This is a genomic window from Massilia sp. Masssp94, from assembly GCF_059491305.1.
The window spans coordinates 3,750,383-4,673,128 of sequence record NZ_CP168501.1; the positions used below are offsets into that span (position 1 = coordinate 3,750,383).

The window sequence follows — 922,746 nt, forward strand, 5'->3', positions numbered from 1 at the left end:
AATTCCAACTTGTCGTCGTCGTCACGCGAACCGAACGTCATGACCCGAGTCCTCTTCATTCACCAGAATCTGCCGGGCCAGTTCCGCCGGCTGATGCGGTATCTGCAGACGCGGCCCGACTTCGACGTCGTCGCGATCGGCGAAGAGACCGCGGTGCGGCGCGAGAGCGCGGGACCGAAGGTGCGGACGATCGGCTACGCCAGGCCGGATGGTCCGGGCGAGAAGACCCATCACTACCTGCGCCACTTCGAAGGCTGCGTGCGCCGCGGCCAGGCCGTCGCGCGCACGTGCGTGGCGCTGAAGCAGGAAGGCTTCGTGCCCGACGTCGTCGTGTGCCACCCCGGCTGGGGCGAGGCCCTGTTCGTCAAGGACGTGTTCCCGCAGGCGCGCCTCGTCGTGTTCTGCGAGTTCTGGTGGGCGGCAAGCGGGTTGGACGTCGGCTTCGACCCCGAGTATCCGGTGAGCTTCGACGACCGCCTGCGCATCCGCATCAAGAACTCCGTGCTGATGCAGTCGCTGCTCGCGGCCGACGACGGCGTCGCGCCCACGGCCTGGCAGCGCGGTGTGCACCCGCCCGAACTGCGCGGCAAGATCCGCGAAGTCCACGAGGGCATCGACACGCAGCAACTGAGCCCCGACCCGCACGCGCGGCTGGAACTGCCTGGCGGCGCCGTGCTCACGCGCGCGCAGCCGGTGCTGACGTTCGTCGCGCGCAACCTCGAACCCTACCGCGGCTTCCACGTCTTCATGCGCAGCCTGCCACGGCTGCTGGCCGGGAATCCGGAGCTGCAGGTCGTCGTCATCGGCGGCGACGGCGTCAGCTACGGCCGCCGTCCGCCGCAGGGCCATGCGAGCTACCGCGACGCGCTCAAGGCCGAGCTGGACGGCGGCGGCGAGACCGTCGACTGGTCGCGCGTGCACTTCCTCGGCAAGGTGCCGTACGCCATGTACCGCAGCGCGCTGCAGGTCTCGAGCCTCCATGTGTACCTGACGTATCCGTTCGTGCTGTCCTGGTCGATGCTGGAGGCGATGGCCGTCGGCGTGCCGGTGCTGGGCTCGGATACGGCGCCGGTGCGGGAAGTGATCCGCGACGGCGAGAACGGGTTCCTGACGCCGTTCTTCGACACGGCGCTGCTCACCGACCGCGCGCTCGACCTCATCGCGCGCCGCGACGAGATCGCACCTGCCGGCCTGGCCGGACGCGAGACGGTGCGCACGCGCTACGATTTCGAAACGGTGGGCCTGCCGGTCTACCTCGACCTGCTCAAGCCGCTGCCCGGGCCGGTGGAAGAGGAGGCCGCATGACGGACCGCTTCGCCTTCCACTACGCCCCCGACGGCTACTCGACGGCAGGCCCGCACCTGATGGGCCGCCAGGCCGCCGGCGCCGGACTGCTGCGTGCGATCGCGACGGCGCCCGGCCTCGAGTCGGTCGGCTGCTTCGCCGGCGGCCAGGCCCACGCGGCCGAAGGCGAGCGCCTGCTGCGCGAGTCCGGCTACAAGGGCCAGGTCGACTGGATCGCGCAGGGCCGCCCGCAGGACCTGGAGCGCTACGGCACGCTGTACCACCCCGCGCCCGGCATCGAACGTCTCGCGTGGCGGCGCCTCGGACTCGGCGAACGCCGCTACAGCCTGTGCGGCATCACGCACACGACGGCCAGCCACGCCGTGATGACGAGCCTCGCCAACCTGCTGGTGGTGCCCGTGCGCAGCTGGGATGCCGTGATCTGCACGTCGCGCGTCGTGCGCGACAGCGTGCGCCGCGTGCTGGAGCGCCAGGCCGAGTATTTGAGTGCGCGCCTCGGTGCCCAGCGCTTCGAACTGCCGCAGCTGCCCCTGATCCCGCTCGGCGTGAACGCGGCCGATTTCGACGTCGACGTATCCCGCCGCGCCACCGTGCGCCGGCGCCTGGGGATCGAGGACGGCGGCGTCGCGTTCCTGTTCCTCGGCCATTTGTCGTTCCACGCGAAGGCGCATCCGCAACCGATGTTCGCGGCGCTCGAGGCGGCCGCGCAGGACGGCAAGCGCGTGCACCTCGTGCTGTGCGGGTGGTTCGCCAACGAGGCCACCGACAAGGCCTTCCACGAGGCGGCCGCGCAACTGTGCCCGTCCGTGACGCTGTCGGTGCTGGACGGCCGCGTGGCCGCGAACCAGCTCGACGCCCTGGCCGCCGCCGACGTCTTCATCTCGCTCGCGGACAACGTCCAGGAGACCTTCGGCCTCGCGCCGCTGGAAGCGATGGCGGCGGGCCTGCCGTGCATCGTCAGCGACTGGAACGGCTACCGCGACACCGTGCGCGACGGCGTGGACGGCTACCGCATCCCGACCGTGATGCCGGATGCGGGCGCGGGCCTCGATCTCGCGCAGCGTTACGACGATGGCGTGGACAGCTACGACACGTACTGTGGCCACACGAGCCAGGCGGTCGCGGTGGATGGACCGGCCCTCGCGCAGGCCTGCGCGCGCCTCGCCGGCGATGCCGCGCTGCGGCGCGAACTGGGCGAGAACGCACGCCGGCGCGTGCGCGCGGACTTCGATTGGGCCGTCGTGTTCGGGGGCTACCGCGCGTTGTGGCGCGAGCTCGACGAACGGCGCCGCGCCGATGCGGCACTTGGTCCCGCGCTGCCGGCAGTCGTGCCGGACCGGCTCGATCCGTTCGAGTTGTTCGCAACGTACCCGACGATGCGGATCACGCCGGCATCGATGGTGGAACTCGCGCCGGACGCATCGCTCGCGCTGCTGCGCCAGTATCGCGAGCTCGCGATCAACCGCTTCGCGCACGCGTCGCTGCCGACGCTGGAAGAGTTTGGACAGATCTTCGGATCGATCGAATCGCGGCCCATGCAGGTCGACGAGCTGCTCGACGCGCTCGGACCGTGCGACCGGCCGACTTTGCTGCGCGGACTCGCGTGGCTGTGCAAGATGGACTTGCTGCGTATCACTGCAGCGGAGGACTGATTTCGAATATCGCCTTTATATAAAGGCTTTATGCGAAATCGTAGTAACGTAATGCACGTTGTTTTGTGCGCTTGTTTTTGGAGACCGAGCAAGACGAGGAAGGAATCAAACGTTATCGCAGCGATCGTTTCGGTTGAGGTTATCGCTGGTTCGCCTGTAAAAGACATGAAAAATACTGTGTGCGGGTTGCGCACTGACAAGGTTTTCGTGTACTTTACGTGATTGAATTTGTCAAAACGTGAAGACGCCGATTTTCGAGGCGTTCAACGGGAAACAAACCGATCATAAATGGGACGCTGATTCATTCAGTATGCACGTAAGCTTAGCGAAAAGAACAAGCCGCATTGCCTGATAAACGTCGGGTATGGCGGCTTTTTCTTTTCGCGGCCAGCGGGCTGCGATGTGGACAGCGCAGTGAGCCATCGGACTTTAGTCGTTTAGGTCGTCGGCGACGACGATTAGCCGAGGTGCCGCAGTGAGCGATTGAGCGACTACTGTATGAAAACACAGTATAGCGTAAATCGGCGATGAATGCCCGGATGTTTTACGGGTTTTATCGAATCGCCGCGGCAGTTCGGCTGGTGCCGGATTCATTGACGCAAACATAGCGTTTGCGCCGATGAATAATTCGCCCGACCAAGCAGACCGGGTTGGACGGGTTCAAACCATGTAGCGTAATTTCTCATCGCAGAGAAGGAGAACAGAAAATGGCAACCGCCGCGAAAAAACCAGCAGCAAAGCCGGCTGCAAAAGCCGCCACCAAACCGGCCGCAAAGGCAGCAGCAGATAAACCCGCAACCAAAACCGTAGCCGCTAAAGCCGCTGCGAAGCCGGCTGCAAAGAAAGCCGCAGCAACCAAAGCTCCGGCTAAATCGGCAGCAACCAAAACCGCCGCCAAGTCGACCGCCGCCGCCAAACCGGCAGCAAAGAAAGCCGCAGCAACCAAGACCGCCGCCGCTAAACCGGCAGCAAAGAAAGCCGCTGCAACCAAGACCGCAGCAACCAAGTCGACCGCTACCAAGTCGGCTGCAACCAAGACCGCCGCCAAGTCGACCTCCGCCGCCAAGCCGGCAGCGAAGAAGACTGCAGCCAAGTCGACCGCGACCAAAGCCGCCGCCAAGCCGGCAGCGAAGAAGGCCGCGGCCAAGCCGACCGCGACCAAAGCCGCCGCCAAACCGGCTGCGAAGAAGACTGCAGCCAAGTCGACCGCCGCCGCTAAACCGGCTGCAAAGAAGACCGCCGCCAAGTCGACCGCCGCCGCTAAACCGGCTGCCAGGAAGACTGCTGCCAAGTCGGCTGCTGCTGCCAAACCGGCTGCCAAGAAAGCAGCAGGCAAGACCGCTGCCAAGTCGACCGCTGCCGCCAAACCGGCTGCCAAGAAAGCAGCAGGCAAGACCGCCGCCAAGTCGACCGCTGCCGCTAAACCGGCTGCGAAGAAGACCGCTGCCAAGTCGACTGCCGCCAAGTCGACCGCTGCCGCCAAACCGGCTGCCAAGAAAGCAGCAGGCAAGACTGCCGCCAAGTCGACCGCCGCCGCTAAACCGGCTGCGAAGAAGACCGCTGCCAAGTCGACCGCTGCCAAGTCGACCGCTGCCAAGTCGACCGCTGCCGCCAAGCCGGCTGCAACCAAGGCCGCCGCCAAGTCGACGACCGCCGCCAAGCCGGCTGCAAAGAAGACTGCAGCGACCAAGACCGCAGCGACCAAGACCGCAGCGACCAAGACCGCAGCCACCAAGGCCGCCGCTCCCGCCGCCAAAAGCGAAGCCAAGCCGGCAGTGAAGAAGGCCGCCGCCAAGCCGGCCGCCAAGGCTGAAGCGAAGCCGGAAGCTGCTGCTGCCGCGAAGAAGCCGGCCGCCAAGAAGGCCGCCAGCAAGACCGCAGCCAAGGCTGAAGCCAAGCCGGAAGCCAAGGCCGAGTCGAAAGCTGAAACCAAGGCCGACACCAAGGCCGAGACGAAAGCCGAAGCCAAGACCGACGGCAAGGACAGCGGCGCCGCTGCAGCCCCGGCACCGGCCGCCAAGTCGGTGATCGCACCGGCAGCATGGCCGTTCCCGACCAGCAGCCGTCCGTAAGCCATTCCTGCCTGGTTCAGGCAAAATACCGCTGTGTGAGCTTTCACACAGCGGTTTTTTTTTCAAGGAGTCCTTGTGCTGCCCATTCTTAAATTGATCGTCGATACCGCGGCCGGTGTGCTGGGTGGCGTCTTGCTGCTGCGTTTCTGGATGCAGGTGACCCGCGTGCGTCCGCCGGCGTCCGTCGCGCAATTTACGTTCACGTTGTCCGACTGGCTCGTGCGCCCGCTGCGCCGCATCGTGCCGGGCATGGGTGGTTACGACTGGGCCAGCCTGCTGGGCGCGTTCCTCGTCGTGCTGGCGGCATCGTCGATCCTGCTGTTGGCAGGGACGAGCGGCCAGGCCGTCGTGCTGATTGCCGTGGTCCGCCTGCTCGACTGGATCCTGTACGGCTTCATGGGCCTGTTGATCATCGAGGTGATCTTCAGCTGGGTCAATCCGCATGCGCCGCTGGCGCCGTTCGTCCACGCGCTCAACGACCCGCTGCTGCGCCCGCTGCGCCGCGTGATCCCGCCGGTCGGCGGCCTCGATCTGTCGGTGCTCGTGGCATTCATCCTGATCCAGATCGCGCAATATCTGCTGCGCCAGGTGTTTTACATCTGACGCGTGGGCTCGGGGAGCCCACGATCGTCGCCGCGGAAAAGAACAAGCGCGCCGGTCCCGCGAGGGACGGCGCGCTTTTCATTGGCCCGACGCTTTAGAAGCGGTAGCCGAAGGCCGCTTCGAACTTGTCGGCGATCTCCTGCTGCGTGAAGCTGTGGTTCTGGCCGCCCTGGTGGGCGATCTTGATGGAACCCAGCAGGCTCGCCAGGCGGCCCGTCGTGGGCCAGTCGAGGTCATTGGCGATGCCGAACAGCAGGCCGGCGCGGTAGGCGTCGCCGCAGCCCGTCGGATCGACGACGCCGGCCGCCGGCACGGCCGGGATCTTGTGGTGCTCGCCGCCGGCGTAGATGTCCGAACCGGCTTCCCCGCGCGTGACGATGAGCGCGTCCAGGCGCGCGGCGATGTCCTGCAGGGGCAGGCCCGTGCGGTCCATCACCATCTCGAATTCGTAGTCGTTGCAGGCGAGGTAGCTGGCCTGGCCGATGAACGTCAGCAGCTCGTCGCCGCTGAACATCGGCAGCTGCTGGCCCGGGTCGAAGATGAACGGCACGCCCCGTTCCGCGCAGTCGCGCGCGTGCTTGATCATGCCGTCGCGGCCGTCCGGCGCGACGATCGCGACGCGCAGCGGCAGGTAGTCGGCCAGGTTGTTCTCGTGCGAGAACTGCATCGCGCCCGGGTGGAAGGCGTTGATCTGGTTGCCGTCCAGGTCGGCCGTGACGAAGCACTGGGCCGTGTACGCGTTCTCGATGGTGCGGATCGCGTTGGTGGCGAGGCCCTGCTGCTCCATGCGGTCGAGGTAGTCGCCGCCGTCCTGGCCGATGGTGCCCATGATGAGCGGCTCGCCGCCCAGCAGCTTCAGGTTGTAGGCGATGTTGACGGCGCAGCCGCCGTATTCCGTGCGCAGCGTGGGCACGAGGAACGAGACGTTCACGCGGTGCAGCTGGTCGGCCAGCAGGGTTTCGCCGAAACGGCCGTGGTATTGCATGATCTTGTCGAAGGCGATCGAGCCGCAGATCAGCGAGGTCTTGGTCATTGGAAGCCTCAAGGATAGAAAACGAAAGTGTGATAACCGGACGGCTGCAGGCCGTCCAGCGTGAAATGGAGCGTGACCGGCTGTTCCGAGTGCGGGCCGAAACCGTTCGCCGGCGGCGTGCCGCGCGGCAGATAGTCGGCGGGCGCCAGCACCCGGCGCAGCACCGGCTTGTCGCCGGCGTCGGTCAGCTCGAGTTCGATGCTGGGCCAGGCCAGCACGAGGTTGCCCTGGTTGCGCAGCAGCGTATTCAATGCGTACGTATTCGGTCCCAGCGTCGTCAGTTCACCCGTCTCGATGACGAGGTTCTCGGCCTGCGCGGGCAGCTCCACGCGGCAGCCCAGGACGGCGCACGCGCCCGCCAGGGCCGGCTTCAGGCCCGGATGCTGCGCGGCCAGCGTGTTGCGGAAGCCCAGCACCGCCTGGGCCAGCAGCAGGAGCAGCAGCACGACGGCGCCCGCGGCCATCAGCATGCGCTGCGTGCGGCCCATGCGTTCCTGGCGGCGGCTGCGCTTGACGAATTCGGGCTCGTCGGCGTCGGCGTCGAGCGCGAGGCGCAGCTTCGGCGGTTCGATCTTCGTCGGCGTCAACCTGGAGCGGCGTGCGCGCGCGTCGGACGCACGCGCCGCCTTGCTGCGCGCCGGTTTCACCACGGGCGGGATCATCGCCGGTGCCGGCGCGGGCGGTTCGCTCGCGGCCGATGCGCGCAGCGGCAGGAAGGGCGGGGCGTCGGATGCCGGCGCGGGCGCGGGCGGTTCCGGTGCGGGCTCGGGCTGCGGTTCAGGCTGCGGTTCGGGCGATGCCGCGACCGGCTCCGGCTCCGGTTCGTAATCCGGCAGCGGCTGGGCGACGATTTCCTCGGTCACCGGCAGGTCGAAACCCGGTTCGATGCGGTCGGCGGGCGCGTAGGCGCTCGCTGGCGGCGGTTCGGCGACGGTGTCTTCGGCGGGCTCCGGCTCGGGCTCCGGTTCGGTCTCGGGCACCGCGTGGACGACCGGTTCCAGTTGCGGTTCGACGCGGTCCGCGGGGGCGTAGTCCGCCGCAACCGGCGCCGCTTCCTGCGCTTCCTCGGCCTCGGGCGCGCGCCGCCACACCTGCGCGCGCGCGGGCTCGGGCACGTCGTCGGCAGGCTTCGGCAGGATGCCGAGCGGATCGAAGGTGTGGTCGAAGTCGAGGGTGTAGACGGGCAGCGCGTCGTCTTCCTGGACGGGCGCCGGCGCTGCCGGCTTGTCCAGGTCGATCAGGTGGGCGTTGCCGTCAAAGATGCGCTGGCAAGACCCGCAGCGGACGATGCCGCCGCGGAGCTTGAGTTGGTCCGCGGCGACGCGGAACGTGGTGTGGCAATGCGGGCACTGGGTGGCGAGCGCCATGCCTTATTTGCTGCCGTCGGTGGCACGTGCCCCAGGTGCATTTTCTGCGCCGAGCTGCCCGTGAAGAGCGACCCAGCCGTCCTGCTCGGCCCAGACGCCCAGCTTGATGAAAGGTGCGTACGCGGCGGCCACTTCCTCGGCCTGGCGCGCCAGCACGCCCGACAGGATCAGCGAACCGCCGTCGGCCACGCGGCTTGAGAGCATCGGCGCCATCAGCTTCAATGGGCTCGACAGGATGTTCGCGACGACGATGTCGAAACGTTCGTTGCCGTGCCTTGATGCGACGAAGTCGTCCGGCACGTGGAAATCGATCTCGCAGCGGTTGCGTTCCGCGTTCAGCCTGGCGGATTCGATGGCCTGCTCGTCGATGTCGACGCCGGTGACGCCAGCCGCGCCGAGCTTCTTCGCGACCATCGCGAGGATGCCCGAGCCGCAGCCGTAGTCCAGCACCGATTTGCCGGGCGCCGGGTGGGCTTCCAGCCATTCCATGCACAGGCGCGTGGTCGGATGGCTGCCCGTGCCGAATGCGAGGCCCGGGTCGACTTCGAGGATCAGCGCGTCGGGATCCGGGGCTTCGTGCCAGCTCGGCACGACCCAGATGTTCTTGCCGATGTGGATCGGCTCGAACTGCGATTGCGTGAGGCGTACCCAGTCGGCGTCCGCGACGGGACGCGTCGTGAATGCAGGCGCCTGCCGCAGGCCGATGGCCGCCGCAGCCTCGGCCACGATCGCGGCCTGGTCGGCATCCTCGTCCGTCAGCGCGACGACGCGGCTGTGATCCCAGGCGGCTTCCTTCGGCACCATGCCCGGTTCGCCGAACAGGGGCTTCTCGTCTTCCGTGCCTTCGTCCGCGTCTTCCACCGAGACCGACAGCGCGCCCACTTCCATCAGGGCGTCGGACAGCCCCTCGGCGTGCTCGCGTGCGATCTCGATTATGACTTCCGTCCAGCTCATTGATCAGCCTTTGCGTCTGCGACCTCGGCTTTGGCGCCGATCGCGCCATCCTTCGGCAGGTCCGGCTTGTGGGCCAGCTTCTGCTCCAGGTAGTGGATGTTGGTGCCGCCTTCGATGAAGCGGGCGTCGACCATCAGTTCGCGGTGCAGCGGGATGTTGGTCAGGATACCCTCGACGACCATTTCCGACAACGCGATCTGCATGCGGCGGATCGCCTGGTCGCGCGTGGCGCCGTAGGCGATGACCTTGCCGATCATCGAATCGTAGTGCGGCGGCACGTAATAGCCGGCGTACGAATGCGAATCGACGCGGATGCCGGGGCCGCCCGGCGGGTGCCAGCCCGTGATGCGGCCCGGCGACGGGGTGAACTTGAACGGGTCTTCCGCGTTGATGCGGCACTCGATCGCGTGGCCCGACAGCATGATGTCGCGCTGGCGGAAGCGCAGGCGCTCGCCGCAGGCGATGCGGATCTGCTCCTGCACGATGTCGATGCCGGTGATCATTTCGGTGACCGGGTGTTCGACCTGCACGCGGGTGTTCATCTCGATGAAGTAGAACTCGCCGTTCTCGTACAGGAATTCGAACGTGCCGGCGCCGCGGTAGCCGATCTTGCGGCAGGCTTCGGCGCAGCGGTCGCCGATCTTCTCGATCAGCTTGCGCGGGATGCCCGGTGCCGGCGCTTCCTCGATGACCTTCTGGTGGCGGCGCTGCATGGAGCAGTCGCGCTCGCCCAGCCAGACGGCCTGCTTGTGTTCGTCGGCGAGGATCTGGATTTCCACGTGGCGCGGATTCTCCAGGTATTTCTCCATATAGACTTCCGGATTGCCGAACGCGGTGCCGGCTTCCGTCTTGGTCATCGCGACGGCGTTCAGCAGCGCGGCTTCCGTGTGCACGACGCGCATGCCGCGGCCGCCACCGCCGCCGGCGGCCTTGATGATGACCGGGTAGCCGACGCGGCGCGCGGTCTGGATGATCTCTTTCGGATCGTCGGGCAGGGCGCCGTCCGAACCGGGCACGCACGGCACGCCGGCGCGGATCATCGCCTGCTTGGCCGAGACCTTGTCGCCCATCAGGCGGATCGATTCAGGGCGCGGGCCGATGAAGACGAAGCCCGATTTTTCGACGCGTTCGGCGAAGTCGGCGTTTTCCGACAGGAAGCCGTAGCCGGGGTGGATCGCTTCGGCGTCCGTGACTTCCGCCGCGCTGATGATCGCCGGCATGCTCAGGTAGCTTTGCGCGGACGGTGCCGGGCCGATACAAACGGACTCGTCGGCCAGCTTCACGTACTTGGCGTCCTTGTCCGCCTCGGAGTGCACGACAACCGTCTTGATGCCCATCTCGCGGCAGGCGCGCTGGATACGCAACGCGATTTCACCACGGTTGGCGATAAGAATTTTTTCAAACATGGTAAGTTCGGTGTTTCTTTGAGTGCCGGCAGCGTGCCGGGAGGGCGCGGTCGGACGACCGCGCCGGAGACGTTTAGCCGATCACGAACAGCGGCTGGCCGAATTCGACGGGCTGGCCGTTTTCCACCAGGATCTTGGTGACGGTGCCGGACAGGTCGGCATCGATTTCATTCAGGAGCTTCATCGCTTCGATGATGCACAGGGTATCGCCTTCCTTCACCGTAGCGCCCACTTCGACGAACGCCGGGGCGCCCGGTGCCGAGGAACGGTAGAACGTGCCGACCATCGGCGACTTGACGACGTGGCCGGTCGGTTCGGCCGGTGCGGCCGGGGCTGCTGCGGGCGCGGCTGCCGGTGCCTGGACGGCCGGTGCCGAGTATTGCTGGACGCCTTGCTGCGGCACCATGACCATCTGATTCTGCGGGATTGCCGACGACTTGACGATGCGGACCTTGCTTTCGCCTTCGGTCACTTCGAGTTCGGCGATATCCGACTCGGCGACGAGGTCGATCAGTGTCTTGAGTTTTCTTAGATCCATGTGAAACCCCTTGGAATTATTTGTTTAAGAGCATACGGCGCGTCGGCGGTAGGTACTTATGCGCGAATGCGTGAAGTTGACGTAGATTAACGTTGTTTCAGCGCGAAGTCGATGGCAAAGCGATATCCATCCGCTCCCAGCCCGCAGATCGTGCCCAGCGCGATCGCCGACAGGAAAGAGTGGTGCCGGAATTCCTCGCGCTTGTAAATATTAGAGATGTGCACTTCCACGAACGGAATGTCCACCCCGGCCAGCGCATCGCGCAGCGCCACGCTGGTATGGGTCAAACCGCCCGGGTTGATGACGATCGCGTCCACGCTTTCCTGGCGGGCGGCGTGAATGCGGTCGATCAGCGCGCCTTCATGGTTGCTTTGGAAACAGACGATCTCCGCCCCGGCTTCCCGTGCCTGGGCGGTGGCGGCCTGCTCGATGTCGGCCAGCGTCGTCGCGCCGTACACCGCAGGCTCACGTGTCCCCAACAAATTCAAATTAGGGCCATTGAGCAGCAGTAGCTTTTTCGCCATATTCAACCGTCTGTTTGCCCGAAAGACAGGCATTTTGCCGCCAACGTTACGTGTTGGCAAGCGATAAAAAGAAGTCGGAAAATAAGTGAACGACCGTTCGCTGGAACTACAACTTGGCCAGGTCGGCGCGCACCTGATCGAACTTCAGACGGCCCAGGTAAGTCTTGCGGACCTGCCCATCTGCGCCGATCAGCACCGTAAATGGCAGCCCGCCGTTCGCGTTGCCGAGGCCGCGCGCGAGGTCGGTGCCACCCATGCCGCCTACGTACAATGGGTAGGAAATCTTGATTTTGCGGGCAAACTCGGCGAGGTTCGTGGGGGAATCGATGCCGATGCCGATCACATTGAAGGTCTTGCCGCTGTCCTTGGCCGCCAGTTCCGACAATTCCGGCATCTCCGACACGCACGGTGCGCACCACGACGCCCAGAAGTTGACGAGCAGCGGCTTGCCCTTCCACCGGGCGAGCGGCTGCGGCTTGCCGGCCAGGTCGTTCAGCGAGGTCGCATACAGATTCGTCACCGCCGTGTGCGGCCTTCCGTCCGTGGGTGTATAGGTCGTCGTCAGCGGACCCTTGGCATCCTGCTTCACGCCGGCGATGGCACCGAGAACCGTAAAGGCGGCGGCCAGGATCACATAACCGGCCAGGTGTTTCTTATTCATCGTGTTCGAGAGAGTCGTTGTTCGTCAGGGTGCGGAGCGTGGCAGTATCGGCGCGCTGCAGGCTGCCGTCCGCGCGGGTTTTCAGCGCACCGCGTAAATCGTTCATATCATAAAGCTCGGCGTGCACCATTTCCTTATGCCACATGAAGCTTACCGTTTCTACCGGATCGTAGCGTCCCCCTTTGAAGTGGGGAGTTTCCGAAATCTCGATATTGACATTGCGATTCAACAGCCAGATTTCGACTTCCTTGGCGCTGTCGGCAAATAATTGCAGGTGGATGTCGTCATGTTCGCCCGCCGTTCCGTTCAAGACCGCACCGGTAATATACGGACGGAACTCGGCCAATTGGTCCATCACTTCCAGCGCCGTACTGCGCATGTGTTGCAGGCGCGCGGCCTGGGCCGGGCCGTGGAACAATGCCTGGTAGCGGCGCACCTCGTCTTCGACTTGCAGATTATCCGGCAGGTAATTAGGAGAAGGGCGATCGACGCCGAGCACCTGGCGCGCCGCCTTCGTCTTGGCCGTCGAGTAATCGGCCCCATCCTGGGCGATCATGCGGGCGGCCGTCGCGGCGATGCGTGCGCGCACCTGTTGGAGGTCGTCGTTTGAATTGGGCATCATGTCCGAGATCATACTCTTGAAAGGAAAATGGCATCGCGTCGGGTAGAATCGCGTATTCGCCATTACAGAGATCCCTTCGGCACGTCATGCACATCCATATCCTCGGCATCTGCGGCACCTTCATGGGCGGCCTCGCGGTGCTGGCCAAAGAGGCCGGCCACCGCGTCACCGGGTGCGACGCCAACGTCTACCCTCCGATGAGCACCCAGCTCGAAGCCCAGGGCATCGAGCTGATCCAAGGTTACGGGCCCGAACAGGTGAGCCTGAACCCGGACCTGTACGTCGTTGGCAACGTGATGACGCGCGGTAATCCGCTCGTCGAGGAGATCCTGAACCGCGGCTTGCCGTACGTATCTGGCCCGCAATGGATCGGCGACCACATTCTCCGTAATAAATGGGTGCTCGCTGTCGCGGGCACGCACGGCAAGACGACGACGACGTCGATGCTGGCGTGGATCCTGGAAGACGCCGGCTATTCGCCGGGATTCCTGATCGGCGGCGTGCCGCTGAACTTCGGCGTGTCGGCGCGCCTGTCCGGCGAGACCGAGTCCGACTTCTTCGTGATCGAGGCGGACGAGTACGACACGGCCTTCTTCGACAAGCGTTCGAAGTTCGTGCACTACCACGCCAAGACCGCCGTGCTGAACAACCTCGAATACGATCACGCCGACATCTTCCCCGATATCGGCGCCATCGAGACCCAATTCCACCACCTCGTGCGCACCGTGCCCGGCGTCGGGCGCATCGTCGTGAACGGCGACGAAGCGTCGCTGGCGCGCGTGCTGAAGCGCGGCTGCTGGAGCGAGAAGGAAAGTTTCGGCTCGGCCGAAGGCGTGGACTGGAGCCTCGTCGAACATCCGGGCGGTTCCAGCTTCGACGTGTTCTTCAAGGGCGACAAGCAGGGCACCGTCCACTGGGACCTGACCGGCCACCACAACCGCAGCAACGCCATGGCCGCCATCGCGGCCGCGCGCCACGTGGGCGTGCCGCCCGCGCAGGCGATCGAGTCGCTGGCCCGCTTCCAGAATGTCAAGCGGCGCATGGAAGTGCGCGGCGTCGTCAACGGCGTGACGGTGTACGACGACTTCGCGCACCATCCGACGGCGATCGCGACGACCGTCGGCGGCCTGCGCCAGAAGATCGGTACAAGTGGCCGCATCCTGGCCGTGCTGGAACCCCGCTCGAACACGATGAAGCTGGGCGCGATGAAGGATGCGCTGCCGGGCAGCCTGAAGGATGCGGACCTCGTGTTCGGCTTCGGCAGCCCGCAGGCGCTGGGCTGGTCGCTGGCCGACGCCTTGAAACCGCTGGGCGCCAACGCGCACAGCTTCGACCAGCTCGACTACATGGTGCAGGCGATCGTCCAGGCCGCGCAGCCGGGCGACCACATCCTCGTGATGAGCAACGGCGGCTTCGGCGGCGTGCACCAGAAGCTGCTGGAGGCGATGGCGGCATGAGCGGGACAGCAGGCTTTTCCGCAGGCGCCCGCGAGGGCGCGCGCGTCCACCTCCTCTATCTGCACGGCTTCCGCTCGTCCCCGCGCTCGTTCAAGGCGCGCGTGGTACAGCAGCGGATGGAAGCGGCCGGCCGCGCCGGCAACCTGATCTGCCCGCAACTGCCGGCCTCGCCGAAGGCCGCCATGGACCTCGTCCTCACGCTGGTCGAACGCTATTCGGGCAATCTCGCGATCATCGGTTCGTCGCTGGGCGGCTTCTACGCCACCTGGCTGGCGGAACGCTTCGGCTGCCGCGCCGCGCTGATCAATCCGGCCGTCGATCCCTTGAAAGACCTCGATAAACACGTCGGCATCACGACCGAATGGCATACGGGCGAGCCGTTCGAATTCAAGCGCGACTACATCGACGAACTGGCCGCATTGAAGGTCGGCGCCATCACCCGGCCGGCGCGCTATTTCCTGCTGGCCGCCACGGGCGACGAGGTGTTGGACTACCGCGACATGGTTGCGCATTACGCGGGCGCGCACCAGCACGTCATCCAGGGCAGCGACCACGCGGTGTCGGAATTCGAGCAGTATGTCGATGAGGTGCTGGCTTTCTGCCTGACGGATAATCCAGACGAAGGCGACGCCGGATCGGACCATCGTCAGTGAGGCCCGCGTCGCTGCGCCGGGCCCGCTGGCTGGCGCATCCGGACGGTACGGGCGCGCCGGCCGTCATGCGCGACTGGCTGACGACGCCGGGTTCGCTGACGGCGCGCCTGATCGCGCACAGCCGGCATTTCCGGGTACAGAAACTGCGCCAGGCGGGCAATGTCTGCCTGGCGGACGAGGCCGACGCGATCGGCCTGGCGCGGCCCCGGCGCGTGTGGGAACGCGAAGTGCTGCTGCGCTGCGACGGGCAACCGGTCGTGTACGGCCACACCGTCGTGCCGATGAGCGCGAGCGCGAGCGACTGGCCCCTGTTTTCGGCGCTGGGCGAACGTTCGCTCGGCACCACGCTGTTTTACGATCCTCGGGTCACGCGCGGGCCGCTCGAATTCGCGCGGCTGCGTCCCGGCCATCCGCTGGTGGCGCGCGTGCATGCTGCGCTCGGCCGGAACGGGCCGGCGCGCGACACTTATTTTGCGCGACGCTGCGTGTACCGCCGCCGCCAGGGACTGCTGCTGGTCACCGAGGTCTTCCTGCCCGAGGTGCTCGATCTCGAGGCGACCGCATTTAATATGAATACGAATACAAAATGAACTTATTTTTCGAAGAGTCCGGCGATTTCAAGGTCGGCACCGTGCTGTCGCAGGCGGGCGAGGCCTACCAGGTCGAAATGCCGAGCGGGAAGCGTACGAAGGTCAAGGCGCGCGACGTGATGCTGCAGTTCGACAAGCCGGACCCCGCGACCTTGCTGGAACAGGCGAAGGCCGTCGCGGCGGACGTCGATCTGGAATTCCTGTGGGAAGTCGCGGGCCAGGAAGAATTCGGATTCGCGGAACTGGGCGCCGAGTACTTCGGCCACGCGCCGCTGCCGTTCGAAGCGGCCGGCCTCGTGCTGGCGCTGCACGGCGCGCCGATCTATTTCTACAAGAAGGGCCGCGGCCGCTACAAGGCGGCGCCGGAACAATCGCTGCGCGCGGCGCTGGCCGGCATCGAAAAGAAGAAACAGCAGGCCATCGTCCAGGCCGCGTATGTCGAGGAACTGAAGGCCGGCACGCTGCCGCAGGCGATGCAGCCGCTCGTCCAGCAACTGCTGTTCAAGCCGGACAAGAACAGCATCGAATACAAGGCGCTCGAAACGGCGGCCGACGAGCTGCAGACGACGGCGCCGCGCCTGATGCTGTCCACGGGCGGCATCGCGTCGGCGAAAGAGCTGCACATGGGCCGCTTCCTGTTCGAACACTTCCCGCGCGGCGCCGGCTTCCCGCCCGTCGCCGTGCCGACCCCGCCCGCCGACCTGCCGCTGGCGAACGTGGCCGCGTTCTCGATCGACGATGTGACGACCACCGAGATCGATGACGCGTTCTCCGTCGAAAAGCTGGATGACGGCACCGTCCGCGTGGGCATCCACATCGCGGCGCCGGGCCTGGGCATCCGTCCGGACGACGCCATCGACAAGATCGCCCGCGCGCGCATGTCGACCGTGTATATGCCGGGCGACAAGATCACGATGCTGCCGGACGACGTCGTCGACGCCTACACGCTGGCCGAGGGCAACGACTGCCCGGCGCTGTCGCTGTATGCCGTGCTGGATCCGGCCACGTGGACCGTGCTCTCGACGACGACCCGCGCCGAGCGCGTGCCCATCAAGAACAACCTGCGTCACAACGACCTCGACGACGTCGTCAACGAGGAGACGCTGAACAACGGCGAAGGCGACTACCCGCACAAGATGGAACTGGGCCTGCTGTGGCAGTGGGCGCTGCAGCTGGAAGCGGGCCGCATGAAGAAGCGCGAAGCGTTCGGCCTGAAACCGGAACAGGCGAACCGCGTCGACTTCAATTTCTATGTCGAGGACGACGTCGTCACGATCGTGCGCCGCAAGCGCGGCGCGCCGCTGGACAAGATCGTGGCCGAGCTGATGATCTTCGCGAACAGCACGTGGGGCAAGCTGCTGCACGACTGCGGCGTGCCGGGCATCTACCGCTCGCAGGGTCCGGGCGCCGGCGGCTGGGCCGCCAAGATGCAGGTGCGCATGGTGACGCACGCGGCGCCGCACCAGGGCCTCGGCGTCGATCAATATGCGTGGTCGACGTCGCCGCTGCGCCGCTATACGGACCTCGTGAACCAGTGGCAGATCCTCGCGTGCGCCAGCAATGGCGTGACGGCGCCGCTCGTCGCCCCGTTCAAGCACCGCGATGCCACGCTGTTCTCGATCGTCTCCGCATTCGACGCCGCGTACTCCGCCTATAACGACTTCCAGCAGAACATGGAGCGTTACTGGTGCCTGCGCTGGCTGGCGCAGGAAAACGCCAGGCAGGTCGAGGCCGTCGTGCTGAAGGACGAGGTGTTGCGCCTCGTCGAGATCCCGCTCGTGATCCGCCTGCCGGGCATGCCGCAGGCGGCGCGCGGCGCGCAGGTTCGCCTGGACATCGTGCGCTGGGACGAGGTCGACCTGGCGCTGGAGGCGCGCCTGCTCGAAGTCGCGGCCGTGGCGCCCGAAGCGGCCGAGGAACTGGGCCTGGACGAGGAAGAAGACACGGGCGAGGCGGCGGCAGCGGAAGCGGCCGAGGCCGAAGGTGCCGTGGCCGTCACCGATCCGGAAACGCAGACCGACGTCACGGGCGAGCAGGCCGCATGATGTGTGACTGATACCGATCGTTGACACGTCGACAAGATCCTGTTGCGTTCGTGGTGACTTCAGCGGTCGGGTCTTTCCGCAAGGCTCGCAAATCGGCCGGCCTGCACGGTAGAATGGGGAGTTCCATGACCCCAACCGTCCCACCCCGCAGCGCGTGAACACCCTCCGACACAACCGCCCCCTGATGATCGCCATCACCTGCTCGGTGCTGGCGCACGCCTCCCTGCTGGCGGTCCGTTTCGCCGCGCCGGACGCGTTCCGGCTGCAGCCGGCCGATCCGGGCCTGGAGGTCATCCTGGTCAACGCGAAGCATGCGCGTGCCCCCGTCAAGGCGGACGCGCTGGCCCAGGCCAACCTGGACGGCGGCGGCAATGCCGATGCCGGCCGCGCCCAGTCGCCCCTGCCGGACCTGCGCAAGGTCGAGAATGGCGACAGTATCAAGGCCCTGCAACGCCGCATCGCGGAACTGGAACAACAGCAGAAAAGCGTGCTGACGAAGATGCGCCAGTCGCAGTTCAACAGCGCGCCCGTGGCCGAACAGACGAAGCCCGACCCCAGCCGCACGGGCGAGGACAACCTCGACTCCACCAAGGCGATCGCGCGCATGACGGCCGAGATCACCCAGCGCATCGCCGACGAGAACAAGCGCCCGAAAAAGACGTTCATCAGCCCCAGCACGCGCGAGGTCGGCTACGCCATGTACTACAAGGCGATGCAGAAGCGCGTGGAGGAGGTCGGCACCTTGAACTTCCCGCAGCAGAACGGCAAGAAGCTGTACGGCGAGCTGGTCGTCTACATCCCGATCTTCCAGGACGGCACGCTGTACGAAAAAGAAGGCGGACCGCGCATCGAACGCAGTTCCGGCAATCCGGCGCTGGACAAGGCCGCGCTGGCGATCGTCCGCCGCGCCGCGCCGTTCGGCAAATTCCCGGCCAATATGCGCTCGACCGACAAGGACGACCTCTGGATCGTCGTCACCCGCTTCAAATTCACCCGCGAAGAAAAACTGCAGGCCGAACTGCGCGGCGAAGGATAACAGGAGACTTCATGACGGATAAATATTGCGTGATCGGCAACCCGATCGCCCACAGCAAATCGCCGGACATCCACGCCGCGTTCGCGGCCGCGACCGGCCAGGACATCTCGTACGAGCGCTGCCTGGCGCCGCTCGACGGTTTTGCGGACACTGTCCGCGACCTCGTCGCGCAAGGCTACCGCGGCGCCAACGTGACGCTCCCGTTCAAGCTGGAAGCGGCCGCGCTGGCCACCCGGCTGGAAGCGCGGGCGCGCCTGGCCGGTGCCGTCAACACCTTGCGCTTCGAAAATGGCGAGATCGTCGGCGACAACACGGACGGTCCGGGCCTCGTCGCGGACATCGTCAGGAACGCCGGCGTGCCGCTCACCGGCAAGCGCGTCCTGCTGCTGGGCGCGGGCGGCGCGGCGCGCGGCGTCATCCTGCCGTTCTTGAACGAGAAGCCGGAAGCGATCGTGATCGCCAACCGCACGCGCGCGACGGCCGATGCGCTCGTGTCCCACTTTGCCGATCACGTGGCTTACCCGGGGCAGATCAGCGCCTGCGGGTTTGCCGACATCGAGGGTGCGTTCGACGTCGTCGTCAACGCGACGTCGGCCAGCCTGTCGGCCGACCTGCCGCCGGTGCCCGCGTCGGCCTTCCGCGCGGGGACGCTGGCGCTGGACATGATGTACGGGAAGGAGCCGACGCCGTTCATGGCGTTCGCGGCCTTCCACGGCGCGACCGTGCGCGATGGCCTCGGCATGCTGGTCGAGCAGGCGGCGGAAGCGTTCTTGACCTGGCGCGGTGTGCGGCCGGAGACGTCGGCCCTGCTGGCCCGCATGCGCGCATCATGAGCGGCATCGGCACGCTCAAGGCGGGCGCGCCCGCGCGCGCAAAAACCGGCGGGCGGCGCTGGCTGAAGTGGATCGTCCTCGGGCCGCTGCTGCTCGTCGTCCTGCTGCAGCTGTATTTCTTTGCGATGGTGTGCTGGTGGACGCAGTTCAACCCGTCGTCCACAAGCATGATGCGCCAGCAGTTGTCGGCGCTGCGCGAGCGGAATCCGAACGCGAAGGTGGAGCAGGTGTGGGTGCCGTACGCGCGCATCTCGAACAACCTCAAGCGCGCCGTGATCGCGTCCGAAGATTCCAATTTCGTCGACCACGACGGCGTCGACTGGGACGCGCTGGAAAAGGCGTACGAGCGCAACAACAAGAAGCACCGGGTCGTGGGCGGCGGCTCGACGATTACCCAGCAGCTGGCCAAGAATTTGTTCCTGTCCGGCTCGCGCAACTACCTGCGCAAGGGCCAGGAACTGGTCATCGCCTACATGCTGGAAGCGGTGATGGACAAGGAACGCATCCTCGAGATCTACCTGAACGTGGTCGAATTCGGCCGCGGCGTGTTCGGCGCCGAGGCTGCGGCGCGCCATTATTTCCGCATCCCGGCCGCGAACCTGAACGCCGCCCAGGCCGCCCGGCTGGCCGTGATGCTGCCGAACCCGCGCTACTACGACCGCCACCGCGACACCAACTACCTGGCACGCCGCACGGCCATCATCCAGCGCCGCATGAACGCAGCGGAATTGCCCTGAACCGGGGTCAGAGCCCGGATTTTGGCAATAACTCAAGAGCATGCTGAATCGGACAACGCATTGCCGACAAGTTTGCTCAGGATATTTCCAAAAATCGGGCTCTGACCCCGGTTTCATCTGCTTTAGGCTGGCCGCCCTCAGGGCTTACAGGTACACTTGCGCTGTTTCCGAATCCGGCCGAGAAAGCAGCGCATGATCAATGTATTTGTCCTACAAAATGGCCGACTGAACCAGATACCCATCGCGTCGCGCGCCGATCTGGAGAACGCGCCTGCCGTCTGGGTCGACCTCCTCGACCCGACCGACGAGGAGCGCGCCTGGGTCAAGTCGACCTATGACGTGATCCTGCCCGGCGAGGACGAAGTCCAGGACATCGAGGCGTCCGCGCGCTACTACGAAGCGGAAAACGGCGACCTGCACCTGCGCACCGACTTCCTGCGCGAGGAAGAGGACGGCCCGTCGCGCATCGTGACCGTCGCGTTCATCCTGGCCAAGAAGATCCTGTTCTCGGTCCACACGGACGACCTGCCCGTGTTCCGCCTCGTGCGCCTGCGCGCGCGCTCGCGGCCCGGGTCGATCGAGGACTACATGGACGTGCTGCTGGACCTGTACGCGACCGACGCCGAGTACTCGGCCGATGCGCTGGAAGGCATTTACGAGAGCCTGGAAGACGTCAGCCAGCGCGTGCTGCAGAAGGAATTCACCGACCAGGACGCGGCCTCCGCGCTGAATGCGATCGCCCACGAGGAAGACTTGAACGGCCGCATCCGCCGCAACATGATGGACACGCGCCGCGCCGTCAGCTTCCTGATGCGTGGCCGATTGCTGAACGCGGAACAGTTCGAGGAGGCGCGCCAGATCCTGCGCGACATCGAATCGCTCGACGGCCACACGTCATTCCTGTTCGACAAGATCAACTTCCTGATGGATGCCACCGTCGGCTTCATCAACATCAACCAGAACAAGATCATCAAGATCTTCTCGGTGGCCTCGGTCGCGTTCCTGCCGCCGACCTTGATCGCCAGCATCTACGGCATGAACTTCGAATTCCTGCCGGAACTGCACTGGCAGTTCGGCTACGGCTGGTCGCTGGGCCTGATGGTCGTCAGCGCGATCGCGCCGTTCCTGTACTTCCGCCACCGCGGCTGGTTGAAGTAATCCCCGACATGTTCCCGTGATCCCGTGCGCCGGCCCAGCCGGCAGCGCAGATATGCGTTCGTCTCATTGTCGTTGACTCATTAAATGAGAATCATTATCATTCGCGTTCAATATTAGATCCAGAACGGAGTGATTCGATGGCCATGCATGCGCGCGCCGCCCGGCGTATTCCACCCAACCGCCTCGCGGCCGCCGTCGCGCTTGCCTTGCCGCTGCTGGCCGAGGCCGCCGCCGATGATCCGGTCGACGCACCGGTCCAGCAGGTGCAGATCAGCGCCACGCGGCTCGGCGAAACGACCGAGGGGACCGGCTCGTACACGACGGGCAAGGACCGGACGGCCGTGCCGCTGACCCTGTCGCTGCGCGAGACGCCGCAATCCGTCACGGTGGTGACGCAGCAGCGCATCGAGGACCAGGGCCTGCTCACCGTGACGGACGTCGTCAACAACGTGACGGGCGTGTCCGTGAACCAGTACGAGACGAGCCGCGCCGGCTTCACCGCGCGCGGGTTCGACATCGACAACCTGCAGATCGACGGCGTGCCGACGACGTGGGAACAGTCGTGGAGCGCGGGCGAGGTGCTGGGCAGCCTGGCGCTGTACGACCGCGTCGACGTCGTGCGCGGCGCGACGGGGCTGATGACGGGCGCCGGCAACCCGTCCGCCGCCATCAACCTCGTGCGCAAGCATGCGACCGGCAAGACCCTGGCCGGCACGGTGGAAGCGGGCATCGGCCGCTGGAACCAGCGCCGCCTGCTGGGCGACGTGACGACGCCGCTGACGCGGGACGGCAGCGTACGTGCCCGCTTCGTCGGCGAGTACACGGATGGCGACAGCTGGGTGTCGCTGCTGTCGAACCGGAACAAGACCGCGTACGCGACGATCGACGCGGACCTGGGCCGCTCGACCCTGCTGCAGGTCGGGATCAGCCGCCAGGAAACGCAGGCGAACGGCCCGATGTGGGGCGGCCTGCCGTACTGGCATTCGGACGGGTCGAAGACGGACTGGGACGTCTCGAAGACGTCGGCCGCGGACTGGACCCGTTGGCCGACCTCGTACGACAGCGCCTTCGTCAACCTGGAACACGGTTTCGCCAACGGCTGGAAGGTCAGGGCCACCGCCAGCCGGGGCGACCGCCGGTCCGATTCCTACCTGCTGTACCTGTCGGGCGTGCCGGACCGCGCGACGGGCGAGGGCCTCGCCGCCTTCGCCGGCTCGTACGCGACCCGCACGAAGCAGGACAACGCCGGCCTGCACGCGAGCGGTCCGTTCGAACTCGCCGGCCGCACGCACGAAGTGGCGTTCGGCGTGCTGCACCAGAAGCAGACCTTCGTCTCCAACAGCCGCGCGGCCGATTTCGGCACGGGCGCCGGCGTGCCGGGCGTCGGCGACTTCAACGCGTGGACGGGGACCGCGTACCGGCAGCCCGCGTGGAGCGCGCCGACGTTCTACGAAAGCAGCGCGACGAAGCAGGCCGCGCTGTACGGCGTGGCGCGCTTCTCGCTCGCCGATCCGCTCACCCTGATCGTGGGCGCCCGCGTGACCGACTATGAAAAGTCGGGCCGCGGCCTGTACACGGCCGCGTACGACATCAGGCACGAGCGCGAAGTGACGCCGTACGCGGGCGTCGTCTACGACATCGACGGGACGTATTCCGTGTACGCGAGCTACACGGACATCTTCCAGCCGCAGAACCTGAAGGACATCGACGGCAACATGCTCGACCCGATCGTCGGCACGAGCTGCGAGGCGGGCGTGAAAGCCGAATTCCTCGACGGCCGCCTGAACGGGGCGTTCGCCGTGTTCCGCGCGAAGCAGAACAACCTGGGCCAGGAAGCGGGCCTCGTCGACCGCGACGGCAGCGGCCCGCTGGCGCCGGAGACGTATTACCGCGCGGCCGCCGGCGCGACGAGCGAGGGCATCGAGTTCGATGCGTCCGGCGAACTGGCGAAAGGCTGGAACGTGACGGCCGGCTACACGCAGTACCGCGCGAAGGATGCGGCCGGCGCGGACGTCAACAGCGTCTATCCGCGCCGCCTGTTCCGCGTCTTCACGACGTATCGCCTGCCGGATGCGTGGAGCGCGTTGAGTGTCGGCGGCGGCGTGAACTGGGAAGGCCGCACGTACACGGTCGACCCGGGCGCCCCCGCCGGCACGAATGGCCTGATCGAGCAGTCGCCGTTCAGCGTCGTCAACCTGATGGCCCGCTACGACATCACGCGGCAGCTGTCGGCCCAGCTGAACGTCAACAATGCGTTCGACCGCAAGCATTTCGGCATGTTCTCCGCGTACGGCGCGATCACGTACGCGGCCCCGCGCAGCACGACCCTGACGCTGAAGTACGCGTTCTGACCATGCGCGCGACCTGGACCCTCATCCACCGCTGGTGCGGCCTGCTCACCGCGGCCTTCCTGTTCGTCAGCGGGATCACGGGCGCCGTGATCTCGTGGGACCACGAGCTGGACGACTTGCTCAACCCGCACCTGATGGAAGCGCATACGCCCGGCACGCCGCGGGATCCGCTGGCGCTGGCACGCCGGGTCGAGGCGCGCCATCCGGACGTGCGCGTGTCGTACGTGCCGCTGCACGCGCAAGCCGGGAAATCGCTGGCGCTGGGCGTGGCGCCGCGCATCGATCCCGCCACGGGCGCCTTGAGGTCGCCCGGCTTCAACCAGGTCTTCGTCGATCCGGTCAGCGGCGCGGAACTGGGCCGGCGCGAGTGGGGCGCCGTGTGGCCGGTCAGCCGCGAGACGGTCGTGTCCTTCCTGTACCGCCTGCATTATTCGCTGCATCTGCCGGACCGCTGGGGCATCTGGCTGATGGGCGCCATCGCGGCGGTGTGGACGCTCGACTGCTTCGTCGGCTTTTATCTGACCCTGCCGGTGCGGCGCCAAACCGCCAACCCCGGCAAGTCGTGGTGGCAGCGCTGGCGGCCGGCGTGGATGGTGCGCTGGCGCGGCGGCGGCGCGAAGCTGAATTTCGACCTGCACCGCGCGTTCAGCCTGTGGACATGGGTCGTGCTGTTCGTCCTCGCCTTCACGGCGTTTTCGCTGAACTTGTACCGCGAAGTGTTCTATCCCGTGATGCAGACGTTCACGCAGGTCACGCCGTCGCCGTTCGACACCCGCGTGCCGGCCGACCTGCAGCACCCGGTCGAGCCGCGCGTTCCGTACGGCGACGTCGTCGCGCGCGCGGGCATCGAAGCGAGCCGGCGCGGCTGGAATGCGCCTGTCGGCAGCCTTTATTATTCGCAGGAGTACGGCGTCTACATGGTGAGCCTGTTCGCGCCGGGCGACGACCACGGCGCGGGCGGCGTCGGCCCCGCGCTGCTGTATTACGACGGCCAGGATGGCCGCCTGCTGGGTGACCGCCAGCCGTGGAAGGGAACGGCCGCCGACATCTTCGTGCAGGCCCAGTTCCCGTTGCACTCGGGCCGCATCCTCGGGCTGCCGGGGCGGATCCTGATCTCGTGCATGGGACTCGTCGTCGCCATGCTGAGCGTGACCGGCGTGATCATCTGGTGGCGCAAGCGGGCGTCGCGCGCCGTGAGCGCGCGGCGCGTGAAGGCGGTGCCGGTCGAGACCTGATGCTTACAGCGCGACGTCGTCCGCTTTCAGGTACCACTTCAGCGCGCGCACGACCATCGCATGGTCGTCCACGCCCGCGAGGCCGGACACGGTGATCGTGCCGACCTGGCCCGTCCCCTTGATGACGATCGGGAACGAGCCGCCGTGCGCGGCATAGTCCTTCGAGTCGAACGTGGGCAGGTTGTCGAAGTCGCGGCCCGCGTTGACGGCCTCCGTGTGCACGAAGAACGACGCGTGACCCGTGCGGTTCACGAGGTTGCTCTTGCGGCGGATCCAGTCGACGTTGTTCGGGCTCGTACCCGCCATCGCATAAAAGAACAGCGGATTGCGGTTGATCGTGATGTCGATCGTGACGGCGACCTTGTCCGCCTTCGCCTGCTCGACGATCCTGTTGCCGATCGCGAGCGCCGCGTCGTTGTCGAAGGACGTGAACTGCAGCGCCTGCTCCTGGCGGCGGATGGTGTCGAGCGATACGGTTTTCTTGTCCATGCTGGTTCCTGGGGTGGTCGTTGCGGCGCCGGCGGTGCCGGCGAACAAAGCGCTTGCCGCGATCAGTACGGCGCAGGAACAGGGAATAATGTGGCGGATGGTACGCACAGCCATGTCGTTGCCTCTCTCCGGTTTTATTATCCGGAAAGTATAACCGGAGAGCGGCCCGTTATTGCTTCAGATTCACGAACAGATTCGCGGCGAACGCGAGGATGGCTAGCGCGGCGATGATTTCCGCGATCACCAACGCCGGCGCGAAGGCCATGTGACCCAGCAGCAGCATGGAGAGCGCGACCATCATCACGGGCAATGCGAGGTTCAGCAGCCAGAAGTGCAGGCGCGCGAGGCGGCTCTCGCCCGCCTTCGGGAACACGCTGTAGATCAGGCCGGCGAGCGCCAGTGTCGTCCAGCCCAGCAGGTTGACGTGGGCGTGCACGGGGCGCAGGGTGAAATTCTGGCTGGCGCCCATGGCGATGCCCAGCGAGATGCCGAAGATGAGGTAGAGGACGGCAAGCTTGATCCAGATGATGCCTGCGCGCGAGAACTGCGGTTGCGGCAGGGGAGTAACGGTCGTGGTTTGCATGGTGGGGCTCCTGATGGATGGTCGATGTGGAGCGCATCGTACATACGGTGGGCGCACCCGTGCAGCCCCACGCGTGGGGGACGATCGACCGGTCACATCGTTGCAAACATGGCCACGACGGCCACGAGCATCACCGCCACGCCGATCCAGCCGATCACGGTATGGCGTGTGGATAACGTGTAGCCGCCCATGATCTTGCGGTTATGCGCGAGCAGCATCATGACGGCCATGATCGGCACGGCGATGACGCCGTTGATCTGCGCGGACAGCACCAGCGCCGCGATCGGGTCGACCGGGGCGAAGTCGAGCGCGACGCCGCCCAGCGTGGCCAGCGCGATGATGCCGTAGAACTCGCGCGCCTCGACGACCTTCAGGTCCATGCCGTTGCGCCAGCGGAAGCTCTCGGTGACGGCATATGCGGCCGACCCCGCCAGCACGGGCACGGCGAGCATGCCCGTGCCGACGATGCCCAGCGCGAACGCGAGGAACGCGAATTCGCCCGCCACCGGCCGCAGCGCCTCGGCCGCCTGCGCGGACGACTGGATGTTCGTGATGCCGTGCGCGCCCAAGGTGACGGCCGTCGTCAGCATGATGAAGAAGGCGACGAGGTTGGAAAAGCCCATGCCGATCAAGGTGTCGGCCTTGATGCGCCTGAGTTGCGCGGCGGCGTCGCGCGGGCGCGTGCGCAGGGCGCGCGCGTGGTGGTCGTTGCGGATCTCCTCGACTTCCTGCGACGCTTGCCAGAAGAAGAGGTAGGGGCTGATCGTCGTGCCGAACACGGCGACGATGAGGGCGACGGCATCCTTCGTGAAGGCGAAATGGGGCCACACGGTGCGCGCAAGGACTTCCGTCCACGGCATGTGCACTGCGAACGCCGTCGCGACGTAGGCCAGCAGGCCCAGGGTCAGCCATTTCAGGTAGCGCACGTAGGTGGCATACGGCAAAAAGACCTGCAGCGCGAGGCACAGCAGGCCGAAACCGAGCGCATACAGGTGGCTGGAGCCGGTGCCCGTCACGAGGCGCAGCGCCTCGCCCATCGCGGCGATGTCGGCCGCGATGTTGATGACGTTGGCAACGAGCAGCAGCGCGACGATGGCGTACAGCAGCCAGGGCGAATACGCGCGGCGGATGTTGGCCGCGAGCCCGCGTCCGGTCACGCGCCCGATGCGTGCCGACACGAGCTGGATGCCGACCATGAACGGGTAGGTCAGCACCAGCGTCCACAGCGTGTTGAAGCCGAATTGCGCGCCGGCCTGCGAATACGTCGCGATGCCGGACGGGTCGTCGTCGGCCGCGCCCGTGATCAGGCCGGGGCCGAGCGATTTCAGCGTGGCGTTGTCGGTGAGGCGGCGGAACAGCTTGAACGGCATGTCGGGCCGGGCGCGGTCACGCCAGGCGGGCAAACACGCGGCGGGCCGCTTCGACCGTCTCGGCGATCACGGCATCGTCGTGCGTGGCCGAGACAAAACCTGCTTCGAACATCGCGGGCGCGAAGTACACGCCTTCGTCCAGCATGCCGTGGAAGAAGCGGTTGAAGCGCTCCTTGTCGCCGGCCATCATCTGGCCGTAGCTGGACGGGATCGTGTCGGCGAAATACAGGCCGAACATGCCGCCGACGCTGTCCGCGCAGAACGCGATACCGGCTTCCTTCGCGGCCGCCGTCAGGCCGTCGACCAGTTTCTTCGTCTGCGCCGTCAGGTGCTCGTAGAAGCCCGGCTGCTGGATCAGCTTCAGCGTGGTCATGCCGGCGGCGACGGCGACCGGGTTGCCGGACAGCGTGCCCGCCTGGTAGACGGGGCCGATCGGCGCCATCTTCTGCATCAGGTCCGCGCGGCCGCCGAACGCGGCGACCGGCATGCCGCCGCCGATCACTTTGCCGAGCGCGGTCAGGTCCGGCACGATGCCGTACAGCGCCTGCGCGCCACCGATGCCGACGCGGAAGCCCGACATCACTTCGTCGAAGATCAGCACGGCGCCATATTCCGTGCATAGTTCGCGCATGCGCTGCAGGAATTCCGGCGTCGCGCGGATCAGGTTCATGTTGCCGGCGACGGCTTCCACGATCACGCAGGCGATGGTGTCGCCCATCGACTGGAACGCATCTTCCAGCTGCGGGATGTTGTTGTAGTCGAGGACGATGGTGTGCTTGACGAAGTCTTCCGGCACGCCGGCCGACGTCGGGTTGCCGAACGTGAGCAGGCCCGAACCGGCTTTGACCAGCAGGGAATCGGCGTGGCCGTGGTAGCAGCCTTCGAACTTGACGATCTTGTCGCGGCCGGTGGCGCCGCGTGCGAGGCGCAGCGCGCTCATCGTCGCTTCCGTGCCGGACGAGACGAGGCGCACCTGCTCGATCGACGGCACGAGGCGGCAGATTTCCTCGGCGATCTCGATCTCGCCCTCGGTTGGCGCGCCGAACGACAGGCCACGCGCGGCCGCGTCCTGCACGGCTTTCACCACGTCCGGATGGGTGTGGCCGACGATGGCCGGGCCCCAGGAGCCGATGTAGTCGATGTAGCGCTTGCCGTCCGCGTCCCAGAAATACGGCCCCTCGGCCCGCGTGATGAAGCGCGGCGTGCCGCCGACGGAGCGGAAGGCGCGCACGGGCGAGTTCACGCCGCCCGGCGTGGTCTGCTGGGCGCGGGCGAACAGGATGTCGTTTTTCGAAGTGGAGTCGGACGTAGCGGTCATGGTTGTCTGGATGAATCCCGGGCGCAGGCGCCGGCGGGGTTAGCAGGCCGCGCCGGGAGCGCGGAAGATCTTGTTCGGGATGAGCCGGCCCATGCCGAAGCGGCAGGCATGGACGAGGGCGCCGGTGACGTAGTCCTGGGCCCCGGGCAGGGCGTCCGCCGCGCCGTCGCCGCGCGCCATCCGCGCCACCAAAGCGGCCGACAACGTGTTGCCGGCGCCGACGAACGGGCCGGGCAGGAGCTGCGCCCAGGGCAGGGCGGTGGCCAGGCCGTCCGGCTCGTACAACTCGTTGCAGCGGCTGCCGTCGCCGCCGCCGACGCCCGTCACGAGCACGTGGCCGCAGCCGAGGCCCGTCAGCTCCGCCGCGTCCTCGGCGACGGTGGCGATGCTGCCCGGGTCGCGCCAGCAGTCGGCCAGGCGCGCCAGTTCCGGCTGCGACAGCATGAAGACGCTGGCCTGCGGCACGAGCAGTTGATGGATGAGGGTCAGCATGTCGTCGTCGCGCGGGCCGCAATCGGGCAGCGACGACGTGAACGGGTCGAGCACGAGCGGCACGTCGGCATAGTCGGACACGATCTCCGCCACCGCCGCGATCTGCTCCAGGCTGGCCAGGGTGCCGACCTTGATGGCGGCCACGGGCATGTCCTCGAGCAGCATGCGCGCCTGTTCCACGACGAGCGAGTGGTCGGTCGGCTGGATGTCGTCCACGCGCGCGGAATCCGCCACGAGCAAACCCGTCACGACCGAGAGGGCGTGGCAGCCATGCATGGCGAAGACGGTCACGTCGGACTGGATGCCCAGCGCCCCGACCGGGTCGGCGGGCCCGAACGTGAGGATGAGTGGAGACGTTTGGTTTTGCACAGCGGGTAGAATACTATACCTTTCCCTGTCATTTTATCTGAACCGAAAAGAGGAAATCGAAGTGAGTACTGAAACACAGGTGTACCAGACGTGGATGTGCCTGATCTGCGGCTGGGTCTACGACGAAGCCGCCGGCGCACCGGACGACGGCATTGCGCCGGGCACCCGCTGGGCCGACGTGCCCATGAACTGGACGTGCCCGGAATGCGGCGCGCGCAAGGACGACTTCGAAATGACCGCGATCTGAGCGGTTCTTTGTCGATTCATCAACGTGAAATAACGTCCCGCCAATGTTTCGTGTCATCCCGTCAATGAGTCGTCATACGGCAAGTTGACGTATCGCAACACTTCATGCACAAGCCGCAGCCCCTATGCTATCTTGCGGGTTCATGCTGAAGTGAAACGAATATGACGACGCAACCGACAGGCCTGACGATCATGGTGATCGACGACAGCAGCACGATCCGTCGGTCCGCCGAAATCTTCCTGACGCAGGCCGGCTACCGCGTGGTACTGGCCGAAGACGGCTTCGACGCGCTGGCCAAGATCAACGACCATCATCCGTCCCTGGTGTTCTGCGACATCCTGATGCCGCGCCTGGACGGCTACCAGACCTGCGCGCTGATCAAGAAGAGCGCGAAATTCCATGCCACGCCGGTCATCATGCTGTCCTCCAAGGACGGCCTGTTCGACCGTGCGCGCGGCGCGATGGTCGGATCGAGCGCCTACCTGACCAAACCTTTTTCCAAGGACAGCCTGCTGGCGGCCGTGCGCGACCATGCGCAGGGCCGGACCGACGCGGCTGCCTGATTCCAACGTTGCGGAGCCCACCGTGGCCATACAAAAAATCCTGATCGTCGACGATTCCCCGACCGAACGTTACTACCTGACCGACATCCTCGTGCGCAACGGCTTCACCGTCACCACCGCCGACAACGGCGAGGAGGCGCTGGCCAAGATCCGCGCCGATCGTCCGGAACTGATCCTGATGGACGTGGTGATGCCCGGCGCGAACGGCTTCCAGGTGACGCGCTCGATCGCGCGCGATCCGGAGCTGGCGTCCGTCCCCGTCATCATCTGCAGCAGCAAGAACCAGGAAACCGACCGTATCTGGGGCATGCGCCAGGGCGCGAAGGATTATTTCGTCAAGCCGGTCGATCCGGCGAAATTGCTGGCCACGATCGCCACGCTCGGCGCCTGAGATGGACGTCAGCGACGCCGCCGGACAGAAGGGCGCGGCCCGGCGCGCGCGCCTGCGCCAGTACCAGGAACAGCTGCTCGAGCGCATGCAGGCCGCGCGCACGAGCAGCGGCGCGCGCGCGCACCAGCTGGGCGTGGAGATCGGCGGCGTGCGCTACCTGCTCGACCTCGTCGAAGCGGGCGAGATCGTGCCGCTGCCGCCGCTGGCCGCCGTGCCGCTCACGCAGCCCTGGTATCTCGGCCTCGCGAACGTGCGCGGCAACCTGCTGGGCGTCGTCGACCTGGCGCGCTATTTCGATCCGGAGGCGGCGCCAACGCCCGGCACGCGGCTCGTGACGTTCGGACCCGCCCTCGGCTTTCCGTGCGCGCTGCTCGTGGCGAAGGTCGTCGGCCTGCGCCACGCGGCCGACATGACGCCTCTTGACGGCCGCCTGCGCGACGCCGACGGCCAGGACTGGACGCCGCTGTCGCTCGTCGCCCTCGCGCGCGAGGACCGCTTCCTGCAGGTCGCACGCTGATCGTTCAACAATTAAAAACAGGTTCTGTACTGGAGCTCGCATGGGATTCGTATCCAAACTGTCGATGAATTTCTTCCCCAAGGACGGGGGCGGCGACGCGCAGGCGTCCGGCACGGTGCTGGCGTCGCCCGACACGCAGTTCGGCCCCGGCACGGTACCCGCCGGCCCGGTCAGCGGCACGGCATCGACGGGTTCCGCCGATGACGCCGCGCTGCGCCTCGGCCAGCTCGCCCGGCGCAAGCGCCGCCATGCGGAGGAAGCTGCCAGCGGAACGGCCGGCGGCGACGACGACCTGCGCCTGCCGCTCATCGGCCATCTGTCCCTGCCGCGCCAGCTGCGCATCCTGCTCGTCGCCTTCGGCATCGGTATCCTGCTCACGCTGCTGTCGCTGTGGCGCAATGCCGGCAGCGGCGCGATCGCCAGCGGCCAGACCCAGATCGCCAGCGAAGCGCTGATGCACTCGCAGCGCGTGGGCAAGGCCGCGCCGAACGCGATGCAGGGCGTGCCGGACGCGTTCACGCAGCTGCAGGACAGCCGCATCGCCCTGTCGCACGACCTCGACCTGCTGGCCCGCGGCGGCGACTTCAACGGCAACGCGATTCCCGCATCGTCCGGCGACCTGGCCGCGCAGCTGGCCGCCGTGCGCAAGAAGTGGAACGTGTCCGACGCGGCCGCCGCCAGCATCCTCAAGATGAAGCCGGAGCTGGTCGCCTTCGACAAGAACCTGAAGCAGCTCGACGTGCTGGCGCCGGACATGCTGGCGCTGACGGAAGACATCCTCACCGAACGCACGGCGCGCGGCGGCAGCGCACGCGAACTGGCGGCGCTGGGCCGCATGATGATGCTGACGCAGCGCCTGTCGCGCAGCGCCAGCGAATTCCTCACGTCGGGCGGCATCCGTCCCGAGACCGCGTTCCAGATGGGCCGCGACACGACCACGTTCCGCGCCACCGTCGATGGCCTGCTGAACGGCAGCGCCACGCTGGGCCTGGCCCCGCTGCGCGACCCGGACCTGCGCGCCAAGCTGGAAGAAGTGCAGTCGAAATTCGACATCTGCCAGAAGCTGATCTCGACCTTCCTGGATAAACTGTCCGACATGACGGCCGCCAAGGCCGCCGAGCAGACGATCTTCCGCGACAACGAAGCGCTGCGCCGCCAGCTGACCGGCCTGCAGGCATCGTACCGCGCCGGCGCGGGCAGCACGGGCATGTGGCTGTGGGTGCTCGTGGCGGCATCGATCTTCACGCTCGTCACGGCGGGCAGCATCTCGCGCGTGATGCTGCAGGATTCGCGCAACCGCACCCGCGGCGCCGACGCGCGCCGCCAGGAAGCGGAGGCGATGCGCCTGCTGGCCCAGGCCAAGGAAGAGGAAGCGAAGGCCACCAACGACCAGAACCAGGCCGCGATCCTGCGCCTGATGAACGAATTGCAGGAAGTGGCGGACGGCGACCTGACGGTCTATGCCACCGTCTCGGAAGACATCACGGGCGCCATCGCCGACTCCGTTAACTACACGGTGGAAGAGCTGCGCGGCCTCGTCGTGCGCGTGATCGATACGGCGGAACAGGTGACGCAGGCGTCGAACGACGCGCAGCAGGTGTCGAGCCGGCTGCTCGTCGCGGCGGGCCAGCAGGCGCGCGAGATCCAGGACACGTCGGCCACGATGCTGCGCATGGCCGGCGAGATCACGGACGTATCCAGCTCCGCGAAGGAATCGGCCGAGGTGGCGCGCCAGTCGGTGGCGGCGGCGGAGCAGGGCGCGACGGCGGTGCAGAACGCGATCCGCGGCATGGGCGAGATCCGCGAGCAGATCCAGGAAACCTCCAAGCGCATCAAGCGCCTGGGCGAATCGTCGCAGGAGATCGGCGAGATCACCGAACTCATTTCCGACATCACGGAGCAGACCAACGTGCTGGCGCTGAACGCCGCGATCCAGGCCGCATCGGCCGGCGAGGCGGGGCGCGGCTTCTCGGTCGTGGCGGAAGAGGTGCAGCGGCTGGCGGAGCGGTCGGCCGAAGCGGCCAAGCAGATCGGCGCGCTGGTGCGCACCATCCAGACCGACACGCACGACGCCGTGGCGGCAATGGAAAAGTCGACGCAGGGCGTCGTCGAGGGCGCGCGCACGACCGACGCGGCCGGCGCCGCGCTGGCCGACATCTCGCGCGTGTCGAACCGCCTGGCGGAGCTGATCCAGGGGATGGCGGTCGCCGCGGGCTTGCAGGCGACGTCCGCGAACGGCGTGGCGCATAATATGCAGCACATCCTCGCGATCACCGAACAGGCACAGGGCGGCACGCAGCAGACCGCGCAGTCGATCCGGCAGTTGGCGGCGCTCGCGCAGGAACTGAAGAATTCGGTGTCGCGCTTCCGCGTCGCCGCCTGAGCATCTCACTTTTGCCCACATGACCCAGTTTTCGCACGCATCCGCCGCACCGCCTTTCGACACCGGCCCCCTGTCCTGGGTCATCGGTGAAATCCGCGACGCCCTCGGGCGTTCCGCCAAGGCGCTGCAGGATGCGGCTGGCCGCACACCGGAAGCGCAGCCCACGCTGCTGCTGCATGCCAAGTCGCACCTGCACCAGGCCCACGGGGCACTGCAGATGGTCGACGTGGCCGGCGTCGAACGCCTGAGCGAGGCGGCCGAACAGGTCATCGACCGCTTCAAGGATGGCACGCTGGCGCTCGAGCTTGAGCGTGCCGGCGCCGTGGGCGAGGCGTATCGGGCGCTCGTCGAATACCTGGAAGAGTTGCTGGACGGCGCGGCGCCGCAGCCCGTGCGCCTGTTCCCGTACTACCGCGCGCTGCAGGAGTTATTGGGCGTAGAAAGGGTGCACCCGGGCCAGATGCTCGTGCTGGATCTCGCCCCGGCGCTGTTGCCGGCTGGCGGCGCCGGCCCGATGCCGGACTACGCAGCGACCCGCGCCGCATTCGAAAAGGCGCTGCTGCCGTTCCTGCGCAGCCAGGACGTCGACGCCCAGCGCGCCCAGGCGGCCGCCATGCGCGATGCGCTGGCGGGCGTCGTCGACGGCCAGCCGCAGGCCGAAGACCACGCGTTCTGGCTGGCGCTGCAGGCCGTCGCCGACCTCGTCGCGACCGGCCAGGTGGCGCCCGACCTGTATGTAAAGCAGCTGTTCGGCCAGATCAACCTGCAGCTGCGCCGCCAGGCGCAGGGCCATACGGAGCTGCCGGAAGCGCTGCTGCGCGACGCGCTGTTCTTCACCTCGGCCGCACCCGAGCCGACGCCCGAGGCGCGCCAGCTGCGCGACGCGTACCACGTCGGCGGCCAGGTGCCGGCCGATTACCTGGAACGCCGCTACGGCAAGGTCGATCCGGCGGTGCTGAAGGATGCCAAGGAAGCGCTGATCGAGACCAAGCAGGGCTGGGACCGCGTCGCCACGGAAGGCGGCGCCGCGACGGGCGGCGGCTTCAACGAGGCGCTGGCGAAGCTGGCCGGCGCCAGCGAGAAGCTGGGCGCACCGCAGCTCGCGCACCTGCTGCGCGAACTGGGGCAGGCCGCCAGCGAATCGATGGCGGGCGGCCGCAGCGACCAGTTCAGCCTCGAGATGGCCGAGGCCATGCTGTTCGTCGAGCACGGCCTGGACCAGGTGCGCCAGCTGCCCGAGGACTTCGGCCAGCATGCGGAAGCGGTCGGCCAGCGCCTGCTCGCGCTCGCGCACGGCGAGACCCCGCCGGACGCGCCGGTGTGGCACGGCGAGATGGCGCGCGAGCTGCAGCAGGGCCAGACCGTCGCGGTGCTGGCGGGCGAGATCCGCACGGGCCTGCGCCAGGTCGAGAAACTCATCGACGACTACTACGAAGACCCGGCACGCATTGCGTCCCTGGAACAGGTCGACCCGCTGCTGCACCAGCTGCAGGGCGCGCTGGCCATCCTCGATCAGGAGCAGGCCACGCAAGCCGTCGACCACGTGCGCGCCCAGGTACGCGCGCTGATCGAGACGCCGCCGGATGCCGCGGCGCGCGGCGCCGTGCTGGACAACCTGGCGCGCAACATCGGCGCGCTCGGCTTCTTCACGGACGCGCTGGCGCAGAACGTCGACGGCGCGCGCCGGCGCTACCGCTTCGATGCGGCGGCGGGCCTGTTCCACGAGCTGCCGCTCGAAGCACAGGCCGAAGCACAGGCGCCGTCGGAGCCGCAGGCTGCGCCGGAGGCGGCACCGGATGCCGTCGACGCCGAACTGCTGGAGATCTTCATCGGCGAGGCGCGCGAAGTGCTGGACGTCGTCGGCAACGCGCTGCCCGTTGCGCAGGCCGATCCGGCCGACCAGGACACGCTGACGCGCCTGCGCCGCGGCTTCCACACGCTCAAGGGCAGCAGCCGCATGGTGAACCTCGAGCAGTTCGCCGCGGCGGCAGCGGCCATCGAAAAGGTCATGAACCTGTGGCTGGCCGAGGCGCGCGCCGCCACGCCGGACCTGCTGGCACTGCTCGCGCAGGCGCATGCGGAGTTGGGCGCGTGGGTTGACGAACTCGCGGCCGGCGGATCGCAGCGCGATGGCGCGGCGCTCGTGCAGGCAGCCCAGCGCGTGCAGGAGGGTGGGCCGTTCGCGCTGGCGGAAGCGCCGGCGCCGCTCGTGTCGACGCCGGAGGTGCCTGCGGTCGATGCGCCGGCCGAGCTGGCACCGGAAACGGTCGGCGCGCTCGATGCCGTGCCCGCCGCATCCGAGCCGCCGCCGGAACCGGTCGAACCGGCCGCCGGCTTCGACGTCGCACCGGACGAGGCGCCCGCGCCGCTGCCGGCCCTGTCCACGGACGAGCTGCCGGACAACGTGCTCGCGTTCCCCGTGTCGGAAGCGAACGTGCGGCACGTGGGCGACCTCGAGATCCCGCTCCCGCTGTACAACATCTACCTCGGCGAGACCGAGGAACTGGTGCGCACGCTGGCCGAGGACTTCGCCGGCTGGCGCGCGGAACCGCTGCGCGCCGTGTCGGCGCAGGCCCTGAAGGCGGCGCACACGCTGGGCGGCACGTCGGCCACCGTCGGCTTCAACGCGTTGCGCGAACTGGCCGCGGCGCTGGAAGAAGCGCTGCAGGTGGCCGTCCCGCCGCTGGACGGCGCCCAGTTCGACCTGCTGGACGAGACGGTCGAGCGCGTGCGCATCATGCTGCAGGTGTTCGCGCTGGGCGAGCTGGCGCCCGCGCAGCCGGAACTGCTGGCGCGCCTGGAAGCGCTGCGCGATGAGCTGGGCCGCCAGCGCGCCGACGCCGTCATCGCCGACGCCGAGCCGGAACTGGCGCAGCGCCTGGACGCGCTGTTCGCCGCCACGTATGCCAGCATCCTGGCGGATCCGCCGCTCGTCACCGGCACGCCGGCGCTGCCCGCCAGCACGGAACCGGCGCCGCGCGCGCCGGCACCGCACCAGGAAGATCCGGCCGTGAGCGCCGTCGACGATCTGTTCGATGCCTATTTCGACGATCCGTTCGCCGCGCCCACGCTGGAGCAGGCCGAACCCGCGCCCGCACCCGCACCGGTCGAAGCGGACGAGGTCATCGACGTCGATGCGCTGTTCGACATCCTGGTGCCCGGACCCGAGCCGGAACCCGTCGCAGAACCGGAAGCGGACGCGGTGCTGGCCGCGGAGCCGGTATTCGTCGACGACCTCGACCCGGACCTGCTGCCCGTGTTCATGGAAGAAGCGGCGGACCTGCTGCCGCAGATCGGCAACGGCCTGCGCCAGTGGCAGCAGAACCCGGCCGACGTGGCCGTCGCGCAAGGCCTGCTGCGCGCCCTGCACACGGTGAAGGGCAGCGCGCGCATGGCCGGCGCGATGCGCCTCGGCCAGCACACGCACGCGCTGGAAACGCAGATCGAGAACATGCTGCACGCCGGGACGACGAATCCGGCCGCCTTCGACGAACTGCTGGCCAACTACGACCAGGCGCAACTGCTGTTCGAGCAGCTGCAGCAACCGGGCGCGCCGGTGCTCCAACCTGCTCCGGCACCGGAACCCGCGCGGCCGGCGCCGCCCGCGGACGAGCAGGCCGCGCGCGCACCGCTCGTGCGCGTGCGCGCCGACATCCTCGACCGCCTCGTCAACCAGGCCGGCGAGGTGTCGATCACGCGCTCGAAGCTGGAGACGCAGGTCGGTACGCTGAAGGGCATGCTGGCCGAGTTCTCCGACAACCTCGCCAACCTGCGGCGCCAGCTGCGCGAGGTGGAGATGCAGGCGGAATCGCAGATCGCGTCGCGCCTGTCGATCGCGGGCGAGCGCGAATTCGACCCGCTCGAGTTCGACCGCTTCACGCGCCTGCAGGAGCTGACGCGCATGATGGCCGAGAGCGTGAACGACGTCGGTTCGTTCCACGACGGCCTGGCGCGCACGGTGGAAGCGGCGGCCGACGACCTGGCCGCGCAGTCGCGCCTGACGCGCGAGCTGCAGCGCGACCTGATGCGGGTGCGGATGGTGCCGTTCGCGAGCCTCTCTGAGCGCCTGTTCCGCGTGGCGCGCCAGACCGCCAAGGAAATGGACAAGCGGGTCAACCTGGACATCCGCGGCGGCGGCGTCGAGATCGACCGCAGCGTGCTGGAACGCATGGCAGCGCCTTTCGAACACCTGCTGCGCAACGCCATCGTGCACGGTATCGAGCCGCGCGGCCAGCGCCTGGCGGCCGGCAAGCCGGAGACGGGCGAACTGCTCGTGCAGGTGAGCCAGCAGGGCAACGAAGTCGAGATCCGTTTCGCCGACGACGGCGCAGGCCTCGACCTGGGGCGCATCCGCGCCAAGGCGGCGTCCCTCGGGCTGCTGGCCGACGGCGAGGACGTGTCCGACCAGGACGCCGCCGAGCTGGTGTTCGAGCCGGGCTTCTCGACGGCGGACACGCTGACCGAACTGGCCGGCCGCGGCGTCGGCATGGACGTCGTGCGCTCGGAAGCGCGCGCGCTCGGCGGCCGCGTCGACGTCGAGACGACGCCGGGCCGCGGCGCCGCCTTCGCCATCCACCTGCCGCTCACGCTGGCCGTCACGCAGGTCGTGCTCGTCGCCAGCGGCCCGCGCACGCATGCGCTGCCGGCCGTGCTGGTCGAGCAGGTGCTGCAGGTGCGCGAGGCCGACCTCGATGCGGCCTTCGCCGCCGGGGCGATCAACGTCCACGGCGAGAACGTCCCGCTGCACTACCTGCCTACGCTGCTGCACGAACCGGGCGGCGCATGGCAAAAAAGCGGCGGCCAGCGCTCGTCGCCGGTGCTGGTCCTCAGGAGCGGCAACACGCGCGTCGCCGTGCGGGTGGACGAGGTGCTGGGCAACCGCGAGGTCGTCATCAAGAACATCGGGCCGCAGCTGGCGCGCATGCCGGGCATCGCCGGCGCCACCGTGCTCGGGTCGGGCGAGATCGTACTGATCCTCGATCCGGTGCAGCTGGCCGGCTCGGGCGCGCGTCCCGGCCATGTCGCGAATACATCGGCAACCGCGCCGGCACCGGCGCCGGCCGCGCGCATCGCGACCATCATGGTCGTCGACGATTCGCTCACCGTGCGCAAGGTCACGCAGCGCCTGCTTGAGCGCGAAGGCTACCGCGTGCTGCTGGCCAAGGACGGCGTCGACGCGCTCGAGCAGATGCAGGAGACGCGTCCGGACCTGATGCTGGTCGATATCGAGATGCCGCGCATGGACGGCTTCGACCTCACGCGCCACGTGCGCGGGGATGCCGCCACTTCGGCGCTGCCGATCATCATGATCACGTCGCGCACGGCGGACAAGCACCGCAACGTGGCGCTGGGGCTTGGTGTCGATGCTTATTTCGGCAAGCCGTATCAGGAGGATGCGTTGCTGGCGGCGATTACGGGGTTGCTCGAAACTCGTAACACATGAACGTCGCCCCCGCGGAGGCGGGGCCCAATTTGCACGCGTTTCGGCCGCGCATGCAGAACTTGGATCCCCGCCTCCGCGGGGATGACGTTTACAGGTCACGGATCGCCTTGAAGCGCGCGAGTGTTTTCTCTCTCGCTGCTTCGTGGTCCACCACCGGCACCGGATAATCCTTCCCGAGCACGACGCCGGCCTTCTGTAAAACCTCCGGCTTCGCCAGCCAGGGCGCATGAATGGCCGCCCCGCTCAAGCCGGCCAGCTGCGGCAGGTACTGCCGGATGAACGCCCCGTCCGGATCGAACCGTTTCGACTGCGTGACGGGATTGAAGATGCGGAACCACGGCTGCGCATCGCACCCCGTCGACGCCGCCCACTGCCAGCCGCCGTTGTTCGATGCCAGTTCGTAATCGTTCAACTTCAGCGCGAACCAGCGCTCGCCGCGGCGCCAATCGATGCCGAGGTCCTTGGTCAAAAAGCTGGCCGTCACCATGCGCAGGCGGTTGTGCATGAACCCCGTGCGTTCCAGCTGCAGCATCGCGGCGTCGACGAGCGGATAGCCCGTGCGGCCCGCGCACCACGCGTCGAACAATGCATCCGCCGCCAAGCCGTCGTCCCACGCGACGGCGTCGAAGGCGGCCTTGAACGATTGCGTGACGACGCGCGGATGGCGTGCCAGGATCATCATGTAGAACTCGCGCCAGATCAGTTCCGACAGCCACACGGGCGCCCCCGGACCGCCCGTGCCGTCCACGATGCGTGCCTGCAGCATCGCGACGAGGCGGCGCACGGACAGCGTGCCGAAGCGCAGGTGGATCGACAGGCGCGACGTGGCGTCCAGCGCCGGGTAGTCCCGGTCGTGGTCGTAGCGCGCGAGGCGCTGCCCGAATCGCTCCAGCAGCGCCCCCGCGCCCGTCATGCCGGGATGCGCGATGGGTGCCGCGTTCGGGACGAAACCGAGATCCGCGAGCGCGGGCAGGGCGTGGTCCGCGGGCGGGGGCGCGAGCGCGCCCGCGTGCGGTGCCGTCTCGTACGGCCGCAGCGCCTCCGGCTCGCGCGCGAGGCGTTTCAGCCACGCGTTCTTGTACGGCGTAAAAACCGAATAGGGGCCGCCGGCCAGCGTCAATACTTCATCCTGTTCGAAGATGACTTGATCCTTGAACGTCTGCAGGCTGCGGCCGGCCGCGCGCAGGGCATCCTGCACCGCGCGGTCGCGGGCGATGGCCTGCGGTTCGACATCGCGGTTGGTAAATACGGATTCCGCGTCGAGCGCGTCGGCCAATTCCGGAATCACCTGCGTGGCGCGCCCGTGCCGCACGATGAGATAACCTCCCATTGCATGCAGGCGCGCATCCAGCTCGCGCACGCTGTCGAGCAGAAATTGAACGCGCCGGTCGTCGGACGGCAGGCCGGCCAGGATGTCCGTATCGAACACGAACACGCCAACCACCCGGCGTGAGGAGAGCAGGGCGTGATGCAGCGCGGCATGGTCGTCCACGCGCAAATCGCGCCGGAACCAGACTAGCGAGTTTCTCAGAGTCATCTTCTGTGTGTTGAGTCAATGCAGTCCAAAATTTTACTGTCTACCATCTCTCAGGTTTGCCCCGCCGAGCGGCTTCCGTGGCCGGTCGGGCAATTCGGTGTAAACTAGCGAAAAGTCCAGCTTTTCAGCTTCAGGTACCGCGGTAAACCCGGAGAGTGAGCCAACAGAGAGTATGAGCATGAAAAAAAGTAAGGTCGGCAAGCCTCTAACCATGCCCGGGATGCCCCAGGAAGATACGCCTCTCCTCGGCACGTTGTGCGCATCCACGTCCCAGCTGAACCTGGCTAATCATTTCCTGATTGCCATGCCGTCCATGAATGACCCGATCTTCGGCGGCGCTGTCGTGTATATCTGCGAGCACAACGAGAAGGGCGTGCTCGGCGTCGTCATCAACAAGCCCACCGACATGACCATGGACGTGCTGTTTGACCGCATCGACCTGAAAGTGGCGGAAGGTCTGCGCGCCAGCGTCGAGGACGCGCCGATCATGTTCGGCGGTCCGGTCCAGGACGACCGCGGCTTCGTGCTGCATTCGCCCGGCGGCCGCTATTCGTCGTCGCTGAGCGTCACCGACGACGTCGCGTTCACGACGTCGATCGACGTACTGGAAGCCGTCGCCAACGGCACCGGCCCGCGCCGCATGCTCGTCTCGATCGGCTATGCAGGGTGGAGTCCGGGCCAGCTGGAAGAAGAGATTGCCCGCAACGGCTGGCTCACGGTGAGCGCCGACGCGCGCGTGCTGTTCGACCTGCCGATCGAGGAGCGCTACAACGCGGCCATCAAGCTGCTGGGGATCGATCCCCTCATGCTGGCTTCCGAGGCCGGTCATGCTTGATCGTTGGGGCACAACCCGGAGCCGACGCAGGTAATGGTCGACATCGTTCTAGGCTTCGACTTCGGCATCAAGCGCATCGGCATCGCCATGGGGAATACCCTGACGGGACAGGCGCAACCGCTGTCCGTCATCAAGGCGGTCGACAATGCGACCCGCTTCAAGGTCATCGGCGACCTGATCGAACAATGGCGCCCCGCGCGCCTCGTCGTGGGCGAGCCGCGCCATCCGGACGGCGCGGAGCACGACATGACCCTGCGCGCGCGCCGCTTCGCGAATCAACTGAACGGCCGCTTCAACCTGCCCGTCGAACTCGTCGACGAGCGCTACTCGTCGGCCGTCATTCCCGCCAAGCGCGGCGAGATCATCGACGCCAAGGCCGCCGCCATCATTTTGCAACAATACTTTGACGATCATGCCAACTCATATTAACGACGCGGACAGGACAGACAACTTCGATGCCGAGGCCCTGTACCGCGACCTGCTCGCGCAGGTGCGCGCGGGTCTTACGGGCGTGCCCGATGTCGCCATCGTCGGCATCCACTCGGGCGGCGCCTGGCTCGCGGAACGTCTCGCGGCCGACCTGGGCCTGCAATCCCGCCTGGGCTTCATCGACGTCTCGTTCTACCGCGACGACTATGCCCGCAAGGGCCTGCATCCGGACGTGAAGCCGACCCGGATCGAATTCAACGTCGACGGCGCGACCATCGTGCTCGTCGACGACGTGCTGTACACCGGCCGCACGGTGCGCGCTGCCATCAACGTGCTGTTCGACTTTGGCCGTCCGCAGCGTATCATGCTGGCCGCGCTGGCGGACCGCGGCGGCCGCGAACTGCCGGTGGCGGCCGATTTCGTCGGCGCGCACGCACAGCTTGCCCCTGGCCGCTCGCTCGCGCTGGCCCGCGCAGCAAACGGCCAACTTTCGCTCACGATCGAAGACGACAATGCATAACCCGCAACTGAACAAGAACGGCGAACTGCAGCACCTCCTTACCATCGAGGGACTGCCCAAGGCCATCATCAACCACATCCTCGACACCGCCTCGAGCTTCGTGAGCATCTCCGACCGCGAGGTCAAGAAGGTGCCGCTGATGCGCGGGAAAAGCGTCTTCAACCTGTTCTTCGAAAATTCGACGCGCACGCGCACGACCTTCGAGATCGCGTCGAAGCGCCTGTCGGCCGACGTCATCAACCTGAACATCGCCGCCTCGTCGACGAGCAAGGGCGAATCGCTGCTGGACACGATCGACAACCTGTCGGCCATGCACGCCGACATGTTCGTCGTGCGCCACGCGCAGTCGGGCGCGCCGTACCTGATCGCCAAGCACCTGAACGATACGAAGCAGAACCACGTGCACGTGGTGAACGCGGGCGACGGCCGCCACGCGCACCCGACGCAGGGCCTGCTCGACATGTACACGATCCGCCACTACAAGAAGGATTTCACGAACCTGCGCGTGGCCATCGTCGGCGACATCCTGCACAGCCGCGTGGCCCGTTCGGACATCCACGCGCTGACGACGCTGGGCGTGCCGGAAGTGCGCGCCATCGGCCCGCACACGCTGCTGCCGGGTGGCCTGGACCAGATGGGCGTGCGCGTGTTCACGAACATGGACGAGGGCCTGAAGGACGTCGACGTGATCATCATGCTGCGCCTGCAGAACGAGCGCATGTCGGGCGCGCTGCTGCCGTCGGCCGGCGAGTATTTCAAGAGCTACGGCCTGACGCCGGAGCGCCTGGCGCTCGCGAAACCGGACGCCATCGTGATGCACCCGGGCCCGATGAACCGCGGCGTGGAGATCGACTCGGCCGTGGCGGACGGCGCCCAGGCCGTCATCCTGCCCCAGGTCACCTTCGGTATCGCGGTCCGCATGGCGGTTATGAGTATTTTGGCTGGAAGTCACGCATGACGAATTTACATATCAAGAACGGGCGCCTGATCGACCCGGCGGCCGGCCTCGACGCCGTCCAGGACCTGTACATCGCCGACGGCAAGGTCGCCGGCATCGGCAACGCCCCCGCGGGCTTCACGGCCGCGCGCACGATCGACGCCGCGGGCCTCGTCGTCGCGCCGGGCCTCGTCGACCTCTCCGCCCGCCTGCGCGAACCGGGCTACGAATACAAGGCCACGCTGGAATCGGAAATGCAGGCCGCGGTGCAGGGCGGCGTGACGACGCTCGTGTGCCCGCCCGACACCGACCCCGTGCTGGACGAGCCAGGTCTCGTCGAAATGCTCAAGCACCGCGCGCGCCTGCTGAACCAGGCCAACGTGCATCCGCTGGGCGCGCTGACGGTCGGTTTGAAGGGCAAGGCGCTGACCGAGATGGCCGAGCTGACGGAAGCCGGCTGCATCGGCTTCGCGCAGGCCGAGGAACCGATCACGGACACCACCGTGCTGCTGCGCGCCATGCAGTACGCGAAGACGTTCGGCTACACCGTGTGGCTGCGCCCGCAGGACCCGTTCATCGGCCGCGGCGGCATCGCCCACAGCGGCCCGCTGGCGTCGCGCCTGGGCCTGTCCGGCGTGCCGGTGATGTCCGAGACGATCGCGCTGCACACGATCTTCGAGCTGATGCGCGCCTCCGGTGCGCGCGTGCACCTGTGCCGCATCTCGTCCGCCGCCGCGCTGGACCTGATCCGCGCCGCCAAGAAGGAAGGCTTGCCGGTCACGTGCGACGTCGGCGTGCACCACCTGCACATGACGGATGCCGACATCGGCTTCTTCGATTCCAACGCGCGCCTCACGCCGCCGCTGCGCAGCCAGCGCGACCGCGACGCGATCCGCGCGGCCGTCCAGGACGGCACCGTGGACGCCGTCTGCTCGGACCACACCCCGGTCGACGACGACGAGAAGCTGCTGCCGTTCGCCGAGGCGTCGCCCGGCGCCACCGGCCTGGAACTGCTGCTGGCGCTGATGCTGAAATGGGCGGCGGAGCAGGGCAACGACGCGAAAGCGTTGTCGACGGCGCTGGCGAAGATCACGAGCGATCCGGCACGCATGGCGGGCCTGTCCGCCGGCACGCTGGCACAGGGCGCAAGCGCGGACGTCGTGCTGTTCGATCCGGACACGCGCTGGACCGTCAACGCGGCCGCCCTCGCGAGCCAGGGCAAGCACACGCCGTTCCTCGGCTACGAACTGGCGGGCCAGGTGAAGGCGACGATCGTCGCCGGCCACGTCGCGTTCGAACGCTGATTGAAGATCCGGCTTGCGTGGCGCCTCGCGCGCCTCGTCCTCCACCTCGTCCAGGGCCTGGCCACCTGCGCCCTCGTGTTCCCGTGGGTGGGCGATGCCCTGCGCGAGCGCCTGATCCAGCGCTGGTCGGCGCGCCTGCTGGGCATCTGCCGCGTGCGCCTCGAGCGCGTGCCGGGCGAGGACTCGCTGGCGCACGCGCTCATCGTCGCGAACCACATCTCGTGGCTCGACATCTTCGTCATCAATGCCGTGCACCCTTGCCGCTTCGTGGCCAAGGCCGAGATCCGCGCCTGGCCCGTCGTCGGCTGGCTCGTCGCGCAGGCGGGCACGGTGTTCATCGCGCGCGGCAACCGGCGCGACCTGCGCCACATCTTCAAGGGCCTCGTGGAGGCCCTCGGCCAGCGCCGCCGCGTGGCGTTCTTCCCGGAGGGGACGACGGCCAGCCAGGGCACGGTGCTGCCGTTCCACGCGAATCTGTTCGAAGCCGCCATCGATGCCGCGGTGCCCGTGCAGCCGGTTGCGCTGGCTTACGTCGATGCGTTCGGCGCGTGGCATCCGGCCGTCGACTACACGGGCGAGACGACGTTCGTCGACAGCATCGTGCGCATCATGAAAGGCGAGCCGATCGTCGCGCGGCTGGCCTGCCTGGCGCCGATCCCGGCGGCGGGCGCGCACCGGCGCGAACTGGCGCAGGCGGCGCATGATGCGATCGCGGGGGCGCTGGGGCAGGGGCGCTGAGTCGTCGTAGTCGTTCCCGCGCAGTCGGGAACGACGAACCTTATCTTTTCCCGCCGTGCTCCCGATACTCGGGACAATCCACCTGCAACAGCGACCGGTCATCCAGGCACACGGCCGTCAGCTTGCCACCCCACACGCAGCCGCTGTCCAGCCCCACGAGATTCGGCCGCAGCACGAGCCCGAGCGCCGACCAGTGTCCGAACACGACGGTGACATCGAGCGTGCGGCGGTTGGGCAGGTCGAACCAGGGCTGCAGGTCCGTGCCTTCCGGCCCCTTGTCGCTTTCCTTGTGATGGAAATCCATGCGGCCGTCCGGCCAGCACAGGCGCATGCGCGTGAGCGCGTTGACGATGCAGCGCAGGCGGGCGATGCCCGTCAGGCCGTCGTCCCAGCGGTCCGGCTCGTTGCCGTACATCTGGCCGAGGAAGCCGATCCAATCGTCGCCGCGCAGGACAGCCTCGACTTCCGCCGCCAGCGCCATCGTCTGCGCGGCCGTCCACTGCGGCGCCACACCGGCATGTACCAGCAGGTGGGCATCGACGAACATGGCGAGCGGGCGGCGGCGCAGCCAGTCGATCAATGCATCGCGGTCGGGCGCGGCGAGGATCTCGTCCAGCGTATCGGACCGGCTCATTTTCTGGACGCCGACGGCCACGGCCAGCAGGTGCAGGTCGTGGTTGCCGAGCAGGGCGTCGACACGGCCATCGCTCGTTTCCGCCAGCGCCTTCATGCGGCGCAGCGCGCCCAGCGAATCGGGGCCGCGGTTGATCAGGTCGCCGACGAACAGGATGCGCGTACCTGGTCCCGCCGTCGCGTCGATTCGATCCAGCAGCAGGCCGGCTTCATGGGCGCACCCTTGCAGGTCGCCGATTACATAGGTTTTCATCTCGCTCACATTCGATTTTGCAGGATCGATACTAATCGATTCTTCCGGGTTTCGTACGGCGGCCCCAGCCGACGGAATTACCGATTGTAAATTGTCTTGCCCCTCAGTCAAAGTTCCGGTATTTCGTAATTCCTCGATCGGGCGACGGTCTGCGCGCGCACACTGCCGACGTCCGGTTTGCCAGCGACTATTCCGGTACAATCCCGCACGATTGCATTTAAAAAATAATAAAATGTTTTCCTTCATCGTAAGTTTTGTCGTGTCCGCGCTGCTGACGCTCCTCGTCGTCAAGCATTCGAAATTGCACGGCCCCGCTCTCGACAATAATTTCGACGGCGTGCAGAAGGTCCATCTGCATGCGGTGGCGCGGATTGGCGGATTGCCGATCTTCCTCGCGGTGGCCCTGACCGCCGGCATTTCCGTATGGCGGGTGCCCGGCCTCGGTTATTGGCTGGTCTCGCTGCTGGGATGTTCGGGGATCGCATTCGCCGGCGGTATCGTCGAGGACTATACGGGGAAGGTGCGTCCGTCGCGCCGCCTGATATTGACGATGGTCGCCGCGTTCCTCGGCTATCTCGTGCTGGACGCGAAAATCGCGCGTCTCGATATGCCTTTCGTGAGCTGGAACCTCGATTCGCTGTGGCTGATATTGCCGCTGACCGTACTGGCCGTTGCGGGCATTGCGAACGCGGTGAATATCATCGACGGGTTCAATGGCCTGGCCAGCGTCGTCACGATCTTCATGCTGTTGTCGCTCGCTTACGTGGGCTGGCAGGTGGGCGACATGTTCGTGCTGGTGTCCGCGCTGACGGTCGCGGGTGCAACGGCCGGTTTCCTCGTCTGGAATTATCCCGTCGGCCTCATCTTCCTCGGCGACGGCGGCGCTTATTTCATCGGATTCATGCTGGGCGAACTGGCCCTGCTGCTCGTGATGCGCAATCCCCAGGTATCGACGTGGTATGCCGTCTTGCTGCTGATTTATCCGGCATTCGAAACCATATTTTCCGTTTACCGCCGAATGTTTGTGCGTGGGAAATCTCCTACCATGCCAGATGGAATCCACCTGCACAGCCTGATCTTCCGGCGTATCGTGCAATGGACCGTCGGTCGCAAAGAAGCCCGCGCGCTGATGAAAAGGAATGCGCGTACTTCGCCATACCTGTGGCTGTTTTCCCTCACTGCCGTTATCCCCGCAACCGTGTTCTCGCAAAATACGGGAATTTTGATATTCTTCTGTCTGTTGTTCATTATCAGCTACGTATGGTTGTACGCGCGTATCGTGAGATTCAAGTCGCCGCGCTGGCTGATTTGGCACAAAAAACACTGAAGAAATTTCAGTTGTAGTATATTGCGAGCATTGGTGATTATTCGATAAAATCCCTTACACCTAGACTCTACATATAAGGAATCAAGATGGATCTGTCTAATTTGTCCTTGGGCGATTTGCGCAACCTGCAGGAGCAGATCAAGCAGGAAATGAAAAAACGCGAGGTGCAGGAAGTGCAAAAGGCGCGTGAACAGATCATGGCCATCGCACAGAGCGTCGGCGTACCTTTGAAAGACCTGATCAGCGCCAGCGGCCGTGGCGGCAAATCGGCGGGTGCGAATGCCGGTTCCGTCGCCGTCCGTTATCGCAATCCGGACAATGCCTCGCAACAGTGGACCGGTCGCGGCCGCCAGCCGAAATGGGTCAAGGAATGGGTCGAAGGCGGTAAATCGATGGACAAACTGCGCGTCTGATTCCGTTTCATATCGTTCCGAGTGCGCACGTTCTGTGCGCCTCATCGCGCTTGTTTGCGCATCCAGTACACCGGTAATCCGGCCCCGGCGGCCCGGCTTGCCGTTACAATATCCCTTTTTTCCAATCCCGACCCAACCGGCGTTCGGAATGCCCGTGCGCGTGCATTCCGTTGCCCCGTCCAGCAAGGTAGATAATCCATGGTTTCTCTCTCGAAAACGATCTTCAAGGCTTATGACATCCGCGGCGTCATCGGCAGCACGCTCGATGCGGGGATCGCACGCCGCATCGGCCAGGCGTTCGGCGCCGCCGCGCTGGCCAAGGGAGAACGCACCGTGATCATCGGCCGCGACGGCCGCCTGTCCGGCCCGGAGCTGGCCAAGGCGCTGGCCGAAGGCCTGCAGGCCGCCGGCGTGGATGTCGTCGACCTGGGCATGGTCGCCACGCCGATGGTGTATTTCGCCACCAACGTGCTGGGTGCGCGCTCGGGCATCATGGTCACCGGCAGCCACAACCCGCCGGACTACAACGGCTTCAAGATGGTGCTGGCCGGCGAGGCGATCTACGGCGACGCCATCCAGGCTTTGTACCAGGCCATCGAACGCGACGACTTCCAGCCGGCCGCGCAGCAAGGTAATTACTCGACGCACGACATCAAGGCCGCCTACGTCGAACGCATCGTCGGCGACGTCAAGATCGCGCGTCCGATCAAGATCGCGGTCGACTGCGGCAACGGCGTGGCCGGCATGGTCGCCGGCGACCTGTTCCGCGCGATGGGCTGCGACGTGATCGAACTGTTCTGCGACGTGGACGGCCACTTCCCGAACCACCACCCGGATCCGGCGCACCCGGAAAACCTGCAGGACCTGATCGAATGCCTGAAGACGACGGACGCCGAGATCGGCCTCGCGTTCGATGGCGACGGCGACCGCCTGGGCGTCGTCACGAAGGATGGCCAGATCATCTTCCCGGACCGCCAGATGATGCTGTTCTCGCAGGACGTCCTGTCGCGCAATCCGGGCGCCGAGATCCTGTACGACGTGAAGTGCACGCGCCACCTGGGTCCGTGGATCGAGCAGCACGGCGGCCGTCCGCTGATGTGGAAGACGGGCCACTCGCTCGTCAAGGCCAAGCTGAAGGAAACGGGCGCGCCGCTGGGCGGCGAGATGAGCGGCCATATCTTCTGGAAGGACCGCTGGTACGGCTTCGACGATGGCCTGTACACGGGCGCGCGCCTGCTCGAGATCCTCACGCGCGAAACCGACCCGTCGGCGCTCCTCAACGGCCTGCTGATCGCGTCCAGCACGCCCGAGCTGCACCTGCACCTGCAGGAAGGCGAGAACTTCGCGCTGATCGACAAGCTGCGCGCCGAAGCGGAATTCCCGGGCGCGGACCGAATCGTCGACATCGACGGCCTGCGCGTGGAATACCCGGACGGCTTCGGCCTGGCGCGCGGCTCGAACACGACGCCCGTCGTCGTGCTGCGTTTCGAGGGCGAGAATCCGGAAGCTCTTGAGCGCATTCAGCGTGATTTTGCGCGTGTGATCCTGGCCGCCAAGCCAAACGCCAAGCTGCCGTTCTGATGAAGATCCTGCTGGTGCGGGTGTCGTCGCTGGGCGACGTCCTGCACAATCTCCCGATCGTGGCCGACATCCGGCGCCACTTTCCGGATGCCCAGGTCGACTGGGTGGTGGAAGAGGGCTACGTCAGCCTCGTGAAGCTCAACCCGTACGTGCGCAAGGTGATCCCGTTCGCGCTGCGGCGCTGGCGCAAGGGACTCGGCCAGGCGGCCGTGCGCGCGGAGCTGCGCGGCTTTTTCCGCGACCTGCGCGCCGAGCAGTACGACTACGTGTTCGACACGCAGGGCCTGATCAAGACGGGCATCGTGATGGCCTGTGCCCGCGGCAGCCAGAAGATCGGCCTGGCCAACGGCACCGAGGATTCGGGCTACGAAGGCGTCTCGCGCATCTTCCACAGCCGCAGCATCGCCGTCGAGCCGCGAACGCATGCGGTGGCGCGCGGACGCCAGGTCGTGGCCGCGGCGCTCGGCTATGCCGTCGACACGCCGCCCGATTTCGGCCTGCCGGCACCCGAAAAAAGCGCACGTCCCGCGTGGATGCCGCCGGACGACTACGCCGTGTTCTTCCACGGGACCGCGCGCGACGCGAAAAAATGGCCGACGGCGCACTGGATCGCGCTTGGCCAGGCGCTCGCGCCGATGACGATCCTGCTGCCGTGGGGCTCGCCCCGCGAGAAGGAAGAGGCCGAGCGCCTGGCGGCCGCGCTGCCGAACGCGCGCGTGCTGCCGAAACTGTCGATGATGGATGCGGTGGGGCTGGCGCGCCACGCGGCCCTGGCCGTCGGCGTCGACACGGGCCTCACGCACATCGCCGCCGCCTTCGTGCGGCCGACGGTCGAGATCTATGCCGATTCGCCGCGCTGGAAGACCGAGGGCAACTGGTCGCCGCGCATCGTCAACCTGGGCGACACCGGTACGCCGCCGTCGGTCGACGAGGTCGTGGCGGCCGCGCGGCGCCTGCTGGAGAGCCGCTGATGCGCGTGCTGTATTCGCTGATGTGGTGGCTGGCGCTGCCGCTCGTGCTGGGCCGCCTGTGGTGGCGTGGGCGCCGTGAACCCGGCTACCGCACGCATTTGGGCGAGCGCCTCGGTTTCTACGGCAGGAGACCTGAAAAGCGTCAGACCATCATGGTGCACGCCGTTTCCGTCGGCGAGACGCGCGCTGCCGAGCCCCTGATCGAGGCCCTGCTGGCCGCGCGCCCCGACGCGCGCATCCTGCTCACGCACATGACGCCCACCGGCCGCGCCACGGGCAAAGCGTTGTTCGGCAAGCATGGCGACCGCGTGATCCAGTCGTTCCTCCCGTACGACACCGGCTTCATGGTCGGCCGCTTCCTGCGCCATTTCGAGCCCGCGATCTGCATCCTGATGGAGACGGAAGTGTGGCCGAACCTGATCCACGGCTGCGCGCGACACGGCGTGCCGGTGGCGCTCGTGAATGCGCGCCTGTCCGAAAAATCGCTGCGCCGCGGCCGCAAGATCGGCACGCCGATGACGGATGCGGCCCGCGCGATCACGCTGGTGGCCGCGCAGACGGATGCGGACGCCGAACGCATCGCGTCGCTGGGCGCCCCGAAGGTCGCCGTCACGGGCAGCATCAAGTTCGACGTCGTGCCACCGCAGGCCGCGCTGGACACGGGCGCGATGCTGCGCGCGCGCTTCGCGGACCGCCCCGTGCTGCTGTGCGCGTCCACCCGCGAAGGCGAAGAGGCCCTCATCCTCGACGCGTACAAGACCCTGGACCAGCGCCCGGCGAACATGCTGCTCGTGCTGGTGCCCCGTCATCCGCAGCGCTTCGACGAGGTGGCGCGCATGGTCGAGGAACGCGGATTGAGCCTCGCACGTCGATCAAGACTGCCGGAACACGTGGACACCGACGTGCTGCTGGGCGATTCGATGGGCGAGATGTTCGCCTATTACGCCGCATGCGACTGCGCCTTCATCGGCGGCAGCCTGCTGCCGCTGGGCGGCCAGAACCTGATCGAAGCGTGCGCGCTGGGACGTCCGGTGCTGGTCGGCGAACACACCTTCAACTTCCTTCAGGCGACCGAGGAAGCCGTCGCCGCGGGCGCCGCGCTGCGCCTGCCCGATGCGTCGGCGTTGCTGCGCGCGGCCGCCGGCCTGCTCGATGACGACGACCGCCGCGCCGCCATGGGCGCCCACGCCCAGGCTTTCGCGGCCCGCCATCGCGGCGCAACAGTGCGCACTGTTGAACTCTTGCAACAAATTATCGCTTAGCTTTTGTTACCATTCTCTTTAGATTAGAAAACGAAAGGGGATGCACATGTTGTGGTCAAATCGCTCGCGAGCGGCCGGCCACTCGGATGGCGGGGCCGCGCTTTTGGACCAGCCTGACGCCGCGGATCTCGGTGCCGACGCGATGCCGGCAGCCACGATCCCGGTCGTGCATCCGCCGGCAGAACGTTACCGTCTTCATTTCTGGGTGCGTTACTCGTTCGCCGAGTACGTGCGCTTCATGTGGGAGCATGGCGGTTACCTGATCCGGCGCCGCCATATCCGCTGGCCGATGGGCGTCTATTTGCGTCTGAAAAGCACGCTGTCGGCGGCCACGCACTTCGTGCTGCTGCAGCGCGGGAAGCGCACCTACGAATTCCAGATCGACCAGCACGGCATCGTGCGCACCAGCGACACGGGCGTGAGCCTGATCGACTGGAGCGACGTGGAGCGCATCCGCACGTATTCGAGCGGCTTCATGATGATCCTGAAGCGGGGCACCCTGCCCATTCCGTTCCGGTGCCTGAACAAGGACGAGGTCAGCGCGATGCGCGGGATCGTCGAGGCGCGTGCGGCGGGCGAATTGCAGTTCCGCGCCTCGTGATAGCAAGGTCGGTGGTCACTCGTCCGGGAACAGCACCGGCATCTCCACCGACCGCTTCTTGAGCGCCGCCTTGGCGCCGTCATAATCCGGAAACACCTCGCCCACGACGGCCCAGAAGGCCGGGCTGTGGTTCATCTCGCGCAGGTGCGCCAGTTCGTGCACGACCACGTAGTCCAGCAGCGCGAGCGGATAGTGCACCAGCTTCCAGTTCAGCCGGATGTTCCCGGCCACCGTGCACGAGCCCCAGCGCGTGCCGGCCGACGAGATCGCGAACGCGTTGTACGTCACGCCCACGCGCGGCGCGTACAGGTTGAGGCGTTCGCCGAAGATCCGCTTCGCCTCGTCCTGGAACCACAGCTTCACGCGCTCGCGGATCTGCCACGTCTCCAGTCCCGGCGTCACGCCGAGGTGCAGGGTGCGCGTATCGGCATCGTGGACGCAGTGGCTGCGCGCGGCCGGCTCCAGCCGCAACGTGATGTCGGTGCCGAGGTAGGGCAGTTGCGCGCCGTCGACCCAATCCACGGGCGGACGTTCGGCGCGCAGCGCGCGGCGCTCGCCCCGTTCGAACAGCTTGGTGAGGATCCAGCGCTGCTTGGCGCGGATGGCGCGCTCGATGTCGTCCAGCGGCGCGCGGTTCGGCGACGTCACGAACAGGCCGTCGTCGCAGACCATGAAGCCGTGCGAGCGGCGCGCGGAGCGGCGCAGGACGTAGTGCACGGTGTGCGATCCGAGCTGGATCTTGCGCAGCGGCGGGTCGTTCGGACCGACGGGCGGGATGGGTAAGGTGCGGGTCGGCACCGGCGGTGCCTTGAACAGCGGGGCCGGCGGCACGGGTCTGGCCGCCGGCGTGGGCGCGGGTGTGGGCGAGGGCTTGAGCGCCGCGACGAGTTCCTGGGCAAACAGCTCCTGCTGGTTCGCGTCGATCTTGGGGGAGGTCATGGTGGGCGGCTTCGATGATGCTTGGTTCTGCGCGCCCAATTCGTTCAAGTACCTGAATAGGCGTGGGGCGAAATGACGCGCATTTCCGATTCTATCCAATTTTCGACCTCTTGCATCAGACTGTCAGCAGTGTGGTTTTCCGGCGATATCGGCTTGCCGATCGAGACGGTGATGAGGCCCGGCCGCTTGATGAACGAGTTCTTGGGCCAGCACTCACCTGAATTATGCGCGATCGGCACGACCATCGCACGAGTTTCTATCGCGAGGCGCGTCCCGCCGCTTTTGTACTGTCCTTTCTGGCCCACGGGGATGCGCGTCCCTTCGGGGAACATGATGATCGACTGGCCGTCGGCGAGGCGCGCCTTGCCGATCTTGACGACGTGGGCAAAGGCGCGCTTGCCCTTGTTGCGGTCGATCGGGATCATGCGCAGCAGCGCCATGCCCCAGCCGAAGAAGGGGATGTAGAGGATCTCCTTCTTGAAGACGTAGACGAGCGGGCGCTTCATGTTGGGCAGCATGAAGATGGTCTCCCATGCCGACTGGTGCTTCGACAGAAGGATCGCGGGCTGCTCCGGCAGGTTCTCGTAGCCCTTCACCTGGTAGCGGATGCCGCAGATGACGCGGGCGCACCAGATGATGAAGACGTTCCAGCGCGACGTGACCCAGAAACGCTTGTTGTACGGGAGCGGCGCCGCCAGGAAGCAGACGCAGGCCCACACGACGGTGGCGACGATCATGACGATCGTGAACAACAGGGAACGCAGGAACAGGGCGGCGGTACGCAAAGGCGTGGTCTCCAGGTCTGGGGTGGCGGTGGTAACGATCATGCGTTTGCAGGCGCGGACGTGGTTTTGAGGAAGGCATCGACCATGGCGGCGAGGTCGGGGAAGACCTGCGTGCCGGGCGGCAGGCCGCCCGTCTCCCGGGTCTTCTCGCCCTTGCCGGTGAGGACCAGGTAGGGCACGCAGCCGCTGATGAAGCCGGCCTGCAGGTCGCGCAGCGAATCGCCGACGGTCGGCACGCCTTTCAGGCTGAGTTTGAAGCGCTTGCTGATCTCCTCGAACATCCCGTTCTTCGGCTTGCGGCAGTCGCAGTGGTCGATGGCCGCGTGCGGGCAGAAGAAGATCGCGTCGATGTCCGCGCCGACCAGCTGGGCGCTCGCGTGCATCTTCTGGTGGATCGCGTTCAGGGTCGCGATGTCGAACAGTTCGCGCGCGATGCCCGACTGGTTCGACGCGATGACGACGCGGTAGCCGGCCTGGTTCAGGCGCGCGATCGCTTCGAGCGACCCCGGGATCGGGATCCACTCGGCGGGCGACTTGATGAACTCGGGGGAGTCATGGTTGATGACCCCGTCCCGGTCGAGGATGATCAGCTTCATTGCGCTTACGCCGCCAGTTTCGAGATGTCGGCCACGCGGTTCATCATGCGGTGCAGGATGGACAGCAGGGCCAGGCGGTTGTTGCGCAGGGCGACGTCGTCGGCCATCACCATCACGTCGTTGAAGAACGCATCGACGTCGTCGCGCAGTTGCGCGAGCGTCTTCAGGGTGCCCGTGAAGTCGCCGCGCTCGAACGCCGCGTCGACGTCAGGCTGTACGCGCTGCACGCTCGCATACAGCGTCTTCTCCGCGGCATCCTGCAGCAGGGCCGGATCGACGTTTCCTGCCTGGGCCAGCGCCTCTTCGTTCTTCTTGAGGATGTTCGAGATGCGCTTGTTGGCGGCAGCCAGCGACGCGCTTTCCGGCAGCGCGGCGAAGGCCTGCACGGCTTCCAGGCGCTGCACGACGTCGTCCACGCGGTCCGGGTTCTGCGCCAGCACGGCTTCCACCTCGTTCGGCGCGAAGCCGCGGTCGCGCAGCAGGCCGCGCAGGCGGTCCAGCATGAAGGCCGTGACTTCCGCCGTCGGGTCCTTGAACGTCGGCATGTAGTCGAACACGCCGGCGGCATCCGTCAAGAGGTCGGACAGCGCGAGCGGCAGGCGCTTCTCGACCAGCATGCGCATCACGCCCAGCGCGTGGCGGCGCAGCGCGAACGGGTCTTTCTCGCCGGTCGGCTGCAGGCCGATCGACCAGATGCCGACGAGGGTTTCCAGTTTGTCGGCCAGCGCGACGGCCAGGCCGGTGTTCGTCGTCGGCAGCGCGTCGCCCGAGAAGCGCGGCTGGTAATGCTCGGACGCGGCCAGTGCCACTTCCTCGTGCTCGCCGTCGTTGCGGGCGTAATACGTGCCCATGATGCCTTGCAGTTCCGGGAACTCGCCGACCATGTCGGTCAGCAGGTCGGCCTTCGCCAGCTGCGCGCCGCGTTCGGCCAGCAGCACGTCGTAGCCGAGGCGGCGGGCGATGGCGCCGGCCAGGCGCGTGACGCGCTGCGTGCGCTCGGCCTGCGTGCCCAGCTTGTTGTGGTAGACGACGTTCGCCAGCAGCGGCAGGCGCGATTCCAGCGACTTCTTCTTGTCCTGCTCGAAGAAGAATTTTGCATCCGACAGGCGCGGGCGCACGACGCGCTCGTTGCCGCCGATGATGGCGGAGGGGTCGTCGGTCGCGAGGTTCGAGACGATCAGGAAGCGCGAGCGCAGCTTGCCGTTCGTATCCGTCAGCGCGAAGTACTTCTGGTTCGTCTGCATCGTCAGGATCAGGCATTCCTGCGGTACGGACAAGAACACGTCTTCGAACTGGCATTCGTAGACGACGGGCCATTCGACCAGCGCCGCCACTTCATCCAGCAGGGATTCCGGCATCAGCACCTGGTCGCCGCCGGCCTTGGCCAGCAGCTGGGTGCGGATCGATTCCTTGCGTTCCTCGGCATTGGCGACGACCTTGCCGAAGACCTTGAGCAGTTCGTTGTAGGCGTCCGCATGGCCGATATCGAAGGCGTGGCCGTTCGACAGGAAGCGGTGGCCGAGCGTGCTGCGGCCGGCCTTGAGGCCCAGCAGCGACAGCGGCACGATGGTCTCGCCGTGCAGCGCCAGCAGCGTGTGCACGGGGCGCACGAACTGCACGGTGGCGCCGTCCGGACGCTGGTAGCTCATCACCTTCGGGATCGGCAGTTTGGCGACCGTCTCTTCCAGCACCGGCTGCAGGCCCTCGGCGAGGCCCACGCCCGGCGCGGTGTACGTGTAGAAGAAGCTCTCGGCCTTGCCGTCCTGGGCGCGTTCGAGGTCGCTGGCTTTGAGGTCGGGGAAGCCGAGGGCGGCCAGTTTCTTGGCCAGCGGCGCGGTCGGGTTGCCGTCCTTGTCGAGGGCGACGGTCACCGGCAGGATCTTCTCGCGGATGGTCTTGTCGGCCGACGTGGCGCGCACGTTGGTGATCGAGACGGCCAGGCGGCGCGGCGTGGCGTAGGTGGTGACGACGCTGTCGGCGTCCAGGAAATCACGGGCCTTCAGGCCGTTCGCGATACCGTTGGCGAAAGCGGCGCCCAGTTTCACGAGCGCCTTCGGTGGCAGCTCTTCGGTCTGCAGTTCGACGAGTAATGTCTGATTCATGGTGATGTGATTTCTGTTCTCAGGCCGCTTGTTCAACCTTGGGGAGCATCGGGAAGCCCAGCTTCTCGCGCGAGTCGTAATAGGCCTGGGCGACGAGGCGCGACAGGGTGCGCACGCGGCCGATGTAGGCGGCGCGCTCGGTGACGGAGATCGCGCCGCGCGCATCCAGCAGGTTGAAGCTGTGCGAGGCCTTCATGATCTGCTCGTACGCGGGCAGCGTGAGCGCCAGTTCGATCAGGCGCTTGGCTTCGCTCTCGTGGTTATTGAAGGCCTGGAACAGCAGGTCCGTGTTCGAGTGTTCGAAGTTGTAGGTCGACTGCTCGACTTCGTTCTGGTGGAAGACGTCGCCGTACGACAGCGATTTTTTCTCGCCGTTCTCTTCCCACTCGGTCCACACGAGGTCGTACACGTTCTCGACGCCCTGCAGGTACATCGCCAGGCGCTCGATGCCGTACGTGATCTCGCCCAGCACCGGCTTGCAATCGAGGCCGCCGACCTGCTGGAAGTACGTGAACTGGGTAACTTCCATGCCGTTCAGCCAGACTTCCCAGCCGAGGCCCCAGGCGCCCAGGGTCGGGCTTTCCCAGTCGTCCTCGACGAAGCGCACGTCGTTCTTTTTCAGGTCCAGGCCCAGCGCTTCCAGGGAACCCAGGTACAGGTCCAGGATGTTTTCCGGCGCCGGCTTCAGCACGACCTGGTACTGGTAATAGTGCTGCAGGCGGTTCGGGTTCTCGCCGTAGCGGCCATCCTTCGGGCGGCGCGACGGCTGCACGTAGGCGGCGCGCCACGGTTCCGGTCCGATCGCGCGCAGGAAGGTGCCAGTGTGGAAGGTGCCCGCGCCGACTTCCATGTCGTACGGCTGGAGCAGGGCGCAACCCTGCTTGTCCCAGTAGGTTTGCAAGGTCAGAATGATTTGTTGGAATGTGAGCATCTTGTTGGCTTCGCGCGCACGGGGCGCGAACACGGTGAGTTTGCTAAAACACCAATTCTAGCGGGTTTTACGGAATGGCTTGAAGTGAATCGCTCGCTATTTTAGCCGGTCGTCCGCCGTTGCCGTCCGGCGAGCCAGGCGCCGGCCAGCAGCAAAGCGCCCAGCGCGAGGAACAGCAGGTTGCCGAAGCGGATGTACGGCGTGCTGCCGGCCATGCCCTGCACCGTCGCCGCCAGCGTACCCTGGCTGTAGAACGGCAGCAGCGCGGCGACGTTGCCGCGGCCGTCGATGACGGCGGTGGCGCCGTTGTTCGTGGCGCGCAGCATCGGGCGGCCCGTCTCGAGACTGCGCATGCGCGAGATCTGCAGGTGCTGCGGAATGGCGGTCGACTCGCCGTACCATGCCAGGTTCGACACGTTCAGCAGCACGGTGGCCGGCCGCGCCTGCGACCGCAGGTTCTTCGCGATTTCTTCGCCGAACACGTCTTCGTAGCAGACGTTCGGCAGCACCAGCTGGTCCTTGACGGCGAACGGCGCCTGCACGTCCGGGCCGCGCGTGAAATCGCCCAGCGGGATCTGCATCAGGTCCGTGAACCAGCGGAAGCCCGTCGGGATGAATTCGCCGAACGGCACCAGGTGGTTCTTGTCGTAGCGGTAGGACTGCCCCTGCGGGCCGATGCCCGCCACGCTGTTCGCGTACACGGTCATGCTGTCGGCCAGCGGGATCCCGAACAGGAACGCGCTGCCCGTCCTGGCCGCATAGTCGCGGAAGGTCTGCAGGTACCCGGGCGGGAGCTGGTTCGGGAACACGGGGATCGCCGTCTCCGGCGCCGCGATCAGGTCGGCCGGCGCGGCCGTCATCATGTCGCGGTAGCGCGCGAGGATCATGCCCAGGTGCTCGGCGCTGAATTTTTCGTCCTGGCGGATGTTCCCCTGCACGAGGCGCACGCTGAGCGGCTTGCCGGCAGGTGCGGTCCACGCGACGTGCTTCAGGCCCCAGCCGGCCAGCAGCAGCGCGGCGAACAGGCCCATGGCGGGGAGCCGGCGGCGCTGGGTCAGCATCACGATGCACGCCGAGCACACCGCGACCAGCACGCCGATGCCGTACACGCCGAGGATCGGCGCGAAGCCGGCGAGGGGCGCCGTCACGTGCGCATAGCCGGACGCCGCCCAGGGAAAACCGGTAAAGACCCAGCCGCGCATCCATTCGGAGACGCCCCAGCAGGCGGGGAACACGAGCAGCAGGAAGGCGGGGACGGGCAGCGACCAGCGCTTGCGCAGCCACGACGACACGCCCGCCGCGAACGCGCCGAACAGGCCCATGTAAAGGCCCAGCAGGGCGATGGCGATGGCGGACAGCGGCGCGGCGAGGCCGCCGAAGCGGTTCAGCGCAATATACAGCCAGTGCATGCCGGCCACGGACCAGCCGAAGCCGAATGCCCAGCCGAGGAACACGGCCCGCTTTACGGAACTGCCCATGCCGACCTGGTAGAACAAATAGGCGAGCGACAGGAACTGGACAGGCCACCAGCCGAACGGTTCGAACGAGAACAGGCTCAGGGCGCCGGCCAGCGCCGCGACGGCGAGGCCGGTAACGCTCGGCCGCGTGCCGCGCAGCGCGGGATCGGGCGCCACGGCGGGCTTGCGGCGGCGCCGCAGGTTCAGGCTGGATTCAATCAATGCTGGGGGCCCCGCGTCAATCGTGTTCGTCGTCGACGGCCGGGAGTTTTTCCACCAGCAGCACGTGGATCTGGCGCGCATCGGCGCGCAGCACTTCGAAGCGCAGGTTCTCGAGGTCGAACACCTCGCCCTTGTGCGGCATGCGGCCGAGGTGGCTGGCCACGAGGCCGCCGATGGTGTCGACGTCGTCCTCGGGCAGGTCGACGCCGATCTCTTCGTTGAACTGCTCGATCTCCGTCAGCGCCTTCACGCGCCAGCGCGAGCCGTGCTGGCCTTCCTTGATGGAGAGGATGTTGTCTTCTTCCTCGTCGAAGTCGTACTCGTCCTCGATGTCGCCGACGATCTGTTCCAGCACGTCCTCGATGGTGATCAGGCCGGCCACGCCGCTGTATTCGTCGACGACGATGGCCATGTGGTTGTGGTTCGCGCGGAAGTCGCGCAGCAGCACGTTCAGGCGTTTCGATTCCGGGATGAAGATCGCCGGGCGCAGCATGTCGCGCACGTCGAACGATTCTTCCGCGTAGTAGCGCAACAGGTCCTTGGCGAGCAGGATGCCGACCACCTTGTCGCGCTCGCCCTCGATGGCGGGGAAGCGCGAGTGAGCCGTTTCCAGCACGATGGGCAGCCATTCCTCGATCGGCTTGGTGATGTCGATCACGTCCATCTGGGAGCGCGGGATCATGATGTCGCGCACCGACAGGTCGGACACCTGGAACACGCCCTCGATCATGGAGAGCGCGTCGGCGTCGATGAGGTTGCGTTCGTGGGCGTCGTGCAGAACTTCCAGCAGTTCGGCGCGGTTTTCGGGCTCGGGGGAAATCAGTGCGGTCAACCGTTCGAACAGCGACCGGTGGGTTTTAACGTCCGAACGGACGTCAGCAGGGTGCTCGGGCATAGTTGGCGTGAAGCCGTTGTTGCGATGGGCCATAGGATACACCAAAAGCCGGAATGCCTGATTTTTATGCAGACATCCACGTTCAAGCAGCCGTGCGCCATTGCTGCTAGGCTTCGTCCTATAGTTGCTCATTCGCTAAGGAAAGGAATCGCCATGCCCGCCTTGAACGTCAACGGCACCACCACCAACCTCGATGTCCCCGACGACATGCCCCTGCTGTGGGCCCTGCGCGACGTGATGGGGCTCACCGGCACGAAGTTCGGCTGCGGCGTCGCCCTGTGCGGCGCCTGCACCGTGCACCTGGACGGCCAGGCCATCCGCTCGTGCGTGACCCCCGTGTCGGCCGCGGCCGGCAAGAAGATCACGACCATCGAGGCGATCGGCAACGACCCGGTCGGGGCGAAGGTGCAGGATGCGTGGCGCAAGATCGACGTCGTCCAGTGCGGGTATTGCCAGTCGGGCCAGATCATGTCCGCCACCGCGCTGCTGCACGCGACGCCGAAGCCGGGCGACGCCGACATCGACAACGCCATGGCCGGCAATATCTGCCGCTGCGGTACGTACAACCGCATTCGCAAGGCGATCAAGATCGCATCGGGGCAGGCATGAAAGGGGATGACCGCATGGAACAGATCTCGAGCAAACGCCGCCAGCTGCTGAAAGCGGGCGGCGTGGCCGGTGGCGGCCTGCTGTTCGGCTTCTCGCTGTTCGGCTGTACGAAACAGGGCGACGCGCCGGCCAACGACCGCAAGGAACCGCCGTCCGAGAAGGCCGTCGGCCAGGCGTCGACCGCGATGACGAACGAGCAGCCGGGCCTCGCGCACGACGCGTTCATCCGCATCGACCGCGAAGGCATCGTCACCCTCATCATCCACAAGGTCGAGATGGGGCAGGGCACGTTCACCTCGCTGCCGCAGCTGCTGGCCGAGGAACTGGGTGCCGATCTGTCGAAAGTGAAGCTGGAGCAGGCGCCCGCGAACAATTCGCTGTACGCGGACGCTCTTTTGGGCGGCCAGGTGACGGGCGGCTCGACCTCGATCCGCGCGACCTACAAACCGCTGCGCGAAGCGGGTGCCAAAGTCCGCACGGTGCTCGTGCAGGCCGCCGCGAAGAACTGGAACGTCGAGCCGGGCGACCTGAAAGTCGTGGGCGGGACGATCCGCCACGAGGCGTCGAACCGGCAGGTGCACTTCGGCGAAGTCGCGGAAGCCGCGTCGAAGCTGACGTTCCCGGCCGAGGTCAAGCTGAAGGATCCGGCCCAGTTCACGCTGGTCGGCAAGGCGATCAAGCGCCTCGATTCGCCCGCGAAGGTGAACGGTTCCGCGCAGTTCGGCATCGACGCGCGCCTGCCCAACATGGGCATCGCGGCCGTGGCGGCGTCACCCGTCCTGGGCGGCAAGGTCGCCGCCGTCGACGAGCAGAAGGCGCTGGCCGTGAAAGGCGTGCGCCAGGTGCTGCGCATCGAGGGCGCGGTGGCCGTCGTGGCGGATCACTTCTGGGCCGCGAAACAGGGGCTGCTGGCGGCGGCGCCGCGCTTCGACGATGGTCCGAACGCCAACGTCAGCACGGCCGGCATCGTCGCGGACATGATGAAGGTGTCGCAGAACACGGGTGCCATCGCCGCCGACAAGGGCGATGCCCTGAAGGCGCTGGACTCCGGGCCGGGGCGGCGCATCGACGTCATCTACGAAGTCCCGTTCCTCGCGCACGCGACGATGGAACCGATGAACTGCACGGTCGACCTGAAAACCGACGGCTGCGACATCTGGGTCGGCACGCAGGTCCCGGCGCTGGCGCAGGGCGCGGCCGCGAAGATCACGGGCCTGCCGCTCGAGAAGGTCCGCGTCCATAACCACTACATCGGCGGCGGCTTCGGGCGCCGGCTGGAAGTCGACAACGTGATCCAGGCCGTGGAATTCGCCAAGCTGGCCAAGGGGCCGCTGAAGATCGTCTGGACCCGCGAGGAAGACATCCAGCACGACATGTATCGCCCCTATTACGTCGACCGCATGTCGGCGCGCATCGACGACAAGGGCATGCCCGTGGCGTGGTTCCACCGTGTGACCGGGTCGTCGATCATGGCGCGCTTCGCGCCGCCGATGGTCAAGAACGGCGTCGACCCGGATGCGGTGGAAGCGGCGGCCGACATCCAGTATTCGATCCCGGCGATCCGCGTCGAATACGTGCGGCACGAGCCGCCGGGCCTCGCGACCGCGTTCTGGCGCGGGGTCGGCCCCACGCACAACGTGTTCGTCGTCGAGAGCTTCATCGACGAGCTGGCGTACGCGAGCAAGACGGACCCCGTCGCGTTCCGCCGTGCGCTGCTGCAGAAATCGCCGCGCACGCTGGCCGTGCTGAACCTGGCGGCCGAGAAGGCCGGCTGGGGCAAACCGCTGAAACCGATCGCGGGCCGCAAGCTGGGACGGGGCGTGTCGACGCAGTTCGCGTTCGGCAGCTACATGGCGCAGGTGGCGGAAGTGTCCGTCGGGCCGGACGGCGACGTGCGCGTGCACCGCGTCGTGTGCGCGGTCGACTGCGGCCAGAACGTCAATCCCGACACCATCGTCGCGCAGATGGAGGGCGGCATCGTGTTCGGCGCCAGCGCGGCGCTGTGGGACGAGGTGACGGTCGAGAAGGGGCGGGTGCAGCAGTCGAACTTCTCCGACTACCGCGTGATGCGCATGCCGGAATCGCCGGCGGTGGAAGTCCATATCGTGAACAGCCACGACGATCCGGGCGGGATCGGCGAGCCGGGGACCGCGGGGATCGCGCCGGCACTGGCGAATGCGGTGTTTGCGGCGACCGGGAAGCGGGTGCGCAAGCTGCCGATCGGGGAGCAGCTGAAGAAGGCATAACGTCGTCGTCCCCGCGCAGGCGGGGACCCATGCTGAGCCAATGTGGACGCGACGTATGGGTTCCCGCTTTCGCGGGAACGACGGTGTTCAAGCTATTCGTTTTCCTCATACGGATCCGGATACCCCAGCGCTTCCATGATGTCGCGCTCGAGCTGTTCCATCTCCTCCGCTTCCTCGTCCGTCTCGTGATCGAAGCCCTGCGCGTGCAGCACCCCGTGCACGACGAGGTGCGCCGCGTGTTCCTCGACCGTCTTCTTCTGCTCGTCCGCTTCGCGCTGCAGCACGTCCGTGCACAGGACGATGTCGGCCTGCGTCGGCTCGTCGTCGGCGATTTCCGCGCCCTCGTTGTACGCGAAGGTGAGCACGTTGGTGGCGTAGTCCTTGCCGCGGTATTCGCGGTTCAGCGTCTGGCCTTCCTCGGCGTCGACGAAGCGGATCGCCAGCTCGGCCGGGCCGAGGAGGGCGCCACGCACCCAGCGCTCCACCAGTTCGGGCGTGATATCCGCTTCGAGGCGGGTGTCGGGGTACTGGACGTCCAGTTCGAGGTTATGCTTTTTTTCTTGCATGGCGGGTAGCGGCTGGTTTGGTCAAAGTGCCCGGGAGTGCGCCGAGTTCCTGCATCGACGCGGCCTTTTCGTAGGCGTCGACGATGCGGGCCACCATCGGGTGGCGCACGACGTCGGCGCTGGAGAACTGGGTAAACGCGATGCCGCGCACGTCCTTCAAGACGTGCATGGCGTCGACGAGGCCGCTGCGCTGCGTCTTGTGCAGGTCGACCTGGGTGACGTCGCCCGTGACGACGGCCTTGCTGCCGAAGCCGATGCGGGTCAGGAACATCTTCATCTGTTCGGCCGTCGTGTTCTGCGCTTCATCGAGGATCACGAACGCGTGATTCAGGGTGCGGCCGCGCATGAACGCGAGCGGCGCGATCTCGATCACCTGTTTCTCGAACAGCTTCTGCGTGCGGTCGAAGCCGAGCAGGTCGTACAGCGCGTCGTACAGCGGGCGCAGATACGGGTCGACCTTCTGCGCGAAGTCGCCCGGGAGGAAGCCCAGGCGCTCGCCCGCTTCCACGGCCGGACGCGTCAGGATGATGCGCTTGACGGCGTCGCGTTCGAGGGCGTCGACGGCGCAGGCGACGGCAAGATAGGTCTTGCCGGTGCCGGCCGGGCCGATGCCGAAGCTGATGTCGTGTTCGAGCACGGCCTTCAGGTACTGGATCTGGTGCGGCGTGCGGCCGCGCAGGTCGTGGCGCCGCGTCTTGAGCATCGGGCTGACCAGTTCCTCGTCGTCGACCTCGTCGGCTTCTTCCGTGACGGAGGCGCCGGGTTCCTTCGGCGGCGGCGCTTCGGCGTCGGCGGACTTGGGCTTCAGCCCGGCGCGCTGTTCGACCAGCGCCAGCTGCACTTCCTCGATCGGCACGACCTTGTCGGCCACCGCGTAGAAGCGTTCGAGCAGCTCGACGGCGCGTTCGGCATTGGTCCCGCTGACGATGAATTTCTCGCCGCGCCGGAAAATGGTCACGTCGAGGGCGGCCGAGATCTGGCGCAGGTTTTCGTCGAGCGGGCCGCAGAGGTGGGCGAGCCGCGTGTTATCGAGCGGCTCGGGGAAGAAGTACGAAGGCTGGGTAGGCGTTTTCAACTGGCTTTGGCAATCGTATCAATGCGGGCGACCAGGTCGCCGCGCAGGGTGTAATCCAGGCTCTCGGTGATGCGCACGTCGACCAGCTGGCCGATGAGCGCATCGCTGTCGTCGCCCGGGAAGAAGTTGACGACTCGGTTGTTCTCGGACCGCCCCTGGAGTTCTCCGCCGCCTTTTTTGGACGGGCCTTCCACCAGGATGCGCTGCACGGTGCCGACCATGCTTGCGCTGGTCTTGCGGGTGTTGGCGTCGATCTGCGCCTGCAGGCGTTGCAGGCGCGCGAGCTTGACCTCGTGCGGGGTGTCGTCCGCCAGGTTGGCGGCCGGGGTGCCGGGGCGCTTGCTGAAGATGAAGGAAAAGCTGTTGTCGAAGCCGACATCTTCGACGAGCTTCATCATCGCTTCGAAATCGGCGTCCGTCTCGCCCGGGAAGCCGACGATGAAGTCGGACGAGATCGAGATGTCGGGCCGCACCGCCTTGATGCGGCGGATGATCGATTTGTATTCCAGGCCCGTGTAGCCGCGCTTCATCGCCTGCAGGATGCGGTCGGAGCCGTGCTGCACGGGCAGGTACAGGTGGTTCACCAACTGCGGAATCTTCGCGTACGCGTCGATCAGGCGCTGGGTGAATTCCTTCGGATGGCTGGTGACGAAGCGCAGGCGCTCGATGCCGGGGATCTCGGCCACGTATTCCAGCAGCAGCGCAAAATCGGCGATTTCGCCCGACTCCATCGCGCCGCGGTAGGCGTTCACGTTCTGCCCCAGCAGCATGATTTCCTTGACGCCCTGCGCGGCCAGGCCGGCGACTTCCGTCAGCACGTCCTCGAAGCGGCGCGAGACTTCCTCGCCGCGGGTGTACGGCACCACGCAGTAGCTGCAGTATTTGCTGCAGCCTTCCATGATCGACACGTAGGCGACCGGACCCTCGACCTTGGCCGGGGGCAGGTGGTCGAACTTTTCGATCTCCGGGAAGCTGATGTCGACCTGGGCCGCGCCCGTGTGGCGGCGCAGCTGGATCATCTGCGGCAGGCGGTGCAAGGTCTGCGGGCCGAACACCATGTCCACGTGCGGCGCGCGCTTGACGATGGCTTCGCCTTCCTGCGACGCCACGCAGCCGCCCACGCCGATGATCAGGTCGGGCTTGGCGCGCTTGAGTTCCTTCAGTCGGCCGAGGTCGGAAAACACCTTTTCCTGCGCTTTTTCGCGCACGGAGCAGGTGTTGAACAGGATCACGTCGGCATCATCCGGCGTGTCGGTACGTACGAGCCCATCGGACGCGCCCAGCACGTCCGCCATCTTGTCCGAGTCGTACTCGTTCATTTGGCAACCGAAGGTCTTGATGAATACTTTTTTCTGCATGGAATGCTTCTAAGTGCTGATGCTTTGACAAGTGGAATGCAGTTTACCGTAAATCGGAAACACGCCGAAAAAGCGGTGCGTGGGGCCGTGCGCGTCGACATTCGGTGCTGCGCGGAATTCAAGATTTTCTGATGGCAACAATTCTACAGTCGGTTACATTGTTAAATCTTGAATTTTTCTTTCTAGCTGTTATCTTTAAAGTTGCCGATTCGACTTGAATTAGTTTCTTCTTGTAAATCAAGGAGATCGTGTAGCTCGGCAATTGCAAAATTAGTCCAAAAAAACACTTGCGTGCGCCACAATTTGTCACCATGTGCTGAAATGACTATGTGACAAGCTTTCCACAGGTTAGCTTGATTTCGGCCAATGAATTTCGTGCTCAGGTCGAGTGTGAGCCCGACATATGAGTTTGATAATTTGTCCGAAAGACAAGTGCATGTGGGAAGCGGGGAGTGCAAAAACCGCAGCGGCGACGGCAGTTCGGTCGCGGCGCCCGGACAGGGTTCCAACGCTGCATTCGTTTTTCGCTTCCCGCCAAGGGAGCGCACGCGGTCCGGAGATGCGCCGGCCGATATGTCAGGTGGATGCCTGGTCAGTCGGTCTCGCAATCCGGGAACTTATGTTGATGAAACTTAGTCATTAAACACGGTTCGTAAGAGAACTATTTTAACCATTTACGAGGTCATCATGGCACATCACGCTTTGTCATCACAGGAAAGCTACAACCCGAACCACCTGCTGGACATTCTGCTGGGCAAGATGCAGCTGAAGAACGACGCTGCGCTGTCGCGCATGCTGGAAGTCGCTCCGCCGGTGATCAGCAAGATCCGCCACCACCGCCTGCCGGTCGGCGCCTCGCTGCTGATCCGCATGCACGAAGTGACCGGCATGAGCATCCGCGACCTGCGTGACCTGATGGGCGATCGCCGCACCAAATATCGCCTGTCGGATGCCCAGGGCCGCCCGAAGCCTGAGGAAAAAGCTGCACAGCAAGCTGCTCAGCAGGCTGCGCAACAGCAACAAGCTCAGTCGCAAGCTCAGCCAGCGCAATCGAACGACGCATCGTCTTCGACAAAGCCGTCGGGAAACTATGCGCACTGATGCCGCAGGCATGACAGCCGGTCCTGTCATGCCTTCGGACAGACCCGGCAGCGAAGCAACCCTTCGCTGCCGTCACGATCGATCATCCTGGGCTTGATCGGCCCTTTTCAAGCCATCAGGATGGTCGACATTTCGCCGAACTGCAGTTCCGTTTCGCGGAACAGGTGCAGATAGGCTTCTTCATTCAATCCCATCGCATCCCAGGCCACGCTGGATACGCGCGGCACCAGTTCCTCGTCGTCGCCGGCCAGGTCGAGTGCGTGCACGATGGCGTTGGCCACGTGCACGATCGTTGCCAGGAACCCCGCGCCGTGGATGTCGGGCGCGTGGTGGTACGCGATCGCCTGGCGCATGGTGCTCGAGAAATTCCAGTGGTCGGCCAGTGCGACCCCCGCGTCGACGTGGTCGATACCGAGGACCGCCTGTTCGGCGTCCTGCCAGTCGCCGCCGTGGTGCGCGTGCCAGGCCACGACCTGGGCATAGGCGTCCGGATGACCGGTCACCAGCACGAGCCGGCCGATGTCATGCAGCAGACCGGCCGTGAAGGCGATGTCCTGGTTGAAACGCATCCGGCGCGCCAACGCACGGGCGCACGCGGCCGTGGCGATCGAATGGCGCCAGAACGCCTTGTCGTGGAAGCCCTCGCAGCGTCCGCTCGGGAAGCAACCCGTGATGGCGGCCGCCGTGATCAGGTTGCGCGTCGTCTGGAAGCCGAGGAACGTGATGGCTTGCTGGATCGTCGTGACCTTCACTTGCAGGCCATACGTCGAGGAATTGGCCAGACGCAACGTTTTTGCGGTCAAGGCCTGGTCGTACGACACTTTTTTTGCCAGCACCGAGATGTCGATGTCTTCCTGCTCTATGCTGCTGAGCAATTCCATGACGACGGCGGGCAGCGACGGCAAGTCTTGCACGCCGGCGGCCAGTTGTTCGGGTGTCAGGCGGTTCATGGGTTCACCTCGCGCTGCAGGCGGTAGTCTTCCACGTAGCGCCGCAGGATCCCGGTGGCCCAGTCGCCGAGGTCGTCGCGGTCGTGCTTGCGGAAGATGTGATCGAGCCGTGCCTGGACCGCTTCCGGATCGATGGGCAGCGGTTCGGGTGTCGCCTGGAGGATCGGCAACATGTCGATGCCATGCCGTCCCAGCGACGCCAGCATGGATTCGGTCAGCACAATGCCCTGTGCCAGTAACACATTGCCTTTCCCGTCGCGCACGACGTCGGACAACACCATGCCCGGTCGGGTCTCGGCCAGCGGCGTCAGGTGGAAAGGACCGCTCATGCTTCCCTCATTTAATTTAATTTTTACAATGGATTGAATATTACCATCCGGTAAGGAGGGTGTGAGCGCCTGCGGGCCCCGGTGTTGTAAGCCGGTGTCTTAATGCTTATCTAATTCGGGCGCCGTACCATGCCTGGATGACTAGAAAACGCTACATTGTTTTATTAAGAGGCGTAAATGTCGGGCGGGCGAAACGCATCGCCATGGCCGACCTGCGCAAGCTGATCGCGGATCTCGGCTACGAACACGTGCGAAGTCTCCTCAACAGCGGCAACGTCGTGTTCACCGGTCCGGCCAAGCCACATGACACGGTCGCGGCCGAAATCGAGGAAGCGCTCGTGCTCAAGCTCGGTGTCGCATCCCGCACCGTCGTGCTCAGTTGCGATGACCTCGATGCGATCATTGCTTCCAATCCCTTGCTCGACCAGGCAACGGACCATTCCCGCCTGCTGACGTTCATTCTCGCCGGACCCCATTCGCGCGAGGCCGTCGAAACGCTGTGCGGCCAGGACTGGCGGCCGGGGGCGATGGCGCTGGGCGAGCGCGCGGCCTATGTCTGGTGCCCGGAGGGCATTCTCGACAGTCCGGTCGTGGCCGCACTGGGCAAGAAACTGGGCGATGCGACGACAACGCGCAATTGGGCGACGCTGAGCAAACTCCATACGCTGTGCCAGGAATTGCCGGCCTGAGCTGCAAACCAGGAAAAACGGCGCCTTGCGGCGCCGTCGATCAACATTTCCGCGTCATGCGGAAAAGTCTTTCTTTTCCTTATTTGAATTTCTCGCTGCTGTCACGGCTGGCCCGGTAACCGATCAGGATCAGGCCGACCAGCATCATGGCAAACACTTCCGGTTCCGGAAGTTCGGACATCGAAGGGGAAGGCGGCGCCACCACTTCGTTGTGATTTACCGTCGACAGATCGGTCACGCCCCGCATGCGCAGCACGGCGTGACTGTTGTCGAGGTCAATGGCGGCAGCCTGGACGGCGCCACCCATCAAGAGACTGAGCGTTGCGGCAAGTGCGTATCGTTTCACGGTCATTCCTTATCCATGCATCGTCTGACTGTGGGGTACGTAATCCGCATGACCGTTGGCGGCGTCATGCGGATGATCCCAGCATAGCAAAAATGCGCCATGCATTGCGTCCGTTACGTGCCGTTAAAGCACGATAAACAGATGGCAAAATTAATCATTTTTAAATAAAACAAATGCAATTAATTAATCGATTGGCTATTGATAAAACGCTAAATACGAGACAACTTATTGCGATTTATTTATTGAATGTATGGGATGGACAATGAAATCTGATGTCAATTTGATCAGCCGTGTTGCGATTCAAAATTTTTTCACCGCACGGTATACACGTCGCTTTTCTTTGCGAGTATAGTCTCCATATCCCCATTGCCTTCGGGCATCAAAACAATATCAAACGCACACGTTTGAATACCCCGCGGTCCCCGCACCGCCGCCTTTCGCGTCCGCTCGGCACTCCGGAAGGCACGTAATAACACATGCCGTATCACGCACCTTCGACCTTGTAAGAGTACCGATATGCCCAATTTTGCTCGACTTCAAATTGCTTTTAAGAATGTTTATGTCCGGATTCTGACCGCCGTACTGCTCGGCGTGCTGACGGGCTGGGCAATCTACAAGGCCGATATCCCGCAAGATCCGTCGCCGGTCGTCTACTCGCAGAATATCTCCGAGATCACCCAGCTGGCTGCCCAGAAGGATCGTCTCGACTACCTGCTCGTCGCGAAGCCGCTGTCGGATTCGCCGCGCTATATCTACAAGTACAAGGATGCGCCGCAACTGCACGTGGTGAAGGTGCCGAGCACGTCGCACCTGTCGCTGGAGCGCGAAGTGCTGCTGAAGAACGCCATCCCGTATTCGATCGCCAAGGATGAATACCTGGCGTCGCACAAGGCCGTCCTGCAGGACGAAGGCGAAGGCGTCGGTGCCGACATCGTCGACTTCCTGAAGCGCCATGCGCTCGACATCACGGTGCTGCTGGTGATCCTGTACGCCATGAAATTCGGTATCCCGGGCATGGGCATGAGCAGCCAGATGATCACGCCGGACAAGCTGAAGGGCAGCCTGGACGACCTGATCGGCATGGAAGACATCAAGCAGGAAGTGCTGCACCTGGAAGACATGATCCGCAACCGCGAGTTGTACAAAGAGCACAACATCGACAAGCCGTTCAACGTCATGCTGACGGGGCCGGCCGGTACCGGTAAAACCAAGCTGGTGGGCTACCTGGCCAAGCGCCTCGACATCCCGCTGATCCAGGCGTCCGGCTCGGCGCTGGAATCGGGCTACGTCGGCGGCGGTTCGAAGGCGCTGAACGCCCTGTACCGCAAGGCGTCGGGCAAGGGCCGCTGCATCATCTTCCTGGATGAAGCGCAAAGCCTGTTCATGCCGCGCGGCCGCAGCGAAAAGAAATGGGAAGACGACACCGCCAACACCCTGCTGGGCCTGCTGGACGGCGTCAAGAGCGACAAGGGCCAGGGCGTGATCTGGGTCGTGGCCTCGAACTTCGACGATGCGTCGACGGACATGGACGAAGCCATGCTGCGCCGCTTCTCCGTGAAGATCAATTTCCGCCTGCCGAACAAGGGCGAGCGCAAGGAACTCCTGCGCAGCTTCCTGTCACGCAAGAAAGAAGGTCTCGTGGACTGGAACGACCTCGATCTGGACCAGGTCGCGGAAATCACCCAGAACCTGAGCCCGGCACTGCTGGAGACCGTGGTCGAGCGCGCGTCGATGATTTCGATCCAGGAAAAGGCGATCATCAATACCGATTTGCTGTTCCGTGCCTACGAGCGTGCCACGATCGGCCTGACCGACCGCGCCACGACGGCCGAGAAGCTCAAGCAGCGCGAGCGCATCGCCGTGCACGAACTGGGCCACTTCTTCATGCAGATCGACCCGTTCCTGCGCGCCGGCATGAGCCTGAGCGAGGTCAAGGAAAAGTCGCATCTGCTGAAGATCAGCACGGAAGCGGTGTCCAAGATCGGTGCGCTGGGTTATGTGCTGCAGTCCGGTGAGGACATGTCGCTGCGCACGCTGGAAGAACTGGAGCGCGACGTGATCGGCCTGTACGGCGGCGTCGCGGCGGAGGAATTGTTCTACGGCGCACGCGGTATCTCGGTGGGTAGCCAGAACGACATCGAAAAGATCACGAAGATGCTGAGCCTGATGGTTGGCCGCCTGTCGATGTATTCGCGCGCCAAGATCGACTACAGCCAGCTGCAGAACGACGCGTCGGGCGAGCACACGCTGCGCCAGGTCGAGGAGAAATCGGACGAGCTCTATAACTACACGCTGAATTCGATCCGCGACTACGAAGAGGTGATCGTGTCGATCAAGGACACGCTGCTGGAGCAGTACGTGCTGTCGAAGGATGCCGTGTTCGCCCTGCTGGAAGAGCACCAGGACGCGCTGATGGCCGGCCTGAACGCGCCGCGTCACGCCAGCCTGAAGCTGTGCGCCGAAGAGGCAGCAGTGGCCTGAAAAGGTTTGGTGGTAGGGCACCTCGAAAAACCGTCGCGAGCGGCAGCAGATTTTGTTGAGAAGCGCAGCTGTACGAGAGTACAGCGAGCATCGCAGACGGAATCTGCAACGCGTAGCAGGTTTTTCGACGTGCCCGGTTGTTTGATGGTCTTGAGGTGATACTCAAGTTAATGCGGCGGACAGCGATGTCCGCCGTTTTTTTTATTCCGGCTTTTGCACGACGCGGATCTTGCCGCTGCCCCCACCGCCGCAATAAAAACGGTCGACGCCGTCGGACTCGAGACCGGATACCAGCACGCCGGGCGGCATGTCGACGGTTTGCAGCACGTCGCCCGTGCGCGGATCGACCCGGCGCAGGTCGCTCTGTTCGTTTTCCCAGGTCGCGTGCCACAGCTCGCCGTTCAGCCACGTCACCCCCGTGACGAAGCGCTTCGATTCGATCGTGTGCAGGATCGCGCCGGTCTCCGGATCGAGGCGGTGGATCTTGCGCGCGCGGTGCTGGCCGATCCACAGCGAGCCTTCGGCCCACGTAAGGCCCGCGCCGCCGCCTTCCGGCGTCGGGATGCTCGACAGGACCGTGCCTGTAGCCGGGTCGATCTTCTGGATGCGGCTGTCCGCGATCTGGTACAGGTAGCGGCCGTCGAAGGCCGTGCCTGCATGCGCCTGGACGGCAAGTGAGCGGCGCAGTTCGCCGCTGGCCGGATCGACGGCATTCACGTGGTCGCCGGACGCGAACCACAGTTGCTTGCCGTCGAAGGAGACGCCGTGCACGCCGGGCTTGTTGTCGTAGGGTCCGTATTCGCGGACGATGTGGGCGGTTGTCGTTTTCATGCGGTCATTCTAGGGAACGCCGAGTGCGGTCGGGAGTAACAAAGTTGTCGCGAAACCGGGCAACGGCAGCATCGACCAGCGGCGCGCGCGGCCCTGGCCGAACGCCTGGATCTTGCCGCTTCCCGCCAGCGCTTCCAGCGAACGCTGGATGGTGCGCTGGCTCGTGCCCAGTGCCAGCGCGAGCGCGGAACTGGACCACGCCTCGCCGTCCGCCAGCAGGGCCAGCACGGACGCGTGGTCGTCGTCGCCGGGCCGGACGAGCACGGCGACGTCGTGGCCATCGTGCGGCACCAGTTGAAAACCGCGCGGCGTGGCGCGCACGCCGGCGACGCCGCGCAGTAACGTCCGCAACCGGCCCATCTCGACGCGCAGGCGGGCGCGGTGCGTCTCGTCCGGATGGCGGATGCGGAAGGCGGCCAGTATCAACGTGTCGCGCGCGGCATCCTGCGGCCAGGCCTCGGCCAGCGTGCGGACCAGCGCGAACAGGATCGGGCGCCGGGCCAGCGGGATAGCCGTGCCGAGGTGGTGCACGGCGTTCAAACAGCCGTCGACGACTAGTGCCGTGGACGACATCAGCCGCTCCACCTCGTCGAGCAGTACGTCGCGCGGGCCTTCCGGCGTGACGAGCCGCGCCGCCGGCGCATCGAGCAGGCGCGCGGCCCATTCGATCTCGGCGCCCAGCGCGGCGATGCCGGCGGCGCGCGCGTGGGCGTCCGCGCGGGCGAGCGCTGCGCGCGCCGCGTGGGCGCGCATGCGGCGCATCGCGATGCCGGCCGCGGTGAGCTCGTGCGCGGCACGCAGGGCGCGCGGCAGGCCGGCCGGGTCGAGCGCGGCCAGACGCTGCTCGGCGTCAATGAGGCGGCCCGTCAGCAGCAGGCGGCGGATCTCCAGGTAGCGGGCATGCGCGGCATTGGTGTGGTCGCCATGCGCGTCCAGCGTGCGCTGCGCGTCGGCGAGCAGCGCCGTGCAGGCATCGAGGTCGCGCACGGCGAGTGCGATCTCGGCCTCGGCGAGCAGGCAGCGGGCGCGCGCCACGGCTTCCTTCGCGCCGAATCCGCGGGCGGCGCGGCGCACCAGCTGGCGGGCGCGCGCGAGATCGCCCAGCTGCGCCATCGCGATGCCGCGCAATGCGAGCGCGGGCGCGTCGTCACGCAGGGCGACGCGGGAGAGGGCGCCGAGCGGGTCGCCGTGTGCCAGCGCCAGGGCGGCCGCCGTGATCATCGAGTCCATCGGAATCGCGCCAAATTTGTCACTCTCGCAGGGTGGTAGGTCGTCCCTAATATAGCACCGCACCTTCAACCAACAGGAGAAAACGATGAGCACTCATCAAGCGGGAACCCGGGACGAATGGCTGGCCGCACGCCTGCGGCTGTGGGAAGCGGAGCGCGAGCTCACGCACCGCAGCGACGAGCTGGCGCGCCAGCGGCAAGCGTTACCCTGGGTCCGCATCGACAAGGATTACCGCTTCGAGACCGAAGCGGGCAACGTGGCGCTGGCCGACCTGTTCCAGGGCCGGTCGCAACTGCTCGTCTACCATTTCATGTTCGGGGTCGACTATACGGCGGGCTGCCCATCCTGCTCGGCGATCGCCGACGGCTTCAACGGCATCGCCACGCACCTGGCCAATCACGACGTGCTCTTGACGTCCGTGTCGCGTGCGCCGCAGGCGAAACTGCGCGCGTACAAGGAACGCATGGGCTGGACGTTCCCGTGGGCGACTGCGCTTCCCGGCGAGGCGGATTTCAACGCCGATTTCAACGTCTGGTTTTCGGAGACGCAACAGCGCGAAGGCGTCATCGAGTACAACTACCGCCGCGAGCCGCCGCTGCCGCTGCCGCTGCCGCTGCGGGACGGCACCAGTCCCGCGGCGCTGCAGGCCGTATCGACCGGCACCGACCTCGCCACCTACACGCGCGAGCGTCCGGGCCTGAGCGCCTTCGTGCAGGAAGACGGCGTCGTGTACCACACGTATTCGACGTACGCGCGCGGCCTCGACGCGCTGTGGGGCATGTACCCATGGCTGGATCGTGCACCGAAAGGCCGCAACGAAAAAGGCGTCTGGTGGCGGCGGCACGACGAGTATCCCGTGTGATCATGGGACAGATCCCGATGCCCGGCGGGTGGAGCATGGCGGCGATGTGGTTGCCGGTGTGCGGCCAGTCGTGGCTCGGCGCCGCCGCCGGTTTCATCGGGATGTGGGCCGCGATGATGGTGCCGATGATGCTGCCGCTCGCCGTGGCGCCGTTGCTGAACTACCGCGCCACGCTGGCCGGGGAGGGAAAGGCGTTCCTGCTCACGGCGATCGCCGGCCTGGCCTGGGCCGCGACGTGGATGGCGTCTGGACTGCCCGTGTACCTGGCCGGTGCGGCCGTCGCGCGGGCGCTGCTGGCCATGCCCGCGCTGGCGCGCATGATGCCGGTGCTGGCGGCGGTGGCCGGCGTGGCGGGCGCCGCCTGGCATCTGGCAGCGTGGCGCCGGCGGCCGCTGCATCCGGGGCTGCCTGGTCCGCCCGTCTGCGCCGCGGCGTTGCGGCACGGCGCGTGCCTGGGAGCGCATTGTGTCAGGCGGTGCTCGGGCTTGACCGTCGCGCTGCTGGCTGCCGGCATCATGGAGCGCAGCACGATGGTCTGCGCAGTCGTCCTCGTGGCCGCGGAATCAGTGCGCCTGCGCGAGCGCTAACCCATCCAGCACGTGTCGCGTCATGCTGCGCGCCAGTTCGTGTTCGCCGACGAGCACCGTGCCGCCCGTCTCTTCGCGCAGCAGGCGCGCCTCTTCCTCGTTGTGCGTGCGGACCACGCAGCGGATCTCGGGATTCAGCGCCTTGGCCGTTTCGACCATCGCGCGCACGTGGAAGGTGTCCGGCGTCGCGATCACGAGCATCGAAGCGCGCGCGATGTGGGCCTGGATCAGCACCGCCGGTTCCGCCGCGTTGCCCGCCACGGCAGGCTGGTCGCGCTTGCGCAGCTGGTCGACGATGTCGCGGTTCTGTTCCGCGACGACGTAGTGGATGCCCTCGCGGTCCAGCTCTTGCGCGATGCGCTTGCCCACGCGGCCGTAGCCGACCAGCACGACCTGGCCCGTCAGGCGCTCGTGCGTGACCGTCATCGGCAGCTCGGCCAGCGGGTCGGGCGAGCGCGCCATCTTGCGCGCGTGGTCGGATTTCGCCAGCACCCAGTTCTGCAGCGGGCCGACCAGCTTGAACATCAGCGGGTTCACGGCGATCGAGATGATGGCGCCCGCGAGGATCAGGTTCTGGCCCATCTCCGGCAGCAGGCCGAGCGAGATGCCGAGGGCGGCCAGGATGAACGAGAATTCGCCGATCTGCGCGAGGCTGGCCGAGACCGTGATCGCCGTGTTGAGCGGATAGCGCAGCGCCAGCACGAGGAAGAACGCGGCGAGCGATTTGCCGACCAGGATGATGGCGACGACGCCCAGCACTTCCAGTGGGCTCTCCACGAGTACGCGCGGGTCGAACAGCATGCCGACGGAGACGAAGAACAGCACGGAGAATGCGTCGCGCAGCGGCAGCGTCTCTTCCGCCGCGCGGTGGCTCAGCTCCGATTCGCGCAGCACCATGCCGGCGAAGAAGGCGCCCAGCGCGAACGACACGCCGAACAGGTGCGACGACCCGTAGGCGATGCCGACGGCCGCCGCGATCACGGCCAGGGTAAACAGCTCGCGCGAGCCGGTCTTCGCCACGCGCCACAGGAACCACGGGAACAGCTTGCGGCCCACGAGCAGCATGAACGCGATGAACGCGCCCACTTGCAGCAGCGTCTTGCCGAGCGAGAGCCACAGCGAGCCGCCTTCGCCCTTGCCGCCCAGCGGGCCGGCGAGCGCGGGCAGCAGCACGAGCACGAGCACCGTCACGAGGTCTTCCACGACGAGCCAGCCGACCGCGATGCGGCCGTTGAAGGAATCGAGTTCACCCCGGTCTTCCAGCGCGCGCAGCAGTACCACGGTGCTCGCGACCGACAGCGCGAGGCCGAACACGAGGCCGGCCCCGAGATCCCAGCCCCACAGGTGCGTGAGGCCGATGCCGAGCAGGGTCGCCACCGCGATCTGCAGGATGGCGCCGGGCAGGGCGATGCCTTTCACTTCGAGCAGGTCGTCCAGCGAAAAATGCAGCCCGACGCCGAACATCAGCAGCATCACGCCGATCTCGGCCAGCTGCGACGCGAGATGCACGTCGGCGACGAAGCCGGGCGTGGCGGGGCCGATGATGACGCCGGCAGCCAGATACCCGACCAGGGCCGGCAGGCGCAGGCGCACGGCCAGCATGCCGAACAGCAGGCCGAGACCGAGGGCGGCGGCGATGGTAGTGATCAGGCTGATGTCGTGCTGCATCCGGGCTCCTTATATGTTGAACCGGGCCAGTATACGCGACACGACGAATGAAGGACGCTTACGGCACCGTGGCGAGATTCAGCAACGCCTTGCGCACCGCGGCCCGCACGGCCATGAACTGTTCGCGCCGCGATTCGCGATCGAGGCGGAACAGCATCAACCCCTCGATCTGCGCCACCATCAGGATCGCACGCTGCATGTACTCGTCGTCGGAGATCGCGGGATTCAGCCCGCGGATCAGGTTGTAGACGGTCTTGCGCTCGCGCCCCAGCATGCGGTCCATCAGGCTCGACGCGAACGCGTTGCGCGACGCCAGTGCCCAGATCTCGAAGAACAGCGCGTGCGTGACCGGGTCCGTGATCTCTTCCAGGAACATGTCGGTCGTCGACAGGAACTGGTCCAGGCGCGGGCGGTCGCGCATCTCCGCCGAGATGCGGTCCATCTTGGCCTGGAACTCGTCCATCGTGGACAGCAGGGCCGCCTCCAGCAGGACGTCCTTGCTGTTGTAATAGTGCTGGACGTTCGACAGGGTCATGCCCGCCTCGGCCGCCACCTTGCGCATCGACAGTCCGGCATAGCCATCCTCCGCGAGCAGCCGGCGCGCGGCCTGCAGGATCGCGTGCACGCGCTCCCACCCTTTTTCGGTCGTGAGGGACGGTTTGTTGCGCAGGGTCTGGTCGATCGTTGCTTTCATGCCCGGCATTATCGCACGGCATGCTTTGAGAAGAAGGTCGGCTGACCTATAATCCGTCGGATAGGTCGGTTGACCTAATAAACAGGAGACGACGATGAGCCGCAAAGTCCATGTGACCGGCGTGGGGATGATCCCGTTCGCCAAACCGGGGGCGAGCGCCCCGTACCACGAGATGGGAGCCCTGGCCGCGCGCGCCGCGTTGGAGGATGCGGGCATCGGCTGGGAGGACGTCGAGCAGGCCTATGCCGGCTACGTCTACGGCGATTCCACCTGCGGCCAGAAGGCGCTGTACGGCGTGGGCATGACGGGTATCCCGATCGTCAACGTCAACAACAACTGCTCGACCGGCTCCACGGCCTTGTACCTCGCGCGCCAGGCCGTGCAGGGCGGGGCGGCCGACTGCGTGCTCGTGCTGGGCTTCGAGCAGATGAGCCCCGGCGCGCTGGCGTCCGTGTTCACCGACCGGCCCGCGCCGTTCGACGATTTCGACGCCGTCACCGACCGCCTCGTCGGCAAGCCCGAGATCCCGCTCGCGCTGCGCTACTTCGGCGGCGCCGGCCTCGCGCACATGGACAAATACGGCACGCCGCTGGAGGCGTTCGCGCGCATCCGCGCCAAGGCCAGCCGCCATGCGGCGAACAATCCGCTGGCGCTGTTCCGCAAGGAGGTCAGCATGCAGGACGTGCTCGACGCGCCGGCGATCTGGCCCGGCGTGATGACGCGCCTGATGGCCTGTCCGCCCACGTGCGGCGCCGCGGCGGCCGTGCTGGTGTCCGAAGACTTTGCGAAGAAGCGGGGCCTGCGCGCCGACGTCCACATCGCCGCGCAGGCGATGACGACGGACCGTCCCGGCACGTTCGATTCGAACGACATGATGCGCCTCGTCGGCTACGACATGAGCCGGGAAGCGGCGCAGAAGGTCTACGCGCAGGCGGGCATCGCACCGGACGACCTGGACGTCGTCGAGCTGCACGACTGCTTCGCCCACAACGAGTTGATCACGTACGAGGCGCTCGGCCTGTGCCCGGAAGGCGGCGCCGATAAATTCATCCGCGACGGCGACAACACGTATGGCGGCAAGGTCGTCACGAATCCGTCCGGCGGCCTGCTGTCCAAGGGGCATCCGCTCGGTGCGACGGGCCTTGCCCAATGCTTCGAGCTGACGCACCAGTTGCGCGGCACGGCTGGCGCGCGCCAGGTCGAGGGTGCGCGCACGGCGCTGCAGCACAACCTGGGGCTCGGCGGGGCCTGCGTCGTTACGCTGTATCAGGTGTGAGGGGCGGGCGATGACGACGGAACTCGACACCTTCCGCGCCGCCGTGCGCCGTTTCGTGGCCGCGGAGGTCGTGCCGCACCAGCAGCGCTGGCGCGAGCAGCAGCACGTCGACCGCGCGCTGTGGAGAAAGGCCGGCGAACTCGGTCTGCTGCTCGCGGACGTGCCCGACGACTTCGGCGGCTCGGGCGGCACGTTCGCCCACCAGGCCGTGGTGTTCGAGGAGCTGGCGCTGGCCGGCGACACCGCGTTCGGCCTGCACGTGCACGCGATCGTCGCGCACTACCTGCTGAACCACGGGACGGAAGAACAGAAATACAGATACCTGCCGCGCCTCGCGACCGGGGACATCATCGCCGCGATCGCGATGTCCGAACCGGGCGCCGGGTCCGACCTGAAAGGCATCCGCACGACGGCCGTGCGATCGGACCTGGGCTACCGCCTGAACGGCTCCAAGACGTTCATCTCGAACGGCTATCTCGCCGACCTGGTCCTCGTCGTCGCCAGGACCGACCCGGCCGCGGGCGCGAAGGGCATCTCGCTGATGCTGCTGGAGACGGCAAACAATCCGGGATTCCGCGTCGGCCGCATCCTGGAGAAGATGGGGCAGAAGGGCCAGGACACGTGCGAGCTGTTCTTCGACGATGCCATCGTCCCGCTGCAGAACGTGCTCGGCGGCGAGGAAGGGCGCGGCTTCGCCCAGCTGATGACGGAGCTGCCGTACGAGCGCACGATCGTCGGCGTGGCGGGCGTGGCGTGCATCGAGCGCGCGCTGGACCTGACGATCACGCACGCGCGCCAGCGCCGCGCGTTCGGCCAGGCGCTCATCGACATGCAGAACACGCGCTTCGTGCTCGCCGAGTGCAAGACCGAGGCCACGGTGGCACGCGTGTTCATCGACCGCTGCGTCGACGACCTCGTCGCCGGCCGCATGGACACGGTGCGCGCGTCGATGGCCAAGTACTGGATCACGGACCTGCAGTGCAAGATCGTCGACCGTTGCCTGCAGCTGTTCGGCGGCTACGGCTACATGCTCGACTACCCCATCACGCAGATGTACCTGGACGCGCGCGTGCAGCGCATCTATGGCGGGGCGAACGAGATCATGAAAGAAATCATCGCCCGCTCGCTGTGATGGCCAAACGACCTCATGGACCTTTGACGGGGCTGCGCGTGATCGAAATGGTCGGCATCGGCCCTTGCCCGTTCGCCGCCATGATGCTGGCCGACATGGGCGCGGATGTGATCCGCATCGACCGCAAGCCGGATCCTTTGGCGCCGAATCCGTATCCGACGCTCGGCACGAAATACGACGTGATGGCGCGCGGCCGCCGTTCGCTGGCGCTGGACGTCAAGCACCCGCGTGCGCGCCAGCTGCTGCTCGACCTCGTGACGAAGGCCGATGCGCTCGTCGAAGGCTTCCGGCCCGGCGTGATGGAGAGACTGGGTCTCGGTCCCGACTTGTGCATGGAGCGCAATCCCCGGCTCGTGTACGGCCGCGTCACCGGCTGGGGGCAGACCGGCCCGCTGGCGCCGGCGGCCGGGCATGACCTGAACTACGTGGCGCTGTCCGGCATGCTGCATGCGATGGGAGACGCCGACCGGCCGCCGTCTCCACCATTGAACCTCGTCGGCGACTTCGGCGGCGGCGGCATGATGCTGGCGTTCGGCGTCGTCTGCGCCATGCTGGAAGCGCGGATATCGGGTCGCGGCCAGGTCGTCGATGCCGCGATGACGGACGGCGCCGCGCTGCTGGGCTCCATGATGTACGGCCTGCGCGCGCACGGCTCGTGGTCGGCCGCGCGCGGCGCGAATTTCATCGACGGCGGCGCACCGTTCTACGCCACGTATGCCTGCGCGGACGGGAAGTTCATTGCGGTGGGCGCCATCGAGCCGCAGTTCTACGCGCGGCTGCTGGCGTTGACGGGCGCGTCGGATCCGGCATTCGCGCGGCAATGGGACCGGGACGACTGGCCGGCGCTGAAGGAGCGGTTCGCGGCGCTGTTCGCCACGCGCCCGCGCGGCGCGTGGTGCGCGTTGCTGGAGGGGACGGACGTGTGCTTCGCGCCCGTGCTCGACATGGACGAGGCGCCGCGCCACCCGCACAACGCCGCGCGCAAGACCTTCGTCGATGTCGACGGCGTCACCCAGCCGGCGCCCGCGCCGCGCTTTTCGCGCACGCCGGGCCAGGCCGGGATGGTGGCCGCGCCGGGGCAGGACGGGGCCGCCATCCTGGCCGACTGGGGCTGGACGGAAGACGCCATCGCCACGCTGCGGCGCGACAATATCGTCTAGGCTGGGCTACGATGGCGGCATGGACACTTTGCCTTCCAAAGAACTCGAGCCTGACAAGGAACTGGAACTTCGGCAGTCCAAGCGCCTGGCGCTGGGCTTTTTCATCGGCGCCGCCGTGCTGTTCGTCGTCGCCCTTCTGCTGTCCGCCCGCTGGCCCGGCAACTGGTGGATTGGGCTGCTGAAGTCGTTCGCGGAAGCCGCGATGGTCGGCGCGCTGGCCGACTGGTTCGCCGTCGTCGCGCTGTTCAAGCGGATCCCGATCCCGTTCGTGTCGCGCCACACGGAGATCATCCCCGCCAACAAGGAGCGCATCGCGGATAATCTCGCCGCGTTCGTGCGCGACAAATTCCTCGACACGGATTCGATCGTGCGCCTGATCCAGCGCCACGACCCGGCGCAGAAGGTCGCGGACTGGCTGACGAAGCCGGAGAACACGGAACGCCTGGGCGACACGCTCGTGCGCGTGGCCGGCTTCGCGCTCGACGTCATCGAGGACGCGGCCGTGCAGGATTTCATCCGCCGTGCGGTGCACGGTGTGGTCAAGAGCGTCGACCTGTCGCAGACGGCGGGCACGATCCTGGAAAGCCTGACGCGCGACGGCCGCCACCAGCAGATCCTCGACGAGGGGATCGATCAACTGGCGAACCTGCTGGCGAACCCGGAGACGCAGGATTTCATCGCGCAGGGCATCGTCGACTGGCTGCGCGACGAGTACGCGTTCATGGAAAAGATGCTGCCGTCGGAACTCATCGGCCGCAAGGGCGCGGACATCTCCGTGCGGCTCGCGGCCGGCATCCTCAAGCGCGTGAGCGAAGACCCCGGGCACCCGCTGCGGCGCCGCTTCGACGTCTTCACGCACGATTTCATCGAACGGATGAAGACCGACCCGGCCTTCATCGAAAAGGGCGAGGACATCAAGCGCCACCTGATCGGCGACGCCACCGTGAACGGCTACATCGGTTCGCTGTGGGGCGACCTGAAAGGCTGGATCAAGGCCGACCTGCACAAGGAGGACTCGGTGCTGCGGCGCCGGATCGTCGCGACGGGCGCGTGGATCGGCAGGACGCTCGCCGAGGATCCCGTGCTGCGCACGGCGCTGAACGAGAACCTGGAACTGGCGGCGCGCGGCGCCGCGCCGGAATTCGCTGGCTTCCTGACGCGCCACATCGCCGACACGGTGAAACACTGGGATAGTGGCGAGATGTCGCACCAGGTCGAAATCAACATCGGCAAGGACTTGCAATACATCCGCATCAACGGCACCATCGTGGGCGGATTGATCGGCGTCGTGCTGTACCTGTTGTCCGCGCTGGCCTGAAAGGAGCTCGTCATGCATGCATCGAACGAACCGTTGGACGGACTGCTGACCGGCGTCCCCGAACTGGCACGCCTGCCGGGCCGCGACCTGGTGGAGGTGGCGCGCTACCTGATCCCGCTGGAAGCGAACCTCGTGCAGGGCTGCCTCGTCGCCTCCGGTATCCCGGCCGTGCTGGCCGATGCCCACCTCGTGCAGACGGACATGCTGCTGGCGCCCGCGCTGGGCGGCGTGCGCATCCTCGTCCCGGAAGGCCACCTGCAGCAGGCGCAGGCCGTGCTGGAGGCGTTCGCGCGCGGCGAGTTCGAACTCGGCGAGGATGCGGACGTGAGCGGCGACTGATTTCTACGCGCCGGATAGGTGACGCATCACCCGGATCAGGTCGGCCTTGCCTTCGAAGCCGATGCCCGGCAGGTCCGGCATCGTGATGAAGCCGTCCTCCACGCGTACGCCGTCCGGGAAGCCGCCGAACGGCTGGAACAGGTCGGGATACGATTCGTTGCCGCCCAGGCCCAGGCCGGCCGCGATGTTCAGCGACATCTGGTGGCCGCCGTGCGGGATGCAGCGCGTGGGTGACCAGCCGTGCCGGCGCAGCATGTCGAGCGTGCGCAGGTATTCCACCAAGCCGTAGGAGAGGGCGCAATCGAACTGCAGCCAGTCGCGGTCCGGCCGCATGCCGCCGTAGCGGACCAGGTTGCGCGCGTCCTGCATCGAGAACAGGTTTTCGCCCGTCGCCATCGGCTTGTCGTAGTAGTTGCGCAGGGTGGCCTGCAGTTCGAAGTCGAGCGGGTCGCCCGCTTCCTCGTACCAGAACAGGTCGTAGCGCGACAGCGCCTTGGCGTAGGCGATCGCCGTGTCGAGGTCGAAGCGGCCGTTGGCGTCTACGGCCAGCTTCTGCCCATCCTTCAGCACGGACAGCACGGCGTCGATGCGGCGCAAGTCGTCGTCCAGCGGCGCGCCCCCGATCTTCATCTTGACGACGTTGTAGCCGCGCTCGATGTAGCTGCGCATCTCGTCCTTCAGCTTGTCGAGATTCTTGCCGGGGTAGTAGTAGCCGCCGGCCGCGTACACGAACACGTTGCGGTGCGGGCGCCCGTCGCCGTAGCGGTCGGCCAGCAGCTGGAACAGCGGCTGGTCCGCGATCTTCGCGACGGCGTCCCACACGGCCATGTCGATGGTGCCGATGGCGACGGAGCGCTCGCCATGCCCGCCTGGCTTTTCGTTGGTGAACATCGCGTCCCAGATCCGGTGCGGATCGAGGTTGTCGCCCGCGTCGTCCAGCAGCGATGCCGGATCGGCCTCGAGGATGCGCGGGATGAAGCGCTCGCGCATCAACTTGCCCTGGCCGTAGCGGCCGTTCGAATTGAAGCCGTAGCCGACGACGGGCTTGCCGTCGCGGACCACGTCCGTGATGACGGCCACGAGACTCAGGGTCATCTTGCTGAAGTCGATGTAGGCATTGCGGATGGGAGAGCTGATGGGGAGTGTCTGTTCGCGGATCTCGACGATTCTCATGGCGGCCTCGCTGGCGTGTTGTTCAAGCGTGCAGGGTAAGTCCGCGCGGCCCTCTTATAATTCGCCGGGTGTGAATTGATTATTGAATGACGGTGAATACTGACGGCGCCTCCGAAATGGAATTCTTCGTGCTGGTCGCGCGCCACGGCTCGCTGGCCGCGGCCGCCCGCGCCCTCGACCTCACGCCGCCGGCCGCAACGAAACGCCTGGCGCAGATGGAGGCGCGCCTGGGCGTGCGCCTCGTCAATCGCACGACGCGGCGGCTGTCGCTGACGAGCGAAGGCGAGACCTATCTCGCGCACGCGACGCGCATCCTGGCAGCGATCCGTGAGATGGAAGACGCGGTCGCGAGCAACCGCACCGCGCCGCGCGGCCTGCTGCGCGTGAATGCGAGCCTCGGGTTCGGCCGCACGACCATCGCGCCCATCGTCTCGGCTTTCGCCAAGCGTCATCCGCAGGTCGAGGTGCAGCTGGACGTGACGGACCGCCCCGTCGACCTGGTGGAAAGCGGCTACGACCTCGCCATCCGCTTCGGCGCGCTGCCGGATAAACGGCTGGCCGCGCGCCGCGTGCTGTCGAACCGGCGCTTCCTGTGCGCGTCGCCGCGCTACCTCCAGCAGCATGGCGAGCCGCAGACGCTGGCGGATTTATCTCGCCACCGCTGCATCCTGCACCGCCAGAACGACGACGCGTACGGCATCTGGCGTTTCAACGAGGGCGAGGACAGCGAGGTGGTGAAGGTGCACGGCGCGCTGTCGAGCAACGACGGCGACATCGTGCTGGGCTGGGCGCTGGATGGTCACGGCATCCTGATCCGGTCGGAGTGGGACCTCGCCAAATACGTCAAAAGCGGCCGGTTGCGTATCGTGCTGCCGCAGTACACCTTGCCGGCGGCCGATTTGTTCGTCTACTACCTCAACCGCAAGAACCAGGCGGCGCGCACGCGGGCGTTCATCGATTTCCTGGTCGAACATTTCCGGCGGTCGGAAGCTGATTTCGCGCAGGGGATGGAAATTCCGTCAGAAATGATGCGGGAAATAAGGTAGGTCTGCTGTCGTCGAAATGATGACTTATGCTAAGTGTCACTGTGGCTATACTGGTTCGCGCCGAGTATTAATATCGGTAACGCTTGTAGTCAACGCTAACAACGCTGGGGTCTTCATGTCGACTTTTTCGGATATTCTGAAAGCTCTGCCTTCTGCAGTGGAAGAGCAACCTCCCTTGCTGAAGTATATAAATGTTTTTATGGCAATCTGTTGTGCCCTGGCGGCCATGCTAGCAGCAGCAGGATGGTTTTGGGATAAGGTGTTCTTAATTTATATGGCATTTGTCCCTCTTGCTCTACTTCCCATGGCCCTAGGGAAGTGCTGAACAAATAGGTTTTGCGCCCGAGTCGAGACGACAAACCAGCATCGGATGCCAAGGTGGTCGAATTCAGGTATTTTTCGCGTCTGGTGCGGGGCCTCGAGACGCGTTTTGGCGCGCCACGGTGGACGTTTCCAGGTTCAGGACGGAGTTCGGGCGTGGGCGCTTCCAAAAGTTCGGCCGGCCAGCACCAGATTGGCGAACGCGAACAAGGTATGCAACTGCGCGGTGTTCTTCGCCAGTCCTCGGTAACGCGTCTTGCGATGCTTGAACAGGTTCTTCAGCACGTGAAACGGATGCTCGACTTTGGCGCGCACGCTGGCCTTGGCCTTCTCCAGCTTTTCCTTGGCGCGGCCCAGCGGATTCTTCTTCATGGCCTTGCGCACGCTGCGCTTCATCGCGATGTGCCAGATGACCGCCTTGTCCGCGTTCTCCGGGCGCTTGTCGGCGCCTTGGTATCCAGCGTCACCGAACACCATTTTTTCGTCGCCATGAAGGAGATTGTGGGCTTGCGTGACGTCGGACACGTTGCCCGCCGTGGTCACGAGCGTATGCGTCAGGCCGGATTTGGCATCGACGCCGATATGGGCCTTCATGCCGAAGAACCAGTTCTTGCCCTTCTTCGACTGATGCATTTCCGGATCGCGTTTTTCGTCGCGGTTCTTGGTCGAGGGAGGCGCCGCGATCAAGGTCGCGTCGACGATGGTCCCCTCGCGCATCATCAAGCCCTTGCTAGCCAGATGCCCGTTGATTTCATCGAAGATCCTGCGCGTCAGGTTATGCTTTTCGAGCAGACGGCGGAACTTGAGCAGGGTCGTCGCGTCCGGCGCCGACTCGTGCGTCAGGTCGATGCCGACAAAGCCGCGAATGGCCTGGCTGTCGTAGATCGCATCTTCGATGCCCTCGTCCGACAAGCCGAAGCATTGCTGCGCGACGTACATGCGCAGCATTCGCTCCAGACCCACAGGCGGACGACCGCGACCTTCGCCCTTGGGGTAATACGGCAGCAGCGCCGCCACCAGCGCCGGCCATGGCGTCACGGACTCGATCTCAGCCAGAAAACGATCGCGTCGCGTCAGTCTCTTCTTGCTTGCGAACTCGGCGTCGGAAAAACTCGTTTGCTTCATCGGAATGCTGGAAAGATGGGATGCGTCATTGTGCCAGTTGCGCCGGCGGCCGGGGGAGCTCAGCGATTAAATCAGATGGTATGGACGCCTCCTCCCGGACTCCGGCAGAGCAGGAGATTTGCACGCATTGTCGAAGGCAGTAGAGTAGCTGACATTCACCAGACAGGGGGATTCGACATGAAACAGCTCGTCATTGGTATGGATATCGCCAAAACCGTGTTCCAGCTCCACTCTGTTGATACGAATGGCGAAGTCAAGCGCTTGAAACTGCAACGTAATGAGGTTATCCCGTTTTTCACACAGCTTGCACCTGCTATCGTCGCAATGGAGGCTTGTGGCGGCGCCCATGAATGGGGGCGCAAGCTCAGTGTCCTCGGCCATCAAGTCAAACTGTTGGCGCCGAAATCGGTGCGTCCCTTTGTCCAGCGCAATAAAACCGACGCAGCTGATGCAAAGGCGATCTGGACCGCTGTCCAACAGCCCGAGGCGCGTACCGTGGCCCTGAAAACTGAGCATCAACAAACCATCCTGGCCCTGCATCGCATGCGCGAGCAACTGATGAAGTTTCGCATCATGCAGACCAACGCGTTACGCGGCATCCTGTATGAGTTCGGCATCGTGCTGCCGGCCGGGTATCCCGCGCTGACGAAGGCGTGGGCCGACGCTCTGTCGGAGGCATCCGAGCGGCTGCCAGAAGTGCTGGTTGTGAGCCTCCAGGAACAGTGGGCACGTGTTCAATCCCTGGATCGGGAAATGGCAGTGATCGAACGTCGATTGACCGACTCCCTGCGCAGGACCGAGCAGTGCAGGAGGTTGATCGAGATCCCCGGCGTCGGCTTGTTCACCGCGACCGCCGCGGTCGCGACAATCGGCGACCCCGCCACTTTCAAATCCGGCCGTGAATTCGCATCGTGGCTCGGGTTGGCACCGCGACAGACTGGAACAGGCGGACGCGTTCGACAACATGGGATAAGCAAGCGCGGCAATGTCTATCTGCGTACCCTGCTCATGCATGGGGCTCGCGCGATCGTAGCGCGACGTGGGCACTCGCCTTGGCTTGAAGCCCTGCTCAAGCGCCGGCCATACAGCGTCGTTGTCGCAGCGCTGGCAAACAAGCTGGCTCGTACGATTTGGGCAGTCCTGTCTCACGGCACACGGTTCAATGCCCCTGCACCTGCGTGATCGGGGAATTTGAGTCCGCATTGGCAGTACCATTTTCACCTTCAAGGAGCGCAAGCGATCAGAGATGATGGCGGACAGGTAGGACCGGGACGAGGACAACCTGGTAGGGAAATTGGAGCCGCAAGTGCTCGTAAATCAGATGAGGACCTCGTCAGCGAATTCCATCAGGGCCAGCAGGTCTCCAGCCTGCACAGACAGGCCGGATATAAGACTGCGACCTTACTGTCAACCAGCGTCAAAAATCACTTGAACTCCAGGAGGCGTCCATATAAGCACTTCCCTAGTGCTTCAACTATTCCTTGAGATGCGGCGCCAGCGGAAGATGTTCGGCGATTCTGCAGGTTGGATCGCGGATTGGCTGGAAAAACGCTTTGAAGAGGAAAAGCGCGTTGTCTCCGATTTGGATAAGAAGAAATTGCCGGAATTAAAACACATGCTTCTTCGGCTTGATTCTGAAATCGTGACGCGCGAAAAATGGATGGAAGTGCTCAAGCCATTTTCGATGCTAATACCCGCCGTACTGATTATCGTGGCATCGGATTTTCTAAAGCTGCCCCAAGAATTTGGGGGTGTGATTAAGCTAATGGGCGGGGCGTTGGTATCGGGGTTTGCGATTGGAGCAATATCAATATCGACAGGTATCGTCAAGCTGCGCCGATTGTCATCAACCTTGCATTACGCCGTCAATGCTGCCGACCAGGAGAAAAAATCTGAGATACGCAAGATTTCGCGAAAACGAGACGTGCGATAACTATTTAGAAAAGAAAACGGCCCAGTTCATCGAACTGGGCCGTTGAATTGGTGGTGATAGGTGGACTTGAACCACCGACCCTAGCATTATGAATGCTATGCTCTAACCAACTGAGCTATATCACCGTACAACTTTACTAAAACAAAATGGCTCAGCATGAGCCAAGCCATTTCGCTTGAATCCTTGGTGGTGATAGGTGGACTTGAACCACCGACCCTAGCATTATGAATGCTATGCTCTAACCAACTGAGCTATATCACCAGAACGGGGTGCATTATGCCGTTCGGCCCCGGAAGTGTCAAGGCTACCCGCTCCGGATCACCCTGTCCAGCCTCGCACGAATCGTCTCACCCTCGCAACGTGGCCAGATGATCAAGCATCCGGCGCGCCGGATCCGGTCCCAGGCAATCGATCACGATCCGCTCCGGCATCGCCCGCAACCAGGTCAGTTGGCGCTTGGCCAGCTGGCGCGTGGCGATGATGCCCGTCTCGCGCAGCTGGGCGCGGTCGATCGTGCCGTCGAGGTATTCCCACGCCTGGCGGTAGCCCACGCAGCGCATCGACGGCAGGTTCGGGTTCAAATCGCCGCGCGCGCGCAGGCCCGCGACCTCGGCCACGATGCCGCTGTCGTCGCGCTTGCCCAGCATCTGGTCGAAGCGCAGCGCGATGCGCTCGTGCAGCACCGCGCGGTCCGATGGCTCCAGTGCGAACGGCACGAGGTCGAACGGCAGTTCCTGCTTCTCGCGGCGCGCGAGCAGGGCGGACATCGGCTTGCCCGACAGTTCAAAAATTTCCAGCGCGCGGTTGATGCGCTGGGCGTCGTTCGGCGCGAGGCGGTCCGCGGTGACCGGATCGACTTCGCGCAGCTTCGCGTGCATGCCGGGCCACCCGATGCGCGCGGCCTCCGCGTCGAGGCGCGTGCGCACGTCGGCATCGGCCGTGGGCAGGTCGTCCAGGCCGTCGTTCAGGCCCTTGAAGTACATCATCGTGCCGCCGACGAGCAGCGGCAGCCGGTCGCGCGCCTGGATCTCGGCCACGAGCCGGATCGCGTCGGCGCGGAACTGCGCGACCGAATAGGCGTCGAGCGGATCGATGATGTCGATGAGGTGATGGGGCGCGCTCGCGAGTTCCTCGGCCGACGGTTTTGCCGTGCCGATGTCCATGCCGCGGTAGACGAGGGCGGAGTCGACCGAGATGATCTCGACGGGGATCTCTGTGGCGATGGTGAGCGCCGCTGCCGTCTTGCCGGACGCGGTCGGGCCCATGATGGCTACCGCCAGCGGTTTGTGTTGCGATGTCATCTGATGCTTTACTGGCCGCGCAGGAACAGCTTGTCGAGCGCGGCGATTTCGAGTTGGACCCAGGTCGGGCGGCCGTGGTTGCACTGGTCGGCGCGTTCCGTCGCTTCCATCTGGCGCAGCAAGGCGTTCATTTCGGGCTGCGTGAGGATGCGGTTCGCGCGCACGGCCGTGTGGCAGGCGAGGGTGCCGAGCAGTTCGTTGCGGCGCTCGATCAGCACGCGCGAGCCGCCGAATTCGCGTACGTCGCGCAGCACGTCGCGCGCGAGCGTTTGCGCGTCGGCGTTCTTGAGGAGCGTCGGCACGGCGCGCACGGCGAGCGTCGTCGGCGACACGGCCGCGATGTCGAAGCCGAGCGACGTCAAAGTCTCGTGTTCTTCCTGCGCGGTGCCCACTTCGATGGCGTCGGCGAAGAAGGTCACGGGGATCAGCATCTGCTGGACCTGCATCTGCTCGCCGCCGGCCTGGGCGTCGAGCGCGTTCTTCAGCTGTTCGTACAGGATGCGTTCGTGCGCGGCGTGCATGTCGACGAGGACCAGCCCTTTGCGGTTCTGCGCCAGCACGTAGATGCCGTGCAGCTGGGCCAGCGCGAAGCCGAGCGGAAAGTCGTCGTCGGACGCGGGCCTGGTCGTTTCCGGCAGCGGCGCTTCCTGCACGCCGGGCGGTTGCGATGAAGGCATGGGCGCGCCGGTGAACAGCGCGCCATAGTCCGCGGTGCGTTGCGGGACGCCGGCGCCCGTCGGCGCATCCCAGCGGCTGCCGGGCGGGAACGGGGACGGCGAGAACGTCGAGGAGGCACGCGAACCGCCGCCGCCACCGCCGCCGCCGCCCGAGCCCGAGGTCCAGGCGGGCGATGCCAGCTGCGACCCGAACGACGTCTGCTCGTGCGGACGGCGCCAGGACGGCGTGTCACCGAGCGACGTGGACGACGGCGTGATCTCGGCGGCGCTCACGGGCGCGGGCGTATCGCCGTGCGCGGTCGCCGACGTCTTGGCCAGCGCGCGCTGCACGGCGTGGAACACGAACTGGTGGACGGCGCGGCTGTCGCGGAAGCGCACTTCGATCTTCGACGGGTGCACGTTCACGTCGACCATCGCCGGGTCGAGTTCGAGCGCCAGCACGTAGGACGGGAAGCGGTCGCCGTGCAGCACGTCCTCGTACGCGGCTTTCACGGCGTGGACGAGCAGCTTGTCGCGCACGAAGCGGCCGTTGACATAAAAATACTGGCTGTCGGCGCGCGCCTTCGATGCCGTCGGCAGGCCGACGTAGCCGTGCAGGCGCAGCGGGCCGGCGCTTTCGTCGAGCTGCAGGCGGGCCTCGGCGAAGTCGCCGCCGAGGATCTGCGCGCTGCGCTTGGCCGACTCGCTCGTGTTCCAGTGGTCGATCGTGCGGCCGTTGTGGGTCAGGCTGAACGACACGTCCGGCCGCGCCAGCGCGATGCGGCGCACGACTTCGGCGCAGTGGCCGTATTCGGTCTGCTCGGACTTCAGGAACTTGCGGCGCGCCGGCGTATTGAAATACAGGTCCTGCACGTCGATCGTCGTGCCGAACGGGCCGGACGACGGCGACACCGTGCCCTGGTGCGAGCCGACGATTTCCCACGCGTGCGCGGCGCCGTGCGTGCGCGACGTGATCTTGACGGCGGCGACGGACGCGATCGATGCGAGCGCCTCGCCGCGGAAGCCGAGCGTGTTTACGTTCTCGAGGTCGGTCAGCGACGCGATCTTCGACGTCGCGTGACGGGCCAGCGCGAGCGGCAATTCCTCGGGCGGGATGCCGCGGCCGTTGTCGGTGATGGCGATGCGCTTGACGCCGCCTTCCTCGAGCCGGACCGTGACCTGCGTGGCGCCGGCGTCGAGCGCGTTTTCCAGCAACTCCTTCACCACGGCGGACGGCCGCTCGACCACCTCGCCGGCGGCGATCTGCGAGATGAGCTGGTCGGGAAGCTGCTGGATGGGGCGGTGGGTGGGGGCCGGGGCGTTCATCCGTAAATTATAGCTCGCGGCACGCCCCGAAACTGCCACTGTTTGATTTTTGCCAAAACGCTAAATTATTGTTCCCGCACGGGAATCGGCGCTGCGCACAGGTCGAGATGACCGGCCGTGACCTTGGTCCACGGGCCGCCGCGGTTGCGCTGGGCGTCCAGGACGCTCTGGTAGACGGCGCTCTCGGTGCGCATCAAATTCGGGGTCAGAGCACATTTCGGCGCCACTTCGGGGTCAGAGCACTTTTTTGGACAATAGTTCTCAAGCACGAGTTTGCTTTGGCGCTGCAGTGAGCGCATGCGAGACGAGGTTGCATCGGCCCGCGTAGCGCGTCAAAAAAGAATGTGCTCTGACCCCGAATTTTCAGGAAAACGTGCTCTGACCCCGAATTGGGGTAATTTTATTAGGGCTATTTTTGCTCGCGTACGGGAATCGGCGCCGCGCACAGGTCGAGATGACCGGCCGTGACCTTGGTCCACGGGCCGCCGCGGTTGCGCTGGGCGTCCAGGACGCTCTGGTAGACGGCGCTCTCGGTGCGCATCACTTCGAAACGGCTGCGCTGGTCCGCCGGGACGTCGGCCGCCACCTTAACCGATGCGATCGGCACGTTCATCTCCGGCTTGTCGTAGAACCCCATCGGCGCGGGGCCGCGCGGCAGGGCGGATAGTTGCGGCATGCCGGAGATCACGCGGCCCACCACCGTGATGTTGCGGTCGAGGTGGCGCGCCGGACCGATGACGGCATACAGCGCCGTGCCGCCGCCGCTGTCGGCATCGTTGTCGCGGCCCACGCCGACCATGCCGTAACAGTGCGCCAGCCAGGTTTCGCCCGTCTTCGGATCGCGGCCAACGGGAAAGCCGTTCGAATGGCCGACCTGGGGCGCGTAGCCGTCGACGTCCTTCATGCGCGTGAAATGGGTGTCGTTCCTGAGGGGGACCGTAAATTCCGCCTTCAGCGTTTTTTGCGCACCTTTTACCGGACGGGCGTTGTCGTTGTCTTCATTCGGATCGGCCCATTGCACGACCCAGTTGTCCTGCACGCGCACGACGGCCAGCCCGTCGAAATAATGCTCGCGCACGAGCGCCTTGATGTTCTTCACGTGGTTCGGCGCGAACGTCGGCGCCAGTTCGATGACGACGCGGCCGAACGGGAGTTCCATGTACAGCGTGTTGTCCGGGTCGAGGGGCCGCCAGTCGGACGGTTTCGATGCCTTGACGATGTCGGCGACGCCGGGCTTCGGCGGGAGTTCCCTGGCGCCGGCCGTCGCCGCGAAGAGGGTGCAGGTGGCGGCGAGAATCGTGTGCCGGAAGGGGAAATAGGCCTTCTTCAATGTCGTCTCCTTGCCGCTTGTGGCGGGCCGGGGTCGTGGGTGGTGTGATGACAATTGTAATCTGTAAAATAATAGAATTAAAACATTTTGCCGATGAAGAAAATTCGCGGTGAAGATGAGCCGGCGGCCATTTTCGGCGTCGGACTGATGGTATGATTCGGCGCTACCATTTAGGAAAATTATGGATCTGATGCAATTCTTCGACATGATTCTTCATGTCGATAAGACCCTGGGAACATTGCTGGCGCAATACGGGGTGTATGTGTATGCCGTGCTGTTCGCCATCGTGTTCTGCGAAACCGGCCTCGTGGTTCTGTTCTTCTTCCCCGGTGATACCCTCCTGTTCATTGCCGGCGCCTTCTGCGCCACCGGCGAGATGAGTTATGCCTTGCTGACGCTCCTGTTGATCGTGGCGGCGGTGACGGGCAATACCCTCAACTATTACATCGGCGGGGCGATCGGGCATCGCGTGTTCACGCACGATTACCGCTGGCTGAACAAGGACGCCCTGCACCGCACCCACGAATTCTTCGAACGCCATGGCGGCAAGACGATCATCCTGGCCCGCTTCGTGCCCGTCGTGCGCACGTTCGCACCGTTCGTCGCGGGCATCTCGGACATGACCCATGCCCGCTTCCAGATGTACAACGTCACGGGCGCCGTGGCCTGGGTGGTCAGCCTGGTGACCGGCGGTTACTTCTTCGGCAATATCCCGGTGATCCGCGATCACCTGACGATCATCGTGCTGGTGGGTGTCGGCGCGGCCGTCGTGCCGCTGGCGCTGGGCGGGCTGTACAAGGTCGGACGGCGCATGATGAGCCGCTGAAGCCCGACAATGCGATCACATGAAACGCGCCGCATGACGGCGCGTTTTTTATTTGCGGCCGCTATTGATGCACGGAATTGTTCCTCAGGCTCAAGTTTACTGTCGGTCACGCCGATAAGGCAGGGGAGAGTAACACTACTGGATTCCCATGCGTACCCTGATCGCCCTGTTCGCTTGCAGCTGCGTCGCCCTGAGCGCAAGCGCCGCGAACGATCCCGCCGCCGCAGCGGCAGCCAGGCTGGCGGCTTCCGTGTCCCGTCCGGCCTCTGCCATGGTGCCGGCCGCGACGAAAAAGGCCGAGCCCGTCGAAAAGAAGGCCGAACCGAAAGCCGAACCGGCCGCGAGCGCCGGCTCGGCCAGCGAGGAAGATGCCGAGGTCGAGCTGTCGGCCAAGATTGCCCAGCGCCTGGCCGCGCTGCGCGAGCGCCAGCAGGCCCGCGCGACGGCCGCTGCGCGCGCGAAAAAACTCGCCGATGCGAAGCGCAGGCACGAGGAGCAGGTCGCCGCCGCGGCGGCCGCCATCGCCGCCGCGCCGAAGCACGGCACCGTGTGGTCGTATGAGGGCGAGCTGGGCCCGGCGAACTGGTCGAAGATCAATGTCGACTGGGCCAAGTGCGGCACCGGCAACCGCCAGTCGCCGATCGACTTGCGCGACGGCATCAAGGTCAATCTCGAACAGATCAGCTTCGATTACCACCCGTCGTCGTTCAGCGAGGTCAACAATGGCCACACGATCCAGGTGACGGTGGGCGGCGGCAATTTCATCACGGTCGGCAACACCGTGTACGAATTACAGCAATTTCACTTCCACCGTCCGTCGGAAGAAAAGATCAATGGCAAGGGCACGGAGATGGTCATCCACCTCGTGCACAAGAGCGCCGAAGGCAAGATCGCGATCATCGCCGTGCTCCTGGAGCGCGGCCAGCCGCACCGCCTGATGCAGACGATCTGGGACAACCTGCCGCTGGAAAAATTCGACACCGTCTCGCCCTCGATCGTGATCGACCCGACCGACGCGCTGCCGGAGCGGCGCGAGTATTTCACCTACATGGGCTCGCTGACGGAACCGCCGTGCACGGAAGGCGTGCTGTGGATGGTGTTCAAGCAGCCGATGCAGGCGTCGCCGGCGCAGATGGCCCTGTTCTCGCGCCTGTATCCGCTGAACGCGCGGCCGGTCCAGTCGACTGCGGGCCGCTTGATCAAGGAATCGAACTGAGCGCTTGCGTGCTCAACGCCAGCGGCGTCCACCGCCACGGTGCCCATGCCAGCCACGGCCGCCACGATCGTATTCGTGATAGCTGAAGTCGAGCGAGACGGGCGGTCCGACATACGCGGGGCCGTAGCCGCCTGGATAATAGGGCGCGTCATAGGCCGCATAAGGCGGCGCATAGACGGCGCAGCCAGACAGGGCGGACCCCGCCGCCAGCACGAGTGCCAGCCGTTTCACCAATGTACTCATTGCGTCTCCTCCTTGCGTGTCCTCCCATGCTCGTAGCATGTAGTTTAGGCCGCATGGCGAGGCGCACAGCGCATTTTTTGCTACAAAATGAAACGCCGGCACATGCCGGCGTTGTCGTTCATCCTGCCTGGACGACGGCCCGGTACGTCCCGCGCCAGATCCCGCCCGGCTCCAGTTGCTGCGGTCGGACGGCCGCATCCCCCAGCAAGGCAGGTTCGATGCAGACGAAGCGGCGGTATTCCTCGTCTTCCATGTCGGACAGCGCCGCCGCGTCGGCCGCGCCCGGGTTCCACACGACGGCGTCGTTGAAGCCCGTCTGCTCCAGCGTCACCTTGTCCGCGCCCGTGTCGAACGTGATCGCGCCGGCGATGCGTTCGAACACCTGGTCGAGCTTGTCGGTGATGGCGAGCGTCTCCGCCTGCACGCCGTCGATGCGCACGGCTTCCACGTCTTCGACGAGGTGGTACGTGTGCAGCGCGGCGGCGAACGGGAAGGTCTGCGTGCCGGTGTTGCGCACGTCGAGCGACATGTCCAGTTGCGCGCCGCGCACGGCCACGCGCAGCAGCAGTTCGAAGGCGTAGGGCCAGGCGGCTGCGAGCTGCTGGGGCAGATCGCCCTGGTTCAGCGCCAGCACCGCGAACGCGGCACCATCCGCTTCGCCCTGGTCGAGGACGCGCCAGGTCGCGACGCGCGCGAAGCCGTGGCGCAGGCCGGTGCCGCGTTCGGCGAATTGGGGAAAGATGACGGGCACGCCGCCGCGGATCGCCTTCTGGCCGTCCAGCGCGGACAGGCTGCTCATGAACAGGCGTTCCTGCGCGGGCCCGCCGGCCGTGGTGACGGCTTTCCACGACACCAGGTGGGCGCCGTACAACGTGATGGTCGCCTCGGCGCCGTCCGGCGCGCGAAGTTGCAGGGCGGGCAATTGCCCGAAGTTGATGGTCGTTGCGCTCACGAGAATCCTCCTCAGGGGGACGCCCGCGGGCGTCCCATTAAGTCATGCGGCTCTTTGCCAGCGGCGGATTGTACGCGAAGTAGCGCTTGATGCCTTTCGTGATCGCGTCGGCCAGTTGGTTCTGGTAGGCATCATCCTTCAGCCGCGCTTCCTCTTCCGGGTTGGAGATGAATGCGGTCTCGACGAGGATCGAGGGGATGTCCGGCGCCTTCAGCACGGCAAAACCGGCCTGTTCGACGACGCCGCGGTGCAGGCGGTTGATGCCGCCGATTTCCGTCAGCACGGCCTTGCCGAGCTTCATGCTGTCGTTGATCTGGGCCGTCTGCGACAGGTCCATCAGCACGCTCGCCAGCTGCCTGTCGTGGCTGGCGAGATTCACGCCGCCGATCAGGTCGGCCTTGTTCTGGTCGGCCGCCAGCCAGCGCGCCGCGCTCGAGCTGGCGCCTTTTTCCGACAGCACGAACACGGACGAGCCGCGCGCCGTCGGTTCGACGAACGCGTCGGCGTGGATCGACACGAACAGGTCGGCCTGCACCTTCCGCGCCTTTTCCACGCGCTGGCCGAGGGGGACGAAAAAGTCGGCGTCGCGCGTCAGCATCACGCGCGTGTTCGGCAAGTCTTCCAGCTTGGCCTTCAGGCGCTTCGCCACCGCGAGCACGATGTCCTTCTCGTGCACGCCCGTGGTACCGGTCGCGCCGGGATCCTCGCCGCCGTGGCCGGGGTCGAGCGCAATGGTGACCATGCGCGCCACCTTCTGTCCCGGGGCGGCCTTGGCGGGCCCGTGCGGCTGGGCCGGTTGCGGCGTCGTCGGCTGCGGCTGTGCGGGCGTGGAACCGGCGCGGGCCGCATCCGCTTCCAGCTTGGCGATGGCGTCCGGACCGGCCTGGCCGACCGTCGGCTCGCCCGGCTGCACGGCCGGGGTCGGCGTGGCGGGGGCCGCGTCCGTCGTCCAGTTTTCCTTGGCGATCATGGTCGCGAGCGGGTCGACTGGCTTGACGGGATACAGGTCGAAGATCAGGCGGTGGTGATAGCCGGCGATGGGCGCCAGGTTGAACACCTGCGGCTTGACCTCTTCCTTCAGGTCGAACACGAGGCGCACGACGTTGGGCCGGTTCTGGCCCACGCGCACCTGCTTGATGTACGGGTCGTTCGATTCGATCTTGGCGACGAGGCTTTTCAGCGTGTCGTTCAGCGCGAGGCCGTCGATGTCGACGACGAGGCGCGGCGGATCCGGCACCATGAAGTGCGTCGTCTTGAGCTCGCCGTCGTTTTCCAGGGTGACGCGGGTGTACTCGTCGGCCGGCCACACGCGCACGGCCATGATCTGGGCGGCGGATGCCGTCAGCGGCGCGACGACGGACAGCAGCAGCGTACCGCCAGCCTTCAGGATCGTGCGACGCGTCAAGGAACCGGGAATCAGGGAGTCGGGGGGTAGTGCAGGCGTTCGAGGCATAGCAGGCCCAAGTCGGACAACGCCTGCAATTCTACCTCACGCCCGCGACCGCTGACCTTAAGCAACACTTTAACGTCGGGCGGCGGCAACACCGGCTCTCCCTTTTCGGGCCATTCGACGATGCAGATGTTGTTACCGTCGAAATCTTCGCGGAACCCCGCGTCGAGGAATTCCTCGGGGCTGGACATGCGGTACAGGTCGTAGTGGATCAGGTTGACTTGTCGGCCATCCAGCTCGATGCGGTACGGCTCCGACAGCGTATAGGTCGGGCTCTTGACGGCGCCCTTGTGGCCGGCCGCGTGCAGCAGGGCGCGCGTGAGCGCCGTCTTGCCGGCGCCGAGGTCGCCGTGCAGGTAGATCACGAGGCCCGGGCTCAGCGCGAGAGAGAGGGCGGCGCCCAGGGCCTGCGTGGCCGATTCGTCGGGAAGATAGGCTGTAAGTTGCTGCTGCATCGAATAAAATATGAGGTTTGTAGGTCCGCCAATGTCCGCCCAGCTTCCCGTCCAGCCCGATCTTCCCGCACTCGCCCAGGCCATCAAGGCATGGGGCGCGGAACTGGGCTTTGCCGACGTGCGCATCGCCGACATCGACCTGGCCGGCCACGAAGCGGGCCTGCAGGCCTGGCTGGACGCCGGCCACCACGGCGAGATGGATTATATGGCAAGCCACGGCATGAAGCGCGCCCGCCCGGCCGAGCTGGTGCCGGGCACGGTGCGCGTGATCAGCGCGCGCATGGATTACCTGCCGATGGAGACGCCGGCCGACTGGCGTACGCGCGAGCGCCTGCGCCAGGACGACCCGCAGGCGGCCGTCGTCTCGATCTATGCGCGCGGCCGCGATTATCACAAGGTGTTGCGCAACCGGCTGCAAGCCCTGGCCGAGAAGGTCAAGGCGGCCGTCGGCGAGTACGGCTACCGCGTGTTCACGGATTCCGCACCGGTGATGGAGCTGCCGCTGGCGCAGAAGGCCGGCCTCGGCTGGCGCGGCAAGCACACGCTCTTGCTGAGCCGCGAGGCCGGCTCCACGTTCTTCATCGGCGAGATCCTCGTCGACCTGCCGCTGCCAGTCGACGAGCCGACCGGCGCGCATTGCGGCCAGTGCGGCGCCTGCATCGATGCCTGCCCGACGGGCGCGATCCTCGGCCCGGGCCGGCTGGATGCGCGCCGCTGCATTTCCTATCTGACCATCGAGTTGAAGGGCGCGATCCCGGAAGAATTCCGTCCGCTGATCGGCAACCGCATCTACGGCTGCGACGATTGCCAGCTGGCCTGCCCGTGGAACAAGTTCGCGCAGCGGGCGACCGTGCCGGATTTCGATGAGCGGAATGGCCTCGGCACGGCGGGGCTCATCGAGCTGTTCGGGTGGAGCGAGATTGACTTCAACCGCCGCCTCGAAGGCAGTCCGATCCGCCGTATCGGGCACGAGCGCTGGTTGCGCAACCTGGCGGTCGGACTCGGTAATGCGTCAACATCGGACGAGATCGTCGCCGCGCTGCGCGCCCGCGCGGACCATCCATCCGCGCTCGTGCGCGAACACGTCGCGTGGGCCCTCGCGCGCCACGGTGAGGCTGTCTAGGGTTCGATCCGCTTCATGCGCAGCGCGGACCAGTCGCCGTCGATGGAAATCATGGCGACGCCCGTGATGCCGTTTTCCTTGGCATACGCATTGATCGAATCGCGGTTGATGTCGGTGGCCTTGGAGGCGGTCTGTTTCAGATAGGCGACCCACAGCGAGCCCTTGTCGCCCATGCGTTCCTTGGCGATCGGGAAATATTGTTCGAGTTCCTTGCGGTTCATCGCGAACAGCAGCACGACGTCCACTTTCTCCTGGTCGGATTTGACCAGGTTGGGCGGCATCTGCGACACCATGCCGGGGTGGACGTTCCCGTTCAGGATCAGCATCGATTTCGCGGTCCTCAAGAACATTTTGTCGGCTATCGTCTTCTCGCTCATCTGCGTTCCCTAAAGAATGTTTCGACGTGGTGAGTTCGACCACTCCATGTTCAGGCTGATTTTACAAGCGAACCCCGCGCGGCACAGGACGCGCGGCCTGCCGTGCGCAGGTATTACTTCAGCAACCCGGCCAGCTCGACGGCCGTCTTGACCTGCATCTTGTCGAAGATATGCGCCCGGTGCACCTCGACCGTACGCATGCTGATGCCGAGCTTGTCGGCGACGACCTTGTTCATGTTGCCGGCGAGGATGAGATCGAGGACTTCCCGCTCGCGGGCCGACAGGGTGGCCAGCCGGGCATGGATGGCGTCGCGCGACGCGGCCTTGCGCGAGGCGGCGAGTGCTTCCTCGACGCGGTCCATCAGCTGGTTGTCGTTGAACGGTTTTTCGAAGAAGTCGAAGGCGCCGCGCTTGAGGGAATCGACGGCCATCGGCACGTCGCCGTGGCCGGTCAGGAAGATCACGGGCAAGCGCGCCAGCAGGCCGCGCGCCACCAGCTGGTCGAATACGGCGATGCCGTTCATGCCCGGCATGCGCACGTCCAGCAGGACGCAGTCGCCGTGTGCCGCATCGGCGGCGAACCGGTCGCCGAGCGCGTCGAGGAAGGCCTGGCCGCCCGCATAGCCGCGTGCCGGCAGTCCGCGCGATTGCGCCAGCCATTCGAGGGCGTCGCGGATCACGTCTTCGTCGTCGACGATGTGCAGCATGCAGGTCTCCTTTTTTTGACGTATTGTAATTCACCGTTCGGTGACGGGGGCTTCCTGCGCCTGCTGCAACGTAAACGTAAACACGGTGCCGCCGCCCGGATTGTCCGCGTGGGTGAGGGTGCCGCCGTGGAACTCGATCGCGGTGCGGCAGATCGACAGGCCCATGCCCATGCCTTCGGCCTTCGTCGAAAAGAACGGCGAGAACAGGCGCTCCGCCACTTCCGGCGGGATGCCGTGGCCGTTGTCGATCACCGATACGGCCACCTGGCCCTGGTCGCCCGTGTGCGCGGCGATCCTCAACACACGCCGCTCGGGATCGACGGCCTGCATCGCCTCGATGGCATTGCGCGTGAGATTGAGAAGCACCTGCTCGATCAGGACGCGGTCCGCGAGCACGGGCGGCAGGTCGTCCGGCACGTCGACCTGCAGCGCGACATAGCTCTGGCGCGCCTGCAGTTCGACGAGGGCGCGGATGCCGTCGACGACGTTGGGAATGCCGACCGTCTCGCGGCGCGGTTCGCGCTTCTTCACGAATTCGTGCACGCTGCGGATGATCTGGCCGGCCCGGCGCGCCTGCGTGTTGGCCTGTTCCAGCGCACGTTTCAGCATGCCGGTGTCGAGCGGCGCCGCCTGGGTCTCGCGCGCGAGCACGTTCAGCGCGCCCGCCGTGTAGCTGGAGATGGCGGCCAGCGGCTGGTTCAGTTCGTGCGCCAGCATCGACGAGATCTCGCCCATCGTCGCCAGGCGCGCGCTCGTCTCGAGCTTTTCCTGCTGCTGGCGATTCAGTTCTTCCGCGCGCTTGCGGTCCGTGATGTCGAGGATGGAACTCATCCAGCCCGTGTGGTGGCCGTGCGCGTCGACGAGGGGCGCCTCGAACACGAGCACGGGCACGCGCACGCCGTCCGAGCGCTGGAACACGGTCTCGAACTGCGGCGTGGCCTGGCCCGACAGCACTTTGCGGAAGCGGCCTTCGTATTCCGCCATCGCTTCCGGCGCCCAGTACGGCATCGGCGGCGTCTTGCCCAGCAGGTCTTCCGCGGGATAACCGACCATGCGGCAGAACGCCGGGTTGACGTAGGTGACGCGGCCTTCCAGGTCGCGCGCGCGCAGGCCCGTCAGCAGCGAATCTTCCATCGCGGTGCGGAAGGCCATCTGCTGGCGCAGCGCGTTTTCCGCCGCGATCGTGCGCGCGATGTGGCGCCACAGCGCGACGAGCGAAATGACGAGGCCCAGCGCCAGCACGATCACTGAGCCGACCAGCAGGTTCGGCAGCAGCTTCGGCGCGGCCTTGACGCTGTCGGTGGCGAGCACGATCTGCGAGCCGGGCAGGTCGAGCGCGCGCTTGTGCGTGTAGACGCCGCGGCCCGGCCCGCCCGCCGCGCGCTGCGCCACGACGTGGTCGTCGCGGTCGAGCAGGGACAAGGCATTGTCCTGGGCGAACCACCACGGCACGTTCTCGTCCAGCAAGGTCTGCAGGTTGTACGTGGCGACGAGGCTGCCCATGTATTTGCCGGCGTGGATCAGCGGCAGGTGGAAGTCGATCAGGCCATGCACGAGGCCGGTGGCACCGTATGGCTCGCTGTAGCGTCCCAGGCGCGTGCTGCGCGACATGGCGGCGGCATCGCGCGACGATTGCGTGAGCCCTTCGGGCGGCAGTTCCATGCCGCGGCTCGCCTTGACCTGGCCCTGCGCGTCGTACCAGATGATGCGCTGGAGTTCGTGGCCGTTCTTGAACATCTGCGCGAAGCGGGCCTGCAGGGCGGCCGGCGCCGGCGTCTCGATAACCATGTCGTTGCCCAGCGCGGCCAGCGCTTCCTCGCTGCGCGCGAGTTCGAAGCGCAAGGTCTGCTCGACCCACAACGTATCTGCGATCAATTGTTCCTGCCGCTCGTTGCTTTCCATCTGGCGCGCCTGCCAGGGCAGCCACAGCAGGACGAGCAGGAACAGCAGCACCAGCAATACGGGCACGAGCCAGCGCCACGGGCCTTGCTTGACGGGGCGGGGCAGGGTGAATGGACTTTTCATGTGATAACGTTTCATCTTTTGCCAGTGTCCGTCTGTCGTGGTTTTCCACGATAGCGGTACGACCCGCGAAGCGGCACACTGGCGGTCGGTATCCGAATATACACCGCGGGAAGATGAAATTTATGCGCATCAAAGCCTTGCTGGCCGCGCTTGCTGTCGTGACTGGCGCCGGCGCCCACGCCCAGGCCCCGATCATCATCAAGTTCAGCCACGTCGTATCGCCTGACGCACCCAAGGGCCTGGCGGCCGAACGCTTCCGCGTGCTGGCGGAGCAGCGGACGCACGGCCGGGTGAAGGTCGAAGTCTATCCCAACAGCCAGCTCTACAAGGACAAGGAAGAGCTGGAAGCCCTGCAGCTGGGTGCCGTGCAGATGCTGGCGCCGTCGCTCGCCAAGTTCGCGCCGCTCGGCGTGAAGGAATTCGAGGCGTTCGACCTGCCGTATATCTTCCCGACCAAGGCGGCGCTGTATGCCGTGACGGAAGGGCCGATCGGCAAGAGCCTGCTGCAAAAACTGGAATCGAAGGGCATCACGGGCCTGGCCTACTGGGACAACGGTTTTAAAGTGATGTCGGCCAATCGTCCACTGCACACCCCGGCGGATTTCCGCGGCTTGCGCATGCGCATCCAGGGCTCCAAGGTGCTCGACGTGCAGATGCGCGCGCTCGGCGCGGTGCCCCAGGTGCTGGCGTTTTCCGAAGTCTACCCCGCCCTGCAGGCCCATATCGTGGACGGCACCGAGAATCCGCCGTCGAATATGTACACGCAGAAAATGCACGAGGTGCAGAAGTACGTGACGGTGTCGAACCACGGCTACCTGGGCTATGCCGTCATCGTCAACAAGAAATTCTGGGACGGCCTGCCGCGCGACATCCGGACGGAGCTGGAGCAGGCGATGCGCGAAGCGACGGCATTCGAAAAGACCATCGCCCAGCGCGACAACGACGCGGCCCTCGAAGCGATCCGCAAGACCGGCAAGACGAAGATCTATACGTTGACGCCGCAGGAACAGGCCGACTGGCGGCGCGCCCTGCTGCCCGTGCAGAAGCAGGTGGAAGGGCGGATCGGCAAGGATCTGATCGATGCAATAAATCAGACGACCTCGCGAACGACGTCCCGCGCCACGGCGCCCATCACGACAGCCCAGGCCAGGTGAGAATCGCCCCTATTCGGTGCGGGTAAAATGTGTTAGTTGCCTGTAATCAATGAAACACCGGCACTAGCATTTTTATGACATGTCATGGGGGCTTATGACCGAAATATATTTCGTGAATGTATATAAAAAACTACGCTTTTCTTATGCGGTTGCGTTATGATGGGGCACCTTTCGGCACCAACCTGGTGCGGACAAGCGAACCGAATACGATTTGGGAGAGGGAAAAGAAAGCGGTAAATACAAACTTTACCGTAAAACAGTTAGGAGGAGACACACGTTTTATATGATGCAGCCGGCAATGACCAGGCAGCCGAAAACGTGACCATATTAGAAACGCACCCACGGGTGCGTTTTTTTTTACCTCGGTTTCGTGGACCTTGGGCGGGCCTTGCGAACGCGCTCGCCGGGTCTTACACTGCATCGATGAGCACACAACAAGGCAGCGAGATTTTCAGCGCCATCATCGCGGCGCCGTTTGGAGCGATGGGCATCCGTACCGAAGACGGGCGGTTGCGCGAACTGGTCTACCTGCCGCCGCATTACCACGAAAAATCGGCGCAGGATGCCGTCGCCGAGCAGGCCGCCGTCCAGGTGGCGCGCTATTTCGAGGATCCCGATTTCCGCTTCGACCTGCCGCTGAAGGAAGCCGGCAGCGCATTCCAGCGGCGCGTGTGGGACACCATTTGCGCGATCCCGCGCGGCAGCGTCCGTACGTACGGCCAGATCGCCAAGCAGCTGGAATCGGCCCCGCGCGCCGTCGGCCAGGCCTGCGGCGCCAACTGGTTCCCGCTCGTGATCCCGTGCCACCGCGTGACGGCGTCCGGCGGCCTGGGCGGTTTTTCCAGCAGCGACGACGAACACGGATTCCAGCTCGGAATCAAGCGCTGGCTGCTGCGCCACGAAGGCGCGCTGGCGCTCGAGATGCCATGGCAGCAGCAGTCAATCTTCCCCTGATCGACGCGTTCTGCGACACGCTCTGGCTCGAGCACGGATTGGCGAAGAATTCCCTCGACGCCTACCGGCGCGACCTGCGCCTGTTCGCACGTTGGCTCGACGTCAAGCGGCCGGAGCGGAGCGACCTGTACGCCGTCGAACCGCAGGACATCGCCGCCTATTTCGCCGAACGCCACGAAGACACGAAGCCCAGCTCGGCCAACCGCCGGCTGTCGGTGCTGAAGCGCTTTTACCAGCTCGCGCTGCGCGACCGCCGCATCGCCGCCGACCCGTGCCTGAAGATGGCATCCGCGAAGCAGCCGCAGCGTTTCGTCCATACGCTCACCGAAGCCCAGGTCGATGCGCTGCTCGCGGCGCCGGACGTCGCGACGCCGCTGGGCCTGCGCGAGCGCACGATGCTCGAACTGATGTATGCCAGCGGCCTGCGCGTGTCGGAACTCGTCGCGCTGAAGCTGGTCGAACTGAGCCTGAACGATGGCGTCCTGAGGGTTACCGGCAAAGGGAACAAGACCCGGCTCGTGCCGTTTGGCGAACAGGCGCGGCACTGGCTGGACCGTTACCTGAAAGAGGCGCGCGGCATCATCCTCGACGGCCAGGTCGACGACGCGCTGTTCGTGACGGGCCGCGGCGGCCCGATGACGCGCCAGATGTTCTGGGTCGTCATCAAGAAGCATGCGGCGAAGGCGGGCATCACGGCGCCGTTGTCGCCCCACACGCTGCGTCACGCGTTCGCAACACACTTGCTGAACCACGGCGCCGATCTCCGCGTGGTGCAGTTGCTGCTGGGGCATTCCGACATTTCCACGACCCAGATCTACACCCACGTCGCGCGCGAGCGCCTGAAGCACCTCCACGCGCGGCACCACCCGCGTGGTTAATTCTCAAGACGATGTGGGATGACTGGTCCATAATGGACTAGTACGACCTTTCCAACGATAGCAAGAGGTGAGCATGGCCAAGACGAATTTCCAGTACGAAAAACGCCAGCGGGAGTTGGAGAAGAAACGCAAGGCGGACGAAAAGGCGCGCAAGAAGCAGGAAGCCAAGCAGCACAAGGGGGACGATGCGCCGGCGCAGGATGAAGATGCCGGAGAAGAGGCGCGGCAGGAGCATGATCCCGCTTGACCACACGTCGTTCCCGCGCACGCGGGAACCCATGCTGAGCTTGCTTAAAGCGTCTCGTGCGATTCCTGATGCTCTGTATGGGTCCCCGCTTTCGCGAGGACGGCGTCATGCGGTTTGTTCCGTAGCCGTATCTTCCTCGTGCCCCTTCCTGAACCACGCCGCCACTCGCTTGCCCAGGCTGTCGAGATAGGTGTACGCCACCGGCACGACGACCAGGGTGAGCAGGGTCGACGTGATCACGCCACCAATTACTGCACGTCCCATCGGCGCCTGCGTTTCTCCGCCTTCGCCCATGCCGATCGCCATCGGCAGCATGCCGAAGATCATCGCGAGCGTCGTCATCAGGATCGGGCGCAGGCGCACCTGGCCCGCTTCCATCAGCGCGTCGAACTGTGACCGGCCTTCGCGCTGGCCGTGGTTCGCGAAGTCCACCAGCAGGATCGCGTTCTTCGTCACGAGACCCATCAGCATCACGACGCCGATGATGGAAAAGATGTTCAGCGTCGTCTTCGTGATGAGCAGCGCGACTAGCACGCCGATCAGCGACAGCGGCAGCGACACCATGATCGCGATCGGCTGCAGGAAGCTGCCGAACTGCGAGGCCAGCACGAGGTAGATGAAGATCACGGCAATGCCCAGGGCGACGCCGAAGCCGGCCATCGTCTCGTCCATCTGCTGGGCGTCGCCGCCGACGTCGAAGCGCACGCCGTCCGGCAGCTGCATGGCTTTCATTTCCTTGTTCACGTCGCCCATCACGTCGCCCAGCGGACGGCCTTCGAGGCCGGCGAAGACCGCCACGCGGCGCTGCAGCGCCTGGCGCTTGAGCATCTGCGGGCTCGTCGACGGGATGAATTGCACGACCTGGCGCAGCGGGACCATGACCGGGTTGCCCATCGCGTCACGCTTGCTCGATGCCACCGACAGGTCGGCCAGGTCGGCCACCTTTTCGCGGCCCGACTTCGGCAGCTGCACGTTGACTTCGTAGTTCTGGCCATCCGGCGCGAGCCAGCGGTTGGTCTGGTCGCCGGCGACGAACGGACGCAGCGCCGTGCCGATCTGCTGCACGGTGAGCCCGAGGTCGGACGCCAGCTCGTGGTTGATCTTGACGATGGTCGCCGGGTTCGCGCCTTCCTGGCTGTACTCGATGTCGGCGATGCCGCGGATCTTGCGCATCTTGTCCATCAGCGCGTGGGCGACCGCGTCCAGCTTCGCCTCGTCATTGCCGAGGATCGCGATATAGATCGGGCGCTGGCCCACCGTCAGCGAGATGCCGGCGATCTTTTCCAGGCGTTCGCGGATGACTTTTTCCATCTCCTGCTGCGAGCGGCGGTGCGTCTTGTGCACGTCCGTCAGCTTCAAATGCACTTCCGAGTAATTGCGGCCTTCCCACGAACCGACGATGGTCGAGACGCTTTCGATTTCCTTGAACTCGGCCAGCGCCGCCTCGGCCTGGCGCAGTTTCGCATCCGAGTAGTCCAGGCTGGAGCCGATCGGCGTCTTCAGGCGCATGTGGATGTAGCCGTCGTCGACCTGCGGCACGAATTCGCCGCCGATCTTCGGCACCAGCATCAGGCTGGCCGCGAACAGGACGACCGCGAGCAGCAGCGTGGATTTGCGCCAGTCCAGCGCCAGCGCCAGCACCTTCGCGTACACGTCGTGCAGCCACTCGATGCCGTGCTCGATGCGCGCCATCAGGCGGCCCAGCCACGGCACGTACCTGAAGCGGCCCTTCACGGGATCGGGCCACACGGACGACAGCATCGGGTCGAGCGTGAAGCTGACGAACAGCGACACCAGCACGGCCACGGCGACGGTGATCCCGAACTGCAGGAAGAAGCGGCCGATGATGCCCTTCATGAATGCGATCGGCACGAACACGGCGACGATGGCGAACGTCGTCGCCATCACGGCGACGCCGATCTCGTTGGTGCCGTCTTCCGCGGCGCGCACGTGGTTCTTGCCCATGCCGAGGTGGCGCACGATGTTTTCGCGCACGACGATGGCGTCGTCGATCAGCAGGCCGATGCACAGCGACAGCGCCATCAGGGTGAGGAAGTTCAGCGTGAAGCCGAAGTACTTCATCGCGATGAAGCTGGCCAGCACCGAGATCGGCAGCGTCAGGCCCGTGATGATGGTGCTGCGCCACGAGTGCAGGAAGAAGAACACGATCACCATGGTCAGCAGCGCACCTTCGAGGATGGTGTCCTTGACGTTGTCGAGCTGGCCCTGCACGTTCTTCGCCTTGTCGTCCAGGATGCGGAACTGCACGTCCTTCGGCAGCGTCGTCTTCATCGCCTCGATGGCGGCCTTGACGCCGGTGCCCACCTGCACCGTGTTGGCGTCCTGGATCTTTGCGATCTCCAGCGTGATGGAACGCTCGCCGTTCACGCGCGAGATCGACTGTTCCTCGGCGGCGCCGTCGGAGATGCCGGCCACCTGGCTCAGGTAGATCGGGCCGCCCGTGCGGTTGGCGACGACGATGCGCCGGAAGTCGGCCGCTTCCTTCATCTTGCCTTCGATGCGCACGAGGTTCTCGCGCGCGCCGTGGCTGATGCGGCCGGCCGGCAGGTTGGCGTTGGTCGTCGCGATCGCGTTCATCACCTCGTCGATGCCGACGTTGAGGCTCTTTAGCTGGTCGGGGCGGATGTCGATCAGCACCTGGCGGTCCTGCTTGCCGTTGACGCGGATCTGGCCCACGCCGGCCACGGCCTGCAGGCGCTTGACGATCACCTGGTCGGTCAGCATCGTCAGGTCGCGCAGGCTGCGCTCCTTCGACGTCAGCGCCAGCAGGACCACGGGCTGCGTGTTCTCGCCTTCCTCGCGGTACACGATGGGCTCCTTCACCTCGCGCGGGAAGCCGCCGCGGACGGTGCTGATGCGGTCGCGCAGGTCCTGCACGGCGCGGTCCATGTCGACCGTCAGCTGGAATTCGATGCCGACGCCCGAGCGGCCTTCCCACGACGTGCTGCGGATCGTCTTGATGCCGCCGACCGTGTTCGCCGCTTCCTCGAGCGGGCGCGTCACGTCATTCTCGACCTGCTCGGGCGAGGCGCCGGGATACGCGGTCTCGATGAAGACGGCCGGGATCTCGACGTTCGGCATGCTCTCGACGCCCAGGCCGCGGTACGCGAACAGGCCGAGCACCATCAGGCCCACCATCACCATCGTGGCGAAGACGGGGTATTTGATACTGGTACGGGTGATCCACATGGCTCAGCCTTTCGCGTCGGGCAGTTTGACCTTGCTGCCCGGCTTGATGCCGTCCAGCGGCACGGCCAGCACCGTCATGCCGGCGTCGACGCCTTCCAGCGCTTCGACGACGCCTTCGTCCTGGTTGCGCAGGCCCAGCTTCACGGGCTGCGCGACGACCTTGCCGTCAGCGATGCGGTAGACGACGTCGCGGCCATTGTCCTGGCGGACGGCGCCGATCGGCAGCAGCGGATGCGCGGCCGACTTGTCGGTGACGATGGTGCCCTTGGCGAACATGCCGGCGCGCAGCACGCCGTCGGGATTCGCCACGTCCACGTACACGATCATGGCGCGCGAGCCCGCCTCGGTGGCCGGGTTGATGCGCGCGACCTTGCCCGTGAAGTTGCGGCCGTCGAAACCGTCGACCTTGAACTGCACGTCCTGGCCGACCCGGATGCGGGGGATGTCGGACGCGGGCACCTGGGCGTCCAGCGTCAGGTGCTTCAGGTCGACGATCGAGAACACGGGGCTGTCCGGCGCCAGCTTTTCGCCCGCCTGCGCGTGGCGCCTGCTGACGACGCCTTCGATCGGCGCATGGATCGTCGTATCGGCCAGCGCGATGCGCGCGAGGTCCAGCTGGGCGCGCGCCGAGTCGACGGCGGCCTGCGCCAGGTCGACGGCGTTCGCCGAGGTGTCGTACGCGTTCTGCGCGATGAAATTTTGCTTCAGCAGCGACGCGCTGTTGCTCATGTTTTTCTTCGCCATCATCAGGCGTGCCTGAGCGTCCGCCAGCATGGCCTGCTGCTGCGCCACGCGGGCGCGCGCCTCGGCGGGATCGAGCTGCGCGATCACCTGGCCGGCCTTGACGTCCATGCCTTCCTGCACGGCGGTCGACAGCACGATGCCCGACACCTTCGACTTGACGGTGGCCTGCGCCAGCGGCATGAGCGAACCGGTGACGGGCAACGTGACGGCCAGCGGGCGCGCCTCGATGCGGGCGATGTCGCGCACGGACAGCTCGTGCACGGGCGCCGCCGCCGGTGCCGGCGCGGCCGTCGGCGCGGGGGCCGCGGCGCGGTGGGTCAGCGCATACGCGCCGGCACCCGCCAGCGCGACGGCGAGCAGCGACAGCGCAATGACCCTGGCGCGGCGGCGCGGCGCCGGTTTCTTGGCGGGCTGGTCGGCGGACAAAGGCAGGGACTCGATCTTCATGGTTATTCTTTATGTGGTGGTGAGCGCGAGCGGAATGGAGAGCGCACGTGCTCCGTCCTGCCAGGCAGGATGGAGCTCCCAGCGCATGACGGCATGGTAGGTTTGTCGATGACGAACCGCTATCGGAATGCGACGAGCGGTGCAAAAGGGACGCTGAACTGCGAAAAATCCGGGGCGGACGTGCGGATGGCAGAAAGACACCCGATACTCAAACAACGTCATCCCCGCGCAGGCGGGGATCCAAGTTCGCCAGCGTTATCGCGACGCATGCAAACTTGGGTTCCCGCCTTCGCGGGAACGACGGGCGGGCGTCAGCCGTCCCCTGTCGGCGTCCCAGCCTGCTCGAACAGCCGCAGCCGCGCCAGCACCTGCCCGTGATCCGACGCCTCCGGCAACCCGAGATCGAGGTGGTCGTTCAGGTACACGACGTCGATGACTTCGCCCACCGCTCCCGGCAGCGCCGCATTGAATTCCGCCGACACGAGGATGTGGTCGATCGTGGAATGGTACCCATCATGGACGTTGGAAAAACCGACGTGCCGCAGATGGTCCTGGCGGCCCTGCAGCTGGCAGGCATCATATAAACGGTCGCCGCTGGGCGCGCCGAGGCCCAGCACGATGCCGGTCGTGACCGCGTCGGCCACGTCGTTGAAGTCGCCCAGCACGACGCGCGGGCGGTGGTGCGTGCGGCCGATGTCGGTCAGCAGCACGCGCAGCGCGGCCGCTTCCGTGCCGCGCCGGATCAGCGAGCGCAGCGACGCCAGCGCGTACAGTTGCGGGTCGTCGCCCGTGTCGCCCGCGCGGTAGTCGGGGCGGCGCGATTTCAGATGCACGACCACCACGTCGGCGACGAGATCCGGCGTCAGCTGGATCGCCGCGTGCAGCGGGGCGCGGGTAAAACGTTCCGGATCCCGGTTGCCGGGCGGCATCGCGATCCCGGGCGGGAAGTAGGGCAGCTGGCGTGGGGCGTCCGCGAGAGGCAGGCGGGAGGCAAGGGCGACGCTGGGCGTGAGCTTCTCGGCGTCGGGGTCGGGATCGAAGCCGACGTGGATGGCGTCGCGGAAGCGCCGCGTGCGCGACAGCGCCTCGGCCAGCGCGGCCTGGGAGAACACTTCCTGGAAGCCGATCACATCGGCGCCGAGCATGTCGATCTGGTGCGCGGTCCAGGCGATCTTCGCTTCGTATTCCTCGGGGGTGCTCGGTTCCAGGTTGTCGTACAGCCTGGCGCCCGGCGGGGCGAGGTTACACACGTTGAAGGTGGCAAAGCGAATCTCTTGCTGCATAATAAGCAACTCCTCCGTTTGCATTTAGCGTAACACGCATGGCCAAGAAAGAGCATATCTCCGAAACCCCGGCGACACAGTTCCTGCGCAAGCATGGGGTCGCCTTCACGGAGCACCCTTATGAATACGAGGAACACGGCGGTACGGCCGTGTCGTCGCGCGAGCTGGGCGTGGAAGAGCACGCCGTCGTGAAAACCCTCGTGATGCAGGACGAGGCGGCCAAGCCGCTGATCGTGCTGATGCATGGCGACTGCAAGGTCTCGACGAAGAACCTGGCCCGCGCCATCCCCTGCAAATCCGTCGAACCGTGCAAGCCGGACGTCGCCCAGCGCCATTCCGGCTACCTGGTCGGCGGCACGTCGCCGTTCGGCGTGCGCAAGGCGATGCCGGTCTATGTCGAGGAAAGCATCCTGCAGCTGGACAAGATCTATATCAATGGCGGACGGCGCGGTTTCCTGGTCGGGATCGCGCCGGCCGCGCTGGTGGACGTGCTGAAAGCCCGGCCGGTCAACTGCGCGCTGGCCGACTGACTATCGCCGGGCTCGGCCGATGGTGTATATTTCACGCGCGCCAGATTCCTGGCCGGGGATTATGAAAAGAGACTCATGTACACAATTCTGTTCACCATCGCAGCCTATTTGATCGGCTCGATTTCCTTCGCCGTCGTCGCGAGCCGCCTGTTCGGCCTCGCCGACCCGCGTACCTATGGCTCGAAGAACCCGGGCGCCACCAACGTCCTGCGCTCGGGCAGCAAGAAGGCGGCCATCGCGACGCTCGTCGGCGACTGCGCCAAGGGCTGGCTGGCCGTGTGGCTCGCGGTCCAGTTCGGCGAGCGCTTCGGCGTCGAGGACGGCGGCGTGGCGCTGGTCGCCATCGCAGTCTTCCTGGGCCATCTGTGGCCGGTGTTCTTCCGCTTCGTCGGCGGCAAGGGCGTGGCGACCGCGTTGGGCGTGCTGCTGGGCCTGAATGTCTGGCTCGGCCTGGCGACGCTGGTCACGTGGCTCGCCGTCGCGTATGCGTTCCGCTACTCGTCGCTGGCCGCGCTCGTGGCCGCGATCTTCGCGCCGTTCTATTACGGACTGCTGTTCGGCGCGGACGAAAAACTGTTCGCCGTCATCGCGATGAGCCTGCTGCTCCTCTACCGCCACAGCAGCAACATCGGCAATCTCATGGCCGGCAAGGAGTCGAAGATCGGCAGCAAATCGAAGGGTGCCGCGACCGCCAAACCGGCCGTCAAAAAGAAATAAACCAGAACCGGGGTCAGAGCCCGGTTTTTGGAAATTGCTCCGAACACTATTTGCCGAATTTGTTTGGCGCGCTGCTCCCTTTCGTTCGATGTGTCACCATATGCCATCAGCGTTAATGAAACCAATTGGAAGGCGGTGAAAAAGTGAGCAAGCAGATGAGAATCGACTTCGTGTCGGATGTGTCGTGCCCGTGGTGCGTGATCGGCCTGAAATCGCTCGAACAGGCACTGGAGCGGGTGGGCGGCGACATTACGGTCGACATGCACTTTCAGCCGTTCGAGCTGAACCCGGGCATGGGTCCGGAAGGCCAGGACATCTTCGAACACATCACCGAGAAATACGGCTCTACCCCCGCCCAGCAGGAACAGTCGCGCGAGATGATCCGCCAGCGCGGCGAGGCCGTCGGCTTCACGTTCGACATGAGCAAACGCGGCCGCATCTACAACACGTTCGACGCGCACCGCCTGCTGCACTGGGCGGAAGGCCAGGGCCGCCAGCAGGCGCTGAAGGAAAAGCTGTTCGAGGCGTATTTCACGCTGGGCGAGAACCCGGGCGCGCACGACGTGCTGCTGCGCGCGGCGGGCGAGGTCGGCCTCGACGTGGAGGCCGCGCGCCAGGTGCTGGCATCCAACGCGTATGCGGACGAGGTGCGCCAGCTCGAGTACTACTGGCAGCGTGCCGGTATCCGCTCGGTGCCGGCGATCGTGATCAACCAGCGCCACCTGATCTCCGGCGGCCAGCCGCCCGAGGTGTTCGAGCAGGCGCTGCGCCAGATCGCGCAGCAGGACGAGGAGCTCGAGCAGGACGAGGAACCGGCCGCCTGAGCGGTTCTCAGTTCAGATCGAGCACGATGGGCTGGTGGTCCGAGGCCGACGTCTCGGACTGCACGCTCATGTCGGCCACGCGTCCCGCCAGGTCTTCCGTGACGAAGAAATAATCGTAGCAGTCGGGCTTTTCCGGCCATTTGAAGCCATGCAGGCCCGCCGTCGGGGCGCGCGGGATGTCGCCGTGATGCACGCGCCAGGCGTCGACGAGGCCCAGCGCACCGCTTGATGCGGGCGCCAGCAGGGCGCGATAGTCTTCCGAATCCGGACCAAAATTGAAATCGCCGCAGTAGATCGCCGTGCCGGGCCGGAAGCCGAGCTGGAACGGCGGCTCGAGCGCGGGTTCCGGCTGGTAGACGGCGGCGCGGGCGCACGCTTCCTCGTGCAGTTCGCGGATGCGGGCGATCTGCGCGCGGCGCTGCATGGGCGAATAGTATTCGAGGTGGGTCGTCAGCACGCGCAGCTTGCCGCCAGGCGCTTCCAGCACGGTTTCGATCATCCCGCGCGGCATGCCGGCCGGGTGTTCCGGATCGACGGGCCAGGGCAGCATGTGGCGCTGCGCCTGGGTGATGCGGTATTTGGACAGCAGGAGATTGCCGAACTGGCGGGGCAGGTTGTTCCGGTAGATTTCGCTCGGCGCCTGCTCGATCATGTGGTACCCGCCGAACGCGCCGGCCAGTTGCTTGAACTGGCTCGCGCTGGCGCTGCCCTCCAGTTCGGGATGGTTGGCGGCCACTTCCTGCAGGCAGATCACGTCGGGATTCAGCTTGCGCAGCACATCGATGATTGCGTGGATCCGGATGCGCCCGTCCCTCCCACAGCCCCAGTGAATATTCCAGCTAACCACGCGCATTCGATACCTCCGTAAAACTCAACTGCCAGAGTTTGCCATTCTTTGGAGAATGACGGTCACACGGTAGGATCGATGTCAAGGTTACAAGTTCACCTGATTGGGGCCGTTTTAGAAACGGCGGGCGTTGCTGCGCCGGTGTTCCGCGCCTTCCTTCAGCAGCTGGTCCGCCTCCGCGGCATCCTTGGCCGTGAGGTCGTCGCCCGTCTGCTTGACGAGCGCCAGTTCCTGGATCGCGGCCGGGTATTCGCGGTCGGCCGCGCGTTCCAGCAGGTCGCGCGCGCGGCGTGGATCGGCCGGCACGCCGTCGCCGTCCGCATACGCGTTCGACAACAGGAACATCGCATGCGCATCGCCCGCCTGGGCGGCCACGCCGAGCCAGTGCGCGGCAGCCGTTTTATCCGTCGGGATGCCGTCGCCGTTCTTCAACAGCAGCGCGAGCCTCAGCGCGGCCTTCGGGTGCCCTTGCTGCGCGGCCTGGCGGTACCACTGCGCGGCCTGGGCGTTCGTACCTGGACGGTCGCGTTCCAGCTCCCCGAGTTGATGGGCCGCTTCAGAATCGCCCTGGCGTGCCGCGCGCAGGAACAGGGCGCGCGCCTGGTCGTCGCGATGGCGCTTCCGGTACAGCAGCGCGAGCTCGCGCTCGGCCACCGGCATGCCGTCGGCGGCCCAGTGCTGCAGGCTCTGTTCGGCCGCCGCGTCGCCGCGCTGGGACGCGGCCATCGACACGGCCTCGATCTCGGCCGGCAGCGGCGCGCGTCCGCAGCCGGCGAGGAGGGCGGCCAGCAGCGCGGAGGTGAGTCGGCGCTTCATGCCGGCTTACTTCGACAGGTCGATCGCATATTTCGCGAAGCCGCTCGCGTCCAGCCCGCCCTCGGCCGTGACGCTGGCGAGACCCGCGGCCTGCGCCAGCGCCAGGTGGCCCGGCGCCGAGCGCAGGATCACGGGGCCGGCGGTCGCCGTCTTGACGAAGCGCCAGCTGCGCGCGCCGCCGTTGACCGCCAAGGTGACCTTGCCGGTGGCCGCGCCGATCTTCTGCAGGTAGTTGCTGACGACGGCCTGGTTCGCGTCCGGCGACTTGATGATCGTCTTGCTGCCGTCGATGCCGGGGAAGTTGCCGCCGCCGCCCGCGCGGTAGTCGTTGGTGGCGACGATGAAGTCGTCCGTCTCCGCTACCGGCTTGCCCTGGTACGTCAGGTTGACGATGCGGCTGCCGGCCGGCTTCGTCACGTCGATCTGGTATTGCAGCGCGTTGTTCTCGGCGTAGAACACGTCGTAGTTGTAGATCGTGCCGTACGACGGGACGAGGTCCTGCTCGGCGGTCGCTGCCGGATCGATGCGCGCGAACTGCTTCGCGGCCGTCTCCAGCCAGTTCTTCAGGTCCGATCCCTTGATCTTCACGGCCTGCAGGTTGTTGTTGCTGTACAGGTAAAGGTCGCCCGGGTTGCGGACTTGCAGGCCAAAGGGCGCCGCCGGCGTCGCGCCCGGTGCCACGTCCGTGAAGTCCGACGGCCCGTTGCGGCCCGCCTTGAACGGCGCGCTGCACGAGATCACGGGGATGTTTTTATAGCTCGCCAGCGTCGCGTCGGTGCTGGTCGCGATGGCGTTCTTCACATAGTCGATCTGCGCCTGGTTCACGAGCTGGATCGCCGACACGTCGCCGACGAGCGCGAAGTACGACGACATCTCGAAGTCCGTCGCCACACCCAGCGGCTGCTTCGCATACGCGATCGTGGCCTGGTGCTCGGTCTGCACGGCGGCGGCGATGGCCGGGTCGGCCGCGACGCTGGTCGTGCCGTCCTTGTACTTGTAGCCCCGCGATTCGACCGTCGTCCGCGCCGGCTGCACCACCCACTTGCCGCCCTGGTACGCGAGCGTCAGCTTGACGATGCCCAGGCGCCGGCCCCAGCTCTGCGCCATCACGGTCGGCACGCCGTTGACGAAGCCGTTCACCGCATCGACCTTGGCCGATGCGGGGATCGCCGCGAACGACGGATCCAGCGCCGCGGCGCCCGTCTCTTTCCCCTTCGGGAAGATGAGGTGCGAGTGGCCGATCAGCAGGGCGTCGATGCCGGTCGTGCTGAGGTGATAGCTCTGGTTTTCCATCTTCGGGCTGTACGCGCTCGTGTCCAGGCCCCCGTGCGACAGCGCGACGACGAGGTCCGCGCCCTTGCCGCGCATCTCCGGCACGTACTGCTGCGCCGCTTCCACTGCGCCGCCCACGGCCACCTTGCCGGCCAGGTTCTTCTGGTCCCAGTCGAGGATCTGCGGCGGCACGAAGCTCATCACGCCCACGTTCACGGTGACCGGCATCGTCTCGCCGTTCGGCTTCGTCGCCGTGAAGTTGCGCGCGAGGATGCGGTACGGGTCGTAGATCGTCTTGTTCGTGGCGACCGCGGTCACGTTCGACAGCACGAGCGGGAAGTTCGGCCCGCCGCACGTGCCGGCCGGCTTGGAGACGCCCGGGATGCCGAAGTCGGTGTTCGTGACCTGGCTGAGGAACGGCAGGCCGTAGTTGAATTCGTGGTTGCCCAGGCCGCCCGCATCGTATTTCAGCGCGTTCATCGCCTTGTGCACGGCCAGCGTGTCGGCGCACTTCACGGGCGCCGTGACGGCCTGCAGGTCGGCCAGCAGGGTGCCCTGGATGACGTCGCCGTCGTCGAACAGCAGGTTGTTCGGATTCTCCGCGCGCGCCTGCTGGATCAGCGTGGACGTGCGGTCGAGGCCCAGGGTCGCGTCGTCGGCCAGCGAGTAATAGTTGTAGCCCAGGACGTTCGAGTGGATGTCGGTGGTCTCGAGCAGGGCGAGGGACACGGTGGTGCCTTCGGGGATGACGTTGGCGGGCGTGGATGGCTCGCCGCAGCCGGTGAGGCCGGCGGCAACCAAAGGGGTAGCAAATGCGGCGAGCAATGCGTGATTGCGTTTCAAGATGTTGGTCCGGTTGTGATGGAAACGGGCCGCACTCTATCTTGATGGGATGACAACGGTATGACAGGCATGCGCCACGCCGGCGCACGCCGCACGGTTCCGGACGCGCATGCGCCGCCGTCTGGCAAACCCGTGCGGACCGTTGCACGCAATCGGTGTGCGGCCCCGTTTTTCATGGTGCGTCGGCACAACGACGGTGCCGACGCACCAATTTGCGTGTTGGCACGGCAATTGCTGTATTGACCATGAGGGCGCCGGAGCTGGCCACTCCGCCGCCGCAGCGTTGTCTCTTCTTTCGATTTCCTTCTACAAGGACCAACATGACCGATACAACCAACCTGACCCGCCGCCGCCTGCTGGCCGCCGGTGCCACGGCCTCGCTCACCGGACTCGTCTCCGGCGGGGTCTTCGCCGCCGGCTCCGACAAGCCCGAGAAGACCGAAGTGAAGGTCGGCTTCATTCCCCTGACCGATTGCGCCTCCGTGGTGATGGCGTCCGTGCTGGGCTTCGACAAGAAGTACGGCATCAGGATTGTCCCCAGCAAGGAATCGTCGTGGGCCAGCGTGCGCGACAAGCTGGTCAACGGCGAACTGGATGCCGCCCACGTGCTGTATGGCCTGATCTACGGTGTGCAGATGGGTATCGGCGGTCCGAAGAAGGACATGGCGGTGCTGATGAGCCTGAACCAGAACGGCCAGGCCATCACCCTGTCGAAGAAATTGGCCGACGCCAGAGCCGTGGACGGCCCGTCGCTGGCGAAGGTGATGAGCACGGACAAGCGCGAGTACAGCTTCGCCCAGACCTTCCCGACCGGCACCCACGCGATGTGGCTGTACTACTGGCTGGCCAGCTACGGCATCAACCCGATGAAGGACGCGAAGGTGATCACGGTGCCGCCGCCGCAGATGGTGGCGAACATGCGCGTCGGGAACATGGACGGCTTCTGCGTGGGCGAACCGTGGAACCATCGCGCCATCGTCGACGGCGTCGGCATCACGGCCGCAACCACCCAGGACATCTGGAAAGACCACCCGGAAAAGACCCTCGGCACGTCGCTCGAATGGGTCAGGAAATACCCGAACACGGCGCGCGCCCTGGTGGCCGCCGTGCTGGAAGCCAGCCGCTGGATCGATGCGAGCATGTCCAACAAGGTCAAGATGGCCGAGACGATCGCCGACAAATCCTACGTCAACACCTCGGTGGACGTGATCAACCAGCGCATCCTGGGCCGCTACCAGAATGGCCTGGGCAAGACGTGGGACGACCCGAACTACATGAAGTTCTACAACGACGGCACGGTCAACTTCCCGTACCTGTCGGACGGCATGTGGTTCATGACCCAGCACCGCCGCTGGGGCCTGCTCAAGTCCGATCCGGACTACCTGGCCGTGGCGTCGAGCGTCAACCAGGTCGGGCTGTACCGCGAGGCGGCCGCCATGGCGAAGGCCGACGTGCCGAAGTCGCCGATGCGGTCCGCGAAGCTCATCGACGGCGTGGTGTGGGACGGGAAGAACCCGGCCGCGTATGCCGCCGCTTTCAAGATCAAGGTTTGAACCGGAGGACATCATGAATACCGTCGTGAATTCGACAGCGGGCGCGCACGCCGTGCCTGCCCGACGTGCCCTGGCGCTGCGTGTGCCGAACGGCCGCGCGCTGTTGCTGGCAGTGCTGCCGCCGGTGCTGGGTCTCGCCATGCTGGTGCTGGTGTGGCAGCTCGTCTCCGCGAACAACAGCAACTTCCCGTCGCCCTTCGTCACGTGGGAGGCGGCCGTCCAGCTGTTCGCCGACCCGTTCTACAGCAACGGGCCGAACGACCAGGGCATCGGCTGGAACATCCTCGCGTCGCTCCAGCGGGTGGCGCTGGGCTTCGGCCTCGCCGCGGCAGCGGGCATCCCGCTCGGCTTCCTGATCGGCCGCTCGCGCTTCCTGGCCGGCATGTGCAATCCCATCGTCAGCCTGCTGCGTCCCGTGTCGCCGCTGGCCTGGCTGCCCATCGGCCTGCTCGTGTTCAAGGCCGCGAACCCCGCTGCAATCTGGGCCATCTTCATCTGCTCGATCTGGCCGATGATCATCAACACGGCCGTCGGCGTGCAGCGCGTTCCGCAGGACTACATGAACGTGGCGAGGGTGCTGAACCTGTCGGAGTGGAAGGTCTTCACGAAGATCCTGCTGCCCGCGGTGCTGCCGTACATGCTGACCGGCGTGCGCCTGGCGATCGGCACGGCGTGGCTGGTGATCGTCGCGGCCGAGATGCTGACGGGCGGCGTGGGCATCGGCTTCTGGGTGTGGGACGAGTGGAACAACCTGAACGTGCCGCACATCCTCATCGCCATCGTCGTCATCGGCGTGGTCGGGCTGGTGCTGGAGCAGGCGCTGGTCGCACTGGCCCGCGCCGTCACCTACGAAGAGAGTGGATCATGAGCGAACCGAAATTCATCGAAGTGCAGCAGGTCGAGATGCTGTTCGACACCCGCAAGGGCCGCTTCCACGCGCTCACCGACGTCAACCTGAAGGTGGCGCGGGGCGAGTTCATCACGCTGATCGGCCACTCCGGCTGCGGCAAGTCCACGTTGCTGAACCTGCTGGCGGGCCTGACCCGCGCCAGCGAGGGCGTGCTGATCTGCGCCGGCCGCGAGATCGCCGGACCGGCGCCGGAGCGCGCGGTCGTGTTCCAGAACCATTCGCTGCTGCCGTGGTTGACCTGTTTCGAGAACGTCTACCTGGCCGTCGAGCGCGTGTTCGGCGCCCGCGAAGGGAAGGAGCAACTGCGTACCCGCACGGCCGATGCGCTGGCGCTGGTGGGCCTGACGCACGCGGCGCAGAAGCGGCCCAGCGAAATCTCGGGCGGCATGAAGCAGCGCGTCGGCATCGCCCGCGCGCTGTCGATGGAACCCAAGGTGCTGCTGATGGACGAGCCGTTCGGCGCCCTCGACGCGCTGACCCGCGCTCACTTGCAGGACGAGTTGCTGCGCATCGTCGCCCAGACGGAGTCCACGGTCGTGATGGTCACGCACGACGTGGACGAGGCGGTGCTGCTGTCGGACCGCATCGTGATGATGACGAATGGCCCGGCCGCGACCATCGGCGAGATCGTGGACGTGCGCCTGCCGCGGCCGCGCGAGCGCGTCGCGCTGGCGCACGATGCGCTGTACAACGAGTATCGGACGCGGGTGCTGGAGTTCCTGTATCACCGGCAGGCGAGGCCGGCGAAGGAAGCGGCCTGACGGATGAAGCATGGTGGGCACAGGGTGCCCACGGCTACACTGTGCATCGAATCAGGCCGGCTCGATTTCGTCCAGCGGCCAGCGCGGGCGCACGTTGAATGCGTAGTCGCGCTGCGCCGCGTCCGGATTGCGCTCCAGGCGCAGCGCGCCCGCGAACGCGATCATCGCGCCGTTGTCGGTGCAGAATTCGAGTTCGGGGTAGTAGACCTTGAAGCGCTTCTTCGCGGCCGCCTCGTTCAGCGACGCGCGCAGCTGGCGGTTGGCGCCCACGCCGCCCGCGATCACGAGGCGTTTCAATCCGGTGTGCTTCAGCGCCAGCACGCACTTCGCCGTCAGCACGTCGACGATGGCATCGACGAAGCCGCGCGCGATGTTGGCCTTGTCCTGCTCGCACACGTTCGCGATGTCGCTTGCGTTGTTCTTCACGACCGTCAGCACGGCCGTTTTCAGGCCCGAGAAGCTGAAGTTGAAATCCTTCGAGTGCAGCATCGGGCGCGGGAGTTTATACGCTTCCGGATCGCCGAATTCCGCCAGGCGCGAAATGGCCGGGCCACCCGGGTAGCCGAGGCCCAGCAGCTTGGCCGATTTGTCGAAGGCTTCGCCGGCCGCGTCGTCCAGCGTCTCGCCCAGCAGGGTGTAGCGGCCGACGCCATCGACGCGCATCAGCTGCGTGTGGCCGCCGGAGACGAGGAGGGCGACGAACGGGAATTCCGGCCGCTCGGTCGCGAGCAGCGGCGACAGCAGGTGGCCTTCCAGGTGGTGCACGCCCAGCACGGGTTTATCCAGCGCCAGCGCGAGGCTGCAGGCGACGGACGATCCCACCAGCAGCGCGCCCGCGAGGCCGGGGCCCTGCGTGTAGGCGATGGCGTCGATGCGTTCCATCGGCAGGTCGGCCTTCGCGAGCACCTGTTCCAGCAGCGGCAGCGCGCGCCGGATGTGGTCGCGCGACGCCAGTTCCGGCACGACGCCGCCGTATTCCTCGTGCATCGCGACCTGCGAGTGCAGTGCGTGGGCCAGCAGGCCGCGCTCCGTGTCGTACAGAGCCAGGCCGGTTTCATCGCAGGAGGATTCAACGCCGAGGACAATCATGGGCAAGCAAGGAACAGTGTGAGGTAGACAAGATCGGCGCGCCGGTGCGGCGCGCAATCTGCCATTGTACCTGCATTGGCCCGCCAGGGCATCACGGCCGCTCCAGCAATTCCTTGTGCGCGTTGCGCAGCATGGTCTCGGTATCGTCCCAGGCGATGCAGCCGTCGGTGACGGAGCAGCCGTACTTCAGCTGCGACAGATCGCTCGGAATCGGCTGGCTGCCGCTGACGATGTTCGATTCGATCATCACGCCGACGAGGGACTGGTTGCCGTGCCTGATCTGCTGGATCACGTCCGACATGACGAGCGGCTGCAGCTCCGGCTTTTTATAGCTGTTGGCGTGCGAGCAGTCGACGACGAGGTTCGCGGGCAGGCCGGCCTTCTTGAGCGCCTGCTCGGCGATCGCGACCGAGACCGAGTCGTAGTTCGGACGGCCGCCGCCGCCGCGCAGCACGACGTGGCCGTAGGCGTTGCCGCGGGTCCGCACGATCGACACGCCGCCCTGGCCGTTGATGCCCAGGAAGGAGTGCGGGCTGGATGAGGACAACACGGCGTTGATGGCGATGCTGACGTCGCCGTCGGTGCCGTTCTTGAAGCCGACCGGCGTTGAGAGGCCCGACGACATTTCGCGGTGCGTCTGCGATTCGGTCGTGCGCGCGCCGATCGCGGTCCACGCGATCAGGTCGCCCAGGTATTGCGGCGAGATCGGGTCGAGCGCTTCGGTGGCCGTCGGCAGGCCCAGTTCGCACACGTCGAGCAGGAACTGGCGCGCGCGCTCCATGCCGACGTCCACGCGGAACGAGTCGTCCATGAACGGATCGTTGATATAGCCCTTCCAGCCGGTCGTGGTGCGCGGCTTTTCGAAATACACGCGCATCACGAGCACCATCGTGTCTTCCACCTCGGCCTGCAGCGCCTTCAGGCGGCGCGCATAGTCGAGGCCCGCGACCGGATCGTGGATCGAGCAGGGGCCGACGACCACGAACAGGCGCTTGTCCTTGCGGTCGAGGATGTTGCGCAGGGTCTCGCGGCCCTTCATCACGGTGGTGAAGGCCTTGTCCGTCAGCGGCAGCTTTTTATGCAGCTCGCTGGGCGTCGGCATGGTCGCGAACGAGGTGACGTTGGTGTTTTCGATATCGGGCGTGATCAGCATGGCAATCGTATTTATTCCAGAGGGGATCGTTGAGTCTAGCCTGAAATCTTACACCGTGCATCCTCCTGCTCAAAAATGTTGCATGGTATCCTGTCATCATGGACACGACCAACACCTCCCCAAATCCCTTCCCGGCCGCCCGCTTCATCAAGGAGATCGGCCGCGGCGTAAAAGGCGCGCGCAGCATGTCGCGCGAGGATGCGAAACTGCTCTACGGCGCCATGCTCGACGGGCGGGTGTCCGACCTGGAACTGGGCGGCATCCTGCTCGCGATGCGCATCAAGGGCGAGTCCGTCGAAGAAATCGCCGGCTTCATGGACGCGGCGGAAAGCTCGTTCGCGCCGCTGCCCGCGCCGCCCGGCGATTTCGCGCCCGTGCTGATCCCCAGCTACAACGGCGCGCGCAAGCTGGCCAACCTGACGCCGCTGCTGGCGCTGCTCCTCGCGCGCGCGGGCGTGCCGGTGCTCGTGCACGGCGTGCAGGAAGACCCGGGCCGCGTGACGACGGCCGAGATCTTCGCCGAGATGGGCATCGGCCCGAGCGGCTCCACGGCCGACATGCTGGACGCCTTCGCCGCCGGCCGCCCGTGCTTCATGCCGATCGAGTTATTGGCGCCGGAACTGGCGCACCAGTTGTCGCTGCGCCGCATCCTCGGCGTGCGCAATTCCACGCATACGATCGTCAAGATCCTGCAGCCGTTCGAAGGCCCGGCGCTGCGCCTCGTGTCGTACACGCACCCGGAATACCTGGCGATGCTGACCGAGTATTTCGAAACGGCCGCCCCGCACGCGCGCGGCGACGCGTTCCTCATGCGCGGCACGGAAGGGGAGACGGTGGCGAACGCCAACCGCGCCCAGGAAATCAACTGGTTCCACGCCGGACAAAAGACGCTGCTGGTCGAGCGCGATGCCCCGACCGACGAGTTGGCGCCCGCGCCGGAAGGCCGCGACGCCGCTGCGACCGCCGACTGGATCGCGCGTGCGCTGCGCGGTGAACAGCCCGTGCCGCCGCCGATCGCGGCGCAGGTGGCGCAGTGCGTGCAGGCCTCCCGGGCATTGCGCCAGGCTGTATAACCGGTCCGCGTTCCCGTACAATCACGCCTTTTGCGCGCAGCATTCACGGAAGAGGCATGGCAAAACACTACGACGTGGCGATCATCGGCGCCGGCGCCGCCGGCATGATGTGCGCCGCCACCGCGGCCCAGCGCGGCAAGCGCGTCCTGTTGGTCGACCACGCCGGCAAGCTGGCGGAAAAAATCCGCATCTCCGGCGGCGGGCGCTGCAACTTCACCAACATCAACGCCGGCCCGCAGAATTTCCTGTCCGAGAATCCGCATTTCTGCCGCAGCGCGCTGTCGCGCTACACGCCGCAGGATTTCCTCGCGCTCGTCAAGACGCATCGCATCGCGTACCACGAAAAACACCGCGGCCAGCTGTTCTGTGACGACTCGTCCGAACAGATCATCGCCATGCTGAAGACGGAGTGCGACGCGGGCGGCGTGCAGTGGCGCATGCCGTGCAAGGTGGCCGGCGTCATGAAGAACGCGGAAGGATTCCGCATCGACACGGATGGCGAGCCCATCCTCGCGAGCAATGTCGTGGTCGCAACGGGCGGCCTGTCGATCCCGAAGATCGGCGCCACGGATCTCGGCTATCGCATCGCGAAGCATTTCGATCTGAAAATTGTCGAGACGCGCCCGGGCCTCGTGCCGCTCACGTTCGACGGTCCCAGCTGGCAACCGTTCGTGCCGCTGGCCGGCATCGCGCTGGAAGTGGACGTGACGACGGGATCGAAGAAGGGCCGGAACGCGAAGTACGGCTATTTCCGCGAAGACTTATTGTTCACGCACCGCGGCCTGTCCGGCCCGGCCATCCTGCAAATCTCCAGCTACTGGCAGCCGGGCACGCCCATCGTGCTGAATCTGCTGCCGGAAATGGATGTGGCGGAAGAGCTGATTGCCATGAAGACGGCGGTGAAAAAACAGCTGGGCAATATCTTGTCGCAATGGCTGCCCACGCGCCTCGCGGAAGGCCTGCTGACCGGCAATGGCCTCGCACCGGATGCGCGCTTGCCGGACATGGCCGACGCGAAATTGCGCAAGCTGGGCGATGCGATCAACCGCTGGGCCATCGTCCCGACCGGCTCGGAAGGCTATAAAAAGGCCGAGGTGACCCTGGGTGGCGTCGACACGCGCGAACTGTCGCAGCAGACGATGATGGCGAACACTGTCCCGGGCCTGTATTTCATCGGCGAGACGGTCGACGTGACGGGCTGGCTCGGCGGCTATAACTTCCAGTGGGCATGGGCTTCCGGCGTCGCGGCGGGCGGAGCGATCGAGTAAAAAAGCAGCCATGTGGCAACTTTGCACACTGATGAAAAACTTCGCACAGAACTTGAAAAGCTGTTAGAATTTCGTTCTTCCCTAAATCCAACGGTTTCATTTTTACATGACCACTATCCGCCTTAAAGAAAACGAGCCGTTCGAAGTCGCTATGCGTCGCTTCAAGCGCACTATCGAAAAAACCGGTCTGCTGACTGAACTGCGCGCACGCGAGTTCTACGAGAAGCCGACCGCAGAGCGCAAGCGCAAGCTGGCCGCTGCCGTGAAGCGTCACTACAAGCGCATCCGCAGCCAGCAACTGCCGAAGAAGCTGTACTGATTTATATTCACGCTTTCCCCGGCGACGGCCACTGCCAGTCCCGGCGTTGCAAAGCCTGAATTCGACGAAGCCCGCTCCGGTTGTGCCGCAGCGGGTTTTTGCCTTTTGTCCCTATCGAACGGAGTATCCATGAGCTTGAAAGACCAAATCACCGACGACATGAAAGCCGCCATGCGCGCCAAGGACAGCGAGCGTCTTACCACGGTCCGTCTCCTGATCGCCGAGATCAAGCGGAAAGAAGTGGACGAACGCATCGAGCTGGACGATGCGCAGGTGGTGGCCGTCGTCGAAAAGATGATCAAGCAGCGCAAGGATTCGATCACCCAGTTCGAAAATGGTGGCCGCCAGGATCTGGCCGACAAGGAAAAGTCGGAACTGGCCGTGCTGTCGGCCTACATGCCGGCCGGCCTGTCGGATGAGGAAGTCGCCGCCGAAGTGGCCGCAGCCGTCGCCGCATCGGGCGCCGCCGGTCCGCAGGACATGGGCAAGGTGATGGGCATCCTGAAACCGAAACTGGCCGGCCGCGCCGACATGACGGCCGTCTCGGCCCAGGTCAAGAAAGCTCTCGCAGGCGGCTGATGCCTGGTGGCACGGCTGCGGCAACGCCGCCACGGCCGTGTCTGTTTTTGATGCACCGGAGCGGCAACGCCATGTTGCATTGTTGCAAATCAACTTGTAACGAGCCCTGCGGTATAGTCTGACCTGAGACAAATACTGTTAGTTAGATCAAGTGATTCCGCAATCATTCATTACCGATCTGCTCAACCGCGTTGACATTGTCGACGTGGTGGGGCGTTACGTGCAGCTGAAAAAGGGCGGCGCCAATTACATGGGGCTCTGTCCGTTTCACAACGAGAAATCCCCCAGCTTCACCGTCAGCCCGACCAAGCAGTTCTATCACTGCTTCGGCTGCGGCGCCCACGGCACCGCCATCGGCTTCATGATCGAATACTCGGGCATGGGCTTCGTCGACGCCGTCAAGGACCTCGCACAAAGCGTGGGCATGATCGTGCCCCAGGAGGACGACAAGATCCCGCCGGCCCAGCGCGCCGCCCAGCAGGCGCAGACCCTGGCGCTGACGGACGCGCTGAACCAGGCCTGCGACTTCTACCGCGCCCAGCTGCGCACGGCGCCGAACGCCATCGCCTATCTGAAAGGCCGCGGCCTGACGGGAGAGGTCGCCGCCCGCTTCGGCCTCGGCTATGCGCCGGGCGGTTGGGACAATCTGCGTTCCGTCTTCCGCGACTACGATGCGCTGGCGCTCGTCGAATCCGGCCTCGTCATCGACAAGGTCGACGAAGATGGCAACAACAAGAAGCGGTACGACCGTTTTCGTGAGCGGATCATGTTCCCGATCCGGAACACGAAAGGGCAGGTGATCGGCTTTGGCGGCCGCGTGATGGACGGCGGCGAACCCAAATACCTGAACTCGCCAGAAACCCCGCTGTTCCAGAAGGGACATGAACTGTACGGCCTGTTCGAGGCGCGCCAGGCGATCCGCGACGCCGGCTACGTGCTGGTGACCGAAGGTTATATGGACGTCGTCGCGCTGGCCCAGCTCGGCTTCCCGCAAGCCGTCGCGACGCTCGGCACGGCGTGTACCAGTACCCACGTGCAAAAGCTGCTGCGCCAGACGGACAACGTCATCTTCAGCTTCGACGGCGACAAGGCCGGCCGCCGCGCCGCCCGCCGCGCGCTGGAAGCGTGTCTGCCGCAAGTGACGGACAACAAGACGATCAGGTTCCTGTTCTTGCCACAAGAGCATGATCCGGACAGCTATGTGCGCGAATTCGGCGGGGACGCATTCGCCCAGGAAATCAACGAGGCGATGCCGCTGTCGCAATTCCTGTTGCGCGAGGTTACGACGGAGCATGATCTCGACACGCCGGAAGGCCGGGCGCGCGTCCAGTTCGATGCGAAACCGCTGCTGCAGGCGATGACGCCGTCGGCCTTGCGCCTGCAGATCGTGCGCGGCCTGGCGAACCTGACGGAGTCAACGCCGGCGGAGATCGAAACGTTGTTCGAGTTGTCCAAGCCGGTGGCGGTGGCCAGGAAGGCGCCGCCGCGCCAGGGACGTCCGGAACCGGTCGGCCTGGAATTGCAGATGTCGCGCATCCTGGTGTCGCATCCGGCGCTGGCGCTGGGCCTGGACGAGTCGGCCTTGCGCGCCTTCGACCACTTCGGCACCGAGCAGGCCGAACGCCTGCGCCAGCTCGTGGCGATGGCGCAGGCGTTGGGACCGAACGGTACGTTCGCCGCGTTGTCCGAGCAATTGAAGGAAGCGAGTTCGGAGTACGACAACCTGATCGCATCGATCGCGGTCGAACCCGAATCGGATATCGACGCGGACCGCGTGTGGCTGACGAGTGCTGTGAGGCAAGTCAAGATGGACGTGCTGAAACAGGAGTTGAACCAGTTGTTTTCTTCCGGATTGACCCCAGATCAGGTGAGTGCCCGCTATCGCGAAATCACAGCTCAGCAGGACCTCTTGGCCCGGGAGGCAGCGAACGACACCCCTGCGAAATTCGCCTGATCGGGGAGGGTTGCCGAGGCGCCGTTCTTGACTGGAAAGAACAGGGGCGCGTGCTATAATAAAACGCTAACTATTGCAAGCATTGAAACGATTTTTCGTGACAATTCAGGCGAGGTGTTTCAGTTAGTGGGGCAAACAGTATGTGCCTGCAGCGTGATGTAAGGTAACAAAACTTTATCTTTAACCATCGTAAAGTGGTCGTTGTGACTTCGAAAGCGCCTGTGCCAACCAAGAAACCCGAAACCAAAGTGGCTACCAAATCCACCAGAATGTCCGCTAAAGTGGACAATTCGCAAGACAAGGCGGAAGCTCGCGTTGCGGGTGTCGCCCCAGTCAACCAGACGACCGATGCGGAAGCCCTCGCCGCAATCGATACGTCGGGCTACGTGCTGCCGGCCGTCAAGGTGCCAGGCCGCCGTGGCCGCAAGCCCAAGGAATTCACGCCCGAGAACGATGAAGTCGCCGCCCTGAACGCGGTCGAGCGCGCCGAGCTGAAAGCGGTCGACAAGGCCAAGGCCAAGGACCGCAAGGCCAAGGAAAAAGCGCTGCTGAAAGATGCATTCTCGTCGGACACGGAAGCGAGCGAAGAGGAACTGGAAATCCGTCGCCAGAAGCTCAAGGCCCTGATCAAGTCGGGCAAGGAGCGCGGCTTCCTCACGTATTCCGAGATCAACGACCATCTGCCGGACAACATCGTCGATCCGGAAGCGATCGAAGGCATCATCGGCACGTTCAACGACATGGGCATTGCCGTCTACGAGCACGCGCCCGATGCCGAAACGCTGCTGCTGTCCGATAACGTCGCCACCGTCACCAGCGACGACGAAGCCGAGGCTGCCGCCGAAGCGGCGCTGTCGACCGTCGACTCCGATTTCGGCCGCACGACGGACCCCGTGCGCATGTACATGCGCGAGATGGGCTCGGTCGAACTGCTGACCCGCGAAGGCGAGATCGAGATCGCCAAGCGCATCGAAGACGGCCTGCGCGACATGATCCAGGCGATCTCCGCCTGCCCGGTGACGATCGCCGAGATCATCGACGCCGCCCGCCGCATCGAGCAGGACGAGATCAAGATCGACGAAATCGTCGACGGCATGGTCGACCCGGAAGAGGACGAAGCGACGTCCCCGGCGGCCGTCGCCCCGGCGTCGACCGAGTCCGACGACGATGAGGACGACGACGAGGAAGAGGAAGAAGAGGAAGAGGAAGAAGAGGCGAACGCGGGTTCCGGCGCGGCCGGCTATTCCGCCGAACAGCTCGAGCAGCTGAAGAACTCGGCTCTCGACAAATTCCGCGAAATCGAACAGCAGTTCGACAAGATGCGCAAGGCCTACGAGAAGCAGGGCTATAACTCCGACGGCTACGTCAAGGCCCAGGAAGCGATCTCGAACGAACTGCTCGGCATCCGCTTCACGGCCAAGGTCGTCGAAAAGCTGTGCGACACCCTGCGCGGCCAGGTCGACGAAGTGCGCCACATCGAGAAGCAGATCCTGGACGTGGCCGTGAACCGCTGCGGCATGCCGCGCGCCCACTTCATCAAGGTCTTCCCGGGCAACGAGACGAACCTCGACTGGGTCGACGGCGAAGTGAACGCCGGGCACGCGTACAGCGCGATCCTCGGCCGCAATATCCCGACGATCAAGGAGTTGCAGCAACGCCTGATCGACCTGCAAGCCCGCGTCGTCCTGCCGCTGCCGGACCTGCGCAACATCAACCGCCAGATGGCGGCCGGTGAAATGAAGGCGCGCAAGGCCAAGCGCGAAATGACGGAAGCTAACCTGCGTCTCGTCATCTCGATCGCGAAGAAATACACGAACCGCGGCCTGCAATTCCTCGACCTGATCCAGGAAGGCAACATCGGCCTGATGAAGGCGGTGGACAAGTTCGAATACCGTCGCGGCTATAAATTCTCGACGTATGCGACGTGGTGGATCCGCCAGGCCATTACCCGCTCGATCGCGGACCAGGCGCGCACGATCCGTATTCCGGTGCACATGATCGAAACGATCAACAAGATGAACCGGATCTCGCGCCAGATCCTGCAGGAAACGGGCGCCGAGCCGGATCCGGCCACCCTCGCGATCAAGATGGAAATGCCGGAAGATAAGATCCGGAAGATCATGAAGATCGCGAAAGAGCCGATCTCAATGGAAACGCCGATCGGTGACGACGACGATTCGCATCTTGGCGACTTTATCGAGGACAACAACACGCTGGCGCCTTCGGACGCGGCGCTGCACGCCTCGATGCGCGGTGTGGTCAAGGACGTGCTCGACTCGCTGACGCCGCGCGAAGCGAAGGTGCTGCGCATGCGCTTCGGCATCGAAATGTCGACCGACCACACGCTGGAAGAGGTCGGCAAGCAATTCGACGTCACGCGCGAACGCATCCGCCAGATCGAAGCCAAGGCGCTGCGCAAGCTGCGCCACCCGTCGCGTTCCGACAAGCTGAAGAGCTTCCTCGAGAACAACAGCGGCTGAGGCTTGACGGACCTACGCTAACACAATATCCTCTCGCCACTTCGGCCGCTTCGCGACCGTAAGTGGCGAGTTTTTAGCGTCTTCGGATGTACCAGTTTCGGGCCTCTAGCTCATGCCTGGTTAGAGCAGCGGACTCATAATCCGTTGGTGCCCGGTTCGACTCCGGGGAGGCCTACCAAAAATCCACAATGAATCAGGGGCTTGCGCAACTCTCGCCAAGCCCCTGATTTTTTTGATCTCAATGCCCCAGCAGCATCTTCGCCACCGGTAACCACGCCGGCCACAGATACAGGCTGACGTGCGTGACTTGCCAGCCAAAACTCCAGACCAGACCCATCACGTAGGCCGGATGCAACCGCCCGCGGGTCAGCAGGTCGTGCACACCGATGCCGAGCGCGAGCACGTCGTTGGTCAGGTGCAGGATCAGGAACGTCGCCCAGAAACTCTGCCCCCAGTAGCCGTACGGATAGGCGGCGCTGATCGTACCGCCCAGCCAGCGCGCAAAGCCCGCTGTGCTCAGTTGCAGGATCGCCAGCATCATCAGGCGCTTGTGTGCCGCTACCCGCTTGCGGAGAACGATGCCCGCCACACTCAGGCCAACGAAACCAATCAAATCGCCCAGTTGCACGCTCAGGAATGCCGGATCGCTGTGCGGCGTGCCGAACTTCAGGTTTTGTATCGTATAAGCCGTCAGCGGGCCGACGATGGCGAGCACGCCCACGCCGAATGCCATCGCGATGCCCAGGCGCCGGTGCAGGGCGGGCTTCCCTGCGCGAACGAGCAGGATTTGCGCGGTGAACGCGACCAGCCATGTGGCGAACACGGCGGAATGCACGTGCAGGATCATGGGGTAGGGCGGGTCATTGTTCGCGATATGCTGCGCGATTTCACGACCGAAGCCGAGCAGCATCCCGATCCAGATCAGCGTGATATAGATGAGAAAGAGCGAACCGTCGGCAGGGTGGGTGGGTGCGAATTCCAGGCGTGTCCGTAGCGGTTTTGCGGCTGCATCTGAAAACATCGTGCGTCCTCGTTCAACGAAAGTTGAAAGGAGTCTGGCCGACCAGCTGTTCGGGTGGCAATTACGAAAACGCCCAGGAGCGTCAATATTTTTGAGGCAACTTATGCATGGAAAATGCGACGCCAGCGCAGCGGCGCCGCGCGTCAGCCGGCGCTTGCGCGCGGCGCGTCCAGTTCGCCGGCGATCGTGGGAATCAGCTCGGATACGGTCGGGTGGATCGCCACCACGTGGGTCAGCTGCCGGCAGGTCATCCCGGCGGCCATTGCAGCCAGCACCATGTGCACGGCCTCGTCGCCGCCGGGGCCAAGGATGGCGGCCCCGAGGATCTCGTCCGTCTGCCCATCCGCGATGATCCGCATCGAACCCTGCGACTCGCCTTTTTCGACGGCGCGTCCCACGCGCGTCATGGGCCGCTTCCCGACGCGTACGGTGCGGCCCTGCGCCAGCGCCTGTTCCTCGGTTATGCCGACGCGTCCAAGGGGCGGATCGATATACAGTGCATAGACGGGGATGCGGTCGTTCACCGAGCGCGACTCGCCGTCCAGCAGGTTGGCGGCGACGATCTCGTAGTCATTGTAGGCCGTGTGCGTGAAGGCGCCGCGCCCGTTGCAGTCGCCCAGCGCCCAGATGCCCGGGACGTTCGTGCGCAACTGCTCGTCGACCTCGATATGGCCGTGCGGACCGGTGCGCACGCCGGCCTTGTCGAGGCCCAGGTCGTCCGTGTTCGGCACGCGGCCGGCCGCCACGAGGATGTGGCTGCCGACGGTCTGTTCCTTGCCGCCATGCGTGATCACCGCGCCGCCTTCCGGATGCGGGCGTACCTGGATGCATTCCGCGTCCAGCCTGAACGCGATGCCCTCGGCTTCGAGGATGGCGCGGATCTCGTCCGAGACGTCGCTGTCCTCGCGCGGCATGAGGCGCGCGCCGCGTTCCACCACCGTCACCTGCGAACCGAAACGGCGGAACATCTGCGCGAATTCCAGTCCGATGTAGCTGCCGCCGATGACGACCAGGTGGCGCGGCAGTTCGCGCAGCGTCACCATGTCGCTGCTGCTGAGCCAATCGATGTCCCCGAGTCCTTCGATGTTCGACGCGGAAGCGCGCCCGCCCACGTCGATGAAGATCCTGTCCGCCTCCAGAAGACGGTCGCCTACCCGCACCGTGCGCGCGCTCTCGAAGCGCGCATGGCCGTGGATCAGCGTGCAGCCGGGCAGCCCGGTGATCCAGCGCTCGAGTCCCGCGCGGCTCTTGCCGACGATGGCGCGGGTCCGGTCGTTCACGGCCGCCATGTCGACCACGGGCGCGCCCGGGATCGTCACGCCGTATTCGCCGGCCCGCGCGGCCAGGCGGGCGACGCGGGCGCTCGCCACCATCGCCTTGGTGGGCGTGCAGCCGACGTTTACACAGGTGCCGCCCACGGCACGGCGTTCGATGACGGCGACGGTCATGCCGGCCGTTCCCAGGCGGTTGGCCAGGGCGGACGCCGCCTGGCCCACGCCGATGATCACTGCGTCGAATCGTTCGGTGACGTCTGGCATGGCTGCTCTCCTTGTCGACGCCGGCGCGGGTGTCCGGCCGGGCGTTCTATTGTAGGACGTTCGGCCGGGCGGCCGGCACTGGCCGGATTGCGGGGTGCGTATCAGCAGCCATACATCTCCGACTGGCACCGCAACCTGGAAACGAGCGCTTCCCTGAGCCTGGCCGGCCCCGTCACCTCCACCTCCGGCGCCAGCCGCAGCAACTGGCCGGCCCCATGCTCGACCGACTCGACCGGAATCCGCAACGCGACCCGCCCATCCCGCCGCCGCGCCGGCCGCGCGTCCGCCACGGCACGGGCAACGGCGGCATTCAGGTAACGCAGACTCTTGAGCCCGGCCGGCGTCGCCAGCACGTCCGCATGGTCCGTATAAAGCTCGGCCTCGAAGCGCGCGACGGACTCCGCCCAGTAGCGCGCCAGGTCGAACCGCGCCGGCCGTTTAGAGCGCTGCTCCAGCATCGCCGCGCGTTTCACGTTCGAGATCCGGTACGTGCGCGGCTTGCCGTCCGCCGCGGCGACGAGATACCACGCACCGGCCTTCAGCACGAGCCCCAGCGGATGCACGACCCGCTCGACCTCGTCGCGCCAGCTCTCGTAGCTCATGCTCAGTTGCCTCTCCGACCAGAGTGCTTCGGCGACGACCGCCAGGCACGGCACCGTATCCGCCTCGCGATACCAGTCGACCGGGTCGAGGTGAAAGCGCGACTGCATCTTCTGCGCTTCCGAGCGCGACGATTCCGGCAGCGACGTCAGCAACTTGAGTTGCGCGCCCTGCAGCGGCTTGTCGAGGCCGAGGTCGGCTGCCGGGCCAGCCAGGCCGCTGAGGAAGACGACCTGCGCTTCGGCCGGCGTCAGGCCGGTCAGTCGCGTGTTCCAGCCGTCGAGCAGCCGGAAGCCGCCGGTGCGGCCCCGTTCGGCGTAGATCGGCACACCGGCCGCGGTGAGCTGGTCGATGTCGCGGTGCAGCGTGCGCACGGAAATTTCCAGCGCCTCGGCGAGCGCGGCGGCGCTCATGGGGCCGCGTGTCTCGAGCATCATTTGGATGGAAAGCAGGCGGCTGGCGCGCATGGTCGGGCGGAATATATGACATCAGGTGGCAGATATTCTATTCGATACTGCCTGCATTGATACCAACGAGGAGCCCGCCATGCCACCGACACATCCCCAGGTCGTCGAACTGCGCCAGTACACGCTGCACCCGCGAAAGCGCGATGCGCTGATCGAGTTGTTCGACCGTGAATTCGTCGAGTCCCAGGAAGCGGAAGGCATGAGCGTGATGGGCCAGTTCCGCGATCTGGATGATCCGGACCGCTTCGTCTGGCTGCGTGGTTTTCCCGACATGCCGTCGCGTGCACGCGGCCTGCAAGGTTTCTACGGCGGTCCGGTCTGGGCGGCCCATCGCGACGCGGCGAACGCGACCATGATCGATTCCGACGACGTCCTGCTGCTGCGCCCGGCGTGGCACGGCGCCGGTCTCGCGCATGATCCCGCGCGCAGGGCAGGGGGCGCGGACGGCTTCGTGGACGTCACCGTGTTCACCCTGAACGATGCCGCGGGCCCGGCACTGCTCGACGTCTGCCGCGAGCGCATGACGTCCGTTCTGCAAAGGGACGGGGCGCTGGCGCAAGGCTGGTATGTCACCGAACCGAGCCCGAACAATTTCCCGCGGCTGCCCGTGCGTGAAGGCGAGCACGTGCTCGTCAGCGTGGCCGTGTTCAAGGAGCCGATCGAACGGAACGTGACGCCGGCCCTGTCGCAGTGGCTCAAACAGCCGCCCCATTCCATGAAACTCGCGCCGACAGTCCGTTCGGCCATCCATGCATAAGGATCCCGCCATGAACGATTTCGATTTCCTCGTCGGCCACTGGACAGTCCGTCATCGGCGTCTCAAGGAACGCCTCGTCGGATGCGCCGAATGGGAAGAGTTTCGCGGGACATGTTCCCTGCGACCGCTATTGGACGGCCAGGCGAACGTCGACGACAACGTGCTGGAAACGCCGTCAGGCACCTATCGTGCGGCCTCGATCCGCGCCTATGATCCGGCGACGGATCAGTGGTCGATCTGGTGGCTCGACAGCCGCCAGCCCCATGATCTGGGCGTCCCGGTCGTGGGCGCGTTCCAGGACGGCACCGGTACCTTCTTTGCCGACGACACCCTGAACGGCCAACCGATCCGCGTGCGCTTCCTCTGGACGGACATCACGGCCGCGGGCGCCCGCTGGCAGCAGGCGTTCTCGAAGGATGGCGGCGCGACGTGGGAAACGAATTGGGTCATGAAGTTCGAGCGCGCCGCTTCTTGAACGTTCCGCGCAGCAGGCCGTCCATGCCCCGCCCTTGCCATCATCGCTGCGGGACGCTTCCACCGCCGGCATCGGGTCGTGCGCCGCGTCGATGTTGAACTTGAACCCGTCCACGACGTCCAATTTGTTCGCCATTCGCACTAACTGATACCGATTGGCAACACTGCTTTTCAGTTTTATTGCATGCACCTAAACGGTGAGGTATCTTGCTGTATCGCAAGAATCTCTAAGAAACTCACCATGTCGGTGCCCTCCACTGAAACCTCGCTGCAGCCCCTCGTCCGGCTCCTCGGCTATGCCCGCTATGTCTTCGCGGGCTTGTTGCTCATCACGGTCGTCCTGCTCGTATGGCAGCGCTATGGCATGGAAAAGGTTGTCGAGTTGACCGGCGATCATTTTCCGCTGTGGGTAGAGGATGACCGGTCGGGCGGTGGCGCTTCCGTGGCCTCGCTCGAGCGCAAAGGGCAGGACCTCATCGTGCACTGCCATATCGCGTCGAAGAGCCCGTGGCCGTACTGTAAGTTGAGTTTCAATTTCCTCAAGGGGGAGAAGGGCATGGACATGTCCCGTTTCGACTTCTTGACCATCGAGGGGCGATATGCCGGGCCGGGGGCGTCGAAATTCGGCCTGGTGCTTGCGGATATCGAAGAAGGGATGACCCACCTCGACCAGTGGCAAACCTACAAGATCAACCAGATCGATGCGCTCGACCTGCCGCCCGATGGCAAAGTCTTCGTGATACCGATCAAGTGGTTTGGCGTGGCGCAGTGGTGGAAGGACATGACAAAGCCGACGCTGGCGCATTCCGCGGTCAATGTCGACAACGTCGCGCGTGCGGAATTGATGATCAATGGCGGCGGCAAGGAAGGCGAGCACGTCTTCACCCTGCACGCCCTGCGCCTGCACGGCAAGATGATCAGCCGCGACATGCTGCTGATGTGGATCGTGGCCGCATGGGTATCGTGCGCCGTCGGCTGGCTCGCGATCCTCACGTTGTCGCTGCGCTCGCAACTGCGGGACAGCCGGGCGGCCGTCGCGCTGCTCAGGACGGTCAACAAGGCGCTCGAACTTGAAGCGCGCGACCTGGCCGGGCAGGCGCACATCGATCCGCTCACGGGCGTGCTGAACCGGCAAGGCCTGCGGGCCGCGCTGATGAGCACGTCGAGCCTGCTGGCCGATCCGATGGCCGTGATCTTCATCGACATCGACCACTTCAAATCGATCAACGATACGCATGGCCACGACGTGGGCGACGATGTCCTGCGCAAGTTCGCCAACGTCATCGCGTCCGGCATCCGTTCGTCCGACCGCCTCGTGCGCTGGGGCGGCGAGGAATTCCTCATCGTCTGCCCGATGACCAACGTGCACCAGGGACGAATTCTCGCGGAAAACCTGCGCCGTGCGCTGCACCAGCAGGCGTGGCCGGCGGACCTGCATGTCACAGCCTCGTTCGGCGTGGCGCAGCATCACGAGCGCGATGAAGTCGGTGTCGTCATCAAGCACGCCGACGAAGAGCTGTATCGCGCCAAGCAGGGCGGCCGCGACCGCGTGTGTGCCTATGTTCCGGCCGACATGATCGGGCACGCCGCGGCGGCCTGACGTCATAGCGTATAACGATTATGTCCGCGTCCATCGCCTCGCTTCAGCCGTTAGCCCGTATCGTCGGCTATGCCCGTTACGTGTTCGGCGGGCTATTGCTGCTGACGATCGTTCTGCTCACCTGGCAGCGCGTCGGCATGGAGGAGGTGGTCGAGCTGACCGGCGATCATTTCCAGGTCTGGATCGAGGATGATCGCAGCAGCGGCGAAGGCGGCGCTTCGGTCGGGGTGATCGAAAAGAAAGGGCGCGACCTGGTCGTGCATTGTCATATCGTCCCGAAGTACGGATGGCCATATTGCAAACTCACGTTCAATCTTCTCAAGGGGAATGTGGGTATGGACATGTCAACGTTCGATTACATGACCATTGACGGGCACTATTCCGGAACCGGGAACCCGGACTTCAGTATGGCCCTGGCCCAGGTCGAGGACGGGTTGACGCGGCTCGACCAGTGGGAAACCTTCAAGGTCCACCAGGTCGATAAACTCGATTTGCCGGCCGACGGCGCGTTACGCATTCCGCTCAAATGGTTCGCTGTGGCACCCTGGTGGAAGGACATGGTCAAGCCGTCGATGGAGCACGCGGCCGTCAATGTCGACAATATCGCGCGCGTCGAGTTGCTGATCAGGGGCGACGGCAAGGACGGCGTGCATGTGTTCACGTTGCGCCGACTGCAGTTGCACGGCAAGGTGATCGCCCTGAATACATTGCTGATGGGGCTGGTGAGCGCCTGGGTCCTGTGCGCCGTCGGCTGGCTGGTGGCCGTCACGCTGTCGTTGCGTACGGAATTGAAGGACCGGGAGGCGGCCATCGCCTTGCTCAAGGAGGTCAACAAGGCGCTCGAGCTCGAGGCCCGCGACCTGGCCGGGCAGGCGCACATCGATCCGCTCACGGGCGCGCTGAACCGGCAAGGCCTGCGTGCGGCGCTGATGAGTACGTCGAGCCTGCTGGCCGATCCGATGGCCGTGATCTTCATCGACATCGACCACTTCAAATCGATCAACGACACGCATGGCCACGACGTCGGCGACGATGTCCTGCGCAAGTTTGCCAGCGTCATCGCGTCGGGCATCCGTTCGTCGGACCGCCTCGTGCGCTGGGGCGGCGAGGAATTCCTCATCGTCTGTCCGGTGACCAACGTGCACCAGGGACGGACTCTCGCGGAAAACCTGCGCCGTAGGCTGCACCAGCAGGCGTGGCCGGTTGGCCTGCGCGTCACGGCGTCGTTCGGCGTGGCACAGCACCACGAGCGCGACGCGGTCGGCGTCGTCATCAAGCACGCCGACGAGGAATTGTATCGGGCCAAGCGGGGCGGCCGCGACCGCGTGTGCGCCCATATTCCAGGCGAAACGACCGCGCCCGCCGAGGCGGCCTGACGTTACCGCGCGAACTACAGCGTTATTTCGGTCCCGAGCCGCTTGAGGATCTGCGCGATCCATTGCGGATGCGCGGGCCAGGCCGGGGCGGTGACGAAGTTGCCGTCCGTGACGGCCTGGTCGACCGGGATGTCGGCATATTCTCCGCCGGCCAGCTTGACCTCCGGCGCGCAGGCGGGATAGGCCGACACGCGCTTGCCGCGGATGACGTCGGCGGCTGCCAGCAGCTGGGCGCCGTGGCAGACGGCGGCGATCGGCTTGTCGGCGTGCGCAAAGCCCCGCACCAGCGCGATCACCTGCGGATCGAGGCGCAGGTATTCCGGCGCGCGGCCGCCCGCGATGACGAGGGCGTCGTAGTCGTCCGCGCTCGCTTCGGCGAAATCGGCGTTCAGCGCGAACTGGTGGCCGGGTTTTTCCGTGTAGGTCTGGTCGCCTTCGAAATCGTGGATCGCGGTCTTGACCTTGTCGCCCTTCTTCTTGCCGGGGCAGACGGCGTGCACCGTGTGGCCTACCGCCAGCAGTGCCTGGAACGGCACCATGGTTTCGTAATCTTCCGCAAAATCGCCGGTCAACAACAGGATCTTTTTCGCTGCCATCGTGTGTTCTCCTTGAAGAGGTTCCCCTGGACTTGCCTCGACAAGATACCATCGTCGCGCGGGCGCCGTAAGGCTTGATGTTCGGCACGGTTTGTTGCCGGAAGCGGACCCGCACCAAGGGAGCTCGCTCCGCGCCCGATCGTGGACGTGCCGGCGCCGGATTGAAAGCGGCTCAGGCCGCCGGCACGCATTCCTCGAGCACGCGCGCGCGCAGGGCCGCCAGCGGCAGCGGGCGCGCCAGCAGGTAACCCTGCACGTAGTCGCAGCCCGCCTCGCGCAGCCATTCGAACTGCTCGGGTTCCTCGACGCCCTCGGCGACCACGGTCAGCTTGAAGCCGTGGGCGAGGGCGATCACGGCGCCGGCGATCGTCGTGCCGGACGTGGGCAGCAGGCGGACGAAGCTGCGGTCGATCTTGAGGTGGTTGATCGGGAAGGTCTGCAGGTAGGCGAGCGACGAATAGCCGGTGCCGAAGTCGTCGATCGACAGGCGTACGCCCAGCGCGCGCACGTTGTGCATGAATTCGACGGCGCCGTCCAGGTCTTCCATCAGCATGCTTTCCGTGAGCTCCAGCTCGAGCCGGTCCGCGGGCAGGCCCGTGTGCGCCAGCGTGCTTTCGACGACGCGGATGAAATCCTTGTCGCGCAGCTGGCGCGCGGAGACGTTGACGGCCATGCTGAGCCACGTGCCGGTCTGGCGGTACAGCGCGACGGCGTCGCGGCAGGCGCGGTCCAGCACCCACTTGCCGACTTCGACGATCAGGCCGCTTTCCTCGGCGATGGGGATGAATTCCGCCGGCGAGATATAACCCTGGTCCGGATGCGGCCAGCGCAGCAGCGCTTCCACGCCGACCATCTTGCGCGAGCCGCAGGCGTATTGCGGCTGGTAGCACAGTTCCAGCAGGCCGGCCTCGAGGTGGCGCCGCAGGTCGCGTTCCAGGCGCGCGCGCCGCTGCGTGGCGAGGATCATGTCGCGCTCGAACAGGACCACGTTGTCGCGGCCCTTGCCCTTGGCGCGGTACAGGGCGGCGTCGGCGTTGCTGAGCAGTTCGCTCATCGTGTGCGCGTCGTCCGGGAACACGCAGGCGCCGATGCTGGCCGTGGGCATCACTTCGATCCCCTCGACCTGCAGCGGCTGGCGCAGCGCGGCCACGATGCGCTGGCCCGCGCGTTCCAGCTCGGCCGCATCGTCGAGCGGGGCGACGATGACGGCGAATTCGTCGCCGCCGATGCGGCCGATGCGGTCGCTGGGGCGCGCCGTCGCGCGCAGCCGGTTTGCCACCTGTTGCAGCAGGCGGTCGCCGGCGGCGTGGCCGGCCGTGTCGTTGACGACCTTGAAGTTGTCGAGATCGATCAAGAGCAGGCCGATGCGGCCGCCGCCCTCGGTGCGCATGGCGATTTCGAGCTCCAGCGCTTCGTAGGTGCAGCGGCGGTTCGGCAGGTCGGTCACGGTGTCCGTGTAGGCCAGGTGCTTCAGCTGCGATTCGACGCGGCGCATGCGGGCCTTGGTGCGGCGCGTGAGCATGGACGTCGTCACCAGCGCGCCCAGCGAGGCCAGGGCCAGCAGGGCGCCGTAGCGCAGCAGGCCGTTGCGGATGCCGACCGTGTCGGCCGTCAGTACGACCCGGCCCAGCGCCATGCCGCGGTAGCGGATGGGCCGCGCCACCGAGAGCGGCGTGAACAGCGTCCAGTCGCGCAGCAGCGACGGCGTATCGTCGACGGCGCCGTTGCGGTAGGCGGCGAATTCGACGTCCTGGCGGTCGTACACCGTGGCGGCGGCGAGGAACGACGAGTGGCGGAACGAACGCAGCATCTCGTGCGCCGCGTCCTGGTCGTGGAACATCAATGTGGCCGCCACGTTGTCGGCGATGATCGCGGCCTGCACGGTGAGGTCGTCGGTGAGGTTGCGGCGCAGCGCGACGAACTGGTAAGCGAGCAGGATGCAGCAGGCCACGCCGAGCGCGGCGGCCGCGGCCAGCAGCTGGCCCATGCCGAGCATGCGGCTCAGTTCTCCGGGGCGGCGTGCCGTCGTCGGGTTCATAACACGTTCCTCGCCAGGCGCAGCAGGTGGGAAGAAAAGCGCAGGCCGCTCTTCGCCGCTTCCTGCGTGTCGATGTCGAAGCGGATGTGTTCATCGTCCTCGACGAGCGTGATGGCGGCCTTGCCGCCGGCGCCGTCGCGCACGACGAGCACGCCCGCCGCCAACGCGGTCGGCCGCTCCATCGAGCGCGCCAGCACGGCGATGTCGCAGTGCGCGGCTTTCGGATGCGCCAGGTCCGTCACGGTCCAGGGACGGTCGTTGACCGGCTTGCCGTTCAGGGCGCTCAGCGCGGACCACAGCGGATTGTCCGGATTCACGCACACGAACAGCGGCCCCTTGCCGGCGGCATCCGGCCAGGTCGTGAACATCGCGAAGTTGAAGATGTACGCCGCCTTCATGTCCTTGCCCTCGACCTGGGCGCGGCAGCCGCCGGCCGCCAGGCCCAGGCCGGTTGCAATCGCCAGGATAGCGAGGGCGCGGATCATCGTCAGAACCGCCAGTCGAGTTTCGCGGCCAGCGTGCGGCCTTCGCGCGCGAGCGCGGTCTGCACGAAGGCGGGGCCGGCCACGTCGGCATAGCGCTTGCCGGTGGCGTTGTAGGCGCTGAGCGACAGCTCGGTGCGCGGCAGCAGCCGCAGCGCGGAAAGCGTGACGTTGGCGACGCAGTAGCCGCCGGCCGCGCCCTGGTCGGCCAGGCGCTTGCCGCTGCACTGCAGCTCGGCGCCGACGCGGCCGCCGCGCCAGCCCAGCGGCGCCGTGAGGTTGGCCTTGGCCAGGTGGCGCGGCGAATCGATCAGGGGCACGCCGCCGGTGCCGCGCGCCAGCTGCCAGGAATAGCTGGCGCGCAGGCGTACGGCGCCGAAGTCGCGGTCGAGCGCGGCTTCCAGGCCGCGGGCATCGGCATGGTCGATGTTGCGGAAGATGAGCATGCCCGTGCCCGGCTCGACCTGCTGGCTGATCAGGTCGTCCACCGCGTAGCGGAACAGGGACAGTGTGGCGTGGCCGCCGCCTGCCAGGACGTGCTCCAGCACCAGCTCGCGCGTCGCGATCTTTTCCGGGCGCAGGTTCGGGTTGGGGAGCAGGCCGCCGGCCATCTCCGGCAGCGCGTAATACATCTCGTAGGCGTTGGGCGCGCGGAAGGCGCTGCCCGCGATCAGCTTGACGGTGTCGGACCGCGTCGCCTTGTACACGACGGCCACGCGCGGGCTGAAGCGATGCATGTCCGGGTCTTCGCGGTCGTCGTAGCGCACGCCGGCGTTGACGAGGAAGCCGGCCGGCAGGCGGATCTCGTCTTCCACGAACACGGCGCGGCGCATCGCGTCGCGGTGGTCCTGCAGCAGCAATTCGTAGGGCTGCTGGTTGTAGTTGTACTGGTCGCGGTGCGCGTCGCGTCCCAGCTCGGCGCCGATCACGATCTTCTGGCCCGGCAGGTTCGTCAGCGTCGCGTGCGCGCTGGCTTCGTACCAGCGCGCGTGGGCGCCGTCGACGTTCTGGCGGACCACGCCCTCGATGTCCGGATACCAGCCTGGCCCCTCGTAATCGGCCTGGCCCGACTGCAGCTGGACCGCCAGCGCCAGCGCGGGCGCGAGCTGGCGGTTCCACGCGAGGCCGATGATCGTCTGCGTGTCGCGTGTCTGGTTCGGCGTATTGAACACGGCGCCGAAGGATCCCGTCGGGATCCCCTTGGTGCGCGCGACGTGGCTGGCCGTGAGCGTCACGCCGCCAAAGCTGCCCTTGGCGAGGAAGTTCTGGGCGCGGTCCCAGTCGAGGTGGCGGGCGATGCCGTTGTTGGTCTCGGGGGCGTCGAACTCCGGGTAATACAGGTCGCGGCCCGCGCGGTTGAAGGCGCTGGCGGACAGCAGCAGGTCGGCGCCGTTCTGGCCGTGCCAGCCGTAGCTGGTGCGGGCCTTGCGCTCGCCCTGGCCGGCCGCGGTGACGGCGCCCTGGACGCCGGACAGACCACTGCCGTCGCGCGTGACGACGTTGATCACGCCGAACAACGCGTTCGAGCCATACACGGCCGAGCCGGGACCGGGCACGAATTCGATGCGCTTGACCATGTCCATGTCGACCAGGCCCCCGGTGCCGATGAGGGCCTGGTCGTACACGGCGTCGTTGATACGCATGCCGTCGACCAGCAGCAGGAAGCGGCTGTTGTAGTCGCCCGGACGCAGGAAGCCGCGCGCGCCCAGGTACGTGTAGTTGCGGTCGCCCGTCACGTACAGGCCGGGCAGCGTGGCCAGCGCGTCGGCCAGCGTGCGCCAGCCATGGTCGCGGATGTCGGAGGCGGTGAGCACGACCGCGGACGACGGTGCGTCGCTGATCGGCTGGGCGAATTTCGATGCGGCCGTGACGACCCGCATCTGCATCAGTTCCTCGAGGGGGATCGTACTCAGCGCGCGGATGTCGCCGGTCTCCCTGTCGGCGCCGGCGAGCGCGACGGTGGGCCAGGCCAGCACGGCGGTGCTGACGATGACGGACAGGGTGCGTGACGACATGGACGTGGACATGGGATGACAAAGGCCTGGGGTAACAGCCCGTCTTCTGTAAATTGTTTCAAATAATCACATGTCAGTACTATAGAGAAACTTTCGCGGCGTGGCACCGAAAAGTTGCATCAAAAAGACAGAATAACGCATTTATGGCAAGCATCATTCCATATTGCACCAAAAATGGGCGGTTACACTCACTTGCAATTGATACTGTTTCACTCTTTCCACATTGGCGCCTGACCGTTACTCTGTACACATATTTGTTACAACGATATGTAAGGGGAATACCATGCCAGCATTTGCTATCCGTCACACCGCCCGTGCCGCCCTCGTCGCCGCGATCCTCGCCGCGCCATTTGCAGCCCAGGCCGCACCCGACCACCATCGGCGCGCCGAAGCGCAATGCCGCAACTGCGCCACGGTCGTCTCGAACCATACGTACAAACGTGAACCCGAGCGCGCCAGCGGCGTCGGCGGCGTGGGCGGTGCGGTCGTCGGCGGCCTGCTGGGCAACCAGGTAGGCAGCGGCCGCGGCCGCACCCTGGCAACGGTGGCGGGCGCGGTGGGCGGCGCCTATGCCGGCAACCGCATCGAGCGCAACATGAAGGCGGAAACCTATACGGACGTGCGCGTCAAGATGGCGGCCGGCGGGTACCGTACCTTCACGGAGAAGGGTGTGCCGCGGTTCCGCAACGGGGAGCGCGTGCGCGTGCTGGATGGCCGCCTGGTGCGCTGACCGCCGTCATTCCCGCGAAAGCGGGAATCCATACTGAATGTCCGCAGTTGGACATTCGGATAGTTGTTCAAGGTATCGAATTCTGCGCTTCAGCATGGGTCCCCGCTTTCGCGGGGACGACGTTGCTTAGGCCTGCGTGGTCCTCACGTTCTTGATCACGAACCCGCTCGCCGGCAGCGTCGGAATCCGCCGCATGCCGACCGTCAGGTCCTGCGGCGGCACGTCGTAGGCGATCTCGCCGGCGAACAACTGCAGCGCCGATTTCACCAGGTCGCCCGTGACGAATTCGCCCGGGCAGCGGTGGCCCGAGTAATGGTCGCCGCCGCCGTGCGGTACGAAATCGAAACCGCTGCTCTGCCGGCGGTCGAAGCGCTCCGGCCGGAACACCTCGGGGTCGCCCCAGATCGCGGGGTGGTGGTTCGTGCCGTACAGGTCGAACAACACCCACGTCCCCTTTTTCACATGCATCCCGTGCCAGTCGAAGGCGTGCAGGGCGCGGCCGCCCATCGCCGGGATGAACGGGTAGTAGCGCCGCACTTCCTGCATGAACCACGTCGTGTACGCGTCGTCGCCCGCCGCGATGCGCGCGCGTGATTCCGGATGGTCGTGCAGCGCCAGCAGGCCGAACACGATGTAGCGCGCCACGGCCACCGTCGGGCGCAGCAGGTTGATGAGTTCCACGCCCGCGTGCTTGCGGTGCATGAGTTCCCCGCCGGCGTCGCGGTGGCGTGCGATCACGTTCAGCGGACTGTCGAACGCCGGCTGGACCTGGCCGGCGCGCACGGCGTCGACGAGGGCGCGGGCCCATTGCTCGGTGCGGGCACGCGCGAGGTGGCCGCGCCAGTTGCGCGGGCCGGCCGAACCGGCGCCCGCGATCATCCGCGCGAATTCGCGCGTGCGCTCCCGCGCGTCGTCCGCGCTGATCGGAATCCCGGCCCAGTGGCACACGGCGCGGCACAGCACTTCCTGCGCGGCCTCGTGCACGACGACCTGCGCGTTGCCCGTCCACTGCGCGAAGCGCGTGCGCCATTCGGCCGCGGCCAGGCCGACGAGGCGCTGCCGCTCCAGGGGGCTGAACAACGACATCAGCATGGCCTTGCGCTTCTTGTGCGCCTCGCCGTCCAGCGCCATCACGCTGCCGAAGTCCTGCAGCAGGGCCATCGTCGTCGCCGGCAGCGCGTGGCGGCGCGTGAAGCGGCCGGGTTGATAAAACATGCGGCCCGCGTCCTCGCCGCGCACGCACAGCACGCGCCGCAGCATCAGGCGGGTCGCGAACATGTCGCTGTCCAGCGCGGCGTAACGGCGCGGCATGAACTCGTAGCCTTGCGCCAGAAAGGCGATCGAGTTGTCGAAACCCGGGGCGCGCGGTGCGGCGTCGAGGGCGTCGGCGTGGTGGTGGTCGGTATTGCTCAAGACTTCTCCTGCGGTGGTGATACCAGATACCCGGTGCGTCAGTGCGGCACGGGCACGAAGGCGGGATCGGGCGTGTCCTGCAGCGCGCGCGGCAGGTAGATGGTCACGGTCGTGCCGTCTCCCTCGCGGCTCGCCAGCCGGATATGGCCGCCGCTCTGCTTGACGAAGCCGTGCGCCATCGACAGGCCCAGGCCCGTGCCCTTGCCCTCGGGCTTGGTCGTGAAGAACGGCTCGAACGCCCGCTCGATCACGTCGGGCGGCATGCCGCTGCCCGTGTCGCTGACGGCGATCGTGACGAATTCGCCGGGACGGATGCCGGGGTAGGCCAGCTGGTCGGCCGGATCGACCGTGATGTTGGACAGCGTGATGGTGACGGTGCCGCCGCCCTCCATCGCGTCGCGCGCATTGATCACGAGGTTCAGCAGCACGTTTTCCAGCTGGTTCGGATCGACGAGGACGTTCCACAGGTCGGGTGCGATGTCCATGCGGATCGCGACGCTGTCGCCGACGGCGCGGTGCAGCAGCGCGTCCATGCGTTCAATGAGCTGGGCCAGGTTGACGACGCTCGGGTGCAGCGGCTGGCGCCGCGCGAAGGCGAGCAGTTGGGCGGCCAGCTTCTTGCCCCGTTCGACGGCGTCGAGGATGTTCAGCAGGCGCTTGCGGCCGTTGTCGTCGCTGCGCAGCATCAGCTGGACGTTGGCGCTGATGATGTGCAGGATGTTGTTGAAGTCGTGCGCCACGCCGCCGGTCAGCTTGCCGACGGCTTCCAGCTTCTGCGAGCGCAGCAGCGCGGCGCGCGCTTCCTCCAGGCCTTGCTGGCGCTGCCGCTCGCGTTCCGCTGTTTCCTTGCGCGGGCGGATGTCGCGCACGAACGCCGTGATGCCGTAGCCGTGCTTCGTCGCCAGCGGCGTCATCGCAACCTCCACCGGGATCGCGTGGCCGTCGCGCGTCAGCGCCGTCGTTTCCGTCGGGCCCGTCAGCATCGCGCAGGTGCCGCTCTGGGCGAACCGCACCAGGCAGTCCCGCCACGCCGCGCGCCCGGACGCCGGGACCAGGAGGTCGAGCACGTCGTGCCCCACCGCTTCGTCCTCGCGCCAGCCGAACAGTTTGCAGGCCTGCAGGTTCCAGTCCGTGATGCGGCCGTCGGGTGCGATGGCGATGAAGGCGTCGTACGCCGTCTGCAGGATCAGGCGCACGCGCTCGCGTTCGGCGTCGATGCGGTCGCGCGAGGCGCGCAGTTCCACCGTCATCCCCTGTGCCAGCTGCAGCGCGCGGCGGCGTTCGGAGGCCAGCAGCCAGACGACGAGCGCCAGCAGCATGCCCAGGCCGACGCCCGTCAGCGCGATCGCGACGGTCGTGCGGCGCTCCAGCGACGCCTCGAAACGGGGCATCGAGTGGATGGCGACGGTCCATGTGCGGCCGGCGCTGTCGACCGTCGTCTGGTAGCTCAGCAGCGGCTTGCGGCCGGCGGGGCCGGCACCGGACGACCGGTAGAGCAGGGCGTCCGCGGTGGGCGCCAGGCCATCGTAGATCTCGACGAGCAGATCGTCCGCGTGCTCGCCCCCCAGGCCGCGCATCAGGTCGTTCATCCGGAACGGCGCGTACACCCAGCCGACGATGGCGGCGCGCCGGGCGTCGAGCGAGTCGTGCACGAGGCCGGCCTCGTACACCGGCATGTACATCAGGAAGCCGGGCTGGCCGCCGTTGCCGCCTTCCTGCACCAGCACGACCTTGCCGGTGGCGGCCGCATGGCCGGTATCGCGCGCCTGCTCCATCGCCGCGCGCCGCACCGGCTCGCTGAACATGTCGTAGCCGAAGGCGCGCAGATTGCGTCCCGAGAACGGCTCGATGCGCGTGATCGACGTGATCACGGGCCGCGGCCCGGGCGGCTTGATCGCATAGTCGCGAAAGCCTTCGGCACGCATCGCGGCGACGTGCGCGTCGAGCCGGCCGGGCGGGATGATCGCGGCGATGCCCAGCGCCTCGATGCCGGGGAAGTGTTCGTTCAGGCGTAGCAGGTCGTAGTACTCGGCGAATGCACCGCGGTCGATCTCGACCGAGCCGCGCAGGAAGCCGCTCGTGGCCAGCAGCACTTCCTCGTAGACGTCCATGCGCCGGTCGATGCTGGCCGCCATGTCGCGTGCGCGGAAATTGAAATTGCCGGCCAGTTCGGCCGCCGCGGTCCGCTGCGCATTGCCGGCCACCATATAGGTCACGATCAGCGCGGCGAGAAACGCGAGCGCGGCCAGGAGCAGGGGAAGGTGGACCGGGCTGCGCGGCGACGGGCGGGTGGCTGGAACGGGCGATGGGTCTGGACGCGGCATGAATGCAGTACGCTGTACTCGACAAGGGAAAAGGTGGCAATGGTCCATTGCCGGCAGGGCAAGCGTGCCGTCATGACAGGATACGCGGGTGCCCACGAAATCGGCGCACAACAGGGCGCGTACCGTCCGGCTACAATGAGCGTTTTACGCCATGCCGATGCCTTTCCACTTCTCCACGATGAGCCTGCTGCAGCGCGTGCGCCGGGGTGCCGCGCTGGCCCTCGTCGCCGTCCTGCTGTGGGCCGCGCTCGCGCCCGTGCGCTACCCGACGCGCGAGCACACGTTCGTGTTCCCGCGCGGCGCGGCCATCCTGCGCGGGGAGGATGCCGGCCTGGTGCCGGCCGAGGTGCAGCTGACGCTGGGCGTGCGCGACGTCCTGCTGCTGCACAACCGCGACATCGCGCCGCACGTGTTCGGGCAGGTGCTCGTGCTGCCGGGCCACGCGTTCCGCCTGCCGTTCGAGCAGGCCGGCGACTACGTGTACGCCTGCGACGCGGCGCCCGGCCATGCCGTTACGGTGCGCGTGGGCGATCATCCCGATCCCGGCTGGGCGCGCCTCGGGTGGCGCCTGCGCGCCCTGGCCGAGGCCGTACGCACCCTGCCGATCGTCGCGCCGGACGACTGACGGGACATGCAATCGTGCTCCGTCCCGCGCGGCGAATCTGTCATGATGCGCGCATGGCCACGATCACGTTACCCCTGTTCCCGCTCAGTACGGTCCTGTTTCCGGATGGCGTGCTGCCGCTACAGATCTTTGAGGTACGCTACCTCGACATGATCAGCCATTGCCTGACGGAAGACGAGCCGTTCGGCGTCGTGCTGCTGACGCATGGCCAGGAAGTGCGTACCCCGCAGGGCCAGGAAAAGTTCGCGTCCGCAGGCACGCTGGCCTCCGTGCAGGACACGACGGCCTCCACGCCGGGGCTGCTGCAGGTGGTGTGCCGCGGCGGCGCGCGTTTCAATGTCCTGGAAAGCGAACGCCGCACGAACGGCCTGTGGATGGCCGAGGCGGAATTGCTGGAAGACGATCACATCGTGCGCATCCCGTCCGACCTGAAAGGCGCGGCCGATGCGCTCGACCGCGTGCTGGCGTCACTGCACGACGTGCCGCAGAGCCGCTGGCCCGTGCAGCCGCCGTTCCGCCTGGACGATTGCGGCTGGGTGGCCAACCGCTGGTGCGAGCTGCTGCCGCTGCCCAATCACCAGAAGCAGAGCATGCTCATGCTGGACAATCCGATGATCCGGCTGGAGCTGCTGCATGACGTGCTCGACGAGCACGGCTTGATCACGTCGTAATCTACGCTTCGACGCTGACGGCGCTACTGGTCGAGGACGTGTCGCCGTCGTCCGGATACGCTTTCAGCAACTGCAGCGCATGGGCCGCACCGCCCGCGCCGCCCGCACCGCCCGGCGGCGGACCGGGCGGGGGACCGTCCGGCCGGATGCCGCCGCCGTTCACGCGCGACGCGTCGAACTGGGCGTTGAGCTGGTCGGACAACTTGGTCATCGCATCCGTGAGCTCGCTCTTGGTGACCTTGCCGTCGCCATCGCCGTCGAGGGCGCTGAAGGCGTCGTCGATGTCGCCCGACTGCATGCCGCCGCCATCGTCCGTCGCCGAGAGCGCGCTCTGCAGGTCGGTCTTCTCGATATAGCCCTGGTTCTTCGTATCGAGTTTGGAAAAGACGGAATCGGCCCACGTCGACAGGCCACCGCTGATGCTCGCTACCATGTTGGAATCCTTTATTTAATGAACTATTTATTCAAAGAATTATCGGTCCGGCAAGCGATTTAAAGCTGTAAAGGCGCGTAAAGGTAGGTAAAAACACGGATTTCATATACAGGGGGTAGGATTTGAGGTAACCTTGAGCGCGATTTAGATTCTCTACGTCAGCCTAAGCCGCCGCTCCCGGCCAAGCCCGCGCGAGGCGCGTCCCGTCACCCCGGTTTACCCGCGTTGGCCCAGCCTGGGCAGCAGCCCGGCCGTAGAACGCAACGATTCATTGCCCGAAAGAAAACATGTCTGAAACACCGACCACTATTGAAGCTGGCGGCGCGCCGACCGTGCGCTTCGCCGATTTCGGCCTCGCGCCTGAGATCCAGCGTGCGCTGTCGGACCAGGGCTATGTCCATCCGACCCCGATCCAGGCCCAGGCGATCCCCATCGTCCTGCAGGGCCGCGACGTCATGGGCGCGGCCCAGACCGGCACCGGCAAGACGGCGAGCTTCTCGCTGCCGATCATCCAGTTGCTGCTGCCGCATGCCAACACGAGCATGTCGCCCGCGCGCCATGCCGTGCGCGCCCTCGTGCTGACGCCGACGCGCGAACTGGCGATCCAGGTTGCCGAGAACGTCAAGGCCTATGCCCAGCACACGCCGCTGCGCTCCACCGTCGTCTTCGGCGGCATGGACATGAAGCCGCAGACCGAGATCCTGCGCCGCGGCGTCGAGATCGTCATCGCCACGCCGGGCCGCCTGCTCGACCACGTGGAGCAGAAGAACATCAGCCTGGCCCAGGTCCAGATGCTCGTGATGGACGAAGCCGACCGCATGCTCGACATGGGCTTCCTGCCCGACCTGCAGCGCATCATCAACCTGCTGCCGAAGAAGCGCCAGAACCTGATGTTCTCGGCCACGTTCTCGCCGGAGATCAAGAAGCTGGCGTCCAGCTTCCTGACCGACCCGCTGACGATCGAAGTCGCGCGCAGCAACGCCACCAACACCTCGATCACGCAGGTGCTGTACAAGGTCGACGAAGAGCAGAAGCGCAACGTCGTCGAGCACCTGATCCGCGCGCGCGACCTGAAGCAGGTTCTCGTGTTCTCGAACACCAAGATCGGTGCGTCGCGCCTGGCACGCTACCTCGAGCAGGCCGGCATCAAGGCCTCCGCCATCCACGGCGACAAGACGCAGCAGGAGCGCATCGCCGCGCTGGACGCGTTCAAGAACGGCGACATCGACGTGCTCGTCGCGACCGACGTCGCGGCGCGCGGCCTCGACATCACCGACCTGCCGTGCGTGATCAACTACGACCTCCCGTACAACGCGGAAGATTACGTGCACCGCATCGGCCGCACGGGCCGCGCCGGCGCCACGGGCGATGCGCTGTCCGTGTATTCGGACAAGGACGAGCGCCTGCTGGTCGACATCGAGAAGCTGATCAAGCAGACCATCACGCGCGGCGAACTGACGGGCTTCTCCCCGTCGCGCGGCGTCGAGCGCAGCGAGCGCCCGGGCGACCGCCGCAGCGGCCGCCGCGAATCGGACAGCCCGCGCGCCGAGCGCACGGAACGCCCCGACCGCGGCCCGCGCAGCTACGGCGCGCCGCGCCGCGAAAAGCTCGATCCGTGGTTCCTCAAGCCGTACGAACCGGCGGCAGCCCCGCGCAAGGAAACGCCCGCGGCACCGGCCGCATCGGGCAAGCCGAAGCCCAAGCTGGCGGCGCTGCTGGGCGGACTCCCGAAGCAGTAAGCTCCCTTGCGTCGTCCCCGCGAAGGCGGGGATCCAGGTTCGACGCGTTACGACACCGCATGCGACATCGGGCCCCCGCCTGCGCGGGGGCGACGGTAATTAGACTTCCTTTCCCAGCGCCGCCTCCACCCGCTCCAGCAGGTCGCCATGCTTGTACGGCTTGGCGAGGATATTCAGCCGCTGGCCCTGCCCACGTCCCGGCAATTCGTCCATGTAGCCCGTCGTGACGAGCACCGGCAGGCGCGGGCGCAGCCGGCGCGCTTCGTCGACCAGCTGCAGGCCGCTCATCCCGCCCGGCATGATCACGTCCGTGAACAGCAGGTCCACCCGCGCACCCTCGCGCAGCAGGTCCAGCGCCTTCTCGCCGCTGGCGGCCGCCAGCACCGTGTAGCCGGCCATGCCCAGCACGCTCTCGGCCAGTTCGCGCACGTCGTCGTTGTCTTCCACCACGAGCACGCTGGGCCGGCTGCCCGCCATGGCGTCCGCTTCCGGCGTCGTGGTGTCCGGGTCCGGGTCCGTGCCGGCACCGTCCTGGCCATTGTCGGCCACGGGGAAGATCATGCGCACCGTCGTGCCTTCGCCCGGCTTGCTGTCGATTTCCAGGCGGCCCTGCGACTGCTGCACGAAGCCGTGCACCATTGCCAGGCCGAGCCCCGTGCCCGGTCCCTTGGTCGTGAAGAAGGGCTCCGTCGCGCGCCGCAGCACCTCGGGCGGCATGCCGATGCCCTTGTCGACCACGCACAGGTCGACATAGGGGATGCGCTCCTCGCCGCGCACGATGGCGGTGCCGACGGTCACCTGGCCGCCCTCCGGCATGGCATCGCGCGCGTTGATCAGCACGTTCAGCAGTGCCATCTCCAGGTGCGTCGGATCGAGGTGGCACAGCGGGAGGCCGGGACGCAGGTCGAGCCGCAGGTCGACCTTGTCGCCCAGCGTGCGCACGAGCATCTCGGAGAATTCCACGACGAGGGTATTGATGTTGACGGCCTTGGGTTCCAGCCGCTGCTTGCGCGCGAACGTCAGCAGCTGCTGGGTGAGTTTGCCGGCCCGCATGGCCGCGCGCTGCGCCCGTTCCAGCGCGGCGCGCGCCGCGTCAGGTTTCTCGAGGCTGATCAGCGCGACTTCCAGGTTGCCGTTGATGACTTGCAGCAGGTTGTTGAAGTCGTGCGCCATGCCGGCCGTCAGCTGGCCGATCGCTTCCATCTTCTGCGCCTGCAGGTGCGATTCCTGGCTCGTGCGGCGTTCCGTGATGTCCATCTGCGACGCGAAGAAGTACAGTAGCTGGCCGTCCTGGTCGAAGATCGGCCCGATGAACAGGGCGTTCCAGAACGGCGTGCCGTCGGCCTTGTAGTTGAGGATGTCGACGGCGACGGCGCGCTGCTCGGCGACCGCCTTGCGCACCTCGTCCACCGTGTGGCGGTCGGTCTGCGTGCCCTGCAGGATGCGGCAGTTGCGGCCGACGACGTCCTCTTCCTTGTACTGCGTGAGGTCGAGGAAGGCGCCGTTGCAGAACACGATTGGGTTGTCCGGCTGGCGCGGATCCGTGATGACCATCGGCATGCGCGTCATCTCGACGGCGGCGAAGAAGATGTTGCCGCGGTCGTCCAGGCCGTCGCGCTTGATGTAGGTGGCCTGCCAGTGGTTGACGCCGGGGGTGCCCATGGGCTCGTAGGCGTTGCCTTCGACCTCACCCGCGGCGGGTACGCCGTAGCTCTGGCCGCCGCCCTGCACGTCGACGTTCTTGTTGCGCGTATCTTCTTTTTTGGGACCGAGGACCATACGATTTCGCCACATGAAGGCTTGGGATGCCGTTCATTTTGGCGGAGCAACGGTCGGCGCTCTGTACGGATGCGCACAGAGCGCCGCGGCCTCAGGCGGACGGCGCGGACAGCAGCGCCAGCAGGGCTTGCGCCTGTTCGCGCCAGGTCATCCACGTCATGCCTTGCGACGCCGGATGGCGCCCCTCGGCATGCAGCGCGAGCCAGGCGCGCACCGCGTCGGCCAGCGCCGCGCCGTCCAGGCCCGAGAAGTAATACGCATGCTCGCCCGCCACTTCGCGGAACACGGGCAGGTTGCGCGCCAGCAGCGGCAGGCCGTGATGCGCCGCCTCGATCAGCGGCAGGCCGAAGCCTTCGCCCTCGCTGGGGAACAGCAGGCAGGTGCTGGCCAGGTAGACTTGCTGCAGCGTGTCGTCGTCGATGCCGTCCAGCCACAGCAGGCGGCGGCCCAGTTCCGGACTGCCGCGCAGGCGTTCCATGATGCGGGGCAGCGTGCGGCGGTCGGCGTCGGCCAGCGGCTTCCAGCCTTCGCGTCCCACGATCACGAGGTTCACGTCCACCCCCGCGGCCCACAGCTGCTCGAAGGCCTCGATGGCCTGCAGGTGGCCCTTGCGCGGCTCGATCGTGCCCACCATCAGGAAGCTCGGACGTGATGCCACCTGCGCTGCGACCTGTTCCGCGACCGGCGACCGCGGCGCCCCGTGCGGCTTTTCCAGTTCCAGGTCCGCGCCCAGGTGCAGCGCCGTCAGCAGCTGGCCCGGCCGGCGCGCCGCGTCGCGCGTCGCCAGCCATTGGGCGAGGTCGTCGCACACGGCGTGCGAGATGCAGATCAGGCGGTCCGCCTCGCCCGCCACGCAGTCGAGGAATGCCGCGTGCGTGACGTCGGCATGGGGCGGGAAGAATTCCGGCCGCAGCACGGGCAGCAGGTCGTACACCGTGAAGTTGATGGAGACGCCGCGCGCGCGCCAGGCGGCATACAAACCGCTGCGCGCGGCCGTCATCGCGGCATGCGGCGAATGGTCGGCGCAGTAATAAATGTCGCCGGCCAGCACGTCCACGACGGGGTCCGGGCCCTGCAGCACCTGGTCGATGCCGAGCAGGCGCGCCGCGTAGTTGCGCGCGTAGCGGTATTGCGGGTGGCTGCCGCTCTCGTCGAGGTATACCGGTTCGACGCGCCAGCCGATCGCGCGCATCCTGAGCAGTTCCTGCAACTGGTTGCGCACGACGCGCTCGATGCCCGTCTTGAGGTCGTGGCGCGCGATCGTCGTCACGTCCAGCAGCAGCTGGCGCGGCTGCAGCGGGTCGGGCGCGCGCGCGATGCAGCGCGCAAGACGCTGCAGCAGGGCGTCGTCGTCGTCGAGGCCGGGCGTCGCCAGCAGCGCGCGCAGCAGCGCGGGACGGCCGTGGCGCTGTTTCTGCGCATCGCGCGCGAGGGCCGCCTTGTACATCAGGCCCACACGTTCCGGGCTGTTGCGCGTGCCCATCAGCGCGAAGCCGGCGGCGCCCAGCGCCAGCCGGCGCGCGTCGTCGGCGCGCAGCGTTTCCAGTGCGGCGACGAGTTCATTTTGTTCAAACACGTCCGGCAGCATCCACACGGCGTCGTGCGGGAATTCCGCCATCGCGCCGTTGGCGTTGATGATCACGGGCAGGCCGTAGATCATGCAGTCGAGGACCGTGCCCGACGTCTCGCCGCGCGAGCTGGTGCGCAGCTGCACGCCGAGGTCGGCGGCCTGCAGCCAGCGCAAATAATCGTCGTCCGACGTCCAGCCGGAGATGCGCACGCGTTCGCCGGCATGGGCGGCGGCGATGGTGTCCGTCATCTGGCGGCCGTAGTCGCCGCCGTGGTTGGCGCCGACGAACACGAGGTGGCAACTGGCGTCGCCGTGCAGGCTGGAAGCGAGCCAGGCCTGCAGCAGTTCCAGGCAGTGCTTGGTGGGCGCGACGAAGCCGAAGTTACAGACGACGAAGGCGTCGTCCGCGATGCCGAGCGCGCGCCGCGCCTGCATGCGGTCGTTCTCGGCCGGCACGGCGCGGGGCAGCTGCGCCGGGCTCCAGTCGGCGCCGGCCTCCGGGCCGTACCACTCGCGCGCGAGCTGGCGCGCGTAGTCGGAGTGGACGATCACGTGCGACGCGTCCTGCAGGATCTCCAGGTTGCACGGGTAGTCCTGCTTGGCGCGTTCGAGGCCGTCCGGCGCCATGCTCGCCTGCACGGCCGCGTAGCCGTGCGAGTGGAGCAGGCTGCGCGTCCACACGTCCGGCATCGCGCCCGTGACCTGCTCGTACGAGAGCATGCCGCTCAGGAAGAAGTCGTGCAGCACGACGACACCAGGATGGCGCTGCAGCAGCGGCATCATGTGGCTGTGGAACGGGCTGTTGCCGAACTGGTAGACGATGTGCCGGTAGCGGTCCGGATGCGCGTCGAGCCATGCGGGCGGATGCCGCGGCAGGTGCGCGAGTTCCGGCGGCAGTGCCACCTCCGCCTGGTGGACGATCAGTTCCACGTCGAAGTGGGGCAGCAGCGTGGGCAGCACGCGCACGGCGTAGTCGGCGACGCCCGTGCGTTCCGGCGGCAGCGGCGACAGGAAGGCGATGCGCGGCTTCTCGGGCGCGTCTTGCGCCGGCGCGGCCGCATGCGCTTCCAGCGCGGCGATCGCGCGGCGGGCGCTGTTGTCCCAGCTGAACTTGCGCGCCTGGACGGCGCCGTGCTCGCGCAGGCGCGCCTGCAGCGCCGGATCGTCGAGCACCTGCCGGATGCGCGCCGCGATGGCGGCCGGATCGCGCGGGTCGAACAGCGCTTCCGGGTTGCCGATCACTTCCGGGACGCTGGTGCTGTCGGCGCCGATCACGAGCGCGCCGCACGCCATCGCTTCCAGCGCCGGCAGGCCGAAGCCTTCGTGCAGCGACGGGAACACGAACAGGGCGGCGCCGCGGTACAGGTCGATCAGGTCGGCGTCGCTCACGTAACCCGTCAGGACCATCTCGTCAGGCGCGAGGCCGTGACGGCGCGCGAGGTCGCGCAGGCGCTGGCGCTCGCCGTCGTTGATCTTGCCGGCGATGAGCAGCTGGTGCGCGGCGCGCTGCACGGGCGGTAGCATGCCGTAGGCGGCGACGAGGCCGTCGATGTTCTTGCGCGCGTCGAAGCCGCCCGGCGCGCACATCAGGTAGGCGCGGCGGATGCCGAAGCGCGTGCGCAGCGCGGCCGCGTGCGTGGCATCGAGCGCGGCGGGGCAAAAGGTCTCGTCCACGGCCGTCGAGATCGAGACGACGCGCGCCGGATCGAGGCCCAGCGCGTCGATGGCTTCCTGGCGCGAGTAGTCGGAAATCGCCAGCAGCAGGCCGGCCTGGCGCAGCGAGGCGATCTTGCGCTCGTAGTAGTGGCGCTGTTCCGGCTGGGCCAGGTATTTGTCCGGGTTCAGGAACGGGATCAGGTCGTACAGGACGGCCGCGGTGGACGCGCCATCCGCCAGGCGGCCGATCGAGACGACCGCATCGTCCACATAGCCTTCGAACAGGCTCGTGACAAGGACGGCGTCCGGGCGCAGCTGGGCGATCGCGTGTTCGCGCAGCAGCTCGGACGCGCGCGCGCGGGGGCCGTTGTGCGGATGCGATTCGGCCGTCGGGCCGACGATGTCGAACACGCAGATGCGCTGCGGCGGCACGAGGCCGGCAAATGCCTGGCGGATGTCGTCGATGGCGCTGCCCAGGGCGGCGTTCAGCACGAGCCAGACCTCGTGGCTGCCGGCATTGCGCGCCACGCCCAGCGCCAGCGCGAGCGAATAGCGGCCGATGCCGCGGTAGCGGCTTTCGGACTGGGCGCCCTGGAGATCAATGACGATCCGCATCGTTCATCCTTGCTTGTTCCTGTTTCAGTTGGCGCAGCTGGCGGTACGCGCGCGCGGCGCGCGGCGACAGCTCGCCCGGTTCGTCGTCCAGCCGCACGCGCGCGGCGCCGCTGTTGTCCAGCATGAGCGTGTACAGGCGGGCTTCCAGCGCCGGCACCTTGCGCAGCACGGCGCGCGCGGCGCGCTTCATGCCAGGACGGCGCAGCACGGCGCCGCCGGCGCTGCGCACCAGGCCCTTTACGCGCGTCTTGATGCCGCTGCCGATGCGGCCTTCGCGCTGCGCGCTGCGCAGGCGGAGGGCGAGCGTCATCGCGCGCCGCAGCGGTTCGGTGATGCGCCACGAGGTGCTCGACAACAGATCGACGACGCGCTGCGACATCTCGGCCGCATGCGCCTCGGCCCGGCCGATGCGCTCGTCCAGCCGCGCCAGCGCGTGGTGCAGTTCCTGCGCCTGCGCCTGGGCGCTCGCCAGCTGCTGCGCGAGGTCGGTGCCGTGCCGTTCGACGCGGGCGAGGATGTGGTGGATCTCGGCGTCGCGGCCGGCCAGCTGGTCTTCGTAGCGCAGCGCGAGCTGGCCCAGCGTGATGCCCCTGCGGGCGGAGAAGGCGGCGTCGAAGCGGGCCAACGCGTCCGGGTCGGCGGCCTTCTGTGCGACCACGGCGTAGTCGGGGCTGACGCCTTCGAGCACGTTGATCAGGCCCACCGGCGCGCCCGTGCGCAGTTGCGGATCTTCCTGCAGGCGCACGATGCGCTGGCGCGCGAAGCCCGCGTGTTCGGCCGCGAAGCCGAGCAGGCCCGGGGGCAGCGGGTGCAGGTGCGAGGGATCGAGATAGAAGCTGGTGGCGCCGACCGTCAGGTTTTCCGGGTTCGGCGTCTCCATGACGAGCAGGCCGCCCGGACGCAGTGCGCGCAGCGCTTCGGCGATCAGTTCGCGCACGAGGTCGAACGGCAGGTGCTCGACGAGGTGGAAGGCCGAGACGAGCGCCAGGCTGGCGTCCGGCTGGGCGCGCAGCGCGGCCAGCGCGTCGCCGTGCCGCGCGGCGAGGCCGCGTTCGCGGCACGCCGCCAGCATGCCCTCGTCGAGGTCCACGCCGCGCGCCTCGAAGCCGCTTTCGCCCAGCAGCTCCAGCCATTCGCCGCGGCCGCAGCCCAGGTCGAGCGCGACGGCCGGCGCGCCCTGCTGCAGCAGGGGATCGGTGAAGGGAGCGTAGGCGCGCAGCCGCTCCTTGATGGTGTCGCGCGAACCGCGGTAGCGGTCTTCGAAGGCGCGGTAGAACGATGTCTGGCTCATCGCCGGATCTCCACTTGCGGCTCCAGCCAACTGCTGCCCACGAACTCGCGCCGGTTCATGTTCATGACCATGAAGATGGCCGCCAGGTCGCGCCATTCGTAGTTGTCGGCCAGATGGGTTTCGTTGCTCGTCAGGGCGGTGGTGATCGAATAGCTGCCCGGTCCCAGGTTGAGCGGGAAGCGGAAGCGGTAGTCGATGGTTTCGCCGGCCGCGAGGTCCGTCAGCGGGTGGTCGAGGAAGTGCGTGTTGGTGCCGAAGATCTGCTGGCCCAGGCGGTCCTTGATCATGTAGCCCAGCACGAGGCGCGGCAGCGGCTTGTTCACGCGCACGCGGATGCGCAGGGTGGCCGGCACGCCCACGTTCAGCACTTCCAGCACCCGGCCTTCCTCGTTTTCCAGCGCGACGTCGACGACGTTCGCGTGGCCGTTGCCGGACGTGGTCTGGACGCGGCCTTCCGGCGTACGCACCTGTTCCACCGTCGTGCCTTCGCGCTCGGCGATCAGCGCGTTGTAGTAGTCCATCACTTCCTCGGGCGTGCCCTGCTTGGCCAGGCGCCCGCCGTCGAGCAGGATCGCGCGGTCGCAGATCGACTGCATCGCGGCGCGGTCGTGGCTGACGATCAGCAGGGTCGTGCCCTGCTTGCGGAATTCGCGGATGCGGTCGAAGCTCTTGTGCTGGAAGTAGGCGTCGCCGACGGACAGCGCCTCGTCGACGATCAGCACGTCCGGCCGGCGCACGGTGGCCACGCTGAACGCGAGGCGCATCTGCATGCCGGACGAGTACACGCGCACGGGCTGGTCGATGTAGTCGCCGATCTCGGCGAACGCCTCGATCTGCGGCATCAGTTCCTCGAGCTCGTGCACGCCGAGGCCCAGCAGCTGGCCCGCCATGAAGACGTTCTGGCGGCCCGTGAAATCGGGGTGGAAGCCCATCCCCAGTTCGAGCAGCGCGGCCACGCGGCCGCTGATCGCCACGCCGCCCGTGGTCGGCTGCGTCGTGCCGGTGATCAGCTTGAGTAGCGTGCTCTTGCCGGCGCCGTTGATGCCGATGATGCCCACGGCGTCGCCCGGCGCCAGTTCGAAGCTGATGTCCTGCAGGACCCACTTCAGCTTGTGGCGCGGCTGGTTGCCGGGCAGGATCCATTCGGCCAGCCGGCTCCAGCGGTTGCCGTACTGTTTATAGGCCTTGCCCAGGTTTTCGACTCGGATCGCGCCCATTACAGTTCATCCACCATTTCGCCCGCGCGCTTGCGGAACAGGTGCATCCCCAGCGCGCAGAACAGCAGCGCCAGCACCGTGACCGGCAGCAGGCCTTTCCAATGCGGCAGCCGGCCGTCCAGCAGGATGCCCTGGCAGGCCTGCACGACGGCCGCCATCGGGTTCCAGGCCAGCAGCGGACGGATGTCCTGGGGCAGGGCCGTGGCGGGATAGACGACCGGCGTGAACCAGAACCAGAACTGCAGCACGATCGCGAAGAACTGGCCGACGTCGCGGAAGAACACGTTCAGCACGCCCAGGATCATGGCCAGGCCGATCGCGAACAGCACCAGCACGCCGAGCACGGGCACCAGCGCCAGGTACTGCCAGCCGGGGAACGAGCCGCTGACGGCGAGGAAGACGGTGAACAGGCCGAAGATGATCGCGAAATTGACCAGCGCGTTGAGCACGACGACGATCGGCAGGCAGATGCGGGGAAACTGCAGCTTCTTGATCAGGTTGGCGTTTTCGAGGAAGACATTCTGGCCGCGCGACGTGATCTCGGCGAACAGGCCCCACGTGAGCACGCCCGCGCACAGGTAGATGCTGTACGCGAAGTGGCCGGTGCTGCCCTGCAGGCGCGTGCCCATCACCTGCGAAAAGATGACGGTGTACACGACGATCATCGCGAGGGGATTCAGGATGGTCCACGCGGCGCCCAGCAGGGAATTGCGGTACTTGGCCTGGAATTCGCGGCGCACGCTACCCGCGATGAAGCCGCGATAGCGCCAGACGCCACCCAGCATGGAACGGGAAATCATAGGGAGACGAAAGGAGGAAAACCGGATGGTAAGTTGTTGATTATAACATGTTGCAGGTCGCTAATTTACGTCTTACCAATTGTTACGAATGCCGGCGAACGTCAGCCGTCGATGAGTTTTTGCAGCGCGTCCGGCTTGACGATGATGATGCGGTGCGTGCCTTTTTCGATGATGCCTTGCTGGGCGAGCGTGAGCAGGGCGCGCGTCACCGTTTCGCGGCTCGTGTTGATCATGTTGGCGATGTCCTGGTGCGTCGGCAGGTTTTCCACGACCTGCACGTTGCCGTCCTTTTGCTCCTTCAGCAGGTTGAGGAACGTGTAGATGCGGCGCGACGTGTTGTGGATGCTGAGCAGGGCGCGGAATTCCGAGTCGCGCTGCACTTTCTCGGCCAAAAAGCGCAGCATCTGGTTCGCAACCGGCGGCGAGTGGGAAAACAGGTACAGCGCCGTCGCGCGCGGCAGCAATGCCACCAGCACGGACGACAGCGCCACGACGGACGCCGAGCGCATCGAGCCGTTGATGACGGCGATTTCGCCGAAGAAGTCGCCCGGTTGCAGCAGGCGCAGGCCGATCGCCCGGCCGTCTTCCGTGACGTCGACGACTTGCAGCGAGCCCGTCAGCAGGAACAACAGGCTGTCGCCGGCCGCGCCTTTTTGCAGCACGATCTCGCGCTTGGCGTACTGGCGGATGCGCAGGTCGGACTTCACCCGCTGCATGTGCTCCTCGCTGAGGTTGGCCAGCAGCGGGATCTTGCGCAGGTGGATGTGCACGTTGACTTCCTGCGGCGCCGGTTCGTTGGCGGCCGCGGCCGGATCCGGCACCAGCTCCTTCGGGACGATGTCGTTGTCCGTCTCGTTCTTACGTTTGCTCGACGATGTCATTCGCGTCTCAGATCACTTGTAACAGTCCGAAAACCAGGGCGGCGGCCAGGATGCCTGCCGTGTTGGCGCCCATGTCGCGCCAGCAGAAACTGCGTCCGGGCACCATTTTTTGCAGCAATTCGATCGCCAGTCCCGCCACCAGCAACCCCAGCAGCCAGACCGCGCGCCGGGGCCATGCGGGTTCGATATGCAGCGCGAGCGCGCTCAGTCCGGCAAACGCGATGAAGTGCAGTAGTTTGTCGTGTGGCAATAACGGCAGCCAGCGCGCCGGCAGCAGGCAGCCAAGGACAACCGCGGCTGCGGCAGCCAGGAAGACGATCAGTTCCCAGGACATATCGGTCGATTGCTTGTACACCGAATCCCGGCGTCAGAAATTATCCCATCGCAGACTTAGCTGCAGAGCCCGACTATTATATTGGAACAGCGAGATGTTCTCGCGATTGAACGTGCCGCGCCATTCCAGCACCAGGCTGGTGTGCGGCCGCAGCAGCCACTGGCCGGCGGCACGTACCGTCGTCGTGTCCTGCCGCCGGCGCTTGTCGATCAGGTTGGGGGAATAGATCTCGCTGCTTTGCCACATCTGGTGGCTCAGTCCTGCTTCCAGGCCCAGGCGGCTGGTCACCTCGCCGGACCATTGCAGGTTGCCGAACCAGCCCTTGCGGTCGCCGCCGGGACGGTCCGCCGCGCTGGCGTCGTGCAGCCGGGTCAGCGTGGCCTGGGTCAGGCCGAATTCGCTGCGATAGCCGAAGATGCCGCCGATTTCCACCGTGTTGCCGTCGTAGGCCGGGCGTGTCGGATACGCGACATGGCTGTAGTTCGCCATGGCCGCGAACTCGACCCCGGGTGCCAGCCGCGCCGGCGGCGGCGCCAGGCGCGCCTGGATCTGCTGCTGGCGCTGGTACAGGGTGCCGTCGAGCGTCACGTAGCCGGTCGCCGCGGTGCCGCGCAGCCGCCAGGCGAACGGTTTCCACGTGTGTTCGACGGCGGCCAGCACGGAGGCGGTGTCTTGCGCGCGGACGCTGTCGTGCCGGCGCGTGTACGCCTGGACGATGACGTCGCCGTCCGCCTCGCCGAGCGGTCGCAGCCAGGACGCGGCCAGCTGGCTGAAATCGTCGGCCCGGGGCAGGGAGGACGGGTCGAGCTGGTATTCCGTCCGGGTGCTGCCCGTCCCGATCGTGAAACGCGGATCGCTCGCGCCCTGGTTGACGTTGTCGTCGTGCCCGCGCGTGGCGGCCAGCAGCCAGACGCCGCCCCTGCGCACCGGCGCCTTGCCGCAGCCGGTGGCGCGGTAGCGCGCGATCACGTCCTCGATGCCGGCCGGCACGGCCATGCGCTGTTCGAGGCTGGAAAACAGGCGTTCCGCCTCCGCCGCGTTGCCCAGTTCGCACTGGCTGATGGCGAGGTCGAGCCACGCGCCGGCATGGCGCGGTTCGCGCTCGAGGACGCGCTGCAGCAGGGCGGCGGCTTCCTCGAGGCGGCCTTCGCCCAGGGCCAGCAGCGCCGCGGCGTACAGGTCGCCCGGCCGGGCCGGCTCGGCGGCGATGGCGAACGGCGCTTGCTGGGCGCGGACCGTGCCGGCGGCAAGACACGACGACAGCGCCGCGGCCAGCGCGGCGCACATGGTCAGGCGCCTCATGCGTTGCGCTCCAGCGTATAGATGCGGAGCGACCGCTCCTTGCCGCGCAGCTGGCGCTCGCCCAGCGGCAGCAGGCGGTGGCGGCGCGCCCGCGACGCCGTGCCTTCGCCGATGATCACGTCGTGCGGGTAGTCGCGTGCGGCTTGTTCCAGGCGCGCGGCCGTGTTCACGCTGTCGCCCACCGCCGTATAGATGCTGCGCGCGGCCGTGCCGTAGTCGCCGGCCATCGCGGTGCCGCTTTCGATGCCGATGCGCACGCGCAGCGCCGGCTTGCCGTTGGCGACGCGTAGCGCGGAGAAGTGCGCCACTTCGCGCAGGATGCTGGCGGCGGCGTCCAGGGCGAGATCGGCGTGGTCGTCGTCCGGCAGCGGCGCGCCCCAGAACGCGACGAGGCCGTCGCCCGTGTATTTGTCGAGCGTGCCGCGATGCTCCAGCACGGGACGCGTCAGGCAGTCGAGGAATTCCGTCGTCAGGCGCGACGCGTCTTCCAGCGACAGCGACTCGACCTGGCCCGTATAGCCTTCCATGTCCGCCACCAGGGTCGTCACCTCGAGCCGGCGCGGCGCGAGCGGGTCCTGCAGGTCGCTGCGCAGCAGTTCGTCGACGACGGCGCCGGCCACGTATTGGCGCAGCGTCCCCAGCAGCTGGCGCGAACGGCGCTGCGCCAGTTCCCATTGAAACGGCACCGCGACGGCGAGCAGGTACAGGCAGCAGAACAGCGGCGCCGCCGGCGCGAAGACGGGATCGCGCGGCGCCAGCAGCCACACGACGCCGAGCCACACGAACGCGCTCGCGCCCAGCAGCAACGCATTCGCGGCCGCGGCCATGCGGGGCAGCGTATAGCCCGTCAGCAGCACGACCGCCAGCGTGAAGGCGAACGCGATGGCGCGGCCGGGCAGCGGCGCGGGCGCGCGACCCTGCTGGCGGTCCAGCAGCGACGTCAGCATCGACGCGTGGACCAGCAGGCCGGCGCTGGAGGCGCCCAGCGGCGTGGAAATGCGGTCGCCCAGGCTCAGCGAGGACGAGCCGATCAGCACCAGCCGGTCGCGCGCCATGCCGGGCGGCATCCGGCCCGCGAGCACGTCGCGCGCCTTGACGACGTCGTACGCCGACCAGGCGCGGGAATAGGGGATGCGCTCCACCGGGCGCACCGGCGGCACGGCGGCTGTCGCGGCGCCGCAACATTCGAGTAAGGCGAGCGAGAGCGTAGGATAGACTTGGCCCTGGTACATGGTCCGCATCGGCAGGCGGCGCAAGGTGCCGTCCGCGTCGGGCAGCACGCCTATGTTGCCGGCGTGACGCGCCACTGCGAATGTCGCGTGGTTGGCCAGGTAGCCGTGCGCGCTCGGGGTGCCGGCCGCTGCCCGGGCAGGCAGGCCGCCGATCAGCCGGCCGCTCGCGAGGGGCGCGGCGTCGTGCAGGTAGTCGAACATCTGGGCCAGCACGACGGGGCCGTGGCTCGCCAGCATGGCGAGGCGCATGTCGCCGGACGTATCGGCCGGTTTCTCGAGCAGGACGTCCAGTGCGACGCCGCGGGCGCCGTCCGCCAGCACCAGTTCGACCAGGTCGGCGATGCGCGCGCGGGGCCACGGCCACGGCAGCTGCGCGACGCTGCTTTCGTCGATGTCGATCACGAGCACGCGCCGTTCCGGTGCCGTTTTCGCCTGCAACTGGATGGTTTTGTCGCGCAACCATTCGTTGGCCGCGGCCGTGAAAGCGGGGCCGTCATGCCACTGCAGCCAGCCCCCGATGGCCAGGGCCACGAGCGCGATCAGGCCGCGCAGGACGCCTGTATCGCGCAAGGTGGTACGCAGGAAACCGGGAAATCTCATCAATAAAGAAGACGAAGGGCGCAGGACGCTGGCGAATGTCGAAGTATAACTGCTTGTTAGTCTGGAATTATATGTTGCTTGAACCAATCCTCAGTGCAACAATCGTTACTTGTGACGACGGTCACAGACTTTAGCATTTGCGTCAGGACAATGCTAGTTATGGAGGACTCTATGCTGAAAAAACTCGCCCTGGCCGCCGGCCTGATGTGGTCGCTTGTCGACATGGCGTACGCCGCCGAGGCCGGGCGTGTCGTATTCACTGCCGGACAGGCCCAAGTCGGCCGCCACGCCGCCGCCGTCGATGCCGCGGTGGGCGAGGGCGACGAACTGTCGACCGGCGCCGACGGCTATATCTATATGAAGACCGTCGACAACGGTTTCCTGATCCTGCGCCCGAACAGTACGGCGCGCGTCGTCACGTATTCGATCGACAAGGCCGATCCGTCGAAGACGCAGGTCAAGCTCGAGCTCCTGCAGGGCGTGGCGCGGGCGATTTCCGGCCAGGGCGTCAAGCAGGCGCGGCAGAATTTCCGCTTCAACACGCCCGTCGCCGCGATCGGCGTGCGCGGGACCGACTTCACCGTGTACACCGACCAGCAGACCACCCGCGTGACCGTGCTGTCCGGCGGCGTCGTGATGAGCGGTTTCGGCGCCAACTGCACGGCCGCGGGCACGGGCCCCTGCGAGGGCCGCAGCGCACGCGAACTGTTTGCCGCCCAGGCGGGCCTGCTGCTGCAGGTGGAGCGCGGCACCAGCGTGCCGCAGCTGCTGCAGAACCCGGCGCTGGCGCCGGACCAGACGGAAAAGCCGCGCAGCGACGAACCCGCCGCCAAGCAGGCGCTGTCGGCGACGCCGGCGGCCCAGGTCAACCTCGATCCGCAGCGGTCCGAGCAGTCGTTGAACAGCGCGCGTCCCGTGACGCCCCCGCCGGCGTCGAACAACCCGCCGCCGGTCGTCACGCCGCCGCCCGTCGTGATCAACGACCCGGCGCCGCCGAAACCGTTGCCGCCGTCGCCGCCGGAGATCTTCTGGGGCCGCTGGCAGGCGCTCGCCGGCCTGCCGGCACAACCGGGGCGTATCGGCGATCCGGATGTGGAAATTGCCACGTATTACGCGCCGTATGCCATTACCCGCGTAAAAAATTCGGAGCTTGTACTTCCGAGGGACGGCACGGCCGCATTCAAATTGATGAGTGGCGAAGCGATCATGTCGAATAGCATCGGCGACCGCCCTGCCAATATCCAGTCAGGGCAGTTGAGTATGGACTTTTCCAAAAGAACGTTTTCCACGTCATTGGACGTGAGAGCGGGAAATGATCGTGCCGACGTCATCGGTAACGGCGTGATTACCGACAAGGGGATGCTGTATGAGGGAATCGGCTCGCCCACCATCATCCGCGGCTATCTGGGCGGTTCGAACGCCGAACAGGCGGGTTATATCTTCAAGAATTCCGCCACGCCCGGCATTACCGTCAGCGGCGCCACGCTGTGGGGGCGCTGAAAATACCGCCACCGCGTGGAAATGCGTGAGTATCGGAAATAACGTGTAAATAAATTGTATTAATGAAGTAAAAATTCGTAGCTTTGTGATGGCTGTCACAACGTTACTTTGGTGGTCTGGCAATATACTTCGCAGTTCTGCAAATAGCGTTCCGTATCTCGGCACGCGAACCGGTAGCAGACTTCGGTTTAAACCACAATCTTTAAAGGATTTCACATCATGGCAGCACAAGACTACACCAGCGTAGTGCAGCAACTGTACGTTTCGTACTTCGGCCGTCCGGCCGACTACTATGGCCTGCAGAATTTCTCGGCAGCCCTCGACAAGATGGGCGCACCGACGGACTTTGCTAAAGTGCAAGCTGCTGTGCAGGCCGACAAGGCAGGCACCACGGCCCTGTCCCAACTGGTGAACAGCTTCAACTCGTCGGCTGAATCGGTTGCCCTGTACGGCAACGACAACAGCCAGATCGGCATCGGCAAATTCGTCAACGCCATCTACCAGAACGTCCTGGGCCGTGACGCCGACAAATCCGGCTTCGACTTCTGGGTCAACGCCATCACCACCGGCGAACTGACCAAGGCCAACGCCGCCGCCGCCATCACCCAGGCAGCACTGACCAACACGTCGGACCAGGGCAAGCTGGACGCACTGACCGTGCAGCACAAGCTGGCCGTCGCCACCGCCTTCACGACCGCACTGGACACCCCGGCCGAGATCACCTCGTTCGCCGGCGACGCAGCCGCTGCAGCCGCACGTGCGCTGCTGCTGGGCGTGAACAGCAGCACCGACGTGACCGCATACCAGGCCAACATCAACGACACCATCGAAAAGCTGGGTAATGTCGTCAATGGCACGACCTTCTCCGTGACCTCGGGCGTCGATGCGCTGGTCGGCACGAGCGGCAACGACGTGTTCAACGCGCTGAATGTGAACGCTAACTCTGAAGATGCAAACACTCTGAGCGCATTCGACTCGATCGATGGCGGCGCAGGCAAGGACACGCTGAACATCTACACCGACGGTACCTATAACGCTTCGATCCCGGCCAGCGCCACGATCAAGAACATCGAAACCGTCAACATCTTCAACACCGGCGCTGCTGCTGATATCGACCTGACCGATGCTTCGAAATACGTCGGCGTGACCGCCCTGTGGCAGACCGGTGCTGCTGCCAACGTCACCAATCTGGCTGCAACCACGACCGCTGGCTTCCACAGCCTGGCTGCTGCCGGCGTGACCGTCACTGCCGCTGACGCTGCTGCTACCGCAACCATCGCTCTGGACAAGGCAGCGGAAGGCGCTGACGTGACCGTGAAGGCTAACACCGATGCGGGCGCGCTGGCTACGGTCATCGTGGGCGGCACCGTCGTCAAAGGCAGCATCGATCTGAACATCACCGGCGGTAAGGACGTCCAGACGGTGATGGTCAACACCGCTGTTGCCGCCAACCTGACGGTCAACAACAACGGCACCGGCAAGGCAGTCACCGCGGTCGACGCCAGCGCAAGCACCGGCGCCATCACCTACACCGGCGCAACGACCGTTGCCACCATCAAGACCGGTTCGGGTAACGACGATGTGACCTTGGCCGCCGCAACCGTCAAGGACAAGACCAACGCCACCGTCAACACCGGCGCAGGCAACGACAAGATCACCGTCAACGCATCGGGCGACGGCATCGTGACGATCACCGCTGGTGACGGCAACGACACCGTGAACGTCACCGCCCGCAACACCGGCGCGCTGAACGTCGACCTGGGCGCAGGCAACGACACCTTCACCTCGACCGTGGCTATCGGCGCGAGCGACAAGATCGACGCCGGCGCTGGCAGCGACACCCTGCTGCTGAACCTGGTGGGTTCGGCCAACGTGGGTGCCTTCAGCAACTTCGACGCATTCGATGCCAAGGGCCTGAACAAAGGCCTGGACATCGACATCCTGTCGCTGAAGAACACCGTCACCGAAATCGTCGCTTCGGGCGACGTCGGTACCAACGCTGCCCTGCTGAACGTGGGTGCGGGCGTGGGCTACCGCGTCACCGGCGACACCGATTTCCACAATGCGCTGAGCATCACGCAGAAGGTCGCTGGCGATCTGACCATCACGCTGGACAAGGACGAGTCGGGCGACGCTGCCACCACCAATGCTTTCGATGCTGACGCAGCTGTCAACGCCATCAACGCCAAAGGCGTGAAAGTCGTGTTCGACTCGTCGTTCGTCGGCGCAACGAAAGCTGCCGGTGCCGACAACGTCGCCGCACTGACCCTGTCCGCTGCGAAAGCGACGACCGTCGCTGTCACCTCGGGCGGCGCGAACGCCGAAAACCACCTGGCGCTGGACGGCGCTGAGCTGACCACGCTCACCGTGACCGGCGCAAGCAAACTGGTGATCGACTCGGTTGACGCAGCCAAGCTGGTAACGATCGACGCATCGGCTGCAACCGGTGGCCTGACCGCTTCGCTGGCTGACGTCGTCAACGGCGGCACCATCAAGCTGGGCTCGGGCGCTGACATGATCACCATCACCAGCGCTTCGACGACCGGCACCGGCAATTTCGAGTCGATCTCGGGCTTCGAGAAGACGGCCGCCGCTGCCGTCGGTTCGGACGCGGACGCCAAGAAGGCCGCGATCGCCGACGCCGACGTGCTGTCGTTCTCGGGTACCGTTGCTGCCGATGGCGGCCAGATCTCGAAGGGCGTGCTGAGCTTCACCGGCGCCGGCCCGTCGACCCTGGCTGATGCTGTCGGCCTGGCTGACGGCGCCGCTACCGTCGCTGGCTCCGCTGTTGTGTTCGAATACCTGGGTAACTCCTACGTGTTCGTCCAGGGCGGCGCGACCGACACGCTGGTCCAGCTGGCTGGCATCACCGGCATCAAGAACTTCGCCGAAGACGCTGGCACCGACCACTTCTTCATCGTCTAATCGATGCTTCGGTTGCCATCCGCTCCGGCGGATGGCACTGAATGACAAGGGCAGGGCGGGTTCGGCGGAACGGTTGTCGCGACTTCTGTAGTGCTGTCGAATGCGGAGCATATCTGCTGGGTGTCGGCCGGATGGATAACACGCACCGGTCCCGGAGCCAACCATGTCCTTCAGGGGCCATGCTGCAAAGCGTGGCCCTTTGTGTTTTGTCTGTTGTTACCAACGTAGCGGCCCAACCTCTCCGAGATTTAATCAAACTCGTTATTAAAATGTGATCCTCGTCACATTTTCTCGATCTTTTAGGCGATAATGTCGCGTCTGCTTGATATTGGATATTTCCATCCATCAAGCACCTCAACGACGGCCTGAAGATGAACAACAAACAATCCCAACCCAAGAACGAGATCGAGCTCGCGCTACGCAGCTTCAAGAGCACCTTCGTGACCGTGGGCACGTTCAGTGCCATCACGAACCTGTTGGCCCTCGTGCCTTCGCTGTACATGCTGCAGGTCTACGACCGCGTGCTGGCGAGCCGCAACGGGGTCACGCTGCTCATGCTCACCTTGATCATGCTCGGCGGCTTCCTGCTGCTCTCGGCGCTGGAAATGATGCGCAGCTTCGTGCTCGTGCGCGTGGGCGCCAAGTTCGACATGATGCTGAACAAGCGCGTCTACACGGCGGCCTTCGAGCAGAACCTCAAGAAGGCGGGCGGCAACGCGGGGCAGGCGCTCAACGACCTGACGAACCTGCGCCAGTTCCTGACCGGTAACGCGCTGTTCGCGTTCTTCGACGCGCCGTGGTTCCCGATCTACCTGATCGTCATCTTCTTCTTCGAGCCCTGGCTCGGCCTGTTCGCGCTGTGCGGTACCGCGGTGCTGATCGTGCTGGCCGTCGTCAACGAAAAACTGTCGCGCGCGCCGCTCAGCGAAGCCAACACCATGGCGATCATGGCCGGCACGCTGGCGACCAACAACCTGCGCAACGCCGAAGTCATCGAATCGATGGGCATGCTGCCCAACCTGATGAGCCGCTGGTTCAAGCTGCACAGCCGCTTCCTGAACCTGCAGGCGGATGCCAGCCAGAAGGCCGGCGTCGTCGGCGCCATCACCAAGTTCGTCCAGTCCTCGCTGACGTCCGGCGTGCTCGGTTTCGGCGCGCTGCTGGCGATCGACGGCCGCATCACCCCGGGCATGATGATCGCCGCGTCCATTCTCGTGGGCCGCGCGCTGGCGCCCGTGCAGCAGGTGATCGCCGTGTGGAAATCGTGGGCCAGTACCCGCAGCGCCTACGGCCGCCTGGCCGAGCTGCTGAACGGTAATCCCGAGCGCAGCGCCGGCATGGAACTGCCCAAGCCGGAAGGCATCCTGACGGTCGAAGGCGTCACCGCGGCGCCGCCGGGCGCGGCGCAGGCCGTCGTGCGCGGCCTGTCGTTCGCCATCGCGCCGGGCGACGCGCTCGGCGTGGTCGGTCCGTCCGGCTCCGGCAAGTCGACGCTGGCGCGCCTGCTGGTGGGCGTCTGGCCGGCCGCGGGCGGCAAGGTGCGCCTCGACGGCGCCGACATCTACAGCTGGAACAAGGGCGAACTGGGCCCGAACATCGGCTATCTGCCGCAAGACATCGAACTGTTCGGCGGGACCGTCAGCGACAACATCGCCCGCTTCGGCGAAGTCGATCCGGAAAAAGTGGTCGAGGCCGCCAAGCGTGCGGGCGTGCACGACATGATCCTGCACCTGCCGAAAGGCTACGACACGCCGCTGGGCGACGCCGGCGCCGGCCTGTCCGGCGGCCAGAAGCAGCGCCTGGGCCTGGCCCGCGCCATGTACGGCGATCCGGCGCTGATCGTCCTCGACGAACCGAATTCGAATCTCGACGAGATCGGCGAACAGGCGCTCGTGCAGGCCGTGCTCGACCTGCGCCGGCGCGGCAAGACGATCGTCCTGATCACGCACCGCACCAGCATCATCGGCGCCACCAGCAAGCTGCTCGTGATGCGCGACGGCGTCGGCCAGATGTTCGGCCCGACCGACCAGGTGCTGGCCGCCCTCCAGGAAGCGAACCAGAAGGCGGCGCAACAGCAGGCCGCCGCCCAGCAGCAGGCCGCCCAGCAGGCCGCGCAGGCGCGTGCCCAGGCCATGCAGCAGGCGCCCGCAACGACGGAACAAGGAAGCAAATAATGAAGCTCGTGAAACACAACGATGCGCACAAGGAAGCGGGCAAGCCCGCGGCCACCGAAGTCATCACCCATGACGTCGAGCCGTTGACCGTCAACACCGACGCGCGCGCCTATGCGCGCCTGGGCTGGCTCATCGTCCTGCTCGGCGTCGTCGGTTTCCTGCTGTGGGCCGCGTTCGCGCCGCTCGACAAGGGCGTGCCGATGTCCGGCACGGTCGCGAAGGAATCGAACCGCAAGGCCGTGCAGCACCAGACCGGCGGCACCATCCAGGAAATCCTCGTCAAGGATGGCGACGTCGTGAAGGCGGGACAGGTGCTCGTCCGCATGAACGGCGTCACCGCCAAGGCCGGCTACGACATCACCGAGGCCCAGTACCTCAACGCGCGCGCCACCGAGGCGCGCCTGCTGGCCGAGCAGGCCGGCGCGAAGACCATCCGCTTCCCGGACGAGCTGACGAAGCGCGCCGGCGATCCGCGCGTGGCCGAGACGATGACCCTGCAAACCCAGCTGCTGGCCTCGCGCCAGGCGTCGCTGCAGAGCGAGCTGGGCGGCGTGGACGAGAACATCGCCGGCCTCAAGTTGCAGATCCAGGGCCTGCAGGAAGGCCGCGAGAGCAAGAAGGCCCAGATGGGCTTCCTCAAGGAACAGCTCGCGGGCATGCGCGACCTGGCGAAGGATGGCTACGTCGCCCGCAACCGCCTGCTGGACCTGGAGCGCACCTATGCCCAGCTGCAGGGCGAGATCTCGGAAGACATCGGCAACATCGGCCGCGCCCAGCGCCAGGTGATGGAACTGACCCTGCGCAAGGCGCAGCGCGTGCAGGACTACCAGAAGGAAGTGCGCACCCAGTTGAGCGAGACGCAGAAAGAGGCCGAAGCCCAGGGCGCGCGCATGAGCGCCCAGCAATTCGAACTGTCGAACGTCGACGTCAAGGCGCCGGTCGACGGCACCGTCGTCAACCTCGCCGTGTTCACCAACGGCGGCGTCGTGCCGCCGGGCTTCAAGATGATGGACATCGTGCCGGCCGACGATCCGCTGATCGTCGAAGGCCAGCTGGCCGTCAACCTGGTCGACAAGGTGCACAAGGGCCTGCCGACCGAGCTGATCTTCTCGGCCTTTAATGCCAACCGCACGCCGCGCATCCCGGGCGAGGTCGAGACGGTGTCCGCCGACCGCAGCGTCGACGAGCACACGGGCGTCCCGTACTACAAGGTGCGCGTGAAGGTGACGCCGGAAGGCGCGAAGATGATCGCCGCCCACCACATGGCCATCCGCCCCGGCATGCCGGCGGAACTGTTCGTCAAGACGGGCGAGCGCACGATGATGAGCTACCTGCTCAAGCCGGTCTTCGACCGTGCCCATTCGTCGATGAGCGAGGAATGACGATGGCGCGAGCGATCAGGACGGCCGTGGCCGCGGCCGCACTGCTGGCGCTGGCCGCCGGCAACGCGGGCGCGATCAGCCTGCAACAGGCCTACGAGGCGGCACTGAAGAACGATCCGCAGTACCGCATGCATTACTTCGAGAAGGAATCGGCGAAGGAAAACGAGATCCTCGGGCGGTCGAACCTGCTGCCGCAGGTGTCGGCCAGCTATTCGGCGAACCGCAACGTGGCGGACCTCAACCAGTATTCGTCGCAAGCCCAGATGTGGTTTCCGAGCCACCCGCGCTACATCAGCCGGTCGTCCGCCATCCAGGTGCGCCAGCCGATCCTGAACCTGGACGGCGTCGTGCGCTACCGCCAGGGCAAGGTCCAGGCGAAGCAGGGTGCCCAGCAGTTCGAGGCGGATACGAACGACGTGATCCTGCGCGTCGTCGGCGCCTATGCCGATGCCCTGTTCGCCGAAGACCAGGTGGAGCTCGCGCGCGTGCAGCGCGATATGTACCAGGAGCAGATGAAGGTCAACGCGCGCCTGTTCGAAAAAGGCGAGGGCACCAAGACCGACATGCTCGAGACCAAGGCGCGGTTCGACCTCGCCGAAGCCCAGCTGGTGGAAACGCAGGATAACGCCCAGGCCATGCGCGACACGCTGGCCGGCGTGATCGGCATGGAGCCCGGCACGCTCGACAAGCTCGGGACGAATTTCCACTTCCAGCCGCTGAAGCCCGCGTCGATGGACGAGTGGCGCAGCATCGCGCTCGCGCACAATCCGCAACTGCTGTCCGCACGCCTCGGCGTCGAGAACGCGCGCCTGGAGATCCAGCGCAACAAGGCGGGCCACGCGCCGCGCGTGGATTTCATTGCGGCGTACAGCAAGGACGACTCGGCGTCGCTGCAGACTTACCAGCAGAACTCCGTGAACCGCACGATCGGCGTGCAGGTGAACATCCCGATCTACCAGGGCGGCGCCATCAGCGCGCAGACGCGCCAGGCCGCCGACAACTGGAACCGCGCCCAGTCCGACCTGGACAACCGCACGAACCAGGTGCTGGTCGAACTGCGCAAGGCGTACGACCTCGTGCAGAACAGCGTGGCCAAGGTCACGGCGCTGGAAAAGGCCGTCGCGTCCGGCAAGGAGCTGATGGTCGCCACCGAGCAGAGCATCAAGGGCGGCGTGCGCATCAATCTCGACCTGCTGAATGCCCAGCAACAGTTGTACTCGAGCCAGCGCGATCTCGCCCAGGCGCGCTATTCCTACCTGCTCGGCCTGCTGCGCCTGCGCGCCGCGGCCGGCACGCTCGGTGACAGCGATGTGCGCGAAGTGGCGGCATACTTCCGCTGACACTTTTTCTGCCCTGCATGCACGAGGCCCGCTGCGTTCCGCGCAGCGGGCCTTTTTGTTGGCTATCCGAGAAGTAACAATTACACTCCGTAATGTAAGCAGTTACTTCTCTTAAGAAATACTATCCATGAGGAACTCAGTCTGTTGCGCCTGAGTTCGGTGCGCCTCCCGTCCATCAATTCATGTAGCATGAATTCACAACCGTTACATGGAGGCAGCGATGGCTGACAATGTGAGTGAGATTCAGAAGCTGTACGTGGAATATTTCGGACGTCCCGCGGATCCGGAAGGCTTGAACTTCTGGGTCAGCGCCATGAACCAGGATCCGAACGTGATCACGCAGATCCAGCACGACTTCGCGACGTCGGCTGAATACCAGGCGAATTACGGCGGCAAGAGCAACCACGACGTGGTGGAAGCGGTGTACCACAACATGTTTGGCCGCGAAGGCGATGCGGAAGGCGTGAAATTCTGGACCGACGCCCTCGACAACCACATCCTCAGCATCGAGCACGTGGTCAGCGAGATGGTCAAGGCGGCGCAGACGGCGCACAATGCCGACAGTGTCGTGTTCAACGGCCGCCTCGCCGTCGCCGTCGAGTACACGAACCACCTCGACACTGCGGCCGAGATCTCGGCCTACATGGGACCGAAGGCGTTCGACATCTCGGCGGGCCTGATCGACTCGATCGTCGACCTCGCCAGCGCCGCCATGGCGCGCGACCCGGGCGTCATCGATGCCAATATCGCCCAGATCGTGGGCAGCGCCCAGGGCGTCGAAGCGCCGCATTTCGTGGCTTGAATCGGTGTGGATGGCACGCACTTTGCGCAAGACGCGATCGTGAACCGAAACGTGCCGGCTCCCGCTGCAGTATCGAGCGGGAGTTTTTTATTGCGCGGCCGCGGCGTCCCCGGCGGCGGATTCGACCGTTGCCTTGCCACCCGCGCAATGCGGGCACGATTTGCCGACCACATACTCCGGCGCCAGCTGCTGACGCGGCGTCACGACGGCACGGCACGCGAAGCATTGCACGGTTTCCGTCGGTTCCAGCTTCGGATTGAGGGCGGTACGGTAGTCGAACACGAAGCAGTCGCCCGTGTAGTGGTCGCCGCCCACTTCCTCGAAATACTTCAGGATGCCGCCGTCGAGTTGATAAACGCGGTCGTAGCCGATGTTCTGCATGTGGATCGCGGCTTTTTCGCAACGGATGCCGCCCGTGCAGAACGTCACGACGGTCTTGCCCTTGAGCTCGTCCTTGTGTTTCTCGACGACGTCCGGGAATTCGCTGAACTTGTCGATGCGGTAGTCGAGCGTGTTGTCGAACGTGCCGACGTCGACTTCGAACGCGTTGCGGGTTTCCATCATGACGACCGGGACGCCGTCGTCGTCATGGCCCTGGTCGAGCCAGCGCTTGAGCGTCTTCGGCGCCACGGAGGGCGCGCGGCCCAGTTCCGGCTTGATCAGCGGCATGCGCATCGTGATGATTTCCTTCTTGATGCGAACCAGCATGCGGCGGTGCGACTGTTCGGTCGACACGCTTTCCTTCCACTCCAGGTCGGCCAGGCGGGCGTCGCTGCGCACCCAGGCGAGGTACTGGTCGATCTCCGCGCGCGGGCCGGACACGAACATGTTGATGCCCTCCGGCGTCAGCAGGACGGTGCCCTTCAGGCCCAGCTCGTTGCACTTCGCCTGGTATTGCGGGCGCAATTCTTCGAGGTTGTCGAGGGTGACGAACTTGTAGGCGGCGATATTGACGTGCATGATCGTTAAAGCGGAGGAGCGTGGAATGAAGCCCTCTATTATAAGCCAGCCGCAGTGCCATGCGTGGCGGCAGCACCACAGACAGCATGCTGCCCCGCTTGGCTCGACAGTTAATCTTCATAAAAGTTCGCTGGCGCATATGAGCCGCCGCAAACAGCCGTATTGACGTCTCCCCTTAGGATGGTTTGCATCTTTCATCGAGGGGTGAATCATGACGAAGCCAACGTTGTTCAAGGCCGGTCTCGCGGTGTCCGGCGCCCTCCTGTTCGCGGCGCACGCGGGCGCGCAGGAAGTGATCCCGGTCGAGATGCCGCAGGAAGTCAATATGGTGGGGGCGGGTGCGTTCGGGCTACCGGACTTCCCCGGCTCCGAGGACTACCATCCCGAAGGCGCGGGTTTCCTCCACGCGAACTTCGGCAATGGCATGTGGTTGCGCGTGATCGGGCCCGAGGTCAGGCTGAACGTGCTGCCGTCCAATATGAACCTGCCGGAGACGTTTGCCCAGCTGAAGAGCCTGAGGGCCGGCTTCCTCTACCGGGCACGGCCGACGCGCGACACGGACGTCGACGATGCCGTCGTGCGCCAGATGCGCCGGATCCCGGCCGCGTCCGAGCTCGGCATCTTTGCCAGCTACGACATGCCGATGGCCGGCGACCCGCTGCACAAGATCGTGTTCAGCGGCGACGTCGCGTGGAACACGAACAACCTGTACACGGGCGCCACGGGCAGCATCAAGGCGACGTATTTTTATCCGTTTCCACAAGGCATCGCCGGGCGGCCGGTGCTTGGCTCGGCCGGTTTCAGCCTGTTTTTCGCGAGCGACCATTTCGCGGACCGGTATTTCGGCATCAACGGTGCGGATCTCGCCGCGTTCCCGGAGCGGGGCGGCACGCCGTACCAGGCCGAGGGCGGGCTGATGTCGATCCGGGTCCCGTTCCAGCTGTCGTCGCAGTTCGACCGGCACTGGGGCGTGACCCTGGCCGGGCGCTATGAGCGGCTGCTGGGGGATGCGAAGGACAGCCCCATCGTGGACCGGCGCGGGAGTTCGAACCAGTGGGTGTTCGGCGGGGCCATCAATTACGCGTTCTGAGATCTTGTCAAGACCGTCACCGTGCCTGGATGCAACCCTCCGATTCGGCCGTCCGAGGTAAAATGACAGGATGACTTCCCCGATCTTCACCCACCTCCGCGTCCATACCGAATACTCGATCGTCGACGGCCTCGTCCGTATTGACGACCTCGTGGCTGCCGCCGTCAAGGACCAGCAGCCGGCGGTGGGTGTCACCGACCTGGCCAACGCCTTCTGCCTCGTGCGCTTCTATAAAGCGGCGCGCGGCAAGGGCGTCAAGCCGATCGTCGGGGTCGATGCGTGGATCACGAACGACGAAAACCGCGACAAGCCGTTCCGCCTGCTCATCCTGTGCAAGAACAAGACGGGCTATCTGCAGCTGTGCGAGCTGGTGTCCAAGGCGTGGCTGACGAACCAGTACAAGGGCCGGGCCGAGATCCGCGTCGAGTGGCTGGAAGCGCTCGCGACGTCGGTCTCCACGCTGGAGCCGGACGTGCCGCAATCGAACGGCCTGATCGTCCTGTCGGGCGCGCAGTTCGGCGACATCGGCCAGGCCATCGACAACGGCGACCTGGACAAGGCCGAGGCCTGCGCGCGCCGCTGGGCGCAGATCTTCCCGGGGCACTTCTACGTCGAGATCCAGCGCGCCGGCCAGCCGAACCAGGAACAGCAGGTGCGCCATTCGGTGGCGCTGGCGAACCGGCTCGGGCTGCCCGTCGTCGCGACGCACCCGGTGCAATTCATCAGCAAGGACGAGTTCATCGCCCACGAAGCGCGCGTCTGTATCGCCGAGGGCGAGATGCTGGCCAACGCCAAGCGCGTGCGCCGCTTCAATGAAGGCATGTGCTTCAAGTCGCAGGCCGAGATGGCGGAACTGTTCAAGGATCTGCCGGGTGCCTTGGCCAACTCCGTGGAGATCGCCAAGCGCTGCAACGTCACGCTGACGCTCGGGAAGCCGCAGTTGCCGAACTTCCCGACGCCGGGCATGACGATCGACGAATTCCTTGTCGCGGAAACGAAGAAGGGCCTGGAAGCGCGCCTCGTCGAGCTGTACCCGGATCCTGTGCAGCGCGAGAAGGAGCGCCCGCGCTACGAAGCGCGCCTGGAGTTCGAGAACAACACCATCATCAAGATGAAGTTCCCGGGCTACTTCCTCATCGTGGCGGAGTTCATCCAGTGGGGCAAGAACAACGGCGTGCCGATCGGTCCGGGCCGCGGTTCCGGTGCGGGTTCGCTCGTCGCGTACGCGCTCAAGATCACCGACCTCGATCCGCTGAAATACAACCTGCTGTTCGAACGTTTCCTGAACCCGGAACGCGTCTCGATGCCCGACTTCGACATCGACTTCTGCCAGGAAAAGCGGGAACTCGTCATCCAGCACGTGAAGGACCTGTACGGCCGCGACGCCGTGTCGCAGATCGCCACGTTCGGTACGATGGCGGCGAAGGGCGCGATCCGCGACGTGGGCCGCGTGCTCGACTTCGGCTATAACTTCTGCGACGGCATCTCGAAGCTGATCCCGTTCAAGCCGGGCAAGCAGGTGTCCATCGCCGAGGCGATCGAAGAAGAACCGATGCTGAAGGAGCGCCTCGAGAACGAAGAAGAAGTGAAGCAGCTGCTCGATCTCGCGCAGCAGGTCGAAGGCATCACCCGCAACATCGGCATGCACGCGGGCGGCGTGCTGATCGCCCCCGGCAAGCTGACGGACTTCTGCCCGCTGTACACGCAGGGCGGCGATGCCGGCGTCGTGTCGCAGTACGACAAGGACGACGTGGAGGCGGCCGGCCTCGTGAAGTTCGACTTCCTGGGCCTGACCACCTTGACGATCCTCGACCGCGCCGTCAACTACATCCGCTCGCTCGATCCTGCCGACAAGGATTTCGAGCTGTCCAAGCTGCCGCTGACCGACCGGCCGACCTACAAGCTGCTGACCGACGCGAAGACCGTCGCCGTATTCCAGCTTGAAAGCCGCGGCATGCAGGGCATGCTGAAGGATGCGCGTCCCGACCGCTTCGAGGACATCATCGCGCTCGTGGCGCTGTACCGTCCGGGCCCGATGGACCTGATCCCGGACTTCTGCAAACGGAAACACGGCGAAAAGTTCGATTACCCGGACCCGCGCACGGAGTCGATCCTGTCTGAGACCTACGGCATCATGGTCTACCAGGAGCAGGTAATGCAGATGGCGCAGATCGTCGGCGGCTACTCGCTGGGCGGCGCGGACATGCTGCGCCGCGCGATGGGCAAGAAGAAGGCCGAGGAAATGGCCGAGCACCGCGCGATCTTCCGCGCCGGCGCCGCGAAGGACGGCCTGACGACGGAAAAGGCCGACGAGATCTTCGACCTGATGGAGAAGTTCGCGGGCTACGGCTTCAACAAGTCGCACGCGGCCGCGTACGCGCTGCTGTCGTATCACACGGCGTACCTGAAGGTCCACCACACCGCCGCGTTCATGGCAGCCAACATGTCGCTCGCGATGGAAGACACGGACAAGATCAAGATCCTCGTCGAGGACTCGATCGACATGTGCGGCCTGACGATCCTGCCGCCGGACGTCAACGAATCGCAGTTCCGCTTCACGCCGGAAGGCCCGCCGCCGTCCGTCACGGGCAAGCCGGTGAAAAACATCCGCTATGGCCTGGGCGGCGTGAAGGGCGCGGGGCAGGGCGCGATCGAGGCGATCATCGCGGCACGCGAATCGGGCGGCAGGTTCAAGGACCTGTTCGACTTCTGCAAGCGCGTCGACCGCAAGCAGATCAACCGCCGCACGATCGAATCGCTGATCCGTGCGGGCGCGATGGACTGCTTCGGCATCGACCGCGCGGTGCTGCTGGCATCGGTCGCCTTCGCGATGGAAGCGGCGGGACAGGCCGCCGCCGCCGCCAACCAGGTCAGCCTGTTCGGCGGCGACGATTCCGACCTCGTCGCGCCGCCCGACTACGTGAAGGCGACGCCGTGGACGGACCGCCAGAAGCTGGCCGAGGAAAAGACCGCGCTGGGCTACTACCTGTCCGGTCACATGTTCGATTCGTACGCGCAGGAAGTGCGCCGGTTCGCCAAGACCAAGCTGAAGGACCTGGAACCGTCGCGCGACCCGCGCATGCTGTGCGGCGTGATCACGGGCGTGCGTACGCAGCTCACGCAGCGCGGCAAGATCCTCATCGTGTCGCTGGACGACAAGTCCGGCGTCGTCGAGGTCACCATCTACAACGAGCTGTTCGAGCAGCACAAGAACATCTTCCGCGAGGACGAGTTCCTGCTCGTCGTGGGTAAAGTGTCGGAAGACCGCTTCAACGGCGGCCTGCGCATTACGGCCGAGAAGGTGTTCGACATCGCGACCGCGCGCATCCAGTACGGCCACAAGCTGGAGATGGACGTGGCCTGCACGATCGCGCCGGCGAAGCTGGCCGAGATCCTGCAGCCTTACCGCCACGAGAACGGGCTGCCGGTCAGCCTGCGCGTGACGCCGCAGGGCATCCCGTGCACCCTGCAGCTGGGCGACGCCTGGCGCGTGGCGCCGTCGGACGAACTGAAATACGCGCTCGAGCTGCACCTCGGCGCGAAGGAAGTGGCGGTCGAGTACTGAGGCCGTCATGCTTTTCGGAGGATGACGATGCCGGCCTGGTGCCTGGAAAACAGCACCGTGCACGCGCCCACGAGCGCGCGCCGGTACGGCGCGATGTAGAGATACTGGGCGTGCGGATGCACGGACCAGCCCGTGAAGCCAGCCTTTTTCGCGCCGAATTCCTGCATGATGGCCGCCGAGCGCCGCTCGTGGCCCAGCCCCGGTTCCGACGTGATGCAGATGCCGCCGGGCTTCAGCGCGCGGGTCCAGCCTGTGCCGCAGCCCATGTCCAGCAGGCGGCCGCCTTCCGGCATCAGGCCCATCATGGCGCCGAGTTACTCGCCCTGGGTCGCCAGGTGCAGTCGTGAAATCGGAAAAGTCGCTGTTCTAATGGATGCCTTGTCGAAGCCACGTGTGCATATGGCAAGTTAATTTGCTAACAGGTGTTGCGCCGCCGCCGCGTCCGACTAAAAGTGACCGCTAACATTCATTACCGTTTTAACTGAGCCATTGTGTTTGAGTGTGGTCATTGGTAAATATTGATCTACGGATATTTTCCGTGTTTACCGCGTCAGGAGACGGCGCCGATCAATATGAAAATTACATTTCGTCGTAAGCTCTTCCTCCCCTTATTACTTAGCTGGGTTTGTCTTCTTGCCGTGTTCACGGTGAACGCGCTGCAAAGCCGCGCATTGCGCCTCGAGGAGCGCAAGATCCAGTTATCGAACGCCAGCGAGATCGCCGCGTCCATCGCCAAGGAGTACGCGGCCCTCGCCGCCGCCGGCAAATTGTCCCTCGACGATGCGAAACAGCAGGCGCTGGCCCGGACCCGGGCGCTGCGCTTCGGCGCCAACGGCTACTTCACGGTCTACGACGACAAGTCCGTGCTGATGCATCCGATCAAGCCGGAACTAATCGGTTCCCCGCTCGGCAAGGTCGTCGACTCGAACGGCCATAACCCTTATTCGGACGGCATGGCCGCGGCGCAGGCGAACGGCGCGGGTTTCATCGAATACTTGTGGGCCAAGCCGGGCTCGGACAAGCCGGTACCCAAGCTCACCCATGTCCAGGCGTATCGGCCCTGGGGTTGGTATTTCATGAACGGCCTGTACATCGACGACCTCGATCACGCCTTCTATGCCCAGCTGGCTGGCGCAGCCGCCTGGCTGGCCGTGATCGGCGCGCTGCTCACGGGCCTCGTCTGGATGATCGTGCGCAGCGTCGAGCGTTCGATCGGCGGCGATCCGGAAGACGCTGTCGCGGTGGCGCAGCGTATCGCGGCCGGCGACCTCGGCATGGATGTACCCGTGCGGCCCGGTGCCGAGGCGAGCCTGATGGCCGCCATGAAACGCATGCGCGACGCGCTGGCCGGCATCGTCGCCGACGTGCGCTCGGGCACGGACCTGATCGCCACGGCATCGCGCGAGATCGCCAGCGGCAACCTGGATCTGTCGAGCCGCACGGAAGAACAGGCCAGCTCGCTCGAAGAGACGGCCGCGTCGATGGAAGAATTGACGTCGACCGTGAAGAACAGCGCCGAGAACGCGCGCGAAGCGAGCCGGCTGGCCGATTCCGCCGCCGAAGTGGCGGGCCGCGGCGGCGTCGTCGTCGCGCGCGTGGTCGATACGATGGCGTCGATCAACGCGTCGTCCAGCAAGATCGTCGACATCATCGGTGTCATCGACGGCATCGCGTTCCAGACGAATATCCTCGCGCTGAATGCCGCGGTCGAGGCGGCTAGAGCCGGCGAGCAGGGCCGGGGCTTTGCCGTCGTGGCGAGCGAAGTGCGCAACCTGGCCCAGCGTTCCGCCACGGCCGCCAGGGAAATCAAGGCCCTGATCGGCGATTCCGTCGCGCGCGTGGACGACGGTGCGAAGCTCGTGGAGGAAGCGGGCGCGACGATGCAGGAGATCGTCGCGAGCGTGAACAAGGTCAGCACGATGATCGGTGCAATCAGCAGCGCCACGCAGGAGCAGGGCGAGGGCATCGAGCACATCAACCGGGCCATCGCCCAGATGGACCAGGTGACCCAGCAGAACGCCTCGCTCGTCGAGGAAGCGGCGGCCGCGTCGGAAGCGATGCAGGAGCAGGCCGCGAAGCTGGCCCAGGTGGTCAGCGTGTTCCGCGTGGACGCGGCGCCGGTGGAGACCCGCTTGGCCGCTACGGCGCCGGCTGCGCGTGCTCGCGCAACCCGATCGTTGCCTGCGTAACCTTGTTGGCAGCGCGTTCGAGGACGACCTTGCGGTTGCTGGTCTCCTGGTCGCGCTGCGCCTCGCGGTGCCACAGGTGGAATACCTCGGTGGCAAAGGCGCCGTCCTTGCGGCGCACGCCCGCGTGGAACAGCCGCACGACGAGGTCGGAATCTTCATGGCCCCAGCCCGTGAAGCTCTCGTCGAAGCCGTTCACCTTCTCCAGGTCGCTGCGCCAGGCCCCCAGGTTGCAGCTCTTGATACGCCGCCAGGTGAATTTGCGCGACGTGCGGCCCAGGTCGGGCCAGCGCAGCCCCAGCGGCTGCAGCGTCTTGTTCAGGTCGCCCCGCAGCCGCCATCCCAGCCGGGTCAGCGGCGCCGTGGCGCCTACATCGATCCCGTCGTCCAGCACCCGGCGCGTCAGCGCCTCCGACATCAGGATGCGGCTGCCCGACACGAGGCACCCGGGCTCGGCCAGCATTCGATGGCGCGCGATGAAATCGCGTTGGGGGATACAGTCGCCGTCCAGGAAGATGATGTAGTCGCCCGTCGCGGCCAGGGTGCCGCGGTTGCGCGCCATCGCGGCGCGAAAACCCTGGTCGGGTTGCCAGACGTGGCGCAGAAGCACCGGTGACGCCGCCGCCAGCCGCTCCACGCAGGCACGCGTGTTGGCAGTCGAGCCATCATCAGCGATAATGATTTCGAAATTCTTGTCGTTCTGCATAAAACATGCCCGCACCACCGCCTCCAGCGCGTCTGGCCGGTTATAGGTGGTGATCACGACCGAGATTGTCTGTGCGTGAAGCATAAGGTCCAGTGTACACTCCCATATTTTGGGCACGTCGCTAAACCTCGACGGTTTTACGAGGTGCCATCAGGGGCAAGAGTATCCCACAAGAACATCGATGAACAGCAATCCGACGAACACGAGGGAGCCGATGCGGGTCTGGATCGGCACCCTGGCCTTCCTGTTACCCTTTTTGAGCCTCGTCACCTCGTTCGGTGTGAATCTTGCGAGTTTCCTGTTCCTGGCCAGCGCTTTGATATTCTTCAAACCGAGCCGGGATGCGCTCGTGCGCCACTGGCCGCAGGTACGCTGGGTCGTGCTAGCCTTCCTGCTGCACTTCCTGTTCGTGCTCGCCTGCGCGCTGCTGCGCGGCGAACGGCTCAGCGTGCAGGAAAAGCCGCTGCGCATGCTCCTGTCGGTGAGCGCGCTGGTCCTCGTCGTGGCCATGCGCGCGCCGCGCCGGGCGCTGTGGTGGGGCGCGAGCGCAGGCGCCGTGGCGGCGCTGCCGTTCATCGCCTGGCAGCGTCTCGTGCTGCACATCGACCGGCCGGGCGGATTCGTCAATTCGATCACGTTCGGCGACCTGGCGATGCTGCTGGGGCTGCTGTCGCTGGCCGGCGCGATCGACATGCGCGACCGCCCGCGCGATGCGGTGCTGGCCGGCGCCGGCGCGCTGGCGGGACTCGCCGCGTCCGTGCTGACGGGCACCCGCGGCAGCTGGGCAGCGGTGGTGCTGGCGCTGCTGGTGCTGGGGCGCCACGCGCGCGGGATCGACAGCCGCCGGGTGCGCGCGCTGCTGGCCGGCGGCGTGGCCGTGCTGGCCGCGGCCTGGTTCACGCCGGCGCTGGGCGTGCAGGAGCGCTTCGCCCAGGGCATCAGCGACGCCCGCATCTGGTACGAGGGCGGCACCGTGTGGACGAACGTCGGTACCCGGCTGGAGTTGTGGAAGGGTGCCATCATGCTGATCCGCGAACATCCCGTGCTGGGCATGGGTTTCGATGCCTGCCGCGTCCGCCTGGCGGACTATGCGCAGGCCGGCCGGCTCGATCCGTTGGTGCTCCAGCTGCCGCACCTGCATAATGACGTGTTGCAGGCCCTGGCGACGGGCGGCGTCGTCGGCTTCGTCCTCTGGGCCGCCACGCTGGTTGCGCCCCTGCGGTTCTTCCTGCGCCGGCTCGGCCAGGATGCGCGCGGACCGCAGTTCGCGGTCGCGCTGGGCGGAGCGTTCGTGGTGCTGGGCTATGTCGGCTTCGGGCTGACGGAAGTGATTTTCTGGTCTATGAAGGGCAGTCTGTTCTATGCGCTCATGGTGTTTCTGCTCATGGGCTTCTGCCTGAATGCGAAAGAAAAAATTGGATAACAGTGTCATCATCAAGCGCCTGTGGGCGATCCTGAAACCCTATCGCGGGCGCGCGTTCCTGTCGCTGCTCGCGATGGCGTTGACGGCCGCCACCCAGCCGTTGCTGGGCGAGGCCCTGAAGCTGCTGATGGACATGGGCTTCAAGAACAAGGTGCCGTTCAGCCTGTGGTGGATTCCCGGCGTGCTGGTGTCGATCTTCGTCCTGCGCGGCATCGGCACGTTCGCCACCGCCTATTACAACAACTGGGTGCTCTCGCGCGTGCTGAACGACTTGCGCGCGCAGGCCTTCGCGCGGCTGCTGCGCCTGCCGGTCGCGCGCTTCCACGAAGAGTCGACCGGCAAGGTGATCAACACCGTCGTCGGCGACGTGCGCCAGGTCGTGGACATGATCCAGTCCGTGTTCATCTCGTTCGTGCGCGACGTGCTCGTCGTGATCGGCCTGCTCGGCTCGCTGCTGTGGCTGAACTGGATGCTGACCCTCGTCGCGATCGTCGTCGTGCCGCTCACTGCCGTGATCGTGCGCACCACCAGCCGCCGCCTGCGCCAGCTGAACCGCGAGAACCAGCGCGTGACGGCCGAGATGACCCAGGTCGTCGAGGAAGCGGCGCGCGGCCACCAGGTGATCCGCGTGTTCTCCGGCGAGCAGTACGAAAACCGCCGCTTCTACGAGCGCAGCGAAGCGCTGCGCGGCTTCTCGCAACGCATGACGGTGGCGTTCGCGGCGACCACGCCCGTGACCCAGATCGCAACGTCGCTGGCGTTGTCGGTCGTCGTGGTGCTGGCGCTACGGGCCGACATGACGGTGGGCGAGTTCACCCAGTTCGTCACCCTGATGCTGATGCTGCTCACGCCGCTGAAGGCGCTGGCCGAAGTGAACGGCCCGATGCAGCGCGGGATCGCCGCGGCGGAAACCGTGTTCGCCCTGATCGACGCGCCGGTCGAACACGATCCGGGCACGCGCACCATCGCGCGCACGCAGGGCCACGTGCGCTTCGAGCACGTGAAGTTCCGCTACCCGAACGCGCAGTCGCTCGCGCTGGACGACGTGTCGCTGGAAGTCAAGCCGGGCCAGACCGTCGCGCTGGTCGGCATGTCGGGCGGCGGCAAGTCGACGTTCGTGAACCTCGTCACGCGCTTCTACGAACCGGAATCCGGCCGCATCCTGCTGGACGGCATTCCGTACCAGGACATCCAGCTGCCGTCGCTGCGCGCCCAGCTGGCGCTCGTCAGCCAGAACGTCGTGCTGTTCGACGACACGCTGCGGGCCAACATCGCCTACGGGGTCGAGCACGTGGACGAGGCGCGCCTCGCCGCGGCCATCCGCGCCGCGCACCTGGACGACGTCGTCGCGCGCCTGCCGGAAGGCGTCGACACGATGATCGGCGAGAACGGCATGCGCCTGTCGGGCGGCCAGCGCCAGCGCGTGGCCATCGCGCGCGCCATCTACAAGGATGCGCCGATCCTGATCCTGGACGAGGCCACGTCGGCGCTGGACAACGAATCGGAACGCGCCGTGCAGGCCGCCCTCGACACCCTGATGGCCGGCCGCACCACGTTCGTGATCGCGCACCGCCTGTCGACCATCGAAGGCGCCGACCTGATCGTCGTGATGGAACATGGCCGCATCGTCGAGCAGGGCACGCATGACGAATTGCTGTCCCGCGGCGGCATGTACGCCAACCTGTATCGGTTGCAGTTCTCGGCGCTGGTGGAAGAAACATGACGGAGAAAGATCGCACCCTCGTCATCTCGCCGAACTGGATCGGCGACGCCGTGATGGCCCAGCCCCTGCTGCGCCTGCTCAAGCAGGCCCACCCGGAGCGCGCCATCGACGTGCTCGCGCCGCCGCAAGTGGTGCCCGTGTGGCGCCGCATCCAGGAGGCGGACGACATCCTGGTGACGCCGTTCCGCCACCGCGCGCTGCAGCTGGGCGAACGGTGGCGCTATGCGCGGATCCTGAAGGAGCGCGGCTACAGCGACGCCTACGTCTTGCCCAACACCCTGAAATACGCGCTGATCCCGTGGCTCGCGCGCATCCCGCGCCGCGTGGGCTACAAGGGGGAAATGCGCTACGGGATGGTCAACGTGATGCACCACGACGACAAGCCGCGCCGCTCGATGGTGCCGTTCTACGCGGCCCTCGCGCGCGAGCCCGAGGTCCGGCTGCCGGGCAAGCTGGTGCGGCCCTATCTCGTCGTCGGCGGGGAAGAAACGGAACAGGTCGGCAAGCGTTTCGGCGTGGACTTGTCCCGTCCCCTGGTCGCGTTCGCGCCCGGTGCCGAGTTCGGCATCGCCAAGCGCTGGCCGCCTGCGTACTACGGCGCGCTGGCCGCGAAGGTCGTCGACGCCGTGCCGGGCGTGCAGGTGGTGCTGCTCGGTTCGCCGAACGACCGCGAGACGTGCGACCAGGTCCTGCGGCATGTCGCGGGTGCGGCCGGCGCCGCGGTGCGCAACCTGGCCGGCCAGACGTCGCTCGACGACGCCATCGCGCTGCTGGCGCGGGCGAGCGCCGTCGTCTCCAACGATTCCGGCCTGCTGCACATCGCCTCGGCGCTGAACCGGCCGGTCGTCGCCTTGTACGGCTCGACGGATCCGGATTACGCGCCGCCGCTGTCGGAGGTGGCGCGGACGGTGTCGCTGCGCCTGGCATGCTCGCCATGCCGCAAGCGCGAGTGCCCGCTCGGGCATCACGATTGCATGAACAAGATGAGCGTGGAGAGGGTGTGGAGCGAGCTGGTGCCGATTCTGGTGCCGGTAAAGGGCAGTGCGGTAAGAGCTTAGCGTCGTCCCCGCGAAAGCGGGGACCCATGCTGAGTGACTTCGATTCGCTCAGTATGGATTCCCGCGTGCGCGGGAATGACGTTCATCGGCCGCGTAATCCTTCGCATACCTGGTCGGCGATGCTGCTGACCACGTCGTGCCGCTTGCGCGCCTCCGACCGCTTCTTCGACGGGATGCCGTCCAGGTCCGGCGCCGCCACCGGCGCGCAGTCGAGTTCCCAGTCGCCGTCGGCCCGCTTGCGCGCGCCCAGTTCTTCCCACAGCTGGTCATAGTCGGCCAGCACGCGGCCGTTGCGGATCGCCTTGTAGATCACGCGGTTGCGGTTCGACACCATCACCATCCGTTCGCACCCGTAGCCGTGGCCCAGCTGGCGCACCAGCGTCGCCATTAGCTGCTTCGGGCGGATGCCGTGCAGCTCGCGCGTGGCCGTGCGGATCGCCTCGCGTGCATCCTCCGTTTTGCCGCCCTGGATGCAGCCGATGCTGACGGCCGGGCGGCCGTCGCGCGGCGCCACCGTGAACGCCACCGTGTACAAGGCCCTGTCATCCTGGGTCAGTTGCAGCACCAGTTCGCCCTCGCGGTCGAACATGTTCACGGTGCGCAGCTGGACCTGGTAGGGCAGGCCGCTTTTCCCCGCCGCTTCGGCCAGCACCACGGGCCCCAGGCCGGCGCGCGCCAGCACCTGGCCCAGGCCGCGCTGGAACATGAAGTCGTAATGCGCGCGGATCGCCTCCAGGCGCGTGCGGGCATCCAGCACGTGGCTGATGTACGGACGGTAGACCTTGTACAGGAAGCGCGGGCAATTGCGCACGTATTCCGAGAATGCCGGATGTGCGTTGAGCAGGTGCAGCCACCGCGGCGTCTGGCGCGGATGCAGCGCGGCGCGCATGCAGATCTTGGCGTATTCGCGGGTGGACTTGAAGCCCGCCAGGTGCGGCGGAACGGCGGAGCGCAACGTGACGGCGGGGAAGGCAAGCGGGCGGTAGCCTGCATAGATACCGGACACCGCGGGTAGCGGCCGGCGAGGGAAGTCGGACATGTGAGTCACACCAAGGTTGCGTAAAGTAACGCTAAGTAACGTAGTGTAACTAAAGAAATTCCGACGGTAAATACATATTGATCACATTTAATGTAGCGGTAACACGACCGCACGCCGGGGCGCGCGGTCGTGTTTCAGCGCGCGTGGATCAGCTGGCGTAATGCGCCGGTTCGACGTCGTCCGCCCGTTTCGACAGCAGCTCGCGCTCGCGCAGGTAGCGGGCCAGCGCATCGTCGAACGATGGCAGCAACAGGCCGCGTTCGCTGCTCATCGCGCTGTTGCGGGGACGGGCGGCGCGCAGGCCGAGTTCGTCGGTCGTGCGTTCTTCCAGCCGGCCGTCGTCGACGCCGGCCGCGGCACACGCCTGGCGCGCCAGGTCGGCCCAGCTCATCGCGGCGCCGTTGGTGAGGTGCCAGAGGCCGCATTCGCGGTCGATCAGCAGGTCGAGGCAGGTATTCACCAGGTCGGGCACGTACGTCGGCGACACGACCTGGTCGGCCGCCGCGGCGAACGGCCGGCCCGCGTCGAGCGCGTCGAGGGCCTGCGTGACGAAATTGTGTTCGTCCCACGGACCGAAGAACGCGCTCGTGCGGATGACGAGGGCCTGCGGGTCGGAATCGAGCACGCGCCGTTCCGCGTCCGCCTTGCTGCGGCCGTACACGCCCAGCGGCGCCACCTTGTCGGACTCCACGTACGGGCGGTCGAGGGTGCCGTCGAACACGAGGTCGCTGGAAAACGTCATGAAGCGCAGCGCGTGCCGGATGGCGGCCAGCGCCAGCACGGTCGGGCCGTGCGCGTTCTCGCGCATGCAGCGGTCGACGTCGCCCTCGGCATCGTCCACGCGCACGTAGCCGCCCGCGTTGATGATGGCCCAGGGCTTGAAGCGCACGATCGCCGCCTCGACGGAGGCCGGATCGGCAATGTCCATCTCCTGGCGCGTGAGCACGTGGTAGGCGAGGTTGCGGCGCTCGCAGATGCGGGCGAAGGCGCGGCCCAGCGTGCCCGTCGCGCCCGTGATCAGGATCGGCTGCGGGAACGTGGAGCGGAACGCGCCGCGTTCGGCGATGTCGGCCACGGCGGTGCGGGTTGCCACCGGCTTCGCGAGGAAGCGGCCCGGACGGCGCCACCAGCCCTGGCCCTGCAGCACCGGATGCGACAGCGGCCGGCCGCTGGCCAGTTCGCGCATCAGGTTCGCGACCGCGGTCGGGCGCGGCTGCGGACCGCGCACGTCGAACGGACCGGGCTCGTAATAGCCCTTGCATTCGGTGACGAGGCAGTTCCAGTCGAACGAGCCGAGCAGGGCCCACACGGTGACGGCGCGGATGTCGGCGCCGCCCTGCTGGACCTTCTTGGCGGCGTTCCAGATCTCCACGAGCCAGCGCAATTGATCTTCGCGGTTGGCATCGATGTGCGCCTCGGTGACGGCGACCGGCAGGCCGTAGCGGTCCCATGTTTCCTGCAGCAGCGGCCCGATGCCGGGCGTCGGCGTGGCCAGCACGCGCGGGCATTCGATGTCGGCGTGGGGGACGCCGCGGTAATTGGTGCGGTGGCTTTCCGGATAGCGCTCGACGCGGTGGTCGAGCCAGCGCTCGCTGGTGATGTAGTAGTTGACGCCGATGATGTCCGGCGGGCAGTTGTTTTCCTTGAACCACAGCAGTTCGTCGGCGCCGGCGCCGTTCTCGAGCAGGTAGTCCCACAGCGCGTGGCCGGGGTCGATCTTCCCGCACAACATGTCCCACGCCAGCCAGCGGCGTTCGTTGAAGAAATCCGCGATCTCCGCCATCTCGGGCGTGCCATAGGTGCGCGACAAGTCGTCGGTCTGGACGAGCTTCGCGTTCGGGTTCACTTCGCGGATCGCGCGCATCGACAGCACGACGGCGCGGCACTGGTTGATGAGGGCGCGGATGAAGCCATCCTCGCTCGTGTCATGCGGATACCAGACGCCGTTGAGGCCGGAAAAGCGCGCGGTCGTGCACGGTTCGTTGACGGGCGTCCAGTACTCGACCCAGGGGTAGCGGCGCGCGACGGCGCCGGCGTATTCCGCCAGTTTCTCGGCGAAGTCGGGGGACATCAGGCTCGTGTGGCGCGGGCCGCTGCCGTGGTGGACGAGGCCGACGATGGGCGTCACGCCCAGTTGCTGCAGCACGGGCAGGCGTTCGTCGGACCACGACCAGTCGGCGGAGTCGATGCCGTCGGGCGCGGTGCGTTCCCACAGCACGGGGTAGCGGATGGCGCGGATGCCGAGTGAAGCGAACCGCTCCAGGTCCTGAAGCCGTTCGGCATGTCCGTTGCGTTCCATTTGGGAGAAGTACTGATCGCGTACGCGGTTGACGGTGCATTCGAGGCCGCCCCAGAGCTGGAGCGGCGAGCTTGCTGGCTGGATATGGTTGTTGAGATTCATGTGCATGTCCTGCTGTTGATCCAAGACGTAAGCCTAGACGCCGATGCCGGCTTCTTGTGTGGGATGGCGAACATATAGACCTGATTTAGGACAAGTCCTACGTACTATCGGTCTCTGCTATGACTCCCGTCTTGACATGCCGACCGTGCGCCCACACGATGCGGACAGGAGGGCACACGATGTACATGGTCTACTGGACGATCGAAGAAGATGGGCACCCGGCCCCGCACGCGCAGCCGTTCGACACGACCGCGATGGTCGAGGCGATGCGCTTCATGGAAGACCTGCGGCGGCGCCAGCGCGAGGGCGAGCGCATCCGCTTCGTGACGATGTGTTCCGAGCATCCGGACGTCGTCGGGCATCCGGGCGTGGACGTGACGGGGCCGGAGTACGACTGGAAGAAGCGGCGGCGGTAACTGTTGGACGTTGGCCTATGGACGTCGTCCCTGCGGAGGCAGGGACCCAAGTGCTGCGGGCGCAGCCGCGGTACATGCAAATTGGGTCCCCGCCTGCGCGCACTAGTGTCCGGAATATTGTTTTCAAAAACCGTCAGAAATAGCATCGTCATTCCCGCGCAAGCGGGAATCCATACTGAGTATGCTAACTTCGTTCTTCATTTCCACCTCGTTGGCGACAAAGAGTCGACTTCGAGTAGTCAGCATGGGTTCCCGCTTTCGCGGGAAGTCGTTTCCGGCAATGCCGGGAACGACGGTTTTTCCCTATGGGGGGCCTATTTTCGACGGTAAAAATTATTCCGGACAGCAGTGCGCCTGCGCGGGGGCGACGTTACAGGCTGGCGGCTTTTTCGTTTAGGACATGCTTGAGCACCTTGCCGTTCGCCGCCGCCGGCAGGGCCGCCATCATGACGATGCGCGCCGGCCGTTTATAGGGCGCCAGCCGTTCCGCCGCCCATGCGCGCAGCTCGTCCACGGACGGCGTGCGGCGCGGATCCGGCTGCACGAACGCGACGATCTCTTCGTTGCCGTCGGCGGCCGGGCGGCCCACGACGGCCGACTGCGTCACACAAGGGTGCGCGTTCAGCACGGTCTCCACTTCCAGCGGATAGACGTTGAAGCCGGACCGGATGATCAACTCTTTTGTGCGGCCGACGATGAACAGCGCGCCGTCCGGATCCTGGCGCGCCATGTCGCCCGTGTTCAGCCAGCCGCCGGGACGCAGCACCGCGGCCGTCGCTTCCGGATTGCGGTAATAGCCGCGCATCAGGTTCGGCCCGCGCACCCACAATTCTCCCGCCGCGCCATCGACGATATCCGCGCCTGCCTTGTCCACGACGCGCACCTCGACGCCGGGAATCGGCAGGCCGACGGACGTGTCGGACCGCGGCGCGTCCAGCCGAGTCTGGCTGACCGTGGGCGCCGCCTCGGACAGGCCATAGCCATTGTGCAGCGGCACGCCCAGCAGGCGCTCGACGGCCGCCTTCAGCACCGGATCGAGGGGCGAGCCGCCGGCGTAGGCGAAGCGCAGGCGCGTCGCGAGCGGGGCACTGTCGCCGACGTGCTCCAGCAGCCGCGCATACATCGCGGGCACGCCCTGCACGATGGAGAGTCCGGCGTCGCGGATGGACGCCAGCATTGCCTCGGGCGTGAAGCGGGGCGTCAGGTGCAGGCAGGCGCCCGCGCTGAGCGTGCCCAGCATCACCGACGTCAGGCCGTACACGTGCGAGATCGGCAGCACGCCCCACGCCTTGTCGGCCGGGGTCAGGCCGCGCAGCCGGCTCGACACGGCGGCCACGAACAGCAGGCTGCGGTGGCTCAGCATCACGCCCTTCGGCGTGCCGGTTGTGCCCGTCGTATAGAGCAGGGCGGCGACATCTGCATCCTGTTCGGGCGTACAGTCGTCGTTCAGGGGGCCCACCATCAGGCCGTCGTCGAACGACGCGGCCGCGCGGGCAGCATGCGCCTCCGCTTCCGGCGACACGGCCGCCGTGTACACCGCGAGGCGCGCACTCGCGTGATCCCGGATCGCATCCAGCTCGGGCGCGGTCAGGCGCGGGTTGACGTTGACGATCCACGCGCCCACGGCTGCGGCGGCGAAGATGAGTGCGATCTGGTCCGCGCAGTTTTCGCTGGCCAGCAGCACGCGGTCGCCGGGACGCACGCCGCGCGCGCGCAACTGGTCCGCGCGGCGGTCGACGAGGGCGGCCAGCTCGCGGTACGTGAGCGTGCGGCCGGCGTCGACCAGGGCCGGGGCGTTTGGCGTGCGGGCAGCCGCGTTGCGCAGGATGGCGTCGATGCGTGCGGGGAGCGAGGCCAGCAGGGAGTGAATGTCGATCATGGCGGCACCCGTGGAGTTTCCAACGGTATATTATTTCAGAAATTCATCCGCACAGGAGGAGACATGGCAGAACCCATGGTACCCGCGGCCGGCAAGACGGTGATCCCGATCGCGGCCCAGGGCCCGAGCCGCCAGCGCAAGCGCGAGGCGCCGAAGGGCCGCCGTGCCGGCCCGCAGGCGCTCGCCGACGTGCAGGCGGTGCTGGGGGATGCGCCTCGGCGGCGCGACCTGCTGATCGAGCACCTGCACAAGATCCAGGACCGCTACGGCGCCTTGTCCGCGGCGCACCTGGCCGCGCTGGCGCAGGAGCTCAAGCTGGCGCAGTCCGAGGTCTACGAAGTGGCCACGTTCTACCACCACTTCGACGTGCTGCGCGACGGCGAGGCTGCGCCGCCCGCGCTCACCGTGCGCGTGTGCGCCGGCCTGTCGTGCGAACTGGCCGGCGCGCGCGATTTGTTGAATCGCCTGCCCGCGATCCTCGGCACCGACGTGCGCGTGCTGGCCGCGCCGTGCATCGGCCGCTGCGACAAGGCGCCCGCGGCCCTCGTCGGCCAGCGGCCCGTCACCCATGCGAGCGCCGAGTCGGTGCTGGCCGCCGTCAGCGCGCGCGCGACCACCGACGTGCACACGGGCCACCTCGATTACGACGCCTACCGCGACGCCGGCGGCTACCGGCTGCTGCGTGCGTGCACGGAAGGGCGATTCGACCCGGAGAGCGTGATCGTGACCTTGATGGCGTCCGGCCTGCGCGGCCTGGGCGGCGCCGGTTTTCCGGCCGGGCGCAAGTGGCGCATCGTCAGGAACGAGCCGGGCCCGCGCCTCATGGCCGTCAACATCGACGAAGGCGAGCCGGGCACGTTCAAGGACCGGCATTACCTCGAGCGCGACCCGCACCGCTTCCTGGAAGGCGCCCTCGTCGCCGCGTGGGCCGTGGGCATCGAGACGATCTACCTGTACCTGCGCGACGAATACCACGGCCTGCGCGCCATGCTGGAGCGGGAACTCGACCGGCTGCGCGCCGATCCGCCGGTGCCCGACCTGCCGGACATCGTCCTGCGGCGCGGCGCCGGCGCGTACATCTGCGGCGAGGAATCCGCGATGATCGAATCGATCGAGGGCAAGCGGGGCATGCCGCGCCTGCGCCCGCCGTACGTCGCGCAGATCGGCCTGTTCGGGCGACCCACGCTGGAACACAATATGGAAACGCTGTACTGGGTGCGCGACATCGTCGAGCGCGGCGCGGAATGGTTCACGAACCGGGGCCGCCACGGGCGGAAGGGGCTGCGCTCGTTTTCCGTGTCGGGCCGCGTGCGCGAGCCCGGGGTAAAACTGGCGCCGGCCGGCATCACGATGCAGGAACTGTTGAACGAATACTGCGGCGGCATGCGGGAGGGGCACACGTTCTATGCCTACCTGCCGGGCGGCGCGTCGGGCGGCATCCTGCCGGCCTCGATGGCCGACGTTCCGCTCGACTTCGACACGCTGCAGCGCCATGGCTGCTTCATCGGTTCGGCCGCCATCGTCGTGCTGTCCGACCGCGACACGGCCCGCGCCGCCGCGCTGAACACCTTGCGCTTCTTCCGCGACGAATCGTGCGGCCAATGCACGCCGTGCCGCGCCGGCACCGCGAAGGCCGTCGCGCTGATGGAGCGGGCGACGTGGGACACCGCGCTGCTGGCCGAGCTGTCGCAGGTGATGCGCGACGCGTCGATCTGCGGCCTGGGCCAGGCGGCGCCGAATCCGTTCGACTGCGTCATCAGGTATTTTCCGCATGAGCTGGGGGGATCATGAGCGTGACGTTCGAACTCGACGGCCGGGAAGTCGAAGCGCAACCGTTCGAGACGATCTTCGAGACCGCGGCCCGCGCCGGCATCGCCCTGCCGCACCTGTGCCACAAGGACGGGCTGGAACCGGCCGGTAACTGCCGCGCGTGCGTCGTGGAAGTCGACGGCGAACGCACCCTGGCGCCGTCGTGCTGCCGCCATCCGGTGGCCGGCATGAAGGTGCGTACGGACAGCGAGCGCGCCGTCGCCGCACGCCGGATGGTGCTGGAGCTGCTGCTGTCCGATTTACCGAGTACGGTCCGCACTGCGCCCCGCACGCGCGACGACGAGGTCGCGCAGTGGGCAAATAAGCTGGGCGTGGGCACGCCGCGCTTTCCCGCCACGCGCGCGCTGCCGCCGGCGGACGCGAGCCATGCCGCGATCGAGGTGAACCTCGACGCCTGCATCCAGTGCACGCGCTGCGTGCGCGCGTGCCGCGACGAGCAGGTCAACGACGTGATCGGCCTCGCCGGCCGCGGAGAAAATGCGCGCATCGTGTTCGACCAGGGCGACCCGATGGGCGCGTCCACGTGCGTCGCGTGCGGCGAATGTGTGCAGGCCTGTCCGACGGGGGCGCTGGCGCCGGCGCGCGGTGCGGCACTCGTCGTGCCCGACAAGCAGGTCGATTCCGTGTGCCCGTACTGCGGCGTGGGCTGCCAGCTGACGTACCACGTGAAGGACAACCGCATCGTGCGCGTGGAGGGCCGCGACGGACCCGCCAACCACGGCCGCCTGTGCGTGAAGGGGCGCTACGGCTACGACTACGCGCACCATCCGCAGCGGCTCACCAGGCCGCTGATCCGCCGCGAAGGCGTGCCGAAACGCGGCGACTTCACGATGGACCCGGACCGCGTGCTGGACGTATTCCGCGAAGCGACGTGGGACGAAGCGCTCGAGGTGGCCGGTGGCGGCCTCGCGCGCATCCGCGACGCGCACGGCGGGCGCGCGCTGGCCGGCTTCGGCTCGGCCAAGGGCAGCAACGAGGAAGCGTACCTGTTCCAGAAGCTCGTGCGCACGGGCTTCGGCAGCAACAACGTCGACCATTGCACGCGGCTGTGCCACGCGTCGTCCGTCGCCGCGCTGCTGGAAGGGATAGGCTCGGGCGCCGTGTCGAACCCCGTGATGGACGTGACGCGCGCGGAGGTCGTGCTGGTCATCGGCGCCAACCCGACCGTCAACCATCCCGTCGCGGCCACGTGGATGAAGAACGCAGCGAAAATGGGGACAAAGCTCGTGGTCGCGGACCCGCGCCGCTCCGACCTCGCGCGCCACGCGCACCGCTTCCTGCAGTTCAAGCCCGACACGGACGTCGCGCTGCTCAACGCCATGATGCACACGATCGTGGAAGAGAACCTCGTCGACCCGGCGTTCATCGCCGACCGCACGAGCGGCTACGACGCGCTGGCCGCGAACGTGGCGCACTACAGCCCGGAAGCGATGGCGCCCATCTGCGGCATAGCCGCGGAGACGATCCGCTACGTGGCGCGGCTGTATGCGACATCGAAGGGATCGATGATCCTGTGGGGCATGGGCGTGTCGCAGCACGTGCACGGCACGGACAATGCGCGCTGCCTGATCGCGCTCGCGCTGATGACGGGCCAGATCGGCCGTCCCGGCACGGGCCTGCATCCGCTGCGCGGCCAGAACAACGTGCAGGGCGCGTCGGATGCGGGCCTCATCCCGATGATGTATCCGGATTACCGCCGCGTCGACGATGCACGGGCGCAGGCGAAGTTCGAGGCCGCGTGGGGACGGAAGCTGGACGGCAAGCCGGGTTTGACGGTCGTCGAGATCATGGACGACATCCTCGCAGGGGGGATCAAAGGCATGTACATCATGGGCGAGAACCCGGCCATGTCCGACCCGGATGCGAACCACGCGCGCGAGGCGCTGGCGGCACTGGAACACCTCGTCGTGCAAGACATCTTCCTGACGGAGACGGCATACCTGGCCGACGTGATCCTGCCCGCATCAAGCTTCGCGGAAAAGACCGGCAGCTTCACGAACACGGACCGCGTCGTGCAGCTGGGCCGCCAGGCGCTGGACCCGCCGGGCGATGCGCGCCAGGACCTGTGGATCATCCAGCAGATGGCGCACCGCCTCGGGCTGGACTGGGCATATGCCGGCCCGGCCGCCGTGTTCGACGAGATACGGCGCCTCATGCCCAGCATCGCCGGCATCACGTGGGACCGGCTGGAACATGACGGTGCCGTCACGTACCCGTGCCGTGCGCCGGGCGATCCGGGCGAACCCGTCGTCTTCACGCGCGAGTTTCCGCGCGAAGGCGGCCGCGCGCGCTTCGTCCCGGCCGACATCATCCCGGCCGACGAGCGTCCCGACACCGAGTACCCGGTCGTGCTGATCACGGGCCGCCAGCTCGAGCACTGGCACACGGGCAGCATGACGCGCCGCGCCGGCGTGCTGGACGCGCTGGAGCCGGACCCCGTCGCGCTCGTGCATCCGCTCGACCTGGAAGCGCTCGGGGGCCGGCCGGGCGACGTGATCACGATCGCGTCGCGCCGCGGCGAGGTCGCGCTGTATGCGCGAGCCGACGACGGCACGCCGCGCGGCGCCGTGTTCGTCCCGTTCTGTTACTACGAGGCGGCCATCAACCGGCTGACGAATGCCGCCCTGGACCCATACGGCAAGATCCCGGAATTCAAGTACTGCGCCGTGCGCGTGCGGCTGGGCGGCGAGGTCGTGCACCCCGGTTCCTACGGTGGCGGCCAGATTTTGGGCGACGTGGCAGAATTGCAGACATGACATCTTTTTATCGTCCCCAACTGTCCCAGGCCAGCGCCGGGCTCACGCATCCCGTGACGGCCATCGATGAGCGTGGGCGCCGCGAGACGCTCTACATTCCGGCCGAGCGCCCGCTGACGGTCTACGTGGACAAGCGCGAACTCGTCACGCTGATGACCCTGGGCGCGGCGCCGGAAGCGCTGACGCTGGGCTACCTGCGCAACCAGCGCCTCGTGCGGTCGCTGGACGACATCGTGTCCGTGCAGGTCGACTGGTCCGTGGACGCCGTGGCCGTCGTCACGCGCGGCGGCATCCAGGACGTGGAGGCGCGCACGGCCAGGAAAGTCGTCACGACGGGCTGCGGGCAGGGCTCCGTGTTCGGCGGCCTGATGGACGAGGTCGACCGCATCGTGCTGCCGCCCGACGCGCGCCTGCGCCAGTCCGTCGTGCACCGCATCGTCGAGACCGTGCGGACCCAGCAATCCGTGTACAAGCAGGCCGGCTCCGTGCACGGCTGCGCGCTGTTCACGAGCGACGGCGACCTGCTGTGGTTCATCGAGGACGTGGGCCGCCACAATGCCGTCGACGCCATCGCGGGACTGATGTGGCTCGAGGGGATGGACGGCGCCGACAAGGTGTTCTACACGACCGGGCGGCTGACGTCCGAAATGGTCATCAAGGGCGCGCAGATGGGTATTCCGTTCCTGCTGTCGCGCTCCGGCACGACGCAGATGGGGCATGGAGTGGCGCAGCAGGTCGGCATGTCGCTGCTCGCGCGCTGCAGCGGCCATCACTTCCTGCTGCTGTCCGGCGCGGAGCGTCTCGTGTTCGAGCCGGACTGGCTCGCCGCGCTGGAGACGGCGCGCACGTTGCGAACGGCATGAATGCGATTGCCGACGCCGTCGCGCGCGCGTTCACGCTGCTGTTCACGGGGGATCCCGACCTGTGGCGCATCGTCTGGGTGTCGCTCAAGACGAGCATCGTCGGCCTGCTGCTGGCCACGCCGCCCGCGATCCTGATCGGTTACGTCGTCGCCATGCGCAAGTTCCGCGGGCGGCGCATCGTCATCTGGCTGGCGCAGGCGGCGCTGTCGCTGCCGACCGTCCTGATCGGCCTCCTGCTGTACCTGCTGCTGTCGCGCCACGGGCCGCTGGGCGGCCTGCAATGGCTGTTCTCGCAGCCCGGCATCGTGTTCGGCCAGTGCGTCGTCGCGCTGCCCGTGCTGCTCGCCTTTACGCTGGCGGCCGTGCAGGGGCTCGATGCGCGCTATGCCGAGACCGCGATCGCGCTCGGCGCGTCGCCCATGCAGGTGATGGTGCGCGTGCTGCACGAGGCGCGGTTCGGCGTGATGGCGGCCGTGCTGTCCGGCTTCGGCCGCGTGATCTCGGAAGTGGGCTGCGCGCTGATGGTGGGCGGGAACATCGAAGGCGAGACCCGCACGATCACGACCGCGATCGCGCTGGAGACGAGCAAGGGCGAGTTCGCGCAGGGCATCGCGCTCGGCATCGTGCTCGTGTCGATTGCGTTGCTGATGAACGGCGCGCTGATGCTGCTGCAGGGCGACGCCCACACGGTCCGGGAGCGCGCATGAGCATCAGCATCCATTCGCAGATTTCGGCGGCCGTCTACGAGAACGAGAACGAGTCACGGCTCGCCTCGCAGCGCGACGAGCGCCGCAAGGCCTTGCTGGGCGTGCGCGGCCTGCGCAAGCGCCACGGCGACCGGCTGCTGTTCGACATCGACCGGCTCGAGATCGCCACGCACAGCGCCTACGTGCTGACGGGGATGAACGGCGCCGGCAAGAGCACCTTGCTGCGCGTGCTGGGCGGCCTGGAGCGGGCCGACATCGACAGCCTGCGCTTCGCCGGCGAGGACGTCCTGCGCGTGCACCCGTATCCGCGCGCACTGCGCCGGGCCATCGTCTACGTGCACCAGCACCCGATCCTGTTCTCGACGAGCGTCGCCGACAACATCGGCTACGGCCTCGTCGTGCGCGGCGAAAAGCCGGAGGCCGTGCGTCCCGTCGTGGAGGAGGCGATGGCCTGGGCCGGCGTGGCGCACCTGCGCGACACGGACCCGACCCGGCTGTCGGGCGGCGAAAAACAGCGCGTGGCGCTCGCGCGTGCAAAAGTGCTGGCGCCGCGCCTGCTGTTGCTGGACGAGCCGACGGCCAACCTGGACGGCGCCGCGCGCGAACAGGTGATCGCCCTGATCCCGACCATGATCGAAGCGGGGAGCAGCGTCATCATCGCCTGCCACGACCGCGACCTGATCAACCTGCCCGGCGTGCAGCGGCTGAAGCTGCGCGACGGACATCTCGAATACCGCTAGGAGAATCGATGCAGCGCCGTTCCATCCTCACCATCATCGCCGGCCTGGCGGTCGCGACGCCATTCGCGCATGCACAGTCCGACAAGGTGCTGCGACTGTCGACCACCACCAGCACCGAGAACTCGGGCCTGCTGGGCTACCTGCTGCCCGCGTTCGAGGCGAAGACGGGCATCAGGGTCAACGTGATCTCGGTGGGCACCGGCAAGGCGCTGGAGCTGGGCAAGAACGGCGACGTCGACGTGACGCTCGTGCACGCGCGGGCGCTGGAAGACAAATTCGTGGCCGAGGGCTGGGGGATCGACCGCCACGACGTCATGTACAACGACTTCATTGTCGCGGGACCGGTCGCCGACCCGGCGGGGGTGAAGGGCAGCCGCGACGTCATCGCGGCCTTCAGGAAGATCGCGGCGGCCAACGTGAAATTCATTTCGCGCGGCGACAATTCCGGCACGGACGTGATGGAGAAAGGCTACTGGCGGCAGGCCGGTACGAAGCCCGCCGGCAGCAACTACGTCAACGCCGGCCTGGGCATGGGCGAGGTGCTGAACATGGCGGCGGAGATGGGCGCGTACACGCTGACGGACCGCGCGACGTATGGCGCCTATCAAGCGAAGACGGGGCTGGCCATTCTCGTCGAGGGCGACAAGCGGATGTTCAATCCGTACGGGATCATTGCCGTCAATCCGGAAAGGCACAAGGGGATCAACTACAAGGGCGCGAAGGCGCTGATCGAGTGGATCACGTCCCCGGAGGGGCAGGCGAAGATTGCGTCATTCAAGCCGGCGGGGGAGCAGTTGTTCTTCCCTTCGGCTAAGTAGCGCGTGGGCACAGGGTGCCCACCCTACGGCTGCGGTAGGGTGGGCTCCCCGAGCCCACGCGTTCAACCGGCCCTTGTATTCACGCCAGCGCGTGCATCACCGCATCGACCGGAATCGCCTTGACCCAGTCCCGTCGCTGATCCGCCGTGATGACGGTGGAGTTGGCCTTGTCGACCGGGGCCCATTCCGGCGTCTTCTGGCGCATCAGCGCGACGACCGGCACGCCCACGGCATTCGCCAGGTGCATCACGGCCGTCTCGACCGAGACGATCAGGTCGCACTGCGCCAGCATCGCGGGCAGCTGGAAGAAGTTTTCGTTGGCGCTGAACAGTTCCGTGCGGTCGAGCTGGCGGCGCGCCAGCATGGCCTTCACGTTGTCCACTTCCTGCGGCACCGCGTTGACGATGAAGCACGCGTCGCGCCATTCCGGCTGGGCGCGCATCGTCGTGATCAGTTCGGCCACGCGCTCGACGGGCCAGCAGCGCTTGCGCGTCTTGGCGAACGGGTTGATGAAGACGAGCTTGCCGCGGCGGCCGTCGAAGCCCCATTCATGCAGGCGCGCCTTCGCACCCTCGACGAACTGCCCGGGAATGTGCACGAACGGGATGCGCCCGGCCGGCGGAATGTCCACGCCGGCCAGCTGGCGGAACCAGTCCGCATGCACGTCGCTGATGTGCGGCGCGCTCGCGCGGTCGGCCACGTCCGGGTCGAGGCTGGCGTCCAGCTTGCGGTAGCTGAACCAGTGGATCAGGCCTTGCAGGCCGTGCGGCTTCTTCAGGCCGAGCACGAAGCCGTCCGGACTGATCTCGCGCGCGAGGTCGGCGTAGAAGTGCGGACGCAGGGTGCCGAGCGAGACGACGATCGGGTAGTGTTCCTGTTGCGCTTCCCGGATGGAAGCCTGGAACAGCTCCGGCGAATAATTCTGCTTGTAGACCTTCCCGATGAAGTCGCAGGCGTCGAGCCAGTCGTACAGGACGTTCTTTTTCAGGTGCGGCCACTGCGAGGCGTCGCTCGTGCGGCGCACTTCGTCCACCCACAGGTGCAGTTTCAGGTGCGGGTAGGCGCGCGCGAACGCCTGGAAGCAGTTCTGCAAATAGGTGTAGTCGCCCAACGCCAGGTGGGCGATGAACAGGATCTTATCCGATTTCTTCAGCAGATCGGTAGGAATGAGAGGTACGTTCATTGTCTCTTACGGGTCGCCTGCCAGTTGTTGTCCGACGCCGCCAGCGGTATATCAGGGTCTGCGATTCAGCAGCGCTAACCGGTCGGCTGGCTGCGCATCTGCCTGGTGAGGATGCACACTACCGCCAACTCTCGAAATCTTCAACAAATTGTCTCGAATTGTAGTCCAAACCGGGACACTGCGTTGCCCCTGACCATATTTTTAGACGCATTGTCCTGTGCGAGCAACATGAACTGAACAGGATGACAAATCCTTGTCCTGGAGACGGCGAAACTGGCGTATTAAATTAACATCAGCGCGCCGTGCCGTCGGCACGGAGGGCTGGATTCTACGCCATGCGAACTCGCGCTGGTGATTTAGACGGACAACAGGCGCACGACGCCGCTCAGGCCGTGCGGTTGCCCGGCCGTCAACGGGCATAGCACGCTCAGGCGGGAGACCGCCTCGCCGGCCGGGAAGGCGATGCGCAGCGGCCCGGGAGCGCCGGTGGTTTTTTCTGCGACTTTCCTGCCGTCGATGAAAACCTGGCACGGGCCCGTGACCTCGAGGAGTTCCAGCCTGCCGCCGTGCTTGCGCACGCGGGCGAAGGCCCGGACGTCGGTGGCGTACAGCATGTAGCCGGTCTGCTCGGCCGCTTTGGCGCGGGTGCCGGGCGTGATCCAGCCCCACGAATTCATGTCGGTGCCGGCGGGACGCAGGTTGGGATCGATCGGCGTCGAACTCGGCGGCGATGAGCGCCAGCCATCGAGGATCTGTACGGGCGCAGACGTGGCCTGGTACGGCCACGGCCGGGCTGTGCGCACCTCGACGTCGAGCACCGCTGGTTCGAGACCGGGCGCGCTGGCGCGCAGCTTGAGGATGCCCGCGCTGCCTTCGCGGGTCTGCACGATCACCTGGGCCAGTCCGTTGAACAGGGCGCGCGTGTTGCCCTTTTCGCTGCTGGTGTCGTTCGGGTTGCCGTTGCCCAGGCCGATGATGTCGGCGCCCTCGGCCCGGAACACGATCTGGTGCTGCGCCAGCGGCACGTGGCGGCCCTTCGCATCGAGCGCTTCGACCTGGATGGGCTGGGCGTCGAGGCCGTCGCCCAGCATGAACCGGCGGTCCGGAGTGAGCTTGAGCGCGACCGGCGCGCCGGTGGTCTCGACCTCGAACCGCTTGGCCACCTTGCCGCCGCGATAGCCCACGGCGGCCAGCTTGCCGGGCGCATACGGCACCTGCCAGCGGTTCATCTCGTAGATGTCGCCCTTCTGGCGCCCTTGCGAGCGGCCGTTCAGGAACACTTCGACTTCATCCATGTTGTGGAAGGCCATCACGGTGATGGGCTGGCCTTCCTTGCCGGCCCAGTTCCAGTGCGGCGCCAGCCGCAGCACCGGTTCCTTGCGCCACTGGGCCTGGTGCAGCCAGAAGGCGTCCTTCGCGAAGCCGCACAGGTCCATGATGCCGAAGAACGACGAATTCGATGGCCATTCGTGCGGCGTGGGTTCGCCGTGGTAGTCGAAGCCGGTCCACACGAACGCCCCGGCCACGAACGGCCGCTCGGCCACGGCTTTCCAGCCGATCCGGTGCGTCGAGCCCCAGGAGGACGCGTCGTCGTCGTAGCCGGCGAAGATGTGCTTGTCGGGGACGGTCACGTATTCGCCGCGCGTCTGGAAGGCCGAGGTGTCTTCGGACGACGTCATCGGCACGGTCGGGAAGGCCTGGTGGAAAGCGTCGTAGGCCTGGTACTGGTAATTGAAGCCGACGACGTCGACGGCCTGCGCCGCGTTGGCGGGCTCGAACTGGCCGGCGTTCATGGCGGCCGTGGTGGGACGCGACGTGTCGAGCGCACGCACGGCGGCGACCATGCGGCGTACCATCTCGTAGCCCTGCTCGGTGCCCTGGACCGGTTCTTCGTTGAACACCGACCACAGGATGATGGACGGGTGGTTGCGGTGGCAGCGCACCAGCCAGGTCAGCTCGTCGACGTGCTCCGGCGACGGGTTGAACACGCGGTTTTCATCCATCACGAGGAAGCCCAGCTCGTCGCACAGCGCGTAGAAACGCTTGTCCTGGGCATTGTGCGAGCAGCGGATCGCATTGACCCCCAGTTCCTTGAGGCGGCGCATGCGGTAATCGAGCAGGCCGTAAGGCACGGCCACGCCGACCCCGGCGTGATCCTGGTGAATGCACACGCCCTGCAGCTTGACGTGCCGGTCGTTGAGGAAAAAGCCGAGCTCGGGGTCGAAGCGCTGGGTGCGGAAACCGCAGCGGGTGACGACTTCGTCGAGCAGCCTGCCGTCCTGCAGCACGCGGGTGCGCATGCTGTACAGGTTGCGTTCTTCCAGGCTCCACAGTTCAGGCGCGGCCACGCGCATGCTGCCGGTGACGACCTGGCGCGTCAGCACGCCCACGTCGGCCGGGGCGCTGAAGCTGGCCACGGTCTTGCCTGCAGCGTCGACGAGGACGCTCTCGACCCGCACCCGCTGCGCGCTCTTGCGGATGTTGTACAAGGTCACTTCGAGCGGAATGGTCCATTGGCCGTCGGCGTACACCGGATGGGCGAACACGCCGTCGGTGACGATGTGCACCTGCTCGCGCTTGACGAGCCACGTGTTGCGGTAGATGCCGGCGCCTTCGTACCACCAGCCCTGCATGGCGTCGGCATCGGCGCGGATCACCAGCGAGTTGAGCGCGTCGCCGTAGGTGGCGAACGGGGTCAGGTCGATGTAGAGCGAGCTGTAGCCGCTCCACGTGTGCGCCACCTGCGTGCCGTTGAACCAGACGGTGGCGAGGGTCGCGATGCCGTCGAGCTGCAGTTCGATGTGCTTGCCGTGGTCCGCCTCGTCCAGGCGGATCAGCGTGCGGTACCAGCCGATGCCGCGCTTGCGGTAGCCCTGCGCCACGTTGGCGTTCTGCTCGGGCACCTGCGCGCTGGCGAAGTCGTGCGGCAGCGCGACGCTGTCCCATTCGGAATCGTCGAAGCCGGGCGCGGCCGCGCCGCCGGCATTGCCGGCCTTGGCGTTGGCATAGGTCCAGCCATGGCCCCGGATGACCGGAAACGCGATGTCGCCTTCATGGAAGCGCCAGCCCTTGTTGAGCGACACCACCGTGCGCCCGGGCGCGGGGCGCGCCTCGCTGGTTGCCGCGTAGGCGGCGGACTGGCCGAAGACCGAGGTGGTGGCGAGCGCACCGGCGCTCTTGAGGAAATTGCGTCTGTTAAGCATCCTGCAACCCTATCAAGGGCGGCAGCGGTTGTCGACTATGGAAAAACCCGATGCCGCTTATGATTTTCGGCAGCGTTACATCAGGATCACGTCGTACTGTTCCTGGTGATAGCCGCGCTCGACCTGCAGCGAGATCCGCTTGCCGATGAAGTCGCCGAGCATGGCCAGGTGCTGCGACTCTTCCTCGAGGAACAGGTCGACCACTTCCTGCGACGCGACGATGCGGAATTCGCGCGGGTTGAACTGCTTGGCTTCGCGCAGCAGTTCGCGCAGGATCTCGTAGCAGATCGTCCGGCTCGTCTTGACTTGTCCCTTGCCGCCGCAGGCGGGGCAGGGCTCGCACAGGATGTGGGCCAGCGATTCGCGCGTGCGCTTTCTCGTCATTTCGACGAGGCCCAGCGCCGAGAACCCGCTCACGGACACCTTCGTGCGGTCGCGCGACAGGGTCTTCTTGAGCTCCGCGAGCACGGCGTTGCGGTGCTCGGTGTTCTCCATGTCGATGAAGTCGAGGATGATGATGCCGCCCAGGTTGCGCAGCCGCAGTTGGCGCGCGATGGCGTGTGCCGCTTCCAGGTTCGTCTTGAAGATCGTGTCGGCGAAATTGCGCCCGCCGACGAAGCCGCCCGTGTTGACGTCGATGGTCGTCATCGCCTCGGTCTGGTCGACGATCAGGTAGCCGCCCGATTTCAGGTCCACGCGCCGCCCCAGCGCGCGCAGGATCTCTTCCTCGACGCCGTACAGGTCGAACAGCGGGCGCTCGCCCGTGTAGTGCTGCAGGCGCGACAGCACGCTCGGCGTGTACACCTGGGCGAATTCGACGAGTTTCAGGTAGTTCTCGCGCGAGTCGACGAGGATCGCGGCCGTCTCGTCGTGCACGAAGTCGCGCAGCACGCGCTGGGCCAGGCTCAGGTCCTGGTACAGCAGGCTCGTCGCGGGACGCGTGCGCGCCCCCGTCATGATGGCGCCCCACGTCTTGCGCAGGTAGTCGACGTCGGCGGCGAGGTCGGCGTCGGACGCGTCCTCGGCCTGCGTACGCACGATATAGCCGCCTTTTTCGTCCGGTGGCAGCAGGCCCGCGAGGCGCGCGCGCAAGGCTTCGCGCTCGGATTCTTTCTCGATCTTCTGCGAGATGCCGATGTGTTTATCCTGCGGCAGATAGACGAGCATGCGGCCCGCGATCGAGATCTGCGTGGACAGGCGCGCGCCCTTCGTGCCGATCGGGTCCTTGATCACCTGGACGGTCAGCACCTGGCCGTCGAACAGGATCTTTTCGATGGGCGTTGGAGGGGCGCTGCTGCTGCCGTTCGCGCCGTCGTGCGGCCTGGCTTCCCAGATGTCGGCCACGTGCAGGAATGCGGCGCGTTCGAGGCCGATGTCGATGAAGGCCGACTGCATGCCTGGGAGTACCCGCACGACCTTGCCGAGATAGACGTTGCCCGCGAGACCGCGGGTGAGCGTACGCTCGATGTGCAGCTCTTGTACGGCACCCTGAACCACCAGCGCGACGCGCGTTTCCTGGGGGGTGATGTTGATCAGGATGTCTTCAGTCATGAGGCCGGATTCTAATTGTTGTCTCTGGTCACATCATACACGTAGGGTGAGCACTCCGTGCCCACGCGTAAGGCCGAGCAACCGTATACGTCACGTTATAGCGCGCTGACGCCCGCTTTCTGCAATAACTGCGCCGTCTCGAACACGGGCAAGCCCATGATGCCGGAATGGCTGCCTTCGATGTGCTCGATGAACAGGGCGGCGAGGCCCTGGATGCCATAGGCGCCGGCCTTGTCGTAGGGTTCCGGCGTCGCGCAATAGGCGCGGATCGCTGCCGGCGTGAGCTGGGCGAAGCGCACGTTCGACACCTGCGTCACCTGCTCGAACACGTCCGTGTAGTGCAGCGCGACCGACGTCAGCACCTGGTGCGTGCGGCCCGACAGGCGTTCCAGCATCGCATGCGCTTCCTTCGGGTCGGCCGGCTTGCCGAGGATCTCGCCGTCGATGGTGACGGTCGTGTCGGCCGACAGCACGGGGCGCAGCGGCATGCGGCGCAGGTGCAGCACGTTCCACGCGAACGCGCCTTTTTCGCGCGCCACCCGCGCCACGTAGTCCACGGCGGGCTCGCCCGCGAACATGTCTTCGCTGACGTCGATGCCGCGGGCCGGATCGGAGCGCAGGCTGAGGATGTCGAAATCGATGCCGACCTGGCGCAGCAGTTCGCGGCGGCGCGGGCTCTTCGAGGCGAGGTAGATTTTCTTGTCGGTCTGTTTCATCGGCTCATACCCGATGGTAGGGGTGGTTCTGGGTGATGGACCAGGCACGATATAACTGTTCTGCCAGCATCACGCGCACGATACCGTGCGGCAGCGTCATGCTGGAGATGCGGATCAGACCGTCCGCGCGTGCCTTGAGTTCCGGATCGAGGCCGTCGGCCCCGCCGATCAGGAAGGCCACGTCGCGCCCGTCCTGCTGCCAGGCCTCCAACGCTTGCGACAGGCCCACGCTGGTGAGATCCTTGCCGCGCTCGTCGAGGGCGACGATGCGCACGCCTTTCGGCAGCACGGCCTCGATGCGCTCGCGTTCGAGCGCCATCGCGGTGGCCGCCGTCTTGCTGCCGGACCGTTCGACCGGTTTCACTTCCTTCAGCACGATACGCAGCTCCGGCGGCATCCGCTTCGCGTATTCCGCGAAGCCGGTCTCGATCCAGGCCGGCATCTTGTGGCCGACCGCGACGATGAACAACTGCATCGCAGTTTATTCTTCGGTTTTCTTGATGCGGCGGATGACTTTCTTGGCCGGTGCGTCGCCCTCGGCTGCGGCTTTCGTCGCGCGCTTCGGTGCGGCAGCAGCCTTGGCCGCCTTGGCAGCTTTCGCGTCCGCGGCAGCGGTCTTGGACACGGCAACCTTCACAGTGCCGCCTGTCGGGATCTTCTTGGCGGCAGGTTTCCTGGCGGCCGGCTTGGCGTCAGCCGACTTCTTCGCGGCCGGCTTGCGCTCGCGCACCGGCTTCGCGTCTTCCTGCTCCTGGTTCGCGGCCAGGTGCTTCGACTTGGTCTTCGGTGCGGCCGCGTCCTGGCCCTCGGCCGTCGACTTGCGCTTGGCGGCGCCCAGTTTCACGGGCTTGTCGCCCCAGATTTCTTCCAGGCGGTAGTACTGGCGGATGGCCGGCTGCATGATGTGCACGATCATGTCGCCCAGGTCGACGAGGACCCATTCACCCGTGTCTTCGCCTTCCAGCCCGACCACGTCGCCGCCTGCTTCCTTGACCTTGTCGCGCACCGAGGCGGCCAGCGCCTTGGTCTGGCGATTCGACGTGCCCGACACGACCGCGATACGGTCGAACAGGCTGGTCAGGTGCGTCGTGTCGAACAGAACGATGTCCTGGCCCTTGACGTCTTCGAGGGCGTCGACGACGAGCGTTTGCAGTTTCTTGATATCCATTAGTTTTTGTACAAGTTATGTTGTTGAATATAGTCTAGCACTTGCGGCGCAACGAGCGCGCTTATGTCAGTACGGGGTTCGGCGTGCAGGGCTGCGCGCACCTGCGTGGCCGAAATGTCGATGGCCAGCGTGTGCGCCAGGCACACCTTGCCCGCCGTGCTGGCGCGCACGTCGTCGAACGACGCGCGCCGCTGCGCCAGTTCGGCTGCCACGGCGGGCGGCAGCGCCGCATCGTCGAGCCGGTAGCCGGGGCGGGCGGCGACGCCGAAATTGGCCAGCGCGAACAGGTCGCGCCAGTCGCGCCAGGTGTCCAGCTTCTGCAACTGGTCCGCGCCCATCACGAACACGATGGACGTATCCGGCCCGAGCTCGGCGCGCAGGCCGCGCAGGGTTTCGACCGTGTACGTGGCGCCATGACGGTCGATCTCGCGGGTATCGATCGTCACCGGCGCGACGCTCCCCGCATACGCCAGCTTCAGCATGGCCACGCGGTCGGCGTCGCCCGCTTCCAGGCCACTCTTCTTTTGCCACGGCTGGCCGGCGGGCAGCACGCGCAATTCGTCCGGGTGGAGCTGGCGCGCAAACAACTCGGCCAGCGCGACGTGGCCGTGGTGCACCGGGTCGAAACTGCCGCCCAGCAGAGCAACACATCTCGTCACGGGGCGAGCCAATCCCGGTGCGGCAGGAAGTCGGTGGTCAGCTTGTCTTCCGGGCTGCCCGGTTCCGGATGCCAGTCGTAGCGCCATTTGACGATCGGCGGCATCGACATCAGGATCGCTTCCGTCCGGCCGCCCGACTGCAGGCCGAACAGGGTGCCGCGGTCCCACACGAGGTTGAACTCGACGTAGCGGCCGCGCCGGTATGCCTGGAAATCGCGCTCGCGTTCGCCGTACGGCTGGTCCTTGCGGCGTTGCAGGATCGGCAGGTAGGCATCGAGGAAGCCGTTGCCGACGCTCTGCACCATCGCATACGACTGCTCGAACCCGAGTTCGTTGAAGTCGTCGAAGAAGATGCCGCCGACGCCGCGCGCTTCCTTGCGGTGCTTGATATAGAAATAATCGTCGCACCAGCGCTTGAAGCGCGGATGCAGTTCGTCGCCAAACGGCGCCAGCGCGTCGTGGCAGACCTGGTGGAAGTGGCGCGCGTCATCCATGTCGCCGTAATAGGGCGTCAGGTCCATGCCGCCGCCGAACCACCAGACGGGATCCTTGCCCTCGGCCGTCGCTTCGAAAAAGCGCACGTTCATATGCACGGTGGGTGCGTACGGATTGTGCGGGTGCAGCACGAGCGACACGCCCATCGCTTCCCAGGCGCGTCCCGCAAGCTCCGGCCGCGCGGCCATTGCCGACGCCGGCAGGCTGGCGCCGCGCACGTGCGAAAAATTCACGCCGCCGCGCTCGATCACATTTCCGCCTTCGATGAGGCGCGATACGCCGCCGCCACCTTCGGCCCGTTCCCACGTGTCGCGCAAGAAGGACTTGCCGTCGACGTCTTCCAGCGCTTGCACGATGCGCGCCTGGAGGTCGAGCAGCCAGGCCTTGACGGCGGCCGGATTAATTGTAGCCATGTGGAAATGTGAGAGAAAAAAAGCGAACGGGGATTGTACACTGATGAACTGGATCGTGACAGGCACCCGCCAACACCGTTTCCAACACCTCTCCTGCGCGAATAAAAATCCTGCGCAAATCTCTACAATTTTCTGCACTTTTCTAGCTTTCTTCGTTACGAATGCAAGAAACGCGTACGTATTGCTAATAGTCTAGGTCGAAAGAAACCGATTTCACGCCAGCCGCATAGGCCGGTGTCGGAACGAGTTAATAACGAAAACGACGGAGACCTTCATGGAACACACGATCCCTCTTCGGCCGCGACCTTGACGCGGTCCGCGCCCAGGCGGTAACGCCACCAGTCATTCCCCATCCATCATTTCGATCGTGACGGACCGTCTTCGGCCGTGCCCGGCGGGGTGGTGCATCGCAGCAAACGACCGGCAACAACGGTTCAACTTTCTCGGAGTCCAAGTATGAAGAAGCAAACTCTTGCGCTGGCCTGCGCTGTGGCGGGCCTGGTGGCAGCGTGCGGTGGCGGTAGCAGCCCGTCCTCGCAATCGCCTTCCTTCGCCGCCATGATCGGCAGCGCGTCCGGCGGCGGCGCAAACGTTGCGACGACGGGTAGCCGATGGCAGAGCGTCAAGTACGGCGGCAGCGGCTACGTGACCGGGCTGATCTTCCACCCGACCAGCCCGAACGTGCTGTATGCGCGCACCGACATGGGCGGGGTCTACCGCAGGGATACGGCCACTTCCGGCTGGACGCCGATCACGGACAGCTTCGGCATCCGCGAAGAATTCTATAACGGGGCCGAAAGCGTGGCCCTGGATCCGACCGACGACAAGCGCGTGTACCTCGTCACGGGCATGTACGACTGGTCGGGACCCAACGCCCGCCTGTATATTTCCACCGACCGCGGCGACAGCTGGACGCACGTGGACCTGCCGTTCCGCGCCGGTTCCAACGATCCGGGCCGCGCCATCGGCGAGCGCCTGATGGTCGATCCGAACCAGCCGTCGGTCCTGTACTACGGTTCGCGCACGTCGGGCCTGTGGAAGAGCTCGGACTACGGCCAGACCTGGAACCAGGTCACGTCGCTGACGTCGTTCCAGTATCCGGGCGACCAGATCGGTTCCCTGCCGGGCCGTACCTCGGGCGGCATCGAGAGCGTGCTGTTCGACACCTCGACCACGGGCGCGGGCACGGCCACGCAGACCATCTACACGGCGGTGGCCCCGGATTACGCCGCCGCGGCCGGCCTGACCGCCAACCTGTACAAGTCGACCGACGGCGGCGCGACCTGGACCGGTATCGCGACGCCGGTCACGGGCTACTATATTCCGCACATGGTGCGTGCCAAGGACGGCATCATCTACGTGGCGTTCACCAAGGACATGGGCCCCGGCGCCGGCGGCCCGGCCCGCCTGTACAAGTTCGACGGTACGAACTGGACGCTGCTGAAGAGCTACGATACGGAGCAATGGGTGAACTTCGGCATGGGTGGCCTGTCGGTCTCCGGTTCCGGCCCGACCACCCGTATCGCGCTGGGCGTGTCGAACTCATGGGGTAACTGGCAGGGCCAGCCGGTCGTGCAGGTGTCGGACGACGCCGGCCTGACCTGGCGCGAGATCGCGTCGATGACCCCGCACACCCCGTCCGATGTGGACTTCTCCGGCTGGGTGGACGACGTCGAGATCGATCCGAACAACCCCGACCACATCCTGCACGTGTTCGGCGGCGGCATCTGGGAGACGAAGACCGCATCGGCCACCACGCCGACGTGGAACCTGGATGTGACCAATCTCGAGGAAACCGCGACGATCAGCCTGACGACCCCGCCGAAGGGCGCCAACTATGCGCTGCTGCGCAGCTCGGGCGACATCGGCACGCACGTGCAGACCGAGGTGCTGAAGAAGCCGACGCGCGGCCCGCTCGGCTACTTCAGCAACGGCCACTCCGCCGACACGGCCTGGTCGAATCCGGCCTACATCGCGGCGGTCGGCACCGGCGGCTGGGTCCAGAACAACCCGCGCGGCGCCTACTCGACCGACTCCGGCGTGACCTGGACGCCGTTCGCCGGCAAGCACCCGGACGCGGCATCGAACGACCACCAGGGCGGCGAGGAAACCATCGCCGTCACCGCGCCGGGCAAGGCCGTCTGGGCACCGTCCGGTGCGCGTCCGGCCTACACGACCGACAACGGCGCCACCTGGACGTACACGAACCTGCCGGACCTGCCTGCGGTGGGCATCGGCCGCGGCTACCGCGTCGTCGCCGACCGCAAGAACCCGAACAAGGTCTATGCGTTCAACTCGGGCGGCGCATGGTGGAACCAGTGGTCGGACACGTCGCATTTCTGGTACTCGAACGACGGCGGCCACACCTTCACCGAGAGCACGACGTTCGTGAGCGCCGGCGCGCGGGTGGCGGCGTTCTACCAGTCGTCGATCGCCGTCAATCCGAATGCCGAAGGCGATGTCTGGGTGGTCGACGGTTTCAGCATCCTGCACTCGACCGACTCGGGCGCAACCTGGACGAAGCTGGACGTGACGGCGCCGGACTGGGGCAGCAACGAGACGTGGAGCTACCCGCAGGTGTACGGCGCGACGTCCATCGCGCTGGGCAAGGCGCCCGCCGGTGCGACGTACTCGTCCTCGATCTACATCGTCGGCATCATCAACAACGTGTGGGGCGTGTACCGCTCGGATGACGGTGCGAAGACCTGGCGCCGGATCAACGACGACAAGCACCAGTACGCCGGCATCAGCAACCTGGCGGCCGACCAGACCGTACCTGGACGCGTCTATGCCGCCGGCGCGGGCCGCGGCGTGTTCTTCACCTACTGATGATGGCAATGCCGGCGCCCGCGATGGCGCCGGCGGTATCGAATATTTTCGGAGACTTTCATGAAATTCAAATCCATTCTCGCCGCCGTCGCCTTCATGGCAGCAGGCAGCGCCGGCGCCACCGTCCTGAACTTCGATGGCCTGACCGAGATGATGTACGGCGACGGCTTTCCGCTGGCCGGCAGCATGACGTACAACGGCCCGAACCTGACCTATGTGGAATCGGGCTTCCAGGTCACGCTGAACGCGCCGGGCGCGGACGCGGACGCGGCCCACGTCGGCGACGGCACGTACGAACCGTCGACCTGGAACTGGCACGACGGTATGGAAAACGGTTGGGACACGTTCGTCACGCTGACCCGCGTTGGCGGCGGCAAGTTCAACCTGAACAGCTTCGACTACTTCATGGACTGGAGCGACGTGTCGGCCGACGGCGTGTCGGTCGGTTCGATCCAGGATTCGGGTACGTGGAGCACTGTGCTCACCGGCATTACCGAACTGCGCATCGGCTCGGGCTTCTTCAACCAGATCGACAACGTCAACGTGGAAGCGGCTGCGCCGAGCGGTTCGGTGCCGCTGCCGGGGACGCTGGCGCTGATGCTGGGTGGACTGGCCGCGGGTGGCGTGGCGCGTCGCCGGAAATGACGTCGTTCCCGCGAAGGCGGGAACCCATGCTGAGCTTCCGAAGTCAGCCCATTCAGCGCGTCACGGTGCTTCGACGTTACTGAACCCGGTTGCTCTATATGGATTTCCGCTTGCGCGGGAACGCCGAGTCATGCGAACTTTTGCAGCATCTCAGCAATAAAACGAGTCCATCGTTGGAACATGTCACTTTCGGCATCGAGGACTCAACCATGGACAGATCAAGCTACGTCTATATGTTGGCGAGCGGCTTGAACGGAACACTCTACGTTGGCGTGACAAGCGACCTCGTAAACGTGTTTGGCAGCACCGCGAAGGCCTGGCTGAAGGATTCACAAAGCGATATCGCGTCAAGATGCTGGTCTGGTATGAGATTCACGCCGATATCATGGAAGCGATCCGGCGCGAAAAGCAGATCAAGAAGTGGGACAGGTCGTGGAAGGTGGAGCTGATTCAGAAGACCAATCCCCGGTGGCGTGACCTCTATGCTGATATTGTAGGCTAGCGAGCTCAGCATGGGTTCCCGCTTGCGCGGGAACGACGGTAGGGTAAAAAAACGGAGGCTGCGCGCCTCCGTTTTTCGTTGTTGAAGGGCGCTACGCCATCACGCCTGCTTGATCCCACGCCACCCAATGTCGCGCCGATACTGCGCACCATTGAAGTGGATCTTCTCGACGGTCTCGTACGCCTGCTTCTGCGCCATCTTGACGCTGTCGCCCAGGCCGACGACGCACAGCACGCGGCCGCCCGACGTCTGCAGCGTGCCGCCCACGATCTGGGTGCCGGCGTGGAAGGTGACGCATTCCGGCGTTTCGGCCGGGATGCCGTCGATGATGTCGCCCTTGGCCGGCGCGTCCGGATAGCCGGCCGCCGCCATCACGACGCCCACCGCCGTGCGGCGGTCCCATTCCAGTTCCACCTTGTCCAGGGTGCTGTTGCAGGCGTGTTCGAGCACCGTCACGAAGTCGCTCTTCAGGCGCGTCATGATCGGCTGCGTTTCCGGGTCGCCCATGCGGCAGTTGAATTCGATGACCTTCGGCACGCCGGCCGCGTCGATCATCAGGCCCGCGTACAGGAAGCCGCTGTACGGGATGCCGTCCTTGGCCATGCCCTGGATGGTCGGGTTGATGATCTCGCGCATCACGCGCGCGTGGATCGACGGCGTGACGACCGGTGCCGGCGAGTATGCGCCCATGCCGCCCGTGTTCGGGCCCTGGTCGTGGTCCTTCAGGCGCTTGTGGTCTTGCGACGTGGCCAGGGCGATGACGTTCTTGCCGTCGCACATGACGATGAAGCTGGCTTCTTCGCCGGCGAGGAATTCCTCGATGACGATGCGTGCGCCCGCGTCGCCGAAGCGGTTGCCCGACAACATGTCGTCGGCCGCCTGGTGCGCTTCTTCCAGCGTCATCGCGACGACGACGCCCTTGCCGGCGGCGAGGCCGTCGGCCTTGATGACGATCGGTGCGCCCTGGGCGTCGATGTAGGCGTGGGCCTGGGCGACGTCGGTGAACGTCTGGTACTGCGCGGTCGGGATGCCGTGGCGGTGCATGAAGGCCTTCGCGAAGTCCTTCGAGCTTTCCAGCTGGGCCGCTTCCCTCGTCGGGCCGAAGACCTTCAGGCCGCGCGCGCGGAACAGGTTGACGATGCCGGCCGCCAGCGGCTGTTCCGGCCCGACCAGCGTCAGGTTGACGTGTTCCGCGACGACGAAGTCGGCCAGCGCGGCCGGGTCGGTGATGTCGATGTTGATCAGGCGCGCATCGCGCGCGGTACCGCCATTGCCCGGTGCGACGTAGACCATCTGGACGCGATCGGATTGGGCCAGTTTCCAGGCCAGGGCATGTTCACGGCCGCCAGAGCCGACTACCAGGATTTTCATGGATTGCTTTCGCTGCTTACTCTTCAATGACTGCGTTCGTATAGACTTCCTGCACGTCGTCCAGGTTTTCCAGGGCGTCGAGCAGTTTCTGCATCTTGAGCGCGTCTTCGCCGGTGAACACCGTCTCGGTGTCCGGCTTCATGATGACTTCGGCGGAATCGGCCTTGAAGCCGGACTTTTCCAGGGCTTCCTTGACGCCGGCGAAGGCGTTCGGGTCGCACAGCACTTCGAAGCCGCCTTCGTCGTCCGCGATGACGTCGTCGGCACCGGCTTCCAGCGCCGCTTCCATCAGCTTGTCTTCTTCGACGCCGGGTGCGAACAGGAACTGGCCCGTGTGCTTGAACATGAACGCGACGGAGCCTTCGGTCCCCATATTGCCGCCGAACTTGCTGAACGCGTGGCGGACTTCGGCCACCGTGCGTACGCGGTTGTCGGTCATGCAGTCGACGATGATCGCCGCGCCGCCGATGCCATAGCCTTCGTAGCGGATTTCTTCGTAGTTGACGCCTTCCAGGCCGCCCGAACCGCGCTGCACGGCGCGGTTGACGTTATCCTTCGGCATATTAGCGTCGGCCGCTTTTTCGATGGCGAGGCGCAGGCGCGGGTTGGTGTTGGCGTCGCCGCCGCCCATGCGGGCCGCGACGGTGATTTCCTTGATCAGTCGGGTCCAGATCTTGCCGCGCTTGGCATCAGTGGCGGCTTTCTTGTGCTTGATGTTGGCCCATTTGCTGTGTCCAGCCATGTCGAGTCTTCCTTAGACAGGGAACCTCGGCAAACTGCAATCTTCGAGGTCCCGGGTATTGATAATCCTCGACATTTTATCATAGCGCATCCGTCTAAATACTGTCAGGGAAACAACAACGCCGTGCCCAGTCCGACCAGCCCGAGCCCCGTCGCGCACGCCACCACGTGCCCGCCGGGCAGCAGTTTTTCGGCGAGGATCAGCGCGATGAGCCCGGCGATGACGGGCAGGTTCAGCACGCCGGCCGGCAGCACGAGCGCGAGCAGCAGCCAGCAGCAGCCCGTGCAATACCGCGCATCCGCGATGCCCATGCGGAACGCGCCCCACATCCCGCGGCGCCAGTGCGTCAGGACGAACGCCAGCGGCGCGCGGCAGTTGTCGAGGCACACGTGCTTGGCGGGCGTCCACTGGTAGACCCCGGCCGCGACCAGGGCGAGGGCGCCGACCGTCGGGTGCGCGATGGCCATCGTCTCGTCGAGCCCGCCGGCGTCGTGCAGCTGCCAGTCGGCCAGCGTCGCGGCGAGGGCGCAGCAGGTCCAGACGAACAGATAACCCAGCATGAACAGGAACGTGGACGGATAGACCCAGCGCTCGCGCACGAGCCGCTTCACGCGGGCGTACAGCAGCACGGACGGCGCGGCCGCCGGCAGCATCATCGCGGCGATGACGACGGTCCACAGCGCCAGCAGGCGCGCGAGGTCGTCCTCGTGGTACGGTCCGACCCGGAAATGGGCCGCGTTACCCGTCCCCAGCGGCGACAGGCGACCGACGCGAAACAGCAGAAACGCCCAGCACAGCGCCGCGAGCAGCACGAGCAGGGTGAGGACGACGGTGCGGTCGGCACCGGGGCGGCCGACGCCGCTGGCGCGGCTCATCGGGGGCGCGCTCCGGCCGGTTGCGCGGTTGCGTGGTGTGCCATGGACATCTCCCGAAAAGTTGAGCTGTGATGCGGTTGAGTATCGACAGCGATTGGACCGCATCCGGCCGGCTGCGTTCGGAGGCGTCCTCAGCCGGCTATGCGGATTCCCCGTACAATCGTCGGATGAGTAAAACTGCAGCCGACTTACCTGTTGTACCGACCATACGCCCGGCCGCGCTGGGCGGCCTGGCGATCGCCATCGGCGGTGCCGTTCTGTTTTCCACGAAGGCCATCGTCGCCAAACTGCTGTACCGCTACCACATCGACGCCGTCACATTGATCGCGTTCAGAATGCTGTTCTCGCTTCCGGTGTTTGCGGCCGTGGCGGTGTGGAAGATGCGGACCGAGCCGCCGCTCGCCGTGCGCGACCGCTGGCGCCTCGCCGGACTGGGCCTGATCGGCTACTACCTGTCGAGCTACCTCGATTTCCTCGGCCTGCAATACATCTCGGTGGGCCTCGAGCGCCTGATCCTGTTCCTCACGCCGACGTTCGTCCTCCTGATCACGGCGCTCGTCTTCAAGCGCCGCATCGGCCGCGCGGAGTGGATCGCGCTGGCGCTGTCGTACTGCGGCATCGTGCTCGTGTTCGCGCACGACCTCCAGGGCGGGACGGGGAGCACCGTCACGGGCTCGCTGCTCGTGCTCGGTTCGGCGGCGTGCTACGCGGCCTACCTGCTCGGCACGGGCGAGATGGTGCGCCGCATCGGTTCGCTGCGCCTCGTCGCGTACGCGATGTGCGTGTCGAGTGCCGCGTGCATCGCGCAGTTCTTCATCCTGCGGCCCGCCGGCATGCTGGTGCAGCCGCTGCCGGTTTACGGGCTCTCGCTCGTGAATGGGATATTCTGTACCATCTTCCCCGTCTTCATGACGATGGCGGCGGTCCAGCGCATCGGTGCGACGACGGCATCCCAGGCCGGCATGATCGGGCCGGTGTCGACGCTGTTCCTGGGCTGGGCGCTGCTGGGAGAACCGATCACGACCGTGCAACTGGCCGGAACGGGCCTGGTGCTGGGCGGGATCTATTTGCTGTCGAAGAAAAAAACACCCTGACAAACCGAAACGGAACGGAACATGAAACCTCGCATCGCCCTGATCGCCCACGACAAGAAAAAAGACGACATGATCGCCCTCGCCGCCGAGTACGTGGATTTCCTGCGCGGCTGCACGCTGTCGGCCACCGGCACCACGGGCGGCCGCCTGATCAACGAGCTGGGCCTGGAGGTGAGGCGCATGCATTCCGGTCCCGTCGGCGGCGACCTGCAGATCGGCGCCCAGCTGGTCGAGGGCGCGATCGACTGCGTGATCTTCCTGCGCGACCCGATGACCCCGCAGCCGCACGAACCGGACATCAACGCGCTGGTCCGCGCCTGCGACGTCCACAACATCCCGTGCGCGACGAACGTGGCGAGCGCCCATCTCGTGCTGTCGCAGCTGCAGTCGAAGGCCGACTGATTCCCGGGGGAGAGCGGCCATGACGACGGCAAAGGCGATCCGCTTCGCGCGCACCGGCGGGCCCGAGGTGCTGGAATACGTCGACGTCGAGGTCGGCGATCCCGGCCCCGGCGAGGCGCGCGTGCGCAACCACGCGATCGGCGTGAATTTCATCGACACGTATTTCCGCTCCGGCCTGTACCCGCTCGACCTGCCGAACGGCCTCGGCCAGGAAGCGGCGGGCGTCGTCGAGGCGGTGGGCGAGGGCGTCACGCACGTCAAGTCGGGCGACCGCGTGGCGTACGCGGCGCGCCCGAACGGCGCCTACAGCCAGCTGCGGGTGATGCCGGCCGACGTGCTCGTGCACCTGCCGGACGCCATCCCGTTCGAGACGGGCGCCGCGATGATGCTGCAGGGCCTGACCGTGCAATACCTCCTCAAGCAGACTTATGCCGTGCAGCCGGGCGAGACGATCCTGTTCCACGCGGCGGCCGGCGGCGTCGGCCTGATCGCGTGCCAATGGGCGCGTGCGCTGGGCGTGAACCTCATCGGCACGGTGGGGTCAAACGAGAAAGCGGCGCTGGCGCGGCAGCGTGGGGCGGCGCATGTCATCAACTATCGTGACGAGGATGTCGTGCAGCGCGTACTGGAGATCACGAACGGAGCAAAGGTGCCGGTCGTCTACGATTCGGTCGGCAAGGACATGTTCACGCGCTCGCTGGACTGCCTGCGGCCGCGCGGGCTGATGGTCAGCTTCGGCAATTCGTCGGGACCGGTGCCGCCGTTCTCGCTGAACGAATTGTCGGCGCGCGGCTCGCTCTACATCACGCGGCCGACCCTGCAGTCGTATGCGGCCACGCGCGCGCAGCGGGAGGCGATGGCGGCCGACCTGTTCGACGTGGTGGCGAGCGGTAAAGTGAGCATCGACATCCACCAGCGTTTCCCCCTCGCCGACGCGGCCCAGGCCCACATCGCCCTCGAAGGGCGCCGCACGACGGGCAAGACCATTTTGCTGCCATGAGAGAATTTAGCGACGACAACGAACCGCCGATCGATCCGCAACCGGCGGCGGAACCGCACTTCGGGCGATTGCTCGTGGTGCTGATGCTGGCGGTGCTGCTGATTATCGGGATTACGTTCCTGTCGGAAGCGTATTTGGGCTAGGCCCGCGGCGCCAGAACGTCGTCCCTGCGAAGGCAGGGACCCAAGTTTGCATGAACGCACACGAAATCGGACCCCCGCCTTCGCGGGGGCGACGGTAATTTTGCGGCACTTAGCCGTTCTGCCGGGGCTCCTGCTTCAACTCGATCACGCGCGATCCGCCATTCGGTCCCGGGAACCCTTCGAACGCGCTCTGCACGAGGGCCGGCATCACGGCCGGGGTCGACATCTGCCGGCTCACGTTGCGCACCGTGACGTCGAACAGGCGCTTGCCGTCCGCGGCCGAGGCGATCGACAGCTGCAGTTGGCGGTGGTAGCGGTGTTCTTCCTGCACATCGTACGCCGGTACCGGGCCCCAGAACGGATCGTAGAACGGGCTGTACCAGCCGCCCCAGTAGCGCCGGCGCCAGCCCATGTAGGCGAAACGGGGCGAGTAGTACGTCGGCGCGAAGGTCGGGTACAGCACCTGCGTGGGCACGTCGATGGTCGAGAAGCGCATCGATACCTTCAGCGCGGGCGATCCCTGCGCCTCGTGGAAACCGAGGCGGGCGAGCTGGGCGCGCACGAGGTTTTCGTAGCTCTGCAGCTCGAGCGTGTTGTCCTGCGGAGGCGGCGTCTCGAACGCATAGCTCTTGTCGGGCAGCTGGGCGGGCCACTGGTTGAAGGTGGTGACGTCACTGCGGATCGTCGTCGCGCAGCCGCCCAGCAACAGGCTCAGCGATGCGACCGCCGTGATCATGGTACGTTTCATGACGAGCTCCATCTATTCGGTTCCCGATGTGTCGGGTTTCAATTCCTGTAATCGGTCTTGTTCAGGAGTACATCTTATTCCTGATGCGTGATGTACGTCGATACATTTACGCGTGGTTACTACCTGTACATGGCGATACATTCGAAAGGTACGGATCGTGGTGTAAAGCTGTTGGTAAAATAAGCATCCCACCAACGGCTTTGCGGACTCCCGACCATGCGCACCGATACGCCCCAGACTATCTACCGGAAGGATTACACTGCCCCCAGCTACCTGGTTGATACCGTCGAACTCGGCTTCGACCTCGACCCGGCCCGTACCGTCGTCGCCAACCGGATGACGGTGCGCCGCAATCCCGCCAGCGCGCAACGCGAAATCGAGCTTCACGGCGAAGACATCGAACTGGTGACCTTGCGCCTGAACGGCCGCACGCTGGGCGAGGGGGATTACGTGATCGAAGGCACCCTGCTGCGCATCCCCAACGCCCCGGAAGAAGCGACGCTGGAAATCGAGACCATCTGCGTTCCGGAGAGCAATACTACCCTCAGCGGCCTGTACACGTCCAATGGCAGCTTCTATACGCAGTGCGAAGCCGAGGGTTTTCGTCGGATCACCTATTTTCCAGACCGCCCGGACGTGATGGCGCGCTTCACCGTCATGCTGCGCGCCGACAAGGACAAGTACCCGGTGCTGCTGTCGAACGGTAACCTGATCGAGGAAGGCGACCTTCCCGACGGCCGCCACTACGCGCTGTGGGAAGACCCGTTCAAGAAGCCGTCGTACCTGTTTGCCCTCGTCGCCGCGCGCCTCGTCTGCCAGGAAGAGAATTTCGAACTGGCCGACGGCCGCACCGCGCTGCTGCAGGTCTGGGTGGAAGAGGGCAACCTCGACAAGACGGACTACGCGATGCAGTCGCTGAAGCACAGCATCCGCTGGGACGAGGAACGCTGGAACCTGGAACTCGACCTGGACCGCTTCATGATCGTCGCCGTGGGCGACTTCAACATGGGCGCGATGGAAAACAAGGGCCTGAACATCTTCAACACGAAGTTCGTGCTGGCGAATCCGCGCGTCGCGACGGACGTCGACTTCCAGGGCATCGAGGCCGTCGTCGGCCACGAATACTTCCACAACTGGACGGGCAACCGCGTCACCTGCCGCGACTGGTTCCAGCTGTCGCTGAAGGAAGGCCTGACCGTGTTCCGCGACCAGGAATTTTCGGCCGACATGATCGGCACGAACACGGGCCGCGCCGTCACCCGCATCGACCAGGTGCGCACCCTGCGCCAGGCCCAGTTTCCGGAGGACGCGGGCCCGATGGCCCACCCGGTCCGTCCCGACTCCTTCGTCGAGATCAATAATTTTTATACCGTCACCGTCTACGAAAAGGGCGCCGAGGTCGTGCGTATGTACCAGACCCTGCTGGGCCGCGAAGGCTTCCGCAAGGGCATGGACCTGTACTTCCAGCGTCACGACGAGCAGGCCGTCACGTGCGACGATTTCCGCCTGGCGATGGCCGATGCCAACGGCCGTGACCTGACGCAGTTCGAGCGCTGGTACAGCCAGGCCGGCACGCCGGTCGTGCAGGCCGAAACACGCTGGGACGAGCAGGCGCAGACCTACACCCTGCGCCTGATCCAGTCGTGCCCGCCGACGCCCGGCCAGGCCGAGAAACTGCCGTTCCACATCCCGGTCGCCGTCGGCCTGCTGGGCCGGGACGGCCGCGACCTGCCGCTGACCGTCGATGGCAAGGATTACGGCACGACTGCCGTACTGGAGCTGACGGAAGCCGACCAGACCTTCGTCTTCACGGGCGTGACGGAACAGCCGACGCCGTCGATCCTGCGCGACTTTTCCGCGCCGGTGATCCTGAAGCATGGCTACAGCGACGCCGAACTGGTGCACCTGTTCAGCCACGACAGCGACCCCGTCAACCGCTGGGAAGCGGGCCAGCGCCTCGCGATGAGCCGCCTGCTGAAGCTGACCGGGCAGGTGGCCGGCGCCGGCGTCGACCGGCTCGACCTGGACGACACGTTCATCGACGCCATGCGCAAGATCCTCGTGGACGACACGCTCGATCCGTCCTTCCGCGAGCAGGCGCTGCTGCTGCCGACGGAATCGATGATCGCCGACCAGCTGGACGTCGTCGACCCGCTCGCCATCCACCTGGCGCGCCAGTTCGTCCGCGCCGACATCGGCGCGCGCCTGCGCACCGAGCTGCTGGCCCAGTACGACGCCAACCAGACGCCGGGCGAATACAGCCCGGATGCCGGGTCGATCGGCAAGCGCGCCCTGAAGAACCTCGCGCTGGCCTATCTGAATGCCGCGCCGGACGAGGCGAGCCTGGCCCTCGCGCAGAAACAGTTCGACGGCGCGACGAACATGACGGACCGCGTGGCCGCGCTGTCGGCCCTCGTGCATGCGCGCGCGCCCGCGGCGGCGGATGCGCTGCAGCGCTTCTACGACGAGTTCCAGGGTGAAGCGCTGGTCGTGGACAAATGGTTCGCGATGCAGGCCGCGGCCCCGACCACGGACGTCAACCGCGTACGCGAATTGATGACGCACAAGGCCTTCACGCTGCGTAACCCGAACCGCGCGCGCAGCCTGGTGTCTACGTTCTGTGCCGGCAATGCGGTGGGCTTCCATGCGCCGGACGGCAGCGGCTACGCATTCTGGGCCGAGCAGGTGATCGCGCTGGACGCGCTGAACCCGCAGGTCGCCAGCCGCCTCGCCCGCGCGATGGACCGCTGGCGCCGCTATACGCCGGACCTGCAGGCCCACATGAAGCGGGCGCTGCAGCTGGTCGCGGGGCAGGCGAAGCTGTCGAACGACGTGCGCGAAGTGGTCAGCAAGGCGCTCGCCAACTAAGAATTCATTTACATAACCAAAGGAAGTCCATGAAACGTGTCAGCCTGACGCAATACCTCGTCGAGGAACAGCGTCTCCACAACAATATCCCGGCATCGCTGCGCCTCCTGATCGAGGTGGTGGCCCGCGCCTGCAAGACCATTTCCCACTCGGTCGGCAAGGGCGCGCTCGGCGACATCCTCGGCAGCGCGAACACGGAGAACATCCAGGGCGAAGTGCAGAAGAAGCTCGACGTGATCTCCAACGAGATCCTGCTCGAAGCCAATGAATGGGGCGGCCACCTGGCGGCGATGGCATCGGAAGAAATGGAATCCATCCACCCGATCCCGAACCGCTATCCGATGGGCGAATACATGCTGCTGTTCGATCCGCTGGACGGCTCGTCGAACATCGACGTCAACGTCTCCATCGGCACCATCTTCTCCGTGCTGAAGGCGCCGGAAGGCATGACGGCCCCGACCGAAGCCGACTTCATGCAGGCCGGCAGCAAGCAGGTCGCGGCCGGCTATGCCGTGTACGGCCCGCAGACGATGCTGGTGCTGACCACGGGCGCGGGCGTCAACTGCTTCACGCTGGACCGCGAGATGGGTTCCTGGGTCCTCACGCAGAAGGACCTGCAGATCCCGGAAGAGACGAAGGAATTCGCCATCAACATGTCGAACCAGCGCCACTGGTATCCGCCCGTCACGCGCTATGTCGACGAAATGTTGGCTGGTAAAACCGGCCCGCGCGCCAAGGATTTCAATATGCGCTGGATCGCCTCGATGGTGGCCGACGTGCACCGCATCCTGAACCGCGGCGGCATCTTCATGTACCCGGCCGACCAGCGCGACCCGTCGCAGCCGGGCAAGCTGCGCCTGATGTACGAAGCGAACCCGATGGCCTTCATCGTCGAGCAGGCAGGCGGCGCCGCGACGGACGGCAAACAGCGCATCCTCGACATCGCGCCGCAGAAACTGCACCAGCGCGTGCCTGTGTTCCTGGGCTCGAAGAGCGAGGTGGAACGCGTGACGAGCTACCACCAGGAATAATTTTTAACGTGTCCGCATAAAATTGCCGAGTCGGACTAGCAAGTTTGCGGAGTTGTTGTTAGAATGCGGGCTCCTTCGCGCTGCAGCTCATCTGATGAGCGAAGCGCGCGAGACCTCGGGTCGCCAACAGTCTGATGGCAGGTAGCACGGACACAGGTTAAACGGTTGTTCCGGTTTAGCCGCTGTAGCTCAGTCGGTAGAGCAGCGCATTCGTAATGCGAAGGTCACCAGTTCGATTCCGGTCAGCGGCACCAACACAGTGAGAAGGGCCATCCAAGCGGGTGGCCCTTTTTGCGTTCCGGCCGCTGTTGTCAGCCCGCCTCACCCTGTATTTATGGCAACGAAACGATGCTATATTGGCGGGATGGCCAAGGATGAGACCGTCCGGTCTGCTCCAGCCCCAGCCGATTTCCTACCTGACCGGTCGCCATGCTCTTCAATTCCTTCACCTTCCTGTTCCTCTTTTTGCCCATCACGGCAATCGGCTACTTCCTGCTGGCACGCAGGAGTCACGTCCAGGCCGCCGCTTGGCTGGCGCTCGCGTCGCTGACGTTCTATGGCTGGTGGAGCTATTACTACATTCCGCTGCTGCTGGGCTCCATCGTCTTCAACTACTGGATGGGGCAGCGCATCGGGCACGCGGCCGGTCCCGCGCGCAAGCGGTGGCTGGCGGCGGCCGTGGCCACCGACCTGGGCCTGCTCGCCTATTACAAGTACGCCGACTTCTTCATCGCGGGCGCGAACTGGCTGGCTCACGCCGACATCCCGCTGCTGCACGTCGTGCTGCCGATCGGTATTTCCTTCTTCACGTTCACGCAGATCGCCTATCTCGTCGACACGTACCAGGGCAAGGTCAAGGAAGCGCGCTTCCTGCACTACGTGCTGTTCATCACCTATTTCCCGCACCTGATCGCGGGGCCGGTGCTGCACCACGCGGAGATGATGCCGCAGTTCGACAAGCCCGCCAGCTACCGCTTTTCGTTCCAGAACTTCGCGGTCGGCCTCAGCATCTTCGCGATCGGCCTCGCCAAGAAAGTCCTCATCGCGGACAACCTGGCGCCGCATGCCAACTTCCTGTTCGACAAGGCGGACATCTTCTCGCTCGCCAACGCGTGGGGCGGCGTGCTGGCGTACGCGTTCCAGCTGTACTTCGACTTTTCCGGCTACTCCGACATGGCGATCGGCATCTCGCTGATGTTCGGCATCCGCCTGCCGCTGAACTTCGATTCGCCCTATAAAGCCGCCAACATCGTCGATTTCTGGCGCCGCTGGCACATGACCCTGTCGCGCTTCCTGCGCGACTACCTGTACGTGCCGCTGGGCGGCAACCGCAAGGGCCCCGTGCGTCGCTACGTCAACCTGCTGGCGACGATGCTGCTGGGCGGCCTGTGGCATGGCGCCGGCATGAACTTCGTCATCTGGGGCGCGCTGCACGGCATCTATCTCGTGATCAACCACGGCTGGAATGCGGTGGCCGACAGGCTGCGACTGGCGCGCGGCCGCGCCTGGGCCGTGTTCAGCCGGGCGCTGACGTTCGCGGCCGTGTGCGTGGCGTGGGTGTTCTTCCGCGCCACCAGCTTCGACAAGGCGATGACGATCCTGCACGGCATGGCCGGCCTGGACGGCATCGGCCTGCCGGCGTCGATCGGCCTGCAGATCGGACCGCTGAAGACGCTGCTCGAGCAATGGGGCGTGACGTTCTACCTGGGCGGCGGGTCGCGCTTCCTCGAGACGTGGCAATGGGTCGTCATCGGCGGCTTCATCGCGTTCTGCCTGCCCAATACCCAGCAGATCATGGGCCGCTACGAAGCGGCGCTCGGCACGATGGCCGGCCCGCGCCTGGCCGCCCGCTGGCAGCTCTGGCAGCCGTCGCGGCGCTGGAGCTTCTACATCGGGGCGATCCTGCTCGGGAGCCTGCTGTCGCTCAGCCGTCCCGCCGAATTCCTGTATTTCCAGTTCTAAGTCCGGGGAGCCCGATGGAACAGATCCAACGTTACGACGATGACGCGCCGGTGCTGGCGGGCTCGGACGCGCCGACGGTCGCCCCGGCGCAACCCCAGGCGTCTTATAAACGCTTTACCGCGTGGTGCGCGGCGGTCGTCGGCGCCGGCGTGCTGCTGGTCACGGGCTTCGTGGCCGTCATCGACCCATACCACCTGTACGGGTTCGTCGACAGTCCGGCACTGAACCACGTGAAGCCGCTGCCGGAGCAGTACCGCGAGCAGATCAAGCTGGCCCAGGCCACGGCCGTGCGGCCCGACCTGATCCTGCTGGGGAATTCGCGCGTCGAAGTCGGCCTCGATCCGGAGAGCCCGCAGGTGAGCGCGCATGGCCGCACCGCCTATAACATGGGGCTGTCGGGCACGAGCCTGACCACGTCCGAACGCATGTATGCGCAGTTCCGCGAGAGCGCGGCGCCGGCCGCGATGGCCGTGATCGGCGTCGAGTTCCTGGATTTCCTCGTCAAGCCGGACGAAGCCCCGGCGCCGCCCGCGTCCACCGGACCGTTGCCGTGGCAATGGCGGTTCGATACGCTGTTCTCGATCAAGTCCGTGTCCGACGCGCTGCGCACCGTGCGCCTGCAAAAGGCGGCGGATCCGGAGACCATGACGGGGCGCGGCCAGACCCCGCTGCGCAACTACAACCAGTTCGCGCGCCAGGAGGGCTATTACGCGATCTTCCAGCAAAAGGCCGGGGACAACGCGAAGAACCTCGTGCGCAAGCCGCACAATCTGTTCGTTGCCGGCACGAACCGTTCGGAAAGCATCGACCGCCTGCGCACGCTGCTGGACACGATGGCGCGCGACCGCACCGAGGTACACCTGGTGATCTACCCGTACCACGCGCAGCTGATGGCCATGTTCGAGGAAGCCGGCCTGCAATCCACCATGGACGACTGGAAGCAGCTGCTGGTGCGCGAGGCGGACGTCGTGCGCGCCCGCTATCCGAATGCCCGCATCAACGTGTGGGACTTCAGCGGCTATGGCGGCATGCGTTGCGAACGCGTCCCGGCCCCCGGCGACACGCATACGGCGACGCGCTGGTACTGGGAAGCCGGCCACTTCAAGTCGACGCTGGGCGAGCGCATCCTGCAGCGCATCCTCGGCGGCGAAACGGCGTTCGGCTTCCGCCTCGGCGCGGACACGCTGGCCGCCAACCGCCAGCGCATCGCCGCCGAGCGCGCGCAATGCGCCGGTGATTATCCGCAAGTCTTTGCCGGTGCGCGCGACCTGGTCGCGAACGCCCGCGCGTCCGCGCCCTGAGTGTTCCGCGCTCTTCCGTCCTGCGCTTTGTTATATAGCGCACAGTCCGGATCGACTAAAAGTTATATTTTTTTTATTGAGACACCGCATTGCGTCGGTGTCGCTCCGACATCGCGCTTGGGCGCGACGTGAAGGACCGCCTATCGGTCGAACTTTTGAACGGATGCACGGTCAAGAAGATCGGTTATCTCCGCATTGGTCAAAATCTTACAAGAGGAATTCATCATGGATAATCAGAAGTCGAGCGAAGCAAAAGGCAGCAACCTGGGTTCGGGCAACCAGGGCAAGGACAGCAACCTGCCGAACGCCAGCAGCTCGGGCAATATGGGCAGCACGGCCGGTTCGGGCAGCCTGAACAAGAGCAGCCAGCAGAACCAGGGCAAGGACCAGCAGAGCTCGACAACCGGCAGCAGCACCGGCGGCGCCACCGCGTCCAGCACCGGCGCCATGGGCGGCACCAGCAATGCCGGCAGCGCATCGTCGTCGGGTCCGGGTTCCATGGGTTCGATGAGCGCCTCTGGCTCCAGCGCCAGCGGCACGAACTCGAGCATCGGCGGCAGCGCGCTGGGTTCGAGCAGCAGCGGCAGCCAGAACAGCCAGAGCGCCGGCGCCGCCACCGGCTCGGGCATGGGTGGCGATTCGAAGGACCTGGGTGCGCAAGTGAATGCCCGCGCGCAAGGCCTGCACGATTCGATCGACAAGGCCGCCGACGCCGCCAAGCCGATGGTCGACAAGGCCGTCAACAGCGTGCAGCCGGTCGTCGACCGCCTGGCCTCCAGCGCCCACGCCGGCGTCGACAAGCTGCAGGGCGTGCTGAGCGGTGCCTCGCTGAACCTGGGCCAGCGCCAGCAACAGCTGACCGACGCCTATGGCCAGTGGAAGGAAGCCAGCTTCGAGTACGTGCGCCAGAAACCGGGCACCGCCATCGCCATCGCCGCGGCCGCCGGCTTCGTGCTGGCCAAGCTGCTGGGAGGCCGCAACCGCGACTATTAATTACGCCGTCGTTCCCGTGCAATTACGCCGTCGTTCCCGCGCAAGCGGGAATCCATGCTGAGTGTCCTATCAAGCCCAGTATGGGTTCCCGCCTCCGCGGGAACGACGGAAGACGGCCGCAAGTGCCAATAGCCCACCCCCCAGCATCATCCACGCCCCCGGCTCCGGCACGGGCGACACCGGCGTGATGGTCAGCGTCGTCCCCGCGCCGAAAAAGTAATAGTCGTCCACCGGGTAATCGTGTCCGTAACTCGACCTGGCCACGTACCGGTCGCCGCTCACGAACTCTTCCGTGTGATATTCCAGCTGCGTCGCGTAGTTGTCGCGCCAGGTCGCGGTGATGTCGAGGGCAGCGCTGCCGGGGCGGAAGGAGAAGACGTCGAGCTGGCAGTCATGGTCGACGGTCCCCCCGCCGCATCCGGCGAAGTCGCCGGACCACAGCCGCATGTTCATCCACAGCGAATCCAGCTCGGATTCATGGATGACGCCGTCCCCGTCGGCGTCCTCGCCGACGATCCTGCCCGTGACGGCCACGTCGGTGCGCAGCACGCCGGAATCGTGGAGGTCGTAGAAGCCGCGGTATTCGAAGTCCCACGCCGACGGTGCGGCGTGGGCGGCAGTGCACAGCAGCAGGGCACCACCCAGCAGGGTTGGGATCTTCATCGCGCAAGCCTAGACCGATGGCACCGCCTGCGGCGCCACCTTGCCTGCGTTCATTTCACCACGGTTTCCCGGCTCGGCACCGGCGGATGCGGATGCCGCCGCAGCCGCTGCGCCAGGCGTCCGAACCAGTGCTCGATGTCGTCGACGTACGTGAACACGGCCGGCACCACCAGCAGGCTCAGCAAGGTCGACGTGATCAGGCCGCCGATCACCGCGACCGCCATCGGCGAGCGGAAGCTCGGGTCGCCCGACAGGCCCAGCGCCAGCGGCAGCATGCCGGCGCCCATCGCGATCGTCGTCATGACGATCGGGCGGCTTCGCTTGTGGCAGGCGTCGACGAGCGCGTCGAAGCGGTTCATGCCGGCCTTGCGCGCGAGGATCGCGTAGTCGACGAGCAGGATCGAGTTCTTCGTCACGATCCCCATCAGCATGATCAGGCCGATCATCGTCGGCATCGACAGCGCGTTACGCGTGAGCAGCAGCGCGACGAACGCGCCGCCGATCGACAGCGGCAGCGCCGCAAGAATCGTCACCGGCTGCAGGAAGTCCGTGAACAGCAGCACCAGCACGCCGTAGATGCACAGCACGCCGATCAGCATCGCGAGGCCGAAGCTGGCGAACAGGTTCTGCATCTCCTGCGCGTCGCCCAGTTCCGCGATCGACACGTTCGGCGGCAGGTCCTTCAGCGCGGGCAGGGCACGTGCCTCGGCATTCACCTCGCCCAGCGAGCGGCCGTTCAGCTCCACTTCCAGCGTCACGTTGCGGCTGCGGTTCAGGCGGTCGATCTGCGCCGGGCCGCTTTCCATCGTGATGGTCGCCACGTTCGCCAGCAGCACCGGGCCGTTCTTGCCGGGCACCGTCAGGCGGCCGATGGCGTCCAGGTCCGCGCGCACCGTGTCCGGCAGTTTCACGCGGATGGGTACCTGGCGCTCCGACACGTTCATCTTCGACAGCACCTGGTCGTAGTCGCCGGCGGTGGCTACGCGCACGGTCTCGCCGATGCTGGCGGCCGTCACGCCCAGGTCCGCGGCGCGCGCAAAATCGGGGCGCACGATGATTTCCGGGCGCACGAGCGACGCGCTGGAACTGACGTTGCCGACGCCGTGCAGCGTGCGCAGTTCGCGCTCGGCGCGGCGGGCTGCGGCCGTCAGCGCGACCGGGTCCTCGCTGCGCAGCACGAGCTGCATCTTGACGCCCGTGTCGGGCGGGCCGACGGTGAAGCGGGCGCCGGGGACGTCGGCCAGGCGCGCGCGCAGCGCCGATTCGACGGCCGACAGTTTTTCCTTGCGGTCCGCGCGCGCGACGGTCGTCACCGTCAGCACGGCGCGCCGCGCTTCGGCCGCCGCACCGGGTGCGAACGCGTCGCCGCTGGAACCGCCGCCGATGGAGCTGAACACGCCCTTGACGTTCGGCGTGCCCATCGCCACCTGGCGCACGCGTTCCGCGACGGCGCGCGTCTCCGCCAGCGTGGAGCCGGGCGGCAGCTCGACGTTGATCTGCGTTTGCGAGCGGTCGGCGGGCGGCACGAAGCCCGTCGGCAGCAGCGGCACGAGCGAGATCGAGCCGACGAAGAACAGCGCGGCCGCGATCATCGTCAGGCCGCGGTGGCGCAGGCACCACTGCATCGTGCGCATGTAGCGGCGCATGATCGCGCCGTCGCGCTCCTCCGCGTGCGGCAGCGGTTTCAGGAGATACGCGGCCATCATCGGCGTCAGCAGGCGCGCGACGAGCAGCGACGCGAGGATCGCCAGCACGGCCGTCCAGCCGAACTGCTTGAAGAATTTGCCGGGGATACCGCTCATGAACGCGGTCGGCAGGAACACGGCGACGAGCGAGAACGTCGTCGCGATCACGGCCATGCCGATTTCGTCGGCCGCTTCCAGCGCGGCCTGCATCGGCGTTTTCCCCATGCGGAGGTGGCGCGAGATGTTCTCGATCTCGACGATCGCATCGTCCACGAGCACGCCGACGACGAGCGCCAGCGACAGCAGCGTGACCATGTTCAGCGTGTAGCCGAACAGGTATTGGCCGAGGAACGCGGGGATCACGGACAGCGGCAGCGCGGCCGCCGCGACGAGCGTCGCGCGCCAGTCGCGCAGGAACCACCACACGACCAGCACCGCGAGCACGGCGCCCTCGTACAGCATTTCCATCGACGCGTCGAAGTTGTCCTCGACGGGCGCCGCGTTGTCGATCGTTTCGCGCAGCACGACGTTGCCGTGCTTTTGCTGCAGCTCGGCGACGGCCTTGCGCACGCCGTTCGCGACGTCCATCTCGCCGGCGCCGCGCGTGCGGAAGATTTCGAAGGCGACGACCGGTTTGCCGTCCTGCTCCGCGATGGCGCGCGGCTCGGCGACCGTGTCGGACACCGTCGCGATCTCGTTCAGGCGCACGTGGCGGCCATCCGGCAGCGGGATCTCCATGCGCGCCAGTTCCTGCGCCGTCTGCACGGTCGCCAGCGTGCGCACGGATTGCTCGGCGCCGCTCACGTCGCCGCGGCCGCCCGGTTCCTCGCGCTGCACGTTGCGCAGCAGGCGCGAGACGTCCAGTGCCGACACGCGCAGCGCGGCCATCTTCTGATCGTCGAGTTCCACGCGCACTTCGCGGTAGACGCCGCCCACGCGCTTGACCGCGCCGACGCCCGGTACGCTGAGCAGGCGCTTGGACACCGTGTTGTCGACGAACCAGCTCAGGTCGGGCGCGTCGAGCGCCGGCTTGCCGTGCGCGTCGGCCGCCTGCGCCGTGAACGTGAGCACGACGCGGCCCGCGGTCGTCGTCTTCGTCACGCTCGGGTCGCGCATCTCCGCGGGCAGGTCGGCGCGCACGCGCGAGACGGCGTCGCGCACGTCGTTGACGGCGTCCGACAGGTCCTTCTCGAGGATGAATTCGACGGTGATCGTGGCCACGCCGTCCAGCACGCGCGCATAGATGTTCTTGACGCCCTGGAGGGTCGCGACCGAGTCCTCGATCTTGCGCGCGACCTCCGTCTCCAGCTGCGCCGGCGCGGCGCCGTCGAGCGTCGCGACGACGGTGACGATGGGCAGTTCGATGTCCGGGAAGTCCTGCACCTTGTTCGCCTTGAACGCCAGCACGCCGGCGAAGGTGAGGAGGGCGAACAGCATGATCGCCGGGATCGGGTTGCGGATCGAGAGCGCGGAAAAATTCATGACCGTGCCCTCAACGCGCCGCCAGCGTCGGCACGTTACGTACCAAGTCGCCGTCGTTGAGGAAGCCGGCGCCGCTCGTGACGACCAGCGCGTCCGCGGGCAGGCCGTCCGTCACCTCGACGCGGTCGCCGAGACGGCGGCCCGTCGCGACTTTCAACTGGCTCACGCGGCCGTCCGCATTCAGGCGGAATACGTACGCGAAGCCATCGCGCACGGCGACGGCCTGCTGCGGCACCGTCAGCGCGGCCGACTCGCCCAGCGCGAACTGGCCGCTGGCGAACATGCCGGCCTTCAGCGGCGCATTGGCCGACAGCGCCGGCGGCAGGTCGACGTAGACGAGGGCGACGCGGCTTTGCGCATCGACGGTCGGCGCGACCGTGCGCACGCGGCCCTGCACCTGCGTGCCGCCGGCCGCCTGCACGACGGCCTTCTGGCCCGGCTTGATGCGCGGGAGCTCGGCGGCCGTCACCTCGGCGCGCCATTCCAGGCGGCCCTGGCGGATCATGCGGAACATCTCCGCGCCCACGCCGGCGACGGCGCCCACGGTGGCGTTGCGCGCGGAGATCACGCCGGCATCCGGCGCGACGATCTTCGTGTACTTCAGGCGCAGCTGTTGCTGGGCCAGCGTCGCCTTCGCCGATGCCACGCGCGCGGCGGCCGTGCGCTCGGCCGTCATGTATTGCGTGATCTGCTGTTCGCTGAGCGCGCCCGAGCTTTGCAGGGCGCGCGCCCGCTTCGCATCGGCGCGGGCGGCGGACGCATTCGCCTCCGCTTCCTGGACAGCGGCTTTCGCCTGCGCGACGTCCGCCTCGACCGGCGCCGCATCGAACACGGCGAGCACCTCGCCCTTCTTGACGACGTCGCCCACGTTGACCTTCACCTCCTGCAGGCGCAGACCGTTCGACTCGCTGCCGATCACCGCTTCCTGCCACGCGGCGACGTTGCCGTTGGCGGCGAAGCTGAGCGGCAGGCGCGATTGCTCCGGTTTCGCCGTCGTGACGGTCAGCGCGGGGCGCGGGGCCGCCGCCTTCTTGTCGTCGGCGGCATTGCTGGAGACGAGGACGCCCACGGTGCTGGCCAGGATGGCGGCGATGGAGACGGCGAGGGCGGGCCGGGACATGCGGCGGAGTTGGGCGGGAGTCATGGCGTTCAAAGTAGATGGATGCCGAAGCGTTTCAGCAGAAGGGCGAACAGGAGTATGCTGGCCACCGTGATCGCGATTCCCGCGCCCAGCGCCGGCCAGAAGCCGAGGCGTGCCAGCAGCCACGGGAAGGCGGCGAACATGGGGAGTGTCGGGATCACGTACCACAGCGTGTACCAGGCGTGGTTGGCGATCTTTTCCTGCGGCTGGCGTTCGATGTGCAGCCAGATCAGCGTCAGCACGGTCACGAGCGGCAGGGACGCGACCAGGCCGCCGAGGCGGTCGGAGCGCGCGGCAGCTTCCGACACCAGGACGACGACGGCGGCGCTGATCAGGTATTTCAAGACGATCCAGGACATGGCGGAACCAGAAGTCAAACTGCGACAGTGTAACAAAGCACACCCGAGGACGCCTGTTCCGTATGGTCCCGGCTGTCATGTTCCGTTACAAATCCTTACCACTGAAACGTCGCGTCGATATTCCCGCTCATCCATTCGCGGTTAAATGGCGGCCAACATGAAGCTCAACATGATCCGACGCGCATCGCTTGTCCTGCTGGCCGCCGCCTTGATGGCGACGGGTGCCGCAGCGGCGGCCGATGCGGCATCTGCCCCGGATGTGCAGGCGCTGCATGTGCTGAACCGCCTCGCATACGGACCGCGTCCCGGCGACGTCGGGCGCGTGGCGCAGATGGGCGTGCAGCGCTGGATCGACCAGCAGCTGCATCCGGAGACGATCCCGCTGCCGGCCGACCTGGACGCACGCCTGGCCGCACTGGACACCGTGAACCGCAGCGCCGGAGAATCGCTGGCCGAGTTCCTGGAACTGCGGCGCGCCGTTCGGATGGACGACGAGGGCGCGAAACAGCGCCGGCGCGAGGCCGAGATGCGCGTGGCGCGCCAGGCTGCGGAAGCCCGGCTGTTGCGCGCCGTCGAGAGCCCGCGCCAGCTGGAAGAGGTCATGGTCGACTTCTGGTACAACCATTTCAACGTCTTCGCGGGCAAAGGAATCGACCGCGCGCTGGTGACGAGCTACGAACGCGACGCGATCCGCCCGCACGCGCTCGGCTCCTTCCGCGCGCTGCTGGGCGCGACGGCGAAGCATCCGGCGATGCTGTTCTACCTCGATAACGTCGTGTCGTCGGCGCCGCGCCCGGATGCGAAGGGTAAGGCGCGGGGGCTGAACGAAAACTATGCGCGCGAACTGATGGAGTTGCACACGCTGGGTGCGGACGGCGGCTACACGCAGCGCGACGTGACGGAGCTGGCGCGCATGCTGACCGGGTGGACGTTCGACCAGAAGCGTCTCGCGCGCACGGGCGAGACATTCCGCTTCGACGCCGGCCGCCACGATGCCGGCACCAAGACGTGGCTGGGCCGCGCGATCGCGCCGGCCGGCCAGCAGGAAGGGGAGTATGCGCTGGACGTGCTGGCCATGCACCCCGCCACGGCGCGCCACGTGAGCCGCGAGCTGGCGCAATACTTCGTCAGCGACGAGCCGCCGCCAAGCCTCGTCGACCGCATGGCGGCCACGTGGCAGGCGTCGCAGGGCGACATCCGCGCCGTGCTGGCGACGCTGTTCGCGAGCCGCGAATTCATGGACGCGGGGAGCGTCGGCGCGAAGTTCAAGACGCCGTACCAGTACGTGGTCTCGGCCCTGCGGGCGAGCGGCGTGCCGGTGGCGAATGTCGGGCCGTTGGTGAATACCATGAATCAGCTGGGCATGCCGTTGTACGGCTGCCAGACGCCGGACGGGTACAAGAACACGCAGGACGCGTGGCTGAACCCGGACGCGCTGACGCGGAGCATCGCCTTCGCGAGCGCGCTGGCTGGCGGCAAACTGCCGCTGGCGACGGTGCCGGCCGATGCGCCGCCGGCGCCGCTCGATCCGGTCCGGCTGCAGGCCACGCTGGCCGGATCGGTGTCGCCGCGCACGTTGGGCATCGTCCAGCGCAACCCGGACAACCTGCGGGCCGCCATGCTGCTCGGCAGCCCCGATTTCATGCAGCGCTGATTCCATCGGAGGACCTCATGCGACGCAGGCATTTTCTCAACGCGGTGGGTGCCGGCCTCCTGCTGCCCGCCGGCCGCGGCGCGTGGGCCGTGAGCGCACCGGCCGCCGGCCCCACGAACAAAAAACTCATCGTCGTGATGCTGCGCGGCGCCGTCGACGGCCTGAACGTCGTGGCGCCCGTCGGCGACGGGAACTACCTGCGCCTGCGCCCCACGATCGGCCTCGCGGCGCCCGGCATGGAGGGCGGGGCGCTGGACCTGGACGGCTACTTCGGCCTGCATCCCGCGCTGGCCAGCCTGCAGCCGCTGTGGGCCGCGCGCAAGCTCGCGTTCGTGCACGCCAGCGGTTCGCCGGACGCCACGCGTTCCCACTTCGACGCGCAGGACTACATGGAATCCGCGACGCCGGGCCGCAAGAACACGCCGGACGGCTGGATGAACCGCCTCGTGGCCGCGCTGCCCGGCCCGCAGTCGCCCAGCCGGCTGCTGGGCATCGGCCCGGTGCTGCCGCGCATCCTGTCCGGCCACGCGGCTGCGGTGAACCTGCCGAACGTGGCGGCCGCCGCGCGCGCGGACCTGCTCGACCGGCCGGCCGTCAAGGCCGCGTTCGACGAACTGTATGCGGATCACCCCCGCTTCGGGCGCGCGTACGCGGACGGGCGCAATGCGCACCGCGAAGTCATGGATGCCCTGGAACAGAACCAAATGAGTCGCGAGATGCAGGCCGCCGACCGCGGCGCCCCGCTGCCGAACGGTTTCCCCGACGATGCCGCCCGCCTGGCGGGCCTGATGCGCAACGACCCGAAGATCCAGCTGGCGTTCGTCGCGCTGGGCGGCTGGGACACGCACGCGAACCAGGGGGCCGCGACCGGCCAGCTCGCGAACCGGCTCGCACCGCTGGGACAGGGGCTGGCCGTGCTGGCCGAACGGCTGGGACCATTGTTCGACGACACGGTCGTCGTCGTGATGTCCGAATTCGGCCGCACGGCACGCGAGAACGGCAACGGCGGCACCGACCACGGCCACGGCAATGTGATGTGGGTCATGGGCGGCAAGGTGCGCGGCGGTAAGGTTTATGGCGACTGGGAAGGCGTCGGCGACACGAAACTGAACGAGGGGCGTGATTTGCCGGTTACGACCGACTTTCGTTCGGTGTTAGCGCAAATATCGGAAGAACATTTAATGTTAGGCGACAAGCGTCTGGAACAGGTCTTTCCCGCAATGCCGCAAAAACGTGCTGGATTCCGTATCGTTGGTGCCTGAGCCTCTACTCTAGAGGCTGCCCTCTACATATAGTAGTTCTACCGTATTGCGGTGCACAAAAATTAGGGCTATAGTTGCACCTGTCTCCTCCAGTTTTTCTCCGAAAACCTGGATTCAGCCCGCACCGCAAGGTTGCGGGCTTTTTTTTTATCAGAAATTGTCCGACGCTAACATTTGTGGGCGCATGCAATGTCGCATGCCTTTCTTTGGTTCAGTCGGGAAGCGCGGCGCGAACGGCCGCGCGCGCGGGATGGCTCAGGCGCCGGTCGTCTCGGCGTCGTCGCCCTGGAAGGCGCCGGCGCGCCAGGTCAGCACGAGCGTGTCGCGGTGGCCGTCGGCGCCGATGGGCTGGATCGGCGTCGATTCGTGGATGACGGAAGCGTCGTCCAGCAGCAGCAGCGTCCACGGTTCGGTCATCGTGAAGCGCTGGCCTTTCGGACCGTTCGCCTCGAACACGCGCGTCTCGCCACCCTTGATGTTCTCGCGCCCGATCAGGATGACGGCAACGAAGTCGACACCGTCGCGGTGCGCGCCTTCCGGCGTGGGGCGGCCGATGCCGTCGGCGGTATCGATGCGGAACTGGTGCGCCTCGACGTACCAGGTCTGCCGGCCTTTCACCTGCGAGCACACGGCGCCCAGCGCGCGCACCAGCTTCGGCCAGGCCGGCTGCTCGACGGTGGACGGTTCGATGGGTACGAACAGGCGGTGCATGCCGCCGTGCAGGGCGTTGTACTCGACCGGCTGCCAGTGCGCGCGGTGCGGGCTTTGCGCGAGGGTCTCGCCGCTGTCGACGAAGCACGAATGCCGGCGCCGGCGATAGCGGCCGCCGTCTTTCAGGTAGTTGTCGAGCTCCAGGCGGTTCCAGCTCGGCGCCAGCGCCGACAGCTCATCGAGCGAACAGCCGGCCAGTTGCGCCACGTCGGCCGGGCGCAGAAGCGCATAGCCGTCGCCGCGCAGCGCATCGGCGATGCGGGCCGGGTCGGTATAAGGTGGTTGCGGTGTTGTCATCCCGGTAGCCTAGCACTTTTTGCGCGCGGCCGTGCCGGCCATCACCAGTTCCTGACGAGCGTCAGCCGGAACGAGCGTGCCTCGATCGGGTGGAAATGCACGTCCTCGCGCGGCACCGTTTCGCCGCGCAGCTGCGACGCATAGTAGTAGTCGATCGCGGACGCGCGCCGGTTCGCCAGGTTGAACCCTTCCAGTTCCAGCCGCAGGTCGCGGCTTACGCGATAGCCGAGGCGGCCGTTCAGGGTCGTGCTGGCGCGCGAGCGCACGCTGTCGTCTTCGACGAGCGGACGCGGCCCGAAGTACCGCAGGCGCAGTGCGCCTTCCCACGGGCCGACCTGGCTCACCGTCAGCGCGAGCTGGGCGACGCCCTCGATCGCTTCCGGGATGCGGTCCTGCCCCGGCGCGACGCCGCGCGAGCGCGCATGCGCGTAAGCGGCGTCGAAGTCGACCGATAACCATTTATACGGTTTATAGTAATTCGAGAACTCGATGCCGATGCGGCGGCTGGGTGGCCCGGCCTCGGTCGTCCCTTCGTCGCCCACGTACGTCAGCTCGGAATCGAAGTCCAGGCGGTACAGGGAGATGGCCGTCTGCATCGTCGGGATGGCTTCGGTGCGCAGGCCCAGCTCCATGCCGCGCGAGCGCACGAGGCCGGGCGCCGTGAGCGTCCCGCGCGCATCGTTGCTGTGGAAGCCTTCGCCGTAGTTCACATAGAACTCGGTCCGGCGCCACGGGCCGAACACGACGTTGGCGGACGGGCTGGCCAGCGAGTCGCTGCCGTCGACGCCGCCGGTGCGCACGCGAAAGCGGTAATCGTCCGCGCGCACGCCCACCGTCGAGCGCAGCCACGGGTTCCAGCGCGTGGCGTTCTCGATGAAGGCGCCAAGGCTCGTCTCGACGATGTGGTCCGCGCGCGTCACGGACAAGGTCTTGCGCGCGGCCGTGCGATACAGGCCGTTGAAGATGTTGTCGTTCTGCGCCTCCACGCCGACGGTGATGTCCGACGTCGACGTCTCGCCCCGGTGCGCGTGCCAGCTGTGCGTGGCGTTGACGCCGCTCGTCACGCGCCGGTCGGGCTGGGCGAACTGGTCGCCATTGACCGGGTCGTTCATGAAGTACGTGAAGTCGGACCACAGGTCGAGCTGGTTGCGGATGACGTAGGCGCTGACCTTCGACGCCGAATCCTGGCCCGTGCGGCGCCACACGCCCGACAGGCTGAAGCGCTTCGCTGCGCCGCCGTCGGTGGTGTCGATCGCGTCGAAGCGGCCAAGCTGGCCGGCGGCCACGGCGCGCTCGGGAATCTGGTCCGTCGCATTCCAGCGACCCCGGTACGCCATCGCCGTCACGCTCCAGCCGTTGTTCGCATAGCCGCGGCTGTAGCGCAGCACCCCGTTCAGCTTCTGGTAATCGTCCGGGTGCGCGTACGGGCCGTCGTTGTGCAGGGCTTCCAGCGCATACGTCAGCACGCCGTCGTCGATCTCCTTCGATGCCGCCAGCGCCGTGCGCGCGTAGCCGTCCTGGCCGACGCTGGCAGTGGCCACGTTGCGCGCGAGGCGGTTCGCATAGGTGATGGCAGCACTGCCGGCCGACGCGAAATCGCCTTCGCTCGCGGAGTACGGGCCCTTCTTGTAGTCGAGGCGCGCCGTCAGTTCGGGAATCAGGAAGTTCAGGTCCGTCCAGCCCTGGCCGTGCGCGTGGCTGCGCTGGTTGACGGGCATGTCGTCCAGGTACGTGGCCAGGTCCGTGCCGTGGTCCAGGTTGAAACCACGCAGGAAGAACTGGTTCGCCTTGCCTTCGCCGCTGTGCTGGCTGACGATCAGGCCCGGCGCCGCTTCCAGCAGTTCGCCGGGCCGGTACACGGTGCGCATCGCCAGTTCCTTCTGGTTGACGGTGCCGGCGCTGGCGGCATCCGCGATGCCCAGCTGGCTCGTGCGCGCGCCTTCGACGAGCACGCGCTGGATCACGGGATCGTCCGCCCACGCGCAGGCGGGCACGAACAGCGTGGTGAGCAGCAGGGCGATCGGGCGCATCAGTGGACGGGGAGTTCGGTGCGGCTGCTGGTGAAGCCGAACGTGCGCAGGCTGCCGCTCGCCGTCAGGTTCACGGTGTTCTGCTGGTCGGGCAGGAAGTCGCTCAGCACGGCGTCGTGGATCGTCTCGACGTTCACCACAGGCGTGCGCACCGCTTCCTGGAACACGACGACGCTGTCCGTGTCGACCGTCACGCCGACCCAGTTCAGCGGCAGGCGGCGGCCGTCCCTGTCGGCCAGCCAGAACTGCTTTTCCACGTACTTGCGCAGCACGGCCTGGTCCTCGGGATCGGACAGGTCGAACTGGCGCTGGTACAGTTCCGTCAGCAGCGCCTCGACGTCGTGCGCCATGTACGTGTGCACGACTTCCGTGCTACCCGTGCGCTCGTTGTAGCTGATGTCGGTGATGCCGGCGTGGAAGCGGTGCGCGGAAGCGTGCAGGCATACGCACGCGCACAGCAGGATCAGGATACGACGCAACTTCATTCCATACTTTCCTCGTAGAGTGGGCACGGGTGCCCACTCTACTTCAGTTTCTCGTTGAAGTCTCTCATCAGGTTGTCCTTGTCATGCTCGGTCTTGAACAACTCCAGGCGCGACGGCATCGCCTTGCGCGGCCAGCTGTTGTTGCCGGTGTCCGTGTCGGCGGTCTCCCAGTTCGGATCCTGCGTCAGCGCGACCATCGGCTCGTCCGTGATGATCAGCTTCGTGATCTTTGTGGGAGTGTAGCGCCACACCTCGGCCGGGATGCGTTCGATGGTCTTCTTCCCGCTCTGCAGGGTGATCTCCAGCACGAGAGGCGTCACGAGGCCGCCGAGGTTGCTGAAGTCGACGAGGTACAGATGCTTGCCTTCCTTGAGCAGTTTCTTCTCCCAGTCTTCCAGGTCGCCGATCGCCTCGTTGTACTTGTTGCGATCGCGGTTCGTGACCGTGAACGCGTCATGCTCGTTGTAGAAGTCCTTCAGCTCCGGATGCGCGTCGACGCGGCGCGGCAGGGTGCCCTTGTTGCGCTGGTCCGTGATCGAGATCGGCTCGGCGTCGCGTTGCGCCTTCTTCCACGCCTTTTCGATTTCCGGATCCTTCGTGCCGACCGTGTATTCGCTGATGCCGTCGACGCTCACGTCCACGTGGCCGGTCGTGTAGAACCAGCCGCGCCAGAACCAGTCGAGGTCCGTGCCGGAGGCGTCTTCCATCGTGCGGAAGAAGTCGGACGGCGTCGGACGCTTGAACTTCCAGCGCTGCGCGTATTCGCGGAAGGCGAAGTCGAACAGCTCGCGGCCCAGCACCGTCTCGCGCAGGACGATCAGCGCGGCCGTCGGCTTCGCATAGGCGTTGTAGCCGAGGGCGGCGATGGATTCCGAGTTCGTCATGATCGGCACCTGGTTGGTGCTCTTCATGTAGTCGACGATGGCGCGCGGTTCGCCGCGCGACTGCGGGTAGTGCTCTTCCCACGCCTGTTCGGCCAGGTATTGCAGGAAGCTGTTCAGGCCCTCGTCCATCCACGTCCACTGGCGCTCGTCCGAGTTGACGATCATCGGGAAGTAGTTGTGGCCCACCTCGTGGATCACGACGCTGATCAGGCCATACTTGGTGCGGCTGGAGTACGTGAGTTCGCCCGTCTTCTTGTCCTTCGTCGGACGCGGGCCGTTAAAGCAGATCATCGGATATTCCATGCCGCCCACCGGACCGTTCACGGAAATCGCGACGGGATACGGATAGTCGAAGGAATACTTGTTGTACTCGGCGATCGTGTGGATCACGGCGGCCGTCGAGTATTTTTCCCACAGCGGATTGCCTTCCTTCGGGTAGAACGACTGCGCGAGCACATTGGTCGCGTCCTTCTTGAAGCCCTGCGCGTCCCAGATGAACTTGCGGCTCGACGCCCACGCGAAATCGCGCACGTTCTTCGCGCGGAAGCGCCACGTCTTCGTGCCGCCGGCGCGGGTCTGTTCGCGCGCCTCGGCCTCGGCCTGCGTGGCGATGACGACGGGCCTGGTCGCCGTGCGCGCCTGCTCCAGGCGCTGGCGCTGGGCGGCGGTCAGCACGTCGCCCGGGTTCTGCAACTCGCCGGTGGCGGCCACGATGTGGTCGGCGGGGACGGTCAACTGCACGTCGTAGTCGCCGAATTCCAGCGTGAATTCGCCGGTGCCGAGGAACTGCTTGTGCTGCCAGCCCGTCACGTCGTAGTACGCGGCCATGCGCGGGAACCACTGGGCGATCTCGAACAGGTCGTTCTTGTCTTCGTCGAACTTCTCGTAGCCGGAGCGGCCGCCGAGCACCTTCTGCTCGTTGATGTTGTAGCTCCAGTCGATCGAGAACGCGACCTTCGCGCCCGGCTTCAGGGGTTGCGGCAGGTCGATGCGCATCATCGTGCGGTTGATGACGACGTGCAGAGGGCGACCGCCCGCATCCTTCACGGCGGCGATTTTAAAACCGCCGTCGAACGTGCTCTTTTCCAGCACGGAGCGCAGCGCGTCGAATTTATAGCCGTCTTCCGGCCCGCGCGCCTTGGCCCAGGCGTCGCGCGAGGGGACGGTCGCCGTCATGCGCGCGTCGGAATCGCGTTTATAGATGTTCTGGTCGAGCTGGATCCACAGGTAGGACAGCGCGTCGGGCGAATTGTTGTGATACGTGATCGTCTCGGTGCCGCTGATGGCGCGCCGGCTTTCGTCCAGCGTGGCGCGGATCGTATAGTCGGCGCGCTGCTGCCAGTACGCGTGTCCCGGGGCGCCGGAGGCGGTGCGGATCGTGGTCGGGGTGGGCAGCAATTCGTCGAGCTGGCGGAATTTGTCGTCGAAAGGTTCCGCCGCGATTGCCGCCATGCTGAGGCATAGCGCCGCCAGGCCGATCGGGAAACGTATCATATTTACCCTGCATTCATGGTTGAAAGAAGGAAAATATTCTAATCTTGACGTTCCGCCACTACTGTATTTGATGTGTAACAAGGCTGATACATACGGATGGGCGTGGCGCGTGCGATACGGTCGGACACGCGGACACATGAACGGACACCAGGCGGACACCGCGGGCGGACAGTTCAGTCGATCCGCGGCGCCGCCATCCCGCGCAAGACCAGCGTGACGAGCACGATCAGGAGGCCCAGCAGCACGAGCACGGTATCGAGCCGCAGCCGCGCCTGCAGGGCCAGCGCATAGGTGGACGTCATCAGGAGGATGGCGAGGTTCTCGTTGAAGTTCTGCACGGCGATCGACTGGCCGGCAGGCATCAGACGGTGGCCGCGGTGCTGCAGGATCGCGTTCATCGGCACGACGAACAGGCCGGCCAGGATGCCGATCGCGAGCAGCAGCGGCAGCGCCACCGCGACGGAATGCACCCACACCATCGCGCACAGCCCGCCGCCCATCACGGCCCCCAGCGGCATCACGGACAGCGAGCGCACGAGCGGCACGGCCTTGCCGGCGACGGCGGCGCCCACCGCGACGCCGAGCGCGAACACGCCCTGCAGCGCCGCGGCACGGTCCAGCGTGAGACCGAGCACGTTCTGCGCCCACGTCAGCAAGAGCACCTGCAGCACCATGCCGCTGCCCCAGAACAGCGACGTGACCCCCAGCGAGATGCGGCCTTCGCGGTCCTGCCACAGCGTCCGGTTGCAGCGATAGAAATCGGCGAGCAGCGCGGGCAAGGGGCGGCGCGCGTCGGCCGGGCGGACGCCGGCGTGCATCACGGGCAGGTTCAACAGCGTCGCCAGCAAATACGTCATGACGATCACGGCAACCGCCATGCCGATGGGCGTGGCCCGCCATGGCAAGGTCAGGTGCAGCAGCCACGCGATCGCCTGCGGATTGGCGGAGAGGGCGCCGCCCAGCACCGTGCCGAGGATCATGGCGAGCACGGTCGTGCCCTCGATCCAGCCGTTGGCCGCCACGAGGCGGCGCGGCGGCAGCACCTCGGCCAGGATGCCGTACTTGGCGGGCGAGTATGCGGAGGCGCCGAGCCCCACGATGCCGTAGGCGAGCAGGGGATTGGCCTTGGCCAGGATCAGCGAGCAGCCGAGCATCTTGACGGTGTTCGTCAGCAGCATCACGCGGCCCTTGGGAAAGCGGTCGGCGAAGGCGCCGGCGAACGGCGCCAGCACGATGTACGACAGGACGAAACCCATCTTCAGCATCGGCGTCATCCACTGCGGGAACGACAGCGTGGCGACCAGCGACACGCACAGGATGAACAGCGCGCTGTCCGCCAGCGACGAAAAGAATTGGGCGCCGACGATGGCGAAGAATGCGGCATTCATGGAAGCGGTATATCACAGCCGTCCCGGAGGCCGGATTCGCTTGCTGTAAATACAGAAACTTTGCGATTGCGACAATTGGTTTGATTTGCATATAAACAATAGTTTTATACTTATGGAATTATCTATACAGGTTGGATGCGCTTGGACGCTTTCACACTCATCGTGGCCGCCGCGCTGGCGGCATTGACCATGGCTGCCAGCATGGGGCTGCTGTACCTCGCCAGCGCGCGCCAGGCCTGCCTCGTCGACTGGACGGTCGCCGCTGCGTTATTCGCACTGAGCAACGGGCTTGGCGCCATCGGCCTGCACCAGCAGGCGGGTCCCATTCTGTTCATCGCAAGCGTCAACGCGCTCCACATCGGCGGCCATTTCGGCATGCTGGCCGGGGTGCGGCGCCACCTGCACCTGGCGCCCGGCTGGCGCTGGGGCGTGCTGCTGATGGTCGCCGTGCTGGCGGCGCATGCGCTGATGTTCGCGCGCGGCGCGCCGCTGTACCGGCTCGTGCTGTTCACACCGTTCGTCGGCGCGCTCAATCTCGGCGCCGCGTGGCTGCTGTGGCGCCGCAGCGAGCGCGCGGCGTGCGCGGCGCATACGCCGCTGATCGTGCTGCAGGTGCTGTCCGCGCTGCAGCAGGTCGCGCGCATGGCGATCATGCTCGCGTACGACGGTCACCCGCCGGGCTTCCTGGGCGGCGATTTCTTCCGCACGTCGGGCGCGCTGGCGATGCTGGTGTACATGTCGCTGGCGACGATGTGCTGCGCGCTGATCGTCAGCCACCAGCAGACATTGGCGTTGCGCCGCGCCTCGCTGACGGACGTGCTGACCGGCTGGCTGAACCGGCGCGCCCTGCACGACGTGGCCACGCGCGACTTCCGCCGCTGCCGCCGCAACGGTTCGGCCATGTTCTTCATCACGTTCGACATCGACCACTTCAAGCCCATCAACGACCGCTACGGCCACGGCGTGGGGGACGCGGCGATCTGCCACGTGACGGCACTGTCGGCGCGGGTGCTGCGCGGGTACGATGCGCTGTTCCGCATCGGCGGGGAAGAGTTCGCGGTACTGGTCGTCGGCGAACATGCGGGGAACGTGGGCGCCATGGCCGAACGCCTGCGCGAAGCCGTGGTGGCGGCGCCGCTGACCGTCGAGGGGATGCCGGTCCCGATGACCGTCAGCGTGGGCGTGGCCGCGCTGGATGCGCACGACCAGAAATGGGAAGACATCCTGAGCCGCGCGGACGTGGCGCTGTACCACGCCAAGCAGAACGGCCGCAACCGCGTCAGCGTGCATGGCCGCGATGTCATCGGCCGCGGCCAGGCGACGCGGCTGCAGGCGGTGGTGGCCTGAGCCGCTTCGTGCGCTTTTATTTCATCCAGACGGCGTAGTTGTTACCCGACGTCTGCAACGTCCAGCCGGCACCCGGGCTCCAGCTGTTCGGGCCGATCTTCATCGCCAGCTGGTGCGTCGTGCCGGTGATGATGGCTGCGTACAGGCCTTGCGTCGCCTGCTGGATCGCGACCGCCGACGTCGAATTCACGCCCGCATTCTTGCGCGCCGCCATCAGCGCCGCGATCTGCGTCTTGAGATTCCAGTTGTAGATGTGCGGGTAGAACACGGTCGGGATGCCCGGATGCGACAGGATGTAGGCATACCCTTCCAGCACCGAACCGCACGGCACCGGCCACAGGTTCTGGCCCGTGCCGCAGCTTTCGGCCGGGCCGGTGTCGTGGTTGTCGACGAACGTCACCGACATCGCCGGCCACCAGCCGATGGCGCCCTGCGGCTTGCCGTCGGTCGCCTTCAGGCGCCAGTAATTGCCGTTGGCGAGGGCGTCGTTGAGGATGCCCTTGGTCGTGAAGTCGAACGCGCCGCAGCTGTTGCTGGTGCCGTTGATCCAGTCCATGATCGCCTGGCGGTTCGCGTTCAGGTTGTTCAGGTCGAACGAATCCGGCCACATCTCGCCGACGCAGAAATCGGGTGCGAACGCGTTCGAATACTGGCCCGCGTAGCTCGCCGAAAAGCCCTTCACGTAGTCGAAACGCAGGCCCGAGAAGCCCACCGGCTTCAGCGTGTAGTTCAGCCAGTTGATGATGCCGTTCTGGACTTCGCCCACGTTCTTGTGGTCGAGGTCGCGCCCGGCGGAAAAGCCCTGGCCCGTGTCGGCGTTGCCGAGGCCGCAGTTGCACTCGTCGCCGTTGACGATGGAATAGGTGGTCCAGTTCGGGTTCGTGAAGTCGGACCAGCCCGTGGTGCCCACGCGGTGGTTGACGACGACGTCGACGATGGATTTGACGCCCTTGCTCTTGAATGCGCTGACGACGTTCGTCAGCTCGGCCGCGCTGCCATATTTGGAATCGAGCTTGTTCAGCTGGCGCGGCAGATAGCCTTCCTTGGCGCTCGAATCCGACGGCGGCGGGAACCACACGTGGGTGAATCCCATCGCGCTCAAGTCGCCGACGTTGTTCAGCAGGGTGTTGTACCAGTCCGGGCCGGCATAGTTGGCCGAGTTCCAGTGGAAACCCTGCAGGACGATGGCCGTGCTGCCGCCGGCCTGCTGGGTGGGGGTGGCGGCCCCTGCCGGGGCCATGGACGTGATCATGCCCGCCGCCAGCAGGGCGACGATGGTGCTCTTCTTCATGCTTCTCCTCCGATGTGATACGGGTAAGGTCCCGGCGAACAACGGAGGTCGTGCAAAAGTCCGTTGCTCAGTCAGGTACTTTTACTACGTATCGGGCGATCATTCTGTGATGTTTTCGTGCCCGACGGGGGAGATTCTTAGCTATACGTATTTTCGTGTCAACCTAATTCGCATGAAATATGTAGTTTTAATACTTTCGATTTGCGCTTTCGCAAATGAAATTCTCGAGCGACGTCGCGCCGCGGACGGGGTCGTCCGGCCAGCGGTCCTGCTCGTCCAGCACGGTCCCGGTCATGCACGTATAGCTGCGCGCCGCTTCCGCCGAAAAGCCGAGCTGGCGGAACGTCTGCTCCCAGGCGTGGCGCGGGACGACCTCGACGTCGACGGGGCGGCCGAGTGCCCGCGCGAACGCGTCGGCGACGTCGCGCGGCGTGTACCGGCGCGGGCCTTCGATGTAGAGGGTCTCGGTCCGGTCCGCGGGCTCCATCAGCCGCTGCGCGGCGGCTTCGCCCAGGTCGCAGGGCGCGACCATCGGGATGGCGGCATCCTCCGGAAAGAAGCTGGGCAGCTTGCCGCGGTGGCGCACCGTGTCGAGCATCTCGGTCCAGTTGCTCATGTAGTAGGCACCGCGATTGACGGCGACGGGAACGGCCTGCGCCCGCAGCTTTTCCTCGAATTCGAACAGCACGGTGAGGTCGCCGCACGGCTCGCCGGCGCGCGCGCCGAACGTCGAGACGGCGATGGCCTTGCGCAAACCGGAGTCCGTCACCGCGTCGACGATGGCGGCGGCGTTCGCGCGCTCGACGGCGTCGGTGTCGGTGAACGGCGCGGCCGGCGGATTCAGCAGCAGCGCGGTGGTGCCCGTACGCAGGATGGCGCGCAGCGCGGGCACGTCGCGCACGTCCGCGACGGCGACTTTCGCGCCGGCATCGCGCAGCCCGGCCGCATGGCCGGCATTGCGCGTGACGACCGTGACGGGTTCGCCCCGGCGCAGCAGTGCGCGGGCCGTGGCCGAGCCGACGTGGCCGGTGCCTCCGATGATGATGTGCATGACGATCTCCTTTCGTAACCGAAGAAAGGAAGATCTTAAGAGGGAGTCCTGACAGTTTTTGTCAGGAGCGACAGAAGGTCAGCGGCCGATCATCAGGTGGGGCGCGGTTTTCTTTTCGTACGTCGGTGAGCTTCGCCGACGAACGTATCCTCAGCTATATTTTTCTTTACTTGGGCTGAAGTAATCGAGGAATCAGGCGTGCCCGCGGTCGTTTCGTGCAGTCGCACGATCTTGTGTAATTCGTCGTCCAGTGCGGCAGCCCTCAAGTTGAGTGCCCGAATGTAGCTGGAAAGTTCTTCCCTCTTCGCGAGGGCATTATGGATGGCCTTTGAAAACTCCGTGTCATGGTTCGTCGTGATTATTCGGTCACTGACGGACTGTGGCTGGTCATCGGCATGCAACTCACGTTTGATCGGAACGAACGCCACCTCCAGGCCAAAGAACTGTCCAATGCGATTCATTGTCGCGACAGTGGGGTTTGCCTGGCCAAGCTCGATCGCCTTGATGACGCGTGCACTGACCCCGCGATGACGAGCGAATTCTTCCTGCGTCATGCCGGCGATCGCGCGCATTTCGCGCACGCCTTCGGTCAGCGACAGCCTGGCGGCGGCCGCGGCCTCCAGCATTCGGTCGCGCCGTTCACGGGCCTCTGCCTTGTCCTGTTCGGGCAGAGCCAACTGCTCGGGTTGAAGGCACCGGCACGCAGCAAAGGCAGGTCGGAAGCCTGGGCGTCGGGGAGCTTCAGATGGTCGAGAAGGAAGCGGCGTCCGTTACCCTGCGGTACGAGATCGTACAGAAAAGTGGGCCAGGTTTTCCGGACATGACGGTCTGCGTCCACGGGGAGAACCAGCGATATCGGGGGCGGTGCATTGCCGAAGGCGTAGAGCAGATCGTATTCGAACACACAGTCGTTCGGCCGGAAGCCATTCCGCACCACATCGGAGAAGCTTGCCTGCGCCGCTTCCAGCCACTCGCCTTCGTGAAAAATCTCGATATGACAGTCCATGCCCGGCTTGTGCTTTAAAAGTGCATTAAAAGGTACTGGAAGAGTATATCAGTCGAAGCCACGTACGGGAAAATCCGCATCCCGCTGGATCCAGTTGCGCGGCGAATAGGCAGTGCGCGCATCCGTCACGTGCAAGGTAAACGCATGCCGCGACACCGCCGAGCGATTGGGCGCGCTGTAGTGCGGCAGCAGCCCATGGAAGCAGACGAGATCCCCGGCCTTCGCGGCCAAAGGCACGGCCGTGCTGTCGTCCGGCCACGGCGTACTGTCCAGTTTTTCCATCGCGATGGCATCGTCGTCGCGGAGAAAACGCTCGCGCAGCGGGCCGCGGTGGCCGCCCGGTTCGACCCACAGGCAGCCGTTCTCGATGGTCGCGTCTTCCAGCGCGAACCAGAACGTCGTCACGCTGATCGGCGTGGAATCGAAGAACGTCGCGTCCTGGTGCCAGCGCACTTCGCCGCCGATGCCGGGCTGCTTGAAGATGTAGCTCTACTAGCGGTTTGCACCCCATGCCTGTAAACTGGGGGCATGGATACCAATACGCCCAAACCGCTCGCCTATAGCTACCGTAGATTCTCTCACGCCAAACAGAACGAGGCCGGGAGCCTCAAACGTCAGAAGGATATCGCCGTAGGGTATTGTCAGAAACACAATCTACAGCTTGTCGAGGATGAACAGTACACATTTTTGGATAGGGCCACTTCGGCATTCGATGGAAAGAACCTTGATGACAAGGCCGAGCTACGACGCTTCCATGATCTGGTAGAGGCCGGGTCAATCCCGGAGGGTTCGTATCTGATCGTTGAATCACTCGATAGGTTGTCTCGTCAACATCCGAGGCAAGCGCTTCCAAGGTTCCTCGATCTTCTGAACGCTGGAATCAACATCGTAAGCGTCAATGATGACAAGGTTTACAAAGCCGGGAAGGTGGACGAGCTGGACCTAATCGTCAGCATCATGGAAATGTCGCGTTCGCACAGCGAGAGTTCCAACAAATCCAAACGCGTTGGCAAGGCATGGCGTGACAAGCAGGAGGACGCCCGGAACGAGCGTAAGCCGATGGGAGCTACCCGGCCTGCTTGGCTCGATCCAGTGTACCGGGATGACGACAAGGACAAGCTGAAGAGGAAGCCAACACACTATGTCGTCAACGAAGCGAAGAAGCAGATCGTCAAGGACATCTTCCAATGGACGATTGACGGCTATGGACGCGAGGCGATTGCTAGGAGGCTGAACGAAGCGGGGATACCATCGTTCAAGGGGAAGACGTGGGGCGGCTCCAGCGTTGCCCAGATATTGAAGAGTCCCACGGTTCTCGGTATTTACCAGCCGTACAGCGGCAAGGGCAAGGAGCGCGTCAAGGTCGGGGAGCCGATAACGGGCCTGTATGAACCAATCATCGATGAGCGGACGTTCTACGAGGCCCAGCAAGCGACTACAGAGCGGTTCATAACGGGAGCGAAGAAGCAGTCACGCGGATATAACGTGTGGCAACGAATCCTTCGCTGTACGCGATGCCATGCGGCACTGAACGTCTATACCAAAGGAGCGAAGCAGCCCCCTTACCTCCGCTGTTACGAGGCCGGAAAGGGAAAGTGTGACGCTAGGTCGATCCGACTGGACCGGGCCGACGAAGTGTTCAAGGAGCTGCTTACCAAGGTGAACAGTCTGGCGCTGGTGCAGAGTGACGCCCGTAGCCTTCAGGCGCAACTGAACGAGGTACGGGGCCGCATGGCCGAGCAACAACGGGCAAGGGCTGAAACGTTGGATTTCTTGCGTACCCGTCCATCGTCAACGCTACGAGCAGAGGTAGCGGATGCAGACGACGAGATAGCACGACTGGAAGAACGGGAGCTGGAGCTGGAGAAAGCGCTTGCGGCAGACCGCATCACGAACAAGGAAGACTTCTTCGCACGGCTGGACTTGGTCAGCAAGGAGGGGCGAGCTAGGGCTAACGAGCTGCTGAAGCGGCTGGGAATCCTTGTCACCGCGTTCAAGGAAGCGGACGACTCGATTACGTATCAGGTGCACAAGAAGGAACTCAAAATCTTGAGGATCGTAGATACCGGGAAGACGCTCCAGACCGTCAGCTACAGTACGGACGTGACGATGGCGATGTTCGATCAAGGTGAAATTCGTGAGGATGAACTTGAGGTCAATGTCGGGTTCAATCGAAGGCTCAAGTTGAAGAAGAAGCCGGAGACGGCTTGACCAGTGTTTCTCCAGCCGTGATTTTTGAAAAGGAAATTTTTGCAAATTGCCCTTCCGGGCAGATAGGCCGGAACCGTCTGGAATATATCACTGGAAAGTGAAAAACTGCCGGGGAGCGAGCGGGTTGCTTAACACATCGCCGGGGCGGGTCGAATGGCCTTCCCGGTCGTGGCAAATATCGATAGGGCCGTCCGGAGGGGGCGGATGGGGTAACACTACCATTCGAGCGTAGAACGGCTCCTAGAGCCTCTGAACGCGTCCTAGGGCCATCAGCAGGGCCGGGAGTCACTAGGACTGGAGCCCGCAGGTAAAGGACAATCGCCAGGAAGGCCATTTAAAGGCTCATAGAGACGATTTGATGAGTTTGGCTACGTAGCCATCAACTCATGCATTAGAAGGCCGTAGCGGGCCTCCTATCGCGTCTCATGCGCTTTCCTGTGCTTTGAGCAAGGCCGCTTGCTTCGCTACCGTGCCACGGCTGCATCCTACCAGTTCCATAATTTCGTTCCAGCTTGATTGACCGGCTTTCAGGTGACGTTGGATCAGGGCGTTACGGTCGGCGTCTTCCTTGCGACCCTTGTACACGCCTTTGGCCTTCGCTTTCTCGATACCCTGTGCAGCACGGCGGCGACGGTCTTCGTAGTCCTTACGAGCGATAGCGGCTAGCATGTCCAGCATCATGTCATTCACTGCCGCGAACATACGGGCCATCGTGGGATCGGTGGTCGTCATCATCCACGACGTAGGCAGGTCCAGTGCTACTACTTTGATTTCCTTCTTCTTCAACGTGGCCTTCAACGATTCCCAGTCGGCTTCGTCTAGACGGGACAGGCGGTCTACCTGTTCCAGCAACAGCATGTCGCCGGGGTGGGCGTCGTCGATCAGTTTAAACAGGGCTGGGCGCTGGAGTGATGCACCGGATTCGTTCTCGACGTAGAACGCTGCGATCTTGAGCCCCTTGTCAGCGGCGAACTGTTCCAGTTGCTCTTTGGCACGATTTGCATCCGTCTCTTTCGTGGATGCTCTGAGGTATGCACGTACAAACATGTTGTTCCTTTCAAGCTGCTGTGTCGATGAGTCTATTATACACAGTCTATTAAATAAGGTCCATTATAAATGGTCCATTTGAATTCTGATGCCCTTGGGCTACCTCGTCGGCATCGGTCTATCTGGGGCATGCCCTATTTGCACCAGTCGATGTCTGGATGGTGCAACCGATCAGTAAAGAAGTTTGCTTCGTGACAATTACTGTTTTATTATGAAATTCCTAAAACATATATTGTCCAAAACTATGTCCTTGAACATGAACCGGGTTATCGTTGCCTCTGCATTCGGAGCAGTGGTCGCTTTGAGTGGTTGCGTTACTGCCGAACCCGTCCCAATGCGTCAAGCGTTTCCGACAACCGAACCGCGTTACGCGCCAGAACTGAACACAATCAGTAAGGCAGAGCTGGGCGATTCGATAGTTTCTAAAGAGTACGTCTCTCGGGTGCGTGCTATCACCGTCGAAGGGGGGGCTGACGATCCAAACCCGCCCGGAACGACATCTGTTTTTCCCGGCGACCTTGAACTGATCGCGTCGCGTCCGGAAGGAGAGTATTACGCTGGGACCAACACCTACTATGTGATGTTAGGTCAGAGAGTACCGATGGGCGAACGTGGAGGCGTGTTCGTCCCAAGCGACAAGTCGAAGCCTGCCGTGATTTACCACTTCGCTAACGGATATCGTTACGGCACCAAGCCGATTGCCTACACCCCAAAGGAAATTGTCAGATTTACGGCTGAGAGCTTCCGTCGTGAACTCGTCTACAGCGGGGTATCGCAGAACACGCTTACGCTGATGTATCGCGAGTTCAAGGACAACTTTGCGCGTCCCGCGTTCACGCAAGAGCTGAAATATGACCTATCCCAAAGCCGTGTGATCGGCTACAAGGGCGCACGATTTGAAGTCGTTGACGCAGGTAACACAGCCATCACGTATAAGGTCCTGAGCGTCCTTCAATAATCGAACTGAACCGTCAAAAGCCGCGCTCAACAGCCTTGTCCGATCTGATCCCGCTCTCTATCGGCTAGGGCTGATGAGCGTCGTAGACATGCCGGACGGCAAGTCGTACACTGAATCATCTCGTTACAACACAGGGGAAACTAAGTGTCACAGTTAGTTGCTGATTGCCCGCGATGCGACGCACAGAAAATCACGTTCAATGTTCTCGCCTCTAACCATGTACATACTAATTGGGGTTGGCAAAGGTATTGGGAAGCGTACAGCGTGTGCGGCCATTGTGACAATGGAACGATTTTTCTCGTCAGTCAGCAAGATCGGGGAACCGATACTATGTTCGACCGAGTGAAAGGTCGTCTTGAGGCTCTCGATGTAGTCATCAATGGTTTTGTTAATGTCGAGAGATACCTCTCTATCGGAGATATTGCTGCCGAGCCTCCTCCGGAGTACCTTCCTGAGCACATACTTGCTGCATTCAACGAAGGCGCGAAATGCCTTGCTGTAGGCTGCTTCAATGCTGCGGGAACCATGTTCCGTCTTTGCGTCGACATGACGACAAAGGAAAAACTTCCAAGCGGCGATGTCGAGGGGCTAAATTCCAAAACTCGTCGTGATCTTGGCCTGCGGCTACCGTGGTTGTTCGATAATCGCTATCTTCCGGAAGACCTTCGCGACTTGTCCCACTGCATCAAGGAAGACGGAAACGACGGGGCGCACCAAGGAACGCTAACTGAGGCCGACGCTCTCGATTTGCTCGACTTTACGACCGAACTGTTGGAGCGTATCTATACGCAACCGGAGAAGGTAAAACTTGCGGCTGAGCGTAGGGCACAACGCCGCTCCACGTAAGCCGCTCCTGTCATTCCGCTCAGGACAGCTCCGGGTCCTGAGCCTTCCTCCGCACTCCGAGCGACTCCGACATCACCATCAGCTCTGCTTCACGCTTAGGCAGGGAGTAGCACTTCACTTCCCTTCCGGTAGGGTCAAAATAGCTGCCGGAAAAATTTCCGTGAGCGATTCCGGGGGCTACCCGGTCCATCGTGTTTTTCCGAACACGATCTGAGGTTGCAATTGATGTTTCCGTGACTCCAGTAGTGCGACAATGACACATCACTAGTTTCAGGAGTCGTCATGCATCAGTTTTGGGGGAACGTCGGCCGAGTGTTGCGATGGATAGTTATTTCGGCGGTATTGGTAGCACCCATCATCGTCTACATTTGGACGTTCGGTACAGTAATTAGCAACGATCCGAATCTATGGAGTGCGATGGGGTCGGCGATGTCGGGTATCTACGGCCCGATCCTGTCAGTCCTCACGTTTTTCGTGTTAATCATGCAAGTGCGCATGCAACGAGAAACGAACGTCCATACATACGAACAGGCGTACTTACAAAACGCCAAGGCCGATTTGGATTTCTACCTGGCTCAGTTGGTCAAGGCTCTCGAAAAGAGCTACGGTTCTGACATCCCTGCGCGTACGATTCTTCGCCGTTGGTACGAGCAAGCAACAGTTGAGCAGCTTTCCGGCGAACCGCTGAAGCAAGCAGCGAAAGAGATGGAACAACGCGTCCCACAACTCCAAGCGATTTGGGCCGCTATTTATCCGATCTATGCCGGTTTAAGTTCCAGCTCTCGGACACAGTTCAACCTGCACTTCGTCTCTGCAAAACAGAAGACCATTGCAATGATTTCGTTCCCGACTTGCGTTGCACTGGATCATTACCTTCATTGCATCACAGAAGGGAGATTGGGCTACGTGTACCAGTTCAGCCCTACTCTGTCGCCTTCAACTTAACTCCATAGTCCAACAACACTACTTCCCGGCCCCTCGGTCAATAGGGTAGCCGGGGATTTGCCCTTGTCGATGGCCTTGTCGTACGCTCGTACGTCCATCGTTGGCTTTGCTGGGTGTTTGTTGGCGTATCCAATAAACCCGTACGTGTTCTCTAGCTCGTAGGCGACCATTCCCGGCGTTCGCAGTACGCCTTGGGTGAACAGGTACTTCCTTACCTCGTCAATATCCATATCGGCGTCCACTGCCTGTTCGTACAAGCTGGCGATGTAGCGGGTTGCTGGCGTCATTTGCCCTCCCGTTCCTCCGCTGCGATACGGGCTAGTTCGTCCGCTACCGTCTTGCCGGATGGCTTCGGAGCCGTCCAACGGGTGACAGGCTTCGTTGGCGTCGTCGGCATGGTCGGCTGGCGCTGGGCTACTGGCTGGGCCTGCTGGGCTTCCTGCTTCGCTTCTGCTGCGATCTGGAGCAAGTGGAGCCGTACCAGTTCGTTGCTTGAATTCGGTAGTGGAGCCGAGGGATTGAGAGTTGTCGGTGCTGCTGGCTTCTGGTGCTTCTGTAGTTCGCGTTTCATGTTGTTCACTTTCGTTAGGTTGTGGGGCTGCTGGTGCAGCGGGAGTGGACATAAGGGCGTCCCTGTACTTCTGGCGCTGGGCTTCACGCTTCGCGATGTTCGATGTGAACTCGGAGCCGAAGTACGTCTCACGGCCCGGTACATCGCTTTTCGACCGCACTTTCAGGAAGTAGGTAGCCCACTTGATGCAATCGGCCAGCTTGTCCGGCGTGTTCATGCGGGCGAACATCTGCCCACCGTGCATACGGTTCTTCGGGGGCTCGATGCGGATACTCAGCTTCCTACGCTTGATGCGTCGAGCGATGAAACCGCCTTCTGTCACGTCCAACAGGTCGGACGGGAAGTGTTTGGCTGTTTCAACGATGACGAATGCGTGAGCATGAATACCGCCTTTCTCGTCTCCGACTTCGTACGCCCCGATGTATTCGGCTCTGCACTTGGTGCGGATATGGCGCATGATGGCCTTCATCGTTGCTTGGTATTCATCCTTGGTAGAGCCCGATAGGATGAACTGGTAGGCGATAGCGTCTTTCAGATCGTGAGTGGTAAATACCTGCTGTAGCGTATTCAGCTTTCGTCTTGAATGTAGACCTCCGTTCTTCTCGTGCTTCAGGATGTCATTGGTGTATTTCGTACGTGCCATTATCGTTCTTTCATTTATGCTTCTACTGGGCTCCCTGTAAGGGGGAGCCAATAGGGGAAGGAGTATTGACTATTTCGATATCCTTCTATTGTTTAACTACTTCTTTATCTCTTACTCTTTATTACGGCAGAGGATTCGTTTGTCATTTCCATCAGCAAGAGCCTCACTTTTCATAGGAGCGGAGGCATAAAATACGGGTGGATTTGAAAATGTTCTAATACGTCGATTACACCTTTGCGATGGCGGTAGCTAGGTCGATCAAATGACCAATCATTTTCGATCCGCCCACGCTGTGTAGCTCTGATAGCCTCTGCAACTTTTGCCACTGATTCGGCTCTAGGTAAATCTGTTGACGCTGTAGTTCGTTCCCGTCGTCAAATAGGACAGCTTGGCGGGAGCTATTCGGAATCGGTGTCACTTTCACAACGTGCGACTTGCGGTAATTCATATATGTTGTTCTTTCATTAATGTTTGTGGAACGCGCAGGACATAAGGAACCCTTGGCCTGTTGGCTAGATGCGTACGTTCTGCGGGTGTAGTTACTACTGTGCCGGGACGGCGGAGGCGCTTCCTCGCGGGGAAGGCCGGAGGGAGGGCTTTACTTCGTCAGGCGGGCACGTTCTGCCGCTGCTGTCGCTTCGATCTGCGCAATTTCTGCTGCTGTACGTTGGCGGAGGGCCGCGATTTGTTTTTGAAGCGCTTCTTCCGCTGCTTTTACTTCACGCTCCAGAGCTTGACGCTTTTCTTCTTCAACGATACGACGGGCTTCTTCGCGTACTTGTTTCTGGTGTTCGCGTTCCTCTGCTTCGCGGCTCAGGTCCGTTGATTCCTTTGCTTTGTTGATCGCGAGTTCATCGGGTGAGCCGATTACCATCGTGAAAAACGCCATACCGTTTTGCATTACTTCGATTGGTGCATCGGAGAAACAATATCCGTTACGTGCATGTACCACGCTTTCCGCAAATGCTAGGTTGGCTGGAGCGGCAATCTTGATTGCGAAGGGGCGCTTCTGCACTGCTGGCGCTTCTGGTACTACTGGAGCCGTAACGGCTGGGGTTGATTTACTTGTCATACTATTCCTTTCAGTTAGTGGTTGATTTGATGCCACGGTGTCTGATGTACTGTGAAACGCGTTCGCGATTCCAAATCAGTCCGGACGGCGTTTCAAACTGCTGCTCATTGAGGCGGGCAGCAATTGAACGAAGCGTGCTATGGGGGCGAAGCGCTGTAATCACTTCGTCTACCATTGTGTAATAGTCCGCATTACGCAGCGGCATCCCGAAAGCCGGGATCGCGTTTTTTACGAGCATAGGTATGCCTCCTTTGTGAGGATGAGTTTTCGGTGTGGGATTGGTCCGAGGGCTGGACCGATGAATAATGCTTAGATCGATGTAGACATGTGATCTGTCTACCCCGTATCTTACACCATGGAAGCTTTCTTGTCAACCAGTGTATATACACACTTGACATACCGATAAATCGTCATCGCCCACCGGGGGAAGTTGAATCTGCCAAAGAGGCAACTTTCCACCGCTCGATAATAGAACTTTGTGTCCACCAACGTGGTATTTCATGCACGCCGATACACAAACTTTCCATCGCCCGTTACTGCAAATTTCGCGTCATTTTCCCTATGGGAGACGATCCAAAACGCTACCAGCGAACGCCGGTACTTTTTCGTGCTGTCAGAGGGCGTTTCGTCGCAACTCGGGGCCGTTTACTGCTTAAATTTTGTGCAAAAAGAAGGGCTGACGAAAGTGTCCCGACTAAGCAAATCGAGGGGGGCCGGGATGAACCGAAATTGGGCTAGTCCGGGTATCGGCGTCTGTCGATGCCTGTAGTCATGGGGTGTAAAACAACAAACGATCTACATCGATTGCCAGATCTGCGGCTGTTCCAGGCCCAGGTCGCGCGCGACGGCCGCCAGCTTCGCATCGTGCGTAAACGCCTTGAACACGGGGTCGAGGTCGTGCATGGCGTGGCCGATCTTGTTGATCGACAGGGCCTTGGCCTGCTTCAGCTGGCCGTCCGGGCCGAAGGCTTCCTCTTCGAAGAAGCAGCGGATCGTGTTGTCCGAGCCGAGGAACCAGGCGTCGCTGGCTCTCGCCTGGTCGCGCGTCGTGAAGATGGCGCGCGACTCCGCGGGATCGAACGCGTCGACGATTTCGCCGGCGCGTGCGCGCAGGCGCGCGATCTCGTCGGGCGCTTTGAAATTCGGGATGACGATGTAGCCGTCGCGCCGGTACCGGTCGCGTTGTTCGGGAGTGAGCATGGCGTGGTCCTTCGACTAAACCATGCCATTGTAGATCAGGCGGCCACCGTCCACGCACCGTCCGCATACACGCGCTCGTCGTCCAGGTACACCGCGTCCGTCACGACGAACACGTCGATGTGGTAGCGCGCATCCTTGCGCTTGAACCCCGGTTTCGCATACACGCCATGCTTGGCGCCCAGCGACAGGTGGATGCCGCACATGCGCTCGTACGTGCCGATGTCGTCCACGCGGCGCTCGCGCGTGAAGGCGCGGTTCATGCCGAAGCCGAGTTCGCGCACCCAGACTTCGCCCTCGTCGCGGCGGATGATGTCGAGGACTTCCTGGAACGCCGGCGTGACGTTCTCCGTGCCGACCACGCGGCCCTTGTCGATGACGAGCGTGATCGGTGACTCGGGCCGGTTGACGAGGTAAGCCGTGTCGCCGAACACGTGGACTTGCGCGCGCCCGCTGACGGCTTCCAGGTCCCGCGCTTCCGTGAACACTTCGCCGATCGGGAACTGGCCGCCGACATTGTTCATCGCGCTGTAGTCGCCCACGTTCAGCTTGGCGCTCTCCAGCGGCGAGTCGAATACGAGGACGTCGCCGCCGCCATGCACCTCGGCACGGCGGGCGCGGTCGATGCGCGCCTTCAGCGCATGGCCCACGCCGCGGAAGTAGGCGGGATCGTAGGCCAGCGCCTCGATGTAGTGCCCGCCCTGCGCGCCCGGCATGCGCGACAGGTGCACGTGCTCGATCACCTTCAGGCCCAGCTTGAAGAGTTCCACGCGCAGGCGGAAGCCGTCGAGGCGGAAGTTCGTCGACTGCACCAGGACGACGAGGTCCTGCGGCGCCAGCGTGCGGAACGTCGCGAGCACCTCGTCGGGGGCCACCGTGTCGAAGTCGACGAAAGAAGCGTCCGGCAGGTTCGCGCGGTACGCGGCGACGAGGGTGAGGGCCAGGGCCGTGCGGGTGTCGAAGACGACCAGCGCGCGCCGCTCGGACGTGTGTTCGAGCGCGATCGCGAGCACGTCGCGCAGGTGCGCGGTGGCGGAGTCGATGGCGGCGGCGGGCAGGGCGTCGGTGGGCGTCATGGCATGGGTGAAGGGGAAGACAACCCGCCATTATACCCTTGCGGCAGGTCACGATCAGGCCGGCCGGAATGCTGCACAGTCTGGCTGTCAGGAGCCCATCATGTTGATTCATAAAGGAAATTTCCTAAAGCTCATTCTGTTTGGCGTGCTGCTGGTTTGTCTCTCGGCGCATGCGGCGGCGTTGCGCGCACCGGAGACCGTGGCCGCGGAATTCTATGGCTGGTACCTGCAGACGCTGGATGCCGACCAGGATCCCCTGAGCGACCGCTACGATCGCCTGAATGCATACGTCGCGAAGCCCCTCGTCGACCAGCTGGTGAAACGCCTGCAGGAGCAAAAGGCGGCGGCCGGCGACTACTTCCTGCAAGCGCCGCGCATCCAGGGCGCATGGCTGCGGGGGCGCGTGCAGGCCGTCACCCTGCGCCGCCAGGCGCGCAGCGCCGACGTAGTCGTCACCCTCGACGGCGACGGCGACGCGAAACATGAAGTGGTACTGACGATGGTGCTGGACAACGGCACCTGGAAGATCCGCCACGTGAACCGCGCGGCACTCGATGCTGCCGAAAGTTCCACTTCCCGCGCCGCTATTTGATCCCTGAAGCACAGCCACGCGCTACTCCGTGAACAGGGCGCCGTCGGCTTGATCCCGGCGCTATGATTTCAAAACGATAACGGTCCCGACGTTGGGGGGACCGTCGAACTTTTTGACGATCAGACGGTGGGAGCGCATGGCATACCGATGGGAAACGCCGGCCAGTATCTGGCTGGAGGATGAACGCAGCGGGCAGTTCGAGCTCGTGTCCAGCGACGGGCTGGGCCGGATCGACTGGCAGGCCGCCGCGCGCGGCCGCCTGACCGATTGCGCGCACCTGCTCGGCGCCTCGCTGCCGCGGTCCTGCGACCACGCCGCCATCTATCCCGAGGGGTTCGCGTTCTGTCCCACGTGCGGCCGCCCGCTCGAACGCCTCGGCGTCGCGCCCGAGCGCCATCCCGACTGGTGGGGGCCGTATGCGGATGCGCTGCTGCCCCGGCACGTGCCGCATGGCCTGCCCGTGACGTCGCTGGCGCTGGGCGACAGCCTCGAAGAGCGTCCTCCCGCGCCGGAAGTCGGCCGCTTCGACGCCGCCATGCCGCCGCCGCCGAACGCCCATTGCGTATTCGCAGCCGCCACCTTCGGCTTTCCCGAACAGCGCCTGCTCGCGCTGGCGCCGGGGCGGGGCGTGCTGCAATACTGGGATCCGCTGGCGGAAGTCTGGCACGTGCTGTTGCCGGAAGAGGGCGCGGCCGACCTCGCGTTCGGCGCATCCGATTACGGCTGGCTGCCCACGTCGCACCTGCAGGTGCCCGCGCGCCGCGGCGACGTGGCGCTCGTGCCGACTGCGCGCGGCCTGTACCGCCTCGCCATCAATCCGGTCAGCGAGACCTGCCGCACGGAGGCCGTGCTGGCCGCGCCGGTCGTCGCCGCGCCCGGCCTGATGCGGCGCCAGATGGGCGTCCTCGTGCGCAATCCGGGTGGCACGCTGGGCCTGTGCGGGCTCGGCGCCGACCTGTCGCCGGGGCCGCAATTCGATTGCGGCGCGCTGCCGCTGTCCGGCTGGACGCGGCCCATCGGCTACGACGGCCAGCTGTTCTGGCTGCACGGCGAGGGCCAGCTCGCGTGGCGTCCCGGCGAGGCGCCGCGCTGGCTCGCGTGGCCGGACACGTGGCTGCCCAGCCTCGACCTCGGCGGCCCGACGTTGAGCCGCGACGGCCGCATGTGGCTGATCGGGCATGACGGCCAGTCGTATTCGTTCCTCGAACTGGGCGCAGAACGAGTACAAGCGCGTCCGCAGCGCGAACTCATCGACGGCGCGCGCCTCGGCTTCGCCAACCTGCTGTTCCGGCGCGGCCATCCCGTCGTCGACGAACCGTGGTCCGGCGAGCATGTCGAGGACCAGCACGAGGACGATTCCCTCGTCCTGCCGCTGCTGCGCAGCTTCAACAACAACCGCAGCCAGCCCAGCGGGCTCGTGCTGCGCTTCCACAAATACACCGGCCGTGCCGAAGACGCGCTGGCCAACCGCGTGATCGCCCGCACCACGGTGGAGTGGATCGGCCGGCGCAACGTGATCCTGGACGAAGTGGCGCGCCTCGCGCGGCCGCTCGAGTGCGTGCCCTTCGTCTACGCCAACCGCCTGTGGCTGCACCACCCAGACTGGAACCGGATCCGCGGCTGGAATCTGGAAGCGCCGACGTGAGGGCCTTCGTCCTTTTCCTCGCGCTGTGCGGCGTGATGCCCGCCTGGGCCATGCCGCAAGTGGCTCAGGTTATTCTGGTGCAGAATTCGGGCTGGATGGAGCCGTTCTACACGGACCCGCAATCCCAATTCAAGCCGCTGGTCGCGGCGCTCGCGGGCAATGTCGCGCAGCCGGGCGACGCGCTCGTGCTGGCCGCGTTCAACCAGTCGCTGCCCGGCGCGCCGTCGCCGCGCGCGCTGCTGTCCGAGCAGGTGACGAAGGACACGCCCGCGCACGTGCGGGCCGCGCTGGCCGGGCTGGAAACCGCCCATAAACCCGGCGGCACGGCGCTCGCCGACACCGACCTGGGCGAGGCCGTGGAGACGACCGTCACCAAAGTCCTGGGCGGGAAGGCGGGCCTCGTCTGGCTCGTGACGAACAACCGCAACAGCCCGAACAACGACCAGGCGACCGCGCAGCGCAACCGCGAGTTCTATGCGCTGATCCACAAGGGCGCCGCGATCACGAAGGCGCTTGCTTTCCCGCTGCGGATGCCCGTGCAAGGCCAGCACTACCACGCGAACGGCCTGATGGTGTACGTGTTCGCCGTCGGTCCGGAGGGTGCGCGCGCCCTCGACGCGATGCTCGTGGCGGGACGCGTGCAGCGCGTGATCACCGAACCGCCCGCGCGCCTGAAACCGCTCGACCGCGACACGGTGCGCCTCGTGCCGCGCAAGGTCGAGAACGCGCCCGGCGTCGAGTTCTCGATGGATGCGGCGGGCCGCCTGCGCGCGGACGTGTCGCCCGCCGCGCGCACGCCCAACGCGACGATCCAGTGGCAGCTGCAGAACACGATGTATCCGTACACGATCGCGGGGGCGACGATCTCCGCGCGCTCCATGCTCGGCGGCGAGAACCGTCCGATCGCATTGAAGACGAACACCGTCACGCGGCTGGCGCCGGGCCGCGCGGAGCCGCTCGCATCGACGGTGCAGCTGCCCGTCGCGCAGCTGCCGGGCAAATGGTCGATGGCGGCGCTGAAATCGGCCGGCTCCGCGTATGTGCTGCCGGGCCGTATCGAACTGCACCTGCAGGGCCAGCGGCTGGAACTGTCGCAGGCGTTCCGCGAGCGAATGGCGGCGCTGTTCCCGGGCGATCCGCTGCCGGACATCTTCACGCCGCCGGCCGACATCCAGGCCTCGACGGCCGTGCTGCCCGTCGAGGTGCACGTGCATTACGGCTCCGGTCCGCTCGTCGCGCTGCTGGGCGGCGGCCTCGCGCTGCTGGCCGCCGGCGCGGGCGCCGCATATGCGTACGGCCGGCCGCGCCGGGTGCAGCTCGTCGTGGAAGACGAATTGCGCACCGTGCACACGCGGGCGGGCGCCACGCAACCGATCTACGACAAGGCGGGCAATGAAGTGGCCCGCCTGAAGACGACCTTGTTCGGCCACCAGTTGCTGGACCTGCGCGAAGGCGCGCAGGTGCGGCTCGGCCGATGAACCCACGGGAACCCTCCACCATGCAGAACGACCAGACCAAGCCCGCCCCCGACACCGCCGGCACCGACCCCGGTTTCAAACTGCCCGGCCAGACGGCCACTACGCCGCAGGACAGCCTGCCGAAGACGACGCCCGACACCGCGACGCAGCCCGTCGAGATCGCGCCCGGCGGCGCCACCAACACGAGCGCGGCGCCGCTGCGCGACACGGCCGGGCGCGACATGGCCATCGGCGCCGTCGCCTTCGTCGTGCTGCTGGTGATTTACTTCTTCGTGCGGAACGCCTACGTGCACCACCTCGTCGTCAAGCGCGTGGCGCCGTCGGCGGCCGGGAGTGCGGGCTGGCTGCTGTTCGTCGGCATGGGCTTCCTGTCGGCCGCCGTCGTGCTGGCCATCGTCAATGCGAGCAGATACCTGACGCCCGCCATCACCGGACCGCTGGTCGTCGTCGGCGTCGTCACGCTGGTCGCGGCCTTCTTCGTCGGCCGCCGCTGACCTTTCAAAGAGAACACCATGGCAGATTTTCCCGATCCCGCATCCCTGGGCAACAAGGCAGAGTTAAAAGTCGACCTGCGTCCGACGCTGTTCATCGGCGCCGGCGGCACCGGCATGGAAGTCATGATGCGCATTCGCCGCCGCATCCTTGCGGCCGTGTGGAACCGCCGGCATCCGACCCGCGTCGAATCCATCGCCGACTTTCCCGTCGCGCGCTTCCTCCATTTCGACCTCGATGCGAACGCCGTCATCGACGAAGGCAAGTCGCAGCGCACCGACCCGTGGTTCGAACTCGTGAAACTGAGCGACGAGGAACGTCTCGTCGAACCGCTCGACCTGCCGCAGTACCACGAGTCGGACGACAGCCTCGCGCGCTTCCCGCTGATCGAAAACTGGATGCCGCTGCGCCCGAAGAAACTGCGCTCGCTGGGCATCGACCCGTCCAAGGGCGCGGGCCAGATCCGCGCGCTGGCGCGCTTGTACCTGTTCGACAAATACCCGAAGCTGCGCGGCCGCATCAAGGGCGCGTTGAATTTCCTGAGCAGTAATGCGGGCATCGAGCGCAAGGAGAATTACCAGCGCCTCGGCCTGCAGGTCGACACGTCGAAATTCCGCATCGTCGTCATCGCGTCCAACGCCGGCGGCACGGGGGCGGGCAGCGCCATCGACCTGGGCTGGATCGCCAAGGCCGTCGCGCGCCAGGAAGTGTCGGACAGCCAGGTCGACCTCGTGATGTTCCTGCCGTCCGGCTATGCGAAGGCGAACAAGGAGCGCACGGAGGCGAACGCGTACGCCACGTTGATGGAGCTGGAGACGGGCATGCGCGACATGAACGCGCGCGTGCAGTGGATGGAGCCGGACAGCATCGTCGGCCGCGGCACGCCGTTCGACGACGTGTACTTCGTCGACACGGCGAACCTCGCGAACAAGGCGACGCAGGACGTGAAGGACGTGTACCAGATGGTGGCCGACACGCTGTTCGAGGACTTCGCGTCGGCCGACTTCGCCAACCGCAAGCGTTCCGTCGCCGTCAACCAGCAGCAGCACAAGCTCGGGCCGTACAACCCGCGCGTGCCGGAGCAGCCCTTCGGCGACATGCGCCTGTCGTACTCGAAGGTGTATTCCGCGTTCGGCCAGTCCGTGCTCGACACGCAGCAAAGCCTGCGCGAAGACATCCGCGCCTACGAACTGGCGGCGCTGATGGTGAAGGCGTTCTTCGGCCTCGTCGCGGCCGATGGAACGGCCGCGCGGCGCGCCACCGACCAGGAACGGGACGCCTTCATGCGCGAGCAGATGGGCATGGCCGAGCATCCGTTCACGGAATTCCCCGATTTCAAGAAGGGCACTGTCGACGTCACGCCGTTCCCGGAATATGCGCTGACGGACATGCTCCTGCTGGACAAGGACCAGCGCTCGCTGCTGGAGCGCGTCGAGAGCAAGGTGCAGCTGGAGATGGACCGCATCATGGCCTCGTACGACCTCAAGCTGTGGCGGGAAAAGGTCGTCGAGCTGCTGCCGAACCTGGAGCGCGACGCCATCCGCGAGGCCGGCGCCACGGCAGAGACGAGCGAGGACCGCATCAAGCGGCATACGGGCGAGCTGCTCGCGCAACTGCGCCTGAACGTGCGTGGCCGGTTGTACATGCTGCTGGACGACCGCAAGCAGGGCGGCCTCGAATTCGTGCTGTCGCTGCTGGAGCAGGTGAAGGCGCGGCTCGCGCAGCGCGACCTGGCCAGCGTCCAGCGCAACGGCAAGCGCTACCGCGACGTGCGCGACGCGCTGCGCACGCGCCAGGTCGAGGAATCGCTGAACCACCTGACGCAGGCCGCGGGCCGGCTGTTCGGCAAGGATGCGCAGGCGAGAGAGATCATGAACCACCTGAAGCGCGATATCGCCGACTACTTGCGCTTCCACCTGCTCGCCGTCGCGGCGGGACAATCGATCGAGGTCATGCAAAGCCTGTCGGCGTGGCTGGGCGAACCGCAGGCGCCGGACGAACACGGCCAGGTGCGCTGGAGCGGCGTCGCCGGCGAATTCCAGGAAGGGCGGCGCAATGTGGGCGCGATGCTGGCCGCGGTCGACCAGCGCATCGGCCAGCTCCGTGCCGACGCGCGCCAGGAACACGCCACCTACATCAAGCTGGCGAGCGACGTGCTGCCGGAACCGGTGCGCCTGACGGGCGACGTGAGCGCGTGGAGCGAAGAAGTGCTGCTGGAATTCGGCGGCTCCGCGCGGCTGTTCCCGCAACTGGGCGACGAGAGACTGCGTGCCGACCTGCTGTTAAAACTGTTCCGGCGCGCGCAGTTGCAGCTGTCCGGCGAGCAGGCCGTCGCCGAGCTGCCCGATCCGCTCGTGGAGCGTCTCGGCGCGATGTCGCCGCAGGAACGGCACCGCATCTTCTCCGAATGGATCAAGAGCGCCATGCCATGGATTAACGCGCGCTTCTCGGCCGAGTTCACGCCCAGCGCCGACCAGTTCAAGTGCTTCATCGGCGTGGGCGATCCGGCCGCGTGGCGCAGGCTGGAAGGGGAAATCCGCGCCGCCGTGCCGACCGGGTTCTTCCACGGCGACCTCGTGTCCGTCGTGAACACGGGCGTGCCGGGACGCGCGGTGTGCTATATCGAGCTGTCCGGCTATCCGATGACGGTGCTGCGCGGCCTGCCGACGTGGCGCGCCAGCTACCAGATCGAAAACCCGAAGATCCCGACGCACCTGCACTTCGATTCGACGCGTTTCCGCCACCCGATCTCGCCGTCGATGGACGAGCTGAATCGGCTGGCGGACGACTACGAATTCTTCCTGGCTGCCGTCGCGCTGGGCGTCCTGCGCCGCAAGCAGGACGCGGGCGACCGCGAGGCCGCGTTCCAGCCGCGCGGCCAATACCTGTTCGAGGTCGAGCAAGGCTCGGGCGAATGGCTCCAGATCGGCAACGAGTACGCGATCCGCTCCAACGGCTTGCCGCCGTATTACCGCGAGCAGGTGATCGCGGCGACGCGCCAGCGCCTGGCCGCGATGGGCCCGCACCAGCTGGCGCTGCTGGCCGCGCTGATGCGCCATTATCAGCTGCGCGTGTACGAACCGAAGCTGGAAGTGGACGAGACGGGCGCCCAGCTGCCGTCGCCTTCGCTGCCGTACATCACGGCGCGGCGCCTGTACGACCAGTGGATGCGGCGGGCCGTGTCCATCGATCCGCACCTGTCGCCCGCGCAGGTGGAAGCGGCGCTCGCGCAGCTGGACACGTGGACGGAGACCGTACCCGATTCCGCGTCCGACGCCTATGCGTGGGAAGTCGAACGGCCCACGGACAAGCGCGTGATCCGGCCCGAGTTCCTGTCGGCCGACGCGCGCGCCGCGCAGGCGCTGGAACGGCGTGCAGCGATGCCGGTCATGCCGTCCGCGCAGTTCGCGCCGGCCGCGCCCACCGTCGTCGCACCGACGCCGGGCGCCCCGGATGCGGTGCCTTCGCCAGGCCTCGGGCCGGCCGCGTACGTCGTCGGCGCGACACCGATCCCCGCGCGCTACAAGTTGTTCGTCGGCGGCGCGCAGCGCGGACCGTTCGCGCTGGACGAAGTCGTGCAGCAGCTCACGCGCGGCGAGATCGACACGGGCACGCGCATCTGGAACATGCAGTGGAATCCGCGCGCGGACAAGTGGAAGACCGTGGCCGACATCCCGGAACTGATGGCGGCCGCCGGCGCCGCGATTCCCGATCCGGACGACGACGGCATTCCGGACCCCGAATAAGGACGCACCGTGCAGGACGAAGCAATCTACCGCTGCATCAACACTGCCTGCGCACGCGGCATGCCGCGCCGCGTGCAGTACTGCCCGTATTGCGGGACGGCCCAGCAGGCCGGCGCACCGCCGCCACCGCAGGACGATGGACATGTACGCCGCGTTGCCGCCGATAACGTTACAACTGCCGCTGCCGCGACAGCCGGGGCGGAGGCCGTCGCCGGATTGTCGGGCTGGTCGGATGCGCCGGATACCGTGCAGGAGGCGCCACCGCAGCCGTCGCCGAAGCCGACGCCGCCCGCGACAGCCTTCGGCCACGGCGGCCGCCCGGTCGAGGCCCATACCGCGCCGCCGCCGGAGCGGGGCCGCGGCATCCCGTGGTCGCCGCGCCCGACGCCGCCGCCTTCGCCGGCACCGGCGGGCCGTCAGCCGATCCGCCTGCGCTGGTGGATCGTCGCGCTGGCCGTGCTGTGGGGCGTGTGGCTGTGGGCCAAGCCGTCGGCGAAGAAGATCGACAAGCGCATCGACGGCGCCATCGCGCTGGCGCAGGCCTGCCAGGGCAAGCAGGCGCAGGCCGAGCTGATCGCGCTGCGCGGCAGCCGCGCCACGCCGCAGCAGCTGGAACGCCTGCAGCGCGAACTGAACGAGGCGTCCAGCGCGTGCACGCGCAAGCGCCAGCGCGCGAGCGCGTGGGCGGAGACGCGCGGTCCGATCGAATCTTCGCTGGCGTCGGGCAGTGTCGAGCGGGCGCGCACGCGCCTGCAGGCGTTCACGAAGCGCTGGGGCGAGGACGACAACACGCGCGCGCTCAAGGCGCGCATCGACGCCGCGCGCGCCGAGCATCCGCTGGCTATCCCGCCAGACGCGCAGTAACGGGAATCACGCGTTGCGTGTAAATCCGTCCTCGCTCCAGGCTTCGCTGCCCACGCCGTGGCGCACGAAGAACAGGCCGTCCGGATCGTACTTGCGCTTGACCTGCGCGAGCCGCGGATAGTTGGCGCCCCAGAAGGCGTCCTGCCAGCCGGCCTGGAAATAATCGCTTTCGGAGACATAGGAACCGGCCTTCGGCGCCACCGCCAGCAGCGCGTCCATCGCGCGCCCGATCGCCTGCGCGCGGGCGCGCCCGCGGACCGCATCGACCGCGCCGCCGGGCATGCCGGGGAAGCGCGGCCCATCGCCGCCCGCGATGATCGCGAGCGCGAACGCGTCCAGCACGGCGGGGTTGGTCGCGGTGTCGCGCGCCGCGTCGATGTCCGCCTGCGGCGCGCCGGCCAGGCCCTTGTTGAAGTGCAGGCCCACGCTCCAGTGCCGGCTCGCCTGGAACAGCGCGTCGGCGAGGCCGGCCTGGCGTTTCGCATCGAGCAGCCCGGCCGGCAGCCACGCCGACTTGTAGCCGTGGATGAACCAGCCCTCCTGGTCTGTGTCGCCCTTCCAGATCACATGGTGCGCGGGCGCGCCCGGACGCGGATCGGCGACCATGAAGCCGGGCGCGTGCTCGCGGAAGTACGCCGCGTCCCACATGTGCCGCGCGGGCAGGGCCAGTACCTGGAACGGCTTCTCGAACGAGTAGGCTGGATGCGCGCGCAGCCAGTCGAGCAGCGGCGCCCACGTGCGCGCCGCGCCGGCCTCGTCGAGGTCCTGGAACACCATCGAGACGTCGACGGTGTTGTCGCCGTGGATGCCGATCTGCTCGCCCCAGTGCGGATTGAACAGGTCCTTCGCATAGAACTCGACCAGCTTGCCGACCAGCGCACGGAATGCGGCATCGTCGGCGGCGCGCACCTTGCAGAAGACGGCGCCGAACGTGGCCGGCAGCTCGCGGGTGCGCAACGTGAGGCGCGTGACGATGCCCACGCTGCCGCCACCGCCGCCTTTCAAGGCCCAGAACAGGTCCGCGTTCGTGCAGGCGTTGGCGATGCGGAGCTGGCCGTCGGCCGTCACGACTTCCGCCTCCAGCAGGCCGGCCGCCGCCGTGCCGTAGCGCTTGGAAAAGCTGCCGAAGCCCCCGCTCTGCACGAGCCCCGCCACGCCGACGGTCGTGCAGCCGCCGCCCTGGACGTAGCGGCCGGCGAGCGTCGTCACCGCATCGTACGCGTCGATCCACATGGCGCCCGCGCCCACCGTGACGGCCGGCTGCGGCGCGGCCCCGCAGTTGCGCGCGACGAAGGCGGGTTCCAGGCGGACGTCGTTCATGTGCCGCGTCCAGACGAGCAGCGAATCGGGCGCGTCGGACGTGCCCTGGTAACTGTGCCCGCCGCCCTTGACGACGAGGCGCAGGTCGTGGGTGCGCGCGAAGTTCACGGCCGCGGCGACGTCGGCCGGCGTGCGCGCCGCGACGGCGTACGCGCTGGGCTGCGAGGACCAGGCGTCCAGCCAGCCGCTCGTGTGCGTGAAGTTCGGCTGGTCGCCCATCTCGAAGCCGTTTTTCAGCCGCGCCAGCGCGGCCGCGCAGGCCGGCGCATCCGCACCCGCGGCGCAGCCGGCGAACGGCGCGTCGAGCTTCACGAGACGGCCGCCCACGCTGCGTTTCAGGTCGTCCCACGCGGCGGCGGACGGCCACAGCGGATCGCCCGGCCGCACGCGCCGCCGCAGCGATGCTGCGGCCGTGACGCCTGCGAATGCGAACGGCAGCGTCGCCGCGGCCTTGAGAAGGAATCGTCGTTTCACGGTGTCTCCTGACTGGATCGAATGCCGGTCAGGCTACGCCGGCATGCACGCGCGGGCGAGCGGAATGTGGCGAACCGGGAGACGGCCGGGGCGAACCGGACGTCAGGCCGCCGCCTTCGGCAATCCGAACACGAGGTCGAACGCCCAGTTGAACGCGAAGCTGTAGAGGACGAAGAACACGACGAGGCCGATGTCGAGCAGGAAGGCGTCGACGAGCGACGTGTCCAGCGCCCACGCGAACATCGGCACGATGGCGAGCACGAGGCCGCCCTCGAAGCCGATGGCGTGGACGACGCGGCGCAGCAGGCTGCGGCCGCGCGTGGCCTGGCGCGCTTCCCACGCTTCGAACAGCGTGTTGTAGACGAGGTTCCAGACGACGGCCGTCGCCGACGCGAGAACGGCCGCGATGCCGGCGGCGCCCGCATCATGGTCCGCGAGGCCGGCCAGGCCGGCCGTCGTGCTCGCGATGGCGATGGCTTCGTACAGTGTGACGTAGACGATCTTGCGTTTGATGCCCTGCATGGTGTTGCGCTTTCCAATCTCGATGGCGTCAGGATATGTCGGTCGAGTTGATGTATAAAGTCAGGATCTTTCAACTTTATTGATAGGTCATGGCATTCACCAGCGACAGCGTGCGTATCTTCCTGGCCGTGCTCGACCACGGCTCCTTCTCGGCGGCGGCCCGTGCGCTGGGACGCGTGCCGTCGGCCGTCAGCATGGCCATCGCCCAGCTCGAGGCGGAGCTGGATTTGATCCTGTTCGACCGGTCCGGACGCGACCCGCGCCCGACGGACGCCGCGCGGGCGCTGGAGCCGCGCGCGCGCCACGTCGCCAGCGAAATGCGGCGGCTGCAGGCGGACGCGCTCGCGCTGCACGGCGGACTGGAACGGCGGCTGACTCTGGCCGTCGTGCCGGAACTGATCGCGGGCCGCTGGAGCGTGCCGCTGGCCGTGCTGGCGCGCGAATTTCCGTCGCTTGAAGTGGAAGTGCTGTCGGCGCCGCAGGCGGATGCGCTGCGCCTGCTGCACGACGGCGGCGTGCAGCTTGCCCTCGTGTTCGAGCGCGAGCGGCTGGACGACCGCGAGGCGTTCCAGGAAGTGGGCAGCGAACTGCTCGTCGCGGTGGTGGCGCCCGGCCATCCGCTGCTGACGGGCGGCGCGCCGCGGCTGGAAGACCTGATCGACCAGCGCCAGATCGTCGTCGCGGGCCGCGATGGCGCGGGCAGGGATCCGCGCTTCGTGCACGCGCGCGACGTGTGGCGCGTGGACAGCTACCTCGCCACCCTGAACCTCGTGCAGGCGGGCCTCGGCTGGGCGTATCTGCCGCGCGCGCTCGCGCAGCCGCTGGTGGCGGCCGGGAGCCTCGTGGAGATCGGCTTCGACAACATCAGCAATGCGCTGCGCCTGTGGGTCGACGTCGTGTGGTCGCGCGAGCGGCCGCTGGGCCTGGGCGCGCAACGTTACGTGGACCTGATGCGCGAGGACTGGCGGATGTCATAGCCGGGTCATATTGCGTCCTTATCGTGTTGCGATTTCAATCACGCACGAAAGGACACCCAGATGATCGGATCGAACGGCCGGGCCCTCGGCGCCGTCGCAGTGGCCAGCCTGCTCGCCAGCTGCAGCTCCACGCACATCGACGAGGCGACGAAGGACGACTACGTGAAATACGCGTGGGTCGTGATGGGCGACGGCGGCAAGCCGGTCGCGCGCGCGGCCACGACGTACGGCACGTGCCCGGTGATCACGGTCGACGGCGCCGATACGCGCATGACCCTGCGCGCGGCCGCAGGCACGCCGGCGCAGCGCACGACGGCGAGCGCCGCCGCGGATTCGAAACCGTCCGCGTTCCCGCTCAACGTCTGCGAGGCGGCGGTGGCGGCGGATGCGAAAGAGGCGCACGTCGGCAGCAGGGCGCTGCCGCTGCCGAAGGCTGCGCCGCAACGCATCGTCATCCTGGCCGACACGGGCTGCCGTTTGAAGAAGGCCGACAACGCCTGGCAGTCGTGCAACGACGCCGACGCGTGGCCGCTCGCGCAGATCGCCGCAACGGCCGCGAAGCTGCGGCCGGACCTCGTCATGCACATCGGCGATTACCATTACCGCGAGAACGCCTGCCCGTCCGACATCGCCGGCTGCAAGGACAGCCCGTGGGGCTATGGCTGGGACACGTGGGAAGCGGACCTGTTCAAGCCGGCCGCGCCGCTGCTGGCCGCGGCGCCGTGGATCGTCGTGCGCGGCAACCACGAGGAATGCGCGCGCGCCGGCCAGGGCTGGTTCCGCCTGCTCGACACGCAGGCCTACGGCGCGAAGCGCACCTGCGACGATCCGGCCAACGACGCCGTCGCCAACTACACGGCGCCGTATGCCGTGCCGCTCGGGAGCGATACGCAGGTGATCGTGTTCGATTCCGCCAAGGCCGGCAAGGCGGCGCTCGCGACGACCGATCCGCAATTCCTCACGTACCAGGACGAGTTCAAGACGGTCGCCCAGCTGGCCGGCAAGGCGAAGACGACGAGCCTGTTCGTCAACCACCACCCGATCCTCGGCTACGCGCCGATCGCGGGCGGCGCGCCGGCGGGCGGCAATGCGGCGCTGCTGTCGGTGATGCGGCAGCTGAACGCGACCGCGTACTATCCGGCCGGCGTATCGCTCGCGATCCACGGCCACGTGCACGACTTCCAGGCGATCAGCTTCGCATCGAACCACCCGGCCACGTTCGTGAGCGGGAACGGCGGCGACAACCTCGACGTCGCGCTGCCCGACCCATTTCCCGCCAACGTGCCGCCGGCGCCGGGCGTGACGGTCGACCGCATCACGCACGGCAATACGTTCGGCTTCATGCTGATGGAGCGCGCGGGCAGCGGCTGGACCTACAAGGCCTACTCGAAGACGGGCACCTTGATGGCCACGTGCGCGCTGGCCAACAACCGCCTCAATTGCGACAAGGCGGGCTTCCTTGCGGGGTAAGTCAGTGATCGTCGCAGGCGTGCTGGCGGCATCCATCGCATTCGCCGGCACGCCGCAACTGCCCGCGATGCCCGGCGTGGCCGGCCCGTCCTCGCCCGCGCCCGCGCGCGTGGCGCTGGGCCGGCAGGTGTTCTTCGACACGCGCCTGTCCGAGCCGGCCGGCACGAGCTGCGCGAGCTGCCATGATCCCGCGCAGGGCTTCGCGGGCAACCACGGCTCGCGCATCGGCGTGGCGCTGGGCAGCCGGCCGGATCTCGTCGGCAGGCGCAACGTGCCGTCCGTGCTGTACGCCGCCTACGTGCCGCCGCTGTTCTTCTACCAGGACGACGACGCACTCGCGCCCACGCCGTTCGGCGGCCTGTTCACGGACGGCCGCGTGGACACCGTCGCGGAACTGGTGCGCCATCCGCTGCTCGATCCGCTCGAGATGCACAACCGGAGCGACGCCGATATCGCCCGCAAGCTGCGCACGGCGCCGTACGCGGACGGTTTCAGACAGGCCTTCGGCCCGGACGTATTCAGGACGACGGCCAGCACCCTGACGGCACTTGGCGCCGCGATGGACGCGTTCCTGCAAAGCCGCGACATGTCGCCGTTCTCGTCGCGCTACGACGCCTGGGTGCAGGGCAAGGCAAAGCTCACGGCGGAAGAATTGCGCGGCCTGAAACTGTTCAAGGACCCGGACCGCGGCAACTGCGCCAGCTGCCACAAGTTCAACGAGACGTCGACCAATCCGGCCCGCTCGCTGTTCACGGATTTCGGCTACGATGCACTCGCCGTGCCCCGTAACCGGGCCATTCCGGCCAACCGCGACCCGCGCCACTTCGACGAGGGCCTGTGCGCCACGGGGCGTGCAAAAGGATGGAAGGAGCCCGGGCAGTGGTGCGGCTACTTCCGCACGCCAAGCCTGCGCAACGTGGCCGCGCGCGAGCGCTACATGCACAACGGCGTCTTTTCCGACCTGCGCGACGCCGTCGCGTTCTACGCCACCCGCTCGATCGAGCCGGAACGCTGGTACGGGAACGGCCGCCAATTCGACGACGTGGCGCCGCGCCACCTCGGCAACGTCAACGTGGCCACCATGCCGTACAACCGCCGCAAGGGGATGAAGCCGGCGCTCGACGATGCGGACATCGACGCCATCGTCGCGTTCCTGCGTACGCTGACGGATGCGCCGTTCGAAGCGTCCGCCGCGGCGCGTGGTGCAGGTGTATATTCGGCAACAAAGGAGGGTGCAAGATGAAACGGATATCCATCATCGGCGCGCTGCTGGCGGGCTGTCTCCTGGCGGCGTGCAACCGTGGTACGGACGACGTGGGCCCCGCCCAGCAGGCCGGCAAGGCCATCGACGACGCGGGCGCCCGCGCGCAGGCGAGGGTCGACGAGGCCGGCGCCCGCGTGCAGGAAAAGCTCGATCACGTGAACGACAGGATCGAGCGGATCAACGAGAAGGTCGAGGACAAGGTCCAGGCCCAGGTCCAGAAGGCCGACCAGGCCGTGCGCGAGGCGCGCGACGGCGCGAAGGAAGCGACGGAGCGGGTCGGGCAGAAGGTCGAGGAGGCCGGGGAGAAGATGCAGCAGGCGGCGAAGTGACCTGAACCGTCGTTCCCGCGGAAGCGGGAACCCATACTGAGCAACCGGATTCGGTGCGTCGGAAACACCGCGGTATTCCTGACGCCGGGCTTCGGAGACCCGGCATGGGTCCCCGCTTTCGCGAGGACGACGAGGTTCAAGACGCCATCCGTAATTCCGGCACGTGCCCCGTCACGATCGACAGATCGACGAGCCCCGCGCGCCACGCCTTCTCGATGTCGTGCTCGACCTCGTCCAGCGCCGCCGGAGCGAGGCCGGACACGCCGCACACGCCGTACGCGCGGTTGCGGCCGTGGCCCTTGGCCAGGTACAGCGCCATGTCGACGATGTTGATTGCGCGTTCCCATGACAGCGCCATGCCCGGCACGAGCGGGAACGGCGCGAAGCCGATCGATACGTTGACGGAGAGGCGCGTGCCCTGGTAGTCGATCGTGCGTGCCGGGATGCCGGCCAGCAGGCGGCGCGCCACCTCGTCGAGGCTGTTCCGCGGCACGGCCGGCAGGAAGGCGAGGAATTCCTCGCCGCCCCAGCGCACGATCATGTCGGTCTCGCGCAGGATCTCGCGCAGCGCGTCCGCGATCTCGCGCAGCACGGCGTCGCCGGCGCCGTGGCCGTACGTGTCGTTGATGTGCTTGAAGTGGTCGACGTCGAGCAGGAACATCGCGCTGACCATGTCCTCGCCGCTCGTGCCGCCGTTGTTGCTCACGCTCCGGCGCTCGATGTCCTGGTGCGAGCGCATGAATTCCTGGAAGTGGCGGCGGTTGTACAGCGCCGTCAGCGGGTCGCGCGCGCTCTGCTGCTTGAGTTCATGGTTCTTGACCTCGAGCTGGGCGTTGGCGTGCCGCACCTTGCGGTACAGGATGCCGACGATGACCGACGCGAGCGCGAACACGAGCGCCAGCAGCCACCAGATGCGCTGCTGCAGGCGGCGGTTGTCGATTTCGGTCGACTTGACCTGGTTTTCCTGGCGCAGCATCTCGATCTGGCGCTGGCGCTTGTCGGCCTCGTATTTTTCCTGCAGCTCCATCATCGCCTTCTGGCGGCGCGTCTCGAACAATTCGTTCGACAGCGCGCGCTCGCGGTGATACGCGGCCAGCGCGCCGGGCAGGTCGCCGGCGCGTTCCAGCGCGTCGCCGTATTCGACGAGGACACCCTGCTGGTCGGGCTTGTTGCCGGAGCGCTGGTACCAGTCCATGCCCTGCTCGATGTGCTTCTTGCCCTCGGCCAGGCGGCCCATGCCCAGATAGGCCTGGCCCACGTTGACGCGGGCCGTGGCGGCGAGGGCGTCGTCGTGCAGCTTCTGCGCCTGTTCCAGCGCCTGCTGCGCGTACGCGAGCGCGCGGCGCCAGTCCTGCTGCTTCAGGTACGAGTCGGCCAGGTTGACGAGCGTGTTGGCGATCATCGCGTCGGCGCCGATGCGGCGTTCCAGCGCGAGCGCCGACAGCAGGGCCTTCGTGCCCCGCTCCATGTCGCCGCTGTTGGCGGCAAGGATGTATTCCGTCGTCTTGAAGATCGCCAGGCGGCCCGGCGAATCGATCGCCTCCGCCAGCTGTTCCGCTTCGCCGATCGACTCGAACCCCTTGTCGAATTCGCGCATCTGGTTGTACAGGTAGGCCAGCGACTTGAGCGCGACGGCGATCTGCAGCTTGTTGCCGCTCTGGCGCGCAAGCGTCACGGCGCCCTGCATCTTGGTCAGCGCGACGGGGAAGTTGCCTTCCTCGGCGAACGATTCCCCCGACGAGATCAGCACGAGGATGCGCAGGTCGACGTCGGGGCTGTGGGCGGCGAGGCGTTCGGCTTCCCACACCAGCTGGTGCGACTGGCTCATTTCGTTCAGGCCGAACAGGGCATAGGCCTTGGAGAGCAGGGCGCGCGCAACGAGGCTGTCGTCGTGCGCCTGGCGGCCCAGTTGCAGCGCCTGTTCGCACAGCTGGACGGCTTCCACGTGCTTGCCGAGGCGGTGGCTCAGGTCGCAGGACAGCGTGAGCAGGCGGGCGTGTTCGGCGGGCGTGCGGCGCGCCTGGGCGGCGAGGCCGGCCAGCAGCGGCACCGCGTGCTGGGGCGTGACGCGGATGATTTCCCCGAGTTCGGCAAAGCGCGCACGCACGGGTTCTTCCGGCATAGCGGCCGCCGGCGTGCTTCCGGAAACGAGCAATAGCAGGGCCAGCAGCGCACGGCTGCGTCGGTGCTGCGCTGCACGAGATAGACCTGCCAATATGCCTCCCGAGGAAGTGTGGTCCCTTAATTTAGGACATCTGCATATACAATTATAGGCTCTTGCAATTGAGAAATATCAATTAATGGAACGATTATGCGGAAAAGACACAGGTTTCGTATTCAAGAAGCCGCGCCGTCACAAAAATAGTGTTTAACTAACAAAGTTTCTGCAACGGCAACGATATCAAGGAGGTAAACAACGCGGTCAAACGCTCAGTTGTTGCAGCAAATACAGCCGCTGGTACAGGCCGCCTTCGATGCGCATCAGGTCGTCGTGGCTGCCCGATTCGCTGATGCGGCCGTGGTTCAGCACGACGATGCGGTCGGCGTCGCGGATCGTCGACAGCCGGTGCGCGATGGCGATGATCGTGACCTGGCCGCGCAGCTCGTCCAGTGCCTGCTGCACGATCTGCTCCGTCTGGCTGTCGATGCGCGACGTGGCTTCGTCCAGCAGCAGGATGCGCGGCCGGTCGGCGAGGGCGCGCGCGATCGCGATCAGCTGCTTCTGGCCGGACGACAGGCGCGAGCCGCCTTCGCCCAGCGGCGTGTCGTAGCCCTGTTCCAGCCGCGCGATGAACTCGTGCGCATGCGCGGCGCGCGCGGCCGCCTCGATGGCCGCCTGTGACAGGCCGCGGCCCATGTCGATGTTCTCGCGTGCCGACGCCGCCAGCAGGAACGGATCCTGCGGCACGAGGCCGACCTCCGCGCGGAAACGCTCGTTGCCGATCGTCGCCAGTGGCTCGCCGAACAGGGTGATGGTGCCTTGCTCGACATTGTAATAACGCAGCAGCAGCGACAGCAGTGTCGACTTGCCGCTGCCCGTGTGCCCGACGATGCCGAAGAACGCACCCTGCGGGATGTCCAATGACAGGTCGTGCAGAACGGTCTGGCCCGCCACGTAGCCGAACGAGAGGTCGCGCACGCGCACGGCGGGGACGTCGGCCGCGACGGGCTTGCGTGCGGACACGACGCGCCCGGCGGCATGCTCGGCAGCACCCGCTTCGTCGAGCAGCGCGGCCACGCGCGCCGTGGCGACGACCGCCTGCTGCAGGCCCGAGAACTGCATCGTGATCTGGATGAGCGGTTCCACGACGCGCGCGATGTAGCTGATGAACGCGTACAGCACGCCCACTTCGACGGCATTCATGCTGCGCTGGCCGAAGCTGTAGATGACGACGGCCAGCAGGACCACGTTGAGGAAATCGAGCGCCGGCCGCAGCAGGAAGGCGTTGGCGCGCAGCTCGGCCACGCGGGCCGTGTAGTGCTGGTCGTTGGTGTGGGCGAAGCGTTGGCCGAAGCGGTGCTGCGCATTGTTCGCCTGCAGCACGCTCATGCCACCGATGGATTCCGCCATCTGGCCGTTGATGTCGCTGCGCAGCGCGCGCGCGCGCGTGACCGCCGGCGCGGACAGCCGCTGGTACAGCCACACGATGCCCAGGACCGCGGGCACGAGCGCCAGCACGATCACCATCAGGCGCCAGTCCAGCCACGCCATCGCGATGGACGTGCCGACGAGGACGATGCTGGAATCGAGGATCACGAACAGCACCTGGATATACAGGGTTTTCACCGCCTCGGTGTCGTTGGTGACGCGGCTCACGAGCTGGCCCGTGATGGCGCGGTCGAAGAAGGCCATCGGCAGGCGCAGCACGTGGCCATAGACCCATTCGCGCAGGCGCTGCACGGCACGCATCGCCATGCCGGACAGGCGCACGAGCTGCAAAAAGCGCAGCCACGACGCGGCCATACCCGTGACGACGACGCCGGCCAGCAGCCACCCCATGCGCGTCCAGTCGAGGTGGTGCGGTAGCAGGTGGTCGTCGATCAGCTTCTTGCCCAGCAGGGGACCGACCACTTCCAGGCCGGCCGCGAGGATCAGCCACAGCGTGGCCCAGCCGAGGTGGGCGCGGTCTGGATGGGCGGCGCGGCGCAGCAGGCTTGTCGCCTGGCGCGCCTGCGCCGCAGTTACACTCTTATTCGCACTTTTCTTGACGTCTTCAGATGGCATCGAGGCTGGCCTCCAGTTGCTGGTAGCGCCACTGGCTGGCATACCAGCCGTCCAGGGCGAGCAGTTCGTCGTGCGTGCCGCGCTCCACGATGCGGCCTTCGCGCAATACGACGATCAGGTCCGCGTTCACGACGGCCGACAGGCGGTGGCTCGCGATGATCGCCGACAGTTCCGGGCGTTCGCGCCGCACGTCGTTCAAATGGTCGAGGATGTTCGTTTCCGTGCCCGTGTCGACGGCGGACAGCGCGTCGTCGAGCAGCAGCAGGGCGCTGTCGGCCAGCAGCGCGCGCGCGATCGCCACGCGCTGGCGCTGCCCGCCCGACAGCGTGATGCCCTTCTCGCCGACGGGCGTGTCGTAGCCGTCGGGGAAGCGGAGGATGTCGTCGTGGATCGCGGCCATCTTCGCCGCCTGTTCGATCTCCGCGCGCGATGCGCCCGGGTGGCCCAGGGCGATGTTTTCCGCGATCGATGCGGAGAACAGGAACGATTCCTGCGGCACCCAGCTGATGTGCGCGCGCAGCGTGGCAAGCGTGTATTCGTCGAGTGCGTGGCCGCCCCATGTCACACGGCCGTGCTGCGGCGTGGCCTGGCGCAGCAGCACGCGCAGCAGCGTGGACTTGCCCGCGCCCGTGGTGCCCACGAGGCCCAGCGTCTTGCCCGGTTCCAGGCGCAGCGAGACGTCGTCCAGCGCGGGGCGCGCGTCGTCGCTGTAATGGAAGCGGACATGGTCCAGCACGAGCGGCCCGCGCGCGAGCGTCTCCAGCGTCCCGCGGTCGTCGACGGTCAGCGGCGCATCGAGCAGCGGTTGCAGGCGCGCGAGGGCGGCGCGTCCGCGTTCGATCAGCGACAGCACCCAGCCCGCGGCGAACATCGGCCAGATCAGCTGGCCGAGGTACATGGTAAAACTCGTGAGGCTGCCGATCGTGATCTGGCCCTGCCACACGAGATAGCCGCCGAGGCCCAGCGTGAGGCCGGTGGCGGCGGTGAGCGTGAGGCCGACGGCCGGTTCGTACGCCGCTTCCCATTTCTGCGCGGCGAGGCTCGCGTCGGCGGCGCGCGCGGCCAGTTGCGCGAACTGGTCGGCGCTGCGCTGTTCCAGGCCGAGGGCGCGCAGGGTGCGCACGCCGGACAGCGTCTCCTGCACGTGGTCGTTCAGCGCGGAGAAGCGCTTCAGCGAATCCGTCGACGCCGTGTGGATGTGGCTCGAGATGCGCCAGAACGCCAGCGCCATCAACGGGAACGGCAGCAGGGCGATCGTCGTCAGGCGCCAGTCCACGCCGAGGAACATGATGCCCAGAACCATGACGAGCGTGAGCGTGCCGTCGAAGCCGGCCAGCATCGCTTCGCCGGCCGCCTGCTCGATGGCGTCGATGTCGTTGGTGCCGAGCGCCATCAGGTCGCCCGTGCGCTGGCGCTGGAAGAAGGCGGGGCCTTGCGCGGACAGGCGGTCGTACAACTTCGTGCGCAGTTCCACGCCGAGCCGGTAGGACGCGGAATACAGGCGCAGGCGCCACGCCACGCGCAGTCCATAGATCGCGAGGCCGAGGCCGAGCAGTTGCGCGATCTGGATGAGCAGGTCATGGCCGCCGAGGCGGTGCGCGGCGAGGCCGTCGATCATCGCGCCGACCTTGCGCGGCACGAGCACGGTGCACAGGGCCACGCCGAACAGCATCACCGCCGATGACGCATAGGAACGCCAGTGCCGGCGCACGAAGCCGCCGATCAGCTTTGCCAAACCCATTGAAGATCCTGTTCTTGTTGTTGGTGAGTGAAAAAAGAAAAAGCGGGCCAAGGCCCGCTAATTTACTAGTTTTACAGCACCTTTGCAGATGCCGTGCCGCCGTTACTTCTTGCGCTGCGAGCGCGAGGTCTTGCCGCCGTGCGTCACGACGCGCAGCGGCGGCGTGCTCTCGGTCGGCGTGACGATCGGCAGTTCCACGTGCGGACCCGCTTCCAGCGGCACGGTCGATGCGATCGGATGCTCGGCGGCGGCCGGCTTCGGTGCGACCTTGTTCAGCGCTTTCGCGAGCGGCTTGGCCCTGGCGGGCGGCACCTCGTCGGCGATGGCCGTTTCGACCGGATCGGCGGCCGGCGCTTCCGGTTCCGCGGACACCGCTTCGGTCACGGTGGTCGTGATCGGTTCGGGCGCCTGCGGCTCGGTCTGGGGCTCGGCCTGCGGCGCGGCCGCTTCTTCGTCACGGCTGATGGCCTGGGCACCCGCGTCCAGCGCCGCTTCGGCCAGCGCGCAGCCGGTATCGACGGCGGCGCTGACGATCTCGCTGTTCACGGTGGCCGCATCGGCCGTCGCGATGGCTGCCTGCTCCATGAACTGGGGCACGGACGTCGGGATGTTCGCGGTCGCGGCGGGCACCAGTTGCAGCGGCTGCTGCGTGCTCCAGCTGCGCTCGTGCGTGCCGGCGGCAATGCCCAGCAGCTCGCGGCCGTAGGAAAAGAATTGCTGCCACTGGCCCTGGGCCGTGGTGCCGATGGCCAGGAAATCGCGCGGGTTGGTAATTTCGAGCAATTGCTTGAAGGTTCCCGTAGCTTGTTCGACCGACGCGCGGGAGGTCTTCATGTTGAGCGCAATCAGCTGTTCGGCGCTGTCGATCGCGCGCTGGCTCAATGCCCGGAACACGTCGAGCTGTGCTTCCCATTGGGACTTGCGGACGGCGGACAACTGTTCGGAGAATGAAGTCATCTGGGTTCCTTGTCTTTCAGGTTGTAACCATTCGGTTTATGACGCACTGCAATAAGTCTAGTGTAAAGGGGTTCATGCGGGATGAAAAGGGAATTCTATGTTGTTTTTGCAAGGAAATCTTGCGGTGCAGCATTGAGGTTTGATATATATCATTGACAAGATGATCAGCGTGGTAATCTGATGAGGTCCCAACCATCAGGAGCCCGCGCATGGATCTCGTTCTCCGCAACGCCACCCTGGCCGATGGCCGCAAGGTCGACATCGCCATCGCAGGCGGCACCATCGCTGCCGTCGAGCCCGCCTTGCCGCAACGTGGCGCGCGCGAGATCGACGTCGGCGGCGACCTCGTGACGCCGCCGTTTGTCGACGCCCATTTCCACATGGACGCGACGCTCAGCTATGGCCTGCCGCGCGTGAACGAATCGGGCACCTTGCTGGAAGGTATCGCGCTGTGGGGCGAGCTGAAGCCGCAACTGGCGCAGGAGGCGCTCGTCGAACGCGCGTTGCAGTATTGCGACTGGGCCGTGGCGCGCGGCCTGCTGGCGATCCGCACCCACGTCGATGTGTGCGACGACCGCCTGCTGGCCGTGGAGGCGCTGCTCGACGTCAAGCGCAAGGTCGCGCCTTACATCGATTTGCAACTCGTCGCGTTCCCGCAGGACGGCCTGCTGCGCAGCAAGACCGCTTTCGACAATCTCAAGCGCGCCATCCGGATGGGCGTGGACGTCGTCGGCGGCATCCCGCATTTCGAACGGACGATGGCCGACGGCGCCGAGTCCGTGCGCCTGCTGTGCGAATTCGCGGCGGAGCAGGGGCTGATGGTCGACATGCATTGCGACGAAAGCGACGATCCCTTGTCGCGCCACATCGAGACCCTTGCCGCGGAGACGCTGCGCCTCGGCCTGCAGGGCAGGGTCGCCGGCTCGCATCTCACGTCGATGCACTCGATGGACAACTATTATGTGAGCAAGCTGCTGCCGCTGATGGCGGAATCCGGCGTCGCCGCGATCGCGAATCCCCTCATCAACATCACCCTGCAGGGCCGCCACGACACGTACCCGAAACGCCGGGGCATGACGCGCGTGCCGGAATTGCTGGCGGCCGGCGTGCCGGTGGCGTTCGGCCACGATTGTGTGATGGATCCGTGGTACGGCCTCGGTTCCGGCGACATGCTGGAAGTCGCGCACATGGGCCTGCACGTCGCGCAGATGACGGGCCAGGCCGCGATGCGACTGTGCTTCCAGGCCGTCACGGAAACGCCCGCGCGCATCCTCGGCTTGCCGGGCTATGGCATCGCGCCGGGCTGCCGCGCGGACCTCGTCTGGCTCGACGCGGGCGACCCCGTCGAGGCCATCCGCCTGCGCGCCGCGCGCCGGCTCGTGCTGCGTGCCGGCGAAGTGATCAGCGAGGCGCCGCCGGCGCGCGCGAGCCTGCGCCTGCCGGGCCGGCCGGCGTCGGTTGATTTCCGATTGGAACGATTGAAGCGGGCGGAGCAGTAACGGGCGGCACGAAGTCTTTCCTACCTTTATTCAGCGGAAATTTTCTACGTCCCCTTACCGGATCGGCATCCGTGCAGCCGAATCCCAAGGTAGAATCTTGCGCTTTCGATACGTCCCAGCAGGTCACGCAGTGAAAGACATCCAGATTCGTCCCGCTACTGAAACTGATTTCAATGCTATGTGGACCATTTTCCAGGCGCACGCGGCCGAGGGTGAAACCTATGCCCAGGACGCGGACACGAGTCGCGAAGACACCTACGATTACTGGTTCGCACCCGAGGCGTCGACCTATGTCGCGGTGCGCGGCGAGGAGCGGATCCTCGGGATGTACAAGCTGCAACCGAACCACGTGGGACGCGGGGCGCATGTCGCCAATGCGTCGTACATGGTCAGTCCGAACGCGCAGGGCGTCGGCGTGGGTCATTTACTCGGCGAGCACAGCATCGGCGAGGCCCGCCGCAAGGGCTACCTGGCCATGCAGTTCAACTTCGTCGTCAGCACGAACAATCCCGCGATCCACCTGTGGAAGCGGCTCGGCTTTTCCATCGTCGGCACCTTGCCGAAGGCGTACCGCCACCGCCGGCTCGGCTATGTCGATGCGTACGTGATGTACAAGCTGCTGGAAGACCCCGCGCGCTGGCCGCTGCCGGAAGAAGACTGATGCCGGTGGATATCCTCGCGACCCCGCGCCTGCGCCTGCGCACCGCCGACCGCGACGACGCCGACTTCTATCTTGCGCTCGTCAACGATCCCGGCTTCCTGGAGCATATCGGCGACCGCGGCATCCGCACGCGCGAGGATGCCGTGCAGGCCCTGCTCGACGGCCCGATCGCGATGCAGGCCACGCGCGGCCACTCGCTGTACGTCGTCGAACTGAAGGACAGCGGCACGCCCATCGGCATGTGCGGCCTGATCAGGCGCGAGACGCTGGACGGCGTCGACATCGGCTACGCCTACCTGGCGCGTTACTGCGGCCGCGGCTATGCGTACGAGGCCGGCATGGCCGTGCTGGCGCTCGCGCCCGCGCTGGGCCTCAAGCGCGTGCTGGCCATCACGTCGCCCAACAACCTCGCGTCCAACGGCCTGCTGCGCAAGATGGGCATGCGGTACGAACGGTTCGTCCACCTCGTGCCGGGCGACGCCGGCAGCAATTTATACAGCATGGAATTCTGATTCCGGTCACTGCCGGGTCGAACCCCACGGGAAGAACCAGGTCAGCGGCTTGTCCACGCGCGCGGCCCACGAGGCCTCGTTGTGGCGCGCGCCCTCGGCCTTGTAGAACATCAGGTCTTCGCTGTCGCGATAACCCTTGGCCAGCATGGCGTCGCGCATCTTCGCCGTGTCGTCCAGGCCGTCGTCGCGCGTGCCGGCGTCGAGGTAGAACTTCACGGGCACGCGGTCCGGCACCTTCGCCAGCAGCGCCCCGTTGTTCCACCAGAACGAGCTGGAAACGCCGCCCGCCTTCGAGAAGATGTCCGGATGGCGCTGCGCGATCAGCACCGAGGCGATGCCGCCCAGCGACGAGCCCATGATCGCCGTCGTGTCCTTGCCGGGCAGGGTGCGGTACGTGCGGTCGACGTACGGCTTCACCGTCTCGACGATGAACGCGTCGTAGGCATTCAGCTTGCCCCCGCCGTATTTCGGGTCGCAGCAGGGCGTGTATTCGGGGATGCGTTCCGGCGTGTTGTCGATGCCGACGACGATCACCTCGTCCATCACGCCCGTCGCCACGAGACGGTTGACCGTCTCGTCGATGCCCCATTCGACGCCGTACGATGCCGTCTTCGCATCGAACAGGTTCTGGCCGTCGTGCATGTACAGCACGGGGTAGCGCTTCGCCGCGTTCTCGCCGTAGCTGGGCGGGAGATAGATGCGCAGCGCGCGCTTGTTGTCCAGTTGCGGCGACGCGAAATCCTTCACGATCGTCACCTTGCCGAACGGCGGGCCGAAGAACGGGTAGATGTCGACCGTGCCGCCCGCCGCCAGCTTGTACACGCCGCCGATCGACACCTTGTCCGCGCCCAGCGTGGGCTTCATCTGGATGTCGCCCAGCGTGTCCGGCCACGTGAACGTCCACACGTTCAGCGGGCCGCCTTCCGGCTTCGCGGGCACGCCCTGCGACCAGCCGGCGGCGCCCTTGTCGGCGCGGATCTGGATCGTGTCCTTGCCCGCCGCGTAGTGGATGCGCACGGTGGTGGCGTGGGCCTGCGCCAGCATGAGGCCCGCCGCTGCGGCGGCGATTGCGATTCGTTTCATCATTTCGTTCCGTTGGTCCGCAGCAGCCGCACGCCGTAGATGTCGAAGCGGTTCGACGGACCGTCGACGCCGCCGGCCGCGCTGAAGCTGCGGTTGCTGTCCAGATAACTCATGTTGTAGAAGTCGCTCATCCCGATCCGGTACGCGACGTTCGCCTTCAGGCGCGCCGCCAGCGGGGTCGAATACACGGTCGGCGTGTTCGCCTTCTCGATGCGCGCGTGCGGCAGTTGCACGACGCCTTGGGCGACGATGCGTTCCGACTCATCCTTGAGCGCCAGCCATTTTACGCCACCGCTGATGCCCAGGTTGATCTGGTTGGCACCGTTGTGATAGCGGACCTGCACGGCGTAGTCGCCCGCTTGCGGGACGCGCACGTCGCGCACGTCGAGGCGGTCGGCCGGCTGGCCCCAGTTGGCGAGATGCGCTTCGGCGAAGCGCGCATTGCCCGGTGCGATGGCCACGCGGGAGTCTACGCGCGGGTCGGTGGCGGCGATCGCCACGCTGGCGCCCGCGCAGCGCGGCACGCTGTGGTGGCTACGGTTGCCGGACGATGTGTATTGCGCTTCGGCGGCGTAGCATGCCGCGGCGCTGTTCTCGCGGTCGGCCCATGTGCCGGCGCCGAGATTCGACGCGACCAGCTTGCCGTCGCGGTAGATGTTGTAGGTGATGCCCGCCTGCTGGTCGGCCGGTACGATCGTCACCGTCGTCGTCCCGCCCGCGCGCGCGACGCCATCGATACGCGGCTCGCGTGGGCCGAACACGGTCGGCGTTTCCGCGTACGGATCGGCGCTCACGCGGCGGATGGCCGTGGCGCCGTCGACCAGCTTGCCCAGTTGGACCTCGATGTCGCTGTGCGCATCCAGCGCGCTCCACGGGATGCTGCTGCCGGCCGGCTTGCCGTCGACGAGGATGCGCTCGACGGCGTAATAACCGCTGGTGCCGGCCGCCGGCACGGGCGGCAGCCGCAGTTTCACATTGACGGCGCGGCCCTGCAAACGCAGGTTGTACAGCGCGATGCTGTCGCCCGCCGCGAACACGCCGCCGCGCAGCTTCGCCGTCACGAACGGCTTCACCTCGATGCCTTCACGTGTCGTGGAAACGCCGAACACGTCGCGGATCACCATGCCGAGATAGCCGCCGACGGACCACAGCTGGCGCTTCGAATTGATGACGGGGCCGATCAGGTTCGGATGCGCCTCGTCCAGCAGCAGCGGCTGGCCGGACAGCCACTCCAGGTTTTCCATGTTCGACATATTCAGCGCCGCGCCCCGCATCAGCGTGTCGTACGCGGCATCGGCTACCGCGACGTTGCGGCCCGCGATCGCGGCGCGCAGGCCGTACGCGGTGACGAACGGCCACATCGCGCGGTTGTGGTAGACGGGCAGGTCCTGCTGTTGCGGCCAGATGACGGGCGCGCCCATCGGGCCGTGCGGATAGCTGGCGAGGATTTTCTGCGCCCGCGCGCCGTCCGCGACGCCGGTGATGATCGCGAGCGACTGTCCCAGCCAGTCGAACTTGTGCAGCGGCGCGCCGTCGAAGTGCGGGGCCGTGAGGCTGCTGTACATGCCGGCGTCGTCGAGCCACAGGCGCGTGTTGATCGCGCGCTTCAGGTCGCGCGCCCACCCCTCGTAGCGCGTGGCGCGGCGAATGTCAGCCCGATCCCCCTGTTCGCGGGCCAGTTGTGCCGCGAGCGTCAGCGCCTTGTAGTGGCCGACGTTGGTCGACAGCGCTTTCGAACTGGCCATCGATGCCAGGTCGTCGGTGATCCATTTCGCGTACGTCTGGTCGCGCCAGTCGAGGAACGATTCCTCGCCCGTGTACAGGCCCGTCGTCTTGTCGAACGCGGCGATGCGGTCGTTCTCGATCGTGTTCGCCAGCGCCTGCAGCGCCTTCGTCGCGAACGCCGCGCGCTCGCTGGCCGGCAGCGTCTTGAGGACTTCTTCGGCCGCGAAGGCCCACGTGATGCGGTCCGTGCTGACGGGCCAGCTGCCGCCGCTGCCCGTGTCCTGCACGATCTGCAGGCCGTCGGGCGTGCCCGCGACCTGCGGCGCCTTCGGCACACCGGCGCGCCAGCCGGACAGTTTGAACAGCAGCGAATTGCGCACGCGTTGCGGATCGAGCATGGCGAGACCGAGGTCGGCTGCGTACGACAGGTCGCGCGTCCACACGTAATGCCATTTCTCGCCCGTCTCGAAGCAGTCGCACGGGATCGCGGCGCCGCCGTTGTAGTTCCCGTCGCGGATCTCCTTCACGGAATCCAGCTTCATCTCGTGGCCAGCCAGCGCGAACAGCGCGTCGAACGCGAGGTTGCCGCTGCGGACGACGGGCAGCGTGGCATCTTCCTCGTACGTCGTCGCTTGCGGGCCCGGGTCGCGCAACTGCATCGTCGTCGAATGCGCATAGCTGCGCAGCGGCGCCTGCGGATCGCGCACGGAGAAGCGCGCCGATTCTTCCTTGCCGTCCCAGGTGGGGAAGGTCAGGGTGGCCGTCGCGCCCGCGCCCGCGTGCGGATCGGCGGCCGCCGCGGCCGCGGGCGTCTCGACCTGCGTCACCGTCAGCACGGGGCGCTTCGGGTCCGACACGTCGACGCGGAAGCGGAACGTGGTCGTCGTCTTCGTGAACAGATAGTCTTCCGGCCCCGCTTCCGTCGCGAGCGGATAGGCGTCGCCCGGCTTGACGCTGACGCTGGCGGCCGGATTCGCGACCCATTCCGCGGCCCAGTCCTTGCTGCCGATCTTGAAGGCGTGGTTGCCGGGGCTGACGAGGATGTCGGCCTGATAAATTCCTTTGCCCTGATGGACCAGGACGTTGTCCGTGCCCCAGCCGTTGAAGGCGCCGCGCACATAGATGTCGTAGCGCAGCGGCGGGGCTTCGGCCGCGATGGCGGCGACGGATTGGGCGAAGAGGGCGGCGGCGAGAACGGTGTGCTTGATCATGGCAGGATTCAGAGTTCGAGGATGACAACGGATTTCGCGGGCAGGCGGATTTCCTTGCCCAGGTCGAAACGCTTGCCGGTCAAGACGTCGGTCCCGGCCGCGACCCCGGACAGCATCTCATGGAAGCGCCCGGCGGGAAGCACGGCTTCCTTCCCGTTCGCATTGAACGCGACCATGACCTTCTTCTTGTCGCCCGGTTTCCCGTCATAGCGGAAGTAGACCCACGTATTGTTCTGAGGCCCGTATTGCATCAGCTTCCCGTCGTGCACGACGGCCGCGCCCTTGCGCCAGTTGACGAGCTTCTTCACGAACGCCTGCGCCTCGCGCTGGCGCGGCGTGAGGCCGGCCCCGGTGAAGGCGTTGACCTTGTCGCCGGCCCAGCCGCCGGGAAAGTCGCGGCGGTAGCTGCTGTCGTCGCGGCGGTCGACGGTGCTCGTCATCAGGAGCTCGTCGCCCACGTAGAAATGCGGGATGCGGGGCATCGTCATGATGAACGCGAGGTCCATCTTCCAGCGCTCGACGTCTTCGCCGACGACGCTGTACAAACGCGCCATGTCGTGGTTCCCCTCGAACAGCACGAGGTTCGACGCGTCCGGATAGAGATAGTCCAGCGACAGCATCTCGTACACGTCGTTGAAGACGTTCTCGTTCTTTCCGCCGGCGAGGGCCGTGCGCATCGCCTCCGCCAGCGGGAAGTCCATCATGCTGGGCATCGAGGTGGGAGCGCGCTGCCAGTGCGCGACGACGGGCGGCAGCTTGCTCCATTCCTCGCCCACCATGTTCAGGTGCGGATACTCGGCCAGCACGCGCTGCGTGTATTGCGCGAGGAAGGCGCCGTCCGAATAGCCGAACGTGTCGATGCGCAGGCCGGACAGGCCCGCGTACTCGATCCACCAGATGCTGTTCTGGATGAGGTAGTTGGCGACGAACGGGTTGGTCTGGTTCATGTCGGGCATGCCGGGGCTGAACCAGCCGGTGGTGAAGTTGCTGGCGTCTTCCTGCGCCGCATACGGGTCCTGCACGGCCGTCCGGTGGTGCATCGTCGCGACGAAACGGCCGTCGTTGTGGTTGATCCAGTCCGGCGTCGGCAAGTCCTTCATCCACCAGTGATTCAGGCCGATGTGCGACAGCACGACGTCCTGGATCACGCCGATGCCGTGCTTCTTCGCTTCGTTCGACAGCCGCAGGTAGTCCTCGTTGCTGCCGTAGCGCGGGTCGATCCGGTAGTGGTCCGTCGCCGCGTAGCCGTGGTAGGACGCGGCCGGCATGTCGTTTTCGACGAGGGGCGTGGGCCACAGCTGCGTGAAGCCCATGCCCGCGATGTAGTCGAGGTGGTCGATGATGCCCTGGATGTCGCCGCCGTGGCGGCCGTGGCCGAGCTTGCGGTCGAGTTTATCCGCGAGGGCGGGCACGCTGTCGTTCGAAGGATCGCCGTTGGCGAAGCGGTCCGGCATCAACTGGTAGATCGCGTCGGCCTTCCCGAAACCGTTGCGTCCGGCCGAGCCGGATGCCCGCGCCAGCAGGCGGTAGATGTGGCGGGTCGGATGCGCGCCGCGGAAATCGATCGCGACGTCGCCCGGCTGCGCGTCGGGGGCGATGTCCAGGTCGATGAACAGGTAGTTGCGGTTGGCCACGCGGGTGACGGCCGCGATGCGCACCCCGGGGTAGGCGATGGCCGGTTCCAGGTCCGCGATGGCGGGGCCGTGCACCATCAGTTGCAGGCGGTGGTCGTGCATGCCCGTCCACCAGAACGGCGGGTCCACGTGGTCGATGACGGCCGGTGCGGCGGTTGCGCCGGTAAGGAAGAGGCTGCCGAGCAGCAGGACGGCGAGGCGGGGCGAAATGCGCAATGTGGTCTCCGGAGCGTAGTCGGACTACAGCGATTTACTCAGTTTGTTGCCTAGGAGTAATGCGCTTATTACATTATTGCTCGGAGAATACTACAGACACTTGAGCGCAGCAACGCAACCTCCCCGCCGAATCTCTAGTTTTGCTACACGGTGTTGCGAGCGGCGGGCAAGTCGGAATGTGGGAAAATCCCAACATTCCGTAAAACTACTACGCAAGTTTGCCCCGAAAAGGTGCAAAACCCCCCTAAGTTGGTGCGCAGAAATCGATTTGTAGCGCGACTACAATGCCTGCATGCTTATTTTGTAGCTCGAATACAACGAGAAAAGTCGTTTTTTAGTCAATTCAGCGTAAAACTCCTACATTCCCGTAATCGAAGGCAACTCGCGTTGACAGTGCATCTAGTTTTAATACAGAATCCTTGACAGAACGTACGTACTTATAAACGTTTGCTTTCTGGCTCCCGGAGCGGGCTCAAGCTGCCGTCGTCGGGAAAAACAATGAGATCTGATGATTTGAGGGGACAAATGAAGATTTTTAATGGCAAGCACGCGCGTAACATCAATGGCGCACTTGTGTTCAAGCTGAGCCCGGTTGCCGCCGGTTGCGCCGTGTTCCTGTCGGCGCTCGGCACCAACGTCTACGCCCAGGACGCCACCGTCTCGCAAGCCGCCCAGGCGACGGACGCCAACGGCAACCCGGTCAGCACGGTGACCGTGACCGGTATCCGCCGCGGCATCGAGGCGGCCATCTCCATCAAGAAGAATTCCAACTCCATCGTCGAAGCGATCTCGGCGGAAGACATCGGCAAGCTGCCGGATGCCACCGTGGCCGAATCGATCTCGCGCCTGCCGGGCGTGACCGCGCAGCGCGACAAGTCGTCGGGCCGTGCGTCCGCGATCTCCGTCCGCGGCCTGTCGCCGGACTTCAACGGCACGCTGCTGAACGGCCGCGAGCAGGCGTCGGCGGGCGACAGCCGCGGCGTCAAGTTCGACCTGTACCCGGCCGAAATGCTGGGCACCATCACGATCTACAAATCGCCGGACGCCAGCCTGATGGGCCAGGGCATTGCCTCGACCATCGACCAGCGCACCGTGATGCCGCTGGACTTCGGCAAGCGCACCGTTGCCGTCGGCTACAAGGCCATGCGCTTCGGTGAGCACAACAACGGCCTGGGCACCGGTACCGGCTACCGCTCCACGCTGACCTACATCGACCAGTTCGCCAACCGCACGATCGGCGTGGCCCTGGGTGCCGTGAAGTTCAACGACACGGGCGCCGAGCAGTTCCAGGCCGACGGCTGGGGCGGCGGCGCGGGTTCGGCCACGTACAACGGCCAGACCGTCAAGGTCCCGAACGGCTTCAAGACCGACGTCCAGCGCGACCCGCAGACCAACAAGGGCGTGATGGGCATCCTGCAGTTCCGTCCGAACAAGGACTTCGTCACCACCGTCGACCTGTTCCACTCGAAGAACACCGACAACACCAAGAAGACCGGCCTGGAAGGCTCCGTCTGCGGCAGCACCGGTTCGTACGACCCGAACGGCGTGCTGACCAACGCCACCATCGTCGACGGCGTGGCCACCTCGGGTACCTGCACGAACTTCAAGGGCGACGTCCGCAACCACATCGAAGCCGTCACCGACACGCTGAATTCGTGGGGCGTCAACAGCCGCCTGCGCCGCGAAGGCTGGACCGTCACCGGCGACATCGCCGGCTCCAAGGTCACGCACGATTCGAACCGCTACGAGACGACGGCGGGCCAGCCGGGCAATGCGACGAACCTGTCCACCATCTCCTGGACCGGCTACAACGGCAAGGACAACCTGGCGCCGACCTACACGACGTCGCTGAACTACGCCGACCGCGGCCAGGTCGTGCTGACCGACCACGCGGGCTGGGGTGGCGGCCTGACCGGCAACCCGCAGGCCGGCTACGTCGCCGTGGGCACGACCACCGACGAGATCAAGTCGTACCGCCTGTCCGCCAAGCATGACATGGAACTGGGTCCGCTGACGGCCGTCGAATTCGGCGTCAACCGCACCAACCGCAACAAGGGCCGCGACCAGAACGAAGGCAACCTGGTCGTCGGTACCGGCCCGTACGGCTCGGCACCGGTGCCGGGTACGGACGTCCTGGTGACGCCGCAGTCGGGCATCCCGGTCGTCGCGTGGAACCCGCTCGGTTCGCTCGGCACGGTCTACCAGCTGCTGCCGAAGGTCGACCAGCCGATCCAGACGGACAAGAACTGGGATGTGTCGGAGAAGGTCTCGACCGGCTACCTGATGGGTAACCTGGAAGGCGAGCTGTTCGGCCTGTCCTACCGCGGCAACATCGGCGCGCAGTACATCCACACGAACCAGAGCTCGACCGGTACCGTGGTCGACACGAGCAAGTGCGCCGGCGTCGCCGGCCAGGCTTGCCCGGCCTATGTCGTGCGGGGTCACCACTCGTACAACGACTTCCTGCCGAGCCTGAACCTGGGCTTCGAGCTGCCGTACGACCAGATGTTCCGTGTCGGCCTGGGCAAGACGCTGTCGCGCACCAAGATGAGCGACCTGCGTCCGGGCGGCGGCGTGAGCCTGAACACGTCGTTCCACGACGGTCCGATCCTGTCGGGCAGCGCGGGTAACCCGAACCTGGAACCGTTCCGTGCGAAGGCGCTCGACCTGTCGTGGGAAAAGTACTTCACCGTCAACGGTGCCAAGGGCTATGTCGCCGTCGCCGGCTTCTACAAGAAGCTCGACACCTACGTGCTGACCGTCCCGAAGACCGTCGACTTCGCGACGAGCGGCCTGCTGAGCGCCAAGACCCCGCTGCCGGCGTCGGGTCCGAATGCCGGTTCGACCGTCGGTATCCTGAACACCCCGGTCAACGGCACGGGCGGCAACATCAAGGGTATCGAGCTGACCGCGTCGCTGCCGTTCGCCATGTTGTCGAAGTACCTGAGCGGCTTCGGCGTCGAGGTCAACCACTCGAGCACCCTGAGCTCGGTGAACCTGCTGACGACGGGCCTGACCGTCATCGACACGGGCGGCGTCGCGACGATCCCGCTGCCGGGCCTGTCGCGCCAGGTGACCAACCTGCGCCTGTACTACGAAGCGCATGGCTTCCGCGCGTCGATCGCCGCCAAGCACCGCAGCGACTTCCTGGGCGAGATCAGCGACTTCCAGGACAACAACCAGCTGACCTTCATCCGTGGCAACACGACGGTCGACGGCCAGCTGACGTACGAGTTCGGCGACAACACGATGCTGAAAGGCCTGTCGTTGACGGCCGCGGTGAACAACTGGACGAACTCGCCGTTCATCCGTTACGCCGCGAACCCGAGCGAGATCGCCGAGAAGATCACGTTCGGCCGTACGTACAGCCTGGGCGCGAGCTACAAGTTCTAATCCGTTATCCTGTCGACGCCGACAGTTAATTGAAACACCCCTGCCGGCCCTGGTCAGCAGGGGTGTTTTTTCATGATCGCGAGACCGAGCATGCAAGTACCTCATCTGAACACCATCGTCATCGTTGGCGGCGGCACCGCCGGCTGGATGACCGCCACCGCCCTGGCCACCGCGCTGCGCGGCCGCTACCGCATCCGCCTCGTCGAGTCCGACGAGATCGGCATCGTGGGCGTCGGCGAAGCCACCATCCCGATGATCCAGCGTTTCAATACCGTCGCCGGCATCGACGAAGCCGAGTTCTTGAAAGCCACCAACGGCACCTTCAAGCTCGGCGTCGAGTTCGTCAACTGGGGCCGCCTGGGCGACCGCTACACGCACGGCTTCGGGCGCCTGGGCCAGGACCTGTGGATGGTCGGCTTCGAGCAGTACTGGCACAAGATGCGCGCGCTGGGCCAGGCGCGCGACCTGGCCGATTACTCGATCACGCGCGCCGCCGCGCGCGCGAACAAGTTCATGCTGCCGCGCGCGGACTTGGGCAATTCGCCGCTGGCCGAGATCACCTACGCCTACCACTTCGACGCCGGCCTGTATGCGCGCCACCTGCGCAAGCTCTCGGAAGCGCGCGGCGTGGAGCGCACCGAGGGGAAAATCGTGCGCGTGACGCAGCGCGAGCACGACGGCCACGTGGACGCCGTCGTGATGGAAAACGGCGAGCGCATCGAGGGCGACCTGTTCATCGACTGCTCGGGCTTCCGCGGCCTCCTGATCGAGCAGACCCTGAAGGCGGGCTACGAGGACTGGAGCCATTGGCTGCCGTGCGACCGCGCCCTGGCCGTGCCGTGCGAATCCGTGCCCGCGCTCGCGCCATACACGCGCGCGACCGCCCACAAGTCGGGCTGGCAGTGGCGCATCCCGCTGCAGAACCGCATCGGCAACGGCCACGTCTACTGCAGCCGCTACATCAGCGACGACGAGGCGGCGCACGTGCTGCTGTCCAACCTGGACGGCAAGCCGCTCGCCGACCCGCGCCCGATCCGCTTCACGACGGGCATGCGCAAGAAAGCGTGGGACAAGAACGTGGTGGCGATCGGCCTGTCGAGCGGTTTCCTGGAGCCGATCGAATCGACGAGCATCCACATGATCCAGGACGCGATCCAGCGCCTGCTGGACTACTTCCCGGACCAGGGCTTCAGCGCGGCGGACGTCGAGGCGTTCAACCGCCTGTCGCGCTTCCACTACGAGCGCATCCGCGACTTCATCATCCTGCACTACTACGCCAACCAGCGCGACGACGCCGCGTTCTGGCAGGAGTGCGCGCGCATGGAGATTCCGGCCACCCTGCGCGACAAGATCGACCTGTTCCGCACGCACGGCCGCCTGCGCCGCGTCGACGGCGAACTGTTCACGGAAGTCGGCTGGCTGCAGGTGCTCGTCGGGCAGAACATCCATCCGCAAGCGTATCACCCGCTGGTCGACGTGCAGTCGGAAGAGGGCATCCGCGAGTACATGGAAGGCGTGGCGGACGTGATCCGGCAATGCGTCGATTTCATGCCCGATCATGCGGCGTTCATCGACGGGTATTGCAAGGCGCCGAAGATGTAAGCGTTTTCACCTGGAAATTTGTACCCGAACTACATTTATAAGAAGTATGTATTTACTAGGATTGCTTCTAAAATGCCTTTTTCTGGTGCATTTTGTGGGTGAAAACCACAATCTCTTCACTTAAATCTCTGTCTCGTTGACATGTAATCTAGTTTTAATACAGAATCGGTTCCGAACGTTCGAGCCCGTGGCCGGCGCACGCTTCGGCAAAAGGCTGACGTTCCTCTTATAAGCACACTGATTCTGTCGAGGGGACATATGAAGATTTCGAAGGGCGGTCAGCCCGTATTCCAACTGAGCCCGGTCGCCGTGGGTTGCGCCATGTTCCTGGCGCTCGCGGGCGCCCAGGCATCCGCGCAGACGCAGGCGGCCGACGGTGTCCAGGCGGCGCCGGTCAACACCGTCACCGTCACCGGCATCCGCCGCAGCATCGAGGACGCGATCGCCGTCAAGCGCGATGCGACCAGCATCGTCGAGACCATCTCCGCCGAGGACATCGGCAAGCTGCCCGACATCAGCATCGCCGAATCGCTGGCGCGCCTGCCGGGCCTGTCGGCGCAGCGCGTCAACGGCCAGGCGCAGCAGATCAGCATCCGCGGCACGTCGGGCGACCTGTCGACCGCGCTGCTGAACGGCCGCGAGCAGGTCAGCACGAGCGCGAACCGCACGGTCGAGTACGACCAGTATCCGTCCGAGCTGATCAACGCCGTCACCGTGTATAAAACGTCGGACGCATCGCTCGTCGGCCAGGGCCTGTCCGGTACGGTCAACCTGCAGACGATCAAGCCGCTGTCGCTGCGCGAGCGCGTCGTCACGCTGAACGTGCGCGGCGAGAAGAACAGCCAGGGCAAGCTCAGCACCGGCTCGAAGGACAAGGGCAGCCGCATCAGCGCATCCTACGTCGACCAGTTCCTGGGCCGCACGCTCGGCGTGGCGGTCGGCTACGCACGCGCCGACAAGCCGAACGAGTCGAAGCAATTCGAGACCTGGGACTGGGTCGACAATACGTCGTCCGTGCCGGGCAAGACCGTCAAGGTTCCGAAAGGCATCAAGTCGCTGGCGCAGACCGGCAACCAGGTGCGCGACGGCCTGATGGGCGTCGTGGAATGGCACCCGATCCGCGAATTCACGTCGACGATCGACGCGTACCACTCGCGCTTCAAGCTCGATGAAGACCGCCGCGGCATGGAAGTGCAGCTGACCGACGACGGCAACGTCTCGTTCACGCCGGGCACCATCAACGGCAACGGCGTCATGACGGCCGGTACCGCCAACAACGTCAATCCGGTGGTGCGCAACAACCACTACCGCCAGAACGACACGCTGACGGCCTACGGCTGGAACAACAAGTACATCGCGGGCGACTGGACCTTCGTCGCGGACCTGAGCCACTCGCAGGCCGACCACAAGGAAGAACTCGACGAGATCAACACCGGGCTCGCGGCGCGCCAGACGATGACGTTCGACTACGCGAACGGCACCATCCCGAACATCGGCCTGACCGGCGTGTACAACAACCCGGCGCTGCTGGCCATCGGCGGCCAGTACGGCGACGGCTACGTCAACGCGCCGCACCTGAAGGACAAGCTGAACTCGTTCCGCCTCAGCGCCGAATACCGCTTCGACAGCAAGCTGTTCAACAGCATCGAATTCGGTGTCAACGCGTCCAAGCGCGACAAGCAGAAGCAGCACCTCGAGACCGGCTTCACCAAGCTGGGCACGGGCGCCATCGCCGCCGGTGCCGTCAACGGCTCGCAGTCGCTGTACGCGCTGCCCGATACGCTGAGCTGGGATATCCCGGCCGTGCTGGCGCAGAACTTCGGTCCGTACACGCCGGCCGTGCTGGTGCCGTGGGGCGCGACCAAGAACTGGACCATCACCGAGAAGGTCCAGACCGGCTACGCCAAGCTGAACATCGACACCGAACTGATGTCGATGCCTCTGCGCGGCAACGTCGGCATCCAGGCCGTGCACACCGACCAGAGCTCGACCGCCAAGACGCTGCGCGCCTGGCCGTTCGCCGACCTGGTGCCTCTGACCGACGGCAAGAAGTACAACGACTATCTGCCGAGCATCAACCTGATCTGGAGCCTGCCGGAACAGCAGATCATCCGCTTCGGCGCCAACAAGACCCTGGCGCGTCCGCGCCTCGACGAGTTGAACGCGTCGCGTGAAGTCGGCCTGACGCACCAGAGCACCGGTACGCCTTACGGCAACGGCGGCAATGCGCAGCTGGATCCGTGGCGTGCGAACGCGGTCGACCTGTCGTGGGAAAAATACTTCGGCAACAAGGGTTATGTGCAGGTGGCGGGCTTCTACAAAGACCTGAAGTCCTACATCTACACCGTCACCGAGCCGCGCGACTTCGCCGAGTACCAGCTGCAGGGCGCGACCAGCAACATCGGCACGATGACCCAGCCGAAGAACGGCAACGGCGGCAAGCTGCAAGGCCTGGAACTGGCCGCGTCGGTGCCGCTGGACATGTTCACCCCGGTGCTCTCGGGCTTCGGCATCACGGCCAACGCGGCGTTCACGACGAGCGAGATCTCGATCAAGAACCAGAGCTTCGGCGACATGAGCATCCCGCTGCCGGGCCTGTCGAAGCGGGTGTTCAACGTGACCGCCTACTATGAGAACGACGGCTTCTCGGCCCGCGTCGCGCAGCGCTACCGCAGCGACTACGTGGCCGAGATCGGCGGCGTCGGCGGCGCGACCGAGCTGACGTTCACGAAGCCGGACCGCGTCGTCGACCTGCAGCTCGGCTACGACTTCAAGCAGGTCAAGGGCCTGTCCGTGCTGTTCCAGGTGAACAACCTGACCGACACGGCGTTCCAGACCTACTCGGGTTCGACGGACCGTCCGCGCGGCTACACGAAGTACGGTCGCCAGATGCTGTTCGGCTTCAATTACAAGCTGTAATCGGTCGGGGGCGCCCAGCCTCCGACGCAGTCTCCATGCCCCTTGCCGTTGTTGCGGCAAGGGGCATTTTGTTTGGTGGCGCAGCGGAGGAGGGCCTTCCATCGCTGCGTCATGGATGTATTTTTGCTACAACAAGAGACTTCACATTTCCTTCATAAACAGAGCGATTCGCGCTATTTGTTGCAAAACTACATTTTTTGATTGGCATTCCGTCTACGTTAATTCCAGAATCGACCTCGCTGTTTGAACGCTGAAGCCGGCTGTGCTTCCGCACTTGATCACATCAAAAAGACTCGAGGGGATACATGAAGATTCTGTGTAGCAAACATACGGTGGGAGAACATGCAACGTGCGTGTTCAAACCGAGTCCGGTCGCCGCCGGTTGTGCCGTATTCCTGTCGGTGCTGGGCGCCAACGTCCAGGCACAGGATGCGGTACAGGCACTGGATGCCAACGGCAACCCGATCAGCCAGGTCACCGTGACGGGCATCCGGCGCGGCATCGAAGCGGCGATCTCGATCAAGAAGAATTCCAACTCCATCGTCGAGGCGATCTCGGCGGAAGATATCGGCAAACTGCCGGACGCGACCGTCGCCGAGTCCGTCTCCCGCCTGCCGGGTGTGACGACCCAGCGCGACGCCCGCACGGGCCGCGCGGCGTCGATCTCCGTGCGTGGCATGTCGCCGGACTTCAACGGCACCCTGCTGAACGGCCGCGAACAGGCGTCGGCGGGCGACAGCCGCGGCGTCCGTTTCGACCTGTATCCGGCCGAGATGCTGGGCACGATCACCGTCTACAAATCGCCGGACGCCACCCTGATGGGGCAGGGCATCGCCTCGACCATCGACCAGCGCACCGTGCTGCCGCTGGACTTCGCCAGGCGCACCGTCGCCGCCAGCTACCGGGCGCAACGTACCGGCGCGCACAACGAGGACCTGGGCAGCGCCAGCGGCTACCGCACGTCGCTCGCCTATATCGACCAGTTCGCCAACCGGACGGTCGGCGTGGCCCTGGGCGTCGTGAAGTTCAGCGACAACGGTCCCGAGCAGATCAACGACGACGGCTGGGGCGGCACGACGGGCACGGCCACGTACAACGGCCAGACCGTGACGGTGCCGAACGGCTTGCGGACGGACGTGATCCACAACCCGAACACCAATAAAGGCCTGATGGGCATCCTGCAATATCGTCCGAGCAAGGACTTCCTGACGACCATCGACCTGTTTCACTCGAAGAACACCGACAGTCCCAAGCGCACCGGTTTCGAAGGGTCGACCTGCGGCAGCACGGGTGGATATGACCCGGTGGGCGTGCTGAGCAACGCGAACATCGTCGATGGCGTGGCCGTGTCCGGCACCTGCTCGAACTTCAAGGGCGACATCCGCAACAATACCGAGGTCGCGGTGGACACGCTGAATTCCTGGGGCATCAACGGCCGCCTGCGCCGCGGCGACTGGACCTTCACCGGCGACGTGTCCGGGTCGCGGGTCAGGCACGACTTCACGCGCTACGAGACGACGGCCGGCCTCGTCGGCAACACGCCCAACGCCGACCTGGACAGCATCTCGTGGACCGGCTTCGACGGCCGGAGCAATCTGTCCGCGCTGTACAAGACCGCCCTCAGCTATACCGACCGCAGCCGCATGCTCCTGACCGACGTCGACGGCTGGGGCGGCGGCCTGACGGGCACCCAGCAGTCCGGCTACGTGGCCATCGGCGCCACGACCGACGAGATCAAGGCGGCACGCTTCGGCGTCCGGCATGACGTGGAGCTGGGACCGCTTACCGGCATCGAATTCGGTCTCAACCGCACCAATCGCACCAAGAGCCGCGACACGGACGAAGGCAGCCTGCTCATCGGCACCGGGCCGTACGGCGCGGCGCCCATGCCGGGCACCGAGACGGTCGTGACGCGCCAGTCGGGCATCCCGGTCGCGTCGTGGAACCCGCTGGGGTCGCTCGGCTCGGTCTATCACCAGCTGGCGAAGGTCGACCAGGTGATCCAGACCGACAAGAACTGGCATATCTCGGAACAGGTCTCGACCGCGTACGTGATGGGATCCCTGGAAGGCGAGCTGTTCGGCCTGCCGTACCGCGGCAACGCCGGTGCCCAGTACATCCACACGAACCAGGGCTCGACGGGTCTCATCGTCGACAACGGTCGATGCGCCGGCGTCGCCGGCCAGGCTTGCCCGGCCTATACAATTGCCGGTCACCATTCATACAACGACTTCCTGCCGAGCCTGAACCTGAACGTCGAACTGCCGGCCGACCAGGTGCTGCGCCTGGGCATCGGCAAGACCCTGTCGCGTCCGAACATGAGCGACATGCGCCCGGGCGGCGGCGTGGGACTGGATGCGACGAACCCCGCAGGGCCGATCCTGGCCGGCGGTTCCGGCAACCCGAAGCTGGAACCGTTCCGCGCGAAGTCGTTCGATTTGTCGTACGAAAAATACTTCGAAGCGAACGGCGCCAAGGGCTACGTGGCGATGGCCGGCTTCTACAAGAAGCTCGACACCTATATCCTGCGGGCGCCGCAGCGTGTCGACTACGCGTCGACCGGTTTCCTGGTGTCCGGCATCCCGCTGCCGGCGACCGGTCCGAACGCCGGGTCGACGGTCGGCATCCTGACCACGCCGAGCAACGGTTCGGGCGGCAACATCAAGGGGCTGGAACTGACGGCGTCGCTGCCGTTCGCGATGCTGACCCGCTACCTGGGCGGCTTCGGCGTCGAGGCCAGCTATTCGAGCACCCTGAGCTCGGTGACCCTGCCGCGCAGCGGCATCACGGTGATCAGCAACGGCAGCGTCAACGCGATTCCGCTGCCGGGCCTGTCGCACACGGTGACGAACATGCGCGTGTATTACGAGCGCGCCGGATTCCGCGCATCCGTCGCGGCCCGCAAGCGGGGCGACTTCGTGGGCGACATCCACGACTACAAGGACGACGCGAGCCTCACCTACATCAAGGGCAACACGACGGTGGACGGGCAGCTCACGTACGACTTCGGCGACACGACCATGCTGAAGGGCCTGTCGCTCACGGCGGCGGTGAACAACTGGACCAATTCGCCGTACATCCGCTACAACGGCGACCCGACCAGCGTGGTGGAAAACGTCCGGTTCGGCCGTACCTACAGCCTGGGGGCGAGCTACAAGTTCTGACCGGCAGGCGTTGTTTCATGCGCGGATGTCGCTGCCGGGCGTCATCCGCGTGAAATTCTGGCAGCGGGGGAGGGCTCAAAGTAGTAAACTGTAGGATTGCTTACGATTTTTGAATATTCCTCCATGCAAGACACACAGCTCCCGACCTTCGCCGACCTCGACATCCCCGCACCCATCCTCAAGGCACTGAAGGAGGTCGGCTACGAGACGCCATCTCCGATCCAGGCGGCCACCATTCCTCTCCTGATGGAGGGACGCGACGTGCTGGGGCAGGCGCAGACGGGTACCGGCAAGACGGCCGCCTTCGCGCTGCCCGTGCTGTCGCGCATCGACGTCAAGAACCCGGCCGTGCAGGCCCTCGTGCTCGCGCCCACGCGCGAGCTCGCGATCCAGGTCGCCGAAGCCTTCCAGAGCTATGCCGCGCACCTGAAGAACTTCCACGTGCTGCCGATCTACGGCGGCCAGAGCTACGGCCCGCAACTGTCGGCGCTGCGCCGCGGCGTGCAGGTCGTCGTCGGCACGCCGGGCCGCGTCATCGACCACCTCGACAAGGGCTCGCTCGACATCTCGCAGCTGAAGACCCTCGTGCTGGACGAAGCGGACGAGATGCTGCGCATGGGCTTCATCGACGACGTCGAGCGCATCCTGCAGGAGACCCCGCAAGGACGCCAGACGGCACTGTTCTCGGCCACGATGCCGCAGCAGATCAAGCGCATCGCCAAGACCTACCTGAACGAGCCGAGCGAGGTGACGGTCGCCGCCAAGACGACGACGGCCACCAACATCACCCAGCGCTACTGGCTCGTCGCGGGCATGCAGAAGCTGGATGCCCTCACGCGCATCCTGGAAGCGGAGCCGTTCGACGGCATGATCGTCTTCGCGCGCACGAAGCTCGGCACCGAGGAACTGGCGTCCAAGCTGCAGGCGCGCGGGTTCGCGGCGGCCGCCATCAACGGCGACATGGCCCAGCAACAGCGCGAGCGCACGATCGAGCAGCTCAAGAACGGCAAGATCGACATCCTCGTCGCCACCGACGTCGCCGCGCGCGGCCTGGACGTGGAGCGCATCAGCCACGTGATCAACTACGACGTGCCGTCCGACCCGGAAAGCTACACGCACCGCATCGGCCGCACGGGCCGTGCCGGCCGCAGCGGCGACGCGATCCTGTTCATCACGCCGCGCGAGCGTGGCCTGCTGAAGGCGATCGAACGCGCCACGCGCCAGCCGGTGGCGCCGCTTACGCTGCCCACCATCAAGGCCGTCAACGAAGTGCGCATCACGAGGTTCAAGGAGCAGATCGGCGAGACGCTGGCCGCGGGCGGCCTGGACGTGTTCCGTTCCCTGATCGAGGACTTCGAACGCGAGCAGAACGTGCCCGCGATCGACATCGCGGCCGCGCTGGCCAAGCTGTATCGCGGCGACGAGCCGCTGCTGCTGGAAAAGCCCGATCGCGAGCCCAAGCCCGAGTTCCGCGAACGTGAGGAGCGTCCGGCACGTCCTACGCGCGCGACCTTCGCCGACGAGCGTCCGGCGCGCGCGGGCAGGGAAGGATTCAAGAAGGAACGCGTCGAGCGCGCGCCGGAGCCGGGCATGGCCACGTACCGCATCGAGGTAGGCCACTTCCACGGCGTCAAGCCGGGCAACATCGTGGGCGCCATCGCCAACGAAGGCGGCGTGCCGTCGAAGGAAATCGGCCGCATCGAGATCTACGACGACTTCAGCACGCTCGACATGCCGGCCGACCTGCCGCGGGACCTGCTCGACCACCTGAAAAAGGTGTGGGTGGCGGGCCAGCAGCTGGGCATCACGCGCGACGGCCAGGAACCGCCGGAGCAAAAGCCGGCGAAGCGCAAGTTCGCCGACAAAAAGCCCCGCAAGTAAAACACCGGGGTCAGAGCCCGATTTTTGGCAATTGCTCAAAAACGGGCTCTGACCCCGAAGTGTCGATCTGTTGTTTGACTACATTTTCTGTGGCTTCCCTTTAGATTGCGGGCTGTTATCGCATTGACACCCAGAAAACCCCATGTTACTTTGCTACATGTAGCAGCCTGGCAGGAGTCCAGGCGCGTAAGGGGACCCAGATGGAAATGCAAACACATGCACTCAAGCCGCGGCTGACGTTCTGGCAGCTGTGGAACATGAGCTTCGGCTTCTTCGGCATCCAGTTCGGCTTGGCGTTGCAGAACGTGAACACGAGCCGGATCTTCGCCACGCTCGGCACGTCGATGGACGACCTGGCCCTCGTCTGGCTCGCGGCGCCCGTCACGGGCCTGCTCGTGCAGCCGGTGATCGGTTACCTCAGCGATAACACGTGGCACCCGCGTTGGGGCCGCCGCCGTCCGTTCTTCTTCCTCGGCGCCGTGCTGGCCGCAACGGCCCTGTTCCTGATGCCGAATTCCGTCGCCGTCTGGATGGCCGTCGCCATGCTGTGGCTGATGGATGCCTCGATCAATATTTCGATGGAGCCGTTCCGCGCCTTCGTCGGCGACAAGCTCGACACGTCGCAGCAGACCGCCGGCTTCGCGATGCAAACCTTCCTGATCGGCTGCGGCGCCGTGATCGCATCGCTGCTGCCGATCGTCTTCACGAACTACCTCGGCGTCTCCAACGTGCCCGTCGACGGTGGGGTGCCGGATTCGGTGCGCTACTCGTTCTACGTCGGCGGCGCCGCGTTCCTGCTGGCCGTGACGTGGACCGTGTTCACGTCGACCGAACTGCCGCCGCCGGACCTCCACCGCTTCGAAGCCCAGCGCAAGCATTCGCGCAGCTTTAGCGTCGCGCTGCGCGAGATCATGGGCGGCTTCGCGCACATGCCGAAGACGATGGTGCAGCTGGCGTTCGTCCAGTTCTTCTCGTGGATCGCGCTGTTCGCGCTGTGGATCTATACCGGTCCCGGGATCGCCGACAACGTCTACAACACGACGGATCCGCTGTCGCCGGGCTACCAGGACGCGGGCAACTGGGTCGGCGTGATGTTCGCCGTCTACAACGGCATGTCCGCCCTGGCCGCGTTCGTGCTGCCCGTGCTGGCACGCCGCACGAGCCGCAAGGCGTGCCACGCCGTCTGCCTCGCGATCGGCGGCCTGTCGCTGGCCAGCGTGTTCTTCATCCACGACAAGCATCTGCTGCTGATCCCGATGCTGGGCGTGGGCGTGGCGTGGGCAAGCATCCTCACGATGCCGTACGCGATCCTGGTCGCCGCGCTGCCGCCGAACCGCATGGGCTATTACATGGGCCTGTTCAACTTCTTCATCGTGATTCCGCAGATCGTCAGCGGCCTCGTGCTCGGCTGGTTCACGAAGCATATGTTCGGCAACCACGCGGTACTTACGCTGGTGCTGGGCGGCGTGTCGATGGTCATCGCGGCCGTGCTGGCGCTGTTCGTCACCGACCGGGCGGAACGCGCCGCGCACCGATAGCGGCGCCATCGTCGGGACGAGTGTCGTATCCTTACGGGTTTGACAACAAACCCCCGACAGGAGCTAGACATGACAATTCAGACGATCGCGACGACCCCGTTCGCCGGGCAACGCCCCGGCACGTCCGGGCTGCGCAAGAAGGTGACGGAGTTCCAGCAGCCCGGCTACCTGGAAAACTTCGTCGAGGCCATCTTCCTGACGCTGGGCGCGCTGGGTAATGTGCAGGGCCGCACCCTGGTGCTCGGCGGCGACGGCCGCTATTTCAACCGCGAAGCCATCCAGACCATCCTGCGCATGGCGGCCGCCCACGGCGTGGGCCGCGTGCTCGTGGGCCGCGGCGGCATCCTGTCCACGCCCGCGGTCAGCTGCGTGATCCGCAAGCGCGCCGCGCTCGGCGGCATCGTCCTCTCGGCCAGCCACAATCCCGGCGGTCCCGACGGCGACTTCGGCATCAAGTACAACATCGACAACGGCGGCCCGGCACCCGAGAAGATCACCGACGCGATCTACGAACACACGAAGACGCTGACGTCCTACCGCATCAGCGACGCCGGCCCGGTCGACCTGGACAAGATCGGCAGCATCCGCCTCGAAGACATGGAAGTCGAGGTGATCGATTCCGTGGCCGACTACGCCGAGCTGATGGCCGGCCTGTTCGACTTCGACGCGATCCGCGCCCTGTTCCAGCGCGGCTTCACGATGCGCTTCGACGGCATGCACGCCGTCTCCGGCCCGTACGCGAAGGCCATCATCGAAGGCATGCTGGGCGCGCCCGCGGGCACCGTCGTCAACGCCGAGCCGCTGGAAGATTTCGGCGGCCACCACCCGGACCCGAACCCCGTCAACGCGGCCGACCTGATCGCGCTGATGGACGGCCCGGACGCGCCCGACTTCGGCGCCGCATCGGACGGCGACGGCGACCGCAACATGATCGTCGGCCGCAAGCTCGCGGTGTCGCCGTCGGACAGCCTCGCCATCATCGCCGCCAATGCGACCGCCGCACCGGGCTACCGCGACGGCATCAAGGGCATCGCGCGTTCGATGCCGACGTCGCAGGCCGCGGACCGCGTGGCGGCCGCGCTGGGCGTCTCCTGCTTCGAGACCCCGACCGGCTGGAAGTACTTCGGCAACCTGCTCGACGCGGGTCTCGCCACCTTGTGCGGCGAAGAGAGCTACGGCACGGGCTCGATGCACATCCGCGAAAAGGATGGCGTGTGGGCCGTGCTGTTCTGGCTGAACCTGATCGCCGCGACGGGCAAGTCCGTGGGCGAGATCGTGCAGGAACACTGGGCCCGCTTCGGCCGCAACTATTATTCGCGCCACGACTACGAGGCCGTGGACGCCGCCGCCGCCAACGCGATGATGGACGACTTGCGCGGCAAGCTCGCATCGCTGGCAGGGCAGACGCTGGGAGACTTCCGCGTCCAGCTCGCCGACGATTTCACCTACACCGACCCGGTCGACAACTCCGTGTCCACGCGCCAGGGCGTACGCATCGTCATGACGGACGGCTCGCGCATCGTGCTGCGCCTGTCCGGCACCGGCACGGAGGGCGCCACCGTGCGCCTGTACCTGGAACGCTACGAGGCCGACCCGGCCCGCCACAACCTCGACACCCAGCAGGCGCTGGCGCCGCTCATCGCCATCGCGGAGCAGGTGTCGAGACTGAAGGAGCGGACGGGCCGCGAGCAGCCGAGCGTCGTCACCTGATTTCCACTCACCACACAGGACCCCGCATGAAACTACCCGTTCTCGCCGCCTCCCTGATGCTCGCCTTCGGTGCCGCCTCGGCCGCGCCCGACCTGTCGCCGGTCAAGGGCAAGCCGTTCACCTGGGATAACGCGACCGTCTACTTCGTCGTGATCGACCGCTTCAACAACGCCGATCCGTCGAACGACCACGCCTACGGCCGCAAGAACATTGCTGCCGTCGCGCGCGGCTTCATGGGCGGCGACCTGGCCGGCATCACGGCCAAGATCAAGGAAGGGTATTTCACGGACCTGGGCGTGGACGCGCTCTGGATCTCGCCGCCGGTCGAGCAGATCCACGCGTCGACCGACGAGGGCACGGGCGTCAGCTACGGCTTCCACGGCTACTGGGCGCGCGACTTCACGGCCGTCGACGCCAACGCCGGCACCGCGAAGGACGTGCGCGACCTCGTCGAGGCGGCGCATGCGCGCGGCATCCGCGTGCTGCTCGACGTCGTGATGAACCATACCGGTCCAGTCACGCCTGAAGACTCGGTGTGGCCGGCCGACTGGGTGCGCACGTCGCCGACCTGTACCTTCAAGGACGTCAAGGGCACGGTCGATTGCACGCTCGTGAAGAACCTGCCGGACTTCCGCACCGACAGCAATGCGAACGTCGACCTGCCGCCGTTCCTCGTCGCGAAGTGGAAGAAGGAAGGGCGCTACGAGCGCGAAACGAAGGAGCTGGACGACTTCTTCAAGCGCACGGGCTACCCGCGCGCGCCGCGCTACTACCTGATGAAATGGCACGCCGACTGGGTACGCAAGTACGGCTTCGACGGCTTCCGCGGCGACACCGTCAAGCACACGGAACCCGGCGTGTGGAAAGACCTCAAGAAGGTCGCGAGCCAGGCCTATGAGGATTGGAAGCGCACGCCGGCCGGCAAGGAGGGCATCGAAAAGATCGGCAACCAACCGTTCTTCATGGTGGCCGAAGCGTACGGCCACCCGATCGCGGACGGCCGCCCGTTCGCCTACGACGACGGCACGAAGGTCGACTATTACGACAACGGCTTCGACAGCATGATCAACTTCGCGCTGCCGGGCGACGCAACCCAGAGCTACGAGACGCTGTTCTCCAAGTACTCGGGCCTGCTGAACGGTCCCTTGACCGGCGTGACGGTCCTGAACTACCTCGACTCGCACGACGACGGCCACCCGTTCGATGCGATGCGCGCGCACCCGTTCGAGGAAGCGAACAAGCTGCTGCTGGCACCGGGCCAGGCCCAGGTTTATTACGGCGACGAGACGGCGCGCGTGCTGAAGATCGAAGGCGCAACCGGCGATGCGAACCTGCGCTCCTTCATGAACTGGGACCAGTTGAAGAACAACGCCCAGGTGGGCCTGCACGGCGTGGCCGAAGTGCGCGACTACTGGGCGCGCCTGGGCCGCTTCCGTCATGCGCATCCGGCCGTGGGCGCGGGCGTGCACCAGATGATCGCGTCCAGCCCGTACACGTTCAAGCGCACGTACGAGAAGAACGGCGTCTCCGACCGCGTCGTCGTCGCCCTCGACCTGCCGCAGGACCGTACGGTGGCCATCCCCGTGGCCGGCGTGTTCGGCGACGGGCAGACGGTGCGCGATGCGTACACGGGCAAGACGGCCGTCGTCTCGGGCGGCAAGGTGCAGTTCGATACGCGCGCGCCGGTGGCGCTGATTTCGCAGGATTAATCCAGGCGTCACGCGTGGGCGGGGGCCGCCCACCCTACCCCAGCCACGGGTGGGCCGCCAGCCACCGTCCCAACTCGTTATCGTTCGCGCACTGCAGCTTGCTGAAGATGTTCGCCCGGTGCGTCTCCACCGACCGCGGCCCGCATGGCGGCACGAGCAGCCGCGCGATTTCCTTGTTCGGCTGGCCGAGCCCCACGAGCCGCGCGACTTCCCGTTCGCGCGGCGTCAGCTCGGCCCACAGCCGCAGCGCGTTCGCCCGTCCGCGTGCTTCCGCGATGGCGGCCGGCAGTTTGTCGAGCAGGTGCTGCGTGTCCGGCTTTTCCACCCAGTCCCACGCGCCCTGGCGCACGGATTCCAGCGCGGTCGGGATGTCGCCGTGACCGGACAGGAACAGCGTGACGAGCGGGCTGTGTGCCGCGCGCAGGCGGTCGAACACGGCCAGGCCGCTCATACCGCCCAGGCGCAGGTCGAGGATCAGGCAGCCCGGCTGGCGCATGTCGACGGCGTCCAGGAACGCTTCTCCCGATTCGAACGCCTGCACGGCGAGTCCTTGCGAGAACAACAGCACCAGCAGGGAGCGGCGCAGGGCTTCGTCGTCGTCGACGACATAGAGCGTGAGTGGGATGTCTTTCATGGCGCGATCGGAAGCGTGAAGGAAAAGGCGGCGCCGCCGGCGGCAGGGTTCTCGACGGTCATGGAACCGCCGTGGGCCTCGACGATGGTGCGGCAGATGTTCAGTCCGAGCCCCAGGCCGTCGGGGCGGGTGGTGAAGAACGGCGCGAAGATCTGCTCCAGCTGTTCGGGCGGGATGCCCGGGCCCGCGTCGGTGACGGTGACGCGCACGCCCTGGTCCACGCGCCGGCATGCGACGTCGATGCGTCCGCGCGGGCGATCCTGCATGGCATGCATCGCGTTGTGGATCAGGTTCACGAGCACCTGTTCGAGCAGGACGCGGTCGCCGCGCACGAGCGTGTCACCGGCGTCCAGCGACAGCTGCAGCGCGATCCCGGCCTGCTGCAATTCCGGCTTGAGCAACTCCACCGCATGCGCGATGACGCCATCGACCGCAAGGTTTTCGTAATGCCCCCGCTTGGGATTGATGAACGCGCGCACCCGCTTGACGATCTCGCTGGCGCGCTTGCTCTGTTCGACGATCTCGTCGAGCGCGCCGGCCAGCATGTCGGGCGGCGCGGACTGCGCGGCGAGGGCGCGCGCCGCGACGGCGAAGTTCGACAGCGCCATCAGCGGCTGATTGAGTTCGTGCGCGAGCGTGGACGCCATCTCGCCCACGCTCGCGAGGCGCGCGCTGCGCTGCAGGCGCACTTCCTGGTCGCGTTGGCGGGCCTCGGCCTGCTTCTGCGCCGTGATGTCGACGACGGAACTCATCCAGCCGCGGTGCACGCCCTGCGCGTCCACGAGCGGCGCCGTGTAGACCATCGTGATCACGTCGTGGCCGTCCTTGTGGCGGATGCGCGATTCGAAGCCGTGCGGCGCGGCGCGGCCCTGCAGCGCGTCGGCGCTTTCGCGCTCGTGTTTTTCCTGGTCGTCCGGATGCCAGTAGGGATACGGCGGCCGGCGGCCCAGCAACTCGTCCGCGCTGTAGCCCACCATCGCGCACAGGGCCGGATTCACGTAGATGATGGTGCCCTCCGGGTCGCGCGCGCGCATGCCCACGAGGAGCGAATCCTCCATCGCCTTGCGGAACGCGTGCGCTTCTTCCAGGTCGCGGGTGCGCTCCTCGACCCGGCGTTCCAGTTCGATGCGGGCCGAGCGCTGCTCGCGGAAGCGCTTTTCGCGCAGGCGCCAGTACAGCACGCCGAGCAGCAGCAGCGCGACGGCCAGCGCGGCCAGCATCAGCGCCAGCTGGCGCGCCTGCACGACTTCCTTCATGTCCGTCGTGACGGTCAGCGTCCAGCCCAGTTCCGGCAGCGGCGTGTCCAGCGCAAGCAGGTCGAGGCGGCGGCCGCCGACGGTCGTGTGCACGACGAAGCCGGGCGACGCCCCGCGCGTCTCCGTCTGCCACGGCAACACGTAGAACCGTTCGCGGTTGCCGTACTGGCGGTGTTCGGCGATCCAGTGCAGGTCGGCAGCGGACACGGGCCGGATCGCGTGGAACAGCCAGTCCGGCACGGCGGAGAGAAAGACGATGCCGCGGCTGTCGCGCAGCACCACCGGGTCGGCGCCGCGCATCCATGTGGCCTGGAGCGGCTCCAGGCTGATCTTCACGACGACGACGCCCAGGATGGCACCATGCGCGCGCACGGGTTCCGCGATGAACAGGCCGGACTGGCCCGTCGTGAGGCCGAGGCCATAGAAGATGCCGCGCCGGCCCTGCACGGCATCCTCGAAGTACGGCCGCTGGCGGTAGGACTGGCCGACGAAGCTGGACGGCTGGTTCCAGTTGCTGGCCGCGAGCGTGAGGCCCGCGCGGTCGACGAGGAACAGCGCGGCGGCGCCCGTCGTCGCCTGCAGGTCGGCGAAATAATCGTTCACGCGCGCCCGCAGCGCGCCGTCGCGCGGGGTGCGCAGCAGGTCTTGCACGTCCGGGTGGCGGGCCGCCGCGTGCGGCAGGAAGTCGTGTTTCTCGACGAGGCCGCGCAGCCCCAGCACGTGCGCGGCCGCGGCCTGGCGCAAGCCTTCCGTCTTGGTCTGCAGCTCGTGGCGCTCGGCCCAGTTCCCCGACGCCGCGATGACGGCGAGCGCACCGGCGCCGATGAGGAGGTTGAGCAGTTTGGGCATGACGCCAACGATAGCAGTTGCGCGGCCTTTAGAAAACCGCCTCCGTAGTTTTACGGAGGAGGGCGCGCCGGAAGTTGCGGATGTGCGCGTGGCCTCCGGCTGGGATAGTGGGCATACCAAAAGAGGAGACAACCATGAACACCATCACATCCAAGGCCGGCGCCCAGGCAGCCGCCGGCGCCGGCGAACGCATTTCCGGCGCGCGCCTGAAGGCCATCTTCATCGGCTCGGCCGGCAACCTCGTCGAGTGGTTCGATTTCTACTGCTACTCGGCCTTCGCGCTGTACTTCGCGAGCTCGTTCTTCCCCAAGCAGGACCCGACGGCGCAGATGATGTCCACGGCGGGCATCTTCGCGCTGGGCTTCTTCGTGCGCCCGATCGGCGGCATCCTGTTCGGCCACATCGGCGACCGCCTCGGCCGCAAGACGGCGCTGATGACGTCCGTGCTGCTGATGTGCTTCGGCTCCCTCCTGATCGCCTGCGCGCCGACGTATGCCGCGGCCGGCATCCTGTCGCCGTGCATCCTGCTGCTGGCGCGCCTGCTGCAGGGCCTGAGCCTCGGCGGCGAATACGGCGCCAGCGCGACGTACCTGTCGGAGATGGCGGACTCGAAGCACCGCGGCTTCTACAGCAGCTTCCAGTACGTGACGCTGATCGGCGGCCAGCTGCTGGCGCTGATCCTGCTGCTCGTGCTGCAGAACTTCCTGCTCGACGCCGGGCAGCTGCGTGCCTGGGGCTGGCGCATCCCGTTCTTCACCGGCGCCTGCCTCGCGCTGCTGGCCCTGCGCATGCGTCACAACCTGCCGGAGACCGGATCGTTCGAGGCCGCGCGCAAGGAAGCGAAAAAAAGCGCCAAGCCGATGGGCGGCCTGAAGCAGCTGGCCCAGCATCCGCGCGAAGTGCTGCTGGTGATCGGCCTGACGATGGGCGGCACGCTCGCGTTCTACGTCTACACGACCTATATGCAGAAATTCCTGCGCCTGTCCGTCGGCCTGACCGACTCGCAGACGACCGCCGTCTCGGCCGCGTCGCTGCTGTTCGCGATGTGCCTGCAGCCGCTGTACGGCGCGCTGTCGGACCGCATCGGCCGCAAGCCGCTGCTCATCGGCTTCGCGCTGCTGGGCACCCTGTTCACCGTGCCGCTGTTGACCGGCATCCGCCACGCCAGCGGCCCGTGGCAAGCGTTCGGCCTGATCGCCTGCGCCTGGCTGATCGTGTCCGGCTACACCTCGATCAACGCGCTGGTCAAAGCCGAGCTGTTCCCGGCCTCGATCCGCGCCACCGGCGTCGGCGTGCCGTATGCATTCGCCGTCTCCGTGTTCGGCGGCACGGCCGAGTACCTGGCGCTGTGGTTCAAATCCGTCAGCCTGGAAAGCGGCTTTTACTGGTACACGACGGCCGTCATCGCCTGCACGCTGGTCGTCTGCTGGTTCATGCGCGATACCGGCGCGCTGTCGAAGATCGACGCGGAAGCGCGCGGCCAATAAGCGCCGGCGTTGTCGATGTGGAAAGAGCGGCCCTGCGGGGCCGCTTATTTCGTTGTAACCACCCGAATCGGGTCATAATCGCTTTTTGGTGCATTTCAATCAATGGTATCCTACGCGCAATAGAGGAGACCTTCGCGAGAAGAGCAACACCATGACGCTTGAGCCCGACACCGAACAGAAGCACACCCGCGCCGCGTATTCCGACGGTCCGCGCCTGCTGGCCGACATCGGCGCGACCCATGCGCGCTTTGCCCTGGAGATCGCGCCGGGCGTGCTGCGCAACGTGGCCGTGCTGCTGTGCGACGACTATCCGGGCATCGTCCCGCTGCTGAACGCCTACCTGGCCCAGACCCAGGCCCAGAGCGGCCATGTCCGCATCACCCACGCGGCGTTCGCGCTCGCGAACCCGATCAGCGGCGACTTCATCCGCATGACCAACCGCGACTGGCAGTTCTCGACGGAAGAGGTGCGCCGCACGCTCGGCCTGACGACGCTGCTGATCGTGAACGACTTCACGGCGCTGGCGATGGCGCTGCCGGGCTTCAAGCCGGAAGACCTGCTGCAGATCGGCGGCGGCAAGCCGATCGCGAATGCGGTGGCCGGCGTGCTCGGTCCCGGCACCGGCCTGGGCGTGTCCGGCGTGATCCCGACAGTGGACGGCTTCGTCACCCTCGGCAGCGAGGGCGGCCACGTCAACTTCGCGCCGGCCGACGAGCGCGAATTCGCGATCCTGCAATACGCCTGGCGCGAATGGCAGCACGTGTCGAACGAGCGCCTGATCTCCGGCCCCGGCATGGAAATCATCTATCGCGCGCTCGCGCTGCGCAACGGCGTGGAAGCACCACAGCGTGATGCGGCCGCGATCATGGCGGCCGCATTGGACCAGAAGGATCCGCTGTGCCTGGAAGTGCTGGAATGCTTCGCCGGCATGCTGGGCGGCGCGGCCGCGAACCTGGCCGTCACGCTGGGCGCGTTCGGCGGCATCTTCATCGGCGGCGGCATCGTGCCGCGCATGGCCGAGTGGTTCAAGACGTCGCCGTTCCGCACGCGCTTCGAAGCGAAGGGGCGCTTCTCCAGCTACCTCGCGCAGATCCCGACGTACGTGATCATGATGCCGACGCCGGCGCTGTACGGCGTGTCGAGCATCCTGTCGGAACACCTGCGCAACCGCAGCGGCGCAAACACGCTGATGGAGCGCGTGCAGCACCTGCAGGCGGAACTGTCGCCGGCCGAGCAGCGCGTGGCGCAGCTCGTGATCGAGCATCCGCGCAAGGTCCTGTCCGAGCCGATCGCCGAGATCGCGAAGCTGGCCGACGTCAGCCAGCCGACCGTGATCCGCTTCTGCCGTTCGCTGGGCTTCGCGGGCCTCGCCGACTTCAAGCTGAAGTTCGCGGGCAGCCTGACGGGCACGATCCCCGTGCGCCACAGCCAGGTGCGCATGACCGACAGCACGCACGACCTGTCGGCGAAAGTCATCGACAACACGGTGTCCGCGATCCTTAGATTCCGCGACCAGCTGGACGTGAATTCGATCGACCGCGCCATCGACATCCTGCGCAAGGCGAAGCGCGTCGAGTTCTACGCGATGGGCAATTCGCGCGTCGTGGCGCTGGACGGCCAGCACAAATTCTTCCGCTTCCGCATCCCGACCTCGTCGTACGGCGACGCGCATTTGTTCGCGCTGGCGGCCGAGCTGCTGGGACCGGGCGACGTCGTCGTCGCCATCTCGACGACGGGCCAGCTGCCGGAACTGCTGGACGCCGTCGACGTCGCGCGGGCCGCCGGTGCCGACGTCATCGCCATCACGAGCAGCAAGTCCCAGCTGGCGCGCAAGGCGAGCGTGTGCCTCGCCGTCGACCACAGCGAGGACAGCACGACGTTCCTGTCGATGATCTCGCGCATCCTGCAACTGCTCCTCATCGACATCATGGCCGTCGGCATTTCGCTCGGCCCGGCCGGTGAAGCGGCGGAGGGCGACAGCGAACGCCGCCGCCTGCTCATTTCCCACCTCGACATCTGACTTGGACCGTCCTGGCGCGCGCAGATCGAAGGAACCGGCCGCCACGATCGCCTTGACGGCATTGGCGATGGCCGCGTTCGCGGCCAACTCGCTGCTGTGCCGCATCGCGCTCCGTGACACGCACATCGATCCCGCGACCTTCGGCGCCATCCGCGTGACGTCCGGCGCGCTCGTGCTGGCGCTCGCGATGCGCGTGCGTGCGCGTCCGGCGGCAAAGCCGGACTGGCGCGCCGCCGCGATGCTGTTCGCCTACGTGGCCGCGTTCTCGTTCGCCTATCTCACCTTGCCGGCAGGGACCGGCGCGCTGATCCTGTTCGGCGCCGTCCAGCTGACCATGTTCGCCGTGGGCCTCGCGGGCGGCGAGCGGTTCGCGCCGCGCGGCTGGACGGGCCTCGCGCTCGCGCTGGCCGGCTTCATCGTCCTCGTATTGCCGGGCGTGGCCGCGCCGCCGCTGACGGGCGCCGCGCTGATGGCCGTCGCGGGCATCGCGTGGGGCGCGTACTCGCTGCGCGGGCGCGGCGTGCCCGACCCGCTCGCGGCCACGGCATCGAACTTCCTGCGCGCCACGCCGCTGGCGTTGGCGCTTGGCCTGATGTGCGCGGCACGCGCGCAGGCGGATGCGGCCGGCGTGCTGCTCGCGATCGCATCCGGTGCGCTCACGTCGGGGCTCGGCTACGTGATCTGGTATGCGGCGCTGCGCGGGCTGTCGGCACTGCAGGCCGCGAGCGTGCAACTGTCCGTGCCCGTGATCGCGGCCGTCGGCGGCACGTTGTGGCTCGATGAAGCATTCACGACGCGGCTGCTGGTGGCCGTCGTGGCGATCCTGGGCGGGATCGCGCTCGTGCTGACGGACAGGGCGCGCAAACGTTAGTCCTGCAGCCCAAAAACGTCATTCCCGCGGAGGCGAGAATGCAAGTTTGCCGGCGTGGTCACGCAAGCGGAATTGGGTTCCTGCCTTCGCAGGGACGACGACTAGCGCCGCCGGAACAGCAGGCTCGCGTTGACGCCGCCGAACCCGAACCCGTTCGAGATCGCATACTCCGTCGCGATCTTGCGCGCCGCGCCCGCAACGATGTCGACGCCTTCCGCCGCCGCATCCGGCTGCTCGAAGTTGAGGGTCGGCGGCGCCACCTGGTCGCGCAGCGCGAGCACGGTGAAGATGGCTTCCACGCCGCCGGCCGCGCCGAGCAAATGGCCGGTCGCGGACTTCGTGGCCGAGACGGCGGGACCGCGGCCCGCGCCGAAGATGGTCTTGATGGCGGCGAGTTCGCTGGCGTCGCCCACCGGCGTGGACGTCGCGTGCGCGTTCAGGTGCCCGATCCGTTCCGGCGCCACGCCCGCCTGCCGGATCGCGAGGGCCATCGCGCGCCGTCCGCCGTCGCCGTCTTCGGGCGGCGACGTCATGTGGTACGCGTCGGCGCTCGTGCCGTAGCCGACCAGTTCCGCGATCGGCACGGCGCCGCGGCGCAGCGCGTGCTCCAGGTCTTCGATGACGAGGATGCCGGCGCCTTCGCCCATCACGAAGCCGTCGCGCGCCGCGTCGAACGGACGGGATGCCTGCGTGGGATCGTCGTTGAAGCTCGTGGACATCGTCCGGGCGGCGGCGAAGGCGCCGAAGCTGACCCGGTCGATGCAGGCTTCCGCGCCGCCGCACACGGCGACGTCGGCCTCGCCGGCGCGGATCAGGCGCGCGGCATCGCCGATGGCCTGGGCGCTCGCGGCGCATGCCGTCACGGGCGCGCCCAGCGGGCCGCGCAAGCCGTGGCGGATCGAGATGTGCCCGGCCGCCATATTGGCGAGGAAGCTCGGCACGGTGAACGGCGACAGGCGGCGCGGGCCGCGGCCGTCCGTGGTCCGCACGGCTTCCACGACGGCGCCGAAGCCGCCGATGCCGGACGCCACGATGGTGGCCGTGCGTTCGCGCTCATCGTCGGTCTGCGGCTGCCAGCCCGCCTGCTGCAAGGCTTCCTGCGCGGCGGCGAGGGCGAACATGCTGAACCGGTCCATCTTCTTCTGGTCCTTCGGTTCCACGACGCGGTCGGGATCGAAACCCCACGGGCGGTCTTCCGCCAACGCGGGCACGACGCCGGCGACCTTGGCCGCGATCCCTTCCGTGATGTCCTCGGACAGGCCGGCCAGGCCGGACTCGCCGCTCAACAGGCGCGCCCACGCGGCTTCGACGCCACATCCCAACGGCGATACCAGGCCCATGCCGGTCACGACGATACGTTTCGCAGTCATTCCATGCTCTCCAACGGTTTGCAAAATGCGCCATATGACGCAGAATTCAAGCGCCAGTATATGGAGGTGGCGTCGTAAAAGTTGGTGGATCGCGCCAATCAATATGCAAAACACGCCATAATCACAGGATGATCACCCTCTCTGCCCACTTCCTGCACGGGATGCTGTACGCGATACGCACCCGGCATGGCGCCGCCGTCGCGGCGCAGGCGCTCGCCGGCGCCGCCATTCCGCCATCATTGCTCGACCAGCCCGACGCGCGGCTCACGCGCCAGCAATACGTCGCGCTGTACCGGACGATCGCGGCGACGCTCGACGACGAGATGCTGGGCCTGTGGTCGCGGCCGATCCGGGGCGGCACCCTGAAATACCTGATGCTCAGCCTCCTGGATGCGCCGACGGTGCTGGTCGCGCTGAACCGCCTCGTGCGCTTCTGGAACCTGCTGCTGGACGACTACCGGCTGCAGATCTCGACGAAGAACGACCTGGTGCGGCTGGCGCTGGTGGAGCGGGCGCCGGGGACGCCCGTCACGCCACTGGCCCACGAGCTGATGGTGAAGCTGATCCACGGGATCGCATCGTGGCTGCTCGGCCGGGAGCTCGGCCTGCACCGCGTCGAATTCCGTTTCCCCCGCCCGCGGCACGCGGAAGACCATGCGCTCCTGTTTCCCGGCGAGGTGCGCTTCGATGCGGACATGACGGGCATCGAGTTCGCCTACCAGGATTGCGCGGAACAGTTCAGGCGCGAGAAGCACGAGTTGTGGGCATTCCTGAAACGCGCGCCCGAAGACTGGACGTTCAGCGCCGGCCAGCGCGGCACGCTGATGGCCAGGACGCGCGCGTATCTCGAGCAGCACATCGCGCAGCCGGTGACGATCCAGGATCTCGCGCAGGCGCTGCACGTCTCCGTGCGCACGCTCAACCGGCGCTTCGCGGAAGAGGGCACGCGCTTCCAGCTGGTGAAGGACGGCCTGCGGCGCGACATCGCCGTCCACCGGCTCGCCAATTCGAACACGGGCGTGGCGGCGCTGGCGTTCGACCTGGGCTTCGCCGACGCCACCGGTTTTTGCCGCGCCTTCAAGCAGTGGACGGGCAGCAGTCCGACCGATTACCGCAAGGGGAGCCGTCAGGGCGAGTGAGGCGTCCAGCCGCCCAGCACCCAGGCCGGATCGCGGTAGTGCGCGATCGTGTCCGCGTCGCGGTCCTTGTCGAGCCGGCGCGATGCCGGATGCCGCTTGCCGACGTCCACCGGCTTGCCGTCGGCAGCGCGGCTGTTGAATTCCAGGAACCGCACGTGCGACGCATCGCCGTCGACGGGGCCCCAGCCTTCCGGCGCGATGCCGACCAGGGTCGCATCCAGCAGCACCGCTTCCGCATACGGATAATTGCGGCCCTTGTTGTCGGGCAGGCGCGCCAGCACAGTCTCGCCGCCGGTCGCACGGAACGTGCAGTGGTCGAACACGTTGCCGTGATTCGCCTGCGTATTCCGGATCCACATGAACGCGCCGCGCGAGACGATCTCGCAGTGGCGGAAGTACGCGGGACCGCGGCCGAGGATCGTGTCGCCGGTGCCCGTCAGGCGGATGTTCTCGAAGTACGCGCTGCCGTTCGTCTGCAGCGCGTCGCCCGCGCCTTCGATCGTCACGTTCTTCACGATCGTGCGCTCGCCGTTGAGCAGCAGGCCTTCCGCCTGGCCGTTCGCCGTCGTCGCGATGGTCAGGTTCTCCAGCACCATGCCGCGTACATGGTCGAGCGCGAACGCCGCGCGCCGCGACGGGAACGTGCCCGGCAACTCGTTCGTGCCGACGTTCGGCGGATGCGGGTTGAACACCTCGTTGTTCGCGTAATGGATGCGTACGCCGTCGCGGCTCTCGCCTTGTACGGTGACGTCGTGCTTGTTGCGGGCGTAGACGATCTCCTCGTAGTCGCCGTTCTTCACGAAGATCGTGACGCGGCCGGCGTGCCGGTCCGGTACCCAGTCGAGCGCGCCCTGCACGGTGTCGAAATCGCCGCTGCCGTCCGCCGCCACGGTCACGCGGCGCGCATCCGCGGCCGGCGCACGGGCCTTCGTCGTGAAGCGCCAGTCGTTGACGCCCTTGAAGCTGCCGTCGGCCACCGTCAGCACGCCCGGGTCGATCCGCACGTAATACGTCTTCCCGTAGCGGAGCAGGTTATGGTGCGGGGTGATCGTGGCCGCGTTGCCGTGCACGATCACGGGATAAAAATGAAAACCGTCCGTGAAGCCGCCGATGATCGTCAGCTGGTAGTTGCCCGCGGCAGGCTGGACGCCCGGTGCGGACGGCGTGCCCGGCGTCGTGCCTGCATTGGTCCGGCGCGGCCCGCCGTAGTCGTAAGTCGTGGCGAGGTAGGGCGGATACGGGCCGGGCGCGCGTTCGGTGGGGCCGGGCGGGATGCCCAGGTCCAGTTCGTCGACGAGCTTGTCGTCGGCCGCGTCGTAGATGCGGATCCTGCCGGCGTGGCCGATCGTCGGCGGGCTGGCGAAGCGGAGTACCAGATGCGTGTCCGGATTGACGTCGGTGGCGCCGTTCGGTGGAAACTGGGGCGCGGCACCGGCCGGGGTGCAGAGGGCGAGGACGGCGAGGAACGCGAGCTTCATGGGTCTCCGTGGTGGGCAGCCTGTCGTCGGACCATTGTAGAGCGGCTGGACCAATGTTGCAATCGGTCCAGCCGCGCTGTCGTCGTCAGTCGAAATCCGCGTCCAGCACGATCCGGTAGCTCGCCTTGCCGGCACGCAGATGGTCCATCGCGTCGTTCACGCGGCGCATCGGGAAGTGCTCGACCTTCGGCGCGACGTGGTGGTGGGTCGCGAAGCGCAGCATCGTGTCGATCTGGGCGCGGCTGCCCGTCGGCGACGCGGAGATGGCGCGCTGGCCCATGATCAGGCTCATGACCTGCACCGGCACGGGCTGCAGCACGGCACCGAGGAAGTGCAGGCGGCCGCCGGGCGCGAGCAGGGCGATGACGGCGTCCCAGTCGAGCGGCGCGTTGGCCGTGATGAATACGAAGTCGAAGCTGCCGGCCAGGCGCTGCATGTCGGCGTCGGACCGGCTCGAGGCCGTGTGATGGGCGCCGAAGCTCAGCGCTTCCTGCACCTTGCTGGGCGACGACGTGAACGCCGTCACGTCGCAGCCCCAGGCGTGGGTGAACATCAGCGCCATGTGACCGAGGCCGCCGATGCCGAACACCGCCACGCGCGCCGTCGGCGGCACGTGCAGCTGCAGCAGCGGCGCGAACACGGTGATGCCGCCGCACAGCAGCGGTCCGGCGTTCTGCGCCGCCAGCGCGCCGGGAATCGGGATGGTCCAGATCCAGTGGGCGCGCACGCGGTCGGCAAAGGCGCCGTGGTGGCCGACGATGGTCGCCTGCACGCTGGCGCACAAGTGAAAATCGCCGCGGAGGCAGGCCGCGCAGTGCTGGCAGCTGCGCACGTTCCAGCCCACGCCCACGCGCTGGCCGATGGTGAGGCCCTTGGCCGCGGCGATGGCGCCGAGCGCGGCCACGCGGCCGATGGCTTCGTGGCCGGGCACGAACGGGTACGCGGTGATGCCCCATTCGTTGTCCAGCATGGAGAGGTCGGAATGGCAGACGCCGCAATGCTCGACCTCGACTTCCACGTCTTCCGGTCCCAGCGGGCCCGGGTCATATGCGAACGGTGCCAAAGGGCCGCCGGCGGACTGGGCGGCCCATGCGCGAATATTGCTCATGCCAGTGCTCCCGTGTTGAGGACGAAAAAATACTAGCACCGGCAGCGCGACGGGCGCGCGCTATTCACTCCTCGACGAACACGACAGCCGTGCGCGGCGGCACCGAGAACTCGCCCGTCGCGGCATCGAACGTCGCCTGCGTGGCCCGTTTGTCGGCCACGTGTTCGGACAGGAACACGGGGTGTAACCGCATGCGCTTGCCGATGGCCTCCGGGTCCGCCACCGTGTGCCCGACCTTGTCCACGTTGATGACGTAGGTGATGCCGGCGAACCCGGCGCCGGCCAGGCCGCGGCCGTCCAGGTGCGCGGCGGCCACCGTCGGGACCTGCGCGCTGCCCGTGTTGAAGAAGCGCAGGCGCTGGCGGATAGCGGCCGCCGTCGGCAGCCGGAACAGCGTGGAGCTGGCGCGGATGGCGAGCAGGTCGCGGAACGCGTCGCGCGTGAAGGCGATGTCGGCGGGCGCCGGCTTGATGGCGGCGTCGGCCAGCAGGGGCTGCAGCAGTGGCCAGTCGCGGCCATTGTCGTCCGCGGGCGGCAGGCCCGTGCCGAAGTGATTGTCGCGGTAGGTCCAGTCGATGCGGTTGAACCAGTCGCCCGAATTGAAGCTGTTGCGGTCCAGCGATTTCGAGCGCAGCACGTCGATGCCCGCGTGGTAGTACGCGACGCCCTGCGCGAAGGCGTCGACCGCCATGCCCAGCACCTGAACGCGCGCCCGTTCCCGGCTCGTCGTCGAGACAGGGAGCTTGAACACGTCGATGTCGAACAGCGTCTGGTTGTCGTGGTTCTCGACGTAGTTCACGACCTCGCCCGGCTCGCTCGCATAGCCGGCCGGCTGGCCGTTGTAGTCGATGGCTTCCAGCCGCACGGTCTTGTCGTCGAACGTGTGCAGCGGATACGAACGGAGCGAGCCCGCGAGCCCCGCGCGCACCAGGTCCGCGGCTTTCAACAGGTCGGCGGCGGGGCGCGCGCCCGCATGTGCGTTCGGATCGTAGACGAGGCCATTGATCCAGCCCTGGCGGCCGAACATCGCCTCGCCCGAATCGCCCGCGGAACCGCCGCGCACGGCGTCGCGCAGGCGGTCGTTGAACGTGCCGATGCCGCTGCCGTTCAGCGACAGCTGCGACGCCTGCACGAAGCGGGCGCCGTCCGCCACTTCGCCGAAGTTCCAGCCTTCGCCGATCAGCTGGACGTCGCGGCCCGCGATGGCGTTGACTTTTTTCTGCAGGTCTTCCATGACCGCGCGCGGCTGGTGGCCCATCAGGTCGAAGCGGAACGAATCGATCCTGTATTCCTTCGCCCACAGCGCGACGGAATCGATCATCAGCTTGCCCATCATGCGGTGTTCCGTCGCCGTGTTGTCGCAGCACGTCGAGCGCTCGATCGCGCCGTTCGCGTTCAGGCGGTGGTAGTAGCCGGGCACGACGCGGTCGAGGACGGATTTCTCGTTCTGCCCCGCGATGAACGTATGGTTGTAGACGACGTCCATGCCGACGCGCAGGCCCGTCCTGTGCAGGCTTTGCACCATCTGGCGGAACTCGACGATGCGACGGGCGCCGTCGGCAGGATCGGTCGCGTAGCTGCCTTCCGGCGCGTTGTAGTGGAACGGGTCGTAGCCCCAGTTGAAGCAGTCCGTCTCCGCCGTGCGTTTTATCAGTGCCTGCTGCGTGTCGCCGTCCGGCGTGCCGGCCGGTTGCGGCACGGCGCATGCCGTCTCTGGCACGCTGCCGATGTCGTACACGGGCAGCAGGTGGATGTCCGTCAGGCCGCTGCGCGCCAGTGCCGCGAGATGCTTCATGCCGTCCGAACCGGTATCGGTGAACGCGAGGTATTTGCCGCGATGCGCGACCGGCACGCTCGCGTCGTCGCGCGAAAAGTCGCGCACGTGCAGTTCGTAGACGACCATGTCGGTCTGGTGTTTCACCGTCTGCGGCGCAGGTGTCGTGTCCCAGCCGGCCGGCTTCAGGCGCGGCGAATCGAGCCGTGCGATGTAGCTGCGCGTCGAATCCGTCGTCAGGCTGATCGAATACGGATCGGTGACGAGGTTGCGCACGATGCCCGCATCGACCGGCACGTCGACCGCGTACTTGTAATACTTGCCGGTCAAATCGCCCGGCAGCGCGGCGCGCCATGCGCCCGTGCGGCGGTCGAATTCCATCTGGTAGACCGCGCGCACGCCGCCCGTGCCGCCGTCGTACACGCAGACGGCAGCCTGCTGCGCGGTCGGTGCCCACACCGCGAAGCGCGTGCGCCCGCTGCCCACGTCCACGCCCAGTCGCGGCAGGTCGGCGGCAGCGGCGTACAAATCGTCCAGCGCGCCGGCCGCCTGGATGCGCGTGGCGTCCAGCACGCGGCCCGCCGCATCCTCGCGCACGAGCACGAGCTGGCCGCGGTGCATGTCGGGCAGCCTGGCCGCATCGGCATCGCCCACGCGCAGCACCGGGCCCGGGGCCAGGTAGGTAAAACCGGGCGGCACGGGGCCGGAGAACAGGTCGGGACGGATCGCGCCGTCCGCACCGGTCACCAGTTCGCCCTTCGGCGCCGCGATCGTGCCGCGCGCCGCGTGATACAGCTTGACGTTGCCGGCGCGCGGGCTGCCCGGCCACTGGATCGTCCGGCCGTCGAGCCAGACGGCGCGCGCGTCGTATTGCGCGGCGGCCGGATACAGGACGGTCTCGAAGGTTTTGCTGTCGCAGGCGTCCGGGCCGATGGCGGCGTGGGCGCCGGTGGCGGCCAGGCAGGAGAGCAGGGCGCCGGCGGCGCGGAGAGTCGTTCGGGTCATGATGGCAGGTGTTTTGTTGACGCGACAGGCTAACACTTGTTGATGTAGTTTGACTACCGGTTCGTGGCGATTCTTTTTGTGCGAAATATTGTAAGTCAATGATTTAAATGAAGATTTACTATAGACGTCGATTTTTGCGCCGATTGTCATCGAGGATTTCATCCTGTATATTGCGTAAAATTACTGGAGAGACACCACATGACCACTTCCTCGCACGACAAGAATCCGTGGTGGCGCGAAGCCATCATCTACCAGGTTTATCCGCGCAGCTATCTCGATACGAATGGCGACGGCGTGGGCGACCTGCCGGGCATCACCGCCAAGCTGGATTACATCGCCAGCCTGGGCGTGGACATCGTCTGGCTGTCGCCGTTCTTCAAGTCGCCGATGAAGGACTTCGGCTACGATATCGCCGACTACTGCGACGTCGACCCGCTGTTCGGCACCCTCGCAGATTTCGACGCGCTCGTCGCGAAGGCGCACAGCCTGGGCCTGAAGATCATGATCGACCAGGTGATGGCGCACACGGCCGAGAACCATCCGTGGTTCGTCGAGAGCCGCTCGAGCCGCGACAATCCGAAGGCCGACTGGTATGTGTGGTCCGATCCTCTCCCGGACGGCAACCCGCCCAACAACTGGCTGTCCGTGTTCGGCGGCCCGGCGTGGCAGTGGGACAGCCGCCGCAAGCAGTACTACATGCACAACTTCCTCGTGAACCAGCCGCAGGTGAACTTCCATAATCCGGCCGTGCAGCAGGCGCACCTGGATTCGCTGCGCTTCTGGCTCGAACGGGGCGTCGACGGCGTGCGCATGGACGCCTGCAACTTCCACTTCCACGACCGGACACTCCAAAGCAATCCGCCGGCGCTCGTGCGCGACACGTCGACCGTCACGGACGTGAACCCGTACGGCATGCAGGCGCACATCCACGACAAGACCCAGCCCGAGAACATCGCGTTCCTGCAAAGGCTGCGCAAGCTGCTGGACGAATACGGCGCCGTCGCGATCGGCGAAGTGGGCGCGGACGATTCGCTGGCCGTGATGGCCGACTACACGTCGGGCGGCGACAAGCTGCACATGGCCTACAGCTTCAACCTGCTCACGCCCCAGTTCTCCAGCCGTCATATCCGCCGCCAGGTCGAGGAATTCAATGCGCGGGTGAAGGATGGCTGGGCGTCGTGGTCGGTCGGTAACCACGACAGCATTCGCGTCGCCACGCGCTGGTCGGCCGGCGAATGGACCCCCGCACTGTCCAAGCTCGTGCTGGCATTGCAGCTGTCGCTGAAAGGCACGCCGTGCCTGTACCAGGGCGACGAACTGGCGCTGCCGGAAGCGGACGTGCCTTACGAGCTGCTGCAGGACCCGTACGGCATCACGTTCTGGCCGGAGTTCAAGGGCCGCGACGGCTGCCGCACGCCGATGCCGTGGACGAGCGCAACGCCGAACGCCGGCTTCACCACCGGCAAACCGTGGCTGCCGGTGCCGCCGGAGCATGTGGCGCTGGCCGAAGAGGGGCAGGACAAGGACCCGCAATCGACGCTGAACTTCGCGCGCAACATCATCCAGTGGCGCCGCGGCTTGCCGCAACTGACGCGCGGCGACATCGCGTTCTTCGACGTGCCGGAACAGGCGCTGGCGCTGCGCCGCGACGAGGAAGGCCTCCCGTCCGTGCTGGCCGTGTTCAACGTGACCAATGCGCCGCTGACCTTCGACTGGCCGGCAGCCGCCGGGGCGAAGAAGCTGGAAGGCCACGGCCTGTCCGGCGACGTGAACGGCACGACCGTCACGCTGCCACCGTACGGCGGCTGGTTCGGTACAATCGCATAATGGAAGAGCAACCAGACAATACACGTACGGCGTTCGCCGACGGCCCGCGCCTGCTGGCCGACATCGGCGCGACGCACGCGCGCTTCGCGCTGCAGACCGCACCCGGCACGTACCGCTCGGTGCGCGTGCTGAAGTGCGACGACTACTCGGGCATCGTCCCGATGCTGCGTTTCTACCTCGCCGAACACGCGGACACGCGCCTGCACCACGGCGCGCTCGCGCTCGCGAATCCCGTCGACGGCGACTACGTGCGCATGACGAACCGGCCGTGGGAATTCTCCACGGACGCCGTGCGCCGCGAACTCGGGCTGGACACGCTGCTGATCGTGAACGACTTCACGGCGCTGGCGATGGCGATCCCGGGCCTGAAGGAATCGGACCTGATGCAGGTGGGCCCCGGCAAACCCGTGCCGGGCGCCGTGCTGGGCGTGCTCGGACCGGGCACGGGCCTGGGCGTCTCCGGCGGCATTCCGACCGTCGACGGCTTCGTCACGCTCGGCAGCGAGGGCGGCCACGTCAACTTCGCACCCAGCGACGAGCGCGAGTTCGCGATCCTGCAGACCGCGTGGCGCGAATGGAGCCACGTGTCGAACGAGCGCCTGATCTCCGGTCCCGGCATGGAGATCATCCATCGCGCGCTCGCCGAGCGTAACAAAGTGGAGGCGCCCGCGCGCACGTCCGCCGAGATCATCACCGGTGCGCTCGACGACAAGGACCCGCTGTGCCTGGAAGTGCTGGAGTGCTTCTGCGGCATGCTGGGCGGCGCCGCGGCGAACCTGGCGGTGACCCTGGGTGCGTTCGGCGGCATCTTCATCGGCGGGGGCATCGTGCCGCGCCTGGGCGAGTGGTTCAGGACGTCGCCGTTCCGCACGCGCTTCGAAGCGAAGGGCCGCTTTTCGAGCTACCTGTCCGACATCCCGACGTACGTGATCTCGACGCCGCACGTGGCATTCGACGGTGTCGCGAACATCCTGTCCGAACACCTGCGCGGCCGCAGCGGCGGCAACACGCTGATGGACCGCATCCACAAGCTGCGCCCGGAACTGACGCCGGCCGAGCAGCGCGTGGCGGCCCTCGTGCTGGAACAGCCGCGCCTCGTGCTGAACGAACCGATCGCCGGCATCGCGAAGCTGGCGGACGTGAGCCAGCCGACCGTGATCCGCTTCTGCCGCTCGCTCGGTTTCCTCGGCCTCGCCGACTTCAAGCTGAAGTTCGCGAGCAGCCTGACGGGGTCGATCCCCGTGCGCCACAGCCAGGTGCGCGGCAGCGACAGCACGCACGATCTGTCCGCGAAGGTCATCGACAACACGATCTCGGCGATCCTGCAGTTCCGCGACCAGCTGGACGTGCGCGCCATCGACCGTGCGATCGAACTGGTGAGCCGCGCGAAACGGGTGGAGTTCTACGCGATGGGGAATTCGCGCGTGGTGGCGCTGGACGGCCAGCACAAGTTCTTCCGCTTCCGCATCCCGACCGCGCTGTACGGCGACTCGCATTTGTTCAAGCTGGCGGCCGAGCTGCTGGGACCCGGCGACGTCGTCGTCGCGATCTCGAACTCGGGCCGCCTGCCGGACCTGCTGTCGGCCGTCGAGGCGGCGCGCGCGGCGGGTGCCGACGTCATCGCGATCTGCAATAGCCAGTCGCCGCTCGCGCGCCGCGCGGACGTGCTGCTGGCCGTGGACCACGCGGAGGACAGCACGCACTTCCTCGCGATGATTTCGCGGATACTGCAGCTGCTCCTCATCGACATCATGGCGGTCGGGATCTCGGTCGACGTGCACCATGCGCGCGCGCTGCCGCCGGCGGCGGTGGAGGGGGAGGGCGAGGGACGCAGGGCCCTCATTTCGCACCTCGATAGTTGAACGCACGACGGGGTGATCGCTCACCCCGTCGTTGTCATTGACGTGCTTCGATCTTCGGCAGGAACGCCGCCAGGATCCCCAGCAACGGCAGGAACGACGCCAGCCGATACACCGTCTCGATCCCGGACACGTCCGCGAGATGCCCCATGGCCGCGGCACCGATGCCGCTGACGCCGAACATCAGTCCAAAGAAGATCCCCGCGATCATGCCGACCTTGCCCGGCACGAGCTCCTGCGCGAACACGACGATCGCGGAGAACGCGGACGACATCACGAGCCCGATCACCACCGACAGCACGCCGGTCCAGAACAGGTCTGCATACGGCAGCGCCAGCGTGAACGGCGCGGCGCCGAGGATCGACACCCAGATCACGCGCTTGCGGCCGATGCGGTCGCCGATCGGGCCGCCCGCGAACGTGCCTGCCGCCACGGCCGCGAGGAACACGAACAGGTACAGTTGCGCGGTGCCGACGGGGACGTGGAATTTCTCGATCAGGTAGAACGTGTAATAGCTCGACAGGCTCGCCATGTAGACGTATTTCGAGAACACGAGCATGGCCAGCACGGCCAGCGCGCGGATGACGGTCGCACGGGGCAGCGCCGGCCCCGCATGCGCGGCGGCCTTGCGCGTGATCGTCTTGAGGTGGCTGCCGTACCAGCGCGCGACGCCCACGAGCACGATCACGGCGACGAGGATGAACAGCATGAACCACGCGATGCGGCCCTGGCCGCGGCCCACGATGATGGCGGCGGCCAGCAGCGGGCCGAATGCGGAGCCGAGGTTGCCGCCGACCTGGAACAGCGACTGCGCGAAGCCGAAGCGTCCGCCGGACGCGAGCCGCGCCACGCGCGAGGCTTCCGGGTGGAAGGTCGACGAGCCGATGCCGATCATGCCCGCGGCCAGCAGCAGCATCGGAAACGTGCCGGCGACGGCCAGCAGCGCGACGCCGGCCAGGGTCACGCACATCCCGGCCGGCAGCAGGAACGGGATCGGGCGCTTGTCGGTGGCCAGGCCGATCCACGGCTGCAGCAGCGACGCCGTGCACTGGAACGTCAGCGTGATCAGGCCGACTTGCGTGAAGCTGAGCGCGAACTGCTCTTTCAATAGCGGATAGATCGACGGCAGCACGGCCTGCACGCAATCGTTCAGCAGGTGCACGAAGGCGACCGAAAACAGGATCTGGAGGACGGTCCCGGGCGCGGCGCTGGCCGGCCCGGACGCCGTGACGGAAGGCGAGGTGGGCGTGGTCATGATGATTTTCGATGGGATGGCTGGCCAGTGTAATATCGTCGATTCGAACGCATATTCCATTTATCATCGCCCAAGTGACAATCTCGCCTTCTCCCCGCTACCGCCAGAAATTCCGCAAGCTGCCGCGCAGCGTGACGGCCGTGCCGTCCGAAGTGCAGCACGGCGAACTGGTCGAAGCCCACAGCCACCCGTGGGTGCAGCTGCTGTACGCCAGCGAAGGCGTGATGCGGGTGCGCACGGCGCTGGGCGTGTGGATCATCCCGCCGCGCCGCGCACTCCTCATCGCGCCCGGCATCGTGCACGAGCTGACGATGCTCAGCCGGGTCAATATGCGGACGCTGTACATCGAGAAGGAGGCGGCCGGCCGCCTCGTCGACGGCTGCAAGGTGCTTGAAGTGAGTCCGCTGCTGCGCGAGCTGATCCTGGCGCTGTCGGCGGAGCCCGTCGACTATCCGCCCGGCGGCCGCGGCGAGGCGCTGGCGCGGCTGATCCTGTCGGAACTGGAGGCCATGGAGACGGTACCGATCGCCGTCCCGTGGCCGCGCGACCGCCGGTTGCAGGCCCTGTGCGCGGACATCATGGCGCATCCCGCCAGCCAGCGCCGGCTCGACGACTATGCGCTCGACGCGGGCGCCAGCGCGCGCACGCTGATCCGGCTGTTCCCGCGCGAGACGGGCCTGCACTACCGCCAGTGGGTGCAGCAGGTGCACCTGGCGCACGCATTCGAAATGCTGGCGCGCGGCGAGAGCGTGGGCAGGATCGCGGCGGCACTCGGCTATGCGAGCCCGAGCGCGTTCACGAGCATGTTCCGCAAGCTGCTCGGCAAGACGCCGCAGCATTACCTGGCAGAGTGGCGGGCGCGGGTGTGAAGCGATGAGGGGGAGGCGCCGCCGACCGGGGGAGGAGTGGCGCCACCGTCCGCGCGAACGGGCGGTGACGCTGCACGGTCAGCGGCAGCGTCCACGATAGACGCGTCGAATGGGGGCTGGTTTGTGGCCGATCAACGCGACTTCAGTTCGACGTTGCGGATGTTGCGCCGCCATTCGGCCAGCGATTGCACGGAATCATTGTCCAGGTCTTCAACGAGGATGTCGTCGCCCTCGTACGACACGAGGAAGCTGGCGCGGCGGTGCACGTTCTGCTTGCGGTCTTCCACGAAGCTCAGCTGATAGTACTTTTTTCCTTCGATGACGCGCGGGGTCGGATCGTCCTCGATGACGGCCCCGTGCGCCGCGCCGTGCGCGCGCCGTTCGATCTGCTCCGACCACGTCTTGAGTTCCGGCAGCGCCATCAGCGCGGCGATCGCCTGGTCGCGTGTGCGCGTGGGCGCGGCCGGCGCCTGGACGGCGGCCGGTTTCGGCGGCGGCGCCGGTTTTTCGCCCTTGCAGGCGGCCAGCACGGCCAGGGCGAAGAGGGCGGCGCTCAGCAGGCGGAACGAACGTGCGGACATGTGGGCAAGTTGGAAGGGAAAGAACCAGTCTAAACCAACTGGTGTTGCCCAGCAACTTAGCGGCTGGCTGAAGTCAGAGCGACCCGCCTGAACTGAACGTTGCGTGCTCTCTCCGTACTGATCGTGAACCCGGTGCAGCCATCGGCGCTGCACTGGTACTTGATCGTGCCAAAGCCAGTAGCATAGTCGCGTTCGCCGTTGAAACCGAGCGTGACCGTGCCGCCCGGATAGGTCAGCACGAGGTCGCCGTCCCTGCCTGCGATCGAATACAGGACGTGCAGCTCGTCGCTGTAGAAATCGCCTTCGAGCCGCTGCAACTCCGCTGCGGAAGGCATGGGACGCGCGGTGCGCATGGCGGGAACATCCTGCTGGCCCCAGTGCAGGACGCCGCCCGCGACGATGCCATCCTTGCCGGGCGGATCGAAGCTGAAGCGGGCATCGGTCGCCCTGGCAAAGAAATCGCGCTCGCCATAGGCAAACACGGGCATTTTCGGGAAGCCCATGCCGAGCGCCATCAGCCGCCCGTTCTCCTTGGTGAAGGTGATCCCGGATTGCGGCGACGTCGCGTAAAAGCCGACCAGCGCATCCAGCCGTGCTGGGTCGAGCTGGACTTCCTTGAACGTCTTCGCGGGCGCCACGGGCACGGCCGGCGCCGCGCCGGGTACGCGGTCGAGGGCCATGTCGGCGATCCTGCGCACGGTCTCGTACGTATCGATGTCGGCCGTGTTGGCGAGCACCACGACCGACAGACGCTGGTCGGGAAAACGCCAAAGCTGGGTGCTGTAGCCGCCGATCGTGCCGCCATGCTCGACGAGCCGCAAGGCGCGGTAGTTGTGGACAAACAGGCCGGAGGCGTATCCGATCGGCTTGCCGTCATTGAGCACGCCGGTGACCTGCATCTGCCTGACCACGTCCATCCCGCCGACGCGTCCATCGTAGAAATTGCGATCCCACAGGGCCAGGTCGCCCAGCGTCGTCAACACGCCGCCGTCGCCGGCCGGCGAGATGTTGACCGGCGCGAACTGGTAGCCCCCGGTGTCGCCGGGCACGTACGACAGGACACGGCCGGGCACGAGGGTGCGGTAGTCCTGCTGGAACAACGTGTGCGTCATGCCGAGCGGGACGAAGATGCGTTCGCGTGCAAATTCCGGAAACGGTTTGCCGGCCACGTGCTCCACGATCCGCGCGAGCAGCACGTAGCCGGTGTTCGAGTAGTCCCATTCCTGGCCGGGGTCGAAGTTGAGTGTGCGCTGGCGCCTGATCAACGCCAGCGCCTTGTCCTCGGCGATCACGTCGCCCGGGCGCAGGCCCGCCATGGCCATCAAGTCGAAGTAATCGCGCAACCCGCTCGTGTGGTGCAGCAGGTGGCGGATGGTGATCTTCTTGCCGAAGTCCGGCACGTCGGGCAGGTACCTATGAACGTCGTCGTCGAGCGACAGCTTGCCGTCGTGTGCCAGCAGGTGGATGGCAAACGCGGTGAACTGCTTGGACATCGAGCCGATGAAGAAGGCGGCGGACGGCGACATCGGCACGCCGCGTTCGATGTCGGCCATCCCGTAACGCTTCGTCAGCACCACCTTGCCGTCGCGGATCACCCCGACCACGGCGCCCGGCACGGCCGGCCGGTTCCACTGGGCGAACAGCGCGTCGATCTGCCGTTCCGGCGACGTGGCGGGGCCGGCGATGCCGGTCAGCGGCAGCGCGGCCAGCAAGGCCGCAAGCAGTGCAAATCGTTTCACGTGTCGTTCCTCCTTGCCAATGTGGTCAGGGAAGTATGGCAGATGTTGAACAAAAACGGACGAGAGTGGCAATAATTTTTTCTTATTGTAGGAATTCATGATTGCTACTGGTTGGAAGTAAACATTGCGTATCATTGGAATTGAATGCTACAGTCCGGCTGTCATATTGAACAATCAACCAGCCGAGGTCCCATGTCGCCACGCCGCACCATCCTTGCCTCCCTGATCGTGTCGGCCTCCGCCCTGGCGCAGGACACCCCGCCCGCGCAAGTCGACGTGCGCGGCAAAGCGACCGACTACGACCCGCGCCGCGACGACACCGCGGCCCGCATCGTCGTCCGCCACGAGGACCTCGTGAAATACGGCGACACGAACCTGCTCGACGCCCTCAAGCGGATACCGGGTGTGACGGTGAACGGTGCCGCCGGGCGCGGCGGCGAGGTGCGGCTGCAGGGACTGGGCAACGGCTATACGCAGGTGCTCGTCGACGGCGAACGCGTGCCGCCCGGCGTCGCGTTCGACACGCTGGCGCCCGATGCCGTCGAGCGCATCGAGGTGCGGCGCGCGGCCAGTGCGGACCTGCCGACCCAGGCCATCGCGGGCACCATCAACATCGTGCTGAAGAAGGTCGTCCGGACCCGGGAGCGCGAGTTCAAGGCCGGTATCGAAGCGGGCCGCGACACGCGCAGCCCGAATGCGAGCCTGCGCGTGGCGGACAAGCGCGACCGGTTCTCGTATTCGCTCGCGCTGGAGGCGATGCGCAACGACTTCGATGGCGACGTGCCCGCACGCGAGGAAGGATTCGACGCGGCCGGCCGCCCGACCTTGCTGCGCACGACGGCCAGCCGGGAACACGGTCACCTGGCGACGCTGAGCCTCGTGCCCCGGCTCGCGTGGACATTGGACGGCGGCGACACGCTCGCGCTGGAGGGACTCGCGACATTGAACCGCTTCCGCGTCGGCGTCCGTTCTCCGGTGACGACATGGCTGGGCGAGGCGGCGCCGTATCCGCGCCAGGATATCCGCATGAGCAACGACATGGGCTCGGTGCGCGCGGCGCTCCAGTGGGTGCACCGCTTCGAAGGCGGGGGCCAGCTGGAGACGAAGTTCAATGCCTCCGGCGGCTACACGGACAATGGCAGCGACCGCGATGCGGGCGGCAATCCGGCCGTCGGATCACTCCGCCGCGACATCGACTCGACGGGCCACGACCGCGACGTCGGCACGACCGGCAAGGCGACCTTGCCGCTGTGGGAAGGCCACGCGCTGGCCGTCGGCTGGGACGCCGGCCGCGCGCACCGCGAGGACGCGCGCCGCGAACGCGATCCGACGCAGCCATCGCTCGTCATCCCGCACGGCGACGAACGCTACACGGGCACCGTCACGCGTTTGGCCTTGTACGCACAGGACGAGTGGCAGGTAACGCCCGCCTGGTCGGCCTATCTCGGCACGCGCTGGGAGGGCGTGCGCATCCGTGCCGACGGCGCCGGCTTCGGCAGCGCGCGGTCGTGGTCGAGCGTGTTCAGTCCCATCGTCCAGACGCTGTATCAATTGCCGGGGAAGCGCAACGACCGTGTGCGCCTCGCCGTCGCGCGCACGTACAAGGCGCCCGGCATGGAGGCGCTGCTGCCGCACCGCTACACGACCGTGAACAACAGCCAGGTCGAGCCGGACGTGCGGGGCAACCCGAACCTGAAGCCGGAACTGGCGCTCGCCATCGATGCGGCCTATGAACGCGAATGGGCACCGGGCGCGCTGTTCTCGGTGAGCGCATCGCAGCGCCGCATCGACGACACCACGCGCAACCTGGTCCGCTTCGATGCGGCCGCAGGCCGTTGGGTGTCGCAGCCGGAAAACGTCGGCAGCGCGACGACGCGCACGCTCCAACTCGAAACGCATTTCCCGGTGCGGACGCTGGAACTGCGCGGCGACGTCGCGCGCAACTGGTCGCACGTGGATGGCGTGCGGGGCCCGGACAACCGGCTCAACCAGCAGGTGCCGCTGTCCGCCAACCTCGGCGCCGACTGGCAGCGCAACCGGTTCTCGGCCGGTGTCAACTTCGGGTTTCGCCAGGGCGGCACGGTGCGCGTTTCCACGAACCAGATGGTGTACCTGCACGCGCAGCGTGACCTCGACATCTACGCGGCCTGGAAACTGGGCGCGGGATCGACACTGCGCGTGACGGCCGTGAACGTGCCCGGCTCGGACTTCGTCAACGACAGCAGCTACGCGACGCTGGACGGCGTGCTGCGCAACCGTATCGTCAACGTACGCCGCCCCAGTGTGCGCGCGGCGTTCGAGGCCCGGTTCTGAGCCGTCAGCCGCCGACCCGCAGCCCGTGCTCGTCGCACCAGCGGCGCAGCGCGGTCTGCGTTTCCTCGGTGCGGAAACGCTGCCACGACTCGGTGGCGCCGCGCTCGTCGAGCAGGCGCTCGAAGCCGTCGGTGTCTTCGGCGCGGACGAGGTCGCGGATCGCCGCCTGGTCGCCCGCGAGGTGCGTGGCGGCGAAGCGGAACACGAGCTGGTCGCCGATGCCGAGCGTGCTCGCGGGCGGCACGGCCACGTAGTCGCTTTCTTCCGTGCTCCTGCCGGCGCCCGCGTCGGCCGGCATTGGCGCTTCCTCGTCCATGTAGTCGTCGTTGAGCAAATGGATCATGCCTGTCGCGCGCGCGACGAGGGCCGTGGCGCGGCCTTCGCCATCGTCGACGACGAGGGCCGCATGTTCGAGTTCGTCCAGGTTCACTGCCGCCATGGTGCCTCCGCTTTGCAAGTCGATGCCGCCAGTATGCAGCGGCTGCGGTTCAAGGCTCGCACGGTTAGTCCGGACAAAAGAAAAAGCCCGCAGGGCGCGAACCCTGCGGGCTTCCGGTGCGACGTAGTACGGCGCGGGGACCGGCTGTTACATCATGCCGTCCATGCCCATGCCGCCCATGCCGCCCATGCCACCCATGCCGCCAGCGGCCGGCTTGTCTTCGACGACTTCCGAGACCATGCAGTCGGTGGTCAGCATCAGGCCGGCGATCGACGCTGCGTTCTGCAGTGCCGAGCGGGTGACCTTGGCCGGATCCAGCACGCCCTGTTCGACCATGTCGCCATAGGTGCCGTTGGCGGCGTTGTAGCCGTAGTTGCCCTGGCCGGCGATGACGGCGGCGACGACGACCGACGGCTCTTCACCGGCGTTCTGGACGATCATGCGCAGCGGCTCTTCCATCGCGCGCAGGACGATCTTGATGCCGGCTTCCTGGTCCGGGTTGTCGCCCTTGACCTGCAGTGCGGCGCGGGCGCGCAGCAGGGCCACGCCGCCGCCCGGGACGATGCCTTCTTCGACGGCAGCGCGGGTGGCGTGCAGCGCGTCTTCCACGCGTGCTTTCTTCTCTTTCATTTCGACTTCGGTCGCGGCACCGACGCGGATCACGGCAACACCGCCGGCCAGCTTGGCCACGCGCTCCTGCAGCTTCTCACGGTCGTAGTCCGAGGTCGCTTCTTCGATCTGGATGCGGATCTGCTTGACGCGCGCTTCGATCGCTTCGGCGGCACCGGCGCCATCGATGATGATGGTGTTTTCCTTGCCGACTTCGATACGTTTGGCCTGGCCCAGTTCGTTCAGCGAGACCTTTTCCAGGGTCAGGCCGACTTCTTCCGCGATCACCTGGCCGCCGGTCAGGATGGCGATGTCTTCCAGCATGGCCTTGCGACGGTCGCCGAAGCCCGGGGCTTTCACTGCAACGGTCTTCAGGATGCCGCGGATGTTGTTGACGACCAGGGTCGCCAGCGCTTCGCCTTCGATGTCTTCGGCGACGATGACCAGCGGACGGCCAGCCTTGGCGACTTGCTCCAGCACCGGCAGCAGGTCACGGATGTTCGAGATCTTCTTGTCGCACAGCAGGACGAACGGGTTCTCGTGAACGGCAACCTGCTTGTCCGGGTTGTTGATGAAGTACGGCGACAGGTAGCCGCGGTCGAACTGCATGCCTTCCACGATGTCCAGTTCGTCGTTCAGCGACTTGCCGTCTTCGACGGTGATGACGCCTTCCTTGCCGACTTTTTCCATCGCCTCGGCGATGCGCTCGCCGACGGACGAATCCGAGTTGGCCGAGATGGTACCGACTTGCGCGATCTCTTTCGAGGTCGTGGTCGGCTTGGCGATCTTCTTCAGTTCTTCGACGGTGGCGGCGACGGCCTTGTCGATGCCGCGCTTCAGGTCCATCGGGTTCATGCCGGCGGCAACGAACTTCATGCCTTCGCGGACGATGGCTTGTGCCAGCACGGTCGCGGTGGTGGTGCCGTCACCGGCGTTGTCGCTGGTCTTCGATGCGACTTCCTTCACCATCTGCGCGCCCATGTTCATGAGCTTGTCTTTCAGTTCGATCTCTTTGGCGACCGAGACACCGTCCTTGGTGACGGTCGGGGCGCCGAACGAACGTTCCAGCACGACGTTGCGGCCTTTCGGGCCCAGGGTGACTTTGACTGCGTTGGCCAGGATGTTGACACCCTCGACCATCTTGGCGCGTGCTACGTCGCCGAACACTACATCTTTAGCTGCCATATTTGATTCTCCGATTTTTCAGGAAGTTATTGGACGAATTACTGGGCCACGACGGCCATGATGTCTTCTTCGCGCATGACCAGCAGCTCTTCGCCGTTGACCTTGACGGCCTGGCCCGAGTACTTGCCGAACAGGACGCGGTCGCCGACTTTCACTTCCAGCGGACGGACGTTGCCGTTCTCTTGCACTTTGCCGTTGCCAACGGCCAGCACTTCACCTTGGTCCGGCTTCTCGGCCGCCGCATCGGGGATGATCAGGCCGGACGCGGTTTTGGTTTCCTGGTCGAGACGCTTCACGATCACGCGATCGTGCAATGGGCGAAGGTTCATGCAAAACTCCTTTTAGTTGGTTTGACGAGCTATCCAGGGACCGCAGCCAGCCATCCTCGGGATCGACTCACTGCGGCGTAGAAAGGTTTGTTAGCACTCTCTACTAACGAGTGCTAATTATAGGGACGATAATTTGGCATTTCAAGCCACAGTGTTCGGGTTTTAACGGAATTTTTTGCGGTTTCGCAACCGATTCGGACGGGCTGGGACAATACGGAAGGCGCGCCGCCGGATGCGCGACCGGGCGGCGGTTGATGAATGCATAAGCACATGAGGGTAACATCGAACGTCCGCGACAGGGCGCACGATCGCACGGGAGCGCGCGCCTGTTGACGAAAAATTCAAGACGATCCTATAGTTACGGATGATTTCCGAATTCCAAGACCTCTCCGATAAGATCGACCGGCTCGCCCAGTTGACCCAGGCGCTGCGCAGCGAGAACTATTTGCTGCGCCAGGCGAACGCCTTGCTCAGCGCGGAAAACGTCGACTTCAAGAACCGGCTGATCGCGGCCCAGCAGCGCGTCGAAGCCCTGCTGGCGCACCTCGAACCCGCGCCCGAAACGACGACCGACGACGCCGAGGCCCCGCAATGATCCAACTGGACGTAACCATCATGGGCTTGCCGTATCGCCTGGCGTGCCGCGACGGCGAAGAGAAGACGCTGCGCGAAGCCGTGGCCTATCTCGACGGCAAAATGTGCGCATTGCGCGACTCGGGCAAGGTCAAGGGCACGGACCGCATCGCCGTGATGGCGGCGCTGTCGGTGGCCGCCGAATTCCTGTCCGTGAAAGCGCCGCAGGGACCCTTGGCGGACCTGACGATCCTGGAAGTCAAGCAGAAACTCGAGGCGATGCACACGGTGTTGGATGCCGCACTCTCTGCCGACCAAAACCTGGCCTGATCCTAAAAACGTTTGACATGCCCGGCCATCGTAGTAAACTGCCGTCTACCCTGCGGTGTTCGAGATTTGCCATATATTCCTTGAACCATTCTTTCGCATAGGTTGTGGAACATGTTTGGTGGGCGCGATCGTCGCTAGTTCGACGAACCCGAAATTGAACTGACTACGACCACCTTGAGCCATCAGGTTCGGGATGCCGGCAAAAACGGCACAGGCGGGGATATATTCCGAAGCGGTTGCGTACGATAAGTTCGCAGCCGCTTTTTCATTTGTGCTGACGAATGGAGACCCGCGCATGCGCTACTGGTTGATGAAATCCGAACCCGATGAAGTGAGTTTCGCCGACGTCCTCAAGGCGCCCGGCAAGACGGTCGCCTGGTTCGGCGTGCGCAACTACCAGGCCCGCAATTTCATGCGCGACCAGATGGAGGTCGGCGACGGCGTCCTGTTCTATCACTCCAGTTGCGCGGTGCCGGGCGTGGCGGGCATCGCGAAGGTGGCCAGCGGCGCGTATCCCGATGCGTCGCAGTTCGACCCTTCCAGCCATTATTTCGATCCGAAGGCGACGCGCGAGCAGCCGCGCTGGATCTCCGTCGACGTGACGGCGGTGACGGAAGGGCGTTATCTGCCGCTGACCGAGATGCGCGGGGTGCCGGCGCTGGAAGACATGGTGCTGCTGCAGAAGGGCAGCAGGTTGTCCATTTCGCCGGTGACGAAAGCGCAATGGGACAAGGTGCTGGAGTTGATGGGCGTGTCGATCCCGGCCACGTAATTCAAACCGTCGCCCCTGCGAAGGCAGGGGGCCAATTTGTACGCGTTATCGACATGCGTAAAACTTGGCTCCCCGCCTGCGCGGGGACGACGTTCAGGCGTGCACGGCCCGTTTATTTGAACCTGAATACGCCCACCCCAGCATGATCAGCCCCGCCACGATCATCGGCAGCGACAACACCTGCCCCGACGTGATCGGCAACCCCATCACATGCGTCTCCCAATCGGGCACGCGGAAATACTCCGTGAAGAAACGCGCGCAGCCATACAGCAGCGTGTAGAGCGCACCGACGGCGAGGCGCGGCCGCGGCTTGCGCGCGAACAGCCACATGATCACGAAGACGAGGATGCCGTCGACGAGCATCTGGTACAGCGGCGATGGATGGCGCAGCCCTTCCACGCCCGGCCACAGCATCGCCCACGGCAGGTTCGGATCGGCCAGGCGGCCCGGCAGCTCCGCGTTGATGAAATTACCGAGACGGCCGCACGCATAGCCGATGGGGACCATGGGCGCGATGAAATCGTACACGTCGAGCAGGTTGCGGCCGCGCTTCCTGGCCCACAGCGCCATCGCGATCAGCACGCCGAGGAAGCCGCCGTGGTACGACATGCCGCCGTGCCACGTCATGAAGATCTCGGCCGGGTGCGAGAAATAATAGTCCGGGCGGTAGAACAGCACTTCGCCGAGGCGTCCGCCGATCACCACGCCCAGCATCCCGTAGAACAGCATGTCGTCGAGGTCGGTGTTGGTCCAGCCCTGCGCCTGCACGTGGGCCTGCGTCTTGATGCGGACGCGGCCGAGCAGGATGAACAGGGCGAAGGCGACCACGTACATGATCCCGTACCAGTGGATGTCGACGGGGCCGATGCTGAAGGCGACCGGGTTCGGTTGCGGGTGAACGAGCATAATTAAATTGTCCTCAGTAGTTCCAGGAAGCCCTTGAGCACCGGCGAAGGATTATCGCGGCGCCATGCGATGCCGGTCTCGACCAGCGGGGTCGCGTCGGCGAGGGCACGGTATTCTACGCCCGGCCGCATCAGGTTCGACACGGATTGTGGCACAAGTGCCAACCCCATGCCTGCGGAGACCAGACTCACGATCGTTTGCATCTGGATCGCCTGCTGGCCGATGGCCGGCGTGATGCCGGCTTCACGGAAGCAGGACAGGATGGCGTCGTGCAGCGCGGGCGAGATCTCGCGCGGAAAAATAATCAATGGCAGGGCGGGCAGGTTGCGCAGCGCGACCGGCCCCTTCTTGCGCAGCAGTCCCGCGGGCGCGCACAGGATCAGCGGCTCGTCCAGCACCTTCATGTAATCGAGCTCGGCGCGCGCGCGGTCGGGCAGCGGGGGGATCAGGAGGCCGGCGTCGATGCGGCCGCGCAGCAGTTCGTCCACCTGCACATCCGACGTCGCTTCCTGCAACGACAGCTGCACGCCCGGATAGCGTTCGCTGTAGCGGCGCAGGAACGGCGGCAGCACGCTGTAGTCGGCCGAGGTGATGAACGCGAGCGCCAGCCGTCCCGCGGCCCCGCTGGCAGCGCGCCGCGCCAGTTCGGGCAGCAGGGCGGCCTCGTTCAGGATGCGGCGGGCTTCGGGCAGCAGGGCGCTCCCGGCCGGCGTCAGCGCGACCGTGCGGCGGTTGCGCAGGAACAGCGCGGTGCCGAGGCCGTCCTCCAGCGCGGCGATCGCCTGCGACAGCGGCGGCTGCGTCATGTGCAGGCGCGCGGCGGCGCGGCCGAAATGCAATTCCTCGGCCACGGTGACGAAGTAGCGCAGCTGGCGCGTTTCGATGTTCATCGTATGGGTGGCGTGTCTGTGATTCGCGCAGCATATCAGAAGCACGCGTGACCGCCCATTTGACGCGAGCCGGTCCGCGCGGCATGCTGGGAAAATCGTCCCATCAGGAGCCGACCATGCCTTACAACCGCCGTTCCCGCCACGTGACCGAAGGCGTCGCCCGCAGCCCGAACCGCTCGATGTATTACGCGATGGGCTATCGCAAGGAGGATTTCGACAAGCCGATGATCGGCGTCGCCAACGGCCATTCCACGATCACGCCCTGCAACTCGGGCCTGCAGAAACTGGCCGACGTGGCCATCGCCACCATCCGCGATGCCGGTGCGAATCCGCAGGTGTTCGGCACCCCCACCATTTCCGACGGCATGTCGATGGGGACGGAGGGCATGAAGTTCTCGCTGATTTCGCGCGAGGTGATCGCCGACTGCATCGAGACGTGCGTCAACGGCCAGTGGATGGACGGCGTCGTCGTGATCGGCGGCTGCGACAAGAACATGCCGGGCGGGATGATCGCGCTGGCGCGCACGAACGTCCCCGGCATCTACGTGTACGGCGGCACGATCAGGCCGGGGCACTGGAAGGGCAAGGACCTGACGATCGTGTCGGCGTTCGAGGCCGTCGGCGAATTCACGGCGGGGCGCATGAGCCAGGAGGATTTCGACGGCATCGAGCGCAATGCCTGCCCGTCGTCCGGGTCGTGCGGCGGCATGTACACGGCGAACACGATGTCGTCGTCGTTCGAGGCGCTCGGGATGTCGCTGCTGTACTCGTCGACGATGGCCAATCCGGACGACGAGAAGGTGGGATCGGCGGCGGAGTCGGCGCGCGTGCTCGTGGAAGCCGTCAAGCGCGACCTGAAGCCGCGCGACATCATCACGAGACGATCGATCGAGAACGCGGTGGCGGTGATCATGGCGACCGGCGGCTCGACGAACGCCGTGTTGCACTACCTCGCCATCGCGCACGCGGCCGAGGTGGAATGGACGATCGACGATTTCGAGAGAGTGCGCCGCAAGGTGCCCGTGATCTGCAACCTGAAGCCGTCGGGCGAATACGTCGCGACGGACCTGCACCAGGCGGGCGGCATCCCGCAGGTGATGAAGCTGCTGCTGGACGCGGGCCTGCTGCACGGCGACTGCATCACCATCACGGGCCGCACGCTGGCGGAGGAACTGGCGGACGTGCCGTCCGTGCCGGCGCAAGGCCAGGACGTCATCCGCCCGCTGGACCGGGCGTTGTACAGCGAAGGCCACCTGGCGATCCTGAAGGGGAATCTGTCGCCGGAGGGCTGCGTGGCCAAGATCACGGGCCTGAAGAATCCCGTGATCACGGGGCCGGCGCGCGTGTTCGACGACGAGTACAGTGCGATGGACACGATCCTCGCGAACAAGATCAACCCGGGCGACGTGCTCGTGCTGCGCTACCTGGGCCCGCGCGGCGGCCCCGGCATGCCGGAGATGCTGGCGCCGACCGCAGCGCTGATCGGCAAGGGACTCGGCGAATCCGTCGGGCTGGTCACGGACGGTCGCTTTTCCGGCGGGACGTGGGGGATGGTCGTGGGCCACGTGGCGCCGGAAGCGTTCGAGGGCGGCACGATCGCGCTCGTGCAGGAAGGGGATTCGATCACGATCGACGCGCACCGGCAGCTGATCCAGCTGAACGTGCCGGACGACGAGATCTCCCGCCGGCGCGCGGCGTGGGTGCGGCCGGCGCCGCGTTATACGCGTGGGGTGCTGGCCAAGTTTGCGGCGCTTGCGCAGCCGGCGAGCAAGGGGGCGGTGACCTGCTGACGCGTTCATACGCCGATCGAACATGCGCTATACGCCACTAAGCTCCCGGGCGCACGACTTGCGCCTTATTTGCGCTTGCCGAAGCTCTGCTTGACGCGCTCCTTGCGCCGCTTTTCGTCGAGGTCGTGGGCCTTGCGCTTGTCGAGGCCCAGCATCTTTTCGATGAACTCGAACCAGATGAAACCGGCGACCATCAGGCCGACGATCCACCACCAGGACAGTTCGGCGAAGCGCCAGACCTCGAAATAGCGCAGGACGACGAGGACGAGGATCAGCAGGATCAGGGGCATGACGGAATTCCTTTCGAGCGGCCATGTTACAACAGTGCTGCTGATAAGCAACGGAATACTGCCATCTGGTCAACGACAATCTGTATCATCCGTTACCAAGTATGTCCAAGCCGCTATGCGCTGGGAAACACGATAGAATTCGAATTAAAGAAATGCCCCCAACTGGAGAGAGTCGATGAAACGTACCATGATGTTGTTTGCTGCAGTCTCTGCCCTGGCTTCGACCGGCGCCTTCGCGCAAGACGCGGCCGCCCTGGCGAAGGCCAAGAATTGCATGGCTTGCCACTCCGTGCAAACCAAGCTGGTCGGCCCGGCCTACAAGGACGTCGCCGCCAAATACGCAGGCCAGAAAGATGCCGAAGGCAAGCTGGTTGCCAAGGTCCTGAAGGGTGGTTCGGGTGTCTGGGGTCCGGTCCCGATGCCGGCCAACCCGCAAGTCAGCGAAGCGGAAGCGCACACGCTGGTCAAATGGGTCCTGGCGCAGAAATAACCCCGCGATCCGACGCTCAATAAAAAGCGCGCCATGCATGTGCAGGCGCGCTTTTTTATTGCGCTCAGCGGATCACGTCCAGCTTGGTCCGCTTGCCGCCCTTGTAGGTGAACAGGGTCAGCGCGCCATCCTTGATGTCGCCGTTCGCATCGAACTGGATTGTCCCGGTCACGCCCTCGTACTTGATGTTCTTGAGGACCGGCAGGTATTTGGCGGGATCGGCCGATTTCGCGTTCTGCATCGCCGTTGCCATCACCATCACGGAATCGTAGACGTACGGCGCGTACAGCTGCACGTCCATGTTGAACTTCTTCTTGTAGCGCGCGCGGAAGTCTTCCATGACTTTTTCCTGCGGACCTTTCACGCCGCCCGCTTCCGCGCAATAGACCTTGCCTTCGCCGAGGCCGTCGCCGGCCAGGCGGCCCAGCGCGTCCGTGCACATGCCGTCGCCGCCCATGAACACGGCCGTGATGCCGAGCGCCTTCATCTGCTTGAGCATCGGGCCCGCGACGGAATCCATGCCGCCGAAGAAGATCAGGTCCGGCTTCTTGGCCTTGATCGACGTGAGGATCGCCGTGTAGTCGGTGGCCGTGGCGCTCGTGAATTCGCGGCCGACGACCTTGATGCCCGGCTTTTTCAGGCCCTTCGCGAACTCGTCCGCGACGCCCTGGCCGTATGTCGTGCGGTCGTCGATGATGGCGATGTTCTTTGCGTGCAGCGTGTCGATCGCGTACTTGCTCAGCGTGCTGCCCAGCTTGGCGTCGCTGGCGACGACGCGGAATGCGCCCGGGAAGTGCTGGCGCGTGTAGACGGGAGCCGTCGTGGCGGGCGAGATCTGCACGATGCCGGCGTCGTTGTAGATTTTCGACGCGGGCACGGTGGTGCCGGAATTCAGGTGGCCGATCACGCCGTTGACTTTCGCATCGACGAGCTTCTGCGCCACCGCCGTGCCCTGCTTGGGATCGGCGCCGTCGTCTTCGGAGATCAGTTGCAGCGTGACCTTCTGGCCGTTCAGCGTGACGCCCTTCGCGTTGAGCTCGTCGATCGCCATGCGTGCGGCGTTCTCGTTGTCCTTGCCGAGGTGGGCGCTGGGGCCGGAGATCGGCGCCACGTGGCCGATCTTGACCACTTGCTGCGCGCTCGCCGTGCCCGCGAAGGCGAGGGCAATGGCGAAGGGAATGAGTTTCGTAGTGACCTGCATGTTCTCTCCAGGAAGAATGTTATGTGCGCCGAGCAAAGTTACTCTAATTTACGCTGCGCGCAAAGCGTTCTAATGGCGAGAGCGATAGCGTTCAGTCGCGCGAGCGCAGGTGCGTGAGTTCCTGCGCGACGGCGCGCGCGACGACCTGCTCGACCGTCACCTGCAGACCGTCGCGCAATTCCGTCGCGAGCCGCGTCACCACGTGGTCCAGCACGGGCGCCATGCTGCTGCGGACCTGGTCTTCCAGTACCAGTTCGACGCGGTCCTGCAACCGGTCGAGCACGCGCGCGACGAGGCGTTCCTCGAGGGCGCGCCAGGCGTTGTCGTCGAGCTCGCGCCGGGTGGGCTGCTCCGGTTCCGGCTGTGCTTCCACGGCCGGTGCCGCCGCGCTTTCGGGCACGACCTCGGCCACGACCTCGGTGAGGACGGGGATGCTTTCGTCGTTGAAGGGAATATCGCTCATGATTGCCCCGCCACGAAGTGGGTCAACGGATAGGACTGCTTCTTGTAGGCGACGTAGCGCGCGCGGCCGGCGGCGGCGTCTTCCTCGTCCGTCGAGATGATTTCGAACACGCGCGCGAACTGCTCGAAGCCGGCCGGCGTGCGGCGCGTCAGGTTCACGAGCATGTCGCGGTGCGGCAGCTCGACGCGTTCGTCGGCGGTGACGATCACCGGCGTCTCCGGCGCGAGGGGATCGCCCGCCATCACGTGCGGGATGAAGTCGGTGCCGGACAGCGTCCACAGCGCCTCGTTCAGGGCTTCGGCCTGCGCCGGGCTGTCGGCCAGCAGGACGAGCTTCGCGCGCGCCGCGTACGCCTTGCGCGCGAGGCGGCAGACGTAGCTGAGCTTGTCGGGGATGTTGGTGTGGAAGTCGATCCGGGTCATGGAAGTCGGAGTCATCAGAACTGGAAATCCGGTGGCGTTTTCTTCGGCTGCGGCTGCCGGCGCGGTTGCTGCCGCTCCGCCTGCGCGGCAGCTTCGTCCGGCGCCGGTGCCGCCGGCAGTCGTGGCGGCGGCACCGGGGCGGCGGCCTCGCTGGCGCCGGTCCGGTAGCCCGGCGGGAGTACGGACCTGCGTGGATACGACGCGGCATCCAGCGCTTCGTTCCACGTGCCGGCCGCAAACCCGGTCACCGGGCGGTTGCCGACGACGAGCAGCGGCAGCTCGTCCTTGCCGCCGGCGCGCTGCAGCTGCTCGCGGTCTTCCGCCGTGTTCACGGTCTTTTCCGCGAACGGGATGCCGCGCGCGCGCAGCAGGGCGCGGCCCTGGTCGCAGGCGTCGCAGCGCGCCGTCGTGTACAGGGTCACGGGGTGCAGCTTGACGGCGCGCGCCAGTTCGTAAGGCAGCGACGGCGTCGCTTCCGGCCGGCTGTCGGGGCGCAGCACCTGCGCCGTCCCCTTGGCCGGCGGCGTATCGCTGTAATGCGTCACGCCGGCCGCGTCCTTCCATTTGTACGTCTGGCCGTGCGCGGCAGCTGCGGCCGCGGCGGACACGACGAGGAGGGCGGCGGCGGCGCCCATCTGCGTCAGGCCTGCATCCCGTTATGGCGCAGCAGCGCGTCGATCTTCGGTTCGCGGCCGCGGAAGGCCTTGAACGATTCGAGCGCCGGGCGCGAGCCGCCCACGGCCAGGATCTCGCGGTGGAAGCGCTTGCCCGTCTCGTCGAGCAGCGAACCGCCGCCCGCTTCGACGGCTTCCTCGAACGCGGCATACGCGTCCGCCGACAGCACCTCGGCCCACTTGTAGCTGTAATAGCCGGCCGCGTAACCGCCCGCGAAGATGTGGCCGAACGAATGCTGGAAGCGGTTGAACGACGGCGGGATCAGCACGGCGAACCTGGTGCGCACCTCGTCGACCAGTGCCTGCACGGTCTTCTGGCTGGTCGGGTCGAAGTCGTAGTGCAGGTGCATGTCGATCAGCGAGAACTCGACCTGGCGCAGCGTCTGCATGCCGGACTGGAAGTTCTTCGCCGCGAGCATCTTGTCGTACAGCGTGCGCGGCAGCGGCTCGCCCGTCTTCACGTGCGCCGTCATGCCTTGCAGGACGTCCCACTCCCAGCAGAAGTTTTCCATGAACTGCGACGGCAGCTCGACGGCGTCCCATTCCACGCCCGAGATGCCGGACACCGACAGCTCGTCGACTTCCGTCAGCATGTGGTGCAGGCCGTGGCCGAATTCGTGGAACAGCGTCGTCACTTCATCGTGCGTGAACAGTGACGGCTGCAGCTTGCCGTCGACCTCCGCCGGCGGCGTGAAGTTGCAGGTCAGGTACGCGATCGGCGTCTGCACGATGCCGCCCGTGGTGAGCCTGCGCCCGCGCGCGTCGTCCATCCACGCGCCCTGGCCTTTGCCCGGACGCGCGTACAGGTCGAGGTAGAACTGGCCGATGAGTTGACCGTTCTTCTCGATGCGGAAGAAACGCACGTCCGGATGCCAGACCGGCGCGTCGTCCGGAGAAATCGTCACGTCGAACAGCTTCGAGATCAGGCCGAACAGGCCGGCGACGACCTTAGTCTCCGGGAAGTATTCCTTCACTTCCTGCGCGGAGAACGCGTAGCGCTTCTCGCGCAGCTTTTCCGACGCATAGGTCACGTCCCACGCCTGCATGTCGGCGATGCCCAGTTCGTCCTTCGCGAACGCGCGCAGCTCGGCCAGGTCCTTCTCGGCGTACGGACGGGCGCGGCGGGCGAGGTCTTCCAGGAACTCGATCACGTGTTCCGGCGTCTCGGCCATCTTCGGTTCGAGCGAGACGTGGGCGAAGCTCTGGAAGTCGAGCAGCTTCGCTTCCTCGTCGCGCAGTTTCAGCAGCTGGGCGATATTGCCCGTGTTGTCCCACTTTTCCAGCTCGGAGAACACGGCGCCCATCTCGGATGCCTTGGTGGCGTTGGCGCGGTAGATCTGTTCGCGCAGCTCGCGCTTGTCGGCGAATTGCAGGATCGGGAAATAGGACGGGAAGTGCAGGCTGAATTGCCAGCCCGTCTTGCCGTCGCGCTCCGCCGCGGCGCGCGCGGCCGCCTTGACGTCGTCCGGCAGGCCGGACAGGTCGGCTTCGTCGGCGACGAGCAGTTTGTAGTCGTTGGTCGCGTCCAGCACGTTTTCCGAGAAGCGCGTGGACAGTTTTGCCTGCTCTTCCTGGATCTCGGCGAAGCGTTCCTTCTGTTTCTCCGGCAACTCGGCGCCGCCCAGGCGGAAGTCGCGCAGGGCGTTCTCGACGATGCGCTTGCGGGCGGGCGCCAGGTTCGCGAAGTCGGCGCTCGCGCGCAGCTGCTTGTATTTGTCGAACAGCGCTTCGTTCTGGCCCAGCTCCGTCCAGAACTCGGTGATCTTCGGCTGGTTCTCGTTGTAGGTGGCACGCAGCTCGGGCGTGTCCATCACGTGGTTCAGGTGGTTGACCACGCCCCAGGCACGGCCCAGGCGTTCCGTCGCTTCCTCGAGCGGGACGACGAAATTGTCCCACGTGACCGCGCCTTGCGTAGGTGCTTCGGCCTGGGTCACGGCGGTGCGTGCTTCGGCGATCAGTTGCTCGATCGCCGGCGTCACATGCTCGGGACGGATCAGGTCGAACCGGGGCAGCCCGGAAAAGTCGAGGAGGGGATTGGTCGTTTCGGTCGTCATGTTCTGATTCCTTTGATATTCAATCTCACCGCCATCTTACCCGGGCCAGCCATTTACGGCGCTTATGCGCGCTTGGCCACGCGCTCGGCCGACTCCAGCGTATTCTGCAGCAGCATGGTGATGGTCATCGGACCCACGCCACCCGGCACCGGCGTGATGTGGCCGGCGACTTCCTTGACGCTGTCGAAGTCGACGTCGCCGCACAGCTTGCCTTCGTCGTTGCGGTTGATGCCCACGTCGATGACGATGGCGCCCGGCTTGACCATGTCGCCCGTCAGCGTGTTGCGGCGGCCGACGGCGGCCACGACGACGTCTGCCTGGCGGGTGTGGTAGCCCAGGTCCGGCGTACCGCTATGGCAGATGGTGACGGTGGCATTCTGTTGCAAGAGCAGCAGCGCCATCGGCTTGCCGACCGTGTTGCTGCGGCCGATCACGACGGCATGCTTGCCGCGCAGGTTCACGCCGGTCGTCTCGATCAGCTTCATGCAGCCGTACGGGGTGCACGGGCGGAAGCCTTCCAGGCCGGCCATCAGTTCGCCGGCGGACAGCACCGAGTAGCCGTCCACGTCCTTGCTGGTCGCGATGGCTTCGATGACTTTCGATGCGTCGATGTGCTTCGGCAGCGGCATCTGCACGAGGATGCCGTGGATGGCCGGATCCGCGTTCAGGGCGGCGATGCGGTCGAGCAGGGCCTGCTCGGAGAAATCGGCCTCGTACTTTTCCAGCACGGAGTGGAAACCCACGTCGCCGCAGGCCTTGACCTTGTTGCGCACGTAGACATGGCTGGCCGGATCGTCGCCGACGATGATCACGGCCAGGCCGGGCTGGTGGCCGGCAGCGGTGAGGGCGGCGGTGCGGGCGGCGATGTCGGCGCGCAGTTGTTGGGAAAGTTTGACTCCATCGATCAATTGGGCGGTCATGGCGGGGGCTCGTGTGCTGGAAAAAAACGAAATTATAAGCGCCCACGAGGGTATCGCGCGCCGCCCGGAGGCGTTCGTTGTCATATTTATCGACGTGCCTGTGTCGGGCGGAACCCGTATTTCATGCGTCCTACATGGCCTTCATCTCACATTATGAAATTGAATATCATATTTTGAAAATTGAGTGTTCCACTGGTAGAATCGACACGCTTTATTCAAGGGATAGTCTTTTCGCCACCAAACGTCCGGGATAAACGGGATCGGGTGGGGCACCACACTCAAGGAGACGTAGCAAATGTCAGCTCAACTCGACCAGTTGACGGCACAAGCCGCCAACGACCCGGATACGCTCGAGACCAAGGAATGGCTCGACGCGCTTGAAGCGGTCATCGAATTCGAAGGTACCGATCGCGCGCACTACCTGCTGGAGCGCCTGGTCGATCTGGCGCGCCGCCGCGGCGCCCACGTTCCGTTCTCGAGCAACACCGCCTACGTGAACACGATTCCGGCCCACCTGGAAGCGCACTGCCCCGGCAACCTGGAATACGAAGAGCGCCTGCGCTCGTGGATGCGCTGGAACGCGATGGCGATGGTCGTCAAGGCCAACCGCCTCGACGGCGACCTCGGTGGCCACATCTCGTCGTTCGCCTCGCTGGCCAACATGCTGGGCATTGGCTTCAACCACTTCTGGCACGCCGAGACCGAAGACCACGGCGGCGACCTGCTGTACATCCAGGGCCACTCGTCGCCGGGCATCTACGCCCGCGCCTTCCTGGAAGGCCGCCTCTCCGAAGAGCAACTGCTGAACTTCCGCCAGGAAGTCGACGGCAAGGGCCTGTCGTCGTACCCGCACCCGAAACTGATGCCGGACTTCTGGCAGTTCCCGACCGTGTCGATGGGCCTGGGCCCGATCATGGCGATCTACCAGGCACGCTTCCTGAAGTACCTGGAAGCCCGCGGCATCGCCAAGACCGACAACCGCAAGGTCTGGGTCTTCTGCGGCGACGGCGAGATGGACGAGCCGGAATCGATGGGCGCGATCGGCATGGCCGCGCGCGAAAAGCTGGACAACCTCGTCATGGTCGTCAACTGCAACCTGCAGCGCCTGGACGGCCCGGTGCGCGGCAACGGCAAGATCATCCAGGAACTGGAAGCGGACTTCCGCGGCGCCGGCTGGAACGTCGTCAAGGTCATCTGGGGCCCGGGCTGGGACGCCCTGCTGGCCAAGGACAAGGACGGCATCCTGCAGCGCGTGATGATGGAAACCGTCGACGGCGAATACCAGAACTACAAGGCGAAAGACGGCGCGTACGTGCGCAAGCACTTCTTCGGCAAGCACCCCGAGCTGCTGAAGATGGTCGCGAACATGACCGACGACGACATCTGGCGCCTGACCCGCGGCGGCCACGATCCGCACAAGATCTACGCGGCCTTCAAGAACGCCCAGGAAAACAAGGGCACCCCGACCGTGCTGCTCGTGAAGACCGTCAAGGGCTTCGGCATGGGCAAGTCGGGCGAGGCGCGCAACACGGCGCACCAGACCAAGAAACTGGACGACGAAGCCATCCGCGAAATGCGCGACCGCTTCGCCATCCCGATCCCGGACGACAAGCTGGCCGACATCCCGTTCTTCAAGCCGTCCGACGACGCGCCTGAAATGAAATACCTGCACGAGCGCCGCAAGGCCCTCGGCGGCTACCTGCCGCAGCGCCGCCAGCAGGCCGACGAGAAGCTGCCGGTCCCGCCGCTGTCGAGCTTCAAGGCCGTCACCGACCCGACCGCCGCCGGCCGCGAGATCTCGACGACGCAAGCCTATGTGCGTACGCTGACCGCGCTGCTGAAGGATCCGGCCATCGGCCAGCGCATCGTCCCGATCCTCGTCGACGAATCGCGTACATTCGGCATGGAAGGCCTGTTCCGCCAGATCGGTATCTTCAACCAGCAGGGCCAGTTGTACGAGCCGGTCGACAAGGACCAGGTGATGTACTACCGCGAAGACAAGGCGGGCCAGATCCTGCAAGAGGGTATCAACGAAGCGGGCGGCATGTGCTCGTGGATCGCCGCGGCGACGTCGTACTCGACGAACAACCGCGTGATGATCCCGTTCTACACGTACTACTCGATGTTCGGCCTGCAGCGCGTGGGCGACCTGGCCTGGCTGGCCGGCGACATCCGTGCCCGTGGCTTCCTGATGGCGGGTACCGCCGGCCGCACGACGCTGAACGGCGAAGGCCTGCAGCACGAAGATGGCCACAGCCACATCTTCGCGGCGACCATCCCGACCTGCGTCCCGTACGACCCGACCTATGCGCACGAAGTGGCGGTGATCATCCAGAACGGCCTGCACCGCATGGTGGAGAAGCAGGAGGATGTGTTCTATTACATCACCATCATGAACGAGAACTACGAGCAGCCGGGCCTGAAGCCGGGTACGGAAGAGGGCATCATCAAGGGCATGTACCTGCTGCAGGAAGGCGATAAAGACGCCAAGCAGCGTGTGCAGCTGATGGGCTCCGGCACCATCCTGCGCGAGTCCGTGTTTGCCGCCGAGCTGCTGAAGAACGACTGGGGCGTCGCCGCCGACGTGTGGTCGTGCCCGTCGCTGACGCTGCTGGCCCGCGACGGCCAGGACGCCGACCGCTGGAACCTTACGCACCCGCTTGATGCGCCGCGCCTGCCGTACGTGACCCAGCTGCTGCAGGGTTCCGAAGGCCCGATCGTCGCGACGACCGACTACATGCGCCTGTTCGCCGAGCAGATCCGCGCGTACATCCCGAGCGGCCGCACGTACAAGGTCCTGGGTACCGACGGCTTCGGCCGTTCGGACAGCCGCGCCAAGCTGCGTGAGTTCTTCGAGGTGAACCGTTACTACATCACGGTCGCCGCGCTGAAGTCGCTGGCCGAAGAAGGCAAGATCGACGCGAAGGTGGTGGCGGACGCGATCGCCAAGTACGGCATCGATCCGAACAAGCCGAATCCTGTGACCCAGTAATGCTCTGATTCGTCGTACCCGCGAAAGCGGGTACCCATGCTGAGTTTCCGAAGGCGCTGATGTATGCTACTTCGCGCTACTCAGCATGGATCCCCGCGTGCGCGGGGATGACGGTTCTACGGCTAACGACAAAAACACGGAGTTAACAAACATGAGCATTGTGGAAGTCAAAGTCCCCGACATCGGTGACTTCAAGGAAGTCGAAATCATCGAGCTGATGGTCAAGCCGGGCGACACGATCAAGGTCGACCAGTCGCTGATCACGGTGGAATCGGACAAGGCCAGCATGGAGATCCCGTCGACCCATGCGGGCGTCGTGAAGGAAATGAAGGTCAAGGTCGGCGACAAGGTCGGCGAAGGCTCGCTCGTGCTGCTGCTCGAGGAAGCCGCAGGCGGCGCGGAAGCTGCCCCGGCACCTGCTGCCGCCGCACCGGCACCGGCTCCTGCCGCAGCGCCTGCCCCGGCTGCTGCTCCGGCACCTGCCGCCGCACCGGCACCGGCGCCCGCCGCCGCACCGGCCGCCGCCGCCGCGCCTGCCGCGAGCTTCGCCTCGGCCCACGCCTCGCCGTCCGTGCGCAAGTTCGCGCGCGAACTGGGCGTCGACCTGAACAAGGTGAAGGGTTCCGGTCCGAAGGGCCGCATCACCCAGGAAGACGTGCAGGGCTTCGTCAAGTCGGCACTGGCCGCAGGCCCGACGGCCGCTCCGGCCGCAGCCGGCGGTGGCGCAGGCCTGAACCTGCTGCCATGGCCGTCGCTGGACTTCTCCAAGTTCGGCGAGACCGAAGCGCAGCCGCTGTCGCGCATCAAGAAGATCTCCGGACCGAACCTGCACCGCAACTGGGTCATGATCCCGCACGTGACGCAGTTCGAAGAAGCCGACGTCACCGACCTGGAAGACCTGCGCGTCGAATCGAATGCCGCGTATGCCAAGGCCAAGTCGCCGGTCAAGCTGACCATGCTGGCGTTCGTGATCAAGGCCTCCGTCGCCGCGCTGAAGAAGTTCCCGAACTTTAACGCGTCGCTGGACGAAGCCAACGGCCAGCTGATCCTCAAGAAGTACTACAACATCGGCTTCGCGGCCGACACGCCGAACGGCCTGGTCGTCCCGGTCATCAAGGACGCCGACAAGAAGTCCGTGTCGCAGATCGCCACCGAGATGGGCGAGCTGTCCGCACAGGCGCGCGAAGGCAAGCTGTCGCCGGCAAACATGCAGGGCGCGACCTTCACGATCTCGTCGCTGGGTGGCCTGGGCGGTACCGCGTTCACCCCGATCATCAACGCGCCGGAAGTCGCGATCCTGGGCCTGTCCAAGTCCTCGATGAAGCCGGTGTGGGATGGCAAAGCCTTCCAGCCGCGCCTGATGCTGCCGCTGTCGCTGTCGTTCGATCACCGCGTGATCGACGGTGCCGCCGGCGCCCGCTTCACGACCTACCTGGCCGATGTCCTGGCCGACCTGCGCAAGACGCTGCTGTAAGGAGAGCCCATGAGCACCGTTGAAGTCAAAGTCCCGAATATCGGCGATTTCAAGGAAGTCGAAATCATCGAGCTGATGGTCAAGCCCGGCGACACCATCAAGGTCGACCAGTCGCTGGTCACTGTCGAATCGGACAAGGCCAGCATGGAGATCCCGTCGACCCACGCCGGCGTCGTGCAGGAACTGAAGGTCAAGGTCGGCGACAAGGTGAGCGAAGGCTCGCTGCTGCTGACCGTCGACGATGCCGGCGCTGGCGCTGGCGCGGCACCTGCTGCAGCGCCGGCACCCGCTGCGGCCGAGCAGGCACCGGCCAACAAGCCGGCCGATTCGTATGCTCCAGCCCACCCGACCCCGTCGGCACCGGCAGCACCCATTCCGAACGCGGCCAGCTACACCGGCCCGGTCGACGTCGAATGCGAGATGATGGTGCTGGGCGCCGGCCCCGGCGGCTACTCGGCCGCCTTCCGCTCGGCCGACCTGGGCATGAACACCGTCCTCGTCGAGAAGTACGCGACGCTGGGCGGCGTGTGCCTGAACGTGGGCTGCATCCCGTCCAAGGCGCTGCTGCACGTGGCGCACATCATGGACGAGACGGCGCACATGGCCGATCTCGGCGTGTCGTTCGCCAAGCCGGACGTCGACATCGACAAGCTGCGCGCGTACAAGGACAAAGTCATCAAGACGATGACGGGCGGCCTGGCCGGCATGGCCAAGGCGCGCAAGGTCAATGTCGTCCAGGGCGTGGGTAAATTCCTGAGCCCGAACCACATCGAAGTGACGGCTGCCGACGGCGCGAAGAAGGTCGTCGCGTTCCAGAAGGCGATCATCGCGGCCGGTTCGGCTGTGGTAAAACTGCCGTTCGTGCCGGAAGATCCGCGCATCGTCGACTCCACCGGCGCGCTGGAACTGCGCCAGGTGCCGAAGCGCATGCTCGTCATCGGCGGCGGCATCATCGGCCTGGAAATGGCGACCGTGTACTCGACGCTGGGTGCGCGCATCGACGTCGTCGAGATGATGGATGGCCTGATGCAGGGTGCGGACCGCGAGGCCGTCAAGGTCTGGCAGAAGTTCAACGCATCCCGCTTCGACAACATCATGTTGAAGACCAAGACCGTCGGCGTGGAAGCGCTGCCGGAAGGGATCAAGGTCACGTTCGAAGCCGCCGAGGCAGGCCAGCCGGCACCGGAAGCGCAGGTCTACGACCTCGTGCTGGTGGCCGTGGGCCGCAGCCCGAACGGCAAGAAGATCGGCGCGGAAGCGGCCGGCGTGGCGGTCACCGACCGTGGCTTCATCCCGGTCGACGGCCAGATGCGCACGAACGTCCCGCACATCTTCGCTATTGGCGACCTGGTGGGCCAGCCGATGCTGGCACACAAGGCCGTGCATGAAGCCCACGTCGCCGCGGAAGCCGCGCACGGCGAGAAGGCCTACTTCGATGCGAAGGTGATCCCGTCGGTCGCGTACACCGATCCGGAAGTGGCATGGGTCGGCCTGACGGAAGACGAAGCGAAAGCCAAGGGCATCAAGGTCGAGAAGGGCCACTTCCCGTGGGCCGCATCGGGCCGCGCCGTCGCCAACGGCCGCTCGGAAGGCTTCACGAAGCTGCTGTTCGACGCCGAGACTCACCGCATCATCGGCGGCACGATCGTCGGCACGAGCGCCGGCGACATGATCGGCGAGGTCGCGCTGGCCATCGAGATGGGCGCGGACGGCGTGGACATCGGCAAGACGATCCATCCGCACCCGACCCTCGGCGAGTCGATCGGCATGGCGGCGGAAGCCTACGAAGGCGTCTGCACCGACCTGCCGCCGCCGCGCAAGCGTTGATCCAGGCGTTGTACGTCGTAAAGGAACCGGGGCCATGTGCCCCGGTTTTTTTTACGGTCGATTTGTTCCGTCAAGCCGGCGTTGCAGCATGTCCTTTGCCACGGCAAGCGCGTTGTCCGGCGTCGCCGCGACATCCGGTGCGACGCCCACGCCTTCCCAGTTGGTGTGGGTAATGGGACTGATGGTGCGCGCACTGGGTATCGCGGCGAAAAAATGGTCGCCGAGGCGGAAGGGACGTGTCGGGTGGGCGCCGCCCCAGGTCCGTTCGCCGATCAGCGTGGCGCGTTTCAGCGCCTGCATCGTGTAGGCGAAGTCTTCGCCAGCCGACATCGTGCCGGGGCCCGTCAGGATCAGGACCGGCTTCTTGCCGCCATAGCGCTTGCCGTCCAGCTGGTCGACCGTCCAATGCTGCGTGGCGACGCCGGTATCGCGATCCCAGATGTCGTTGACGCGCGTACGCTCGTCGACGAAATAGCTGACCAGTAGAGCCACCCCGTCCGGTGTGCCGCCGTGGTTGTTGCGCAGGTCGATGATCAGACCGTCGGTATCGGCGAGCTTGTCCATCGCAGCCGCATATCTTGGGGCCACGAGGAAAGGCGGCGGGAAGCCGGAAAGGTCGAGGTAGCCGATCCTGGGGCCCAGGCGATCGACTTTTTCCACGCCGAGGCTGGACGCGAGGATACGCTGGCGCACATCAGGGGGCGCGATCCGCTCCCACTCGGCCAGCGTCGTGGGGCGCGGCCCGACTTCACGGTCGGGCGGCACCAGATCGGGGTCGAATCCCACGAACAAGTGCTTGTCATGAAGGACGTCGGCAAGATCGGCCGTGAGCTGTTTTGCCAGTTGTTCGCCATCCGTGATCCCATCGTACTTGCCCTCGCGCTGGCGCTGCTGCAGGACCGTCCCGACCTGCCTGGCCTTGTCGGGAAAGACGTAGTGATCGTTCAGCTTTGCCACGAGCGCATCGATCGCTTGCACGCGCATCGCGCTGTCGACGGCAACCTTGGGCGGCGGCTCGGGCGTGGCGGCATGGGCGCCGAGCGTGGTCAGCAGCAGGAAGCACGGTACGACGATCCATCTCTTTTTCATCATTTTTCCTTTGGCAGGGTGTAGGAAACGATTTATTCACGGTAGGAGCAATAAAGCGAAATCAGAGTAGCATAAAAATTACCACAGTATGGTAATATCTTTGACAAGTAATCAGCCTGCATATTGACTTGCACTACCGGGCGATCGGCGAAAGCGACCGCATGACGCTCAAGTCCGTGAAGCCATGAAAAACCGGGGCACGCGTGCCCCGGTTTTTTTACGCCGGTCGAATCGTTACGGCTTGGCCGCGTACAGTCCGATTTCGGACAGCGTCGTAAAGGTGCTGTCGCCGTTATTGGAGGTGATGTTGAGCCGGTACCAGCGATAGGCGCCCGGGCTCGCGATCGCGTAGCTCTTCTGCTGGATGCGGGAGGCGAACGCCTGCCCGCTCTGCGTGTCGAGCGTCGTCCAGTTCACGCCGTCGTTGGAACCCTGGAACTGCCAGTCCTTCGGATCGCGCGGCACCAGGTCGGTGGAGCTGATGACCGTGTAGCGCTGGACCGTCTCCGTGTGGCCGAGGTCATACTGCAGCCAGCCCATCACGCCCTTGTAGAACCAGTACGACCCCGAGTTCTGGTCGAAGACGTACTTCGCGTTGCCCGGGTTGTTCGCACTGTCGTTGGGCGTGCCCCCGGTGGCGACGTTCGCCAGCGGATGCACGGGCGTGACGCTGTCCTCCGGAGAATTGGCGCTCGTGCCGGCCGCGTTCGTCGCCGTGACGGTGTAGTAGTAGGTCGTGCCGTTGGTCACCGACGTGTCGATGTAGCTGCCGCCCGTGACGTTGGCCGCGATGGTCGTGTAGGGGCCGCCGCTGGACGTGGCGCGCAGCACCGCGTAGCCGGTGGCGCCGGACGACTGCTGCCAGCGCAGCGGGACGGCGCCGTCGCCCGGCTCGGTCAGCAGCGTCGCGGGCGCGGCGGGGATGGCGGCGGGCGCGCCGCCGTCGCCGCCCGTGATTTGCACGTTGCTGAAGGTGGAGGTATTCAGCGTGCCGTTGGCGACCGAGGCGACCACCAGGCCGGCATAGATCGTGTCCGGCAGCGGGCCGTCGATGCGGCCGATGTCGGTGGCGGCCCAGTTGGTCCCGTCGGGAGACAAGTAACCCGTGATCATGTTGCCGATGCGCTCGAGCTTTACCCAGTAAGAGGCGGTGGAGCTCGCAATGGGGAGCACCTTGTTTCCGTAGTTATTGCCGCCGTAAACAGCGAGATTCTGCATGTTCTGTTCGGCCTGGATCCGGTTGGTAATGGCCATCCAGGCGCGCGGCGCACCCTTCGCAAGGCTCGTGCGCATCATGACGCCTGCTTTCGCGGACGGGCTGGTGTTCTGGAGCGACTCCACTTTCGCGATGATGGCGCCGTCGCCGGTGAGCGCCTGGTACGCGAAGTGGCAGCTGTCGTTCCCGCCCCAGATTTCGGCGCCTCCCCCTTTCACGGTCCATTTGCCGTCGGCGTAGGTGGCCGAGCCGGCCGGGGCGGCACCCCCGATGTCCGCGTCGGCAAAGCCCGAGGTGATCGAGCTGGTGGCGGGAATGGACAACGCCGGCGGGGGCGTCGCCGTCGACGTGTCGACGTCCTTCAGGAACACGAAGCTGCCGCTGTCCACCGGCATCCACTGGCGCCGCTGCGCGATGAACGGTGCCTGCATGCCCTTGCGGTTGACGTAGGCGTTGTAAATCTGGTTGAGCACGATGTTCCCGCCTCCCCAGCCGTTCCACCCGCGGTTCGTGTTGTCGGCGGTGTAGTAGGCGTCGGTGGTGCCGAACGGGAGGAAGGGCGTGGGCTCGAGCTCGTTCACCCGCGCGAAATATTCGCCGGCCGCCAGCAGGCGGTTGTCGAAATCGGAATAGACGTCGATGCCTTGCTTCCACAGCGCCTCGGCGAGCATGACCAGCGATTTCAGCTGTCCATGGGCATGCCCCTGGTCACGCAGGGAGTCGCCGAGCATGCCGATGTCGTTGGAACTGCGCAGGCCGATGTGGGCGAGCGTGCGGGTCTGGGCGACGACCCGGTCCAGGAGCTCGGTGTCGTCGTTGAAGATGGCCATCAGTCCGAGCGCGTTCAGGGCCAGCGCGCCCTTGTTGGCGGCGCCGAACATGTTCTCGCCATACGGGTTCGATGCCGGAATCAGGACATTGGTGAAGTAGGCCTTGACCGTGGCCGTGTCGGCCTCCGTCCAGTCCGGCCATGTGCCGCGCAGGATATCCGCGCCGCCCACGAACATGTAGGCGTAGTCGCCCAGGTCGAGCATCGACTCGCGACCCGCGAACTCGGTCTGGACGGTGGCCCACTGCATCAGGATGTCGTGCGCCTTCTTCGCATAATCCTTGTTGCCGGTGAAATACCACATCCGCGACAGATTCCAGATCGCCATCATGTCGCTGCGCCACGGCCAGAGATTCACATCGGGGGCGCGGCTCACGGTCGCATACGGCCCCCCCATGACGTAGGTGAGCCTGGCCCTGCCGTCGTTCGCCAGCTGGTCGTACGCGGACTTCCACGGCTGCCTGCCTTGATCGACGTACGACTTGAGCGTCATGAGATCGGAGGCGGTGAGGGGCGTGCCCGGGTGCGTGAAACCGGTGACCTGCGCCACGCCGTCAACCGGGAGCATGGCGGTGCTCGACATGAGCAGCGCAGCGGCAAGACTGGTTCGAGCAAACATCCTGGAGTTTTTTTTCATCGGTAGCCTTCATTAATGAACATCCAAACGGCGCGCCGATGGCGCGCCCCGACAATGTCACGTTCAAGGGCATACCGGGCGTCCCCGTCGCCTTGCCCGCAGCCTCGCCGCGAGGCGAGGTGTTTTGTTCGAGCGTCAAACTATTAAATTATGGCAGCAATATTGCCGTGCAGCAATATGTTTGCGTATGTATATGGATGAATGTAGCATTAATTTAACATTAACGTCGACTGGCGTGCAGTTCATCTTACAGTCGTGTGTCTTGTCGTGGGAATGTGCGCATTTCTACCGGCTGGCCATCTGTTATGTTGGTTGTCGCTGTCCGTCCCCGCCCAAAAAAGAAAGACGCGCATGGCCAACTGCAAACACGTCGTTTCCCTGCTCGCGGCAATCGCGCTCATGCCTGCGCATGCATCCGGGAGCGAGCCCGCGAAGGTTGTCGTCAAGGGCAGGCACGATCCGTCCACGGTCGTCGTCAAAGGTGTGCGCGATCCGTCGGCATGGTTCCGGATCGAGAGCCAGCACCTGATCGTGTATTCGAACGACGACCCGGATGACGTCATCGAACTGGTCAACAATCTGGAGCGGCTCGACTACGTGCTGCGGCTGTACCTGAAGCCGTTCCTGGACGGTCGGGAGACGCTGCCCAAGTTCAGGCTGTACTTCCAGGGCCGGCCGGACATGCCGCCGGAGTTCGGCGTAGTCGACGGTTCCGCCATGGCCCTGACCAGCAGCTGTGTCTACGGGACGCAAGCGTTCACGTTCAGCAAGGCCAAGAGCTGGAAGCTGGACAATGCGTCGCTGCTCCGACCGGAAGACGATTACACGCTGATGACGAATTTCTGGGTGTACGCCGATAATTTCCTGCGCCGCCATACGCGCATCCGCGCGCCGGGGTGGTTCTTTGCCGGCTTCGACGCGTACTTCGGCGGCATGCGCTTTACCGACAACCAGATGCTGGTCGGCCGCGATGGCGGGACGTCCTATAACCTGCTGCAGGAGATCGACGAGGGGCGGATCAGGCGCCTGCGATTCGACGATGTCCTGCACGACCGTTTACCGTCCGAAACGTATGCGTATGCGGTCGGCACGAACGGGTATTACCGGCAATGGGAATTCCTCGCGCGCTCGTTCAACCTCGTACACTACATGCTTTCGTCCGAGGACAACCGCAACAAGATGGCGAAGTATCTTGAACGGGTCAACGAAGGCAGCGATTCCGCCGACGCGTTTGCCGACGTCTACGGCCTGTCGGGACAAGAGCTCGACGCGGCGATGTGGCGTTACCGCCAGGCGTCCATGAAAATCCTGCAGGTCGAGGTACCAGACCTGCCCCAGGCCCATATCGAATTCACCCGCCTGAGCCGCATGGAGGGCGAATTCGTGCTCGACAACGCCGCGCTGATGGCCTGCCCCGCGCCCGCCGACGGCAGGAAACTGCTGGCGCGTTTGCAGCAGACGGCAGCGCAGGCACCAGCCGTCGATTTTGCCCAGATCACGCTGAGCCGCGCCCAGGTCGATTGGGGCAATCCGGGTGATGCCATCGGCTACCTGGCGCGCGCCGTCGAGAACGATCCCTACAATCCCGAACCGCATTATCTGCTGGGCCTGGCACAGACGAAGCTGGCGGAAGGCGCGGGCCCCGACAGGCACGACCGGCTGGAAGCGGCTCGCGCCAGCCTGGCGCAGGCCGCCTTGCTGGCGCCGGAAGCGCCCGACGTGTCGTATGCGCTGTTTCGTGTCGGACTGATGGAGGCGGAGCCGAGCGTCAAGGACATCGGCAGGGCAATCGATGCCTGGCGCCACGGCCACGATGTCGCCGCGTTCGCGCGCGCTGCCGCGCTGGCCCACGCATGGCAGGGCGATCCCGCCGGTGCCTATCAGGTACTCAATGCGCTGGCGCGGAACGCGGGGGACCCCGGGAACGCCGCGTGGGCAACGACCTGGCTCGCCAGGCTGGAGAAGGGCGTGCCGCGGAATGAACTGCTGGCGGCAATGCGCGCGGAACAGCCGATGGCGCTCGCGGCCCGGTCGTGGATGCATAGCCGCCGCTAGGGACGCATCACCCCGGCAGCACCGGCGTCGCCATCGATCCTGGCGCGTTATCGGGTGTCATCCCACAACCGCTCCATCGACAAATAGGTGTACGACGCCGTCCACCCGATCAGCAGCATCCCGTTCAGCGCCTGCATGCCCGCCAGCAGGCGCAGGTCGCCGTGCGGCAGCACGTCGCCGTAGCCCAGCGTCGTGTAGGTCTCCGCCGAAAAGTACAGGCAGCGCGTGAACGGCAGCGGGCCGGGGTCGCCCATGTGGCCGACGCCGAAGCGGGTCGCCAGCAGATAGTAGGCGAGGCCGTACAGCAGGATTTCGATGAAGTGCGCGCCGAACGCGCCGACGATCACGAATACGAGCCGCATGCGCGGCGGGATGCGCAATGCGGGCAACGCGGCCGTCATCAAACGCAGCACCTCGTAGTGGATCACGGTCGTGGCGATCAGCAGGAACGCGCAGGCGGTGATGGCGATGCCCATGCTCTGACTTTCCGGGACGATGTTCGATGCAGGGGAGCATAGCAAAGGTCGGCGCTACGCGATGAAAAGACCGGGACTGCGCGTCCCGGTCCTCTTTACGCAGGACGCCTGCCGCGTCTCACGGCTTCGCGGCAAACAGCCCGAGCTCCGACAGCGCCGTCGAGGCGGTATCGCCATTATTGGCCGTGATGTTGAGCCGATACCAGCGATACGCGCCTCCCCCCGCGACCGGGTAGCTTTTCGGCTGGAGACGGTTGGCGAACACCTGGTTGCTTTGCGCGTCGAGCGTCGTCCAGCCGACGCCGTCGTTGGAGCCCTGGAACTGCCAGTCCTTCGGATCGCGCGGGGCCATGTCGCTGGCGCTGATGACCGTATAGCGCAGGACGGTCTCCGTGTGGCCCAGGTCGTACTTCAGCCACCCGGTCGGGGCCCCGTAGAGCCATTTCGTCGCCGAGTTCCGGTCGAAGGCCAGTCCGGCGTTGGCCGCGTTGTTGGCGCCGTCGGTGGCACTGCCGCCGGTGGCCACGTTCGTCAACGGATGCACGGGCGTGGCGTTGTCCTCGGGAGAATTCGCGCTCGTGCCGGCGGTGTTGGTCGCCGTGACCGTGTAGTAGTAGGTCATGCCGTTGCTCACCGAATTATCCGTGTAGCTGCCGTCCGTGACGCCCGATGCGATGGTCGTGTAGGGGCCGCCGCTGAACGTGGCGCGCTTGACCGTGTAACTCGTGGCACCGAAGGACTGCTGCCAGCGCAGCGGAACGGCCCCGTCGCCCGGTTCGGCCAGCAGCGTGGCGGGCGCGGCCGGGATGACGCTCGGCGCGCCACCGTTGCCGCCCGTGACCTGGACGTTGCTGAAAGTGGAGGTGTTCAGCGTGCCGTTGGCATGCGAGACGACCGCCAGGCCGGCATAGATCGTGGCGGGCAGCGTGCCGTCGATGCGGCCGACGTCGGTGGCGGCCCAGTTGGTGCCGTCGGGCGACACGTAGCCAGTGATCATGTTGCCGATGCGCTCGAGCTTCACCCAGTAAGAGGGCACGGTGTTCGCGATGGGCAGGGCCTTGTTGCCATAGTTCGTGCCGCCGTAGACAGCAAGGTTCGGCATGTTCTGTTCGACCTTGACCTGGTTCGTCACGAGCATCGTGGCGCGCGGCGCTCCCTGGGCCAGGCCGGTGCGCATCATCACGCCCGCCTTGGCGTACGGGCTGGTGTTCTGGATCGTCTCGACTTTCGCGATGATCGCGCCGTCGCCGATGAGGGCCTTGTAGGCGAAGTGGCCGCCATCGGCCGTGCCCCAGCTGTCGGCGCCTGCGCCCACCACGGTCCATTTGCCGTTGGCGTACGAGGACGTGCCGGCCGGGGTGCTGTTTCCGATATCGATATCATTCAAGCCCGAAGTGATCGAGGTCGTCGCGGGAATGGCGAGCGCCGGCGCGGGCGCGGCCGTCGAGGTGTCGACCTCCTTCATGAACATGAAGCTGGTGCTGTCCACCGGCATCCACAGGCGCCGCTGCGCGATGTAGGGGGCAGGCCTGCCCTTGCGGACCGCGTAGGCGCCATGGATCACATTGAGCGCGATGTTCCCGCCGCCCCATCCGCGGTTCGTGTTGTCGGCGATGTAGTAGGCGTCGGTGGTGCCGAACGGGAGGAACGGCGTCGGCGCGAGCTCGTTCACCCGTGCGAAATATTCGCCTGCCGCCAGCAGGCGCTCGTCGAGATCGGCATAGACGTCGATGCCCTGTTTCCACAGCGCTTCGGCGAGCATGGACAGCGACAACAGCTGGCCATGGGCGTGCCCCTGGTCGCGCAGGGAATCGCCGAGCATGCCGATGTCGTTGGAACTGCGCAGGCCGATGTGGGCGAGGGTGCGCGTCTGGGCGACGACCTGGTTCAGCAACGCGGTGTCGTCGTTGAAGATGGCCATCAGTCCGAGCGCGTTCAGGGCCAGCGCGCCCTTGTTGGCGGCGCCGAACATGTTTTCGCCGTAAGGGTTCGACGCCGGAATCAGGACATTGGCGAAATATGCCTTGACCGTGGCCGTATCGCTGGCCGTCCAACCCGACCAGGTGCCGCGCAGGATGTCCGCGCCGCCCACGAACCTGTAAGCGTAGTCGCCCAGGTCGAGCATCGACTCGCCGCCCGAGAACGCCGTCTGGTTGGTCGCCCACGCGATCAGGATATCGTGCGCTTTCTTTGCGTAGGCGTCGTTGCCGGTGAAATACCACATCCGCGACAGATTCCAGACGGCGATCATGTCGTTACGCCATGGCCAGAGATTCACGTCGGGGCTGCGGCTCACGGTCGCGAATGGACCCGCCATGACGTAGGTGGACTGCGATTTGCCGTCGGCCTTCAATTGGTCATAGCCGGACTTCCATGGCTGCCTGCCCTGGTCGACATAGGACTTGAGCGTCGCGAGATCGGACACGGTGAGCGGCGTGCCCGGATGCGTGAAACCGGTGACCTGCGCCGCGCCATGACCCGGCAGCGCGGCGGTGCTGGCCAGGAACAGTGTCGCGAGGATGTGTCGGATGCCCATAAACTCTTCTCTAGAACTGATTTTCATCGGTACCCCTTCATGAGTGAACATCATTAACCGGCGACACCTCAGCCTCGCGACATCGTGCGCCGGGACTGTCACGTTCAAGGGCGTACCGGGCGTCCCCGTCGCCTTGCCCGTGGTCTCGCAAGACTGCGAGATATTGATTGAGCAACAACATCTATATGGCCGAGTTATGGTGGATCTGTATATAAAGTTATAAAGGTTAACGATAACATAAACAGGCGTGGAGATTGTTCTGTTGAACGCGCGTGTTGCGACATCGTCAGCCTCACGCTGGTTTAATATCGGTTTTGCCCATAGCGGGCAGACACTCGAATAAGGAACACGCATGAGCATCGCATTCATCGGCCTGGGCAGCATGGGCCACCACATGGCGGCCAACCTGCTGAAGTCCGGCCAGCCCGTCCACGTCTGGAACCGCAGCCCCGCACCCGTGCAGGCGCTGGCGGCGCTCGGCGCGAAGCCGGCCGCGACGCCCGCCGAGTGCGGCATCGCCGACGTCGTGTTCACCATGCTCGCGGACGACGACGCGACGCGCGCCGTGCTGCTGGACGGCGGCGTGCTGGCCGCGATGGCGCCCGGCACCATCCACGTCAACATGGCCACCGTCTCCGTCGCGTTCGCGCGCGAGATGGCGGCGCTGCACGTCGAGCGCGGCGTCGGCTATGTCGCCGCGCCGGTGCTGGGCCGCGTGGACGTCGCGGCAGCGGGCAAGCTGAACATCCTCGCCGGCGGCAGCGACGAATTGATCGCGCGCGTGCAGCCCCTGTTCGACCTGCTGGGACAAAAGACGTGGCGCTTCGGCAGCGAGCCGGAACAGGCGAATGCGATCAAGCTCGCGTGCAACCTGATGCTCGCCTGCGCGATCGAAGCGACGGGCGAGGGCGCCGCGCTGGCGCGTGCCCACGGCGTGCCGGCCGCGGATTTCATCGACCTCGTCACCAGCACGCTGTTCGCCGGTTCGCCCGTGTACAAGGGTTATGGGGGGATGATCGCCGGGGAGCGCTATTCGCCGGCCGGCTTCAAACTGTCGCTGGGCCTGAAGGATGTGCGCCTCGCGGTGGAGGCGGGGCAGGGCAAGGGCTTGCCGCTGGCATTCGGCGAGACGTTGAAGTCGACCTTGCAGGATGCCGTCGCGCAGGGCGATGCCGATCTCGATCTGGCGGCGCTGGGCAAGCACGCGGCGCGGCGCGGCGGATTGAACTGATCACGGAAAGACAAACGGCAGCACCAGCACCAGGATGACGATGACGGGCAGGACCAGTGCCCGGCGCGTGCGCCGCTCCGGATAGGCCCGCGCCAGCAGCCACGACCACACGATGCCCAGCCCGGCGACGATGGACGAGCCGAGGTATACGACCATGCCGAGGCCCACCATGCCGATCGGATCGATGATCGGGACGCGGGGCGGCTGGCCGGGCACGGTCGTGATCAGGAAGGCGGCGACCCAGGCGATGTACAGGGCCAGCGGCAGGATGCCTGCACCCATCAGGAAGTTCGCGGAAACCGATTGGCAGCGTGGCGTCATGGACGAAGGCCCATCGTGTTGCGTCGTATTGACGCAAAATAATAAATAAACAACAAAGATTCCTTTTTGTAATGACAAAGTTCTTTTTGGAATGATATATTGATCTAAGTTAAACAAAATTAAGGAAATCTGCGATGAACGCGCGCTCCCGACTCGCCCTTGCCCTGCTTGCCAGCTTCGCCTTCAATGCCAACGCCAGCGTCATTACCGTACAGGTGGCGACCACGTCGCCCGCGGCGCAGGCAAACGCGGCTGCATACAAGCTGGCCGTGGATGCCGCCATTGCCAATCCCGCCGCGTACAAGGGCAGCAAGTCCGTCGCAGTGTACGACAACCTGGCGGTCAAGAATTACTTCGGCGGGATCAGCAATTACGCCTTCGAGTCCACGATCGATTTCGGCGTCACCGCGGCGCAGGCCGGCACGTGGAACTTCCGCACCGGCGTCGATTTCGGCTTCGGCGGCGCCCTGTTCGTCGACGGCGTTGCCCTCGGCTACAACACGCACGACATGTGGTGGGCCAACACCTACGGCGCGGCGAACGGCAGCCTGCAGGGCGCGCTCAATCTTGCGGCGGGCAACCACGTCCTGAAGATCTACGGCATCGAAGACTGCTGCGACGGCGCCATGCAGGCCCAGTTCAAGGCCGCGAATGCCGCCGCCTACGCCACGTTCGCCAGCACCGACCAGCTGAACGCCGTGCCGGAACCGGTCAGCATCGCGACGTTCGGCCTGGGTGCCGGCGCCATCGCCTTCATTCGTCGCCGCCGCAAGCAGGCGTGATATGCCGCGGTGCGGCATGCGATCACGTTGTTAATGGGAGTCCCTGGGCGTAACATCGGCGCTTTCCTACCGATGAGCTGCCCACAATGACAATACCAACCCGCATCCTCACCGCCGTCCTCTCCCTCCTGGCCATTAACGCCTGCGCGGCCGACGCCGCCCCGGCGACCCCACACACCGTCGTCCTGCGCGCCGCGCGCATGTTCGACGGCGCCAGCGGCAAGCTCGTCGAGCATCCCCAGCTGACCATCGTCGGTAACAAGATCGTCCGCATCGCACAAGCCGACAAGGCGGACGTGCCGGCCGGCGCCGAGGTCATCGATCTGGGCGACGCGACCCTGCTGCCGGGCTTCATCGACGCCCACGTGCACCTGTCCGGCCAGGGCAGCGACAACTGGTACGGCGACTTCTTCGACAACATGATGCGCTTCCCGGCGGAGCAGGCGCTGTACGGCGCCTATTACGCGCGCATCACGCTCGAGGCGGGTTTCACGTCCGTACGCGACGTCGGCTCGACGGACTGGGTCGCGCTTGGCCTGCGCAACGCCATCGACGCGGGCAAGGTGCCGGGGCCGCGCATGCTCGTGTCGAACTATGCGGTCGGCTCCACCGGCGGCCATGCGGACCAGGACCCGATTCCGCCGCATAAACTGCCGCTGGCCGGGCCGCTGCAGGGCGTGTGCAACGGGCCGGAAGAGTGTCGGGCCGCGGTGCGCTACCAGATCAAGTACGGCGCCAACGTCATCAAGTTCATGCCGTCGGGCGGCGTGCTGTCGCTGTCGGATCCCGTCGATGCACCGGAGCTGTCGCAGGACGAGATGAATGCCGTGATCGGCGAGTCGCACGCGTGGGGCCGCAAGGTCGCGGCGCATGCGCATGGCGACAAGGCGGCGAAGATGGCGGTGGCGGCCGGCGTCGATTCGATCGAGCACGGCAGCTTCATCGAGGACGACACGCTGCGCGCGATGAAGGCAAAGAACGTCTATCTCGTGCCGACGATTTCCGCCATCGCGCACGTCGAGGAAAAGATCGCCACTTTCCCGCCCGTGATCGCGGAAAAGGGCCGCGCCGCCGCGGCGCACCTGCGCCAGACGTTCCGCCACGCCGTGCAGATCGGCGTGCCGATCGCGCTCGGCACGGATGCCGGCGTCGGCGCGCACGGCACGAATGCGCGCGAATTCCGCTACATGGTCGAGAACGGGCTGACGCCTGCGCAGTCGCTGCTGGCCGGCACCGCCAACGCGGCTCGCCTGCTGGGCACGTTTGAGCGCGTCGGCACGCTGGAAGCGGGCAAGCTGGCGGACGTGGTGGCCGTTCCCGGCAATCCCATCGCCGACATCACGGTCACCGAGCGGCCGGTGTTCGTGATGAAGGACGGGATCGTCGTACGCAGGCACGCCGCACGCTGATCAGCGGTGGGCCGGCCGCAGGCCCAAGTCCGGCTGGCCCTCCACCGCAGGCTCGGACACCTCGCGTTCCAGCACGGCGCGGTACAAGATGCCGGCCAATGCACCGCCCAGCAGCGGCGCGAGCCAGAACAGCCACAACTGCGCGAGCGCCCAGGTGCCGGCGAACAGCGCGGGCCCCGTGCTGCGGGCAGGATTGACGGACGTGTTGGTCACGGGGATGCTGATCAGGTGGATCAGCGTCAGCGCCAGCCCGATCGCGAGGCCGGCAAACCCGACCGGCGCCCGCGTGTGCGTCGCGCCGAGAATGATCAGTACGAACATGAACGTCATGACCACTTCGGTGATCAGCGCCGACCCCAGCGAGTAGTTGCCGGGCGAGTGCGCGCCATAGCCGTTGGCGGCGAAGCCGGCCGCCGCATCGAAGCCCGGCTTGCCGCTCGCGATGGCGTACAGGACGGCCGCCGCTGCGATTGCCCCGGCCACCTGCACGAGGATGTACGGGCCGATCTGGCGGGCGGGGAAGCGGCCGCCCGCCCAGAGACCGACGGTCACGGCCGGATTGAAGTGGCCGCCGGAGACCGGACCGAGCGCGTAGGCGCCTGTCAGCACGGTAAGCCCGAAGGCAAGCGCGACGCCGGTGAAGCCGATGCCGACGTCAGGGAATGTCGCGGCCAGCACGGCGCTGCCGCAGCCGCCCAGCACGAGCCAGAATGTGCCGATGAATTCGGCGAGACATTTACGATACATGGCAACCTCCCGAGATGAGGGCGCCACGTCACCGCGCCCGCGGGGCGTGACGCTTTCACCATTCTAGGTGCCGCGCGGCGGGCCGCCAGCAAAATCGTGCAGCAGCCCGCCTGTGCGCCGTGTGCGGCCGGCGTTCAGGTGCGGACCGGACGTCCTTCCACCGCCGGCTCGGTCTCGTCGCGTTCGAGCAGGATGCGGTACACCGCGCCGCCCAGCACGCCGCCCAGCAGCGGCGCGAGCCAGAACAGCCACAGTTGCGCGACCGCCCAGCCGCCGACGAACAGCGCCTGGCCCGTGCTACGGGCCGGGTTGACGGACGTGTTGGTGACGGGGATGCTGATCAGGTGGATGAGCGTCAGCGCCAGCCCGATCGCGAGACCGGCAAAGCCCACGGGCGCACGGGTATGCGTCGCGCCGAGGATGATCAGCACGAACATGAACGTCATCACGAGTTCCGTGACGAGGGCCGCGCCGAGCGAATAGCCGCCCGGCGAGTGTTCGCCGTAGCCGTTCGAGGCAAAGCCGCCCGCGAGGTCGAAGCCCGGCTTGCCGCTCGCGATCGCATACAGCACTGCTGCTGCCGCGATCGCGCCGCACACCTGCACGACGACGTACGGAACGATATTGCGCGCCGGGAAGCGGCCGCCCGCCCACAGGCCGACCGTGACGGCCGGATTGAAATGGCCGCCCGAGACGGGGCCGAACGCATAAGCGCCGGTCAGCACGGTCAGGCCGAAGGCGAGCGAGACGCCCGCGAGGCCGATGCCGACGTCGGCGAATTTGGCGGCCAGCACGGCGCTGCCGCAGCCGCCCAGCACGAGCCAGAACGTGCCGAGGAATTCGGCGAAACATTTACGAAACATGGTGTGATCTCCCGGAGAGTGAAGTGCGCGACTTGTCGCAAAAGAAATTGTACAACAACAACGTTGTCATAAGATGATAGTTGACATCGTTACATTTCGCGGCTTTTCCCACGGCGCCATTTGCTAAGCTCGGCGGGTTCAATCCCGAAAGAGTACGACTCTAGTCGAACTAAACATGAGTGAATGTGTCCAATCGTGATCATGGAAAACAGAATGCGCACGGGCGAGGCTGTCAAGCTGCTGGGAATCACGGTCAATTCGCTGCAGCGGTGCGAGCGCGAAGATCGGTTTGACCCGGCTGCCCGCACTACCAAAAACCGGCGCCGCTACGTGGATTGCTTCTCAAGCAGATTGCATGGCCTGCGCATCTTCTGCCGCCAGTTGCGCGCGACTCCGGAGAGCAGCCATGCTGCTGGCGCACCGGATCAGGATTGACGCGACAGCGGAGCAGCGCGACTATTTTGCACGCGCGGCCGGCACCGCCCGCCGGGTCTGGAACTGGGCGCTCGCCGAGTGGAACCGTCAGGCAGCCCGCGGCCTGCGGCCAAACGCGATGGCACTCAAGAAGGCGTTCAATCGCATCAAGTATTCGGATCCCGACTGGCTCGACGCCGACGGCAAGCCGTGGCTGCGTGCCCTCCACCGCGACGCGCACGCCCAACCGTTCGCCAACCTCGCGAAGGCGTGGAGCCGATATTTCGAGCAGCGCCGCGCCGGCCAACCGGCGCACGCGCCGCGCTTCAAGAAAAAGGGCCGTTCGGCCAACAGCTTCTACCTGGCGAACGACAAGTTCCGGCTCGAGGGATGCAGCGCCGTGCTGCCGAAAGTGGGCCGCGTCGCGCTGCGCGAAACGCTGCGCTGGGGCGGCAAGATCATGGGCGCGAGTGTCTCGCGCGAAGCCGATCACTGGTATTTGGCGGTTCAGGTCGACGTGCCGGACCACCTGGCCCGGCGGCGTCGCACAGGTGACGCCGTCACCGGCGTCGACCTGGGCGTGACCAGCGCGGCCACGCTGTCCAGTGGCGAGAAGATCGCGGCGCCACGGCCGTTGAAGGCGGCGCTGCGGCGCCTGCGCATCCGCTCGCGCCGGCAGTCGCGCAAGCTGGAGGCGGCCAAGGCCGCGGCCGGGATCGTCGGACGCATAGTCAAGGGCACGCGCCTGCCGGCATCGAAGAACCGGACCAAGGGCGCGCTGGCGCTGGCGCGGCTGCTGGCGCGCATCGCGCGCGTGCGCCGGGATTTCACGCATAAGCTCACGGCCCGGCTGTGCCGCGAAAATCAGGCGCTGGTGATCGAAGACCTGAACGTGCGCGGCATGCTTGCCAACGCGCGCCTGGCGCGCGCGATCGCCGATGTCGGCTTTTACGAATTCCGGCGCCAGCTGACGTACAAGTCGGGACGCTACGGTACGCACATCGTGCTGGCCAAGCGCTGGTACCCGTCCAGCAAACTGTGTTCGGCGTGCGGTACCCGCAACGGAGTGCTGGCGTTGGGCGACCGGGCGTGGACCTGCGCCGGTTGCGGCGCGCAGCACGACCGCGACGTGAACGCGGCCATCAACCTGCAACGGCTCGCCACCGGCGCCCTCGCGGCGCGCACGGCGCTACCCGAGGCGAGCCAGGCGGTAACACGTGGCACTGCCGCCCGCCGGGGGCCGGCGGGAGGCGGGGAAGTGACGCCTGTCAGGCACGAGCACGGTCAGCGAGACGGCTCGGGGCAGGAAGAGTATGCTGTGCACATTTGCACACGTAATCGATAGCAGCATCATGGAATTCAAGCAGGCATGGCCACTGGGGCTGGCATTCGCCCTCTCGTCCGTGGCAGCGGTAGAAGCCCCCATCCAGAGCGTCACCTTGTACCCCGGCAGCGCCACGGTGGAGCGCGTCGCGCAGGTGGCGGCCGGCGCGACGCAGGTCGAGATCACGGGCATGCCCGCCAACTTCGACAAGGACACCGTTCGGCTGCAGGCCGATGCCGGGATCCAGGTCGGGCAGGTCGTCACGCGCGACCAGGCGCGGGCCGACAGCCCGAGCGCGCGCGAGGCGGACCTGGAGGCGAAGGTGCAGGCGCTGCAGGACCTGGTCGCCGCGATCGATGCGGACATCAAGTCGGCCCAGATCGTGCAAGGCTATCTCGAGAAGCTGGGCACGGGCGGCGACAAGCCCGCGCCGGTCGATGCTAAGAGCCTGGCCGGCACGCTGGACGCGATCCGCAAGGGCGCCTTCGATGCGCTCGAGCGCGTGCGCAACGACGAGACGAAGAAGCGCGCGTTGACGAAGCAGCTCGACGCCGCCCAGCGCGAGCTCGCGCAGGCGCGCGCCGGCGCGCGTGCCGGCCGGACGATCACGGTGCAGGTGGCGGCCCGGCAGGGCGGAAAGATCGTGCTGACTTACCAGGTCGAGCGCGCGGGCTGGAAGCCGGCGTACCGCGCCGCGCTGGATTCGAGCGCGTCCACCATCGACCTGGAACGGATGGCGACCATTTCGCAAAAGACGGGCGAGGATTGGACCAATGTGAAGCTGCGCCTGTCGACCGGTCAGCCGAGCCTCGTCGTGGTCGCGCCCGATCCGATGCCGTGGCTGCTGGATTACCAGCCGCCCACCGAGAATATCGTCGCCCCCACCATTGCCATGTTCCGCGCCATGCCGGCACCGGCACCCGCGGCGCCACCGCCACCGCCCGCCGCCAAGGCGGACGATTACATCGCCCCCATCCTGGAATCGCAGGGGAATTTCACGACCGAGTTCGAGGTGCCGGCCCGCGTCACCCTGGCGTCGGACGGCCGCGAGATCGCCGTCAGCCTGTCGCGCCAGACCTTGAAGGCGGAGCAGCGCGTCCTGGTCGCGCCGCGGAGCGGCAATGACGCGGCGGTCCTGACGGCGCAGGCGGCGCGGCCCGACGGCGTCTGGCTGCCCGGCCAGGTACAACTGCAGCGCGACGGCACCTATGTCGGCGCGCTGCGCTGGGACCCGCAGGCGGGCGAGCGCTTCCGGCTGGCGTTCGGGCGCGACCCGCTCGTGCGCGTGAAGGTCGAGGACCGCGGCCGCAAGTCGGGCCAGACGGGCTTCTTCAACGGCGCCAACCAGCGCCGCATCGCGCAGACGTATGTCGTGACGAGCACCCATCGCCAGCCGATCGACGTGCTGGTGCTCGAACCGACGCCCGTCAGCGAATCGGACAAGGTGACCGTCAAGACGGCCCTGCGTCCGGAACCGGACGTCCGCGACTGGGAGCGGCGGCGCGGACTGGTCGGCTGGACGCGAACGCTGAAGCCGAACGACACGGCCAGGTTCGACGTCGACTACGTCATCGATTATCCGAAAGAGGGCTACGTGCAGGGCTTGCCCTGATCACGGCTGCGGGTTCCACCCCGCGCCGCCGCCGTAGGCCGCAAAGACCCTGGCGCGCGTCGCGAAACGGTTCGCCACGTCCGCATCGGACAGCACGTAGCCGCCCACGCGCGTGCGCAGGTCGAGCGGCGTGCCGGCCAGCGTCGTGCTGCCGTACTCGCGCCAGCCCGCGTCCGCGCTCGCCACGGCCGGATTCGGCGCCGGCTGGTTATTGACACCCTGGCCCGCCCAGCCGGCCGGCGCCACGTGGGCATCCATCCGGCAGTTCACGAACGCGACGTTGTCCCACGTGTTCGTCGTGCCGGGGCTGCGCGCCAGATACGTCGCGCCGGCCGGCACGTCGCCGTGGTTTGGGCCGGGACCGGGGCCGTGCGTCAGCGCGCTGTTCAGGAAGACGTAGCCGATGTCCGTCGCCACGGGCACGCGCGCCTGCAGCACGTAGCCGCCGCTCGATGCGTTGGCGCTGTCGCCCACGCTGCGGATCTCGCTGTTCTCGAACAGGGCCGCGTGGCTGCCGCCCCAGATGAAGTCGACGTTGCCCGCGACGAGGGTGTCGTAGAACCACGCCCAGCCCTTCAGGTTCAGCGTGTCCTGCTCGCTCGTGAAGTTCGCGTGCTTCGCGACGAGACGCGTGTCGCTGTTGAAGTACAGCGTCTCCGCCTGGCCCGAGATCGAGGCCGAACGGAGCGTCGTGTTGTCGATCGTGAGCGTGTCGAGCACCAGCATGTCCGCGTTCTCGACCAGCATCACGGCGCGTCCGCCCGCCGGCGAACCGGCCACCGTCGGCGACTGGCTCGACCCGGTGCCCGGGTTCAGCGTCTCGTTGTTCGTGTAGCGGATCACGACGCCGTCGCGGCTCTCTCCCTTCAGCGTGACGTTGTTCTTGCCGTTCAGGTACAGCAGCTCGTCGTAGGTGCCGTTCTTCACGGCGATCGTCACCGGCGCCGTCTTCGCGAAGTTCTGCATCGCGTAGTTCAGCGCGCCCTGCACGGTGCGGAAATCGGCGCTGCCGTCGTCGTCGACGGTGACCGTGCTGGCGGTCGGCGCCGCTGCCTTCGTCGTGAACGACCAGCCACCGAGCTTGCCGATGCCGACGAACGGCAGGCCGCCCAGCGTGGTATTCGTGAACACGCCGTCGGCAATCGCGACATAGTATTCGGTGCCCCAGGCGAGCTTGCCCGAGTGCGGCGCGATGCGCACCGTGTTGCCGTCGATGCGGATCGGCGCCGTGTTCACGCGCCGCACGAGCGCCTGGCCGGGGTAGCCGAGGGCATCCGTTTCGCGGCTCGTGCGGATCACGTCGACCAGGGCATCGTCGGCCTTGCGGAAGATGCGGATGCTGCCGTTGGCGCCCAGCGTGGGCGGGCTGTCGAACGTCAGTGTCAACACCGTGTCGACGTTGACGGCGCCCGCCTGCGCGGCCGGGCTGCTGGCGCCCTGCAGCGGATACGTCTGGGTCGGCTGGACGAATTGGGCGCCGATGGTCGCCGCGATCGTGCGCGTGAGGCCCGGTTCGGAGCCGCTCGTGAACACGATGCTGGCGGTGCCGGCGGACAGCGGCGTCAGGGTGACCGTGTTGCCGTTCATGCTCGCGCTGACCACGGCCGGATTGCTGGACGCGACGGTAAAACTGTCGGCCGTGCCGTCCGCCGTGACGGCGGTGACGGCGACATTCAAAGGCGCGTCGCCCGCTTCGGCCGTGTAAGTCGTCGCGGCCGGATCGAGCGTCAGCTGCACGGGTTTCTGGCGCGGGTCGCCCACGCGCACGTCGTCGACCTGGAACGATTTATTGGCCGTGTACAGCCCGATCAGGCCGCGCTGCGCGAACGACGCGTCGGTCACGCTGCCGAGGTTTTTCCCGTCCAGGTAGACGGTGAGCGTGGTGCCGATCATTTCGAAGCGGACCGTGTAGAACTGGGCATCCATCGCGATCGGCATCTTGACCTGTTTCGGGCGGCTGAGTGTCCCGTTCAGCATGCGCGCGATCTCGACCTGGGTGCTCGTCGTGCTGTTCTGGACGTTCAGGCCCGCGCCATACCAGTTGGCCGCATCGACGTAGCGCGCGACGAGGTACAGCTGCTTGTTGCCGGTCGTGCCGTTGGCCATCGGGCGGATGCGCGCTTCCACGTAATAGTCGTTCGATGGTACGCCGCCGAACGCGTCCGGCTTCACGAGCGCGAGCACGCCGCCCGTCGTCGCGGCCGTGTACTGCAGCACCTTGCTGGCGCTGCCCGCCGCTTCTTCCGTCACGCCGAACGTGCCGTTCGGACCGGAGGTCGGAGTCGATAAGGGCAGCAAATTCCACCTGGCCGTGCTGCCGGACTGGAAATCGTCGCAGAAGTACAGGCCGGTGGCGGGGCAGTTCAGCGTGGGCCCCGTGTCGACGGTGGTTTTACCTGTGCCGGTGATTGCCGTCGCCAGCTTGCCGCCGCCCGCCTGCGCCAGCGCGTTCGCCTTCACGAGGGCGGCCGGGCGCGGCGTGTAGGCGTAAGGCGGCGTCCACGTCGTCGCGCTGGACACGGCGCATGCACCCAGCGCCGCGCCGTTCAGCAGCGAGCCGGTGTCCTTGAAGGTGCCGGCCGTGGCGTCGCCCGGATTCCTCACCACGCTGTCGCAGCCGCTCGCGCCCGCGATCTCGAACACGTTCGCGTTCGACAGGATCTTCGCATTCGCGCCGGGGCCCACGCTGTAGCTGTTCTTGTACACGTCGGCCGTCTTGCTGCCCACGTAGTAGTTGTTGAAGAGGTGGACCTGGCCGAAGCGCACGCGCGGCGCGCGCGACTGGATCGCGCGGAACACGTTGTTGCTGAAGGTGACGCGCAGCTTGCCTTCGTCCGCCGTGGCGGTAGGACTGGAGCCGACCAGGTTGTTCTTGTCGTGTTCACCGAACACGTTGTACGACACCGTCACGTAGTCGGACGCGTTGGTGATGTCGACGGCGCCATCGTGGCACTGCTTCACGTGGCCGTTCTCGATCGGCAGGAAGTTGTCCGTGACCGGCGCGTCGGTGAACGAGTTGTGGTCGATCCAGATATGGTCCGAGCCGGAGATGCCGATCGCGTCGTAGGCCGCGTTCCAGTTGCCAGTCGATCCGTCCGTCGGGTCCCACACGGGGCCGACGTCGCACGGGTTCTGGATCTTGAGGTTGCGGATGATGATCTGGCTGACGTTCGACAGGATGATGTGGCCGTTGACGAGGCCCGAACTCGCGCCGTCGCCGATCAGGGTCGTGTTGTTCTTGAGGCGGATCGCGCCGCGCGCCGACTGGTCGGCGGTGCTCGTGTACGGCTTCCCATCGGTCATGTCGACGAGGCCGGACAGCTTGATGATCTTGGGCGTTGTGCCGCCGTTGGCGATGGCCGCGAGCAGCTGCGCGCGGTTCGCCACGGTGTAGATCTGGTCGGTGGTGGCGTTGGCGCCGGCGATGGTGCCGCCGCCCTGGCTCGCCCAGCCGTCGGGCGGCGCGGTGGCGCGGGCCGGATCCGTGGCGGCAGTGGCGCCATTGACGGTAAGGCAGAGCGCGGCCAGCGCGAGCGCCGCCCCGATACGTGCGTATCTCATGGATGTCTCCTTGGCAGACGGTGGCTCAGGCGCGGCGGCGGCTGAATGCGAGACCGGCGGCGCCGGCCAGCAGCAGGGCAGGAACCGCGGGTTCGGGGACGTCCGCGGCACCGATCCGCGCCGTGATCGAACCGTAGTCGCCATGCCACGCGAGCCCGCCCAGGTCGACGGCGATGGTGTGGCCGTCGACGACACTCAAACCGGGCACGCCGTCGGCCGCGCCGCCGTCCAGCAGCGTGAAGCTCGCGATGGCGGCGGGAAGCGTCGCGCCGAAGTCGAAGGTCAGCTTGTAGTCGCCGGCGGGGACGGGCATGTTCTCGTAGATCGTGAGCATGCCGTCCTTGGCGAAATCGAAGCCGAACAGGAAGTCGGCCGTGAGGAATTCGACGCCGCTGTCGGTCGGGTCGAGCGTGCTGGTGTTGCTGCCGGGTTCCTGGGCGAACAGGTGGTCGAGTCCGAGGACGTCGGCCGCGCTGCCGTTGTAGGTGGCGGTGATGCGGGCGTCTTGCAGGGAAAGCGGTGCTGCCTGTGCCTGGCCGCTGGCAAGGGCTGCCAGGACCAGGGTCTCCAAGATTGTAGTCGTCGTTTTCATTGTTATTCCCGATTGATTGCCAATAAGCCATGGAGGCGCCTGGCCGGATGCGGTCCGCCAGGTCGGGAAATGTTAGCACGGGGACATCTAAATTGGTCGGGCCAGTTTAAATATTTTTAGACCAGAACAGAAATTGGCTTGACCAATTAAAAACCCGGAAAAAACAAAACCCCGGCCCGCATGAAGCGGAGCCGGGGTTTTCGAAAGGACTACCGAGAGCGGAACGCTATCAGGCGCCGACGCTTTCCAGTGCCTTGTTGAACGTGGCGCTCGGACGCATCACGGCCTTGACCTTGGCATTGTCCGGCTTGTAGTAGCCGCCGATGTCGACCGGCTTGCCCTGGATCTCGATCAGTTCCGCGACGATCTTCTGCTCGTTCTCGGCCAGTTGCTTGGCGAGCGGCGCGAAGTAGGCGGCCAGTTCGGCGTCTTCCGTTTGCGCGGCCAGTTCCTGGGCCCAGAACATCGACAGGTAGAACTGGCTGCCGCGGTTGTCGAGTTCACCGGTCTTCGGCGACGGCGACTTGCGGTTGTCCAGCAGCTTGCCGGTGGCGGCGTCCAGCGTCTTGGCCAGCAGCTTGGCTTTCGCGTTGCCGGTCTTCAGGCCCAGGTCTTCGAGGCTGACGGCCAGCGCGAGGAATTCGCCCAGCGAGTCCCAGCGCAGGTGGTTTTCCTCGGTCAGCTGCTGCACGTGCTTCGGTGCCGAACCGCCGGCGCCCGTCTCGTACATGCCGCCGCCGGCCATCAGCGGGACGATCGACAGCATCTTGGCGCTGGTGCCCAGTTCCAGGATCGGGAACAGGTCGGTCAGGTAGTCGCGCAGGATGTTGCCGGTCACCGAGATGGTGTCCAGGCCGCGGAAGGCACGCTCCAGCGTGAAGCGCATCGCACGCACCTGCGACATGATCTGGATGTCCAGGCCTTCCGTGTCGTGATCCTTCAGGTACGTCTTGACCTTCTTGATCAGTTCATTTTCGTGCGGACGGTACGGATCGAGCCAGAACACGGCCGGCATGCCCGAGTTGCGGGCGCGGGTGACGGCCAGCTTGACCCAGTCGCGGATCGGTGCGTCCTTCACCTGGCACATGCGCCAGATGTCGCCCTTCTCGACGTTCTGCGACAGCAGCACTTCGCCCGTTGCCAGGTCGGTGATGTTGGCGACGCCGTCTTCCTGCACTTCGAAGGTCTTGTCGTGCGAGCCGTATTCCTCGGCCTGCTGGGCCATCAGGCCGACGTTCGGGACGGTGCCCATCGTGCGCGGGTCGAAGGCGCCATGCCATTTGCAGAAGTTGATGATCTCCTGGTAGATGCGGGCGAACGTCGATTCCGGGATCACGGCCTTGACTTCCTTCAGGCGGCCGTCGGCGCCGTACATCTTGCCGCCGGCGCGGATCATTGCCGGCATCGATGCGTCGACGATCACGTCGTTCGGCGAGTGGAAGTTGGTGATGCCCTTGGCCGAGTCGACCATCGCCAGCGCCGGGCGGTGTTCCTGGCAGGCGTGGATGTCGCGGATGATTTCTTCGCGCTGCGAATCCGGCAGCTTGGCGATCTTGTTGTACAGGTCGGCCATGCCGTTGTTGACGTTCACGCCCAGTGCCGCCAGCGTCTCGCCGTGCTTCTCGAAGGCTTCCTTGTAGAAGGTGCGGACCGCGTGGCCGAACACGATCGGGTGCGAGACCTTCATCATGGTCGCCTTCACGTGCAGCGAGAACATCACGCCGGTCTTGTGCGCGTCTTCGATCTGCTGTTCATAGAACTCGAGCAGGGCCTTGCGGCTCATGAACATCGAGTCGATGATCTCGCCGTCCAGCAGGGAGACCTTCGGTTTCAGCACGACGGTCTCGCCGCTCCTGGTGATCAGTTCCATCTTGACGTCGCGCGCGCGGTCGAGCGTCATCGACTTTTCGCCGTGGTAGAAGTCGCCGTGGGTCATGTGCGACACGTGCGTGCGCGATGCCTGCGACCATTCGCCCATCGAGTGCGGGTTCTTGCGGGCGTATTCCTTGACGGCCTTCGGCGCGCGGCGGTCCGAGTTACCTTCGCGCAGGACCGGGTTCACGGACGAGCCGATGCACTTGCCGTAGCGGGCCTTGATCTCTTTTTCTTCGTCCGTCTTCGGATCGGCCGGGTAGTCCGGGAGGTTGTAGCCCTTGCCCTGCAGTTCCTTGATGGCTGCCTGCAGCTGGCCCACCGATGCCGAGATGTTCGGCAGCTTGATGATGTTGGCGTCCGGTTGCAGCGTCTTCTTGCCGAGTTCCGACAGCGTGTCCGGCACGCGCTGGTCCGGCGACAGGCGGTCGGCGAAGACCGCGAGGATACGCGCCGCGACGGAGATGTCGCTCTCTTCGATGCGGATGCCGGCGGGTTTGGCAAACGTCTCGACGACGGGCAGGAAGGCGTGGGTGGCCAGCAGGGGCGCCTCGTCGGTTAGGGTATAGATGATGGTCTGATCACTGCTCATACGCTGGTTCCTCGATGTGCGGGAGGGTTTGGAGTTCTAATACTAAAAAAACATCGGCTGTCCGGGCCACGCGCCAATGGTGGTGAACAGATCGAGGATCATACTCCGTCAAACATCGATCCGGCGGCCACAAACGTCGTATGTTGCCTTACGACTAAGTCTTATATAAGACATAGGACAGCCGCTATTATGCACGACCTTTTCGCAAAGGCGAAGCAGATCGTGAAAGGCCTTTTCGTAATGCGGGATTTACATCTGGCGGAACAGGTCGGCGTAGTTGCGGCTGACGACCAGTTGTTCGTCGCGGCCCTTCAGTTTCACCAGCAGCCGGCCGCGGAAGTCGGTGCGCGTGCCGGCCACGTGGCGCGCCGCGACGATCACGCCGCGGTGGATCTGCCAGAACTGCTGCGGGTCGAGCTGGTCGCGCAGCTGGCGCATCGGCGTGCGGATCAGGTGCTCGCCGTCGGCCACGAACACGCTCGTGTACTTGTCGTTGCTCTGGAAGTAAATGACTTCGTCGATGGCGATCAGCCGCGTTTCCTGGCCCTGCGCGGCGCGGATCCACTGCAGCGGCGCGGCCGGCGCGGGCGCGGCGGCGGGCGTGGGGGGCGCCATGCCGAGCTGGCGCAGCAGGCCGGCCAGCATGTCGGCCGATGGCGCCGCCGGTGCGGGGGCGGACAGCGTTTCCTTCAGGCGCAGGGCGGTGCGCTGCAGCCGCTCCAGGCGGATGGGTTTCAATAAATAATCGAACGCGGCGTGCTCGAAGGCCTGCAGCGCATACGCCTCGTGCGCGGTCGTGAACACGACGCGCGGCGCATTCTTCTCATCGACGAGGCGGGCCGCGAGATCGAGGCCGTTCAGGCCGGGCATCTGGATGTCGAGGAACAGGATGTCGGGCGCCAGCTCGTCCACGAGGCGCAGCGCTTCGATGCCGTTGCCGGCGCGGCCGATGATGCGCAGTTCCGGCCATGCGATCGCCAGTTGTTCTTCGAGATAGGCCAGCAGGTGCGGTTCGTCGTCGGCAAGCAGGGCGCGGATGGGGGCGATGATGGCACCTCGGTAAAACGTTATGCAGGCAGGATCAGACGCGAGGTGACGCCTCCGTCTTGATTTTCGAGCAATTGTACTTGAGCAAGATTCCCGTGCAAGGTGCGCAGGCGCTCGCGCAAATTCGACAGGCCCACGCCGCCGCCCGGGCGGGGCGCTGCCGCCGTCAAGCCCGCCCCGTCGTCGGCCACTTCCACGCACCAACCCGCATCCGTCCGGCGCGCCCGCACGACGATCGTGCCGCCATCCACCTTCGGCTCGATGCCGTGCATGACGGCGTTTTCCACCAGCGGCTGGATCAGCATGGGCGCGATGGCGGCGCCGCGGCAGGCGTCGTCCACGTCGATGCGGTAGCGCAGCCGGGCGCCCATGCGCACCGTCAGCAGGTCGAGATAGGCGCGCGCGAGGTCGATCTCGGCACCCAGGGTGGCGTGCTCCGCGCGGCTGGCCGACAGGCTCGCGCGCAGGAAATCGATCAGGCGCTCGAGCATGTGGCGGGCCCGGACCGGATCGGAACCGATCAGGCTCACGACGTTGGCCAGCGTGTTGTACAGGAAGTGCGGTTCGATCTGGGCCTGCAGGGTGCGCAACTGCGCTTCCGCGAGCAGGCGCGCGGCCTCGGCGATTTGCTCCTGCTGGCGCGCCGCCTCGATCTCGCGCGCGACGCGGCGCTCGCCGGCCGTGAGCACGCCGGCCATCAGCAGCGCGACCACGATGGCGCCCGGCAGGTAGCGCGCCATCAGGCCCGTGTGCAGCAGCGCGTCGAAGGTGCTGCGTCCACCGAGCACGGCGTCCGTGACGGCCAGGCCGAGCAGGGCGCAACACGCCGTCAGCAGCACCCTGGCGATCCGCATCGCCGTGCTGTTCCGTCCGGGTGCGATGCGGCGCAGCAGGTGCACCACGCCGTGGATGAGGAAGCCGATCACGTTCGACGCGAACAGCATTTCCGTCAGCAGCGTGGCGACCGGCGCGCGGCTGCCGAACAGCAGGGCCACGCACGTCAGCGCGACGCCGATGATGCCGTTCCACACGAACGTGTAGACGAGGTTGCGCAGCGGCGAAGGGCGCCAGCGCCGGAAGGGCGCGAACGATTCCAGCGGGTGCATCGAGGGCGTGGCGGGTGTGGTCATGGTGTTCCTGTCTCAAGCAGCCAGAAAGTTACCATGGAAGCAATGCGGCGTGCGATAAGGCAGCCGGGCCAGCGCCACCGGCCCCTCGGCCACGCGCGTCGTGGAACACGAGCGTCGTGCCGGCCTTGTCGGCCTTCGCCTGCTCCGCGCGGACCGGGTGCTTGAGGAAGGCGTCCGCGTTGTCGTACAGGGCGGCCATGACCTGGCCCGACGTCGACTTGACGTTGTCGACGTGGACGACGAGATCGGCGGCGGTTGCGAGCGGGGTGGTGAAAGCCTGGGCAAGGAGGGCGGTGCGGATCATCGGAGGCTCCATCTGTGTCGTTGTGATGGAGGCAATGTATCCGGGGGCGTTATCGCGATGGGCGCGATGCGACGAGATGCAGTAGAGCGGTGTGAAATGCGGTGGCGTGGCGTGAAATGGAGGGTGGGGCATTTCAAGCCAGGGGCTTGAAATGCGAGCCCACCATGCGTTCAACTCAACTGTAAGCAGTCCAGGCCTGCGGAATCTCGATACTGCCGCTCTGTGCGGCATCCGCATACGCGCGCATCTCGGTGACGACGGCCTCGAGTTGCTCATTGCTCGGGTTGGCGAGGAAGCCCTTCATGCGCTCGTGCAGCGCGGCCTGCTGGTCGCGCCATTCATAACGGGACGACTTGCTCATGCACCCTCCTTGCGGCGAACTGCCGTCTTGCTATTTGTATTGTTGTTCATGACATCCTCCTTCAAAGACCACAGGCTACTTGTTCCCACCGATTAGGTCGGTGCGATGACGCACATTGTCTTTGCTAAAAGGAATTAAGTTCTTGGCGGCAGGATGCTGTAATAAAACAATTCGAGCCGGCCTTCGAGGTCGCGCTTCGCCTTTTCCTGGTCGACGACGTGCTGCGGGCGCATGAGGTTCATGAACATTTCGCCCGTGATGGTGCTCATCAGGTGGCAGGGCAACAGGTCGAGCGGCAGGCCGGGACGCAGTTGGGCGCGGATGTCCGGGCGGGCGAAGAAGCGGGCCAGCATCTCGCGCGTCATGCGCGGGCCGCTGTTCCAGAATGCCTCGGCCAGTTCCGGATTCGTCGGCGCCTCGGCCAGCACGATGCGCTGCAGGTCGATCGCTTCCTGCGACGTGATCAGTGCGTACATCTGGTGCGCGAAGTCGTCGATGATGTCGCGCAGCGGACGGGTATCCGTCTCCATCGGCTGGCTGCGGAAGAAGCGGTGGCGCTTGGCGGCCAGCACGGCGGCCAGCAGGCCTTCCTTGCCGCCGAATTTCACATAGATCGTGCGCACCGCGACGTGCGCCGCGCGGGCGATCGATTCGAGGCTCGTCTTCGTATAGCCATTCTTGAGAAACAGGGTGCCCGCGATATGCAGCAACTCCTGCGTGCGCGCCTCGACGTCGGCGGCCTTGGGCCGGCCCGCGCCCTTGCCGGGGCATTCGGATGCGTCATGCATATGTTTGTCCATGGGCTCCATGCTAGTGGAATCTCTAATGAAATGCAACCGTTTCATTTCTTGACTTTGGCAAAAACTTGTCGAATAATGCGATGGACTAATTTCATTTCTTTCGGAGCTAACATGCCTGATACGCAAACCACGGTCGACCACAAGCCGGCCGCAGCCGTCCCACCGGCACCGGCCAACGCCGCCAAGGGGCCTCCGAAGCGCGTGCTGATCGTGGTGGGCCTGATCGCCGCCGCCGCGCTGGCCGCCGGCGGCCGCATGTGGTACCGCAGCCATAACTTCGTCGAGACCGAAAATGCCTACGTCACGGGCCACGTGCACCCGGTGTCGTCGCGCATCCCGGGCGTCGTGACCAAGGTGCTGTTCGAGGATAACCAGGTCATCAAGGCCGGCGACGTGCTGGCCGAGCTGGACCCGGCCGACCAGGGCGTGAAGGTCGAGCAGATCCAGGCCCAGATCGCCAGCGTGCAGCAGCAGATCGTGCAGGCCGACGCCGCCATCCAGCAGGCCAGGGCGCAGGCCTCGGCCGCCCGGGCGCAGGTCGTGCAGGCCCAGGCCAACCTCGTGCGCGCCAAACAGGACGCCGAGCGCTACGGCCAGCTGTACAACACGCAGATGAAGGCCGTCTCGAAAGCCGAAGTCGATGCCGCCACGGCCGCCCGCGCGGGCGCCACGGCCGACGTCACGGCCCGCCGCGACAACGCCAGCGCCGCCCAGGCCCAGATCGCCGCCGCCACGTCGGCCCGTGGCGTGCTCGAGGCGCAGGTGAAAGTGCTGGAGGCGCAGCTGAAGGACGCCCGGCAGCAGCTCGGCTACAACCGCATCGTGTCGCCGGTGTCCGGCCGCGTCGGCAAGCGCAGCGTGGAAGTCGGCGCGCGCGTGCAGCCGGGCCAGCAGCTGGCCGCCATCGTGCAGGACGACGTGTGGGTCGTCGCCAACTTCAAGGAAACGCAGCTGCCGGGCATCGTGCCGGGCCAGCAGGTCAGCATCGAAGTGGACGCGCTGCCGAAGCACGAACTGGTCGGCCGCGTGGACAGCTTCGCGCCGGCGTCGGGCAACCAGTTCGCGCTGCTGCCGGCCGATAACGCGACCGGCAACTTCACCAAGATCGTCCAGCGCGTGCCCGTGAAGATCACGTTCGCACCGGAAGACCTCAAGAAGTACGCGGGCCGCCTCGTGCCGGGCATGTCGACTGTCGTCGAGATCGACCTGCGCCAAAAGGCAACCCAACAGCAAGCTGCCGCCAAATAACTGAGGAACCGTGATGTCCACGACGATCACCAAGCCGATCGCACCACACGCTCCGCCGGCCAATGGCGCGCACATCGACGCGCGCACCTGGATCGCGGTGCTGGCCGGCATGCTCGGCGCCTTCATGGCGGTGCTCGACATCCAGATCACCAACTCTTCGCTGCGCGACATCCTCGGTACGCTGTCGGCCACGCAGGAAGAGGGCTCGTGGATCTCGACCGCCTACCTGTGCGCCGAGATCGTGGTGATCCCGATGACGGCGCTGTTCGTGCGCGCCCTCGGCCAGCGCCGCTACCTGATGCTCACGACGGCGCTGTTCCTCGTGTTCTCCACGCTGTGCGGCGCGGCCTGGAGCCTGTCCAGCATGATCGTGTTCCGCATGATGCAGGGCTTCACGGGCGGCGCGCTGATCCCGATGGCGATGACCCTCGTGATGACGCGCCTGCCCCCGGCCAAGCGCGCGGTCGGCATGGCGATGTTCGGCCTGACCGCCACCCTGGCGCCCGCGATGGGCCCGACCCTGGGCGGCTACCTGACCGAGTTGTACGGCTGGCCGTCGATCTTCTACATCAACTGGGTGCCGGGCGTGCTCCTGATCGCCGGCATGTACTGGGGCATCGACCGCGAGCCCATGGACCTCAAGGCGCTGGTCAAGGCCGACTGGCTCGGCATCGCGTTCATGGCGACGGGGCTCGCGAGCCTGACGATCTTCCTGGAAGAGGGCAATTCGAAGGACTGGTTCGAGTCCGGCTTCATCATCACGTTCGCGTCGCTGGCGCTGGTCGGTATCCTCGGCTGGATCGTGATCGGCTTTTCGCGGCCGGAGCCGTTCGTCAACCTGCGCCTGTACGGCCAGCGCAACTTCCTCGTCGCGACGGTGCTGTCGGCCGTCATCGGCATGGGCCTGTACGGCTCGTCGTTCCTGCTGCCGCTGTTCCTGGGGCAGATCGCGGGCTACTCGCCGATGCAGATCGGTGAAGTGATCGCGTGGGTCGGCCTGCCGCAGCTGTTCGTGATGCCATTCGTGGCGCGCCTGTCGCAGAAGATCGACAACCGCATCCTGTGCTCGTTCGGCCTCGGCCTGTTCGGCGTGTCGTGCCTGATGAACGCGTACATGGATGCGAGCACGGGCTACGACCAGCTGATGCTGTCGCAGATCATCCGCGCGCTGGGCCAGCCGTTCGTGATGCTGACGCTGTCGAACTTCGCCATGGCCGGCATCCCGCCGAAGGACATGACGTCGGCATCGAGCCTGTTCAACATGACCCGCAACCTGGGCGGTTCGGTCGGCATCGCCCTGCTGGCAACGGCCCTGACGAACCGCGAGCACTTCCACTCGGAGCGCCTGGGCGAGTCGGTCTCGCTCGTAGCCGCCGCCACGCAGGCCCGCCTCGACGCGCTGACGCAATCGTTCCTCGCCAAGGGCTTCGACCCGGCGACGGCGGCCCAGCAGGCCATCGGCGCCATCGACCGCATCGTGCGGCGCGAGTCGTTCGTGATGGCCTACAACGACGGCTTCTTCATCGTCGGCATGATCCTGCTCGTGGCGATCATTCCGCTGTGGTTCTCGGACAAGCTCAAGTCGCCCAGCGGCGGCGGTGGCGGTGGCCACTGAACCAGATAAATGGATAAAGTATGAAAACTGTTTATATCAAATCTGCCGCCGCCCTGGCCGCTGCATTGACCGTCCCTGCGCTGTTGTCCGCCTGCGGCACCGTCGGCAAGGATTTCGTCGCGCCGACGAGCATCGATACGCCGGCCTTCCGCCACGCCGCGGCCGAACCTTCGGACCGGGCGGCACGCCTGCCGGCCGCATGGTGGACCGTGTTCGGCGACAAGGAGCTGGACCAGCTGGAACAACGCGCCCTGCGCGACAACCCGAACGTGCGCGCCGCCGCGCAGCGCCTCGTGCAGGCGCAGGCGCAGCTGGGCGTGACGCGCGCCAGCCAGTTGCCCACCGTCGGCGTCTCCGCCGGCGTGTCGAACTCGCGCACGTCGGCCGAAACGCCGATGGGCGTGACGTTCGGCGGCCGTTCGATCAAGGGCAACGAATTCAGCGTCGGCGCCAATTTCTCGTACGAGCTGGATCTGTGGGGCCGCGTGCGCCGCGCCGTGGAAGCGGCCGACGCCCAGGCGCTCGCCGCGCAGGACGACCGCGACGGCGTCATGCTGATGCTGTCCGGCCAGGTCGCGACGACGTACTGGCAGCTGCGCGGCCTCGATGCCGATATCGCCATCCTGAACGATGCGCTGGCCACGCGCCGCGAATCGCAGCAGCTGATCGAGGCGCGCTTCAACGCTGGCCTGTCCAATGAACTGGACGTCTCGCGCACCCGCATCGAGCGCGCCAACGCCGAGGCGGACATCCAGGAAGCCCAGCGCCAGCGCAACACGCTGGAACACGCGCTGGCCGTGCTCGTCGGTGCGTCGCCGAGCGAGCCTGTCGTGGCCCCGGCCGCGGGCACCGCGCTGCCGCAACCGCCCGCGATCCCGGTCGGCCTGCCGGCGAGCCTGCTGGGCCAGCGTCCGGACCTCGCCGCGAGCGTCGCCACCCTGAAGGCGTTCAATGCGCAGGTGGGCGTGGCGGAAGGCGCGTACTATCCGAGCCTGTCGCTGACCGGGAATTTCGGCTATGCGTCCGAGACGCTGAGCAACCTCGCCAAGGGCAGCGCGCGCCAGTTCTCGTTCGGACCGCTCGCGCTGTCGCTGCCGGTGTTCGAGGGCGGCCGCATCGAGGCCAACGTGAAGCTGGCCAAGGCGCGCTACGACGAAGCCGTCGCGAACCACGAAGGCCGCCTGCTGACGGCGCTGCGCGAAGTGGAGGATGCACTGTCGGACGTGCAGCAGCGCCAGAAGCAGGGCGACGTGCAGGTGCAGGCGCAGCAGGCCGCCGTGCGCGCCGTGCAGGTGGCGCAGGCGCGCTTCGACCGCGGCGTGTCGACGTATCTCGACGTCACCGATGCGCAGCGTTCCGCGCTGGCCGCCGACCGCGCGGCTGCGCAGATCCGTACGCAGCGGCTGCTGGCGGCGGTGTCCGTCGCGCGTGCGCTGGGCGGCGGATGGCAGCAGGGTAAAGCGGAAGCGACCGTCGCATCACGCTGATCGTTCAACGGGGGCCCGAAGAGGATTACAATCTCAGGATTGTCAACCTCACAAGGGACCCCAATGAAGCACCTCCTCGCCCCCCTGGCGCTGGCCGCAGCGACCCTGTGCGCCACCGTCCACGCCGCCCCCGCCACCGCCCCGCAACTGCAGACGATGGCCAAGCGCTTCGCCCCCGTCGACCTGACGGCCGACACGGCGAAACTGTCCGCCGGCGACCGCGTCGCCATCGCCAGATTGATCGAAGCGGCGAAGATCGTCGACACCCTGCAGCTGCGCCAGCGCTGGTCCGGCAACGAGGCGCTGTGGGCCGCGCTGCACAAGGACGCCACGCCGCTGGGCAAGGCACGCCGCGACTACTTCTGGCTGAACAAGGGCCCGTGGTCGATCATCGACGGCAACGCATCCTTCATGCCCGCGGAATACGCCGGCATCAGGATCCCCGCCGAGAAGCCGGCCGGCGCGAATTTTTATCCGGAAGGCGCGAGCAAGCAGGAACTCGAGGCGTGGATGAACGGCCTGCCGGCCGCCGACAAGGAACAGGCCCAGTGGTTCTTCACCGTGATCCGCAAGGACAAGGCAGGCAAATTCACCATCGTGAAGTACTCGGACGAGTACCGTAACGAGCTGCAAAAACTGTCGAAGCTGCTGAAGGAAGCCGCGAACGCCACCGACAACGCGTCGCTGAAAAAATTCCTGAACCTGCGCGCCGACGCCTTCCTGTCGAACGACTACCTCGCCTCCGATTTCGCGTGGATGGACCTGGATTCCCCGGTCGACGTCACCATCGGCCCATATGAGACGTACAACGACGAACTGTTCGGCTACAAGGCCGCGTTCGAAGCGTACGTGAACGTGCGCGACCAGAAGGAGACGGAGAAGCTGAACTTCTTCGGCAAGCACATGCAGGAGCTGGAAAACAACCTGCCGCTCGATCCGAAGTACCGCAATCCGAAGGTCGGGGCGATCGCGCCGATGGTCGTCGTGAACCAGGTCTACGGCGCCGGCGACGGTAACATGGGCGTGCAGACGGCCGCCTACAACCTGCCGAACGACGAGCGCATCATCCGCCAGCGCGGCTCCAAGCGCGTGATGCTGAAGAACGTCCAGGAAGCCAAGTTCGAGGCGACCCTGACGCCGATCTCGAAGCTCGTGCTGCGTCCGGCCGACCAGAAGGACCTCGATTTCGACTCGTTCTTCACGCACATCCTCGCGCACGAGATCATGCACGGCCTGGGTCCGCACGCGACGACGCAGAACGGCCAGCCATCCACGCCGCGCCAGGACCTGAAGGATGCCTACTCGACCATCGAGGAAGCGAAGGCCGACGTCACCGGCCTGTGGGCGCTCACCTATATGATGGACAAGGGCCAGCTGAAGGCGTCGCTGGGGCAGGGCACGGCTGCCGAGCGCAAGCTGTACAACACGTACCTCGCATCCGCCTTCCGCACCCTGCACTTCGGCCTGACGGATTCGCACGCGCGCGGCATGGCCATCCAGATGAACTACCTGCTCGACAAGGGCGCCTTCGTGTCGCACGGCGACGGCACGTTCTCCGTCGACTTTGCCAAGATCAAGGGCGCGGTGGCGGACCTCGACCGCGAGTTCCTGACGATCGAAGCGCTAGGGGATTACGCCCGCGCGCAGGATCTCATGAAGCGCTATGTCGTCATCCGTCCGGACGTGCAGAAGGCGCTGGACAAGATGAAGGCCGTGCCGAACGATATCCGGCCGGCGTTCGTGACGGCGGCGCAGCTGGTGCCCGCGCACCGCTGAGCACCGTCATACCGTCATCCCCGCGCAAGCGGGGATCCATACTGAGCCGAACAGGATACTCAGTATGGGTTCCCGCTTTCGCGGGAACGACGTCGCTGTTTTCGGCAATAAAACCCTGCCAAAGGGCAGGTATTAGACCTGCCCCAACATCAAATTTGGCATTTGTGTGCTATATTTGGAATCGTTTCCTGTTGGAAATATTTATTCCGATCCCATCACGCGAGCACACAATGACAACCACTGGACTCACGATCGGCAAACGACTGGCTTTCGGTTTCGGCAGCGTCCTCGCCCTCATGGCGGTGCTGGCCGGCCTCGCCATCCACCGCGTCGGCCAGATCGACGACATCCTCATCCGCATCAACGACGTCAACAGCGTCAAGCAACGCTATGCGATCAATTTCCGCGGCAGCGTGCACGACCGCTCGATCGCCATCCGCGACGTCGTGCTGGCTTCCACGGCCCCGACGGCCCAGCGCCACGCCGACCTGATCAAGAAACTGGACGACGACTACCAGCGCTCGGCCGCGCCGCTCGACCAGCTGTTCGCGGCGCGCAGCGACATCCTGCCGGAGGAAAAGCAGGCGCTGGCCGCCATCAAGGACGTCGAGCGCCGCACGCAGCCGCTGATCGCGCAACTCATCGCCCTGCGCCAGGCCGACAATACGGCCGAAGCGACGACATTGCTGGACAAGCAGGCCGGCCCCGCCTTCGTCGACTGGCTCGCCAGCGTCAACCGCCTCATCGACCTGGAGGAAAAGCTGAACAACGACGCGGCCGCGCAGGCGCGCGCGCTGTCGCACAGTTTCTTTGCCTGGATGCTCGCGATCCTCGCCGTCGCCGCCGCTGCCGGCGCGGCCGCGGCCTGGTTCATCAGCCACGGCCTGCTGCGCCAGCTGGGCGGCCAGCCGGACTACGCCGTCGAGATCGCGGGCGCCATCGCGGCCGGCGACCTGTCCGTACCGATCGAGACCCGTGCCGAGGACCGTTCCAGCCTGCTGTACGCGATGAAAGGCATGCGCGACAGCCTCGTGAACATCGTCAGCCAGGTGCGCGCGGGCACGCTCACGATCGCCAATGCGTCGACGGAAATCGCGGCCGGCAACCAGGACCTGTCCGAGCGCAGCGAGCGCCAGGCCGGCACGCTGGAAGAGACGGCGTCGTCGATGGAAGAACTGACGGGCACCGTGCGCCAGAACGCGGACAACGCACGCCAGGCGAACACCCTCGCCGAGTCGGCATCGGGCGTGGCCCTGCGCGGCGGCGCCGTCGTGGCGCAGGTCGTGCAGACGATGGCGTCGATCAACGAGTCGTCGAAGCAGATCGCCGAGATCATCAGCGTCATCGACGGCATCGCGTTCCAGACGAATATCCTCGCGCTGAACGCGGCCGTCGAGGCGGCCCGTGCGGGCGAGCAGGGACGGGGCTTCGCCGTCGTCGCGGGCGAGGTGCGCAGCCTGGCGCAACGTTCGGCCGCGGCCGCGAAGGAAATCAAGACGCTGATCAGCGATTCCGTCGCCAAGGTCGACGACGGCGCCAAGCTCGTCGACGAGGCGGGCAGCACGATGGAAGAAATCGTCACGAGCGTGAAGCGCGTGACGGACATCATGGCCGAGATCAGCCATGCGAGCCAGGAGCAGAGCGCCGGCATCGAACAGGTCAACCGCGCCATCGGCCAGATGGACGAAGCGACGCAGCAGAACGCGGCGCTCGTCGAACAGGCCGGCGCCGCGGCGTCCGCGCTGCAGGACGAAGCCGCGAACCTCGCGCGCCTCGTCAGCATTTTCAAGCTGGATGCGCAGGCGGCGCGGCCGTCCGCGAGCCTGGCCGTCGTGCCGGCCGCGCGCCAGGGGCGTATCGCCGCCGCGTGATCAAACCCGCACGACGAGCTTGCCGAAGTTCCGCCCCTGCAGCAGGCCGATGAACGCTGCGGGGGCGTTTTCCAGCCCGTCGACGACGTCTTCCTTCACCTTGATCCTGCCGGCCGCCAGCCAGCCGGCCATGTCGTCGCGGAAGGCGTCGAAGCGCGTCCCGTAGTGATCCAGGATGATGAACCCCTGCATGCGGATGCGTTTCGACAGCAGGGTCGCCATCCACGTGGCGAGACGGTCCGGGCCCTCGGCAACGCCGCCGTTGTAGTGGGAAATGAAGCCGCACACGGGCACGCGCGCGTTCACGTTCAACAGCGGCCGCACGGCATCGAACACGGCGCCGCCCACGTTCTCGAAATACACGTCGATCCCGTCCGGGCAGGCAGCCGCCAGCAGCTCGGCGAAGCGCGGATCGCGATGGTCCACGCACGCATCGAAACCCAGTTCTTCCACCGCGTACCGGCATTTGTCGGGACCACCGGCGATGCCGACGACGCGCGCACCCTTGATCTTCGCGATCTGGCCCACCACCGAGCCGACGGCGCCGGTGGCCGCCGCGACGACCACGGCCTCGCCGGGCTGCGGCATGCCGATGTCGAGCAGCCCGACGTACGCCGTGAAGCCGGGCATGCCGAGCGTGCCCAGCGCCAGCGACGGGCGCGCCAGGTCGCCCACGGGCATCAGGCCGCTGCCGTCCGACAGCGCATACTCCTGCCAGCCCGCGGCGCCGACGACGAGGTCGCCGGCCTTGTAGTCCGGATGGCGCGACTCGACCACGCGGCTGACCGTGCCGCCGACCATCGTCGCGCCCAGCGGCACGGGATCGGCATAGCCAGGGCCGACTTGCTCCATCAGGTTGCGCATGTACGGGTCGAGCGACAGCCATTCGGTGCGCAGCAGCACCTGGCCGTCCCGCGGCACCGGAACCGGTGTGTCTTCGAGACGGAAATCCGTCGGGGTCGGAACGCCTTGCGGATGGACGGCAAGGACGATACGGCGATTCGTCATGGTGGTCTCCTTAATTGGATGCGGGGCGCGGACCGTAGCGCACGACGAGCAGTGCGCCGAGCGCGAGCGCGACGGTGGCGAAGATGGGGCCGCTCGGCGCACCGATCCGGTCGACGAGGATGCCGCCGCCGACGGCGCCGCTGGCGATGGCGATCTGGAATGCGGCGACGAGCAGCCCGCCCGCGCCCTCGGCCTGGTCCGGCGCGGCGCGCACGATCCAGGTCTGGAAGCCGATCGGGAAGGCGCCGAACGCGAAGCCCCATGCCGCGATCGCCGCGATGGTCACGGGGACCGACGTGCCCGCGACCCATAACGTGGCGGCCAGCAGCGCGATCAGGGCGGCGCCTGCCACGATGGCGAGGCGCTCGCTGCGCGCGGCCAGGAAGCCGCCGGCGATATTGCCGAAGAAGCCCGCGATACCGTATGCCAGCAGGGCCGCGGAAATCGCACTGACCGACAGGTGCGTGACCTGTTCCATGAACGGGCGGATGTAGGTGAAGCCGGCAAAGTGCCCGGAAATCACGAGCAGCACGGCGAGCAGCGCGACGCGCACGTTGGTCCGGCCCAGCAGTTCGAACAGGACTTTGACGTTCGGGTTGTCCTTCGGCGGCAGCGCGGGGATGGTGACGCATTGCGCGGCCAGCGTGAAGACGCTGACGACGCCGGCCGCCACGAACGCGCTGCGCCAGCCCCACAGGTCGCCCATGTACGCGCCGACCGGCGCCGCGCACACGGTGGCGACGGAGACGCCGGTGAGGATGAGCGACATGGCCCGTGCAAACAGGTGCTCCGGGACGAGGCGCATCGCGAGCGCGGCGGCCATCGACCAGAAGCCGCCGAGGCCGATGCCCAGCAGCGCCCGCGCCGCGATCAGCACCGGCAGGCTGTGCGCCGTCGCGGCGAGCACATTGGACAGCACCAGCAGCGACGTCAGCGCGAGGATCACCCGCTTGCGGTCGAGGTTCCGCGTGAGGACGGGGATGGTCAGCGCGGCCGCGGCGCCCACCGCCGCGGTGGCGGTGACGGCCTGGCCGGCGGCGCCGTCGGACACGCCGAGGTCGGCGGCCATCGCCGTCAGCAGGCTCGCCGGCAGGAACTCGGCCGTCACGAGACCGAACACGCCCAGCGTCAGGCTGGCGATGCCGCCCCAGTTGGCGTTTTTCGCCTGGGCCGCGACGCGCGGCGGCGCGACATGCGCGTCTGCGTCGATGCAGGTGGATTCATTCATGGATACCTCGGGATATTGTGGAAATGGCAGTGTAGGGCTAAGATTCTGGACTTTCCATGCCATTCAATCCGAATCTCATGACCATTCGTCCAAACAGGGATCCGAAGACCGGCCAGGACGCCCTGACCGAAATCCTCCTCGGCCTGCGCCTCGACGGCGTCGAATACGGCCGCTGCGTGATGCGCGAGCCGTGGGCCGTCGCGTTCCCCGCCAAGCGGGAGGCGAGCTTTCACTTCGTCGCGCAAGGCAGCTGCTGGATGCACACGGCCACCAAGGGCTGGCTGCAGCTGAATCCCGGCGACGCCGTGCTGCTGCCGCACGGTACGGCGCACGTGATGGCCAGCAGCCCGGACCTGCCGGCGGTGGAGATCGACTCGCTGGCGCGCAAGGCCGTGTCGGAAAACCTGTATCTCGTGAGCGGCACCGGTGCGCAGGATGCGGCGGCGGAGCAGGTCCTGTTCTGCGGCGCGATGCGGTTCAATCTCGACCCGCTGCACCCGCTGCTGGCGATGATGCCGGAGGCGATGCGCGCCGCCGACCTGGGCCAGCGCGACCCGGCCGTGCACGCGATGCTGGAAGCGATGGAGCGCGAAGTCGCGCTCGACCGCATCGGCGCCTGCGGCATCCTCGCGCGGCTGGCGGACGTGCTGGCCGCGAGCATCATCCGCGCATGGGTCGAATGCGCGTGCAGCGATGCGAGCGGGTGGATCGCGGCCGTGCGCTGTCCGCAGATCGGACGCGTGCTGGCGGCGATCCACCGCCAGCCGGAGCGCGACTGGTCGGTGAGCGAACTGGCCGGCGTGATGGGCGCGTCGCGGTCCAGCTTCATCGACAAGTTTTCCAGCGCCGTCGGCGAAACTCCGGCCAAGTACGTTGCCAAGGTCAAGATGTTCCAGGCGCGGCACTGGATCGCGCGCGACGGCATGCGCGTGGCGACCGTCGCGAACCGGCTCGGCTACGACTCCGAGGCGTCGTTCAGCCGCGCCTTCAAACGCGTCATCGGGCATCCGCCCAGCGAGGCGCGCGTGGCCGGATAGGCAAGATTACGCTTTTAAACAGGCGCAAAAATATTGCTGAAAAAGGGGCTTCAACCGGATTTAAAATTGCCGTTAGGCATTTTAAATATCCAACGGGAAGCCCATCATGTCCAAAGCCGTCCTCGCCGCAGCGCTGCTGTGCGCAACCCTTCCCGCCGCCGCCGCCGACCTCACGCCGCTGGAGCAGCGCTGGCTCGGTGCCGCGCTCCCCGTCCTCGCGTACTCGCGCAGCCTGAACCTGCCCATCGATGTCGTCGTCCAGCCGCAGGCCGGCCCGAACGACGTGCCGATGGCGATGGGCTTCGCGGGCGGCCGCTGCAAGCTCGTGCTGTCGCTGCGCGGCAATCCGGATGCCGAGCGCCAGCTCGACGGCGTGCCGGCGGCCGGGCAGGGCGAATTGATCGAGGCGATGGCGGCCCACGAGATCGGCCATTGCTGGCGCTATGCGCAGGGCGCGTGGCATGCGCTGCCGGCCGGTTTCGTCGAGGTGAACGAAGAGACGGCGGACGATCCGTCGCTGCTGGCGGCATCGAAGGCGATGCGCGAAACCCGCCGCGAGGAAGGCTATGCCGACCTGGTGGCGCTGGCCTGGACGCACGACCGCCACCCCGGCGACTACGGCCGCATCTACGCGTGGCTGGAAAAGCTCAGGCACGACCAGCCGGTTGCGCGCAACGGCCACGATACCCGCGCATGGGTGGGCCTCGCGCGCGACGGCGCGCGCTTCGGCAGTGCCGGCAAGCCGTTCGAGGACGCGGCGCCGTTGTGGCGCGAGGGGCTGCTCAGCGACGATTGAGACTAGCGTTCGTTGCCGCACAGAGGTCCCTGGCGTGCGGGCGTTAAATCTGGCTGTCACAACAAACAACACAGGGACAAGACCATGAAAACGCTGATTGCGACCTTGCTCGCGACGGCTGCAGGCGCGAGCTTCGCCGCGGCACCGACTGCGGCACTCAACCACGACCCGGCGACCTACCGCAATCTCACCCAGAAAGCGGAGTCGGAATACCGGGCGGCGACAGCGAAATGCGACGCCCGGAGCGGCAGCGACAAGGACATCTGCATGGCCGAAGCCCGGCTGGCGCGCACCCGCACCGAGGCCGATGCACTGTCCAAGTACAACAACACGGCAGCCGGCCGCGCCCGCACGCGCACCAACGTCGCCGACGCCGAGTACGACCTGGCCAAGGCCAAGTGCGACGCGAAGAGCGGCGCCGACAAGGACAGCTGCATGGATAACGCGAAATCCGTGCACACGGCCGCGCTGGCCGACGCCAAGGCCGACCGCGCAGGCACGACGAGCAGCGGCGCCAGCGGCGGCGGCAGCCAGGCTGCCGGCGGCGGCCTCGTGACCAGCACCGATACGCGCGACCCGGCCAAGGCGGCCGCCGTCGACAAGTGTGCGCAGATGGGCGCCGATGCAAAGACGGGTTGCCTCGTCGAAACGAAACCGTCGGCCGTGCGCGACACCGCTGCGGATGCGGCATCAAAGACGCGCGACACTGCCGCGACCGCGGGCGACAAAGTGAAGGCCGCGGCCGCGACAGTTGCTGAAAAGACGAAGGAAGTAGCGCACTCGGCCGTCGAGAAGACGAAGGAGGCCGGTTCGACCGTTGCCCAGAAGACCGACAACGCGATGGACCGCACCGGCGACCAGACGGTCGACAAGACCCGCAATGCCGCCGGCAAGACCCGCGTGGCCGCCTCCGATACCGCCATCACCACCAAGGTGAAGGCCGGCCTCGTCAAGGAACCGAACCTCGATTCGCTCGGCATCCATGTCGAGACGGAAAAGGGCGTCGTGATGCTCAGCGGCTTCGTGAATTCGAAGGAACAGGCCGACAAGGCTGTGAAAGTCGCGAAGGGCGTCGACGGCGTAGCCAGCGTCAAGAGCGCCATCAAGGTCAAATAAGCCATACCACTTTCTGCCCCTCTGCGGCCCGCCGAAGTTGGCGGGCCGTTTTTTTTGCTGATCTACCACAAGTTGTCACGAAGCCGCCGGAAACGCATTTACGTTGGATACGGCACGGTATAATCGCGGCCGTGAACAGACTCGAAGCTTTTGGAACCATCGCCGCCCAGGCGGCGCGCGGTGAGATTTCCTTCCCGACCAGCGTGAACGCGGTGCTGCGCCTGCAGCACGCGCTCAACGATCCCGATTGCCACCTGGAGGACGCGATCCGCCTCGTACTGGGCGAGCCGCAGCTGGCGGCGCGCACGGTGGCGCTGGCCAATTCCTCGACGTTCAACACGAGCGGGCGTCCCGTCACCAACGTGCGCTCGGCCGTGACGCGGGTCGGCTACCGCAACCTGCAGATGCTCGTCGCCAGCCTCGTCGTGCGCCAGTTCGGCGCCCGCATCGAGGATCCGGACCTGCGCGCCAAGGCCGAGCAGCTGTGGGAACACACGGTGCAGGTCGCCGCGCTGGCCCATGTGTTCGCGCACCACGTTACCTTCGTCAATCCGGACACGGCGATGTTCGCCGGCATCGTCCACGAGGTCGGCGGCTTTTACCTGCTGTCGCGCGCCGACGGCTTCCCGGGCCTGCTGGACGACGATCCGGAAAAATGGGCCGAGCTGTGCGAGGACGTCGTCACGCGCGAAGTGGCGCGCAAGCTGGCGCTGCCCGATCCAGTCGCCGAGGCGATCTTCGAGCTGCGCGGCGCCTGGCTGCACATGCCGCCCGCTTCGCTGCTCGACACGCTGCTGCTGGCGAACATGTACGCCAGCGTGCCGTCGCCGCTCGGCACGGCGCGCGCACCCTTGCCCGAACACAGCGAGAGCGCGCTCGACTACCTGCTGGACGAGGAAACCCTCCAGCGCATGATCGAGGAAGCGTCGGAGATCGCCGCGTCGATGGGCGGCGCGCTGCTCGTCTGACGGATTTCAGCCGCCGAGCTGGCGGCAGAACTGCGCCGTCGCCTCGTCCATCGGAAAGCACGATTCGATGTGCAGCCCGTCGATGGTGACGTCGCGCGGCGTGCCGAACGTCGTGATCGTCGAAAAGAAGCTCAGCGTCACGCCGCGGTGACGGAATTCCGTCGTCAGCAGCGGCGCCGGCGGCGTATCGAGGTCGCGCAGCCGCCAGCGCGACGGCACGTTCGGATACGCGAGGATCTCGTCCAGCAGCGCCCGCGCCTTCGTATCCGTCGGCGACCCCGCGACCAGTGCGTGCAGGTGGCCGATCAGCGTGCCGCCCACGTCGTCCCAGTTCGCCAGCGCGCCCCGCAGGTCGTCCGGATCGAACACGGCGCGCAGCATGTTCGCGTGCCTGCTCGCCCGCCCGTCGAGCACGAAACCGTTCACGCGCTGCGCCGCCTGGTTCGTCGCGAGGATGTCCCAGTGCCGGTTCATGAGGAATGCGGGATACGGTTCCTGCTGGCGCAGGATGAAATCGATCGCCTGGTTGATGCGGCCCATGGCCGGCGTGTCGAGCCCCGTCTCCGGATAGCTCGGCGCATAACCGCCCGCGCGAAGCAGCGCGTTACGTTCGCGCAGCGGCATGTCCAGCACGTCGGCCAGGCGCATCAGCAGCGTCCTGCTGGGCTGCGCCTTGCCCGTTTCGATGCAGCTGAGGTGGCGGGCGGAGATGTTCGCGTCCAGCGACAGGTCGAGCTGGCTCAGGCGCCGCGCCGCGCGCCATTCGCGCAGGAGCAGGCCGACGGGGACGGGGGCGAGGTCGAGAGGCGTCATCCGCCGATGATAACCCGGCCGCGCGGCGCCGGGCCATGACGTCCGAGGTCATGGGTCGATCCCGAAGGACAGGCTCGAAAAGATCGTGTCGTAGTCGATGCCTTCGTCACCGTCCAGCGGCGTGGTCCACACGACGTTCAGCAGCCAGTGGCCCGGCGGCGGACGATGCAGCCGCACGAGGCCTTCGCCATCCGTGACCTGCGCGGCGACGGGCTGCGCGTCGTGGTCGAGGTCCGTCAGTTTTACTAGTGCGCGCCGCAACGGACAGCCTTTGAAGATGACTTGCGCCGTCAGCATGCCGCCGTCCGACGGCGATGTCATCAACACGATTTCCAGCGGCAGGCCGAGGCGCTTCATGGCCAGGTCCTGGCTGCCTTCGCCGGGCGCGCCGGCCTGCACGAGCGCCTTCGCCACGCGCCGGTAACGTTCGAAGACATCGCGTCCGCGCGCGGCCGCCGCGGGCCACAAACCCTCTTCCCGCACGTAGGCGTCGAACCGGTCGGCCGGCAGATGGCTCAGCGCGTCCGCGTCCGTTTCCAGTACCAGCAGATGCAGGCCCGGCTCCGCGGGCGCGAGCCTGCCGTCGTTGCGCAAGTCGATGACCTCGCCGGCCGGCGTCCATGCGGCGAAGCGCTGGATGCGGCGCGACGGGATCATCGACGTGCGGCGCGCGTCGCCGTGGCCCACCTGCATGCTCAAGGCGGTGCTGGCGCCCACCGACACGACGAAGCTGTCCGGATTGACCCAGAAGTCGTGTGCGCGGGCATTCATGCACAGGCACAGGATGAGGAACAGGCACACCCTCATAGGAACGGGAACACCGTGTCCGAGTGCGGCTGGTCGTCCGCGCGCACGCCGTCCGTGACGGCATCGTTCATGCCGCCGGCGAGCAGCGAGCGGTACACGTTCACCGCGTCGTAATGGAGTGTCCGGCCGCCGCAGTCTCGCTGCCCGAGCTCCACGCCGAACAGCCGCGTGCACGTGGTGACCGCGCTGTCGACCCACAGCCGGTCGTCGGCCAGCAACCGGGCCAGCGGCAGGTAGCGCTGCCCGGGCGGCGCGGCGGCGTCGATCATGAGCTGGTTGCCGCAGCGGCCGTCGTAGCCGTCGTACAGCGCGAGCGACTTTGCGATGACGGGCACGAATTCGGCCGCCGTGTCCGGTGTCGCCGCGTTGTAGCGGAGCTTGTAGGCGTCGGCGTCCTCGTCGCTGCCCAGGTGCGCGAGCAGGCCGTTGCCCGTCAGCGGCCGGCCCATGCGGTCGATGCGGACGTCGTCGACGAGCGTATCGGCCCACACCGCCAGCACGGGGCCGCCGCGGTTGACGAGGCCGAGGTCGACCTCGAGCACGATCGCCATCGGCGTCCAGCCCGCGAGGAAGTTGCGGGCGGGGCCGCCATCCGTGTGGCGCCACTGGTCGAGGATCGCGGCCGTCTGCGCCGGCGTGTACGCGGGACAGCCCGCCGCATCGCGCGCCACGCGAGGGAGCGTCGCCGCGGCCAGGTCGAACGCGGCGCGCGAACCCTTCACGTTGTTGAAGAACGGGTCGTCGCGCAGGCCCGCGAACAGCCGGCTGCGGCCGCTCGCGCTCGCGAGTCCCGCCAGCCGGCCCGGGTCGCCCTGGATGGTTTCGTCGCGGCCGATCAGGCAGTCCGCCTGCGTCTTCGATGGGAAGCGGCACACGATGTCGGTGCGGGCCGTCGTGTCGGGAAAGCGCGGGCCGCTGTCGATGTGGAACGCGTATTCCGCATTCCTGTCGAGCGCGTGGCCGACGATGGTCATCACGAGATTCAGCCGGCGGCCGTCGGCCGACGTCCACGCGTAGATGTCGCCGATGTCAACGCGCGGGTCCGCGATGACCTTCGGCGAATCCAGGTGGTCGGATGCCGCGGTGAATGCGGAGGACAGCATGAGCGCCGCCGCGAGCGCGAGCCGGGCCGGCATCATGCGGCGACGCCGCGCGCGGCGTCTTCCAGTGCGCGCATCGCCTGCAGGTACGGGCCGGGGCCGTGGCTCAGGCGCGCGACGCCGAGGGCGCGCAACGTGGCCAGGGGTGGCGTGCCGGCGGCGGCCATCAGGTTGACGGGCAGGGGCGATGCCTGCACGAGCCGTTCGATCAGCGCCGCATCGACGAGGCCCGGCACGAACAGGCCATCCGCGCCGTGCGCGGCGTACACGCGGGCGCGCGCCAGCGTGGCGTCGAGCAGGGCGTCGTCGTGATCGCCCGGTGCCGCGAGCAGGAAGCCGTCCGTGCGGGCATTGATGAAGAGCGGGACGTCGATCCCGTCGGCGGCGTCGCGTGCCGCTTGCAGGCGCAGGGCCTGTTCGCCGGGATCGCGCAGGCCGCCGGCCGCGATGCCGTCTTCGAGGTTGCAGCCGACGGCGCCGGCGCGGATCGCTTGCGTGACGGTGTCGGCGACCTCGATCGGCGTGGCGCCATAGCCGCGTTCCAGGTCGACGGTCACGGGCAAGGCGACGGCGCGGGCGATGCGTGCGATGTTGGCAATGGCCAGGTCACGGGGCACGTGTTCGCCGTCCTCGTAACCGTTGGCGGCGGCGACGGCCCAGCTGGCGGTGGCGATGGCCTGGGCGCCGGCGGCGGCGATGGCCTTGGCGCTGCCGGCATCCCAGCAGTTGAAGAGGACGAGCGGCGCGCTTGGCGTGTGCAATGCGCGCAGTGCGTGGGCTTTGAGGACCTGGGCCTTGAGGATCTGGTCGGACATGGTGGTCTCCTGCGTTGTTGGAGACCACAGTGTGGCGATCGAACGCGGCGCGCTCAATCACGTGCGAGGTCATGCCGGCATGACCTCGGAGGTCATGGACAATGCAGGATGCCCGCCTGGTGCGCGCGCGTGGCCGCCAGCAGCCGGCGGTCGCGCAGCACGTCCAGCACGGCCTTGACGCGCGCGCTGCGCATCGTATCGCGCGCTCCCGCCAGCGCGAACTGGCGGCGTGCCGGGATCGGCAGCGGCAGCACGCGCACCTCGTCCGGTTCGGGATACGTCGCGAGGCGCGGCAGGATCGACCAGCCCATGCCGCGCGCCACCATCGCCGCGATGCTCGTGTCGTTGCCCAGCGTGCGCTCGGCCGTGGCGACCAGGCCGGCCGCACGGCAGCGCGCGAGGATCGCATCCGCGCCCGAGCAGCCGAGGCGGATGAACGGCAGACCGTCCAGCTGGCCCCACGTCACGGGCAGCGTGAACGCGCGCGCGGCCGGCACGACGAGCACGTAGTCGTCGGCCACGTACGGGTGGACGACGAAGCCGTCTTCCACGGGCAGCTGGGCGATGCCGACGTCCGCGCGGCCCGCACGCAGCGCGGCCACGACTTCCAGGCGGTCGTTGCAAGCGTCGTCGATGTCGAGCACGAGTTGCGGATGGCGGGCCGCCAGCGCTTCGGCGACATATGGCAGCAGGTGCGTGCCGATGCTGCGGAAGCACGCGATGCGCACCCGGCCTTCGATGGCGTCGTCGTCACGCACGCTGGCGCGCAGGGCGTCTTCGAGCCGCAGCATCGCGCGGGCCTTGTCCAGCACGCGCAGGCCGGCTTCGGTGGGCAGCGAGCCGTCACGCGCACGCGCCAGCAGGCACGTATCCAGTTCGCGTTCCAGCTCCGCGATCGCATGGCTGATGCGCGACTGCGTGCACCCGAGTTCCGCCGCGGCCGCGCTGAAGCTGCCGTGGTCCGCCACCGCGACGAGCATGTGAAGTTGGCTGAGCTTCATGGGCCATCGAAATCTGTCATGGATGAGCCGGCAATTATCCGGCATTTCGGTAGCGTCATGGAGACGCGGCGGCGACCATGTGGTTTTTCATGAAAGGACACACATGCAAACGCTGACCAACGCCGCCCTGATCGTTATCGACGTCCAGCAGGGCTTCCTCGACCCGCGCTGGGGCCGACGCAATCACCCCCAGGCCGAGCAAAACATCGGGGCGCTGCTGGCCGCCTGGAGAAAAGCGGGACGGCCGCTGTTCCACGTCCAGCATGGTTCGCGCAGCGCACGGGGCGCGTTCCATCCTGGCACGCCGGGCCACGCGTTCAAGCGGGAAGCGCAGCCGCTGCCGGGCGAGATCGTCATTCCGAAGGATGTGAACAGTGCCTTCATCGGCACAGACCTGGAAGCGCGGTTGCGCGCGGGCGGCATCGAGACGGTCGTGCTGTGCGGCCTGACGACGGACCACTGCGTGTCGACGACGGCGCGCATGGCCGGCAATCTCGGTTTTCAAACGTTCCTCGTCGAGGATGCCTGCGCGACGCACGAGCGCACGGGGCCGGATGGCACGTGGTTCAGCGCGGAGCAGATGCATGCGACGGCGGTGGCGAGCCTGCATGGCGAATTTGCCACGGTGACGAACACGGCGGCCATGCTGGGTGAATAAGAGGAAATATTCTATCGAGAATTATCGAAAATAATGATACTTTAGAGAATTATAATTTTCTATTGAGAAATATCATGCGCGTTGCCCCGATTGCCCTCGCTGTCGCCATTCTCGGCGCAGGACCCGCTCATGCGACCGTGCTGAATCTGATGGCACCGGTCGGCGGCGCGAACCTGTACGCGATCCACGATTTCACGGCGCCGTCCAGCGACGTCGAAGGCGCGGTGGTGGCCGGGGGCAACGTGACAGTGTCCAGCTATTCGATCAACCGCAATGGCAAGAACGCGTTCGGCAAGGACGGCTATGCGCTCGTCGCGGGCGGCAACCTGTCGTTGCAGGGTGGTTCGATCGAGAACGGCAAGGCGTATGTGGGCGGCACGAGCGCGCTGACTTGGGCCGCGACGCCGCAGATGGCGACGAGCAATCCGGTCGACTTCAAGGCGGCGGCCGGCTATTACACGGGCGTGGCCGATGCGCTGTCCGACCTCGACGCAACGGGCGCGGTGACGCGTCTATGGAGCGGCGTCCAGGTGACGGGCAGCGGGAAGGGCGGCGTCGACATTTTCAACGTGTCGTCCGACCTGTTCGCGAATTCCAGCAGCTGGACTCTCGACAAGCTGGTACCCGGCGAGACGCTCGTCTTCAACGTGAGCGGCAGCGCGGGCACCTTCAACAACGGCGGCATCAGCTTCGAGCCGCTCGCCGGCTACAACGTGCTGTTCAACTTCTACGAAGCGCAGACGATCGACGTGCGCGGCGTGATCGGCAGCGTACTGGCGCCGTATGCGACGCAGACGGCGAACTGGGGCGTCATCAATGGGAATGTGATCGTCGATACCTGGTCGTCCACCGTGCAGGTCAATTCGAATCATTACTTCAATCCGGTCGATATCGCCGGATTGAAGCTCGACCAGGGCGGCGATGCGGCGTCGGCCCATGTGCCGGAGCCGGGCAGTATCGCGCTGGTCCTGGCCGGGCTCGCGGCGGCGGGTGTGGCGAGAAGAAAGCGCCGCGGCGCTTAAGCCGGCACCGCCACCGCGCCCCGCCGGCCATGCGCGCGCATCGCGAGCGCCAGCACGACGCCGGACAGGGCGAGGCTCGCCGCCACCCATTGCGGCGACGCATACGAATAGCCCAGCGTCAGCGGAATCCCGCCGAGGAACGCACCCAGCGCATTGCCGATATTGAAGCCGGACTGGCCCAGCGACGAGCCCAGCATCTCCGCTTCGCGCGAGTGCTCGATCAGCAGCATCTGGATCGGCGGGCCCAGTGCCAGCGCATTCGCGCCGACGGCAAACGCCAGCACCATCATCGCCGGCTGCGACGACGCCAGCAGCGCGTTCATGCACAGCAGCGCAACCATCGTGATCAGGAGGATGATGATCGCGGTCAGCGGCGGCACGCGGTCCGCCAGCTTGCCGCCCACGTTCACGCCGACCGTCATGCCGACGCCCACCGCCGTCATGATCAGCGGGATCGTATTCGCGTGGAAGTGCGTCACGTCCGTCAGCAGCGGGGCGATGTAGCTGAGCCAGGCGAAGAAGCCGCCCGTGCCGATCGACGTGATGCCCAGCGCGAGCCACAGGTTCGGCTTGCGGAAGATCTTCAGGTCCTGGCGCAGCCCTGCGCCCGGCGTCGCCTCGAAATACGGGATCAGCTTGTGCAGCATGATCATCGTCGCGAGGCCGATCACGGCCACGATCAGGAACACGAAGCGCCAGCTCATGTTGTGGCCGAGCCAGGTGCCGGCGGGCACGCCCAGCACGTTGGCAATGGTCAGGCCGGAGAACATGCTGGCAAGCGCGGCCGCTTCCTTGCCCTTGTCCGCGAGACGCGTGGCGACCACGGCGCCCACGCCGAAGAAGGCACCGTGCGGCAGGCCGGCCAGGAAGCGGAACAGCAGCATCGTGTGGAAGTTCGGGGCGAAGGCCGAGAGCGCGTTGAATGCCGTGAACATCAGCATGAACCAGATCAGCACGCTGCGCGGCGGGCGGTGCGACAGCATGCTGACGAGCGTCGGCGCGCCGACGACCACGCCGACCGCATACGCCGAAATCAGATAGCCCGCTTGGGGAATGGAAATGTCCAGGCCGGTCGCGATATCGGGCAGGATGCCCATCATGACGAATTCCGTCATGCCGATACCGAAACCGCCTAGGGCCAGGGGCGCCAGGCTTTTCTTGATCATGTGTGTAGTCTTTCCTGGAGGAAGCCGGACATTATGGCGGCTCGCGTCAGGCGAGTCCGCTTTCGAGTCGTGATGTCCGGTATAGCCTCACATGATAGCGGTATCAGGCCGAGTCTGCTTGCGGGTCGTCGTTTTCCGCGAGCCAATGGATGCGGCCATTGCCCGCCTCGCTCAACCGGGCAATGAGTGCGGCGGCCTTGTCGTCCGGCAGGTGGAAGGCGAATGAGACAACGTCCGCATGCTGGACGGCGTCCAGCGTGGCGCCGGCGGTGTCCAGTTCGCGGCGAATGAGGCCTTCGAGCGGGTAGGGCGCGTCGCAGCGCAGGTGGCGCTGGCGGATGATGGCGATTTTCTGCGCACCCAGCAGCGCCTGGGCGACGCTGTCCGTGTAGGCGCGCACGAGGCCGCCCGCGCCCAGCTTGACGCCGCCGAAATAGCGCACGACGGTCGCCAGTACGCCTTCCAGGTCCTGGTGGCGCAGCACGTCCAGCATGGGACGGCCCGCCGTGCCGCTGGGCTCCCCATCGTCGACGGCGGCCGATTGCCCGCCCGCCAGCAGCGCCCAGCACACGTGCGCGGCGCCCGGATGCGCCGCCTTGAGCCCCGCGACGATCTTCTGCGCCCCGGCCCGGTCGGGCATCGGCTGGACGCAGGCGATGAAGCGGCTTTTCTTGATGATCAGTTCGTGGTGGACGGGGGTGAGGATGGTCTGCGGCATGGGGCCAACAGCTTACTGTATTTCCGCGCAGATCGCTTGCGGAAGTAAAACTACATGTTGTCTATAGGGAGTGCCTTGAAGTCGCCGATTTGTGATGTTACTTTACTACAAATCAACTTGGAGACCTCATGAAGAAGCTTGTTCTTGTCATCTCGGCCTGGTTGCCCGCCCTGTGGGCCGGCGCCGCGCCCTACGCCATCCAGCACGTGGAACCGATGAACTGGTGGGTCGGTATGAAGTCGCCCGACCTGCAGGTGATGGTGCATGGCGAGAAGATCGCCGAGCTGGAGCCGGCGCTGGCTTACCCCGGCGTGCGCATCGCCGGCGTCGAGCGCACGGACAATCCGAACTTCCTGTTCGTGAACCTGAAGATCGGGGCGACGACGAAGCCCGGCGCACTGGAACTGCAGTTCAAGCGCGGCAAGGACGTGGTGACGACCGTGCCATACCGCCTGGAAGCGCGCCGCAAGGATTCGGCGCAGCGGCGCGGCTTCGATTCCGCCGACGCCGTCTACCTGATCGTGCCCGACCGCTTTGCGAACGGGAACCCGGCCAACGACGATGCGGGCATGCGCGAAAAGAGCGATCGGCGCAATCCGGACGGGCGCCACGGCGGCGACCTGGCGGGCATGCAGGCGCAGCTCGATTACATCCGCAACCTCGGATTCACGATGGTCTGGCCCACGCCGCTGCTGGAAAACAACCAGCAGGCGTATTCGTACCACGGCTATGCGCTGACCGATTACTACAAGATCGATCCGCGCTTCGGCAGCAACGAGGACTACCGCAACTACGTGGCCGCGGCCAACGCGCGCGGCATCGGCGTGATCCAGGACATCGTCGTGAACCACATCGGCACGGGCCACTGGTGGATGCGGGACATGCCGTCGTCCGACTGGATCAACCACGGCAGGACGTTCGTCAAGACCAACAACCAGCACACGGTGGCGCAGGACATCCACGCGGCGCCGGAAGAGAAGGCGCGCTTCGTCGACGGCTGGTTCGATACGTCGATGCCGGACGTGAACCAGAAAAACAAGCTGGTGGCCCGCTACCTGATCCAGAACACGCTGTGGTGGATCGAGTACGCGAACCTGTCCGGCATCCGCGAAGACACGTATTCGTATGCCGATCCGGCCTTCCTGAACGATTGGAACCGCGCCGTGCACGCGGAATACCCGCACCTGAACGTCGTCGGCGAGGAGATGGACGACCGCCCGTACATGGTCGCGTACTGGCAGAAGGGCGTCGTCAACCGCGACGGCTTCCGTTCCGAACTGCCGTCCGTGATGGACTTTCCGCTCGTCGACACGGCCCCGAAAGCGCTGACGGCGCCGGAAGACAGCGGCCAGGGCCTCATCAGGATCTACGAGACCATCGCGGCCGACTACCTGTATGCGGACCCGCTGAAGCTGATGGTCTTCCCGGATAACCACGACCGTCCGCGCGTGCTGGCGCAGGTGGACGGCAATATCGACCTCTTGAAGACGGACCTGATCCTGATGGCGACGACGCGCGGCATTCCGCAGATGTTTTATGGGACCGAGATGCTGATCCAGGGGCCGAAGGAGCGCACCGACGGCGTCCTGCGCGCGGACATGCCGGGCGGCTGGGCGGGCGACAAGGTCGATGCGTTCGCGGGTACGGGCCTGACGGACGCCCAGCGCGGCATGCAGCACCTCGTGCGCACACTGTTCAACTGGCGCAAGACCAGTTCCGCCGTCAAGACCGGCAAGCTGACGCACTACATCCCCGGCGATGGCCACTACGTCTACTTCCGCCACGACGGCAGGCAGACGGTGATGGTCGTGCTGAACAAGAATCCGCAGGGCACGCAGCTGGACCTGTCGCGCTTCGCCGGCATGGTGAAGGATGCGCGCCAGGGCCGCAACGTGCTGACCGGCGCCGCCGTCGACCTGCACGCGCCGCTGGCGCTGCCGGCCATGACGTCCGTCGTGGTCGAGTGGTAAGCGGGACTCAGTCGACGGCGCAGGCGCCCGCACCCGTGCGCGCGAGCATCTGCCCGATCTGCGCGGCCGCGCACGGCCGGCCGTACAGGTAGCCCTGCGACTTGTCGCAGCCGTGCGCGCGCAGGAAATCGTGCTGTTCCTGCGTCTCGATGCCTTCGGCCACGATCTCCATCCTGAGACTCCTGGCCATCGCGATGATGGCGCGCGTGATGGCCGCGTCTTCCGGATCCTGCGGCAGGCCGCGCACGAAGCTGCGGTCCACCTTCAACGCGCGCACGGGGAAGGTCTTCAGGTAGCTCATCGACGAATAGCCCGTGCCGAAGTCGTCGATCGCGAGCTGGATGCCGGCGTCCGTCAGCGCGTGCAGGCGGTCGACGATGTCGGTGGAGGCGTCCATCAGCATGCTCTCCGTCAGTTCCAGTTCGAGCCAGCACGGATCGACGTCGGCTTCGCGCAGGGTCGCCAGCACGGCCGCGACCAGGTTGTTTTCCTTGAGCTGGCGGCCCGACAGGTTGACGGCCACGCGCAGCGGATGGCCTTCCGCGTGCCACCGCTTCAGGTCGCGGCACGCTTCGCGCAGCACCCATTCGCCGATCGGCACGATGAGGCCCGTGTCCTCCGCGACGGGGATGAAGTCGTTGGGGCTGACCATGCCCAGTTGCGGATGGATCCAGCGGATCAGCGCTTCGACGCCGACGATGTCGCCCGTCTTGAGGTCGACCTGCGGCTGGTAGTGCAGCACGAACTCGTCGCGTTCCAGCGCGCGCCGCAGGTTGTTGTCCAGCTTGAAGCGTTTATGGGCGTCGTCGCGCATGCTGGGCGTGAACATGCGCCACGCGTTCTTGCCGCCGTTCTTCGCGTAGTACATCGCGGTGTCGGCGTATTTCAGCAGCGCGTGCATGTCGGTCGCGTCGTCCGGATACACGCTGATGCCGATGGACGCGCCGATGTGGATGTCGTGGCCGTGGATGTGGATCGGGTCGGCCAGCTTGAGCAGGCATTTTTCCGCGATCAGCGACGCGACGCCGACCTGGCTCACGTTCTCGAGGATGATGCCGAATTCGTCGCCGCCGATGCGCGACAGCACGTCGCCGAAGCGCAGCGTCTCCGACAGCCGGCGCGACACGAGGCGCAGCAGCTCGTCGCCGATGTCGTGGCCGAGCGTGTCGTTGACGGTCTTGAAGTTGTCCAGGTCGATGAACATCAGGATCGTGCGCTCGTCGAACTTGCGGGCGCGCGCGAGGACCGATTCCAGCCGCTCGTTGAAGAAGTGCCGGTTGTTGAGCTGCGTGACGGGATCGTAGTGCGCCAGCCGGTCCAGCTTGACCTCGATGCGCTTGCGTTCGTTGATCTCCGCTTCCAGTTCCAGTTCGCGCTTCTGGATGCGGTCCAGCATGCCGTTGAACGTGCGTGCCAGCAGGCCGATGTCCGCCGCCTGCGACACCTCGGCGCGCAGCGAATAATCGCCCTGGCGCGAGATCTGCTCGCTCACCGCCGACAGCGCGCGGATCGGGGCCGTGAAATAGCGCTGCAGGCGCGACAGCGTATAGTATGAGAGGCTGAGCAGGGCCAGCGTCATCGGCAGCGCCAGCGCGAGGTACAGCGCGAGCTGGCGGTACACGCTCGTCACGCTGCTGCGCACGACCACGGTGCCCAGCAGGCGGCTGCCGACCTGGATGCGGCGCGTGACGCTGACGCCGCGGACATCCACCACCGTCTCGCGCGCACGCGGGTCGTGCGCGGCGGGCGGCGACTGCGGATCGCGCACGAAGGTGACGAACGCCTTGCCTTTCGCGTCATAGGCGACGGCCGATTGCACGTCCGGCGCCACCCGCAGCGCGGACAGGATGTCGCCGGCCGCCTCGGCGTCGGCGAAGGCCATGGCCGCCGTCAGGTTCTCGCCCACCATCGTCGCCTGCGACTGCGTCTGGCGCACCAGCGCGGCCGTGAAGAAGTACAGCTGGATGCCGATCAGGAACAGCGTCGACAGCAGCATCACGCCGCCGCTCGTGACGAGGTAGGTCCATTTGAGCTTGGTGCTCAGTGCCTGCCGGTTGATCCATTCGATGAGTTGTTCCATGCGGGCCGTCCGGGTCTAATAAATGGCGCGCGCCAGCCGCAGCACCTTGGAGCTGAGCACGACGCCGGCACCGCGCGCCGCGGCGCCATTGAATTCGAAGGCGATGCGCCGGTCGTCCAGGACCAGTTCGAGCATCACGCCCTTGCGCGCGGCACCGCGCGTGTCGGCGATCGTCAGCACGCCGGCCGCGCGGGCGCTGTCCGCGAGCGCCGTCATGTCGTCGGACTCCGACGCGCTGATGTACAGGATGTGGCATTGCATCAGCGCCTCCGGACCCGAGTGCGGATACACGATGGACAGGCGCGCATTCCCGAGCGGCTTGCCTTCGAGCGTGGCGAGCGCGCTGCCGAACGGATCGCGCCCCAGCACGCACAGGCGCACGACGCCGTTCATGTTCGGCAGGGTGCTGAACTGCGCGATGTTGTAGATGAACGCCGCCTTCGCCGCGTATTCGTCGGCCGCCTGGGCATGGGCAACCGCCGGCAGCAGGCAGCACAGGAGCAGGAGGCGCGCGAGGCCGGGCCGCATCATCGTCAGAACCTGACAGTCGCCATGAAACGCAGCGTGCGCCCGTCCTGTCCGATCGCGTCGAGGTGGCGCGGCGGCGTGCCGTTGTCGTAGTGTTCCTCGCTGGCGGAATCGGCATAGCGTTTGGCGAAGACGTTGAGCACGCCCGCGGACAGCTCCACGTGCGAGCCCAGGGTGCCGACGAGATTCAGGTCGACGAGGCCGAAGCCGCCCACCTCGCCGCCGCGCACCGTGCGGCGCCGGCTCGTGTAGCGGTACTCGGCGTGCGCGCGCAAGTGGTCGCCGAGCGGCGGCAGCGCGACATTCAGCTTGAACAGCCGGCGCGGCGAATTGGGCAGCCATGCGCCACCGGCGTCGTTGCGCGCCGACTGCACGTTCGCGCTGCCCTTGAGGGCGCTGCCGTCCTCGCGCAGCCATTCCGCTTCCACTTCGACGCCCGTGGCGCGGGCGGCCTCGATGTTCGAAAAGACCAGCATGCCGTTGACCGGATCGGTGGCCAGCGCCAGCATGTCGCGCATGCGGTACTGGAAGACGGAGGCGGTGGCGCGGAAGCGGTCGGTCGGAAAATATTCCGCGATCAGTTCATAGGTCTTGATGCGCTCCGAGCGCAGCGCCGGATTCGCCCGGAAGTCGAACGTGTAATAGCGCTCGTAGGCGTTGGCGGAGCGGAAGGCCGTGCCGTACAAGGCCTTGAGCGTGACCTGGCTCGCCGTCTTGTAGAGCAGGGCCACGCGCGGATTCGTCGTGGCGCCGCCTTCGGAATCGTAGTCGTGGCGCACGCCCGTGTTCAGGATGAGCTTTTCGCCGAGCCGCATCTCGTCCTGCAGGTAGACGGCGGTCTGCCGCTTGGGATGGGCGACGTCGAGATTGAGCTGGTACGGATCGACGTCGTAGTTCGCCATCTGCCGCTTGCTGTCGCGCGTGTATTCCGCGCCGGCGATGAGCTTGTGGCCGCGCAGCGCGCTGCTGATCACGCGCACCTCCGCGCCGCTGCTGAGGCTCTCGGCCGTATCGATGCCGGGCGTCGGCCCCTCGCTTGCGGACCCGGTCACGTTGAGGGTCTTGTAGCGGTAGCGCGCGACGCTCACGCCGGCGAACAGGTCGAGCGTCTCCGAGACGGCGCGATGCCAGGACAGGGCGGCGCCCGCGTATTCGTCCAGCGACCAGCTGCGCGGATCGTTGAACTGCTGGCCGTAGGACGCCGTCGGAATGCCTTTCGTGCGGCTGCCGAAATAGGCCTCGGCCACGACGCCGCCCGCGCTCAGTTTCGCGAACAGCCGGCGATAGCGGTCGTAGTCGATCCCGGTGGCGACGCCGTGGTTGCTGGCCGCGTCGTCGTATTCGGGAAAGTACACGTCGCGCCCCGGACTGTCGTACACCGACGCGCCCAGCAGCAGCTCGGTGCCGCCCGGCGTCCCGCTGCCGTACGTGTTGCGCACTTCACGGCCGCGGCCCGTGAACCGGCCCACGCTGACGGTCTGCCCCTTGAGGGCCCCGCCGCTTTTCGTGAGCACGTTCACCACGCCGAAGAACGCGCTGCTGCCGTAGATGGCGGAACCGGGACCCGGCACGAATTCGACGCGGTCGATGAGGGCCAGGTCGATCGGGAACTCGGTGCCGATGGCACCCTGGTCGTAGACGACGTCGTTCAGGCGCCGGCCGTCGATCAGGACCAGCAGCCGTGTGTTCAGGTCGCCCGGATTGCCCAGGCCGCGGATGTTCGCGTAGTTGTAGTTGCGGTCGTAGGACACCGTCATGCCGGGCACGCTCTGCAGGACCTCCGTGAGCGTGCGGTAGCCGCGCTGGCGGATGTCCTCGGCCGTGATCACGGTGACGGACGACGGTGCCTCGCTGATCTTCTGCGGAATCTTCGACGCCGTGACGACTTCGAGGTTGAGCAATTGTTCGAGGGGCAGGGCGTTCAGATCGGGACCTTGCTGCGCCAGTGCGCCGGCCTGGAAGCCAGCCGCCAGGAGGCCGATCGCACGCGACAGATGACGGGACGGAGACGTTTCCTTGTTCGGCAACATGGCAGGTCCTTGAGGGAATGCTTGGCAGAGCGCCCGAGCGGCCCAGTGTAAGGACATGCAATACTGAATTTGTTGACTAGAACCAATTAATTGGCCGGTGCAACTAATTCCGAGGGGAGGGATAGGAAGAATCTGACAGAGAAGCGGAAAAGCAAAAAGCCCATGAACCGAAGTTCATGGGCTTTCTGGTGTTCGTGGTAGGCCGTGCTGGGCTCGAACCAGCGACCAACGGATTAAAAGTCCGCTGCTCTACCAACTGAGCTAACGACCCGACGGGCAGCATTATAGCGGCTCATCGGCACACGGCCAAGTGCTTTCGTGAAAATTGGCAACAATTGTTGAAGTGGCCAGGCAAATATCGATCGTGCGACGGCCTCTCGAAATGCCGCACAGGCATTGATTTCCGGTATGATCAGTTGATTTTCAGATATTAATTCGTGCCGTGATCCCGACCGACTCCGATACCGCCACCGAGCTTTCCCTGCGCGCCCTGAATCTCGTCAACAGCGGGATCATCGTGCTGGACGCCCACTACAAGATCGTGCTCTGGAACGGTTGGATGGTGCCGCGTTCCGCCCGCGCCGCCGCGCGCGTGCGCGAGCGCTCGCTGTTCGAGGTATTCCCCGAACTGCGCGGTTCGCGCGTCGAAGCGGCCGTGCTGGCCGCATTGGCACCCTCGGCCGATGGCGCGAGCACGACCATCCCGCAGGCGGAAAGCCGGGCCCCATTTCCCCTGCGCGAGGCGGGCAGCTTCGACGGCCCGCGCATCGACCAGGCCGTGACGGTGACGCCGTTCCGCGATGGCGAGCAGCGCTATTGCATGATCGAGATCCGCGACGTCAGCGGCGCCGTGGAACGCGAAAAGCGTCTCCTCGACCACGCGGAATCGCTGCGCGCGCGATCGTACGTCGACGGCCTGACCGGCATCGCCAACCGCCGCTACTTCGACGTTGCGCTGGACCGCGAACTGCGCCGCGCGCAACGCGTGAAGGGCGAGCTGTCGCTGCTGCTGATCGACATCGATTCCTTCAAGGCCTACAACGACCATTTCGGCCACCAGCAGGGCGACGCCTGCCTGTCCACCGTGGCCCAAGCCCTCGCTGCCAAACTCAAGCGCCCGGCCGACGTGGCGGCACGCTATGGTGGCGAGGAATTCGCGGCGATCCTGCCGGACACGTCGCTCGAGCAGGCCAGGCTGCACGCCAACGCGATTCGCGAACACGTCGCCGGACTGGCGCTGCCGCACGCACCCGCGGCCCACTGGCCGATGGTCACGCTGAGCATCGGTGTCGCAAGCTTTGACCGTGAACGCCTGCATGAGGTTCCCGCACTGATCGAGGCCGCGGACAAGGCCTTGTATGCGGCAAAGCGTGGTGGCCGCAACCGTGTCGTGGTAGACGGCGACGTATCCGGCTGACGGGTCATTCAGCACGTCGCCATGACGTGCATATCGGATCACGCAGCCACGCATAGCGATACGGGATCCCGCCCGTCGTCAGCGCATCCGTGTCATTTCTCGTCGATCTGATTTAGCGTAAATACAGACTGTTTCGTGATGCGGCCCTTGCCGCCCTTGTGGCTGGCAACCGGCGCCCTAGACTGAATTGCCGCAGCCGGCAAAGACCCGTACCGCGGCACTGTCCATCACGATCCGAAGGAGACATCATGCGTCCGCTTCCCTTGGCACTTTCCGCATCCCTGCTGTTGTTCGCGCCCGGTGCCGGCGCGCAGTCGGGGAATTATCCGATCAATGACGACGCGCCGATCTCGCGCGTCGAGGTGACCGCGCAGCCGCGCCCGGCATTCCGCATCTGGGACTACCAGGCCGAGGAGGTCAGCGGCGCGTACGCGTTGTCGAACGGCTGGCGCCTGAACGTGAAGCCGGCGCGCGACGGCATCGTCGCCCAGATCGACAAACAGCGTCCGATGCGCCTCATCGCGCAATCGCCCGACCGCTTCGTTTCGCGCGACGGCAACGTGATCATGGAATTCAACAAGGGCGACACCCGCGAAGACATGATGATGAGCTATGTGCCGAGCGACGTTACCGATCCGCGCCTCGCGCAGATGATCGCGGTGACGGCGAAGATGGCGCAGCGCTGAAGCGCCGGCCGCTCAGCCCGCGTCGCCGGGCGGGGCCGGCGGCTGGTCGATCGCGTCGGCCAGCCTGCGCATCAGCCGCACCAGGTTGTCGAAATCCTCCTGGTCCCACGACGCGAAGACGGCGCGGGCCATCTTGTCGCGCGCGGCGTCGAGCGCGTCCGTCATGGCCTTGCCCTTGGGGGTGATCGAGGCCAGGCGGACCCGCGCATCCGCGTCGGAAGCGCGCCGTTCCACGAGGCCCAGGCTGTCCAGCTTGGCCACCTGGCGGCTGACGGTGGTGTAGTCGCGTCCCGACCGTTCGGCCAGCTCGACGACGCCGATCGGCCCCAGCCGTTCGATCCCGACCAGCAGCGGAAACAGTGCCCGGTCCAGCCGGACGCCGGCCTGGCGGATGAGTTCCTCGTCGCGTTGCGGCCGGTTCATCGCGCTGACGATGCTGATCAGCGACGTGTGCAATTCACGCAGTCGCGCCGATATATGTGTATCTTGCACATTATTTTTCGTTGCCATATACTCCTCTCCAGTTATGTGCATTTTACACATAAGACACTGGGAGAGCGACATGGACTTCGATACCGATGTACTGATTTGCGGCGCGGGTGCCGCCGGCCTGACCCTGGCCCTTGACCTGGCGCGGCGGAACGTCCCGTTCCGGCTGGTCGAGCGGCAGGACACGCCATTCCACGGCTCGCGCGGCAAGGGCATCCAGCCGCGCACGCTGGAAGTCTTCGAGGACCTCGGCATCGCCGACCGGGCAGTGGCGCTGGGTGGGCCGTATCCGCCCCAGCGCATCCACGCCGCGGACGGCAGCCATGCCGATGTCCCGATCGCCGCGGAGCAGGCGGCGACGCCCGCGGAGCCCTACGCCACGCCCCTGATGCTGCCGCAATCCCTGACCGAGCAGGTGATGCGCGAACGCCTGCTGGAGCTGGGACAGCGGGTCGAATGTGGCCTTGCGCTCACGGGCCTGGAGCAGGACGCGGATGGCGTCACGGTCACGCTCGCGGGCCGCGGCGGCGAGTCGCGCCTGCGCGCGCGCTACGTCGTCGGCACGGACGGCGGGCGCAGCACGGTACGCCATCTGCTCGGCATCGGCTTCCCCGGCAAGACGCTGGGCGTGCGGGCGCTGGTGGCGGACGTCGCCTTGACCGGACTTGCGCGCGACGCCTGGCATCGCTTCAACGGGGACGACATGGCGCGCCGGCTCGAGGTGTGTCCGCTCGCGGGAACGGACCTGTTCCAGGTCCAGGCACCGGTTCCGCCGGAGGGCGACGTCGACCTGTCGGCGCAGGCTCTCGATGCGTTGGTCAGGGACCGGACCGGCCGCGACGACGTGCACGTGGCCAGCGTGTCCTGGGCCTCGGCGTACACGATGAACGCGCGCCTGGCCGACCGCTATCGCGTGGGACGCGTCTTCCTTGCCGGCGACGCCGCCCACACGCATCCGCCCACGGGCGGGCAGGGATTGAACACCAGCGTGCAGGATGCATACAACCTCGGCTGGAAGCTGGCGGCCGTGCTCGCGGGCGCGCCGGACGATCTGCTGGATACGTACGAGGCGGAGCGCCGCCCCCTCGCCGCCGCGATGCTGCAGCTGTCCACGGCGCTGCTGGACGCCGCGCGCCGCGGCGGGGAAATGCGCCGCGGGCGCGAAACGCGGCAGCTCGACCTGGCGTACCCCGATTCGCCCCTGGCGTTTGCGCAGCCGGCGCGTGCCCACGGCGTGCGGGCCGGCGCGCGGGCGCCGGATGCCGTCGTGCTGGGTGCGGGCGGGCAATCCACCCGGCTCTTCACGTTGTTCGCGGGGCCGCACTGGACCATGCTCGGTCGGGACGTGCCGCCCGGCGTGGCGGATGCGTTGCGGCGCGCGGGCCTGCGCGTGCACCTGTTCGGCGCGCGCGGCGACGTGGTGGACGTGCATGGCCAGGTCGAAGCGGCCTATGGACTGCAGCCCGGCGAACTCGTGCTGGTGCGTCCGGACGGCTACGTCGGCGCCATCGCCGGCTCTGCCCACGTCGACGCGCTCGATATCTACATGCGGCGTGCCGGCCTGTCCTGAACACGCCGCCAGCGCCAGGCCAGCAGCGCCAGCAACACCAGCCACGCCGCCACCGCGAGCTGGGCGAACACGTCGCCCATGCGGCTGTAGACCGTGCCGCCGCGCCCCGTCGGCAGGTCGCCCACGAGCATGCCCGGGGCGTGCGCCGTGCGGCGTTCGGCGACGATGCGGCCGTGCGCATCGCTCAGCGTCATCAGGCCTTGCGAGGCCGAGCGCGCGACGGCGAATCCGTTTTCGACGCCGCGCACGACGGCCATGCGGCCGTGCAGGTAGGCGTCGCGGTCGAAGTCCCACGCGGGCACCAGCATCAGGCCGACGTCGCGCCGGCCGTACAGGCGCAGGTCCTGGGCGAAATCCATGTCCTTGCAGATCGCGATGCCGGCATGCACGTCGCCGAGCCGCGTCACCAGTTCGCCGGTGCCCCGCACGTAGTCCGCTTCGTAGCCCGGCACCATGCGCTTCTTCAGGTAGGTGTCGACGGGCGCGCCGGGCCGGTACAGCGCGGCGATGTTCAGCCGGCCGCCCTGCGGCGCGGGCCCGTCGAGACCGGCGACGACGCTGCTTCCCGCCGGCGGCACCAGGACCGTGCCGGCCGCGAGGATTTTTTCCGGCACGACGATGGCCGCCGGCGCGTGCGCGGCCGCCGCGGCGATCTGGCGCGCGAACGCGGCCGCGACTTCCGGTGCCGCCTCGGGGTGATTCAACACGCGGCCGGCGTAACGGTCGTCGCTCAGCAGCGCGATGCGCACGGCCGGCCCGGCCGGCTGCGCCAGCTGCCACACGCCGTAGGCCAGCGCCGCAAGCGCGGGCACCGACCATGCGAGGGTCCCGGACAGGTCGCGCGGCTTCACGTACAGGACGGCGAGCCCGGCGGGAATGACGGCCGCAAGGAAGGAGAGGCCGGCCACGCCGGCCAGCGATGCCGTCTGCAGCAGCGGCGCGACGTCGACCAGCGTGTAGCCGAGGGCGAAGAAGCTGCCGTTCGGCGACACGAGGCTGTGCAGGTAATCGATGGCGGCGAGCATCGCGGCGAATCCGAGCGGGGCCGCGCCGGCCGGAAAGCGCCGATACAGGGCGCGCATGAACAGGGCCGCGAGCATGAACACGAGCGCCTGGGCGACCGCGAGGCCATACACCATCGGCAGGAGCCGGCCATAGAACCACATGGGACCCGCCTCGGCCATCCATGCGGGCACGAACAGCAGGAGGGCGACGTCCCGTGGGCGCGGCGCGCGCAGGGCCATCACCAGCAGCGGCACGAACGCCGCGAGCGCCAGCCAGCCGAACTGTCCCGTGTCGCGGCTGATTGCCAGCACGGCGCCGCACAGCAGCGCGGTAAGGATGTGCCATCGTGTCATTCCTGTCCTCCCTTCAGGTAGATGCGCGCCGCCGAGCGCAGGCACAGCGCCGTGAATTCGGTCCGCGACAGGTTGAACCGTCCGGAGCGGTGCAGGTCCACGAGTCCCTGCAGCACGCCCCACACGCCCATCGCCAGTTCCAGCGGCGGCCCGGCGCGCACGAGTCCCGCCGCCTGGCCCTCCGCGAGGCGCTGCGCGAAGCCGCCGATGACCGGCGAGCGTCCCGCTTCGAAGTCTTCCGGGTAGATGCGTTCGGCGCGTGTCTTGAGCACGAAGGCGGCGTCGAACAGCGCCGGTTCGTCCAGCGCGAAATCGACGAAGGCCGTCGCGAGGGCGTCGAATCCGGCCAGCAGCGGCAGGCCGGCGAACATCTGGACACGGCGTTGCCACATCTCGAGCGCATGCGCGCCCACGGCCTGCAACAGGGCGGCCTTGTCCGCGAAGTGGCGGTACACGGCCATCGGCGTGATGCCGGCTTTCTGGCCGACGGCGCGCAGGCTCAAGCCGTCCAGTCCCTTTGCTTCGAGTTCGCTGATGGCGATGGCCAAGATGCGTTCTTTAGTAGTCATGTATACACTGTATACATTCTTTTACCGCAACGCAAGGGATAGGACGTCACCGGTTTACCCACGAAAACCGGAAGGGTTCCCACGACGGGACCGGGACCTTGTCGATCGTGGCCGCCACGAAATGGCATTTGCGCGCAGTGGCCAGCGCGGTCCGGTCGAGGATGGGTTCACCGCTCGAGCGGGCGATGCGCGCATCCGTCACCCAGCCATCGACGTTGATCAGCACCGCCAGGATGACATCGCCGGCGACCCGGCGCTCTTCGGCGAACCGCGGCAGCCGCGGGCGTTCGCAGTTATCGGGATTGACGACGGCCCGCACCTTGACGGGGATGTGTCCGCCGCCACCGCCGCCGGCTCCCTCGCCCTGGTCGCCCGCCCCGGCGGTGCCGGTGCCGTCAGGCTTGCCGCCGGCCAGTTCCACCGGCGTGGGAATAGCGACGATGGTGGCCGCCACTTCCGTGCGCGGCACGACCTCGATGTCGCGCGGCGGCGGCGCGGCGGTTTCCCGTGCCGGTGGCCGGGGCTTGTTCTTGCGCCGCGGCGGCAGCGGGGGAGATGGGGGCGGCTCGACGACCTGCGGCGCGACGTTGGACAGCAACATGACGGTGTACGGCGTCCGCGGAAGCACGATGCGATCGGCGGTCACGAAAACGAACAGGACCAGCGCGTGGAGGGCGGCGACGAAGGCAATCCGGGGCAGCGCGCGCCTCGCGCGGTCGAATGCGGTGGACGTTGGCACGAAATCCCCCTCTGCGACGGCGGCTGTCTATGTTATGGCAACAATGTCATGTTGCCAATGCGCTGGGCATGGAGTGGATCTGAAAAACCCTGGAAAACAAAAAGCCCACGGACCAGGCCGTGGGCTTTCTGAGTATTCGTGGTAGGCCGTGCTGGGCTCGAACCAGCGACCAACGGATTAAAAGTCCGCTGCTCTACCAACTGAGCTAACGACCCGAAGAGGCCGCATTATAGCGGCTCGGCCGCCGTCCGGCTAGCGTCCGCGCCGGTCCGGGCGTACGGGCGGCGTCGCGGCGGTGATCGCGAAGCTGCCCAGGACGAAGGCGGCGGCAAACGTGGCGGCAAGCAGGGTCGACAAGGTACGCATGATGGCTCCCGGCGAATGGCGGATGCGATGTTCGGTTTTCGTATTGACGCTACCAAGTATAGGTAGCCGGGGATGCCAATTGGTTGCTGAATGGCAACACGATGTTCTGAAAGGCAAAACAAAAACGCCAGCTCGTGAAAGCTGGCGTTTTCGCTGAATCTTGGTAGGCCGTGCTGGGCTCGAACCAGCGACCAACGGATTAAAATCTTTGAGTTGGTACGGACAACGCGGTGAATCAATGACTTGCAACGTTTGCCAGATACGATAACCAGCCACACCAAAAGGAGCCAGCCATACCAAAGGAGGGGCGGTAATTTATCAAGAGTTACGTTACAAGTGCGCCACATGGTGAACTGGAGGAACAGTTATCGAGTCCGTTCAGCCCACGCTGGCCCGGTGCGTGCCAATCAACTTGCATCCGCATTCCGTGACACAGCCTTCCACGGCTACCGCAATGCCTTCCACCGATAGAGTAGGGTGGGCAGTGACGATCTTGTTGACCCCGTGTGGTTTGCCGCCCGGATATTGCTGCGGGCAATCCACCGGGTCGCCAAGCCGCGCGATGGGCTTCCCGTCTACATCGTGCAGTGGAGAGCCGCTAATCACCTTGCCGCCGTGATCGGTGGAATCGCCTACGACGATGATATTCATTGACATGTTTCGTACACATCCCGTATTGATTTCACCATTTCGACCAAACCCCAAGCTCAATTCCGGAAGCGCAGACTGCTAAGAAGTTTGTCCCAGAGGGCCACAGCTTCGTCATCGGTTAGTGAGCTTTTTGTTGCGTACTTTGTGTTTGCAGCCACACCGGTATCGAGATTGATATCGACACTTGCGGGATGCCGCAAATCACCGGTCTTTCCGATAGCTTCCCACATGAACTCGTGGATCATTGCGCCATCTTTTCCATTGTGCCGCAACAAGACTTCTTCGCCATTCCAGCCATTAACGATATGCTTGCCGATGCGCAAACGTACCAGCTCCGAATCTATCGGAAAAACAACGCCTTGATCCCGCATGGCAGCCTCGTGGCGCGCGATGATGCCCACGCCATTTGGACCATCGGTGCTGGCGTTTTTATTTGACATCACGGAGAAACTTATATCTGGATGGCTTGGGAAATGAACTCCAGCCGAGAATATCTCCTGGAAGTTTCCGGTGGTTTCTGCAATGAACCCCGAGTCGATGCACACGCCAGGACCTTTCGGTACTTCCGAATTATCACGTGCGCGCAGGTTGCGTGCAATGTCAGCCGATTTTTTTATGATTTGATCGGCGCTCTCTTCATCTCCAGATCCCCAGCCAAACTCGAAAACATGGTTGCCTGCCCGGACGAAACTCCTAATCCCCTCGCTACCAACCGACTTCAGATAAGGACTTCCGAAATACCGCAGCAACATGCTGTTCTGAACCGGTCCTTCCACAACAGAGGTGAATTCCACTTCGGGGCGCCTAATTAGAGTCGCTTTGCGGAATGCGTTTATCAGCTCCTTTTCTTTTCCAGCAGCATCTTCATGGGTAATGATTTTTGCTGGAATTTCTTGATAGCCCAGAATAAGCTGTGCTTCTTCAGGGACGTCGAGCACATACCGACCGAAACAGACCGCTTTTGTTTTTGCAAACAATTTTTCCAATCGTGGAGATATTTCGGTTTGAGTTGGCACGCCAGTGTCCTTGTAAGAATAGGGCTGATGATGAAGAAAGAGATAGAAGCCTGCAGCGGCAATAATGCCAGTCCAGGTCATTAAGATAAACCGCTTTTTTAATTCCGGGCTTGAAGTGTGGCTAGTCATTTTTGACGATGATAAAATCACTCGAGCAGCGATTCCAAGATTCTATTCGGATTGCCGAATCAGAACTTTACTATGCAGTATGCAACATACGTATTAGGCCTTCCACCATTCGGCGGTGTTTGCAATTTTTATCATCGCATATAACATGGAGACACTTACTGAATCCGCCTTGTAGCTCCCTTGGTGGTCATATCCGCTCTGGGTGAAGTGCACAGTCGCTTTCACTTTCGCTGCTGAATACTCGGAAGGGACAGTGCCATCTCCCGCGTCCTGCGGAGGCAGGAGTTTTAATTTAAACTTACGTTGGTCGCTTAATGCAACAATCAAATCACCTTTGCCGTCCTCGCTTACTAGTTTCCACAGCAATGGCGACTCTTTTGCAGCTGCAAGTGCCGTGTTGACGTTAATGTCTTCATAGGATAAGGGCTCGATTTTATAAATTACGTTGCCATGTGTTGGATTTTTCACATCGGCTGAGTAACTGGCGTATGTATGGGGGTGAAACGTTTTTTTGATCTTGGCGTGAAATGCTTGAGCATCGGCAATCCTTTCGTTAACTGATTCCTTTGCAGATGAATCGTCGAAGGTCTTCCCTGCCGGGTTTGTCCACTGAGGATTAATCAAGCGCCACCAGTTTTCGGGTGCCTGAGTGTAAATATCGGCTATTGGTGCTCCACTCATCGTCACCGCTTTGGTTGCGGTAGAGGGTGCCGCCGACGCGCCTGCGTTTGCTGGCCATTGTGCTAGGATTTTTCCGTTGCGGTCTTGGACTTTCAACCAGTTTTGGCCATACTCTGGCGTTGGTAAGAGTTCAAGAGGACCTGGCGCGTTGGCAAATACCGCAGTGACGTCTTGGCCCGTATTTCCGATGATGGCCGCAGCAGGAGAATGGCCGTCTACTCCGCTACGGACTCGTTTGTATGCTGCCGCAGAACCGTACACCGGTTGTACGCTGTGATAGATGCCTAGAACGGAGTCATTCAAGCCACCCATTTCAGGATGGATTAGAGCGCGTGCCAGAATTCCCCCCATTGAATGAGTAACCAGAATTACTTTGTCGCACTTGTGGCCATGCGTTTGATATGTCTTGATGAGATCTCTGATACGGGTAGCCGTTTTCTTGGCGGACACAGCATTGCTTTGGAGCCAGTTATAACCCATTGCATGGACTGGATAGAGACAGTTGGCCACACGTAAAACTTCTTTCTCGTCAAGCACGGCCGCATTAGGTGCTCCCCATCGTTTCGGTGAGGCGCCTGTCACAGAGATAAGTTGGCCGTTAGGATTCTCATTTGAGATCCAGAACATATCCAGCTGATTGCGACCTGTTTTATCTTTATACTGAGCGTACCATGAGCTGATAATACGATTCAGCTTGTCCTCCAGGGTAGATAGTGCCCCGCTATAGTCGCCGAACGAAATTTCGCTCCAGCCGCGCCATCGGGCTTTTTGTGCTGCTGTCGCCGCATTTGGGTTCTTTTTTGATAGATCCAATCCTACGAAGGCTTGGTCACTTTTCAGCAAACCAACGTCTTGCAAAGTTTCAGGTACATTGTTGTGTCGAATATCGGACTGCTGACTGAGCGTCCCGCTTGGGTCAAACCTGCCCTGGTCTTCGGTATACCGGTAATAGTCCACTTCAGTGTCGGCAGGGTCGAGCTTCATTTGACGTTCCCGCGGGCTTAAATAGGCGGTTTTTCGTACATTGCTAACCAACGTGGAGGCACCAAGATTATCTGGTCGCCAGGCGATATCGTCTTTACTTTTGAGGTCTGCTTTTCTTCTCCTACTCATGCGCAGATTGCTGCCCATGACACCAGGCAAGAATATAATAGGGATGACCCTGTTGGGCGGCGCTATGAAAATTGTTTCCCGCTGGTCGCTATCCACTGGCGTGAGATGGAATTCTCCTTCCATCGCGCCTCCCACGCTTTGTGTCATCGTTTTAACGTTACGAGTTTCTTCACCCATTTTATTCGCCCAATATTCTTAATTTGGCAGTTGCCATATCGATGCCTTTTTGTGTAGGCATACGACCCTCGGCATCGGTGATGCCCCTGATGATCGTTCCATCTTCGCGCGTTAGCTCAAACTTGCGATTTGCTAACGGCCCATCGAGATCGTGCAAGATCGGGGTCTGATCGAAGTGGCCTTTCTCCATCTCATTCGAGGCAAGCGCGAGGCTCTTTGGATCGACGAAGCTATGGGAGGCGGCATGGGCCACAAATGTGCCTGCTGTGCCGTGTTCAATCCCGGCCTTACTGAATTTGACGTAGCTGCCACCGCCATTGATAATGATGTCTTCCTTGGCATTGATAACAATTCGGTTGCCTGCTTGTGTAATGTTCAATTTCGCGAATAAATTGATACTGTTGGAAAGGGTCTGCACGTCGATATCGCCTGCCGTTGCGACCAGTTTTATGCCAGCTCTTTGAGCGAACAGGCGGAGCGTAGTGACGACACTCGCGAAGAAACCTTCTCCGGCTGCAATCGCGACGCTTTTTCCCGTTGTGATCGCGGTGTCCACCTCGCTCGAGATGTGTGTAGACTGAGCCGTGGTAGTAGCAATTCCAGCGGCGCTCGCCATTATTAAATGGGGCTGGGAGAGTTCCGGGAAGCTGCGTTTTGCGTAGTTGGCGCCATCACCCCGAACCGCGTCGTTTTGCGCCTTGAGCGACGCAGCGACACGTGATTGCTGGCCGTTTTCCTGTGCCCGGTTTTTCTCTGCTACTTCCGCATGGTTTTTTTGTCTTTGTTGGGCGGACGAGAGACGTTGAATGGACTCGCCCATGTCTTTAATGTGGGAGCTCGCGTTGGAGCGCGCCTCAGTGGTGATCAGCATGCCTTTTCCGGCCCGGGCGACGCCCCAGGCATCGGTAGCGATTTCCCAGCCTTCGCCTCGTTCGTCCCGGCGCCCATGATGATCTTCGATGCGGGTGATGTGCCCAAGCGATAGCTGGCTGCACTGATGATCGCTCTTCAGTTGCGCTTGGATCTTGTCTGGGGTATCGTCCAGCACCAAGTGATTACCGCGCCTGCTGCCTTCACCCGACTGCAGTTCGCGGCTGCGTAGACCGCTCAGGGCCTGCTGCTCCGGCAGCTGCCACGGCGGCATGTGCGTGTAGTTGTACAGCACACCGAGAATCAGCGGATGGTCGATGTTCCCGTTGACGAAGACCACGCCCACTTCTTCGCCGACCCGCGGCAGGCGAATATGCCCGAACTCGACACCGGCGCCCGGCGACATTACGCGCAGCCAGGGCGAGCTGTTCTCGTCGTATTTGCCGAGCCGGTCCCAGTGGAACTGGACCTTGACCCGCCCACAGCCGTCGGAATGGATTTCGGCGCCAGCCGGCCCGACCACGATGGCGGTCTGGATGCCGTGATAGGTGCAGGGCTGGCTGTTGTAGTGACGACCCGGGCGCCACTGGATAGTCTTGCGCACGCAGTGAAACGTGTTCTCGTAGTTCGATGGTGCGCCCGGTCCGGCTTGGTAGTTGTTGCTGGCTTCGTGGTCGACGGAGAGGATCAGGTAGTCGCGGTCGCGGATGCTGGGCTGGGCCGGTTCGCCACGCTTGGGGACGCGCAGCTCGGCGCTGAAGTGGTCGGCGAGCTTGAAGCACCGGCCCGGCTGGGCGGTACGATCGTTGCCGCGGGCTTTGAAGGTCTGCGTGTTCGCGTCGCGCTCGCTCATGCGCCGCTGCGCGAGCTGTTCGCCCTCGTCACGGGTGCGGAAACCGTATGATCCGGTGTCTTCGTAGATTTCGTAGGGGAAGACGTCACCCTGGTTGTTCAGGGACTCCGCGGTCGAGCGCTGCGCGACCGGGTTCTTGTAATCGAAGCTGGCCAGGGTCGTCTGGCCTGATCCGAGGCGACGCACGGGACTCCATTCGCGGATGCCGTCCTCTTCGAGCGAGCCCGCTTTGTCGCGGAACGGAATTTCGCCAGAATCGTCGATCCCGGTCGGATCGATGGGCTGCGCAAGCGTGCTCCTGTCGCTGAGCCAGAGCGTATGCCCATCCGCCCGGTGCTCGTACCAGTAGTGCAGCCCGAGTTCCTCCCAGCGGCGGTGCAGGTGGTTGTAGTCGGTTTCGTCATACTGGTTTGCGCAGGTCATGCGCGGATACTGTCCGACGATGACCGGATTCCAGTCGGCCTGGCGGTAATGCGCGAACGTCAGTTCGGTCAATTCGATGACGCTCTTGCCGTGGAAGGACACGTTGTCCTTACGGAGCTTTGCGAAGGCCAACCAAGGTTCGAGAACCATGTGGTAGAACGCGAAGCCGCCGTCAGCGTGTATGAAACGGAATTCAGTGACATAGCCGTTGAAGTAGCGCAGTGACCCATCTTCGCGCGCGAGGGAAATCGTCACCATCCTGCCCATCATCGCCTTCAAGGGAATCCGTGCGTCATCAGACAGGAGTTCGACCTCGAAGCGGAAGCAACGAGAGATTTCTTCGTGCGCGCTCAATCGGTTCGGCAGAAGGATCGCCTCCGGCCCATCGTCTCGGGGAAAGTCCAGACGCATCAGGCGGTCGTGCTGCGCATCGTAACTGAACGCCGACAGCGCAGCTCTTGCCGAGATCGCTTGGCCTCCGCCCATGTGCTGCCTCCGCATGGTTATCAGGGATTAGAAATTCCATCGGATAAGGTAACCAACACGTCTTGGGCCACCTTGACCAAAAGCAAGAGTCGGACTCTGCGTTTGTCATGAATAGCGTCAGAGAAGCGGAAGTCCGTTGCCTGCGCTTATCATGCTGAGCTTGAATAAGCTCAAAGTGAGCTGACGGGGGCTATATTTGCCGGCGCAGATGGCGCGTTATACGGTGGGGAGAAGGACTGCTGCGCGTCAGGAGCACAGCACAGTAGGTAGTAGAGGGGACTGCTGCAGATACAAAAAAAGGTGTCACGATCACTCGTAACGCCTTGATTTGATACTGCAAATTCGTGGTAGGCCGTGCTGGGCTCGAACCAGCGGCCAACGGATTAAAAGTCACTGGGTCGGCACGGATAACCTTTATTAATCAAAGACTTGCAACGCTTGTCAGATGCGATAACCAGTCAGCCAAAGGGGAGGGATGGTAACTTATCAGGAGGGACGTCACAAGTACGTCACATAGTGAGGCATGCATCCTTACGGCTGGACAGCAGGCACTGTACAACGTGAATAATTGAGGACATTCCTCTAATCTGATCTTGCCCCGCCATTCCCGGACACAGCCTGATGCTTAGTTAGCGTCAGTTTCCAGAGCCTGACGCCGTCGCTCTTTCCTAAACATGCGCGGCGATTTGTAGCCCAGCGCCGAATGTGGATGCACCTCGTTGAAATGCCTGAATGCGTCGGGCAATTGGGCCAGCACGGCAGCGCCGTTGCTACGGTCCATGCAGCCGACGTAATCGCGTTTAAACGTGTTCACGAAGCTCTCTGCCATGCCGTTCGACTGCGGGCTGTTCACAGGCGTATGCACCGGCTTGATGCCCAGTTCACGGGCCAGGGCGTGCGTCTCGATGGCCCGGAAAGCACCGCCATTGTCACTCAAAAATTCGACGGTAATCGTCCGCTCGTCCGTACTGCCGAAACGCGCTTCGACGGCCTCGATCATCATGTCGCGCACCGGCTCACCCGGCAAACCTCGGCCGATCCAGGCACGCCAGGCGATGATCTCGCGGTCGCAGCAGTCCTTCATGAAAACGCCAGTCACCACTTTGCCGTTGTCGCAGGCGATCTCGAAGCCGTCCGAGCACCAGCGCTGGTTCGATTCCTCGACCATCACTTTGCCATCGTGAGCGCGGCCGCTCTCATTACGCTTGGGCGATTTCGGCAGCAGCAAACCCTGCGCTTTCATCACGCGGTACATGCGCTTGTGGTTCACGGGATGCAGGCCCATCAGGCTGCGCGTACGGTTGACCAAGGCGCCAGCGCGACGGTAGCCGTAGGTCGGCAGTGCCGTGATTTCGGCACGTACAGCGTCGACAAGCATCGCGTCGGCGACCGGATCAAGTCTGGCCACGGTACGCCTGTCGATCCAATCCGCAGGTCGGGCAAGGAGGTCAATCACGTGCGAGCGCGCTACACCAAGAGCGACGCAGACAGGCTTTACTGCCCGTCCTTGTCCAATAAGGGCGAGCGCGCAATCCACTTTTTTTCGCGGGCCAGCTCGACTGCTTCGCGCAGGATCTCCGCTTCCATCGTTTTCTTGCCCAGCATGCGCTGCAGTTGCGCGATCTGGGCCCGGGCCGCGGCCAGTTCGCTCGCCGGCACGACTGATTCTCCAGAATGCACCGCGACCAGGGCGCCTTCACGCTCGAGCTTGTGCCAGTTGAACAGCTGGCTGGCACTGATACCGTGCTTGCGGGCCACCAGCGATACGCTCATGCCCGGCTCGTACGTTTCCTTGACCAGCGCAGCCTTTTCCTGCACTGACCAGCGGCGGCGTCGCTCTTCGGACACCGTCACGACTTCGATGGTTTGCTTGTTATTAGTCATACTCACAGTCTTACTCCTATCCGTAAGGATACAGCATCGACTGTGTCTGGCGAATCAAGGGGCTATCTCAAATCGGCCAGGCTCGACGCCTATCGAGCTCGGGCGGCGAACTCATGTGAATACCGCCTGTGCGGCCCATACTCTTGGGCGACAGCCGCAGACGTTGCAAGCACGGACATCTGCTCAGCGGTCAAATCACAATGACGCTATCAATTTTGCGCCGCATTCGGTCACGTCTCCGTCATAGGCATAGGACTTGCCTTCATGTCGCGCACCTGCTCCATCAGGTTTGATTGCAAAGTTACCTTTACACTTTGGGCACTGTGTCATGTCAGATTGAAGTGCTGCGATCACACCCATCACAGTTGTGCCCGAGGATGCGCTGATGACCTGGCCACCGTGATCGGTTTTGTCGTTGAGGCGAATGACGCCACGTCCTTGATGTTTCATTTGTGAGTTCTATTCGTTTATCGCTGCAGCTCGAAATTTAACCGCGAGTGGCTTGCGGATGCAATCCCTATCTTTACTTGATTATATAAATCAAAAGATTTTGACCAATACCAGTGCATTGATCTTGAATTCAGGCGTGAGACTAATAAGATGTGGTATAAATCTTTATCTGTTCAATTGTTGCCGATTCGCTTTTTCCATTTAGGTGTAAGTCGATCATGCTGCCGGGGCCAAATATCCCGCTAGGGAACTCGCAGCTTCTTAATCCACAGCTCAGATTCCGACGAGTGTCGATGTTCGATTGAACCTCCCAGAATTTCGTTTCTTTATCAATTCCGAATCCATCTATTTCTAGATAGCCGGTGAAAGGGTGGCGTGCTAGCCAGTCAGCCTTCGGTGTGTTATCAGGCGTTCCATCAGGATATGGCGTTCTTGTTTCCGTAAGTAAACGCTCAGGAATGCTTAAATTAATAGTAATAGTGCTGACGCTAAGTTTATTTTCCCAGCTTGTAGATGCCGTGAGTCCTAAATCTTCCCATACACACCATTCGGTCCCGGTCTCGTCACAATGTGGCTTTCTCTTAAGTATATTTTTCCATGTTGTTAACGGACGACCGAATTCTAGAAGTTTCCCGTCAAAAAAAATACGTGATTCCTTTATAATGATTTCCGGTTTTGCGTATCTTTTCACACGCCGGGCAGGTGGAGGGACTTTTATAGCACCTGTCGCTAGCGCAGCTTGACGTTGGACTTCGTTCCACCGATCTAACATCGTAGGTCCTCCTTCTTTCGTGGGAGGTGATTGGCCAGGAGGTTCCGCGCCTTTGGAAATGGCGATGAACAAAGATAGCACAAGTATTGATCCACTAAGGATTATTTTATTCATTTTTTAATTTGATTCTTTTCGTTGAAAAGCACGGTAAAATTTTTATTTATGTAATCCCAAGATTCTTGATTTGCTTTTTTGGCGCTGTTTATAGAGTCGAGAATTTCCTTTTTATGTGCTTTTTCGAGCGCCTCCCACTCTGTAGCAGACTCTCCCCGTTTCACCTCCTGCGGATGTCTTTTTGCCCAATCTGCTACTAATTTGTCTTGCCAATTCGTATCGAATGGATGAACCAGAAAACCTCGAGCGATCAGTGCTGGATCGGCTGTTGCGTCTCCTTTCCACCAATGGGCAGCAACGGCTGATCCAACTTTTTTCACCGCTTCTTTCGCCAATTCGGCTGCTAGGGTGTGGAATGGATGATTGTCATGGTCTTTTGCTAGTTGAGAATGTGTTGGATTTGTCGATCCGTTTGTATTAGGGTCGCCTGCGCGGACGATTTGTTGATCGTCAACGCTATTTCCAACAAGGTGAAGCAAGGTGCTGTAGACGAAGTTATAAATATTGGAGATCAATCCAACAGTGTAAAAAGGGATTGCTTCGATGTATTTAAATGCCGGTTTTTCTGCAAGCCAATCTCTTCCTCCTAGAAAATATTCATAAGCCTTCAGTACGCGTGGATCACTATGCGCACGCAGTAAGATAAGTATGATTCGATCTGCTTTCGTGCGCTCACCAGGTTCGGTTGGTTTGAACTTCCATTCAATCTTGAATAATATATCTGCGATAGTTCCTGCTGTGCTGGCAATAACGTCATCAGAATCAAACATCCCAGTAACGACGGGAAGACTATGCTTCCCAGGTGCGGATGATGTCCATGGGAGAACATGAACGTGTCCCACTTTCCTTAAGCTAAGTTCGACAAAATTACTGTGCGCGAAGTAATCTTCAAGTACATGAAGTGCTGCGCCAAAGTGTCTGTATCCCTCCGGCCCTGGGCCAGCGGTTAGCGCCTTGTTTATCTCGCTAGACATGTATGCGGCGGAAGAATCGATATACCTCTTCATTGATTTTTGCGGATCTATCGAAGTATATTCTATGGAAGCTATCGGCTGGAAATCTTTGTCGATTGCATGCGGATCAGACGCGTTAGTGGAGTTGTTGGTTGGATTGTCGATATGTTCTACAGGACGGTACACTCCTAACATGGAAGGAGTTACTTTGAAAATATTTTTTTGCTCTGGACTTTTGACAAATTCGGCTTCGGCAAAAATGTCTACTAGCTCTGTTAGCTCTTGGCGAGAAAACGCTGCGGGAAAATTTCGTGGTGCTTCAGGCATTCGGACGATAGAAGGATCGAGTAATTGTGAGTAATCGCGCAACCAGTTTCCGAAGTAAATCTGCTTGATTATATTTTTTCCTTGAAAATGTATAGAGGCTTCAAATATGGCATGCTCGATCGACTGATGGCCAAACGACGAAGTTGGTCGTTCTTGATTATGTTCACCCATGCCTGCGCCAAAAAATTCGATATTGCCATTCTTGCCTTCGTTACGCTGTGCATCTTCGTTTTGGGATTTTTGTATGGCTTGCTGTACCGCGTGGTAATCGACTTTAAGTTCGCCGTTAAAAGTGGGGGAGCGATAACTTGCATATGGTGTGGAGCTGCTATTGCAAAAATCAAAAAAGGCAATGTTATAGGCGAATTTCGCACCCTCATCGCCTTCTGCATCTGGCGCAATTGCGGAAGTGCCGTCCGGATTTTTCTCAGCCAAATCGCTACGTAGTACTAAATCAATATAGTGGCCAAATTCATGTAGTAGCGCGGTCAGCAGTTCCCATGAGTCGTCGTTACCCGCTGCAGCGCGATCAGCAGCCGCCCGATGTACCAGAATTTCACGTGTTTCGTTGTCGAATGAAGCCGGATAATGGCAACTCATCATTACCTTAATGGTCGGTTGTTTGAGTGAACCATTTTTCAGTCCTTCGTATAGCTTGATATAGGTTTCTGCAGGGATGTCGTAGCCAAATATAGGCGCCAAAAACATAACGAATTCGGCGTGTGTAAAGTTTTTTGCTACCTGCTTGATCTGATTAAATGCAAACGAACTTTCGAGGTGTCGATCGGTTTCTACAACTGCATTGGCGTTGGGAGCGAGCGAGAAAGCTTGTCTTTTCTTGTTAGGCTCAACAGCGACACTTTTCGAAGGCAAGGTCTCAAGATTGCCGTGGAAAAGAACAGGCGATGAAGTGAAGAACTGCGTTTGATCGCTAATTTCGAGCATGTGATTAGCGCCCTGCAGCCTCACCCCTTTCTTGCCCCTGATCGTCACCCAGTCCGACTCGCTCAAGAGCGCAAGCACCTTGTTGGCGATGATCTCCACGTCGTCCTCTTGCGCCTGTACGGACACCTTGCCGCCGGCGGCGATCAGCTTCATCCCAGCCTTGTGCACGAACAGCCGGAAGGTCTTGCCGATGCTTGCGAACACTCCTTCAGTGCTAGCAATCGATAAACTTTTGCCACTGGTAATGGCCGTATGACGGCTGCTGGCGATGTGAGTGGACTGTGCAGAGCTCAGCTCGATACCTGCCGGACTGGCGACGACCAGATGTGGTTCGGCCAACTCTTTGAACTTTCCTGTGCCGCATCCCTGGATGCCTTGGCTCTGGGATTTAAGGTCCTTAACCGTATCCTCTTGCTGAAGTTCTTGCTTCTCCTGCGCGCCGTAGTGCTGTGCTAACCCGACCAGTTGTTCCTGTAAGTCCGCGGCGGTCGATAGCCGCTTAATCGTTTCGCCCATATCCTTGATATGGGATGCGGCGTTCGGCCGTGTTTCCGTCGTTATAAGCATGCCTTGGCTAGCACGCGCCACGCCCCAGGCATTGGTCGCGATTTCCCAGCCTTCGCCACGTGCATCTTTGCGCCCGCTAGTGTCTTCGATGCGCGTAATATGTCCAAGCGACAGCTGGCTGCACTGATGATCGCTCTTCAACTGCGCCTGGATCTTGCCTGGGGTGTCGTCCAGCACCAGATGGTTGCCACGCCCACTCGCTTCGCCCGCCCGCAGTTCGCGGCTGCGCAGACCACTCAGGGGCTGTTGCTCCGGCAGCTGCCACGGCGGCATGTGCGTGTAGTTGTACAGCACACCAAGGATCAGCGGATGGTCGATATTCCCGTTCACGAAGACCACGCCCACTTCCTCGCCGACCCGCGGCAGGCGAATAAGCCCGAACTCGACACCGGCGCCCGGCGACATTACGCGCAGCCAGGGCGAGCTGTTCTCGTCGTATTTGCCGAGCCGGTCCCAGTGGAACTGGACCTTGACCCGCCCATAGCCATCGGTATGGATCTCGGCGCCGGCCGGCCCGACCACGATGGCGGTCTGGATGCCGTGATAGGTGCACGGCTGGCTGTTGTAGTGACGGCCCGGGCGCCACTGGATATCCTTGCGCACGCAGTGAAACGAGTTCTCGTAGTTCGATGGCGCGCCCGGCCCGGCCTGGTAATTGTTGCTGGCTTCGTGGTCGACGGAGAGGATCAGGTAGTCGCGATCACGGATGCTGGGCTGGGCCGGCTCGCCGCGCTTGGGAACGCGCAGCTCGGCGCTGAAGTGGTCGGCAAGCTTGAAGCACCGGCCCGGCTGGGCGGTACGATCGTTGCCGCGGGCTTCGAAGCTCTGCGTGTTCGCGTCGCGCTCGCCCATGCGCTGCTGCGCGAGCTGTTCGCCCTCGTCATGGGTGCGGAAACCGTACGATCCGGTGTCTTCGTAGATTTCGTAGGGGAAGACGTCACCCTGGTTATTCAGGGACTCGGCGGTCGAGCGCTGCGCGACCGGGCTCTTGTAATCGAAGCTGGCCAGGGTCGTCTGGCCTGATCCGAGGCGACGCACGGGACTCCATTCGCGGATGCCGTCCTCTTCGAGCGAGCCCGCTTTGTCGCGGAACGGAATTTCGCCAGAATCGTCGATCCCGGTCGGATCGATGGGTTGCGCGAGCGTGCTCCTGTCGCTGAGCCAGAGCGTGTGCCCATCCGCCCGGTGCTCGTACCAGTAGTGCAGCCCGAGTTCCTCCCAGCGGCGGTGCAGGTGGTTGTAGTCGGTTTCGTCATACTGGTTCGCGCAGGTCATGCGCGGGTACTCAGCGACGATGACCGGATTCCAGTCGGCCTGGCGGTAGTGGGCAAAGGTCAGCTCGGTCAATTCGATGGCGCTCTTGCCGTGGAACGACCGGTTGTCCTTGCGCAGCTTGGCGAATGCCAGCCATGGCTCGAGGACCATGTGGTAGAACGCGAAGCCGCCGTCGGTGCGAAGGAAACGGAATTCAGTGACATAGCCGTTGAAGTAGCGCAGCGAGCCGTCTTTGCGCACGAGCGAGATCGTGACCATCCTGGCCATCATCGCCTTCAGCGGAATCTGCGCGTCGTCCGACAGGAGTTCGACCTCGAAGCGGAAGCACCGCGAGACTTCCTCGTGCGCCTTGAGCCGGTTCGGCAGGAGAATGCGATCCGGACCGTCGTTGTAGGGGAATTCCAGACGCATCAGGCGGTCGTGCTGCGCATCGTGACTGAACGCCGAGAGCGCAGCTCCCGCCGCGATCGCTTGGCTTTCGCCCATGTGTTACCTCCGATGGGTTATCAGGTATCAGATTTTCCATCGGCTAAGGTAACCAACCGCTTTTCGGGAGACCTTGATTTTAAGTAATTAGGAACTGAGCTGTTGTCCCGATGGGCAGCGACATTGCAGCGAACTTTCGCCACGCATGCTGATTTTGCTCAGCTTGATTGATCTCAAGGCGAGCTGACGAGCGGGTTCTACATTTTTCCTTTGGTTGCCAGCAGGGGCAGCCGATCAGGTACGTGAACACGAAGGCCTCGCGCAATGCGCTGAAGCGGGCCAGCATAACGGACTTCCGCTGGCATGACCTACGGCACACCTGGGCCAGTTGGCGGATCCAAAACGGCACGCCGTTGTACGACGTGCAGGAGATGGGCGGCTGGAAGTCAGCCGCAATGGTGCGGCGGTACGCGCACTTGGCGCCGGCACACATGGCGCGGCACGCGGCGGTAGTAGACGGACTGCTGCGCGTCACAAGTACGGCACAGTATGTAGAAGAGCGGACTGCCGCAGATACAAAAAAAGGCGTCACGATCACTCGTAACGCCTTGATTTGATACTGCAAATTCGTGGTAGGCCGTGCTGGGCTCGAACCAGCGACCAACGGATTAAAAGTCCGCTGCTCTACCAACTGAGCTAACGACCCGAAGAAGGCACGCATTATAGCGGGCCGTTTTGATTTACGCCAGAGCTAACGTAAATCAGTGCGCCACGGTGGACTTCAGCACTTCCTCAGCCGTCGTCACGCCCTCGGCCACCTTGTAGGCACCGGCGATGCGCAGCGGCTTCATGCCGTCGGCCACGCTTTGCTGGCGCAGCGCGGCCAGGTCCGTTTTTTCCTGCAGCAGTTGCGAGAAGGTTTCCGTCACCGTGACGAGTTCGTACAGGCCCGTGCGGCCGCGGAATCCCGTGTGGCGGCATTCCGGACAGCCGATCGGCCGGTAGACGGTCGTCGGCTTCGGCAGGTTCCAGGTGCCGCCCAGGGCCTGCCAGACGTCGTCCGACAGTTCGCCGTCCGCGGCCTTGCAGTGCGGGCACAGCGTGCGCACCAGGCGCTGGGCCATGATGCCGATCAGCGTTGCTTCCAGCAGGTAGTAGGGCACGCCCAGTTCCAGCAGGCGCATGACGGCGGACGGGGCGTCGTTCGTGTGCAAGGTCGACAGCACGAGATGGCCCGTCAGCGCGGCCTGGATCGCCATCTCGGCCGTCTCCAGGTCGCGGATCTCGCCGACCATGATGATGTCCGGGTCCTGCCGCATCAGCGCGCGCACGCCGTCGGCGAACGACAGGTCGATGCCCGGCTGTACCTGCATCTGGTTGAACGACGCCTCGACCATCTCGATCGGATCTTCGACCGTGCACACGTTGACTTCGCTCGTGGCGAGCGCCTTCAGCGTGGTGTACAACGTCGTCGTCTTGCCGGAGCCGGTCGGGCCCGTGACGAGGATGATGCCGTGCGCGCGCTTCGTCAGCGCATCCCAGCGTGCCGCGTCGTCCGGCGGGAAGCCCAGTTCCGGCAGCGTCTTGACGACGACTTCCGGGTCGAAGATGCGCATCACGAGTTTTTCGCCGAACGCCGTCGGCATCGTGGACAGGCGCAGCTCGACTTCCTGGCCGTCGTTCGTGCGCGTCTTGATGCGGCCGTCCTGCGGGCGGCGTTTCTCGATGACGTCCATGCGGCCCAGCAGCTTGATGCGGGCCGTCATGGCGATCATCACGACGGCCGGCACCTGGTACACCTGGTGCAGCACGCCGTCGATGCGGAAGCGGATCGCGCCGGCGTCGCGCTTCGGCTCCAGGTGGATGTCGGACGCGCGCTGCTCGAACGCGTAACTCCACAGCCAGTCGACGATGTTGACGATGTGCTGGTCGTTCGCGTCGACCTGTTTATTCGTCTTGCCCAGTTCGACCAGTTGCTCGAAGTTGTTGCGCAGCGCGAGGTCCTGGCCGCTGGACTTGTTCGCGTCACGGATGGATTTCGCGAGGCTGAAGAATTGCGAGATGTATTGCGCGATGTCGAGCGGATTCGCGATCACGAGCTCGATGCGGCGGCGCGAGAGGCGCGCGATCTCGTCCTGCCATTCGGTGCGGAACGGATCGGCCGTCGCCACGACCAGCGTGCCCGGTCCCAGTTCCACCGGCAGGATATTAAAACGCGCCGCATAGCTGGCCGACATCACGTCCGCGACCTTGGTGAAATCGATCTTGAGCGGATCGATGCGGAAGAAGGGCAGGCCGACCTTGCCGGCGCACCATTCGCTGAGCACGTCCAGCGTGAGCAGTTTATGGGGAGCCTTTGCCGACACGATCTTGCACTGCGCGACCGCCGTCAGCGGGTGCATCGACCCGACCGCATTCTTGAGGAGGCTTTGCGCCTGGGCGAAGTGCGGCTTGACGGTCGATTTCTCGACGATGCCGTCGGCCAGCAGCCACGAAAAGATGGCTTGCAGGTCGAGGGCCTTTGGTTTTTGCATGTCAGTTCGCGCCGGCCGCCGCGATGCCCTTGACCCAGGACTTGGCCGGCAGCTTCGTCGCGGCCACGATCTGCGCGGCGCGTGCGGCGAGGCGGTCCTTGTCGAGATCCGGCTTCTTCTTGAAGCACAGCGCGACGACGTTGCCGTCGTGGACCTCCGGCAGGCAGATCACGTGGGCGAACGCGAAGCGCATGGCCTTGATGTTCTTCGCGAAGCTGGGGTGGTCGCCGAACAGGTTGACGGTCATGACGCCGCGGTCCGTCAGGCAGGCGTCGCAGGCCCGGTAGAACTCGGGCGTGTCGAGCACGGGGCCGCGCGCGGTGGCGTCGTACAGGTCGCACTGCAGGGCATCGATCGTGTCGTGGTTGGCCTCGTCGAGCACGAAGTCCATCGCGTCCATCTCGCGTACGCGCAGGCGTTCGTCTTCCGGCGGCAGTTTGAACATCGAATTACAGATCGCGATCACGGAGGGATTCAGTTCCACCGCGGTTACCTGCGCCTGCGGGAACTGGCGATATGAGAACTTGGTCAAAGCCGCTGCGCCCAGGCCAAGCTGGACGATGGCGTGCGGCTCGTCGATGAACAGCATCCAGGCCATCATCTGCTGAGCGTACTCGAGTTCAGGCCAGTCCGGCTTGCGGATGCGCATGGCACCTTGCACCCATTCGGTACCGAAATGGAGGTAGCGCACACCGTCCTGTTCGGACAGGGTGACGGGCGCAAACTTGGGCTTGCGGGCGGGACGGCGCGACGATTCGGCCTGTTCGATGGATTTGCGTTTGATGAGCATAGGATGAGCGAAAGAAGCATCCTATTATCGGCGGGAAGGAATCCGCAGCGCAAGAAGCGCTGCGGATGGCAGCAGACGCTGCGGAGGAAGCCGACGGCTCGGGGAAGGGGGCGGTCCCCCGCGCCGGAAGATGTGTTACTGGTATTGATCCGGTTCGACCGACACGCGCAGGCGCACACGGTTGCCCGGGTCGCGGTTCATGACCGTCGTGTAGGTGTGGCCGCGGTAATCGTAGGTTACGTCGTAGCCGTTCGTGCGCTCCTGGATGGAGTCGACGGTGCGGCAGCGCTGCACGGCCTGTTCCTGCACTTGCGGGCCGTAGTTGCGGCCGTTGTTGTCGACGTTGTCGCCGACCATGCCGCCCGCGATCGCACCGGCCGCGGCAGCCGCGACGCGACCGTTGCCGCCACCCACCTGGCTGCCCAGCAGGGCGCCGGCGATGCCGCCGATGACGGTGCCCGCCTGGCTGCGCTGTTGCGGCACCTGGGCCTGCACGTAATCGGTACGGCATTCCTGGCGCGGCGTACGCACCTGCTCGATGCGCGGCTGGACGCGCGTCACGCGGCCGAAGTCCTCGAAATCGCCGGCCTGTGCCTGGGCCAGCGGCAGGGCGCACACGCCCAGGGCGGAGAGAATCAGTTTGGCTTTGACGTTCATGCTCATACCTCGTTTGGTGGTGCTTCTGATCTGTTGGTATCGAAAGGCGTTTCGCCCACCACTGAATCTTAGCGCTGGTTGGCCCGCATTTCCGATCCGTGTGGCAACAAAATGTAACAGCAGGTATACGCGCCAAAACGCCCGGTTCAGAGGAGAAAAGCGTGGAAAAAGCGCCAACAATGGATGAAAAAACTCGTCTTTTTTTACAAATATGAGCGACTCGTCCATATTCGGGTTGATTCGCTTACCACAAAACGTTACCCTTAGGAGACTTAGGGTTTTATTGGCGCGTGGAAATCAGACCAGGAGAAAGCGAACAACCCCGCCGCTTCCGCAAACCACCGCGCGCTGGAGCAGCAGAACCAGACTGGGTGACTTGAGGAAAAAATGAGTTTGTTGATGAGAGTACCGCCGAATCTTGTGCAGTCCATCCGCGCTTACCGTGCACCGGAGCTGCAGAAGGAGGCGATGCGCCTTGGTCATCATTTTCTCTATGCCCTGTGCACGAATGCGCTGACGAAGCAGCAGGTCTGTGCCCGCATCGGCGAGCAATTCTTCTTCCCCAAACCCTGCAGCAAGAATTTCGACGCGCTGCGCAACTGTCTCACCGAAGTCATCGCCGAGGCCGGACCGCAGCCCGGCTTCATCGCCGTGCTCGATCAATTGCCGAATACGCAAAAATTCGACAAGGAAGCGCGCGAAACCCTGCTCGACGTCTTCCGCGACGCGGCCGAATTCTGGGCCGAGAAAAAAGTCCCGTTCCGCGTATTTTATTCCTTCGAAGAGCCGCAATCGCCCCAACCCGTGGGGTGGGTGGGGCCCCACGCGTTCAAGTAAGCGCGGCGTTGCCGTCATTTCCTTCCTTGGGTCCGCCCATCGGCTCGGGTTACAATGCGCGCTTATGAAAAATATCGTGATCCTTATTTCTGGCCGCGGCAGCAACATGGAAGCCATCGTGCGCGCGCAGCAGGCCGAAGCCTGGCCGGCCCGTATCGCCGCCGTGATCAGCAATAAGCCGGACGCCAAGGGCCTGGCATTCGCGGCGTCCCACGGCATTCCGACCGCCGTCGTCCCCAACAAGGAATTCCCGACCCGCGAAGCGTTCGACGCCGCCCTGCAGGAAACGATCGACCGGTTCAATCCGGACCTCGTCGTGCTGGCCGGCTTCATGCGCATCCTGACGGCGCCGTTCGTCGAACACTACGCGGGCCGCATGCTGAACATCCACCCGTCGCTGCTGCCGCTGTTCCCCGGACTGCACACGCACCGGCAGGCGCTGGACGCGGGCGTGGCGGAACACGGCGCGACCGTGCATTTCGTCACCGCCGAGCTGGACCACGGTCCGGCCGTGATCCAGGCGCGCATCCCCGTGCTGCCGGGCGATACGGAAGACAGCCTGGCCGAACGCCTGCTGGCGGAGGAACACGTCATATATCCGAAAGCGGTGCGCCTGTTCATCGAAGACAGGCTCTGCATCGAAAACGGCGAGGTCCGGATCGCCGTGACTCCCTGAATCCACCAAGGAACACCCATGAGATTGCCACCCGCGATACTCGGCAATGCTGAAGAGGTATTGCGCGAGATCCTGCGCTTTACTTCCCCTGCCGACGTCACCCTGTCGCGCTACTTCAAGGACCACCCCCGTCTCGGCGGACGCGAACGCGGCGCCATCGCCGAATGCGTCTATGCCGTCCTGCGTCATAAATCGTTCTTCACCGATTTCGCCGGTACCGGCGCGTCGATGCGCCGCCTCACGGTGCTCGGCATGGCCGAAGCCATCGGCGCCGACTCGCTGGGCGGCCTGTCGGAAGACGAAACGGCCCTGCTGACGCGCATCAAGGAGATCGACCGTTCGCTGCTGCCGCCGAAGAAACTGGCGAACCTGCCCGACTGGCTGTACGACAAATTCGTCGCCCAGTACGGCGAGGAAGAGACGCTGGCGCTGGCCGCCGTGCTGAACACGCCGGCGCCGCTGGACCTGCGCGTGAACTCGCTGAAGACCGACCGCGACAAGGTCATCGCCGAACTGGCGACGGCACCGATCGCGGCCGAACCGACGCCGTACTCGGCGCTGGGCCTGCGCATCTGGAAGAAGCCGACGCTGCAGAACCTGCCGCTGTTCAAGGAAGGCGCGATCGAAGTGCAGGACGAGGGCAGCCAGGTGCTCGCCCAGCTGCTGGGCGCGCGCCGCGGCGAGATGGTCGTCGACTTCTGCGCCGGTGCCGGCGGCAAGACACTGGCCATCGGCGCCATCATGCGCAGCACGGGCCGCCTGTACGCCTTCGACGTGTCGGAAAAGCGCCTGACCAAGCTGAAGCCGAGGCTGGCGCGCAGCGGGCTGTCGAACGTGCATCCAGTCGTCATCGCGCACGAACGTGACGCCAAAGTGAAGCGTTTGGCCGGCAAGATCGACCGCGTGCTCGTCGACGCGCCATGCTCCGGCATGGGCACCCTGCGCCGCAATCCGGACGTGAAATGGCGCCAGCAGCCGCAAGATATCGTCGAATTGACGGAAAAACAGGCATCGATCCTGGACGGCGCCGCGCGCCTCGTGAAATTCGGCGGCCGCCTCGTCTACGCGACCTGCAGCCTGCTGGACGAAGAAAACACGGGCATCGTGCAGGGCTTCCTCGCCACGCATCCGGATTTCGAGCTGGTGCCGATGCACAAGGTCCTGGCCGAGCAGCGCATCCCGCTGGAGATGGGCGATTACCTCAAGATGCTGCCGCACAAGCACGGTACGGACGGCTTCTTTGCCGCCGTGCTGGAGCGCAAGGCCGCGCCCGCCAAGGCCGTTGCCGACGAGTCCGACGAAGACGCTGCTTCGGAGTAATTGGGGCCGATGCCGCTGACCAACCTGATCGACGACCTGTTGGATGACCTGAGCCGCCCCGGCATGCCGTGGCAGGTCGGGTCCATCGTCGCTTCGATCCTGTTCGGCTGGCTCAGCGCGCAACTGGTCCGCGTGTGGTGGCGCCGCCGCCGCGGCGAGGACGGCAGCCTGCTGCACACGGGCGTGGAAAGTTTTACGCGCGTCGTGGCGCCGCTGCTCGTCGTCGGGTTGCTGTACCTGGCGCAGGTGGTGCTAACCAAAACCCACTTCCACACGAACATCGTCAAGGTGGCGATCCCCGTGTTCTGGTCGCTGGCCGCCATCCGCCTCGTGTTCTACCTGCTGCGCCGCGTGTTCGCGCGCCGCGGACAGCTGGGGCAGACGCTCGTCACGTTCGAAAAGATCTTCGCGCTCGTCGCGTGGCTTGCGGTGGCGTTGTACATCACGGGCCTGTGGCCGGATATCTTCGATTTCCTCGACAGCTACAAGATCCAGTTCGGTCCGAAAAAATCCAGCAGCGTCACCCTGGCCGACATCGCGCAGGCCGTCGCGTCCGTCGTCGTGATGCTGATGCTGGCCCTGTGGGCCGGCGCCGCGCTGGAAGAGCGGCTGATGGGCGTGCACGCGCTGCACAGCTCGCTGCGGGTGGCGCTGGCGCGCCTGAGCCGCGCGCTGATGATCGTCGGCGCCGTGCTGCTGAGCCTGAACCTGGTCGGCATCGATTTGACCGTGCTGTCCGTGTTCGGCGGCGCCCTGGGCGTCGGCCTCGGTCTCGGCATGCAGAGAATCGCCAGCAACTACGTGTCCGGTTTCATCATCCTGCTCGAACGGAGCCTGTCCATCGGCGACATGATCACGGTCAGCACGTTCACGGGAAAGGTCACCCAGATCAACACGCGCTACACCGTGTTGCAGGGCCTGGACGGCGTCGAGACCGTGTTGCCGAACGAGTTACTCATTTCCGGCCCCGTGCAGAACCAGTCGCTGACGACGCGCAGGGTGCGCGCGTCGACGAAGATCACGGTCGCCTACGGTTCCGACCTGGAGCAGGTGATGCCGTTGCTGGTGGCGCAGGCCGTCGGCACGCCGCGCGTGCTGGAAGATCCGGCGCCCGGCATTTCGCTGTCGCGCTTCGGTCCGGACGGCTACGAGCTCGACCTGGGTTTCTGGATCGCCGATCCGGAGAACGGGCAGGGCGGTGTCGTTTCGGAAATCAATAAAAAGGTGTATGCCCTGGTGCAGTCCGGTACCGTCAAACTGGGCTTTCCATCTGTTGATACCCGCCTCCTCGACTCCCATATAGCATCGGTTGTGGCGCGGATCACGCAGCCGGCGCAGAATTCTTAGCCGGGTGCGCGTCGATTGCGTCACGGCGTGCCGTGCGGCACCGGTTACGCGTAAAATGCATCTTTGCGTCATGCACGAAAGCGTGACACTCTTGTCATAGTGACTGTTTCATAGAAAGAACAGCATCCTCTCATCCTTAGTGGAGTATCGATGAATTTTCTCAGCAACATCCTGCACGCCGTGCTGTCCTTCCTGGATGGCGGTCTGTTCGACCTGTCGGTCTGGCAGATGGTCGTGTACACGCTGGTCGTCACGCACATCACGATCGCCGGCGTGACGATTTACCTGCACCGCCACCAGGCGCACCGCGCGCTGGACCTGCACCCGATCGTGAGTCACTTCTTCCGCTTCTGGCTGTGGCTGACCACGGGCCAGGTAACCAAGGAATGGGCTGCGGTGCACCGCAAGCACCATGCCAAGTGCGAAACGGTGGACGACCCGCATAGCCCGGTGACGCGCGGCATCAAGGAAGTGTTGCTGCGTGGCGCGGAGCTGTATCGCGCCGAAACGAAGAACCAGGAAACGCTGGACAAGTACGGCCACGGCTGCCCGAACGACTGGATGGAGAACAACCTGTACACGAAGTACAGCTGGCTGGGCGTGTCGATGCTGCTGCCGCTGAGCGTCGCGCTGTTCGGCGTCGCCGGCATCACGATCTGGGCCGTGCAGATGCTGTGGATCCCGATCACGGCGGCCGGCATCATCAACGGCATCGGCCACTACTGGGGCTACCGCAACTACGACTGCAATGATGCGGCCCGGAACATCATGCCGTGGGGCATCCTCATCGGTGGTGAAGAGCTGCACAACAACCACCACACGTTCGCCACGTCGGCCAAGCTGTCGAGCAAGTGGTACGAGTTCGACATTGGCTGGGCGTACATCCGCCTGATGGAAATGGTGGGCCTCGCCAAGGTCAAGAAGACGATTCCGAAGCCGAAACTGCAAAAGAACAAGCTGGAAGCCGACTTCGACACCCTGCAGGCCGTCATCGCCAACCGCTACGACGTGATGGCGAAATATGCCAAGTCCGTCAAGTACGCATTCCGCGAAGAAGTGGAACACCTGAAGCAAAAGGCCGAGCTGGAATCCCGCTTCCTGAAGAGCTCGCGCAAGCTGATGCAGCGCGAACCGGCCAAGCTGCAGGCACCGCAACAGGCCCAGCTGGTCGAACTGTTCCAGCACAGCAAAGCCCTGGAAACGATGCACCAGATGCGCGTGGAACTGGGCGCGATCTGGGAACGCTCGCACTCGACCCGCGACCAGCTGCTGCACCAGCTGCAGGACTGGTGCACCCGCGCCGAAGCGTCGGGCATCAAGGCGCTGCAAGAGTTTTCGATGCGCCTGCGCAGCTATGCGTAAGCAGGCATGACATGGCCGGCATGGCCGCCCCATGACGAACACCCCTCATGCAGGGGTGTTTTGTTTTCCGGGGCCCGATCGGCGGCCGTGCCTGAAATGGCTGGTGCATCGAACAGCGCGCGCGTATGATCGCCGAAAGGGAGGGTATCGGCGTCAATCGGGCGTGTCCTGCCAAGTCCGGAGAACCTGTCATGATAGAACGTCAACGCCGTTCTGACGAAGCGACCGCAAACGCCGTCGCGCGCGGCCTGAATATCCTTTACGTCCGTAACGCGGACCTCGCCCAACGCTACATGGAACACAAACATGTTCCACTCCAGGTTATCCACCGGGTACTGACCCGCCCTGACTTGCGCCGCCGGCTCAGCCCGGAGCAATCGATTTCGGAAGCCATCACGCCTTCGCCGCCGGACGAGTCCGGGCGATAGGCCGCGCCCGCACTAGGTGGCGTGCTGTCCAGACTCGGGCGACAGGAGCTCGGCGTCGGCGTCTTCCCGCGCGGTGGCATGTTCGGCCCCCATGCTGTCATCGATCGACTGGCGCTCCTCGGCGGCCAGCTCGGGCGGATCCAGCATGTCCGCTAGCATGGCGGCGAGTTCAGGCGTGTCCCACGGGGTGCCGCTGCGTTCCTTGATGTGGATATAGTGCCGGATTTCGCTGTCCTGCTCGGACGTGAGCGGCAATCCGCGAAAGGTATTGGAAGGTCTGGATTCTTTCATGATGCTCTCGATTCATATCCCGTTTCCGGGCCTGGCGTGAGGGCGCTCTATGCGCGTCATCGAGATGGCATGGGGCGGTGCTGGTGGTCATTCGACTCTACGCGCATCCGTCACGGGCGGGCGCACGGCAGTTCGGCGTGACGATCAGCGGCAGAACGCTACCGGCGGATATCCGCAAGCGATCATCGTTCCGACGTCCGGATTTGCCAGGTAATCCAGGTGCGCCGTCACCGGGTTTTCGATCAAGCCCAGCCACGTGCTGTCGTTCGACACGAGCACGTCGGCGACAGCCACGTCCGGCGCCGCGTAGCGGGCGGGCAGCAGGCGGTAGGACAGCAAATCGTTTGGATCGGTGAAGGCGACGACGGCCAGGCGCTGCAGGGTGTCCGCGCGACGGTTGGGCTGGCGCCGGCGCAGTTCCAGGAAGCGCTGCAAGGCGTCGGCCAACCGCATGTCCTGCGTGGCGATCGCCCGCTGTGCCGCCGCCGACTGCTCGGCCAGGCCCAGGATGGGCAACTGGTTGCCGGCCATGAACAGCAGTCCCAGCCGGCGCGCTGCCTGCTGGCCCAGCGCCCGCGTCTGCGGTTGCCACGATTCCAGCATGGCGCTCAGGGCGTCGAACAGCATCTTGCTGCCCAGGCTTTCCGCGACGACGACGAGCGGTGCCTCGCTGTCGGGATCCTGCTCGAGCACCTGCGCGATCGTCCGCACCATCGCATCGCGGATCGCGACGTGGCTTTCGCCCTGGTAGATGACGGCGTCGGACAGGCAATCGTTCAGCAGGTTGTCCTTGACGTAGCCGTTCAGCGAGGCGCGCTTCGGCTTGCATGCGCCGGCCGCGGTGCAATCCGTCGGCTTGCCCGTCATGTCGACGTCGAGCTGGTGCTTCAGGCCGGCCGTCAGCGGCGACCACACGAGGGCGTGGAAGCGGACCGTGCCGCCGGCAAGCCTGCGCGTGCGCTCGACGACTTCCACGCGCGGCGGCGCCGTGGTGCTGGCAGGTGCCGGCGCGTGCGCTTCGACGATGCCCGTGATGCGGTCGATCTGGCGCTCGGCCCAGGCCGTATCGTGGGTGCACATGCCGTGGACGAGGAGCACGTCGACGGGGCGCGTGCCGGCTTCCGCGACGCTGCTGGCAATGCCGGGAAAGGTCGCGCTGCCATGCACGACGACGGGAGGGCGGTAGGGCGTGGAGCAGGCGGCGAGGCCGGCAAGGGCGGCCAGGGCAGGCAGGAGCGACAGTCGGGTAGGCCACAGGTTGTGCCACATAAGGCGATTCTCCAGCGAAGGTGGACGATCGACTATAACGACGCGGGAGAGTGGATCAAATGACCCCAATCAATGGCACAGAAAAACAAAAAAGCCGCGCGCGGTGAAGCGGGCGGCTTTCTTTGAAAAGAACCAGATTACTTGATCTTGGTTTCTTTGTAGACCACGTGCTTGCGAGCTTTCGGGTCGAATTTGGTGATTTCCATCTTCGCCGGCATCGTGCGCTTGTTCTTGGTCGTGGTGTAGAAGTGACCGGTACCTGCGGTCGATTCCAGTTTGATCTTGTCGCGGCCAGTTTTTGCCATGATGACTCCCTAATTAGATTTTCTCGCCGCGGGCGCGCATATCGGCCAGCACAGCGTCGATGCCGAGCTTGTCGATGACGCGCAGGCCGGCGTTCGAAATACGCAGGGAGACCCAGCGGTTTTCGGATTCTACGAAGATGCGGCGGTTCTGCAGGTTCGGCAGAAAACGACGCTTGGTTTTGTTGTTGGCGTGGGAGACGTTGTTGCCAACCATCGGACCCTTGCCAGTAACTTGGCAAACACGTGCCATAGCGCACTCCTTGAATAAACTTCCACAATCGGAAAAACGAGAGTATAGCTCGAAAACCGTCGAGTAATCAACAACTTGCGGAAAAAAATTGTTAATCGATAAATCGACGAAATTTAACAATCGTGAAGTTTCGCAATGTTTGCTTCGTAAGGGCTTGTTTACACACTGTTATTCGCGCGTCCGACGTGCGCAACGAGCGCCCGCAGGGCGGCTGCGATCGGCGCCGCGAAGCGTGGTTCCGACGCAATCCGGTCCGGATCGACGCGGGAGCCGATGACGGGAATGCGCAGGCAGGCGTCGAGGACGAGGTCGGCCGACATCGTGCGCAGCGTCTCTTTCAGCGCCTCGTCGGCATGAAACGATTGGTACGACGGATTCAGCACGGCGACCGGCTTCCCCGCGAACGGCGCGTGGTTCACGACCCAGTCCAGCGTGTTCTTGATGGTGCCCGTGACCCCGTGCGCGTACTCGGGGCTGGCGATGAGGAGGGCGTCGGCCGCCGTGATCGCCTCCTGCAGGGCCAGCACGCCGGCAGGGATCTCGGTGCGCTCGGGACTGAACAGCGGGAAATCCAGGTGGTGTTCGAAGAGGTGGATGGCGACACCGTCGGGCGCGAGGTCGCGGCAGGCGCGCAGCAGGCCGCCGCTCATCGAACGGGTGCGCTGGCTGCCGCAGAGGGCGAGGATACGGATGGGCATGAGAGCATCTTAGCTCAGATGAGCTCAGATCTGCCCGTGCTCCGCGAAGGAATGGATGAGCGGCCCGGCCACGATGAAATGGTCGAGCACGCGGATGTCCACGAGACTGAGCGCCTTGACCAGGGCGCCCGTGAGGCGCAGGTCGGCCTCGCTCGGCTCCGGCACGCCGGACGGGTGATTGTGCGCGAGGATCACGCTGGCCGCGTTGTAGTCCAGCGCCTCGATGACGACTTCGCGCGGGTAGACGCTCGTCTGCGCGAGCGTGCCGCGGAACAGTTCACGGTCGGCGATCAGGCGGTTCTTGACGTCCAGGAACAGGACGACGAACGATTCGTGACGCTGGCCGCCCAGCTTCATGCGCAGGTAGCGCTTGACGAGCTCGGGCGAGCCGAACGCCTCGCCCGCCTGCAATTGTTCGGCGATGGCGCGGCGGGCCAGTTCCATCACGGCCTGCAATTGCGCATATTTCGCCATGCCGAGGCCGTGCACCTCGGCACAATCGCCCAGGGTCGCGCCGAACAGGCCGTGCAGCGAGCCGAAGTGTTGCAGGATGTCGCGGCCCAACTCGACCGCGCTCTTGCCGCGCACACCCACGCGCAGCAGCAGCGCCAGCAGTTCCGGATCCGACAACGCCTGCGCGCCCTCGCGCACGAGCCGTTCGCGCGGCCGGGTCTGCTCCGGCCAGTCTTCGATTCCCATCCGACCCTCCATGCAAGATCGTGCATTATTCGCGCGACGGGAGCAGGGCGGTTTGGGCATGCGCAAGCCCGTGATCGTAACGTTTTTGCATGTGCAACAGATCGGCGACAGAAATCGCACCGGCTGAGGCGGGACGGGCACAGGTGGCTTACAATAGCGGTTTGCACGTCAACCGAACACGCAACAATGTCCTCCACTAACGCTCCCGTCGTCACCGAATCGTCGTACCTGACCCTCCATTACCGTCTTGCCACCGCCGACGGCAAGGACATCGTCACGACCTTCGGCAGCACCCCGGCCACCCTGCTGCTGGGCCAGGGCCAGCTCGCCCCGTTCCTGGAGCAGCGCCTGCTCGGCCTGGCCGAAGGCACGCACACGACGTTCGACCTGACCGCCGCTGAAGGATTCGGGGAGCGCAATCCCGACCTGATCCAGGTCGTGACGAAAAAGACCCTGGACGAGAACTCGGAACCGGATGCCGATTACCAGGTCGGCGACCTCGTCGACTTTCGCGCGCCGGGCGGCGGCCGCTTTGCCGGCGTGCTGCGCGAGATGCGCGCCAACGACGCCGTGTTCGACTTCAACCACCCGCTGGCCGGCCAGCCGCTGAAGTTCGAAGTCCAGCTGATTTCCGTACTCTGACCACAGCCATCACCGAACCATGGACAACGAGATCCTGTTAGCCCAGCCGCGCGGCTTTTGCGCCGGCGTCGACCGTGCGATCGAGATCGTCGAGCGTGCCCTGCAGCAGTTCGGCGCGCCCATCTACGTGCGCCACGAAATCGTCCACAACGCCTACGTCGTCAACGACCTGCGCAACAAGGGCGCGATCTTCATCGAAGACCTGGACGATGTCCCGGCCGGCAATACGCTCGTGTTTTCCGCGCACGGCGTGTCGAAGGCCGTGCGCGAGGAAGCCGAGTCGCGCGGCCTGAAGGTCTATGACGCCACCTGCCCGCTGGTCACCAAGGTGCACGTGGAAGTGGCCAAGATGCGCAAGCAGGGCGCCGAAATCGTCATGATCGGCCACGCCGGCCACCCGGAAGTCGAGGGCACGATGGGCCAGGCGGAAGAGGGCATGCACCTCGTCGAGACGGTCGACGATGTAGCGAAACTGAACGTCGGCAATCCCGACCTGCTGGCCTATGTGTCGCAGACGACCCTGTCCGTCGACGACACCGCGGAGATCATCGCCGCGCTGAAGGCCCGTTTCCCGAACATCGTGGAGCCGAAGAAGGGCGACATCTGCTACGCGACGACGAACCGCCAGGAAGCCGTGAAATTCATGGCGCCGCAGGTGGAAGTCGTGATCGTCGTCGGCAGCCCGAACAGCTCCAATTCGAACCGCCTGCGCGAAGTGGCGGAAAAGAAGGGCACGCCGGCCTACATGGTCGACAACGCCGCCGGCATCGATCCGGCCTGGATCGCCGGCAGGAAGCGCATCGGCGTCACGGCCGGCGCGTCGGCCCCGGAAGTGCTCGTGCAAGCCGTCATCGAGCGCCTGAAAGACTTGGGTGCCGCCAGCGTGCGCGCGCTCGAGGGCGTCGAAGAGCACGTCACGTTCCCGCTGCCCAAGGGCCTGGACGGCGGCAAGGCCGCGGCCTGAATCACCCCTGGTTTGATCCAATGAACGTATTCGACCTGCGCCCGCGCTCGCCCTCCGGTTTCGACACCATCCCGCTGGAATTCTTCCAGGATTACCCGGAACCGGGCGTCAATTTCATCGACGTGGGCTGCGTCTTCGACAACCCGACCCACTGGCAGCTCGCCATCGACGCGCTGACCGAACGCACGGCCCACCTCGACGTCGACTTCCTCCTCGCGATGGACGCGCGCGGCTTCATGCTCGCGGGCGCGCTCGCGTACCAGCGCGGCATCGGCTTCGCGATGGCGCGCAAACCGGGCAAGCTGCCGGGCGCCGCGATCGGCATCGATTACCGCCGCGAGTACGGCAGCGCCACGATCGAGATCCAGCCGGAGCGCATCAAGGGCCAGCGCGTGCTGATCGTCGACGACGTGCTGGCGACCGGCGGCACCATCGAGGCGGCGGCCACGCTGCTGCGCCGCATCGGCAAGGATGTCGTCGGTGCTGCCGCCCTGTTCGACGTCGCGTTTTTCAAGGACAAACGCAACCTGACCATGCCGGTGGTGACCCTGCGCGACGTGTAAATCCCGGCAACGCATCTGTTATGATGACGCTCGGAATTATGTTGCTTGGCTAGCGGCACTCGTACCACGGGTGCCGTTTTTGTTAGTTCGAAAGGAAACCACACAAGCATGGAAACTTTTGTCCAACAGATCCTGAACGGGCTGGTGCTGGGCAGCATGTATGCGCTCGTCGCACTCGGCTACACGATGGTCTACGGCGTGCTCAACCTCATCAACTTCGCCCATGGCGACGTGCTGATGATCGGCGCCATGGTCGGCCTGTCGATCCTGAAACTGCTGGACGGCGTCTTTCCCGGCCTGCCCGGCGGCGTGCAGCTCGCCATCGCCATCGTCGGCGCGATCCCCGTCACGATGCTCGTGAACGTCCTCATCGAACGCATCGCCTACCGCCGCCTGCGCAACGCGCCGCGCCTGGCCCCGCTGATCACCGCGATCGGCGTGTCGATCCTGCTGCAGACCTTCGCCATGATGATCTGGGGCCGCAGCCCGCTGCCGTTCCCGCAACTGCTGTCGTCCGACCCGGTCAATGTCGGTGGCGCCGTGATCTCGCACACGCAGATCTTGCTGCTCGTGCTGGCCGCCGCCGCGATGGTCGGCCTCGTGTTCCTCGTCGAGAAGACCCGCATGGGCCGCGCGATGCGCGCCGTCGCCGAGAATCCGCGCGTGGCCGGGTTGATGGGTGTGGACTCCAACCGCGTCATCGTCGCCACGTTTGCCATCGGCGCCGCGCTGGCGGCCGTCGCCGGCGTGATGTGGGGCGCGAATTACGCATCGATCCAGTTCGCGATGGGCACCGTGCCGGGCATGAAGGCGTTCTCTGCCGCCGTGCTGGGCGGTATCGGCAATATCTACGGCGCTATGATCGGCGGGATCGTCCTCGGCATCATCGAGAGCCTCGGTGCCGGCTACATCGGTGACCTGACCGGCGGCTTCCTCGGCAGCCATTACCAGGACATCTTCGCGTTCATCGTGCTGATCCTCGTGCTGACCGTGCGTCCGTCCGGCATCATGGGCGAGCGCGTGGCCGACCGCGCGTAAGGAGATCGCCCATGTCTCTCCTGACTTTCGACACCGTCCACAAACCGCGGCAATCGTACGCCAGCATGGCCGTGCTGCTGGCCGTGATGCTCATCTTCCCATTTGTCGCCGCCCAGTTCGGCAACTCGTGGGTGCGCATCCTCGACATGGCGCTGCTGTACATCATGCTGGCGCTGGGCCTGAACATCGTCGTCGGCTTCGCCGGCCTGCTCGACCTGGGCTATATCGCGTTCTTCGCCGTCGGCGCGTACCTGACGGGCCTGTTCGCGTCGCCGCAGTTCGCCGCGCTGCTGGAATCCATCGTGAACTACCACCCCGAACTGCAGGACGCCATCGTGCGCACCTTCGGCGAGGACGTGCGCACCAACGGTATTCATCTCTCCGTCTGGTTCGTCGTGCCGCTGGCGGGGCTGACGGCCGCGCTGTTCGGCGCGCTGCTGGGCGCCCCGACGCTGAAGCTGCGCGGCGACTACCTCGCCATCGTCACGCTGGGCTTCGGCGAGATCATCCGGATCTTCATGAACAACCTGAACGATCCGATCAATTTCACCAACGGTCCGCAAGGCATCAACCTGATCGATCCGGTCCGCATCTTCGGCGTGTCGCTGGCCGGCGAGGCGGGGTCGCGCGCGACGGTGTACATCGGCGGCTACGGCATCCCGTCCGTCAACGCCTACTATTTCCTGTTCCTGCTGCTGTGCATGGTGACGATCTTCATGACGAGCCGGTTGCAGCATTCGCGCCTGGGCCGCGCGTGGGTCGCGATCCGCGAAGACGAGATCGCCGCGAAGGCGATGGGCATCAACACCCGCAACGTCAAATTGCTCGCGTTCTCGATGGGTGCGTCGTTCGGCGGCGTGGCGGGCGCCATGTTCGCGGCCTTCCAGGGTTTTGTCTCTCCGGAATCGTTCTCGCTGACGGAATCCATCGCCGTGCTGGCGATGGTCGTACTGGGCGGCATTGGCCATATCCCCGGCGTCGTGATGGGCGGCGTGCTGCTGGCCGCGTTGCCGGAAGTGCTGCGCCACATCGTCGAACCGGCGCAGCAGGCGCTGTTCGGCAAGGTCGTCATCGAGGCCGAGGTGCTGCGCCAGCTGCTGTACGGCCTGGCCATGGTCTTGATCATGCTGAACCGTCCGGCGGGCCTGTGGCCGTCGCCGGTCAAGGAAGACCGCCCCAATGCGGCCATCGCCAAAGAGGAAGAGAGCGAGGCATGAGCGACATCCTGCTGAACATCTCCGGCGTCAACAAACGCTTCGGTGGCCTGCAAGCCCTGACGGACGTCGGCATCAAGATCATGAAAGGCCAGATCTATGGCCTGATCGGCCCGAACGGCGCCGGCAAGACGACCTTCTTCAACGTGATCACGGGCCTGTATCAACCGGACACGGGCACGTTCCAGCTGGACGGCAAGCCGTATTCGCCGTCGGCGCCGCATGCCGTCGCCAAGGCCGGCATCGCGCGCACGTTCCAGAACATCCGCCTGTTCGGTGAAATGTCCGCGCTGGAAAACGTGATGGTGGGACGCCACGTGCGCACGCACCAGGGCGTGTTCGGCGCCATCTTCCGGCACGGCGCCGCGCGCCGGGAAGAGGCCGCGATCCGCGCCCGCGCGCAAGAGTTGCTGGGCTTCGTCGGCATCGGGCAGTTTTCCCAGCGCACGGCGCGCTTCCTGTCGTACGGCGACCAGCGCCGCCTGGAGATCGCCCGCGCGCTGGCGACGGAACCGAAGCTGCTCGCGCTGGACGAGCCCGCGGCCGGCATGAATGCGACGGAAAAGGTCGCGCTGCGCGAGCTGCTGGTCAAGATCCAGGGCGCGGGCGTCACGATCCTGCTGATCGAACACGACGTGAAACTCATGATGGGGCTGTGCGACCGCATTTCGGTGCTGGAGTACGGCAAGCTGATCGCGGAAGGGCTGCCGGCCGAGATCCAGAAGAACCAGGCCGTCATCGAAGCCTATCTCGGAGGTGCCCACTGATGGTCGATCATGTTCTGAAAATTTCTGGCCTGAAGGTGGCGTACGGCGGCATCAAGGCCGTCAAAGGGATCGACCTGGAAGTCAACCGAGGCGAACTCGTCACGCTGATCGGCGCCAACGGCGCGGGCAAGACGACGACCTTGAAAGCGATCACGGGCACGCTGCCGCCGTGCAAGGTGGAAGGCACGATCGCCTATCTCGGCCAGCCTTTGAGCGCCAATAAATCGTTCAAACTGGTCGAGCAAAAGCTGGCAATGGTGCCGGAAGGCCGCGGCGTGTTCACGCGCATGACCATCCACGAAAACCTGCTGATGGGCGCGTACACGCGCAACGACAAGGCTGCCATCGAGGACGACATCGAGAAGTGGTACACGGTGTTCCCGCGCCTGAAGGAGCGCTCCGGCCAGCTGGCCGGCACGTTGTCCGGCGGCGAGCAGCAGATGCTGGCGATGGCGCGCGCGCTGATGTGCCATCCCACGCTGCTGTTGCTGGACGAGCCGTCGATGGGTCTTGCGCCGATCATGGTCGAGAAGATCTTCGAGGTGATCCGCGACGTGTCGAAGCAGGGCATCACCGTCCTGCTCGTGGAGCAGAACGCGAAGCTGGCGCTGCAGGCGGCGCACCGCGCTTATGTGATGGAGTCGGGCGCGATCACCATGACGGGGAATGCGCAGGACATGCTGCATGATCCGCGCGTGCAGGCGGCGTATCTGGGCGAATAGTCTCGCACGAAATGGTGGGCACCCCGTGCCCACGCGTAAGGCCAACAAAACAAACGGCCCGGAACCGCTTGCGCGGTCCGGGCCGTTCGGCTTCCGTGGGAGGGGAAGCAGCGGTGTGATCTTACAGCTTAGGCAGCAGCAGCCGAGTTGGCGGCAGCGCCAGCCTTGCGGGTGGCTTGCGTGAACTGCGACACGGCGGCGTTCAGGTTCGATTCGATCGCCTCGACGGCCTGCTTGGTCGTCTTGGTGAACTGCTCGTAGCCGGCGTTGGCGTTGCTGATGGCGGTTTTCAGGGCCGAGACATAGGTCTCCGAACCGGCCGGGGCGTTCTTGGTCACTTCGTCGACCAGCGAGATCACCTTGCGGTTGACTTCGGCGAACTGGCTTTCGGCGGCTTTCGAGAATTCGGCGCCGGTGTCGGCGGCGATCGATGCCACCTGGCGGCTGTAGGCCAGGGCTTTTTCAGCAGCCGGTTGGGCTTGCGAAGCCGACACGGCGAAGAATTCCTGGGCATCCTTGACAGCCAGCAGCTGGCGCGTGGTTGCCGACGAGTCTTCGATGGCGGCCTTGACGGTGTTGATGTTCAGGTCCACCAGCTTTTCCACGCCTTCGAAAGTCTTGGAGGTCAGGGCCGAAAACAGGGCAAACTGGGATTCGAGGTTGGCTTTGGTCGCGTTCGAAAACTGCTCAGGGAATGCAAACATATGGTTCTCCAGTAATGGATCGTTATGAACTTTTGCTTTTCAGGTGTCTTGGGACACCTGCATGGACCAGTGAAGCGATGAAACAAGGAAAAACCTGGCACTGCTTGATAAAGCGCGTTGATTGTGCGCCGCAACATGAAGCCATTTTTCCCGGTTTTCGATTATGCGTCAAGCACTTTTGATGCGTCGCACAATTCAACCGCACTCTCTTGAGTAAGATCAATAGATACAAACGTTTGCACCGTTTTTGTTTGCGCCGTTACAACACTTTAGTGCTTTGCAGCAAGCGCAAATGGGTAAGGTCAGCCATGCTAGACTTGCCGAATGATCATTCGACCGATGCCGCTGTTTTTCGTTGTTCTATGGAGCACCGGTTTCATCGCCGCGAAATACGGTTTGCCGTATGCGCCGCCGATGTCCTTCCTCATCCTGCGCTGCCTGGGTGCCGTCCTGATCCTGTTGCCCGTCGTGCTGTTGACGGGTGCCGCCTGGCCACGCGGGCGCATCCGTCACGTGGCGGTGGCCGGGCTGCTGCTGCAGGCGGGCTACCTGGGCGGCGTGTGGGGCGCGATCAAGCTCGGCATGCCGGCCGGGCTGTCCGCGCTGATCGTGGGCATGCAGCCGATCCTGACGGCCATCGCCGCGCCATTGATCGGCGAAAAGGTCCGCCCGCGCCAATGGCTGGGGCTGGGCCTCGGGTTGTGCGGCGTCGGCCTCGTCGTGGCCGCGAAGATCCATCTGAACGGCCTGGCGCCGGCCGCGATCGCGCTGTGCGTGCTGGCCCTGCTGTCGATCACGGCGGGCACGATGTACCAGAAGCGCTTCTGTCCGACATTCGACCTGCGCACCGGCACGGTGATCCAGTACGCGACGTCCGCGCTCGCGCTGCTGCCGTTTGCGGTGCTGCTGGAAGGCTTCGGCCCGCGCATGGAGAACATCCAGTGGACGCCGCAATTCCTGGGGGCGCTGCTGTGGGCGATCCTGGCGCTGTCGATCGGCGCCATCTTCCTGCTGTTCCGCCTCATCAGCCGCAACGACGCGACCCGCGTGACGAGCCTGCTGTACCTGACGCCGCCCACCACCGCCCTGATGGCCTGGCTGATGTTCGGCGAGAAGCTCAGCATGCTCGGCCTGGCCGGCATGGTCGTCGCGGTGCTGGGCGTCGCATTCGTCGTCAAAAAATAAAAGGAGAGTGCATGATCACGAGCGCACAACAACAGGCGGTGGACGCCGCCATCACCTCGCGGCGTTCGATCCGCGCGTACCTGGAGACTCCGGTCGCGCGCGAGGATATCGAAGCCATCCTGGAAGTGGCGGCGCGGGCGCCGTCCGGCACGAACACGCAGCCGTGGAAAGTCCACGTGCTGACGGGCGCCGCCAAGGAACGCCTGTCCGGCCGCATCCTGGCCGCCTACGCGGACCCGGCGCAGAGCCGCGAGCACGTCGAGGAATACGCGTACTACCCGCGCGAATGGGTGTCGCCGTTCGTCGACCGGCGCCGCAAGGTCGGCTGGGATTTATATGCGCTGCTGGGCCTCACGCGCGACAACAAGGCCGGCATGGCGGCCCAGCACGGCCGCAACTACCGCTTCTTCGACGCCCCCGTCGGCATGATCTTCACCATCGACCGCATCATGGAGCAGGGCTCCTGGCTCGACTACGGCATGTTCCTGCAAAACATCATGGTCGCCGCGCGCGGCCGCGGCCTCGACACGTGCCCGCAGGCCGCGTTCACGCAATTCCACCGCATCATTTCCGACGAGCTCGGTCTGCCCGAAAACGAGATGGTCGTGTGCGGCATGGCGCTCGGATTTGCCGATCCGGACAAGGTGGAAAATACGTTGGTCACGGAACGCGAACCGGTGCCGTCCTTTGCCCGTTTCCTGGACTAGCACGCTATACTTGCCTTCGCAAGCTATTGAAAAATCAAGAGATTTCTACAACGCATCTCATTTTGCGTTGTAGGAAAAAATGGGCGTAGATGGTACAGTCGTCGGGTGCGCACTTGCGCTCCCCACGTCATCCGCTACACTGCATTCAGTGCTCTTCAGTTCGCGTTCAAGGATTTTCAGATGCTTAAGCTCGCGTTGGCAGCCGCCATTTCCATGATGTTCGTGCTCGAACCCGCAGCAGCCGCGACCAAGCACAAGGGGCATGCGGCCGCGACGAAGCGCGTCAAGGCCAAGCGCACCAACCTGGCCAAGGTCATCGCCGACGACAACCGCCAGCGCATGGTGCGCCGCATCGAGATGGTCCATGGCAAGCGCCGCGTCGTCTATCAGCGCGTCCGCCGCGCCGCGCCGGCCGTCGCCATGCTCAGCGCGGGCGACATCGCGGGCCTGAGCCGCACGCATGATCCGCTCGACCTGCGTTCCAACGTCGCGTACGTGCTGGACCAGCAGAGCTCGGAAGTGCTGTTCGAAAAGAATGCCGCCGTCGCGCTGCCGATCGCTTCCATCACCAAGCTGATGACGGGCCTGCTCGTCGTCGAGGCCCGGCAAGACCTGGACGAAGTGCTGACGATTACCGAGGCCGACGTCGACCGTCACAAATTCACCAGCTCGCGCCTGCCCGTCGGTGCGCGCATGACGCGCGGTAACCTGCTGCATATCGCACTGATGAGCTCGGAGAACCGCGCCGCCGCCGCGCTGGGCCGCAATTATCCGGGCGGGATCAATGCCTTCGTCGACGCGATGAATGCGAAGGCGCGCGAACTCGGCATGAACGACACGCATTACGTGGATTCGAGCGGCCTGTCGAGCCAGAACATTTCGAGCGCGCGCGACCTGGCCAAGCTTGTCAAAGTGGCGCACCAGGAGCCGCTGCTGCGCCAGTACACGACGGATCCGAACTACGTCGTCCAGGCGAGCGGCCGGGCGCTGCAGTACCACAACACCAACTACCTCGTCGCGTCGCCCGACTGGAACATCGGCCTGCAGAAGACGGGATTCATCAACGAAGCGGGGCGCTGCCTCGTGATGCAGGCCATGATCCAGGGCCGCAACGTGATCATGGTGTTCCTCGATTCGAAGGGCAAGCAGTCGCGTACCGCGGATGCGGGCCGCATGCGCCGCTGGCTCGAAGCGCTCAAGCCAGCCGCCTTGCCGGCCAATATGTCGCCCACTGCAGCCGCAGGCGTGCCCGTGACCGTGTCGGCGACGGTGCCGGCGTCGGTGTCCGCCGGGACGGCGGTGCCGGTTGTTCAGTAACGGTCAGCTCGTCCCACCGACACGGTGGCCCAGGGTCGCGGAAATCTGCGCCGCCGTGTTCACCAGATCTTCCAGCCAGTCGTCCTGCAGGCGGTCCGCCGGCGCCGAAATGGACAGTCCTGCGACCAGCTTGCCGCTGTCGTCATGGATGCCGGCGGCCATGCAGCGCACGCCCAGTTCCAGTTCCTCGTTGTCGCGCGCATAGCCGCGGGCGCGCACGAGCGACAGTTCGCGCTCCAGGCGCGTCAGGTCCGTGATCGAGTTCTTGTTGTGGCCCGCGAGGCCCGTGCGCGTGGCATAGGCGCGAATCGCCTTCGGCTCGTCGATCGACAGGAACAGCTTGCCGGTCGACGTCAGGTGCAGCGGACCACGGCCACCGATCGCGCGCACGACCTGCATGCCGGAACGCTCGGAGAAGGCGCGGTCGATGTAGACGATCTCGTCGCCCTGGCGCACCGACAGGTTGACCGTCTGCTTGGTCTTGTTGTGCAGCGCCCGCATCAGGTCGACGGCCGCTTCGCGCACGGACAGCCGGCTCTTGACCACGTTGCCCAGTTCGAGCAGCCGCATGCCGAGGCGGTAGGTGCCCGGTTCCACGCGGTCGACGAAACGCGTCACGACCATGTCGTTCAGGATGCGGTGCGCCGTCGACGGGTGCAGGCCCGAAACCTTCGACAACTCTTTCAGGCTCACGGGGTCGGGATAACTGGCCAGTACGTCGAGCAGCGCCACCATGCGCTCGATGACCTGGATGGAAGTCTTGGCCGGTTCAGGGGTTTCCAGTTTCGTCATGTGGTTGGTGCAGTGCGGTATATTTCTCTACTTTATACCATAATGTGAAAATATTAGGTAATGATGTTGCGTAGGGGCCGAGCTGTGTGGGCATAATGGCGTTTCTGTACAGATTGTCGAACATACATGGATCAACCGAGCAGCGAGTTCAAGAGTAAGGGCGGCCTGGGCCGTATTGCGGGCGCGTTCCGCTATTCGATGCAGGGCTTCCAGACCGCCTGGAAGAACGAGCACGCGTTCCGGCAGGAGGTGATGGTCGCGGTGCCGCTCACCGTCGTCGCGCTGCTGCTGAAGGTTTCGGCGTTCCAGAAGCTGGCGCTGATCGCCGTGCTCGGGCTCGTGCTGCTCGTGGAGCTGATCAATGCGGCCATCGAGGCCGTGGTCGACCGCGTGTCGCTGGAGCGCCATCCGCTGTCCAAGGCCGCCAAGGACCTGGGCAGCGCGGCGGTGGCGCTGGCGATCACGATGGCGGGCGCGACCTGGGCCGTCGTCCTGTACAACCGTTTTTTATGACGTACCCTCTCACACTAAGGAGAACAAGATGACTTTACGCCTGGGCGACACGGCTCCGGATTTCGAACAGGATTCCACCATCGGCCGCATCCGCTTCCACGAGTGGGCGGGCGATTCGTGGGTGGTGCTGTTCTCGCACCCGGCCGACTTCACGCCGGTGTGCACCACCGAGCTGGGCCTGACCGCGAAACTGAAGCCGGAATTCGACAAGCGCAACGTCAAGGCGATCGCGCTGTCCGTCGACCCGGCCGAGCAGCACAAGGCATGGATCAAGGATATCGAGGAGACCCAGCAGACCGTCGTCGGCTTCCCGATCATCGCCGATGCCGATAAATCGGTCTCGCAACTGTACGACATGATCCATCCGAACCAGTCGGCCACCGCGACCGTGCGCTCGCTGTTCGTGATCGATCCGGCCAAGAAAGTCCGCCTGACCATCACCTACCCGATGAGCACCGGCCGCAACTTCGACGAAGTGCTGCGCGTGATCGACGCCCTGCAGCTGACCGACGGCTACACCGTCGCGACGCCGGGCAACTGGAAGGATGGCGATGACGTGATCATCCCGCTGACCATTCAGGATCCGGAGCAGCTCAAGCAGAAATATCCGAAGGGTTTCAACGCGCCGAAGCCGTATCTCCGTCTGACCCCGCAGCCGAACAAGTAAGCCGGCACATCAAAGGCCGCATAAGCAAATAAGGAACGTGTTGTTTGTTTTGCGGCTGAGGACCATTACCCTTGGAGCCATTCTGGGGGTAAAGCATGTCCATTCAATACATTTTGTCGGGATTCGCCGTTGGCTTGCTGGTCGGCATGACCGGGGTCGGCGGCGGTTCGCTGATGACGCCGCTGTTGACGCTGCTGTTCGGCGTCACGCCATCCGTCGCCGTCGGCACCGACCTCGCCTTCGCCTCGATCACCAAGACTGCCGGCACCGTCACCCACCGTTCGCGCGGCACCGTGCACTGGGACATCGTCGGCCGCCTGTGCCTTGGCGCGCTGCCGGCTGCGCTCGTCGCCACGCTCGCCCTGCAATATTTCGGTCCGCTCAATGCATCCATCGGCAAGGTGATCCGCTATTCGATCGCCGTGTCCGTGCTGCTGACCGTCGTCGCGATCCTGTTCCGCGGCAAGATGCTCGCCTGGGTCAACGCCAAGCCGTCGCGCCAGCTGCAGGGCCGCAGCCTCTTCGCTGCCACGGTCGTGTCCGGCGCGGTGCTGGGCACGCTCGTGACGATCTCGTCGATCGGCGCGGGTGCGATCGGCGCCACCTTGCTCGTCATGCTGTACCCGCACCTGACGCCGGCCGAGGTGGCCGGCACCGACATCGCCTATGCCGTGCCGCTGACCGCGATCGCCGCGTTCGGCCACTGGTGGCTGGGCTCGATCAACTGGGCGCTGTTGTCGGCGCTGCTGATCGGCTCGCTGCCCGGCATCACGATCGGCTCATGGGCGGCCCGGGCCGTGCCCGAGAAAGTGCTGAGAGGATTGCTGGCGATGACGCTGGCGGGAGTGGCGGTCAAGCTGCTCCACTGACGAGAAAGGCGCCGCGAGGCGCCTTTCCTGCTTTTTGGATCTTGCTAATGCGGGAAACGTCTATGCAAATGAGGAATGCTTCGTTTGTAATATGTCTTTCCAGTGAGATTATTTCGTTCCGTTAGAAGAAATTGTAATAAGGCGTAAGATGACCACTTTACTATCGCGAAACAGCGCCAACCGGGTGATTCCCGGCTTTGGGCTCTCGCTCGGGTTCACGATTTTCTATCTGGCGCTGCTGGTGCTGATCCCGCTGTCGGCCATCTTCCTGAAGACGTTCACGATGAGCTGGGACGCGTTCGTGAGCGCCGTGACGTCGCCGCGCGTGATGGCGTCGTACCGCCTGAGCTTCGGCGCCGCGCTGATCGGCGCCGCCATCAACGTCGTGTTCGGCGGCATCGTCGCGTGGGTGCTCGTGCGTTACCAGTTCCCCGGCAAGCGCTTCGTCGATGCGCTGGTCGACCTGCCGTTCGCGCTGCCGACCGCGGTCGCCGGCATCACCCTGACGGCGCTGTATTCGTCCAACGGCTGGATCGGCAAGCACCTGGAACCGCTCGGCATCAAGGTCGCGTTCACGCCGCTGGGCGTCGTCATCGCGCTGACCTTCATCGGCCTGCCGTTCGTCGTGCGCACGGTACAGCCGGTGCTGGAAGACGCGGAGCGCGAACTGGAAGAGGCCGCCGCGAGCCTGGGCGCCAGCCCGTGGCAGACCTTTACCCGCGTGATCCTGCCGAGTGTCGTGCCGGCGCTGCTGACGGGCTTCGCCCTCGCGTTCGCCCGCGCCACCGGCGAATACGGTTCCGTCATCTTCATCGCCGGCAATATGCCGATGGTCTCCGAGATCACGCCGCTGTTCATCATCACCAAGCTGGAGCAATACGACTACACGGGCGCCACGGCCATCGCCGTCGTGATGCTGCTCGTGTCGTTCATCCTCCTGCTGGCCATCAACCTGCTGCAGGCCTGGGCGCGCAAGCGTGCGGGCAAATAATATGAGTGCCGTTCTCGACGATCACCTGAAAGACAAGACCGCCGCGGTGGCGAATGCGCCGCGCAAGGCCACCAATACGCTCGAGCCAAGCTGGGTGCGCTATGCGCTGATCGCCGTCGCGCTGATCTTCCTCACGCTGTTCCTGTTCGTCCCGCTCGTGGCCGTGTTCACCGAAGCCCTGAAGAAGGGCTGGGATGTGTACAAGGAGTCCGTGCTCGACCCGGACGCGCTGTCCGCCATCAAGCTGACGTTCATCGCCGCCGGCATCGCCGTGCCGCTGAACCTCGTGTTCGGCGTGGCGGCCGCGTGGACGATCGCCAAGTTCGACTTCCCCGGCAAGAGCATCCTGCTGTCGCTGATCGACCTGCCATTCTCGGTCTCGCCCGTGATCGCGGGCCTGATCTATGTGCTGCTGTTCGGCTCGCAGGGCTGGTTCGGCCCGTGGCTGATGGACCACGACATCAAGATCCTGTTCGCCGTGCCCGGCATCGTGCTGGCGACCGTCTTCGTCACGTTCCCGTTCGTCGCCCGCGAACTGATCCCGCTGATGCAGGCGCAGGGCAGCGAAGAGGAAGAGGCGGCCCTCGTGCTGGGTGCGTCCGGCTGGAAGACCTTCTTCAAGGTCACGCTCCCGAACATCAAGTGGGGCCTGCTGTACGGCGTGATCCTGTGTAACGCCCGGGCGATGGGCGAGTTCGGCGCCGTGTCGGTCGTCTCCGGCCACATCCGCGGCGAGACGAACACGATGCCGTTGCAGGTCGAGATCCTCTACAACGAATACAACTTCACGGCCGCGTTCGCGATCGCGTCGCTGCTGGCACTGCTGGCCCTCGTGACCCTGGCGGTGAAAACCTTTATCGAATGGCGCATGCACCAGGCACAGAAAGCCAGCGTGCAGGTCCACACCACGGAGTAAGACATGACGATCGAAGTCCAACACATCCGCAAGCAGTTCGGCCAGTTCACGGCCCTGGACGACGTGTCGCTGAAGTTTGCCGACGGCGAGCTGACGGCGCTGCTGGGTCCGTCCGGCTGCGGCAAAACGACGCTGTTGCGCATCATCGCCGGCCTCGAATTCCCCGATGCGGGCCGCGTGCTGCTCGACGGCGACGACGCCTCGAACCGTCACGTGCGCGAGCGCCAGGTCGGCTTCGTGTTCCAGCATTACGCGCTGTTCAAGCACATGACCGTGTTCGAGAACGTCGCCTTCGGCCTGCGCGTGAAGCCGCGCAAGGAGCGTCCGTCGGAAGCGGTGATCCGCGAGAAAGTGAAGAAGCTGCTGGAGCTCGTGCAGCTGGACTGGATCGCCGACCGCTATCCGCCGCAGTTGTCCGGCGGCCAGCGCCAGCGCATCGCCCTGGCGCGTGCCCTCGCGGTGGAACCCCGCGTGCTGCTGCTGGACGAACCGTTCGGCGCGCTCGATGCGAAAGTGCGCAAGGAACTGCGCCGCTGGCTGCGCCAGCTGCACGACGAGCTGCACGTGACGTCGATCTTCGTCACCCACGACCAGGAAGAGGCGCTCGAAGTGGCGGACCAGGTCGTCCTGATGAACAAGGGCCATATCGAGCAGCTGGGTACGCCCAGCGACGTGTACAACCATCCGGCGTCGCCATTCGTCTACGGCTTCCTGGGCAACGTCAACCTGTTCCATGGCCGCGTGAACGACGGCGTGCTGGCCAGCGGCGACGCCACGTTCCACGCGCCGCAGTTCGCGGACGTGAAGAACGGCGAAGGCATCGCCTACGTCCGTCCCCACGACCTCGACGTCGAGCGCTATGTCGCGGGCGGGGAGGGCGTCGCCGTGAAGCTGCGCCGTGCGCACGCGATCGGTCCGCTGGCCCAGCTGGACCTGGAGCGCGCCGACAATGCCCAGATCATCGAAGCCGTCATCCCCAACGAGCGCTACCGCGAACTGGGACTGCGCGACGGCGAGACGCTGCTGGTGAAACCCAGGCGCATGCACGTATTCGTCGACCAAGGAGAAGGCATTTGAATTTCCAACAGCTGCGTTCGGTGCGCGAAGCCGCGCGCCGCAATTTCAATCTGACGGACGTGGCCAACGCCCTGTTCACGTCGCAGCCGGGCGTGTCGCGCCAGATCCGCGAGCTGGAGGACGAACTGGGCGTCGTCATCTTCGAGCGCAACGGCAAGCGCCTGACCGGCCTGACGGATCCGGGCAAGGGCATCCTGAAGATCATCGAGCGCCTGCTCGTCGAGGCGGAGAACCTGCAGCAGGCCAGCAGCGAATACGCCGCGCAGGACAGCGGCACGCTCACGGTCGCCGTCACCCACACGCAGGCGCGCTACGCGCTGCCGCAGGTGGTGCAGGCGTTCCGCACGGCGTTCCCGGGCGTGCGCATCGCCCTGCAGCAGAGCGCGCCGGATCACATCGCGGAATGGGTGCTGTCGGGCCGCGCCGACATCGGTATCGCGACGGAAGGCCTGTCGACGTTCCCCGACCTCGTGTCGTTCCCGTGCTACCGCTGGAGCCACCTCGTCGTCGTACCGGATGGGCATCCGCTGCTGCAGCGGTCGCCGATCAAGCTGTCCGACCTGGCCGAATTCCCGCTGATCACGTACGACGTGGGCTTTACCGGCCGCAGCCACATCGACGCGGCGTTCGCCGCCGCCGGCGTGAGCCCGGACATCATGCTGACGGCGATGGACTCCGACGTCATCAAGCAGTACGTGTCGCTGGGGATGGGTGTAGGTATCGTCGCTTCGATGGCGTTCGACCACGGCCGCGACCGCGGGCTGCGCGCGATCGAGTCGTCGCACTTGTTCGCGCCGAACGTGACGCGGCTTGCGGTGCGCCGCGGCGCCTACCTGCGCGCGTACGCCTACGACTTCATCGAGCGCTTCGCGCAGGGTTTCACGAAGTCGGATATCGAGAAGGCGCTGCATCCGGTTGTAGCGGATTAAAAGCCGCTACACACAATCGAACGCAACATAAAACAACGTCGTCCCTGCGAAGGCAGGGACCCAAGTCTGCTCGCGCAGCCGGCACGCAAAATTGGGTTCCCGCCTTCGCGGGAACGACGTTCTCTTTTTAGCGCTGCCCACGCAACGCGTCCGCGCACTCGCGCACGAGCGCGGGACCCCGGTAGATCAGGCCGCTGTACAACTGCACGAGCTGGGCGCCCGCATCGATCTTGGCCTTCGCATCGCGTCCGCTCAGGATGCCGCCCACGCCGATGATCGGCACGGCATTGCCCACTTCCGCCTTCAGCGCACGGATCACGATGGTCGACTGTTCGAACACGGGCGCGCCCGACAGGCCGCCCTGTTCGGCCGCATGGCGCATGCCTTCCACGTCGCGGCGGGCCAGCGTGGTATTGGTGGCGATCACGCCGTCGATGCCGTGGCGGACGAGGGCGCCGCCGATGTTGCGGATCTGGTCGCCATCGACGTCCGGCGCGATCTTCAGCGCCAGCGGCACATAGTGGCCGTACTTGTCGGCCAGGCGCGACTGTTCTTCCTTCAGCTGCGACAGCAGGGCATCCAGTTCGGATGCGCCCTGCAGCTGGCGCAGGTTCTTCGTGTTCGGCGACGAGATGTTGACGGTGACATAGCTGGCGTACGGATACACCTTTTGCAGGCATGCGACGTAATCGTCGGCCGCGCGCTCGATGGGCGTGTCGGCGTTCTTGCCGATGTTCAGGCCCAGTACGCCCTGGCGTTCCTGGTAGAAGCGCGACGCCTGGACGTTGGCGACGAAGGCGTCGACGCCGCCGTTGTTGAAGCCCATGCGGTTGATGATGCCGCGCGCGGCCGGCAGGCGGAACATGCGCGGGCGCGGGTTGCCGGGCTGGGCGCGCGGCGTCACGGTGCCGATTTCGATGGAGCCGAAGCCGAGCGCGGCCAGGCCGTCGATGTAGGCGCCGTCCTTGTCCAGGCCGGCAGCCAGGCCGACCGGGTTCGGGAACGTGATGCCCATGACCGTGCGCGGATCGGGCTTCGGTTTGCGGACGATGCCCGTCAACCCCAGCGCGGCGGCGCGGCGCAGGGCGGGGAGCGTGACGTTGTGGGCCGTTTCGGGGTCGAGGGAGAACAGCAGCGGGCGGGCGAGGGCGTACAGGAGTTTATCGGACATGGTCGGCTATCGAGAATTCGCGACATTTTACCTTGTGTGGCAGCAATACCGCATGTCCTTGGGGGCTTCAACGATCCAGAACACCCCATGCGCCGTCAATACGGGCTTCCAACGGCCTGAAATTGATCTTGTACGCCATCTTCGGGCTCTGCTCGATCCAGTAACCGAGGTAGACGTAGGGCAGGCCCAGTTCGCGCGCCTGGCCGATCTGCCACATCACGTTGTACGTGCCGAACGACGCACCGGCCACGTCCGGGTCGAAGAACGTGTAGACGGACGACAGGCCGTCCGACAGCACGTCGATGATCGACACCATGCGGAGCAGCCCGTCCGGTTCGCGGAATTCCACGAGGCGCGTGTTGACGCGGCTCTGCAGCAGGAATTGCGCGTACTGGTCGCGGCTGTCCTGGTCCATGCCGCCGCCCACGTGGCGCGTGGTCTGGTAGCGCAGGTACAGCGCATAGTGCTCGTCGGAGAACGACAGGTTGGCCACCATCGCCGTCAGGTCCTCGTGGCGCTTCCATGCGCGCCGCTGGCTGCGGTTGGGCGTGAAGCGCTCGGCGGCGACGCGCACCGGGATGCAGGCCCGGCAGCCGTCGCAATAGGGACGGTAGGTGAAGATGCCGCTGCGGCGGAAACCGTTGCGCACGAGTTCCGAATACACGTCCGCATTGATCAGGTGCGACGGCGTGGCGACCTGCGAGCGGGCCTGGCGTGCGTCGAGGTAGCTGCAAGGATACGGTGCCGTCGTATAGAACTGCAGCGTGGAAAATGGCAGATCATTCAGGTGCGTCATGCAAAGCTCTCGGAACGACGTGTGTTGAACCCATTGTAGCCAAAGACGGCGCCGCGCACCGTTAGGCCGTCAACGGTGGCGCGACTTCCCAACGTTCGATCGGCGGTTCCTGGATCGCCTGGCGCAGGTGCTGCAGGAAATCCCGGCGCGGGATCGGCACCGCGCCCAGCGAGGCCAGGTGGCCCGTCTCCTGCTGGCAGTCGACCATGTTCACGCCGTGGCTGCGCAGGAAGGCGACGAGGTACGCGAGCGCGACCTTCGACGCATCCGACACGCGCGCGAACATCGATTCGCCGTAGAACATGCGGCCGATGCACACGCCATAGGCGCCGCCGACCAGTTCGCCGTCCAGCCAGACCTCGGACGAGTGCGCATACCCCATGCGGTGCAGGCCCGTGTAGCCGGCGATGATGTCTTCCGAGATCCACGTGCCCGGCCCGTCCTTGCGGGGCGCGGCGCAGGCGCGCATCACCGCTTCGAAGGCGCCGTCGAAGCGCACGACCCACGGCCCGGCGGCCTGGCGGCTGCGCTCGATCTTGCGCAGTGTTTTCTTCAGGCTGTCGCTGACCTTGAAGCGGTCGGTGTACAGCACCATGCGCGGGTCGGTGCTCCACCAGAGGATCGGCTGGCCCTCGGAAAACCAGGGGAAGATGCCGTTCCGGTACGCCTCCAGCAGGCGCTGCGGCGAGAGGTCCGCCCCGGCCGCGAGCAGGCCCGGCGCGTCGGTCGTCAACGCTTCGGACACGTCGGGGAACGGCGTATGGGCCTCGAGCCAGGGAATCATCGTCGTACGCCCTGTCAGTCGGGTTGGACGGGCGCCCGCATCGGACCCGCGATGTCGCGGGTGTGGAATCCATAGGTGCTGCCGGCCTCGCGCATCTGCGCGCGGTCGGCGAAGAACAGTTCGAGCGTCGTGCGGATCGTGGGGAAGGCCAGGTCGGCCCACGGGATCTCGGCTTCGCTGAACAATTGCACGTCCAGGCTTTCGATGCCCGGTGCAAAGTCCAGGTCGACGAGGCGCGCCAGATAGAACATATGGACCTGGTGCACGTGCACGACGTTCAGCAGGGTGAACAGATTGCCCAGCTCGATGTTGGCGCCCGCTTCCTCTTCCGTCTCGCGCGCGGCGGCCGCGCTCGTGGTCTCGCCGTTTTCCATGAAACCGGCCGGCAGCGTCCAGTAGCCGTAGCGCGGCTCGATGGCGCGCTTGCACAGCAGGACCTTCAGTTCGCCGTCCTGTTCCCACACGGGGATCGAGCCGATCACCATCTTCGGGTTCTGGTAGTGGATCGTGCCGCAATGGGTGCACACGTAACGCGGACGGTTGTCGCCTTCGGGGATGGCCACCGTGACCGGGTGGGCGCACTCGGAGCAGAATTTCATAGGAAGCAGATAAATTAAGTTGCCCTTACTTTACCACTGTATTGGGAGCGACTGGGCCGCAATCCGCCCGCGATGCGCGCCTCGGCGGAGGCGGCTTATGCTGCGATCCGGGCGAGCCGGAGAACTTCGATTGCCTAAAGTGTGGAAGGTGCGTATAATACGAATCATCAGACGCGGGGTGGAGCAGTCTGGCAGCTCGTCGGGCTCATAACCCGAAGGTCACAGGTTCAAATCCTGTCCCCGCAACCAGATTCCAAAGCCGCTGATCCTGTTCCGGATCAGCGGCTTTTTCGTTTTGGGTCGTCTGCTCGACTCGCCTCAACCATTCCAGCAATCCTCGCAACGCCCGCCGCCCGGCCCGGTCGAAGTCTCCGTGTGCGTTGAAAGCGGAGCCAACGAATGATTACTGTGGAAGACATCAACGAGGCGTGGGGCTGGACCGGCCTCCACGCGGTCGAGGTGCTGGGAGAGAACGCCTTCGGCAATCTGATCGTCCGCGACGAGGACGGCATGTACTGGCGCCTGTCGCCGCAAGACCTGCGCTGCGAACCGGTGGCCGAGGACCGCGCCGCCCTCGACGCCCTGTCGTACAACCAGGAATTCCTCGACGGCTGGTACATGCACGACCAGGTGCGCCTCGCGGAGACCACGCTGGGCCCGCTGACCGCCGGACGCAAGTATTGTCTGAAAATACCCAGTGCGCTGGGCGGGCACTACGGGCGCGACAACCTGGCCATGGTGCCCTTGCCCGAACTGATCCGGTTCGCGGGCGAGGGCGCGCAGCAGTTCGACGGGCTGCCGCGCTGGCAGGACTATCACTAGGACCTAGAACCGCCGCAGCACGCCGACCTGGAACAGGTCGCGGTCGTTCGTCTTGCGGAACGTCTTGATGCGGTTGAAGTTGACGATGGCGCGCGTGCGCGCGGACAGCGCGCGCTCGGCCTGGAAGCTGATCAGGAGATTGGTGGCCGTGCGATTGCCGTCGCGCCGGTTCGCGGCGAAATAGGGGCCGAGGCCGGCGCTCATCGAAAAACGCGGCGTTACGGGCTGCTCGTACCACAGCTGCGCCGCGGCGCCGCGCCGGTCGACCCGCGCGCCGTCGTCGCCTTCGAACAGGAATTTGGTGCCGACGCCCCAGCGGTCCGCATACTGCCTGGCCTCGATCACGCCCGCGTGCGCGCCATGGGTACCGGACATGTTCGTGATCGACGTGCCGAACGTGCCGCCGATCCATATATGCCCGTCCGGCACCACGTCGGGCGCCGGCTCGGCCGGGCCGAACTGGCGTCCCACGCCGAGCACGAGCGCGTCCGACCGGTGCACATGGCGCATGGCCACATGGTTGTAGCCGAGGCGCAGATGGGTGCCGGGCGGTCCGGGCACGGTGAGGCGCAGGCCGGCGCTGAGGAGCACGCCGAGACGGGCATCGTCGATCTGGCGGCCGGCGATCTCCGTGGTGTTCATGCTGAGATACGGTCCCGCGCCCAGCTCGCCCGTCCACGCGTGGGAAAAGCGGTGGGCGGCCAGCCATTGCAGCGCGAACCCGTCGCGGTGGTTGTTGTCCGGATGGCCTTCGTTGTAATGGACGAAGTCGGTCCGCATGGCACCCTGCTCGCGTCCGGCGCGGACTTCGAACGTGCGCCCGCGCATCCACTGGTAGCCGGTCGCGTTGCCGCCGTAGATGCGGCCGTTGCCGAATGCCAGCGACAGATAGGCGCCGCGATCGTCGGGATCTTGCGTGTCGGCGTGGGCCAGGGCGGCGTGGACCAGCAGCACCGCCGCCACGCATGTCTGTGCTTTCATGATGCGCTCCGCTTGTTTCAGGCTACGAGCAGTCTGGACAAGCGGAGGGGCCGCGCCTTGTGGCGGCACAAAGCGGCGTCAGCCGGCGGGCTGGTTCAGGCTGGCCCAGAGGTAGGCTGCGGCCATCGTGCGGTGCGGGCGGTAGGCTTCGAGAAATTCTTCGGCCTCGCGCATGCCGGGCCGCTCGCCGCCCGTCAGCCGGCCGATGGCGTTGCGCACGGCCACGTCGCCGTGCAGCGAACAGTCGGCGTAGCCCCAGCCGCGCAGCAGCGCATAGTTGACGGTCCACGGGCCGATGCCCTTGACCGCGAGCAGGCGCTCGCTCACGCCGGCCGGTTCATCCGTGCGGTCCAGCGGCAGCGTGCCGTCGGCCACGAGACGGGCGAAGCGCAACAAGGTCTCCGCCTTCGCGCCGGAAAACTTACGGCTGGTCAGTTGTTCGATGTCGAGACGGACCACGTCGGCCGCTTCCGGATAACACCAGAGGCCGCTCGAATGCGCGCGTCCCGCCAGGCCGATGAACGTGCGGCGCAGGGAAATGGCGAACGGCAGGTTGATCTGCTGGCCGATGATGGCCCACGTCAGCGCTTCGAACACGGTGGCCGACTGGATCACGCGCAGGCCAGGCTGGCGCGCGACGACGGGGCCGAGCAGCGGATCGGCGCGCACGGCCTGTTCGAACGGCGCGGGGTCGATGCGCAGGCCCAGCATGTTCACGAGGGCGTCCTGGACCGCAGCCTCCGAGGTGGCGCCGTCGCTGTCGACGACGCACTCGGCACGGTCCGCGTGCAGCGCGATGTCGAGCAGCGTCGGCACGCCGTCCAGCAGCACGCCCTTGCGGATGCGTCCCGCCTGCGCATCGACGACTTCGGCCAGCGCATCGGCATCGCGGCCGTGGAATGTGTACGCGTCCGCGTGGCGATAGCCGGCCGGCAGCGCGATCGTGTGGCGGCTCATTTGCTGCTCATTTTGGTGGGTACCGGCACGGGCGCATCGCGGCCGAAGCGCGGGACGAAACCCGTGACGAACGCGGTGCCGACCAGCGTGATGGCCGAGCCCACGATCGTGTACCAGCCGATCGCCTCGCCGAGGAACAGCGCGCCCCACAGGATGCCGAAGACGGGGCTCAGGAACGTGACCGTCAGGGCGGACGTCGTGCCGACTTCCTCGATCAATTTGAAATACAGGATGTACGCGATGCCGCTGCACAGCACGCCCAGTGCGATCACGGCGCCGACGATGCCCACGGTCGGCGCGCCGGCCGGTGGGAACAGGGGCAGGACGGGCAGCACCATCAGCGCGGACGTCCACATCGTGCCGTGCGCGTTGGCGAACGGCTCCACGCTTTGCGCCGTGCGCGCATACAGGCTCGCGACGCTGTAGCTCAACGCGGCCACCAGCGCGGCGGCGACGGCGAGGCCGGCGCCGGGGCGGCTCGTCGCGTGGTCGAAGCCGACGAGCAGAGCGACGCCGACGGTGCCCAGCACGAGGCCCAGCGCCGTGCGTGCGCGGATCGCCTGGCGTCCCCACACGGCGCCGAGCAGCGCGCCCCACATCGGCGCGGTGGCGTTCAGCACGGCCAGCACGGACGCCGGCAAGGTGCGCGCCGCGAACGCGAACAGCAGGAACGGGAACGCGGAGTTGAAGAAGCCGAGGATGAAGTAATGCTTCCAGTGCGCGCGCATGTCGAGGCGCTTCTTGAGCACGACGCCGACGATGGCGAGGAACAGCGCCGCGAACAGCACGCGGAATTCGATGAGCACCGCGGGGCCGAGCGTCGGCGCGCTGATGCGCATGAAGAGGAAGGAGCCGCCCCAGATGGAGGCAAGCACGATGAGGCGCAGCAGGTTGGCAGTGTTCATGGTTCCCGGGAGGATAGACGCAGGGGCTTCCCCGGCCTTCCCGTTTCTTGCGCTTGAATTGCGCGACGGGGCAGGGGAATTGGTAATGATACAAAAAGGTCGGGAATGCTGCCGGAAGGGCATGAAAAAGGGCCGCAAAAGCGCGGCCCTGGTCGATCACGCGGATGCGTCGATGCTCAAGGCACCAGCGGCTTCTTCGCGGACCGCTTGGCCTTGACGTCCGCGATCGCTTTTTCCACCGCGGACAGGCGCTGCGGCAGCGCCGGATGATTGGCGCTGTAGCCGTTCAACACGCTGGGCGGATAGCTCTCGGCCAGGCGGTTCCAGAACGCGGGCGCGTCCTTGACGTCGTAGCCGGCGCGCGCAGCCAGGTAGATGCCGAGGCGGTCGGCGGCGGCGTCCGCGTCGGCCGGCATGGCCTTGATGCCGCCGCTGCCGATCAGCATCGACGTGTCGGGCGTGATGCTCTTCAGGTTGTCGATGATGCTGCCGATCGTCGCGCTGTTGCGTTGCGAGGACGGGTGGCCGAGCATGTTGTGGGCCATCGTCTTGGCCAGCACGAAGGCCAGTTCGTCGTCGTCGTGCGTGAAGTTGATCATGCCGCGCGTGACGAGTACGCGGCTGCCGTCGCCGTACGCGTTGACGTTGTCCGCGTTGCCCAGTTCGATCGCGAAGGCGCAGGCGCGCGTAACGGGAATGGTCAGCTGGCGCTCGCTGCGGCGGCGCTCGATCGTCATCGGCAGGCTCGCCTGCGATGCGAGGATCTTGCCGAACAGCGCGCCCGCCTGGGACAGCGCATGCTCTCCGGCCGGCAGCGGCTTGCCGGCGGCGGCGAGCAGCACGTCGCCCTCCTGCAGGCCGGCGCGCGCGGCGCCGCTGCCGGCCAGCACGTCGGTCACCTGCAGGCGTTCGTCCATGCCGAAGGCGACGTGCGCGGCTTCGTTGTATTCGCCCGGATAGGACCAGCGGTTCTTCGCCGTGAAGCCGAGGAGGTTGCGCGCCTGGCCCTTGCACAATTCGGCATTCTGGATCAGTAGCGGCGCCGCGACCTTGTACAGGCGCTCCTGCAGGGCCGCCATCTTCGTCAGGGTGTCCGCGGCGGCGGCCATCTGCGGGCTCAGGGCCGGAGCTTCGACGGGGCGTTCGGTGACGCGCGGCGTGGCCGACGGTTGACGCGGTGCCTGCGTGGCGCAGGCCGACAGCAGCAGGGCTGCGGTGATGCCCAGCGCGGTCGTCCTGAAACCCGCGGGGCGCTGACGAAGATGTCCGGTCATGTGCTCCTCATAGTTTATTGTTTGCCGGTGGAGCCGAATCCTCCTGCGCCCCGGTCGCTCGTTGCGAAATCCTCCACGACGTTGAAGCCCACCTGCATGACAGGCACCACGATCAGCTGCGCCAGGCGGTCCATCGGCTGCAGGGTGAACGTGGCCTGGCCGCGATTCCAGGTCGAGACCATCAGCTGGCCCTGGTAATCGGAGTCGATCAAGCCTACCAGATTCCCCAGAACAATGCCGTTCTTATGGCCGAGTCCACTACGGGGCAGGATCATCGCCGCATAGCCCGGATCGCCGATGTGGATGGCGAGGCCGGTCGGCACCAGCACCGTCTCGCCGGGGACGATGGTCATGGGCGCCTCGACGCAGGCACGCAGGTCGAGGCCGGCGCTGCCGGCGGTGGCATAGGCCGGCAGGAAGTCCTTCATGCGCGGGTCGAGGATTTTCAGGTCGATATTCTTCATGGAGTGCTTGTGTGGTACGGGTGAATCAGGCCAGCAGCGAACGTTGTTCCAGACGCTTGGCAATTTCGGAAACGAGCTGGCGCGCCAGTTCCAGCTTGGTCGCGCGCGGGAGCACCGTGTGGCCGCTTTCGTCGAACAGCACGATCGCATTCTCATCCTGCCCGAACGTCTGCGGGCCGATATTGCCCACGAGCAGAGGAATGCCTTTTTTCTCGCGTTTCACCGCGCCGTATTCGATCAGGTTTTCCGATTCGGCCGCGAAGCCGACGCAATACGGCCAGCCGTTCAGCGACGTGGTCGCGGCGACGGTCGCGAGGATGTCCGGGTTCTGCGCGAAGTGAAGTTGCGGGGCGTCGCCGCTGCCGTCCTTCTTGATCTTCTGGGCGCTGGCATTGTCCACGCGCCAGTCGGCGACGGCCGCCACGCCCACGAAGATGTGCTGGCCGGAGACGGCGGCCATGACGGCGTCCAGCATCTGGCGCGCGCTCTGCACGTCGATGCGGCGCACGCCATGCGGGGTGGGCAGCGACGTCGGTCCGGAGACGAGCGTGACGTCCGCGCCGGCCTCGCGCGCGGCGCGCGCGATCGCATAGCCCATCTTCCCGGACGAGAGGTTCGTGATGCCGCGCACGGGGTCGATCGCTTCATACGTCGGACCGGCCGTGATCAGCACGCGTTTTCCCGCCAGGAGCTTCGGCTGGAACGACGCGACGAGTTCCTCGAGCAGTTCGTCCGGTTCGAGCATGCGGCCCATGCCCGTCTCGCCGCAGGCCTGCGAGCCGGCGGCCGGGCCCAGGATGCAGACGCCGTCGTCGCGCAGCTGCGCGACGTTGCGCTGCGTGGGCGCCTTTTCCCACATCTCGACGTTCATCGCCGGTGCGACGAGCAGCGGCACGTGGTGCGGGCGCGCGAGGCACAGGGTCGACAGCAGGTCGTCGGTGGCGCCGTGCGCGAGCTTGAACAGGAAGTCGGCCGAGCAGGGCGCGACGAGGATGGCGTCGGCATCGCGCGTGAGGTCGATGTGCGCCATGTTGTTGGGGATGCGGCCATCCCACTGGTCCGTGAACACGCCGCGGCCGGACAGCGCCTGCATCGTCACGGTGCCGATGAAATGGGTGGCCGCCTCGGTCATCACGACCTGCACGTGCGCGCCCTGCCTGGTGAGCGCGCGGCACAGTTCCGCAGCCTTGTAGCAGGCCACGCCGCCGGACAGGCCGAGGACGATCTTCTTGCCCTTCAGGTCCATGCTCATGGTTCCTCCGTGCTCAGTGTTTGTTCACGCGGCGCAGCTCATCGATGATGAACAGGAAGGCGCCGATCGTGATCGCGGTGTCCGCGATATTAAAAGCCGGGAAGTGGCCGACGCCGCGCCAGTAGAAGTCGAGGAAGTCGATCACGTGGCCGTAGGCGACGCGGTCGACGAGGTTGCCGAGGGCGCCGCCCATGATCAGCGCGAGGGCCCAGCAGAACATGCGCTGGCCCGCGTGCTTGCGCAGCAGGTAGATGATGAAGCCGACGGCCGCGATGGCGATGCCGGCGAACAGGTAGCGCTGCCAGCCGCCCTGGTCGGACAGGAAGCTGAACGCGGCCCCCTTGTTATACGCGAGGACCAGGTTGAAGAAGCTCGTGATGGACTTCTCTTCGCCGTGCATGAAGGTGCGCGTGATGGTGATCTTGCTGATCTGGTCGAGCAGGATGACGATGAAGGCGATGCCGAGCCACGGGGTCAGGCTGCCGCCCGAGCGCGACGAGACGGCGGAGAATGTTGGTTTTTTTTTGCTGGCCATGTCGATGGTCGTAAAGGTAAAACCCCGGGCACGCGGCCCGGGGCGCTGGTACGTCAGGCGAAGCGGCGCTGTTCCCCGCTGCCGAACAGGTTGCTCGTGCAGCGGCCGCACAGGCCCGGATGCGCGTGGTCATGGCCCACGTCGCGGCGGTAGTGCCAGCAGCGCTCGCACTTGGCGGCCGCGGACGGCGTCACGGTGACGGCTTCCGCCGCGGCGTCGGCGACCTGTTCGACGGTCGCCTGCGACGTGATGAACACGAACTTCAGGTCGTCGTCCAGGCTGGCCAGCGTCGCGTACTTGTCGCCGGCGGCCCTGAGCGCCAGTTCCGCCTGCAGCGACGAGCCGATCGCGCCGGATGCGCGCACTTCTTCCAGCTGCTTGGTGACGTCGGCACGGACGGCGCGCAGCAGCGCGTACTTGTCCAGCAGCGCGGTGCCGTCCGCGATCGCCGGGAAGGTCCACAAGGTTTGCGTGAAGATGGTCTCGTCGCTGTCCTTGTAGGCCTGCTCGCCCGCGAACACGGCCCACGCTTCCTCCGCGGTGAACGACAGGATCGGCGCCATGATGCGCAGCAGAGAATGCGCGATGTGCCACAGCGCGGTCTGCGCCGAGCGGCGCGCGTGCGAGTTCACGCCCGTCGTGTACAGGCGGTCCTTCAGGATGTCGAGGTAGAAGCCGCCCAGGTCTTCCGAGCAGAAGTTCTGCAGGCGCGCGACGACCGGGTGGAATTCGTAGCGTTCGAAGTGCTTGGCCACGTCATCCTGCAGGCGCGCGGTCTCGGCCAGCGCGTAGCGGTCGATCTCGAGCAGCTCGGTCGCCGGCACGGCGTTCTTGACCGGATCGAAGTCCGACGTGTTCGCGAGCAGGAAGCGCAGCGTGTTGCGGATGCGGCGATATGCCTCCGTCACGCGCTTCAGGATCTCTTCGGACAGCGCCAGTTCGCCCGTATAGTCGGTCGACGCGACCCACAGGCGCAGGATGTCGGCGCCCAGCGTGTCGCTGATCTTTTGCGGCGACAGCACGTTGCCGAGCGATTTCGACATCTTGCGGCCATGTTCGTCCACGGTGAAGCCGTGCGTGAGCAGCGCCTTGTACGGCGGACGGCCATTCAGCATCGACGACGTCAGCAACGACGAGTGGAACCAGCCGCGGTGCTGGTCCGAGCCTTCCAGGTACAGGTCGGCCGGGAAGTGCGACTGCGCCGCGTGCGAGCCGCGCAGCACGGTCTGGTGCGTCGTGCCCGAGTCGAACCACACGTCCAGCGTGTCGCGGTTCTTTTCGTACATCGCGGCTTCATCGCCCAGCAGGTCGCGCGGGTCGAGCTTGTGCCAGGCGTCGATGCCGCCCTGTTCGATCAGCCTGGCCACCTGCTCCAGCAGCTCGGGCGTGCGCGGATGCAGGTCGCCCGTTTCCTTGTGCAGGAAGAAGGCCATCGGGACGCCCCACTGGCGCTGGCGCGACAGGGTCCAGTCCGGACGGTTGGCGATCATGCCCTGCAGGCGCGCCTGGCCCCAGTCGGGGAAGAACTGCGTCTCGGCGATGCCGGCCAGCGCGGATTCGCGCAAGGTCGGGCCGCCGTCCTTCGGCTTGACGTCCATGCCGGCGAACCACTGGCTCGTCGCGCGGTAGACGATCGGCGTCTTGTGGCGCCAGCAGTGCATGTAGCTGTGGTCGAACATCTTCAGCTCGAACAGGGCGCCGGCTTCGGACAGGGCGTTGCAGATCGGCTTCGATGCTTCCCAGATCGTCATGCCGCCGAACAGCGGCAGCGTGCTGGCGAAGCGGCCATCGCCCATCACGGGCTTCAGGATCTCGTCGTCCTTCATGCCGTGCGCCTTGCAGGACTGGAAGTCTTCCAGGCCATAGGCCGGCGCGGAGTGGACGACGCCGGTGCCGCTGTCGGTCGTCACGTACTCGGCCAGGTAGACGGGCGACGTGCGGTCGTAGAACGGATCGGCCGCGTGCAGCGGGTGCTTGAAGCGGAGGCCGCCCAGCTTGTCGCCGGTCGTCGTGGCGACGATCCCGCCTTCCAGCTTGTAGCGCTGCAGGACGCTTTCGGCCAGGTCTTTCGCCACGATCAGCAGGATCGGTTGGCCGTTGCGATCGGCTTTCACGAGCGCGTACGTCACTTCCGGATGCACGTTCAGAGCCTGGTTCGACGGGATCGTCCACGGGGTCGTCGTCCAGATCACGATGAAGCCGTCGCCCGCGGGCAGCGCGTCCAGGCCGAACGCCTGCGCGACCTTGTCCGGTTCCGCGAACGGGAAGCCGACGTCGATCGCGGGGTCGCGCTTGTCCTGGTATTCCACTTCCGCCTCGGCCAGCGCCGAGCCGCAGTCGAAGCACCAGTTCACGGGCTTCAGGCCGCGATACACATAACCCTTGTCGAGCATCGTGCCGAGCGCGCGCAGCTCGTCCGCCTCGTTACTGAAATTCATCGTCAGGTACGGATTGTCCCACTCGCCCAGCACGCCCAGGCGGATGAAGCCGGCGCGCTGGCGGTCGACCTGCTCGAGCGCGTAGGCGCGTGCCTTTTGCAGCACCTCGGCCGTCGGCAGGTTCTTGCCGAACTGTTTTTCGATCTGGATCTCGATCGGCATGCCGTGGCAGTCCCAGCCCGGCACGTACGGCGCGTCGAAGCCGGCGATGGTGCGCGATTTGACGACCATGTCCTTGAGGATCTTGTTGACCGAGTGGCCCAGATGGATGTCGCCATTCGCGTACGGCGGACCGTCGTGCAGGACGAATCGGGGACGGCCGGCGGCCGCCTTGCGGACGCGTTCGTAGATCTTCTTGTCCTGCCATTGCTTGACCCAGCCCGGCTCGCGCTTGGCGAGGTCGCCGCGCATCGGGAAGGGGGTGTCGGTCATGTTGACCGGGTATTTGCTCTCCGGCTTCTTGTTGCCTTGTTGGCCTTTCTGGCCTTGCTTGGTATCGGACATGGTGATTTCTAAAGTGGACTGCTGTTATTCGTGATGACGGGACGGCACGCTGTTACGCCGTCCTTGGCGTCGTCGGGACTGCAAAAGTCCCGGTCAAATTCGGTCGGTGGCCGTGAGGGCGCCGGCGCGCTGGGCGAACCAGGCGCGTGCCTGCTGGGCGTCGCGCTCGATGGCGGCCGTCAGTGTGGGAAGGTCGACGTATTTTTCTTCGTCGCGCAGCTTGGTGAGGAATTCCACGCGCACGAGCTTGCCGTAGCAGGGCTGGTTCCAGTCGAAGACATGGACTTCCAGCAGCATGCGGCCCGCGTCCTCGACGGTCGGACGCACGCCGAGGCTGGCGACGGCCGGCAGCGGCTGGTCGGCCAGGCCGTGCACCTGCACGACGAAGATGCCGGCCAGGGCAGGGCGGTGGGCGACACGCAGGTTCAGCGTGGGGAAGCCCAGCGTGCGGCCCAGTTTCTGGCCGTGGATCACGTGGCCGGACATCGAATACGGGTGCCCCAGCAGGGCGCGCGTGGCGTCGAAATCGGCGGCCGCGAGCGCGGCGCGCACGGCCGAGGACGAGATCCGGGTGGAGTCGTGCAGCACGGCCGGCAGGCTGTGCACTTCGAAGCCGTAGCGCTGGCCGGCTTCGGCCAGCAGGGCGACGTTGCCGGCGCGGCGGGCGCCGTAGCAAAAGTCGTCGCCGACCATCAGCCATTTCACGTGCAGGCCGTCGACCAGCACGCGCCGCGTGAATTCGTCCGGCGACATCGAGGCGAAGTGCTCGTTGAAGTGTTCGACGATGACGCGGTCGACGCCGGCGTGTTCCAGCGATTCCAGTTTGTCGCGCAGGTTGGCGATGCGGGCCGGCGCCTTCGACAGGTCGCCGCTGCGCTGCGCAAAATATTCGCGGGGATGAGGTTCGAACGTCATCACGGCGGCTTCCAGCCCGAGCTTGCGGGCGCTCGCGGTCACGTGGGCCAGCAGCGCCTGGTGCCCGCGGTGGACACCGTCGAAGTTGCCGATCGTGAGCGCGCAGGGCGCGCGTGCCCTGTCGTTGGGAAGTCCGCGAAATACCTTCATTGGATGGTTCGTGCTTCTAGGCGAAATACCAGATTATACGGCAAAGGGCATGTTGCACAGCGCAACGCCTTTGCCGCTGCGGATGAGGTAGCGTTGCCCCCCAATAAAAAAAGCGCAGCCTGCGTGACGCAGACTGCGCTTTTTGTTCAGCCCGGGGCAGGGAGATCAGCCGGAGATCGGCTTGTTGATCGCCATGATGAAGTAACGGGCCACTTCCGCCGTGCCATCGGTACCGCGGACGGTCTTGAGCGTGTTGATGGCTTGCTGCTTCTTGCCGGCGACGGCGTAGGCTTCGCCCAGGTGCAGCTTGACGTCTTCCGGATGCTTCAGGTCCTTGGCTTTCGACGCGGCTTCCAGCATCTTCAGGCCCTTGTCGGCCTGGCCGGACTGGACCAGTGCGTAACCCAGCGATGCGAGGCCGTCGTTGTCGGCGTCCTTGATCAGCTGCGCTTCGGTCGCGGCCAGGTTCTTGTTCTGGTCGGCAAGGCTCTTTTCGGCCAGGTCCTTCAGGCGCTGGTGACGCGCGGCGTCCGGGCCGGTGCCCAGTGCGCCTGCCTTGTAGCCCTTGTCGATGACCTTCAGGGCTTCAGCCGGCGCGCCGGCCTGCAGCACGAGCTGGGCCATTTCCATGTATTCGCTCGGTTTCTTCAGCAGGCCGTTGGCCAGCTTCAGGCGGTAGATGTCCACGGAGAGGCGGCCCGAGAAGCCCGGCTTGCTCTGCACGCGGTTCAGCAGGTCGGTCCAGTACTGGGCCTTCGGATAGTTGGCGGCCAGTTTCTCGATGGTGTTGACGTAGCCGGCCTTGTCGTTCTTCTTGAGCTGGATGTTGGCCAGCATGCCCAGCTGGTCTTCGCTCAGGCGGCCGCTCTTCTCGGCCACGCGCAGTTCATTCTCCAGTGCCTGGATGTTGCCCTGCTTGTAATAGTTCTGCATCAGGTAGGCGCGCAGCTTCGGATCGTCGCGCTCCTTCAGCTGGCGTTCGATGGCGGCGTTGGCCTTGCCCAGGTCGCCCGCGCGCATGTAGATGCCGATCAGGCCTTCCGAGAACTGGGCTTTTTCGGTCGCGTTCAGCTTGCCGGAGCCGATCAGGTATTCGAAGGCCTTGGCGGCCGTGTCGTAATCGCCGGCGGCCGATGCGGCACCGGCACGGGTGCGTTCGATCAGGTAGGTTTCGTTGGCCGACTTGCCGCCGACCTTGTCGAGGTCGCGCAGCTTGGCCAAGGCTTCCTTGTTCTTGCCCGATTTAATCAGCTGCGCGGCTTCCTGCAGCGGTTTGCCGATTTCGGGGCGGAGGACCTCCGCGGCGTAGACCGGGGCCAGGCCGACCACGGGAGCGGCGGCGGTGAATCCGAGGGCGGCCACTACGAGGCCGAGGTGTGCGAGGCGGAATTTAGCCATTATCGAAATTCTCTCATTCAAAATAGACACGGCAGGGAAACCCTGCCGTGTTCATTATAGCCAAAGCGATTACTGGAACTGTTCGTTACCGACCATACCGATCTTGGTGACACCAAGACGCTGGGCCGATGCCATCACGCCAGCGACAACCTTGTACTCGACCAGCTTGTTCGGACGCAGATGCACTTCCGGCTGATCAGCTTGGGCTGCCACATTGGCGAGCTTCGCTTCCAGGGTGGCACGATCCGGGACGGGCTGGTTGTCCCAGAGGACGGTACCGTCGAAGTCCACGTCGATCGTGATCACTACCGGTTCCTTGGTCGGCGGCGGCGGATTGCCAACCGGCATGTTCAAGTTAACCGAATGGTTTTGCTTTGGAATGGTGATGATCATCATGATGATCAGCACCAGCATGACGTCGATCAGCGGCGTCATGTTCATTTCCATCATCGGTTCCGGATCTGCTCCTTTAGCTCCGGACGAACCAACGTTCATACCCATGGTGTTTCCTTTCAAATCTTGGGAAACCAGCGTGACAGCGGTCGAAACCGCTATCACGCTGGCGGGTTGCGTCCTGGTGGATCAGCCCTTATCAGGCGGTTCGGTGATGAAACCGACCTTCTGAATCCCGGCACGCTGGGCCGTGTACAACACCTTGCCGATGAATTCGTAGCGCGTTTGCTGGTCGCCACGAATCTTCACTTCCGGCTGGGGCACTTTCACCGATTCCTTGGCCAGGAAATCGAACAGTTCGTCGGTGTTGGCCAGGTGCTTCTGGTTCCAGTACATCTCGCCATCTTTGTTGACGACGATGTTCACGTCTTCCGGCGTGGTTTTGACAACCTGGTTGGTCTCGATCGGCAGGTTAATCTTCTGCAGGTGGAGGACAACCGGGCTGGTGATCAGGAAGATGATCAGGAGAACCAGCATCACGTCCACGAGGGGCGTGGTGTTGATCTCTGACATCACTGCATCTTCATCTCCGCTATCGGAGCCAACACTCATGCCCATGGTTTAGCCAACCTTTTTAGCAGCGGCGCCTTGAGCACGTGCAGCTTCGGAGGTGTGCATTGCGCCCGAGATCAGGACCGAGTGCACGTCTGCGCTGAACGAACGGACGTCTTCCATTGCGGTCTTGTTACGACGGACCAGCCAGTTGTAGCCCAGAACGGCCGGAACTGCAACGAACAGACCGAATGCGGTCATGATCAGTGCTTCACCCACCGGACCTGCCACTTTGTCGATCGACGCGTTACCGGTCATACCGATGTTGGTCAGTGCGTTGTAGATACCCCAGACGGTACCGAACAGACCGATGAACGGCGAGGTCGAGCCGACGGTTGCCAGGAACGACAGGCCATCCTGCAGACGCGACTGGACTTTGTCCACGGCGCGCTGGATCTGCATGGTCACCCAGGTCGACAGGTCGATCTGCTCGAGCAGGGCGCCGTCGTGGTGCTGGGTTGCCTTGGTGCCGGTTTCAGCGATGAAGCGGAACGGCGAGCCATCGGTCAGTTGAGCCGAGCCGGCAGCGATCGACGGTGCTTTCCAGAATTTCTGGTTGGTTTCCTTCGACTGCTTGAAGATCTTCATCTGGTCCAGCAGCTTGGTGACGATGATGTACCAGGAACCCATCGACATGATGGCCAGGATGATCAGGGTCATACGCGAGACGACGCCGCCTTCCCACACAGCCTGGATACCGAACGGGTTCTCGACTTCTTCTTTCTTGGCTTCGCCGCCAGCTGCCGGAGCCGCTGCCGGTGCCGAAGCGGCAGCGTCGGCTGCCGGTGCTGCTGCGTCAGCCGCCGGTGCCGCTGCCGGTGCGCTCGCTGCTGCCGAGGCCGGAGCGTCGGCGAAGGCCGGAGCGGACACCAGTGCCGATGCCGCAGTGACCGAGAACAGGAGAGCCGCTACGGTAGCGGACAAACGGGTATTCTTAAACATGCTTCCTCCAAAAATTTAAAATGAACAGTTCGCTGAACTAATAACAACGAAAATCATGCTTTTGAGACGATACGCTGTCTCTGGTTATTCCAGCGTCCAGACGTACTGAACCGGCTGCCAGGACTCGATGGCCTGGCCGTTCTCAGTTGCCGGCTTGAACCGGCACTTGCCCAGTGCCACCTGAGCAGCCTTATCCAGGTCGCGGAAGCCGCTGGACTTCGTGACCTTGGAATCCTTCACACCACCGTCCGAACCAATCAGGAACGAGATGGTCGACACACCCGTTTCTTCGTTACGCAGCGACGACTTCGGATATTCCGGCTTCGAGCACGTATTGAAGTCTGCGACTGCCGGGGTGCGGGCCGGACCGGCCGGCTTGGCTACCGGTGCCGGTGTCGGAGGCGCCGGCGGTGCCTTCACGATTTCGTTCGTCGCCGGTTTCGCCTGCGTCGTGTTAGCGATCACATTTTGCTGCGGCGGCGGGGTTTGCACTTGCACTTCCACCGGCGGGATGAACGGCGGAGGCGGCGCCTTCATTTCCGGCGGCGGCGGCGGGGGCGGCGTCTCCGGAGGTGGCGGCGGTTTTACGTCTTCAATGATCTTGGTCTCCACTGCCTCGGCCATCTTGCTGACCATGCGTTTGCCGAGACCAGTAACGATCCCGTAAGCAACGACCAGGTGCAAGACGATGACAACGGCGATACCAGTCAAATTCTTCCCGGGGTTCTTCTCATGCGAAAAATTCATCCTGCTTTCTCCAATACCAACCTTTTTTTGTTGCTACTAAACCCACAAAACACGACAAAAAGCTAAGAGCCGCATCCGGGACATCGGCGAATTATACCTACGAATTCTTTTTTGCACATACATTTTTACGCCCTCAAAGAGAGCCTATTTGTCTGTAAAAACAGGCAAAGAAAGTGATCAATAAAGAAGGGGCGCGGGTATGCCGATGGAGGTGGAAGTTAGTTGTTTTGCAATGTTGAGCGGACCCCTTTCATAATGTGTGGAAGATAAGGCTGCTGCCCTCAAAACACCGAATTTTCCATGTCTATTTTGCAGCTCAGCAAATATCATAAGAAAGAATCATGGCGTTTCTGCCAACTATATCGAAGTTCCAAGCGAGAGGGCGTACTGTTGAAGCGGTTTTGACCCTGGATAAAAGGGGCCAGTCATAACAAGTCCTTATGTCGATACAGGCACTTGATATGGCTCATTCACCACGTCAGATGTTAGTTGAACTACATCACAAGGGGAAGATGATGTCAACAGGATGGAAGAAAAAATGCCCGCGCCGAGTAGCGCGGGCCGGAAGGTCAGTAACGCGCGCGCTTCTCGCGACGGCACTCCAGACTGCTCACGACACGCCCGGATGGGTCAACGGTCTCGAGGCGCACATCGAAGCCCCACAGCCGTGCGACGTGCTTCAGGACCTCATGCGCCTGCTGGTTCAGGGGGCGGCGCTGGAACTGGGTGTGACGCAGCGTCAGCGCACGGTCGTCCCGCGTGTTGACTTGCCAGACCTGGATGTTCGGCTCGCGATTGCCGATATTGTACTGATCGGCAAGCTGCTGGCGGACGTAGCGGTATCCGGCCTCGTCGTGGATGGCCGAAATCGTCAGCTTGTCGCTGCGGTCGTCGTCCAGCACGGCGAAGAAGTGGAATTCCCGGATCAGCTTGGGCGACAGGTACTGGGCGATGAAGCTCTCGTCCTTGAAATTGCGCATCGCAAAGTCGAGCGTCTTGAGCCAGTCGCTGCCCGCGATGTCCGGGAACCAGGCCTTGTCCTCGTCCGTCGGCTCTTCGCAGATGCGCTTGATGTCCGTCATCATCGCAAACCCGAGGGCATACGGGTTAATGCCATTGTAATAGGGGCTCGTGGCCGGTGGCTGGTAGACGACGTTCGTATGGCTCTGCAGGAATTCCAGCATGAACCCGTCGCCGACGATCCCTTCTTTATAGAGCTCCTGCAGGATCGTGTAGTGCCAGAAGGTCGCCCAGCCTTCGTTCATGACCTGGGTCTGGCGCTGCGGGTAGAAATACTGCGAGATCTTGCGCGTGATCCGCACGAGCTCGCGCTGCCACGGTTCGAGCAGCGGGGCGTACTTCTCGATAAAGTAGAGGAGGTTTTCCTCGGGCTCGGGCGGGAAGCGGGGCGGCGGCTGGTCCTTGATCTGTTCCTCGCGCCGCGGCAAGGTGCGCCACAGCTCGTTGACCTGCGACTGCATGTATTCCTCGCGCTCTTTCTGGCGCGCCGCTTCCTGTGCGACCGACAGCTTGGCCGGCCGTTTGTACCGGTCCACGCCATAGTTCTGGATCGCGTGGCAGGAATCGAGCAATTCCTCGACGGCGTCGATGCCGTGCCGCTGTTCGCACTCGGCGATATAGTTCTTCGCAAAGACCATGTAGTCGACGATGGCGTCGGCATCGGTCCAGGTTCGGAACAGGTAATTGCCTTTAAAGAAGGAATTGTGGCCATACGCCGCGTGCGCGATCACGAGCGCCTGCATCGTCAGGCTGTTTTCCTCCATCAGATAGGCGATGCAGGGATTCGAGTTGATGACGATTTCGTAGGCGAGGCCCATCTGGCCCCGTTTATAACTCTTTTCCGTCGTCAGGAAATGCTTGCCGAACGACCAGTGGTTGTACGAGACGGGCATGCCGACGGACGTGTACGCGTCCATCATCTGTTCGGCCGTGATGATCTCGAGCTGATTGGGATAGGTGTCCAGGCCGAACTTCCTGGCCACCCGGCGGATTTCCTCGTGCGCCTGTTCGATCAGGTCGAACGTCCATTCCGACTGCTCGGGCAGGGCGCGCGGGTTGTTGGGATCTCTTGGCATAGCGGGCCTCGCTACTTGGGCTGCTTCTTGAACAATTCGCGGAACACCGGATAGATGTCCGCCGGCGTCACGATCTTCTGCATGGCGAAGTTCTGGTGATCGGCCGCCACCTCGGCGTACTGCTCCCACAGGTTCTGGGGCGGGCCGTCGGTGATCTCGACATACGTGTAGTACTGGACCATGGGCATGATTGCGTTTGTCAGGATCTGCTTGCACAGCACGGAGTCGTTGTCCCAGTTGTCGCCGTCCGAGGCCTGGGCCACGTAGCTGTTCCAGTCGCCGTTGCTGTAGCGTTCCGTGATGACCTTGTTCAGCAGGTGCAGCGCCGACGACACGACCGTGCCGCCCGATTCGCGCGAGTGGAAGAACTCGTTTTCGTCGACCTCGGCCGCCGCCGTGTGGTGGCGGATGAAGACGACGTCGATATGTTCGTAGACCCGCTTGAGGAACAGGTACAGCAGGATGAAGAAGCGCTTGGCGGTGTCCTTGCGGCTTTCATCCATCGATCCGGACACGTCCATGATGCAGAACATGACGGCTGCCGTGGACGGTTTCGGGATCTTGATGCGGTTGCTGTAGCGCAGGTCGATCGGGTCGATGAACGGGATCGCCAGCAGGCGCGTGTGCAGGTGGTGGATCTTGTGCTTCAGTTCGATCACCTGCGGATCGTCGTCCTCCGCACCCTGTTCGCGCAGGTCGCGCAACTGGTGCTCGAGCGCCGTCAACTGCTTGCGGGACGGACCGCCCACCGCGATGCGCCGGCCGAGCGCGCCGCGCAGGGAGCGCAGCACGTGGATATTCGACGGCGTGCCGGAGATGTTGTAGCCGGCGCGCTGGTTCTTGTATTCGACGACCTGGGTCAACTGCGTCTTGACCATGTTCGGCAGCTCGAGGTCTTCGAAGAAGTAATTCATGAATTCTTCGCGGGACAGCTCGAAGATGAAATCGTCTTCGGTCGTCTGCTCGCTGTTGCCCGCACGGCCGCGTCCGGCGCCGCCGCCACCGCCGCGGGGGCGGTTGATCGTGTCGCCTTTCTGGTATTCCGTGTTGCCGGGGTTGACGGTCTCCCACACGCCGCCATGGGCGTGTCCGAAATGCGGCTCGCTCACGTCCTTGACGGGAATCGAGACCTTCTCGCCATTCTCTACGTCGGTGATCGAGCGACCCTTGATCGCCCGGCCCACCGCATCCTTGATTTGCGCCTTATAGCGGCGCAAGAAGCGTTCGCGGTTGACCGCAGACTTGTTCTTGCCCTGCAAGCGTCGGTCGATGAGGTAAGTCAAAACAGGCCTCCTGCTGAAAGTCGCGGCGGGCCGGATTCCTTCCCGGTCCCTTATCTTAACTCGCCGCGCCGTAACGTGTTTGGGTGTTACGGATTTGGTGGGCCGCAAGTGTGCATACCGTTATGCTTCACGGGGCTCGAGAAACCGTAGCGAGCGGAAGCATGGGTGGCCGAGAAGCGCAGCCGTACCTTCGGTACGGTGAGCATCGCAGGCCGCCCAGGCGACGCGCAGTAGGTTTATCGAGCCCCCCATGCTTTACGAAGACTTTCTTACACGAAGGTACCACTCGCACAGGAGGCGGACCTGCTTGGGCGTATAGCCTTTTTCGACCATACGGGCCACGAAGTCGGCATGCTTGGTTGCATCTTCCGCGCTGGCTTTCGCGTTGAACGAAATCACCGGGAGCAGTTCCTCGGTATTCGAGAACATTTTCTTCTCGATCACGGTGCGGAACTTCTCATAGCTGGTCCACGCAGGATTCTTGCCGCCGTTCGTCGCCCGCGCGCGCAGCGCGAAGTTGACGATTTCGTTGCGGAAATCCTTCGGGTTCGAAATGCCGGCCGGTTTCTCGATCTTCTCGAGCTCGGCGTTCAACGTTTCGCGGTCGAAGCTTTCGCCCGTGTCCGGATCGCGGAATTCCTGGTCCTGGATCCAGAAGTCGGCAAACGTGACGTAGCGGTCGAAGATGTTCTGGCCATACTCGGAATAGCTTTCCAGGTAGGCCGTCTGGATCTCCTTGCCGATGAAGTCGACGTAGCGGTTCGCCAGGTGTTCCTTGATATAGGACATGTAGCGCTGCTCGGTCTCGCCCGGGAACTGCTCGCGCTCGATCTGCTGCTCCAGCACGTACAGCAGGTGCACCGGGTTCGCCGCCACTTCGGTGTTGTCGAAGTTGAAGACCTTGGACAGGATCTTGAACGCGAAGCGGGTCGACAGGCCGTTCATGCCTTCGTCCACGCCGGCGTAGTCGACATATTCGTGCAGCGACTTGGCCTTCGGATCGGTGTCCTTCAGGTTCTCGCCGTCGTACACCAGCATCTTCGAATAGATGCTCGAGTTTTCCGGGTCCTTCAGGCGCGACAGGATCGCGAACTGGGCCATCATGCGCAGCGTGCCCGGGGCGCAGGGGGCCTTGTCGAGCGAGGAATTGCGCAGCAGCTTGTCGTAGATCTTGACCTCGTCCGACACGCGCAGGCAGTACGGCACCTTGACGATATAGATACGGTCGAGGAATGCCTCGTTGTTGCGGTTGTTGCGGAAGGTCTTCCACTCGGATTCGTTCGAGTGCGCCAGGATGATGCCTTCGAACGGGATCGCGCCGAAGCCTTCGGTGCCCTTGTAGTTGCCTTCCTGCGTGGCCGTCAGCAGCGGGTGCAGGACCTTGATGGGCGCCTTGAACATCTCGACGAATTCCATCAGGCCCTGGTTCGCCAGGCACAGGCCGCCCGAGTAGCTGTAGGCGTCCGGATCGTCCTGGGCATAGTCTTCCAGCTTGCGGATGTCGACCTTGCCGACCAGCGAGGAAATGTCCTGGTTGTTTTCGTCGCCCGGCTCCGTCTTCGAGATCGCGATCTGCTTCAGGATGGACGGATAGCGTTTGACAACGCGGAACTTGCTGATGTCGCCGCCGTATTCATGCAGGCGCTTGACTGCCCACGGGCTCGGGACCGCACGCAGGAAGCGGCGCGGGATGCCGTAGTCCTCTTCGAGGATGGCGCCGTCCTCGTCCTCGTTGAACAGGCCGAGCGGCGATTCGTTCACCGGCGAGCCTTTCAGCGCGTAGAACGGCACCTGTTCCATCAGGTGCTTGAGTTTTTCCGCGATCGACGATTTACCGCCACCGACCGGTCCCAGCAGATAAAGAATCTGCTTGCGCTCTTCCAGGCCCTGGGCCGCATGGCGGAAATAGGAAACGACCTGTTCGATCACTTCCTCCATGCCGTAGAACTCGCGGAATGCGGGATATACCTTGATGACCTTGTTGGCGAAGATGCGCGACAGGCGCGGGTCGAGGCGGGTGTCGACCAGGGTGGGTTCGCCGATTGCGGCCAGCATGCGCTCGGGAGCGCTGGCGTAAGTCAGGGGATCTTTTTTGCAAAGCTGAAGGTACTCAGACAGGGAGTATTCCTCTTCCCGGGTACGCTCATAGCGGGCTGCGTAGTTATCAAAAATGGTCATGTGAATGTCCTCTAATGTGCTAACACTGATCACGTCTGGCGGCTGACTGAGATTGCCGCCCAAGCCCGGTCTTGGCAGGTGGGACGTCGAAAACCTGCTGCGCGTTGCATTTTTGTCCTGCGATGCTCGCTGTACCAGCGTACAGCTGCGCTTCTCGAACAAAACTGCTGCCGCTCGCGACGGTTTTCGAGATCCCCCCAAAGCGTTCTTGTTGGGGTCGCCGTCTGGATTTGGAGGTCAGAAGATCTGACACAAAACGAAGGGCGATGTTCTTGTTCTCATCCGGTTTTGACCGGGGCCTCGTGGTACCCGCCGTTGTGGATCCAGGCTGGTGGCGAGACCCCTCGCCGGTTTGTTAGCGCCCGCTGAGAGCGTCTTCTTACGCTTATGAAATTTATTATCTGCCTATTAGTTCTCGAAGTCAAAACAGTGTCGTGCACGTGTACCCGGCCTTTCCAAGTCCTTGTAACGAATAAGGGAATAACCTTTTTTAAGATCATTGCGAACCACGCCTTTACACCTTTTTTGGTATTTCGGACATGGTTTCCAACCAAGACTTTTGATCCCGTCAGCCACGATCATGTTTATTAATCGTTAAGTAAATAGTGCACCATCTTGCTAAGCAGTGGCGCACGCGTATCGTGTACGGACATATCAGGAATTCTTCAGTGAAATGAGAGGCTTGCATCGATGCGCTACACTGGCTGCCTGATTCCATTCCACCGATTCAACGCGGAGATCCCATGCTGAACGAACAGCTGCGCCATATGTTGCAGGCGATGCCGAAAGCAGAATTGCACATCCACATCGAAGGCTCGCTCGAGCCCGAGCTGATTTTTGAGCTCGCGCAAAGAAATGGTGTGTCTCTTCCGTATGCATCGGTCGAAGCGTTGCGTCAAGCGTACGCTTTCACCGATCTACAGTCGTTCCTGGATATATATTACGCAGGCGCAAGTGTTCTGCTGACCGAGCAGGACTTTTATGACATGACGATGGCCTACTTGCACCGTGCCGCCGCGGACAACGTCCGCCATGCGGAGATCTTCTTCGACCCGCAGACCCACACGGCGCGCGGCGCGCCGTTCCAGACCGTCGTCGACGGCATCTGGCGCGCCTGCCAGGACGGGCCGATCAGCGCCACCCTGATCATGTGCTTCCTGCGCCACCTGTCCGAGGAAGAAGCCATTGCCACGCTGGAAGAAGCGCTGCCGTTCCGCGACAAGATCATCGGCGTGGGCCTCGACTCGTCCGAGGTGGGCCACCCGCCGGAAAAATTCGCGCGCGTGTTCGAGCGCGCCCGCAACCTCGGCCTGCACCTCGTCGCGCACGCGGGCGAGGAAGGGCCGCCGGCGTACATCGAGAGTGCGCTCGATGTGCTCAACGTGGAGCGCATCGACCACGGTGTGCGCTGCCTCGAGGATGCCAACCTGACGGCGCGCCTGGTGCGCGAACAGATGGCACTGACCGTGTGTCCGCTGTCGAACATCAAGCTGCGCGTGTTCGACGTGATGGGCGACAGCAACCTGCGCCGCCTGCTCGACGAAGGCCTCGCCGCCACCGTGAATTCCGACGACCCGGCCTATTTCGGCGGCTATATCAACGACAATTACCTGGCCGCGTTCGACGCACTGCCGCTCGGCGTGAATCACGCGCGCCAACTGGCGAAGAACAGCTTCGCCGCCGCCTTCCTCGAGCCCGAGCGCAAGCGCGCGTACCTGGCCGAAGTGGACGCCTTCTTCGACGCCGCACAGGCCGCGTAACCGCCATGCTGATCCAATCCCTGCGCATGACCGCACGCGACTGGCGTGCCGGCGAATTGCGGTTCCTGCTGGTGGCGCTGGTGGTCGCCGTGTCGGCGCTGGCGGCCGTCGGCTTCTTCGTCGACCGCATGCGCGCGGGCTTGAACCGCGACGCGCGCCAGCTGCTGGGCGCCGACCTGCTCGTCAACGCCGACCAGCCGCTGCGCCAGGACTGGCGCGACGAGGCGGCGCGGCGCGGCCTGCTGCTGGCCGACACGGTGACGTTCCCCAGCATGGCGCAGTCCGGGCAGGGCGATGCGTCGCAGGCGCTGCTGGCGTCGGTGAAGGCCGTGTCGACGACCTATCCGCTGCGCGGCGCCATGCGCGTGACGACGAGCACGCTCGATGCGAGCGAAGCCCTCGGCGACATCACGCACGACACCCCCGCGCCGGGCACGGTATGGGTCGACGTCAACCTGCTGCCGCCGCTGCGGATCAAGGTCGGCTCGACGATCCAGCTCGGCGACAAGCCTTTCAAGGTCGCGCGCCTGATCGCGTCGGAGCCGGACCGCGGCGCCTCGTTCGCCAATTTCGCGCCGCGCGTGATGCTGGCGCTGTCCGACCTGAAAGCGACTGGCCTCGTCGACAACTATGCGCGCGTCACGTACCGCATGCAGGTGGCGGCGAAGTCGCCGAACGACCAGGCCGCGATCGCCGGCTACGAGCGCTGGCTGCGCGGCCGGATCGCGGCGGACAACGTGCGCGGCGTGCGCATCGAGACGCTGGAAAACGGCCGTCCCGAAATGCGCTCGACGATCGACCGCGCCGAGCGCTTCCTGTCGCTCGTCGGCCTGCTGTCGGCAATGCTGGCCGCGGTGGCCGTCGCGATGGCCGCGCGCCGCTTCATGCAGCGCCACCTCGACGCCTGCGCGATGCTGCGCTGCCTCGGCATGACGCAGAACGAGGTCGGCGCGCTGTTCCTCATCGAATTCGTCATCGTCGGCCTCGCGGGCAGCGTGCTCGGGGTGCTGGTCGGCTTCGGCGCGCACTTCGTGCTGCTCGAGATGGTGAAAGGCCTGGTTCCCACCGAGCTGCCGCCCGTGTCGCTGCTGCCCGCGCTGCAGGGCATCGCCACCGGCATGCTGCTGCTCGTGGGCTTCGCGCTGCCGCCTGTGCTCCAGCTGCGCAACGTGCCGCACAACCGCGTGATCCGGCGCGAGCAGGCGGCACCGAAGCCGCTCGCTCTGGCCACGTACGGCTTCGGCGCGGCCGTCTTCGTCGGGCTGCTGCTGTGGCAGGCCGGCGACCTGCAGCTCGCGCTGCTCACGGCCGGCGGATTCGTCGGCGCGTTCGGCCTGTTCGCGCTCGTCGGCTGGCTCGCGCTGCTGTCGCTGCGCCGCCTGCGCGGCGCGTTCCGCCACCAGGCGTGGCGCTTCGCCATCACGTCGCTGCAACGGCGGCCCGGCGCGACGGTCGTGCAGATCGTGTCGCTGTCGCTGGGCCTGATGGCGCTGCTCGTGCTGACCGTCGTGCGCGGCGACCTGATGTCCGCGTGGCGCATGGCGACGCCGCCCGATGCGCCGAACCGCTTCATCATCAACATCCAGCCCGACCAGCGCGACGGCGTCGCCCGCACGCTCCGCGCGGCCGGCGTGCCCGACCCGACCTTGTATCCGATGATCCGCGGCCGGCTCGTCGCCGTGAACGGCAACGCGGTGACCGCGACCACGTACACGGACGAGCGGGCGAAAGGCCTCGCGGAGCGTGAATTCAACCTGTCCTCGACGGCGGACCTGCCGGCGACGAACGAGATCGTGGCGGGCCGCTGGTACCGCGATGCGCCGGGCGTGGCCGAAGCCTCGGTCGAGCAGGGCCTCGCGAACACGCTGCGCCTGAAGCTGGGCGACACGATGCGCTTCGACATGGGCGGCCAGATCGTCGACGCGCAGATCACGAGCCTGCGCAAGCTGGAATGGGGATCGATGCGGGCGAACTTCTTCGTCATCATCAACCCGGCCGCGATGAAGGATGCGCCGACGACGTACATGACGGCATTCCACCTGGCCGCGCGCGGCATCGGCCTGGCCAACACGCTGACGCGCGCGTGGCCGAATCTCACCGTCATCGACGTCAGCGGGATCATCCGGCAGGTGCAGGAAGTGCTGGACCAGGTCGTCGTGGCGGTGGAATTCCTGTTCATGTTCACGCTGGCCTCGGGCGTGCTGGTGCTGTACGCGGCGCTGATGGGATCGCAGGCCGAGCGCACCCGCGAAGCGGGCCTGCTGCGCGCGCTGGGCGCCACGCGCGGCCAGCTGGCGCAGGCGCAGCGTATCGAGTTCATGCTGGTCGGCGGCCTGTCCGGGTTGCTGGCGGCATCGGGCGCGGCGGCGCTGGGCTGGGCGTTGGCCAGGTACCAGTTCAAGTTCCCGTGGACGTTCGATCCGACCGTGTGGGGCGCGGGACTGGTCGTGGGCGCCGTGTGCGCGCTCGTCGGCGGCTGGCTCGGCCTGCGCAATGTGTTGCGGCAGCCACCGTTGCAGACACTCAGGGAAGCTTGACGTTCCAGTGGTGCGTGCGTTGCGCTATCATGGACGGATGTCCGATACCAACGCACCCCAAGAGTCCCAGGACGCGCAGGAAGAGACGCGCAGCCTGTACGAGATCATCGGCGGCGAAACCCGCCTGCGCGAACTGGTCGACCGTTTCTACGACCTGATGCAACTGGAGCCGGATTTCGCCGGCATCCACGCGATGCACCCCGTCCCCAACGACGGCTCGCGCGAGAAGCTGTTCATGTTCCTGTCCGGCTGGATGGGCGGGCCGAACCTCTTCATCGAACGCTACGGCCACCCGATGCTGCGCGCGCGCCACCTGCCGTTCGCCATCGGCACGTCCGAGCGCGACCAGTGGCTGCGCTGCATGGCGATGGCGCTGGAAGATCTCGGCTACGACTACGAATTGCGCCTCGCGCTGATGCAGTCGTTTTACCAGACCGCCGACTGGATGCGGAACCGTCCGCATTAATATGCCAACGCTTGAATTCATCGTGCTCGCCGTGGCGCTGCTGGTCGTGCTCGGCCTGCAGGTCGTTCTCTTGAGCCGCGCGCGCCGCGGCGGCGACGAGCGCCACGCCTTCGAACGCCTGGAGCGCGAGCTGCGCCAGGAATTGCAGACCAGCGCCCAGTCCACGCGCCAGGAACTGGCCGCGCATCTCGCGCAGAACCAGGCCGCCACCGTGCAGCAGCTGGACGGCATGCGCCAGCAGATCCAGTTGAATTCGCAGGGCGGGCGCGAGGAACAGGCGCGCGCGCTCAAGCGTTTTTCCGACACGCTGAACGGCGCGCTCGCGAACCTGACGGAATCGAACGCGCAGCGCATGCTGGAGATCCGCGCGACGCTCGAGGCCAAGATCCGCGACCTGCAGAACGATAACGCCAGGCGCCTGGAAGAGATGCGCCAGACCGTCGACGAAAAGCTGCACGCGACGCTGGAGACGCGCCTCACGGAATCGTTCCGGCAAGTGTCCGACCGGCTGGAAAAGGTGCACCAGGGCCTGGGCGAGATGCAGCAGCTGGCCGTCGGCGTGGGCGACCTGAAACGCGTGCTCGTCAACGTGAAGACGCGCGGCACGTGGGGCGAGGTGCAGCTGGAGATGCTGCTCGAGCAGATCCTCACGGTCGACCAGTACGCGAAAAACGTCGAGACCGTGCGCGGGTCGAACGCGCGCGTGGAATTCGCGATCAAGCTGCCGGGCTCAATCGACGGCGGTCCTCCGCTGTGGCTGCCCATCGACGCCAAGTTCCCCAAGGAGCAGTACGAACGCCTGCTGGAAGCGGCCGAGCAGGGCGATGCCGACGGTGTCGCGCGCTCGGGCGCGGAACTGGAACGCGCCGTGCGCGGCGAAGCGAAGACCATCTGCGAAAAATACGTGGCCCCGCCGGCGACGACGGATTTCGCCATCCTGTTCCTGCCGACCGAGGGCCTGTACGCGGAAGTGATGCGCCGCCCGGGCCTGGCCGACGACCTGCAGCGCACCTTGCGCGTGACGATCGCGGGGCCGTCGACGCTGGCGGCGCTGCTCAACAGCCTTCAAATGGGCTTCCGCACGCTGGCGCTGGAAAAACGCTCGTCGGAAGTGTGGCAGGTGCTGGGCGCCGTGAAGACGGAATTCGGCAAGTTCGGCGACGTGCTGGCGCAGACCAAGCTCACGCTGGAACGCGCCGCGAAGAACATCGAAAGCGCCGAGGTGCGCAGCCGGCAGATGGCGCGCAAGCTCAAGTCGGTGGAGGCGTTGCCGAGCGAGGCGGCGCAACTGATGTTGGGCACGTCGAGCGTCGACGCCGACGATTGAACCGCGGACATTGTTGCAACCCCGTGCCCACCCGTACCGGAAGTTTCCTGGTCGCCTGGTGGGACCGGGACCTCATCGAGTCCACTGACAAAGCAACGTCGACAGCTTCTCAGTCAACCTGAGTGCAAAATTTTTGCTTTTAATCAAATTATTATTCGTTATTCACATGCTCGAACGGACGCCATACTGTTAGCTTCTTGAACTAGTTACTTGCGAAAATGAATAGAGCTGCAGACGCCTGTCTTTCCTCTTCCATCGCGGCAAACCGTCAGTCCTTCTTTTACCCCCGTGCGAAGTCTCTTCTTGCGAAGGCCAATGTGCGCCTCGACGGCAGCGCGCCATGGGACATGCGGATTCATCGTTCCGGCGTCCTCAAGCGCGCTTTTTTGCGGGGCAACCTGGGATTGGGCGAAGCATACATGGACGGCGACTGGGATGCCGAACAGCTCGACGAATTTTTTTGCCGCCTGCTTGCAGCGCGCGTGGAGGACGACGTTAATCCGATCGGCCTGACGCTCAATCGTGTTGTCGCCGGCCTGCTCAATCGGCAGACCTTGCGTCGCGCCTGGCAGGTAGGCGAAGTTCATTACGATCTGGGAAACGACTTCTACGCTGCCATGCTGGACCCGCGCATGACGTACACCTGCGGCTACTGGAAGGACGCGGCCAATCTGGCCGACGCCCAGGAAGCGAAACTGGAACTCGTCTGCAAGAAGCTGCAACTGGAACCGGGCATGCGGGTCCTCGATATTGGCTGCGGCTGGGGCAGCTTCATGCGCTACGCGACCGAACGCTACAAGGTGGAATGCGTCGGCGTGACGATTTCGGCGGAACAGGCGAACTATGCACGGGAGCGCTACCCCGACGCCAAACTCGACTTCAGACTGCAGGATTACCGCACGGTGAACGAGCGCTTCGACCGCATCGTCAGTATCGGGATGTTCGAGCACGTGGGGCACAAGAACTACCGTACTTACATGCAGGTGGCACACCGGTGCCTGTACGACGGGGGCCTGTTCCTGCTTCACACGATAGGCCGCAACCACCGTCACGGCATCTCGGATCCGTGGATCGACAAGTATATCTTCCCGAACGGCGAACTGCCGTCGCTGGGACACATCAGCGATGCCATCGAAGGCCTCTTCATCGCCGAGGACGTGCATAACTTCGGGGCGGACTACGACAGGACGCTGATGGCCTGGCATGAGAACTTCGAAACGGCATGGCCGCGTTTCGCCGACCGGCTGGGCCAGCGGTTCTATCGGATGTGGCGGTATTACCTGCTATCGTGCGCCGGCGCATTCCGCGCGCGCGACCTGCAGCTCTGGCAATGGGTGTTGTCGAAGGAAGGCGTGCCCGGCGGCTATTCGCGTGTCAGCTGACGCCTCGCGCCGCACTTCCCAACCCGCCCGCCATAGATCATGATTTTGCCAAGATTGACTCATTTTTTTTACAGCTTCCTGCCTTCCTCCAACCAGATCGGTGCGCGCGAACGCCTGCGCAGCTGTTTCGGCGCCCTGATCGGCATCCTGATCACCGGCGCCGTGACGAGCCTCGCGTTGGGGCATTCATCGTCCGATTTGCCGCTGCTCGTGGCGCCAATGGGCGCCTCCGCAGTCCTGCTCTTCGGCATGCCTGCCAGTCCACTGGCCCAGCCCTGGTCGCTGGTCGGCGGGAACCTGATCGCGGCGCTGTTGGGCGTGACATGCGCGCGCTGGATCGACATGCCTCTGGCGGCGTCCGCGCTGGCCGTGGGACTCTCGATCGCCCTGATGTTTCCCCTGCGCTGCTTTCACCCTCCATCCGGCGCGGTTGCGCTGACGGCCGTGTTGGGCGGCCCGGCGATCCACGCCCTCGGCTACCGGTTCGCGGTGCTGCCGATCGGCCTGAACTCCCTGGTCCTGCTTGCAAGTGCGATCGTCTACCACCGCATGACGGGGCATCGTTATCCGCACCGGGCACGGGCCAGGCGCGCGCCAACGAACGACGAGAAGGCGCCGTTTACACGCGCCGACCTCGAAGCGGTGCTCATGGCGCGCAACGAAATGCTGGACATCGATGTCGGCGACCTCGAGGCGGTCCTCGGCGACGTCGAAGTGCGGGCTTATCGCCGCCGGATGGACAAACTCGACTGCGCGCGTGTCATGACGACCGGCGTCCTGGCCGTGGCGCCGACCGTCAGCGTCAGCAGTGCATGGGCGATACTCGTGCACCACAAGATCAAGGCGCTGCCGGTGCTCGACGACGAGCGCTCGGTGGTGGGCATCGTCACGCAAATGGACTTCATACGCCACGGCGCGCTTCCGCCTTTCATGGACAACACCGACGCCCGGCAGGTCGGCGACATCATGAGCGTCCCCGTCAAGACGGTGCGCGCGTCCCAGCTGGTTGCCGACCTCGTTCCGATGTTCGCCAGTTTCGGGCACCATCACCTTCCCGTCATCGATGCCGCCGGCAAGTTCGCCGGCATGATCACGCAGGCCAACCTGGTCAGAGGCCTGCACCAGCAACCAATAAGCGATGTCGATCCGCCTCGCCCTGCCGCGCCGATTGCGATGCCGGTCGAACATCCAGCGTAATCTCAACATGGACATCAATCTTGCCCGCACGTTTCTCGCAGCCGCGGAAAGTGGAAGTTTCATCGCTGCAGCCGAACGCATGCACGTGTCACAGACCGCGATCAGCGCGCGCATCCGTACGCTGGAGCAGCAACTGGGACGACGCCTGTTCGCACGCAGCAAGGCCGGTACCCGGCTGACGCTGGCCGGCGAGCATTTCATACGACATGCCACGAACATGGTGCAAATCTGGGAGCGAGCCCGCCAGCAGGCTGCCCTGCCACCAGGACGAGAAGACGGCATCAGCGTTGGCGGCGAACTGAGCCTTTGGAACCCGCTGCTTGCCGACTGGCTGATCTGGATGCGCCGGCACTGCCCCAAGATCGCGCTGCGCGCCGAAGTGGGCCAGCCCACGCATCTGCTCGACCAGGTGAAAGACGGCGCACTGGATATCGCCCTGCTCTACAATCCACCGCAGCGTCCTGGACTGGTCACGGAACTGCTGGTTGAGGAAAAGCTGATCATGATTACCTCGGATCCAGGGCAGGGGATGTATCCCGACCAGTACATCTATGTCGATTGGGGACCCAACTTCGCGGCGAACCACCAGGCTGCCTTTCCCGAATTGAATAGCCCGCCCATCTACATGTCGCTGGGGCCCCTGGCCCTGACCTACCTGTTGACGGTCGGCGGCGCCGGTTATTTCCGCATCGGCGCGGCAAAGCCCTTGCTGGAAGCTGGACTGGTGCACCGCGTCAGCGATGCACCGGAATTCTCCCACTCCGCCTATGCCGTGTACGCTGCGCAGCGCGACAACAGGACAATGGAACGTGCCGTCGCCGGGCTGCGCATCGCCGCAGCGGTACCGGAGCGCTCCGGCCAAGGGCATGCGATCGCGGCGCGCCCGCAACTGTCGCAAGCGAAATCATGCGTCAAGGCGGACGCGCTTAAATGACTTCGGATGAGCGCCGTGGGCACGTGACAGTCAAATCAGGCCCTCGAACAACAACACGTCGACCATGTCGCCAGCCTGCACCGTGCCTTGCTCATCGTGCAGCACCACCATGCAATTCGCCTCCGACATCGACCGCAGGATCCCCGACCCCTGCGCCCCCGTGATCGCGACGGCCGGCTGGCCATCCGCGCCGCGGGCCAGGATGCCGCGCTGGTATTCCGTGCGGCCCGGTTTCTTGCGGATCATCGCGGCCGAGCGGGCGCGCACCAGTTCCAGTGGCGCCTCGGCCCCCATCATGCGCAGCAGCGCCTCGCGCGCGAAGAAGTAGAACGACACCATCACCGCCACCGGATTGCCCGGCAGCCCGAACAGGAAGGCGCTGCGGCCGTTCGAGGCGATGCGGCCGAAGGCCAGCGGGCGGCCCGGGCGCATGCCGATCTTCCAGAACGTCACGTCGCCCAGGCGCGCCATGATCTGCTTCGTGTAGTCGGCCGCGCCGACGGAGACGCCGCCGGAGGTGATGATGGCGTCCGCGTTCTCGCACGCGTCGCGCAACGCCTGTTCGAGCGCCTGCGGATCGTCGCGCACGACGCCCATGTCGATCAGGTCGCAGCCCAGGCGCTGCAGCATGCCGTAGATCGTGTAGCGGTTGCTGTCGTAGACGCAGCCTTCGTCCAGCGGCTGGCCGATCGAGCGCAGCTCGTCGCCGGTCGAGAAGAATGCCACGCGCAGGCGGCGCCGCACGGGGACTTCCGCCACGCCCAGCGACGCGAGCAGCCCGAGGTCGGCCGGACGCACGATCTTGCCGGCGCGCAGCGCGGCGCTGCCGGCCTTCAGGTCTTCGCCGGCCAGGCGGCGGTTGTCGCCCGTGCGGATGGTGCCGGGTGCGATGACCATCGTGTCGCCCTCGACGCTGACGAATTCCTGCGGCACGACGCTGTCGCAGCCGGCCGGCATGACGCCACCCGTCATGATGCGCACGCATTCGCCCGCTTGCGGGCTGCCGTCGAATGCGCGGCCGGCGTACGCGGTGCCGATCACCCGCAGGCGCGCGGGCGCGTCGGCCGAGAGGTCCGATCCGCGCAGCGCGTAGCCGTCCATCGCCGAGTTGTCGTGGGCCGGCACGTTGATCGGAGAAATGATGTCGGCCGCGAGCACGCGGCCCAGCGCGGCGCGCAGCGCCACCATCTCCGTCGCGCGCACGGGCGTGACGAATTCGCGGATGATGCGCTGGGCGTCGCGCACGGGCAGGGCGTCCGGGTCGTATGCGGACAGGCAGCTCACCACGTCGGCCAGGCGCGGCACTTTCAAGGGTTCGAGTTCGCGCAATTCGTCGAGCGTGTTGATGTTGCGGAAGGCGTCGGCGTCGTCGAACAGCACCTCGGTGACCTTGATCTGCGGGTACCAGCCGTCCATGCGCCGCCCGCCGCGATCGAGGTAGGCCGACAGCACGGGCTCCAGGCCGGCCTTCAGCAGGCAGAACACGGGATGCACCTGGCGCCGGCCGTTTTCTTCGGTGACGGCGACGGCGAGATCGGCACCGGCCGCGCGCAGGCCCTCGTGCAGGCGCTCCGCGAGGTCGGCCGGCAGGAACGGCGAATCGCACGGCGCCGTGAGCAGGTAAGTCGTCGCGCAGCGGCGCAAGCCTGCCTGCAGGCCGGCGAGCGGACCCGCGTAGTCCGGCGTATCGTCCGGCCAGACCGCTACGCCGTACGCGGCATACGTATCGAGGTTGCGGTTGGCGTTGATGGCGACCGTGGCCACCTGCGGTTCGAGGCGCGCCAGCACGTGCGCGGCCATGGTCGTGCCGCCGAAGGGCTGCAGGCCCTTGTCGACGTGGCCCATGCGCGTGCCGCGGCCGCCGGCCAGGATCAGGCCGCTGATGGATTCCTTGTTCATGTTTTTTTATCCGCCGATGTAGGACATTTCGATTTTCTGTGCGCTGGCCGCCCGCGGGGAAAGGCCCGCCGTGTTGACGGTGCGCGTTTCGGAATAGCGGTCGGCGCGCGCGCGCCAGAGCCGGGCGATGGCCGTCTGCATCTCCTGGTCCGTGCGCCCGCCGCGCAGCAGCTCGCGCAGGTCGTGGCCGCGCGTCGCGAACAAACACGTGTACAGCTTGCCCTCGGTGGACAGGCGGATGCGCGAACAGTCGTGGCAGAACGCCTGCGTGACGCTGGAGATCATGCCGACTTCGCCCCCGCCGTCGACATAGCGCCAGCGCTGCGCCGTCTCGCCCGCGTAGTTGGCGCCGATCGGTTCGAGCGGCATCTCGGCCGAGATGCGGCGCACGACTTCGCTCGACGGCACGACTTCCGTCATGTTCCAGCCGTTCGACGCGCCCACGTCCATGTATTCGATGAAGCGCAGGATCGCCGGCGTGCCCTTGAAGTGGCGCGCCATCGGCAGGATCTGGCCGTCGTTCATGCCGCCCTTGACGACCATGTTGACCTTGATGGGGCCAAGGCCGGCGGCGTGGGCGGCGTCGATGCCGGCCAGGACATCGGCCACGGCGAAGTCGACGTCGTTCATGCGCTTGAACACCGCGTCGTCGATGGCGTCGAGCGAGACGGTCACGCGGTCCAGGCCCGCGTCCTTCAAGGTCTGCGCCTTGCGCGCCAGCAGCGAGCCGTTGGTCGTGAGCGTGAGGTCGAGCGGGCGGCCGGACGGCGTCTCGATGGCGCGCAGCTGTTCGACCAGGCGCTCCAGGTTCTTGCGCAGCAGCGGCTCGCCGCCCGTCAGGCGGATCTTTTCGACGCCATGGGCCACGAACAGCCGCGCCACGCGCGCGATCTCTTCGAAATTGAGCAGCGCCGCGTGGGGCAGGTAGGCGTAATCCTTGTCGAAGACTTCCTTCGGCATGCAGTACACGCAGCGGAAGTTGCAACGGTCCGTGACGGAGATGCGCAGGTCGTGCAGGGGCCGCCCGAGGGCGTCGGCGAGCAGGCCGGTCGGTGTCTCCAGCGTGTCGGGGACGGCCAGCGCGGGCGCGCGCGCGTCGGCCACCATGATGATTTTTTCAGCCATGCCAATACGATAGCAGAAGGCCGGCCAGGGCGCAGGCGAGGATGGTCTTGATCGTCCCGGTTCTGTAGCGCAATAACGCCACCGCGGCGGCCGTGCCGATGGCGATCGCGTCCCAGCGCGGCGCGCCGTGGTCGAGGAAGACGTGGGCGCCGAAGAACACGGCCAGGCTCGCGATGACGCCGACGACGGCCGCCGAGATCGCCGTCAGCGGCGCTGTCAGCCGCACGTCGCCGCGCGTGGACTCGACCAGCGGTCCGCCGGCGAGGATGAACACGAATGACGGTAAAAACGTGAAGAACGTCACCACACAAGCCGCGACCATGCCGGCCAGGAAGCGGGCGTCCGATCCGAACAGCGCATGGGTCCAGCCGCCGACGAAGCCGACGAACGCGACGATCATGATCAGGGGCCCGGGCGTCGTCTCGCCCAGCGCGAGGCCGTCGATCATCTGGCCGGCGTCGAGCCAGTGATACTGTTCGACGGCGTGCTGCACGACGTAGGGCAGCACGGCATACGCGCCGCCGAACGTCAGCAGCGCCATCTTGCCGAAGAACGCGCCCATGCGCGGCAGTTCGCCGTCCGGTCCGTAGACGAGGGCCAGTCCCGCCCAGCCAGCCAGTCCGAGCGCGCAGCCGGCCACGCCGACGGTCGCCAGGCGCCGCCAGGTGAAGCGCGCGTGGGCTGGCGTCGGCGTCGTGTCGTCGATCAGTGCCGCCGGATGCGGGGCGCCGCCGGCTGCAGTGGCGTGGGCGCTGCCCGGGTCGAACAGCGCGGGCCGCAACCGGCCGCCGACGAACCCCACCACGGCCGCGCCGAGCACGATCAGGGGGAACGGCACGCCCAGCAGGTCGATGCCGATGAACGCGGCGAGCGCGACGCCGACCAGCAAGCCATTGCGAAGCGTCCGGCTGCCGATGCGCCACGCGGCCGCCAGCACGATCGCGACGACGGCCGGCTTGATGCCCGCCATGATCCCGGCGATGGCGGGCACCTGGCCCCACGTCATGTAGATCCACGACAGCGCGATCAGGACGACCAGCGACGGCAGCACGAACAGCACCCCGGCCGCGATCCCGCCCGGCACGCGGTGCAGCAGCCAGCCGATGTAGATGGCCAGCTGCGTCGCTTCCGGTCCCGGCAGCAGCATGCAGTAATTCAGCGCATGCAGGAACCGCCGCTCGGAAATCCAGCGGCGGCGTTCGACGAGCTCGGCATGCATCATGGCGATCTGCCCGGCCGGGCCGCCGAAGCTGATGAAACCCAGCTTGAGCCAGTAGCGCAGGGCGGTGCGGAAGGAAACGGGAGCGGGCGGGGCGGACAAGGTGGTGGGCGAACGAATGGATGAGTTGCCCATCTTACACGCATCACGCGGGTGGGCGATGACTCACTTCCACCAGGATGCCGCCCGGCGCGTGAACGTAGAATAGCGTCGCCCCGCGCTGGAGCGACACGGGCGGCAGGTCCGTCACGCCCGCCGCCTCCAGGCGCGCGTGGGCGGCGTGCACGGCCGCGTCGGAGTCGACGAGGAAGCCGATATGGAAGTTGTCTGGATAGTCCTGCGCGCCTTCCGTGCGGCGCCGCGTGAGGACGAGCGCGACTCCGCCTTCGCCCAGCAGCAGGGCGAAGCCGTTATTGCCGCGCGTGTCGACCAGGCGGAAGCCGAAATGGGTGGTGAAGAAGGCGGCGGTGGCCGCGACGTCGGGGACGGGAAGGTCGAGGTGATTCAGTTGCATGACGTGCTCCGATGATGGGCTCGTACGGAACGATCCGCCGCTGAGGGCATGCGCGCACGAACCCGTTAAGCGCAATGGCGCCGGACGGTTCGTCGCGGGTACTCATGCGCGCACGCATGGAACAGAGCTTCTGCGCATGGCGCGCGAAGGGACCGGGCTTACCAAAAACGGTCCTGCCTTTTTCGACGCGGTCATCGTAGCACAGGTATAAAAAAAGGAAGCCCGCAGGCTTCCTTTTTGTCAGGGCAACGCGTTTATTGACGCGTATCCACCTGGATCAGCGGCTCGTTGACCGGCGGCGGCGCCGGCTTGCGCGTGCGGCGCGGACGTGCCGGCGGCTCCGCCTGCGCGGCCGCTTCCTGGGCGGCGCGCAGCTTTGCCGGATCCGTCGACGCCAGCGTCAGGCCGGCCTTCTCCAGCACCTCGTTCAGGTCGGCCGGCGCGGCAGCCACGGAGGCCGGTGCGACGGCGGCAACCGGTGCCGCTTGCGCGACGACAGGCTGTTCAGTCTCGGCAGGCGCTGGCGCCGGAGCCGGAGCCGGAGCCGGAGCCGGAGCGGGCGCAGCGGCCGGGGCTTCGACAGGCGTTTCGACCGGCTGGGCGGCAACATCGGCCTCGGCCTTGTCGGCCACGGCAGCGGCAACCGACTCGGACGTCGGGAACGGCCACGGCGTCTGGGCGGCCGGCGCCGCCTCGACGACGGGCTCGGCCGGTGCAGCAGCCTGCGCAGCCGCAGCCGCAGCGGCAGCGGCCTGCTCGGCATGGACGCGGGCAGCTTCCGCCTGCTCGGCAGCGGCCTTCTCGGCCGCGGCTTTCACTGCTGCAGCCTTGACCGATTCCGAGGTCGGGAACGGCCACGGACCCAGGGCAACCGCCTTGGCGGGTTTGGCTTCAGGCTTGGCTTTCGCGGCCTTCGCTTCGGCCTGGACCTTGGCGGCTTCTTCGTCGGCCACCGGCGTGAAAGCCGGGGCTTCGCCTTCGACGACGTCCTGCTCGGCGCCCTCGACCTGGTCGCGGTCGCGACGGTTGCGGTTACGGCCGCCGCGACGGCGACGGCGGCGCGGCTCGTCGCCGTGCGCGTCGGTGTCCAGTTCCTCGCCATCCGGGCCTGCGGTCGCTTCCGCCACGTTCGCCGTCACCGGCTTCAGTGCTTCCGGGATCTCCGGCTCGCCGGCCAGCGTGATGGCCGCCTGGGCCGCCACGGCCTGGGCCGCGTTCAGCTCCTCGGTCTTGGCTTCCACCGGGGCGCGCTCGGCGCGTTCGGTGCGTTCCGTACGCTCGGCACCTTCACGCGGCGGGCGCGGCTGGCGCGGTGCGCGTTCCGGACGTTCGCCACGCTCCGGACGCTCGCCGCGTTCCGCGCGCGGGGCCTGCGGTTGTGCATCCGCCGTGACGGCGGCCTGTTCGCGCGGCTCGCGGGCTTCGCGCGGTTGACGCGGCTGGCGCGGCGGACGTGCCGGCTTGCCTTCGGCCTCGACCGGCTTGGCGCCTTCCACGGCGGCGTTCGCATCGCGTTCCTCGCGCTCGGCGCGGTTGCGTCCATTGCCGCCGGCGGTGGCGTTGCGGCCGCCGCGGGCATTGCGCTGGCCACGGTTGCCACGCTCGCCGCGTTCGCCGGCGGCCGGTGCCGCTTCAGCGGGCTTGGGCGGGGCGACCGGTGCGGGCGGCGGCGCGATTGGGGCCGGACGGCCGAAGAAGAAGTTGCGCAGCTTGGCCAGGAAACCTTCCTGGGCCGGCGGCGTCCAGGCGGCAGCGGCGGGCGCGGCGGCAGGTGCCGGGGCGGGTGCCTCGACCGGCTTGGCCGGCTGGCGGTCGACCATCGGTGCCGGCTGGGCCGGGGTGATCGTCTTGACGACGGCTTCCTGGCGCGGCTTGGCTTCTTCCTTCTGGCGCTTGGCGAACGCCATGTCGGTGTCGGCCGACTCGGCCATCGTGTAGCTGGCGGCGTCGTCGTCCAGGCGCGGATCGTCGTGCTTGATGCGCTCGAGCTTGTAGTGCGGGGTTTCCAGGTGCTTGTTCGGAACCAGGATGACCGTGATGCGGTGGCGCGTCTCGATCTTGAGGACTTCGCCGCGCTTTTCGTTCAGCAGGAAAGCGGCGACGTCGACCGGGACCTGGACGTGGATCGCGGCCGAGTTTTCCTTCATCGCCTCTTCCTGGATGATGCGCAGCACCTGCAGGGCGGACGATTCGGTATCGCGGATGTGGCCGGTGCCCGAGCAGCGCGGGCAGGTCACGTGCGAACCTTCCGACAGCGACGGACGCAGGCGCTGGCGCGACAGTTCCATCAGGCCGAAGCGGGAGATCTTGCCCATCTGGACGCGTGCACGGTCGTGGTGCAGGGCATCCTTCAGGCGCTGTTCCACTTCGCGCTGGTTCTTGGCGACTTCCATGTCGATGAAGTCGATGACGATCAGGCCGCCCAGGTCGCGCAGGCGCAGCTGGCGGGCCACTTCGTCGGCCGCTTCCAGGTTCGTGTTGAACGCGGTGGTCTCGATGTCCGAGCCGCGGGTGGCGCGGGCCGAGTTGACATCGATGGAGACGAGGGCCTCGGTGTGGTCGATCACGATCGCGCCGCCGGACGGCAGCGGGACGGTACGCGAGTACGCGGTCTCGATCTGGTGTTCGATCTGGAAGCGGGAGAACAGCGGCACGTCGTCCGTGTAGCGCTTCACGCGGTGCGCCATGTCGGGCATCACGTGGCTCATGAACTGCTGGGCCTGGTCGAAGATCTCGTCGGTGTCGATCAGGACTTCGCCGATGTCGGGCTGGAAGTAGTCGCGGATCGCGCGGATGACCAGCGACGATTCTTGATAGATCAGGAACGGACCCGGAGCCGACTTGCCGGCGCCTTCGATCGCGCGCCACAGCTGCATCAGGTAATTCAAGTCCCACTGGAGTTCTTCGACGTTGCGGCCGATGCCGGCGGTGCGGGCGATGACCGACATGCCTTGCGGCAGGTCCAGCTTGTCCATCGTCTCGCGCAGTTCCTGGCGCTCCTCGCCTTCGACGCGGCGCGACACGCCGCCGCCGCGCGGATTGTTCGGCATCAGGACGAGGTAGCGGCCGGCCAGCGAAATGAACGAGGTCAGGGCCGCGCCCTTGTTGCCGCGTTCTTCCTTTTCGACCTGGACCATGATTTCCTGGCCTTCGCGCAGGGCTTCCTTGATCGTGCAATTGCGGACGTCGACGCCGTCGCGGAAATAGGAGCGGGCAACTTCTTTGAAGGGGAGGAAACCGTGGCGCTCTTCGCCGTAGCTGACGAAACAGGCTTCAAGAGAGGGTTCGATGCGGGTGATGACGCCTTTGTAGATGTTCGACTTTCGCTGTTCGCGACCGGCGGTCTCGATATCGATGTCGATCAGTTTCTGGCCATCGACGATCGCTACGCGCAGCTCCTCCTGCTGGGTAGCGTTAAACAACATACGTTTCATTTTTATAAACTCCGCGACCCGTGGGCCGTTTCATGCCGTCTTTATGCAAGAGCGGCGAAAGTACAGGGATGTACGCGGTGAAGGGAGTGTTGGCGGTGGTATGCCCGGGGTGTGGCACGGCATTGCCGGCCACAGGGCGCAGTGGCGTCGAACGACATTGCCTCGCGCACGAGCGTCCTCGCCGGCCCGGGCGGCCCGATCGGGGCGGCACAGGGGCAGGCAAGCGGTGCGACACAGCCAGATCTTCAGTGGGCGCGCATGCCGGGGAGCCGAAGGGTGCTGCCGAAACGGGCGCTCCGGGGCGTGAAGACCGCAGTGCGTGCTGCGCACCTGCTTGATCTTCCCGGATGACTGTCTCCAACAACACTGCTACAGCTCACGACGGTCTAGCGGCTCCTTACTTCGGGTCGGGCGAACGGCAAGCGTTATCGACGCCATCACCCGGCGAGCCGACCCTGCGGCCGGCTTGCCGGTACTTATCCTTACAATTCCAAACAATCCAATCCTGCATCCTGTGCGGCTACCCGGTTGCAACTGCGGTGCAACCCAGGTTCGCACAGGAATGTGCGTACACGTCTAGAAATCCTTGAAATCCGCCGCTGCGCTTTCGCATTGTCGCTGCGATGCCGCGACACTACTGCCGCTTGCGACGGTTTGGGGATTCCGTTTTTTTCCATCGAATTTGCATTTTGGCGGGGCCGATGGAGACGCCCCTGTGTAAAATATCGTTTTAATTCTTACACCTGCAGAGGTTTGACCGCCGCCTGTCGATTATATATTCAAAATGAAGGACTTAGAGAGAATTTCTGGGAAGACAGAGCGAATGACCATGCAAAACGATGTTGTTCCCCCTTCATCACAGACAGATAGCCGCCCCCCTGCCACTGCTCAGTTTGTCACAATCACCGAGGAAGAAGCAGGCCAGCGCATCGATAATTACCTGCTGCGCGTCTGCAAGGGTGTCCCAAAAAGCCATATCTACCGCATTCTCCGCTCCGGCGAAGTGCGCGTGAACAAAGGCCGCATCGATCAGTTGTACCGCCTGGTAACGGGCGACATCGTCCGCATCCCGCCTGTCCGCATCGCCGAAAAGGCCGCGGGCAGCGCCCCTGTGCCGGGCGCGGAATTCGCCATCGTGCACGAAGACAGCCACCTGCTCGTCATCGACAAGCCGGCCGGCGTGGCCGTGCACGGCGGTTCGGGCGTGTCGTATGGCGTCATCGAGCAATTGCGCGCAGCCCGGCCGGATGCCAAATTCCTGGAACTGGTGCACCGCCTGGACCGTGAAACGTCCGGCTTGCTGTTGCTTGCCAAGAAACGCTCCGCGTTGACTAGCCTGCACGAGCAAATGCGCGACGGCACAACCGACAAGCGCTACCTGACGATGGTGGCCGGCGACTGGCGCAATCCGCGCCAGCACGTGAAGCTGCCGCTGCACAAATACACGACGCCGGACGGCGAGCGCCGCGTCGTCGTGCAGGCGGGCGGCCAGGAAGCGCATACGGTATTCAACCTGCTGCGCAAATGGCCGGCGTTCGCGCTGCTGGAGGCGGAACTCAAGACGGGGCGCACGCACCAGATCCGCGTGCACCTGGCCTCGAGCGGCTTCCCGATCCTCGGTGACGAGAAATACGGCGATTTTGCGCTCAACAAGCAGCTTCAGAAGGCAAATGATGCACGCGGTGCCTTGCGCCGCATGTTCCTGCACGCGTACCAGATCACGTTCCAGCACCCCGAGACGGGCAAGCCGCTCACCCTGAAGGCGCCGTTGCCGGCGGAATGCGAGCGTTTCTTGGTAAGCTTGGGGCCAGCGCAGGAACTCAAAACACGCAGCACCCATCGATAACGCGGAATGAGGAGCCGGCGCCACGAGCGCCGGGAGACATGGCAAGAAAGCAATTCGATCTGATTGTCTTCGATTGGGACGGCACGCTGATGGACAGCACCGCCACCATCGTCAAATGTATACAGTCTGCAGCCAAGGACCTGGGCCTGGCTGTTCCAAGCGACGCCGCGGCGTCGCACGTGATCGGCCTCGGCCTGGGCGAAGCCATGCAGGCCGTCATGCCGAACATCGACCCGGTCCTTTATCCGCGCATGGTCGAACGCTATCGCTACCACTTCCTGACGAAAGACCACGAACTGGTCCTGTTCCAGGGCGTGCGGGCGATGCTGGAGGAGCTTTCCCAGGAGGGCTATTTCCTCGCGGTGGCGACCGGCAAGAGCCGGGTCGGCCTGAACCGCGCCCTGAACGCGGCGGGGCTGCTGTCCGTGTTCGATGCGACCCGTTGCGCCGACGAGACATTTTCCAAACCGCACCCGGCAATGTTGCAAGAATTGACAAGGGAACTCGGCCAGGACATGCGGCGCACCGTTATGATCGGCGACACGACGCATGACTTGCTTATGGCAAATAATGCCGGCGCCGCCGGCATCGCCGTCGAGTATGGCGCCCATCCAGTCCAGCAGTTGCAGGCATGCCATCCGGTTTTCACGGCAAAGAACGTGCCCGAATTGCATCAGTGGCTGGTCGAGAACGCATGAGCGATACCGAAGACGTCTACATTTGCGATTCCGCGACCGTCGAGGACGGCGGCAAGGGCGTCCGTTTCCCCGTACTGGCGTTCGGTGACGATGCCACCGGTTTCGTCGTACGCTTCGGCGGCAGGATCTACGCCTACCTGAACCGTTGCGCCCACGTGCCGATCGAACTGGACTGGTTCAAGGGCGAATTCTTCGAATCGAGCAAGCTTTATCTCATGTGTTCGACGCATGGCGCCATCTATTTGCCCGAGAGCGGCGCCTGCGCAGGCGGTCCTTGCCGCGGCGGCAAGTTGCGGCCGATTACCGTGCGGGAAGCCGATAACCGGATTTATTGGCAACCGGACCAGCATATCCGTCCGCCGACAGCGGGCCTGCGCGACAGCCAGATGGGGTAACCACACCAGGTATCTATGAGCGACAACACCAGGAACGACAATCCGAACGACAACCGAACGGCCGCACCGACGACCTTCAGCAGCTGGGAGCGCGAGACCCTGGAACGTCTCGTCTTTGCCACCGTGCGCGAGCAGCGGGCTGCGCGCCGCTGGGGCATCTTCTTCAAGATGTCCTTTCTTCTGGTGGCATTTTTCGCGATCTGGGCGTATTTCGACTTCAACTTCGGCAGTTCGGACATCGAGGCGCTGGGCCGCCACACCGCGCTGATCGAGATCGACGGCGCCATCGAGGACGAAGGCAGCGGTGCCGCCGATACCGTCATCCCGTCGCTGAACAAGGCGTTTTCCGATCCGGGCTCGGCAGCCATCGTCCTGCGCATCAACAGCCCGGGCGGCAGTCCCGTGCAGGCGGGCATCATCGTCGACGAAATCCAGCGCCTCAAGAAGGGGTATCCGAACAAACCCGTGTACGTGGTCGTGGACGAGATCTGCGCATCGGGCGGCTATTACATCGCAGCGGCGGCCGACAAGATCTACGTCAACAAGGCCAGTATCGTCGGGTCGGTCGGCGTCCTGATGGACGGCTTCGGCTTCACCGGCCTGATGGACAAGCTCGGCATCGAGCGCCGCCTGCTGACGGCGGGCGAGAACAAGGGCTTCCTCGATCCGTTCAGCCCGCAGTCCGACAAGCAGAAGCAGCATGCGCTCGAGATGCTGAACGAAATCCATGAGCAATTCATTGCCGTCGTGCGTGCCGGACGCGGCAAGCGCCTGAAGGAAAATCCGGAAATCTTTTCCGGCCTTTACTGGACCGGGGCCAAGGCGGTCGAGATGGGCCTCGCGGATGGCTTCGGCACCGTGGACACGGTCGCACGCGATGTCGTGAAGGCGGAAGACATCATCGATTACACGGCGCACGAGGGCTTGCCGGAGCGTGTGCTGAAGAAATTTGGCGCGTCGGTCGGCGCCGGTGCGGTGCATTCGATGTACCGGGGTGCCGTACCCAGCTTGCGCTGAGCACGGGCATCGGGCGACTGATATGTCTCAATATTGGGCTTGAAACTTACAAACGGTGGGCTATAGTTGGTGTGTAGCTGTTTCGGCGTGAGCGACAAGAAACCAGCCTGTTCTTGGCGTTGCTGGAACCGCTTCAGACCCGCATCCGTGCGGTTTCGAGAGAATTCAATTCCTCAAGCTGGAGTCCCAATCGGGAAGGAAACGACGGCGTACGCCGTCGTTTTCATTTTGGGCGTTCGTCGTCGGGCGCGCCTGGAATCGATTTCACATTTGCTAACGGCGTAGCTGACGACCGTGACGTCGAGCGCGGGCCGCCATGCACGACCACCTTCCGGCTCAGGAGTGCGCCTTCGTCCGCTTGCTGCGATGTCTCGGCGATATCGCTATCAAGACTGCCCGGCTCAGGCTGGTGAAAGCCGCCTGTCTCCAGCCAGGCCTGAAAACGGCGCTGAGCCTGCTCATACCATGCGGCGCGCATCGGCAGCTGGTGTTCAAAACAATGTACATGCGGGATGTCGCCACCGCGCGTCCAGCGCGCCAGCGCAAGCCGAGTCGGGAAAATCGCGGCGTATTCAAGGGCCACCTTCGTCCCGCTGCTTGTGGCCGAGGATGAAGACGGGGTGCTATGGTTCTGCTTTTTTTCGATCTGCACGTTTGCCTCGTGGTTTGGGGGTTAATCCGATGTGCCGGATGGTGCGGCCCACCCTTAGTCCTACACTCAGTAACTGTAGGTCGATTCCTAATCAGGTTTCAGTGTATCAACGGGACATAGTCAATTCTTGAGATGTGTCAAACGAATTCTTGCTTCGAGTTGAAACCCCTGGGTTGCTGAACTTTGACGCTTGCAATCCTTCTGCTACAGTCTCGCCCCATGAGTAAACTATCCCTCGACCGCGTGCTCCAGTCGCAAGGCTTCGGTACACGCAAATATTGCCGGGCCCTGATCGAAGACGGCGACGTGGCCATCAACGGCGAAGTCCACGACAAGTACAAGACCCTCGTGGAGACGGACGGCCTGGTGCTGACCGTGTTCGACGAAGAATGGGTCTATCGCGAACACGTCTACATTGCCTTGTATAAACCCTCCAACTTCGAGTGCTCCCGCAAGCCGAGCCACCATCCGGGCGTGCTGACCTTGTTGCCGGAACAATTTACCTGGCGCGACGTCCAGCCTGTCGGCCGACTCGATCATGACACGACGGGCCTGCTGCTGATGTCGGACGACGGCCCGTTCATCCACGCCCAGTCTTCACCCAAGCGGCACATCCCGAAGGTGTACCAGGCGACCACCCAGGAGCCGGTCACCCAGGCGCTCGTCGACCAGCTCCTGTCGGGCGTGCAATTGCACGATGAGCCCGCGCCGCTGGCGGCCCAGTCCTGCGTACAGCGGGGCGATCATCAGCTGGAGATCGTGCTGGAGCAGGGTAAATATCATCAGGTCAAGCGCATGCTGGCTGCGGCGGATAACCATTGCGCCGCGTTGCATCGCTCGCAGATCGGCGGGCTGACGCTCGAGTCACTGGGTTTGCAGGAAGGGGAGTGGTGTTATCTGGAGCAGGCGCAGCTGGATTTGCTGGTGCCGGGCTGATGCGGTGATGCGCGGCGGCGCGCATTATCGTGCTGCCGTGCGACATTCCATGCGGATTTCCGCGACACTCGTCATCGACTCTTGTCGCTGTTTAACCCCGACGATGCCGATGCCCGCAAGAAATCACCGCCTCTTCCTCCTGCTTACCTTCCTCGCGATACATCCGGCCATGGCTCAGCAGACCGATCCGGGTCTGGCCGATTGCGCGCGCGTGACCGATGCCGCCCAGCGACTGGCGTGCTATGACCGGCTGGCCGGCGTCGCGCCCGCGCCTGCGGCCGCACCGGCACCGGCGATCCAGAATGCGGACGTGGTCAATGCCCGGGGCGCCGACGCGCCGCCCGTTCCGGCCGCAGTCGACGCTTCGCCCGGCACCATGCGAGATTTCAGCCTGGCCGATCATTGGGAACTGGACCAGGAACACAAGCGTGGCGTCTTCAATTTCCGTCCGCATCAGGTGAACTACCTGATGTTCACCCGCACCGCGCATCCCAACAACGAACCCTACCGGCCGTTCCGCCGCATCGCCGACCTGACGAGCGACCTCGCGCACTCGGAACTCGTGTTCCAGCTGGGATTCAAGATGAAGCTCGTCGAAAATGCTTTCGCCAAGCCCGTCGATCTGTGGTTTGGCTATACCCAGAACAGCTTCTGGCAAGCCGGCAATCACGAGGCGTCCAGCCCCTTCCGCGAGACGAACTATCAACCCGAGCTGATGGCCGTCACTCCACTGCATTTCAGTGTATTCGGGATGAATGCGCGCTTTCTTAATCTCGGTCTGGTGCACCAGTCGAACGGCCAGACCTCGACATTGTCGCGCAGCTGGAACCGGGTCTATGCGCAGGTCGGACTGGAGCGGGCAGGGTGGACCGTACTGGGGCGTGTCTGGAAACGCGTCAATGAGGCGGCTGCCAACGACGACAACCGCGACATCGTCGATTACATGGGACGCGGCGATGTCGTCGTGACCTACCGCAGCAATGGCAACGATTACTCGGCCCTATTGCGGCGCAATTTTTCCACCGAGCGTGGTGCTGTCCAGCTCAGCTGGGCGTTTCCGCTGGCGGGGCATATCAAGGGGTATGCTCATCTGTTTTCGGGGTATGGGCAGAGCCTGATCGATTACAATTATTACCAGAACACGGTCGGGGTGGGATTGCTTGGGACGTTCTGAAACATGATTCCAAATGCTTGCGCTGCGCATGAACGCAGGAACACGTCGGCCTATGTTTGCTGGCAGATCCGCCACTGGCTGTGACATAGTACTTGGGGCGATCCTGAACTCTCAAGCCACCGGATAACTTTTAATGAACTATTGCATAAAAAGAAATCTCGGCATGCTGGCAGCTTGTCTTGCGTTGACCGGATGGGCGACAGCACAACCGAAACCAATCGAGCAACAAGGTCAGTCTGGGGATGCGGATGTGGCTGCAAGCCAGGCCAACGACAAGTCAGTCGGCATGAAGTTCTTGCGCGATTTCGGTGCCAAAGGTGACGGTGTCACTGACGATACTGTCGCAATCAGACGTGCTTTCGGTTGGCTTGCACGAGGAGATCGCACGCTATACGGGGAGCCGGGAAAAACGTATGTTGTTTCCGATAAGCTGAGCGTCTGGGGTACTCGCATTTTATTCGATTGTCAACAGTGTATTATCAAAAACGCAATCAACGCGGCAGTGGCCGATCCGTTATTTTCGCTCACCGATACGTCGAGCAATTTCATCCGCCTGGCGAACTTCGCTGTCCAGTTCGACAAGCCGACAGGTAAGGGACATACTATTGCGATCATGGGTAGTGGTAATGCGCCACAGGCCATTGATCTTGAGAATATTCGCATCAATTTTCAGGTTGGCAAGGGCAAGGATCACAACGGTGCTCCCATGCCGGCATACGGCGTATATGCTTATGGCGTGTATACCCTCAACGTAGACCGTCTGTACATTAAGAACGGAAGTGGTGGCTTGTTCTTCGATACTCTGCAAAAGGTTTCAGTTACGCGTGCGGTAGTCGATTCCGTGACCAATTTCGGCATGGCGTTCGAAAACGTCGTCAACGCTGAAGTCGGAGGCATGTCGAACGTCACCGGATCGGGACAGAATAATCAGGCAGACGTCTACTTCAACGGCTGCGACAGCTTCACGTTCAGAGACAGTCGAATAAAGGGCGGTGCCGGAGCCCAAATCATGGCAGGCGATACACCATCACGAAATGTTAACATCGACAGCAATCATATCGAAGTTTACAACCCGAATCATCGTGCGATTTACCTCAAGGCAAACACAGTGTCGGCTGCCGTAACGAACAACTTTATCAAGCACATCGGCGGCAATGGACCGTTCGACGCGTCGATCGCGGTGGTCGAAGGGCCCGGAGCACCCTTACACGGAGCATTCCTAATCCGGCACAACATAATCGGTGTTGGAGGAGCGGACATCTTGGCAAACGGGATTCTGATCAGGACATCCCGAGACCCGGTAAACAGCGCGGTGATCGAGTCGAATACGTTGGGTGATCAGACAGTTTCGGCAACGATCACAAATGCGATCAACCTTGCTATGGTTGGCTCGCGTAACGTAGTCAGAAACAACATCGTCGGCAGTCGAAATATGACCGTCACGAACGGGATTGTGGTAGGACCACGCAACGTGGGTACTGTAGTCCAAAATAACGTAGTTGGCGGAGGAATTGTTAAAACGCTTTTGGAGAATACCGGTACCAATACGCGACTTTACGAGTCCGGTGCGTGGACGCCTATTCTGAAGGGCGAAACGACGGCCGGCGTTCACTCCTACAGGCAGCAAGTTGGCAGTTATCGGCGTATCGACGACGTAGTCTATTTTACCGCCGACGTGGCGCTCTCGGCGCTAGATCGGCAGGTGGCGGGGAATGTCATTCTGGACGGGTTGCCATATGTGGCTACTGGCGCCAGTGGTGGCTATGGAACCGCAAATGTTGCTGCGGCTCGGTTTACGTTCCCTGCCAATACCACGATGGTAGGAGCCTTCGTACAGCCGGGCACCACAAAAATCGGCTTTTCGTTTTCAGGCACGAACACAACGCCAGTCCGGGCGACCGGGGCCAACTTGAGCAGCGATTTTACAGTGACTGTCAGCGGGTTCTATTTCGCTAAATAAAAGACGGGCATCTCAAAGCTATTAGAGTTCGCATACCGGTTCGCCCTTTGTCTTTAGACACTTGGTGTGATCTTGGGCGAAATTACATAGTAAAAATGCAAGTATCAGTGTTACCTAGACAGCGGTTTTCTGACGCGTATTTTGGATCACGCGTTTCCCTTCCACATCATTCCTCATCGGGTAAATCGTCTTGCTCGCTCTCCAGTGTGGGCTGGCATAATCAAGACTGATCGTAGCGTGATTACAAATGTAAGATGATAAAACTGAAATCTAACGAAAGAGAGGATTTCATGTGCCGCTTTCGATTACTTCAGTTTAGATCGGCTCAATGCAACGTTTACTAATCGAAAGACTAACATATAAAACCTTAGTAATATCGGAAAAACTCACTAACAATCACTTATTTGTAACTTAAATGAAAAATGCACAAAGGTAATGTTGTCTTGCAAAACCGGATTTATTATTTCCTACAGGAAACTTCTTTGTCGCTTTTATGCTGAATACATACAGAACGGCGCCCAAAACTAGCGGTCGACGATATAACAAAGGGTTCCGCTTGCGCATTACAGTAAGGTAAAATGGCAGACTGTTCGCGATGCATCCAGTCCATCCCTTCCGATAACCAATGTTCAAGTTTACCAAGAGTTTTATGGCCGCGGCCCTGGCCGTAGCTTCGATCGGCGTATCCGCCCAAAATTCCATCAGTAACGCTGACCTGTTCGGTCAGGGTCAGTCCAGCCAGTTCGGCACTGAGGACAGTACGACAGGTCCAGCAACGACCGGTCAGAGTCTTGGGATATCGTCGCCCAAGAAGGTGATCATCAGCAACTCGCAGACCGGGTCGCCCGCGCAAATCGACCAGGCCAGTGGTCAAACCGACCAAGCCGCCAGTCGGGGAAGGCGCGGCGTCGGCAAAGGCAGAGGTTATGGTAGCAATGGCCTAAATGACAACGGTAACGGTGGGCTGAATGGCATTATGCCGCAATCCGCGTTTACGGATCAGCCGGGAGAAAATACGCCCCCACTCAGCGAATTCCAAAAGTTTATTTTGGACAATACGGGTCAGGCGTTGCCAATTTTCGGCTCCGAGTTTTTTTTCAATACGCCTGCCACATTTGCACCGATTATGAGTTCGCCAGTTCCCAGCGATTATCGGCTTGGCCCTGGTGACGAATTGATGATTCGCGGTTGGGGCACGATTGACATCGATTACCGTGCTATTGTCGACCGAAACGGCACGATAAATATCCCGACCGTCGGCTCTGTTGCGCTCGCAGGCGTGAAGGCTGGCGACGCTGAAAATGTCATCCGTGCCGCTATTGCCAGGCTGTACAAGGGTGTAACGGTCAGCGTTAATTTTGGCCAATTGCGCGCCTTGACCATCTATGTGGTAGGTCAAGCAAATCGACCTGGTACCTACACTGTGTCGAGCCTATCGACTTTGGTAACCGCATTGTTTGCTAGCGGCGGCCCGAACCCGAACGGCAGTATGCGCCGTGTGCAAGTAAAACGCGGTGGTAAGGTTGCGGCCGAGTTCGACCTCTATTCGTTCATTGCCAAAGGCGATAAGTCGGCGGATATCAAACTGCAAGATGGCGATACGATTTATATTCCGTCAGCCAGCGGCTTCGTGGCGTTGGTCGGCAAGGTCAATAGCCCTGGTATCTACGAGTTGAAGAATGGTAACGAGACGGTCGAATCCATGCTCGACTTTGCGGGTGGACTTCCGGTTGTGGCCGATCCTCGTCGTGCGTTCCTTGAGCGCATCGATCCGAACAAGAGCCGCCCGCGCAGCGTGGAAGAGTTCACGCTCAATGGCGAAGGACGCAGGCATTCTCTGAAGAATGGCGATGTACTCAATGTAATGTCGATCACGCCGGATTTTTCGAATGCCGTGGTTTTGCGTGGTAGTGTCGATCAGCCGGTACGTGCCCCGTTCAATCAGGGCATGCGGATCACCGATCTGATTCCAAACCGCGAGTATTTGATCACTCGTAACTCGATCAAGCGTCAAAACAATGCCGTGTCGACAGGGAACGACGAGAAAGATACGACCGAAAATGCTAGCAGCATCGCTGGGCGTATCGGTGGACTGATCGATGCCATCAATTGGGACTACGCTGTCGTCGAACGCGTTAACCGCGCGGATCTGAGCGTTCATCTGATTCCGTTCAATCTCGGCAATGTATTCTCCAATCCGAACGGGCCAGATAATCTCCAGTTGCAGCCCGGCGATACCGTAACGATTTTCTCTCAGGATGACGTGGCTGTGCCGATGGATAAGCGCCAGGTAGTCGTTCGTATCGAAGGCGAAGTAAAAGTCCCGGGTGTGTACCAAATGACTGCAGGTGATACTTTGCAAACCCTGGTCGCGAAAGCGGGCGGGCCCACTTCGAATGCATACATGTTCGGTACCGCGTTTTATCGAGAAGCAGTCCGCAAGGAACAGCAGGCGAATCTGCAACGAGCTGCGGATCGTCTCGAAGCACAGATGCGCAGCGAAGAATCCGCGCAGGCGGCCAATCTGCGAGCGATGAGCGGGACGGACGCGGCCACAGCCACCGCCCAGCTCGAAGCCGAGCGCAAGATTGCCCAGGAGCGCATCTCACGCTTCCGCAAACTTCAACCGACCGGCCGCATCGCGTTCGGTCTCGACCCAAACGATCGCACCTTCGCGCATCTGCCGCAGGTGACGCTGCAAAATGGTGACCGCCTTGTCGTTCCTGCTAAACCGGCCTTCGTCCATGTATTTGGTGCTGTCAATGTCGAGGCTTCGCCATTATGGAAACCAAATACTCGCGTCAGCGACTATCTGAAGATGGCCGGTACCGCCGTGGATGCCGATGTCGATAACGTGTTCGTCATGCGCGTCGACGGGACCGTTTTGTCGGCGGAATCACAGGGCTGGTTTTTCGGCAAGATCGGCGGTGTCGAGGTCATGCCGGGTGACACCATTGTCGTGCCAGAAAAGTTTGATCGTCAGACGACATGGACCAAATTTACCCAAGGTGCGCGCGAATGGACGCAAATCCTGGCGAACTTTGGCTTGGGTGCCGCTGCGGTCAAGACGTTGCGAGATTAACGGTGCGTAAGCCCTGCGCAATGCGCAGCGAATAAGAGATTTGAAAATGAGTCAGATTCAAGCATCAGAAAAGCAAGAGATCCCATTGCAAGTAGGAGATGCAATCGGGGTATTCGATATCCTGATCGTGCTCGCGAAGTACAAAAAGATGATTGTCGGCACGACCTTTAGTGCGGCGGCGTTGGCCGTCGGGGTTAGCATCCTATTGCCAAATGTCTATCAGGCCACGGCTAAGTTGTTGCCGCCACAACAGAGCCAATCCAGCACTATGGCTATGTTGTCTCAACTTGGGGGTGTTGCCAGCGCTGCGGCAGGGGCGGCAGGCCTGAAGAATCCAAATGATCTTTACGTCGGGATGCTTAAGAGTCGTACAGTTGCCGACCGGCTCGTGAGTCAGTTCAATTTGAAAAAGGCTTATGGAACGGACTCCCAGGATTTAGCACGTCAGAAACTCGAAGCCAATACGACGATCACTTCCGGTAAGGATAATTTGATAACGATCGAAGTTGAGGATAGAGACAAAAGCCGTGTTGCACCTCTTGCCAACGCGTACGTAAGCGAATTGTTACGCCTGACAAAAGTATTGGCGGTGACAGAAGCGGCGCAAAGACGAATGTTCTACGAGCGTCAGCTAGAGGCGACGAAAGACAATTTGGCAAAAGCTGAGATGCTTTTGAAAAGCAAGCTTGACACACACGGCGTAATTAGCGTTGACGCCGAAAGCAGAGCGATTGTCGAAACTGTTGGCCGACTCAGGGCGCAAGTATCGGCGAAAGAAATTGAACTGAGTTCAATGCGTGCTTTTGTGACCTCAGTTAATCCGGATTACCGTCGTGTGGAAGAAGAGTTAAACGGCCTTCGTGCGGAATTGTCGCGTCTTGAAAATGGCCGAGGTGACGTGACTTCTAACAGCGCAAAAGAGGGTGGTCTGGAGAACGTTAAGGTGTTGCGTGACGTGAAATACCAGCAGATGCTCTATGAATTGCTGGCCAAACAATATGAGGCGGCGCGTATTGATGAAGCCAAAGATCCAGCAGTCGTTCAGGTGCTTGACAACGCTGTCGAGCCGGAACGGAAATCGAAGCCAAAGCGTGCAGTGATCGTTTTGTTGACAACCTTAATCTCTGCGTTTGGCGCGCTCGCCCTCGCTTTTTTAGCCGAAACGCGTAAAAAGGCATTAGCATCGCCGCACGGTGCTGCGCAATGGGCAGAACTGAAGTCTCATCTGGGGCTTCGTAAGAGATCTTGACCGTCGATGCTTTGTAATTCAGTGCCAGCTTAGTTGAATATCTCGACGAAAAAAGTTCGTACTTGGGAATGTATTAAACGTAGTTCATCCCCGGACTTGACGAGCCAGTTTGGTCATAAGTGAAGACAACCTCAATTTGGCTGCTGGCTCATTAGTCCTTTATGTACCCCGCAATAACGTCGCAATAAGAATTTGTTTATTATGAAATTATCGGAAAACACGCGCATCGCAATTATCGGCTTGGGATATGTCGGCTTGCCCTTGGCTGTTGAATTCGGGAAAAAGTTTCCCACCATCGGTTTTGATATCAATACGCGCCGTGTACAGGAGCTCAAAGAGGGTGTTGACAATACTCTGGAGACTGAATCACACGAACTTGCAGAGGCTTTTAAGCTCACCTTTACGACTGATCCAGACGATTTGTGCGCTGCGACGGTTTACATCGTTACCGTACCGACACCCATCGACGAGTACAAGCAACCCGACCTTACGCCGCTCGAGAGAGCATCGACAACTCTGGGCAAAGCAATGAAGAAAGGCGATATCGCCATCTTCGAATCGACGGTTTACCCTGGAGCAACCGAAGAATATTGTGTACCGGTGATCGAGCGTGTGTCGGGTCTCAAGTGCAACAAGGATTTTTTCATCGGTTACAGCCCTGAACGTATCAATCCGGGCGACAAGGAACATCGTCTCACGACGATTACCAAGGTCACGTCGGGTTCGACCCCGGAGGCCGCTGATTTCGTCGATGCCTTGTATGGCAGCATCATCGTGGCTGGAACCCACAAAGCTTCCTCGGTGAAAGTGGCCGAGGCCGCGAAAGTGATCGAGAATACGCAACGCGATCTGAACATCGCGCTGATGAATGAGCTGACCATTATTTTTGGCAAGCTGGGCATCGATACCGAAGACGTTCTGAAAGCTGCTGGTACAAAGTGGAACTTCCTGCCTTTCCGTCCAGGACTGGTCGGCGGGCACTGCATCGGCGTTGATCCGTATTATCTTACTCATAAAGCCGAAGCGATCGGCTATCACCCGCAAGTGATCCTGGCGGGGCGCCGCATCAATGACAGTATGGGCGTCTACGTTGTCAGCCGGCTCGTCAAACAAATGCTGAAGCAGCGTATCCAGGTCGATGGCGCCAATGTCCTCGTGCTGGGTCTGACGTTTAAAGAAAACTGCCCGGATCTGCGCAACACGAAAGTGGTTGACATTGTTAATGAGCTAAAAGACTACAACGTTAACGTTGACGTCTATGATCCTTGGGTCAGCGTCGAGGGTGCACAGCATGAATATGGCATCACTCCGGTCAGCGCACCGGTCCAGGGCAAGTACGACGCCGTCGTTGTTGCTGTTGCGCATAACCAATTCAAGGAGATCGGTGCCGCTGGCTTGCGAGCCTTCGGCAAGGAGCAGCATATCCTGTTCGACCTCAAGTACGTGCTGCCAAAAGGCGATGCGGACATTCGTCTTTGATTGATGCGGTACGGCATTTGGAATGGAGATCAGTATGAACCAATTTGAAAACGTCAAGCAGGCATTGCGCGGGCAGCCGAAGACTTGGCTGGTCACCGGTTGTGCCGGCTTCATCGGGTCGAACCTGCTTGAAACGCTTTTAAAGCTCGACCAGATCGTTATTGGATTGGACAACTTTGCGACGGGTCACCAACGCAACCTGGACGAAGTACGTGAGACGGTCGGAGCCGAACGCTGGTCGCGTTTTACCATGATCACCGGAGATATCCGTGACATGGCCGTCTGCCAGGTTGCGACAAAAAAAGTCGACTATGTTTTACACCAGGCAGCTCTCGGCTCAGTACCCCGGTCCATCAAGGATCCGAATACGACGAACGAAGTCAACATCAGCGGGTTCCTGAACATGTTGACGGCTGCGAAAGATGCTGGCGTGAAGTCCTTCGTGTACGCCGCATCAAGCTCGACCTACGGCGACCATCCAGGTCTCCCCAAGATCGAGGATCGGATTGGAAAACCGTTGTCACCCTATGCTGTTACCAAATACGTTAATGAATTGTATGCCGATGTATTTGCCCGATGCTATGGGTTCAAGGCGACTGGACTGCGTTATTTCAACGTCTTCGGAAAACGCCAAGACCCTCATGGCGCATATGCAGCAGTGATTCCGAAGTGGATCGACGCAATGATCAGTGGGGGCGACATCCTCATCAACGGCGACGGGGAGACGAGCCGGGATTTTTGTTTTATTGATAACGTCGTTCAGGCGAACATTCTTGCAGCAATGGCTGAGGAATCCGCTAAAGGAGAAGTCTACAACGTAGCGGTGGGCGATATCACGACGCTCAACGAACTCGTCACCTCTCTAAGGGAAATTCTCGCAGAAAACGGCATCCGCTACGAAAAGAAAAGCGTCTATCGTGATTTCCGCGCGGGGGACGTCCGCCATTCGCAAGCTGACATCAGTAAAGCAGCATGCAAGCTCGGGTACGTCCCGACGCACCGTATCCATGATGGCTTGAAAACCGCCATGGCATGGTATATCGCAAACCGCTGAGCGCTTACGCATCGCAGCGCCTCAGTCGAACGTCGTAACGAAAAACATGAGCAACCAAAAACCGATCTACGTCACTCAACCCTACTTGCCTCCGCTGGAAGACTTTTATCCCTATCTGCAACAGATTTGGGAAAACAAAATTCTCACTAACGGCGGTCCATTTCACCAGCAGCTGGAAAAGGCGCTGTGCGAATATCTCGGGGTCGAACATTTAGCCCTGTTCTCGAATGGCACACTCGCCCTGGTTACGGCATTGCAAGCATTGCGCATTACCGGTGAGGTGATCACCACACCTTATTCATTTGTCGCTACCGCGCATTCCTTGCTTTGGAACGGTATCAAACCAGTCTTCGTCGACGTCGATCCGGACACGCTCAATCTCAATCCGGCAAAAATCGAAGCTGCAATCACTCCGCAAACGACCGCAATCATGCCGGTGCACTGCTATGGCAACCCGTGCGACGTCGAGGCAATACAAAAAATCGCCGACAACTATAACTTGCGTGTTATTTACGATGCCGCCCATGCTTTTGGCGTTCGGATGAATGGTGGCAGCGTGCTTCGTCATGGCGATCTTTCGGTCCTGAGTTTCCATGCGACCAAGGTCTTCAATACGTTCGAAGGTGGTGCAATTATCTGCCCCGATGCGAAGACCAAGACGCGTATCGACCATCTCAAGAATTTCGGTTTCGTCGATGAGTTGACAGTGGTCGCACCGGGCATCAACGGCAAGATGAGCGAAATTAATGCTGCATTCGGCATGCTCCAATTGCAGCACGTCGATGAGGCCATTGGACGCAGGCAATATATAGACAATTTGTATCGTGAACTGCTGGCAGACGTTCCCGGCATCAGTTGCGTGGGAAATGCGGGACAAGAAGTGTCCAATTACTCCTATTTTCCGGTCCTCGTCGGAGAGAATTACCCACTCAAGCGTGACGAACTGTTCCAGAAACTGCGTGACCACGGCATCGTTGCGCGCCGGTACTTCTATCCGCTGATTTCTGATTTCCCGATGTACCGTGGATTTCCGTCCTCCCATCGCGACAACCTGCCAGTCGCGACACACGCAGCAAACCAGATCATGTGTTTGCCGATTTATCCCAAGCTTGCAGACGAGGACGTGAAGCGTATCGTTCAAATCATCGCGGAGAACAGCAAGTGAACCTTGCAATCATGCAGCCCTATTTTTTTCCGTACATAGGGTACTTTCAGCTGATTGCTGCTGCGGATAAATTCGTTTTTTACGATGATGTTAATTTTATCAAAAATGGTTGGATCAATCGAAATCGACTGGTTCTCGCAGGCACAACACGCTACATCACTGTCCCCCTCGCGGGCGCAAGTCCGTTTCTGAAAATTAACCAGATCAATCTCCAAGATGGGGAAGGATGGCGACGTAAGCTTCTCGAGAGCTTGAGACACTCGTATTCAAAAGCACCATATTTTGATGATGTCAGCGCTCTTGTTCAGGAGGTTTTGGTGGCCAACGAAAAGATCAGTGAGGTGGCCAAGGCCAGTCTTACGGCTGTTTGCCGCCATCTTGGTTTGGAAAGAGAGTTTGTTTCAAGCTCGAGTATTTACGGTAATGACGCCCTCAGCGGACAAGCTCGCGTCCTCGATATCTGCTCAAAGGAAGGCGCGACCGCGTACTACAATCTGCCAGGTGGAAAGGATCTTTACAGCGAGCAGGACTTCGCTCGGCAAAATATCTCTCTGCATTTCATTCAACCGAGGATTGAACCCTATCCACAGTTCACCGAACAGTTCCAACCTGGTATGTCGATCATCGACGTTTTGATGTTCAATGATCGCGCGAAGGCGAAAGCAATGATTTGCTCGGAGATTAGCACGTGAGTACTGGAGCAATAGGCGGGTATTTCGAACTGGAATTGCCGCATACGAGAACCCAAGTATTCCCGGAAGCGATTCGTATTCAATCTGCACGCTCGGCCTTTTTGGCATTGCTTCGTGCGGCGAAACCCAGCCGTGTATGGATGCCGCACTACTTGTGCGATACCATGTATGCACCGTTGCGTAAGGCGGGCATTGAGTACATGCATTATGCGATCGATGAACGTTTTCATATTGTTGATGAGCCTGAGCTCGGTACTGGAGATTGGCTTTACTACGTAAATTATTTCGGTGTTCGCGACGACTATGTTGACTCCCTCGTAACTCGTTACGGGGAAAAGCGCATCGTTGTCGACAATTGTCAGGCTTTTTTTTCCAAGCCGCGAGATTGTGTTGCGACTATCTTTTCGCCAAGAAAATTTTTTGGTGTTCCTGACGGCGGCCTTCTTCTGACCACGATCCCAGTCGAGTTGCCGACACATCGTGATATCGATTCGCAAACCCGATCCAAGTACCTCATAGAACGTCTAGCCTCCACGCCCGAAGCAGGTTATTCCAGCTACAAAATGGCTGAGCAGTCCCTGGAAGAACTCGAACCACGTCGCATGTCGCAACTCACAGATATCTTGCTGTCGACTGTGGATTTCACAGAGGTGAGGCGCAAACGTAACAAAAACTTCTTAGCCCTTCATGCGGAGCTCGCCCGATATAACCAGTGCGAGTTCGATCCTTCAACAATTGATGGACCGTTGTGTTATCCCCTGCTTGTAGATGCCGCTGGTCTGCGCGATCACCTTATCGCAGCGAGGATTTTTGTTGCAACTTACTGGCCTGACGTGCTTGGCCGCGTAGCGAATACGGCAACCGAAACGACACTAGTAAAGAATTTGTTTCCCCTACCTTGTGATCAAAGATACGGGGAAAGTGAAATGAGGCGGATAGTCGACGTTTGCCTCATTTTTTTGAACAATAATAAGCCCGACTAACGTCAACAGAATAAATGAATATTCACGGAAAAATTGTCACCTTGCGTGCTCCAGAACTTGCCGACATGTCTAAATTGCACAAATGGAGCAACGATCCGGAGATTTGGAACATGCTCGGAGGATGGCACTTTCCGTTTTCCAGCCGGTCAACGGAAGAGTGGATTCGCAGCAGAAAAGACGGGAATCTAACCGATCATGTTTTTTGCATTGATACGCATGACGCAGGAGTCATCGGGACGGCAAACATCGTTAACATCGATTGGAAAAATAAGACCGCCTTTCACGGCATAATGATTGGAGAGACGATGTTTCGCGGGCGCGGGTATGCACTCGATTCGGTTTTCGCCATAATGCGCTACGCCTTCATGGAGCTTGGCCTGAACCGATTGGACAGTGACATCATTGCTTATAACGACCGTTCGATGAAATTCTATCTGGAAAAATGTGGCTGGAAGCACGAGGGGGTACGTCGTAATTGGTATTTCCGTGATGGGAGTTTTCACGACAAGATTCTCATCGGAATAACTCGCGACGACTATCGAGAATACGTCGAAAAGAATAAATATTGGGACTGATATCCATTGTAGAGAATTAGGATCTTCTTTGTCACTTAAGAAAAATATTCTTGCTAATTACGCAAGTCAGTTATACATCACCTTGATTGGTATCGTTCTCGTCCCTACTTATTTGCGGTACATGGGGCCTGAAGCGTATGGACTGGTCGGCTTTTTCACGATGTTACAGGCGTGGTTTCAGTTGCTTGACGTCGGTCTTACTCCAACGCTGTCACGCGAAACGGCGAGATTTAATGCCGGGGTGACAGACGAGGTCAGCTTCAGACGATTGCTCTCCACTTTGGAGCTTCTTTTCATTCTTGTCGCAGTGATTAGCTTCCTGGCCATGGTGGTTGGTTCAGATAGAATTGCGACACATTGGCTCCACGTCGAAAAAATTCCCGTTGGCGACGTCAAGGTTTCGATCATATTGATGGCTGGGACGATCGCTTTTCGTTGGGTAGGGGGGCTTTATCGTGGTGTAATCAACGGCTTTGAGAAATTTCTTTGGATTAGTAATTTCAATATCGTCATTTCAACTGTGAAATTTGTTGTTATTGTTCCGGTGATGATATTTTTGGGTGCGAGCCCACTAGTCTTCTTTGGCTACCAGTTAGCGATCGCTCTTGTCGAAATAATGACCCTTTTTTTTCGGGCAAAAAAACTTATTCCCTCAACGGCAGAAAAAAGAACAACGCTGGTGGGATTTCGTTCGATCAAGGGGCTGTTAAGTTTTTCTTTGAGCATTGCATTTACAAACTCGATTTGGATCTTGGTAACGCAAACCGATAAGCTCGTTCTTTCAAAAATTCTCTCGTTATCACAATACGCGTATTTCACGCTGGGAGTGTTGGTTGCGAGTGCTGTCAGTGTATTGAGTGGGCCAATTAGCGGAGCATTATTACCTAGGATGGCTAAAATGTCCGCAGCGGGAAACGATAACGAACTGCAATTAGTTTACGGGAAAGCGACGCAATTGGTGACTTTTGTGGTGACGCCTATAGTTGCAATGCTCGCATTCTTTTCCAAAGAAATATTATGGGCTTGGACTGGCGACCACGCCGTGGCAAACAACACTGCTCCCATATTGTCGATGTACGCTATCGGCAACGGAATTCTGGCGATAGCTGCTTTTCCTTATTACCTTCAGTATGCGAAAGGTGACTTACGGCTGCATTTGATCGGAAGTGCAGTATTTGTCGCAGTTCTTGCCCCGGCATTGATATTTTTGACGACCAATTATGGTGTTACGGGAGCGGGATATGCTTGGGTTGGAGCAAATGCCATATATTTTATTTGCTGGGTACCGTTAGTCCATCGACGTTTTTTTCGCAACTTTCATATACATTGGCTGCTACGTAACGTTTTTCCGTCCATAGCAGTTTCTCTTGCTTGTATTGTTGCCCTGAGGCACATTCCAGTATTGATGGTCCAGCGTTTTGAAACCTGGGTTGTCTTGTTCTGTCTTGGGATTGTTGTTATGTTCGCTTCCGCATGCGGTTCGTCATATGCTCGCGATTTGGTGTTGGCGAAAGTTTTTGGTAAATTCCAGCGCGAAGCTAAGTAGAAGCTGCAACGCTTTGTTGAGATGATTTATGGAAAGTAATTGTAGTAATGAGGTTCGCGTCTCTGTGTGTGTCGTGACGTATAACCAAGTCGGGTTTGTACAGCAGTGTCTTCAGAGTATTTTGAGTCAAGTCACCGAATATGATTTCGAGGTCATTATTGGAGACGATTTTTCGACCGACGGAACGCGAGAAATTATTCAGGATATGGCACGACAGTATCCAGGCAAAATTATTCCGCTTTTTCATGAGAAAAACGTCGGTGCCACCAAAAATTATTTGGCTGTTCATGATTTGGCGCGAGGAAAATATATTGCACATTGTGATGGAGACGATTATTGGTTGCCGGGGAAGCTTCAATATCAATATTCTCTGTTAGAGGCGGATGAAGATCTGGCGTTTGTTGCGGAGACGGAACATAAGATCTCCAGCCGCATGTTGCTTACAGTCGATAATCTACTTGAGATGGCAAATCCGGTGATGCATAGCTCAAAAATGTATCGACGGGAATCGATTCTTACACGTTCCTCGGATGTGGACTTGCTTGATTTTTATTTTAACGTCGAACACGCGCGTTCTGGAATAGTTCTGCTTGAGAAAGCGAGATTCACATATTATCGCCGCTATGTCGGTGTGTCGCGAAGGCTGGGAATCAGGTTTTATGCACTGAATTGCGAAGCTGCGTACCGAGCGTATGAGCTAGGGGCCAGTAAGCGGTCGGCATACGCCGCCGCAAAGTCTGCGCGCCTTGTTTTGATAAAGCAAGCAATACACGAGGCAAATTGGGAGCAACTCGATAATCTCTTGAGGCCCAGCGAGCTGGAGTTGATGCTCGCCACAACGAGCAAGCGGTACGTTTTGGAGACATTGGCTGGATACCGTATAGTTCGACCGCTCATCCATTTCGCGTTGCGGGCCAAGCGCGCAATGGCGAGCCTCGGTGGGGTGTAGGGTACGTCGGCTTCCTGATCGTGCTACCCATCGGAATCTGATATGTGCGATAACTGTAGGGAAAACTAGCGATGATTTTTCTTGGCATTGCTCTGCTAATGTTGCTTTACGTGGCCAGAAAAGGTGTCGACTTTTTCTTTTTGGCGGCGAGCACATGTGTAGTGTATTTTTATCCAGTTCTCTTTCTTGAAAAGATAGTGTTTATATCTGAAGGCATTTACTCAATCGACGTGGATAACGGTGCCAGGGTAAGTCTTGTTTGTGGGATCGTCTACCTATTGGTTGTAGGGTATCGGTCGCGCACGATGAGATGGCAGTCCGCAGGGGAGATGTCCGCAAAAAATCTTCGTTTTTTGAAGATCCAAGGAGGGCTACTGGCAGCTGTAATTGGCATGCTAATGGTTTTGATCGTTGCGCAAAACGGTTTCGGACTCAGCGGGCGCGATAAAAGTGAGGTGATGGAGAGCTTAGGCTACGCCTATAAAATCTTCAGTCTGCTCACCTCAATATTAATCGTGCTCGCTTTCTTATTGAGGGAGCGCGGTCTTTTTATCGTTGCCATTGCTGCGGTTGGACTCGATCTGATGTTCGGATTCCGCAGCAGTCTGGCTACGCTGATCGCGGCGTATTTTCTGACGCGTCCGCGAATGGTTGGGTGGAAGAGCGTGTGCTACCTCTTGCTCGGCTTCGCCTGTGCTTTGCTTATGATCGTTGCGAAGGAGACGGCGTATTTTAGTAAAAATGCGGTTGATGTTCTTTATGGTTTTGCGCAATCGTTCGATAGCGATGGTCTCGATTTTCTGTCTTTTGTTAATCCTGAGTCCGCGACAATAAGTGCTGTTTATAATGAAATCGTCAAGAGTGACTTTTCGGCGTCACCCGTTTATCTGCTTGACTCATTTGTTGCGCTCTTCCCGTTTACGAACTTGATTGGGTATGAGGCGATCGGTTTTGATACATATTTTAAAGGCATCGTTTTCGGCGCTGAAGGAAATTCTTTTGCTTCGGGTATGTTGTCGGTCGGTTACGGACTCGGCGGATATTTCGGTGTGGCGTTATGTTTTGCTTTGATCGGATGTCTTGGAAGAATCTTCAATCGCGTTGTCGAGAGAGGTGAATTCCTCAATCGTGCAATCGTAATTGCTGTCGCTGGTATCATGCTTACTTCGTTTTATCGAAGTGATCTTATATATTTGGTAGGTATTGTTCGGTCGCTTGTAGTAATCCTTATTTTGCTTAAGACTCTGGGTATCGTAATGAGAGTATTGGCGATGAGGCCTGCTCCTTCATCGTCTGCTGGGAGTTGAAAATGAAGATCGTATTATTGACAAGCTCGCTTGGTTCCGGCGGAGCAGAGAGAGTAGCGACCACACTGTGCAATCAGTGGTCGAGTCGCGGAGATAGTGTGACTTTGATTCCTACGTTCTCAGGTGGCGGCAAGCCGTTTTACTCTCTCTCAGAACAGGTGGAGCTGATTTATCTAGCCTCGCGTGTGCAGGGTCATAGCCGAGGCTTTTCGAGTTACAAAGAGCGTCTGTTCACGTTGCGTCGTCTGATTGCAGAGCGGACGCCCGACGTTGTTATTTCTTTTTTGCCAAATGTGAATGTTGCTGCGGTTCTCGCTACGCTTGGCATGAAGGTTCCAGTCATCATTTGTGAACGCTCCGACCCGAGCCGGCAACCGTATAGACCTTTGTGGAAATTCGCATGTCAACTAACTTATCGCTTTGCCGACATGCTTACAGTTCAGACGGCTTCGGTAGCTGAAAGTGCTGCTGCGCTTTTTCCGAGTGTAAGGAAGATTAGAACCGTCGCCAATCCGTTGCCGTCCGCAGTTCTGGAACACACGCGAGCAACTAAAAGTGAACGTAGAATTCTGCTTTCCCTTGGCAGGCTATCACCGGAAAAGCAGGTAGATAGGATTATTGAGGCATTTTCTAGGGTTTGCAATGCTCATCCGGATTGGGATCTGCATATCTATGGCGACGGCCCGTTGCATGATGAACTGGATGAACATGTATCTCAGCGGGGTCTGCAACAACGGATATTGTTGAAAGGCCGCACAAGCAATCCGTGGAGGGTCATGGCTGAAGCTGACGTGTTTGTCATGGCGTCGCTTTATGAGGGATTTCCCAATGCGCTATTGGAAGCGATGGGGGTTGGCTTGCCTTGTATTGCATTTGACTGCCCCAGCGGCCCGCGCGAAATATCAAATGATGGCCAAAACGCAATTCTCGTACCGCTGAACGATCAGGCCGGTTTAAGTGCCGCTATGGAGAAATTGATGAGTAATGATTCGCTCCAACACATGTTGGGGGGGCAAGCGAATCGCGCAGTTCTTGAACGATTCAGCCTAGCCGCGGTTCTCTCCCGATGGGATGATTTATTTAAAGAAGTCGGTGCAATTTAATGCGGGTTCTACACGTTATTGTCTGTCTTGACGTCGGTGGCGCAGAAATGATGTTGCGACGCCTAATCGAATCCCACAAGGACAATCCTGAGTACGAACATATTGTCGTCTCTCTGACCGACATTGGCTGCCTTGGACAGCAGATGCAGGAACTCGGAACGCGAGTGGTTTCCCTGAGAATGCGTTCGGGCTTGGAGTTCTGTTCTGTCCTGTTCCGTCTTAGGAATCTGATTCGGAAGTTCTCTCCCAATGTAGTGCAAACGTGGATGTATCACGCTGACTTGTTGGGCGGGCTCGCGGCCCGCCTGGCGGGTAACAAGAATATATTGTGGGGCATTCATTCGACCGACGTGCGTGCAGGTGGATCGAGGATGACGACCTGGGTTATGCGCGTTTGTGCAAAGGTTTCCCGTTGGGTGCCGGATACGATTTTGTGTGTTGCCGAAGTATCTCGTCAGGTGCACATCGCCGCAGGTTATTTTGAGCCCCGTACGCTCGTACTTCCTAATGGAATCGATACTGCCCGTCTCGTGTCGAATGATGACCGTCGTCGCGCGATCAGAAATACCTGCGGTTTTACGGACGATCATATAGTAATAGGAACGCTCGGTCGGTTTAACCCCGCAAAAGACTATGGTAATTTTGTTAGTGCTGCGGGTATAATTGCGGAGAAATATTTACACGTACGTTTTGTAATGGTCGGTAGCCATTTGAACGGGGATAATGCCACTCTGCGCGAATGGATCGATAAAACTGGCTTCTCGGAGCGGTTTGTTCTGTTGGGTCAGCGATCAGATGCGCCAGATTGTTTGGCGGCAATGGATATATTCTGCCTGAGCTCGAAAAGTGAGGCACTGCCGACTGTTGTCATCGAAGCGATGGGAATGGGGGTTCCTTGCGTTGCCACGGATGTTGGCGATACCAGGGTGCTTGTTCAGGATATTGGAATCGTGGTGCCGAGAGAAGATTCCGCTGCCCTGGCTGCGGGGTTAGAGAAAGTGATAGAAATGCCTGCCGAAGAACGTCACGCATTAGCGTGCATTGGAAAGGCAAGAGTGAGAGAAAATTATACGATTGAGCGTGCTCGAGATCGACTTGAGGCTTTATATACGGAAATCGTAAATAGGAATAGGTAAAAGGTCGATCTAAATGTGCGGACTTGCAGGTTTTTTAGGCGGCAGAGGGTTCACTGCGGACATCGAGCCGAATTCGCTATTGAAGCGCATGGCCGCCCCGATCTTGTCGCGCGGACCGGATGATTCTGGCTTTTGGTACAACGGCGAATGTGGCATTGGGTTAGCGCATAGACGTTTGTCAATTCTCGATCTATCTCCGGCTGGACATCAGCCGATGGCGTCCGCGAGCTCGCGTTATGTTATCGCGTTCAATGGCGAGATTTATAACCATTTGGATATTCGCGCCGAGTTGGAGCAAAAGGGGTATCGTGCCGCATGGCGTGGTCATTCTGATACGGAAACTCTTCTGGCAGGCTTCGATTTCTGGGGAATTAAAGAGACGGTCGAGCGGGCGGTGGGCATGTTTGCCTTCGCGGTCTGGGACCGGGAATTGCGCACGCTGACTCTCGCTCGTGACCGGATTGGCGAGAAGCCGATGTATTATGGCTGGCAAGGAACCGGCAACAAGCGGGCTTTCCTGTTCGGTTCCGAATTGAAAGCGCTGCGGCAACATCCGGCATTCGAGAACCAAATCGATCGTCGCGCTCTCAGCCTGCAACTCCACCATAGTTATGTGCCGGCGCCGTACTCGATCTATACCGGGATCTCGAAGCTGATGCCTGGCTGTCTGCTGAGCATTTCACCTCGGTCGGAGGAGCCGTTGATCAATGTTTATTGGTCTGCGGCAACTGTTGCGAAGGCTGGTGTTGCTGCGCCTGAGCTCGGTCAGCCTGAACAAGTTGTGGACATGTTGGAACAGCTGCTCAAGAACTCGGTCCGTCAGCAAATGCTCGCAGACGTTCCTCTTGGCGCATTTTTGTCTGGCGGGATTGATTCTTCGACGGTAGTCGCCCTGATGCAAAGCCAGTCTTCGCGGCCAATCAAGACGTTTTCGATCGGCTTCCACGAAGACGGCTATAACGAGGCTGTACACGCGAAGGCCGTGGCCGCCCATCTGGGTACTGACCATACAGAGCTCTACGTCACTGCCCAAGAGGCCATGGATGTGATTCCTCGTCTTCCAACACTGTATGACGAGCCGTTTTCGGATTCATCGCAAATCCCCACATTTTTGGTGTCCCAGCTCGCCAGGAAAGAGGTGACAGTTGCGCTGTCGGGTGACGCGGGCGACGAATTGTTTTGTGGCTACACGCGTTATCAAGACGGCGCAAAACTGTGGCGCAATATCAGCAGCCTTCCGATGCCGCTGCGTAAACTGGCCGCCGGCAGTCTGACAATGATCTCGGAAGAGAACTGGAACAAGGCTGCGCTGACATTCGGCGGAATCTTGCCGCGGTCGGTCCGGAACGTACATCTGGGTGAGAAGTTGCACAAAGGGGCAATGGTTCTGGCCAGTGAATCATTCGATACGCTCTATCGAGGCCTTGTTTCGCATTGGCGCGACCCGGCGTCCGTTGTTATCGGCGGCGACATGCCGCCTACAGTCCTGAATGGGCTAGCGCCCAAGCTGGACGGATTGGACAACGTTCAGCGGATGATGGCGCTGGACCTGATGACTTACCTGCCTGACGATATTTTGGTTAAGGTTGATCGAGCTGCAATGGGCGTGTCGCTTGAGACGCGCGTACCTTTCCTGGACCACCGTGTTGTTGAGTTCGCTTGGCGCGTGCCGCAGTCAATGAAGTTGCGTGACGGCCAAAGCAAGTGGTTGTTGAGGCAGGTCCTTTACCGGCATGTACCGAAGGCGTTGATCGAACGTCCCAAAATGGGTTTCGGTGTCCCAATAGGCGACTGGCTGCGCGGCCCCCTTCAAGACTGGGCGGAGTCCTTGATCAGCGAACATCGTTTACGCATCGAAGGATTCTTCCATCCGGAATCAATACGTCGGAAATGGGATGAGCATCGGACGGGGCGGCGCAACTGGCAGTATTACCTTTGGGATGTATTGATGTTCCAGGCTTGGTTGGAGAAAAACCACTGATTTGCATTTGTACGCATGCGGAACATGGTCTAACTCTCTCATGTTGCGGTATCCTACTTTCCTTCGCGAAAATCGTCATCGCACGCGCCGTGTCTGCGTCAGACTAGGGAATCTATCCGTAATATGAAGCAAAAGATTGTAATTTCGATCAACAGTTCTTGGAATATTTTTAATTTTCGCGTTGGTCTCATCAAGGCCCTGATCGATCACGGCTATGAGGTCATCGCGATCGCTCCAGAGGATGAATATTCGCACCGCCTGAAGGAAGTGGGGTGTAAATACTTTGCGTTGCCGATGGACAGCAACGGTAGCCATCCGGGGCGCGATTTGCTTTTACTGATCCGTTACTTTAATTTGTTGCGGACATTGAAGCCGCATGTTTTTCTCGGATATACCGTCAAGCCGAACGTCTACGGCTCGCTGGCGGCGCACGCGCTTGGTATTTCGGTTATTAATAATATTGCAGGCTTAGGCGCGACTTTTATCAAGAACAGCTATCTGACACATATCGTTCGAAAGCTGTACAAAATTGCCTTGCGAAAATCATCTTGTGTGTTCTTTCAGAACGCAGACGATCGAGATCTGTTTGTCAATACAGGCCTCGCGCGCAGGGATAAAACCGCGTTGTTACCCGGTTCTGGTATCAATCTCAGGCATTATCCGGGAGAAGCGCCGGCGGCACTGGCGGGACGCCCGTTTCGCTTCCTTCTCGTGGGACGCATGTTGCGGGACAAGGGGGTTGAGGAATTTGTGGCAGCTGCGCGGATTCTTCGCGAGCGTTTCCCTCAAGTCAAATGCCAATTGCTGGGGTTCGTTGACCCGGCAAATTCGAACGCCGTCGGCATGGAGCGGATCTCGGCATGGGAAGATGAAGGCTTGGTCGAGTATCTCGGCAAGACAGATGATGTGCGACAATTCCTGACCCAGGCCGATTGTGTCGTTCTTCCCTCGTATCGCGAGGGCGTGCCGCGTTCACTGCTCGAAGCTGCGGCGATGTCGCGTCCTATCATTGCCACCAATGTCGTCGGTTGCCGCGATGCCGTAGATGACGGTGTGAACGGTCTCCTTTGCGAAGTGAAGAACCCAGCTGATCTTGCACAGAAAATGCAGCAGATGTACGAAATGACGCCGGAACAGCGCTGGGCCATGGGTATCGCTGGACGAGACAAGATGAGAGTCGAATTCGACGAGCAGATCGTGTACCAGAAATATTTGTCGGCACTCGGCGTGATCACGACGACCACTCTACAAAAGTCGGCAGTCGACGAATTGCTGTCCAAGCGAATCAATACTTGAGATCAGTCTGCTGTAAGGCCACGCGAAGGGAACCGTCCAATCTGGTCTCTTTCGCGAAGTGTGGAGTGCCTGATGCCGCTCGACGGCATCCACGAGGCGGGCCGTCACGCAACGTGCCGAAGCGTCGGTAAGGTTGTTTTTGCCGCATGCAAAGACGCGAGGACGACGCCAGAGCATCGAGAACTTGGCCACAAATTATGCGAATGGTAAACTCGGCAAGATTTGTCTGTCGCTATTCCTCAAATTTTCCAGCACGGGCCTGCCCAACGAATGGACTGATGTGTTTGCTGCTTTAAGAATTTCTTTTAAATATACATGGTGCAGTTGGTTCGTGCTCGGCGCCGCCAATGCGTTCGGCGCCATCCCGGCCGTCCAGGGCCAGTCCGGCTACATCAACATGCCCAACGCCGCCGTCGAAGCCGACGGCACGGTGAGCACGGGTTATGGCTATGATCGCCCCTACGGCAGTTTCTGGGCGACCGCCACCGTCCTGCCGTTCCTGCAGGTGACCGGCCGGTATGTGTCGATCACAGGCACTCAGGGCTTCGCGAACCAGCCGGACGGGTACGGAAGCGCATATGGCCGCTACAAGGACAAGGTCGTCGATGCCAAGTTGCGGCTCTTGGCCGAGTCGACCTGGTTGCCGGCGATCGCCGTGGGCGCGACCGACATGCTGGGGACGGAGCTGTTCAAGGGTCATTATGTCGTCGCGTCGAAAGCGTTCGGCGCTGCACGTAACATCGAGGTCAGCGTGGGCGTCGGCAAACGGCGCCCAAGCGGTGTGTTCGCTGGAGCCCGCTGGGCGCCGACCGCCGTACCTGGATTCGCGGTGGTCGGCGAATACGATGCGAACGATTACACCAAGGACTTTCATGCAGCCGACACGGCCGCAGGTCAGCGCCGCAAGGGGGCCGCGGTCGGTGTCGAATATCGTTGGGGCTGGTTAGGCGCGCAGGTGGCGCGTCACCGCGATCACTTCAGTGCCAACGCCTACCTGAGCATTCCATTTTCCGAGCGCGAATTCATTCCCAAGCTATACGAGCCGGCGCCGTTCGACCCGAAGCAGGCGCCGCCGCGCGTCACGGGCGAGGAATGGCAGCAGCAGCCCAGCCATGGCGCCGCGCTCGTGCAGGCGCTGATCAAGCAGGATTTCAAGAACGTCCGCGTTACGTTCGAAGACGGCACGCTGAAGCTGTCGTTGACGAACAGTCGCATCTCCAATCTCGGCCGCGCGGTCGGCCGTGCGGCGCGTACCGCGCTCGCCTTTGCGCCGCAGGGCACGCGCCGGATGCAAATCGCGTACACGAAACTGGAACAGCCCATCGCGACGTATGAATTTACCGATCTGCAGAGTCTGACTGACTATTTGACCGGGTTGTCGAATCGCGAAGCCTTCCTGCAGACCGTCATCGTGCGTTATGCCCAGCCGAGCGATCAGATCGGAGAGGACCAGCACGGCATGCTGGCTGCCGTCGCGAACGAGGGCTCTCTGCAAGTGGAGGTCGGCAAGGACGGCAACACAGTCCAGCTGGCATCGGAAGACCGCGAGGCGAACCGCTTCAAGGTGTATCCCAAGGTGTCGATGTTCTTTAACGACCCGAGCGGCGCCTTGCGCTACGAACTGTGGGCTGCAGGCACTTATGACCGCCGCTTGGCCCCCGGCCTGTTCCTGAACAGCGATTTCAAGCTCACCGTGTACGAGACCGTGTCGGGCGTCACGCAGGCGTCGAACAGCCTGCTGCCCCACGTGCGCTCGGACATCGCCGACTACAAGCGCGGCGGCCGTTTCAAGCTGAACCGGTTGATGCTCAACAAATACATCATGCCGTCCGAACGATTGTACGCGCGCGTCTCCGGCGGTCTGTACGAAGAGATGTTCCGCGGCATCGGCGGCCAGGTGTTGTACCTGCCGAAGGACAGCCGCTGGGCCGCCGACGTGAACGTCGACGCCCTGCAGCAGCGCGGCGTGAAAGGGTGGTTCGACAAGCGCGACTACCAGACCGTCAGCGGCTTCGCGTCCCTGCATTACAAGCTGCCGTACGACGTCACCGCGACGGCCCGCGCCGGCCGCTTCCTCGCCAAGGACAACGGCGTGCGCATGGAGTTCAAGCGGCGCTTCCCGTCCGGTGTGGAAATCGGCGCCTGGTACACGAAGACGAGCGGCAAGGACATCACGAATCCGGGCACGCCGTCGAACCCCTACAACGACAAGGGTATCTTCCTGTCGGTGCCGCTGAACATCATGCTGCTGTCCGACACGCAGACCACCGCAGGCGTGGCCCTGTCGCCATGGACGCGCGACGTCGGCCAGATGGTGGCGAGCCCGGGCGACCTGTACGACCTCGTCGAGCAGCCGCGCCGCGACATGAACACGTTCGACGGTCTCGGCAACTTCGCCGAGCGGCGCGACGAACAGAACCTCCCGGCCGTGAATCCGCCCGTGGACGCCATGCCGAACCCGTGGCCGCTGTTCCGTATGCGCGTGGAACAATCCGTCAAGTCGACGCCGACGCTGCCGCATTGGGGCAACGGCGCCATCATCGGCGGCGGCGCGATCCTGGCCAGCGCACTGCTCGACAAGCCGGTCGATCGTTTCATGAAGAAGCACCAGGGCTCCAGCGTCGCGCGGGCCTGGAACAATATTGGCAAGGCGACGCCGGTCGTCCTGGCAGGCGCCGCGGCCGGGGCCGTCGCTTTTGGCGATGCGCGCATGCAGAACATTGGTATCATCTCGCTCGAATCGGTCGTCGGAGCCGCGGCCCTGTCGATCGGGGCGAAGCATCTCGCCGGGCGTGCCCGGCCGATCGACGAGAAGGGACAGTGGGGCAAGGCCGCGGACCGGTCGAATGCATCGTTCCCGTCCAATCACGCCAGCGTGGCGTTCGCGGCAGTGACGCCGTTCGCCCAGGAATACGATGCCCCGTGGCTGTACGGCCTGGCCGCCGCCGGCTCGCTGGGCCGCACGGCGGGACGCCAGCACTGGGTCTCCGACGTCGTGGCCGGCGGCGTCCTCGGCATGGCCGTGGGCGGCTGGCTGTGGCAGGCGCAGCGCGACAATGTGCGTTCGAGCTTCGCCGTGACGCCGGGCACGAATTCCGTTAGCGTGGCGTGGTTCGGGACTTATTGATAAAATGTAATCTTTGATCGCGCGGTGGCACCGGATATCCGGGCCGGCCAACCTGGCGCTCGACCGGCCCGTGCGGATCTGTCAACCGGGGAGTGACTATATGATTTTGACGACAGGCGGCGCCGGCTTCATCGGCAGTAATTTTGTGCTGGACTGGTGCGGCTTGACCGACGAGCCGGTCATCAACCTCGACAAGCTGACGTATGCCGGCAACCTCGAGAACCTGGCCAGCCTGCGCGACAACCCCAGGCACATCTTCGTGCAGGGCGACATCGGCGACGTGGACCTCGTGCGGCGCCTGCTGCAGGAACACCAGCCGCGCGCCGTCGTGAATTTCGCGGCCGAGAGCCACGTGGACCGCAGCATCCACGGCCCGGGCGAATTCATCCAGACGAACATCGTCGGCACGTTCCACCTGCTCGAAGCCGTGCGCGAATACTGGAGCGCGCTGCCGGACGACCGCAAGGCCGCGTTCCGCTTCCTGCACGTGTCGACCGACGAGGTCTACGGCTCGCTCGGCAAGGACGACCCCGCGTTCCGCGAGACGAACCGTTACGAACCGAACAGCCCATATTCCGCCAGCAAGGCGGCCAGCGACCACCTCGTGCGCGCCTACCATCACACGTATGGCCTGCCGGTGCTGACCACCAATTGCTCTAACAACTATGGTCCTTACCACTTCCCGGAAAAGCTGATCCCGCTGTGCATCCACAATGCACTGGCCGGCAAGCCGCTGCCGATCTACGGCGACGGCCAGCAGATCCGCGACTGGCTATACGTGAAGGATCACTGCTCGGCCATCCGCCGCGTGCTCGACGGGGGCCAGCTGGGCGAGGTCTACAACGTCGGCGGCTGGAACGAGAAGGCCAACCTCGACGTCGTCAAGACGCTGTGCGCGATCCTCGACGAACTGAGCCCGCGCGCGGATGGCCAGTCGTACGCGACCCAGATCACCTTCGTTACCGACCGCCCCGGCCATGACCGCCGCTACGCGATCGACGCGACCAGGCTGGAGCGCGAGCTGGGCTGGAAGCCGGCCGAGACGTTCGAGACGGGCATCCGCAAGACGGTGCAGTGGTACCTCGACAACCAGGAATGGGTGCAGCACGTGACGAGCGGCAGCTACCGCGCCTGGGTCGGCCAACAGTACGGTGCCTGAAATGAAGATTCTCCTGACCGGCAAGAACGGCCAGCTCGGCTTCGAACTGCAGCGCGCGCTGGCGCCGCTCGGCGAGGTCCACGCCGTCGACACGCAGGATTGCAACCTGGCCGACGCCGACGCGCTGCGCGCGCTGGTGCGCCGCGTCGCGCCGGATGTGATCGTCAATCCGGCGGCGTACACGGCCGTCGACAAGGCCGAGTCCGACGAAGCGACGGCCCGTGCCGTCAACGCCGTCGCCCCGGCCATCCTGGGCGAGGAAGGCGCGAAGCTGGGCGCGCTCGTGCTGCATTACTCGACGGACTACGTGTTCGACGGCACGAAGCAGGGCGCCTATACGGAAAACGATGCGCCGGCGCCGCGGAGCGTCTACGGCCGCACGAAGCTGGAGGGCGAACAAGGCCTGGCGGCCGCCAATCCGCGCCACCTGATCCTGCGCACGAGCTGGGTCGTGGGCGCGCACGGCGGCAATTTCGCCAAGACGATGCTGCGCCTGGCGGGCGAGCGCGAGAAGCTCACCGTCGTCGCCGACCAGTTCGGTGCCCCGACGCCGGCCGCGCTGCTGGCCGACCTCAGCGCCCACCTCGTGCGCGAGCATGCGCGCACGCGCGGCACCGGCTTCCCCTATGGCACGTATCACGTCGCGGCGGGTGGCGAGACGAGCTGGCACGGCTATGCGCGATTCGTGATCGGCGAGGCGCTGGCGGCCGGAAAAAATCTCAAAGCCAGTGTGGATGCCGTCGCGCCGCTGGCCACCGAGCAGTATCCGACGCCGGCCAGACGTCCCCTCAATTCGCGGCTCGATACGACCCGCTTCCGCACGACGTTCGACCTGCGCCTGCCGCCGTGGCAGGAAGGCGTGCGTCACGTGCTCCGGCAAATCCTGTGAGAGGCAGCCATGTCCCAAATCCAGCGTAAAGGCATCATCCTGGCCGGCGGTTCCGGCACGCGGCTGTATCCGGTGACCCAGGCCGTCAGCAAGCAGCTGATGCCGGTCTACGACAAGCCGATGATCTACTACCCGCTCAGCACGCTGATGCTGACCGGCATCCGCGACGTGCTCGTCATCAGCACGCCGCAGGACACGCCCCGTTTTGCCGAACTGCTCGGCGACGGCAGCCGCTGGGGCATGAGCATCCAGTATGCCGTGCAACCGTCGCCGGACGGCCTGGCCCAGGCCTTCATCATCGGCAAGGATTTCGTGGGCAACGATCCGAGCGCGCTCGTCCTCGGCGACAACATCTTTTACGGTCACGACCTTGTAAAACAACTGCACAGCGCCAACGAACGCACCGACAGCGCGACGGTGTTCGCCTACCACGTGCAGGATCCCGAGCGCTACGGTGTCGTCGAGTTCGATGCGGACCACCGTGCCCTGAGCATCGAGGAAAAGCCGAAGGCGCCGAAATCGTCGTATGCCGTGACCGGCCTGTATTTTTACGACAACGACGTGTGCAATGTGGCGGCCGACATCAAGCCGTCGGCGCGCGGCGAGCTGGAGATCACCGACGTCAACCGCTGCTACCTCGAGCGCGACAAGCTGAATGTCGAGATCATGGGCCGCGGCTTTGCCTGGCTCGACACCGGTACGCACGACAGCCTGCTGGAGGCGGCCAGCTTCATCGCGACCTTGCAGAAGCGGCAGGGCCTGCAGGTGGCGTGCCCGGAAGAGATCGCCTACCGCCAGGGCTGGATCGACGCCGCCGCGCTGCAGAAGCTCGCCGCACCGCTGGCCAAGAACGGCTACGGCAATTATCTTTTGAACCTGTTGAAATAGTCCGCCCATGCCATATACCGTTACCCCGACCGCCATTCCAGACGTCCTGATGCTGGAGCCGAAAGTCTTCGGCGACGCGCGCGGCTTCTTTTACGAAAGCTTCAATGCGCGCGACTTTGCCCAGGCCACCGGCGTCGACGCCCAGTTCGTGCAGGACAACCATAGCAAGTCGGCCAAGGGGGTATTGCGCGGACTGCATTACCAGATCCAGCATGCCCAGGGCAAGCTGGTGCGGGTGGTGCGGGGCAGCGTGTTCGATGTCGCGGTCGATCTGCGCAAGTCGTCACCGACTTTCGGCCGCTGGGTGGGCATGGAGCTGAGCGGGGACAATCATCGCCAACTGTGGGTGCCGCCGGGCTTCGCGCACGGCTTTGTCGTCCTGAGCGAATCCGCCGAATTCCTGTACAAGACGACGGATTACTGGTATCCGGAGCATGAGCGCAGCCTGTCGTGGAACGATCCGGCCATCGGCATCGGCTGGCCCATCGATTTCGTGCCGCAGCTGGCGGCCAAGGACCAGGCCGGGAAACTGCTCGCGCAAGCCGAAGTGTTCGACTGAGCGCGGGGCAGTACCTGCCAGAGAAAACGGCCGCTGTTGCGGCCGATTTCCTTGCAGTGCCCAAACCGGAACGCGCACGCGTTCCGGCGTGGATCAGTGGTGCGTCGTGGTCGAGTGGTTCGTGGTCGAACCGTTGTCCGACGAGGCGACGGCCACGGCGGCGACAGCGGCGCCGATCGCGGCCACGGTGCCGACCGACAGACCAGCGATCGCGGTCGTTGCCGCGAAGCCCGTACCCGTTGCGGCGGTGCCCGCAGTGCCGGCAGCGGTGCCGGTGCCTGCGGCGGAGCCCGAGGCGGTGCCAGTCTGGCCGGCAGCGGTGCTGGATTCCTGAGCGAATGCCTGAGCCGACAGCAGGCTCAGAATAGCGGTCGTGACGAGGAGTTTCTTCATTTCGTATCCTTTGTTCGATTAACGGGGCACCTGCGCATGGCAATGTTGCTTGACTCATTATATAGCAAGCCAACATTGCTTTGATTCATCAGATGCCGGTTTTATGGCTAGCTCAGCCGAAAATGTCATCTTTTTTCGACATAAGCAATTTGCAATTTTGACAGATAGTGGAACACATTCCTATCACTTTTACCGAGTGTGTTGTGTGTGCACATTGGTATGTCCGTATAAGAATGCAAATCGTAAACACGATATGCAGGCTGTTTGCCGTCCTTCTTTTTCTCTAGGTCTGCGGCAACATCTGGAATAATGCCAGCCTGAACCAAGGTAACGGAGTGCAGGATGGCGGAAGACAGCGACGCGGAACGGACCGAACCAGCGTCAGAGAAGCGGCTGAGGCAGGCGCGCGAAGACGGCGACATTCCCCGTTCGCGCGAAGTTGCGACTTTTACCGTTTTGATGACGGCCGGCGCCGGCATGTGGATGCTGGGCGGCGGGCTCGTCAACACGCTGTCGTCCGTGCTGGAGCGCGGGCTGTCGCTCGACCGCGAGCAGATCTACAACCCGAACGTGCTGGTCGAACGCATTCTCGCCGACGTGGTTCGCGTGCTGCTGGCCTGCCTGCCGCTGGCGGGCGCCATCATGCTCATGATGCTGGCGGCGCCCCTGCTGATCGGCGGCTGGAATTTCAGCGCCAAGGCGTTCACGCCCAATTTCGGCAAGCTCAATCCGATGCGTGGCCTGGGCAACATGGTGTCGACCAATGCGCTCGTCGAGCTGCTGAAGGCCGTCGCCAAGACGCTGCTCGTCGGCGCGGTCGGGTGGTTCGTCGTGATGAGCCAGAAGGATGCCGTGATCGGCCTCGTCGTCGAACCCTTCGGTACGGCCGCGCCGCACCTGGGCAGCATCCTCGCCAAGGCATTCCTGACCATGGTCGGCGCGCTGGGCGCCATCGCCATCCTCGACGGTCCGTACCAGATGTGGCATTACGCCGACAAGCTCAAGATGACGCGCCAGGAAGTGATCCAGGAATCGAAGGAATCGGACGGCAACCCGCAGATCAAGGGCAAGATCCGCCAGATGCAGCGCGAGATGGCGCAGAAGCGCATGATGTCCAACGTCCCGACCGCCGACGTGGTCGTGACCAACCCGACCCACTTCGCCGTCGCGCTCAAGTACGCGGACGGGCAGCGGGGTGCGCCGCGCGTCGTGGCCAAGGGTACCGACGAGGTCGCGGCGAAGATCCGCGAGATCGCGAAGGAAAACAAGGTCGCGCTGCTGGAAGCGCCGGCCCTGGCGCGTGCGCTGTACAAGCACACGGAAATCGACGACGAGATCCCGGAAGCGCTGTACTCGGCCGTGGCCGAAGTGCTGGCCTACGTCTTCCAGCTGCGCGCCTACAGCAAGGGCACGCTCGACCAGTATCCGGACCGTCCGAAGAAACTGCCGGTTCCGCCGGAAATGGACCCGTTCAACCCCGCGTCGCAGAAGCCGGGTACCGATGCGGGACCCGGTACGCCGCACTGATTACGCCGGCACATCGCATGCGTCACGCGTGGGCGGAGGGCCGCCCACCCACGAATTGCGAGGTTATTCCCCGTCTCCTTCCCGCATAGTTTCCGTGGGGCATCAGCAATAATGGCGTATCCCTGAATGATGGAGTACGCATGAACGGTTTCAGACTGCCAGCCTGGCTGCAACAGATCGGTGCCCGCAGCAACGCGCTGGCGGCGCCGATCCTGATCATCCTGCTGCTGGTAATGATGATCCTGCCGTTGCCGGCATTCGCGCTCGACCTGTTCTTCAGCTTCAACATCGCGATGTCCGTGATCGTGCTGCTGACTGCGTTGTACACGGTCAAGCCGCTCGATTTCATGGCGTTCCCGGCCGTGCTTCTCGTGACGACCATGCTGCGCCTGTCGCTGAACGTCGCGTCCACGCGCGTCGTGCTGACCGAGGGCCACACGGGCGGCGCCGCAGCCGGCAAGGTGATCGAGGCATTCGGCCACTTCCTGATCGGCGGCAACTACACGGTCGGTCTCGTCGTCTTCATCATTCTCACCATCATCAACTTCACGGTCGTGACCAAGGGTGCGGGCCGTATCGCCGAGGTGGGCGCGCGCTTCGCCCTGGACGCGATGCCCGGCAAGCAGATGGCGATCGACGCCGACCTGAACGCCGGCCTGATCGGCGAAGAGGACGCCAAGCGCCGCCGCTCCGAAGTGTCGATGGAAGCCGAGTTCTACGGCGCCATGGACGGTGCGTCGAAATACGTGCGCGGCGACGCCGTGGCCGGCATCCTCGTCACCGTGATCAACGTCGTCGGTGGCCTGATCGTCGGCATGGTCCAGCACGACATGGCCTTTGGCGACGCCGTCAAGAACTACACGCTGCTGGCCATCGGTGACGGCCTCGTCGCGCAGATCCCGTCGCTGATCATCTCGATCGCGGCCGGTATGGTCGTGTCGCGCGTGGCCAGCGACAAGGACGTGGGTTCGCAAGTCGTCAGCCAGCTGTTCGCGAAACCGGAAGTGCTGTACATCACGGGCGGCATCATCGGCGGCATGGGCCTGATCCCGGGCATGCCGAACCTCGTGTTCCTGCTGCTGGGCAGCACGCTGTTCGGTGGCGCCTATCTGCTGGAAAAGCGCCGCAAGAACATGCCGCCGGAAGAATTGCAGCGCGCGGGCGGCGGTGCGGGCCCGGCAGGCTCGCCCGGCGGAGGCGCCGCCGCCGCGGCCACCACGCCCGCGGAGCAGGAAGAGGCGAGCTGGCAGGACGTCATGCCGGTCGACACGCTCGGACTGGAAGTGGGCTACCGCCTGATTCCGCTCGTCGACAAGACGCAGAACGGCGAACTGCTGAAGCGCATCAAGGGCATCCGCAAGAAGTTCGCGCAGGAAGTCGGCTTCCTGGCGCCGCCGGTGCACATCCGCGACAACCTGGAGCTGAAACCGTCGGCCTACCGCATCACGCTGAAGGGCGTCGAAGTGGGCAGCGGCGAGGCGATGAACGGCCAGTACCTGGCGATCAACCCGGGGATGGCGAGCGGCACCCTGCCGGGCCTCGTGACGACGGACCCCGCGTTCGGCCTGCCGGCCATCTGGATCGACGCCGCGCTGAAGGACGACGCGCAGAGCATGGGCTATACCGTCGTCGACGCCGGCACCGTCGTCGCCACGCACCTGAACCATCTGATCACGACGCACGCGTCGGAACTGCTGGGCCGCATGGAAGTGCAGGCGCTCCTCGACCACCTGGCCAAGGATGCGCCGAAACTGGTCGAAGACCTGGTGCCGAAGGTCGTGTCGCTGTCGACGTTGCAGAAAGTGCTGCAGAACCTGTTGCAGGAAGGCGTGCACATCCGCGACATGCGCACGATCATCGAGACGCTGTCCGAGCATGCGGGCAGCACGAACGATCCGAACGACTTGACCGCGCTGGTGCGTGTGTCGCTGGGCCGCGCCATCGTGCAGCAATTGTTCCCGGGCACGAACGAACTGTCCGTGATGACCCTGGACAACCGCCTCGAACGCCTGCTCGTGCAGGCCCTGAACGCCGGCGGCGACGGCACGGGCATCGAGCCTGGCCTGGCGGACACGATCGTCCAGCAGGCTGCCAATGCTGCGCAGCAACAAGAGGCAATGGGACTGACGCCGGTGCTCCTCGTGCCGGGGCCGCTGCGGACGCTGTTGTCGCGGTTCCTGCGTCGGGCGTTGCCGCAGCTCAAGGTCTTGTCACACTCGGAAATTCCCGAATCCAAGACAATTCGTGTCACGAGCCTCGTTGGCGCGAATTGATTGGCGTAAGGAAATTTGTTGGGATTCTTTCGAGGCCGCAGCGCAACAATCGCTTCGCCAATAGTGCCAAAAGTCGATTGGTAGAGTTGATTTATGCTAACATCCTTGCGCTCTAACGCTTAGCGCGCTCAAGAAATCAGTCTGAGTAGACCGGTTCACCCAGCCGAATCGGTCAGTACCCCTCAATCGTCATTTGCCCAACACGCTGCAAAGACAGTCTGCGAATGTACAGGAAGTAAAAGATGCCGGAATACCAGTTTGTATTACTTGGGTTGACCGCATGGGTGGCGAGTTTCGTCATCAGCCAACTCATCGTCCGTTCTCAAAAGTGGCATGGACGCCTGACGCACGACCACGACCTGGGCGGCGTGCAAAAGGTCCATACCACGGCCGTGCCGCGTATCGGCGGCCTGGCCGTGATAGGCGGCATCCTGCTCGGCCTCGTGCTCTTCCAGCAGATCTTTCCAGGCCAGGTGAGCGCCGGCCGCGCATCGCGCATCTATCTGCTGCTCGGCGCCAGCCTGCCGGCCTTCCTGGCGGGCCTGATCGAGGACTTCACCAAGCGCGTGTCGGTCCGCGTGCGTCTTGTCGCCACCGCGCTGAGCGCACTGGTGGCAAGCCTCGCACTGGGGGCCACTGTCGGCGAACTGGACATCTGGGGCCTGGATGCGCTGCTGACGATCGCGCCGCTGGCGATCGTTGCCACCGCAGTGTTCGTGGCAGGCGGTTCCAACGCCATCAACATCATCGACGGTTTCAACGGCCTGTCGGGCAGTACGATCATCATCATGGCGATCGGCCTGGCCGCCGTCGGGCTACAGGTCGGCGACAGCTTCGTTGCCGTGCTCGGTGCGCTGTGCGCGGGCGCCACGCTGGGCTTCCTGATGCTGAACTACCCGTCCGGGAAAATGTTCCTCGGCGATGGCGGGGCGTATTTCCTCGGTTTCTGGGTGTCGGAAATGGCGGTCCTGTTGCTGGTGCGTCATCCGGAGCTGAGCGCGTGGCAAATTCTCGCTATTTGCGGTTATCCGATCATCGAAGTGCTGTTCAGCATCTATCGCCGCAAGTTCGTCCGCAAGGTCAGCCCGGGCGCGCCGGATGCATTGCACCTGCACGGGCTCGTGTTCCGCCGTCTCGTTTTCAAATATGTGCGCCGTGACGCCGCTCGTCCCTGGAAGCGCAACGCGATGGTGCCGTGCTTCATGGCGCCGGCGGTGGCGGCTTGTGTGGCAGTCAGCGTCTGGTTCGGCCAGTCGACCCCGGCGGCCGTGGCGATCGTGGTTGCCCAGGTCGTGTTGTATATCGCGGTATATGGCCGTCTCGTGCGTGGACGCTGGACGGTGCGGCGCGGTGACAGGGCGGAGCAGGCCCTCGACGTTGGAATTGAAGTGCGCTAAGAAATTGGTGCTGCTAAATTACAAGGACCGCGGTTTCACATCGAGACCGCGGTTTTTTTACGTCCTGAACAGTGTCAGCGAGCCCGTGTCCTGATCCACCAGTCATTGAACCACATCGCAAACTGGAAGAGCAGACCCGTGGCAAAGAGGAAGTCGGCGGTTCGCCCGACCTTCAGGGCCGCGGCGAGCACCCCTGCAATGAGAAATACGGTACGGAAGATGGGAATACAGCGGTCCAGCACCTCGCATAAATGAACGAGGGCGGCTTCAGCACCGGGGGTGCCGGGTTGGCGCTTCGGTATTCTCAGTTTCATCTGTTGGCCTTTCGATGTAAGCCAAGTACACGGTGTTTACGCAGTCTAGCACGACCATAAAATTCGTTGTTACATTTGAACACAATTTGCGATCAAGACACTGATTCGTTCTGTTCTATTACGCTTATCATGTCAAAATTGCCACAAATATTAAAAGTTGAGCAATTGACTGTTTGAGAATTGTCTCATAGATGAGAGATTGTGCCCGTACCGATGATCTTGTTGCTGTGTTCCAATTCTCTCACCATTGTATTTACGTGGCAATTAACTTCTCTGGCGATCGGTGCAGGTGTGCCATCCGCGCCGCGTGGATGAAATAAGCGCCTTTCCCCGTCCTTTTCCCGCGATGGTTTCCTACCGGCATCGTCAATAATCCTCACTGTGAATGGGCGACTGTGCCCGCATGACCGGATAGCGAACCAAGCCAGCAAGAGCGGAGAACAACGATGAACGTGAAGAAATTTACAGCGGCGACTTCCCGCGAGGCCCTGCGCAAAGTGCGCGAGGCCCTGGGGCCGGACGCGGTCATCCTGTCGAACCGTCCGGTCGATGGCGTGGTCGAAATCCTGGCACTGGACAACGACGACGTCGCGTCGCTGGCTTCCCCGGCACCGGAATCGGAAATGGCCGCGCCGCGCCCGAACCTGCGCATCCAGGAACCGACGTTCGACGACTTCGAGCCGGCTCCCGCCCCGGCCCCGGCCCCGGCACCGCGCCCGGCAGCCCGTCCGGCGCCGCGCGCTTTCCAGGAAGCCCCGGCCGCGCGCCAGCCGATGAATTCGCTGTATGACCTTGACGAGCCCGCCGCACCGGCCGTGGCACCGACCTACGCCAACCGCCGCGCCCCGCAAGCGGCGGACGTTCCGGCCTTCGACATGTCCGCGATGACCGCGATGATGTCGGCCGCGATCGCCCAGGCGAAGGAATCCGCCGCCGCCGAAATGCACGGCATGATGAACGAGATCCGCGCCATGCGCGGCATGATGGAATCGCAGCTGGCCGAGCTGTCGTGGGGCACCACCCAGCAGCGCGAGCCGCAGAAGGCCGCCGTGCTGCGCGAGATGCTGGCCGCCGGCTTCTCGGCGAGCCTGTCGCGCTACCTGGTCGACAAGCTGCCGGCCGGCAAGGATGCCGCCGAGTCGCTGCGTTGGGTCAAGACGGTCCTGGCGCGTAATATCACGACGATGGCCGACGAGGATGCGATCCTCGACCGCGGCGGCGTGTTCGCGCTGGTCGGCCCGACCGGCGTCGGCAAGACGACGACGACCGCCAAGCTGGCGGCCCGCTGCGTGATGCGCCACGGCCCGGAAAAGCTGGCGCTGATCACGACGGACGCCTACCGTATCGGCGGCCACGAGCAACTGCGCATCTACGGCAAGATCCTGGGCGTGATGGTGCACTCGGTGAAGGACGAGGCCGACCTGCGCATCGCCCTGAAGGAACTGCGCAACAAGCACACCGTGCTGATCGACACGATCGGCATGTCGCAGCGCGACCAGATGGTGACGGAGCAGGTCGCCATGCTGACGGAGTCGGGCGCCGACGTGAAGCGCCTGCTGTGCCTGAACGCGACGTCGACGAACGAGACGCTGAACGAAGTCGTGCGCGCCTACCAGGGCACGGGGCTCGCCGGCGCCATCATGACCAAGATGGACGAAGCCGCCTCGATCGGCAACGTGCTGGACGTGCTCGTGCGCCAGAAGCTGAACCTGCACTACATCTCCAACGGCCAGCGCGTGCCGGAAGACCTGCACCTGGCCGACCGCGCGATGCTGGTCGACCGCGCCTTCCGCACCAGGCGCGACGCCGCCGCCCAGATCGCCGACGCCGACCTGCCGCTGATGATGGGCGGCCTCGGCAACCTGAACAACGACCGTTCGCTGCGCGAGGTGTACGTTGGCTAGTTTCGACTTCGACCAGGCGGAGGGCCTGCGCCGGATGCTGGCCGGCCCCAAGCCGCGCATCGTGACCTTCCTCTCCGCGACGCCCCACGACGACAAGGGCGCCATGCTCGTCAACCTGGGCGCCTCGCTGGCCCAGTCCGGCAATGACGTGATGATCGTCGACGCCTGCACGCGCGACTACGGCGTGGCCCAGCGTCTCGGCGTCGACCGTGGCCCGAGCCTGCTGCAGGTCGCGCGCCAGGAGTGCGCGCTGAACCAGGTGATCCACCCGGTGCCGCAAGGCTTTTCCGTCGCCACGATGGCGCGTATGGCACCCGCCAGCGCGGACGAGGCGCGGCGGCTGGCCAAGACGTTCGACGTGCTCGTCAAGCAGGCCGGCAGCATCATCATGGTCGACGGCGAATTTTCCGACGATGGCACGTTCCCCGTGCCGATCATGGCCTCGTCCGAGATCGTCGTGCAGGTGTCGACGAGCGCCACGTCGATCACGAACGCGTATGCGCTGATCAAGCGTTTGTCGCAGCATCTCGGCCGCCGCCCGTTCGGTATTCTTGTCACGGGCGCTACCGAAGCCGAGGCGAAGGTGGTATACGATAATATGTCATCTGCGGCAACTCGTTACTTGGCGGTAACGCTGACCTCGATGGGCTCCGTACCGGCAGACGAGTACCTGCACCGTGCCGCGCGCCTCGGGCGCGCCGTGGTCGACGCATTCCCGCTGGCCGGCGCTTCGGTGGCGTTCCGCCGCCTGGCCGGGCGCTTTGCGCGCACCGGCATGCAGCAGGGACGGGCCGCCTGAAGCGGCGAAGAATAATTAATTACTGGAACCATGTACACGGTCAAAGGGAAAGCGGACAAAAACTCTCTGCTGACGGAGCACATGCCGTTGGTGAAGCGTCTCGCCCACCAGATGAAGGCCAAGCTCCCGCCGTCCGTCGAAGTCGATGACCTGGTACAGGCCGGCATGATGGGCCTGCTCGATGCGATCAACCGCTACGAGGAGAACCACGGCGCGCAGTTCGAGACCTATGCGGTGCTGCGCATCCGCGGCGCGATGCTGGACGAGCTGCGCAGCAGCGACTGGATGCCGCGCTCCACGCGCGCCAACATGCGCAAGGTCGAGTCGGCCATGGCCGCGCTGCAACAGCAACTGGGCCGTCCGCCCAGCGAATCGGAGGTCGCGAAGTCGCTCAAGCTGTCGCTGGGCGATTACCAGGACCTGCTGGGCGATTCCGGCGGCCACCAGCTCGTGTACTACGAAGACTTCCACGACGAGGACGGCGGCGACGGCTTCCTCGACCGCTATGCCGTGGACGACGACGATCCACTGAAGAGCCTGCTCGACACGGACTTCCGCCAGACCGTCATCGACGCCATCGACGCGTTGCCGCCGCGCGAGAAGATGCTGATGGGCCTGTACTACGAAGAAGAACTCAACCTCAAGGAAATCGGCGCCGTGATGGGTGTGTCGGAATCGCGCGTTTCGCAGCTGCACACCCAGGCCGTGGCGCGCCTGCGCACGTATCTGCGGGAGCGCTCGTGGACCTGACCAGCCTGCTCGGTCTCGCACTGGCGCTGGCCGGGATCTTCGTCGGGCATACGCTCGACGGCGGCAAGTTTTCCTCGCTGTTCCAGCCCGCCGCCTTCGCCATCGTCGTCGTCGGCACGTTCGGCGCCGTCCTGTTGCAGACGAAGTCGCAAGCCTTCGTGCGCGGCGTGCGCATGCTGCGCTGGGTGTTCGTCACCCCGCCGGACCGGCGCCATGCGCTGGCCCGCGAAATCCATTTGTGGAGCCTGTCCGCGCGGCGCGACGGGCTTTTGTCGCTCGAGCAGTACATGGCCAAGGCCGACCCGTTCATCCAGAAGGGCCTGCGCCTCGTCGTCGACGGCATCCAGCCCGACAAGCTGCGCAGCCTGATGCACACGGAAATCAACAACTACGAATTCCGCGAACGCCAGGCCGCGCGCATCTGGGAATCGGCGGCCGGCTATGCGCCCACCGTCGGCATCCTCGGCGCCGTGCTGGGCCTGATCCACGTGATGGAAAACCTGTCCGATCCGTCGAAACTCGGCGCCGGCATCGCCGTCGCGTTCGTGTCGACCATCTACGGCGTCGGCCTCGCGAACCTGTTCTTCTACCCGGTCGGCAACAAGATCAAGGGCATCGTCTCCGAGCGCGTGGCCCAGTACGAAATCCTCGCCGACGTCTTCCACGACATCGCCACCGGCGACTACACGCGCGTGCTCGACGAGCGCGTGGCGTGCCTGCTGTCCGAACACTGATCCGGAACCATGGCGCGCCGCAAGAAGTACGAGCAGGACAACGAGAACCACGAACGCTGGCTGATTTCCTACGCCGACTTCATCACGTTGCTGTTCGCGTTCTTCGTCGTCATGTACGCGGTGTCCGTGGTTAATATCGGCAAGTACACGGTGCTGTCGGAAGCGCTGGGCGACGCGTTCGGCGGCCGCGGCGCGGCGAACAAGTCGAACACGATGGTCGAGGTCGAGGCATTGCCGCTGTCGGCCATCCTCGCCCACAAGCGTGCGGAAGCGGCCAAGCGCGACCGCGAGCGCCTCGAGCTCTTGGCGCAGAAGCTGGACAGCATCCTCAAACCCCTCGTCAATACCGGCAAGATGCGCGTCACGCAGACGGCGCGCGGCGTCACGCTCGAGATCAATGCGAGTGCCCTGTTCGACGAGGGCGATGCCACCCTGACGCCCACCGCGCAGGAGACGCTGCGCACCGTCGCCGGCCTGCTGAAGGACGATCCGCACGGCATCGAAGTAGAAGGTTTCACGGACAACACGCCGATCGGCAACCCGGCGTTCGCATCGAACTGGGAATTGTCGGCCGTGCGCGCCACGACCGTCGTGCGCCTGTTCGCGGCGAACGGCGTCGCCGAGGAACGCCTGGCCGCCGTCGGACGCGGTGCCAACCGGCCGATCGCCTCGAACGACGACCCCGCCGGACGGGCGCGCAACCGGCGGGTGGCCGTCACGATCCTGTCCGGCGCCAATTCCTGACGGGGGCGCGTTACAATCGTTCCAACGCGACAGCAATGTCGATCGAAGGAGGAGGGCGGATGAACCTGCACGCAAGCCTGAGCGTCGACGCGCGGCACGACAAGGTATGGATCACCTTCAAGGCGGAAAATCGCGGCGAGCGCCGGGTCTGGCTGCCGCGCGCGCTGACCGATGATCCCCGGCCCGGCGGCCGCGTGTTCGACGTGCGCGTGCATCCGGGCGGCGCCCCCATCGCCTACGTGGGCGCCAACGCCGCGCGCGGCGGCGCCGACTGGTTCGAGCTCCCACCGCACTCGGCTCACACGCACACGGTCGACATCACGGCCGACTACGCCTTCCGGCCCGGCGACCACACGTATGAACTGCGCTACGCCGGCCTGGCGCTGGCCGACATCCACCATCCCGAAGCCACCACGCCGCTCGTCACCGAACCCGTGCTGTTTCGCCACGTCGCGCCTTAACGTCGCTGTACGTTCCGGCGCGGCGTGTTCTCCGGGTGCAAGCACGATGAGATCGGCGGACGCGGGCGGCGCCCGCTTATTTGGATGCCGAGATAGCTGACGGGCAGGCCGTGGTATTTATCGCCGTGAGACCGCCCTGTTAGCGTTCAATTTGGTACATTGATGCAACATATTGACCGTTGATGTAAGTATTGCTCGATCTACATTTAATAAACTGCTATCATCTATTGATTCTCTGGATACGAAAGTTTCATCAGGGAATCTTCCTTCCAAGCCGGCGCGGCCTTGCCCTCGGCGTCAATCGCTTCAGCACATGAATATCGAGCACGACAGCCAGGTATCCCGCGTGAGCGGACTTCGTACGCACGGCCGGCCAACCGCGGGCTGGGCGGCATGAGGCGGCACGCGCGCAAGATTCCGTCCACGGTACGGCTGTCCATCCTCACCACCTTGCTGGCGCTGTTCATGGCCTGGCTCGCGCTCGGCAACGCGGCGCGGCTGCCGTGGGACCCGCGCTGGTACCTGACGGCGCACACGGCGATGGAAGTGTTTTCGGTCGTCGTGGCGATGCTCGTGTTTGCCACGGGCTGGCACGGCATCGGCCGCGACATGCCGATCCGCGTGGCCCTGCTGTCGCCGAGCGCACTGGCCGTCGGCCTGCTCGACATCGGCCACCTGATGTCGGTCCACGGCATGCCCGGCGTGGCGGGGTCGGGGTCGGTCGGACACGGTATCGAATTCTCTCTGCTCGCGCGCGTCGTCAGTGCCGCGGCGCTGCTCGTCGCCGCGTTCGCGCCGCGCGAGCGCACGGTCAGCCGGCGCGTGCGCGGCTGGGCGCTGCTGGCGGCGCTGGGCATCGTCGCGCTCGGCTTCTGGCTGGCCGTGGCCGATCCGCTGGCGCTGCCGGCGACGTATGTGGAAGGGCGGGGGCTGACGTCGTTCAAGATCGGTTGCGAGCTGGTGCTGATCGTGCTGAATGCCGTCGCCGCGCTGTTCCTGCTGCGCCGCGCACTCGTCACCCGCCTGCGCACCGACCGCTACCTGGCCGCGACGGCGGCCGTGATGGCCCTGGGCGGCGTCGGTTTCGCGCTGTATGTCCGGCCGGACGACGTCGTGAACATGGGCGGCCATGTGTACAAGGTGATCGCCTACCTGTGCCTGCACCGCGCGATCTGGGTGGCGGCCGTGCAGGCGCCGTATCTGCGGCTACAGCGGTCGGAGCGGTCGCTGGCCGAGAGCGAGGCCAGCTTCCGCAGCCTGATGGAATGCGCGCCGGACGCGATCCTGCTCGTCGGCGCGGAAGAGCGCATCACGATGATGAATGCGCGCGCGGAAAACCTGTTCGGCGTGTCGCGCGAGACGGCCGCCGGCCTGCCGCTGGACGTGCTGGTGCCCGCCGCCGCCGGCGACGCCGAGCTGGATTGCCGCCGCCTGTACGGCGCCGCCTTCCCGGCCGAGGTGCGCCGCGCCGGCATGCCGGGCGGCCAGCAGGTGGCGATCGTGCGCGATTTGTCGGAGCGGCGCCGGCTCGAGCGCGCGCTCGTCGAGCAGCTCACCCACGACGCGCTGACGGGCCTGCCGAACCGCAACCGCATCCTCGAGACGCTGGACGAGGCCATCGCCGCCGCGCGCGAGGACGGGCGCACGCTCGCCGTGCTCGTGTTCGACCTGCACGAATTCCGCAAGATCAACAGCGGCTACGGCTATGGCGGCGGCGACGACGTGTTGCGCGAATGCGTCGTGCGCCTGTCGTGCCTGCTGGCCGGCGGCGACATGCTGGCGCGCCAGGGCGGCAACGAATTCATCGTCGTGCAAAAACAGTCAGGCGAGACCGCCGCCGCGGCGCTGGCCGCCCGGCTGCTGGAGTCGATGCGCAAGCCGTTCCTGCTCGACGGCCAGCGCGTGTTCCTGGCCGCCAGCGTCGGCATCGCACTGCCGCCCGCAAACGGCTGCGGCGCGCACGAATTGCTGCAGATGGCGCAGGTGGCGATGGCTGCCGCGCGCACGGAAGGGCCCGCGCGCTACCGTTTCCATACGGACGCGATGGCGCAGGCGATCCGCGAGCGGGTCGACCTGGAAGCGCTGCTGCGCCATGGCATCGAACGGAACCAGTTCGCGCTGCAGTATCAACCGCGCGTCGACCTGGCCAGCGGCACGGTGATCGGCGTGGAAGCCCTCGTGCGCTGGCGCCATCCCGTACTCGGTCTCGTGCCGCCGGCGCGCTTCATTCCGCTCGCCGAGGAGACGGGCCTGATCGATGATCTCGACATGTGGGTGCTGGACGAAGCCTGCGCGCGCGCGGCCGCGTGGCGCGCGCAGGGATTGCCGCCGCTGCGCGTGTCGATCAACCTGTCGGCACGCCAGTTCCAGCAGGCCGGCCTGGCGCGGCGCGTCCAGGCCGCGCTGGAACGCAGCAGTTTGCCGCCGGCCTGCCTGGAGATCGAGATCACGGAGTCCACGGTCATGCGCGACACGGGCGAGGCGACGAGCGTCCTGCGGTCGCTGAAGGCGCTCGGCGTCGCGCTGTCGATCGACGACTTCGGCACCGGCTATTCGTCGCTCAGCTACCTGAAGCGCTTCCCCATCGATGTGCTGAAGATCGACCGCTCGTTCGTCAGCGACGTGACGACCGACCCGAACGACGCGGCCATTGCGTGCGCCATCATCGCGCTGGCGCATACGCTGAACCTGGAGGCGGTGGCGGAAGGTGTCGAGACGGCCGAGCAGGCGGCTTTCCTGCGCGAGAATGGCTGCGATGAAATCCAGGGCTATTACTTCAGCCCGCCGGTGTGGCCGGAGCAGATCGAGCGGATGTTCGCCGCAACGACGGCGAACGGGGCGATGGTGAATTAACCGACGACGAACCGTCGCGACGGACCCGTCGACATCGTCTGGCCGGCCGGGCCGTAGACGCCGGCCGCGCCGCCGCCGGGACCGCGCAATTCGCTCAAGGCCGCCTGGGTCTGGCCCAACTGGCGGTTGACGATCATGCCATTGACGCGGTTGAGTTCCTTCGCTTCGCGGGTGAGTTCCAGCAGGCGGTTCCAGGCGTCGCGATATTCGGCGTTGCCGCCCACCGCCAGCCAGGGCTCCATGCCGGCCTCGCCGGCGGGAAAGCCGGCGGCGCCGAGGGCCTTGTGGCGCACGCGCGACAGGGTCGCGGCACGCTGCGCCAACTGCAGCTTGTTGGGGGTGATGGTCGAGAGGCCATCCGCATCCGCACTGATCAGGAGCTGTTGCTCGGTTTTCATCAGCTCCACGATGGAACCGATCACTTGCTGTTCGTCGCGCAGGGTTGCGCCAGGGGATGCAATGGCCATTGGTTATCTATTGTTTGCGGGAATGCAGCAGATCGCGCACCGTATCCAACAGGCCGTCCGCCACTTTCTCGGAATTCACATGAAACTGGCCATCCGCGATGGCCGCCTTGATGCGTTCGACCTTCTTGCTGTCGAACACTTGACTGGTGCTGCCGGCCGCGAGGGCCTGGCCTTGCGAGGACAGGCGCACGGTGTCGGCCGCTGCGGGCGTGACCGATTTCGCGGCGGCCGCGTCGCTGCTCTTCGCAGTCGTGGCCGGCGTGTTGTTGGCCTGGACGCTCGTGTTGTTCTTGAGTGTATCGTTGATTTTCACAGCATCATCCTTCTCAGGTCGGAGCAGAAAGCCCGGGATCTGCCTCAGTAACGGCGCCCTTGCCAAAAACTTTAGGGGACATCAAAGAAAGTGCGGACGCAAGCCACACTTTCAACGATCCTGCTCCTTTGCTGTCATCAAAACGCCACTTCGACCATCCCGCCACTGCGCGCCGTGCCGCTCACGACCGAGCCGGATGGCGTGCGCACCTGCACGATCTGGCCGTCGCTGGCGTTGCCGATGGCCTTGCCTTCGGCTGATACTGAAAATCCATTTCCGCTAGTAACCAAGCGTACGGCCTGGCCTTGCTGCACGACGGGCCGGCTGCGCAGCGTGTCCAGGCGCAACGGCGTGCCGGCCACCAGCGACACGGTCGGGGTGCGGCCGATCGCCTGGGCCATGTCCGTGATGATGCCGTTCGGCATGGCGGCAATGTCGCCTTTCATCAACACGAGCTGGCTCTGCTCGATCGGCTGGCCCTGGGCCAGCGGCAGCGCGGCGGCCACGTAGTCGGCCTGCACGTTCACCTGCGCCTGCACGTAGAGCGTCCAGTTCGATGGTGCCGTGCAGCGCACGCCCACGGTCGTCTTGCCCCAGGCGCGCGCGCCCGGCTGCAGGAACGCTTCCGGCGCGGGGCAGGCGGCCAGCGCCGTGCGGGCGTCGATCGCGCCCACTTTCACCGTCACGGTGCCGGGCAGGCCGGCCGTCTGCGTCCGCAGGAATTGCTCGACGACGGTGCGCAGCGCGTTGACGTTTTGGCGGCCGGCAGCGGGCGCCGTCTGCGCGTGCGCCAGCGCGGCGGAGCCGATGAGCAGGGCGGTAATGAGCGTGCGTTTCATGAATAAGTGAGCGATACGGTTTTTTGCGACGGTGCCATCTTAGGTCCCGCACGCCGCCATCGAATCGCCGAATAGCCGGGTTTTGGGTCGCTTTATTGCCCGATTGGAAGAGTCCGCCGGTCCGTATGATCCATCCTGTCCACCACCCCATGCCTGGAGTAATCATGATCGGCAAACTCGACGAGTACCTGCGTTTCAATGAAACCGCGCTGAGCCTGCGCTCGCAGCGCCAGGAATTGCTCGCGTCGAACATCGCCAACGCGGACACGCCGAACTTCAAGGCGCGCGACATCGATTTCTCCAGCGCGCTGCAGGGTGCGCTGGCCCGCGCGACGAACACGGGGCCGCTGAACACGACGGCTGCCGCCCATTATCCGAACGGCCAGGCGGCCGCCGACGGCAAGACGCTGGGCGACGGCGCCACGCCCGTGCTGTACCGCACGGTGACCCAGGGCGCGGTCGACGGCAACACGGTCGACATGGACACCGAACGCACCCAGTTCGCCGACAACGCGCTGCGCTACGAAGCCGGCATCACGATGCTCAACCAGCAGATCCGCAACATGCTCGCAGCCATCCAGGGAGGCCAGTAATCATGTCCTTATTTAATGTCTTCAACGTGGCCGGCTCCGCGATGAGCGCCCAGGCCCAGCGCCTGAACACGACGGCCAGCAACCTCGCCAACGCCGACAGCGCGACGAGCGCCACGGGCGAAGCCTACCGCGCCAAGCAGGTCGTGTTCGAGGCCGTCCCGATGGACAGCGGCACGGGCGTCAAGGTGCGCGAAGTCGTCGAGGATGCGTCGCCCCTGAAGCAGGTGTACGACCCCAAGAATCCCCTCGCCGATGACAAGGGCTATGTGTCGATGCCCAACGTGAACGTGGTCGACGAGATGGTCAACATGCTGTCGGCGTCGCGCTCGTACCAGACGAACGTCGAGACCATGAACGCGGCCAAGACCATGCTGCTCAAGACACTGACCCTCGGCCAGTAATCCGATCCACTCTTTCTGACACGCTCCCATGGCGACCGTAACCGATACCACCAGCACCCCCATCACCGACCTGATGTCGACGATGAACTCGAAGAAGCCGACCAGCACGGACGGCGTCTCCGCGGACACGGACAAGTTCATGACCCTGCTGGTGACCCAGCTGCAGAACCAGGATCCGCTGAACCCGATGGACAACGCCCAGATGACGAGCCAGCTCGCGCAGCTGCAGACCGTGACGGGCGTGAACAAGCTGAATACGACCCTGGAATCGCTGCAGTCCAGCTACAAGAGCTCGGAAGCGATGCAGGCGACGGGGCTGATCGGCCACGGCGTGCTCGTCGAAGGCAGCGGCGTCACGCTGTCGAGCGGCAAGGCGATCCTGGGTGCCGAACTGGCCACCGATGCCGACAATGTCAAGATCGTCATCAGCGATGCCAAGGGCAACGAAGTGGACACGATCGACATGGGCGCGCAGAAGGCCGGTGTCATGCCGCTCGCGTGGGACGGCGTGCCCGATCCGAAAAAGCTGGACAGCAACGGCAAGCCCGTCACGCTGGCCGACGGCAATTACACGTTCAAGGTCGTGGCGACGCGCGCCGGCGCCAACCTGACCGACGCGAAAGGCCTGTCGTTCGACAGCGTCGCCAGCGTCACCACCAACAGCGCCGATGGCGTCAAGCTGAACCTGTCCGGCAAGGGCGCGCTCACGCTGGCCGACATCAAGCAAGTCCTCTAAGCGCGGTCGGTACCGCGAAACGAACGAATAACAGGAGCACAACATGTCCTTCCAACAAGGCCTGAGCGGCTTGAACGGCGCAGCGAAATCGCTGGACGTCATCGGCAACAACATCGCCAACTCGAGCACCGTCGGTTTCAAGGGCTCGAACACGCAATTCGCGGACGTCTACGCCCGCTCGCTGAACGGCGCGGGCGCGACCCAGGCCGGTATCGGCGTGAGCGTGGCGGCCATCGCCCAGCAGTTCACCCAGGGTAATATCGAGACGACGGCCAACCCGCTCGACATCGCCATCAACGGCGCCGGTTTCTTCCGCACCGAGATTTCGGGCACCGTCCAGTACACCCGCAACGGCCAGTTCTCGCTGGACAAGAACGGCTACATCGTCACGCCGCAGGGCGCCAACGTGACGGGCTATGGCGTCAGCCCGAATGGCCAGATCCTGGCCAGCACGCCGAAACCGCTGCAGATCAGCACGGCCGACATGAAGCCGGTCGCGACCACCAAGGTCGATACGTCGATCAATCTGGACTCGCGCGAAGCCGCGCCGACCCTCCCGTTCAATGCCAACGACGCCACCACGTACAACAAACAGGTGCCCGTGAGCGTGTACGACACCTTGGGCAACGAGCACACGTTGTCGCTGTTCTATGTAAAGAGGCCGCCGGCCAATCCGGGCTCAGGGCCGTCGGGCATCTGGGACGTGTACGCTGGCGCCGACGGCACCGAGATGGCCAACGTCGAGGCGGCGAAGGCGTCCTCGAGCGACCCGGCCGCACAAGCCGCGCGAGATACGTGGCTTGCCGCGACGAAAGCGGCGCCGCCGGACCCGGCCGCCATCGCACAAGCGCTGTCCGGCTATGCTGCCGCGGCCTCCGCCGCCGTCAGCGCCGCTGCCAGCGCGGCTGGTGCTACGCCGGCCACCGTCACTGCGATCCAGACGGCCGCCACTGACGCGGGTGGCACGGCCGGCTATACCCCGGACCAGGTCGACAAGGACATTGCCGCCGCCGTGTCGGTGACGCCGGTCGCAATCGGCACGCTGAAGTTCGATTCGAACGGCGCGCTGTCGGCCGCGCTGATGTCGCCGCAGACGCTGCCGCTGGCCGTGGACTTCCCCATCTACCCGGCGACGGGCGCCAAGGAAACCCTGTCGATCAAGGTCGGCTTCAACGGCAGCACCCAATACGGCTCCGACACCAGCGAAAAACTGACCACGCAGGACGGCTACAAGCCGGGCCACCTGCAGCGCTTCTCGGCCGCGGCCGACGGCACCTTGCTGGGCCAGTACAGCAACGGCCAGACCAAGGCGCTGGGCCAGGTCGTCCTCGCCAACTTCACGAACGCGGGCGGGCTGGAGCCGATCGGCAACAACTCGTGGGCCGAAACGTCGGCCTCCGGCACGCCGCTGCTGGGCACGGCGGGCACGGGCGGCTTCGGCGTGCTGCAGTCGTCGGCGACGGAAAGCTCGAACGTCGACCTGACGGCCGAACTGGTCAACATGATCACGGCCCAACGCGTCTACCAGGCCAATGCCCAGACGATCAAGACGCAGGACTCGGTGCTGCAGACGCTGGTGAACCTGCGCTAACGCGTGATTCGTCATTCCCGCGCACGCGGGAATCCATACTGAGCTTCCGAATTCTGTTGCTCAGCATGGGTTCCCGCTTTCGCGGGAACGACGTGGCAATTTGGAGAATTCATGGACCGCCTGATCTACACCGCCGCCTCCGGCGCCAAGCACATCCTGGAACAGCAGGCCACGACGTCGAACAACCTGGCCAACCTGTCCACGACGGGCTTCCGCGCCCAGCTGGATACGTTCCGCGCCGTGCCCGTCGTCAGCGAAGGCTTGCCTACGCGCGCATTTGTCGTCGACAACACGGTCGGCGCGGATTTCACGGCGGGCCCGCTGCAGGTGACGGGTCGCGATCTCGACGTGGCCATCAAGGGCCAGGGCTGGATCGCCGTGCAGATGCAGGACGGCACCGAAGCCTATACGCGCAACGGTTCGCTGCAGATCAGCCCCAACGGCATCCTGCAGACCGCGAACGGCCAGACGGTGATGGGCGAGGGTGGTCCGATCGCGATTCCGCCGAATACGACGGTCTCCGTCGGCAAGGACGGTTCGATCGCGTCGCTGACGACGGACACCGTGCCGGCCACGTCCACCATCGTCGGCCGCCTGAAACTCGTCAATCCGGACCAGAAACAGCTCGTGCGCGGCGACGATGGCTTGTTCCGCCAGCAGGACGGCACCCCGGCGCAGGCCGACCCGGCCGTGACGGTGACGAGCGGCGCGCTGGAAGGCAGTAACGTCTCCGCCGTCGACTCGATGGTGAACATGATCTCTTTGGCACGTTCTCTCGAGACACAGATGAGCCTGTTGAAGAACGCGGAGAATAACGCGGCGAAAGCGACGCAGATCCTCGCTTTGACTTGATTTCTTCTGGGACATAATTTCATGGTGGGTGACGGGTTTGCCGTCGCCGTGTAGGGGCCCCTGAAAACCGTCGCGAGCGGCAGCAGCGTTGGTTGAGAAGCGCAGCTGTACGAAAGTACAGCGAGCATCGCAGACCGACGATGCAACGCGGAGCAGGTTTGCAGGCGCCCATAGGAGAACACCATGATCCGTTCGCTTTACATCGCGAAAACTGGCCTGGAAGCGCAGCAGACCAACCTCGACGTCGTCACCAACAACCTCGCCAACGTCAGCACGAACGGCTTCAAGAAGTCGCGTGCCGTGTTCGAGGATTTGTTGTATCAAAACGTGCGCCAGCCCGGCGCGCAATCCTCGCAACAGACGCAGCTGCCGTCCGGCCTGCAGATCGGTACCGGTGTGCGCGCCGTCGCCACCGAGCGCCTGCACACGCAGGGCAACCCCCAGCAGACCGGCAACTCGAAGGACGTGATGATCAACGGCTCGGGCTTCTTCCAGGTCCTGATGCCGGACGGTACCACGGCCTACACCCGCGACGGCTCGTTCCAGACCGATAACAACGGCCAACTCGTCACCTCCAGCGGCTACGTGTTGCAGCCGCCCATCACCGTGCCCAGCAACGCGCTGACGATGACCGTCGGCCGCGACGGCACCGTGTCCGTCACGACGCCGGGCACCGTGGCGCCCACGCAGATCGGCTCGATCCAGGTGGCGAACTTCGTCAACCCGGCCGGCCTGGAATCGCTGGGCGAGAACCTGTATGCCGAGACCGGCTCGTCCGGCACCGCGCAGGCCAGCACCCCGGGCACGAACGGCGCCGGCGTGCTGATGCAGGGCTATGTCGAAACGTCCAACGTGAACGTCGTCGAAGAGATGGTCAACATGATCCAGACGCAGCGCGCGTACGAGATCAACAGCAAGGCGATCACCACGTCCGACCAGATGCTGGCAAAGATTTCCCAGTTATGAAAACGGTGAGTAAAAATTGGATCCCCGCCTTCGCGGGGACGACGACCGCCGCCGTGGCGACGCTCGCCATGGCGCTCGTCGGCTGCGCAGCCACCCCGACGTCGATCGTCAAGGGCCCGACGTCGGTGCGCCCGATGCTGGCCGATGGCGGCACGCCGACCGAAGGCGCGATCTACAATTCCAACACGTTCCGCCCGATGTTCGAAGACCGCCGCGCGCGCCACATCGGCGACGTGCTCACGGTCAGCATCGTCGAGAAGACGGCCGCCAACAAGAGCGGCGCCAGCACCGGCAACAAGTCGGGCAGCGCCGAGCTCAACGTGCCCGGTCCGCTGCAGGGCCGCCTGGGCGGCAATCTCGCCACGAGCAGCGGCATCAAGTATGCCGACGGCGACACCCAGACCGCGTCGAACGCCTTTACGGGCACGATCGGCGTGACGGTGTCCGAAGTCCTGCCGAACGGTAACCTGATCGTCGTGGGCGAGAAGCAGATCGCCATGAACAAGGGCGTCGAATTCATCCGCTTCTCGGGCATGGTGAATCCGGATTCGATCCAGGCCGGCAATATCGTGCAGTCGACGCTGGTCGCCGACGCCCGTGTCGAATACCGCACCAACAGCCAGATCGACCGCGCCGAGATGACCTCGATGATGTCGCGCTTCTTCCAATCGCTGCTGCCATTTTAACTATTCGTAACGATTCGGGGTCAGAGCCCGGTTTACACGGGTGGGCTCTGACCCCGACTGACTAAATATGAACTTCAAAATCATCGCCCTCTGCGCCGCACTGCTTGGTCCGCTGACCGCGACGACCGCCCACGCCGAGCGCCTCAAGGATCTCGCCAGCATCGGCGGCGTGCGCCAGAACCAGTTGTCCGGCTACGGCCTCGTCGTCGGTCTCGACGGCACCGGCGACCAGACGACGCAGACTCCGTTCACCGTGCAGTCGATCACGGCGATGCTGCAGCAGAAGGGCATCAGCCTGCCGCCCGGCGCGCAGCTGCAGCTGAAGAACGTGGCGGCCGTGATGGTGACGGCCTCGCTGCCGGCATTCGCGCAGCCGGGCCAGACGATCGACGTGACCGTCTCGTCGATGGGTAACGCGAAGAGCCTGCGCGGCGGCACGCTCCTCATGACGCCGCTGCAGGGCGCGGACGGCCAGGTGTACGGCATGGCCCAGGGCAATGTGCTCGTCGGCGGCGCGGGTGCGTCGGGCGGCGGTGCGCAGGTGCAGGTCAATCAACTGGCCGTCGGCCGCATCTCGGGCGGTGCCACGGTCGAGCGCGCCGTCGCGTCGAACCTCGGTGCCGACAACCAGGTCAAGCTGGAACTGAACACGACGGACTTCGCCACCGCCAGCCGCGTCGTGGAAGCCGTCAACGACAAGTTCGGTCCGGGCATCGCCACGGCACTGGACGGCCGCGTGATCCGCGTGCGCGTGCCGTCGTCGAGCGACCAGCGCGTCACCTTTCTCGGCATCCTGGAAGGCATGGACGTCAAGCCGGCCGAAGCGGCCGCGAAGGTCATCCTCAATGCACGCACGGGCTCCGTCGTCATGAACCGCTCCGTCACGCTGGACCCGTGCGCGATTTCGCACGGTAACCTGTCCGTCAGCATCGGCGCCGACACGCAGGTGAGCCAGCCGAACCCCGGTTCGCTGGGCCGCACCGTCGTCACGCAGACGCCGCAGGTGTCCGTCAAGAAGGACGCCGGCAAGGTCATCATGCTGAACGGCGGCGTGTCGCTGGCCGAAGTCGTCAAGGCGATGAACGCCATCGGCGCCACGCCGCAAGACCTGCTCGCGATCCTGCAGGCCCTGAAGGCGGCCGGTTCGCTGCGCGCCGAACTCGAAATCATCTGACCAGCGAGGCCACCATGCTCGGTTCCACTTCCGACCTGTCCAGTAAATTTGCGCTCGACGCCAACAGCCTCGGCGACCTCAAGCAGTCGGCGAAAGCCGGCTCGCCGGAAGCGCTGAAGGGGGCCGCCACGCAGTTCGAATCCATGTTCGTCAACATGATGATGAAGAGCATGCGCGACGCGACACCGCAGGACGGCATGACGGACAGCCAGGAAACGAAGACGTTCACGGGCATGCTGGACCAGCAGATGAGCCAGAAAATGGCCAAGCGCGGCATCGGCCTGGCCGAGGTGCTCGTGCGCCAGCTGACCGTGCAGCAGAAGGGCCAGCAGCTGATGCAGGACATGAACAAGCAGGCGCTGGGCATCGGCGGCGATCGGCAGGCGGGTGCCACCGGCGGCGCCGCCGCGCTGCGCATGCAGGCCGATCCGGACACGATGCCGACCGACGGCGTGGCCAAGACGGGCGCGGCCGGCGTGACGGGCGCCGCGCGCGGCACGGACAACGCCAACAAGCCGGCACACGTGCGCGCGTTCCAGGAAAAGCTGGCCGACGCCGCCGAGGAAGCGGAACAGGCCACGGGCGTGCCCGCGAAATTCATGATGGGCCAGGCCGCGCTCGAAACGGGTTGGGGCCGCCGCGTGATCCGCAACGCGGACGGCACCTCGAGCAACAACCTGTTCGGCATCAAGGCCGGCCCGGGTTGGAAGGGCAAGGTGGCGACGGCCGTCACGACGGAATACATCAACGGCAAGCCGCACACGCGCGTGGAGAAATTCCGCGCCTACGATTCGCATGCGGACGCGTTCAAGGATTACGCCCGCTTGCTGAGCAATAACCCGCGCTACGAAAAAGTGCTGGCGCACGGCGGCGACGCGGCCGCGTTCGCGCACGGCCTGCAACGCGCCGGCTATGCGACCGATCCGCAATACGCGGCCAAGCTGTCGCGCATCATCAAGCACTCGCTGGCGTAATGGGGTGATGAGAAAAGAACAAGAATAAAGTTTTGGCGGAACTTGCCGTCAATGACATAGCAGAAAGAAAACCACCATGTCCCTCCTCAGCATCGGCAAAACCGGTTTGTACGCCGCCCAGGCAGGCCTGGCGACGACCGGCAACAACATCACCAACGCCAACGTGGCCGGCTACAGCCGCCAGGTGGTGGTGCAGGCGACTGCGATCTCGATGGGGGGCTCCAACGGCTACATCGGCACCGGCACGGAGGTCGCCCAGGTCAAGCGCTATTCGGACGATTTCCTCAACGCCCAGGTGCGCACGGCCCAGGCGGCGAGCAGCGGGCTGGACGCCTACCAGGCGCAGGTGCAGCAGATCGACAACCTGCTGGCCGACACGACGTCCGGCCTGTCGCCGGCGCTGCAGGACTTCTTTTCGGCCGTGCAGAACCTCACGGGCGACGGCGCGGGCGTGTCGTCGCGCGGCTCGTTCATGACGTCGGCCGACACGCTGGCCGCCCGCTTCCAGAGCATGACCGGCCGCCTGGAGGAAATCCGCAAGGGCGTCAACACCCAGCTGACCGCGAGCGTCACGACGATCAACACGTATGCCAAGCAGATCGCCCAGCTGAACGACAAGATCGGCCAGCTGACGGAGGCCGGCGGGCTGAACCCGCCGAACGACCTGCTGGACAAGCGCGACCAGCTGATCATGGACCTGAACAAGCAGGTCAAGGCTACCGTCGTGCCGGGCGATAACTACAGCCTGACCGTGTCGATCGGCAACGGCCAGCCGCTCGTCGTCGGCGTGAACGCCTTCGAACTGGCGGCCACGAATTCGCCGACCGACCAGACGCGCGTGACGATCGGTTACGTCACCCACGGCAAGATCACGCCGATGGCCGAGAGCGCGCTCACGGGCGGCGAACTGGGCGCCGTGCTGCAGTTCCGCAGCCAGTCGCTGGACTTGGCGCAGAACTCGCTGGGCCGCGTCGCGATCGCCCTGGCCACGACGATGAACGACCAGAACAAGCTCGGCCTGGACGGCAACGGCAACCCGGGCGGCGACATTTTCTCCATCGCGCCGGCCGACGTGACCAAGAACATCAACAACAACCAGACGAGCACGACGGCCATCAAGGCCACGGTCGTCGACGCCACGCAGCTCACGACGAGCAACTACAAGGTCGATTACGACGGCACGAACTACAACGTGTACCGCCTCTCGGACAACAGGAAGACGGTGATCTCGCCGTACCCGCAGACCCAGGCGCAGGTCATCGACGGCCTCGCGTTCGACATCCAGGGCGTCGCCGATTCGGGCGACAACTTCCTCGTGCGCCCGACGCAGAACGGCGCCGCCAACTTCAAGCTGGCGCTGACGGACGGCGCGCAGATCGCGGCTGCCGCGCCGATCGCCACGAGCGTCCCGCTGACCAACAGCGGTACGGGCAAGATCAGCGCGGGGGCGGTCGACAAGAACTACCTCGGCGCGCCGCTGACCGGCAAGGTCACGCTCGCCTTCGACAGCACGACGGGCACGCTGTCCGGTTTCCCGGCCGGACAAACCGTCACCATGACGGGAAAGACCGGGACGACGACGTACCCGGCCGGCGCCGCCCCGCTCTTCGAGGACGGCGCCAGCTACACGGTGGCCGGCATGAGCTTCACCATGAACGGCAAGCCGGGCAATGGCGACACCTTCACCATCGCGCCGAACACGGGCCTGGGCGACACGCGCAATGCGGGCCTGATGGGCGATCTGCAATCGAAGAACATCCTCGACGGCGGCAAGGCCACATACCAGTCGGCCTATGCCACGCTGGTGTCCACGATCGGCAACAGGACGCGCGAAGTGCAGGCCAATGCGGAAGCCGCGGCGGCCCAGCTGACGCAGGCGGAGGCCGCCGCCAACAACGTCTCCGGCGTCAACCTCGACGAAGAGGCCGCCAACCTGCTCAAGTACCAGCAGGCTTACCAGGCGTCGGGCAAGGTGATGCAGATCGCCGACACGATCTTCAACGCGCTGTTGCAGATCGGCCATTGATTAACGGAGCCACGCCATGACCTTACGCATCAGCACCAACGCGATCTACCAGGCCGGCACCACGCAGATCAACACGCTGCAGAGCCAGATGGCCAAGACGCAAATGCAGCTGTCGACCAACAAGCGCATGCTGACGGCCGCCGACGATCCGATCGGCTCGGCCAAGGCGCTCGAACTGACGCAGTCGCAATCGATGAACACGCAGTTCGGCACCAACCGCACGAACGCGAAGTCGTCGCTGTCGCTGGTCGACAAGACGCTCACCGACGTCTCGAACCAGATCCAGGACATCCAGACGCTGATCGTCACCGCCGGCAACGGCGGCTACACGCAGAGCGACCGCGAGGCGCTGGCCATCGAACTGGAAGGGCGCATGGCCGACCTGCTCGGCTCGGCCAACACGACGGACGGCGCGGGCACCTATCTGTTCTCCGGCTACAAGACGACCACGCAACCGTTCACGCAGACCCCGACGGGCGCGACTTACCAGGGCGACCAGGGCCAGCGCATGCTGCAGGTGGGGTCGGCGCGCAAGATGGCGATCAGCGAAAGCGGCAGCGCCATCTTCGAAGCGAACGTCACCGGCAACGGCACCTTCGTCACGCAGGCCGCCGGCACGAACACGGGCGCGGGCATCATCTCGCCGGGCGCCGTGACGGACGCGACCAAGGTGACGGGCCACGATTACGCGATCGCCTTCCAGGTTGCGGGCACGCCGGCCGTGACGACGTACACGGTGACGGACAACTCGACGTCGCCCGGCACCGCCGTGCTGAGCAACCAGCCCTACACGGCGGGCGCCTCGATCGCCTTCGATGGCGTCTCGTTCGACATCAAGGGCGCCCCGGCGAACGGCGACGCGTTCACCGTGCAGCCGAGCCAGAAGCAGTCCGTGTTCACGACGATCAACGACCTGATCCAGACGCTGCGCAGCCCGTCCGACGGCTCGGCGGGCAAGGCCGCGCTGGCGAACAACCTGAACACGGCCAGCCTGAACATGAAGAACGCACTGGACAACGTGCTGTCCGTGCAAGCCTCGGTGGGCGCGCGCCTGAAGGAAGTCGACTCGCTGGACAGCACGGGCGACGACCTCAACATCCAGTACCAGACCACGCTGAGCGACCTGCAGGATCTGGACATGGTCAAGGCGGTGTCGCTGTACACCCAGCAGCAGCAAACGCTGCAGGCGGCCCAGGTGTCGTTCAAGACAATGTCGGGCCTGTCTCTCTTCAACTACATCTCGTAAATTTCCCCGATTCGGGGTCAGAGCCCGTTTTTTGGAAACTTCGGGGTCAGAGCAAATTTTTGGGTAAGTGCTCGTCGTCACCACAGACGTCGTGCGGGACCGCTTTCTTCGGAATGTTGTAAGCCGATGACGGATTGAACGCGAAGCCACGAATGCAAATGGTTTCGGAACCATTGCACAGAAATGTGCTCTGACCCCGAATTGCGCGAAAAATGTGCTCTGACCCCGAATTGTTACTGACCCCGAATTGTTATCGCGGGGCGGCGGGTGGTGGTGGCTGCCCCGGCCGTTGGCCGCCCACGCGCGGGATCTTGCGGCCCGCCTCGATCCCCTGGTTGAACAGGTTCTGCAGCGGTGTGCCGAGGTACGGCAGCGTGAGGCTGATGATGAGGAAGCCGGCACCCAGCGTGATCGGGAAGCCGATGCCGAACAGGTTCAGCTGCGGCGCCGCGCGCGTCAGGATGGCCAGCGCGATGTTGGTGATGAGCATGGCGGCAACGATCGGCAGCGCGATCTGCAGGCCGGCCGAGAACACGCGGCTGCCCCAGCGCACCATTTCCAGCGGCGCGGACAGCGACATCGGCGTGGCCGAGATCGGCAGCGTGAAGAAGCTCTCCGCAAGCGCCTCGATCAGCACCAAATGGGCATTCATGGCGAGGAACGCCATCGTCGCGACGAGGGCGAGGAACTGGCTGATGGCCGACGAGCGCCCGGCCGAGCTGGGATCGAAGAACGTGGCGAACGAAAAGCCCATCGTCGAGCTGGCGACCTCGCCCGCGAATTCGACGGCGGCGAACACGAGGCGCATCGCAAACCCCATCGCCACGCCGATGAGCAGTTCCTGCGCGACGATCAGGATGCCCGCCCACGACGTCGGATCGACGGCTGGAACGGGCGGGAGCGTGGGGCCGATGATCGCGGCCAGCAGCACGCCGAGCGTCGTCTTGATGAGGATGGGGACGGCCGTGTTGCCGAACACGGGCGCGACCGCGACGAGCCCGAGGATGCGCGTCAGCGGCCACAGGAGGCCGCCGATCCATGCATACAGCTCCGTCGTGGTGAACGAAATCATCGCGGGCGCAACGTCAGCCGATCATCTGCGGGATGCCGCTGAACAGGGTGCGCATGTAGTCGGTCATGACCGTGATCATCCACGGCCCCGCGAGCACGAGCGCGATGAAGACGCCGATCAGCTTGGGGATGAAGGACAGGGTCTGTTCGTTGATCTGCGTGGCGGCCTGGAAGATGCTGACGACGAGGCCGATGACGAGCGCGACGAGCAGCAGCGGCGCCGACACCATCAGCGTGACTTCCATGGCCGTGCGGCCCATCGCGAGGACGCTTTCCGGAGTCATATCGTCCTCCCTAGTAAAAACTCTGGGACAACGAGCCCAGCAGCAACTGCCAGCCGTCGACGAGCACGAACAGCATCAGCTTGAACGGCAGCGAGATCACGGCCGGCGACATCATCATCATACCCATCGACATCAGCACGGACGCGACGACCATGTCGATGATGAGGAACGGTATGAAGATGGCGAAGCCGATCTGGAACGCGGTCTTCAGCTCGCTCGTGATGAAGGCGGGGATCAAGACGCGCAGCGGCACGTCTTCCGGACCCTGCAGCGCGGGCGTGCGCGAGATTTTCACGAACAGGGCGAGGTCGGACTGGCGCGTCTGCTTCAGCATGAAGCCCTTCAGCGGGGCCGCGGCCTTGTCCATCGCCTCGCCCATCTGGATGCGGTTTTCCTGCAGCGGCACGTACGCTTCGGTGTAGACGCGATCGAACGTGGGCCCCATCACGAACAGCGTGAGGAACAGGGCGAGGCCCACCATCACCTGGTTCGGCGGCGCCGTCTGCGTGCCGAGCGCCTGGCGCAGCAGGGAGAGCACGATGATGATGCGCGTAAAACTCGTCATCATCAGCAGCGCCGCGGGGATGAAGGTCAGTGCCGTCATCAAGAGCAGCGTCTGCACCGGCAGGGAATAGGCGGTGCCGCCGCCCGGGGCCGGGCTCGTCGTGAAAGCGGGGATGGCGGGCGCCGCCACCGCCGCCGCCAGCGGCAGGGCGATCAGCCCCGTCGCCAGCAGGAGTCGTTTATTGAGCATCACTTGCGTTTGTCGATCGTTTGTTTGAGCCAGTCGGCGAAGCTGTGCGCGGCCGGCCCCGTATTTTCTTGCGGAGCAAGCGCGGCGTTCGTACCGCCGTTGTCGCCATTCTGCCCGTCCTGGCGCGGCATGGTCGCCAGCGCGTTGATGCGGCCGGGTGATGCACCGACCACGATCCATTCATTGCCCACTTCGACCACCACGATGCGCTCGCGGCCGCCGAGGTTCAGCGAGCCGACGACGCGCAGGTTCGCGTTACCGCCGCCGACCTTCGGGCCGTAGCGCTTGAGGAACCAGGCGAGGGCGCCCAGCACGGCCAGCACGAGGATCAGCGCCAACAGGGTCTGCAGCAGGCTGCCCGTCGACGTGCCCGCAGGCAGAGTGACCGGAGGGACGGTGGCGCCGGGCGCGGCAGGGCGCGGTGCGACGACGTCGGGGGTGGCGGTCACTGCCGGGGCGGTGATGTCGGGCTGGACGGCGGGCTGGACGGCGGGCTGGACGGCGGGCGTCTGCGTGGGAACGGAGGCGGGCGCCGCGGCGGAGGGCGCGCCGGTACCGGCCATTGCCCGCGGTTGTGCCTTCGCGGGGGCCGTGGGCGTAGTCGTTCGTGGAACTTGCTGGGGCGGCTGTTGTGCCGGTGCCGGCGCCGCCGCCGCCGCAGGTTCGGCCACGACGGGCGCAGGTGCCTGCGCAGCTGCCGCCGGCGCGGCATCGGCCGACCGTCCCGCTGCCTGCCCGGTCCCCGGCTGGGCCGCGCAGGCGGCCAGCGGCAGGGCGAGGGCGAAGGTGGTCAGCAGGCGTGCCGTCATTTGTTGAGTTTGCGGATGCGCTCCGACGGGGTGATGATGTCGGTGAGGCGGATACCGAACTTGTCGTTCACGACCACCACCTCGCCCTGGGCGATCAGGCAGCCGTTGACGAGCACGTCCATCGGCTCACCCGCCAGGCCATCCAGTTCGACCACGGAACCCTGCGCGAGTTGCAGCAGGTTCTTGATGGCGATCTTGGTGCGGCCCAGTTCCACCGTCAGCTGGACGGGGATGTCGAGGATGAAGTCGATGTCGTTCGGGGTGTCCGGACGGGGGCCCTTGTTCGAGAAATCCTTGAACACGGCGGCCGAGGCCGCCTGCTGCTGGTTCGCAAGTGCGGCGGCTTCCGCAGCTGCCTGCTCGGCGATCGCGGCGCCCCAGTCGTCGTCGAGGCTGTCTTGGTCGTCTTGAGTGTCGGACATGTTTCTCTCCTGTGTTGCTTACTTGTTGAAGGTTTCGCTGTTTGCCAGCAATTTCTCGACCTTCAGCGCATATTGTCCGTTGAACACGCCGTAGCTGCAGTCCATGACGGGCACGCCGTCCACGGTGGCCTGGAGCGTTTCCGGAACGGAGATCGGGATCACGTCGCCGACCTTCATGTTCAGGATTTCGTCGAAATTGGCCTTGCCGTGGCCCAGCACGGCCACCAGTTCCACTTCCGCCACCTGGATCTGCTGCGTCAGCAGGCGGATCCAGCGCTTGTCGACTTCCAGCGCCTCGCCCTGGATGCTCGACGTCAGCGCGTCGCGGATCGGTTCGACCATCGAATAGGGCATGCAGAAGTGGATCTGGCCCGACACCGAGCCGAGCTCGATGGTGAAAGTGCACGATACCACGACTTCGTTCGGGGTGGCGATGTTCGCGAACTGCGTGTTCATCTCCGAGCGGATGTACTCGAATTCGATCGGGTACACCGGTTCCCACGACTTGGCATACGCCTCGAACACGATGTCGAGGATGCGCATGATGATGCGCTGCTCGGTCTGCGTGAAATCGCGGCCTTCCACGCGCGTGTGGAAGCGGCCGTCGCCGCCGAACAGGTTGTCCACGAGCAGGAACACGAGGCCCGGATCGAACACCATCAGCGCCGTGCCGCGCAGCGGCTTCATGTGGACGAGGTTCAGGTTGGTCGGCACGACCAGGTTACGGATGAACTCGCTGTACTTCGACACGCGCACGGACCCCACCGACACTTCGGCGGAGCGGCGCAAGAAGTTGAACAGGCCGACGCGCAGATACCTGGCGAAACGCTCGTTGATGATCTCGAGCGTCGGCATGCGGCCGCGGACGATCCGCTCCTGCGTTGCCAGGTTATACGTGCGGACTCCCGAGGTGTCTTCAGGCGCCGCGACGTCGTCCTGATCGCCGTTGACCCCTTTGAGGAGGGCATCGACTTCTTCCTGTGAGAGAAAATTATCGGCCATGATGCTGCGTTTACCGTAATGACTTCTGCTTTACTGGATGATAAAGGAAGTGAACAGAACGTCGGTCACTTGCTGTTCGTCGCCGTGCGGCATGAAGGGCTCGTTGACCGCCGCGAGGATCTCGCCGGCCAGTTGCTGCTTGCCTTCCACCGTGCTGATCTCGGACGCCTTCTTGCCCGACAACAGCAGCAGCACGCGGCTGCGCACCTTGGCCATGTTGGCCTTGATGAGCTCGACCTGCTCCGGTCCCTCGACCTGCAGGGTGAACGCGACCTGCAGATACTGGTCGCCATGTTCCGGCTGCAGGTTGACCGTGAAGGGTTCGACGGCCACGTATTCGGGCGGCGCCTCGTCGTTCTTCTTGTTCTTGCTGCTCGAGTGTTCCTTCCTGGCCGGCCCGGCCGCCGCTTCCGCGCTGCTGCCGTGCATGAAGTACCAGCCGGCACCTCCGCCCAGGCCGAGCACGACCACGGCCGCGCCGATCATGATGAGCAGCTTGCCTTTACCGCCGCTGGCTGCCGGTGCCGCGTCCGCTTTCGGATCGGCTTTGATTTTTGGATTCGCTTTCAAGAGTCTTCGGTCCCACTGTTGGATCGTCCCGTCATTATGTCATTATCGGGAAAAAGTGAGCAGCGGCAACGGTCGAAAAGAGGGAGGAACCTGGGGTATCTCGTTGTTTCTTGACGGATTTGTTGTCGAGGCTGTATCCAAATGCACCGTGGGGTGACCGATGCGCTCGCACCGCTCACCCCACCGCGTTGTCAATGACGCCAGAACTATTTACGCAAAGGTATCGACCATTCCGCGATCGCCGATCCGTGCCGTGCGCGTGGCGGGCCGGACGGTTGCTTCTCCCGCCGTGCCGTTCTCGCCATTGCCACCGTTGCCGCGGCCATTGTTGCCACGGCCGAAACCGCTCGATGCCATCGCCTGGTCCTGCTGTGCCTGGCCGCCGTTCGACATGCCCGCGTTGACGGTCGCATTGCCCAGCGCAATGCCGCTCTCCTTCATCATTTCCTGCAGGCGGGGCAAGGCGTTTTCCAGCGCCTGGCGGACTTCCAGCTGGTTCGACGAGAACGTCACGTCGGCCTGGCCGTTGGAGACGGACAGCACCACCTGCAGCGGACCCAGGTCCGGCGGGTTCAGGGTCAGCGACGCGGTCTGGTCCTCGGCGCCGACCATGTAGATGACCTTCTGGCCGACCTGGTCGTTCCACGCATCCGTGCCCACGTGGGCCGACAGCTCTTCGCTGGCGGCAGCGGCGGCCTGGGCCGCTTCCAGCATGGCCGGCTGCAGCTGGGCGGCCGCGACGGTCGCCACCGGCACCTGTTCCTTCCGGGCGAGCAGCGCGGCGTCGCGCGCCTGCTGCAGGCTGAATTCGGCGCCGTCCAGCTGCGGCTTGACCTCCGCCTTGACATTGCCCAGCGTGGCGCGCGGGTCGGCCGAGGCCGCTGCCTTGTCCGCGCCGAGGTCGGCACCGGCGGCCGCGAGGGCCGGGTTCTTGATCGACGTGGCCGAGAAGGTCTTCGCGCCGGCCGCATCGACGCCGGCTTCCCTGGCCACGGACTTCATCGCGGCCTGCAGCGCGGCCAGCTGGCCGGCGTCGGTGCGCTTGCCCTTGCCGGACAGCGTGTCGAAGGCCTGGGCCGCGGTCGTCGTCTTGCCCACGTCTGCGCCCGGCTTGTGCAGGCTGGCCATCAGCGCGAGCATGGCGCTGGCCGGGTCGCCCGCCTTGGCCGTGCTGTCGTCATCCGACTTGTCGTCGTCGTCCTTGGCGGCATCATCCTTCGCGTCGGCGGCGTCCGTCTTGCTGTCGGCCGGCTTCGCGGCCTGCTGCGGCGCGGCGTCGTCGTGTTGCGCGGGTTTCTCGGCTTCGGCCGGCTTGGCCTCCTGCTTCGCGGCGGGCGCGGGGGCGGGCGCCGGGGCCGGCATGGACGCGAATGTGCTGCGCTCCAGTTCGCCGCTCAGCAGGGCGCTGAACTGGCTGCCGTCGCTGCCGCCGTTGCCCGGGGTGTTCGGGCGCTGGTTGATGCCGTTGGCCGTGTTGAGCTGCGGGTTAAAGGAAGTCGTGGTCATGTCGCTAGTCGCTCAGGTTAAAGGCGCCGGTCAGCGCCTGGTGCGGACTGTCCGGGCCGCGTGGTCGTCCATCATTTTCTGGTCGCGCTTGTTTTCGATCGCAAGCGCCTCGGCGGCCGCGCGCTCGTTCAGGGTCCGGTACGACAGGCGCTTGCGCTCGCTTTCCTGCCAGCCCTTCTTTTCCATGTCGGCCTTGACATGCGCATGCTTCAGCACTTCGCGCTGGCCGTCGATCGCCTGTTCCAGCTTGCCGAGGAAGGCGACGAAATTCTGGTACGCGAATGGGGTGATGCCTGCCATTTGCGCCGCGTCGAGCCGGTTCGCATAGTCGTCGCGGTAGCCGAGCAGCATCTGCAGCTTCTGCTCGCCCTCGTCGACGGCCTTCAGCGCCGCGCCCAGGCGCTTGGCGCAGGCGTCGGACTCGCGCTGGGCGAGGTCGATCAGGGTGTCGAGTGCGGATGCGGTGGCCATGGTAGATCAAGTATACCGATGAGTTTGACGGGCCAATCAGCCGAACAGCGAGGTCAATTCCCCCAAGCTCTGCAGCATGCCCACGTTGTCGTGGATTTCCTGGCACAGGAAGGCCTCGATCCGTTCGTGCAAGGCGATGGCCTTGTCCAGCACCGGGTCCGTGCCCGGCGCATAGGCGCCCACGCTGATCAGGTCGCGCGAGCGCTCGTAGCGCGAATACAGTTGCTTCAAGGTGCGCGCGGCCTGCTGGTGCTCGCGCGACGTGATGCCGTGCATCGCGCGCGAGATCGATTGTTCGATGTCGATGGCGGGGTAGTGGCCTGCCTCGGCCAGTTTGCGGTTCAGCACGATGTGGCCGTCGAGAATACCGCGCGCCGCGTCGGCGATCGGGTCCTGCTGGTCGTCGCCTTCCGACAGCACGGTGTAGAACGCCGTGATCGAGCCGCCGCCCGCCTGGCCGTTGCCCGCGCGTTCCACCAGCACGGGCAGTTTCGCGAACACCGACGGCGGATAACCTTTCGTGGCCGGCGGTTCGCCGATGGCGAGGGCGATCTCGCGCTGGGCCATCGCGTAGCGCGTGAGCGAATCCATGATCAGGAGGACGTTCCGGCCCTCGTCGCGGAAGTGCTCGGCGATGGCGGTCGCGTAGGCGGCGCCCTGCAGGCGCATCAGCGGCGGCGAGTCGGCCGGCGCGGCCACGACGGCCGAGCGGGCCAGGCCTTCCTCGCCCAGGATCTGCTCGATGAATTCCTTCACCTCGCGGCCCCGTTCGCCGATCAGGCCGACGACGATCACGTCCGCCGTCGTGTAGCGCGCGATCATGCCCAGCAGCACGGATTTACCGACGCCGGTACCGGCGAACAGGCCGAGACGCTGGCCGCGGCCCACCGTCAGCATCGAATTGATGGCGCGTACGCCCACGTCCAGCGTTTCCGAGATCGGTACGCGGTCGAGCGGGTTGATGGGGCGCGCGTTGAGCGGGCCCATGTGTTCCGTGGAGACGGGACCCTTGCCGTCCAGCGGCCGGCCGGCGCCGTCGACGACGCGGCCCAGCAGGCCCCAGCCGACGGGCAGGTGACGGGCGCGGTCCATCGGCCGGCGGCGCGGATGCGTCACCGTGCCGGGCTTCGGCATGCTCGCTTCGATCGGGAATACGCGCGAGCCGGGCACGACGCCTTCGACGTCCGATTGCGGCATCAAAAACAGGCGTTCGCCCTCGAAGCCGACGACTTCCGCTTCGATGCGGGCACCGGACGCAACCGGAATCATGCAGGCGGCGCCGACCGCGAGCTTCAGGCCGACGCATTCCATGACGAGGCCGGCCACGCGCGTGACGCGGCCCGACACCTGCATCGGCTCGACCAGATCGACCACGTTGGCGCAGTCGTTCAGGTAAGCCTTCCAGCGGCCGGTATGGGTGTTCATTCCAGCCAGTCCAGGTCCTTGCCGAGCGCGTGCGTCAGGCGCTGCCAGCGCGCGCCGATCTGGGCGTCGATCTGGTTGCTGGCCGTGTCCACGCGGCAGCCGCCACGGGACACTCCCTCGTCTTCGACGATGCGCCAGCCGTTCTTGTCCAGCTCGTGGCCGATGCTGCTCTTGACGATCAGCGCGTCTTCCGGATGCAGCATCAGCAGAGCCGGTTGTTGCAGGGTCGGCAGGTAGTCGATGGCTTCGCGCACGACGGGGATGATCAGGTCCGGCTTCACGTCGAATGCCGTGCGGACCATGCCGCGCGCGAGGTGCAGCGCGAGTTCCAGCACGTCGTTGGAGATGGCTTCATCGGCTTGCGTGACGGCATCGCCGAACGTCGTGGCGAGCTGGCGCAGGTGTTCCAGTTCCTCGGCCGCTTCGGCACGGCCCAGCGCAAGGCCTTCCTCGTAGCCGGCGGCGTGGCCTTCGGCCTGGCCCGCTTCGAGACCTTCCGCATAGCCTTCGTCGCGCGCGGCGGCGCGGAGCGCTTCGAGCTCTTGTGCGGTCGGCAGCTGGATCATGGGCTCCGACTGGGGCGGCGGCTCGTACGCGCGCGCGGCGGCCGCGGCAGCGGCGGCTTCCGCTTCGCGCTGGGCACGGACGCTGGGACGCTCGTCGCCGAACGACGTCATTTCCCAGCGTTGATATGCAGACTGAAACTCTTTTGAGATGGCCATCAGACGAACGAATCCTCACCTTTGCCGCCCAGCACGATCTGGCCTTCGTCGGCGAGACGCCGGACGATTTGCAGGATCTGCTTCTGCTGGGTTTCCACTTCGGACAGGCGCACGGGACCTTTCGATTCCAGGTCTTCGCGCATCATTTCCGCCGCACGTTGCGACATGTTTTTGAAGATTTTATCGCGCAAGTCCTGCGACGCGCCTTTCAGCGCGATGATCAGCATCTCCGACTGCACTTCGCGCAACAGCAGTTGGATGCCGCGGTCGTCGATGTCGATGATGTTGTCGAACACGAACATCTCGTCCATGATCTTCTGCGCCATGTCGTTATCGTAGTTCTTGATGTTCTCCATGACGGAACTTTCCTGCTCGCCGCTCATGAAGTTCAGGATCTCCGCTGCGGTACGCACGCCGCCCAGCGACGACTTCTTGATGTTTTCGTTGCCGGACAGGAGCTTGGTCAGCACGTCGTTCAGCTCGCGCAGGGCGGCCGGCTGCACGCCGTCCAGGGTGGCGATACGGAGCACGACGTCGTTGCGCAGGCGGTCCGTGAAATGGGCCAGCACTTCGCAGGCCTGGTCGCGCTCGAGGTGCACGAGGATCGTCGCGATGATCTGCGGGTGCTCGTTGCGGATCAGTTCGGCGACGGACGGCGAATCCATCCACTTCAGGCTTTCGATGCCGGAGGCGTCCTTGCCGCCCAGGATGCGGTTCAGCAGCACGGCGGCCTTGTCGTCGCCGAGGGCCTTGGTCAGCACCTGGCGGATGTATTCGTCGGAATCGAGGCCGACGGTCGACTGCAGGTCCACGCGCTCGCGGAATTCGCCCAGCACGCTCAAGACTTCCTCGTGCTGCACGGCCTTCATCTGCGCCATGGCGGCGCCCAGCTTGAGCACTTCGCGCGGGCCGAGGAATTTCATCACTTCGGCCGCTTCCGATTCGCCCAGGGCCAGCATCAGGATGGCTGCCTTGGTCGTGCTTTCCTTGTCCTTGTCCTTGTCGCTCATTACTCGGTCCCCAGCCATTCCTTGATCACGTTGGCCACGATGCGCGGATCGTTCTTGGCCATGTCTTTTGCCATTTCCAGGTTGCTCTTGTAGACCTGGACCTTCTGCTGTTCTTCCTCTTCACGCTGGATGCGGGCTTCTTCGTCCGGGTCCGGCTCCGGGTCCGCCTCCGGCACTTCCGGTTCCGGTTCGGGCGGGATCGCCACGGCTTCGTCGAACTTCTTGATCGCCGGCTTGAGCAGCGGCCGCACGAAGCGGAACCACAGGAAGGCCAGCACGAGCGCGATGAAGACGTAGCGTGCGATGTCCTTCGCCAGCGGCAGGTTGGCGGGATCCTTCCACCAGTCCGGCGCCTGCTCTTCCGGCTTGTCGACGCCGTCGAACGGGGCGTTCGTCACGTTCAGCGTGTCGCCGCGCGCCTGGCTGTAGCCCATCGCCTGCTTGACCAGTTCGTTGATCTGCGCGACTTCGGCGGCGCTGAGCGGCTTGACGACGACCTTGCCCGTCTTCGGATCGACGGTGCGGCGGTAGTTCACCACCACGCCGACCGTCAGGCGCTTGATGCCGCCCATCGGTTTCTGTTCGTAGCGGATGGTCTTGTCGACTTCGTAATTGGTCGTGGAATCCTTGCGGCTCGGGCCGGTGCTCGCCTGGGCCTGGGCAGGCTGGCCGCCGCCGTCCAGCGGTGCGGTCGCCACGCCCGGCGGCTGGTTCGACAGCGCGCCCGGGATGCCCGACGGGTTCGTGCTGCCCGGACCGGACTGCTCGGACGTCTGCTGGCTGCGGATCGCCTGCGGTTCCGGCGGCGAATTCGGCTTGTACATCTCGGCCGCGGTGTCGGTCTGGGCGAAGTCGACTTCGGCGGTCGCTTCGGCGCGCACGTTGTTCTGGCCGACGAGCGGGGCGATGATCGACTGGACCTGCTTGACGATGTTCTGCTGCAGCGCTTCGACGTATTTCAGCTGGTTCGGGTCGAGCTGCTTGCCGTTCTTGTTGGCGCTGTCCGACAGCAAGGTGCCGTTCTGGTCGACGACGGTCACGTTGGCCGGCGTCAGTTCCGGGATCGACGACGCCACCAGGTGCACGATCGCGCTGACTTGCGCCTGGTCGAGGGCGCGGCCCGGCTGCAGGTTCAGGAGGACCGATGCGGTCGGCTTCTGCTGGTCGCGCACGAACACGGACGGCTTCGGCAGCGCCAGGTGCACGCGGGCCGAGCTGACGGCGGACAGTGACTGGATCGAGTTGGCCAGTTCGCCTTCCAGCGAGCGCTGGTAGTTGACCTGCTCGACGAATTGCGACGTGCCCAGCTTCTGGTTCTCCAGCAGCTCGAAGCCGACGTTGCCGGCGCGCGGCAGGCCCTGCTGGGCCAGCTTCAGGCGCAGGTCGTGGATGCGGTCGGCCGGCACGAGGATCGCGCTGCCGCTGTCCGAGAATTTGTACTTGACCCCCATCTGGTCGAGCGAGGCGGTGATGGCGCCGCCGTCCTTGTCGGTGTAGTTGGAGAACAGCACCTTGTATTCCGGCGCCGACGTCCACAGCCACAATGCCGCGACGATGGCCACCACGCCGGCGATGACGCCGCCGATGACGATGCGTTTACCGTTCGTCGTCTGCCAGAACTTCGGCTTCGCGTCGGCCGGGGTTGCGATGTCGCTGTCGAGGAGTTCTTCCGCTGTCGTTGCCATGTTGGGGGGAGGGAATGGGTGTATGAACGCCATTATGGAGCCGTACGGCAACATTCAAACCCCGGAATAAGGCCCTGTTTACCGTGCTGCTCGAAGGCAATCGTTGCCCGGGCGCTGATATTCTGACAGCCTGAATCGATTTGTTTGACAGGCACTGGGAGAACGGACATGAACATCGGCGGCATCGACAGCAGCCGGATCGAAGCGATGATGGCGCAGCTGAAGTCGGCGGCACAGAAGCCGGCCGGCCCGGCGTCGCCGGCGGAGGCGCTGGGCGGGCTGGGCGGCATCGGCAAGCTGGGCGCTCCCGATGCGGCCGAATCATCGACCAGGGTCAGCTTCTCGGATGCGCTGCAGGCGTCGCTGCAGAACGTCAGCAATTCCCAGATCCAGGCGGACGAGATGGGCAAGAAGTTCGCCGCCGGCGACGATTCCGTGAGCCTGTCCGACACGATGATCGCCATGCAGAAAGCGAGCATCAACTTCCAGGCCACGGTGCAGGTGCGCAACAAGCTGGTGTCGGCTTATCACGACATCATGAACATGCAGGTGTGACGATCACTTGACGTCCACGCGCCCCTTCATCACCGGATGCAGCGTGCAGAGATAGTCGAACGACATCTTCGCAGGCACCACCCAGCGCCAGGTCTTCCCGGGCTGCAGGTCGCCCGACTTGACGCCGGCCGCCGTCACGTTGTGGACGAACATGTCGCGGTTCTCCCACACGATCGTATCTCCCTTCCTGACCTGCACGACCTGCGGCGTGAACTTCATGCCGTCGATGACGACGTGGTGTTCCGCCGCGCCGGCCATGAGGGGCAGCGCACACGACGCGGCGAACAGCGTGGCAAATGCGGTCTTCACTTGAGTTCGGCCTGGATGTGCTTGGCATGCTCCAGGTGCGCCACGAACGCCGGGCGGACCTTGACGAGCAGGGCCTTCAGCTCGGCATTCGAGGCGTTCGGGATCAGCGTCTTGTCGAGTGCGCCAAGCACGGTCTCGTGGTACGTCACTTCGTTGTCGACATAGGCCTTGTCGAACGCCTTGCCGGACAGGGCGGCCAGCCGGGTGCGCGTCGCCGCGCCGTCCTTCGTCAGGCTCTTGCTGGTGTCGTTGTCCTCGGGCGTCACGTGCAGTTTCTGCACCAGCGCGACGGCCTGCTGGTTGACGCCGGCGTGGTCGGCCACCATGCGCTGGGCGAAGGCGCGCACGTCCTTGTTCTGCGTTTTCGTCTCGGCCTGCTTGCCGGCGTCGATATCGACCGCATTGGCGGCGACGACGATGGCGGCGATCTGCGCATCGTTCGGGCCGGCCGCGTGGGCGGTGGCGCTCAGGGCGAGCAGGGCGGACAGCAGCAGCGGGGCGGATTTGTTCATGGCGGACTCCTTGAATGAATGGTTTAGGTGAAACAATCCATTCGATGCACGCTTCGGCGCGCGCGTTCCCGCTTCGTGTCAGGTGGACGGTTCCGCGTCCAGCCGGCGCCGGACCGCCTCGACGATCCGGTCGCAGCGCGCGCCGTCGAACCCGAACGCATCCTCGATCGCGAAATCGATCTCGCGTGCGAGCGCCTCGCGCAGCATGGCCCGCGCGCGGAAATAACGGGTGCGCACGGTCGCCGCGGGGATGTCGAGCGTGGCCGCCGTCTCTTCCACGGTCAATTCCTCCACCGCACGCAGCATGAACACCGTGCGGAAGGCGGCCGGGAGCTTGTCGATGCCCGTTTCGATCAGGCGCCGCGTCTGGGCGCGCAGCGCGGCCAATTCCGGCTGTGCCGGCTCGTCCAGCCGGTCGCGGGGCAGGATCGCATCGTCCGAACCGAAATCCGCGCCCAGTTCGATGACGTCGGCGAGCCGCCCGTTCTTACGCTGGCGCATCAGCGCGGCATTGACGACGATGCGGGTGAGCCAGGTGCCGAGCGCCGACTCGCCGCGAAAGCCGGGCAGGGCACGATAGGCCTGCAGATAGGCATCCTGGAGTGCATCTTCGGCTTCCGCATCGTCGCGCAGGACGCTGCGCGCGACGCGGTACAGGCGGCGGTTGTAGCGCCGCATCAGATCGGAGAACGCGTCGCGGTCGCCGGCGCGGATACGGCGTAGCAGCGCGTCGTCGTCGAGGGAAGAGGGGTTCGGTGCGGCGGCCTGCATGGGATCTCCTGGTCGTATGCCTGACGATTGGATGCGGGACCGAAGCCCCGCGTTCCCGCCTTCAGGATACTCGCAGGCCATTACACAAATTCGGGGTCAGAGCACTTTTTCGATCAAGAGCCAACAGGTATTAATCCGTGGAGACCGACGTCTGTCGTCAGCGCCCGCCCTCTTGTCTACGCAGGCCAGCTAGCGAACAGCGCTGGTGATCAATTGTTCAGAAATGTGCTCTGACCCTGAGCCTTCCCCTCAAATTTTGCTCAGATGTCATAGGTAAGCATCATGGAAGTCAGCTCTGACGATGCGTCGGCAAGCTGACTTCGTGTCAGCTTGGTTGCGTGAGGCTCGATCAGCCAATGGCGTGCCAACGACAGGATTGACAGCGTGGTTGCTGCCTTTTTACGGCTGCCGTATTCAATGCGGTAACCGGCGCACCTGACGGCCAAGCCAATCAACCACAGAGCAAAGCCAAGTAACGCCGCGATGAGCAGTAACGCAGCCAAACGTCGAGGTTTTCGCGTTTGTGCAGTAGTCAGTCCCATACCCCATTGCGCATTCTTGAGATCCCGGAAAGTCTGTTCGATCTGCATGCGGCACCTGTACAAGTCGACCACGGAGTCGGCGCTTAGCCGGGATAGCGATGGTGAGGAAGCCAGCAGCCACGGTTCGCGTTGCGAGGCCTGATTCTTGATACTGTGACGGCTGCGCGCCTTTTTGCCAAAGGCGGTCTTGCGCTGACGCCCCTTGCGCGGCTGCTTAATGAGCACGAGACGGCACGCCACTGGATTGGAGCGGACATAAAGAAAATCTCCCAGGTCGCGTGCCTTTCCCTTGGTGTCGGCATAAAGCTGTTTGCATCTGCGCCAAGTACATGAGCCGCTCTTTTTCACCATGTCGCGGTTGCGGATGCGGCCGACCCACGCATAGCCAAGCTCATTCAGCATCTTGAACCATGTGGCCCGAAAACCTGCGTCGCTAATGATGATGGGCTGGCACCCAGGCGGAAGCACCGAGCGCAAATTCTTCATGAAAGCCCGGTGAACCGAAGCGGCGCCATACAGCTCGGTCGGATGCACTTCCTCGTAGATGACCAAGGCTCGTCCACGAACGATCAATGCGGCACGCAGAACGTGCTGGCTTACGTCATTCAGCAAATTGGACCAGTCGACGATGATGCAAACACGCACCTGCTCGTGCAAGGCGCGTCGGGCCAGCGCTCGATACGCTAACAGGCGCTCAGAAGCTAGTTGCGGATTACTCAGCAATCGATCGCAGCGCTTTATGCGATGACGCAAACTAGTCTGGCCAGTGATCGCCTTGCCCATCTTCACCACACCGAGACCGCCACGGGCCGCAGCATCAGTCATCGCCGCCAAACACTCGCGTCGCTTGGCGTGCATGGATGGGCACTGCGCTTGAAGTAACTCCTGTATGATCCGCTGTGCATGCATGGCCTGTTCCCCTTTGTTCGCAGTTGGTAGCTACGAACGAAAGGGCTAACACAGCCATGCATGCGCCGTTTTTGGGATTGAAAGTTAACAGCTTCCCAAGCTGTTTACAACAAAAATTTGAGGGGAAGGCTCAGGCTCTGACCCCGAATTTTCAGGCCAGGCCGGCCAGGCGGGCGTTGCGCTCGCGTTCCAGCTTGGTGATGTAGCGTTGCACGGCGGCCAGGTTGCCGCGCGAGATGTCGATGAACTGGCAGCCGAGGCGGCGGCTCGTCTTGTTGTTGAGCAGCGTCATGTCGATCGAGTTGCGGACTTGCAACGAGCAGGTCACCGGCCCGATTTCCGGCAGGTCGATGCGGCAGTTCGGGAAGGTGTCGCCGATGGTCGTGCCGAGCTGCAGCTTGCTGTCGTGGATCGCGACACCGCCACAGCTGATGTCCGCCAGCGGGAACACGGCGGTGCCGCCGCCCAGCTCGGCCGGCAGGGGGATCGTCGCGCGCACGGGATTCGTCACCGGCGTCGGCATGCGGTAGAACTCGCGCCGCTGCAGGCGGATCAGGCTCGCGGGAATCGCGGCGGACAATGCGGCCCCGCCTTCGAATTGCACTTCGCGCAGGTTGTCCAGGCCGAACACGATGCGGATCTTGTCCAGCGACGTGTCGCACCGGACCGTGCCGGCCGCCACGATGCGCGTGTTCTGCTCGGGGCTGACGGAGCAGTCGATGACGACGGTGCCCGCATCCGGATCGACGGCCAGCAGCGACGTGACGCAGACGTCCGCCTCGCCCTTGATCAGCATGCGGATCAGCTGGTTCTTTTCGGCGATCTGGCGCAGCAGGGCCACGATCTCCCTGGGCGACTCGACTTCGTAGTCGTGCCAGGCTTCTAGTTCGGCGTCAGTGATTGCTTGCATCTGTGTCAACCGGAGTGCTTTCTTGGGGTGGGAGGAGGCGTGCCGTGTCCGGTGCGGGCGGTGGTGTCTGCCCGGAAACTTGCGCGGATTCAATATAATAGAGCCAGGCCAATAGTTCGGCAATGGCGCGGTAGAGGGCCGGCGGGATCTGGCGGTCGAGGTCGACTTTCATCAGCAACGCCACCAGTTCCTTCGATTCGTGCACGAACACGCCGGCCTCTTGCGCGCGGCCGATGATCTGCTCGGCGACGAGACCCTTGCCCTTCGCGACGACCTTCGGCGCGGCATCGCCGGCGCCGTACGCGAGCGCCACGGCGCTCTGGCGGCGCGTCGGCTTATCGTTGTCCATCGTCATGGACGGTGAGCGTGGAGAGCGGCGTGCCGGCCGCGTCGAGCGCGTCGGCCAGGCGCGCGCGGTGCGCATCCAGCAAGCCTTTGACCGATTCGTCCTGGGCATCGAGGCGGATGTGCAACTGGCCGCCGGACAGCACGACGCGCGCCGCCACCTCGCCCAACGCGCCGAAGCGCAGGCGCAGGCTGCTCTGCCACGTGCCGCCGTTCTCATCCTCGCCGCCGTCCTGACGGCCGGACGCGTCCCGTTCGACGTCCCATTGCATGTCGCGGCCCGGCCACAACTGGCCCTGCCAGGCGGCGCGGCCCTGTTCGTGTGCATTCAGCTGCAGGTTGATGAACTGGGCCGTGTTCGGATCGGTGGGCGGCGGCATGCCGCGCGCCTGCGGCTCGGCCGCGAGGTCGGCGCGGGGGCGGGCGCCTTCGGCCCATTCGGCCACGTGCGATTCGTAGAACAGGCCGCTCTTGCCGAGGCCGTCCTTCAGTGCCTGCGCGATGGCGCCGGCGTCCAGCGACGGCCCGCCCAACAGCGGCGTGCGCCCGACCGCGGCGGTGGCTTGTGTGTCCGCTTTCTGCGCGGCCGCGATGACGTCGCCCAGCATCTTGCCGGCCGTGCTGATCGACGTGTTGGCGCCGTCGGCCGCGCCGCCCGGCAGTTGTGCGAGACCGCGCGCGCCTGCGAGCAGGGCGGCCGTGCGCGTGAGCGCGGCGGCATCCTTGCCTTCGAGATAAGCGAGCGTAGGCTCCTGCGGGCTGGCGCCTTCCGGCAGCGGCGGGCCGGCTTCGGCGAAGGCGGGGGCACCCTGGCCCGTCTGGACCTGGAACGTGGGGCGAGGCGCGACCGTCACGAGGGTCAGCGGCACCTGCGTGCCGACCTGCGTGCCCTGGGGCAGCGGCATGCGCGCCGCCATGTCGTTGATGCGCACGACGAAGCTGCCGTCGGGCAGTTTCGCCAACACGTCGGCTGGCATCGACTGGCCGACGAGGTTGGCGAGCGCGCGCGCAAAGGCTTGCTGGCGCGGGTCGCCGACGGGTAAGGCGGGACGGGCTGCCGCGACCGGGGTCAGCGAGACGCTATCGCGCGGCAGCATCGTTCAGGTCAGACGCCGTAGGCGCGCGCGACGCGGCGTTCGACAGTCTTGTTCGAGATCATGGCCTGCAGCTTCGCCATCCACGGCTGGGTCAGGTCGCGGATCTTGCGGTCGGAATCGAGCATCTTGCGGATGGCGTTGACCTTGCGCACGCGCTCCTGGCCGGCCAGCGCCGTGTCGCCGTTGTCCTTCAACTGGCGCACGCAGGCGGCGCACTGGTGTTCGAGCTGGAGCAGGCGGTCCCAGTCGGCCGCGGTGGCGGCGGCCAGCATCTGGTCGGTGATGCCGACCATGGCTTCGTACAGCGAGGCGATTTCGGTATTCGTCATCATCGTCGTGGCTCCGATCATGCGCTCGCCAGGGTCGAGGCTTTCGGCATGGCCGTGGGCGCAGCGACCTGCTGCTGCGGCTGGACCTTGTCGCCGATTTCCACCCACGCGCCGCGCAGGTCGGCCAGCAGGCCGTGCACTTCGTCGATGATGGTCACGTCGTTCTTCAGGTTCGCGTGCAGCAGGCGCCGGCTCATGTAGTCGTACAGGGCGTCCAGGTTGGCCGCGATCTCGCCGCCGGCGTTCTTGTCGAGCGAGGCGCGCAGGCCGTTGTCGATGATCGAGATGGCCTTCGAGATGGCCGAACCCTTGGCGGCGATGTTGCCGGCGGCGATGTTCGTCTTGGCGCCGAGCAGCGCGACGAGGGCGCCGTCGTACAGCATGACGATCAGCTTGTGCGGCGAGGCCGACGTGATGCCGGTCTCGAGGCTCACGTTGTGATAGGCGTTGACGCCGCGTTTCATCGTTCCAAACATGGTGGTTCTCCAAAAATCCAGTTATCGGTTGGCCGCGAGGGCTGCCAACTGCTGCGTCAGATAGCTTTGGGTGCTCTGCATCGACTGCAGCATCGTGTCGAGCGAGGTAAATTGTTTTCGATACATGGCTTCCAGCTGGGTCAAGTGATCGCTGAAGGCGTCGCGCTGTTTGGCCACTGCCTTGATGCTGGCGTTCAGGCCGTCGGTTTTGCTGTTGAGGACGCTGTCCTTGCCGGTGAAGCTCGTGGCCAGGTTCGTCAACTGGTAGGCATAGCCTTGCGAAAAGGTCACGGTGCCGCGGTCGCCGGTGGCGCCGGTCTTGACCGTGATCTGGATACCCGCCGCCGGCGAACCGTCGGCCGCCGTCAGCGACTGGCCGTTGCCCGTCGCGGCGACGTTGCCGATGGTGCCTTCGATGTCGGTGCCGACGGCCGGCGTGGCGCTACCGAAGAGGTCACTGACGGCCGTGCCCGTGACGCCCGCGATCGAGATGTTCGACGTCGAGCCGTATTTGCTGGACGAGATCGACAGGTGGCCGGTGCCGTCCACCGAGGTCTCGACCGCGTCGCCGGCGCCCGCGAACGTGGCGTTGCCGTTGATGGCGGCGCGCAGCATCGACGCGAGCTGGTCGTTCGCATAGATGCCGGCCGGGATCGCGATGTTCTGGACTTTCGAATCCGTGGCCGGATCCGTCTGGTTCAGCGTGACGGTCCAGGTGGTGTTCGAGGCAATCGTCGTCGAGCCGGACAGGGGATTGGCGCCGCTCAGCGTGCCCTGCGTGGCCATGTGCGTGATGTTCACGGCATACTCGCCCGGCTTGGTGGCCGCCGTCGATTTGTCGAACGTGATGTTGCCGTCGCTGGCCGCGCCGACGGCCGCGAACAGGCCGCTGATGTCGCTGAAATTGCTGGACATGGCGTTGTTCAGCTTGGTCGAGTCGAGCGCCAGGCTGCCGTCCTTCTGGAACGAGACGCCGATCTGGCTGAGGTTCGACAGGCTGCTGTCCAGGCCTTCGACCTTGGTGCCCAGCGCGCGCCGCAACTGGGTCTGGATCGAACGGACGGCCGAGTCGCCCTGCAGCACGCCGCCCGTCTTGGTGTCGGCGTTGTAGCTCGAGAGACCGGAAATCGTCTTGTTCAGGTCGTTGTAGGCCTTGACGAAACCGTTGATGGCATCCGTCACCGCGCTCTTGTTCTGCGACACGGTCAGCGTCGTGCTGCCGGTCGTGGACAGGTCCAGGCTCACGCCCTGGATGACGTCGTCCACCGTCGTGTCGGCACTGCTGACCGCGATGCCGTTCATGGTCAGCTTGGTGTCCTGCGCGCCGCTCGTCTGCGTGAGGGCCTGCGTGCCGTTCGGATCATAGGCCAGCAGGCTGGCGAGGCCGGCGTTGACGGGGCCGCCGTCGGCGCCATCCACGGTGATCTTCATGGCCGACTTCTCGCCCGTCTTGTTCGACGTGATCACGAGGTGGTACGGGTTGTCGCCGCCGTCCGAGACGATGGTGGCGGTGACGCCTACGTTGGCCTTGTTGATGGCGTCGCGGATGCCCTGCAGGGTCTGGTCCTTCGTGTCCAGCGTCACGGTGCCGCTGGCCTGGGCGCCGTCCTGGGTGAACCCGGCGCCGATGTAGCTGCCGGCGCTGCCCGCCGTGAGGCCCGCCGCGCCCGGGTTGTTGCCGCCGACGAGTATCTGGCTGCCGTCCTTTGAACTCAGCGTGATGCCGGCCGTACTGGTGGCGTCCGAGCCCGTGTTGGCCGCGCCGGGAGCCAGGCCGATGCCGCCCGTGACGGTGCCGCTGACGGCTTCCGTGACGCTGATGTTGGAACCGTCGGCGGCGAAGAACTGCAGGTCGCCGTTGGCGGCCGAGCCGGTGAACGTGATGTTGGCGGCGGCCAACTGGTTCGTGACGGTGTTGGTGCCGAGCGCGGTGTCGAGCGACGCGGCCGTGACGGTGGTACTGCCGTCCGAACTGGCCAGCTGGACGCCGCCCACGGTCAACGCATAGTTGCCGCCGGTGCCGACGACCACGTCGCCGAAGGTGCCGAACATCGTGGCCGAGGTGGACGTGATGCCGGCCTTGGCCGTGACGCCCGTCGTATCCGTTTCGTCGTTGATGGCCGAGGCGAGGTCGCGTGCGCTGCGCGTCGTGCCGTTCGTGCTGATCGCCGTGCCGTTGATGGTCAGCGAGCCGGTCGCGATGCCGGACGCTGCGCTGGCCAGGCTCAGCGCGGCGCCGGCCACGCCGAACGTGCCGCCGCCGATGCTGCCGAACTGGAACGTGAGCGTCGTCTTGGCGCCGTCGCCGATCTGCGCCGTATTGCTGGCCTGGCCGCCCGTCATGAGGCTTTGTGCCTGCGCGAGCTGGCTGACGTTGATCTTGTACTTGCCGGGCACGGCGCCGGCGCCGGGAGTGGCCGTCAGGAGATCCTTGTTGCTGGACGAGCTGCTCAGCGCGCTGAAGGTGTTGGCCGAGTTCAGCGTCGTCAGCGCACCCTGAAAGACGCCGACTGCCGCACTGACCTTGCCGTACGCCTGCAGCTTGGTCTGGTAGTCAGTCGTTTTCTTGTCGTAATTGTCGAGCGGCGCCGATTCGGCCGACATCAGCTTGCTGACGAGACCGTTGACGTCGAGGCCGGAGCCGATACCAGGTGAGCTGATTCCCACTTGTTTCTCCTGTGAAAGCGATAATGTAAGTCATTATCGACAGAAGCAAACCGTACTTGAGAGTGGGAAATGTGCGTTATTTCCGTGCCAGAACAATTTGGTAGGAAAAATGCAATAGAGAAAGGGAATAGGCAGGAAGCGCGGGCCGCGGGCCCACGCTTCACGGTGAAGCGGACATCGAGCGCTCAGGCCGTCTGGTTGATGAGGAGGCCCTGCTGCATCTTGTCGATCGACTTGGCGATCTGCAGCGCTTCCTTCGAAGGGATCTGACGGACAACCTCCTTCGTGCTCTGGTCGATGACCTTGACCACGATGTCCTTGCTGTCCTCGTCGATCGTGAATTGCAGGCTTTGCGACGAACCCAGCATGGCGTCGTTCATCTTCCTGACAGCGGCCGACACATCCTCGCGCGACGGCTTGGCGGCGTCGGCAAGCTTGCTCTTGCCGGCCGACTCCGTCTCACCCGTTGGCGTCGCCGGCTGGGCCGGGCGATCCTCCACTCGGGGAGAAACAGGTGAACCCACTGGTTGTATGTTCATGATGAATTCCCTAGCAAAAATTCCCCGGCTGAATTACTCCAGCCGAGGAATCACTTTACACCGCTATCGGTGGCTTATTGCGACTGATTAGCCACGCAGCAGCGACAGGACACCGTTCGGCAGCGAGTTGGCCTGGGCCAGCATCGAGGTACCGGCCTGCTGCAGGATCTGGCCGCGGGTCATGTTCGCGGTTTCCGAAGCGAAGTCGGTGTCGACGATACGGCTGCGCGATGCCGACAGGTTCTCGGTCGACGACTGCAGGTTCGAGATCGCCGAGCTGAAGCGCGACTGCAGTGCGCCGAGCTGGGCGCGCTGGTCGTTGACCTTGGCCAGGGCGGCATCGGCGATCTTGATTGCCTGCTGGGCGTTGGCGAAGCTGCCGACGTCGATATCCGACACTTTTTTCAGATCCGACGAGGTTGCCAGACCGAAGCCGCTGGTGTCGGTGGCCGAGAAGCTTTCGCTCGAGTCAAGCGTGATCGTGCCCTTGGCGATGCTCGGCGTGCCGACGGTCGCCGACACCGCGGCGAACGTACCCGCGGCGCCATCGCTGTCGTAGGCGGCGATCTTGCCGTCCGCGGCCGTGTCCAGTTCGGTCAGCTTGATATCGTTGCCGCTGGCGTTGGTCAGCTTCAGGCCCTTCGCGTCCGCATCGTACGATGCCGTCACGCCCGTCTTTGCACTCTGCGCGTTGAACGCGCTGATTGCCGCCGCGTAGTCGTCCGCCGTGCCGGTGCCGGAGCCGATCTTGAATGCCACATTGATGTCGGTCGAATTGTCGGACCCCAGCGCCAGCGTGTAGGCGACGCCAGCCGTGCCCTGGAACCCCACGCTGGTGGTTGCAGTCGCGGTCACGCCGGAATCGGCGGACTTGTTGTTGATGGCGGCAGCCGCATCCTTGGCGGTGCTGTTCGCGGAGATGTCGACCGTTGCCGTGCCCTGGCTGCCGTTGATGACCATTGCGCCGGTACCGCCGACGATCGCGCCGGTATCGATCTGGCCGTCGGTGGTCGTCGTGTTATTGCCATAGACGGACGTGCTGAAATTCGAGCCGGTCATCGAGATCAGCTGGTTGGCGTTGGCGCCGACCTGGAAGTTGGCGGTGCCCATCGAGCCGTCCAGCAGCTTGGTGCCGTTGAATTCGGTAGTGCTGGCGATGCGGTTCAGTTCCGAGGTGAGCTGCGACACTTCGGTCTGCAGGGCTTTACGGTCGCTGGCCGAGTTCGAGGAGTTCGAGGATTGCACGGCCAGTTCGCGGATACGCTGCAGCATGTCGCCCGAGCTCGACAGGGCGCCTTCGGCGGTCTGGGCCATCGACACGCCGTCGTTCGCGTTGCGGGTCGCCTGGTTCATGCCACGGATCTGCGAATTCATACGGTCCGAAATTGCCAGACCGGCGGCATCGTCTTTGGCGCTGTTGATGCGCAGGCCCGACGACAGGCGCTGGATCGAGGTGTTGAGCGAAGATTGCGAGGTGGACAGGTTACGCTGAGCGTTCAGGGATGCAACGTTGGTATTGATAACGGACGACATGGTGTCTCTCCAGACTTGGTCTTGCAGGGTGTGGCGACGTGCCACTCATGATCACTTTGGTCTGCCACGCTGTTCCGTGACATTCAAACCGCTGTTGATGCTGGTAACGGTGCTCTACGGAAAAAGTTTAGAGGGCGAGAGCGAAAAAAATCGACATTTTTGTGTCGCCGCCGGAAGCGGGCCTGCCTTGGCGGCGACGAATTCGGGAACTTTAGGGTGAAAAAAAATATTTTTTCGTGGCCAGGCTTGTCAGTCAGCCACCACCACGCGGTTCTTGCCGCTCTGCTTGGCCTGATACATGGCCTTGTCCGCGCGCGCCATCAGGCTGGCCTGCTCCTCGTTCGGATGGCGCAAGGCCACGCCGCACGAGAACGTGATCAGCATCTTCTCGTTGTCGTGCAGGAAGAAATGCTTCGTGAGCTCGCGCTGTACGCGCACCATCGCGGCCGATGCCGCTTCGACATTCGTTTCTGGCAACAGGATGAGGAATTCCTCGCCGCCGAAGCGGGCGATCACGTCCATCGAGCGCAAGGTGTCCCGCACGACTTTCACGAGGTGGCGCAGGGCGTTGTCGCCCGCGAGGTGGCCGTAGGTGTCGTTGAGCTTCTTGAAATTGTCCAGGTCGAGCAGGGCCACGCACAGCGGCGTGCCGCGGCGGTCGGCGCGCGCGCTTTCGCGCTCGAACACGTCGTCGAGGCCGCGCCGGTTGAGGCTGCCCGTCAACTGGTCTTCGCGCACCAGTTCGCTCATGTGCTGCAGCTTCGCTTCCAGATCCTTGATGCGCGCCTCCGCTTCCTGCACCTCCTGGTGCGCGGCCAGCATGCGGTCGCGCGAGGCCATCGCCTCGGCCTGCACGATTTTCGTTTCGCGCAGCACTTCTTCCAGCACCACGTTGAGTTCCTCGATATTGCCGGCACCGCGGATGCGCTCGGAAAAGCCGCCGATCTTTTCGTGGAAATCGCCCGTCGACGCCGCCACGGAACCGAGGCGGTCGATGAACGTCATCATCATGTTCTTGACGGTCGCCTTGACGTCCGCGATGCCGTGCTTCAGCTGCCCCTGCTTGTAGATGACATCCTTCAGGCTGCGCGTGGCGTCTTCCAGCGCGCGGTGGTCGAGCGGACCGGCGATCAGGTCCTGCACGGCGGCGATCTGGCCGCGCATCCAGCTGTCGTCGTCCAGCAGTTCGGATACGTTTTCCAGCAGCAGTTTAAACAGGCGCAGCAGCAGTTCCTGCTGTTCGGCCGTATCGCCGCTCTTCAGTTCGATCTGGTAACACAGGTCTTTCAGGCGCGTCGCGATTTCCTGCAGCGCTTCCTCGCTGTGCGCGGCCTTGACGGCGGCGCCCAGCGATTCCGCTTCGCCCGACAGGTTCGGCGTGCCCGCCAGCAGCGACGCGACGGCGAACGTCAGCGTGCGGCTGAGCAGGTCGCGCAGCAGCTTGGCTTCGCCGTTCTCCACGCCCAGCGACAGCGCGGGGTGCGTGTGGCGGCGCAGGTGTTTCTCGGCCAACTGGGACAGCGTGCGCGCATAGCCGTCCCAGTCGCGCTGCTTGACGGCGCGGTTGAAGCGGGCGCCGAACTCGGCCAGCTCGCCGGGCGTGTCGGCCAGCCTGTGGGCGAAGCCGGACAACACGTTCTCCGCGCCCGGGTTTGCGGGTGGGGCTGGAGGCGGCAGGACGTCGACGCCGGCGATCTCGTTATAGATCTCGCGGTAGGCGTCCGGCGTCGGCGCGATGCGCCGCGTGGCGAGCCGGCGGAACGCTTCGCGTGCGATTTCCGCAGGGTTCAGGCCGGGAACCCCCGGCGGGCGTTGTGAGCTGGACATTTTGGACGTTGCAACATGGCATTATTATTATCGTCATAGTAAGCCGCGGCCAAGAAAACAAATCGCCGATAAAACGCGGAATTACCACTCAGTCTTTACGACTGTATTGACGAAGCGCAAATCAGTCAATGAGCTGGTTGCGGATGGCGTAGTGGGTCAGTTCGGCACTGGTCTTGAGTTTCATCTTGGCCAGCAGGCGCGAGCGGTACTCGCTGACCGTCTTCACCGACAGCGAGAGTTCGCGCGCGATCTCGCTGACGGTCTTGCCGGAGGCGATCATGGTGAGGGTCTGGTATTCGCGGTCGGACAGCGCTTCGTGCACGGGCGCGTCGTGGTTCTCGCCCAACTGGGCCGCCAGCACCTGGGCCAGTTGCGCGCTGACGTAGCGCTGGCCGCCGGCCACCTGGCGGATCGCGTTGACGAGTTCCTTCGGCGCGCTCTGCTTGGTCAGATATCCGGCCGCGCCCGCCTTCAGCGAGCGGATCGCATACTGGTCTTCGCGGTGCATGGACAGCATCAGCACGGCCAGGTCCGGTTGTTCGCCCTTGATCTGCTTGAGCACTTCGATGCCGTTGCGGTCGGGCAGGGAGATGTCGAGCAGCACCACGTTGCAGCGCGATTTGCGGAACAGCTTGACGGCGTCGAGACCGGTCTCGGCTTCGCCCGCGACAACGATGTCGCGCTGTTCGGCGAGGATTTGTTTCAGGCCTTCACGCACGATGGCGTGGTCGTCTGCAATAAAAACGCGGATGCTGGCTTTTTCTGTCATGCTCGGGTGGTTTCGCTGCGTCCGGCCGCGGGGGCGGCCAGCCTGATCTTGACGACGACCATCGTGCCGCCTCCAGGTGCCTGCGACAGGGTGAGCGTGCCGCCCAGTGCCCGGGCGCGTTCGCTCATGCCGCGCAGGCCGAACGACTGGGGCTTCAGGCGGTCGGCGGGCGTGATGCCGCGGCCATTATCGCAGATGCCGAGCGTCAGGTGCTGGCGCTGGCGGCGCAGGCTGACCGTCACGCGCGTGGCGCCCGCGTGTTTCGCGATATTCGTCAGCGCTTCCTGGAAGATGCGGAACAGCGCGGCCGCCTGGTCCGGATCGAGGTCGATTTCCTTGTCGGCGCTGCGGAACACGCAGGCGATGCCCATCTGCTTTTCGAATTCGCGCGCCTGCCACTCGAGCGCGGCGACGAGGCCCAGGTCGAGTGTGCTGGGACGCAGGTCCAGCGAGATGCGGTGCACGGCCTCGATCGTGCGGTCGACGAGGTCGTCCAGGTAATCCGCCTTGTCGCGCAGGGCCGGATCGTCCGGCAGGCGCGCCGCAAGCATCGACAGCGCCATCTTGATCGCGGTGAGATTGCCGCCCAGGTCGTCGTGGATCTCACGCGCGATGCGGGCCCGTTCCTGTTCCTTGACCTGCTGGATGTGGTCCGTCAGCTCGGCCAGCCGCGCACGCGACCGCCGGGTTTCTTCCTGCTCCAGCTTGCTCGCGGTGATGTTGGTCATGATGCCGTCCCACTGGACACCGCCACCGTCCAGCGGCAAGGGCGTCGCGCGCAGGCTGATCCATTTGACGTCGTTCCACGCCTCCACGCAGATGCGGCCTTCCCAGTTCCACGCGGCCAGCGCCGTCCTCGACGCCTCCATCGCGTCCTGGTAACCCTTGCGGTCCTCCGGCAGGATCAGGCGCAAGAAGCGCTCGGGGTCCTGTTGCAGTTCCGACACCGACAGGCCCAGCAGCGCCGTGCACCCCTCGCTCAAATACGGGTACGCCATCGTGCCGTCCGCATGCAGCACGAACTGGTAGACGAGCCCGGGCGTGTGGTTGACGACGGCGTTGAAGCGCGCCTGGTATTGCTCGAGCGCCATGCCGGCCGCCAGTTCCAGCGACAGGTCGTCGCCGATCGCGAGGATCAGCGACCGGCCGTCGCGCACGACGCGCAAGAAGCACAGCTTGATCGGATACGTGGTCCCGTCGGCGCGGCGATGGCGTGTGCGCAGGCTGACCTGGTCGCCGATCTCCTGGCCCAGCGAGCCGATGAGCGCAACGAGTTCGCCGCGGTCGAGCTGGGGCGCCAGGTCGAGCGGCGTCATGCCGCACAAGGCCTTGAGCTCATGGCCGAGGTTGCGGCGCGCGGCCTGGTTGACGTCGGCGAGGCGCAGCGTGTCGGCGTCGAACAGATAGATTTCCGTGGTGGACGCCTGCATCGCGGGCGCGAGGACGGGGGCAGGGGTCGAGGTGTCCGGGCTCATGGTCATGTCATTGGTCTGTCGGTTGGCGCCGGCGCGCACGCCATTGGACCACGAACCGGCGCAGCACCCGCACGAGGCGGCTGGAATGGCGGCCACCCGCGTCGGCCGGCCTTGCGCGCAGCCGGCGCAGCAGGCGCCGGTAGCCGAGCCGCAGGCCGCGCGCCGCCCGGCTGGCCAGGTGGCACGCGTGGCTCGTGCGCCAGTAGTCGAGGCAACGGGTCTTGGCGCCCATGAACCAGCCGTGGCAGCGCGCGAACCAGCCGACCGCCAGCAAGGTCGGCAGGGTCAGCACATAGATCCGCGCCACGACGGCCGCGCCGCCCACCTTCGCCACCACGATGGTCGCGATGCCGGACAACGCGTGGCCATGGGCGATCGCGAGCAGGGCCAGCAGCTTGACCGGAAACAGCAGCAGGCCGGGCAGCACGAAGGCGCACAGGGCGGCGTACGGCGGCAGGGTGCGCACGCGGGCTTCCAGCGCCGCCAGCGCCGGCCAGCGCGCGAGCGCCCGCGTGAGGCGCATGCCGGTATCCCAGCACCATTCCTCGACGAGCAACACCACGGCCGCCAGGTACACCAGCGGCGCGAACATCCGGCTGCGTGGAAGGGCTCGTGTCATGGCCTCATGATACGGGAAACGTGAACGGCACAGGGGCGCGCGCGCGTTGTCGAAGGCGCTACAATAGACGCATGAACAAGGCATTTGTAAAAGAGTCCGATAACGACGACGATGACGAGGCCCTGGCGCTCGCCCAGGCGATACCCGCCGGGTCCAAGAACTACATCACCCCGGCCGGCCACAAGGCCATCAAGGACGAGCTGCTGCAGCTGATCGACGTCGACCGTCCGGAAGTCGTGCGCGTCGTGCACTGGGCCGCGTCCAATGGCGACCGTTCGGAAAACGGCGACTACATCTACGGCAAGCGTCGCCTGCGCGAAATCGACCGGCGCATCCGCTTCCTCACCAAGCGCCTGGATTCCGCCTTCGTCGTGGATCCGTCCGTCCACTACGGCAACGACCAGGTGTTCTTCGGCGCCACCGTCACCTATGTCAACAAGGCTGGAGAAGAGCATACGGTCACCATCGTCGGCATCGACGAACTGGACCCGCTGAAAGGCAAGATCAGCTGGGTCTCGCCGGTGGCGCGCGCACTGACCAAGGCGCGCGAAGGCGACGTCGTCACATTGCATACGCCGCAAGGCAATGACGAGCTGGAAATCCTGAGCGTCGAGTACCCGGAGCCTGTCGCGGACTGATCCGGCTGGTGGCACGGGGCGCGCGGCGCGATGGTGCCGCGGCTGATAAGATGGCGGTTTCTGCTTCCCGCATCCCATGAACCGTTCCGCCGACGTTGCGTCCGAAGCCGATCCGCTGGCCGCCCTGCGCGCGGCCACCGCCACCCGCCACGCGGCCCTCGATGCCGGCCTGCCGATCGGCGCTCCCGGCGCCTCCCTGCACGACTACACCGCCCACCTGGTCCTGTTGCGGACCTGGCTCGTGCCCCTGCACGTCTGGCTGGCCGGATTCGCGGATGGCCCGCCATTCGAACACGCAACACGTCTGGCCCGGATCGACGCCGATCTCGCCGAGGCGGAACACGCGTTGTCGACCACGCCGGCCGGCACCGGCACGGATGCCGCCGCCTGGCCGGCAACGGCCAGCCCCGCCTACCGCTGGGGCGTGCACTACGTCATCGAAGGCTCGCAACTGGGCGGTGCCGTGTTGTACGAGCGCCTGCGCGAACGCCTGGCGCCGCACGGGCTGCGCTACCTGAAGGGCGACGACGCCGGCCCCGGCCCCCGCTGGCGCGTCTTCATGCAGGCACTGCGCGCCAGCGTGCGTACGCCGGCCGAGATCGCGGACGCCTGCGCGGGCGCGTGCGCGGCCTTCGACCGGATCCTGGGGCTGCGCGCCGATCCGCGTACCGGGCTTGCGCATCCGGCATTGCCGCCTGCAGCCGCGCCGGTACCGCCGCCGGCACGCGCCGGCACTGCCTGAGCCGCCTGGACGCTCATTCGATGGCTTCGGCCAGCCGCAGCATCCACGCCTTGCCGTGGTCCTTGCCGCCGTCGGCGAGCACGTCCTGTGCCACGCTCAGCGTGAAGACCTTGGCATCCGTGAACCAGCGCAGCTCGGAGACGGCCTGGCCTGTCGGCGCGCGCCGGATCGCGAACTGGGCCGGGCAGCGGGCAGTGCCGTGCCGCACGGAGGCATTCATCAGCTCGCGCACGCCGAGGACGCCGCCGCCTTCGGCCACGTAGGCCCACTCGTGCAGCATGACGAGCACACCGTCGGGACGCCGGTACACGCGCTTCACGCTGCTCCATGGGCCGTCCAGGCCGGGCCCCTCGGGCACCACGCCCACCAGCGTGTAGCCGGCGAGATCGCTGGCCGCGACATCTGCAGGCGGCACTGTCGCATGCGCAATGAAGCGATCCAGCGCGCCATCCGGCGGCAACGCCCGCCCGTCGGCGCTTTCCAGGTCGTGCGCTTCCTCGGACGTCATGTCGCCGTAAAGTACGCCGTCGCCCGCGCGCAGCCGCCTCATTTCGTCGTCGACCGCGCGCCGTAATTGCGGCGGCAGCGATGCCAGATCCACAAATTTGGATTTTCCGGGTTCAATTTGCGGTACGGGATCGGCCGCGTCCGCTTTTTTATGGCTATCCGCGCCGGCGTGAACAGTCAATAAGAAATAGCCGATCAGAAAAACCATAAGGTATCGGATCAATAACGCACTGTGTTCAGCGATCGGTGGCCGCATGCTCATTTCCGTTTCCAATAATAATTTTCCAAATCGAAACGTCTTTTTCTACGCCTTTGTACGATGGTTCGGCCGAGTGAATATGCGGGATCGCGTCCTGTTCCGGTTTGTGCCACGCCAATAGTGTGTATCTGGTTTCCGGGGTTAAATAATTCCCAAGAATTAATATGTCAATAGAAAGTAAACACAGAGAATCCGGAAAGTTGAGGTTGCATAAAAATCCTCATATTTAAATAACGCATCATTATTTCGACCCGAAAAGAAAATGAGGAAATGATGAGGCAACTTTACGAATATCACCCTGTCGTCGGCTATCGCTACATTCCCCGTCTGCGGGTGCGGATCCCGCATGAAGGCGGCGGATATCTCATCCAGGTCAACGAACAGGGATTCCGCGCCGACCGCCCCTTCGCGCGGGCACGTACACCCGGGCACCGGCGGGTCCTCGTGTTCGGCGATTCGTTCACGGCGGGCGATGCCGTGCCCAACCGCCAGCGCTATACCGAGCTTCTGGAAACGCGGCTGCCCGGCGCCGGCACGCCGCCCGTCGAGGTCTACAACTTCGGCCTGTCGTCGACGGGGACCGACCAGCAATACCTCATCTGGCGCGAATTCGGCCGCGACATCGAGCACGACCTCGTCGTGATCGCCGTCTTCGTCGAAAACATCCGGCGCGTTGCCGCACAATTCCGTCCGCACCACGACGAGCACGGCGTCGAGCGCCTGTATGCCAAGCCGTATTTCCGGATCGAGAACGGCACGCTGCAGCTGTGCCAGGTGCCGCCCCGGCGCGAACCGTACGAGGAACACGAGCTGGACGCCGCGCAGGCCGCCGCCGTGGACCATGGAGGACGCTTCCTCATGCTGCGCAGGATGGTGACGAAGCTGGGCATGCGCGACATGGTCCAGCACCTCACGCAATACCAGCCGCTGCCGCACTACGACTCGCCCGCCAGCCCGGCCTGGTGCCTGATGCGCGCGATCCTGGCGCAGTGGATCCGGGCGCTCGACGGGCCCGTCCTGCTGATGCCGCTGCCGTTGCCGCAGCACCTCGACGAAACGTGCGATGCAGCGCCTTACCAGGCCCGCTTCGCGGAACTGGCCGCCGACGTCGGCTGCCGCCTGCACGACCCGCTGCCCGACCTGCTGCGCATCGCGCCCGCCACGCGGCGCCGGCTGCGCTGGGACAAGGACATCCATTTCACGCCGGCCGGCCACGACGCGCTCGCGCGTTCGCTCCAGCCCGTCATCGCGGACATGCTGGGCGCAGGCCTGGCCCGCGCCAGCTGAGGAGGCGACATGGGCAAGACCATCCTGGGCATCGCCGGCTATTACCATGACGCGGCGGCGGCGCTGGTGCACGACGGCGAGATCGTCGCGGCCGCGCAGGAAGAGCGTTTCACGCGCCGCAAGCACGACCCGTCGTTTCCCGTCAACGCCATCAATTACTGTCTCGAAGAAGGCTTCGTCGATGCGGCCGACCTCGATGCGATCGTCTTCTACGACAATCCGCTGCTGACGTTCGACCGCGTCGTGCAGAACGCCTGCGCCGGCGCCCGGCACGGCGATGCTGCGGGCGCGCGCGACCTGTTCGTCCAGGCCGCGGGCGCGGTATTGGGCGACAAGATCTGGGTGAACGAGCACGTGCGCCAGACGCTCGGCACGCCCGGGCGCGCCGGCCGCGTGCTGTTCGCCGAGCACCACATGGCCCATGCCGCCAGCGCCTTCTATCCGGCGCCGTTCGACAGCGCCGCCGTGCTCACGATCGACGGCGTCGGCGAATGGGCCACGACCACCCTCGGCACGGGCCACGGCCGGAAACTGGAACTGTTCGCCGAGATCGACTATCCGCATTCGCTGGGGCTGCTGTACAGCGCGTTCACGAGCTTCTGCGGCTTCAAGGTCAATTCCGGCGAGTACAAGCTGATGGGGCTGGCGCCTTACGGCCGGCCGCGCTACGCCGGCCGGATCCGCGAACACCTGATCGACGTCCGGACCGACGGCTCGTACCGGCTGGATATGAATTACTTCGGCTGGCTGGACGGCATGGCGATGCCCGGTCCGCGCTTCGCCGACCTGTTCGACGGCCCGGCGCGCCAGCCCGAGACGCCGATCACGCGGCGCGAGATGGACCTCGCGGCCAGCATCCAGCAGGTGACCGAAGAGATCGTGCTCAGGACGGCGCGCCACCTGCGCCGCCTGAGCGGGGAGCGCAACCTCGTGCTGGCGGGCGGCGTGGCGCTGAACTGCGTCGCCAACGGCAAGCTGGCTGCGGCCGGGATCTTCGACGATATCTGGATCCAGCCGGCCGCGGGCGACGCGGGCGGCGCGCTCGGCGCGGCCCTGCTGGCGCACCACATGGCGTTCGAGGCCCCGCGCCGGCGCACGGACGGGACGGGCGACACCCAGCGCGGCAGCTATCTCGGGCCCCGCTATTCGAGCGAGGAAATCCTCGCCTTCCTCGACCGCAAGGGTTATCCGTACCGGCGCATCGAGAACCGCGCGGAGCGTCTGGCCCTCGTCGCGGAGGCGCTGGCGGCGGGCAGGATCGTCGGCTGGCTGTCGGGGCGGATGGAATTCGGGCCGCGCGCGCTGGGCGCCCGGTCGATCCTCGGCGACCCGCGCAACCCGCGCACGCAGGCGACGATGAACCTGAAAATCAAGTTCCGCGAATCGTTCCGCCCGTTCGCCCCGGCCGTGCTGCGCGAGCGCTGCGCCGAGTACTTCGACTTCGACGGCGATAGCCCGTACATGCTGATGGTGGCGCCGGTGAACGCGACGCGCCGCCGGCCGATGGACATGCAGGCATTCGATGCGGGCGACGACGACATGATGGCGGTCATCAACCAGCCGCGCAGCGACGTCCCGGCCGTCACGCACGTCGATTACTCGGCGAGGATCCAGACCGTCGACAGGGACAGCCACCCCGAGTTCCGCGCCCTGATCGAAGCGTTCGAAAAGCTGACGGGCTGTCCGCTGCTCGTGAACACGTCGTTCAACGTGCGGGGCGAGCCGATCGTGTGCAGCCCGCAGGACGCGTACCGCTGCTTCATGCGCACGGAGATGGATTTGCTGGTGCTGGAAGACGTCGTGCTGTGGCGCCGCGAGCAGCCGCCGTTGCCGGATGACGAAGACTGGAGGAAGACCTATGAGCTCGATTGACGACAAGGTACTGCGAGCGGGGTTGCGTACCCTTGCGGCCCCGCTGTTCGATGCCCTGACCGCCCACTGCGCGCCCGGCCAGGCACCGTTCCCGCTGGGCCCGAATCCGCGCCTCGCCAGCTATTACACGCAGCGCACGCGCACGACGATGGGCTTCGACGATTTCCTCGTACCGTCATGCCTGGACGCCGAGGGATTCGGCGCGCGCCTCGCGGCGCACTGGCGCGCGCACGGGCATCCGGAGCTCGCCGCGCACGCGCCGCAGGTGGCCGAGGCGGCGCGGGCCATGCATGCGCTGTACGTGGCGGCGCGGCCGCAGGCGGAACTGTCGCCCTATGTCTACCAGATGTTCTGAGTAGCGGCGTATGGGCAACCTCGATGTGGATATGGCGGCCGTGGCGCTGGCGCAAGCGCTGCCGCCAGGCTTTATCGCCGTGCCGGCCACCACGCTGCCCGGCGGCGTCGAGGTCCCGGCCTTCGCCGTGGCGCGCTGGCTGGCCGCTGCCACGGCCCCCAGGCGGCTTGCATGGCATCGCCCGATCCGCTCGAGCGGCGCTGGTTCGTGCTGTCGAACGGCGAGCGCATCATTGATGCGGCGGGCAACGCGTTCAGCTGGGTGTTCGACGACGTGCAGGGCAACGCGGAAGGCATCGTCGCGCGCACGTTCCCGACAGGCTCGCCCACCCTGGCGACGGCGCCCGGCGCGCCGATGCAGCAAGGGATGGGCTGGTGGCCGCGGGCGGGCCGCAGCTGGTGGGGCAGGGCACTGGCGCGCGGCGGCAGCTGGTCGTCCGAGGAAGGGGCGGGGATCTTTACCGTCGTCGACGAGCGGCCGCAGGCGGAGCGGGCGTACGTCGGGTTCCGCTGTACGCTGCCGGCGTAACGCGTATGGGAATTACGCCCGCTCGCGCTCCACGCGGTTGACGCCGGCCACGCGGCGCAGGTTGCGGATCAGGTGCGCCAGGTGCACGCGATCCTTGACCTGGATCGTGAAGCGCAGCTGGGTCAGCATGTGCTCGTCGTCCTCGTCCATGCCGACATACGTGATGTTGGCGTCGGACTCGCCGATCTCGGCGGCGACGCGGGCCAGGATGCCCTTTTCGTTGTTGATCAGCAGGCGGATGCGGCAGTCGAAACGGCGGTTCAGTTCGCTGCCCCACTGGACCGGAATCCAGCGGTCCGGTTCCTTCAGGCGCAGGCGGTTCGCCTGCGAGCAGTCGGCCGTGTGCACGACGAGGCCCTGGTCGCGGCGCAGCTGGCCGATGATGTGGTCGCCCGGGATCGGCTGGCAGCACGGTGCCAGCTGCACGGACACGCCTTCGCTGCCGTAGATCGTCACCGGATCCAGCTCGGCGCCGTGGCTCGGCTGCGCGGGGACGGACGCGACATCGCCGCCCAGCAGGCTCACGATGTGGCGCGCCACGAGTGCGGGCATGCGCTTGCCGATGCCGATGTCGGCGTAGACCTCGTCCATCGACTTGGCCGACGATTCCGCCAGCAGGCGTTCGATCATCGAAGGCAGAAGTTCGGTCTTGATGCCCAGCTGGCCTAGCGCCTGGCCCAGCAGTTCCTGGCCCAGTTCGACGGATTCGTTCAGGTTGATGGTGCGCAGGTGATGGCGGATCGCCGAACGCGCCTTGCCCGTGCGGACAAAGCTCAGCCACGTCGGGCTGGGGCGCGAGTCGGGATCGGTCTCGATCTCGACGATGTCGCCGTTGTGCAGTTCCGTGCGCAGCGATGCGGGTTCGTGGTTGATCTTCACGCCCACGGTGTGGTCGCCGATGCCGGTGTGGATGCTGTAGGCGAAGTCCAGCGGCGTCGCGCCGCGCGGCAGGGCGATGATCTTCGACTTGGGCGTGAACACGTAGACGGAGTCCGGGAACAGGTCGACCTTCACGTGCTCGAGGAATTCGGCGGAGTCGCCCGTCTGCTGCTGGATGTCGAGCAGCGACTGCAGCCACGCGTGGGTGCGCTGCTGCAGGTCGGTCATGTTCTGGTCGCCCGTCTTGTACAGCCAGTGCGCGGCCACGCCGGATTCCGCCGTGCGGTGCATTTCCTGGGTGCGGATCTGGAATTCGACCGGGGTGCCGTACGGGCCGATCAGGGTGGTATGCAGCGACTGGTAGCCGTTGATCTTGCGGATCGCGATGTAGTCCTTGAACTTGCCGGGCATGGGCTTGTACAGCGCGTGCAGGGCGCCGAGCGCCACGTAGCAGTTCGGGACCGTGTCGACGACGACGCGGAAGCCGTACACGTCCAGCACCTGCGAGAACGACAGGTGCTTGCTGCGCATCTTTTTATAGATGCCGTACAGGGTCTTTTCGCGGCCGTAGACTTCGGCCGGCAGGCCGGCGGCGGACAGCTGGTTCTTGACGGCGTCGAGAATCTTCCTGACCACTTCGCGGCGGTTGCCGCGCGCGGCCTTGATCGCCTTCGACAGCGTGCGGTAGCGCAGCGGGTACAGGTGCGAGAACGACAGGTCCTGCAGTTCGCGGTAGATGTCGTTCAGGCCGAGGCGGTGCGCGATCGGGACGTAGACTTCCATCGTCTCGCCCGCGATGCGGCGTTTCTTGGCCGGCGCCATCACGCCCAGCGTCCGCATATTGTGCAGGCGGTCGGCGAGCTTGATCAGGATGACGCGCACGTCCGACGCCATCGCCAGCAGCATCTTGCGGAAGTTTTCCGCCTGCGCTTCGACGACGCTCTGGAACTCGATCTTTTCCAGCTTCGACAGGCCGTCGACGAGGTCGGCGACCTGCGGGCCGAAGCGCTCCAGCAGTTCCTCTTTCTTGACGTCCTGGTCCTCGATCACGTCGTGCAGCAGCGCGGCCATGATCGCCTGGGCGTCCAGCTTCCAGTCGGCGCAGATCTCGGCCACGGCGATCGGGTGCGAGATGTACGGCTCGCCCGACTTGCGGACCTGGCCGAGGTGCATCTCGTCCGAGAAGCGGTAGGCTTCCTTGACGCGCTTGAGTTCGACGGGGGTGAGGTATTCGGCCAGCTTGCCGGCCAGGTGCGTGATCGACGCGACGCCGGGAGCGGACGCCGGTTCGGCTTCCTGCGGTTTGTTGGCGGGCCGGCCGGGCCGGCTCGCCTTGTTGTTGGTGCCCGAGTGGAGGGAGTCCGGTGAGGATAAACTCATACGTAATGACAATCAGCCGCAGTATGGAAACAGCATAACAGAATCACGGGCTGGGATCAGTTGAGGTCAGAGCCCACCCGATAAATTCGGGCTCTGACCCCAAGAGCGTATGTAAGCTCAGGCACCGCCCGACTTACATCGGGACTTTTTTCAGCATTTCCAGGCCGACTTTGCCGGCAGCGATTTCACGCAGCGCGACGACGGTCGGCTTGTCCTTGGCTTCGACTTTCGGGGTGTGGCCTTGCAGCAGCTGGCGGGCGCGATAGGTCGCGGCCAGGGTCAGCTGGAAACGGTTCGGGATGTTTTTCAGGCAATCTTCGATGGTGATGCGGGCCATATGGTGCTCCTAGGGATCAGATAACTATTCGGTCGGGCTGTTCAAAGCGACTTCGATGCGGCAGGCAATATGCGAATGTTCTGTCTAGTCAGTCGGGGTCAGAGCCCAAGCGCGAAAACCGGGCTCTGACCCCGAACATCAAGAAGAATGGATTCCCAACTGGGCAAAGAGCGAGGCGTTGCGGGCGGCCTGTTGGGCGAAGCGCGAACGTGTCGCTTTGACAATCGCCTGCAGCTCGGACAGGGCGACGTTGAACTCTTCGTTGATGATAGCATACTCGAACTCGGGAGCGTGAGCGATCTCGCCGCCCGCGGCCAGCAGGCGTCGCGTGATGATGTGCGGCTCGTCCGTGCCGCGCTTGTGCAGGCGCTCTTCCAGTGCCGCGATCGACGGCGGCAGGATGAAGATGCCGGCCGCGTCCGGGAACTGCTTCTTCACCTGGCGCGCGCCCTGCCAGTCGATTTCCAGCAGGATGTCCGTGCCCGTCTTCATTTCCTGTTCCACGGTCAGGCGGCTCGTGCCGTAGTAATTGCCATGCACCTCGGCCCATTCCAGGAATTCGCCGCGGTCGGCGCGGGCGACGAAATCCTCGGCGGTGGTGAAGTGGTATTCGCGGCCGTCCTCTTCGCCCGGACGCGGCGGGCGCGTCGTCGTCGAGATCGACAGCTTGATGCCCGGTTCCAGCGCCAGCAGCGCATTGACCAGGGTCGACTTGCCGGCGCCGGACGGGGCGGCGACGACGAACAGGCTGCCGGAGAAAGCGTTGGTGAGCATGGTGGTTCCTTTATTACGTGTGATAAGTTCGCGTGGGCACCCCGTGCCCACCATGCCAAGCCGCAGGCTTGACGATTATTCCAGATTTTGTACTTGCTCTCGCATCTGCTCGATGAGCAGCTTGAGCTCCATCGACGCATCGGCCAGCTCCTTGACGGAAGCCTTGGCGCCCAGCGTATTCGCTTCGCGGTTCAGTTCCTGCATCATGAAGTCGAGCCGCTTGCCGACCTGGCCGCCCTTCTTGAGGATGTGGCGGGTCTCGTTCAGGTGGGCCGTCAGGCGCGACAATTCTTCCGACACGTCGATGCGGATGCCGTACAAAGTGACTTCCTGGCGGATCCGTTCGAAGACTTCCTGGCGCGTGAGCACTTGCGGGTTGCCGTGGCCGGCCAGGCCCAGCGCGTCCTGCATGCGCTCGATGGCCTTTTGCTGGAACTGGGCGATGACCTGCGGGATCAGCGGGGTAATGCGCTTGACGATGGCTTCCATCGCCTCGATGCGCGAGATCAGCATCGCTTCCAGCGCCGCGCCTTCGCGCTTGCGGCTGTCGACGAAGGCGGCGATCGTCTTCGCGGCGAGGGCGGCGACGTCGGCCTGCAGCGATTCCTGGCCGATCTGCGCTTCTTCGATCACGCCCGGCCAGCGCAGCAGTTCCGCGACCGTCATCAGCGGGGCGGACACGAAGTGGCGCGTGACCTCGGTCTGCAGCCGCGCGAGGTCGGCCAGCAGCGTCTGGTTCAGGGCCTGGGAGCCGGTCGTGGCCTTGCGGCCGAACGACAGCCGCACCTCGACCTTGCCGCGCGTGATGGCCGCCATGATGGCGGAGCGCAGGTCCGGTTCCAGCGCGCGCAGCTCGTCGTTGATGCGGAACTGGAGGTCGAGAAAGCGCGAGTTGACGCTCTTGATCTCGATCGTCAGGGTGCCGGCAGCGCCTTCGCTTGTGGCGACCGCATAACCTGTCATGCTAGAAATGCTCAATGGAGTCCCCGATTTCCGGGAATTCGCAAAGCCGCTTGTCCGGCCGCAGCGCGGTGCGGGTGGCGCCGCGCGCTGTGGTTTTGCGAGATTCCCTTATTCTTTACAAAGCGGTGATTTATCCACACAATCGCCGTGTTTAGCAAGGAATACTTTCCCAAATGGCTGCCCAGAATAATGCTCCCCTGCCCGATGGGCTGGAAATTGGCGGATATCGCATTGTAAAGAAAATTGCGTCCGGCGGGTTCAGTATTGTTTATCTTGCATATGATGGCGACGGCAACGCCGTGGCGATCAAGGAATACCTGCCCAGCGCCTTGGCGCTGCGGGCGCCGGGCGAGCTGGCGCCCGTGATCGCGAAGGCCAACCTGCCCGTGTTCCGCATCGGCTTGAAATGCTTCTTCGAAGAGGGGCGGGCGCTGGCGCGCATCATTCATCCGAATGTCGTGCGGGTGTTAAATTTTTTCCGCGCCAATGACACGGTCTATATGGTGATGGCCTACGAATCGGGCCACTCGCTGCAGGAAGTGGCCGCGCGCCTGGTCGCGAAAGGCAGTCGCGCCGGCGAACCGTTCATCCGCCAGGTCTTCAACGGCGTCTGCGCCGGCCTGCGCGACGTCCACGCGAACAAGCTGCTGCACCTCGATCTCAAGCCGGCCAACATCTACCTGCGCACGGACGGCTCGCCCATGCTGCTCGACTTCGGCGCCGCGCGCCAGACCATCCACACGGACGCGCCCACGCTGGCGCCCATGTACACGCCCGGCTTCGCGGCGCCCGAGTTGTATGCGAAGGGCAGCGCGCTCGGGCCGTGGACGGACATCTACAGCATCGGCGCCGCCATGTTCGCGTGCATGGCGGGCGCGCCGCCGCAGCCGGCCGACCAGCGCCGCGCGGCCGATACGGTGGGCGAACAGATCGCGAAGCTCGAAGGAACGTACACGCCGGGCCTCGTGGCGATGGTGAAGGCGTGCCTCGCCCTCGATCCGCTGGCGCGGCCGCAGAGCGTGTTCGCCGTGCAGAAGGTGCTGCAGGCGGGTCTTCCTGCGACGCCGGCGGCGCTGCCGCCCGAGACCGAAGATGCGGCGCCGGCTTCCGGCTGGCGCGGCCTCGTCGAACGCATCGGCTTCGGCCGCGGACGCGCCTGAGGATAAGCCATGCAATTTTCCGTCTACCAGCAAAGCCACATCGGCGGCCGCAAACTCAACCAGGACCGCATGGGCTACCTGTACACGCGCGACGCGCTGCTGCTCGTGCTGGCGGACGGCATGGGCGGCCATCTGCGGGGCGAGGTCGCGGCCACGATCGCCCTGCAAAGCATCGCCACGCGCTTCAAGGCGCAGGCGACGCCGTACGTGCGCAAGCCCGAGCGCTTCCTGCAGGAGGCCCTGGAGCAGGCCCACGAGGACATCCTGCGCTACACGCGCGAGAAAGCGATGCCGGACAGCCCGCGCACAACGATCGTCGCCTGCCTCGTGCAGCACAATAGCGCCGTCTGGGCCCATTGCGGCGATTCGCGCCTGTACTGGCTGCGCCGCGGCCAGGTCCTCGGGCGCACGCGCGACCATTCGCACATCGAGTACCTGATCGCGAAAGGGCAGGCCGATGCGAGCGAGCGCGCCACGCACCCGGACCGCAACAAGCTGTACAACTGCCTGGGCGCGTCGACGCCGCCGAAGGTCGAGCTGTCGCGCGCGGCCAGCCTGGAACCGGGCGACGTCCTGCTGCTGTGCTCCGACGGCCTGTGGTCCATGCTGCCCGACACCGAGATCGCGCACCGCCTGTCCGCGCAGCCGATCACGCAGGCCGTGCCGGCGATGATCGCGATGGCCACCGCCATCGCCGGCAGCCGCGGCGACAACACGACGGCCCTCGCCATCCAGTGGCAGGGCGCAGGGACGCCGGCCGCCGCGGGTGATCCGAGCGTCGTCTCGACGCAGACGGTGCCCGACGGCGAAGTCACGAGCCGCATCGATGCTCCTGCCGCGGCGCCGGCACCGGACGACCCGTTCGACGAGGACGACATCGAGAAGGCCATCGCCGAGATCCGCGATGCCATCGAGAAGTCGTCGCAAATATTGAAATAAATTGAAATAACCAACCACGAAGGACATCCATGACCCAAACCCTCCGCCCGAGCGGCCGTGCCGTCGACCAGCTGCGCGCCATCCGCATCACCCGCCAGTACACGAAGCACGCCGAAGGTTCCGTGTTGATCGAATGCGGCGACACGAAGGTGATCTGCACCGCCAGCATCGAGGAAAAAGTGCCGGGCTTCCTGAAGGGCAAGGGGCAGGGCTGGCTGACCGCGGAATACGGCATGCTGCCGCGCTCCACGCACACGCGCATGGACCGCGAGGCGGCGCGCGGCAAGCAGTCCGGCCGCACGCAGGAAATCCAGCGCCTGATCGGCCGCTCGCTGCGCGCCGCGTTCGACCTGGAAGCGTTCGGCGAACGCACGCTGCACCTGGATTGCGACGTGATCCAGGCCGACGGCGGCACGCGCACCGCGTCGATCACGGGCGCGATGGTGGCGGCCCATGACGCGTTCTCGAAGCTCGTGACGGCGGGCCTGGTCCCGGCCGTGCCGGTCAAGCATTTCGTCGCCGCGATCTCGGTGGGCGTCGTGGGCGGCGTGCCCGTGCTGGACCTGGACTACATCGAGGATTCGGGCTGCGACACCGACATGAACGTCGTGATGACGGAGGCCGGGCACTTCGTCGAGGTGCAGGGCACGGCCGAGGGCGAGGCCTTCGACCGGGCGGGGATGAACCGCCTGCTCGACCTCGCGGAGCAGGGGATTCGCGAGTTGGTGGGCCTGCAGAAGCAGGCGCTCGGCCTGGCTGCGTGACCCGTCGCCCCCGCGGAGGCGGGGGGCCAATTTTGCATGCGTTACCGCGACGCGGGCAAACCTGGATCCCCGCCTTCGCGGGGATGACGTATTACGGTACGAGGCTTACGACAATAGCCCGGTCAGCCAGCCCGGGTGAAACGGCAACCCCGCCAGCCCGGCCACGCCATAGAACACGCCGATCGCCGTCGGCACCAGCGCCGCGAGATACAGCCAGCGCTGGCGCGTCAGCGTCGTGACGGCCAGCAGCGACAGGGCCAGCGCCAGCGCCGCGTCGGACAGGTCGAACTGGTCGTCGCGGTAGTTCAGCGCATCGTACGTGTCCTGGTCCTGCTTGGCCTGCGCCAGCACCTCGTTCTTCTTTTGCGCCTGGTCGTGTTCCAGCTTTTCCAGATCCGCGATCGCGGCCGTGTAGCCAGCCTGCTCGCCGGACGGGCGGCCGGCAGCGGCCAGGCGCACCTGGAGCAGGGTCGTATGCGCCTGTTCCTGGCGCAGGTTGCGGGCCTGGTAGAAGGCCCAGTGGTCGATCTTGTCGGCCTGTGCCTGCTGCATCGCCTGCACGATGTTGTCGTCCTTGACCTTGCAGACGCCCATGAAGGACGCCAGCAGCGCCACGGTCAGCGCGACCTTGCGGTCGAGGGTGTCGGTTTCCATGTCACTCCTTCGCGTTGCCGGTACCCGGCAGTTTCAGCCGGCCGCGCAGTTGCCTTGTATGATAGTCGTATTCGTAGAGCTCGCCGTAACGGCCCCACTCGATCGCCACTTCCAGCATGCGCCTAGCCTGGTCCGCTTCCAGCGTGTCTTCCAGCAGGTCGATGAACGGATCTTCCGGCAGCGCGCCGCCCGGCTCGTCCTCCAGCTGGCGCCGGATGCGCGCGGCCAGCGGCACGTTCTTCAACAGCTGCTGGCCGAACAGCGTCTGGCGCAGCGCCTGGTCGGCCTGGGCATAGCGCAGGCCCAGGCCGGTCAGCGCGATGTCGCCGCGCTCGACGTGCGCGAGGCCCAGCAGGTTCAATGCCTCGTAGGTCGGGAACAGTTCCTCGTCCGGCAGCCCAGTGTCTTCCGACAGCTGCGGCAGGTCGGCGCGGCCGTCGTACGGGGCGCCCGCGAGCAGGTCCAGCACGCTCTCCATGCGGCCCACGTCCGTGTCCGGCAGGCGGTAGTCGATGGTGGCCGGGCGCGCCGTCGCGGGCGCGGCGGCGGGACGCATCGTCATCAGGCCATAGACCTCGTCGACGAGCGCGCGCACTTCCGGCGCGTCCGCATTGCGCGGGCGCGGCAGGTCGATGCGGATCTCGTGGCGCACGCGGCCCGGATCGCTCGACAGGATGATGATGCGGTCCGCCATCATGACGGCTTCCTCGATGTTGTGCGACACGATCAGGATGCCGCGCGTGGGGATCCGTTTGCCGTCCCACAGGTCGAGGATGTCGCCCCGCAGCGTCTCGCCCGTCAGCACGTCGAGGGCCGAAAAGGCTTCGTCCATCAGCAGCACGTCCGGGTGCGTGACGAGCGCGCGCGCGATGCCCACGCGCTGGCGCATGCCGCCCGACAGCTCGCGCGGCAGCGCGCTGCCGAAGCCGGAGAGGCCGATCAGGTCGAGCATCGCGTCCGCCCGCTCGCGCCGCGCGGCGGGCGCGACACCCTGCGCTTCGAGCCCCAGCTCCACGTTCTGCTGCACCGTCAGCCAGGGGAACAGCGCGAACGATTGAAAGACCATCGCGACGCCGGACAGCGGCCCGCGGATGGGACGTCCGCGGTATTCGACCTTGCCCGCGTCGGCCGGCACGAGGCCCGCGACGATGCGCAGCAACGTCGATTTGCCGGAGCCGGATTTGCCCAGCAGCGCGACGATCTCGCCGTCCGCCAGCGTGAAGTCGACGCCTTCGAGCACGGTGCGCGGGGCGCCGTCGGCGCTGCGGAAGGCCTTTTGCACGGCCTGCAGTTCGATCAGTTTGTCGGTCATCTTGTAGTCCCTTTCAGCGGCTGCGGTCTTCGGCCAGCAGGTACAGCCGGCGCCAGAAGAAGCGGTTCAATACCATGACGAATACGCACATCACCCCGATGCCGAGGGCGATGCGGTGGAAGTCGCCGGCGTCCGTCATCTGCTTGATGTAGCTGCCCAGGCCATCGGCCACGAGCGACGTCTTGCCCCACGTGACGTATTCCGCCACGATGCTCGCGTTCCACGAGCCGCCGCTGGCGGTGATCGCGCCCGTGACGAAGCTCGGGAACACGGCCGGCAGGTACACGCGCTTCCATTTCAGCCAGCCGGTGAGTCCCAGGTTGTCGGCCGCGAGCCGCAACTCGTTCGGCAGCGTGGACGCGCCCGCGACGACGTTGAACAGGATGTACCACTGGGTGCCGAACACCATCAATGGACTGAGCCAGATGTTCGGATTCAGGCGCAGGTGCACGAGCGCGTACACGACGATCGGAAACATCAGGTTCACGGGGAACGCGGCGAGGAATTGCGCGAGCGCCTGCACGGCCTGGGCGTAGCGGGGACGCAGCCCGATCCACACGGCGACCGGCACCCACACGAGCGATGCGAGGCCGATCAGCAGCATCACCCGCGCGAGCGTGATGCAGCCGAGGCCCACGACGCGCAGCGCCTCGCCCCATCCGACCTGCGCGTGGATGAACAGGATGAAGCGCCATGCGCCCAGCAGCGCGAGCGCGAGGACGATGCCGTCGATCGCGCGCGCGGACAGCGCGAAGCGGGAAACGCGCGGCGCCGCGTCGACGGGTTCCGGCGTGCCGAACCAGCCGAGCGTGCGTGCGAGCGCCGCCCACATGCGGTCGGTGAGGGCGCGGATCCACACGCTGCGGCGGCCCCAGTCCAGCACCCACGATTGCTGCGCATATTCTCCCTGCGATTCCTCGAAGCGGAATTTGTCGGCCCACGCCAGCAGGGGACGGAAGAACAGCTGGTCGTACAGCAGGATGCCGGCGAACATGGCGGCGATGGCCCACGCGATGGCGCCGCCGTTCTTCTGTTCGATGGCGACGGCGATGTAGGCGCCGATGCCGGGCAGCTTGATGTCCTGGCCCGCCACCGAGATCGCCTCCGCGGCGACGAGGAAGAACCAGCCGCCGGACATCGACATCATCATGTTCCACAGCAGCGCGGGCAGCGCGTACGGCAGTTCCAGGCGCCAGAAACGCTGCCACGGCGACAGCCGGAACACGCGCGCCGCTTCCGCCAGTTCGGGCGGGATCGTCTTCATCGACTGGTACAGGCTGAACGCCATGTTCCACGCCTGCGACGTGAAGATCGCGAACACGGCGGCGCATTCCACGCCCAGCAGGTTGCCGGGGAAGAGGGCGATGAACGGCGCGATGGCGATGGCCTGGAAGCCCAGGATCGGCACCGACTGCAGCACGTCCAGCAGCGGCACCATGATCTTTTCCGCGCTCTTCCAGCGCGTGGCGACGACGGCGAACACGAACGTGAACAGCAGCGCGGCACCCAACGCGCTGAACATGCGCAGGATCGTGCGCAGCAGGTAGTACGGGAGGACCGCCGGATCGAGCGAGATCGGCGTCGGCTGGCCCAGCACGAACGGGCGCGCCATCTGCATCGCGCCGTACGCGGCCAGCGCCAGCACGACGAGGACGAGCGGCAGCAGCGCCCAGTCCCAGCGGTTCGGGGTGGTCGTGAGGAACGAGCGGCCGGTGCGGCCCGGGGTGAACAGTTCGAACATGATCGTCTCCTCAGTATTGCCCGTGCAGCCGCACGCCGGCCACGTTCACCGGACCGCGCGCGCCGTTGTAGGCCGGGTTGGCGATGTGCTGCCAGTCCAGCGACAGGGCGGCGTACCGGCCCAGGCCGATCTTGTAATACGTTTCCGCGATCTGCTCGGGGTGGTAGTCCAGCCGGCCGCCGCCGATGAAGGCGCCGATGCCGCCGGCCGCCAGGTAGTCGCGGTGCGCCTGCGAGAGGCCGTTGCGCACGGCGGCGATGCCCAGCGTATCGGCGCCGCGGACCTGCAGCGTGGCGCCCACGGACAATGACCGTTCGATCTCGGCGAACGCATACGTTTCCGATTGCCCGTCGTTGCGGCTGGCGCGCGCGAACATGGCGGCACGCCCGGCCACTGCCTGGTCCAGGCTCAGGCCGAAGCCCGTCTTGCTGCGCTCGCGGCGTACGGTGCCGACATCCGGCGGCGCGGCTGCCGCCAGCGCGTCGCGGAACGATCCCATGCGGGCGCGGTCGCGGAAGGCCAGCACGCGCACGGTGCCCGGCTGGCCGAACCACGCATGATGGTGTTCCACCTCGACCTGGTCGCCGTAGTGCTTGAAGATGCGCGTGTCGAGCGGCAGGCCGTTCGATTCGGCGGGCAGCATGAAGCGGCCCGCGCGCACGGCCCAGTCGCCATCGTAGTATTCCAGTGCCGCGCCCCACGTGTAGCCGCGCGCGTCGGCCGCGAAATCCCAGGCGCCGTGCGCGACGAGGGCCCAGTCGAGGAACTGGCTGCGCGCGTCGTGCGCCTGGCTGTTGGCGTCGAAGATGTCGGATGCGGCCAGGTTGCCGGCCGTGAGCACGACGCGGAGGCTCGCCACGCTGCCCGCGAGCTGGTTCATGTCGGAGTCGACGGGTTGGGAATCTCCGCTCAGGTTCCACGTCTCGCGCAGGAACAGCCGGGCGCGATAGAAGGTCGGACTCGTGCCGCTCGTCTTCTGCTCTTCGCCATTGGTCATGCCGCCCAGGCCGTGCAGGCCGGACATCGCCTTGCCCTGCACGACTTCCGGATCGACGTAGAGCTCAGCACCCGTCCACGGACGGACGCCGAAGGCAGCGGTGGCGCTGAACGAATAGCCCGTCTCGCGCCACGGGGCAAGGCTGGCGGGGCCGGTGTAGGCGGCGTCGAAGGCGGGCTTGGCCTGCCACACGTACGTGGCCTGGACGTGCGCATTCCAGGCCTCGTCGGCACGGGCGATTGGCGCCGCGAGCGTCAAGCCTGCAGCAAGGTAAAACAGGGAACAACGAAACATCGGTATCTCCGTCGGTGAACGGCATACCTTTCATTCGCGCTTGGTGATTCGTGTGTCGTGGATACCATCATCCCCCCTGGGGCGAGATGACGGCAGGAGGAGGACCTGCGTTATCTTGCCGGGGCGGGACCGGCATTCAGCCGGCAACAACTGCCACTCGAACAAGTGCCCATGAAAGGGACTCCATGAAATGAAAACGGTCGGATTTTACGTTGCAGCGCATCAATACGGCATTACGATCTGGTAATGTGCCACTACGTGTCGACATTACCTGATCGTAATTTTTAGGTCCCGTCACTCGCCTATACTGCACCGCAGCGCTATAGTCCACTTAACACCAAGAGCCGAATCATGCCGAACTGCCTCGTGATCGAAGACGATACCGAAACCCGCGACTACCTCTGTAGCGGGTTGCGCGCGGCCGGCTATGCCGTGCAGGCGGAAACGAATGGCGAAGCGGGCAACCGCCGCCTGCAGGAGACGCGCTGGGACGTCGTCGTCCTCGACCGGATGCTGCCCGGCCAGGTCGACGGCCTGGGCATCCTCGAACAGATGCGCGCGCGCGGCGACGGCACGCCGGTGCTGATCCTGTCCGCGCTGAACAGCGTCGACGAGCGCGTGCGCGGCCTGCGCGCGGGCAGCGACGACTATCTGACCAAGCCGTTCGTCATGTCGGAACTGCTGGCGCGCGTGGAAAACCTCAGCCGCCGCAACAGCTGGTCGCGCGAAGCCACCGTGCTGCAGGTGGCCGATTTGCAGCTCGACGTGCGCACGATGCGCGTCACGCGCCAGGGCACGACGATCACGCTGCAGCCGCGCGAATTCCGCCTGCTCGAATACCTCATGCGCCACGAGGGCCAGATCGTCACCCGCACGATGCTGCTGGAAGGCGTGTGGGAATACCACTTCGATCCGCAGACGAACGTCATCGACGTGCAGATCAGCCGCCTGCGCAGCAAGATCGACAAGGATTTCAGCCCCCCCCTGATCCACACGGTGCGCGGTGCCGGCTATGTGCTGAGCGCCGCGCCGACCTATGGCCCGTCCGCCCGCTAGCAGCCGGTTCGGCCTGCGCGGCTCGATCGCGTTCCGGCTGGCGGTCGGCTACGGCCTGCTGCTGGCCGCATCGATGGCGACCCTGTCCGCCATCGTCTATTTCGGCACGGTGGGCGTGTTCGAGCACTCGATCGACAACAAGATCATGGCCGTGGAAACGCACCTGGCCGATGCGTGGGTCCGCGACGGCCGCGCCGGTCTCGTACGCGAAATCGACGCCCAGCTGCACGACCTGATCGACACCGACACCGAGGTGGTCGGCCTCGTCGACATGAAGGGCCGCCTCCTGGCCGGCAACCTGGGGCGCTGGTCCGGCGAGCTGCCGGCGGCCGGCGAGCTGGCGTTCGGGCAGATGGAACGGAGCGGTACGCCCGTCTCCGTGCGCGTGATCGCGACGCGGCTGGACGACGGCAGCCGGCTCGTCGTCGGCCGCGACCTGATCGAACTCGACGCCATCCGCAGCGTCGTCGAGCGCGCGCTGCTCGTCAGCGGCGCCGTGTCGATCCTGCTCGCGTTCTTCGGCGCCCAGATCTTCCGCTCGCGCCTGGAAGCGCGCATCGGCCGCATCCGCCGCACGACGGCGCGCATCGCGGCGGGCGAGCTGTCCAGCCGCATCGTCGTGATGGGCAACGACGAATTCGCGCGCCTGGCCGACGACATCAACCGCATGCTCGACCGCATCGAAGCGCTGATGGAAGGCGTGCGTCACGTATCGAATTCGATCGCGCACGACCTGCGCACGCCGCTGTCGCGCGTGCGCTCGCGGCTCGACCGCGCGCTGCAGGCCTCGGCCGAGCCGCACGCGCTCGTCGCCGACGCGCGCCTGGCCATCGAAGACATCGACAGCGTCATTTCGCTGTTCGACAAGCTGCTGCAGATCGCCGCGCTGGAATCCGGCGTGCGTGCGGGCACCTTCGAAAAACTCGACCTGGCCGCCATCGCGCACGACATGACGGAATTGTACGAAGCGGCCGCGGAAGAGCAGGGCGTCGCGCTGCGCTTCGCGGGCACGCCGACGATCATCCGCGGCGACCGCGACCTGCTGGCCAGCGCACTGGCCAGCCTGATCGACAACGCCATCAAGTACGGCCGCACCGGCGGCCGGGTGGACGTGGAAGTGGCCACCGTCGACGGCGCGCCGGCATTGACCGTGCGCGATTACGGCCAGGGCGTGCCGCTCGAGGACATGGACAAGCTCACGCGCCGCTTCTACCGCGTGGACCAGAGCCGCCACCTGCCGGGCAACGGCCTGGGGCTGTCCATCGTCACCGCCATCACCCAGCTGCACGAGGGTACGCTCGCGCTGCGCCGCCTCGAACCGGGGTTCCAGGCGAGCATGGTGTTCCCGCGGGCCTAGCGTGCCCGGCTGCGCGTATCGCGGGATGAGCGGTAAAATACGCAGTTCTTCGTCCAGACCGAGACAGCAATGACCCAACGCCTCATCCTTGCCTCCAACAACGCGGGCAAGCTCAAGGAATTCGCCCAGTTACTGGGCCCGATCGGCTTCGAACTGCATCCGCAGGGCGAGTTCAACGTTCCCGAAGCGGAAGAACCGTTTGGCACCTTCGTCGAGAACGCGCTGCAGAAGGCCCGCCACGCCGCGCGCCTCACCGGCCTGCCGGCCCTCGCCGACGATTCCGGCGTGTGCGTGAACGCCTTCGGCGGCGCGCCGGGCGTGCTTTCCGCGCGTTTTGCCGGCGAGCCGAAGTCGGACGCCCGCAACAACGAGAAGCTGATCGCCGACCTGGCGGCGCACGCCGACAAATCGGCGTATTACTACTGCGTGCTCGTGTACGTGCGCCACCCCGACGATCCGCAACCCGTGATCGCGGACGGCGTCTGGCGCGGCCAGATCGTCGACACGCCGCGCGGCGCGGGCGGCTTCGGCTACGATCCGCACTTCCTGCTGCCGGAATTCGGCCGCACGGCCGCCGAGCTGGCGCCGGAAGAAAAGAACGCCGTCTCGCACCGCGGCCAGGCGCTGCGCGCGCTCGTCGACAAGCTCGGGAAACTGAAATGATTCCGATCAAGCCCGTCGGGCCGGCGGCCACGCCTCGCAACGCGGCGTCAGCCGCGCTGCAATACCTGCAACCGGGCGCGCTGAACCTGACGGCGCTGCCGCCGCTGGCGCTGTACATCCACTGGCCGTGGTGCGTGCGCAAATGCCCGTACTGCGACTTCAATTCGCACGAGTCGAAGGAACCGATTCCCGAACAGGCTTACCTGGACGCGCTGCGCGCGGACCTGGAACAATCGCTGCCGCTGATCTGGGGCCGCAAGATCCACACGGTGTTCATCGGCGGCGGCACGCCCAGCCTGATCTCGGCGGCGGGGCTGGACCGGCTGATGTCGGACCTCCGCACCCTGCTGCCGCTCGATCTCGACGCCGAGATCACGATGGAAGCGAATCCCGGCACGTTCGAGGCGGAGAAATTCAAGGCCTTCCGCGCCAGCGGGATCAACCGCCTGTCGATCGGCATCCAGAGCTTCGACAGCAGGCATTTGCAGGCGCTGGGCCGCATCCACGACGCCGAGGAAGCCATCCGGGCCGTCGGGATCGCCCAGGCCAACTTCGACAATTTCAACCTCGACCTGATGTACGCGCTGCCGGGGCAGACGCTGGCGGAGGCGCAGGCCGACATCGACATGGCGCTGTCGTTCGCGCCGCCGCACCTGTCGCTGTACCACCTGACGATGGAACCGAACACGGTGTTCGCGAAGTACCCGCCCGAGCTGCCGGGCGACGACGAGAGCGCCGACATCCAGGACATGATCGCCGGGCGCACGGCCGCCGCCGGCTATGAACACTACGAGGTCTCGGCGTATGCGAAGCCGGGCCACCGCGCGCGCCACAACCTGAATTATTGGAAGTTCGGCGACTACCTCGGCATCGGCGCGGGCGCGCATTCGAAGCTATCGTTCCCGCACCGCGTGCTGCGCCAGGCGCGCTACAAGCAGCCGGCGTCGTTCATGGAGGCGGCAGGGAAGGGCAATGCGGTCGCCGAGGAACACGAGCTCGCGCGCGCAGACCTGGGCTTCGAATTCATGCTCAACGCGCTGCGCCTGACGGAAGGGTTCGACCCGAACCTGTTCGGCGAACGCACGGGCATGCCGATCAACGCGATCGAGAAGGCCTTGAACGAGGCCGAAGCGAAGGGCCTGATCTACCGCGACTTCCGCGTGATCCGGCCGACGGAACTGGGGCAGCGCTTCCTCAACGATCTTCAGGAGATGTTCCTGGCCGAGTGACAAAGAGCGCATCTTGGAAACGGCATGGTCTGCTAAGGTGTCGGCTTCGACACACGCACACACCATGACGTTTCATTTCATGCAACGCTATCTCGCCGCCAGCACCTACATCGATTTCGACACGCCGGACGTCCTCGCCACCGCCCGCCGGCTGGCCGAAGGCGCGACTTCCGAAGCGGACGTCGTGCGCGCCTGCTTCGAATTCGTGCGCGACACGATCCGCCACAGCGTGGATTTCAAAGCGAATCCCGTCACGTGCAAGGCGTCCGACGTGCTGCGCCACGGGACGGGCTATTGCTATGCGAAGAGCCATCTGCTCGCCGCCCTGCTGCGCGCGAACGGCATCCCGGCGGGGCTGTGCTACCAGCGCCTGTCGGTCGGCGACAGCGGGGCGCCGTACTGCCTGCACGGCCTGAATGCCGTGTACCTGGAGGACGTCGGCTGGTACCGCATCGATGCCCGGGGCAACAAGCCCGGCGTCGACGCGCGCTTCGAACCGCCCGTGGAAAAGCTCGCGTTCGCGACGCGCACACGCGAGGAACGCATGCTGCCGGAGATCTGGGCCGAGCCGCTGCCCGTCGTCGTCGAGACGCTGGAATGCTACGATACGTGGGACCAGGTGCTGGCGAACCTGCCGGACGTCGTGCTCCTGGATTGACCGCGGCATCCATCTTCAGGAAAGGACAAGCATGTTCAGTCACATCATGATCGGTTCCAATGACCTCGATCGTTCGAAGCGTTTTTACGACGCCGTGCTGGGCGTCCTCGGCGTGGGCGAGCCGTTCCCCAACACGAACCTGACGGGCCAGCGCCGGCTGTTCTATCGCCACGACGGGGGCTCGTTCTGCATCACCGAGCCGATCGACGGCGCCGAAGCGACGTGCGCGAACGGCGCCACGATCGGCTTCAAATGCGCGTCGCCCGAACAGGTCCACGCGTTCCACGACACGGCGGTCGCCCAGGACGGCACGTCGATCGAGGCGCCGCCGGGCCTGCGCGAGAGCAGCCTGGGGCCGCTGTATCTCGCGTACGTGCGCGATCCGGACGGTCACAAGCTGTGCGCGCTGTTCCGTCCCAAATAGGCGTTGGCTGCCGGCGCGAAACGTGCCGGGCATCCCGGAGGCCCTGTGTTACAGTCCTGCTTGCATAAGTTTCAATGAAAGGCAAGCTGGCCGATGCCACCCGCACCGCCCCGCATCCTCGTCGTGGATGACGAGGAAGCCATCCTGTACGTATTCGAGCGCTACCTGAGCATCGCCGGTTATCGCGTGTCCGTCGCCGACAACGGGCGCGACGCCGTCCGCATCGGCGAGGCCGGCCCGATCGACCTGCTGATCACGGATTTCCGCATGCCGGGCATGAACGGCATCGAAGTGATCCACGCCCTGCGCGGCCTGCAGCCCGAACTGCCGGCCCTTGTCATCTCGGGCAATCCCATCGAGGCCGGCACGATGCCGCCGGGCGTACGCTTCCTGTCGAAGCCCGTGTCGATGTCCGACCTGCTCGACATCATTCCCTCCCTGATCCAACAGCCATTCTAGGCCGGTCCTGCGTCTTCGTATCGGCTGAACAGACCGGAACGGCGGTACTGCGGGGTGGGGCGCTCCCTCACAATACGTGCCATGAAGCACTTCGACCAACTTTTGCGCCGCCTCGTCGCCGAGGGGCTCGGCACCGCCCTGCTGCTGGCCGTCGTCGTCGGCTCCGCCGTCATGGGCGACCGGCTGGCGGGCGGCAATGCGGCCATCGCGCTGCTCGTCAATTCGATCGCGTCCGGCTGCGGCCTCGTCGTGCTGATCCTCGCGTTCGGCGCCGTTTCGGGCGCGCACCTGAATCCCGTCGTCACCCTGTCCGAAGCGTGGCAGCGCAACCTGCCGGGCGCGCTCGTGCTGCCGTACCTGGCCGCGCAGGTAGCCGGCGCGTTCGCCGGCGTGGCGCTCGCGCATTCGATGTTCGGCGAACCCGTGTTCGCAGCCGCGACGCAGGCGCGCACGGGCGCCGGGCTGTGGTGGAGCGAAGGCGTCGCCACGTTCGGCCTGCTGGCCACGATCATCGGCTGCGCGCGCACGCGGCCCGGCGTCACACCATATGCGGCGGCCCTGTTCATCGTCGCGGGGTACTGGTTCACGGCGTCGTCGTCGTTCGCCAATCCCGCCCTCACGCTGGCGCGCGCGGCGACAGGCACGTGCGCCGGCATCCGGCTCGCGGACGTGCCGGGCTACGTGCTGGCCCAGCTGGCCGGCGCGGCGGCGGCGACCGTCATTTTCGGCTGGCTGTATCCGCGCGCACGGCATGAGACCACGGCGGACGCGCCGGGTCTTATCCGCGCTGTCCGGCAGCCAGCGCCGTGAGCGTGCGCGCGAGGCCGCTTACCACGCGCGCCATGCCGGCAAAGACGACCTGCTCGGGCGGCTCGTCCGTATCCGGCGCGGCATTGTCCGCCTGGCGGAACGGGAAGCGCGTGAACGACGTGTCGGTGAGGACGAGGGCGGGCAGGCCGGCGCCGGGACGGTGCCACCCGGCGCGGTCGGACAGGGTCACGCCCTGCATGTAGGCGGGCGTCGCGAGGCCGTGCGCCGGGCCGGCCGCGACGCTCTGGAATGCGGACAGCGCGTCCTGCACCTCGCGCGACGATGCCAGGCTGCCCACGTAGGCGATGAAGCTGCCCGGACGCCCGGCGGACGGGAGGGCGTCGTCGACGCCCGGAAGCGCGGCGGCTTTCGGCGCGAGGAAGAACACGAAGCGGATCTCGGTGCCGCTGCTCGGACGCACGCTCGCCAGCAGGCGCGCCAGTTCCAGCACGGCCGCCGTTCCGGGCGCGCCGTCTTCGGCGCCGTCATCGCGGGCGCCGACGATGAACGTGCGCGCCGCTTTTTCGCCCGGGGGCACGCTGGCCAGCACGGCTTCGATGCGGCGTTCGTGGCCGGTCCCGCCGCGGTCCCGCACGGCGTAGCCGGCCGCCCGCAGCACGTTGCCGATGTAGGTGGCGTCCTGCGGGCCGCCCGCGAGCGCCGTCACGTGCGCGCGCAGGCGCATGGCCAAAGGCGGTTCCGGCATGGCGGCGCCGGGGTTCACGGTCATCATCGCCAGCACCACGAGCAGGACGATGGCGACGATGGCTTTCCAGTGTGCACGAAAAAAATGTCGCATGGCATGGGGCGCGGCGCAAGGGGCGACCGTGCCGGACAGGCCGGGCTCGGCGCGCGTTGCGGTCCTGGCGGACGCCGTCCGGCGACGGCTGCCGGGGCCGCCCGTGCATACAATGGAAAACCGGGGCCGGCCTGCGATTTCATGATACCGAAATCGCGGCCGCCCCCGGTCGGGATCGTGCCAATGGCGCGCGGCAATAACTTTGCCTGCGCTTGAAACGTCATCCCCGCGCAGGCGGGGATCCAAGTTCATGCGCTGCGGTGGCGCGTGCAGATTGGGTTCCCGCCTGCGCGGGAACGACGGGCTAACTCAGCGTGCCGCCGTCGCCGGCCCCGCTTCGCTCCAGCCACCCCCCAGCACGCGGTACAGCGTGACCTGGTTCTGCAGGCGCAGCAGGTTGGCCTGGATGGCCTGCTGCTGCGCGGTGAACAGCGAGCGCTGGGCGTCCAGCAGGTCCAGGTAGCTCGCGGTGCCGTTGCGGTAGCGGAGGTCGGACAGGTTGAAGCGGTCCGTCTCGGCGGCCGCCACGGCCTGCTGGGCGCGCAGCTGTTCGCTGTACGTGGCCTGGCCGGCCAGTGCGTCCGCCACTTCGCGGAACGCGGTCTGGATCGACTTTTCGTACTGCGCGACGGCGATGTCGCGCTGGGCACGGGCGCTCTCGACGCCGGCGCGGGTGCGGCCGAAGTCGAACAGCGGCAGGATCGCCTGCGGCGCAAACGTCCAGCCGAACGTGCCGCTCTTGAACAGGCCGGAGAGCTCGGAACTGGCCGTGCCCGCGCTGCCCGTCAAGGTGATGCGCGGGAAGTAGTTCGCGCGCGCCGCGCCGATGTTGGCGTTGGCCGCGATCAGCTGCTGCTCGGCCGAACGGATGTCCGGACGGGTCGCCAGCAGGTCGGACGGCATCCCGGCCGGGAGGTCCGGCAGGTTCGTCGTCGCGAGCGTGGCGCCGGCCGGCAGGTTGCCGGGGATCGTCTGGCCGATCAGCAAGGTGAGCAGGTTCAGGTCCTGCGCGCGCTGGCGCTGGGCCTGGGCCAGCGTGGTGCGCGCCTGTTCGACGAGCGACACGGCCTGCTGCAGGTCGAGCTTGGACGAGACGCCGTTCTCGAAGCGCAGGTTGGTCAGGCGCAGCGATTCCTCGCGCGTCTTCAGGGTCTGCTGCGTCAGGGACAGCAATTCCTCGTCCGCGAGGAACGTCAGGTACGTGTTGGCGACCTGCGCGATCAGGCTGATCTGCGCCGTCTTGCGCGCTTCCTCGGTGGCGAGGAATTGCGCCAGCGCGGCGTCGGACAGGTTGCGCACGCGGCTGGAGAAGTCCAGCTCGAACGCCGACACCGAGAGGCCGGCCTGGTACACGCTGCTGATCGGCTCGTCCTTGCCCGTCGTCTGGCGCTGGCCCGTGATGCCGGCGTTAATGGCCGGGAACTGGTTCGAGCGCTGGATCTGGTACTGCGCCCGTGCCGCCTCGATGTTGAGGATGGCAACGCGCAGGTCGCGGTTGTTTTCCAGGGCCAGCGTGATCAGCTGCTGCAGGCGCGGATCGGTGAAGAAGCGCTGCCACGCGATGGCGGCGGGCGCCTCGTTCGCGACGGCGTTGCCGCTGTTGACCGTGCCTTCCACGGTCGGGAAGGCACCCGCCACCGGCGCTTGCGGCCGCTCGTACTTGGGCGCCAGGTTCACGCAGCCGGCCAGTACGAGGGCCAGGGCCAGGGGAGTGAGTCGTTTCATGTTGTTCATCAGATTTTCGAGTCGATGACAGTGTTTTCTTCTTCGTGCGCGTACTTCTTGCGCTGGCGTTCGCTGCCCTTGAAGAATCCGCGGATGACGACGAAGAACACGGGCACGAAGAACACGCCCAATGCCGTCGCCGTCAACATGCCGCCCATCACGCCCGTACCGATCGCGCGCTGCGACGCGGCGCCGGCGCCGCTGGCGACCACCAGCGGCAGCACGCCGAGGATGAACGCGAGCGACGTCATGATGATCGGACGGAAGCGCAGGTGCGCCGCCTGCAGCGCCGCTTCGAACGGCGACTTGCCCTGCGCCTGCAGGTCCTTCGCGAATTCCACGATCAGGATCGCGTTCTTCGCGGCCAGGCCGATGATGGTGATCAGGCCCACCTTGAAGTACACGTCGTTGGACAGCCCGCGCATCGATGCCGCGAGCAGCGAACCGAGCACGCCCAGCGGCACGACGAGCAGCACGGCCACCGGGATCGACCAGCTTTCGTACAGCGCGGCCAGCGCCAGGAACACGGCCAGCAGCGCGAAGCCGATCAGCACGAACACGGTCGAACCGGCGAGGATTTCCTCGCGCGACTGGCCGGTCCATTCATACGCGAAGCCGGCCGGCAGCTTGGCGGCCAGCGCCTGCATCTCGTCGAGCGCCTGGCCGGTCGAATAGCCCTGGGCGGCATCGCCCGTGATGCTCATCGACGAATAGCCGTTGTAGCGCGACGTCTGCATCGGACCCGTGATCCATTGTGTCGTCGCGAACGCGGACAGCGGCACCGGCTGGCCCTTCGTGTTCAGGGCGTTGATGCGCAGCAGGTCTTCCGGTTGCATGCGCTCCGGCGCGTCGGCCTGCACGATCACGCGCTGCAGGCGGCCGGCGTTCGGGAAGTCGTTCACGTACGCGGAACCGAGCGACGTCGACAGCGCCGTGTTGATGGCGCCGAACGTCACGCCCAGGGCCTGCGCCTTGTCGCGGTCGATGTTCAGCTTCAGCTGCGGCGCATCTTCGAGGCCTTCAGGACGGATGCCCGTCAGCACCTTGCTCTGCATCGCCATGCCGAGAAGCTGGTTACGCGCCTGGAGCAGGGCGGCGTGACCGAGGCCGCCGCGGTCCTGCAGGCGGAACGAGAAGCCGGTGCCGCGGCCCAGTTCCGGGATCGGCGGCGGGCTCACGACGAAGATGAACGAGTCGCGCAGCGCCATCATGTGGCCCGTGATGCGGCCCGCGAGATCCTGCGCGCTCTGGCCCTTGCCCTTGCGCTCGTCCCACGATTTCAGCGGGATGAACGCGAGGCCCATGTTCTGGCCCTGCCCCGTGAACGAGAAGCCCGTCACGGCGACCATGTCGGCCACTTCCGGCTGCTTCAGCACATAGTCTTCCAGCGCGTGCAGGACGACGTTGGTGCGGTTGGCGGTGGCGCCCGGCGGCAGCTGGATGTTGGCGATGATGTAGCCCTGGTCTTCGTTCGGCAGGAACGAGTTCGGCAGGCGCGCGAACATCAGGCCGACGATGCCGACCAGCAGGACGAACACGACCAGCGCGCGGCCGGAACGCTTGAGCATCTTGCCGACGATGCCTTCGTAGCGCTTGGCGCCCGTCGTGAACGTGCGGTTGAACCAGCCGAAGAAGCCTTTCTTCTCCATGTGGTGGCCCGCTTCCACGGGCTTGAGCAGGTGCGCGCACAGCGCCGGCGTGAGGGACAGCGCCATGAACGCCGAGAAGCCGATCGACGACACCATCACGATCGAGAACTGGCGGTAGATGTTGCCGACCGCGCCCTGGAAGAATGCCAGCGGCACGAACACGGACATCAGCACGACGGTCACGCCGATGATGGCGCCGGAGATCTGGCCCATCGCCTTGCGCGTGGCCTGCAGCGGGGGCAGGCCTTCCTCGGACATGATGCGTTCGACGTTTTCCACCACCACGATCGCATCGTCGACGACGATACCGATCACGAGGACCATGCCGAACATCGTCAGCACGTTGATCGAGAAGCCCATCGCGAGGAGTGTCGCGAAGGAGCCCAGCAGGGCGACCGGGACGACGATGGTCGGGATGATCGTGTAGCGGAAGTTCTGCAGGAACACGTACATCACGATGAACACGAGGATCACGGCCTCGATCAGGGTTTCCACCACCTGGCTGATCGAGATCTGGATGAATTTCGTGCTGTCGTAGGGGATCGAGTACTTCATGCCTTTCGGGAAGTACTTCTGCAGCTGATTCATGCGTGCCTTGATCAGCTTCGCGGTTTCCAGCGCGTTACCGGTCGGCGACAGCTGCACGCCGATACCCGTCGACGGCTTGCCGTTCAGGCGGGTCGACGTGGCGTAGGCCTGGCCGCCGATCTCGATGCGGGCGACGTCCTTCAGGCGCACGGTGGAGCCGTCCGGATTCGCGCGCAGCACGATGTTGCCGAACTGCTCGACGGTGGCCAGCTGGCCCGTGACGACGACGGTCGCGGTGATCTGCTGGCCCTTGGCCACGGGCAGGTCGCCGATCGTGCCGGATGCCACCTGGGCGTTCTGCTGGCGGATCGCGGTGTTGACGTCATCCGGCGACAGGTTGAAGCCGACCAGCTTGGCCGGGTCGATCCAGATGCGCATCGCCTTCTCGGTACCGAACAGCTGCGCCTGGCCGACGCCCTTGATCCGCTGGATCTCGGGCAGTACGTTGCGCGACGCGTAGTCGCCCAGCGCGACGGTGTCCCAGGTCGGGTCGTCGGACGAGAGAATCGTGAACAGCAGGAAGTTCGAACGGGCCTTGTCGACGCGCACACCCTGCTGGGTCACCGCGGCCGGCAGGCGCGGGGTCGCGCGCGCGAGGCGGTTCTGGACGTCGACCTGGGCCAGGTCGGGATTGGTGCCGGTCTCGAAGCTGATCGTGATGGAGCCGGTGCCGTTGGCCTGGCTGGTCGACTCCATGTAGATCATGCCTTCGGCACCGTTCATCTCGCGTTCGATGACGGAGATGACGGAATCTTCCAGCGTTTGCGCGGAAGCGCCCGGGTACGCGACGCTGACGACGATCGACGGCGGCGCCACGGTCGGATATTGCGCGATCGGCAGCTGCTTGATGGCGACGCCGCCAAGCACCATGATGAACAGCGCGATCACCCAGGCAAAAATGGGGCGGTCAATAAAAAAACGTGCCATTGTGGTTCCTGTTTATCTAGCCTTGCCTGCTTACTCGCCGGCGGGCGCGGCGGACGCCTGCGCATTGGCCGCGGCCGGGGCTGCCGGGGCGCCGACCGGCGCCCAGGGCACCGGCTGCACCGGCGTACCCGGCGGCAGCATCTGCAGCTTCTGGAAGCCGTCCACCATCACGCGCTCGCCTTCCTTGAGGCCATCCGTGACGACCCAGTTCTCGCCGTTCTGCGAACCGATTTTCACCGTGCGCGGGGTCGGCTTGTTGTCCGCGCCGATCACGGTCAGCGTATCGCCGTTCGGGCCGCCGCGGGTGACGGCCTGCTGCGGCACCAGGATGCCGTTCGGCAGCTCGGCCTGCGCCAGGCGCACGCGCACGTACTGGCCCGGCAGCAGGGCGTTGTCCCGGTTCGCCGCCTGGGCGCGCAACGTGACCTGGCCGCTCGTCGGGTCGACGGTGATGTCCGAGAACAGCAGCTTGCCCTTCGTCGGCAGCACGGTGCCGTCGTCCGCGACGACGGTCACCGGTACGCTGCCGCCGAGGCCCTTGTCGCCGGCGTTCTTGCGCAGGCGCTGCAGTTCGGCGGCGGATTGGGTGATGTTCAGGTAGACGTTGTCGGTCTGCTGGATCAGCGCCATCTGCGTCGCTTCGGTGGCGGAGACGAGCGCGCCTTCCGTCACGAGCGCGCGGCCGATGCGGCCCGAGATCGGGGCGTACACGTTCGCGTAGTCGGCGTTGATCTTGGCGATGCGCACCTGGGCCCTGGCCGAATTGACGTCCGCCTCGGCCTGCTTCAGGGCGGCGACGGCGTTCGTGAATTCCTGCTTGCTGACGGCCTGCGCCTCGACGAGCGGCTTGTAGCGCTCGACCGTGGCGGAGGTCGACGTCAGGTTCGCCTGGGCACGGCCGAGCGCGGCCTGGGCAGCGTTCAGCTGGGCCTGGTAGGGCTCCGGATCGATCTGGAACAGCGACTGGCCCTGCTTGACCAAGCTGCCCTCGGTGAACAGGCGCTTCAGCACGACGCCGTTGACGCGGGCGCGGACTTCGGCCGTGCGGATTGCCTCGACGCGGGCCGGCAGTTCGGTCTCGAGTGCGACCGGCTGGATCTTCGTGGTGATGACGCCGACCTGGGGAGGCGGCATCTTGGCGCCAGCGGCGCCTGGACCGGCCTGGGCGTTATCCTTGGAGCCGCAGGCCGACAGCATGACCACGGCGACCAGGGTGCACGCGGCGATCCTGGACAGGGTGAGGGAGGAGGAGTTGGCAGAGCGCATTCAATGCTTCCTTCTTGTGGAAAAAAGAATAAAACCGTCCTGCGACACTTCTTCGGCACAACAGGCGGTTTTACTACTGACTTTTGGGAAAACCCCGATATACTATCACGAGTGTATGTTTAATGTTTCCTACCTATAAAAACGGAGAGTCAGGCGGATGGCCCGCAGAACCAAGGAAGAAGCGGCAGCGACCCGCGACAGCATTTTGGATGCTGCTGAAAAATTGTTCGTCGAACAGGGTGTTTCTCGTACAACGTTGCAGCATATCGCAACCGCGGCCGGTGTGACGCGCGGCGCCATTTATTGGCACTTTGACGACAAGGGTGCGTTGTTCAACGCGATGATGGAGCGGGCGATCCTGCCGCTGGAGGCGGAGATGCAGGTGCTGGACCAGGTGGAGTCGGACGACCCGCTGGTCGACCTGCGCAACCACATGCTGGCGGTGCTGGACCGGACGGTCAACGATCCGGGGGCGCGGCGCGTGTTCGAGATCGCCACGCTGAAGGTGGAGTTCGTGGGCGAGATGGATGCGGTGCGGCAGCGGCGCCAGGACAACCTGGCCAACTGGAAGAGCCGGGCCGAGCGCCGCATCCGCCTGGCCATCGACAAGGGACTCATCTCACGCGACATCGATCCGGCCCGCGTGGCGCTGGGGCTGTGGACCATGATCGATGGGTTGATTCGCAACTGGATGTTCGATCCGCAGGATTTCGATTTGCTGGCGCTGGGGAAGTGTGTGATCGATCCGTATCTGGAGGGGTTGAGGACGGGACGTGCGTAGAGTTTTAACGTGTTTTGGGCATCAACGATGCGACTGATCACGCGGCGGCAGCGATCCGATTCACAATGATGTTATCAGTCGTGCGCCGCATTCCGTCATGTCCCCGTCATAGGCGTACGGCTTGCCTTCGTGTCGTGCGCCAGCTCCATCAGGTTTGATTGCGAAGTTGCCTTTGCACTTGGGGCAACGCGTCATGTCGTCTTGAAGTGCTGCGGCCATACCCATCACGGTTGTGCCCGAGGATGCGCTGATGACTTGACCGCCGTGGTCGGTTTTGTCGTTGAGGCGGATCACACCACGTCCGTTATGTATCACGTCGATTTCCTTATGTGGACTAATTGGAAAACTGATAGATTGTCCATTTTGTAGCGGCAAATCATAAGATTAGTTGTCAGCGTCCGACCAGTCAGGTCGTTTCTCTAATGGCACTTTGGCCTCATCAAAACTTGAAAGCTCCCGCATGGTTCTGGTGTCATAAAGGATTTCGCGTCCTGCGAAATGTCTTGCGCCGCAGTCAATAGCTATTTGAGTCCCATTCATCCAAAACCAATAATCTCGAATGAAGGGCGTGCATTTAATTGAGTTGCGTTTTCCATTGCGATAGATTATTAGTTCTTCGGAACCTGGCCCATCATCACCTTCTGCTGTCCAAGTATTCATAGCAAGCCAGGCCACGGTTTCTCCGTCAGGCGCCAGTTTTAAATGGTTAGCATTTCCCTTATTTGTTATTCGCGTGTCGCGTCCATGGTCGTCAACGATATGTACGTTTTGTTTGCTATCGAGATAAACCTTTTTTAGTATTTCACCATAAACGTTCGTCACGAGGACGCTGGTCGTCAAAAACACGATAAATCGACGAGCATTATTCATTACGCAACTCCTAAATATTTGACCGCTCGCTGTGTATGATTTATCCCGCTTTTTAGCCAGTCTTTTACTACCGTCGCTCCTGATCCAAGAAAATTGTCGATGTGATATAGGCGTATGCCCCCGCCGGAGTCATCGGCTACTCTTTCTCCTAAGCCCTCTATGCTCACTTTGGATTTTTTCGGGATTACTGAGTTATCAATCGCTATTGAATGATTTTCCTTGACTATGCCATATTTTCCGTAAAATTTGTCAGTGTACGAAAATTTGGCTGCGGACGGATTATCTAATCGATCGGGATTGCCTTTTTTATTTTTATGCCAGATTCCGGGTTTGTTGTCGAGACGTATATATCTGCCGTCGCTTGCTTTTCCTGTTCCTTGCATTGCTATCCCTGCCGCTCCGTAAAGGAAGTCATCCTTATGCTTCTCATCCAAACCTTGTCCCTCCACTAATTCTCCAGAAAAATCACCCTCTTCACAAACATGGTAGCCGGTGATGAGAAACAAGGATTCATACCAAGCCTCCTGCAACTTTATTTTGAAGCTGAGCATAGTAATTCCCGCAGTTGGTACAGTCAGTTCGAGTTCACCAGGTTCTCGGGTGAAAAGAACGAATGTCATTTCGCCCTGGGTATTTGTTCTCCCTTTTGACTCTACACGGTCGCAAGAACGGTTGGATTTTAGGGAAAAGGAATGCCCGGAAACAGGGGTTCCAGCTTTGTGCTGAGTTAATTTTGCTAAAAGTTTTAGCTGATAGAGTACCTTATTTTTTTCTGTTCGAGATTCAGTTGGAATTATGGGCAAATCATCACCATATTTGTTTTTTTCAATGGTGAGTAGGCACACATAGTCGTCAATTTTGACAGTAACAATCGATCCTGGCATCGGGTTTGTAATCGCATTTGAAATAATTGCCTCGGGCATCTTTCCTCCGGTAGAAGAATATCAGTCTGGTAGCAAAAATAGTGAAAGTTTTAAAGAAGACTTGGTAACTACGCGCTGTGTAAAGCCATCGCTATCACTGCGACCTTCCCAAATTTGCCCATCATCTGCAACGATTCGGTAAGAGCGGTTGGCGATTGGCGTATGCCCATCAGCTGCAATGAGTCGGAATTGTTCGTCAAATGCGTGTTTGGACTCTGATTGAGCGGGCTCGAACGCACGGGGAGATGTGGAATCGGAACTCGGCGCGGCCGGTGCCAATGTTTCGAGATTGCCATGGAATAATGTAGGCGATTTGGTGAAAAACTGTACTTTGTCACTTATTTCCAGGACCGAACCTGCACCGTGCAGCCGTATTCCTTTCTTCCCATTCAGATTTATCCACTCTTCATTGCTAATAATGCTCATCACCTTTGCAGCGATGAGCTCGATCTGATCTTGTTTTGCCTGCACCGTGATCTTGCCTGCTGCGGCAATTAGCTTCATTCCGGCTTTTTCAACAAATAGTCGAAAAGTCTGCTTGATGCTTGACAAGAAGCTATCGCCAGCCGCAAACGATATATCTCCTTTCGCAGTCAAAGCGATATGTTGCTCGCTGGATATATGGGTAGTTTGAACAGTTGAAGCGACCATCCCTGCCGCGCTTGCCAAAACAAGGTGTGGTTCCTCGAACTCAGGGAATTCGCCTGTACGTCCAGCTAAAGCTAGGTTTTGCCTCTGCACTATGTCTGCCACGTCATCCTGTTGCCCCCATTCTTGAGCTTGGAATTCAATGGCGCTGTTCGCCTGTTTTTCATGCAACAGTTGTGCGTCTCCGAGACGCTGCAGCGTTTCTTTTATATCAGTGATATGCAATTGGCCCTGAGCGCGCCGCTCAGTGGTCACAAGCATTCCTTCTGCTGAGCGCAGTGCCCCGTGCCCGTCTGTGCGTAATTCCCACCCTTCACCGCGAAACTCTTTTCTGCCGGACGTGTCCTCGACACGGGTAATGTGCCCAAGCGACAATTGGCTGCATTGATGATCGCTTTTCAGCTGCGCCTGAATCTTCCCGGCGGTATCGTCGAGCACCAGATGATTACCGCGTCCGCTGCCTTCTCCCGCCTGCAGCTCCCGGCTTCGCAACCCGCTTAAAGCCTGCTGCTCAGGCAACTGCCAAGGCGGCATGTGCGTGACGTTGTACAACGATCCTAGAATTACTGGATGGTCGATGTTCCCGTCGAGATAGACCACCGCCACTTCCTCGCCAACCCGCGGCAAGCGAATATTTCCAAACTCGCTCCCGGCCCCCGGCGACATGACACGAATCCAGGGCGAACTGTTCTCGTCATAATTTCCCAGCCTGTCCCAGTGAAACTGGACCTTGACGCGCCCATAGCCATCGGTGTGAATCTCGGAACCGGCCGGCCCGACCACGATAGCCGTCTGAATGCCGGGATAAGTGCAGGGCTTGCTGTTGTAGTGCCTGCCCGGACGCCACTGGATATCCTTGCGCACGCACCGGAACGAATTCTCGTAATGCGACGGTGCGCCCGGCCCGGCCTGGTAGTTGTTGCTGGCTTCGTGGTCGACGCTCAGGATCAGGTAGTCGCGGTCGCGTATGCTGGGCTGCGCCGGCTCGCCGCGCTTGGGAACGCGCAGTTCGGCGCTGAAATGGCCGCCGAGCTTGAAGCACCGGCCCGGCTGGGCAGTGCGATCGTTGCCACGGGCTTCGAAATACTGCGTGTTCGCATCGCGCTCGCCCATGCGCTGCTGTGCGATCCGTTCGCCCTCGTCGTGGGTGCGGAAGCCATACGAGCCCGTGTTTTCGTAGATTTCATAGGGAAAGACGTCGCCCTGGTTATTCAGGGACTCGGCGGTCGACCGCTGCACGACCGGGTTCTTGTAATCGAAGCTGGCCAGGGTCGTCTGGCCGGAACCGAGCCGCCGCACGGGACTCCATTCGCGTATGCCGTCGTCTTCGAGCGAACCGGCCTTGTCGCGGAACGGGATCTCTCCCGAATCGTCGATGCCGGACGGATCGATGGGCTGCGCAAGCGTGCTCCTGTCACTGAGCCAGAGCGTATGCCCATCCGCCCGGTGCTCGTACCAGTAGTGCAGCCCGAGATCTTCCCAGCGGCGGTGCAGGTGGTTGTAGTCGGTTTCATCGTACTGGTTGGCACAGGTAATACGCGGATAGTCGCCGACGATGACCGGATTCCAGTCGGCCTGGCGGTAATGCGCGAACGTCAGTTCGGTTATCTCGATGACGCTCTTGCCATGGAACGACACGTTGTCCTTGCGCAGCCTGGCGAATGCCAGCCACGGTTCGAGCACCATGCGATAGAACGCGAAACCGCCGTCCGCGCGCAGGAAACGGAATTCGGTGACGTAGCCGTTGAAGTAGCGCAGCGAGCCGTCTTCGCGCACGATGGAAATCGTCACCATCCTGCCCATCATCGCCTTCAAGGGAATCCGTGCGTCGTCCGACAGGAGTTCGACCTCATAGCGGAAGCAGCGGCAGATTTCTTCGTGCGCGTTCAATCGATTCGGCAGGAGAATGGGATCAGGCCCGTCCCCCCGGGGGAATGCCAGGCGCATCAAGCGGTCGTGCTGCGCATTGAGACTGAACACCGACAGCGCAGCGCCTGCCGCGATCGCTTGACTCCCATCCATGCAATGCCTCCAATGGTTTGTCAGGTTTCTGATTTCCGCCGGTTAAGGTACTCAACCGAATGGCCGCTAACTTTGATTGGCAGCAAGGAGCTGAAGGGCCGCCCGAATCTCCGGCCGGCTCGCCTTGCCTTCCGTACCAGTCAGGAATGAATTCCATCCCAGACGTCGCCGATCCTGCCCTTTGGTCCTCAAGGTCAGCGGCTTGAGACACGGCTTGCTCAGCAACAGCCTGACTTCATACTGGACGGCGGGCACGGCAAACAGGCTGACCATCTCGTTCAATGCCGCGTGAGCCCGCCCATGCGGCAGGAATGCATTCGCCTGCTCCTCATCCAGGGGGCCGATATGCAGACGGACGCGCAAGTCGTTGCGCCACGTGCGCCCACCCAGCGCGGCGCCATGGCCGAGGGTGGGATCGGTGACGCCAAGCGTGCTGCGGATCCCGGCCCGTATCGGATCCCAGGCGCCGACGAATTCTTCGACGCGCACGGGCACGCCAAAGTACTCGCCGAGAACACGTTCCACGGTCGAAGCGGCAATCGGGCGTGTCCTGAGCTGGCCGGCGTAGAAGGCGGCGACTTCCGCTGGAATCGATGCGAAGGGCCGGTCCGGTCCGAAACTCGTGGGCCGAAGACCGCCCAATGCGGCCAGGAGCGGAAGCAGATCGTCCCGTGCGCGCGTGTCCAGGCCGTGCTCGACCCTGTATTTTCCCCATGCCTCGTAGAAGAGGCCGATGGCCCGGCTCGAAAACAGGTCGATGAACGGCTTCCAGCTTTCGTCGGCGGCCGCGCCCGTCCTGGCGGCCGCCCGTTCGGTGTCATGCAGCGGCAATGTGCCGCTCGCGCCCAGCAATCCGATGAATGCGGGGGTGATGTGAATGCGGGGCGTGCCGGCAGCGCCGATTGATTCGACCTGCATGCTTTCGATCTCGCTTGCCGGAAAAGCCAGCGACACGCTGTTTTGAAAGCGCAGCACCTGATTGAACGCCTGGGGGTACGGAATACCCTGTCGGCGCAGCATCCGTACGAGGATGTTCAGCAGTTGTGCGAAGCTGTACCGGTACGGCGCCGCGAGCAGGCGCTCGATCACGACAACGGCATGCTCCCACTTCGTTGTTTGCATCGGAACAGCTCCTCTCCGGTTTGGTGTGACAGGATCACCAGCTCGATAAAACTGTTCATCTGGACATACAGCGCGAAGAACTGGTCGATGACCTGCACGAACAGGTGCAGGCCGGCGCCGACGAAGGCCTCTTCGTCGATCGTCAGGCGCACTTCGGTCCCGTGTGCCAGTGAGGCTCCGCGCTTGTGCCTGATCCACGCCGTTGTCTCGGCATGTTCGAGGCCGACGACGCCGGCGATCTGGCGCCGCGAGACCGCGGATCCGGTGAAGTCGTACAGCGCGAGCATCTCGCGCAGGCCGTCGGCCCCTTCCAGCGCCAGGGCGCGGTGATTCAGCGTCAGGTGGGAGATGAGGCGCCAATGGGCGCTCTGGCCGTTCGCCAGGCGATGGGGACGCGTGGGCCTGCGCAGGAAACGTATCCTCCCGCCCTGCGCCGCGCCTGGTATCGTCAGGTCGCCGTCGGTCGACCCGCATTTCAACAGGCAGGGCAGGTCGCGGTTGGTGCAGGTGAGGTCGATCGACAATGTCGTCTGCTCGACGTCGAGCGGCTCGCCGTGGGTATCGACGAGCGCGATGACTTTTTCATGGCCCGGGCTGGTGACCGCCAGCGTGTCGTCATGGCGCAGTATCCAGTAGCGGCCCTTGTGCGCATCGCTCTCGCCATGGCGAAGGGCATAAAACGGACGGAATTCGATGGGCGCGATGTCCTTGCCGCGCTGCCGCACCATGTGGACCCTGTCGACCGAATACACCTCATACCCGGATGCATGCGCGGGATGGGCAAGGACCGAGTATTCCGCGGCGCGCTGCGTGTATGCGACCGGGACCGCCGGCTGCCTGAACAGGTTGACGACCGGGGTGCAGCCGGTGAGCAGGCTTTGTGCCGACAGGCCCGCGAGCATCCTGGCCTGGTCCGATCCTGGCGCGATGCCCGCCAGCGCCAGGTGCAGCGTGAATGCGGTGCAGTCCGATGGCAGCCGGGCGCGGAGCGCGGCAACATTGATGTCGACGAAGTTGAATTTTTCCGGAAAGGCGAAGTATTCAGCGAGGAGCCGGTAGGCACGGTGCGAGCGGGCGTCGAACGGGATCAGGGCGTCGTCGTCGCCAAACCCGACCGCCGACACCGGTATCGCGCCGAGCGGCATCCAGGCGCCATTCGCGCCCGCCTGGACGTAAGCCGACGCCGTGCGCATGAACAGCGCATCGCGCAGCGCCGCGCAGAACGACGTGTCACCGTCGAGATATACCCGCATGCGCGCAGGGGTACCGGCTGGAACCGGGGCCGCGAATTCGATGCCGATCGCCGCCGACACGCCCGGCGCGACCGAGGTCGACGAGGGCGCGCGGATCACCGCATCGAAGCGGGCGGACGTGATGGCGACGGGGGATGGCGCGACATCGTATGCGGTCTGGAATTTGCAGTGCACGCCGCGGACCGGTGCCGATTCGAGCAGCGTCCCGCGCGGTACTGTTCCGGTGCCGCCGGCCGCCGGGAGGAAGCGCACGATCGCGCACGACGGAAACGGCCTCAGATAATGCGGAAACAGGAGGTTGAGCAGCGCTTCCGTAAATTGCGGATAGGCGTCGTCCAGGCGCTTCGACACCCGCGCGCACAGCAGGGCGACGGACTGGATCAGGCGTTCGACATGCGGATCGTCGCACGCCTCGCCGCCAAGCTGCAGCTTGGCCGCGACTTTCGGATAGCGCTCGGCGTATTCGCGGCACAGCTGCCGCATGGTGACGAGCTCGCGTTCGTATTGCGCAAACAGTTCGTCCATGATGTGTATGCCTAGGGAGCGTTACGCACGCTCTGGATCGAATAGCGTTGGAGCGACGGCTGGAACACGGCGTTGAAAAGCATCGGATCGGCTACCGGCGCGTTCTTCAGTTGGGCGGTGATCATGAAGTCGACCCGGTTGATGGCGCCTTTCCTGGGCTGCAGCGTCGCCGTCACCTTGTGCAGCCTCGGCTCGTGCCGCTCGATGGCCAGCCGGACCGCGGTGCAGATGCGTTTCTGGTCGGTGTCGCTCGTCATGCACATGCCGGCGAAATCGATCAGGCCGTAGTTCACGATGGATCCGCTGACTTCGGGATAGTCGGCCAGCGTATCGGGCAGCAGGGCGGAACGGGTGTTGAGGAGCGCTTCCAGGTCGCGTGTAATGCTCTCCTTCCACGTGTGCAAGGCGTCGTCATCGGCATCCAGACGGTCGAACAAACCTGGCGTGAAACTCTGCATGCTGGTTTCCTTTAAAGCCGCCATTATTCCCCTCTTGCTGAGAATAAAGTTGCGCCCTCTCAACAGACCGATGCGCAATGCCAGCCATGCTTTCTTGAGCAAATTTTGAACGGGGAGGCAACGATGAGCTTGGGCGCGAAGATCTTGTGGTCCGAGGGGTTGACGCTGGGACCCCAGCATTTCCAGAGGCAGGACCTGTATCACGAGACACGGTTGCTCAGGATGGCGTCGGCGCTCAATCCGAATTTCTGGGGCGCCCGTCTACTGGAGTGGAATAGGGATGCGCTGGGCCACAACCTGCTCGAAGCCCAGGCCATGTCGCTGATCTTTCCGGACGGGGCGGTCTACGAGGCACCCGCGACGGACTTGCTGCCGGTCCCGGTCGACCTGACCCAGCTGCCCCAGGACATCAATACGTTCACGATGTATGCCGCGCTTCCGACCATGCGGCCGCATGGCGCGAATGCGGAGGAGGGCGGCCGCTACGCGCTGGCCGAGTCGGAGACGTCCGACCTGTTCAGCGACGCGGTGCCGATCGACGTGCCATTCCTGAAGAAGCGGGTCCGGCTCGTTTCGCATGCCGAGCCGCGCGATGGCCACGTCAGTTTTCCCGTGCTGCGCATCCATCGCGATCCGCGCGGCGGTTTCGAGGTCGATCCGACGTTTGTCCCGCCGTGCGTGGCGATCGGTGCTGCCCGTCCGCTCCAGCAACTGCTCGACGGCCTGATGAGTGCATTGACCGCGAAGATCGTGTCCCTTCACGCCGCGCACCGGAAGACGAACGCGTCCACCTTCGAGGTCCACGCCGGCGACATCACGTCCTGGTGGATGCTTAACATCATCAGTACGGCGAACGCGTCCCTGCAGCACTGCGCGCGTTCCCGCGTACAGCACCCGGAAGCGCTGTACGAGAAGCTGCTCGCGCTTGCGGGCGGCCTGATGACCTTTTCGGACAGGTACGCGACGTCGGACTTGCCGGCCTACGACCATGCGGATCCCGGCGTCACGTTCGCGCAGCTCGATGCGGTGATCCGGGACCTCGTCGATACCGTCATCTCGGCCAGGTATTTCGCGATTCCGCTCGTGGCCGAGGATAATCGCCGCACGCATTTCAGAGGTGCGCTCGATCCGGCAAAGCTGACCCAGGACACGCAGCTTTGCCTTGCCGTGAGCGCCGACATGCCGGCGCTCGAGCTGGTGTCCGCCGTGCCGATCCGGTTCAAGATCGGATCGCCCGACGACATCGAACGCATCGTCGCGTCGGCCCTTCCCGGCATCGCGCTGACGCACATGCCGCAGGTGCCGGCCGCCGTGCCGGTCCGTCCCGATACGTATTATTTCTCGGTGTCGACCAGGAACGGCCTCTACGACAATGCGTTGAAAGCGGAAGCGATCGCGATCTATGCCCCGGCCGGGATGCGTGACCTGAACATCGAACTGATCGCGTTCACGCAGTGATCCCGGCCCTCATCAGCCTTTCGTCCGCGGGTGCAGCCGCGCAAAGCTGATGCAAGCACCCAGCAGCGCGATGCCCGCCGCCGCGGCGAGGGCATACGTGGTGCTATGCTGCTGACGCGCTGCGGCATCGAGCAGGTGAACCGGGCCATCACGCAGATGGACACGGTGACCCAGCAGAACGCGGGACTCGTGCAGCGGGCGGCCCATACGGGCCAGAGCCTGCAGGAGTAGGCGGCCGCGCCAGATGCTCACGCGTTAAACAAAAACGGCAGCCCGCGGGCTGCCGTTTTACTTGCGCGGTCCGTGCGGATCAGCGCATCTCTTCGATCATCTTCTTCAGCTTGCCGGAGTCGGCGCAGAACGCGCGGATGCCTTCGGCCAGCTTCTCGGTCGCCATCGCGTCCTCGTTCAGCATGAAGCGGAACGTCTTTTCGTCGAGGGCGATCTTCTCGATGTCGGCATTCGCGTCCGCCACCAGCTTGCGCTCGACGGCGCCTTCGGTGTCGGCCAGCTTCTGCAGCAGGTCCGGCGAGATGGTCAGCAGGTCGCAGCCGGCCAGTTCCAGGATCTGCGACGTGTTACGGAAGCTCGCGCCCATCACCTCGGTCTTGTAGCCGAACTTGCGGTAGTACTGGTAGATGCGCTTGACCGACTGCACGCCCGGATCGTCCGCACCCTGGTAGTCGGTGCCCGTGGATTTCTTGTACCAGTCGTAGATGCGGCCGACGAACGGCGAGATCAGTTGCACGCCCGCTTCGGCGCAGGCGACGGCCTGGCACAGCGAGAACAGCAGCGTGAGGTTGCAGCGGATGCCGTCCTTCTCGAGGATCTCGGCGGCGCGGATGCCTTCCCACGTCGATGCGATCTTGATCAGCACGCGCGAGCGCTGGATGCCGGCCGCTTCGTACAGGGCGATCAGTTCGCGGCCCTTGGCGACCGTCGCTTCCGTGTCGAACGACAGGGCGGCGTCGATTTCGGTCGAGACGCGGCCCGGCACGAACTTCAGGATCTCGGTGCCGAACGCGATCAGCAGGCGGTCGACGATTTCCTCGGTCGACGCGTTCGGGAAGTCGGCGATGGTCTTTTCCAGCAGCGGACGGTATTCCGGCTTCTGGACGGCCTTCAGGATCAGCGACGGATTCGTCGTCGCGTCCTGCGGCGCGTAGGCCTTGATCGATTGGAAGTCGCCGGTGTCGGCCACCACGGTGGTGTACTGCTTGAGCTGTTCGAGTTGGTTCATGATGCGGGGGAGAGAAAGGTCAGGCGGTTATTGTATACGGAATCAGCAGTCGGTCGCCTCGAGAAACGCCGCCACCATGGCCTCCAGCCCGGCCTTGTCCTCGTCGGAAAAGCGGTCGAGCAGCGGGCTGTCGATATCGAACACGCCCACCAGCCTGCCGTTCTTGACGAGCGGGATAACGATTTCCGAATTCGACGCCGAATCGCACGCGATGTGGCCCGGGAACGCGTGCACGTCCGGCACGACGATGGTTTCGCGCTTGACGGCCGTCGTGCCGCACACGCCGCGGCCGAACGGAATGCGGGCGCACGCGGGCTTGCCCTGGAACGGGCCGACGAGCAGGTCCTGGCCGTCGCCCGATTTCGCTGGCACGGTGAGGTAGAAACCGGCCCAGTTCAGGTCGGCGAGCGTGTCGTAGACGAGCGCCGAGAATTGCGATGCGTTGGCGATGAGGTCGCGCTCGCCCTCGAGGACGCTGGCGACCTGGCGTACCAGCAGGTCGTAGTCGGGGCGGGTGCTGCGTTCGGGATTGATGTGCATGGCGGACGATGCTGCGTTGTCGAAAGTACGTATTTTACGGCAGTAAAAATAGATTGTGCTTGACATCTATTTTGGAAAATGGATTATGATTGACATCCATTTTGGAGGAAACCATGCGAGTCAATCGAATCCAGGCGGAGGAAAACCGCCAGGCCGTCATCGACGCCGCCAGCCGCCTGTTCCGCGAACGGGGCTTCGACGGCGTCGGCCTCGCCGAGCTGATGGCCGCGGCCGGCCTCACGCACGGCGCGTTCTACAAGCAGTTCAAGTCCAAGGACGACCTGATCGCCCAGGCCTGCGACCGCGCGCTGGAGACCGGCATCGACGGCTGGCGGCGCGCGGCGGCGGACGCCGGGGAGAGCGCCTACGCGGCCCTCGTACGCCGCTACCTGACGCCGGGCCACCGCGGCCGTGTGGGCACCGGCTGCGTCATCGCCTCGCTGGGCCCGGACGCGGCCCGCCACGGCCCGGAGCTGCCGCGCCATTTCGAGGCGGGCGTCAAGACCTTCGTCGACATCCTCGGTGATGCCATGCGCAGGAAAAACGCCGACGCGACGCCGGACGACGCGCTGACCGCATTCGCCACGATGGTCGGCGCGCTCGTGCTGGCGCGGTCCGTCGACGACGACGTGTTTGCCCACCGCATCCTCGACGCGGCCACGAACCGTCTTCTCGACTAAGGACGTCCATGCTTTCCACAAATCTCGCCCAGTGGATGGGCCGCCGCGGCCTGCACTACGGCTGGCTCGTCGCCGCCATCACCTTCCTGACGGCGCTGTCGTCGTCCGCCGCCCTCGGCCTGCCGGGCGCGCTGCTGAAACCCCTGAGCCATGAATTCGGCTGGACCGTCGACCAGATCTCGTCCGCGCTCGCCGTCCGTTTCGCCCTGTTCGGCCTGATGGGACCCTTTTCCGCGCTGCTGATGGAGCGCTTCGGCCTGCGCAACGTGATGGTGACGGCGCTCGCGGTCATCGCGGCCGGCCTCGGTCTCGTGCGCCAGATGACGGACTTCTGGCACCTCGTGCTGCTGCTGGGCGTGATGCTGGGGATCGGTTCCGGCATGACGGCCCTGGTCCTCAACGCCGTGGTCGCCAACCGCTGGTTCGAACAGCGCCGCGGCCTCGTGATGGGATTATTGACCGCCAGCTCGGCGACGGGGCAACTCGTGTTCCTCCCCGTCGGCACGTGGCTGATCGAGCATGGCGGCTGGCGCCTGGCGCTGCTGCCCGTGATGGCCAGCTGCGCGCTCGTGGCGATTCTCGCGCTGCTGTTCGTGCGCGACCATCCGCAGGAACTGGGGCTCGCACCCTATGGCGGCGACACGACCGTCAAACCCGTCGTGCCGGCGCGCGCACCGGTCTCGATCCGCACGCCGTTCACCACGCTGGCCAGCGTGCGCGCCGACCGCGTGTTCTGGGTATTGTTAGGCAGTTTCTTCATCTGCGGCCTGTCGACGAATGGCCTGATCCAGACCCACTTCATTTCGCTGTGCGGCGACGCGGGCCTGGGCGCCGTCCCGGCCGCGTCCGTGCTGGCGATGATGGGCACGTTCGATCTCGTGGGCACGATCCTGTCCGGCTGGCTGTCCGACCGCTACGACAGCCGCTACCTGCTGTGCTGGTACTACGGCATGCGCGGGCTGTCGCTCGCGTGGCTGCCGTCGGCCGACTTCACGCTCACGGGCCTGACGCTGTTCGCCATGTTCTATGGCCTCGACTGGATCGCGACCGTGCCGCCGACCGTGAAGCTGGCCGCGCAGGCCTGGGGCAAGCGCGCGCCGATGATCTTCGGCTGGGTCTTCGCCGGCCACCAGCTCGGGGCGGCCGTGGCGGCCTACGGCGCGGGCCGCATCCGCACGATCGCGTTCACGTATTCGCCGGCCGTGTACACGGCGGCCGCGGCGTGCGGCGTCGCCGCGCTGATCGTGCTGCTGGCGCGGCGCCGCGCTTCCGCCCCCGTCCCGGTGGCGGAGGCGGTCAACTAAGTGAGCGCGACGCGCGCGCGGCCGGACGCGTCGAGCTTGACGGTCACGAGGCGCTCGCCGATCCGCACCTTCGCCGACTGTCCCGGCTTGCCGCGCAGCGCGACGCGCGCGGCACGGCCGCCGGCCCAGTCCAGGTCGACCTCGATGCCGCCGCGTGCCCGAATGCCGTGCACGGCACCTTCCGGCCACGCGCGCGGCAGCGCGGGCAGGATGCGGATCTCGCCGCCCCACGATTGCACGAGCATTTCCAGGATCGCAGCCGTGCCGCCGAAATTGCCGTCGATCTGGAACGGCGGGTGCGAATCGAACATGTTCGGGTAGGTGCGCTGCCGGTCCAGCAGGCCGCGCAGGATGCCGTAGGCGCGCTCGCCGTCGCCCATGCGCGTCCACAGCGCCAGGCGCCATGCCGTGGCCCAGCCGGTGGACAGGTCGCCGCGCGTGTTCAGCGTCGTCTTGGCAGCCTGGATCAGCTCCGGCGTGTCGCGCACGTTGATCTGCTCGCTGGGATAGACGGCGTACAGGTGCGACACGTGGCGGTGATGCTGTTCCGGCGCCTGGCCGTCCCAGTCCTCCAGCCACTCCTGCAACTGGCCCTGGGCGCCGACGCGGTCCGGCGCCAGGCGTGCCCGTTTCGCTTCCACCGACTTGCGGAAGTCCGCGTCCGGATCGCCCACGCGCTCGTGCGCGGCCAGCGTCCACGCGAACAGGTCGCGCACGATCTGGCGGTCCATCGCCGGACCCGCGCACACGGCCACGTCCGGATGGTGCGTGTTTTCCGGCGAGATCGACGGCGACGTCACGAGGCCGCGGCCTTGCGGGTCCTCGACGAGCACGTCGACGAAGAACTGCGAGGCGCCCTTCAGCAGCGGGTAGATGCGGGCCAGGAACGCATCGTCCGGGGTGTACTCGTAGTGGTCCCACAGCGTCTTGCACATCCACGCGCCGCCGCAGGGCCACATGCCCCAGTTCGGGCCGTCGATGGGCGCCGCCGCGCGCCACAGGTCGGTGTTGTGGTGGGCGACCCAGCCGCGGGCGCCGTAGCTGTCGCGCGCGACGTCGGCGCCGTTCACGGCCAGCTCCTCGACCATCCTCACGACCGGCTCCACGCATTCGCCCAGGTTGGCCGCTTCCGCCGGCCAGTAGTTCATCTCCGTGTTGATGTTGATGGTGTACTTGCCGCCCCACGGCGGGTAGATGCCTTCGTTCCAGATGCCCTGCAGGTTGGCGGGCTGGCTGCCGGGCTGCGACGACGAGATCAGCAGATAGCGGCCGTATTGCAGGTACAGCGCGGACAGCCCCGCGAGCGCGGCGTCGTCCGTCCGCGGGACGGCGGCGATGCGCGCATCGGTGGGGATCGCGGCGCCGGCGTCGGCGCGGCCGATGCGCAGCGACAGGCGCGAGAACAGTGCGCGGTGCGCCTTGACGTGGTCGGCGCGCAGGCGTGCATATGGCTTGCGCGCGGCGGCGTCCAGGCGCGTGCGCACGGCCTGCACCGGGTCGCCGCTCGTGTCGCGGAAGTTGACGAAGCTGGTGGCGGCGCCGATGAGCAGCGTGACCTCGCGCGCACCGCGCACGCGCAGGCGGCCGCCCTCGACGTCGACCTTGCCGTCGCCCATGGCCTGCACGCGTACGGCGTAGCGCAACACGCCCTTGACGCCGGCGGCGTCCGCGTTGCGGCCTTCGACCAGCAGGGCGCGCGGACCGTCCGCGCGGATCGCCAGGCTGGCCGGCCGCTTCGATTCTTCCAGGTCTTCCTTCACGTCCCAGGGCGCACCCGTGGCGGCCGACGGGTCATCTGCGGACTTGCCGTCGTAATTGGCCTTGCCGTAATCGACCTGGCGCGGGTGGCGGTAGCCGACGTCGAAGTCGAGGGTGCCGCCGCCGCTTGCCTGCAGGTGCAGCACGATCACCTGGTCGGGCGCGCTCGCGAACGTCTCGCGCACATGGCGCGCGCCGCCGCTCGTGAAGCGCGTCGTGGCGATGGCGGTGTCGAGGTCGAGCGAGCGGCGATACGCAGCCGTCGGCGTGAGTCCATGGAAGTCCAGCAGCAGGTCGCCGGCCGCGCCATAAGGCATCTGCGTGGCCGGTTTCGCGATCATGTCCTTCGATACGAGGTCGCGCGCTTCGATGAAGCGGCCCGCGTCGATCAGGGCGCGCACGCGCGGCAGCGCGGTCTTGAATCCGGGATTGTCGAAGCGGTACGGGCCGCCGGCCCACAGCGTGTCTTCATTCAGTTGCAGGCGCTCCTGCAGCGGGCGGCCGTACACCATCGCGCCGAGCCGGCCGTTGCCGACGGGGAGGGCCTCGACCCATGGACCGGCGGGGCGCTCGTACCACAACGCCAGTTGTTCCTTGTTGCCCTCCGTGCGTGCCACGACGGTGGCGCCGGCCAGGCCGGGGTATGCCGCCGCGAGGCCCAGCGTCGCGAGCACGCGCCGCCGGGCGGGATTCATCTTCGTCACTGCCGTCTCCTTGTCATGGTGCTGATCGCACGATCCTAACAGTTTGATGACAGGGAATGTATAGCGATAACACTCAGCAGCAGACGATTTTTTACGTCAGCGCGGGACGATACCCTTGTATTCACGCCGCGCCTCGCACACGTGGCGGTGGTGCTCGTCGGCCCAGGTGACGAGGCCCTTCATCGGCACGAGGAACGAGTGACCCAGCGGCGTGAGGTCGTACTCGACCCGCGGCGGCACTTCCGGATAGACGGTGCGGCGCACGAAGCCGTCCTCCTCCAGGCGCTTCAACGTCTGCGACAGCATCTGCTTGGAGATGTCGCCCAGCGCGCGCATCAATTCGTTGAAACGCTTCGTGCCGCCCTCGAGCGCATCGAGCACGAGGATGCTCCACTGGTCGCCGATGCGGTCCAGCACGTCGCGGATGGGGCAGGGTTGGTCGAAGGGGCGGTCGGTGGCGAGCAGGGTGGTCTTGGACATGGCGTGTTCACGGGTAATGGTCAGTTTCCGCTGACCTGATCATGCCGTTCTGACTTCTTGTGCGGCATATGCAGGCTGGCATAAGATGATTCTACGGTCTCGATTTTAGACCTATCCTCAACCACAGACCAAAGGAATTCCATGGCACGCATCGCTCTCATCGGCGCCACCGGCAACGTCGGCACACGCATCCTGAACGAACTCGTTTCGCGCAACCACCAGGTCACGGCCATCGCCCGCGATCCTTCGAAAGTCCCGGCACGCGCCGGCGTCACGGCGGCGCGCGGCGACGCCGCCGATCCGGCCGGCCTGGCCGACGTGCTGAAGGGCCACGACGCCGTCGTCAGCGCCTTGCGCTTCCTCGGCACCGATCCGCAAGCGCTGATCGGTGCCGTGCGCGCGTCCGGCGTAAAACGTTATCTCGTCGTGGGCGGCGCCGGCAGCCTGTTCGTCGCACCGGGCAAGCGCCTCGTCGACCAGCCCGATTTCCCCGCCGCGTACAAGGATGAGGCGACGAAGGGCGCCGATTTCCTGGATGCGCTGCGCGGCGTGAACGACCTCGATTGGACCTTCATCTCGCCGTCCGCGCTGTTCGTGCCGGGCGAGCGTACCGGTAAATTCCGCCTCGCCAAGGACGAGCTGCTGGTGAGCGAGAAGGGCAGCACGATCTCGTACGAAGACTACGCCGTCGCGCTGGCCGACGAGATCGAGAAGCCGGCGCATGTGCGCGAGCGGTTCACGGTCGGCTACTGATTTATTTCCACACGTCGAGCCGCCGGCCTTCGGCACACGCCGCGATGAGCCGGTCGAGCCGTGCGGCGCGCGTCTCCGGCTTCTTCGCGCTCGTCACGACGTGGATCATGCGCTTGCGGGCACCGGGCGGGCACGCTTCGAAAAACGCCCACGCGGCCTTGTGGCGCCGGAAGCGGGCGAGGTCCTCGGGCGCCAGTTCGGCGGGCGTCTCGCGCTCGTGCGAATACACGCGCGAGCGGTCTTCCGAACGTTGCGCGAACGCCGCTTCGCCGGCCGGCGTCATGAGGCCCAGTGCGCGCAGTTTCGTCACCTTGTCGATGTTCACCGCGCTCCAGATCGACCCGGTTTTACGCGGTGTGAAGCGGATCGTGTAGGTGGCGTCGTCGACGCGCTTGCGCACGCCGTCGATCCAGCCGTAGCACAGCGCCTGGTCCACCGATTCGGACCAGGTCATGCACGGCGTGCCCGTGCCGACCTTGTGGAAGCCCACGAGCAGTTCTTTCGCGTCGTGGGCGTGGGCCGCGAGCCAGGCGCGGAAGTCTTCTGCTCTCTCGAAGAAGACGGGGGAAGACATGAGATGAACGTCAGCCGATGAAGGAGTCGAACTGCAGGTCGAATTCCTGCAGCGCCTTCTGCGCGTTCTGCATCTTCTTGCGGAACTCCGGACCGCGCTGCAGCGCGAGGCCGACCGCGAGCACGTCGATCACGACGAGGTAAGCGAGGCGCGCCGAGATCGGCGTGTACGGATCGGTCGCGAACACGAGGTCGATCGGGATCAGCAGGCTCGCCATGTCCGCGAGCGGCGTGCCGGACGGCGCCAGCACGATCACTTCGGCGCCGCCGCGGCGCGCCAGTTTCGCGGAGCGCGTCAGCGACGGGTTGTTGCCGCGCTGGGAGATCGCGACGAGCGCGTCGCCCTCGCGCAGCAGCGCGGCCGCGATGGCGTGGATCGCCGGGTCGGTGTACGCGACGGTCGGCACGCCCGAGCGAAAGAATTTATGCTGCGCGTCGGCCGCGACGAAGCCCGACGTGCCCTGGCCGTAGAACTCGATCTTGTTGGCGCGCGACAGGATGTCGAGCGCCTTCTGGATCAGTTCCGGTTTCAGGTTGTTGCGCAGGTCGAGCAGGGTGTTGATCGAGCGGCTGCAGATCTTGTTGACGAGGTCCGCGGCCAGGTCGTCCTGCGCCGGCTGCTCGCTGGCGCCGGGCAGCGCCAGCGCGAGGCCTTGCGCGAGCTTCAGCTTGAACTCGTGCCAGCCGTCGTAGCCGAGCGTGCGGCAGAAGCGCACGACCGTCGGCTCGGACACCTGCGCGCTGCGCGCCAGCGCCGTGATGTTCTGGCTCACGGTGGCGCTGGGCGCGGCCAGCACGGCGAGCGCCACCTTGCGCTCGGACTTGGACAGCGAGTCGAGCTGGGTACGGATCGAATCGAGCAGCACGGTAATTCCTCAGTCTTCCGGCAGCGCCTCTTCGCGCCACTGCAGGCCGTCGCGGCCGATCAGCGCGGACGACGAGGCGGGGCCCCACGTGCCGGACGTGTACGGGACCGGCGTCGTGTCGTCCTGCTCCCAGTATTCGAGGATCGGCTCGACCCATTCCCACGCGGCTTCCAGTTCGTCGCCGCGCATGAACAGGGTCAGCTGGCCGCGCAGGACGTCCAGCAACAGGCGCTCGTACGCTTCCATGCGCGGGGACTTGAACTGTTCGCGGAAATCGAGTTCGAGTTCGGCCTGCTTCAGGCGCATCGAATCGCCCGGTGTCTTGGCCATCAGGTTCATCGACAGGCCTTCGTCCGGCTGCAGGCGGATCACGAGGCTGTTCGGCTGGAAGCTCGACGTCGGCTGGTTGAAGATCGAATGGGGAATAGGCTTGAAGCGCACGACGATTTCCGCGAGGCGGTCGGCCATGCGCTTGCCGGTGCGCAGGTAGAACGGTACGCCGGCCCAGCGCCACGTGTCGATCTCGGCCTTCATCGCGACGAAGGTTTCCGTTTTGGATTGCTTGGGCGCGCCCGGTTCGTCGCGGTAGCCCGGCACGGCCTGGCCGTCGACATAACCCGAGCGGTATTGGCCGCGCACGATGTTCTGCGACAGCGTCGTCGGCGTGAAGCGCTTCAGCGAGCGCAGCACCTGCAGCTTGGCGTCGCGCACGGCGTCCGATGCGATCGACGTCGGCGGCTCCATCGCGACGATACACAGCAGCTGCAGCAGGTGGTTCTGCAGCATGTCGCGCAGCGCGCCCGAGTTGTCGTAATAGCCCAGGCGGTTGCCCACGCCGATCTTTTCCGCGATGGTGATCTGCACGTCGGAAATCCACTCGCGGCGCCACAGCGGCTCGAACAGGATGTTACCGAAGCGCAGGGCCAGCAGGTTCTGCACCGTTTCCTTGCCGAGGTAGTGGTCGATCCGGTAGATCTGCGATTCGGCGAACACCTTGCCGACGTCGGCGTTGATCTGCTTGGCCGATGCGAGGTCGCGGCCCAGCGGCTTTTCCAGCACGACGCGCGAATTCGCCGTGGCCAGGCCGACGGCGGCCAGGTTCTCGCAGATCGTCGCGAACAGTTGCGGCGGCGTCGCGAGGTAGTACACGCGCGTGAGCGAAGAATCCTTGCGCAGCGCTTCCGCCAGCGCCGCATAAGTCGCCACGTTGCCCGCGTCGACGGCAACGTAGGTGATGCGGTCCAGGAACGTCTGCCATGCGCCGGCGTCGACGTTTTCCTTCACGTGCGTTTTCGCATTGGTTTCCACCATCTCGATGAACGCTTCCTGCGACATCTCGTCACGGCCGACGCAGATGATGCGCGCCGTCGCGGGCAGGTCGTTGCACACGTCACGGGCATACATCGCCGGCAGCAGCTTGCGCATCGCGAGGTCGCCGCTGCCGCCGAAGAAAACGAGATCGAAATCGGAAAGTGCCATGGTGTCTGTCGAGGAGTGAAATGCTGTAAATTTACTACACGAATATGGATAGTGCAAGAAAATTTACTACGAAAACCAACGCGAACATCAACCGCGATACTCGGCTTGTTCGATCCCCGGTACGTCCACCGTGAACGCCAGCACCTTGCCGCTGTGCGGATACTTCGCCAGCTCGTCGTTCGAGCGGCCCTTGCTGGCGCTGGTGACGAACAGCGTGCGCAGATCGGGTCCGCCGAACGCGACGGACGTCGGGCAGCGCACCGGCAGCTCGATTTCCTGCAGCAGCTCACCGGTCGGCGACAGCTTGACGATGCGGCCGCCTTCGAACATCGCGGACCAGTAATTGCCTTCGCTATCCACCGCCGCGCCGTCCGGACGGCCGCCGTAGTCGGCCGCCTTCTTGTCGTCGGAGAAGGTGACGAGATTGCGGCGGTTCGATGCCGTGCCCGTCTTGACGTCGTAGTCGTACGCGTCGACGCGGTGGCTCGTCGTGTCCGAGTGGTACATCGTCTTGCCGTCCGGGCTGAACGACAGGCCGTTCGAGTTCGTCATGCCGCCGGCCCAGGCCAGGCGCAGCTCGCCCTTGTCCAGCACGTACATCTCGGCCTTCTGCTGGTCGCGCGGCTCGTACATCGTGCCGACCCAGAAGCGGCCCGCCGGGTCCGTGCGGCCGTCGTTGAAGCGGACGATGGACGTGTCGTACGGTGCCGGCACGATATCGTCGATGTCGCCCGTCGTCGTGTTCAGGTAGACGAAGCCGGCGCGCGTGGCCAGCACGAGGTTGTTGTCCAGGTCGACGGCGATGGCGGACGGCTCGGTGTCCGTGTTCCAGCGCGAGTACTTGCCGCTCGACGGATGCAGGCGGTGCACCGACTTGCCGTCGATGTCGACCCAGTACAGCGCGGATTCGACCGCATGCCAGACGGCCGATTCGCCGACCAGCATCCGTTCGTCATGCACGATGTGGAATTTTTCGGTCTTCATGGCACCTCCTCAGACGGCCGCCCTGGCGCGGGCGATCAGGCCGTTGGTCGAACCGTCGTGCTGCGCCGGTTGCGCCTCGCCGTTCAGCTCCGCCTCGATCTTCTTGGCGAGCACCTTGCCCAGTTCCACGCCCCACTGGTCGTAGCTGTTCACGTCCCAGATCGCGCCCTGCACGAACACCTTGTGCTCGTACAGCGCGATCAGCGCGCCCAGCGTGGCCGGCGTCAGGTACTCCATCAGGATCGTGTTGCTCGGACGGTTGCCCGGGAAGGTCTTGTGCGGCACGAGGCGTTCGATCTCGGCGGCGTCTTGTCCGGCGAGATCCTGGCGCACCTCGTCCGCCGTCTTGCCCTTCATGAAAGCTTCCGACTGCGCGAAGCAGTTCGCGAGCAGCGCGGCGTGGTGGTTCTGGAATTCGTGCGCGGGACGCAGCGCGGCGATGAAGTCCATCGGCGTGACGTCCGTGCCCTGGTGCAGCAGCTGGAAATACGCGTGCTGGCCGTTCGTGCCGACGTCGCCCCAGATCACCGGGCCGGTTGCGTAGTCGGTGATGGTGTCGCCGGCGCGCGTGACGCGCTTGCCGTTGCTTTCCATGTCGAGCTGCTGCAGGTAGGCGGGGAAGCGGTTCAGGTCCTGGTGGTACGGCGCGATCGACACCGACGGGCAGCCGAGGAATTCGCGGTTCCAGAAGCCGACCAGGGCCAGGATCATCGGCAAATTCTGCTCGATGGGCGCGGTGCGGAAGTGCTCGTCCAGCGCGTGCGCGCCCGCGAGGAAGTCGGCGAAATAGCCGTAGCCGACGCACAGCGCGACCGGCAGGCCGATCGCCGACCAGACCGAATAGCGGCCGCCGACCCAGTCCCAGAACGGGAACATGTTGTCCGGGTCGATGCCGAACTTCTTGATGGCTTCGACATTGGTCGACACGGCGACGAAGTGCCTGGCGAGCGCCTCTTCCGATGCGTGCTTGAGGAACCAGCTGCGCGCCGTGTTCGCGTTCATCATCGTCTCGGCCGTCGTGAACGTCTTCGACGCGATGATGAACAGCGTCGTTTCCGGATTCACGCGCGCCAGCGCGGCGTCCATGTCGTGGCCGTCGACGTTGGAGACGAAGTGCATCGTCAGGCGCGGATGGGCGAACTGGCGCAGCGCCAGGCAGACCATCTTCGGACCGAGGTCGGAGCCGCCGATGCCGATGTTGACGATGTCCGTGATTTCCTTGCCCGTGTGGCCCAGCCACGAACCGTTGCGCACGGCGTCGCTGAACGTCTTGACGCGGGCCAGGACGTCGTGCACGTCGGCCGTGATGTCCTGGCCGTCCACCGTGATCTGCTTGTCCTTCGGCGCGCGCAGGGCGGTGTGCAGCACGGCGCGTTGTTCGGTCAGGTTGATCTTGTCGCCGGCGAACATCGCGTCGCGCAGCTGCTCGACGCCGCGCTCGCGCGCCAGGTTTGCCAGCAGTGCAAGCGTGCGCCCGTCCAAACGGTTTTTTGAATAGTCTAGGAACAGCCCGGCGGCTTCCGCCGAGAGGCGCTCGAAGCGCTGCGGGTCTTGCGCGAACAGGTCGCGCATCTGCCATTGCCGGGCGTCCTGGGCGTGGGTCTGGAGGGCCTGGTAACTGGTGGTGCTGGTCAGGGGTGGTTGGCGCATGGTGATGGACGGTATGATGTCATTTTGTGCAGGTTAGCGAATCATACAGGAAGCAGGCGTAAATTCACTACAAAAAATCGCCGCTCAGCGTGAGTCTCCCGTGTTCACCTTCCTTTGCTCATTGATTGGTGGGCAGGAATCCGCATTTCGTAGTAAAATTTCAGAAATCTAATTCACAAGGAACAGATCATGGCGCTGCACCCCGTAGTAGAACAGGTCACCAACCGGATCATCAAGCGTAGCCGGCCCTCGCGCCAGGCGTATCTCGCGCATCTCGACGCCGCGCGCGTCAAGGGCGTGCAGCGCAGCGTGCTGGCGTGCACGAACCTGGCACACGGGTTTGCCGCCTTCCCGGCCAACGACAAGCTCAAGCTGCGCGAGGCCAAGCAGCCGTCGGTGGCGATCGTTTCCTCGTACAACGACATGCTGTCGGCGCACCAGCCGTTCGAAGCCTACCCGAAGGTCATCAAGGACGCCGTGCGTGAAGTCGGCGCCGTGGCGCAGTTCGCCGGCGGCGTGCCCGCCATGTGCGACGGCGTCACGCAGGGCCAGCCGGGCATGGAACTGTCGCTGTTCTCGCGCGACACCATCGCCATGTCGACCGCCATCGCGTTGTCGCACAATATGTTCGACGCCAGCCTGTACCTGGGCATCTGCGACAAGATCGTGCCGGGCCTGCTGATCGGCGCGCTGCACTTCGGCCACATCCCGGGCATCTTCGTGCCGGGCGGCCCGATGGCGACCGGTATCTCGAACAAGGAAAAGGCCGCCGTGCGCCAGCGCTACGCGAAGGGCGAGGCCACGCGCGAAGAACTGCTGGAAGGCGAGGCCAAGGCCTACCACAGCGCCGGTACGTGTACCTTCTACGGTACCGCTAACAGCAACCAGATGCTGATGGAGATGATGGGCCTGCACCTCCCGGGCGCCGCCTTCGTCCATCCGGACACCCCGCTGCGCGAGGCGCTGACCCGCGCCGCGGCCCAGCATGCGGTCAAGATCTCGCAGCAGGGCGGCGAGTACATGCCGATCGGCCACATCGTCGACGAGAAGTGCATCGTCAACGCCATCGCCGCGCTGCACGCGACGGGCGGCTCCACGAACCACACGCTGCACCTCGTCGCGATCGCGCGCGCGGCCGGCATCATCATCGACTGGAACGACTTCGACGAGCTGTCGAAAGTGGTGCCGCTGCTGACGCGCGTGTACCCGAACGGCGACGCCGACGTGAACTACTTCCAGGCCGCCGGCGGCCCGACCTTCGTCATCCGCGAACTGCTGGACGCCGGCCTCGTGCACGACGACGTCAACACCATCCTCGGCCGCGGCCTGCGCAACCACTGCAAGGAACCGTTCCTGGACGGCGACAAGGTCGTGTGGCGCGACCTGCCGGAACAGAGCGGCGACGAGTCCGTGCTGCGCAAGCATACGAACCCGTTCAGCGACAACGGCGGCCTGATCCTCGTGCAGGGCAACCTGGGCCGCGCCGTGATGAAGATCTCGGCGGTCAAGAAGGATCACCACATCGTCGAGGCGCCCGCGCTGACGTTCGATTCGCAGGAAGATTTCATGCACGCCTACAAGGCCGGCAAGCTGAACCGCGACTTCGTTGCCGTGCTGCGCTTCCAGGGCCCGCGCGCCAACGGCATGCCGGAACTGCACGCGCTGACGCCGGCACTGGCCAACCTGCAGGACTCCGGCTTCCACGTCGCGCTGGTGACGGACGGCCGCATGTCGGGCGCATCCGGTAAAGTCCCGGCCGCGATCCACGTGTCGCCGGAAATCCTGGCTGGCGGCCCGCTGGGCCTCGTGCGCGACGGCGACATCATCCGCGTCGACGCCACGCAGGGCACGCTGGAAGCCCTGGTGCCGGCCGACGTGTGGGCATCGCGCAAGATGGCGACCGCGGACCTGAGCTCCAGCCACATCGGCATGGGCCGCGAACTGTTCGACGTGTTCCGCAAATCGGTCAGCGCGGCCGAGGAGGGCGCCGCCCACTTCCCGCTGCCGTCGCCGATCGACACGACCGTGCCCCTGCACGAAGGCACCGACAGCGGCGAGATCATGCCCGGTTCGGACGAAGATTTCCTGTTCCGCAAATCCAAATAAGCAAAGTGAGCGCAACGATGAGTAACGAAATGACCCTGCTGGACATCATGAAATCCGCCGTCGTGATCCCCGTGATCGCGATCGACGACCCGGACCATGCGGTCCCCCTCGCCAAGGCGCTGGTCGCCGGCGGCATCCGCGTGCTCGAAGTCACGCTGCGCACCAGGCACGGCCTGGAGGCGATCCGCGCGATGGCCCAGGTGGAAGGCGCGATCGTCGGCGTCGGCACGCTGACGCAGCCGGAAGAATTCGCCGCGTCGCGCGATGCGGGCGCCGTGTTCGGCGTGTCGCCGGGCCTGACGCCGTCGCTGATCGAGGCAGCGAAGAAGAGCGGCCTGCCGCTGCTGCCGGGCTGCATGACCCCGTCCGAAGTGATGGTGGCGCGCGAAGCCGGCTTCAAGCAGCTGAAACTGTTCCCGGCCGTGCCGGCGGGCGGCGTCGGCATGCTGAAGGGTATCGGCGGTCCGCTGCCGGACGTGACCTTCTGCCCGACGGGCGGCATCTCGATCGAGACGGCGCCGCAATTCCTCGCGCTGAAGAACGTCGCTTGCGTGGGCGGCTCCTGGCTGACCCCGGCGGACGCCATGAAGGCCGGCGACTGGGGCCTGATCACCGAGCTGGCGAAAGCCGCATCCGCACTGAAAGCGGCCTGAACCGGAATATGCGGCGGCGCCTGGTCCGGGGCCTGACCCCGGCCGAAATACGCATGGCGTCGCTGCTGTTCGGCGGCGCCATCGATGCGTCGCGCGTGCGCGTGCACGGGCGCCGCTACCTGCCGCTGGTGCAGCCGAAAAACTGCGCCATGACGCCCAACGGCAGCATGTATTTCCACCCCTCCTGTTTCCTGCCCGATTATGGCGCGGGCGATCCGCACACGATCCACTGGTTCATGCACGAGATGGTGCACGTGTGGCAGCACCAGCTGGGCTACCCGGTCCGGTTGCGCGGCGCCTTCCGCATCGGCCTGTCGTACCGTTACGAACTGCGTCCGGGTGCGCGCCTGTCCGACTACAACATGGAAGCCCAGGGCGACTTGCTCGCGGATTATTTTGCGCTGAAATACATGCGCAACCCGCGCATCATGCGCCAGCGCCGCTATGCGCACCAGATCGACTTGTACGAACAGGTGCTGGCCCGCTTCCTCGCCGACCCGCGCGACCCGGACAACCTGCCGCGCGGCAGCGCACGCCGCTTCGCGCGGATGGTAGCGTCTGTCTCCGCCTGAGCTTGCGTAGCCTCAAAATTTAACGGTGCTGCCGTCGTAGGCTTTCGCCTTGCGCTCCGTCGAGGTCATCATGTCCGTCCCTTATCGCATCCCCATGCTGCTGTGTGCCTGGTGCCTGGCCGCGCCGGCGTGCGCCCGCGTCGGTGCGGCCGAGGTGCGCGAAGGCCCGCGTGGCGGCCCGTGCTTCACCATCACCCCGCGCGAGGAACGCCTGGGCACGCCGGAATTCCGGTCGATCGTCGTGTGGGAGGGGACACGCCCGGTGTGGAAGATGACGATGCCGAAGGAGCGCACGTTCCCCCTCACGTTCGGCATGTGCGTGCCGTACGGTGGCAAGGTGGCGTCGCTGCCGCGCACGACGCCCGCGCCGCTGGCGCCGGGGCGGATCTACAGCCTGCGCATCGAGGCGCAGCCGGGCAAGGGCAGCTCCGCGTCCAGCTACGAGGCCAGGTTCTGCCTTGCGCGCCAGCATGACGGCAGTGCGGTCGTGCACCAGATCTGGAATGGCGACAGGGAAGGGCCGCGCATGTACGGGTGTTTGCCGCCGGGCGATTGACGCCGTCGTCGGCGGCCGGCGTCTTGCGGCGTCGGCTGGTACGGGCGCCGCTACTGCAGCAGCGCCATCACCATCGAGGCCAGGCTGTTGGTCTGCTTCAGCATGGCCGTGCTGGACTGCATGAGCATCTGGTTCGCCGTCATGGCCGACGACTCCGTCGCGACATCGACGTCCATGATGCGGCCGGTGGCGGCCTGCGTATTGGTCGAGACGTTCGCCAGGTTGTTGTAGACGTGGTCCAGGCGGTTCGCGACCGCGCCCAGTCCGGACCGCAGCGCCGACACGGCGTCGAGGGCGTCGCCCAGCTTGCCGATCGTCGCGGCGGGATCGGCGAACAGCGTCATCGTGCCATGGACCGTGATCGTGCCGCCGAAACCGTCGGGGACATTCGTCGTCGTGGGGATCACGATGTCGGCGAGGGTGTGGCCCGGCGTTGTGTTGGTGGTCGAGCTGTCGCCCGCGAAACGGGTGACGATGGTAACCACTGTATTCCCGCTGCCGTCGAGCGAGGTGATGTCACTGGTCGTCGCGGTCTGCAGCAGGAGGTCGACGTTGTGCAGTTGCGGCGAGAAATCGGCATGCATCGTTTCCGCACTGTCCGCGCCGATCTGGAACGAGAGGCCCGCCGTATCGCCGAGTTTTCCGCCCGTCGTCGCGGAGGTGTTCAGCAGCGTGGTGCCGCCGAAGCCAGTGTTGCTGAAGATGTTCGACAGTTCGTCCGTCAGTGAATCGTATTCCGCCTGCAGGGCGTCCCTGTCGGCGCTCGACGACGAGGTATCGCCGGCCTGGGTCGCCAGGTCCTTCATGCGGATGAGGATGTCGTTGACTTCGTTCAGTGCCCCGTCGGCGGTTTGCAGCAGCGAGATCGAATTCTGCGTGTTGCGCATGGCCACGGTCATGCCGCTGCTTTGCGCCTTCAGGCGCGTGGCGATCTGCAGGCCGGCGGCGTCGTCCTGCGCCGAATTGACGCGGTAGCCGGTCGACAGGCGCGTCATCGACGTCGACAGCCAGGCCTGGGTGCGGCCCATGACCTTCAGTGCCGACAGCGATGCGAAATTGGTGTGAAGACTCAGCATTTATGGAACAGTCAATGACCTCCTGTTAATAGGGCGACCGGATTCCGCTTCGTATTAAATATTGAATCAATATTTTTTCGATTTTGCAGTTTTCGACGTTTCTGCTTCAGAGGCGGCGGGCGCACGGTTCTCAGTGTATCCGTTCAGGTAATTGTCCTTGATGCGCACATAATGCTCGGCCGAATAGCGCAGGTACGCGATCTCGGCCTCGGACAGCGCCCGCACCTTGACGACGGGCCGGCCCATGTACAGGAAGCCGCTTTCCAGCGTCCTGTTCGGCGGGACGAGACTGCCGGCGCCGACCATGACGCGATCCTCGACGACCACGTCGTCCATCACGATGGTGCCCATGCCGATGAGGCATTCGTTCCCGATGCGGCAGCCGTGCAGGATGACGGCGTGGCCGATGGTGACGTAGTCGCCGATGACGAGCGGCGAGCCGTCCGGCCTGGCGGGCGTCTTGTGGGACACGTGGCCCATCGTCAGGTCCTGGACGTTGGTGCAGCGGCCGATCACGATGTCGTTGACGTCGCCGCGCAGCACGGCGTTGCACCAGATCGAGCTGTCCGCGCCGAGGCGGACGCTGCCGATGACCTGGGCCGAGGCGTGCACGTAGACGCGCTCGGCAAGCTGCGGAGAGGTGTCGAGGTAGTTCGAGAGCGGCATGATGAAGTCTTTTAACGGTGGGTGATCAGGCTGGCGGTTCCCACAGCTCGACCTTGTTGCCTTCGGGATCGATGACCCAGCCGAACTTGCCGTATTCGCCGTCGTCCGTCCTGTCGAGCACATTGCAGCCTTCGTCGCGCAGGGCCTGCAGCAGGGCGGCGAGGTTGTCGACGCGATAGTTGATCATGAACGGGGCCCGGCCCGGCGCGAACTGGTCGCTGTCCGCAGGGAACACGGACCAGGCGGTGGTGCCCTTGGGGTCGGTCCAGTCGAACGCGGCGCCGCTCCACGGCTGGACGTCGATGCCCAGGTGGCGCTGGTACCAGGCGCCGAGCGCGGCCGGGTCTTGCGCCTGGAAGAAGATGCCGCCGATGCCGGTCACGCGTTTCATGTCAGTCTCCGCCGTCGTCAAAGAATGATTACTGCGCCCCCAGCGCCCCCAGCCGTTCGCGCGCATGCGCCTGCCCCGGCTCCAGCGCCAGCGCCTGCCGGTAATTCGCGATGGCGGCGTCGCGCTCGCCGGCCGCCTCGTATGCCTGGCCGAGGCCGTCGTAGAGGAAGTCGAAGCGTTCCGGATACAGTTTGACGCCCAGCCGGAACACGTGCATGGCATCCGCGGCGCGCCGCTCGCGCAGCAGCTTCATGCCCCAGTCGTGGGCTTGCAGCGGGTCGAGGGCGAGGTCGGGATTCTGTGCGTGCAGGCGGTCGTAGATGGCGGCGATGTGCTCGAAGCCCTGCTGGCCCAGTTGCTCGAGGAACGTGTCCAGCGTCGGCGGCGCGCCGGTGGCGCGGCGTACCGCGAACGAGACGAAGCCGGCCGGCGGACGGTTCGCGGCGACGGCGTCGTCCAGTTGGCGGCGGGCCGGGGCATCGTTGCGCAGGCGGGCGTCGAGGAAGCGTTCCACCATGCGCGCCATCGCGCCGTAGGCCTGGGCCGATTGCGCGCGCGTGCGCTGGCCGAAGGCGGCGTCCGGCGCCATGCGCAGCGACCACGACGAGAAATCCATGTGGCTCGCCGCGTCCAGCGTGGCGAGATACACGTCGGCGTACCGCATGCGCCCCAGCAGTTCGGAGCCGATCGCGCCTTCGTCCTGCAGGCGCGTCATGTACAGCAGCGGGATGCCCAGGCGTTCCGGCGTGACGTAGCCCGCGGCGCGCGGGCCGCCGCTTACGTAGTCGTACGCGGCGCGCAGCGAGCCGTCCAGCGTGACGAGCGCGCGGATGCGGTCGTCGCGGGCCGCGGCCAGCACGCTTGCCAGGCTGCCCCAGCTGTGGCCGACGACGGCGATGCGGTTCGTATCCGCCTGCGCCAGCGTCTGGACGTAGCCGACGAGGAAGCCGATGTCGTCCGCCTGCGCTTCGGCGCCCTCCAGGCTCGCGGTCATCCTGTGCGAGCGCGGGCCCAGCGACGGCGTCGCGATCACGATGTAGCCGTGGCTCGCGAGGTATTCGCACAGGTCGGTGTTCTCGATGGCGTAGGCACTGTGGCCCGGCGCGTAGATCACGACGGGGAATTTACCGGGGCGCTCGGGCGCGTCCCGAAGGGCGCGCACGGGGCTGGCCAGGTCGCGCTGGACCTGCGGGGTGCGCGTTTCGACGAGCGCGTCGGTGGCGCGGCGCACCTGGTCCGGCATGCGGCTGAATTCCTCTTCCGTTGCCACCGTCGTCACGTAGTCGCGGTAGGTCAGCGCACCGCCCGTGCCGATGGCTGGATACCAGATCAGCGTCTGCAGCGGCCGCGACCGGTCGCCGCTCGTCGCCTGCGCCGTGACGGGACTGCGCGGATGCTGGTAGACGCGCGCCCGGTCGTACTGCTGGCGGACGTGGAAGCCGACGCGGTACGGGCCGGGCGGGGTGGACGGCGTGAAGTCGGCGGCCGTCGCGGTGGGCGCGAGGACGAAGGCGAGCAGCAGGGTGGTCAGTGTCCGGAGCATGGGTCGTCGGCGGTGTTTCTTTGGTTGCAAGATTATATGCTGAATTGGCATGATATTTGGCGCGACATGTGAATCCGTTAAAATGTCGGATTCTTCTTCACCTCCTTCCAACATCATGACTCAGGACGAACTCAAGCAGGCAGTGGCGCGCGCCGCCATCGAATACGTGGTCGACGGCGAAATCATCGGCGTCGGCACCGGCTCCACCGCCAACTTCTTCATCGACGAACTCGGCAAGATCAAGTCGCGCATCAAGGGCGCGGTGGCGTCGTCGGAAGCGACGGCGACGCGCCTGCGCGGCCACGGCATCGAGGTGTTCGACCTGAACGACGTCGAATCGATCTCCGTCTACGTCGACGGCGCCGACGAGATCAACGCCACCGGCGCCATGATCAAGGGCGGCGGCGCGGCATTGACGCGCGAAAAGATCGTCGCCTCCGTATCGGGCAGGTTCGTGTGCATCGCCGACGGCTCCAAGCTGGTCGAAACGCTCGGACAATTCCCGCTGCCGGTCGAGGTGGTGCCGATGGCCGCGAACGCCGTCAGCCGCAAACTGACCGAGATGAAAGGCCAGCCGCGCCTGCGCACCAAGCCGGGCAGCACGGACGCGTTCGTCACCGACAACGGCGGCTACATCCTGGACGTGGCCGGCCTCTCCATCACGGATGCGGTGGCGCTGGAATCGGAGATCAACCAGATCGTCGGCGTGATCGCCGTCGGCCTGTTCGCCCGCCGCGGCGCCGACGTCTGCCTGCTGGGCACGGGCGAAGGCGTCAAGAAGCTGACGTTCTGAGCATGAACCGCCTGGCGCTCGTTTGCGCGGCCGTCGCGTTGTTGGGCGGCTGCTCCATGTTCCACAGGCAGATGCCGGCCGCACCAGCCGCACCTGTGGCTGCGGCCGATACCGCGCCGGCCATCGAGACGATTCCGTTCCGCATGGGCGTGTCGTCGGCGACCGTCGAGAAGATGGCGAAGCAGCAAGGGTGTGCGGGCGGGCAGGGTGCCGGGCTCATCACGGAGCCGGGGCCTGTCGAGGTCTATCGCATGCGCTGCGAGGACGGGCAAATGCGCGGGAAAGTGTTCATGGCGCGGTGTGAGCTGCGCCAGTGCAAACAGATGTAGGGTGGGCGGAGGGCCGCCCACCCTACAGAATCAGGCCGTCGGCGGTACGTAGCCGGCAGCCTCGTCGGCACCTTCGCCGAAGAAATGGCGTTCCATTTGCGTGGCCAGGTATTTGCGGGCGCGCGCGTCGGCCATGTTCAGGCGGTTTTCGTTGATGAGCATCGTCTGGTGCTTCAGCCAGCCATCCCAGGCTTCCTTCGACACGCTTTCATAAATGCGCTTGCCCAGTTCGCCCGGGTACGGCGGGAAGGCCAGGCCTTCGGCTTCCTTGTTCAGTTTGATGCAGTGGACGGTGCGGGCCATGTTCTTGCTCCTGGTTCGGTATCGGAAAACGTGATTATAAGGCCAGGTTGGAAAAGCTACAGACGTTGACTTCGTCATTCCCGCGAAAGCGGGAATCCACGCTGAGGCTCAAGATTCGGTAATTCGGAGGCGATGCGAAGTGTCCAAGAGCTCGACTTTGGATCTTCAGCATGGGTCCCCGCTTTCGCGGGGACGACGGTTTTACAGCTGCTTGATCAGGATTTGCGACCTGCGTTGCCAGTTGTACATATGCGCCCGATCCTTGGGCAGGTCGTCGACGGTCGCCGGCACGAACCCGCGCTTCTTGAACCAGTGCGACGTGCGCGTGGTCAGCACGAACAGCTTGGACATGCCGGCCGCGCGGGCGCGGTTTTCCATGTGTTTTAGAATGCGCTCGCCGTCGCCCTGGGTCTGCGCGTCCTGGCTCACCGTCAGGCAGGCCATTTCCGCCATCTTCGATTCCGGGAACGGGTAGAGCGCGGCGCAGCCGAAGATGACGCCGTCGTGCTCGATCACGGAGAATTGTTCGATTTCGCGTTCGATCAGCTCGCGCGGACGCTTGACCAGCGTGCCGTCCGCTTCGAGCGGCTCGATGAGCTTGATAATTCCGCCGACGTCCTCAATTGTGGCCTGGCGCAGGCTCTCCAGGTTGTCGTGCGTGATCATCGTGCCCACGCCGTCGTGGGTGAACAGTTCCAGCAGCGCGGAGCCGTCCGTCGAGAACGGGACGATGTGGGCGCGGTCGACGCCGCTGTTGCACGCCTTGATCGCGTGCTGCAGGTAGAACGACGCGTCGTTCGGCAGGAAGCCCGCCTGCAGCACGGCTTCGGCCTGGTGCGACGACAGTTCGCGGATGTCGCCGCCGCCGGCGTCCTTCATCAGCGGCGTCTCCGTGATGAAGATGAGCTTTTCGGCATGCAGGGCGATGGCGGCGGATACCGCCACGTCTTCCATCGTCAGGTTGAACACCTCGCCGGTTGGCGAGAAGCCCAGCGGCGACAGCAGGACGATGTTGTCCTCGGTCTCCAGGATGGGCTGGATCTTGGCGGCGGCGACCTTGCGCGTCACGCCCGTCAGCTCGTGGTCGACGCCGTCGATCACGCCGAGCGGGCGCGCGGTGACGAAGTTGCCGGAAACGATGCTGATGTGCGCATTCGACATCGGCGTGTTGGGCAAGCCCTGGCTGAACGCGCCCTCGATGTCCAGGCGCAGTTCGCCGGCGGCTTCCTTGGCGCATTCCATCGCCGCGCTGTCGGTGACGCGCACGCCGTTGTGGAAGCGGCCCGCGACGTTACGCAGCGCGAGCTGTTCGGCGACCTGCGGCCGCGACCCGTGCACCAGCACGACGCGGATGCCGAGTCCGACCAGCAGTGACAGGTCCTGCGCCAGCACGGGCAGGGCGCCAGCCGACACCAGTTCACCGGGGAAAGCGACGACGAAGGTCTTGCCGCCGAATGCGTGAATATACGGCGCGACGGAGCGCAGCCACTGGACGAATTGGGTAGGGTTTTCCATTTGCCGCATTATAATTCGCTGCGCGACTTGCGCACCAAATCCTCGTAAAAATCAATGTCTGAACAGAGTAACAAGCCTGCGCCCAAGCCGGCGCGCGCCGCATCCCCCGACCGTTCCTCGCAACCGCCGCGCGGCGACGCCCGTCGCGGTCCGCGCCCGCCTGCGCGCGAGGGCGCGCTCGCGAACGCGCTCGCGCTCGCGCAGGCGCAGGTGCGTCCGTCGCCAGGCTCCACCTTGCGTGCGGACGCTCCTGCGCAGGGCCGTCCGGCCAAGCCGCGCGAAGGCACCCAACGTTCACGCGAGGAGCGCCCGGCGCGCAAGGACGCGGTGCGCAATCCGCTCCCCCCGATCACCTTCCCGGAAGACCTCCCTGTCTCGGGCCGCCGCGCCGAAATCGCGAAGGCGCTGATGGAGAACCAGGTGGTGATCGTGTCCGGCGAAACCGGCTCGGGCAAGACGACGCAGCTGCCGAAGATCTGCCTGGAGCTGGGTCGCGGCGAAAAGGGCATGATCGGCCACACGCAGCCGCGCCGCATCGCCGCGTCGTCGACCGCGAAGCGCATCGCGTTCGAACTCGGTTCGCCGTTGGGCGAGCACGTGGGCTACAAGGTCCGCTTCAACGACACGCTGTCGCCCGGCGCCTGGGTCAAGCTGATGACGGACGGTATCCTGCTGGCCGAAACCCAGACCGACCCGCTGCTCAAGGCCTACGACACGATCATCATCGACGAGGCGCACGAACGCAGCCTGAACATCGACTTCCTGCTCGGCTACCTGAAGGAGATCCTGCCGCGCCGGCCGGACCTGAAGGTGATCATCACGTCCGCGACGATCGACGCCGACCGCTTCGCGCGCCACTTCGGCACGCCGGAAAAGCCGGCACCCGTCATCGAAGTGTCGGGCCGTTTGTACAAGGTCGAGGTGCGTTACCGCCCGGTCGAACGCGACCAGGAATTCGCACCCGCCGCCGACGGTAAATCGATGTCGAAAGCGCAGGCCGCGCGCGACAAGCGCGACCTGATGGATGCCGTCGTCGACGGCGTCGACGAATTGTGCCGCCTGGGCCAGGGCGACGTGCTCGTGTTCCTGCCGGGCGAGCGCGAGATCCGCGACTGCGCCGAGGCGCTCCGAAAACACCATCCGCCGCACGTGGAAATCCTGCCGCTGTTCGCGCGACTCTCCGTCGAAGAACAGGACCGCGTGTTCCGCACGACGAACGCGCGCCGCATCGTCCTCGCGACGAACGTGGCCGAGACGTCGCTGACGGTGCCCGGCATCCGCTACGTCGTCGACGCCGGCCTGGCGCGCGTAAAACGCTACAGCTATCGCAACAAGGTCGAGCAGCTGCAGGTCGAGGCGATCTCGCAGGCCGCCGCCAACCAGCGCGCGGGCCGTTGCGGCCGCGTCGCGGACGGCGTCTGCATCCGTTTATATGAGGAAGACGATTTCCTGCAGCGGCCGAAATTCACGGACCCGGAGATCCTGCGCTCGTCGCTGGCGGCCGTCATCCTGCGCATGAAGTCCCTGCACCTGACGGACGTGGAGACCTTCCCGTTCGTCGAACCGCCGCAGGGCCGCGCCATCGCCGACGGCTACCAGCTGCTGCAGGAACTGGGCGCCGTCGACGACGCCAACGAGCTCACGGCGATGGGCCGCAAGCTGGCCAAGCTGCCGCTCGACCCCCGCGTGGGCCGCATGATCCTGGCCGCCGTCGACAACGTGTGCCTGACCGAGATGCTGATCATCGCATCCGCGCTGTCCGTGCAGGACCCGCGCGACCGGCCGATGGAATACCAGCAGCAGGCCGATGAGAAGCACAAGAAGTTCGCCGACGAAAAGAGCGAATTTTTGAGCTTCCTGAAGATCTGGCGCTGGTTCGAGCAGGCCATCGAGCACAAGAAGACCAACCGCCAGCTGCAGGACAACTGCCGCGAGAACTTCCTGTCGCAGGTGCGCCTGCGCGAGTGGCGCGACGTGCACTCGCAACTGCTCACGATCGTGAAGGAGCAGGGCTGGCGCCTGAACGACACCCCGGCCACGTACGAGCAGCTGCACATGGCGCTGCTGACCGGTTTGCTCGGCAATATCGGCTACAAGATGGAAGACGAGGGTGGACAAACCGGCGGCGCCTATCTTGGCGCGCGCGGCATCAAGTTCCACATCTGGCCCGGTTCCACACTCGGCAAGAAGGCCGGCAAATGGATCATGGCGGCGGAACTGGTCGAGACGACGCGCCTGTACGCGCGCTGCATCGCCCAGATCCAGCCGGAGTGGGTCGAGAAGATCGGCGGCCACCTGCTGAAAAAATCGTGGGGTGAGCCGCGCTGGGAAAAGCGCACGGCGCAGGTCACGGCGAGCGAGCGCGCGACGCTGTACGGCATCGTCGTCTATAGCCAGCGCCGCATCAACTACGCGCAGCACAACCCGCTTGACGCGCGCGAGATCTTCATCCGCGACGCACTGGTCGGCGGCGATTACGAGACGCGTTCGCCCTTCTTCGCGCACAACCACAAGCTGATCAAGGAAATCGAGAACCTCGAACACAAGTCGCGCCGCCTGGACGTGCTCGTGGACGACCAGCTGATCCATGCGTTCTACGATAGCGAGATCCCGTCGGACGTGGTGAACGGTGCGGGTTTCGAGAAGTGGTACAAGGACGCGTCGCGCGACAACCCCAAGCTCCTGTACCTGAACCGCGAAGAACTGATGCGCCACGAAGCGGCGGGCGTCACGACGGAGCTGTTCCCGAAGACGATGAACGTCACCGGCATCGAGATGGGCCTGTCGTACCACTTCGAACCGGGCAGCCCGCGCGACGGCGTGACCCTGACCGTGCCGCTGTTCGCGCTGAACCAGATCCCGCGTGAGCGCGCGGACTGGCTCGTGCCGGGCATGCTGAAGGAAAAAGTGCAGCTGCTATTGAAGTCCCTGCCGCAGAAGCTGCGCCGCCACTGCGTGCCGCTGCCGGAGTACGCCGCGCGCTTCTTCGAGCGCAACGAGGACCCCGTGCGCTTCGGCCGCGGCGACCTGATCGACGCGCTCATTGCCGACATCCACGCGCAGACGGGCGTGCGCGTGATGACGACGGACTTCAAGCTGGAGACCTTGCCGGCCCACCTCTTCATGAACTTCAAGGTGGTCGACGAACACGGCCGCCAGCTGGACATGGGCCGCAACCTGGCGACGTTGCAGGCCGAGTTGGGCGGCCAGGCGCGCCAGAGTTTCCAGCGCATGGCGGAGACGACGCCGGCTGCCGGGCCGTCAAGCGCCAAGCCGCTGGCCGCGCCAGCCGCGCCGGCAGCGGCGAAAGGCAAGCCCGCACCGGCCGCACCCGCTGCGCCGACCGCCCACACGAACATCACCGGCTGGACGTTCGGCGAGCTGCCGGAACTGCTGGAGATCACGCAGGGGAAGATCACGCTGATCGGCTTCCCCGCGCTCGTGGACAAGGGCACGTACTGCGACCTGGAAGTCTTCGACGACCCGAACGTGGCGGCGCGCACGCACCGCATCGGCCTGCGCCGCCTGTTCGCGCTGCAGTTCAAGGACCAGCTGAAATTCGCGGAAAAGAACGTGCCGGGCCTGCAGCAGATGGGCATGCAGTTCATGTCGGTAGGTACGCCGGAAGAGCTGCGCGAGCAGATCGTCAACAAGGCCATCGAGATCGCCTGTTTGCAGGATCCGCTGCCGATCGACGCGGCCTCGTTCAACAAGCGCAAGGACGAGGGCAAGGGCCGCATCGGCCTGCTGATCAACGAGACGGCGCGCCTCGCCGGCCAGATCCTCGCGGAGTTCCACGGCCTGCCGAAGCGCCTGCAAGGCCTGCCGCCGGCCGTTGCGAGCGACATGCAGGCGCAGTTGCAGGGCCTCGTGCACAAGCGCTTCATCGCGGAGACGGAGTACAGCCAGCTGGCGCACTTCCCGCGCTACCTGAAGGCGATGAACGTGCGCCTGGAAAAACTGCGCGGCAATCCGGCGCGCGACGCGCAGCTGATGGCGGAGTGGCAGACGGCGGCGACGCAGTTCCAGCGCACGGTGAAGAACCAGCCGCTGAAGAACCTCGACCCGCGCATGATCGAGTTCCGCTGGATGCTGGAAGAACTGCGCGTGTCGCTGTTCGCGCAGGAGCTGCGTACGCCGATGCCGGTGTCTTCCAAGCGCCTGCAGAAAGTGTGGGAGTCGATGCTGCGCTAGTCAACACCGGGGTCAGAGCCCGATTTTTGGAAATTGCCCAAAATCGGGCTCTGACCCCGAAGTTTGCTACAGTTGACATCTCATCAATGCCAACGACTTTGCCATGACCGACCTCGTACTCGCCATCGTCCACCACCTGATCGTATTCGGCATCGCGTCCGCCCTGGCCGCCGAACTGGCGCTGATGCGGCCCGCCGCGATGTCGCCGCAGACCGTGCGCCTGCTGGGGCGCTTCGACGCGGCGTATGGCGTGATGGCGCTGGCGATCCTGATCGTCGGCTTCCTGCGCGTGGCGTATGGCGCGAAGGGCGCCGCGTTCTACATGCACAACCCGATGTTCTGGGCCAAGATCGCGGCCTTCGCCGCCGTGGGCCTCATCTCGATCAAGCCCACGTTGCGCATCCTCGCCTGGCAAAAACGGGCGAAGGCGGATGCGGCGTTCGTGCCGGCGCTGGACGAAGTCACTGCGCTGCGCCGGACGATGCTGCTGGAGATCCACGTGTTCGCCCTGATCCCGATCTTCGCGGCGATGATGGCGCGCGGCGTCGGGTACTGATTCTCAGGCGGCTGCCGCGCCGGCGGGCAGCATGCGCACCGACGCCATGTCGCCCACCAGCCGGCCGATGAACCAGCCGTTGAAGACGCCGAACAGGCCGCACACGATGCAGGCGAACAGGGTGTCCTGACGCAGCTGCGGCGCGACGGCCAGCGTCACCGACGCCACGTACTTCGTGAAGAACACGGCCATCATCATGACGAGCGGCAGGCGGCTGCCGCGCACGCGCACATGGCCCGGCACCGTGCTCGCCGCGATGCGCTCCGAACCCGCCAGCCCCGCCGCCAGCGCCATGCCGGCGGCAGCCGCCGCCCACGCGGCCAGCGCCCATCCACCGAGACCGAATTTCGTGCCGATGTCCTGCAGCGACAGCAGCAGCATCACGGCCGGGATCATGACGAGCTTGCGGACTTCCACGTCGCGGTCGCGCATGGCGGCCATGCCGCGGTAGACGAGGAAGGCGAGGATCGCCCAGACGTACAGCGGGGTGTGGGTCAGGATCTGGATCAGCATGGTTGGCTCCATCAAGTGCGTTAAGTTGACGCCACTGTGCCAGCGCCCCCGCGTGCCCGTGCGCCCATGCGACGACATGTTGCGATCGCGGCGCGAAATGCGGCTGGGCGGCGCGAAATGCAGCGTCTTTACACAGCTTTACGGTGGTTGACCGCGCTTAACGTTTCCCCATCCGACAATGCGCCTTCCGTAACCCAGGGGGACACATGGATCATTCACACCACAGCCTTGCCGAAGACCTCGAGCGCATGCTCGCCACCCAGACCAGCCGGCGCCAGTCGCTGCGCTGGCTGTTCGCGTCCGCCGCTGCCATGCCGCTCGCGAGTTGCAGTGGCGGCGGCGGTTCGTCCGGCGATATCGTGGCGTCATCGACGACGTCGACGGGCAGCACCACCACCACCACCGGCACCTGTTCCGTCATTCCGGAGGAGACGGGCGGCCCGTACCCGGGCGACGGCACCAACGGCAACGGCAACGGCATCGCGAACGCGCTGGCGCTGTCCGGCATCGTGCGCAGCGACATCCGCACGAGCGTTTCTCCCGGCAGCAAGACGGCGGCCGGCATCCCGACGACCCTGAAACTGCAGATCGTGAACGTGGGCGCGAGCTGCGCCAGCGCGGCCGGCGCTGCGGTCTACCTGTGGCACTGCGACCGCGACGGCAATTACTCGATGTACGCGAGCGGCCTGACGAGCGAGAACTACCTGCGCGGCGTGCAGGAGGCGGACAGCACGGGCACCGTGACGTTCACGACGATCTTCCCGGGCTGCTACTCGGGCCGCATGCCGCACATCCACTTCGAGGTCTACCCGAGTCTCGCGAAGGCGACGAGCGCCGCCAATCGCGTCAAGACTTCGCAGTTCACGTTCCCGATGGCGACCCTGAACGAAGCCTATGCGACGACGGCATACAGCACCAGCTCGCGCAACCTGGCCTCGATGAGCTATGCGACGGACAACGTGTTCAGCGACGGCACGTCGCTGCAGATGGCGTCCGTGAGCGGGGATCCGGTGAACGGATATGTGGTTACGCTGACGATAGGTGTGTCATTGTGAATGGTAAAGTGAACATAAAAATGTCTTAGGGAATCCTTACGATGTGATATTCTCACTCTTGTGATTCGCTTACAGCGTTTTAAGAGAGGGTGAGATGACATTATCGGTGAAGGTAATTTCGGACAAAGTTTCGGACCACATGCGGCGCGAGGCGCTCGATGTCCTGACCATGCGCTGGCCCAGGTTCTACACGTTCTGCGAGCGCGACCGGATCAAGGAGAGTTTCATCGACGCGCTGGCGGCGCAGCTGAAAACGGAGAGCATCCTGCTGGTGCAGGGGCACGCCGTCGTCGCCTTCGTGAAAGACTTCGACTTTTCTCCCATGCGCTGATCGGCATCGGCGATGACGTTTTCGCACATCGAACAATGCACCCTGCGGCCACGATCCTCCATAGCCTTGGATGCGACGTCACGGTTGTCCCGATTTCAACCCACCATCAGGAGAACACCTGACCATGAGCGCCGGCTACCGATTGGCACGATCCGCTTTTCACCGCTTTGTCGCCGAAGACGAGAAGGTTTCCATCAAAATGCTGCGTGAGCTCGACGCTGCGGACCACGCCCACGCGTCGCTGGTCGAAGCCTTCATCCGGCTCAAGCATGACCGGAAGTTCAAGGATCCGGGCGCGATCCTGGCCGCGTTCAGGAAAGCCGGCGAACTGGGTGTCCCCTACGGACACTTTTACGCCGGGCTGTGTTATGCGAACGGATACGGCACACGGAAAAACCGCAGGACGGCCGAGCGGCGCTATCGCGACGGGGCCGGCCACGGATGTATCAGCGCCCTGTTCGCGCTGGGGAAAATGTACCGCCGGGGAGAAGGCGTTGTGCCGGACATCCCGCTGGCGCTGCAATTCTTCGAACGCGCGGGCACGGCGCGGGTCCCTTATCCCGGTCCCGACGCCAGGGGGCGGTGCGACACGATCCTGGATCACGTGCATACCCACGAGAGGGACGTCAAGCTGCTCGCCATGGAGCAACTGGGCGAGTTGTACCGGGACGAATCGTTTGGCGTTCCTCAGGATATCGCGAAGGCGCGGCACTGGTTTCGTCAGGCCGCGGACGCGGGGTCGGCGGACGCGAGACGTCATCTCCGGAACTTGCCGCCCGCGCCGCCGCCGCGCAAAACGGTCGTCCCCCGCCCGCAACCCCTGCCGATCCGTGACGAAGGCGTCAAGCTGAACGACATGGACAGTGCCGAGGCCTACCTGCTGGGGCAGATGCATGCCGGCGCTCCGCACCCGGATTACAAGCTGGCTGCGCGCCATTTTCACATTGCCGAGCAACTGGGGCACCGGGAAGCGAAGCGCGAGCTGGAGGCGATCAAGGCGGCCGTCGGCGAGCGGGCGTACGGCCTGTTTTTCGCCGGCTGGAACGCGACTTTCCGGCCTTGAGGAAGCGGGTTCTCAAGGTGCCACGACTTGCCGATAGCGCCGCGGCGACGTGCCCGTCGCGGCCCGGAAGCGATGGCCGAAATGCGACAGGTCCGCATAGCCGCACAGGTCGGCGACCTGCTGCAAGGGCAGGGCGGTGGTCTTCAACAGCGTGCGGGCCTGCTCGAGGCGGCGCTGGGCGATCCAGGCCGACGGCGGCATGCCGAACGAGACGCGGAACATGCGCGCCAGATGAAACTCCGACAGGCAGGCCACCTGCGCGAGCGTGCCGAGCGTGATGGGTTGCGTCAGGTTCGCGTCGATGTAGTCGGCCAGCCTGCGGCGCAGCAGCGGCGCGAGGCCGCCCTTGAGCCGCAGTTCGCGCCGCGGCACGCCTTGTGAGCGCAGCAGTTCGCTCAGCGTGTCGTGGGTGATCTCGTTGGCGCGCAGCAGATTGTCGGTGTCTACCCACGGCGTCGCGATCAGCGACTGGCACAGGCGCAGCAGGGCGGGGCTTTCGAAATACGTGCGGTCGGCGAGCGTGATCTCGCGCGGTTCGCGGTCCAGCTCCACCACGGCGCGGCGCGTGAAATGCGCCGGCATGAAGTACACGTGCAGCAGGCGCAGATGGTCGCGCACCACCCATTCCGATTCGTGGTCGTCCGGCAGCGTGCACAGGCGCAGCGGCGCGCCGTACTGCCTGTGCATGCCACTGCGTTCCGTGCGGTAGCCGCCGCCCAGGTAGCAGGAGAGGGTGTGGTGGCCGGGCCGGTCGTACACGGTCAGCGCTTCACGGGTGTCCCGCTGCCAGATCGCCGCGGCCATGCCGTCGCCCAGCCACACGAAGCGTTCGAGCGTGGCGTCGGTGCCGCACATGGTGTCGAAGACGGCGTGCGAGATGGGAGCGGGACGGGAGTGCATGCGAAAAAGTCTAGCATTCTTCCGCAACCCGTACCGACAGGGCGTCGGAAAAGCGCAAGACCAGACAAGTCGGCGCCGGTGGCCGCGCGCATCATGGCAGCATGAATATCTTCCTTTACCTGCTCACCGTCGTCATCTGGGGCACCACCTGGATCGCGATCAAGTTCCAGCTCGGCGTCGTCCCGGCCCCGGTGTCGATCGCCTACCGTTTCTGGATCGCCGCCGCCGTGCTGTTCCTGTTCCTGCTCGCCACGCGCCGGCAAGCGTGGCCGCCGCGCCAGGCGTGGCGTTATCTGCTCGCGCAGGGTATCGCCCTGTTCTGCTGCAATTTCCTGTGCTTTTATTACGCCAGCCAGTGGGTGCCCAGCGGCCTCGTGGCCGTGGTCTTTTCGACGGCGCCGATCTGGAACGCGGTCAACCTGCGCCTGTTCATGGGGCGTCCGATCCGGCGCCAGGTGCTGGTCGGTTCCTTGCTCGGCTTGTGCGGCATCGCGCTGCTGTTCCTGCCGCAGATGCAGGGGCACTGGAACGACCACGGCATGTTGCTGGGCCTGGGCCTGTCGCTGCTGGGCACCGTGTGCTTTTCGACGGGGAACCTGCTGTCGAGCCGGATGCAGGCGCTCGGCCTGACGCCGCTGCTGACCAATACCTGGGCCATGCTGATCGGCTCGACCATCGTCGGCGGCGGCGCATGGTTGCTGGGCATGCCGTTCACGCTGGATGCCAGCCCGCGCTACCTCGGCGCGCTGTTCTACCTCGCCGTCCCCGGTTCCGTCATCGCATTCACGGCGTACCTGGTGCTGGTCGGCCGCATCGGGCCGGACCGCGCGGCCTACTCGACGGTGCTGTTTCCCGTCGTCGCGTTGAGCGTGTCGACCGTGCTCGAGGGCTATCACTGGACGTTGCCGGCCTTCGGCGGCGTCGCGCTGGTCCTCGGCGGTAACCTGCTGGCCTTCAGGAAGCCGGCTGCCACTGCGGCGCCAGGGATCAGGAACGTTTCAACTTGCCGATGACGCTCGCCACCTTGGTGGTGATGACGTCGACCGCGGGGTCGTTCGCGCCGTGGGGGAGGATGACGTCGGCGTAGCGCTTGGTCGGCTCGATGAACTGCTTGTGCATCGGGCGGACCGTTTCCAGGTACTGGTTGACGATGCTGTCCATCGTGCGGCCGCGTTCGGCGATATCGCGCTGCATGCGGCGGATGAAGCGGACGTCGGCCGCGGTGTCGACGAAGATCTTCAGGGACATCATGTCGCGCAGGTCCGCGTCGTACAAGGCGAACAGGCCCTCGATCACGATGACCGGGGCCGGTTTCACGGAGATGGTTTTCGTGGAGCGGTTGTCGATCGTGAAGTCGTACTCGGGCATTTCGATCGATTCGCCGTTGCGCAGCGCCTGCACGTGCTGGACCAGCAGCGGCCAGTCGAACGCGTGCGGGTGATCATAATTCTGCTTGCGGCGGACTTCCGGGGTGAGGTCGGACTGATCGCGGTAGTAATCGTCCTGCATCACGACCGAGACCATCTCGGTGCCGAACGACGCCAGCACCTGCTGGGTCACCGTCGACTTGCCGCTGCCGCTGCCGCCGGCGACGCCAATGACGAACGGCTGGAAAGGAATCTGGTTCATCCCTGCATGATACCCGGACTGACAGGGCCGGTGCGACCGGCTTCCCTCATCATCTTCCGCACCAAGTCATCATTGTATTGACGATGACTCATTTCTGTTGCAACGTCGCAACCGTTACGAAATGATCTGTCGGGAAATTGTACTCTTGGTAGAAATCGCTCGACCGTTAAACGAATCTCGTGGATGATTAACATTATGTAGGAATGATCCTACGTTGAATAAATGTTAAGCATACGCAGTGAATCACGCACTGCAAGCGAGGTAAAAATGGCGAATTTCCAAAGTACGTCGACGGCCGGTTCCGACCTCGTCAGGCGGCCGAGCTGGGTCGTACCGGCCCGTGGAAGCTGGCAGGGCGTTGCCGCTTGCGCGATCGTGCTTGCCGAGGACACGGGACGCGTGCTCGTCAAGCAATGTATCCCTGCGGATGGTGCGGGCCCCGAGTGGGGTACCTGGACGGCGGACGTCCCGGCCGGGCAGTCGCCGTTGCAGGTCGCGATCAACACGATCGCCGAGCGCTGCGCGTATGAAGGCGATCTCGCGTTGAGCCGCCTGACGCCGTTTTCCGATGCGCGCTTCTTCGTGCAGCACAACTACGTGGCTGTCGTACCGCAGGAGTTCGAACCGCGCATGGGCGATGGATGCCTGGGGTATCAATGGCGCGAGCTGGACCGGCTGCCCCAGCCGTTGTCGCCGGCGCTGGCCCATTTGCTCGACAGGTCGAGCAGCGACGTGCGCGCCATGGCCAATCTGTACAAGGGCATCCACGGTCTGGCAGGCACGTTCGACCCGCTGCGGTTCGAGGACTGAGGAATTCGCTTTCCGGTGCAATCAGTGCCTTGCGTCCAGGCTCTGCTTGTACCGACGGTACGTTCCAGTAACCTGGGAGGCGACCAGTAGCACGCCGACCAGCAGGAACGCGTATTTCAATTGCCACGGGATCGCGGTCGGCAAGACCTTGTCGAACAGCAGGAAGATGGCGAAACATGCGGACGAGGCGGCGTCGATCCAGCGTCGCGACAGAAGGGCTAGAAGCGCCGACAGTGCCAGGCATACCATCGGCCAGTCGTTCCAGTGCATTTCATTTCCATTCACGTTTGTTTTTATGCGGTGGCATTTCCAACCCTGCGCAAGGCATCAGTGGGGAATCCGGACGGCGCGGACGTCAGCGGTCGATGGCAGCGGCAAGCCGGTTCGCGCGTTGCGCCGACTGCGCATCCGCCGCCGGGAATTGCAGCGCGAACGACAAGACCTGCGGCGGCTTGTCGTCCGGCGTGACGTGGACTTCGTAATACACGGGCTTGCCGTCGCCGGCGGTGGAGGCGTAGCGGAACTGGACGGACTTCTGGAAGCCGAACAGGACGTTTTTACGCGGCGGCACCTGCAGGCGGATGATTTTTCCTTCCAGCGGCCGGGGCGCCGGCTGCATCGTCGAAAATCCGCCGACGGTGTCATCGATCCGCTTCAGCGTGTGCGCGGTCGCCGCGGTATCCCGCGTTGCTTCCGGCGCGAACAGGGCGGCAGCCTCCTGGAAGCGCTGGTGCTGGAGTGCGGCGACGAACCTGGCGGCCGCCGCGGCGCGGCTCGCGTCGTCGTACGCGCTTGCGTGGGCTACCAGAGACGTGCAGAGCGCGAGGGCGCCGAAGGCAGCTGAACGGAATCGCATGGTCGATGGGGGTGTCGTTGACGAGCTTGCAGGATACGCGTTTTCACTCGCAACAATTCCTCGGAATCTCACCGGCATGCCGTGACTCAGTCCCCCAGCACCGTCACGACGACCTTGCGCCGATGCTCCGCCACCCGATGCTCCCACAAATACATCCCCTGCCACGTCCCGAGCATCAGCCGCCCGTCGCCGACGGGCACCGTCACGAACGTGGACGTCAGCATCGTGCGCGCATGCGCCGCCATGTCGTCCGGTCCTTCCGTATCGTGGTGGTACGCGGGATCACCGTCCGGCACCAGGCGCCGGATGATGGTCTCCAGGTCGTGGCGCACGTCCGGGTCGGCGTTTTCCGTGATCAGGAGTGAACAGCTCGTGTGCTGCACGAACACGTGCGCGAGGCCGCAGCGGATGCCCGAGCGGGTGACGACGTCGGCGACGGCCGCGGTGATGTCGCGGCTGCCGCGGCCGAACGTGTTGAATTCGAGGGTGGACTGGTAGGACATGGTCGCTCCTTGCAGATCCGACCATGCTACACGATCGTTCAGGGTTCGGCCGAGAACGACGCATGCGACGGGAAGCGCACCGTCATCCATTCGCGCGACAGGCGCAGCGTGTCGACCACTTCGGCCGGCAGGGTGTCGAGGATCGCGGGGTCGTCGCTGGGCGTGTCGGCCAGCAGGCTGGCCAGGTGGATGATGCCGCCCAGCTGGCAGAACGGGTGCCCCGCCATCGGGTCGGACGAGTTCTCCAGCGCGCGCACGATCTTGTCGGGGAAGTTCCAGCGCCGGCCCAGTTCCGCCGTAATCTCGCCTTCCGACAGGCCCAGCAGGCGCTGCTCGCGTTCCCAGCGGCCGCCCGGCAGGTGCGGCAACTGCTCGATCTCGGCGAAGGCCGTCGGGTCCACCTGGTAGATCAGCAGTTCGCCCAGGCGCAGCATCATGCCGGCCAGCCAGGCTTCGCTGCCGTCCAGGCCGATGCCGCCCGCGAGCCATTTCGCGTAGCCGGCGCAAGCCATGCTGCTTTTCCAGAACTCGTCGGAATCCAGGCCGGGCAGGGCGGGAAAGGCGTCGGAGAAGCACGTGGCCAGCGCCAGCGTGCGGATGTGGGCCATGCCCGCGAGGGAGATCGCGTCGTCGAGCGAGCCGACGTTGCGGCGCGAACCGAAGCGGGCGCTGTTCGCCAGGCGCATCAGCTTGGCCGTCAGGGCCGGGTCGCGCGCGATGATCGTCGCGACCTTCCTGGCGGATGCGTCGTCGTCGTCGAGGGTTTCGATCAGGGCATGGGCCACTGCGGAGATCGTGGGCAGTTTGACGTCGTCAAACAATGTCGTGAGGCGGATCATGGGCATCTTTCGTCATCCAGCGTCGTCGGTCCGACGCGACCGATTCAGTGTACGCCGCGCTGTTGTTGCCCCATCGAATTATTTCGTCTTGACGGGCAATCTGTTGCTGATGCGCCTGCTCAGAACATCAACCTTGAATTTGTAACAAAGAAAAACAAATGTAAAGGCAATCCAGGCATGTACATGGGGTATGGTTGCAGGTTCTTCTAATAACGCGAGACACCATGAACCTGAAGCCTGCCCTTGCCTGCACCGCCATCCTTGTCGCCGTCCTGAGCCTTGCCGGTTGCGGCGGCGGTGGCGGCGGGTCGTCGTCCAGCACCGTCGTCGTGGCCAATCCGTCCCAGTTCAGCGCGACGGACGTCGTGCTGGGCACCGGTACCGAAGCGACCACCGGCAAGACGGCCACCGTGACCTATACCGGCTGGCTGTACAGCGACACGGCGACGGACCACAAGGGCAGGCAGTTCGACACCGGCACGTACTCGTTCACGCTCGGGGCGAACCAGGCGATCGCCGGCTTCGACCAGGGCGTGACGGGCATGAAGGTGGGCGGCAAGCGCACTTTGCTGGTTCCATCCAGCCTGGGCTACGGGGCAAGCGGGAATGGCGCGATTCCCGCGAATGCCGGGCTCGTGTTCGATGTGGCGCTGACGGCGGTACAGTAAGCGGAGCCGCAGGAGTCACGGTAAGTCAGTGTTTATCACGTCGTCCCCGCGCAGGCGGGGACCCAAGTTTTTAGACGTGCCGCAGCGCTGGCAAAATTGGACCCCCGCCTCCGCGGGGGCGACGTAGTCAAGGGCGCGAGTCCGTCACACCTTCGGCTTCAGGTAGCCGTGCATGCCCAGCCACCGCGCGAACGCATCGAACCATCCGGTGCTGGTGGTCGTCTTCTGGTACATGCCGAAGCCGTGTCCACCCTGTTCGAACAGGTGGAATTCGACGGGCCGCTTGGCCGCGCGCCAGCTGTCGACGAGGCCGAAGCCGCCGTTGCCGAACAGCGGATCGTCCGCCGCCAGCCCGATGAACAGCGGCGGGGCGTCGGCCGGCACCTTGACGGCGGCGAGCGGGCCGTAGATGTCGCCGATGAACGCGGGCTTCGCGTCCTGGCCGTACAGCGTCGTCGCCATCGTCAGCATCGCGCCGGCGGAAAAGCCCAGCATGCCGATGCGGTCCGGGTCCACGTGCCACGTGCCCGCCCGCGCGCGCACGAGCGCGAACGCGGCGCGCGCGTCGGCGATCTGCGGCGCCAGCGTCACGGCCGGATTGTCGGTCGGCGGACGGTTCGGGCGGGACGCGCCCGAAAACATCTTCGCCATCTCGTCCGCGAACGCATCCATGTCCTGCGGGGTCTGGTTCAGGCGGTACTTCAGCACGAACGCGGCGACGCCCTTGTCGGCCAGCGCCTTCGCCACGTCCCAGCCCTCGTTGTTCATCGACAGCGTACGGAAGCCGCCGCCCGGCGCGACGATCACGGCGGCGCCGGTCGCCTTCGCGGGGTCGGGCAGGAACGGCGTCAGGGTCGCGACCGTGACGTTGCGTGCGAAGACGCTGCCGTACTGGCTGTGCCAGCTCTCCTGCGCTTTCGCACCCGGCAGCGGACCCGTGTTCAGCACGATGGCGTTCGGTTGCGCGGGCGCCGCGATGGGCGTCATCTTGTCGTTCTGCGCGTGGACGGGTGCCGCGAGCGCATAGGCGATGACGGTGGCAATCAACAGTCTGGTCTTCATCATGTAGTCTCCTTTGTTATGGTTATTGCGCCAGCACGACGGTCTGTTTCAAGGTCAGCGTGCCGTCCTGCTGCGCCACGCCGGTGCCCGGCTGGCCGGAACCCACGCTCAGCTTGTACTGGCCGGGCGTGAGCTGGCGGACGCCGTCTCTCGTGACGAAACTGAGGTCGCGCGGCGACAGCGTGAAGCTGATCTTGCGCCGCTCGCCGGCCTTCAGCGGCACGCGCTGGAAGCCACGCAGCGCGACACGCGGCGCGCCCTCGAACGCGGGCGGCGTCAGGTACAACTGCGCCACTTCGTCGCCGTCGCGCTTGCCCGTGTTGGCGACTTCCGTCGTGACGACGATGCCGTTCTCGGGCGCTCCAGCGACCGGTTCGATGCGCAGCGGCGCATAGCCGAACGTCGTGTACGAGAGACCGGCGCCGAACGGATACACGGGCGTGCCCGCGTAGTAGCGGTAGGTGCGGCCCTGCATCGAGTAATCGTCGAACGGCGGCAGGTCGTTGATGCTGCGGTAGAAGGTGAGGGGCAGGCGTCCGCCCGGATCGGTGCGGCCCGTCAGCACGTCGGCGATGGCGGCGCCGCCGGACTGGCCCGGATACCACGCTTCCAGGATCGCGGCCGCATTGTCCTTCGCCCACGACAGGTCGATGGCGCTGCCGTTCATCACGACGACGACGAGCGGCTTGCCCAGCGCTTTCGCCCGGGCCAAGAGGGCGCGCTGCTCGGCCGGCAGGTCCAGCGACGTCTTGTCGCCGCCGGCGAAGCCCTCGACCTTGATGGCCATCTCTTCGCCTTCCAGGTCCGACGTCAGGCCGACGACGGCGACGATCACGTCCGCATCCGCGGTGCCGGCCTTCAGGTCCTGCTCGGGCGCCGTCGAGATGCGTTTCCAGAACAGGCCGGGCACGCCCGTGGATCCCGTCTCGGCCTGGAAGCGCAGCGGATAGCGCTGGCCTTTCTCGAGGCGCACGTCGGTGAGCTTCAGCGGTTCGCCCCATTGCGAATAGGTCGACGCCTGCACGGCGGGCTTGCCGCCGACCGTCAGTTCGCCCTTCACGCCCGTCACGCCGAGGCGGTACGTGCCCGTCTCGGGTGCGACGAGCGCGCCGGTCCACACGACCTTGTGCTTGTCCGCCACGTCCTTGAACTGGAGCGCGTGCGATTCCAGGCCCTTTTCCGTGCGGACGAGCACCGGCTTCGTATCCGTGCCGTTGATGTACTCGGCGCGCAGGCCAGGCTTGCCGTCCGGCGTGAGCAGCGCGCTGGCCGGGACCGGGTCGCCGTCCGTGATGGAGGCGGCGGCCGGCACGAGCGTCACGCGCGCCTGCGGCAGCACGCGGCGCAGGCCGGCGACGACGGAGACAGGCGGCGCGGACTGCGTCGACGAATAATTCCCGCGCAGGACGCGCGTGGCGTCGGCCAGCGGGCCGATCACGGCGACTTTTACGCCCGGCTTCAAAGGCAGCGTGCCGTCGTTCTTCAGCAGCACGAGGCTCTTGTTCGCGGCCTGCAGCGCGAGGTCGCGGTGCGCGGGCGTGTCGATCGCGGAGGCCGGCGTCTGGTTCGGCTTGCGCTGCGCGAGGCCCGCGAGGTCGCCGTTGCGGTAGCGCGCGGAGAACAGGCGGACGAGCGCCGTGTCGATGTCGCCCATGGAGATCAGGCCGCGCTTCCACGCTTCGCGGTAGCGTTCGCCGAGGCCCTTCGCGTCGCCCAGGGTCTTCGTGTTGCACTCGTTGTCCGTGCCGGCCTTCAGCGCGACGGCGGCCGCCGCGGCGGGATCGGGCGCGTACTTGTGGTGCTCGTCGATGTCCGTGACGGCATCGCAGTCGGACACGACATAGCCCTTGAAGCCCCACGCGCCGCGCAGGTGCTCCTTCAGCAGCAGGTCGCTGCCGCAGGCCGGCTGGCCGTTGATGCGGTTGTAGGCGCACATGATCGACCCGGCCTTCGCATCGACGATGGCGGCGCGGAAGGCGGGCAAATACGTGTCCTCGAGGTCGTGGCGCGATACGAACACGTCGGCCACGTGGCGCGTCGATTCCGGCCCGCTGTGCACGGCGAAGTGCTTCGGCGTCGCGACGACGTCCGGCAGGTCCGGGTTCGGTCCCTGGATGCCCTGGATGAACGCGACGCCCAGTTGCGCCGTCAGGTACGGGTCTTCGCCATACGTCTCCTGGCCACGGCCCCAGCGGGGGTCGCGGAAGATGTTGATGTTCGGCGACCAGGTGTCGAGCCCCGTGCCGATCCTGCCCAGGTGGCCCGTCTGGCGGCCCAGCGTGTGCAGCGCGCGCACTTCCGTGCTGATCGCGGACGCGACCTTGTGCACGAGCGGCGCGTCGAACGTCGCGGCGAGGCCGATGGGTTCGGGGAAGTTCGTCGTGGGCAGCGGTCCCAGCGCGCCGTGCAGCGATTCGGTCCACCAGTTATAGGCGGGAATGCCGAGGCGGGGCACGGCGGGTGCGACGTTGAGCAGCTGGTCGATCTTCTCGTCCAGTGTCATCTGCGCGACCAGGGCGCGGGCGCGGGCGTCCGCATCCGTGCGTGCTTCAGGGGATGTGGTGGTGGTCTGTGCCGCGGCCGGCATCGCCGCGGCGAGGATCAGGGCGCCGCACAGGGCGGTGCGCTTGATGCCTCTCGATAAGTCTCCTGCTTGACCAATTCGTTTGGTCTTATCTTTTTGCATAGGGGGTACCTTAAAAGGTCATGCCATCGGATAGGCTCCGTACATGATAGATGAGTGAGAAATGATTGCGATAACAAGAGGTGCCCGGCTCATCGGCGGCGTTCGATCGCTGCCGCAACCGTGGGTCGATCACGGGTGCGGGAAGGAAGGAACGCGCACATTGAGCCGGACGAGGTCCAATGTAGTGGAGGAATTGTTCGGAAGCCAATAACTTTTTGGTGAGAACCGATATCGGAATGGATATGGGTCGCGGCAGGTGTTCGACTGTTACGTAACATTAATGTTATACGCGAACATATTCACAATGTTGTGCTCGCACATCGCTCGTATTGTTTCGTTGAGGAAAGTCAAAGTTGAGTCCATAATGGCCTCAACAGAAGTATTGACTTCCAGCCGGCGCATCGTCATGCCATTTCCTCACCGCCTCGTCTCCTTCCTGCTCGTGACCGCCACGGCGTTCGGGCCGGTTGCGCACGCCGGTACCCCGGCCGTCGATCCCAGGGCGGAAGTGAACGCGATCTGGGACCTCGCGCAGGATTCCCCGCGCGCGGCGCTCGACCGGGTACAGGCCGCGCGCCGCGACCTGGGGCCGGATGCGCCCTACGACGCCAGGCAGATGCTGTTGCGCACGGAAGTGCGGCTCAGGGAAGACCTGGGCCAGCAGGACTCGGCCTATACGCTGGAACGCGAATCGCTGCAACTGGCGCAGGCCAGGGGCGATACGGCGGGCGTGGCGCTGGCCATGCTGGGCCAGGTGCGCGAGCTGCTCGAGGCCCATCGGCTGGACGATGCCCAGGCGCTGCTCGACAGGATCGTGGCCCAGGCGCCGAAGGACACGGCGCTGACGTTCAAGGTGTCGGCCGAGCGCACGCAGGGCGATATCCTGAACCTGCGCGCCCGGCTGGACGAGGCGCTGGCGGCCTACCTGCGCGGGCTGCGGCTGTTGCAGGGCAAGCCCGGCGAAAGCGGCAGGCGCGCCGTGATGTACGCCCGGATCGCCCAGGTGTACGCCAATGCCGACAATCCCGCCAAGGCGATCGAGAATGCCGACCTGGGGCTGGCGGAAAAGAAGATGTCGCTGCGGTCGCTCGCGTCGCTGCAGTTCACCCGCGCCATCGCGCTGGTCAGGATCGGCCGCGACGGCGAAGGCATCGCCGCGTTCGAGAACGCGCTGGCGACGGCGGTGCGCGCGGGATTGCAGGGTATGGAAGCGGCGGCCCGCGGCAATATCGCGGACTATTATCTGCAGCACCACGACTACGTGCGCGCGGAAGCGGAGTCGCGCAAGGCGCTGGTCGTGTCGGAAAAGGGCAGCGACCAGAACGTCATCCAGATGGCGCGCGCCAATCTCGGGTTCGCGCTGATGGGCCAGGGCCGCATAGCCGAGGGCCTGCCCTGGGTCGACGGCGTCATCGCGCACCTGCGCAAGGACAAGCTCATCGGCGACCTCGAGGCGATGCTGGACGAGAAGGGCCGCATGCTGGAGCGCGCGGGCCAGTACCAGCAGGCGCTGGCGATCGTGCGTGAGCAGCAGTCGCTGCAACAGCAGAGCGCCCGCGCCGCGCGCGACCGCGCGATCGCGACGCTGCAGGAAGAATTCGACGCCCACCGCCGCAGCCAGCAGATCACGCTGCTGCAGCGCGAGAACCGGCTGAAGGATGCGGAGCTGAACAACCGCCGCACGGTGCAGCTCGCGACGACGTTCGGCGCCGTGCTGACGGTGCTGGCGGGCGCCGTCGTGACGGTCCTGTACCGGCGCACGGCGCGCAGCAACGCGCGGCTGAAGGAATTGAACGTGCAGCTCGAATTCGGTTCGACGCACGACGCGCTGACGGGCCTGCACAATCGCCGCTCGCTGACGAACCGGATGAGCGTCCGCAAGGACGACCGCCGGCACCCGGTGCCCGGCGCCGTCGACTGCTTCGTCCTGATGGACATCGACCATTTTAAAAGCATCAACGACCGCTGGGGCCATGGCGCGGGCGACGCGGTCCTCGTCGACGTCGCGCGCCGCCTCGCCGCGGCCGTGCGCGACACCGACATGGTGGTGCGCTGGGGCGGCGAGGAATTCATGATCCACGCGCCCGCCATGGATCCGGCCAGCGTCGCCGGCATGGCGGAGCGGATCCTGGATGCGATCGGCGCCAGGCCCGTCGACGCGGGCACGTGCACGATCCCGGTGACGCTCACCGCGGGGATCGTCGCGCTGCCGGGCGCCGGCGCCGCGTTCGACTGGCCGTGCGCCGTGCGCCTGGCCGACTGGGCGCTGTATCAGGGCAAGGCGCAGGGCCGCAACCAGGCCCGTATCGTCACGCGGCTGTACGCGCCGGCGGACACCGTGATGGCGGCGCTCGACCGCGACGGCGCGGACGTCGCCGTGCTGCTGGCGCTGGAGGGCGTGCACGGCCCGCGCCAGGTGGTGGAACGGGCGCCGCCGCCCAGGCGCGACACGGGCGGCGGCACCCTGCACGCCATGGTGCGCGCGTGACCGGTTAGCCGCGCCGCGCCGCCTCGATCGCGGCGACGTCGATCTTTTTCATCTCCATCATCGCGTTGAACGCGCGCTTGGCCGCGGCGCGGTCCGTGCCCGTAAACGCTTCCATCAGCACGCGCGGCGTGATCTGCCACGACACGCCCCACCGGTCGCGGCACCAGCCGCACGCGTTCTCCTCGCCGCCGTTGCCGACGATCGCATTCCACAGGCGGTCCGTCTCTTCCTGGTCCTCGGTCGAGACCTGGAACGAGAACGCGTCGGTGTGCCTGGGACCGGGACCGCCGTTCAGGCCGAGGCACGGGATGCCCATCACGGTGAACTCCACCGTCAGGACACTGCCTTCCTGGCCGGCCGGATAATCGCCGGGCGCGCGGTGGACGGCGCCGACGGCACTGTCGGGGAATGTCTGCGCATAGAACGTCGCCGCATCGAGGGCATCGTTGTCGTACCACAGGCAAATCGTGTTCTTGTTGATCATCTCGTCTCCCTTCGTGGTCTGGAAATGGAGCGGACACGATAGCACGACGCGCGGCTCGCCGGCATGTGGCGGCTCATCGCTCGGCCTGCGCGGGATGTCCCGTCAGCGGCAGCTCCGGCAGGAACAGCAGCGCGATGAGCCCCGCCAGCACGATCAGCGCACCGGCGCCGAAAATGTTGGCGATGGCGTGGCGGTACACGTCCACCGTCAGCGCCTGCGCGGCGGGCAGCGCAGCTGCCGCGCCATGCGCGCTCGCGCGTGCGACGTCCGCGATGCCGTGCGCGTGCACCTGGTGCGCGAGGATGGCGCCGGAACCCGTCACGCCGAGCAGCCCGCCGAGCGAGCGGAAGAACGTCAGCATCGCCGTGCCCACGCCGCGCCGCGGGACGGGCAGCGCGTTCTGCACGGCGATCGTCATGTTGGGCATCACGAGGCCCGGGCCCGCGCCCAGCATGAAGATCGCGGGCTCGATGATCCAGTAGCCGCGCGCCGTGTCCATGCCCCACGCGAGGACCGCGAACGCCAGCACCGCCGCCGACAATCCCGCCACCTGCACGGCCTTGTACTTGCCCGAGCGCGACAGCACGCGGCCGTTCAGCGTGGACGACGCGATCATCCCGACCATCATCGCCACCGTCATCATGCCCGAATGCGCGGGGCTGCTGCCCATCACGAGCTGGAAGAACAGCGGGAAGAACACGCTCGCGCCCATCAGGCCCATGAACGTCAGCGCCATCACGATGCTGGCGATGTTGAAGACGCGGCTGTGGAACAGGTCCGGCGGCAGCACGGGTTCGGCCGCGCGGCGCAGGTGCACCATCAGCCAGCCGCCCGGCACGACGGTCAATGCCGCGCACACCTGCACCTGCACCGAATCCCACGCCCATTCCGTGCCGCCCAGCGCGAGGATCAGCAGCAGCGCCGTGATGGTCACCGTGAGCAGCACGGAGCCGAGGTAGTCGATGCGGTGCGCGTGCGTCTGCACGGGCTTGCGCAGCGAGCGCGCGATGGCGTGGAAGGCGACCGCGCCGACGGGCAGGTTGATGAAGAAGATCCAGTGCCACGACAGCAGGTCCGTCATCATCCCGCCCAGCACGGGACCGAGCACGCTGGTGACCGCGAACACGATGGCGATCGAGCCCTGGCGCCGCGCCCGTTCCTTCGGCGGCACGAGGTCGCCGATGATGATCTGCGCCAGCGGCATGAAGCCGCCGGAACCCATGCCCTGGATGGCGCGGAACGCGATCAGCTGCGTCATGCTCTGCGCGAAGCCGCACAGCATGGAGCCCAGCAGGAAGGTCGCGAGCGCCGTGAAGATCATCGGACGCCGGCCGTACTGGTCGGCCAGCTTGCCGTACAGCGGCATCGTGGCGGTGGAGGCGAGCACGTACGCCGTCACGACCCACGACAAATGGTTCATGCCGCCCAGGTCGCCCACGATGCGGGGCAGGGCGGTGGCGACGATGCTCTGGTCGAGCGCCCCGAGGCCCAGCACGGCCATCAGGGCCAGGTAGACGGAACGGATTTCGTGGGCGTCGGCGAACGTGGGGGATTCAATCTTCATGGTCGGCGAGGAAGTTGAGGGCGTCGATGGCGCCGGCGAGCGCGGTCATCTGGTCGGGCGACAGGCGGGCGATGCGTTGCGACAGCCAGTCGTGGCGGCGGTCGCGCAACTGGTGCAGCGCTTTGTGGCCGGCCGGGCTGACGTGCAGGCCGCTCCTGCGCCGGTCGTGTTCCTGGGCGGCGCGCTCGACGAGGCCGGCCGTTTCCAGGGCCTTGACCTGGCCGCTCATCGTCGGGCTGCGCACCTGCTGCATGCGCGCGAGCTCGGCCACGCCGATGCCGGGGTGTTCATGGATCATGTGCAGGAGCATCGCCTGCATCAGCGACATGCCTTGTTCCTGGCGCTCGGTGTCGCGCCGCATCTGGCGCACGAGGCCCTTGAGGGCCGTGCGCAGGTCTTCGGACAGGCGTTCGACGGGTTGGTCGTAGTTGGGCATGAGTAATATAGGTAGGCTACCTAACTATCTTACGCGCATCGCGCCGCGCATGCAAATGGTGTCTTGGTGACAATGCACGCATTTTTTCGGCGACACATTTGATAAGGTGGCGCACTATGCATTTTCGAGCCCAACTGGACCGTTCCCTCGCCATGCTGTCCGCGCGCGGCCTGGCGCGTCGTCACGCCGCGCCGCCGCTGTTCCGGCTGCTGTGGAAACTCGGCGTCCGCGTCCGCCCGCCGCACTTCCTCGGCTTCGCCCACATCGCCGGAGTCTATGGTACGTGGTTCACGTGCGCATGGGGCATGTTCATGTGGCTGCTGGTGTGGTCGCAGCAGGGACTGGACTTCCTGGGCGTGGCGCTCAGGTCTTGCGGCGCAGGCGCGGCGTTCGGCTTGATGATGGCGTGGTTTTATACGCGCGAACGCAGGGAATTCGCGTTGCCGGCCTGGGAATCGTTCGGCCGGGACGAACAGACAGGCTGAACGGGGGACGCATGCAGACGTCCGCCGAGGGTGTCAACCTGGTCGAGGTCCGCTGGGGCGAGGTGACGAGCGTCCGCATCGATCCGGACACGGCCATGCTGGAGCGGACGCTGCAGCGCATCGCGGCCAAGGGCACGGCGGAAGCGCTGGCCGCGCCCATCATCTCCTGAAGCGGCTTACAGCGTCTGCCAGGCCAGCGCGGCCATCACTTCGTCCACGCCGATCTTGTCGACCCAGTCGTCACGCCGCGCGACCGTAATCACGGTGCTGTTGTGCTTGTCGATGGGGGCCCATTCCGGATTCTTTTGACGCATCAGCGCGATCACGGGGACGTGCACCGCATTCGCCAGATGCATGACGGCCGTCTCGACGGAGACGATCAGCTTGCACAGGCTGAGGATGGCCGGCAGCTGGAAGAAATTGTCTTCGGCACTGAACAGATGGGTGCGCGCGAGGTCGTGGCGGGCGAACAGGGCACGGGCGCGCGCCAGGTCTTCCGGGACGACGTTGACGATGAAGCCGGCGTCGTGCCACGCGGCGTCGCGCTGCATCGTGCGGATCAGTTCGATGACCCGCTCCAGCGGCCACGAGCGCTCGACCGATTTCGAGTACGCATTCAGGAACACGACCTTGGGCGCCGTCACGCCGGTGCCGCCGAATCCCCAGGCGGCGAACTGGCCGCGCGCGTAGTCCATCCAGCGGTCGGGGATGGACAGCACGGGATAGCGTGCGGCCGGCGGGATCGTGATGCCGAACAGCTGCGTGAACCAGTCGGCGTAGATGTCACTGATGTGCTGGTCCGGATGCGATGCCGTGCTGTACGCGGAAATGAAGGCGTCCAGCTTGCGGTAGGCGAGGTGCTTCGGCAGGTCGTAGGACCGCACGCGCTTCTTCTGGCCCACGACGAAGCCGTGCGGGCTGATCTTGCGGGCCAGGCCCGCGTACTTGTGCCGGTCCAGCACGGCGAGCGACACGACGATCGGGTAATCCTGCTGCTTTGCTTCCTGCAGCGAGGCCTTGTACAGCGCGGGGCTGTAGGTTTCGTCGTAGACCTTGTCGAAGCAGGGGCACTCGGCCAGCCAGTCGTACAGCGCGTATTTCTTCAGGTGCGGCCAGTCCGCGGCCCGGCGCGTGCGGCGGCGCTCGTCGACCCACAGGTCGATCTTCAGGTGCGGGAAGGCGCGCGCGAAGGCGGTGAAGCAGCTTTGCAGGTAAGTGAAATCGCCCAGCGCCAGGTGGGCGATGAACAGGATCCTGTCGGCACGCGCGAGCAGCGCGCGGTCGACCAATGCCGTGCGGGCGGCCGAGTCGGCCAGCCAGTCCGTGTCGAATGCGCCCGGCTGTGCGTGGCCACCCCAGCTGTCCAGTTTCAGCGTCTGTTCACTCGAGATCTTCATAGCAAAATTGTAGAGGGCGAATGGCCGGGGTAAAACAGTCGGTGCTGTAAAGTTCGGTAAAGCTTTTATTAAGAATTACCAGACCAGGATGACGTCCGTGTTGCATGCCGGGGTAATGGGAAATGGCTGATTAGTAAATATTGCATCCCGCCAGTCTGCCAGATTGCATGGCAAAACGATGCACTGTTGAGGTTACAAGTTGTAACGACATGTGTCGCCGGCCGCACCACCGGCCGTTGGCGGGCCGATGGTGCGTGGTCCAGCGTCAGCCCAGGTTGCTGCCGCGGATCTTGCTCAGGTCCGTGTCGCTGCCGGCCGTACCGGGCCGTGGATCGAGGCTCCCGCCGGCGCCGCCACCGGGCATGGCACTGCCCGCGCCCGTGCCCATATCGGACGAGCCAGCGTGCCCGGCGCCCATCGAGCCCATGCCGGCACCCGCGCCCGTGCTGGCGCCAGCGCCGCCGCCGACCATGCCGCGCATCGCCACGTTCGGTCCCATGCTGGGCGCGCCGGAACGCATCGGGTCGGTGCCGTAGAAGCTGTGGATGTGCTGGGCCCATTGCGCGTCGGCCATGTCGGGCCAGGCATCCTTGTCGAAGCCGGGGGCGTTCCGCAGGCCTTCCTTCTCGATATCGAGCACGAAGCGCTTGTTGACGGTGTCCAGGTGCAGGGCCTGCCAGGGCACGGCGAACAGCTTGTCGCCCATGCCCAGGAAGCCGCCGAAGGACAGCACGGCGTAGGCGACCTGGCCGGTCTGCATGTCGAGCATGATTTCCTTGATGTCGCCCAGGTCCTGGTCGGCGGCGTTGACGACGCTGTCGCCGATCAGGGTGTCGGCGCCCATCAGCGCCGGGCCTGGGCCGGCATGTCGTCCAGTGGCCTTGTACATGCCATATTTGTCGCGATCTGCGTAGCTCATCTTTCTTCCTCCTGATGTCGATGATTGCAGGGCTGTCGGTGTGCGGTACCCATCAAGGATAGACGGGCCTCCTCGTACGCGTTTGCGTCCACTCAATCGTGCGCCAACGCGGTACGCGCCGACGTTCCGATCCTAGTCCCGATCCGCATTGCCGCGCGCCCGCTAGATGCCAGGAAAAAGACATCTGACACAGGTCGAAAAGTAGCGCTACGTAATACTTGGTGAGAATTAGGTGCCGCCTGCTCGACTATCATGCTGGACTTGGTTCATGATCAATGCACCCAAACACGAAGGAGTGGCGATGAAACGTTGGATGTTGGCGGTACTGATGTGCGCGGCGGGCGCCGCGCAGGCGAATTCGGCATGCGACAAGCCGAAGAAGGATTTCGACGGCCTGTATTGCCTGAACAAGGTGTACCAGGAAGCGGACAATGAGCTCAACAGCACGTACGGCAAGCTGGCCGGCAAGCTCGATGCGGACGGGAGGAAGCGTCTCAAAACGGGCCAGCTGCAATGGATAGCTGAACGCAACGACAACTGCTCGCGCCACGAGGGCAGCGCGTTCTACGTGAACCTCGAGTGCGCGACCGGCACGACCGTCCGCCGCGCCCAGTTCCTGCAGGACCGCCTGCGCGAGTGCGTGAGCGCGGGCTGCCAGAACAGCAAGCTGTAGGCGCGCCGGCCGTCAGTCCAGGTCGGAAGCGTCGTGGCGCTCCAGCACCTGTTCTTCCGGCTTGCCGCGCACGCGGTTGACCTTGCGCCCGCGGATCACGGCCGGCCGCGCGCCGACCTCGTCCGCCCAGCGGCGCACCTGCTGGTACTGGTGCACGGCGAGGAATTCGCCGGCATCGTACAGCTCGCCCAGCACGAGGCCGCCGTACCACGGCCAGATCGCCATGTCGGCGATCGTGTATTCGTCGCCCGCGACGAAGCGGCGCCCGGCCAGCAGGCGGTCGAGCACGTCCAGCTGGCGCTTCGTTTCCATCGCATAGCGGTTGATCGGGTATTCCAGCTTTTCCGGCGCGTACGCATAGAAATGGCCGAAGCCGCCGCCGACGAACGGCGCCGAGCCCATCTGCCACATCAGCCAGTTGAAGGTCTCGGTGCGGGCCGGGATGTTCTTCGGCAGGAAGGCGCCGAATTTTTCCGCCAGGTAGACGAGGATAGCCCCGGACTCGAACACGCGCACGGGGTCTGGTCCGCTGCGGTCGACGAGCGCCGGGATCTTGGAATTCGGGTTGATCTCGACGAAGCCGCTGCCGAACTGGGCGCCTTCGTTGATGCGGATGAGCCAGGCGTCGTATTCCGCACCGGCGTGGCCCGCGGCCAGCAGCTCCTCGAGCATGATCGTGACCTTTTGCCCGTTCGGCGTGCCCAGCGAATACAGTTGCAGCGGATGCTTGCCCTCCGGCAGTTCCAGCTCGTGGGTCTTGCCCGCCACGGGACGGTTGATGCTGGCGAAGGCACCGCCCGAGGGCGTCGCCGGGGACCAGACCCGGGGCGGGACGTAGGTGGACGTGAACGGGTTCGTGGGGTCGGACATTGCACTTCTCCTTCTGGGACTCGGTAGGAGAGGCGATGATGCCCGAAAAGCCGGCTTCGTGCTGGAAGCGGGCGCGCCGTCTCAGCGCAGCAGTTTCAACCCCGGCGGCAGCGCATCGCCGAACATGCGCGTGCTGCTTTCCTGGTCCAGTTCGACCACCTCGCGCACCTGCGCGGACCAGCTGGCCGGCGCCCCCGCGGACGCGAGCCGCAGCAAGACCTGGGCGCGCAAGTCCTCGCCGATGTCGCGCGTGCGGTCGCCTGTCTTGCGCGCGAGGTGGGCGGCGGCGAAGCCGGCCGGCTCGATCCGCTTCCAGTCGAACAGCATGAGTTCCGTCAGCCAGCGTTCGGCGGCCTCGGGCGGCGCCACTTCGTGCGCGCTGCCGTGCAGCGGCGTGCGGGCGCCCACGCGCGCGAGCGCCCACAGATAGCGCGCGTACGTGGCCGCCGCCTTCGCATCGGGCTTGGGCGTGACGGGAATGCCCATGATGCGGCCGACCATCCAGTCCCCGATCTCGGCCTTGTACGCGGCCGGGATGCGTTCCAGCGACGCGCCCAGGCGCAGCATGTCGTCCTCGCTGCCGTCGACGAGCGTGGCGGGACGCCTGGCGCGGTCGCCCGGATCGGCCTGCAGGTTGAACGCGAAGTCGTCGAGCAGGCGCAGCTGCGCTTCCGTAGAGAGTCCGCCGGCGACGCGCCGCCACAGGGTCCACCATTCGGCGCGGACCTGGCTGTCCTTGACGTACTGGGCGCCGGCCGGGAACAGGGCCCACAACTGCTGGATTCTCCAGTCGTCGAGCGGATCGCCGAAGCCGGGCCGCAGGCACCAGCCGGCCAGGTTCAGCCACACGCGTTCGTGCTCGGCCGAGCGGCGCCGGCCTTTCGCGCGTTCCATCAGGGCGTCGAACAGGCGGCGCAGCAGCGGGGTCTCCCACCGTTCGCGGCCGCTCAGCACGTGTTCCAGCGCGCCGCGCAACTGGCGCACTTCGCGTACCTCCACCTGCTGGTTGCGCGCGCCGAAGATGCGGTCGATGCGCTTGATGGCCTCGTCGAGTTGCGGATGCGCGACCTCTGGCGCTTCCTCTTCGCCGCGCAATTGAAACTCCAGGCGCCAGCGCTGGCCGCTGCCATCCTCGGCCACGCAGAACATCTCCAGCGTGCCGAGCTCGGACAGCGCGGCCGCCAGTTGCACGGGAATGGACGCCGTCTTCGCATCCTGCGCGCGCAGCACGGTGGCGATGGCCGGCAGCCGCACGACGTCGGCGGGATCGAGGTCGACGAGATCGCCCGCCGCGGCCGTAGCGGCGATGGCGGAGACGAGGTGGAAGCGCACGGGCCGGCCCACGCGCAGGGCGAAGCTGCGCTCCGCCAGCGTGATCTCGGCGCCGGCGCGGGCGCCGCGCGGCAGCACGCAGACGGCGCGCAGACGTTCGCTTTCTTCAAGGATCAGGTAATAACTGCGCGCCGAGCCGCTCTCGATGGCGGGCGCGAGCCCGGCCCGCGCGAGCGAATACGCGACGGCGCCGCGCGCGACGGCGACGTCCGGATCGGCATTGTGCAGCACGCGCACGGCGTCCCCGCGCCACGCGGACAGCACGTCGGCCAGCCGCTGCGCCAGCGCTTCTCCGCGGAACACGCCGCCGTTCAGCAGCAGGGTATCCGGCACGGGCAGGCGATCGTCATCGGGGATGCCCAGCGCCTCGCGCGCCGCCTGCGCGTGCTGGCGCAGGAAGCCCGCCAGATGGCGCGTGATGGCCGGGTCGCTCGCATACGGCAGGCCGAATTCGACGATGCCGGCGCGGGCGCGCTGCGGACCTTCCCGCGTGTCGTTTAAAGGGAAAAAACCGTCCAGCACGATGCGGTCGACGTCCGCCTTGGCGATCGTCGCGGAGCGGCTGGCGCCGATGAGGCGCGAGCCGCTGCCGAGCAAGGTGACGGTCACTTCATCCGGCGCGTCCGGCGCCAGCAACTGTTCCTTCGCGGCGCGGCAGCGTTCCGTCAGTTGCGCGAGGCGGCCGGCCGACAGGCGCTGGCTTTCGCCCAGGCGCGACTCGGCCAGGTGGGCGAGGGCGAGGTCCATGTTGTCGCCGCCGAGGATCAGGTGGTTGCCCACGCCGATGCGCGACAGTGCCGGTTCTCCATCCTTCAGCTCGACCTTCACGAGCGTGAAGTCGGTGGTGCCCCCGCCCACGTCGGCGACGAGCACGAGCTTCGCATCCGCGAGGTCGGCAGCCAGCGTGGTGCGATGGCGTTGCAGCCAGTCGTACAGCGCGGCCTGCGGTTCCTCCAGCAGGCGCACGTCGGACAGGCCGGCGAGGCGCGCCGCTTCCAGCGTGAGGGCGCGCGCGCCTTCGTCGAACGAGGCGGGGATCGTGAGGACGATCTGCTGCCGCTCCAGCGGCCTTGCGGGGTGCTGCGTATTCCACGCCGCGCGCAGGTGGGCGAGATAGCTGGCGCTCGCGGCCAGCGGCGAGACTTTCGGCACGTCGTCCGGCGCGCCCCACGGCAGGATGGGCGCCGTGCGGTCCACGCCCGGATGCGACAGCCAGCTTTTCGCGGAGGCGACGAGCCGGCCCGGCGACGCCGCGCCAAGACTCCTCGCGAGGCGGCCGGTGGCGACGCGTGCCACGCCGCCCACGTCCGGCTGTTGCCACGGCAATTGCAGCGCATCCGCCGCGAGCTCGCCCTCGAGCGGGTGGTAGCGGCTCGACGGCAGCAGCGGCGCCGTGCCCACTTCGCCGGGCGCCACCAGTTGCGGAATATCGAACGTGGCGACCTGCTCGGACCCCGCGTCGGCATACGCCAGCACCGTGTTGGTGGTGCCGAGGTCGATGCCGACGAGGGCTGGTTTGGTGCGGGTCACTGCTCGCTGCTGCGGACGTCGAACTCGACCTTCCAGCGCTGGCCTTCACGGGCCACGGCCACCAGTTCCAGCGTGCCCGCTTCCGTCGCCACGGCATGCAGCTTCACCTGCACGACGTCGCCCGGCGTGCGGCCTTCCGCCGGCAGCGTCGCCTGGATCTCGTTCAATTCCTGCAGCTCGTCCTGGCTCCACGACTCCAGCACGGTGCCGATCTGGTCTTGCCGGCGCACGGTGGAGCCGAAGAAGCGGAAGTGCACGGGCTCGCCCACGACGAGGCCGAATTCCTGGCCCGGCAGTTCCAGCTCGCTGCCTTCTTCCATGCCGAACGGCGCCACGCACAGCGCTTCCAGCGGCGGTTCGAAGCCGGGGATCGCGGGCATCGAGGACTCGACGCCGACGTAGTACGACCGGGCCGTGCCGCCGCGGATGCGCACGCCGCCGCCACGGCGCGCATAGCCGTAGTAGGCGGCGCCGCGCGCGACGGCGAGATCCAGGTCCGCGCCTTCCAGCATGCGGGCCGGTTCGGCGCCTTCCATGTACAGCCAGTCGTTGATGGTGTCCATCACGCGCCTGGCGAGGATGTCCGACTTGAACACGCCGCCGTTGAACAGCACGGCGCTCGGGTGCAGGAAGGTGTGCTCGGCATTCACCTTGCCGTTGAAGCCTTCCAGCTCCGCTGTCGCACCGGCCTGGCGGCCGAGGAAGGCAGCGAGGTGGCGCGTGATGGCGGCGTCCTGCGCGTACGGCAGGCCCACTTGCGTGAGGCCGGCGCGCGTGCGCGTCGCGGGACGTGCGGACGCTTCCACGCGCGGGAAGAAGCCGTCCGTGATGAACGTGGTGACTTCGTCGCGCGTGAGCTCCGTGCGGATCGAGCCGCCGATCAGCTTCGAGCCGCGGCTCGGCACCACGATCGGCCACGTGGTCGCGTTGGCGTCCGCCAGCAGGTGTTCCTTGGCGCCGCGGCAGGCGTAGGTGAGGGCGCGCATCTGCCAGGCGTCCAGCTGCGTGCCGTTCGCCTGCAGCTTGCGTGCGACGAGGTGGGCCAGCGCGAGGTCCATGTTGTCGCCGCCCAGCAGGATGTGGTCGCCGACGGCGACGCGGTGCGGTTCGAGGTTGCCGTCGCGTTCGAGGATGGCGATCAGCGAGAAGTCGCTCGTACCGCCGCCCACGTCGACGACCAGCACGATGTCGCCGGCTTTCACTTGCTTGCGCCAGCCGCCGCCGCTGCCTTCGATCCAGCTGTACAGCGCGGCCTGCGGTTCTTCCAGCAGCGTCGGGTTGCCGTAGCCGGCGCTGCGCGCGGCCTCTGCCGTCAGCTCGCGCGCGGCCGGATCGAACGACGCCGGGATCGTCACGGTGACGGCCTGCTGTTCGAACGGCGCGTCCGGATGCGTCGCGTTCCACGCGGCTTTCAGGTGCTCGAGGTAGCGGGTCGATGCGGCCAGCGGCGACACGCGTTCGACTTCTTCCGGCGCGTCGGTCGGCAGGATGGCGGCGCGGCGGTCGACGCTCGGGTGGCTCAGCCAGCTTTTGGCCGACGACACGAGGCGGATCGGCGTGCCGGCGCCGCGACTGCGTGCCATTTCACCCACGATGGGCGCGGCCTGGCCGTTCGTCCACGGCAGCGCCAGTTCGCCCGGCGCCAGTTCGTCCGGGTGCGGCAGGTACAGGAACGAGGGCAGCAGCGGCAGCGCTTCCACGGTGCCGGGCGCGCTCAGTTGCGGAATGCCCAGCACGCCCTGGTCGGCCTTCTCGCCATCGCTGGCCTGCAGGTCGACGTACGACAGCGCGCTGTGCGTCGTGCCGAGGTCGATGCCGATGGCGTAGCGGGCGTCGTTGGTCTGGATGTCGCTCACAGTTCCACCTCCGCCGGGGCGATGACGCTGGCATCGTGTTTATCCGCCAGCTGCGGCAGGCGCACGTCGCGGGCGCGCCAGCCGCGGTGCGACAGGGTGCCGGTGAACGGCGCCTTGCCGACGACGTTGCCGGTCAGGCGCACGCTGGCGGCGTCGAAGCCTTCCGGCAGCGTGATGCGCGTGCCTTCCAGCTCGCCGCGCACGGGTTCGATGGTGAAGTGCTCGCGCAGCACGCGCGCGCAGCCTTCGTGCACGAGACGGGCGGCGGCGCCGATGTCGGCGTCCGCATAGACCGTGATGTTTTCGTTGGCGAAGTCGATCAGGCGCGCTTCGCGCTGCAGGAGGCCCAGCAATTGCAGGGCCGCGTCCGGCGTGGCGATGCGTAATGGGGCCGATGCGGGGGCCGGTGCCGGCGCGGGCTTCGGTGCAGGCGCCGGTGCGGGAGCAGGTGCGGCGATCGGGCCGACCTGGTCGTCGCGCACGCGCGCGGCGAACTCGGCGTCGCCCAGGGTCTTGAAGAAGGCGCCGAAGGCAAGGGACAGCCGGCTCCAGAAGGATGGCAGGTTGGTCGGTTGGCTCATGTTCTTGTGGTGTCTGGTGCGTGGTTCAGAAAGGGCGCATGATACCAGTTAGACAGCATCTGGTTCGGGTTCGCCGCCCGCCGCACCCGCCAGCAGCGCACGTGCATACACGTCGAAATCGTCCAGCCCCCGCTTGATGATGGTCACCAGCGCGGGCAGCGGCGCGGCCTGGTGGTCCCATTCGGCGCGGCAGAATTCGCCCGTGCGCTTGAGGTCCTCGGCCAGTGCCGGCTCGATCCAGCCGTTGTCCGCCAGTAGCGTGATGACGTCGCGCTCGTCGTGCGCCGGGCCCAGGCCGCGGTCGGCCAGCACGTAATCGCCCATCTCGACGGCCGCTTCCCAGGCGCGGATCACGTTCAAGGTCGCCGCGTCCTGGCGCGTGATGTCGCCGACGAAGGTGGTCGGGTCCTTTTCGTATTCGTCGCGGGCGCGCTTGCAGCAGCGCTCGATGGTGCCCGTCTTGCTGACCAGCAGGTCGTGATCCATGTTGTTCCCTCGCTGCGGGACGTGGAGGGTCCCGTTCCAGCTAATACGTTACAACAAGAACAACACAGCCGCCGCACAAGTGGGCGCAAGCGCACCCAGCAGCAGGCCCATGGCCCCGATCGACTCGTCGTTGAAGCCGCGCCGCAGCAGGGCGACGCCGGCCGGATTCGGCGCATTGGCGATGACGGTCAGGCCGCCGCCCGCCACCGCGCCCGCCACCAGCATGTATTGCGCGCGCTCGGACAGCCCGGCGATCAGCGAGCCGAGGTAGGTCAGCGCGGCGTTGTCCGTGATCGCGGTGAGGCCCAGCGCCCCGAAGAACAGGGCAGTGGGTTGGAGTTTCGCGACGATGGGCTGCAGCCACCATTGCTGCATCCCGCCCAGCACGACGAGGCCGGCGAGGAAGAAGCCGACCAGCAGGCCTTCCTTCAGGATCAGCGGATCCTGGTAGCGCGGGTAGGCCTGGGTGATGCCGAGGAATAGTAAAAAAATGCCGGTGAACAGCACGGGATGGTGGGCCAGCAGCACGATGGCCGTCAGCACGCCCAGGTGGGTGAGCGTGACAAGAACCGGCATGCGCACGGGCGCCTCGCCCTCGATCGAGATGTCGAACGGGCGCAGGTGCGGGCGCAGCAGATACGTCACGACGCTGGCATTGGCCACGACGGCGATGACGGCACGCCAGCCGAAGTGCGCCAGCATGTGGACGCTGTCCCAGCCCCACGCGCCGGCCACCATCAGCACGGGCGGCGCGGCATACGACGTCAGCGTGCCGCCGATCGACACGTTGACGAACAGGACGCCCAGCGCCCCGTATTTCAGCCATTCCGGCATGCCGGGGCGGAACACGGACGGGGCCAGCATCAGCGCGGCGATCGTCATCGCGGCCGGTTCCGTGATCAGGGAGCCGACCAGCGGCACGAGTGCGAGGCCGAGCCACGTCTGCGCGACTTCCGTGCGCAGCGGCAGCAGCCGCGCGAGCAGGCGCACGAGCGCGCGCGCCGCCTCCAGCACGGGCCGCGACGCGGCCACCACCATCACGACGAACACGAACAGGGGCTCCGTGTAATGGCGCGATTCGGCGTAGTCGATGGCGGCGGCGCTGCCGTCGACGAAGGCCAGCGCGAGCATCAGCACGAAGGCCCAGAAGCCGAAGACGACCTCCACCTCGCCCAGCAGGTGGAACAGCCCGGCGTGGCGCGGATGGCGGTGCGCCAGGCCCTCGAAGAGGCGCGTGGCGAACGTGTGCAGCAGGGCGAGCACGAACAGGATCAGGGCGATCTTGTGCATGGTCGTGGTCATTGATGAGATCCTTATAAATAACTACGTCGTCCCCGCGAAGGCGGGGACCCAAGTTCTGCATGCATCGCGTCGGCGCGTGCAAATTGGGCCCCTGCCTTCGCAGGGGCGACGTTTTAACGCTGGCGACTCGGGTAACTTCCCAATTTCACCCGCAGTACGCGCGGCACCGTGGTGAAATTTAACCCGTAATCGGTCTGGTCGCCGTTCCATACGTGATGCAGCACCCAGTTGCCCGCGTCGTCGTAGCGGCCTTCCTCCACGCGCGCGAGCATGGCGCGCTTGCCGCTGCCCTCCGGCGCCGTGAAATCGATGCGCGCCATGCGGCCCGTGACCAGGTATTCGTCCGGGCCCAGCGCCGCGACCAGCACGCCGCCTTCGGAGCCCAGCGGATTCGCGGGCCGCGGCTTCATCCACGTCCAGTCCGACGCGCCGAACGTGCCCTTGTCGTAGTGGACGCGCGCCTTCCAGTTGCCGAGGTCCAGGTCGACGGGCTTGCGGTCGTCCGGTTCGCTCGCGCCCCAGACCTGGCCTTCGAACGCCAGCCGTGCCCAGATGCGCAGGATGGGCGCGACGAGGCGGTAGTTGCTGGCGAACGGTTCCAGCATGTCCCATGCATTTTTCGGGATCGCGGCCGGGTCGTTGGCCTCCTTCGTGAAATCGACGCCGAACGGCGCAAAGCCGATGCCGCGCCGGCCCATCACGTCGAACAGGTAGCGCGCGTAGGCGAAGGTGTGGCCCGTCTCGGGGACGAACAGCGGATTGTCCGGGCGGTCGTACAGTTTCAGTACGGCGTGGTATTTCGGCGTCTCGGGAAAATAGATGTCCGGGCCGATCACGTCGATGTGCGGCGCGCCGGCCTTCCACACGTCGATCACGTTGTCGGTGGGGCCGCCGGCCGAGTACGACGTCGGGTCCTGCGGCTTGAACGGATCGCGCAGCGCCACGTTGACGTACATCGGCAGGTCCAGTTCCGCCTTGCCGGCGGCGGCCACGGCGTCGGCGAAGCGCGCGATGTACCAGGCGTGGAACGCTTCGTCGGCTTCCTTGCCGAAGACCTCCGTCCACGTGCCGCCCGTGCGGCCGCGCGCCGTCAGCAGCGGCGCGGGCACCGGGCCGGCAAACAGTCTGTTCGCTTCCGGCGAGTGGTCGCGCGCGCTGCCGTAGGTGCCTGTCTCGTTCTCGATCTGGACCATGATCACTGTGCGCTGTGGATCCTTCGCGCGGATATGGCGCATCAGCGCGACGAAGGCGTTGCGGTCGGCGTCCAGCGTGGCCGGGAAGATCGGCGACAGCGAATCGCGCAGCTCTCCTTTCGCATCGACGACGCGCGGATAGCGGGCGTTGTCCAGCTTGATCCACGCCGGCGTATAGCTCGGCCCATTGTTCTTCCACGCGCCGAACCAGAGCAGCACGAGGCGCACGTCGTGGGTGCGCGCCTGCGCGAGCAGCAGGTCGAGGTAGCCGAAGTCGAAGGTGCCCGGTGCGGTCTCGATCTGTTCCCACGCGATGGGCACTTCCAGCGTATTGGCGCCCAGCTTGTCGATGGCCGGCCAGACGAGCGGCATCTGCGCGGGCCAGGCACTGGAATTGTTCACCTGCGCGCCCAGCATGAAGAACGGCTTGCCGTCCACCAGCAGCGCATGGCGCCCGTCCTTGTGCACGATCCGCGGCAACGGCGCGTCGAGGACAATGTCGCGGCCCTGGGCCGACCAGGCCAGGGCGGACAGCAGCAAGCCGGCCAGCGTCTTTTTCATTCGGTCTCCTGTCGTGGTGATTTTGAACATTGTCCCACGACAGGGGCCGTCTCAGCGCAGATGCGCGCGCAATCCGGTGACGCCGGGCACGACGTCGTCCGCCAGCACGTGCCGGTCCGGGTAGTCGCCGCCGTTCTGCGGCCGGTAGGGAATCGGCGCATCCGTGAACAGGGTGCGCATGCGCGCCGCCAGGCCGGCCTGCGCGCGTTCGACGCCCTCGGCATCGATGCGGCCCGCGCCATGCACGGCATACGTGGGCAGCACGTCCATGCCGGGGAAGAACAGCGTACCGTGCGTGATCGGGAACAGCAGTTCGTCGAGCTGGCCGTTGATGCCGCGCGGGCCGTAGTCCTCGGCCGGCCCGCCCATCGTCACGGACAGCAGCGCGCGTTTGCCCGCGAGGCCGCCTTCGCCGTAGCGGTAGCGGTTGCCGGCACCCTGGTAGCCGTAGGCGAGACCGTATGCCCACACGCGCTCGATCCAGCCCTTCATGATGGCCGGCATGCCGAACCACCACAGCGGGAACTGGAAGACGACGGCATCCGCCGCCATCAGCTTGGCCTGCTCGGCGCGCACGTCGTCCGGCTGCGTGCCGGTGCTGAACGCGTGGCCGGATTCGTCCACGAACGACAGGCGCTCGCGATCCTGCCGGTCGGGGAAATCGTGTTCGTCGTAGACGGCCTTCCAGCCCATGGCGTACAGGTCGGAGTGGATCACTTCATGGCCTTGGGCGCGCAGTCCGGCGCGCGCGGCCTGGACCATCTGCGCGGTGAGGGAATGCGGGTCGGGGTGGGCGTGTACCACTAAAACAGTCTTCATCGTCGTGCTCCGTGAATGTGATGAAGGCCATTCTGGCGCCAATCGTCACGGCCGGGAATGCCAGTCGGCTTTTGGGGTAGTATCCAAAAAATGGATATCAAGCGCATCGATTTCAACCTGCTCGTGACCCTGGACGCGCTGCTGGCCGAGCGCAGCGTGAGCCGCGCCGCGCAACGCCTGAACCTGAGCCAGCCCGCGCTGAGCGCCCAGCTGGCGCGCCTGCGCGAGATGCTGGGCGACCCGTTGTTCGTGCCGAGCCACCGCGGCATGACGCCCACGCCGCTGGCCCTGGGCCTGCAGGCGCCGCTGGCGGCGGCCCTCGCGCAGCTGCGCGACGTGGTGACGGCGGCCCGCGCCTTCGACCCCGCGCGCGACGAGTTCACGCTCCACGTGGCGTGTTCGGACTACGTGCAAGCGGCGCTGCTGCTCGACTTCACGCTCGCGCTGCGCCGCGCAGCGCCGGGCCTGCGCATCGCCCTGCGTCCGGCCGATTCCGCGCGCCTGGAAGCGCAGATGGAAAAGGGCGACGTCGACCTCGCGGTGCTGACGCCGGAAGGCATCGCGGAGTCTCTCCGTTCGCGTCCGCTGTTCGAGGAGCGCTACGTCTTCATCGCGCGGCGCGGCCACCCGGCGCTGCGCCGGCCGCTGGATACGGCGCGGTTCTGCGAACTGGAACACGTGATGGTCTCGCCGCGCGGCGGCAGCTTTACCACGCCGGTCGACGAGGTGCTCGATGCGCAGGGCCTGCGGCGCCGCGTCGTCGTGTCGGCGTCGACGTTCCACTCGGTGCTGGACCTGGTCGAACGCTCCGACCTCGTCGCCCTCGTGCCGGCCCGCATGGTGGAAGGGCGTCCCAATCGCCTGCGCGTGCTGGAACCGCCGCTGCCGGTTCCCGGCTTCGCCATCCGCATGGCCTGGCATAACCGCAACCACGGCGACGCGGCGCAGCGCTGGGTGCGGGAGCAGCTGGTGGCGTTTGCGCGCGAGGCGCCGCGTTTCGGACATCCAAAATAAAAAAACGGATTCACATTACATGAATCCGTTTTCTTTTTATTGCGGTTGAAACGCCCACGCTATCTGCGTGGTGCATTTCGGCAATTAATCAGACCGATTAAATAGCGCGGATATTTCCGGCTTTTTCGCCCTTGGGGCCGGTCGAGCGCACGAACGAGACGCGCTGGTTTTCGGCAAGGCTCTTGAAACCTTCCGATTGAATGTCCTGGAAATGGGCGAACAGGTCGCCGCCGCCTGCGTCAGGCGTAATGAAGCCGAAGCCTTTGGAATCGTTGAACCATTTCACGGTGCCGGTTTGAGTAGTCATTTTGTTTCAGTCCTTAAAGTTGCTTTGGGCAAGACGCCCGGAATGCAGTACGACCAAGAGAGTAAGGAGGAAATCAAACAGGACCGCCGGGAGGCGAACGGGAGAGAAAGACCAACAATAACAACGACTTGATGTAGTGCCAGAAGAAAGATACAGGACTTTCCCGAATTCACCTAATTATTTCGGATTTATTTTCGATAGGCAGGTTTTGTCGAATTATCCATTGGGTGGGGAATAACGCTGTTATTATCATTTACCCCTTCGATGCGAATGTCGCGGAATCGGGTAATACAAGGTTATTTATGACAACGAGGCAATATAGGCTTGCCGATTTCATACGCGACAATATGGAAGCGATCCTGCAGGAATGGGAGAATTTTGCGCGCACGATCGAACCGCCGGCCTTGACGATGGATGACGAAGAGCTACGCGATCACGCGCGCCTGATGCTGCTCACCTTCGCGGACGATCTCGGCTGCCACCAGTCCGACCGGGAGCGTATCGCCAAATCCAGGGGGCAGGGCAAGCACGACGGCGAGGAAACGGCCGCCGAAGCGCATGCCCAGGCCCGCCTGTTGTCCGGCTATACCGTCGTGCAACTGGTGTCCGAGTACCGCGCCCTGCGCTCGAGCGTGCTGGCGTTGTGGCGGGACGCGGCGCCCGGGAGTCGCGCCACGGACATGGGCGACATGGTGCGCTTCAACGAGGCGGTCGACCAGGCCCTGGCCGAGTCGGTGGCGCGGTATGAGCAACTGGTCAAGCAATCGCAGAACATGTTCCTCGCGATCCTCGGCCACGATCTGCGCAATCCGCTGGGCACGCTGGTCAGCGGGGCGAGTTTCGTCATGCAGGCAACCGATATCCCGCCGAAGTACATCCTCGTGGCGACACGGATGTTCAGCAGCGCCAAACGCATGAGCAAGCTGGTCAACGACCTGATCGACTTCACCCGCACCCATCTGGGGCCGGGCATGCCGATCCGCGTCCGGCAGGGCAGCATGGTGTCGGTGTGCCGGCAGGTGGTCGATGAATTGCGCACCTTCCATCCGGAGCGGTGGATCGAACTGGACGTGCCGCCCCTGCTGGATGCCGTGTTCGACGACGGCCGCGTCGCACAGATGCTGTCCAACCTCATCGGCAATGCCATCCAGTACGGCGACAAGAATGCCCCGATCCGGGTCGGCCTGACCGCCACCGACGACGATATCATCCTTGCCATCAATAACCAGGGCCCGCCGATCCCGCCCGACAAGGTGTCGACCGTGTTCGAGCCCCTCGTCCGCGTCGCCGCCCGCATCGGCAGCGACCAGGCCGAGCACACCAGCCTCGGTATCGGCCTGTTCATCGCGCGCGAAATCGTGCACGCCCATGGTGGGCAGATCCATGTCGCGTCGAATGCGGAGGATGGCACGACCTTCACGGTGACGCTGCCGCGGCGCGCGCAGGATCGGCGGTTGGCCGACGGCCCGTCCAGCAACGCCTGAGCGGCATTTGCATAATTGCTGTATCGTGTGTCCACGCGTCCCGGATTGTTGTCCTCCTTGCCATGCCCTTCGGGGCGGTCCTGTCTAGCTCTCTTCCGTCATCAAGCTTTGCTGCCGTTGCACGACCCGCGATGGGACGGGCGACTTCTCCGTGCCGCGTATCACCAAGACAACCATAAGGCTGAAACAGAACTGCGATGAATGAAGAATCCTACGATATGGATGATGCAGTGGCGGCCATCGAAGCACTCCATGACGCGCTTGCGTGCGATCTGGAGGAGCTGGAAACGCGTATCCGCGCACTGGGGCATTCCGTTCTCCTCGTGCCGGAACCCGGCAACCCGGAAGTGTCCGAATTTTTCGAAGCGCGCGCATCCCTGCACAGCGGCCTGGCCAGTATTGCCGAGGTATTGGCATGGATCCAGTTGAAAACCGAAGAAGATCCCGAAGGTGAAGTCGCCACCGCCCTCCAGCCTCTGCCGAAGCTGCGCGGATGCGTGATCCATTAATTTGACTGGAGAAAACAATGAGTAAAAGCCAGGACGCGAAAAAGTCCACGAAGAAGGAACCGGCCAAGACCGCAAAGGAAAAGAAGGCGGACAAGAAAGTCAAGAAGGAAGAGAAAAAGCGCCAGCAATGACGCTGTCGCCGCGCCGTCCGGCCTGACGGACGCGCTCAGCCCGGGCTCTCGCCCAGCCCAGGCTCTCGCTCAGCCCAAGCTCTCGATATACTGCCCGTCCACCTGCGCGCAATACTCCGCGCAGGCCGCGCGCACCGCAGACGCCGCCGCATGCACCGCCACGGGCGCGTTCGTGCGCCGGCTCATCGACACGATGATCGGCGGCGGCACGGGCTGCAGCGGCACCTCCATGAATTCGCCGTTCTCGAGATGGCTACTGACGAACAGCCAGGGAATCGCGGCCACGCCGAAGCCGTTGCGGATCAGCTGGATGATGGCGGCCACGGACGGCGAACAGGTGATGCGCGTCTGTTCCAGCGGCACCGCGCTCAGGTTGGCGAGCCGGGTGACGATGTCTTCCAGCATCCGGTGCGGCTGCGTGCCGCGCCCGAACGTCAGGATCGGGAATTGCAGCAGGCGTTGCGCCAGGCCTTCGCGCTGCGGTGCCAGCAGGCCCGCGCGCGCGATCCAGCGCACGGGATAGACGGCCAGCGGCTCGGACGTGATCTCGCTGCTGTTCACGCCTTCGATGCCGACCACCAGGTCGAGCTCTCCCGCCAGTAAACGTTTTTCCAGCGTCGTGCTCATGTCCACGACGAGATCGATTTCCAGCTCCGGGAAACTGGCGTTCAGCTGGCGTACGGAATGCGCGAGCCAGCTGTGCACCACCGTCTCGATCACCCCCAGCCGCAGCCGGCCCCGCACCGCGCTTTCCGTGCGCGCCGCCTCGCGCAGGCGCCGCGTCGCGTCCACGACGGCCTTCGCGTGGTTCAGCAGGTAGTCCGCGTTCGGCGTCAGCCGGAATTCGCGCGTGCTGCGGTCGATGAGTTCCGTCTGCAGTTCTTCTTCCAGTGCCTTGATCCGCAGCGAGATCGCCGCCGGCGTCGCATGCATGGCGCGGGCCGTCGCGCGGACGCTGCGCAGCTGGGCAAGGGTGATCAGGGTTTCGAGGAAACGTGTATTCATGGCGTCAAGAATACTTTATGCATGAGGGGAACGGATCAAAAGCGCGTTTAGGAAAACTTAACACATGCGGTAAAAATAAGTGGTTTGGCGGAAACGGACGATGCATCTATGCTTGTTTCCATGTCATTACCACGCGAGAAATCCATGAAACCGATCCAGTTCCGTCGCCTGGTCCGCGCGGGCGAATTCCGCAAGCCGACCGCCGGCGTCTGCGGCGGCTATGCCCAGGCCAATCTCGTCATCCTGCCGGACGCGCATGCCCATGATTTCCTGCGCTTCGCCCAGCGCAATCCGAAAGCCTGTCCGCTGCTCGCGGTTGGCGAGCCGGGCGCGTGGAACGTGCCGGCGCTCGGCGCGGATCTCGACCTGCGCACCGATGTCCCGGCCTATTACGTGTACCGCGACGGCGAGCTGGCGGAAGCGCCGGTGTCGCTGGAAGGCCTGTGGCGCGACGACCTGGTCGCGTTCGCGATCGGCTGTTCGTTCTCGTTCGAGGAAATGCTGCTGGCCGCCGGCATCCCGCTGCGCCACATCGAACAGGGCCGGAACATCGCCATGTACCGCACGAACATCCCGAACGCGGCGGCGGGGCCGTTCGGCGGGAACATGGTCGTGTCCATGCGCCCGTTGAAGGCGCAGGACGCGATCCGCGCGATCCAGATCACGAGCCGCTACCCCGCGATCCACGGGGCACCGGTGCACCTGGGCGACCCGCGCCTCATCGGCATCGCCGACCTGGCGCGGCCCGACTACGGCGACGCGGTCGAGGTCATGGCGGACGAGATTCCCGTGTTCTGGGCCTGCGGCGTCACGCCGCAGGAGGCGATCCGGGCGGCGCGCCTGCCGTTCGTGATCACCCATCGCCCGGGCTACATGCTGGTGACCGACATACCCAACGCTTCGCTGGCGACGCTGTAAAAAAACAAACCCACAAACGGAGACGACATGAACACACAAGAACTCGCGCAGGAGCGCGCGGAGGATACGAGCCATTTCGGCTGGCTGCGCCAGCTCACGAAAACGGAGCGCCGCACCTTCATCGGCTGCAAGGTCGGCTACGCGCTGGACGCGATGGACACGCAATTCCTCAGCTTCGTCATTCCCACGCTGATCGCGACCTGGGGCCTGTCGAAAGGCGACGCCGGCCTGATCGGCACCGTCACGCTGCTCACGTCGTCGCTCGGCGGCTGGCTGGCCGGCATCCTGTCGGACCGCATCGGCCGCGTGAAGACGCTGCAGCTGACGATCCTGTGGTTCGCGCTGTTCACGGTGCTGAGCGGCTTTGCCCAGACCTTCGACCAGCTGCTCGTGACGCGCGGCCTGATGGGCTTCGGCATGGGCGGCGAATGGACGGCCGGCGCGATCCTGATGGGTGAGGTCATCCGCGCGAAGGACCGCGGCAAGGCGGTCGGCATGGTGCAGGCCGGATGGGCCCTCGGCTGGGGCGTCTCGGCGCTGCTGTACGCGCTGATGTTCTCGCTGCTGCCCCCCGAACTGGCGTGGCGCTCGCTGTTCCTGCTGGGGATCCTCCCCGCCATCTTCGTCATCTACATCCGCCGCTTCGTGGAAGAGCCGGACGTGTTCCTGGCCGAGCAGCGCCGCGGCGCACAAGCGGAGCAGGCGAAGTTCACCGAGATCTTCTCGCCGCAGATGCTGTCGACGACCGTGCGCGCCGTGCTGCTGACGACCGGCGCGCAGGGCGGCTACTACGCGATCACGACCTGGCTGCCCACGTTCCTGAAGACGGAACGCCACCTGACGGTGCTGGGCACCGGCGGCTACCTGGCGATGGTCATCGCCGGCTCGTACGTCGGCTACATCGTCAGCGCCTACCTGACGGACCGCCTGGGCCGCAAGCGCAACTTCATCCTGTTCGCGGTCGGCTCGCTGGCGATCGCGCTGGCCTACACCCGGCTCCCGGTCACCGATAACGTGATGCTGCTGCTCGGCTTCCCGCTCGGCTTCCTCGTCTCCGGCGTCTTCAGCGGCATGGGCGCGTTCCTGACCGAGCTGTTCCCGACCCGCATGCGCGGTTCGGGCCAGGGTTTCTGCTACAGCATGGGGCGCGCGATCGGTTCGCTGTTCCCGTTCGCGATCGGCGCGGTCGGCCAGACGGTCCCGCTGGGCCACGCCATCGGCCTGTTCGCGGCCGGCGCCTACGGGATCATGGTCCTGGCCGCGCTGACCCTGCCCGAGACCCGCGGCAAGCGCCTCGAATCCTGATCCTTCCCTGATTTCACACACGACGATATCGCGCGCGGCGCACGAGGGCACCGCTGTGCCTGTGCGCCCCCCGATTCTTGAAGAGGCAAGACCATGTACCCACAGACCAACCACGACAACACGCCGCGCCAGCGCTGGCAATTCTGGATCGACCGCGGCGGCACGTTCACCGACATCGTCGCGCGCAAGCCGGACGGCGCGCTGGTGACGGCCAAGCTGCTGTCCGAAAATCCCGAGCAGTACCGCGACGCCGCCGTCGCCGGCATCCGCCGCCTGCTCGGCATCGCGCCCGACGCGCCGATCACGCCCGACCTCGTGGAAGCCGTCAAGATGGGCACGACGGTGGCGACGAACGCCCTGCTGGAGCGCAAGGGCGAGCGCACCGCGCTGCTGATCACCAAAGGGTTCAGGGACGCGCTGCGCATCGCCTACCAGAACCGTCCGCGCCTGTTCGACCGCCATCCCGTGCTGCCGCAGCTGCTGTACGAACGCGTCGTCGAAGTCGACGAGCGCGTGGGCGCGCACGGCGACGTGATCGTGCCGCTCTATACGGCTGCCGTACGTATGCAACTGGCCGACTTGCATGCCGCCGGCTTCCGCTCCGTCGCGATCGTGCTGATGCACGGCTACCGCTACCCCGATCACGAGCGCACGATTGCCGCCATCGCGGCGGAAACCGGCTTCACGCAGGTGTCCGTCTCGCACCAGGTCAGCCCGATGATGAAGCTCGTCTCGCGCGGCGACACGACGGTCGTCGATGCGTACCTGTCGCCGATCCTGCGCCGCTATGTGGACCAGGTCGCGGCCGAGATGGAAGGCGTGCGCCTGCTGTTCATGCAGAGCAATGGCGGCCTGACGGGCGCGCACCGCTTCCAGGGCAAGGACTCGATCCTGTCCGGTCCCGCCGGCGGCATCGTCGGCATGGTCGGTACGGCACGCAAGGCCGGCTTCGACAAGCTGATCGGCTTCGACATGGGCGGCACGTCCACCGACGTGTCGCACTACGCGGGCGAACTGGAACGCGAATTCGAGACGCAGGTGGCCGGCGTGCGGATGCGCGCGCCGATGATGAGCATCCACACGGTGGCGGCGGGCGGCGGTTCGGTGCTGCACTTCGACGGCAGCCGCCTGCGCGTCGGCCCGGACAGCGCGGGCGCGAATCCCGGCCCGGCCAGCTACCGCCGCGGCGGTCCGCTCACGGTCACCGACTGCAACGTCATGCTCGGCAAGATCCAGCCCGCGCACTTCCCGGCGGTGTTCGGCCCGCACGCGGACGAGCCGCTGGACGCGGCCATCGTGCGCGAAAAATTCTCGGAGATCGCCGCGCGCATCGAACGCGAGACGGGCCAGCGCCGCACGCCGGAAGAGGTGGCCGAAGGCTTCCTGGAGATTGCGGTCGGCAGCATGGCCAACGCCATCAAGTTCATCTCGGTGCAGCGCGGCCACGACGTGACGGAATACACGCTGGCCACGTTCGGCGGCGCCGGCGGCCAGCACGCGTGCCTGGTGGCCGACGCCCTCGGCATGACCCGCATCTTCGCCCACCCGTTCGCCGGCGTGCTGTCCGCGTACGGCATGGGCCTCGCGAGCCAGACGGCGATGCGCGAGCGGACCATGGAAACGGCGCTGTCCGACGACACGACCGGCGCGGTGCGCGCCGCGCTCGATGCGCTGGCGCGGGAAGCGACCGATGAACTGCTGGCGCAGGGCATCGCGCTTGATGCCGTGCGCGTCGTCAAGCGGGCGCACCTGCGCTACGAAGGCACGGATTCCGTCATCATCGTGCAGCACGACAGCGTGGCCTCGATGCAGGTGCAGTTCGAGGAAGCGTACGGCAAGCGTTATTCGTTCCTCATGCCTGACAAGGCGATCGTCATCGAGGCGATCTCGGTGGAAGCGATCGGCGCCACGGACGCCGGCAGCGCGCACGCCGCCGATCCCGCACCGCGCACCGCGCCGCTGGCACCGCACGAGACGGTGGCCGTGTATTCGGGCGGCGAGTGGCACGACAGCGCGCTGTACCTGCGCGCGCAGACGCGGCCTGGCGACCGCATCGCGGGCCCCGCGATCATCGTCGAGGCGAACGGCACCAACGTGGTCGAACCGGGCTGGATCGCGGAAGTCACGGCGGACGACAACCTCGTGCTTCAGCGCGTGGCGCCGCGCGCGCGCCGCAAGGCCATCGGCACCGAGGCCGATCCGGTCATGCTCGAAGTCTTCAACAACCTGTTCATGAGCATTGCCGAGCAGATGGGCCTGCGCCTGCAGAACACGGCGGTGTCGGTGAACATCAAGGAGCGCCTGGACTTCTCGTGCGCGCTGTTCGACGCCGAGGGCAACCTGATCGCCAACGCGCCGCACATCCCCGTCCACCTGGGATCGATGGGCGCGAGCATCCGCACCGTGATCGAAGCGAACCGCGGCCGCATGCGCGCGGGCGACGTCTACATGCTCAACGACCCGTACCACGGCGGCACGCACCTGCCGGACATCACCGTGATCACGCCCGTGTTCGACCGGGCAGGGAAGGACATCCTGTTCTACGTGGCGTCGCGCGGCCACCATGCGGACGTGGGCGGCATCGCGCCCGGGTCGATGCCGGCGAACAGCCGCAGGGTCGAGGAAGAGGGCGTCCTGATCGACAACTTCCAGCTGGTGCGCGAAGGCCGCTTCCTGGAACGCGAGACGATGGCGCTGCTGCGGTCGGGCGACTACCCGTGCCGCAACGTGGCGCAGAACATCGCCGACCTGCAGGCGCAGGTGGCCGCGAACCAGAAGGGCGTCGAGGAACTGCTGAAGATGGTCGACCAGTTCGGGCTCGACGTCGTGCAGGCCTACATGCGGCACGTGCAGGACAATGCCGAGGAAGCCGTGCGCCGCGTCGTCGGCGCGCTCACGGACGGCAGCTACACGTACCGCCTGGACAACGGCGCCGAGATCAAGGTGGCGATCCGCGTGGACCACGCGGCGCGCACGGCCGACATCGACTTCACCGGCACGTCGCCCCAGCTCGACAACAATTTCAATGCCCCGAGCTCGATCTGCATGGCGGCCGTGCTGTACGTGTTCCGCACGCTCGTCGACAACGACATACCGCTCAACGCGGGCTGCCTGAAGCCGCTGAACGTGATCATCCCGGCAGGGTCGATGCTCAATCCGCGCTATCCGGCGGCCGTCGTCTCGGGTAACGTGGAGACGTCGAGCTGCATCACGAACGCCCTGTACGGCGCGCTCGGCGTGCAGGCGTCGTCGCCCGGCACGATGAACAATTTCACGTTCGGGAATGCGGACTACCAGTACTACGAAACCATCGCGGGCGGCTCGGGCGCGGGCGAGGGTTTCAATGGCACCGACGTCGTCCAGACCAACATGACGAACTCGCGCCTGACGGATCCGGAGGTGCTCGAATGGCGCTATCCGGTGCGCCTGGACAGCTACGAAATCGCGCACGACTCCGGTGGCCGCGGACGCTGGCATGGCGGCAATGGCGGCGTGCGCAGGATCCGCTTCCTCGCGCCGATGACGGCCTCGATTCTGTCGAACAACCGCATCGTCCCGCCGTTCGGCATGGCGGGCGGAGAGCCCGGCAAGTGCGGCCGCAACTACGTCGTGCGCGCCGGCGGCAGGGTCGAGGAACTCGGCTTCGTGGCGACGACGGAGGTGCAGCCGGGCGACGTGTTCGTCGTCGAGACGCCAGGCGGCGGCGGGTATGCGCCGGCCGCGAACTACGAATAACCACAACGAGAAAGGGACAACGATGAAAACAATCCTGTGTGCCGGCGCGCTGGGCGCGCTCTGCATGAATGCCGTCGCCGCGGATGGCGCGTCGGTCAGCGTGTATGGCCTGGTCGACGTCGCGCTCGTCCGGGAAACGGGCGGCAGCGGCGGCGACGTCACCAAGCTCACGAGCGGCGTGGGCGCCGGCTCGCGGCTCGGCTTCAAGGGCCGCGAAGAACTGGGGAACGGCATCGCCGCCATCTTTTTGCTGGAGAGCGGCTTCCAGGCCGACACCGGCGCGCTGGGGCAGGGCGGGCTGCTGTTCGGGCGCCAGGCATATGCGGGGCTGCAGGGCGGCTTCGGCACGCTGACGGCGGGCCGCCAGTACACGCCGCAATACCTGACGGTGGTGATGGCCGATCCGTTCGCCTCCGGCTACGCGGGCGATTCGAAGAACCTGATGGCCCCGACCGGCAACTCGGCCAGCCGCATGGACAACTCGCTGAAATACGTATCGCCCGCCATCGGCGGCGTGAGCGCGGAACTGGTGTATGGCGCCGGCGAGGTGACGGGAGACAGTGCAGCCGGCCGCCAGTTCGGCGGTGCGCTCGACTACACCAGCGGCCCGCTGCGCGTGCGGCTCGGCTACCACAACCGCAACAACGACACCGCGGCAATCAAAAATGCGGGCAGCGCGAAGAACACGGTGCTGGCCGCGGTCTACGACTTCGGCGTCGTGAAGGCGCACGTCGCGTACGGCGTCGACAAGGGCCTGAACAGTTCCCTGCTGCGCAACACGGCGAACCCGTACGGCCGGCCCGTCACGCCGGTCGCATCGAGCGACAGCCGCGACGTGCTGCTCGGCGCGACGATCCCGTCCGGCCCGCACACGTGGATGGTGTCGTGGATCCACAAGGACGACCGCGGCGCGCTCGACCAGGATGCGAGCCAGTATGCGCTGGGCTACCGCTATGCGCTGTCGCGCCGGACCGAGCTGTACACCTCGATCTCGCACATCGTGAACCGGCATGGCGCCAGCTATACGGTGGGCAGCGCCATCGAAGGGGGATCGGGGAACGGGGCGGTCGATGTGGGGATACGGCATGCGTTTTGATTGCGTAGGCATTCAAGACGATTAAGCTTGCCAAAACCCGATGGAAATACATGCTGTATGACCATGCAGCATGTATTTCCATCATACCGGATGCACCATGTCTCCTTCTCCCTTGCTTACGCCCGAAGTCGTCCTGCGAAACTACTTTCATGCCAAGGATGAAAATCGCCCCTGTTTGCTGGACCGCGTTTTCACATCCGATGCATCGCTCCACATCGACAATAGTTGCAGCAACATCACGTTCCCGACAGTCACGCAAGGGCGCGGCGCCATCGCCGATACGCTGGTCACGCAGTTCAACAAGACCTACGAGAACATCTACTCTTTCTATCTGGCGCGCCCGCCGGAAGCTGCCGATGCTTTCTGCTGCGCGTGGCTCGTCGGAATGACAGAGAAGGACACGAAGAACACCCGCGTCGGATGCGGCGCCTACGACTGGACGTTCAGTTCCGGATCGCCGCGTTTGGCCAGCGCGCTCGTGATTTCCATCCATGCCATGGTGGTGCTTCCGCCGAGCACGGCCAGTCTGGTATTTCCGTGGCTCCAGCGCGCGGGCTACCCTTGGACTTCGGCAGCGCAGGCTTGCAAATTCGCGCCGCCGCTGCCTGAGCTGGATCCCGTTGTTCAGTATCTCAGGCGCCAGGCCATCGGCGCCTGAGCCTTCCATCGAGAGGACACGCCTCGTCCTCTAATTCAAGAAGATTAACCTTGCCAAAACCTGATGAGAATAGTACTGTATGTTTATACAGTATTTCTTCGCATCATACATGAATTGCTCAGGTTCAATATCTGCAGCGCCGGAATCCTTGCATCCGTCGCTCTGGCTTGCCTCGCAGCTGGCGCGTAGCGACACGCGCTGCATCGATACCGGCCATCCCACGCTGTCCGCCCAGTTGCCGGGCGGCGGTTGGCCGACGGGCACGCTCGTCGACCTGCTGCTGCAACAGCCCGGCATCGGCGAGATGCGCCTGCTGCGTCCCGCGCTGGCGGCGGTGGCGCAGCGGCGCATCGTGCTGCTGCAGCCGCCGCATCCGCCCCAGGCGCTGGCCATGGCCGCGCTCGGGGTGCCGCCCTCGCAACTGATCTGGCTGCGCGCGACCCGCACCGCGGACGCGTTGTGGGCCGCGGAACAGGTCTTGCGCAGCGGCAGTTGCGGGGCGCTGCTGTTTTGGCAGAACAATATCCGCGCCGAAAACCTGCGCCGCCTGCACCTGGCCGCGCAGGCGGGGGAAACCCTGTTCTTCATGATGCGCCCGCTGGCGGCCGGGCAGGACGCCTCGCCGGCGCCGCTGCGCCTGTCCCTGCGGCCGCAGGCGGGCGGCATCGAGATCGGTTTCGTCAAACGCCGCGGGCCGCAGCGTGACGCGACGCTGTTCCTTCCCTTGACCTCTTACCTGCCCAATCGCCATGCGCCTGTGGATCGCACTGCACCTGCCCCGGTTGCCGCTGGAGGTGTTCACACCGAGCTGGTCCACTGACACGGGCAGCGTCGTCCTCGAGCAGGAGCGCGTGCTGGTGGCCTCGCCATACGCGCAGGACGCCGGCGTGCGCACCGGCATGCGCCGCGGCGGCGTGCTGATGCTGCTGCCGGACGCGCGCATCCACGAGCGCGCGCCGGCGCTGGAGGCGGACGCGCGCCAGGCGGTGGCGCTGGCCCTGCTGCAATACACGCCGCAGGTCGCGGAAGGGGAGGAATCGACCCTGCTGATGGACGTGGGCGCCAGCCTGCGCCTGTTCGGCGGCATCCGCGCGCTGTGCCGGCGCGTGCGCGCCAACGTGCGCGCGCTGGGCTTCACGGCCTCGCTCGCGTGCGCGCCCACCGCGCGCGGCGCGTGGCTGCTGGCGCGCGCGAGCGCGGGCCGCGCCGTGCGCATGGAAGCGCTGCTGCGCCGGCTCGACCGGCTGGCCGTACTCCTGATGCCGCCGGCGCGGCCGTACGCCGCGTGGTTCGACGGCATCGGCTGCCACACGCTGGGCGACCTGCGCCGCCTGCCGCGCCCCGGCCTGCAGCGGCGCTGCGGCCGCGAGCTGCTCGACCTGCTCGACGCCGCCTACGGCCTCGTGCCGGAACTGTACGAGTGGATATCTCCGCCGGAAACCTTCCGCGCGCGCCTGGAACTGTACGACCGCATCGACGACGCCGACCTGCTGCTGGCGGGCGCGCAATGCCTGCTGCTGCAGCTGACGGGGTGGCTGTGCGCGCGCCAGCTGGCGGTGGAGCGCATCACCCTGCAGCTGGAGCACGAGCGGGGCCGGGTCGCGCGCCCGCCGACCGGCGTCGAGGTCGTGCTGGCCGAGCCGACGTGGCGCGACGAGCACCTCGTGCGCCTGCTGAAGGAACGCCTGGGCCGGCTGACGCTGGAGGCGCCCGTGATCGGCCTCGCGCTGGAAGCGCTGCAGGTGCGGCCGATGGCGCCGCCGAACGCGTCGCTGTTCCCCGAGCCGGGCGGCAGCGAGGAAGACCGCATGCGCATGCTGGAACTGCTGGCCGCGCGCCTGGGCCCGGAAAACGTCCTGCAACCGCTGCCGCTGGCCGACTACCGCCCGGAACAGGCCAACGTCTGGGTGCCGGTGCAGCAAAAGGTCAGCGCCAAGGCCCGCAACGCGCAACTGCCGCCCGACGTCCTGAGCCTGCCGCGTCCCACATGGCTGCTGGCGCGGCCGATCGCGCTGCTGATGCGCGATCACCGGCCGTTCTATGGCTCACCGCTGCGGATGGCGTCGAATCCGGAGCGTATCGAGGCCGGCTGGTGGGATGGGCCGGAGACGCGCGACTACTTCATCGCCGAGGGACTCGATCACACGCTGTACTGGGTGTATCGGGAGCGGATCGGCATGGGGGAGGATGGGCCGAAGTGGTTCTTGCACGGGTTGTTCGGGTGAGAAAAATTTTTTATGGTGGACCGCAACTTTCAGGCTGCCGTCGGCGAACTGGGGAGTAGGGCGATCAGAGGATCGCCAACCAACTTTTCAAGGAGTTCACAATGGCACGATTCGGCACCTATCTGGCACAAGCGGCAACCATCCTGGCATTTTCGGCATCCCATGCGCTTGCCGCCTTGCCGGAAGGCGCGAAAGCCCCCGATTTCCGATTACAGGCCGCGCTTGCCGGCAAGCCGATGACGTTCTCGCTGGCGCAAGCATTGCGCCAGGGGCCTGTCGTGCTGTATTTCTTCCCCGCCGCATTCACGCAGGGCTGCACGCTGGAAGCGCATGCGTTCGCCGAAGCGACGGATGATTTCAGGAAGCTGAATGCGACGGTGATCGGCGTTACCGCGGGCAATGCCGACCGCGTCGCCGAGTTTTCGAAACTCGAATGCCGCGACAAGTTCGCGGTGGCGGCCGATCCCGGCGCCAAGGTGGCCGGGGAATACCAGACCCAGTTCAAGACCAAGGGCGGCACCCTGCTGTCCGAGCGCACCTCGTTCGTCATCGCACCCGACGGCAAGATCCTGCTCAGCTACACGGATGCCAACCCCGAACAGCACATCAGGAAAACCATGGATGCCGTCAAGGCATGGCATGACGCGGCCAAATGAGCACGAGCATGCCGGCAACCCTGGCCGCCGCCTTCCTGGGCGGACTGATTCTCAACTTCATGCCCTGCGTCTTTCCGGTCATCTCGCTGAAAGCGTTCGGCCTCATCCGTCATGTCCACGACCGGCGCGCGGCGCGGGTGGAGGGACTCGCGTTCCTGGCAGGCGTCGTGGTCACCATGCTCCTGCTGTGCGCCACGCTGTTGGCGGCACGGGCCAGTGGCGCCGCCGTCGGGTGGGGCTTCCAGTTGCAGTCGCCGGTATTGATTGCCACGCTGGCGCTCGTCATGCTCGCCCTGGCGCTCAACATGATGGGCGTGTTCGAGATCGGACTTGCCGCGCAGCGTCTCGGTAACCTCTCCGGCTCCCGCTCGGGGCCGCTCGGGGCCGCGTTGACCGGTGCGCTGGCGATCGTCGTGGCGACGCCGTGCACCGCGCCGTTCATGGCGGGCGCCGTCGGCGCCGCGCTGCTGCGTCCGCCGGCCGAGGGCGTGGCGATTTTTCTTGCGCTGGCGCTGGGCTTTGCCGCGCCTTTCACCGTCGTGGCGCTCGTACCGGCCTGCGCGCGGCTCTTGCCGAAACCCGGCGCGTGGATGGCGACGCTCAAGCACGTGCTGGCGTTCCCGATGCTGGGCGCGGCGGCATGGCTGGCGTGGGTCCTCGACCGGCAGGGAGGCTCCGCCGCACTGGGCGCGCTGCTCGCGGCGGCCGTGGTACTGGGATTGGCCGCCTGGGTGTACGGCCTGGCACAACGGCGCCAGATTGCCGGATTGCGTTACCGGCCGCTGCTGGGCTTTGCCGTGCTTCTTGTCGCGGGCGTGGGCGTGTCCCTGGCCGGCCTGCCGGCGACGAGCGATGGCGGGGGCGGGCCGGCACGCGCGGAGACGCCGGTCGCGTGGACACCGCACGCCGTCGCTGCGCAGCGCGGACACGGCAAGCCGATCTTCGTCAATTTCACCGCTTCCTGGTGCATCACATGCCAGGTCAACGATCGCGCGGCGTTATCCACCACGGTCGTGAAAGAGGCATTGGCCCGGACGGACACGATCTACATGGTCGCCGACTCCACCACATATAATCCGGAGATCGACCAGGCCATCAACCAGTTCGGCCGGGGAGGACTGCCCGTGTACGTCGTGTATCCGGCCGATGGGGGCGCACCGGTGCTGCTGCCGCAACTGCTCAGTCCGGATATCGTGGTGTCCGCCTTGAAAAAGGCTTCGGCAAACAAGTCTTGAACAACGCAACCGAGAACGATGCTTCGAGAGCGGCATGGCCGCAGCTCATGCTCCGCGCCCAGGACGGCGACCAGGCGGCGTACTGTCGCCTGTTGAAGGCGATCGTACCCGTCATCCGCGCGCTCGTGCGACGAAAAATCCATCAGGACGATGCGTTGGTCGAAGACGTGGTGCAGGACGTCCTGCTGACCGTCCACCGGGTCCGGCACACCTATGATCCCGATCGGCCCTTCTTGCCGTGGCTGTCCGCCATCGTCGCCGCGCGCGCCATCGACGCGCTGCGTGCGCGCGGCCGCAGGGAACATTGGGAGGTGAGCGATGACGAGGCCGTGCTCGGGCATCCGGACGAATCCAGCCCGGATGGGCAGGCGCAGCGGCAAGTGGATCATTTGCTGAGCCGTCTCCCCGCGCGTCAACGGCGGGTGGTTGAACTTGTCCATTTATCCGACATGAGCCTCGCCGACGCCGCGGCGGCCAGCAGCACGACGCTGGCGGCAGTGAAGTCCCTGCTGCACCGCGCTTTCGCCACACTTCGCCGCAACAAGGAAACCGACCATGAATAATCACGATGCCCTGATCGAACGGCTGTGCCGCGACGCGCATCCCGTGAAGCGGACCGCACCGTCCTGGCGCCGGGCGGCAGGATGGATGCTCGTGGCGCTGCCCTGCGGCTTTCTCGCCTCCCGGATCCTGCCGCAGGCACGCCCGGACTGGTCCAGCCCGGGCGCGTTGTGGGCAGGGTTATGGGTCGTGGCGTCGTTCTGTCTCGGGATGCTGGCCATCGGGACAGCCTTTGCCCTCAGCATTGCCGGGCAACGCATCAGGCACTGGCGCGGCCTTGCCGCACTGACCGCCGCCTGGTTACTGATCGGCCTGACCGGTGTGGCGAATTCGATGGACAAGATCGGACATGCCGGAGACGGGATCTATTGTTACGCCTTCCTCATGGTCGTCGGCCTGCCGATGGTCGCGATCATGGTTGCCGCGATCCGGCGTACCCGTTCGCTGCATCCGGTCCGTAGCCTGGCCGTTGCGGGCCTGGGGATCGCGGCGACGTCGCAAATGCTGCTGGGGCTGTGTCACCCGGTGGCAGGGCAATTGTTCGACCTGGCGATGCACCTGGCCGCCACCATCACCCTCGTCGCGTTCACATCGCTCGCGGGGCGGCGCTGGGTCAGGATCTGATCTCATTTGCAGGGCCGCTTGCTCCCGTCCACGATTGCATCCATTTGCGCCTGCGTCAGTACCTGGGGCATCGGCTCCTCGACAGGATTGCCGTCCGCATCGAAGCGCAGCGGTGGGCGCGGCGGCTCGTTGGGGCAGGCCGGCACGGCGCGCGGCAGCGCTGCCGCCAGTGCGAACAACCGGTCGCGCAACGGGACGCGCACGACGTTGGCATCGACCCACAGCTGGTAGCCGCGCCGGCCTTCGAACCAGGACAGCACCGAGACCGCCTTGCCTGACGAGGTTTCCAGGATGACGAGCCTGGCCGGCAGGCCATTGATGCGTTCCGGCTCGTCTTTCGGATCGCGCCAGCTGCGGCTGCCGTCGGCGGACATGTCGTGTTCGAACAGCGTGACCTGGTGCCCGTCCGGCATGCGGAAGCCGCGGTACAGGCGCGAGGGGATGTCGTTGACATATTCGGCCCGGCCGCCCAGGCTCTCGAACTGCGCGAACGGCGTGTGCGTCAGGTCGACCGGCGGGAACGCCAGCTTGCGGGTGGCCCTCGCGAGCGACTGGAACCCGATGTCGTAACGATCGAGATCGATCGCGCACACGCGCTCGACACCATCCTTCTGCGTGCCGGCCGCGTGCCGGGACCGGTCGACGCTGCACTGGTAGTCCCGTACGCCGGTGCGGACGATCGTGCCGCAGGCGATGACCACGGCGATGCCGGCCACGGCCAGCAATCCGCGCTTGACGGGCGAGGGCGCGGGCGCGGGTTTCCACAACCGCCGCCCGCCCCAGCGGCACAGCCAGGCCAGCCCGAGGACCGGCAGCGCCATCGTGGCGGTCACGCGCAGCACGTCGAGCAACGGCGCGTGCAGCCAGGCGACGCAGAACAGGACATAGATGCCGCCCGCCAGCAGGACCAGGGCGTTGACGACGTGTCCGGCCGACCAGAACAGCAGACCGGCGACGCTTTTCGTACCCTCGACAATGGCGAACCGCACGGCAACCTCCCTCAATGGAACACGCAGCATAGCAACTCAACGCTCCCGAAAGCTCACGCATTCCCACCCGGGCAGGGCAATGCGTAACGTGCCGGGTGAAGCGCCATCCTGGTGTATCTTCAGGGTGGCATCTTGCCGTCCCGGCCACCGGCGTCGCGCCTTTCCAGTGAGGACATCATGGACGCATCACCTGTTCTGCCACCCTCTGCAACCGCTTTGGGTATTTCGTTCGACGGCCGCGCCTATCACTATCGGGAATACAGCTACGAGCGCATCGCGGACGCGCTCGCGTATGCACGACAGGACCGGGACAGGCCCGGTTTTCGCGAAGACACGACGCCGCGCCAGTGGAAGCAATGGGCCGGTCCGACGCCGGAAGAACGGCTGCACATGGTGGCGCACGGCATCGTGTACGAACACGGACGCTATTGTTATGGCCCGTATCGCTACGACCTGTTGTCCGCCGCGCTCGCGTATGCGCAGCATGCGCCCGGGCTCGCCAGGCCGGGCGGCTGACGCGTTTTGCGCGGCGCCTTGGCGATTTCAAACTTCTCTTTCCGGCGCCCATTACACGAAAATACATTTGCGGATTTCCGGCGTGCGCGCCAAAAAGAGCGCATAGTAAGCCACTTGCACGCGATCTTCAGCGATCGTCATCCTTCGAGGCAGCCATGCTGCTCCGCCCATCGAACGCCACGCGCCTCGGCGCATCCCTCCGGCGTCCCATCGCATTCCCGTTACTTACTTTTTAAATAAAGGTACTCCATGTATCCATTCCCGCAATCCGTCAATCCCGCCCTCCGCTCGCACATCGACGCCCAAGTCGCTTTCTTCAACGAACTGTCCCAGGTCATGTCGCGTGCCTTCCAGCAGGCCGGCCAACTGAATATGCAGTTGAACCAGACGCTGTTCGAGGAAGCCGCCAATGCCGGCCAACGCCTGTTGACGATCGATCGCCCGGCCGACGCGATGTCGGTCGCGGCAGCGCATGCCCAGCCCGCTACCGACAAGCTGCGCGCTTACCACCACCATCTTTCGCAGCTGGCCGCGTCGACCCAGGTCGACCTGACGCGCGTCGCCGAGCAGCACGTGCAGGAGACGTCACGTACCGCCCGCGTGCTGGCCGACGACGTCACCCGCGCCGCTGCCGAAGAAACGGACAAGAGCCTGCGCCAGCAGGAGGAAACCATCAAGAGCTTCCGCGATCCGTTCGAAGGCAACGGCACACGCGGCAACAACGCCGGCGCACAATACCAGGGCAACCTGCAAAGCGGCGGTGACGAAGCCAGTGCCCGCGTCGAGGCCGAAGGTCCGGCCGGCAAAGTCAGCGCCCAGGGCAATATGCAAGGCAACCAGGCCCGCCAACCCGCGAACAAGACCCCCGGCCAGACACGTTGATACGCTTCCCGGGCCTGTGCGGCGGCGACCATCGGGTCCCGCCGCTGCGGTACCGGCATCGATGCATGGTTGTCCTTTTCGCCGTCTTCCCTTGGAACACGGCGTTTTTTATTTCACAGGCGGGGTCCAGCGCCGGGCGACGATGTTGAAGCTTACCGCGAGCTCGTCCTGCACCGCCAGCAGCCCGGCGCCCACGGCGAATGGCGTGATGCCGAAATCGGTCTGCTTCAGGCGCGCCGTGCCGCTCGCCGTCACCTGCGCCGCATCGACGTGCACCGCGGCCGGCAGTTCCAGCCCGCGCGTCGTGCCGTGCAGCGTGATGGCGACGCGCAGCCGGCCATCCGCCGGCAGCTCGGCATGCAGCGTCACGACCGGATAGCGCTCGGCGTCGAGCACCGGGCCGAGCATGTTCTTGCGCGTGCCTTCGACCGCTTCCGGCGACGGCGACGTGCCGATGCCCGCGTCGCGCAGCAGTTGCGGTTCGTCGATCGTGAGCTGGTCGAGGCGGAACGAGACGTCGGCACGGCCCATGCCGGGCGCGGCATAGCCGGTCAAGGTGTGGCTGGCCACGAGGTGGTCATGCCCGAGCCGCGCCATCAGGCCGCCGCGGCGTACCGTCACGGCCACCAGCGAGGCGTCCGGGTCGATTGCGTAGACGGCAGTGCCGGACGCCGCAGCCGTGCGGTACGTATCCGGGCCTGTTGCCAAGGCAGGCACCAACGGTGCCTGCGGCGCCAGCGGCTGCCCGCAGGCGGTCAGCAGCACCAGCAACGGCAGGAGGCGCCCCGGTACGTTCATGCCCGCTGTCGCAGCGCCCGCTCGATCTTCTGGTCGGTCTTGAACTGGCTGAGCGCATACACGGCCCAGATGGTGGCCGGCAGCCAGCCGATCAGCGTGATCTGCAGGATCAGGCAGATGATGCCGGCGATCGGGCGGCCGACGGTGAAAAAGGTCAGCCAGGGCAGGACCAGGGCGATGATGAGGCGCATGTTGTTCTCCTTCAGGTAAGCCACCAGCATAGCGCCTTCGCGGCCCCGAAAGTTCACGCATTTCCACCCGCGGAACGCGATTTCAAGCAAAGATTGCCGGCTTGTTCCACAATGCGGATTGCAACGAACACGGAACCATCATGCTCACCGAACGTATCGACTTTCCCGGCCCCCACGGCAAGCTCTCCGCCAAGCTGGACGCCCCCACCGGCACGCCGCGCGCCTACGCCATCTTTGCCCACTGCTTCACCTGCAGCAAGGACGTACTGGCCGCCACCTTCATCTCGCGCGGCCTGGCGAGCCTGGGCGTGGCCGTGCTGCGCTTCGACTTCGCCGGCCTCGGGGCCAGCCACGGCGATTTTGCCGACACCAATTTTTCGTCCAACGTCGAAGACCTCGTCGCGGCCGCCGACTATATGCGCGCGAAGTTCGCGGCGCCGCAGCTCCTGATCGGCCACAGCCTGGGCGGCGCGGCCGTGCTGGCGGCGGCCCAGCGCGTGCCGGAAGCGAAGGCCATCGTGACGATCGCGGCGCCCAGCGATCCGCACTACGTCGTGAACACGCTGCTGGGCGAGCACCTCGACACGATCGCGCAACTGGGCGAGGCACGGGTAAAACTGGCCGGGCGCGATTTCAACATCCGCCAGCACTTCGTCGAGGACGCCGGCCGGCACCGGCTGCACGAGAAGATCGCCACCCTCGGCCGCGCGCTGCTCGTGATGCACGCGCCGCAGGACGACACCGTCAGCATGGACAACGCCACCCGCATCTTCGAACTGGCGCAGCATCCGAAGAGTTTCATCTCGCTCGACGGCATGGACCACCTGATCACGCGGCGCGAGGATGCCGCCTACGTGGCCGGCGTCATCTCGGCGTGGAGCGCGCGCTATCTCGACGGGAGCGGCGCATGATCGGGTTCGAACGGCGGCGCGACCGCTTCGACTTCTTCGACCGCATGGAGAGCCCCGCGGTCAACCTGTGCTTCACGCTGGACGTGCCCGATTTCCGGCCGTGGTGCAAGGCGCAGGGCCTCGCACCGTTCCACGTGATGCTGTGCGCGGTGCTGCGCGCGGTGCTGAAGGTGGAGAACTTCCGCTACCGTATCGTGGACGGTAGGGTCATCCGCATCGACCGCCTCGTGCCGTCGTTCACCGTGATGAACCAGCACGGCGACCTGAATTTCGCGCAGTTCGACTGGTCCGACGACGTGCGCGAATTCGTCGCGCGCGGCCAGGCGGCGCGGGAAGAGGCGTCGAGCATGACGGTGCTGAACGTCAAATATCGCACGATGTCGCCGCGCGACGCGAAGGACCAGGTGTTCGTCACCTGCATGCCGTGGCTCGATTTCACCTCGATCCAGCATCCGATGGCGTCCATCGCCGCGCCGGACATTCCGTCGTTCGCGTGGGGCCGTTTCCGCGACGGGCCGGACGGCCTGCAACTGCCGTTCTCCGTGCAGGCGCATCACGGCTTCGTCGACGGCTGGCACATCCATCTGCTGGGGCGCCAGGTGGCCGACGAGCTGGCGGCGATCATCCGCGCATCCTAGTCGCCGCCGCAGCCGCCCCCGCAGCTGCTGCCGCAACCGCTGCCGCCGCCGTCGCATCCACCGTCGCCGCCGCCGCCATCGGCGCAGGCGTCGCCACCGTCCGCGAAGGCAATGCCGCCGCAGGAACTTCCGTCGGCGCCGGCTTCACGCCGGCCCAGGTGGGCGGCCAGCAGGTGCCGGTCGACGACGCCCGCCGCAAACAGCACCGTCAGCGCCAGTTCCGGATGCGGCCGCGCGCGCCACATGCCGCGGCCACGTTCGTTCAGGCGCGCGTGGACGATCTCGCCGGCCCGGCTCCAGTAACCGTGCCCGCCCGGCATGCGCAGTTGCGCGTCCAGGCCGAACAGCGCGGGCAGGCGCATGCTGCGCGGCCGGATGCCGTCGCGTTCTCGGCAGGCCGCGAACGTGTGCAGCAGGGCGTTCCCGACGAGCGCCGCCCGTTCCACGTGCGGCACCGCCGCGCCGAAGTGGCGTACGCAGAAGCGCTCCAGCGATACCGGGTTCCAGCGCAGCCACGCGTGCCACACGGAGTCCGCCGCTTCCGACGGCAGGGCGCAGGGCCGGCCGCTGTGCCGCACCGCGTCGAAGAAGTGCAGCAGGCCTTCCGCCGCGCGGGTATAAAAAAAGGCATCCGTCGGGATGCCTTCGTATTCGCGCGGCGCGCTCGCGCGCCATTGACTTTCCAGTCCCGCCGGCAGGTCCGCCAGTGCGGCCTGCCAGGGCGAGGTGCGCCGCAGCCGTGCGGCGCGCAGTTCACTCAGTTTGTCTATTATCCACTTCATGTTGCCCCCCTGTTTGTTGTTGTCGGCAGGTCCAGCTTACGGGGCAAATATGACAGTTTGATGACTTATTTCAGGGCCGAGAAGATCGTCGTCAAACGGTCCTTCGTACCCTCGATACGCTCCAGGCGCGGGTAGCGCAGGCCGCCGCGGTAGTCGAGCGAAATCGTGCGCAGTACGTTGCCCTTCCTGACGAGCAGGCGAATGGGCTTGCCGTCCTTCGCATCCTTGATCGCGGACGTCAAGCGTTCCGGCTTGTAGACGCGGTCGCCCACGGCCATGACGGTCGTGTTGGCGGCCAGGCCCGCGCGGAAAGCCGGGCCGTCCCACACGACGTTGCGCACGGCCCCGTCCTGCGCGACCGTGAAGCCGAGCGAGTACGTCAGGTCCAGCACCTTGTTGCGGTCGTCCACGCCCTTCAGGTAGTCCGTCGGCGTGTCCGTGTAGACCAGCTTCCAGCCGGCGCGGGCGAGGCCGTCCAGTGGGGCGCCGGGGCCGTGGCCGTCCAGCTTCGCGCGCAGGAAAGGCGCCCAGTCGTACGGCTGGACTTTATTGAGCGTCGCCACGACGTCGTCGAACGTGTAGAACGCGGGCAGGTGGCTGCCGTTGTTCACGCTGTAGAAGGCGCGCGCGAAATCGTCCAGCGAGCGCCTGTCGCCCGAGAGTTCGCGGATGCGCGTGTCGACGTCCAGCCAGATCAGCATGCCCTCGACGTAGTAATCCTCGCTGCGCTGCCAGTTCGGCCAGCCCAGGCCGCGGCGCGCATTGAGGATCGGGTCGTAGACCGTGTCCTGCACGGCGCGCCACGCACGGCCCGCGACGCTGTCGTAGCGCGCGGCGCTCGCGGCCAGCGCGTCGCGCGCGCCGGCGGCCGAGACGAGGCCGGAACGCGCGGCCAGCACGTTGCCCCAGTACTGCGTCTGGCCCTCGTACACCCACAGCAGCTCGTTGTCCATCGGGGTGTTGAAGTTGGGGACGTTCTGGCCGGCCGGGCGGCGGAACTTGCCGTTCCACGAGTGCGTGTATTCATGCGGGAGCAGGTCGCGTCCGGTCTCGCTCTTGGCCCAGTCGGTGAAATAGCCCGGCTTGACGCCGTTCTCGCTGGACTGGTGGTGCTCGCGGCCGATGCCGCCGAATTCGTCGGACAGCGCGAACAGGAAATCGTAGTGGTCGTAGTGATACGAACCATACAGTTTATACGCTTGTTGCACGAGCGCGCGGTGCGCCGCGATCTGCTCGGGCTTCGCTTCCAGGCTTTCCGGATTGTCGGCGAACACGTTCAGGCGGACGGGCACCTTGCCGCCCGGGTCGAGGTCGAAGCGCTTGCTGTAGCGGCCCGCGAACAGCGGCGAATCCATCAGCGTCTCCAGGTCGCTTGCCTTGAAGTGGACGTCGTCGCCGGCGCGGTTGTCCGTCTCCAGCGCGGTGGCGTACTGCCAGCCCGCGGGCAGCTTCAGGTTCGCCTGCACGTTGATGCCGCGCGCGACGTAGCCGGCCGGGTACAGGGTCGTCGAGATCCATTGCACGCCAAGGATATCGTCCGTCATCGTGATGCGGCCCTGGCCCGGTTCCAGCGGCGACAGGTACTGGTATTCCGCCTCCAGGCTCGTCGCGCCCTCGGGGACGTCCAGGTGGAACGCGTACACGTGCACCGGGTCGCGCTTCCATTCGACGGGCTTGCCGTTCGCCGTGAACTTCAGGCCCGCCAGCTGCGTGATCGGGCCGTTCGGGCCGTGGTTCGCGGGCAGCCACTGCGGATACAGCAGGGTGAGCGGGCCGGGCTTCACGGGGATCGTCATGTGCATGCGGAAGACCTGCTGCGACAGATCGGTCGCATCGACGTTCAACACAATGGTGCCGGGGTAGGGCTGGTCGACGGGCGCGGGCACGTCGGCATGTGCCGGAAAGGCCAGCGCCAGCGCGAGTGCGGCGGCTGAAACGGACGAAGCGAACTTGGAAGCGGTCATTGGCTGGAACCCTGGCGAAAGAACATAAACGGCCGAGTGTAGCACTGTGCAATGGGCCCAGATTCCGTCCGGCAGCGATCCAAATAAAATTTTAAAACAGGCCTTAAAAAAGATATTTTGTACGACTTGAAAAGGGGTGAGGTAGCCATTAGATTGGTTCCAACGGATGCTCACGATGAGGTCCGTCAACTTATCGCTTGTACTTTTTAGAGGATATCGAATCATGCGTACTTTTGACCTGTCCCCCCTGTATCGTTCCGCAATCGGCTTCGACCGCCTGGTGAACCTGCTCGAGCAACGCGCCGAAAGCGCGCCGAGCTACCCGCCGTACAACATCGAACTGGTGTCGGAAGACAAATACCGCATCGTGATGGCGCTCGCCGGTTTCACCCGCAACGAAATCGAGATCACCTCCGAACGCGACACCCTGCTCGTGACCGGCCGCAAACAGAAGGATGACGTGCAGCGCACCTTCCTGCACCGCGGTATCGCCCAGCGCGATTTCGAACAGCGCTTCCAGCTGGCCAACCACGTGAAGGTCGTCAGCGCCGGCTTCGACAACGGCATCCTGACCATCGAACTGGTGCGCGAAGTGCCCGAGGCATTCAAGCCGCGCAAGATCGCGATCGCTGATGCCAACGGCAACACCGACAACGTGCAAGTGCTGGAACAACCGGGCCAGCAACAACACGCCGCGTAATCGCGTCGTCCTCTCGAACAAAAGGCGCTTCGGCGCCTTTTGTCGTTCGCGCGGGCGGTAACGACGTTGTCACATCGCCTCCTTATAGTCGGGTACGACCCGTCAACGAGGAGCGATCGTCATGACCACGCACGCATCCACCCTGGGCGCGCCCGCCGGGCGTCCCACCGCAACCCGGACGTCCCCCGCCGGTATCGCACTGTTCGTGGCGTTGCTGGCCGCGGGCCTCGCCTTCAGCATCTACAGCCTCCATGCCGACGTGACGAGCGCCGGTCCCGTCGCCACCACGTGGCTCCCGTACTTCCTGCTCGGCGTTGCACTCCTGATCGCGCTCGGCTTCGAGTTCGTCAACGGCTTCCACGACACCGCGAACGCCGTCGCCACCGTCATCTACACGAATTCGATGCCGGCCGGCGTGGCCGTCGTGTGGTCGGGCTGCTTCAACTTCCTCGGCGTGCTGCTGTCCAGCGGCGCCGTCGCCTTCGGCATCATCTCGCTGCTGCCGGTGGAACTGATCCTGCAGGTCGGCAGCAAGTCCGGCTTCGCGATGGTGTTCGCGCTGCTGATCGCGGCCATCGTGTGGAACCTCGGCACGTGGTGGCTCGGCCTGCCGGCGTCGTCGTCGCACACGATGATCGGCTCGATCCTCGGCGTCGGCGTCGCCAACGCGCTGATGCACGGACGCGACGGCACCAGCGGCGTGGACTGGGCGCAGGCCGCCAAGGTCGGCTGGTCGCTGCTGCTGTCGCCCCTCGTCGGCTTCTTCTGCGCCGCGCTGCTCCTGCTGCTGCTGCGCCGGCTCGTGCGCGACCGCGCGCTGTACGAGGCGCCGAAAGGCGACACCCCGCCGCCGTGGTATATCCGCCTGCTGTTGATCCTCACTTGTACGGGCGTGTCGTTCGCGCACGGCTCCAACGACGGGCAGAAGGGCATGGGCCTGATCATGCTGATCCTCGTCGGCACCGTGCCGATGGCATATGCGCTCAACCGCGCCATGCCGGTGGAGCAGGTGACGCAGTTCGTCGCGGTCAGCCAGGTCACGCAACAGGCACTCATGCGCCAGGCCGAACCCGCGCCGCTGCCGCCGGTGGACCTGGCGCGCACGACACTGACGACCTACATCCGCACGCACAGGCTCACGCCCGCCGTCGTGCCGGCCCTTGCCACGCTGTCCGGCGACATCGACTGGCCTGGGTGCTGACCCTGCCGGCCGCGATCCTGCTGTCCGGCGGCCTGTACTGGCTATTCTCCCACCTGTTCTGACGAGGGCATCATGCGACAAACCGACCATCCCGACCTGGTGCAGCGCGTGCGCCGCGACATCGCCGACAGCTACGACGAGGAGCTCGAGCTGGAACTGGACGACCGCGACCTCGCCCCGGAAACGCTGCTGCCGGCGCGCGCGCAGAGCGACGAGGAACGCGAAGCGCGCATGCACTACTTCCGCGAGCTGTTCCGCCTGCAAGCCGAACTGGTCAAGCTGCAGGACTGGGTCGTGCACACGGGGCACAAGGTCGTGATCCTGTTCGAAGGCCGCGACGCGGCCGGGAAGGGCGGCGCCATCAAGCGCATCATCCAGCGACTGAATCCGCGCGTGTGCCGCGTGGCCGCGCTGCCCGCGCCCAACGACCGCGAACGCACGCAATGGTACTTCCAGCGCTACGTGTCGCACCTGCCGGCGGCCGGCGAGATCGTCCTGTTCGACCGCAGCTGGTACAACCGCGCCGGCGTCGAGCGGGTGATGGGATTCTGCACCGACGCCGAATACGAGGAGTTCTTCCAGACCGTGCCGGAATTCGAGCGCATGCTGGCCCGCTCGGGCATCCAGTTGATCAAGTACTGGTTCTCGATCTCGGACGAGGAACAGAACGCGCGCTTCCTCAGCCGCATCCACGATCCGCTCAAGCAGTGGAAGCTGAGCCCCATGGACCTGGAGTCGCGCCGCCGCTGGGAAGAGTACACGAAGGCCAAGGAGATCATGCTGGAGCGCACGCACATCCCGGAAGCGAAATGGTGGGTCGTGCAGGGCATCGACAAGAAGCGGGCGCGCCTGAACTGCATCCATCACCTGCTGCAACAGATTCCGTACGTGGAAGTCGACCGGCCGTCGATCCGGATGCCCGAGCGCGAATACCACGACGATTACGTGCGGCGGCCGGTGCCGCAGGAGATCATCGTCCCCGAGCTGTACTGATCTGTTATAGTTGGCGCCGCCAAGATTGGCAACGTTTCCAATCCCAGGAGGTGCCGCATGCAGCAACCGCTCGTTCTACGCCGTATCCTGTCCGTCGTTCTCATCGCGCTGGCGCCCGCCGCCGGCGCCGCCCCGGTCCAGGCCTGGATCACCACCGGCGACCAGTCGCAACTGCTCGCACGCGCCGCCGATGCGCACCTTGAGACGTCCGCCGATGCCGCGGCGATCACCGTCGACCCGTCCACGCGCTACCAGGAGATCGCCGGCTTCGGCGCCGCGATCACGGATGCTTCCGCGGACCTGATCCAGCACCTGGACCCGGCCCGCCGCGACGCGCTGCTGCGCCAGCTGTTCGGCCGCGAAGGCGAGGGTATCGGCCTGTCGTTCACGCGCCTGACGATCGGCGCCTCCGATTTCTCGCGCACCCACTACAGCTTCGACGACATGCCGCCGGGACAGTCCGACCCGCAGCTGAAGCATTTCTCGATCGATCCGCAGAAAAGCACCGTGCTGCCGACGGTGAAGGCCGCGCTGGCCATCAATCCGCGCCTGAAGGTGATGGCGTCGCCGTGGAGCGCGCCGGGCTGGATGAAGACGAGCGACAGCCTCGTGAAAGGCACCTTGAAACCGGCGGCGTTCGACGCGTTCGCGCGCTACCTGGGCCGCTACGTCGCCGCGATGCGCGAACAGGGCGTGACGATCTCCGCGCTCACCCTGCAGAACGAACCGCACTTCGAGCCGGACAACTATCCCGGCATGCGCGTCGACCCGCACAAGCGCGCGGCGTTCATCCGCGACCATCTCGGACCGCTGCTGGCGCGTTCGCACCCCGGCACCGCCATCTTCGACTGGGACCACAACTGGGACGAGCCGGAGTCCCCCGCAATCGTGCTGTCCGATCCACGCGCGGCGCAGTACGTGAGCGGCATCGCGTGGCATTGCTATGGCGGCGACGTGCGCGCGCAGGGCCGGCTGCACGACCTGTTCCCGGCCAAGGACACGTGGTTCACGGAGTGTTCGGGCGGGCGCTGGGCGCCGGACTGGTCGAAGAACCTGCAGTATTTCGCGAAGACGCTCGTCATCGACACCACGCGCAACTGGGCGCGCGGCGTCCTGTTCTGGAACCTTGCGCTCGATGCCGACGACGGCCCGCACCTGGGCGGCTGCAAGGACTGCCGCGGCGTCGTGACCATCGACGCGGCCACGGGCGCCGTCACGCGCAACGTCGAGTACTACGCGCTGGCCCACGCCAGCCGCTTCGTGCTGCCGGGCGCGCACCGCATTGCGACGACCGGGGAGAACAACGTCGCCTTCGTGAATCCGGACGGTTCGTACGCGCTGCTCGTGGCGAACGGCGATGCGCAGCCGCGCGCGTTCACGGTGCGCGTGGGGGCGGAGGCGTTCCGCTACACGCTGCCGGCGGCCAGCGTGGCGACGTTCACGTGGCGTCAGGCTCACGGCAAACGTGGATAAATGCCCCGGCTTGCAGTATGCTTGGGCCCAAAAACCAGACCAACCGGGGAGACAAGTGTCAACCATCAAGGACGTGGCCCGCATGGCCGGAGTCGGCCTGGGCACCGCATCGCGCGTCGTGCGCGGCAAGGGATCGGTGTCGCAGGCCAAGATGGAACGCGTGCAGAAGGCCATCGCCGCACTCGGCTACCGGCCGTCGCACGCGGCGCGTTCACTCCTCTACGGCACGTCGCGCATGATCGGCGTGTACATTCCCCTGTTGTCCGGCACCTTCTACACGTCGATCCTGCAGATCATCGACACGGAACTGCGCGGCGCCGGCATGCACATGATGGTGGCGTTCGGCGTCAGCCGCGAGGACGAGCGGCGCCAGGCCATCGACGGCGTCAACTTCCTCATCGAGCGCGGGTGCGACGGCGTCGTCCTCTTCACGTCACCGCTCACCGAGGAGGACCTTGCCGCGCTGGGTCCCAAGCGCGAGCGCGTGGTCGCCCTCAACGACAGCTTCGACGGCATGCCCGGACAGTGCTTTACGGTCGATCACAAGCTCGGCGGCCGGCTCGCGGCGCGGGCGCTGCTCGATCATGCGCACCGCGACATCGCCGTCATCGCCGGGCCAAGCACTGCCGCCGACAACGTCGACCGCATCGCCGGCTTCATGGACGAACTGGCCGGGGCGGGCATCGCCACGGACGACATCTGGATCTCGGAACGCGACTTTTCCTCGGCCGAGGGACGCGCCGCCGCGATGGAACTGGCCGCGTCCGGGCGGCCGTTCACCGCGCTGTTCTGCGCCAACGACGAGATGGCGCTCGGCGCGCTGTCGTACTTCCACGAAGCGGGCATCCGCGTGCCGCACGACGTGTCCGTGATCGGCTACGACGACGCGCCCGCCGCCGCGTATTCGGCGCCGCGCCTGACGTCCGTGCACATCCCCTGGCGCGAGATGACCAGGAACGGCATCGCCGAGCTGCTCAACCTGTGCTACGGCTTCAACCGGCCCGTCACGCGCACCTTCCCCGTCAGCGTCAGCCTGCGCGCCTCCGTCGCGAACGTGGCCAAGCGCCGCCGTTCCCAACCTTAAGGGACGTCTAAGACTGCTGCGCCAATATACTCCCTACGAAAAGAGCAGTTTTCAGAACCACTTTTTCCAATCTGGGAGCACGTCGATGTCTAACCACGGTAACGTTACTGCCATCACCGCAAAACGTCTCACGCTGGCCCTGTGCGCGGCCGGTGTCATTGGCGGCGCGGTTGGCGCGATCGCAGTCGAACACAATAACGCTTTGGCCGCCGCCGCAGCGGCCGCCACTGGCGCACCCAACCCCGCCGCCACCCCGGCTCCCGTGGCGGCCACGCCGGCACCCGTGGCCGGCAATCCTGCCAGCGTGGCCCTGCCGGACTTTACCAAGATCGTGTCGCACAACGGCCCGGCCGTCGTGAACATCCGCGTCGTCGGTACGACCAAGGTGTCGCAGCGCCAGATGCCGCAGTTCGACGAGGACGATCCGTTCTTCGAATTCTTCCGCCGCTTCCAGCCGCAGCAACCGCGCGGCGGCAACGGGCGCGGGGAGCTTGTCTACGGCGCCGGATCGGGCTTCATCGTCAGCCCGGACGGCGTCATCCTGACGAACGCGCACGTGGTGCGCGATGCCGACGAAGTCACGGTCAAGATGCAGGACCGCCGCGAATACCGCGCGAAAGTCCTCGGCTCCGATCCGCGCACCGACGTCGCCGTGCTGAAGATCGATGCGAAAAACCTGCCCGTCGTCCCGCTCGGGAACACGCGCAACCTGCAGGTCGGCGAATGGGTGCTGGCGATCGGTTCGCCGTTCGGCCTGGAGTCGACCGTGACGGCCGGCGTCGTGAGCGCGAAAGGCCGCACCATCGACAACAACGGCGTGCAGTTCATCCAGACCGACGTCGCGGTCAACCCGGGTAACTCGGGCGGCCCGCTGTTCAACACGCGCGGCGAGGTCGTCGGCATCAACTCGCAGATCTTCAGCCAGACGGGCGGCTACCAGGGCCTGTCGTTCGCGATCCCGATCGACGTCGCCGTGCGCATCAAGGACCAGATCGTCGCGACCGGCAAGGTGCAGCACGCGAAGCTGGGCGTCAGCCTGCAGGACGTCGGCCAGAGCTTCGCCGATGCGTTCAAGCTGCAGTCGCCGGACGGCGCGCTCGTGGCGAACGTGGAGCGCGGCAGTTCGGCCGACAAGGCCGGCCTCAAGGCGGGCGACGTGATCCGCAAGGTCAACGGCCAGGCCCTGATCTCGGGCGGCGACCTGTCGGCCATCGTGGCGATCGCCAAGCCGGGCGACCGGCTGACGATGGACGTCTGGCGCGAAGGCAAGGAGATGCAGGTGACCGCGACGCTGGCCAGCGCCAAGGCGGATCCGGCCAGCCGCGACAACCTGGCCGGCATCGACGGCGGCGCCAAGCTGGGCCTGGCCCTGCGTCCGCTGGATCCGGCCGAGCGCAGCCAGGTCGGCGTCGCGGCGGGTCTCGTGGTCGAGGATGCGGGCGGCGCGGCGGCCGTGGCCGGCGTGCAGCCGGGCGACGTCGTGCTGGCCGTGAACGGCAAGCCGGTGGCGTCGGTGGCCCAGGTGCGCGACGTGGTGAAGAAGTCCGCCAAGTCGGTGGCCTTGCTGGTTCAGCGCGGGGATGAGAAGATCTTCATCCCGGTGCCGATCAGCTGATGGATCGTGAAGTCTGATATCGGCACTGGTTTCTGAGAATCGGGGGATTGGATGCGGCTGCTGCTGGTGGAAGACGATACGATGATCGGCGAAGTAGTGCTCGACCTGCTGAGGGCCGAGCACTACGCCGTCGACTGGGTCAAGGATGGCGAGATGGCCGACACGGCCCTCATGCAGAACCAGAACTACGACCTCGTCGTGCTCGACCTGGGCCTGCCCCGCAAGGACGGGCTCGAGGTCTTGCGTGCGATGCGCGCCCGCAAGGACCGCACGCCGGTGCTGGTCGCCACGGCGCGCGACGCCGTCTCCCAGCGTATCGCCGGGCTCGATGCCGGCGCGGACGACTACGTCCTCAAACCCTACGATCTCGACGAACTGCTGGCGCGCATCCGCGCGCTGCTGCGGCGCGCCGCCGGGCGCGCCGAACCCATTTTCGAGTACAAGAACATCGCCGTGAATCCCGCCACGCGCGAAGTGCTGGTCGACGGCCAGCCGGTCGTGCTGTCGGCGCGCGAATGGGCCGTGCTGGAAGCGCTCGTCGCGCGTCCCGGCGCCGTGCTGTCGCGCGCCCAGCTCGAGGAAAAGCTGTACAGCTGGCGCGACGAAGTATCCAGCAATGCGGTCGAGGTCTATATCCACGGCCTGCGCAAGAAGCTGGGCAGCGACTTGATCCAGAACGTGCGCGGCGTGGGCTACATGGTCCCGAAGGTGTGAAGGCTTCCTTATGAAAGTCCGGGTCACGCATTCCCTGCGCGGGCGACTGCTGTGGTTCCTGCTGGCGGCGATCACCATCGCGGCCGTCGCGCAGGCGTCCATCGCGTATCGCACCGCCCTCAACGACGCCGACCAGATCTTCGACTACCACATGCAGCAGATGGCGCTGTCGCTGCGTTCGCGCGTGCCGCTGACGAGCACCGAGAACGCCGACGCCGACACCCCGATCAGCGGCAACGACGACCTCGTCGTGCAGGTGTGGTCGCCGGACGGTGTGCGCGTGTTCCGCAGCGCGTCGCACGCGCACCTGCCGCAGCGCGCCGTGCTGGGCTTTTCCAACGTGCGCGCGAACGGCACGACGTACCGCATCTTTTCGATCCAGACCGATAACCAGACCGTGCAGGTCGCGCAGGATCTCGCCGTGCGCCGCAGCATGGCCAGCAATCTCGCGCTGCGCACGCTGGGTCCGATCGCCGTCATGATGCCGATCCTGATGCTGGTCGTGTGGTGGGTCGTCAGCGGCTCGCTGGAACCTGTCGCGCGCGTGCGCAAGCAGGTGGCGTCGCGCCAGGCGGACGATTTGTCTCCCGTGTCCGAGGCCGGCCTGCCTGACGAGGTGCGCCCGCTCGTGCAGGAATTGAACCTGCTGTTCGGCCGCGTGCGCACGGCGTTCGACGCCCAGCAGCACTTCGTCGCCGACGCCGCGCACGAGCTGCGCACGCCGCTCGCCGCCCTGAAGCTGCAGGTGCAGAGCCTGGAGCGGTCGGACAGCCCGGACGCGAAGCGCGTCGCCGTTGGCCGCCTCACGGCCGGCATCGAACGCGCGACGCGACTGGTCGAGCAGCTGCTCGTGCTGGCGCGCCAGGAAGCGAGCGTCGCGGGCGGCGCGCCACGCCAGCCGGTCGACATCGCCGGCGCGGCCAGGCGGGCCGTCGCGGAACTGGCCGGCGTCGCGGCCGCGAAGCAGATCGACCTCGGCCTGCCGCGCGCGGACAGCGCCGAAGTGGAAGGGCAGCCGGACGCGTTGATGATCCTGCTCCGCAACCTCATCGACAATGCGATCAAGTACACGCCGGAGGGCGGCACGGTCGACGTGTCGGTGGTGGCGGAACACCGCGGCGTGACCGTGACCGTGGAAGACAGCGGCCCGGGCATCCCGCCGGCGGAACGCGAGCGCGTGTTCGACCGCTTCTATCGCGTGCCGGGCAGCGACGCGAAGGGCAGCGGGCTCGGTCTTGCCATCATCAAGTCGATCGCGGAGCGGCATGGCGCGACGCTGGCGCTGGGCGAATCGAAGCGGCTGGGCGGGCTCGAAGCCGCCGTCACGTTCCCGGTGTGACGGCTTCGTACAGCCGGATGTTCGCCCCGTTGCCTTCGATGGTCTTCACCAGCCGGTAGCGACTGGCGAGTTCCTTCATCACGATCCCGTCCGGATCGTACAGCTTCGCCAGCCGCTCGATCAGCCACACGCGCGGATGTCCGGCCGTCAGCGCCCGGATCCGCGCGACGTCTTCAGGCGCGATGTTCGGCGCGCCGGAATTGCCCGTGTAGGTGCGCGCCAGGTGCAGCGCGGGGAAAGGGCCCGGCAGATAGGCGACGGCCGGCCCCGACTTCATGTAGTAGGTGACGGGCATCTGCACCTCGTTCGGAAACGCGAGCACGACGTCGCCCGGCCGGCTGTCGCGCGCCACCTGCGCCAGCATCCCGCGCCAGTCTTCCGTGTGCGAGCGATAAAAACCCGCCACCGCATATGCGGACAGCGCCAGCACGACGGCGGTCGCGGGCAGGCGCCAGCGCGACGGCAGCCGGACGACGCCCAGCGCCGTCAACACCATTCCCAACGGCCCGAGCCACAGGAACAATCGCGACAGGAACACCGGCTTCACGACATAGCTGTAGCCGGCGAGCGCGAGGATCGGCAGCACGAGCACGCACGCGAACAGCCAGAAATGGGCGCGCGCCCGCTGCCACAGCCAGGCAAAGCCCAGCAGCACGAGCAGCGCGACGGGATAGTGCAGCACCTGGCCGCCGCTGATCACGGTCCAGGCAGCGGTGACGTTACGCGGCGTAAAGCGGATCCAGTACGACAGGTGCGCCATCGCCGCGTTCTGTTTGACGAGCATCGGGATGAACGGCGACCACACGAGCAGTGCGCCGATGCCGGCTGCAGCCACGGCCAGGATCTGCGGTCGGCGCGGGCCGGGCGTGCTTGCCAGCAGCGCGACCGTCATCCCCGTCCACAGGCCCAGCGCGGCGAACACGCCGGTGTTGTGCAGCCACATCGTCAGGCCGGCGCTGACGGCGAGCCCGGTGATCCAGCACCACCGGCGGGAATCTGGTCGCACGAAGGACAGCACGAGCATGCCCGCAAAGAACACGGCCAGCGATCCGGCCAGCGCCTGGAGCGCGTACGGCCTGGCCTGTTGCGCATACTGGATGCTCGCGGCGTTCATGGCGAGGAACAGGGCGGCCAGCAGCGTGACACGCTCCGCCTTCGCACCGATTCGTGCCCAGCGCGCGCCGGCGGGCAGCGCGAACACCGTGAGCACGCTGGCGAGGACGGACAGGCTGCGCATTGCCGCCTCGTGCCTGCCGAACAGCGCGGTCCAGCCCTTGAGCAGGGTGTAGTAGAACGGGGGATGCGTCTCGTACAGCGGGACGCTCGTCCACAGTTCGCGCAGCGGGACGGCGGCGAACCACGCGCTGTACGTCTCGTCCAGCCATAGCGAGCGGCTGGCCAGCGTGGGCAGGCGCAGCAGCAGGGCGAGGCCTGTCACGAGCAGGGCCAATGTCCAGAAGCGGGCCTGCGGGATGTCGCGCCCGCGCGGCGCGGCGGTCGACAGGGGCGTCAGCGGGCCTTGCTGGCTTGAAATGTCCATAGCGAATTGACGACATAGGTGACGCACACCAGGATGCCCGTCACGAGGACCTGGGCCAGGCGATAGTCGAGGCGCACGCCGTTCACCAGCACGGCCATCGCGGCACCGTTGAGGGCCGCTGCCATGCCGGCCGTCGCGAAGAAGCGTGCGGCCGTACGCCAGGCCAAATGCGAATGCGCATGGCGGCGGAACGTGACGACGGCGTTCATCACGAAATTGATGACGGCGCCGATGAGCGCGCCGATGACGGACGCCGGCACGGGCGCGAGCACGCCGAGCGAGACAGCCGTGAACAGGAAGGCGTAATGCCCGGACATCCCCGCCAGGCCGACGGCTGCATAGGTCAGGAAGCGGCCCACGCCGCCGCGTTCAGGCATGGGCCATCGCCTTTTCGTAGCGCTTGCGCACGAGGTACACGGGCCGTCCCTTCGATTCGAGGTAGATGCGGCCCACGTATTCGCCGAGCACGCCGATGCCGATCAGCTGGATGCCGCCGAGCAGCAGGATCGCCGTCGCCAGCGACGCATACCCCGGCACGTCGACGCCGTACAACATCGTGCGGATGACGAGCCAGAACGCGCGCGTCAACGCGAAGATCGCCACGCTGACGCCGAGGTAGGTCCAGATGCGCAGCGGCAAGGTCGAAAAGCTGGTGATGCCTTCCAGCGCAAAATTCCACAGCTTCCAGCCGGAAAACTTGGTCTTGCCCGCCGCGCGCGGCGCACGCTTGTATTCGACGACGGCCGTCTTGAAGCCGACCCACGCGAACAGGCCCTTCATGAAGCGGCACGATTCCGGCAGCGTCTTCAACGCGTTGGCGACGTTACGGGTGAACAGGCGGAAGTCGCCGACGTTTTCCGGGATTGGCAGGTCGGCCATGTCGTTGTGGATGCGGTAGAAAAATTGCGCGGTCCATTTCTTCAGCAGCGAATCGGACTCGCGGTCGGCCCGCTTGGCCAGCACGACGTCGTAACCCTCGCGCCATTTTTCGACCAGCCTGCCGATGACGTCGGGCGGGTCTTGCAGATCCGCATCGAACGGGACGATGAGGTCGCCGCGCGCTTCGAAGATGGCGGCCGTCAGTGCCGCCTCTTTGCCGAAATTGCGCGTGAGATCGACGACGCGCACACGGGCATCCGCGTGGGCATACGCGATGAGGGAGTCGAGCGTGCGGTCGCGGCTGCCGTCATTTACGCACAGGATCTCGAAGCGGATGTTCGGAATGCGTTCGAGTTCCGGGATCACGCCGCTGAAGAAATGCGGGATCATCTCCTGCTCGTTGTAGAACGGCACGACGAGCGACAGCAGGGGCGGTTCTATCGGGCCGACCGCAACCTTGTCGGGAACCACGGTTTCGTTGGGGAAGCTCATATCGATCCGTCGACAGCCTGGTATGCATCAGCGATAAAACATAACACAGGTTGGTCGAACGCGATGTTCGCATTGGCGTGCGATGACGGTAGATGCCGTCAGGATGCGTTCAGTTCGGCTCGGAAACGTAGCCGTCAACGTCCTCCCCGCGCAGGCGGGGGGGACGGTATTTCAGATGCGCCTACGTTTTTAGAACTTGTGCGACAGACGCGCGAAGTAGGCGGCGCCGTTCAGGCCGAACTGCACACTCTCATACTTGAAGCCATTATCCGTCTCATCCGGATTCTGCTGCGTCGGATGCACATTGAAGATATTGGTGCCGCCGACGGTCAGCTTGGTCTTCTCGGTGAATGACCACGTGAACGCGAGGTCGGCCGACGTCTTGGCCTTGTAGTACTGGTTCGGCACCGGCGGACCGGAGAACGTGCCCAGCGTCTGCGGACCGTAGTGGATGATGCGGAAGTCCGATTCCAGTTGGCCCAGCGTGTAGTCGAAGTCCAGCGTGGCCTTGCGGCGCGGGCCGCCCTGTTCGATGAACAGGCGCTCGCGTTCGGACAGCAGCACGTCTTCGTAGCCGGCCAGCGCGGCCGGTGCATGCACGCCCGTCACTTCGGTCTTGCTGAAGTTCATGGCGAGATACGTGGCCAGCTTGCCGGCGCCCAGGTTCGTGCGGTGCGACGCGGTCAGGTCCAGGCCGCGCGTGCGGGTGTCGACGGAGTTCACGAAGAACTGCGCCTGGCCCACGCCCAGGTTCTGCAGGATGGCGCCCAGGGCGGGGTAGTTGTCGGCGTCGAAGCGGCCCGACAGCACGATGCGGTTGTCGATCTGGATGTGGTACAGGTCGGCCGTGACGGAAATGGCTTTCGTCGGCGTCCACGTCGCGCCCAGCGTGTAGCTCTTCGATTTCTCTTCATGCAGCTTCGGGATGCCGGCCGCGTTGGCGACCTTGCCGCCGTTCGGCGCGAGCACGACGTCCATCGGCACGCCGGCGACGAAGTCGGTGAAGGTCGACGAGAAATAGACCTGTTGAAGAGACGGTGCGCGGAAGCCCGTGCTGGCCGAGGCGCGCAGCAACAGGTCGTCCGTCGCCTTGAAGGCGCCGGCCACCTTGCCGGTCGTCGTCGAGCCGAAGTCCGAGTAGCGCTCGTGGCGCACGGCGGCCTGCAGCTTGGTGCGCGGGGCGATGTCGGCCTCGAAGTCGAGGTAGGCGGCGGAGCTGTGACGGTCGCGGTTGGTGGCGTCGCCCGGCTGGAAGCCCGGGAAGCCCTGGCTGCCGGCATTGCCGCCGAAGCCCAGGCCGTCGACGTCGTTGTACGAACCCGGCTCGCCCGCGAAGATCTGGTAGTTCTCCTTGCGGTATTCGAAGCCGAACGCGGCGTTCAGGCCGCCGAGGATGTCGTCATAGAAGCGGCTGAAGTCGGCGTTGGTCGTCAGCTGGCGGAACGAGAAGCCGCCGGCGTCGAACTGCGACGGGCTGATGCCCTTGCCGCCGTTGATCAGGTCCAGGTTCGCGATCGACGCGTTCAGGGTGTGCGCGATGTCGTAGCGCATGCGGTTGTAGCCATAGGTTTGCGAGAAATCGCTGGCCCAGTCGCCGATGCGGGTGCGGTAGCCGATGATGCCGTAGCGGTCGTCGATGTCGCCGTTGATGAACGGGACGAAGCCGCCCGGGTACATGGCGGCCGAGTTGCGCGACGGGATGTCGTCCGAACCGATGCCGCCGCGCGCCCATGCCGCCGACGACGCATCGCGCGTCTGGGCGCCGGCCGTCAGGTACAGCTTGCCCGGGCCGACCGGGAATTCGCCGTTCAGGTAGACGGTCTCGTTCTTCGACTTGGTGTCGCCGATGATGCGCAGGCTGCCCGGGTCGGAGCGGTTGGAGCGGCCGCGGTCGTAGTATTCGCCGGTGATGCCCAGCACGCCGTCCGCGACGGCCACGCCGCAGTACGCGGAGGCCAGCCAGTTCTTGCCGTCGTGCCTGGAATATTCGCCGAAACCGGCAACCGCTTCGCAGCCCAGGTCCTTGCGCAGCTCGACGTTGATGACGCCGGCGATGGCGTCCGAGCCGTATTGTGCGGCGGCGCCGTCGCGCAGCACCTGCACGTTCTTGATGGCGAGGACGGGGATCGCGTTCATGTCCGTGCCCGTGTTGCCGCGGTTGCGCGCGCCGAACAGGTTCACGAGGGCCGTCGTGTGGCGGCGCTTGCCGTTCACGAGCACGAGGGTCTGGTCGGAGCCGAGGCCGCGCAGGGCGGCGGAGTCGACCAGGTCGGCGCCGTCGGCACCGGTCTGGCGCGTCGAGTTGAACGACGGCGAGATGTTGGCCAGGGTCTGGGCCAGGTCGAACTGTCCGCTCTGCTCGGCGGCCTTCGTCAGCGGGATGTAGTCGACGGGAACCGGGGTATCGGTGGACGACGTGTTGCCGACGCGGCGCGAGCCGACGATGTTGACGCTCTGGATATTGGCGTCGGAAGCGGCGGGCGCGGTGGCATTTTGTGCGAAGGCGGCCGGCGCGAAAGCCAGTGCCGCGCTGCCGTACAGGCCCAGCAGGACGGACTGGCGGATCGTTGTAAGTTTCAAGGGGTGGGCTCCAGGGAAAAATTGCATATTAATGAATTTCCATGAAGGCAACCATTGGACGTCTCATAACCGCAACAAGCTCATCCATATCGGGAATTCATGGCGGGTGCTGGAAATGATGAGTGATTGTCGAAAGGCGGGGGCCGATGGCCGACGTGGAATGACCATTACAGCGTCGTATCACTTCCAAATACTCAATGAAAAATGCCAGTCAGCTTGACTGACTGGCATTGCGCGAAGCTGCCCCTTGATACCTGGCCGACCTTAGTTGGTGTAGATCAGGCCACGGCCGGTTCCGCTGAAGTAGATGCGGCCGTAGGTATTCCAGTCGCCCGCGATCGCTCCGATGCCGCCGAACTGGTGGGCGTCGTCGTTGAAGCGCGACCAGGTGGCGCCGCCGTCGTCGGAGCGCCACACGCCCCACACGCCGCTCCTCGTACCCACGACGTAGACCGCGGCCGAGTACGACGCGCCGGCCTTGGCCTTGCCCAGGGCGATGGCACTGGCAGCCGGGGATTGCCCCGTCGTGCCGCTGCCCGCCACCGTCGCGAAGCCGCTCAGCTTCGTCCAGGTCGCCGCGGAGTCCGTCGAATGGTACACGGCGTTACCGTCCGTCAGCCAGAGGTCGCCCTCGGCGTTCGGGTTTACCACCATCGACGTGGTCCACCATGCGTTCGGCGCCAGTTGCGCCGCCGTCGAGCCCGCGCTCAGCGTGAAGGTATGGCCGCCATCGGTCGAGACGTAGACCTTGCCGGCGGTGCCCCACGTTGCGCCGCCCGAGTCATAGGCGTAGACCTTGCTCGCGTTCTTGCGGTCTGCGGCCAGGCGGTAGCCGCGATCCCAGCCGTTGGCCACGCTCGGCAGCGGCGGCAGGTTAGTTGCGGTCCAGCTCGCGCCGTTGTTCGTGGTGTACGACGGCACGGAATTGGCCGGCGCCCAGATCACGTTGTTGCGCGACGTGACCACCAGGGTCGTGGAGCCACCCGTATTGTCCTTGGCTCCAGCGGGCAGGGTCGCGAAGTTCGCCCACGTCGCGCCGCCGTCGCCGGACCAGAAGCCGAAGCCCTTGGCATCAAGCCAGTTTGCGACGCCCGAACCGGCGATGTATTGCGGATCGGACCATGCCACGTCGGCCGCGTTGCCGCTGCTCCAGTTTGGCGTCGGGCCCCTGGTAGGTTTCGTCGCGAGGTCCGTCTGGGTCCAGGTGCCGATGTCGCCCGCGCTGTTGACGAACTTGTACGTCGCGCCGGCCGGCGGGGTGACGAGCGCATTGGTCGCGGTCTCCTCGAGATTGGTGACGGCGTCGCCCCAGGTCGGCGTGGCCGTCGAGGCGTTCAGCGTTTCGAGGATACCTCCGCCATGGACGTGCGAGATGTGGTCGGGGTTGCTCGGATCGATCTCGATGTCGTCCACCCAGCCGCCGCCGCTGCCGCCCGGCTTGCCCAGTTCGATTTCCTTCCAGTTGGCACCGCCGTCGACCGACAACTGGACGACCTGGCCGAAACCCCAGGTGTTCGCGACGCCCAGCACGATGCGCGCATTCGCGCCGCTGCCGTAGACGGACAGGCCGCCGTAGCCGCCGTAGTCGACGCTGTTGAGCAGATCGAACCTGGTGCCGTTGAATTTGTACAGCTTGCTCGGCCCGCCGATCCCTGGGCCGCTGCCCTGGGTGAACGGCACATAGATCGTGCCGTCGACGCCGCGCACCATATGCGGAATGAAGCCGGAGACCGGCGTCGCGACCGGCGCCCACGACGCGCCGCCGTCGGTGGATTTGTACAGGTTCGAGGTCAGCCCGGCCGCGGCGACGTAGTCGGGCGCGATGGCCACGTAGATGGTCTGCGTGGCCGTGCCGGTGCCCTTGGTGCTCGTATCGAACACGACCGTCTCGATGCCGCCGTCCTTGACCTGGGCCGACGTCATCGTGACGGACGACAGCGACGTGACCTGGGCCCAGGTCTTGCCGGAATCCGTGCTCTTCCACAGGCCGGCCACGCGCGAGCCGAAGAACAGCGTCGACGGCTTGTTCGGATCGACCATCAGGCGTTCGCCGAGCGGGCGGCCGCCGTTATTGCCGCCCATCGCGAACGGCACGTCATAGTGCGTCCACGTGTTGCCGCGGTCGCTCGAGATATAGATACGGCCATTGCCTTCGAACGTGTACATGCCCGTCATCATGTAGACGAGCTGGTCGTTGTTCGGATCGAGGGCGATGCTTTCGATGCCGTGGAACCGGCTCTCGGTACCGCTGAAGCCGAGGCCGTCCGTGATCGGCGTCCACGACTTCGACGTGTCGTCCCAGCGGTAGGCGCCGCCGATGTCGGTGCGGGCATACAGCACGTGCGCGGACGTCGGGTGATAGATCAGGCCCGTGACGTAGCCGCCGCCGCCCCACTTCACGCTCGTCCACGTGGCGGCCGCGCCGCTGGCGTCCGTGCCTGGGCTCGTGCTGCCCGGGTCGGTCGTGCCGCCGGTGCCACCCGTGCCGCCGGTGCCGCCGGTGCCGCCGGTGCCACCCGTGCCGCCGGTACTGCCGGTACTGCCGGTGCTGCCCGTGCCGCTCGAACCGCTCGAACCGCTCGAACCGCTCGAACCGCCGCCGCAGCCTGCCGCGAGGCTTGCGATGATCGCCAGGACGATGAGTCGTTTGTTTTGAATTCCCATGATGTCTCCTACCAGATACAAGATTAATGGTTCAATGTCCGGGGCCGGCGGACGGCGCCAGGTATGGGTGTCGAAACTGCCCTCGGACTGGCGCGACGTTTATAGAACGCAAATGTTTTTTATATATTCAAGACCTTTGTGGCCGCACGACCACGCCGCAGCTACCTGCTTCGTCAGAAAGCGAGTGCTGTCCGCCTCTGCTCCGCGAAAGATCCTCCGCCGTTCGGGAGCGTTCGGCGTCCGATACCCGGATTAACCAAATATTCCGTCACAATTAATAAACATTAACTGAGTCTAGACGCCAACATTTTCTACTGTCAACGCGAATTGCGAGTGAAAAATGCCAGGCCACAGTATGATTTTTCGTTTGGCCGGCCACGGCCAGTGCGCTGTTCGTCGCCATGACGGGCTACGGCCAGGCCAGCGACCGCCGGCGTTCGCTGGCCGCCGGCTTCGACCATCACCTCGTCAAACCGCTCGATTTGCAGGCGTTATACGCGCTCCTCGACGCGTCCATTCCGGGCTGAGTAGAATGCCTGCCATCCAACAGCCCAAAAGGAAAACAGGATGAGCTCGATTCCGCTCCCTACTTACGATGACGTCGTCCAGGCCGCATCCCGCATTGCCGGCGTCGCCAACCGCACCCCGGTGCTGACGTCGCGTACCGTCGACGAGGCCTTCGGCGCCCAGGTCTTTTTCAAGTGCGAGAACATGCAGCGCATGGGCGCTTTTAAATTCCGCGGCGCCTGCAATGCCCTGATGAAGTTCTCGCCCGAGCAGCGCCGCGCCGGCGTCGTCGCGTTCTCGTCGGGGAACCACGCGCAGGCCATCGCGCTGTCCGCGAAGCTGCTCGGCATCCCCGCCACGATCGTGATGCCGCGGGACGCTCCCGCCGCCAAGGTCGCCGCCACGCGCGGCTACGGCGGCAACGTCGTGATGTACGACCGCTACACGGAGGACCGCGAACAGATCGGCCGCGACCTCGCGCAGAAGCACGGCCTCACGCTGATCCCGCCGTACGATCACCCGGACGTCATCGCGGGGCAGGGTACGGCCGCGAAGGAGTTGTTCGAGGAAGTCGGGCCGCTGGATGCGTTCTTCGTTTGCCTGGGCGGCGGCGGGTTGCTGTCCGGCTCCGCGCTGGCCACGCGTGCCTTGTCGCCGTCATGCCGCCTGTACGGTGTGGAACCGGAGGCGGGCAACGACGGCCAGCAATCGTTCCGCTCGGGCGCGATCGTGCACATCGACACCCCGCAGACCATTGCCGATGGCGCCCAGACCCAGCACCTGGGGAACCTCACGTTCCCGATCATCCGGCGCGATGTCGACGACATCCTGACGGCCACCGACGACGAACTGGTGCAATGCATGCGCTTCTTTGCCGAGCGCATGAAGATCGTCGTGGAGCCGACCGGCTGCCTCGGGTTCGCGGCGGCGCGGCGCATGCAGGATGAGTTGCGCGGCAAGAAGGTCGGGATTCTCGTCAGCGGCGGCAACATCGACCTGGCGAAGCTGAGCGGCTTCCTGGCCGGCTGACCCCGGTGTTAAAAAATTTTTTAACGACGTTGTCGATTTCGTGATGTCCCGTTCGTCGTAGGCATGTGGCATCCACTTTCACCCAACACTAGGAGGCATCATGAACAAGCAGATCTTCGTCAACCTGGCCGTCAAGGACCTGGACAAATCCAAGGCGTTCTTCGAGGCGCTGGGCTATACCTTCAATCCTCAGTTCACCAACGAGAGCGGTGCCTGCATGGTGATCGCGGACGGCAGCATCTACGCGATGCTGCTCACGGAACCGTTCTTCAAGACGTTCGTCGACAAGCCCCTCGTGCAGGCGAAGGAAGCGACGGAAGTCCTCGTCTGCCTGAGCTGCGAGAGCCGCGAGGAAGTGGATGCGCTGGTGGCGAAAGCCGTTGCTGCCGGCGGACGCGCACCGCGCCCGCCGCAGGACCACGGCTTCATGTATGGCCACGGGTTCGAAGACCTCGATGGCCATATCTGGGAACTGGCCTGGATGGCGCCCCAGGCTTGAATTAATTTATTGACTTCAGTTCATCGAGTGTAATCCGATGATGTTGCCCTCGGTATCTTCGACGAGGGCGATGTGGCCGTACTGCCCGATCGAGAACTTGTCCTTGAAGATGCGCCCGCCGTTCGCGGCGGCGCGCGCTGCCTCGACGGCGCAGTCGGCGCAGCTGAAATAGACGATCGTGCTGTTGCCGCCGGCCTTGCAGCCTTCCATCTTGACGATCGATCCGGCTGCGCCGCCGGCATGCGGGTCGCCGGTGAAGGCCCACATCTCCAGGCCGCCCGGCGCTTCGCTTCCTTCCGGCGCGAGGTTGTCCAGTTTTGTTTCGAACACGGCTTCATAGAAAGCGCGGGCGCGCTTCATGTCGTCCACATAGATTTCGAACCAGCCTACGACGTTCCGTTCCATTTCGGTCTCCTTGATGAGTGGGTTGGGGGGTACAACGCCTGCGAATCAAATGGTTTCGACCGCGCCGCCGACGAGAATGGCGGCACCTTCCTTGCGCGTGCGGATCAGGCAATCGCCGCCCGTCGCGCGGCCCTGGCGCAGCCGGATGCCCAGGCCGAGCAATGCCGTCAGCGCACCGGCCGCGACGCCCGTCGCGCTGTCTTCCAGCCGCGGGTCGAGGTGGTTGAAGTTGCGGCCCTCGAACGTGCCGTCGTCCCGGCGGCACCAGGCATAGATGCCGTTGATGCCCGCTTCCTTGCCCCACGCGGCGATGCGTGCGAGGTCGGGCGCGAGGCCATATAAAGCGTCCGTATCCGCCACCTTGACGAGCAGCTTGGGACTGCCGACCGACGCCACGCGCGGCGGCGTGCCCAGCGACGCCGCCGGTACGCCCAGCAGTTCGGCCGCCACGTCGGCGGTCACGTCCCGCGCCGCCACCGGCTGCGCGGACAATCGCACGAAATATTCCTCGCCGCCCCGCACCAGTTCCAGATGTTGTCCTTCGACCGCCGTGCGTACGGCGATGGCGCCCGCGTGCGGATCGCGCGCGAACAGCACGGCCGCCACCGCCAGCGTCGCGTGGAGACACAGCGGGCTGCGCTTGTGCGGATAGTAGTAATCGACGGACAACGCACCGTCGCTCCCCACGTCGATGAAGACGCAGGTCGTGTCGCGCGCGCGGGCGAGGGCCTGGCGTGCATCCGGGTCTTGTTCTTTGTCCTCGATGACGAGGGCCGGGTTCCCGGTACCTGGACGGGAACTGAAGCAGCGCAAAGAATGGATGTGCATATTTGGCAAGGTCGGGTTCGTCGGATATACTGTGTTTATATACAGTATTTCATAATACACCATTTTGCCTGAAATGCCATGCCAAATCTTCCGCCGACCCGCCTGAGTCCACCCACGCACGATCCCCACCTCGGCGCGGCGGCAGGGCTACCGGCGTATGCGGAACTGTTTTGCCTGTCGAACTTTTCGTTCCTGCAAGGCGCGTCGCATGCGGAAGAACTGGTGGACCGCGCCGTGCAACTGGGCTACACGGCGCTGGCGCTGGCGGACGAGTGCTCGCTGGCCGGGGTCGTGCGCGCGCATGCGGAAGCGAAGCGGGCCAAGCTGCCGTTCATCGTCGGCGCGCATTTTCATCTGCAGCATCCGGAGGACGGCAGCCGCGCGTTGTCCCTGTTATTGCTGGCGCAAAACCGCAACGGCTACGGCAACCTGTCCGAGATGATCACGCTGGGCCGCACGCGCAGCGAGAAGGGCACGTACCGGCTGCATCCGTCCGATTTCGATGCGCCGCCCGAAGGCCTCGAGCACCTGCGCGGCATGCCGGGCTGCCTGGCGATCCTGCTGCCCGCGTATTCGGGCCACTCATTTGCCCAACCTTCGGAAGACGTCGACCGCCTGCACCATCAGGCCGCTTGGCTGGCGCAGACCTTTCCCGGCCGCGCGTGGCTCGGCCTGACTCTGCTGCACCGCGCGTTCGACGACGCGCACCGCGCCACCATCGAGGAAGTGGCGTGGCAGCACGGCATGCGCATCGTCGCGTGCGGCCATGTGACGATGCACGTCCGTTCGCGCAAACCGCTGCAGGACACGATGATGGCCATCCGCGCCGGCAAGCCCGTGGCGCAGTGCGGCTACCAGCTGGCGCCGAACGCGGAGCAGCACCTGCGCTCGCGTGTGCGCCTCGCGAACATCTATCCGCGCGCGGCGCTGGACGAGACGGTGCGCATCGCGCGCCTGTGCACGTTCTCGCTGGACGAGCTGCGCTACGAGTACCCGGACGAGGTGGTCCCGCCCGGCCACACGGCCGCGAGCTACCTGCGCGAGCAGACCTGGATCGGCGCGCACAGGCGCTTCACGGAAGGCATCCCGGCGAAGGTCCAGGCGCAGATCGAATACGAGCTCGCGCTGATCGCCGAGATGCGCTACGAGCACTACTTCCTCACCGTGTACGACATCGTGCGCTACGCGCGCTCGCAACACATCCTGTGCCAGGGCCGCGGCTCGGCGGCCAATTCCGCCGTGTGCTACTGCCTGGGCATCACGGAAGTCGATCCGGCGCGGGGCAACCTGCTGTTCGAGCGCTTCATCTCCAGGGAGCGCAACGAACCGCCCGACATCGACGTCGACTTCGAGCACCAGCGCCGCGAGGAAGTCATCCAGTACATCTACCGGAAGTACGGGCGCACGCGCGCGGCACTGGCGGCCGTCGTCATCAGCTACCGCCCGAAAAGCGCGCTGCGCGACAGCGGCCGCGCGCTCGGCGTGGACCTCGCCATCGTCGACAAGGTGTGCAAGCACCACCACTGGTTCGACGGCAAGGCCGATTTGCTGAACCGCCTGGCCGAGAGCGGGCTCGATCCGGAATCGCCGCTGTCGCAGCAATGGGCGTCGCTGGCGCAGCGCCTGCTCGGTTTTCCGCGCCACCTGTCGCAGCACCCGGGCGGGTTCGTGATGGCGCGCGGGCAGTTGTCGCGCCTCGTCCCCATCGAGAACGCGACGATGGAAGACCGCAGCGTGATCCAGTGGGACAAGGACGATCTCGAGGAACTGGGCCTCATGAAGGTCGACGTGTTGGCGCTCGGCATGCTGTCGATGCTGCGCCGCGGACTGGAACTGGTCGGCCTGCGCCATGGCACGACGTTCGAGATGCAGGACATTCCGCACGACGATCCGGCCACGTACGCGATGATCCGCCGCGCGGACACGGTCGGCGTCTTCCAGATCGAATCGCGCGCGCAAATGAGCATGCTGCCGCGGATGAAGCCGAAGACGTTCTACGACCTCGTGATCCAGGTCGCGATCGTGCGTCCCGGCCCGATCCAGGGCGGCATGGTGCATCCGTATTTGCAGCGGCGCGAGCAGAAGGAGCCGGTCAAGTATCCGAGCCCGGACATGAAGGTGGCGCTGGAACGGACGCTGGGCGTGCCGATCTTCCAGGAGCAGGTGATGCAGGTGGCGATCCTCGCGGCCGGCTTCACGCCGGGCGAGGCGGACCAGCTGCGCCGCGCGATGGCCGCGTGGAAGCGCAAGGGCGGGCTCGAGAAATACTACCAGCGCATCGTCGGCGGCATGCTCGCGAAAGGCTACGAGCAGTCGTTCGCGGAGCAGATCTTCAGCCAGATCCAGGGCTTCGGCGAATACGGCTTTCCCGAATCGCACGCGGCCAGCTTCGCGCTGCTCGCGTATGCCAGTTCCTGGCTCAAGTGCCACGAGCCCGCCGCGTTCCTGTGCGCGCTGCTGAACAGCCAGCCGATGGGCTTCTACAGCCCGTCGCAGCTCGTGCAGGACGCGCGCCGGCACGGCATCGAGGTGCGTCCCGTCGACATCACGATCAGCAGCTGGGAGTCCACGCTGGAAGACCTCGACGATCATGCACGCGGCCAGCCCGCCGTGCGCCTCGGCCTGCACATGCTGCGGGGGATGGCACAGGAAGCGGCGGAGCGCATCGAGCTCGCGCGTGCGCTGCGGCCGTTCGCGAACGTCGCCGACCTCGCGCGCCGCGCGGGACTCGATCGCGGCGACCTGCAGGTGCTCGCCGCCGGCAATGCGCTCGGACCGCTCGCGGGCCACCGCCGCCAGGCCTTGTGGGAAGCGGCGGGCGCCGTGCCCGACAAGGATTTATTGAAGCCCACGGCGCCCGTCGAGGACGTCCCCGAGCTGCCCGCGCCGCAGGAGGGCGAGGAGATCGTCGGCGACTACCGCGCGCAGGGCCTCACGCTGGGCCGCCATCCGCTGGCGCTGCTGCGCGACCGGCTGCTGGCGCAGCGCTTCCTGCCGGCCGACGTGCTGCACGATTTCCAGAATGGCCAGCTCGCGCGCGCCTGCGGCATCGTCACCGTGCGCCAGCGTCCCGGCACGGCGAAGGGCGTGCTGTTCCTGACCATCGAGGACGAGACGGGCAACATCAACGTGATCGTCTGGCCGCAGCTCGTCGAGCAGCAGCGGCGCGAAGTGCTGAACGCGTCGCTGCTGGGCGTGTACGGCGTGTGGCAGCGCGAAGGCGAAGTGCGTCACCTCGTGGCCAGGCGCCTCGTCGACATGTCGCACCTGCTCGGCAAGCTCGATGCGCGCAGTCGTGACTTTTGCTAGGTTTTGCTTGACACAATCGGCATAAACTTTTTATATTAAAAGAATGCTCACCGCGAACTCCACCTTTCTGACTTCCCTAGCGCTACCGCTAGTGCTACCGCACCTGGCCTGAATCGCCATTCCCGCAGCTCGTCCTCAGTTCGTCTGCCGTGCCGTACCGCCGAAGTTTCAGAATAAGGTTCGCCATTCCATGTTCTCTCCCGTCTTTCGACTAGCGTCCGGTTGCCTGGCCACGTGCCCCGTGGCAGCCGGGCAGCCTTTCCGCCACCTCTGATTTCCGTCGTCTGGATTCCGTGATCCGCATGCGCGCGCCATGCGGCAGGGACCCGTCACGTCCGCGTTTTCCCACAGCCCTGAAAAGGAGTCGTCCATGTTGTCGCACCCCGCAGCAAAGTACCGCCGTTTCCCGACCGTCCCCACCGAATCTCTCGTCACCTTCCGCGCCTGGCCGGACCGCGTCATCGACCGTCCTCCCATCTGGATGAGCACCGACCTGCGCGACGGGAACCAGGCCCTGATCGAGCCGATGAGCGTGGAGCGCAAGCTGCGCATGTTCGAGCAGCTCGTCAAGATCGGCTTCAAGGAAATCGAAGTCGCGTTCCCCTCCGCGTCGCAGACGGATTTCGATTTCGTGCGCAAGCTGATCGAGGAAGACCGCATTCCGGACGACGTGACGATCGAGGTGCTGACCCAGTCGCGCGAGGACCTGATCCGCCGCACCGTGGACTCGCTGCAGGGCGCGCGGCGCGCCATCGTCCACCTCTACAATCCGATCGCGCCCGCGTTCCGCCGCATCGTGTTCGGCGCGACCCGGGAAGACGTCAAGCAGATCGCGCTGAACGGCACCCGCCTGATCAAGGAACTGACTGACGCGCGGCCCGGCACGGAATGGGTCTTCGAGTACTCGCCGGAGACGTTCAGCATGACGGAGCTGGCGTTTTCAAAGGAGGTGTGCGATGCGGTCTCCGCGATCTGGCAGCCGACGCCGGACCGCAGGATGATCGTCAACCTGCCGTCGACGGTCGAGTGCAGCACGCCGAACGTGTATGCCGACCAGATCGAATGGATGCACCGCCACCTGGAGCGGCGCGACGCCATCGTCCTGTCCGTCCATCCGCACAACGACCGCGGCACGGCCGTCGCGTCGGCGGAACTGGCGGTGATGGCGGGCGCGGACCGCGTCGAAGGCTGTTTGTTCGGGAACGGCGAACGCACCGGCAACGTGGACATCGTCACCCTGGCGCTGAACCTGTACACGCAGGGCATCCACCCGGGCCTCGATTTTTCCGACATCGACGCGGTGCGCCAGTGCGTCGAGGACTGCAACCAGCTGCCCGTCCACCCGCGCCATCCGTATGCGGGCGACCTCGTGTTCACCGCGTTCTCCGGCTCGCACCAGGACGCGATCAGGAAGGGCTTCGCGCAGCAGAAGTCCGACGCGATCTGGGAAGTGCCGTACCTGCCCATCGATCCGGCCGACCTGGGACGCAATTACGATGCCGTGATCCGCGTGAACAGCCAGTCGGGCAAGGGCGGCATCGCGTACCTGCTCGAACAGGAATACGGCTTTGTCCTGCCGCGCCGGCTGCAGATCGAATTCAGCCGCGCCGTGCAGCACGCGACGGACAGCAGCGGACGCGAAGTGGCCGCCGCCGACATCCACGCGATCTTCCGCGGCGAGTACCTGGACCCGGGCCGTCATGTCTATCGCGGTCACGCCATGTCGAATGAAGGAGAAAACGGCACGCGGCTGGAGGTCGACATCGAGATCGACGGCGTGCGCACGACCCGTCACGGCATCGGCAACGGCCCGATCGACGCGTTCGTGAATGCGCTGGACCTCGACGTCAAGGTGATGGATTACCACGAGCACGCGCTGGGCCGCGGCGCCGATGCGCAGGCCGCGTGCTACGTCGAGCTGCGCGTCGGCAGCGGCGGTTCGCTGTTCGGCGTCGGCGTGGACGGCAGCATCATGACCGCGTCGTTCCGGGCGATCCTCAGTGGCGTGAACCGCCACTTCGCGGCCGCGGCGTAACACGTTGTGAAGGGGCCGCGCGGCGCGATCGTTTATCATCGTGGGTTTCGCGCCCGCGCGGCCCACCATTCTTCACGCCATGACACCTGAAAAAACTCCGCACTGGGGCCTGGCCATCGACACCGAGCGCTGCATCGGCTGCCATGCCTGCTCCGTCGCCTGCAAGGTCGAGAACTCGGTCTACCTCGGCATGTTCCGCACCAAGGTCTATTACCACGACTTCCACGGCAAGAACGCCGCCGGCAAGGTCACGCCGAAGCGCGCGTTCCTGCCTGCCCTGTGCATGCAGTGCGAGGACGCGCCGTGCCTGAAGGCGTGTCCCACCGAATCGATCCGCCGCGACGCGGACGGCGTCGTGCGCATCGACGTGGACAGCTGCGACCGGTCGCGCGACTGCATCGCCGCGTGCCCGTACGGCGCCATCCACATCGATCCGGTTGCGCAGGTCGCGGACAAGTGCGACTTCTGCAGTCACCGGCTCGACGCCGGCATGCAGCCGGCGTGCGTGGAGGCGTGTCCCGCCGACGTGTTCGCGTTCGGCGACCTGAACGACCCGGGCAGCGCCGTGAGCCGCTTCAACGCGCGGCACAGGAAGGAGCTGGCCGTGCTCAAGCCGCAGGAGGGCACGAGGCCGGCCGTGCATTACCGCGGCATCGGGACCGTCGTGCCGCGCGCCGTCGAGAACAAGCTGCCGAAGGGCCGCAACCACGATCCGTTCACGTACGAGATCGACACGTGGGCGGAGCTGCGCGCCGATTACGGCACCGTCGTCGGCAACGCGACGGCCAAACCGAAGGGAGGCAAGTGATGGAACGACGCGGTTTTCTCAAGTCCGGTCTCGGTGCGCTGGCCACGCTGGCCGTCGGCGAGACCATCCTGCTCGCTCCGGGCGATGCTGCGGCCGCCGCCGCCGAGCCATTGAACTACGCGACCGACGCGGACGGCAAGGCACGCAAGCGGCACGTCGACTACCGCACGGCCACGGCGGTGAAAAGCGTGTGCCTGAACTGCTCCACCGTGTGCGGCATCGAGGGGTTCGTCGAGGACGGCAAGGTCGTCAAGATCCGCGGCAATCCGCTCGATCCGAACCTCGGCAGCTTCATGACGTGCGCGAAGGGGCAGAGCGGTCCCACGATCAACACGTATCCCGAGCGCCTGCTGTACCCGCTCAAGCGCGTGGGCAAGCGGGGCGAGGGCCTGTGGAAGCGCATCACGTGGGACGAGGCGTACGACGAGATCGCGGCGCGCATCCGCAAGAGCATCGCGGACGGCCACCCCGAGCGCGTGGCGATCCACCAGGGCCGCTCGCGCTACGAGGCGGAGTTCGCGCGCTTCCTGAACGCGGTCGGCTCGCCCGTCCTGCTGAACCACCGCGCGCTGTGTTCGTCGAACAAGCGCGCCGCCAACTACGTGAGCCTGGGCGAGACCGACTGGGAATCGATCGACGCCGAGCGCTGCCGCTACTTCCTGAACTTCGGCGCCAATTTTTATGAGGCCCACCAGGGCGGCCTGCATCTGGTAAAACGCGTCGTCAAGGCGCGCTTCGACCACGGCGCCAAGCTCGTGACGTTCGACGTGCGCATGTCGAATACCGCGGGCCGCAGCGACGAATGGTTCCAGCCGCATCCGGGCACCGAAGGCGCGATCGCGCTCGCGATGGCGCACGTGATCCTGCGCGAGAACCTGCACGACCGCGCCTTCATCGAGGACTTCGTGCAGCCCGGCGAGGCGCAACTGCGCACGTGGCTGAAGGATTGCACGCCGGCGTGGGCGCAGGCCCAGTCGGGCGTGCCGGCTGCGGACATCGAACGGATCGCGATCGAGTTCGCACGCGCGCGTCCCGCCGTCGCCGCCTTCACCAACCGCGGCACGGGCGCGCACTACAACGGCTTCAACAACGAACGCGCCGTCGTCATGCTCAATGCGCTGGTCGGTTCCGTCGGCCGCCCGGGCGGCTATTGCTACGGGCTCGAAGAGAAGCTGGCGCCGGCGAAGTACCCGGCGCCACAGCCCGAGCCGCCCAAGGTCAGGATCCGCACCGACCTGGAAGACCCGCCGGAGTGGCCGCTGGCGAACCGGTGGCAGAAGATGAAGGTGGGCCAGGTCGTGTACGACTACCTGGAGCAGGGCCGCGCGCAGCTCGACGTCTACCTGAGCTACACGATCGTGTCCCCGATGACGTGGCCGGAGGGCCGCACGACGGCCGCCCGTGTGCTGGCCGACGAAAAGCTGATCCCGTTCCACGCCTGCTCGGACATCGTGTATTCCGAGATGGCGCACTGGGCCGACCTGATCCTGCCCGATGCGACCTATCTCGAACGGTGGGGCATGGACATCCGCAACAACCTCGAGCTGCAGCACTACGTGATGCTGCGCCAGCCGATGACGGCGCCGCCGGGCGAGGCGCGGTCCTTCCCCGAGGTCCTGTTCGACGTGGGCCGGCGCCTGGCGCCGGAGCAGGCGAAGTATTTCGCGTTCGGTGCCCACGAGGACTTCGTGCGCGCGCAGTGTTCGAAGCTGCCGACGCAAGGTCCGGACGGCCGCACGTTCGCGTCGGGCTTCGACTATATGAAGCACTACGGCGTGCATGTGGACACGAGCCAGCCCAAGACTTACGAGGTGTACCGCCGCAGGCTCGGGGCCGCGCAACTGGACGGTACGCGCGTCGACGGCACGGGCCGCATTCTCAAGATGGACAAGACGGGCAAGGAGCGCGCCATCGGGATGATGGTGAAGGGCGAGCCGCTGCGCGGGTTCGCCACGCCGTCGCGCCGCTTCGAGATCCTCGCGCCGGAAGTGGCGGAGGTCGCGGCGAAGGCGGGCATGGCGGACGACGGCATGCCGGCATTCCACCCCGTGCCCGGCCTGGACCGGCTTGCCGACGACCGCTTCGTCCTGACGACGTTCAAGTGGAACGTGCACACGCAGGGCCGCACGGCGTCGCAAAAATACCTGTCCGAGATCGTGCACGACAACCCGATGTGGATGCATCCGAAGGTGGCGCGGCGCATCGGGGTGAAGTCCGGCGACATGGTCGAACTGACGACCTACCGCCCCCGCTCGGGCACACTGGGCGACGTCGCCTTCAAGGCCGCGCCCGCGGGACGCGAGGAGGTCGTGGGCCGCGCGCGCATCCGCGTGTTCGTCACCGACGCCATCCATCCGAAGGTGCTGGCCGTGTCGAACTCGCTGGGCTGGCAGGTGGGCGGGCGCGCCGCGCAGGGCCGTGCGGGCGCGCGCGACGCCGTGCTGGATGCCACCGGCCAGGCGCCGATCCGCAAGAGCCTTGCGCCGGCGCCGCGCGTCGACGACCTCACGAACGGCGTGTGGTGGGACGCGCGCAACGGCGGGCGGGGCAACGGCGTGAACATCAATGCCATCCTGCCCGTCAACCCGGCGCCGCTGGTGGGCATGCAGTCGTGGTTCGACACGGTCTGCAGCGTGCGCAAGGTGTAAGGGGTCAGAAGCTCGCCGGCAGGGCGGGACGAGCGACGGGCCTTGCCGCCACCGGCGCAGCCAGGCTGAACCCGCGCTCGACCTTGAACACGCCGACCACTTCGGCCAGCGTCGCCGCCTGCTCCTGCATCGACGCGGCGGCCGCCGCCGCTTCCTCGACGAGCGCCGCGTTCTGCTGGGTCACCTGGTCCATCTGGCCGATGGCCTGGTTGACCTGCTCGATGCCGCCCGTCTGCTCCTGCGTGGCGCTCGTGATCTCGGCCATGATGTCGGTCACGCGGCGGATGCTGCCGACCACCTGTTCCATCGTCGCGCCGGCCTGGTCGACGAGCTTCGTGCCCGCGTCCACGTTGGCCGTCGACGTGGCGATCAGGTCCTTGATCTCCTTCGCCGCGGCGGCCGAGCGCTGCGCGAGGTTGCGCACTTCCGACGCCACGACCGCGAAGCCGCGTCCCTGTTCGCCGGCGCGCGCCGCTTCCACGGCCGCGTTCAATGCGAGGATGTTGGTCTGGAAGGCGATACCGTCGATGACGCCGATGATGTCGGCGATGCGGCTGGCCGACGCGTTGATGGCGCCCATCGTCGTGACGACTTCGCCGACCACGGCGCCGCCCTGCGTGGCGATGGCCGACGCCGCGATGGCGAGCTGGTTGGCCTGGCGCGCATTGTCCGCGTTCTGGCGCACGGTCGTCGTCAGTTCTTCCATCGACGCGGCCGTCTCTTCCAGCGCGCCGGCCTGCTGCTCGGTGCGGGCCGACAGATCGAGGTTGCCGGCGCTGATCTCGCGCGAGGCCGTCGCGATGGTGTCCGTACCGCCGCGCACCTGGCTGACGATGCCCACCAGGCTGTCGTTCATGTGGCGCAGGGCGCGCAGCAGGGCGCCCGTCTCGTCCTGCGTATGCGCTTCGATCGCGTGCGTCAGGTCGCCGGCCGCCACCGTCTCGGCCACGGCCACCGCGGCGCGGATCGGCAGCACGATGCCGCGCGTGAGCAGCCACGACACGAGGGCGCCCAGCGCCAGCGCGCAGCTGCTGAAGATGACGATCAGGCGGGTGCTGAGCGTCGCGTCGGCATCGATCGCGGCGGCGGTGGCATCCATGCTGGTGCGCTGCATGGCGACGAGGTCTTGCAGCAGTGCCTGGTATTTCCCGGCGGCCGGCGTGAACGCCTGGTCGAGGATGCGCGCGGCTTCGTCCGCGTTGCCGTCGGCCTTGGCCTTGACGGCGCCGTCGCGCGACGCGCTGTACGTCTTGCGCTGTTCGACGATTTGCGCGAACAGGTCATGTTCCGGACCGCTGGCCGCGATCAGCGGTTCGATCTGCTTGAGCAGTTCGGCGGCGCGCTTCACCGAGGCCGCCGCGTCGTCCTTGAAGTACGGGCCGAGCGACGGGTCGGTGCTCTTGACGATGGCGGCGGTGCGGCGGATCGACGCGTAGTTCAGGCTGTACCAGTCCGTGATCAGGCGTTCCTTCGTGAGCGGCACGGCCATCATGGCCTTGGTCGCGTTGGCAACTTCGGTGAGGCGCCACGCGCCGACCGCGGCGATCGCCACCGTCATCGCGAGGATGAGGGCGAAGCCCAGGCCGAGGCGTCGGCCGATCTTCATGTTTGCAATGAGTCCCATCGTGAGTCCTTGTGAAACGAAGGGGCATATTGTACGCATCATATTTTCCACTTGGAAAAATAAATTCTGTAAAGAAACTTTTACGCAACACTCCACTACGTAGTTTCCACAGGCTACCTATGGGAATTGTTAAACGATCCATTGTCGCATTTGGACGCATCTGTTAGCGTAAAAAAGGGTGGCGGCATCGTCCACCCGTTTTTTTTGTTCACGGATACTCATGAAATCTTCCCGCATTCTCCGCACCACCCTGTTCCTGGCGGGCGTCATCGGCACCCAGGCCGCCGGCGCCGCCGCGCTGCCCGCGCCGTTCGCCGAACAGCTGAACGCCAGCTACCCGGCCATCGAAACGCTGTACCAGGACCTGCACCGCAACCCCGAGCTCGGGTTCAACGAACTCCAGACCGCGGCCAAGCTGGCCGAGCGCGCCAAGGCGCTGGGCTTCGACGTCACGACCGGCGTCGGCGGCACCGGTGTCGTCGCCATCCTGCGCAACGGCCCCGGCCCGACCGTGATGCTGCGCACCGAGCTGGACGCACTGCCGGTCCAGGAAAAAACGAGCCTGCCGTTCGCCAGCAAGGTCACGACGAAGAACGCCGCCGGCGACACTGTCTCCGTGATGCACGCCTGCGGCCACGACCTGCACATGTCGGCGTGGTACGGCACCGCGAAGCTGATGGCCGGGAACCGCAAGGCCTGGAGCGGCACGCTGATGCTCGTCGGCCAGCCGTCCGAGGAGCCGGTGAACGGCGCCAGCGCGATGCTGAAGGATGGCCTGTTCACGCGCTTCCCGAAGCCGGATTACGCGCTGTCGTTCCATGACGACGCGTCCATGCCGTCCGGTACGATCATGTACCACGCCGGTCCGTTCCGCGCGTCGTCCGACGTCGTCAGCATCACCGTGTTCGGCCAGGGCGGCCACGGCGCCGTGCCGCACGAGGCGCGCGACCCGATCGTGATGGCGTCGCGCATCGTGCTGGCGCTGCAGACGCTCGTCTCGCGCGAGAACAACCCGATCGACCCGGTCGTGATCACCGTGGGCAGCATCCACGGCGGCACGCAGGCGAACATCATTCCCGACCAGGTGACCTTGCAGCTGTCCGTGCGCACCTTCAAGCCGGAAGTGCGCAAGCGCGTGCTGGCCAGCATCGCGCGCGAAGCGAAGGGCGAAGCGATGGCCGCCGGCGCGCCGAAGGAACCGCTGGTGGAAGTGAAGCCGGGTACGGATTCGGTCTACAACGATCCGGAGACGCTGGCCCGCATGGTGAAGGCCGTGCAGGGCGCCGTGGGCCCCGAGTTCGTGAAGGAGATGCCGCCGAAGATGACGTCGGAAGACTTTTCGCAGTATGGCCAGCAACCGGGCGTGAAGGCGATCCTGCTGCACGTGGGCGCCGTCGACGCCGCCCGCCTGGACGCCGCGAAGAAGGCCGGCCAGCCGCTGCCGGGTACGCACTCGCCGCAGTGGGCGCCGGACTTCAAGCCGACCGTCGTCAATACCATCAAGGCCGAGACGGCGATTTTGCTCGACCTGATGCCGCCGAAGAAGTAAACAACGGCGGGGCGCAATGTCCTGCCAGCTCCGCCGGTTCACACAACCGGCGGAAATAGCGCCTTACCGCCCATGTGTTGGGCAGCCTTGGTAGTGCGCCATGTCCTGTGATTTCACCACTGAAATTGCGCCAACGCATGATGAGACCTCTGACATGCGTGAATCATTATGCCTTTCCTGAGTTCCTGATCACGATTTGGCCGGGATGGCCTGTTGACATCGAGGAGATTCCCAATGGGCAAAGGCGTTTTGCGACGGGCGATCGAATTGGCGGAGTACAGGCTCGTCACACGTGAACGTCCGCTAGGCCTTGCGCTGGCTCGGCCCGGTGGCATACGTGATGACGTGCTATTGCCTCAACGTGTGCTCGGCAGTGAATCTATTTGCGGCGGTTTTGTTTACCGCATTCTGTGCGTGGCGGATGACGCGAGCCTGGCGCTGAAGGATTTCATCGGTGTGCCCGCCGAACTGCGCATCGTGACCGATCGCGGCGAGTTGCGTCGCATCTGCGGGATCGTCACCGAGGCTCTATCCGGCCAAAGCGATGGCGCTCTCGCGACGTACCAGTTGGTCATGCGCGATGCGATGTCAGTCATGGAAGGTCGCAGCAACACGCGTGTGTTTCGTAACCGGAGCGAACTGGATGTCGTCAGGACGCTGGTGTCTGAATGGCGCGCACGCAGCGGTGTACTGCGCGCGACGTTCGATCTGGAAGTTGCTACGGGTCTCGACAACAAGCATCCGCAACGCGAACTGATCATGCAGCACAACGAATCTGATGCCGCATTCATCCGACGCCTGCTGTGGCGGCGAGGGGTCGCGTGGATGTTCCGCAGCGGCTTGCCCGACCAGGAGACACGCTCCGGACTGGAGCCTGCTATTGGCCACACGCTCGTGCTGTTCGATGATCCCAATCAGCTTGCGCGAACTACGGCGGGTTCCGTGCGTTTCCACCGCGATGCCGCCACGGAGGAACGTGACGCAATCGATGGTTGGGGAGCCTCCCGTAGCTTGCAACCGGGCAGTGCTTCGCTCTACAGCTGGGATTACAAGCAGCCGTCCGGCAATGCCTTCATGGCAGCTCGTACACGGTCACGGGCCGACCAGGGAGTGCAAGGAAATGACTTGGCCGCAGTCCTGGACGATTACTGGGTCGCACCACCTCACATTGGCGATACCGCACGCGATCTTTTCGACCTGGGCGACGCCCGGATGGCGCACCACGATTATGAGTCCAAGCATTTTTACGGTGAAGGAGGCGTGCGTGATCTGTCGGTCGGTGAATGGTTCAGCCTTCAAGGGCATCCCGAGATCGATATGCACCCGTCCAATGAACGCGATTTCGTCGTCACCAGTCAACGCATCGCGGCGCGGAACAACCTGCCGGTCGAGATAGACGCACGTGTCGACCGGCTGTTGAACCGCAATGGCTGGGACACCGGGGACGCTGCCAACTTCGTTGACGTCAAGGGCGAGCCGATCCGTTTCAGAGTCTGCTTTACCTGTGTGCGGCGTGACGTCCGCATTGTTCCTCCTCCCGCTCCGCTTCCGGTTGTCGCTTTGCAGACGGCAATCGTGGTCGGACCCGCGAACGAGGAGGTGTGGTGCGATGAGCTGGGACGCGTCAAGATCCGCTTTCAGTCCGCCCGCCCGGAAGACCATGTTCATGCAGGGGGCGCAGGCAGTTCCGATTCCGACCGGGATTCGGCGTGGGTCCGCGTCGCCTCCAGTTGGGCCGGCAGTGCGCTCGGTACACACGGCGAGTGCGGCACGCGTCTGCTCCCTCCAGTTGGCACCGAAGTACTTGTTGACTTCGCCGGCGGTGATCCGGACAAGCCCATCATCGTTGGACAGGTATTCAACGGGGCGGCATTGCCGCCAGCCTTTCGTCATGAGGGCCGATTGCCAGATACGAAGTACCAGTCCGGTATCCGGTCACGCGAAGTGAGGGGCGCGCGCGGCAACCAGCTTCGACTGGACGATACGCCGGGCCAGATCAGCGCGCAGTTGGAGAGCGACCACGGGTCGACTGAGTTGAACCTGGGCTATTTGACCGAGCCGCGCCGAGATGGCGGCGCCGCCCCGCGGGGCGAAGGGGCCGAGTTGCGCAGCGATGAAACGATCGCCTTGCGTGCAGCCCGCGGCATCTTGCTGAGTTCATGGAAGTTGTTGGGGGGCGCGGCCACGAAAGGCAGACAACTGGCACGCGACGATTTCCTGGACTTGTTGCGCGAGTGCGGTGAGCTATGCAACGCACTTGGCAGTTACGCGGCTGAACACAATGGCCTGTCGCTCGACGCCGGGGAACAGAACAAACTGCTGACCCGCTTCAGGCATTGGGAAAACGGCAGCAACACCGCGCCTGAAGCGGCCGAGCCGGGAGAGCCGGTCATCGGCATCACGTCGCCAGCCGGTATCGGCTTTGCCAGCACTAGTGCGATCGTCAGCTATTCGGCACGCAACATCGATACCGTGGCGCAGCAGCACCTGCAACTGACGGCAGGACAGCGCTTCAATCTCAACGCGGGCAAAGGCATCTCGCTGTTCGCCCACCATGACGGCCTTACCGGTATCGCCCACTTCGGCAAGGTCCTGCTCCAGAGCCAGCACGACGATACGGATATCAACTCGGCCAAGAACCTGACGCTATCCGCGACCGAAGGTATGGCCAAAATCTCCGCCAAGGTCATTCTGCTGGTGGCCGAGGACGGATCATTCCTGAAGCTGGGCGACGGTCCGCCCGTCATTGGCAGTAAACAACCGCTCAAGTTCCATGCTCCAGACTTTCTCTATGACGGACCGGAGACCATGACGGCCGGGTTCCCGAGTTTTGGCCATGGCAATGCGGACCAGAAACTCGTGGTCCGTTACGCGCCCGGTATTCCGCTGGAGACCGGTGAGAGGCCGCCGGGTGCGGTCGTCAAGGACGCAAAGCTGAATATCGCGCTCAGCGATGGATCGGCGTTACAGGCCCGGAGCAGCGCCGACGGCAAGTCCAGCCTGATCGAACGCGATGCGATGCACATGGCCGAGATCGGGCTCATGCGAGGTGGCGAACAATAACGTCATGGGAGGAGAAGATGGCCGGAAAATATCCGAAACCGGAGTATGTGGCGCACACGACCACGACGGTATTGCAGCACAAGCGCGTGTCCGACAAAGTCATCGAACACCCGCGCGAGCAGCCGGGCAACATCATCATTATCCACGGCGTGAACGATGTGGGCGCCGGGTATGCCGACGTGGAAGCCGGCTTGTGCGCGGGCCTGGAGCGGCGCTTGTATCGTCACTTCACGCCCGCGGACTACACGCTGCCCACCGACAAAGACCAGGTGGTCGACGATCCGGATGACGCCTACTACAAGCGCAAGCTGGGTAAAGATACGAACAGTCCGGTGATTCCGTTCTACTGGGGATTTCGCGAAGTCAGGGACGAGACGAAGACGGTCAATGGCCAGATAACCGACCGTTACGGCAACCGCCTCGACAAGGATTTGTCGAAAGAAGGCGGGCCATTTGGTAATGCCACCAGCACCTTGCCCGACATGTGGAATCGCGGCGTCGGTGCACCGGCAGACATCATGAACGATCCGTTGCGACCATTACGTGACGGTCCGGGACGCATGTATATGGTGCTGGCTGCCCGTCGCCTGGCGGCACTGGTGTCAATCATTCGCGACTACGAGCCGAAGGATACGGTCACGATCGTCGCGCACAGCCAGGGCTGCCTGATCAGTCTCCTCGCCCAGGCGTTCCTGATCGAACGCGGGGAACGTACCGCCGACACCCTGATCCTGACCCATCCTCCGTATGGTCTTGACGAGGACACGAACTTCAAGGTCAAGGCTATCAATATGTTTTCCGGTGGTACGGATGGCGTCATGAAGCCGTATTACGATCAAATATCCGGAACACAGAACCTGAACGCCAGGCTGCAGACACTGGTCAACATCGTGCAAGGTGTCGCCAAGGCGAAGGCTAGCGAGCCGGCATTCGCGAAGATCGACGAGACCAGTTGCGGCGGCATGGTCGAAGGGCGCTGGAAGCCGGATGAGGACCGCGACAACCGGGGCAAGGTTTACCTCTACTTCAGCCCGGAAGACATGACGGTCGCGCTCGACAACATGAAAGGTATAGGCTGGCAGGGCGTGCCGGACTATATCCGCGGTACCCGGTTGAAGGGACAATTGGATGCCGGCGGTTTTGCTGCCAGCAAGGGCTTCATGACAGGTGCTCCCCGTTGGCAATCCGAAAAAATCGCGCGACAGCCTCTCGCGGAGTTGGGAGAGGGATTTCGCCAACGCGTATTCACCGCGAAGCAGCGCCTGGACCCGCGCGCGCAGAAGGTCGGCCCCGTGCTCGTAGGACTCCCGCCACACGACTTCCCATTGCGCCTGAAGGGCGAAGATGACCATGCCCACGTCGAGTCCAGCGGACGCAGTCTGCGTGCCTCGTTGCCGATCGCAAGGTGGCCGGTCCGCGGGTACGACACGCCGGAAGAACAGCGCAATGGTATCCGCACCATCAATGGCGAGACCCTCCCTAAACCCTGCTTGGCCGACATGCGCGGCAACCAGGTCGATGCCGATAAGCTTCCTGCCGGGTCCAGCCATGCGATGCTGAAACCGGGCGATCGTGGGCCGTGCGAGGAGGTCGATCCGATTACGGCTGCCATCGCAGTTACGAGCAGTGCCGGCATGAAGGGACATGTCGAGGAGCGCCCCGACCCGGCCGGATATGCCACGCATCCAGCGTCGCCGCAGCTACTGGGGAAGAGCGACCTGCAGCGCATGGAGGCCGCGTACAACGCCGAAAAGAATCCGAACAATTCCAATCCAGACGATAAGTTCACGGTATTGAGCGCCATTCGTCATCCGGACGGCAGGGTGCTCGCGGTCATCGGCGAAAGTCCGAACGTGGCGCGACGGCGCTGGCAGCATGAACTGGGTGCAAAGTCCTTTCACAGTGCCATCTTCGACAGCGCCAGGAACCATAGCCAGGTGACCGCTTATGATGTCGCGATCGGGAGCGGGAAGGCGTCCAGTGATCCCAGGTTTTATGCGTATTTGTGTGCGGTGGCGGATTGGCGGTTGAAGATGCCGGATTCAAAGGAAAAACCCCGTCCCGGCATATTGAGATGGGAGAAGTTCGTGACCGATTTCGGTGCCTACCTCCAGTGCGAACCACCGTGGCGGCGTGAGCTCATCGAGGGCAACGCAAAGTACTACAGCTTCGGCAACCTGCCTCCATGCCTTCCGCTGTTGACGGGGAAACTGTGGGGGATCGTCGTGTCCGAGACCACGGCCGGAAAACGCGTAACCCAGACGAGCGACATGAAGGTGACGTCATGAGCAGTCCGGCGATCGGAGTTGCGAGTGACGTCAAGCGACCCGCGACGTGGCGGTATTTTGCCGGTGCGGTCATCGCTTTTCCCTTTGTATGCCTGTTGTGGATGATGCTCGATTTTCGGGTCTTGCACCCGGAACTGGCAAAAGTCAGCGTGGAGACGACGATGGATAGAATGCGTTGGTTCAGTGTGCCGCTAGTGTTGGTCATCCTGCTGTTTGGTGGCAAATGGCTTTACGCTTCATCTGCCGCTAACGCGCGCGAGCGCGAGTGGCAGCAGAAAAACCAGCAACTCCAGGAACAGGAAGCCGCCGCCCGTGCCGGGAAGGCACGCCGCGAATACGTGCTGGAAGTGATCGGCCTTGGGGTGACCTACGAAAAATACCGGCAGGGGAAGCTGTGGGACGTCCTTCAGATGGGGACGCCCTTCACCAGCATCCGCGAGCAGGATCCTAACAAATACGAATGGGCGGCTAACGACAAGATTGGCGCGAGCGGTGGACGTGCCTGCGACGCGTTGGAAAACGGCGCCGACTCATCCCCGATGTTCTGGGGCGTCCCCAGCTTTTATGCCGGAAGTCCGATTCCCGATCCTGCGCAACAACCGAGCGAGCTTCGGCCGATCGCAGGACTGGCCGCCAGCGCGGAAACCACCGGCATGGCATGGCATCTGTTCGTCACGGGACCATGGCAGCTGAGCGAACGCCCCGACCAGTTGCTAGAACAGGTGTTCGCGTTTTTCGACAGCCATCCGGACCTGCCATATGTCATCCTTCTGGCGGACGACAGCTCGGCCACACGTGATGGCGATCTTCCGCCAGAGGCTCCGCGGCTCATCAGGGATGGCTACTATATCCCTGACATGCCCGATTCCACGGCTGTTTTCGTCTTGGCGCGACGCGAGCGGGTCGAGCCGTTGCGACCTTACGTATGGGACGACCCGGCCAACGACTATCTGCAGGAAAATCTTCGAAGGATGTACTACCACTTGAAGGAGTCAGCACCAACGCCGGCAAAACTTGCCCACCCGGAACAATTCGACGGCGGCCGCAATCCCACTGTCGCCGAATGGCTGAAGGCCGTAGCCGTCTTCGCCAAGCGCCCGGTCTTCGACAAGAATGAAGCCGACATCTCGCTGGCCGCCTTCCGCCGCTGGATGAACGATCCGCCCAAGGACTGGAAGCCGACCCCGTGGTTCCCCGTCCCATGGAACCGCAACCAGATGGAAGCCTTCGACAACCTGCCTTCGCTCGGCTACATCCACCGCCCTGTCTTCGTGAAGTTCGAGGACGAGCACGGCGAGCCAGTCAAGCGGCGCGAGGCCCGCCAGAAGATCCTTGAGGCCGGGTGGCAGCAAGCGTTGCAGACCTTGCCTGACGCGGAGCGCGCAAAAGGCCCGGCCCGGATCGTCGGTGCGTTCGGCAACCATGTTGACCAGCAGGCGACCCTGGAAGGCGTGCTGCATGCCTATGCCGCGCAGGGCGGGCCCGGGATCGACACAAGTAAGACGGCGCAATTCATCAACACCGATCGCCGCCTCGGCAATACCGGTGCCGCTACGTTCTTCATGCAGATGGCGCTGGGCGTGATGGGCAGCTATATCCATGGAGGCACGTCGGCTGCGATCAACCTGCGCGATCCCGCAGGGGCAAGCATCGTGTTCATCAGCCCTCCGACAGAGGCGTCCCTGAGCAAGCAGGAGGGCCGGGATGTGTTCAAGCACCAGGTGAAGCCGGCTGTTGACTCCGAAAACTACAAGCCGCCGACGGTTGGCGCTGTTCTCGGGGCAGAAGAAAGTCCGGCTATGAAAGACCTGGCGACTGCACGGCACTGATCGAGGCAAACATGCGTAATGTGATTCGGCTAGGCGACGCGACAAGTCACGGTGGAAAAGTGATCAGTGCCCGTGCCAGCCATTTCAAGGTGAATGGCATTCCCGTGGCCTGCGTTGGCGACGCGTGCAGTTGTCCAGTTCAAGGGCACAGCGGTTGCACGATCGCCAGCGGTTCAGCGCACCATCGCATCAATGGCGTCTCGATCGCCTTCGAGGACGACGTGACGAGCTGTGGTGCCAAGCTCAAATCGAGCCTGGACAATTATCGGACGACGTGATTCAGCGAGGTCGCCCGGTCAAACCGTAACCGGCGAGGTGCCGAAGTACGCGTGCACCTCGCCCATCCAGCGCGTATCGGCCATGTCCGGCCAGTGGTCGGTATCGAAGCCGGGCGCGCTGGCGATGCGTTCCTTGGGGATGTCCATCGTGAAGCGCTTGTGCTGCGGGTCCAAGGTCAGCACCTGCCAGGGCACGGCGAAGAGTTTTTCGCCCAGCCCGAGGAAGCGGCTGGACGACATCACGGCGTAGACGATGGCACCCGTGCGCATGTCCACCATGAATTCCTTGATGACGCCCAGGTGCTCGTTCTGCAGGTTGTGGACGTGGTCGCCGATCAGGGTGTTCGCGCCCATCAGCTCCGGGCCCGGTCCCTTGCCATGCTTGTTCTTGTACATGCCGTAGTCGTCGCGTTCCTCGTAAGACATTTTCCGTCTCCTCGCCTCATTCCAGTCCGGGAGCACAAGGATAACCCGAGTCCGACGCGCCGGTTCGGCCGGGAACGCACGGACGGCTTCAGAACGTTTCCCACTCCTCGGTCGATGCCGCTTTCGGTGCCGGCTTGCGGACGCTCGTCTTCGTCTTCACGGGCACGACGGCGCGCGAGGGGGCGGGCGCAGGCGCGGCTTTCGGTGCCGTCATGGCTGTCGCGTCGATATGGAACAGGGCGACCACTTCGGCCAGCTTGTCGGCCTGGTCGCGCAGCGCGGTGGCCGCGGCCGCCGATTCCTCGACGAGGGCGGCATTGTGCTGCGTGGACGAATCCATGTCGGCGATGGCGTGGTTGACCTGTTCGATGCCGGTGCTCTGCTCGCCGCTGGCGCTGGCGATCTCGGCGACGATGTCGCTCACCTTGCGGATGCTGTCGACCACTTCGCTCATCGTCATGCCGGCCTGGTCGACCAGCTTCGTGCCGTCCTCGACCTTGTTGACGGAATCGACGATCAGGGCCTTGATCTCTTTCGCCGCGGCGGCCGAGCGCTGGGCCAGCGTGCGCACCTCGCCCGCCACGACGGCGAAGCCGCGGCCCTGTTCGCCGGCGCGCGCCGCTTCGACGGCCGCGTTCAGCGCAAGGATGTTGGTCTGGAAGGCGATGCCGTCGATGACCGAAATGATGTCGACGATCTTCTTGGACGAATCGTTGATCGCGCCCATCGTCTGCACGACCTGGTCGACGACGGCGCCGCCCTGCGTCGCGATTTCCGACGCGGCGATCGACAGCTGGCTCGCCTGGCGCGCGTTGTCCGCGTTCTGGCGCACGGTGCCCGTCAGTTCTTCGACCGTGCTGGCCGTCGTGCCGAGCGAGCCGGCCTGCTGTTCGGTGCGCGAAGACAGGTCCATGTTGCCGGCCGAGATTTCGGCCGACGCGGTCGCGATGGTATCGGTGCCGCTGCGCACCTGCGCGACGATCGCGACGAGGCTGTCGTTCATGTTGCGCAGCGCGCGCAGCAGGGCGCCCGTCTCGCACGTGCCGCTCGCGTCGATGTGCTGGGTGAGGTCGCCGGCGGCCACCTTCTCGGCCAGGTCCACGGCCTGGCGGATCGGACGCACGATCGCAATCGCGAGCACCCACGCGCAGCCGGCGCCGAACAGCACGGCGATGCCGGCCACGATCATGATCATGCGCGCGCTGTGGCGGCTGGCGTTGTCGATCTCCCTGGCGATGGTGTCGATGCGGTTCTGCTGCATCTTGACCAGCTCGGCCTGCTTGCCTTCGTAGGCTTCCGACGTCGGCACGTATTCCTGGTTCAGGATGCGCTCGGCCTCGGCGGTGTCGCCGGCGGCCTTGGCCTTGATGGCGCGTTGCTTGGACGACGTGTAGGCCTTGCGCAGTTCGCCGATGCGGCCGAACAGCGCGCGTTCCTCGTCGCCGTCGACCAGCGCTTCGATCTGCTTCTGCAGTTCGGTCGAGCGGCTGGCGGTCTTGACGCCGTCGGCCTTGAAGAATTCGACGAGGCTGGGGTCCGAGCTCTTGACGATGGCGGCGGTACGGCGCACGGCGGCGAACGTCTGCATATGCCATTCTTCCATCATGCGCTCCTTGGCCAGCGGGACGGCCATCATCGCGCGCGTCGCATCCGCGATCGCATTCAGGCGCCAGACGGCGGCGGCCGCGATGACGAGGGTCAGGCCCAGCACAAGGGCGAAGCCCACGCCGAGACGTTTCGCAATATTCATATTGGCGAGAAAGCCCATCTTGTTCTTCCTTGATTCAAGCGTGATTGTTATGTGGGAAGAGGTAACAAACAGTTCCCGGCTTGATTCTACGTACAGGAAAGAATTTTTTGTTGCCTTATGGAACTCCGCGCCCAAAAAGTGTGCATATGAGCACCATAATGTTGCCCGCAGGTGACAGCATCATGCATGTCCGTTAACTGCCATGATGAGGTTGACAACGGGTGTCAGCGGGCGGTCTTGCGCAGGCGCGCGATGCGTTCGGCGGTGTCGGGGTGCGTGGACAGATACGACATCGATTTCTTCAGCCAGCGCGGCAGTTTGTCCTCGCCTGGACGCGCGCGCTCCAGCGCCTCCAGGGCGTCGGCGAGCACGTCCGGTTCCAGGCCGTTGTGGCGCAGGACCGCGACGGCGTCATCGTCCGCTTCCAGTTCCATCGACCGCGAATACCGCATCTGCGTCAGCACGGCCGGCAGGCCTGCGGCGACGGCGCTGAAGTCCCCGAACAGCGTGGCCGACATCGCGGCCGTCAGCGACGACCCCGTCATCGCGCGCGTCGCGTGGCGCCGTTCGATATGGCCGACCTCGTGGCCGATCACGCCCAGCAGGGCAGCCTTGCCGTCGTCGTCGAGTTCATTGTCCTCGTCGAGCGCGAGGCGGACCATCGCGTCGGTCACGATGATCGTGCCGTCCGGCAGCGCAAGCGCATTGGCGCCCAGGGTGTCGGACGAGCGCACGAGCAGGCGCACGGGTACGCGCGGGTGCGCGGGCAGCGCACGGGGCAGCAGGGCTTCGACGTCGGCGATGCGATCGTCAGAGAGGCGCGACGGCGCCAGCATGCCCTGCGCTTCCAGGCCGGCCAGCGCGGCCTGGCCGAGCTTCGTGTCGACCGAGGCCGGCAGGCGCGCGGCGATGAATTCGGCGGCGGCCGGCACGCCCCACACGAAACCGGCGCCGAGCAGCGCCAGCAGCAGGACGAGGGCGGCGAGGGCGGCGGGCCAGCGTGCCTGCCAGCGCTCGACGGCGCTCTTGCGGTAGCCGAGCGCGGCCAGCAGCGCCTGCCGTCCCGGGCCGTACGGCACCTCGCAGGTGGCGTCGCCGAGGCGCAGCATGAGCGGCGCCTGGTCGAACGGTTCGGCCAGCGCGACGTCCGCCAAGGGATAGCTGCGTTCGAACCCCGGCGCATCGACGTGCAGGTGGCCATCGCGTACGTCCAGGCCGACCGGTTGCAGGCGGGCGTCGTGGCCATCGAAGAAATGGGCGGCGATCATCATGAGCTCCTTACCACGACAGGTCGACGCCGAGGAAGTCGGCGACGCCGTCGCCGGCCGCGGCGGCGGGTGGACGCCGCGCCGCCAGCACGGCCTGCTCGAACCCGTCCGGCGCGTCGACGGTGAGGTGGGCGACGCGATATTTCCACGTGCGCACGACGGCGAACGGGCGGAACAGGCCGAACGTCAGCAGGGTCAGCAGTACGTTGACCGTCTGCAGGCGCAGATAGGGCCAGGTCCGCATCGCGCACGTGATGCGGATGCCGGGGAACGATGTGGCCGACCAGGCCAGGTTGTTCATGCGCACGAGGATGTATGGCCCCATCAGCAGCATGTAGAGATACGCGAGCACGATGGCGAGGATGGCCGGGAGGAACGCCGCGAACGCCGCCGCCGACTTTTGCCCGCGCGCCAAATACACCGAGAGGCCGATGGACAGGCCGACGAACACCATCACGCCGAGGCCGATCAGGAATGCGCGCACGTAGGGCTTGGCGAGGTCCGCCGTGTCGAGGCCGAACGCGGCATGCTGGTCGCCCGCCATCAGGTGCTTGTGCTGGTAGGCTTTCATCGCGCCATGCATCAGCGGCCAGCACAGGTACAGCAGGAAGATGGCGCCGACGCCGGGATTCCCCGGCATCAGGGCGACGAGCGCGCCGGGCAGCACGAAGATCGCCACCGGCACGAAGTACACGATATAGGCCTCCTTGATGCCGCCCGCAAAGCCGAACGGCAGGCCGCGGTAGACCGTGTTCGACAGGCGGAAGCGCAGCGCGGACCGCATCATGAAGGGCAGGCCGGCCAGCAGCAGCGCGACGGTGACGACGCCCACCTTGAGCGAAAAGCCGAACGCGTAGTGATACGCCGCCAGCAGCGCCACGGCGAGGATGCGCCCGCGCAGGATCGCTTTCGGGTCGCCGCGGAAGTCGAAGCTGGCGCCGGCGAGCCGGGTGTTCCGGTAAAAATACTGCAGCCGGCGGGTCTTGGCCCAGGCCGAGTAGATGCCCAGCGTGGCCACCGTCAGCATCAGGTTGACGATCCAGATGCGGAAGTATTCGGCGCCGCTGCCGGAGAACGACAGGCCATGCGAAGTCGGCTCATCGAAAGGACTGTCGTCAGTTGCGTGCATGGCCGATTTTCTTGACATGGAAGAAAGATCACCAGTGTAGCCATAGTTCCCTATTGTTGGCAATGGGATATGTTGCCAAGATGGAATGAGGAAGTATTTGCAGGTTTAAGGTATAATTTCTATTTCCCGCGCGTGCCGTTCGGCACCTTCTGCACAATGACCAAATTCGTATTCGTCACTGGCGGCGTCGTGTCTTCCCTGGGTAAAGGGATCGCGGCCGCCTCCCTCGCCGCGATCCTCGAATCGCGCGGTCTCAAAGTCACCATGCTCAAGCTCGACCCGTACATCAACGTGGACCCGGGCACGATGAGTCCCACCCAGCACGGCGAGGTGTTCGTCACCGACGACGGCGCCGAGACCGACCTGGACCTGGGCCACTACGAGCGCTTCATCAGCACGCGGATGAAGAAGGTGAACAACTTCACGACCGGCCAGATCTATGAATCGGTGATCCGCAAGGAACGCCGCGGCGAGTACCTCGGCAAGACCGTGCAGGTGATCCCGCACATCACCAACGAGATCCAGGACTACATCCGCCGCGGCGCCGAAGGCGTCGACGTGGCGCTCGTCGAGATCGGCGGCACCGTCGGCGACATCGAATCGCTGCCGTTCCTCGAAGCCGCGCGCCAGCTGTCGCTGCGCCAGGGCCGCAAGGGCGCCGCGTTCGTGCACCTGACCCTCGTGCCGTACATCTCGTCGGCCGGCGAACTGAAGACCAAGCCCACGCAGCACTCGGTGCAGAAACTGCGCGAGATCGGCATTTCGCCGAATGCGCTGCTGTGCCGCGCCGACCGCCGCATCCCCGACGACGAGCGCGCCAAGATCTCGCTGTTCGCCAACGTCGAAGAGCAGGCCGTCATCTCCGTGTGGGACGTCGACACGATCTATAAGGTGCCGCAGGTGCTGCACGACCAGGGCCTGGACGACATCATCCTCGACGCGCTCGGCCTCGAGGCGCCCAAGGCCGACCTGTCGATGTGGACGAAGCTGATCCACACGCTGGAAAACCCGAAGCACGAAGTCACGATCGGCATGGTCGGCAAGTACGTCGACCTGATCGAGTCGTACAAATCGCTGACGGAAGCGCTGCGCCACGCCGGCATCCACACGGAAAGCCGCGTCAACATCGAATACATCGACTCGGAAGAGATCGAGTCGACGGGCTGCGCCAACCTGGCCAAGTACGACGCCATCCTCGTGCCGGGCGGCTTCGGCAAGCGCGGCGTGGAAGGCAAGATCATGGCCGCCCGCTATGCCCGCGAAAACCGGGTCCCGTACCTCGGCATCTGCCTGGGCATGCAGGTCGCGCTGATCGAGTACGCGCGCCACATGGCCGGCCTGCCGAACGCCAACTCGACGGAATTCGATCCGGAGACCGACCAGCCGGTCGTCGCCCTGATCAACGAGTGGCAGAACCACGACGGCAAGGTCGAGAAGCGCGACGTCAATTCCGACCTGGGCGGCACCATGCGCCTGGGCGCGCAGACCTGCGCCGTGAACCCGGGCACGCTGGCCGCCGAGATCTACGGCAACGTCGTGACCGAGCGCCACCGCCACCGCTACGAAGCGAACAATTACTACCTGCCGAAGGTCGAAGCCGCAGGCCTCGTCGTCGCGGCGCGTACGCCGAACGAAGACCTGTGCGAGATCATGGAACTGCCGAGGAGTGTCCACCCGTGGTACATGGGCGTGCAATTCCACCCCGAGTTCAAGTCGACGCCGCGTAACGGCCACCCGCTGTTCTCGTCGTTCATCCAGGCCGCGCTGGCCCACCAGGCAGCGAGCGGCAACAAGCAGGCCGCAAACACGCCTGCACTGCAAGGAGACGCAGCATGAAACTGTGCGGATTCGACGTCGGCCTCGACCAGCCGATCTTCCTGATCGCCGGCACCTGCGTGATCGAGTCGCGCCAGATGGCCATGGACGTCGCGGGCCAGCTGAAGGAGATCACCTCGGCGCTGGGCATCCCGTTCATCTATAAATCGTCGTTCGACAAGGCGAACCGTTCGTCCGGCAAATCGTTCCGCGGCCCCGGCATGGAAAAGGGCCTGGAGATCCTCGCGGACGTGCGCAAGGAAATCGGCGTGCCCGTGCTGACCGACGTGCACACCGAGGAAGAGATCCCGGTCGTCGCGAGCGTCGTGGACGTGCTGCAGACGCCGGCCTTCCTGTGCCGCCAGACCGACTTCATCAACGCCTGCGCCCGTTCCGGCAAGCCCGTGAACATCAAGAAGGGCCAGTTCCTGGCCCCGGGCGACATGAAGAACGTGATCGAGAAAGCACGCAATGCCGCGCGCGAAGCGGGGCTGCCGGACGACCAGTTCATGGCGTGCGAACGCGGCGTCTCGTTCGGCTACAACAACCTGGTCTCCGACATGCGTTCGCTCGCCATCATGCGCGAGTCGAACTGCCCGATCGTGTTCGACGCCACCCACTCGGTGCAGCTGCCGGGCGGGCAGGGGACGTCGTCCGGCGGCCAGCGCGAGCACGTGCCCGTGTTGGCGCGCGCCGCGGTCGCGGCGGGCGTGTCGGGCCTGTTCATGGAAACCCACCCGGATCCCGCGTGCGCGCTGTCGGACGGCCCGAACGCCGTGCCGCTCGCCCGCATGAAGGATTTGCTGACCACCCTGGTCGACCTCGACCGTATCGTCAAGAAGGCCGGCTTTATCGAATCGGACTTTCAATAACAGGAACGTGGCGTACCACGTCGTTCCGTAAGCGTAACGACGTCGTCCCCGCGAACGCGGGGACCCATGCTGAGCGTATCGAAGTGGCTCGGTATGGATTCCCGCGGGGCCGCCGAGGCCTGCGCGGGAATGACGGGCTCAATAAAGCGCGCCCTGCGGCTAGGCGCGACTGTATCGATTCTTACTTTCTGGAGATTAAAGAACCATGAGTGCTATCGTTGATATCATCGGCCGCGAAATCATCGACTCGCGCGGCAATCCGACCGTCGAGTGCGATGTGCTGCTGGAATCCGGCGTGATGGGTCGCGCCGCCGTCCCGTCGGGCGCCTCGACCGGTTCGCGCGAAGCCATCGAGCTGCGCGACGGCGATCCGAAGCGTTACTTCGGCAAGGGCGTGCTGCAGGCCTGCGAGAACATCAACACCGAGATCAGCGAAGCCATCATGGGCCTGGACGCCAACGAACAGGCATTCCTGGACCGCACCCTGATCGACCTGGACGGCACCGAGAACAAGAGCCGCCTGGGCGCGAACGCGATGCTGGCCGTCTCCATGGCCGTCGCCAAGGCCGCCGCCGAAGAAGCCGGCCTGCCGCTGTACCGCTACTTCGGCGGTTCGGGCGCGATGCAGATGCCGGTGCCGATGATGAACGTCATCAACGGCGGCGCGCACGCCGACAACAACCTGGACATCCAGGAATTCATGATCATCCCGGTCGGCGCCCCGTCGTTCAAGGAAGCCGTGCGCTACGGCGCCGAGGTGTTCCACACGCTGAAGAAAATCCTGCACAGCAAGGGCCTGAACACCGCCGTCGGCGACGAAGGCGGCTTCGCCCCGTCCGTCGCGAACCATGAAGAAGCCATCAAGCTGATCATGCAAGCGATCGAGCAGGCAGGCTACGTGGCCGGCCAGGACATCGCCATCGGCCTGGACTGCGCCGCCAGCGAGTTCTACAAGGACGGCAAATACGTGCTGGAAGGCGAAGGCGGCCTGCAGCTGTCGGCCCAGGACTTCACCAACATGCTGGCGACCTGGTGCGACAAGTACCCGATCATCTCGATCGAGGACGCGATGGCCGAAGGCGACTGGGAAGGCTGGGCAACGCTCACCGCCGCCCTGGGCAAGAAAGTCCAGCTGGTGGGCGACGATTTGTTCGTCACCAACACCAAGATCCTGAAAGAAGGCATCCAGAAGGACATCGCCAACTCGATCCTGATCAAGATCAACCAGATCGGCACGCTGACCGAAACCTTCGCCGCCATCGAGATGGCCAAGCGCGCGGGCTACACGGCCGTGATCTCGCACCGTTCGGGCGAGACCGAGGACTCGACCATCGCCGACATCGCCGTCGGCATGAACGCCCTGCAGATCAAGACGGGCTCGCTGTCGCGTTCGGACCGCATGGCGAAATACAACCAGCTGCTGCGCATCGAGGAAGACCTGGGCGACATCGCCAGCTACCCGGGCCGCGACGCTTTCTACAACCTGAAGTAAGCGAGTAGTATGGACACGGGTTCGTTCGCCGGGCTCGTGTCGACATCCCGCCTGCCGTATTCATCCATGCGCCTCATCACCCTTGCCCTGGCAGCCCTGCTGCTGCTGATCCAGTATCCCCTGTGGCTGGGGAAGGGCGGCTGGCTTACCGTGGCCGACCTGGAATCCCAGGTGGCTGCGTCCCGTGCCAAGACCGAGCAGCTGAAAGCCCGTAACGCCAAGCTGGAATCGGAAGTACGCGACCTGAAGGATGGCCTCGGCGCCGTCGAGGAACGCGCGCGCTACGAACTGGGCATGATCAAGTCGAACGAAATCTTCGTGCAGGTATTGCGCAAGGACGAGAAGCCGGCCGTCATGATGACGGAACCGCCGCCGCCACCGCCGCCGAAGGTCAAGAAGGGCACGCCATGACCCCCGCGGAATCTTCCCCGCCGGCGCTCGACACGCTCGAGGCCGTTGCAGGCTACCTCGCCGCCGCGTTCGATGCCGGCGATCCCGACACCATGACGGAGGCGCTGAGGTTGGTCGCACGCTCCGCGGGCCTCACCCACCTGGCCGCAGCGGCCGGCGTGCCGCGCGACCTGCTCGCCGCGGCCATGAACCGCGGCGAGATGGGCCTCGACAGTCTGCTGGCCATCATGAAGGTGATCGACTTGCACCGTCCGGCCGGCGGCGCGCCCAATTAATCAAGAGACTCGCGCCCGCCGGCGTTCGCTGCCGCACCTGATTGCAGCCGCGCACGCCGACGGTCGCCCCTATCAGACGCCGGCCCCGACAGCGGACGGCGGCGCATAGCCCGGCTCCAGCAGGCCGGGAATCGGTTCTCCTTCCACGACGACGATCTCGCCGATGCTCTGCGCACGCGCGACGATGCGGTCGCCGTTCGCGATATGGCTGCCCACGAGGGCAATCGGCCGGTTCGCATACGTCGACGCATGCCCGGCGCCCGACACGATCACGCTCTCGCTGCCGTCCGGATAGCGTACCCGGTCGCCGACGCAGGCGATGCGGAAATCGTCCGCGTGCTCGCCCTGCGACGCGAGCACGACTTCGCCACCGCGGCGGGTGCGCGAACCGATCGTGGCGATGGGATAGCGGGCGACCACTTTACGGGGCGCGCCCTGGGTTGTGGCTGTGTTGGCGTTGGTGGTTGCATCATTGGCACGTACTGATTTCATCCGGTTCTCCAAAAGTTTGCAAAACGGGACGCGAAAAAGCGACACATTCCCGGTCTTAAGTGCACGAGTTCGCACACTGGAGGCCATTGAAACGCATCGTTGATTTAAGCCAATTGATGCAGCGCAAGTTGAACCGGCCGGTCATCCGGAATCAGGGAATTCCGACACGGCTGCCGGTTAACTTCTGATCGGCAATAAAGAGGATGCCGCATCGATCCCTGATCAGGGGCGTCCGCGGCAGAAGCGGCGGGATCAGGCCGACTGGCCGTTCTCGAGGAACGAACGCAGCATCCACGCATTCTTTTCGTGGATTTCCATGCGGTCGCTCAGCATGCCGGCACTCGGCTGGTCATTGGCCTCGTCGGCAATCTTGAACGCCTCGCGCACGGTGCGGATCAGCGCCTCCTGGCCGTCGACGAGCTGACGGATCATTTCCTGCGCGTTCGGCACGCTGGCTTCTTCCTTGATCGACGACAGTTCCACGAAGCGGGCATAGGTGCCCGGTGCGAAATGACCGAGGGCGCGGATGCGTTCGGCAATGTTGTCCAGCGCGTTCCACAGTTCCGTGTACTGTTCCATGAACATGATGTGCAGCGTCTGGAACATCGGACCCGTCACGTTCCAGTGGAAGTTGTGGGTCTTCAGGTACAGCATGTAGCTGTCCGCGAGGACGCGCGACAGGGCGTTGGCGATGTTCGCGCGGTCTTCGGTGCTAATGCCGATATTGATGTTGCTCATGGTGTTCTCCTGTCTCAGTGTCATTGATGACAGCTTAACAGGAACCATCGATAGCGACAGTTTATATTCCCAATCAGAATGATAGAGGACGCCAATGACGTCCCCGTGGGATCAATGCTTGACGCTGGAGGCAGGCGCCACGGCGTCGGCCGTCGTGTCGCTGGCGAACAATTGCGCGCAGTCGACGGCATCGAAGCCGTAGTGCTTGCCGCAGAAGTCGCAGTTGATGCCCAGTTCGCCCAGGTCGTGCAGGGCGGACTCGACTTCTTCCTTGCCCAGCATCTTGAGCATATTGCCCACTTTTTCGCGCGAGCAGGTGCAGTGGAATTCCGGATGCAGCGGGTCGAACACGCGGATCGTCTCTTCCCAGAACAGGCGCCGGAGCAGCGTTTCCACGTCGGTCGTGAGCAGTTCTTCCTGCTTCAGGGTCTGGCCCAGCATGACGGCGCGGGTCCACGTCTCGAGGTCTTCTTCCTCGCTGGCCTGCTTGACCTGGCCTTCGATGCTGGAATTGCGCGGCAGCTTTTGCAGCAGCAGGCCGCGCGCGACGTTCTCGTCGGCCGCCAGCCACAGCTTGGTGTCCATCTGTTCCGAGCGCAGCATGTAGTTCTCGATGACGGTCGCGATGTCCTCGCCGACGAGCGGCACGACGCCCTGGTAAGGCTGCTGGCCCGGGACCTTGTCCTGCGGGTCGAGCGTGATCACGAAGCGGCCGTGGCCATGCTGGTTCAGCAGCTGGGCGACGGAGGCGTCGTCCGGCACCTCGGCGCCTTCGCTCAGCTTGGCGGTGGCGCGCAGGCGCAGGTTCGCGTCGCACTCGACGACGAGCAGCTTCACCAGGCCGTCGCCATGGATCTGCATGACGATCGAGCCGTTGAACTTGAGGTTGGCGGACAGCAGCGCCGCCGCGGCGACCATTTCGCCCAGCAAGGCGCGCACCGCCTTCGGGTAGACGTGGCGCGACTGGATCTCGCGCCACGCGTTGGAAATCTCGACGAGCTCGCCGCGTACGGCTGCGTTGTCGAAGATGAATTTCTGGAGGGTGTCCTTGCTGGTATCAGTCGTCATTCTTTATCCGATTTTCTTGAGCTCCGCCTTGAAGCGTTTGCCGCGCAGGACATAGCTTTCGGCGCTGCGCTGGAGGCGGAGCAGGTCGTCTTCCGTGAGCGTGCGCACCACCTTGGCCGGGGCGCCCAGGATCAGCGAACCGTCCGGGAACTCCTTGCCTTCGGTGACCACGGCGCCGGCGCCCACGAGGCAGCCCTTGCCGATCTTCGCGCCGTTCAGCACCACGGCCTGGATGCCGATCAGCGCGCCGTCGCCGATGGTGCAGCCGTGCAGCATCGCCTGGTGGCCGACGGTGACGTTCTTGCCGAGCACGAGCGGAAAGCCCATGTCCGTGTGCATTACCGTGCCTTCCTGGACATTGCTGCCGGTACCGATCCTGATGCGCTCGTTGTCGCCGCGGATCGTCACGCCGGACCACACCGAGGCATCCGCCTCGACCGTCACTTTGCCGATCAAGGTGGCCGAATCGGCGATATAGGCCGAAGGATCGATCTCGGGCGCATCTTCGCCCAGCTGGTAAATCGCCATGAAGTGCTCGCGGAAGGTTGAGATGCCCGTATTTTACGCTTTTACGCTCGTAAGCAGGCCAGATGGGGCCGTCCAGCAGGATTGCAAGCTTCGTGCTTATAATGCGAACGGTCGTACTAATTTAACTCGAAAACAGGAACTGCCATGACACCGTCCCGCTCCGAATTCCTCACCATCCGCGGCCTGCGCACCCACGTCCGCCACTGGGGCCGCGAGGGCGCGCCCAAGCTGTTCATGGCGCATGGCTGGATGGACATGTCGGCCTCGTTCCAGTTCGTCGTCGACGCGTTGCAGGGCGACTGGCACGTCATCGCCCACGACTGGCGCGGCTTTGGCCTGACCGGGCGCTCCGGCAACGACACGTACTGGTTCCCGGACTACTTCGCCGACCTGGAAGCGATCCTCGACCATTATTCGCCCGGCGAACCCGTGAACCTGCTGGGCCACAGCATGGGCGGCAACATCGTGAGCGTGTATGCGGGCGTGCGGCCGGAACGCATCGCAAAGCTGATCAACCTGGAAGGCTTCGGATTGCCCGCCACGCGTCCCGAACAGGCGCCGGGCCGCTACGCCAAGTGGCTCGACGAAGTGAAAGCCCCGCCCGTCATGCGCGGCTACGCGAGCCTGATTGATGTCGCGACGCGCCTGCGGAAGACGAACCCGCGCCTGCCGGCCGACCGCGCCGCCTTCCTCGCGCAGCACTGGGCCGCGCAGAACGCGCAGGGCGAGTGGGAAATCCTGGGCGATCCGGCGCACAAGATGCCGGGGCCGCTGCTGTACCAGGTGGAAGAGGTGCTCGCGTGCTGGCGCCGCATCACGGCGCCCGTGCTGTGGGTCGAGGCCGAGCACACGGACATGTGGCGCTGGATGGGGCCGAAAGAAGAAGCGCGCCACGAAGTCGACCGCCGGCTCGCGCAACTGGCGAAAGTCACGCCGCGCATGATGCCGGATGCCGGCCACATGCTGCACCACGATCAACCCGAAGTGCTGGCGCGCATGATCGAGGCGTTCCTCGCGGGCTGACATTGCGTACAATGGTATTTCGAAACGATACCCTGTCCGGATGCTGCCCATGAAAGTCGATCTCCACTGCCACTCCAACGTCTCCGACGGCGTGCTCGCACCCGCCGCCGTGGCCGCGTATGCCCGCAAGGGCGGTGTCGATGCATGGGCGCTGACGGATCACGACGAGGTCGGCGGTATCAAGGCCGCACGCGCGAAGGCCGAGGAACTGGGCATGCGCTTCGTGCCGGGCGTGGAAATTTCCGTGACGTGGGCCGGCGAGACCGTGCACCTCGTTGGCCTGCAGGTCGACGAAGACAATGCGACCCTCGTGCAGGGCCTGGCCGCCACGCGCAACGGGCGCGACGCGCGCGGGCGCGAGATCGCCGCCCAGCTCGACCAGGCCGGCATTCCGAACGCCTACGAAGGCGCGCTGAAATACGTCGGCAATCCGGACCTGCTGTCGCGCACCCATTTCGCGCGCTACCTGTGCGAGCTCGGCAAGTGTTCCAACACGTCGGAGGTCTTCCGCCGCTATCTCACGGAAGGCAAGCCGGGGTATGTGCCGCACCGCTGGGCGACGCTGGCCGATGCGATGGGCTGGATCCGCGCGGCCGGCGGCATCCCCGTGATCGCGCACCCGGGCCGCTACCGCTTCGACGCGACGGCCGAGGGCGCGCTGTTCGACGAGTTCAAGCAGCTCGGCGGCAATGCCATCGAGGTCGTCACGGGCAGCCATACGCCGGACCAGTACGCGACGTATGCCGAAGTGGCGCGCCGCTACGGTTTCCTCGCATCGCGCGGGACGGATTTTCATGCACCGGGGGAATCGCGCGTCGAGTTCGATCAGTTGCCGCCGCTGCCGAGCGGGGTCACGCCGGTTTGGCATGACTGGTTCTAAGCACACCGTCGTCCCCGCGAAGGCGGGGACCCATGCTGAACGTCCGACGTCGCGATCGCCAGTGGCCCGCAAATTGATCGATTTCGGTAACTCAGTATGGGTTCCCGCTTCCGCGGGAACGACGTGCCGGGCTTGAAATTTCAACATCCAGCCCTTATCTTGTCGGACTGATATTGAACCCATCCTGAGGCTCCCCAGATGAAGCGCATACTGCTGTTCCTCGCCACCAACCTCGCCGTCGTGCTCGTGCTGTCGATCGTGCTGAACGTCCTCGGCGTCGGGCGTCCGGTCGGCGGGCAGGGCATCAACGTCGGGGCGCTGCTCGTGTTCTCGCTCGTCGTGGGCTTCACGGGGTCCATCATTTCCCTGTTGATGAGCAAGCCGATGGCGAAGATGTCCACCGGCGCCCGCGTCATCGAACAGCCCGGCAACGCCACCGAAGCGTGGCTGCTGAGCACCGTGGGCAATCTCGCGCAGCGCGCGGGCATCGCGATGCCGGAAGTGGCCGTGTACGAGGGCGAGCCGAATGCGTTCGCGACGGGCGCTTTTAAAAATTCCGCGCTGGTGGCCGTGTCGACGGGCCTGCTCGCCAACATGAACCGCGAGGAAGTCGAGGCCGTGCTGGGCCACGAGATCGCGCACGTGGCCAACGGCGACATGGTCACGCTCACGCTGATCCAGGGCGTGGTGAACACGTTCGTCGTGTTCCTCGCGCGCGTGGTCGGCTTCTTCGTCGACAACGTCGTGTTCCGCCGCGGGAACGGCGAGCGCGGGCCGGGCTTCGGCTACGCGATCACCGTGTTCGTGTGCGAGATCCTGTTCGGCATCGTCGCGTCGATCATCGTCGCGTGGTTCTCGCGCCAGCGCGAATTCCGCGCGGACGCCGGTTCGGCCCAGCTGCTGGGCAGCCCGCAGCCGATGCAGCATGCGCTCGCACGCCTGGCCGGCATGCATCCGGGCGCGCTGCCGCAGTCGATGGCCGCGTCGGGCATTTCCGGCCACGGCAGCGGCTGGGGCGCACTGTTCGCGTCGCACCCGCCGATGGAAGAACGCATCGCGGCCCTCCAGGCGCTGCGCCAGTCGGGGTTCGCGCGATGACCCAGTATTTCGAAGTCCATCCCCAGAATCCGCAGGCGCGCCTGATCCGCCAGGCCGCGCAGATCATCCAGGGCGGCGGCATCGTCGCCGCGCCCACCGATTCCGCGTACGCCCTCGTATGCCGCCTCGATGACAAGGCGGCCGTCGAAAAGCTGAGGCGCATCCGCGGCGTCGACGAGAAGCACCATTTGACGCTGCTCGTGCGCGACCTGTCCGAGATCGCCACGTATGCGCGCGTCGACAACCGCCAGTACCGGCAATTGAAGGCTGTCACGCCGGGGCCGTACACGGTGATCCTGGAAGCGACGAAGGAAGTGCCGCGCAGGCTGTCGCACCCGTCGCGCAAGACGATCGGCATCCGCGTGCCGGAAAACGCGATCCTGCTGGCGCTGCTGGAAGAACTGGGCGAACCCTTGATCGGCACGACCTTGCAACTGCCGGGCGACGACAACATGCTGTCCGATCCCGACGAGGTGCGCGAGCGTCTCGACAGGCAGATCGAGCTCGTGATCGACGGCGGCGCCGGCACGCTCGAACCCACCACCATCGTCGACCTCACGGGGCCTGACGCCGAGCTCGTACGCGAAGGCCGGGGCAATCCGGCCGCGTTCGGCCTGTAGGCCGGGGCCGCCGCGCCCGCGCGCTCTGATAGAATCGCAGGTTATGGATGAACTCATACGCAATCTGGCAGTGTATGCACTGCCTGTCCTCTTTGCGCTGACGATGCACGACGCCGCCCAGGCGTTCGTCGCGAAACGCTTCGGGGACAACACCGCACACGCCGCCGGGCGTACCACTTTCAACCCGCTGGCCCACATCGACCCGATCGGCACCATCGTCATTCCGGTGGTGATGTACCTGACGGTGCACTTCGTGTTCGGCTACGCGAAACCGCTGCCGATCAACTACGGCCAGATGCGCAATCCGAAGCGCGACATGGCATGGGTCGCGCTGTCCGGTCCGGGCGCAAACTTCCTGATGGCGCTGATCTGGCTCCTGCTGGGGATTTTCCTCGACTACTTCGGCGTGCAGGAGCCGTTCCCTCACCTCGTGGCCGAGGCGGGTGTGCAGACGAATCTGTGGCTGATGGCGTTCAACCTGCTGCCGATCCCGTCGATGGATGGCGGCCGCGTGCTGTTTTCCATCCTGCCGCACAAGGCCGCATTCCAGTTCGCGCGCCTGGAACCGTACGGTTTCATCATCCTGCTCGCGCTGATCTTCCTGAAGGTGATCGGCTACTGGCTGTTCTGGGTCGGCGTGATCGCGAACCTTTTACTGCACCTGATCGTCTATCCCCTGAATTTTCTCCTGACCTGATACCGCTATGTTTCCCGACCGTGTCGTTTCCGGCATGCGCCCGACCGGGCTGATGCACCTTGGCCACTACCATGGGGCCCTGAAGAACTGGATCCGCATGCAGTCCGAACTGCCTTGCCTGTTCTTCGTCGCCGACTGGCACGCGCTGACCACGCATTACGACGACCCGGCGATCATCGAGAAAAGCACGTGGGACATGGTCATCGACTGGCTGGCGGCCGGCATCGACCCGGCCCAGGCCACGATCTTCATCCAGTCGAAAGTGCCGGAGCACGCGGAACTGCATCTGCTGCTGTCGATGGCCACGCCGCTCGGCTGGCTCGAGCGCGTGCCGACGTACAAGGACCAGATCGAGAACCTGGCCAACCGCGACCTCGCGACTTACGGCTTCCTCGGCTACCCGCTGCTGCAGGCGGCCGACGTGCTGATCTACCGCGCCACGCAGGTGCCGGTGGGCGAGGACCAGGTGCCGCACATCGAGATGATGCGCGAGATCGCGCGCCGCTTCAACCACCTGTACGGCAAGGAACCGGGCTTCGAGCAGAAGGCGCTGGACGCCGTCAAAAAGCTGGGCAGCAAGCGCGCCAAGCTGTATGCGGAACTGCGCACCGCGTACCAGCAGGAAGGCGATGACGCGGCGCTGGAACAGGCGCAGGCCATGCTGGACGAAGCGGGCAGCCTGTCGAACATCGACCGCGAGCGCCTGTTCGGCTACCTGGAAGGCAGCCGCAAGATCATCCTCGTCGAGCCGCAAGTGAAGCTGACGGAGGCGGCGCGCCTGCCGGGCCTCGACGGCCGCAAGATGTCCAAGAGCTACGGCAACTCGATCTCGCTGCGCGAGGATCCGGAGTCGGTGACGAAGAAGATCCGCACGATGCCGACCGACCCGGCGCGCGTGCGCCGCAGCGACGCGGGCGATCCGCTGAAATGCCCGGTGTGGCAGCTGCACGAAGTCTATTCCGATGCGAATACGAAGGACTGGGTCATGAAGGGCTGCACGAGCGCCGGCATCGGCTGCCTCGAATGCAAGCAGCCCGTCGTGGAAGCCGTGCTGGCCGAGCAGGAGCCGATGCACGAGCGCGCGCAGCAGTACGTCGACGATCCGTCGCTCGTGCGCGCCATCGTCGCCGACGGCTGCGAGAAGGCGCGCAAGCTGGCGCAGGAAACGATGCGCGACGTGCGCGAAGTCATGGGACTGACTTATTCCTGACCTTCTACTCGTGACGGACTATCCATCAACCTGGGTCGCGCGCTGGGCGCCGGTCGTTCCGGCCGGCGAGACGCTGGATCTCGCCTGCGGCGGCGGCCGCCATGCGCGCCTGCTGGCGGCGCTCGGCCATCCCGTGCTTGCCGTCGATCGCGACGCCGCATCGCTCGCGCAGGCGGCCGGTCCCGGCATCGCGACCCTGCAGCATGACCTCGAAGCGGAGGGCAGCACATGGCCATTCGCGCCGGGACGATTCGCCGGCATCGTCGTCACGAACTACCTGCACCGGCCGCTGTTCGCGCATCTCGCGGGCGCGCTGGCACCGAACGGGATCCTCGTCTACGAAACGTTCGCGCTCGGGAACGAACGCTTCGGCAAACCATCCAATCCGGCGTTCCTGCTGGCGCCCGGCGAACTGCTGGACGCCGCCGCGCGCCATGGCTTGAAGGTGCTCGCCTACGAGGATGGGATCATCGAGTCGCCCCGTCCGGCCCGCGTACAAAGGCTGTGCGCGGCGGGGCTGGAGGTCGATCCGGGAGCAATCAGGCTCGATATGTAACCAACCTGTAACCATGCCATTTATATGGTGTGGAATGAACCATAACGCCAGGCTATCCGCTACAATCGACATTTATTTATTAACGGCACGGTCCACTGATTATGATTAAGGGCAGCATAGTAGCAATCGTCACTCCGATGTTCGAGGATGGAAGTCTGGACAGGGACAGCCTGCGCCAACTCCTCGACTGGCATGTGGCGGAAGGTACGGACGCAATCTGCATCGTCGGCACGACCGGCGAGTCGGCCACCGTGAGCCCGGACGAACACTGCGAACTGATCAAGCTGACCGTCGACCACATCGCCGGCCGCATTCCGGTCATCGCCGGCACGGGCGGCAATTCGACGGTCGAAGCGATCGCGCTGACCCGTCACGCCAGGGAAGTCGGCGCGGACGCTTCGCTGCAAGTCGTCCCGTACTACAACCGTCCGTCGCAGGAAGGCATGTATCGCCACTTCAAGGCGATCGCCGAATCGACCGACCTGCCGGTGATCCTGTACAACGTGCCGGGCCGGACCGTGGCCGACATGAGCAACGAGACCGTGCTGCGCCTGGCCGCCATCGACAACATCGTCGGCATCAAGGACGCGACCGGCAACCTGGCCCGCGGCATCGAACTGCTGCGCGATATCGACCGTTCGTTTGCCGGCAAGGGCAAATCGTTCGGCGTGTTCTCGGGCGACGACGCGAGCGCACTGGCGCTGATGCTGTGCGGCGGCGCCGGCAACATCTCCGTGACCGCGAACGTGGCACCGCGCGCGATGGCCGAGATGTGCAAGGCCGCGCTGAACGGCGAAGCTGCCCGCGCCATCGAGATCAACAACCGCGTGCTGGACCTGCACAGCAAACTGTTCGTCGAGCCGAACCCCGTGCCGGTGAAATGGGCGCTGGCCGAGATGGGCAAGATGCCGGCCGGCCTGCGCCTGCCGCTGGCCCCGCTGTCCGCGCAATACCACGACACCGTCCGCACCGCGCTGCGCGCTTCCGGCGTTCTTTGATTACCAGCTTTAACGATATGACGAATCGCAAGATGATGACTTCCACCGCAGCCCGCACCGTGGCCCTGACCGCCATCGCGTTGAGCCTGGCCGCGTGCACGACCGTGTTCGAATCGGACAAGGTGGACTACAAGGCTTCCAAGAAAGCGGCACCGCTGGACATTCCGCCCGACCTGACCCAACTGCAGAAGGACAACCGCTACGCCGTGCCGGATGGCAAAGGCATCGCCACCGCGTCCGGCTTCCAGCAGCAGCGCGGCGCCGCACCGGCCATCGCGGCCACGTCCGGCGAACAGATCGGCCAGGTGCCCACCGACACCATCCGCATCGAGCGCAACGGCAACCAGCGCTGGCTCGTGATCAAGGAAACGCCGGAACAACTGTGGCCGCAACTGCTGGAGTTCTGGCATAACTCGGGCTTCACCGTCGAGACCGAGTCGCCGCAGACCGGCATCATGGAAACGAACTGGGCCGAGAACCGCGCCAAGATCCCGCAGGACTTCATCCGCCGCACCATCGGCAAGGTCTTCGATTCCGCATATTCGACCGGCGAGCGCGACAAGTTCCGCACCCGCCTGGAGCGCCGTCCGGACGGTTCGACCGAGATCTACATCAGCCACCGCGGCGCGGAAGAAGTGCTGACCGGTCCGCAGAAGGAGCAGGCCACCTGGACCGCGCGTCCGAACGATCCGGAGCTGGAAGCGGAATTCCTGGGCCGCCTGATGGCCCAGCTGACCGGCACCAAGGTCAAGGAAGCGACCGCGTTCGTGACGAACGCCCCGCTGGAACCGCAGCACGCCAAGCTCGAAGGCAACAAGGTCGTCGTCGACGAAGGCTTCGACCGCGCATGGCGCCGCGTGGGCCTGGCGCTGGACCGCGTCGGCTTCACGGTGGAAGACCGCGACCGCGTGCAGGGCATTTATTTCGTGCGCTACGTCGATCCGGACGCGGTCAAGAAGGAAGGTTTCTTCAGCAAGCTGTTTGGTAGCGAAGACAAGAACAAGGAAGCGCAGAAATACCGCGTGATCGTGTCGACGGCACAGGGCGCGACCTCGACCGACGTGACCGTGCAGACGAACGACGGCAAGCCGGAAACGTCGCCGACCGGCGCCAAGATCCTCAAGCTGCTGGCGGACGAGTTGAAATAACGCCGCCTCGCTTCGATAAAAAACCGGCCATTTGGCCGGTTTTTTTATTGGTGGGCTCGCATAATTCGTAGGGCGGGCACCCCGTGCCGCGCGCCGTGTGCAAAACCTGCAGACGTAAAAAAACCGGCCCGCAGGCCGGTTTCTTTAGCGCGATTCGAATTACTTCGAAGCAGCCGGAGCAGCAGCAGCCGAAGCGGCGTCAGCAGCAGCCGAAGCAGCCGAAGCAGCAGCCGAAGCGGCCGAAGCAGCAGCGTCAGCAGCGGCCGGAGCAGCCGGGGTAGCGGCAGCGTCAGCAGCCGGAGCGGCCGGAGCAGCAGCCGGAGCAGCGGTCTCAGCAGCCGGAGCCGGAGCAGCAGCAGGAGCTTCTTCTTTCTTCGAGCAAGCAGCCAGAGCAACAGCCAGCAGGGAAACGATCAGCAGAGATTTTTTCATGGTTTTTCCTTAATTAATTCAAAAGGGTGGTGCGATGAATAATTACCGGTAATTATCGCTCGTCAGGAATTCTCTTGTTTGTATACTTTGGAAAAAGTGCCTACAGACAACGGAACCTTCCTAACCCGATATTATAGCCAAATTTACTGAATCGCAATAGAAAAGTCGTGTCAAGACGTAACAGTTGCCAGGTCGGGCAATGTTCATCTTCTAGCAATCCGACACACCTTGTCCGTGCGCTAGTTCTCATAGAGAAAACCAAGTCAAAGCAGGTATTTACAGCCCGGAAACACTGGCCCGCAGACCAGGTTGTGATTCTGCCCAAATGGCGTCAAAACGCAGCCGCGACAGCTCAGTTTGTTGCGGCGCATCAAAGACCGCCTCACCGCGCAGGTGATCGCTGTGAAAGCGCCGCACGATGTGCAGGCCGTCCGCGATGCAGAACGAATCCGTGAGCTCGCGCAGCGCCCGTGGCGTGCATCGGCACTCGATGCCGTGCGCATGATCGCGCAGCAGGCGCAGGAACCTCGGTGCTTCCCGCTCCAGGTGCGCGGGATCGTGCAGCGCCAGCCGCAGGCGGCCGCCGGCGTGCAGGAAGCGGCGCAGTGCCGCGTCCACGTCCGGCGCGCCCAGCCGGAACAACGTAAAGTCCGGATCGAACATGACGAGCGTCGCCCGTGCCCGTGCCCATACCTCGCCCAGCTGCTGCTGGAATGCGGCGCGGGTGTCGAAGGACGCGTTCATGTCAGCCGAGCTCGATCCAGCCGTCCTGGTACCAGGTGTACAGCGCTTCCAGCACGTCGTCCGACGCCTGGTCGAGCAGACTGCCTGCCAGGGCCCGCTCGTTGGCGAGCACGTCCAGCACGACCTTGTCCGCACGTCCCACGGCGAACGATTCGCCGTTGATGAACACGTGCTTGCCGCGGTAGAGCATCAACGTCTTGGGCGACAGTTTCAGCCCCTTTTTCGCAGCCTGTTCCATGAAGCGGCCCACCGTCAGCGGCTTCGGGACCGGCGTGAAGAACACGTTGTGCTTCGGCTCGGACAGGTATTCGCCCATGAAGATCGTGACGTCTTCCTCGTCCCAGCGCACCTTGTTCAGTTCTTCGGTGACGGTGGCCAGCATGTCGCGCGGGATCTCGGCCGGGTTCTTCGCGGGCTGCAGGCCCGGGTCGGCATAGCGGCCCGGCAGGTCGATGGAGTCGGCCATGAACTGCAGGAAGGCTTCGCCCAGTTCCTGGAACGACGGCGAGCGGAAGCCGATCGAATACGTCATGCATTCGCCCTCGGCGACGCCGTCGTGCGCGTAGTGCGGCGGCAGGTACAGCATGTCGCCCGGTTCCAGCACGAACTCTTCTTCCGGCTCGAAGTTGGCGAGGATCTTCAGCGGCAGGCCCTCGACCAGCGTCAGGTCCTGCTGCGCGCCGATGCGCCAGCGGCGCTTGCCCTGGGCCTGCAGCAGGAACACGTCGTAGGAGTCGAAATGCGGGCCGACGCCGCCGCCGTCCGTCGCATAGCTGACCATCAGGTCGTCCAGGCGCGCGTCCGGCACGAAACGGAACTGGCGCAGCAGGGCATCGGCCTTCGGGTCGTGCAGGTTGACGCCCTGCACGAGCATGGTCCATTCGCGCTGGCTTTTGGGCGGCAGTTCGGCCAGCGGGCCGTGCTGCATGTCCCAGCTGCCGTCGGTGAGCGTCACGAGGCGCGACTCGACGTGGTTCAGCCTGGCCAGCTCGGCCAGCTTGTCCACCTTGACCAGCGGTTTGAAATTGGGGATGGCCTGGCGGATGAGCAGGGGTTTCTTGTGCCAGTAATCGCGGAGGAACTGGGCGGGCGTGATATTGCCGAGGAGCTGTAATTTTTGCATGGGTCCATTATAACCAGCGCCGGCCGGGGCAAAGCGGTGGTAGGGTTATAATCGCAGCCTTACCCACGAAAGGAAGTGCAATGAAGATTGCCCAGAACACGGTTGTGTCGGTCAACTATAAACTGTCCGACGCCCAGAACAACCTGATCGAAGACGGCGCCCAGCCGATGGTCTACCTGCACGGTGGCTACGAGAACACGCTGCCGAAGATCGAAGAAGAGCTGGACGGCAAGGACGTGGGTTACACGTCGACCATCCAGATCGAGCCGGAAGACGCGTTCGGCGACTACGATCCGAACCTGGTGAAGGTCGAGGAGCGCAACCGCCTGCCGGAACCGATCGAAGTCGGCATGCAGTTCGAAGGCATGGCCGAGGGCAGCGACGAAGAGCCGGTCATCTTCACCGTCACCGAAGTGGCCGACGACAAGGTCGTGCTGGATGGCAATCACCCGCTGGCCGGCATGGCCCTGCGCTTCGACCTGTCCGTGATCGACGTGCGTGCCGCCACGCCGGAAGAGATCGCGCACGGCCACGTGCACGGCGCCCACGGCCATGACCACGGTCACGGCGAGATCGACGACAGCGAAGAGGGCGACCACTTCCGTAGCCAGCCGCTGCAGTAAAGCGCACTCTTGACTCGTCGTTCCCGCGAAGGCGGGAACCCAAGTTCTGTCGGCGTCGTGATGACGCGTGCAAATTGGATCCCCGCCTGCGCGGGGATGACGTTGTTTTGCTTCTCGACAGTCTTACTTCGCCGTCTCGACCTTGCGGGGATCGACCCTGAACAAGGTCTTCGTCTCCGGATTCACCATCACCTCCAATGCATCCGCACCGGCCGCAAGATGGCCGACATTGCCGCGCCATTCGATGACGGGTCTTGCACGCACGCGCGTGCCGTCGACGAGCAGCACCTTGCCCCGGAATTTCTGCGCCAGCGACAGGATCAGGCGGCGCGGCTCCGCGAAGCCGTCGTTGTCCGGCACGGCGCCGCGCAGCAGGGCGCGCAGGCCCGTCGGCTGCGACAACGCCTTCACGTCGCCTTCGGAAAACAGCACGATCGCTTCCAGCTTGTCGCGCCTGGCGATGGCAAACAGCCGGTGCAGCCAGAAGCGGTTCGCGACGAGCCGGTCCTCGTACTCGCTGTTGCGGCCCGCTTCGTTCAGGTAGTGGTTGTTATTGGCCGGCATGTTGACGGTTGCGTACAGCACCTTGCCGACCGACCAGTGCGCATTCTCCGCATAGCTGCGAAAGCGCGGGCTCATCGACAGGCGCGTCAGCGGCAGCTTGCGCGCGCCCAGCGTGGACGGCTCGCCGTAGAACAGTTCGCGGATGCGGTTCATGCGCTCGATCGCATTCGTGCGGCCGGCGCTGTTGCGGCATTCCGTCCAGTCGCTGCCGGCCGGCAGCACGATGACGGGCCGGCGCGCATCGTCGATCAGCTCGCGCCGCTTCTGGTACAGCTTGTCCGTGCACGGCTCGTTCGCACCCTTGATGCCCGTAACGACCATGAAGGCGACGTCCTTGTCGTCATTGTCGGCGAGCGCCTGCTTGAGGCGTTTTTCGCCGCCATCGGTAAAACCATGGCCGATGATGGCGAAACGGTGCGCGTCATCGTCGCGGGCGTCCGCGCGCGCGCCGCCCGCGAGCGCGCAGGCGAGGACGAACAGGAGAAGCGAGCGGCGTCGCGGCATCGTCAGGCCGAGGCCAGGCGCTTGAGCTCGTACAAGCGTTCGAGGGCTTCGCGCGGGGTCAGGGCATCGGGATCGATGGCGTCCAGCAGCGTCAGCGCCGGCGACTCGGCCGCGGCCTGCACCGGAGCCGGTGCGGGCGCGGCTTCGGCGTCGCCTTCGTCGCACGGCGCCGGCGCGAACAGGTCGAGCTGCGGCGTCGCATCGAGCGCCTGCGCTTCCAGCCGCGCCAGGTGCTTGCGCGCGGCGCGGATCACGCTGGGCGGCACGCCGGCCAGCTGTGCGACCTGCAGCCCGTAGCTCTGCGACGCCGGGCCGTCCTGCACGGCATGCAGGAACACGATGCTGTCCTTGTGCTCGACAGCCGACAGGTGCACGTTGGCCGCGCTCGGATGCTGTTCCGGCAGTTGCGTCAATTCGAAGTAGTGCGTGGCGAACAGCGTAAAACTGCGGCTCGTCTCGATCAGGTGGCGCGCGATCGCCCACGCGAGCGCGAGACCGTCGAACGTCGACGTGCCGCGGCCCACTTCATCCATCAGCACGAGCGAGTGCTCGGTCGCACCGTTCAGGATCGTGGCCGATTCCGTCATCTCCACCATGAACGTCGAGCGGCCATTGGCCAGGTCGTCGGACGCGCCGATGCGCGTGAAGATGCGGTCGATGGGACCGATCGTCGCGCTCGTCGCCGGCACGTAGCTGCCGACATAGGCCAGCAGCGTGATCAGCGCGACCTGGCGCATGAACGTCGATTTACCGCCCATGTTCGGGCCCGTGATCAGGAGCAGGCGGCGGTCGTCGGACAGCTTGCAGTCGTTCGCGATGAAGCGCTCGATCTGGTTCTCGACGACCGGATGGCGGCCCTCGACGATGGTGAGGCAGGGCTCCTCGGCCAGCTGCGGCATGCACCAGTTGTTGCGCACGGCGTGGGCGGCGAGGGCGGTGATCGTATCGAGCTGCGCGATGCCGGACGCGATGCGCTGCAGGCACACGATGTGCGGCGCGAGGTCGGCCAGCAGCAGCTCGTACAGCAGCTTTTCGCGCGCCAGCGCGCGATCCTGCGCGGATAAGGCTTTATCCTCGAACGCCTTCAGTTCCGGCGTGATGTAGCGTTCACAGTTCTTCAGCGTCTGGCGGCGGCGGTAATCGTCCGGCACCTTGTCGGCCTGGCCGTTCGTGACCTCGATGTAGAAGCCGTGCACGCGGTTGTACTCGACGCGCAGGTTGGCGATGCCGGTGCGCGCACGCTCGCGCGCTTCCAGGTCGACGAGGAACTGGCCCGCGTTTTCCGACAGCGCGCGCAGCTCGTCCAGCTCCGCGTCGAAGCCGCGCGCGAACACGCCGCCGTCGCGCACCATGGCGGCCGGCTCCGTCGCGATGGCACGCTGGAGCAGGTCCGCGCACGCCTCGGGCACGGCGATGGCATCGTGGATGTCGCGCAGCAGGCACGAGTCGCCGGGGATGAAGCAGCGCGCCACCTGCTCGCGCAGCGCGGGCAGCTGCTTCAGGCCGTCGCGCAGGCTCGCGAGGTCGCGCGGACGCGCCGTCAGCAGCGCGATGCGCGTCGTGATGCGTTCGATGTCGGGCACGTGCGCGAGCGTCGCGGCCAGGTCGTGCATGGCCTCGCGCTGGGCCAGCGCCTCGATCGCCTCGTGGCGCGAGCGGGCCACGCGCTGGTCGCGCTTCGCGTGGTGCAGCCAGTGGCGCAGCAGGCGCGAGCCCATCGCCGTGCGGCAGCCGTCCAGAAGAGAAAACAGCGTGGGCGACTCGTGGCCGCGGATGGTCTCCGTCAGCTCGAGGTTGCGGCGCGTGGACGCATCGAGGCCGATGAATTCGCTCTCCGATTCGACCGCGAGACTCTTCACGTGCTGCAGGCCGCGGCCCTGCGTGGCCTGGGCATAGCGCAGCAGCGCGCCGGCCGCGCCGAACGCGGCGCCGAGACCGTCCGCGCCGAAGCCGGACAAGGTGGCGACACCCAATTGATCGAGCAGCGCCTTGTGGCCGTGCACGACGTCGAAATGCCATTCCGGCACGCGTGCCGTGTGGCCGACCGGCGATTCTTCGAACAGGTCGGCGCCGCCGTCGGCGCGCAGTACCTCGGCCGGCGCGATGCGTTCCAGTTCCTGCACGAGGCGCACGGCGGCCGCACGGGCGTCGCCCGCGAATTCCATCAGCCGGAGTCCCCCGCTCGCGAGCGACATCCACGCGAGACCCGTCGTGACCACCTTGCGGTTCGCGACCGTGCAGACGGCGAGCAGCGGGCGCTCGGCCTTCTCGGGCAGCAGGTCGGCATCCGTCAGCGTCCCCGGCGTGACGACGCGCACGACCTTGCGCTCGACCGGACCTTTGCTCAGCGCCGGGTCGCCGATCTGTTCGCAGATCGCGCACGACTCGCCCAGCTTGACGAGCTTGGCGAGGTAAGGATCGAGCGAGTGGAAGGGCACGCCGGCCATCTTGATCGGATTCCCGCCCGAGCTGCCGCGCGCCGTCAGCGTGATACCCAGGATGCGCGCGGCCTTCTCGGCGTCCTCGAAGAACAGCTCGTAGAAGTCGCCCATCCGGTAGAAGACGAGCATCGTGGGGTAGTCGGCCTTGATGCTCAGGTACTGCTGCATCATCGGGGTATGCTGGCTTTTTCCGGACTTGGTAACTTGTTGATCTAACGGCATGTCGTCGTCTAACTTCATGATTTTGTTGCGGATTCCTTGGGCTCGCGCGGCTCTCGATCGCATGACGACGCATCACTCGACATCGCTTCATTTCACGGATTGGCGTAGCTTTTTCGATGCTCTGCCGTCGAACCTACGCCGAGGGAGCAAACCGGTGTCGCGGACTGTCAAAAAGCTACGCCGGCCCCTGTGCTGGGAGAGTGATGCGCTCGATGCCAGGCGGCCGAGCAGCCGTCGCCAAACGTGCACTTTACCATGTCGCACCGGTCGACCGGCGATGCGAGATGCAGGGGCGGCAAGTATACGTGAAAAGCCACTCCGAGCCTACGCCGGACGCGCGGAACCGACAATCCGAGGATGCTCAAGGATGCGCTGCATAGCGGACCCTACACTTGCTTACATGGCATGAAGTCAACGTATGCGAAAGGAGGAAAGAAATGGCATTCGATGCCAGGGCGGCCAAGCTGATGGCTCCAGGGGGCACTACACCATGCCTGACTGCCCAGGTCTCAGATTTGAAGTGTCAACCACAACACGTGCGTGGATCTATCGCTACAAGAGCCCAGTCGACGGCAAGATGCGCCAGGTGAAGATTGGTACCTGGCCCGCCGTATCGATCAATGCGGCGAAGGCCGAATGGGAAAAGCTGCGCGACCAGCGTGCGCGAGGTGAGGATCCCGCTGCCGAGCGTCGCGCCAAACGCGCCCGGGAGAACGAAGAGAAAGAATCTGCGCGTGCGAAGTCGGCGCGGACGCTAACGGTGCGTACATTGGTCGATCTTTATCTGACCGGACACATCGAACGAAAACGCAAACAGAAAGGCATCGACGAGACTCGTCGGACCTTGAACTACGCGTTATGTGCGACCTGCCCCGAGGAGTGGCTGGGAGAGTTTGGAGATCTCGATCCGGCGAAAGTCACCCGAGCACGGGCATTCGCCTTGCTGCACACATTCATTGAAACTCCCGTACAAGCAGGGCGGGTTCGGCTCGAGCTTGGGGCAACTTGGGACTTTGGCCACGATGCCGGCAAACTCCCCGAGGAGGTGCCTAACTGGTGGCGGGTCATCATGCGGGGAAAGCTTCGCAGCAAGGGACGCGTACGCGAGGGCAAACAAATTGGAACTGCGAAGCGATTTTTGACGCCGGCGGAGCAGGGCGCGTTAATTCGGTGGTTGCCCAACTTCTCGAAAGCCGTACATGACCTCCTGATCCTCTACATGTGGACTTGCGCCCGCGGCTCCGAGATCGTCGCCATGGAAGTTAGTGAGATCTCGGAGGAACCAGACGGTTTATGGTGGACCGTTCCCAAGGCGAAGACCAAAAACGAGCGGCATGAGGAAGCTATGGACTTGCGGGTACCTTTAGTTGGTCGCGCTGCGGATGTCGTTCGTCGACGTATTGCTCTGGTGAAGAGCGGATACCTGTTCCCGTCTAGAGGGAAGAGTGACCATATGGAGCAAAAAGTAGTGGGCGTCGGGGTTTGGATTCACCAGCCATATTCCATGACGCGTCCGGAAAAGATCAGGCCTCGTTTGCCGGTAACCCATTGGTCACCACATGACTTGCGCCGGACAGGTCGAACTCAATTGTCCGCGCTCGGCTGCCGTAGAGAGATCGCAGAAGCCGTGATTGGGCATATACCGGATGGGGTCGCTGGCATCTATGACAAGTACGCGTATGATCGCGAGCGCCGGGAATGGCTGACCAAACTCAGCGAGCACTACGAGTCAGTGGCACGCTCCTCAACGTGATCACTGCACGATACTGGAGCTTTTCGCTTTGATGTGTTTGGCGGTGGAGGTAGATCTAACATGGGCCGAGCTTCGGCCCATTCTTGGATCTCCCGAACGAGCCAGGCAACTCTTCGATCTGATAATTGGCGAGGTTTTGGAAAGCTACCCATGCGAACCAAGCGCTGTATTAAAGTGGACCTGTCAGTCAAGACACTCAGCCGGTCAATTTAAGCTGTGTCCGTTTCCACCTCAGCAGCTGCCCGGCGCTGCCCCGTACTGCTATCTTTTTCCAGCTCCTGGTCGGCGTCGCCGAACTTGTCGACGATCAGCGCACCGCCTCCGACGCCGGCACGATAGACATGATCCGGCGTCTCGTAGTCCAGCGCCTGGTGCGGACGCTCGGCGTTGTAGAACGCAAAATACTGCGCCAGACCAACTGTCAGCTCGGCCATGTTGGCGTAACCCTTCAGGTACACATCCTCGTACTTCACGTTGCGCCACAGGCGCTCGACGAAAATGTTGTTCAGCGCCCGCCCGCGCCCATTTATGCTGATCGCCACGCCTTCCCGTTTGAGTACGCCGGTGAAGGCATCGCTGGTGAATTGCGAGCCCTGGTCGCTGTTGAATACCTCCGGCTTGCCGTGGTGACGCAAGGCGTCTTCCAGGTAGTCCAAACAGAACGACGCATCCATGCTGTTGCTGATACGCCAGGCCAGCACCCGACGCGAGTACCAGTCGATGGTCGCCACAGGTAGGCAAAACCCCGCGCCAGCCGGATATAGGTCAAATCCGTGCTCCACATCTGGTTCGGCCGCGCGACCGCCACCCCGCGCAGCAGATACGGATAGATCTTATGCCGCGGATGCGGTTTGCTCGTCCCCGGTCCGGGCGCCATGCCTGCCAGCCCCATTGCTCGCATCAGGCGCTGTACGCGCTTGCGATTGACCCTGTGTCCCCGACCTCGCAGGAAAACCACCATGCGCCGACTGCCGTAGAACGGTCGGCCGGTGTACTCCTCGTCGATCAGGGCGCGCAGTTCGTTGTCCACCTGGCCCTCATGCTGCTGGCGGACCATCGCCTCCAGCCTGCGGTACACCGTCGCTCTCGGCACACCGGCAAGCTCGCACTGGCGCGTCAACGGCAGATCCGTATGTGCAGGCTCGATCCATCCCATGCGATCTTCCCGACTTACAGCCCCAGCTTTTTTGAGCCAGTCGGTTTCCATCTTCAGCCGGCCGATTTCGCTGTACAGCTTGTCCTCCGGGTTGCTCTCGTCGACTGGCTTCGGGCCACGCTTGGTATCGAACAAGGAGCTCGCGTTCTCCAGAATCTCCTTCTTCCATTGCGTGACCAGCTGCGGATGCACGTTGTGCTCCTGCGCGATCTCGTTGATCGTCTTCACGCCGCGAACCACTTCCAGGCCAATCTTGGCTTTGAAGTCCGCCGGATGCGTCCTGCGTTTTTTACATTCACTCATTCGCTATCATCCCTTCAAGGACGACAGCTTAAACCACCGTCTCAAATTTGGGGTCCACTATAGTGCAGTCATTGCACGGCATGCCCGATCAGAGATCGAGGGTATGCCGGAAGTACCGCACGGTTTCTTTCAAACCATCCTCCAGGCTGACCTTCGGGCTCCAGCCGAGCTGCTCTCTTGCCACGGTAATGTCAGGCTTTCGACGGCGTGGATCATCGCTCGGCAACGGCAGGAACGAGAGTTTCGATTTTGATCCCGTGAGCTTGAGCGTGAGTTCGGCCAGCTCACGCATTGTGAACTCAGTAGGATTGCCCATATTGATAGGGCCGGTGATCTCGTCCCGGCTTTGCATCATTGCCATCATCCCTTCGATCAAGTCGTCGACGTAACAGAAACTCCTCGTCTGTTCTCCATCTCCGTACAGGGTGATGTCAACTCCTCGTAATGCCTGGACGATGAAGTTGCTGACGACGCGGCCGTCGTCAGGGTGCATTCGTGGCCCGTAAGTGTTAAAGATACGGATCACCTTGATGTTAAGATTATGCTGGCGCCAATAGTCGAAAAAAAGCGTCTCGGCGCAGCGCTTTCCTTCGTCATAGCACGAACGGATTCCGACCGGATTGACACGACCCCAATAGCCTTCGGTCTGTGGATGCATCTCGGGATCGCCATATATCTCGCTCGTCGATGCCTGCAGAATACGTGCCTTCAGGCGTTTCGCGAGCCCCAGCATATTGATTGCGCCGTTTACACTAGTCTTTGCTGTTTGGACCGGATCGTATTGATAGTGGACTGGGCTCGCCGGACATGCCAAATTAAATATCTTGTCGACCTCGACGTATAGTGGAAATGTTACGTCGTGCCGCATCAACTCAAAAGTCGGTTTGCCGATCAAATGTGCGATGTTGGCCTTGCTCCCAGTGAAGAAGTTATCGACGCACAGCACGTCGGCGCCCGTCTTCAAAAGCCGTTCGCAAAGGTGACTACCCAGGAACCCCGCCCCGCCGGTCACAAGAACTTTTTCCAATACATTTGCTGACTTCATCTTCATCCTATGGCGTTTTTGCTATGTCGGTGGATTGCATGATAATTCTTGATAAATAATTCTAACAAAATATCACGGCAATCAACGTGCCCCTTTATGCCTGCATTGGGATTAATTCTCTCAAATAACCACTTGATCGGCACATCCTGAGACTCCAGCAAACGTAACACGAAAAGCCTGCAATTGTCTTGTCAAAAAACATCATTGAAAAAGCGAATTTCATAATTGCTTCATGGGATACCGTGTGGATAGAATCCAAATCACCGAAAGATTTTGAACGAATAGCGATAGATAAGCGTACTTATGCGCTCCGGCTGTCTTTTGGTGAATGCTCTTTTCACCTGATTCAAACGGGCGGGGCAGATTTTTGGTAACGGACTTGAGCACTTTGCAACGCTCCACAAACACGCTCATCTTTGTTTCCAAAAATCTATGTGACGTCGGGAATGCAATCTGATGACGAATGCAATTGCGACGAGCCTGCAGAATTGCCAAAAAAGTTATTTGACAAGATGAAATGTTTTGCCAAATTTTCGCCTGTAAGAGATGGCTACGCAGATGCAGCGATTGACTGCACAGTGGCTCGCAAACGAGAAATACTTGCATTGATTTTACAACGTCCAGCAATCAAAATTTCGGAATAATCGCCTGAACTGTGGCAGCGCTTGACACGCTGCCGAGGTAGTCCCGAGAGTGCATTTCACAGCATGTAGTCACATTCGAATATTCATGGGTGGGGCGGGACAATGATAATCGGCTTGAATCGCAAGATAAAAATGAAGAATGAGTGGACTTGAGGACAATGAAAAGTATCGCTATTTTTATCGACTATTTTGGAAGCTGGCCAAAATGGTTTCCAGTGTTCCTGGCAAGTTGCAAGTGCAATAGTACTGTTAACTGGATAATAAGAACAGATTGTCAAGTTCCGGTCGGCCCACCAAAAAATGTAAGATTCATTTCGACAACGTTTGCCGACTACGTAGCTAACGTTTCCAAACGTCTAAATATCAATTTCCGCCCGAACGGAAACTATAAGATCTGCGATATCAGACCCGCCTACGGCGACCTGTACAGCGACGACGTAGCAGCGTATGACTACTATGGCTTCGGCGATCTAGATGTAATTTATGGTGATATCCGAAAATTTTATACCGACGATGTCTTATCTTTTGATGTGGTTAGCGCACATCAACACATGATTTCTGGACATTTGGTTCTTTTTAAAAATACCGAACCGATACGCAGGGCATATTTAAAGATTCCTGACTGGAAGGCCTACTTGGAGAATCCCGATTCGACGAGATTTGACGAGGATGTTTACTCCGATCTCTTCATTCGACGTAATCGGACGAACGAGTTCGACGCCGTATTTCGTCACAACGTTTACTTCAAAGAACAGTACTCAACGGTTTTCCATCCCATGCCCTGGCACGACGGAATGACTCATCATCCTGACGTGTGGTTCTGGAAAGATGGGATTGTGTCAAACAACAGAAATATTGGGCATCAATATCTCTACTTGCATCTGATGAATTTTCAATCGTTGCGATGGGCGAATCCTGATTGTAGAAACAAAAATATTCCTTGGAAAGACAATCCAAATATGCTGTTTACTCAAGCCGGGGAGGAAGCCGACGGCGTGAGAATAGATTGGACGGGAATTCAGCGCTTGATTTAATGGAGCCGTAAAAAATCATCGCGAACGCCGTCCGGTAAACGCAGCCGTCCGAGGGTATGGCGAACACGGCAGGATTACCGCCACAGGAGTTTTCCGGACGGGGGTTCAGGACTCGGCTATAGGATATCTGCGGAAAAACCAGGACGGCGATAAAATTCCCATAAATCCCTATAAGGAAGTCCCGCCCTTGAACCACCGAAATTGTTCGAAAATCCCGCCCAATGAACCAAGAAGATCGGCGCGCCAGATGGATGGTACAGTTTCCCTTCTTCGACGCGCCCGGCCGGTGTGCCGGCCCACCATTCCAACTTCGCGGCTGGGGCATTTTCAGCAGTGAGCAAGCGCAGCAGGCTGGTATAGGAATAACCTGAGGTTACGACGAGATAATTCAAGAAGGGCTGTTCCATACAATCCAACTCCATGCTTTCCTTGAGTTCCAGACCTCCAGAAACCTTTGCCGAGCAATGCTTCATCGGTAATAGACCACGCCGACTAACAAAAAAACCTGTATTGGCGGAATATGCAATCTGGGGTGTAGTGAGCAAATTCGTGGAGTAGACGCTGTCCTTCCAGACCCAGCGCCGGATAGTTTCGATATTTGAATGCGAAGCCACATAGTCATGCTGCTTGAGATGCTCGAATGCAAAATCCACCGAGTCAATGACAACTGTGTCGACATCAATATAGATGAAGTCGTCGAATATGCCCTCCCACGCCACGAGCTTCCGATAGGTTCCAAGCTTGAAACCATGAAACTTCTCACTAATGGCATCACAACTGGCAAGCAAACTGGAATCATCAAATACAGAGAAAGAATAGGTATTCTTAAGCGCCGATATCTTGTCGAAATCGCTATCGAAAGGAATCAGGCACAGCGGAAGCTTTGGATTATGTGTGCGAAAGCTTCGAAGGAATCCAACGGACTGCTCAAAAACCCCGTTATTTGCCAAAAAGTATACGCCGCGCGTTGCATTAATTTTGTTCATTGAACCTCGATAAAAAATTGGAATGAAGTAATGGCAAAAACTATTGCCGGGCTCTCAAGGCAGATTGCCCTGGGCAATTATAGCTGATCGCCCAAGGTATGGACGTGTGTTTTACGCGAAGCGCTGAATCCGATGCATTACGTATCCCCAGCTTGCGAAGGCAAGTGGGAGAGCCGCGGCCTCTAGCATTATCGATTCGAGAAAACTGGCCCAGATTCGCATTCGCCGGCAACGTCTTTGATGTAGGAACAATACACTCGTATTTTTTCCGATGGCTACCCGGGCTCAGGCTGCGCGCAGTTTGGAATGCCGATAACGGATAAATCAGTGGCTTATGCATGAAAAACATTATTGACCAGCCGTAAATATGCCCTAAATTACCTCGAAGAAATAATTTTGTTATTTAATATACCGGGCGTTCATTAGATTGCTTCTCCCAAATTTAAATGCAGCGAGAATACCCGGGATGAGTGAACAATCAACGCTAGCACAAGGAACTAGGGGAACGTCGATTCGCGAAAACGCTACATGCTTTCTCGCGAATTGTTCGCCTGCGGACTCAATAATTAATAACTTGTCCTTTGCGAGACGCTATTGCTCAGTTCTATCGACGGAATTTACGGCTGGCTTACACTCTGGCTACTGCACATGAAAACTCAACTTCGCAAAATGGAGTTTCTTTGACACACCTTCAACTTAGTATTTTGGAAAGACCGGTATCGATTGGCAGCGAAGGACAAGCTATAACTGAATTAATTTCGATTGCACAACTCGCCGACCGTCTTGGATACAAACGCTGTTGGCTGACCGAACACCACAGCTGCCTGCTCGACAGCAGTCCTGAAATTATTCTGCCATTGCTAGCCGCGACGACTCGGCAGATCAAGGTCGGCACAGCCGGGATCCTGTTGAGATATTACTCCCCGTATAAGGTCGCGACAACTTTTCAGCTCTTGAACACTATGTTCCCCGGGCGGATTGATTTGGGTGTATGCGCCGGGCAAGTTGCCGGTACGGCGTTAGAAGGACTCAGTTCGGGCGACGTGCTCGGATTTGACGAAAAGAATGAGCAGCTGAGGGGCTATTTACAGTTCAATCATGAGCGCTTATCGGCGTTTGAATGGGCGGAATCCCAGCCGAATTATTGGATCCACGGTACTGGCCGCGGCTCGATGAGCTTGGCTATAAGACTTCGCGCATCTTACTGTTACTCTTTGTGTCACCACACCAGCAATGCCGATCCACTCGTCTTGGCTGAATATAGGTCTCAAATTGAAGATCATACAAATCCAAGTGTAATTCCCGATTGCGCAGTCCTCGTTGCGGGAATTTGCGCATCCACTGATGCGGAGGCCTTGGAGATGTTGGCTGGATATAACAATGCCTTTATCACTCCGACAATGGCCGGCTCCGCAAGCACATGCGCTGCCGAATTACATAGACTGGCGCGCACATATAATGTGTCAAATATTGTGTGGTGGGATCTTTCCCCTACACATGAACAAAGGGCGCAATCTTTAACCCTGCTTTCCAAGGTCTCCGGATTGGATCAATTAGATTCTCGCCGCGAATAACAAAAGTTCCATTTGACGAAAATTTATATTCCATGTCTGCTCGTTTTAGTTTTCAACGTCTTATCATGCTTGGCCTCGCATTAGCGACTTTGCCTGCGTCCGCGCAGGAGATGAAGAATCTTATACCGCTCCCAATGAAGGGAGCGATGGAATGCGAAAAAGGAAAAAAAGAAGCATTGGAGATTCCACTTAAGCGTCCGCTCGCGCGATGTTCAGTTGCTGGCGCGAAGCTCATGGCGGATACCCAAGAAATTTCTACGCTGTCAGGACGCCGCGTGTATTTAACATTCGATTTCTATCCGACGTCCCAATTCAACCCCTCGATTCTTCTCACCCTTACCAGTTTCAGCGAGAGCTGGCAAGTTAAAACGCATGTTGGCGTGGTCTCTCGAGTGGGGCGAGGGCAGGTGAAAACCAGTGTTTTTGTGCCGGACGATGCCACGAGGTTTGCGTGGACACTGACACTTCCCGGTCCTCCACAGGAAGTTTCCGGACTGATCATTCGCGATGTACGAATTGATGTCAGCCAAACACAATTCCGCCCTGGGCAAATGTGCGTACCTTGTCGCAAATATCTGGACGACATATTGCAGCAGGTGCGGCGTGAATCGCTGGTCGCAGACCGCCTGCGCTGGGACGAACTGGAAGGTGCCCTCGGTTTGGCGGCGACAGGGGCTCGGAATATCCGGGAACTCGATGGACCGCTGAAGGAACTGTCCCGGCAGCTTAATAACGCGGAGTTTGCGGCCGGTGTAATACCCCATGGTCGATTCCAAACGAAAGCCGAGTTGGCCTTGGACGTCACGCCCGTGCGAGTAGCACAAGCCCAGCCACGCCAAGAGAAGCGGGACGCCCTGTTCTATACAGACCTTGTGGATAAGCATGTGGGTTATGTAAAGCTAAGATTTTTTCTTGCGCCGAATTTTGCCGAGGGTCGAGCATATGCGCACGCCTTGCGTGACGCCATTGTAAAGCTGCATAAACAGGGAGCAGTTCAATGGATTCTTGATCTGCGTGAACATGGCGGCGGCACACTGTTCCCGGCAATTGCTGCGCTCCGGCCGCTGCTGGGTAATGGTGCGGTCGGCTACTTTGTCGACAGAGACGGTAAGTCACACGGAGACTGGCTGTGGGGCACGCCTGCCGAGCCGAAGGAAACGGCCAATACCTATTTCAGCGACTCAGATCCAACCTTTGACGGCGAAAGGGAGCCAACCGCAATCTTGTTTGGCGGGTCGACGAGCAGTACAGGCGAAATGGTGGCGATTGCCTTTCACGGCCGTTCAAACACTCGAAATTTTGGTACGCCGACAGCCGGGTTTACTACCGCCGTCCACGGAGTGTCCGATCGCTACGGAAATTTTTTTGGCATCACATCACAGTATGTCGCGGACCGCAACGGTCAGCGAATGTATCCCAAGGTCGTGCCCGATGTTGTGATCGAAGCCGAGGCGACGGGGCCGGGTCAGCCTGATCCCGTCCTCGACGCGGCCATCACTTGGCTGGGGGGGCAACAATGAACCGAGCCAAGGTGTCATCCATCCTGTCCCCGGCTTCAACGCACTCGGAGCAGTACTGGACGTTGTCTCCAGCTTCCTGCGAATCGGCACTCGAGCTTGTTCGGGTGGTGTGCACCCGAGCCATGGAACATGATTTTTCTAATCTGTCCGACAGGCGCTCGATGGGGGCAGTCGCCTTATTGCTGGCAGTCGCCTCGAATGCGCTTCAAGAAAATGCCTACGGCGCGCGGGGCCTCGAACTCATGGACGATGCATTAGCAGGCGTAGACCTAGGCGACCACTCACTCTTTTCAGGAGCCACCGGCTTGGTTTGGAAGGCCGCCGAGGTCGATGCACTTCTTGGCATGAACGAATACGCCTCCATCGCGGCTGACTATGATGAATCTCTCAGCGAGAAATTGTCCGGTCATGCGCACTGGCCCGGTCACTATGAACTCATCAACGGCTTGACCGGGATTGGCGTGTACGCCTTTGCCCGGCGATTGGAAGGCCATGGTGGCGCGCTCCAGGAACAAGTGCTTAAGCACCTACGCGCCATGGCGACCTGGACGGACGAAGGCTGCTGCTGGGTGACCACGCGCTCCATGTTGGCCCCGGGCTTCACCTGGCCTGCAGCTTCCGAGGAATCATTCATCGACTTGGGCATAGCGCACGGCAATGCCGGTGTAATCTCACTGCTCGCAGCGATCGTTGAACAGGAGCAAGACAACGCGGATGCGAGGGCGTTGTTGGCCGCTGCGGTGTCATGGTATACCGCACAGCAACGCCCAGACTTCACGCAAGGCGTTTTCGGATATCGTGCCGGCGATCAGACACTGAGTCGCGGTGCTTGGTGCTACGGCGACTTTTCGGCAGCATGGGCTTTGCTGTGCGCCGGCCGTGCCCTAGACGACTCTCATCTCAACAATTTCGGCTTGAATTTGCTCCGGCAAGCATCGGCGCGGACGGGCGAATCACTCGCCATCAGCGACCCATGGTTTTGTCATGGCTATGCCGGCCTCTCCCACTTGGCAAGGCGCGCCGCCTCTATATTTCAAGAAACTACCTTAATGGTGGTTGCGCAGCGTTATTTCGAATTGTCCCTCGATCTTGCTCGTCCGCTAGCCCATCAAGCGCACCTTGATTGGAGTCTGCTGGAGGGAATCGTCGGCAATTGCCTCTGCTACCTCGATACATGCGGCTTAATCCAACGACGCTGGGATCGCCAACTGTTGGTCTCGTAGAAGGTGGGAAACTATGGCCCCACCAGCCTCGCCAGGTCAGGCGGTGACACTTTTCCTTCGATGGTGCCCGGTCGCGAGCTTGCCGGAACATAGCGGAGGAATTTTATGCCATCACGGGTACCGGTACTGTTATCTCGCACATTTTGCAGGCGCGGAGATCTTTTCAGGAGATGCGCCCGTTATCGGCCGCCCGCACTCGAAGGGCGGCCTAAATGTCATCAAGCACGGCGGGCGCTACGCGCCAACCTATTTTGGAATTAATTTAACGGAGGACGGGAGGGAAACGCCACGAACTATTACTAATTCAGAAGCGTAGTTGTATTTTCTCATACTATTTTTAGAAGGCTACAATGAACATCAACGGAACAAAAAAGAAACTTGCAATTTCGAAAAGCAGCATTCGCGAGCTGAGCCAGGGCGAGTGGGATCTGGTAGGAGGCGGCTGGGGGGATATTGAAATTATGTTCTCTAATAACTGTGCCACGAACGGTTGCCCCTCGAAGAGTTGCCCGGTGTCGTTTACGTGCCCATCAGGCACCTGCAATTGCGCACCGCCGCCGGCCAAGTAATCTTGCCATAATCTGATTAGTTGGTAACCCCGGAATTTTCTGGATGGTTAATCCGAGCAGAATTTGCCGTTCGGGACAGTTCCGATTGGAAATTTATAAATTAATTCAGGACCACAATGAACATCAACGGAACAAGAAAGAAACTTTCCATTTCGAAAAATAGCATTCGCGAGTTGACCCAGAGCGAGTGGGATCAGGTAGGGGGCGGCTGGGGTATTGAAATTACGTACTCTAATAACTGTGCCACGAACGGTTGCCCCTCGGACGGTTGCCCGGTGTCGTTTACGTGCCCATCAGGCACCTGCAATTGCGCACCGCCGCCGGCCAAGTAATCTTGCCACAATCTGATTAGTTGGTAGCCCCCGGCATTTTCTGGATGGTTAATCCGAGCAGAATTTGCCGTTCGGGGCTGTTCCGATTAGAAATTTATAAATTAATTCAGGATGTCCAGCCGACAACATTACGGGATGAGACTGCTCTACCTACTATCAAATCTGCTCAGGGGTGGTATTTTTTTATGAGCCGGATTCAAAAAGAAGACAACGTAAGCTGCGGTCGCTGCAAAGTAGCTACCGCGCATTGACGGATTGCGCCGACCAATCACAGCACTATTAGAATATTTAACAAAGGATTTATTACCCATGAATTTGCCGGCGTCTTCCAATACTTTTGTGCATCAAGGTTTCTTTCATCTCCGCACTCCGCTCCTGCCGGGCAAATTGTTCGAGCAATGGCATGCCGCTCCGGATAAGGTTGACTTTTTGCTGAAGCAACTCGACTTACCCGAATTGCGCGAGGCAATTTATATTGGGTCCCCAGGCCTTTACGAACGTCTCACAGAATTCAAAAAAACTCGCGAAGAAAAATTAATTGCACCAGGGCAATTGCAAATTAGTGGAATGCGCTTTGACGCTCCAGGTGTTGACCCAAAAGGTAACGACAAACTCGTCATCGCGTTAGCGCGTTACATTGCCCGCGCGGCCTATCGTTGCACCCCGTTCGGCTTATTCTCCACCGTTTCTTTCGGACGAATCGCGCCTGAGAGCAATTTCGACGGCATTGGCTCCGCCCCGATCGAGCGACACGTCCAGTACGATGCGTGGATAGAGCAGTCGGTGCTAGCTAAAGTGATCGCCGATCCGGAAGTGCGCGAAGCGCTGGGTTTCTTTCCAAATCCAACCATTGTCGACCTGGATCAGCAGTACTATTACACTGAACGCCATGCCTCCCAGTCACGGGCGCGATTTGTGGTATCGCGTTTGCAAAAGAACGAGGCGATGGCACTTGCAATAGCCTCTGCGGCTGGAGGTCGCAAAGTTGCCGACTTGGCAGCTATTATTGCCCGTGACTGCGAGGTGGATGTAGCAGACGCCCACGCTTTCATTAGCGAGTTAATCGACAATCAAGTCTTGCTCCCCATGCTGGGAATCCCTGTTATCGGAGGCCAGCGCTTGCTGGGACTCCACGCCAAACTACAAGAGCTTGGCCATTCGCATCATACAGCCGACCTCGCGCGTGTTTTGACCGTGATCCGCCAAAAGGCGAGCGCGACGCCTGAAGCCTGCCTGTTAAAGGACTATCAATTTGCGGCCGAGACGTTTGCCACCACGTATGCGTCCGGAAATACCCGTGATTCGCTGTTCCAAATCGATAGCCGGCGAGATTTTGAACCAGCACTAGGAAAGGATCTCGTTGATGACATATCCGTCAGCGCACAGGCCTTTTTCGAGTTCGGCTGCTTTCGCTTTACCGGCTTTGACGAGCATAAAAAGTTGTTTACTGAACGATTTGGCGAGCGCGAAGTCCCTCTTGAACTTGCACTGCATAGCGAAATCGGGGTTCCGTTTCCGGCTCAGACCAAGGTCATCTCAGATCTGCTGGCGGGCGTTCAGCTAGGCAATTCATCCGGCGAGGTCCAATCCTGGCTCGATCTTGTCCGTACCCAGATATTGACCGGTCACCTTGTGCAGGCTTTGCGTCACGGTGAACGCAGTATTAACATCACCGATACGGACATCGACCGGATTAAACAGGGCGGTTCGGCTAGGCCCCGGGCAGCCGCCGCCGGCATGTTCGCTCAGGCTGCGCTGATCGGCGACGGTAAAGGTGACATGCGCTTTGTACTTCAACAGACGGGCGGACGATCCGGCGCAGAGATGTTCGGCCGCTTTACTCCCATCGATCAGCAACTACGCGACGAAGTCAAGGCGATGCTGCGGCGACAAGAGGAAGCGGACCCCGAGCGGATCTACGCGGAGATTAACCACGATTCCGGCGGCCGTGTGAATAACATTCTCACACGCGCCACGCTGCGCGAGTACGAAATCGTGTGTCTTGGCAATAGTGCTCTCGACCTCGACCATCAAATCCCAACATCGGACCTGTTGCTTCGCCTTGAGCAGGGGCAGTATCGGCTGCGATCCAAACGCCTCAACAAAGAAATTGTTCCGCGCATGACGACGGTACACAATTACAGCCAAGGCTCGCACGGCATGTACCATTTTCTCTGTGCCCTGCAATGGCAGGGCGCACACGCCTGCCCCCCGTTCAGCTGGCCGCAGGCTTTTGCAACCGTCCCTTATCTGCCACGCGTGTGTTATCGCAATTCGGTATGGGCGCCCGCGCGCTGGCGCTTTGATAAGACCGATGCGGTTGCGCTCGCACGGGCGGCCGCCCGCCCGGAGGACCTGTCCGCATGGCGTACCGCGCGCGGGCTACCACGCTTCGTGACCTTGGACGTAGCCGACAACTCGTTGCCCATTGATCTGGACAATGCCCTGCTTGTTGCCATGTTGCTCGAAGAAGTCGATAAGTCGCCTCAGTGGGAAGTGGCCGAGTCCCTATCGCTCAATCATTTCGCTGGTGAAATGCCACAATACTCCAAAGAGGTCGTGGTGCCTTTCATGGTGGAGACACCAGAAATCCCACGCCAAAAAGTCGTTTTGCCACCGCTGCCCGCTGCCGATGGATACCGGCGTGGGATATTTCCTCCTGGAAGTGCGTGGAGCTATGTAAAGGTCTACGGAGGAGCGCTACAGGCCGATAACATGCTGATCGACACGATCGCGCCCCTCCTGAATCGGGCCCAGCAGGAGGGACTCATCGACCGATGGTTCTTTATCCGTTATGCCGATCCAGACCAGCATTTGCGTGTACGGTTTCATTCTTTGGTGACTGCCAGTCGCCAACGGGTCACCGACGAACTCATGACTGCGTTAACGCCCGCGCTGCAGAACTATCAATGCACCCGATTGGCCTTGGACACCTATGAACAAGAACGGGATCGCTACGGCGGGCCGCGCGCCATTTCGCTGGCGGAGCAGCTCTTCCACCATGACAGCGTTCTCGCCACGCAACTGCTGGCGCTGCTGCGCGATTCGGACGGCCTGCCGGAACGCTGGGTGCTCACCCTCTTGGGAATTGAAAGCTGGCTGGAAGCCTACTCACTTTCGGACGAAGCAGCATTGCAGGTGATGACCGGCCCAAGAGATTCCTTTAAATATGAATTCGGCATTGGTGCGACCCAGAAGGTGCAGTTGGGAACAAAGTTCCGCGGCTACAGGCGCGTGATCGACTCCCACTTTTTTGCCGATTCGGTGCCTGAGGCTTCGCAGCCAGTATTCGCGCTGTTGCGCGATACCTTACCGGCCCGCCGCGCCCTTGTGAACGAATTGCGCGCGCTTGAAGAAGCCGGAGAACTTCAAGTCCCGCTCAGCCAAATGTTCTCCAGCTTCGTGCACATGTTTTGCAATCGCATGTTGGACGCAAATGCGCGGCAGCACGAAGCCGTGCTGTATGATTTCATGGTTCGTATCCTCATGAGCAGGCAGTCACGTAAGCCGGTGGAACGGAATTAACATATGCATAACAATTCCTCCCAGTCTACAGCCATTGCCACGAGCGATAGCCTACCCGAGGTTACTCCCTGGAGTGTACCGTTCCACATGCAGGCTCTTCCTACGGCGAGCCTGGCCGCCGCTAATCCCGGGATGCCTTACGTGGGCGGGCCGGAAGCGCTGCTTGCACGTTTCGCCTGGAATGTCCCACCAGATGGGGTGGACCGCAGCAAGCCGATGAAGGTCTTTTATGCCGACCGTTACGGCGGTAATGCCATTCATCGCAATGGCGGAGGAGCCCGATGCGCCAGCGATGGCACTTGGCAGATTAAGGGCTGCGGGCTGAATCCGTTGGCCGGCATTGACAATGACGGATCGATCGGTCGCCCTGGCACCACTACCTTGGCCGAATCCTTGCAGGAAGCACTATGGAGCGAAGTATTCCAGCATGCGCTTCCTTATGGCTCGACACGGATTTGCGCCGTGATCCGGACTGGTTTACACGACGAGCAAGCAGCGCGCCCCTGTGACCGCGTGCTGGGCATGGTGGTGCGTGAGGCGGCTTGGCGGCCTGCGCACTTCCAGCGTGCACACATGTTCCGGCCGGCGCCGGAGGTTGCGGCAAGCCTGCCAAGCGACACGGAACGGGTGCGGTGCGCCGTGGCGCAACTTGATCGCCTGTTGCCTGTTCCAATCGATTGCTCGCCTTCAGAATGGCTGAGTTGGTCACCGTTGGCCCGCCTCAATGCCGGCATGAATGAGATGGTCCGCCGCTTCGCTGAGCAGTTTGCCGCAGCGGTAGCTAAGCGTCTCATGCATGGCACGGTGACTGCCTCCAATATTTGTCTGGATGGACGTTGGATCGACTTCGCGACGGCGTCGGCGCTTCCGGGTTGGGCCAATTATGTCAGCTGCCTTTGCCGCTTGACTGACGAGTATTTAACGCTCACCCAGACGCTGGCCACGCTGTGCTTTTATATCGGGAAATACTTCCCGGTTCCCATCGAGGAACGCCGGGGCCTCCCCCAGCCCAATGAACTTGTCGATACCTACGTCGGCCACTATAAGTCGTCCCTGGATCGACGCATGGCAGGATTGATCGGCTGCCAAGGCGTCTTGGCGCAACGGGTATGGGACACGCCGGACGGTCGGGCCGCGATGCGGCAACTGGGTCAGATTCTGTTGCACCTCGGGACTAGCGGAAGCTCCCGACGGTATGCGAGCCCTATCCTCGATTCATCGACCGGCACCTATGATGTGCTGGCCATCCTAGACATTATTGCGAACACTTCGGACCCGGTTGCGGATGCGCGCTTGGCAAGTTTGATTCCATCTAAAGAACTGCGAACTCAACTATTGTCGGCCCACGCGGCAGTCTGTGCGGCAATGTATTCGCTGGCCGACCGTAGCAACCTCTCGCTACGTGCCTTGCAACGACTAGTGTGCTTGTACCGAAACAAGGCCGCGCTCGTCGAACCGCTGTTTTACCGCGATCGCATGAATATACAACTGGAGGAAATGGCGCAGGACATCCATGACCCGGGCCAGTTCAACTTGGAGGCCGAACGCCTGTGGAAGTACGCCGGACAACGGGCGCGGTTGCTCTACAAGGATCCGGATGGGTTCACATGCCTACTGTGGTGCGCCGACGAGGGAGAACTCGTGTATGACGCCCTCGACGACATGATCGTCGCGTGCTGGTCAGGACAGCGCAAGCGGTTTACCTGGGCCGAGTTTTTCGACGCCGACAGCCTGGCTACAGACGTAACCACTTGTCGGCGCGATATGCGTGCCTTCTGGGGAGAACACCTATGGGAGATGCTGTGAGCGACCAATTTACATTTCTTGCAAAAAATACAAATTTGCGTGATGCGGCCGAGACGCGCGGCCACGTTGCGTATCTGATGTCGCAACAGCTGGTGTATCGGGAGTATCCCATGGCCTGCCTAACCGCCTGGATTGAGACTCCGATTAACATTGATCAAATCAAGGTCTTCTTCGACCCAACGACAAGTTTACCTTTGGGCTACGTCACCTGGGCTTGGCTTGCCCCCGATGTAGAGCAACGCTGGCTCACCGATCCCGACGCGACTTTGCATTTCAGTGAGTGGAACGAAGGGGGGCGACTATGGATTATGGATTTTGTCGCGCCTTTCGGCCACGGCTATGACATGGCGCGCTACATGCAACGGCATATGTTCCCGGATTGCGTAGAGGCTCACTCCATTCGGCGTGACCAGGACGGGAAAGTGCGGCGCCATTCTGTCTGGACCGCTCGCCGTGACCACACGTCCCAAGATCGGCTTGGTGCGGCAAATACATGATAGATATTGTTGAATGAATGAGACGATGCAACGCGAACCCGACCCGATACAGGACGAGGTACCGCTTCCTTTGTTCCGCCCGGAAGTGTGGGACGCGAAGGCGACCCAATGGTTTGGTCCGATACGACTGACGCAACCGGTATCTGGCAAAGTCATGGCATCGATCGCGCTATGTGTGACGCTGGGCCTGGTTGCCTTTGGATTATTTGGCACCTATACAAAAAAGTTATCCGTCACCGGACTCACCATGCCACACGGTGGCAGCATCACAATCTCCAGCTTCGCCCCTGGAATCATCGTGCGCAACTACGTCGCCGAGGGAGAACGCGTGACGCGCGATCAAACCATGTTCGAAATTTCCAGCGAACAGTATGTCGGAGGCGGCGCATTGGCGTCGCTGTTATCTCGACAAATTGATGTGCGTCAGGAATCCGTGGATGCTGAGCGGCGCAGCCGTATTGCTCAGGAGACCGAGCGGCGCCGTGAACTCGACGCCCGCTTGGAAAATTTGGCAGCAGAGGAAGCTCAGTTGCAACAAGATCTTGAGCTGAACCGCCGTCGGCAACGCCTGTCCCAAGCCACGGTGACCAAATTCGAAACACTCCAGCGGAATGGTTTTGTATCCGAGGCTCAAGTCCAACAAAAGGTGGAAGAGACTATTGACATTAGCAGTCGACTTAGCGCACTGAACCGCTCTTTGCTGCAATTGCGGGCAAATCGCATTACGATCAGCGCCGAACGGGATAGCCTGGCAAACAATCTGTCTGCGACCCTTGCTCAACTCGACCGGTCTGAAGCGGCATTGCGCCAGGAACGTGCCGAGAACCAAACCCGCCAGCGGACCCTCATCAAGGCCACGGCTGATGGCATCGTCACCACGATCACAAACCGGCCTGGACAATTCGTCCAGGCTGGCCAGGTGCTAGCCACCCTCATGCCCAGCAAGCCCGGCGCGGGTCCAGCCAACGAGGAACTTGAAGTCCATCTGTATGTCACTAGTCGTGCCATCGGCTTTGCTCAGGTCGGACAAGCGGTGCGAATTCGCTACCGTGCGTTCCCGTATGAACGGTTCGGCTTGTACGATGGCAAAGTGATCGGCATCAGCAAGACCCCTCTGGCGTCGAACGAGTTACCGGCAAATATCGCCGGGACTGTAGTTAGTAATGCATTTGCTAATTCGCCTGGTGGAACCGAGGGACTGTACCGTATTCGTGTAAAGCCAGCCGAACAGTTCATCAATATTTACGGGAAACCGCAGCCATTGACTGCCGGGATGACGCTTGAAGCCGATCTAATGCTGGATACGCGGCGCATCTGGGAGTGGGCATTCGCTCCGGCTCTTGGGTTCGTTGCCCGCTCTACCCAGATCTCGAACGAGAAGTGAAGAATGAAATTTATTGCTCAGACAGAAGCCAGTGAATGCGGACTGGCATGCCTTGCGATGATCGCCAATCATTATGGCCATCGAACGGACCTCGCTTCGCTCCGTCGGCGATTTTCCGTCAGCCTCAAGGGCATGACGCTCGAACAAATGTTACGCCATGCTAGTGCGCTCGGGATGGCGTCACGCCCCGTACGGCTCGAGATGGAGGACTTGGTCAAGCTTGATTGTCCGTGCATCCTGCACTGGAATCTTGACCATTTTGTGGTTCTTAAACGGGCACGCCGAACATTACGTAGTGATTTGGAATTGGTGATCCTCGACCCGGCAGTGGGGGAGCGTGTCATCAAACACAATGCGATTTCGCGTTCCTTTACGGGCGTGGCCTTGGAACTTCGTCCGACAGCAACATTCGAAAAGCGCGATGCACCCAAGCGCGTGCCCGTCCAGAATATGGTCGGGAAAATCGTCGGCTTGCGCCGCGCATTGGTCCAAGTGCTGGTCATGGCCATTGGTCTAGAACTGCTGACCCTGATCACCCCACTATTCACTCAGTTCATCCTTGACGACGTCGTCGTTGGAGGTGATTTCGAACTGCTCCATGCACTGGCTATCGGCTTTGGCCTTGTTCTTTTCACGCAAGCCGCGTTACAACTTGCCCGTAGCTGGTCCTTGACGTGCTGGGGCATTGAACTAGGGCTACAATGGTCGAGCAGATTGTTCGCCCATCTCTTAAAATTGCCCCCGGCATTTTTTGAGAAACGTCACTTGGGCGATGTGATCAGCCGCTTCAGCAGCCTTAGCGCCATACAACGCGTGGTAACTAGCCTGTTGGTCGAGAGTGCCTTGGACGGATTACTGGCCATCACAGCACTGGTCCTGATGCTGAAATATAGCGCCGTACTGAGCGCTGTGGTTTTCGCCTGTGTGCTGATTTACTCCGGACTACGCTGGTTGTTTTATCGTGCGTTGCGGGATGCCACGCAGGAAACCCTGATATTGCGCGCAAAGGAAGAGAGTCACTTTCTTGAGACCCTCCGCGCGATCACCCCCCTCAAGCTATTCGGCCGTGAGTCGGAACGTATGGCACGCTGGCTGAACCTGCGGCAGGACGCGGTCAATCAAGACATCAAGACGCAAAAGATTGACGTGACGTTCCGTGCTTGTAGCTCCGCTATCATGAGCATCCAGAACCTTCTCCTTTTCTATTTGGGAGCAGAACTGATCATCAAGCGTGAACTGTCGGTTGGCATGCTAACGGCATTTACCGTTTACGCTGGAACCTTTATTACCCGCGTATTCGGATTGATCGATGCGTTCATCAACGTACGGATGCTTTCGGTCCATACCGAGCGTTTGGCGGATATTGTCTTGGAACCCGTTGAGGAAGAAGCGACAGTGCTCAACGCCGTAGACCGACTTGAACCAAGTATAACGCTACGAAATGTACGTTTCCGCTATGCTGATGGCGAGCCATGGGTGCTAGATGGGATCAATCTTCATATTCCGGCGGGCCAAAATGTTGCTCTAGTGGGACCAAGCGGATGTGGCAAGTCCACTCTCTGCAAAATCATCGTGGGTATTCTTGCACCCAATGAGGGCGAGGTCTTAATTGATAATATTCCTATTCGACAAGTCGGCTTAAAAGCTTATCGCCAACTGATTGGCACGGTCATGCAGGACGATGACTTGCTTGCAGGATCACTGCTCGACAACATTAGCTTTTATGATGTGCGAGCGAATTATGACGACGTGGCGCGATGTGCTGCCATGGCAAATATCCACGAAGACATCCTTCGTATGCCAATGGGATATCAATCCCTTGTGGGCGACATGGGCAGCATTCTTTCAGGCGGGCAAAAACAACGGGTCTTGCTAGCCCGTGCCTTATACAAAAATCCGAAAATTCTCGCTATGGACGAAGCAACGAGCCATTTGGACATTGATAATGAGCGCAAGGTGAATCAAGCCTTAAGCGGCCTCGATCTGACAAGAATCATGATTGCACATCGTCCAGAAACCATTGCAGCAGCTGAACGCGTCATCCAAGTTCAAAATGGCAAAGCGACCGAGCGACAATCCCAAGCGACGCAGTTAAGTGCGGTGCTGAATGAGTCGCCTACGCTTACCGTATAAGCGATGTCGAAATCGAGGGATACATTGAAACGTTTGCTGGTGATGTCTGGCCATGATGTGTTTGACAAATGGCTGCGTGCATTTTAAACGCCGAGCTTCCCAGCACCGGCGAATGCTCAAGAAGCCACTTTAGAGAGAGTACGAAATTGCAGGGAATTAGCGGTCTACACGGTGAATTTTTGAGAGAATTTAAACCTCAGAGATGAGGTAAACTCGATTTCGCTTTTTTGTCGTTTGCTGCGATTCAGCCCATCGGTCGGCCCCGTTCAGAACTCCTGCAATAGCAGTTGAGACGAGGCGGTCGCGCGAGCCAGCAATCCCATCCGTTCCCTTTCAATACCAAATTACAAGCGTAGGGTGCTTGAGCAGATGATCTGCACTGAATTCGCATGGAAGTGCACGTATTTTTCGCAGCCCGACTATTGAACAATCTTATTGAGTTTTGACAGATGTAACGTATAAATTGGCGCCTCTTGACCAGGCTTATGTTTAATCGCAACCACTTTATCGACCGGAACGCGAAGGCAAGCTGACCGATTAAGCTTCGCCTTTTAGCCCGATTAACAACAATCGAGTATATTAATGAATGCATTGCTGCCCCCACAGCAGGTTGACCCCGAAAATCGTAAATTCTTAAGGGGCGATTTCGAAGCCCGAATCAATCGGGACACGGCCTCAGCCGATATTCGTCGTTTTCCCTTTTCGAACGGCGGCATATTCTTATGCATTACGGTTTATAACGAGCCTGCGGATGCATTGCATTGTTCAATTATCGGCTTAGCCAACACCATCGCACGGTTGCGTCGTACCTGTCCAAATATCATTATCAATATATGCGTGTTGGTAGATGGTGTTCAAAAATGTTCGCCGTCGATGAGGGCTACCTTGGAGCGGCTTACGGGTTCTGATAAGTGTTTCCGATTTGATTCTCATGATTTGGCGTGCAACTACCTTGAAGCCGATCTTTTTGATCTACTTAAGTTATGCAGGAGCGGCCAGTACGACGATGACTTTCACTGGCAAGGGCGCCTAAGCGAATTGCAACAGTGTGTCACAGATTCACAGGAAGCAGAACGCCTAATTGATAGCAACCAAGTTCATCTACTCGTTGCGGTTAAACGTGAAAATCACGGAAAACTGGATTCGCACTGGTGGTTTTATCGTATCTTCTGCCCATGTATCGTACCGGCTTACTGCTTCCAGATGGATGTAGGTACGGTTCCGGCCAGAAGCGCATTTAGCGAACTTGTTAATGCGTTTCAGCGAGATGGCCGTGTAGGAGCTGTGGCGAGCAGCATTTTGCCGCCCAGACCTTCCAGTCCGTGGAGCCTTCTTCAATGCTGGCAATATACGTCCTTTACCAACTCAATTCTTTTGGAGTGGCCTGCAGAACGCGCGGCCGGATATTTGAGCGTCATTCCTGGACAATTAAGTGCGGTCCGATGGGACGCAATCAAAACTACCAATAGCTTCGATCCCGATACGAAGCCACGTGATCCGCTCAGTGTATACTTCAAAGGATTAGGACCTCTAACACCTCATGAGTCCATGCTCTATCTCGCCGAAGATCGCGTTCTTTGTCGCGAAATTATCAGCAGCCCGCAAACCGAATGGACTATTACTCATGTCGATAATGCAGTGGCTGTAACCGACCCCTGCCATTCGTGGCAGGAGTTATTGCGACAAAGAAAGCGGTGGTGCAATGGCTACATGGCATGCCGTGTCAGCTACCTCCGACATCTCCCTGACTTCGTTCGCGATCCAGCGGTGGCGACTCGAAGGAAATTGCGTGCTGTCACAGCGGGAATCTACCATTTCTTAATACTCACTTATGACTGGTGCGCCCCAGCCATTTTCATACTCCTTTTGTCTTCAATTGGACAACGGGCAATATCGTCTACGCATCATATTCCTGCGCTCCAGGGCAGCTTAGAGATACTCCTGCCAATGGCGCTGTGTGCTCTGCTTCCTCAATTTATTGTTTGTTTGCGTAGCGATCTTTCGGCGCGGCATATCGCCTTTTTACGTTTCTCCGTTTCTCTTCAAATGAGCGCTGTAGCGATTTTTCTCCTGACGAATGTGCTATTCGAAGAAACGTTTTTGCTCGCACAGTTGCTTTTGTTTCTTTACGTTGCCGCGCCACTTGCGTCGTTATTAGGTCATCGTAAACTTACTAAGACGATCGTTGCCAGTACTCCAGTCGTATTTTTTGCCATCTATGTTGTCCCCCTTCTCATGTGGATGTATGCAATCTGCAATTCGCATGACAGTAGCTGGGGGACAAAAGGTTTGCTGACGGATACCCGAAACGATGGATTTAAATACCGGAAGAATTTTTTTCAAAATAATCGTTTCCTTCGGCATAGGAATTTACATGCATCGATCTGGGTTGCAAGCAACCTCGGCTTAATATATTTCGCCAATAGTTGGTGTCGCGAAAGCCATCACGACCTAGCCATCATGTTACTGGCACTTACATGCGCCATTACTCTGTTCGGTTTGGTTTGCAGAGTAAGCGCGAAATTACGCCAACTCTTCAAATTGGCCACGGGAAAGGGAAATCCACTAGAGCGATATGAAACTTCAATTGATCCCATCCCTTCATCAGGAACCACACCCGAACATAGCTGATGCGTATGAAAGTGAGCATGCCATGTATTGACAGAGCTCTTCATTGCACCTTTATTTATCATTCTGGAAACTGCACTAATGAACAAGAATAATCCCACCAGCGGCGTGTATTTTTTGGCGAATAACAAGGTTTTCGAACAAGTCGTCGCATTCCTTCGGAGCTTTCGGATGCACAATCCGACTATCCCACTCTGCTTGATACCTTTTGATAGCGATTTCGATAAGATATCGTCGCTCAAAACTACCTTTTCATTTTCCATATTCGATGATGCGGAGCTGCTCGCCAGTTGCGATGCAATCAGCGAGAGGTTTCACGGCTTCGTGCTTGGAACTTATCGAAAGTTAGTAGCTTGGGAGGGAATATTTGACACCTTCATTTACATCGATGTCGACACAGTTGTCACTGATTCCGTTGATTTCGCATTCGAGCACCTCAAGCATGGTGACTATGTCGCTTCGCATTCAAATCTCGAAAATATACGGTGCTGGGTATGGAAGGATAGCGTTTACGCAACACATTTGCTTACCCCACCGCAGATCGAGTATTCGGCAAACACGGGTTTTTTTGTGAGCCGGCGTGGCCTCTTGCCAATGAAACACTGTGTAGCAAAGGTGAACGGCGCGTTAGAACTCAAGGAGAGTATGGAATTAGAGTGCATGGAACAGCCATTTCTAAATTATCTGATTGTAACATCAGGTTACTCATACACGAGCCTGTTGCAGCTGCTTATGGTTGGTATTGCTCCGACCGTGAGCTTGGAATGGTGGGCCGGTACGCCAAATGGACGTGTGGATGGGGGGAAATTATACGACCCTAGGGGCGCCGGAGTCTTCCTCGTGCATTGGGCTGGCTTTTGGAAGAAATCCGGTGGGTCGAGCATTGGACTGCCCTACAAGGAGCTGTGGGATTTTTACCGACGGCCCGAAATCTCGCCCGATGTCCTTTGATAAGAGGTAAATGTCCAGCGTGAATGACCGAAGCAATTAATGGGGGCGCCTCGGCATTGTTGCGCAAATCAGGCTGGGCCAGCGTAGAACCCGCAGGTCTGGTAGCCTGAACGGATGAAACCAGCTCCTCGGAAGTACCGCACAACCAACTGGAAGACGTACAACGAAGCGTTGAAGTCACGCGGCTCGCTGCTCATCTGGCTTGACCCGACGATGAGCTGGCATGGCCAGCCAAGCGGCAAGCGCGGGCGCAGCCAGACGTTCAGCGACGAGGCGATCCAGTTCTGCCTGAGCATCAAGTGCCTCTTCAATTTACCGCTACGCCAGGCCATGGGCATGACGCAAAGCCTGCTGCGCCTAGCCAGGCTCAACTGGCCGGTGCCGGACTACAGCACGGTAAGCCGGCGGCAAAAGACGCTGCGGGTGGCCATCGGCGCCGTGCCGACCACGACGGGCTTGCATCTGCTGGTGGACAGCACGGGCATCAAGATGCTGGGCGAAGACGAATGGAAGACGAAGAAGCATGGCGCGGATTACCGCCGCCAATGGCGCAAGGTGCATCTCGGAATCGACGCGTCCACGCTCGAGATCCGGGCCATGGAAGTGACCGACAACAGTATCGGCGACGCACCTGTCCAGCGAGTGCTGCTCAGCCAGATTCCTGCTGACGAACGCATTGCCAGCGTCAGTGGCGATGGCGCTACGACACGAAGGACTGTCATGAAGCCATCGCTCCGCGCGCCCCGCATGCCATCATCCCGACCCGCAAGAACGCCAAGCCCTGGAAGGCAAACCGCTGCGGTGCCGAAGCACGTAACGACATCCTGCGGGTGACCAAAAGAGTGGGACGGGCAATATGGAAGAGATGGAGCGGCTACCACCGGCGCAGCCTTATCGAAACCAAGATGCGCTGCTTCAAGCTGCTGGGCGAACGCGTCATGGCACGTGACTTCGACCGTCAGGTCGCCGAGCTACAAGTGCGGGCTGCCGTGCTGAATCGCTTCACTCGGCTGGGCACCCCGATTACCGTCCCGGTGTTATAAAACGAATTACAAATAGCGTCAGCTCGGCCTTCGCTCGATTTGCTCAACAAAGCCGAACAAGGCGCGGTACTGCTCCTCTGGAGTCAGCTTCTTATTTCGGTAGATGGACTTATAGACGTCCAGCGTTTCTGGTGCGCCACCCGCGGCGATGGTACCCTGCTTGCGACGATACTTTTCCAACGCTGCGTTGGAAACCTTGGAGCCTACGGTCAACCTGGCGAACGCAGAGCGCAAAAATTCGAGACTTGTTTGAGCGTGAGTATAAATGATCATGACATGCTCCTTTGCTCCAAGTGTATCACGCTCGATGCGGGGCCGGACAGCGACTGTTCGGCCACGGCCGCACGCCGATGACAGGAAACAAGGCAGCACATGTGCGGTTCGGTCATGAAATCGAACCGCGCCGTCGCTTGCCCTGCACCGCCAACACCCTGAGCGCCGTCTCCAGCCCCACGCGCCGGTACTCCATCGCCCTTGCCGCCGCGTGCACGCCCCGCGCCCGCAACGCATCCTGCACGTTCTCGGCCGTCCAGCGGTCGCTCCGCCGTTCACCGAGCAGTTTTTTCAGCAAGCCCTGGTCGTCGATCCATCGGTAAGTCATGACGTCCTCCTTGTGGTTGAGGACACCAGTTTCGCGTTAATTGCAACAAGGCAACTTACTGAGCATCAAGTTCAGGACAGGCGCGCGTGGTTGAGGATGAGCCAGGCCACGGTGATGACGACCATGCCGGTAAAGGTCACGCACGACCAGGTGAAGAACCAGGCCGACACGATCCCGGCCTGCAGCACCTTCTCGAACAGGATACCGAGCGCGAAATCGAAGGCGGTCAGGAACGACCAGCGCCGCAGGTAGACGGGCAGGTAGCGGCTCATCTTGCGGTTGTGCTGGTGCGCGGCGTGCCGCTCGATGCGGTCGCGCGCGGCGCTGACGTCGCGGAACAGCCAGTCGAAGAACAGGAAGCGATACAGGAGGCGCCGGAAGGGCATTTCCGGGGCCGGGTCGTTGTCTGCAACGGGGTGGGATTGCTTGTCGATCGTCATGGTTGCACCGCTCGCTCGAATTCTCATTCATGGTATGCCAGATGCCGCGTCAAGCCACGTTCGTTGCCTAACGTAGCGTGCGCGGTGCCTGACGTTTCTGAGCAGCACCAATAAAAAGCAAAACGGGCGCACGCGGCGCCCGTTTCGGAACAACGGCCAGGAGGCGTCAGCCTTCCTTGACCCGCTTGGCGATGTGCGCCAGCGCCGCATCGACCTGGTCGATCAGGATCAGCGACAGGTCGCCCGGCTGCAGGCGTTCGAGCGCCTTGTCGATGGCGACGAACTCGCCCTTGATCTCGTCGATGTGCGTTGTCCGGGGCGCGCCGGCGAGGCCCTCGCGCAGCAGGCCGACGACTTCGCCCTCAAGGCGGCCGCGCTGGCACTGGTCTTCGTACAGCAGCACGTCGTCGAACGCTTTACCCAGGATGCGGGTCTGGTCGCGGATGTCCTCGTCACGGCGGTCGCCCGCGCCCGAGATCACCACCGAGCGGCGCTTGGCCGGCATCGATTCGACGGCGTTCACGAGGGCCTGGATCGCGTCCGGGTTGTGGCCGTAGTCGGCGATGACCGTCGCGCCGCGGTAGTCGAACACGTTGAAGCGGCCCGGCGCGTTGTCGCTCTCGCCGACGAACGTCTTGAGACCCACGCGGATCGCATCCCACGAGATGCCGACGGCCCACGCGGCGGCCACGGACGCCATCACGTTTTCGACCTGGAAGCCGATCACGCCGCCGCGAGTGATGGGCACCTCGGCCAGCGGCACGCGTTCTTCGTTCTTGCCTTGCGCCGCGACGAGGTGGCCCTTGTCGACGTAGACGATGCGGCGGCCCTGCGCGCGGTGCTTCTGCATGACCGGCAGCGAGGCGTCCGCGGCGAAATAAGTGATGTCGCCCTTCGTGTTCTCGGCCATGCCGGCGACGATCGGGTCGGCCGCGTTCAGCACGGCCATCCCGTTCGGCGCGACGTTCTGCACGATCACGCGCTTCAGCACCGCGAGGTCTTCCAGCGTGGTGATGTAGTTCAGGCCCAGGTGGTCGCCGGAGCCGATGTTCGTGACGACGCCGACCTGGCAGCGGTCGTACGCGAGACCCTCGCGCAGGATGCCGCCGCGCGCCGTCTCGAACACGGCCGCGTCGACGTCCGGGTGCAGCAGCACGTTGCGCGCGCTGCGCGGGCCGCTGCAGTCGCCGCTGTCGATGCGGCGGCCCTGGATGTACACGCCGTCCGTGTTCGTCATGCCGGTGCGCAGGCCGGAGCTTGCGAGCAGGTGCGCGATCAGGCGCACGGTCGTCGTCTTGCCGTTCGTGCCCGTCACGGCGACGACCGGGATGCGGCCGTCGTCGCCCGGACCGTACAGCGTGTCCATGATGGCTTCGCCGACGGCGCGGCCCTTGCCGAACGACGGCGAGATGTGCATGCGCAGGCCTGGCGCGGCATTCACTTCGACGATGCCGCCGCCCTGGTCCTCGATGGGTTTCAGCACGCTGTCGCACACGAGGTCGACGCCGCAGATGTCCAGGCCGACCATGTGCGCGGCCGCGATGGCGCGCGCCGCCACTTCCGGATGCACGTCGTCCGTGACGTCGGTGGCGGCGCCGCCCGTCGACAGGTTCGCGTTGTTGCGCAGGGTGACGCGCCGGCCCTTCGGCGGGACCGATTCCGCGTCATAGCCCTGCTTCGCCAGCGAGGCGAGGGCGATGTCGTCGAAGCGGATCTTCGTGAGCGACGTCGCGTGGCCGTCGCCGCGGCGCGGGTCCTTGTTGACGATGTCGACGAGCTGGCGCACGGTGTGCACGCCATCGCCCACGACGTGCGGCGGGTCGCGGCGCGCGGCGGCGACGAGCTTGTTGCCGACGACGAGCAGGCGGTAGTCGTGGCCCGGCAGGTATTTTTCGACCATGATCTCGTCGCGGAACTCGGACGCGGCGGCAAAGCCCGCGTCCAGCTGCTCGCGCGTGGTGACGTTCACGGTCACGCCCTTGCCCTGGTTGCCGTCCTTCGGCTTGATCACGACCGGCAGGCCGATTTCCTGGGCGGCGGCCCAGGCGTCGTCCGGATCGTTCACGCTGCGGCCCAGCGGGACGGGCACGCCGGCCGCGTTCAGCAGGGTCTTGGTCAGTTCCTTGTCCTGCGCGATGGATTCCGCGATGGCGCCGGTGGCGTCGATCTCGGCGGCCTGGATGCGGCGCTGGCGGCTGCCCCAGCCGAATTGCACGAGGCTGCCCTCGGTCAGGCGGCGGAACGGGATGCCGCGCGCGACGGCGGCGTGTACGATCGAACCCGTCGACGGGCCGAGGCGCACGTCCTCGTCCAGGTCGCGCAGCTGCTTCAGCGCGCCTTCGAGGTCGAACGGCTGGTCATTGCGGGCCGCGGCGCACAGCTGCCCGGCCAGTTCCATTGCGAGGCGTCCGACGTCTTCTTCGCTGTACTCGACGACGACCTGGTAAATGCCGCGCTCCAGCGTGGCGGTCGTGCGGCTGAACGTGACGGGGCAGCCGGCCTGCGCCTGCAGGGCCAGCGCGGCGACTTCCAGCACCTGGGCCAGCGGGATCGTGTCGTCATGGCCGGTCGGCTGCAGCGGCCAGATTTCCGGGAACAGGGCGCGCAGGCGCGTCTCGAAGCCGGGCAGGGCGCCGATCGATTCCTCTTCCGGCGCGCAGGCGACGATCGCCTCGATCGACGTGTGGTGGCTCCAGAGGTTGGGACCGCGCAGGGCGCGTACGCGTGATACTTCCATAAGTCTTTCCTTTAGGGTCTTGCGGCATCCGCCCGGTCATGCCGGGCTCGTCATCAGGCCTTTTTCTTTTTGCCGGCCGGGTCGAACGTGCGCAGGCCGGCGCAGATCAGGTCCGTCGGCACGTCCAGCGCCCAGCCGGCCAGCGCGGCCGCGAGCAGGGCATTCGGCTGCGCGGCGGTGGCGGGCTTTACTTTGTCGATGCCCAGCAGCGGCACTTCCTCGCTGCCCTGGGCCAGGACGATGTGGTGGTTGCGCACGAATGCGACGCGGCCGCCGCCCGCGCGGTGCGCGGCCAGGGTGGCGTTGGCTTCGTCCTGCGCGTAGAACAGCACGGCGCCGTCGGACAGTTCGGCCAGCGCGGCCACGCGTTCATCGGCCGCATCCAGCACGGCCGCGCCATCGGACAGCACGACGTCGACCTGGCTGCGTACGACGTTGTAGAGCGCATCGTCGTCGCGCACGTACAGGTCGGCCACGTCGGCCACGCTGCCCATGTCGGTCACGATGCCGACGAGGCAGCGGTCGTACGGCAGGCCCTCGGTCAGGATCGTGCGCGCGTTCGATTCGAACACGGCGGCCTGCACGGTGCGGTTGATCAGCAGGCGCTGGCCGGCGTCGAAGCGGGTGCCGTCCTGCGCCGTGACCTGGCGGCCGTCGAGGAACAGGCCCTCGCGGTTGGCCACGCCCACGTGCTTGCCGGCCAGGTTCAGCACGGTGCCGACGAGGCGCGCGGCGAGTGCCGCGTCCGTGGTGCCCGTGACGCCCACGAGCGGGATGCGTCCCGTCTCGCCCTCGGCGAACAGGTGTTCCACGATCGCCTTGCCCACGTTGCGCGGCTCGCCCTGGGCGGGCTTGATGTGCGCGAGCAGGCCCGGGCTGGAATTGACTTCGATGATGGCGCCGCGCTGTTCTTCCAGCGGACGCGAGATGTCTTCGCACACGAGGTCGATGCCGGCGATGTCCAGGCCGACGACGCGCGCGGCCAGCGCGGCCACGTGCGCGACTTCCGGGTGGACCTCGTCCGTGACGTCGTCGGCCACGTTGCCGTTCAACTGGATCAGCACTTTCTGGCCGGCCTGCGGGACCGAATCCGGCGTGAGGCCCTGGCGTTTCAGGTCCAGCTTGACTTCATCGCTTTCGGCCGGCACGACGGGGCTGAGCGGGAATTCTTCGGAACTGCCGCGGCGCGGGTCGATGTTGATCTGGCTGTCGCACAACTGCGTGACGGTGGAGGTGCCGTCGCCGACGACCCACAGCGATTCGCCCTTGGCGGCGGCGACGACTTTCGAGCCGACGACGAGCAGGCGGTGTTCGTTGCCGGGAATGAAGCGCTCGACGAGGACGGCGCTGGAATCCCCTTCTTCGGACGCGATGGCGTAGGCGGCATGCACGTCCGCTTCCGACATCAGGTTCAGCGACACGCCGCGGCCATGGTTGCCGTCGACGGGTTTGATGGCGACCGGCAGGCCGATGTCCTGCGCTTCTTCCCACGCGGCTGCCGCGCTGCGCACGACCGACCCTTCCGGCACCGGCACGCCGCAGGAGGCGAGCAGGGTCTTGGTGAGGTCCTTGTCGCTGGCGATGGATTCGCCGATGGCGCTCGTGCGGTCCGTCTCGGCCGTCCAGATGCGGCGCTGCGCGCTGCCGTGGCCCAGTTGCACGAGGTTGCCTTCGGTCAGGCGGATGGACGGAATGCGGCGGTCGGTGGCGGCGTCGACGATGTGGCCGGTCGAGGGGCCCAGGCAGTAGCGGTCGACCAGTTCCGTCAACTCATCGACCTTGGCCTGCAGGTCGAACGGGGTGTCGTTGATGGCGGACGTCAGGAGCGCGTGGCCGGCTTGCAGGGCGGCACGGCCGACGGTTTCGTCGCGCGTGCGGAATGCCATTTTATAAATGCCGCGGTCGGCGGTGGAGCGGGTTTTACCGAAACCGGTCTTCATGCCGGCCAGGTTCTGCAATTCGAGGACGATGTGTTCGAGGATGTGACCAGACCACGTGCCGTCGCGCAGGCGCTCCAGGAAGCCGCCCCGTTCGCCGACGCCGCAGCGGTGTTCGATCAGGCCCGGCAGCCAGGCGGTAAGGCGTTCATACAGGCCGGGGAGTTTATTCGAAGGACATTCTTCGAGTTCGCCGATGTCGAGCCACGTTTCGATGACAGGGCGGTAGGTCCAGATGTTCGGTCCACGCAGGTGGTTTACACGAAGGATTGCAATGTCTTTCTTATTTGTCATGAAAATATCCAGCCACGCGACGACCGCTCTCTCATCGCGTGGCATTGCCTAAGTTTGCACATCGATGGCCAAAGACGCTGCCGGATCGCGGCCCCGTCTTCCTCTCTTTCCATAATGCACATGTTGTATACTTGCCGGAACGAAGCTTACCGTGCCGAACCGATTTCTGCCACTCTGGCCCCTCCGATAGAATACCGTACACGCCGAAGCGCCGCGTTTCGGAAGGTGCGCGTGTCAACGGCAACACCGCCCTCAACGTTCCATCGTACAGATCAGAACCAAAACTCGCCTTTGCCGGCGGCATCACATGACAACTCAACAACTTATTCCCTCCGGTCCGCGGGCGTTGACCGCCGGTTTCCTGCCTGAGCACTGGCAGGCGGACGTCGCGAAGAAGCTTGCGCCAGGGGAAAACGTTTTAAACAGCGTCGAGGTTGACCTCGATGCGAAATTACGTTTCACCAAAGGTATTCTTGTCGTCACGAATTATCGCCTGCTGACCCGCGCGCCCGGCGACACGATGTGGCGCGACTGGCCGTATCGTGCCGGTTTGACAATGCGCCACCACGACCACGCGGGCGTCGGCCACCTCGAGCTCGTCGACCAGAACGGCCTGCTGGCGGCCTGGCGCTTTACTTTGGGCCAGAACCTGCAAGCCATCCGCGTCGTCGACCAGTTCGAGGACCAGGTCGAAAGCCACGTCAGCGGCGTCGCCGTGCAACCGCCCGAGCAACATACTTGCCCGAGTTGCAAGGCCCCGCTGGAACCGGACCAGGAAGACTGCCCGATCTGCACCAAGGTGCTGCATACGCCGCCGTCGACCTGGACCCTGTTCCGCCTGTGGCGCTTCGCCCGGCCTTACAAGGGGCAGTTGCTCCTCGGATTCTTGCTCATGTTGGCAAGTACCGGCGCACACATGATTCCGCCGTATCTGACGATGCCGCTGATGGATAACGTGCTGATCCCGTACCAGAACGGCAAGCACATCGACACGCACCTCGTCTACATGTACATGGGCGGCCTGTTCGCATCGAGCATGCTGGCCTGGGCGCTGGGCTGGGGCCGCACCTACATCCTCGCCCTCGTGTCCGAGCGGATGGGCGCCGACATGCGTTCCGAAACCTATGAACACCTGCTGAGATTGTCGCTGGAATTCTTCGGCGGCAAGCGCACGGGCGACCTCATGTCGCGCATCGGCAGCGGCTCGGACCGCATCTGCGTGTTCCTGTCGCTGCACCTGCTGGACTTCCTGTCCGACGTCCTCATGATCATCATGACGGGCGTGATCCTGTTCAGCATCAATGCCAAGCTCGCCCTGATCACGCTCGTGCCGCTGCCGTTCATCGCGTGGATGATCCACGTCGTCCGCGACAAGCTGCGTACCGGTTTCGAAAAGATCGACCGCGTGTGGGGCGAGGTCACGAACGTGCTGGCCGACACCATCCCCGGCATCCGCGTCGTGAAGGCGTTCGCGCAGGAGCATCGCGAGGCGTCGCGCTTCCGCGATGCCAATAAACACAACCTGGCCGTCAACGACAAATTGAACAAGGTGTGGTCGCTGTTCTCGCCGACCGTGTCGCTGCTGACGGAACTGGGCCTGCTCATCATCTGGTGCTTCGGCATCTGGCAGGTCAGCCAGCAGGAGATCACCGTCGGCGTGCTGTCGGCGTTCATCGCGTACAGCGGCCGCTTCTACGTCCGTCTCGATTCGATGAGTCGCATCGTGTCCGTCACGCAGAAATCCGCGTCGGCCGCGAAGCGCATCTTCGACATCCTCGACCACGTGTCGAGCGTTCCCGAGCCCGTCAATCCGGTGAAACTGGACAAGGTCGAGGGCAATATCGCGCTGCGCGAAGTGGGCTTCCGCTACGGCAACCGGGCTGTCAACCGCGGTATCTCGCTGAACATCAAGGCCGGCGAAATGGTGGGCCTCGTGGGGCACTCCGGCTCGGGCAAGAGCACGCTGGTCAACCTGATCTGCCGCTTCTATGACGTGGCGGAGGGCGCGATCCTGCTGGACGGCCGCGACATCCGCAGCTTCGCCGTCGCGGATTACCGCCGCCACATCGGCCTCGTGCTGCAGGAGCCGTTCCTGTTCTTCGGCACCATCGCGGAAAACATCGCCTACGGCAAGCCGGATGCGACGCGCGAAGAGATCATCGCCGCCGCCCGCGCCGCGCACGCGCACGAATTCATCCTGCGCCTGCCGCAGGGGTATGACTCGATGGTCGGGGAGCGGGGCCAGGGCCTGTCCGGCGGCGAGCGCCAGCGCATCTCGATCGCCCGCGCACTGCTGATCGACCCGCCGATCCTGATCATGGACGAAGCGACGTCCTCGGTCGACTCGGAAACGGAAAAGGAAATCCAGAAGGCGCTGGACAATCTCGTGCAGGGCCGCACGACGATCGCGATCGCGCACCGCCTGTCCACCTTGCACCGCGCCGACCGCCTCGTCGTGCTGGATCGCGGCCAGGTGGTGGAAGAGGGCAACCACGACGAACTGATGGCCCGCGAAGGCGCGTATTACCGCCTGTACGAAGCGCAGGCGCGCAACGTGGACCAGGATCCGGACGACGACGGCAGCAAGGACGACTGAACGATGAATGCAACTTTTCAACTGAAGCGTGACCCGTTCGGGAAGCTGGTCCTGACGAATGCCGAGGGCGAGGAATTCGTGGGCGTCACGCCCGTGCGCTCATTCCCCGTGCAGGCGCCCTCGAAGGGCATCTCGCTCGTGCGCGACGGCGGCAAGGAAGTCGCGTGGATCGACGACCTCGACACGATACCGGCCGACATCCGCGCGCTCGTGACGGAAGAGCTCGACGGCCGCGAATTCATGCCCGAGATTTTGTCGATCAAGGGCGTGTCCAGCTATGCCACGCCGTGCACGTGGACCGTCAAGACGGACCGCGGCGACACCGAGTTCGTGCTCAAGGGCGAGGAAGATATTCGCCGGCTGGGCACGTATTCGCTGCTGATCGCGGACAGCCATGGCATCCACTTCCTCATCCGCGACATGTTCGCCGTCGACAAGGGGAGCCGGAAGATTCTCGACCGGTTCCTGTAAGCGCCGGACCTGCGCCGTTTACTGCCGGCCGGGTCCGATATGCCGGTCGAGGAAGCGCTCGACGCGTTGCCAGAAATCGATCCGGTTCTTCGCCAGCGACCAGCCATGACCTTCGCCGGCGTACGTCACCCATTCGACCTGCTCGTTGCTCCGTTTGACGGCGGCATAGAATTTTTTGCCATGATACAGAGGCACGCGCTTGTCTTCGTCGCCATAGGCCAGCAGCAAGGGCTGGTGAATGCGTGATGCCTGCTGGATCGGCGAGGTTGCCTTCAACTGTTCGGCATCCTTGACCGGGTCGCCGATCAGGAATGGCATGCCGTAGCGCAGGTATCCCTCGGGATAGTCTGGCTTGGAAAACCAGGTGCCGGTGTACATCAGTTCGATGTCGGTCACCCCGATCCAATCGATGCCGCAACGGTACAGGCCGGGGTCGTTGACGAGTCCCATCAGCGTCGCATAGCCGCCGTAGCTGGCACCCGCGATGCAGATCCGCTTGGGGTCGGCGATCCCCTGGTCGATGGCCCAGCGCGTGCCGTCGGCGATGTCGTTCTGCATGGCCAGGCCCCATTGCTTCAGGCCGGCCTCGAAATGACGCATGCCGAAACCGGTGCTGCCACGAAACTCCACCTCCAGCACGGCATAGCCGCGCGACGCGAGGAATTGCGACTCGGGATTCCAGCCCCAGCTGGCGCCGCGGATCCAGGGCCCGCCGTGCACCAGCACCACCATCGGCAGGTTCTTGCGCGTGCCGCCGGGCGGCAGCGTCAGCAGTCCGGGGATCTCGAGGCCGTCGCGCGCCTTGTACCGGACAGGTTCCTGCCGCCCCATGCGCGCGGGATCGATCTTCGGATAGGTATTGCCGACCAGTTCGAGCGTCCCGGATTGCGTGTGGTACAGGAGGTAGCGCAGCGGCTGGCGGTCGGAATAGGATTTTACGAGTACCCAGGGCACGGTGGACCTGGCCGGAGCGTCGATCATGTTGATCGCACCGGGCAGGGCCTTGTCCACTGCCGCCTGGAGCGCCGTCATCGCCGGATCGAACCAGACGTCGGCCTCGGCATCGGTGGTCAGGCGCACGCCCAGCAGCTTGCTGTTGCCGAGCAGGCTGCCGTCGAAGTCATAGCCACGCGTGACGACGACCGGTTCCTTGTTCACCGTACCGGTGGCGAAATCGAAAGTGCGCAGCGATGCCGTGTCCTCTCCGGCGTTGGCCACGACGTACAGCGTGCCATCGGGACCGAAGCCGAGCGGCGTGATCGCATCCCGGGTGCCGCGATAGGTGTCGAAGCTGGCCACCTCGCGCCACTTCCCCGTCGCCGGATCGCGATAATGCATGACGGTCTTGATGTCGCCGTACAGCATGGCCAGTCGCGGCGCACCTTTGGCATCGAGCATGAAGGCGCTGACTTCCACATCCGGTTCGGGACCGACCTCGGCGTTGCCGGTCAATGTGTTGAGGCGGCGCAGCCGGGTACCGAAGTACTTGTCGTTTTTGTCGTACATGGGACGCGCCACGTAGATCCATTCCGAATCCTGGCTGCCGGCCTGGGAGAGGAGGAACGTGTTCCACGGCTGCGGCGAGGGTTGGCGGACGGTACGCTGTGCCAGCTGGCGGTAGTTGCTGCCATCACGGTCGACGGCGAACAGGCCGGGCGCACCGTCCTGGTCGGCGCTGGCGTATTCCGCATCGCGCACATTGAACACGAGCCTGTTGTCATTCACCCAACGGAATTGGTCAACGTCGAGATCGGCGAAGGACACGACCGCCTTGGCGTCCTTCGTTTCCAGGTCCATCACGGCAAGGAAATCGCGGAGGCCAGCGCGATTCGTGCGCATCGCCAGGTAGCGCCCGCTGGGCGACAATTGGGCCCCGCCAAACGCGTTATTGCCGAAAAAAGCGTCGACCGGTGGCGGCGTACCTTGCGCCCACGCGGGCGCGCAGATTTGCACGGCGACGCCCATGAGCAACGCGATGCTCCACCTTGACCGCATGTCCTTCTCCTTGCAAATGTATTGACATAATATTGCCAGAAGATCTGTTATTTATCGACAACGTTTTCAGCCGCATCGCCGGCGATCCACCCACCCGCCGTCCACTCGAGCCGGTGGGTGAGCGCCAGCTTCTCCAGCAAGCGCCCGTCGTGCGACACGACGACGAGCGCCCCCGGCCACGACCCCAGCATCGCTTCCAGCGCCTCCACGCTCGCGAGGTCGAGGTGGTTGGTCGGCTCGTCCAGCATCAACAGTTTCGGTGACGGCTCGCCCAGCACGGCCAGCAGCAGCGCGCCGCGCATGCGTTCGCCGCCGCTCAGCTCGCCGCTGGGCCGCAGGATGCGGTCCGGGCCCAGCCCCGCGAGCGCGAGCATCTGGCGCAGGCGGCCTGCGTCGTGCGAGGTCGGGAAATGATCCAGCAGGCTGCGCGCCGGATCGAGCATGGCCAGGTGCTGGTCCAGCAGCACGCCCGGCAGCCCGTGCACGCTGCCGGACAGCGGGGCGATCTCTCCGGCGATCGTGCGCAGCAGCGTGGACTTGCCGCAGCCGTTCGGCCCCGCAAGCGCGATGCGCGCCGCGCCCTGCACGCGCCAGTCCAGCGGCTGACGGGGACCGTGGCGCGCGACGAGCGCGTCGAATGCGAGCGCCGTCTGGCCGGGCGGGATGTCGATGTCCAGCTGCGGAAAGGCCGGCTGCTGGTGCAGCGCATCGAAGGTCGCGAACGCGCCGGCCACGCCATCCTGTAACGCCTGCCGTTCGCGCGCATGGCGCTCGGCGCGGGCGCCGTCAGTCTGTTCGGCGCGCTGGGGCAGGGCGTTCAGCACGATCTTCGGCATGCCGCCGTCCGCCTTCGCGCGCGCGCCGCGGGCGCTCTTGCGCGCGGCGCGCTCGGCCTGGTTGCGCATCTTTTGCTCGCCCTGGCGCCGCTCGGTGCGGGCGCGTTCCAGCCGGGCGCCGGCGGCGGCCAGTTCCGCCTCGCGTTGCTCTGCCACGAGCGACCATCCGCCGCCATGGCGCCTCAGCCCGCCCGCGTGGACTTCCAGCGTGCGCTCGACGTGCTCCAGCAGGTCGCGGTCGTGGCTGATGAGCAGCAGGCCGCGGCCGGCCTGGCGCCACGCGCGCATCTGGTCGAGCAGGAACGCGCGGTTGCCTGCATCGAGGTGGTTGCCCGGTTCGTCCAGCACGAGCAGGTCGGCGTCCGAGCAAAAGGCGCCGATCAGCGTGAGCAGCGTGTGCTGGCCGCCCGACAAGGCTTGCGGTGCGAGACGCGCATCGAGACCGGCGCCGTCCAGCATCGCCTCCCAGCGCGCTTCCAGGTCCCAGCGGTCGCCGATGAGGTCGAAGTCCTCGTCGCGTGCATCGCCTGCAGCCAGGCGGCGCAGCGCGGCCAGCGGCGCATCGAGGCCGGCGACTTCGGCCAGGGACCGTGCGGACGTGGCCCCGGTCTGCTGCGCCACGTAGCGGATGCGTCCCGGGCGCTCGATGCGGCCGGCGGTGGGTTCGAGGTCGCCCGCGAGCACGCGCCCCAGCGTGGACTTGCCGCTGCCGTTATGGCCGATCAGGCCGACCGTCTCCGCTTGAAACGACTCGTGCAGGTTCGTGAAGAGAATGCGCCCGTCGGGCAGGATGATGTCGACCCCGTGCAGGGCCGCGAGATAGGGATGCGCCATGAGGAACTCCTGAATGCCAAGGAAAGCCGGAAGGTTTCGAGGCCGTCGCGTTGCGAACGGCGGGCATTACAGGCGCATGGGTAGAATCTCCTGATAAACGAACTCATATTCTAGCAGGAGATCCGCATCGAACCTCAACACTACGTCGTCGTCACGATCGGCTCGGCCGGCGACCTGTTCCCGTTCCTCGCGCTGGCGCTCGCGCTGCGTGCCCGCGGCCACCGCGTGAGCTTTCTCGCGCCCGAGCAGCACGGGCCGTGGGTGCGTCCGACCGGCCTGCCGTTCACGGGCCTGCCCGCCGACGAGGCGGTGCTGCGCGATCCCGACCTGTGGCATCCCACGCGCGGCTTCGGCGTCGTGTGGCGCGCGACGCGGCTTGCGATGGCGCGCATCGTGCCCTTCGTCGCGGCGCTGCCGCAGCATGAAACCTGCATGCTGCTCGTGCATCCGCTCGCGCTGCCCGAGGCCGACTTGTGCCGCACGGTGCATCCGGGCGTGAAAATCGCGGCCGCCTACCTTGCGCCGGCGAACCTGATGACGGTGCACGATCCGCTGCTGGTCGGCCCGTGGCGCGTGCCGGCGTGGGTGCCGCTGGTCGCACGCCGCGCGTTCTGGCGCTGGGTGGGCCGGCGCTTCATCGATCCCGTCGCGCTGGCGGACGTGAACGCGGCGCGCACGGCGCACGGCTTGACACCGGTGCCGTCGCTGATGGACTGGATCGCGTCCGTGCCCGACCTGTCGCTGACGCTGTTCCCCGACTGGTTCGCGCCCACGCAGCCGGACTGGCCGCAGCCGCTGGTGCGCGGCGATTTTCCCTTGTTCGATCCGAATGCGGATGCGACGCTCTCCGCCGACTTGCAAGCGTTCCTGCAGGCCGGCCCGGCCCCGCTCGTGTTCACGCACGGCACCGGCAACACGCAGGCGGCCGCGTACTTTCGCCACGCGCACGCGGCCGCCACGCGGCTGGGCCGGCGCGCCGTGTTCCTCACGCCGCACCGCGACCAGGTGCCGGCCGACCTGCCGCCATCGATGCTGTGGCAGGACTACGTGCCGCTGCGGGCCCTGCTGCCGCAGGCGGCGGCGCTCGTCCACCACGGCGGCATCGGCACGACGGCGGAGGCGCTGCGCGCGGGGACGCCGCAACTCGTCGTGCCGCTGGCGCACGACCAGTTCGACAATGGCGCGCGCGTGACGGCGCTCGGCGTCGGCGCGAGCCTGCCGGCGGGGCGGCTGGACGAACGGCGGCTCGTGCGCGCGCTGGACGGTTTGCTGGCGGCACCCGGCCTCGCGGAGCGGACGCGTGCAGTGGCGGCGCGCTTCCCGCCGGGCGGCGGCATCGGCAAGGTGTGCGACGCGCTTTCCCGAAGCGGGCAAGAATAGCGGTTGCCATCGACAAGGAGAAGCGGCATGAAAAGAAGCGCACTCGTCGTGGGCGCCAGCGGGATCGGCGGCCATGCCACGGCACGGGAACTGCTGGCCCACGGCTGGACCGTGTACGGCCTCGCGCGCCGCCCGCCCGCCGACCTGCCGGGCCTGATCCCCGTGCCGGCCGACCTGATGGATCCGGAACGGCTCGGCGCAGCGCTCGCCACGGCATTTGGCGACGGTGGCCCGACGCACGTCTTCATCACGACGTGGATGCGCCAGGACAGCGAAGCGGAAAACATCCGCGTCAACGCCGCGCTCGTGCGCAACCTGCTCGATGCGCTCGGCTCGCGCAAGACGCTGCGCCACGTGGCGCTGGTGACGGGCCTGAAGCACTACCTCGGCCCGTTCGAGGCGTACGCCAGTTCCGGCACCTTGCCCGACACGCCGCTGCGCGAATCGCAGCCGCGCCTGCCCCTCGACAATTTTTATTACGCGCAAGAAGACGAGGTCTATGCGGCGGCGGCCCGCGACCGCTTCACGTGGACCGTGCACCGGCCCCACACGGTCATCGGCATGGCGGTCGGCAATGCGATGAACCTGGGCACGACCCTGGCCGTGTACGCGTCGATCTGCAAGGCGACGGGCCGGCCGTTCCGCTTCCCCGGTTCGCAGGCGCAGTGGGATGGCCTGTCCGACGTGACGGATGCGCGCATGCTCGCGCGGCAGCTGCGCTGGGCCGCCGACCACGACGCCGCGCGCAACGAGGCCTTCAACATCACGAACGGCGACTACTTCCGCTGGAGCTGGCTGTGGCGCCGGCTCGCCGCATGGTTCGGCGTCCAGGCGGCCGGTTTCGAGGGCGAGATCCGGCCGCTGGAGGCCGAGATGGCCAACGACCACGCCGTCTGGCGCGAGATCGCCACGCGCCACAAGCTCGTCGAGGCGGACCTGAACCGGCTCGTGTCGCCGTGGCACACGGACCTCGACCTCGGCCGTCCCATCGAAGTGATGACGGACATGGCGAACAGCCGCCGGCTCGGCTTTGCCGCGTGGCAGTCGACCGAGGATTCGTTCTACGACCTGTTTGCCGAGTTGCGGGCGCGGATGCTGATTCCGTGATGGTGGGCCAGCGCACGGACTGCCGCGTTCGCATGTGCTTGAATGAGGCATGCGCGACCCATTAACGAAGACAGGCTACGTGCGCGTGCGCGGCGCGCGCGAGCACAATCTGAAGAACGTCGACCTCGACATCCCGCGCGACGCGCTCGTCGTGTTCACGGGCGTGTCCGGCTCGGGCAAGTCGTCGCTCGCGTTCGGGACACTCTATGCGGAAGCGCAGCGGCGCTACCTGGAATCCGTCTCGCCCTACGCGCGCCGGCTGTTCCACCAGATGCCCGTGCCGGAAGTGGACGACATCGACGGCCTGCCGCCCGCCGTCGCCCTGCAGCAGCAGCGCGGCACGCCGACGACGCGGTCCTCGGTCGGCAGCGTCTCCACATTGTCGAACTCACTGCGCATGCTGTACTCGCGTGCCGGCGATTATCCGCCCGGCCAGGAGCTGCTGTACGCCGAATCGTTCTCGCCCAACACGGCGGAAGGCGCGTGTCCGCAATGCTCGGGACTTGGGCGCGTGTACGACGCGACGGAAGCGTCGATGGTGCCGGACGACAGCCTGACCATCCGCGAGCGCGCCGTCGCCGCGTGGCCGCCCGCGTGGCACGGGCAGAACCTGCGCGACATCCTCGTCACCATGGGCTACGATGTCGACACGCCGTGGCGCGACCTGCCCAGGAAGGACCGCGACTGGATCCTGTTCACGGACGAGACGCCCACCGTGCCCGTGTACGCGGGCCTGACGCCGGAGGAAACGCGCCGCGCCCTCAAGCGCAAGGAGACGCCCAGCTACCAGGGCACGTTCAGCGGCGCGCGCCGCTACGTGCTGCAGACGTTCGCGAACACGGAAAGCGCATCGATGAAGAAGCGCGTGGCGCGCTACATGGTCAGCGCGGAATGCCCGCTGTGCCAGGGCCGCCGCCTGCGCCAGGAAGCCTTGTCCGTGACGTTTGCCGGCATGGACATCATGACCTTGTCGCGCGTCCCGCTGGAACGCCTGGCGCAGATGCTGCGTCCTTACGCGGATGGCACGGCACCCAGGCGCGCCGATAAGCATCCGGAGCAGCTGATCGTCACGCAGCGCATCGCCGCGGACCTGTGCGCGCGGCTCGACACGATGCTCGCGCTTGGCCTGGGCTACCTCGCGCTGGAACGCAGCACGCCGACCCTGTCGCCGGGAGAATTGCAGCGCCTGCGCCTTGCCACGCAGGTGCGCTCGAACCTGTTCGGCGTCGTGTACGTGCTGGACGAGCCGTCGGCCGGCCTGCATCCGGCCGACACGGAAGCGCTGCTGGACGCGCTCGCGCGCCTGAAGGCGGCCGGCAATTCGCTGTTCGTCGTCGAGCACGCGCTGGACGTGATCCGGCACGCGGACTGGATCGTCGACGTCGGCCCGCAAGCGGGCGAGCAAGGCGGGCAGGTTCTATATAGCGGCCCGCCCGATGGCCTGCGCGATGTGAAGGGCTCGCACACGCGGCGCTATCTGTTCACGGATGCGCAGGACGCCGTGCGCGCGCCGGCACGGACCCCGCGCGCGCCGGCCTGGTGGCTGCGGCTGGAAGGCGTCACGCGCAACAACCTGCACGATCTCGCCGTCCGCTTCCCGCTCGGCGTGATGACGGGCGTGACGGGCGTCTCCGGCTCCGGCAAGTCGACGCTCGTGAGCCAGGTGCTCGTCGATCTCGTCGGCGCGGCGCTGGGAGAGGGGCAAGGACGAGGCGGGGCCGACGACGGGACGGAGGACGGCATGGACCTCGAGCGCGAGGCCGACATCCCGACCGTGGGCCACATCGCGGGGGGGCCCATGCACGGCATCCGTCGCCTCGTGCGCGTGGACCAGAGGCCGATCGGCCGCACGCCCCGGTCGAACCTAGCCACGTACACGGGCCTGTTCGACCAGGTGAGAAAACTGTTCGCGGCGACGCCGGCCGCGAAGAAGCGCCGCTACGACGCCGGCCGGTTCTCGTTCAACGTGGCCAAGGGCCGCTGCGAACATTGCGCGGGCGAGGGCTTCGTGATGGTCGAGCTGCTGTTCCTGCCGAGCGTGTACGCGCCTTGTCCCACGTGCGGCGGCGCACGCTACAACGCCGACACGCTGGCGATCCGCTACAACGACCGCAACGTCGCGGACGTGCTGGGCATGACGGTCGACGAGGCGCATGCGTTCTTCGCGGACGAGGAAGCCGTCGCGCGGCCGCTCTCCGTGCTGCGCGAGGTGGGGCTCGGTTATCTGCGGCTGGGGCAGAGCGCGACGGAGCTCTCGGGCGGCGAGGCGCAGCGCATCAAGCTGGCGACGGAGCTGCAGCGCGCCGGCCGCGGCGGGACGCTGTACGTCCTGGACGAGCCGACGACGGGCCTGCACCCGCTCGACGCCGACCGCCTGCTGGCCCAGCTCGACCGTCTCGTCGATGCGGGCAACACCGTCATCATGGTCGAGCACACGATGCGCGTGGTGGCTGCCTGCGACTGGGTGATCGACATCGGTCCCGGCGCGGGCGAGGCAGGCGGCAAGGTGGTGGCGGAAGGGCCGCCGGCACAAGTCGCGCGGGCGAAGGACAGCCGCACCGCCCCGTATCTTCGGCGATCTCTGCCGTAAATACGCCGCAACGCCGTCGACTTGACAAAAAGTCACGCTCAAGCGAACGCCTCCGTTTCTTCGCTTGCGTTACACTTGGGATATTTTTTTTCACAAGAGTAACCACACAGCATGCCCGGTTCGAGTATCGATAGTGACCAATTCCGCCGGATCCTGTCGCGCAACGTCGCCATGCCGCTGGGCATGGGCGTGCTCAGCGCGCTCGTCTTCGTCGGTATCATCGCCTACCTCATCAATGTCCTGAGCTGGGTCGAGCATTCCGAGCACGTGATCGGCCGCGCCAACGAGGTCAGCCGCCTGTCGTCCGACATGGAGGCCGGCATGCGCGGCTACGTGCTGTCCGGCGACGACGATTTCCTGGCGCCTTACCTGACGGCCAAGCCGCGCATGGATGCCGAGCTGAAGAACCTCGAGCGGCTCGTCGACGACAACCGGGCGCAGCTCGACCGCATCGAGCGGGTGCGCGCGGCGCAGCTCCAATGGCAGGCGTTCGCCGAAGAGATGATCGGCCTGCGCGGCAAGAAGAGCGACTTCGTCGAGATCATCCAGAACATCAAGGCCGGCCGCGGCAAGATCCTGACCGACCAGGTCCGGCGCGAGTTCCTCGATTTCATCCTGGAAGAACAACGCATCCTGCAGGAACGGAACGCCACGTCGCGTTCCGTGATCGCGTGGTCCGTCGCCGCCTTCCTCGCGTTCAGCCTGATCGTCGCCGGCCTGCTCGCCGTGTTCGGCCGGCGCGACCTGCAGGCGCTGTCCAAATCGTACGGCGACATCCTGCAGCACGAGGAAGACCACAATACCCAGCTGACGCAACAGGCGTGGCTGCGCTCGGGCCAGACGGAACTGGTCGGCAAGACGACGGGCATCATCAGCCTGGAAACGCTGGCCGACGCCGTGTTGAACTATGTGGCGAACTACCTGAACGGCGTCGTGGCCGCGATGTACGTGCGCGCCGATGACGGTACGCTGACCCGCATCGGCGCCTACGGGTTCGCGCATGCGGACACGGACCGCGCGCGCATCGTGCATCCGACCGAGTCGCTGGCCGCGCAGGCCGCCGACCAGAACCGCATCGTCACCTTGCGCGACCTGCCGCCGGACTACATCAAGGTCGGCTCGGCGCTGGGCGAGACGGCGCCGCGCGAACTCCTGATCGCGCCCGTGTCGAACTTCGGCAAGATCAAGGGCGTCATCGAGATCGGCTTCCTGCACCCCGTGCGCGAGCGCGACGTCCAGTTCATGGAGACGATCGCCGCGTCGGTTGGCGCCGCCGTCGCCAACGTGCTGCACCGCCAGCGCCTGCAGGCCGCGCTGGAAGAGCAGCAGGCCCTGAACGAGGAACTGCAGGTGCAGCAGGAAGAACTGCGCACGGCGAACGAAGAGCTGGAAGAGCAGTCGCGCGCGCTGGAGGAATCGCAGTCGGCGCTGGAAAACCAGCAGGCCGAGCTGGAGCAGACGAACGAACAGCTGGCCGAGCAGGCCGCCAACCTCGACACCAAGAACAGCGCGCTGGTGCAGGCCCAGGAGCAGTTGCGCGAGCGGGCGCTGGAGCTGGAGCGCGCGAGCCGCTACAAGTCCGAGTTCCTCGCGAACATGTCGCACGAACTGCGCACGCCGCTGAACTCGTCGCTGATCCTGGCGAAACTGCTGGCCGACAATGCGGCGGGCAATTTGAACGACGAGCAGGTGCGCTTCGCCCAGACGATTTATTCGGCGGGCAATGATCTGCTGAACCTGATCAACGACATCCTCGACATCTCGAAGGTCGAGGCCGGCAAGCTGGAGCTCGTGCCGGAAGACTTGCCGCTGCGCCGCGTCATCGAGGGCCTGGCCCGCGTGTTCGAACCGCTGGCGCGCCAGAAGCACCTGGACTTCAGCCTGACGGTCGAGCCGGACGTGCCGATCAGCATCCACACGGACCGCCAGCGCCTGGAACAGATCCTCAAGAACCTGCTGTCGAACGCCGTCAAGTTCACCGACAAGGGCAAGGTGCATCTCACCGTGAGCGCCAACACGGATGGCTGGATCCAGTTCACCGTGCAGGATTCCGGCATCGGCATCGCGCCCGAGCAGCAGGATAAAATCTTCGACGCGTTCCACCAGGCCGACGGCTCCACCGCCCGCAAGTACGGCGGCACGGGCCTGGGCCTGTCCATCTCGCGCGACCTGACCGCCTTGCTGGGCGGCACCCTGACGCTCACGAGCGCGCCGGGCGAAGGCAGTTCATTCGTCCTGAGCCTGCCGCGCAACGGCACCGTCGCCGCGACGCCGCCCGTGCTCCCGCCGGCGCAGCCGCCCGTGCGGGCACCCTTGCCGGAACCTGAGCCGGTGGCACCCGCGCAGGGCCTGGCGTTGCCGGCGTTCGCCGACGACCGCGCCCAGCCCGCCGCCGGCGTGCGCACAGTGCTCGTGATCGAGGACGAGCCGGAATTCGCACGTATCCTGTACGGCCTCGCGCACGACATGGAATTCCGCTGCCTCGTCGCGCTGACGGCGCAGGAAGGACTGGAACTGGCGACGAACGAGATTCCCGACGCGATCCTGCTCGACATCCGCCTGCCGGACGGCTCCGGCCTGTCCGTGCTGCAACAGCTGAAGGACAATCCGGGCACGCGCCACATCCCCGTCCACGTCGTCTCGAGCCAGGAGAACGGCGGCGAGGCGTTGCACCTGGGCGCGATCGGCTATGCACTGAAACCGACGTCGCGCGAGCAGCTGGAAGACGTGTTCCGCAAGCTGAAGGACAAGTCGTCGCAGGAAATGAAACGCGTGCTGCTCGTGGAAGACGACGAACGCCAGCGCGACAGCGTCGTGCAATTGATTTCCGATACGGACGTCGAGATCGCGGCCGTCGGGTCCGGCACGGATGCGCTGGACCTGTTGCGCACGCAGACGTTCGATTGCATGATCATCGACTTGAAGCTGCCGGACATGCAGGGTAACGAATTGCTCAAGCGTATGTCTCTGGAAGAACTGTGTTCGTTCCCGCCCGTCATCGTGTACACGGGACGCAATTTGACGCGCGACGAGGAAGCGGAACTGCTGAAATATTCGCGCTCGATTATCATCAAGGGTGCGCGCTCGCCGGAGCGCCTGCTGGACGAGGTCACGCTGTTCTTGCACAAGGTGGAATCGGAACTGTCGTCGGAACGCCAGTCGATGCTCAAGACGGTGCGCGGACGCGACCGCGTTTTCGAAGGCCGCACGATCCTGCTCGTGGACGATGACGTGCGCAATGTGTTCGCGTTGACCAGTGCCCTGGAACAACGCGGCGCCAGGGTGGAGGTGGGCCGCAATGGGTATGAAGCCATTGCCAAGCTCGATGAACATGAGTCGATCGACCTGGTCCTGATGGACGTGATGATGCCGGGCATGGACGGACTGGAAGCGACGCGCCGCATCCGCCAGGACAAGCGCTTCGCGCGCCTCCCGATCATTGCGATCACGGCGAAGGCAATGAAGGACGACCAGGAACAATGCCTGGCCGCCGGCGCCAATGACTATCTCGCCAAGCCGATCGACCTGACCCGGCTGTACTCGCTGCTGCGCGTGTGGATGCCGACGCTGGAGCGCATTTGAAAAAGACGATGCACAGCCTGCCGAGCGACGACATCGAGTTGCGGATGCTGGTCGAGGCTGTCTACCTCAAGTACAACTACGATTTCCGCGACTATACGGGCGCCTCGCAAAAGCGCCGCGTGCTCGCCGCGCTGCGCGCGATGGAATGCGAAACGATCTCGGCTTTGCAGGCGCGCGTCATGCACGACCCTGCCGCGTTCGCGCAGCTATTGCAGTTTTTGACCATCCCGGTGACGGAAATGTTCCGCGACCCGGATTATTATCTGGCTGTACGCCGGCTCGTCGTGCCGTTCCTGAAGACGTACCCGTCGCTGAATGTGTGGGTGGCCGGCTGCAGCACGGGCGAGGAAGTGGTTTCGCTCGCGATCCTGCTGCATGAGGAGGGCCTGCTGGAGCGCACGCAGATGTACGCGACCGACATCAATCCGGAGTCGCTGGAAGCGGCACGACGCGGCGTGATGCCGCTGGATAAGATGCGCGTGTACACGGAGAATTACCAGAAGGCGGGCGGCACGCGCGCGTTTTCCGATTACTACACGGCCGCGTACGGCGGGGCGCTGTTCGACCGCGCGCTCGTCGAGAACGTCACGTTCGCGGACCACAGCCTCGCCACGGACAGCGTGTTCGCCGAGACGCACTTCATCAGCTGCCGCAACGTGATGATCTACTTTAACCGGCACTTGCAGAACCGGGTGCTGGGCCTGTTCCACGAATCGCTGTGCCACCGCGGCTTCCTCGGCCTCGGCAGCAAGGAAAGCATCGACTTTTCCACGTACGCCCAGCAATTCGAAGCGCTCGCGAAGCGGGAACGGGTGTTCCGCAAGGTGGCGTCATGAGTCCCGCCGTCGACCCCGGTCCGCAGGAGGGCGCAATGCGCGCCGCGCTGCGCGGACGGCGCTTCGAAGCCGTCGTGATCGGCGGCTCGGCCGGCGGCGTGGATGCGCTCGTCACGCTGCTGCCCGCCATTCCGGCCGGCTATACCTTGCCCGTGTTCTGCATCCTGCACATGCCGGGCGACCGCGAAAGCCGCCTGGCCGAGCTGTTCGACGAGCGCCTGCCCGTGCGCGTGAAGGAAGCGGCCGACAAGGAAGAGATCGTGCCCGGCACCGTGTACTTCGCCGGACCAGGCTACCACCTGTCCGTCGAACGCGACCGCACGTTTTCGATCAGTTGCGAGCCGCCCGTGCACTTCGCGCGGCCCGCGATCGACGTGCTGATGGAATCCAGCGCGGACGCCTACGGTCCGGCCCTGGCCGGCATCCTGCTCACGGGCGCGAACCACGACGGCGCCGACGGCATGGCCCGCATCCGCGCGCGCGGCGGCTTCACCGTCGTGCAGGACCCCGCCGACGCCCAGGTGCCCACGATGCCCGTGACCGCCATCAACCGCTGCCAACCGAACCTGATACTGCCTCTGGCGCGCATCCACGCCTTGTTGCCCATGTTGGAGATGAATGAACCATGAGCGCACACGACCCCAGTAAATTGCTGATCGTCGACGACCTGCCGGAAAACCTGCGCGCCCTCGACGCGCTGATCCGCGACGAGCAGCGCCTCGTGTTCCAGGCCCAGTCCGGCGAGGAAGCACTGTCCCTGATGCTCGAACACGATTTCGCGCTGGCCATCCTCGACGTGCAGATGCCCGGCATGGACGGCTTCGAACTCGCCGAGCTGATGCGCTCCACCTCGCGCACCCGCAACATCCCGATCGTGTTCGTGTCCGCCGCCGGCCGCGAGCTGAACTACGCGTTCAAGGGCTACGAGACGGGCGCCGTCGACTTCCTGTACAAGCCGCTGGACCCGGACGCCGTGCGCAGCAAGGTGCACGTGTTCGTCACGCTGGACCAGCAGCGGCGCGAGATGCAGCGCCAGATGGAAGCGCTGGAAGCGGCGCGGCGCGAGCAGGAGGTGCTGCTGGGTGAGCTGAACGCGACGCAGGCCGAGCTGCAGCGCTCGCTGCGCATGCGCGACGAATTCATGTCCCTCGTCGCGCACGAACTGCGCACGCCACTCAACACGCTGTTCCTGGAAACCCAAATGCGCAGCCTGCAACTGAAGCGGGGCAATTTGCCGGCGTTCAATCCGGACCAGATGAACAACATGATCAAGCGCGACGAGCGCCAGATCAAGGCGATGATCCGCCTGATCGACGACATGCTGGACGTCTCGCGCATGAAGAGCGGCACCTTGTCGATCCGCCCGGCGAAGGTCGAGCTGATGGCCCTGCTGGAACGCGTGGTGAACGATTTGTCGTTGCAGGCCGCGGCGGCCGGCGCCAACGTCGTGCTGGCGCCGCATCACCCGGTCGAAGGGTTCTGGGACGAGTTCCGCATCGAACAGGTCGTCGTCAACCTGCTGACCAACGCGATGCGCTATGGCGGCGGCGGCGCGGTGGAAGTCAGCGTGCATAAGGAAGAGCTGCAAGACGGCGGCTGCAACGTCCGTATCGCCGTGCGCGACCACGGCAAGGGGATTGCGCCCGACTACATCGAACGCATCTTCGAACCGTACGAGCGTGGCGCGAAAAGCGGCGAGCCGAAGGGCCTTGGCCTGGGCCTGTACATCTCGCGTCAGCTGGCCGTCTCGCACGGCGGCCAGTTGACCGTCGAGAGCACGCCGGGGCAGGGGGCGACGTTCAGCCTCACGCTGCCGTGCATGGAGACGGCGGTGCAACCGGCGGCAGCGCCGGCCTGATCCTTTGGCCATCAATGCTCCCGATAGGCACCGCCTATCGCGCTATGATAGCTAAAATCAATTGATAGAATCCGTTCAATCAATTTCACATGAAGGGTGTGACAGGGTATAGTTCACACCTAAGCTTTTTTTAACCCCGAAAGAGGAGTACTGAATGTCCATCATCAACACCGAAATCAAGCCGTTCAAAGCAACCGCTTACCACGCAGGCAAGTTCATCGACCTGACCGAAGCCGATTTCAAAGGCACGTGGTCGGTCCTGATGTTCTACCCGGCGGACTTCACCTTCGTCTGCCCGACCGAGCTGGAAGACCTGGCTGCTTTCCAGCCGGAATTCGAAAAGATGGGCGTCAAAGTCTACGGCGTGTCGACCGACACCCACTTCGCCCACAAGGCGTGGCACGACACGTCGGAGGCGATCAAGAAGGTCAACTACCCGCTGATCGGCGACCCGACCGGCCTGCTGTCGCGTAACTTCGAAGTCATGATCGAGGAAGAAGGCCTGGCCCTGCGCGGCACCTTCGTGATCAATCCGGAAGGCCAGATCAAGGTCATGGAAGTGCACGACAACGGCATCGGCCGCGACGCGTCGGAACTGATGCGCAAAGTGAAGGCAGCCCAGTACGTCGCATCGCACCCGGGCGAAGTCTGCCCGGCCAAGTGGACCGAAGGCGCCGAAACGCTGAAGCCGTCGCTGGACCTGGTCGGCAAGATCTAAATAGATCTGTTTTGGAAGCACCTGTAGCACCGTAGCACCGTAGCACCGTAGTACCAGGCACCGACCGCGAGGGGCGGCCGGTGCCCACCCCCTCCCCACGAGCCCATCCGGAACGGGCCCGCACAGAAATCACAGGCGATCTCGCTAGTCGATCTGCCTTCCAGATTCACTATTTAGATTGGATGGATGCGTCCTCATGGGGACCGCATCGGCCTGAACACGACTGAAGAAAAGGATACGATCATGCTCGAACAAGAACTGAAAAACCAACTCGCCGGCTACCTGCAACGCGTCCAGCAACCGTTCGAGATCGTTGCCTCGCTCGACGACAGCGACACGTCGAAGCAGATGCTCGACCTGCTGCAGACGATCCAGGGACTGCGCGCCGACAAGATCACGCTGCGCACGGACGGCAACGACGCCCGCAAGCCGTCGTTCACCCTGAAACGTGTCGGCACCGACATGAATTTGCGCTTCGCCGGGCTGCCGCTGGGCCATGAATTCACGTCGCTCGTGCTGGCGCTGCTGTGGACGGGCGGGCATCCGCCGAAAGTCGAAGCCGAGACGATCGATGCGATCAAGGCGCTGGACGGCGACTACGAATTCGAGATGTACATGTCGCTGACCTGCCATAACTGCCCGGACGTCGTGCAGGCCCTGTCGCTGATGGCGATCCTGAACCCGCGGGTGAAGACGACCGTGATCGAAGGCGGCGCGTTCCAGGCCGAAGTCGAGTCGCGCAAGGTGATGGCCGTGCCGATGGTGTTCCTGAACGGCGAACTGTTCGGCTCGGGCCGCATGCTGATCGAAGAGATCGTCGCCAAGCTGGACAAGGGCGCCGGCGCCCGCGACGCCGCCAGGCTGAGCGCGAAGGATCCGTACGACGTGCTGATCGTCGGCGGTGGCCCGTCGGGTGCGGCGGCGGCCGTGTACGCGGCCCGCAAAGGCATCCGCACCGGCGTCGCGACGGAACGCTTCGGCGGCCAGGTGAACGATACGATGTCGATCGAGAACTACATCTCCGTGCTGGAAACGGACGGCCCGAAATTCTCGGCCGCGCTGGAAGCGCAGGTGCGCCACTACGGCGTGGACATCATGACGCAGCAGACGGCGGCGAAAATCATCCCGCCGTCGGCGCCCGGCGAACTGGTCGAGGTGCAGTTCGAGAACGGCGGCTCGCTGAAGTCGAGCACCGTGATCCTGTCGACGGGTGCGCGCTGGAGGAACGTGAACGTGCCGGGCGAGCAGGAATACAAGAACGCCGGCGTGAACTACTGCCCGCACTGCGACGGCCCGCTGTACAAGGGCAAGCGCGTGGCGGTCATCGGCGGCGGCAACTCGGGCGTGGAAGCGGCGATCGACCTGGCGGGTATCGTCGAGCATGTGACGCTGATCGAATTCGCGTCGCAGCTGAAGGCGGACGCCGTGCTCGTCAACAAGGTCGAGAGCCTGTCGAACGTGACGATCCACGTGAATGCGCAGACGACGGAAATCACCGGCGACGGCAGCAAGGTGAACGGCATCAAGTTCAAGGACCGCATCAGCGGCGAGGAACACCACGTGCCGCTGGCGGGCGTGTTCGTCCAGATCGGCCTCGTGCCGAACACCGAGTTCCTGAAGGGCACGGTGGAACTGTCGCGCTTTGGCGAGATCGTCGTGGACGCCCACGGCCGCACGAACATCCCGGGCGTGTTCGCCGCGGGCGATGCGACGACGACGCCGTTCAAGCAGATCGTCATCGCGGCGGGCGAGGGTGCGAAGGCGGCGCTGTCCGCGTTCGACTACCTGATCCGGATGCCGGTGGCTGTCGAAGCCGCGTAAGCGTTCAATGGTAAAAAAAGCCCGGGCGGGAAACCGTCCGGGCTTTTTTGTTTCCAAAAACCGCGGTCAGAGCCCGGTTTTGATCAATTTCCCAAATTCGGGCTCTGACCCCGGTTCCGGCGCCGCAGTGCCAGTGCGGCCAGCACGCAGCCCGTCGCGAACACGGGCAGGCCGGCCGGTTCCGGCACCGGCGTGGCGGTCACGAACGCGGTGTCGGCCCAGACCGTGGCCGGTGCGCCCGGCATCAGGTCGATCGACGCGACGTTGCCCATCGTGCCCGGCACGTAGTTGTCGAGCGCCGCGTTCACCAGGGCGATCCCGAAGCCGGTGCCGATCGTCCCGCCGGGCGCGATGTCGAACGCGGCGTCGAAGCTGAACAGGCCGCCGAACGTCACCGCCTGCAGCAGTTCGTTGAACGTCTGCCCGTTGCCGAGCGTGACCGCGGAGCCGATGTCGCCGCCGACGTCGCCCGTCGGCAGCGCCGTGGCGCCGAACGCGCCCGTGAAATGGGTCAGCGTGGCCGTCGCCGGCGCCGCCCCTGCCAGGGCCGCGAACGTCAGGTCGAGATAGCCGGTGCCCGTCAGGCTCGTCGTGTCGACAGTAAAGTGGACCATCGGACCGGCGAACGCGGTGTTCGCACCGCCGGCGAGGGCCAGCGCCAGCAGGGCGCGTGTGAAGAAGGAGGTCAGGTAGTTGATCATGGCGAAGTCTTTCAGAACGTGATGCCTTGGAGTTTCGGGGTATAGGCGATGGCGCCCTTCGATGGGTTGCCGAACGTCGTCGTCACGGTGACGGTGGCGCCGGGTGCGATCTGGTTCACGGGCAGCGCGATGGTTGGCACGCCGTTCACGTCACCCTGCTTGTTGTCGAGCGTGACGCCCGCCGTGAGGCCGTCCACCACGAGCCGCAGCGTCGATGCGGCGAGCGTCGCACCCGTCGTATTCGTGAACGACACCGTGCCGCTGAACTGGCCCGTGAAGCGGTTCGCCGTGAGGCCGCTCTGCACGATCTTCACGCTGCCGGTGAGGTCGGCGACGGCCGGTTGGCTCACGAAGGTGCTGACGCTGGACGGTTCCAGGTCGGCGCTGGCGCCGCCCGCGATGACCGGGTAGTCGCCCGCATAACTCTCGTTGGTGGCGGCCGACGTGACATAGCGCTGCAGGGTGCGCGGCGCGCCGCTGCCGAACGTCAGGTCGACGCGGCGCTGGGCCGTGCCGTTGTTGACCGCCACGACGACGACCTTGCCGTCGCCGCCCTTGTACGCGGTCACGTACACGTCCGGGTAGGGGTTCTGCGTGGCACCGATGCGCACGTAGCCGGGCCGCACGAATTTCGCGTACTGCGACATGATCCAGCCGCGCTTGCTGACGTTGCCGTCTTCCGTGATCAGGCCGTAGAACCGGCGGATGTACCACCACACATACGCGCTGTAGTTCGCGGCCATGCTCCGGTGGACCTCGATCGCGACCGGCATCGCCTTCGCCCAGTCGTTGGCGTCCGACGTGCTGTCCGTGTAGTGTTCCGTCATCCACACCTCCTTGCCCTTGGCGCGCGCGAGCGGGTAGTCGCTGGGCGTCGTGCCGTACAGATGGCCCGCCACGATCGAGAGCTGGGCCGCCGCGCCCGCGTCGTTCAGGATCGGATCGGACAGCACCTTGCGCATGCCCAGCGATTCCGGCGCCATCAGCTTGAGGCCGGCGAAGCGCGGGCCCTGCGACTTGATGAAGTCGATGAACTGGGCGGACGTCCACGTGCAGCCTTCGTAGTCCGGATCCCAGTCCGGCTCGTTCTGCACGGAGATGCCGTACAGCTGGGCGCCGTTCGTGCGCATGTAGTCCGCGAAGCCCAGCAGGTGCGTGGCGTAGTCCGGGTAGTAGCTCGGAATCAGGCTGCCGTGCGCGATGGCGTTCGACGTCTTCATGTACGCCGGCGGCGTCCACGGCGTGGCGAACAGGGTGACGCCCTTGGCCTTCGCCAGCTTCGCCGTCGGCAGCTGCGTCGCCCACGCGGTGCTGGACGGGTCGATGCGCATCCGCATGACCGTCAGGCCGATCTGGCCCGGGCCCGTGCCGAACGCGGTGTCGACCTGCGCCGGCGTCAGGTCGGCGATCCAGCCCGCGCCGTTATGCCCGCCGAATCCGCGGATGACCTGGTAGGTCGTCGCGGGATCGATGGCGACCGTCTGCGCGATGGCCGCAGGGAGCGCCGACATCGCGAGCAGGGGCAGGCTCCATCGTAGTAATCGTTGTTTCAGCATGACTCATCTCCTCCTGGGTTGGTTTTATTGACTTACTGGCTTACAAAAGTGTTGACGCTGCCGGGATCGATCCACGCGGTCGCGACGCCGCCCGTCACCGTGTACTGGCCGGCATAACCGGTGTTGTCGGTCGACGTGGTGCGGTATTTCGTGAAGCCGGGGGCGGCACTGCCGACCTGCAGCTGCAGCTGGCGCTGCGACGTGCCATTGTTGATGGCCACGACGACCAGTTTGCCGGCGGTGTTCTTGTAGGCGGTGACGAAGACGTCGGCATACGGTTTTTCCGTCGCGGCGACGCGCACGGAACCGGGGCGGACGTATTTCGCGAACTGCGCCATGATGTAGCCGCGCTTGCTGACGTTGCCGTCTTCCGTCAGCAGGCCGTAGGAGCGGCGGATGTACCACCACACGTAGGCGCTGTAGTTGGCCACCATGCTGTTGTGCAGTTCCAGCGCCACCGGCATCGCCTTCGACCAGTCGTTGGCGCTGGACGTGCTGTCGGTGAAGTGCTCCGTCATCCACACCTCCTTGCCCTTGGAACGGGCGAGGGCGTAGTCGCTCGGGTTCACGCCGTACAGGTGGCCGGCGACGATGTCGAACTGCGGCGCGGCCGTCGCGCTATTGAGGATCGGATCGGTGAGCGGCTTGTAGAAGGTAGCGGACTCGCCCGCGATCACCTTGTAGGTGCCGAAGCGCGACCCCTGGCTCGACAGGTAATCGATGAATTGCTGCGAGTTCCACAGGCAGCTTTCGTAGTCCGGGGCGAAGTCGGGTTCGTTCTGGATCGAGATGGCGTACAGCGCGGCACCGCCGGCCTGCATCGTGCTCGCGAAGTTCAGCAGGTGCGTGGTGTAGTCGCCATAGCGGCTCGGCAACAGGCTTCCCTGGACCAGGCTATTGTTCGTCTTCATGTTCGCCGGCGGCGTCCACGGCGTCCCGAACAGGATGGCGCCCTTCGCCTTGGCGAGCTGCGCGGACGCCAGTTGCGTGGACCACTTGCTGGGATCCGGGTCGATGCGCAGGCGCATGATGGACAGGCCGATCTGGCCCGTGCCGGTGCCGAACGCGGCGTCGACCTGGGCAGCGGTCAGCTCCGCCGCCCAGCCGGCGCCGCTGAAGCCGCCGAAGCCGCGCACGGTCTGGTATGTCGTGGCCGGGTTGATGGCGACCGTCTGCGCGGACGCGCCGGCGGCAAAGGCGGACAGCATGACGAGCGCCGACGCGACGCGGCGGGTGGTGCGCGAAAAAGCATGGGGCATGAACATCTCCGTGGTTCGGGTTGATTGCCGGGCGGGGGCGGCCCGGAGTTCACTGCGTGTGCTGCTTTTGCTGCGGACCCATGCCGGGATCGCCGGCGGGCAGGACGAGCGACGCCCGCGCCCGCTGTGGGGGCACAGGATCACCGTGAAAAAAAGCGGACTGGCGGGTCGCGCGATCAGCGCGGGGCGGGACGAGAGGGGGGACGCGGTCGGCGCTGCGGGATCAGGGTGTGCGGCATATCTCCTCCGATTATTGTTATTTACTGTTATTTCGCAAAATTATGTTTGCGATAACATTTTATGACAACTATCTTATGCCTCGGTGGATGCCTGATCAAACCAAAGATTGTTAGCGATAATTCACAAATTGTATTTATGCCAACCGGGTGGAGGCCGTGTCGCGCGCGTGCCGGCGCCGCTGGCCGTCGCGCCGCTCGACGTGGGTGCGCGAGGGGACCGGATGGGCGCCCGTACCGTCCAGCCCGAACTCCAGCGCATGGCGCAGCGCACGCACGGTGACCGGTTTCGTGACGGTGGCGCTGAACGCGTGATACAGCGGCGGGAAGGGCTCGTCCTCGTCGAGCAGCAGGATCGTGGGGGTGTCGGGCGCGAGGCGCGAGAGTTCGCCGGGCAGCGAGCGCCGGTCGCCGGCGGCGTGCGCGCTGGAGGTGAGGATCACGTCGAAGCGCAGCGCCTGCATGGCGTTCAGCGTCGCCTGCGCCGTCGTCGTCTCGGCGACAACGTAGCCGAGCGACTTGAGCAGGGTGACACTGTGGCGGCGTGCGGCCGCGTCATCGTCGAATATCAGGGCGTACTTCATGATGAGTCCTCCTGGCTCAGGTATGGCGACCTCCTCATATTGTTCAACTGTTAATTTGTAACAAATGATACGGAAGGCAACGAACGGATACGTGGCGTCTTCAGTGGTAAAACAACGGCGCGAAGCCATTCAACGCATCGGTTTCGCACAGCAGCCACGTCGCCGCGCTCGTGAGCGCGAGCCAGGCTGCGGTAAAGGGAGCGGGCAGGAAGCGGACCATGATGAACCTCCGAATGCGGATTGCTGTCGTGTTGATGTTGATGTCATCTTAGAACGTGTTCTTGAGAGAAACTATCGGCTGGCAATCCGTCACTCTGTAGGATTAAAGCTCGTCGCCTTGTATGAACGCTTGTGGTCGCTCGTGCACGGCATCCTACGGTGACTGTAGGTTGCGTCCTATGGTGTGTGGCCGTGCTCAGGCTTACATTGGCATCATCATGACCACACACGATCCCAAACTCCTCCACAAGGGTGTACTCGCGGTTCGCCGCAACACCATCCGTCGCCTGCTGCATACGGTGTTCGGCATCGAACACCTGCGCGACGGCCAGCAACGCGTGATCGACAGCGTCCTCGATGGCAGGGACACGCTGGCGATCATGCCGACCGGCAGCGGTAAATCGCTGTGCTACCAGATCCCCGCCCGCATCCTGGACGGCATGACGGTCGTCGTCTCGCCGCTGATCTCGCTGATGAAGGACCAGCTGGAAAAGCTCGGGGAACTCGGTATCCGCGCCGAGCAGGTCAACAGCAGCCTGTCGGCGGAAGAGGAGAGGAACGCATTGGCCGCGATCGCGGAGGGCCGCTGCGAGATCGTGTTCTGCACGCCCGAGCGCCTCGTCATGCCCGAATTCGTCGACGTGCTGAAGGCCGTGAAAATCGCCCTCGTCGTCGTCGACGAAGCCCACTGCATTTCGCAATGGGGCCACGACTTCCGCCCGGCCTATCTCGAGATGGCCGGCGCGATCGACGCGCTGGGCCGTCCGCCTGTACTGGCGCTGACGGCCACCGCGACGGAAGACGTGGTCGACGACATCGGCCGCCAGCTCAATCGCCCGCGCATGAACGTCATCAACACGGGCATCTACCGGCCGAACCTGCAGTACGCGGTCGTGCAGGTGACGAACCCGGACGAGAAACTGCAGGAAGCGCTGCGCCTCGTGCGCGGCACGAAGGGGACGGGCATCGTCTACGCCGCGACCGTCAAGGCGGCGGAGGAGATGCACCAGATGCTGCTGGACGCCGGCGAATCCGTCACCCTGTACCACGGCAAGCTGCACGCCGCCGAACGCAAGGCGAACCAGGACCTGTTCATGAACGACGAGCGGCGCGTCATGGTGGCGACGAACGCGTTCGGCATGGGCATCGACAAGCCGGACACGCGCTTCGTGATCCACCTGCAGATCCCCGCGAACCTGGAAGCCTATTACCAGGAATCGGGCCGCGCGGGCCGCGACGGCCGGGATGCCAGCTGCACCCTGCTGTTCCTGCAGGACGACAAGCGCGTGCAGCAGTTCTTCCTCGTGAAGCACTATCCGACGGCGGACGAGATCCGCGCCGTGTACGAGGCCGTGCACGCGCTTACGGAAAGCGAGACGGCGACGCCGGCTCGCGTGGATGACGTCGCCGGCGAACTCGCGGGGCCGCATCTGAAGGTGTGTTTGAAACTGCTGAAGGATGCGAAGCTGCTGCGCCAGAACCGCAAGCTCGCGTACCTGCCCGGCAGCGCGTCGCCCGAGGATAAACTGTTCGCGGCAATGGCCGAGGTGTATCGCCAGAAGCAGGAGCGCGACAAGGAAGCGCTCGAACAGATGGTATCGTATGCCGTGAGCGGTTTCTGCCGCTGGAAGCTGCTGCTCGATTATTTCGGCGACGAGGTCGAAGGCTTCGAGAAGTGCTGCCGCTGCGACAACTGCCTGAATCCGCCGGCCGCCGTGCTGACGGAAGATATCGACATCCGCGACGACGAATTCGACCGCGAACCGGACGCGGACGCGCCGGCCGGCCCCGCGTTCGACGTCGGCGCGCGCGTCACGGTACCGAAGTATGGCGAAGGCGTCGTGCTGTCCGTGGCCGGGGACCAGGTCCACATCGAATTCCCGGACGGCGAGCAGCGCGCGTTCCTCGCCGATTTCGTCACGCTGGTCTAAAAGGAGGACGCCGAACGCATGGGCGACATGGTCATCGTAAGGAAGGAAGGCCTGTACTGTGTGCCGGGCCAGTTCTACATCGACCCGTGGCGGCCGGTCGACCGGGCCGTCATCACCCATGCCCACGGCGACCATGCGCGCTGGGGCCACAAGCATTACCTGGCTTCGCAGCAGAGCGTCGGCATCCTGAAGTCGCGCCTCGGCCAGGACATCAACATCGAAGGCCTGGAATACGGCGACAAGGTCGTCCACAACGGCGTGACGATCTCGCTGCACCCGGCCGGCCACGTGCTTGGCTCCGCGCAGATCCGGATGGAGCACCAGGGCGAGATCTGGGTCGCGTCGGGCGACTACAAGGTCGAGCCGGATGCCACGTGCGCGCCGTTCGAAGCCGTCCGCTGCCACACGTTCATCACGGAATCCACGTTCGGCCTGCCGATCTACCGCTGGGATCCGCAGCAGGAAGTCTTCGACGACATCAACCGCTGGTGGCGCCGTAATGCCGATGAAGGCCGCACGAGTATCCTGTACGCCTACGCATTCGGCAAGGCGCAGCGCCTGCTCTGTGGGTTGGACCCTTCTGTCGGGCCCATCGTCTGCCACGGCGCCGTCGAGCCGCTGAACCGCATCTACCGCGAGGGCGGCGTGGTCCTGCCGCATACGCAGATGGTCAGCGAGACGGACAAGGCGGATTTGAAAAAGGCGCTCGTGCTGGCGCCGCCGTCCGCATCGGGCTCGCCGTGGACGCGCCGCTTCGGCGACTATTCCGACGCCTTCGCCAGCGGCTGGATGCTGCTGCGCGGTGCCCGTCGGCGGCGCGGCGTCGACCGCGGGTTCGTGCTGTCCGACCATGCCGACTGGCCCGGTTTGCTGGACGCGATCCACGCCACCGGCGCCCAGCAGGTGATCGTCACGCACGGTTCGATACCCGTGATGGTGCGCTGGCTGTGCCAGATCGGCCTCGATGCGAAAGCGTTCGACACGGAATACGGCGAGGAGGATGACGAAGCCGTCACGGCCACGCCGGAAGAACCGCAGGCGGAGGAGGCGAAGGATGCGTGAATTCGCCCGCCTGTACGCCGAACTCGACGAAACCACCGCCACCAACCGCAAGCTCGAGGCGCTGCAGAATTACTTTGCCAGCGCCGCCCCGGAAAACGCCGCCTGGGCCGTGTACTTCCTCGCGGGCGGCAAGCCGCGCCAGGCCGTGCCGAGCAAGCTGCTGCGCCAGTACGCCATCGAATACGCGGGCCTGGACGAGTGGCTGTTCGACGAATCGTATGCGGCCGTCGGCGACATGGCCGAGACCATCGCCCACATCCTGCCGTCGCCGAAGCGCCACAGCGACGTGGGCCTGGCCGTGTGGATGGAAGAGCGCATCGGCCCGTTGCGCGGCGCCGATCCGGGCACGATCCGGGAAGCGCTGTTCTCGTACTGGGACGAACTCACGTGGCGCGAACGCTTCCTGTTCGTGAAGCTGATCGGCGGCGGCTTTCGCGTGGGCGTGTCGAAGCTGCTCGTCACGCGCGCGCTGGCGTCCATCGCCGCGGTCGACTCGAAGCTGATCGCGCAGCGCCTGATGGGCTGGACGGATGGCCGTGTCAAACCGACGGCGACGGGCTTCCTGCAACTGATCGCGGCGCAGACCGACAACGAGCACCAGCTGCGCGGCGGCCAGCCTTACCCCTTCTTCCTCGCGCACCAGCTGCAGGGCGAGCCCAGTGCGTTGGGCGACATGAACGACTGGCAGGTCGAGTGGAAGTACGACGGCATTCGCGCGCAACTCGTGCGGCGCGGCGGCCAGAACTACCTGTGGTCGCGCGGCGAGGACCTGATCACGGAACGCTTCCCCGAGCTCGCGAGTCTATCCCTGCCGGACGGCACCGTGATCGACGGCGAGGTGCTGATCTGGACGACGGGCGATTCGCCGGCACCGTTCGCCGACCTGCAGAAGCGCATCGGCCGCAAGACGCTGTCCGCGAAACTGCTGGCCGAGCTGCCTGCGGTGCTGCTCGCGTACGACCTGCTGGAGCTGGACGGTGTCGACACGCGCGCGCTGCCCCAGCACGAACGGCGCGCGCTGCTGGAGACACTCGTCACGGGCGCGGCGCAACCGCAGCTGCGCATCTCGCCGCTCGTCACGGCCGACTCCTGGGACGATCTCGGCAAGCTGCGGGCGGAGTCGCGGGCGCGCGGCGTCGAAGGCATGATGCTGAAGGCACGGAACGCGCAGTACGGCGTGGGCCGCACGAAGGACGTGGGCACGTGGTGGAAGTGGAAGATCGATCCGTATGCCGTCGACGCGGTGCTGATCTATGCGCAGGCGGGCAGCGGCCGGCGCGCGTCGCTGTACACGGACTACACGTTCGCCGTGTGGGATGGCGAGGGCGACGCGCGCAAGCTCGTCCCGTTCGCGAAAGCCTATTCGGGCCTCACGGACGCGGAGATCGCGCAGGTCGACAACATCATCCGCAAGACGACGGTCGAGAAATTCGGGCCCGTGCGCTCGGTGCGGCCGACGATGGTGTTCGAGATCGGCTTCGAAGGCATCGCGCTGTCCACGCGCCACAAGGCCGGCATCGCCGTGCGCTTTCCCCGTATCCTGCGGCGGCGTGACGACAAGCCCGTCGAAGAGGCGGATACGCTCGACACATTGAAAGACCTGCTGGGAGCCGTCACGCCATGACCAGGACCCAGGCGGAAGCAGCGGTCGACAGCTGGTTCGCATCGCGCGGCTGGAAGGTGTTCCCGTTCCAGCGCGCCGTGTGGAAGGCCGCGCTGGCCGGCGAATCGGGCCTGCTGCACGCGAACACCGGCGCGGGCAAGACGTACGCGGTCTGGTTCGCCGCGCTGCTGCGCGGCGCCAACCGCACGCGGCGTGCGAATACCGGCCTGCGCGTGCTGTGGATCACGCCGATGCGCGCGCTGGCGGCGGACACGCAGCGGTCGCTGGAAGTGTCGGCGGCCGAGCTGGGCGCCGCGAGCCCGGACGTCATCGGCACGTGGACGATCGGCGCGCGCACGGGCGACACGGGCGCGGCCGAGCGCGCGCGCCAGTCCAAGGCGCTGCCCGGTGCGCTGATCACGACGCCGGAAAGCCTGTCGCTGCTGCTGTCGCACGCGGCCGCGCGCGACCAGTTCAAACACCTGGACATGATCATCATCGACGAGTGGCACGAGCTGATGGGCAGCAAGCGCGGCGTGCAGGTGCAGCTCGCGCTGGCGCGGCTGCGGCGCTGGAATCCGGGCCTCGTCGTGTGGGGCCTGTCGGCCACGATGGGCAACCTGGCGGAAGCGCGCGGCGTGCTGCTGGGCGATCCGGAAGCGGGCGTGCTCGTCGAAGGCGACCTGAAAAAACAGATCGTCGTCGACTGCCTCGTGCCCCAGGGCGTCGCGCGCTTTCCGTGGGCGGGCCACCTGGGCCTGCAGATGCTGCAGCCAGTGATCGACGAGATCGAGCGGCACGCCGCGACGCTGGTCTTCACGAACACGCGTTCGCAATCGGAGCTGTGGTACCAGAACATCATCGAGGCGCGCCCGGATTGGGCCGGCCTCGTCGCGCTGCACCACGGCTCGCTCGACCGCGAGGTGCGCGAATGGGTCGAGACGGGCCTCAAGCGCGGCGACCTGAAAGCCGTCGTGTGCACGGCAAGCCTGGACCTGGGCGTCGACTTTTTACCCGTCGAGCGCGTGCTGCAGGTGGGTAGCGCCAAGGGCATCGCGCGGCTGCTGCAGCGCGCGGGCCGCAGCGGCCACGCGCCGGGCCGCATCTCGCGCGTGACGCTCGTGCCCACGAACAGCCTGGAATTGCTGGAAGCGGCCGGCGCCAAGCGCGCCGTCGCGACGCGCCGCATCGAAGCGCGGCAGGTACCGAACAAGCCGTTCGACGTGCTCGTGCAGCACCTCGTCACTGTCGCGCTGGGCGGCGGCTTCCGGTCCGACGAGTTTTACGAGGAAGTGACAAGCGCGTGGTCGTACCGCCTCCTCGCGCCGCAGGAATGGCAGTGGGCGCTGGACTTCGTTGCGCGCGGCGGCCAGAGCCTGACGGTCTATCCGGAGTACAAGCGCGTGCTGCCGGACGAGGAGGGCGTCTACCGTGTGCCCGACGTGAAGATCGGGAGGCGCCACCGCATGGGGATCGGCACCATCGTGTCGGATGCGCAGATGCAGGTGAAGTACGTGAGCGGCGGCCGCATCGGCAGCGTGGAGGAATCGTTCATCGGGCGCATGAAGCCGGGCGACCGCTTCCTGTTCTCCGGCCGCATCCTGGAACTCGTGCGCGTGCACGAGATGACGGCGTACGTGAAGCGTTCGGACTCGACGCGCGGCGCCGTCAGCCGCTGGATGGGTACCAAGATGCCGCTGTCGTCCGAGCTCGCGCACGCGGCGCTGGAAGAACTCAAGCTCGCCAGGGAGGGCATCTACGACGGGCCGGAAATGCGCGCGCTGCAGCCGCTGCTGGAGATCCAGGCGCGCTGGTCGGCGCTGCCCGACAGCGACGTGCTCGTCCTGGAAAGCATGAAGAGCCGCGAGGGGTATCATTTGTTCCTGTATCCGTTCGCGGGACGGGCGGTGCACACCGGGCTCGCGTCGCTGTTCGCGTACCGCGTGGGGCGCGTCATGCCGAGTACCTTTTCCATCGCCGTCAACGACTACGGATTCGAACTGCTGGCGCCCGAAGCGGTCGACTGGGCGAACGTGTTCAATGCGGAGACGGGCGCCGACGTCGGCCTGTTCGACACGTCGCATTTGCTCGAGGATGTGCTGGACAGCCTGAACGCGACGCAGTTGTCGCAGCAGCGCTTCCGCGAAGTGGCGCGCATCGCGGGGCTCATCTTCCAGGGCTATCCGGGCCAGCACAAATCCATGCGCCAGGTGCAGGCGTCGTCGTCGCTGTTCTTCGAAGTCTTCCGCAAGCACGACAGCGGCAACCTGCTGCTCACGCAGGCCGAGCGCGAAGTGCTGGAGCAGGAACTGGAACTCACGCGGCTGCGCGACACGCTCGTCGAACTGCATGCGCGCCGCATCGCCTTCCGCGAGGTGAAGCGCGCGACGCCGTTCGGCTTTCCGCTGATGGTCGAGCGCTTCCGCGAGAAGGTCAGCACGGAAAAGCTGGCGGACCGCGTCGCGCGCATGGTGCGCGAGCTCGAAAAGGCGGCCGGGGCATGAGCGGCGTCACCGTCGACGTTGCCGGAGAACAGCTCGTGCTGCTGCCGCAGAAAGCCGTGTTCTGGCCGCGTGAAAAACTGCTGGCCATCGCCGACATTCACTTCGGCAAGGCGGCCGCATTCCGCTCGTTCGGCATCCCCGTCCCGCGCGGGACGACGATGGAAAACCTCGACGCCCTCGATGCCCTCATCGATGCGACCGGTGCGAACCACGTGCTGTTCCTCGGCGACTTCCTGCATGCGCGCGCGGCGCACGCGGCGGGCACGCAGGCCGCGCTGCTCACATGGCGCCGGCGGCGCTGCGACCTCGTGCTGACGCTCGTGCGCGGCAACCACGACAAGCATGCGGGCGACCCGGCCGACGTGCTCGGCATCGACCTCGTCGACGAGCCGTACACGGTCGGCCCGCTGTCGTTCTGCCACCACCCGGACCTGGACGCGCCCGGCTATGTGCTGGCGGGTCACGTGCATCCAGTGTATGTCTTGGCGACACGTTTCGACGCCCTGCGGCTGCCGTGCTTCGTCTTAGGTCCTGATCGGATGATCCTGCCGTCTTTCGGATCTTTTACCGGTGGACACGCCATCCGTCCAGAAGAGGGCGATCGCATTTTTATTACCTCCGGGGAAGCCGTGCACAGCGTTAAGGCGAACCTATCTCGGTAGTCGACGTCGCTGCTGGCGCGCCTGACGAGCTCGTGCTGCGTTGCTCGTCGTTGCATGGATTGACCATGCGGCCTCCTCGCGCCTTGCCCGCGCTCGCCATGCATCGCCATCAGCTTCCGTCTCTCCACCGAGATAGGTTCGCTATCGCACCGAGCCCGTCCAGTGCGCGGCGTAAGCTGGTCTTATCGACAACAAGACGAAGTCGGAGGACCCCATGGCAACAACCCGACAGACATTGGCCGCGGCCGTCGTAGCCGCGCTGCCTCTGCTCTCGATGACCGTGACGACGCCCGTGCAAGCGCAGGATCACCCGCGCGCGGCCCGGCTGGCACCCCGCATCGATGGTTTCAACGTGGACGAAGTGCGGCGCCTGGAACCGGGCACCGAACTGAACTTCGACCTGTACGGCACGCCGGGCGGCTATGCCACCCTGCGCATCGATGGCGCCACGCGCAACCTGACCCTGCAGGAAACGTCGCCGGGTACCTACCAGGGCACGTACACGATCGGCACGCACGACCGCATCAACCCCGGCAGCGCCGTCACCGCGAACCTGCGCGTAAACGACATGGTCACGACGCGCCTGCTGGCCGAATCGATCGTGCGCGGACCGGGCCGTGACGACCGCGGCGACCGCACGGCGTCCAACATGCCGCATGTGGAGCGCTTCGACGTGCGCGGCAGCGACGATCTCGGTCCGGGCAACGAATTGAAATTCACCGTGCGCGGCACGCCGGGTGCCAAGGTCGAGGTGCAGATCGCCGGTTCGCGCGGCATCTTCTTCCTGCCGGAAGTGCGGCCGGGCGAGTACAGCGGCCTGTACACGATCCGCCGCGACGACCGTATCGCACCGGATGCGGCCGTCACCGCCACGATCCGCGCCAATGGCCGTTATTCGACGGCCACGCTGGGACAACCGCTGATGGCGGGCGGCAACGGCCAGGGCCTCAATCCGAATAACCAGCCGCGCGTGGCGCGTTACTGCACGAATTGCGCGACGGTGGAAGCCGTCAACGTCGTGCAGGTCAGCGGGGACGGCAGCTACCTGGGCACCGGTGCCGGTGCCGTGGTGGGCGGCCTGCTCGGCAACCAGGTCGGCAGCGGCAGCGGACGCACGGCGGCCACCGTCGCGGGCGCCGTCGGCGGCGCGATCGCGGGCCGCGAGATCGAACGCAATGCCAACGCGCGGCAGCGCTTCGAAGTCGTCGTGCGCTACGCCAACGGTGCCACGCAGACGATCCCGTACGAAAACAATCCGGGCTTCCGGGTGGGCGACCGCGTGAAGGTCAGCGATGGCGTGCTGATTCGTGACTAATGCGCGACTGATCCGTCCGTATCAGAAAACAGAAAGCCGGCTTCCGCGAGGAACCGGCTGTTCTCATTTGACGCGGGAAACGGTTCAGACGGTGGCCAGGACCTGGCCGTCGCCTGCGCTGTCCGCTTCGGCCTTGTGCTTGGCGTTCTGCTTGGCGCGCGAGCGCGACGGCGGCAGGCGGCGCAGCGTCTTGAGGGCGTCCGGATCCTTGATGCCGATGGTGCGCTGGTCGACGGTGATCAGGCCGATTTCGTTAAAGGCGGACAAGGTGCGGCTGACCGTCTCGAGTGTCAGGCCGAGATAGCTGCCGATCTCATGGCGCGTCATGCGCAGGTTGAACAGTTTGCTCGAATACCCCATCGCGGCGAAACGTTCCGCCAGCGAGATCAGGAAACGGGCCACGCGCGCTTCGGCCGACAGGGCGCCGAGCATGCCGATCATGGCCTGTTCGCGCACCAGTTCGCGGCTCATCACGCCGTACATCAGGTTCTCGAGCTCGGCATGCACGCGGCCGAGCGCGGTGAGTTTCTTGAACGGCACAAGGATCAGGTCGCAGTCGGACAGGGCGACGGCTTCCGACGCGTAATGGCGTGTGTGGATGCCGTCGACGCCGAGCATGTCGCCCTTCATCGGGAAGCTGAGTACCTGTTCGTTGCCGAATTCGTCGATCAGCACGGTTTTCAGGAAACCGGAGTTGACGATGTACAGGGTGTCGAATGCCTGGCCGATCGTGTGCACGCGCTGTCCGGTCTTGAACTGTACGTGCTGGAACAGCAATTCCTCGGTGTTCATCGAGACGGCGGCCGGGATGTGGAGCAGGTCGCAGACCTCTTTCAGGTTCGACCAGAGACGGCCCTGGCGTTGGCGTCCGGCTTCCATCTGTGACGAGTGCAGGGTCGACGGGGAGGCGTTACGTTGTTCTGAAGTTAGCTGGGACTGCATACTCATCTCCAGGTTTAGGATTTCAAAGAACCAAGCTGCGGTCCGGTGGTGCCAGTGCGGTATCGGAGCCACAGAGCTGACTGGATACGGATATGGACCGCAGGCAAGTCGAAACGCTGAAGTCAGTATGCCAACACGAGTCCGGCATTAATATCAGCAACGGCTGAATGTGTAGTAGGAGGGAGCGTCAGCTTGTAGGAATTTTCTTACTGCCAAGCTGCGGATGGAGGGGGAATCAAGAGTGGGGCGCGTGTAGGATTACGCGAGCGGACGGCAGGCCCTGCGTGGCCGGAAAGCGCCGGGGCAGGGCACGAAAAGTGTCGCCAGAATGTCAAATCTGTTTCGTGCGGAGCCGTTCAGGCTTTCATCGGCGCAAGCAGACGATGCGCCACCGCGTACTGGACCATTTCGGACAGCGAGGTCATGCCCATTTTCTGCATGATGCGGGTCTTGTGGGTACTCACCGTCTTGACGGACAAGTGCAGGTTGTTGGCGATCTCCGTGATCGATTTGCCGCCCACGAGGAGCGAGAATACCTCGAATTCGCGATCCGAGAGCTGCTTGTGCAGCAGCTGTTCGTTCGGCGCCATGATGTTCAGCGCCAGCTGCTCGGCCACTTCCGTGCTGATGTACGGGCGGCCGGATGCCACCTTGCGGATCGCCCCGACGAGCTGCGTGCCGGCACTTTCCTTGGTGAGATAGCCCTGGGCGCCTGCCCGAATGGCGCGCACGGCGTACTGCTCTTCCTCGTGCATCGTCAGGATCAGGATGGCGAGCTTGGGCGCTTCACTGCGCACCTGGCGGATCAGGTCGACGCCGCTGCGGCCCGGCATGGACAGGTCCAGCAGCAGCAGGTCGAAGCCGCCCTGGCGTACCAGCGACAGCACTTCGAAGCCGTTGATGGCTTCGCCGACGATCTCGATGTCGAGCGCCCCGTCGAGGATACGCTTGAGGCCCTCGCGCATGATCGTGTGGTCGTCGGCGATGACAATGCGAATCATAGGATGTCCCTTGGGGATCAATTGTAAAATGAAGGTAAAAAGATATCACAGAAGCAACACTGACGTTGCCTTTTTTTCGGACAACGCCTGCTGTCCGATGCCGCGCCGTGGAGCCGCGGTTACTTCGGCAGGCGCGTCAGGTGCCGGGCTCCCGGATCAGGCGGTGCACCAGCACGGGCTTGGTCGTATGGGACAGCACCTTGTTGGTCACGCTACCTAGCAGCAACTGTCCCCAGCCGCTGCGGCCGTGCGACCCCATGAAGACCAGGTCGCAGTGTTGCTGTTCCGCAACGTCCACGATCTTCAGCGCCGCCGCGTCGGAAAACGCCGTCATGCAGGCGTGCTTCAGGCCGCAACCTTCCGCAGCGCGCATGATGGAGCCCATGTACTCCTCGCCGAGGCGCTTCATCTGCTGGACGTACTCCTCCTCGCTGGGGTAGGCGGGCGGCACGATCTCGACATACACGGGGTACTGGTACTCGGGCGCGACGAACAGGGCGAGCACTTCGGCCCCCATCTGTCGTGCGAACTTGACGCCGGCACAGGCGGTGTGCTGCGACACCGAGGAGCCGTCGGTGGTGATCAGAATTTTCTGGTACATGGTGAGTCCTCCCTCACGTCACGCTACCTTCTCATTGTAGTTCGCGTTTCCCCTCTTGGCGGAATGTAAATGCTTGATCTTGCTCAGGGATGTGCTCGGCATTCGGCGCCCGAATACCGGATGTCACAAATGCCTCCGCGATAAAAAAATACAACACTTGCTTTGTGAAAATATTCAGAAAATGCTGTAAAAGATTGTCGACAGGCCAAGATTACTCACCAATCGGCAACGCCGGCATTTCAGAAGATTTACCTACGGCAACCACGCTGATACACTCGTCGGAAATTTGTACCGTCAGTAATGACGGCAGCCGTACCGCACACAGCACAGATCATCGCATCGCGACATTTAAATTATGGAGAAGCAGGGACTATGACCGACGCCGCTGACGATTTCGACGCATTATTCGAGGAAGTGGCAGCGCAGCGTGCCAGCGCACCCGCTGCCGCTCCGACGCCGGCGCCCGCGCCCGAACCCGCCGCCGGCGGGGACAGTGGCGATACCGACGACCTGGAGGCCCTGTTCGACCAGGTCGCGGCCACCAGCGCGCCGGCCCCGGCTGTCGTGCCTGCTCCGGCCGCTCCGGCCGCTGCCGCTCCGGCCGAGGGCGGCGAGGAAGAACACAAGGGGATGTACGAGCGCCTCGGCGGCATCGTGCGCCTGCTGCACGATTCGCTGCGCGAGCTGGGCTACGACAAGGCCCTGACCGAGGCGTCGTCCCAGATCGTGGACGCCCAGGACCGCCTGGAATACGTCGCCACCCTGACCGAACAGGCCGCCAACAAGGTGCTGAACACCCTGGACGACGGCATGCCGGCCCAGGACCTGCTGTCCAAGCAGGCCAAGGACATGGAGAACCGCTGGGACGACCTGTTCGCCGGCAAGCTCTCGATCGAACAGTTCAAGGCCCTGGCCGGCGATTCGAAGCAGTTCGCCCAGCTCGTGTCGGAAGCGACCGAAGCCGAGAAAGCGCGCCTGCTCGAGATCATGATGGCCCAGGACTTCCAGGACATCACCGGCCAGCTGATCAAGAAAGTGGTCGTGATTACGAAGACGGTCGAGAACGAGCTGACCCAGCTGCTGAAGGACAGCGCTCCGCCCGACGTGAAGGAAAAACTGGCGCAGAAACAGGCCGCACAGGAACAGCCGCAGCCGCCGCAGCAACTGATGTCGGGTCCGTCGGTGCCGTCCGCGGCGCTCGACCAGGACAGTGTCGATGACCTTCTTGCCGATCTGGGATTCTAATGGATGAAATGCTCAAGGATTTCGTCGTCGAGGCGATGGATCTTGCAGCGAATGTCGAAGAGCATCTGCTGCACCTCGAACGCGATCCCGACAACAAGGAAACGCTGAACGCGGTCTTCCGCTCGTTCCACACGATCAAGGGTGGCGCGGGTTTCATGGGGCTGCCGGCGCTCGTCGCCGCCTGCCACCTGACGGAAAACCTGTTCGACGCGCTGCGCACCGGCGCCGCTCCCGTCACGCCGGGCGCGATCGAAGCGTCGCTGCAGGCGTCGGGCTTCGTCGCCGACCAGCTCAATGACCTGAACAACGGCGCCACGCCGGACCAGCTGCCGCAGATGCCCGCCGATCTCGAGCGCATGCTCAAGGACGCCATCGCCGGCAACGACGCCGCGCCCGCGCCGAAGGCCGCACCCACGCCTGCGCCCGTGAAGGCTGCCCCGGCGCCGGTCGCGGCCGCACCGGCACCGGCACCGGCCGCGCCGGGCGCCGACGGTCTCGATTGGGAAGCGATGTACCTGGCGGTCGTCCCGCCGGGCACGTACACCCCGGTCGAGGCGCCGGCCGCCGCGCCGGCCGCAGTCGTCGACGCTGTCGCCGCACCCGTCGCCGCGCAAGTAGCGGCCGCGCCGGCGGAAGCCGCCGCGCCCGCCGCATCCGGCAAGCCGGGCTGGGACGGCGTCGAGCGCCGCAACGACAACAAGCCGGCCAGCACCGGTCCCGCGAAGGACGAGAGCATCCGTATCGACGCGGTCAAGCTGGACGCGCTGCTGGAAGTGGCCGGCGAATCCGTGCAGGCCGCGAACCAGGCGGCCGTGCTGCTGGAGCGCCTGTCGCAGTTCAAGTTCGAGGGCCAGGCCGCCACCTTGATGGCCACGCTGACGGAAACGCTGGAGCGCGCGTCGCGCTACTCGGCCGAACTGCAGCGCGCCACGCTGGCGACCCGCATGCAGCCGGTGGGCCGTTTGTTCCAGAAATTCCCGCGCCTCGTGCGCGAGCTGGCGAAGGACCTGGGCAAGGACGTCGAGCTGACCATCGAAGGCGCCGAGACGGAAGTCGACCGCGTCGTCGTGGACAGCCTGTACGATCCGCTCGTGCACATGCTGCGCAACGCGCTGGACCACGGCGTCGAGTCGCCCGAAGACCGCGTCGCCAACGGCAAGCCGGCGAAGGCCTACATCCTGCTGAAGGCGTGGCAGGAAGCGAACAGCGTCATGATCGTGCTGCAGGACGATGGCCGCGGCATGGACCCGGCCAAGCTGCGCAAGAAGGCAATGGAGAAGGGGCTCATTTCCGAGAACCAGGCGACGAGCGACGACGAGGCGTACCAGCTCGTGTTCCTGCCGGGCTTCTCCACCAAGGAAGTGGCGTCGTCGGTCTCGGGCCGCGGCGTGGGCATGGACGTGGTCAAGACGGCCGTCGAGAAGAACCGCGGCGCGATCCGCATCGACTCCAACCTGGGGACCGGTACGAAGTTCTCGATCCGCCTGCCGATCGAACTGTCGATCGTGCCGACCATGCTCGTGTCGACGTCGGGGGCGCAGCTGGCCCTGCCGATGGCGGTGGTCGAGCGCGTCGTCGAACTGCCGGAGACCTTCATGCAGGTCGGCGGCGCCCCGGTGCTGAAGGACCAGGGCCGCCCGCTGCCGGTGCGTTCGCTGGCGCTGTCGCTCGGCTACGAGGAATGCGTCGAGCGCGTGGGCATCGTCATCAACGCCCCGCAGCCGTACATCATCGCGGTGGAAGCCGTCGACGGCACGGCCGACCTGGTGATCAAGCCGATGACGGCCCTGAACGTCGAAGGCATCACGGGCACGGCACGTTCGGCGGAAGGCTCGCTCGTGCTGGTCGTCGGCCTGTCGTTCCTGATGGACGGTTGCCGCACCACCGTGAGGTTGGCCGCGTAAAAAGCGGGTTGCAGCATTTTTGCCACAAAGCTACGAAAAGCCTGCGCAGGAAATGCGCGGGCTTTTTTTATTTGTGCGTCTGCAAATGGGTCCGAACAAAATTTTTATACGGATGAGTTCATTGGAATAATCGTGCTCGAAGGGCATTGCTTCCGCATTGCACAAATATGGCATAATCAAAGACCATGCCCGCATGTAGCGGTCGTTTCTCTGGACTTCGCAACTCATTATGTTAAAAACGCTCTACGACAAACTTTGGGATTCGCATGTCGTGCGTGCCGATGCGGATGGCACCACCGTGCTGTATATCGACCGTCACCTGGTCCACGAAGTCACCAGCCCGCAGGCGTTCGAAGGCCTGCGCGAAGCCGGCCGCCCGCTATGGCGCACTTCGGCCAATCTTGCCGTAGCCGACCACAACGTGCCGACCACCGACCGCTCGCACGGCATCGCCGACCCGACCTCGCGCCTGCAGGTCGAGACGCTGGACAATAACACCAAGTCCTTCGGCGTCACGTACTTCAACATGAACGACAAGCGCCAGGGCATCGTGCACGTGATCGGTCCGGAGCAGGGCGCCACGTTGCCGGGCATGACCGTCGTGTGCGGCGACTCGCACACGTCGACGCACGGCGCATTCGGCGCGCTGGCCCACGGCATCGGCACGTCGGAAGTGGAGCACGTGATGGCCACGCAGACGCTGCTTGCGAAGAAATCGAAAGCGATGCTGGTGCAGGTCGACGGCGACCTGCCGGCCGGCGTGACCGCCAAGGACATCGTGCTCGCGGTGATCGGCAAGATCGGCACCGCCGGCGGCACGGGCTATGCCATCGAATTCGGCGGCTCGACGATCCGCTCGCTGTCGATGGAAGGCCGTATGACCGTCTGCAACATGGCGATCGAAGCGGGCGCGCGCGCCGGCATGGTCGCCGTCGACGACACGACCATCGAGTACGTCAAGGGCCGCCCGTTCGCACCGGTGGGTCCGCAGTGGGAACAGGCCGTCGCGTACTGGCGCACGCTGCACTCGGATCCGGGCGCGAAGTTCGACCTCGTCGTGCAACTGAACGCCGCCGAGATCCGTCCGCAGGTGACCTGGGGCACGTCGCCCGAGCAGGTCACGACGATCGACGGCCGCGTGCCCGATCCGGACAAGGAAAAAGACCCCGTCAAGCGCGACGCGATGGAAAAAGCCCTGGTGTACATGGACCTGAAGCCGAACACCGCGATGGAAGACATCCGCATCGACAAGGTGTTCATCGGTTCCTGCACCAACTCGCGCATCGAAGACCTGCGCGCCGCCGCGGCCATCGTGCGCGGCCGCCAGCGCGCGTCGAACGTCAAGCTGGCGATGGTGGTGCCGGGCTCCGGCCTCGTGAAGGAACAGGCGGAACGCGAAGGTCTCGACCAGATCTTCAAGGCTGCGGGCTTCGAATGGCGCGAGCCGGGCTGCTCGATGTGCCTCGCGATGAACGCCGACCGCCTGGAACCGGGCGAGCGCTGCGCATCGACGTCGAACCGCAACTTCGAAGGCCGCCAGGGCCAGGGTGGCCGCACGCACCTGGTGTCGCCGGCGATGGCCGCGGCGGCTGGTATCGCGGGCCACTTTGTGGACGTTCGTAAAATCTGATAATTCGGGGTCAGAGCACGGTTTTCACGGGTGTGCTCTGACCCCGACTGACTATAACTGATATGAAAAAGATCGTTGCTCTCGCCCTCATCGCAATCGCCGCAGCCGGCTGCAACACCATCTCCGGCGTCGGCAAAGACGTGCAGAAAGTCGGCCAGGTGATCACGGGCGCCGGCGGTAAATAATCATGGATAAATTCACCGTACACGAAGGACTGGTGGTCCCGCTGGACCGGGCCAACGTCGACACCGACGCCATCATTCCGAAGCAGTTCCTCAAGTCGATCCGCCGCACCGGCTTCGGCCCCAACCTGTTCGACGAGTGGCGCTATCTCGACCACGGCGAACCGGGCATGGACAACAGCAAGCGCCCGGTCAATCCGGACTTCGTGCTGAACCAGCCGCGCTACGCCGGCGCGTCGATCCTCCTGACCCGCAAGAACTTCGGCTGCGGCTCGTCGCGCGAGCACGCGCCGTGGGCCCTGCAGCAGTATGGCTTCCGCGCCGTCATCGCGCCGAGCTTCGCCGACATCTTCTTCAACAACTGCTTCAAGGGCGGCATGCTGCCGATCGTCCTCACCGAGGCGCAAGTCGACCAGTTGATCAATGAAGTCAAGGCGTTCCCGGGCTACAAGCTGGTCATCGACCTCGAGAAGCAGACCGTGGGCACGCCGGACGGCCACCTCGCGTTCGAATTCGCCATCGACGACTTCCGCAAGTACTGCCTGCTGAACGGCCTGGACGACATCGGCCTCACGCTGCGCCACGCCGACGACATCCGCGCCTACGAAGAGCGCCACTTGCGCGCGCAGCCGTGGCTCGCCAACACCATCTGAACGAGAACAAGAACATGAAGATTGCCATCCTGCCGGGCGACGGCATCGGTCCCGAAATCACCACGCAAGCCGTCAAGGTGCTGAACGCGCTGGGCGAGTCCTTTGAACTGGAAAGCGCGGACGTCGGCGGCGCCGGCTATGCCGCGCACGGCCACCCGCTGCCGCAAGGCACGCTGGCGCTGGCGAAGGCCGCGGACGCCGTGCTGTTCGGCGCCGTCGGCGACTACAAGTACGACTCGCTGGAGCGCGCGCTGCGTCCGGAACAGGCCATCCTCGGCCTGCGCAAGGAGCTGGGCCTGTTCGCCAACCTGCGTCCCGCGATCCTGTATCCGGAACTGGCCGGCGCTTCCACGCTGAAGCCGGAAGTCGTGTCGGGCCTGGACATCCTGATCATTCGCGAACTGACGGGCGACATCTATTTCGGCAAGCCGCGCGGCGTGCGCGAATGCCCGGACGGTCCGTTCGCGGGCCAGCGCGAAGGTTTCGACACGATGCGCTATGCGGAAGGCGAGATCCGCCGCATCGCCCACGTCGCGTTCCAGGCCGCGCGCAAGCGCGACCGCCGCGTGACGAGCGTCGACAAGGCCAACGTGCTGGAGACGTTCCAGTTCTGGCGCGACATCGTCACCGACGTGCACAAGGAATACCAGGACGTCGAGCTCGAACACATGTACGTCGATAACGCCGCGATGCAGCTCGTGCGCGCGCCGAAGAAGTTCGACGTGATCGTCACCGGCAACATGTTCGGCGACATCCTGTCCGATGCGGCCGCGATGCTGACCGGCTCGATCGGCATGCTGCCGTCGGCGTCGCTGGATGCGAACAATAAAGGTCTGTACGAGCCGTCGCACGGTTCGGCGCCGGACATCGCGGGCAAGGGCGTCGCGAATCCGCTGGCGACGATCCTGTCCGCCGCGATGATGCTGCGCTTCTCGCTGGGCAAGGCCGAACAGGCCGACCGCATCGAGAACGCCGTCAAGAAGGTGCTGGCCCAGGGCCTGCGCACGCCGGACATCCACGAGGAAGGCACGACGCGCGTCGGTACGGAACAGATGGGCGACGCGGTCGTCAACGCATTGGGTTGACCAGGAATACGCCCGGCATGGGCGGAACATTTTTAAAAGAGGGATCAAAATGAAACTAGTAGGTCTGGTTGGTTGGCGCGGCATGGTCGGTTCGGTCCTCATGCAGCGCATGCAGGACGAGGGCGATTTCGCCCACATCGAGCCGGTGTTCTTCACCACCTCGAATCCGGGTGGCGATGCGCCGAAGATGGCGAAGAACGAAACCAAGCTGAAAAGCGCAACCGACATTGCCGAACTGTCGAAATGCGAGATCATCATCTCGTGCCAGGGCGGCGACTACACGACCGAAGTGTTCCCGAAACTGCGCGCTAGCGGCTGGAACGGCTACTGGATCGACGCCGCGTCCACGCTGCGCATGAGCGACGACGCCGTCATCGTGCTGGATCCGGTCAACCTGAACGTCATCAAGGACGCGATGGTGAACGGCGTGAAGAACTTCATCGGCGGTAACTGCACCGTGTCGTGCATGCTGATGGGTCTCGGCGGCCTGTTCAAGAACGACCTGGTCGACTGGATGACGTCGATGACGTACCAGGCCGCATCGGGCGGCGGCGCGCAGCACATGCGCGAGCTGCTGACCCAGTTCGGCACCATCAACTCGGCCGTCAAGAACCTGCTGGACGACCCGGCTTCGGCGATCCTGGAAATCGACCGCGGCGTGCTGGCCACCCAGCACGGCCTGTCGGCCGAAGAAACGAAGCAGTTCGGCGTGCCGCTGGCCGGCAACCTGATCCCCTGGATCGACAAGGACCTGGGCAACGGCCAGTCGAAGGAAGAGTGGAAGGGCGGCGCCGAGACCAACAAGATCCTGGGTCGCCACAACGGCTCCAACGTGATTCCGGTCGATGGCCTGTGCGTCCGCATCGGCGCGATGCGCTGCCACTCGCAGGCGCTGACCATCAAGCTGAAGAAGGACGTGCCGCTGGACGAGATCAACGACATCATCGCGAACGACAACCAGTGGGTGAAGTTCGTGCCGAACACGCGCGAAGCGTCGGTGCGCGACCTGACCCCGGCCGCCGTCACGGGCAGCCTGACGATCCCGGTCGGCCGCGTGCGCAAGATGTCGATGGGCCCGGAATACATCTCCGCGTTCACCGTCGGCGACCAGCTGCTGTGGGGCGCCGCCGAGCCGTTGCGCCGCATGCTGCGCATCGTGCTGGACAAGTGATGTAAGCTGGCGCCTGCGGGCGATCGAGGAGGGCGGCTCGCGGGCCGCCCTTTTTTTGGTGCGCCCAGCATGGGCGCACTCTTGTGGGTGGAAGTCCCGCCGCGAGCTGACCACAGCGAGCGAAGCGAAGCGCAACTGCACGAGGGCGACCGACTGTGGGGAGGAAGCGTGGAGCGAAACTGCGAGCCGATGAACAAGAATCGGATACAAGGCGCTGCCGAGCAGGGCGAGCGGGCCAAAAACCGCGAAGCTCTTGTGGTCAAGGCGAAGCGGCGTAGATCCGGCGGTTGTGCAGGGAAGGAGTGCGTTCTTACCTGGGGAGATCTCGCCTCACGCCTGAAAGGGCGACGAAAAAAAAAATCGGAGCGAGAAGTCAGCAGAGGCCGTAGTAGCTGAGTTTTTTTTTTTCAGCGAAGGGCCGAACGAGTAGGAGTGTCCAACAACGTGTCGATGAACTGTGTACGGCATCAGATGCCCGCAAAAGCGGGGCGGGTCGCGGCAAGGCGGGGTGAAGCCCCGTCCCAAGCGTCCAGCGATGAAACACGGCTCCCGCGACAGGGACTGGAAGGCACAGGGCGAGACTTGCTCACGCAAGCGCTCGCGAGGGAGAACATGCAACGCGCGTGGAAACGCGTGAAGGCGAACAAGGGAGCCGCAGGCGCCGACGGTCTGGACATTGCCCAAACCGGACAACGCCTGAAGCACGCTTGGCCCACCATCAGGCAGCAACTGATGGAAGGCACGTACCGGCCCATGCCGGTACGGCGCGTCGGCATACCGAAGCCGGACGGGAGCGAGCGTGAACTGGGGATACCCACCGTGACCGACCGTTTGATTCAGCAGGCGCTGTTGCAGGTGCTGCAACCCCTGATCGATCCCACTTTTAGTGAACACAGCCACGGGTTCCGGCCCGGCCGTCGTGCGCGAGATGCCGTGCTTGCAGCACAGTGGTACGTGCAGCAGGGCTACCGCACCGTGGTCGACGTCGATCTGTCGAAGTTCTTCGATCGAGTCAACCACGACATTCTGATCGACCGTCTAGGGAAACGCGTGAAGGACGCCGGAATCATCCGGCTAGTGCGCGCCTACCTGAACGCGGGCATCATGAATGGCGGCGTGGTGCTCGAGCGGGGAGAAGGGACGCCGCAAGGCGGTCCGCTTTCTCCGCTACTGGCCAATGTGCTTCTCGACGAGGTGGATCGTGAGCTGGAGCGACGGGGACACCGCTTCGCCCGCTATGCCGATGACTGCAACGTGTACGTGCGCAGCCAGAAGGCAGGCGAGCGGGTGATGGCTCTGCTCAAGCGTCAATATGACAAGCTGCACTTGAAGATCAACGAATCGAAAAGTGCGGTAAGCCAGGCGTTTGGCCGCAAATTTCTCGGCTACGAGCTTTATATGACCGGAAAAGGCGAGGTAAAACGTGCGGTGTCGAAGAAGGCGCAGGAGGCGTTTCGGCAAAAGATCAGAGAACTCACCCGCCGGTCCGGCGGACGCAGCATCATGCAGGTGATTGAAAGCCTGCGCTCTTATGTGCTGGGATGGAAAGGCTACTTCGGTCTGGCGCAAACCCCAAAGGTCCTAAACAGGCTGGATGAATGGATGCGGCACCGGATGCGAGCACTTCACCTCAAGCACTGGAAGCGAGGGACGACGATCTACCGTGAACTGCTGAAGCTAGGGGCAAAACCGAACGTTGCACTGCTGGTGGCAAGAAACAGCCGTCGCTGGTGGCATAACAGCAAGTTTGCCTTGAACAATGCGCTAACGATTGCCTACTTCGACCGTCTTGGCATGCCACGCCTCACCTAACCTCAACTACTCGAACCGCCCGGTGCGGACCCGCACGCCGGGTGGTGTGGCAGGGGACCGGCCAGACAACTGGCCGCCCCTATGCCGATCCTGCGTCATTCCCGCGCACGCGGGAATCCATGCTGAGTGTCCGAAGTCGGCTAGCTATTCGATTTCTGGAGCTCAGTATGGGTTCCCGCTTTCGCGGGAACGACGGGGTTGGGTTTCGTATTGAATTGACACCGGATCATCCAAAAAACATCATAAGTCTGAATACACCGTCTACATACCTCAGACTCCTTGAATGTTTCTCCCTGCGGAACTTGCATGCCACAGTGCATGATGATATGTTCCTGAGACCTCCGGCCACGTCGCTCTCGAACCTATGCATGTCACTCCCCGCCTCCCGATGAAGTCGTCCGCACTGAAAAAGCTCACTGCGGCGGTCGCAAGTGCGCTGGTCCTGACGTCGGCGGCCCACGCGGCCGGCCTCGGCAAGCTCACGGTGTTGTCCGCACTCGGCCAGCCCTTGCGCGCCGAAATCGAACTGACGGCGGTGTCCGGCGACGAGGCGTCCGGCCTCACCGCGAAGCTGGCGTCGCCGGAAGCGTTCAAGGCGGCCAACATCGATTTCAATCCGGCGCTGCTGTCGCTGCGCTTCAACGTCGAGCAGCGCGGCGGCCGCCAGTTCATCCGCGTCAGCTCCACGCAGCCGCTGAACGAGCCGTTCGTCGACATGCTGCTGGAACTGTCGTGGAATAACGGCCGCCTCGTACGCGAATACACGTTCCTGCTCGATCCGGCCGAGCTGCGCGCGACGCAGTCGGCGCAGGTCGCGGCGAGCGAATCCGCGCGGCCGCGCACGGAAGCGGCACCCGCCGCGTCGCCGGCCACGCCGGCGGCCGAGCGTCCGCGCCGGCCCGCACGTGCCGAGACCGGGGAAGCGCCCAAACCGGCGGCGGAGACGGCAGCGCCGTCGCGCTACCGCGTCAAGCCGGGCGACAGCCTGGGTCGCATCGCCACCCAGCTGAAACCCGTCGACGTGTCGCTCGACATGATGCTCGTGGCGCTGTACCGCGCCAATCCGGATGCCTTCATCGGCAACAACATGAACCGCCTGAAATCGGGGCGCATCCTGACCGTGCCGGCGGGCGATGCCGTGCGCGGTACGGACGAGACCGAGGCACACGGCGTCGTCGTCGCCCACGCGGCCGACTTCAACGCCTACCGCAACAAGCTGGCGGGCCAGGTCGGCGCGTCCGAGCCCGTCAAGACTCCGCAGGCGGGGCAGGGCGCGGCCGGCAAGATCACGGCCAAGGTCGAGGAGCGCCCGACCGCCGCGAACGAATCGCAGGACCAGCTCCGTCTGTCGAAAGCCGCGCCGAACACCCCGGCCGGCAAGGGCACGACGATGAGCGCCGAGGACCGCATCGCCAAGGAGAAGGAACTGGCCGATGCGCAGACGCGCGTGCGCGAGCTCGAACGCAACGTGAACGACCTCGAGAAGATTGCCACGATCAAGAGCAAGGCCGGCGCCGAGGCGGAAAAGAACGCTTCCGCGCCCGCGCCTGCCACCACGACGCCGCCGGCACAGCACGCACAACCGCCCGCACAGCAAAAGTTGCCGACCATCAAACCGGCCGCCAAGCCCGCCGGCGCGCCGCCGGAGCCGGGCCTGATGGACTTCATCATGCAGAACCTGCCGCTGGTCGGCGGCGGCGCGGCCGCGCTGCTGCTCGGCGGGCTGCTCGTCGCCCAGCGCCGCAAGAAGAAGGTCGTCAAGGTGGTGCCGGAACCGGCTATCCTGGGCGTGCCGAGCGAACCCGCGCACTCGATGTTCGCGGAGACGGGCGGCCAGAGCGTGGACACGAACAACAGCGTCTTCAATTCCAGCTTCGCGCCGTCCGCCAGCCAGCTCGACACGAACGAGGTGGATCCGGTGGCGGAAGCCGACGTCTACATCGCCTACGGCCGCGACGCCCAGGCCGAGGAAATTCTCAAGGAAGCCCTGCGCACGCATCCGGAACGCTATCCGGTGCGCCTGAAGCTGCTCGAGATCTATGCCGCGCGCAAGGACCAGCGCGCGTTCGAGACGCAGGCCGCGGAACTCTACAGCATGACGCGCGGGCAGGGCGACGAGTGGGCGCAGGCCGCCGCGCTGGGCCTCACCATCGATCCGCTCAACCCGCTGTACCAGCACACCGCCGCACCAAGCGGTCCGGCGCCGAGTACCGAAGAACTGGGCCAGCAGGCCTTGCTGTCGAAGGAGCTGGACGACGTGTTCAGCGCGCCCGACCCGCAGGCCACGCCGACGGCGGCGCTGGCCGGCGAGCCGCTGGACTTCAGCCAGCATTTCGCCGACGCGATGGCGACTGCGCAGCCGGCCCCGGCACCCGTCACCAACGCGCCGTCGACCGAACCCGCGCCGATGGAAGACGACCACGTGCTCGACTTCGACCTGGGCGGCCTCGCCTTCGAACCCGTCGAGCCGGCGCCCGCGTCGCAAGCGACCGTGGAGCCGGCGGCCGACCTGGGCGGCGTGCACGATCTCGACTTCGACATGAGTGCGTTCGAGAAGCCGGCCGAACCTGCAGTGGCTACGGACAAGCCGGAACACGATCCGCTCGACTTCTCGTTCGACATGGACTTCGCCGCCCCGGCCGCGAACCCGGTGCCGCAACTGGAAGTGCACACGGACGATGATTTGCTGGCGCCGGCCGCAGCCGCGGCTGCAAGCACCGCTGCCGCCGCCGACATCGAGATGGCCAACCTGGCTCGCGAATTCGACCTGCCCGACCTGCCGACGGAGCTGCAGGCCAGCCTGCCGCCGGAACCGGAACAGCCGGCACGCGATCCGCTGTTCGACCTCGACGCGATGGACTTCGGCCTGGACGAAACGCCGCGTGCGGAAGGTTCGGTTTCAAATTCGGCGGCGTCGATCCCGACGGCCGCGCTGGACGAACACCTGTTCGACATCCCGGCCACGCCGGCACCGGCCGACGCGCCGTTCGCCGAGCCGGATCGCATCGTGCTGGAACCGGCCGCGCCACAGTTCGACGTCGGCGGCTTCGACCTCGACCTGCCGGCCGACGGTTCGCTGCCGCTGCCGGAAGTACAGTCGCTGTCCGAGCCGAGGTTCGAAGAACCTGCCGCGCCGGCGGAACCGGCCGCGCTGTCCGCCGCGCACATGGAGATGGAGACGAAGCTGGACCTGGCCATCGCTTACCAGGAGATCGGCGACAAGGAAGGGGCGCGCGAGCTGCTCGAAGAAGTCATCCGCGGCGGCAATCCCGAGCAGGCGGCACGTGCCAACTCGATGCGCGCGGCACTGGTGTAAGGCAGGACGATTTGACACGTATCGCATTGGGTGTCCAGTACGTGGGCACCGCCTGGAACGGGTATCAGAAACAACCATCGCGCGACACGGTCCAGGACCAGCTGGAGATCGCGCTCGAGAAATTTGCCTGTACGCGGCTCGCGACGACGTGCGCCGGCCGCACGGACGCCGGCGTCCACGCCATCGAGCAGGTCGTCCATTTCGACACGGACCTCGACCGCGCCCCGCAATCATGGGTGCGCGGCACGAATGCGTTCCTGCCCGAGTCGATCGTCGTGCGCTGGGCCCACGTCGTGGCACCGGACGCCGAAGGGCAGGACTTCCACGCGCGCTTCTCGGCCCGCTCGCGCACCTATCACTACGTGCTGTACAACCACGCCAACCCGTCCGCCCTGCTGGCCGGACGCGCCGGCTGGGTGTTCCGCCCGCTCGACGTCGAGCGCATGCGCGAAGCGGCCGCCCACCTGATCGGCACGCACGATTTTTCCAGCTTCCGCGCTTCCGGCTGCCAGGCGAATTCGCCGGTCAAGCAGATGCACGAGGTGAAGATCGAACGGATGGGCGACATCATCGTGTTCACGGTGCGCGCGTCCGCGTTCCTGCATCACATGGTGCGCAACATCGTCGGCTCGCTGATCTACGTGGGGACCGGACGCAACGAGCCCGGCTGGATGGCCGAGGTGCTGGACGCGCGCTCGCGCGACGCCGCGGCGCCCACCTTCATGCCGGATGGGCTGTACCTTGCTACAATCGATTACGACCCGAAGTGGGGGCTGCCGCAGGGGAGGGGTCAGAGCCCGGTGTTTCCTTTAGGGCTCTGACCCCGGTGGTGAGTGGTAGCGCCCGTTATAACCCAATAATTGGCTGAGCAACGGCCAGCAACTCCGGGGTCAGAGCCCCTTAAAAAGCAACACCGGGCTCTGACCCCTCGATAACCCCTCGATAACCCCTCGATAACCCCTCGATATGCCACGCACCCGAATCAAGATCTGCGGCATCACCCGCGAACAAGACCTGCACGCCGCCGTCGATGCCGGCGCCGACGCCCTCGGCTTCGTGTTCTATCCCAAGAGTCCGCGCTACGTCACGCACGAGCGTTACGCGGAGCTGGCCCGTGAACTGCCGCCGTACGTGAACGCCGTCGCCCTGTTCGTCAACGCGACCGTGGACGAGGTGCGCGCGGTCGTCGCGGCCGGTCCGGTGTCGCTGCTGCAGTTCCACGGCGACGAAACGCCGGAGGCATGTGCGCAACTGGCCGCCGCCGTGCAGCGGCCGTTCACGCGGGCATTCCGGGTAAAATCGGGAACAAGCGCTGACACGACGGCCGCCGATTTGCTAGAATCGGAAGCTCAATACCGCGCCGCTTCTCCCTGGTTCTCAGGTTTGCTGCTCGACACGTACGTGGATGCCTACGGCGGCGCAGGAAAGGTTTTCGATTGGTCTCTTATTCCAAAAGAGCTCGCGCCTCGGGTCGTTTTGAGTGGTGGCTTGAGCGTACACAACGTGACTGGCGCGGTGGCGCAAGTACGCCCCTTCGCGGTCGACATCAGTAGCGGTGTCGAGGCGGCGAAGGGGATCAAGGATGCCCGCAAGATTGCCGCGTTCATCGACGCGGTGCGGGCAGGCGATGCCACCCTTTTGAGCCAGGAACACCATGAAAGCGAATCAAGTTAACGGCGCCCAGGCGCTGTTCAAGACCCCCGACTATCAACTGCCGGACACCACCGGCCACTTCGGCCCGTACGGCGGCTCGTTCGTCGCCGAGACGCTCAGCCACGCGCTGGCCGAGCTGAACGACGCATACGCGCGCTACAGCCAGGATCCCGAATTCCTCGAAGAATTCCGCTACGAGCTGGCGCACTTCGTCGGCCGTCCGTCGCCGGTCTACCACGCCAAGCGCTGGTCGGAACAGGGCGGCGGCGCGCAGGTCTTCTTCAAGCGCGAAGACCTGAACCACACGGGCGCCCACAAGATCAACAACGTGATCGGCCAGGCGCTGCTCGCGAAACGCATGGGCAAGCCGCGCATCATCGCCGAGACGGGCGCCGGCCAGCACGGCGTCGCGACGGCCACGATCTGCGCCCGCTTCGGCCTCGAATGCGTGATCTACATGGGCAGCGAGGACGTCAAGCGCCAGGCGCAGAACGTCTACCGCATGAAACTGCTGGGCGCGACCGTCGTGCCGGTGGAATCCGGTTCCAAGACCCTGAAGGACGCGCTGAACGAAGCGATGCGCGACTGGGTCACGAACATCGAGAACACGTTCTACATCATCGGTACCGTGGCCGGTCCGCACCCGTATCCGATGATGGTGCGCGACTTCCAGTCCGTGATCGGCGAGGAATGCCGCGTGCAGATGCCGCAGATGACGGGCCGCCAGCCGGACTACGTCGTCGCCTGCATCGGCGGCGGCTCGAACGCGATGGGCATCTTTTATCCGTACATCGACGAGCCGGGCGTGAAGCTCGTGGGCGTCGAGGCGGCGGGCGAGGGCCTCGACTCCGGCAAGCACGCGGCGTCGCTGACGGCCGGCTTCCCCGGCGTCCTGCACGGCAACCGCACCTACCTGCTGCAGGACGAGCACGGCCAGATCATCGAGACGCATTCGGTCTCGGCCGGCCTGGATTATCCGGGCGTCGGACCGGAACACGCGTGGCTGAAGGATAGCCAGCGTGCGGAATACGTGTCGATCACGGACGACGAGGCGCTGGCCGCCTTCCACGACTGCTGCCGCATCGAGGGCATCATCCCCGCGCTGGAATCGTCGCACGCGATCGCCTACGCCGCCAAGCTGGCGCCGACCTTGCCCAAGGATCAGATCATCCTCGTCAACCTGTCGGGCCGCGGCGACAAGGACATGCACACCGTGGCGCAACGGGCGGGACTCAACTTCGGCTGAGCACCCATCCATCGTTTGCAACCACAGAATAAGGAATAACAGCATGTCCCGTATCGCACAAACTTTCGACGCCCTCAAGGAACAGGGCAAGACCGGTCTCGTCACTTTCATTACCGCCGGCGACCCGGCCCCGGAACTGACCGTTCCGCTGCTGCACGCCCTCGTGGAAGGCGGTGCCGACGTCCTCGAACTGGGTGTCCCGTTCTCCGACCCGATGGCGGAAGGCCCCGTCATCCAGCGCGCCTGCGAGCGGGCGCTCACTTTCGGCGTCAGCATGACCGACGTGTTCGGCTACGTCGCCGAGTTCCGCAAAACGAACCAGCACACGCCGGTCGTGCTGATGGGCTACGCGAACCCGATCGAGCGCATGGGCCAGAGCGAATTCGTCCGCCGCGCGCAGGCGGCCGGTGCCGACGGCGCCATCGTCGTCGACTACCCGCCGGAGGAATGCGAAGCGTTCGCGGCCGAGATGAAGGCCAACGGCCTCGACATGATTTTCCTGCTCGCGCCGACGTCGACCACGGAACGCGTGAAGCAGGTGGCGCGCCACGGCAGCGGCTTCAGCTACTACGTGTCGCTGAAGGGCGTGACGGGTGCCGGCGGCATCGACACGGCCGACGTGGCCAAGCGCGTGGCCGCGATCCGCGAGCACGTCAAGCTGCCGATCGGCGTGGGCTTCGGCATCCGCGACGCGCAGACGGCGAAATCGGTGGCCAGCGTCGCCGACGCGGTCGTCATCGGCAGCCGCATCATCCAGGAACTGGAAAACACGCCGAAAGCGCAGGGCCCTGCGGCCGTGCGCGCCTTCGTCGCCGGGATCCGGGAAGCGCTGGACGCCCGCTGATTCATCCGCAGCACGACACGAACCGGGCATGCCCCGGTGTTTATTGCCCAAATTCGGGGGCTGACCTCGGTGTCGTTTGATGCGGTCGATTTTCTTGGTGGAAATGGAGCGATAGAGTGGAAGTGCAGTTTTCTTCCACTCAACCCGGCATCCATCATGAAAAAACAAATCGTGCAGGTTTCCGTCATGCAGTCGGCCAAGGTCATGGCCGTTGTCTATCTCGTCACCGCCATCCCCGTCGTCGTACTGGCCGGGTTGTTCATGTCATCGTTCATGCCCGCGGGCGCCAGCATCGCCATGCTGATCATGATGCCGGTGGCCTACGCGATCGGCGCCTTCATCGGCGCTGCGTTCGGTGCGTGGATCTACAACCTGGTCGCAGCCCGCATCGGTGGTTTCGAATTCACGACGGCGGAGGTCGGCGAGGCCGCAGTGCGCTGACGCCGGGATCGTGCGCGATATTACCGGGGCCAAGCGCCCCGGTTCTCATTTCTGCTAGCGCAACTTTATTAAGAAGGCAAGTAATTAACGGCAAGAATTCGACAAGCCTGATGCGAACGGCTACACTACGCCCAATTCCAGAATTGCCGCAAAGGAGAGAACATGAGTTGGTTGGAAAAGCTGCTGCCCCCCCGGATCCAGCGCTCCGATGCCGCCAAGCGCCAGACCATGCCCGAAGGCCTGTGGGTCAAGTGCCCGTCGTGCGAGTCGGTCCTGTACCGCGCCGACCTGGAGTCGAACCTGCATGTCTGCCCGAAATGCAGCCACCACATGCGCATCCGCGCCCGCGAGCGCCTCGACGCGCTGCTCGACGAGGGCGGCCGCTACGAGATCGGCCAGGACGTGCTGCCGGTCGATACCCTCAAGTTCAAAGACAGCAAGAAATATCCTGACCGTCTGAAGGACGCGATGGAAGCCACCGGCGAGACCGATTCGATGGTCGTGCAGGGCGGTTCGATCATGAGCCTGCCGGTCGTGGTCGCCTGTTTCGCCTACGAATTCATGGCCGGCACGATGGGTTCCGTGAACGGCGAGCGCTTCGTGCGCGGCGCCCAGGTGGCGCTCGAGCAGAAAGTGCCGTTCATCTGCATTACCGCCAGCGGCGGCGCGCGCATGCAGGAAGGCTTGCTGTCGCTGATGCAGATGGCCAAGACCACCTCGATGCTGACCAAGCTGGCCGAGAAAAAACTGCCGTTCATCAGCGTGCTGACCGACCCGACGACGGGCGGCGTGTCCGCTTCGTTCGCGTTCATGGGCGACGTCGTCATCGCCGAACCGAAGGCGCTGATCGGTTTTGCCGGCCCGCGCGTGATCGAGAACACGGTGCGCGAAAAACTGCCGGAAGGCTTCCAGCGTTCCGAGTTCCTGCTGCAAAAAGGTGCCATCGACATGATCGTCGACCGCCGCAAGATGCGCGAAGAAATCGCGCAGCTGCTCGCCCTGCTGCAAAGCCAGCCGGCCGACGTCATCGCTTGATTCGCTGTCACCGCGCGGCCGGCTGCTTGTGCAAAGCAGCCGGCCGCGCGCATTCCGGAAGCCATCCCATGCCTAACCTGCCGACTACCTTGCCCGACTGGCTGGCGCTGCTCGAGTCGCGCCATGCCGAAACCCACATCGACATGGGCCTGGACCGTGTGCGCACCGTCAAGGAGCGCATGAGCCTCGCCTTTTCCTGCCCCGTGATCATGGTCGCGGGCACCAACGGCAAGGGCTCGACCTGCGCCATGCTGGAAGCCATCCTGCTGCAGAGCGGCTACAAGGTCGGCCTGTACATCAAGCCGCACTTCCTCGACTTCAACGAGCGCGCCCGCATCAACGGCGAAATGGCCAGCGACGACAAGCTCATCGCCGCCTTCAACGACGTCGAAGCGCGCCGCGGCGACATCGACCTCACGTACTTCGAGTTCACGACGCTCGCGATCATGCACCTGCTGTCGACGTCCGGCGTCGACGTGGCGATCCTGGAAGTGGGCCTCGGCGGCCGCCTCGATGCCGTGAACGTGATCGATGCGGACGTGTCCATCGTCACGAGCATCGACATCGACCACAAGGATTATCTGGGCGACACGCGCGAAGAGATCGGCTTCGAGAAGGCCGGCATCTTCCGTCCCGGGAAGCCCGCGATCTGCAGCGATCCGCAGCCGCCGCAAGCGCTGATCAAGCATGCGGAAGACATCGGTGCCGACCTGTGGCTGCTGGGCCGCGATTTCAACTACCAGGGCGACAAGCAGCAGTGGGCCTACGGCGGCCGCACGCAGCGCCGCAATTCGCTCGCGTATCCGGCGCTGCGCGGTGCCAACCAGCTGCTGAACGCATCGGCCGCGCTGGCCGCGCTGGAAGCGTTGCGCAACGTGCTGCCGGTCGGCGCTCAGGAAACGCGCGCGGGCCTCGCGATGGTCGAATTGCCGGGCCGCTTCCAGGTGCTGGCGGGCCGTCCGACGACGGTCCTCGACGTCGCGCATAACCCGCACGCGGCCGCGACGCTCGCCCAGAACCTGGGCAACATGGGATTCCACCGGTTCACGTACGCCGTGTTCGGCATCATGCAGGACAAGGACATCGATGCTGTCGTCGCCCATCTCGCGCCGAACATCGACCACTGGTGCGTGACGGCGCTGCCGTCGCCCCGGTCGGCGGACCCGGCCGTGCTGGCCGAGAAGCTGCAGGCATTGAAGCCGAGTGGTGCGAAAGACGACGAATTCTCGGTCAAAACGTTCGCGAATCCGGCCGATGCATTCGCAGATGCAACAAGCCGGGCCGGACAGGATGATAGAATAGTGGTCTTTGGCTCGTTCTATACCGTGGCTGGCGTGATGGCAGCCCGTAAATCCTCTCTTCATTGACGTGACACCGCATGGGCTTGTTCTCTCGTAAAAGCAAGCAGGACCGCCTCGCCGAGGACAGTGGCCGCTTCTACAGCAAGGACGACGACGCCGCGATCGGCGAGCGCGCCCGCGCCAAACGCGCCAGCAATGCCGGTGGCGGCGCGTCGCGCCGTCCCGGTGCCGACCCCATGCTTCCCGAAAAGAAGCGCGCCCGGCGCCGCCTCGTCGGCGCCATCGCGCTGGCGCTCGCGGCCGCCGTCGGCCTGCCGATGCTGCTCGATTCCGAGCCCAAGCCGCTCGCCGGCGACATCGCGATCCAGATTCCCGCCAAGGACAAGGCCGCGCCGCTGCCCGTGCCGGCCGCGGATAAAGCCGTGTCCGCCGCGGACAGTGTCGACAAGGGCGAGGAAGTGGTCGACGCACCGCCGCCCGCGCCCGCCCCGAAGGCCCCGGCTGCCGTCGCCGCCGCCAAGCCGGAGAGCGTCGCAACGCAGCCGCCGGCCGTGATCGCGCCGAAGCCTGAACCGAAGGTCGAGCACAAGCCCGAACACAAGGAAACGCCCACGGCCGAGCACAAGGATGCAAAGGCCGAAGCGCGCCTCGCCGAGAAGGAAAAGGCCGAACGCGCGAAGGCCGAGCACGAGCGGGCCGAGCACGAGAAGGCGGAGCGTCTCGCGCGTGAAGCCCGCGACAAGGCCAAAGCCAAAGCCGAGGAAAAACCCGTGAAGCCGAAGGACGACGCGGCGCGCGCCATGGCCATCCTGGAAGGCAAGGCGGCGGAGAAAGAGAAGTCGGCCGAGGCCTCGTCGCAGCGCTTCGTGCTGCAGGTGGCCGCGCTGTCGAGCCAGGAAAAGGCGGCGGAAGTGCAGGCGAAGCTGCGCGAAGCGGGCATCTCGTCGTACACGCAGAAGACGTCCACCCCTTCCGGCGAACTGATCCGAGTACGTGTCGGCCCCCTGAACAAGGAAGACGCCGAGAAAGTACGCGCCAAGCTGGGCCGCCTGGGCTTGTCCGGCGCCATGACCCCGGTCTGATTCGGTTGAAGCCGTGACGATTTTCGACTACGTGGTGTTGTTCATCCTGATCTCGTCGGTCGTCATCAGCACCATGCGCGGCCTGGTGAAGGAAATCCTGTCGCTGGTCGGCTGGGTGGCGGCCTTCATCGTGGCCAACGCCTTCGGCGCGAAACTGGCACCCATGCTACCATCCGTGATTCCGGGCGAAGCCTTGCGGCTGATCGTTGCCTTCATCGCACTGTTCCTCGGCGTGCGCGTGCTGATGGGCCTGCTGGCCCTCGCGATCAGCGCCCTGATCGAGGCCTCCGGACTGTCCCTGGCCGACCGCGGCCTCGGCGGCCTGTTCGGATTGGGCCGGGGTATTGTGATCGTGCTGGCCGGCGTCATATTGTGCGGGATGACATCCATCCCCCAACAGGCTTTCTGGAAGGACGCGCTTTTCTCGCCCATGGCGGAAACCGGAGCGCGCACAGTCAAACCTTTCTTGCCCGCTGCCTTCGCGCAGCACGTGCAGTTTTGAAACACCCTTTTGTCTAGCTGTCCAAGTTTAGGAGCACACCATGTGTGGCATCGTCGGCGTCGTCTCGCAAGCCCCCGTCAACCAGCTGTTATATGATGCTTTGCTGCTGTTGCAGCATCGCGGTCAGGATGCAGCGGGGATTGCAACCAATCACAGCAGCATGTTCTCGATGTACAAGGCCAATGGCCTCGTGCGTGACGTCTTCCGCACGCGTAACATGCGTTCGCTGCAAGGCAATTCCGGCATCGGCCACTGCCGCTACCCGACCGCCGGTTCGTCCAGCGAAGAGGAAGCGCAGCCGTTCTACGTGAATGCCCCGTTCGGCATCACCCTGGCGCACAACGGCAACCTCACGAACCAGGAACAGCTGAAGGAAGAACTGTTCCGCATCGACCGCCGCCACGTCAACACGAACTCGGACTCGGAAGTCCTGCTGAACGTGCTGGCCCACGAGATCGCCACCGCGGCCGACGGCTACTCGCTCGATCCGGACGCCGTGTTCAAGGCCGTCGCGCACGTGCACCGCCGCGTGCGCGGCGCGTACGCCGTCATCGCCCAGATCGCCGGCCACGGCCTGCTCGCGTTCCGCGATCCGTTCGGCATCCGTCCGCTGTGCCTCGGCATCAACGAGACGGAGAACGGCCCCGAATACCTCGTCGCCAGCGAATCCGTCGCGCTGGAAGGCCTGGGCTTCCGCTTCGTGCGCGACATCGCGCCGGGCGAAGCCGTCTGGGTCGACGCCGAGCGCCAGCTGCACACGCGCCAGTGCGCCGAGAATCCGTCGCTGAACCCGTGCGCGTTCGAATACGTCTACCTGGCCCGTCCGGACTCCGTGATCGACGGCGCGTCCGTGTACGCGACCCGCCTGCGCATGGGCGAATACCTGGCCGAGAAGATCCGCAAGGAGATCCCGGTCGAAGAGATCGACGTCGTGATGCCGATTCCCGATTCGTCGCGTCCGGCCGCGATCCAGCTCGCGCTGAAGCTGGGCGTCGAATACCGCGAAGGCTTCATCAAGAACCGCTACGTCGGCCGCACGTTCATCATGCCGGGCCAGGCGATGCGCAAGAAGTCGGTGCGCCAGAAGCTGAACGCGATCCCGTCCGAATTCAAGGACAAGAACGTGCTGCTGGTCGACGACTCCATCGTGCGCGGCACGACGAGCCGCGAGATCGTGCAGATGGCCCGCGAATCGGGCGCCCGCAAGGTGTTCTTCGCGTCCGCCGCGCCGCCGGTCCTGTACCCGAACGTGTACGGCATCGACATGCCGACGCGCGACGAACTGATCGCCCACGGCCGCACCGTCGAGGAAGTGTGCCGCGAGATCACGGCCGACCGCCTCGTCTACCAGGACCTCGATGCGCTGAAGAAGTCGATCTCCGACGTCAACCCGGCCCTGACGAACGTGGAAGCGTCGTGCTTCGACGGCGTCTACGTCACGGGCGACGTCACGCCGGCCTACCTCGACCAGCTGGAGCACGCGCGCCACAAGTCGTCCGGTAAGTCGTCGGAAGACATCGTGCGCACGCAATTGAACCTGAACCCGCCCGTCGCGGCCGAATAAATCGTATTCAACCGGGCATGGGGATGCCGTAGGGTGGGCAGCCCGTGCCCACCAAACGTAAAAATCCACCATGAGCGACAAGCCATCCTACGGTTTCACCACCACCATCCTGCACAACGATCGCAGGAAGTCGATCGAACACAACTCGCTGCACAAGCCGATCCACACGTCGGTCGCGTTCGGCTACACGGATGCGCGCCAGCTCGCGTCCGTCTTCCAGGGCAAGGAACCGGGCTTCCGCTATGGCCGCCAGGGCAACCCGACCGTCAGCGCGCTGGAAGACAAGATCAGCAAGATGGAAGACGGCGTCGCGTCGCTGTGCTTCGGCACCGGCATGGCCGCCATCGGCGCGCTCGCGCAGGCGCTGCTGCGCGCGGGCGACCACGTCGTGTCGTCCTCGTTCTTGTTCGGGAATACCAACAGCCTGTGGAACACGGTGGCCGCGCAGGGCACGGAAGTATCGTTCGTCGATGCGACCGACGTCGCGAACGTGGAAGCCGCGCTGAAGCCGAACACGCGCCTCGTGTTCGTCGAGACGATCGCCAACCCGCGCACGCAGATCGCTGACCTGGCCCGCATCGGTGAGCTGTGCCGCGCGCGCGGCATCCTGTACGTCGTCGACAACACGATGACGACGCCCTACCTGTTCCGTCCGAAGGCGGTCGGCGCGGGCCTCGTCGTGAACGCGCTGACGAAGTCGATCGGCGGCCACGGCATGGCGCTGGGCGGCGCGCTGACGGACACCGGCGTGTTCGACTGGAGCGCCTATCCGAATATCGCCGACAACTTCCGCCGCCAGCCGTCCGCCGCGCAGGGCATGGCCCAGCTGCGCGCGAAAGCGCTGCGCGACTTCGGCGCATCGCTGGGGCCGGAAGCGGCTCACCACATCGCGGTCGGCGCCGAAACGCTCGCGCTGCGCATGGAGCGCACGTGCGCGAACGCGCTGGCATTGGCACGCATGCTCGAGGCCGATGATCGCGTCGCCGCCGTCCACTATCCCGGCCTGGAATCGCATCCGCAGCACAAGCTGGCGTCCGAACAGTTCCGTGCGTACGGCTCGCTGTTCAGCTTCGAGCTGAAGGACGGCATCGACTGCTTCGATTACCTGAACCGCCTGAAGGTCGCGATTCCCGCATCGAACCTGGGCGACACGCGCACGCTCGTCATCCCGGTCGCGCACACGATCTTCTTCGAGATGGGCGCCGAGCGCCGCGCCAGCATGGGCATCGCGGAATCGCTGATCCGCGTGTCGGTGGGTATCGAAGACACGGCCGACCTGCTGGCCGATTTCGGCGCCGCATTGAACGGTTGAGCGGGCGGGGCGCTGCGGTTATGATCGTCCTGTTCCCCATCTTGATTCATAGACTGCACGCCCCATGAAGACTGCCCTGTTTTGCGCCGCACTGCTGTGCGGTGGTGTCGCGTTCGCCGCCGAGCCCGGCGCCAAATCACCCGCGAAAGGTGCTGCCGCGAAGCCGGCCGCCGTCGCATCGTCCGCCAACGCTGCCGCCGAGCTTGCCGAAGCGGACGCTTTGTTCGCGAAGAAATCGTATCCGGAAGCGCTGGCGAAATACACGAAGCTGGCAAACGCCGGCAACGTGATGGCCCAGCAGCACCTGGGCGAAATGTATTTCTACGGCGAGGCGGGCGGCGTCGCCATGGACAAGGCCGCGCAATGGTTCCAGAAGGCGGCCGCGAAGGGCAATGCCGTCGCCATCGCGTCGCTCGAGTTGATGAAGCAGCGCGAGGCGCGCCGTGCCGACCTCGACTACTGGATCGCGAAATACGACGGCTCCGACCTGCGCACGAACGATTACCGTTGCCCGGCGCCGCGCTTCCCGGTCATGTCCAAGGTCAACGAGGAAATCGATTATTACAGCGGCAAGATGAAGGACTGGGAAGCGTGCCATAACCGCTGGGTGAAGCAGCTGAACGCCTCCCTGCCGCTGGCGAAACGCATCCCGGAAGACATCGCGAAGCTGATGACGAAGGATGAGACGGAGAAGGCGAACGCGCACCTGAAGGAAGTCGGCGATCGGCTGGCGGAAGATACCAAGGTGGCCGGCCGGATGGTCGTGGCGGACTTCGACGCCTGGCGCGCGGGCACCGAGGCTTATGTCAAGGAACACAACGAGATGGTCAAGAACGCGCCGCCGCCGGATAACGACAAGTGATGTCTAGCCGCGGCATGTGGAATAGCCGCGGTTCGGCAGGCCGTGGCTGGACTTCTCCCGGAAGAACACGCCTTGCTCGCCTTTCGCGGTCGTGCGCTCGCCCTGGCAGAGCGCCGTGGCGTTGCCCGGACCCGTCGGCGCTCGTTCGGCGCATGCGGCGCGCCATGTGACCAGCGGTTCCAGGCCGTCCAGGCTGATGGCGGCCAGGCAGCGCGTCGGAACAGTCCTGGAAAACATGGTAAGGATCTGATGTCAGGTTGCGTGGCAGTGTAGGGGAGCCTTGTCGAAGCTGCAACTCTATCGCCGTTGTTTGCAACTAATCGACATGAGGCGTACGCATAACCCGGGCGATAACGCCTTGCTGTATCATGCGGCTCCTGAAAACGAAGCCTGCATATGCTCATCATTACCATCAAACAGGGCAAGGAAAAAAGCCTGCTGTCCGGCGATCCATGGATTTATTTGTCCGCCATCGAGAAGGTCGAGGGACGGCCCCAGGAGCGCGGCAAACCCGGCGTCACTGCAATCGTGCAGTCGTCGGCACGCCAGTTTCTGGCGCGCGCAGCCTATAACGCCAAGTCGCAGATCGCGGCCCGCGTCTGGACGCTGCGCGAGGACGAGCCGGTCGATCACGCCATGATGAAACGGCGCGTGCAGGCCGCGGTCGCGCGGCGCGCCGTCGCCGTGCGCAACGCCGATCCGCAAGCCCTGACCCTGGTGATCGACGGCGAAAAAGACGGCCTGCCGGGGCTGCTGGTGCACAGCTATGGCGGGACCGGCGGTTACCTGGTGTGCCAGTTCAACGCTGCCGGTGTCGACGCGTGGAAAGTGACCATCGTGCAGGCCCTGCTCGCGACCACGGGTTGTCCCAACGTATTCGAACGCAGCGACGAGCTGTTGCGCAAAGGGGAGGGACTACCTGTCATCTGGCGCGCCCTGGCCGGCGACGAGCCGCCGCAGCGCCTGATGGTGCGTGACGGCAGTCGGCTGCTGCCGACCGATATCCGTACCGGTTTCGTCTATCCGCGCTGAGCGCAGGATAAAACGACGAGGCCCGCATGACGCGGGCCTGTGTGCAGGTGGGAGGTTAGTGCCAGGACCGCAGCAGTCCGACCGCCAGGCCTTCCAGTGCGAACTCGTCGGTCCGCGGATCGACGGTAATCACGGAAAAGTCCGGATTCTCCGGCAACAGTTCGATCGTGGAACCGGTCTTGCGGTAGCGCTTGACCGTCACTTCGTCGCCGATGCGGGCGACGACGATCTGGCCATTCTTCGCGTTGTCGACCTTCTTGACGGCGAGGAAGTCGCCGTCGCAGATGCCGGCGTCGCGCATCGACCAGCCCTTGACCTTCAACAGGAAGTCGGGCTTGCTCGAGAACATGGCCGGGTCGACCGAATAGGTCGCTTCGACGTGTTCCTGGGCGAGGATGGGCGAACCCGCCGCGACGCGGCCGACGAGCGGCAGCGACATCAGGTTCGGCGGAATCGGCGGCACGAAGGCAGGCACCGCGGCCGCAGCGGCGGCCTTGGATTCGACGGACTGGCCGACGAGGCGGATACCGCGTGAGGTACCCGGGGAAATTTCGATCGCGCCTTTACGGGCCAGGGCCTGCAGGTGCTCCTCGGCGGCATTGGCCGAGCGGAAGCCAAGCTCCTGGGCGATTTCGGCGCGGGTCGGCGGGAAGCCGGTGTTGTCGATGGCTTCCTTGATCAGGTTGAGTATCTGTTCTTGCCGTGCGGTGAGCTTAAGCATGTTCGTCTTCGTTGGTACGGGGTCAGACTGTATTTTTGTACAGTATTGCGCCACGCGCAAGGGGATTTCAAGTTTTTTTTGCGCTGCGGTACGCAGCGCACGTCCATAACTATTTGCGGTGCGGCACGCAGCGCATGTCCACAACCTTTTTGCGGTGCGGCACGCAGCGCACGTGCACAGTCCCATTGAGCACTTGGCGGTTTTGCTGTTATAATGTTGGGCTTTCCCTTCCCACACTCGTCTTGACGCCGAGGTGGGCATTTGTTTAAACGTCCTTAAGGAGTGTTTCATGCGTCATTATGAAATCGTGTTTATCGTCCACCCGGACCAGAGCGAGCAGGTCCCGGCGATGATCGAACGCTACAAGACTACGGTCACCTCGCGCGGCGGCAACATCCACCGCGTCGAAGATTGGGGCCGTCGTCAAATGGCTTACCAGATCCAGAAGCTGCCGAAGGCACACTACATCTGCCTGAACATCGAGTGCGACAACGAGACCCTGGTCGAGCTGGAAACCGCATTCAAATTCAATGATGCCGTGCTGCGTCACCTGACCGTGAAGATGAAGAAAGCTGAAACCGCACCGTCGCCGATGATGAAGTCGGTTCAGCGCGAAGACGCAGCCAAGAGCCACCGCGCCGAGCAGGCCGCCGCTCCGGCCGCCGCAGCCTAAATCTCGCGGGAGCACCGAGTAGTAAGTGAACGAGCTGTCCCTGGTCGCAAGCATCCTGGAGCGCGACGTCCTGCGCTACACCCCGGCCGGCATCCCCATCGTGGGCGGCATCCTGCAACACGGATCGACGCAGACGGAGGCGAGGATGGACAGGCAGGTCGAATTCGAGATTTCCGCGGTTGCCGCGGGCGAGATTTCGGGACGATTTGCCAACGCCGAGTTGGGTGCGATGTACCGCTTCACGGGATTCTTGGCCAGGAAAAGCCGTCACAGCAAAAGCTTGGTGTTTCACATCATTGATTTCAGTGCCGCATAAGTTTGCGGGCACGTTTATAGATAGATACAGGAGCCTCAAAATGGCATTCGGTAAAAAGTTCGACAAAAACAAAGCTAAGCTCAAAGAGAAGCGCAAACAGCAGAACCCGCTGTTCAAGCGCAAGAAATTCTGCCGCTTCACCGCTGCAGGCGTGGAACAGGTTGACTACAAAGACGTCGACACCCTGAAGGATTTCGTCCAGGAAAACGGCAAGATCATGCCGGCACGCCTGACCGGCACCAAGGCTCACTACCAGCGTCAAGTGGACACCGCCATCAAGCGCGCCCGTTACCTGGCTCTGCTGCCGTACACCGACCTGCACAACGCTTAATCGTCGGTTACGACATCGAAGCATAGTCAGATTACTGGAGAATAAAATGCAAGTTATCCTGCTGGAAAAAGTCGTCAACGTCGGCAACCTGGGCGACGTCGTCAAGGTCAAGGATGGTTACGCCCGTAACTTCCTGATCCCGCAAAAAATGGCCCGTCGTGCAACGCAAGCTGCCGTGGCTGAATTCGAAGTCAAGCGCGCCGAACTGGAAAAAGCAGCTGCCGAGAAACTGGCTGCCGCTCAAGGCCAGGGCGACAAGCTGAACGGCATGACCGTCACCATCGCCCAGAAAGCCGGCGTCGACGGCCGTCTGTTCGGTTCCGTGACCAACTTCGACATCGCTGAAGCCCTGACCAAGCAAGGTTTCGCCGTCGAAAAGGCACAAGTGCGCATGCCGACCGGTCCGCTGAAGACCACCGGCGAGCACCCGGTGTCGGTCGCTCTGCACACCGACGTCGTGGTGGAAATCACCATCGCTGTCGTGGGCGAAGCCGCCTAAGATACATTCTGTTGTCAGAATGAGAAAAGCCGGGGCCACCCCGGCTTTTTTGTTTTTGGAAACTCACCAATGATTTCAGCGCCTGATCGGGAACGGGTATAATGCCGGCCATGAACACCTCAGCAGACCCGCAGATCGAGTCGCTCCGCATCCCCCCGCATTCCATCGAAGCAGAACAGTCCGTCATTGGCGGCCTGCTGCGCGATAACGCGGCGTGGGACCGCATTGCCGACTTCATGCATGCGGAGGATTTTTACCGCTACGACCACCGGATCATCTTCGAACAGATGGTCCGCCTGATCAATGCCGGCAAGCCTGCCGACGTGATCACCGTGTACGAGGCGCTCGTCCAGCTCGGCAAGGCCGAGGACGTCGGCGGCCTCCAGTACCTGAATGCAATGGCGCAGAACACGCCATCCGCCGCCAACATCCGCCGTTATGCCGAGATCGTCCGCGATCGCGGCGTGTTGCGTCAGTTGATCACCGTCGCCGACGAGGTGTCCGGCAAGGCATTCAATCCGCAAGGCGCCGAGGTCAAGCAGATCCTCGACGAGGCGGAATCGCGCATCTTCGCGATCGCCGAGCAGGGCGCCCGCGGCGCCCAGGGCTGGCTGCCCGTCCAGCCGCTGCTGACCCAGGTGGTCGAGCGCGTGGACGAGCTGTACAGCCGCGACAACCAGGGCGAGATCACCGGCGTCCCGACGGGCTTCACCGATCTCGACAAGATGACGTCCGGCCTGCAGCCGGGCGACCTCGTCATCGTCGCCGGCCGTCCGTCGATGGGCAAGACCGCGTTCTCCGTCAACATCGGCGAAAGCGTGGCCGTCGATGCCGGCCTGCCGGTCGCGATCTTCTCGATGGAGATGGGCGGCGTGCAGCTGGCGATGCGTATGCTCGGCTCCATCGGCCAGCTCGACCAGCACCGCCTGCGTACCGGCAAGCTGCTGGACGAGGACTGGCCGCGCCTAACGCACGCGATCCAGAAGATGAACGATGCGCAGATCTTCATCGACGAGACGCCGGCGCTGAACCCGATCGAGATGCGCGCCCGCGCGCGCCGCCTGGCCCGCCAGTGCGGCAAGCTGGGCCTGATCATCGTCGACTACCTGCAGCTGATGCAGGGTTCCAAGCCGGGCGACAACCGCGCGTCCGAAATCTCGGAGATCTCGCGTAGCCTGAAGGGCCTGGCGAAGGAACTGGGATGCCCGGTGATCGCACTGTCCCAGCTGAACCGCTCGCTGGAACAACGTCCGAACAAGCGTCCCGTGATGTCCGACCTGCGCGAATCGGGCGCTATCGAACAGGATGCGGACGTGATCATCTTCCTGTATCGTGACGAAGTTTACAACCCGGACTCACCCGACAAAGGTACCGCCGAAATCATTATCGGCAAACAGCGTAACGGCCCGATCGGCGCCATTCGCGTGACCTGGATGGGCATGTACACCAAGTTCGGCAATTACACCGGCAACCTGAGTGTTTATCAGGGCGATTAAGCCGGGAGCAGTCAACGATCGCGGCATCGCCGCGACTTTCAAAGAAGTCCCAAGAGATTTACCCAACGGAGAACCTATGTTTGGACGCCTGATGCCCACGGAGGGCAAATTTTTCGACCTGTTCAACCAGCACGCCGCGTTGTGCGTGAAGGGTGCACAAGAGATGGTCGGCCTGATGACCAACTTCGACGACCTGGAAAACCGCACGCACGCCGTGGAGAGCATCGAAAAACAGGCGGACAAGGTCACGTACCAATGCGTGGACCTGCTGCACAAGACGTTCATCACGCCGCTCGACCGTGACGACATCCACAAGCTGATCACCCGCATGGACGATATCCTCGACATGATGGAGGACGCCGCCCAGACCATCTCGCTGTACGACCTGCACGCCGTCACGCCGGAAGCGAAGCGCCTGGCCGAGCTGTGCCTGGCATGCTGCGAAAAGGTCCAGCAGGCCGTCGGCATGCTGCACAACATGGACAACGCCCAGAAGATGGTCGCCATCTGCGAAGAGATCGACCGCCTGGAATCGGACGCCGACCACGTTATGCGTGCCGCCATGTCCAAGCTGTTCCGCGACGAGCCGGATGTGCGCAACCTGATCAAGATGAAGGCCATCTACGAAATCCTCGAGACCGTGACCGACCGCTGCGAAGACGTTGCCAACATCATCGAAGGCATCATCGTCGAGAACGCGTAACGACCGGAACAACAAGAACAACATGAACTCTCTTCATATCAGCATTTATGTGCTGGGCCTGCTCGTCTTTTTAGCGCTGGTCTTCGACTTCATGAACGGCTTCCACGATGCCGCCAACGCGATCGCGACGGTGGTGTCGACGGGCGTGCTGCGTCCGCAGACGGCCGTCGCGATGTCCGCGATGTTCAACTTCGTCGCCATCTTCACCGTCGGCCTGCACGTGGCGTCGACGGTGGGCAAGGGCACCGTCGACCCGCACATCGTCGACCACTACGTCGTGTTCGGAGCGCTCGTCGGCGCCATCATCTGGAACATCATCACGTGGTACTACGGCATCCCGTCCTCGTCCTCGCACGCCCTGATCGGCGGCCTGGTGGGCGCGGCCGTCGCCAAGAGCGGCACCGGCGCGCTGGTCGGCGGCGGCCTGCTCAAGACCGTGCAATGGATCATCCTGTCGCCGCTGCTGGGCTTCATCCTCGGTTCGCTCGTGATGCTGGCCGTGTCGTGGATCTTCGTGCGCACCCCGCCGCGCAAGGTCGACACGTGGTTCCGCCGCCTGCAGCTGTTCTCGGCCGCGGCCTACAGCCTGGGCCACGGCGGCAACGACGCGCAGAAGACCATCGGCATCATCTGGATGCTGCTGATCGTGGCCGGCGTCTCCAATGCCGGCGACGCCGCGCCCCCACTGTGGGTGATCATCTCCTGCTATACGGCGATCTCGCTCGGCACGCTGTTCGGCGGCTGGCGCATCGTGCGCACGATGGGCCAGAAGATCACCAAGCTCAAGCCGGTCGGCGGCTTCTGCGCGGAATCGGGCGGCGCCATCACGCTGTTCCTCGCCAGTGCGATCGGCGTGCCGGTGTCGACGACGCACACCATCACGGGCGCCATCGTCGGTGTCGGCTCGGCGCAGAAGGCGTCGGCCGTGCGCTGGGGCGTGGCCGGCAACATCGTATGGGCCTGGGTCTTCACCATCCCCGCGTCGGCGTTCATGGCGGCGATCGCGTGGTGGATCGGCACCCACATCCTGTAAGCGCACCGCGCCGTCATCGACAAGCAGCCTCCGGGCTGCTTTTTTATTTCCCAAAACCGCAGTCAATCCGCAGCTTTAGGAAATTGCCCAAATTCGGGGTCAGAGCACATTTTCCCGCAGATTCGGGGTCAGAGCACTTTTTCAAAAGATGCGCAGAAGCGACGCTGCTGCGATCACTGACCACGTTGGTCGTCGTTGTGTGCCCGCAGCGCACTCGAAATTTCTTGCAGTTTCTTCCCTCAAAAAGGGCTCTGACCCCGAATTTGGTTTCTGACCCCGAATTTGGTTTTTGCGCCACATTTCGGTGTTTCCTTTTCATTTTTGCTAACGTAAGTAGTAATATTACAGACGATCGTCGGCCAGCGTTGCCGTCCTGGCCACGCCCGCCGGTCAGAATAAGAATGAAGAGGGGACAATATGATATTGAGAAGTAGTTTGACTTCATGGTTGGGGCTCGCCGCAGCCGCCTGCGCCAGCCTGCTGCTGGCCGGTTGCGGCGCCGGCGATTCCGGCCAGCAGGCCACCCAGTCCGGCACCCGGCTGCTGGCGGCCAGCACCGCCGCCACACCCGTCGCGCCGGGCAGCATTCGTATGCACTTCCACCGCGTCCAGAACGATACGGCCCAGTGGGGCGTATATTCGTGGGATGGTCCGCAGCATCCGAGTTCGGCGTGGATCAGCGACCGCTTCATGTTCACCGGTACCGACGGTTTTGGCGGCTACGTGGATATTCCGCTGGCCGCGGGCAAGAGCGCGATCTGGTTCCTCGTCACCGACGGCAACGGCAGCAAGAATTGCGGCGCCGACCAGCACGCCGACCTGGCTGCCGACGTCGCCACGAAAGGCCAGGAAGTCTGGATGCTGGAAGGCGACTGCACCGTGTACGCGACCCAGCCCGCGCTCAGCTTCGGCGATCTCGCCTTCGCCAACGCCCAGTGGCTCACCAGCACGACGCTGGCCTGGCCGGGCGTGCCCACCGGCGGCAGCTACAAACTGTTCCATGCCGCGAACGGCGGCCTGGCGCCGACCCAGGGCGGTGACGTGGGCCTGACGGGCGCCGAACGCGCCTTCGACCTCACCGTGTCCGCGCTGCCGGACGCCATTCGCCAGAAATATCCGCACCTGGCCGGCGCGACCGGCCTGCGCCTGAAGGACGCCGATGCGGCCAGGGTCGCATCGCTGGTCAGCGGCCAGTTCGCCATCGCCCAGTACGACGGCGCCGGCAACCTCGTGCAGGTGACGTCGCTGCAGACGGCCGGCCTGCTGGACGATCTGTACGCGGCGCAGGCGGCGCAGGCCCAGCTGGGCGTGACGTTCGACCGCAGCGGCCGCGCGACGTTCCGCGTGTGGGCGCCGACGGCGAAATCCGTCGCGCTGAACCTGTACGCGAGCGCGAACGCGGCGACTGCGACGACCGTCCCGATGACGCGCGACGCGGCCAGCGGCGTGTGGAGCACCACGTCGAACGACCCGACGCTCGCCAACCGCGCCTATTACACGTACACGGTACAGGTGCTGTCGCGCTGGGCCGACAACAAGATCGTGACGAACACCGTGACCGATCCGTATTCGCTGAGCCTCTCCGCGAACAGCGCGCGCAGCTTCGTCGCGAACCTCGACAGCCCGCAACTGAAGCCGGCCGGCTGGGACGACCAGCGCATCCCGAAACTCGATGCGCCCACCGACATCGCGCTGTACGAGCTGCACATCCGCGACTTCTCGGCGTCCGACGCCACCGTGCCGGCCGCCCACCGCGGCAAATACCTGGCCTTCACGGACAGCGACGCCAACGGCATGCGCCACCTGAAATCGCTGCAGAAGGCGGGCATGACGCACGTGCACCTGATGCCGAGTTTCGACATCGCCAGCGTCAACGAAAAGGGCTGCGTCACCCCGGCCATTCCGAATGCAGGCGCGGATTCGACCGCGCAGCAGGCCGCGGTGGCCGCCGTGGCGGACGCGGACTGCTTCAACTGGGGCTACGACCCGGTCCACTACAATGCGCCGGAAGGCAGCTATGCGACGGATGCCGACGACGGCGCCGTGCGCGTGCGCGAGTTCCGCGCGATGGTGCAGGCGCTGCACGAGACCGGCCTGCGCGTGACGATGGACGTCGTGTACAACCACACGAGCCAGTCGCAGCAAGGCCCGCTGTCGGTCCTCGACCGCATCGTGCCGACCTATTACTACCGCCTCGCCAACGACGGCCGCATCCTGAACGACAGCTGCTGCGCCGACACCGCGCAGGAAAACGCCATGATGGGCAAGCTGATCATCGATTCCGTGTCGCTGTGGGCGCGCCAGTACAAGGTCGACAGCTTCCGCTTCGACATCATGGGCCTGTCGCCGCTGGATCTCATCAAGCGCCTGCAGGTCAGCGTCAACCAGGCCGCGGGCCGCGACATCTACCTGTACGGCGAAGCGTGGAACTTCGGCGCCGTCGGCAACGACGCCCGTTTCGTGCAGGCGCGCCAGGCCAATATGGCGGGCACCGGCATCGGCTCGTTCAACGACCGCATGCGCGACACCGTGCGCGGCGGCGGCTGCTGCGACGGCGGCCAGGCACTGGTCAAGGAGCAGGGCTTCATCAACGGCGTCTACACGGACCCGAACGCACTGTCGACGCAGACCCGCGACGATGCGCTGCGCCTCGCGGACCTCGTGCGCGTCGCGCTGTCCGGCACGTTGCGCGACTACCGCTTCACGGACCGCTTCGGCAACGAGCGCACGAACGCGCAGATCGATTACTTCGGCCAGCAGGCCGGCTTCGCGGCGAGTCCGGCCGAGACGATCAACTACATCGAGGCGCACGACAACCAGACGCTGTTCGACATCAACGCGTTCCGCCTGCCGCAATCGACGCCGCTGTCCGACCGCGTGCGCGTGCAGACCCTCGGCGCCGCGATCAACGTGCTGGCGCAGGGTATTCCGTTCTTCCACGCCGGCCAGGAAATCCTGCGCTCGAAATCGCTCGACCGCGACAGCTACAACGCGGGCGACTGGTTCAATAAGCTGGATTACAGCTACGCATCCAACAACTTCGGCGTCGGCCTGCCGATGGCGGGGCAGAACCAGGACAACTGGTCGCTGATGGCGCCGGTGCTCGCCAACCCGCTGATCAAGCCGGACACGCGCGCGATCCTCGCCGCGAAGAACGCGTTCGAAGACTTCCTCGCGATCCGCGCGGACAGCACGCTGTTCCGCCTGCGCACGGCGCAGGACGTGATCGACCGCCTGAAGTTCTACAACGTGGGACCGAACCAGGTGCCGGGCCTCGTCGCGCTGAGCATCGACGGTACGCGCTATCCGGGCGCCCAGTACAAGGCGGTCGTCGTCGTGTTCAACGTCGACAAGATCCCGAAGACGATCGCGATCCCGGAACTGAAGGGCCGCAAGCTGCAGCTGCACCGCATCCAGCGCAACGGCAGCGACGACATGGTGAAGGCGTCGTACTTCGAGCGCAACAGCGGCATCTTCGCGATCCCGGCGCGCACGGCGGCCGTGTTCGTACAGAACGCGAACGACTGATCGGGGTGTAATGAAAAGGGCCGGGGATGCGATCTCCGGCCCTTTTGCCATGGCGTGCCGCGGCTCAGGGCTTGCCGGCTGCCCAGTTGTTGGTGCCGCTGCCGTTGGTGCGGTCGTTCTCGAGCGCCTGCTTGTCGACGATCGTCAGGTTGTCCGTGCGGCTCGGCGCCTTGCGCGGGATGAGGGTTCCGGTCGGCGTGTAGCTCGAATCGAGGTAGGTGTTGCCACCTTGCGTCGGTTTGGCGCCGTCGGCGGCGCAGCCGGACAGCAGGATGGCGGTGGCCGCCAGGATCGGCGGAACGATGCGATTCATCACGTTACTCTCCTGTGGTGAGTTGCGGTTGGCAGGTCATTTGATGCAGACGGCACGCACCATCTTGATGTCGGTGACGCCGCCCAGGATCTTCTCGATGCCGTCCATTTTCAGGGTCAGCATCCCGTCCTCCAGCGCGGCCGCGAGCAGGTCGGCCACGCGCGCGTGCTCGGTCAGCAGGCGCTTGATTCGCTCGCTGCCCAGCATCAGTTCATGCAGGCCGACGCGCCCGCGGTATCCCTTGTTGCACTCGGCGCAGCCCACGGCGCGGTACAACGTGAAACGTCCCGTGGCGTCGCCGTGGCGCTGGCGCCAGCCGGCCAGTACGGCCGCGCGCGCGGCCTGCGGGTCCGTCTTGTACGAGGCCTGGCCGCGCAGCTCTTCGCAGTACTCGTCGAGCAGCGTCTCCACCTCGGCGTCGTCCGGGCGGTAGGGCTGGCGGCACGCGGTGCACAGGCGGCGCGCCAGGCGCTGCGCCAGGATGCCCAGCAGGGCGTCGGCAAAATTGAATGGGTCCATGCCCATGTCGAGCAGGCGCACGACCGATTCCGGCGCGCTGTTCGTGTGCAGGGTCGAGAACACGAGGTGGCCCGTCAGCGAGGCTTCGATGCCCGTGCTGACGGTCTCGCGGTCGCGCATCTCGCCGACCATGATCACGTCCGGATCGGCGCGCAGGAAAGCGCGCATGACGGTGGCGAAGTCGAGGCCCGTCTTGCGGTTGACCTGCACCTGGCGCAGGCCCTTCTGGGTGATCTCGACCGGGTCCTCGGCCGTCCAGATCTTGGTCTCCGGCGTGTTCAGGTGCGCGAGGATCGAGTGCAGGGTCGTCGTCTTGCCCGAGCCGGTCGGCCCGCACACGAAGAACAGGCCGTATGGCTTGGCGACGGCGGCCTTCAGGCGCGCCAGGTTGTGCGGCCGGATGCCCAGGCTGTCGAGCGGGATCGGTTCGCCGGCCTGCAGGATGCGCATCACGACGTCCTCGACGCCGCCGCTGGACGGGATCGTCGCCACACGCAGCTCGATGTCGAGCGGGCCGTACTTGCGGAAGCGGATCTTGCCGTCCTGCGGCTTGCGCCGCTCGGAGATGTCGAGGTCGCACATGATTTTTACGCGCGCGATGAGGGCGTTGCGGTAGCTGGACGGGATCTCGATGTACGGCACCAGTACGCCGTCCTTGCGGAAGCGGATGCCCGTCTTGCCGCGGCCCGGCTGCGGCTCGATGTGGATGTCGGACGCGCCCTGGCGGTGCGCGTCGACGATGATCCGGTTCAGCAGCTTCACCAGTTCGTTCTCGACGGCGGCCGAGACTTCGGTGCTGCCGCCCTCCGTCTCCTCGTCCGGATCGCCGTCCTCGTCCAGGTGCGACAGCAGTTCGCCCACGCTCGTGTCGTCGGCCACCGCGCCGCCGAAGAACTGGGCCACGGTCTGGCGCAGGTCGTGGCGGGTCGTCACGCGCCACGCGATGCGCGCGCGGCCGAACACCTGCGCGGCGATGTGGCTGGCCGCCACGCGTTCCGGGTCCAGCGCCATCAGCACGAGGCCGTCGGGGCCATCTTCCAGCGGCAGCCAGCCGTGTTCGAGCGCGTATTGCGGCTTCAGGTTGCGCAGCAGCTCGACGGGTTTTACACGCTCGGCGCGGAACGGTTCGTAGGGCAGGCCGCAGTATGCCGCCAACGCCTCGCCGATCTGGGCCGGCTTCAGGTGGAAGTCGGACAACAGCACGTCCTCGATGTCGGCATCGCGCTCGCGCGCGAGGCGCGTGGCCAGTTCCAGTTCCTGCACGGCGAGGACCGCGCGCGTGACGAGGGCATCGTAGCGGCCGCGCGGCAGCGGGGCGCGCAGGCGCTGGCTGAACGCGACGGCCAGGGTGTCGCACAACTGCTTCACGCCGTCCAGGCACAACTGGGGGAACGGGCCGCCGGCGCGGTGGTTGATGAACTGGATGACGCCGAGCAGCGCGCCGCCTGCGTCGATCAGCGGCGCCGCCAGCATCTCGCGCGTGCGGTAGCCCGTGCGCTGGTCGACGCCGCGCTGGAAGCGCAGCGTGGGAGCCAGGCGCCGCAGTTCGGCGTCGTCGTAGACGTCGGCGATGTTGACGGTCGCGCGCGCCAGCGCCGCGAAGCCGGCGATGGAGCCGGGGCCGATCGGCAGCTGCAGGTGGCGGATTTCGGACAAGCCGGTCTTGACCTTGGCGACGAGGGCGTCCTGCGCCGGCGTGACGGCGTACAGGGTAAAGCGGTCGGCATCGAACAGGTCGCAGAAATCCTGGCCCAGGTCGAGCATGATCTGGTCCAGGTTGGCGGTGGCGTGGATCCGCGTGGTGATCGCCTGCAGGCGGCGCTGGAAGTCCAGGCGCCGCGCCGTGTCGTCGGGCGCGCGCCGGTCTCCCTTGCGCTGTTCCACGAAGTCGTCGCTCATCAGAGTTCCACTTCCAGGCCTTCGTAAGCGAGCGTCACGGCGAGGCCGTTCAACCGGTCGCGCCAGCGCGCGACGGCCTGCGCGAACACGGTTTCCAGATCGTCGTCCGAGCGGGTCGGCTCGTGGTGGGTGCAGTACAGGCTGCGCGCGCCGACCTTCAGCGCCAGCGCGATGGCGCCGTCGAACGTGCCGTGGCCCCAGCCCTGCTTGGCGGGATATTCCTCGAGCGTGTACGAGCAGTCGGCGACGAGCGCGTCGACCCCTTCCATCGCGTGTTCGATCTCGCGCTCGCGCCGCTCGATCTCGCGCTGGGCCGCGTCGTAGTCCGCGCTGGCGGGGGCGTGCGGATTGAAGAACGGTTCGTGGTCGCCCGTGAAGAACATGGCGCGGCCGTTGCATTCGACGCGGTAGCCCAGGTTCGTCACGGGGTGGTTCATCACGACGTTGTGCACGACCATGTCGCCCACGGCGTGCGGCACGCCGGTGTCCAGGGTCCGGTAGTCGATGGTGGCGTCCATCCGCTCCTCGCTGACGGGGAAGTAGCTGTTCTGCAGCTGCACGCCCATCACATGCTCGATGCCCTGGCCGGTGACGGGATCGTGGGCGCCGTGCAGGCAGACCCGCGTGCCCTTCACGAACAGCGGCGTGAAGAAGGGCAGGCCGTGGATGTGGTCCCAATGGCTGTGCGTGATGAAGATGTTGGCGCGTACGGGCACGCCGTCTTCCGCGCGCCGGCGCATCAGGTCCTGGGCGAGCGCGTAGATCCCCGTGCCGGCGTCCAGCACCACGAGGGTGCCGTCGTCGCCGCGCACCTCGATGCACGTGGTGTTGCCGCCGTAGCGCACGGTACGCGGCCCGGGGGCCGGGATCGATCCGCGTACTCCCCAGAATCTGAATTTCATTAGGACTCCCCTTGCTGTGCAGCCTCGTCGTCTGCTCTGTTTTTTTGTCGCGGCCAGGCCAGCACCGTTGCAATATAGGTCAGATCATAACGTTTATTTGTAACTGGTTATCTGGAATTTGCAATTATGCATCGGTTGGTGTACAGCAGGGCGTAATGACGTTACACTGTGGTAGAATTTCACAGCGGCAATTAATGTGGCGATACATCACATGCAAGAGCTCACCCCGGCCAATATCGTAGAGCGCCTCGACCTGCTCACGGAGGTCAGCGTCGCCCTCGGCGACGGCCATGACATCGGCACCTTCCTCGACCGCATCCTGAAGGTCGCCAAGAGCATGACGCATGCGGACGGCGGCACGCTGTACCGCCCGAGCAGCGACGAGCGCAGCCTGTGCTTCCACATCTTGCTGAACGACACGCTGGAGATGTACCAGGGCGGTGCCAGCGGTGTGTCGATCGACCTGCCGCCGATTCCCCTGTACGACCAGCACGGCAACAAGAACCTCGCGTCGGTGGCGGCCTATGCGGCCAACTTCCACCAGTCCGTGAACATCGCCGACGTGTACAAGGCCGACGTCTTCAACTTCTCGGGCATGCGTTCGTTCGACCAGACGTTCGGCTACCGGTCCAAGTCGATCCTGACGGTGCCGATGACGAACCACGAGGGCGAACTGCTCGGCGTGCTCCAGCTGATCAACGCGAAGGACCGGGACACCGGCGAGATCGGCGCGTTCTCCGATACCGACCAGCGCTTCATCGAGGCGCTGGCGGCGCAGGCGGCCGTCGCGCTCACGAACCAGCAGCTCGTCGTGCAGATGGAGCAGCTGCTGGAAGCCCTCGTCAACCTGATCAACATCGGCATCGACGAAAAATCGCCGTACACGGGCCGCCATTGCCAGTTCGTGCCGGAGCTGACGATGATGCTGGCCGAGGCCGTCCACGAGACGCCCCTCGGGCCGATGGCGTCGTTCCGCATGAGCGACCGCGACCGCCGCGAACTGTGGCTGGCCGGCCTGCTGCACGACTGCGGCAAGATCACGACGCCGGTCCACGTCGTCGACAAGGCGACGAAGCTGGAGACGATCTTCGACCGCATCCACATGATCGATACGCGCTTCGAGGTGCTGCTGCGCGACGCCGAGATCCGCGCGCTGAAGGAGCAATGCCAGCCCGAGGCGAACCGCCCCGCGATCGCCGACCGCCTCGCGTCCGACCAGGCGCGCCTGCGCGCGGACCGCGACTTCCTGCGCCAGGCGAACATCGGCGGTGAAGGGATGTCGCCCGACGACCAGGAGCGCGTGCGCCGCATCGCCGCATACCGGTGGACGGGAACGGACGGCCAGGAACGCGACTTCCTCGACGAGGACGAGGTACGCAACCTGACCGTGCGCTTTGGTACACTCAACGACGATGAACGCAAGATCATCAACAACCACATCGTCGTGACCATCCGCATGCTCGAATCCCTGCCCTGGCCGAAGCACCTCAAGAACGTCCCGGAATACGCCGGCGGCCACCACGAGCGCATGGACGGCAAGGGTTATCCGCGCGGCCTCACGCGCGAGCAGATGTCCGTGCAGGCGCGCGTGATGGCCATCGCCGACATCTTCGAGGCCCTGACGGCGCGCGACCGCCCGTACAAGAAGGGCAAGTCCCTGTCCGAATCGCTCCACATCCTGGGCAAGTTCGCCCTCAACGGCCACATCGACCCGGACCTGTTCGACATCTTCGTGCGCCAGAAGGTGTACCTGAAATTCGCGCGCAAGAACCTGGATGCGTCGCAGATCGATCACGTCGACGAGGCGGCGATCCCGGGCTATACGCCGTGAAGCTGTTGCGCCGCTACGGCGCGCGCTGGGCGCTCGGGCTGGCGCTCACGCTGGCCGCGCTGGCGTACGTGATGGGCATCTGGAGCAGCCACGCGATCGCGCGCCAGGACACCATCATCGGCGATTTGCGCATGCGCCTGGAGGCGCCGGTGCTCGATCCGCGCATCGTCATCGTCGACATCGACACGAAAAGCCTGGGCGAGGTCGGGCGCTTTCCCTGGAGCCGCAACGTGCTGGCGAAGCTGGTCGACCAGCTGGCCGGCCGGTATGGCGCCGCCGCGATCGGCTTTGACATCTCCTTTCCCGAGCCGGACACGAGTTCCGGCTATGCGGTGTTGGACCGCCTGGCGGCGCACGAGCTGAAGGACGTTCCCGCGCTGCGCGCGCAACTGGCGCAGCTGCAGCCGGCGCTCGATTACGACGGCCTGTTCGCCAAGGCGCTGCAGGGGCGGCCCGTAGTGCTGGGCTATAACCTGGCCGAGGTGAAGCGGGGCGCGCTCCCGGCGCCCGCGTTCACGGCGGCCGACCTGCAGGGGCGCGAACTGGTCGCCTACGCCGCCGACGGTTACGAGGCCAACCTGGCGCGCCTGCAGGCGGCCGCGCGCGGCGCCGGCAGCTTCACCGTGATCTCCGACGACGACGGCATGGTGCGATCCAGTTCGCTGATGCAGCAGATCGGCGAGGGCTACTACCCGTCGCTGGCGCTGGCGACGGCCGCCGTGTACCTGGATGCCGGCAAGATGACGCCGGACTTCGGCAAGTACGATGCGGACAGCGGCGCCGCCGACGCCATCCGCGTGGTGGGAACGCGCGGCAAGCGCCGCATCCCGGTCGGCCTGGGCCTGCTCACGGCCGTGCAGTTCCGCGGCACGGGCGGGCCGCAGGGCGGGGCGTTCCGCTACGTGTCGGCGGCGGACGTGCTGGCGGGGCGGATCGACCCGCGCGTGTTGAAGGGCGCGATCGTGCTGGTGGGGACGACGGCGCCCGGCCTGCAGGACTTGCGCGCCACGCCCGTGAACAAGGAGTACCCGGGCGTCGAGGTGCACGCCAACGTCATCAAGTCCATCCTCGACCAGCACTACAAGACGCATCCCGATTACGCGTCCGGCATCGAGTTCGCCCAGGTGATCGTCGTCGGGCTGGCGTTGTCGCTGCTGCTGCCGGCCCTCGCGCCGCTGGCGGCCGTGCTCACGTCCGGCTTCGCCTTCGCGGCCGTCGTGGGCCTCAACTGGTACGCCTACCGCGCGCTCGACTGGACGACGGACATGTTCATCTGCGTGTTGCTGATCGCCGTGCTGTTCGTGCTGAACCTGGCGTGGGGCTGGTTCTTCGAGCACCGCAAGGGCCGCGCGCTCGTCTCGCGCTTCGGCGAATACGTGGCGCCGGAACTGGTTGCGCAGATGGCCGAGAATCCGGAAGCCTATACGATGGAAGGCGAGAGCCGCGAGCTGTCCGTGATGTTCGTCGACGTGCGCGGCTTCACGACGATCTCGGAAGGCCTGTCGCCGAAGGCGCTGCGCGAGTACATCAATCTCTATCTCACGGCGATGTCCGAGGACATCCGCGGCAGCCACCAGGGCACGCTCGACAAATACATCGGCGACGCCGTGATGGCCTTCTGGGGCGCGCCCGTCGCCTTCGCCGACCACGCGAGCCGCGCGGTGGCCACGTCGCTGCTGATGCAGGCCAGCGCGGCGCGCCTGAACGAGGATTTCCAGCGGCGCGGCTGGCCGCCGCTGGCGATCGGCATCGGCATCAATTCCGGCCTGATGCACGTGGGCGACATGGGCTCCGCGATCCGCCGCGCGTACACGGTGATGGGCGACGCGGTGAACCTCGGCTCGCGCCTGGAAGGCATCACGAAGGTGTACGGCGTCGGGATCGCGGTCGGGGAGGCCACGCGCCTGGCCGCGCCGGAATTCGTCTACCGCGAACTGGATCTCGTGCGCGTAAAGGGCAAGAACGAGCCGGTGGCGATCTTCGAACCACTTGGCAAGCCGGCCGATCTCGATCCCGCCGTGCTGGACGAACTGGCCGCGTGGGATGCGGCGCTGGCCAGGGTGCGCGCGCAGGACTGGGATGGCGCGCAAGGCGCGATCGCGGCGCTGCACGCGGCGCATCCGCAGCGCGCGCTCTACGCCCTGTATCTGGAACGGATCGCGCACTGGCGTGCGGATCCGCCCGGAGCAGCGTGGGATGGCGTGACGACGTTCGAGACCAAGTAGCGCCGGCGCAACGCTGGTGTCCGGTATTCCCCCCATCCCGTGGGGGAGCGTTCCTATTTTTAACTATTTTTCTCTCAGGCAAGGAAAACCTCTTTACACTCGTGACAAACGAGATTTTCCTTTCGGCGGCCTTGCCGCAGGCCCGGGGATGCATGGGCCAGAACAATAACGATATGGTCATCCACAACATGAAACTACGCTTGGCACGCCTGGTCGCGGGCTCGGTGCTGGCGGCCGCCGTGGGCGCCGCCTGGGCCGACGATGCGATCCGGTTCGAGATCAGCCGCTACGACGTGAGCGGCAACACGCTGCTGCCCGCCGCCGCCGTGCAGGCCGCCGTCGCGCCGTACACGGGCACGGGCCGCGATTTCGGCGACGTCCAGCGCGCGCTGGAAGCGCTCGAGGCGCTGTACCACGCGCGCGGCTGGAACGTCGTCACCGTCCAGTTGCCGGAACAGGAACTCAATGGCGGCGTCGTGCGCCTGCACGTCGTCCAGACGAAAGTGCGCCAGGTCGAGGTGACGGGCAACCGCTGGTTCTCCGAAGCGAACGTGCGCGCGAGCCTGCCCACGCTGGTCCCGGGCGCGACGCCCAACCTGGCCGAGGTGTCGCGCAACCTCCGGCTCGTCAACGAGAACCCGGCGAAGAAGGTCAAGCTGAGCCTCGCCGGTGCCGACGCGAATGGCGAAGACGCGGTCGACGCGAAGGTCGAGGTGGCAGACGAGCGCCCGTGGAAGGTGATGTTCAACGCCGACAACACGGGCACCGAATCCACCGGCAAGACCCACGCGGGCGTGCTGCTGCAGCATGCGAACCTGTGGGGCCGCGACCACGTGGGCACCCTGCAGTACACGACGACGGCCGAGCGCCCGGACCGCGTGGCCGTGTGGGCCGCCGGCTACCACGTGCCGCTGTACGCACTGGGCGATTCCATCGACCTGTTCGCGAGCTATTCGGACGTCGACTCGGGCGCCGTCAACGCCGGCCTGTTCGACCTCGCCGTGAGCGGCAAGGGCACGGTCTACGGCGGCCGCTACAACCACGTGCTGCCCAAGCGCGGCAACCTGGAGAGCCGCATCGTCCTTGGTTTCGACGTCAAGGCCTACCGCAACAACGTCGTCTTCGGCACGCAGAACTTCGGCAACGACGTCACCGTGCGTCCGCTGAGCATCGCCTGGGCCGGCAGTCATGCGACGGCCGACGGCCAGGCCGATTTCTCGATCGCCCTGCTGCAGAACGTGGCGGGCGGCGCGCGCGGCAGCGCGGACGACTTCGCGGCCGTGCGCAGCGGCGCCAAGGCCGGCTACCGCATGGTGCGCTTCGCGGCCGCCTTCACCAGCATCGTGGCCGCCGACTGGCAGACGCGCGTGCTGCTGAACGGCCAGTGGACGCACGATGCGCTGGTGCCGGGCGAGCAGTTCGGCGCCGGCGGCGCGACGACCGTGCGCGGCTTCGGCGAACGCGATCTCGCGACGGACACGGGCATCGTCTCCAACATCGAAGTGTACACGCCCGACCTGTGCGGCCGCGCGGGCTGGCAATGCCGCCTGCTCGGCTTCTACGACACGGCCTGGGGCGAGCGCAATCGCGCACTCCCGGCCGAGCTGCATCGCACCGCGATCTCCAGCACGGGCCTCGGCCTGCGCGTCTCGGCGGGCCGCGCGGCCAGCGTGCAGCTCGACTACGGCCACGGCCTGCACATGGGCCAGGTAGCGGCCACCAGCAGGAACAAGCTCCACGTGCGCGTGGCGCTGGCGTATTGAGGATCCATCCATGACTTCTTCCATCCAAAGACGGCTCGGTGCGCTGCTGCTTGCGGCGTGTTACTGCGCGACCGGTTTCGCCGCGCCCACGCTGCCGCAGGTCGTCGCCGGCCAGGCGACGTTCAACCAGCAGGGCAACGTGTTCTCGATCACGAACACGCCCGGCGCGATCATCAACTGGCAGAGTTTCAATATCGGCGCCGGCGAGGTCACGCGCTTCATCCAGCAGAGCGCGGACAGCGCGGTGCTGAACCGCGTGCTGGGCCAGGACCCGACGAAGATCCTCGGCGCGCTGCAATCGAACGGCAAGGTCTTCCTGATCAACCCGAACGGCATCCTGTTCGGCCAGGGGGCGCGCGTGGACGTGAACGGTCTCGTGGCCTCCACGCTGAACATCAGCGACGCCGACTTCCAGGCGGGCCGCAAGCGCTTCCAGGCGGGCACCGTCGCGGGCAGCGTGCGCAACGAGGGCACGATCGCGACGCCGTCCGGCGGCCAGGTCTTCCTGATCGCGCCGAATGTCGAGAACACAGGCATCGTCACGGCACCGAACGGTGACGTGATCCTCGCGGCGGGCCACAGCGTGCAACTGGTGGATTCGAACGATCCGGACCTGCGTGTGGAGCTTTCCGCGCCGGCCGGACAGGCCATCAACCTGGGGCAGGTGATCGCGCAGGGCGGCCGCATCGGCATCTACGGCGCCCTGGTGAACCAGCGCGGCGTCGTCAACGCGGACAGCGCCGTCATGGGCGCGAACGGCCGCGTCGTCCTGAGAGCGAGCCGCGCGGTCGCGCTGGACGCGGGCAGCGTGACGCGCGCTGCCGGTAGCGCGGGCGCGGACGGCGGCACGGTGCAGGTGCTGGGCGAGCAGGTGAATATCGCCGCGGGCGCGGGCGTGGATGCGTGCGGCCGCAATGGCGGCACGGTGCTCGTCGGCGGCGGCTGGCAGGGCGGCGGCGGTATCATGCGTGCGCAGGCCACCACGGTCGCGAAGGGCGCGGTCATCCGCGCGGATGGCAGCGCCGGTAGCGGCGGCAAGGTCGTGCTGTGGTCGGATGGCGCGACGGCGGCGCACGGCGTCGTCTCGGCACGCGGCAGCGTGGCCGGCGGCAAGGTCGAGACGTCGGGCCATGTGCTCGACGTGGACGGCATCGCGGTCGACGCCTCCGGCAGCAAGGGGAAGAACGGCACGTGGCTGCTGGACCCGTACGACATCGAAGTCGTGGCGGGCGGCACGGCGGGCACGGACGACGTCACCCGCCTGGCGCCCGCCACGCTCACGGCCCCCGGCACGGACGTGGTCCTGCAGGCGGAGCACGACCTCACCGTCACGGACGCGCTGGACGCAGCCGCCAGCGTACGCGCGACGGCGGGTAACGACATCCGCATCAACGCCCGGGTGAGCGCGGGCGGCGACCTCGATTTCCGCGCGCAGAATGCGTTCACGCTGGGCGCGAACGGCCTGCTCAAGACCGGGAACTACATCGATGTCAGCGCCGACCGGATCACGCTGGCCGGCGGCATCGAAGGCACCAGCCAGTTGCCGATCCTGACCCTGACGTCGGCCGATCCGGGCCGCGCCATCAGCATCGGCACGGGGACGGGCAGCACGGGTGCGCTGGCGCTGGACGCCGCATCCCTGCAGCGCCTGAGCAGCAACCTGTTCGAGATCAACGTGGGCAACAGCGCGCACAAGGGCACCGTGTCCGTCGACAGCGCGCTCTCCGCGGCGGCCAACGTGGTGCTGGAAAACGCCGGCGACATCCATATCGGCGCACCCGTCGACCTGACCGCGAACGCGGCCAGCCGCTTCATCGCGAGCCAGTACGCGCCGGGTGGCAGGATCGACGTCGCGGGCAGCGTGAAGGCAGCGAAATCCGTGCTGCTGCAGGGCGACTGGCTCGGGATCGGCGCGACCGTGTCCGCCGACAAGGTCACGCTGCAGCCCAACAGCGCGGGCACGCACATCGGCATCGGCGGCACGGGCCAGTCCGACGGCTTCATGATCGGCCAGGCGGCCCTGTCCAATGTGCAGACGAACGATCTCACGATCGGCGGGCTGGCCGGCGGCTGGGGCGGCATCGACGTCGACGGCGCCGCGAGCTTCGCGGGCGCGAAGCTGACCCTCGATGCGGGCGCCGGCGAGCTGGCGATCAAGGACGCGTTGGGCGCGACCGGCACGTTGGCGTTGACGTCGACCGCGGGCATCTATGAGCAGAATAGCGGCACCGTCAGGGCGGGCAACGTGGCGCTGCGCGGCGGCCAGGTGATTCTCACCGGCGCCAACGAGATCGGCACGCTGTCCGGCAGTGCGAGCGGCGCCCCGTTCCACGTCGTGAACCGGGGCGCCCTGCGCATCGGCACCGTCGACGGCATGAGCGGCATCGCCGCGCCCAACGCCAGCGTGCAAGTCATTACCGGCGGTCTCCTGACGCTCGATGCCGGCATCACCGGCGCCGACGCGACCCTGGACGCGGCGGGCATCGCAGGCAGCGGCCTGCTGCAGGCCGGCACGCTGACGCTGAAGTCCAGCGCCGGCATCGGCACCACGACGAGCCCGCTCAAGACAAGCACCGGTATCCTGACGGCGTCCAACCAGGGCACGGGCAGCCAGCCGATCAACATCGCCAACACGGGTTTCCTCGAGCTGCGCCGGGCCGTGCAGGACGGTGAGGGCAATGCTGGCGCGATCGCCATCGACAGCGTGGGCGGCATGGTCGTGCCCGCGTTCGTCGAGACCAACGGCGCCGGCGAAGTACGGACCAACAGCGGCGACATCAGCCTCACGACGCACAGCCCGCTGACCATCGATGGCCGCGTGGCGACGACGAGCGGCAACGTGCGCCTCTTCGCCGACAATGGCGGCGTCCTCAAGATCAGCGACAGCGCCAACGTGATGTCGGTCACCGGCAACGTCACCATCACGGCAGGCACCACGGAGATCGCGCCGAACAGGGTCACGGGCGCGCACGTCGACATCATCGCCACGAACGATGGCACGACGACGCCGACCCCGACGCCAACGCCGACACTCGACGCCTGCCTCGCCGACCGCAGCGCGGCCGGCTGCGCTCCCGTGCTGGCGGCCGCGCTGCAGGCCTGCACTGCGAATCCGTCCGCCCCGCACTGCGGCGAGATCATGCCGACGTACGAGACGTGCTCGGCCCAGCCCACCGCGCCGGGCTGCGGTGCCATCATCAAGGAACACGACGCGATCACCGCGTGCATGGCCGACCCGAAGGCGCCGGGCTGCACGACCACGTTGCCCGTGTACGACGTCTGCAAGACGGCGCCGGCGACCTATGGCTGCGCCGTCGTCATCAAGGAACACGACGCCATCAGCGCCTGCATCGCCGATCCGAAGGCGCCGGGCTGCACGGCGACCTTGCCGCCGCTGGACCAGTGCCGCGCGGACGGCAGCGCCTACGGCTGTGCGGCCGTGCTGGCGCGCGCCCGGTTCGACGCCTGTCTTGCAAATCCGTCCGGCGCGGGCTGCGGCGACATCCTGCCGAAGCTGGACGTGTGCAAGCTGACGCCGTCGCTGGAAGGTTGTACGCAGGTGCTGGCGCTGGGCTTCCAGGCCTGCCTCGCGAACCCCCACGATGCGAGCTGCAGCGGCATCCTGCCCACGCTGACGCAATGCCAGGGCAATACCAAGCTGCCCGGCTGCGACGCCGTGCTGCCGACCCTGGCGCAATGCATCGGCAGTCCGAGCCTGCAGGGCTGCGACGTGCGCCTGCCGAGCCTCGCCGTCTGCGCGGCGGCGCCGAACACGGCGGGCTGCGAGGCCGTGCTGCCGACGGCGTCGTTCTGCAGCACGCATCCGGGCGACGCCAGCTGCGTGATCTTCAGCGGCGGCGCCGGCGCCGGCCAGGACACGAAGGGCACGCCGGTGGCCCAGGCGGTACAGACGGTCGTCCAACTCATCAACACATCGACGCCCACTAACACCGGCAGCGGTGCCGACAAGAGCGGCAAGGACGCGGCGGCCGGCAAGCCGGGCGAACGCCTGTCGGGCCTCGCGCAAGTGGAACAATCTGGAGTCAAGAATGAAAAACCTGCGACCAAAATGTACTGCAATTGAGGCGCTGGCCCGGGTCCTGCTGTGCGCCGTGCTGCTGTTCGGCGCAGGCGCGGCATGGGCAGGGCAGGCCGTGGGCATCGTGGAACACCTGAGCGGGCCGCTGATGGACCGCAAGGCCGACGGCACCGTCAAGGTACTCGCAGCGAAGTCGGAAGTGGAGAGCGGCGACACGCTCGTGGCGGAGAAGAACACCTACGCGCAGATCCGCTTCATCGACAACAGCGAGATCACGCTGCGACCGGGCACGACCTTCAAGATCGACAACTTCGCGTATGACGCCGACAAGCCGGAAGCCGACAGCGCCGCATTCAGCCTCGTGAAGGGCGGCCTGCGTTCGATCACGGGCCTGCTGGGCAAGCGCAACAAGGAGAAGTTCCAGCTCAAGACGCCGGCGGCCACGATCGGCATCCGCGGCACGACGTTCATCGCGCAGTGGGTCGAAGCCGCGGCCGCGGCGAAGCAGGCGCCGGGGCCGGTCACGCCCGGTCTCGTGCCCGACCTGGCGCCGGGTCTGCACGTGGCGGTCCTGGACGGCATGATCGTCGTGACGAACCCGGGCGGCGCCCAGCATTTCCAGGCCGGCCAGTTCGGCTTCGTGCCCAACATGAGCGCGCCGCCGATCGTACTGCCGCAGAACCCGGGGCTGAAGTTCTCGCCGCCGCCGACGTTCAATATCGGTACGGGTGGACCGCTGGCGTCGCAGGGGCCTGCGGCGCAGCAGAATACGGTGGATTGCATCGTGCGATAAGCCGGACTTCCAGACAACGTCGCCTCTGCGCAGGCAGGGGCCCAATTTTGCAAGCGCTGCGGTAATGCCAGCAAAATTGGATCCCCGCCTTCGCGCACTCATGTCCGGAATATTGTTTTCAAGAACCGTCAGAAATAGCATCGTCATTCCCGCGCAAGCGGGAATCCATACTGGGTATGCTAACTACGTTCTTCATTTCCACCTCGTTGGCTACAAAGAGTCGACTTCGAGCCGTCAGCATGGGTTCCCGCTTTCGCGGGAACGACGGTTTTTCCCTATGGCGGGCCTATTTTCGACGGTAAAAATTATTCCGGACAGCAGTGCGCCTTCGCGGGGACGACGGTGAGAAAAAAAAGCCTGCGCACCTTCCGATGCACAGGCTTTTTGTTTGGAACTACCGACGTTACAGCACGTCGCTCGCGTGATCCGCCAGGCGCGAACGCTCGCCGCGCGCCAGGGTCACGTGGCCGCCGTGACCCCAGCCCTTGAAGCGGTCGACCACGTACGTCAGGCCGCTCGAGCCCTCGGTGAGGTAAGGCGTGTCGATCTGCGCGATGTTGCCGAGGCAGAGGATCTTCGTGCCCGGGCCCGCGCGCGTGACCAGCGTCTTCATCTGCTTCGGCGTCAGGTTCTGCGCCTCGTCGATGATGAGGAATTTGTTCACGAACGTGCGGCCGCGCATGAAGTTCAGCGACTTGATCTTGATGCGCGAACGGATCAGGTCCTGCGTCGCCGCGCGGCCCCAGTCGCCGGCGTCGCCGTCGCCCTTCATCAGCACTTCCAGGTTGTCGTCGAAGGCGCCCATCCACGGCGACATCTTTTCTTCCTCGGTGCCGGGCAGGAAGCCGATGTCTTCGCCGACGGGCACGGTCACGCGGGTGACGATGATCTCGTTGTAGACCTTCGTCTCCAGCACCTGCGCGAGACCGGCGGCCAGTGCCAGCAGCGTCTTGCCGGTACCGGCCTGGCCGAGCAGCGAGACGAAGTCGATTTCCGGATTCATCAGGAGGTTCAGCGCGAAGTTCTGCTCGCGGTTGCGCGCCGTGATGCCCCACACGTTGTTCTTGTTGCTGGAATAGTCGCGCAGGGTCTGCAGCACGGCGGTCTTGCCGTTGATCTGCTTGACCTGGGCGTACAGCGGCGCTTCGCCGTTCTTCGGTTCCAGGTACACGAACTGGTTGACGAGCAGGGTCGGGATCAAGGGGCCCGTGATGCGGTAGAACGTGGACGAGTAGCCGCCCTTGATCTCCTGCCACGATTCGACGCCCTTGCCGTGCTTCGTCCAGAAGTCGTCCGGCAGCTGGACGATGCCCGAGTACAGCAGGTCGGTGTCTTCCAGCACGTGGTCGTTGAAGTAGTCTTCGGCGGCCAGGCCCAGCGCACGCGCCTTGATGCGCATGTTGATGTCCTTCGACACCAGCACGATCGCGCGGCCCGGCTGCTCCGTTTCCAGCGCGCGCACGACACCGAGGATCTGGTTGTCGGCCTTGCCGGACGGGAGTCCCTCGGGCAGGGCGGCGCCGTTCAGGCGCGTCTGGAAGTGCAGGCGGCCCTTCGCATCCTTGTTGCCCAGCTTGGCCAGCGGGATGCCGGTCTCGATGGCGTCGTCGTCGACGTTGGCGATCAGCGCGTCCAGCGTGCGCGAGACCTGGCGTGCGTTGCGCGCGACCTCCGACATCCCCTTCTTGTGGTTGTCGAGTTCTTCCAGCGTCATCATCGGCAGGTAGACGTCGTGTTCCTCGAAGCGGAACAGCGAGGTCGGGTCGTGCATCAGCACGTTGGTGTCGAGCACGAACACCTTCGTGGTGCCCGACGTGTCGGCCTTGCGGCTCGCTTGCGACTTGACGTTGACCTCGACCGGCTTGTGCTTGGCCGGATGCGGTTCGTTCATGTCGGTCTCGCGCAGCTTGGCACCGGCGCCTTCGGCCTTCGCCTTGCCGGGCTTCGCGGGCTTTTCGCCGCGGGCTGGCATGGGTGGCGTTGGCGGTGCTTGCGGGGGCGTGTCTTCGCGCGCGGGCGCCTCGGCCAGCAGGGCGGCCTTCGACTTGCGCGGCTTCGTCGCCTTGGGGGCGGGTACGGCCGGGCCGCTGATCAGGTCTTCGACAGGGTCGTTTTCCGCTTTCGCGGTTGCGCGCACAGGCGTCTTGCCCGGTTCGGCCCTCGGATAATCCTTGGCCAGCAGAATGGTTGCCGGCTTGGTGGGGAGTTTAGGCAGTGGCATCAGGTTCTCAATCCAGAAAAGAAGTCGGAAAAACGCTCCGCACGGCACGCGCGCGCCGTCGGGCAGACAGATGCAACTGGGGGGAGCTGCGAGGCGCCGGCGAAGCCCGGACGGGGGCCCTGGCCGGCAGCCAGATTGGAATGATGCGGTGAGGTAAAACAGTGACTCAAAATAGGCGTACGCTCGGCTAAAGGTTTTTGATAACCATCGCCAGCCCGCTCTTCAAGGCTGGCTTTTCAGGAATTCCAGCACTTCATCCACGTGATCATTGACTTTCACGCCACGCCATTCTTTCACCAACTTGCCGTCAGCGTCAATGACAAACGTACTGCGCTCGACCCCCCGCACTTTTTTGCCGTACATATTCTTCATCTTCATGACGTCGAACTGGGTGCACACGGCTTCGTCCGGATCGGAAATCAGTTCGAAGGGCAGGCCCAGTTTGGCCTTGAAATTTTCGTGCGAGCGCAGGGAATCGCGGCTGATGCCGTAGACGTCGGTGTCCAGCGCCTTGAATTCGTCGTAGCGGTCGCGGAAGTTCATCGCTTCCGTCGTGCAACCGGGGGTATTGTCTTTGGGATAGAAGTACAGCACCGTGTAGCGCGCCGGGCGGCCGTTCAGTTGAAAAGTCCGGTCGCCGGTCATCGGCGCGCTGAAATTCGCCAAGGGCGCGGCGGCGCCGTCTGCGGTTGCGGGTGCTGCGGTTGGGCTTTCGGCCACGGTAATCTCCTGTCTCGCGGGCCTGGCACCGCGTGCTTACATGGTCTTGTCGAGGATGATCAGTTCGCCCGATCGTCCCGGTAACTCGCCCCACTGGACCGGATGCTCGGGCAGCGGGTCGTCTTTTATCTTCTCATAATAGTCCGCCATCGAGGCAAGTCGGTAGCCCTGGGCTTTCCAACCTGACAACAGCTGCTCGAATATGGGGGCGAGTTTCTGTCCTTCAAGCTCCGCGTGCAAGGTATATACGTGGTCGCGTTGCGGAACCGCCGTCAGCTTCAGGAGGTGGGCGGCGATATTGTTCTCGTCGATGACGGTGCCGTCGATCTCGCGGCCCAGCAGCTCGTCCAGCGTGGGCAAGGTGGTGGGCATCTGGATGTGCGACAGGCCCCGGTAGCGGTACGGGCCGAACTGCGGATCGGCCAGCGCGCCATCGTCGCGCAACTGGGCACGGCCGTCCGACGCGTAGCGGTAGCCACAAGCATCGTGGCGCGCGAACGCATGCTGGTTCATCTGCCAGCCCGCCGCGCCGTGCGTGTGCGGCGGCGCGCCGAACACTTGCGTATAGCGCTGCTCGCTCTTCTTCATCATGCGGTCCGTCCACGCGGCATCGCGGCCGCGCACGTTGTCCTGCCACCGGACGTGGTCCCACGTGTGGATGCCGCATTCGAAGCCGGCGTCGCGCGCGGCGCGCATCTCGGCCGCCGCCTTCGCCCCGATGTCCGGGCCGGGCAGCAGCACGCCGTACATCAGCGTCCTGACGCCGTAGTGTTCAACCACGGACGTGCGCGACACCTTCTGGAAAAAGCCGGGACGCAGCGCGCGCCGCATCGCCCATCCCGTGTGGTCGGGGCCCAGCGAAAACAGGAACGTCGCGCCGGCCCCGTGCTTGTTCAGCATGCGCACGAGATTCGGCACGCCTTCGCGCGTGCCGCGGTAGGTGTCGACGTCGATCTTGAGGACGAGCAGCGGTGCCAAGGTGTGTCCTTAATCGACGAGGGCCTGGGCCGTCGCGACCTGGCCGCGGTAGGCGTCGAAGATGTGGCGCAGTGCGTCCGCCATCGTCACGGCCGGTGCCCAACCGAGGTCGTTCTTCGTGTTCTCGATCTTCGGCACGCGGTTCTGCACGTCCTGGTAGCCGGTGCCGTAGTAGGCGCCCGAGCTGGTCTCGACGATCTGCACTTTCTGCGCGCCGGCCGCGTATTCCGGGTACTCGGCCGCGAGCTTCATCATCATGTCGGCCAGTTCGCGGATCGAATAATTGTTGACCGGGTTGCCGATGTTGTAGATCTGGCCGGTGGCGCGGCCATCCTTGTTCTCGATGATCTTCATGAGCGCCGAGATGCCGTCGTCGATGTACGTGAAGGCGCGCTTCTGGTGGCCGCCGTCGACGAGCTGGATGGTCTCGCCGCGCACGATGTGGCCGAAGAACTGCGTCAGCACGCGCGACGAACCTTCCTTCGGCGTGTGGATGGAGTCGAGGCCGGCGCCGATCCAGTTGAACGGGCGGAACAGCGTGAAGTTCAGGCCTTCCATGCCGTAGCCCCAGATCACGCGGTCCATCAGCTGCTTCGCGCAGGCGTAGATCCAGCGCGGCTTGTTGATCGGGCCGTAGACCAGTTCCGAGTTCTCCGGATCGAATTCGGCGTCGCGGCTCATGCCGTAGACTTCCGACGTCGACGGGAAGATCAGGTGTTTTTTATATTTCGCGGCCGAGCGGACGATCGGCAGGTTCGCCTCGAAGTCCAGTTCGAAGACTTTCAGCGGCTCCTTCACATAGGTCGACGGCGTCGCGATGGCGACCAGCGGCAGGATCACGTCGCATTTCTTGACGTGGTACTCGACCCATTCCGTGTTGATCGTGATGTCGCCTTCGAAGAAGTGCATGCGCGGATTGTCCAGTAGGTGCGCGATGCGATCGGACGCCATGTCCATGCCGTAGACTTCCCAGTCGGTCGTCTCGAGGATGCGCTTGGACAGGTGGTGGCCGATGAAGCCGTTGACGCCGAGGATGAGGACTTTTTTCATGTGGGTTTTCCTGGATGCTTGTTCAGGCCTGGTCTTCTGCGAGTTGTGCCCGCAGTTCGGCAGGGGAGATGCGCAGGCCGTCGGCCAGCAGGCTGTGGATGACCAGCGCGCGGCCGTCGCCGCAGACGCCGAGGATGGCATTATCGACGACCGCAAGGCCCGGCGAGAGGCCCTGAACATTACCGTTCTGTAATCGGGCGCGTTCGATGACGTAGCGGCGCGGCCCGACGTCCGTGAAGGCGCCGGGGTAGGGCGGGGCGACGGCGCGGTGCAGGTTGTACACGTCCTGCGCCGGTTTGGTCCAGTCGATGCGGCCGTCTTCCGGCTTGCGGCCGCCGAAGTAGCCGCCTTTCGTCAGGTCGTTGGGCGTGCGCGGCGCGGTGCCGGCCAGCAGGTCCGGCAGCACGTGGTACAGCGCCAGCTCCGCGGCGACCGTCACCTTGCCGAACACTTCGAACGCGGTGTCGTCGGGCAGGATCGGCACGGCCTGCTGGGCGACGATGGCGCCGGCGTCCGGTTTCACCGTCATCTCGTGCAGCGTGGCACCCGTCTCGGTGGCGCCGTGCAGCACGGCCCAGTTGGTGGGCGCGCGGCCCCGGAACGCCGGCAGCAGCGAGCCGTGCATGTTGTACGCGGGGGCGATGTCGAGGATCGCCTGCGGCAGCATGTGGCGGAAGTAGAAGCTGAACATCAGGTCCGGCTGGGCTGCCTGGATGGCCGCGACCAGGTCGGCGCCTTTCGCATCACTGGGCGTGAGGTAGGGGATGCCTTCGGTCTCGCACAGCGAGAGGACGGATTCGAACCAGATGTTTTCGGTGGCGCTGTCCTGGTGCGTGATGACCAGGGCGACGTCGACGCCGCCGGCCAGCAGCACCTTCAGGCAGCGCACGCCCACGTTGTGGTAGGCGAAGACGACTGCGCGTTTGCGGGGTTGGGTCATAGTGTTCGAGTCAATTTGGGATGAGCATGCAAAACACCGTCATCCCCGCGGAAGCGGGGATCCATGCTGAGCGGATTTCTGATGTTCAGCATGGGTTCCCGCTTTCGCGGGAACGACGATTTTATGGCCGCGGCCAGATACTCAGCGCGCGACCTGCCGCTTCTCGATCCCGCCGAGTTCCGCCAGGTCCGGCGGCACGCCCTCCAGGATCGTGGCGACGACGTAGCGCGGCCGTGCGCGCACCTGCTGGTAGATGCGGCCCACGTATTCGCCCACGAGGCCGATGCCGAACAGGATCACGCCCATGAAGAAGAACGCGATCGCGAACAGCGTGAACACGCCTTCCGCCTCGGCGCCCAGCAGGAAGCGGCGGAAGATGAGCACCACCACCAGCAGCGCCGACAGCAGCGACAGGGTCATGCCCAGCAGCGAGAACATCTGCAGCGGCACGAGCGAGAAGCCCGTCATCAGGTCGAAATTCAGGCGAATGAGGCTGTACAGCGAATACTTCGATTCGCCGGCCGCGCGTTCCTCGTGCTCGACGACGATCTCCGTCGGCTTGCGCGCGAACTTGTACGCGAGCGCCGGCACGAAGGTGTTCACTTCGCCGCACTGGTTGACGAGGTCGATCACGTTGCGGCCGTACGCGCGCAGCATGTTGCCCTGGTCCGTGATGTGGATGTTCGTGATGCGCTCGCGCACCCGGTTCATCGCCTTCGAAGCCACCGTGCGCCATGCCGAATCCTGGCGCTTGCGGCGGATCGAGCCCACGTAGTCGTAGCCCTCGCGCATCTTGGCGATCAGCTTGTGGATTTCTTCCGGCGGATTCTGCAGGTCGGCATCGAGCGTGATGACGATCTGGCCGCGCGTCTGTTCGAAGCCCGCGAGGATCGCCATGTGCTGGCCGTAATTGCCGTTGAAGAGGACGACGCGCGTGACGTCCGGGCGCTTGCGGTACTGCTCGGCCAGGATCGCCACCGAGTTGTCGCGGCTGCCGTCGTTGACGAAGACGACTTCGTACACGATACCCAGCGCATCCATCGCCGGGTACAGGCGCGCGAACAGATTCGCCAGGCCCGCTTCCTCGTTATAGACCGGAATGACGACCGAGACTTCCGGTTTCATCGCCACCGCCGTCATTTTGCGAGCACCGCTTTGACGGCCTTCACGGCGCGTTCCACGTCGGCGATGGTCATTGCATTGAACATCGGCAGCGTGACGGTCAGGCGGCCGATCTTCTCGGCGACGGGGAACATCCCTTCCTTGAAGCCGCGCTCGCGGTACAGCGTGAACAGGTGGATCGGCGCGTAATGGTAGCCGGTGCCGACGTTGTGTTCCTTCTGCATGCGGGTCATGAAGTCGGCGCGCGTGCCGGGGCCGTTGTCCGGCAGGATGATCTGGAACAGGTGCCAGTTGCTCGTGCCGAAGGCCTGGATCGGCAGCTGGGCGCCGGTCTGCGTTTCGAAATCGGGGCCGAAGCAGTCGAAGTAATGGCGCGCCAGCGCGGCGCGGTGCGCCGTCAGCGTCTCCAGGTTCTTCATCTGGCCCAGGCCGATGGTGGCCATGATGTCGCTCATGTTGTACTTGCCGCCCAGGACGTCGACGTCGATGCCGTCCACGCCGCTGCGCGTCACGCCCTGCAGGCGGTACTTCTCGGCCAGGCGCGCTTCCTCGAGGTTGTTCAGCACGAGGCAACCGCCTTCGCCGGTCGTGATGTTCTTGTTGGCCTGGAAGCTGAACGACGCGAAGTCGCCGAACGAGCCGATGCGCTTGCCGTTCCACAGCGAGCCGATGGCCTGCGCGGCATCCTCGACGACGCGCAGGTTGTGCTTGTGCGCGATCGCGTACAGGCGGTCCATGTCCAGCGGCAGGCCGGAGAGATACACGGGGATGATGGCCTTCGTGCGCGGGGTGATCGCGGCTTCCAGCTTGTCCAGGTCCATGTTGCGCGTGACCGGATCGATGTCGGCGAAGACCGGGGTCGCGCCCACTTCGATGATCACGTTGGCGGTGGCCGGCCACGAGACCGGCGTCGTGATCACTTCATCGCCCGGCTTGATGCCGGCGATGCGCAGCGCGATCTCCATCGTGCAGGTGCCGGAATTGAAGGTGCGGACCGGACGGCCGCCGAAGTATTCCGACAGCAGGGCCTCGAATGCCTGGTTTTTCGGACCGGTCGTGATCCAGCCGGAGCGCAGCACTTCGCCGACGGCGGCGATGGTCTCTTCGTCGATGGTGGGCCGGGAAAAGGGCAGAAAGGGCAGCTCGGCAGTCATGGAAAGCTCGTTATTCTCTTGTAAAGATGTATGCGGACAAAGCTGGCATTGTAACAGCGCCCTGTCCGACGCTAAATTAGGTTCTTGCCAGCAACACGACGCCGATGACGATGACGCCGATGGCCGCCAGGCGCTGCGGCGACACCACCTCGCCCAGGAACATCCAGGCGCCGAACGCGGACACGACATAGCCCAGCGACAGCATCGGATACGCGATCGTCACGTCCGTGCGCGACAGGCCGATGATCCACACGACCAGCGAGATGGCGTAGCACGCCAGCCCGCCCAGGATCGGCAGCTGGGTCACGACCTTGACGAAGGTCTCGAACCAGTTGCTCATGGTGAGATGGATGGCGCCGCCGATGGCGTTCGTGCCCGCTTTCAGCAGCAGCTGGGCACAGGCGTTCAGGATCACGCCGGAGATGATGAAGGCAAAGGTGGTGAGGTTCATTCGGGAGTATCAAAAATTCGCGATGACGGTACGGCGCGCGTCCGCCGCCACGATGCGCAGCGGGACGCCCTGGCGCTGCAGGTCCGCGGCGATCTCCGGACGGATGATCGCCACGTTGCGCACGCCGGCGGCCGCATCCGTGCGCCAGCGGGCGACGAACTCGGGAATCGTCGGGATCGCGAGTTCCGGTTGCTGCTGGAGGCCGAAGTCGAACTCGTCGCGGTAATCGACGAGCGTCACGGGACGGCCGAGGTAGAAGGTCAGCGACTGCTCGTAGATCCCGACCGAATAGACTTTCACGGCAGGATTCGCGGCGCCGGCGGCCTTCAGCGCGGGCAGCAGGTTGACGCCAGCGCGCACCTGGCCGATCGGCTCGAAGCCGACGAGCAGCAGCTGCGTGCCGGCGAAACCGGCAATGGCCAGCACGACGACGAACAGGTCGCGCAGCATCTGGCGCGCGTACAGCAGGGCAAGGCAGCCGCCGATCAGCAGCACGAGGCCCGCCGCCAGCACCCACGGCTGATAGGCCGCGTACAGCACGTCCTCGCCCGCATGCTTGGCGAACTTCAGCATGAACGGGACGGTGACGAGGAAGCCCACGCCCAGCAGCGCCGTCAGGGCGGCCGTGACCATGCGGCCGCGGCGCGTGCCGGCGTCCAGGTAGACCGCCACCAGCAGCGCGACGGCGGGGAACACGGGCAGGATGTAGCCGGGCAGCTTGGAATTCGACTTGGTGAAGAACAACGTGATGAACGCCACCCACACGAGCAGCATCAGGCGTGGACGGAATTTGGTCGTCTCGCCGTCGCGGCGGGCGGCACCAATCAGGCTTTGCACCAGCACGCCGACCCACGGCACGCTGCCGGCGGCCAGCAGCACGAAGAAGATGTACCACGCCGCTTCGCGGTGGTGTTCCTTCTTGAGGAAGCGGTCGAAGTGTTCGTGGACGAAGAAGAAGTGCGGCTGCTCCGGATTCTTCAGCCCGACCAGCACGAACCACGGCGTGGCGATCAGGAAGAACAGGATCAGGCCTTTCACGATGTGCAGGCGCTTCCAGATGGCCCAGTCGCGCGAGAAGATCGTGTAGAACACGAGCACGCCGCCCGGCAGCACGAGGCCGATCAGGCCCTTGGACAGCACGGACAGCGCCATGCCGGCCCAGCACACGAGCATCCAGTTGCGGCGCTCGGACCCGGAAGCATCGTCGCGCTGGGCGATGAGGAGGGCGCACAGGGCCACAGTCATCATGCCGGACAGGCCCATGTCGAGCGAATCGATCTGGCTGCACGCGACCCAGTAGAACGAGGAGCCGAGGACCAGCGCGGCGTAGAAGCCGATGCGCGCGCCGAACACGCGGGTGCCCGCGACGCCCGTCAGGACGACGCCCAGCAGGCCGCACAAGCCCGTCCACAGGCGCGCCTGCCAGTCGCCGAGGCCGAACAGGGTGAACGACAGGGCGTTCATCCACGTCTGCAGCGGGGGCTTTTCGAAATACTTGATGCCGTTCAGGCGCGTCGTGATCCAGTCGCCGCTGGCGAACATCTCGCGCGCCATCTCGGCGTAGCGGCCTTCATCCGGCGGCACGAGCGTGCGCGCGCCCAGTGCATACAGCAGGACGGCGGCAAAGACGATCAGCAGGGTCCAGGTGAGGGTTTTATTCCGGTGCAGGTCGTTCATGCGGCCTTCGCGTCGCCTTCGATGATCAGCGCCAGCGTCACCTTGCGGCCTTCGCCCATCAGGATGTTGTAGGTGCGGCAGGCGGCGTGGCTGTCCATGCTTTCGACGCCGATGCGCTGGCTGGACAGGCTCGTGACGAGGCGCGGATGCACGAAGCGCTGGCGCTCGCCCGTGCCGAGGATGACGACGTCCGGCTTGTCGGCCGCGATCGCCTCGAAATGCTCGGCTTTCAGGTCCTCGAAGCGCGTGACGGGCCACGCGCGCGGTGCCACTTCGGGCATCACGAGCACGCTGTAGTCGAAGCGCTGGGCGTTGATCTCGACGCCGGCCCGGTCGTAGCCGGTGACCGTCTGGTATTTTTCGGTGCTGCTGGAATGGAGCTTCATGATGGCAAGCCGGGGAATGACAGGCACAGGGCGCGTATTGTAACTGGTTTCCAGTACGTCCCAGCAATGGGCGGTTGCTTAATCCCCGCCAATTGGGCAGAATGGAATTTTTCGCATTGCAACAACGCGCTACAGATCAGGCTGCTTAACAGGCATCTTCCGCAGCCATTTATTTCCAAGGTGATATTTTGCGACCGATTCTGAAATCCAACAAGCTCGACGACGTCTGCTACGAGATCCGTGGCCCGGCGCTGCAGATCGCGCGCCAGATGGAGGAAGACGGCCACAAGATCATCAAGCTGAACATCGGCAACCTGGCCGTGTTCGGTTTCGATCCGCCGGATGAGATCGTGCGCGACATGATCCTCAACATGCAGAACTCGGCCGGCTACACGGATTCGAAGGGCATGTTTGCACCGCGCAAAGCGATCATGCATTACACCCAGGAAAAGAATATCCGCGGCGTCGGCATCGACGACATCTACCTGGGCAACGGCGCCTCCGAACTGATCGTGATGGCGATGCAGGGCCTGCTGAACAGCGGCGACGAAGTCCTCGTCCCGGCGCCGGATTACCCGCTGTGGACGGCGGCCGTCAGCCTGGCCGGCGGCAATCCCGTGCACTATGTCTGCGACGAGCAGGCCGGCTGGCTGCCCGACATCGACGACATGCGCAAGAAGATCACGCCGAACACGCGGGCGATCGTCGTCATCAACCCGAACAACCCGACCGGCGCGCTGTATTCGCGCGACGTGCTGCTGGAAATCGTCGAACTGGCGCGCCAGCACCAGCTGATCGTCTACGCCGACGAAATCTACGACAAGACGCTGTACGACGGCGAGGAGCACGTGTCGCTCGCCTCGCTGGCCGACGACGTCCTGTTCGTTACGCTGAACGGCCTGTCGAAGAACTACCGTTCGTGCGGCTACCGTGCCGGCTGGATGGTCCTCTCCGGCGAAAAACGCCATGCGAAAGACTATATCGAAGGCCTGAACATGCTGGCGTCGATGCGCCTGTGCGCCAACGCGCCGGGCCAGTTCGCGATCCAGACTGCGCTCGGCGGCCACCAAAGCATTGCGCACCTCGTGGCCCCCGGCGGCCGCCTCGCACGCCAGCGCGACCTGGCTCACCAACTCCTGACCGATATTCCGGGCGTTACCTGCGTCAAGCCAAAAGCGGCGCTGTACATGTTCCCACGCCTCGACCCGAAGATCTACCCGATCGCCGATGACCAGCAATTTATCTGTGAGCTGTTGTCCGAGGAAAAAGTCCTGCTGGTGCAAGGCACTGGCTTCAACTGGAAGACGCCGGACCATTTCCGCCTGGTCTTCCTCCCCAATTCCGACGACCTGACGGATGCGTGCGGCCGTATCGCCCGCTTCCTCGACGGCTACCGGCGCCGTCACGCGCGCTGAGAACGACAGACAGCAGACAGTATATTCATATGAAACCCATCAAAGCAGGCTTGCTCGGCCTCGGCACCGTCGGTGCAGGCACCTACCACGTCCTCCAACGCAACCAGGAAGAGATCCGCCGCCGCGCCGGCCGCGGCATCGAGGTTGCGATGGTCGCCGTCCGTAACCTCGAACGTGCCAAGCGTATCGTCGGCAGCGAAGTGGAGGTCGTCGCCGACCCGTACGCCGTCGTGAACAATCCGGATATCGACATCGTCGTCGAACTGATCGGCGGCTATGACCTGACGCGCGAACTGGTGCTGCAGGCGATCGCCAACGGCAAGCACGTGGTCACCGCCAACAAGGCGCTGCTGGCGCTGCACGGCAACGAAATCTTCGAGGCGGCCCAGGCCAAGGGCGTGATGGTGGCGTTCGAAGCGGCCGTCGCCGGCGGCATCCCGATCATCAAGGCGCTGCGCGAAGGCCTGTCGGCCAACCGCATCGAATCCGTCGCCGGCATCATCAACGGCACGACGAACTTCATCCTGTCCGAGATGCGCGACAAGGGCCTGGACTTCAACACCGTGCTGAAGCAGGCGCAGGAACTGGGCTATGCGGAAGCGGATCCGACCTTCGACATCGAAGGCGTGGACGCGGCGCACAAGCTGACCATCATGTCCGCCATCGCCTTCGGCATCCCCGTGCAGTTCGGCAGCGCCCACATCGAGGGCATCAGCCAGCTGCAGGCCGTGGACCTGCGCTACGCCGAACAACTGGGCTACCGCATCAAGCTGCTGGGCATCACGCGCCGCACGACGGTCGACGGTAAAGAGGGTATCGAACTGCGCGTGCACCCGACCCTCGTGCCGGGCGCGCGCCTGATCGCGAACGTCGAAGGCGCGATGAACGCCGTGCTCGTGCAGGCCGACGCCGTCGGCGCGACGCTGTACTACGGCAAGGGCGCCGGCGCCGAGCCGACCGCCTCCGCCGTCATCGCCGACCTGATCGACGTGACCCGCCTGGCGACCGCCGACCCGTATTCGCGCGTGCCGCACCTGGCGTTCCAGCCGACGGAACTGGCCGACGTGCCGATCCTGCCGATGGAAGAAATCCGCACCAGCTACTACCTGCGCGTGACCGTGCAGGACCAGCTGGGCGTGATGGCCGACCTGACCCGCATCCTGGCCGACGCCGGCATCTCGATCGACGCCGTGCTGCAGAAGGAGCCGGGCGAGAAGGCGCGCACGGACATCGTCATCATCACCCACCAGACCCGCGAAAAATACGTCAACGCCGCGATCGCCAAGATCGAGAGCCTGGCGACGACCGTCGGCAAGGTGGTGCGCATCCGCCTGGAGAGCCTGGGCTGATCGTCCCCGCTCGAATCGAAGCCGCCGCCGTGCGAACGGTGTGCGGCTTTTTTTACGTCTCATGGTGCGGTGCGCCAGCGCCGCGCGAGCGGGATCGGGGACAGGCCGATGTGGCCGAGGAATCCGTCGGCGAATTCGTCCACGCAACGGCGCTCCACCTGTGTGGGCGCGTGCAGCGGGGCGGTGGTGAGCGCCAGCAGGCGGCGCTCGATGTGGTCGAACAGCGCGTCATCCGCGCCGGGAGATGGGGGAGGGAAGTCGGTCGTTTTCATCTCCACATCTTACCTGTGCTGCGGCGCACAAGAAATGGTGTGCGAATGCATGTATGCGTTCGCTCAACGATGTGAGAATGTGCTGCAACGCATGCTTATCTGCGCGCAATGTGCGGTGAAAAATGGATTTTTTGAAGTCGCGTGGCGTCGTACTGACAGGCGCGCCACGCGATTCGCAGGGTGGGCACGCCGTGCCCACGCGGACGTTTGCATGACGCATGCGTCACGCGTGGGCGAAGGTCGCCCATCCTACAGTGTCACGGGTACAGGCCGCGCACTTCACGCGCCTGCAGGATGCGCGTGCAGGCCACGATGAACGTCGCGGTGCGCAGGCTCACCTTCTTCTCCTGCGCGACGTCCCACACGGCGCCGAACGCGCTCTGCATGATGCGGGTGAGGCGGGCATTGATCTCGTCCTCCGTCCAGAAGAAGCTCGAGAAATCCTGGACCCATTCGAAGTACGACACGGTGACGCCGCCCGCGTTGGCCAGCACGTCCGGCACGACGAGGACGTCCTTGTCGGCGAGGATGTCGTCGGCTTCCGGCGTCGTGGGGCCGTTCGCGCCTTCCAGGATGATCTTCGTCTTGAGTCCCGTTGCGACGTCCGCCGTGATCTGCCGCTCCAGGGCTGCCGGGATCAGGATGTCGGACTCGATGTCCCAGAACGCGTCGCGGTCCAGCGTCGCGTCCGCACCGGGGAAGCCCTTCACGCCGCCCGCTTCGGCCACGTGCTTGTGCAGTTGCGCGACATCGAGGCCGCCTTCGCGCACGATGGTGCCCGTGTGGTCCTGCACGGCGACGATCTTCGCGCCGGCACCCGCGAAGATGGTGGCCGCGGTGCCGCCGACGTTGCCGAAGCCCTGGATGGCGATGCGCGCGCCGGCCAGCGCCACACCGCGCCGCGCCGCGGCTTCCTGCCCGACGACGAACACGCCGCGGCCCGTCGCTTCACGGCGTCCCAGCGAGCCGCCCAGCGAGACCGGCTTGCCCGTCACGACGCCCGTCGACAGGTTCCCTTCGATCATGGCGTACGAATCCATCATCCAGGCCATGACCTGTTCGTTGGTGTTCACGTCCGGCGCGGGGATGTCCTTCGTCGGGCCGATCAGCATGCTGATTTCGCTCGTATAGCGGCGCGTGAGGCGCTGCAGCTCGCCCTTCGACAGGGTGGACGGATCGACGCGGACGCCGCCTTTGGCCCCGCCGTACGGCACGTTGACGGCCGCGTTCTTCACCGACATCCAGGCCGACAGCGCCATCACCTCCGACAGCGTCACGTCCTGGTGGAAGCGCACGCCGCCCTTGCCCGGACCGCGCGACAGGTTGTGCTGGACGCGGTAGCCCTCGTAATGCGCAATGGTGCCGTCGTCGCGTTCGATCGGGACGTCGACGGTCAGGATGCGCTTCGGACGCTTCAGCGTTTCGATCCAGCGCGACAGGCTGCCCAGGTGCGGGGCGACGCGGTCGACCTGTTGCAGGTACTGGCCCCACGGGCCGAGGTCGTTCGGGTTCAGGTAGGAAGGGATGTAGTCGTGGCTCATGGCAGGTCTCCGTGTGTGGTTCAAGGCTGAGCCCATCATAGGATGGGCGGCCGGAGACTGGCCAATGCTGCTTGCGCATGCGGTCATGCGCAAAAAGCATGGCTGTGTTTGCGCTATTCGTGCGGGCCGACAGCGGTTGTCGCGGTCGAGAGCATTGTCGTGATCGCGCTTACGGAATGGCGCTGAATGGCATGGACACTCGATGTTCGTTTGTTGGGTGTTCTTAGCTTGGCGGCATTGCTTCCAGCGCGTGCGCCGAAGCCAGCACGCCATCCAGAACCTTGTCCGCTACTGCGGCCGAGAAGCCGTCCGGAAGCTCACCACGGACCTTCTCCACGACGTCCGGCGTGCGCGCGATGAACTCCTGGAGCAGCGGCTCCGCGTTATCGCCGTAGCCGACCTTTTTCGCGGTGCTGTTGAAGTGCCTTCGTTGGATGTCGCGCGCCAGGTA

Annotated in this window: 783 protein-coding genes, 8 tRNA genes, 1 other RNA gene and 2 pseudogenes (1 of these 794 running past the window's edge); 416 read left to right on the top strand and 378 right to left on the bottom strand. The window is 64.9% G+C overall.

The features are described 5' to 3' along the window. Positions 1-39 precede the first annotated feature (39 nt). The 4 genes from ACEN9G_RS16675 to ACEN9G_RS16690 all read left to right on the top strand — a co-directional run bounded on the left by ACEN9G_RS16675 (position 40) and on the right by ACEN9G_RS16690 (position 5,632). Positions 40-1,305: a glycosyltransferase family 4 protein gene (locus ACEN9G_RS16675; protein ID WP_413345106.1), complete on the top strand. Its 1,266-nt coding sequence runs from the start codon at positions 40-42 to the stop codon at positions 1,303-1,305. Next, entirely contained in the window at positions 1,302-2,957 is a 1,656-nt protein-coding gene (locus ACEN9G_RS16680; protein WP_483126770.1) for a glycosyltransferase family 4 protein, read from the top strand. The genes ACEN9G_RS16675 and ACEN9G_RS16680 overlap by 4 nt, the downstream gene beginning before the upstream one ends. A gap of 707 nt (positions 2,958-3,664) precedes the next feature. Then, a complete protein-coding gene (locus ACEN9G_RS16685) occupies positions 3,665-5,029 on the top strand; it encodes a transcriptional regulator (RefSeq protein ID WP_413343836.1) in 1,365 nt (454 codons plus the stop codon). 75 nt (positions 5,030-5,104) lie between these two features. Then, positions 5,105-5,632, top strand: a complete 528-nt coding sequence (locus ACEN9G_RS16690) for a YggT family protein (RefSeq protein WP_229411988.1) — start codon at positions 5,105-5,107, stop codon at positions 5,630-5,632. A gap of 94 nt (positions 5,633-5,726) precedes the next feature. Here the strand turns inward: ACEN9G_RS16690 and ACEN9G_RS16695 are convergent, their stop codons facing one another. From ACEN9G_RS16695 to ACEN9G_RS16730, 8 genes are all read right to left on the bottom strand, one after another. Beyond that, positions 5,727-6,665 (bottom strand): carbohydrate kinase family protein, encoded by a 939-nt coding sequence (locus tag ACEN9G_RS16695; RefSeq protein WP_413343838.1) that lies wholly within the window; start codon positions 6,663-6,665, stop codon positions 5,727-5,729. 8 nt (positions 6,666-6,673) lie between these two features. Then, on the bottom strand, positions 6,674-8,032 hold the full coding sequence (locus ACEN9G_RS16700) for a DUF3426 domain-containing protein (protein WP_483126771.1): 1,359 nt from the start codon (positions 8,030-8,032) through the stop codon (positions 6,674-6,676). Positions 8,033-8,035: 3 nt separating this feature from the next. Next, positions 8,036-8,986 (bottom strand): 50S ribosomal protein L11 methyltransferase, encoded by a 951-nt coding sequence (prmA, locus tag ACEN9G_RS16705; RefSeq protein WP_413338109.1) that lies wholly within the window; start codon positions 8,984-8,986, stop codon positions 8,036-8,038. Then, the gene (gene accC / locus ACEN9G_RS16710) at positions 8,983-10,392 is read right to left on the bottom strand and encodes an acetyl-CoA carboxylase biotin carboxylase subunit (protein ID WP_413338107.1); all 1,410 of its coding nucleotides are present in this window, start codon (positions 10,390-10,392) and stop codon (positions 8,983-8,985) included. Before accC ends, prmA begins: the two co-directional genes overlap by 4 nt. Before the next feature lie 73 nt (positions 10,393-10,465). Beyond that, positions 10,466-10,930: an acetyl-CoA carboxylase biotin carboxyl carrier protein gene (gene accB / locus ACEN9G_RS16715; protein WP_056129930.1), complete on the bottom strand. Its 465-nt coding sequence runs from the start codon at positions 10,928-10,930 to the stop codon at positions 10,466-10,468. A gap of 86 nt (positions 10,931-11,016) precedes the next feature. Then, positions 11,017-11,454 (bottom strand): type II 3-dehydroquinate dehydratase, encoded by a 438-nt coding sequence (aroQ, locus tag ACEN9G_RS16720; RefSeq protein WP_413338106.1) that lies wholly within the window; start codon positions 11,452-11,454, stop codon positions 11,017-11,019. 106 nt (positions 11,455-11,560) lie between these two features. After that, positions 11,561-12,115, bottom strand: coding sequence for a TlpA family protein disulfide reductase (locus tag ACEN9G_RS16725; RefSeq protein WP_413338105.1), 555 nt, complete (start codon positions 12,113-12,115; stop codon positions 11,561-11,563). After that, positions 12,108-12,737 (bottom strand): hypothetical protein, encoded by a 630-nt coding sequence (locus tag ACEN9G_RS16730; protein WP_413338114.1) that lies wholly within the window; start codon positions 12,735-12,737, stop codon positions 12,108-12,110. The genes ACEN9G_RS16725 and ACEN9G_RS16730 overlap by 8 nt, the downstream gene beginning before the upstream one ends. A 122-nt stretch (positions 12,738-12,859) precedes the next feature. On the opposite strand from ACEN9G_RS16730, the gene mpl reads away from it, so the two are divergent. From mpl to ACEN9G_RS16780, 10 genes are all read left to right on the top strand, one after another. After that, entirely contained in the window at positions 12,860-14,194 is a 1,335-nt protein-coding gene (gene mpl / locus ACEN9G_RS16735) for a UDP-N-acetylmuramate:L-alanyl-gamma-D-glutamyl-meso-diaminopimelate ligase (RefSeq protein ID WP_495605560.1), read from the top strand. Next, positions 14,191-14,847: a YqiA/YcfP family alpha/beta fold hydrolase gene (locus ACEN9G_RS16740; RefSeq protein ID WP_413338101.1), complete on the top strand. Its 657-nt coding sequence runs from the start codon at positions 14,191-14,193 to the stop codon at positions 14,845-14,847. Before mpl ends, ACEN9G_RS16740 begins: the two co-directional genes overlap by 4 nt. Continuing rightward, the gene (locus ACEN9G_RS16745; protein WP_413338099.1) at positions 14,844-15,437 is read left to right on the top strand and encodes a chorismate--pyruvate lyase family protein; all 594 of its coding nucleotides are present in this window, start codon (positions 14,844-14,846) and stop codon (positions 15,435-15,437) included. Before ACEN9G_RS16740 ends, ACEN9G_RS16745 begins: the two co-directional genes overlap by 4 nt. Then, entirely contained in the window at positions 15,434-17,482 is a 2,049-nt protein-coding gene (locus tag ACEN9G_RS16750) for a ribonuclease catalytic domain-containing protein (protein ID WP_413338097.1), read from the top strand. Before ACEN9G_RS16745 ends, ACEN9G_RS16750 begins: the two co-directional genes overlap by 4 nt. A 184-nt stretch (positions 17,483-17,666) precedes the next feature. Continuing rightward, on the top strand, positions 17,667-18,518 hold the full coding sequence (locus tag ACEN9G_RS16755) for a TonB family protein (protein WP_413338113.1): 852 nt from the start codon (positions 17,667-17,669) through the stop codon (positions 18,516-18,518). Positions 18,519-18,529: 11 nt separating this feature from the next. Beyond that, positions 18,530-19,351 carry a shikimate dehydrogenase gene (gene aroE, locus ACEN9G_RS16760; RefSeq protein ID WP_413338095.1) on the top strand — a complete coding sequence of 274 codons (822 nt, stop codon included), beginning with the start codon at positions 18,530-18,532 and terminating at the stop codon, positions 19,349-19,351. Further along, positions 19,348-20,088: a monofunctional biosynthetic peptidoglycan transglycosylase gene (gene mtgA / locus ACEN9G_RS16765; protein ID WP_413338093.1), complete on the top strand. Its 741-nt coding sequence runs from the start codon at positions 19,348-19,350 to the stop codon at positions 20,086-20,088. Before aroE ends, mtgA begins: the two co-directional genes overlap by 4 nt. 192 nt (positions 20,089-20,280) lie before the next feature. Next, the gene (gene corA, locus ACEN9G_RS16770) at positions 20,281-21,246 is read left to right on the top strand and encodes a magnesium/cobalt transporter CorA (protein WP_413338091.1); all 966 of its coding nucleotides are present in this window, start codon (positions 20,281-20,283) and stop codon (positions 21,244-21,246) included. A 137-nt stretch (positions 21,247-21,383) separates the two neighbouring features. After that, on the top strand, positions 21,384-23,597 hold the full coding sequence (locus ACEN9G_RS16775; protein WP_413338089.1) for a TonB-dependent siderophore receptor: 2,214 nt from the start codon (positions 21,384-21,386) through the stop codon (positions 23,595-23,597). A 2-nt stretch (positions 23,598-23,599) separates the two neighbouring features. Continuing rightward, on the top strand, positions 23,600-24,832 hold the full coding sequence (locus ACEN9G_RS16780; RefSeq protein WP_413338088.1) for a PepSY-associated TM helix domain-containing protein: 1,233 nt from the start codon (positions 23,600-23,602) through the stop codon (positions 24,830-24,832). Between the two features lie 3 nt (positions 24,833-24,835). Here ACEN9G_RS16780 and ACEN9G_RS16785 read toward each other — a convergent pair whose 3' ends face one another. The 5 genes from ACEN9G_RS16785 to thiD all read right to left on the bottom strand — a co-directional run bounded on the left by ACEN9G_RS16785 (position 24,836) and on the right by thiD (position 29,453). Continuing rightward, the gene (locus tag ACEN9G_RS16785; RefSeq protein WP_413338086.1) at positions 24,836-25,321 is read right to left on the bottom strand and encodes a heme-degrading domain-containing protein; all 486 of its coding nucleotides are present in this window, start codon (positions 25,319-25,321) and stop codon (positions 24,836-24,838) included. 169 nt (positions 25,322-25,490) lie between these two features. Then, the gene (locus ACEN9G_RS16790; RefSeq protein WP_413338084.1) at positions 25,491-25,904 is read right to left on the bottom strand and encodes a hypothetical protein; all 414 of its coding nucleotides are present in this window, start codon (positions 25,902-25,904) and stop codon (positions 25,491-25,493) included. Between the two features lie 92 nt (positions 25,905-25,996). Continuing rightward, on the bottom strand, positions 25,997-27,274 hold the full coding sequence (locus ACEN9G_RS16795) for an NRAMP family divalent metal transporter (RefSeq protein WP_413338083.1): 1,278 nt from the start codon (positions 27,272-27,274) through the stop codon (positions 25,997-25,999). Between the two features lie 16 nt (positions 27,275-27,290). Continuing rightward, positions 27,291-28,592 carry a glutamate-1-semialdehyde 2,1-aminomutase gene (gene hemL / locus ACEN9G_RS16800; protein ID WP_413338081.1) on the bottom strand — a complete coding sequence of 434 codons (1,302 nt, stop codon included), beginning with the start codon at positions 28,590-28,592 and terminating at the stop codon, positions 27,291-27,293. A gap of 39 nt (positions 28,593-28,631) precedes the next feature. Then, positions 28,632-29,453 carry a bifunctional hydroxymethylpyrimidine kinase/phosphomethylpyrimidine kinase gene (gene thiD / locus ACEN9G_RS16805; protein WP_483126772.1) on the bottom strand — a complete coding sequence of 274 codons (822 nt, stop codon included), beginning with the start codon at positions 29,451-29,453 and terminating at the stop codon, positions 28,632-28,634. A gap of 94 nt (positions 29,454-29,547) precedes the next feature. Here thiD and ACEN9G_RS16810 point away from each other — a divergent pair, with 94 nt between their 5' ends. From ACEN9G_RS16810 to ACEN9G_RS16835, 6 genes are all read left to right on the top strand, one after another. Continuing rightward, on the top strand, positions 29,548-29,700 hold the full coding sequence (locus ACEN9G_RS16810) for a rubredoxin (protein WP_029755924.1): 153 nt from the start codon (positions 29,548-29,550) through the stop codon (positions 29,698-29,700). 161 nt (positions 29,701-29,861) lie between these two features. Beyond that, entirely contained in the window at positions 29,862-30,263 is a 402-nt protein-coding gene (locus tag ACEN9G_RS16815; protein ID WP_056129984.1) for a response regulator, read from the top strand. A gap of 22 nt (positions 30,264-30,285) precedes the next feature. Next, positions 30,286-30,654 carry a response regulator gene (locus tag ACEN9G_RS16820; RefSeq protein ID WP_413345389.1) on the top strand — a complete coding sequence of 123 codons (369 nt, stop codon included), beginning with the start codon at positions 30,286-30,288 and terminating at the stop codon, positions 30,652-30,654. Between the two features lies 1 nt (position 30,655). Continuing rightward, on the top strand, positions 30,656-31,171 hold the full coding sequence (locus tag ACEN9G_RS16825; RefSeq protein ID WP_413345388.1) for a chemotaxis protein CheW: 516 nt from the start codon (positions 30,656-30,658) through the stop codon (positions 31,169-31,171). Between the two features lie 40 nt (positions 31,172-31,211). Then, complete coding sequence (locus ACEN9G_RS16830) at positions 31,212-33,554, top strand: methyl-accepting chemotaxis protein (RefSeq protein WP_483126773.1); 2,343 nt, start codon at positions 31,212-31,214, stop codon at positions 33,552-33,554. A gap of 19 nt (positions 33,555-33,573) precedes the next feature. After that, positions 33,574-38,997, top strand: coding sequence for a hybrid sensor histidine kinase/response regulator (locus ACEN9G_RS16835; protein WP_495605440.1), 5,424 nt, complete (start codon positions 33,574-33,576; stop codon positions 38,995-38,997). Positions 38,998-39,085: 88 nt separating this feature from the next. Here ACEN9G_RS16835 and ACEN9G_RS16840 read toward each other — a convergent pair whose 3' ends face one another. After that, complete coding sequence (locus ACEN9G_RS16840) at positions 39,086-40,534, bottom strand: cryptochrome/photolyase family protein (RefSeq protein ID WP_483126775.1); 1,449 nt, start codon at positions 40,532-40,534, stop codon at positions 39,086-39,088. Positions 40,535-40,712: 178 nt separating this feature from the next. On the opposite strand from ACEN9G_RS16840, the gene ACEN9G_RS16845 reads away from it, so the two are divergent. From ACEN9G_RS16845 to ACEN9G_RS16870, 6 genes are read left to right on the top strand one after another with little or no spacing between them, the layout of a single operon-like run. Next, positions 40,713-41,369 carry a YqgE/AlgH family protein gene (locus tag ACEN9G_RS16845; RefSeq protein ID WP_413337421.1) on the top strand — a complete coding sequence of 219 codons (657 nt, stop codon included), beginning with the start codon at positions 40,713-40,715 and terminating at the stop codon, positions 41,367-41,369. Between the two features lie 33 nt (positions 41,370-41,402). Next, the gene (gene ruvX, locus ACEN9G_RS16850; protein WP_025511860.1) at positions 41,403-41,798 is read left to right on the top strand and encodes a Holliday junction resolvase RuvX; all 396 of its coding nucleotides are present in this window, start codon (positions 41,403-41,405) and stop codon (positions 41,796-41,798) included. Then, positions 41,782-42,318: a bifunctional pyr operon transcriptional regulator/uracil phosphoribosyltransferase PyrR gene (gene pyrR / locus ACEN9G_RS16855; RefSeq protein ID WP_413337420.1), complete on the top strand. Its 537-nt coding sequence runs from the start codon at positions 41,782-41,784 to the stop codon at positions 42,316-42,318. Before ruvX ends, pyrR begins: the two co-directional genes overlap by 17 nt. Next, a complete protein-coding gene (locus ACEN9G_RS16860) occupies positions 42,311-43,276 on the top strand; it encodes an aspartate carbamoyltransferase catalytic subunit (RefSeq protein ID WP_413337419.1) in 966 nt (321 codons plus the stop codon). The genes pyrR and ACEN9G_RS16860 overlap by 8 nt, the downstream gene beginning before the upstream one ends. Continuing rightward, a complete protein-coding gene (locus ACEN9G_RS16865; RefSeq protein WP_413337418.1) occupies positions 43,273-44,559 on the top strand; it encodes a dihydroorotase in 1,287 nt (428 codons plus the stop codon). Before ACEN9G_RS16860 ends, ACEN9G_RS16865 begins: the two co-directional genes overlap by 4 nt. Continuing rightward, on the top strand, positions 44,560-45,297 hold the full coding sequence (locus ACEN9G_RS16870) for a lysophospholipid acyltransferase family protein (RefSeq protein ID WP_413337417.1): 738 nt from the start codon (positions 44,560-44,562) through the stop codon (positions 45,295-45,297). It abuts the gene before it with no gap. A gap of 40 nt (positions 45,298-45,337) precedes the next feature. Here the strand turns inward: ACEN9G_RS16870 and ACEN9G_RS16875 are convergent, their stop codons facing one another. Then, positions 45,338-46,183 carry a symmetrical bis(5'-nucleosyl)-tetraphosphatase gene (locus tag ACEN9G_RS16875; protein WP_413337416.1) on the bottom strand — a complete coding sequence of 282 codons (846 nt, stop codon included), beginning with the start codon at positions 46,181-46,183 and terminating at the stop codon, positions 45,338-45,340. A gap of 232 nt (positions 46,184-46,415) precedes the next feature. Here ACEN9G_RS16875 and ACEN9G_RS16880 point away from each other — a divergent pair, with 232 nt between their 5' ends. From ACEN9G_RS16880 to ACEN9G_RS16905, 6 genes are all read left to right on the top strand, one after another. Further along, positions 46,416-47,510 (top strand): glycosyltransferase family 4 protein, encoded by a 1,095-nt coding sequence (locus ACEN9G_RS16880; protein WP_413337415.1) that lies wholly within the window; start codon positions 46,416-46,418, stop codon positions 47,508-47,510. An 86-nt stretch (positions 47,511-47,596) separates the two neighbouring features. After that, positions 47,597-47,923: an H-NS histone family protein gene (locus tag ACEN9G_RS16885; RefSeq protein WP_056130024.1), complete on the top strand. Its 327-nt coding sequence runs from the start codon at positions 47,597-47,599 to the stop codon at positions 47,921-47,923. Positions 47,924-48,121: 198 nt separating this feature from the next. After that, positions 48,122-49,504, top strand: a complete 1,383-nt coding sequence (locus ACEN9G_RS16890; RefSeq protein WP_413337414.1) for a phosphomannomutase/phosphoglucomutase — start codon at positions 48,122-48,124, stop codon at positions 49,502-49,504. Next, a complete protein-coding gene (gene waaC / locus ACEN9G_RS16895; protein WP_413337413.1) occupies positions 49,504-50,475 on the top strand; it encodes a lipopolysaccharide heptosyltransferase I in 972 nt (323 codons plus the stop codon). The genes ACEN9G_RS16890 and waaC overlap by 1 nt, the downstream gene beginning before the upstream one ends. Further along, the gene (gene waaA / locus ACEN9G_RS16900; protein WP_413337412.1) at positions 50,475-51,737 is read left to right on the top strand and encodes a lipid IV(A) 3-deoxy-D-manno-octulosonic acid transferase; all 1,263 of its coding nucleotides are present in this window, start codon (positions 50,475-50,477) and stop codon (positions 51,735-51,737) included. The genes waaC and waaA overlap by 1 nt, the downstream gene beginning before the upstream one ends. Positions 51,738-51,840: 103 nt before the next feature. Beyond that, entirely contained in the window at positions 51,841-52,338 is a 498-nt protein-coding gene (locus ACEN9G_RS16905; RefSeq protein WP_413337411.1) for a YcxB family protein, read from the top strand. A 15-nt stretch (positions 52,339-52,353) separates the two neighbouring features. Here ACEN9G_RS16905 and ACEN9G_RS16910 read toward each other — a convergent pair whose 3' ends face one another. The 7 genes from ACEN9G_RS16910 to ACEN9G_RS16940 form a co-directional block, all read right to left on the bottom strand. Beyond that, entirely contained in the window at positions 52,354-53,277 is a 924-nt protein-coding gene (locus ACEN9G_RS16910; RefSeq protein ID WP_413337410.1) for a M48 family metallopeptidase, read from the bottom strand. 44 nt (positions 53,278-53,321) lie between these two features. Next, entirely contained in the window at positions 53,322-54,104 is a 783-nt protein-coding gene (locus ACEN9G_RS16915; protein ID WP_413337409.1) for a lysophospholipid acyltransferase family protein, read from the bottom strand. Further along, on the bottom strand, positions 54,101-54,658 hold the full coding sequence (gmhB, locus tag ACEN9G_RS16920; RefSeq protein WP_413337408.1) for a D-glycero-beta-D-manno-heptose 1,7-bisphosphate 7-phosphatase: 558 nt from the start codon (positions 54,656-54,658) through the stop codon (positions 54,101-54,103). The genes ACEN9G_RS16915 and gmhB overlap by 4 nt, the downstream gene beginning before the upstream one ends. A gap of 5 nt (positions 54,659-54,663) precedes the next feature. Next, positions 54,664-56,760, bottom strand: coding sequence for a glycine--tRNA ligase subunit beta (gene glyS / locus ACEN9G_RS16925; protein WP_413337407.1), 2,097 nt, complete (start codon positions 56,758-56,760; stop codon positions 54,664-54,666). Between the two features lie 19 nt (positions 56,761-56,779). After that, a complete protein-coding gene (glyQ, locus tag ACEN9G_RS16930) occupies positions 56,780-57,691 on the bottom strand; it encodes a glycine--tRNA ligase subunit alpha (RefSeq protein WP_413337406.1) in 912 nt (303 codons plus the stop codon). A 101-nt stretch (positions 57,692-57,792) separates the two neighbouring features. Continuing rightward, entirely contained in the window at positions 57,793-59,370 is a 1,578-nt protein-coding gene (gene lnt / locus ACEN9G_RS16935; RefSeq protein WP_413337405.1) for an apolipoprotein N-acyltransferase, read from the bottom strand. A 16-nt stretch (positions 59,371-59,386) separates the two neighbouring features. After that, on the bottom strand, positions 59,387-60,265 hold the full coding sequence (locus ACEN9G_RS16940) for a CorC family transporter (protein ID WP_259450082.1): 879 nt from the start codon (positions 60,263-60,265) through the stop codon (positions 59,387-59,389). 153 nt (positions 60,266-60,418) lie between these two features. Here ACEN9G_RS16940 and ACEN9G_RS16945 point away from each other — a divergent pair, with 153 nt between their 5' ends. Further along, complete coding sequence (locus ACEN9G_RS16945; RefSeq protein ID WP_036235621.1) at positions 60,419-60,874, top strand: (2Fe-2S)-binding protein; 456 nt, start codon at positions 60,419-60,421, stop codon at positions 60,872-60,874. Further along, positions 60,871-63,120: a xanthine dehydrogenase family protein molybdopterin-binding subunit gene (locus ACEN9G_RS16950; protein ID WP_483126776.1), complete on the top strand. Its 2,250-nt coding sequence runs from the start codon at positions 60,871-60,873 to the stop codon at positions 63,118-63,120. The genes ACEN9G_RS16945 and ACEN9G_RS16950 overlap by 4 nt, the downstream gene beginning before the upstream one ends. Positions 63,121-63,212: 92 nt before the next feature. On the opposite strand, the gene ybeY is transcribed toward ACEN9G_RS16950, so the two are convergent. The 3 genes from ybeY to miaB are packed head-to-tail and all read right to left on the bottom strand — an operon-like array spanning position 63,213 to position 66,119. Then, positions 63,213-63,686, bottom strand: a complete 474-nt coding sequence (gene ybeY, locus ACEN9G_RS16955; RefSeq protein ID WP_413337402.1) for an rRNA maturation RNase YbeY — start codon at positions 63,684-63,686, stop codon at positions 63,213-63,215. Continuing rightward, complete coding sequence (locus ACEN9G_RS16960) at positions 63,667-64,761, bottom strand: PhoH family protein (protein ID WP_413337401.1); 1,095 nt, start codon at positions 64,759-64,761, stop codon at positions 63,667-63,669. The genes ybeY and ACEN9G_RS16960 overlap by 20 nt, the downstream gene beginning before the upstream one ends. Further along, positions 64,758-66,119, bottom strand: a complete 1,362-nt coding sequence (gene miaB / locus ACEN9G_RS16965) for a tRNA (N6-isopentenyl adenosine(37)-C2)-methylthiotransferase MiaB (RefSeq protein ID WP_413337400.1) — start codon at positions 66,117-66,119, stop codon at positions 64,758-64,760. The genes ACEN9G_RS16960 and miaB overlap by 4 nt, the downstream gene beginning before the upstream one ends. A gap of 687 nt (positions 66,120-66,806) precedes the next feature. On the opposite strand from miaB, the gene ACEN9G_RS16970 reads away from it, so the two are divergent. Continuing rightward, on the top strand, positions 66,807-67,220 hold the full coding sequence (locus ACEN9G_RS16970) for a hypothetical protein (RefSeq protein WP_413337399.1): 414 nt from the start codon (positions 66,807-66,809) through the stop codon (positions 67,218-67,220). Between the two features lie 107 nt (positions 67,221-67,327). Here ACEN9G_RS16970 and ACEN9G_RS16975 read toward each other — a convergent pair whose 3' ends face one another. Further along, entirely contained in the window at positions 67,328-68,170 is an 843-nt protein-coding gene (locus tag ACEN9G_RS16975; RefSeq protein ID WP_413337398.1) for an HDOD domain-containing protein, read from the bottom strand. After that, positions 68,167-68,499, bottom strand: a complete 333-nt coding sequence (locus ACEN9G_RS16980) for a hypothetical protein (protein WP_413337397.1) — start codon at positions 68,497-68,499, stop codon at positions 68,167-68,169. The genes ACEN9G_RS16975 and ACEN9G_RS16980 overlap by 4 nt, the downstream gene beginning before the upstream one ends. A gap of 203 nt (positions 68,500-68,702) precedes the next feature. Between ACEN9G_RS16980 and ACEN9G_RS16985 the strand changes: the two genes are divergently transcribed. Next, positions 68,703-69,188 carry a DUF1697 domain-containing protein gene (locus ACEN9G_RS16985; RefSeq protein WP_229411994.1) on the top strand — a complete coding sequence of 162 codons (486 nt, stop codon included), beginning with the start codon at positions 68,703-68,705 and terminating at the stop codon, positions 69,186-69,188. A gap of 79 nt (positions 69,189-69,267) precedes the next feature. On the opposite strand, the gene ACEN9G_RS16990 is transcribed toward ACEN9G_RS16985, so the two are convergent. Beyond that, a complete protein-coding gene (locus tag ACEN9G_RS16990) occupies positions 69,268-69,540 on the bottom strand; it encodes a hypothetical protein (RefSeq protein WP_413337396.1) in 273 nt (90 codons plus the stop codon). Positions 69,541-70,050: 510 nt separating this feature from the next. Here ACEN9G_RS16990 and ACEN9G_RS16995 point away from each other — a divergent pair. Continuing rightward, a complete protein-coding gene (locus tag ACEN9G_RS16995) occupies positions 70,051-72,015 on the top strand; it encodes an AAA family ATPase (protein WP_413337395.1) in 1,965 nt (654 codons plus the stop codon). 201 nt (positions 72,016-72,216) lie between these two features. Here ACEN9G_RS16995 and ACEN9G_RS17000 read toward each other — a convergent pair whose 3' ends face one another. After that, positions 72,217-72,846, bottom strand: a complete 630-nt coding sequence (locus tag ACEN9G_RS17000) for a Vgb family protein (RefSeq protein ID WP_413337394.1) — start codon at positions 72,844-72,846, stop codon at positions 72,217-72,219. A 9-nt stretch (positions 72,847-72,855) separates the two neighbouring features. Then, positions 72,856-74,076, bottom strand: coding sequence for a helix-turn-helix domain-containing protein (locus ACEN9G_RS17005; RefSeq protein WP_483126777.1), 1,221 nt, complete (start codon positions 74,074-74,076; stop codon positions 72,856-72,858). Between the two features lie 85 nt (positions 74,077-74,161). On the opposite strand from ACEN9G_RS17005, the gene ACEN9G_RS17010 reads away from it, so the two are divergent. Together ACEN9G_RS17010 and ACEN9G_RS17015 are read left to right on the top strand one after the other, a co-directional pair. Beyond that, positions 74,162-74,938 carry a DUF899 domain-containing protein gene (locus ACEN9G_RS17010; protein WP_413346162.1) on the top strand — a complete coding sequence of 259 codons (777 nt, stop codon included), beginning with the start codon at positions 74,162-74,164 and terminating at the stop codon, positions 74,936-74,938. Positions 74,939-74,940: 2 nt separating this feature from the next. Then, complete coding sequence (locus tag ACEN9G_RS17015) at positions 74,941-75,525, top strand: copper chaperone (protein ID WP_483126778.1); 585 nt, start codon at positions 74,941-74,943, stop codon at positions 75,523-75,525. Here ACEN9G_RS17015 and ACEN9G_RS17020 read toward each other — a convergent pair. Continuing rightward, positions 75,502-77,193, bottom strand: coding sequence for a cation:proton antiporter domain-containing protein (locus ACEN9G_RS17020; RefSeq protein ID WP_413341210.1), 1,692 nt, complete (start codon positions 77,191-77,193; stop codon positions 75,502-75,504). The genes ACEN9G_RS17015 and ACEN9G_RS17020 overlap by 24 nt on opposite strands. Positions 77,194-77,251: 58 nt before the next feature. Next, positions 77,252-77,887: a TetR/AcrR family transcriptional regulator gene (locus tag ACEN9G_RS17025; RefSeq protein WP_413341208.1), complete on the bottom strand. Its 636-nt coding sequence runs from the start codon at positions 77,885-77,887 to the stop codon at positions 77,252-77,254. Between the two features lie 94 nt (positions 77,888-77,981). Between ACEN9G_RS17025 and ACEN9G_RS17030 the strand changes: the two genes are divergently transcribed. The 5 genes from ACEN9G_RS17030 to ACEN9G_RS17050 are packed head-to-tail and all read left to right on the top strand — an operon-like array spanning position 77,982 to position 83,112. Continuing rightward, complete coding sequence (locus ACEN9G_RS17030) at positions 77,982-79,163, top strand: lipid-transfer protein (RefSeq protein WP_413341206.1); 1,182 nt, start codon at positions 77,982-77,984, stop codon at positions 79,161-79,163. Positions 79,164-79,173: 10 nt separating this feature from the next. Then, complete coding sequence (locus tag ACEN9G_RS17035; RefSeq protein WP_413341204.1) at positions 79,174-80,295, top strand: acyl-CoA dehydrogenase family protein; 1,122 nt, start codon at positions 79,174-79,176, stop codon at positions 80,293-80,295. Continuing rightward, positions 80,295-81,455: a CaiB/BaiF CoA transferase family protein gene (locus tag ACEN9G_RS17040; protein WP_413341202.1), complete on the top strand. Its 1,161-nt coding sequence runs from the start codon at positions 80,295-80,297 to the stop codon at positions 81,453-81,455. The genes ACEN9G_RS17035 and ACEN9G_RS17040 overlap by 1 nt, the downstream gene beginning before the upstream one ends. A gap of 19 nt (positions 81,456-81,474) precedes the next feature. Further along, entirely contained in the window at positions 81,475-82,773 is a 1,299-nt protein-coding gene (locus ACEN9G_RS17045; protein WP_413341200.1) for a DUF445 domain-containing protein, read from the top strand. Between the two features lie 12 nt (positions 82,774-82,785). Beyond that, on the top strand, positions 82,786-83,112 hold the full coding sequence (locus tag ACEN9G_RS17050; protein WP_413341199.1) for a putative signal transducing protein: 327 nt from the start codon (positions 82,786-82,788) through the stop codon (positions 83,110-83,112). Positions 83,113-83,115: 3 nt separating this feature from the next. Here ACEN9G_RS17050 and ACEN9G_RS17055 read toward each other — a convergent pair whose 3' ends face one another. Continuing rightward, entirely contained in the window at positions 83,116-84,285 is a 1,170-nt protein-coding gene (locus ACEN9G_RS17055; RefSeq protein ID WP_413341197.1) for a mandelate racemase/muconate lactonizing enzyme family protein, read from the bottom strand. Positions 84,286-84,377: 92 nt separating this feature from the next. Here ACEN9G_RS17055 and ACEN9G_RS17060 point away from each other — a divergent pair, with 92 nt between their 5' ends. Beyond that, entirely contained in the window at positions 84,378-85,331 is a 954-nt protein-coding gene (locus tag ACEN9G_RS17060; RefSeq protein WP_413341213.1) for a LysR family transcriptional regulator, read from the top strand. A gap of 459 nt (positions 85,332-85,790) precedes the next feature. Here the strand turns inward: ACEN9G_RS17060 and ACEN9G_RS17065 are convergent, their stop codons facing one another. Beyond that, on the bottom strand, positions 85,791-86,777 hold the full coding sequence (locus tag ACEN9G_RS17065) for an IS5 family transposase (protein WP_413339684.1): 987 nt from the start codon (positions 86,775-86,777) through the stop codon (positions 85,791-85,793). A gap of 177 nt (positions 86,778-86,954) precedes the next feature. Between ACEN9G_RS17065 and ACEN9G_RS17070 the strand changes: the two genes are divergently transcribed. Both ACEN9G_RS17070 and ACEN9G_RS17075 read left to right on the top strand, forming a co-directional pair. Next, positions 86,955-87,959, top strand: coding sequence for an IS110 family RNA-guided transposase (locus tag ACEN9G_RS17070; protein ID WP_413346122.1), 1,005 nt, complete (start codon positions 86,955-86,957; stop codon positions 87,957-87,959). 322 nt (positions 87,960-88,281) lie between these two features. Next, complete coding sequence (locus ACEN9G_RS17075) at positions 88,282-88,710, top strand: hypothetical protein (RefSeq protein WP_483126779.1); 429 nt, start codon at positions 88,282-88,284, stop codon at positions 88,708-88,710. A gap of 48 nt (positions 88,711-88,758) precedes the next feature. On the opposite strand, the gene ACEN9G_RS17080 is transcribed toward ACEN9G_RS17075, so the two are convergent. The 6 genes from ACEN9G_RS17080 to ACEN9G_RS17105 all read right to left on the bottom strand — a co-directional run bounded on the left by ACEN9G_RS17080 (position 88,759) and on the right by ACEN9G_RS17105 (position 93,323). After that, positions 88,759-88,835, bottom strand: a tRNA-Met gene (locus ACEN9G_RS17080). A gap of 59 nt (positions 88,836-88,894) precedes the next feature. After that, positions 88,895-88,971, bottom strand: a tRNA-Met gene (locus ACEN9G_RS17085). 86 nt (positions 88,972-89,057) lie between these two features. Further along, positions 89,058-90,011, bottom strand: coding sequence for a tRNA (adenosine(37)-N6)-dimethylallyltransferase MiaA (miaA, locus tag ACEN9G_RS17090; protein ID WP_413345623.1), 954 nt, complete (start codon positions 90,009-90,011; stop codon positions 89,058-89,060). Between the two features lie 8 nt (positions 90,012-90,019). Next, positions 90,020-91,993 (bottom strand): DNA mismatch repair endonuclease MutL, encoded by a 1,974-nt coding sequence (gene mutL / locus ACEN9G_RS17095; protein WP_483126780.1) that lies wholly within the window; start codon positions 91,991-91,993, stop codon positions 90,020-90,022. Positions 91,994-92,058: 65 nt separating this feature from the next. Next, positions 92,059-92,187, bottom strand: a complete 129-nt coding sequence (locus tag ACEN9G_RS17100) for a hypothetical protein (protein ID WP_483126781.1) — start codon at positions 92,185-92,187, stop codon at positions 92,059-92,061. Positions 92,188-92,402: 215 nt separating this feature from the next. Then, positions 92,403-93,323 carry a peptidylprolyl isomerase gene (locus tag ACEN9G_RS17105; protein ID WP_413343635.1) on the bottom strand — a complete coding sequence of 307 codons (921 nt, stop codon included), beginning with the start codon at positions 93,321-93,323 and terminating at the stop codon, positions 92,403-92,405. Between the two features lie 181 nt (positions 93,324-93,504). On the opposite strand from ACEN9G_RS17105, the gene ACEN9G_RS17110 reads away from it, so the two are divergent. Together ACEN9G_RS17110 and ACEN9G_RS17115 are read left to right on the top strand one after the other, a co-directional pair. Then, positions 93,505-94,149 carry a VTT domain-containing protein gene (locus ACEN9G_RS17110; RefSeq protein ID WP_056130107.1) on the top strand — a complete coding sequence of 215 codons (645 nt, stop codon included), beginning with the start codon at positions 93,505-93,507 and terminating at the stop codon, positions 94,147-94,149. Positions 94,150-94,297: 148 nt separating this feature from the next. Next, positions 94,298-95,365: a carbonic anhydrase gene (locus ACEN9G_RS17115; RefSeq protein WP_483126782.1), complete on the top strand. Its 1,068-nt coding sequence runs from the start codon at positions 94,298-94,300 to the stop codon at positions 95,363-95,365. Positions 95,366-95,377: 12 nt separating this feature from the next. Here ACEN9G_RS17115 and ACEN9G_RS17120 read toward each other — a convergent pair whose 3' ends face one another. The 4 genes from ACEN9G_RS17120 to tsaE form a co-directional block, all read right to left on the bottom strand. After that, positions 95,378-95,608 (bottom strand): hypothetical protein, encoded by a 231-nt coding sequence (locus ACEN9G_RS17120; protein WP_413343639.1) that lies wholly within the window; start codon positions 95,606-95,608, stop codon positions 95,378-95,380. Between the two features lie 118 nt (positions 95,609-95,726). Then, positions 95,727-96,560 carry a D-hexose-6-phosphate mutarotase gene (locus ACEN9G_RS17125; RefSeq protein ID WP_413343641.1) on the bottom strand — a complete coding sequence of 278 codons (834 nt, stop codon included), beginning with the start codon at positions 96,558-96,560 and terminating at the stop codon, positions 95,727-95,729. 37 nt (positions 96,561-96,597) lie between these two features. After that, positions 96,598-98,013, bottom strand: a complete 1,416-nt coding sequence (locus ACEN9G_RS17130; protein WP_483126783.1) for an N-acetylmuramoyl-L-alanine amidase — start codon at positions 98,011-98,013, stop codon at positions 96,598-96,600. Further along, the gene (gene tsaE / locus ACEN9G_RS17135) at positions 97,977-98,465 is read right to left on the bottom strand and encodes a tRNA (adenosine(37)-N6)-threonylcarbamoyltransferase complex ATPase subunit type 1 TsaE (protein ID WP_413340072.1); all 489 of its coding nucleotides are present in this window, start codon (positions 98,463-98,465) and stop codon (positions 97,977-97,979) included. Before tsaE ends, ACEN9G_RS17130 begins: the two co-directional genes overlap by 37 nt. Before the next feature lie 31 nt (positions 98,466-98,496). On the opposite strand from tsaE, the gene queG reads away from it, so the two are divergent. Beyond that, positions 98,497-99,588 carry a tRNA epoxyqueuosine(34) reductase QueG gene (gene queG, locus ACEN9G_RS17140; protein ID WP_413340074.1) on the top strand — a complete coding sequence of 364 codons (1,092 nt, stop codon included), beginning with the start codon at positions 98,497-98,499 and terminating at the stop codon, positions 99,586-99,588. Here queG and ACEN9G_RS17145 read toward each other — a convergent pair. The 3 genes from ACEN9G_RS17145 to ACEN9G_RS17155 form a co-directional block, all read right to left on the bottom strand. Beyond that, positions 99,585-99,938, bottom strand: coding sequence for a DUF3052 family protein (locus ACEN9G_RS17145; RefSeq protein ID WP_413340076.1), 354 nt, complete (start codon positions 99,936-99,938; stop codon positions 99,585-99,587). The genes queG and ACEN9G_RS17145 overlap by 4 nt on opposite strands. 140 nt (positions 99,939-100,078) lie before the next feature. Beyond that, on the bottom strand, positions 100,079-100,672 hold the full coding sequence (locus tag ACEN9G_RS17150) for a response regulator transcription factor (protein ID WP_413340077.1): 594 nt from the start codon (positions 100,670-100,672) through the stop codon (positions 100,079-100,081). A gap of 30 nt (positions 100,673-100,702) precedes the next feature. Further along, positions 100,703-102,697, bottom strand: a complete 1,995-nt coding sequence (locus ACEN9G_RS17155; protein WP_413340079.1) for a two-component system sensor histidine kinase NtrB — start codon at positions 102,695-102,697, stop codon at positions 100,703-100,705. A gap of 122 nt (positions 102,698-102,819) precedes the next feature. Here ACEN9G_RS17155 and ACEN9G_RS17160 point away from each other — a divergent pair, with 122 nt between their 5' ends. The 4 genes from ACEN9G_RS17160 to ACEN9G_RS17175 all read left to right on the top strand — a co-directional run bounded on the left by ACEN9G_RS17160 (position 102,820) and on the right by ACEN9G_RS17175 (position 105,930). Beyond that, on the top strand, positions 102,820-103,851 hold the full coding sequence (locus ACEN9G_RS17160; RefSeq protein ID WP_413340080.1) for a TRAP transporter substrate-binding protein: 1,032 nt from the start codon (positions 102,820-102,822) through the stop codon (positions 103,849-103,851). Positions 103,852-104,274: 423 nt separating this feature from the next. After that, positions 104,275-104,805, top strand: a complete 531-nt coding sequence (locus ACEN9G_RS17165; protein ID WP_413340082.1) for a methylated-DNA--[protein]-cysteine S-methyltransferase — start codon at positions 104,275-104,277, stop codon at positions 104,803-104,805. After that, positions 104,778-105,683: a site-specific tyrosine recombinase XerD gene (xerD, locus tag ACEN9G_RS17170; RefSeq protein ID WP_413340083.1), complete on the top strand. Its 906-nt coding sequence runs from the start codon at positions 104,778-104,780 to the stop codon at positions 105,681-105,683. The genes ACEN9G_RS17165 and xerD overlap by 28 nt, the downstream gene beginning before the upstream one ends. Positions 105,684-105,756: 73 nt before the next feature. Next, entirely contained in the window at positions 105,757-105,930 is a 174-nt protein-coding gene (locus ACEN9G_RS17175; RefSeq protein WP_200948776.1) for a hypothetical protein, read from the top strand. 105 nt (positions 105,931-106,035) lie between these two features. Here ACEN9G_RS17175 and ACEN9G_RS17180 read toward each other — a convergent pair whose 3' ends face one another. The 3 genes from ACEN9G_RS17180 to ACEN9G_RS17190 all read right to left on the bottom strand — a co-directional run bounded on the left by ACEN9G_RS17180 (position 106,036) and on the right by ACEN9G_RS17190 (position 111,614). Further along, a complete protein-coding gene (locus ACEN9G_RS17180) occupies positions 106,036-109,140 on the bottom strand; it encodes an efflux RND transporter permease subunit (protein ID WP_413340085.1) in 3,105 nt (1,034 codons plus the stop codon). Positions 109,141-109,143: 3 nt separating this feature from the next. Further along, positions 109,144-110,331, bottom strand: a complete 1,188-nt coding sequence (locus tag ACEN9G_RS17185; protein ID WP_483126784.1) for an efflux RND transporter periplasmic adaptor subunit — start codon at positions 110,329-110,331, stop codon at positions 109,144-109,146. Positions 110,332-110,642: 311 nt separating this feature from the next. Next, positions 110,643-111,614 carry an endonuclease/exonuclease/phosphatase family protein gene (locus ACEN9G_RS17190; RefSeq protein ID WP_413343731.1) on the bottom strand — a complete coding sequence of 324 codons (972 nt, stop codon included), beginning with the start codon at positions 111,612-111,614 and terminating at the stop codon, positions 110,643-110,645. Between the two features lie 38 nt (positions 111,615-111,652). Between ACEN9G_RS17190 and ybaK the strand changes: the two genes are divergently transcribed. The 3 genes from ybaK (at position 111,653) to ACEN9G_RS17205 (ending at position 113,685) form a co-directional block, all read left to right on the top strand. Beyond that, positions 111,653-112,144, top strand: a complete 492-nt coding sequence (gene ybaK, locus ACEN9G_RS17195; RefSeq protein ID WP_371768992.1) for a Cys-tRNA(Pro) deacylase — start codon at positions 111,653-111,655, stop codon at positions 112,142-112,144. Positions 112,145-112,219: 75 nt separating this feature from the next. Then, positions 112,220-112,861 carry a glycerol-3-phosphate 1-O-acyltransferase PlsY gene (gene plsY / locus ACEN9G_RS17200; protein ID WP_413343729.1) on the top strand — a complete coding sequence of 214 codons (642 nt, stop codon included), beginning with the start codon at positions 112,220-112,222 and terminating at the stop codon, positions 112,859-112,861. Positions 112,862-113,016: 155 nt separating this feature from the next. Continuing rightward, a complete protein-coding gene (locus ACEN9G_RS17205) occupies positions 113,017-113,685 on the top strand; it encodes a DsbA family oxidoreductase (RefSeq protein WP_413343727.1) in 669 nt (222 codons plus the stop codon). 7 nt (positions 113,686-113,692) lie between these two features. On the opposite strand, the gene ACEN9G_RS17210 is transcribed toward ACEN9G_RS17205, so the two are convergent. From ACEN9G_RS17210 to ACEN9G_RS17220, 3 genes are all read right to left on the bottom strand, one after another. Then, the gene (locus ACEN9G_RS17210) at positions 113,693-114,538 is read right to left on the bottom strand and encodes an endonuclease/exonuclease/phosphatase family protein (RefSeq protein WP_413343725.1); all 846 of its coding nucleotides are present in this window, start codon (positions 114,536-114,538) and stop codon (positions 113,693-113,695) included. Positions 114,539-114,646: 108 nt separating this feature from the next. After that, the gene (locus ACEN9G_RS17215; RefSeq protein WP_483126785.1) at positions 114,647-115,348 is read right to left on the bottom strand and encodes a tetratricopeptide repeat protein; all 702 of its coding nucleotides are present in this window, start codon (positions 115,346-115,348) and stop codon (positions 114,647-114,649) included. A gap of 6 nt (positions 115,349-115,354) precedes the next feature. Further along, a complete protein-coding gene (locus ACEN9G_RS17220) occupies positions 115,355-117,463 on the bottom strand; it encodes a bifunctional 2',3'-cyclic-nucleotide 2'-phosphodiesterase/3'-nucleotidase (protein ID WP_413337590.1) in 2,109 nt (702 codons plus the stop codon). 320 nt (positions 117,464-117,783) lie between these two features. Here ACEN9G_RS17220 and ACEN9G_RS17225 point away from each other — a divergent pair, with 320 nt between their 5' ends. From ACEN9G_RS17225 to ACEN9G_RS17235, 3 genes are read left to right on the top strand one after another with little or no spacing between them, the layout of a single operon-like run. Next, positions 117,784-119,016, top strand: a complete 1,233-nt coding sequence (locus tag ACEN9G_RS17225) for a CmpA/NrtA family ABC transporter substrate-binding protein (RefSeq protein WP_413337591.1) — start codon at positions 117,784-117,786, stop codon at positions 119,014-119,016. 13 nt (positions 119,017-119,029) lie between these two features. Next, the gene (gene ntrB / locus ACEN9G_RS17230) at positions 119,030-119,884 is read left to right on the top strand and encodes a nitrate ABC transporter permease (protein ID WP_413337592.1); all 855 of its coding nucleotides are present in this window, start codon (positions 119,030-119,032) and stop codon (positions 119,882-119,884) included. Beyond that, positions 119,881-120,687 (top strand): ABC transporter ATP-binding protein, encoded by an 807-nt coding sequence (locus ACEN9G_RS17235; RefSeq protein WP_413337593.1) that lies wholly within the window; start codon positions 119,881-119,883, stop codon positions 120,685-120,687. The genes ntrB and ACEN9G_RS17235 overlap by 4 nt, the downstream gene beginning before the upstream one ends. 51 nt (positions 120,688-120,738) lie before the next feature. Here ACEN9G_RS17235 and tsaD read toward each other — a convergent pair whose 3' ends face one another. Next, a complete protein-coding gene (tsaD, locus tag ACEN9G_RS17240) occupies positions 120,739-121,776 on the bottom strand; it encodes a tRNA (adenosine(37)-N6)-threonylcarbamoyltransferase complex transferase subunit TsaD (protein WP_413337610.1) in 1,038 nt (345 codons plus the stop codon). 91 nt (positions 121,777-121,867) lie between these two features. Beyond that, complete coding sequence (locus ACEN9G_RS17245) at positions 121,868-122,926, bottom strand: 3-deoxy-7-phosphoheptulonate synthase (protein WP_483127738.1); 1,059 nt, start codon at positions 122,924-122,926, stop codon at positions 121,868-121,870. Between the two features lie 101 nt (positions 122,927-123,027). Here ACEN9G_RS17245 and ybiB point away from each other — a divergent pair, with 101 nt between their 5' ends. From ybiB to ACEN9G_RS17280, 7 genes are all read left to right on the top strand, one after another. Beyond that, complete coding sequence (gene ybiB, locus ACEN9G_RS17250) at positions 123,028-124,002, top strand: DNA-binding protein YbiB (RefSeq protein ID WP_413337595.1); 975 nt, start codon at positions 123,028-123,030, stop codon at positions 124,000-124,002. Positions 124,003-124,058: 56 nt separating this feature from the next. After that, positions 124,059-125,270: a BaiN/RdsA family NAD(P)/FAD-dependent oxidoreductase gene (locus ACEN9G_RS17255; protein ID WP_413337596.1), complete on the top strand. Its 1,212-nt coding sequence runs from the start codon at positions 124,059-124,061 to the stop codon at positions 125,268-125,270. Positions 125,271-125,376: 106 nt separating this feature from the next. Continuing rightward, positions 125,377-125,589 (top strand): 30S ribosomal protein S21, encoded by a 213-nt coding sequence (gene rpsU, locus ACEN9G_RS17260; protein ID WP_005665410.1) that lies wholly within the window; start codon positions 125,377-125,379, stop codon positions 125,587-125,589. A gap of 129 nt (positions 125,590-125,718) precedes the next feature. Then, positions 125,719-126,168: a GatB/YqeY domain-containing protein gene (locus ACEN9G_RS17265; RefSeq protein WP_413337597.1), complete on the top strand. Its 450-nt coding sequence runs from the start codon at positions 125,719-125,721 to the stop codon at positions 126,166-126,168. A 151-nt stretch (positions 126,169-126,319) separates the two neighbouring features. Next, on the top strand, positions 126,320-128,122 hold the full coding sequence (gene dnaG, locus ACEN9G_RS17270) for a DNA primase (RefSeq protein WP_413337598.1): 1,803 nt from the start codon (positions 126,320-126,322) through the stop codon (positions 128,120-128,122). A gap of 269 nt (positions 128,123-128,391) precedes the next feature. Further along, complete coding sequence (gene rpoD, locus ACEN9G_RS17275) at positions 128,392-130,602, top strand: RNA polymerase sigma factor RpoD (RefSeq protein ID WP_413337599.1); 2,211 nt, start codon at positions 128,392-128,394, stop codon at positions 130,600-130,602. Positions 130,603-130,701: 99 nt separating this feature from the next. Beyond that, a tRNA-Ile gene (locus ACEN9G_RS17280) sits at positions 130,702-130,780 on the top strand. A 60-nt stretch (positions 130,781-130,840) separates the two neighbouring features. Here the strand turns inward: ACEN9G_RS17280 and ACEN9G_RS17285 are convergent. The 3 genes from ACEN9G_RS17285 to ACEN9G_RS17295 all read right to left on the bottom strand — a co-directional run bounded on the left by ACEN9G_RS17285 (position 130,841) and on the right by ACEN9G_RS17295 (position 134,174). Beyond that, entirely contained in the window at positions 130,841-131,623 is a 783-nt protein-coding gene (locus ACEN9G_RS17285) for a hypothetical protein (RefSeq protein WP_413337600.1), read from the bottom strand. 143 nt (positions 131,624-131,766) lie between these two features. Continuing rightward, a complete protein-coding gene (locus tag ACEN9G_RS17290) occupies positions 131,767-133,161 on the bottom strand; it encodes an FAD-containing oxidoreductase (RefSeq protein WP_413337601.1) in 1,395 nt (464 codons plus the stop codon). A 101-nt stretch (positions 133,162-133,262) separates the two neighbouring features. Then, on the bottom strand, positions 133,263-134,174 hold the full coding sequence (locus tag ACEN9G_RS17295; RefSeq protein ID WP_495605441.1) for a helix-turn-helix transcriptional regulator: 912 nt from the start codon (positions 134,172-134,174) through the stop codon (positions 133,263-133,265). A gap of 133 nt (positions 134,175-134,307) precedes the next feature. Between ACEN9G_RS17295 and ACEN9G_RS17300 the strand changes: the two genes are divergently transcribed. The 4 genes from ACEN9G_RS17300 (at position 134,308) to ACEN9G_RS17315 (ending at position 138,435) form a co-directional block, all read left to right on the top strand. Next, the gene (locus ACEN9G_RS17300; RefSeq protein WP_413337603.1) at positions 134,308-134,985 is read left to right on the top strand and encodes an NIPSNAP family protein; all 678 of its coding nucleotides are present in this window, start codon (positions 134,308-134,310) and stop codon (positions 134,983-134,985) included. A gap of 10 nt (positions 134,986-134,995) precedes the next feature. Next, on the top strand, positions 134,996-135,460 hold the full coding sequence (locus ACEN9G_RS17305; protein ID WP_413337604.1) for a DUF1579 domain-containing protein: 465 nt from the start codon (positions 134,996-134,998) through the stop codon (positions 135,458-135,460). Positions 135,461-135,700: 240 nt separating this feature from the next. Continuing rightward, positions 135,701-137,059 carry a GGDEF domain-containing protein gene (locus tag ACEN9G_RS17310; protein ID WP_483126786.1) on the top strand — a complete coding sequence of 453 codons (1,359 nt, stop codon included), beginning with the start codon at positions 135,701-135,703 and terminating at the stop codon, positions 137,057-137,059. A 20-nt stretch (positions 137,060-137,079) separates the two neighbouring features. Beyond that, entirely contained in the window at positions 137,080-138,435 is a 1,356-nt protein-coding gene (locus tag ACEN9G_RS17315; RefSeq protein ID WP_413337606.1) for a GGDEF domain-containing protein, read from the top strand. A gap of 14 nt (positions 138,436-138,449) precedes the next feature. On the opposite strand, the gene ACEN9G_RS17320 is transcribed toward ACEN9G_RS17315, so the two are convergent. From ACEN9G_RS17320 to ACEN9G_RS17335, 4 genes are all read right to left on the bottom strand, one after another. Further along, complete coding sequence (locus ACEN9G_RS17320) at positions 138,450-139,031, bottom strand: DJ-1/PfpI family protein (protein WP_413337607.1); 582 nt, start codon at positions 139,029-139,031, stop codon at positions 138,450-138,452. 172 nt (positions 139,032-139,203) lie between these two features. Beyond that, a complete protein-coding gene (locus ACEN9G_RS17325; RefSeq protein WP_413337608.1) occupies positions 139,204-141,069 on the bottom strand; it encodes a putative bifunctional diguanylate cyclase/phosphodiesterase in 1,866 nt (621 codons plus the stop codon). After that, positions 141,066-141,554 carry a YfiR family protein gene (locus tag ACEN9G_RS17330; RefSeq protein ID WP_413337609.1) on the bottom strand — a complete coding sequence of 163 codons (489 nt, stop codon included), beginning with the start codon at positions 141,552-141,554 and terminating at the stop codon, positions 141,066-141,068. Before ACEN9G_RS17330 ends, ACEN9G_RS17325 begins: the two co-directional genes overlap by 4 nt. 2 nt (positions 141,555-141,556) lie before the next feature. Next, entirely contained in the window at positions 141,557-143,578 is a 2,022-nt protein-coding gene (locus tag ACEN9G_RS17335; RefSeq protein WP_483126787.1) for a TonB-dependent receptor plug domain-containing protein, read from the bottom strand. A 271-nt stretch (positions 143,579-143,849) separates the two neighbouring features. Between ACEN9G_RS17335 and ACEN9G_RS17340 the strand changes: the two genes are divergently transcribed. After that, the gene (locus tag ACEN9G_RS17340) at positions 143,850-144,296 is read left to right on the top strand and encodes a glycine zipper 2TM domain-containing protein (RefSeq protein WP_413344730.1); all 447 of its coding nucleotides are present in this window, start codon (positions 143,850-143,852) and stop codon (positions 144,294-144,296) included. Positions 144,297-144,422: 126 nt separating this feature from the next. On the opposite strand, the gene ACEN9G_RS17345 is transcribed toward ACEN9G_RS17340, so the two are convergent. Together ACEN9G_RS17345 and ACEN9G_RS17350 are read right to left on the bottom strand one after the other, a co-directional pair. Next, complete coding sequence (locus ACEN9G_RS17345; RefSeq protein WP_483126788.1) at positions 144,423-145,709, bottom strand: cytochrome P450; 1,287 nt, start codon at positions 145,707-145,709, stop codon at positions 144,423-144,425. A gap of 38 nt (positions 145,710-145,747) precedes the next feature. Then, the gene (locus ACEN9G_RS17350) at positions 145,748-148,033 is read right to left on the bottom strand and encodes a CHASE domain-containing protein (RefSeq protein WP_413343166.1); all 2,286 of its coding nucleotides are present in this window, start codon (positions 148,031-148,033) and stop codon (positions 145,748-145,750) included. A gap of 151 nt (positions 148,034-148,184) precedes the next feature. Between ACEN9G_RS17350 and ACEN9G_RS17355 the strand changes: the two genes are divergently transcribed. Then, entirely contained in the window at positions 148,185-148,658 is a 474-nt protein-coding gene (locus ACEN9G_RS17355) for a cupredoxin domain-containing protein (RefSeq protein WP_413343164.1), read from the top strand. A gap of 53 nt (positions 148,659-148,711) precedes the next feature. Continuing rightward, on the top strand, positions 148,712-149,329 hold the full coding sequence (locus ACEN9G_RS17360; RefSeq protein WP_413343162.1) for an LON peptidase substrate-binding domain-containing protein: 618 nt from the start codon (positions 148,712-148,714) through the stop codon (positions 149,327-149,329). A gap of 1 nt (position 149,330) precedes the next feature. Here the strand turns inward: ACEN9G_RS17360 and ACEN9G_RS17365 are convergent, their stop codons facing one another. Then, entirely contained in the window at positions 149,331-149,762 is a 432-nt protein-coding gene (locus ACEN9G_RS17365; RefSeq protein WP_413343160.1) for an EF-hand domain-containing protein, read from the bottom strand. Between the two features lie 287 nt (positions 149,763-150,049). Here ACEN9G_RS17365 and ACEN9G_RS17370 point away from each other — a divergent pair, with 287 nt between their 5' ends. Then, the gene (locus ACEN9G_RS17370; protein WP_483126789.1) at positions 150,050-151,501 is read left to right on the top strand and encodes a DEAD/DEAH box helicase; all 1,452 of its coding nucleotides are present in this window, start codon (positions 150,050-150,052) and stop codon (positions 151,499-151,501) included. A gap of 99 nt (positions 151,502-151,600) precedes the next feature. On the opposite strand, the gene ACEN9G_RS17375 is transcribed toward ACEN9G_RS17370, so the two are convergent. The 9 genes from ACEN9G_RS17375 to ACEN9G_RS17415 all read right to left on the bottom strand — a co-directional run bounded on the left by ACEN9G_RS17375 (position 151,601) and on the right by ACEN9G_RS17415 (position 164,748). Further along, the gene (locus ACEN9G_RS17375; protein ID WP_413344751.1) at positions 151,601-153,280 is read right to left on the bottom strand and encodes an ATP-binding protein; all 1,680 of its coding nucleotides are present in this window, start codon (positions 153,278-153,280) and stop codon (positions 151,601-151,603) included. 91 nt (positions 153,281-153,371) lie between these two features. Continuing rightward, the gene (locus ACEN9G_RS17380; protein WP_483126790.1) at positions 153,372-157,121 is read right to left on the bottom strand and encodes a glycosyltransferase; all 3,750 of its coding nucleotides are present in this window, start codon (positions 157,119-157,121) and stop codon (positions 153,372-153,374) included. Then, positions 157,105-158,412 carry a class I SAM-dependent methyltransferase gene (locus ACEN9G_RS17385; protein WP_483126791.1) on the bottom strand — a complete coding sequence of 436 codons (1,308 nt, stop codon included), beginning with the start codon at positions 158,410-158,412 and terminating at the stop codon, positions 157,105-157,107. The genes ACEN9G_RS17380 and ACEN9G_RS17385 overlap by 17 nt, the downstream gene beginning before the upstream one ends. Further along, positions 158,409-159,629: an ABC transporter ATP-binding protein gene (locus ACEN9G_RS17390; protein WP_413343393.1), complete on the bottom strand. Its 1,221-nt coding sequence runs from the start codon at positions 159,627-159,629 to the stop codon at positions 158,409-158,411. Before ACEN9G_RS17390 ends, ACEN9G_RS17385 begins: the two co-directional genes overlap by 4 nt. Beyond that, positions 159,629-160,429: an ABC transporter permease gene (locus ACEN9G_RS17395; RefSeq protein ID WP_413343391.1), complete on the bottom strand. Its 801-nt coding sequence runs from the start codon at positions 160,427-160,429 to the stop codon at positions 159,629-159,631. The genes ACEN9G_RS17390 and ACEN9G_RS17395 overlap by 1 nt, the downstream gene beginning before the upstream one ends. A gap of 101 nt (positions 160,430-160,530) precedes the next feature. Further along, positions 160,531-161,310 carry a Crp/Fnr family transcriptional regulator gene (locus ACEN9G_RS17400; protein WP_413343389.1) on the bottom strand — a complete coding sequence of 260 codons (780 nt, stop codon included), beginning with the start codon at positions 161,308-161,310 and terminating at the stop codon, positions 160,531-160,533. Positions 161,311-161,317: 7 nt separating this feature from the next. Further along, the gene (locus tag ACEN9G_RS17405; protein ID WP_413343387.1) at positions 161,318-161,644 is read right to left on the bottom strand and encodes a VanZ family protein; all 327 of its coding nucleotides are present in this window, start codon (positions 161,642-161,644) and stop codon (positions 161,318-161,320) included. A 33-nt stretch (positions 161,645-161,677) separates the two neighbouring features. Next, entirely contained in the window at positions 161,678-162,946 is a 1,269-nt protein-coding gene (locus tag ACEN9G_RS17410; RefSeq protein WP_413343385.1) for a tetratricopeptide repeat protein, read from the bottom strand. Continuing rightward, positions 162,943-164,748, bottom strand: coding sequence for a CHASE2 domain-containing protein (locus ACEN9G_RS17415; protein ID WP_483126792.1), 1,806 nt, complete (start codon positions 164,746-164,748; stop codon positions 162,943-162,945). Before ACEN9G_RS17415 ends, ACEN9G_RS17410 begins: the two co-directional genes overlap by 4 nt. A gap of 201 nt (positions 164,749-164,949) precedes the next feature. Between ACEN9G_RS17415 and ACEN9G_RS17420 the strand changes: the two genes are divergently transcribed. The 6 genes from ACEN9G_RS17420 to ACEN9G_RS17445 all read left to right on the top strand — a co-directional run bounded on the left by ACEN9G_RS17420 (position 164,950) and on the right by ACEN9G_RS17445 (position 174,901). Then, complete coding sequence (locus ACEN9G_RS17420) at positions 164,950-166,278, top strand: FecR family protein (protein ID WP_413338290.1); 1,329 nt, start codon at positions 164,950-164,952, stop codon at positions 166,276-166,278. A 219-nt stretch (positions 166,279-166,497) separates the two neighbouring features. Continuing rightward, on the top strand, positions 166,498-169,203 hold the full coding sequence (locus tag ACEN9G_RS17425) for a DUF4214 domain-containing protein (RefSeq protein ID WP_413338292.1): 2,706 nt from the start codon (positions 166,498-166,500) through the stop codon (positions 169,201-169,203). Between the two features lie 371 nt (positions 169,204-169,574). Next, complete coding sequence (locus ACEN9G_RS17430; protein ID WP_413338294.1) at positions 169,575-171,377, top strand: type I secretion system permease/ATPase; 1,803 nt, start codon at positions 169,575-169,577, stop codon at positions 171,375-171,377. Then, a complete protein-coding gene (locus ACEN9G_RS17435; RefSeq protein WP_413338296.1) occupies positions 171,377-172,759 on the top strand; it encodes an HlyD family type I secretion periplasmic adaptor subunit in 1,383 nt (460 codons plus the stop codon). Before ACEN9G_RS17430 ends, ACEN9G_RS17435 begins: the two co-directional genes overlap by 1 nt. A 2-nt stretch (positions 172,760-172,761) precedes the next feature. Then, complete coding sequence (locus ACEN9G_RS17440) at positions 172,762-174,099, top strand: TolC family outer membrane protein (RefSeq protein ID WP_413338298.1); 1,338 nt, start codon at positions 172,762-172,764, stop codon at positions 174,097-174,099. 232 nt (positions 174,100-174,331) lie between these two features. Continuing rightward, positions 174,332-174,901, top strand: a complete 570-nt coding sequence (locus ACEN9G_RS17445) for a DUF4214 domain-containing protein (RefSeq protein WP_413338300.1) — start codon at positions 174,332-174,334, stop codon at positions 174,899-174,901. Positions 174,902-174,988: 87 nt separating this feature from the next. On the opposite strand, the gene ACEN9G_RS17450 is transcribed toward ACEN9G_RS17445, so the two are convergent. Continuing rightward, complete coding sequence (locus tag ACEN9G_RS17450; protein ID WP_413338302.1) at positions 174,989-175,861, bottom strand: sulfurtransferase; 873 nt, start codon at positions 175,859-175,861, stop codon at positions 174,989-174,991. 211 nt (positions 175,862-176,072) lie between these two features. On the opposite strand from ACEN9G_RS17450, the gene ACEN9G_RS17455 reads away from it, so the two are divergent. After that, on the top strand, positions 176,073-176,951 hold the full coding sequence (locus tag ACEN9G_RS17455) for a MipA/OmpV family protein (RefSeq protein ID WP_413338303.1): 879 nt from the start codon (positions 176,073-176,075) through the stop codon (positions 176,949-176,951). Positions 176,952-177,021: 70 nt separating this feature from the next. Then, the gene (gene dnaE, locus ACEN9G_RS17460; RefSeq protein WP_413338305.1) at positions 177,022-180,516 is read left to right on the top strand and encodes a DNA polymerase III subunit alpha; all 3,495 of its coding nucleotides are present in this window, start codon (positions 177,022-177,024) and stop codon (positions 180,514-180,516) included. A 5-nt stretch (positions 180,517-180,521) separates the two neighbouring features. On the opposite strand, the gene ACEN9G_RS17465 is transcribed toward dnaE, so the two are convergent. Further along, positions 180,522-180,821, bottom strand: a complete 300-nt coding sequence (locus ACEN9G_RS17465; protein ID WP_413338307.1) for a hypothetical protein — start codon at positions 180,819-180,821, stop codon at positions 180,522-180,524. Between the two features lie 342 nt (positions 180,822-181,163). On the opposite strand from ACEN9G_RS17465, the gene ACEN9G_RS17470 reads away from it, so the two are divergent. Next, positions 181,164-182,705 (top strand): methyl-accepting chemotaxis protein, encoded by a 1,542-nt coding sequence (locus ACEN9G_RS17470; protein ID WP_413338309.1) that lies wholly within the window; start codon positions 181,164-181,166, stop codon positions 182,703-182,705. Here the strand turns inward: ACEN9G_RS17470 and ACEN9G_RS17475 are convergent. Further along, a complete protein-coding gene (locus ACEN9G_RS17475) occupies positions 182,656-183,492 on the bottom strand; it encodes a glycosyltransferase family 2 protein (RefSeq protein ID WP_413338311.1) in 837 nt (278 codons plus the stop codon). The two genes, ACEN9G_RS17470 and ACEN9G_RS17475, sit on opposite strands and share 50 nt — an antisense overlap. A 97-nt stretch (positions 183,493-183,589) precedes the next feature. Here ACEN9G_RS17475 and ACEN9G_RS17480 point away from each other — a divergent pair, with 97 nt between their 5' ends. The 3 genes from ACEN9G_RS17480 to waaF all read left to right on the top strand — a co-directional run bounded on the left by ACEN9G_RS17480 (position 183,590) and on the right by waaF (position 187,612). Next, a complete protein-coding gene (locus ACEN9G_RS17480) occupies positions 183,590-184,831 on the top strand; it encodes an O-antigen ligase family protein (RefSeq protein WP_483126793.1) in 1,242 nt (413 codons plus the stop codon). Positions 184,832-184,904: 73 nt separating this feature from the next. Beyond that, positions 184,905-186,554, top strand: a complete 1,650-nt coding sequence (msbA, locus tag ACEN9G_RS17485) for a lipid A export permease/ATP-binding protein MsbA (RefSeq protein ID WP_495605561.1) — start codon at positions 184,905-184,907, stop codon at positions 186,552-186,554. Next, positions 186,551-187,612, top strand: a complete 1,062-nt coding sequence (gene waaF / locus ACEN9G_RS17490; protein WP_413341812.1) for a lipopolysaccharide heptosyltransferase II — start codon at positions 186,551-186,553, stop codon at positions 187,610-187,612. Before msbA ends, waaF begins: the two co-directional genes overlap by 4 nt. A gap of 82 nt (positions 187,613-187,694) precedes the next feature. Here the strand turns inward: waaF and ACEN9G_RS17495 are convergent, their stop codons facing one another. Together ACEN9G_RS17495 and ACEN9G_RS17500 are read right to left on the bottom strand one after the other, a co-directional pair. After that, a complete protein-coding gene (locus ACEN9G_RS17495) occupies positions 187,695-188,651 on the bottom strand; it encodes a VirK/YbjX family protein (protein WP_413341810.1) in 957 nt (318 codons plus the stop codon). Between the two features lie 148 nt (positions 188,652-188,799). After that, a complete protein-coding gene (locus ACEN9G_RS17500) occupies positions 188,800-191,052 on the bottom strand; it encodes a family 1 glycosylhydrolase (protein ID WP_413341808.1) in 2,253 nt (750 codons plus the stop codon). 179 nt (positions 191,053-191,231) lie between these two features. Here ACEN9G_RS17500 and ACEN9G_RS17505 point away from each other — a divergent pair, with 179 nt between their 5' ends. Then, positions 191,232-191,468, top strand: a complete 237-nt coding sequence (locus ACEN9G_RS17505; RefSeq protein WP_413341806.1) for a hypothetical protein — start codon at positions 191,232-191,234, stop codon at positions 191,466-191,468. Between the two features lie 370 nt (positions 191,469-191,838). On the opposite strand, the gene ACEN9G_RS17510 is transcribed toward ACEN9G_RS17505, so the two are convergent. Further along, positions 191,839-193,347, bottom strand: coding sequence for a class I adenylate-forming enzyme family protein (locus tag ACEN9G_RS17510; protein WP_483126794.1), 1,509 nt, complete (start codon positions 193,345-193,347; stop codon positions 191,839-191,841). Between the two features lie 63 nt (positions 193,348-193,410). Here ACEN9G_RS17510 and ACEN9G_RS17515 point away from each other — a divergent pair, with 63 nt between their 5' ends. The 6 genes from ACEN9G_RS17515 to ACEN9G_RS17540 are packed head-to-tail and all read left to right on the top strand — an operon-like array spanning position 193,411 to position 201,061. Further along, positions 193,411-195,138, top strand: coding sequence for an NAD(P)H-dependent oxidoreductase subunit E (locus tag ACEN9G_RS17515; RefSeq protein ID WP_483126795.1), 1,728 nt, complete (start codon positions 193,411-193,413; stop codon positions 195,136-195,138). Next, complete coding sequence (fdhF, locus tag ACEN9G_RS17520; RefSeq protein ID WP_413337391.1) at positions 195,135-197,933, top strand: formate dehydrogenase subunit alpha; 2,799 nt, start codon at positions 195,135-195,137, stop codon at positions 197,931-197,933. Before ACEN9G_RS17515 ends, fdhF begins: the two co-directional genes overlap by 4 nt. After that, positions 197,930-198,796 (top strand): formate dehydrogenase accessory sulfurtransferase FdhD, encoded by an 867-nt coding sequence (locus ACEN9G_RS17525; RefSeq protein ID WP_413337390.1) that lies wholly within the window; start codon positions 197,930-197,932, stop codon positions 198,794-198,796. The genes fdhF and ACEN9G_RS17525 overlap by 4 nt, the downstream gene beginning before the upstream one ends. Then, a complete protein-coding gene (locus ACEN9G_RS17530) occupies positions 198,793-199,503 on the top strand; it encodes an ABC transporter permease (protein ID WP_413337389.1) in 711 nt (236 codons plus the stop codon). The genes ACEN9G_RS17525 and ACEN9G_RS17530 overlap by 4 nt, the downstream gene beginning before the upstream one ends. Next, positions 199,500-200,243, top strand: coding sequence for an energy-coupling factor ABC transporter ATP-binding protein (locus tag ACEN9G_RS17535; RefSeq protein ID WP_413337388.1), 744 nt, complete (start codon positions 199,500-199,502; stop codon positions 200,241-200,243). Before ACEN9G_RS17530 ends, ACEN9G_RS17535 begins: the two co-directional genes overlap by 4 nt. Before the next feature lie 8 nt (positions 200,244-200,251). Further along, complete coding sequence (locus ACEN9G_RS17540; RefSeq protein WP_413337387.1) at positions 200,252-201,061, top strand: ABC transporter substrate-binding protein; 810 nt, start codon at positions 200,252-200,254, stop codon at positions 201,059-201,061. Between the two features lie 79 nt (positions 201,062-201,140). On the opposite strand, the gene ACEN9G_RS17545 is transcribed toward ACEN9G_RS17540, so the two are convergent. The 8 genes from ACEN9G_RS17545 to hemF form a co-directional block, all read right to left on the bottom strand. Continuing rightward, entirely contained in the window at positions 201,141-202,244 is a 1,104-nt protein-coding gene (locus tag ACEN9G_RS17545; protein WP_413337386.1) for a glycosyltransferase family 9 protein, read from the bottom strand. Between the two features lie 356 nt (positions 202,245-202,600). Then, positions 202,601-205,447: a beta-galactosidase GalA gene (gene galA, locus ACEN9G_RS17550; protein WP_413337385.1), complete on the bottom strand. Its 2,847-nt coding sequence runs from the start codon at positions 205,445-205,447 to the stop codon at positions 202,601-202,603. Between the two features lie 75 nt (positions 205,448-205,522). After that, entirely contained in the window at positions 205,523-206,998 is a 1,476-nt protein-coding gene (gene rng / locus ACEN9G_RS17555; RefSeq protein ID WP_056328307.1) for a ribonuclease G, read from the bottom strand. A gap of 95 nt (positions 206,999-207,093) precedes the next feature. Then, a complete protein-coding gene (locus tag ACEN9G_RS17560; RefSeq protein ID WP_413337384.1) occupies positions 207,094-207,714 on the bottom strand; it encodes a Maf family protein in 621 nt (206 codons plus the stop codon). Between the two features lie 4 nt (positions 207,715-207,718). Next, the gene (gene rlmH, locus ACEN9G_RS17565; protein WP_259449803.1) at positions 207,719-208,189 is read right to left on the bottom strand and encodes a 23S rRNA (pseudouridine(1915)-N(3))-methyltransferase RlmH; all 471 of its coding nucleotides are present in this window, start codon (positions 208,187-208,189) and stop codon (positions 207,719-207,721) included. Between the two features lie 6 nt (positions 208,190-208,195). Continuing rightward, entirely contained in the window at positions 208,196-208,882 is a 687-nt protein-coding gene (gene rsfS / locus ACEN9G_RS17570) for a ribosome silencing factor (protein ID WP_413337383.1), read from the bottom strand. Then, entirely contained in the window at positions 208,882-209,541 is a 660-nt protein-coding gene (locus ACEN9G_RS17575; protein WP_483126796.1) for a nicotinate-nucleotide adenylyltransferase, read from the bottom strand. The genes rsfS and ACEN9G_RS17575 overlap by 1 nt, the downstream gene beginning before the upstream one ends. After that, a complete protein-coding gene (gene hemF, locus ACEN9G_RS17580) occupies positions 209,538-210,449 on the bottom strand; it encodes an oxygen-dependent coproporphyrinogen oxidase (protein WP_413337382.1) in 912 nt (303 codons plus the stop codon). The genes ACEN9G_RS17575 and hemF overlap by 4 nt, the downstream gene beginning before the upstream one ends. Positions 210,450-210,905: 456 nt before the next feature. On the opposite strand from hemF, the gene ACEN9G_RS17585 reads away from it, so the two are divergent. The 3 genes from ACEN9G_RS17585 to ACEN9G_RS17595 all read left to right on the top strand — a co-directional run bounded on the left by ACEN9G_RS17585 (position 210,906) and on the right by ACEN9G_RS17595 (position 214,425). Beyond that, positions 210,906-213,278, top strand: a complete 2,373-nt coding sequence (locus ACEN9G_RS17585; RefSeq protein WP_413337381.1) for a dockerin — start codon at positions 210,906-210,908, stop codon at positions 213,276-213,278. Between the two features lie 60 nt (positions 213,279-213,338). Then, the gene (locus ACEN9G_RS17590) at positions 213,339-213,923 is read left to right on the top strand and encodes a VPLPA-CTERM sorting domain-containing protein (RefSeq protein WP_413337380.1); all 585 of its coding nucleotides are present in this window, start codon (positions 213,339-213,341) and stop codon (positions 213,921-213,923) included. Between the two features lie 316 nt (positions 213,924-214,239). Next, positions 214,240-214,425 (top strand): GIY-YIG nuclease family protein, encoded by a 186-nt coding sequence (locus ACEN9G_RS17595; protein ID WP_483127739.1) that lies wholly within the window; start codon positions 214,240-214,242, stop codon positions 214,423-214,425. A gap of 99 nt (positions 214,426-214,524) precedes the next feature. On the opposite strand, the gene purD is transcribed toward ACEN9G_RS17595, so the two are convergent. The 3 genes from purD to ACEN9G_RS17610 form a co-directional block, all read right to left on the bottom strand. Further along, positions 214,525-215,796, bottom strand: coding sequence for a phosphoribosylamine--glycine ligase (gene purD / locus ACEN9G_RS17600; RefSeq protein WP_413337379.1), 1,272 nt, complete (start codon positions 215,794-215,796; stop codon positions 214,525-214,527). 16 nt (positions 215,797-215,812) lie between these two features. After that, positions 215,813-216,538: a YebC/PmpR family DNA-binding transcriptional regulator gene (locus tag ACEN9G_RS17605; RefSeq protein ID WP_413337378.1), complete on the bottom strand. Its 726-nt coding sequence runs from the start codon at positions 216,536-216,538 to the stop codon at positions 215,813-215,815. A 104-nt stretch (positions 216,539-216,642) separates the two neighbouring features. Further along, positions 216,643-217,413, bottom strand: coding sequence for a DUF2182 domain-containing protein (locus ACEN9G_RS17610; RefSeq protein WP_413337377.1), 771 nt, complete (start codon positions 217,411-217,413; stop codon positions 216,643-216,645). A 167-nt stretch (positions 217,414-217,580) separates the two neighbouring features. Here ACEN9G_RS17610 and ACEN9G_RS17615 point away from each other — a divergent pair, with 167 nt between their 5' ends. Genes ACEN9G_RS17615 through ACEN9G_RS17630 form a run of 4 tightly spaced genes read left to right on the top strand, consistent with a single transcriptional unit; the run spans position 217,581 to position 220,052 of the window. Then, on the top strand, positions 217,581-218,507 hold the full coding sequence (locus tag ACEN9G_RS17615) for a DMT family transporter (RefSeq protein ID WP_413337376.1): 927 nt from the start codon (positions 217,581-217,583) through the stop codon (positions 218,505-218,507). 21 nt (positions 218,508-218,528) lie between these two features. Continuing rightward, on the top strand, positions 218,529-218,909 hold the full coding sequence (locus tag ACEN9G_RS17620) for a methylglyoxal synthase (RefSeq protein WP_413337375.1): 381 nt from the start codon (positions 218,529-218,531) through the stop codon (positions 218,907-218,909). Positions 218,910-218,928: 19 nt separating this feature from the next. Next, on the top strand, positions 218,929-219,909 hold the full coding sequence (locus ACEN9G_RS17625) for a quinone oxidoreductase family protein (RefSeq protein WP_413337374.1): 981 nt from the start codon (positions 218,929-218,931) through the stop codon (positions 219,907-219,909). Beyond that, the gene (locus ACEN9G_RS17630; protein ID WP_200948778.1) at positions 219,906-220,052 is read left to right on the top strand and encodes a hypothetical protein; all 147 of its coding nucleotides are present in this window, start codon (positions 219,906-219,908) and stop codon (positions 220,050-220,052) included. The genes ACEN9G_RS17625 and ACEN9G_RS17630 overlap by 4 nt, the downstream gene beginning before the upstream one ends. 109 nt (positions 220,053-220,161) lie before the next feature. On the opposite strand, the gene ACEN9G_RS17635 is transcribed toward ACEN9G_RS17630, so the two are convergent. Further along, positions 220,162-220,800 (bottom strand): DUF4136 domain-containing protein, encoded by a 639-nt coding sequence (locus tag ACEN9G_RS17635; RefSeq protein WP_413337373.1) that lies wholly within the window; start codon positions 220,798-220,800, stop codon positions 220,162-220,164. A 216-nt stretch (positions 220,801-221,016) separates the two neighbouring features. On the opposite strand from ACEN9G_RS17635, the gene pepN reads away from it, so the two are divergent. The 6 genes from pepN (at position 221,017) to ACEN9G_RS17665 (ending at position 228,955) form a co-directional block, all read left to right on the top strand. After that, the gene (gene pepN, locus ACEN9G_RS17640) at positions 221,017-223,668 is read left to right on the top strand and encodes an aminopeptidase N (RefSeq protein ID WP_413337372.1); all 2,652 of its coding nucleotides are present in this window, start codon (positions 221,017-221,019) and stop codon (positions 223,666-223,668) included. 29 nt (positions 223,669-223,697) lie between these two features. Then, the gene (locus ACEN9G_RS17645; RefSeq protein ID WP_413337371.1) at positions 223,698-224,699 is read left to right on the top strand and encodes a class 1 fructose-bisphosphatase; all 1,002 of its coding nucleotides are present in this window, start codon (positions 223,698-223,700) and stop codon (positions 224,697-224,699) included. A 178-nt stretch (positions 224,700-224,877) separates the two neighbouring features. Continuing rightward, a tRNA-Thr gene (locus ACEN9G_RS17650) sits at positions 224,878-224,953 on the top strand. 175 nt (positions 224,954-225,128) lie between these two features. Further along, positions 225,129-226,661: an MBOAT family O-acyltransferase gene (locus tag ACEN9G_RS17655; RefSeq protein ID WP_413337370.1), complete on the top strand. Its 1,533-nt coding sequence runs from the start codon at positions 225,129-225,131 to the stop codon at positions 226,659-226,661. A 14-nt stretch (positions 226,662-226,675) separates the two neighbouring features. Next, a complete protein-coding gene (locus tag ACEN9G_RS17660) occupies positions 226,676-227,962 on the top strand; it encodes a hypothetical protein (protein ID WP_413337369.1) in 1,287 nt (428 codons plus the stop codon). 225 nt (positions 227,963-228,187) lie between these two features. Continuing rightward, positions 228,188-228,955 (top strand): hypothetical protein, encoded by a 768-nt coding sequence (locus ACEN9G_RS17665; protein ID WP_413337368.1) that lies wholly within the window; start codon positions 228,188-228,190, stop codon positions 228,953-228,955. Positions 228,956-229,024: 69 nt separating this feature from the next. Here the strand turns inward: ACEN9G_RS17665 and ACEN9G_RS17670 are convergent, their stop codons facing one another. From ACEN9G_RS17670 to ACEN9G_RS17685, 4 genes are read right to left on the bottom strand one after another with little or no spacing between them, the layout of a single operon-like run. Further along, positions 229,025-229,618, bottom strand: coding sequence for a PEP-CTERM sorting domain-containing protein (locus tag ACEN9G_RS17670; protein WP_413337367.1), 594 nt, complete (start codon positions 229,616-229,618; stop codon positions 229,025-229,027). A gap of 50 nt (positions 229,619-229,668) precedes the next feature. Next, positions 229,669-232,785 carry an efflux RND transporter permease subunit gene (locus tag ACEN9G_RS17675; RefSeq protein ID WP_483126797.1) on the bottom strand — a complete coding sequence of 1,039 codons (3,117 nt, stop codon included), beginning with the start codon at positions 232,783-232,785 and terminating at the stop codon, positions 229,669-229,671. A 10-nt stretch (positions 232,786-232,795) separates the two neighbouring features. Then, positions 232,796-233,929 carry an efflux RND transporter periplasmic adaptor subunit gene (locus ACEN9G_RS17680; RefSeq protein WP_413344010.1) on the bottom strand — a complete coding sequence of 378 codons (1,134 nt, stop codon included), beginning with the start codon at positions 233,927-233,929 and terminating at the stop codon, positions 232,796-232,798. 5 nt (positions 233,930-233,934) lie between these two features. After that, positions 233,935-234,285 (bottom strand): DUF3147 family protein, encoded by a 351-nt coding sequence (locus ACEN9G_RS17685; RefSeq protein WP_413344012.1) that lies wholly within the window; start codon positions 234,283-234,285, stop codon positions 233,935-233,937. A gap of 169 nt (positions 234,286-234,454) precedes the next feature. Between ACEN9G_RS17685 and ACEN9G_RS17690 the strand changes: the two genes are divergently transcribed. Beyond that, the gene (locus ACEN9G_RS17690) at positions 234,455-235,939 is read left to right on the top strand and encodes a DUF1800 domain-containing protein (protein ID WP_483126798.1); all 1,485 of its coding nucleotides are present in this window, start codon (positions 234,455-234,457) and stop codon (positions 235,937-235,939) included. Positions 235,940-235,956: 17 nt separating this feature from the next. After that, positions 235,957-237,201 (top strand): DUF1501 domain-containing protein, encoded by a 1,245-nt coding sequence (locus tag ACEN9G_RS17695; protein WP_483126799.1) that lies wholly within the window; start codon positions 235,957-235,959, stop codon positions 237,199-237,201. 255 nt (positions 237,202-237,456) lie between these two features. On the opposite strand, the gene ACEN9G_RS17700 is transcribed toward ACEN9G_RS17695, so the two are convergent. The 5 genes from ACEN9G_RS17700 to lplT form a co-directional block, all read right to left on the bottom strand. Beyond that, positions 237,457-238,209: a 2OG-Fe dioxygenase family protein gene (locus ACEN9G_RS17700; RefSeq protein WP_413342704.1), complete on the bottom strand. Its 753-nt coding sequence runs from the start codon at positions 238,207-238,209 to the stop codon at positions 237,457-237,459. Between the two features lie 41 nt (positions 238,210-238,250). Continuing rightward, the gene (locus tag ACEN9G_RS17705) at positions 238,251-240,239 is read right to left on the bottom strand and encodes a TonB-dependent receptor (protein WP_413342701.1); all 1,989 of its coding nucleotides are present in this window, start codon (positions 240,237-240,239) and stop codon (positions 238,251-238,253) included. Next, positions 240,239-240,724, bottom strand: coding sequence for a DUF6702 family protein (locus ACEN9G_RS17710; protein WP_413342699.1), 486 nt, complete (start codon positions 240,722-240,724; stop codon positions 240,239-240,241). The genes ACEN9G_RS17705 and ACEN9G_RS17710 overlap by 1 nt, the downstream gene beginning before the upstream one ends. A 38-nt stretch (positions 240,725-240,762) precedes the next feature. Beyond that, a complete protein-coding gene (locus ACEN9G_RS17715) occupies positions 240,763-243,102 on the bottom strand; it encodes a M1 family metallopeptidase (RefSeq protein ID WP_413342696.1) in 2,340 nt (779 codons plus the stop codon). A 173-nt stretch (positions 243,103-243,275) separates the two neighbouring features. Further along, a complete protein-coding gene (lplT, locus tag ACEN9G_RS17720) occupies positions 243,276-244,490 on the bottom strand; it encodes a lysophospholipid transporter LplT (RefSeq protein WP_483126800.1) in 1,215 nt (404 codons plus the stop codon). A gap of 141 nt (positions 244,491-244,631) precedes the next feature. Between lplT and ACEN9G_RS17725 the strand changes: the two genes are divergently transcribed. Continuing rightward, positions 244,632-245,837, top strand: a complete 1,206-nt coding sequence (locus tag ACEN9G_RS17725) for a GGDEF domain-containing protein (protein ID WP_413344072.1) — start codon at positions 244,632-244,634, stop codon at positions 245,835-245,837. 16 nt (positions 245,838-245,853) lie between these two features. On the opposite strand, the gene ACEN9G_RS17730 is transcribed toward ACEN9G_RS17725, so the two are convergent. The 5 genes from ACEN9G_RS17730 to ACEN9G_RS17750 form a co-directional block, all read right to left on the bottom strand. Then, positions 245,854-247,128, bottom strand: coding sequence for a glucan 1,4-alpha-maltotetraohydrolase domain-containing protein (locus ACEN9G_RS17730; RefSeq protein WP_483126801.1), 1,275 nt, complete (start codon positions 247,126-247,128; stop codon positions 245,854-245,856). A gap of 187 nt (positions 247,129-247,315) precedes the next feature. After that, on the bottom strand, positions 247,316-248,179 hold the full coding sequence (locus tag ACEN9G_RS17735) for an NmrA family NAD(P)-binding protein (RefSeq protein WP_483126802.1): 864 nt from the start codon (positions 248,177-248,179) through the stop codon (positions 247,316-247,318). A gap of 92 nt (positions 248,180-248,271) precedes the next feature. Beyond that, entirely contained in the window at positions 248,272-248,805 is a 534-nt protein-coding gene (locus ACEN9G_RS17740; RefSeq protein WP_413339969.1) for a helix-turn-helix transcriptional regulator, read from the bottom strand. Next, the gene (locus tag ACEN9G_RS17745) at positions 248,769-249,185 is read right to left on the bottom strand and encodes a HipA N-terminal domain-containing protein (protein WP_413339970.1); all 417 of its coding nucleotides are present in this window, start codon (positions 249,183-249,185) and stop codon (positions 248,769-248,771) included. Before ACEN9G_RS17745 ends, ACEN9G_RS17740 begins: the two co-directional genes overlap by 37 nt. 48 nt (positions 249,186-249,233) lie before the next feature. Then, complete coding sequence (locus tag ACEN9G_RS17750) at positions 249,234-249,638, bottom strand: phytanoyl-CoA dioxygenase family protein (RefSeq protein ID WP_495605442.1); 405 nt, start codon at positions 249,636-249,638, stop codon at positions 249,234-249,236. Between the two features lie 75 nt (positions 249,639-249,713). On the opposite strand from ACEN9G_RS17750, the gene ACEN9G_RS17755 reads away from it, so the two are divergent. After that, positions 249,714-251,396: a recombinase family protein gene (locus ACEN9G_RS17755; RefSeq protein ID WP_413339972.1), complete on the top strand. Its 1,683-nt coding sequence runs from the start codon at positions 249,714-249,716 to the stop codon at positions 251,394-251,396. Positions 251,397-251,819: 423 nt separating this feature from the next. Here the strand turns inward: ACEN9G_RS17755 and ACEN9G_RS17760 are convergent, their stop codons facing one another. Then, positions 251,820-252,443: a recombinase family protein gene (locus ACEN9G_RS17760; protein ID WP_413339974.1), complete on the bottom strand. Its 624-nt coding sequence runs from the start codon at positions 252,441-252,443 to the stop codon at positions 251,820-251,822. Positions 252,444-252,699: 256 nt separating this feature from the next. On the opposite strand from ACEN9G_RS17760, the gene ACEN9G_RS17765 reads away from it, so the two are divergent. From ACEN9G_RS17765 to ACEN9G_RS17775, 3 genes are all read left to right on the top strand, one after another. Next, positions 252,700-253,401, top strand: coding sequence for a hypothetical protein (locus ACEN9G_RS17765; RefSeq protein ID WP_413339976.1), 702 nt, complete (start codon positions 252,700-252,702; stop codon positions 253,399-253,401). Positions 253,402-253,731: 330 nt separating this feature from the next. Further along, positions 253,732-254,247: a DUF4145 domain-containing protein gene (locus tag ACEN9G_RS17770; RefSeq protein ID WP_413339977.1), complete on the top strand. Its 516-nt coding sequence runs from the start codon at positions 253,732-253,734 to the stop codon at positions 254,245-254,247. 282 nt (positions 254,248-254,529) lie between these two features. Beyond that, positions 254,530-255,192 (top strand): hypothetical protein, encoded by a 663-nt coding sequence (locus ACEN9G_RS17775; RefSeq protein ID WP_413339978.1) that lies wholly within the window; start codon positions 254,530-254,532, stop codon positions 255,190-255,192. On the opposite strand, the gene ACEN9G_RS17780 is transcribed toward ACEN9G_RS17775, so the two are convergent. The 5 genes from ACEN9G_RS17780 to ACEN9G_RS17800 form a co-directional block, all read right to left on the bottom strand. After that, positions 255,189-256,406 (bottom strand): hypothetical protein, encoded by a 1,218-nt coding sequence (locus ACEN9G_RS17780; protein ID WP_413339980.1) that lies wholly within the window; start codon positions 256,404-256,406, stop codon positions 255,189-255,191. The genes ACEN9G_RS17775 and ACEN9G_RS17780 overlap by 4 nt on opposite strands. A gap of 598 nt (positions 256,407-257,004) precedes the next feature. Then, complete coding sequence (locus ACEN9G_RS17785; RefSeq protein WP_413339982.1) at positions 257,005-257,478, bottom strand: hypothetical protein; 474 nt, start codon at positions 257,476-257,478, stop codon at positions 257,005-257,007. 10 nt (positions 257,479-257,488) lie between these two features. Then, entirely contained in the window at positions 257,489-257,716 is a 228-nt protein-coding gene (locus tag ACEN9G_RS17790; protein WP_413339984.1) for a hypothetical protein, read from the bottom strand. Positions 257,717-258,273: 557 nt separating this feature from the next. Next, entirely contained in the window at positions 258,274-258,678 is a 405-nt protein-coding gene (locus ACEN9G_RS17795; RefSeq protein ID WP_413339986.1) for a phytanoyl-CoA dioxygenase family protein, read from the bottom strand. Positions 258,679-258,713: 35 nt separating this feature from the next. Next, the gene (locus tag ACEN9G_RS17800; protein WP_413339988.1) at positions 258,714-259,751 is read right to left on the bottom strand and encodes a M29 family metallopeptidase; all 1,038 of its coding nucleotides are present in this window, start codon (positions 259,749-259,751) and stop codon (positions 258,714-258,716) included. A 100-nt stretch (positions 259,752-259,851) separates the two neighbouring features. Between ACEN9G_RS17800 and ACEN9G_RS17805 the strand changes: the two genes are divergently transcribed. The 6 genes from ACEN9G_RS17805 to ACEN9G_RS17830 all read left to right on the top strand — a co-directional run bounded on the left by ACEN9G_RS17805 (position 259,852) and on the right by ACEN9G_RS17830 (position 268,568). After that, entirely contained in the window at positions 259,852-260,343 is a 492-nt protein-coding gene (locus tag ACEN9G_RS17805) for a DUF3828 domain-containing protein (RefSeq protein ID WP_413339989.1), read from the top strand. 136 nt (positions 260,344-260,479) lie between these two features. Further along, the gene (locus ACEN9G_RS17810; RefSeq protein WP_483126803.1) at positions 260,480-261,988 is read left to right on the top strand and encodes a hypothetical protein; all 1,509 of its coding nucleotides are present in this window, start codon (positions 260,480-260,482) and stop codon (positions 261,986-261,988) included. After that, on the top strand, positions 261,985-263,466 hold the full coding sequence (locus ACEN9G_RS17815; RefSeq protein WP_483126804.1) for a hypothetical protein: 1,482 nt from the start codon (positions 261,985-261,987) through the stop codon (positions 263,464-263,466). The genes ACEN9G_RS17810 and ACEN9G_RS17815 overlap by 4 nt, the downstream gene beginning before the upstream one ends. Beyond that, positions 263,463-263,960 (top strand): hypothetical protein, encoded by a 498-nt coding sequence (locus tag ACEN9G_RS17820; RefSeq protein WP_440966555.1) that lies wholly within the window; start codon positions 263,463-263,465, stop codon positions 263,958-263,960. Before ACEN9G_RS17815 ends, ACEN9G_RS17820 begins: the two co-directional genes overlap by 4 nt. Positions 263,961-263,978: 18 nt before the next feature. Beyond that, positions 263,979-267,704, top strand: a complete 3,726-nt coding sequence (locus ACEN9G_RS17825) for a tubulin-like doman-containing protein (protein WP_413343844.1) — start codon at positions 263,979-263,981, stop codon at positions 267,702-267,704. Between the two features lie 9 nt (positions 267,705-267,713). Beyond that, on the top strand, positions 267,714-268,568 hold the full coding sequence (locus ACEN9G_RS17830) for a hypothetical protein (protein WP_483126806.1): 855 nt from the start codon (positions 267,714-267,716) through the stop codon (positions 268,566-268,568). 6 nt (positions 268,569-268,574) lie between these two features. Here the strand turns inward: ACEN9G_RS17830 and ACEN9G_RS17835 are convergent, their stop codons facing one another. Beyond that, a complete protein-coding gene (locus ACEN9G_RS17835) occupies positions 268,575-270,362 on the bottom strand; it encodes an FAD-binding oxidoreductase (protein WP_483126807.1) in 1,788 nt (595 codons plus the stop codon). A 102-nt stretch (positions 270,363-270,464) separates the two neighbouring features. Then, positions 270,465-270,884, bottom strand: coding sequence for a PACE efflux transporter (locus tag ACEN9G_RS17840; protein ID WP_413346432.1), 420 nt, complete (start codon positions 270,882-270,884; stop codon positions 270,465-270,467). An 89-nt stretch (positions 270,885-270,973) separates the two neighbouring features. Here ACEN9G_RS17840 and ACEN9G_RS17845 point away from each other — a divergent pair, with 89 nt between their 5' ends. From ACEN9G_RS17845 to ACEN9G_RS17860, 4 genes are read left to right on the top strand one after another with little or no spacing between them, the layout of a single operon-like run. Next, positions 270,974-271,861, top strand: coding sequence for a LysR family transcriptional regulator (locus ACEN9G_RS17845; RefSeq protein WP_483126808.1), 888 nt, complete (start codon positions 270,974-270,976; stop codon positions 271,859-271,861). A gap of 60 nt (positions 271,862-271,921) precedes the next feature. After that, the gene (locus ACEN9G_RS17850; protein WP_483126809.1) at positions 271,922-273,331 is read left to right on the top strand and encodes a metallophosphoesterase family protein; all 1,410 of its coding nucleotides are present in this window, start codon (positions 271,922-271,924) and stop codon (positions 273,329-273,331) included. Beyond that, entirely contained in the window at positions 273,321-274,574 is a 1,254-nt protein-coding gene (locus tag ACEN9G_RS17855) for a cytochrome-c peroxidase (protein ID WP_483126810.1), read from the top strand. Before ACEN9G_RS17850 ends, ACEN9G_RS17855 begins: the two co-directional genes overlap by 11 nt. Then, a complete protein-coding gene (locus ACEN9G_RS17860; RefSeq protein ID WP_413343979.1) occupies positions 274,571-274,924 on the top strand; it encodes a hypothetical protein in 354 nt (117 codons plus the stop codon). Before ACEN9G_RS17855 ends, ACEN9G_RS17860 begins: the two co-directional genes overlap by 4 nt. Before the next feature lie 136 nt (positions 274,925-275,060). Here the strand turns inward: ACEN9G_RS17860 and ACEN9G_RS17865 are convergent, their stop codons facing one another. The 4 genes from ACEN9G_RS17865 to ACEN9G_RS17880 form a co-directional block, all read right to left on the bottom strand. Continuing rightward, positions 275,061-277,046 carry a tetratricopeptide repeat-containing diguanylate cyclase gene (locus tag ACEN9G_RS17865; RefSeq protein ID WP_413343981.1) on the bottom strand — a complete coding sequence of 662 codons (1,986 nt, stop codon included), beginning with the start codon at positions 277,044-277,046 and terminating at the stop codon, positions 275,061-275,063. 300 nt (positions 277,047-277,346) lie between these two features. Further along, complete coding sequence (locus ACEN9G_RS17870) at positions 277,347-279,149, bottom strand: ABC transporter ATP-binding protein (RefSeq protein ID WP_483126811.1); 1,803 nt, start codon at positions 279,147-279,149, stop codon at positions 277,347-277,349. Continuing rightward, positions 279,139-280,890, bottom strand: a complete 1,752-nt coding sequence (locus tag ACEN9G_RS17875; protein WP_413337661.1) for an ABC transporter ATP-binding protein — start codon at positions 280,888-280,890, stop codon at positions 279,139-279,141. Before ACEN9G_RS17875 ends, ACEN9G_RS17870 begins: the two co-directional genes overlap by 11 nt. Positions 280,891-280,992: 102 nt before the next feature. Next, positions 280,993-281,847 carry a phasin family protein gene (locus ACEN9G_RS17880; protein WP_413337660.1) on the bottom strand — a complete coding sequence of 285 codons (855 nt, stop codon included), beginning with the start codon at positions 281,845-281,847 and terminating at the stop codon, positions 280,993-280,995. A gap of 209 nt (positions 281,848-282,056) precedes the next feature. Between ACEN9G_RS17880 and ACEN9G_RS17885 the strand changes: the two genes are divergently transcribed. The 3 genes from ACEN9G_RS17885 (at position 282,057) to ACEN9G_RS17895 (ending at position 284,519) form a co-directional block, all read left to right on the top strand. After that, on the top strand, positions 282,057-283,346 hold the full coding sequence (locus tag ACEN9G_RS17885; RefSeq protein WP_413337659.1) for an amidohydrolase family protein: 1,290 nt from the start codon (positions 282,057-282,059) through the stop codon (positions 283,344-283,346). Positions 283,347-283,524: 178 nt separating this feature from the next. Continuing rightward, positions 283,525-284,007: a GNAT family N-acetyltransferase gene (locus ACEN9G_RS17890; protein ID WP_413337658.1), complete on the top strand. Its 483-nt coding sequence runs from the start codon at positions 283,525-283,527 to the stop codon at positions 284,005-284,007. Further along, complete coding sequence (locus ACEN9G_RS17895) at positions 284,007-284,519, top strand: GNAT family N-acetyltransferase (RefSeq protein ID WP_413337657.1); 513 nt, start codon at positions 284,007-284,009, stop codon at positions 284,517-284,519. Before ACEN9G_RS17890 ends, ACEN9G_RS17895 begins: the two co-directional genes overlap by 1 nt. A gap of 6 nt (positions 284,520-284,525) precedes the next feature. On the opposite strand, the gene ACEN9G_RS17900 is transcribed toward ACEN9G_RS17895, so the two are convergent. Genes ACEN9G_RS17900 through ACEN9G_RS17910 form a run of 3 tightly spaced genes read right to left on the bottom strand, consistent with a single transcriptional unit; the run spans position 284,526 to position 290,388 of the window. Beyond that, entirely contained in the window at positions 284,526-285,602 is a 1,077-nt protein-coding gene (locus ACEN9G_RS17900; RefSeq protein ID WP_413337656.1) for an alpha/beta hydrolase, read from the bottom strand. Further along, complete coding sequence (locus ACEN9G_RS17905) at positions 285,602-288,538, bottom strand: esterase (RefSeq protein WP_483126812.1); 2,937 nt, start codon at positions 288,536-288,538, stop codon at positions 285,602-285,604. Before ACEN9G_RS17905 ends, ACEN9G_RS17900 begins: the two co-directional genes overlap by 1 nt. Positions 288,539-288,546: 8 nt before the next feature. Further along, positions 288,547-290,388 carry a glycoside hydrolase family 13 protein gene (locus tag ACEN9G_RS17910; protein WP_413337654.1) on the bottom strand — a complete coding sequence of 614 codons (1,842 nt, stop codon included), beginning with the start codon at positions 290,386-290,388 and terminating at the stop codon, positions 288,547-288,549. Between the two features lie 525 nt (positions 290,389-290,913). Here ACEN9G_RS17910 and ACEN9G_RS17915 point away from each other — a divergent pair. From ACEN9G_RS17915 to ACEN9G_RS17950, 8 genes are all read left to right on the top strand, one after another. Further along, on the top strand, positions 290,914-293,781 hold the full coding sequence (locus ACEN9G_RS17915; protein WP_413337653.1) for a TonB-dependent receptor: 2,868 nt from the start codon (positions 290,914-290,916) through the stop codon (positions 293,779-293,781). A 90-nt stretch (positions 293,782-293,871) separates the two neighbouring features. Next, positions 293,872-295,383: a tryptophan halogenase family protein gene (locus ACEN9G_RS17920; RefSeq protein WP_413337652.1), complete on the top strand. Its 1,512-nt coding sequence runs from the start codon at positions 293,872-293,874 to the stop codon at positions 295,381-295,383. Between the two features lie 258 nt (positions 295,384-295,641). Further along, positions 295,642-298,302, top strand: a complete 2,661-nt coding sequence (locus tag ACEN9G_RS17925; RefSeq protein WP_413337651.1) for a TonB-dependent receptor — start codon at positions 295,642-295,644, stop codon at positions 298,300-298,302. A gap of 353 nt (positions 298,303-298,655) precedes the next feature. Beyond that, positions 298,656-301,466, top strand: a complete 2,811-nt coding sequence (locus tag ACEN9G_RS17930) for a TonB-dependent receptor (protein WP_413337650.1) — start codon at positions 298,656-298,658, stop codon at positions 301,464-301,466. 123 nt (positions 301,467-301,589) lie between these two features. After that, complete coding sequence (locus ACEN9G_RS17935) at positions 301,590-303,347, top strand: DEAD/DEAH box helicase (protein ID WP_413337649.1); 1,758 nt, start codon at positions 301,590-301,592, stop codon at positions 303,345-303,347. 200 nt (positions 303,348-303,547) lie between these two features. Continuing rightward, complete coding sequence (locus ACEN9G_RS17940) at positions 303,548-304,885, top strand: MFS transporter (protein WP_413340757.1); 1,338 nt, start codon at positions 303,548-303,550, stop codon at positions 304,883-304,885. Positions 304,886-304,954: 69 nt separating this feature from the next. Continuing rightward, a complete protein-coding gene (locus ACEN9G_RS17945) occupies positions 304,955-306,595 on the top strand; it encodes an alpha-D-glucose phosphate-specific phosphoglucomutase (RefSeq protein ID WP_413340755.1) in 1,641 nt (546 codons plus the stop codon). Between the two features lie 26 nt (positions 306,596-306,621). Then, positions 306,622-308,304 carry an alpha-amylase family glycosyl hydrolase gene (locus tag ACEN9G_RS17950; protein WP_413340754.1) on the top strand — a complete coding sequence of 561 codons (1,683 nt, stop codon included), beginning with the start codon at positions 306,622-306,624 and terminating at the stop codon, positions 308,302-308,304. 34 nt (positions 308,305-308,338) lie between these two features. Here the strand turns inward: ACEN9G_RS17950 and ACEN9G_RS17955 are convergent, their stop codons facing one another. Both ACEN9G_RS17955 and ACEN9G_RS17960 read right to left on the bottom strand, forming a co-directional pair. Further along, the gene (locus tag ACEN9G_RS17955; RefSeq protein ID WP_413340752.1) at positions 308,339-308,938 is read right to left on the bottom strand and encodes a response regulator transcription factor; all 600 of its coding nucleotides are present in this window, start codon (positions 308,936-308,938) and stop codon (positions 308,339-308,341) included. Beyond that, positions 308,935-311,043 (bottom strand): sensor histidine kinase, encoded by a 2,109-nt coding sequence (locus tag ACEN9G_RS17960; RefSeq protein WP_413340750.1) that lies wholly within the window; start codon positions 311,041-311,043, stop codon positions 308,935-308,937. Before ACEN9G_RS17960 ends, ACEN9G_RS17955 begins: the two co-directional genes overlap by 4 nt. A gap of 134 nt (positions 311,044-311,177) precedes the next feature. Between ACEN9G_RS17960 and ACEN9G_RS17965 the strand changes: the two genes are divergently transcribed. The 3 genes from ACEN9G_RS17965 to ACEN9G_RS17975 all read left to right on the top strand — a co-directional run bounded on the left by ACEN9G_RS17965 (position 311,178) and on the right by ACEN9G_RS17975 (position 315,421). Next, a complete protein-coding gene (locus tag ACEN9G_RS17965; RefSeq protein WP_413340748.1) occupies positions 311,178-312,530 on the top strand; it encodes an MFS transporter in 1,353 nt (450 codons plus the stop codon). Positions 312,531-312,681: 151 nt separating this feature from the next. Further along, the gene (locus ACEN9G_RS17970; RefSeq protein WP_413340746.1) at positions 312,682-314,550 is read left to right on the top strand and encodes a glucokinase; all 1,869 of its coding nucleotides are present in this window, start codon (positions 312,682-312,684) and stop codon (positions 314,548-314,550) included. 67 nt (positions 314,551-314,617) lie between these two features. Next, complete coding sequence (locus ACEN9G_RS17975; RefSeq protein WP_483127740.1) at positions 314,618-315,421, top strand: DMT family transporter; 804 nt, start codon at positions 314,618-314,620, stop codon at positions 315,419-315,421. 101 nt (positions 315,422-315,522) lie between these two features. On the opposite strand, the gene fabF is transcribed toward ACEN9G_RS17975, so the two are convergent. Then, on the bottom strand, positions 315,523-316,791 hold the full coding sequence (fabF, locus tag ACEN9G_RS17980; RefSeq protein ID WP_483126813.1) for a beta-ketoacyl-ACP synthase II: 1,269 nt from the start codon (positions 316,789-316,791) through the stop codon (positions 315,523-315,525). 128 nt (positions 316,792-316,919) lie between these two features. On the opposite strand from fabF, the gene ACEN9G_RS17985 reads away from it, so the two are divergent. Then, positions 316,920-317,930 (top strand): AraC family transcriptional regulator, encoded by a 1,011-nt coding sequence (locus ACEN9G_RS17985; RefSeq protein WP_413343104.1) that lies wholly within the window; start codon positions 316,920-316,922, stop codon positions 317,928-317,930. On the opposite strand, the gene ACEN9G_RS17990 is transcribed toward ACEN9G_RS17985, so the two are convergent. The 3 genes from ACEN9G_RS17990 to ACEN9G_RS18000 form a co-directional block, all read right to left on the bottom strand. Further along, complete coding sequence (locus tag ACEN9G_RS17990; protein WP_483126814.1) at positions 317,918-319,408, bottom strand: pectinesterase family protein; 1,491 nt, start codon at positions 319,406-319,408, stop codon at positions 317,918-317,920. The genes ACEN9G_RS17985 and ACEN9G_RS17990 overlap by 13 nt on opposite strands. A gap of 85 nt (positions 319,409-319,493) precedes the next feature. Next, entirely contained in the window at positions 319,494-320,516 is a 1,023-nt protein-coding gene (gene ahr, locus ACEN9G_RS17995) for an NADPH-dependent aldehyde reductase Ahr (RefSeq protein WP_413343107.1), read from the bottom strand. A gap of 64 nt (positions 320,517-320,580) precedes the next feature. After that, positions 320,581-323,295, bottom strand: a complete 2,715-nt coding sequence (locus ACEN9G_RS18000; protein ID WP_483126815.1) for an alpha-1,6-glucosidase domain-containing protein — start codon at positions 323,293-323,295, stop codon at positions 320,581-320,583. Between the two features lie 198 nt (positions 323,296-323,493). On the opposite strand from ACEN9G_RS18000, the gene ACEN9G_RS18005 reads away from it, so the two are divergent. Both ACEN9G_RS18005 and glk read left to right on the top strand, forming a co-directional pair. Continuing rightward, complete coding sequence (locus ACEN9G_RS18005) at positions 323,494-325,122, top strand: alpha-amylase family glycosyl hydrolase (protein WP_413343060.1); 1,629 nt, start codon at positions 323,494-323,496, stop codon at positions 325,120-325,122. Next, complete coding sequence (gene glk, locus ACEN9G_RS18010; RefSeq protein ID WP_413343062.1) at positions 325,122-326,984, top strand: glucokinase; 1,863 nt, start codon at positions 325,122-325,124, stop codon at positions 326,982-326,984. Before ACEN9G_RS18005 ends, glk begins: the two co-directional genes overlap by 1 nt. A gap of 34 nt (positions 326,985-327,018) precedes the next feature. Here the strand turns inward: glk and ACEN9G_RS18015 are convergent, their stop codons facing one another. Continuing rightward, on the bottom strand, positions 327,019-328,236 hold the full coding sequence (locus ACEN9G_RS18015) for an MFS transporter (protein WP_413343064.1): 1,218 nt from the start codon (positions 328,234-328,236) through the stop codon (positions 327,019-327,021). A gap of 74 nt (positions 328,237-328,310) precedes the next feature. Here ACEN9G_RS18015 and ACEN9G_RS18020 point away from each other — a divergent pair, with 74 nt between their 5' ends. Continuing rightward, a complete protein-coding gene (locus tag ACEN9G_RS18020; RefSeq protein ID WP_413343065.1) occupies positions 328,311-329,105 on the top strand; it encodes an AraC family transcriptional regulator in 795 nt (264 codons plus the stop codon). Between the two features lie 131 nt (positions 329,106-329,236). Here ACEN9G_RS18020 and ACEN9G_RS18025 read toward each other — a convergent pair whose 3' ends face one another. Together ACEN9G_RS18025 and ACEN9G_RS18030 are read right to left on the bottom strand one after the other, a co-directional pair. Continuing rightward, positions 329,237-329,686 carry a hypothetical protein gene (locus ACEN9G_RS18025; RefSeq protein ID WP_483126816.1) on the bottom strand — a complete coding sequence of 150 codons (450 nt, stop codon included), beginning with the start codon at positions 329,684-329,686 and terminating at the stop codon, positions 329,237-329,239. Between the two features lie 56 nt (positions 329,687-329,742). After that, positions 329,743-331,425: a serine hydrolase gene (locus tag ACEN9G_RS18030; RefSeq protein ID WP_413341509.1), complete on the bottom strand. Its 1,683-nt coding sequence runs from the start codon at positions 331,423-331,425 to the stop codon at positions 329,743-329,745. Positions 331,426-331,617: 192 nt separating this feature from the next. On the opposite strand from ACEN9G_RS18030, the gene ACEN9G_RS18035 reads away from it, so the two are divergent. Then, on the top strand, positions 331,618-333,738 hold the full coding sequence (locus ACEN9G_RS18035) for a TonB-dependent receptor plug domain-containing protein (RefSeq protein WP_413341507.1): 2,121 nt from the start codon (positions 331,618-331,620) through the stop codon (positions 333,736-333,738). Positions 333,739-333,742: 4 nt separating this feature from the next. Here the strand turns inward: ACEN9G_RS18035 and ACEN9G_RS18040 are convergent, their stop codons facing one another. The 3 genes from ACEN9G_RS18040 to groES form a co-directional block, all read right to left on the bottom strand. Beyond that, positions 333,743-334,177, bottom strand: a complete 435-nt coding sequence (locus tag ACEN9G_RS18040; protein WP_413341505.1) for a hypothetical protein — start codon at positions 334,175-334,177, stop codon at positions 333,743-333,745. 147 nt (positions 334,178-334,324) lie between these two features. Further along, the gene (groL, locus tag ACEN9G_RS18045) at positions 334,325-335,971 is read right to left on the bottom strand and encodes a chaperonin GroEL (protein ID WP_413341504.1); all 1,647 of its coding nucleotides are present in this window, start codon (positions 335,969-335,971) and stop codon (positions 334,325-334,327) included. Positions 335,972-336,009: 38 nt separating this feature from the next. Beyond that, positions 336,010-336,300 (bottom strand): co-chaperone GroES, encoded by a 291-nt coding sequence (groES, locus tag ACEN9G_RS18050; protein ID WP_056130611.1) that lies wholly within the window; start codon positions 336,298-336,300, stop codon positions 336,010-336,012. Between the two features lie 364 nt (positions 336,301-336,664). Between groES and ACEN9G_RS18055 the strand changes: the two genes are divergently transcribed. The 4 genes from ACEN9G_RS18055 (at position 336,665) to ACEN9G_RS18070 (ending at position 337,975) form a co-directional block, all read left to right on the top strand. Further along, a complete protein-coding gene (locus ACEN9G_RS18055; protein WP_056130612.1) occupies positions 336,665-336,895 on the top strand; it encodes a hypothetical protein in 231 nt (76 codons plus the stop codon). Further along, positions 336,892-337,203, top strand: a complete 312-nt coding sequence (locus tag ACEN9G_RS18060) for a cell division protein ZapA (RefSeq protein ID WP_056130616.1) — start codon at positions 336,892-336,894, stop codon at positions 337,201-337,203. The genes ACEN9G_RS18055 and ACEN9G_RS18060 overlap by 4 nt, the downstream gene beginning before the upstream one ends. A gap of 44 nt (positions 337,204-337,247) precedes the next feature. Continuing rightward, positions 337,248-337,428: non-coding RNA, 6S RNA (ssrS, locus tag ACEN9G_RS18065), on the top strand. Between the two features lie 70 nt (positions 337,429-337,498). Next, positions 337,499-337,975 carry an EVE domain-containing protein gene (locus tag ACEN9G_RS18070; protein ID WP_413341502.1) on the top strand — a complete coding sequence of 159 codons (477 nt, stop codon included), beginning with the start codon at positions 337,499-337,501 and terminating at the stop codon, positions 337,973-337,975. Positions 337,976-338,068: 93 nt separating this feature from the next. Here the strand turns inward: ACEN9G_RS18070 and lgt are convergent, their stop codons facing one another. After that, positions 338,069-338,881, bottom strand: a complete 813-nt coding sequence (lgt, locus tag ACEN9G_RS18075; protein WP_056130620.1) for a prolipoprotein diacylglyceryl transferase — start codon at positions 338,879-338,881, stop codon at positions 338,069-338,071. A gap of 2 nt (positions 338,882-338,883) precedes the next feature. Beyond that, positions 338,884-339,771 (bottom strand): LysR family transcriptional regulator, encoded by an 888-nt coding sequence (locus ACEN9G_RS18080; RefSeq protein WP_483126817.1) that lies wholly within the window; start codon positions 339,769-339,771, stop codon positions 338,884-338,886. Between the two features lie 116 nt (positions 339,772-339,887). Between ACEN9G_RS18080 and ilvD the strand changes: the two genes are divergently transcribed. Next, positions 339,888-341,561 carry a dihydroxy-acid dehydratase gene (ilvD, locus tag ACEN9G_RS18085; RefSeq protein ID WP_413340532.1) on the top strand — a complete coding sequence of 558 codons (1,674 nt, stop codon included), beginning with the start codon at positions 339,888-339,890 and terminating at the stop codon, positions 341,559-341,561. Positions 341,562-341,626: 65 nt separating this feature from the next. Here ilvD and ACEN9G_RS18090 read toward each other — a convergent pair whose 3' ends face one another. After that, entirely contained in the window at positions 341,627-341,851 is a 225-nt protein-coding gene (locus tag ACEN9G_RS18090; protein WP_413340530.1) for a TIGR04438 family Trp-rich protein, read from the bottom strand. 175 nt (positions 341,852-342,026) lie between these two features. Between ACEN9G_RS18090 and ACEN9G_RS18095 the strand changes: the two genes are divergently transcribed. Then, a complete protein-coding gene (locus ACEN9G_RS18095) occupies positions 342,027-342,341 on the top strand; it encodes a c-type cytochrome (protein WP_259449906.1) in 315 nt (104 codons plus the stop codon). Between the two features lie 64 nt (positions 342,342-342,405). Here the strand turns inward: ACEN9G_RS18095 and ACEN9G_RS18100 are convergent, their stop codons facing one another. From ACEN9G_RS18100 to folD, 6 genes are all read right to left on the bottom strand, one after another. Beyond that, positions 342,406-343,542, bottom strand: a complete 1,137-nt coding sequence (locus ACEN9G_RS18100) for a branched-chain amino acid ABC transporter substrate-binding protein (protein ID WP_413340526.1) — start codon at positions 343,540-343,542, stop codon at positions 342,406-342,408. Between the two features lie 91 nt (positions 343,543-343,633). Next, positions 343,634-344,005: a DUF2486 family protein gene (locus ACEN9G_RS18105; protein ID WP_413340523.1), complete on the bottom strand. Its 372-nt coding sequence runs from the start codon at positions 344,003-344,005 to the stop codon at positions 343,634-343,636. Then, positions 344,002-344,427 carry a DNA polymerase III subunit chi gene (locus tag ACEN9G_RS18110; RefSeq protein ID WP_371763964.1) on the bottom strand — a complete coding sequence of 142 codons (426 nt, stop codon included), beginning with the start codon at positions 344,425-344,427 and terminating at the stop codon, positions 344,002-344,004. Before ACEN9G_RS18110 ends, ACEN9G_RS18105 begins: the two co-directional genes overlap by 4 nt. 14 nt (positions 344,428-344,441) lie before the next feature. Continuing rightward, positions 344,442-345,062 (bottom strand): DUF4124 domain-containing protein, encoded by a 621-nt coding sequence (locus ACEN9G_RS18115; RefSeq protein ID WP_413340521.1) that lies wholly within the window; start codon positions 345,060-345,062, stop codon positions 344,442-344,444. Between the two features lie 5 nt (positions 345,063-345,067). Beyond that, a complete protein-coding gene (locus tag ACEN9G_RS18120) occupies positions 345,068-347,155 on the bottom strand; it encodes a M3 family metallopeptidase (protein ID WP_413340520.1) in 2,088 nt (695 codons plus the stop codon). A 62-nt stretch (positions 347,156-347,217) separates the two neighbouring features. Further along, positions 347,218-348,075 carry a bifunctional methylenetetrahydrofolate dehydrogenase/methenyltetrahydrofolate cyclohydrolase FolD gene (folD, locus tag ACEN9G_RS18125; RefSeq protein WP_413340518.1) on the bottom strand — a complete coding sequence of 286 codons (858 nt, stop codon included), beginning with the start codon at positions 348,073-348,075 and terminating at the stop codon, positions 347,218-347,220. Between the two features lie 295 nt (positions 348,076-348,370). Between folD and aceE the strand changes: the two genes are divergently transcribed. The 3 genes from aceE (at position 348,371) to lpdA (ending at position 354,368) form a co-directional block, all read left to right on the top strand. Further along, positions 348,371-351,067 carry a pyruvate dehydrogenase (acetyl-transferring), homodimeric type gene (aceE, locus tag ACEN9G_RS18130; protein WP_413340516.1) on the top strand — a complete coding sequence of 899 codons (2,697 nt, stop codon included), beginning with the start codon at positions 348,371-348,373 and terminating at the stop codon, positions 351,065-351,067. A 151-nt stretch (positions 351,068-351,218) separates the two neighbouring features. Further along, positions 351,219-352,541: a dihydrolipoyllysine-residue acetyltransferase gene (gene aceF / locus ACEN9G_RS18135; RefSeq protein WP_483126818.1), complete on the top strand. Its 1,323-nt coding sequence runs from the start codon at positions 351,219-351,221 to the stop codon at positions 352,539-352,541. Between the two features lie 9 nt (positions 352,542-352,550). After that, positions 352,551-354,368: a dihydrolipoyl dehydrogenase gene (gene lpdA / locus ACEN9G_RS18140; RefSeq protein ID WP_413344530.1), complete on the top strand. Its 1,818-nt coding sequence runs from the start codon at positions 352,551-352,553 to the stop codon at positions 354,366-354,368. Between the two features lie 51 nt (positions 354,369-354,419). Here lpdA and ACEN9G_RS18145 read toward each other — a convergent pair whose 3' ends face one another. Continuing rightward, positions 354,420-355,457, bottom strand: coding sequence for a S41 family peptidase (locus tag ACEN9G_RS18145; RefSeq protein WP_483126819.1), 1,038 nt, complete (start codon positions 355,455-355,457; stop codon positions 354,420-354,422). A gap of 234 nt (positions 355,458-355,691) precedes the next feature. Next, positions 355,692-358,070, bottom strand: a complete 2,379-nt coding sequence (locus tag ACEN9G_RS18150; RefSeq protein WP_483126820.1) for an alginate lyase family protein — start codon at positions 358,068-358,070, stop codon at positions 355,692-355,694. A gap of 420 nt (positions 358,071-358,490) precedes the next feature. Here ACEN9G_RS18150 and ACEN9G_RS18155 point away from each other — a divergent pair, with 420 nt between their 5' ends. Next, positions 358,491-360,194 (top strand): tetratricopeptide repeat protein, encoded by a 1,704-nt coding sequence (locus ACEN9G_RS18155; protein ID WP_413342500.1) that lies wholly within the window; start codon positions 358,491-358,493, stop codon positions 360,192-360,194. Positions 360,195-360,241: 47 nt separating this feature from the next. Here ACEN9G_RS18155 and ACEN9G_RS18160 read toward each other — a convergent pair whose 3' ends face one another. After that, positions 360,242-360,670, bottom strand: coding sequence for an ion channel (locus tag ACEN9G_RS18160; protein WP_413342498.1), 429 nt, complete (start codon positions 360,668-360,670; stop codon positions 360,242-360,244). Between the two features lie 118 nt (positions 360,671-360,788). Next, positions 360,789-363,206: an alginate lyase family protein gene (locus ACEN9G_RS18165; protein ID WP_413342496.1), complete on the bottom strand. Its 2,418-nt coding sequence runs from the start codon at positions 363,204-363,206 to the stop codon at positions 360,789-360,791. A gap of 352 nt (positions 363,207-363,558) precedes the next feature. Between ACEN9G_RS18165 and ACEN9G_RS18170 the strand changes: the two genes are divergently transcribed. Beyond that, complete coding sequence (locus ACEN9G_RS18170; protein ID WP_483126821.1) at positions 363,559-364,437, top strand: NAD(P)-dependent oxidoreductase; 879 nt, start codon at positions 363,559-363,561, stop codon at positions 364,435-364,437. Here the strand turns inward: ACEN9G_RS18170 and ACEN9G_RS18175 are convergent, their stop codons facing one another. Beyond that, positions 364,438-364,758: a hypothetical protein gene (locus tag ACEN9G_RS18175; protein WP_413342592.1), complete on the bottom strand. Its 321-nt coding sequence runs from the start codon at positions 364,756-364,758 to the stop codon at positions 364,438-364,440. It abuts the gene before it with no gap. 134 nt (positions 364,759-364,892) lie between these two features. Between ACEN9G_RS18175 and ACEN9G_RS18180 the strand changes: the two genes are divergently transcribed. After that, positions 364,893-365,540 carry a CCXG family PEP-CTERM protein gene (locus ACEN9G_RS18180; RefSeq protein ID WP_413342590.1) on the top strand — a complete coding sequence of 216 codons (648 nt, stop codon included), beginning with the start codon at positions 364,893-364,895 and terminating at the stop codon, positions 365,538-365,540. Between the two features lie 86 nt (positions 365,541-365,626). Then, entirely contained in the window at positions 365,627-366,949 is a 1,323-nt protein-coding gene (locus ACEN9G_RS18185; protein ID WP_413342588.1) for a metal-dependent hydrolase family protein, read from the top strand. Here the strand turns inward: ACEN9G_RS18185 and aqpZ (ACEN9G_RS18190) are convergent, their stop codons facing one another. Together aqpZ (ACEN9G_RS18190) and aqpZ (ACEN9G_RS18195) are read right to left on the bottom strand one after the other, a co-directional pair. Beyond that, a complete protein-coding gene (aqpZ, locus tag ACEN9G_RS18190; protein WP_413342586.1) occupies positions 366,950-367,696 on the bottom strand; it encodes an aquaporin Z in 747 nt (248 codons plus the stop codon). 134 nt (positions 367,697-367,830) lie between these two features. Beyond that, on the bottom strand, positions 367,831-368,559 hold the full coding sequence (aqpZ, locus tag ACEN9G_RS18195; protein ID WP_413342584.1) for an aquaporin Z: 729 nt from the start codon (positions 368,557-368,559) through the stop codon (positions 367,831-367,833). Between the two features lie 213 nt (positions 368,560-368,772). Between aqpZ (ACEN9G_RS18195) and ACEN9G_RS18200 the strand changes: the two genes are divergently transcribed. The 3 genes from ACEN9G_RS18200 to ACEN9G_RS18210 are packed head-to-tail and all read left to right on the top strand — an operon-like array spanning position 368,773 to position 371,909. Further along, complete coding sequence (locus tag ACEN9G_RS18200; protein WP_413342582.1) at positions 368,773-368,994, top strand: MerR family transcriptional regulator; 222 nt, start codon at positions 368,773-368,775, stop codon at positions 368,992-368,994. Further along, positions 368,966-370,318 carry an RNA-guided endonuclease InsQ/TnpB family protein gene (locus tag ACEN9G_RS18205; RefSeq protein WP_495605443.1) on the top strand — a complete coding sequence of 451 codons (1,353 nt, stop codon included), beginning with the start codon at positions 368,966-368,968 and terminating at the stop codon, positions 370,316-370,318. Before ACEN9G_RS18200 ends, ACEN9G_RS18205 begins: the two co-directional genes overlap by 29 nt. Before the next feature lie 7 nt (positions 370,319-370,325). Next, positions 370,326-371,909: a DUF4139 domain-containing protein gene (locus ACEN9G_RS18210; RefSeq protein WP_483126823.1), complete on the top strand. Its 1,584-nt coding sequence runs from the start codon at positions 370,326-370,328 to the stop codon at positions 371,907-371,909. Here ACEN9G_RS18210 and ACEN9G_RS18215 read toward each other — a convergent pair whose 3' ends face one another. The 8 genes from ACEN9G_RS18215 to ACEN9G_RS18250 form a co-directional block, all read right to left on the bottom strand. After that, positions 371,910-375,470: a pectinesterase family protein gene (locus ACEN9G_RS18215; RefSeq protein ID WP_483126824.1), complete on the bottom strand. Its 3,561-nt coding sequence runs from the start codon at positions 375,468-375,470 to the stop codon at positions 371,910-371,912. A gap of 25 nt (positions 375,471-375,495) precedes the next feature. Beyond that, positions 375,496-376,041, bottom strand: a complete 546-nt coding sequence (locus ACEN9G_RS18220; protein WP_413342630.1) for a PEP-CTERM sorting domain-containing protein — start codon at positions 376,039-376,041, stop codon at positions 375,496-375,498. 250 nt (positions 376,042-376,291) lie between these two features. Then, complete coding sequence (locus ACEN9G_RS18225) at positions 376,292-378,526, bottom strand: NADP-dependent isocitrate dehydrogenase (RefSeq protein WP_413342632.1); 2,235 nt, start codon at positions 378,524-378,526, stop codon at positions 376,292-376,294. A 249-nt stretch (positions 378,527-378,775) separates the two neighbouring features. Continuing rightward, entirely contained in the window at positions 378,776-379,531 is a 756-nt protein-coding gene (locus ACEN9G_RS18230) for a LytR/AlgR family response regulator transcription factor (RefSeq protein WP_495605562.1), read from the bottom strand. A 62-nt stretch (positions 379,532-379,593) separates the two neighbouring features. Further along, positions 379,594-380,703, bottom strand: coding sequence for a sensor histidine kinase (locus ACEN9G_RS18235; RefSeq protein WP_413344509.1), 1,110 nt, complete (start codon positions 380,701-380,703; stop codon positions 379,594-379,596). Positions 380,704-380,731: 28 nt separating this feature from the next. Then, positions 380,732-381,019 (bottom strand): hypothetical protein, encoded by a 288-nt coding sequence (locus tag ACEN9G_RS18240; protein ID WP_483126825.1) that lies wholly within the window; start codon positions 381,017-381,019, stop codon positions 380,732-380,734. Between the two features lie 163 nt (positions 381,020-381,182). Further along, positions 381,183-381,368: a hypothetical protein gene (locus ACEN9G_RS18245; RefSeq protein WP_413344506.1), complete on the bottom strand. Its 186-nt coding sequence runs from the start codon at positions 381,366-381,368 to the stop codon at positions 381,183-381,185. A 134-nt stretch (positions 381,369-381,502) separates the two neighbouring features. Then, entirely contained in the window at positions 381,503-382,156 is a 654-nt protein-coding gene (locus ACEN9G_RS18250; RefSeq protein ID WP_413344504.1) for a TetR/AcrR family transcriptional regulator, read from the bottom strand. Between the two features lie 123 nt (positions 382,157-382,279). On the opposite strand from ACEN9G_RS18250, the gene ACEN9G_RS18255 reads away from it, so the two are divergent. From ACEN9G_RS18255 to ACEN9G_RS18275, 5 genes are all read left to right on the top strand, one after another. Then, entirely contained in the window at positions 382,280-383,416 is a 1,137-nt protein-coding gene (locus tag ACEN9G_RS18255) for an HlyD family secretion protein (RefSeq protein ID WP_440966655.1), read from the top strand. Positions 383,417-383,429: 13 nt separating this feature from the next. Next, positions 383,430-385,031 (top strand): DHA2 family efflux MFS transporter permease subunit, encoded by a 1,602-nt coding sequence (locus ACEN9G_RS18260; protein ID WP_413345077.1) that lies wholly within the window; start codon positions 383,430-383,432, stop codon positions 385,029-385,031. A 20-nt stretch (positions 385,032-385,051) separates the two neighbouring features. Next, positions 385,052-386,518, top strand: a complete 1,467-nt coding sequence (locus ACEN9G_RS18265) for an efflux transporter outer membrane subunit (RefSeq protein ID WP_483126826.1) — start codon at positions 385,052-385,054, stop codon at positions 386,516-386,518. A 63-nt stretch (positions 386,519-386,581) separates the two neighbouring features. Beyond that, on the top strand, positions 386,582-388,294 hold the full coding sequence (locus tag ACEN9G_RS18270) for a DUF8614 domain-containing protein (protein ID WP_483126827.1): 1,713 nt from the start codon (positions 386,582-386,584) through the stop codon (positions 388,292-388,294). A gap of 230 nt (positions 388,295-388,524) precedes the next feature. Continuing rightward, positions 388,525-390,165: a methyl-accepting chemotaxis protein gene (locus ACEN9G_RS18275; RefSeq protein ID WP_413343454.1), complete on the top strand. Its 1,641-nt coding sequence runs from the start codon at positions 388,525-388,527 to the stop codon at positions 390,163-390,165. Here ACEN9G_RS18275 and curA read toward each other — a convergent pair whose 3' ends face one another. Together curA and ACEN9G_RS18285 are read right to left on the bottom strand one after the other, a co-directional pair. Continuing rightward, positions 390,166-391,173, bottom strand: a complete 1,008-nt coding sequence (curA, locus tag ACEN9G_RS18280; RefSeq protein WP_413343452.1) for an NADPH-dependent curcumin/dihydrocurcumin reductase — start codon at positions 391,171-391,173, stop codon at positions 390,166-390,168. A 10-nt stretch (positions 391,174-391,183) separates the two neighbouring features. Beyond that, positions 391,184-392,401, bottom strand: coding sequence for an MFS transporter (locus ACEN9G_RS18285; RefSeq protein ID WP_483126828.1), 1,218 nt, complete (start codon positions 392,399-392,401; stop codon positions 391,184-391,186). A 77-nt stretch (positions 392,402-392,478) separates the two neighbouring features. Here ACEN9G_RS18285 and ACEN9G_RS18290 point away from each other — a divergent pair, with 77 nt between their 5' ends. The 4 genes from ACEN9G_RS18290 to ACEN9G_RS18305 all read left to right on the top strand — a co-directional run bounded on the left by ACEN9G_RS18290 (position 392,479) and on the right by ACEN9G_RS18305 (position 396,318). Next, entirely contained in the window at positions 392,479-393,438 is a 960-nt protein-coding gene (locus tag ACEN9G_RS18290) for an AraC family transcriptional regulator (RefSeq protein WP_413345158.1), read from the top strand. Positions 393,439-393,544: 106 nt separating this feature from the next. Beyond that, positions 393,545-394,234 (top strand): hypothetical protein, encoded by a 690-nt coding sequence (locus tag ACEN9G_RS18295; RefSeq protein ID WP_413345156.1) that lies wholly within the window; start codon positions 393,545-393,547, stop codon positions 394,232-394,234. Between the two features lie 84 nt (positions 394,235-394,318). After that, on the top strand, positions 394,319-395,350 hold the full coding sequence (locus ACEN9G_RS18300; RefSeq protein ID WP_483126829.1) for a BON domain-containing protein: 1,032 nt from the start codon (positions 394,319-394,321) through the stop codon (positions 395,348-395,350). A gap of 131 nt (positions 395,351-395,481) precedes the next feature. Next, entirely contained in the window at positions 395,482-396,318 is an 837-nt protein-coding gene (locus ACEN9G_RS18305; RefSeq protein ID WP_413343510.1) for an HDOD domain-containing protein, read from the top strand. A gap of 6 nt (positions 396,319-396,324) precedes the next feature. On the opposite strand, the gene ACEN9G_RS18310 is transcribed toward ACEN9G_RS18305, so the two are convergent. From ACEN9G_RS18310 to ACEN9G_RS18330, 5 genes are all read right to left on the bottom strand, one after another. Beyond that, positions 396,325-397,131 (bottom strand): helix-turn-helix domain-containing protein, encoded by an 807-nt coding sequence (locus ACEN9G_RS18310; RefSeq protein ID WP_371769137.1) that lies wholly within the window; start codon positions 397,129-397,131, stop codon positions 396,325-396,327. A 48-nt stretch (positions 397,132-397,179) separates the two neighbouring features. After that, positions 397,180-397,902 (bottom strand): DUF4198 domain-containing protein, encoded by a 723-nt coding sequence (locus ACEN9G_RS18315; protein ID WP_413343508.1) that lies wholly within the window; start codon positions 397,900-397,902, stop codon positions 397,180-397,182. 32 nt (positions 397,903-397,934) lie between these two features. Continuing rightward, the gene (locus ACEN9G_RS18320; protein ID WP_413343507.1) at positions 397,935-399,077 is read right to left on the bottom strand and encodes a DUF4331 family protein; all 1,143 of its coding nucleotides are present in this window, start codon (positions 399,075-399,077) and stop codon (positions 397,935-397,937) included. Continuing rightward, positions 399,074-399,853 (bottom strand): isocitrate lyase/PEP mutase family protein, encoded by a 780-nt coding sequence (locus ACEN9G_RS18325; RefSeq protein ID WP_413343505.1) that lies wholly within the window; start codon positions 399,851-399,853, stop codon positions 399,074-399,076. The genes ACEN9G_RS18320 and ACEN9G_RS18325 overlap by 4 nt, the downstream gene beginning before the upstream one ends. Before the next feature lie 92 nt (positions 399,854-399,945). Further along, complete coding sequence (locus tag ACEN9G_RS18330) at positions 399,946-400,854, bottom strand: LysR family transcriptional regulator (RefSeq protein ID WP_483126830.1); 909 nt, start codon at positions 400,852-400,854, stop codon at positions 399,946-399,948. A 103-nt stretch (positions 400,855-400,957) separates the two neighbouring features. On the opposite strand from ACEN9G_RS18330, the gene ACEN9G_RS18335 reads away from it, so the two are divergent. Beyond that, a complete protein-coding gene (locus tag ACEN9G_RS18335) occupies positions 400,958-401,512 on the top strand; it encodes a cysteine hydrolase family protein (protein WP_413339642.1) in 555 nt (184 codons plus the stop codon). A 137-nt stretch (positions 401,513-401,649) separates the two neighbouring features. Further along, on the top strand, positions 401,650-402,534 hold the full coding sequence (locus ACEN9G_RS18340; protein WP_483126831.1) for a choice-of-anchor A family protein: 885 nt from the start codon (positions 401,650-401,652) through the stop codon (positions 402,532-402,534). Here ACEN9G_RS18340 and ACEN9G_RS18345 read toward each other — a convergent pair. After that, positions 402,531-403,700, bottom strand: a complete 1,170-nt coding sequence (locus ACEN9G_RS18345) for an MFS transporter (protein ID WP_413339646.1) — start codon at positions 403,698-403,700, stop codon at positions 402,531-402,533. The genes ACEN9G_RS18340 and ACEN9G_RS18345 overlap by 4 nt on opposite strands. Positions 403,701-403,803: 103 nt before the next feature. Beyond that, positions 403,804-404,418: an IMPACT family protein gene (locus ACEN9G_RS18350; protein WP_413339648.1), complete on the bottom strand. Its 615-nt coding sequence runs from the start codon at positions 404,416-404,418 to the stop codon at positions 403,804-403,806. 128 nt (positions 404,419-404,546) lie between these two features. Here ACEN9G_RS18350 and ACEN9G_RS18355 point away from each other — a divergent pair, with 128 nt between their 5' ends. Next, positions 404,547-406,388, top strand: coding sequence for a glycoside hydrolase family 13 protein (locus tag ACEN9G_RS18355; RefSeq protein ID WP_413339650.1), 1,842 nt, complete (start codon positions 404,547-404,549; stop codon positions 406,386-406,388). Between the two features lie 7 nt (positions 406,389-406,395). Here ACEN9G_RS18355 and ACEN9G_RS18360 read toward each other — a convergent pair whose 3' ends face one another. The 4 genes from ACEN9G_RS18360 to ACEN9G_RS18375 form a co-directional block, all read right to left on the bottom strand. Then, entirely contained in the window at positions 406,396-408,468 is a 2,073-nt protein-coding gene (locus ACEN9G_RS18360) for a putative bifunctional diguanylate cyclase/phosphodiesterase (RefSeq protein WP_413339652.1), read from the bottom strand. A 15-nt stretch (positions 408,469-408,483) separates the two neighbouring features. Continuing rightward, complete coding sequence (locus tag ACEN9G_RS18365) at positions 408,484-408,999, bottom strand: YfiR family protein (RefSeq protein ID WP_413339654.1); 516 nt, start codon at positions 408,997-408,999, stop codon at positions 408,484-408,486. 2 nt (positions 409,000-409,001) lie between these two features. Next, positions 409,002-411,026, bottom strand: coding sequence for a TonB-dependent receptor plug domain-containing protein (locus tag ACEN9G_RS18370; RefSeq protein ID WP_413339656.1), 2,025 nt, complete (start codon positions 411,024-411,026; stop codon positions 409,002-409,004). A 195-nt stretch (positions 411,027-411,221) separates the two neighbouring features. Continuing rightward, positions 411,222-411,297, bottom strand: a tRNA-Lys gene (locus tag ACEN9G_RS18375). Between the two features lie 171 nt (positions 411,298-411,468). Here ACEN9G_RS18375 and ACEN9G_RS18380 point away from each other — a divergent pair. Together ACEN9G_RS18380 and ACEN9G_RS18385 are read left to right on the top strand one after the other, a co-directional pair. Then, positions 411,469-412,443: a diguanylate cyclase gene (locus ACEN9G_RS18380; RefSeq protein ID WP_413339658.1), complete on the top strand. Its 975-nt coding sequence runs from the start codon at positions 411,469-411,471 to the stop codon at positions 412,441-412,443. Between the two features lie 248 nt (positions 412,444-412,691). Continuing rightward, entirely contained in the window at positions 412,692-413,129 is a 438-nt protein-coding gene (locus tag ACEN9G_RS18385; protein WP_413339660.1) for a hypothetical protein, read from the top strand. Between the two features lie 12 nt (positions 413,130-413,141). Here ACEN9G_RS18385 and ACEN9G_RS18390 read toward each other — a convergent pair whose 3' ends face one another. Beyond that, positions 413,142-413,621: a MarR family winged helix-turn-helix transcriptional regulator gene (locus ACEN9G_RS18390; protein WP_413383008.1), complete on the bottom strand. Its 480-nt coding sequence runs from the start codon at positions 413,619-413,621 to the stop codon at positions 413,142-413,144. 70 nt (positions 413,622-413,691) lie between these two features. Between ACEN9G_RS18390 and ACEN9G_RS18395 the strand changes: the two genes are divergently transcribed. After that, complete coding sequence (locus ACEN9G_RS18395) at positions 413,692-415,188, top strand: FAD-dependent oxidoreductase (RefSeq protein WP_483126832.1); 1,497 nt, start codon at positions 413,692-413,694, stop codon at positions 415,186-415,188. On the opposite strand, the gene ACEN9G_RS18400 is transcribed toward ACEN9G_RS18395, so the two are convergent. The 12 genes from ACEN9G_RS18400 to tssI form a co-directional block, all read right to left on the bottom strand. After that, positions 415,161-416,546 carry a hypothetical protein gene (locus ACEN9G_RS18400; protein ID WP_483126833.1) on the bottom strand — a complete coding sequence of 462 codons (1,386 nt, stop codon included), beginning with the start codon at positions 416,544-416,546 and terminating at the stop codon, positions 415,161-415,163. The genes ACEN9G_RS18395 and ACEN9G_RS18400 overlap by 28 nt on opposite strands. Beyond that, the gene (locus tag ACEN9G_RS18405; RefSeq protein WP_483126834.1) at positions 416,543-417,115 is read right to left on the bottom strand and encodes a TetR/AcrR family transcriptional regulator; all 573 of its coding nucleotides are present in this window, start codon (positions 417,113-417,115) and stop codon (positions 416,543-416,545) included. Before ACEN9G_RS18405 ends, ACEN9G_RS18400 begins: the two co-directional genes overlap by 4 nt. Positions 417,116-417,161: 46 nt before the next feature. Next, complete coding sequence (locus ACEN9G_RS18410; protein WP_483126835.1) at positions 417,162-417,854, bottom strand: energy transducer TonB; 693 nt, start codon at positions 417,852-417,854, stop codon at positions 417,162-417,164. 139 nt (positions 417,855-417,993) lie between these two features. Continuing rightward, positions 417,994-418,069: transfer RNA gene (locus ACEN9G_RS18415), tRNA-Lys, on the bottom strand. A gap of 529 nt (positions 418,070-418,598) precedes the next feature. Continuing rightward, a complete protein-coding gene (locus tag ACEN9G_RS18420) occupies positions 418,599-418,877 on the bottom strand; it encodes a PAAR domain-containing protein (RefSeq protein WP_413337057.1) in 279 nt (92 codons plus the stop codon). Positions 418,878-418,927: 50 nt separating this feature from the next. Continuing rightward, positions 418,928-420,016 carry a T6SS immunity protein Tli4 family protein gene (locus ACEN9G_RS18425; RefSeq protein ID WP_413337056.1) on the bottom strand — a complete coding sequence of 363 codons (1,089 nt, stop codon included), beginning with the start codon at positions 420,014-420,016 and terminating at the stop codon, positions 418,928-418,930. Between the two features lie 93 nt (positions 420,017-420,109). After that, positions 420,110-421,987 carry an esterase/lipase family protein gene (locus tag ACEN9G_RS18430; RefSeq protein WP_413337055.1) on the bottom strand — a complete coding sequence of 626 codons (1,878 nt, stop codon included), beginning with the start codon at positions 421,985-421,987 and terminating at the stop codon, positions 420,110-420,112. Position 421,988: 1 nt separating this feature from the next. Further along, on the bottom strand, positions 421,989-424,619 hold the full coding sequence (locus tag ACEN9G_RS18435) for a type VI secretion system Vgr family protein (protein WP_413337054.1): 2,631 nt from the start codon (positions 424,617-424,619) through the stop codon (positions 421,989-421,991). Positions 424,620-425,244: 625 nt separating this feature from the next. Beyond that, positions 425,245-426,503 (bottom strand): IS3 family transposase gene (locus ACEN9G_RS18440; protein ID WP_413337053.1). Its coding sequence is split into 2 segments (ribosomal slippage): positions 425,245-426,164 and positions 426,164-426,503, totalling 1,260 coding nucleotides; the frame shifts between segments, so codons are not numbered across the junction. A gap of 195 nt (positions 426,504-426,698) precedes the next feature. Beyond that, positions 426,699-426,953: a PAAR domain-containing protein gene (locus ACEN9G_RS18445; protein ID WP_413337052.1), complete on the bottom strand. Its 255-nt coding sequence runs from the start codon at positions 426,951-426,953 to the stop codon at positions 426,699-426,701. A gap of 142 nt (positions 426,954-427,095) precedes the next feature. Further along, positions 427,096-427,725, bottom strand: a complete 630-nt coding sequence (locus ACEN9G_RS18450; protein ID WP_156650916.1) for a DUF7738 domain-containing protein — start codon at positions 427,723-427,725, stop codon at positions 427,096-427,098. A 110-nt stretch (positions 427,726-427,835) separates the two neighbouring features. Further along, a complete protein-coding gene (gene tssI, locus ACEN9G_RS18455) occupies positions 427,836-432,392 on the bottom strand; it encodes a type VI secretion system tip protein TssI/VgrG (RefSeq protein WP_413337051.1) in 4,557 nt (1,518 codons plus the stop codon). 242 nt (positions 432,393-432,634) lie between these two features. On the opposite strand from tssI, the gene ACEN9G_RS18460 reads away from it, so the two are divergent. After that, entirely contained in the window at positions 432,635-432,949 is a 315-nt protein-coding gene (locus tag ACEN9G_RS18460) for a tyrosine-type recombinase/integrase (protein ID WP_413337050.1), read from the top strand. Between the two features lie 13 nt (positions 432,950-432,962). On the opposite strand, the gene ACEN9G_RS18465 is transcribed toward ACEN9G_RS18460, so the two are convergent. The 4 genes from ACEN9G_RS18465 to ACEN9G_RS18480 form a co-directional block, all read right to left on the bottom strand. After that, positions 432,963-433,038: transfer RNA gene (locus ACEN9G_RS18465), tRNA-Lys, on the bottom strand. 55 nt (positions 433,039-433,093) lie between these two features. Then, positions 433,094-434,866, bottom strand: a complete 1,773-nt coding sequence (tfpB, locus tag ACEN9G_RS18470; protein ID WP_413337049.1) for a type IV pilus assembly ATPase TfpB — start codon at positions 434,864-434,866, stop codon at positions 433,094-433,096. Between the two features lies 1 nt (position 434,867). Further along, positions 434,868-435,656 carry a class I SAM-dependent methyltransferase gene (locus tag ACEN9G_RS18475; RefSeq protein WP_413337048.1) on the bottom strand — a complete coding sequence of 263 codons (789 nt, stop codon included), beginning with the start codon at positions 435,654-435,656 and terminating at the stop codon, positions 434,868-434,870. Between the two features lie 135 nt (positions 435,657-435,791). Continuing rightward, positions 435,792-436,313, bottom strand: a complete 522-nt coding sequence (locus ACEN9G_RS18480; RefSeq protein ID WP_413337047.1) for a glycine zipper 2TM domain-containing protein — start codon at positions 436,311-436,313, stop codon at positions 435,792-435,794. A gap of 387 nt (positions 436,314-436,700) precedes the next feature. Here ACEN9G_RS18480 and ACEN9G_RS18485 point away from each other — a divergent pair, with 387 nt between their 5' ends. The 5 genes from ACEN9G_RS18485 (at position 436,701) to ACEN9G_RS18505 (ending at position 441,855) form a co-directional block, all read left to right on the top strand. Beyond that, positions 436,701-437,150 (top strand): barstar family protein, encoded by a 450-nt coding sequence (locus ACEN9G_RS18485; RefSeq protein WP_049809485.1) that lies wholly within the window; start codon positions 436,701-436,703, stop codon positions 437,148-437,150. Positions 437,151-437,214: 64 nt separating this feature from the next. After that, on the top strand, positions 437,215-437,826 hold the full coding sequence (purN, locus tag ACEN9G_RS18490) for a phosphoribosylglycinamide formyltransferase (RefSeq protein WP_413337046.1): 612 nt from the start codon (positions 437,215-437,217) through the stop codon (positions 437,824-437,826). A gap of 18 nt (positions 437,827-437,844) precedes the next feature. Continuing rightward, positions 437,845-439,146, top strand: a complete 1,302-nt coding sequence (locus tag ACEN9G_RS18495; protein ID WP_413337045.1) for an RsmB/NOP family class I SAM-dependent RNA methyltransferase — start codon at positions 437,845-437,847, stop codon at positions 439,144-439,146. A gap of 9 nt (positions 439,147-439,155) precedes the next feature. Then, positions 439,156-440,493, top strand: coding sequence for a mechanosensitive ion channel family protein (locus ACEN9G_RS18500; RefSeq protein ID WP_413337044.1), 1,338 nt, complete (start codon positions 439,156-439,158; stop codon positions 440,491-440,493). A 150-nt stretch (positions 440,494-440,643) separates the two neighbouring features. Continuing rightward, positions 440,644-441,855: a DesA family fatty acid desaturase gene (locus tag ACEN9G_RS18505; RefSeq protein ID WP_413337043.1), complete on the top strand. Its 1,212-nt coding sequence runs from the start codon at positions 440,644-440,646 to the stop codon at positions 441,853-441,855. Here the strand turns inward: ACEN9G_RS18505 and ACEN9G_RS18510 are convergent. From ACEN9G_RS18510 to radC, 7 genes are all read right to left on the bottom strand, one after another. Beyond that, entirely contained in the window at positions 441,846-442,163 is a 318-nt protein-coding gene (locus ACEN9G_RS18510) for a hypothetical protein (RefSeq protein ID WP_413337042.1), read from the bottom strand. The two genes, ACEN9G_RS18505 and ACEN9G_RS18510, sit on opposite strands and share 10 nt — an antisense overlap. Positions 442,164-442,295: 132 nt before the next feature. Further along, complete coding sequence (locus ACEN9G_RS18515; RefSeq protein ID WP_413337041.1) at positions 442,296-442,574, bottom strand: hypothetical protein; 279 nt, start codon at positions 442,572-442,574, stop codon at positions 442,296-442,298. Positions 442,575-442,718: 144 nt separating this feature from the next. Further along, positions 442,719-443,843 carry a hypothetical protein gene (locus tag ACEN9G_RS18520; RefSeq protein ID WP_413337040.1) on the bottom strand — a complete coding sequence of 375 codons (1,125 nt, stop codon included), beginning with the start codon at positions 443,841-443,843 and terminating at the stop codon, positions 442,719-442,721. A gap of 137 nt (positions 443,844-443,980) precedes the next feature. Continuing rightward, positions 443,981-444,148 carry a 50S ribosomal protein L33 gene (rpmG, locus tag ACEN9G_RS18525; RefSeq protein WP_029755886.1) on the bottom strand — a complete coding sequence of 56 codons (168 nt, stop codon included), beginning with the start codon at positions 444,146-444,148 and terminating at the stop codon, positions 443,981-443,983. A 13-nt stretch (positions 444,149-444,161) separates the two neighbouring features. Next, entirely contained in the window at positions 444,162-444,398 is a 237-nt protein-coding gene (gene rpmB, locus ACEN9G_RS18530) for a 50S ribosomal protein L28 (RefSeq protein ID WP_025511730.1), read from the bottom strand. A gap of 158 nt (positions 444,399-444,556) precedes the next feature. Continuing rightward, complete coding sequence (locus ACEN9G_RS18535) at positions 444,557-445,096, bottom strand: NADPH-dependent FMN reductase (RefSeq protein WP_413337039.1); 540 nt, start codon at positions 445,094-445,096, stop codon at positions 444,557-444,559. A gap of 24 nt (positions 445,097-445,120) precedes the next feature. Further along, positions 445,121-445,795, bottom strand: coding sequence for a RadC family protein (gene radC / locus ACEN9G_RS18540; protein ID WP_413337038.1), 675 nt, complete (start codon positions 445,793-445,795; stop codon positions 445,121-445,123). 186 nt (positions 445,796-445,981) lie between these two features. Between radC and ACEN9G_RS18545 the strand changes: the two genes are divergently transcribed. The 7 genes from ACEN9G_RS18545 (at position 445,982) to ACEN9G_RS18575 (ending at position 451,705) form a co-directional block, all read left to right on the top strand. Beyond that, positions 445,982-446,437 carry an FKBP-type peptidyl-prolyl cis-trans isomerase gene (locus ACEN9G_RS18545; protein ID WP_025511734.1) on the top strand — a complete coding sequence of 152 codons (456 nt, stop codon included), beginning with the start codon at positions 445,982-445,984 and terminating at the stop codon, positions 446,435-446,437. A gap of 19 nt (positions 446,438-446,456) precedes the next feature. Then, positions 446,457-447,401: a 4-hydroxy-3-methylbut-2-enyl diphosphate reductase gene (gene ispH / locus ACEN9G_RS18550; RefSeq protein WP_413337037.1), complete on the top strand. Its 945-nt coding sequence runs from the start codon at positions 446,457-446,459 to the stop codon at positions 447,399-447,401. A 20-nt stretch (positions 447,402-447,421) separates the two neighbouring features. After that, on the top strand, positions 447,422-447,964 hold the full coding sequence (locus ACEN9G_RS18555; RefSeq protein ID WP_413337036.1) for an adenine phosphoribosyltransferase: 543 nt from the start codon (positions 447,422-447,424) through the stop codon (positions 447,962-447,964). A 108-nt stretch (positions 447,965-448,072) separates the two neighbouring features. After that, positions 448,073-449,002 carry a branched-chain amino acid ABC transporter permease gene (locus ACEN9G_RS18560; protein ID WP_056136098.1) on the top strand — a complete coding sequence of 310 codons (930 nt, stop codon included), beginning with the start codon at positions 448,073-448,075 and terminating at the stop codon, positions 449,000-449,002. 11 nt (positions 449,003-449,013) lie between these two features. Beyond that, a complete protein-coding gene (locus ACEN9G_RS18565; RefSeq protein ID WP_413337035.1) occupies positions 449,014-450,219 on the top strand; it encodes an ABC transporter permease subunit in 1,206 nt (401 codons plus the stop codon). Beyond that, on the top strand, positions 450,216-450,983 hold the full coding sequence (locus ACEN9G_RS18570) for an ABC transporter ATP-binding protein (protein WP_413337034.1): 768 nt from the start codon (positions 450,216-450,218) through the stop codon (positions 450,981-450,983). Before ACEN9G_RS18565 ends, ACEN9G_RS18570 begins: the two co-directional genes overlap by 4 nt. Continuing rightward, positions 450,983-451,705, top strand: a complete 723-nt coding sequence (locus ACEN9G_RS18575) for an ABC transporter ATP-binding protein (RefSeq protein WP_413337033.1) — start codon at positions 450,983-450,985, stop codon at positions 451,703-451,705. The genes ACEN9G_RS18570 and ACEN9G_RS18575 overlap by 1 nt, the downstream gene beginning before the upstream one ends. 128 nt (positions 451,706-451,833) lie before the next feature. On the opposite strand, the gene phaP is transcribed toward ACEN9G_RS18575, so the two are convergent. Next, on the bottom strand, positions 451,834-452,409 hold the full coding sequence (gene phaP, locus ACEN9G_RS18580; protein WP_036239861.1) for a TIGR01841 family phasin: 576 nt from the start codon (positions 452,407-452,409) through the stop codon (positions 451,834-451,836). Between the two features lie 324 nt (positions 452,410-452,733). On the opposite strand from phaP, the gene ACEN9G_RS18585 reads away from it, so the two are divergent. The 3 genes from ACEN9G_RS18585 to pbpG all read left to right on the top strand — a co-directional run bounded on the left by ACEN9G_RS18585 (position 452,734) and on the right by pbpG (position 455,618). After that, positions 452,734-453,594, top strand: coding sequence for a DMT family transporter (locus ACEN9G_RS18585; RefSeq protein ID WP_440966725.1), 861 nt, complete (start codon positions 452,734-452,736; stop codon positions 453,592-453,594). An 11-nt stretch (positions 453,595-453,605) separates the two neighbouring features. Then, entirely contained in the window at positions 453,606-454,301 is a 696-nt protein-coding gene (locus ACEN9G_RS18590; RefSeq protein ID WP_413337031.1) for a nitroreductase, read from the top strand. A 180-nt stretch (positions 454,302-454,481) separates the two neighbouring features. Continuing rightward, positions 454,482-455,618 (top strand): D-alanyl-D-alanine endopeptidase, encoded by a 1,137-nt coding sequence (pbpG, locus tag ACEN9G_RS18595; protein WP_413337030.1) that lies wholly within the window; start codon positions 454,482-454,484, stop codon positions 455,616-455,618. 3 nt (positions 455,619-455,621) lie between these two features. Here pbpG and ACEN9G_RS18600 read toward each other — a convergent pair whose 3' ends face one another. Continuing rightward, positions 455,622-456,410: an IclR family transcriptional regulator gene (locus ACEN9G_RS18600; protein ID WP_056136110.1), complete on the bottom strand. Its 789-nt coding sequence runs from the start codon at positions 456,408-456,410 to the stop codon at positions 455,622-455,624. 126 nt (positions 456,411-456,536) lie between these two features. On the opposite strand from ACEN9G_RS18600, the gene ACEN9G_RS18605 reads away from it, so the two are divergent. The 7 genes from ACEN9G_RS18605 to ACEN9G_RS18635 all read left to right on the top strand — a co-directional run bounded on the left by ACEN9G_RS18605 (position 456,537) and on the right by ACEN9G_RS18635 (position 462,372). Then, complete coding sequence (locus tag ACEN9G_RS18605) at positions 456,537-456,923, top strand: diacylglycerol kinase (RefSeq protein WP_413337029.1); 387 nt, start codon at positions 456,537-456,539, stop codon at positions 456,921-456,923. 28 nt (positions 456,924-456,951) lie between these two features. Continuing rightward, positions 456,952-457,590 (top strand): peroxiredoxin, encoded by a 639-nt coding sequence (locus ACEN9G_RS18610; protein ID WP_413337028.1) that lies wholly within the window; start codon positions 456,952-456,954, stop codon positions 457,588-457,590. A 95-nt stretch (positions 457,591-457,685) separates the two neighbouring features. Beyond that, entirely contained in the window at positions 457,686-458,459 is a 774-nt protein-coding gene (locus ACEN9G_RS18615) for a sulfite exporter TauE/SafE family protein (RefSeq protein ID WP_413337027.1), read from the top strand. Between the two features lie 148 nt (positions 458,460-458,607). Continuing rightward, on the top strand, positions 458,608-459,450 hold the full coding sequence (gene cysT / locus ACEN9G_RS18620; RefSeq protein ID WP_413337026.1) for a sulfate ABC transporter permease subunit CysT: 843 nt from the start codon (positions 458,608-458,610) through the stop codon (positions 459,448-459,450). Between the two features lies 1 nt (position 459,451). After that, complete coding sequence (gene cysW / locus ACEN9G_RS18625; protein ID WP_413337025.1) at positions 459,452-460,366, top strand: sulfate ABC transporter permease subunit CysW; 915 nt, start codon at positions 459,452-459,454, stop codon at positions 460,364-460,366. 3 nt (positions 460,367-460,369) lie between these two features. After that, positions 460,370-461,443 (top strand): sulfate/molybdate ABC transporter ATP-binding protein, encoded by a 1,074-nt coding sequence (locus ACEN9G_RS18630; RefSeq protein ID WP_413337024.1) that lies wholly within the window; start codon positions 460,370-460,372, stop codon positions 461,441-461,443. Continuing rightward, positions 461,440-462,372 carry a CysB family HTH-type transcriptional regulator gene (locus ACEN9G_RS18635; protein ID WP_413337023.1) on the top strand — a complete coding sequence of 311 codons (933 nt, stop codon included), beginning with the start codon at positions 461,440-461,442 and terminating at the stop codon, positions 462,370-462,372. Before ACEN9G_RS18630 ends, ACEN9G_RS18635 begins: the two co-directional genes overlap by 4 nt. Before the next feature lie 127 nt (positions 462,373-462,499). Here ACEN9G_RS18635 and ACEN9G_RS18640 read toward each other — a convergent pair whose 3' ends face one another. The 4 genes from ACEN9G_RS18640 to ACEN9G_RS18655 form a co-directional block, all read right to left on the bottom strand. Beyond that, a complete protein-coding gene (locus tag ACEN9G_RS18640; RefSeq protein WP_413337022.1) occupies positions 462,500-463,543 on the bottom strand; it encodes a quinone-dependent dihydroorotate dehydrogenase in 1,044 nt (347 codons plus the stop codon). 67 nt (positions 463,544-463,610) lie between these two features. Next, a complete protein-coding gene (locus tag ACEN9G_RS18645; protein ID WP_413337021.1) occupies positions 463,611-464,339 on the bottom strand; it encodes an arginyltransferase in 729 nt (242 codons plus the stop codon). A 61-nt stretch (positions 464,340-464,400) separates the two neighbouring features. Then, positions 464,401-465,123 carry a leucyl/phenylalanyl-tRNA--protein transferase gene (gene aat / locus ACEN9G_RS18650; RefSeq protein WP_413337020.1) on the bottom strand — a complete coding sequence of 241 codons (723 nt, stop codon included), beginning with the start codon at positions 465,121-465,123 and terminating at the stop codon, positions 464,401-464,403. A 14-nt stretch (positions 465,124-465,137) separates the two neighbouring features. Continuing rightward, positions 465,138-465,722: an NUDIX hydrolase gene (locus ACEN9G_RS18655; protein WP_413337019.1), complete on the bottom strand. Its 585-nt coding sequence runs from the start codon at positions 465,720-465,722 to the stop codon at positions 465,138-465,140. A gap of 172 nt (positions 465,723-465,894) precedes the next feature. Here ACEN9G_RS18655 and ACEN9G_RS18660 point away from each other — a divergent pair. Then, a tRNA-Met gene (locus tag ACEN9G_RS18660) sits at positions 465,895-465,971 on the top strand. Positions 465,972-466,121: 150 nt separating this feature from the next. Continuing rightward, positions 466,122-466,544 carry a T6SS immunity protein Tdi1 domain-containing protein gene (locus ACEN9G_RS18665; protein WP_413337018.1) on the top strand — a complete coding sequence of 141 codons (423 nt, stop codon included), beginning with the start codon at positions 466,122-466,124 and terminating at the stop codon, positions 466,542-466,544. 3 nt (positions 466,545-466,547) lie between these two features. Here the strand turns inward: ACEN9G_RS18665 and ACEN9G_RS18670 are convergent, their stop codons facing one another. From ACEN9G_RS18670 to ACEN9G_RS18750, 17 genes are all read right to left on the bottom strand, one after another. Next, complete coding sequence (locus ACEN9G_RS18670) at positions 466,548-467,525, bottom strand: hypothetical protein (protein WP_413337017.1); 978 nt, start codon at positions 467,523-467,525, stop codon at positions 466,548-466,550. Positions 467,526-467,603: 78 nt separating this feature from the next. Next, positions 467,604-468,482 carry a DNA-3-methyladenine glycosylase family protein gene (locus ACEN9G_RS18675; RefSeq protein WP_413337016.1) on the bottom strand — a complete coding sequence of 293 codons (879 nt, stop codon included), beginning with the start codon at positions 468,480-468,482 and terminating at the stop codon, positions 467,604-467,606. Continuing rightward, positions 468,479-469,387, bottom strand: coding sequence for a DMT family transporter (locus tag ACEN9G_RS18680; protein WP_483126836.1), 909 nt, complete (start codon positions 469,385-469,387; stop codon positions 468,479-468,481). The genes ACEN9G_RS18675 and ACEN9G_RS18680 overlap by 4 nt, the downstream gene beginning before the upstream one ends. Positions 469,388-469,563: 176 nt before the next feature. Continuing rightward, the gene (locus tag ACEN9G_RS18685) at positions 469,564-470,661 is read right to left on the bottom strand and encodes a M48 family metallopeptidase (RefSeq protein ID WP_483126837.1); all 1,098 of its coding nucleotides are present in this window, start codon (positions 470,659-470,661) and stop codon (positions 469,564-469,566) included. A 14-nt stretch (positions 470,662-470,675) separates the two neighbouring features. Then, complete coding sequence (dut, locus tag ACEN9G_RS18690) at positions 470,676-471,125, bottom strand: dUTP diphosphatase (protein WP_413338383.1); 450 nt, start codon at positions 471,123-471,125, stop codon at positions 470,676-470,678. A 25-nt stretch (positions 471,126-471,150) separates the two neighbouring features. Beyond that, complete coding sequence (gene coaBC / locus ACEN9G_RS18695) at positions 471,151-472,371, bottom strand: bifunctional phosphopantothenoylcysteine decarboxylase/phosphopantothenate--cysteine ligase CoaBC (protein ID WP_160409486.1); 1,221 nt, start codon at positions 472,369-472,371, stop codon at positions 471,151-471,153. 19 nt (positions 472,372-472,390) lie between these two features. Continuing rightward, positions 472,391-472,912: a signal peptidase II gene (lspA, locus tag ACEN9G_RS18700; protein ID WP_413338381.1), complete on the bottom strand. Its 522-nt coding sequence runs from the start codon at positions 472,910-472,912 to the stop codon at positions 472,391-472,393. A 53-nt stretch (positions 472,913-472,965) separates the two neighbouring features. Next, positions 472,966-475,854 (bottom strand): isoleucine--tRNA ligase, encoded by a 2,889-nt coding sequence (ileS, locus tag ACEN9G_RS18705; protein WP_413338379.1) that lies wholly within the window; start codon positions 475,852-475,854, stop codon positions 472,966-472,968. Between the two features lie 93 nt (positions 475,855-475,947). Continuing rightward, positions 475,948-476,919: a bifunctional riboflavin kinase/FAD synthetase gene (locus ACEN9G_RS18710; protein WP_413338377.1), complete on the bottom strand. Its 972-nt coding sequence runs from the start codon at positions 476,917-476,919 to the stop codon at positions 475,948-475,950. A gap of 165 nt (positions 476,920-477,084) precedes the next feature. Then, entirely contained in the window at positions 477,085-478,317 is a 1,233-nt protein-coding gene (locus ACEN9G_RS18715) for a tetratricopeptide repeat protein (protein ID WP_413338375.1), read from the bottom strand. 69 nt (positions 478,318-478,386) lie between these two features. Continuing rightward, positions 478,387-478,818: an ExbD/TolR family protein gene (locus ACEN9G_RS18720; RefSeq protein ID WP_200948779.1), complete on the bottom strand. Its 432-nt coding sequence runs from the start codon at positions 478,816-478,818 to the stop codon at positions 478,387-478,389. 81 nt (positions 478,819-478,899) lie between these two features. Then, on the bottom strand, positions 478,900-479,328 hold the full coding sequence (locus ACEN9G_RS18725; protein ID WP_371767846.1) for an ExbD/TolR family protein: 429 nt from the start codon (positions 479,326-479,328) through the stop codon (positions 478,900-478,902). 3 nt (positions 479,329-479,331) lie between these two features. Then, positions 479,332-480,264, bottom strand: coding sequence for a MotA/TolQ/ExbB proton channel family protein (locus tag ACEN9G_RS18730; RefSeq protein ID WP_413338373.1), 933 nt, complete (start codon positions 480,262-480,264; stop codon positions 479,332-479,334). Positions 480,265-480,348: 84 nt separating this feature from the next. Continuing rightward, positions 480,349-481,011: an energy transducer TonB gene (locus ACEN9G_RS18735; protein WP_056136155.1), complete on the bottom strand. Its 663-nt coding sequence runs from the start codon at positions 481,009-481,011 to the stop codon at positions 480,349-480,351. 569 nt (positions 481,012-481,580) lie between these two features. After that, positions 481,581-483,107, bottom strand: a complete 1,527-nt coding sequence (locus ACEN9G_RS18740) for a SpoVR family protein (protein WP_025511494.1) — start codon at positions 483,105-483,107, stop codon at positions 481,581-481,583. An 11-nt stretch (positions 483,108-483,118) separates the two neighbouring features. Further along, entirely contained in the window at positions 483,119-484,390 is a 1,272-nt protein-coding gene (locus tag ACEN9G_RS18745; protein ID WP_413338370.1) for a YeaH/YhbH family protein, read from the bottom strand. 255 nt (positions 484,391-484,645) lie between these two features. Continuing rightward, a complete protein-coding gene (locus ACEN9G_RS18750) occupies positions 484,646-486,568 on the bottom strand; it encodes a PrkA family serine protein kinase (RefSeq protein WP_036233941.1) in 1,923 nt (640 codons plus the stop codon). Positions 486,569-487,311: 743 nt separating this feature from the next. Between ACEN9G_RS18750 and ACEN9G_RS18755 the strand changes: the two genes are divergently transcribed. From ACEN9G_RS18755 to ACEN9G_RS18785, 7 genes are all read left to right on the top strand, one after another. After that, positions 487,312-488,328, top strand: coding sequence for an adenosine deaminase (locus tag ACEN9G_RS18755; protein ID WP_413338369.1), 1,017 nt, complete (start codon positions 487,312-487,314; stop codon positions 488,326-488,328). 5 nt (positions 488,329-488,333) lie between these two features. Beyond that, positions 488,334-490,865, top strand: coding sequence for an ABC transporter permease (locus ACEN9G_RS18760; protein ID WP_483126838.1), 2,532 nt, complete (start codon positions 488,334-488,336; stop codon positions 490,863-490,865). Between the two features lie 37 nt (positions 490,866-490,902). Continuing rightward, the gene (locus tag ACEN9G_RS18765) at positions 490,903-491,331 is read left to right on the top strand and encodes a group II truncated hemoglobin (protein ID WP_413341285.1); all 429 of its coding nucleotides are present in this window, start codon (positions 490,903-490,905) and stop codon (positions 491,329-491,331) included. A 1-nt stretch (position 491,332) separates the two neighbouring features. Continuing rightward, positions 491,333-492,658, top strand: coding sequence for a DNA recombination protein RmuC (locus ACEN9G_RS18770; protein WP_413341287.1), 1,326 nt, complete (start codon positions 491,333-491,335; stop codon positions 492,656-492,658). Between the two features lie 218 nt (positions 492,659-492,876). Beyond that, complete coding sequence (gene cfa, locus ACEN9G_RS18775) at positions 492,877-494,040, top strand: cyclopropane fatty acyl phospholipid synthase (RefSeq protein ID WP_413341289.1); 1,164 nt, start codon at positions 492,877-492,879, stop codon at positions 494,038-494,040. Between the two features lie 39 nt (positions 494,041-494,079). Beyond that, positions 494,080-495,237 carry an HPP family protein gene (locus ACEN9G_RS18780; protein ID WP_413341290.1) on the top strand — a complete coding sequence of 386 codons (1,158 nt, stop codon included), beginning with the start codon at positions 494,080-494,082 and terminating at the stop codon, positions 495,235-495,237. Next, positions 495,179-496,171, top strand: coding sequence for a LysR family transcriptional regulator (locus tag ACEN9G_RS18785; protein WP_413341292.1), 993 nt, complete (start codon positions 495,179-495,181; stop codon positions 496,169-496,171). The genes ACEN9G_RS18780 and ACEN9G_RS18785 overlap by 59 nt, the downstream gene beginning before the upstream one ends. Positions 496,172-496,201: 30 nt before the next feature. Here ACEN9G_RS18785 and moeA read toward each other — a convergent pair whose 3' ends face one another. The 5 genes from moeA to ACEN9G_RS18810 all read right to left on the bottom strand — a co-directional run bounded on the left by moeA (position 496,202) and on the right by ACEN9G_RS18810 (position 504,362). Then, the gene (moeA, locus tag ACEN9G_RS18790; RefSeq protein WP_413341294.1) at positions 496,202-498,070 is read right to left on the bottom strand and encodes a molybdopterin molybdotransferase MoeA; all 1,869 of its coding nucleotides are present in this window, start codon (positions 498,068-498,070) and stop codon (positions 496,202-496,204) included. A 6-nt stretch (positions 498,071-498,076) separates the two neighbouring features. Beyond that, positions 498,077-499,195: a GTP 3',8-cyclase MoaA gene (gene moaA / locus ACEN9G_RS18795; RefSeq protein WP_413341296.1), complete on the bottom strand. Its 1,119-nt coding sequence runs from the start codon at positions 499,193-499,195 to the stop codon at positions 498,077-498,079. Further along, complete coding sequence (chrA, locus tag ACEN9G_RS18800; RefSeq protein WP_483126839.1) at positions 499,188-500,549, bottom strand: chromate efflux transporter; 1,362 nt, start codon at positions 500,547-500,549, stop codon at positions 499,188-499,190. Before chrA ends, moaA begins: the two co-directional genes overlap by 8 nt. Before the next feature lie 10 nt (positions 500,550-500,559). Further along, positions 500,560-500,928 (bottom strand): VOC family protein, encoded by a 369-nt coding sequence (locus ACEN9G_RS18805; protein WP_413346216.1) that lies wholly within the window; start codon positions 500,926-500,928, stop codon positions 500,560-500,562. Between the two features lie 254 nt (positions 500,929-501,182). Then, positions 501,183-504,362 (bottom strand): Rne/Rng family ribonuclease, encoded by a 3,180-nt coding sequence (locus ACEN9G_RS18810; protein WP_483126840.1) that lies wholly within the window; start codon positions 504,360-504,362, stop codon positions 501,183-501,185. Positions 504,363-505,191: 829 nt separating this feature from the next. On the opposite strand from ACEN9G_RS18810, the gene ACEN9G_RS18815 reads away from it, so the two are divergent. The 4 genes from ACEN9G_RS18815 to ACEN9G_RS18830 are packed head-to-tail and all read left to right on the top strand — an operon-like array spanning position 505,192 to position 508,318. Beyond that, the gene (locus tag ACEN9G_RS18815) at positions 505,192-506,208 is read left to right on the top strand and encodes an RluA family pseudouridine synthase (RefSeq protein ID WP_413337269.1); all 1,017 of its coding nucleotides are present in this window, start codon (positions 505,192-505,194) and stop codon (positions 506,206-506,208) included. A gap of 38 nt (positions 506,209-506,246) precedes the next feature. Next, on the top strand, positions 506,247-506,906 hold the full coding sequence (locus ACEN9G_RS18820) for an HAD-IIIA family hydrolase (protein WP_413337265.1): 660 nt from the start codon (positions 506,247-506,249) through the stop codon (positions 506,904-506,906). Continuing rightward, positions 506,903-507,301, top strand: coding sequence for a Rieske (2Fe-2S) protein (locus ACEN9G_RS18825; protein WP_413337264.1), 399 nt, complete (start codon positions 506,903-506,905; stop codon positions 507,299-507,301). Before ACEN9G_RS18820 ends, ACEN9G_RS18825 begins: the two co-directional genes overlap by 4 nt. A gap of 15 nt (positions 507,302-507,316) precedes the next feature. Further along, the gene (locus ACEN9G_RS18830) at positions 507,317-508,318 is read left to right on the top strand and encodes a S49 family peptidase (protein WP_413337263.1); all 1,002 of its coding nucleotides are present in this window, start codon (positions 507,317-507,319) and stop codon (positions 508,316-508,318) included. Between the two features lie 223 nt (positions 508,319-508,541). Here the strand turns inward: ACEN9G_RS18830 and ACEN9G_RS18835 are convergent, their stop codons facing one another. Then, the gene (locus tag ACEN9G_RS18835) at positions 508,542-508,970 is read right to left on the bottom strand and encodes a hypothetical protein (protein WP_413337262.1); all 429 of its coding nucleotides are present in this window, start codon (positions 508,968-508,970) and stop codon (positions 508,542-508,544) included. Positions 508,971-509,189: 219 nt separating this feature from the next. Here ACEN9G_RS18835 and ACEN9G_RS18840 point away from each other — a divergent pair, with 219 nt between their 5' ends. The 23 genes from ACEN9G_RS18840 to rfbC all read left to right on the top strand — a co-directional run bounded on the left by ACEN9G_RS18840 (position 509,190) and on the right by rfbC (position 539,259). After that, positions 509,190-509,906 carry a pseudouridine synthase gene (locus ACEN9G_RS18840; RefSeq protein ID WP_413337261.1) on the top strand — a complete coding sequence of 239 codons (717 nt, stop codon included), beginning with the start codon at positions 509,190-509,192 and terminating at the stop codon, positions 509,904-509,906. A 169-nt stretch (positions 509,907-510,075) separates the two neighbouring features. Beyond that, positions 510,076-511,080, top strand: coding sequence for a phospholipase A (locus tag ACEN9G_RS18845; protein ID WP_413337260.1), 1,005 nt, complete (start codon positions 510,076-510,078; stop codon positions 511,078-511,080). A 133-nt stretch (positions 511,081-511,213) separates the two neighbouring features. After that, positions 511,214-513,040 (top strand): right-handed parallel beta-helix repeat-containing protein, encoded by a 1,827-nt coding sequence (locus ACEN9G_RS18850; RefSeq protein WP_413337259.1) that lies wholly within the window; start codon positions 511,214-511,216, stop codon positions 513,038-513,040. A gap of 625 nt (positions 513,041-513,665) precedes the next feature. Further along, positions 513,666-516,122 carry an SLBB domain-containing protein gene (locus ACEN9G_RS18855; RefSeq protein ID WP_413337258.1) on the top strand — a complete coding sequence of 819 codons (2,457 nt, stop codon included), beginning with the start codon at positions 513,666-513,668 and terminating at the stop codon, positions 516,120-516,122. A gap of 46 nt (positions 516,123-516,168) precedes the next feature. Next, positions 516,169-517,371 carry a GumC family protein gene (locus ACEN9G_RS18860; protein ID WP_413337257.1) on the top strand — a complete coding sequence of 401 codons (1,203 nt, stop codon included), beginning with the start codon at positions 516,169-516,171 and terminating at the stop codon, positions 517,369-517,371. A gap of 201 nt (positions 517,372-517,572) precedes the next feature. Next, positions 517,573-518,850, top strand: a complete 1,278-nt coding sequence (gene tviB, locus ACEN9G_RS18865; protein ID WP_413337256.1) for a Vi polysaccharide biosynthesis UDP-N-acetylglucosamine C-6 dehydrogenase TviB — start codon at positions 517,573-517,575, stop codon at positions 518,848-518,850. Positions 518,851-518,884: 34 nt separating this feature from the next. Continuing rightward, entirely contained in the window at positions 518,885-519,904 is a 1,020-nt protein-coding gene (locus ACEN9G_RS18870) for an SDR family oxidoreductase (protein WP_413337255.1), read from the top strand. 46 nt (positions 519,905-519,950) lie between these two features. Next, entirely contained in the window at positions 519,951-521,069 is a 1,119-nt protein-coding gene (gene vioA / locus ACEN9G_RS18875; protein WP_413337254.1) for a dTDP-4-amino-4,6-dideoxy-D-glucose aminotransferase VioA, read from the top strand. Further along, on the top strand, positions 521,066-521,761 hold the full coding sequence (locus ACEN9G_RS18880; RefSeq protein ID WP_413337253.1) for a WbqC family protein: 696 nt from the start codon (positions 521,066-521,068) through the stop codon (positions 521,759-521,761). Before vioA ends, ACEN9G_RS18880 begins: the two co-directional genes overlap by 4 nt. Next, positions 521,758-522,744, top strand: coding sequence for a hypothetical protein (locus ACEN9G_RS18885; RefSeq protein WP_413337252.1), 987 nt, complete (start codon positions 521,758-521,760; stop codon positions 522,742-522,744). The genes ACEN9G_RS18880 and ACEN9G_RS18885 overlap by 4 nt, the downstream gene beginning before the upstream one ends. 14 nt (positions 522,745-522,758) lie before the next feature. Beyond that, entirely contained in the window at positions 522,759-523,319 is a 561-nt protein-coding gene (locus tag ACEN9G_RS18890; RefSeq protein ID WP_413337251.1) for a GNAT family N-acetyltransferase, read from the top strand. 28 nt (positions 523,320-523,347) lie between these two features. Beyond that, positions 523,348-524,865, top strand: coding sequence for an oligosaccharide flippase family protein (locus tag ACEN9G_RS18895; RefSeq protein ID WP_413337250.1), 1,518 nt, complete (start codon positions 523,348-523,350; stop codon positions 524,863-524,865). Positions 524,866-524,893: 28 nt separating this feature from the next. Then, positions 524,894-525,814, top strand: coding sequence for a glycosyltransferase family 2 protein (locus ACEN9G_RS18900; RefSeq protein ID WP_413337249.1), 921 nt, complete (start codon positions 524,894-524,896; stop codon positions 525,812-525,814). Positions 525,815-525,885: 71 nt separating this feature from the next. After that, on the top strand, positions 525,886-527,121 hold the full coding sequence (locus tag ACEN9G_RS18905) for a hypothetical protein (RefSeq protein ID WP_413337248.1): 1,236 nt from the start codon (positions 525,886-525,888) through the stop codon (positions 527,119-527,121). Between the two features lie 2 nt (positions 527,122-527,123). Next, positions 527,124-528,224 carry a glycosyltransferase family 4 protein gene (locus ACEN9G_RS18910; protein ID WP_413337247.1) on the top strand — a complete coding sequence of 367 codons (1,101 nt, stop codon included), beginning with the start codon at positions 527,124-527,126 and terminating at the stop codon, positions 528,222-528,224. A gap of 50 nt (positions 528,225-528,274) precedes the next feature. After that, a complete protein-coding gene (locus ACEN9G_RS18915; RefSeq protein ID WP_495605563.1) occupies positions 528,275-529,360 on the top strand; it encodes a glycosyltransferase in 1,086 nt (361 codons plus the stop codon). A gap of 13 nt (positions 529,361-529,373) precedes the next feature. Beyond that, positions 529,374-531,341 carry an asparagine synthase (glutamine-hydrolyzing) gene (asnB, locus tag ACEN9G_RS18920; protein WP_413337245.1) on the top strand — a complete coding sequence of 656 codons (1,968 nt, stop codon included), beginning with the start codon at positions 529,374-529,376 and terminating at the stop codon, positions 531,339-531,341. A 123-nt stretch (positions 531,342-531,464) separates the two neighbouring features. Beyond that, positions 531,465-532,637 (top strand): glycosyltransferase family 4 protein, encoded by a 1,173-nt coding sequence (locus ACEN9G_RS18925; RefSeq protein ID WP_413337244.1) that lies wholly within the window; start codon positions 531,465-531,467, stop codon positions 532,635-532,637. 331 nt (positions 532,638-532,968) lie between these two features. Next, positions 532,969-535,764 (top strand): YjbH domain-containing protein, encoded by a 2,796-nt coding sequence (locus tag ACEN9G_RS18930; protein ID WP_413337243.1) that lies wholly within the window; start codon positions 532,969-532,971, stop codon positions 535,762-535,764. A gap of 100 nt (positions 535,765-535,864) precedes the next feature. After that, positions 535,865-536,923, top strand: a complete 1,059-nt coding sequence (gene rfbB / locus ACEN9G_RS18935) for a dTDP-glucose 4,6-dehydratase (RefSeq protein ID WP_413337242.1) — start codon at positions 535,865-535,867, stop codon at positions 536,921-536,923. 1 nt (position 536,924) lies between these two features. Next, positions 536,925-537,812, top strand: coding sequence for a dTDP-4-dehydrorhamnose reductase (rfbD, locus tag ACEN9G_RS18940; protein ID WP_413337241.1), 888 nt, complete (start codon positions 536,925-536,927; stop codon positions 537,810-537,812). A gap of 18 nt (positions 537,813-537,830) precedes the next feature. Next, positions 537,831-538,700 (top strand): glucose-1-phosphate thymidylyltransferase RfbA, encoded by an 870-nt coding sequence (rfbA, locus tag ACEN9G_RS18945; RefSeq protein WP_413337268.1) that lies wholly within the window; start codon positions 537,831-537,833, stop codon positions 538,698-538,700. Between the two features lie 7 nt (positions 538,701-538,707). Then, the gene (rfbC, locus tag ACEN9G_RS18950) at positions 538,708-539,259 is read left to right on the top strand and encodes a dTDP-4-dehydrorhamnose 3,5-epimerase (RefSeq protein ID WP_413337240.1); all 552 of its coding nucleotides are present in this window, start codon (positions 538,708-538,710) and stop codon (positions 539,257-539,259) included. Positions 539,260-539,352: 93 nt separating this feature from the next. Here rfbC and ACEN9G_RS18955 read toward each other — a convergent pair whose 3' ends face one another. Further along, entirely contained in the window at positions 539,353-539,652 is a 300-nt protein-coding gene (locus ACEN9G_RS18955) for a hypothetical protein (protein WP_413337239.1), read from the bottom strand. A gap of 342 nt (positions 539,653-539,994) precedes the next feature. Between ACEN9G_RS18955 and flhB the strand changes: the two genes are divergently transcribed. From flhB to ACEN9G_RS18970, 3 genes are all read left to right on the top strand, one after another. After that, positions 539,995-541,179, top strand: coding sequence for a flagellar biosynthesis protein FlhB (flhB, locus tag ACEN9G_RS18960; RefSeq protein ID WP_483126841.1), 1,185 nt, complete (start codon positions 539,995-539,997; stop codon positions 541,177-541,179). A 140-nt stretch (positions 541,180-541,319) separates the two neighbouring features. Further along, entirely contained in the window at positions 541,320-543,452 is a 2,133-nt protein-coding gene (flhA, locus tag ACEN9G_RS18965) for a flagellar biosynthesis protein FlhA (RefSeq protein WP_483126842.1), read from the top strand. Positions 543,453-543,694: 242 nt separating this feature from the next. Continuing rightward, on the top strand, positions 543,695-544,849 hold the full coding sequence (locus tag ACEN9G_RS18970) for an MraY family glycosyltransferase (protein WP_413344623.1): 1,155 nt from the start codon (positions 543,695-543,697) through the stop codon (positions 544,847-544,849). A 74-nt stretch (positions 544,850-544,923) separates the two neighbouring features. Here the strand turns inward: ACEN9G_RS18970 and ACEN9G_RS18975 are convergent, their stop codons facing one another. After that, positions 544,924-545,163: a hypothetical protein gene (locus ACEN9G_RS18975; RefSeq protein ID WP_413344622.1), complete on the bottom strand. Its 240-nt coding sequence runs from the start codon at positions 545,161-545,163 to the stop codon at positions 544,924-544,926. 446 nt (positions 545,164-545,609) lie between these two features. On the opposite strand from ACEN9G_RS18975, the gene flhF reads away from it, so the two are divergent. The 7 genes from flhF (at position 545,610) to ACEN9G_RS19010 (ending at position 553,408) form a co-directional block, all read left to right on the top strand. Then, positions 545,610-547,067, top strand: coding sequence for a flagellar biosynthesis GTPase FlhF (flhF, locus tag ACEN9G_RS18980; RefSeq protein ID WP_483126843.1), 1,458 nt, complete (start codon positions 545,610-545,612; stop codon positions 547,065-547,067). Continuing rightward, positions 547,060-547,866 carry a MinD/ParA family ATP-binding protein gene (locus tag ACEN9G_RS18985; RefSeq protein ID WP_413343439.1) on the top strand — a complete coding sequence of 269 codons (807 nt, stop codon included), beginning with the start codon at positions 547,060-547,062 and terminating at the stop codon, positions 547,864-547,866. Before flhF ends, ACEN9G_RS18985 begins: the two co-directional genes overlap by 8 nt. Positions 547,867-547,896: 30 nt before the next feature. Then, positions 547,897-548,616 carry an RNA polymerase sigma factor FliA gene (locus ACEN9G_RS18990; protein ID WP_413343441.1) on the top strand — a complete coding sequence of 240 codons (720 nt, stop codon included), beginning with the start codon at positions 547,897-547,899 and terminating at the stop codon, positions 548,614-548,616. Further along, positions 548,607-549,350, top strand: coding sequence for a flagellar motor protein (locus ACEN9G_RS18995; RefSeq protein ID WP_413343443.1), 744 nt, complete (start codon positions 548,607-548,609; stop codon positions 549,348-549,350). The genes ACEN9G_RS18990 and ACEN9G_RS18995 overlap by 10 nt, the downstream gene beginning before the upstream one ends. Positions 549,351-549,359: 9 nt before the next feature. Beyond that, positions 549,360-550,094, top strand: coding sequence for a flagellar motor protein MotD (gene motD / locus ACEN9G_RS19000; RefSeq protein ID WP_413343445.1), 735 nt, complete (start codon positions 549,360-549,362; stop codon positions 550,092-550,094). Between the two features lie 59 nt (positions 550,095-550,153). Beyond that, positions 550,154-550,555 carry a hypothetical protein gene (locus ACEN9G_RS19005; RefSeq protein ID WP_413343446.1) on the top strand — a complete coding sequence of 134 codons (402 nt, stop codon included), beginning with the start codon at positions 550,154-550,156 and terminating at the stop codon, positions 550,553-550,555. A gap of 393 nt (positions 550,556-550,948) precedes the next feature. Then, positions 550,949-553,408, top strand: a complete 2,460-nt coding sequence (locus ACEN9G_RS19010) for a putative bifunctional diguanylate cyclase/phosphodiesterase (protein WP_483126844.1) — start codon at positions 550,949-550,951, stop codon at positions 553,406-553,408. Here the strand turns inward: ACEN9G_RS19010 and ACEN9G_RS19015 are convergent. The 3 genes from ACEN9G_RS19015 to flgA all read right to left on the bottom strand — a co-directional run bounded on the left by ACEN9G_RS19015 (position 553,405) and on the right by flgA (position 555,027). Beyond that, positions 553,405-553,875 carry a flagella synthesis protein FlgN gene (locus tag ACEN9G_RS19015; RefSeq protein WP_413345132.1) on the bottom strand — a complete coding sequence of 157 codons (471 nt, stop codon included), beginning with the start codon at positions 553,873-553,875 and terminating at the stop codon, positions 553,405-553,407. The genes ACEN9G_RS19010 and ACEN9G_RS19015 overlap by 4 nt on opposite strands. A gap of 7 nt (positions 553,876-553,882) precedes the next feature. Further along, positions 553,883-554,188: a flagellar biosynthesis anti-sigma factor FlgM gene (flgM, locus tag ACEN9G_RS19020; RefSeq protein WP_413345134.1), complete on the bottom strand. Its 306-nt coding sequence runs from the start codon at positions 554,186-554,188 to the stop codon at positions 553,883-553,885. Positions 554,189-554,325: 137 nt separating this feature from the next. Then, positions 554,326-555,027 carry a flagellar basal body P-ring formation chaperone FlgA gene (flgA, locus tag ACEN9G_RS19025; protein WP_483126845.1) on the bottom strand — a complete coding sequence of 234 codons (702 nt, stop codon included), beginning with the start codon at positions 555,025-555,027 and terminating at the stop codon, positions 554,326-554,328. Positions 555,028-555,191: 164 nt separating this feature from the next. On the opposite strand from flgA, the gene flgB reads away from it, so the two are divergent. The 11 genes from flgB to flgL all read left to right on the top strand — a co-directional run bounded on the left by flgB (position 555,192) and on the right by flgL (position 566,272). Beyond that, positions 555,192-555,620 (top strand): flagellar basal body rod protein FlgB, encoded by a 429-nt coding sequence (gene flgB / locus ACEN9G_RS19030; RefSeq protein WP_371770181.1) that lies wholly within the window; start codon positions 555,192-555,194, stop codon positions 555,618-555,620. Between the two features lie 2 nt (positions 555,621-555,622). After that, positions 555,623-556,021, top strand: a complete 399-nt coding sequence (gene flgC, locus ACEN9G_RS19035) for a flagellar basal body rod protein FlgC (protein ID WP_036233823.1) — start codon at positions 555,623-555,625, stop codon at positions 556,019-556,021. A gap of 28 nt (positions 556,022-556,049) precedes the next feature. Beyond that, positions 556,050-556,757, top strand: coding sequence for a flagellar hook assembly protein FlgD (locus ACEN9G_RS19040; protein WP_413342354.1), 708 nt, complete (start codon positions 556,050-556,052; stop codon positions 556,755-556,757). A gap of 43 nt (positions 556,758-556,800) precedes the next feature. Then, on the top strand, positions 556,801-558,348 hold the full coding sequence (locus ACEN9G_RS19045) for a flagellar hook protein FlgE (RefSeq protein WP_413342353.1): 1,548 nt from the start codon (positions 556,801-556,803) through the stop codon (positions 558,346-558,348). A 111-nt stretch (positions 558,349-558,459) separates the two neighbouring features. Next, complete coding sequence (flgF, locus tag ACEN9G_RS19050) at positions 558,460-559,200, top strand: flagellar basal-body rod protein FlgF (protein ID WP_413342351.1); 741 nt, start codon at positions 558,460-558,462, stop codon at positions 559,198-559,200. Positions 559,201-559,383: 183 nt separating this feature from the next. Further along, positions 559,384-560,166, top strand: coding sequence for a flagellar basal-body rod protein FlgG (gene flgG, locus ACEN9G_RS19055; RefSeq protein WP_413342349.1), 783 nt, complete (start codon positions 559,384-559,386; stop codon positions 560,164-560,166). Then, positions 560,163-560,852: a flagellar basal body L-ring protein FlgH gene (locus ACEN9G_RS19060; protein WP_413342347.1), complete on the top strand. Its 690-nt coding sequence runs from the start codon at positions 560,163-560,165 to the stop codon at positions 560,850-560,852. The genes flgG and ACEN9G_RS19060 overlap by 4 nt, the downstream gene beginning before the upstream one ends. 67 nt (positions 560,853-560,919) lie before the next feature. Next, entirely contained in the window at positions 560,920-562,026 is a 1,107-nt protein-coding gene (locus ACEN9G_RS19065) for a flagellar basal body P-ring protein FlgI (protein ID WP_413342346.1), read from the top strand. 14 nt (positions 562,027-562,040) lie between these two features. Next, the gene (gene flgJ / locus ACEN9G_RS19070; RefSeq protein ID WP_483126846.1) at positions 562,041-563,000 is read left to right on the top strand and encodes a flagellar assembly peptidoglycan hydrolase FlgJ; all 960 of its coding nucleotides are present in this window, start codon (positions 562,041-562,043) and stop codon (positions 562,998-563,000) included. A 76-nt stretch (positions 563,001-563,076) separates the two neighbouring features. Further along, positions 563,077-565,026 carry a flagellar hook-associated protein FlgK gene (gene flgK / locus ACEN9G_RS19075; protein ID WP_413342998.1) on the top strand — a complete coding sequence of 650 codons (1,950 nt, stop codon included), beginning with the start codon at positions 563,077-563,079 and terminating at the stop codon, positions 565,024-565,026. A gap of 16 nt (positions 565,027-565,042) precedes the next feature. Continuing rightward, a complete protein-coding gene (gene flgL, locus ACEN9G_RS19080; protein WP_413342996.1) occupies positions 565,043-566,272 on the top strand; it encodes a flagellar hook-associated protein FlgL in 1,230 nt (409 codons plus the stop codon). A 250-nt stretch (positions 566,273-566,522) separates the two neighbouring features. On the opposite strand, the gene fliR is transcribed toward flgL, so the two are convergent. From fliR to fliF, 13 genes are all read right to left on the bottom strand, one after another. Then, positions 566,523-567,344: a flagellar biosynthetic protein FliR gene (gene fliR, locus ACEN9G_RS19085; RefSeq protein ID WP_413342995.1), complete on the bottom strand. Its 822-nt coding sequence runs from the start codon at positions 567,342-567,344 to the stop codon at positions 566,523-566,525. Positions 567,345-567,357: 13 nt separating this feature from the next. Continuing rightward, complete coding sequence (gene fliQ, locus ACEN9G_RS19090) at positions 567,358-567,627, bottom strand: flagellar biosynthesis protein FliQ (RefSeq protein WP_413342994.1); 270 nt, start codon at positions 567,625-567,627, stop codon at positions 567,358-567,360. A 10-nt stretch (positions 567,628-567,637) separates the two neighbouring features. Next, a complete protein-coding gene (gene fliP / locus ACEN9G_RS19095) occupies positions 567,638-568,381 on the bottom strand; it encodes a flagellar type III secretion system pore protein FliP (protein ID WP_413342992.1) in 744 nt (247 codons plus the stop codon). Continuing rightward, positions 568,381-569,190, bottom strand: a complete 810-nt coding sequence (fliO, locus tag ACEN9G_RS19100) for a flagellar biosynthetic protein FliO (protein ID WP_483126847.1) — start codon at positions 569,188-569,190, stop codon at positions 568,381-568,383. The genes fliP and fliO overlap by 1 nt, the downstream gene beginning before the upstream one ends. Further along, on the bottom strand, positions 569,187-569,612 hold the full coding sequence (fliN, locus tag ACEN9G_RS19105; protein ID WP_413344683.1) for a flagellar motor switch protein FliN: 426 nt from the start codon (positions 569,610-569,612) through the stop codon (positions 569,187-569,189). Before fliN ends, fliO begins: the two co-directional genes overlap by 4 nt. A gap of 18 nt (positions 569,613-569,630) precedes the next feature. Then, positions 569,631-570,614, bottom strand: a complete 984-nt coding sequence (fliM, locus tag ACEN9G_RS19110; RefSeq protein ID WP_056136276.1) for a flagellar motor switch protein FliM — start codon at positions 570,612-570,614, stop codon at positions 569,631-569,633. Between the two features lie 30 nt (positions 570,615-570,644). Beyond that, positions 570,645-571,184 carry a flagellar basal body-associated protein FliL gene (gene fliL, locus ACEN9G_RS19115; RefSeq protein WP_413344681.1) on the bottom strand — a complete coding sequence of 180 codons (540 nt, stop codon included), beginning with the start codon at positions 571,182-571,184 and terminating at the stop codon, positions 570,645-570,647. Positions 571,185-571,394: 210 nt separating this feature from the next. After that, complete coding sequence (locus tag ACEN9G_RS19120; protein WP_483126848.1) at positions 571,395-572,690, bottom strand: flagellar hook-length control protein FliK; 1,296 nt, start codon at positions 572,688-572,690, stop codon at positions 571,395-571,397. A gap of 30 nt (positions 572,691-572,720) precedes the next feature. Next, complete coding sequence (fliJ, locus tag ACEN9G_RS19125; protein ID WP_413345215.1) at positions 572,721-573,161, bottom strand: flagellar export protein FliJ; 441 nt, start codon at positions 573,159-573,161, stop codon at positions 572,721-572,723. A gap of 36 nt (positions 573,162-573,197) precedes the next feature. Further along, on the bottom strand, positions 573,198-574,586 hold the full coding sequence (fliI, locus tag ACEN9G_RS19130; RefSeq protein WP_056136284.1) for a flagellar protein export ATPase FliI: 1,389 nt from the start codon (positions 574,584-574,586) through the stop codon (positions 573,198-573,200). Next, the gene (locus ACEN9G_RS19135) at positions 574,583-575,263 is read right to left on the bottom strand and encodes a flagellar assembly protein FliH (RefSeq protein ID WP_483126849.1); all 681 of its coding nucleotides are present in this window, start codon (positions 575,261-575,263) and stop codon (positions 574,583-574,585) included. Before ACEN9G_RS19135 ends, fliI begins: the two co-directional genes overlap by 4 nt. Positions 575,264-575,307: 44 nt before the next feature. Beyond that, positions 575,308-576,318, bottom strand: coding sequence for a flagellar motor switch protein FliG (gene fliG / locus ACEN9G_RS19140; protein WP_413383314.1), 1,011 nt, complete (start codon positions 576,316-576,318; stop codon positions 575,308-575,310). Continuing rightward, positions 576,318-578,003: a flagellar basal-body MS-ring/collar protein FliF gene (gene fliF / locus ACEN9G_RS19145; protein ID WP_413343702.1), complete on the bottom strand. Its 1,686-nt coding sequence runs from the start codon at positions 578,001-578,003 to the stop codon at positions 576,318-576,320. Before fliF ends, fliG begins: the two co-directional genes overlap by 1 nt. A 168-nt stretch (positions 578,004-578,171) precedes the next feature. Here fliF and fliE point away from each other — a divergent pair, with 168 nt between their 5' ends. Then, a complete protein-coding gene (gene fliE / locus ACEN9G_RS19150) occupies positions 578,172-578,558 on the top strand; it encodes a flagellar hook-basal body complex protein FliE (RefSeq protein WP_413343704.1) in 387 nt (128 codons plus the stop codon). A gap of 3 nt (positions 578,559-578,561) precedes the next feature. Here fliE and ACEN9G_RS19155 read toward each other — a convergent pair whose 3' ends face one another. From ACEN9G_RS19155 to ACEN9G_RS19230, 16 genes are all read right to left on the bottom strand, one after another. Continuing rightward, entirely contained in the window at positions 578,562-578,867 is a 306-nt protein-coding gene (locus ACEN9G_RS19155) for a plastocyanin/azurin family copper-binding protein (RefSeq protein ID WP_413343706.1), read from the bottom strand. Further along, positions 578,864-579,379, bottom strand: coding sequence for a DUF4142 domain-containing protein (locus tag ACEN9G_RS19160; protein ID WP_056136297.1), 516 nt, complete (start codon positions 579,377-579,379; stop codon positions 578,864-578,866). The genes ACEN9G_RS19155 and ACEN9G_RS19160 overlap by 4 nt, the downstream gene beginning before the upstream one ends. A gap of 78 nt (positions 579,380-579,457) precedes the next feature. Then, positions 579,458-580,150, bottom strand: a complete 693-nt coding sequence (locus tag ACEN9G_RS19165) for an RNA polymerase sigma factor (protein ID WP_413343708.1) — start codon at positions 580,148-580,150, stop codon at positions 579,458-579,460. 260 nt (positions 580,151-580,410) lie between these two features. After that, positions 580,411-581,550 (bottom strand): IS4 family transposase, encoded by a 1,140-nt coding sequence (locus tag ACEN9G_RS19170; RefSeq protein WP_413346176.1) that lies wholly within the window; start codon positions 581,548-581,550, stop codon positions 580,411-580,413. 202 nt (positions 581,551-581,752) lie between these two features. After that, positions 581,753-582,511: a flagellar brake protein gene (locus ACEN9G_RS19175; RefSeq protein ID WP_413340512.1), complete on the bottom strand. Its 759-nt coding sequence runs from the start codon at positions 582,509-582,511 to the stop codon at positions 581,753-581,755. After that, positions 582,495-582,860 carry an EscU/YscU/HrcU family type III secretion system export apparatus switch protein gene (locus ACEN9G_RS19180; RefSeq protein WP_160410326.1) on the bottom strand — a complete coding sequence of 122 codons (366 nt, stop codon included), beginning with the start codon at positions 582,858-582,860 and terminating at the stop codon, positions 582,495-582,497. Before ACEN9G_RS19180 ends, ACEN9G_RS19175 begins: the two co-directional genes overlap by 17 nt. Further along, entirely contained in the window at positions 582,847-583,953 is a 1,107-nt protein-coding gene (gene fliK / locus ACEN9G_RS19185; protein WP_413340510.1) for a flagellar hook-length control protein FliK, read from the bottom strand. Before fliK ends, ACEN9G_RS19180 begins: the two co-directional genes overlap by 14 nt. A gap of 8 nt (positions 583,954-583,961) precedes the next feature. Next, entirely contained in the window at positions 583,962-584,303 is a 342-nt protein-coding gene (locus ACEN9G_RS19190; RefSeq protein WP_413340508.1) for a flagellar protein FliT, read from the bottom strand. After that, positions 584,300-584,758: a flagellar export chaperone FliS gene (gene fliS / locus ACEN9G_RS19195; RefSeq protein WP_413340506.1), complete on the bottom strand. Its 459-nt coding sequence runs from the start codon at positions 584,756-584,758 to the stop codon at positions 584,300-584,302. Before fliS ends, ACEN9G_RS19190 begins: the two co-directional genes overlap by 4 nt. A 21-nt stretch (positions 584,759-584,779) precedes the next feature. Beyond that, positions 584,780-587,425: a flagellar filament capping protein FliD gene (fliD, locus tag ACEN9G_RS19200; RefSeq protein ID WP_413340504.1), complete on the bottom strand. Its 2,646-nt coding sequence runs from the start codon at positions 587,423-587,425 to the stop codon at positions 584,780-584,782. 185 nt (positions 587,426-587,610) lie between these two features. Next, positions 587,611-587,964, bottom strand: coding sequence for a flagellar protein FlaG (locus ACEN9G_RS19205; protein ID WP_413340502.1), 354 nt, complete (start codon positions 587,962-587,964; stop codon positions 587,611-587,613). A gap of 87 nt (positions 587,965-588,051) precedes the next feature. After that, the gene (locus ACEN9G_RS19210; RefSeq protein WP_413340500.1) at positions 588,052-589,497 is read right to left on the bottom strand and encodes a flagellin N-terminal helical domain-containing protein; all 1,446 of its coding nucleotides are present in this window, start codon (positions 589,495-589,497) and stop codon (positions 588,052-588,054) included. Between the two features lie 249 nt (positions 589,498-589,746). Further along, entirely contained in the window at positions 589,747-591,324 is a 1,578-nt protein-coding gene (locus ACEN9G_RS19215; protein ID WP_413340499.1) for a GGDEF domain-containing protein, read from the bottom strand. A gap of 121 nt (positions 591,325-591,445) precedes the next feature. Further along, positions 591,446-592,093, bottom strand: coding sequence for a response regulator (locus tag ACEN9G_RS19220; RefSeq protein WP_413340498.1), 648 nt, complete (start codon positions 592,091-592,093; stop codon positions 591,446-591,448). Continuing rightward, positions 592,090-593,568: a PAS domain-containing sensor histidine kinase gene (locus ACEN9G_RS19225; RefSeq protein ID WP_413340497.1), complete on the bottom strand. Its 1,479-nt coding sequence runs from the start codon at positions 593,566-593,568 to the stop codon at positions 592,090-592,092. The genes ACEN9G_RS19220 and ACEN9G_RS19225 overlap by 4 nt, the downstream gene beginning before the upstream one ends. A gap of 7 nt (positions 593,569-593,575) precedes the next feature. Next, on the bottom strand, positions 593,576-594,187 hold the full coding sequence (locus tag ACEN9G_RS19230; RefSeq protein WP_483126850.1) for a hypothetical protein: 612 nt from the start codon (positions 594,185-594,187) through the stop codon (positions 593,576-593,578). A 71-nt stretch (positions 594,188-594,258) separates the two neighbouring features. Between ACEN9G_RS19230 and greB the strand changes: the two genes are divergently transcribed. Next, on the top strand, positions 594,259-594,825 hold the full coding sequence (greB, locus tag ACEN9G_RS19235) for a transcription elongation factor GreB (RefSeq protein WP_056328497.1): 567 nt from the start codon (positions 594,259-594,261) through the stop codon (positions 594,823-594,825). Between the two features lie 76 nt (positions 594,826-594,901). Continuing rightward, the gene (locus ACEN9G_RS19240) at positions 594,902-595,567 is read left to right on the top strand and encodes a biliverdin-producing heme oxygenase (protein ID WP_413344474.1); all 666 of its coding nucleotides are present in this window, start codon (positions 594,902-594,904) and stop codon (positions 595,565-595,567) included. Between the two features lie 13 nt (positions 595,568-595,580). Here the strand turns inward: ACEN9G_RS19240 and ACEN9G_RS19245 are convergent, their stop codons facing one another. Beyond that, complete coding sequence (locus ACEN9G_RS19245; RefSeq protein WP_413344476.1) at positions 595,581-596,330, bottom strand: hypothetical protein; 750 nt, start codon at positions 596,328-596,330, stop codon at positions 595,581-595,583. Between the two features lie 273 nt (positions 596,331-596,603). Between ACEN9G_RS19245 and ACEN9G_RS19250 the strand changes: the two genes are divergently transcribed. The 4 genes from ACEN9G_RS19250 (at position 596,604) to ACEN9G_RS19265 (ending at position 600,375) form a co-directional block, all read left to right on the top strand. Further along, positions 596,604-597,620, top strand: a complete 1,017-nt coding sequence (locus tag ACEN9G_RS19250; protein ID WP_483126851.1) for an SGNH/GDSL hydrolase family protein — start codon at positions 596,604-596,606, stop codon at positions 597,618-597,620. Between the two features lie 9 nt (positions 597,621-597,629). Next, positions 597,630-599,492: a carbamoyltransferase family protein gene (locus tag ACEN9G_RS19255; RefSeq protein WP_483126852.1), complete on the top strand. Its 1,863-nt coding sequence runs from the start codon at positions 597,630-597,632 to the stop codon at positions 599,490-599,492. Then, on the top strand, positions 599,479-599,847 hold the full coding sequence (locus ACEN9G_RS19260; protein ID WP_413346199.1) for a hypothetical protein: 369 nt from the start codon (positions 599,479-599,481) through the stop codon (positions 599,845-599,847). The genes ACEN9G_RS19255 and ACEN9G_RS19260 overlap by 14 nt, the downstream gene beginning before the upstream one ends. A 171-nt stretch (positions 599,848-600,018) precedes the next feature. Further along, complete coding sequence (locus tag ACEN9G_RS19265) at positions 600,019-600,375, top strand: hypothetical protein (protein ID WP_483126853.1); 357 nt, start codon at positions 600,019-600,021, stop codon at positions 600,373-600,375. A 12-nt stretch (positions 600,376-600,387) separates the two neighbouring features. Here ACEN9G_RS19265 and ACEN9G_RS19270 read toward each other — a convergent pair whose 3' ends face one another. The 4 genes from ACEN9G_RS19270 to ACEN9G_RS19285 form a co-directional block, all read right to left on the bottom strand. Continuing rightward, positions 600,388-602,634 carry a RelA/SpoT family protein gene (locus ACEN9G_RS19270; RefSeq protein WP_413339596.1) on the bottom strand — a complete coding sequence of 749 codons (2,247 nt, stop codon included), beginning with the start codon at positions 602,632-602,634 and terminating at the stop codon, positions 600,388-600,390. Between the two features lie 133 nt (positions 602,635-602,767). After that, entirely contained in the window at positions 602,768-602,971 is a 204-nt protein-coding gene (rpoZ, locus tag ACEN9G_RS19275; protein WP_056443456.1) for a DNA-directed RNA polymerase subunit omega, read from the bottom strand. Between the two features lie 138 nt (positions 602,972-603,109). Continuing rightward, a complete protein-coding gene (gene gmk / locus ACEN9G_RS19280; protein ID WP_413339594.1) occupies positions 603,110-603,745 on the bottom strand; it encodes a guanylate kinase in 636 nt (211 codons plus the stop codon). 75 nt (positions 603,746-603,820) lie between these two features. After that, on the bottom strand, positions 603,821-604,708 hold the full coding sequence (locus tag ACEN9G_RS19285) for a YicC/YloC family endoribonuclease (RefSeq protein WP_413339592.1): 888 nt from the start codon (positions 604,706-604,708) through the stop codon (positions 603,821-603,823). Positions 604,709-604,881: 173 nt separating this feature from the next. On the opposite strand from ACEN9G_RS19285, the gene ACEN9G_RS19290 reads away from it, so the two are divergent. From ACEN9G_RS19290 to rph, 3 genes are read left to right on the top strand one after another with little or no spacing between them, the layout of a single operon-like run. Further along, positions 604,882-605,868 carry a serine/threonine protein kinase gene (locus ACEN9G_RS19290; RefSeq protein WP_413339590.1) on the top strand — a complete coding sequence of 329 codons (987 nt, stop codon included), beginning with the start codon at positions 604,882-604,884 and terminating at the stop codon, positions 605,866-605,868. A 9-nt stretch (positions 605,869-605,877) separates the two neighbouring features. Beyond that, positions 605,878-606,807: a PP2C family protein-serine/threonine phosphatase gene (locus tag ACEN9G_RS19295; protein ID WP_413339588.1), complete on the top strand. Its 930-nt coding sequence runs from the start codon at positions 605,878-605,880 to the stop codon at positions 606,805-606,807. A 29-nt stretch (positions 606,808-606,836) separates the two neighbouring features. After that, positions 606,837-607,571 carry a ribonuclease PH gene (gene rph, locus ACEN9G_RS19300; protein ID WP_413339587.1) on the top strand — a complete coding sequence of 245 codons (735 nt, stop codon included), beginning with the start codon at positions 606,837-606,839 and terminating at the stop codon, positions 607,569-607,571. 105 nt (positions 607,572-607,676) lie between these two features. Here rph and ACEN9G_RS19305 read toward each other — a convergent pair whose 3' ends face one another. The 4 genes from ACEN9G_RS19305 to ACEN9G_RS19320 are packed head-to-tail and all read right to left on the bottom strand — an operon-like array spanning position 607,677 to position 612,569. Beyond that, the gene (locus ACEN9G_RS19305; protein WP_413339585.1) at positions 607,677-608,225 is read right to left on the bottom strand and encodes a DUF4337 domain-containing protein; all 549 of its coding nucleotides are present in this window, start codon (positions 608,223-608,225) and stop codon (positions 607,677-607,679) included. A 1-nt stretch (position 608,226) separates the two neighbouring features. Beyond that, positions 608,227-609,537 (bottom strand): ABC transporter ATP-binding protein, encoded by a 1,311-nt coding sequence (locus tag ACEN9G_RS19310; RefSeq protein ID WP_483126854.1) that lies wholly within the window; start codon positions 609,535-609,537, stop codon positions 608,227-608,229. A gap of 13 nt (positions 609,538-609,550) precedes the next feature. After that, on the bottom strand, positions 609,551-611,278 hold the full coding sequence (locus ACEN9G_RS19315) for an ABC transporter permease (RefSeq protein WP_413339581.1): 1,728 nt from the start codon (positions 611,276-611,278) through the stop codon (positions 609,551-609,553). Between the two features lie 10 nt (positions 611,279-611,288). Then, a complete protein-coding gene (locus tag ACEN9G_RS19320) occupies positions 611,289-612,569 on the bottom strand; it encodes a carbohydrate porin (protein WP_413339579.1) in 1,281 nt (426 codons plus the stop codon). A gap of 351 nt (positions 612,570-612,920) precedes the next feature. Between ACEN9G_RS19320 and ACEN9G_RS19325 the strand changes: the two genes are divergently transcribed. The 8 genes from ACEN9G_RS19325 (at position 612,921) to ACEN9G_RS19360 (ending at position 619,225) form a co-directional block, all read left to right on the top strand. Further along, the gene (locus tag ACEN9G_RS19325) at positions 612,921-613,625 is read left to right on the top strand and encodes a response regulator transcription factor (RefSeq protein ID WP_413339577.1); all 705 of its coding nucleotides are present in this window, start codon (positions 612,921-612,923) and stop codon (positions 613,623-613,625) included. Continuing rightward, positions 613,606-614,982, top strand: coding sequence for a sensor histidine kinase (locus ACEN9G_RS19330; RefSeq protein WP_483126855.1), 1,377 nt, complete (start codon positions 613,606-613,608; stop codon positions 614,980-614,982). Before ACEN9G_RS19325 ends, ACEN9G_RS19330 begins: the two co-directional genes overlap by 20 nt. Before the next feature lie 69 nt (positions 614,983-615,051). Then, positions 615,052-615,645 carry an RdgB/HAM1 family non-canonical purine NTP pyrophosphatase gene (gene rdgB / locus ACEN9G_RS19335; RefSeq protein ID WP_413343858.1) on the top strand — a complete coding sequence of 198 codons (594 nt, stop codon included), beginning with the start codon at positions 615,052-615,054 and terminating at the stop codon, positions 615,643-615,645. Then, on the top strand, positions 615,642-616,874 hold the full coding sequence (hemW, locus tag ACEN9G_RS19340) for a radical SAM family heme chaperone HemW (RefSeq protein WP_413343856.1): 1,233 nt from the start codon (positions 615,642-615,644) through the stop codon (positions 616,872-616,874). The genes rdgB and hemW overlap by 4 nt, the downstream gene beginning before the upstream one ends. Positions 616,875-616,953: 79 nt before the next feature. After that, the gene (locus ACEN9G_RS19345) at positions 616,954-617,532 is read left to right on the top strand and encodes a transglutaminase-like domain-containing protein (protein WP_483126856.1); all 579 of its coding nucleotides are present in this window, start codon (positions 616,954-616,956) and stop codon (positions 617,530-617,532) included. Between the two features lie 31 nt (positions 617,533-617,563). Next, positions 617,564-617,956 (top strand): VOC family protein, encoded by a 393-nt coding sequence (locus tag ACEN9G_RS19350; protein WP_413343852.1) that lies wholly within the window; start codon positions 617,564-617,566, stop codon positions 617,954-617,956. Between the two features lie 93 nt (positions 617,957-618,049). After that, on the top strand, positions 618,050-618,415 hold the full coding sequence (locus tag ACEN9G_RS19355; RefSeq protein ID WP_413343850.1) for a response regulator: 366 nt from the start codon (positions 618,050-618,052) through the stop codon (positions 618,413-618,415). Positions 618,416-618,496: 81 nt separating this feature from the next. Next, positions 618,497-619,225, top strand: a complete 729-nt coding sequence (locus tag ACEN9G_RS19360; protein WP_483126857.1) for an aquaporin — start codon at positions 618,497-618,499, stop codon at positions 619,223-619,225. Here ACEN9G_RS19360 and ACEN9G_RS19365 read toward each other — a convergent pair. From ACEN9G_RS19365 to ACEN9G_RS19380, 4 genes are all read right to left on the bottom strand, one after another. After that, positions 619,194-620,024 (bottom strand): M28 family peptidase, encoded by an 831-nt coding sequence (locus ACEN9G_RS19365; RefSeq protein ID WP_413346328.1) that lies wholly within the window; start codon positions 620,022-620,024, stop codon positions 619,194-619,196. The two genes, ACEN9G_RS19360 and ACEN9G_RS19365, sit on opposite strands and share 32 nt — an antisense overlap. A 309-nt stretch (positions 620,025-620,333) precedes the next feature. Continuing rightward, positions 620,334-621,749: an efflux transporter outer membrane subunit gene (locus ACEN9G_RS19370; protein WP_413338656.1), complete on the bottom strand. Its 1,416-nt coding sequence runs from the start codon at positions 621,747-621,749 to the stop codon at positions 620,334-620,336. An 8-nt stretch (positions 621,750-621,757) separates the two neighbouring features. Continuing rightward, on the bottom strand, positions 621,758-624,913 hold the full coding sequence (locus ACEN9G_RS19375; protein ID WP_413338654.1) for an efflux RND transporter permease subunit: 3,156 nt from the start codon (positions 624,911-624,913) through the stop codon (positions 621,758-621,760). A gap of 30 nt (positions 624,914-624,943) precedes the next feature. After that, positions 624,944-626,179: an efflux RND transporter periplasmic adaptor subunit gene (locus tag ACEN9G_RS19380; protein ID WP_483126858.1), complete on the bottom strand. Its 1,236-nt coding sequence runs from the start codon at positions 626,177-626,179 to the stop codon at positions 624,944-624,946. A gap of 157 nt (positions 626,180-626,336) precedes the next feature. Here ACEN9G_RS19380 and ACEN9G_RS19385 point away from each other — a divergent pair, with 157 nt between their 5' ends. Further along, positions 626,337-626,960, top strand: coding sequence for a TetR family transcriptional regulator (locus tag ACEN9G_RS19385; RefSeq protein WP_413338651.1), 624 nt, complete (start codon positions 626,337-626,339; stop codon positions 626,958-626,960). Positions 626,961-627,020: 60 nt separating this feature from the next. On the opposite strand, the gene ACEN9G_RS19390 is transcribed toward ACEN9G_RS19385, so the two are convergent. The 7 genes from ACEN9G_RS19390 to tssE form a co-directional block, all read right to left on the bottom strand. Beyond that, the gene (locus ACEN9G_RS19390) at positions 627,021-627,254 is read right to left on the bottom strand and encodes a PAAR domain-containing protein (protein WP_413338649.1); all 234 of its coding nucleotides are present in this window, start codon (positions 627,252-627,254) and stop codon (positions 627,021-627,023) included. A 90-nt stretch (positions 627,255-627,344) separates the two neighbouring features. After that, on the bottom strand, positions 627,345-627,830 hold the full coding sequence (locus ACEN9G_RS19395; protein ID WP_413338648.1) for a hypothetical protein: 486 nt from the start codon (positions 627,828-627,830) through the stop codon (positions 627,345-627,347). Next, complete coding sequence (locus ACEN9G_RS19400; RefSeq protein ID WP_413338646.1) at positions 627,830-628,753, bottom strand: 3D domain-containing protein; 924 nt, start codon at positions 628,751-628,753, stop codon at positions 627,830-627,832. The genes ACEN9G_RS19395 and ACEN9G_RS19400 overlap by 1 nt, the downstream gene beginning before the upstream one ends. Positions 628,754-628,774: 21 nt before the next feature. Continuing rightward, positions 628,775-631,423, bottom strand: a complete 2,649-nt coding sequence (locus tag ACEN9G_RS19405) for a type VI secretion system Vgr family protein (protein ID WP_413338645.1) — start codon at positions 631,421-631,423, stop codon at positions 628,775-628,777. 66 nt (positions 631,424-631,489) lie between these two features. Further along, complete coding sequence (tssG, locus tag ACEN9G_RS19410) at positions 631,490-632,545, bottom strand: type VI secretion system baseplate subunit TssG (RefSeq protein ID WP_413338643.1); 1,056 nt, start codon at positions 632,543-632,545, stop codon at positions 631,490-631,492. After that, complete coding sequence (tssF, locus tag ACEN9G_RS19415; RefSeq protein ID WP_413338641.1) at positions 632,509-634,323, bottom strand: type VI secretion system baseplate subunit TssF; 1,815 nt, start codon at positions 634,321-634,323, stop codon at positions 632,509-632,511. The genes tssG and tssF overlap by 37 nt, the downstream gene beginning before the upstream one ends. Before the next feature lie 11 nt (positions 634,324-634,334). Beyond that, positions 634,335-634,781 carry a type VI secretion system baseplate subunit TssE gene (gene tssE / locus ACEN9G_RS19420; RefSeq protein ID WP_413338639.1) on the bottom strand — a complete coding sequence of 149 codons (447 nt, stop codon included), beginning with the start codon at positions 634,779-634,781 and terminating at the stop codon, positions 634,335-634,337. Positions 634,782-634,904: 123 nt separating this feature from the next. On the opposite strand from tssE, the gene tssK reads away from it, so the two are divergent. Both tssK and ACEN9G_RS19430 read left to right on the top strand, forming a co-directional pair. After that, entirely contained in the window at positions 634,905-636,239 is a 1,335-nt protein-coding gene (gene tssK / locus ACEN9G_RS19425) for a type VI secretion system baseplate subunit TssK (protein WP_413338637.1), read from the top strand. Between the two features lie 105 nt (positions 636,240-636,344). After that, positions 636,345-636,470, top strand: coding sequence for a hypothetical protein (locus ACEN9G_RS19430; RefSeq protein WP_413338658.1), 126 nt, complete (start codon positions 636,345-636,347; stop codon positions 636,468-636,470). Positions 636,471-636,549: 79 nt separating this feature from the next. Here ACEN9G_RS19430 and tal read toward each other — a convergent pair whose 3' ends face one another. Further along, positions 636,550-637,479 (bottom strand): transaldolase, encoded by a 930-nt coding sequence (gene tal, locus ACEN9G_RS19435; RefSeq protein WP_413338635.1) that lies wholly within the window; start codon positions 637,477-637,479, stop codon positions 636,550-636,552. Between the two features lie 42 nt (positions 637,480-637,521). After that, positions 637,522-638,019 carry a GAF domain-containing protein gene (locus ACEN9G_RS19440; RefSeq protein ID WP_413338634.1) on the bottom strand — a complete coding sequence of 166 codons (498 nt, stop codon included), beginning with the start codon at positions 638,017-638,019 and terminating at the stop codon, positions 637,522-637,524. A 113-nt stretch (positions 638,020-638,132) separates the two neighbouring features. On the opposite strand from ACEN9G_RS19440, the gene ACEN9G_RS19445 reads away from it, so the two are divergent. Further along, on the top strand, positions 638,133-638,699 hold the full coding sequence (locus tag ACEN9G_RS19445; RefSeq protein ID WP_483126860.1) for a TetR/AcrR family transcriptional regulator: 567 nt from the start codon (positions 638,133-638,135) through the stop codon (positions 638,697-638,699). Between the two features lie 8 nt (positions 638,700-638,707). Further along, positions 638,708-640,003: an MFS transporter gene (locus tag ACEN9G_RS19450; protein WP_483126861.1), complete on the top strand. Its 1,296-nt coding sequence runs from the start codon at positions 638,708-638,710 to the stop codon at positions 640,001-640,003. Here the strand turns inward: ACEN9G_RS19450 and ACEN9G_RS19455 are convergent. Both ACEN9G_RS19455 and ACEN9G_RS19460 read right to left on the bottom strand, forming a co-directional pair. Further along, positions 640,000-642,456 (bottom strand): glycoside hydrolase family 95 protein, encoded by a 2,457-nt coding sequence (locus tag ACEN9G_RS19455; RefSeq protein WP_483127742.1) that lies wholly within the window; start codon positions 642,454-642,456, stop codon positions 640,000-640,002. The two genes, ACEN9G_RS19450 and ACEN9G_RS19455, sit on opposite strands and share 4 nt — an antisense overlap. Positions 642,457-642,561: 105 nt before the next feature. Continuing rightward, a complete protein-coding gene (locus ACEN9G_RS19460) occupies positions 642,562-642,945 on the bottom strand; it encodes a winged helix-turn-helix transcriptional regulator (protein WP_413345867.1) in 384 nt (127 codons plus the stop codon). Between the two features lie 141 nt (positions 642,946-643,086). On the opposite strand from ACEN9G_RS19460, the gene ACEN9G_RS19465 reads away from it, so the two are divergent. After that, complete coding sequence (locus tag ACEN9G_RS19465; RefSeq protein ID WP_483126862.1) at positions 643,087-643,698, top strand: NAD(P)-dependent oxidoreductase; 612 nt, start codon at positions 643,087-643,089, stop codon at positions 643,696-643,698. A gap of 1 nt (position 643,699) precedes the next feature. On the opposite strand, the gene ACEN9G_RS19470 is transcribed toward ACEN9G_RS19465, so the two are convergent. From ACEN9G_RS19470 to pgi, 5 genes are all read right to left on the bottom strand, one after another. Further along, positions 643,700-644,272, bottom strand: a complete 573-nt coding sequence (locus ACEN9G_RS19470) for a YdeI/OmpD-associated family protein (RefSeq protein ID WP_413339039.1) — start codon at positions 644,270-644,272, stop codon at positions 643,700-643,702. 10 nt (positions 644,273-644,282) lie between these two features. Further along, positions 644,283-645,137 (bottom strand): SIS domain-containing protein, encoded by an 855-nt coding sequence (locus tag ACEN9G_RS19475; RefSeq protein ID WP_056136401.1) that lies wholly within the window; start codon positions 645,135-645,137, stop codon positions 644,283-644,285. Between the two features lie 9 nt (positions 645,138-645,146). Next, entirely contained in the window at positions 645,147-646,616 is a 1,470-nt protein-coding gene (gene zwf / locus ACEN9G_RS19480; RefSeq protein WP_413339041.1) for a glucose-6-phosphate dehydrogenase, read from the bottom strand. Between the two features lie 87 nt (positions 646,617-646,703). Next, the gene (locus ACEN9G_RS19485; protein ID WP_413339043.1) at positions 646,704-647,600 is read right to left on the bottom strand and encodes an SMP-30/gluconolactonase/LRE family protein; all 897 of its coding nucleotides are present in this window, start codon (positions 647,598-647,600) and stop codon (positions 646,704-646,706) included. A gap of 9 nt (positions 647,601-647,609) precedes the next feature. Next, complete coding sequence (gene pgi, locus ACEN9G_RS19490) at positions 647,610-649,250, bottom strand: glucose-6-phosphate isomerase (RefSeq protein ID WP_413339045.1); 1,641 nt, start codon at positions 649,248-649,250, stop codon at positions 647,610-647,612. A gap of 189 nt (positions 649,251-649,439) precedes the next feature. On the opposite strand from pgi, the gene edd reads away from it, so the two are divergent. The 4 genes from edd (at position 649,440) to ACEN9G_RS19510 (ending at position 653,137) form a co-directional block, all read left to right on the top strand. After that, positions 649,440-651,356, top strand: coding sequence for a phosphogluconate dehydratase (edd, locus tag ACEN9G_RS19495; protein ID WP_413339047.1), 1,917 nt, complete (start codon positions 649,440-649,442; stop codon positions 651,354-651,356). A gap of 29 nt (positions 651,357-651,385) precedes the next feature. Next, positions 651,386-652,009, top strand: coding sequence for a bifunctional 4-hydroxy-2-oxoglutarate aldolase/2-dehydro-3-deoxy-phosphogluconate aldolase (eda, locus tag ACEN9G_RS19500; RefSeq protein ID WP_413339066.1), 624 nt, complete (start codon positions 651,386-651,388; stop codon positions 652,007-652,009). Between the two features lie 53 nt (positions 652,010-652,062). Continuing rightward, positions 652,063-652,581 (top strand): Rhs element Vgr protein, encoded by a 519-nt coding sequence (locus ACEN9G_RS19505; RefSeq protein WP_483126864.1) that lies wholly within the window; start codon positions 652,063-652,065, stop codon positions 652,579-652,581. Positions 652,582-652,651: 70 nt separating this feature from the next. After that, entirely contained in the window at positions 652,652-653,137 is a 486-nt protein-coding gene (locus ACEN9G_RS19510) for a hypothetical protein (protein ID WP_413339051.1), read from the top strand. A gap of 50 nt (positions 653,138-653,187) precedes the next feature. Here the strand turns inward: ACEN9G_RS19510 and ACEN9G_RS19515 are convergent, their stop codons facing one another. The 4 genes from ACEN9G_RS19515 to ACEN9G_RS19530 form a co-directional block, all read right to left on the bottom strand. Then, positions 653,188-654,213 carry a flagellin N-terminal helical domain-containing protein gene (locus ACEN9G_RS19515; protein WP_413339053.1) on the bottom strand — a complete coding sequence of 342 codons (1,026 nt, stop codon included), beginning with the start codon at positions 654,211-654,213 and terminating at the stop codon, positions 653,188-653,190. Between the two features lie 66 nt (positions 654,214-654,279). Continuing rightward, a complete protein-coding gene (locus ACEN9G_RS19520; protein WP_413339054.1) occupies positions 654,280-654,879 on the bottom strand; it encodes a gamma carbonic anhydrase family protein in 600 nt (199 codons plus the stop codon). 25 nt (positions 654,880-654,904) lie between these two features. Then, entirely contained in the window at positions 654,905-655,270 is a 366-nt protein-coding gene (locus ACEN9G_RS19525; RefSeq protein ID WP_413339056.1) for a VOC family protein, read from the bottom strand. A gap of 28 nt (positions 655,271-655,298) precedes the next feature. Beyond that, positions 655,299-656,813: a poly(ethylene terephthalate) hydrolase family protein gene (locus ACEN9G_RS19530; protein WP_413339058.1), complete on the bottom strand. Its 1,515-nt coding sequence runs from the start codon at positions 656,811-656,813 to the stop codon at positions 655,299-655,301. A gap of 115 nt (positions 656,814-656,928) precedes the next feature. Between ACEN9G_RS19530 and rpiA the strand changes: the two genes are divergently transcribed. Together rpiA and ACEN9G_RS19540 are read left to right on the top strand one after the other, a co-directional pair. Continuing rightward, positions 656,929-657,606: a ribose-5-phosphate isomerase RpiA gene (gene rpiA, locus ACEN9G_RS19535; RefSeq protein WP_413339060.1), complete on the top strand. Its 678-nt coding sequence runs from the start codon at positions 656,929-656,931 to the stop codon at positions 657,604-657,606. Between the two features lie 2 nt (positions 657,607-657,608). Continuing rightward, positions 657,609-657,935 (top strand): hypothetical protein, encoded by a 327-nt coding sequence (locus ACEN9G_RS19540; protein ID WP_413339062.1) that lies wholly within the window; start codon positions 657,609-657,611, stop codon positions 657,933-657,935. A gap of 30 nt (positions 657,936-657,965) precedes the next feature. On the opposite strand, the gene ACEN9G_RS19545 is transcribed toward ACEN9G_RS19540, so the two are convergent. After that, the gene (locus tag ACEN9G_RS19545; RefSeq protein ID WP_029756863.1) at positions 657,966-658,238 is read right to left on the bottom strand and encodes an oxidative damage protection protein; all 273 of its coding nucleotides are present in this window, start codon (positions 658,236-658,238) and stop codon (positions 657,966-657,968) included. Between the two features lie 201 nt (positions 658,239-658,439). After that, positions 658,440-659,753: an amino-acid N-acetyltransferase gene (gene argA / locus ACEN9G_RS19550; protein WP_413339064.1), complete on the bottom strand. Its 1,314-nt coding sequence runs from the start codon at positions 659,751-659,753 to the stop codon at positions 658,440-658,442. Positions 659,754-659,807: 54 nt separating this feature from the next. On the opposite strand from argA, the gene hrpA reads away from it, so the two are divergent. Both hrpA and ACEN9G_RS19560 read left to right on the top strand, forming a co-directional pair. After that, entirely contained in the window at positions 659,808-663,947 is a 4,140-nt protein-coding gene (gene hrpA, locus ACEN9G_RS19555) for an ATP-dependent RNA helicase HrpA (RefSeq protein ID WP_483126865.1), read from the top strand. A 103-nt stretch (positions 663,948-664,050) separates the two neighbouring features. Next, positions 664,051-664,503: a DUF2214 family protein gene (locus ACEN9G_RS19560; RefSeq protein WP_413341215.1), complete on the top strand. Its 453-nt coding sequence runs from the start codon at positions 664,051-664,053 to the stop codon at positions 664,501-664,503. 3 nt (positions 664,504-664,506) lie between these two features. Here the strand turns inward: ACEN9G_RS19560 and ACEN9G_RS19565 are convergent, their stop codons facing one another. Further along, the gene (locus tag ACEN9G_RS19565) at positions 664,507-665,016 is read right to left on the bottom strand and encodes a DUF6622 family protein (protein ID WP_440966958.1); all 510 of its coding nucleotides are present in this window, start codon (positions 665,014-665,016) and stop codon (positions 664,507-664,509) included. 206 nt (positions 665,017-665,222) lie between these two features. Here ACEN9G_RS19565 and ACEN9G_RS19570 point away from each other — a divergent pair, with 206 nt between their 5' ends. The 3 genes from ACEN9G_RS19570 to ACEN9G_RS19580 all read left to right on the top strand — a co-directional run bounded on the left by ACEN9G_RS19570 (position 665,223) and on the right by ACEN9G_RS19580 (position 667,465). Continuing rightward, on the top strand, positions 665,223-666,071 hold the full coding sequence (locus ACEN9G_RS19570) for a dioxygenase family protein (protein ID WP_413341220.1): 849 nt from the start codon (positions 665,223-665,225) through the stop codon (positions 666,069-666,071). A 94-nt stretch (positions 666,072-666,165) separates the two neighbouring features. Beyond that, positions 666,166-666,402 carry a hypothetical protein gene (locus ACEN9G_RS19575; protein ID WP_413341222.1) on the top strand — a complete coding sequence of 79 codons (237 nt, stop codon included), beginning with the start codon at positions 666,166-666,168 and terminating at the stop codon, positions 666,400-666,402. Positions 666,403-666,526: 124 nt separating this feature from the next. Further along, the gene (locus ACEN9G_RS19580; RefSeq protein WP_413341224.1) at positions 666,527-667,465 is read left to right on the top strand and encodes a tetratricopeptide repeat protein; all 939 of its coding nucleotides are present in this window, start codon (positions 666,527-666,529) and stop codon (positions 667,463-667,465) included. Positions 667,466-667,477: 12 nt separating this feature from the next. On the opposite strand, the gene ACEN9G_RS19585 is transcribed toward ACEN9G_RS19580, so the two are convergent. Then, positions 667,478-668,365, bottom strand: a complete 888-nt coding sequence (locus tag ACEN9G_RS19585; RefSeq protein WP_413341226.1) for an AraC family transcriptional regulator — start codon at positions 668,363-668,365, stop codon at positions 667,478-667,480. 101 nt (positions 668,366-668,466) lie between these two features. On the opposite strand from ACEN9G_RS19585, the gene ACEN9G_RS19590 reads away from it, so the two are divergent. Next, on the top strand, positions 668,467-669,378 hold the full coding sequence (locus ACEN9G_RS19590; protein WP_413341227.1) for a DMT family transporter: 912 nt from the start codon (positions 668,467-668,469) through the stop codon (positions 669,376-669,378). Here the strand turns inward: ACEN9G_RS19590 and udk are convergent. Further along, on the bottom strand, positions 669,353-669,994 hold the full coding sequence (gene udk, locus ACEN9G_RS19595; protein WP_413341229.1) for a uridine kinase: 642 nt from the start codon (positions 669,992-669,994) through the stop codon (positions 669,353-669,355). The genes ACEN9G_RS19590 and udk overlap by 26 nt on opposite strands. A 267-nt stretch (positions 669,995-670,261) precedes the next feature. Here udk and ACEN9G_RS19600 point away from each other — a divergent pair, with 267 nt between their 5' ends. Next, positions 670,262-670,804, top strand: a complete 543-nt coding sequence (locus tag ACEN9G_RS19600) for an NUDIX hydrolase (protein WP_413341231.1) — start codon at positions 670,262-670,264, stop codon at positions 670,802-670,804. A gap of 21 nt (positions 670,805-670,825) precedes the next feature. On the opposite strand, the gene ACEN9G_RS19605 is transcribed toward ACEN9G_RS19600, so the two are convergent. The 4 genes from ACEN9G_RS19605 to ACEN9G_RS19620 form a co-directional block, all read right to left on the bottom strand. Beyond that, complete coding sequence (locus ACEN9G_RS19605) at positions 670,826-671,074, bottom strand: hypothetical protein (protein ID WP_413341233.1); 249 nt, start codon at positions 671,072-671,074, stop codon at positions 670,826-670,828. 85 nt (positions 671,075-671,159) lie between these two features. Then, the gene (locus tag ACEN9G_RS19610) at positions 671,160-671,660 is read right to left on the bottom strand and encodes a hypothetical protein (protein WP_413341235.1); all 501 of its coding nucleotides are present in this window, start codon (positions 671,658-671,660) and stop codon (positions 671,160-671,162) included. 86 nt (positions 671,661-671,746) lie between these two features. Then, complete coding sequence (locus tag ACEN9G_RS19615) at positions 671,747-672,163, bottom strand: secondary thiamine-phosphate synthase enzyme YjbQ (protein WP_056136454.1); 417 nt, start codon at positions 672,161-672,163, stop codon at positions 671,747-671,749. 38 nt (positions 672,164-672,201) lie between these two features. Continuing rightward, a complete protein-coding gene (locus ACEN9G_RS19620) occupies positions 672,202-673,002 on the bottom strand; it encodes an HDOD domain-containing protein (protein ID WP_413341236.1) in 801 nt (266 codons plus the stop codon). 224 nt (positions 673,003-673,226) lie between these two features. Here ACEN9G_RS19620 and ACEN9G_RS19625 point away from each other — a divergent pair, with 224 nt between their 5' ends. Continuing rightward, positions 673,227-673,670 carry an FKBP-type peptidyl-prolyl cis-trans isomerase gene (locus tag ACEN9G_RS19625; RefSeq protein WP_413341238.1) on the top strand — a complete coding sequence of 148 codons (444 nt, stop codon included), beginning with the start codon at positions 673,227-673,229 and terminating at the stop codon, positions 673,668-673,670. 144 nt (positions 673,671-673,814) lie between these two features. On the opposite strand, the gene ACEN9G_RS19630 is transcribed toward ACEN9G_RS19625, so the two are convergent. Both ACEN9G_RS19630 and ACEN9G_RS19635 read right to left on the bottom strand, forming a co-directional pair. Then, the gene (locus ACEN9G_RS19630) at positions 673,815-674,735 is read right to left on the bottom strand and encodes an alpha/beta hydrolase (RefSeq protein ID WP_483126867.1); all 921 of its coding nucleotides are present in this window, start codon (positions 674,733-674,735) and stop codon (positions 673,815-673,817) included. A gap of 19 nt (positions 674,736-674,754) precedes the next feature. Next, on the bottom strand, positions 674,755-677,418 hold the full coding sequence (locus ACEN9G_RS19635) for a glycoside hydrolase family 3 C-terminal domain-containing protein (protein WP_483126868.1): 2,664 nt from the start codon (positions 677,416-677,418) through the stop codon (positions 674,755-674,757). A 406-nt stretch (positions 677,419-677,824) separates the two neighbouring features. Between ACEN9G_RS19635 and ACEN9G_RS19640 the strand changes: the two genes are divergently transcribed. Next, a complete protein-coding gene (locus ACEN9G_RS19640; RefSeq protein ID WP_413340855.1) occupies positions 677,825-679,906 on the top strand; it encodes a tetratricopeptide repeat-containing diguanylate cyclase in 2,082 nt (693 codons plus the stop codon). 4 nt (positions 679,907-679,910) lie between these two features. Here the strand turns inward: ACEN9G_RS19640 and ACEN9G_RS19645 are convergent, their stop codons facing one another. The 3 genes from ACEN9G_RS19645 to ACEN9G_RS19655 all read right to left on the bottom strand — a co-directional run bounded on the left by ACEN9G_RS19645 (position 679,911) and on the right by ACEN9G_RS19655 (position 682,390). Then, the gene (locus ACEN9G_RS19645) at positions 679,911-680,390 is read right to left on the bottom strand and encodes a VOC family protein (protein ID WP_413340857.1); all 480 of its coding nucleotides are present in this window, start codon (positions 680,388-680,390) and stop codon (positions 679,911-679,913) included. 73 nt (positions 680,391-680,463) lie between these two features. Next, positions 680,464-681,954 carry an MDR family MFS transporter gene (locus ACEN9G_RS19650; RefSeq protein WP_413340859.1) on the bottom strand — a complete coding sequence of 497 codons (1,491 nt, stop codon included), beginning with the start codon at positions 681,952-681,954 and terminating at the stop codon, positions 680,464-680,466. Then, positions 681,944-682,390 carry a MarR family winged helix-turn-helix transcriptional regulator gene (locus tag ACEN9G_RS19655; protein ID WP_413340861.1) on the bottom strand — a complete coding sequence of 149 codons (447 nt, stop codon included), beginning with the start codon at positions 682,388-682,390 and terminating at the stop codon, positions 681,944-681,946. The genes ACEN9G_RS19650 and ACEN9G_RS19655 overlap by 11 nt, the downstream gene beginning before the upstream one ends. 116 nt (positions 682,391-682,506) lie before the next feature. On the opposite strand from ACEN9G_RS19655, the gene ACEN9G_RS19660 reads away from it, so the two are divergent. Together ACEN9G_RS19660 and ACEN9G_RS19665 are read left to right on the top strand one after the other, a co-directional pair. Beyond that, positions 682,507-682,875, top strand: a complete 369-nt coding sequence (locus tag ACEN9G_RS19660) for a DUF6404 family protein (RefSeq protein ID WP_413340863.1) — start codon at positions 682,507-682,509, stop codon at positions 682,873-682,875. 11 nt (positions 682,876-682,886) lie between these two features. Next, on the top strand, positions 682,887-683,045 hold the full coding sequence (locus tag ACEN9G_RS19665) for a hypothetical protein (protein WP_413340865.1): 159 nt from the start codon (positions 682,887-682,889) through the stop codon (positions 683,043-683,045). 6 nt (positions 683,046-683,051) lie between these two features. Here ACEN9G_RS19665 and ACEN9G_RS19670 read toward each other — a convergent pair whose 3' ends face one another. Both ACEN9G_RS19670 and ACEN9G_RS19675 read right to left on the bottom strand, forming a co-directional pair. Continuing rightward, the gene (locus ACEN9G_RS19670; protein WP_413340867.1) at positions 683,052-684,272 is read right to left on the bottom strand and encodes a glycosyltransferase family 9 protein; all 1,221 of its coding nucleotides are present in this window, start codon (positions 684,270-684,272) and stop codon (positions 683,052-683,054) included. Positions 684,273-684,537: 265 nt separating this feature from the next. Then, positions 684,538-685,191, bottom strand: coding sequence for a PRC-barrel domain-containing protein (locus tag ACEN9G_RS19675; RefSeq protein ID WP_413340869.1), 654 nt, complete (start codon positions 685,189-685,191; stop codon positions 684,538-684,540). A 301-nt stretch (positions 685,192-685,492) separates the two neighbouring features. On the opposite strand from ACEN9G_RS19675, the gene ACEN9G_RS19680 reads away from it, so the two are divergent. Then, entirely contained in the window at positions 685,493-685,864 is a 372-nt protein-coding gene (locus ACEN9G_RS19680; protein ID WP_413340871.1) for a lysozyme inhibitor LprI family protein, read from the top strand. A gap of 12 nt (positions 685,865-685,876) precedes the next feature. Here ACEN9G_RS19680 and yghU read toward each other — a convergent pair whose 3' ends face one another. The 8 genes from yghU to ACEN9G_RS19720 form a co-directional block, all read right to left on the bottom strand. Beyond that, complete coding sequence (gene yghU, locus ACEN9G_RS19685) at positions 685,877-686,734, bottom strand: glutathione-dependent disulfide-bond oxidoreductase (protein ID WP_413340873.1); 858 nt, start codon at positions 686,732-686,734, stop codon at positions 685,877-685,879. Between the two features lie 81 nt (positions 686,735-686,815). After that, entirely contained in the window at positions 686,816-689,596 is a 2,781-nt protein-coding gene (locus tag ACEN9G_RS19690) for an Hsp70 family protein (protein WP_483126869.1), read from the bottom strand. Then, positions 689,593-691,452, bottom strand: a complete 1,860-nt coding sequence (locus ACEN9G_RS19695; protein WP_413341958.1) for an Hsp70 family protein — start codon at positions 691,450-691,452, stop codon at positions 689,593-689,595. The genes ACEN9G_RS19690 and ACEN9G_RS19695 overlap by 4 nt, the downstream gene beginning before the upstream one ends. Then, positions 691,449-692,033: a DUF2760 domain-containing protein gene (locus ACEN9G_RS19700; protein ID WP_160410238.1), complete on the bottom strand. Its 585-nt coding sequence runs from the start codon at positions 692,031-692,033 to the stop codon at positions 691,449-691,451. The genes ACEN9G_RS19695 and ACEN9G_RS19700 overlap by 4 nt, the downstream gene beginning before the upstream one ends. A gap of 48 nt (positions 692,034-692,081) precedes the next feature. After that, complete coding sequence (hepT, locus tag ACEN9G_RS19705) at positions 692,082-692,519, bottom strand: type VII toxin-antitoxin system HepT family RNase toxin (protein ID WP_413341960.1); 438 nt, start codon at positions 692,517-692,519, stop codon at positions 692,082-692,084. A gap of 48 nt (positions 692,520-692,567) precedes the next feature. Beyond that, a complete protein-coding gene (locus tag ACEN9G_RS19710; protein WP_483126870.1) occupies positions 692,568-693,821 on the bottom strand; it encodes a putative Na+/H+ antiporter in 1,254 nt (417 codons plus the stop codon). Positions 693,822-693,934: 113 nt separating this feature from the next. Continuing rightward, positions 693,935-695,575: a DUF5597 domain-containing protein gene (locus tag ACEN9G_RS19715; RefSeq protein WP_413341961.1), complete on the bottom strand. Its 1,641-nt coding sequence runs from the start codon at positions 695,573-695,575 to the stop codon at positions 693,935-693,937. 51 nt (positions 695,576-695,626) lie between these two features. After that, complete coding sequence (locus ACEN9G_RS19720) at positions 695,627-696,394, bottom strand: NAD(P)H-dependent oxidoreductase (RefSeq protein ID WP_413341963.1); 768 nt, start codon at positions 696,392-696,394, stop codon at positions 695,627-695,629. Positions 696,395-696,484: 90 nt separating this feature from the next. Here ACEN9G_RS19720 and ACEN9G_RS19725 point away from each other — a divergent pair, with 90 nt between their 5' ends. Further along, positions 696,485-697,408, top strand: coding sequence for a LysR family transcriptional regulator (locus tag ACEN9G_RS19725; protein ID WP_483126871.1), 924 nt, complete (start codon positions 696,485-696,487; stop codon positions 697,406-697,408). Between the two features lie 97 nt (positions 697,409-697,505). Here ACEN9G_RS19725 and ACEN9G_RS19730 read toward each other — a convergent pair whose 3' ends face one another. Further along, a complete protein-coding gene (locus tag ACEN9G_RS19730) occupies positions 697,506-697,715 on the bottom strand; it encodes a cold-shock protein (protein ID WP_056136492.1) in 210 nt (69 codons plus the stop codon). Positions 697,716-698,062: 347 nt separating this feature from the next. Here ACEN9G_RS19730 and ACEN9G_RS19735 point away from each other — a divergent pair, with 347 nt between their 5' ends. Further along, positions 698,063-699,199 carry a sensor histidine kinase gene (locus ACEN9G_RS19735; RefSeq protein ID WP_413340481.1) on the top strand — a complete coding sequence of 379 codons (1,137 nt, stop codon included), beginning with the start codon at positions 698,063-698,065 and terminating at the stop codon, positions 699,197-699,199. A 197-nt stretch (positions 699,200-699,396) separates the two neighbouring features. Continuing rightward, positions 699,397-699,708, top strand: coding sequence for a hypothetical protein (locus ACEN9G_RS19740; protein ID WP_413340483.1), 312 nt, complete (start codon positions 699,397-699,399; stop codon positions 699,706-699,708). A 200-nt stretch (positions 699,709-699,908) separates the two neighbouring features. On the opposite strand, the gene ACEN9G_RS19745 is transcribed toward ACEN9G_RS19740, so the two are convergent. Beyond that, positions 699,909-700,844 (bottom strand): LysR family transcriptional regulator, encoded by a 936-nt coding sequence (locus ACEN9G_RS19745; protein WP_413340485.1) that lies wholly within the window; start codon positions 700,842-700,844, stop codon positions 699,909-699,911. Positions 700,845-700,988: 144 nt separating this feature from the next. On the opposite strand from ACEN9G_RS19745, the gene ACEN9G_RS19750 reads away from it, so the two are divergent. The 11 genes from ACEN9G_RS19750 to ACEN9G_RS19800 all read left to right on the top strand — a co-directional run bounded on the left by ACEN9G_RS19750 (position 700,989) and on the right by ACEN9G_RS19800 (position 713,857). Next, positions 700,989-701,762 (top strand): putative hydro-lyase, encoded by a 774-nt coding sequence (locus tag ACEN9G_RS19750; RefSeq protein WP_413340487.1) that lies wholly within the window; start codon positions 700,989-700,991, stop codon positions 701,760-701,762. Positions 701,763-701,789: 27 nt separating this feature from the next. Further along, positions 701,790-703,067: an MFS transporter gene (locus ACEN9G_RS19755; protein WP_413340489.1), complete on the top strand. Its 1,278-nt coding sequence runs from the start codon at positions 701,790-701,792 to the stop codon at positions 703,065-703,067. Between the two features lie 93 nt (positions 703,068-703,160). Beyond that, complete coding sequence (locus tag ACEN9G_RS19760) at positions 703,161-706,802, top strand: hydantoinase B/oxoprolinase family protein (protein ID WP_413340491.1); 3,642 nt, start codon at positions 703,161-703,163, stop codon at positions 706,800-706,802. Between the two features lie 22 nt (positions 706,803-706,824). Continuing rightward, positions 706,825-707,898 (top strand): porin, encoded by a 1,074-nt coding sequence (locus ACEN9G_RS19765; RefSeq protein WP_413340493.1) that lies wholly within the window; start codon positions 706,825-706,827, stop codon positions 707,896-707,898. 97 nt (positions 707,899-707,995) lie between these two features. After that, a complete protein-coding gene (locus tag ACEN9G_RS19770) occupies positions 707,996-708,556 on the top strand; it encodes a hypothetical protein (protein WP_413340495.1) in 561 nt (186 codons plus the stop codon). Positions 708,557-708,665: 109 nt separating this feature from the next. Continuing rightward, positions 708,666-709,376, top strand: a complete 711-nt coding sequence (imuA, locus tag ACEN9G_RS19775; RefSeq protein ID WP_483126872.1) for a translesion DNA synthesis-associated protein ImuA — start codon at positions 708,666-708,668, stop codon at positions 709,374-709,376. Then, positions 709,306-710,781, top strand: a complete 1,476-nt coding sequence (locus ACEN9G_RS19780) for a Y-family DNA polymerase (protein WP_483126873.1) — start codon at positions 709,306-709,308, stop codon at positions 710,779-710,781. Before imuA ends, ACEN9G_RS19780 begins: the two co-directional genes overlap by 71 nt. Before the next feature lie 101 nt (positions 710,782-710,882). Further along, on the top strand, positions 710,883-711,437 hold the full coding sequence (locus tag ACEN9G_RS19785) for a peroxiredoxin (protein WP_056136532.1): 555 nt from the start codon (positions 710,883-710,885) through the stop codon (positions 711,435-711,437). Positions 711,438-711,496: 59 nt separating this feature from the next. After that, entirely contained in the window at positions 711,497-712,672 is a 1,176-nt protein-coding gene (locus ACEN9G_RS19790) for a protein-disulfide reductase DsbD family protein (protein ID WP_495605444.1), read from the top strand. Beyond that, positions 712,669-713,235, top strand: a complete 567-nt coding sequence (locus ACEN9G_RS19795) for a sigma-70 family RNA polymerase sigma factor (protein WP_413341818.1) — start codon at positions 712,669-712,671, stop codon at positions 713,233-713,235. Before ACEN9G_RS19790 ends, ACEN9G_RS19795 begins: the two co-directional genes overlap by 4 nt. Next, positions 713,228-713,857 carry an NrsF family protein gene (locus ACEN9G_RS19800; protein WP_413341820.1) on the top strand — a complete coding sequence of 210 codons (630 nt, stop codon included), beginning with the start codon at positions 713,228-713,230 and terminating at the stop codon, positions 713,855-713,857. The genes ACEN9G_RS19795 and ACEN9G_RS19800 overlap by 8 nt, the downstream gene beginning before the upstream one ends. Positions 713,858-713,859: 2 nt before the next feature. On the opposite strand, the gene ACEN9G_RS19805 is transcribed toward ACEN9G_RS19800, so the two are convergent. After that, a complete protein-coding gene (locus ACEN9G_RS19805; RefSeq protein ID WP_413341821.1) occupies positions 713,860-714,846 on the bottom strand; it encodes a hypothetical protein in 987 nt (328 codons plus the stop codon). A gap of 216 nt (positions 714,847-715,062) precedes the next feature. On the opposite strand from ACEN9G_RS19805, the gene ACEN9G_RS19810 reads away from it, so the two are divergent. Next, the gene (locus tag ACEN9G_RS19810; RefSeq protein WP_413341823.1) at positions 715,063-715,362 is read left to right on the top strand and encodes a hypothetical protein; all 300 of its coding nucleotides are present in this window, start codon (positions 715,063-715,065) and stop codon (positions 715,360-715,362) included. Positions 715,363-715,611: 249 nt separating this feature from the next. Next, positions 715,612-716,244 carry a phasin family protein gene (locus tag ACEN9G_RS19815; RefSeq protein WP_413341825.1) on the top strand — a complete coding sequence of 211 codons (633 nt, stop codon included), beginning with the start codon at positions 715,612-715,614 and terminating at the stop codon, positions 716,242-716,244. Between the two features lie 108 nt (positions 716,245-716,352). On the opposite strand, the gene ACEN9G_RS19820 is transcribed toward ACEN9G_RS19815, so the two are convergent. Further along, on the bottom strand, positions 716,353-717,042 hold the full coding sequence (locus ACEN9G_RS19820; protein ID WP_413341826.1) for a YceI family protein: 690 nt from the start codon (positions 717,040-717,042) through the stop codon (positions 716,353-716,355). Then, positions 717,039-717,233: a YqaE/Pmp3 family membrane protein gene (locus tag ACEN9G_RS19825; RefSeq protein ID WP_413341828.1), complete on the bottom strand. Its 195-nt coding sequence runs from the start codon at positions 717,231-717,233 to the stop codon at positions 717,039-717,041. Before ACEN9G_RS19825 ends, ACEN9G_RS19820 begins: the two co-directional genes overlap by 4 nt. 140 nt (positions 717,234-717,373) lie before the next feature. On the opposite strand from ACEN9G_RS19825, the gene ACEN9G_RS19830 reads away from it, so the two are divergent. Further along, a complete protein-coding gene (locus ACEN9G_RS19830) occupies positions 717,374-718,144 on the top strand; it encodes an alpha/beta hydrolase family protein (RefSeq protein ID WP_413341830.1) in 771 nt (256 codons plus the stop codon). Continuing rightward, on the top strand, positions 718,141-718,782 hold the full coding sequence (locus tag ACEN9G_RS19835) for a CatA-like O-acetyltransferase (RefSeq protein WP_483126874.1): 642 nt from the start codon (positions 718,141-718,143) through the stop codon (positions 718,780-718,782). The genes ACEN9G_RS19830 and ACEN9G_RS19835 overlap by 4 nt, the downstream gene beginning before the upstream one ends. Here ACEN9G_RS19835 and ACEN9G_RS19840 read toward each other — a convergent pair. Then, positions 718,779-719,564, bottom strand: a complete 786-nt coding sequence (locus tag ACEN9G_RS19840) for a UCP032817 domain-containing protein (protein ID WP_495605445.1) — start codon at positions 719,562-719,564, stop codon at positions 718,779-718,781. The genes ACEN9G_RS19835 and ACEN9G_RS19840 overlap by 4 nt on opposite strands. 65 nt (positions 719,565-719,629) lie before the next feature. After that, complete coding sequence (locus ACEN9G_RS19845) at positions 719,630-721,528, bottom strand: M61 family metallopeptidase (protein WP_483126876.1); 1,899 nt, start codon at positions 721,526-721,528, stop codon at positions 719,630-719,632. A 223-nt stretch (positions 721,529-721,751) separates the two neighbouring features. Between ACEN9G_RS19845 and ACEN9G_RS19850 the strand changes: the two genes are divergently transcribed. From ACEN9G_RS19850 to ACEN9G_RS19885, 8 genes and pseudogenes are all read left to right on the top strand, one after another. Next, positions 721,752-722,228 (top strand): Hsp20 family protein, encoded by a 477-nt coding sequence (locus ACEN9G_RS19850; protein ID WP_105378364.1) that lies wholly within the window; start codon positions 721,752-721,754, stop codon positions 722,226-722,228. 121 nt (positions 722,229-722,349) lie between these two features. Beyond that, positions 722,350-723,402: pseudogene (locus tag ACEN9G_RS19855) on the top strand (inorganic phosphate transporter); the annotation flags it as partial. A gap of 99 nt (positions 723,403-723,501) precedes the next feature. Next, complete coding sequence (gene ppk2, locus ACEN9G_RS19860) at positions 723,502-724,422, top strand: polyphosphate kinase 2 (protein ID WP_413341513.1); 921 nt, start codon at positions 723,502-723,504, stop codon at positions 724,420-724,422. Between the two features lie 57 nt (positions 724,423-724,479). Beyond that, on the top strand, positions 724,480-725,895 hold the full coding sequence (locus ACEN9G_RS19865) for a glycoside hydrolase family 30 protein (protein ID WP_413341515.1): 1,416 nt from the start codon (positions 724,480-724,482) through the stop codon (positions 725,893-725,895). 55 nt (positions 725,896-725,950) lie between these two features. Then, the gene (locus tag ACEN9G_RS19870) at positions 725,951-726,979 is read left to right on the top strand and encodes a LacI family DNA-binding transcriptional regulator (protein ID WP_413341517.1); all 1,029 of its coding nucleotides are present in this window, start codon (positions 725,951-725,953) and stop codon (positions 726,977-726,979) included. A gap of 85 nt (positions 726,980-727,064) precedes the next feature. Further along, positions 727,065-728,594, top strand: coding sequence for a Do family serine endopeptidase (locus ACEN9G_RS19875; RefSeq protein WP_483126877.1), 1,530 nt, complete (start codon positions 727,065-727,067; stop codon positions 728,592-728,594). A 51-nt stretch (positions 728,595-728,645) separates the two neighbouring features. Then, positions 728,646-729,308: a response regulator gene (locus tag ACEN9G_RS19880; protein WP_056136559.1), complete on the top strand. Its 663-nt coding sequence runs from the start codon at positions 728,646-728,648 to the stop codon at positions 729,306-729,308. A 10-nt stretch (positions 729,309-729,318) separates the two neighbouring features. Next, positions 729,319-730,647: an ATP-binding protein gene (locus ACEN9G_RS19885; RefSeq protein WP_483126878.1), complete on the top strand. Its 1,329-nt coding sequence runs from the start codon at positions 729,319-729,321 to the stop codon at positions 730,645-730,647. On the opposite strand, the gene ACEN9G_RS19890 is transcribed toward ACEN9G_RS19885, so the two are convergent. The 5 genes from ACEN9G_RS19890 to ACEN9G_RS19910 all read right to left on the bottom strand — a co-directional run bounded on the left by ACEN9G_RS19890 (position 730,631) and on the right by ACEN9G_RS19910 (position 738,802). Then, positions 730,631-732,187: a glycosyltransferase family 39 protein gene (locus ACEN9G_RS19890; protein WP_413339558.1), complete on the bottom strand. Its 1,557-nt coding sequence runs from the start codon at positions 732,185-732,187 to the stop codon at positions 730,631-730,633. The genes ACEN9G_RS19885 and ACEN9G_RS19890 overlap by 17 nt on opposite strands. Beyond that, a complete protein-coding gene (locus tag ACEN9G_RS19895; RefSeq protein ID WP_413339556.1) occupies positions 732,157-732,564 on the bottom strand; it encodes a GtrA family protein in 408 nt (135 codons plus the stop codon). The genes ACEN9G_RS19890 and ACEN9G_RS19895 overlap by 31 nt, the downstream gene beginning before the upstream one ends. Beyond that, positions 732,557-733,558, bottom strand: coding sequence for a glycosyltransferase family 2 protein (locus ACEN9G_RS19900; protein WP_413339554.1), 1,002 nt, complete (start codon positions 733,556-733,558; stop codon positions 732,557-732,559). The genes ACEN9G_RS19895 and ACEN9G_RS19900 overlap by 8 nt, the downstream gene beginning before the upstream one ends. 189 nt (positions 733,559-733,747) lie before the next feature. After that, positions 733,748-736,138, bottom strand: a complete 2,391-nt coding sequence (locus ACEN9G_RS19905) for a TonB-dependent receptor plug domain-containing protein (RefSeq protein ID WP_440967042.1) — start codon at positions 736,136-736,138, stop codon at positions 733,748-733,750. Between the two features lie 264 nt (positions 736,139-736,402). After that, positions 736,403-738,802: a WD40/YVTN/BNR-like repeat-containing protein gene (locus ACEN9G_RS19910; protein ID WP_483126879.1), complete on the bottom strand. Its 2,400-nt coding sequence runs from the start codon at positions 738,800-738,802 to the stop codon at positions 736,403-736,405. Between the two features lie 401 nt (positions 738,803-739,203). Here ACEN9G_RS19910 and ACEN9G_RS19915 point away from each other — a divergent pair, with 401 nt between their 5' ends. The 3 genes from ACEN9G_RS19915 (at position 739,204) to ACEN9G_RS19925 (ending at position 740,837) form a co-directional block, all read left to right on the top strand. After that, a complete protein-coding gene (locus ACEN9G_RS19915) occupies positions 739,204-739,329 on the top strand; it encodes a response regulator (protein ID WP_413339548.1) in 126 nt (41 codons plus the stop codon). Positions 739,330-739,369: 40 nt separating this feature from the next. After that, complete coding sequence (locus ACEN9G_RS19920; protein WP_413339547.1) at positions 739,370-740,338, top strand: threo-3-hydroxy-L-aspartate ammonia-lyase; 969 nt, start codon at positions 739,370-739,372, stop codon at positions 740,336-740,338. 100 nt (positions 740,339-740,438) lie between these two features. Further along, entirely contained in the window at positions 740,439-740,837 is a 399-nt protein-coding gene (locus ACEN9G_RS19925) for a VOC family protein (RefSeq protein ID WP_176936259.1), read from the top strand. Positions 740,838-740,852: 15 nt separating this feature from the next. Here the strand turns inward: ACEN9G_RS19925 and ACEN9G_RS19930 are convergent, their stop codons facing one another. Beyond that, a complete protein-coding gene (locus ACEN9G_RS19930) occupies positions 740,853-741,242 on the bottom strand; it encodes a VOC family protein (RefSeq protein WP_413339546.1) in 390 nt (129 codons plus the stop codon). Positions 741,243-741,287: 45 nt separating this feature from the next. Continuing rightward, positions 741,288-742,070: a PhzF family phenazine biosynthesis protein gene (locus ACEN9G_RS19935; RefSeq protein WP_413339545.1), complete on the bottom strand. Its 783-nt coding sequence runs from the start codon at positions 742,068-742,070 to the stop codon at positions 741,288-741,290. 78 nt (positions 742,071-742,148) lie between these two features. Here ACEN9G_RS19935 and ACEN9G_RS19940 point away from each other — a divergent pair, with 78 nt between their 5' ends. The 4 genes from ACEN9G_RS19940 to ACEN9G_RS19955 all read left to right on the top strand — a co-directional run bounded on the left by ACEN9G_RS19940 (position 742,149) and on the right by ACEN9G_RS19955 (position 750,870). Further along, complete coding sequence (locus ACEN9G_RS19940) at positions 742,149-745,379, top strand: error-prone DNA polymerase (RefSeq protein WP_483126880.1); 3,231 nt, start codon at positions 742,149-742,151, stop codon at positions 745,377-745,379. A 370-nt stretch (positions 745,380-745,749) separates the two neighbouring features. Then, the gene (gene leuA, locus ACEN9G_RS19945; RefSeq protein WP_413343470.1) at positions 745,750-747,414 is read left to right on the top strand and encodes a 2-isopropylmalate synthase; all 1,665 of its coding nucleotides are present in this window, start codon (positions 745,750-745,752) and stop codon (positions 747,412-747,414) included. A gap of 79 nt (positions 747,415-747,493) precedes the next feature. After that, positions 747,494-748,222 carry a 4Fe-4S dicluster domain-containing protein gene (locus tag ACEN9G_RS19950; RefSeq protein ID WP_413343472.1) on the top strand — a complete coding sequence of 243 codons (729 nt, stop codon included), beginning with the start codon at positions 747,494-747,496 and terminating at the stop codon, positions 748,220-748,222. After that, the gene (locus tag ACEN9G_RS19955; RefSeq protein ID WP_483126881.1) at positions 748,222-750,870 is read left to right on the top strand and encodes a molybdopterin-containing oxidoreductase family protein; all 2,649 of its coding nucleotides are present in this window, start codon (positions 748,222-748,224) and stop codon (positions 750,868-750,870) included. The genes ACEN9G_RS19950 and ACEN9G_RS19955 overlap by 1 nt, the downstream gene beginning before the upstream one ends. A gap of 4 nt (positions 750,871-750,874) precedes the next feature. On the opposite strand, the gene ACEN9G_RS19960 is transcribed toward ACEN9G_RS19955, so the two are convergent. After that, positions 750,875-752,494, bottom strand: a complete 1,620-nt coding sequence (locus ACEN9G_RS19960; protein ID WP_413340564.1) for a methyl-accepting chemotaxis protein — start codon at positions 752,492-752,494, stop codon at positions 750,875-750,877. 220 nt (positions 752,495-752,714) lie between these two features. Here ACEN9G_RS19960 and ACEN9G_RS19965 point away from each other — a divergent pair, with 220 nt between their 5' ends. The 5 genes from ACEN9G_RS19965 (at position 752,715) to ACEN9G_RS19985 (ending at position 761,501) form a co-directional block, all read left to right on the top strand. After that, the gene (locus ACEN9G_RS19965) at positions 752,715-754,043 is read left to right on the top strand and encodes an amidohydrolase (protein WP_413340562.1); all 1,329 of its coding nucleotides are present in this window, start codon (positions 752,715-752,717) and stop codon (positions 754,041-754,043) included. Between the two features lie 234 nt (positions 754,044-754,277). After that, entirely contained in the window at positions 754,278-757,106 is a 2,829-nt protein-coding gene (locus ACEN9G_RS19970; RefSeq protein ID WP_413340560.1) for a type VI secretion system Vgr family protein, read from the top strand. 17 nt (positions 757,107-757,123) lie between these two features. Further along, complete coding sequence (locus ACEN9G_RS19975; protein ID WP_413340558.1) at positions 757,124-759,394, top strand: T6SS effector phospholipase Tle3 domain-containing protein; 2,271 nt, start codon at positions 757,124-757,126, stop codon at positions 759,392-759,394. Further along, on the top strand, positions 759,391-761,223 hold the full coding sequence (locus ACEN9G_RS19980) for a type VI lipase adapter Tla3 domain-containing protein (RefSeq protein WP_413340557.1): 1,833 nt from the start codon (positions 759,391-759,393) through the stop codon (positions 761,221-761,223). Before ACEN9G_RS19975 ends, ACEN9G_RS19980 begins: the two co-directional genes overlap by 4 nt. A gap of 11 nt (positions 761,224-761,234) precedes the next feature. Continuing rightward, positions 761,235-761,501: a PAAR domain-containing protein gene (locus ACEN9G_RS19985; RefSeq protein WP_413340555.1), complete on the top strand. Its 267-nt coding sequence runs from the start codon at positions 761,235-761,237 to the stop codon at positions 761,499-761,501. An 18-nt stretch (positions 761,502-761,519) separates the two neighbouring features. Here ACEN9G_RS19985 and ACEN9G_RS19990 read toward each other — a convergent pair whose 3' ends face one another. The 4 genes from ACEN9G_RS19990 to ACEN9G_RS20005 all read right to left on the bottom strand — a co-directional run bounded on the left by ACEN9G_RS19990 (position 761,520) and on the right by ACEN9G_RS20005 (position 766,074). Then, positions 761,520-761,927, bottom strand: coding sequence for a PRC-barrel domain-containing protein (locus tag ACEN9G_RS19990; RefSeq protein WP_413340554.1), 408 nt, complete (start codon positions 761,925-761,927; stop codon positions 761,520-761,522). A gap of 88 nt (positions 761,928-762,015) precedes the next feature. After that, complete coding sequence (locus ACEN9G_RS19995) at positions 762,016-763,695, bottom strand: methyl-accepting chemotaxis protein (RefSeq protein WP_483126882.1); 1,680 nt, start codon at positions 763,693-763,695, stop codon at positions 762,016-762,018. Between the two features lie 206 nt (positions 763,696-763,901). Next, positions 763,902-764,948: a M48 family metallopeptidase gene (locus ACEN9G_RS20000; protein WP_483126883.1), complete on the bottom strand. Its 1,047-nt coding sequence runs from the start codon at positions 764,946-764,948 to the stop codon at positions 763,902-763,904. Positions 764,949-764,955: 7 nt separating this feature from the next. Continuing rightward, a complete protein-coding gene (locus tag ACEN9G_RS20005) occupies positions 764,956-766,074 on the bottom strand; it encodes a YjgN family protein (RefSeq protein ID WP_413338021.1) in 1,119 nt (372 codons plus the stop codon). A 156-nt stretch (positions 766,075-766,230) separates the two neighbouring features. Here ACEN9G_RS20005 and pyrG point away from each other — a divergent pair, with 156 nt between their 5' ends. The 5 genes from pyrG to ACEN9G_RS20030 all read left to right on the top strand — a co-directional run bounded on the left by pyrG (position 766,231) and on the right by ACEN9G_RS20030 (position 770,939). Further along, entirely contained in the window at positions 766,231-767,910 is a 1,680-nt protein-coding gene (gene pyrG / locus ACEN9G_RS20010) for a CTP synthase (RefSeq protein ID WP_413338020.1), read from the top strand. Further along, a complete protein-coding gene (gene kdsA / locus ACEN9G_RS20015; RefSeq protein ID WP_413338018.1) occupies positions 767,907-768,761 on the top strand; it encodes a 3-deoxy-8-phosphooctulonate synthase in 855 nt (284 codons plus the stop codon). The genes pyrG and kdsA overlap by 4 nt, the downstream gene beginning before the upstream one ends. Positions 768,762-768,966: 205 nt before the next feature. Further along, positions 768,967-770,253 (top strand): phosphopyruvate hydratase, encoded by a 1,287-nt coding sequence (eno, locus tag ACEN9G_RS20020; RefSeq protein WP_413338017.1) that lies wholly within the window; start codon positions 768,967-768,969, stop codon positions 770,251-770,253. A 66-nt stretch (positions 770,254-770,319) separates the two neighbouring features. Beyond that, positions 770,320-770,664 (top strand): cell division protein FtsB, encoded by a 345-nt coding sequence (gene ftsB, locus ACEN9G_RS20025; RefSeq protein WP_036232829.1) that lies wholly within the window; start codon positions 770,320-770,322, stop codon positions 770,662-770,664. Next, positions 770,661-770,939 carry a helix-turn-helix domain-containing transcriptional regulator gene (locus tag ACEN9G_RS20030; RefSeq protein ID WP_413338015.1) on the top strand — a complete coding sequence of 93 codons (279 nt, stop codon included), beginning with the start codon at positions 770,661-770,663 and terminating at the stop codon, positions 770,937-770,939. Before ftsB ends, ACEN9G_RS20030 begins: the two co-directional genes overlap by 4 nt. Before the next feature lie 72 nt (positions 770,940-771,011). On the opposite strand, the gene ACEN9G_RS20035 is transcribed toward ACEN9G_RS20030, so the two are convergent. From ACEN9G_RS20035 to ACEN9G_RS20050, 4 genes are all read right to left on the bottom strand, one after another. Further along, entirely contained in the window at positions 771,012-771,431 is a 420-nt protein-coding gene (locus ACEN9G_RS20035) for a PAAR domain-containing protein (RefSeq protein WP_413338013.1), read from the bottom strand. 252 nt (positions 771,432-771,683) lie between these two features. Next, the gene (locus tag ACEN9G_RS20040) at positions 771,684-772,169 is read right to left on the bottom strand and encodes a Dps family protein (protein ID WP_413338011.1); all 486 of its coding nucleotides are present in this window, start codon (positions 772,167-772,169) and stop codon (positions 771,684-771,686) included. 111 nt (positions 772,170-772,280) lie between these two features. After that, the gene (gene hslO / locus ACEN9G_RS20045; RefSeq protein ID WP_413338009.1) at positions 772,281-773,237 is read right to left on the bottom strand and encodes an Hsp33 family molecular chaperone HslO; all 957 of its coding nucleotides are present in this window, start codon (positions 773,235-773,237) and stop codon (positions 772,281-772,283) included. Between the two features lie 3 nt (positions 773,238-773,240). Further along, a complete protein-coding gene (locus ACEN9G_RS20050; RefSeq protein ID WP_413338007.1) occupies positions 773,241-773,765 on the bottom strand; it encodes a gamma carbonic anhydrase family protein in 525 nt (174 codons plus the stop codon). A gap of 144 nt (positions 773,766-773,909) precedes the next feature. Here ACEN9G_RS20050 and ACEN9G_RS20055 point away from each other — a divergent pair, with 144 nt between their 5' ends. The 9 genes from ACEN9G_RS20055 (at position 773,910) to bamC (ending at position 781,995) form a co-directional block, all read left to right on the top strand. Beyond that, on the top strand, positions 773,910-774,788 hold the full coding sequence (locus ACEN9G_RS20055) for an alpha/beta fold hydrolase (RefSeq protein WP_413338005.1): 879 nt from the start codon (positions 773,910-773,912) through the stop codon (positions 774,786-774,788). A gap of 40 nt (positions 774,789-774,828) precedes the next feature. After that, a complete protein-coding gene (locus ACEN9G_RS20060) occupies positions 774,829-775,668 on the top strand; it encodes a 3',5'-nucleoside bisphosphate phosphatase (protein WP_413338003.1) in 840 nt (279 codons plus the stop codon). A 198-nt stretch (positions 775,669-775,866) separates the two neighbouring features. After that, entirely contained in the window at positions 775,867-776,766 is a 900-nt protein-coding gene (gene htpX / locus ACEN9G_RS20065) for a protease HtpX (RefSeq protein ID WP_413338001.1), read from the top strand. Further along, positions 776,763-777,386: an L-threonylcarbamoyladenylate synthase gene (locus ACEN9G_RS20070; protein ID WP_413337999.1), complete on the top strand. Its 624-nt coding sequence runs from the start codon at positions 776,763-776,765 to the stop codon at positions 777,384-777,386. The genes htpX and ACEN9G_RS20070 overlap by 4 nt, the downstream gene beginning before the upstream one ends. A gap of 70 nt (positions 777,387-777,456) precedes the next feature. Further along, positions 777,457-778,083, top strand: coding sequence for a site-2 protease family protein (locus ACEN9G_RS20075; RefSeq protein ID WP_413337997.1), 627 nt, complete (start codon positions 777,457-777,459; stop codon positions 778,081-778,083). A 7-nt stretch (positions 778,084-778,090) separates the two neighbouring features. Continuing rightward, positions 778,091-779,293 carry a tryptophan--tRNA ligase gene (locus tag ACEN9G_RS20080; RefSeq protein WP_413337995.1) on the top strand — a complete coding sequence of 401 codons (1,203 nt, stop codon included), beginning with the start codon at positions 778,091-778,093 and terminating at the stop codon, positions 779,291-779,293. Between the two features lie 10 nt (positions 779,294-779,303). Further along, positions 779,304-779,849: a class I SAM-dependent methyltransferase gene (locus tag ACEN9G_RS20085; RefSeq protein ID WP_483126884.1), complete on the top strand. Its 546-nt coding sequence runs from the start codon at positions 779,304-779,306 to the stop codon at positions 779,847-779,849. Positions 779,850-779,950: 101 nt separating this feature from the next. Beyond that, positions 779,951-780,847 (top strand): 4-hydroxy-tetrahydrodipicolinate synthase, encoded by an 897-nt coding sequence (dapA, locus tag ACEN9G_RS20090; RefSeq protein WP_413337993.1) that lies wholly within the window; start codon positions 779,951-779,953, stop codon positions 780,845-780,847. A gap of 32 nt (positions 780,848-780,879) precedes the next feature. Then, complete coding sequence (gene bamC, locus ACEN9G_RS20095; RefSeq protein ID WP_413383638.1) at positions 780,880-781,995, top strand: NlpB/DapX family lipoprotein; 1,116 nt, start codon at positions 780,880-780,882, stop codon at positions 781,993-781,995. Between the two features lie 159 nt (positions 781,996-782,154). On the opposite strand, the gene ACEN9G_RS20100 is transcribed toward bamC, so the two are convergent. The 3 genes from ACEN9G_RS20100 to ACEN9G_RS20110 all read right to left on the bottom strand — a co-directional run bounded on the left by ACEN9G_RS20100 (position 782,155) and on the right by ACEN9G_RS20110 (position 784,294). Then, positions 782,155-782,427: a hypothetical protein gene (locus tag ACEN9G_RS20100; RefSeq protein WP_413337989.1), complete on the bottom strand. Its 273-nt coding sequence runs from the start codon at positions 782,425-782,427 to the stop codon at positions 782,155-782,157. A gap of 276 nt (positions 782,428-782,703) precedes the next feature. Next, a complete protein-coding gene (locus ACEN9G_RS20105) occupies positions 782,704-783,171 on the bottom strand; it encodes a DUF7931 domain-containing protein (RefSeq protein WP_413337987.1) in 468 nt (155 codons plus the stop codon). A 1-nt stretch (position 783,172) separates the two neighbouring features. Further along, positions 783,173-784,294, bottom strand: coding sequence for a JmjC domain-containing protein (locus ACEN9G_RS20110; RefSeq protein WP_413337986.1), 1,122 nt, complete (start codon positions 784,292-784,294; stop codon positions 783,173-783,175). A gap of 80 nt (positions 784,295-784,374) precedes the next feature. Here ACEN9G_RS20110 and ACEN9G_RS20115 point away from each other — a divergent pair, with 80 nt between their 5' ends. Next, positions 784,375-784,917, top strand: coding sequence for an FKBP-type peptidyl-prolyl cis-trans isomerase (locus tag ACEN9G_RS20115; protein WP_413337984.1), 543 nt, complete (start codon positions 784,375-784,377; stop codon positions 784,915-784,917). 123 nt (positions 784,918-785,040) lie between these two features. Here ACEN9G_RS20115 and ACEN9G_RS20120 read toward each other — a convergent pair whose 3' ends face one another. Further along, positions 785,041-785,985 (bottom strand): hypothetical protein, encoded by a 945-nt coding sequence (locus ACEN9G_RS20120; RefSeq protein WP_413337982.1) that lies wholly within the window; start codon positions 785,983-785,985, stop codon positions 785,041-785,043. A 2-nt stretch (positions 785,986-785,987) separates the two neighbouring features. Beyond that, positions 785,988-788,597 (bottom strand): DNA mismatch repair protein MutS, encoded by a 2,610-nt coding sequence (gene mutS / locus ACEN9G_RS20125; protein WP_483126885.1) that lies wholly within the window; start codon positions 788,595-788,597, stop codon positions 785,988-785,990. A 541-nt stretch (positions 788,598-789,138) separates the two neighbouring features. On the opposite strand from mutS, the gene ACEN9G_RS20130 reads away from it, so the two are divergent. Then, entirely contained in the window at positions 789,139-790,401 is a 1,263-nt protein-coding gene (locus ACEN9G_RS20130) for a tyrosine-type recombinase/integrase (protein WP_413337212.1), read from the top strand. On the opposite strand, the gene ACEN9G_RS20135 is transcribed toward ACEN9G_RS20130, so the two are convergent. The 3 genes from ACEN9G_RS20135 to ACEN9G_RS20145 all read right to left on the bottom strand — a co-directional run bounded on the left by ACEN9G_RS20135 (position 790,371) and on the right by ACEN9G_RS20145 (position 792,905). Continuing rightward, entirely contained in the window at positions 790,371-790,553 is a 183-nt protein-coding gene (locus ACEN9G_RS20135; RefSeq protein ID WP_495605446.1) for a helix-turn-helix transcriptional regulator, read from the bottom strand. The genes ACEN9G_RS20130 and ACEN9G_RS20135 overlap by 31 nt on opposite strands. Positions 790,554-790,610: 57 nt before the next feature. Next, a protein-coding gene (locus tag ACEN9G_RS20140) for an IS3 family transposase (protein ID WP_413337214.1) occupies positions 790,611-791,860 on the bottom strand; the annotation gives its coding sequence in 2 pieces (ribosomal slippage) (positions 790,611-791,134 and positions 791,134-791,860; 1,251 coding nt in all). 88 nt (positions 791,861-791,948) lie between these two features. Beyond that, positions 791,949-792,905 (bottom strand): UDP-glucuronic acid decarboxylase family protein, encoded by a 957-nt coding sequence (locus ACEN9G_RS20145; protein ID WP_413337215.1) that lies wholly within the window; start codon positions 792,903-792,905, stop codon positions 791,949-791,951. An 802-nt stretch (positions 792,906-793,707) separates the two neighbouring features. Between ACEN9G_RS20145 and ACEN9G_RS20150 the strand changes: the two genes are divergently transcribed. Continuing rightward, the gene (locus tag ACEN9G_RS20150) at positions 793,708-794,583 is read left to right on the top strand and encodes a DUF6625 family protein (protein WP_413337216.1); all 876 of its coding nucleotides are present in this window, start codon (positions 793,708-793,710) and stop codon (positions 794,581-794,583) included. A 116-nt stretch (positions 794,584-794,699) separates the two neighbouring features. Here ACEN9G_RS20150 and ACEN9G_RS20155 read toward each other — a convergent pair whose 3' ends face one another. Beyond that, complete coding sequence (locus ACEN9G_RS20155) at positions 794,700-795,569, bottom strand: hypothetical protein (protein WP_413337217.1); 870 nt, start codon at positions 795,567-795,569, stop codon at positions 794,700-794,702. Positions 795,570-796,249: 680 nt separating this feature from the next. Between ACEN9G_RS20155 and ACEN9G_RS20160 the strand changes: the two genes are divergently transcribed. The 11 genes and pseudogenes from ACEN9G_RS20160 to ACEN9G_RS20210 all read left to right on the top strand — a co-directional run bounded on the left by ACEN9G_RS20160 (position 796,250) and on the right by ACEN9G_RS20210 (position 814,754). Beyond that, complete coding sequence (locus ACEN9G_RS20160) at positions 796,250-797,143, top strand: LLM class flavin-dependent oxidoreductase (RefSeq protein ID WP_413337218.1); 894 nt, start codon at positions 796,250-796,252, stop codon at positions 797,141-797,143. 32 nt (positions 797,144-797,175) lie between these two features. Beyond that, the gene (locus ACEN9G_RS20165; protein WP_413337219.1) at positions 797,176-798,663 is read left to right on the top strand and encodes a S41 family peptidase; all 1,488 of its coding nucleotides are present in this window, start codon (positions 797,176-797,178) and stop codon (positions 798,661-798,663) included. Continuing rightward, on the top strand, positions 798,660-799,886 hold the full coding sequence (locus ACEN9G_RS20170) for a lanthionine synthetase LanC family protein (RefSeq protein WP_413337220.1): 1,227 nt from the start codon (positions 798,660-798,662) through the stop codon (positions 799,884-799,886). Before ACEN9G_RS20165 ends, ACEN9G_RS20170 begins: the two co-directional genes overlap by 4 nt. Positions 799,887-801,096: 1,210 nt before the next feature. Further along, the gene (locus tag ACEN9G_RS20175) at positions 801,097-804,312 is read left to right on the top strand and encodes a lantibiotic dehydratase (protein WP_413337221.1); all 3,216 of its coding nucleotides are present in this window, start codon (positions 801,097-801,099) and stop codon (positions 804,310-804,312) included. A gap of 87 nt (positions 804,313-804,399) precedes the next feature. Then, positions 804,400-806,118, top strand: a complete 1,719-nt coding sequence (locus tag ACEN9G_RS20180) for a carbohydrate kinase family protein (protein ID WP_413337222.1) — start codon at positions 804,400-804,402, stop codon at positions 806,116-806,118. After that, positions 806,115-806,615, top strand: coding sequence for a toxin-activating lysine-acyltransferase (locus tag ACEN9G_RS20185; RefSeq protein ID WP_413337223.1), 501 nt, complete (start codon positions 806,115-806,117; stop codon positions 806,613-806,615). Before ACEN9G_RS20180 ends, ACEN9G_RS20185 begins: the two co-directional genes overlap by 4 nt. 13 nt (positions 806,616-806,628) lie before the next feature. After that, a complete protein-coding gene (locus tag ACEN9G_RS20190; RefSeq protein ID WP_483126886.1) occupies positions 806,629-807,999 on the top strand; it encodes an HlyD family secretion protein in 1,371 nt (456 codons plus the stop codon). A 3-nt stretch (positions 808,000-808,002) separates the two neighbouring features. Next, positions 808,003-810,132 (top strand): peptidase domain-containing ABC transporter, encoded by a 2,130-nt coding sequence (locus tag ACEN9G_RS20195; RefSeq protein WP_413337225.1) that lies wholly within the window; start codon positions 808,003-808,005, stop codon positions 810,130-810,132. 582 nt (positions 810,133-810,714) lie between these two features. Further along, the gene (locus tag ACEN9G_RS20200) at positions 810,715-812,763 is read left to right on the top strand and encodes a glycosyltransferase family protein (RefSeq protein WP_413337226.1); all 2,049 of its coding nucleotides are present in this window, start codon (positions 810,715-810,717) and stop codon (positions 812,761-812,763) included. A 78-nt stretch (positions 812,764-812,841) separates the two neighbouring features. Next, positions 812,842-813,711 (top strand): hypothetical protein, encoded by an 870-nt coding sequence (locus ACEN9G_RS20205; RefSeq protein WP_413337227.1) that lies wholly within the window; start codon positions 812,842-812,844, stop codon positions 813,709-813,711. Positions 813,712-813,825: 114 nt separating this feature from the next. Further along, positions 813,826-814,754, top strand: a pseudogene (locus ACEN9G_RS20210) (IS5 family transposase). A gap of 18 nt (positions 814,755-814,772) precedes the next feature. Here the strand turns inward: ACEN9G_RS20210 and ACEN9G_RS20215 are convergent. The 5 genes from ACEN9G_RS20215 to ACEN9G_RS20235 form a co-directional block, all read right to left on the bottom strand. Then, positions 814,773-815,027 (bottom strand): hypothetical protein, encoded by a 255-nt coding sequence (locus ACEN9G_RS20215; RefSeq protein WP_413337228.1) that lies wholly within the window; start codon positions 815,025-815,027, stop codon positions 814,773-814,775. A gap of 112 nt (positions 815,028-815,139) precedes the next feature. Then, on the bottom strand, positions 815,140-815,355 hold the full coding sequence (locus ACEN9G_RS20220; RefSeq protein WP_413337229.1) for a hypothetical protein: 216 nt from the start codon (positions 815,353-815,355) through the stop codon (positions 815,140-815,142). A gap of 71 nt (positions 815,356-815,426) precedes the next feature. Continuing rightward, positions 815,427-815,795, bottom strand: coding sequence for a hypothetical protein (locus ACEN9G_RS20225; RefSeq protein WP_413337230.1), 369 nt, complete (start codon positions 815,793-815,795; stop codon positions 815,427-815,429). A 166-nt stretch (positions 815,796-815,961) separates the two neighbouring features. Continuing rightward, on the bottom strand, positions 815,962-818,532 hold the full coding sequence (gene cphA / locus ACEN9G_RS20230) for a cyanophycin synthetase (RefSeq protein ID WP_413337231.1): 2,571 nt from the start codon (positions 818,530-818,532) through the stop codon (positions 815,962-815,964). A gap of 53 nt (positions 818,533-818,585) precedes the next feature. Beyond that, the gene (locus ACEN9G_RS20235; protein WP_413337232.1) at positions 818,586-820,763 is read right to left on the bottom strand and encodes a cyanophycin synthetase; all 2,178 of its coding nucleotides are present in this window, start codon (positions 820,761-820,763) and stop codon (positions 818,586-818,588) included. A 307-nt stretch (positions 820,764-821,070) separates the two neighbouring features. Between ACEN9G_RS20235 and ACEN9G_RS20240 the strand changes: the two genes are divergently transcribed. Both ACEN9G_RS20240 and ACEN9G_RS20245 read left to right on the top strand, forming a co-directional pair. After that, entirely contained in the window at positions 821,071-823,359 is a 2,289-nt protein-coding gene (locus ACEN9G_RS20240; RefSeq protein ID WP_413337233.1) for a cyanophycin metabolism-associated ABC transporter, read from the top strand. Positions 823,360-823,362: 3 nt separating this feature from the next. Then, positions 823,363-823,830, top strand: a complete 468-nt coding sequence (locus tag ACEN9G_RS20245; protein ID WP_413337234.1) for a cyanophycin metabolism-associated DUF1854 family protein — start codon at positions 823,363-823,365, stop codon at positions 823,828-823,830. 18 nt (positions 823,831-823,848) lie between these two features. Here ACEN9G_RS20245 and ACEN9G_RS20250 read toward each other — a convergent pair whose 3' ends face one another. Both ACEN9G_RS20250 and ACEN9G_RS20255 read right to left on the bottom strand, forming a co-directional pair. Next, on the bottom strand, positions 823,849-825,825 hold the full coding sequence (locus ACEN9G_RS20250; protein WP_413337235.1) for a S9 family peptidase: 1,977 nt from the start codon (positions 825,823-825,825) through the stop codon (positions 823,849-823,851). Between the two features lie 47 nt (positions 825,826-825,872). Then, positions 825,873-827,495: an ABC-F family ATP-binding cassette domain-containing protein gene (locus ACEN9G_RS20255; protein ID WP_483126887.1), complete on the bottom strand. Its 1,623-nt coding sequence runs from the start codon at positions 827,493-827,495 to the stop codon at positions 825,873-825,875. Positions 827,496-827,687: 192 nt separating this feature from the next. Between ACEN9G_RS20255 and ACEN9G_RS20260 the strand changes: the two genes are divergently transcribed. The 9 genes from ACEN9G_RS20260 (at position 827,688) to ahpF (ending at position 841,387) form a co-directional block, all read left to right on the top strand. After that, entirely contained in the window at positions 827,688-828,875 is a 1,188-nt protein-coding gene (locus ACEN9G_RS20260; protein ID WP_495605564.1) for a glycosyltransferase, read from the top strand. A 27-nt stretch (positions 828,876-828,902) separates the two neighbouring features. Continuing rightward, complete coding sequence (locus ACEN9G_RS20265; protein ID WP_413343200.1) at positions 828,903-829,982, top strand: SDR family oxidoreductase; 1,080 nt, start codon at positions 828,903-828,905, stop codon at positions 829,980-829,982. A gap of 49 nt (positions 829,983-830,031) precedes the next feature. Then, on the top strand, positions 830,032-832,572 hold the full coding sequence (locus ACEN9G_RS20270) for an excinuclease ABC subunit UvrA (RefSeq protein ID WP_413343202.1): 2,541 nt from the start codon (positions 830,032-830,034) through the stop codon (positions 832,570-832,572). A gap of 111 nt (positions 832,573-832,683) precedes the next feature. Further along, a complete protein-coding gene (locus ACEN9G_RS20275) occupies positions 832,684-836,154 on the top strand; it encodes a response regulator (RefSeq protein WP_483126888.1) in 3,471 nt (1,156 codons plus the stop codon). 8 nt (positions 836,155-836,162) lie between these two features. Continuing rightward, entirely contained in the window at positions 836,163-836,990 is an 828-nt protein-coding gene (locus tag ACEN9G_RS20280) for a CheR family methyltransferase (RefSeq protein ID WP_413339178.1), read from the top strand. Further along, positions 836,987-837,619, top strand: a complete 633-nt coding sequence (locus ACEN9G_RS20285) for a chemotaxis protein CheB (protein ID WP_413339154.1) — start codon at positions 836,987-836,989, stop codon at positions 837,617-837,619. The genes ACEN9G_RS20280 and ACEN9G_RS20285 overlap by 4 nt, the downstream gene beginning before the upstream one ends. After that, positions 837,616-838,848, top strand: coding sequence for a hybrid sensor histidine kinase/response regulator (locus ACEN9G_RS20290; protein WP_413339156.1), 1,233 nt, complete (start codon positions 837,616-837,618; stop codon positions 838,846-838,848). The genes ACEN9G_RS20285 and ACEN9G_RS20290 overlap by 4 nt, the downstream gene beginning before the upstream one ends. Before the next feature lie 154 nt (positions 838,849-839,002). Continuing rightward, entirely contained in the window at positions 839,003-839,566 is a 564-nt protein-coding gene (ahpC, locus tag ACEN9G_RS20295) for an alkyl hydroperoxide reductase subunit C (protein ID WP_413339158.1), read from the top strand. A gap of 243 nt (positions 839,567-839,809) precedes the next feature. Continuing rightward, entirely contained in the window at positions 839,810-841,387 is a 1,578-nt protein-coding gene (gene ahpF, locus ACEN9G_RS20300) for an alkyl hydroperoxide reductase subunit F (protein ID WP_413339160.1), read from the top strand. A gap of 83 nt (positions 841,388-841,470) precedes the next feature. On the opposite strand, the gene ACEN9G_RS20305 is transcribed toward ahpF, so the two are convergent. The 4 genes from ACEN9G_RS20305 to ACEN9G_RS20320 form a co-directional block, all read right to left on the bottom strand. Continuing rightward, a complete protein-coding gene (locus ACEN9G_RS20305) occupies positions 841,471-842,088 on the bottom strand; it encodes an NF038129 family PEP-CTERM protein (protein WP_413339162.1) in 618 nt (205 codons plus the stop codon). Between the two features lie 11 nt (positions 842,089-842,099). Continuing rightward, positions 842,100-843,644, bottom strand: a complete 1,545-nt coding sequence (locus ACEN9G_RS20310) for a glycoside hydrolase family 30 protein (protein ID WP_413339164.1) — start codon at positions 843,642-843,644, stop codon at positions 842,100-842,102. A gap of 32 nt (positions 843,645-843,676) precedes the next feature. Then, positions 843,677-844,903, bottom strand: a complete 1,227-nt coding sequence (locus ACEN9G_RS20315) for a glycoside hydrolase family 30 beta sandwich domain-containing protein (protein WP_413339166.1) — start codon at positions 844,901-844,903, stop codon at positions 843,677-843,679. Positions 844,904-845,276: 373 nt separating this feature from the next. Continuing rightward, entirely contained in the window at positions 845,277-845,723 is a 447-nt protein-coding gene (locus ACEN9G_RS20320; protein ID WP_413339168.1) for a response regulator, read from the bottom strand. Positions 845,724-846,160: 437 nt separating this feature from the next. On the opposite strand from ACEN9G_RS20320, the gene ACEN9G_RS20325 reads away from it, so the two are divergent. The 6 genes from ACEN9G_RS20325 to ACEN9G_RS20350 all read left to right on the top strand — a co-directional run bounded on the left by ACEN9G_RS20325 (position 846,161) and on the right by ACEN9G_RS20350 (position 855,019). Continuing rightward, on the top strand, positions 846,161-847,873 hold the full coding sequence (locus ACEN9G_RS20325; protein ID WP_413339170.1) for a RecQ family ATP-dependent DNA helicase: 1,713 nt from the start codon (positions 846,161-846,163) through the stop codon (positions 847,871-847,873). An 18-nt stretch (positions 847,874-847,891) separates the two neighbouring features. Beyond that, positions 847,892-848,935: a ligase-associated DNA damage response exonuclease gene (locus ACEN9G_RS20330; protein ID WP_413339172.1), complete on the top strand. Its 1,044-nt coding sequence runs from the start codon at positions 847,892-847,894 to the stop codon at positions 848,933-848,935. Continuing rightward, positions 848,928-850,559, top strand: a complete 1,632-nt coding sequence (locus ACEN9G_RS20335; RefSeq protein ID WP_413339174.1) for an ATP-dependent DNA ligase — start codon at positions 848,928-848,930, stop codon at positions 850,557-850,559. Before ACEN9G_RS20330 ends, ACEN9G_RS20335 begins: the two co-directional genes overlap by 8 nt. Continuing rightward, positions 850,556-853,042 carry a ligase-associated DNA damage response DEXH box helicase gene (locus ACEN9G_RS20340; RefSeq protein ID WP_483126889.1) on the top strand — a complete coding sequence of 829 codons (2,487 nt, stop codon included), beginning with the start codon at positions 850,556-850,558 and terminating at the stop codon, positions 853,040-853,042. Before ACEN9G_RS20335 ends, ACEN9G_RS20340 begins: the two co-directional genes overlap by 4 nt. After that, positions 853,039-853,704 carry a ligase-associated DNA damage response endonuclease PdeM gene (gene pdeM, locus ACEN9G_RS20345; RefSeq protein ID WP_413344805.1) on the top strand — a complete coding sequence of 222 codons (666 nt, stop codon included), beginning with the start codon at positions 853,039-853,041 and terminating at the stop codon, positions 853,702-853,704. The genes ACEN9G_RS20340 and pdeM overlap by 4 nt, the downstream gene beginning before the upstream one ends. A gap of 214 nt (positions 853,705-853,918) precedes the next feature. Next, a complete protein-coding gene (locus tag ACEN9G_RS20350) occupies positions 853,919-855,019 on the top strand; it encodes a glycine zipper 2TM domain-containing protein (protein WP_483126890.1) in 1,101 nt (366 codons plus the stop codon). 84 nt (positions 855,020-855,103) lie between these two features. Here the strand turns inward: ACEN9G_RS20350 and ACEN9G_RS20355 are convergent, their stop codons facing one another. From ACEN9G_RS20355 to ACEN9G_RS20365, 3 genes are all read right to left on the bottom strand, one after another. Continuing rightward, entirely contained in the window at positions 855,104-855,898 is a 795-nt protein-coding gene (locus ACEN9G_RS20355) for a Crp/Fnr family transcriptional regulator (protein ID WP_371767825.1), read from the bottom strand. Positions 855,899-856,317: 419 nt separating this feature from the next. Next, a complete protein-coding gene (locus ACEN9G_RS20360; RefSeq protein ID WP_036232923.1) occupies positions 856,318-856,962 on the bottom strand; it encodes a response regulator in 645 nt (214 codons plus the stop codon). A gap of 136 nt (positions 856,963-857,098) precedes the next feature. After that, on the bottom strand, positions 857,099-857,563 hold the full coding sequence (locus ACEN9G_RS20365; protein WP_413344797.1) for a universal stress protein: 465 nt from the start codon (positions 857,561-857,563) through the stop codon (positions 857,099-857,101). A 372-nt stretch (positions 857,564-857,935) separates the two neighbouring features. On the opposite strand from ACEN9G_RS20365, the gene ACEN9G_RS20370 reads away from it, so the two are divergent. The 21 genes from ACEN9G_RS20370 to ACEN9G_RS20470 all read left to right on the top strand — a co-directional run bounded on the left by ACEN9G_RS20370 (position 857,936) and on the right by ACEN9G_RS20470 (position 882,403). Beyond that, complete coding sequence (locus ACEN9G_RS20370) at positions 857,936-858,808, top strand: protein phosphatase CheZ (RefSeq protein ID WP_371767587.1); 873 nt, start codon at positions 857,936-857,938, stop codon at positions 858,806-858,808. Further along, complete coding sequence (locus tag ACEN9G_RS20375) at positions 858,808-860,712, top strand: chemotaxis protein CheA (protein WP_483126891.1); 1,905 nt, start codon at positions 858,808-858,810, stop codon at positions 860,710-860,712. Before ACEN9G_RS20370 ends, ACEN9G_RS20375 begins: the two co-directional genes overlap by 1 nt. Before the next feature lie 229 nt (positions 860,713-860,941). After that, positions 860,942-862,342, top strand: a complete 1,401-nt coding sequence (gene leuC, locus ACEN9G_RS20380; protein WP_413343196.1) for a 3-isopropylmalate dehydratase large subunit — start codon at positions 860,942-860,944, stop codon at positions 862,340-862,342. 62 nt (positions 862,343-862,404) lie between these two features. Beyond that, on the top strand, positions 862,405-862,527 hold the full coding sequence (locus ACEN9G_RS20385) for an entericidin A/B family lipoprotein (protein ID WP_258853401.1): 123 nt from the start codon (positions 862,405-862,407) through the stop codon (positions 862,525-862,527). Between the two features lie 2 nt (positions 862,528-862,529). After that, positions 862,530-863,177 carry a 3-isopropylmalate dehydratase small subunit gene (gene leuD / locus ACEN9G_RS20390; RefSeq protein ID WP_413343193.1) on the top strand — a complete coding sequence of 216 codons (648 nt, stop codon included), beginning with the start codon at positions 862,530-862,532 and terminating at the stop codon, positions 863,175-863,177. A 14-nt stretch (positions 863,178-863,191) separates the two neighbouring features. Further along, positions 863,192-864,262 (top strand): 3-isopropylmalate dehydrogenase, encoded by a 1,071-nt coding sequence (leuB, locus tag ACEN9G_RS20395; protein ID WP_413343192.1) that lies wholly within the window; start codon positions 863,192-863,194, stop codon positions 864,260-864,262. A 49-nt stretch (positions 864,263-864,311) separates the two neighbouring features. Further along, complete coding sequence (gene asd, locus ACEN9G_RS20400) at positions 864,312-865,433, top strand: aspartate-semialdehyde dehydrogenase (RefSeq protein WP_413343190.1); 1,122 nt, start codon at positions 864,312-864,314, stop codon at positions 865,431-865,433. A 450-nt stretch (positions 865,434-865,883) separates the two neighbouring features. Next, positions 865,884-867,245 (top strand): group II intron reverse transcriptase/maturase, encoded by a 1,362-nt coding sequence (ltrA, locus tag ACEN9G_RS20405; protein ID WP_413345805.1) that lies wholly within the window; start codon positions 865,884-865,886, stop codon positions 867,243-867,245. Positions 867,246-867,633: 388 nt separating this feature from the next. After that, on the top strand, positions 867,634-870,561 hold the full coding sequence (locus ACEN9G_RS20410; protein ID WP_483126892.1) for a motility hub landmark protein FimV: 2,928 nt from the start codon (positions 867,634-867,636) through the stop codon (positions 870,559-870,561). A gap of 11 nt (positions 870,562-870,572) precedes the next feature. Continuing rightward, a complete protein-coding gene (gene truA, locus ACEN9G_RS20415) occupies positions 870,573-871,382 on the top strand; it encodes a tRNA pseudouridine(38-40) synthase TruA (protein ID WP_483126893.1) in 810 nt (269 codons plus the stop codon). A gap of 145 nt (positions 871,383-871,527) precedes the next feature. Beyond that, positions 871,528-872,235, top strand: coding sequence for a phosphoribosylanthranilate isomerase (locus tag ACEN9G_RS20420; RefSeq protein ID WP_413343356.1), 708 nt, complete (start codon positions 871,528-871,530; stop codon positions 872,233-872,235). Continuing rightward, the gene (gene trpB / locus ACEN9G_RS20425; RefSeq protein WP_413343358.1) at positions 872,216-873,460 is read left to right on the top strand and encodes a tryptophan synthase subunit beta; all 1,245 of its coding nucleotides are present in this window, start codon (positions 872,216-872,218) and stop codon (positions 873,458-873,460) included. The genes ACEN9G_RS20420 and trpB overlap by 20 nt, the downstream gene beginning before the upstream one ends. A 43-nt stretch (positions 873,461-873,503) precedes the next feature. Continuing rightward, on the top strand, positions 873,504-874,304 hold the full coding sequence (gene trpA, locus ACEN9G_RS20430) for a tryptophan synthase subunit alpha (protein ID WP_483126894.1): 801 nt from the start codon (positions 873,504-873,506) through the stop codon (positions 874,302-874,304). 156 nt (positions 874,305-874,460) lie between these two features. Next, complete coding sequence (locus ACEN9G_RS20435; protein ID WP_413344699.1) at positions 874,461-874,745, top strand: hypothetical protein; 285 nt, start codon at positions 874,461-874,463, stop codon at positions 874,743-874,745. A 162-nt stretch (positions 874,746-874,907) separates the two neighbouring features. Beyond that, positions 874,908-875,780, top strand: a complete 873-nt coding sequence (gene accD, locus ACEN9G_RS20440) for an acetyl-CoA carboxylase, carboxyltransferase subunit beta (protein ID WP_056136719.1) — start codon at positions 874,908-874,910, stop codon at positions 875,778-875,780. 68 nt (positions 875,781-875,848) lie between these two features. Further along, positions 875,849-877,147 carry a bifunctional tetrahydrofolate synthase/dihydrofolate synthase gene (folC, locus tag ACEN9G_RS20445; protein ID WP_413344701.1) on the top strand — a complete coding sequence of 433 codons (1,299 nt, stop codon included), beginning with the start codon at positions 875,849-875,851 and terminating at the stop codon, positions 877,145-877,147. Positions 877,148-877,158: 11 nt separating this feature from the next. Next, positions 877,159-878,163: an SPOR domain-containing protein gene (locus tag ACEN9G_RS20450; protein ID WP_483126895.1), complete on the top strand. Its 1,005-nt coding sequence runs from the start codon at positions 877,159-877,161 to the stop codon at positions 878,161-878,163. 13 nt (positions 878,164-878,176) lie between these two features. Continuing rightward, positions 878,177-878,665 carry a CvpA family protein gene (locus tag ACEN9G_RS20455; protein ID WP_056136726.1) on the top strand — a complete coding sequence of 163 codons (489 nt, stop codon included), beginning with the start codon at positions 878,177-878,179 and terminating at the stop codon, positions 878,663-878,665. Positions 878,666-878,705: 40 nt separating this feature from the next. Then, positions 878,706-880,229 carry an amidophosphoribosyltransferase gene (gene purF / locus ACEN9G_RS20460; protein ID WP_413337917.1) on the top strand — a complete coding sequence of 508 codons (1,524 nt, stop codon included), beginning with the start codon at positions 878,706-878,708 and terminating at the stop codon, positions 880,227-880,229. 70 nt (positions 880,230-880,299) lie between these two features. Beyond that, positions 880,300-881,541, top strand: coding sequence for a cystathionine gamma-synthase family protein (locus tag ACEN9G_RS20465; RefSeq protein ID WP_413337919.1), 1,242 nt, complete (start codon positions 880,300-880,302; stop codon positions 881,539-881,541). A 64-nt stretch (positions 881,542-881,605) separates the two neighbouring features. Continuing rightward, entirely contained in the window at positions 881,606-882,403 is a 798-nt protein-coding gene (locus ACEN9G_RS20470) for an SEL1-like repeat protein (RefSeq protein ID WP_413337921.1), read from the top strand. Between the two features lie 3 nt (positions 882,404-882,406). Here the strand turns inward: ACEN9G_RS20470 and ACEN9G_RS20475 are convergent, their stop codons facing one another. After that, positions 882,407-882,640, bottom strand: a complete 234-nt coding sequence (locus ACEN9G_RS20475; RefSeq protein ID WP_413337922.1) for a hypothetical protein — start codon at positions 882,638-882,640, stop codon at positions 882,407-882,409. Between the two features lie 159 nt (positions 882,641-882,799). On the opposite strand from ACEN9G_RS20475, the gene ACEN9G_RS20480 reads away from it, so the two are divergent. Next, positions 882,800-883,435: a class I SAM-dependent rRNA methyltransferase gene (locus ACEN9G_RS20480; protein ID WP_413337924.1), complete on the top strand. Its 636-nt coding sequence runs from the start codon at positions 882,800-882,802 to the stop codon at positions 883,433-883,435. A 55-nt stretch (positions 883,436-883,490) separates the two neighbouring features. Here the strand turns inward: ACEN9G_RS20480 and lexA are convergent, their stop codons facing one another. Further along, positions 883,491-884,156, bottom strand: coding sequence for a transcriptional repressor LexA (gene lexA, locus ACEN9G_RS20485; protein ID WP_413337925.1), 666 nt, complete (start codon positions 884,154-884,156; stop codon positions 883,491-883,493). 289 nt (positions 884,157-884,445) lie between these two features. On the opposite strand from lexA, the gene rpsF reads away from it, so the two are divergent. The 8 genes from rpsF to ACEN9G_RS20525 all read left to right on the top strand — a co-directional run bounded on the left by rpsF (position 884,446) and on the right by ACEN9G_RS20525 (position 892,735). Continuing rightward, positions 884,446-884,829 (top strand): 30S ribosomal protein S6, encoded by a 384-nt coding sequence (gene rpsF, locus ACEN9G_RS20490; RefSeq protein WP_105378247.1) that lies wholly within the window; start codon positions 884,446-884,448, stop codon positions 884,827-884,829. Positions 884,830-884,854: 25 nt separating this feature from the next. After that, positions 884,855-885,145 carry a primosomal replication protein N gene (gene priB / locus ACEN9G_RS20495; RefSeq protein WP_413337928.1) on the top strand — a complete coding sequence of 97 codons (291 nt, stop codon included), beginning with the start codon at positions 884,855-884,857 and terminating at the stop codon, positions 885,143-885,145. 40 nt (positions 885,146-885,185) lie between these two features. Then, complete coding sequence (gene rpsR, locus ACEN9G_RS20500) at positions 885,186-885,476, top strand: 30S ribosomal protein S18 (protein ID WP_020656854.1); 291 nt, start codon at positions 885,186-885,188, stop codon at positions 885,474-885,476. Between the two features lie 46 nt (positions 885,477-885,522). Further along, complete coding sequence (gene rplI, locus ACEN9G_RS20505; protein WP_056136742.1) at positions 885,523-885,975, top strand: 50S ribosomal protein L9; 453 nt, start codon at positions 885,523-885,525, stop codon at positions 885,973-885,975. A 110-nt stretch (positions 885,976-886,085) separates the two neighbouring features. Next, entirely contained in the window at positions 886,086-887,471 is a 1,386-nt protein-coding gene (locus tag ACEN9G_RS20510; protein ID WP_413337931.1) for a replicative DNA helicase, read from the top strand. Positions 887,472-887,547: 76 nt separating this feature from the next. Then, the gene (locus ACEN9G_RS20515; protein ID WP_056136743.1) at positions 887,548-888,174 is read left to right on the top strand and encodes a DUF47 domain-containing protein; all 627 of its coding nucleotides are present in this window, start codon (positions 887,548-887,550) and stop codon (positions 888,172-888,174) included. Between the two features lie 22 nt (positions 888,175-888,196). Continuing rightward, entirely contained in the window at positions 888,197-889,207 is a 1,011-nt protein-coding gene (locus tag ACEN9G_RS20520; RefSeq protein ID WP_413337933.1) for an inorganic phosphate transporter, read from the top strand. Between the two features lie 435 nt (positions 889,208-889,642). Next, on the top strand, positions 889,643-892,735 hold the full coding sequence (locus ACEN9G_RS20525; RefSeq protein ID WP_413337935.1) for an alpha-1,6-glucosidase domain-containing protein: 3,093 nt from the start codon (positions 889,643-889,645) through the stop codon (positions 892,733-892,735). Positions 892,736-892,799: 64 nt separating this feature from the next. Here ACEN9G_RS20525 and ACEN9G_RS20530 read toward each other — a convergent pair whose 3' ends face one another. From ACEN9G_RS20530 to ACEN9G_RS20540, 3 genes are read right to left on the bottom strand one after another with little or no spacing between them, the layout of a single operon-like run. Beyond that, a complete protein-coding gene (locus tag ACEN9G_RS20530; protein WP_036232992.1) occupies positions 892,800-893,048 on the bottom strand; it encodes a hypothetical protein in 249 nt (82 codons plus the stop codon). A gap of 36 nt (positions 893,049-893,084) precedes the next feature. Further along, positions 893,085-895,466 (bottom strand): GspE/PulE family protein, encoded by a 2,382-nt coding sequence (locus ACEN9G_RS20535; protein WP_413337937.1) that lies wholly within the window; start codon positions 895,464-895,466, stop codon positions 893,085-893,087. After that, a complete protein-coding gene (locus ACEN9G_RS20540) occupies positions 895,466-896,368 on the bottom strand; it encodes an MBL fold metallo-hydrolase (RefSeq protein WP_413337939.1) in 903 nt (300 codons plus the stop codon). Before ACEN9G_RS20540 ends, ACEN9G_RS20535 begins: the two co-directional genes overlap by 1 nt. Positions 896,369-896,579: 211 nt before the next feature. Here ACEN9G_RS20540 and ACEN9G_RS20545 point away from each other — a divergent pair, with 211 nt between their 5' ends. From ACEN9G_RS20545 to ACEN9G_RS20565, 5 genes are all read left to right on the top strand, one after another. Then, complete coding sequence (locus ACEN9G_RS20545; RefSeq protein ID WP_413337941.1) at positions 896,580-898,199, top strand: HD domain-containing phosphohydrolase; 1,620 nt, start codon at positions 896,580-896,582, stop codon at positions 898,197-898,199. After that, the gene (locus ACEN9G_RS20550; protein ID WP_483126896.1) at positions 898,196-900,424 is read left to right on the top strand and encodes a CHASE2 domain-containing protein; all 2,229 of its coding nucleotides are present in this window, start codon (positions 898,196-898,198) and stop codon (positions 900,422-900,424) included. The genes ACEN9G_RS20545 and ACEN9G_RS20550 overlap by 4 nt, the downstream gene beginning before the upstream one ends. A gap of 188 nt (positions 900,425-900,612) precedes the next feature. Beyond that, positions 900,613-902,187: a ShlB/FhaC/HecB family hemolysin secretion/activation protein gene (locus ACEN9G_RS20555; RefSeq protein ID WP_483126897.1), complete on the top strand. Its 1,575-nt coding sequence runs from the start codon at positions 900,613-900,615 to the stop codon at positions 902,185-902,187. A 10-nt stretch (positions 902,188-902,197) separates the two neighbouring features. Next, on the top strand, positions 902,198-906,271 hold the full coding sequence (locus ACEN9G_RS20560) for a two-partner secretion domain-containing protein (RefSeq protein ID WP_483126898.1): 4,074 nt from the start codon (positions 902,198-902,200) through the stop codon (positions 906,269-906,271). Next, the gene (locus tag ACEN9G_RS20565) at positions 906,237-907,019 is read left to right on the top strand and encodes a FecR family protein (RefSeq protein WP_413339305.1); all 783 of its coding nucleotides are present in this window, start codon (positions 906,237-906,239) and stop codon (positions 907,017-907,019) included. Before ACEN9G_RS20560 ends, ACEN9G_RS20565 begins: the two co-directional genes overlap by 35 nt. Positions 907,020-907,422: 403 nt before the next feature. On the opposite strand, the gene ACEN9G_RS20570 is transcribed toward ACEN9G_RS20565, so the two are convergent. From ACEN9G_RS20570 to ACEN9G_RS20615, 10 genes are all read right to left on the bottom strand, one after another. Beyond that, a complete protein-coding gene (locus tag ACEN9G_RS20570; RefSeq protein ID WP_413339303.1) occupies positions 907,423-909,240 on the bottom strand; it encodes a PhoH family protein in 1,818 nt (605 codons plus the stop codon). A gap of 222 nt (positions 909,241-909,462) precedes the next feature. Next, positions 909,463-909,960: a peroxiredoxin gene (locus tag ACEN9G_RS20575; RefSeq protein ID WP_413339301.1), complete on the bottom strand. Its 498-nt coding sequence runs from the start codon at positions 909,958-909,960 to the stop codon at positions 909,463-909,465. A gap of 36 nt (positions 909,961-909,996) precedes the next feature. Next, the gene (locus tag ACEN9G_RS20580) at positions 909,997-910,938 is read right to left on the bottom strand and encodes a polysaccharide deacetylase family protein (protein ID WP_413339299.1); all 942 of its coding nucleotides are present in this window, start codon (positions 910,936-910,938) and stop codon (positions 909,997-909,999) included. 9 nt (positions 910,939-910,947) lie between these two features. Further along, entirely contained in the window at positions 910,948-911,988 is a 1,041-nt protein-coding gene (locus tag ACEN9G_RS20585) for a bifunctional UDP-4-keto-pentose/UDP-xylose synthase (RefSeq protein WP_413339297.1), read from the bottom strand. A gap of 22 nt (positions 911,989-912,010) precedes the next feature. After that, the gene (locus tag ACEN9G_RS20590) at positions 912,011-912,928 is read right to left on the bottom strand and encodes a formyltransferase (RefSeq protein WP_413339296.1); all 918 of its coding nucleotides are present in this window, start codon (positions 912,926-912,928) and stop codon (positions 912,011-912,013) included. 141 nt (positions 912,929-913,069) lie between these two features. Continuing rightward, positions 913,070-914,053, bottom strand: a complete 984-nt coding sequence (locus ACEN9G_RS20595; protein WP_413339294.1) for a glycosyltransferase — start codon at positions 914,051-914,053, stop codon at positions 913,070-913,072. A gap of 11 nt (positions 914,054-914,064) precedes the next feature. Further along, positions 914,065-915,204 carry a DegT/DnrJ/EryC1/StrS family aminotransferase gene (locus tag ACEN9G_RS20600; protein ID WP_413339293.1) on the bottom strand — a complete coding sequence of 380 codons (1,140 nt, stop codon included), beginning with the start codon at positions 915,202-915,204 and terminating at the stop codon, positions 914,065-914,067. A 76-nt stretch (positions 915,205-915,280) separates the two neighbouring features. Beyond that, positions 915,281-915,655 carry a DMT family transporter gene (locus tag ACEN9G_RS20605; protein ID WP_413339292.1) on the bottom strand — a complete coding sequence of 125 codons (375 nt, stop codon included), beginning with the start codon at positions 915,653-915,655 and terminating at the stop codon, positions 915,281-915,283. 9 nt (positions 915,656-915,664) lie between these two features. Further along, positions 915,665-917,332 (bottom strand): glycosyltransferase family 39 protein, encoded by a 1,668-nt coding sequence (locus tag ACEN9G_RS20610; protein ID WP_413339290.1) that lies wholly within the window; start codon positions 917,330-917,332, stop codon positions 915,665-915,667. Further along, a complete protein-coding gene (locus ACEN9G_RS20615) occupies positions 917,329-917,718 on the bottom strand; it encodes an Mth938-like domain-containing protein (RefSeq protein ID WP_413339288.1) in 390 nt (129 codons plus the stop codon). The genes ACEN9G_RS20610 and ACEN9G_RS20615 overlap by 4 nt, the downstream gene beginning before the upstream one ends. Before the next feature lie 188 nt (positions 917,719-917,906). Between ACEN9G_RS20615 and ACEN9G_RS20620 the strand changes: the two genes are divergently transcribed. Together ACEN9G_RS20620 and ACEN9G_RS20625 are read left to right on the top strand one after the other, a co-directional pair. Next, positions 917,907-919,133, top strand: a complete 1,227-nt coding sequence (locus tag ACEN9G_RS20620) for a pyridoxal phosphate-dependent aminotransferase (protein WP_056136773.1) — start codon at positions 917,907-917,909, stop codon at positions 919,131-919,133. A 29-nt stretch (positions 919,134-919,162) separates the two neighbouring features. After that, complete coding sequence (locus ACEN9G_RS20625; RefSeq protein WP_413339286.1) at positions 919,163-920,482, top strand: homoserine dehydrogenase; 1,320 nt, start codon at positions 919,163-919,165, stop codon at positions 920,480-920,482. A 59-nt stretch (positions 920,483-920,541) separates the two neighbouring features. On the opposite strand, the gene ACEN9G_RS20630 is transcribed toward ACEN9G_RS20625, so the two are convergent. From ACEN9G_RS20630 to ACEN9G_RS20640, 3 genes are all read right to left on the bottom strand, one after another. After that, positions 920,542-920,754 (bottom strand): hypothetical protein, encoded by a 213-nt coding sequence (locus ACEN9G_RS20630; RefSeq protein ID WP_413339284.1) that lies wholly within the window; start codon positions 920,752-920,754, stop codon positions 920,542-920,544. Between the two features lie 257 nt (positions 920,755-921,011). Then, positions 921,012-922,295 (bottom strand): Glu/Leu/Phe/Val family dehydrogenase, encoded by a 1,284-nt coding sequence (locus tag ACEN9G_RS20635; RefSeq protein WP_483126899.1) that lies wholly within the window; start codon positions 922,293-922,295, stop codon positions 921,012-921,014. Between the two features lie 223 nt (positions 922,296-922,518). Then, positions 922,519-922,746 carry the 3' end of a type II toxin-antitoxin system HipA family toxin gene (locus tag ACEN9G_RS20640; RefSeq protein ID WP_413342821.1) on the bottom strand. 1,119 nt of this gene lie beyond the right edge of the window, so 228 of the gene's 1,347 nt are visible here — the last part of the coding sequence; its start codon lies beyond the right edge, outside the window; the stop codon is at positions 922,519-922,521.

Coding starts and splice junctions, on each gene's coding strand:
- ACEN9G_RS19590 (WP_413341227.1), top strand. CDS start 668,467: ATGAATATCTTCCTTTACCTGCTCACCGTCGTCATCTGGGGCACCACC.
- ACEN9G_RS19230 (WP_483126850.1), bottom strand. CDS start 594,187: ATGACACGAGCCCTTCCACGCAGCCGGATGTTCGCGCCGCTGGTGTAC.
- ACEN9G_RS17480 (WP_483126793.1), top strand. CDS start 183,590: ATGAACAGCAATCCGACGAACACGAGGGAGCCGATGCGGGTCTGGATC.
- ACEN9G_RS17025 (WP_413341208.1), bottom strand. CDS start 77,887: ATGAAAGCAACGATCGACCAGACCCTGCGCAACAAACCGTCCCTCACG.
- ACEN9G_RS17510 (WP_483126794.1), bottom strand. CDS start 193,347: ATGATCGACATTCACTCCCTGCTGGCCTCGCTCCCCGCACGCATCGAC.
- ACEN9G_RS17545 (WP_413337386.1), bottom strand. CDS start 202,244: ATGAACGTACCTCTCATTCCTACCGATCTGCTGAAGAAATCGGATAAG.
- ACEN9G_RS19820 (WP_413341826.1), bottom strand. CDS start 717,042: ATGAACGTACCGGGGCGCCTCCTGCCGTTGCTGGTGCTGCTGACCGCC.
- groES (WP_056130611.1), bottom strand. CDS start 336,300: ATGAACCTTCGCCCATTGCACGATCGCGTGATCGTGAAGCGTCTCGAC.
- ACEN9G_RS17805 (WP_413339989.1), top strand. CDS start 259,852: ATGTTGATTCATAAAGGAAATTTCCTAAAGCTCATTCTGTTTGGCGTG.
- ACEN9G_RS19015 (WP_413345132.1), bottom strand. CDS start 553,875: ATGGCCATTGCATCCCCTGGCGCAACCCTGCGCGACGAACAGCAAGTG.
- ACEN9G_RS18095 (WP_259449906.1), top strand. CDS start 342,027: ATGAAACGTACCATGATGTTGTTTGCTGCAGTCTCTGCCCTGGCTTCG.
- ACEN9G_RS17035 (WP_413341204.1), top strand. CDS start 79,174: ATGACGACGGAACTCGACACCTTCCGCGCCGCCGTGCGCCGTTTCGTG.
- fliO (WP_483126847.1), bottom strand. CDS start 569,190: ATGACGGCACGCCTGCTGACCACCTTCGCCCTCGCCCTGCCGCTGGCC.
- ACEN9G_RS19565 (WP_440966958.1), bottom strand. CDS start 665,016: ATGCTGATCCAGATCCTGACCCACACCCCGCTGTACGTCTGGGCGATC.
- purF (WP_413337917.1), top strand. CDS start 878,706: ATGTGTGGCATCGTCGGCGTCGTCTCGCAAGCCCCCGTCAACCAGCTG.
- ACEN9G_RS17610 (WP_413337377.1), bottom strand. CDS start 217,413: ATGAGCCGCGCCAGCGGCGTCGGCCGCCCCGGTGCCGACCGCACCGTC.
- ACEN9G_RS17730 (WP_483126801.1), bottom strand. CDS start 247,128: ATGAAGAAGAGCACCATCGTCGCCCTGCTGGCGGCGGGCATGATCACG.
- ACEN9G_RS18325 (WP_413343505.1), bottom strand. CDS start 399,853: ATGTCCGACCAGATCCTCAAGGCCCAGGTCCTCAAAGCCCACGCACTG.
- ACEN9G_RS17760 (WP_413339974.1), bottom strand. CDS start 252,443: ATGTTTGTACGTGCATACCTCAGAGCATCCACGAAAGAGACGGATGCA.
- tviB (WP_413337256.1), top strand. CDS start 517,573: ATGAAATTATCGGAAAACACGCGCATCGCAATTATCGGCTTGGGATAT.
- ACEN9G_RS20130 (WP_413337212.1), top strand. CDS start 789,139: ATGCCTGACTGCCCAGGTCTCAGATTTGAAGTGTCAACCACAACACGT.
- ACEN9G_RS16990 (WP_413337396.1), bottom strand. CDS start 69,540: ATGACCGTGAAACGATACGCACTTGCCGCAACGCTCAGTCTCTTGATG.
- ACEN9G_RS17285 (WP_413337600.1), bottom strand. CDS start 131,623: ATGTTTTCAGATGCAGCCGCAAAACCGCTACGGACACGCCTGGAATTC.
- ACEN9G_RS17800 (WP_413339988.1), bottom strand. CDS start 259,751: ATGACGCCCACCGACGCCCTGCCCGCCGCCGCCATCGACTCCGCCACC.
- ACEN9G_RS17790 (WP_413339984.1), bottom strand. CDS start 257,716: ATGCTCGTAAAAAACGCGATCCCGGCTTTCGGGATGCCGCTGCGTAAT.
- folC (WP_413344701.1), top strand. CDS start 875,849: ATGCCTAACCTGCCGACTACCTTGCCCGACTGGCTGGCGCTGCTCGAG.
- ACEN9G_RS19215 (WP_413340499.1), bottom strand. CDS start 591,324: ATGTCCAGCTCACAACGCCCGCCGGGGGTTCCCGGCCTGAACCCTGCG.
- ACEN9G_RS18015 (WP_413343064.1), bottom strand. CDS start 328,236: ATGACCACGCCCACCTCGCCTTCCGTCACGGCGTCCGGGCCGGCCAGC.
- ACEN9G_RS17435 (WP_413338296.1), top strand. CDS start 171,377: ATGAAGCTCGTGAAACACAACGATGCGCACAAGGAAGCGGGCAAGCCC.
- ACEN9G_RS18365 (WP_413339654.1), bottom strand. CDS start 408,999: ATGATGCGGCCCGGCCTCGCGCGCCTCCTGCTCCTGTGCTGCCTGCTG.
- glyQ (WP_413337406.1), bottom strand. CDS start 57,691: ATGCTCACATTCCAACAAATCATTCTGACCTTGCAAACCTACTGGGAC.
- ACEN9G_RS19760 (WP_413340491.1), top strand. CDS start 703,161: ATGTACCCACAGACCAACCACGACAACACGCCGCGCCAGCGCTGGCAA.
- ACEN9G_RS18165 (WP_413342496.1), bottom strand. CDS start 363,206: ATGGGCATCCGACACATCCTCGCGACACTGTTCCTGGCCAGCACCGCC.
- aat (WP_413337020.1), bottom strand. CDS start 465,123: ATGATTCCCTGGCTCGAGGCCCATACGCCGTTCCCCGACGTGTCCGAA.
- ACEN9G_RS18780 (WP_413341290.1), top strand. CDS start 494,080: ATGATTTTGCCAAGATTGACTCATTTTTTTTACAGCTTCCTGCCTTCC.
- ACEN9G_RS17310 (WP_483126786.1), top strand. CDS start 135,701: ATGTCGGTGCCCTCCACTGAAACCTCGCTGCAGCCCCTCGTCCGGCTC.
- hemW (WP_413343856.1), top strand. CDS start 615,642: ATGATTCCGATCAAGCCCGTCGGGCCGGCGGCCACGCCTCGCAACGCG.
- ACEN9G_RS19745 (WP_413340485.1), bottom strand. CDS start 700,844: ATGAATACACGTTTCCTCGAAACCCTGATCACCCTTGCCCAGCTGCGC.
- ACEN9G_RS18575 (WP_413337033.1), top strand. CDS start 450,983: ATGGTCGATCATGTTCTGAAAATTTCTGGCCTGAAGGTGGCGTACGGC.
- ACEN9G_RS20000 (WP_483126883.1), bottom strand. CDS start 764,948: ATGATGATCGCCGCCCATTTCTTCGATGGCCACGACGCCCGCCTGCAA.
- hemF (WP_413337382.1), bottom strand. CDS start 210,449: ATGGCTACAATTAATCCGGCCGCCGTCAAGGCCTGGCTGCTCGACCTC.
- fabF (WP_483126813.1), bottom strand. CDS start 316,791: ATGACTGCGAAACGTATCGTCGTGACCGGCATGGGCCTGGTATCGCCG.
- ACEN9G_RS19440 (WP_413338634.1), bottom strand. CDS start 638,019: ATGCACATCAATCCCGAACGCAGCACCCGCCCCGACTACGACCTGCTG.
- ACEN9G_RS17780 (WP_413339980.1), bottom strand. CDS start 256,406: ATGGCACGTACGAAATACACCAATGACATCCTGAAGCACGAGAAGAAC.
- ACEN9G_RS18430 (WP_413337055.1), bottom strand. CDS start 421,987: ATGGGTGAAGAAACTCGTAACGTTAAAACGATGACACAAAGCGTGGGA.
- ACEN9G_RS18385 (WP_413339660.1), top strand. CDS start 412,692: ATGCGTCCGCTTCCCTTGGCACTTTCCGCATCCCTGCTGTTGTTCGCG.
- ACEN9G_RS19180 (WP_160410326.1), bottom strand. CDS start 582,860: ATGGACAACGATAAGCCGACGCGCCGCCAGAGCGCCGTGGCGCTCGCG.
- pyrG (WP_413338020.1), top strand. CDS start 766,231: ATGACCAAATTCGTATTCGTCACTGGCGGCGTCGTGTCTTCCCTGGGT.
- ACEN9G_RS16910 (WP_413337410.1), bottom strand. CDS start 53,277: ATGACCTCCCCCAAGATCGACGCGAACCAGCAGGAGCTGTTTGCCCAG.
- ACEN9G_RS20535 (WP_413337937.1), bottom strand. CDS start 895,466: ATGAGCGACGACTTCGTGGAACAGCGCAAGGGAGACCGGCGCGCGCCC.
- ACEN9G_RS20470 (WP_413337921.1), top strand. CDS start 881,606: ATGAAGACTGCCCTGTTTTGCGCCGCACTGCTGTGCGGTGGTGTCGCG.
- tssE (WP_413338639.1), bottom strand. CDS start 634,781: ATGCAGAGTTTCACGCCAGGTTTGTTCGACCGTCTGGATGCCGATGAC.
- ACEN9G_RS16945 (WP_036235621.1), top strand. CDS start 60,419: ATGCCCGCCTTGAACGTCAACGGCACCACCACCAACCTCGATGTCCCC.
- ACEN9G_RS19930 (WP_413339546.1), bottom strand. CDS start 741,242: ATGGAACGGAACGTCGTAGGCTGGTTCGAAATCTATGTGGACGACATG.
- ACEN9G_RS18600 (WP_056136110.1), bottom strand. CDS start 456,410: ATGACGAAACTGGAAACCCCTGAACCGGCCAAGACTTCCATCCAGGTC.
- ACEN9G_RS17475 (WP_413338311.1), bottom strand. CDS start 183,492: ATGCTTCACGCACAGACAATCTCGGTCGTGATCACCACCTATAACCGG.
- ACEN9G_RS19965 (WP_413340562.1), top strand. CDS start 752,715: ATGAAATCTTCCCGCATTCTCCGCACCACCCTGTTCCTGGCGGGCGTC.
- ACEN9G_RS20175 (WP_413337221.1), top strand. CDS start 801,097: ATGAATTTGCCGGCGTCTTCCAATACTTTTGTGCATCAAGGTTTCTTT.
- ACEN9G_RS17885 (WP_413337659.1), top strand. CDS start 282,057: ATGGATCTCGTTCTCCGCAACGCCACCCTGGCCGATGGCCGCAAGGTC.
- ACEN9G_RS20375 (WP_483126891.1), top strand. CDS start 858,808: ATGGATGAAATGCTCAAGGATTTCGTCGTCGAGGCGATGGATCTTGCA.
- ACEN9G_RS19345 (WP_483126856.1), top strand. CDS start 616,954: ATGCAACGCTATCTCGCCGCCAGCACCTACATCGATTTCGACACGCCG.
- ACEN9G_RS19900 (WP_413339554.1), bottom strand. CDS start 733,558: ATGAGCTTCCCCAACGAAACCGTGGTTCCCGACAAGGTTGCGGTCGGC.
- ACEN9G_RS20285 (WP_413339154.1), top strand. CDS start 836,987: ATGAGTCCCGCCGTCGACCCCGGTCCGCAGGAGGGCGCAATGCGCGCC.
- ACEN9G_RS20630 (WP_413339284.1), bottom strand. CDS start 920,754: ATGAAAACGACCGACTTCCCTCCCCCATCTCCCGGCGCGGATGACGCG.
- ACEN9G_RS19640 (WP_413340855.1), top strand. CDS start 677,825: ATGCCATTTCCTCACCGCCTCGTCTCCTTCCTGCTCGTGACCGCCACG.
- ACEN9G_RS20450 (WP_483126895.1), top strand. CDS start 877,159: ATGGGCTTGTTCTCTCGTAAAAGCAAGCAGGACCGCCTCGCCGAGGAC.
- ACEN9G_RS17775 (WP_413339978.1), top strand. CDS start 254,530: ATGCATCAGTTTTGGGGGAACGTCGGCCGAGTGTTGCGATGGATAGTT.
- cphA (WP_413337231.1), bottom strand. CDS start 818,532: ATGGAAGTATCACGCGTACGCGCCCTGCGCGGTCCCAACCTCTGGAGC.
- ACEN9G_RS19670 (WP_413340867.1), bottom strand. CDS start 684,272: ATGAAGATCTCGAGTGAACAGACGCTGAAACTGGACAGCTGGGGTGGC.
- ACEN9G_RS19385 (WP_413338651.1), top strand. CDS start 626,337: ATGGCCCGCAGAACCAAGGAAGAAGCGGCAGCGACCCGCGACAGCATT.
- ACEN9G_RS19295 (WP_413339588.1), top strand. CDS start 605,878: ATGCAATTTTCCGTCTACCAGCAAAGCCACATCGGCGGCCGCAAACTC.
- ACEN9G_RS17375 (WP_413344751.1), bottom strand. CDS start 153,280: ATGGTCCTCGGTCCCAAAAAAGAAGATACGCGCAACAAGAACGTCGAC.
- ACEN9G_RS19210 (WP_413340500.1), bottom strand. CDS start 589,497: ATGTCGTCCGTTATCAATACCAACGTTGCATCCCTGAACGCTCAGCGT.
- ACEN9G_RS18655 (WP_413337019.1), bottom strand. CDS start 465,722: ATGAAATTCTGCTCCGAGTGCGCCCACCCGGTCACGGTGGCCATCCCC.
- ACEN9G_RS18240 (WP_483126825.1), bottom strand. CDS start 381,019: ATGGAGCCTCCGATGATCCGCACCGCCCTCCTTGCCCAGGCTTTCACC.
- ACEN9G_RS18535 (WP_413337039.1), bottom strand. CDS start 445,096: ATGCCCATCCGTATCCTCGCCCTCTGCGGCAGCCAGCGCACCCGTTCG.
- ACEN9G_RS16795 (WP_413338083.1), bottom strand. CDS start 27,274: ATGCCGTTCAAGCTGTTCCGCCGCCTCACCGACAACGCCACGCTGAAA.
- aroQ (WP_413338106.1), bottom strand. CDS start 11,454: ATGGCGAAAAAGCTACTGCTGCTCAATGGCCCTAATTTGAATTTGTTG.
- ACEN9G_RS16810 (WP_029755924.1), top strand. CDS start 29,548: ATGTGCCTGATCTGCGGCTGGGTCTACGACGAAGCCGCCGGCGCACCG.
- ACEN9G_RS20220 (WP_413337229.1), bottom strand. CDS start 815,355: ATGACTTACCGATGGATCGACGACCAGGGCTTGCTGAAAAAACTGCTC.
- ACEN9G_RS17300 (WP_413337603.1), top strand. CDS start 134,308: ATGCCACCGACACATCCCCAGGTCGTCGAACTGCGCCAGTACACGCTG.
- ACEN9G_RS19975 (WP_413340558.1), top strand. CDS start 757,124: ATGGCCGGAAAATATCCGAAACCGGAGTATGTGGCGCACACGACCACG.
- imuA (WP_483126872.1), top strand. CDS start 708,666: ATGAATTGCTCAGGTTCAATATCTGCAGCGCCGGAATCCTTGCATCCG.
- ACEN9G_RS20370 (WP_371767587.1), top strand. CDS start 857,936: ATGACCGACGCCGCTGACGATTTCGACGCATTATTCGAGGAAGTGGCA.
- ACEN9G_RS18725 (WP_371767846.1), bottom strand. CDS start 479,328: ATGGGCATGAGTGTTGGCTCCGATAGCGGAGATGAAGATGCAGTGATG.
- queG (WP_413340074.1), top strand. CDS start 98,497: ATGTCCGCCCAGCTTCCCGTCCAGCCCGATCTTCCCGCACTCGCCCAG.
- ACEN9G_RS19915 (WP_413339548.1), top strand. CDS start 739,204: ATGACGGGCTACGGCCAGGCCAGCGACCGCCGGCGTTCGCTGGCCGCC.
- ACEN9G_RS18435 (WP_413337054.1), bottom strand. CDS start 424,619: ATGGGCGGAGGCCAAGCGATCTCGGCAAGAGCTGCGCTGTCGGCGTTC.
- ACEN9G_RS19240 (WP_413344474.1), top strand. CDS start 594,902: ATGAACCGTTCCGCCGACGTTGCGTCCGAAGCCGATCCGCTGGCCGCC.
- ACEN9G_RS20115 (WP_413337984.1), top strand. CDS start 784,375: ATGAAGATTGCCCAGAACACGGTTGTGTCGGTCAACTATAAACTGTCC.
- ACEN9G_RS18955 (WP_413337239.1), bottom strand. CDS start 539,652: ATGAAGAAACTCCTCGTCACGACCGCTATTCTGAGCCTGCTGTCGGCT.
- ACEN9G_RS19305 (WP_413339585.1), bottom strand. CDS start 608,225: ATGGAAACCGACACCCTCGACCGCAAGGTCGCGCTGACCGTGGCGCTG.
- lpdA (WP_413344530.1), top strand. CDS start 352,551: ATGAGCACCGTTGAAGTCAAAGTCCCGAATATCGGCGATTTCAAGGAA.
- ACEN9G_RS19920 (WP_413339547.1), top strand. CDS start 739,370: ATGAGCTCGATTCCGCTCCCTACTTACGATGACGTCGTCCAGGCCGCA.
- hrpA (WP_483126865.1), top strand. CDS start 659,808: ATGTCTGAACAGAGTAACAAGCCTGCGCCCAAGCCGGCGCGCGCCGCA.
- ACEN9G_RS18845 (WP_413337260.1), top strand. CDS start 510,076: ATGGCTCAGCAGACCGATCCGGGTCTGGCCGATTGCGCGCGCGTGACC.
- ACEN9G_RS16815 (WP_056129984.1), top strand. CDS start 29,862: ATGACGACGCAACCGACAGGCCTGACGATCATGGTGATCGACGACAGC.
- ACEN9G_RS18255 (WP_440966655.1), top strand. CDS start 382,280: ATGCCTGATACGCAAACCACGGTCGACCACAAGCCGGCCGCAGCCGTC.
- ACEN9G_RS17505 (WP_413341806.1), top strand. CDS start 191,232: ATGTACATGGTCTACTGGACGATCGAAGAAGATGGGCACCCGGCCCCG.
- ACEN9G_RS19220 (WP_413340498.1), bottom strand. CDS start 592,093: ATGACAGAAAAAGCCAGCATCCGCGTTTTTATTGCAGACGACCACGCC.
- ACEN9G_RS17875 (WP_413337661.1), bottom strand. CDS start 280,890: ATGGGTTTGGCAAAGCTGATCGGCGGCTTCGTGCGCCGGCACTGGCGT.
- ACEN9G_RS18180 (WP_413342590.1), top strand. CDS start 364,893: ATGAACGCGCGCTCCCGACTCGCCCTTGCCCTGCTTGCCAGCTTCGCC.
- ACEN9G_RS18450 (WP_156650916.1), bottom strand. CDS start 427,725: ATGTTAGATCGGTGGAACGAAGTCCAACGTCAAGCTGCGCTAGCGACA.
- ACEN9G_RS18505 (WP_413337043.1), top strand. CDS start 440,644: ATGAATTTTCTCAGCAACATCCTGCACGCCGTGCTGTCCTTCCTGGAT.
- ACEN9G_RS18185 (WP_413342588.1), top strand. CDS start 365,627: ATGACAATACCAACCCGCATCCTCACCGCCGTCCTCTCCCTCCTGGCC.
- ACEN9G_RS17290 (WP_413337601.1), bottom strand. CDS start 133,161: ATGCCAGACGTCACCGAACGATTCGACGCAGTGATCATCGGCGTGGGC.
- ACEN9G_RS19960 (WP_413340564.1), bottom strand. CDS start 752,494: ATGGGACTCATTGCAAACATGAAGATCGGCCGACGCCTCGGCCTGGGC.
- ACEN9G_RS19540 (WP_413339062.1), top strand. CDS start 657,609: ATGAACCGCCTGGCGCTCGTTTGCGCGGCCGTCGCGTTGTTGGGCGGC.
- ACEN9G_RS18480 (WP_413337047.1), bottom strand. CDS start 436,313: ATGAACGTCAAAGCCAAACTGATTCTCTCCGCCCTGGGCGTGTGCGCC.
- ACEN9G_RS19255 (WP_483126852.1), top strand. CDS start 597,630: ATGGGCAAGACCATCCTGGGCATCGCCGGCTATTACCATGACGCGGCG.
- fliN (WP_413344683.1), bottom strand. CDS start 569,612: ATGTCCGACACTCAAGACGACCAAGACAGCCTCGACGACGACTGGGGC.
- ACEN9G_RS20520 (WP_413337933.1), top strand. CDS start 888,197: ATGAACTCTCTTCATATCAGCATTTATGTGCTGGGCCTGCTCGTCTTT.
- ACEN9G_RS18850 (WP_413337259.1), top strand. CDS start 511,214: ATGAACTATTGCATAAAAAGAAATCTCGGCATGCTGGCAGCTTGTCTT.
- moaA (WP_413341296.1), bottom strand. CDS start 499,195: ATGGCTGAAAAAATCATCATGGTGGCCGACGCGCGCGCGCCCGCGCTG.
- aqpZ (WP_413342584.1), bottom strand. CDS start 368,559: ATGTTTCGTAAATGTTTCGCCGAATTCCTCGGCACGTTCTGGCTCGTG.
- ACEN9G_RS16985 (WP_229411994.1), top strand. CDS start 68,703: ATGGCCGACCTGCGCAAGCTGATCGCGGATCTCGGCTACGAACACGTG.
- ACEN9G_RS18070 (WP_413341502.1), top strand. CDS start 337,499: ATGCGCTACTGGTTGATGAAATCCGAACCCGATGAAGTGAGTTTCGCC.
- ACEN9G_RS19375 (WP_413338654.1), bottom strand. CDS start 624,913: ATGGCACGTTTTTTTATTGACCGCCCCATTTTTGCCTGGGTGATCGCG.
- tfpB (WP_413337049.1), bottom strand. CDS start 434,866: ATGCAAAAACCAAAGGCCCTCGACCTGCAAGCCATCTTTTCGTGGCTG.
- ACEN9G_RS17495 (WP_413341810.1), bottom strand. CDS start 188,651: ATGTCCGACTTCCCTCGCCGGCCGCTACCCGCGGTGTCCGGTATCTAT.
- ACEN9G_RS20465 (WP_413337919.1), top strand. CDS start 880,300: ATGAGCGACAAGCCATCCTACGGTTTCACCACCACCATCCTGCACAAC.
- ACEN9G_RS19630 (WP_483126867.1), bottom strand. CDS start 674,735: ATGATGAAGACCAGACTGTTGATTGCCACCGTCATCGCCTATGCGCTC.
- leuB (WP_413343192.1), top strand. CDS start 863,192: ATGAAGATTGCCATCCTGCCGGGCGACGGCATCGGTCCCGAAATCACC.
- ACEN9G_RS19205 (WP_413340502.1), bottom strand. CDS start 587,964: ATGAACATACAACCAGTGGGTTCACCTGTTTCTCCCCGAGTGGAGGAT.
- ACEN9G_RS19505 (WP_483126864.1), top strand. CDS start 652,063: ATGGCGTCGCTGCTGTTCGGCGGCGCCATCGATGCGTCGCGCGTGCGC.
- flgL (WP_413342996.1), top strand. CDS start 565,043: ATGACCTTACGCATCAGCACCAACGCGATCTACCAGGCCGGCACCACG.
- leuA (WP_413343470.1), top strand. CDS start 745,750: ATGTTGTCGCACCCCGCAGCAAAGTACCGCCGTTTCCCGACCGTCCCC.
- ybiB (WP_413337595.1), top strand. CDS start 123,028: ATGGACACGACCAACACCTCCCCAAATCCCTTCCCGGCCGCCCGCTTC.
- ACEN9G_RS20420 (WP_413343356.1), top strand. CDS start 871,528: ATGCCACGCACCCGAATCAAGATCTGCGGCATCACCCGCGAACAAGAC.
- ACEN9G_RS18335 (WP_413339642.1), top strand. CDS start 400,958: ATGCAAACGCTGACCAACGCCGCCCTGATCGTTATCGACGTCCAGCAG.
- ACEN9G_RS17215 (WP_483126785.1), bottom strand. CDS start 115,348: ATGAAGCGCCGACTCACCTCCGCGCTGCTGGCCGCCCTCCTCGCCGGC.
- ACEN9G_RS18855 (WP_413337258.1), top strand. CDS start 513,666: ATGTTCAAGTTTACCAAGAGTTTTATGGCCGCGGCCCTGGCCGTAGCT.
- ACEN9G_RS19510 (WP_413339051.1), top strand. CDS start 652,652: ATGTCCGTCCCTTATCGCATCCCCATGCTGCTGTGTGCCTGGTGCCTG.
- fliJ (WP_413345215.1), bottom strand. CDS start 573,161: ATGGCCACCGCATCCGCACTCGACACCCTGATCGACCTCGCCCAGCGC.
- ACEN9G_RS19560 (WP_413341215.1), top strand. CDS start 664,051: ATGACCGACCTCGTACTCGCCATCGTCCACCACCTGATCGTATTCGGC.
- ACEN9G_RS18080 (WP_483126817.1), bottom strand. CDS start 339,771: ATGAACATCGAAACGCGCCAGCTGCGCTACTTCGTCACCGTGGCCGAG.
- ACEN9G_RS16875 (WP_413337416.1), bottom strand. CDS start 46,183: ATGAAAACCTATGTAATCGGCGACCTGCAAGGGTGCGCCCATGAAGCC.
- ACEN9G_RS19940 (WP_483126880.1), top strand. CDS start 742,149: ATGCCAAATCTTCCGCCGACCCGCCTGAGTCCACCCACGCACGATCCC.
- ACEN9G_RS16825 (WP_413345388.1), top strand. CDS start 30,656: ATGGACGTCAGCGACGCCGCCGGACAGAAGGGCGCGGCCCGGCGCGCG.
- ACEN9G_RS19680 (WP_413340871.1), top strand. CDS start 685,493: ATGAAACGTTGGATGTTGGCGGTACTGATGTGCGCGGCGGGCGCCGCG.
- ACEN9G_RS16835 (WP_495605440.1), top strand. CDS start 33,574: ATGACCCAGTTTTCGCACGCATCCGCCGCACCGCCTTTCGACACCGGC.
- ACEN9G_RS18090 (WP_413340530.1), bottom strand. CDS start 341,851: ATGCCCCTGATCCTGCTGATCCTCGTCCTCGTCGTCCTGCGCTATTTC.
- ACEN9G_RS19730 (WP_056136492.1), bottom strand. CDS start 697,715: ATGACTACTCAAACCGGCACCGTGAAATGGTTCAACGATTCCAAAGGC.
- ACEN9G_RS18110 (WP_371763964.1), bottom strand. CDS start 344,427: ATGACCCGGATCGACTTCCACACCAACATCCCCGACAAGCTCAGCTAC.
- ACEN9G_RS18590 (WP_413337031.1), top strand. CDS start 453,606: ATGATCACGAGCGCACAACAACAGGCGGTGGACGCCGCCATCACCTCG.
- rfbC (WP_413337240.1), top strand. CDS start 538,708: ATGCCATATACCGTTACCCCGACCGCCATTCCAGACGTCCTGATGCTG.
- rpmG (WP_029755886.1), bottom strand. CDS start 444,148: ATGGCAAAAACTGGCCGCGACAAGATCAAACTGGAATCGACCGCAGGT.
- ACEN9G_RS18560 (WP_056136098.1), top strand. CDS start 448,073: ATGGAAACTTTTGTCCAACAGATCCTGAACGGGCTGGTGCTGGGCAGC.
- leuC (WP_413343196.1), top strand. CDS start 860,942: ATGTTAAAAACGCTCTACGACAAACTTTGGGATTCGCATGTCGTGCGT.
- ACEN9G_RS18420 (WP_413337057.1), bottom strand. CDS start 418,877: ATGTCAATGAATATCATCGTCGTAGGCGATTCCACCGATCACGGCGGC.
- ACEN9G_RS16750 (WP_413338097.1), top strand. CDS start 15,434: ATGAACTTATTTTTCGAAGAGTCCGGCGATTTCAAGGTCGGCACCGTG.
- ACEN9G_RS20170 (WP_413337220.1), top strand. CDS start 798,660: ATGAACCGAGCCAAGGTGTCATCCATCCTGTCCCCGGCTTCAACGCAC.
- moeA (WP_413341294.1), bottom strand. CDS start 498,070: ATGAACAAGGAATCCATCAGCGGCCTGATCCTGGCCGGCGGCCGCGGC.
- ACEN9G_RS19770 (WP_413340495.1), top strand. CDS start 707,996: ATGTCTCCTTCTCCCTTGCTTACGCCCGAAGTCGTCCTGCGAAACTAC.
- ACEN9G_RS20275 (WP_483126888.1), top strand. CDS start 832,684: ATGCCCGGTTCGAGTATCGATAGTGACCAATTCCGCCGGATCCTGTCG.
- ACEN9G_RS19835 (WP_483126874.1), top strand. CDS start 718,141: ATGATCGGGTTCGAACGGCGGCGCGACCGCTTCGACTTCTTCGACCGC.
- ileS (WP_413338379.1), bottom strand. CDS start 475,854: ATGTCCGATACCAAGCAAGGCCAGAAAGGCCAACAAGGCAACAAGAAG.
- ACEN9G_RS16790 (WP_413338084.1), bottom strand. CDS start 25,904: ATGCAAACCACGACCGTTACTCCCCTGCCGCAACCGCAGTTCTCGCGC.
- ACEN9G_RS17920 (WP_413337652.1), top strand. CDS start 293,872: ATGCAAGTACCTCATCTGAACACCATCGTCATCGTTGGCGGCGGCACC.
- ACEN9G_RS16685 (WP_413343836.1), top strand. CDS start 3,665: ATGGCAACCGCCGCGAAAAAACCAGCAGCAAAGCCGGCTGCAAAAGCC.
- ACEN9G_RS17915 (WP_413337653.1), top strand. CDS start 290,914: ATGAAGATTTTTAATGGCAAGCACGCGCGTAACATCAATGGCGCACTT.
- gmk (WP_413339594.1), bottom strand. CDS start 603,745: ATGCTCACCAACGCTTTCTCCGGCAGCCTGTTCGTCGTCGCCGCCCCG.
- ACEN9G_RS18475 (WP_413337048.1), bottom strand. CDS start 435,656: ATGCTCATCAAACGCAAATCCATCGAACAGGCCGAATCGTCGCGCCGT.
- zwf (WP_413339041.1), bottom strand. CDS start 646,616: ATGGCACTTTCCGATTTCGATCTCGTTTTCTTCGGCGGCAGCGGCGAC.
- ACEN9G_RS20040 (WP_413338011.1), bottom strand. CDS start 772,169: ATGAGCAACATCAATATCGGCATTAGCACCGAAGACCGCGCGAACATC.
- ACEN9G_RS20050 (WP_413338007.1), bottom strand. CDS start 773,765: ATGGCGATTTACCAGCTGGGCGAAGATGCGCCCGAGATCGATCCTTCG.
- ACEN9G_RS18750 (WP_036233941.1), bottom strand. CDS start 486,568: ATGACCATTTTTGATAACTACGCAGCCCGCTATGAGCGTACCCGGGAA.
- ACEN9G_RS18370 (WP_413339656.1), bottom strand. CDS start 411,026: ATGTTGCCGAACAAGGAAACGTCTCCGTCCCGTCATCTGTCGCGTGCG.
- greB (WP_056328497.1), top strand. CDS start 594,259: ATGAACAAGGCATTTGTAAAAGAGTCCGATAACGACGACGATGACGAG.
- tssI (WP_413337051.1), bottom strand. CDS start 432,392: ATGGGCGAAAGCCAAGCGATCGCGGCGGGAGCTGCGCTCTCGGCGTTC.
- eda (WP_413339066.1), top strand. CDS start 651,386: ATGACCCTGCTGGACATCATGAAATCCGCCGTCGTGATCCCCGTGATC.
- asnB (WP_413337245.1), top strand. CDS start 529,374: ATGTGCGGACTTGCAGGTTTTTTAGGCGGCAGAGGGTTCACTGCGGAC.
- ACEN9G_RS19675 (WP_413340869.1), bottom strand. CDS start 685,191: ATGAGCTACGCAGATCGCGACAAATATGGCATGTACAAGGCCACTGGA.
- ACEN9G_RS19460 (WP_413345867.1), bottom strand. CDS start 642,945: ATGTCCAAGACCACCCTGCTCGCCACCGACCGCCCCTTCGACCAACCC.
- ACEN9G_RS19400 (WP_413338646.1), bottom strand. CDS start 628,753: ATGCCCGAGGCAATTATTTCAAATGCGATTACAAACCCGATGCCAGGA.
- ACEN9G_RS18585 (WP_440966725.1), top strand. CDS start 452,734: ATGATCATTCGACCGATGCCGCTGTTTTTCGTTGTTCTATGGAGCACC.
- mutL (WP_483126780.1), bottom strand. CDS start 91,993: ATGAACGCCCCGGCCCCCACCCACCGCCCCATCCAGCAGCTTCCCGAC.
- ACEN9G_RS18060 (WP_056130616.1), top strand. CDS start 336,892: ATGATCCAACTGGACGTAACCATCATGGGCTTGCCGTATCGCCTGGCG.
- ACEN9G_RS18760 (WP_483126838.1), top strand. CDS start 488,334: ATGCTGATCCAATCCCTGCGCATGACCGCACGCGACTGGCGTGCCGGC.
- ACEN9G_RS20360 (WP_036232923.1), bottom strand. CDS start 856,962: ATGATTCGCATTGTCATCGCCGACGACCACACGATCATGCGCGAGGGC.
- mtgA (WP_413338093.1), top strand. CDS start 19,348: ATGAGCGGCATCGGCACGCTCAAGGCGGGCGCGCCCGCGCGCGCAAAA.
- cysT (WP_413337026.1), top strand. CDS start 458,608: ATGACCACTTTACTATCGCGAAACAGCGCCAACCGGGTGATTCCCGGC.
- ACEN9G_RS19615 (WP_056136454.1), bottom strand. CDS start 672,163: ATGTCCTACCAGTCCACCCTCGAATTCAACACGTTCGGCCGCGGCAGC.
- ACEN9G_RS19635 (WP_483126868.1), bottom strand. CDS start 677,418: ATGCAAAAAGATAAGACCAAACGAATTGGTCAAGCAGGAGACTTATCG.
- ACEN9G_RS17050 (WP_413341199.1), top strand. CDS start 82,786: ATGCATGCATCGAACGAACCGTTGGACGGACTGCTGACCGGCGTCCCC.
- tssG (WP_413338643.1), bottom strand. CDS start 632,545: ATGCAAACAACGAAGTGGGAGCATGCCGTTGTCGTGATCGAGCGCCTG.
- ACEN9G_RS20120 (WP_413337982.1), bottom strand. CDS start 785,985: ATGCCGCGACGCCGCTCGCTTCTCCTGTTCGTCCTCGCCTGCGCGCTC.
- ahpC (WP_413339158.1), top strand. CDS start 839,003: ATGTCCATCATCAACACCGAAATCAAGCCGTTCAAAGCAACCGCTTAC.
- ACEN9G_RS16940 (WP_259450082.1), bottom strand. CDS start 60,265: ATGCCCGAGCACCCTGCTGACGTCCGTTCGGACGTTAAAACCCACCGG.
- ACEN9G_RS17525 (WP_413337390.1), top strand. CDS start 197,930: ATGACATCTTTTTATCGTCCCCAACTGTCCCAGGCCAGCGCCGGGCTC.
- ACEN9G_RS18025 (WP_483126816.1), bottom strand. CDS start 329,686: ATGTCCGCACGTTCGTTCCGCCTGCTGAGCGCCGCCCTCTTCGCCCTG.
- dut (WP_413338383.1), bottom strand. CDS start 471,125: ATGAAGAATATCGACCTGAAAATCCTCGACCCGCGCATGAAGGACTTC.
- ACEN9G_RS19170 (WP_413346176.1), bottom strand. CDS start 581,550: ATGCACGCCAAGCGACGCGAGTGTTTGGCGGCGATGACTGATGCTGCG.
- ACEN9G_RS20070 (WP_413337999.1), top strand. CDS start 776,763: ATGACCCAGTATTTCGAAGTCCATCCCCAGAATCCGCAGGCGCGCCTG.
- ACEN9G_RS20100 (WP_413337989.1), bottom strand. CDS start 782,427: ATGAAAAAATCTCTGCTGATCGTTTCCCTGCTGGCTGTTGCTCTGGCT.
- ACEN9G_RS20545 (WP_413337941.1), top strand. CDS start 896,580: ATGCAAGAGCTCACCCCGGCCAATATCGTAGAGCGCCTCGACCTGCTC.
- ACEN9G_RS17540 (WP_413337387.1), top strand. CDS start 200,252: ATGCAGCGCCGTTCCATCCTCACCATCATCGCCGGCCTGGCGGTCGCG.
- ACEN9G_RS18990 (WP_413343441.1), top strand. CDS start 547,897: ATGTACACGGTCAAAGGGAAAGCGGACAAAAACTCTCTGCTGACGGAG.
- ACEN9G_RS16915 (WP_413337409.1), bottom strand. CDS start 54,104: ATGATCGTTACCACCGCCACCCCAGACCTGGAGACCACGCCTTTGCGT.
- fliQ (WP_413342994.1), bottom strand. CDS start 567,627: ATGACTCCGGAAAGCGTCCTCGCGATGGGCCGCACGGCCATGGAAGTC.
- flgA (WP_483126845.1), bottom strand. CDS start 555,027: ATGAAACGCACGCTCATTACCGCCCTGCTCATCGGCTCCGCCGCGCTG.
- ACEN9G_RS18610 (WP_413337028.1), top strand. CDS start 456,952: ATGACTTTACGCCTGGGCGACACGGCTCCGGATTTCGAACAGGATTCC.
- ACEN9G_RS17055 (WP_413341197.1), bottom strand. CDS start 84,285: ATGAGAATCGTCGAGATCCGCGAACAGACACTCCCCATCAGCTCTCCC.
- ACEN9G_RS18350 (WP_413339648.1), bottom strand. CDS start 404,418: ATGCCGCAGACCATCCTCACCCCCGTCCACCACGAACTGATCATCAAG.
- fliI (WP_056136284.1), bottom strand. CDS start 574,586: ATGAACACCCATACCGGCCGCTGGAAGGCTTACCTGAACGACTGCGCC.
- flgB (WP_371770181.1), top strand. CDS start 555,192: ATGATCGGCAAACTCGACGAGTACCTGCGTTTCAATGAAACCGCGCTG.
- ACEN9G_RS18295 (WP_413345156.1), top strand. CDS start 393,545: ATGTCCAAAGCCGTCCTCGCCGCAGCGCTGCTGTGCGCAACCCTTCCC.
- ACEN9G_RS20335 (WP_413339174.1), top strand. CDS start 848,928: ATGCGTGAATTCGCCCGCCTGTACGCCGAACTCGACGAAACCACCGCC.
- ACEN9G_RS17045 (WP_413341200.1), top strand. CDS start 81,475: ATGGACACTTTGCCTTCCAAAGAACTCGAGCCTGACAAGGAACTGGAA.
- ACEN9G_RS19955 (WP_483126881.1), top strand. CDS start 748,222: ATGGAACGACGCGGTTTTCTCAAGTCCGGTCTCGGTGCGCTGGCCACG.
- mutS (WP_483126885.1), bottom strand. CDS start 788,597: ATGATGCAGCAGTACCTGAGCATCAAGGCCGACTACCCCACGATGCTC.
- ACEN9G_RS19780 (WP_483126873.1), top strand. CDS start 709,306: ATGCGCCTGTGGATCGCACTGCACCTGCCCCGGTTGCCGCTGGAGGTG.
- ACEN9G_RS20215 (WP_413337228.1), bottom strand. CDS start 815,027: ATGATCATTTATACTCACGCTCAAACAAGTCTCGAATTTTTGCGCTCT.
- lgt (WP_056130620.1), bottom strand. CDS start 338,881: ATGCTCGTTCACCCGCAACCGAACCCGGTCGCCTTCAGCATCGGCCCC.
- ACEN9G_RS19710 (WP_483126870.1), bottom strand. CDS start 693,821: ATGACCACGACCATGCACAAGATCGCCCTGATCCTGTTCGTGCTCGCC.
- ACEN9G_RS19470 (WP_413339039.1), bottom strand. CDS start 644,272: ATGTCTTCCCCCGTCTTCTTCGAGAGAGCAGAAGACTTCCGCGCCTGG.
- ACEN9G_RS17330 (WP_413337609.1), bottom strand. CDS start 141,554: ATGATCCGCGCCCTCGCTATCCTGGCGATTGCAACCGGCCTGGGCCTG.
- ACEN9G_RS19750 (WP_413340487.1), top strand. CDS start 700,989: ATGAAACCGATCCAGTTCCGTCGCCTGGTCCGCGCGGGCGAATTCCGC.
- eno (WP_413338017.1), top strand. CDS start 768,967: ATGAGTGCTATCGTTGATATCATCGGCCGCGAAATCATCGACTCGCGC.
- ACEN9G_RS17070 (WP_413346122.1), top strand. CDS start 86,955: ATGAAACAGCTCGTCATTGGTATGGATATCGCCAAAACCGTGTTCCAG.
- folD (WP_413340518.1), bottom strand. CDS start 348,075: ATGACCGCCCAATTGATCGATGGAGTCAAACTTTCCCAACAACTGCGC.
- ACEN9G_RS20145 (WP_413337215.1), bottom strand. CDS start 792,905: ATGAAGTCAGCAAATGTATTGGAAAAAGTTCTTGTGACCGGCGGGGCG.
- ACEN9G_RS19365 (WP_413346328.1), bottom strand. CDS start 620,024: ATGCGACATTTTTTTCGTGCACACTGGAAAGCCATCGTCGCCATCGTC.
- edd (WP_413339047.1), top strand. CDS start 649,440: ATGGCGCTGCACCCCGTAGTAGAACAGGTCACCAACCGGATCATCAAG.
- ACEN9G_RS20560 (WP_483126898.1), top strand. CDS start 902,198: ATGACTTCTTCCATCCAAAGACGGCTCGGTGCGCTGCTGCTTGCGGCG.
- ACEN9G_RS17925 (WP_413337651.1), top strand. CDS start 295,642: ATGAAGATTTCGAAGGGCGGTCAGCCCGTATTCCAACTGAGCCCGGTC.
- ACEN9G_RS17425 (WP_413338292.1), top strand. CDS start 166,498: ATGGCAGCACAAGACTACACCAGCGTAGTGCAGCAACTGTACGTTTCG.
- ACEN9G_RS19895 (WP_413339556.1), bottom strand. CDS start 732,564: ATGCCTGAACGCGGCGGCGTGGGCCGCTTCCTGACCTATGCAGCCGTC.
- ACEN9G_RS16840 (WP_483126775.1), bottom strand. CDS start 40,534: ATGACTCTGAGAAACTCGCTAGTCTGGTTCCGGCGCGATTTGCGCGTG.
- rpsR (WP_020656854.1), top strand. CDS start 885,186: ATGGCATTCGGTAAAAAGTTCGACAAAAACAAAGCTAAGCTCAAAGAG.
- ACEN9G_RS18425 (WP_413337056.1), bottom strand. CDS start 420,016: ATGACTAGCCACACTTCAAGCCCGGAATTAAAAAAGCGGTTTATCTTA.
- rpoD (WP_413337599.1), top strand. CDS start 128,392: ATGTCCGCTAAAGTGGACAATTCGCAAGACAAGGCGGAAGCTCGCGTT.
- ACEN9G_RS17395 (WP_413343391.1), bottom strand. CDS start 160,429: ATGATTTCCCGTTCCATGCTGGGTGGCGTCTGGCGCTATCGCGGCTTC.
- ACEN9G_RS18055 (WP_056130612.1), top strand. CDS start 336,665: ATGATTTCCGAATTCCAAGACCTCTCCGATAAGATCGACCGGCTCGCC.
- rpoZ (WP_056443456.1), bottom strand. CDS start 602,971: ATGGCCCGCATCACCATCGAAGATTGCCTGAAAAACATCCCGAACCGT.
- tal (WP_413338635.1), bottom strand. CDS start 637,479: ATGAACCAACTCGAACAGCTCAAGCAGTACACCACCGTGGTGGCCGAC.
- ACEN9G_RS20110 (WP_413337986.1), bottom strand. CDS start 784,294: ATGCAAAAATTACAGCTCCTCGGCAATATCACGCCCGCCCAGTTCCTC.
- ACEN9G_RS20105 (WP_413337987.1), bottom strand. CDS start 783,171: ATGAACGCGTCCTTCGACACCCGCGCCGCATTCCAGCAGCAGCTGGGC.
- ACEN9G_RS20270 (WP_413343202.1), top strand. CDS start 830,032: ATGCGCGACCCATTAACGAAGACAGGCTACGTGCGCGTGCGCGGCGCG.
- flgJ (WP_483126846.1), top strand. CDS start 562,041: ATGCTCGGTTCCACTTCCGACCTGTCCAGTAAATTTGCGCTCGACGCC.
- ACEN9G_RS17710 (WP_413342699.1), bottom strand. CDS start 240,724: ATGAAGTTGCGTCGTATCCTGATCCTGCTGTGCGCGTGCGTATGCCTG.
- ACEN9G_RS19575 (WP_413341222.1), top strand. CDS start 666,166: ATGACATTATCGGTGAAGGTAATTTCGGACAAAGTTTCGGACCACATG.
- ACEN9G_RS20515 (WP_056136743.1), top strand. CDS start 887,548: ATGTTTGGACGCCTGATGCCCACGGAGGGCAAATTTTTCGACCTGTTC.
- ACEN9G_RS17740 (WP_413339969.1), bottom strand. CDS start 248,805: ATGCTGGAGGCCGCGGCCGCCGCCAGGCTGTCGCTGACCGAAGGCGTG.
- hepT (WP_413341960.1), bottom strand. CDS start 692,519: ATGGATCACGACCTGCTGGTCAGCAAGACGGGCACCATCGAGCGCTGC.
- ACEN9G_RS20530 (WP_036232992.1), bottom strand. CDS start 893,048: ATGAATCGCATCGTTCCGCCGATCCTGGCGGCCACCGCCATCCTGCTG.
- fliP (WP_413342992.1), bottom strand. CDS start 568,381: ATGCTCAATAAACGACTCCTGCTGGCGACGGGGCTGATCGCCCTGCCG.
- accB (WP_056129930.1), bottom strand. CDS start 10,930: ATGGATCTAAGAAAACTCAAGACACTGATCGACCTCGTCGCCGAGTCG.
- ACEN9G_RS19570 (WP_413341220.1), top strand. CDS start 665,223: ATGGATCATTCACACCACAGCCTTGCCGAAGACCTCGAGCGCATGCTC.
- ACEN9G_RS20330 (WP_413339172.1), top strand. CDS start 847,892: ATGGGCGACATGGTCATCGTAAGGAAGGAAGGCCTGTACTGTGTGCCG.
- ACEN9G_RS17530 (WP_413337389.1), top strand. CDS start 198,793: ATGAATGCGATTGCCGACGCCGTCGCGCGCGCGTTCACGCTGCTGTTC.
- ACEN9G_RS19045 (WP_413342353.1), top strand. CDS start 556,801: ATGTCCTTCCAACAAGGCCTGAGCGGCTTGAACGGCGCAGCGAAATCG.
- ACEN9G_RS17150 (WP_413340077.1), bottom strand. CDS start 100,672: ATGCTGCACATCGTCGACGACGAAGACGTGATCCGCGACGCCCTCGAA.
- groL (WP_413341504.1), bottom strand. CDS start 335,971: ATGGCAGCTAAAGATGTAGTGTTCGGCGACGTAGCACGCGCCAAGATG.
- ACEN9G_RS18145 (WP_483126819.1), bottom strand. CDS start 355,457: ATGAAAAAGAGATGGATCGTCGTACCGTGCTTCCTGCTGCTGACCACG.
- ACEN9G_RS17935 (WP_413337649.1), top strand. CDS start 301,590: ATGCAAGACACACAGCTCCCGACCTTCGCCGACCTCGACATCCCCGCA.
- ACEN9G_RS17115 (WP_483126782.1), top strand. CDS start 94,298: ATGCGTACCCTGATCGCCCTGTTCGCTTGCAGCTGCGTCGCCCTGAGC.
- ACEN9G_RS19360 (WP_483126857.1), top strand. CDS start 618,497: ATGAAGCACTTCGACCAACTTTTGCGCCGCCTCGTCGCCGAGGGGCTC.
- ACEN9G_RS20245 (WP_413337234.1), top strand. CDS start 823,363: ATGAATGCAACTTTTCAACTGAAGCGTGACCCGTTCGGGAAGCTGGTC.
- ACEN9G_RS18680 (WP_483126836.1), bottom strand. CDS start 469,387: ATGAACACTGCCAACCTGCTGCGCCTCATCGTGCTTGCCTCCATCTGG.
- ACEN9G_RS16880 (WP_413337415.1), top strand. CDS start 46,416: ATGTTTTCCTTCATCGTAAGTTTTGTCGTGTCCGCGCTGCTGACGCTC.
- cfa (WP_413341289.1), top strand. CDS start 492,877: ATGAATAGAGCTGCAGACGCCTGTCTTTCCTCTTCCATCGCGGCAAAC.
- ACEN9G_RS19815 (WP_413341825.1), top strand. CDS start 715,612: ATGTATCCATTCCCGCAATCCGTCAATCCCGCCCTCCGCTCGCACATC.
- udk (WP_413341229.1), bottom strand. CDS start 669,994: ATGAACCAGATTCCTTTCCAGCCGTTCGTCATTGGCGTCGCCGGCGGC.
- ACEN9G_RS19135 (WP_483126849.1), bottom strand. CDS start 575,263: ATGACGTCGTTCGGCGACGAGCGTCCCAGCGTCCGTGCCCAGCGCGAA.
- accD (WP_056136719.1), top strand. CDS start 874,908: ATGAGTTGGTTGGAAAAGCTGCTGCCCCCCCGGATCCAGCGCTCCGAT.
- ACEN9G_RS19740 (WP_413340483.1), top strand. CDS start 699,397: ATGAATGAAGAATCCTACGATATGGATGATGCAGTGGCGGCCATCGAA.
- ACEN9G_RS17685 (WP_413344012.1), bottom strand. CDS start 234,285: ATGTCCTGGATCGTCTTGAAATACCTGATCAGCGCCGCCGTCGTCGTC.
- ACEN9G_RS18330 (WP_483126830.1), bottom strand. CDS start 400,854: ATGAAGCTCAGCCAACTTCACATGCTCGTCGCGGTGGCGGACCACGGC.
- tssF (WP_413338641.1), bottom strand. CDS start 634,323: ATGGACGAACTGTTTGCGCAATACGAACGCGAGCTCGTCACCATGCGG.
- ACEN9G_RS17785 (WP_413339982.1), bottom strand. CDS start 257,478: ATGACAAGTAAATCAACCCCAGCCGTTACGGCTCCAGTAGTACCAGAA.
- ltrA (WP_413345805.1), top strand. CDS start 865,884: ATGAACTGTGTACGGCATCAGATGCCCGCAAAAGCGGGGCGGGTCGCG.
- ACEN9G_RS16700 (WP_483126771.1), bottom strand. CDS start 8,032: ATGGCGCTCGCCACCCAGTGCCCGCATTGCCACACCACGTTCCGCGTC.
- ACEN9G_RS20365 (WP_413344797.1), bottom strand. CDS start 857,563: ATGTACCAGAAAATTCTGATCACCACCGACGGCTCCTCGGTGTCGCAG.
- ACEN9G_RS18905 (WP_413337248.1), top strand. CDS start 525,886: ATGATTTTTCTTGGCATTGCTCTGCTAATGTTGCTTTACGTGGCCAGA.
- ACEN9G_RS19660 (WP_413340863.1), top strand. CDS start 682,507: ATGCATTTTCGAGCCCAACTGGACCGTTCCCTCGCCATGCTGTCCGCG.
- ACEN9G_RS17225 (WP_413337591.1), top strand. CDS start 117,784: ATGACCGATACAACCAACCTGACCCGCCGCCGCCTGCTGGCCGCCGGT.
- ACEN9G_RS17305 (WP_413337604.1), top strand. CDS start 134,996: ATGAACGATTTCGATTTCCTCGTCGGCCACTGGACAGTCCGTCATCGG.
- ahpF (WP_413339160.1), top strand. CDS start 839,810: ATGCTCGAACAAGAACTGAAAAACCAACTCGCCGGCTACCTGCAACGC.
- ACEN9G_RS18970 (WP_413344623.1), top strand. CDS start 543,695: ATGCCGGAATACCAGTTTGTATTACTTGGGTTGACCGCATGGGTGGCG.
- ACEN9G_RS17155 (WP_413340079.1), bottom strand. CDS start 102,697: ATGAAAAGTCCATTCACCCTGCCCCGCCCCGTCAAGCAAGGCCCGTGG.
- ilvD (WP_413340532.1), top strand. CDS start 339,888: ATGCCTTACAACCGCCGTTCCCGCCACGTGACCGAAGGCGTCGCCCGC.
- ACEN9G_RS19120 (WP_483126848.1), bottom strand. CDS start 572,690: ATGACCACGACTTCCTTTAACCCGCAGCTCAACACGGCCAACGGCATC.
- ACEN9G_RS18510 (WP_413337042.1), bottom strand. CDS start 442,163: ATGTTTGTGTTCCATGTAGCGTTGGGCGAGGTCCGCGTTACGGACGTA.
- ACEN9G_RS16695 (WP_413343838.1), bottom strand. CDS start 6,665: ATGACCAAGACCTCGCTGATCTGCGGCTCGATCGCCTTCGACAAGATC.
- ACEN9G_RS19060 (WP_413342347.1), top strand. CDS start 560,163: ATGAAAACGGTGAGTAAAAATTGGATCCCCGCCTTCGCGGGGACGACG.
- ACEN9G_RS20305 (WP_413339162.1), bottom strand. CDS start 842,088: ATGATCAACTACCTGACCTCCTTCTTCACACGCGCCCTGCTGGCGCTG.
- ACEN9G_RS16755 (WP_413338113.1), top strand. CDS start 17,667: ATGATCGCCATCACCTGCTCGGTGCTGGCGCACGCCTCCCTGCTGGCG.
- ACEN9G_RS20340 (WP_483126889.1), top strand. CDS start 850,556: ATGACCAGGACCCAGGCGGAAGCAGCGGTCGACAGCTGGTTCGCATCG.
- fliK (WP_413340510.1), bottom strand. CDS start 583,953: ATGCTGCCGCGCGATAGCGTCTCGCTGACCCCGGTCGCGGCAGCCCGT.
- ACEN9G_RS16680 (WP_483126770.1), top strand. CDS start 1,302: ATGACGGACCGCTTCGCCTTCCACTACGCCCCCGACGGCTACTCGACG.
- ACEN9G_RS17320 (WP_413337607.1), bottom strand. CDS start 139,031: ATGGCAGCGAAAAAGATCCTGTTGTTGACCGGCGATTTTGCGGAAGAT.
- fliG (WP_413383314.1), bottom strand. CDS start 576,318: ATGAGCGACAAGGACAAGGACAAGGAAAGCACGACCAAGGCAGCCATC.
- ACEN9G_RS17590 (WP_413337380.1), top strand. CDS start 213,339: ATGAAATTCAAATCCATTCTCGCCGCCGTCGCCTTCATGGCAGCAGGC.
- ACEN9G_RS19005 (WP_413343446.1), top strand. CDS start 550,154: ATGAACCTGCACGCAAGCCTGAGCGTCGACGCGCGGCACGACAAGGTA.
- ACEN9G_RS18000 (WP_483126815.1), bottom strand. CDS start 323,295: ATGACCCGAACGACTCTCCGCGCCGCCGGCGCCCTGCTCTCCTGCCTG.
- ACEN9G_RS18685 (WP_483126837.1), bottom strand. CDS start 470,661: ATGACCGGACATCTTCGTCAGCGCCCCGCGGGTTTCAGGACGACCGCG.
- ACEN9G_RS20595 (WP_413339294.1), bottom strand. CDS start 914,053: ATGAAACCGGAAGTCTCGGTCGTCATTCCGGTCTATAACGAGGAAGCG.
- ACEN9G_RS18210 (WP_483126823.1), top strand. CDS start 370,326: ATGGAATTCAAGCAGGCATGGCCACTGGGGCTGGCATTCGCCCTCTCG.
- ACEN9G_RS20510 (WP_413337931.1), top strand. CDS start 886,086: ATGAACACCTCAGCAGACCCGCAGATCGAGTCGCTCCGCATCCCCCCG.
- ACEN9G_RS19310 (WP_483126854.1), bottom strand. CDS start 609,537: ATGACCGACAAACTGATCGAACTGCAGGCCGTGCAAAAGGCCTTCCGC.
- ACEN9G_RS17690 (WP_483126798.1), top strand. CDS start 234,455: ATGATCCGACGCGCATCGCTTGTCCTGCTGGCCGCCGCCTTGATGGCG.
- fliR (WP_413342995.1), bottom strand. CDS start 567,344: ATGATTTCGTTCACCACGACGGAGCTGTATGCATGGATCGGCGGCCTC.
- ACEN9G_RS18175 (WP_413342592.1), bottom strand. CDS start 364,758: ATGACGCCACGCTGCCAATCGGTTTCCGCGAACTTCCTGATGGGTGCA.
- ACEN9G_RS19190 (WP_413340508.1), bottom strand. CDS start 584,303: ATGATCGGAGCCACGACGATGATGACGAATACCGAAATCGCCTCGCTG.
- ACEN9G_RS18755 (WP_413338369.1), top strand. CDS start 487,312: ATGCTGAACGAACAGCTGCGCCATATGTTGCAGGCGATGCCGAAAGCA.
- ACEN9G_RS19605 (WP_413341233.1), bottom strand. CDS start 671,074: ATGCACTGGAACGACTGGCCGATGGTATGCCTGGCACTGTCGGCGCTT.
- ACEN9G_RS18345 (WP_413339646.1), bottom strand. CDS start 403,700: ATGATCAAGAAAAGCCTGGCGCCCCTGGCCCTAGGCGGTTTCGGTATC.
- ACEN9G_RS20080 (WP_413337995.1), top strand. CDS start 778,091: ATGTTTCCCGACCGTGTCGTTTCCGGCATGCGCCCGACCGGGCTGATG.
- ACEN9G_RS20035 (WP_413338013.1), bottom strand. CDS start 771,431: ATGAAATCAGTACGTGCCAATGATGCAACCACCAACGCCAACACAGCC.
- ACEN9G_RS19350 (WP_413343852.1), top strand. CDS start 617,564: ATGTTCAGTCACATCATGATCGGTTCCAATGACCTCGATCGTTCGAAG.
- ACEN9G_RS19735 (WP_413340481.1), top strand. CDS start 698,063: ATGGAAGCGATCCTGCAGGAATGGGAGAATTTTGCGCGCACGATCGAA.
- ACEN9G_RS19455 (WP_483127742.1), bottom strand. CDS start 642,456: ATGAATCCCGCCCGGCGGCGCGTGCTCGCGACGCTGGGCCTCGCGGCG.
- ACEN9G_RS17100 (WP_483126781.1), bottom strand. CDS start 92,187: ATGCGCACCGAGAGCGCCGTCTACCAGAGCGTCCTGGACGCCCAGCGC.
- ACEN9G_RS20005 (WP_413338021.1), bottom strand. CDS start 766,074: ATGCACGCAACTGACGACAGTCCTTTCGATGAGCCGACTTCGCATGGC.
- ACEN9G_RS18515 (WP_413337041.1), bottom strand. CDS start 442,574: ATGAAAGAATCCAGACCTTCCAATACCTTTCGCGGATTGCCGCTCACG.
- ACEN9G_RS19725 (WP_483126871.1), top strand. CDS start 696,485: ATGGATATCAAGCGCATCGATTTCAACCTGCTCGTGACCCTGGACGCG.
- ACEN9G_RS17850 (WP_483126809.1), top strand. CDS start 271,922: ATGATCGGATCGAACGGCCGGGCCCTCGGCGCCGTCGCAGTGGCCAGC.
- ACEN9G_RS16890 (WP_413337414.1), top strand. CDS start 48,122: ATGGTTTCTCTCTCGAAAACGATCTTCAAGGCTTATGACATCCGCGGC.
- ACEN9G_RS17700 (WP_413342704.1), bottom strand. CDS start 238,209: ATGACAACACCGCAACCACCTTATACCGACCCGGCCCGCATCGCCGAT.
- ACEN9G_RS17680 (WP_413344010.1), bottom strand. CDS start 233,929: ATGACTCCCGCCCAACTCCGCCGCATGTCCCGGCCCGCCCTCGCCGTC.
- ACEN9G_RS18805 (WP_413346216.1), bottom strand. CDS start 500,928: ATGCAACTGAATCACCTCGACCTTCCCGTCCCCGACGTCGCGGCCACC.
- ACEN9G_RS18675 (WP_413337016.1), bottom strand. CDS start 468,482: ATGAGCCGCCACACGATCGCGCTGCCGGCCGGCTATCGCCACGCGGAC.
- ACEN9G_RS19245 (WP_413344476.1), bottom strand. CDS start 596,330: ATGCGGCCACCGATCGCTGAACACAGTGCGTTATTGATCCGATACCTT.
- radC (WP_413337038.1), bottom strand. CDS start 445,795: ATGGGAATCGAAGACTGGCCGGAGCAGACCCGGCCGCGCGAACGGCTC.
- ACEN9G_RS18485 (WP_049809485.1), top strand. CDS start 436,701: ATGAGTTTGTTGATGAGAGTACCGCCGAATCTTGTGCAGTCCATCCGC.
- ACEN9G_RS17630 (WP_200948778.1), top strand. CDS start 219,906: ATGAGAGAATTTAGCGACGACAACGAACCGCCGATCGATCCGCAACCG.
- ACEN9G_RS17840 (WP_413346432.1), bottom strand. CDS start 270,884: ATGCAGGGCATCAAACGCAAGATCGTCTACGTCACACTGTACGAAGCC.
- ACEN9G_RS18925 (WP_413337244.1), top strand. CDS start 531,465: ATGAAGCAAAAGATTGTAATTTCGATCAACAGTTCTTGGAATATTTTT.
- curA (WP_413343452.1), bottom strand. CDS start 391,173: ATGACGAATCGCCGTATCGTCCTTGCCGTCCATCCGCAAGGCGTTCCG.
- ACEN9G_RS19040 (WP_413342354.1), top strand. CDS start 556,050: ATGGCGACCGTAACCGATACCACCAGCACCCCCATCACCGACCTGATG.
- ACEN9G_RS20480 (WP_413337924.1), top strand. CDS start 882,800: ATGCTCATCATTACCATCAAACAGGGCAAGGAAAAAAGCCTGCTGTCC.
- ACEN9G_RS17005 (WP_483126777.1), bottom strand. CDS start 74,076: ATGGACTCGATGATCACGGCGGCCGCCCTGGCGCTGGCACACGGCGAC.
- ACEN9G_RS19515 (WP_413339053.1), bottom strand. CDS start 654,213: ATGCTGAGTCTTCACACCAATTTCGCATCGCTGTCGGCACTGAAGGTC.
- ACEN9G_RS20600 (WP_413339293.1), bottom strand. CDS start 915,204: ATGACTGCCGAGCTGCCCTTTCTGCCCTTTTCCCGGCCCACCATCGAC.
- ACEN9G_RS17185 (WP_483126784.1), bottom strand. CDS start 110,331: ATGAAGATCGAGTCCCTGCCTTTGTCCGCCGACCAGCCCGCCAAGAAA.
- ACEN9G_RS19380 (WP_483126858.1), bottom strand. CDS start 626,179: ATGCGCTCTGCCAACTCCTCCTCCCTCACCCTGTCCAGGATCGCCGCG.
- ACEN9G_RS17390 (WP_413343393.1), bottom strand. CDS start 159,629: ATGGGCGCGATCCGAGTCGAAAACCTGGGCAAGGCCTATAAACAGTAC.
- ACEN9G_RS17940 (WP_413340757.1), top strand. CDS start 303,548: ATGGAAATGCAAACACATGCACTCAAGCCGCGGCTGACGTTCTGGCAG.
- flhB (WP_483126841.1), top strand. CDS start 539,995: ATGGCGGAAGACAGCGACGCGGAACGGACCGAACCAGCGTCAGAGAAG.
- ACEN9G_RS19850 (WP_105378364.1), top strand. CDS start 721,752: ATGCGTACTTTTGACCTGTCCCCCCTGTATCGTTCCGCAATCGGCTTC.
- ACEN9G_RS18100 (WP_413340526.1), bottom strand. CDS start 343,542: ATGCAGGTCACTACGAAACTCATTCCCTTCGCCATTGCCCTCGCCTTC.
- rng (WP_056328307.1), bottom strand. CDS start 206,998: ATGACTGAAGACATCCTGATCAACATCACCCCCCAGGAAACGCGCGTC.
- ACEN9G_RS18715 (WP_413338375.1), bottom strand. CDS start 478,317: ATGGCTAAATTCCGCCTCGCACACCTCGGCCTCGTAGTGGCCGCCCTC.
- ACEN9G_RS18735 (WP_056136155.1), bottom strand. CDS start 481,011: ATGAATTTTTCGCATGAGAAGAACCCCGGGAAGAATTTGACTGGTATC.
- rpsF (WP_105378247.1), top strand. CDS start 884,446: ATGCGTCATTATGAAATCGTGTTTATCGTCCACCCGGACCAGAGCGAG.
- ACEN9G_RS19840 (WP_495605445.1), bottom strand. CDS start 719,564: ATGAAGTGGATAATAGACAAACTGAGTGAACTGCGCGCCGCACGGCTG.
- ACEN9G_RS19980 (WP_413340557.1), top strand. CDS start 759,391: ATGAGCAGTCCGGCGATCGGAGTTGCGAGTGACGTCAAGCGACCCGCG.
- ACEN9G_RS16830 (WP_483126773.1), top strand. CDS start 31,212: ATGGGATTCGTATCCAAACTGTCGATGAATTTCTTCCCCAAGGACGGG.
- flgC (WP_036233823.1), top strand. CDS start 555,623: ATGTCCTTATTTAATGTCTTCAACGTGGCCGGCTCCGCGATGAGCGCC.
- ACEN9G_RS19160 (WP_056136297.1), bottom strand. CDS start 579,379: ATGAACAAATCCGCCCCGCTGCTGCTGTCCGCCCTGCTCGCCCTGAGC.
- ACEN9G_RS19465 (WP_483126862.1), top strand. CDS start 643,087: ATGGCACGCATCGCTCTCATCGGCGCCACCGGCAACGTCGGCACACGC.
- corA (WP_413338091.1), top strand. CDS start 20,281: ATGATCAATGTATTTGTCCTACAAAATGGCCGACTGAACCAGATACCC.
- ACEN9G_RS19450 (WP_483126861.1), top strand. CDS start 638,708: ATGCTTTCCACAAATCTCGCCCAGTGGATGGGCCGCCGCGGCCTGCAC.
- ACEN9G_RS19525 (WP_413339056.1), bottom strand. CDS start 655,270: ATGAAACGCGTGACCGGCATCGGCGGCATCTTCTTCCAGGCGCAAGAC.
- ACEN9G_RS19065 (WP_413342346.1), top strand. CDS start 560,920: ATGAACTTCAAAATCATCGCCCTCTGCGCCGCACTGCTTGGTCCGCTG.
- rplI (WP_056136742.1), top strand. CDS start 885,523: ATGCAAGTTATCCTGCTGGAAAAAGTCGTCAACGTCGGCAACCTGGGC.
- ACEN9G_RS19800 (WP_413341820.1), top strand. CDS start 713,228: ATGAATAATCACGATGCCCTGATCGAACGGCTGTGCCGCGACGCGCAT.
- ybaK (WP_371768992.1), top strand. CDS start 111,653: ATGGCCAAGAAAGAGCATATCTCCGAAACCCCGGCGACACAGTTCCTG.
- vioA (WP_413337254.1), top strand. CDS start 519,951: ATGAGCAACCAAAAACCGATCTACGTCACTCAACCCTACTTGCCTCCG.
- ACEN9G_RS18150 (WP_483126820.1), bottom strand. CDS start 358,070: ATGCTCCCGGTTGACGGCGTGGCGCAGGTCACCGGTTTCACGCACCCG.
- argA (WP_413339064.1), bottom strand. CDS start 659,753: ATGGAAAACCCTACCCAATTCGTCCAGTGGCTGCGCTCCGTCGCGCCG.
- ACEN9G_RS17040 (WP_413341202.1), top strand. CDS start 80,295: ATGGCCAAACGACCTCATGGACCTTTGACGGGGCTGCGCGTGATCGAA.
- lplT (WP_483126800.1), bottom strand. CDS start 244,490: ATGAATGCCGCATTCTTCGCCATCGTCGGCGCCCAATTCTTTTCGTCG.
- ACEN9G_RS19250 (WP_483126851.1), top strand. CDS start 596,604: ATGATGAGGCAACTTTACGAATATCACCCTGTCGTCGGCTATCGCTAC.
- rfbD (WP_413337241.1), top strand. CDS start 536,925: ATGAAGATTCTCCTGACCGGCAAGAACGGCCAGCTCGGCTTCGAACTG.
- ACEN9G_RS17950 (WP_413340754.1), top strand. CDS start 306,622: ATGAAACTACCCGTTCTCGCCGCCTCCCTGATGCTCGCCTTCGGTGCC.
- ACEN9G_RS20180 (WP_413337222.1), top strand. CDS start 804,400: ATGCAGGCTCTTCCTACGGCGAGCCTGGCCGCCGCTAATCCCGGGATG.
- ACEN9G_RS18245 (WP_413344506.1), bottom strand. CDS start 381,368: ATGAGCAAGTCGTCCCGTTATGAATGGCGCGACCAGCAGGCCGCGCTG.
- ACEN9G_RS18400 (WP_483126833.1), bottom strand. CDS start 416,546: ATGACACGATGGCACATCCTTACCGCGCTGCTGTGCGGCGCCGTGCTG.
- dnaE (WP_413338305.1), top strand. CDS start 177,022: ATGACTTCCCCGATCTTCACCCACCTCCGCGTCCATACCGAATACTCG.
- ACEN9G_RS20240 (WP_413337233.1), top strand. CDS start 821,071: ATGACAACTCAACAACTTATTCCCTCCGGTCCGCGGGCGTTGACCGCC.
- ACEN9G_RS18615 (WP_413337027.1), top strand. CDS start 457,686: ATGTCCATTCAATACATTTTGTCGGGATTCGCCGTTGGCTTGCTGGTC.
- ACEN9G_RS17015 (WP_483126778.1), top strand. CDS start 74,941: ATGGGACAGATCCCGATGCCCGGCGGGTGGAGCATGGCGGCGATGTGG.
- ACEN9G_RS19430 (WP_413338658.1), top strand. CDS start 636,345: ATGCTGCTGACGCGCTGCGGCATCGAGCAGGTGAACCGGGCCATCACG.
- ACEN9G_RS18840 (WP_413337261.1), top strand. CDS start 509,190: ATGAGTAAACTATCCCTCGACCGCGTGCTCCAGTCGCAAGGCTTCGGT.
- tssK (WP_413338637.1), top strand. CDS start 634,905: ATGAGCTTGGGCGCGAAGATCTTGTGGTCCGAGGGGTTGACGCTGGGA.
- ACEN9G_RS18670 (WP_413337017.1), bottom strand. CDS start 467,525: ATGAAAGCACAGACATGCGTGGCGGCGGTGCTGCTGGTCCACGCCGCC.
- ACEN9G_RS17890 (WP_413337658.1), top strand. CDS start 283,525: ATGTGGACCATTTTCCAGGCGCACGCGGCCGAGGGTGAAACCTATGCC.
- ACEN9G_RS16865 (WP_413337418.1), top strand. CDS start 43,273: ATGACGAATTTACATATCAAGAACGGGCGCCTGATCGACCCGGCGGCC.
- ACEN9G_RS17620 (WP_413337375.1), top strand. CDS start 218,529: ATGAAACCTCGCATCGCCCTGATCGCCCACGACAAGAAAAAAGACGAC.
- ACEN9G_RS17860 (WP_413343979.1), top strand. CDS start 274,571: ATGAAACGGATATCCATCATCGGCGCGCTGCTGGCGGGCTGTCTCCTG.
- ACEN9G_RS18900 (WP_413337249.1), top strand. CDS start 524,894: ATGGAAAGTAATTGTAGTAATGAGGTTCGCGTCTCTGTGTGTGTCGTG.
- ACEN9G_RS18810 (WP_483126840.1), bottom strand. CDS start 504,362: ATGAAACGTATGTTGTTTAACGCTACCCAGCAGGAGGAGCTGCGCGTA.
- ACEN9G_RS20635 (WP_483126899.1), bottom strand. CDS start 922,295: ATGAGCCACGACTACATCCCTTCCTACCTGAACCCGAACGACCTCGGC.
- ACEN9G_RS18395 (WP_483126832.1), top strand. CDS start 413,692: ATGGACTTCGATACCGATGTACTGATTTGCGGCGCGGGTGCCGCCGGC.
- ACEN9G_RS18640 (WP_413337022.1), bottom strand. CDS start 463,543: ATGTCCGATAAACTCCTGTACGCCCTCGCCCGCCCGCTGCTGTTCTCC.
- ACEN9G_RS17975 (WP_483127740.1), top strand. CDS start 314,618: ATGGCCGCGTTCGCGGCCAACTCGCTGCTGTGCCGCATCGCGCTCCGT.
- coaBC (WP_160409486.1), bottom strand. CDS start 472,371: ATGGACCTGAAGGGCAAGAAGATCGTCCTCGGCCTGTCCGGCGGCGTG.
- msbA (WP_495605561.1), top strand. CDS start 184,905: ATGGCGTTGACGGCCGCCACCCAGCCGTTGCTGGGCGAGGCCCTGAAG.
- ACEN9G_RS19330 (WP_483126855.1), top strand. CDS start 613,606: ATGGCCCGTCCGCCCGCTAGCAGCCGGTTCGGCCTGCGCGGCTCGATC.
- ACEN9G_RS18545 (WP_025511734.1), top strand. CDS start 445,982: ATGTCCTCCACTAACGCTCCCGTCGTCACCGAATCGTCGTACCTGACC.
- ACEN9G_RS17970 (WP_413340746.1), top strand. CDS start 312,682: ATGACGCTTGAGCCCGACACCGAACAGAAGCACACCCGCGCCGCGTAT.
- ACEN9G_RS18225 (WP_413342632.1), bottom strand. CDS start 378,526: ATGAGCAGTGATCAGACCATCATCTATACCCTAACCGACGAGGCGCCC.
- rpmB (WP_025511730.1), bottom strand. CDS start 444,398: ATGGCACGTGTTTGCCAAGTTACTGGCAAGGGTCCGATGGTTGGCAAC.
- ACEN9G_RS19700 (WP_160410238.1), bottom strand. CDS start 692,033: ATGAGCCAACCGACCAACCTGCCATCCTTCTGGAGCCGGCTGTCCCTT.
- ACEN9G_RS17340 (WP_413344730.1), top strand. CDS start 143,850: ATGCCAGCATTTGCTATCCGTCACACCGCCCGTGCCGCCCTCGTCGCC.
- ACEN9G_RS19485 (WP_413339043.1), bottom strand. CDS start 647,600: ATGAAGACCGAAAAATTCCACATCGTGCATGACGAACGGATGCTGGTC.
- ACEN9G_RS17560 (WP_413337384.1), bottom strand. CDS start 207,714: ATGAAACAGACCGACAAGAAAATCTACCTCGCCTCGAAGAGCCCGCGC.
- ACEN9G_RS18265 (WP_483126826.1), top strand. CDS start 385,052: ATGAAAACTGTTTATATCAAATCTGCCGCCGCCCTGGCCGCTGCATTG.
- ACEN9G_RS20060 (WP_413338003.1), top strand. CDS start 774,829: ATGCTGCCCATGAAAGTCGATCTCCACTGCCACTCCAACGTCTCCGAC.
- htpX (WP_413338001.1), top strand. CDS start 775,867: ATGAAGCGCATACTGCTGTTCCTCGCCACCAACCTCGCCGTCGTGCTC.
- ACEN9G_RS19890 (WP_413339558.1), bottom strand. CDS start 732,187: ATGGACATTTCAAGCCAGCAAGGCCCGCTGACGCCCCTGTCGACCGCC.
- ACEN9G_RS19650 (WP_413340859.1), bottom strand. CDS start 681,954: ATGAAGATTGAATCCCCCACGTTCGCCGACGCCCACGAAATCCGTTCC.
- ACEN9G_RS19405 (WP_413338645.1), bottom strand. CDS start 631,423: ATGGATGGGAGTCAAGCGATCGCGGCAGGCGCTGCGCTGTCGGTGTTC.
- ACEN9G_RS19580 (WP_413341224.1), top strand. CDS start 666,527: ATGAGCGCCGGCTACCGATTGGCACGATCCGCTTTTCACCGCTTTGTC.
- lexA (WP_413337925.1), bottom strand. CDS start 884,156: ATGCTTAAGCTCACCGCACGGCAAGAACAGATACTCAACCTGATCAAG.
- ACEN9G_RS18570 (WP_413337034.1), top strand. CDS start 450,216: ATGAGCGACATCCTGCTGAACATCTCCGGCGTCAACAAACGCTTCGGT.
- purD (WP_413337379.1), bottom strand. CDS start 215,796: ATGAAAATCCTGGTAGTCGGCTCTGGCGGCCGTGAACATGCCCTGGCC.
- ACEN9G_RS18270 (WP_483126827.1), top strand. CDS start 386,582: ATGAAGCACCTCCTCGCCCCCCTGGCGCTGGCCGCAGCGACCCTGTGC.
- ACEN9G_RS19165 (WP_413343708.1), bottom strand. CDS start 580,150: ATGCAGGCCGCCGCACCGAACCCCTCTTCCCTCGACGACGACGCGCTG.
- ACEN9G_RS18815 (WP_413337269.1), top strand. CDS start 505,192: ATGCAAAACGATGTTGTTCCCCCTTCATCACAGACAGATAGCCGCCCC.
- ACEN9G_RS17795 (WP_413339986.1), bottom strand. CDS start 258,678: ATGCTCACTCCCGAACAACGCGACCGGTACCGGCGCGACGGCTACATC.
- ACEN9G_RS17845 (WP_483126808.1), top strand. CDS start 270,974: ATGGCATTCACCAGCGACAGCGTGCGTATCTTCCTGGCCGTGCTCGAC.
- bamC (WP_413383638.1), top strand. CDS start 780,880: ATGATGACTTCCACCGCAGCCCGCACCGTGGCCCTGACCGCCATCGCG.
- ACEN9G_RS20325 (WP_413339170.1), top strand. CDS start 846,161: ATGACCACACACGATCCCAAACTCCTCCACAAGGGTGTACTCGCGGTT.
- chrA (WP_483126839.1), bottom strand. CDS start 500,549: ATGGGCAACTCATCCATTCGTTCGCCCACCACCTTGTCCGCCCCGCCC.
- glyS (WP_413337407.1), bottom strand. CDS start 56,760: ATGAATCAGACATTACTCGTCGAACTGCAGACCGAAGAGCTGCCACCG.
- flgK (WP_413342998.1), top strand. CDS start 563,077: ATGTCCCTCCTCAGCATCGGCAAAACCGGTTTGTACGCCGCCCAGGCA.
- ACEN9G_RS18040 (WP_413341505.1), bottom strand. CDS start 334,177: ATGGCGGCAGTGAACCTGGACGAACTCGAACATGCGGCCCTCGTCGTC.
- ACEN9G_RS18310 (WP_371769137.1), bottom strand. CDS start 397,131: ATGACGCCTCTCGACCTCGCCCCCGTCCCCGTCGGCCTGCTCCTGCGC.
- ACEN9G_RS18160 (WP_413342498.1), bottom strand. CDS start 360,670: ATGGGCATCGCCATCACCGCCTGCGCGTTCCTGCTGATCGCCACGACC.
- ACEN9G_RS17665 (WP_413337368.1), top strand. CDS start 228,188: ATGGATAATCAGAAGTCGAGCGAAGCAAAAGGCAGCAACCTGGGTTCG.
- flhA (WP_483126842.1), top strand. CDS start 541,320: ATGAACGGTTTCAGACTGCCAGCCTGGCTGCAACAGATCGGTGCCCGC.
- ACEN9G_RS18890 (WP_413337251.1), top strand. CDS start 522,759: ATGAATATTCACGGAAAAATTGTCACCTTGCGTGCTCCAGAACTTGCC.
- ACEN9G_RS16785 (WP_413338086.1), bottom strand. CDS start 25,321: ATGGACAAGAAAACCGTATCGCTCGACACCATCCGCCGCCAGGAGCAG.
- hemL (WP_413338081.1), bottom strand. CDS start 28,592: ATGACCGCTACGTCCGACTCCACTTCGAAAAACGACATCCTGTTCGCC.
- ACEN9G_RS18820 (WP_413337265.1), top strand. CDS start 506,247: ATGGCAAGAAAGCAATTCGATCTGATTGTCTTCGATTGGGACGGCACG.
- ACEN9G_RS18445 (WP_413337052.1), bottom strand. CDS start 426,953: ATGAAACATCAAGGACGTGGCGTCATTCGCCTCAACGACAAAACCGAT.
- leuD (WP_413343193.1), top strand. CDS start 862,530: ATGGATAAATTCACCGTACACGAAGGACTGGTGGTCCCGCTGGACCGG.
- ACEN9G_RS17825 (WP_413343844.1), top strand. CDS start 263,979: ATGGCAGATTTTCCCGATCCCGCATCCCTGGGCAACAAGGCAGAGTTA.
- xerD (WP_413340083.1), top strand. CDS start 104,778: ATGGCAGCAGCAGTCAATCTTCCCCTGATCGACGCGTTCTGCGACACG.
- ACEN9G_RS19585 (WP_413341226.1), bottom strand. CDS start 668,365: ATGCACTCCCGTCCCGCTCCCATCTCGCACGCCGTCTTCGACACCATG.
- ACEN9G_RS19260 (WP_413346199.1), top strand. CDS start 599,479: ATGAGCTCGATTGACGACAAGGTACTGCGAGCGGGGTTGCGTACCCTT.
- ACEN9G_RS20290 (WP_413339156.1), top strand. CDS start 837,616: ATGAGCGCACACGACCCCAGTAAATTGCTGATCGTCGACGACCTGCCG.
- ACEN9G_RS18500 (WP_413337044.1), top strand. CDS start 439,156: ATGCCGCTGACCAACCTGATCGACGACCTGTTGGATGACCTGAGCCGC.
- ACEN9G_RS19265 (WP_483126853.1), top strand. CDS start 600,019: ATGGCATCGCCCGATCCGCTCGAGCGGCGCTGGTTCGTGCTGTCGAAC.
- ACEN9G_RS19785 (WP_056136532.1), top strand. CDS start 710,883: ATGGCACGATTCGGCACCTATCTGGCACAAGCGGCAACCATCCTGGCA.
- ACEN9G_RS18665 (WP_413337018.1), top strand. CDS start 466,122: ATGATTACTGTGGAAGACATCAACGAGGCGTGGGGCTGGACCGGCCTC.
- miaA (WP_413345623.1), bottom strand. CDS start 90,011: ATGACATCGCAACACAAACCGCTGGCGGTAGCCATCATGGGCCCGACC.
- tsaD (WP_413337610.1), bottom strand. CDS start 121,776: ATGATTGTCCTCGGCGTTGAATCCTCCTGCGATGAAACCGGCCTGGCT.
- ACEN9G_RS17265 (WP_413337597.1), top strand. CDS start 125,719: ATGAGCTTGAAAGACCAAATCACCGACGACATGAAAGCCGCCATGCGC.
- fdhF (WP_413337391.1), top strand. CDS start 195,135: ATGAGCGTGACGTTCGAACTCGACGGCCGGGAAGTCGAAGCGCAACCG.
- ACEN9G_RS19720 (WP_413341963.1), bottom strand. CDS start 696,394: ATGAAGACTGTTTTAGTGGTACACGCCCACCCCGACCCGCATTCCCTC.
- ACEN9G_RS20625 (WP_413339286.1), top strand. CDS start 919,163: ATGAAACCCATCAAAGCAGGCTTGCTCGGCCTCGGCACCGTCGGTGCA.
- ACEN9G_RS17370 (WP_483126789.1), top strand. CDS start 150,050: ATGTCTGAAACACCGACCACTATTGAAGCTGGCGGCGCGCCGACCGTG.
- ACEN9G_RS17210 (WP_413343725.1), bottom strand. CDS start 114,538: ATGCGCGTGGTTAGCTGGAATATTCACTGGGGCTGTGGGAGGGACGGG.
- ACEN9G_RS19865 (WP_413341515.1), top strand. CDS start 724,480: ATGCAGCAACCGCTCGTTCTACGCCGTATCCTGTCCGTCGTTCTCATC.
- ACEN9G_RS19925 (WP_176936259.1), top strand. CDS start 740,439: ATGAACAAGCAGATCTTCGTCAACCTGGCCGTCAAGGACCTGGACAAA.
- ACEN9G_RS20250 (WP_413337235.1), bottom strand. CDS start 825,825: ATGCGGTCAAGGTGGAGCATCGCGTTGCTCATGGGCGTCGCCGTGCAA.
- ACEN9G_RS20310 (WP_413339164.1), bottom strand. CDS start 843,644: ATGCTGAAACAACGATTACTACGATGGAGCCTGCCCCTGCTCGCGATG.
- ACEN9G_RS18605 (WP_413337029.1), top strand. CDS start 456,537: ATGGATCAACCGAGCAGCGAGTTCAAGAGTAAGGGCGGCCTGGGCCGT.
- ACEN9G_RS17075 (WP_483126779.1), top strand. CDS start 88,282: ATGTTCGGCGATTCTGCAGGTTGGATCGCGGATTGGCTGGAAAAACGC.
- plsY (WP_413343729.1), top strand. CDS start 112,220: ATGTACACAATTCTGTTCACCATCGCAGCCTATTTGATCGGCTCGATT.
- ACEN9G_RS18740 (WP_025511494.1), bottom strand. CDS start 483,107: ATGCCAAGAGATCCCAACAACCCGCGCGCCCTGCCCGAGCAGTCGGAA.
- ACEN9G_RS19885 (WP_483126878.1), top strand. CDS start 729,319: ATGAAAGTCCGGGTCACGCATTCCCTGCGCGGGCGACTGCTGTGGTTC.
- ACEN9G_RS18825 (WP_413337264.1), top strand. CDS start 506,903: ATGAGCGATACCGAAGACGTCTACATTTGCGATTCCGCGACCGTCGAG.
- prmA (WP_413338109.1), bottom strand. CDS start 8,986: ATGAGCTGGACGGAAGTCATAATCGAGATCGCACGCGAGCACGCCGAG.
- ACEN9G_RS20355 (WP_371767825.1), bottom strand. CDS start 855,898: ATGGAAGCCGGACGCCAACGCCAGGGCCGTCTCTGGTCGAACCTGAAA.
- ACEN9G_RS20200 (WP_413337226.1), top strand. CDS start 810,715: ATGAATGCATTGCTGCCCCCACAGCAGGTTGACCCCGAAAATCGTAAA.
- ACEN9G_RS18975 (WP_413344622.1), bottom strand. CDS start 545,163: ATGAAACTGAGAATACCGAAGCGCCAACCCGGCACCCCCGGTGCTGAA.
- ACEN9G_RS17695 (WP_483126799.1), top strand. CDS start 235,957: ATGCGACGCAGGCATTTTCTCAACGCGGTGGGTGCCGGCCTCCTGCTG.
- ACEN9G_RS20205 (WP_413337227.1), top strand. CDS start 812,842: ATGAACAAGAATAATCCCACCAGCGGCGTGTATTTTTTGGCGAATAAC.
- ACEN9G_RS20585 (WP_413339297.1), bottom strand. CDS start 911,988: ATGAAAAAAGTCCTCATCCTCGGCGTCAACGGCTTCATCGGCCACCAC.
- ACEN9G_RS20435 (WP_413344699.1), top strand. CDS start 874,461: ATGAAAAAACAAATCGTGCAGGTTTCCGTCATGCAGTCGGCCAAGGTC.
- ACEN9G_RS19355 (WP_413343850.1), top strand. CDS start 618,050: ATGCCACCCGCACCGCCCCGCATCCTCGTCGTGGATGACGAGGAAGCC.
- ACEN9G_RS16775 (WP_413338089.1), top strand. CDS start 21,384: ATGGCCATGCATGCGCGCGCCGCCCGGCGTATTCCACCCAACCGCCTC.
- ACEN9G_RS19665 (WP_413340865.1), top strand. CDS start 682,887: ATGCAGACGTCCGCCGAGGGTGTCAACCTGGTCGAGGTCCGCTGGGGC.
- ispH (WP_413337037.1), top strand. CDS start 446,457: ATGGACAACGAGATCCTGTTAGCCCAGCCGCGCGGCTTTTGCGCCGGC.
- fliE (WP_413343704.1), top strand. CDS start 578,172: ATGAACATCGGCGGCATCGACAGCAGCCGGATCGAAGCGATGATGGCG.
- rpiA (WP_413339060.1), top strand. CDS start 656,929: ATGACTCAGGACGAACTCAAGCAGGCAGTGGCGCGCGCCGCCATCGAA.
- ACEN9G_RS16740 (WP_413338101.1), top strand. CDS start 14,191: ATGAGCGGGACAGCAGGCTTTTCCGCAGGCGCCCGCGAGGGCGCGCGC.
- ACEN9G_RS17410 (WP_413343385.1), bottom strand. CDS start 162,946: ATGAGGCGCCTGACCATGTGCGCCGCGCTGGCCGCGGCGCTGTCGTCG.
- ACEN9G_RS17380 (WP_483126790.1), bottom strand. CDS start 157,121: ATGCGGATCGTCATTGATCTCCAGGGCGCCCAGTCCGAAAGCCGCTAC.
- ACEN9G_RS17365 (WP_413343160.1), bottom strand. CDS start 149,762: ATGGTAGCGAGCATCAGCGGTGGCCTGTCGACGTGGGCCGATTCCGTC.
- ACEN9G_RS17945 (WP_413340755.1), top strand. CDS start 304,955: ATGACAATTCAGACGATCGCGACGACCCCGTTCGCCGGGCAACGCCCC.
- ACEN9G_RS19545 (WP_029756863.1), bottom strand. CDS start 658,238: ATGGCCCGCACCGTCCACTGCATCAAACTGAACAAGGAAGCCGAAGGC.
- ACEN9G_RS19520 (WP_413339054.1), bottom strand. CDS start 654,879: ATGCCGCTCTCGAACTACCTCGACACCTCTCCGCAGCTTGCCGAGCGC.
- ACEN9G_RS17735 (WP_483126802.1), bottom strand. CDS start 248,179: ATGCACATCATCATCGGAGGCACCGGCCACGTCGGCTCGGCCACGGCC.
- ahr (WP_413343107.1), bottom strand. CDS start 320,516: ATGAGCAATATTCGCGCATGGGCCGCCCAGTCCGCCGGCGGCCCTTTG.
- ACEN9G_RS20255 (WP_483126887.1), bottom strand. CDS start 827,495: ATGGCGCATCCCTATCTCGCGGCCCTGCACGGGGTCGACATCATCCTG.
- ACEN9G_RS18260 (WP_413345077.1), top strand. CDS start 383,430: ATGTCCACGACGATCACCAAGCCGATCGCACCACACGCTCCGCCGGCC.
- ACEN9G_RS20280 (WP_413339178.1), top strand. CDS start 836,163: ATGCACAGCCTGCCGAGCGACGACATCGAGTTGCGGATGCTGGTCGAG.
- ACEN9G_RS18170 (WP_483126821.1), top strand. CDS start 363,559: ATGAGCATCGCATTCATCGGCCTGGGCAGCATGGGCCACCACATGGCG.
- ACEN9G_RS20555 (WP_483126897.1), top strand. CDS start 900,613: ATGAAACTACGCTTGGCACGCCTGGTCGCGGGCTCGGTGCTGGCGGCC.
- ACEN9G_RS18785 (WP_413341292.1), top strand. CDS start 495,179: ATGTCGATCCGCCTCGCCCTGCCGCGCCGATTGCGATGCCGGTCGAAC.
- ACEN9G_RS17965 (WP_413340748.1), top strand. CDS start 311,178: ATGAACACCATCACATCCAAGGCCGGCGCCCAGGCAGCCGCCGGCGCC.
- ACEN9G_RS19620 (WP_413341236.1), bottom strand. CDS start 673,002: ATGATCCGCCTCACGACATTGTTTGACGACGTCAAACTGCCCACGATC.
- waaC (WP_413337413.1), top strand. CDS start 49,504: ATGAAGATCCTGCTGGTGCGGGTGTCGTCGCTGGGCGACGTCCTGCAC.
- waaA (WP_413337412.1), top strand. CDS start 50,475: ATGCGCGTGCTGTATTCGCTGATGTGGTGGCTGGCGCTGCCGCTCGTG.
- ACEN9G_RS20350 (WP_483126890.1), top strand. CDS start 853,919: ATGGCAACAACCCGACAGACATTGGCCGCGGCCGTCGTAGCCGCGCTG.
- galA (WP_413337385.1), bottom strand. CDS start 205,447: ATGCTTAACAGACGCAATTTCCTCAAGAGCGCCGGTGCGCTCGCCACC.
- waaF (WP_413341812.1), top strand. CDS start 186,551: ATGACGGAGAAAGATCGCACCCTCGTCATCTCGCCGAACTGGATCGGC.
- ACEN9G_RS16980 (WP_413337397.1), bottom strand. CDS start 68,499: ATGAGCGGTCCTTTCCACCTGACGCCGCTGGCCGAGACCCGACCGGGC.
- ACEN9G_RS20615 (WP_413339288.1), bottom strand. CDS start 917,718: ATGAAGCTCCATTCCAGCAGCACCGAAAAATACCAGACGGTCACCGGC.
- rfbB (WP_413337242.1), top strand. CDS start 535,865: ATGATTTTGACGACAGGCGGCGCCGGCTTCATCGGCAGTAATTTTGTG.
- ACEN9G_RS17450 (WP_413338302.1), bottom strand. CDS start 175,861: ATGCACGTCAATATCGCCGCCTACAAGTTCGTCACCCTCGACAACCTC.
- phaP (WP_036239861.1), bottom strand. CDS start 452,409: ATGTTTGCATTCCCTGAGCAGTTTTCGAACGCGACCAAAGCCAACCTC.
- aceF (WP_483126818.1), top strand. CDS start 351,219: ATGAGCATTGTGGAAGTCAAAGTCCCCGACATCGGTGACTTCAAGGAA.
- rsfS (WP_413337383.1), bottom strand. CDS start 208,882: ATGGATATCAAGAAACTGCAAACGCTCGTCGTCGACGCCCTCGAAGAC.
- yghU (WP_413340873.1), bottom strand. CDS start 686,734: ATGTCCGACCCCACGAACCCGTTCACGTCCACCTACGTCCCGCCCCGG.
- ACEN9G_RS17985 (WP_413343104.1), top strand. CDS start 316,920: ATGATCACCCTCTCTGCCCACTTCCTGCACGGGATGCTGTACGCGATA.
- aceE (WP_413340516.1), top strand. CDS start 348,371: ATGTCAGCTCAACTCGACCAGTTGACGGCACAAGCCGCCAACGACCCG.
- ACEN9G_RS19755 (WP_413340489.1), top strand. CDS start 701,790: ATGAACACACAAGAACTCGCGCAGGAGCGCGCGGAGGATACGAGCCAT.
- ACEN9G_RS17430 (WP_413338294.1), top strand. CDS start 169,575: ATGAACAACAAACAATCCCAACCCAAGAACGAGATCGAGCTCGCGCTA.
- cysW (WP_413337025.1), top strand. CDS start 459,452: ATGAGTGCCGTTCTCGACGATCACCTGAAAGACAAGACCGCCGCGGTG.
- ruvX (WP_025511860.1), top strand. CDS start 41,403: ATGGTCGACATCGTTCTAGGCTTCGACTTCGGCATCAAGCGCATCGGC.
- rpsU (WP_005665410.1), top strand. CDS start 125,377: ATGACCACTATCCGCCTTAAAGAAAACGAGCCGTTCGAAGTCGCTATG.
- pbpG (WP_413337030.1), top strand. CDS start 454,482: ATGCTTAAGCTCGCGTTGGCAGCCGCCATTTCCATGATGTTCGTGCTC.
- ACEN9G_RS20315 (WP_413339166.1), bottom strand. CDS start 844,903: ATGCCCCATGCTTTTTCGCGCACCACCCGCCGCGTCGCGTCGGCGCTC.
- ACEN9G_RS18315 (WP_413343508.1), bottom strand. CDS start 397,902: ATGAATGCCCGCGCACACGACTTCTGGGTCAATCCGGACAGCTTCGTC.
- rlmH (WP_259449803.1), bottom strand. CDS start 208,189: ATGCAGTTGTTCATCGTCGCGGTCGGCCACAAGATGCCGGCCTGGATC.
- ACEN9G_RS17465 (WP_413338307.1), bottom strand. CDS start 180,821: ATGATGGGCCTGATGCCGGAAGGCGGCCGCCTGCTGGACATGGGCTGC.
- ACEN9G_RS17355 (WP_413343164.1), top strand. CDS start 148,185: ATGCCGATGCCTTTCCACTTCTCCACGATGAGCCTGCTGCAGCGCGTG.
- ACEN9G_RS18155 (WP_413342500.1), top strand. CDS start 358,491: ATGGCCAACTGCAAACACGTCGTTTCCCTGCTCGCGGCAATCGCGCTC.
- ACEN9G_RS19175 (WP_413340512.1), bottom strand. CDS start 582,511: ATGCAAGCAATCACTGACGCCGAACTAGAAGCCTGGCACGACTACGAA.
- ACEN9G_RS18275 (WP_413343454.1), top strand. CDS start 388,525: ATGACAACCACTGGACTCACGATCGGCAAACGACTGGCTTTCGGTTTC.
- ACEN9G_RS18830 (WP_413337263.1), top strand. CDS start 507,317: ATGAGCGACAACACCAGGAACGACAATCCGAACGACAACCGAACGGCC.
- ACEN9G_RS17315 (WP_413337606.1), top strand. CDS start 137,080: ATGTCCGCGTCCATCGCCTCGCTTCAGCCGTTAGCCCGTATCGTCGGC.
- ACEN9G_RS18035 (WP_413341507.1), top strand. CDS start 331,618: ATGTCGCCACGCCGCACCATCCTTGCCTCCCTGATCGTGTCGGCCTCC.
- dapA (WP_413337993.1), top strand. CDS start 779,951: ATGATTAAGGGCAGCATAGTAGCAATCGTCACTCCGATGTTCGAGGAT.
- ACEN9G_RS17955 (WP_413340752.1), bottom strand. CDS start 308,938: ATGAAAGACATCCCACTCACGCTCTATGTCGTCGACGACGACGAAGCC.
- ACEN9G_RS18005 (WP_413343060.1), top strand. CDS start 323,494: ATGACCACTTCCTCGCACGACAAGAATCCGTGGTGGCGCGAAGCCATC.
- ACEN9G_RS19845 (WP_483126876.1), bottom strand. CDS start 721,528: ATGACCGCTTCCAAGTTCGCTTCGTCCGTTTCAGCCGCCGCACTCGCG.
- ACEN9G_RS18215 (WP_483126824.1), bottom strand. CDS start 375,470: ATGAGATACGCACGTATCGGGGCGGCGCTCGCGCTGGCCGCGCTCTGC.
- ACEN9G_RS17455 (WP_413338303.1), top strand. CDS start 176,073: ATGACGAAGCCAACGTTGTTCAAGGCCGGTCTCGCGGTGTCCGGCGCC.
- aqpZ (WP_413342586.1), bottom strand. CDS start 367,696: ATGTATCGTAAATGTCTCGCCGAATTCATCGGCACATTCTGGCTCGTG.
- ACEN9G_RS17325 (WP_413337608.1), bottom strand. CDS start 141,069: ATGAACCCGACGACGGCACGCCGCCCCGGAGAACTGAGCCGCATGCTC.
- ACEN9G_RS17020 (WP_413341210.1), bottom strand. CDS start 77,193: ATGCAGCACGACATCAGCCTGATCACTACCATCGCCGCCGCCCTCGGT.
- ACEN9G_RS17535 (WP_413337388.1), top strand. CDS start 199,500: ATGAGCATCAGCATCCATTCGCAGATTTCGGCGGCCGTCTACGAGAAC.
- ACEN9G_RS19395 (WP_413338648.1), bottom strand. CDS start 627,830: ATGAATAATGCTCGTCGATTTATCGTGTTTTTGACGACCAGCGTCCTC.
- purN (WP_413337046.1), top strand. CDS start 437,215: ATGAAAAATATCGTGATCCTTATTTCTGGCCGCGGCAGCAACATGGAA.
- ACEN9G_RS20265 (WP_413343200.1), top strand. CDS start 828,903: ATGAAAAGAAGCGCACTCGTCGTGGGCGCCAGCGGGATCGGCGGCCAT.
- ACEN9G_RS18285 (WP_483126828.1), bottom strand. CDS start 392,401: ATGAATGAATCCACCTGCATCGACGCAGACGCGCATGTCGCGCCGCCG.
- ACEN9G_RS17030 (WP_413341206.1), top strand. CDS start 77,982: ATGAGCCGCAAAGTCCATGTGACCGGCGTGGGGATGATCCCGTTCGCC.
- ACEN9G_RS18355 (WP_413339650.1), top strand. CDS start 404,547: ATGAAGAAGCTTGTTCTTGTCATCTCGGCCTGGTTGCCCGCCCTGTGG.
- ACEN9G_RS19995 (WP_483126882.1), bottom strand. CDS start 763,695: ATGGGCTTTCTCGCCAATATGAATATTGCGAAACGTCTCGGCGTGGGC.
- ACEN9G_RS17385 (WP_483126791.1), bottom strand. CDS start 158,412: ATGAGCCAGACATCGTTCTACCGCGCCTTCGAAGACCGCTACCGCGGT.
- ACEN9G_RS16780 (WP_413338088.1), top strand. CDS start 23,600: ATGCGCGCGACCTGGACCCTCATCCACCGCTGGTGCGGCCTGCTCACC.
- ACEN9G_RS17635 (WP_413337373.1), bottom strand. CDS start 220,800: ATGAAACGTACCATGATCACGGCGGTCGCATCGCTGAGCCTGTTGCTG.
- ACEN9G_RS17515 (WP_483126795.1), top strand. CDS start 193,411: ATGGCAGAACCCATGGTACCCGCGGCCGGCAAGACGGTGATCCCGATC.
- ACEN9G_RS17755 (WP_413339972.1), top strand. CDS start 249,714: ATGGATACCAATACGCCCAAACCGCTCGCCTATAGCTACCGTAGATTC.
- flgF (WP_413342351.1), top strand. CDS start 558,460: ATGGACCGCCTGATCTACACCGCCGCCTCCGGCGCCAAGCACATCCTG.
- ACEN9G_RS17205 (WP_413343727.1), top strand. CDS start 113,017: ATGAGAATCGACTTCGTGTCGGATGTGTCGTGCCCGTGGTGCGTGATC.
- ACEN9G_RS17190 (WP_413343731.1), bottom strand. CDS start 111,614: ATGCAGCAAGAGATTCGCTTTGCCACCTTCAACGTGTGTAACCTCGCC.
- ACEN9G_RS18495 (WP_413337045.1), top strand. CDS start 437,845: ATGAGATTGCCACCCGCGATACTCGGCAATGCTGAAGAGGTATTGCGC.
- ACEN9G_RS19985 (WP_413340555.1), top strand. CDS start 761,235: ATGCGTAATGTGATTCGGCTAGGCGACGCGACAAGTCACGGTGGAAAA.
- ACEN9G_RS17745 (WP_413339970.1), bottom strand. CDS start 249,185: ATGGACTGTCATATCGAGATTTTTCACGAAGGCGAGTGGCTGGAAGCG.
- ACEN9G_RS17295 (WP_495605441.1), bottom strand. CDS start 134,174: ATGAGCGCCGCCGCGCTCGCCGAGGCGCTGGAAATTTCCGTGCGCACG.
- ACEN9G_RS17160 (WP_413340080.1), top strand. CDS start 102,820: ATGCGCATCAAAGCCTTGCTGGCCGCGCTTGCTGTCGTGACTGGCGCC.
- ACEN9G_RS20475 (WP_413337922.1), bottom strand. CDS start 882,640: ATGTTTTCCAGGACTGTTCCGACGCGCTGCCTGGCCGCCATCAGCCTG.
- ACEN9G_RS17605 (WP_413337378.1), bottom strand. CDS start 216,538: ATGGCTGGACACAGCAAATGGGCCAACATCAAGCACAAGAAAGCCGCC.
- ACEN9G_RS17765 (WP_413339976.1), top strand. CDS start 252,700: ATGAACCGGGTTATCGTTGCCTCTGCATTCGGAGCAGTGGTCGCTTTG.
- ACEN9G_RS19990 (WP_413340554.1), bottom strand. CDS start 761,927: ATGTCTTACGAGGAACGCGACGACTACGGCATGTACAAGAACAAGCAT.
- ACEN9G_RS19445 (WP_483126860.1), top strand. CDS start 638,133: ATGCGAGTCAATCGAATCCAGGCGGAGGAAAACCGCCAGGCCGTCATC.
- ACEN9G_RS17120 (WP_413343639.1), bottom strand. CDS start 95,608: ATGAGTACATTGGTGAAACGGCTGGCACTCGTGCTGGCGGCGGGGTCC.
- ACEN9G_RS20165 (WP_413337219.1), top strand. CDS start 797,176: ATGTCTGCTCGTTTTAGTTTTCAACGTCTTATCATGCTTGGCCTCGCA.
- ACEN9G_RS16860 (WP_413337419.1), top strand. CDS start 42,311: ATGCATAACCCGCAACTGAACAAGAACGGCGAACTGCAGCACCTCCTT.
- flgG (WP_413342349.1), top strand. CDS start 559,384: ATGATCCGTTCGCTTTACATCGCGAAAACTGGCCTGGAAGCGCAGCAG.
- ACEN9G_RS20155 (WP_413337217.1), bottom strand. CDS start 795,569: ATGAACAAAATTAATGCAACGCGCGGCGTATACTTTTTGGCAAATAAC.
- ACEN9G_RS19655 (WP_413340861.1), bottom strand. CDS start 682,390: ATGCCCAACTACGACCAACCCGTCGAACGCCTGTCCGAAGACCTGCGC.
- ACEN9G_RS17870 (WP_483126811.1), bottom strand. CDS start 279,149: ATGCCATCTGAAGACGTCAAGAAAAGTGCGAATAAGAGTGTAACTGCG.
- glk (WP_413343062.1), top strand. CDS start 325,122: ATGGAAGAGCAACCAGACAATACACGTACGGCGTTCGCCGACGGCCCG.
- ACEN9G_RS18405 (WP_483126834.1), bottom strand. CDS start 417,115: ATGACTACTAAAGAACGCATCTTGGCCATCGCCATCAGCGAACTCGAA.
- ACEN9G_RS17145 (WP_413340076.1), bottom strand. CDS start 99,938: ATGTTCTTGAGGACCGCGAAATCGATGCTGATCCTGAACGGGAACGTC.
- ACEN9G_RS19010 (WP_483126844.1), top strand. CDS start 550,949: ATGAGGCGGCACGCGCGCAAGATTCCGTCCACGGTACGGCTGTCCATC.
- ACEN9G_RS19790 (WP_495605444.1), top strand. CDS start 711,497: ATGCCCTGCGTCTTTCCGGTCATCTCGCTGAAAGCGTTCGGCCTCATC.
- ACEN9G_RS18645 (WP_413337021.1), bottom strand. CDS start 464,339: ATGACGCACCTGAATGATCTGCCATTTTCCACGCTGCAGTTCTATACG.
- ACEN9G_RS19320 (WP_413339579.1), bottom strand. CDS start 612,569: ATGTTTCGTTGTTCCCTGTTTTACCTTGCTGCAGGCTTGACGCTCGCG.
- ACEN9G_RS20570 (WP_413339303.1), bottom strand. CDS start 909,240: ATGCCACTGCCTAAACTCCCCACCAAGCCGGCAACCATTCTGCTGGCC.
- ACEN9G_RS18915 (WP_495605563.1), top strand. CDS start 528,275: ATGTTGCGACGCCTAATCGAATCCCACAAGGACAATCCTGAGTACGAA.
- ACEN9G_RS19830 (WP_413341830.1), top strand. CDS start 717,374: ATGCTCACCGAACGTATCGACTTTCCCGGCCCCCACGGCAAGCTCTCC.
- ACEN9G_RS19825 (WP_413341828.1), bottom strand. CDS start 717,233: ATGCGCCTCATCATCGCCCTGGTCCTGCCCTGGCTGACCTTTTTCACC.
- ACEN9G_RS20195 (WP_413337225.1), top strand. CDS start 808,003: ATGAAATTTATTGCTCAGACAGAAGCCAGTGAATGCGGACTGGCATGC.
- ACEN9G_RS18710 (WP_413338377.1), bottom strand. CDS start 476,919: ATGAAGGTATTTCGCGGACTTCCCAACGACAGGGCACGCGCGCCCTGC.
- trpB (WP_413343358.1), top strand. CDS start 872,216: ATGAAAGCGAATCAAGTTAACGGCGCCCAGGCGCTGTTCAAGACCCCC.
- fliF (WP_413343702.1), bottom strand. CDS start 578,003: ATGGCAACGACAGCGGAAGAACTCCTCGACAGCGACATCGCAACCCCG.
- ACEN9G_RS18300 (WP_483126829.1), top strand. CDS start 394,319: ATGAAAACGCTGATTGCGACCTTGCTCGCGACGGCTGCAGGCGCGAGC.
- miaB (WP_413337400.1), bottom strand. CDS start 66,119: ATGCAGAAAAAAGTATTCATCAAGACCTTCGGTTGCCAAATGAACGAG.
- ACEN9G_RS16845 (WP_413337421.1), top strand. CDS start 40,713: ATGAAAAAAAGTAAGGTCGGCAAGCCTCTAACCATGCCCGGGATGCCC.
- ACEN9G_RS17180 (WP_413340085.1), bottom strand. CDS start 109,140: ATGTGGATCACCCGTACCAGTATCAAATACCCCGTCTTCGCCACGATG.
- ACEN9G_RS20225 (WP_413337230.1), bottom strand. CDS start 815,795: ATGACGATCGACAAGCAATCCCACCCCGTTGCAGACAACGACCCGGCC.
- ACEN9G_RS18205 (WP_495605443.1), top strand. CDS start 368,966: ATGCTGCTGGCGCACCGGATCAGGATTGACGCGACAGCGGAGCAGCGC.
- rdgB (WP_413343858.1), top strand. CDS start 615,052: ATGACCCAACGCCTCATCCTTGCCTCCAACAACGCGGGCAAGCTCAAG.
- ACEN9G_RS17350 (WP_413343166.1), bottom strand. CDS start 148,033: ATGCCGCGTCCAGACCCATCGCCCGTTCCAGCCACCCGCCCGTCGCCG.
- ACEN9G_RS19225 (WP_413340497.1), bottom strand. CDS start 593,568: ATGAGCCCGGACACCTCGACCCCTGCCCCCGTCCTCGCGCCCGCGATG.
- ACEN9G_RS18290 (WP_413345158.1), top strand. CDS start 392,479: ATGACCATTCGTCCAAACAGGGATCCGAAGACCGGCCAGGACGCCCTG.
- ACEN9G_RS19370 (WP_413338656.1), bottom strand. CDS start 621,749: ATGAAACGACTCACTCCCCTGGCCCTGGCCCTCGTACTGGCCGGCTGC.
- ACEN9G_RS20055 (WP_413338005.1), top strand. CDS start 773,910: ATGACACCGTCCCGCTCCGAATTCCTCACCATCCGCGGCCTGCGCACC.
- ACEN9G_RS20190 (WP_483126886.1), top strand. CDS start 806,629: ATGAATGAGACGATGCAACGCGAACCCGACCCGATACAGGACGAGGTA.
- ACEN9G_RS17905 (WP_483126812.1), bottom strand. CDS start 288,538: ATGATCAAGCACACCGTTCTCGCCGCCGCCCTCTTCGCCCAATCCGTC.
- ACEN9G_RS16730 (WP_413338114.1), bottom strand. CDS start 12,737: ATGATGCCCAATTCAAACGACGACCTCCAACAGGTGCGCGCACGCATC.
- ACEN9G_RS17585 (WP_413337381.1), top strand. CDS start 210,906: ATGAAGAAGCAAACTCTTGCGCTGGCCTGCGCTGTGGCGGGCCTGGTG.
- ACEN9G_RS17130 (WP_483126783.1), bottom strand. CDS start 98,013: ATGCCTCGAACGCCTGCACTACCCCCCGACTCCCTGATTCCCGGTTCC.
- ACEN9G_RS18120 (WP_413340520.1), bottom strand. CDS start 347,155: ATGACGACCGAAACGACCAATCCCCTCCTCGACTTTTCCGGGCTGCCC.
- ACEN9G_RS20410 (WP_483126892.1), top strand. CDS start 867,634: ATGAAGTCGTCCGCACTGAAAAAGCTCACTGCGGCGGTCGCAAGTGCG.
- ACEN9G_RS19285 (WP_413339592.1), bottom strand. CDS start 604,708: ATGACAGGTTATGCGGTCGCCACAAGCGAAGGCGCTGCCGGCACCCTG.
- ACEN9G_RS19270 (WP_413339596.1), bottom strand. CDS start 602,634: ATGAGTTTATCCTCACCGGACTCCCTCCACTCGGGCACCAACAACAAG.
- pgi (WP_413339045.1), bottom strand. CDS start 649,250: ATGCGCCAACCACCCCTGACCAGCACCACCAGTTACCAGGCCCTCCAG.
- ACEN9G_RS20150 (WP_413337216.1), top strand. CDS start 793,708: ATGAAAAGTATCGCTATTTTTATCGACTATTTTGGAAGCTGGCCAAAA.
- ACEN9G_RS19325 (WP_413339577.1), top strand. CDS start 612,921: ATGCCGAACTGCCTCGTGATCGAAGACGATACCGAAACCCGCGACTAC.
- ACEN9G_RS20030 (WP_413338015.1), top strand. CDS start 770,661: ATGACCCCCGCGGAATCTTCCCCGCCGGCGCTCGACACGCTCGAGGCC.
- ACEN9G_RS19625 (WP_413341238.1), top strand. CDS start 673,227: ATGAACCTGAAGCCTGCCCTTGCCTGCACCGCCATCCTTGTCGCCGTC.
- pyrR (WP_413337420.1), top strand. CDS start 41,782: ATGCCAACTCATATTAACGACGCGGACAGGACAGACAACTTCGATGCC.
- ACEN9G_RS20540 (WP_413337939.1), bottom strand. CDS start 896,368: ATGAAATTCAGATTCTGGGGAGTACGCGGATCGATCCCGGCCCCCGGG.
- ACEN9G_RS17405 (WP_413343387.1), bottom strand. CDS start 161,644: ATGTCCTGGGAACTGATCGTCTTCCTGGCTGCCGCAGCCGCGGTTGTC.
- ACEN9G_RS17625 (WP_413337374.1), top strand. CDS start 218,929: ATGACGACGGCAAAGGCGATCCGCTTCGCGCGCACCGGCGGGCCCGAG.
- ACEN9G_RS18200 (WP_413342582.1), top strand. CDS start 368,773: ATGCGCACGGGCGAGGCTGTCAAGCTGCTGGGAATCACGGTCAATTCG.
- ACEN9G_RS20320 (WP_413339168.1), bottom strand. CDS start 845,723: ATGAAGTACGCCCTGATATTCGACGATGACGCGGCCGCACGCCGCCAC.
- ACEN9G_RS17110 (WP_056130107.1), top strand. CDS start 93,505: ATGGATCTGATGCAATTCTTCGACATGATTCTTCATGTCGATAAGACC.
- accC (WP_413338107.1), bottom strand. CDS start 10,392: ATGTTTGAAAAAATTCTTATCGCCAACCGTGGTGAAATCGCGTTGCGT.
- ACEN9G_RS16725 (WP_413338105.1), bottom strand. CDS start 12,115: ATGAATAAGAAACACCTGGCCGGTTATGTGATCCTGGCCGCCGCCTTT.
- ACEN9G_RS18730 (WP_413338373.1), bottom strand. CDS start 480,264: ATGTTTAAGAATACCCGTTTGTCCGCTACCGTAGCGGCTCTCCTGTTC.
- ACEN9G_RS20590 (WP_413339296.1), bottom strand. CDS start 912,928: ATGACCCAACCCCGCAAACGCGCAGTCGTCTTCGCCTACCACAACGTG.
- hslO (WP_413338009.1), bottom strand. CDS start 773,237: ATGACGACTGATACCAGCAAGGACACCCTCCAGAAATTCATCTTCGAC.
- ACEN9G_RS17810 (WP_483126803.1), top strand. CDS start 260,480: ATGGCATACCGATGGGAAACGCCGGCCAGTATCTGGCTGGAGGATGAA.
- ybeY (WP_413337402.1), bottom strand. CDS start 63,686: ATGCAAGAAAAAAAGCATAACCTCGAACTGGACGTCCAGTACCCCGAC.
- ACEN9G_RS17990 (WP_483126814.1), bottom strand. CDS start 319,408: ATGAAGCTCGCGTTCCTCGCCGTCCTCGCCCTCTGCACCCCGGCCGGT.
- ACEN9G_RS18565 (WP_413337035.1), top strand. CDS start 449,014: ATGTCTCTCCTGACTTTCGACACCGTCCACAAACCGCGGCAATCGTAC.
- lspA (WP_413338381.1), bottom strand. CDS start 472,912: ATGGCCAGCAAAAAAAAACCAACATTCTCCGCCGTCTCGTCGCGCTCG.
- ppk2 (WP_413341513.1), top strand. CDS start 723,502: ATGCGACAAACCGACCATCCCGACCTGGTGCAGCGCGTGCGCCGCGAC.
- ACEN9G_RS17360 (WP_413343162.1), top strand. CDS start 148,712: ATGGCCACGATCACGTTACCCCTGTTCCCGCTCAGTACGGTCCTGTTT.
- ACEN9G_RS19645 (WP_413340857.1), bottom strand. CDS start 680,390: ATGATCAACAAGAACACGATTTGCCTGTGGTACGACAACGATGCCCTC.
- ACEN9G_RS16975 (WP_413337398.1), bottom strand. CDS start 68,170: ATGAACCGCCTGACACCCGAACAACTGGCCGCCGGCGTGCAAGACTTG.
- ACEN9G_RS17770 (WP_413339977.1), top strand. CDS start 253,732: ATGTTCGACCGAGTGAAAGGTCGTCTTGAGGCTCTCGATGTAGTCATC.
- fliS (WP_413340506.1), bottom strand. CDS start 584,758: ATGTTTGGAACGATGAAACGCGGCGTCAACGCCTATCACAACGTGAGC.
- ACEN9G_RS20385 (WP_258853401.1), top strand. CDS start 862,405: ATGAAAAAGATCGTTGCTCTCGCCCTCATCGCAATCGCCGCAGCCGGC.
- ACEN9G_RS20135 (WP_495605446.1), bottom strand. CDS start 790,553: ATGGGTAGCTTTCCAAAACCTCGCCAATTATCAGATCGAAGAGTTGCC.
- ACEN9G_RS17705 (WP_413342701.1), bottom strand. CDS start 240,239: ATGCGCCCGATCGCCCTGCTGCTCACCACGCTGTTCGTGCCCGCCTGC.
- ACEN9G_RS17715 (WP_413342696.1), bottom strand. CDS start 243,102: ATGATACGTTTCCCGATCGGCCTGGCGGCGCTATGCCTCAGCATGGCG.
- rph (WP_413339587.1), top strand. CDS start 606,837: ATGACCCAAACCCTCCGCCCGAGCGGCCGTGCCGTCGACCAGCTGCGC.
- ACEN9G_RS17655 (WP_413337370.1), top strand. CDS start 225,129: ATGCTCTTCAATTCCTTCACCTTCCTGTTCCTCTTTTTGCCCATCACG.
- ACEN9G_RS17670 (WP_413337367.1), bottom strand. CDS start 229,618: ATGAAGATCCCAACCCTGCTGGGTGGTGCCCTGCTGCTGTGCACTGCC.
- ACEN9G_RS16970 (WP_413337399.1), top strand. CDS start 66,807: ATGGCACATCACGCTTTGTCATCACAGGAAAGCTACAACCCGAACCAC.
- ACEN9G_RS19315 (WP_413339581.1), bottom strand. CDS start 611,278: ATGTTCGAACTGTTCACCCCGGGCCGCACCGGCCGCTCGTTCCTCACG.
- ACEN9G_RS17615 (WP_413337376.1), top strand. CDS start 217,581: ATGAGTAAAACTGCAGCCGACTTACCTGTTGTACCGACCATACGCCCG.
- ACEN9G_RS19290 (WP_413339590.1), top strand. CDS start 604,882: ATGGCTGCCCAGAATAATGCTCCCCTGCCCGATGGGCTGGAAATTGGC.
- ACEN9G_RS17400 (WP_413343389.1), bottom strand. CDS start 161,310: ATGACATCGTCGAGCAAACGTAAGAACGAGACGGACAACGACATCGTC.
- ACEN9G_RS17420 (WP_413338290.1), top strand. CDS start 164,950: ATGCTGAAAAAACTCGCCCTGGCCGCCGGCCTGATGTGGTCGCTTGTC.
- ACEN9G_RS18520 (WP_413337040.1), bottom strand. CDS start 443,843: ATGTGGCACAACCTGTGGCCTACCCGACTGTCGCTCCTGCCTGCCCTG.
- mpl (WP_495605560.1), top strand. CDS start 12,860: ATGGGCGGCCTCGCGGTGCTGGCCAAAGAGGCCGGCCACCGCGTCACC.
- ACEN9G_RS18250 (WP_413344504.1), bottom strand. CDS start 382,156: ATGCATGACGCATCCGAATGCCCCGGCAAGGGCGCGGGCCGGCCCAAG.
- ACEN9G_RS19600 (WP_413341231.1), top strand. CDS start 670,262: ATGGCGAATTTCCAAAGTACGTCGACGGCCGGTTCCGACCTCGTCAGG.
- ACEN9G_RS18320 (WP_413343507.1), bottom strand. CDS start 399,077: ATGATGCCGGCCCGGCTCGCGCTCGCGGCGGCGCTCATGCTGTCCTCC.
- ntrB (WP_413337592.1), top strand. CDS start 119,030: ATGAATACCGTCGTGAATTCGACAGCGGGCGCGCACGCCGTGCCTGCC.
- ACEN9G_RS18630 (WP_413337024.1), top strand. CDS start 460,370: ATGACGATCGAAGTCCAACACATCCGCAAGCAGTTCGGCCAGTTCACG.
- ACEN9G_RS17820 (WP_440966555.1), top strand. CDS start 263,463: ATGAACCCACGGGAACCCTCCACCATGCAGAACGACCAGACCAAGCCC.
- ACEN9G_RS17255 (WP_413337596.1), top strand. CDS start 124,059: ATGGCAAAACACTACGACGTGGCGATCATCGGCGCCGGCGCCGCCGGC.
- ACEN9G_RS18360 (WP_413339652.1), bottom strand. CDS start 408,468: ATGGAACAACTCATCGAATGGATCAACCGGCAGGCACTGAGCACCAAG.
- ACEN9G_RS16995 (WP_413337395.1), top strand. CDS start 70,051: ATGCCCAATTTTGCTCGACTTCAAATTGCTTTTAAGAATGTTTATGTC.
- ACEN9G_RS19610 (WP_413341235.1), bottom strand. CDS start 671,660: ATGCGATTCCGTTCAGCTGCCTTCGGCGCCCTCGCGCTCTGCACGTCT.
- ACEN9G_RS17895 (WP_413337657.1), top strand. CDS start 284,007: ATGCCGGTGGATATCCTCGCGACCCCGCGCCTGCGCCTGCGCACCGCC.
- ACEN9G_RS17440 (WP_413338298.1), top strand. CDS start 172,762: ATGGCGCGAGCGATCAGGACGGCCGTGGCCGCGGCCGCACTGCTGGCG.
- ACEN9G_RS19910 (WP_483126879.1), bottom strand. CDS start 738,802: ATGGGAATTCAAAACAAACGACTCATCGTCCTGGCGATCATCGCAAGC.
- tsaE (WP_413340072.1), bottom strand. CDS start 98,465: ATGCAGCAGCAACTTACAGCCTATCTTCCCGACGAATCGGCCACGCAG.
- ACEN9G_RS18105 (WP_413340523.1), bottom strand. CDS start 344,005: ATGAGCGATATTCCCTTCAACGACGAAAGCATCCCCGTCCTCACCGAG.
- ACEN9G_RS20565 (WP_413339305.1), top strand. CDS start 906,237: ATGAAAAACCTGCGACCAAAATGTACTGCAATTGAGGCGCTGGCCCGG.
- ACEN9G_RS17175 (WP_200948776.1), top strand. CDS start 105,757: ATGGCCAAGACGAATTTCCAGTACGAAAAACGCCAGCGGGAGTTGGAG.
- ACEN9G_RS16675 (WP_413345106.1), top strand. CDS start 40: ATGACCCGAGTCCTCTTCATTCACCAGAATCTGCCGGGCCAGTTCCGC.
- ACEN9G_RS17880 (WP_413337660.1), bottom strand. CDS start 281,847: ATGACTTCATTCTCCGAACAGTTGTCCGCCGTCCGCAAGTCCCAATGG.
- ACEN9G_RS17335 (WP_483126787.1), bottom strand. CDS start 143,578: ATGTCCACGTCCATGTCGTCACGCACCCTGTCCGTCATCGTCAGCACC.
- ACEN9G_RS17900 (WP_413337656.1), bottom strand. CDS start 285,602: ATGAAACGAATCGCAATCGCCGCCGCAGCGGCGGGCCTCATGCTGGCG.
- ACEN9G_RS18765 (WP_413341285.1), top strand. CDS start 490,903: ATGTCCGATACCAACGCACCCCAAGAGTCCCAGGACGCGCAGGAAGAG.
- ACEN9G_RS16885 (WP_056130024.1), top strand. CDS start 47,597: ATGGATCTGTCTAATTTGTCCTTGGGCGATTTGCGCAACCTGCAGGAG.
- ACEN9G_RS17660 (WP_413337369.1), top strand. CDS start 226,676: ATGGAACAGATCCAACGTTACGACGATGACGCGCCGGTGCTGGCGGGC.
- ACEN9G_RS17165 (WP_413340082.1), top strand. CDS start 104,275: ATGAGCACACAACAAGGCAGCGAGATTTTCAGCGCCATCATCGCGGCG.
- ACEN9G_RS19970 (WP_413340560.1), top strand. CDS start 754,278: ATGGGCAAAGGCGTTTTGCGACGGGCGATCGAATTGGCGGAGTACAGG.
- ACEN9G_RS18555 (WP_413337036.1), top strand. CDS start 447,422: ATGAACGTATTCGACCTGCGCCCGCGCTCGCCCTCCGGTTTCGACACC.
- ACEN9G_RS16950 (WP_483126776.1), top strand. CDS start 60,871: ATGAAAGGGGATGACCGCATGGAACAGATCTCGAGCAAACGCCGCCAG.
- ACEN9G_RS20605 (WP_413339292.1), bottom strand. CDS start 915,655: ATGAACCTCACCACCTTTGCCTTCATCATCTCCGGCGTGATCCTGAAC.
- ACEN9G_RS17235 (WP_413337593.1), top strand. CDS start 119,881: ATGAGCGAACCGAAATTCATCGAAGTGCAGCAGGTCGAGATGCTGTTC.
- ACEN9G_RS18770 (WP_413341287.1), top strand. CDS start 491,333: ATGCCAACGCTTGAATTCATCGTGCTCGCCGTGGCGCTGCTGGTCGTG.
- asd (WP_413343190.1), top strand. CDS start 864,312: ATGAAACTAGTAGGTCTGGTTGGTTGGCGCGGCATGGTCGGTTCGGTC.
- aroE (WP_413338095.1), top strand. CDS start 18,530: ATGACGGATAAATATTGCGTGATCGGCAACCCGATCGCCCACAGCAAA.
- ACEN9G_RS18235 (WP_413344509.1), bottom strand. CDS start 380,703: ATGACCACACCCGCCACGCCCTCGATGCACCCGCTGGAATCGTTCGCG.
- ACEN9G_RS17065 (WP_413339684.1), bottom strand. CDS start 86,777: ATGAAGCAAACGAGTTTTTCCGACGCCGAGTTCGCAAGCAAGAAGAGA.
- ACEN9G_RS18720 (WP_200948779.1), bottom strand. CDS start 478,818: ATGGGTATGAACGTTGGTTCGTCCGGAGCTAAAGGAGCAGATCCGGAA.
- ACEN9G_RS19875 (WP_483126877.1), top strand. CDS start 727,065: ATGTCTAACCACGGTAACGTTACTGCCATCACCGCAAAACGTCTCACG.
- ACEN9G_RS19765 (WP_413340493.1), top strand. CDS start 706,825: ATGAAAACAATCCTGTGTGCCGGCGCGCTGGGCGCGCTCTGCATGAAT.
- ACEN9G_RS17645 (WP_413337371.1), top strand. CDS start 223,698: ATGAAACGTGTCAGCCTGACGCAATACCTCGTCGAGGAACAGCGTCTC.
- ACEN9G_RS20610 (WP_413339290.1), bottom strand. CDS start 917,332: ATGAACGACCTGCACCGGAATAAAACCCTCACCTGGACCCTGCTGATC.
- trpA (WP_483126894.1), top strand. CDS start 873,504: ATGTCCCGTATCGCACAAACTTTCGACGCCCTCAAGGAACAGGGCAAG.
- ACEN9G_RS17675 (WP_483126797.1), bottom strand. CDS start 232,785: ATGAATTTTTCCGCGCTCTCGATCCGCAACCCGATCCCGGCGATCATG.
- flhF (WP_483126843.1), top strand. CDS start 545,610: ATGAACGTGAAGAAATTTACAGCGGCGACTTCCCGCGAGGCCCTGCGC.
- pepN (WP_413337372.1), top strand. CDS start 221,017: ATGCGCACCGATACGCCCCAGACTATCTACCGGAAGGATTACACTGCC.
- ACEN9G_RS20235 (WP_413337232.1), bottom strand. CDS start 820,763: ATGACAAATAAGAAAGACATTGCAATCCTTCGTGTAAACCACCTGCGT.
- motD (WP_413343445.1), top strand. CDS start 549,360: ATGGCGCGCCGCAAGAAGTACGAGCAGGACAACGAGAACCACGAACGC.
- ACEN9G_RS18910 (WP_413337247.1), top strand. CDS start 527,124: ATGAAGATCGTATTATTGACAAGCTCGCTTGGTTCCGGCGGAGCAGAG.
- ACEN9G_RS19880 (WP_056136559.1), top strand. CDS start 728,646: ATGCGGCTGCTGCTGGTGGAAGACGATACGATGATCGGCGAAGTAGTG.
- fliM (WP_056136276.1), bottom strand. CDS start 570,614: ATGGCCGATAATTTTCTCTCACAGGAAGAAGTCGATGCCCTCCTCAAA.
- pdeM (WP_413344805.1), top strand. CDS start 853,039: ATGAGCGGCGTCACCGTCGACGTTGCCGGAGAACAGCTCGTGCTGCTG.
- ACEN9G_RS17960 (WP_413340750.1), bottom strand. CDS start 311,043: ATGCCCAAACTGCTCAACCTCCTCATCGGCGCCGGTGCGCTCGCCGTC.
- ACEN9G_RS18860 (WP_413337257.1), top strand. CDS start 516,169: ATGAGTCAGATTCAAGCATCAGAAAAGCAAGAGATCCCATTGCAAGTA.
- ACEN9G_RS19935 (WP_413339545.1), bottom strand. CDS start 742,070: ATGCACATCCATTCTTTGCGCTGCTTCAGTTCCCGTCCAGGTACCGGG.
- ftsB (WP_036232829.1), top strand. CDS start 770,320: ATGCGCCTCATCACCCTTGCCCTGGCAGCCCTGCTGCTGCTGATCCAG.
- ACEN9G_RS19950 (WP_413343472.1), top strand. CDS start 747,494: ATGACACCTGAAAAAACTCCGCACTGGGGCCTGGCCATCGACACCGAG.
- ACEN9G_RS17000 (WP_413337394.1), bottom strand. CDS start 72,846: ATGAAAACGACAACCGCCCACATCGTCCGCGAATACGGACCCTACGAC.
- ACEN9G_RS18115 (WP_413340521.1), bottom strand. CDS start 345,062: ATGGGCGCCGCCGCCGCCCTCCTCGTCGTGTCCGCCGCGGCCGCAGCT.
- ACEN9G_RS17500 (WP_413341808.1), bottom strand. CDS start 191,052: ATGAATCTCAACAACCATATCCAGCCAGCAAGCTCGCCGCTCCAGCTC.
- ACEN9G_RS19530 (WP_413339058.1), bottom strand. CDS start 656,813: ATGCTCCGGACACTGACCACCCTGCTGCTCGCCTTCGTCCTCGCGCCC.
- ACEN9G_RS19715 (WP_413341961.1), bottom strand. CDS start 695,575: ATGAAAAAGACGCTGGCCGGCTTGCTGCTGTCCGCCCTGGCCTGGTCG.
- kdsA (WP_413338018.1), top strand. CDS start 767,907: ATGAAACTGTGCGGATTCGACGTCGGCCTCGACCAGCCGATCTTCCTG.
- ACEN9G_RS17010 (WP_413346162.1), top strand. CDS start 74,162: ATGAGCACTCATCAAGCGGGAACCCGGGACGAATGGCTGGCCGCACGC.
- gmhB (WP_413337408.1), bottom strand. CDS start 54,658: ATGAAGCTGATCATCCTCGACCGGGACGGGGTCATCAACCATGACTCC.
- ACEN9G_RS17865 (WP_413343981.1), bottom strand. CDS start 277,046: ATGCCGGAAGAACCCGTGCGTGCGCGCTTTGCCGAACTCGGGGAAATC.
- ACEN9G_RS18870 (WP_413337255.1), top strand. CDS start 518,885: ATGAACCAATTTGAAAACGTCAAGCAGGCATTGCGCGGGCAGCCGAAG.